This is a genomic window from Acetobacter oryzifermentans, assembly GCF_001628715.1.
GTDB lineage: Bacteria > Pseudomonadota > Alphaproteobacteria > Acetobacterales > Acetobacteraceae > Acetobacter > Acetobacter oryzifermentans.
On record NZ_CP011120.1, the window covers coordinates 1 to 916082 of the forward strand.

The 916082-nt window shown below is 53.3% G+C and carries 880 protein-coding genes, 12 tRNA genes, 2 other RNA genes, 3 pseudogenes and 1 riboswitch (1 of these 898 running past the window's edge); of the genes and pseudogenes, 493 read left to right on the forward strand and 404 right to left on the reverse strand.

Annotation, left to right across the window (positions count from 1 at the left end; all coding sequences use genetic code 11):
* Window positions 1–369: 369 nt before the first annotated feature.
* The 3 genes from WG31_RS00005 (at window position 370) to pgm (ending at window position 3177) form a co-directional block, all read left to right on the forward strand.
* Window positions 370–1002 (forward strand): Maf family protein, encoded by a 633-nt coding sequence (locus tag WG31_RS00005; protein ID WP_035353107.1) that lies wholly within the window; start codon window positions 370–372, stop codon window positions 1000–1002.
* A gap of 59 nt (window positions 1003–1061) precedes the next feature.
* Window positions 1062–1137, forward strand: a tRNA-Ala gene (locus tag WG31_RS00010).
* Between the two features lie 372 nt (window positions 1138–1509).
* The gene (pgm, locus tag WG31_RS00015; protein ID WP_063353237.1) at window positions 1510–3177 is read left to right on the forward strand and encodes a phosphoglucomutase (alpha-D-glucose-1,6-bisphosphate-dependent); all 1668 of its coding nucleotides are present in this window, start codon (window positions 1510–1512) and stop codon (window positions 3175–3177) included.
* 111 nt (window positions 3178–3288) lie between these two features.
* Here pgm and WG31_RS00020 read toward each other — a convergent pair whose 3' ends face one another.
* Window positions 3289–3768 carry a YaiI/YqxD family protein gene (locus WG31_RS00020; RefSeq protein WP_063353238.1) on the reverse strand — a complete coding sequence of 160 codons (480 nt, stop codon included), beginning with the start codon at window positions 3766–3768 and terminating at the stop codon, window positions 3289–3291.
* A 241-nt stretch (window positions 3769–4009) separates the two neighbouring features.
* On the opposite strand from WG31_RS00020, the gene WG31_RS00025 reads away from it, so the two are divergent.
* Both WG31_RS00025 and WG31_RS00030 read left to right on the forward strand, forming a co-directional pair.
* The gene (locus WG31_RS00025) at window positions 4010–4534 is read left to right on the forward strand and encodes a Spy/CpxP family protein refolding chaperone (protein ID WP_006116598.1); all 525 of its coding nucleotides are present in this window, start codon (window positions 4010–4012) and stop codon (window positions 4532–4534) included.
* Between the two features lie 135 nt (window positions 4535–4669).
* The gene (locus tag WG31_RS00030) at window positions 4670–5911 is read left to right on the forward strand and encodes a multidrug effflux MFS transporter (RefSeq protein WP_063353239.1); all 1242 of its coding nucleotides are present in this window, start codon (window positions 4670–4672) and stop codon (window positions 5909–5911) included.
* Between the two features lie 29 nt (window positions 5912–5940).
* On the opposite strand, the gene WG31_RS00035 is transcribed toward WG31_RS00030, so the two are convergent.
* From WG31_RS00035 to WG31_RS00050, 4 genes are read right to left on the reverse strand one after another with little or no spacing between them, the layout of a single operon-like run.
* Window positions 5941–6327: a hypothetical protein gene (locus WG31_RS00035; RefSeq protein WP_063353240.1), complete on the reverse strand. Its 387-nt coding sequence runs from the start codon at window positions 6325–6327 to the stop codon at window positions 5941–5943.
* Window positions 6328–6357: 30 nt separating this feature from the next.
* Window positions 6358–6543: a Trm112 family protein gene (locus WG31_RS00040; RefSeq protein ID WP_003623252.1), complete on the reverse strand. Its 186-nt coding sequence runs from the start codon at window positions 6541–6543 to the stop codon at window positions 6358–6360.
* 26 nt (window positions 6544–6569) lie between these two features.
* Window positions 6570–7274 (reverse strand): LON peptidase substrate-binding domain-containing protein, encoded by a 705-nt coding sequence (locus WG31_RS00045; protein ID WP_006116601.1) that lies wholly within the window; start codon window positions 7272–7274, stop codon window positions 6570–6572.
* Between the two features lie 14 nt (window positions 7275–7288).
* Window positions 7289–8248 carry a tetratricopeptide repeat protein gene (locus tag WG31_RS00050; protein ID WP_063353241.1) on the reverse strand — a complete coding sequence of 320 codons (960 nt, stop codon included), beginning with the start codon at window positions 8246–8248 and terminating at the stop codon, window positions 7289–7291.
* Window positions 8249–8486: 238 nt separating this feature from the next.
* On the opposite strand from WG31_RS00050, the gene uvrA reads away from it, so the two are divergent.
* From uvrA to rimI, 8 genes are all read left to right on the forward strand, one after another.
* Window positions 8487–11351 (forward strand): excinuclease ABC subunit UvrA, encoded by a 2865-nt coding sequence (gene uvrA, locus WG31_RS00055; protein ID WP_063353242.1) that lies wholly within the window; start codon window positions 8487–8489, stop codon window positions 11349–11351.
* Window positions 11351–12190, forward strand: a complete 840-nt coding sequence (locus WG31_RS00060; protein WP_063353243.1) for a creatininase family protein — start codon at window positions 11351–11353, stop codon at window positions 12188–12190. The genes uvrA and WG31_RS00060 overlap by 1 nt, the downstream gene beginning before the upstream one ends.
* Before the next feature lie 107 nt (window positions 12191–12297).
* Window positions 12298–13596: a YncE family protein gene (locus WG31_RS00065; protein WP_082823092.1), complete on the forward strand. Its 1299-nt coding sequence runs from the start codon at window positions 12298–12300 to the stop codon at window positions 13594–13596.
* 81 nt (window positions 13597–13677) lie between these two features.
* Window positions 13678–14910 carry a DUF2075 domain-containing protein gene (locus tag WG31_RS00070; RefSeq protein ID WP_063353245.1) on the forward strand — a complete coding sequence of 411 codons (1233 nt, stop codon included), beginning with the start codon at window positions 13678–13680 and terminating at the stop codon, window positions 14908–14910.
* Between the two features lie 234 nt (window positions 14911–15144).
* A complete protein-coding gene (locus WG31_RS00075; RefSeq protein WP_006116607.1) occupies window positions 15145–15705 on the forward strand; it encodes a NifU family protein in 561 nt (186 codons plus the stop codon).
* Window positions 15706–15773: 68 nt separating this feature from the next.
* Window positions 15774–16403, forward strand: a complete 630-nt coding sequence (locus WG31_RS00080) for a malonic semialdehyde reductase (protein WP_063353246.1) — start codon at window positions 15774–15776, stop codon at window positions 16401–16403.
* Window positions 16400–17092, forward strand: coding sequence for a tRNA (adenosine(37)-N6)-threonylcarbamoyltransferase complex dimerization subunit type 1 TsaB (tsaB, locus tag WG31_RS00085; protein ID WP_063353247.1), 693 nt, complete (start codon window positions 16400–16402; stop codon window positions 17090–17092). The genes WG31_RS00080 and tsaB overlap by 4 nt, the downstream gene beginning before the upstream one ends.
* A 2-nt stretch (window positions 17093–17094) precedes the next feature.
* Window positions 17095–17547 (forward strand): ribosomal protein S18-alanine N-acetyltransferase, encoded by a 453-nt coding sequence (gene rimI, locus WG31_RS00090; RefSeq protein ID WP_193562040.1) that lies wholly within the window; start codon window positions 17095–17097, stop codon window positions 17545–17547.
* A 50-nt stretch (window positions 17548–17597) separates the two neighbouring features.
* Here the strand turns inward: rimI and purD are convergent, their stop codons facing one another.
* Window positions 17598–18881, reverse strand: coding sequence for a phosphoribosylamine--glycine ligase (gene purD / locus WG31_RS00095; RefSeq protein ID WP_006116611.1), 1284 nt, complete (start codon window positions 18879–18881; stop codon window positions 17598–17600).
* Between the two features lie 51 nt (window positions 18882–18932).
* On the opposite strand from purD, the gene xseA reads away from it, so the two are divergent.
* The 4 genes from xseA to WG31_RS00115 all read left to right on the forward strand — a co-directional run bounded on the left by xseA (window position 18933) and on the right by WG31_RS00115 (window position 22175).
* Window positions 18933–20387 carry an exodeoxyribonuclease VII large subunit gene (gene xseA, locus WG31_RS00100; protein WP_063353249.1) on the forward strand — a complete coding sequence of 485 codons (1455 nt, stop codon included), beginning with the start codon at window positions 18933–18935 and terminating at the stop codon, window positions 20385–20387.
* 98 nt (window positions 20388–20485) lie between these two features.
* Window positions 20486–20827, forward strand: a complete 342-nt coding sequence (locus tag WG31_RS00105) for a hypothetical protein (protein WP_006116613.1) — start codon at window positions 20486–20488, stop codon at window positions 20825–20827.
* Between the two features lie 54 nt (window positions 20828–20881).
* Window positions 20882–20968: transfer RNA gene (locus WG31_RS00110), tRNA-Leu, on the forward strand.
* Window positions 20969–20999: 31 nt separating this feature from the next.
* A complete protein-coding gene (locus WG31_RS00115) occupies window positions 21000–22175 on the forward strand; it encodes a phosphoserine transaminase (RefSeq protein ID WP_063353250.1) in 1176 nt (391 codons plus the stop codon).
* 83 nt (window positions 22176–22258) lie between these two features.
* Here WG31_RS00115 and WG31_RS00120 read toward each other — a convergent pair whose 3' ends face one another.
* The 5 genes from WG31_RS00120 to WG31_RS00140 all read right to left on the reverse strand — a co-directional run bounded on the left by WG31_RS00120 (window position 22259) and on the right by WG31_RS00140 (window position 27685).
* A complete protein-coding gene (locus WG31_RS00120; protein WP_006116615.1) occupies window positions 22259–23650 on the reverse strand; it encodes an NAD-dependent succinate-semialdehyde dehydrogenase in 1392 nt (463 codons plus the stop codon).
* Window positions 23651–23689: 39 nt separating this feature from the next.
* Complete coding sequence (adhP, locus tag WG31_RS00125) at window positions 23690–24718, reverse strand: alcohol dehydrogenase AdhP (RefSeq protein WP_063353251.1); 1029 nt, start codon at window positions 24716–24718, stop codon at window positions 23690–23692.
* Between the two features lie 76 nt (window positions 24719–24794).
* Window positions 24795–26210, reverse strand: a complete 1416-nt coding sequence (locus tag WG31_RS00130) for an NAD(P)(+) transhydrogenase (Re/Si-specific) subunit beta (RefSeq protein ID WP_063353252.1) — start codon at window positions 26208–26210, stop codon at window positions 24795–24797.
* Window positions 26211–26537 carry an NAD(P) transhydrogenase subunit alpha gene (locus WG31_RS00135; RefSeq protein ID WP_063353253.1) on the reverse strand — a complete coding sequence of 109 codons (327 nt, stop codon included), beginning with the start codon at window positions 26535–26537 and terminating at the stop codon, window positions 26211–26213.
* Complete coding sequence (locus WG31_RS00140) at window positions 26534–27685, reverse strand: NAD(P) transhydrogenase subunit alpha (protein WP_063354806.1); 1152 nt, start codon at window positions 27683–27685, stop codon at window positions 26534–26536. Before WG31_RS00140 ends, WG31_RS00135 begins: the two co-directional genes overlap by 4 nt.
* A gap of 400 nt (window positions 27686–28085) precedes the next feature.
* Here WG31_RS00140 and WG31_RS00145 point away from each other — a divergent pair, with 400 nt between their 5' ends.
* From WG31_RS00145 to WG31_RS00175, 7 genes are all read left to right on the forward strand, one after another.
* Window positions 28086–29108 (forward strand): aspartate-semialdehyde dehydrogenase, encoded by a 1023-nt coding sequence (locus WG31_RS00145; RefSeq protein WP_006116620.1) that lies wholly within the window; start codon window positions 28086–28088, stop codon window positions 29106–29108.
* A gap of 136 nt (window positions 29109–29244) precedes the next feature.
* A complete protein-coding gene (sdhC, locus tag WG31_RS00150) occupies window positions 29245–29718 on the forward strand; it encodes a succinate dehydrogenase, cytochrome b556 subunit (RefSeq protein ID WP_006116621.1) in 474 nt (157 codons plus the stop codon).
* Window position 29719: 1 nt separating this feature from the next.
* A complete protein-coding gene (gene sdhD / locus WG31_RS00155; protein WP_006116622.1) occupies window positions 29720–30133 on the forward strand; it encodes a succinate dehydrogenase, hydrophobic membrane anchor protein in 414 nt (137 codons plus the stop codon).
* A gap of 117 nt (window positions 30134–30250) precedes the next feature.
* Window positions 30251–32062, forward strand: a complete 1812-nt coding sequence (sdhA, locus tag WG31_RS00160; RefSeq protein ID WP_063353254.1) for a succinate dehydrogenase flavoprotein subunit — start codon at window positions 30251–30253, stop codon at window positions 32060–32062.
* Between the two features lie 36 nt (window positions 32063–32098).
* A complete protein-coding gene (locus tag WG31_RS00165) occupies window positions 32099–32881 on the forward strand; it encodes a succinate dehydrogenase iron-sulfur subunit (protein ID WP_006116624.1) in 783 nt (260 codons plus the stop codon).
* A gap of 176 nt (window positions 32882–33057) precedes the next feature.
* A complete protein-coding gene (locus WG31_RS00170) occupies window positions 33058–33720 on the forward strand; it encodes a protein-tyrosine phosphatase family protein (RefSeq protein ID WP_063354807.1) in 663 nt (220 codons plus the stop codon).
* Window positions 33721–33781: 61 nt separating this feature from the next.
* Window positions 33782–34663 carry a DMT family transporter gene (locus WG31_RS00175; protein WP_063353255.1) on the forward strand — a complete coding sequence of 294 codons (882 nt, stop codon included), beginning with the start codon at window positions 33782–33784 and terminating at the stop codon, window positions 34661–34663.
* An 82-nt stretch (window positions 34664–34745) separates the two neighbouring features.
* On the opposite strand, the gene WG31_RS00180 is transcribed toward WG31_RS00175, so the two are convergent.
* From WG31_RS00180 to WG31_RS00190, 3 genes are read right to left on the reverse strand one after another with little or no spacing between them, the layout of a single operon-like run.
* The gene (locus WG31_RS00180; protein WP_006116627.1) at window positions 34746–35969 is read right to left on the reverse strand and encodes a phosphoglycerate kinase; all 1224 of its coding nucleotides are present in this window, start codon (window positions 35967–35969) and stop codon (window positions 34746–34748) included.
* On the reverse strand, window positions 35969–36991 hold the full coding sequence (gene gap / locus WG31_RS00185) for a type I glyceraldehyde-3-phosphate dehydrogenase (protein WP_006116628.1): 1023 nt from the start codon (window positions 36989–36991) through the stop codon (window positions 35969–35971). The genes WG31_RS00180 and gap overlap by 1 nt, the downstream gene beginning before the upstream one ends.
* Before the next feature lie 52 nt (window positions 36992–37043).
* The gene (locus tag WG31_RS00190) at window positions 37044–38975 is read right to left on the reverse strand and encodes a transketolase-like TK C-terminal-containing protein (protein WP_063353256.1); all 1932 of its coding nucleotides are present in this window, start codon (window positions 38973–38975) and stop codon (window positions 37044–37046) included.
* A 157-nt stretch (window positions 38976–39132) separates the two neighbouring features.
* On the opposite strand from WG31_RS00190, the gene WG31_RS00195 reads away from it, so the two are divergent.
* Complete coding sequence (locus WG31_RS00195) at window positions 39133–39609, forward strand: hypothetical protein (protein WP_035352952.1); 477 nt, start codon at window positions 39133–39135, stop codon at window positions 39607–39609.
* 60 nt (window positions 39610–39669) lie between these two features.
* Complete coding sequence (hemA, locus tag WG31_RS00200; protein ID WP_063353257.1) at window positions 39670–40977, forward strand: 5-aminolevulinate synthase; 1308 nt, start codon at window positions 39670–39672, stop codon at window positions 40975–40977.
* Between the two features lie 51 nt (window positions 40978–41028).
* On the opposite strand, the gene WG31_RS00205 is transcribed toward hemA, so the two are convergent.
* Window positions 41029–41907, reverse strand: a complete 879-nt coding sequence (locus tag WG31_RS00205; RefSeq protein ID WP_063353258.1) for a DsbA family protein — start codon at window positions 41905–41907, stop codon at window positions 41029–41031.
* 47 nt (window positions 41908–41954) lie between these two features.
* Here WG31_RS00205 and WG31_RS00210 point away from each other — a divergent pair, with 47 nt between their 5' ends.
* Together WG31_RS00210 and recA are read left to right on the forward strand one after the other, a co-directional pair.
* Window positions 41955–43409, forward strand: coding sequence for a gamma-glutamyltransferase (locus WG31_RS00210; RefSeq protein ID WP_063353259.1), 1455 nt, complete (start codon window positions 41955–41957; stop codon window positions 43407–43409).
* Window positions 43410–43670: 261 nt separating this feature from the next.
* On the forward strand, window positions 43671–44696 hold the full coding sequence (recA, locus tag WG31_RS00215) for a recombinase RecA (protein WP_269320058.1): 1026 nt from the start codon (window positions 43671–43673) through the stop codon (window positions 44694–44696).
* A 6-nt stretch (window positions 44697–44702) separates the two neighbouring features.
* Here recA and WG31_RS00220 read toward each other — a convergent pair whose 3' ends face one another.
* Window positions 44703–45215 (reverse strand): GNAT family N-acetyltransferase, encoded by a 513-nt coding sequence (locus WG31_RS00220; protein WP_063353260.1) that lies wholly within the window; start codon window positions 45213–45215, stop codon window positions 44703–44705.
* A gap of 69 nt (window positions 45216–45284) precedes the next feature.
* Here WG31_RS00220 and WG31_RS00225 point away from each other — a divergent pair, with 69 nt between their 5' ends.
* The 3 genes from WG31_RS00225 (at window position 45285) to mdoH (ending at window position 49396) form a co-directional block, all read left to right on the forward strand.
* Window positions 45285–45650 (forward strand): winged helix-turn-helix domain-containing protein, encoded by a 366-nt coding sequence (locus WG31_RS00225; RefSeq protein ID WP_006116636.1) that lies wholly within the window; start codon window positions 45285–45287, stop codon window positions 45648–45650.
* Between the two features lie 66 nt (window positions 45651–45716).
* Entirely contained in the window at window positions 45717–47261 is a 1545-nt protein-coding gene (locus WG31_RS00230; RefSeq protein WP_063353261.1) for a glucan biosynthesis protein, read from the forward strand.
* A gap of 2 nt (window positions 47262–47263) precedes the next feature.
* Complete coding sequence (gene mdoH, locus WG31_RS00235) at window positions 47264–49396, forward strand: glucans biosynthesis glucosyltransferase MdoH (RefSeq protein ID WP_209439353.1); 2133 nt, start codon at window positions 47264–47266, stop codon at window positions 49394–49396.
* A 48-nt stretch (window positions 49397–49444) separates the two neighbouring features.
* Here mdoH and nagA read toward each other — a convergent pair whose 3' ends face one another.
* From nagA to WG31_RS00250, 3 genes are read right to left on the reverse strand one after another with little or no spacing between them, the layout of a single operon-like run.
* Window positions 49445–50548, reverse strand: coding sequence for an N-acetylglucosamine-6-phosphate deacetylase (gene nagA, locus WG31_RS00240; protein ID WP_063353263.1), 1104 nt, complete (start codon window positions 50546–50548; stop codon window positions 49445–49447).
* A 12-nt stretch (window positions 50549–50560) separates the two neighbouring features.
* Window positions 50561–51835 carry a glucose/galactose MFS transporter gene (gluP, locus tag WG31_RS00245; RefSeq protein ID WP_063353264.1) on the reverse strand — a complete coding sequence of 425 codons (1275 nt, stop codon included), beginning with the start codon at window positions 51833–51835 and terminating at the stop codon, window positions 50561–50563.
* A 33-nt stretch (window positions 51836–51868) separates the two neighbouring features.
* Window positions 51869–52411 (reverse strand): hypothetical protein, encoded by a 543-nt coding sequence (locus tag WG31_RS00250; RefSeq protein WP_050793146.1) that lies wholly within the window; start codon window positions 52409–52411, stop codon window positions 51869–51871.
* A 29-nt stretch (window positions 52412–52440) separates the two neighbouring features.
* Between WG31_RS00250 and ffs the strand changes: the two genes are divergently transcribed.
* The 6 genes from ffs to folB all read left to right on the forward strand — a co-directional run bounded on the left by ffs (window position 52441) and on the right by folB (window position 56881).
* An RNA gene (gene ffs / locus WG31_RS00255) (signal recognition particle sRNA small type) lies at window positions 52441–52538 on the forward strand.
* Between the two features lie 71 nt (window positions 52539–52609).
* Window positions 52610–54604, forward strand: coding sequence for a DNA polymerase III subunit gamma/tau (locus WG31_RS00260; RefSeq protein WP_063353265.1), 1995 nt, complete (start codon window positions 52610–52612; stop codon window positions 54602–54604).
* A gap of 99 nt (window positions 54605–54703) precedes the next feature.
* Entirely contained in the window at window positions 54704–55027 is a 324-nt protein-coding gene (locus WG31_RS00265) for a YbaB/EbfC family nucleoid-associated protein (protein WP_035350700.1), read from the forward strand.
* A gap of 31 nt (window positions 55028–55058) precedes the next feature.
* Complete coding sequence (gene recR / locus WG31_RS00270; RefSeq protein WP_063353266.1) at window positions 55059–55655, forward strand: recombination mediator RecR; 597 nt, start codon at window positions 55059–55061, stop codon at window positions 55653–55655.
* Between the two features lie 20 nt (window positions 55656–55675).
* Window positions 55676–56476: an SDR family oxidoreductase gene (locus tag WG31_RS00275; RefSeq protein WP_082823093.1), complete on the forward strand. Its 801-nt coding sequence runs from the start codon at window positions 55676–55678 to the stop codon at window positions 56474–56476.
* A 3-nt stretch (window positions 56477–56479) separates the two neighbouring features.
* On the forward strand, window positions 56480–56881 hold the full coding sequence (gene folB / locus WG31_RS00280; protein ID WP_006116645.1) for a dihydroneopterin aldolase: 402 nt from the start codon (window positions 56480–56482) through the stop codon (window positions 56879–56881).
* A 73-nt stretch (window positions 56882–56954) separates the two neighbouring features.
* Here the strand turns inward: folB and WG31_RS00285 are convergent, their stop codons facing one another.
* Window positions 56955–57290, reverse strand: coding sequence for an FYDLN acid domain-containing protein (locus WG31_RS00285; protein WP_063353268.1), 336 nt, complete (start codon window positions 57288–57290; stop codon window positions 56955–56957).
* Between the two features lie 192 nt (window positions 57291–57482).
* Here WG31_RS00285 and aroA point away from each other — a divergent pair, with 192 nt between their 5' ends.
* The 4 genes from aroA (at window position 57483) to WG31_RS00305 (ending at window position 63002) form a co-directional block, all read left to right on the forward strand.
* The gene (gene aroA, locus WG31_RS00290; RefSeq protein WP_082823094.1) at window positions 57483–58883 is read left to right on the forward strand and encodes a 3-phosphoshikimate 1-carboxyvinyltransferase; all 1401 of its coding nucleotides are present in this window, start codon (window positions 57483–57485) and stop codon (window positions 58881–58883) included.
* The gene (cmk, locus tag WG31_RS00295; protein ID WP_063353269.1) at window positions 58880–59533 is read left to right on the forward strand and encodes a (d)CMP kinase; all 654 of its coding nucleotides are present in this window, start codon (window positions 58880–58882) and stop codon (window positions 59531–59533) included. Before aroA ends, cmk begins: the two co-directional genes overlap by 4 nt.
* Window positions 59534–59817: 284 nt before the next feature.
* Complete coding sequence (gene rpsA, locus WG31_RS00300) at window positions 59818–61536, forward strand: 30S ribosomal protein S1 (RefSeq protein WP_006116649.1); 1719 nt, start codon at window positions 59818–59820, stop codon at window positions 61534–61536.
* 113 nt (window positions 61537–61649) lie between these two features.
* Complete coding sequence (locus tag WG31_RS00305) at window positions 61650–63002, forward strand: L-dopachrome tautomerase-related protein (protein ID WP_209439354.1); 1353 nt, start codon at window positions 61650–61652, stop codon at window positions 63000–63002.
* A 16-nt stretch (window positions 63003–63018) separates the two neighbouring features.
* Here WG31_RS00305 and rdgB read toward each other — a convergent pair whose 3' ends face one another.
* Together rdgB and rph are read right to left on the reverse strand one after the other, a co-directional pair.
* Window positions 63019–63618: an RdgB/HAM1 family non-canonical purine NTP pyrophosphatase gene (gene rdgB, locus WG31_RS00310; RefSeq protein ID WP_006116651.1), complete on the reverse strand. Its 600-nt coding sequence runs from the start codon at window positions 63616–63618 to the stop codon at window positions 63019–63021.
* Window positions 63615–64349: a ribonuclease PH gene (rph, locus tag WG31_RS00315; RefSeq protein WP_035350695.1), complete on the reverse strand. Its 735-nt coding sequence runs from the start codon at window positions 64347–64349 to the stop codon at window positions 63615–63617. Before rph ends, rdgB begins: the two co-directional genes overlap by 4 nt.
* A gap of 100 nt (window positions 64350–64449) precedes the next feature.
* On the opposite strand from rph, the gene hrcA reads away from it, so the two are divergent.
* The 8 genes from hrcA (at window position 64450) to WG31_RS00355 (ending at window position 73950) form a co-directional block, all read left to right on the forward strand.
* The gene (hrcA, locus tag WG31_RS00320) at window positions 64450–65550 is read left to right on the forward strand and encodes a heat-inducible transcriptional repressor HrcA (protein ID WP_193562039.1); all 1101 of its coding nucleotides are present in this window, start codon (window positions 64450–64452) and stop codon (window positions 65548–65550) included.
* Between the two features lie 96 nt (window positions 65551–65646).
* A complete protein-coding gene (locus WG31_RS00325) occupies window positions 65647–68400 on the forward strand; it encodes a penicillin-binding protein 1A (protein ID WP_063353272.1) in 2754 nt (917 codons plus the stop codon).
* Window positions 68401–68458: 58 nt separating this feature from the next.
* A protein-coding gene (gene prfB / locus WG31_RS00330; RefSeq protein ID WP_096884278.1) for a peptide chain release factor 2 occupies window positions 68459–69590 on the forward strand; the annotation gives its coding sequence in 2 pieces (ribosomal slippage) (window positions 68459–68527 and window positions 68529–69590; 1131 coding nt in all).
* A 342-nt stretch (window positions 69591–69932) separates the two neighbouring features.
* The gene (locus WG31_RS00335) at window positions 69933–70682 is read left to right on the forward strand and encodes an energy transducer TonB (protein WP_006116656.1); all 750 of its coding nucleotides are present in this window, start codon (window positions 69933–69935) and stop codon (window positions 70680–70682) included.
* Between the two features lie 107 nt (window positions 70683–70789).
* Window positions 70790–71764, forward strand: a complete 975-nt coding sequence (locus tag WG31_RS00340) for a MotA/TolQ/ExbB proton channel family protein (protein ID WP_157884461.1) — start codon at window positions 70790–70792, stop codon at window positions 71762–71764.
* Between the two features lie 30 nt (window positions 71765–71794).
* A complete protein-coding gene (locus WG31_RS00345; protein ID WP_063353273.1) occupies window positions 71795–72214 on the forward strand; it encodes an ExbD/TolR family protein in 420 nt (139 codons plus the stop codon).
* A gap of 53 nt (window positions 72215–72267) precedes the next feature.
* On the forward strand, window positions 72268–72708 hold the full coding sequence (locus WG31_RS00350; RefSeq protein ID WP_006116659.1) for an ExbD/TolR family protein: 441 nt from the start codon (window positions 72268–72270) through the stop codon (window positions 72706–72708).
* Between the two features lie 12 nt (window positions 72709–72720).
* Window positions 72721–73950 (forward strand): tetratricopeptide repeat protein, encoded by a 1230-nt coding sequence (locus WG31_RS00355; protein WP_063353274.1) that lies wholly within the window; start codon window positions 72721–72723, stop codon window positions 73948–73950.
* 94 nt (window positions 73951–74044) lie between these two features.
* Here WG31_RS00355 and rodA read toward each other — a convergent pair whose 3' ends face one another.
* The 7 genes from rodA to WG31_RS00390 form a co-directional block, all read right to left on the reverse strand.
* Complete coding sequence (rodA, locus tag WG31_RS00360) at window positions 74045–75211, reverse strand: rod shape-determining protein RodA (protein ID WP_006116661.1); 1167 nt, start codon at window positions 75209–75211, stop codon at window positions 74045–74047.
* On the reverse strand, window positions 75208–77136 hold the full coding sequence (mrdA, locus tag WG31_RS00365) for a penicillin-binding protein 2 (RefSeq protein ID WP_063353275.1): 1929 nt from the start codon (window positions 77134–77136) through the stop codon (window positions 75208–75210). Before mrdA ends, rodA begins: the two co-directional genes overlap by 4 nt.
* A gap of 19 nt (window positions 77137–77155) precedes the next feature.
* Complete coding sequence (locus WG31_RS00370) at window positions 77156–77719, reverse strand: hypothetical protein (RefSeq protein ID WP_006116663.1); 564 nt, start codon at window positions 77717–77719, stop codon at window positions 77156–77158.
* Window positions 77720–77723: 4 nt separating this feature from the next.
* Window positions 77724–78638: a rod shape-determining protein MreC gene (mreC, locus tag WG31_RS00375; protein WP_006116664.1), complete on the reverse strand. Its 915-nt coding sequence runs from the start codon at window positions 78636–78638 to the stop codon at window positions 77724–77726.
* Window positions 78639–78733: 95 nt separating this feature from the next.
* On the reverse strand, window positions 78734–79780 hold the full coding sequence (locus WG31_RS00380; RefSeq protein ID WP_003629847.1) for a rod shape-determining protein: 1047 nt from the start codon (window positions 79778–79780) through the stop codon (window positions 78734–78736).
* 204 nt (window positions 79781–79984) lie between these two features.
* On the reverse strand, window positions 79985–81574 hold the full coding sequence (locus WG31_RS00385; protein WP_063353276.1) for a 2-isopropylmalate synthase: 1590 nt from the start codon (window positions 81572–81574) through the stop codon (window positions 79985–79987).
* Between the two features lie 293 nt (window positions 81575–81867).
* Window positions 81868–82917: a COX15/CtaA family protein gene (locus WG31_RS00390; RefSeq protein ID WP_209439377.1), complete on the reverse strand. Its 1050-nt coding sequence runs from the start codon at window positions 82915–82917 to the stop codon at window positions 81868–81870.
* 14 nt (window positions 82918–82931) lie between these two features.
* On the opposite strand from WG31_RS00390, the gene WG31_RS00395 reads away from it, so the two are divergent.
* The 6 genes from WG31_RS00395 (at window position 82932) to WG31_RS00420 (ending at window position 91905) form a co-directional block, all read left to right on the forward strand.
* Window positions 82932–83711: a TVP38/TMEM64 family protein gene (locus WG31_RS00395; protein ID WP_063353278.1), complete on the forward strand. Its 780-nt coding sequence runs from the start codon at window positions 82932–82934 to the stop codon at window positions 83709–83711.
* Window positions 83712–83863: 152 nt separating this feature from the next.
* Window positions 83864–85126, forward strand: a complete 1263-nt coding sequence (locus WG31_RS00400) for a multidrug effflux MFS transporter (protein ID WP_063354811.1) — start codon at window positions 83864–83866, stop codon at window positions 85124–85126.
* Window positions 85127–85229: 103 nt separating this feature from the next.
* Window positions 85230–87473, forward strand: a complete 2244-nt coding sequence (locus WG31_RS00405) for an ATP-binding protein (protein ID WP_035353919.1) — start codon at window positions 85230–85232, stop codon at window positions 87471–87473.
* A gap of 161 nt (window positions 87474–87634) precedes the next feature.
* Window positions 87635–88168: an adenine phosphoribosyltransferase gene (locus WG31_RS00410; protein WP_006116671.1), complete on the forward strand. Its 534-nt coding sequence runs from the start codon at window positions 87635–87637 to the stop codon at window positions 88166–88168.
* Between the two features lie 143 nt (window positions 88169–88311).
* Complete coding sequence (locus WG31_RS00415) at window positions 88312–90546, forward strand: FUSC family protein (protein WP_063353279.1); 2235 nt, start codon at window positions 88312–88314, stop codon at window positions 90544–90546.
* Between the two features lie 120 nt (window positions 90547–90666).
* Window positions 90667–91905 carry a glycerate kinase type-2 family protein gene (locus WG31_RS00420; RefSeq protein WP_063354812.1) on the forward strand — a complete coding sequence of 413 codons (1239 nt, stop codon included), beginning with the start codon at window positions 90667–90669 and terminating at the stop codon, window positions 91903–91905.
* A gap of 6 nt (window positions 91906–91911) precedes the next feature.
* Here the strand turns inward: WG31_RS00420 and WG31_RS00425 are convergent, their stop codons facing one another.
* The 4 genes from WG31_RS00425 to WG31_RS00440 form a co-directional block, all read right to left on the reverse strand.
* Entirely contained in the window at window positions 91912–92553 is a 642-nt protein-coding gene (locus WG31_RS00425) for a uracil-DNA glycosylase family protein (protein WP_209439355.1), read from the reverse strand.
* A 129-nt stretch (window positions 92554–92682) separates the two neighbouring features.
* A complete protein-coding gene (locus tag WG31_RS00430) occupies window positions 92683–94101 on the reverse strand; it encodes a cytochrome c (RefSeq protein ID WP_035353914.1) in 1419 nt (472 codons plus the stop codon).
* Window positions 94102–94153: 52 nt separating this feature from the next.
* Window positions 94154–96382, reverse strand: a complete 2229-nt coding sequence (locus tag WG31_RS00435) for a PQQ-dependent dehydrogenase, methanol/ethanol family (protein ID WP_006116676.1) — start codon at window positions 96380–96382, stop codon at window positions 94154–94156.
* 208 nt (window positions 96383–96590) lie between these two features.
* Complete coding sequence (locus WG31_RS00440; protein ID WP_063353280.1) at window positions 96591–97154, reverse strand: hypothetical protein; 564 nt, start codon at window positions 97152–97154, stop codon at window positions 96591–96593.
* Window positions 97155–97343: 189 nt separating this feature from the next.
* Between WG31_RS00440 and WG31_RS00445 the strand changes: the two genes are divergently transcribed.
* The 5 genes from WG31_RS00445 to cyoD all read left to right on the forward strand — a co-directional run bounded on the left by WG31_RS00445 (window position 97344) and on the right by cyoD (window position 102595).
* Entirely contained in the window at window positions 97344–98120 is a 777-nt protein-coding gene (locus WG31_RS00445; protein ID WP_006116678.1) for a Bax inhibitor-1/YccA family protein, read from the forward strand.
* A gap of 612 nt (window positions 98121–98732) precedes the next feature.
* Window positions 98733–99659: a ubiquinol oxidase subunit II gene (cyoA, locus tag WG31_RS00455; protein ID WP_006116679.1), complete on the forward strand. Its 927-nt coding sequence runs from the start codon at window positions 98733–98735 to the stop codon at window positions 99657–99659.
* A 5-nt stretch (window positions 99660–99664) separates the two neighbouring features.
* On the forward strand, window positions 99665–101656 hold the full coding sequence (gene cyoB, locus WG31_RS00460) for a cytochrome o ubiquinol oxidase subunit I (RefSeq protein ID WP_006116680.1): 1992 nt from the start codon (window positions 99665–99667) through the stop codon (window positions 101654–101656).
* A 1-nt stretch (window position 101657) separates the two neighbouring features.
* Window positions 101658–102263, forward strand: a complete 606-nt coding sequence (gene cyoC / locus WG31_RS00465) for a cytochrome o ubiquinol oxidase subunit III (protein WP_006116681.1) — start codon at window positions 101658–101660, stop codon at window positions 102261–102263.
* Window positions 102263–102595, forward strand: a complete 333-nt coding sequence (gene cyoD / locus WG31_RS00470; protein ID WP_003629825.1) for a cytochrome o ubiquinol oxidase subunit IV — start codon at window positions 102263–102265, stop codon at window positions 102593–102595. Before cyoC ends, cyoD begins: the two co-directional genes overlap by 1 nt.
* A 259-nt stretch (window positions 102596–102854) precedes the next feature.
* On the opposite strand, the gene fdxA is transcribed toward cyoD, so the two are convergent.
* Together fdxA and WG31_RS00480 are read right to left on the reverse strand one after the other, a co-directional pair.
* Complete coding sequence (gene fdxA, locus WG31_RS00475) at window positions 102855–103187, reverse strand: ferredoxin FdxA (protein WP_035353955.1); 333 nt, start codon at window positions 103185–103187, stop codon at window positions 102855–102857.
* Between the two features lie 170 nt (window positions 103188–103357).
* Window positions 103358–105946 (reverse strand): helicase-related protein, encoded by a 2589-nt coding sequence (locus WG31_RS00480; protein WP_063353282.1) that lies wholly within the window; start codon window positions 105944–105946, stop codon window positions 103358–103360.
* Between WG31_RS00480 and WG31_RS00485 the strand changes: the two genes are divergently transcribed.
* The 3 genes from WG31_RS00485 to WG31_RS00495 all read left to right on the forward strand — a co-directional run bounded on the left by WG31_RS00485 (window position 105908) and on the right by WG31_RS00495 (window position 108657).
* A complete protein-coding gene (locus tag WG31_RS00485; protein ID WP_082823224.1) occupies window positions 105908–107494 on the forward strand; it encodes a leucyl aminopeptidase family protein in 1587 nt (528 codons plus the stop codon). The two genes, WG31_RS00480 and WG31_RS00485, sit on opposite strands and share 39 nt — an antisense overlap.
* 157 nt (window positions 107495–107651) lie before the next feature.
* On the forward strand, window positions 107652–108068 hold the full coding sequence (locus WG31_RS00490; protein WP_035353907.1) for a MarR family transcriptional regulator: 417 nt from the start codon (window positions 107652–107654) through the stop codon (window positions 108066–108068).
* Window positions 108069–108210: 142 nt separating this feature from the next.
* Window positions 108211–108657: a hypothetical protein gene (locus tag WG31_RS00495; RefSeq protein WP_063353283.1), complete on the forward strand. Its 447-nt coding sequence runs from the start codon at window positions 108211–108213 to the stop codon at window positions 108655–108657.
* Window positions 108658–108667: 10 nt separating this feature from the next.
* Here WG31_RS00495 and WG31_RS00500 read toward each other — a convergent pair whose 3' ends face one another.
* Window positions 108668–109765: an MraY family glycosyltransferase gene (locus tag WG31_RS00500; protein WP_063353284.1), complete on the reverse strand. Its 1098-nt coding sequence runs from the start codon at window positions 109763–109765 to the stop codon at window positions 108668–108670.
* Between WG31_RS00500 and WG31_RS00505 the strand changes: the two genes are divergently transcribed.
* The 3 genes from WG31_RS00505 to WG31_RS00515 are packed head-to-tail and all read left to right on the forward strand — an operon-like array spanning window position 109759 to window position 113403.
* Window positions 109759–111789, forward strand: a complete 2031-nt coding sequence (locus WG31_RS00505) for a polysaccharide biosynthesis protein (RefSeq protein WP_063353285.1) — start codon at window positions 109759–109761, stop codon at window positions 111787–111789. The two genes, WG31_RS00500 and WG31_RS00505, sit on opposite strands and share 7 nt — an antisense overlap.
* Window positions 111786–112922 (forward strand): DegT/DnrJ/EryC1/StrS family aminotransferase, encoded by a 1137-nt coding sequence (locus tag WG31_RS00510; protein WP_063353286.1) that lies wholly within the window; start codon window positions 111786–111788, stop codon window positions 112920–112922. Before WG31_RS00505 ends, WG31_RS00510 begins: the two co-directional genes overlap by 4 nt.
* A 16-nt stretch (window positions 112923–112938) precedes the next feature.
* A complete protein-coding gene (locus tag WG31_RS00515) occupies window positions 112939–113403 on the forward strand; it encodes a hypothetical protein (protein ID WP_003629813.1) in 465 nt (154 codons plus the stop codon).
* A 95-nt stretch (window positions 113404–113498) separates the two neighbouring features.
* On the opposite strand, the gene WG31_RS00520 is transcribed toward WG31_RS00515, so the two are convergent.
* From WG31_RS00520 to WG31_RS00530, 3 genes are read right to left on the reverse strand one after another with little or no spacing between them, the layout of a single operon-like run.
* Window positions 113499–114863 carry a dihydroorotase gene (locus WG31_RS00520; protein WP_006116690.1) on the reverse strand — a complete coding sequence of 455 codons (1365 nt, stop codon included), beginning with the start codon at window positions 114861–114863 and terminating at the stop codon, window positions 113499–113501.
* Window positions 114864–114869: 6 nt separating this feature from the next.
* Complete coding sequence (gene gorA / locus WG31_RS00525; protein ID WP_063353287.1) at window positions 114870–116267, reverse strand: glutathione-disulfide reductase; 1398 nt, start codon at window positions 116265–116267, stop codon at window positions 114870–114872.
* A gap of 60 nt (window positions 116268–116327) precedes the next feature.
* The gene (locus WG31_RS00530) at window positions 116328–117224 is read right to left on the reverse strand and encodes a ferredoxin--NADP reductase (protein WP_063353288.1); all 897 of its coding nucleotides are present in this window, start codon (window positions 117222–117224) and stop codon (window positions 116328–116330) included.
* A gap of 318 nt (window positions 117225–117542) precedes the next feature.
* Here WG31_RS00530 and WG31_RS00535 point away from each other — a divergent pair, with 318 nt between their 5' ends.
* Window positions 117543–119891: a helicase-related protein gene (locus tag WG31_RS00535; protein WP_063353289.1), complete on the forward strand. Its 2349-nt coding sequence runs from the start codon at window positions 117543–117545 to the stop codon at window positions 119889–119891.
* 53 nt (window positions 119892–119944) lie between these two features.
* On the opposite strand, the gene WG31_RS00540 is transcribed toward WG31_RS00535, so the two are convergent.
* Together WG31_RS00540 and WG31_RS00545 are read right to left on the reverse strand one after the other, a co-directional pair.
* Window positions 119945–120895, reverse strand: coding sequence for an SDR family oxidoreductase (locus tag WG31_RS00540; protein WP_063353290.1), 951 nt, complete (start codon window positions 120893–120895; stop codon window positions 119945–119947).
* Complete coding sequence (locus WG31_RS00545) at window positions 120892–121554, reverse strand: DedA family protein (RefSeq protein ID WP_006116695.1); 663 nt, start codon at window positions 121552–121554, stop codon at window positions 120892–120894. The genes WG31_RS00540 and WG31_RS00545 overlap by 4 nt, the downstream gene beginning before the upstream one ends.
* Window positions 121555–121664: 110 nt before the next feature.
* On the opposite strand from WG31_RS00545, the pseudogene WG31_RS00550 reads away from it, so the two are divergent.
* Window positions 121665–123691: pseudogene (locus WG31_RS00550) on the forward strand (prolyl oligopeptidase family serine peptidase).
* A 56-nt stretch (window positions 123692–123747) separates the two neighbouring features.
* Here WG31_RS00550 and WG31_RS00555 read toward each other — a convergent pair.
* The 4 genes from WG31_RS00555 to WG31_RS00570 all read right to left on the reverse strand — a co-directional run bounded on the left by WG31_RS00555 (window position 123748) and on the right by WG31_RS00570 (window position 126480).
* The gene (locus WG31_RS00555; RefSeq protein WP_063353292.1) at window positions 123748–125382 is read right to left on the reverse strand and encodes an NAD-dependent malic enzyme; all 1635 of its coding nucleotides are present in this window, start codon (window positions 125380–125382) and stop codon (window positions 123748–123750) included.
* Between the two features lie 148 nt (window positions 125383–125530).
* Window positions 125531–126061 (reverse strand): transcription termination/antitermination protein NusG, encoded by a 531-nt coding sequence (nusG, locus tag WG31_RS00560; RefSeq protein WP_003629802.1) that lies wholly within the window; start codon window positions 126059–126061, stop codon window positions 125531–125533.
* A 4-nt stretch (window positions 126062–126065) separates the two neighbouring features.
* Window positions 126066–126260 (reverse strand): preprotein translocase subunit SecE, encoded by a 195-nt coding sequence (gene secE, locus WG31_RS00565; RefSeq protein ID WP_003629800.1) that lies wholly within the window; start codon window positions 126258–126260, stop codon window positions 126066–126068.
* Between the two features lie 143 nt (window positions 126261–126403).
* Window positions 126404–126480: transfer RNA gene (locus WG31_RS00570), tRNA-Trp, on the reverse strand.
* 224 nt (window positions 126481–126704) lie between these two features.
* Here WG31_RS00570 and WG31_RS00575 point away from each other — a divergent pair.
* The 6 genes from WG31_RS00575 to atpC all read left to right on the forward strand — a co-directional run bounded on the left by WG31_RS00575 (window position 126705) and on the right by atpC (window position 132074).
* A tRNA-Gly gene (locus WG31_RS00575) sits at window positions 126705–126778 on the forward strand.
* Between the two features lie 287 nt (window positions 126779–127065).
* Complete coding sequence (atpH, locus tag WG31_RS00580) at window positions 127066–127689, forward strand: ATP synthase F1 subunit delta (RefSeq protein ID WP_006116700.1); 624 nt, start codon at window positions 127066–127068, stop codon at window positions 127687–127689.
* Window positions 127689–129224, forward strand: coding sequence for a F0F1 ATP synthase subunit alpha (gene atpA / locus WG31_RS00585; protein WP_063353293.1), 1536 nt, complete (start codon window positions 127689–127691; stop codon window positions 129222–129224). The genes atpH and atpA overlap by 1 nt, the downstream gene beginning before the upstream one ends.
* Before the next feature lie 17 nt (window positions 129225–129241).
* Complete coding sequence (locus tag WG31_RS00590) at window positions 129242–130132, forward strand: F0F1 ATP synthase subunit gamma (protein WP_063353294.1); 891 nt, start codon at window positions 129242–129244, stop codon at window positions 130130–130132.
* Between the two features lie 31 nt (window positions 130133–130163).
* Window positions 130164–131636 (forward strand): F0F1 ATP synthase subunit beta, encoded by a 1473-nt coding sequence (gene atpD / locus WG31_RS00595; RefSeq protein ID WP_006116703.1) that lies wholly within the window; start codon window positions 130164–130166, stop codon window positions 131634–131636.
* A gap of 27 nt (window positions 131637–131663) precedes the next feature.
* Entirely contained in the window at window positions 131664–132074 is a 411-nt protein-coding gene (gene atpC, locus WG31_RS00600; RefSeq protein ID WP_006116704.1) for an ATP synthase F1 subunit epsilon, read from the forward strand.
* A gap of 56 nt (window positions 132075–132130) precedes the next feature.
* Here the strand turns inward: atpC and queF are convergent, their stop codons facing one another.
* Window positions 132131–132601 (reverse strand): preQ(1) synthase, encoded by a 471-nt coding sequence (gene queF / locus WG31_RS00605; protein ID WP_063353295.1) that lies wholly within the window; start codon window positions 132599–132601, stop codon window positions 132131–132133.
* A gap of 119 nt (window positions 132602–132720) precedes the next feature.
* On the opposite strand from queF, the gene rnd reads away from it, so the two are divergent.
* Window positions 132721–133929, forward strand: coding sequence for a ribonuclease D (gene rnd, locus WG31_RS00610; protein WP_063354815.1), 1209 nt, complete (start codon window positions 132721–132723; stop codon window positions 133927–133929).
* Between the two features lie 31 nt (window positions 133930–133960).
* On the opposite strand, the gene WG31_RS00615 is transcribed toward rnd, so the two are convergent.
* Window positions 133961–134959 (reverse strand): adenosine kinase, encoded by a 999-nt coding sequence (locus WG31_RS00615; RefSeq protein WP_006116707.1) that lies wholly within the window; start codon window positions 134957–134959, stop codon window positions 133961–133963.
* Window positions 134960–135116: 157 nt separating this feature from the next.
* Between WG31_RS00615 and WG31_RS00620 the strand changes: the two genes are divergently transcribed.
* A complete protein-coding gene (locus tag WG31_RS00620; protein WP_082823096.1) occupies window positions 135117–135860 on the forward strand; it encodes a bactofilin family protein in 744 nt (247 codons plus the stop codon).
* A gap of 85 nt (window positions 135861–135945) precedes the next feature.
* Here the strand turns inward: WG31_RS00620 and WG31_RS00625 are convergent, their stop codons facing one another.
* The 5 genes from WG31_RS00625 to cysT form a co-directional block, all read right to left on the reverse strand.
* Complete coding sequence (locus WG31_RS00625; RefSeq protein WP_006116709.1) at window positions 135946–136551, reverse strand: GcrA family cell cycle regulator; 606 nt, start codon at window positions 136549–136551, stop codon at window positions 135946–135948.
* A gap of 147 nt (window positions 136552–136698) precedes the next feature.
* The gene (locus WG31_RS00630) at window positions 136699–138180 is read right to left on the reverse strand and encodes an amino acid permease (protein ID WP_063353297.1); all 1482 of its coding nucleotides are present in this window, start codon (window positions 138178–138180) and stop codon (window positions 136699–136701) included.
* A 170-nt stretch (window positions 138181–138350) separates the two neighbouring features.
* Window positions 138351–139388: a sulfate/molybdate ABC transporter ATP-binding protein gene (locus WG31_RS00635; protein ID WP_063353298.1), complete on the reverse strand. Its 1038-nt coding sequence runs from the start codon at window positions 139386–139388 to the stop codon at window positions 138351–138353.
* Window positions 139385–140203, reverse strand: coding sequence for a sulfate ABC transporter permease subunit CysW (cysW, locus tag WG31_RS00640; protein WP_063353299.1), 819 nt, complete (start codon window positions 140201–140203; stop codon window positions 139385–139387). The genes WG31_RS00635 and cysW overlap by 4 nt, the downstream gene beginning before the upstream one ends.
* On the reverse strand, window positions 140200–141039 hold the full coding sequence (cysT, locus tag WG31_RS00645; protein ID WP_035353883.1) for a sulfate ABC transporter permease subunit CysT: 840 nt from the start codon (window positions 141037–141039) through the stop codon (window positions 140200–140202). Before cysT ends, cysW begins: the two co-directional genes overlap by 4 nt.
* Window positions 141040–141589: 550 nt before the next feature.
* Here cysT and WG31_RS00650 point away from each other — a divergent pair.
* The 3 genes from WG31_RS00650 (at window position 141590) to WG31_RS00660 (ending at window position 144745) form a co-directional block, all read left to right on the forward strand.
* On the forward strand, window positions 141590–141799 hold the full coding sequence (locus tag WG31_RS00650; RefSeq protein ID WP_006116714.1) for a hypothetical protein: 210 nt from the start codon (window positions 141590–141592) through the stop codon (window positions 141797–141799).
* A gap of 217 nt (window positions 141800–142016) precedes the next feature.
* On the forward strand, window positions 142017–143684 hold the full coding sequence (locus tag WG31_RS00655; RefSeq protein WP_150177521.1) for an OprO/OprP family phosphate-selective porin: 1668 nt from the start codon (window positions 142017–142019) through the stop codon (window positions 143682–143684).
* A 26-nt stretch (window positions 143685–143710) separates the two neighbouring features.
* Window positions 143711–144745, forward strand: a complete 1035-nt coding sequence (locus WG31_RS00660; RefSeq protein WP_063353300.1) for a sulfate ABC transporter substrate-binding protein — start codon at window positions 143711–143713, stop codon at window positions 144743–144745.
* A 29-nt stretch (window positions 144746–144774) separates the two neighbouring features.
* Here WG31_RS00660 and qhpR read toward each other — a convergent pair whose 3' ends face one another.
* Entirely contained in the window at window positions 144775–145920 is a 1146-nt protein-coding gene (qhpR, locus tag WG31_RS00665) for an AraC-like transcriptional regulator QhpR (RefSeq protein WP_209439378.1), read from the reverse strand.
* Between the two features lie 92 nt (window positions 145921–146012).
* Between qhpR and WG31_RS00670 the strand changes: the two genes are divergently transcribed.
* From WG31_RS00670 to WG31_RS00695, 6 genes are all read left to right on the forward strand, one after another.
* Entirely contained in the window at window positions 146013–147401 is a 1389-nt protein-coding gene (locus WG31_RS00670) for an ethanolamine ammonia-lyase subunit EutB (RefSeq protein WP_063353302.1), read from the forward strand.
* Window positions 147398–148183: an ethanolamine ammonia-lyase subunit EutC gene (gene eutC, locus WG31_RS00675; protein ID WP_063353303.1), complete on the forward strand. Its 786-nt coding sequence runs from the start codon at window positions 147398–147400 to the stop codon at window positions 148181–148183. Before WG31_RS00670 ends, eutC begins: the two co-directional genes overlap by 4 nt.
* A gap of 32 nt (window positions 148184–148215) precedes the next feature.
* Window positions 148216–149568 carry an ethanolamine permease gene (gene eat / locus WG31_RS00680; RefSeq protein WP_063353304.1) on the forward strand — a complete coding sequence of 451 codons (1353 nt, stop codon included), beginning with the start codon at window positions 148216–148218 and terminating at the stop codon, window positions 149566–149568.
* Window positions 149569–150067: 499 nt separating this feature from the next.
* Complete coding sequence (locus WG31_RS00685) at window positions 150068–151258, forward strand: efflux RND transporter periplasmic adaptor subunit (RefSeq protein ID WP_063353305.1); 1191 nt, start codon at window positions 150068–150070, stop codon at window positions 151256–151258.
* Window positions 151259–151263: 5 nt separating this feature from the next.
* Window positions 151264–154419 carry an efflux RND transporter permease subunit gene (locus tag WG31_RS00690; RefSeq protein ID WP_006116722.1) on the forward strand — a complete coding sequence of 1052 codons (3156 nt, stop codon included), beginning with the start codon at window positions 151264–151266 and terminating at the stop codon, window positions 154417–154419.
* Window positions 154420–154423: 4 nt separating this feature from the next.
* Complete coding sequence (locus tag WG31_RS00695) at window positions 154424–155908, forward strand: efflux transporter outer membrane subunit (RefSeq protein WP_063353306.1); 1485 nt, start codon at window positions 154424–154426, stop codon at window positions 155906–155908.
* A gap of 79 nt (window positions 155909–155987) precedes the next feature.
* Here WG31_RS00695 and WG31_RS00700 read toward each other — a convergent pair whose 3' ends face one another.
* The 7 genes from WG31_RS00700 to WG31_RS00725 form a co-directional block, all read right to left on the reverse strand.
* Complete coding sequence (locus tag WG31_RS00700) at window positions 155988–156194, reverse strand: cold-shock protein (protein ID WP_003623691.1); 207 nt, start codon at window positions 156192–156194, stop codon at window positions 155988–155990.
* Window positions 156195–156489: 295 nt separating this feature from the next.
* Entirely contained in the window at window positions 156490–158013 is a 1524-nt protein-coding gene (locus WG31_RS15735; protein WP_063354818.1) for a hypothetical protein, read from the reverse strand.
* 43 nt (window positions 158014–158056) lie between these two features.
* The gene (locus tag WG31_RS00710) at window positions 158057–160411 is read right to left on the reverse strand and encodes a TonB-dependent siderophore receptor (RefSeq protein WP_063354817.1); all 2355 of its coding nucleotides are present in this window, start codon (window positions 160409–160411) and stop codon (window positions 158057–158059) included.
* A gap of 373 nt (window positions 160412–160784) precedes the next feature.
* Window positions 160785–160961: a hypothetical protein gene (locus tag WG31_RS15965; RefSeq protein WP_245191526.1), complete on the reverse strand. Its 177-nt coding sequence runs from the start codon at window positions 160959–160961 to the stop codon at window positions 160785–160787.
* A gap of 403 nt (window positions 160962–161364) precedes the next feature.
* Entirely contained in the window at window positions 161365–162636 is a 1272-nt protein-coding gene (locus WG31_RS00715; protein ID WP_063353307.1) for an autotransporter strand-loop-strand O-heptosyltransferase, read from the reverse strand.
* 506 nt (window positions 162637–163142) lie between these two features.
* Window positions 163143–163586 (reverse strand): hypothetical protein, encoded by a 444-nt coding sequence (locus tag WG31_RS00720; RefSeq protein ID WP_035352509.1) that lies wholly within the window; start codon window positions 163584–163586, stop codon window positions 163143–163145.
* Between the two features lie 67 nt (window positions 163587–163653).
* Window positions 163654–164856, reverse strand: coding sequence for a porin (locus WG31_RS00725; protein ID WP_245191527.1), 1203 nt, complete (start codon window positions 164854–164856; stop codon window positions 163654–163656).
* A gap of 388 nt (window positions 164857–165244) precedes the next feature.
* On the opposite strand from WG31_RS00725, the gene WG31_RS00730 reads away from it, so the two are divergent.
* Window positions 165245–166252: a formamidase gene (locus WG31_RS00730; protein ID WP_006116730.1), complete on the forward strand. Its 1008-nt coding sequence runs from the start codon at window positions 165245–165247 to the stop codon at window positions 166250–166252.
* Between the two features lie 48 nt (window positions 166253–166300).
* Here WG31_RS00730 and WG31_RS00735 read toward each other — a convergent pair whose 3' ends face one another.
* Window positions 166301–167200 (reverse strand): DNA-binding response regulator, encoded by a 900-nt coding sequence (locus WG31_RS00735; protein ID WP_063353308.1) that lies wholly within the window; start codon window positions 167198–167200, stop codon window positions 166301–166303.
* Window positions 167197–170535: a hybrid sensor histidine kinase/response regulator gene (locus WG31_RS00740; RefSeq protein WP_063353309.1), complete on the reverse strand. Its 3339-nt coding sequence runs from the start codon at window positions 170533–170535 to the stop codon at window positions 167197–167199. Before WG31_RS00740 ends, WG31_RS00735 begins: the two co-directional genes overlap by 4 nt.
* Window positions 170536–170744: 209 nt before the next feature.
* Here WG31_RS00740 and urtA point away from each other — a divergent pair, with 209 nt between their 5' ends.
* The 5 genes from urtA (at window position 170745) to urtE (ending at window position 175620) form a co-directional block, all read left to right on the forward strand.
* The gene (gene urtA, locus WG31_RS00745) at window positions 170745–172010 is read left to right on the forward strand and encodes an urea ABC transporter substrate-binding protein (RefSeq protein ID WP_063353310.1); all 1266 of its coding nucleotides are present in this window, start codon (window positions 170745–170747) and stop codon (window positions 172008–172010) included.
* 63 nt (window positions 172011–172073) lie between these two features.
* A complete protein-coding gene (gene urtB, locus WG31_RS00750; protein WP_063353311.1) occupies window positions 172074–173000 on the forward strand; it encodes an urea ABC transporter permease subunit UrtB in 927 nt (308 codons plus the stop codon).
* An 11-nt stretch (window positions 173001–173011) separates the two neighbouring features.
* The gene (gene urtC / locus WG31_RS00755) at window positions 173012–174127 is read left to right on the forward strand and encodes an urea ABC transporter permease subunit UrtC (RefSeq protein ID WP_063353312.1); all 1116 of its coding nucleotides are present in this window, start codon (window positions 173012–173014) and stop codon (window positions 174125–174127) included.
* A 13-nt stretch (window positions 174128–174140) separates the two neighbouring features.
* Window positions 174141–174893 carry an urea ABC transporter ATP-binding protein UrtD gene (urtD, locus tag WG31_RS00760; protein ID WP_063354821.1) on the forward strand — a complete coding sequence of 251 codons (753 nt, stop codon included), beginning with the start codon at window positions 174141–174143 and terminating at the stop codon, window positions 174891–174893.
* 61 nt (window positions 174894–174954) lie between these two features.
* Window positions 174955–175620: an urea ABC transporter ATP-binding subunit UrtE gene (urtE, locus tag WG31_RS00765; protein ID WP_245191569.1), complete on the forward strand. Its 666-nt coding sequence runs from the start codon at window positions 174955–174957 to the stop codon at window positions 175618–175620.
* Between the two features lie 320 nt (window positions 175621–175940).
* Here urtE and WG31_RS00770 read toward each other — a convergent pair whose 3' ends face one another.
* Window positions 175941–176486, reverse strand: coding sequence for a DUF4142 domain-containing protein (locus WG31_RS00770; RefSeq protein ID WP_063353313.1), 546 nt, complete (start codon window positions 176484–176486; stop codon window positions 175941–175943).
* A 414-nt stretch (window positions 176487–176900) separates the two neighbouring features.
* On the opposite strand from WG31_RS00770, the gene WG31_RS00775 reads away from it, so the two are divergent.
* Window positions 176901–177395: a hypothetical protein gene (locus tag WG31_RS00775; protein ID WP_063353314.1), complete on the forward strand. Its 495-nt coding sequence runs from the start codon at window positions 176901–176903 to the stop codon at window positions 177393–177395.
* 99 nt (window positions 177396–177494) lie between these two features.
* Here the strand turns inward: WG31_RS00775 and WG31_RS00780 are convergent, their stop codons facing one another.
* Both WG31_RS00780 and WG31_RS00785 read right to left on the reverse strand, forming a co-directional pair.
* Window positions 177495–177776: a hypothetical protein gene (locus WG31_RS00780; protein ID WP_063353315.1), complete on the reverse strand. Its 282-nt coding sequence runs from the start codon at window positions 177774–177776 to the stop codon at window positions 177495–177497.
* A 404-nt stretch (window positions 177777–178180) separates the two neighbouring features.
* On the reverse strand, window positions 178181–178510 hold the full coding sequence (locus tag WG31_RS00785) for a Fic/DOC family N-terminal domain-containing protein (protein ID WP_063353316.1): 330 nt from the start codon (window positions 178508–178510) through the stop codon (window positions 178181–178183).
* A 268-nt stretch (window positions 178511–178778) separates the two neighbouring features.
* Here WG31_RS00785 and WG31_RS00790 point away from each other — a divergent pair, with 268 nt between their 5' ends.
* Complete coding sequence (locus tag WG31_RS00790; protein ID WP_063353317.1) at window positions 178779–179315, forward strand: DUF3828 domain-containing protein; 537 nt, start codon at window positions 178779–178781, stop codon at window positions 179313–179315.
* A 36-nt stretch (window positions 179316–179351) separates the two neighbouring features.
* Here WG31_RS00790 and WG31_RS00795 read toward each other — a convergent pair whose 3' ends face one another.
* From WG31_RS00795 to WG31_RS15390, 3 genes are all read right to left on the reverse strand, one after another.
* Complete coding sequence (locus tag WG31_RS00795; RefSeq protein WP_063353318.1) at window positions 179352–179783, reverse strand: hypothetical protein; 432 nt, start codon at window positions 179781–179783, stop codon at window positions 179352–179354.
* 76 nt (window positions 179784–179859) lie between these two features.
* The gene (locus WG31_RS15385) at window positions 179860–180018 is read right to left on the reverse strand and encodes a hypothetical protein (RefSeq protein ID WP_157884462.1); all 159 of its coding nucleotides are present in this window, start codon (window positions 180016–180018) and stop codon (window positions 179860–179862) included.
* Complete coding sequence (locus WG31_RS15390; RefSeq protein WP_157884463.1) at window positions 179999–180415, reverse strand: hypothetical protein; 417 nt, start codon at window positions 180413–180415, stop codon at window positions 179999–180001. The genes WG31_RS15385 and WG31_RS15390 overlap by 20 nt, the downstream gene beginning before the upstream one ends.
* 133 nt (window positions 180416–180548) lie before the next feature.
* Here WG31_RS15390 and WG31_RS00805 point away from each other — a divergent pair, with 133 nt between their 5' ends.
* Complete coding sequence (locus WG31_RS00805; protein ID WP_063353320.1) at window positions 180549–181109, forward strand: recombinase family protein; 561 nt, start codon at window positions 180549–180551, stop codon at window positions 181107–181109.
* A gap of 734 nt (window positions 181110–181843) precedes the next feature.
* On the opposite strand, the gene WG31_RS00810 is transcribed toward WG31_RS00805, so the two are convergent.
* Window positions 181844–182062, reverse strand: a complete 219-nt coding sequence (locus WG31_RS00810; protein WP_157884464.1) for a DUF1493 family protein — start codon at window positions 182060–182062, stop codon at window positions 181844–181846.
* A 1285-nt stretch (window positions 182063–183347) separates the two neighbouring features.
* Window positions 183348–184682, reverse strand: a complete 1335-nt coding sequence (locus WG31_RS00815) for a hypothetical protein (RefSeq protein WP_245191529.1) — start codon at window positions 184680–184682, stop codon at window positions 183348–183350.
* Between the two features lie 21 nt (window positions 184683–184703).
* Between WG31_RS00815 and WG31_RS15970 the strand changes: the two genes are divergently transcribed.
* Window positions 184704–184922, forward strand: a complete 219-nt coding sequence (locus WG31_RS15970) for a hypothetical protein (RefSeq protein ID WP_245191530.1) — start codon at window positions 184704–184706, stop codon at window positions 184920–184922.
* 238 nt (window positions 184923–185160) lie between these two features.
* On the opposite strand, the gene mobC (WG31_RS14820) is transcribed toward WG31_RS15970, so the two are convergent.
* Window positions 185161–185550, reverse strand: coding sequence for a plasmid mobilization relaxosome protein MobC (gene mobC / locus WG31_RS14820; RefSeq protein WP_082823098.1), 390 nt, complete (start codon window positions 185548–185550; stop codon window positions 185161–185163).
* A gap of 680 nt (window positions 185551–186230) precedes the next feature.
* Here mobC (WG31_RS14820) and WG31_RS15740 point away from each other — a divergent pair.
* From WG31_RS15740 to WG31_RS00840, 5 genes are all read left to right on the forward strand, one after another.
* Window positions 186231–186350, forward strand: coding sequence for a helix-turn-helix domain-containing protein (locus WG31_RS15740; RefSeq protein WP_167348726.1), 120 nt, complete (start codon window positions 186231–186233; stop codon window positions 186348–186350).
* Window positions 186351–186418: 68 nt separating this feature from the next.
* On the forward strand, window positions 186419–187966 hold the full coding sequence (locus WG31_RS00825) for a type I restriction-modification system subunit M (RefSeq protein WP_063353322.1): 1548 nt from the start codon (window positions 186419–186421) through the stop codon (window positions 187964–187966).
* Complete coding sequence (locus WG31_RS00830; RefSeq protein ID WP_063353323.1) at window positions 187963–189162, forward strand: restriction endonuclease subunit S; 1200 nt, start codon at window positions 187963–187965, stop codon at window positions 189160–189162. Before WG31_RS00825 ends, WG31_RS00830 begins: the two co-directional genes overlap by 4 nt.
* Complete coding sequence (locus WG31_RS00835; RefSeq protein ID WP_063353324.1) at window positions 189163–190323, forward strand: AAA family ATPase; 1161 nt, start codon at window positions 189163–189165, stop codon at window positions 190321–190323. It abuts the gene before it with no gap.
* Window positions 190316–193417 (forward strand): type I restriction endonuclease subunit R, encoded by a 3102-nt coding sequence (locus tag WG31_RS00840; RefSeq protein WP_063353325.1) that lies wholly within the window; start codon window positions 190316–190318, stop codon window positions 193415–193417. Before WG31_RS00835 ends, WG31_RS00840 begins: the two co-directional genes overlap by 8 nt.
* 161 nt (window positions 193418–193578) lie before the next feature.
* Here WG31_RS00840 and WG31_RS15975 read toward each other — a convergent pair whose 3' ends face one another.
* Window positions 193579–195201 (reverse strand): site-specific integrase, encoded by a 1623-nt coding sequence (locus tag WG31_RS15975; protein WP_063353326.1) that lies wholly within the window; start codon window positions 195199–195201, stop codon window positions 193579–193581.
* 401 nt (window positions 195202–195602) lie between these two features.
* Here WG31_RS15975 and WG31_RS00850 point away from each other — a divergent pair, with 401 nt between their 5' ends.
* Entirely contained in the window at window positions 195603–196529 is a 927-nt protein-coding gene (locus WG31_RS00850; protein WP_063353327.1) for a NotI family restriction endonuclease, read from the forward strand.
* Here the strand turns inward: WG31_RS00850 and WG31_RS00855 are convergent.
* The 8 genes and pseudogenes from WG31_RS00855 to WG31_RS00890 form a co-directional block, all read right to left on the reverse strand.
* Window positions 196518–197675 carry a DNA cytosine methyltransferase gene (locus tag WG31_RS00855; RefSeq protein ID WP_063353328.1) on the reverse strand — a complete coding sequence of 386 codons (1158 nt, stop codon included), beginning with the start codon at window positions 197673–197675 and terminating at the stop codon, window positions 196518–196520. The genes WG31_RS00850 and WG31_RS00855 overlap by 12 nt on opposite strands.
* A gap of 238 nt (window positions 197676–197913) precedes the next feature.
* On the reverse strand, window positions 197914–198168 hold the full coding sequence (locus tag WG31_RS00860) for a helix-turn-helix domain-containing protein (protein ID WP_082823099.1): 255 nt from the start codon (window positions 198166–198168) through the stop codon (window positions 197914–197916).
* A gap of 55 nt (window positions 198169–198223) precedes the next feature.
* A complete protein-coding gene (gene tnpC / locus WG31_RS00865; RefSeq protein ID WP_063353329.1) occupies window positions 198224–199834 on the reverse strand; it encodes an IS66 family transposase in 1611 nt (536 codons plus the stop codon).
* 63 nt (window positions 199835–199897) lie between these two features.
* Complete coding sequence (gene tnpB, locus WG31_RS00870) at window positions 199898–200245, reverse strand: IS66 family insertion sequence element accessory protein TnpB (protein WP_020944072.1); 348 nt, start codon at window positions 200243–200245, stop codon at window positions 199898–199900.
* A complete protein-coding gene (gene tnpA / locus WG31_RS00875; RefSeq protein ID WP_063353330.1) occupies window positions 200242–200601 on the reverse strand; it encodes an IS66-like element accessory protein TnpA in 360 nt (119 codons plus the stop codon). Before tnpA (WG31_RS00875) ends, tnpB (WG31_RS00870) begins: the two co-directional genes overlap by 4 nt.
* 95 nt (window positions 200602–200696) lie before the next feature.
* Window positions 200697–200987 (reverse strand): annotated as a pseudogene (locus tag WG31_RS00880) (recombinase family protein); the annotation flags it as partial.
* Between the two features lie 142 nt (window positions 200988–201129).
* Window positions 201130–202284, reverse strand: a complete 1155-nt coding sequence (locus tag WG31_RS00885; RefSeq protein ID WP_063353331.1) for a hypothetical protein — start codon at window positions 202282–202284, stop codon at window positions 201130–201132.
* A gap of 166 nt (window positions 202285–202450) precedes the next feature.
* On the reverse strand, window positions 202451–203026 hold the full coding sequence (locus tag WG31_RS00890) for a recombinase family protein (protein ID WP_063353332.1): 576 nt from the start codon (window positions 203024–203026) through the stop codon (window positions 202451–202453).
* Between the two features lie 196 nt (window positions 203027–203222).
* Between WG31_RS00890 and WG31_RS00895 the strand changes: the two genes are divergently transcribed.
* The 3 genes from WG31_RS00895 to WG31_RS00905 are packed head-to-tail and all read left to right on the forward strand — an operon-like array spanning window position 203223 to window position 204620.
* Window positions 203223–203870, forward strand: a complete 648-nt coding sequence (locus WG31_RS00895; RefSeq protein WP_063353333.1) for a hypothetical protein — start codon at window positions 203223–203225, stop codon at window positions 203868–203870.
* Window positions 203870–204280, forward strand: a complete 411-nt coding sequence (locus WG31_RS00900) for a hypothetical protein (RefSeq protein WP_063353334.1) — start codon at window positions 203870–203872, stop codon at window positions 204278–204280. Before WG31_RS00895 ends, WG31_RS00900 begins: the two co-directional genes overlap by 1 nt.
* A gap of 1 nt (window position 204281) precedes the next feature.
* Window positions 204282–204620, forward strand: a complete 339-nt coding sequence (locus tag WG31_RS00905; protein WP_063353335.1) for a hypothetical protein — start codon at window positions 204282–204284, stop codon at window positions 204618–204620.
* A gap of 53 nt (window positions 204621–204673) precedes the next feature.
* On the opposite strand, the gene WG31_RS00910 is transcribed toward WG31_RS00905, so the two are convergent.
* The gene (locus WG31_RS00910; protein ID WP_157884465.1) at window positions 204674–204937 is read right to left on the reverse strand and encodes a hypothetical protein; all 264 of its coding nucleotides are present in this window, start codon (window positions 204935–204937) and stop codon (window positions 204674–204676) included.
* A gap of 474 nt (window positions 204938–205411) precedes the next feature.
* On the opposite strand from WG31_RS00910, the gene WG31_RS00915 reads away from it, so the two are divergent.
* The 5 genes from WG31_RS00915 (at window position 205412) to WG31_RS00935 (ending at window position 210470) form a co-directional block, all read left to right on the forward strand.
* Window positions 205412–206029, forward strand: coding sequence for a hypothetical protein (locus WG31_RS00915; RefSeq protein WP_063353337.1), 618 nt, complete (start codon window positions 205412–205414; stop codon window positions 206027–206029).
* Between the two features lie 386 nt (window positions 206030–206415).
* A complete protein-coding gene (gene mobC, locus WG31_RS00925; RefSeq protein WP_245191531.1) occupies window positions 206416–206745 on the forward strand; it encodes a plasmid mobilization relaxosome protein MobC in 330 nt (109 codons plus the stop codon).
* A complete protein-coding gene (locus WG31_RS15980; RefSeq protein WP_245191532.1) occupies window positions 206742–207755 on the forward strand; it encodes a hypothetical protein in 1014 nt (337 codons plus the stop codon). Before mobC (WG31_RS00925) ends, WG31_RS15980 begins: the two co-directional genes overlap by 4 nt.
* Entirely contained in the window at window positions 207752–208468 is a 717-nt protein-coding gene (locus tag WG31_RS15985) for a hypothetical protein (RefSeq protein ID WP_245191533.1), read from the forward strand. Before WG31_RS15980 ends, WG31_RS15985 begins: the two co-directional genes overlap by 4 nt.
* Window positions 208469–208721: 253 nt before the next feature.
* Complete coding sequence (locus tag WG31_RS00935; RefSeq protein ID WP_063353340.1) at window positions 208722–210470, forward strand: hypothetical protein; 1749 nt, start codon at window positions 208722–208724, stop codon at window positions 210468–210470.
* 385 nt (window positions 210471–210855) lie between these two features.
* On the opposite strand, the gene WG31_RS00940 is transcribed toward WG31_RS00935, so the two are convergent.
* The 8 genes from WG31_RS00940 to WG31_RS00970 form a co-directional block, all read right to left on the reverse strand.
* Window positions 210856–212121 (reverse strand): tyrosine-type recombinase/integrase, encoded by a 1266-nt coding sequence (locus tag WG31_RS00940; protein WP_245191534.1) that lies wholly within the window; start codon window positions 212119–212121, stop codon window positions 210856–210858.
* A gap of 155 nt (window positions 212122–212276) precedes the next feature.
* Window positions 212277–212576, reverse strand: coding sequence for a DUF6538 domain-containing protein (locus WG31_RS16230; protein ID WP_367635139.1), 300 nt, complete (start codon window positions 212574–212576; stop codon window positions 212277–212279).
* 114 nt (window positions 212577–212690) lie between these two features.
* Window positions 212691–212777 (reverse strand) — tRNA-Leu (locus WG31_RS00945).
* Between the two features lie 72 nt (window positions 212778–212849).
* Window positions 212850–213527, reverse strand: a complete 678-nt coding sequence (locus tag WG31_RS00950) for a M48 family metallopeptidase (protein ID WP_063353341.1) — start codon at window positions 213525–213527, stop codon at window positions 212850–212852.
* A 66-nt stretch (window positions 213528–213593) separates the two neighbouring features.
* On the reverse strand, window positions 213594–214049 hold the full coding sequence (locus WG31_RS00955) for a YcgN family cysteine cluster protein (RefSeq protein WP_063353342.1): 456 nt from the start codon (window positions 214047–214049) through the stop codon (window positions 213594–213596).
* On the reverse strand, window positions 214046–214483 hold the full coding sequence (locus WG31_RS00960) for a hypothetical protein (RefSeq protein ID WP_006116762.1): 438 nt from the start codon (window positions 214481–214483) through the stop codon (window positions 214046–214048). Before WG31_RS00960 ends, WG31_RS00955 begins: the two co-directional genes overlap by 4 nt.
* Window positions 214465–215577, reverse strand: coding sequence for an extracellular solute-binding protein (locus WG31_RS00965; RefSeq protein WP_063353343.1), 1113 nt, complete (start codon window positions 215575–215577; stop codon window positions 214465–214467). Before WG31_RS00965 ends, WG31_RS00960 begins: the two co-directional genes overlap by 19 nt.
* 35 nt (window positions 215578–215612) lie before the next feature.
* Window positions 215613–216728, reverse strand: coding sequence for an ATP-binding cassette domain-containing protein (locus WG31_RS00970; RefSeq protein WP_063353344.1), 1116 nt, complete (start codon window positions 216726–216728; stop codon window positions 215613–215615).
* 73 nt (window positions 216729–216801) lie between these two features.
* Here WG31_RS00970 and WG31_RS00975 point away from each other — a divergent pair, with 73 nt between their 5' ends.
* The 7 genes from WG31_RS00975 to WG31_RS01005 all read left to right on the forward strand — a co-directional run bounded on the left by WG31_RS00975 (window position 216802) and on the right by WG31_RS01005 (window position 221189).
* Window positions 216802–217104, forward strand: a complete 303-nt coding sequence (locus WG31_RS00975; RefSeq protein ID WP_003625602.1) for a hypothetical protein — start codon at window positions 216802–216804, stop codon at window positions 217102–217104.
* Window positions 217105–217143: 39 nt separating this feature from the next.
* Complete coding sequence (locus WG31_RS00980) at window positions 217144–217569, forward strand: phage holin family protein (protein WP_006116764.1); 426 nt, start codon at window positions 217144–217146, stop codon at window positions 217567–217569.
* Between the two features lie 133 nt (window positions 217570–217702).
* Window positions 217703–218197: a MarR family winged helix-turn-helix transcriptional regulator gene (locus WG31_RS00985; protein ID WP_006116765.1), complete on the forward strand. Its 495-nt coding sequence runs from the start codon at window positions 217703–217705 to the stop codon at window positions 218195–218197.
* Between the two features lie 22 nt (window positions 218198–218219).
* On the forward strand, window positions 218220–218414 hold the full coding sequence (locus tag WG31_RS00990) for a DUF1656 domain-containing protein (protein ID WP_035352748.1): 195 nt from the start codon (window positions 218220–218222) through the stop codon (window positions 218412–218414).
* Window positions 218415–218440: 26 nt separating this feature from the next.
* Entirely contained in the window at window positions 218441–219352 is a 912-nt protein-coding gene (locus WG31_RS00995; RefSeq protein ID WP_003625609.1) for an HlyD family efflux transporter periplasmic adaptor subunit, read from the forward strand.
* A gap of 9 nt (window positions 219353–219361) precedes the next feature.
* The gene (locus WG31_RS01000) at window positions 219362–220888 is read left to right on the forward strand and encodes an efflux transporter outer membrane subunit (RefSeq protein ID WP_006116766.1); all 1527 of its coding nucleotides are present in this window, start codon (window positions 219362–219364) and stop codon (window positions 220886–220888) included.
* Entirely contained in the window at window positions 220866–221189 is a 324-nt protein-coding gene (locus WG31_RS01005; RefSeq protein ID WP_231621227.1) for a hypothetical protein, read from the forward strand. Before WG31_RS01000 ends, WG31_RS01005 begins: the two co-directional genes overlap by 23 nt.
* Before the next feature lie 6 nt (window positions 221190–221195).
* On the opposite strand, the gene WG31_RS01010 is transcribed toward WG31_RS01005, so the two are convergent.
* The 7 genes from WG31_RS01010 to hpnA form a co-directional block, all read right to left on the reverse strand.
* Window positions 221196–221906, reverse strand: a complete 711-nt coding sequence (locus WG31_RS01010) for a phosphorylase family protein (protein ID WP_063353345.1) — start codon at window positions 221904–221906, stop codon at window positions 221196–221198.
* Between the two features lie 4 nt (window positions 221907–221910).
* Window positions 221911–223881 (reverse strand): squalene--hopene cyclase, encoded by a 1971-nt coding sequence (gene shc, locus WG31_RS01015; protein ID WP_063353346.1) that lies wholly within the window; start codon window positions 223879–223881, stop codon window positions 221911–221913.
* Window positions 223882–223946: 65 nt separating this feature from the next.
* Window positions 223947–225245: a hydroxysqualene dehydroxylase HpnE gene (hpnE, locus tag WG31_RS01020; RefSeq protein ID WP_063353347.1), complete on the reverse strand. Its 1299-nt coding sequence runs from the start codon at window positions 225243–225245 to the stop codon at window positions 223947–223949.
* 21 nt (window positions 225246–225266) lie between these two features.
* Entirely contained in the window at window positions 225267–226145 is an 879-nt protein-coding gene (gene hpnD / locus WG31_RS01025) for a presqualene diphosphate synthase HpnD (RefSeq protein WP_035352759.1), read from the reverse strand.
* Window positions 226146–226243: 98 nt separating this feature from the next.
* Window positions 226244–227104, reverse strand: a complete 861-nt coding sequence (hpnC, locus tag WG31_RS01030) for a squalene synthase HpnC (RefSeq protein WP_063353348.1) — start codon at window positions 227102–227104, stop codon at window positions 226244–226246.
* A gap of 112 nt (window positions 227105–227216) precedes the next feature.
* Window positions 227217–228413 carry a glycosyltransferase gene (locus WG31_RS01035; RefSeq protein ID WP_063353349.1) on the reverse strand — a complete coding sequence of 399 codons (1197 nt, stop codon included), beginning with the start codon at window positions 228411–228413 and terminating at the stop codon, window positions 227217–227219.
* 10 nt (window positions 228414–228423) lie between these two features.
* Window positions 228424–229419, reverse strand: coding sequence for a hopanoid-associated sugar epimerase (gene hpnA / locus WG31_RS01040; protein ID WP_063353350.1), 996 nt, complete (start codon window positions 229417–229419; stop codon window positions 228424–228426).
* Between the two features lie 195 nt (window positions 229420–229614).
* Between hpnA and WG31_RS01045 the strand changes: the two genes are divergently transcribed.
* Together WG31_RS01045 and WG31_RS01050 are read left to right on the forward strand one after the other, a co-directional pair.
* Entirely contained in the window at window positions 229615–230706 is a 1092-nt protein-coding gene (locus WG31_RS01045; RefSeq protein ID WP_063353351.1) for a lysylphosphatidylglycerol synthase domain-containing protein, read from the forward strand.
* A 7-nt stretch (window positions 230707–230713) separates the two neighbouring features.
* A complete protein-coding gene (locus WG31_RS01050; RefSeq protein ID WP_209439381.1) occupies window positions 230714–231595 on the forward strand; it encodes a prephenate/arogenate dehydrogenase family protein in 882 nt (293 codons plus the stop codon).
* A gap of 24 nt (window positions 231596–231619) precedes the next feature.
* Here WG31_RS01050 and WG31_RS01055 read toward each other — a convergent pair whose 3' ends face one another.
* From WG31_RS01055 to WG31_RS01060, 3 genes are all read right to left on the reverse strand, one after another.
* On the reverse strand, window positions 231620–232288 hold the full coding sequence (locus tag WG31_RS01055; RefSeq protein WP_063353353.1) for a tetratricopeptide repeat protein: 669 nt from the start codon (window positions 232286–232288) through the stop codon (window positions 231620–231622).
* A 4-nt stretch (window positions 232289–232292) separates the two neighbouring features.
* The gene (gene ykgO, locus WG31_RS14830; protein WP_003625637.1) at window positions 232293–232418 is read right to left on the reverse strand and encodes a type B 50S ribosomal protein L36; all 126 of its coding nucleotides are present in this window, start codon (window positions 232416–232418) and stop codon (window positions 232293–232295) included.
* Between the two features lie 111 nt (window positions 232419–232529).
* Window positions 232530–233489 (reverse strand): hydrogen peroxide-inducible genes activator, encoded by a 960-nt coding sequence (locus WG31_RS01060; RefSeq protein ID WP_063353354.1) that lies wholly within the window; start codon window positions 233487–233489, stop codon window positions 232530–232532.
* A gap of 180 nt (window positions 233490–233669) precedes the next feature.
* On the opposite strand from WG31_RS01060, the gene WG31_RS01065 reads away from it, so the two are divergent.
* Both WG31_RS01065 and WG31_RS01070 read left to right on the forward strand, forming a co-directional pair.
* Window positions 233670–234212 (forward strand): peroxiredoxin, encoded by a 543-nt coding sequence (locus tag WG31_RS01065; protein WP_063353355.1) that lies wholly within the window; start codon window positions 233670–233672, stop codon window positions 234210–234212.
* Window positions 234213–234415: 203 nt separating this feature from the next.
* Complete coding sequence (locus tag WG31_RS01070) at window positions 234416–234943, forward strand: carboxymuconolactone decarboxylase family protein (RefSeq protein ID WP_035352772.1); 528 nt, start codon at window positions 234416–234418, stop codon at window positions 234941–234943.
* A 97-nt stretch (window positions 234944–235040) separates the two neighbouring features.
* On the opposite strand, the gene WG31_RS01075 is transcribed toward WG31_RS01070, so the two are convergent.
* From WG31_RS01075 to ppa, 4 genes are all read right to left on the reverse strand, one after another.
* Window positions 235041–235117, reverse strand: a tRNA-Asp gene (locus WG31_RS01075).
* Window positions 235118–235267: 150 nt separating this feature from the next.
* Window positions 235268–235876, reverse strand: a complete 609-nt coding sequence (locus WG31_RS01080) for a YceI family protein (RefSeq protein WP_063353356.1) — start codon at window positions 235874–235876, stop codon at window positions 235268–235270.
* Between the two features lie 82 nt (window positions 235877–235958).
* Window positions 235959–236777, reverse strand: a complete 819-nt coding sequence (locus tag WG31_RS01085; RefSeq protein ID WP_063353357.1) for a DODA-type extradiol aromatic ring-opening family dioxygenase — start codon at window positions 236775–236777, stop codon at window positions 235959–235961.
* Between the two features lie 159 nt (window positions 236778–236936).
* Complete coding sequence (gene ppa / locus WG31_RS01090; RefSeq protein ID WP_006116780.1) at window positions 236937–237464, reverse strand: inorganic diphosphatase; 528 nt, start codon at window positions 237462–237464, stop codon at window positions 236937–236939.
* 156 nt (window positions 237465–237620) lie between these two features.
* Here ppa and WG31_RS01095 point away from each other — a divergent pair.
* From WG31_RS01095 to WG31_RS01105, 3 genes are all read left to right on the forward strand, one after another.
* Window positions 237621–237694: transfer RNA gene (locus WG31_RS01095), tRNA-Ile, on the forward strand.
* Between the two features lie 79 nt (window positions 237695–237773).
* Window positions 237774–239453, forward strand: a complete 1680-nt coding sequence (gene ettA / locus WG31_RS01100; protein WP_063353358.1) for an energy-dependent translational throttle protein EttA — start codon at window positions 237774–237776, stop codon at window positions 239451–239453.
* 123 nt (window positions 239454–239576) lie between these two features.
* Window positions 239577–240080, forward strand: coding sequence for a GNAT family N-acetyltransferase (locus WG31_RS01105; RefSeq protein ID WP_063353359.1), 504 nt, complete (start codon window positions 239577–239579; stop codon window positions 240078–240080).
* Between the two features lie 57 nt (window positions 240081–240137).
* Here WG31_RS01105 and WG31_RS01110 read toward each other — a convergent pair whose 3' ends face one another.
* The 7 genes from WG31_RS01110 to queA form a co-directional block, all read right to left on the reverse strand.
* Complete coding sequence (locus tag WG31_RS01110; RefSeq protein ID WP_006116783.1) at window positions 240138–240761, reverse strand: MlaC/ttg2D family ABC transporter substrate-binding protein; 624 nt, start codon at window positions 240759–240761, stop codon at window positions 240138–240140.
* A gap of 27 nt (window positions 240762–240788) precedes the next feature.
* The gene (locus WG31_RS01115; protein ID WP_026019323.1) at window positions 240789–241637 is read right to left on the reverse strand and encodes an MlaA family lipoprotein; all 849 of its coding nucleotides are present in this window, start codon (window positions 241635–241637) and stop codon (window positions 240789–240791) included.
* Window positions 241638–241881: 244 nt separating this feature from the next.
* Window positions 241882–242709 carry a TerB family tellurite resistance protein gene (locus WG31_RS01120; RefSeq protein ID WP_063353360.1) on the reverse strand — a complete coding sequence of 276 codons (828 nt, stop codon included), beginning with the start codon at window positions 242707–242709 and terminating at the stop codon, window positions 241882–241884.
* Window positions 242710–242788: 79 nt separating this feature from the next.
* Window positions 242789–243034: a ribbon-helix-helix domain-containing protein gene (locus WG31_RS01125; protein ID WP_063353361.1), complete on the reverse strand. Its 246-nt coding sequence runs from the start codon at window positions 243032–243034 to the stop codon at window positions 242789–242791.
* Entirely contained in the window at window positions 243031–244131 is a 1101-nt protein-coding gene (queG, locus tag WG31_RS01130) for a tRNA epoxyqueuosine(34) reductase QueG (protein ID WP_063353362.1), read from the reverse strand. The genes WG31_RS01125 and queG overlap by 4 nt, the downstream gene beginning before the upstream one ends.
* Window positions 244132–244143: 12 nt before the next feature.
* Window positions 244144–245304, reverse strand: coding sequence for a tRNA guanosine(34) transglycosylase Tgt (gene tgt / locus WG31_RS01135; protein ID WP_063353363.1), 1161 nt, complete (start codon window positions 245302–245304; stop codon window positions 244144–244146).
* Between the two features lies 1 nt (window position 245305).
* Window positions 245306–246382, reverse strand: a complete 1077-nt coding sequence (queA, locus tag WG31_RS01140; RefSeq protein WP_063353364.1) for a tRNA preQ1(34) S-adenosylmethionine ribosyltransferase-isomerase QueA — start codon at window positions 246380–246382, stop codon at window positions 245306–245308.
* Between the two features lie 169 nt (window positions 246383–246551).
* Between queA and WG31_RS01145 the strand changes: the two genes are divergently transcribed.
* Window positions 246552–246764, forward strand: coding sequence for a hypothetical protein (locus WG31_RS01145; RefSeq protein ID WP_003624836.1), 213 nt, complete (start codon window positions 246552–246554; stop codon window positions 246762–246764).
* Window positions 246765–246783: 19 nt separating this feature from the next.
* The gene (locus WG31_RS01150) at window positions 246784–247284 is read left to right on the forward strand and encodes a kinase inhibitor (protein ID WP_063353365.1); all 501 of its coding nucleotides are present in this window, start codon (window positions 246784–246786) and stop codon (window positions 247282–247284) included.
* 64 nt (window positions 247285–247348) lie between these two features.
* Here WG31_RS01150 and WG31_RS01155 read toward each other — a convergent pair whose 3' ends face one another.
* From WG31_RS01155 to WG31_RS01180, 6 genes are all read right to left on the reverse strand, one after another.
* Window positions 247349–249451 (reverse strand): hypothetical protein, encoded by a 2103-nt coding sequence (locus tag WG31_RS01155; RefSeq protein WP_063353366.1) that lies wholly within the window; start codon window positions 249449–249451, stop codon window positions 247349–247351.
* Between the two features lie 59 nt (window positions 249452–249510).
* Window positions 249511–250260, reverse strand: coding sequence for a methylenetetrahydrofolate reductase (locus WG31_RS01160; protein WP_063353367.1), 750 nt, complete (start codon window positions 250258–250260; stop codon window positions 249511–249513).
* Window positions 250257–251171 (reverse strand): bifunctional methylenetetrahydrofolate dehydrogenase/methenyltetrahydrofolate cyclohydrolase, encoded by a 915-nt coding sequence (locus WG31_RS01165; protein ID WP_006116793.1) that lies wholly within the window; start codon window positions 251169–251171, stop codon window positions 250257–250259. The genes WG31_RS01160 and WG31_RS01165 overlap by 4 nt, the downstream gene beginning before the upstream one ends.
* 118 nt (window positions 251172–251289) lie before the next feature.
* Window positions 251290–252438 carry a GNAT family N-acetyltransferase gene (locus tag WG31_RS01170; protein WP_063353368.1) on the reverse strand — a complete coding sequence of 383 codons (1149 nt, stop codon included), beginning with the start codon at window positions 252436–252438 and terminating at the stop codon, window positions 251290–251292.
* A gap of 21 nt (window positions 252439–252459) precedes the next feature.
* Window positions 252460–252924 (reverse strand): RidA family protein, encoded by a 465-nt coding sequence (locus WG31_RS01175; RefSeq protein WP_003624824.1) that lies wholly within the window; start codon window positions 252922–252924, stop codon window positions 252460–252462.
* A gap of 76 nt (window positions 252925–253000) precedes the next feature.
* The gene (locus WG31_RS01180; RefSeq protein ID WP_063353369.1) at window positions 253001–254557 is read right to left on the reverse strand and encodes a TSCPD domain-containing protein; all 1557 of its coding nucleotides are present in this window, start codon (window positions 254555–254557) and stop codon (window positions 253001–253003) included.
* A gap of 210 nt (window positions 254558–254767) precedes the next feature.
* Here WG31_RS01180 and WG31_RS01185 point away from each other — a divergent pair, with 210 nt between their 5' ends.
* The 8 genes from WG31_RS01185 to WG31_RS01220 all read left to right on the forward strand — a co-directional run bounded on the left by WG31_RS01185 (window position 254768) and on the right by WG31_RS01220 (window position 262430).
* Entirely contained in the window at window positions 254768–255136 is a 369-nt protein-coding gene (locus WG31_RS01185; RefSeq protein ID WP_035352793.1) for an NADH:ubiquinone oxidoreductase subunit NDUFA12, read from the forward strand.
* Between the two features lie 48 nt (window positions 255137–255184).
* Window positions 255185–255730, forward strand: coding sequence for an outer membrane lipid asymmetry maintenance protein MlaD (mlaD, locus tag WG31_RS01190; RefSeq protein ID WP_006116797.1), 546 nt, complete (start codon window positions 255185–255187; stop codon window positions 255728–255730).
* Between the two features lie 50 nt (window positions 255731–255780).
* On the forward strand, window positions 255781–256002 hold the full coding sequence (locus WG31_RS01195; RefSeq protein ID WP_063353370.1) for a hypothetical protein: 222 nt from the start codon (window positions 255781–255783) through the stop codon (window positions 256000–256002).
* On the forward strand, window positions 255999–256586 hold the full coding sequence (locus tag WG31_RS01200) for a DUF2155 domain-containing protein (protein ID WP_063353371.1): 588 nt from the start codon (window positions 255999–256001) through the stop codon (window positions 256584–256586). The genes WG31_RS01195 and WG31_RS01200 overlap by 4 nt, the downstream gene beginning before the upstream one ends.
* A gap of 174 nt (window positions 256587–256760) precedes the next feature.
* The gene (gene otsB, locus WG31_RS01205; RefSeq protein WP_063353372.1) at window positions 256761–257504 is read left to right on the forward strand and encodes a trehalose-phosphatase; all 744 of its coding nucleotides are present in this window, start codon (window positions 256761–256763) and stop codon (window positions 257502–257504) included.
* A gap of 3 nt (window positions 257505–257507) precedes the next feature.
* Window positions 257508–258854, forward strand: a complete 1347-nt coding sequence (locus WG31_RS01210; protein WP_063353373.1) for an alpha,alpha-trehalose-phosphate synthase (UDP-forming) — start codon at window positions 257508–257510, stop codon at window positions 258852–258854.
* Window positions 258851–259366 carry a disulfide bond formation protein B gene (locus tag WG31_RS01215; RefSeq protein ID WP_006116802.1) on the forward strand — a complete coding sequence of 172 codons (516 nt, stop codon included), beginning with the start codon at window positions 258851–258853 and terminating at the stop codon, window positions 259364–259366. Before WG31_RS01210 ends, WG31_RS01215 begins: the two co-directional genes overlap by 4 nt.
* Before the next feature lie 106 nt (window positions 259367–259472).
* Window positions 259473–262430 (forward strand): glycosyltransferase, encoded by a 2958-nt coding sequence (locus WG31_RS01220; protein WP_063353374.1) that lies wholly within the window; start codon window positions 259473–259475, stop codon window positions 262428–262430.
* A gap of 15 nt (window positions 262431–262445) precedes the next feature.
* On the opposite strand, the gene WG31_RS01225 is transcribed toward WG31_RS01220, so the two are convergent.
* Window positions 262446–262943, reverse strand: coding sequence for an NUDIX hydrolase (locus tag WG31_RS01225; RefSeq protein WP_209439357.1), 498 nt, complete (start codon window positions 262941–262943; stop codon window positions 262446–262448).
* Between the two features lie 134 nt (window positions 262944–263077).
* On the opposite strand from WG31_RS01225, the gene WG31_RS01230 reads away from it, so the two are divergent.
* The 6 genes from WG31_RS01230 to WG31_RS01255 all read left to right on the forward strand — a co-directional run bounded on the left by WG31_RS01230 (window position 263078) and on the right by WG31_RS01255 (window position 271186).
* Window positions 263078–264061, forward strand: a complete 984-nt coding sequence (locus tag WG31_RS01230) for an aldo/keto reductase (RefSeq protein ID WP_063353376.1) — start codon at window positions 263078–263080, stop codon at window positions 264059–264061.
* A gap of 105 nt (window positions 264062–264166) precedes the next feature.
* Window positions 264167–264619 (forward strand): hypothetical protein, encoded by a 453-nt coding sequence (locus WG31_RS01235; protein ID WP_006116806.1) that lies wholly within the window; start codon window positions 264167–264169, stop codon window positions 264617–264619.
* A 68-nt stretch (window positions 264620–264687) separates the two neighbouring features.
* Entirely contained in the window at window positions 264688–266937 is a 2250-nt protein-coding gene (gene uvrB, locus WG31_RS01240) for an excinuclease ABC subunit UvrB (protein ID WP_063353377.1), read from the forward strand.
* A gap of 86 nt (window positions 266938–267023) precedes the next feature.
* Window positions 267024–267689, forward strand: a complete 666-nt coding sequence (locus WG31_RS01245) for a 2OG-Fe(II) oxygenase family protein (RefSeq protein WP_063353378.1) — start codon at window positions 267024–267026, stop codon at window positions 267687–267689.
* A 42-nt stretch (window positions 267690–267731) separates the two neighbouring features.
* A complete protein-coding gene (locus WG31_RS01250) occupies window positions 267732–270476 on the forward strand; it encodes a M16 family metallopeptidase (RefSeq protein WP_063353379.1) in 2745 nt (914 codons plus the stop codon).
* 230 nt (window positions 270477–270706) lie between these two features.
* A complete protein-coding gene (locus WG31_RS01255; protein ID WP_063353380.1) occupies window positions 270707–271186 on the forward strand; it encodes a hypothetical protein in 480 nt (159 codons plus the stop codon).
* A gap of 82 nt (window positions 271187–271268) precedes the next feature.
* On the opposite strand, the gene WG31_RS01260 is transcribed toward WG31_RS01255, so the two are convergent.
* A complete protein-coding gene (locus WG31_RS01260) occupies window positions 271269–273119 on the reverse strand; it encodes an HAD-IIIC family phosphatase (protein WP_063353381.1) in 1851 nt (616 codons plus the stop codon).
* 327 nt (window positions 273120–273446) lie between these two features.
* Here WG31_RS01260 and WG31_RS01265 point away from each other — a divergent pair, with 327 nt between their 5' ends.
* Entirely contained in the window at window positions 273447–274997 is a 1551-nt protein-coding gene (locus tag WG31_RS01265; RefSeq protein WP_063353382.1) for a CgeB family protein, read from the forward strand.
* Window positions 274994–275764, forward strand: a complete 771-nt coding sequence (locus WG31_RS01270; RefSeq protein ID WP_063353383.1) for a glycosyltransferase family 2 protein — start codon at window positions 274994–274996, stop codon at window positions 275762–275764. The genes WG31_RS01265 and WG31_RS01270 overlap by 4 nt, the downstream gene beginning before the upstream one ends.
* Window positions 275765–275839: 75 nt before the next feature.
* Here the strand turns inward: WG31_RS01270 and WG31_RS01275 are convergent, their stop codons facing one another.
* The 4 genes from WG31_RS01275 to WG31_RS01290 form a co-directional block, all read right to left on the reverse strand.
* On the reverse strand, window positions 275840–276910 hold the full coding sequence (locus tag WG31_RS01275; RefSeq protein WP_063353384.1) for a hypothetical protein: 1071 nt from the start codon (window positions 276908–276910) through the stop codon (window positions 275840–275842).
* A complete protein-coding gene (locus tag WG31_RS01280; protein ID WP_063353385.1) occupies window positions 276907–278400 on the reverse strand; it encodes an amino acid permease in 1494 nt (497 codons plus the stop codon). Before WG31_RS01280 ends, WG31_RS01275 begins: the two co-directional genes overlap by 4 nt.
* Window positions 278401–278659: 259 nt before the next feature.
* The gene (dinB, locus tag WG31_RS01285; RefSeq protein WP_063353386.1) at window positions 278660–279739 is read right to left on the reverse strand and encodes a DNA polymerase IV; all 1080 of its coding nucleotides are present in this window, start codon (window positions 279737–279739) and stop codon (window positions 278660–278662) included.
* 201 nt (window positions 279740–279940) lie between these two features.
* Entirely contained in the window at window positions 279941–280558 is a 618-nt protein-coding gene (locus tag WG31_RS01290) for a hypothetical protein (RefSeq protein WP_063353387.1), read from the reverse strand.
* Window positions 280559–280735: 177 nt separating this feature from the next.
* Between WG31_RS01290 and WG31_RS01295 the strand changes: the two genes are divergently transcribed.
* Genes WG31_RS01295 through WG31_RS01305 form a run of 3 tightly spaced genes read left to right on the forward strand, consistent with a single transcriptional unit; the run spans window position 280736 to window position 283100 of the window.
* Window positions 280736–281809 (forward strand): quinone-dependent dihydroorotate dehydrogenase, encoded by a 1074-nt coding sequence (locus WG31_RS01295; protein WP_063353388.1) that lies wholly within the window; start codon window positions 280736–280738, stop codon window positions 281807–281809.
* Window positions 281806–282684, forward strand: coding sequence for a TIGR01459 family HAD-type hydrolase (locus tag WG31_RS01300; RefSeq protein WP_082823100.1), 879 nt, complete (start codon window positions 281806–281808; stop codon window positions 282682–282684). The genes WG31_RS01295 and WG31_RS01300 overlap by 4 nt, the downstream gene beginning before the upstream one ends.
* On the forward strand, window positions 282678–283100 hold the full coding sequence (locus WG31_RS01305) for an NUDIX hydrolase (RefSeq protein ID WP_006116818.1): 423 nt from the start codon (window positions 282678–282680) through the stop codon (window positions 283098–283100). Before WG31_RS01300 ends, WG31_RS01305 begins: the two co-directional genes overlap by 7 nt.
* Before the next feature lie 27 nt (window positions 283101–283127).
* Here the strand turns inward: WG31_RS01305 and WG31_RS01310 are convergent, their stop codons facing one another.
* The 5 genes and pseudogenes from WG31_RS01310 to WG31_RS01330 all read right to left on the reverse strand — a co-directional run bounded on the left by WG31_RS01310 (window position 283128) and on the right by WG31_RS01330 (window position 285354).
* Window positions 283128–283943, reverse strand: a complete 816-nt coding sequence (locus tag WG31_RS01310) for a TIGR00282 family metallophosphoesterase (protein WP_063353389.1) — start codon at window positions 283941–283943, stop codon at window positions 283128–283130.
* Between the two features lie 24 nt (window positions 283944–283967).
* Entirely contained in the window at window positions 283968–284555 is a 588-nt protein-coding gene (locus WG31_RS01315; RefSeq protein ID WP_063353390.1) for a 5-formyltetrahydrofolate cyclo-ligase, read from the reverse strand.
* Window positions 284542–284697, reverse strand: a non-coding RNA gene (ssrS, locus tag WG31_RS01320) — 6S RNA. The genes WG31_RS01315 and ssrS overlap by 14 nt, the downstream gene beginning before the upstream one ends.
* Before the next feature lie 15 nt (window positions 284698–284712).
* Window positions 284713–285045: pseudogene (locus WG31_RS01325) on the reverse strand (cell division protein ZapA); the annotation flags it as partial.
* A 6-nt stretch (window positions 285046–285051) separates the two neighbouring features.
* Entirely contained in the window at window positions 285052–285354 is a 303-nt protein-coding gene (locus WG31_RS01330) for a hypothetical protein (RefSeq protein ID WP_035352829.1), read from the reverse strand.
* Window positions 285355–285409: 55 nt separating this feature from the next.
* Here WG31_RS01330 and WG31_RS01335 point away from each other — a divergent pair, with 55 nt between their 5' ends.
* From WG31_RS01335 to WG31_RS01350, 4 genes are all read left to right on the forward strand, one after another.
* A complete protein-coding gene (locus WG31_RS01335; protein ID WP_063353391.1) occupies window positions 285410–285940 on the forward strand; it encodes a hypothetical protein in 531 nt (176 codons plus the stop codon).
* The gene (locus WG31_RS01340) at window positions 285937–286851 is read left to right on the forward strand and encodes a class I fructose-bisphosphate aldolase (RefSeq protein ID WP_035352834.1); all 915 of its coding nucleotides are present in this window, start codon (window positions 285937–285939) and stop codon (window positions 286849–286851) included. Before WG31_RS01335 ends, WG31_RS01340 begins: the two co-directional genes overlap by 4 nt.
* A gap of 44 nt (window positions 286852–286895) precedes the next feature.
* The gene (locus tag WG31_RS01345; protein ID WP_063353392.1) at window positions 286896–287468 is read left to right on the forward strand and encodes a thiamine phosphate synthase; all 573 of its coding nucleotides are present in this window, start codon (window positions 286896–286898) and stop codon (window positions 287466–287468) included.
* 161 nt (window positions 287469–287629) lie between these two features.
* On the forward strand, window positions 287630–288055 hold the full coding sequence (locus WG31_RS01350; RefSeq protein ID WP_170315332.1) for a DUF2501 domain-containing protein: 426 nt from the start codon (window positions 287630–287632) through the stop codon (window positions 288053–288055).
* Window positions 288056–288158: 103 nt separating this feature from the next.
* Here the strand turns inward: WG31_RS01350 and WG31_RS01355 are convergent, their stop codons facing one another.
* The 3 genes from WG31_RS01355 to epmA all read right to left on the reverse strand — a co-directional run bounded on the left by WG31_RS01355 (window position 288159) and on the right by epmA (window position 290839).
* Window positions 288159–289259 carry a fasciclin domain-containing protein gene (locus tag WG31_RS01355; protein ID WP_063353393.1) on the reverse strand — a complete coding sequence of 367 codons (1101 nt, stop codon included), beginning with the start codon at window positions 289257–289259 and terminating at the stop codon, window positions 288159–288161.
* 52 nt (window positions 289260–289311) lie between these two features.
* Window positions 289312–289722, reverse strand: a complete 411-nt coding sequence (locus WG31_RS01360; protein WP_006116827.1) for a hypothetical protein — start codon at window positions 289720–289722, stop codon at window positions 289312–289314.
* A gap of 91 nt (window positions 289723–289813) precedes the next feature.
* Window positions 289814–290839: an EF-P lysine aminoacylase EpmA gene (epmA, locus tag WG31_RS01365; protein WP_063353394.1), complete on the reverse strand. Its 1026-nt coding sequence runs from the start codon at window positions 290837–290839 to the stop codon at window positions 289814–289816.
* Window positions 290840–290859: 20 nt separating this feature from the next.
* Between epmA and WG31_RS01370 the strand changes: the two genes are divergently transcribed.
* Window positions 290860–291909 (forward strand): lysine-2,3-aminomutase-like protein, encoded by a 1050-nt coding sequence (locus WG31_RS01370; protein WP_006116829.1) that lies wholly within the window; start codon window positions 290860–290862, stop codon window positions 291907–291909.
* A 2-nt stretch (window positions 291910–291911) separates the two neighbouring features.
* Here WG31_RS01370 and ggt read toward each other — a convergent pair whose 3' ends face one another.
* The 3 genes from ggt to WG31_RS01385 all read right to left on the reverse strand — a co-directional run bounded on the left by ggt (window position 291912) and on the right by WG31_RS01385 (window position 295814).
* Window positions 291912–293732: a gamma-glutamyltransferase gene (gene ggt, locus WG31_RS01375; RefSeq protein WP_063353395.1), complete on the reverse strand. Its 1821-nt coding sequence runs from the start codon at window positions 293730–293732 to the stop codon at window positions 291912–291914.
* A 6-nt stretch (window positions 293733–293738) separates the two neighbouring features.
* Complete coding sequence (gene map, locus WG31_RS01380) at window positions 293739–294539, reverse strand: type I methionyl aminopeptidase (protein ID WP_063353396.1); 801 nt, start codon at window positions 294537–294539, stop codon at window positions 293739–293741.
* Window positions 294540–294665: 126 nt separating this feature from the next.
* Window positions 294666–295814 carry a D-alanyl-D-alanine carboxypeptidase family protein gene (locus WG31_RS01385; RefSeq protein ID WP_063353397.1) on the reverse strand — a complete coding sequence of 383 codons (1149 nt, stop codon included), beginning with the start codon at window positions 295812–295814 and terminating at the stop codon, window positions 294666–294668.
* 314 nt (window positions 295815–296128) lie between these two features.
* On the opposite strand from WG31_RS01385, the gene clpS reads away from it, so the two are divergent.
* Together clpS and clpA are read left to right on the forward strand one after the other, a co-directional pair.
* Window positions 296129–296506: an ATP-dependent Clp protease adapter ClpS gene (clpS, locus tag WG31_RS01390; RefSeq protein WP_081461458.1), complete on the forward strand. Its 378-nt coding sequence runs from the start codon at window positions 296129–296131 to the stop codon at window positions 296504–296506.
* A 166-nt stretch (window positions 296507–296672) separates the two neighbouring features.
* Window positions 296673–299018: an ATP-dependent Clp protease ATP-binding subunit ClpA gene (clpA, locus tag WG31_RS01395; RefSeq protein ID WP_006116834.1), complete on the forward strand. Its 2346-nt coding sequence runs from the start codon at window positions 296673–296675 to the stop codon at window positions 299016–299018.
* A gap of 92 nt (window positions 299019–299110) precedes the next feature.
* Here the strand turns inward: clpA and WG31_RS01400 are convergent, their stop codons facing one another.
* Both WG31_RS01400 and WG31_RS01405 read right to left on the reverse strand, forming a co-directional pair.
* Window positions 299111–299614 carry a DUF3465 domain-containing protein gene (locus tag WG31_RS01400; protein ID WP_006116835.1) on the reverse strand — a complete coding sequence of 168 codons (504 nt, stop codon included), beginning with the start codon at window positions 299612–299614 and terminating at the stop codon, window positions 299111–299113.
* A gap of 6 nt (window positions 299615–299620) precedes the next feature.
* Window positions 299621–300538: a polyphosphate kinase 2 family protein gene (locus tag WG31_RS01405; RefSeq protein WP_006116836.1), complete on the reverse strand. Its 918-nt coding sequence runs from the start codon at window positions 300536–300538 to the stop codon at window positions 299621–299623.
* 113 nt (window positions 300539–300651) lie between these two features.
* Here WG31_RS01405 and WG31_RS01410 point away from each other — a divergent pair, with 113 nt between their 5' ends.
* Window positions 300652–301260, forward strand: a complete 609-nt coding sequence (locus tag WG31_RS01410) for a YqgE/AlgH family protein (RefSeq protein ID WP_035351181.1) — start codon at window positions 300652–300654, stop codon at window positions 301258–301260.
* A 26-nt stretch (window positions 301261–301286) separates the two neighbouring features.
* Here WG31_RS01410 and rapZ read toward each other — a convergent pair whose 3' ends face one another.
* A complete protein-coding gene (gene rapZ / locus WG31_RS01415) occupies window positions 301287–302267 on the reverse strand; it encodes an RNase adapter RapZ (RefSeq protein WP_063353398.1) in 981 nt (326 codons plus the stop codon).
* Between the two features lie 264 nt (window positions 302268–302531).
* Here rapZ and WG31_RS01420 point away from each other — a divergent pair, with 264 nt between their 5' ends.
* On the forward strand, window positions 302532–302930 hold the full coding sequence (locus WG31_RS01420; RefSeq protein ID WP_063353399.1) for a RidA family protein: 399 nt from the start codon (window positions 302532–302534) through the stop codon (window positions 302928–302930).
* A 20-nt stretch (window positions 302931–302950) separates the two neighbouring features.
* Here WG31_RS01420 and WG31_RS01425 read toward each other — a convergent pair whose 3' ends face one another.
* Together WG31_RS01425 and WG31_RS01430 are read right to left on the reverse strand one after the other, a co-directional pair.
* A complete protein-coding gene (locus tag WG31_RS01425; RefSeq protein WP_063353400.1) occupies window positions 302951–304753 on the reverse strand; it encodes an ATP-binding protein in 1803 nt (600 codons plus the stop codon).
* A 9-nt stretch (window positions 304754–304762) separates the two neighbouring features.
* On the reverse strand, window positions 304763–305476 hold the full coding sequence (locus WG31_RS01430; RefSeq protein ID WP_003623821.1) for a response regulator transcription factor: 714 nt from the start codon (window positions 305474–305476) through the stop codon (window positions 304763–304765).
* Between the two features lie 193 nt (window positions 305477–305669).
* Here WG31_RS01430 and WG31_RS01435 point away from each other — a divergent pair, with 193 nt between their 5' ends.
* From WG31_RS01435 to WG31_RS14835, 9 genes are all read left to right on the forward strand, one after another.
* Complete coding sequence (locus WG31_RS01435) at window positions 305670–306266, forward strand: nucleotide exchange factor GrpE (protein ID WP_063353401.1); 597 nt, start codon at window positions 305670–305672, stop codon at window positions 306264–306266.
* A 208-nt stretch (window positions 306267–306474) separates the two neighbouring features.
* The gene (gene dnaK, locus WG31_RS01440; RefSeq protein ID WP_006116843.1) at window positions 306475–308379 is read left to right on the forward strand and encodes a molecular chaperone DnaK; all 1905 of its coding nucleotides are present in this window, start codon (window positions 306475–306477) and stop codon (window positions 308377–308379) included.
* Window positions 308380–308534: 155 nt separating this feature from the next.
* The gene (gene dnaJ, locus WG31_RS01445; RefSeq protein WP_006116844.1) at window positions 308535–309677 is read left to right on the forward strand and encodes a molecular chaperone DnaJ; all 1143 of its coding nucleotides are present in this window, start codon (window positions 308535–308537) and stop codon (window positions 309675–309677) included.
* Between the two features lie 6 nt (window positions 309678–309683).
* Window positions 309684–310463 carry a 4-hydroxy-tetrahydrodipicolinate reductase gene (gene dapB, locus WG31_RS01450; protein WP_006116845.1) on the forward strand — a complete coding sequence of 260 codons (780 nt, stop codon included), beginning with the start codon at window positions 309684–309686 and terminating at the stop codon, window positions 310461–310463.
* A gap of 188 nt (window positions 310464–310651) precedes the next feature.
* Window positions 310652–311839 carry a methionine adenosyltransferase gene (gene metK / locus WG31_RS01455; protein WP_035351186.1) on the forward strand — a complete coding sequence of 396 codons (1188 nt, stop codon included), beginning with the start codon at window positions 310652–310654 and terminating at the stop codon, window positions 311837–311839.
* Between the two features lie 18 nt (window positions 311840–311857).
* Window positions 311858–312595: a tRNA (guanine(46)-N(7))-methyltransferase TrmB gene (trmB, locus tag WG31_RS01460; RefSeq protein WP_006116847.1), complete on the forward strand. Its 738-nt coding sequence runs from the start codon at window positions 311858–311860 to the stop codon at window positions 312593–312595.
* Window positions 312596–312692: 97 nt separating this feature from the next.
* Entirely contained in the window at window positions 312693–314270 is a 1578-nt protein-coding gene (gene purH / locus WG31_RS01465; RefSeq protein ID WP_063354824.1) for a bifunctional phosphoribosylaminoimidazolecarboxamide formyltransferase/IMP cyclohydrolase, read from the forward strand.
* 121 nt (window positions 314271–314391) lie between these two features.
* On the forward strand, window positions 314392–315150 hold the full coding sequence (locus WG31_RS01470) for an OB-fold nucleic acid binding domain-containing protein (protein WP_063353402.1): 759 nt from the start codon (window positions 314392–314394) through the stop codon (window positions 315148–315150).
* Window positions 315151–315282: 132 nt separating this feature from the next.
* The gene (locus WG31_RS14835; protein WP_003623804.1) at window positions 315283–315453 is read left to right on the forward strand and encodes a DUF1328 domain-containing protein; all 171 of its coding nucleotides are present in this window, start codon (window positions 315283–315285) and stop codon (window positions 315451–315453) included.
* Between the two features lie 2 nt (window positions 315454–315455).
* Here the strand turns inward: WG31_RS14835 and WG31_RS01475 are convergent, their stop codons facing one another.
* The 3 genes from WG31_RS01475 to WG31_RS01485 form a co-directional block, all read right to left on the reverse strand.
* Complete coding sequence (locus WG31_RS01475; RefSeq protein WP_006116850.1) at window positions 315456–316421, reverse strand: DMT family transporter; 966 nt, start codon at window positions 316419–316421, stop codon at window positions 315456–315458.
* Window positions 316422–316667: 246 nt separating this feature from the next.
* Window positions 316668–318728 carry a glycine--tRNA ligase subunit beta gene (gene glyS, locus WG31_RS01480; protein ID WP_063353403.1) on the reverse strand — a complete coding sequence of 687 codons (2061 nt, stop codon included), beginning with the start codon at window positions 318726–318728 and terminating at the stop codon, window positions 316668–316670.
* 4 nt (window positions 318729–318732) lie between these two features.
* Window positions 318733–319791: a glycine--tRNA ligase subunit alpha gene (locus WG31_RS01485; RefSeq protein ID WP_209439359.1), complete on the reverse strand. Its 1059-nt coding sequence runs from the start codon at window positions 319789–319791 to the stop codon at window positions 318733–318735.
* A gap of 76 nt (window positions 319792–319867) precedes the next feature.
* Between WG31_RS01485 and WG31_RS01490 the strand changes: the two genes are divergently transcribed.
* A complete protein-coding gene (locus WG31_RS01490) occupies window positions 319868–320677 on the forward strand; it encodes a DUF2076 domain-containing protein (protein WP_006116853.1) in 810 nt (269 codons plus the stop codon).
* A 39-nt stretch (window positions 320678–320716) separates the two neighbouring features.
* Here WG31_RS01490 and WG31_RS01495 read toward each other — a convergent pair whose 3' ends face one another.
* The 4 genes from WG31_RS01495 to WG31_RS01510 form a co-directional block, all read right to left on the reverse strand.
* Window positions 320717–321211, reverse strand: a complete 495-nt coding sequence (locus WG31_RS01495; RefSeq protein WP_082823101.1) for a helix-turn-helix domain-containing protein — start codon at window positions 321209–321211, stop codon at window positions 320717–320719.
* A 164-nt stretch (window positions 321212–321375) separates the two neighbouring features.
* The gene (gene lnt / locus WG31_RS01500; RefSeq protein WP_063353405.1) at window positions 321376–323022 is read right to left on the reverse strand and encodes an apolipoprotein N-acyltransferase; all 1647 of its coding nucleotides are present in this window, start codon (window positions 323020–323022) and stop codon (window positions 321376–321378) included.
* A gap of 64 nt (window positions 323023–323086) precedes the next feature.
* Complete coding sequence (locus tag WG31_RS01505; protein WP_035351195.1) at window positions 323087–323935, reverse strand: GNAT family N-acetyltransferase; 849 nt, start codon at window positions 323933–323935, stop codon at window positions 323087–323089.
* Window positions 323932–324420: a Fur family transcriptional regulator gene (locus WG31_RS01510; protein ID WP_006116856.1), complete on the reverse strand. Its 489-nt coding sequence runs from the start codon at window positions 324418–324420 to the stop codon at window positions 323932–323934. Before WG31_RS01510 ends, WG31_RS01505 begins: the two co-directional genes overlap by 4 nt.
* A gap of 159 nt (window positions 324421–324579) precedes the next feature.
* Here WG31_RS01510 and WG31_RS01515 point away from each other — a divergent pair, with 159 nt between their 5' ends.
* Window positions 324580–324873 carry a sulfurtransferase TusA family protein gene (locus WG31_RS01515; RefSeq protein ID WP_003623789.1) on the forward strand — a complete coding sequence of 98 codons (294 nt, stop codon included), beginning with the start codon at window positions 324580–324582 and terminating at the stop codon, window positions 324871–324873.
* A 62-nt stretch (window positions 324874–324935) separates the two neighbouring features.
* Here WG31_RS01515 and rho read toward each other — a convergent pair whose 3' ends face one another.
* The 3 genes from rho to WG31_RS01530 form a co-directional block, all read right to left on the reverse strand.
* Window positions 324936–326234: a transcription termination factor Rho gene (gene rho, locus WG31_RS01520; RefSeq protein ID WP_035351198.1), complete on the reverse strand. Its 1299-nt coding sequence runs from the start codon at window positions 326232–326234 to the stop codon at window positions 324936–324938.
* Between the two features lie 235 nt (window positions 326235–326469).
* Complete coding sequence (locus tag WG31_RS01525; RefSeq protein WP_063353406.1) at window positions 326470–327003, reverse strand: hypothetical protein; 534 nt, start codon at window positions 327001–327003, stop codon at window positions 326470–326472.
* 1 nt (window position 327004) lies between these two features.
* Window positions 327005–328195, reverse strand: coding sequence for a magnesium transporter CorA family protein (locus tag WG31_RS01530; protein ID WP_193561037.1), 1191 nt, complete (start codon window positions 328193–328195; stop codon window positions 327005–327007).
* 188 nt (window positions 328196–328383) lie between these two features.
* Between WG31_RS01530 and trpB the strand changes: the two genes are divergently transcribed.
* From trpB to WG31_RS01580, 10 genes are all read left to right on the forward strand, one after another.
* A complete protein-coding gene (gene trpB / locus WG31_RS01535) occupies window positions 328384–329703 on the forward strand; it encodes a tryptophan synthase subunit beta (RefSeq protein WP_006116859.1) in 1320 nt (439 codons plus the stop codon).
* On the forward strand, window positions 329700–330533 hold the full coding sequence (trpA, locus tag WG31_RS01540; protein WP_063353407.1) for a tryptophan synthase subunit alpha: 834 nt from the start codon (window positions 329700–329702) through the stop codon (window positions 330531–330533). Before trpB ends, trpA begins: the two co-directional genes overlap by 4 nt.
* Before the next feature lie 33 nt (window positions 330534–330566).
* A complete protein-coding gene (locus WG31_RS01545; protein ID WP_063354826.1) occupies window positions 330567–331820 on the forward strand; it encodes a TIGR03862 family flavoprotein in 1254 nt (417 codons plus the stop codon).
* Window positions 331817–333295 carry an ATP-binding protein gene (locus WG31_RS01550; RefSeq protein ID WP_035351286.1) on the forward strand — a complete coding sequence of 493 codons (1479 nt, stop codon included), beginning with the start codon at window positions 331817–331819 and terminating at the stop codon, window positions 333293–333295. The genes WG31_RS01545 and WG31_RS01550 overlap by 4 nt, the downstream gene beginning before the upstream one ends.
* 52 nt (window positions 333296–333347) lie before the next feature.
* Window positions 333348–334532: an ATP phosphoribosyltransferase regulatory subunit gene (locus tag WG31_RS01555; protein ID WP_006116862.1), complete on the forward strand. Its 1185-nt coding sequence runs from the start codon at window positions 333348–333350 to the stop codon at window positions 334530–334532.
* Window positions 334533–334599: 67 nt separating this feature from the next.
* The gene (locus tag WG31_RS01560; protein ID WP_006116863.1) at window positions 334600–335889 is read left to right on the forward strand and encodes an adenylosuccinate synthase; all 1290 of its coding nucleotides are present in this window, start codon (window positions 334600–334602) and stop codon (window positions 335887–335889) included.
* A gap of 223 nt (window positions 335890–336112) precedes the next feature.
* Window positions 336113–336802 (forward strand): phosphate regulon transcriptional regulator PhoB, encoded by a 690-nt coding sequence (gene phoB / locus WG31_RS01565; protein ID WP_063353408.1) that lies wholly within the window; start codon window positions 336113–336115, stop codon window positions 336800–336802.
* A gap of 18 nt (window positions 336803–336820) precedes the next feature.
* Window positions 336821–338128 carry a sensor histidine kinase gene (locus WG31_RS01570; protein ID WP_063353409.1) on the forward strand — a complete coding sequence of 436 codons (1308 nt, stop codon included), beginning with the start codon at window positions 336821–336823 and terminating at the stop codon, window positions 338126–338128.
* Between the two features lie 73 nt (window positions 338129–338201).
* Window positions 338202–339236 (forward strand): phosphate ABC transporter substrate-binding protein PstS, encoded by a 1035-nt coding sequence (gene pstS / locus WG31_RS01575; protein WP_082823102.1) that lies wholly within the window; start codon window positions 338202–338204, stop codon window positions 339234–339236.
* Window positions 339237–339389: 153 nt separating this feature from the next.
* Complete coding sequence (locus tag WG31_RS01580) at window positions 339390–341057, forward strand: OprO/OprP family phosphate-selective porin (RefSeq protein WP_063353411.1); 1668 nt, start codon at window positions 339390–339392, stop codon at window positions 341055–341057.
* 104 nt (window positions 341058–341161) lie between these two features.
* On the opposite strand, the gene WG31_RS01585 is transcribed toward WG31_RS01580, so the two are convergent.
* Window positions 341162–341605 carry a glycine zipper family protein gene (locus WG31_RS01585; protein WP_006116868.1) on the reverse strand — a complete coding sequence of 148 codons (444 nt, stop codon included), beginning with the start codon at window positions 341603–341605 and terminating at the stop codon, window positions 341162–341164.
* Window positions 341606–341824: 219 nt separating this feature from the next.
* Between WG31_RS01585 and WG31_RS01590 the strand changes: the two genes are divergently transcribed.
* Window positions 341825–342691 (forward strand): hypothetical protein, encoded by an 867-nt coding sequence (locus tag WG31_RS01590; protein ID WP_006116869.1) that lies wholly within the window; start codon window positions 341825–341827, stop codon window positions 342689–342691.
* 48 nt (window positions 342692–342739) lie between these two features.
* Here WG31_RS01590 and WG31_RS01595 read toward each other — a convergent pair whose 3' ends face one another.
* Both WG31_RS01595 and WG31_RS01600 read right to left on the reverse strand, forming a co-directional pair.
* Complete coding sequence (locus WG31_RS01595) at window positions 342740–344035, reverse strand: histidine-type phosphatase (protein ID WP_006116870.1); 1296 nt, start codon at window positions 344033–344035, stop codon at window positions 342740–342742.
* On the reverse strand, window positions 344032–345354 hold the full coding sequence (locus tag WG31_RS01600; RefSeq protein WP_006116871.1) for a hemolysin family protein: 1323 nt from the start codon (window positions 345352–345354) through the stop codon (window positions 344032–344034). The genes WG31_RS01595 and WG31_RS01600 overlap by 4 nt, the downstream gene beginning before the upstream one ends.
* Window positions 345355–345579: 225 nt before the next feature.
* Between WG31_RS01600 and acuI the strand changes: the two genes are divergently transcribed.
* A complete protein-coding gene (acuI, locus tag WG31_RS01605) occupies window positions 345580–346560 on the forward strand; it encodes an acrylyl-CoA reductase (NADPH) (protein WP_063354827.1) in 981 nt (326 codons plus the stop codon).
* A 9-nt stretch (window positions 346561–346569) separates the two neighbouring features.
* Here the strand turns inward: acuI and WG31_RS01610 are convergent, their stop codons facing one another.
* From WG31_RS01610 to WG31_RS01620, 3 genes are all read right to left on the reverse strand, one after another.
* Complete coding sequence (locus WG31_RS01610) at window positions 346570–348726, reverse strand: peptidase domain-containing ABC transporter (protein WP_063353412.1); 2157 nt, start codon at window positions 348724–348726, stop codon at window positions 346570–346572.
* The gene (locus tag WG31_RS01615) at window positions 348726–350030 is read right to left on the reverse strand and encodes an HlyD family secretion protein (RefSeq protein WP_063353413.1); all 1305 of its coding nucleotides are present in this window, start codon (window positions 350028–350030) and stop codon (window positions 348726–348728) included. Before WG31_RS01615 ends, WG31_RS01610 begins: the two co-directional genes overlap by 1 nt.
* 93 nt (window positions 350031–350123) lie before the next feature.
* Window positions 350124–350384, reverse strand: coding sequence for a hypothetical protein (locus WG31_RS01620; protein WP_006116875.1), 261 nt, complete (start codon window positions 350382–350384; stop codon window positions 350124–350126).
* Window positions 350385–350666: 282 nt separating this feature from the next.
* Between WG31_RS01620 and WG31_RS01625 the strand changes: the two genes are divergently transcribed.
* The gene (locus tag WG31_RS01625; protein ID WP_063353414.1) at window positions 350667–352061 is read left to right on the forward strand and encodes a Hint domain-containing protein; all 1395 of its coding nucleotides are present in this window, start codon (window positions 350667–350669) and stop codon (window positions 352059–352061) included.
* 104 nt (window positions 352062–352165) lie between these two features.
* Here the strand turns inward: WG31_RS01625 and WG31_RS01630 are convergent, their stop codons facing one another.
* Together WG31_RS01630 and argC are read right to left on the reverse strand one after the other, a co-directional pair.
* Window positions 352166–352897: an SDR family NAD(P)-dependent oxidoreductase gene (locus WG31_RS01630; protein WP_063353415.1), complete on the reverse strand. Its 732-nt coding sequence runs from the start codon at window positions 352895–352897 to the stop codon at window positions 352166–352168.
* 36 nt (window positions 352898–352933) lie between these two features.
* On the reverse strand, window positions 352934–353854 hold the full coding sequence (argC, locus tag WG31_RS01635) for an N-acetyl-gamma-glutamyl-phosphate reductase (RefSeq protein WP_063353416.1): 921 nt from the start codon (window positions 353852–353854) through the stop codon (window positions 352934–352936).
* A gap of 143 nt (window positions 353855–353997) precedes the next feature.
* On the opposite strand from argC, the gene mazG reads away from it, so the two are divergent.
* Window positions 353998–354912 (forward strand): nucleoside triphosphate pyrophosphohydrolase, encoded by a 915-nt coding sequence (gene mazG, locus WG31_RS01640; protein WP_063354828.1) that lies wholly within the window; start codon window positions 353998–354000, stop codon window positions 354910–354912.
* 76 nt (window positions 354913–354988) lie between these two features.
* On the opposite strand, the gene WG31_RS01645 is transcribed toward mazG, so the two are convergent.
* The 3 genes from WG31_RS01645 to WG31_RS01655 all read right to left on the reverse strand — a co-directional run bounded on the left by WG31_RS01645 (window position 354989) and on the right by WG31_RS01655 (window position 358684).
* Window positions 354989–355516: a DUF2501 domain-containing protein gene (locus WG31_RS01645; RefSeq protein ID WP_006116880.1), complete on the reverse strand. Its 528-nt coding sequence runs from the start codon at window positions 355514–355516 to the stop codon at window positions 354989–354991.
* Between the two features lie 258 nt (window positions 355517–355774).
* Entirely contained in the window at window positions 355775–357652 is a 1878-nt protein-coding gene (gene htpG / locus WG31_RS01650; protein ID WP_063353417.1) for a molecular chaperone HtpG, read from the reverse strand.
* 105 nt (window positions 357653–357757) lie between these two features.
* On the reverse strand, window positions 357758–358684 hold the full coding sequence (locus WG31_RS01655; protein ID WP_063353418.1) for an N-formylglutamate amidohydrolase: 927 nt from the start codon (window positions 358682–358684) through the stop codon (window positions 357758–357760).
* 68 nt (window positions 358685–358752) lie between these two features.
* Between WG31_RS01655 and WG31_RS01660 the strand changes: the two genes are divergently transcribed.
* Window positions 358753–358827: transfer RNA gene (locus WG31_RS01660), tRNA-Val, on the forward strand.
* A 130-nt stretch (window positions 358828–358957) separates the two neighbouring features.
* On the opposite strand, the gene WG31_RS01665 is transcribed toward WG31_RS01660, so the two are convergent.
* The 20 genes from WG31_RS01665 to WG31_RS01760 form a co-directional block, all read right to left on the reverse strand.
* Entirely contained in the window at window positions 358958–359860 is a 903-nt protein-coding gene (locus tag WG31_RS01665; protein WP_238703918.1) for a site-specific integrase, read from the reverse strand.
* A 393-nt stretch (window positions 359861–360253) separates the two neighbouring features.
* On the reverse strand, window positions 360254–360619 hold the full coding sequence (locus WG31_RS16235; RefSeq protein ID WP_063353420.1) for a DUF551 domain-containing protein: 366 nt from the start codon (window positions 360617–360619) through the stop codon (window positions 360254–360256).
* Window positions 360612–360851, reverse strand: coding sequence for a hypothetical protein (locus WG31_RS01675; protein ID WP_063353421.1), 240 nt, complete (start codon window positions 360849–360851; stop codon window positions 360612–360614). The genes WG31_RS16235 and WG31_RS01675 overlap by 8 nt, the downstream gene beginning before the upstream one ends.
* The gene (locus WG31_RS01680; RefSeq protein ID WP_154971686.1) at window positions 360851–361195 is read right to left on the reverse strand and encodes a hypothetical protein; all 345 of its coding nucleotides are present in this window, start codon (window positions 361193–361195) and stop codon (window positions 360851–360853) included. The genes WG31_RS01675 and WG31_RS01680 overlap by 1 nt, the downstream gene beginning before the upstream one ends.
* A gap of 94 nt (window positions 361196–361289) precedes the next feature.
* Entirely contained in the window at window positions 361290–361658 is a 369-nt protein-coding gene (locus tag WG31_RS01685; protein WP_063353423.1) for a hypothetical protein, read from the reverse strand.
* Window positions 361655–362020, reverse strand: a complete 366-nt coding sequence (locus WG31_RS01690) for a hypothetical protein (RefSeq protein ID WP_157884466.1) — start codon at window positions 362018–362020, stop codon at window positions 361655–361657. Before WG31_RS01690 ends, WG31_RS01685 begins: the two co-directional genes overlap by 4 nt.
* A complete protein-coding gene (locus tag WG31_RS01695; RefSeq protein WP_063353425.1) occupies window positions 362017–362301 on the reverse strand; it encodes a hypothetical protein in 285 nt (94 codons plus the stop codon). Before WG31_RS01695 ends, WG31_RS01690 begins: the two co-directional genes overlap by 4 nt.
* Window positions 362298–362774 carry a hypothetical protein gene (locus WG31_RS01700; RefSeq protein ID WP_063353426.1) on the reverse strand — a complete coding sequence of 159 codons (477 nt, stop codon included), beginning with the start codon at window positions 362772–362774 and terminating at the stop codon, window positions 362298–362300. Before WG31_RS01700 ends, WG31_RS01695 begins: the two co-directional genes overlap by 4 nt.
* A complete protein-coding gene (locus tag WG31_RS01705; RefSeq protein ID WP_063353427.1) occupies window positions 362771–362959 on the reverse strand; it encodes a hypothetical protein in 189 nt (62 codons plus the stop codon). The genes WG31_RS01700 and WG31_RS01705 overlap by 4 nt, the downstream gene beginning before the upstream one ends.
* Complete coding sequence (locus WG31_RS01710) at window positions 362956–363240, reverse strand: hypothetical protein (protein ID WP_063353428.1); 285 nt, start codon at window positions 363238–363240, stop codon at window positions 362956–362958. The genes WG31_RS01705 and WG31_RS01710 overlap by 4 nt, the downstream gene beginning before the upstream one ends.
* Window positions 363237–363542, reverse strand: coding sequence for a hypothetical protein (locus WG31_RS01715; protein WP_063353429.1), 306 nt, complete (start codon window positions 363540–363542; stop codon window positions 363237–363239). The genes WG31_RS01710 and WG31_RS01715 overlap by 4 nt, the downstream gene beginning before the upstream one ends.
* Window positions 363539–363841 carry a DUF6874 family protein gene (locus WG31_RS01720; RefSeq protein WP_063353430.1) on the reverse strand — a complete coding sequence of 101 codons (303 nt, stop codon included), beginning with the start codon at window positions 363839–363841 and terminating at the stop codon, window positions 363539–363541. Before WG31_RS01720 ends, WG31_RS01715 begins: the two co-directional genes overlap by 4 nt.
* Window positions 363838–364203 carry a hypothetical protein gene (locus WG31_RS01725; protein WP_063353431.1) on the reverse strand — a complete coding sequence of 122 codons (366 nt, stop codon included), beginning with the start codon at window positions 364201–364203 and terminating at the stop codon, window positions 363838–363840. Before WG31_RS01725 ends, WG31_RS01720 begins: the two co-directional genes overlap by 4 nt.
* Window positions 364200–364790, reverse strand: a complete 591-nt coding sequence (locus WG31_RS01730) for a 3'-5' exonuclease (RefSeq protein WP_063353432.1) — start codon at window positions 364788–364790, stop codon at window positions 364200–364202. The genes WG31_RS01725 and WG31_RS01730 overlap by 4 nt, the downstream gene beginning before the upstream one ends.
* Window positions 364787–365665 (reverse strand): phage recombination protein Bet, encoded by an 879-nt coding sequence (gene bet / locus WG31_RS01735; RefSeq protein WP_063353433.1) that lies wholly within the window; start codon window positions 365663–365665, stop codon window positions 364787–364789. Before bet ends, WG31_RS01730 begins: the two co-directional genes overlap by 4 nt.
* A gap of 1 nt (window position 365666) precedes the next feature.
* Window positions 365667–366128 (reverse strand): hypothetical protein, encoded by a 462-nt coding sequence (locus WG31_RS01740; RefSeq protein ID WP_063353434.1) that lies wholly within the window; start codon window positions 366126–366128, stop codon window positions 365667–365669.
* Window positions 366125–366436, reverse strand: a complete 312-nt coding sequence (locus WG31_RS01745; protein WP_157884467.1) for a hypothetical protein — start codon at window positions 366434–366436, stop codon at window positions 366125–366127. The genes WG31_RS01740 and WG31_RS01745 overlap by 4 nt, the downstream gene beginning before the upstream one ends.
* Window positions 366437–366513: 77 nt before the next feature.
* Window positions 366514–366750, reverse strand: a complete 237-nt coding sequence (locus tag WG31_RS01750) for a hypothetical protein (protein WP_063353436.1) — start codon at window positions 366748–366750, stop codon at window positions 366514–366516.
* Window positions 366750–367604, reverse strand: a complete 855-nt coding sequence (locus WG31_RS01755; protein ID WP_063353437.1) for a hypothetical protein — start codon at window positions 367602–367604, stop codon at window positions 366750–366752. Before WG31_RS01755 ends, WG31_RS01750 begins: the two co-directional genes overlap by 1 nt.
* Window positions 367605–367714: 110 nt before the next feature.
* Window positions 367715–368467, reverse strand: a complete 753-nt coding sequence (locus tag WG31_RS01760) for a LexA family protein (RefSeq protein WP_063353438.1) — start codon at window positions 368465–368467, stop codon at window positions 367715–367717.
* 92 nt (window positions 368468–368559) lie between these two features.
* Here WG31_RS01760 and WG31_RS01765 point away from each other — a divergent pair, with 92 nt between their 5' ends.
* From WG31_RS01765 to ssb, 3 genes are read left to right on the forward strand one after another with little or no spacing between them, the layout of a single operon-like run.
* A complete protein-coding gene (locus WG31_RS01765) occupies window positions 368560–368787 on the forward strand; it encodes a helix-turn-helix domain-containing protein (protein WP_063353439.1) in 228 nt (75 codons plus the stop codon).
* Window positions 368784–369233, forward strand: coding sequence for an SANT/Myb-like DNA-binding domain-containing protein (locus WG31_RS01770; protein WP_063353440.1), 450 nt, complete (start codon window positions 368784–368786; stop codon window positions 369231–369233). The genes WG31_RS01765 and WG31_RS01770 overlap by 4 nt, the downstream gene beginning before the upstream one ends.
* A gap of 1 nt (window position 369234) precedes the next feature.
* Window positions 369235–369699, forward strand: coding sequence for a single-stranded DNA-binding protein (ssb, locus tag WG31_RS01775; RefSeq protein WP_063353441.1), 465 nt, complete (start codon window positions 369235–369237; stop codon window positions 369697–369699).
* A gap of 2 nt (window positions 369700–369701) precedes the next feature.
* Here ssb and WG31_RS01780 read toward each other — a convergent pair whose 3' ends face one another.
* Window positions 369702–369932: a hypothetical protein gene (locus WG31_RS01780; protein ID WP_063353442.1), complete on the reverse strand. Its 231-nt coding sequence runs from the start codon at window positions 369930–369932 to the stop codon at window positions 369702–369704.
* 48 nt (window positions 369933–369980) lie between these two features.
* Here WG31_RS01780 and WG31_RS15410 point away from each other — a divergent pair, with 48 nt between their 5' ends.
* The 9 genes from WG31_RS15410 to WG31_RS16240 all read left to right on the forward strand — a co-directional run bounded on the left by WG31_RS15410 (window position 369981) and on the right by WG31_RS16240 (window position 374842).
* Entirely contained in the window at window positions 369981–370379 is a 399-nt protein-coding gene (locus tag WG31_RS15410; protein ID WP_157884468.1) for a hypothetical protein, read from the forward strand.
* 303 nt (window positions 370380–370682) lie between these two features.
* Window positions 370683–370970, forward strand: a complete 288-nt coding sequence (locus WG31_RS01795) for a DUF2312 domain-containing protein (RefSeq protein ID WP_063353444.1) — start codon at window positions 370683–370685, stop codon at window positions 370968–370970.
* 1 nt (window position 370971) lies between these two features.
* A complete protein-coding gene (locus WG31_RS01800; RefSeq protein ID WP_167348727.1) occupies window positions 370972–371469 on the forward strand; it encodes a RuvC family protein in 498 nt (165 codons plus the stop codon).
* Window positions 371466–372029 (forward strand): TRM11 family methyltransferase, encoded by a 564-nt coding sequence (locus WG31_RS01805; protein ID WP_063353445.1) that lies wholly within the window; start codon window positions 371466–371468, stop codon window positions 372027–372029. Before WG31_RS01800 ends, WG31_RS01805 begins: the two co-directional genes overlap by 4 nt.
* A 134-nt stretch (window positions 372030–372163) precedes the next feature.
* On the forward strand, window positions 372164–372520 hold the full coding sequence (locus tag WG31_RS01810; protein WP_063353446.1) for a hypothetical protein: 357 nt from the start codon (window positions 372164–372166) through the stop codon (window positions 372518–372520).
* Window positions 372520–373359, forward strand: a complete 840-nt coding sequence (locus WG31_RS01815) for a hypothetical protein (RefSeq protein ID WP_063353447.1) — start codon at window positions 372520–372522, stop codon at window positions 373357–373359. The genes WG31_RS01810 and WG31_RS01815 overlap by 1 nt, the downstream gene beginning before the upstream one ends.
* Window positions 373360–373362: 3 nt before the next feature.
* Window positions 373363–374106 carry a hypothetical protein gene (locus tag WG31_RS01820; protein ID WP_157884469.1) on the forward strand — a complete coding sequence of 248 codons (744 nt, stop codon included), beginning with the start codon at window positions 373363–373365 and terminating at the stop codon, window positions 374104–374106.
* 75 nt (window positions 374107–374181) lie between these two features.
* Window positions 374182–374364: a hypothetical protein gene (locus WG31_RS01825; RefSeq protein WP_157884470.1), complete on the forward strand. Its 183-nt coding sequence runs from the start codon at window positions 374182–374184 to the stop codon at window positions 374362–374364.
* Window positions 374365–374503: 139 nt separating this feature from the next.
* Window positions 374504–374842: a MucR family transcriptional regulator gene (locus tag WG31_RS16240; protein WP_408736579.1), complete on the forward strand. Its 339-nt coding sequence runs from the start codon at window positions 374504–374506 to the stop codon at window positions 374840–374842.
* Window positions 374843–374913: 71 nt separating this feature from the next.
* On the opposite strand, the gene WG31_RS15745 is transcribed toward WG31_RS16240, so the two are convergent.
* Both WG31_RS15745 and WG31_RS01840 read right to left on the reverse strand, forming a co-directional pair.
* Window positions 374914–375147: a helix-turn-helix domain-containing protein gene (locus WG31_RS15745; protein WP_063353451.1), complete on the reverse strand. Its 234-nt coding sequence runs from the start codon at window positions 375145–375147 to the stop codon at window positions 374914–374916.
* Window positions 375147–375362, reverse strand: a complete 216-nt coding sequence (locus WG31_RS01840) for a hypothetical protein (protein WP_063353452.1) — start codon at window positions 375360–375362, stop codon at window positions 375147–375149. Before WG31_RS01840 ends, WG31_RS15745 begins: the two co-directional genes overlap by 1 nt.
* A 435-nt stretch (window positions 375363–375797) precedes the next feature.
* Between WG31_RS01840 and WG31_RS15415 the strand changes: the two genes are divergently transcribed.
* The 19 genes from WG31_RS15415 to WG31_RS01925 all read left to right on the forward strand — a co-directional run bounded on the left by WG31_RS15415 (window position 375798) and on the right by WG31_RS01925 (window position 388889).
* Window positions 375798–375974, forward strand: a complete 177-nt coding sequence (locus WG31_RS15415) for a hypothetical protein (RefSeq protein ID WP_157884471.1) — start codon at window positions 375798–375800, stop codon at window positions 375972–375974.
* Window position 375975: 1 nt separating this feature from the next.
* A complete protein-coding gene (locus WG31_RS01845) occupies window positions 375976–376248 on the forward strand; it encodes a hypothetical protein (protein WP_063353453.1) in 273 nt (90 codons plus the stop codon).
* Window positions 376248–376796, forward strand: a complete 549-nt coding sequence (locus tag WG31_RS01850; RefSeq protein ID WP_063353454.1) for a hypothetical protein — start codon at window positions 376248–376250, stop codon at window positions 376794–376796. Before WG31_RS01845 ends, WG31_RS01850 begins: the two co-directional genes overlap by 1 nt.
* A gap of 162 nt (window positions 376797–376958) precedes the next feature.
* Entirely contained in the window at window positions 376959–377195 is a 237-nt protein-coding gene (locus WG31_RS01855) for a hypothetical protein (protein WP_157884472.1), read from the forward strand.
* Window positions 377196–377339: 144 nt separating this feature from the next.
* Window positions 377340–377804: a terminase small subunit-like protein gene (locus tag WG31_RS01860; RefSeq protein WP_063353456.1), complete on the forward strand. Its 465-nt coding sequence runs from the start codon at window positions 377340–377342 to the stop codon at window positions 377802–377804.
* On the forward strand, window positions 377785–379269 hold the full coding sequence (locus tag WG31_RS01865; protein ID WP_063353457.1) for a hypothetical protein: 1485 nt from the start codon (window positions 377785–377787) through the stop codon (window positions 379267–379269). Before WG31_RS01860 ends, WG31_RS01865 begins: the two co-directional genes overlap by 20 nt.
* A complete protein-coding gene (locus WG31_RS01870; RefSeq protein WP_063353458.1) occupies window positions 379269–380759 on the forward strand; it encodes a DUF1073 domain-containing protein in 1491 nt (496 codons plus the stop codon). The genes WG31_RS01865 and WG31_RS01870 overlap by 1 nt, the downstream gene beginning before the upstream one ends.
* Window positions 380756–381586 carry a phage head morphogenesis protein gene (locus WG31_RS01875; protein ID WP_082823104.1) on the forward strand — a complete coding sequence of 277 codons (831 nt, stop codon included), beginning with the start codon at window positions 380756–380758 and terminating at the stop codon, window positions 381584–381586. The genes WG31_RS01870 and WG31_RS01875 overlap by 4 nt, the downstream gene beginning before the upstream one ends.
* 40 nt (window positions 381587–381626) lie before the next feature.
* Window positions 381627–383024 carry a DUF2213 domain-containing protein gene (locus tag WG31_RS15990; RefSeq protein WP_245191536.1) on the forward strand — a complete coding sequence of 466 codons (1398 nt, stop codon included), beginning with the start codon at window positions 381627–381629 and terminating at the stop codon, window positions 383022–383024.
* A 4-nt stretch (window positions 383025–383028) separates the two neighbouring features.
* A complete protein-coding gene (locus WG31_RS01885) occupies window positions 383029–383529 on the forward strand; it encodes a structural cement protein Gp24 (RefSeq protein ID WP_063353459.1) in 501 nt (166 codons plus the stop codon).
* On the forward strand, window positions 383529–384569 hold the full coding sequence (locus WG31_RS01890) for a major capsid family protein (protein WP_063353460.1): 1041 nt from the start codon (window positions 383529–383531) through the stop codon (window positions 384567–384569). Before WG31_RS01885 ends, WG31_RS01890 begins: the two co-directional genes overlap by 1 nt.
* 3 nt (window positions 384570–384572) lie before the next feature.
* Window positions 384573–384911, forward strand: a complete 339-nt coding sequence (locus WG31_RS01895) for a hypothetical protein (protein ID WP_063353461.1) — start codon at window positions 384573–384575, stop codon at window positions 384909–384911.
* A gap of 9 nt (window positions 384912–384920) precedes the next feature.
* A complete protein-coding gene (locus WG31_RS01900; protein WP_063353462.1) occupies window positions 384921–385337 on the forward strand; it encodes a DUF4054 domain-containing protein in 417 nt (138 codons plus the stop codon).
* Complete coding sequence (locus tag WG31_RS01905) at window positions 385328–385906, forward strand: hypothetical protein (RefSeq protein WP_082823105.1); 579 nt, start codon at window positions 385328–385330, stop codon at window positions 385904–385906. The genes WG31_RS01900 and WG31_RS01905 overlap by 10 nt, the downstream gene beginning before the upstream one ends.
* Entirely contained in the window at window positions 385906–386304 is a 399-nt protein-coding gene (locus WG31_RS14840) for a hypothetical protein (protein WP_082823106.1), read from the forward strand. Before WG31_RS01905 ends, WG31_RS14840 begins: the two co-directional genes overlap by 1 nt.
* Window positions 386241–386804 (forward strand): phage neck terminator protein, encoded by a 564-nt coding sequence (locus tag WG31_RS01910; RefSeq protein ID WP_063353463.1) that lies wholly within the window; start codon window positions 386241–386243, stop codon window positions 386802–386804. Before WG31_RS14840 ends, WG31_RS01910 begins: the two co-directional genes overlap by 64 nt.
* Window positions 386801–387958 (forward strand): DUF3383 family protein, encoded by a 1158-nt coding sequence (locus WG31_RS01915; RefSeq protein ID WP_063353464.1) that lies wholly within the window; start codon window positions 386801–386803, stop codon window positions 387956–387958. The genes WG31_RS01910 and WG31_RS01915 overlap by 4 nt, the downstream gene beginning before the upstream one ends.
* A gap of 2 nt (window positions 387959–387960) precedes the next feature.
* On the forward strand, window positions 387961–388398 hold the full coding sequence (locus WG31_RS01920) for a phage tail fiber protein (protein WP_063353465.1): 438 nt from the start codon (window positions 387961–387963) through the stop codon (window positions 388396–388398).
* Window positions 388368–388889, forward strand: coding sequence for a hypothetical protein (locus tag WG31_RS01925; RefSeq protein ID WP_245191537.1), 522 nt, complete (start codon window positions 388368–388370; stop codon window positions 388887–388889). Before WG31_RS01920 ends, WG31_RS01925 begins: the two co-directional genes overlap by 31 nt.
* A 116-nt stretch (window positions 388890–389005) precedes the next feature.
* Here WG31_RS01925 and WG31_RS15420 read toward each other — a convergent pair whose 3' ends face one another.
* From WG31_RS15420 to WG31_RS15430, 4 genes are all read right to left on the reverse strand, one after another.
* The gene (locus WG31_RS15420) at window positions 389006–389173 is read right to left on the reverse strand and encodes a hypothetical protein (protein ID WP_157884473.1); all 168 of its coding nucleotides are present in this window, start codon (window positions 389171–389173) and stop codon (window positions 389006–389008) included.
* Between the two features lie 90 nt (window positions 389174–389263).
* Window positions 389264–389410 (reverse strand): hypothetical protein, encoded by a 147-nt coding sequence (locus tag WG31_RS15750; protein WP_167348728.1) that lies wholly within the window; start codon window positions 389408–389410, stop codon window positions 389264–389266.
* A gap of 19 nt (window positions 389411–389429) precedes the next feature.
* Window positions 389430–389642, reverse strand: coding sequence for an Arc family DNA-binding protein (locus WG31_RS16245; protein WP_157884474.1), 213 nt, complete (start codon window positions 389640–389642; stop codon window positions 389430–389432).
* Window positions 389643–389725: 83 nt separating this feature from the next.
* Complete coding sequence (locus WG31_RS15430; RefSeq protein WP_157884475.1) at window positions 389726–389929, reverse strand: hypothetical protein; 204 nt, start codon at window positions 389927–389929, stop codon at window positions 389726–389728.
* Between the two features lie 425 nt (window positions 389930–390354).
* On the opposite strand from WG31_RS15430, the gene WG31_RS15435 reads away from it, so the two are divergent.
* Complete coding sequence (locus WG31_RS15435) at window positions 390355–392349, forward strand: phage tail tip lysozyme (RefSeq protein ID WP_157884476.1); 1995 nt, start codon at window positions 390355–390357, stop codon at window positions 392347–392349.
* A 7-nt stretch (window positions 392350–392356) separates the two neighbouring features.
* On the opposite strand, the gene WG31_RS01935 is transcribed toward WG31_RS15435, so the two are convergent.
* The 3 genes from WG31_RS01935 to WG31_RS01945 are packed head-to-tail and all read right to left on the reverse strand — an operon-like array spanning window position 392357 to window position 394200.
* Window positions 392357–392851 (reverse strand): hypothetical protein, encoded by a 495-nt coding sequence (locus WG31_RS01935; protein ID WP_157884477.1) that lies wholly within the window; start codon window positions 392849–392851, stop codon window positions 392357–392359.
* Between the two features lie 37 nt (window positions 392852–392888).
* Window positions 392889–393878: a hypothetical protein gene (locus WG31_RS15440; RefSeq protein WP_157884478.1), complete on the reverse strand. Its 990-nt coding sequence runs from the start codon at window positions 393876–393878 to the stop codon at window positions 392889–392891.
* Window positions 393879–393927: 49 nt separating this feature from the next.
* The gene (locus WG31_RS01945; protein ID WP_063353468.1) at window positions 393928–394200 is read right to left on the reverse strand and encodes a superinfection immunity protein; all 273 of its coding nucleotides are present in this window, start codon (window positions 394198–394200) and stop codon (window positions 393928–393930) included.
* Window positions 394201–394316: 116 nt separating this feature from the next.
* Between WG31_RS01945 and WG31_RS01950 the strand changes: the two genes are divergently transcribed.
* Window positions 394317–394844: a hypothetical protein gene (locus tag WG31_RS01950; protein ID WP_063353469.1), complete on the forward strand. Its 528-nt coding sequence runs from the start codon at window positions 394317–394319 to the stop codon at window positions 394842–394844.
* 327 nt (window positions 394845–395171) lie between these two features.
* On the opposite strand, the gene WG31_RS15445 is transcribed toward WG31_RS01950, so the two are convergent.
* On the reverse strand, window positions 395172–395450 hold the full coding sequence (locus WG31_RS15445; protein ID WP_157884479.1) for a hypothetical protein: 279 nt from the start codon (window positions 395448–395450) through the stop codon (window positions 395172–395174).
* 72 nt (window positions 395451–395522) lie between these two features.
* Window positions 395523–395837 carry a hypothetical protein gene (locus tag WG31_RS01960; RefSeq protein ID WP_063353471.1) on the reverse strand — a complete coding sequence of 105 codons (315 nt, stop codon included), beginning with the start codon at window positions 395835–395837 and terminating at the stop codon, window positions 395523–395525.
* Between the two features lie 50 nt (window positions 395838–395887).
* Here WG31_RS01960 and WG31_RS01965 point away from each other — a divergent pair, with 50 nt between their 5' ends.
* The 3 genes from WG31_RS01965 to WG31_RS01975 all read left to right on the forward strand — a co-directional run bounded on the left by WG31_RS01965 (window position 395888) and on the right by WG31_RS01975 (window position 397209).
* The gene (locus WG31_RS01965; protein ID WP_063353472.1) at window positions 395888–396103 is read left to right on the forward strand and encodes a hypothetical protein; all 216 of its coding nucleotides are present in this window, start codon (window positions 395888–395890) and stop codon (window positions 396101–396103) included.
* Between the two features lie 12 nt (window positions 396104–396115).
* Window positions 396116–396898, forward strand: coding sequence for a hypothetical protein (locus WG31_RS01970; protein ID WP_063353473.1), 783 nt, complete (start codon window positions 396116–396118; stop codon window positions 396896–396898).
* A gap of 92 nt (window positions 396899–396990) precedes the next feature.
* On the forward strand, window positions 396991–397209 hold the full coding sequence (locus tag WG31_RS01975; RefSeq protein ID WP_157884480.1) for a hypothetical protein: 219 nt from the start codon (window positions 396991–396993) through the stop codon (window positions 397207–397209).
* A 65-nt stretch (window positions 397210–397274) separates the two neighbouring features.
* Here the strand turns inward: WG31_RS01975 and WG31_RS15450 are convergent, their stop codons facing one another.
* Together WG31_RS15450 and WG31_RS01980 are read right to left on the reverse strand one after the other, a co-directional pair.
* Window positions 397275–397421, reverse strand: a complete 147-nt coding sequence (locus WG31_RS15450; RefSeq protein ID WP_157884481.1) for a hypothetical protein — start codon at window positions 397419–397421, stop codon at window positions 397275–397277.
* A gap of 10 nt (window positions 397422–397431) precedes the next feature.
* Window positions 397432–397851, reverse strand: a complete 420-nt coding sequence (locus WG31_RS01980; protein ID WP_157884482.1) for a hypothetical protein — start codon at window positions 397849–397851, stop codon at window positions 397432–397434.
* A gap of 280 nt (window positions 397852–398131) precedes the next feature.
* Here WG31_RS01980 and WG31_RS01985 point away from each other — a divergent pair, with 280 nt between their 5' ends.
* From WG31_RS01985 to WG31_RS16165, 19 genes are all read left to right on the forward strand, one after another.
* The gene (locus WG31_RS01985) at window positions 398132–398863 is read left to right on the forward strand and encodes a hypothetical protein (RefSeq protein WP_157884483.1); all 732 of its coding nucleotides are present in this window, start codon (window positions 398132–398134) and stop codon (window positions 398861–398863) included.
* Window positions 398863–399171, forward strand: coding sequence for a phage baseplate plug family protein (locus tag WG31_RS01990; RefSeq protein ID WP_063353477.1), 309 nt, complete (start codon window positions 398863–398865; stop codon window positions 399169–399171). Before WG31_RS01985 ends, WG31_RS01990 begins: the two co-directional genes overlap by 1 nt.
* The gene (locus tag WG31_RS01995) at window positions 399164–400129 is read left to right on the forward strand and encodes a baseplate hub protein (protein WP_157884484.1); all 966 of its coding nucleotides are present in this window, start codon (window positions 399164–399166) and stop codon (window positions 400127–400129) included. The genes WG31_RS01990 and WG31_RS01995 overlap by 8 nt, the downstream gene beginning before the upstream one ends.
* On the forward strand, window positions 400113–400745 hold the full coding sequence (locus WG31_RS02000) for a baseplate assembly protein (protein WP_408736578.1): 633 nt from the start codon (window positions 400113–400115) through the stop codon (window positions 400743–400745). Before WG31_RS01995 ends, WG31_RS02000 begins: the two co-directional genes overlap by 17 nt.
* 95 nt (window positions 400746–400840) lie before the next feature.
* Window positions 400841–401197 carry a hypothetical protein gene (locus tag WG31_RS02005; RefSeq protein ID WP_063353479.1) on the forward strand — a complete coding sequence of 119 codons (357 nt, stop codon included), beginning with the start codon at window positions 400841–400843 and terminating at the stop codon, window positions 401195–401197.
* Complete coding sequence (locus WG31_RS02010) at window positions 401184–402407, forward strand: baseplate J/gp47 family protein (protein WP_063353480.1); 1224 nt, start codon at window positions 401184–401186, stop codon at window positions 402405–402407. The genes WG31_RS02005 and WG31_RS02010 overlap by 14 nt, the downstream gene beginning before the upstream one ends.
* 1 nt (window position 402408) lies before the next feature.
* Window positions 402409–402984 (forward strand): DUF2612 domain-containing protein, encoded by a 576-nt coding sequence (locus tag WG31_RS02015; protein ID WP_063353481.1) that lies wholly within the window; start codon window positions 402409–402411, stop codon window positions 402982–402984.
* Window positions 402984–404225 (forward strand): hypothetical protein, encoded by a 1242-nt coding sequence (locus WG31_RS02020; RefSeq protein WP_063353482.1) that lies wholly within the window; start codon window positions 402984–402986, stop codon window positions 404223–404225. Before WG31_RS02015 ends, WG31_RS02020 begins: the two co-directional genes overlap by 1 nt.
* Entirely contained in the window at window positions 404222–404746 is a 525-nt protein-coding gene (locus tag WG31_RS16285; protein ID WP_063353483.1) for a phage fiber-tail adaptor protein, read from the forward strand. Before WG31_RS02020 ends, WG31_RS16285 begins: the two co-directional genes overlap by 4 nt.
* Window positions 404747–404761: 15 nt before the next feature.
* A complete protein-coding gene (locus WG31_RS02030; RefSeq protein ID WP_157884485.1) occupies window positions 404762–407266 on the forward strand; it encodes a glycoside hydrolase family protein in 2505 nt (834 codons plus the stop codon).
* A gap of 2 nt (window positions 407267–407268) precedes the next feature.
* The gene (locus WG31_RS02035) at window positions 407269–408102 is read left to right on the forward strand and encodes a hypothetical protein (RefSeq protein WP_063353485.1); all 834 of its coding nucleotides are present in this window, start codon (window positions 407269–407271) and stop codon (window positions 408100–408102) included.
* Between the two features lie 28 nt (window positions 408103–408130).
* Entirely contained in the window at window positions 408131–408637 is a 507-nt protein-coding gene (locus WG31_RS02040) for a hypothetical protein (RefSeq protein WP_063353486.1), read from the forward strand.
* Window positions 408634–409107: a hypothetical protein gene (locus WG31_RS02045; protein WP_063353487.1), complete on the forward strand. Its 474-nt coding sequence runs from the start codon at window positions 408634–408636 to the stop codon at window positions 409105–409107. Before WG31_RS02040 ends, WG31_RS02045 begins: the two co-directional genes overlap by 4 nt.
* 63 nt (window positions 409108–409170) lie before the next feature.
* The gene (locus WG31_RS15755; RefSeq protein ID WP_167348729.1) at window positions 409171–409341 is read left to right on the forward strand and encodes a hypothetical protein; all 171 of its coding nucleotides are present in this window, start codon (window positions 409171–409173) and stop codon (window positions 409339–409341) included.
* Window positions 409334–409684, forward strand: a complete 351-nt coding sequence (locus WG31_RS02050; protein WP_063353488.1) for a hypothetical protein — start codon at window positions 409334–409336, stop codon at window positions 409682–409684. Before WG31_RS15755 ends, WG31_RS02050 begins: the two co-directional genes overlap by 8 nt.
* Complete coding sequence (locus WG31_RS02055) at window positions 409681–410061, forward strand: hypothetical protein (protein ID WP_063353489.1); 381 nt, start codon at window positions 409681–409683, stop codon at window positions 410059–410061. The genes WG31_RS02050 and WG31_RS02055 overlap by 4 nt, the downstream gene beginning before the upstream one ends.
* A gap of 1 nt (window position 410062) precedes the next feature.
* Window positions 410063–410374, forward strand: coding sequence for a Gp49 family protein (locus WG31_RS02060; RefSeq protein WP_063353490.1), 312 nt, complete (start codon window positions 410063–410065; stop codon window positions 410372–410374).
* A gap of 2 nt (window positions 410375–410376) precedes the next feature.
* Window positions 410377–410577 (forward strand): hypothetical protein, encoded by a 201-nt coding sequence (locus WG31_RS02065; protein WP_035350917.1) that lies wholly within the window; start codon window positions 410377–410379, stop codon window positions 410575–410577.
* Window positions 410574–410696: a KH domain-containing protein gene (locus tag WG31_RS16165; protein ID WP_280790761.1), complete on the forward strand. Its 123-nt coding sequence runs from the start codon at window positions 410574–410576 to the stop codon at window positions 410694–410696. Before WG31_RS02065 ends, WG31_RS16165 begins: the two co-directional genes overlap by 4 nt.
* Before the next feature lie 262 nt (window positions 410697–410958).
* Here WG31_RS16165 and WG31_RS02070 read toward each other — a convergent pair.
* From WG31_RS02070 to WG31_RS02110, 8 genes are all read right to left on the reverse strand, one after another.
* A tRNA-Gln gene (locus WG31_RS02070) sits at window positions 410959–411033 on the reverse strand.
* Window positions 411034–411919: 886 nt separating this feature from the next.
* On the reverse strand, window positions 411920–414991 hold the full coding sequence (locus tag WG31_RS02080; protein ID WP_063353492.1) for a type I restriction endonuclease subunit R: 3072 nt from the start codon (window positions 414989–414991) through the stop codon (window positions 411920–411922).
* Complete coding sequence (locus WG31_RS02085; protein ID WP_035351277.1) at window positions 414988–415935, reverse strand: GIY-YIG nuclease family protein; 948 nt, start codon at window positions 415933–415935, stop codon at window positions 414988–414990. Before WG31_RS02085 ends, WG31_RS02080 begins: the two co-directional genes overlap by 4 nt.
* Window positions 415932–417281: a restriction endonuclease subunit S gene (locus WG31_RS02090; RefSeq protein ID WP_063353493.1), complete on the reverse strand. Its 1350-nt coding sequence runs from the start codon at window positions 417279–417281 to the stop codon at window positions 415932–415934. The genes WG31_RS02085 and WG31_RS02090 overlap by 4 nt, the downstream gene beginning before the upstream one ends.
* Window positions 417278–419125 (reverse strand): type I restriction-modification system subunit M, encoded by a 1848-nt coding sequence (locus WG31_RS02095; protein ID WP_245191539.1) that lies wholly within the window; start codon window positions 419123–419125, stop codon window positions 417278–417280. The genes WG31_RS02090 and WG31_RS02095 overlap by 4 nt, the downstream gene beginning before the upstream one ends.
* A gap of 34 nt (window positions 419126–419159) precedes the next feature.
* Window positions 419160–419558, reverse strand: coding sequence for a type II toxin-antitoxin system death-on-curing family toxin (locus WG31_RS02100; protein WP_082823227.1), 399 nt, complete (start codon window positions 419556–419558; stop codon window positions 419160–419162).
* On the reverse strand, window positions 419558–419785 hold the full coding sequence (locus WG31_RS02105; RefSeq protein WP_035382081.1) for an AbrB/MazE/SpoVT family DNA-binding domain-containing protein: 228 nt from the start codon (window positions 419783–419785) through the stop codon (window positions 419558–419560). The genes WG31_RS02100 and WG31_RS02105 overlap by 1 nt, the downstream gene beginning before the upstream one ends.
* Before the next feature lie 708 nt (window positions 419786–420493).
* The gene (locus WG31_RS02110) at window positions 420494–422233 is read right to left on the reverse strand and encodes a Hint domain-containing protein (protein ID WP_063353495.1); all 1740 of its coding nucleotides are present in this window, start codon (window positions 422231–422233) and stop codon (window positions 420494–420496) included.
* Window positions 422234–422973: 740 nt separating this feature from the next.
* Between WG31_RS02110 and WG31_RS02115 the strand changes: the two genes are divergently transcribed.
* The 5 genes from WG31_RS02115 to WG31_RS02135 all read left to right on the forward strand — a co-directional run bounded on the left by WG31_RS02115 (window position 422974) and on the right by WG31_RS02135 (window position 436596).
* Entirely contained in the window at window positions 422974–425754 is a 2781-nt protein-coding gene (locus tag WG31_RS02115; protein ID WP_063353496.1) for a Hint domain-containing protein, read from the forward strand.
* Window positions 425755–425840: 86 nt separating this feature from the next.
* Complete coding sequence (locus WG31_RS02120; RefSeq protein WP_063353497.1) at window positions 425841–427307, forward strand: class I adenylate-forming enzyme family protein; 1467 nt, start codon at window positions 425841–425843, stop codon at window positions 427305–427307.
* A gap of 36 nt (window positions 427308–427343) precedes the next feature.
* Complete coding sequence (locus WG31_RS02125; RefSeq protein WP_063353498.1) at window positions 427344–433643, forward strand: type I polyketide synthase; 6300 nt, start codon at window positions 427344–427346, stop codon at window positions 433641–433643.
* Window positions 433644–433645: 2 nt separating this feature from the next.
* The gene (locus WG31_RS02130; protein WP_063353499.1) at window positions 433646–435436 is read left to right on the forward strand and encodes an AMP-binding protein; all 1791 of its coding nucleotides are present in this window, start codon (window positions 433646–433648) and stop codon (window positions 435434–435436) included.
* On the forward strand, window positions 435436–436596 hold the full coding sequence (locus WG31_RS02135; protein ID WP_063353500.1) for an autotransporter strand-loop-strand O-heptosyltransferase: 1161 nt from the start codon (window positions 435436–435438) through the stop codon (window positions 436594–436596). Before WG31_RS02130 ends, WG31_RS02135 begins: the two co-directional genes overlap by 1 nt.
* A 545-nt stretch (window positions 436597–437141) precedes the next feature.
* Here WG31_RS02135 and tnpC (WG31_RS02140) read toward each other — a convergent pair.
* From tnpC (WG31_RS02140) to WG31_RS02155, 4 genes are all read right to left on the reverse strand, one after another.
* Window positions 437142–438752: an IS66 family transposase gene (tnpC, locus tag WG31_RS02140; RefSeq protein ID WP_063353329.1), complete on the reverse strand. Its 1611-nt coding sequence runs from the start codon at window positions 438750–438752 to the stop codon at window positions 437142–437144.
* A gap of 63 nt (window positions 438753–438815) precedes the next feature.
* Window positions 438816–439163 carry an IS66 family insertion sequence element accessory protein TnpB gene (gene tnpB / locus WG31_RS02145; RefSeq protein WP_020944072.1) on the reverse strand — a complete coding sequence of 116 codons (348 nt, stop codon included), beginning with the start codon at window positions 439161–439163 and terminating at the stop codon, window positions 438816–438818.
* Window positions 439160–439519, reverse strand: coding sequence for an IS66-like element accessory protein TnpA (tnpA, locus tag WG31_RS02150; RefSeq protein WP_063353330.1), 360 nt, complete (start codon window positions 439517–439519; stop codon window positions 439160–439162). The genes tnpB (WG31_RS02145) and tnpA (WG31_RS02150) overlap by 4 nt, the downstream gene beginning before the upstream one ends.
* A 93-nt stretch (window positions 439520–439612) precedes the next feature.
* Window positions 439613–440599 (reverse strand): MFS transporter, encoded by a 987-nt coding sequence (locus tag WG31_RS02155; RefSeq protein ID WP_245191540.1) that lies wholly within the window; start codon window positions 440597–440599, stop codon window positions 439613–439615.
* Window positions 440600–441139: 540 nt separating this feature from the next.
* Here WG31_RS02155 and WG31_RS02160 point away from each other — a divergent pair.
* From WG31_RS02160 to WG31_RS02200, 9 genes are all read left to right on the forward strand, one after another.
* The gene (locus tag WG31_RS02160) at window positions 441140–441865 is read left to right on the forward strand and encodes a hypothetical protein (protein WP_063353501.1); all 726 of its coding nucleotides are present in this window, start codon (window positions 441140–441142) and stop codon (window positions 441863–441865) included.
* Between the two features lie 6 nt (window positions 441866–441871).
* A complete protein-coding gene (locus tag WG31_RS02165) occupies window positions 441872–442960 on the forward strand; it encodes a tail fiber domain-containing protein (RefSeq protein ID WP_063353502.1) in 1089 nt (362 codons plus the stop codon).
* The gene (locus tag WG31_RS02170; protein ID WP_006116898.1) at window positions 442960–443367 is read left to right on the forward strand and encodes a hypothetical protein; all 408 of its coding nucleotides are present in this window, start codon (window positions 442960–442962) and stop codon (window positions 443365–443367) included. Before WG31_RS02165 ends, WG31_RS02170 begins: the two co-directional genes overlap by 1 nt.
* A complete protein-coding gene (locus WG31_RS02175; RefSeq protein WP_157884486.1) occupies window positions 443322–444764 on the forward strand; it encodes a CotH kinase family protein in 1443 nt (480 codons plus the stop codon). Before WG31_RS02170 ends, WG31_RS02175 begins: the two co-directional genes overlap by 46 nt.
* Before the next feature lie 49 nt (window positions 444765–444813).
* Window positions 444814–445320: a hypothetical protein gene (locus WG31_RS02180; RefSeq protein ID WP_063353503.1), complete on the forward strand. Its 507-nt coding sequence runs from the start codon at window positions 444814–444816 to the stop codon at window positions 445318–445320.
* Window positions 445317–445748: a cell wall hydrolase gene (locus WG31_RS02185; protein WP_063353504.1), complete on the forward strand. Its 432-nt coding sequence runs from the start codon at window positions 445317–445319 to the stop codon at window positions 445746–445748. Before WG31_RS02180 ends, WG31_RS02185 begins: the two co-directional genes overlap by 4 nt.
* A gap of 156 nt (window positions 445749–445904) precedes the next feature.
* Window positions 445905–446273 carry a hypothetical protein gene (locus tag WG31_RS02190; RefSeq protein WP_063353505.1) on the forward strand — a complete coding sequence of 123 codons (369 nt, stop codon included), beginning with the start codon at window positions 445905–445907 and terminating at the stop codon, window positions 446271–446273.
* The gene (locus tag WG31_RS02195) at window positions 446270–446650 is read left to right on the forward strand and encodes a hypothetical protein (protein WP_063353506.1); all 381 of its coding nucleotides are present in this window, start codon (window positions 446270–446272) and stop codon (window positions 446648–446650) included. The genes WG31_RS02190 and WG31_RS02195 overlap by 4 nt, the downstream gene beginning before the upstream one ends.
* Window position 446651: 1 nt before the next feature.
* On the forward strand, window positions 446652–446852 hold the full coding sequence (locus WG31_RS02200) for a hypothetical protein (RefSeq protein WP_063353507.1): 201 nt from the start codon (window positions 446652–446654) through the stop codon (window positions 446850–446852).
* A gap of 54 nt (window positions 446853–446906) precedes the next feature.
* Here WG31_RS02200 and WG31_RS02205 read toward each other — a convergent pair whose 3' ends face one another.
* On the reverse strand, window positions 446907–447671 hold the full coding sequence (locus WG31_RS02205; protein WP_063353508.1) for a DUF1796 family putative cysteine peptidase: 765 nt from the start codon (window positions 447669–447671) through the stop codon (window positions 446907–446909).
* 395 nt (window positions 447672–448066) lie between these two features.
* Here WG31_RS02205 and WG31_RS02210 point away from each other — a divergent pair, with 395 nt between their 5' ends.
* Entirely contained in the window at window positions 448067–448279 is a 213-nt protein-coding gene (locus WG31_RS02210; RefSeq protein WP_063353509.1) for a hypothetical protein, read from the forward strand.
* 62 nt (window positions 448280–448341) lie between these two features.
* On the opposite strand, the gene WG31_RS02215 is transcribed toward WG31_RS02210, so the two are convergent.
* The gene (locus WG31_RS02215; RefSeq protein ID WP_245191541.1) at window positions 448342–448899 is read right to left on the reverse strand and encodes an acyltransferase family protein; all 558 of its coding nucleotides are present in this window, start codon (window positions 448897–448899) and stop codon (window positions 448342–448344) included.
* Between the two features lie 42 nt (window positions 448900–448941).
* Here WG31_RS02215 and WG31_RS02220 point away from each other — a divergent pair, with 42 nt between their 5' ends.
* Window positions 448942–450192 (forward strand): IS701-like element IS1452 family transposase, encoded by a 1251-nt coding sequence (locus WG31_RS02220; RefSeq protein ID WP_012812328.1) that lies wholly within the window; start codon window positions 448942–448944, stop codon window positions 450190–450192.
* Between the two features lie 191 nt (window positions 450193–450383).
* Window positions 450384–451147, forward strand: a protein-coding gene (locus tag WG31_RS14850) for an IS5 family transposase (protein ID WP_157884487.1) whose coding sequence is annotated in 2 segments (ribosomal slippage) — window positions 450384–450717 and window positions 450717–451147 — 765 coding nt in all. Because the reading frame shifts where the segments join, the coding sequence is not laid out codon by codon here.
* A 128-nt stretch (window positions 451148–451275) separates the two neighbouring features.
* On the opposite strand, the gene WG31_RS02235 is transcribed toward WG31_RS14850, so the two are convergent.
* From WG31_RS02235 to WG31_RS02245, 3 genes are all read right to left on the reverse strand, one after another.
* Window positions 451276–452526, reverse strand: coding sequence for an IS701-like element IS1452 family transposase (locus tag WG31_RS02235; RefSeq protein ID WP_012812328.1), 1251 nt, complete (start codon window positions 452524–452526; stop codon window positions 451276–451278).
* On the reverse strand, window positions 452489–453121 hold the full coding sequence (locus WG31_RS02240; RefSeq protein WP_157884488.1) for an acyltransferase family protein: 633 nt from the start codon (window positions 453119–453121) through the stop codon (window positions 452489–452491). Before WG31_RS02240 ends, WG31_RS02235 begins: the two co-directional genes overlap by 38 nt.
* 291 nt (window positions 453122–453412) lie before the next feature.
* The gene (locus WG31_RS02245) at window positions 453413–453805 is read right to left on the reverse strand and encodes a hypothetical protein (protein ID WP_063353511.1); all 393 of its coding nucleotides are present in this window, start codon (window positions 453803–453805) and stop codon (window positions 453413–453415) included.
* A 144-nt stretch (window positions 453806–453949) separates the two neighbouring features.
* Here WG31_RS02245 and WG31_RS02250 point away from each other — a divergent pair, with 144 nt between their 5' ends.
* On the forward strand, window positions 453950–454735 hold the full coding sequence (locus WG31_RS02250; RefSeq protein WP_063353512.1) for a DNA/RNA non-specific endonuclease: 786 nt from the start codon (window positions 453950–453952) through the stop codon (window positions 454733–454735).
* 115 nt (window positions 454736–454850) lie between these two features.
* Here WG31_RS02250 and WG31_RS02255 read toward each other — a convergent pair whose 3' ends face one another.
* Window positions 454851–455198: a DUF3147 family protein gene (locus WG31_RS02255; protein ID WP_003625037.1), complete on the reverse strand. Its 348-nt coding sequence runs from the start codon at window positions 455196–455198 to the stop codon at window positions 454851–454853.
* A gap of 148 nt (window positions 455199–455346) precedes the next feature.
* On the opposite strand from WG31_RS02255, the gene WG31_RS02260 reads away from it, so the two are divergent.
* The gene (locus WG31_RS02260) at window positions 455347–456027 is read left to right on the forward strand and encodes a YfdX family protein (RefSeq protein ID WP_063353513.1); all 681 of its coding nucleotides are present in this window, start codon (window positions 455347–455349) and stop codon (window positions 456025–456027) included.
* 288 nt (window positions 456028–456315) lie between these two features.
* On the opposite strand, the gene WG31_RS02265 is transcribed toward WG31_RS02260, so the two are convergent.
* Window positions 456316–457731: a helix-turn-helix domain-containing protein gene (locus WG31_RS02265; protein WP_063353514.1), complete on the reverse strand. Its 1416-nt coding sequence runs from the start codon at window positions 457729–457731 to the stop codon at window positions 456316–456318.
* Between the two features lie 131 nt (window positions 457732–457862).
* Between WG31_RS02265 and WG31_RS02270 the strand changes: the two genes are divergently transcribed.
* The 9 genes from WG31_RS02270 to WG31_RS02310 all read left to right on the forward strand — a co-directional run bounded on the left by WG31_RS02270 (window position 457863) and on the right by WG31_RS02310 (window position 468912).
* Window positions 457863–459422 (forward strand): MmgE/PrpD family protein, encoded by a 1560-nt coding sequence (locus WG31_RS02270; protein WP_063353515.1) that lies wholly within the window; start codon window positions 457863–457865, stop codon window positions 459420–459422.
* A gap of 32 nt (window positions 459423–459454) precedes the next feature.
* Window positions 459455–460621 carry a bifunctional 2-methylcitrate synthase/citrate synthase gene (gene prpC / locus WG31_RS02275; protein WP_063353516.1) on the forward strand — a complete coding sequence of 389 codons (1167 nt, stop codon included), beginning with the start codon at window positions 459455–459457 and terminating at the stop codon, window positions 460619–460621.
* Window positions 460618–461550, forward strand: coding sequence for a methylisocitrate lyase (prpB, locus tag WG31_RS02280; RefSeq protein WP_063353517.1), 933 nt, complete (start codon window positions 460618–460620; stop codon window positions 461548–461550). Before prpC ends, prpB begins: the two co-directional genes overlap by 4 nt.
* Before the next feature lie 55 nt (window positions 461551–461605).
* Window positions 461606–463594, forward strand: a complete 1989-nt coding sequence (gene acs / locus WG31_RS02285) for an acetate--CoA ligase (protein WP_063353518.1) — start codon at window positions 461606–461608, stop codon at window positions 463592–463594.
* Window positions 463595–463819: 225 nt separating this feature from the next.
* Window positions 463820–465082: an MFS transporter gene (locus tag WG31_RS02290; RefSeq protein WP_063353519.1), complete on the forward strand. Its 1263-nt coding sequence runs from the start codon at window positions 463820–463822 to the stop codon at window positions 465080–465082.
* A 71-nt stretch (window positions 465083–465153) separates the two neighbouring features.
* The gene (locus WG31_RS02295) at window positions 465154–466272 is read left to right on the forward strand and encodes a hypothetical protein (protein ID WP_063354838.1); all 1119 of its coding nucleotides are present in this window, start codon (window positions 465154–465156) and stop codon (window positions 466270–466272) included.
* A 98-nt stretch (window positions 466273–466370) separates the two neighbouring features.
* Window positions 466371–466925: a DUF1643 domain-containing protein gene (locus WG31_RS02300; RefSeq protein WP_035352573.1), complete on the forward strand. Its 555-nt coding sequence runs from the start codon at window positions 466371–466373 to the stop codon at window positions 466923–466925.
* Window positions 466926–467074: 149 nt separating this feature from the next.
* Window positions 467075–468367: an aminopeptidase gene (locus WG31_RS02305; RefSeq protein ID WP_063353520.1), complete on the forward strand. Its 1293-nt coding sequence runs from the start codon at window positions 467075–467077 to the stop codon at window positions 468365–468367.
* Window positions 468364–468912 carry a hypothetical protein gene (locus tag WG31_RS02310; protein ID WP_063353521.1) on the forward strand — a complete coding sequence of 183 codons (549 nt, stop codon included), beginning with the start codon at window positions 468364–468366 and terminating at the stop codon, window positions 468910–468912. Before WG31_RS02305 ends, WG31_RS02310 begins: the two co-directional genes overlap by 4 nt.
* A gap of 64 nt (window positions 468913–468976) precedes the next feature.
* Here WG31_RS02310 and WG31_RS02315 read toward each other — a convergent pair whose 3' ends face one another.
* The 3 genes from WG31_RS02315 to WG31_RS02325 form a co-directional block, all read right to left on the reverse strand.
* A complete protein-coding gene (locus WG31_RS02315; protein ID WP_245191542.1) occupies window positions 468977–469936 on the reverse strand; it encodes a cell envelope integrity EipB family protein in 960 nt (319 codons plus the stop codon).
* Between the two features lie 150 nt (window positions 469937–470086).
* On the reverse strand, window positions 470087–471874 hold the full coding sequence (gene aspS / locus WG31_RS02320) for an aspartate--tRNA ligase (RefSeq protein ID WP_063353522.1): 1788 nt from the start codon (window positions 471872–471874) through the stop codon (window positions 470087–470089).
* Window positions 471875–471995: 121 nt separating this feature from the next.
* Window positions 471996–473063, reverse strand: coding sequence for a threonine aldolase family protein (locus tag WG31_RS02325; RefSeq protein ID WP_035352538.1), 1068 nt, complete (start codon window positions 473061–473063; stop codon window positions 471996–471998).
* A gap of 159 nt (window positions 473064–473222) precedes the next feature.
* Between WG31_RS02325 and WG31_RS02330 the strand changes: the two genes are divergently transcribed.
* The 8 genes from WG31_RS02330 to WG31_RS02365 all read left to right on the forward strand — a co-directional run bounded on the left by WG31_RS02330 (window position 473223) and on the right by WG31_RS02365 (window position 479810).
* Window positions 473223–473837, forward strand: coding sequence for a 50S ribosomal protein L25/general stress protein Ctc (locus WG31_RS02330; RefSeq protein ID WP_006116925.1), 615 nt, complete (start codon window positions 473223–473225; stop codon window positions 473835–473837).
* Between the two features lie 97 nt (window positions 473838–473934).
* Complete coding sequence (pth, locus tag WG31_RS02335; RefSeq protein ID WP_035352541.1) at window positions 473935–474516, forward strand: aminoacyl-tRNA hydrolase; 582 nt, start codon at window positions 473935–473937, stop codon at window positions 474514–474516.
* Entirely contained in the window at window positions 474516–475610 is a 1095-nt protein-coding gene (gene ychF, locus WG31_RS02340; protein ID WP_063353523.1) for a redox-regulated ATPase YchF, read from the forward strand. Before pth ends, ychF begins: the two co-directional genes overlap by 1 nt.
* An 88-nt stretch (window positions 475611–475698) precedes the next feature.
* On the forward strand, window positions 475699–477024 hold the full coding sequence (locus WG31_RS02345; RefSeq protein WP_063353524.1) for a glutamate-5-semialdehyde dehydrogenase: 1326 nt from the start codon (window positions 475699–475701) through the stop codon (window positions 477022–477024).
* 11 nt (window positions 477025–477035) lie between these two features.
* Window positions 477036–477749, forward strand: a complete 714-nt coding sequence (locus tag WG31_RS02350) for a nicotinate-nucleotide adenylyltransferase (RefSeq protein ID WP_063353525.1) — start codon at window positions 477036–477038, stop codon at window positions 477747–477749.
* 17 nt (window positions 477750–477766) lie between these two features.
* A complete protein-coding gene (rsfS, locus tag WG31_RS02355; protein WP_369870677.1) occupies window positions 477767–478309 on the forward strand; it encodes a ribosome silencing factor in 543 nt (180 codons plus the stop codon).
* A 55-nt stretch (window positions 478310–478364) separates the two neighbouring features.
* Window positions 478365–478820: a 23S rRNA (pseudouridine(1915)-N(3))-methyltransferase RlmH gene (locus WG31_RS02360; RefSeq protein ID WP_063353526.1), complete on the forward strand. Its 456-nt coding sequence runs from the start codon at window positions 478365–478367 to the stop codon at window positions 478818–478820.
* Between the two features lie 111 nt (window positions 478821–478931).
* Window positions 478932–479810 (forward strand): sulfurtransferase, encoded by an 879-nt coding sequence (locus WG31_RS02365; protein WP_006116933.1) that lies wholly within the window; start codon window positions 478932–478934, stop codon window positions 479808–479810.
* Window positions 479811–479815: 5 nt separating this feature from the next.
* Here WG31_RS02365 and WG31_RS02370 read toward each other — a convergent pair whose 3' ends face one another.
* Window positions 479816–480757 carry a LysR family transcriptional regulator gene (locus WG31_RS02370; protein ID WP_063354841.1) on the reverse strand — a complete coding sequence of 314 codons (942 nt, stop codon included), beginning with the start codon at window positions 480755–480757 and terminating at the stop codon, window positions 479816–479818.
* A 119-nt stretch (window positions 480758–480876) separates the two neighbouring features.
* Between WG31_RS02370 and budA the strand changes: the two genes are divergently transcribed.
* The 7 genes from budA to WG31_RS02410 all read left to right on the forward strand — a co-directional run bounded on the left by budA (window position 480877) and on the right by WG31_RS02410 (window position 489411).
* The gene (gene budA, locus WG31_RS02375) at window positions 480877–481659 is read left to right on the forward strand and encodes an acetolactate decarboxylase (RefSeq protein WP_035352548.1); all 783 of its coding nucleotides are present in this window, start codon (window positions 480877–480879) and stop codon (window positions 481657–481659) included.
* A gap of 80 nt (window positions 481660–481739) precedes the next feature.
* The gene (gene alsS / locus WG31_RS02380; protein WP_035352550.1) at window positions 481740–483428 is read left to right on the forward strand and encodes an acetolactate synthase AlsS; all 1689 of its coding nucleotides are present in this window, start codon (window positions 481740–481742) and stop codon (window positions 483426–483428) included.
* A gap of 330 nt (window positions 483429–483758) precedes the next feature.
* Window positions 483759–485453, forward strand: a complete 1695-nt coding sequence (locus tag WG31_RS02390; RefSeq protein ID WP_006116937.1) for a thiamine pyrophosphate-dependent enzyme — start codon at window positions 483759–483761, stop codon at window positions 485451–485453.
* A 31-nt stretch (window positions 485454–485484) separates the two neighbouring features.
* Window positions 485485–486228 (forward strand): (Fe-S)-binding protein, encoded by a 744-nt coding sequence (locus tag WG31_RS02395; RefSeq protein ID WP_035352553.1) that lies wholly within the window; start codon window positions 485485–485487, stop codon window positions 486226–486228.
* Window positions 486225–487628, forward strand: a complete 1404-nt coding sequence (locus tag WG31_RS02400; RefSeq protein ID WP_063353527.1) for a lactate utilization protein B — start codon at window positions 486225–486227, stop codon at window positions 487626–487628. The genes WG31_RS02395 and WG31_RS02400 overlap by 4 nt, the downstream gene beginning before the upstream one ends.
* Complete coding sequence (locus WG31_RS02405) at window positions 487625–488215, forward strand: LutC/YkgG family protein (RefSeq protein ID WP_035352556.1); 591 nt, start codon at window positions 487625–487627, stop codon at window positions 488213–488215. The genes WG31_RS02400 and WG31_RS02405 overlap by 4 nt, the downstream gene beginning before the upstream one ends.
* Window positions 488216–488406: 191 nt before the next feature.
* The gene (locus tag WG31_RS02410; RefSeq protein WP_063354842.1) at window positions 488407–489411 is read left to right on the forward strand and encodes a multidrug resistance efflux transporter family protein; all 1005 of its coding nucleotides are present in this window, start codon (window positions 488407–488409) and stop codon (window positions 489409–489411) included.
* Between the two features lie 66 nt (window positions 489412–489477).
* On the opposite strand, the gene murA is transcribed toward WG31_RS02410, so the two are convergent.
* The 9 genes from murA to dxs form a co-directional block, all read right to left on the reverse strand.
* Window positions 489478–490740: a UDP-N-acetylglucosamine 1-carboxyvinyltransferase gene (gene murA, locus WG31_RS02415; RefSeq protein WP_006116941.1), complete on the reverse strand. Its 1263-nt coding sequence runs from the start codon at window positions 490738–490740 to the stop codon at window positions 489478–489480.
* 8 nt (window positions 490741–490748) lie between these two features.
* On the reverse strand, window positions 490749–491303 hold the full coding sequence (gene dcd, locus WG31_RS02420) for a dCTP deaminase (protein ID WP_012812446.1): 555 nt from the start codon (window positions 491301–491303) through the stop codon (window positions 490749–490751).
* A complete protein-coding gene (locus WG31_RS02425; RefSeq protein ID WP_006116944.1) occupies window positions 491294–491524 on the reverse strand; it encodes a hypothetical protein in 231 nt (76 codons plus the stop codon). The genes dcd and WG31_RS02425 overlap by 10 nt, the downstream gene beginning before the upstream one ends.
* A 106-nt stretch (window positions 491525–491630) precedes the next feature.
* The gene (locus WG31_RS02430) at window positions 491631–493436 is read right to left on the reverse strand and encodes a carbohydrate porin (RefSeq protein ID WP_063353528.1); all 1806 of its coding nucleotides are present in this window, start codon (window positions 493434–493436) and stop codon (window positions 491631–491633) included.
* 288 nt (window positions 493437–493724) lie between these two features.
* Window positions 493725–494612, reverse strand: coding sequence for a hopanoid biosynthesis-associated protein HpnK (gene hpnK, locus WG31_RS02435; RefSeq protein WP_035352559.1), 888 nt, complete (start codon window positions 494610–494612; stop codon window positions 493725–493727).
* Window positions 494613–494711: 99 nt separating this feature from the next.
* A complete protein-coding gene (hpnJ, locus tag WG31_RS02440) occupies window positions 494712–496142 on the reverse strand; it encodes a hopanoid biosynthesis associated radical SAM protein HpnJ (RefSeq protein ID WP_006116947.1) in 1431 nt (476 codons plus the stop codon).
* Between the two features lie 133 nt (window positions 496143–496275).
* Window positions 496276–497445, reverse strand: a complete 1170-nt coding sequence (gene hpnI / locus WG31_RS02445; protein ID WP_063353529.1) for a bacteriohopanetetrol glucosamine biosynthesis glycosyltransferase HpnI — start codon at window positions 497443–497445, stop codon at window positions 496276–496278.
* An 80-nt stretch (window positions 497446–497525) separates the two neighbouring features.
* On the reverse strand, window positions 497526–498179 hold the full coding sequence (locus tag WG31_RS02450) for an ABC transporter substrate-binding protein (RefSeq protein WP_063353530.1): 654 nt from the start codon (window positions 498177–498179) through the stop codon (window positions 497526–497528).
* A gap of 3 nt (window positions 498180–498182) precedes the next feature.
* Window positions 498183–500210: a 1-deoxy-D-xylulose-5-phosphate synthase gene (gene dxs / locus WG31_RS02455; RefSeq protein ID WP_063353531.1), complete on the reverse strand. Its 2028-nt coding sequence runs from the start codon at window positions 500208–500210 to the stop codon at window positions 498183–498185.
* Between the two features lie 423 nt (window positions 500211–500633).
* Here dxs and hpnH point away from each other — a divergent pair, with 423 nt between their 5' ends.
* Both hpnH and WG31_RS02470 read left to right on the forward strand, forming a co-directional pair.
* Window positions 500634–501845 (forward strand): adenosyl-hopene transferase HpnH, encoded by a 1212-nt coding sequence (gene hpnH / locus WG31_RS02465; RefSeq protein ID WP_006116953.1) that lies wholly within the window; start codon window positions 500634–500636, stop codon window positions 501843–501845.
* A gap of 160 nt (window positions 501846–502005) precedes the next feature.
* Complete coding sequence (locus WG31_RS02470) at window positions 502006–503388, forward strand: hemolysin family protein (RefSeq protein WP_006116954.1); 1383 nt, start codon at window positions 502006–502008, stop codon at window positions 503386–503388.
* A gap of 144 nt (window positions 503389–503532) precedes the next feature.
* On the opposite strand, the gene WG31_RS02475 is transcribed toward WG31_RS02470, so the two are convergent.
* Both WG31_RS02475 and WG31_RS02480 read right to left on the reverse strand, forming a co-directional pair.
* Window positions 503533–505494: a lytic transglycosylase domain-containing protein gene (locus WG31_RS02475; protein ID WP_063353532.1), complete on the reverse strand. Its 1962-nt coding sequence runs from the start codon at window positions 505492–505494 to the stop codon at window positions 503533–503535.
* A 224-nt stretch (window positions 505495–505718) separates the two neighbouring features.
* Window positions 505719–506573, reverse strand: a complete 855-nt coding sequence (locus WG31_RS02480; protein ID WP_063353533.1) for a uracil-DNA glycosylase — start codon at window positions 506571–506573, stop codon at window positions 505719–505721.
* A gap of 156 nt (window positions 506574–506729) precedes the next feature.
* Between WG31_RS02480 and WG31_RS02485 the strand changes: the two genes are divergently transcribed.
* From WG31_RS02485 to WG31_RS02495, 3 genes are all read left to right on the forward strand, one after another.
* A complete protein-coding gene (locus tag WG31_RS02485; RefSeq protein WP_063353534.1) occupies window positions 506730–508592 on the forward strand; it encodes a tetratricopeptide repeat protein in 1863 nt (620 codons plus the stop codon).
* On the forward strand, window positions 508589–509494 hold the full coding sequence (locus WG31_RS02490) for a 4-(cytidine 5'-diphospho)-2-C-methyl-D-erythritol kinase (protein ID WP_006116958.1): 906 nt from the start codon (window positions 508589–508591) through the stop codon (window positions 509492–509494). The genes WG31_RS02485 and WG31_RS02490 overlap by 4 nt, the downstream gene beginning before the upstream one ends.
* Window positions 509495–509584: 90 nt before the next feature.
* Window positions 509585–509980: a hypothetical protein gene (locus tag WG31_RS02495; protein WP_006116959.1), complete on the forward strand. Its 396-nt coding sequence runs from the start codon at window positions 509585–509587 to the stop codon at window positions 509978–509980.
* An 89-nt stretch (window positions 509981–510069) separates the two neighbouring features.
* Here the strand turns inward: WG31_RS02495 and WG31_RS02500 are convergent, their stop codons facing one another.
* From WG31_RS02500 to WG31_RS02525, 6 genes are all read right to left on the reverse strand, one after another.
* Window positions 510070–511077: an SDR family oxidoreductase gene (locus WG31_RS02500; RefSeq protein ID WP_063353535.1), complete on the reverse strand. Its 1008-nt coding sequence runs from the start codon at window positions 511075–511077 to the stop codon at window positions 510070–510072.
* A 134-nt stretch (window positions 511078–511211) separates the two neighbouring features.
* Window positions 511212–511790, reverse strand: a complete 579-nt coding sequence (locus tag WG31_RS02505; protein WP_006116961.1) for a YqaA family protein — start codon at window positions 511788–511790, stop codon at window positions 511212–511214.
* A 13-nt stretch (window positions 511791–511803) separates the two neighbouring features.
* Complete coding sequence (locus tag WG31_RS02510; RefSeq protein ID WP_003625103.1) at window positions 511804–512013, reverse strand: hypothetical protein; 210 nt, start codon at window positions 512011–512013, stop codon at window positions 511804–511806.
* Window positions 512006–513502 (reverse strand): MATE family efflux transporter, encoded by a 1497-nt coding sequence (locus WG31_RS02515; RefSeq protein WP_063353536.1) that lies wholly within the window; start codon window positions 513500–513502, stop codon window positions 512006–512008. The genes WG31_RS02510 and WG31_RS02515 overlap by 8 nt, the downstream gene beginning before the upstream one ends.
* Window positions 513503–513648: 146 nt before the next feature.
* Window positions 513649–514455: an ABC transporter ATP-binding protein gene (locus WG31_RS02520; protein WP_039891909.1), complete on the reverse strand. Its 807-nt coding sequence runs from the start codon at window positions 514453–514455 to the stop codon at window positions 513649–513651.
* 5 nt (window positions 514456–514460) lie between these two features.
* Window positions 514461–515492 (reverse strand): ABC transporter permease, encoded by a 1032-nt coding sequence (locus WG31_RS02525; RefSeq protein WP_063354843.1) that lies wholly within the window; start codon window positions 515490–515492, stop codon window positions 514461–514463.
* A 122-nt stretch (window positions 515493–515614) separates the two neighbouring features.
* On the opposite strand from WG31_RS02525, the gene WG31_RS02530 reads away from it, so the two are divergent.
* Window positions 515615–516547 (forward strand): ribose-phosphate pyrophosphokinase, encoded by a 933-nt coding sequence (locus WG31_RS02530; RefSeq protein ID WP_035362377.1) that lies wholly within the window; start codon window positions 515615–515617, stop codon window positions 516545–516547.
* 11 nt (window positions 516548–516558) lie between these two features.
* Complete coding sequence (locus tag WG31_RS02535; RefSeq protein ID WP_063353537.1) at window positions 516559–517161, forward strand: histidine phosphatase family protein; 603 nt, start codon at window positions 516559–516561, stop codon at window positions 517159–517161.
* A gap of 3 nt (window positions 517162–517164) precedes the next feature.
* Here the strand turns inward: WG31_RS02535 and WG31_RS02540 are convergent, their stop codons facing one another.
* The 3 genes from WG31_RS02540 to WG31_RS02550 form a co-directional block, all read right to left on the reverse strand.
* Window positions 517165–518613, reverse strand: coding sequence for a hypothetical protein (locus WG31_RS02540; protein WP_063353538.1), 1449 nt, complete (start codon window positions 518611–518613; stop codon window positions 517165–517167).
* 142 nt (window positions 518614–518755) lie between these two features.
* Entirely contained in the window at window positions 518756–519175 is a 420-nt protein-coding gene (locus tag WG31_RS02545) for a hypothetical protein (protein ID WP_006116970.1), read from the reverse strand.
* Between the two features lie 195 nt (window positions 519176–519370).
* Entirely contained in the window at window positions 519371–519838 is a 468-nt protein-coding gene (locus WG31_RS02550; RefSeq protein ID WP_006116971.1) for a hypothetical protein, read from the reverse strand.
* A 380-nt stretch (window positions 519839–520218) separates the two neighbouring features.
* Between WG31_RS02550 and WG31_RS02555 the strand changes: the two genes are divergently transcribed.
* The gene (locus tag WG31_RS02555) at window positions 520219–520755 is read left to right on the forward strand and encodes a DUF1269 domain-containing protein (protein WP_063353539.1); all 537 of its coding nucleotides are present in this window, start codon (window positions 520219–520221) and stop codon (window positions 520753–520755) included.
* Between the two features lie 103 nt (window positions 520756–520858).
* Here the strand turns inward: WG31_RS02555 and WG31_RS02560 are convergent, their stop codons facing one another.
* The 3 genes from WG31_RS02560 to WG31_RS02570 all read right to left on the reverse strand — a co-directional run bounded on the left by WG31_RS02560 (window position 520859) and on the right by WG31_RS02570 (window position 524738).
* The gene (locus WG31_RS02560) at window positions 520859–521371 is read right to left on the reverse strand and encodes a hypothetical protein (RefSeq protein ID WP_035351023.1); all 513 of its coding nucleotides are present in this window, start codon (window positions 521369–521371) and stop codon (window positions 520859–520861) included.
* Between the two features lie 129 nt (window positions 521372–521500).
* A complete protein-coding gene (locus WG31_RS02565; RefSeq protein ID WP_063353540.1) occupies window positions 521501–523747 on the reverse strand; it encodes a TonB-dependent receptor in 2247 nt (748 codons plus the stop codon).
* A 217-nt stretch (window positions 523748–523964) separates the two neighbouring features.
* The gene (locus tag WG31_RS02570) at window positions 523965–524738 is read right to left on the reverse strand and encodes an SDR family oxidoreductase (RefSeq protein WP_063354844.1); all 774 of its coding nucleotides are present in this window, start codon (window positions 524736–524738) and stop codon (window positions 523965–523967) included.
* Between the two features lie 157 nt (window positions 524739–524895).
* On the opposite strand from WG31_RS02570, the gene WG31_RS02575 reads away from it, so the two are divergent.
* The 6 genes from WG31_RS02575 (at window position 524896) to WG31_RS02600 (ending at window position 532871) form a co-directional block, all read left to right on the forward strand.
* Entirely contained in the window at window positions 524896–525819 is a 924-nt protein-coding gene (locus tag WG31_RS02575; RefSeq protein WP_063353541.1) for a LysR family transcriptional regulator, read from the forward strand.
* Window positions 525820–525884: 65 nt separating this feature from the next.
* Window positions 525885–527597, forward strand: a complete 1713-nt coding sequence (locus WG31_RS02580; RefSeq protein ID WP_063353542.1) for a Na+/H+ antiporter — start codon at window positions 525885–525887, stop codon at window positions 527595–527597.
* Between the two features lie 52 nt (window positions 527598–527649).
* Window positions 527650–527884, forward strand: a riboswitch (cobalamin riboswitch).
* 136 nt (window positions 527885–528020) lie between these two features.
* Window positions 528021–530195, forward strand: coding sequence for a TonB-dependent receptor plug domain-containing protein (locus WG31_RS02585; RefSeq protein ID WP_063353543.1), 2175 nt, complete (start codon window positions 528021–528023; stop codon window positions 530193–530195).
* Window positions 530195–531106 carry an ABC transporter substrate-binding protein gene (locus tag WG31_RS02590; RefSeq protein WP_063353544.1) on the forward strand — a complete coding sequence of 304 codons (912 nt, stop codon included), beginning with the start codon at window positions 530195–530197 and terminating at the stop codon, window positions 531104–531106. The genes WG31_RS02585 and WG31_RS02590 overlap by 1 nt, the downstream gene beginning before the upstream one ends.
* On the forward strand, window positions 531103–532116 hold the full coding sequence (locus WG31_RS02595; protein WP_063353545.1) for a FecCD family ABC transporter permease: 1014 nt from the start codon (window positions 531103–531105) through the stop codon (window positions 532114–532116). Before WG31_RS02590 ends, WG31_RS02595 begins: the two co-directional genes overlap by 4 nt.
* Complete coding sequence (locus WG31_RS02600; RefSeq protein WP_063353546.1) at window positions 532110–532871, forward strand: ABC transporter ATP-binding protein; 762 nt, start codon at window positions 532110–532112, stop codon at window positions 532869–532871. The genes WG31_RS02595 and WG31_RS02600 overlap by 7 nt, the downstream gene beginning before the upstream one ends.
* A 77-nt stretch (window positions 532872–532948) precedes the next feature.
* Here WG31_RS02600 and WG31_RS02605 read toward each other — a convergent pair whose 3' ends face one another.
* The 5 genes from WG31_RS02605 to WG31_RS02625 all read right to left on the reverse strand — a co-directional run bounded on the left by WG31_RS02605 (window position 532949) and on the right by WG31_RS02625 (window position 539964).
* Window positions 532949–535198: a beta-N-acetylhexosaminidase gene (locus WG31_RS02605; protein ID WP_063353547.1), complete on the reverse strand. Its 2250-nt coding sequence runs from the start codon at window positions 535196–535198 to the stop codon at window positions 532949–532951.
* On the reverse strand, window positions 535195–536181 hold the full coding sequence (locus WG31_RS02610; RefSeq protein WP_063353548.1) for an N-acetylglucosamine kinase: 987 nt from the start codon (window positions 536179–536181) through the stop codon (window positions 535195–535197). The genes WG31_RS02605 and WG31_RS02610 overlap by 4 nt, the downstream gene beginning before the upstream one ends.
* A complete protein-coding gene (locus WG31_RS02615; RefSeq protein WP_063353549.1) occupies window positions 536181–537113 on the reverse strand; it encodes an N-acetylmuramic acid 6-phosphate etherase in 933 nt (310 codons plus the stop codon). The genes WG31_RS02610 and WG31_RS02615 overlap by 1 nt, the downstream gene beginning before the upstream one ends.
* A 22-nt stretch (window positions 537114–537135) precedes the next feature.
* Window positions 537136–538602, reverse strand: coding sequence for a sodium:solute symporter (locus WG31_RS02620; RefSeq protein WP_063353550.1), 1467 nt, complete (start codon window positions 538600–538602; stop codon window positions 537136–537138).
* Between the two features lie 276 nt (window positions 538603–538878).
* Entirely contained in the window at window positions 538879–539964 is a 1086-nt protein-coding gene (locus WG31_RS02625; protein WP_063353551.1) for a helix-turn-helix transcriptional regulator, read from the reverse strand.
* A 208-nt stretch (window positions 539965–540172) separates the two neighbouring features.
* Here WG31_RS02625 and WG31_RS02630 point away from each other — a divergent pair, with 208 nt between their 5' ends.
* Window positions 540173–541867 carry a Hint domain-containing protein gene (locus WG31_RS02630; protein WP_063353552.1) on the forward strand — a complete coding sequence of 565 codons (1695 nt, stop codon included), beginning with the start codon at window positions 540173–540175 and terminating at the stop codon, window positions 541865–541867.
* A gap of 70 nt (window positions 541868–541937) precedes the next feature.
* Here the strand turns inward: WG31_RS02630 and WG31_RS15995 are convergent, their stop codons facing one another.
* A complete protein-coding gene (locus WG31_RS15995) occupies window positions 541938–543359 on the reverse strand; it encodes a cryptochrome/photolyase family protein (protein WP_063354845.1) in 1422 nt (473 codons plus the stop codon).
* Window positions 543360–543526: 167 nt separating this feature from the next.
* On the opposite strand from WG31_RS15995, the gene msrB reads away from it, so the two are divergent.
* From msrB to WG31_RS02655, 4 genes are all read left to right on the forward strand, one after another.
* Window positions 543527–543994 (forward strand): peptide-methionine (R)-S-oxide reductase MsrB, encoded by a 468-nt coding sequence (gene msrB, locus WG31_RS02640; protein ID WP_063353553.1) that lies wholly within the window; start codon window positions 543527–543529, stop codon window positions 543992–543994.
* Between the two features lie 32 nt (window positions 543995–544026).
* Entirely contained in the window at window positions 544027–544464 is a 438-nt protein-coding gene (locus WG31_RS02645) for a DUF4112 domain-containing protein (RefSeq protein WP_006116992.1), read from the forward strand.
* Window positions 544465–544661: 197 nt separating this feature from the next.
* A complete protein-coding gene (locus WG31_RS02650; RefSeq protein WP_082823228.1) occupies window positions 544662–545870 on the forward strand; it encodes an AI-2E family transporter in 1209 nt (402 codons plus the stop codon).
* Between the two features lie 115 nt (window positions 545871–545985).
* Window positions 545986–547602: a bifunctional aspartate transaminase/aspartate 4-decarboxylase gene (locus tag WG31_RS02655; protein WP_035351046.1), complete on the forward strand. Its 1617-nt coding sequence runs from the start codon at window positions 545986–545988 to the stop codon at window positions 547600–547602.
* Window positions 547603–547786: 184 nt separating this feature from the next.
* Here the strand turns inward: WG31_RS02655 and WG31_RS02660 are convergent, their stop codons facing one another.
* From WG31_RS02660 to WG31_RS02675, 4 genes are all read right to left on the reverse strand, one after another.
* A complete protein-coding gene (locus WG31_RS02660; protein WP_063353555.1) occupies window positions 547787–549691 on the reverse strand; it encodes a Hint domain-containing protein in 1905 nt (634 codons plus the stop codon).
* Between the two features lie 397 nt (window positions 549692–550088).
* Window positions 550089–550622 carry a Dps family protein gene (locus WG31_RS02665; RefSeq protein ID WP_019089540.1) on the reverse strand — a complete coding sequence of 178 codons (534 nt, stop codon included), beginning with the start codon at window positions 550620–550622 and terminating at the stop codon, window positions 550089–550091.
* Window positions 550623–550779: 157 nt separating this feature from the next.
* On the reverse strand, window positions 550780–551751 hold the full coding sequence (locus WG31_RS02670; RefSeq protein ID WP_063353556.1) for an NAD(P)H-dependent glycerol-3-phosphate dehydrogenase: 972 nt from the start codon (window positions 551749–551751) through the stop codon (window positions 550780–550782).
* A gap of 63 nt (window positions 551752–551814) precedes the next feature.
* Window positions 551815–552048 (reverse strand): (2Fe-2S)-binding protein, encoded by a 234-nt coding sequence (locus WG31_RS02675; protein ID WP_035351111.1) that lies wholly within the window; start codon window positions 552046–552048, stop codon window positions 551815–551817.
* A 391-nt stretch (window positions 552049–552439) separates the two neighbouring features.
* Here WG31_RS02675 and WG31_RS02680 point away from each other — a divergent pair, with 391 nt between their 5' ends.
* The 3 genes from WG31_RS02680 to WG31_RS02690 all read left to right on the forward strand — a co-directional run bounded on the left by WG31_RS02680 (window position 552440) and on the right by WG31_RS02690 (window position 557588).
* Window positions 552440–553780 carry a DUF2142 domain-containing protein gene (locus WG31_RS02680; protein ID WP_162269447.1) on the forward strand — a complete coding sequence of 447 codons (1341 nt, stop codon included), beginning with the start codon at window positions 552440–552442 and terminating at the stop codon, window positions 553778–553780.
* Between the two features lie 77 nt (window positions 553781–553857).
* A complete protein-coding gene (locus tag WG31_RS02685) occupies window positions 553858–556506 on the forward strand; it encodes a glycosyltransferase family protein (protein WP_063353558.1) in 2649 nt (882 codons plus the stop codon).
* A gap of 107 nt (window positions 556507–556613) precedes the next feature.
* Window positions 556614–557588, forward strand: a complete 975-nt coding sequence (locus WG31_RS02690; RefSeq protein WP_063353559.1) for a glycosyltransferase family 2 protein — start codon at window positions 556614–556616, stop codon at window positions 557586–557588.
* 72 nt (window positions 557589–557660) lie between these two features.
* Here WG31_RS02690 and WG31_RS02695 read toward each other — a convergent pair whose 3' ends face one another.
* Window positions 557661–558197 (reverse strand): PACE efflux transporter, encoded by a 537-nt coding sequence (locus tag WG31_RS02695; protein ID WP_082823113.1) that lies wholly within the window; start codon window positions 558195–558197, stop codon window positions 557661–557663.
* 62 nt (window positions 558198–558259) lie between these two features.
* Here WG31_RS02695 and WG31_RS02700 point away from each other — a divergent pair, with 62 nt between their 5' ends.
* The 12 genes from WG31_RS02700 (at window position 558260) to aldA (ending at window position 569151) form a co-directional block, all read left to right on the forward strand.
* Entirely contained in the window at window positions 558260–559171 is a 912-nt protein-coding gene (locus WG31_RS02700; RefSeq protein WP_063353560.1) for a LysR family transcriptional regulator, read from the forward strand.
* Window positions 559172–559323: 152 nt separating this feature from the next.
* Entirely contained in the window at window positions 559324–560529 is a 1206-nt protein-coding gene (locus WG31_RS02705) for an amine dehydrogenase large subunit (protein WP_063353561.1), read from the forward strand.
* The gene (locus WG31_RS02710; RefSeq protein ID WP_063353562.1) at window positions 560526–561068 is read left to right on the forward strand and encodes a MauE/DoxX family redox-associated membrane protein; all 543 of its coding nucleotides are present in this window, start codon (window positions 560526–560528) and stop codon (window positions 561066–561068) included. Before WG31_RS02705 ends, WG31_RS02710 begins: the two co-directional genes overlap by 4 nt.
* The gene (locus WG31_RS02715) at window positions 561068–561670 is read left to right on the forward strand and encodes a redoxin family protein (protein ID WP_193561108.1); all 603 of its coding nucleotides are present in this window, start codon (window positions 561068–561070) and stop codon (window positions 561668–561670) included. Before WG31_RS02710 ends, WG31_RS02715 begins: the two co-directional genes overlap by 1 nt.
* Window positions 561657–562244 (forward strand): methylamine dehydrogenase (amicyanin) small subunit, encoded by a 588-nt coding sequence (gene mauA / locus WG31_RS02720; protein ID WP_006117008.1) that lies wholly within the window; start codon window positions 561657–561659, stop codon window positions 562242–562244. The genes WG31_RS02715 and mauA overlap by 14 nt, the downstream gene beginning before the upstream one ends.
* 2 nt (window positions 562245–562246) lie before the next feature.
* Entirely contained in the window at window positions 562247–562756 is a 510-nt protein-coding gene (locus WG31_RS02725; RefSeq protein WP_006117009.1) for a c-type cytochrome, read from the forward strand.
* A 108-nt stretch (window positions 562757–562864) separates the two neighbouring features.
* Window positions 562865–564244 carry an outer membrane beta-barrel protein gene (locus WG31_RS02730; protein ID WP_209439363.1) on the forward strand — a complete coding sequence of 460 codons (1380 nt, stop codon included), beginning with the start codon at window positions 562865–562867 and terminating at the stop codon, window positions 564242–564244.
* Between the two features lie 48 nt (window positions 564245–564292).
* Window positions 564293–564883 carry a thioredoxin domain-containing protein gene (locus WG31_RS02735; RefSeq protein WP_063353565.1) on the forward strand — a complete coding sequence of 197 codons (591 nt, stop codon included), beginning with the start codon at window positions 564293–564295 and terminating at the stop codon, window positions 564881–564883.
* 128 nt (window positions 564884–565011) lie between these two features.
* Window positions 565012–565743, forward strand: a complete 732-nt coding sequence (locus WG31_RS02740; RefSeq protein ID WP_006117015.1) for a hypothetical protein — start codon at window positions 565012–565014, stop codon at window positions 565741–565743.
* A gap of 84 nt (window positions 565744–565827) precedes the next feature.
* Window positions 565828–566724: an aldo/keto reductase gene (locus tag WG31_RS02745; RefSeq protein ID WP_063353566.1), complete on the forward strand. Its 897-nt coding sequence runs from the start codon at window positions 565828–565830 to the stop codon at window positions 566722–566724.
* A gap of 6 nt (window positions 566725–566730) precedes the next feature.
* On the forward strand, window positions 566731–567597 hold the full coding sequence (locus tag WG31_RS02750; RefSeq protein WP_063353567.1) for a LysR family transcriptional regulator: 867 nt from the start codon (window positions 566731–566733) through the stop codon (window positions 567595–567597).
* 105 nt (window positions 567598–567702) lie between these two features.
* Window positions 567703–569151: an aldehyde dehydrogenase gene (gene aldA / locus WG31_RS02755; protein WP_063353568.1), complete on the forward strand. Its 1449-nt coding sequence runs from the start codon at window positions 567703–567705 to the stop codon at window positions 569149–569151.
* 107 nt (window positions 569152–569258) lie between these two features.
* On the opposite strand, the gene WG31_RS02760 is transcribed toward aldA, so the two are convergent.
* From WG31_RS02760 to WG31_RS02775, 4 genes are all read right to left on the reverse strand, one after another.
* Window positions 569259–570563 carry a cytochrome c gene (locus tag WG31_RS02760; protein WP_063353569.1) on the reverse strand — a complete coding sequence of 435 codons (1305 nt, stop codon included), beginning with the start codon at window positions 570561–570563 and terminating at the stop codon, window positions 569259–569261.
* Between the two features lie 4 nt (window positions 570564–570567).
* Window positions 570568–572760, reverse strand: coding sequence for a xanthine dehydrogenase family protein molybdopterin-binding subunit (locus WG31_RS02765; RefSeq protein ID WP_063353570.1), 2193 nt, complete (start codon window positions 572758–572760; stop codon window positions 570568–570570).
* On the reverse strand, window positions 572757–573218 hold the full coding sequence (locus WG31_RS02770; RefSeq protein WP_006117022.1) for a (2Fe-2S)-binding protein: 462 nt from the start codon (window positions 573216–573218) through the stop codon (window positions 572757–572759). The genes WG31_RS02765 and WG31_RS02770 overlap by 4 nt, the downstream gene beginning before the upstream one ends.
* A 106-nt stretch (window positions 573219–573324) precedes the next feature.
* Entirely contained in the window at window positions 573325–574401 is a 1077-nt protein-coding gene (locus WG31_RS02775) for a glycosyltransferase family 61 protein (RefSeq protein ID WP_063353571.1), read from the reverse strand.
* Window positions 574402–574508: 107 nt separating this feature from the next.
* On the opposite strand from WG31_RS02775, the gene WG31_RS02780 reads away from it, so the two are divergent.
* A complete protein-coding gene (locus tag WG31_RS02780) occupies window positions 574509–575606 on the forward strand; it encodes a class I SAM-dependent methyltransferase (RefSeq protein ID WP_063353572.1) in 1098 nt (365 codons plus the stop codon).
* 14 nt (window positions 575607–575620) lie between these two features.
* Here the strand turns inward: WG31_RS02780 and WG31_RS02785 are convergent, their stop codons facing one another.
* A complete protein-coding gene (locus tag WG31_RS02785) occupies window positions 575621–575848 on the reverse strand; it encodes a hypothetical protein (RefSeq protein WP_063353573.1) in 228 nt (75 codons plus the stop codon).
* A gap of 323 nt (window positions 575849–576171) precedes the next feature.
* Between WG31_RS02785 and WG31_RS02790 the strand changes: the two genes are divergently transcribed.
* Window positions 576172–577851 (forward strand): Hint domain-containing protein, encoded by a 1680-nt coding sequence (locus WG31_RS02790; protein WP_063353574.1) that lies wholly within the window; start codon window positions 576172–576174, stop codon window positions 577849–577851.
* Between the two features lie 80 nt (window positions 577852–577931).
* Here the strand turns inward: WG31_RS02790 and WG31_RS02795 are convergent, their stop codons facing one another.
* On the reverse strand, window positions 577932–579188 hold the full coding sequence (locus WG31_RS02795; RefSeq protein WP_245191545.1) for an MFS transporter: 1257 nt from the start codon (window positions 579186–579188) through the stop codon (window positions 577932–577934).
* 201 nt (window positions 579189–579389) lie between these two features.
* Between WG31_RS02795 and WG31_RS02800 the strand changes: the two genes are divergently transcribed.
* Window positions 579390–579632, forward strand: a complete 243-nt coding sequence (locus tag WG31_RS02800) for a hypothetical protein (RefSeq protein WP_035351113.1) — start codon at window positions 579390–579392, stop codon at window positions 579630–579632.
* 99 nt (window positions 579633–579731) lie between these two features.
* Here the strand turns inward: WG31_RS02800 and WG31_RS02805 are convergent, their stop codons facing one another.
* A complete protein-coding gene (locus WG31_RS02805; RefSeq protein WP_245191546.1) occupies window positions 579732–581732 on the reverse strand; it encodes a Hint domain-containing protein in 2001 nt (666 codons plus the stop codon).
* 181 nt (window positions 581733–581913) lie between these two features.
* Between WG31_RS02805 and WG31_RS02810 the strand changes: the two genes are divergently transcribed.
* Complete coding sequence (locus tag WG31_RS02810) at window positions 581914–582549, forward strand: recombinase family protein (RefSeq protein WP_006117030.1); 636 nt, start codon at window positions 581914–581916, stop codon at window positions 582547–582549.
* A 385-nt stretch (window positions 582550–582934) separates the two neighbouring features.
* Here the strand turns inward: WG31_RS02810 and WG31_RS02815 are convergent, their stop codons facing one another.
* Window positions 582935–585121: a Hint domain-containing protein gene (locus WG31_RS02815; RefSeq protein WP_063354847.1), complete on the reverse strand. Its 2187-nt coding sequence runs from the start codon at window positions 585119–585121 to the stop codon at window positions 582935–582937.
* Between the two features lie 184 nt (window positions 585122–585305).
* Between WG31_RS02815 and WG31_RS02820 the strand changes: the two genes are divergently transcribed.
* A complete protein-coding gene (locus WG31_RS02820; protein WP_063353576.1) occupies window positions 585306–585902 on the forward strand; it encodes a recombinase family protein in 597 nt (198 codons plus the stop codon).
* Between the two features lie 136 nt (window positions 585903–586038).
* Here the strand turns inward: WG31_RS02820 and WG31_RS02825 are convergent, their stop codons facing one another.
* The 31 genes from WG31_RS02825 to WG31_RS02970 form a co-directional block, all read right to left on the reverse strand.
* On the reverse strand, window positions 586039–586221 hold the full coding sequence (locus tag WG31_RS02825; RefSeq protein ID WP_245191547.1) for a hypothetical protein: 183 nt from the start codon (window positions 586219–586221) through the stop codon (window positions 586039–586041).
* Between the two features lie 103 nt (window positions 586222–586324).
* Window positions 586325–587017, reverse strand: coding sequence for a hypothetical protein (locus WG31_RS02830; RefSeq protein ID WP_063353577.1), 693 nt, complete (start codon window positions 587015–587017; stop codon window positions 586325–586327).
* A 65-nt stretch (window positions 587018–587082) separates the two neighbouring features.
* Window positions 587083–587259: a hypothetical protein gene (locus WG31_RS15765; protein WP_167348730.1), complete on the reverse strand. Its 177-nt coding sequence runs from the start codon at window positions 587257–587259 to the stop codon at window positions 587083–587085.
* Complete coding sequence (locus WG31_RS02835) at window positions 587256–587813, reverse strand: lysozyme (RefSeq protein WP_063354849.1); 558 nt, start codon at window positions 587811–587813, stop codon at window positions 587256–587258. Before WG31_RS02835 ends, WG31_RS15765 begins: the two co-directional genes overlap by 4 nt.
* 209 nt (window positions 587814–588022) lie before the next feature.
* Window positions 588023–588334 carry a hypothetical protein gene (locus WG31_RS02840; protein WP_019089530.1) on the reverse strand — a complete coding sequence of 104 codons (312 nt, stop codon included), beginning with the start codon at window positions 588332–588334 and terminating at the stop codon, window positions 588023–588025.
* Between the two features lie 49 nt (window positions 588335–588383).
* Window positions 588384–589571 carry a hypothetical protein gene (locus tag WG31_RS02845; RefSeq protein WP_063353578.1) on the reverse strand — a complete coding sequence of 396 codons (1188 nt, stop codon included), beginning with the start codon at window positions 589569–589571 and terminating at the stop codon, window positions 588384–588386.
* The gene (locus WG31_RS02850) at window positions 589571–590353 is read right to left on the reverse strand and encodes a hypothetical protein (protein ID WP_063353579.1); all 783 of its coding nucleotides are present in this window, start codon (window positions 590351–590353) and stop codon (window positions 589571–589573) included. Before WG31_RS02850 ends, WG31_RS02845 begins: the two co-directional genes overlap by 1 nt.
* A gap of 3 nt (window positions 590354–590356) precedes the next feature.
* A complete protein-coding gene (locus tag WG31_RS02855; RefSeq protein WP_063353580.1) occupies window positions 590357–591982 on the reverse strand; it encodes a hypothetical protein in 1626 nt (541 codons plus the stop codon).
* Window positions 591983–591989: 7 nt separating this feature from the next.
* On the reverse strand, window positions 591990–597695 hold the full coding sequence (locus WG31_RS02860; RefSeq protein WP_082823114.1) for a phage tail length tape measure family protein: 5706 nt from the start codon (window positions 597693–597695) through the stop codon (window positions 591990–591992).
* Window positions 597688–598419 (reverse strand): hypothetical protein, encoded by a 732-nt coding sequence (locus WG31_RS02865; protein ID WP_063353581.1) that lies wholly within the window; start codon window positions 598417–598419, stop codon window positions 597688–597690. The genes WG31_RS02860 and WG31_RS02865 overlap by 8 nt, the downstream gene beginning before the upstream one ends.
* A 4-nt stretch (window positions 598420–598423) precedes the next feature.
* Entirely contained in the window at window positions 598424–598798 is a 375-nt protein-coding gene (locus WG31_RS02870) for a hypothetical protein (RefSeq protein WP_063353582.1), read from the reverse strand.
* 23 nt (window positions 598799–598821) lie between these two features.
* The gene (locus tag WG31_RS02875) at window positions 598822–599256 is read right to left on the reverse strand and encodes a hypothetical protein (protein ID WP_063353583.1); all 435 of its coding nucleotides are present in this window, start codon (window positions 599254–599256) and stop codon (window positions 598822–598824) included.
* Between the two features lie 91 nt (window positions 599257–599347).
* Window positions 599348–600622 (reverse strand): phage tail tube protein, encoded by a 1275-nt coding sequence (locus WG31_RS02880; RefSeq protein ID WP_063353584.1) that lies wholly within the window; start codon window positions 600620–600622, stop codon window positions 599348–599350.
* 42 nt (window positions 600623–600664) lie between these two features.
* A complete protein-coding gene (locus WG31_RS02885) occupies window positions 600665–601111 on the reverse strand; it encodes a hypothetical protein (RefSeq protein WP_063353585.1) in 447 nt (148 codons plus the stop codon).
* On the reverse strand, window positions 601108–601548 hold the full coding sequence (locus tag WG31_RS02890; RefSeq protein WP_063353586.1) for a hypothetical protein: 441 nt from the start codon (window positions 601546–601548) through the stop codon (window positions 601108–601110). Before WG31_RS02890 ends, WG31_RS02885 begins: the two co-directional genes overlap by 4 nt.
* A complete protein-coding gene (locus WG31_RS02895) occupies window positions 601548–601871 on the reverse strand; it encodes a hypothetical protein (RefSeq protein WP_063353587.1) in 324 nt (107 codons plus the stop codon). Before WG31_RS02895 ends, WG31_RS02890 begins: the two co-directional genes overlap by 1 nt.
* Complete coding sequence (locus tag WG31_RS02900; protein WP_063353588.1) at window positions 601871–602545, reverse strand: phage head-tail connector protein; 675 nt, start codon at window positions 602543–602545, stop codon at window positions 601871–601873. The genes WG31_RS02895 and WG31_RS02900 overlap by 1 nt, the downstream gene beginning before the upstream one ends.
* Before the next feature lie 39 nt (window positions 602546–602584).
* Window positions 602585–602833 (reverse strand): hypothetical protein, encoded by a 249-nt coding sequence (locus WG31_RS02905; RefSeq protein WP_063353589.1) that lies wholly within the window; start codon window positions 602831–602833, stop codon window positions 602585–602587.
* Between the two features lies 1 nt (window position 602834).
* Window positions 602835–604184 (reverse strand): phage major capsid protein, encoded by a 1350-nt coding sequence (locus tag WG31_RS02910; RefSeq protein WP_063353590.1) that lies wholly within the window; start codon window positions 604182–604184, stop codon window positions 602835–602837.
* Entirely contained in the window at window positions 604185–605144 is a 960-nt protein-coding gene (locus WG31_RS02915) for a S49 family peptidase (protein WP_063353591.1), read from the reverse strand.
* Window position 605145: 1 nt separating this feature from the next.
* A complete protein-coding gene (locus WG31_RS02920) occupies window positions 605146–606423 on the reverse strand; it encodes a phage portal protein (RefSeq protein ID WP_063353592.1) in 1278 nt (425 codons plus the stop codon).
* A gap of 2 nt (window positions 606424–606425) precedes the next feature.
* The gene (locus WG31_RS02925) at window positions 606426–608150 is read right to left on the reverse strand and encodes a terminase large subunit (protein WP_063353593.1); all 1725 of its coding nucleotides are present in this window, start codon (window positions 608148–608150) and stop codon (window positions 606426–606428) included.
* A gap of 2 nt (window positions 608151–608152) precedes the next feature.
* Window positions 608153–608614: a phage terminase small subunit P27 family gene (locus WG31_RS02930; protein WP_063353594.1), complete on the reverse strand. Its 462-nt coding sequence runs from the start codon at window positions 608612–608614 to the stop codon at window positions 608153–608155.
* A gap of 200 nt (window positions 608615–608814) precedes the next feature.
* A complete protein-coding gene (locus tag WG31_RS14865; RefSeq protein ID WP_082823115.1) occupies window positions 608815–609135 on the reverse strand; it encodes an HNH endonuclease signature motif containing protein in 321 nt (106 codons plus the stop codon).
* A 70-nt stretch (window positions 609136–609205) separates the two neighbouring features.
* The gene (locus WG31_RS02940) at window positions 609206–609688 is read right to left on the reverse strand and encodes a DUF6362 family protein (protein WP_063353596.1); all 483 of its coding nucleotides are present in this window, start codon (window positions 609686–609688) and stop codon (window positions 609206–609208) included.
* On the reverse strand, window positions 609685–610587 hold the full coding sequence (locus WG31_RS02945; RefSeq protein WP_162269448.1) for a hypothetical protein: 903 nt from the start codon (window positions 610585–610587) through the stop codon (window positions 609685–609687). The genes WG31_RS02940 and WG31_RS02945 overlap by 4 nt, the downstream gene beginning before the upstream one ends.
* Window positions 610588–610625: 38 nt before the next feature.
* Window positions 610626–610913, reverse strand: a complete 288-nt coding sequence (locus WG31_RS02950; RefSeq protein WP_063353598.1) for a hypothetical protein — start codon at window positions 610911–610913, stop codon at window positions 610626–610628.
* Window positions 610910–612439: a replicative DNA helicase gene (locus WG31_RS02955; protein ID WP_063353599.1), complete on the reverse strand. Its 1530-nt coding sequence runs from the start codon at window positions 612437–612439 to the stop codon at window positions 610910–610912. The genes WG31_RS02950 and WG31_RS02955 overlap by 4 nt, the downstream gene beginning before the upstream one ends.
* Window positions 612432–612878, reverse strand: coding sequence for a helix-turn-helix domain-containing protein (locus WG31_RS02960; RefSeq protein ID WP_063353600.1), 447 nt, complete (start codon window positions 612876–612878; stop codon window positions 612432–612434). Before WG31_RS02960 ends, WG31_RS02955 begins: the two co-directional genes overlap by 8 nt.
* Entirely contained in the window at window positions 612871–613119 is a 249-nt protein-coding gene (locus WG31_RS02965; RefSeq protein WP_063353601.1) for a hypothetical protein, read from the reverse strand. The genes WG31_RS02960 and WG31_RS02965 overlap by 8 nt, the downstream gene beginning before the upstream one ends.
* Window positions 613120–613299: 180 nt before the next feature.
* Window positions 613300–613779, reverse strand: a complete 480-nt coding sequence (locus WG31_RS02970) for a hypothetical protein (RefSeq protein ID WP_063353602.1) — start codon at window positions 613777–613779, stop codon at window positions 613300–613302.
* 97 nt (window positions 613780–613876) lie between these two features.
* Here WG31_RS02970 and WG31_RS02975 point away from each other — a divergent pair, with 97 nt between their 5' ends.
* Window positions 613877–614119, forward strand: coding sequence for a hypothetical protein (locus WG31_RS02975; protein WP_035351168.1), 243 nt, complete (start codon window positions 613877–613879; stop codon window positions 614117–614119).
* Here WG31_RS02975 and WG31_RS02980 read toward each other — a convergent pair.
* From WG31_RS02980 to WG31_RS14870, 3 genes are read right to left on the reverse strand one after another with little or no spacing between them, the layout of a single operon-like run.
* Window positions 614093–614617 carry a hypothetical protein gene (locus tag WG31_RS02980; RefSeq protein ID WP_063353603.1) on the reverse strand — a complete coding sequence of 175 codons (525 nt, stop codon included), beginning with the start codon at window positions 614615–614617 and terminating at the stop codon, window positions 614093–614095. The two genes, WG31_RS02975 and WG31_RS02980, sit on opposite strands and share 27 nt — an antisense overlap.
* Window positions 614614–614940 carry an RNA-binding S4 domain-containing protein gene (locus WG31_RS15455; protein WP_116100194.1) on the reverse strand — a complete coding sequence of 109 codons (327 nt, stop codon included), beginning with the start codon at window positions 614938–614940 and terminating at the stop codon, window positions 614614–614616. The genes WG31_RS02980 and WG31_RS15455 overlap by 4 nt, the downstream gene beginning before the upstream one ends.
* Complete coding sequence (locus WG31_RS14870) at window positions 614937–615188, reverse strand: transcriptional regulator (protein WP_064776463.1); 252 nt, start codon at window positions 615186–615188, stop codon at window positions 614937–614939. The genes WG31_RS15455 and WG31_RS14870 overlap by 4 nt, the downstream gene beginning before the upstream one ends.
* 84 nt (window positions 615189–615272) lie before the next feature.
* Between WG31_RS14870 and WG31_RS02990 the strand changes: the two genes are divergently transcribed.
* The 12 genes from WG31_RS02990 (at window position 615273) to WG31_RS03040 (ending at window position 620460) form a co-directional block, all read left to right on the forward strand.
* Window positions 615273–615914, forward strand: coding sequence for a LexA family transcriptional regulator (locus WG31_RS02990; RefSeq protein WP_050819274.1), 642 nt, complete (start codon window positions 615273–615275; stop codon window positions 615912–615914).
* Between the two features lie 4 nt (window positions 615915–615918).
* Window positions 615919–616179, forward strand: coding sequence for a KH domain-containing protein (locus WG31_RS15460; protein ID WP_157884490.1), 261 nt, complete (start codon window positions 615919–615921; stop codon window positions 616177–616179).
* A gap of 214 nt (window positions 616180–616393) precedes the next feature.
* A complete protein-coding gene (locus WG31_RS02995) occupies window positions 616394–616909 on the forward strand; it encodes a hypothetical protein (RefSeq protein ID WP_063353604.1) in 516 nt (171 codons plus the stop codon).
* Window positions 616910–617261: 352 nt separating this feature from the next.
* Window positions 617262–617474 (forward strand): hypothetical protein, encoded by a 213-nt coding sequence (locus tag WG31_RS03000; protein WP_063353605.1) that lies wholly within the window; start codon window positions 617262–617264, stop codon window positions 617472–617474.
* Window positions 617471–617767: a hypothetical protein gene (locus WG31_RS03005; protein WP_035353160.1), complete on the forward strand. Its 297-nt coding sequence runs from the start codon at window positions 617471–617473 to the stop codon at window positions 617765–617767. The genes WG31_RS03000 and WG31_RS03005 overlap by 4 nt, the downstream gene beginning before the upstream one ends.
* The gene (locus tag WG31_RS03010) at window positions 617743–618090 is read left to right on the forward strand and encodes a hypothetical protein (protein WP_063353606.1); all 348 of its coding nucleotides are present in this window, start codon (window positions 617743–617745) and stop codon (window positions 618088–618090) included. The genes WG31_RS03005 and WG31_RS03010 overlap by 25 nt, the downstream gene beginning before the upstream one ends.
* Entirely contained in the window at window positions 618087–618326 is a 240-nt protein-coding gene (locus WG31_RS03015) for a hypothetical protein (protein ID WP_063353607.1), read from the forward strand. The genes WG31_RS03010 and WG31_RS03015 overlap by 4 nt, the downstream gene beginning before the upstream one ends.
* Window positions 618323–618607: a hypothetical protein gene (locus WG31_RS03020; RefSeq protein ID WP_063353608.1), complete on the forward strand. Its 285-nt coding sequence runs from the start codon at window positions 618323–618325 to the stop codon at window positions 618605–618607. Before WG31_RS03015 ends, WG31_RS03020 begins: the two co-directional genes overlap by 4 nt.
* Window positions 618604–618789, forward strand: coding sequence for a hypothetical protein (locus WG31_RS03025; protein WP_063353609.1), 186 nt, complete (start codon window positions 618604–618606; stop codon window positions 618787–618789). The genes WG31_RS03020 and WG31_RS03025 overlap by 4 nt, the downstream gene beginning before the upstream one ends.
* Window positions 618786–619151: a hypothetical protein gene (locus WG31_RS03030; RefSeq protein ID WP_063353610.1), complete on the forward strand. Its 366-nt coding sequence runs from the start codon at window positions 618786–618788 to the stop codon at window positions 619149–619151. The genes WG31_RS03025 and WG31_RS03030 overlap by 4 nt, the downstream gene beginning before the upstream one ends.
* Window positions 619148–619405: a helix-turn-helix transcriptional regulator gene (locus WG31_RS03035; RefSeq protein ID WP_063353611.1), complete on the forward strand. Its 258-nt coding sequence runs from the start codon at window positions 619148–619150 to the stop codon at window positions 619403–619405. Before WG31_RS03030 ends, WG31_RS03035 begins: the two co-directional genes overlap by 4 nt.
* The gene (locus WG31_RS03040; protein ID WP_082823116.1) at window positions 619405–620460 is read left to right on the forward strand and encodes a tyrosine-type recombinase/integrase; all 1056 of its coding nucleotides are present in this window, start codon (window positions 619405–619407) and stop codon (window positions 620458–620460) included. The genes WG31_RS03035 and WG31_RS03040 overlap by 1 nt, the downstream gene beginning before the upstream one ends.
* A gap of 42 nt (window positions 620461–620502) precedes the next feature.
* On the opposite strand, the gene WG31_RS03045 is transcribed toward WG31_RS03040, so the two are convergent.
* Window positions 620503–620898 carry a hypothetical protein gene (locus WG31_RS03045; RefSeq protein ID WP_245191549.1) on the reverse strand — a complete coding sequence of 132 codons (396 nt, stop codon included), beginning with the start codon at window positions 620896–620898 and terminating at the stop codon, window positions 620503–620505.
* A gap of 265 nt (window positions 620899–621163) precedes the next feature.
* Window positions 621164–621239: transfer RNA gene (locus WG31_RS03050), tRNA-Ala, on the reverse strand.
* Between the two features lie 20 nt (window positions 621240–621259).
* Between WG31_RS03050 and WG31_RS03055 the strand changes: the two genes are divergently transcribed.
* Together WG31_RS03055 and WG31_RS03060 are read left to right on the forward strand one after the other, a co-directional pair.
* Window positions 621260–621670 (forward strand): YggT family protein, encoded by a 411-nt coding sequence (locus WG31_RS03055; protein ID WP_006117031.1) that lies wholly within the window; start codon window positions 621260–621262, stop codon window positions 621668–621670.
* A gap of 53 nt (window positions 621671–621723) precedes the next feature.
* Window positions 621724–622122 carry a hypothetical protein gene (locus WG31_RS03060; protein WP_063353613.1) on the forward strand — a complete coding sequence of 133 codons (399 nt, stop codon included), beginning with the start codon at window positions 621724–621726 and terminating at the stop codon, window positions 622120–622122.
* 113 nt (window positions 622123–622235) lie between these two features.
* Here WG31_RS03060 and WG31_RS03065 read toward each other — a convergent pair whose 3' ends face one another.
* Entirely contained in the window at window positions 622236–622415 is a 180-nt protein-coding gene (locus tag WG31_RS03065) for a hypothetical protein (protein ID WP_003626196.1), read from the reverse strand.
* Window positions 622416–622678: 263 nt separating this feature from the next.
* Here WG31_RS03065 and WG31_RS03070 point away from each other — a divergent pair, with 263 nt between their 5' ends.
* Window positions 622679–622867, forward strand: a complete 189-nt coding sequence (locus tag WG31_RS03070; RefSeq protein WP_003626200.1) for a hypothetical protein — start codon at window positions 622679–622681, stop codon at window positions 622865–622867.
* Between the two features lie 65 nt (window positions 622868–622932).
* Here WG31_RS03070 and WG31_RS03075 read toward each other — a convergent pair whose 3' ends face one another.
* Window positions 622933–623736: a hypothetical protein gene (locus WG31_RS03075; protein ID WP_063353614.1), complete on the reverse strand. Its 804-nt coding sequence runs from the start codon at window positions 623734–623736 to the stop codon at window positions 622933–622935.
* A 29-nt stretch (window positions 623737–623765) separates the two neighbouring features.
* Entirely contained in the window at window positions 623766–624452 is a 687-nt protein-coding gene (locus WG31_RS03080) for a YoaK family protein (RefSeq protein WP_170315327.1), read from the reverse strand.
* Window positions 624453–624694: 242 nt separating this feature from the next.
* Between WG31_RS03080 and WG31_RS03085 the strand changes: the two genes are divergently transcribed.
* On the forward strand, window positions 624695–625648 hold the full coding sequence (locus tag WG31_RS03085) for a hypothetical protein (RefSeq protein WP_063353615.1): 954 nt from the start codon (window positions 624695–624697) through the stop codon (window positions 625646–625648).
* Window positions 625649–625910: 262 nt separating this feature from the next.
* Entirely contained in the window at window positions 625911–626342 is a 432-nt protein-coding gene (locus tag WG31_RS03090; protein WP_063353616.1) for a hypothetical protein, read from the forward strand.
* A gap of 119 nt (window positions 626343–626461) precedes the next feature.
* Here the strand turns inward: WG31_RS03090 and WG31_RS03095 are convergent, their stop codons facing one another.
* Complete coding sequence (locus tag WG31_RS03095; RefSeq protein ID WP_035351123.1) at window positions 626462–626962, reverse strand: CHRD domain-containing protein; 501 nt, start codon at window positions 626960–626962, stop codon at window positions 626462–626464.
* A gap of 228 nt (window positions 626963–627190) precedes the next feature.
* A complete protein-coding gene (locus WG31_RS03100; protein WP_063353617.1) occupies window positions 627191–628015 on the reverse strand; it encodes an META domain-containing protein in 825 nt (274 codons plus the stop codon).
* Between the two features lie 609 nt (window positions 628016–628624).
* Here WG31_RS03100 and WG31_RS03105 point away from each other — a divergent pair.
* From WG31_RS03105 to WG31_RS03125, 4 genes are all read left to right on the forward strand, one after another.
* A complete protein-coding gene (locus tag WG31_RS03105; protein WP_245191550.1) occupies window positions 628625–629635 on the forward strand; it encodes a Hint domain-containing protein in 1011 nt (336 codons plus the stop codon).
* A 393-nt stretch (window positions 629636–630028) separates the two neighbouring features.
* On the forward strand, window positions 630029–630406 hold the full coding sequence (locus tag WG31_RS03115; protein WP_006117042.1) for a hypothetical protein: 378 nt from the start codon (window positions 630029–630031) through the stop codon (window positions 630404–630406).
* A 41-nt stretch (window positions 630407–630447) separates the two neighbouring features.
* A complete protein-coding gene (locus WG31_RS03120; RefSeq protein WP_063353620.1) occupies window positions 630448–631137 on the forward strand; it encodes an invasion associated locus B family protein in 690 nt (229 codons plus the stop codon).
* A 424-nt stretch (window positions 631138–631561) separates the two neighbouring features.
* Entirely contained in the window at window positions 631562–633778 is a 2217-nt protein-coding gene (locus WG31_RS03125) for a TonB-dependent siderophore receptor (protein WP_063353621.1), read from the forward strand.
* Window positions 633779–633863: 85 nt separating this feature from the next.
* Here the strand turns inward: WG31_RS03125 and WG31_RS03130 are convergent, their stop codons facing one another.
* The 5 genes from WG31_RS03130 to WG31_RS03150 all read right to left on the reverse strand — a co-directional run bounded on the left by WG31_RS03130 (window position 633864) and on the right by WG31_RS03150 (window position 638182).
* Window positions 633864–634394 carry a c-type cytochrome gene (locus WG31_RS03130; RefSeq protein ID WP_063353622.1) on the reverse strand — a complete coding sequence of 177 codons (531 nt, stop codon included), beginning with the start codon at window positions 634392–634394 and terminating at the stop codon, window positions 633864–633866.
* A gap of 4 nt (window positions 634395–634398) precedes the next feature.
* The gene (locus WG31_RS03135; RefSeq protein ID WP_063353623.1) at window positions 634399–635649 is read right to left on the reverse strand and encodes an FAD-dependent oxidoreductase; all 1251 of its coding nucleotides are present in this window, start codon (window positions 635647–635649) and stop codon (window positions 634399–634401) included.
* A gap of 90 nt (window positions 635650–635739) precedes the next feature.
* Window positions 635740–636057 (reverse strand): hypothetical protein, encoded by a 318-nt coding sequence (locus WG31_RS03140; protein ID WP_063354852.1) that lies wholly within the window; start codon window positions 636055–636057, stop codon window positions 635740–635742.
* Between the two features lie 143 nt (window positions 636058–636200).
* The gene (locus tag WG31_RS03145) at window positions 636201–636557 is read right to left on the reverse strand and encodes a hypothetical protein (protein WP_238331330.1); all 357 of its coding nucleotides are present in this window, start codon (window positions 636555–636557) and stop codon (window positions 636201–636203) included.
* A 173-nt stretch (window positions 636558–636730) separates the two neighbouring features.
* Window positions 636731–638182: a Hint domain-containing protein gene (locus tag WG31_RS03150; RefSeq protein ID WP_063353625.1), complete on the reverse strand. Its 1452-nt coding sequence runs from the start codon at window positions 638180–638182 to the stop codon at window positions 636731–636733.
* 243 nt (window positions 638183–638425) lie between these two features.
* Here WG31_RS03150 and WG31_RS03155 point away from each other — a divergent pair, with 243 nt between their 5' ends.
* Complete coding sequence (locus tag WG31_RS03155) at window positions 638426–639082, forward strand: LysE family translocator (RefSeq protein ID WP_063353626.1); 657 nt, start codon at window positions 638426–638428, stop codon at window positions 639080–639082.
* A 120-nt stretch (window positions 639083–639202) separates the two neighbouring features.
* A complete protein-coding gene (locus tag WG31_RS03160) occupies window positions 639203–639421 on the forward strand; it encodes a hypothetical protein (protein ID WP_063353627.1) in 219 nt (72 codons plus the stop codon).
* Between the two features lie 40 nt (window positions 639422–639461).
* On the opposite strand, the gene WG31_RS03165 is transcribed toward WG31_RS03160, so the two are convergent.
* Window positions 639462–641456 carry a Hint domain-containing protein gene (locus tag WG31_RS03165; protein WP_063353628.1) on the reverse strand — a complete coding sequence of 665 codons (1995 nt, stop codon included), beginning with the start codon at window positions 641454–641456 and terminating at the stop codon, window positions 639462–639464.
* Window positions 641457–641673: 217 nt separating this feature from the next.
* Complete coding sequence (locus WG31_RS03170; RefSeq protein WP_006117056.1) at window positions 641674–642471, reverse strand: LexA family transcriptional regulator; 798 nt, start codon at window positions 642469–642471, stop codon at window positions 641674–641676.
* Between the two features lie 157 nt (window positions 642472–642628).
* Here WG31_RS03170 and WG31_RS03175 point away from each other — a divergent pair, with 157 nt between their 5' ends.
* Genes WG31_RS03175 through WG31_RS03190 form a run of 4 tightly spaced genes read left to right on the forward strand, consistent with a single transcriptional unit; the run spans window position 642629 to window position 645393 of the window.
* Complete coding sequence (locus WG31_RS03175) at window positions 642629–643297, forward strand: hypothetical protein (RefSeq protein ID WP_063353629.1); 669 nt, start codon at window positions 642629–642631, stop codon at window positions 643295–643297.
* Window positions 643297–644133 (forward strand): winged helix-turn-helix domain-containing protein, encoded by an 837-nt coding sequence (locus tag WG31_RS03180; protein WP_035354218.1) that lies wholly within the window; start codon window positions 643297–643299, stop codon window positions 644131–644133. Before WG31_RS03175 ends, WG31_RS03180 begins: the two co-directional genes overlap by 1 nt.
* A 3-nt stretch (window positions 644134–644136) precedes the next feature.
* On the forward strand, window positions 644137–644811 hold the full coding sequence (locus WG31_RS03185; protein WP_245191551.1) for a hypothetical protein: 675 nt from the start codon (window positions 644137–644139) through the stop codon (window positions 644809–644811).
* Window positions 644812–644853: 42 nt separating this feature from the next.
* Window positions 644854–645393, forward strand: a complete 540-nt coding sequence (locus WG31_RS03190) for a hypothetical protein (RefSeq protein WP_006117060.1) — start codon at window positions 644854–644856, stop codon at window positions 645391–645393.
* An 87-nt stretch (window positions 645394–645480) separates the two neighbouring features.
* On the opposite strand, the gene WG31_RS03195 is transcribed toward WG31_RS03190, so the two are convergent.
* Window positions 645481–647244: a Hint domain-containing protein gene (locus WG31_RS03195; protein ID WP_082823117.1), complete on the reverse strand. Its 1764-nt coding sequence runs from the start codon at window positions 647242–647244 to the stop codon at window positions 645481–645483.
* A 313-nt stretch (window positions 647245–647557) separates the two neighbouring features.
* On the opposite strand from WG31_RS03195, the gene WG31_RS03200 reads away from it, so the two are divergent.
* Complete coding sequence (locus tag WG31_RS03200) at window positions 647558–648112, forward strand: recombinase family protein (RefSeq protein WP_063353630.1); 555 nt, start codon at window positions 647558–647560, stop codon at window positions 648110–648112.
* A 79-nt stretch (window positions 648113–648191) separates the two neighbouring features.
* On the opposite strand, the gene WG31_RS03205 is transcribed toward WG31_RS03200, so the two are convergent.
* Both WG31_RS03205 and WG31_RS03210 read right to left on the reverse strand, forming a co-directional pair.
* A complete protein-coding gene (locus WG31_RS03205; RefSeq protein WP_245191552.1) occupies window positions 648192–649292 on the reverse strand; it encodes a Hint domain-containing protein in 1101 nt (366 codons plus the stop codon).
* A 613-nt stretch (window positions 649293–649905) separates the two neighbouring features.
* On the reverse strand, window positions 649906–651462 hold the full coding sequence (locus WG31_RS03210) for a B12-binding domain-containing radical SAM protein (RefSeq protein WP_245191553.1): 1557 nt from the start codon (window positions 651460–651462) through the stop codon (window positions 649906–649908).
* 220 nt (window positions 651463–651682) lie between these two features.
* On the opposite strand from WG31_RS03210, the gene WG31_RS03215 reads away from it, so the two are divergent.
* Window positions 651683–653878, forward strand: coding sequence for an acyltransferase family protein (locus WG31_RS03215; protein WP_063353631.1), 2196 nt, complete (start codon window positions 651683–651685; stop codon window positions 653876–653878).
* Here WG31_RS03215 and WG31_RS03220 read toward each other — a convergent pair.
* On the reverse strand, window positions 653875–654522 hold the full coding sequence (locus tag WG31_RS03220; protein ID WP_063353632.1) for a hypothetical protein: 648 nt from the start codon (window positions 654520–654522) through the stop codon (window positions 653875–653877). The genes WG31_RS03215 and WG31_RS03220 overlap by 4 nt on opposite strands.
* 162 nt (window positions 654523–654684) lie before the next feature.
* Between WG31_RS03220 and WG31_RS03225 the strand changes: the two genes are divergently transcribed.
* Genes WG31_RS03225 through terL form a run of 3 tightly spaced genes read left to right on the forward strand, consistent with a single transcriptional unit; the run spans window position 654685 to window position 656855 of the window.
* On the forward strand, window positions 654685–655227 hold the full coding sequence (locus tag WG31_RS03225; protein ID WP_006117067.1) for a hypothetical protein: 543 nt from the start codon (window positions 654685–654687) through the stop codon (window positions 655225–655227).
* Window positions 655214–655420 (forward strand): hypothetical protein, encoded by a 207-nt coding sequence (locus tag WG31_RS03230; protein ID WP_035354212.1) that lies wholly within the window; start codon window positions 655214–655216, stop codon window positions 655418–655420. The genes WG31_RS03225 and WG31_RS03230 overlap by 14 nt, the downstream gene beginning before the upstream one ends.
* Entirely contained in the window at window positions 655401–656855 is a 1455-nt protein-coding gene (gene terL, locus WG31_RS03235; protein WP_063353633.1) for a phage terminase large subunit, read from the forward strand. Before WG31_RS03230 ends, terL begins: the two co-directional genes overlap by 20 nt.
* On the opposite strand, the gene trhO is transcribed toward terL, so the two are convergent.
* Complete coding sequence (gene trhO, locus WG31_RS03240; protein ID WP_035354328.1) at window positions 656852–657904, reverse strand: oxygen-dependent tRNA uridine(34) hydroxylase TrhO; 1053 nt, start codon at window positions 657902–657904, stop codon at window positions 656852–656854. The genes terL and trhO overlap by 4 nt on opposite strands.
* Window positions 657905–658150: 246 nt before the next feature.
* Here trhO and WG31_RS03245 point away from each other — a divergent pair, with 246 nt between their 5' ends.
* The 27 genes from WG31_RS03245 (at window position 658151) to pnuC (ending at window position 680030) form a co-directional block, all read left to right on the forward strand.
* Complete coding sequence (locus tag WG31_RS03245; RefSeq protein ID WP_063354856.1) at window positions 658151–659527, forward strand: DUF1073 domain-containing protein; 1377 nt, start codon at window positions 658151–658153, stop codon at window positions 659525–659527.
* Between the two features lies 1 nt (window position 659528).
* Window positions 659529–660530, forward strand: coding sequence for a DUF2213 domain-containing protein (locus WG31_RS03250; RefSeq protein ID WP_063353634.1), 1002 nt, complete (start codon window positions 659529–659531; stop codon window positions 660528–660530).
* Window positions 660531–660568: 38 nt separating this feature from the next.
* Window positions 660569–661069 carry a structural cement protein Gp24 gene (locus tag WG31_RS03255; protein ID WP_063353635.1) on the forward strand — a complete coding sequence of 167 codons (501 nt, stop codon included), beginning with the start codon at window positions 660569–660571 and terminating at the stop codon, window positions 661067–661069.
* Window positions 661069–662106, forward strand: a complete 1038-nt coding sequence (locus WG31_RS03260; protein ID WP_035354206.1) for a major capsid family protein — start codon at window positions 661069–661071, stop codon at window positions 662104–662106. Before WG31_RS03255 ends, WG31_RS03260 begins: the two co-directional genes overlap by 1 nt.
* A gap of 46 nt (window positions 662107–662152) precedes the next feature.
* Window positions 662153–662470, forward strand: coding sequence for a hypothetical protein (locus tag WG31_RS03265; RefSeq protein ID WP_063353636.1), 318 nt, complete (start codon window positions 662153–662155; stop codon window positions 662468–662470).
* Between the two features lie 36 nt (window positions 662471–662506).
* Entirely contained in the window at window positions 662507–663013 is a 507-nt protein-coding gene (locus tag WG31_RS03270) for a DUF4054 domain-containing protein (protein WP_063353637.1), read from the forward strand.
* Complete coding sequence (locus WG31_RS03275; protein WP_063353638.1) at window positions 663004–663384, forward strand: hypothetical protein; 381 nt, start codon at window positions 663004–663006, stop codon at window positions 663382–663384. The genes WG31_RS03270 and WG31_RS03275 overlap by 10 nt, the downstream gene beginning before the upstream one ends.
* Entirely contained in the window at window positions 663381–663917 is a 537-nt protein-coding gene (locus tag WG31_RS03280; protein WP_209439364.1) for a phage neck terminator protein, read from the forward strand. Before WG31_RS03275 ends, WG31_RS03280 begins: the two co-directional genes overlap by 4 nt.
* Before the next feature lie 18 nt (window positions 663918–663935).
* Window positions 663936–665090, forward strand: a complete 1155-nt coding sequence (locus tag WG31_RS03285; RefSeq protein WP_063353640.1) for a DUF3383 family protein — start codon at window positions 663936–663938, stop codon at window positions 665088–665090.
* A gap of 2 nt (window positions 665091–665092) precedes the next feature.
* Window positions 665093–665530, forward strand: a complete 438-nt coding sequence (locus tag WG31_RS03290; RefSeq protein ID WP_006117079.1) for a phage tail fiber protein — start codon at window positions 665093–665095, stop codon at window positions 665528–665530.
* Between the two features lie 39 nt (window positions 665531–665569).
* Window positions 665570–666025, forward strand: coding sequence for a hypothetical protein (locus tag WG31_RS03295; protein WP_063353641.1), 456 nt, complete (start codon window positions 665570–665572; stop codon window positions 666023–666025).
* Window positions 666026–666060: 35 nt separating this feature from the next.
* Window positions 666061–666210: a hypothetical protein gene (locus tag WG31_RS15700; RefSeq protein ID WP_162269444.1), complete on the forward strand. Its 150-nt coding sequence runs from the start codon at window positions 666061–666063 to the stop codon at window positions 666208–666210.
* Window positions 666195–667232, forward strand: a complete 1038-nt coding sequence (locus WG31_RS03300) for a hypothetical protein (protein WP_063353642.1) — start codon at window positions 666195–666197, stop codon at window positions 667230–667232. Before WG31_RS15700 ends, WG31_RS03300 begins: the two co-directional genes overlap by 16 nt.
* Window positions 667233–667267: 35 nt before the next feature.
* The gene (locus tag WG31_RS03305; RefSeq protein ID WP_063353643.1) at window positions 667268–667981 is read left to right on the forward strand and encodes a phage baseplate protein; all 714 of its coding nucleotides are present in this window, start codon (window positions 667268–667270) and stop codon (window positions 667979–667981) included.
* On the forward strand, window positions 667978–668298 hold the full coding sequence (locus tag WG31_RS03310; protein ID WP_063353644.1) for a phage baseplate plug family protein: 321 nt from the start codon (window positions 667978–667980) through the stop codon (window positions 668296–668298). The genes WG31_RS03305 and WG31_RS03310 overlap by 4 nt, the downstream gene beginning before the upstream one ends.
* The gene (locus WG31_RS03315; RefSeq protein ID WP_063353645.1) at window positions 668295–669221 is read left to right on the forward strand and encodes a baseplate hub protein; all 927 of its coding nucleotides are present in this window, start codon (window positions 668295–668297) and stop codon (window positions 669219–669221) included. The genes WG31_RS03310 and WG31_RS03315 overlap by 4 nt, the downstream gene beginning before the upstream one ends.
* Window positions 669218–669907 carry a Gp138 family membrane-puncturing spike protein gene (locus WG31_RS03320; RefSeq protein WP_063353646.1) on the forward strand — a complete coding sequence of 230 codons (690 nt, stop codon included), beginning with the start codon at window positions 669218–669220 and terminating at the stop codon, window positions 669905–669907. The genes WG31_RS03315 and WG31_RS03320 overlap by 4 nt, the downstream gene beginning before the upstream one ends.
* Before the next feature lie 11 nt (window positions 669908–669918).
* Window positions 669919–670272: a hypothetical protein gene (locus tag WG31_RS03325; RefSeq protein ID WP_006117087.1), complete on the forward strand. Its 354-nt coding sequence runs from the start codon at window positions 669919–669921 to the stop codon at window positions 670270–670272.
* A 28-nt stretch (window positions 670273–670300) separates the two neighbouring features.
* The gene (locus WG31_RS03330) at window positions 670301–671494 is read left to right on the forward strand and encodes a baseplate J/gp47 family protein (protein ID WP_193562082.1); all 1194 of its coding nucleotides are present in this window, start codon (window positions 670301–670303) and stop codon (window positions 671492–671494) included.
* Entirely contained in the window at window positions 671494–672072 is a 579-nt protein-coding gene (locus WG31_RS03335; RefSeq protein ID WP_063353648.1) for a DUF2612 domain-containing protein, read from the forward strand. The genes WG31_RS03330 and WG31_RS03335 overlap by 1 nt, the downstream gene beginning before the upstream one ends.
* A gap of 7 nt (window positions 672073–672079) precedes the next feature.
* Complete coding sequence (locus tag WG31_RS03340; protein ID WP_035354193.1) at window positions 672080–673177, forward strand: hypothetical protein; 1098 nt, start codon at window positions 672080–672082, stop codon at window positions 673175–673177.
* Between the two features lie 6 nt (window positions 673178–673183).
* Window positions 673184–673753 (forward strand): phage fiber-tail adaptor protein, encoded by a 570-nt coding sequence (locus WG31_RS03345; protein WP_063353649.1) that lies wholly within the window; start codon window positions 673184–673186, stop codon window positions 673751–673753.
* Window positions 673754–673876: 123 nt separating this feature from the next.
* Complete coding sequence (locus WG31_RS03350; protein ID WP_035354323.1) at window positions 673877–674323, forward strand: hypothetical protein; 447 nt, start codon at window positions 673877–673879, stop codon at window positions 674321–674323.
* Between the two features lie 72 nt (window positions 674324–674395).
* Window positions 674396–675658: a cation:proton antiporter gene (locus WG31_RS03355; RefSeq protein ID WP_035354190.1), complete on the forward strand. Its 1263-nt coding sequence runs from the start codon at window positions 674396–674398 to the stop codon at window positions 675656–675658.
* A gap of 6 nt (window positions 675659–675664) precedes the next feature.
* The gene (locus WG31_RS03360) at window positions 675665–678166 is read left to right on the forward strand and encodes a TonB-dependent receptor (protein WP_209439365.1); all 2502 of its coding nucleotides are present in this window, start codon (window positions 675665–675667) and stop codon (window positions 678164–678166) included.
* 2 nt (window positions 678167–678168) lie between these two features.
* Window positions 678169–679470, forward strand: a complete 1302-nt coding sequence (locus WG31_RS03365; RefSeq protein ID WP_063353650.1) for a phosphotransferase enzyme family protein — start codon at window positions 678169–678171, stop codon at window positions 679468–679470.
* Window positions 679467–680030, forward strand: coding sequence for a nicotinamide riboside transporter PnuC (gene pnuC / locus WG31_RS03370; RefSeq protein ID WP_063353651.1), 564 nt, complete (start codon window positions 679467–679469; stop codon window positions 680028–680030). The genes WG31_RS03365 and pnuC overlap by 4 nt, the downstream gene beginning before the upstream one ends.
* A 124-nt stretch (window positions 680031–680154) precedes the next feature.
* Here pnuC and WG31_RS03375 read toward each other — a convergent pair whose 3' ends face one another.
* The 4 genes from WG31_RS03375 to WG31_RS03390 all read right to left on the reverse strand — a co-directional run bounded on the left by WG31_RS03375 (window position 680155) and on the right by WG31_RS03390 (window position 683001).
* Window positions 680155–680676: an RcnB family protein gene (locus WG31_RS03375; protein ID WP_063353652.1), complete on the reverse strand. Its 522-nt coding sequence runs from the start codon at window positions 680674–680676 to the stop codon at window positions 680155–680157.
* A gap of 128 nt (window positions 680677–680804) precedes the next feature.
* Complete coding sequence (locus tag WG31_RS15465; protein WP_157884491.1) at window positions 680805–681290, reverse strand: hypothetical protein; 486 nt, start codon at window positions 681288–681290, stop codon at window positions 680805–680807.
* A gap of 68 nt (window positions 681291–681358) precedes the next feature.
* Window positions 681359–682204, reverse strand: coding sequence for a formyltetrahydrofolate deformylase (gene purU / locus WG31_RS03385; protein ID WP_063353654.1), 846 nt, complete (start codon window positions 682202–682204; stop codon window positions 681359–681361).
* A 422-nt stretch (window positions 682205–682626) separates the two neighbouring features.
* Window positions 682627–683001 (reverse strand): DUF488 domain-containing protein, encoded by a 375-nt coding sequence (locus WG31_RS03390; RefSeq protein ID WP_063353655.1) that lies wholly within the window; start codon window positions 682999–683001, stop codon window positions 682627–682629.
* A gap of 80 nt (window positions 683002–683081) precedes the next feature.
* Here WG31_RS03390 and WG31_RS03395 point away from each other — a divergent pair, with 80 nt between their 5' ends.
* From WG31_RS03395 to WG31_RS03410, 4 genes are all read left to right on the forward strand, one after another.
* On the forward strand, window positions 683082–683591 hold the full coding sequence (locus tag WG31_RS03395; RefSeq protein WP_082823119.1) for an RrF2 family transcriptional regulator: 510 nt from the start codon (window positions 683082–683084) through the stop codon (window positions 683589–683591).
* A 149-nt stretch (window positions 683592–683740) separates the two neighbouring features.
* Window positions 683741–684511, forward strand: coding sequence for an SDR family NAD(P)-dependent oxidoreductase (locus WG31_RS03400; protein ID WP_063354859.1), 771 nt, complete (start codon window positions 683741–683743; stop codon window positions 684509–684511).
* 9 nt (window positions 684512–684520) lie between these two features.
* The gene (crcB, locus tag WG31_RS03405; protein ID WP_006117102.1) at window positions 684521–684955 is read left to right on the forward strand and encodes a fluoride efflux transporter CrcB; all 435 of its coding nucleotides are present in this window, start codon (window positions 684521–684523) and stop codon (window positions 684953–684955) included.
* A gap of 104 nt (window positions 684956–685059) precedes the next feature.
* Window positions 685060–689511: a Hint domain-containing protein gene (locus tag WG31_RS03410; RefSeq protein WP_082823120.1), complete on the forward strand. Its 4452-nt coding sequence runs from the start codon at window positions 685060–685062 to the stop codon at window positions 689509–689511.
* Between the two features lie 141 nt (window positions 689512–689652).
* On the opposite strand, the gene WG31_RS03415 is transcribed toward WG31_RS03410, so the two are convergent.
* From WG31_RS03415 to WG31_RS03425, 3 genes are all read right to left on the reverse strand, one after another.
* Window positions 689653–690036, reverse strand: coding sequence for a VOC family protein (locus tag WG31_RS03415; protein ID WP_006117104.1), 384 nt, complete (start codon window positions 690034–690036; stop codon window positions 689653–689655).
* A 69-nt stretch (window positions 690037–690105) separates the two neighbouring features.
* A complete protein-coding gene (locus WG31_RS03420; protein WP_063353656.1) occupies window positions 690106–690930 on the reverse strand; it encodes a ferritin-like domain-containing protein in 825 nt (274 codons plus the stop codon).
* A 234-nt stretch (window positions 690931–691164) separates the two neighbouring features.
* Window positions 691165–691605, reverse strand: coding sequence for an acyl-CoA thioesterase (locus WG31_RS03425; RefSeq protein ID WP_006117106.1), 441 nt, complete (start codon window positions 691603–691605; stop codon window positions 691165–691167).
* A 317-nt stretch (window positions 691606–691922) separates the two neighbouring features.
* Here WG31_RS03425 and WG31_RS03430 point away from each other — a divergent pair, with 317 nt between their 5' ends.
* Window positions 691923–693617: a Hint domain-containing protein gene (locus WG31_RS03430; protein ID WP_063353657.1), complete on the forward strand. Its 1695-nt coding sequence runs from the start codon at window positions 691923–691925 to the stop codon at window positions 693615–693617.
* A 223-nt stretch (window positions 693618–693840) separates the two neighbouring features.
* Here the strand turns inward: WG31_RS03430 and WG31_RS03435 are convergent, their stop codons facing one another.
* On the reverse strand, window positions 693841–695046 hold the full coding sequence (locus WG31_RS03435) for an energy transducer TonB (RefSeq protein ID WP_063353658.1): 1206 nt from the start codon (window positions 695044–695046) through the stop codon (window positions 693841–693843).
* A gap of 126 nt (window positions 695047–695172) precedes the next feature.
* Window positions 695173–697368: a M13 family metallopeptidase gene (locus WG31_RS03440; protein WP_063353659.1), complete on the reverse strand. Its 2196-nt coding sequence runs from the start codon at window positions 697366–697368 to the stop codon at window positions 695173–695175.
* A 136-nt stretch (window positions 697369–697504) separates the two neighbouring features.
* Here WG31_RS03440 and WG31_RS03445 point away from each other — a divergent pair, with 136 nt between their 5' ends.
* Together WG31_RS03445 and WG31_RS03450 are read left to right on the forward strand one after the other, a co-directional pair.
* The gene (locus tag WG31_RS03445; protein WP_063353660.1) at window positions 697505–699955 is read left to right on the forward strand and encodes a TonB-dependent receptor; all 2451 of its coding nucleotides are present in this window, start codon (window positions 697505–697507) and stop codon (window positions 699953–699955) included.
* Window positions 699956–700097: 142 nt separating this feature from the next.
* Window positions 700098–700685, forward strand: coding sequence for a hypothetical protein (locus tag WG31_RS03450; RefSeq protein ID WP_006117110.1), 588 nt, complete (start codon window positions 700098–700100; stop codon window positions 700683–700685).
* 96 nt (window positions 700686–700781) lie between these two features.
* Here the strand turns inward: WG31_RS03450 and WG31_RS03455 are convergent, their stop codons facing one another.
* The 4 genes from WG31_RS03455 to WG31_RS03470 all read right to left on the reverse strand — a co-directional run bounded on the left by WG31_RS03455 (window position 700782) and on the right by WG31_RS03470 (window position 705849).
* Window positions 700782–702509 carry a Hint domain-containing protein gene (locus WG31_RS03455; RefSeq protein ID WP_063354861.1) on the reverse strand — a complete coding sequence of 576 codons (1728 nt, stop codon included), beginning with the start codon at window positions 702507–702509 and terminating at the stop codon, window positions 700782–700784.
* Window positions 702510–702966: 457 nt separating this feature from the next.
* A complete protein-coding gene (gene ppk2, locus WG31_RS03460) occupies window positions 702967–703884 on the reverse strand; it encodes a polyphosphate kinase 2 (protein WP_063353661.1) in 918 nt (305 codons plus the stop codon).
* 56 nt (window positions 703885–703940) lie between these two features.
* Window positions 703941–705554 carry an inorganic phosphate transporter gene (locus tag WG31_RS03465; protein WP_063353662.1) on the reverse strand — a complete coding sequence of 538 codons (1614 nt, stop codon included), beginning with the start codon at window positions 705552–705554 and terminating at the stop codon, window positions 703941–703943.
* A 70-nt stretch (window positions 705555–705624) separates the two neighbouring features.
* On the reverse strand, window positions 705625–705849 hold the full coding sequence (locus tag WG31_RS03470) for a hypothetical protein (protein WP_170315329.1): 225 nt from the start codon (window positions 705847–705849) through the stop codon (window positions 705625–705627).
* Window positions 705850–706111: 262 nt separating this feature from the next.
* On the opposite strand from WG31_RS03470, the gene WG31_RS03475 reads away from it, so the two are divergent.
* The 5 genes from WG31_RS03475 (at window position 706112) to WG31_RS15775 (ending at window position 710305) form a co-directional block, all read left to right on the forward strand.
* The gene (locus WG31_RS03475; RefSeq protein WP_063353663.1) at window positions 706112–707083 is read left to right on the forward strand and encodes a thiamine pyrophosphate-dependent dehydrogenase E1 component subunit alpha; all 972 of its coding nucleotides are present in this window, start codon (window positions 706112–706114) and stop codon (window positions 707081–707083) included.
* Window positions 707084–707130: 47 nt separating this feature from the next.
* Window positions 707131–708159, forward strand: coding sequence for an alpha-ketoacid dehydrogenase subunit beta (locus WG31_RS03480; RefSeq protein WP_063353664.1), 1029 nt, complete (start codon window positions 707131–707133; stop codon window positions 708157–708159).
* A 3-nt stretch (window positions 708160–708162) separates the two neighbouring features.
* Complete coding sequence (locus WG31_RS03485; RefSeq protein ID WP_063353665.1) at window positions 708163–709329, forward strand: acetoin dehydrogenase dihydrolipoyllysine-residue acetyltransferase subunit; 1167 nt, start codon at window positions 708163–708165, stop codon at window positions 709327–709329.
* A gap of 203 nt (window positions 709330–709532) precedes the next feature.
* Entirely contained in the window at window positions 709533–710087 is a 555-nt protein-coding gene (locus WG31_RS03490; protein WP_170315330.1) for an Hsp20/alpha crystallin family protein, read from the forward strand.
* Window positions 710088–710128: 41 nt separating this feature from the next.
* Complete coding sequence (locus WG31_RS15775) at window positions 710129–710305, forward strand: hypothetical protein (RefSeq protein WP_162870722.1); 177 nt, start codon at window positions 710129–710131, stop codon at window positions 710303–710305.
* Between the two features lie 254 nt (window positions 710306–710559).
* On the opposite strand, the gene WG31_RS03495 is transcribed toward WG31_RS15775, so the two are convergent.
* From WG31_RS03495 to WG31_RS03520, 6 genes are all read right to left on the reverse strand, one after another.
* Window positions 710560–711843 (reverse strand): NAD(P)/FAD-dependent oxidoreductase, encoded by a 1284-nt coding sequence (locus tag WG31_RS03495; protein WP_063353666.1) that lies wholly within the window; start codon window positions 711841–711843, stop codon window positions 710560–710562.
* A gap of 134 nt (window positions 711844–711977) precedes the next feature.
* A complete protein-coding gene (locus WG31_RS03500; protein ID WP_063353667.1) occupies window positions 711978–713033 on the reverse strand; it encodes a WD40 repeat domain-containing protein in 1056 nt (351 codons plus the stop codon).
* Window positions 713030–714034, reverse strand: coding sequence for a CobW family GTP-binding protein (locus WG31_RS03505; RefSeq protein WP_063353668.1), 1005 nt, complete (start codon window positions 714032–714034; stop codon window positions 713030–713032). The genes WG31_RS03500 and WG31_RS03505 overlap by 4 nt, the downstream gene beginning before the upstream one ends.
* 87 nt (window positions 714035–714121) lie before the next feature.
* Window positions 714122–715531: a chloride channel protein gene (locus WG31_RS03510; RefSeq protein ID WP_050793164.1), complete on the reverse strand. Its 1410-nt coding sequence runs from the start codon at window positions 715529–715531 to the stop codon at window positions 714122–714124.
* A gap of 124 nt (window positions 715532–715655) precedes the next feature.
* The gene (locus tag WG31_RS03515; protein WP_063353669.1) at window positions 715656–716621 is read right to left on the reverse strand and encodes a cation diffusion facilitator family transporter; all 966 of its coding nucleotides are present in this window, start codon (window positions 716619–716621) and stop codon (window positions 715656–715658) included.
* A 59-nt stretch (window positions 716622–716680) separates the two neighbouring features.
* Window positions 716681–717868: a cation diffusion facilitator family transporter gene (locus WG31_RS03520; protein WP_063353670.1), complete on the reverse strand. Its 1188-nt coding sequence runs from the start codon at window positions 717866–717868 to the stop codon at window positions 716681–716683.
* 206 nt (window positions 717869–718074) lie between these two features.
* Between WG31_RS03520 and WG31_RS03530 the strand changes: the two genes are divergently transcribed.
* On the forward strand, window positions 718075–719733 hold the full coding sequence (locus WG31_RS03530; RefSeq protein WP_006117126.1) for an NAD(P)/FAD-dependent oxidoreductase: 1659 nt from the start codon (window positions 718075–718077) through the stop codon (window positions 719731–719733).
* A gap of 13 nt (window positions 719734–719746) precedes the next feature.
* Here the strand turns inward: WG31_RS03530 and WG31_RS03535 are convergent, their stop codons facing one another.
* Window positions 719747–720544 (reverse strand): alpha/beta fold hydrolase, encoded by a 798-nt coding sequence (locus tag WG31_RS03535; RefSeq protein ID WP_035354304.1) that lies wholly within the window; start codon window positions 720542–720544, stop codon window positions 719747–719749.
* A gap of 248 nt (window positions 720545–720792) precedes the next feature.
* On the opposite strand from WG31_RS03535, the gene WG31_RS03540 reads away from it, so the two are divergent.
* Window positions 720793–721608 carry a universal stress protein gene (locus tag WG31_RS03540; protein WP_006117128.1) on the forward strand — a complete coding sequence of 272 codons (816 nt, stop codon included), beginning with the start codon at window positions 720793–720795 and terminating at the stop codon, window positions 721606–721608.
* 59 nt (window positions 721609–721667) lie between these two features.
* Window positions 721668–723992, forward strand: a complete 2325-nt coding sequence (locus tag WG31_RS03545) for a hypothetical protein (RefSeq protein ID WP_063353672.1) — start codon at window positions 721668–721670, stop codon at window positions 723990–723992.
* A 169-nt stretch (window positions 723993–724161) separates the two neighbouring features.
* On the opposite strand, the gene WG31_RS03550 is transcribed toward WG31_RS03545, so the two are convergent.
* The 3 genes from WG31_RS03550 to WG31_RS03565 all read right to left on the reverse strand — a co-directional run bounded on the left by WG31_RS03550 (window position 724162) and on the right by WG31_RS03565 (window position 729072).
* Entirely contained in the window at window positions 724162–726132 is a 1971-nt protein-coding gene (locus WG31_RS03550; protein WP_063353673.1) for an OPT family oligopeptide transporter, read from the reverse strand.
* A 177-nt stretch (window positions 726133–726309) separates the two neighbouring features.
* Window positions 726310–728172, reverse strand: coding sequence for an alginate export family protein (locus WG31_RS03560; protein ID WP_063353674.1), 1863 nt, complete (start codon window positions 728170–728172; stop codon window positions 726310–726312).
* A gap of 246 nt (window positions 728173–728418) precedes the next feature.
* On the reverse strand, window positions 728419–729072 hold the full coding sequence (locus WG31_RS03565; RefSeq protein WP_209439366.1) for a hypothetical protein: 654 nt from the start codon (window positions 729070–729072) through the stop codon (window positions 728419–728421).
* 79 nt (window positions 729073–729151) lie between these two features.
* On the opposite strand from WG31_RS03565, the gene WG31_RS03575 reads away from it, so the two are divergent.
* Window positions 729152–729382, forward strand: a complete 231-nt coding sequence (locus WG31_RS03575; RefSeq protein WP_006117133.1) for a DUF3126 family protein — start codon at window positions 729152–729154, stop codon at window positions 729380–729382.
* Between the two features lie 124 nt (window positions 729383–729506).
* Here WG31_RS03575 and WG31_RS03580 read toward each other — a convergent pair whose 3' ends face one another.
* Window positions 729507–730118 (reverse strand): DUF2939 domain-containing protein, encoded by a 612-nt coding sequence (locus WG31_RS03580; RefSeq protein ID WP_006117134.1) that lies wholly within the window; start codon window positions 730116–730118, stop codon window positions 729507–729509.
* A 193-nt stretch (window positions 730119–730311) separates the two neighbouring features.
* On the opposite strand from WG31_RS03580, the gene WG31_RS03585 reads away from it, so the two are divergent.
* The 4 genes from WG31_RS03585 to WG31_RS03600 all read left to right on the forward strand — a co-directional run bounded on the left by WG31_RS03585 (window position 730312) and on the right by WG31_RS03600 (window position 735256).
* Entirely contained in the window at window positions 730312–731124 is an 813-nt protein-coding gene (locus WG31_RS03585; protein ID WP_063353676.1) for a HesA/MoeB/ThiF family protein, read from the forward strand.
* Window positions 731125–731403: 279 nt separating this feature from the next.
* The gene (locus WG31_RS03590; RefSeq protein ID WP_063354862.1) at window positions 731404–732405 is read left to right on the forward strand and encodes an SH3 domain-containing protein; all 1002 of its coding nucleotides are present in this window, start codon (window positions 731404–731406) and stop codon (window positions 732403–732405) included.
* Window positions 732406–732437: 32 nt separating this feature from the next.
* On the forward strand, window positions 732438–733898 hold the full coding sequence (gene pyk / locus WG31_RS03595; RefSeq protein WP_006117137.1) for a pyruvate kinase: 1461 nt from the start codon (window positions 732438–732440) through the stop codon (window positions 733896–733898).
* A 143-nt stretch (window positions 733899–734041) separates the two neighbouring features.
* Window positions 734042–735256, forward strand: a complete 1215-nt coding sequence (locus WG31_RS03600; protein WP_063353677.1) for an SMP-30/gluconolactonase/LRE family protein — start codon at window positions 734042–734044, stop codon at window positions 735254–735256.
* Window positions 735257–735269: 13 nt separating this feature from the next.
* Here WG31_RS03600 and WG31_RS03605 read toward each other — a convergent pair whose 3' ends face one another.
* On the reverse strand, window positions 735270–736424 hold the full coding sequence (locus WG31_RS03605; protein ID WP_063353678.1) for an MFS transporter: 1155 nt from the start codon (window positions 736422–736424) through the stop codon (window positions 735270–735272).
* A 64-nt stretch (window positions 736425–736488) separates the two neighbouring features.
* Window positions 736489–736989, reverse strand: a complete 501-nt coding sequence (locus tag WG31_RS03610) for a hypothetical protein (RefSeq protein WP_081461462.1) — start codon at window positions 736987–736989, stop codon at window positions 736489–736491.
* A gap of 141 nt (window positions 736990–737130) precedes the next feature.
* Between WG31_RS03610 and typA the strand changes: the two genes are divergently transcribed.
* The gene (typA, locus tag WG31_RS03615; protein ID WP_063353679.1) at window positions 737131–738948 is read left to right on the forward strand and encodes a translational GTPase TypA; all 1818 of its coding nucleotides are present in this window, start codon (window positions 737131–737133) and stop codon (window positions 738946–738948) included.
* Window positions 738949–739301: 353 nt separating this feature from the next.
* A complete protein-coding gene (locus WG31_RS03620) occupies window positions 739302–739610 on the forward strand; it encodes a hypothetical protein (RefSeq protein WP_063353680.1) in 309 nt (102 codons plus the stop codon).
* A 257-nt stretch (window positions 739611–739867) separates the two neighbouring features.
* Here WG31_RS03620 and WG31_RS03625 read toward each other — a convergent pair whose 3' ends face one another.
* From WG31_RS03625 to WG31_RS03635, 3 genes are all read right to left on the reverse strand, one after another.
* Window positions 739868–741124, reverse strand: coding sequence for a D-amino acid dehydrogenase (locus WG31_RS03625; protein WP_006117143.1), 1257 nt, complete (start codon window positions 741122–741124; stop codon window positions 739868–739870).
* 201 nt (window positions 741125–741325) lie between these two features.
* The gene (locus WG31_RS03630; protein ID WP_063353681.1) at window positions 741326–742342 is read right to left on the reverse strand and encodes an NAD(P)/FAD-dependent oxidoreductase; all 1017 of its coding nucleotides are present in this window, start codon (window positions 742340–742342) and stop codon (window positions 741326–741328) included.
* Between the two features lie 164 nt (window positions 742343–742506).
* Window positions 742507–743727, reverse strand: a complete 1221-nt coding sequence (locus tag WG31_RS03635) for an NADP-dependent isocitrate dehydrogenase (protein WP_063353682.1) — start codon at window positions 743725–743727, stop codon at window positions 742507–742509.
* A 384-nt stretch (window positions 743728–744111) separates the two neighbouring features.
* On the opposite strand from WG31_RS03635, the gene WG31_RS03640 reads away from it, so the two are divergent.
* Complete coding sequence (locus WG31_RS03640) at window positions 744112–746229, forward strand: hypothetical protein (protein WP_063353683.1); 2118 nt, start codon at window positions 744112–744114, stop codon at window positions 746227–746229.
* A 210-nt stretch (window positions 746230–746439) separates the two neighbouring features.
* Here WG31_RS03640 and WG31_RS03645 read toward each other — a convergent pair.
* Together WG31_RS03645 and WG31_RS03650 are read right to left on the reverse strand one after the other, a co-directional pair.
* Window positions 746440–746515: transfer RNA gene (locus tag WG31_RS03645), tRNA-His, on the reverse strand.
* A gap of 72 nt (window positions 746516–746587) precedes the next feature.
* Window positions 746588–747763, reverse strand: coding sequence for an aminotransferase (locus tag WG31_RS03650; RefSeq protein WP_063353684.1), 1176 nt, complete (start codon window positions 747761–747763; stop codon window positions 746588–746590).
* Between the two features lie 238 nt (window positions 747764–748001).
* Here WG31_RS03650 and WG31_RS03655 point away from each other — a divergent pair, with 238 nt between their 5' ends.
* From WG31_RS03655 to WG31_RS03700, 10 genes are all read left to right on the forward strand, one after another.
* Window positions 748002–748340 (forward strand): P-II family nitrogen regulator, encoded by a 339-nt coding sequence (locus tag WG31_RS03655; protein WP_003622497.1) that lies wholly within the window; start codon window positions 748002–748004, stop codon window positions 748338–748340.
* A gap of 105 nt (window positions 748341–748445) precedes the next feature.
* Complete coding sequence (gene glnA, locus WG31_RS03660; RefSeq protein WP_003622499.1) at window positions 748446–749891, forward strand: type I glutamate--ammonia ligase; 1446 nt, start codon at window positions 748446–748448, stop codon at window positions 749889–749891.
* An 80-nt stretch (window positions 749892–749971) separates the two neighbouring features.
* A complete protein-coding gene (locus tag WG31_RS03665; RefSeq protein ID WP_035354141.1) occupies window positions 749972–751078 on the forward strand; it encodes an energy transducer TonB in 1107 nt (368 codons plus the stop codon).
* A 204-nt stretch (window positions 751079–751282) separates the two neighbouring features.
* The gene (locus tag WG31_RS03670) at window positions 751283–753697 is read left to right on the forward strand and encodes a membrane-bound PQQ-dependent dehydrogenase, glucose/quinate/shikimate family (RefSeq protein WP_063353685.1); all 2415 of its coding nucleotides are present in this window, start codon (window positions 751283–751285) and stop codon (window positions 753695–753697) included.
* A 112-nt stretch (window positions 753698–753809) separates the two neighbouring features.
* The gene (locus tag WG31_RS03675) at window positions 753810–754064 is read left to right on the forward strand and encodes a hypothetical protein (RefSeq protein WP_082823122.1); all 255 of its coding nucleotides are present in this window, start codon (window positions 753810–753812) and stop codon (window positions 754062–754064) included.
* Window positions 754061–754705, forward strand: a complete 645-nt coding sequence (locus tag WG31_RS03680; protein ID WP_006117151.1) for a S24/S26 family peptidase — start codon at window positions 754061–754063, stop codon at window positions 754703–754705. Before WG31_RS03675 ends, WG31_RS03680 begins: the two co-directional genes overlap by 4 nt.
* A 125-nt stretch (window positions 754706–754830) precedes the next feature.
* Entirely contained in the window at window positions 754831–756636 is a 1806-nt protein-coding gene (lepA, locus tag WG31_RS03685; RefSeq protein WP_012812615.1) for a translation elongation factor 4, read from the forward strand.
* 126 nt (window positions 756637–756762) lie between these two features.
* A complete protein-coding gene (gene metX, locus WG31_RS03690; RefSeq protein WP_035354139.1) occupies window positions 756763–757938 on the forward strand; it encodes a homoserine O-acetyltransferase MetX in 1176 nt (391 codons plus the stop codon).
* Window positions 757938–758543, forward strand: coding sequence for a methionine biosynthesis protein MetW (metW, locus tag WG31_RS03695; protein WP_035354136.1), 606 nt, complete (start codon window positions 757938–757940; stop codon window positions 758541–758543). Before metX ends, metW begins: the two co-directional genes overlap by 1 nt.
* Window positions 758544–758999: 456 nt before the next feature.
* Window positions 759000–760322: a DEAD/DEAH box helicase gene (locus WG31_RS03700; RefSeq protein WP_035354133.1), complete on the forward strand. Its 1323-nt coding sequence runs from the start codon at window positions 759000–759002 to the stop codon at window positions 760320–760322.
* A 73-nt stretch (window positions 760323–760395) separates the two neighbouring features.
* Here the strand turns inward: WG31_RS03700 and WG31_RS03705 are convergent, their stop codons facing one another.
* The 3 genes from WG31_RS03705 to WG31_RS03715 all read right to left on the reverse strand — a co-directional run bounded on the left by WG31_RS03705 (window position 760396) and on the right by WG31_RS03715 (window position 762764).
* Complete coding sequence (locus tag WG31_RS03705) at window positions 760396–761361, reverse strand: endonuclease/exonuclease/phosphatase family protein (protein WP_082823123.1); 966 nt, start codon at window positions 761359–761361, stop codon at window positions 760396–760398.
* Window positions 761294–761980 carry a carbonic anhydrase gene (locus WG31_RS03710; RefSeq protein WP_006116364.1) on the reverse strand — a complete coding sequence of 229 codons (687 nt, stop codon included), beginning with the start codon at window positions 761978–761980 and terminating at the stop codon, window positions 761294–761296. The genes WG31_RS03705 and WG31_RS03710 overlap by 68 nt, the downstream gene beginning before the upstream one ends.
* A 160-nt stretch (window positions 761981–762140) precedes the next feature.
* A complete protein-coding gene (locus tag WG31_RS03715) occupies window positions 762141–762764 on the reverse strand; it encodes a LabA-like NYN domain-containing protein (RefSeq protein ID WP_006116363.1) in 624 nt (207 codons plus the stop codon).
* A gap of 157 nt (window positions 762765–762921) precedes the next feature.
* Here WG31_RS03715 and folK point away from each other — a divergent pair, with 157 nt between their 5' ends.
* The 20 genes from folK (at window position 762922) to gloA (ending at window position 782082) form a co-directional block, all read left to right on the forward strand.
* Window positions 762922–763434, forward strand: coding sequence for a 2-amino-4-hydroxy-6-hydroxymethyldihydropteridine diphosphokinase (gene folK, locus WG31_RS03720; protein WP_063353686.1), 513 nt, complete (start codon window positions 762922–762924; stop codon window positions 763432–763434).
* Between the two features lie 90 nt (window positions 763435–763524).
* Window positions 763525–763896 (forward strand): DNA-directed RNA polymerase subunit omega, encoded by a 372-nt coding sequence (gene rpoZ, locus WG31_RS03725; protein ID WP_003622533.1) that lies wholly within the window; start codon window positions 763525–763527, stop codon window positions 763894–763896.
* Between the two features lie 5 nt (window positions 763897–763901).
* A complete protein-coding gene (locus WG31_RS03730; RefSeq protein ID WP_150178349.1) occupies window positions 763902–766271 on the forward strand; it encodes a RelA/SpoT family protein in 2370 nt (789 codons plus the stop codon).
* Window positions 766268–766675 (forward strand): holo-ACP synthase, encoded by a 408-nt coding sequence (gene acpS / locus WG31_RS03735; protein ID WP_006116360.1) that lies wholly within the window; start codon window positions 766268–766270, stop codon window positions 766673–766675. Before WG31_RS03730 ends, acpS begins: the two co-directional genes overlap by 4 nt.
* An 87-nt stretch (window positions 766676–766762) precedes the next feature.
* Window positions 766763–767569, forward strand: a complete 807-nt coding sequence (lepB, locus tag WG31_RS03740; RefSeq protein ID WP_006116359.1) for a signal peptidase I — start codon at window positions 766763–766765, stop codon at window positions 767567–767569.
* Window positions 767570–767583: 14 nt separating this feature from the next.
* Window positions 767584–768300, forward strand: coding sequence for a ribonuclease III (gene rnc, locus WG31_RS03745; protein ID WP_035354288.1), 717 nt, complete (start codon window positions 767584–767586; stop codon window positions 768298–768300).
* Between the two features lie 6 nt (window positions 768301–768306).
* A complete protein-coding gene (era, locus tag WG31_RS03750; RefSeq protein ID WP_063353687.1) occupies window positions 768307–769209 on the forward strand; it encodes a GTPase Era in 903 nt (300 codons plus the stop codon).
* Between the two features lie 113 nt (window positions 769210–769322).
* Window positions 769323–770060 carry a UMP kinase gene (gene pyrH / locus WG31_RS03755; protein WP_035354124.1) on the forward strand — a complete coding sequence of 246 codons (738 nt, stop codon included), beginning with the start codon at window positions 769323–769325 and terminating at the stop codon, window positions 770058–770060.
* Between the two features lie 147 nt (window positions 770061–770207).
* Window positions 770208–770729, forward strand: coding sequence for a ribosome recycling factor (gene frr / locus WG31_RS03760; protein WP_044583078.1), 522 nt, complete (start codon window positions 770208–770210; stop codon window positions 770727–770729).
* 62 nt (window positions 770730–770791) lie between these two features.
* Window positions 770792–771532 carry a polyprenyl diphosphate synthase gene (gene uppS / locus WG31_RS03765; protein WP_006116355.1) on the forward strand — a complete coding sequence of 247 codons (741 nt, stop codon included), beginning with the start codon at window positions 770792–770794 and terminating at the stop codon, window positions 771530–771532.
* Complete coding sequence (locus WG31_RS03770; RefSeq protein WP_063353688.1) at window positions 771529–772365, forward strand: phosphatidate cytidylyltransferase; 837 nt, start codon at window positions 771529–771531, stop codon at window positions 772363–772365. Before uppS ends, WG31_RS03770 begins: the two co-directional genes overlap by 4 nt.
* A 75-nt stretch (window positions 772366–772440) precedes the next feature.
* Window positions 772441–773598 carry a 1-deoxy-D-xylulose-5-phosphate reductoisomerase gene (locus tag WG31_RS03775; protein ID WP_063354865.1) on the forward strand — a complete coding sequence of 386 codons (1158 nt, stop codon included), beginning with the start codon at window positions 772441–772443 and terminating at the stop codon, window positions 773596–773598.
* A gap of 31 nt (window positions 773599–773629) precedes the next feature.
* Complete coding sequence (gene rseP / locus WG31_RS03780; protein ID WP_006116351.1) at window positions 773630–774742, forward strand: RIP metalloprotease RseP; 1113 nt, start codon at window positions 773630–773632, stop codon at window positions 774740–774742.
* Window positions 774743–774827: 85 nt separating this feature from the next.
* Entirely contained in the window at window positions 774828–777332 is a 2505-nt protein-coding gene (gene bamA, locus WG31_RS03785) for an outer membrane protein assembly factor BamA (protein ID WP_063353689.1), read from the forward strand.
* Window positions 777333–777336: 4 nt separating this feature from the next.
* Window positions 777337–778209 (forward strand): OmpH family outer membrane protein, encoded by an 873-nt coding sequence (locus WG31_RS03790; RefSeq protein WP_063354866.1) that lies wholly within the window; start codon window positions 777337–777339, stop codon window positions 778207–778209.
* Between the two features lie 2 nt (window positions 778210–778211).
* On the forward strand, window positions 778212–779297 hold the full coding sequence (lpxD, locus tag WG31_RS03795; RefSeq protein ID WP_063353690.1) for a UDP-3-O-(3-hydroxymyristoyl)glucosamine N-acyltransferase: 1086 nt from the start codon (window positions 778212–778214) through the stop codon (window positions 779295–779297).
* Window positions 779298–779409: 112 nt separating this feature from the next.
* Window positions 779410–779820, forward strand: a complete 411-nt coding sequence (gene fabZ, locus WG31_RS03800; RefSeq protein WP_003622563.1) for a 3-hydroxyacyl-ACP dehydratase FabZ — start codon at window positions 779410–779412, stop codon at window positions 779818–779820.
* A gap of 133 nt (window positions 779821–779953) precedes the next feature.
* The gene (gene lpxA, locus WG31_RS03805; RefSeq protein ID WP_063354867.1) at window positions 779954–780811 is read left to right on the forward strand and encodes an acyl-ACP--UDP-N-acetylglucosamine O-acyltransferase; all 858 of its coding nucleotides are present in this window, start codon (window positions 779954–779956) and stop codon (window positions 780809–780811) included.
* A complete protein-coding gene (locus WG31_RS03810) occupies window positions 780808–781665 on the forward strand; it encodes an LpxI family protein (protein WP_035354114.1) in 858 nt (285 codons plus the stop codon). The genes lpxA and WG31_RS03810 overlap by 4 nt, the downstream gene beginning before the upstream one ends.
* A gap of 24 nt (window positions 781666–781689) precedes the next feature.
* Window positions 781690–782082 (forward strand): lactoylglutathione lyase, encoded by a 393-nt coding sequence (gene gloA, locus WG31_RS03815; protein ID WP_003622570.1) that lies wholly within the window; start codon window positions 781690–781692, stop codon window positions 782080–782082.
* A gap of 7 nt (window positions 782083–782089) precedes the next feature.
* Here the strand turns inward: gloA and WG31_RS03820 are convergent, their stop codons facing one another.
* Entirely contained in the window at window positions 782090–782485 is a 396-nt protein-coding gene (locus WG31_RS03820) for a hypothetical protein (protein ID WP_063353691.1), read from the reverse strand.
* A 151-nt stretch (window positions 782486–782636) separates the two neighbouring features.
* Between WG31_RS03820 and rpmH the strand changes: the two genes are divergently transcribed.
* The 8 genes from rpmH (at window position 782637) to WG31_RS03860 (ending at window position 789494) form a co-directional block, all read left to right on the forward strand.
* Window positions 782637–782771 carry a 50S ribosomal protein L34 gene (gene rpmH, locus WG31_RS03825; protein WP_035354109.1) on the forward strand — a complete coding sequence of 45 codons (135 nt, stop codon included), beginning with the start codon at window positions 782637–782639 and terminating at the stop codon, window positions 782769–782771.
* Window positions 782772–782794: 23 nt separating this feature from the next.
* Complete coding sequence (gene rnpA, locus WG31_RS03830; RefSeq protein ID WP_050793129.1) at window positions 782795–783175, forward strand: ribonuclease P protein component; 381 nt, start codon at window positions 782795–782797, stop codon at window positions 783173–783175.
* A 122-nt stretch (window positions 783176–783297) separates the two neighbouring features.
* Window positions 783298–785049 carry a membrane protein insertase YidC gene (gene yidC, locus WG31_RS03835; protein ID WP_063353692.1) on the forward strand — a complete coding sequence of 584 codons (1752 nt, stop codon included), beginning with the start codon at window positions 783298–783300 and terminating at the stop codon, window positions 785047–785049.
* Entirely contained in the window at window positions 785046–785729 is a 684-nt protein-coding gene (yihA, locus tag WG31_RS03840; RefSeq protein ID WP_006116339.1) for a ribosome biogenesis GTP-binding protein YihA/YsxC, read from the forward strand. The genes yidC and yihA overlap by 4 nt, the downstream gene beginning before the upstream one ends.
* A 30-nt stretch (window positions 785730–785759) precedes the next feature.
* A complete protein-coding gene (gene argB, locus WG31_RS03845) occupies window positions 785760–786677 on the forward strand; it encodes an acetylglutamate kinase (RefSeq protein WP_012812628.1) in 918 nt (305 codons plus the stop codon).
* Between the two features lie 136 nt (window positions 786678–786813).
* Window positions 786814–787662, forward strand: a complete 849-nt coding sequence (dapD, locus tag WG31_RS03850) for a 2,3,4,5-tetrahydropyridine-2,6-dicarboxylate N-succinyltransferase (protein ID WP_003622584.1) — start codon at window positions 786814–786816, stop codon at window positions 787660–787662.
* A gap of 36 nt (window positions 787663–787698) precedes the next feature.
* Window positions 787699–788874, forward strand: coding sequence for a succinyl-diaminopimelate desuccinylase (gene dapE, locus WG31_RS03855; RefSeq protein ID WP_006116334.1), 1176 nt, complete (start codon window positions 787699–787701; stop codon window positions 788872–788874).
* Window positions 788871–789494 (forward strand): hypothetical protein, encoded by a 624-nt coding sequence (locus WG31_RS03860; RefSeq protein WP_035354101.1) that lies wholly within the window; start codon window positions 788871–788873, stop codon window positions 789492–789494. Before dapE ends, WG31_RS03860 begins: the two co-directional genes overlap by 4 nt.
* Before the next feature lie 24 nt (window positions 789495–789518).
* Here WG31_RS03860 and truA read toward each other — a convergent pair whose 3' ends face one another.
* The 3 genes from truA to def are packed head-to-tail and all read right to left on the reverse strand — an operon-like array spanning window position 789519 to window position 791822.
* The gene (gene truA, locus WG31_RS03865; protein ID WP_063353693.1) at window positions 789519–790307 is read right to left on the reverse strand and encodes a tRNA pseudouridine(38-40) synthase TruA; all 789 of its coding nucleotides are present in this window, start codon (window positions 790305–790307) and stop codon (window positions 789519–789521) included.
* Window positions 790304–791242 (reverse strand): methionyl-tRNA formyltransferase, encoded by a 939-nt coding sequence (gene fmt, locus WG31_RS03870; protein ID WP_063353694.1) that lies wholly within the window; start codon window positions 791240–791242, stop codon window positions 790304–790306. Before fmt ends, truA begins: the two co-directional genes overlap by 4 nt.
* Window positions 791243–791261: 19 nt before the next feature.
* Window positions 791262–791822 carry a peptide deformylase gene (def, locus tag WG31_RS03875; protein ID WP_063354868.1) on the reverse strand — a complete coding sequence of 187 codons (561 nt, stop codon included), beginning with the start codon at window positions 791820–791822 and terminating at the stop codon, window positions 791262–791264.
* Between the two features lie 238 nt (window positions 791823–792060).
* Between def and WG31_RS03880 the strand changes: the two genes are divergently transcribed.
* Window positions 792061–792570 (forward strand): Hsp20 family protein, encoded by a 510-nt coding sequence (locus WG31_RS03880; RefSeq protein ID WP_006116329.1) that lies wholly within the window; start codon window positions 792061–792063, stop codon window positions 792568–792570.
* Window positions 792571–792588: 18 nt separating this feature from the next.
* A complete protein-coding gene (locus WG31_RS03885) occupies window positions 792589–792855 on the forward strand; it encodes a hypothetical protein (protein ID WP_006116328.1) in 267 nt (88 codons plus the stop codon).
* A gap of 90 nt (window positions 792856–792945) precedes the next feature.
* Here WG31_RS03885 and hpf read toward each other — a convergent pair whose 3' ends face one another.
* Window positions 792946–793566: a ribosome hibernation-promoting factor, HPF/YfiA family gene (gene hpf, locus WG31_RS03890; protein WP_006116326.1), complete on the reverse strand. Its 621-nt coding sequence runs from the start codon at window positions 793564–793566 to the stop codon at window positions 792946–792948.
* A gap of 336 nt (window positions 793567–793902) precedes the next feature.
* Here hpf and WG31_RS03900 point away from each other — a divergent pair, with 336 nt between their 5' ends.
* Both WG31_RS03900 and WG31_RS03905 read left to right on the forward strand, forming a co-directional pair.
* Entirely contained in the window at window positions 793903–794205 is a 303-nt protein-coding gene (locus WG31_RS03900) for a hypothetical protein (protein ID WP_006116325.1), read from the forward strand.
* A gap of 34 nt (window positions 794206–794239) precedes the next feature.
* Window positions 794240–795088 (forward strand): MOSC domain-containing protein, encoded by an 849-nt coding sequence (locus WG31_RS03905; protein ID WP_063353696.1) that lies wholly within the window; start codon window positions 794240–794242, stop codon window positions 795086–795088.
* On the opposite strand, the gene lptB is transcribed toward WG31_RS03905, so the two are convergent.
* From lptB to WG31_RS03930, 5 genes are read right to left on the reverse strand one after another with little or no spacing between them, the layout of a single operon-like run.
* On the reverse strand, window positions 795085–795912 hold the full coding sequence (lptB, locus tag WG31_RS03910) for an LPS export ABC transporter ATP-binding protein (protein WP_006116323.1): 828 nt from the start codon (window positions 795910–795912) through the stop codon (window positions 795085–795087). The two genes, WG31_RS03905 and lptB, sit on opposite strands and share 4 nt — an antisense overlap.
* 2 nt (window positions 795913–795914) lie before the next feature.
* Window positions 795915–797015 carry an LptA/OstA family protein gene (locus tag WG31_RS03915; RefSeq protein ID WP_063353697.1) on the reverse strand — a complete coding sequence of 367 codons (1101 nt, stop codon included), beginning with the start codon at window positions 797013–797015 and terminating at the stop codon, window positions 795915–795917.
* Window position 797016: 1 nt separating this feature from the next.
* On the reverse strand, window positions 797017–797754 hold the full coding sequence (lptC, locus tag WG31_RS03920) for an LPS export ABC transporter periplasmic protein LptC (RefSeq protein WP_019089779.1): 738 nt from the start codon (window positions 797752–797754) through the stop codon (window positions 797017–797019).
* A complete protein-coding gene (locus tag WG31_RS03925) occupies window positions 797751–798764 on the reverse strand; it encodes a KpsF/GutQ family sugar-phosphate isomerase (RefSeq protein WP_006116320.1) in 1014 nt (337 codons plus the stop codon). Before WG31_RS03925 ends, lptC begins: the two co-directional genes overlap by 4 nt.
* A 47-nt stretch (window positions 798765–798811) precedes the next feature.
* Window positions 798812–799465: a ribonuclease D gene (locus WG31_RS03930; protein ID WP_035354091.1), complete on the reverse strand. Its 654-nt coding sequence runs from the start codon at window positions 799463–799465 to the stop codon at window positions 798812–798814.
* Between the two features lie 205 nt (window positions 799466–799670).
* On the opposite strand from WG31_RS03930, the gene rlmB reads away from it, so the two are divergent.
* The gene (gene rlmB, locus WG31_RS03935) at window positions 799671–800513 is read left to right on the forward strand and encodes a 23S rRNA (guanosine(2251)-2'-O)-methyltransferase RlmB (protein WP_063354869.1); all 843 of its coding nucleotides are present in this window, start codon (window positions 799671–799673) and stop codon (window positions 800511–800513) included.
* On the opposite strand, the gene WG31_RS03940 is transcribed toward rlmB, so the two are convergent.
* Both WG31_RS03940 and WG31_RS03945 read right to left on the reverse strand, forming a co-directional pair.
* Entirely contained in the window at window positions 800447–801799 is a 1353-nt protein-coding gene (locus tag WG31_RS03940; protein WP_063353698.1) for a purine-cytosine permease family protein, read from the reverse strand. The genes rlmB and WG31_RS03940 overlap by 67 nt on opposite strands.
* Before the next feature lie 50 nt (window positions 801800–801849).
* Window positions 801850–802668: an SDR family NAD(P)-dependent oxidoreductase gene (locus WG31_RS03945; RefSeq protein ID WP_167348731.1), complete on the reverse strand. Its 819-nt coding sequence runs from the start codon at window positions 802666–802668 to the stop codon at window positions 801850–801852.
* Window positions 802669–802767: 99 nt separating this feature from the next.
* Between WG31_RS03945 and gmk the strand changes: the two genes are divergently transcribed.
* The 4 genes from gmk (at window position 802768) to WG31_RS03965 (ending at window position 807616) form a co-directional block, all read left to right on the forward strand.
* Complete coding sequence (gmk, locus tag WG31_RS03950; RefSeq protein ID WP_063353700.1) at window positions 802768–803421, forward strand: guanylate kinase; 654 nt, start codon at window positions 802768–802770, stop codon at window positions 803419–803421.
* A 5-nt stretch (window positions 803422–803426) separates the two neighbouring features.
* Window positions 803427–804860: a bifunctional D-glycero-beta-D-manno-heptose-7-phosphate kinase/D-glycero-beta-D-manno-heptose 1-phosphate adenylyltransferase HldE gene (gene hldE / locus WG31_RS03955; protein WP_063353701.1), complete on the forward strand. Its 1434-nt coding sequence runs from the start codon at window positions 803427–803429 to the stop codon at window positions 804858–804860.
* Window positions 804857–806041 carry an AGE family epimerase/isomerase gene (locus WG31_RS03960; protein ID WP_063353702.1) on the forward strand — a complete coding sequence of 395 codons (1185 nt, stop codon included), beginning with the start codon at window positions 804857–804859 and terminating at the stop codon, window positions 806039–806041. Before hldE ends, WG31_RS03960 begins: the two co-directional genes overlap by 4 nt.
* A 72-nt stretch (window positions 806042–806113) precedes the next feature.
* Window positions 806114–807616 carry a replicative DNA helicase gene (locus WG31_RS03965; protein WP_035354090.1) on the forward strand — a complete coding sequence of 501 codons (1503 nt, stop codon included), beginning with the start codon at window positions 806114–806116 and terminating at the stop codon, window positions 807614–807616.
* Between the two features lie 211 nt (window positions 807617–807827).
* Here the strand turns inward: WG31_RS03965 and WG31_RS03970 are convergent, their stop codons facing one another.
* The 4 genes from WG31_RS03970 to WG31_RS03980 form a co-directional block, all read right to left on the reverse strand.
* Window positions 807828–810245 carry a mechanosensitive ion channel domain-containing protein gene (locus WG31_RS03970; protein WP_063353703.1) on the reverse strand — a complete coding sequence of 806 codons (2418 nt, stop codon included), beginning with the start codon at window positions 810243–810245 and terminating at the stop codon, window positions 807828–807830.
* Between the two features lie 231 nt (window positions 810246–810476).
* Window positions 810477–810626: a hypothetical protein gene (locus WG31_RS15780; protein WP_003629136.1), complete on the reverse strand. Its 150-nt coding sequence runs from the start codon at window positions 810624–810626 to the stop codon at window positions 810477–810479.
* Between the two features lie 88 nt (window positions 810627–810714).
* The gene (locus WG31_RS03975) at window positions 810715–811503 is read right to left on the reverse strand and encodes an ABC transporter ATP-binding protein (protein WP_006116305.1); all 789 of its coding nucleotides are present in this window, start codon (window positions 811501–811503) and stop codon (window positions 810715–810717) included.
* Window positions 811500–812285 (reverse strand): MlaE family ABC transporter permease, encoded by a 786-nt coding sequence (locus WG31_RS03980; protein WP_003629138.1) that lies wholly within the window; start codon window positions 812283–812285, stop codon window positions 811500–811502. Before WG31_RS03980 ends, WG31_RS03975 begins: the two co-directional genes overlap by 4 nt.
* A 207-nt stretch (window positions 812286–812492) precedes the next feature.
* Between WG31_RS03980 and WG31_RS03985 the strand changes: the two genes are divergently transcribed.
* The 6 genes from WG31_RS03985 to WG31_RS04010 all read left to right on the forward strand — a co-directional run bounded on the left by WG31_RS03985 (window position 812493) and on the right by WG31_RS04010 (window position 819509).
* Window positions 812493–813524 (forward strand): hypothetical protein, encoded by a 1032-nt coding sequence (locus WG31_RS03985; RefSeq protein WP_063353704.1) that lies wholly within the window; start codon window positions 812493–812495, stop codon window positions 813522–813524.
* Between the two features lie 85 nt (window positions 813525–813609).
* The gene (radA, locus tag WG31_RS03990; RefSeq protein WP_063353705.1) at window positions 813610–815001 is read left to right on the forward strand and encodes a DNA repair protein RadA; all 1392 of its coding nucleotides are present in this window, start codon (window positions 813610–813612) and stop codon (window positions 814999–815001) included.
* 54 nt (window positions 815002–815055) lie between these two features.
* Window positions 815056–815129 (forward strand) — tRNA-Gly (locus WG31_RS03995).
* A gap of 320 nt (window positions 815130–815449) precedes the next feature.
* A complete protein-coding gene (locus WG31_RS04000) occupies window positions 815450–815722 on the forward strand; it encodes a hypothetical protein (protein WP_035354085.1) in 273 nt (90 codons plus the stop codon).
* A gap of 749 nt (window positions 815723–816471) precedes the next feature.
* Window positions 816472–818067 carry a hypothetical protein gene (locus WG31_RS04005; protein ID WP_035354083.1) on the forward strand — a complete coding sequence of 532 codons (1596 nt, stop codon included), beginning with the start codon at window positions 816472–816474 and terminating at the stop codon, window positions 818065–818067.
* A 71-nt stretch (window positions 818068–818138) separates the two neighbouring features.
* Window positions 818139–819509: an amino acid permease gene (locus WG31_RS04010; protein ID WP_063353706.1), complete on the forward strand. Its 1371-nt coding sequence runs from the start codon at window positions 818139–818141 to the stop codon at window positions 819507–819509.
* A gap of 30 nt (window positions 819510–819539) precedes the next feature.
* Here the strand turns inward: WG31_RS04010 and WG31_RS04015 are convergent, their stop codons facing one another.
* The 3 genes from WG31_RS04015 to WG31_RS04025 form a co-directional block, all read right to left on the reverse strand.
* The gene (locus WG31_RS04015; protein WP_063353707.1) at window positions 819540–820223 is read right to left on the reverse strand and encodes a YoaK family protein; all 684 of its coding nucleotides are present in this window, start codon (window positions 820221–820223) and stop codon (window positions 819540–819542) included.
* A gap of 205 nt (window positions 820224–820428) precedes the next feature.
* Window positions 820429–824154 carry a bifunctional proline dehydrogenase/L-glutamate gamma-semialdehyde dehydrogenase PutA gene (gene putA / locus WG31_RS04020; protein ID WP_082823124.1) on the reverse strand — a complete coding sequence of 1242 codons (3726 nt, stop codon included), beginning with the start codon at window positions 824152–824154 and terminating at the stop codon, window positions 820429–820431.
* Window positions 824155–824263: 109 nt separating this feature from the next.
* Entirely contained in the window at window positions 824264–824977 is a 714-nt protein-coding gene (locus tag WG31_RS04025) for a GntR family transcriptional regulator (RefSeq protein ID WP_063353709.1), read from the reverse strand.
* A 541-nt stretch (window positions 824978–825518) separates the two neighbouring features.
* Here WG31_RS04025 and WG31_RS04030 point away from each other — a divergent pair.
* Window positions 825519–825953 carry a DUF4148 domain-containing protein gene (locus WG31_RS04030; protein ID WP_006116294.1) on the forward strand — a complete coding sequence of 145 codons (435 nt, stop codon included), beginning with the start codon at window positions 825519–825521 and terminating at the stop codon, window positions 825951–825953.
* Window positions 825954–826170: 217 nt separating this feature from the next.
* Complete coding sequence (gene acs / locus WG31_RS04035) at window positions 826171–828093, forward strand: acetate--CoA ligase (RefSeq protein WP_063353710.1); 1923 nt, start codon at window positions 826171–826173, stop codon at window positions 828091–828093.
* 33 nt (window positions 828094–828126) lie between these two features.
* Here acs (WG31_RS04035) and WG31_RS04040 read toward each other — a convergent pair whose 3' ends face one another.
* A complete protein-coding gene (locus WG31_RS04040; protein WP_209439367.1) occupies window positions 828127–828390 on the reverse strand; it encodes a DUF1653 domain-containing protein in 264 nt (87 codons plus the stop codon).
* 98 nt (window positions 828391–828488) lie between these two features.
* On the opposite strand from WG31_RS04040, the gene WG31_RS04045 reads away from it, so the two are divergent.
* Entirely contained in the window at window positions 828489–829061 is a 573-nt protein-coding gene (locus tag WG31_RS04045) for a hypothetical protein (protein ID WP_193561062.1), read from the forward strand.
* Window positions 829062–829069: 8 nt separating this feature from the next.
* Window positions 829070–829357, forward strand: coding sequence for a hypothetical protein (locus tag WG31_RS04050; protein WP_063353712.1), 288 nt, complete (start codon window positions 829070–829072; stop codon window positions 829355–829357).
* Window positions 829358–829419: 62 nt separating this feature from the next.
* Here WG31_RS04050 and WG31_RS04055 read toward each other — a convergent pair whose 3' ends face one another.
* A complete protein-coding gene (locus tag WG31_RS04055; protein WP_063353713.1) occupies window positions 829420–830394 on the reverse strand; it encodes an SAM-dependent methyltransferase in 975 nt (324 codons plus the stop codon).
* Window positions 830391–830777, reverse strand: coding sequence for a DUF423 domain-containing protein (locus WG31_RS04060; protein ID WP_063353714.1), 387 nt, complete (start codon window positions 830775–830777; stop codon window positions 830391–830393). The genes WG31_RS04055 and WG31_RS04060 overlap by 4 nt, the downstream gene beginning before the upstream one ends.
* A 143-nt stretch (window positions 830778–830920) precedes the next feature.
* Between WG31_RS04060 and WG31_RS04065 the strand changes: the two genes are divergently transcribed.
* From WG31_RS04065 to WG31_RS04075, 3 genes are all read left to right on the forward strand, one after another.
* Complete coding sequence (locus WG31_RS04065; RefSeq protein WP_063353715.1) at window positions 830921–831487, forward strand: cob(I)yrinic acid a,c-diamide adenosyltransferase; 567 nt, start codon at window positions 830921–830923, stop codon at window positions 831485–831487.
* Between the two features lie 275 nt (window positions 831488–831762).
* Complete coding sequence (locus WG31_RS04070; RefSeq protein WP_063353716.1) at window positions 831763–832419, forward strand: hypothetical protein; 657 nt, start codon at window positions 831763–831765, stop codon at window positions 832417–832419.
* A 33-nt stretch (window positions 832420–832452) separates the two neighbouring features.
* A complete protein-coding gene (locus WG31_RS04075) occupies window positions 832453–832920 on the forward strand; it encodes a hypothetical protein (RefSeq protein WP_063353717.1) in 468 nt (155 codons plus the stop codon).
* Between the two features lie 90 nt (window positions 832921–833010).
* Here the strand turns inward: WG31_RS04075 and WG31_RS04080 are convergent, their stop codons facing one another.
* The 4 genes from WG31_RS04080 to cysQ form a co-directional block, all read right to left on the reverse strand.
* A complete protein-coding gene (locus WG31_RS04080; RefSeq protein WP_082823126.1) occupies window positions 833011–834480 on the reverse strand; it encodes an FAD-binding oxidoreductase in 1470 nt (489 codons plus the stop codon).
* A gap of 15 nt (window positions 834481–834495) precedes the next feature.
* The gene (locus tag WG31_RS04085; protein ID WP_035354065.1) at window positions 834496–835059 is read right to left on the reverse strand and encodes a hypothetical protein; all 564 of its coding nucleotides are present in this window, start codon (window positions 835057–835059) and stop codon (window positions 834496–834498) included.
* On the reverse strand, window positions 835056–836057 hold the full coding sequence (locus WG31_RS04090) for an L-threonylcarbamoyladenylate synthase (RefSeq protein WP_063354871.1): 1002 nt from the start codon (window positions 836055–836057) through the stop codon (window positions 835056–835058). Before WG31_RS04090 ends, WG31_RS04085 begins: the two co-directional genes overlap by 4 nt.
* Window positions 836058–836145: 88 nt before the next feature.
* On the reverse strand, window positions 836146–836916 hold the full coding sequence (gene cysQ / locus WG31_RS04095) for a 3'(2'),5'-bisphosphate nucleotidase CysQ (protein ID WP_170315309.1): 771 nt from the start codon (window positions 836914–836916) through the stop codon (window positions 836146–836148).
* A gap of 144 nt (window positions 836917–837060) precedes the next feature.
* Here cysQ and WG31_RS04100 point away from each other — a divergent pair, with 144 nt between their 5' ends.
* On the forward strand, window positions 837061–838545 hold the full coding sequence (locus WG31_RS04100) for a leucyl aminopeptidase (protein ID WP_035354254.1): 1485 nt from the start codon (window positions 837061–837063) through the stop codon (window positions 838543–838545).
* A gap of 61 nt (window positions 838546–838606) precedes the next feature.
* On the opposite strand, the gene WG31_RS04105 is transcribed toward WG31_RS04100, so the two are convergent.
* Window positions 838607–839053 carry a DNA polymerase III subunit chi gene (locus WG31_RS04105; RefSeq protein WP_063353719.1) on the reverse strand — a complete coding sequence of 149 codons (447 nt, stop codon included), beginning with the start codon at window positions 839051–839053 and terminating at the stop codon, window positions 838607–838609.
* 106 nt (window positions 839054–839159) lie between these two features.
* Between WG31_RS04105 and WG31_RS04110 the strand changes: the two genes are divergently transcribed.
* The gene (locus tag WG31_RS04110) at window positions 839160–840014 is read left to right on the forward strand and encodes an aldo/keto reductase (RefSeq protein WP_063353720.1); all 855 of its coding nucleotides are present in this window, start codon (window positions 839160–839162) and stop codon (window positions 840012–840014) included.
* Window positions 840015–840032: 18 nt separating this feature from the next.
* Here the strand turns inward: WG31_RS04110 and WG31_RS04115 are convergent, their stop codons facing one another.
* From WG31_RS04115 to WG31_RS04145, 7 genes are all read right to left on the reverse strand, one after another.
* Entirely contained in the window at window positions 840033–841151 is a 1119-nt protein-coding gene (locus tag WG31_RS04115) for a S1C family serine protease (RefSeq protein ID WP_063353721.1), read from the reverse strand.
* Between the two features lie 138 nt (window positions 841152–841289).
* Entirely contained in the window at window positions 841290–843857 is a 2568-nt protein-coding gene (gene hrpB / locus WG31_RS04120) for an ATP-dependent helicase HrpB (protein ID WP_063353722.1), read from the reverse strand.
* A gap of 98 nt (window positions 843858–843955) precedes the next feature.
* The gene (locus WG31_RS04125) at window positions 843956–844957 is read right to left on the reverse strand and encodes a hypothetical protein (protein ID WP_245191557.1); all 1002 of its coding nucleotides are present in this window, start codon (window positions 844955–844957) and stop codon (window positions 843956–843958) included.
* A 92-nt stretch (window positions 844958–845049) separates the two neighbouring features.
* Window positions 845050–846000, reverse strand: a complete 951-nt coding sequence (gene hslO, locus WG31_RS04130) for an Hsp33 family molecular chaperone HslO (RefSeq protein WP_063353724.1) — start codon at window positions 845998–846000, stop codon at window positions 845050–845052.
* Window positions 846001–846123: 123 nt separating this feature from the next.
* On the reverse strand, window positions 846124–846441 hold the full coding sequence (locus tag WG31_RS04135) for a hypothetical protein (protein WP_006116271.1): 318 nt from the start codon (window positions 846439–846441) through the stop codon (window positions 846124–846126).
* A 4-nt stretch (window positions 846442–846445) separates the two neighbouring features.
* Complete coding sequence (gene argF / locus WG31_RS04140; protein ID WP_035354251.1) at window positions 846446–847432, reverse strand: ornithine carbamoyltransferase; 987 nt, start codon at window positions 847430–847432, stop codon at window positions 846446–846448.
* 11 nt (window positions 847433–847443) lie between these two features.
* Entirely contained in the window at window positions 847444–848652 is a 1209-nt protein-coding gene (locus WG31_RS04145; protein WP_063353725.1) for an aspartate aminotransferase family protein, read from the reverse strand.
* Window positions 848653–848890: 238 nt separating this feature from the next.
* On the opposite strand from WG31_RS04145, the gene WG31_RS04155 reads away from it, so the two are divergent.
* The 12 genes from WG31_RS04155 to WG31_RS04210 all read left to right on the forward strand — a co-directional run bounded on the left by WG31_RS04155 (window position 848891) and on the right by WG31_RS04210 (window position 861028).
* The gene (locus WG31_RS04155; RefSeq protein WP_063353727.1) at window positions 848891–849550 is read left to right on the forward strand and encodes a RecX family transcriptional regulator; all 660 of its coding nucleotides are present in this window, start codon (window positions 848891–848893) and stop codon (window positions 849548–849550) included.
* Window positions 849547–850005 (forward strand): CHAP domain-containing protein, encoded by a 459-nt coding sequence (locus WG31_RS04160; RefSeq protein WP_063353728.1) that lies wholly within the window; start codon window positions 849547–849549, stop codon window positions 850003–850005. The genes WG31_RS04155 and WG31_RS04160 overlap by 4 nt, the downstream gene beginning before the upstream one ends.
* Before the next feature lie 129 nt (window positions 850006–850134).
* Entirely contained in the window at window positions 850135–850392 is a 258-nt protein-coding gene (locus WG31_RS04165) for a twin-arginine translocase TatA/TatE family subunit (protein ID WP_004448930.1), read from the forward strand.
* A gap of 33 nt (window positions 850393–850425) precedes the next feature.
* The gene (locus tag WG31_RS04170; RefSeq protein WP_063353729.1) at window positions 850426–851049 is read left to right on the forward strand and encodes a methylthioribulose 1-phosphate dehydratase; all 624 of its coding nucleotides are present in this window, start codon (window positions 850426–850428) and stop codon (window positions 851047–851049) included.
* Complete coding sequence (locus WG31_RS04175; protein ID WP_063353730.1) at window positions 851046–851591, forward strand: 1,2-dihydroxy-3-keto-5-methylthiopentene dioxygenase; 546 nt, start codon at window positions 851046–851048, stop codon at window positions 851589–851591. The genes WG31_RS04170 and WG31_RS04175 overlap by 4 nt, the downstream gene beginning before the upstream one ends.
* Before the next feature lie 11 nt (window positions 851592–851602).
* Window positions 851603–852307: an acireductone synthase gene (gene mtnC, locus WG31_RS04180; protein ID WP_063353731.1), complete on the forward strand. Its 705-nt coding sequence runs from the start codon at window positions 851603–851605 to the stop codon at window positions 852305–852307.
* Between the two features lie 2 nt (window positions 852308–852309).
* Window positions 852310–853257 (forward strand): bifunctional riboflavin kinase/FAD synthetase, encoded by a 948-nt coding sequence (locus WG31_RS04185; RefSeq protein WP_006116263.1) that lies wholly within the window; start codon window positions 852310–852312, stop codon window positions 853255–853257.
* A 172-nt stretch (window positions 853258–853429) separates the two neighbouring features.
* The gene (gene ileS, locus WG31_RS04190; protein WP_063353732.1) at window positions 853430–856345 is read left to right on the forward strand and encodes an isoleucine--tRNA ligase; all 2916 of its coding nucleotides are present in this window, start codon (window positions 853430–853432) and stop codon (window positions 856343–856345) included.
* The gene (lspA, locus tag WG31_RS04195; RefSeq protein ID WP_082823127.1) at window positions 856342–856857 is read left to right on the forward strand and encodes a signal peptidase II; all 516 of its coding nucleotides are present in this window, start codon (window positions 856342–856344) and stop codon (window positions 856855–856857) included. The genes ileS and lspA overlap by 4 nt, the downstream gene beginning before the upstream one ends.
* A gap of 46 nt (window positions 856858–856903) precedes the next feature.
* Window positions 856904–857434, forward strand: coding sequence for a DUF3035 domain-containing protein (locus WG31_RS04200; RefSeq protein WP_019089721.1), 531 nt, complete (start codon window positions 856904–856906; stop codon window positions 857432–857434).
* Between the two features lie 17 nt (window positions 857435–857451).
* Window positions 857452–859392, forward strand: coding sequence for a DNA mismatch repair endonuclease MutL (gene mutL, locus WG31_RS04205; RefSeq protein ID WP_082823128.1), 1941 nt, complete (start codon window positions 857452–857454; stop codon window positions 859390–859392).
* Between the two features lie 118 nt (window positions 859393–859510).
* The gene (locus tag WG31_RS04210) at window positions 859511–861028 is read left to right on the forward strand and encodes a complex I subunit 4 family protein (protein ID WP_063353734.1); all 1518 of its coding nucleotides are present in this window, start codon (window positions 859511–859513) and stop codon (window positions 861026–861028) included.
* 25 nt (window positions 861029–861053) lie between these two features.
* On the opposite strand, the gene WG31_RS04215 is transcribed toward WG31_RS04210, so the two are convergent.
* The 3 genes from WG31_RS04215 to WG31_RS04225 all read right to left on the reverse strand — a co-directional run bounded on the left by WG31_RS04215 (window position 861054) and on the right by WG31_RS04225 (window position 864710).
* Window positions 861054–861974, reverse strand: a complete 921-nt coding sequence (locus tag WG31_RS04215; RefSeq protein WP_063353735.1) for an EamA family transporter — start codon at window positions 861972–861974, stop codon at window positions 861054–861056.
* A gap of 66 nt (window positions 861975–862040) precedes the next feature.
* A complete protein-coding gene (gene parE, locus WG31_RS04220; RefSeq protein ID WP_006116253.1) occupies window positions 862041–864080 on the reverse strand; it encodes a DNA topoisomerase IV subunit B in 2040 nt (679 codons plus the stop codon).
* Between the two features lie 105 nt (window positions 864081–864185).
* Window positions 864186–864710, reverse strand: a complete 525-nt coding sequence (locus WG31_RS04225; RefSeq protein ID WP_035354045.1) for a hypothetical protein — start codon at window positions 864708–864710, stop codon at window positions 864186–864188.
* 387 nt (window positions 864711–865097) lie between these two features.
* Between WG31_RS04225 and WG31_RS04230 the strand changes: the two genes are divergently transcribed.
* The gene (locus tag WG31_RS04230) at window positions 865098–865625 is read left to right on the forward strand and encodes an Ig-like domain-containing protein (protein WP_035354042.1); all 528 of its coding nucleotides are present in this window, start codon (window positions 865098–865100) and stop codon (window positions 865623–865625) included.
* 126 nt (window positions 865626–865751) lie between these two features.
* On the opposite strand, the gene WG31_RS04235 is transcribed toward WG31_RS04230, so the two are convergent.
* A complete protein-coding gene (locus tag WG31_RS04235) occupies window positions 865752–866201 on the reverse strand; it encodes an RrF2 family transcriptional regulator (protein WP_006116249.1) in 450 nt (149 codons plus the stop codon).
* A 138-nt stretch (window positions 866202–866339) separates the two neighbouring features.
* Between WG31_RS04235 and cysK the strand changes: the two genes are divergently transcribed.
* The gene (cysK, locus tag WG31_RS04240; protein ID WP_167348732.1) at window positions 866340–867341 is read left to right on the forward strand and encodes a cysteine synthase A; all 1002 of its coding nucleotides are present in this window, start codon (window positions 866340–866342) and stop codon (window positions 867339–867341) included.
* Window positions 867342–867445: 104 nt separating this feature from the next.
* On the opposite strand, the gene WG31_RS04245 is transcribed toward cysK, so the two are convergent.
* The 10 genes from WG31_RS04245 to gltX all read right to left on the reverse strand — a co-directional run bounded on the left by WG31_RS04245 (window position 867446) and on the right by gltX (window position 881167).
* Window positions 867446–868681 carry an OmpA family protein gene (locus tag WG31_RS04245; protein ID WP_170315302.1) on the reverse strand — a complete coding sequence of 412 codons (1236 nt, stop codon included), beginning with the start codon at window positions 868679–868681 and terminating at the stop codon, window positions 867446–867448.
* 129 nt (window positions 868682–868810) lie between these two features.
* A complete protein-coding gene (locus WG31_RS04250; protein WP_006116245.1) occupies window positions 868811–869152 on the reverse strand; it encodes a DUF1491 family protein in 342 nt (113 codons plus the stop codon).
* A gap of 10 nt (window positions 869153–869162) precedes the next feature.
* The gene (locus WG31_RS04255; RefSeq protein WP_170315308.1) at window positions 869163–870824 is read right to left on the reverse strand and encodes a S41 family peptidase; all 1662 of its coding nucleotides are present in this window, start codon (window positions 870822–870824) and stop codon (window positions 869163–869165) included.
* 46 nt (window positions 870825–870870) lie between these two features.
* Window positions 870871–872901 (reverse strand): RNB domain-containing ribonuclease, encoded by a 2031-nt coding sequence (locus WG31_RS04260; RefSeq protein WP_063353737.1) that lies wholly within the window; start codon window positions 872899–872901, stop codon window positions 870871–870873.
* Between the two features lie 6 nt (window positions 872902–872907).
* The gene (topA, locus tag WG31_RS04265; RefSeq protein ID WP_063353738.1) at window positions 872908–875598 is read right to left on the reverse strand and encodes a type I DNA topoisomerase; all 2691 of its coding nucleotides are present in this window, start codon (window positions 875596–875598) and stop codon (window positions 872908–872910) included.
* A 29-nt stretch (window positions 875599–875627) separates the two neighbouring features.
* The gene (gene dprA, locus WG31_RS04270) at window positions 875628–876866 is read right to left on the reverse strand and encodes a DNA-processing protein DprA (RefSeq protein ID WP_063353739.1); all 1239 of its coding nucleotides are present in this window, start codon (window positions 876864–876866) and stop codon (window positions 875628–875630) included.
* A gap of 30 nt (window positions 876867–876896) precedes the next feature.
* Window positions 876897–877538, reverse strand: coding sequence for a glycerol-3-phosphate 1-O-acyltransferase PlsY (plsY, locus tag WG31_RS04275; protein WP_063353740.1), 642 nt, complete (start codon window positions 877536–877538; stop codon window positions 876897–876899).
* On the reverse strand, window positions 877538–878830 hold the full coding sequence (locus WG31_RS04280; protein WP_063353741.1) for a dihydroorotase: 1293 nt from the start codon (window positions 878828–878830) through the stop codon (window positions 877538–877540). Before WG31_RS04280 ends, plsY begins: the two co-directional genes overlap by 1 nt.
* Entirely contained in the window at window positions 878827–879768 is a 942-nt protein-coding gene (locus WG31_RS04285; RefSeq protein WP_035354029.1) for an aspartate carbamoyltransferase catalytic subunit, read from the reverse strand. The genes WG31_RS04280 and WG31_RS04285 overlap by 4 nt, the downstream gene beginning before the upstream one ends.
* Window positions 879761–881167: a glutamate--tRNA ligase gene (gltX, locus tag WG31_RS04290; RefSeq protein WP_063353742.1), complete on the reverse strand. Its 1407-nt coding sequence runs from the start codon at window positions 881165–881167 to the stop codon at window positions 879761–879763. Before gltX ends, WG31_RS04285 begins: the two co-directional genes overlap by 8 nt.
* A gap of 38 nt (window positions 881168–881205) precedes the next feature.
* Between gltX and WG31_RS04295 the strand changes: the two genes are divergently transcribed.
* A complete protein-coding gene (locus WG31_RS04295) occupies window positions 881206–883395 on the forward strand; it encodes a ComEC/Rec2 family competence protein (protein ID WP_063353743.1) in 2190 nt (729 codons plus the stop codon).
* Window positions 883396–883406: 11 nt separating this feature from the next.
* Here the strand turns inward: WG31_RS04295 and WG31_RS04300 are convergent, their stop codons facing one another.
* Window positions 883407–883745 (reverse strand): carboxymuconolactone decarboxylase family protein, encoded by a 339-nt coding sequence (locus tag WG31_RS04300; RefSeq protein ID WP_006116234.1) that lies wholly within the window; start codon window positions 883743–883745, stop codon window positions 883407–883409.
* Between the two features lie 17 nt (window positions 883746–883762).
* Here WG31_RS04300 and zapE point away from each other — a divergent pair, with 17 nt between their 5' ends.
* From zapE to WG31_RS04325, 5 genes are all read left to right on the forward strand, one after another.
* On the forward strand, window positions 883763–885112 hold the full coding sequence (gene zapE, locus WG31_RS04305; RefSeq protein ID WP_082823129.1) for a cell division protein ZapE: 1350 nt from the start codon (window positions 883763–883765) through the stop codon (window positions 885110–885112).
* A 209-nt stretch (window positions 885113–885321) separates the two neighbouring features.
* Window positions 885322–888195 (forward strand): 2-oxoglutarate dehydrogenase E1 component, encoded by a 2874-nt coding sequence (locus WG31_RS04310; RefSeq protein ID WP_063354873.1) that lies wholly within the window; start codon window positions 885322–885324, stop codon window positions 888193–888195.
* Window positions 888196–888306: 111 nt separating this feature from the next.
* Window positions 888307–889548, forward strand: coding sequence for a 2-oxoglutarate dehydrogenase complex dihydrolipoyllysine-residue succinyltransferase (gene odhB / locus WG31_RS04315; protein WP_063353745.1), 1242 nt, complete (start codon window positions 888307–888309; stop codon window positions 889546–889548).
* A gap of 80 nt (window positions 889549–889628) precedes the next feature.
* Entirely contained in the window at window positions 889629–891356 is a 1728-nt protein-coding gene (gene lpdA, locus WG31_RS04320; RefSeq protein ID WP_063353746.1) for a dihydrolipoyl dehydrogenase, read from the forward strand.
* A 65-nt stretch (window positions 891357–891421) separates the two neighbouring features.
* Window positions 891422–892456 carry a L,D-transpeptidase gene (locus WG31_RS04325; protein ID WP_035354017.1) on the forward strand — a complete coding sequence of 345 codons (1035 nt, stop codon included), beginning with the start codon at window positions 891422–891424 and terminating at the stop codon, window positions 892454–892456.
* 144 nt (window positions 892457–892600) lie between these two features.
* On the opposite strand, the gene WG31_RS04330 is transcribed toward WG31_RS04325, so the two are convergent.
* Together WG31_RS04330 and ahcY are read right to left on the reverse strand one after the other, a co-directional pair.
* Window positions 892601–892996: a DUF3597 domain-containing protein gene (locus WG31_RS04330; protein WP_063354874.1), complete on the reverse strand. Its 396-nt coding sequence runs from the start codon at window positions 892994–892996 to the stop codon at window positions 892601–892603.
* A gap of 269 nt (window positions 892997–893265) precedes the next feature.
* Complete coding sequence (gene ahcY, locus WG31_RS04335) at window positions 893266–894555, reverse strand: adenosylhomocysteinase (protein WP_006116224.1); 1290 nt, start codon at window positions 894553–894555, stop codon at window positions 893266–893268.
* A 181-nt stretch (window positions 894556–894736) separates the two neighbouring features.
* Here ahcY and WG31_RS04340 point away from each other — a divergent pair, with 181 nt between their 5' ends.
* Both WG31_RS04340 and WG31_RS04345 read left to right on the forward strand, forming a co-directional pair.
* Window positions 894737–895447, forward strand: coding sequence for a lysophospholipid acyltransferase family protein (locus WG31_RS04340; RefSeq protein WP_063353747.1), 711 nt, complete (start codon window positions 894737–894739; stop codon window positions 895445–895447).
* Between the two features lie 339 nt (window positions 895448–895786).
* A complete protein-coding gene (locus WG31_RS04345) occupies window positions 895787–896869 on the forward strand; it encodes a DUF2125 domain-containing protein (protein ID WP_063353748.1) in 1083 nt (360 codons plus the stop codon).
* 5 nt (window positions 896870–896874) lie between these two features.
* Here WG31_RS04345 and gloB read toward each other — a convergent pair whose 3' ends face one another.
* Complete coding sequence (gene gloB, locus WG31_RS04350) at window positions 896875–897600, reverse strand: hydroxyacylglutathione hydrolase (RefSeq protein ID WP_063353749.1); 726 nt, start codon at window positions 897598–897600, stop codon at window positions 896875–896877.
* 82 nt (window positions 897601–897682) lie between these two features.
* Here gloB and WG31_RS04355 point away from each other — a divergent pair, with 82 nt between their 5' ends.
* The 7 genes from WG31_RS04355 to WG31_RS04385 are packed head-to-tail and all read left to right on the forward strand — an operon-like array spanning window position 897683 to window position 904975.
* Window positions 897683–898456: a methyltransferase domain-containing protein gene (locus WG31_RS04355; protein ID WP_063353750.1), complete on the forward strand. Its 774-nt coding sequence runs from the start codon at window positions 897683–897685 to the stop codon at window positions 898454–898456.
* A gap of 24 nt (window positions 898457–898480) precedes the next feature.
* Entirely contained in the window at window positions 898481–900214 is a 1734-nt protein-coding gene (locus WG31_RS04360; RefSeq protein WP_063353751.1) for a hypothetical protein, read from the forward strand.
* Entirely contained in the window at window positions 900211–901227 is a 1017-nt protein-coding gene (locus WG31_RS04365; protein WP_063353752.1) for a hypothetical protein, read from the forward strand. Before WG31_RS04360 ends, WG31_RS04365 begins: the two co-directional genes overlap by 4 nt.
* The gene (locus WG31_RS04370; RefSeq protein ID WP_063353753.1) at window positions 901224–901814 is read left to right on the forward strand and encodes a hypothetical protein; all 591 of its coding nucleotides are present in this window, start codon (window positions 901224–901226) and stop codon (window positions 901812–901814) included. Before WG31_RS04365 ends, WG31_RS04370 begins: the two co-directional genes overlap by 4 nt.
* Window positions 901811–902944 carry a hypothetical protein gene (locus WG31_RS04375; protein WP_063353754.1) on the forward strand — a complete coding sequence of 378 codons (1134 nt, stop codon included), beginning with the start codon at window positions 901811–901813 and terminating at the stop codon, window positions 902942–902944. The genes WG31_RS04370 and WG31_RS04375 overlap by 4 nt, the downstream gene beginning before the upstream one ends.
* Window position 902945: 1 nt before the next feature.
* Complete coding sequence (locus WG31_RS04380) at window positions 902946–904442, forward strand: hydrogenase large subunit (protein WP_063353755.1); 1497 nt, start codon at window positions 902946–902948, stop codon at window positions 904440–904442.
* A gap of 35 nt (window positions 904443–904477) precedes the next feature.
* Window positions 904478–904975, forward strand: coding sequence for an NADH-quinone oxidoreductase subunit B family protein (locus WG31_RS04385; RefSeq protein ID WP_006116214.1), 498 nt, complete (start codon window positions 904478–904480; stop codon window positions 904973–904975).
* Here WG31_RS04385 and WG31_RS04390 read toward each other — a convergent pair.
* The 6 genes from WG31_RS04390 to aroB form a co-directional block, all read right to left on the reverse strand.
* Window positions 904964–905869: a CDP-alcohol phosphatidyltransferase family protein gene (locus WG31_RS04390; RefSeq protein WP_006116213.1), complete on the reverse strand. Its 906-nt coding sequence runs from the start codon at window positions 905867–905869 to the stop codon at window positions 904964–904966. The genes WG31_RS04385 and WG31_RS04390 overlap by 12 nt on opposite strands.
* A 12-nt stretch (window positions 905870–905881) precedes the next feature.
* Entirely contained in the window at window positions 905882–906571 is a 690-nt protein-coding gene (locus WG31_RS04395; RefSeq protein ID WP_006116211.1) for a phosphatidylserine decarboxylase, read from the reverse strand.
* An 82-nt stretch (window positions 906572–906653) separates the two neighbouring features.
* Entirely contained in the window at window positions 906654–909299 is a 2646-nt protein-coding gene (gene alaS, locus WG31_RS04400; protein ID WP_063353756.1) for an alanine--tRNA ligase, read from the reverse strand.
* A gap of 172 nt (window positions 909300–909471) precedes the next feature.
* Entirely contained in the window at window positions 909472–909975 is a 504-nt protein-coding gene (locus tag WG31_RS04405) for a GtrA family protein (protein ID WP_063353757.1), read from the reverse strand.
* Between the two features lie 97 nt (window positions 909976–910072).
* Complete coding sequence (locus WG31_RS04410) at window positions 910073–911203, reverse strand: OmpA family protein (RefSeq protein ID WP_006116208.1); 1131 nt, start codon at window positions 911201–911203, stop codon at window positions 910073–910075.
* 344 nt (window positions 911204–911547) lie between these two features.
* Window positions 911548–913281, reverse strand: a complete 1734-nt coding sequence (gene aroB / locus WG31_RS04415; RefSeq protein WP_081461443.1) for a 3-dehydroquinate synthase — start codon at window positions 913279–913281, stop codon at window positions 911548–911550.
* A gap of 62 nt (window positions 913282–913343) precedes the next feature.
* Here aroB and WG31_RS04420 point away from each other — a divergent pair, with 62 nt between their 5' ends.
* The 3 genes from WG31_RS04420 to WG31_RS04430 all read left to right on the forward strand — a co-directional run bounded on the left by WG31_RS04420 (window position 913344) and on the right by WG31_RS04430 (window position 915637).
* A complete protein-coding gene (locus WG31_RS04420; RefSeq protein WP_063353758.1) occupies window positions 913344–913682 on the forward strand; it encodes a hypothetical protein in 339 nt (112 codons plus the stop codon).
* Between the two features lie 3 nt (window positions 913683–913685).
* Window positions 913686–914606, forward strand: coding sequence for a site-specific tyrosine recombinase XerD (locus WG31_RS04425; protein WP_063353759.1), 921 nt, complete (start codon window positions 913686–913688; stop codon window positions 914604–914606).
* Window positions 914607–914680: 74 nt separating this feature from the next.
* Complete coding sequence (locus tag WG31_RS04430) at window positions 914681–915637, forward strand: acetyl-CoA carboxylase carboxyltransferase subunit alpha (RefSeq protein WP_006116204.1); 957 nt, start codon at window positions 914681–914683, stop codon at window positions 915635–915637.
* A 55-nt stretch (window positions 915638–915692) separates the two neighbouring features.
* Here the strand turns inward: WG31_RS04430 and WG31_RS04435 are convergent, their stop codons facing one another.
* Window positions 915693–916082, reverse strand: partial view of a competence/damage-inducible protein A gene (locus WG31_RS04435; RefSeq protein WP_063353760.1) — the 3' portion only. 366 nt of this gene lie beyond the right edge of the window; only the last 390 of its 756 coding nucleotides appear in the window; the start codon falls outside the window, past its right edge; the stop codon is at window positions 915693–915695.

Below are 916082 nucleotides of genomic sequence, written 5' to 3' on the forward strand. Positions count from 1 at the left end.
GCTTAGATGTCCTGCCACGTCTTTGTTCACACTGTCCACGCCCCTCTTCCTATAAAAAAAGAAAGAAATAGGTTTGTAGTTGTTTAAAAGTACTGTGAATGGTGGGGTACCCGGTATTCCAAAAATGTACCCCAGCTTTCCCACACTGTGTACAGATTTTAGGGTATTGGAAAACAAGGACTTTTTGAAGTTATCCAGAAAGTACCCGTACGGGGTTGTGTACAACTCACCGGTTTATCGTTTTAAAGGGTTGTGCCCGGTACTCGGTACGTCGCAGTTATGAGTTCCGTACAATCCACATGTACCCCGGTACTCAGGTGAGTACTCACAGGCCATTTTTTTACGAGTACCTGAACGGGACTCGAATTGATGCAGGATTTAGTACTAATGCCGACTCCATTACAGAACAGAGATTCGAAACTGCTTTTGGCGAGTGGTTCTTTTTCTAGGCGCAAGATGCTTGAGGATGTTGGACTGGATTTTGATGTCCAGGTTGGAGATGTAAATGAAGACATCCTTAAAGCTGCAGGCAAACGTGAGGGATGGAAGCCTGAGGCTGTAGCTCTTGGGTTGGCTGAGGCCAAGGCGCTTTCTGTCCAGCAGCCAGATGCTTTTATTATTGGCGCAGATCAGATGTTGTCCTGCGATTCCATATGGTATGATAAGCCTAAGGATCTGGCGCAGGCCCGTGAGCAACTTCTGGCGTTAAGAGGCCATACCCATATTTTACATACGGCGGTTGCACTCTGTCGGAATGGTCAGGTGGTATGGCAGCATGTTGACCAGCCCCGTTTGACCATGCGTTTGTTTTCTGAAGCTTTTCTGGACGCCTATTTGCAAACCGAAGGCCCTGCGTGTCTGGCTTCTGTGGGTGCATATCGGTTGGAAGGGCCAGGTTTGCAGCTTTTTGCGTATATAGAAGGAGATTCTTTTTCCATTCAGGGGTTGCCTCTTCTGCCGCTTCTTGAAGTGTTGAGAGAGATGAAGGTGATTTTTTACTGAAAATAGGGGCTTGCCTGTTATGGGCAGACCATGTAAGAGGCTGTGCACAAGAACGATGTGGGGCCATAGCTCAGTTGGGAGAGCGCCTGAATGGCATTCAGGAGGTCGTCGGTTCGATCCCGATTGGCTCCACCAGTTCCCGTCGAAATATCCAATAAAATTGCGAAGATAGTAATCACTTATAGGTTTTTACCTTCTGTTAAGATAAATAATATAGTTTCTTACCAAATATATATCTTATATTTTAGCATGAAACATACACAATTATTAAGTAAATGTGAATACTTATATTATAAAATTGAGAACACTATATTCTGTGTAATGCGCCTCAATATAAATATAAGGCACTTTCATGGTGGAAATTTCTACCTAGTGTTTCTGTTTTGAAGACGTGATGCAATTTCTATGTGTCGTCAGGTCGCCCTACTTGGGGATGCAGGTGGACGCTGTTGATATCGGCCTGTAAGAAAATATACGCTTTTTCGTATTGTATTTCGGGAGCAGCTAATGCCCAGCATAAGCCCATTTGCCGGCAAGCCGGTCGATCCAGACCGCCTTGTTAATATCGATGCCTTGCTTGATGCCTATTACACCCGTAAGCCTGATCCTGCTATTGCAACGCAGCGTGTTGCGTTTGGTACGTCGGGGCATCGTGGGTCTGCGTTGACCACCAGTTTCAATGAAAACCACATTCTGGCGATCAGTCAGGCGATAGCTGACTACCGCAAGGGCACCGGCATTACTGGGCCACTATTTATCGGCATTGATACTCATGCGCTCTCGCGGCCAGCGTTAAAATCCGCGCTGGAAGTATTTGCGGCAAATGGCGTGGAAGTTCGCATTGATGCGCAGGATGGCTATACTCCCACGCCAGTCATCTCGCACGCGATTCTGACTTATAATCGCGACCGCAGTAGTGATTTGGCTGATGGCGTGGTTATTACGCCATCGCATAACCCGCCGGAAGATGGTGGCTATAAGTACAATCCTCCCCATGGCGGGCCGGCGGATACCGATATTACCAAGGTGGTGGAAAACGCGGCCAACGACTACATGGCCAAGAACATGGAAGGCGTAAAGCGCGTCGGCCTTGAAGAGGCGCTGAAAGTTCCCACCACAAAGCGCCATGACTACATTACCCCGTATGTGGATGACTTAGCTGCCGTGGTGGACATGGATGTCATTCGGGAATCCGGCGTGTCCATAGGTATCGATCCGCTAGGTGGGGCTGCAGTGGATTACTGGCAGCCGATCATAGACAAATACGGCATCAATGCTACGATTGTTAGCAAGGAAGTAGATCCGACCTTTCGTTTCATGACTGCTGACTGGGACGGGAAGATCCGCATGGATTGCTCTTCTCCCTATGCTATGGCCCGCTTGGTCGGGATGAAGGATAAGTTCGACATCGCTTTTGCCAATGATACTGATGCTGACCGTCATGGCATTGTGTCGGGTAAATACGGGCTTATGAATCCCAATCACTATCTTGCCGTTGCGATTGAATACCTGTTCAAAAACCGTGAAAACTGGAACGCCCATGCAGGCGTGGGCAAAACGGTGGTTAGCAGCGGCATGATTGATCGCGTGGCTAATGAAATCGGCCGCAAGTTGGTGGAGGTGCCAGTCGGGTTCAAGTGGTTCGTTGATGGTTTGTACCACGGCACATTGGGCTTTGGTGGGGAAGAAAGCGCAGGCGCGTCCTTCCTGCGCCGTGCTGGTACGGTATGGAGTACAGATAAGGACGGCATTATTCTTGGCCTACTTGCAGCCGAGATGACCGCTCGTACCAAGCGTACCCCCGGGGCTGCATATGAGGACATGACAAAACGTCTCGGCACGCCGTACTATGCGCGGATTGATGCCCCGGCTACTCCGGAGGAGAAGGCTATCCTGAAAAATCTATCTCCTGAGCAGATCGGCATGACCGAACTGGCGGGAGAGCCGATCATCACGACCCTAACTAACGCGCCGGGTAACGGGGCAGCCATTGGTGGCCTGAAGGTTTCAGCTAAAGATGGCTGGTTTGCTGCGCGTCCATCGGGTACAGAAAACGTCTATAAAATCTATGCTGAAAGCTTCAAGAGCGAGGCACACCTCAAGGCTATCCAGACTGAAGCGCAAAACGCAATTTCTGCATTGTTTGCTCAGGTAGCTGAAAAGAAAGCGGGCTGATTTTAGCATCACTTCCCATGTCCCTTCATTGGGGCATGGTTGGTGTTGGCGGCTCCTCAGTAAGCATCAAGTGTACCGGCAGGCGTTTTATTCTTCTACTGCTTAAGCTACTTATTCATTTGGAAATGTCAGTGGGCGTAAACGGGGCTTTTGTGCTTTAGTTACCAGCGTATCCAAAGCGGAAAGAAAACGGGATCGATCTGTTTTTCCAAATACGCTTCCACCCGGTGTCATGACACCGGCTGAACGCAAATCTGTCATCAGGTTACGCACTGCCAACGCCATACCAATGGCATCTTCATCCAAAATTCGCCCTTTAGGCTCAAGAACATAGGCGCCTTTTTCAACACATCGCGCTGCCAGCGGAATATCTGCTGTAATCACGATGTCTCTGTCTGATACGCGCTCGGCAATCCAATCGTCTGCCATGTCTGGCCCTGCATCTACCACTATGCGCTCAATCAGAGGTGAATCTGGAACCATAATCATTCTGTTTGAGACAATGAAAACATGCAGATTGTAACGACTGGCCACACGATAGACCTCGTTTTTTACGGGGCACGCGTCAGAATCAACAAAAATACGAATCATATAGCTAATGTGCAGCAGGAAGGCTGCAATCGCAAATTACGGCTTTAGCATGGGGTAATCTCTTCCTTATTATGTAAAGTTGGGGATACTTTGCACGCAATCTTTCTATCCAGAAGCAAAAGCAGAACATTTTTCTTTTAAATTTATGCCTTTTTTCAGACACAAGCCTTTGTCATTAGTCAAAAAGCAGACAAGGTGTTTATGCACTTTGTTACGGTAAAGATTTTATAAGGCGAATCTGATGAAAAAAGTTTTGATGGCTACAGCGCTGACGCTGGGAATGATGACCTCAGCAGTTTCTTTTGCACACGCACAGGAAGCCTCTCCGGCTGTTGGCGCACCTCCGCCGGGTGGCCCGGGCTGTGGTCCGATGCATCATCATGGGATGGGTGGTCCTATTCTGAATCTGGATGGCGTTAAGCTGACCTCTGCTCAGAAGAAAAAGCTGAAAGCTATTTTTGATGCAAACAAGCCTTCAGACCCGAAAGCGGACATGGAGCAGATTCACAGCCTGCACCAGCAGGAACGTGAAGTGCTGACGACACCGGGTCCGGTTGATCAGGCTAAGTTGCAGCAGATTGAACAGCAGATCAGCACCATGCAGACCGAGCGTGCAACACAGCGCCTGCAGGTTGAAACGCAGGTTCATGATATTCTGACCAAGAAACAGCTGAAGCAGATTGCCGAACGCCCTGAACCCCAGATGCCGCCAATGTGCGGAAATGGTGCACCTCCGGCTCCGCCGGCCGCAACCGAAAGCAAATAAGCTTCTACAAAAAAGCTGCCAGATATTCTGGCAGCTTTTTTTATGCCTGAGCATTGATGCGTTGTGTCTGCATTCATAGACAAATGGTGCAGATCAAGAGAAAAAACAGAACGTTTTTTCTCGGTGCCTGATATCATGACAACATCTTCTACCCATCCTGCCCTTTTTAAAAATGGGCTGCCGCTGCAGCTTATCCTGCTTTTGGGGCTTGTTACGGCAATTGGCCCACTTGCTACAGACATGTATCTTCCGGCTTTTCCTGATGTTGAACGGGATTTGGGCGGTGGCGCTGGTTCTGCTCAGTTTACACTGGGGGCATGGTTTCTAGGGCTGGCGTTTGGTCAATTCTCTCAAGGCCCGCTGTCAGATAGGTTTGGGCGCAAGGTTCCTTTGGTTATAGGGCTTGCAGTCTTTGCTGTTGCATCTGCCATGTGTGCTGTGGTGCGGGATTATCATCTGTTCTGTATCATGCGTTTTATTGGTGCATTTGGTGGCTCTGCCAGCGCAGTTATTCCGCGTGCCATTGTAAGAGATGTGGCAACCGGCAAAAAAGGTGCGCATATTATGGCGCAGCTTACACTGGTGTTTGGTGTGATGCCTGTGTTGGCCCCCAGCATGGGGAGCTTGGTGCTGGAATTTGGGAACTGGCGGTGGATATTCTGGAGTGGCACCCTATACGCCATTCTGGGTATGGTTGGCATTATATACATGCTGCCAGATACGCTGTCCCCCGCGCATCGGATGCGCTTGGCGCCTTTCGAAATTTTTACCCGTTACCGCACGATCCTGCGTGAACCTGTTTTTCTTTCCAATGCGCTTATCACAACATTTTCTACTTTTGTGATGTTCGCCTATCTGGGAAGCGCGCCTGTTCTGTTTGAACAGGTTCTTCATTTTTCTCCCACAGCTTTTGGCGTGTTTTTTGGTGCAAATGCTGCTGCTTTTATTTTGGGAACCCAGATTAACGGCAGACTTGTGCATAGGTTTGCCATGCCTGCTTTGCTAGAGGCCGCCATTGTCTGGGCTTTGGTGATGGGCGGCATTTTTGTGGTAGTGGCTTGTTCCGGTTTGGCAGGTCTTGCGCATCCGTGGCTGACATGTGGGCTGATTACATGCATTACCGGCGCATTGGGGTTTATTGGGCCAAACGGTACCGTAATGGCATTTTCACGCCATGCACATCAGGCAGGTAGTGCTTCTGCCTTGCTTGGCACAATGCAGTTTAGCCTTGGCTCATTAAGCAGTGTTCTGGTGGGTATTTTGCCCGGAGGCGGCGCTATTCCAACAGCTATTGGCATGATGACAGGTGTTATCGGCATGGTCTGTGCCAATATCCTGCGCCGCAGGCATACAGACAAAGCAGAGCATGAATATTAAATTAAAGCGCGCAGGGAAGATCTCTGACGTTAATGGCTAGAAGACCTATCAGACGGTTTGCCGTAAATAGCTTGGGTTTGTGGGGTAACAGTATGCCCGTCTTCTGTTTCCATGGATCCAATAGCGCCAGAACCTGCATCGGGCAGTGTTTCGTAACGTTCTTCAGGTTTGGGGGGCTGAGCCTCTGCTGGCTTGCCCTCACGGGCGGCTTGGGCTTCTCGCAGGTTTTCTTCCTGTTCTGCCGCCTTGGCTTCTGCCGGAGCAGCTTCGGGCAAAAAGCGTCCTGGCCGCTCTGGGGGAACGTCAATATTTTCCCCCTCAATAGGCCCGTGACATGCCACCAGCAGTGGAGAGACCAATAGAAGGTTTCCGATCAGGGTGCCTGTTTTTTTCGCCAGAAGCATGGACGGGTTCATTGTAAAGGAGAAAAAGAGAAAACTGTGAGATCAGCTTTCTAGGCGGCGTGCTTCATCTGGCAGCATGATGGGGATGCCATCACGGATAGGAAAGGCAAGACCAGCTTTTTTGCTGATCAGTTCATTTGTTTCAGCATTGTAAGTCAGAGGCCCTTTGGTAACAGGGCACACAAGCACCGAAAGAAGCCGGGAATCAAGCGGAGGTGTGTCAGACATCAGTTCTCTGTTCCTCAGTAAAAGGTTCAGGAAGGCGGGCCTTCCTGTTCCGGACCAGACAGGTCTAGCAGTGTTTGCAGCACCCGCACACGGTCAGTTAGATCTTCGGCATCAAGCAATGCCTGTTTTTCTGCCGGAGGGAAAGGACAGATCATGGGCAATGTTACAAGCAAGATATCATCATCCATCTGTTCCAGCAGAGACCAACGTGCCTGTAGCCCTTTTTTCTGGAAATAACGCCGCATGGAGCCCAGAAGCTTTTCCCGGTCAAACGGAGCAGACGGAATTTCGTTCAGATCCCCAGCAAAAGTGGAAACATCTATCCTTGCTTGCCGATACCCACGTGTTTCTCCTGTTTCACGCAGGAGCCTAAAGCGCGTAAGGCCTGCAAGTGTAACGGCATAAGTTCCATCGGCGCGTTCAGTAAAGGAAACAATCCGGCCAAGGCACCCTATGGGGTACAGTGGCGGGGCGCTGTTCGCTTCATCTTCTTCTTCCCGCCAACGCGGCTGGATCATGCCTATCAGGCGCTGCGTTGCCAGTGCATCTTCCACCAATGCAATATAGCGTGGTTCAAATACGTTAAGCGGCAGTCTTCCTCGTGGCAGAAGAACAACGCCGCTTAACGGAAACAGACCAATTTCCGGAGGGATATCGGCTAAAGTGACATCCCCTAGTTTGGGAACTCGCCGGGGGATGTCATCTTCATCTTGAAAAAATACTGCAGCCAAAAAGTTTTACATCCTCATGAAAACAGCATGGAGGACAGACGACGGCGCGAAACCGCAGTTGCGGGTTCTTCATTACCCCATGCTTCAAAAAAACGCAGAAGCTGCTGTTTGGCAGCCCCTTCCTTCCAGTTACGGTCTGCCTTGATGATATGTAGCAGTTCATTCGCGGCTTCTTCGCGTTTTCCGGCAGCATTCAGGGCTGTTGCCAGTTCGCAGCGTGCTTCAAAATCTTCCGGGTTGGCGGCAAGGCGTGCGTGAATGCTTTCCATTTCCTCTGCCGCCTTGCGTCCTTCCTTTTTCAGGTCCAGCGCAGCGCGTGCGCCAGCCACTTCCGGGCTATCGGTTATTTTAGCAGGTACATCTGCCAGAGCGGCAACAGCGGCATCTTCATCATCCAGCGCCAACATCGCGCGGATAAGCCCACCCCATGCACGTGGGTTTTCTGGCTCTTCCCCAATAACAGAGGAATACAGTTCTGCCGCACGGGCTGGCATTTCAGTTTCCAGCGCCACATCTGCTTCACGCAGTTGTTCTGTTGCAGGCAGAATGCCGCCACCGCTGCTTTTTAGAATGTTTTCGACAAACTTCTTGATTTCGCTTTCCGGCAAAGCGCCTTGGAACAGATCCAGAATCTGCCCTTTCCAGAAGGCCGCAACCAATGGAATAGACTGTAGCGGCAAGCCAACCTGCGCAAGCTGCCCAGCTAGAGCACGGTTTGCTTCAATATCAATTTTAACCAAGCGCACTTTGCCACGTGCTGCTGTCACCACTTTTTCCAGCACAGGAGCAAGTTGCTTGCATGGGCCACACCAATCTGCCCAGAAATCAACTAACACAGGAACAGAACGGCTTGCTTCAATCACATCCTGCATGAATGTGGCCTGAGACCCATCCGTAATCACGGGTGCCGTGCTCTGAGGTGCTATGGTGCCGTTTTGTGTATCAGACTGCGGCTGACCGAGAAGGTGTTCCATATGTTCCTGTATCCTTAATCCAATGCTGCGGTCAGTATGGAAAATATCCTTCTGGCCGACTTTGATCTGTTTATATGTTCTAGATGGTCAATCAGAGCATGATGCGCAATGGCAATTAGGGCATGGCTTGCCCATATCAGATTAAAGACAATGGCTGTCGCCGCCTTATCACGCATTGCATGAAGGTGGCCTTAGGCGGCATACTAGGACAAAACAGGAACGGCGGCAGATTTCTTACATGAAAAAATCAGAATTTTCCGGTCAGCAGAGCATCCGGGTGCGTGGTGCGCGAGTTCATAATCTAAAAAACGTGGATATTGATATCCCGCGTGATAAGCTGACAGTCATGACTGGGCTTTCTGGGTCTGGCAAATCTTCTTTGGCGTTTGATACAATCTACGCTGAAGGGCAGCGCCGCTATGTGGAAAGCCTTTCGGCCTATGCGCGCCAGTTTCTGGAGTTGATGGGCAAGCCGGATGTAGATTCCATAGAGGGTCTTTCCCCGGCAATTTCTATTGAGCAGAAAACAACATCAAAAAACCCGCGTTCTACCGTTGGTACTGTTACGGAAATTTACGATTACATGCGCTTGCTTTGGGCGCGGGCAGGCGTGCCATATTCTCCAGCTACCGGGTTGCCAATTGAAGCGCAAACAGTCACCCAGATGGTTGACCGTATTATGGCGTTGCCGGAGGGAACACGCCTGATGCTTCTCTCCCCCGTTATTCGTGATAGAAAAGGGGAATACCGGAAGGAACTGGCAGAGCTTCAGCGTAAAGGTTTTACACGCGTAAAAGTAGATGGAACGCTGTACGAAGTTGATGATGTTCCTAGCCTGAACAGAAAGTTACGCCACACTGTAGAAGTTGTGGTTGACCGTGTTGTGGTAAAAGAAGGGCTTGAAACGCGCCTTGCAGACAGCCTTGAAACAGCCTTGGGGCTTTCTGATGGCATTGTGTATGCTGAAGAAGTTTCAAAAGATGAAAACAAGAAAACAGAAAAGCTTGTTTTCTCATCACATTTTTCCTGCCCAGTAAGTGGGTTTACACTGGAAGAAATTGAGCCTCGGCTATTTTCTTTCAATGCGCCACAAGGGGCGTGTCCGGCTTGTGATGGCATTGGTGTGGAAACCTACTTCAACCCGCATCTTATTGTGCCGGATGAAAGCCTTAGTCTTACAAAAGGTGCTATAGCGCCATGGAAAGATGCGAAATCTCCATTATTGGAACAGACGCTTGAAAGTTTGGCACAGCATTTTTCTGTAAATATGGATACACCATGGAAGGATCTTCCAGAAAATGTGCGAGACGGTATTCTTTATGGCACTTCTGAAAATGTAGATTTCACCTATAAAGATGGCAGGAAAAGCTATGTTGTTTCCAAACCATTTGAAGGTGTTATTAAAAGCTTAGAAAAACGCTTGCGCACTACAGAAAGCATGTGGGTAAGGGAAGAACTTTCCAGATATCAATCTGAAAAAGCATGTCATGTGTGTGAAGGTGCGCGATTGCGGCCAGAGGCGCTTTCTGTGCGTGTAGCTCATAAGAATATTGCACAAGCCTGTGAGTTACCTATAGGGCAAGCTCTGGATTGGTTTGATACAGTTCTGCCAACCCTTACGCCGCAAAGGGCCGAAATTGCACGCCGTATCCTGCGTGAGATTTTAGAACGTTTGAAGTTTCTTGATGATGTGGGATTGGAATACCTTACCCTTTCAAGAAGTTCAGCAACCCTTTCTGGGGGGGAAAGCCAGCGTATTCGCCTTGCTAGTCAGATTGGTTCCGGGCTGACAGGTGTTTTGTATGTTCTGGATGAACCTTCTATTGGCCTTCATCAACGTGATAATGAACGTCTGCTTGGCACATTGCAGCGTTTGAAAAACCTTGGAAATACTCTGATTGTTGTTGAACATGATGAAGATGCCATTAGAAGTGCAGACTGGCTTGTGGATATGGGGCCGGGTGCGGGTGTGAATGGTGGTACAATTGTTGCCCAAGGTACACCAGCAGAGGTTGCCAAATCTCCCGATAGTTTGACAGGAGCCTATCTTTCTGGGCGCAAGAAAATTGATGTTCCTGCTGAACGTCGGAAAATAAATAAAAAGAAAATTCTGACAGTTGAAGGTGCTACAGGCCATAATCTGAAAAATGTAACAGCCCGTTTTCCGCTTGGTACGTTCACCTGTGTAACTGGTGTATCGGGTAGCGGAAAATCTACACTGGTTATTGATACACTCTATAAAGCACTTTCTCGCCAGTTGATGGGGGCAGGCACATCTCCAGAACCTTATAAGCGCATTAAGGGGATGGAGCTGCTAGACAAGATTATTGATATTGACCAATCCCCTATTGGGCGCACACCGCGTTCCAACCCGGCAACCTATACAGATCTTTTTACACCCATAAGAGATTGGTTTGCGGAACTTCCTGAAAGTAAAGCAAGGGGTTACAAACCCGGCCGCTTTTCCTTCAATGTAAAAGGTGGGCGTTGTGAAGCATGCCAAGGTGATGGTGTTATTAAAATTGAAATGCACTTTCTGCCAGATGTGTTTGTAACGTGTGATGCCTGTAAAGGGCAGCGCTATAACCGTGAAACACTTGATATTAAGTTCCGCGGTAAATCCATTGCCGATGTGCTTGCCATGAGTGTGGATGAAGCTCTCCCTTATTTTTCAGCCCAGTCTCGTATTAGGGATAGGCTGGCCATTTTGCAAAAAGTTGGGTTGGGATATGTCGCATTAGGGCAGCAGGCCACGACCCTTTCAGGGGGAGAAGCGCAGCGTGTTAAGCTTTCCAAGGAACTGGCACGTAGGGCAACGGGGCGCACTCTGTATATTCTGGATGAACCAACAACAGGGTTACATACGGAAGATGTAAGAAAACTTCTGGAGGTTTTGCATGCTCTTGTTGATCAGGGAAACACAGTTGTTGTGATCGAACATAACCTGGAGGTTATAAAAACGGCAGACTGGATTATAGATGTTGGCCCAGAAGGTGGTGATGGTGGTGGACAAATTGTTGCCGAAGGTACACCAGAAGATATTGCAGCATGCCCGGAAAGTTACACAGGCCGGTTTCTTGCTCCACTGTTAGTGAAAAAATAATGAAAAAATCTTTTTTTTCTTTAGCTATTATCGGGTTTTCTGCTCTGTTTGCAAATGGAGCAGAAACGCGCAATGCAGTGGCAGAAACAGCATGCTCTGCCCTGCCCTCTTCTGTGCTGTTTGAAAAACAGACATGGACAGAAATTCAGTCTGATATTGCGTGCGGGGTTACAACTATTATTATTCCCGTTGGTGGAACAGAACAGAGTGGGCCCTATATAGCTGTTGGCAAGCATAACACACGTGTTATGGACATAGCGCAAAAGATAGCTGAAAAATCCGGAAAAATCCTTGTAGCACCAGTTGTTTCATATGTTCCAGAAGGTGGGATTTCTCCCCGCACTTCGCACATGAAGTTTCCGGGAACCATCACAATACCCGCAGATGTTTTTGAGAAATTGATGGCGTCTGCGGCAAAAAGTTTTCAGGTACAAGGGTTCCGTCTGATTGTTTTTATTGGCGATCATGGCGGTTATCAGAAATCTTTGGATAAAGTGGCTACGCAACTTAATAAGGAGTGGTTTGGCACCCAAGTTCAGGCTCTTTATGTAAAGCAATATTATAGCGTCATACCGCATCAGTATGCTCAGTGGCTTAGCCAGCATGGATATGCAAAAGATGTTGGTATGCATGCAGATATAAGTGATACATCACTCATGCTGGCGATTGATCCAACAATGGTAAGACTGGATGCATTACAAAAATCTGGCACGCCATCTAGCGTGCAGGGTATTTATGGGGGAGATCCGCGTAAAGCATCGGCCAGTTTGGGGCAAATAGGTATCAATATGCAGATAACTGCGGCAATTTCTGCTATTAACGATGCGCGAAATAAATAAGTGGAAGTTGTTTTATAGAGTAGAAGGTAGGTTTTCTACTTAAAAAAGATTAGAATAGACCTTATTAAGGCACCATGATAAATCCAACCTGATATAATAGATAAATCATGGTGCCAGAGATAATGAGGTATAGTGTAATGGCTTCCAAAGCCTATTTGATAGCAGCAACGACTTTAGCTGCGGTAATGAGCGCTGGAACGGCAGCATTTGCGCAGGATACAACGCCGGTGGCTCCGCCGATTCAGCCTCCGGTGGCTGAAGCTCCTGCACCTGTAACCGCACCCGTTTCTACCCCTGTTCCGGAAAACGCAACAACTTTAGCTACAAAGATTGAAACAATACCGGGTATGCCCCCCGTTATTGATCCAAATAACCTTTATAGTGAAACGCGGGCCGATAATATTGCACCGGAAGTAGCACAAGATCCAGCGCGTATTTATGTGCCAAATCTGCGCTCAAATGATGTTTCTGTTATTGATCCTGCAACTTCAAAAGTAGTGGATCGTTTTTCTGTTGGTAAAAGCCCACAACACGTTGTGCCATCGTGGGATCTACGCACATTATGGGTAACCAATAATGCAGAAGGCACAACAAATGGTAGCCTGACGCCAATAGATCCGCGCACAGCCAAGCCTGGGCCAGCTGTGCAGGTGGACGATCCTTACAACATGTATTTTACGCCAGATGGCAAATCAGCCATTGTTGTAGCAGAGGCGCGTAAGCGGCTGGATTTTAGAGACCCGCATACAATGGCTTTGCAGGAATCTGTTGAAGTTCCGCAATGTAAGGGCGTGAATCATGCTGATTTCTCGATTGATGGACGTTATGCCATTTTCACATGTGAATTTGGGGGGCACCTTGTAAAAGTTGACACCGTAAATAAGAAAGTTTTGGGTTATCTGGCGCTTTCAAGTGGTGGCATGCCACAGGATATTCTGATCTCTCCAAATGGAAAAACCTTTTACGTTGCGGATATGATGGCAGACGGCGTTTTCCTTGTTGATGGGGATACGTTTAAGGAAACAGGCTTTATCCATACGGGTGTGGGTACGCACGGTTTGTATCCTAGCCGCGATGGTACAAAAATGTATGTAGCTAACCGTGGTTCTCATAAAATTCATGGTAAGCCGCATAGCAAGGCTGGTGGTGTTTCTGTAATTGATTTTGCAACCAACAAGATTGTGGCTGATTGGCCTATTCCTGGTGGGGGTAGCCCCGATATGGGGAATGTAAGCGCAGATGGTAAAAGCCTATGGCTTTCCGGGCGGTTTGATGATGTTGTTTACAGAATCAACACCGATGATGGTTCCATGATCAAAATCCCGGTTGGTGCGGAACCCCACGGTCTTACCGTATGGCCGCAGCCTGGCCGGTATTGCATCGGTCATACAGGTATTTTACGTTAAAAGTAGAACCTAAAGAATGTTTTTGAAAAAAGCCTTTCTTGTTTCAAGAAAGGCTTTTTTTATGGGATATAGGAAAGCGGTATGTCTGATTTTCAGAATGAAAATATTGAAAATAATAATGCAAAAAACAAACTTTCTTCATTTCAAAAATTATCTCCTGCGCAGGAGTTGCTGAAGAAAGATATTCTTGAGTTTTGCAAAGATCATCAAAAAGATGAACACGCTATTTTTGTTATAGAAGGTAATGCAGGAACGGGAAAAAGTCTTGTGATAAATTCTATTTTTAATGATTTGCAGCATATGTCCAGGAATGATCATCTGGGAGGCTGTTTTTCGGGTAAAGAAAATTATCTTATTGTGAATCATCCTGAAATGATGAAGCTATATACGAATATTTCAGAAGATTTCCCATATATCAGGAAAAAGGATTTTGAACGCCCAACAACATTTATAAATAAAATGAATAAATTAGGAAAAAGGGCGGATGTTGTTCTGATTGATGAAGCACATCTTCTTTTAACACGTTCTGATAAATACAATAGATTTAACCAAAACAATCATTTGGAAGAGATTATAAAACTTGCTCGTATTGTTATCCTTGTGTTTGATGAAAAACAGGTTTTAAAGTTTAAAAGTTATTGGAATAAAAAAACGCTTTCAAAAATACTAGAAGATTTCCCGGCAAGGGCATTCTATCTGACAGATCAATTTCGAATGCATGCAAACGCGGATGTTCTGGAGTGGATAAAAAATTTCTGTTCAAAAAAAGTGACATCTTTCCCAAAAAAGCAGAATTTTGATTTCAGATGCTTTGAAGATGCTCAAGAAATGTACGAGTTGATCAAGCAGAAAAACAACCAGTATGGATTGTCACGCATTGTGGCAACTTATGATTACCCATACAGGTTGGATGGAAAAGAGCACTTTATTGATGAAGGGCGTTTTCATTTACGGTGGGATCTCTCAAAACCAGACGAAAAATTGCCTTGGGCAGAACGGCCAGATACCATCAATGAGGTTGGATCTGTTTATACAGTGCAGGGGTTTGATCTGAACTATGTGGGCCTTATTCTGGGCCCTTCCGTTACGTATGATGCACAAGCAGATTGCTTGCGCCTAGACCCGGCGCGGTATGAAGATGGTGCAGCATTTGCGGGCAAAGATGCCTTGGCTCAACCAGAACAGGTTAAAGAGCAAATCATGCTCAACGCTATCAATGTGCTTATGACAAGATCCGTAAAGGGGCTCTATATTTACGCGCATGATTCAGCTTTGAGGGAAAAATTGCTGCAAGAGCAATCATTGCGCAGCTAAGCCCTTCCTTAATGCTGGAAGGCCGAGAGCTTCTCACTTCATAACTGCATGGCAGATTTGCCGAACGGCAAGGGAAACATTCTGTCATGTAAAATTAAGGAAAGTTGATTATTCAAAGAAAATTAACCTCAAAAGAGCTGTTTTTCTTTGGATACAGGACTTGTTTCGTACGCATTCTAATGCCAACTGAAAGGTAACAAGTTCTCTTTCCTCATTACTCAGGCTCAACTGGTCATGTTCATAGAAACCGAAGGCACACCTAATCCTGCTACGCTCAAATTTCTGCCGGGGCAGGCTGTTATGGGCGATGCTGGCACTATTGATTTTATTGATGCTGATGCCGTAGCCGGTCGTTCTCCTTTGGCTGAGGCTTTGTTTGCCCTTCCGGGTGTTTCCCGTGTGTTTTTAGGGAATGACTTTGTGTCTGTAACAAAAGCAGATTCCGAAGATTGGGAAGAACTGCGCCCGCAAATTCTGTCCACTCTGATGGATCATTTTGTGGCAGGGCATCCTGTGGTGGCAGAAGGCGTGGCGGTTACAGAAGATGCAACCGCGCCGGAAGACGAAGAAATTGTAACCCAAATTAAGGAACTGCTAGACACACGCGTACGCCCAGCCGTGGCAGGTGATGGCGGAGATATTGTTTTCCGTGGTTATCGCAATGGCATTGTACGGCTGACCATGCAGGGGGCTTGTTCGGGGTGTCCATCTTCCCGCGCAACACTCAAGCATGGTGTAGAAAACATGCTACGCCATTACGTGCCAGAAGTGGTTTCTGTTGAACAGGTAGATTAAGCACACTGCACCTGTCTGCTTTTGTCGCGCTTCAAAGCGTGGCATAGTAAAGCAGGCAGGTGTTTTTTATGCCTGCCCTTTCAATGATAGATGCAAGACAGGGCAAGATACATATGCTGGATGAAAACGGGCTGGATCTCCTTTTCAGAAAGGCGCGTACGCCCCTCCGCTGGACAACCCGCACAGTTGAAGAAGATGTGCTGCGCCAGCTTTATGATCTCACAAAATTTGGCCCAACATCCGGCAATTGTAGCCCTGCCCGGTTTGTTTTTATTACCGGTTCAGATGGGCGTGAGAAACTGCGCCCAGCTTTGTCTGCGGGCAACGTTAATCGGGTTATGGGGGCGCCTGTTATTGCCATTGTCGCGCATGACCCATTGTTTTTTGAACAGTTGCCGCGTTTGTGTCCGCAGGAAAACCTGCGTTCATGGTTTGCATCAGACGTTGGGTTGGCAGAAGAAACTGCTTTTCGTAACGGCACGCTCCAGGGGGCTTATATGATTATGGCAGCGCGTGCCCTTGGGGTGGACGCTTTGCCTATTTCTGGGTTTGACCAAGCGTTGGTGGAAGATGCTTTTCTGGCCGAACAAGGGTGGCGCGCAAATTTTCTGCTGTGTCTGGGATATGGAGATTTTGAAAACCAGCCACCACGTGCGCCTCGTTTGGCGTTTGAAGAAGCCTGCTGCGTGGTTTCATGATGGTACAGCGTATTCTGGTTCTGGATGGTAGCCCGGCAGGAGAGTCGGCTTGTGGAATGGCTGCATGTGTTCAGGTTGAGAGGGATAAGCTTTTGGTGCTGCATGCCGAGGTTGTTGCTGGCAAGCAGGCAGCAGAAAGCATTAATCTTCTTGCCGATAAGGTTTTACAACAAGCAGGATGGGGCGCTGAAACCGGCGTACAGCCAGACCTTGTGGCCGTGGTTGTGGGGCCGGGATCTTTTACAGGGTTGCGGGCATCTTGTGCTGTAGCCGCTGGGTTTGCACTGGGCGCAGGCTGCCCAGTGGTGGGCGTAACACGAGCAGAAGCACTGACACCTGCACTGGATGCAGAATTGCAGAGGTATCCAGAGTTAAAAGGGTGGATGGTGATAACGCCAGCGCGTCGTGGCCGAGTGTTTGTAGAGGATGCTCAGCAAGTCCGTGCCGTCATGATAGCCAATTGGCATCCGCCAGAAGGAAGCTGGTTGGTGGCGGGGGATGCCTGTGAGGCTCTTTCTTTTTCACATGCTGTTTACTCTCCATTACACACACCAACACCAGAGCAAATTGCAAGTGCAGCGTTAAAGCGCCAAATGGGTAAGCTGCCTTTGCTAGATCCTGTTCCACTGTACGTAGATCCGCCAGAAGCCAAGCTCCCGGCGGATGGATTAAGAGCCAAACCAGTTTGACTGTGCATGTGCAGGAAGCCAGCGTTGTTTACGCACCTTTGCTGGCTAATATACATACCCAGTGCTTTGGTGCAGGCGCACAGTGGGATGAAGCAGCCATAACGGCTTTGCTGTCATCTCCGGGTGTGCAGGCAGGTCTGGTTATGGTGAAAGATCAACCAGCGGGCTTTATAATGTTGCGAAGCGTGGTGGATGAAGCAGAGGTTTTAACCATCTGCATTCTGCCAGAAAATAGAAAGCGCGGTTTGGCGCAACGTTTGCTGGCATGGTGCATACAGGTTGGGCAGCATAATGGGATGCAAAACCTGTTTTTGGAAGTGTCTGTAAACAATCAATCCGCCAGAGCCCTGTATGAAAAACAGGGCTTTGAAAAACTGGGTTTACGTAAAAAATATTATGAAGATGGATCGGATGCCTTGGTTTTGGGTCGATCCTGCCAAGCAGTAAGCCCTTAGCCAAACAGAAGTAACTCTGCATAACCAAGGGCTGTTATTTTAGAAGCGGCTTAAAGGGCGCGGTTACCGATATCTGTGCGCCATATTGCTCCATCCCACGAAATGGTTTTAACGCCTTCGTAAGCGCGTTCTTGCGCCTGTTTCACGGTATTGCCCAACGCGCAAACAACCAGCACGCGCCCTCCGGCTACAACAAGTTCTCCCGCAGCATTCAGCTTGGTGCCCGCTTGAAACACCTGCACATCAGGTAGTTTGTTGGCGTCTTCGATACCGGAAATCACGGCACCCTTTTCTGGCGTGCCGGGGTAGCCACGGGCTGCCATTACAACGCAAACAGATGCTTGATCGGAAAATGTGACAGGGGCTGTATCCAGCTTATCTTCAGCAAGAGCCTTTAGGGCAGGAAGAAGATCAGACGTTAGCCGAGGCAGCAGAGCTTCGGCTTCCGGATCACCAAATCTAACGTTGTATTCGATTAATTGAGGGCCACTTTCTGTTAGCATCAGTCCCGCAAAAATAACGCCCCGGAAAGGTGTGCCACGGCGCACCATTTCTTTCAGCATAGGGCGTACCATCACATCGAGCGCAGCTTCCTGTTCTGCCCGACCAAAGCTTTTTGGAGGAGAAACCGCTCCCATTCCACCGGTATTGGGGCCTGTATCTCCATCTCCAATGCGTTTGTGGTCTTGGGCAGCGCCAATCAGCGTGGCTGTTTCTCCCGCACAGAACGCAAAAAGCGAGACTTCCTCACCAATCAGGCAATCTTCAATCACCACGCAGCGGCCTGCATCCCCAAGTGAGCCACCGGCCATCATGTCCTGCACAGCGCTTTCGGCTTCGGCCAGTGTGGTGGCCACCACAACGCCTTTTCCGGCGGCCAGACCATCGGCCTTGATAACAATGGGTGCGCCTTTTTCACGCACGTATGTTAAAGCAGCGTTTACGTCCGTAAACCGTTCCGCCTGTGCTGTGGGAATATTGGCGGCATAGCAGATTTCCTTGGTAAAGCTTTTGCTGCCCTCAAGCCGGGCGGCGGCCTGTGTGGGGCCAGCGCAGGCCAGCTTGGCGCGGGCACAGGCATCTGCCAAACCAGCTACCAACGGAGCTTCCGGGCCGGGAATAACCAGATCGACTTTTTGTTCCAGAGCAAACTGCACAAGTGCAGGAACATCCTGCGCACCAATGGGCACGTTTATACCAAGTTCTGCTGTGCCGGGGTTGCCGGGTGCGATAAACAGGGCTGAAAGTTCCGGAGAACGGGCAAGTGTTGCGGCCAGCGCATGCTCCCTGCCGCCAGATCCAACCAGAAGTACCCGCATTGTTTTCTCCTGCATCTTGATGTTCTGCTCTTTTCAGGGCGAGCGTCTGTAGCATAGGTTAGCCGCATGACCGAACAGTTTGACATTCCATCGGCCAGTAACAATGTGCCGGAATTTACCGTTTCAGAAATTTCGGGGGCTATCCGGCGTACGCTGGAGGGCACGTTCAGCCGTGTACGTGTGCGTGGTGAGATTACGGAACTTAAACGCTACCCCTCCGGGCATGTGTATTTTTCGCTCAAGGATGAACGGGGCAAGATTTCCGGTGTGGTGTGGCGTGGTTCGGTTTCCCGTCTTGGTCTGGTGCCAGAAAACGGGGTGGAGATTATCGCCACCGGCAAGATTTCTGCTTATGGTGAGCGCTCCAGTTACCAGCTTGTTGTAGAGCGGATGGAATATGCGGGCGAAGGCGCTTTGCTGGCCCGTATTGAACGCTTGCGCTTAAAGCTGGCGGAAGAAGGGCTGTTTGATACAGCCCGCAAAAAAGACATTCCGCTTTTGCCGCGTGTGATCGGGGTGGTAACATCACCTCAAGGTGCTGTGCTGCATGATATCTGTACAACTCTGCAAAGGCGCTTCCCCCGACCTGTGATTGTCTGGCCCGTGCCCGTACAGGGAGAAGGGGCAGCAGCCCGCATTGCTGCGGCTATTGATGGATTTTCGCAGCTTGACGGGCTGGGCGCCGTGCCACGGCCAGATGTGTTGATTGTGGCGCGCGGTGGCGGATCATTAGAAGATCTGATGGCTTTTAATGATGAAGCTGTGGTGCGTGCGACGGCTGCATGCTCAATTCCGCTGATTTCTGCTGTAGGACATGAAACAGATACAACCCTGATTGATTTTGCATCAGACAGGCGTGCGCCAACACCCACAGCTGCCGCAGAAATGGCCGTGCCAGTGCGCACGGAACTTTTGGCGGATATTGAGCACCGAAATGCAAGGGCAGTGGGCGCGCTTTCCCGTTTGCTGCAAACGGCCCGCTTAAGGTTGGATCGTGCATCTTCCGCCATGCCGGACCTGCCAAGCCTGTTGCAGACAGCGCGTATGCAGTTGGATGACAGAGGGCGGCGGTTGGATGTTGCCTTGCCCGCTTTGGTGCAGCGGCGTAAGGCGGATCTGGTTGCGGTTGAACGTCATATGCCTGCGGTTGAAACCTTATTGGCAGGGCGGCGCACACGCTTGGCCGTACTGGCAAACATGTTGCAGGCCAGCATGGCGCATACATTCCAAAGGCAGGATGCCCGGTTGGGTCGCTTACGGATATCCCCTGCCCCATTGCAAGCATTGGTGCGGGAAAGACGCACAGCTCTTGCTGGTATTGCCGGGCAGTTAGAAGCTATTTCCCCCCGTGCGGTATTGGCCCGTGGGTACGCGCTTGTTACCGCAGAGGGGCGGCCAGTGACCAGTGCTGAACAACTCAGTGATGGTGAGCGTGTAGAACTAACATTTGGTGATGGCGCGCGTCCGGCTGTTATTGGTGATGGCACACACCGCCCCAAGCAAGGTGTACTGGAGCTGTAACACACCGAGTTGAGATGTACTGCCAATCGGGTTTATGATCTGCCAAATATAAACCACGCGGGCGGAGGGGCCCGCGCCGTCAGGAAAGAATAAAGCGCATGTCCATCCGTTTTTCTGTTGGTGTTGCCAGCCTGTGTCTGGCAGGAGGGCTGCTGGCAGGGTGTGCGCCTCAGCAGGGGCATCGTATTCCACCACAAAGCTTCGCTCCGGGTCTGACAACCGAGCCATCAGCTACCAATGATAGCCATTTGACGAATGACCCTTCCGCACCGCTGAACACACCATTGTGTGGAACAGCTGCGCGTGAAAATATGGCGATGGGTGTGCAAAATTATCCGCAGCCCCTTTCTTCTGGCAATTCTTGCGTGCAAAATGCATGCTTTGATACCCAGACAGGCACCTATATTGCCTCTGATGGTACAAAAAGAGTGTGCCGATAATGCATGCATGCTCTTTTCCCAGCGGCAATTTGCTGGTAGGAAAAGGGCCACGCTGCGAGAGTGACGGAATTGGTAGACGTAGTCGACTCAAAATCGACCGCCCGAAAGGGCTTAGGGGTTCGAGTCCCCTCTCTCGCACCAGATTTCTTCTCCCCCTATTCTGGCCAAGGTTATGACAGCCGCTTCCTTATCCGTTCTTCCTCGTCCGGCCAGCCGTCCCCTTAATCCATGCTTTTCTTCTGGCCCTTGCGCAAAGCGGCCGGGTTGGAATGTATCGGCGCTGGCAAATGCGTTGGTTGGGCGTTCGCATCGCTCTGCGGAAGGGCGTGCACGGCTGAAAGAAGTTATTGATCGCTCCAGCGCCATTTTGGGAGTGCCTGAAGGGTGGCGCGTAGGAATCGTGCCAGCTTCTGATACTGGCGCTGTGGAAATGGCCTTGTGGTCCATGTTGGGGGAACGCCCAGTAGATGTGTTGGCGTTTGAAAGTTTTTCTGCACTATGGGCGCAGGATATTGTCACCCAGCTTAAGCTCGAAAATACACGAGTTTTGAAAGCCGAATACGGCAGCCTGCCAGATATGGCGCAGGTTGATTGGAACCACGATGTGGTGCTGGCATGGAATGGCACCACCTCTGGTGTGCGCATTCCTTCAGCAGATGTCATTCCGGCGCAACATGGTGGGCTGGTGATCTGTGATGCGACATCTGCTGCGTTTGCAATGGATCTGCCGTGGGATCGCTTGGATGTGGTTACATGGTCTTGGCAGAAAGCTTTGGGGGGTGAAGCCGCACATGGCATGATTGCCCTTTCCCCCAAAGCTGTGCAGCGGTTGGAAAGTTTTCAGGCTCCGCGCCCACTGCCAAAAGTTTTCCGTATGACCAATAAGAATGGTCTGATTGAAGGCATCTTTCGGGGGGATACCATCAACACGCCTTCTATGCTGTGTGTAGAAGATGCGTTGGATAGCCTGAAATGGGCAGAAGGTGCTGGTGGCCTGGAAGGGCTGAAAGCACGCAGCCAAGCCAATCTGGCTGAAGTGACCATGTGGGTGGAAAAAACGGATTGGGTAGAGTTTCTGGCCCAGAAGCCTGAGGAACGTTCTTCCACAGCAATCTGTTTGCGTATTGTGGCCCCATGGTTCTTGGCCCTTGAGCGTGATGAACAGACTAAAACAGTCAAGAAAATGCTGGCCGTTCTGGCAGAAGAAGGCATTGGGTTTGATCTGGCCAGTTACCGTGATGCCCCTGTGGGCCTGCGTATCTGGGGTGGTGCTACGGTAGAAGCCGCAGATGTGCGTGCATTATTGCCTTGGTTGGATTGGGCTTTTACTCAGGTTGCGCCGCAGTAATTAAATTTTTTAGCGTTATACAGCATTAAAAAAGGCGGAGGGAATTTTCCCTCCGCCTTTTTTGTTGGATGAAGCCGCACCTATTAGAAAGGTGCGTCAATGTCCACGATGTCGATCAGCTTGGTATTGACGAATTCTTTCAGGCCAAGGTCAATCAGTTCACGACCAAAGCCAGAACGTTTCACGCCACCAAACGGCAGATCAGCTTTCACCATGGTTGGGTGATTGATGTACACCATACCGGTGTCCATTTTGCGTGCGAGTTCAGCAGCTTTTTCTTCGTTCTGAGAGAAGATGGAACCACCCAGACCGTATGGAGAATCGTTGGCGATTTCTACAGCATGATCTGCGTCTTTCGCGCGGAACAGCATGGTAACTGGGCCAAAGAATTCCCAACGGCGCGCCGGGTTGCTTTCATCCAGATCTGTTAGAATAACAGGGCGGAAGAAGCAGCCTTTGTTGGGCATTTCCAGCGGAACTTCTTCTGCCTTTGCACCGTGTGCTACGGCTTCAGAAACCTGCTTTTTCAGATCTTCTACAGCACCGCGGGAAGAAAGCGGCGGCATGGTGGTGTTGGGGTCCATCGGATCCCCCATACGCAGGGCGCTTACGCCTTTGCGGTACAGTTCTACAAACTTGTCGTAAACGCCGTCTTCCACAATCATGCGCTTGGCGTTAACGCACACCTGCCCGCCATTCCAGTGGCGGCCAAAAACAGCCCATTTGGCAGCTTTTTCAATGTCTGCATCGTTCAGCACGATCAGCGCATCGGAGCCACCAAGTTCCATGATACACTTTTTAAGTGCGCCACCGGCTGTAGCAGCAATTTTGGCGCCCGCGCCTTCAGAGCCTGTTAGGGCAACACCACGCACGCGCGGGTCCTGAATAACCGTGGCAAGCTGGGAATGGGATGGATACAGGTTGATAAAACCACCTTCTGGCAACCCGGCATCCAGCATCAGTTTTTCCATGGCGGCAGCACACTGCGGCACATTGGAAGCGTGCTTTAGGATAACCGTGTTACCAGCAGAAAGCTGAGGGGAGATAATGCGGGCAACCTGATAGAACGGGAAGTTCCACGGTTCAATCGCAACGATAATCCCCTGCGGTTCGTACACAAGTTTGGCACGGCCTTCCTGCGGGTCTGCTACGGGCAGATCCTGTGGCTCCAGCAGCTTTTCAGCATTCTTGGCATAGTATTCGAAAATAGCGGCGGACAATTCCGTTTCTGCCTGAGCTTCGGCAAAACGCTTGCCCATTTCAAGGGTCAGCAGCTTGGAATACTCATCCAGATTTTCGCGCAGCAGATCGGCTGCTTTTTGCAGAATGCGTGCACGATCAGCATGGGAGAAGTTTTTCCATTTCTGGAAAGCTGCATCACCCTTGGCAATTGCTGTTTCAATTTCCGCATCCGTGGTGGTGGGGAACGTCTTCACCTGCTCTTCGGTGAAGGGATTGATTGTTGCATAAGCCATCAGAATAACCCTTCTTTTGTTTCTGAGGTTAGGAGTTGCTCAGTTGCGGAAGTCCAGAACCACGCGGCCTTCCACCCGACCGTTCTTGAGCGCATCAAAAATTGCGTTGATGTTGTCAATCCGATCCGTTGTGGTGACAGATGTTACCTTCCCTTCTGCAAAGAAGGAAAGAGCTTCAATCATGTCCAGCCGTGTGCCTACTATGGAACCGCGAATGGTAATGGCATTCATGACCATGTCAAAGATAGAAATTGGGAAATCACCCGGTGGCAGGCCATTTAGCACCAATGTGCCCCCTGCTCGCACATACCCCATAGCCTGAGAAAACGCTTTGGTGGAAACAGCGGTAATCAATCCCCCGTGCACGCCACCAACCTTTTCCTGCATAAATGTTGCTGGGTCTGTGTTTCTGGCGTTAACAGTGTACATGGCACCAAGCTTTTTGGCGGTTGCCAGTTTTTCATCATCAATGTCTACCGCCACAACATTTAGTCCCATTGCTACGGCGTATTGCACGGCCATTTGGCCTAATCCCCCAACGCCAGAAATGGCTACCCAGTTCCCTGCTCGCGTATCTGTCATCTTCAGGCCTTTATAAACGGTCAGGCCAGCGCATAGTACGGGGGCAACTTTTACGGGGTCCACGCCTTTGGGCAGATGGGCAATATAATTCGGATCAGCCACCACGTATTCGGCAAAGCAACCGTTTACGGAATAGCCCGTTTCTTCCTGCTTCGGGCAAAGGGTTTCCCACCCTGCCAAACAGTGCTCGCAATGGCCGCAGGCAGAATAGAGCCAAGGCACGCCTACAACATCGCCTTCCTTCACCCAGTCTACTTCGCTGCCAACTTGTACCACAGTTCCCACGCCTTCATGACCGGGAATAAACGGCAGATGTGGTTTTTTTGGCCAGTCTCCGCTGGCAGCATGCAAATCTGTATGGCACACGCCGCAGGCTATCATCTTAACCAAAATCTGTGTGGGTTTAATGGTCGGGATGTCCAGCTCTTCAATGGTTAATGGTTTGCCAAATTCATGAACTACAGCGGCTTTCATTTTTCCGGACATGATATGCTTCCTTATATTTTACAAACAGACATGAGAAATAAAAAAGGGCGAGGGGGAAGCCTCGCCCGTGTCATGTTTAGGAGCCGCCAAGACTTTTGACAGCTTCAACCATTTTGGAAAGCACAGCCTGTGCATCTCCAAATACCATTGTGCAGTTCTTCTGGAAGAAAAGCGGGTTCTGTACGCCGGAATATCCAACGCCCGTGCCACGTTTAATGACAAATACCTGATGTGCTTTGTAAGCGTTCAAAATAGGCATGCCATAAATGGGGGAGGATTTATCTGTTAGGGCTTCCGGGTTCACCACATCGTTGGCACCAATAACCAGCGCAACATCCGTTGTGGCAAAACTATCATTTATGTCATTCATGTCATAAATCATGTCATATGGCACGCCGGCTTCAGCCAAAAGAACGTTCATATGCCCTGGCATACGGCCTGCTACAGGGTGGATGGCAAACTTAACATCCACACCATCAGCAACAAGAATTTTGACAAATTCGTAAAGTTTCTGTTGTGCCTGTGCAACAGCCAGTCCGTAACCGGGAATAATGATGACGCTGGAGGCATAACGCATGGTGGTGGCGGCATCTGAAGGATCAACAGATTGCATTTCACCCTGCGGCCCTTTGGCGCTGCTTGAGCTATCACCAAAGTTGCTGAACAATACGTTGGTGAGTGAACGGTTCATGGCTTTTGCCATCAACACGGTAAGCAGCGTGCCAGCAGACCCTACAACCATGCCAGCAATCATGAGGGCCGGGTTGTTCATCACATACCCTTCAAGCCCAACGGCCAGCCCTGTGAAGGCGTTGTAGAGTGAAATCACAACCGGCATATCGGCACCACCAATTGGCAGTGTCATGCACACGCCAAACAGCAGAGCCATCAGGAAGAATAGATCCCGCGGCAGCTCCCCCATTGGGGTGCTATACTGCATGACTGTGAGCGCACCTAATACCAAAGCAATAAGAAACACCCCAGCATTGAAAACACGCTGTCCAGTAAAGCGCACAGGCTTTTTCATCCGCCCGTCCAACTTGGCCCATGCTATAATGGAACCGGTAAGCGAAATGCACCCGATAAGCGCACCCAAAACGGTAATGCTGAGGTGCAAGGGAGATGTTGGATCATCGCTTAAAAGTTCTACAGCCGCCAAACAGGCAGCAGAACCACCGCCCATACCATTAAAAATGGCAACCATCTGCGGCATAGCTGTCATTTGTACGGTACGGCCACGCCAGCCAGCCCATGCGCAACCCAAAACCAGAGCCAGAACAGCCAATACCACATTTACCAGAAGATGCGGTTTTGCGGCTTCTGTTATGTTGAAGAGATTTAAAAAAGTTGCAGCAATAACAAAGATCATACCGTAACCGGCTGTAACAATACCAGATACAGCCGTAACGGGGGATGACATGGCTTTCAGCCCGTAAATAAACAGGCCGGCAGCAATAAGGCCACTTAGGCCCACAATGTATTCAATAAACATTTATTGCTGTTCCTTTTTGGGTGGAGCTGTTTTTTGGGTGGGCCGGAACATGGCAAGCATACGGTCTGTTACCACATAGCCGCCCATCACGTTGCCTGCGCCTAGAAAAACCCCAATAAAACCAATAATCTGTCCGGGAATGCTGGTGGCGTTAAACAGTGCATCCAACGCACCCACAACCACAATGCCGTGGATGAAGTTGGAGCCGGACATTAGGGGCGTATGCAGGATGGATGGCACACGGCTGATCACCACATAGCCGGTAAAGGCGGCCAGCATGAAAATGTATAAAGCGATAATAAAGGTCATGGATGTTGCGGTAATCATGATGCTTTCTCCACTGGCGGGCTTTCGATAAACTGTTTGATGGCATCATTAGTTATTGCACCATCATGCGTAAGAGTAGTGCCTTTAATGACATCATCCGTAAAATCAGGCTTCAGCACACCATCATGCACAACCTGTTCTAAAAGGTTGTAGATATTCTTAGCATAAAGCTCACTCGCCTGTGCTGCCAGGCAGGATGGCAGGTTTGTTGGCCCAACCAATGTAACGGGCCCAATTTTTGTAATTTCTCCTGCTTTTGTGCCTTCACAATTGCCGCCATTAGGGGCGCCCATATCCACTACAACAGATCCTTCCTTCATGGCGGCCAACTGGTCTGCGTCAATCAGGCGTGGGGCGTGTTTTCCGGGAACAGCCGCTGTGGTGATAATTAAATCTGCCTGTGCGATGTGTTGGCTGAGTGCGGCACGCACTTTTGTTTTTTCTTCGGGTGTCAGTTCACGTGCATACCCACCAGCTCCGCGGGCATCCACGCCGGTATCGACAAAGCGCGCACCAACAGATTCTGCTTCTTCTTTTGTTTCGGGGCGCACGTCGTAGCCTTCGCAAACTGCGCCAAGTCGATGTGCTGTTGCCAATGCCTGCAACCCGGCCACACCCAACCCCATAACCAACACGCGTGCCGCCCGGAGCGAGCCAACGGCTGTTGTCATCATGGGTAGGATTTTTTGCATATGCACGCAGCCCAGTAATGGAGCGTAATATCCGGCTAACGCGGCTTGGCTGGAAAGAGCATCCATAGCCTGTGCCCGGCTGATGCGTGGAATAAGCTCCATGGCAAATGTGGTGATCTTGCTATCGCGCAAAGCCTTTACCAGATCAGGCTGGGTTTTGGCGTAAATGAAAGACACCAGCAAACTGCCGGCTTTCATTTTTTTTATCGTCTCCACGCAGGGCGGCTGCACAGCCAGCACAATATCTGCGTCTTCCAGAAGTTTTTGCGGATCTGCTTCTGTGGCAACGCCAGCCTGTGTGTATGCTGCATCCGTATAGGTTGCTGCGGCTCCTCCACCTTGCTCCAGAACCAGTGAGGCTCCAAGTTTGGCAATGCGCTGGGCGACTGAGGGAATCATGGCAACCCGTCTTTCATCGGTTGCCGTTTCCTTCAGAATTGCAATTTTAAGTGTCACGGTCTGTTCCAAACTCTGTTGTAAAAGTTGGGCAAAGGTCAGAACAGGTTTTGCATCCTGCCTGAGGCACGAAAATTATGACACTACGGCGCGTAGGGGTGCTGCAATGATGTGTATCAAAAACGTGGTCATAGTGTTCAAATAATTTGTTGTATTTTTGTTTAATGCTGGCACATCCCGTGTTCCGTATGTCGTGCGCTTAAACGGTTAACCACGGCATCGGGTTTCTGTGTCGGGCGGGTATCAAGGTTTTTGGGGCAGAAAAAGCTGCGGGGCGTATAATCACTGGGGCAGATGCCCATGGCGGGCAATTCCATTTGGTTGCGTAATGGTCTAGGGTCTGCCGCCATCAGGCCATATATATGGCCGACATATATACAAGATCAAAAGCAGGTGGATTATGGGATATCGGGTTGCTGTTGTAGGCGCGACTGGAGCCGTGGGGCGTGAAATCCTCAAAACACTGGCTGAGCGGGAATTTCCGGTGGATGAAATTGTAGCGCTGGCCTCACCCCGTTCTACCGGGCGGGAAGTTTCGTTTGGAGATCGGGTTCTGAAAGTGCAGAACCTTGAAACATTTGATTTTACCGGTTGGGATGTTGGCCTGTTTTCTCCCGGTGGGTCTGTGTCTGCAAAATATGCACCCATTGCCGCCAAAGCCGGATGTGTGGTGATCGATAACACCTCTCACTTCCGTATGGATCCGGATGTGCCGTTGGTGGTGCCAGAAGTAAACCCCAACGCCCTTAAGCAGATCAAGCGCAACATTATTGCCAACCCCAACTGCTCTACCATTCAGATGGTGGTGGCACTGAAGCCCCTGCATGATCTGTTCACTCTCAAGCGGGTTGTGGTGTCCACCTATCAGGCTGTTTCTGGCGCAGGTAAGGATGGCATGGATGAGCTGTTCGCCCAGACGCGTGGCACCTTTGTGAATGATCCGCCCAAGATTGAACAGTTTCAGAAGCAGATCGCCTTCAACTGCATCCCGCAGATCGACCGTTTCATGGATGATGGTGCGACCAAGGAAGAATGGAAGATGCGAGTCGAGACCAAGAAAATTCTCGACCCGGATGTAGAAGTTATTGCCACCTGCGTGCGTGTGCCTGTGTTTATTGGCCATTCTGAAGCTGTTGTGGCTGAGTTTGAAGAGCCCGTTGATATCAAGCGCGCCTATGAAGCCCTGCGTGAAGCAGAAGGTGTTGTGGTGCTGGATAAGCGCGAAGATGGTGGCTACGTGACTCCGATTGACTCGGTGGGGGAAGACGCAACCTACGTTTCACGCCTTCGTGTCGATCCGACGGTTCCCAATGGCCTCGCGTTCTGGTGCGTGTCCGATAATCTGCGGAAAGGTGCGGCTTTGAACGCGGTGCAGATTGCCGAAACCATGATTGCTCTCGATCTCCTGCCCAGACACGGTTGAGTGAGAATCCCGCCCCTCTCGGCCTCGTGTTGGTCTGTTCAATTGACCGGCCAGAGGGGTGGGGCGTAGGACAAAAACGATGCAAACGCCGGATCCAGCCGGCGCTACGGGATAGAGACGGGGTACGAGGCAGACAATGCAGGATATCCGTAAGGCCCTCTATGTAGGGAGCCGAAGTGACGGCAGACTTATTCAGCGGCCCATGTCGCCGCATTTACAGGTCTACCGTTATCGCCTTTCCATGGTTCTTTCCATTATGAACCGTATTACGGGCGTTATCGCAACAGCAGGTGCAACACTGGGTGTGTTCTGGCTTGGGGCTGCGGCCAAAGGGCCAAAAGCCTTTGCCACAGCGCGTAAGGTTACGGGCAACCCGCTTGGGCAGCTTGTGTTAGTTGGCTGGCTGGCATCTGTTATTTACCACACTGTTGGCGGTATCCGCCATCTGATCTGGGATAGCGGTTACCGGTATGACAAAAAGGAAGTTAACAAGGATGGCCCGGTAGCCGTGGGTGTTACCGCTGGTGTCAGCACTGTTTTGGCAGCTGGCCTTTTGGCTGTTTCCATTTGTCGCAAACGCAGCCGCGCCAAAGCAGGAAAGGTATCCTGACATGAATGCTTCTGCTCCTCATATTGAAGTCATGCGCTCCCAGCTTGGGCGGGCACGCGGGCTTGGGGCCGGGCATTCCGGTGTGGGCCACTGGTGGGCCGAGCGTGTAACGGCGGCTTCCCTGCTTCCGCTTTCAACGTGGTTTGTGGTGCAAATGTTCCGCCTGGGCGGCGCAGATCATGCAGAAGTGGTGAAATGGGGCGGTAAGCCCGTAAATGCCACCATGCTGATCGCCCTGATCATCACCACCTTTTACCATGCCCAGCTTGGGCTTCAGGTGATTGTGGATGATTACGTGCATGGCAAGGCACATTTGCCAGCCCGCCTGCTTGTTAAAATTGGCACCTCCCTGTTGGGGTTGCTGGGCGTAATTGCCGTTATCAAGCTGTTTGTGCGCGGCAGTAACGCCAAATAAGCTGGGCCACCGCCTTATAGAATCAAGAGCCTGTGTCGCCAGCGCCCCAAAGCCTGAAGCGCTGTGACACGAACCTGAAAAGACTGACAGGCCGAACGCAATGGGAGCGCCGTCACGATGAACGCCAATACCTCTCCGTCACGGGGAGCTTACCGAATTGTTGATCACGCTTATGATGTTGTGGTTGTGGGAGCAGGTGGTTCGGGCCTGCGTGCAACGTTGGGAATGGGCGCAGCAGGGCTAAGCACTGCATGTGTTACCAAGGTTTTTCCAACACGTAGCCATACTGTGGCTGCTCAGGGGGGCATCGGGGCTTCTCTGGGGAATATGGCCGAAGATAACTGGCGCTGGCATATGTATGACACCGTAAAGGGGTCTGACTGGCTGGGCGATCAGGACGCAATTGAGTTTATGTGCCGTGAGGCCGTGCCTGCTGTGCGCGAGCTGGAGCACTTTGGTGTGCCGTTCTCCCGCACGGAAGATGGCAAGATTTATCAGCGCCCCTTCGGCGGGCATATGAGCGATTACGGCAAGGCCCCTGTGCCACGTGCTTGCGCTGCTGCCGACCGTACCGGCCACGCCATTTTGCATACGCTGTATCAGCAGTGCCTGAAGCACAATGTTGAATTTTTTGTCGAATATTTTGCCATCGACCTTATCATGGATGAGGAAGGTGAATGCCGTGGCGTAATGGCTTGGTGCCAGGATGATGGCACAATCCATCGCTTTAACGCCAAGATGGTTGTGCTGGCCACTGGCGGCTATGGTCGTGCGTACCAGTCCTGTACCTCTGCCCATACCTGTACGGGTGATGGTAACGGTATGGCCATGCGTGCGGGCATTCCAACGCAGGATATGGAATTTGTGCAGTTCCACCCCACTGGTATCTACCCGGCAGGCTGCCTGCTGACGGAAGGTTGCCGTGGTGAAGGTGGTTATCTAACCAATTCCGAAGGCGAACGCTTTATGGAGCGTTATGCGCCAACGGCCAAAGATCTGGCATCGCGTGATGTGGTTTCCCGCGCCATGACGATTGAGATCAAGGAAGGCCGTGGCTGTGGCCCGAAAAAAGATCACATTATGATGCACCTTGAGCATCTTGGCTCTGATCTTCTGCACCAGCGTCTGCCGGGTATTATTGAAACGGCACGTATTTTTGCGGGTGTGGATGTTACCAAGGAACCTGTGCCGGTTCTGCCAACCGTGCATTATAATATGGGTGGTATCCCCACCAATATTCATGGTGAAGTGGTGCGCCCGACCCCAGATAACCCGGATGCCGTTGTGCCGGGGCTGATGGCCGTGGGTGAAGCAGCCTGTGTTTCCGTGCATGGTGCAAACCGTCTGGGCACAAACTCTCTGCTCGATCTTATCGTATTTGGCCGTGCTGCCTCTCGTCGTGCTGCGGAAGTGGTAAAACCAACAGACTTTACCCGTCCGCTGCCTGCCGGTGCGGGTGAAGCTGCGCTGGATCGGCTGGATCGTCTGCGTTATGCCAAGGGTGGCACCAAGGTTTCTGCCCTGCGTGAGCGTTTACAGCGTGATATGCAAACACATGCTGCTGTGTTCCGTACGCAAGAAAGCCTACAGGAAGGCGTGGACAAGATTCGCGATATCTGGAACGGCGTGAGCGATATCTCTGTGGCAGATTCCTCTCTGATCTGGAACAGCGATCTGATGGAAGCGCTGGAGTTTGAAAACCTGCTGGCGAACGCTACTGTCACGCTGGAAAGTGGCCTTGCGCGGCATGAAAGCCGTGGGGCGCACGCGCGGGATGATTATCCTAACCGTGATGACAAGGAATGGCTCAAGCATTCCGTATCGTGGCTGGATGATAAAGGTGGCGTGAAGCTAACCTACCGTCCGGTGCATATGAAGACCCTGACCGATGATGTGCAGGTCTTCCCACCCAAAAAGCGCGTTTACTGAGTTATCGGAACGAACGGGCGATAAAGGGAGGCGAACATGGTTGAACTCAGACTGCCGCGCAACAGCACGATCGGGAAAGGTAAAACCTTTCCCGCACCAGCCGGTGCAAAAAACGTTAGAACATTCCGGATTTACCGTTGGACTCCGGATGATGATAAAAACCCGGTTATTGATAGCTATGAACTTGATCTGGATACCATCGGGCCAATGGTGCTGGATGCCATCATCCATATCAAGAACGAAGTAGATCCTACGCTGACATTCCGGCGTTCCTGCCGTGAAGGGATTTGTGGGTCCTGCGCCATGAATATTGATGGGGAAAACACGCTTGCGTGCCTTAAGCCCATCAAGGATATCAAGGGCGATGTGCGCATCTATCCGCTGCCGCATATGCCAATTGTAAAAGATCTGGTTTCCAATCTGGATGGTGCTTATGCGCAGTTGCGTTCCATCCAGCCTTGGATGCAGGCAGATAGCGCCCCTCCGCCGGATTCCGAACGGAAGCAGAGCATTGAGGAACGCGCCAAGCTGGATGGGATGTGGGAATGCATTCTGTGCTTCTGCTGCACAACCTCTTGCCCATCCTATTGGTGGAATGGTGACAAGTATTTAGGCCCAGCCGTTCTTCTGGCTGCTTATCGCTGGATTGCCGATAGCCGCGATGAACATACGGGCGACCGTTTGGACGGGTTGGAAGATACCTTCAAACTGTATGCGTGCCGCACCATCATGAACTGCACCCAGACATGCCCGAAGGGTCTGAACCCAGCCAAGGCCATTGGGCGCATTAAGGAACTGCAACTGGAACGGAAAGTCTGATTTTTCGTTTTTCCAGAAACATAGACGTAAAAAACCCGGTATGGCTTTGCCTTGCCGGGTTTTTTGTAACGTAAGCAGCGATATACCTTCTTCCGCGCCTTCTGCATTGACGGCAGCAAAGGAAGGTGGAACATGAAACCTGCTAGAAGACGATCTGTTTGGTAGTGAGGTTTTTTGTGTTTGACGGCCATCTTTCTTCATCATCTGGCCGCGCGCGGGCCTGGACTGACAGCCTGTTTGTAGATCACGCTATTTTCCGCTTGATGTGGACCAACTTCCACGCAGTTATTCCTGGCAAAGTATATCGGTGTAACCACCCCACTCCTGCGCGTTTGAAAAGGGCCATGGGGCGGTTGGGCTTGCGCACGCTGGTGAATTTACGTGGGCATAGAAAATGCGGGTCTGATGCTCTTTCCCGCAATGCTGCACGCGGTCTTGGTTTGCACCATGTAGATATGGCGTTTGAAAGCCGTGGCGCCCCCCATAAGGACAGAATTCTGCGGTTTGCAGATATGTACCAAAAGCTAGATTTTCCAATACTGATGCATTGTAAATCGGGCGCAGACCGCGCCGGCTTGGCATCTGGCTTGGTGGTGCTGTTTGAGGGCGGATCTGCCCAGCAGGCGCTTAAGGAACTTTCTTGGAAATACGGACACTTCCGTAGCTCTCGTACAGGTATTTTGGATGCTTTTTTTCTGCACTATCAGGCAGAAGGAGAAGGCCGCATGCCTTTTCTTGAGTGGGTGCGGAATGAATATGATGAGCACGCTTTAAAAGAAGAGTTTGTAGCAAATAAGCTATCTTCTTTTCTGACAGATCAGGTTTTGCGGCGCGAATAAGCGCTGCAAAAAAAAATTACGGCTTCCACAATCCTTTTTGATGATAAGGCCATGATATCACATGGTTCCTCATAAACCTGTGCCTGTTCTGGCCGTTGTTGCTGCACTGCTTTCATGGGCCTGTGCGTATCCTGTTGTGCGGCTAGCACTGCCTTTTTTTGCACCTGTTTCGTTAGCTGCCGCACGTTATATGGTGGCTGCGTGCCTTGTTGTATGCTGGTTGTGTGTAAAGCGCCCACAGTTGCCACGGCTAAAGGATCTTCCACGCTTTTTGGCATGTGGCGGCATTGGCATTGCGCTTTACAATATCCTTTTTAATACAGGGGAGCAGACAGTTTCTGCCGGTGCGGCCAGTCTATTATTGAATACAGCTCCTTTTTTAGCCGCTATTGCCGCCGTTCTGTTTTTAAATGAACGTCTGACACTATGGGGCTGGTTAGGTTCTCTTACCAGTTTTACTGGTGTGGTGATTATTGGCAGTGGGCAGCCCGGTGGCCTTGGTTTTGGTTCTGGCACTACGGTTATGCTGGCAGCAGCTTTATGCTCTGCAACCTACTATCTGCTCCAACGGCCTTTAGTAACGCGCTATGGAGCGTTAGTGACCACAGCCTATATTTTGCTGATTGGTGCTGGCCTGCTTTTGCCGTGGCTCCCTAGCGCCATAAGCACGCATAATGGTTGGCAGGCTTGGGCATTGGTTGGGGTGTTGGGCATATTTCCATCTATTTTGGGGTATGGCGCTTGGGCGCATGTGGTGGGGCAGGTGGGGGTCACCCGTTCTTCTGGGCTGTTGTATTTACTCTCTCCCACAACGCTTCTGCTGGCATTTGTATTGGTGAGAGAAGTGCCAAATGTGCGCACTCTTATTGGTGGGTGCATTGTGATGGCAGGCGTTGGGCTAATGCAGATGTATGGCCACCCGCGCCCGCAAGTGAAGGCATAAAAAAAACCACTTCAGACATTAAAATCTGAAGTGGTTTTGCAAGAATAAGTTTTAAAACAAAGTTATGTTCTAAAACTTTGCCTTAGATTGGCAGGGTTTTTTCCAGTGTGGTGCTGATAGCCGTTAGGCCGGGTAGGATCTTGCCTTCCAGCCATTCCAGAAAAGCCCCACCTGCGGTGGAAACATAAGACATCTTATGCAGCACACCCGCATGGCGGAGGGCGGAAACAGTATCCCCACCACCGGCTACGGTTTTCAGTTTGCCTTCCTGCGTGAGCTGGGCAGCAGCCTGAGCTACAGCATTGGTGCCTTCATCAAACGGTGGCAGCTCAAACACGCCCAAAGGCCCATTCCAGACCAGCGTTTTTAGGCCTGCAAGCTTGCTTTGCAGCAGCTTTACTGTTTCTGGGCCAACGTCCAGCGCCATCCAGCCATCAGGAATAGCCGTTGCGGGCACAACCTGTGTGGGGGCTCCTGCAATGAAATCTTCCGAAATTACGACATCTACGGGAAGAATGAGATCGCATTTTTTGGCTTGGGCCTGTTCCATAATCGTACGTGCTGTATCCAGCATGTCTTTCTCGATTAGGGATTTGCCAACCTGTAGGCCCTTGGCGGCCAGAAACGTGTTGGCCATAGCGCCGCCAATAGCCAGCATGTCCACCTTAGCCAGCATGTTTTCAAGTAGCTGAAGTTTGGTGGAAATTTTTGCGCCGCCCACAATAGCCCCTACGGGCCGCTCCGGATTTTCCAGCGCAGCATACAGGGCTTCCAGTTCCGCCTGCATCAACCGGCCACCATAAGATGGCAGATGGGCTGCAACACCAGCAGTAGAAGCATGTGCCCGATGGGCGGCGGAAAAGGCATCATTCACATACACATCGCCCAGACTGGCGAGGGCAGCGGACAAGCCTGCATCGTTCTTTTCTTCACCCGGCTGGAAGCGCGTGTTTTCCAGCAGCAGGATGTCTCCATCCTGCATGGAGCGCGCAGCAGCCTCTGCATCTGGGCCGATGCAATCATGCGCAAAGCTGACGGGCCGCCCCAAAGCTGTAGCCAGAGCCGTAGCTATGGGCTGGAGCGACATATCCGGCACCACCTTGCCTTTTGGCCGGTCAAAATGGCTGAGCAGGATAACTCGCCCGCCTTTTTCAGCCAGTTCACGAATGGTGGGCACAACACGTTCAATACGTGTTTCGTCCGTTACCTTCCCGTCTTTCATGGGGACGTTCAGGTCTACACGCAGCAGAATACGTTTGCCCTTGGGGTCAAGCGTATCCAGCGTGCTGAAGGGAAGTTCCGCCATTACAGGCTCCCGAACAGGGCGGCTGTATCAGACATGCGGTTGGAGAAGCCCCATTCATTATCGTACCAAGCGCAGACACGAACAAGCTTGCCGCCATCTACCAATGCTGTCTGAGTTGCATCGAATGTTGAAGATGCCAGCGCATGGTTGAAATCAGAGCTGACAAGCGGTGCATCAGAATAAGCCAGAGCGTTTTTCATCTTGCCGGAGTCTACAACGGCCTTGATGGCATTGTTGACATCTTCAACCGAAGTTGGCGCGTTTTTGGGCACAAAGTCCAGAGAAACGATGGAAACATTGGCGGTGGGAACACGAATGGCGGTGCCATCCAGCTTGCCTTTAAGCTGCGGCAGAACCAACCCAACAGCGCGGGCTGCACCAGTGGAAGTCGGGATCATATTCAGGCCAGCAGCGCGGGCGCGGCGCAGATCCTTGTGCAGGGTGTCCACTGTGCGCTGGTCACCTGTGTAGGAATGGATGGTAACCATATAGCCACGTTCAATCCCAAAGGCATCTTCCAGCACCTTGGCCACTGGGGCCAGACAGTTGGTGGTGCAGGATGCGTTGGAGATCACGGTCATGTCCGGTGTCAGCACATCCTGGTTCACGCCGTAAACAATGGTGGCATCTACATCCGTCGCGGGTGCGGAAACAATAACCTTGCGGGCGCCAGCCGTAAGCAGAGGCTGGGCTTTTTCCTTGGAGGTGAACAGGCCTGTGCATTCCATGGCCACATCAACGCCCTGGAAAGGCACTTTGGAGGGATCACGTTCCGCAGAAACGGTAATGGGGTCCCATGTGCGGCCGTTGGCGGTGACAATAATTTTGTTGCCATCCACCCGAATATCAGCAGGCAGGCGACCATGTACGCTGTCATAGCTTAGCAGATGGGCATTGGCTTCTACGCTGCCCAGATCATTGATAGCTACCGGCACAACATCGGTGCGTCCGCTCTCAATAATGCCGCGCAGCACAAGGCGGCCGATGCGTCCGAAGCCATTGATAGCGATTTTGACTGCCATGGTTTTCTTTCTCCGTTCTGTCGTTCTGTGATCTTGTGCGATCTTCTTATTGTTACAACGGCTCCCGCTCTTGCCGACGGGAGGTAGGTGATGACGCCTGAAGGAACCTTTCTTCTATGGCGCCGGATGCGCGCAAGTGTTTTAAAACCCGCGCACAAATCGCTCCGGCAGTAATGCCAAAACGTTCATACACCGCGTTGGCAGGTGCGGATACGCCAAAATCATCCATACCAACGAAAAATCCTTGGCTACCCAGCCAGCGTTCCCATCCGAACCCCGATGCAGCTTCAATCCCCACACGCAGCACATCCGTGCCCAGAATGGTTGTTTTGTAAGCTTCGGGTTGATTGGAAAAGACTTCCCAACAGGGAATGGAAACCACAGCAGCCTGTACGCCGTGTTGCCGCAAAAGCTGTTCTGTTTCCAGTGCAATACTTACCTCTGGGCCGGAGGCTATAAGGGTAACGTGCCGCGAGCTACTGCCATGCAAAATATATCCCCCACGGGCAGCAGACCCCTGCATGGGCACTGCATAGGAATGTTCGGGCGGGGTAGGGCAGAGCATGATAACAGCAGGGCCAGATTGCCAACGGATGGCCGCCTTCCAGCAAGCAAATGCTTCCTGTGCGTTTGCTGGCCGAAAAACGGCCAAATGAGGCATGGCGCGTAGGCTGGCAAGTTGTTCTACTGGTTGCCAGCTTGCCCCATCATGGCTGAGAGCCAGCCCATCATCTGTTAAAAGGTAGATAATTTTCTGGCGCATCAGTGCGGCCATGCGGAGTGCCGCCCGCATACGGTCCACCGTAATCATGCTGGCAATGCCACAGGGCAAAATACCACCATGCAAGGACATGCCATTTAACATTCCGGCCATGCCATGTTCCTGAATATTACATGGCCAGTCTGGTTGGATGTGCGCTGCGGCAGATGTGCGCGGCAACGCAGAGGTAGCTGTTAAGACTGTCAGTTCTGGTAAAAGAGCGGAAAGCGTATGCAGGCTGGTAATGGCCGCCTGCTGGGTGGAGGCCTGATGTGTGAGTTGCATGGCACGGCGGCAAAGCCGGTTCCAGTCCTCCATCAACAGGCAGGGGAATGTATTGGTCGTTTCACGCTCAAAGGCGGTGCGTTGGCGGTGTCTGGCCAGCCGTTTTAGCCAAGAACGGTATGTTGTGGCGCCGCGTCTGGCAGTTGGGCTCCAAGGGCCGGTCAGTTCTTCTTCTGGAGATAGGCTGGGTTGGGGGTGAAAGGTTTGTGGGCTTTCAGGCGGCATGCAAGCAATAAGCGTTGGTTTTTTAGCGCGCATGGTGGCAGCTAAAGCACCGTTGATGGCGCTTAATTGTGATGCGTCCACTTTGCGGATGCTCCACCCAGATGCGCTGAAACGTGCCAAAGAGTTTGAAAACTCGGTTCTATCTGCTCCCGGTGTGGGGCTAACCAGAACGGCAAGTTGGGTCAGCCCAAAACGTCCGGCAAGCTGCGCGGCTTCCATGGCAACACCTGTTGCCAAATCTCCATCACGCGCAAGCACCCATGTGCGGTGGTTTACCAATGAGCGTCCATAGCGCTTTGCCAGCAGGTGTTCTGCAAGTGCCATACCAGCTGCGGCTGCAATGCCTTGCCCAGCAGGGCCGGGGGCGGTTTCTACGCCCGGGTGGACGCCGTATTCCAAAGGGGACTCGGAAAACGTATAAGTGCCGCTAAGGTGCAACATGGCCTGCAATAAAGGATGCAAGGTAGCGGAAGGCACAACAAACCTGTCTCGGTCGGGCCAATCGGGGTGTGTTGGATCAAAACGCAGCATGCGGCACCACAGTGCCGTAACAGGCAGGCAAAGTGTTTGCAGCAACGCCAGATGCGCAGAATTTCTGGTTTTACCAAGCAGTACACGGGCTGCTGCACATAGGCGCAGCACAACGGTATCCTGCGCAGGTAGGGTTGCTACAGGGGAAGTAAATGGATGCTCTATGAGTGTGGCCTGTGCCATTGGAAAGAGAGTGTGGAACGAATTTTTGCTGCTGAAAAGGGTATGAAAAGGCCCAAAGGGCTTGCACCCGGTGCAGGACAGCGCGAAAGAAATAAAAATGGCCCCGTAAAGCCATGTTGAATTGCCATTATACGTTCTGGTGGAGAACTGTCCTGTTATGCTGCCCGTTTCCCGAGTTACAGAAAAAGGGTCTTTTCTCCGTGTCGTTGTTGCGGGGTGCGTGCTGGTTGGCATGACAGGCTGCAAGCTGGTTGATCAAAAAACCTTCAACCCAAACGCAGGCGTGGCACCCAAGCCATATATTCCGCCACCGCCACCGGGGCCGCCACCTGTGCCGCCATTGATTGAACTGGCTGCCGGCACCCCTGCATCGCAATGGGAAGCTCCAGTTGATCAGATTACGCGCCTTGCCCTTAGCCGCAAACCTGATGTTCTGTTTGTTGTCAGATGTCTTGTGCCGCCACAGGCCAATGCAGATGCGGAACAATCTTCCTTGATGAACTTGGTGCAGGGTGATGGCCGTGCTGTGTTGCAGGAAATGATTAATGCTGGAGCATCAGAGGCGCAGGTGGAAATGTCCGCTATGCCGGATTCTTCCGTGACGAAACCGGTTGTGCGGGTGTATGTGCGGTAAAGCAGCACTATATACACAAACGTGTGAACACACAGGCCAGACGGCCGATGGGTACGCGCCATGCCCCGACCGTTTCTGACGAGAAGCGAGGAGAAAGTTAGCGTGGGAGCGATAAAAAACGCCCGCCATCCTTTTTATGATCACTGCCATGAGGCGCTAGATCAGATCAAACATCAGGGGCGTTACAGAACCTTTACGCCATTAGCGCGTCAGGCAGAGCGGTTTCCTCTGTATGAAGAGGCTGTGCGCGATCTGCCGCAAGGGCGTGAAGTTATTGTATGGTCAACTAATGACTATCTGGGCATGGGCGTTGTGCCGGAGGTGCAGGACGCTGCTATCGCCGCTATTCGGGAGCATGGAGTTGGCGCAGGCGGTACGCGTAATATTGCCGGCACAAGCCCGCTGCATACACAGCTAGAAGCAGAACTTGCTTCCCTGCATGGTAAAGAAGCTGGGCTGCTGTTTATTTCTGGCTATGTTTCCAACCAGGCCAGCCTGCAAACCATTCTGACATCCATGCCAGGTTGGATCTGTTTTTCAGACCGACTGAACCATGCGTCCATGATTGCGGGCATTAAAGGTGCGCGCGGATCTCAGACAGTCATTTATGAACATAATGACCTGAAAGATCTGGAAGAAAAACTGGCTGCTGCGCCAAAAGATGCCCCCAAGCTGATTGCGTTTGAGAGCGTTTATTCCATGGACGGTGATATTTCCGATATTGCCGGAACCTGCGCGCTTGCCCGTAAATATAATGCACTGACTTATCTGGACGAAGTGCATGCTGTCGGCCTGTACGGTCAGGAAGGTGGCGGCGTTTCCCAGCGCGATGGTGTGGCCGATCAGGTTGACATTATCGAAGGCACACTGGCCAAGGGCTTTGGTGTGCATGGCGGTTACATTACGGCTTCTGCTGAAATTGTAGATTTCCTGCGCTCTACAGCTTCTGGCTTTATTTTCACTACAGCTTTGCCGCCACCGGTTGTGGCGGGGGCGCTTGCCAGCGTGCGCAAGGTGCGCGCGGAAAACTGGCGGCGCGAGTCTATTTTTGAACGTGTGAACACATTCCGCCATCGGCTGCGGGCTGCGGGTGTGCCATTCACCATGACACCCAGCCACATTGTGCCCATTCCTATTGGAGATGCAGAGCGTTGCAAACGCATCTGCCGCCGCTTGCTGACGGAATATGGGCATTACGCAACACCCATCAATTATCCAACTGTGCCGCAGGGTACGGAGCGCCTACGCCTAACCCCGGGGCCGTTCCATACGGATGAGATGATGGATGATCTGATTAACGCGCTGAGTGTGCTCCTGCGTGAAGAAGGCATTATGCCCGCACGCCAGGCAGCTTGTTCCGCCGCGTAAGAAAAATCATTATGGCGGGTGAGGTTGAAGCCCGCACCCGCCATAACAGGTTTAGTGGCTGCTTTTCAGCTTATCCACGGCAGTTTTAAGTTCAGACAGAGAAACTGCACCGGGAATAATTGCCTGATCCCCAATAATGAAGGTGGGCGTTCCTTCCAGATTGATGGAGCGGGCCAGAGCAACATTTTTTGCCAGCGCTGTGGTAACGGCTGAGCTTTTCATATCCTTCACCAGCTTGTCTGTATCCAGTCCTGCCTGATGTGCTGCATTCCGGATTCGATCCATGCCGGGGGCAGAAGAATCCGCCATCAGGATTTTTTGGAATGGAATGTACTTGCCCTGTAGGCCAGCAGCCATAATGGCCTGCGCATCCAGTGTGCTATTAGCCCCCAGAACAGGGATAACCTTTTCCACCAGCCTTAAGTCTGGTTCTGCGGCAACAAGCGCATCCAGATCATCCAGAACCTTGCGGCAGTAAGGGCAGCGTGGATCGTAAAACTCCACCACATTCAGGGAGCCCTGTGGGTTCCCTAGCACCACATCAGTAGAACTTCCGCCAAAAAGCGGCTTGTTATGGCGTACTAAGTCTAGCGCAGAGGCATTTTTCTGCGCTGCAGCTTGGTTTTGCAGGGAGGCAATCGCATCCGACAGAATAGTGGGGTCGGTTTTCAGGGCGTTGCGCATGATGTTTACAATTTCGGCACGCTGGGCTGGTGTAAAGCTGCTGTCTGCTGCACGTACAGGCGCGGAGTCCGCACAAAACAGAGCGGTGGCCAATGCGCCAGCGCTTACTGTAAGGCGGAAGAAAGATTTCAGATTCTGCATGGTGTCCTTGTCCATAAACTGGAATGGTATGGCACGTGCGGTCATTACGGCAAGGTTGGGCTGTTGCTGCCCGCCGTAAAGCAGGTTAATCCAGAGGAATACCATCCAGACGACTGCCCGCCGGACGGGCCCAGTAGTGGAGAAAGCAAGGCGTGGCCGCCCGTTCTATTATCCCCCGTTTTACGCGGTTTAAAACCGTGCTTTCTGGTTCTCGCAAGCGTGCGGGGGCTTTGGCTCTTGCTCTTACCTCTGTTCTGCCAGCCTGTAGTTCTGGCAGTCATATTGCGCAACCTGTGGAAACAGGATTTGTGGGAGAGGTTGTGGCGGATGAACCGCAGGCCGTTCTGGTTGGGCGTGATGTTCTGGCTAAAGGGGGCAACGCAGCAGATGCTGCGGCTGCTCTTGGGTTGGCCCTTTCTGTTACGCTGCCTTCCCGAGCCTCTTTGGGTGGTGGTGGTGCATGTCTGGCATGGAAGCCGGGTGAAAGCGCTGGGCAGGCCTTTGTATTTCTGCCCAGAGCCGGGCTGAATGACGCCGGGGCGGATCGTCCCGCCTCTGCTCCCATGCTGGCGCGTGGCCTGTATTTAATGCAGCTGCGTTACGGCAGTGTGGATTTTGCTGATCTGTTGTTGCCTGCGCGTAATCTGGCCTCTCGTGGTGTGCCGGTGGGCGGGTTGTTGGCGTCTGACCTTGCTGCTGTACAGGCACCTTTGCTGGCAGATGAAAAAACCCGTGCCATTTTTGGCAATGCCAACGGCAACGTATTGGTAGCAGATGACGTGATGGTGCAGACACGTCTGGCGGGTGCACTGGAGCGGATGCGTATTGCTGGTGTGGGCGATCTTTACGCCGGCGCACTGGGCCAGACATTTGCAGAGGCTGCGCGTGTTGCCGGTGCAGGGCTGACAACGTTGGATTTGCGCGCAGCTATTCCTGTGGCAGCACAGCCGCTTACAGCGCGTGTTGATGGCATTGATATCAGCTTCTTGCCGCCACCTGCAGATGGTGGGTTTGGTATGGCTGCGGCGTATCTTTCCAATGTGGGGCAAAATGGCGGCCGCGTAAGGGCGGAAACGGCTGTATCTGGTTGGCGTGCGCGGCAGGGTGCAAAAGGAGCTGCTACCAGTATTGCAGATGCACAGGCTCTTCTGAATTCTGGCCACATTCCTGCTGGTTCGGTTCTACCTGCCTTGCCTGCTTCCACATCTTTTGTGGTGACGGATAGGCAGGGTGAATCTGTAAGTTGTGCATTCACCATGAACAATCTGTTTGGTACCGGGCGTATTGCTGGGTCTACAGGCATTATGCTGGGGGCTTCCCCCGTGCGGAAACCTTTGCCGCTTCTGCCTGTTGCTATTGCGCACCGGGGTAACCAGTTTCAGGCTGCGGCCACGGCATCTGGGCAGAATGTGGCGGCAGATACGGCAGCCGTAGCCTTGCAGGCAGCAATAGCGGGAAGTCGCCCACAGGTGACCAATGGTGTGGGGCGTGCCAATTTTGTGTCCTGCCCAGCCGGTTTGCCGGGGGATGGCAGTAAATGCTTTGGTTGGACTGACCCCAGGGGGTTTGGGCTAGCTCTTTCTTCCGATCATGGGAAAAAGAGCTGATAATTTTCAGAATCTTAAAAGATGGCAGATGAATTTTATGCTGCCATCTTGAAAAGTTGCCAATTTGTTCTTAATGGAACAGGTAGAGATCGCAACATTAGCAAAAAGTTTCCATAAAGCGGTTACCCAGTACATTCGTTGCTGCCGTAGGGGCTTTATGGCAGGAATTGAACGCATAATCTTTCGTGCATGGTGCGTTATGCACATTCAAGGGCCTTACGTACATCTGACAGTCCGGCCCACAGGAAGGGAATGGTAAAAATGGATAAGGCAAAGGCTCTGGAAGGCGCGCTGGGACAGATTGAACGTGCTTTTGGCAAAGGTTCTGTCATGCGCTTGGGGCAGCGGCCCAAGGTAGAGGCAGATGTTATTCCTACTGGTTCCCTTGGGCTGGATATTGCGCTGGGCATTGGTGGGTTGCCCCGTGGCCGTGTGGTGGAAATTTACGGGCCAGAAAGCTCTGGTAAAACCACGCTTGCGCTGCATGCTATTGCAGAAGCACAAAAGCGTGGTGGCACTTGTGCTTTTATTGATGCCGAGCATGCGTTGGACCCCGGTTATGCCAAAAAGCTGGGCGTGGATGTAGATAACCTGCTGATCAGCCAGCCAGATGCGGGTGAACAGGCGTTGGAAATTGCAGATACACTCGTGCGATCCGGCGCTATTGACGTTTTGGTGGTAGATAGTGTTGCAGCACTGGTGCCGCGCGCAGAACTGGAAGGAGACATGGGCGATAGCCATGTTGGCCTTCATGCGCGTTTGATGAGCCAGGCTTTGCGTAAGCTTACGGGTACGGTGGCACGCTCCAATACTCTGATGATTTTCCTGAACCAGATCCGCCTGAAAATTGGTGTGATGTTTGGTAATCCGGAAACAACCACGGGTGGTAATGCTCTGAAGTTCTATTCTTCCGTGCGTATGGATATTCGCCGCATCGGGTCCATCAAGGACAAGGATGAGGTGACAGGTAATCAGACGCGCGTAAAGGTTGTTAAAAACAAGATGGCGCCACCTTTCCGTCAGGTAGAATTTGATATCATGTACGGCGAAGGCATCAGTAAGGTTGGTGAGCTGATTGATCTTGGCGTAAAAGCCGGAGTTGTTGAAAAATCTGGCTCATGGTTTTCATACGATAGCCAGCGCATTGGGCAGGGGCGTGAAAATGCCAAGCAGTTCTTGCGTGATCACCCAGAAATGGCTGCGGATATCGAACGCCGCGTGCGTGAACACGCAGGCGTTGTTGCTGAGGCTATGATGGTGGCACCAGAACACCATGAAGGTGACTAAAGTTTTCTAGCTTATAGCGCGATAGAGCAGGCGGGCTTGCGCATCATAAGATGCCAGCACCGCCTGTTCTGCTTTATTGGTAGGCGCATTCGTAAAGCCCGCTTTCTGCCAAAAGCCAATGGCGTGGCAGGTAGATGTAAGTAAAAGAGTATGCAGGTTTTGCCTGCGCGCAGCCTGTTCGGCCAATAGCAAAGCCTGTTGCGCAAACCCTTGTCCCCTTACTGTTGGGGATAAGGCAAGATCATGAATATACCAACTGTCTGCCTTACGAGGCAGGGTATGCAGCAAGGTGTTTAATGGCGGGGAAACAAGGCCTTGCCATGGGTGGCTTATCAGATAGCCAAGCACTTCTTTACCCCGCAAAAGAGAAAAGCAGCCATCAGGTGCAAGTTTTAGGCGTTCTTCAAAAACAACCAGATCTTCCATGTAATCGGGATGGACGCGGGCAGTTAATGTCATAACACCGGCAAGATCATCTGGTGTCATGGAACGCCAAGTGGTATCTGCGCTGGGAGTCATATAGAATTTCCGTTTTTTTCTTATACAGTTATTCAGCTCAAAGGCTGATAACTGGAAAAGTGGGTAGGCATGACGGCACGAGTAAGACTGACATTGCGGCTAGATGCAGATGGTAAGCCTGCGTTGGGGCATGGTAAGATACATCTTCTGGAAAAGTTGGAAGAAACAGGCTCCATTTCAGCGGCGGGGCGCGCCATGGGTATGTCTTACCGCCGTACATGGCTGTTGGTAGATAATCTGAACCAGCTTTTTAAGGAACCTCTGGTTATCACGCGGCCCGGCGGTGGCGGTGGGGCTTTTCTTACACTTACAGGTAAAACTGTTGTCACGCTGTATCGGCAGATTGCAGATAAGGCAGCACAGGCTGCTCGTTCTGATATAGCGGAACTGGAAAATTTATTGTCTGCGTGCCCACAAAAAACCTCACCAGAATGAGATGGGTCTATTCAGAACAATGAAACAACCATCCCATAAAATTTAGCAAAAGAGCGGGAGACAGACGTGTCAGCAAATGTGCAGCGACGTGATGTAATCAAGGCAGGGGCAGGTGCTACCCTGGCTTCGCTGGTAGGAGGTGCCATTGGGCGGGCACATGCCGAAGGGCTAGCAAATGCTACTGGTGCATTTGATGATAACACAGTTGCGCAGATTGCTCGCAGGCTGGCAAATGGACCTTACAAGGGGCCAGATCAAACGTTACCAAAGGCACTTTCAAACCTGAATTTTGATCAATTCCGGAGCATTGCCTACCGTCCAGATCGCGCTTTGTGGGCTGGCGATAATTTGGGTTTTGATGTGGAATTTTATCCGCGTGGTTTTTTATACAAGCCGCGGATCGAAATTTACGAAGTGCAGAATGGGCAGGCAGCAGCCGTTCCTTATTCTCCAGATTTGTTTACATATGCAGATCCTTCTTTGCGGGTAGAAGATAATCTGGGTTTTGCAGGTTTGCGGCTACGTGCCCCCATTAACACCCCGGGTGTAATGGAAGAGTTCTGTGTTTTTCTTGGGGCATCGTATTTTCGTGCAGTAGGTAAAGACCAGATTTATGGGCTTTCTGCACGTGGCTTTGCTGATGGCACGGGTGATCCTAAAGGCGAGGAATTTGCTCTTTTTCGCGCCTTCTGGTTGGAAAAACCTCAGCCGGGCGTACAGTCTGTTGTTATACATGCGTTGTTAGATAGCCCATCTCTTACAGGGGCGTTTCGTTTTACCATCCGCCCCGGTGACAGCACGGTGTTTGATGTGCAGTCCACATTATTCCCACGCACCAAGATAGAACAATCTGGCATCGCGCCCCTTACGGGCATGTTTTATTTTGATGGCAACGATCGCAACCACATTGATGACTGGCGCCCCGCTGCGCATGATAGCGAAGCTCTGCAAATGTGGACAGGAGCAGATCAACAGCTTTATCGCCCATTGCGTAACCCGCTTGATCTCCAGTTTTCAACATTTTCTGATACCTCTCCGCGCGGTTTCGGGCTGATGCAGCGCAGACGTTCTTTTCATGATTATGAAGATTTGGCCTTGCATTATGAAAAGCGTCCCTCCCTGTGGATTGAGCCTATTGGAGACTGGGGTTCCGGCTGGGTAGATTTGGTGGAAATTCCTACACCCAATGAAGTAAACGATAATATTGTTGCCTTCTGGCGGCCCAAGGAACCTTTGCTGGCTGGCAAGGAATACAGCTTCACCTATCGTATGTACTGGGGATGGGATGCACCTTTCCCCACTCCGTTGGCGCGTATTGGTGCCACACGTGTAGGCGCTGTGGTGGATGATAAGACCGCTCGTTTCTTCGCCATAGATTTTGTGGGCGCACCTTTTGAGCATCTGCCAAAAGACACGCACTTCCACGTTTCTCCGCAAGCATCTGCGGGCACAATTCGTAATGTTGTTGTAGAGCCAAATCCGGAAATTAACGGTTGGCGCACAACATTTGAGTTTGTGCCAGGTGATGCCAAGGTGGCGGATTTAAGTTGTGCCCTAGAAACTGATACGGGCCCAGTGTCTGAACAGTGGCTATACCGATGGACGCCGTAAGCATGCCGGATTCTACACAAATGTTTCGTGCTCTCCCTTCAGAATCTCCGTTGGATATGCCGGTGCAGGATTTTCATGCTGCACCCAATATGGCAGGGCGTGGCCGCACGCCTCTTACCTCTCCGCGGAATATCGTGCTGCGTCGGTTGGCTGTTATTGGATCAGCATTGTTGCTGACGGCCTACGGGGCATGGCGCACGCATAAAGTGATGGATGAAGCAGGTGTTTCCACCTTGGGTGTGATCATGCTGCTGTTGTTTATTGCTCTATTTATGTGGATTGCACTGGCATTTACATCTTCTGTTGCCGGGTTCTGTTCTCTGGTTGCGCATGGTGGCCTTGGGCTAGGTATCAGCAAATCTGGCCCGCTGCCGCAGCTTACACGGCGGAATGCTGTTCTGCTACCTACGTATAATGAGCCTCCTCGCCGTGTTATGGCGGGATTGAAAGCTATTTACGATAGTTTGCAGGAAACGGGGGAATTAGGTGCCTTCGATTTCTTTATTCTCTCAGACACCACAAACCCGGATGTATGGGTAGAGGAAGAGGCAGCCTTCCTGGCGCTGCGTGAAGAAACTGGCGGATATGATCATATCTTTTACCGTCGTCGCCATAATAATGTAGAGCGTAAGGCTGGTAATCTGGGGGAATGGGTGCGCCGCTTTGGCGGAGCATATGACCACATGGTTACGTTGGATGCAGACTCCGTTATGTCTGGCGCCACGTTGGTGCGTATGGCCGCAGCCATGGAGCGTAACCCTGGTGTGGGCCTTATACAGACACTTCCGGTTATTACTGGTGGCACAACGCTTTTTGCACGTTTACAACAGTTTGCGGGCCGTGTGTACGGGCCTGTTATTGCGTACGGTATTGCATGGTGGCATGGCTCGGAGGGGAATTACTGGGGCCATAATGCCATTATTCGCACTCGCGCTTTTGCCGAGCAGGCAGGCATGCCGCATGTGCCGGGCAAGCCACCTTTTGGTGGACATATTCTGAGCCATGACTTTGTAGAAGCTGCCTTAATGCGCCGCGGGGGCTGGGCCATTCATATGGTGCCAGCTCTTGATGGCTCTTACGAGGAAAGTCCTCCTTCCCTTACCGATGTTGCCATTCGCGATAGGCGTTGGTGCCAAGGTAATTTGCAGCACGTCAAGGTTCTGCCAACAAAGGGGCTGCATTGGGTCAGCCGGATGCACATGGTTGTTGGCATCGGGGCTTATGTAACATCGCCTTTGTGGCTTGTGTTTTTGTTGACTGGTATTTTAATTTCTCTTCAGGCTCATTTTGAGCGGCCAGAATATTTTGGAGAAACAAAGCTTCTTTATCCACACTGGCCGCATGTTGATCCTGTGCAGGCGAAGTATGTGTTTATCGGCACCATGATTGTGCTGCTAGCACCAAAACTTCTTGCGTATATCGCGTTGTTGCTGGATAGGGAAAACTGCAAAGGGTGTGGTGGTGCCATACGTGCGGCAGGTTCCATATTAGTGGAAACGCTGATTGGCGGTTTGATTGCACCAATAGCCATGCTGATTCAAACACTCGGTGTATTCTCCATTCTTACAGGCCACGATTCCGGCTGGAATGCACAGCGGCGAGATGATGGCGGTGTGCCATTTATGGATATTGTCCGTCAGTATGGGCGTTTTACCATTTTTGGTGTGCTATTAGGGGCCGGAGCATGGGTTGTGTCTCCCTCTCTTTTCTTCTGGATGACACCGGTTTTGCTGGGGCTGGTTTTTTCCATCCCTCTGGTGGCGTTTACCAGCAGTCGTAATGTTGGCTTGGATTTTCGCAAAGCTGGCCTTCTTTTAGTGCCAGAAGAAACCAATATGCCGGATGTTCTTAAAAAGGTAGAGCAAGACCGCGAAAGTGATGAAACCCCAGATCTTCCAGAAGATGCTTTGCGGGCTTTGCGGGCAGATGTGGGGCTGGCGCAGGCGCATATGGCTATGCTGCCGCCAGAGCGTAAAGCGGGAGATCCCATCAATGCGGATCAGCTCGTGGGTTTGGTAAAACTTTCAGAATCTCACACAGTTTCTGAGGTTGAACATAAACTTACGGTAAAAGAAAAAGCTGCAGTGCTGGGCACACGCAAAGGCGTGGAAAGCGTTCTGCAACTTTCAGAGTAAATCTTGCGTATAAGGCGGGAAGAAACATAAAAAGTCTTCCCGTCTTTTTTAATAAATACGCTGGCCGCTTACCCATACTTCCTGCACATGCAGGTTGGAATCCATTACAACAAAATCAGCACGTTTTCCGGCCTCTAATATGCCGCGGTCATGCAGCCCTAGATAGTTTGCTGGGTTGCGCGTTAAAAGTGCTACTGCTTCGTGCAATGATGTTCCGGTATTTACGGCATTGCGTAGGGCAACATCTAATGTCAGCACGCTTCCTGCAAGGCTACCATTTGGCAAGCGTGCTGTTCCATTTTCTACAATTACGTCTTGCCCACCAAGTTGGCTTGGCCCATCTGGCAAACCAGCAGCACGCATGGCATCGGTTACAAAAACAAGCCGATTTGGCATAATGCGTTGAGCTAGTTGAAATGTTGCTGGATGGATATGGTGTGTATCAAAAATCATTTCGGCATAGGCGTCACTGCACATTAAGGCGGTAACTGGGCCGGGGCGTCTGCTTTCAATGGGGGGCATAGCGTTAAAGAGATGGGTGCCGCCAACCACACCACCAGATTTGCAAATATGACAAATAGCCTGATGAGCTTGTTCATAACTGGCAACTGTATGACCCAGGCTGACACGCACGCCAGCTTTGGCAAAACTTTTCATGGCAGTTTGTGCATGAGGAAGCTCCGGTGCTAGTGTCACAACACGCACACAGTTTATAGCAAGAACCTCTAAAACCTTGTCTGATGTTGGGGCGATATTAAAAGGAGGCTGAGCTCCGAGTTTATGGGGGCTCACAAAAGGTCCTTCCAGATGCGCGCCATGTATCATCGGGCCATCTGGAATTTGTTGCCCAGTCACTTCAGCAATAGCATGTAATGTGTTGATAACATCCGGCCAAGGGCTGGTGATGGTTGTTGGCAATAATGTTGTCGTGCCATGCCGAGCATGAAACCGGCTAAGGGTGTGAATGGCTTTTACACCATCCATTGTATCTGCGCCGTCGCCCCCGTGGATGTGTCCGTCGATAAAGCCAGGAAGAATATAGCGGTCTGTTTCATGTTGAGTAGGTGTAATATCCTGAATTTTGGTTTCAAAATGTATACTTCCGCTTACAATTGTATTTGGAAGCACAAGATTTCCGGAAAGTTCGGTCATATCAGCCAACCATTAGGTGTTTGTGTTGTGGGGTGTTTTTGAAAAACGTAAAATAAATAATGAAATTACAAAATAGCATATGCAGGATAATGCTGAAAATGCTGCCTGAAACCCTATAATGGATTTTAGCCATACAAAGCATTGCGGTAAAATACCACCTCCACAATATGCCATAACCAACAACGCAGAGACAAAAGAGGTTTTGTTGTGGGTGGAGTTTAAAACGGTTGGGAAAAGAGATGGAAATATCATGGAATTTGAGAAGCCCAGCAGCGCTACGCATGCAACAGATATGTATCCATGAGTCATATATGCCAGAAGGCTTAAGGCAAAACCTGTAAGGCAGGAAAGCAGAAGTGCACGCTCTTCAGAGATGTGACGTGGTACACATATTAACCCAACCAGATACCCACAAAGCATACAAACAAGGGTGGCTGATGTAAAAAGACTGGATATTCTGAATGGAATATGAAATCCAGATGCATAGGTTCCAATAGCATCTCCAGCCAACACCTCCACACCAACGTAAAGAAACATGGCCAAAACACCAAAGCATAAGGTTGGGTTTGAATTTGTAGGAACGCTTGTTTCTATGTTTTTTAGGTGAGATATTTTTATATCAGGTAGAGTTGAACATTTTATATACAAAGTTGTCAGAGCTAAAAGCGTAGCCATTCCTATATAAGGCCAGTAAATTGTAGAAATGAATTGTTGTTGTAAGATCGAATTGTTTTGTGCATTGTAAGTAAGTGGAAAATCTCCAATATGCGGCATGGCAAACGCTGCCAAAGCAATAGGAGCTAAAATGCCGCCAACTTTGTTGCAAATACCCATAATTGCAATACGTTGTGCAGCGCGATCAGTTGGGCCTAAAAAGCTTATATAAGGGTTTATAGCAACCTGCAGAAGCGCCAACCCGCTACCCAGAATTAAAAATCCGCATAATGCACCAAGGTAAGATGATGCTTTCATAAATTGGCCTGTAACAATCATGCCTGCTGTCATAATGCTTAAGGCATATATCAGGCTTTGTCGTAGACCTTGTTTTGTTACAATTTTACTGGCCGGAATGGCGAATAAAAAATATGAAATATAAAAAACAAAAGGGATCAAAAATGCGCTTATATCATCAAGGGAAAATGCAATTTTTACAAAAGATATAAGAGGCCCATTCAGCCAGGTTACAAAGCCGATTATAAAAAACAATATTGCAATCAGAATAAGTGGTAGCCAGCCATAAGGCCCGGCCGGGCAGGAAACAGCGCGCCAGAAGGTGCGATTGTGCATGCAGGGCCAGGCCTTTCTGGGTTTAAAGAAAAATCAGTTTGCAGAATCAGGCAGACTGTCAATTTTCTCACAGGTATGCGCCAGCTCGGCAGAAGGATTGGGTGCTTCGCACAGGCGCTGCACATCTGGTGCACACATTTCTATAGAATTTTCAAAATCAGATTCCAGCACATCTTCCGCAATAGCCAGATCCTGATCATGAGATCGCGCTTCTTCAGCTTTAAGCATATCCTGCGTTTTGTGCAGTTCTTTCAGTGCATCAATACAGGCTGGGCTAGCTGCTTCTGGTTTAAAGTGCAGTACGGCTAGCTCTTTTTGTAACTGCACATTTGGCACGTTTGTACGGGCTGGCGGATCATCATCTGCGCGCGCAACTGCTGAGGCAGCAAGAGAGCCCATAAAAAAGAGGGATGCCAAAGTAAGAGGCCGAAAAAGCGGAGTGGAAGGGCGGAATAAAAACACGCGCAAAACTCTCTTAATACACAGGTCTGTGCTTCTGGGGTGTTCTGTTTTTAGCCTGTTCATGGCCAGAAGGTAAAGCAACGGGCTTTGGTAGCTATTACACAGGGTTGGCATCTGCCTGCATTTAGTGTTATGTAAAAAGCGGAAAGTCGGCAGTGGACGGACACCTTGCCAACCCGGTCAGATCCGGAAGGAAGCAGCCATGGTAAGTTTCGTCCGGGTCATTGTTCGGCTTTCCACCCGTTATTTTCCGCCAATGCGGCACGTGTTTCGCATATAAAACAAGGCGTGAACTTTTTCTTCGGGCAAGACATGAGCGACAAAACAGACGCGCAGCTTCCTCAGGATGAGGGACTCCCCAATCCTGAAATGGAAGGCCCTGGTCTGTTTGGTGATGAGCCTGCCCAACAAGTGGTTGAGCAGCTTCCCGCAGCGCAGGATCAGGCAGCATCGCCGTACCGGGTGCTGGCCCGTAAATATCGCCCCACCACATTTGATGATCTGATTGGCCAGGAAGCCATGGTGCGCACGCTGCGTAATGCGTTTGCACTGGGGCGGGTGGCCCACGCGTTTATGCTTACAGGTGTGCGCGGGGTGGGTAAAACCACTACAGCCCGTATTATTGCACGCGCTCTTAATTGCATCGGGCCAGATGGCAATGGTGGCCCAACGGCAGATCCATGCGGTGTTTGCGCAAACTGTGTGGCTATTTTGAACGATCGGCACCCAGATGTGCTGGAAATGGATGCTGCCTCCCGCACAGGTGTAGATGATGTGCGGGAGATTATAGAAGCCACGCGCTTCCGCCCCATGCAAGGGCGCATGAAGGTCTTTATTATTGACGAAGTGCATATGCTTTCTCGCAATGCCTTCAATGCGCTGCTCAAAACGCTGGAAGAGCCGCCTGCACAAGTTACGTTTATTTTTGCTACGACAGAACTGCGGAAGGTGCCGGTAACGGTGCTTTCGCGTTGCCAGCGGTTTGATTTACGGCGCGTTCCACAATCTGAACTGGTGGGGTTGTTCTCCCGCATCGCAGATAAAGAGCATGTGCGCCTGTCACCAGATGCGCTGGCATTGGTAGCACGGGCTGCTGATGGCTCGGTGCGTGATGGGCTTTCCTTGTTGGATCAGGCTATTGCGCAGGGTACCGGCCAAACGGATGCAGATGGTGTAATTGGCGCCACAGTTATCAGTGACATGCTGGGTTTGGCAGATCGGGAAGTTGTGTTCGATCTGCTGGAAGCGGTGTTAACAGGCAAGCCAGAGCAGGCTTTGGCGTTGCTGGATGCAGCATATGCACGCGGCGCAGACCCCGGCCTTGTATTGGGGGATATGCTGGAACTGGTGCACACGGTTTCTCGTTTGCGGGCCGTTCCCAGCTTGCGCGATTCGGCAGATATGCCAGAGGCCGAGCGTGTGCGGGGCACGCATATGGCTGATACCTTTACTGTGCCTGTGCTGATGCGTGCGTGGCAGATGCTGGTAAAAGGGATGCAGGAAGTGGAAGCCGCATCTGATAGGCGTGCTGCCGCAGATATGGTGCTGATTCGCCTGTGTTATGTGGCGGATCTGCCATCTCCTGAAGATGTAATAAAACGTCTTTCTGGCGCGGGACATTCAGCAGGGCAGGGAGTAGCTTCTCCAAATACAGGTGGAAGTTCTCAAGCCCCCACGGCTGGGGCAAGTTCTGCGTTGCCTACGCCATCAGCTTCAGCAGAGCATCAGCCGCCGCCATTGCGTATGGTGAGTGGTGGACAAAGTGTTTCTGCCGCCGTGCCAGTCGTTGCTCCGGTTTCTGCTCCCTCTGCTGAACCACAGGTTTTTTCCAACCCACGCACATGGCGAGAAGCCGTGGCTTTGGTGAAGGACCAGAAAGAAGCCATCCTACACGGTCAGCTTCGGCATGCGGCGCATCTGGTGTCCTTTGCGCCGGGGCATATTGTGTTGCGGTTTGAACAGCACGTGCCCTCCGGGGCCGCGCAAGAACTGCGTAAAGTTTTGGATCGTGCCACGGGTATGTCATGGCGGGTGGGGCTTTCGGAGGAAGAGGGCGAACCCACTTTGGATGCGCAGGGGGCTGAAATCATTCAGTTTCGGCGTAAGGAAGCTGAAGCTCACCCATTGGTGAAGGCCATTCTCAAGTTTTTCCCGGATGCAGAACTGGGCGAAGTGCGTGATCATGGTTTGGATGATTACGGCCTACCGCCAGAAGAACCGGCCCCAGAACTGCTTTTTGCACCGTTGGATGCAGAGTTTCTGGATGATGATGAACGCCCCTATGATCCGGGCATGTCTCCAGACTGACTCCGGTGAGCAGGTAATGCACGCCCATCAGGCTGTGTGGTGTGACATATAGCAACAGGCTGCCAGTAACAGGGCAGTTTGAGAATAAAGGGATAGTTGATGAAAAATCTTGCCTCATTGATGAAGCAGGCCACGCAGATGCAGTCCAAAATGGAAGCAATGCAGAGCACGCTGGAAGCCATGAACATTGATGGTTCAGCCGGCGCAGGCATGGTTCAGGTTGTGCTGAGCGGTAAAGGAGACATGCGCTCCATTAAAATTGATCCCAAGCTGGCAGATCCAGAAGAAATGGAAATGCTGCAGGATCTGATTGTGGCGGCCTGTGCAGATGCCCGCAAAAAGCTGGATGAAAAAGCAGCAGAAGAAATGCAGAAAGTGACCGGTGGCCTGAACCTGCCTCCAGGCATGAAGCTGCCGTTCTGATATAACGGAACGGGTAGCAGAATTGTCCGGTATGGGTGGGCAGGAAATAGAGCAGCTTATCCGGCTTTTGGGCCGGTTGCCGGGGTTTGGCCCGCGCTCTGCGCGCAGGGTTGCGCTATATTTGCTAAAGGAGCCTCAAACCCGGCTGGCACCTTTAGCGCGCGCAATGGAGCGGGCAGGCAATGCTATAAAAACCTGCTCATCCTGCGGTAATCTGGATACGATAAACCCGTGCCATATCTGCTCTGATCCTCTGCGAGATCAGGGCCTGATCTGTGTCGTGGAAACGGTGGGTGATTTGTGGGCGTTGGAGCGTGCGGGCGTGCATCGTGGAGTCTATCAGGTTCTAGGTGGCACATTGTCCCCACTGGCGGGAATCGGGCCAGAAGATTTGGACGTCGCTCCGCTGTTTGAAAAGCTGAACAAAGGCACGGTGCGCGAAATTATTCTGGCGCTAGGTGCCACGGTGGAAGGTGCTACCACCATGCATTGGCTCATGGATCAGCTTGCATCTTATGGTAGCGTAACTGTCAGCCGTGTTGCGCAAGGCGTGCCGATGGGTGGGGCGTTGGATGTGCTGGATGATGGCACTTTAGCAGCAGCACTGGGCGCACGGCGCCCTGCATGACGATAAAGGAGGCAGACACGATGCCACTGAATGGTTTTCCCATTTCGGCGGCTATTCCCCGTCGTGCATTGGTTACGGGCGGAGGCGCTCGGCTTGGCCGTGCCATAGCTCTAGGGTTGGCGCAGGCTGGATTTGATGTGGCGATTCACTATCGCTCCGGGCAGGAAGATGCGCAGGAAACAGCCGCTGTTATTAACGCATGCGGACAAAAAAGCTGCCTGTTGCAAGCTGATCTGGCGCGGGAAGAAGGGGTAGAACCTCTGGTGCAACAGGCGTCTGCGGCCTTGGGTGGGCCGCTGGGTGTTCTGGTCAACAACGCTTCTACGTTTGAGCGGGATGAGTGGCATAATGTCACCCGTGAAAGCTGGATGGCACACCTTAAACCCAACCTACGCGCCCCGTTTGTGCTGATGCAGCATTTTGCCAAGGCGCTGCCAGAAACGGCGCAGGGCATGGTGTTGAACATGCTGGATGAGCGCGTGTGGTCTCTTACGCCACATTTTGTCAGTTATACGGTTTCTAAAAGCGCTTTGTGGACGTTAACCCAAACAATGGCGTTAGCGCTGGCCCCCAAAGGCATACGTGTGAATGCTATAGGCCCCGGGCCAGCATTACCCAGTACGCGGCAGACAGAAGAGCAGTTTGCCCGGCAATGTGCATCTGTGCCTTTGGGGCATGGCACATCACCGCAAGAAGTTGCGCGCACTGCGCTGGCGCTGCTGGCTTTGCCCTCTGTAACAGGCCAGATGCTGGCGTTGGATGGCGGGCAGCATTTACAATGGTCCCCGGCTTTGCCTGCCGGTGCTGTATTGGAAGAATAGAAAATGGCTGTTTTTGCTCCATGGGCGGATCAGCCGCCTTTGCGCCGCCTGTTTATCCGCAACATGATTCTGGATGCCAATATTGGCGTCTTTCCGCACGAACAGGGGGTATCGCAACGTATTCGCGTATCCGTTTCGTTCGGTGTGGATGATCGGACAGATCTGGAAATTGGCGCGGATGATTTGAGCCGCACAGTTTCCTATGAGCAAGTGGTTGTGCTGGTACGCCAGATTGTGGCGGAGGGGCACGTAAGGCTGGTGGAAACGCTGGCTGAACGTATTGCCGCCGGTGTGTTGGCAGATAATCGCGTAAAGGTTGTGCGGGTACGGATTGAAAAGCTGGATGTTTTTGAAGAAATCGAAGCCGTAGGGGTGGAAATAGAAAGACGTTCAACAACTCCGTAAAAAATTGATGAGATCTTCATAAAAAAGCCCGCCAAAAAGCGGGCTTTTTCTTTGCTGTGTTTATGGCAGCAGATCAGGAATCGTGTTCGTCCGAATCCGTGCTGACATCAATATCGGAGCTGATGTCATCATCATCGTCATCATCCAGATCGGCGGTATCTTCTAGTACGTCATCGGCATCTGTATCCGCATCTGTATCCAGGTCAATATCGTCTTCACTGGTTTTTTTGGCGGGAGCTGCCGTTATCGGGGTGCTGGACAGAGTATCAGAATTCCGGCGCAAACGGGGCACCAGTGGGGGCTGTTCCGTGCCACATTTGGGGCATACGGCAGGAGTGCGGTTTAGATCATAAAAATGGGCACCGCAGGAGACGCAGACGCGTTTGGTGCCGAGATCGGGCTGAGACATCTTGCTACCTGTCGATCCTGAGCAGTCAGATTGGGGGGCACAGATGCCCCGGAAAGAAGGACGGTCCCCTCCCGCAACACGGGGTGGAATCGAACCAGACTATAAGGCGACGCCAAATGCCATTGTGTTTTGTGTCCTGTCAAACCCGACTTGCAGAACAAATGCATTTTCTGGCAGCAGAAAGCAGTTTTTATGGTTTCTGGCGGATTGACTTGCCGCCCCACACGCCGGAATGAACAAGGTATGACACAGCAGACCACATCTTCTACTCGCCCATTACGGGTTTCTCGTGCTCCGGCTTCTCTTTCTGGTTCCATCCGGGTGCCGGGCGATAAGTCTATTAGCCATCGTGCCCTCATGTTTGCCTCCCTTGCCAAAGGGACCACGCATATTTCCGGCCTGTTGGAAGGTGAGGATGTGTTGTGCACGGCCGCAGCCATGCGTGCATTGGGCGCAGATGCCGTGCAAGAAGGCCCTGGCCAGTGGCGTGTAAGCGGGCCGGGTGTCGGCCAGCTTCAAGAGCCGAATAACGTGTTGGATATGGGCAATTCGGGCACAGCAGCTCGTTTACTGTCCGGCATTTTGGCCAGCCACGGCATGACATCCGTGATGACGGGTGATGCCAGCCTGCGCCGCAGACCCATGAAGCGCGTTATGGACCCACTGGCAGGCACTGGGGCCACATTCCTTGCGCGTGAGGGTGGCCGTTTACCCATGGCTATTCGCGGCTTGGCAGATCCTAAGCCTCTGGATTACCGTCTTCCCGTTGCTTCTGCTCAGGTTAAGTCTGCTGTATTGTTGGCTGGGCTGAATGCAGTGGGGGAAACCCGCGTAGAAGAACCAGTTGCCACGCGTGATCATACGGAAAATATGCTGCGCCATTTTGGGGCAGAAGTTTCCGTAGAAAAAACGCCAGAAGGTGGCCGGATTATTCGTTTGCAGGGGCGGCCCAACCTTGTGGCGCGTGATGTTGCTGTGCCGGGAGATCCTTCCTCCGCTGCTTTCCCGCTTGTTGCCGCACTGTTGGTGGCTGGGTCTGATATCACCATTTTTGGCATAGGGCTCAATCCGTTGCGAACCGGGTTGTTTACCACATTGCAGGAAATGGGTGCGCAGCTTGAAATCCTGAATGCACGCATAGAAGGCGGAGAACCCGTGGGGGATTTGCATGTGCGGGCTTCTGCTCTCAAGGGCGTGGAGGTGCCGCCAGAACGTGCGCCTTCCATGATTGATGAATACCCGGTGTTGGCTGTTGCGGCGGCCTATGCCTCTGGTGTTTCACGCTTTTGCGGGGTGGAAGAACTGCGGGTGAAGGAAAGTGACCGTCTGGCCGCAACCGTAGCACTGTTGGAAAACAACGGAGTCCGCACCGCAGTGGAAGGGAATGACATGGTTGTGTACGGCACGGCTGGGCATATTCCCGGTGGCGGCAAGGTGGAAACCCACATGGATCATCGTTTGGCCATGAGCGCTTCTGTTATGGGGCTTGTTGCCGAAAAACCTGTGGAAATTGATGACACCTCTTTTATCGAAACCAGCTTTCCGCAGTATTTGGATCTGATGAACAGCATTGGCGCGGGGTTTGTAGCATGACGCGAGGCGGCCCAGTTATTGCAGTAGATGGCCCTGCCGCAGCAGGTAAGGGCACTTTGGCGCGCAGATTGGCAGAAGCTCTGCACCTGCCGTATCTGGATACAGGCTTGCTCTACCGTGCTGTCGGGCGTTTGGCGCTAGATGCGAGACAGGACCCAGCCTCTCCCGCGCAGGAATTTGCTGCACGTTTGTTGCCAGAAGATTTGGAAAGAACGGATCTACGCACCCCGTTGGTAGCGCAAGCCGCCAGCAAGGTGGCAGGGCAGCCAGAAGTGCGCGCCGCTTTGGTGGAAACGCAGCGCCGGTTTGCGCAGGCAAAAGGGGCTGTGCTGGATGGGCGGGATATTGGCACCGCTATTTTTCCGGATGCAGACGTAAAACTGTTTATTACGGCATCTCCCAGCACGCGGGCTTTGCGCCGTTTTTTGCAGCTTGGTGGTGACCGGAATGCTCCAGATGCCCCAACCCGTATAGCAGAACTGGAAGATGCCTTACGCACTCGGGACGATGCAGATGCCGGGCGTGCATCTGCTCCCATGCTTGTGGCGGATGACGCATATGTGATTGAGACAGATACGCTGGAAGCAGATGCCGTTTTGGCAAAAGCATTGCAGATCGTACGGGAACGACTCGCTGGAATCTCAGAATAAAAATTCTGCGAAAGTGTGTTCGAGCGGTTGCGCAATACCGTTTTTCTGGCAGTTTTCAGGCTGTGCACGGGTGGTTTGTATTGACAAGCGGCCTGTGGACAGTGTCTGTGCAGAATCAAACACTGCGTACCATGCAGGTTTGTTTTTATTTTGATTTGAGGCTTGGCAAAAAGGCTACAGGGGATGGCCCCTATAGGCGCGCCAAGTAAGCCGTGCCGCAGGATGCGGGGCGCAGGAATAGCTTGTTTGCCCATTGCAGGCAGGCCCAAGGTTAACAGTTACACATGGCTTCAGCCACAACCCAGACTGCGGATCATTTCCGCGGTGAAGATTTTGCAACCCTTCTGGACGAAACCCTTGGCCGGGATTCGGGCTTTGATGGCTCCGTTGTTCGCGGCCGCGTTGTTCGTCTGACCGATGATTACGCCATTGTTGATGTCGGCCTGAAAAGTGAAGGCCGCGTTGCTCTGCGTGAATTTGCACCTCAGGGTGTAAAGCCGGAAGTTAAGCCCGGCGATATCGTTGAACTATATGTTGAGCGGTATGAAGATCGCGATGGCAGCATCGTGCTTTCCCGTGAAAAAGCACGTCGTGAAGAAGCTTGGACCAGCCTGGAAAAGGCTTTCGAAGCCAATCACCGCGTCAACGGCACCATTTATGGCCGTGTGAAGGGTGGCTTCACAGTTGATCTGGGTGGCGCCATGGCGTTCCTGCCCGGCAGCCAGGTGGATATCCGCCCTGTGCGTGATGTTAGCCCGCTGATGGGTGTGCCCCAGCCGTTCCAGATTCTGAAAATGGATCGCGCTCGTGGCAACATCGTTGTGTCTCGCCGTGCCGTTCTGGAAGAAACGCGTGCTGAACAGCGCAGCGAACTGATCCAGGGCCTGACGGAAGGCATGATTCTGGATGGCGTGGTCAAGAACATCACCGATTACGGTGCGTTCGTTGATCTGGGCGGCGTTGACGGCCTGCTGCATGTGACCGACATTGCATGGAAGCGCATCAACCATCCGTCTGAAGCTCTGCAGATTGGCCAGCCAGTGCGCGTGCAGGTTATCCGCTTCAACCCGGAAACGCAGCGTATCTCCCTTGGCATGAAGCAGCTTGAAGCTGATCCGTGGGAAAATGTTGCCCTGAAGTACCCACCGGGTGCTCGCTTCACGGGCCGCGTGACCAACATCACCGATTACGGCGCATTTGTTGAGCTGGAACCGGGTGTTGAAGGTCTGGTGCACGTGTCCGAAATGTCTTGGACGAAAAAGAACGTCCATCCGGGCAAGATCGTCGCAACCTCTCAGGAAGTGGATGTGATGGTTCTGGATGTGGACAGCGCCAAGCGCCGCATTTCTCTGGGCCTCAAGCAGGTTCAGCGCAACCCGTGGGAGCAGTTCGCGGAAGAGCACAAAGTTGGCTCCACCGTAGAAGGCGAAATCCGCAACATCACCGAGTTCGGCCTGTTCATCGGTTTGTCTGCAGACATCGACGGCATGGTTCACATGTCCGACCTGTCTTGGGACGAAGCGGGCGAAGAAGCCATGAAGCATTACGAAAAGGGCCAGGTTGTCAAAGCCAAGGTTCTGGACGTGGATGTGGAAAAAGAACGTATCTCTCTGGGCATCAAGCAGCTTCAGGAAGATCCGGCAGCCGATGCGCTTGCCAGCGTTCAGAAGGGCTCCATCGTAACCTGCATCGTGACCGCTGTTCAGACGAACGGTATCGAAGTGAAGGTTGACGATGTTCTGACCGGCTTTATCCGCCGCGCTGAACTGGCCCGTGATAAGGCAGAACAGCGTCCGGAACGCTTTGCTGTTGGCGAACGCGTGGATGCAAAGATCATCTCTGTTGATCGTGCAGCCCGCAAGCTGGCCCTGACCATTAAGGGCCGTGAAGTGGAAGAAGACAAGCAGGCCATTAACGAATACGGTTCTGCTGATAGCGGCGCTTCCTTGGGTGATATCCTGGGTGCAGCTATCCGTCGTCGTAATACAGACGGCGAAGACTAATTGTTCAGCCATAAAGGGGCGGTCTGGCTGCTCCTTTATGTTTTTTGAACATTACGTTTTAAGAGAATGGCGTCGGTTTCCGGCGCCATTTTTTTGTGCTGTGCCGTGTTGTGATGAGAGTTACGGATAGAAATTACGCGGATATCCGCCAATCTGTGCCACACTGTGCTTCAGATTCATCAAAGAACTGGAGACACAACGGAATGGTGCGCAGGAACATAACGCTGAATCAAAAATCACTCAGCCCTATAATCAGCTCAAAACTTGCACGTCGGCATCTGCTTGTAGCCGGTGGCATAGGGTTAGGTCTGGCATTTTCCCGCGCAGCGCGTGCAGTGTCGAGAGCTATTGTGCAAACCGGGATGCATGGTGATCAGGGTTATGAATCCGCTGGGTCGTTCGAGATTGTGGCAGAGTTTTATGGGCCGGGGCCATCAGGCATTGTTGTTACGGATAATGGCCGTATTTTTGTGGGCTTTCCGCGGCATGCCATCAACCACAAAGGGGCTACGCTGGCAGAGTTGGTAAACGGCCATCTTGTTCCGTGGCCAAGCGCTGCGCTGAGCATGCCATCAGATGCACCTCCGGCAGAACGCCTTCTTTCCATCCACGGTATGACACAGGATACGCGCGGTTTTATCTGGGCGATTGATGACGGCAAATTGGCTGGCTTACCTTTGCAGCCGGGGGCTGCAAAAATTGTCTGTTTTGATCCTGCTACCAATAAATTGGTGCGTTCTATCGTTCTCAAATCACCGGCTTTGTTGCCTGATAGCCATATGAATGATTTGCGGGTGGATCTTACGCATGGGGCGGAAGGAAGTGTTTACGTGACCGATAGTTCCTTCGGCCATAGCCCGGCTTTGGTGGTGGTGGATATTGCCACAGGACAGCAAAAGCGCGTGTTGGGGAAGCATCCATCCATACAGGCAGAAGCAGGTTTTATGGCCGTGGTGGAAGGGCTGCCGCTCAAATATGATCCCGCGCAAAAACCCAAATTTGTTACCGGCGGGGTAGACGGCATTACTCTAAGCCCAGATTCCAGTCGTGTATTTTATTCACCTCTTACCAGCCGCCGCTTGTATAGTCTGCCAACGGCTTTGTTGTCTGATATGTCTGCCTCAGAAAGTACTTTGGCTGCTGCGGTAAAGGATGAAGGGGAGAAAGGCGTTGCGGATGGTCTGGCAACAGATGCACAAGGGCGCATTTACACCACCAATTTCGAGCATGACGCTATTTTCCGCCGCAATACCGATGGTTCTATGGAACTCATGGTGCATGACCCGCGCGTGCTTTCCCCAGATGGTATTTTTTGCACGCAAACCCATGTTTACTGCACGTTGGGGCAATGGAATCGGCTTGCCGGGTTTCATGATGGCAAAGATGAACGCCAACCACCGTATTTGCTGATTCGTTTCCCTATCCAGGGGCCACCTGTCAGTTCCGCAGAACCGGCAGGTGGTTAATCCGAAATGCGGTTGTTTAGCTCAAGCACGCTTTTTTAAAGGCATCAAACGCGCGGGCACGGTGGCTGATTGCATTTTTTTCTGTATCAGCCATTTCTGCAAAGGTACGGGTTTCGCCTTCGGGGGCAAAAATGGGATCATACCCATGGCCATGCGTGCCGCGTGGTGGCCAGACAATCTGGCCATCTATACGGCCTTCAAAGCTTTCCGTACGGCCGTCAGGCAGAGCCAGACACAGCACACAAATAAACCATGCGTTGCGTTTGCCTTGGCCAATACCTTCTTCAATACGCGCCATAGCCCCAGCAAAATCTTTGTTGGGGCCAGCCCAGCGGGCAGAATAAATGCCCGGCGCGCTATCTAGAGCTGCTACGCATAGCCCAGAATCATCGGCCAGTGCTGGCAGGTTGGCAGCTTTGGCTGCGGCTAAGGCCTTAATGGCAGCGTTGCCAGTAAAGGTGGTGGCCGTTTCCTCTGGTTCTGGCAGGTTTAGCGCACCAGCAGAAACAACCTTGATGCCAAAATCAGCCAGCAGCGTGGCAAATTCTGCCAGCTTGCCAGCATTGTGCGTGGCAAGCACAAGGGTGCTGCCACGTTCTAGTTTTATAGAATTCATGCGTGCTTTTTTTCCGCAGCTTCCACGGCAGCTATCTGGGCTTCAAACAGCTCGGTCACACCTTTGCGGGCCAGTGCGAACAGGTTGTCAAACGCGTCTTCTGTAAACGGTGCGCTTTCTGCCGTGCCCTGAATTTCCACAATGCGGCGGTCTGCTGTCAGCACAAAGTTGGTGTCGGCAGAAGCAGAGCTATCTTCCACATAATCCAGATCCAGCACAGCGCCTTCCGTTGTTAACCCACAGGAAACAGCCGCAACCTGTCCCCGCAGCGGCAGCCGAGGCAGCACGTTGGTCGCAACCAGTTTGCCAAGGGCCAGACGCAGTGCCACCCATGCACCTGTAATGGAAGCGCAGCGCGTGCCACCATCAGCGTTCAGCACGTCACAATCCAGCGTAATGCTCATTTCACCCAGAGCGTTCAGATCTGTTACCGCGCGCAGGGAACGGCCAATAAGACGCTGAATTTCCTGCGTGCGACCAGACTGTTTGCCCTTGGCGGCTTCACGGTTGCCGCGTGTGTGGGTGGCGCGGGGCAGCATGCCGTATTCGGCCGTAACCCAGCCGGTGCCTTTGCCACGCAAAAAAGGCGGTACGCGGTTTTCTATACTGGCAGTGCACAGTACTTCCGTGCCGCCAACGCGGATAAGGGCAGAACCTTCAGCGTGATGGGCAAAGCCGGTTTCAATGGTAATGGGGCGCATCTGGTCTGGCTGGCGGCCTGAAGGGCGCATAGAAAGCTCCTTGGTAAAATTAAGATGTGTGGCGCGTATGATGCGCTTTTGTCGGCAGTAAAACTGCACGAATAAGGTATATAAAGGCTATCCAGGATTTATGGATATACGAAGGAGCCCTTGTGTCATGAAGCGTGGTTTGCTGCCAGTAAAAGCTGCTCTGCCTCCGGGGCTGAATGCACGGTCTGCGGCTATTCTGCGTGAAGTGGTGGAAGAATATGTTGCGAGTGGGGAGCCCGTTGGTTCGCGCACGGTGTCTCACAGGCTTGGGCTGCCGCTTTCTCCGGCCACAATACGCAACATCATGGCTTCCCTTACAGAAGCTGGATTGCTGTTTTCCCCTCATACGTCTGCCGGGCGGCTGCCTACAGAAAAAGGATTACGGCTGTTTGTAGATGGCTTGTTGCAGTTTGGCGCGCTTTCGGAAGAAGACCAGCGGGTAATTGGCCAATCTCTGGAGGCCAAGGGGCGTTCATTGCAAGATACGCTTACGGAGGCTTCTTCGCTTCTGGCAGGTATGTCCGATGCCGCAGGGCTTGTGGTGGCACCCAAAGGGGACGGAGGTATCAAGCATATTGAGTTTGTGGCGTTAGGCAGCAACCGTGCACTGGTTATTCTGGTGGGGGCGGATGGGCATGTTGAAAACCGTGTGATTGAAACGCCTCCGGGTATGCCGCCTTCCGCTTTGGTGGAGGCCGCAAATTACCTGAATGCACGGGCCATGGGTGCATCCTTGCCGGATTTACGCACGCGCGTAAGTTCTGAAATGACGGAAGACCGGAGCATTCTCAACGGTCTAACAGCAGAGGTGGTAGAAAGTGGTCTTGCTATTTGGGATGGTGGCGGAGATGGGCTGGGCGGCACCCTGATTGTGCGCGGGCAATCCCGTTTATTGGCTGATGTCGATGGGCAGGACAGGCTATTGGCCATTCAAACACTGTTTGACCGGCTGGAAGCGCAGGAAACCATGCTGCGTCTGTTGGAGTTGGTGGAGAGATCAGAGGGCGTGCGTATTTTTATTGGTGCGGAAAGTGGGTTGTTTGGGGCCACGGGCATGTCCGTTGTTATGGCTCCAGCCCGAAATGACGCGAACCGGGTTGTAGGTGCTATTGGTGTTATTGGTCCTACCCGCATCAATTACGGGCGTATTGTGCCAGTGGTAGATTATACAGCCCGCCTGCTAGGTGAAATGTTAGGTTAGTAACTGTTTGTGCATGTGGTCGGAATTCGGCCATGATTTTTATTACAATGCGCAAACAGGGCAGACGATTATGTGAGAGAATGGTAAAGGGCCTGTATGACAAGCGCTCCGTCTTCTGGTGATCCGGGTTTATCTTCCAGCCATTCTCAAGGCAGGCCTCCGCAAAATCGCAGGCCCGATCTGCGCCGCCCACGTTTTCGACAGTGGCGGAAGGTAATTGGAGCAACGGCTGCACTGGCGTTGGTTGGCACAACGGGCGCTGTGGTTCTGCTTTGGTCTCAGTACGAAGGGATTGTAGCTGATCTGCCAACGGTAGAGGGCTTACGCTCCTATCAGCCGCCAGTCATGAGCCGCCTTTACGCTGGGGATGATGAGCTTATTGCTGAACTGGCTAATGAGCGGCGTATTTTTGTACCCATCAGCGCTGTGCCAGATAAGGTAAAAAACGCTTTTGTTGCGGCGGAAGACCAGAAATTCTGGACGCATAAAGGGGTGGACCCCGTTGCTATTGCCCGTGCCGGGCTTACAGATTTAACGCGCGGTAAGGGCAAGCGGCCCATTGGGGCGTCCACCATTACGCAGCAGGTGGCACGTATCATGCTGCTGGGCAGCAATGCGGTGTCTTTCCAGCGTAAAGCCAAGGAAGCTTTTTTGGCCATGCGGGTGGAGCAGGTGCTGCCCAAAGATAAGATTCTCGAAATCTATCTCAACGAAATTTATCTGGGCAGCGGGGCATATGGTATTGCCGCGGCATCCCAAACCTATTTCAACAAGCCGCTTGATCAATTGGATGATGCAGAAGCCGCGTTTTTGGCGGCGCTGCCAAAGTCTCCCACCAATTATAATCCAGTACGTTTCCCAGATGCAGCCAGAGGGCGCAGAAACTGGGTGCTGGAACGTATGGCTGATATTGGTGCCATTACGCATGATGCGGCCCGCGTAGCAGAAGCCCAACCACTTACTACCCGCAGCTTCACCCGGCCCGGCCCGGCGCCAGGGGCTGAATGGTTTGCGGAAGAAGTGCGCCGCGAACTGATGGAGCGTTACGGTCAGGACGTAACAATGCAGGGGGGGCTGGATGTTCATACCAGTCTGGATCTGCCGCTCCAGCGCAATGCGCAGGATATTTTGCGCCAAGGCTTGATGGCGTATGATCGTGCGCATCGTGGCTGGCGAGGGCCTGTGCACCATCTTTCCGATATCGGGTTATCTGCCTCTACGGCAGACTGGGTGCAGGCTTTAAGGGGAGTGCCCGTGCCTGCTGGTATGCTCGACCAATGGCGTTTGGCTGTTGTTCTGGATGCAAAGGGGCAGGTGGGCTGGCTAGAAGGCAGCGTGGTGCGGCGGAACAATGCTTCCCAAAGCGGAGGAGAGCCCCGTACAGGCGTTGTGCAGGCCAAGGATATGGCATGGGCGCGGCGCTTCAAACCATTACGTGTGGGTGATGTGGTGATGGTGCAACCGCAGGCCGAGGGGGGGCATGTTGCCCTCATGCAGGTACCTGTGGTGGAAGGTGCCATTGTTACCATGAATGCGCGCACGGGCCGGGTTCTGGCTCTGGTGGGGGGATGGTCATTTCAGGCCTCGCAGTTTGATCGCGCAACGCAGGCGCTGCGTCAGCCGGGGTCTTCCTTCAAGCCATTTGTTTATCTGGATGCCATGGAACAGGGGATTTCCCCTTCCCAGAAGTTTGATGATTCCCCGGTTTCCTACGGGGCATGGCATCCTAATAACTATGAAAAAGATTTCTGGGGGCCCACCACTCTGCATGATGCGCTGCGTGAATCGCGCAACCTGGTCACTATTCGTTTGGCAGCCCATCTGGGCATGAAAACCGTAGCGGATATGGCAACCAATCTGGGGCTGGTGGATTCCATGCCGCATGTTCTGCCCGCAGCGCTGGGGGCAGTGGAAACCACGGTGCTGAAAGAAGCCGGAGCCTATGCTTCGCTTGCAGCAGGTGGGCGCAAGGTAACGCCAACTTTGGTGGATGATGTGCAGGACCGAGAAGGGCACGTGATCTGGCGTCCGGAGGGGCTGGCATTGACCACAGCCGCCTTAGCGCAACCCAATAGCGGACAAACAGCAGATCAACCTGCCGCTGATGCTGTGTTTCCAGATGCGCCGTCGGATCAAAAATCTGGAGACGCAGGAAAAGTTGCGCCAGCACCAGCGCCTGCACAACAGCCTATTGTGATGCCGGGGCAGAATGATCTGCCTGCCTTGCATGATAGCCGACAGCAGGTGGCATCCGCCCAAAGTGCGTTCCAGATTACCACCATGTTGCAGGATGTTATCCGGCGCGGCACGGGTATGCGGGCTGGAACAGGCATTGATGTGCCAATTGCAGGTAAAACCGGCACCAGCCAGAACTTCAACGATGCATGGTTTGCTGGGTACACCCCAGATATTGTAACCGTAGTGTGGATTGGGTTTGATACGCCGCAGTCTCTCGGCAAGAATGAAACCGGTGGCGCTATTGCGGGCCCCTTGTGGAACAAAGTGATGAAAACCGCCTTGGATGGTTACCCACGGCAGGATTTTGTGCCACCTGCGGGCATTACGCTTGTGCAGTATGATACGGGCAGGGGCGTGGCGATAGATGCCTTTAAGGAAGGGCAGGTGCCGGGGCTTAGCGCAAACCTTTCAAGCAATGTAAACCCGCAGGAACTTACAGCAGCAGATACAGGTGCTGAAAACATGCCTGATTCTGAAAGCGATATGGCGGCTGAAGGTTCTGGCGGTGGGCAGGCTGGGGGGAGCGCGCCTTCTGGGGCTGGTGGATCGTCTGGTTCTGCGGCACCTTCTGCGCCAGCTGGGGGTGACATTGGTATGGGTGGCCTTTATTGAGAGACCAGCACCGCACTGTCTTTTTTGACATGATAGAAAAATATGGAGAATCGGCCTGATGTCTGCCGAGACTGAAGCCCTTAACGACCAGATCAAGCAGTCAGTGGCACTGCTGAGGAGGCATCTTTAACTGGGATGTCGCTCAGGAAAGACTTGCTGAACTGAACAACCGGGCAGAAGACCCCGATTTGTGGAACGATTCAGACGCCGCGCAAAAAATGATGCGTGAGCGTACTCTTCTGGCCAATCAGATTGAAGGTGTGGAAGCGCTTGAAACCAATGTGCGCGATACCAGTGAACTGATTGAACTGGCAGAAGCCGAAGGTGATGCGGATTTGGTGGCCGAAGGCATGGCCACGCTGCGTGATCTGGCGGAAGAAGCCAAACGGCGTGAAACAGAAAGCCTGCTTTCTGGCGAAGCAGATAGCAATGACTGCTATCTGGAAGTCAACGCAGGTGCTGGTGGTACGGAAGCGCAGGATTGGACAGAAATGTTGCTGCGCATGTACACTCGCTGGGCAGAGGCGCATGGCTACAAAGTCACGCTGATGGAAAGCTCCGAAGGTGAGCAAGCAGGTCTGAAATCCGCCACCATTCAGGTTTCTGGCCCCAACGCGTATGGCTGGCTGAAAACAGAAGCCGGTGTGCATCGTTTGGTGCGTATTTCACCGTTTGATGCTGCCGCCCGGCGCCAGACATCCTTTGCATCTGTTTGGGTATATCCTGTTATTGATGATTCCATTGAAATCGAGATCAATGACGCAGATCTGAAGGTAGATACCTTTAGGGCTTCTGGTGCCGGTGGGCAGCACGTTAACAAAACGGATTCCGCTATCCGTATCACGCATATGCCCACAGGTATTGTTGTGGCGTGTCAGACGGATCGTTCCCAGCACCGCAACCGTGCAACGGCCATGCAAATGCTGCGTGCGCGTTTGTATGAAGCAGAGTTGCAGAAGCGCGAAGCCGAGGCCGCAGCGGCAGAAGCCGCCAAAACGGATATCGGCTGGGGGCATCAGATCCGCTCTTACGTGCTTGCACCTTACCAGATGGTAAAAGATTTGCGCACAGGGGTAGAAACCGGCAACCCGGATGCCGTGCTGGATGGAGATCTGGATGCCTTTATGGCGGCAGCACTTGCCATGCGCGTAGGGGCAACGCGGTCAGAGGCCAGCGCCTCTGCTCAGTAAGTATTTATTTCTATATCGGAATAAAAATACAAAAAAGCAGGCTCCAGTTTGGGCCTGCTTTTTTGTTGTGCTGAAAGACAGAACTGAACAGAGAAAACGCCGGCAGAGCCGAGAAAACTCCGCTTTAGAGAGAGTTTGTTCCTAAGCCAGAACAGATTGTCTTTATGAAAGAAAATGTGAAATTAGCAGAACATTCTTGACAGAAAGCCTATCTAATTGCCCAATCGAAAGTTGGAAAAGGTTACCTGTATGGCAGAACAGCAATCTGTTATTGTCATACCAGCGTAAACAGGCTCCGGTAACGCCCTGTGCATCAAGGGTAAGACAATAGCATCTGTTGAGATGCAGGGTGACAAAGGAGGACGTGCAAATATGAATGACTACGAGCAACAGCCGGGCTCGGTGAAATATACGTTCCGGGTAGGGGCTGTTGTCAGTGTTGTTGCCTTGCTGGTGGTTGTCGCGCTGCATCTTATGGGCGTGCTGGGGCTGATGTACGGTATGGGCACCACGGCAAGCGTTCCCGTTACACATCCGCCTATCAAAACAGTCATGCTGCCGCCACCTCCACCGCCGCCGCCCCCACCTCCACCGCCTCCACCACCGCCGGTTATGGCAGTGCCTCCGCCGCCATATATTCCGCCGCCCAAGATCAAGGTGCCGCCACCGCCCAAGCCGCCCATCAAGCATGTGGCCAAGGCGCCGCCCAAGCACCCAACGCCACCGCAAACCAAAACGGCAGCGGCACCGCCAGCAGCAACTGCTCCAAGCAGTGCGGCAGCAGCAGGGAATGGCACAACAGATGCACCAGATACATCTGCTGGTTCGGCACCTTTAAACAATGTGCAACCGGTCTATCCGCCAGAAATGGAGGAAGACAATATTGAAGGCCGCGTTACGTTGATTTGCGATGTGGAACCTTCGGGCATGACCAGCAACTGCCATGTGCAGTCGGTTTCTGGGGGGCAGGCCTTTGCTCAGTCGGCGTTGGATTATGTGCACAAGGCCCGGTATCGCCCGGCCACGCGCAATGGCGCTCCGGTGAAGGAACTGCACAAGGTCTATGTCATCCGCTTTAGGCTGGATGACTAAAACGGGGTCAGTTTTTCATACTGGCCAGTAGTACAAATACGGATTGCCCGATCTGCTTGCGTAACAGGGTAGCAGATTGGGCCCTGATGATGAGGATTATGAGGAAGATGACCAGACTGCCCCGTTCTTTTGTGTCAGGTCTTGCCGCTCCGGCTCTGGCGCTGCTGATGAGCACGGCCGCCCCAGTTGCGGCCTTTGCGCAGGATGCAGCCCCCACAGCGCCTGCGGCCACGGCTCCAGCCCCCGATGCGGCGCCATCTTCCGCACCGGCGCCTGCCGCCACACCGGATGCCACCCCAGCACCCGCACCGGTCGAACAGGCCCCACCTGCGGCAGACACCAAGGAAGAAGCCAACCCCTACGGTCTGGGGGCTTTGTGGTCCAACGGTGATATCATCGCCCGCGGCGTGCTGCTGATCATGCTCATCATGTCTTTGGGCACATGGTATATCATGATCACCAAGTTCATTGAGCAGGCCCGCCTGTTTGCCGCCGCCAAGGAAGCCACCAAAAGCTTCTGGACCAAACACAGTATTCAGGAAGGCGCTTCGGCTCTCACCTCCACATCTCCGTTCCGCTATATTGCCGATACCGGCATTGTGGCGGCCGAGCACCATGAAGGCACGATGCAGGAAAGCATTGATCTGCATAGCTGGACGGGCATGTCCATTCAGCGCGCGGTGAACAACATCCAGAATAGCCTGCAAAAGGGTCTGGCCTTTTTGGGCACGGTGGGCTCCACCTCTCCGTTCATCGGTCTGTTCGGCACGGTGTGGGGGATCTACCACGCGCTGACAGCTATCGGCATTGCCGGTCAGGCATCCATCGACAAGGTGGCGGGGCCTGTGGGTGAATCCCTGATCATGACGGCCATTGGTCTGGCAACCGCCGTACCTGCCGTTCTGGGCTACAACCTGCTGGTGCGCCGCAACAAGACAGCTATGGATCTGGTGCGTGACTTTGCGTCTGACCTGCAGTCCATCCTGATCGGGGGTGTGCGCCACGGTGCGGCTGCAGAGCAGATTGAGGTGCGCCCGGACAACTCCCCCACCACAGCCACGGTATCCAACCGCGTCGGATAATCGGTCAGGTCAAGGCTAAGGAGAGCGCTTATGGGCATGCAGATTGGCGATAGTGGCGGGGAAGACGACGTCGTCTCCGCCATCAACACCACACCGCTTGTGGATGTGATGCTGGTGCTGCTGATCATCTTTCTGATCACCATTCCGGTGGCGACACATACCGTCAAGGTGCAGCTGCCCAAGGACACGAACCAGCCCACCCAGACCAAGCTGAGCAATGTGGTGTTGGCTGTCACGGCAGATGGGCAGACCTTCTGGAATGAAACGCCGATCAGGGATCGGGCCGATCTTCTGGCCCGGCTGGAGAAGGCAGCGGTGCAAAAGCCCCAGCCGCAGATCCAGATCCGCGGGGATGTGACCACACGCTATGAGAGTGTGGGCCGTCTGGTGGCGACGTGTCAGGAAGCGGGCATCAGCCATATCGATTTCATTACGGAAAAGCCGAAATAGGCAGGGGCGGGTGGCGCAGCACGCCACCCCATCCTTGTGGGGAGAGCACAGCCATGGGCATGAATGTTGGCTCTGAGAGCACAACGGAAGATGAAGGCATTGTTGACATCAACACCACGCCACTGATTGACGTGATGCTGGTGTTGCTGATCATGCTGATCATCACCATCCCGTTGCAGACGCAGGCGGTCTCGATTGATCTGCCGCAGGGCAACCCGCCGCCCAGCACGGAAGAAACCCCTGTGGTGACGCTGGTTGTGGACTTTGATAACTCGCTGACATGGAATGGCCAGCCGATTAATGGGGAAGCCGATCTGCAGGCGCATCTGCGCGAGATCGCCAGCGGGCCCGAGGCCAGCCGACCAGAATTCCATCTCCAGCCCAACCGTCTGGCAGACTACAAAACCGTCATCCACGTCATGGCCGATGCACAGCGCCTCGGCGTTACAAAACTCGGAATCGTCGGACAGGAACAGTTCGTAGACGGTAAGTGAGGATTTTTGAGAATGGCTTCTCGTTTTTTACGTACCCTTTTGTGTGCAACAACAGCATGGATTGTCATGCAGCCCGTTGCACATGCGGCAGATGAACTCGGCCAACAGGTTGGGACAGAACTGGAAGCCGCGCAGTCTGCTCTGGCAGCACATAATTATGCCAAGGCGATGGATGCAGTAAATGCTGCAGATGCCGTAAAAGGCAAAACAGATTACGAAGATTACACCATTGCGCAGATGCGTGCCGCTGTGGCCACACAGGCAGGCAATCTTTCGGCGGCAACAGCGGCTTACGATAAGCTGATTGCCTCCCCCCGCACGCCGCAGGCCATGAAAAATCAGATGTTAAAGTCTGAAGCGACCATGGCTTATACTGCCAAGGATTACCCTAAGGCAGTTGCCAATATTCAGCGTTACCTGAAAACCTCTGGTTCTGATCCCCAGATGGAAACATTGCTGGCGCAATCTTACTATCTTCAGAAGGATTACCCCAATACCATCAAGGTGGTGAAGCAACAGGCGGGTGCCGCCATAAAGGCTGGCAAAACACCAACGGAATCTGAACTGCAAATGCTTGCAGCCAGTGCGACGGCACTAAAGGATTCTGCCGCTACAACCCACGCATACGTTCTGCTGGCAACGTATTACCCTAAAAAGGAATACTGGGCGCTGTTGCTGCATGAACTGGTGGTAAATACCAAAATTCCGGCATCCTTACAGTTGGATGTTTATCGTATCCGTTTGGCCGTTGGGGATGTTTCCCAAGCGCGTGATTTTATGGATATGACGGAAATTGCTGTCCAGCAAAATACGCCGCAACTGGCGCTGGATCTGATGAATCAAGGTTACCAATCTGGTATTTTAGGGCAGGGGGCGGAGGCTCCCCGTCAAGCCCGTTTGAAAGCTATGGTTGAAAAAGCTGTAGCTTCCAAAAAGGCTTCCATTGCAGCAGATGAGCAGGCGGCTGCTTCTGCCAGCAATGGGGATGATTTGCTGACAGTCGGGTACAATTACGTTACTTTTGGGCAGGCTGATAAAGGCTTGCAACTTATGCAGCAGGCCATCAGCAAAGGTGTAAGTGACGTGAATATTGCGCGCCTGCACTTAGGGCTTGCAGAGCTTTATGCTGGCCATAAGGATCAGGCTCTGGCTGCTTTGCGTAGTGTTGAAGGAGATACTGGTGCGCATGATATCGCGCAGCTTTGGATCTTGCACGTGATGCAGCCCGTGAGTGCTAAATAGCTTAAACTGCGAAGTGATATAAAAAAGGGCCATCCTGATATTGAGGGTGGCCTTTTTTTTATTAAGGAACGCAGGAAGCATGAGACTGATTTTATCAGATAAGATCTTTGTTGGCGTCTTCTTCTTCCCCATCGTTAACAGAATCACGATGAACCCATGTTGAAAGGAGCAACCCAAACCCCAGCATAACATTCAGCATGGCGGAGCCACCGTAAGAGACCAATGGTAGAGGCACCCCCCCTACAGGGATAGCGCCCATCACCATGGAAAGATTAACCAAGCAGTAGAAAAAGAAGTTCATGCTGATACCAAGGGCAATAAGGCGCCCAAAGCGGTTACGGCAGCGGATAGCCATGATCATGCCGCCCAGAATGATTATGAGCAGCAACCCGATAACAGCAGCAGCGCCAACAAAGCCCCATTCTTCTGCAATCATTGTAAAAATGAAGTCTGTTTGCTTTTCAGGCAGAAAGTTTAATTGTCCTTGTGATCCATGCAGATAGCCCTGCCCCCACATACCGCCAGAACCCAAGGCAATTTTAGACTGGATGATATTGTAGCCTGCTCCTAGTGGATCATTTTCCGGATGCAAAAAGGTGGTTATGCGCGCGCGTTGGTAATCATGCAGATGGTTGTATGCAAATTTGATAAGCGAAGGTACGGGAAGCAAAAGCAGCACAATTTGCCAAAGCCGCATGCCTGCCGCAAAAAACAGAGATGCGCCAATGCCGCCAATAATGACGGCAGTGCCAAGGTTAGGTTCTTTTAATACAAGGCCAACAGGCACAAGTACGATAAGCGCAGGAGGAATCAACCACAAAGGGTTGCCCATACGGGCATAGCTTATGCGAGAAAACCATGCAGAAAGCGCTAGAACCAGCGCAATTTTGGCGAATTCTGAGGGTTGAACCTGCAACCCGCCTATAATCAACCAGCGTTCTGCGCCCTTGCCCACATGGCCCATGCGTAACACGGCGACAAGCAGGATAAGCGAAAGCACATACATGGGTGCTGCCGCGTGGATAAGCATGCGTGGGGGAAGCATGGCGATGGTAATCATCATTACCAAACCCACAGCAAAGCGTGCAGCTTGTGGGGCTGCAAAAGGGTAAGGCGTGCCACCACCGGCAGAATAGAGTGTAACGTACCCAACGCCAGCCAATGTGCAGATCAGTAGAATGTACAACCAACTGATACGCCATAACTTGGACATCAGGCGGAAGCTTGGTTCTGCCCGGAGCAGCCGTTTATGAAACTTCATGGATCACTTACCAGGCTGCTTGCATCAGCTACACTTTCTGGCGGCGGCGTGGTGTGTGTTACCGGATCACGCAACAAAGTATCGCGCATGATAATACGGGCCAGAGGGGCTGCGGCATCTGCACCTGCGTTTCCGTGTTCGATCACAACAGAAACAGCATAACGTGGGGAATCATACGGGGCGAAGCAGATAAACAACGCGTGCGGTCGATACTCCCATGGCAGATTGGCAGAGTTAAAATGCCCGCTTTCACGCAATGCGCGTGAAACACGCCGTACCTGTGCAGAACCCGTTTTGCCAGCCATAGTTATGCCGGGGAGATCCAGCCGCGCTTTGGGGGCCGTTCCATGCGGTTCGTTAATAACAGCAAACATGCCAGAGCGCAGGGCTGCTAGATATCTGTCTGGCATATCAAGAGTGGGCCAATGGTCTGGCTGTACTTGCTTGCCAATTTCTCCATTTATGGCGCGCACAAGATGGGGCTGCACGGCCCGGCCAGAGGCAATGCGGGCTGTATAGGTCGCCAGTTGTAAAGGCGTAACCTGTACAAACCCCTGCCCAATGCCGCTTACAATTGTATCACCACCATTCCAATGGTGGTGGTGAGCCTGCCGCCATGCGGGAGTGGGAATGAGGCCGGTGCGGGTATGGGGCAACTCGATATCCAACTGCGTGCCAAGGCCGAATTTATGGGCTGTGGCTGCAATACGTTCCATGCCTATACGACGTGCGACTTCGTAAAAATAAACGTCGCAGGAATATTTAAGCGCCAGATGCAGATCAACAGACCCATGCCCCCACCGAGACCAGCAGTGAAAGCGTGTACCACCGACATCTAGGTGACCGGGGCAGAAAAAACGATCTGTGGGGGAAACAAGGCCAGATTCTAAAGCCGCCATGGCAACGGCGGGTTTAAAGGTGGAACCGGGAGGGTATACCCCAGCCACAGCTTTATTGATAAGGGGCGTGCGCTGGTTGTTTGTCCATTCAATCCACTGCGCATGGCTTACGCCACTATCAAACAATGAGGGATCAAACGAGGGTGTACTGACCATGGCAAGCACCTCGCCATTCTGGCAGTCCATCACCACGGCAGAGGCTGTTTGATCTCCGATGGCGTTCAGCACTTTTTGCTGAAGCGCGCGATCTATGGTTAGGCTGATTTCTTCACCCGGCACGCCTTCTTCGCGGTTTAGCTCAGACATCACACGCCCAACGGCGTTGACCTCCATTTCCACAGATCCGGCCGTACCACGAAGATTGTCATCCTGACTTTGCTCAATACCCGCACGACCTACGCGCATCCCTGGCAGGGCCAACAAAGCAGAACGGGCCACATCTTTTTCATTGGGCGGAGCTACGTAGCCGATAATATGGGCGAGTAGTTCGCCTTCCGGGTAAACGCGGCGTGTGCCCACATCAATCAACACGCCGGGGAGAGAGGGGGCGTTGAGTTCAATACGTGCCATTTCATCCCACGAGAGGAAATCTCGCAGCATGACCGGCACAAAGCGCCGTTGATGCCGCATTTCACGCGCGATTCGTGTGCGGTCACGTTCATCTAGCGGAATAATGCTGGAAAAGCGTTCAATCGTGCCTGTTACATCCGTGGTTTCTTCAGGCATCAAAAGGGCGCGCCAGTTTTCCTTGTTATTGGCAAGGGCCACGCCGTAGCGGTCTACAATACGCCCGCGTGGTGGTGCCAAAAGGCGCTTGCTGATACGGTTTTTGGCGGCCATACGGGCATAATGGTCACCATCTTCTATCTGGATTTTATACAGGCGGCGGCCAAGCTCCCCCAACGCCACCGTTTGGACAGCCATAAACAGCAGCGCTCGGCGTGTAAAAACGCCACGGGCAGGGTCTTTCTGTTCACGAACAGGTAGAAAACGCCGGTTTTCTTTCTTGCGCCGCTTCAGCCACATAAGAAGCTTTCATGCCTGTTCATGCGGATTCCTTTTCATCCAGAATATGCAGGAACCATGAGAAAGTGGCGGAAAGCAACGGATAAACCCCTATGCACAGTAGTGCTTCAAAAAAAGCAGGAGCCGGATCAAGGCCATGCAGCCGGAACAAACATGCCAATGCCCACTGTAGGAAAGAGGCGGCTCCACCTATCAGACCGTAAAGGCACCATACTACTAAAAAATTCATACGCATGAGCCCAAATCGGGCATAGGTGCTGATTCCGTAAACCAGAAGCAGAATAAATGAGCTTACGCCCAAAGGTGTAAAGCCAACCAGATCCATAAACAGGCCCAGCAAGAAAGGCGCCAGCGCAGGCATACCGGTAGGCCGCCAAACAGACCAGAAAAATACAGAGCCGATAACAATGGCAGAAAGCAGTTCGGCAGAACCGGGAATGGCTAGGGGTGCCGAAAAAAAGATAATAACCAGAACAATAAAAGCAGATGGCAACAGATGGCGCGCTGTGCGGTCAAGTTTCTGGCCGAGCGTTAGGCGCGGTTCAAGATCTGGGTCCCATGATGGGGGTGAGGGATCGGACATCAGGTTACCCTTCCTGTCCTTGTCCCAGAAGTGTTTTGAAAGGCAGTGCTAATGGCCGATGCGGGCGGGTAAGTGGTACATGGCCCGGAGCATCAGGCGGCTCAATTTCAGATTGTCCAAAATCGAACACACGCAGCATGGTCAGTTTATCCAATTGCACAAAGGGCTGCACAACTGGTTGCCCCGGGTGCAGGTAATGTACCGTGCCAATAGGCAACCCCATGGGGAAGGCGCCAGCTTGATCACTGGTTACAACACGCTCTCCTTCAATGGGGCGTGAATCCTGCGGATAATACATCAGCCTTGGCATGGGGGAGTTGTCGCCTGCCATTATGGCCGTGGCATGGCTGGATTCCAGCTCAATGGGCAAGCGGCTGGCAATATCGGTTATTAACAAGATGCGGGCCGCATGTGGGCCAACTTCGGTAACGCGTCCTGCCAGACCATTTGTTGCTAAAGCAACATTGCCAACATGCACGCCACTGGTGGTGCCAGCCACAAGCAAAACAGCGCGGGCATACATGCCACCACTATCTGCCACTACTCGGCCCGTTACAAAGGCTGGGGTAGGTTCTGGCACCCAGTGCAGTTCTGTCTTTAAGCTATCATTTTCCCGCGCAAGAGAGACTGCAACATCATACCACCGGCGCAGTTTGGCATTTTCGGTTTGGAGTTTGGCGTTTTCTTCCGCCAGATGGCGGGCATCTTTTATGCCTTGCACAAGGTGGCTAACATCTGTTTGCGTATGGGCAATAAGCCCCCACAAAGGGGCTAAAGCATCTGCCACATACATACGCGCAGTATCAGCCAGCTTTCTATCGGCTTGGCCTGCAATAATAATCCCGACAGACAACAGCAGCAGCACTGGCAAAACCAGTTTGCCAAGAGCTTGTCTTACCTGGATGGAAACCGGGATCATAAAAGCCGGGAACCCCTATCAGAGGGAAGGAAAGCGAAAGGCATGCCCATTTGCATTCTGGCGCCGGGTTACAGCCAGATAGCTGGTGCCTTGGGTTAATACATGGTTGTCAGCACATTGCGCAGACGTTTCATTTCTTCCAACGCGCGGCCTGTACCCAAAGCCACGCAGGAAAGTGCATCTTCAGCTACTGTAACAGGCAGGCCTGTTGCAAGGCGCAGTACGTCACTCAGCCGGTAAAGCAATGCGCCACCACCGGTCAGAACAATGCCTTTATCAACAATATCGGCAGCAAGTTCCGGGGGCGTGTTTTCCAGCGCAGTTGTTACGGCATCCACAATCTGGCTTACAGGCTCCATAAGGCTTTCTGCAATTTGCGCTTGTGAAACCTGAACTTCACGCGGGACACCGTTAATCAGATCACGTCCTTTAACATCCTGCCACGGGCCATTTTCATAAGGCTCATCTGGCATCATGGCGGAGCCCAAGCTGATCTTGATACGCTCTGCTGAGCTTTCACCAATCAACAAGCTGTGGGTGCGGCGAATATAAGAGATAATGGCTTCATCCATTTTATCTCCGCCCACGCGTACGGAACGTGCATACACAATGCCGCCGAGGGAGATAACGGCCACTTCTGTTGTGCCGCCGCCAATATCTACAATCATGCTGCCAGAAGGTTCTGTAACCGGCAGGCCCGCACCTATGGCGGCTGCCATGGGTTCTTCAATCAGGAACACACGCCGGGCACCAGCGCTTTCCGCACTTTCCTGAATGGCACGGCGTTCTACCGCAGTGGAGCCAGAAGGCACACACACAATAATCTGGGGACTGGCGAAAGCGCGACGATTATGAACCTTGCGGATGAAATGTTTGATCATTTCTTCCGCCACTTCAAAATCAGCAATCACGCCATCACGCATGGGACGAATGGCCGTAATATTGCCCGGGGTACGACCAACCATCTGCTTGGCTTCTTCCCCTACAGCAAGAAGCTGCTTTTTTCCTCGTATATCTGCAATAGCCACAACAGAGGGTTCGTTCAGTACGATACCCCGTCCTTTTACGTAAACAAGGGTGTTGGCAGTACCCAGGTCAATAGCCATGTCGGCAGACATGAGACCGAGCAGACGAGAAAACATCCAGGACTCCTGGTTGAAGCGGGCACCATACAACAGAGGGCGAGAAAGCCGGACACGCTAACCCGCCCCTGCTGCTTTGGAAATATGTGAGCAGGAATTACCGGTGCGTAACGAGGCAGACAAGACCTTCCGTCAAGAAACTGACATATAATGTCAAGGTAAGGTCTGTCTGCCCGGTTTTGCAGGAGGGCCTGAAAAGTTTTTTCAGGCTGTCAGGGCTTCTGGTTCTGTGCGTGCCCGTTTCACCAGCAGCTTGTTTAGTGCATGCACGTAAGCACGCACGGCAGAAACAACCGTATCTGCATCTGCGCCTTGGCCATCTACCATCTTACCGGCTTCTTCCAGACGCACGGTTGTGCGGGCCTGCGCATCAGTACCTTCGGTTACGGCACCAACAGAGAACAGGGCCAGACGCGCTTCATGCGGGAAAGCCTTGCGTAGCGCGTTAAAGGCGGCATCCACTGGGCCGTTGCCTGTGGCTTTGGCTTCAATGGCTTTGCCATCCACGCTCAGTTCCAGATCAACTTCGGAAGGCTGGCCAGAAATGGATTTCAGGCTTAGCGCACCAAAGCGGATGCGGTCATGATCACGGGCTTCATCGTCCACCAGTGCGATGATGTCATCGTCGTACACAACCTTTTTGCGGTCTGCCAGATCCTTAAAGCGGGTGAAGGCTTCGTTCAGGCGTGTGTCATCCATGCCATCATAACCCAGCACCTTCAGCTTATCGCGGAATGCGGCCCGGCCGGAGTGCTTGCCCATTACGAGGGAGGAGCGTGTCCAACCCACGCTTTCGGGGGTCATGATTTCATAGGTGGCGGCATTTTTCAGCACGCCATCCTGGTGGATGCCGCTTTCATGCGCAAAGGCGTTACGGCCCACAATGGCTTTGTTCGGCTGCACGTCAAAGCTGGTGATGGTGGCCAGCATCCGAGAAACCTTCAGCAGCCCTTCGGTGTGGATACCGGTGGTAAAGGGGTATTGGTCATGCCGTGTGCGCAGCGCCATAACAATTTCTTCCAGCGCGGCATTTCCGGCGCGTTCGCCAATGCCGTTGATGGTGCATTCCACCTGCCGTGCACCACCACGGATAGAGGCCAGTGTATTGGCAACAGCCAGCCCCAGATCATTATGGTTATGGGCAGAGAAGATCACCTGATCTGCTCCCGGTACGCGCTGGCGCAGCATGGAAAAAATCTTTTCCATGTCTTCTGGCGTGGCGTACCCAACCGTATCGGGAATGTTGATGGTGGTAGCGCCAGCCTTAATAGCGGCTTCTACACAGCGGCACAGAAAATCTGGTTCTGTGCGGGAGCCATCTTCAGCAGACCATTCCACATCATCTGTCAGATTACGGGCGGCTGCGTTGCCGGAGGTAATCAGTTCCAGAACAGTTTCTGGTTCCATCCGCAGCTTGTATTTCATGTGCAGCGGAGAAGTGGAAATAAAGTTGTGGATACGCTTACGTTCTGCCGGGGCCAGAGCCTCACCCGCAGCGGCAATATCCTTGGCGCCGCCGCTGCGTGCCAGTGCGCAGATAACGGAACCCTTGGTGTGTTTGGCAATCTCGTTAACGGATTCGAAATCACCTTTGGACGCAACAGGAAAGCCCGCTTCAATCACGTCTACACCCAGATTGGCCAGTGCTTCCGCCATACGGAGCTTTTCTGCCAGGTTCATAGAAAAACCGGGAGATTGCTCGCCATCACGCAGGGTGGTGTCAAACACAATCACGCGGTCTGGCGTCATGCGGCCAAAGGACGGATGATTGAAGCTGGTGGTATCAGCAGACATGGAATTCTTCCTGAAAAAGTCTGGTCTGGAACAAGAATAGAGGGGCTGTGCCATATTCTGCCCGTTTATGCACGGGCGCTCTTTTCGTTCTCCCCTGGGCGTGGCAGCGCTTGGCCACCTGGCTCGCTCAGGGGCAGATTAGTCGAAGGAGAAGATCCAGACGGAGGGCCACGCCGCCCGCACCCGTCAATTTACGGGTGTGCAGGGAATCGGACGTGAACCACTCGGAATTCATGCGCAGCACCATACCGTCTTGTTTTTCAAACGCAACAGTAAACGTTGTTAAATGCCCTTTAGGCCATAGCTTTTGTGCCACGCAGGCAATGCAGCACATACAGCATAACACCCAGCAACACGGCAGCGAATGTTTGATGCACCGCACCTGCCCACACAGGCACGACCAGCAACAAAGTGGTAACGCCTAGCGCGTACTGGATAACAACGGCCCACCCTAAAAGGATGAAGGCGTTATGCGCTTTAGCCCCCAGATCTGTTGCTTTCAGGCCAACAAATAGCACAGCACCAATGCTGAGGGCTGTAAGGGTGGCCAGAAGGCGGTGGTCAAACTGCACAGCCGCTTTGTTGATGAACCAGTTCATCCAGAAAGGGGAAAGTTGGGCGTAATCTGTCGGGATCAAATGCCCATCCATCAGCGGGAAGGTGTTGAACAGGAACCCCGCATGTGTGCCAGCCGTAAACCCACCGGCAATAATCGTGGTGCACAGTAGCACAATAGTAAAGCAGGCCAACCGCTTGGCCAGGCGTGCGGTGGAGGATGAGGTATGATTTTCTGGTACAGGCCAACGGATAGAAAATGCCGTCCACAAAATGGCGCCATAAAGCAACAGGGCTGCACTCAGGTGCAGCACAAGCCGTATAGGTTCTACTGCCGTGCTGTTGGGGCGGAAGCCAGAAGCCACCATAAACCACCCAATGGCACCCTGTAGCGCACCCAGAATGAAGAAGATGAACAAACGCAGGGCCAACCGGCGCGTGATCATGCCTCTCACAACAAACCAGATCAGAGGCAGCAGAAGAACCAGCCCCATCAGGCGGCCCCAGAAGCGGTGAATCCATTCTGCCCAGAAAATTCTCTGGAACCCTTCCAGCCCAAATCCTTCGTGCTGAAGGTGATATTGCGGAATGGTTTTATAAAGTGCGAACAACCTTTCCCACTCAGCATGGGAAAGAGGCGGAATAAAACCGCTTACGGGCTGCCAATCCATAATGGAAAGGCCCGAACCTGTCAGGCGCGTTACGCCACCAATGGCGATCATGCCCAGCAGCATGAAGCAAAGCAGAAACAGCCAGCCTGAAATGAGTTTGCGGTGGGCGGGTGTCATGTCTGTCTGGGGGGATGATGAGGTGGGCATGGCAGCCTTTGGCGCTGTGGGTTAAATTTCTGTATCGGGTTTACAGCCAGCTTGCGGGCTGCTGCAAGAAGATGGTACCGCTAGGCTGGATGGAACAGCATATTCGTCCACCCTCCCGGTCTTCTGTATCGCTTCTGCGTCCGCTGCTCATGCTGCTTGTATTGGTGGTGGGGGCGGTTGGGTTGCGGCATGTGCCAGCTCTCCACAGTATGTTGCATGGCACAGATGTGCTGCGCCAAGGCGTGTGGGGCCGCATGGTGTTTTTATCTGGCGCTGTTTTGTGGTGCGGGTTTGGGCTGCCACGTCAGGTGGCCGGATTTGCCGCCGGATTGGCTTATGGTTTGTGGGAAGGTCTTGCACTTATCACCATAGCCTCCACATTGGGGTGCTTGGCAGGGTTTTTCTGGGCCAGATGGGGCGGGCGCGCATGGGCGCGGCAGAAATTGGGGCAACGTTTTGCCCAAATGGACGCATTTCTGACACGTCAGCCGTTTTCAAGTATTCTTACCTTGCGGCTGCTGCCCGTGGGGTCTGCGTTACTGCTGAATCTTTTGGGGGGCATTTCAGGTATGGATGTGCTGCCGTTTTTTACAGCAACCCTTTTGGGGAGCATACCGCAGAACCTTGTTGCCGTTTTATTGGGTGCGGGGGTTCAGGTAGGTACTTTTTGGCAGTATGCAGCAGGTGGCGCGTTGTTTGTGCTTTCTGGCGCTATTGGCGTGTGGTTATGGCGGCATGCACGTATAGCCCGGCAGGTTTCCTGATCCATATATGGTCTGGCTGCTGCTGAGATGTCAGGAATTAAAGGCTGATCTTACGCCCGTTGTAAAATAAAAGGCGCTGGCCTGTTGCCTGTCTTTTTGCCAGACATTTTTCTTTTTCCTTCTGTTTTTGTTTGTTTTTTGGAGTGCTGCTTATGGCTTCTCCCTCTGCTGTGCGGGATGCCGGAACGTCTTTTATTGGTGGGCGCATCCCCATGTGGATGCCGGTGCTTTTAGGGTTCCTGACAGCCGTTGGACCTATTTCGACAGATATCTATCTGCCAGCTTTTCCGGCCATGGAGCAGACCTTCCATACAAGTGCGGGCAATGTGCAGTTCACATTGTCTATCTGGTTTGTTGGGTTAGCTATTGGGCAAATTACTGTAGGCCCCTTGTCCGATAGGTTTGGACGGCGCAAGCCTATGCTTATAGGCAATGCCCTGTATGCCGTGGCTTCTGCCGTATGTGCGTTTGCGCCAGATATCACCACATTTTCCATTGCGCGGTTTGTGGCCTCCGTTGGGGCATCTGCCAGTCTGGTTATTCCAACAGCTTGTGTGCGCGATATGGTGCCAGACCGTAATGCCGGAGCACGCATGATGTCTCAGCTGGTTATGGTGATGGGTGTTGTGCCCATTCTGGCCCCTATGCTGGGCGGGTTGGTTGTTGAGTTTGTTTCCTGGCGGATTATTTTTTGGGCTTCTGCGGCCTATGGCGCGATATGTGTGGCGTTGATTCTGTTTATTCTACCAGAAACACTGCCATATGACCGGCGCGTGGCTCTTTCTCCTTTCACGCTGGTATCACGTTACGTCACCCTGATTCGGGATCGGGCCTTTGCCAGCCATGCGCTGATAACGGCTTTTTCTACCTTCATGTCCTTTAGCTACCTTACCGCAGCGCCTTTTGTGTTTGTGCAGTTGTTTCATTTCTCACCGCTGCATTTTTCCATGCTGTTTGGGTTCTTTGCGGTGTTCATGATCGGGGCTTCGCAGGTGAACGGGCTTTTGGTCGGGCGCATCGATTCTGGCAAACTGCTTCAGGGGGCTATCTGTCTTTCCGTTGTCGGGGGAATTTTGCTGGTAGCAGTAAGTTTGTGGAGCGCTTGGTACGCACCTCCGGCATGGCAGCCATATGAAGTGTGGTTGGTTATTGCGGCTATGCTGCTGGCACTTGCACCTACTGGCATTATTTTTCCTAATGCCATGATGGGGGCTTTGGCGGATCATCCGTCTCTTGCCGGGGCGGCATCTGCTTTGGCTGGCACCCTACAATATGTGTTTGGGGCTGTGGCTGGTGTTGTGGTTGGACAATTTCCGGCTGTTTCTGCAATTCCTATGGCAGGATGCATGTGTTGTGGTGCTATTCTGATGTTCTTGGCGGGTCTATCGCGCCCTCATCGACAGAATGTGAACTAAAAATTGCACAAAAAGCGGTTATGCCCGCTCTGCTCTTGACGGTGACAGGACTGCGGCCCAGTCCAGATGAAAAGATGGCGTTAAGGAAGGGAGCGTGCATAACATGCCACGGCATCCAGCAAGACGGGCCCACATTCTGGCGCTTATTGGCGCCGGGCTGCTGATTGTAACTTTTGGCACAATGGGGATTGAGCTGGGTAATGAAATGGCCCGGCATGGTAATCTGGATCGTCAGAGCACCGCAGCAGGCAATTACTTGCGCGGGTTGCACCATGCCACCAGTGATGCCCGCATATGCCATTACGCTTGGATGGCCGAGCATAGGCCGCAGGATGGCAGTTGTTACATTCAGGCTATTCAACAACTTTCTGATGCGCGGCGTGGGTTTGAATCCTTTCGCGTCGTTCAACTGCGAGAGGGTGGGGGCCGTGTAGAACCGCTGCAAAGCGTGTGGCAGCAGCTTGAAACCATAAGCGCCTGGCCCCATTCCCCAGAGGGGACTCCCGCCGGAGGGGCGCAGCTTCTGGCGGATCTGGATCAGAATCTTTCTATTCTAAGCCGTGCCAGTACGCTGGATCAGGCAGACCGTGTCGCCAACATGCTGCGCAACACAAGTTGGCAGCGGCGCTTGGCGTTGCTGGGTATTCTTACGGGTGTTTTCAGCCTTGTTTCTGCAGGCTGGGTGTTGGATCGTTCTTCCTTGGCGGCAGCGCGGGCAGAGGCTTCATCGCGTGATCTGGCATTGCGTTTGCGGGCAACGTTGGACAGCTTGAGCCTTGGCGTGGCTGTGTTTGGTGCTGATGGCCATTTGTGGCACTGGAACGAACAACTGGCTATGGCCTTGGGCTTGGAAAAGAGCTTTTTCAAACCCGGCCTATCTTACAATGATTTAAGTGCAGTGCTGGTGGTAGATGGTGTGCCGCTGCTTGAACCATTGGAACATGTTGAAACCAGCTTGGCCAAAGGGCAGCCTGCACCACCTGTCGTCGTGGAGTGCAAAGGCATTAACGGCGCAGATCTGGAATTGTGCCGCACCTTGTTTTTTGCCCCAGATGGTGCAGCAGAGCGGCGTGGGTTTGTGCTGACAGCCGCAGATATCACCATGCGTTTACGCAGTGAACGTGCATTGGGTGAGGCGCAAAAGCTGCGAGCACTGGGGCAGTTTACCGCAGGTATTGCTCACGATTTCAAAAATCTTCTCACCGTCATTTTGGGAAATCTGGAGCTTGCGGCAGAGCACGATCTGCCAGATCAGGTAGAGCAACGGCAGGAATATCTGTCTGCCGCCACACATGCCGGGCATAGGTCTGAAGCCCTTACAAGCCAGCTTCTTTCCTTTATGCGCAGGCAACAAACTGGCGTGCCAGACTGTTTTGATCTGGCCGATCTGTTTTCTTTGCTGGATGGATTGTTGGCGCGTGTTATCGGCCCCAGAATTGTGGTGGAATGTGCTGATGTCTCAGGTGTATGGCCTGTGCGTGCAGACCCAGCGCAGCTTGAAAGTGCTGTGCTCAATCTGGCTATCAATGCGCGAGATGCCATGCCATCCGGTGGCCGACTGCGTATTGCCGCCCGTAATGTCACATTCTCTGTCAACGCAGATCTGATGAGCTTGCCCGTTGAGGAAGGCCGCAACATGCGCGTGGTTTCAGACCCGACTCCGCTGCCTGCCGGGGATTGGGTGCGGTTGGATGTGATTGACAGCGGTAGCGGCATGACGCGTGAGGTGTTGGACCACCTGTTTGAACCGTTTTTTACCACCAAACGGGAGGGCGCAGGCACAGGGCTTGGTATGGCCATGGTTCTGGCTTTTTCCCAACAGGTGAAGGGGCGGGTTGTGGTGGCAACAGGGAGTGGCAGCGGAACAGAGGTTTCCTTGTGGTTGCCCAAGGCTGCGGCTCTTTCTGCCGCACAGGTTTTGCAGCCAGCGGTGTTGCCTAAAATCAGCAAATCAGCGCCATCACAGGCTTTGCAAGTGCTGGTGGTGGAAGATGATGCTGCTATCCGCGATATTGTTGTGACCATTCTGAGCATGGCTGGCCATCGCGTGTTAGAAGCTGGAGATGGTGAGCAGGCTTTTGATGTGGCTGCGGCTGCGGAAGGGCCTCTTGATCTGTTGGTAACGGATATTCAACTGCCCGGCCCACTGGATGGGCTAACCCTCTCACGCGTACTGGTGGAACGGTATCCTGAACTGGCTGTCGTTTATATGTCGGGGGATCTTACTGCGGATTCCAAACTCCCCGAAGGTGGCGTGGCCAATGCGCGTCTTTTGGCCAAACCTTTCCGCAGAGATGGCCTGATGGAAGTGGTAACAGCAGCACTGAGTGCGCGCACTGGAGCATAAGCAGACCATAAAGGAAAAGCCGCCATACCTTGCAGAACCGGCGCATGCAGGATAGAGCGGGCGCCGGATTGCCCGAACGTGTTCTTCTTTTTTGGCAGGATACAAGGCAGAAGTAACAGAGGGCCAGCCAAGGCTGGCACGCAGGAAGGATTATTAAGGCCATGACGGCACATGAGGAAATCGACCTCAAGCGCTTTATCCGGCACGTTCCCGATTTTCCTAAACCGGGCATTCTATTTTACGACATTTCCACCCTGATGCGGAATCCGGATGCCTGGCAGTTGGCCATGGGGCGTTTGGCACGGCAGGTGGCGCCGCTTAAGCCAGATCTGCTGGCTGCCGTTGAATCCCGCGGGTTTTTAACAGCCGCACCGTTGGCGGATCGCTTGGGTTGTGGGCTGCTGATGCTGCGTAAATGTGGCAAGCTGCCGGGTGACACCATTTCCCACACCTATGATCTGGAATACGGCAGCGATACGCTGGAAATTCAGGCAGATGCCGTCCAGCCCGGTCAGCGCGTGGTGGTTATGGATGATCTGCTGGCAACCGGCGGTACTTTGGCTGCTTCTGTAGCGCTGCTGCGTAAGGCGGGAGCGAACGTGGTAGGCGCTTCTGTTATGGTGGAATTAACAAGTTTGGGTGGCCGTAATAAAGTAGATGCCCCTGTTTCCACTTTATTGACGTACAAAGAATAAGCTCTTTCAACATTCATATGTTCTGTTTGCGCATCTGGGTGCTGAACAGAACATATGAGGTGTGAATACGCTTTTCTGCCATGTTGGGGTAAGAGAAGATGTATGGCACGTTGTTTCCCCATTAGCACCTCAGGTTTGGCCGCGTGAAAAGCATGACGCTTTCCTTGGGGCAGCTTTGGCGGTCGGTCTCTATTATTGTCCGGCAGGCGCTTGTTGGTGGTGGCCCACCACGCAAGCTTGACCATTTACGTTGGTTGTTTGCGCCCAATCTACTTTCTTTTGGGTATGCGCTTCGCACCACCATTTCATCCTTAATCGCTCTTGGCATTGCCTTGTGGTGGGAACTGGGGAGCCCGCAATGGGCGGCCCTTACTGTGTGGATGGTGGCGCAAGGCACGCGCGGCAAATCCATTGCCAAGGCGCGCTGGCATATGTTTGGCATGGTGGTAGGCACAATATGTGCCATCGTGCTGGTGGCCAGCATGCCGCAATCTCCGCTGCTGTATATCTTTTTTGTGGCGGTAGGAATTGGCACTTTCTGCTTTATAGGCACGTTGCTACCCGGCCCAGCCGCCATGACCAATTATCGTATTCACGGTATGCGGGCATCGGGTTTTACGTACGTTATTATTGCGTTGGATGGCATAGTTGCGCCCGATCATATTTTTCAGATCGCAATGGCGCGTGCCACATACATTACGCTTGGTATTGTGGTGGAAACCACAATTTCATCTCTTTTCCAGTATCAGTTAGGGTTGCGGGCCAGAACACGATTGGCAACCAACTTTGTGCAAGCCCTTAAAGGTGCCGTGCCCGCCATTTTGCGCTTGTTGCAGGGTGATAGACGGGCTGTGGCAAATTCCCCCGGTGTGTTTTCTACTCTTATCGCGCTAAGCGATCAGGTTGAGTTTGCCGAAATTGAAATGGGCAAACATCAGCATGAAGGTGATCATGCCAGAGCTGCCTTGGCAGCTATTACGGTACTATTGTCACGCGGGTTGGATCTGGGTGCGCTGCTAGAGGTACCGCACAGTCAGGGTGTGGAATATCAGGATACAGCCCAGCAAGTGAGCACTTTTTTGCAAGCTTTGCCAGACAGGCTGGATAACGATCAGCCTATTGAGCCAGTTTTGCGGGATCTCACATCTTTACGGGCAACATGTCGGCAACTTGCCGCTGGGTGTCTGGAAAAGGAAATGGAAGCGGCCACGCATCCCCCGCTTGATGAGCAGCAGGATGAAGTGCTGACTCGGCAAGGGCAATTGCTGCATAAGCTGGATACCATGCTGGAAGAACTGTATCTGGCCATTGAGCAGTTTGAAATGAGCCGCAACCCGCAGCCGCATGACCATTTCCGCTACCCCATGAAGTCTTACAGAGACTGGCGGATGGCGTTTACCAATAGCTTGCGGGCTTCTGTCACCATCTTTTTGGCTGGTGTTCTATGGATTACCACAGCTTGGCCTGATGGCCTGACATTTATTATGTTTGTAGGCATTGTATGTGCGCTGTTTTCCACTTTGGAGCAGCCAGCCCTTGCCACGCAGGCATTCTTGCACGGCACTGTGTGCGTGATTGGCATGAGCGCACTGCTTGATCTGTGGGTGATGGCACAGCCTACAATTTACGAAATGATGGCCATGTGTCTGGCTGTGCCCATGCTGATTGGTGGATTGGCTTTTGCATGGCCACCGCTGGTGCTTGCGGCAGTCGCTTATAATCTGTTTCTGCCTATTCTGGTGGGGCCGATCAATCAGGGGCGGATGGATGAAATCATGTATTTCAACACCGCCATGCCTCTGTTGTTGGCTATGATGTTCTGCATGTGGATGTACCGCGTGTTTCTGCCATATGATCCAGATGGTTTGCGGTGGGATATGCGTGTGAATATTCTGCGCGGTCTGCGTCGTTTGGCAGGTCAGCGCAGACCGCCCGCTGTAACGGAAATTATTGGGCGAAGTGTAGATGGGTTTGTACGCCTTTCCACCATGGCGACAGATGATGGCAATACCTATGTGCTGGAGCGGTATTTAAGTGGCGTGTTGTCTAGTATGACCATTGCGCTCAATGTGTTGCGGTTACGTACCGTTTTAGCGAAGAATATTCTGCCACTAGAGGCACAGAAAGCCGTAGAAGTGATGATGGAACGCATGCAGCGTTTTACTGGCCGATATGGTGGGCAATACGGCCGAACTGCGCGGGCAACACATATAGCTGTAGAGTATTTGTTGAACTGTGAAGAAACCGAAGCAAACCTTTCTGTGCGTGAAGAGATGCTGCGGGCATTAGCCAGTTTGCGGGTGATAGAAACAGAACTTGCAGAGAACCGAGCGTTCTTTGATGCGTCTTCTCCATATCTGGATAAAGCATTTACCTAAACCAGATGGGTCATAAACAGGCTCTGATATTAAGGTAGAGCATTGTAGGAGAGTGTTGCATTGGCGCAGTCAGACATCACAAAAGAACAAAACAAACAGGCGCGCAACTTGTTGCGCAGTATGTTTGATGCTGCGGTTAGCGCGGCTGATCCTTTCAAGGTATTGGCAGAATATCTGCCCCAAAAACCCAAAGGCCGCTGCATTGTTGTGGGGGCAGGCAAGGCGTCTGCCGCTATGGCTGCTGCGCTGGAGGCGGCATGGCCAGATGTGCCTTTGCAAGGCGTTGTGGTCACGCGGGATGAGCATGCTGTTCCAACGCGCCACATTACAATTCTGGAAGCATCCCACCCTGTGCCAGATGCGCGGAGTGAACAGGCAGCACATGATATCTTGCAGGCCGTAAAAGGGTTGGGGCCAGATGATCTTGTTCTTGCTTTGATATCCGGTGGAGGGTCTGCGCTTCTGGCTTTGCCGGTAGCAGGCATCACGCTGGTAGAAAAACAGAACATTGGCCGCCAGCTTTTGCATTCTGGCGCAACAATTTCTGAAATGAACACAGTGCGTAAGCACTTATCTGCCATTAAAGGCGGCAAGCTGGCTGTTGCAGCGGCTCCTGCGCAAGTGGTTACGCTTGTTATTAGTGATGTGCCAGGAGATGACCCGGCAATTATTGCCAGCGGCCCCACTGTGCCAGATGCAACAACACCTCAAGATGCTTTGCGTATTCTCAATAAATACAATTTAGACGTGCCCGATACTGTTCGTCATGTTTTGGAGAACACCACCACGGCAGTTTCGTCCCAGCACTCTGCCAATGCAGATAATCGGGTTGAAATGATAGCAACTCCTTTTATGGCGCTACAGGCCGCAGCCGAGGTGGCGCGTGCAGCAGGAGTGACCCCTTTAATTTTAGGGGATGCGTTGGAAGGCGAAAGCTGTGTCATGGGTGTGGTGATGAGTGGCGTTGCCCGTTCTGTTCAGGCACACGCTGTGCCTGTTCGTGCTCCGGCTGTTTTGCTAAGTGGCGGGGAAACAACGGTAAGTATTCGCGCAGGCACAAAGCCGGGAAAAGGCGGACGGAATACAGAATTTTTGCTCTCTTGCGCGCTGGCCTTAAATGGCCAGGCAGGCATATGGGGCTTGGCGGGGGATACAGATGGTATTGATGGCACAGAAGATGCTGCTGGCGCCATATTTTCCCCGGATACATTAGCCCGTGGTCTGCAAAATGATGTAGCTGCCGAGGATTTTTTGAAACAGCATGACAGCTACAGTTTTTTTGAAAAACTCGATGACCTTATTAAAACAGGCCCAACGTTAACAAATGTGAATGACGTGCGCCTGCTTTTGGTGCTTTAGTTCTGTTTAATCATCAAGTGCACGCTCCACTTCGCGCCGAAGGGCAGGAATAATCTTTTCCTGAAACATGGGGGTTTTGCGCTCCCATGCCCCGGTGCGCCATGATGGGTGGGGCAAAGGAAAATATTGCGGCAGAAAATCCTGAAAGTGCTCTGTCCGTTCATATACTTTGCCTTTTCCTAAAACGTAATTCTGGGCATAAGACCCAACCAGAAGTGTTAGCCGAAGGTTGGGCAGCAAAGCCAGAATACGTTCTCGCCATAGGTTGGCGCATTCCGGTGGTGGCGGACGATCACCACCCTTAGGGAGTACGCCGGGGTAACAAAGCGCCATAGGTAAAATGGCTACACGGTTGGAATCATAAAAAACATCTCGACTCATTCCGAGCCATCCCCGTAGCCGATCTCCCGAGGCATCGTTAAAGGAAATACCTGTTTCATGCACACGTGTGCCCGGGGCTTGCCCGGCAATAAGTAACCGTGCGTGAGGGGAAACATGCAAAACAGGCCGAGGGCCTAGCGGTAACTTACGCGCACAGGCTGTGCATTGCCGGATTTCTTGCACCAAACAGTTCAGTTGTGTTTCAACATCACTGCTTTCCGCAGAACTTGGCGCGTGCCATTTCAATTTTGTTTGAGTGTGGATCATTCTGTTGAAATATGTGGGGATGATCCGTTCGCTTACAATGCAAACAATATAAAAAAGCGCCGTAGTGTTGCCACTACGGCGCTTTGTAACCAGCCCATAAAAGTAGGGCCGGTTATTTAAGCAGAAGCTTTACTGTGCTTCATCCACACCAGCATGTGTCTGCGGTGCGAAGGTCCAGCCAGCGCCGTAAGGCTGCGGCATGAAGAGGCCCCATGTAGCGGATTCTTCAGTTGCATTAGCCCAACCCGGTGTTGGCAGCGGCGTATGATCCAGACGGAGTTTCTGGATATCTGCTGCTGTCGTGTTAGCCGGTGCGCGGTTACCCCATGCAGAACGGATGAAGTTTACAACATCTGCAATCTGCTGGTCAGACAGGATGTTTTTGTAATCCGGCATGGCTACAGCGGAAGGTGCCCAGTTGGTGGGGGGCAGAACGCCACCATCAACAACAATATGAGCAACAGATGTCGGGTTGTCGGAAACAACAACCGGGTTACCAGCCAGTGGCGGGAACATACGGGCTACACCACCACCATCATTACGATGGCAGATAGCGCACTGTTCCACATATGTTTTGGCGCCAGCATTGCCGGAGAAGTTGTTGGAATCCAGCATCTGAGCCGTAGAGGCATCGTAGCTGTAATCACCACGTGCAGGCGGAACCGGCGGCAGGGATTTAATGTATTTCACCATGGCGTGCAGATCTGCATCGGTGAAGTACTGGGTGCTCCAGCCAACCACGTCTGCCATGCCACCAAAGGCTGCGGAGTGATCAGTACGACCGGATTTCAGGAACAGGAACAGATCTTCATCAGACCAGCGACCAAGGCCCAGAACCGGATCGTTGCGCAGGCTTGGGGCAATCCAGTTGTCGATTACGCCACCGCCGCCAAGGAAGTCTGGCCCACCAGATGCATCCAGCGCTTTTTCCTGCATACCAAAGCCGCGCGGTGTATGACATGCACCACAGTGGCCAGGGCCGGTTACAAGGTATTCACCACGTGCTGTTTCAGCATCTGTGCCGGGTGCCGGAGTGAAATCCTTCGGAGCCGGTGCAAATACAGAGCGCCAGATGGATAGCGGCCAACGCATGGACATCGGCCAAGAAATATCAGTTGCGTGATTTTTCTGAGCAATCGGCTGCACACCATGCATGAAATATGCATACAGAGCCTTCATGTCATCCTGCGTCATGCGGGCGAAGGATGGGTAGGGCATTGCTGGATACAGCGTAGCGCCATCCTTACGCACGCCATGGCGCACGGCTTCATCAAACTCTTTAAATGTGTAGGTGCCAATCCCGTAAGTAGGGTCTGGCGTGATGTTGGTGGAGTAAATTGTGCCGATGGGGGTCTTGATGGAAAGACCACCAGCATATTTCTGACCATTTAGGGATGTGTGGCAAGCCACACAATCCCCCAGACGAGCAACGTACTCGCCCTTCTTGATCAGATCTTCATCAGCGTTCTGTGCATGCGCTAGGGACGTTCCCGCAAGAAGCCCGACAGCGACTGCCCCCAGGGCAGCTTTTAGCCTGTTAATCATCATTTTTACCACTTATCGCCTGTGTGCTGAATGACGTCGTAACTCTGCCGAGGCATTAGGGGTTAATGCCAAGTGTCGGGTTTTCGGGAATGTTCTTGTCATTCTTCCGAGCATCCACTTCACGCTGATACGTGTCGTTTGCTCGTTTGATCAGATACTGACGGATAGCTTCAATTTCATCCGGCGTCATGCTGGTGTCAAAGCGATCCATCCCGTAAGCCGTCAGCGCACCGCGACCAACTACGTTGTAGAAAGCATCCTGGTGGCGGATAGCACCGGCCCAACGCAGATCAGGCAGCATACCTGCGCCTTCACCGTTATCACCATGACAGGTCTGGCAGTAGGTCTGATACTGGAAGTAACCATTATCAACGACCTTCTGGTCATACTGTGCAGGTGGTTTTACGGGCAGGAAGCCACGGTTGTTCAGAGCCGGTAGTTTGGCTTTGCCATCCAGAGAGAACGCAGCAATGTAGGAGTGGTTAACTGTCCAGCCAGAAGTACGGCCTACGCCACCCATGGAAATCGGGTAGATGCCGCCCCAGCCCACTTCAACAGCAACATACTGCTTGCCGTTGACGCTATAGGTCATAGGCGGAGCGATAATGCCGCTCTGTGCGTCAAACTTGTAAAGATCACTACCGTTTGTGGCGTCATAGGCGTGGAATTCACCATTGGCCAAGCCCTGGAACAAAAGATCACCGCCGGTGGCCAGAACGCCGCCGTTCCACGGACCTTTGTGGTCAATCTTCCAGACCGTTTCCATCTTGACTGGATCCCATGCCAGCAGCCAGCCGTGCAGATCCTTAATATAAGCGGTACGTGCTTCTGGGGTGTCAGGCAGACCATTCTTGGTCATGTCCAGACCAACGTTCCAGGAATCCGCATGCGGCTTAAAGCCACCAACCTGGTTTTTATAACCAAACGGAATCTGATGAGCTGGGATATAGACCAGATGCGTTTTGGGGCTGTAAGCCATGCCCATAAAGTTATGTGCACCCAGTGGGCCAGGAATACCGTACCAGAACTTGCCGTTCAGGGTGTACAGACCATCTGGGTTGTAGATCGGGCGACCTGTCAGCGGATCCAGACCGTTGGCCCAATTCTGGTAAACGTAGTTTTTGCCAGACAAGAATTCACCAGTCTTGGCATCCAGAACGTAGAAGAAGCCATTTTTAGGAGCATGCACGATCACGTGGCGCATTTCGCCATTCACTGGCATGTCCAGTGTCATGATCTGCTGAACAGAGGTGTAATCCCACTGATCCATTGGTGTTGCCTGGAAGTGCCAGACATATTCGCCCGTTTCAGGCTTCAGGGCGACAATGCTGCCCAGGAACAGGTTGGAACCAATGCCTTCAGAACGGTATTTATAGTTCCAGGGGGAGCCGTTACCAACAGCCAGGTAGATCAGGTCACTGACCGGATCATAAACCAGAGAATCCCATACGGTGCCGCCGCCGCCCTGACGTACCCAAGCGCCTTTGGGGCCCCAGGTTTTGTAGGCTTTGCTCATCAGAATATTGTCTGATGCCGCGTGATCAGGTTCGTTCTTGTTGTTCGGAACGGTGTAGAAGCGCCATTTCAGCTTGCCGGTTTCGGCATCAAAAGCGGAAACAAAGCCACGGGCACCAAATTCAGCACCACCGTTACCAATCAGCACCAGGCCTTTTGCTACGCGTACCGCGCCATCCACTGTGTAGGAGCGCTGCTTGCCCAAGGAGGCATCGGCTGGGATGGTGTTAACTTCCCAAACCTTTTTACCGGTTTTTGCATCGGCAGCGACCAGACGGCCGTCAAACGTGCCCCAGAAAACCTTGCCGTTCCAATAGCCTGCACCACGGTTAACCGTATCACAGCAGCCTTTATCAGCAATGTTGCCGGGCACTTTGGGGTCATACTGCCAAAGCAGCTTACCTGTGGCAGCGTCCAGCGCTTCCATTTTAGACCAGTTGGTTGTGGCATACATAATGCCATCTACCACCAGCGGGGTTGCTTCCTGCCCGCGGTTGGTATCCAGCGTGTAGTACCAAGCCAGCTTAAGATCACCCACGTTGGAGCGGTTGATCTGATCTAGGGGGCTATAGCGCTGTTCGCTGTAAGTGCGACCATAAGAAAGCCAGTTTTCGGGGTGATCATCTGCATGGATGATAGCTTCCCCCGTATTACCCTGACCGTCAGCGCGGGCAGGGACTGCCGCGTAAGGCAAAGCAGCGGCACAGATTGTTCCGGCCGCGAGAATTCCTAGCAGTGAACGTCTCTTGGCGGAGGCGGGGCGGGTCATGCGTTCATGTCCTCGACTATTATATACGGTGAGGAAAAAGATAGCCGGCAGGCCGGTTTCTCACACAACAGCCAAGGGGAACGCTGTCTGTCAATCACGGGGAAGGAATAGCAGCTTCCATTCTGCGGGATAATTTCCCGTGCTTACAGGCCTGTAGAGCCGGAAATTATGCTCACATTCAGGTTATGAAAGGCGCTTACAAATCTTGTTATAACAAGTGTGTGGGTTCTATGCAACCTGATGTAAACGCATAATCGGCCAGAAGTTCCATATCTGTCGTTTCACGATTTTTCCAAGAACTGAACAGGGTGAATTCATAAACCTCGTCCTCTGGGGCACGTAGACTGTGGTGGATGCGCAACCAGTTATGGACGTCTTCTGGTGGAACAGTTGAGATTGTGCCTAGTGGCACGCTGAGTGGGTGGCAGATACGCTTTACCTTCAGGCCTGCTTGCTGAGTCTGACGCCTGATTTTCACGGAAAGGTGATCGCATACGGCAGATAGAATCTTGGCCGTAAGAATGATTCGCTCGCCTTGCTGCACAACGTCCAACCCGGAGTGGACAAGTGTTGCCGGAGTTGATGTCTGGATAGAGAGCAGCCTCGCATCCAGATTCTCCATGATGTCTGGATCAGAGGTTTCTCCCATGATCACCAGTGGAAGAAACAGGAAGGGTTCGGGCTCCCATTCCCTATTGGGGAAGAAGGTCTGAATTTGCTGAAAGAATTCCAGCATGGGGGCGGGAAGGCGAATTCCGGCAATCAAAAACATAGCTGGTACTTTATTCCTTGGCTTGTGATGGCCGATTTGTGGGGGAGCGCGTTATATGAAGAGATAAAAACCAGGCAGGAATAAAGCGCCCTGTTTTTGACCTGATTCTTTGCAACCCTTGACGACAGGGCAGGGCAGCCACAAGTATTAAGCAAAGCCGGCCTGTCCGGACAAGGAGAGTTAAACACCATGTCGTTTAGTCACGACTACCGATCCCCCGCTACGCCCACAGACTGGAATGCTCAGGCAGCCAATCTGGATGCTGGGCTGCGGGCCTATATGCTACGCGTTTATAACTGGATGGCATCTGGCCTGCTGCTTACTGGTATAGTGGCATATGTTATTGCCAACACAAGTTTGAGCCATCTGTTTTTTCAGGTGGTACAGGTACCGGGTGGCTTGGTGCCGCGCCCAACATTGTTGGGTGATGTGGCTATGCTTTCGCCATTGGCATTTGTGCTTGTTATGTCCTTTGGTTTGAACAGGCTTTCCCTACAGGGGGCGCAAGCGCTGTTTTGGGCGTTTTGTGCCACCATGGGCGCTAGCATGGCCAATATATTCGTTATTTATACAGATACATCTATTGTCCGGGTGTTTCTGGTAACGGCCTGCATGTTCGCTGCAACGTCTTTGTGGGGATACGTTACCAAAGCCAATCTATTGCGCTTTAGTTCTTTCCTGATGATGGGGCTGTTTGGGCTGCTGATTGCTGGCTTGGTGAACCTGTTCCTGAAGAGCCCGGCTTTGTACTATGTGTACAGCATTGTAGGTGTTTTCATCTTTACAGCGTTCAGTGCATTTGATGCGCAGCGTATTCGGGTTACTTATCCGCAGCTTGCTGCGTATGAAGGCCCGGAAATGACAGCTAAGCGCAGCGTATATGATGCGTTGAGCCTGTACCTGAACTTCATCAACCTTTTTCAGTTTCTTCTACAGTTTATGGGCGTAAGAAACTCCAACGATTAATTTATACAGGAGTCGGCATGGGGCGTGCGCTCCACCGGTATGCTCGAAAAGAAAACCCAGCCTCTCAGAGGGCTGGGTTTTTTTGTATGGGAAGGTATGCCCTGAATGAATGGCGGCATGTTTGCCCGGAATGCGTACCAAAATAGGCCGTTATCTTGATTCAAGATTTTGTAACGAAAATGTGAGATAAAATATTTTCGCATAACGGCATGAAATCGAAAGCGAAATTGTATTTTCCAGAAAAATACAGAAATATTTTGAAATATTTCGTGAAGTTGTTTGCCTCTGTTTTTATCGCACCAGAGTACCCATGCCGCACCGCCATATCAGCTAACCTGATTATGACGAAAGGCTGATGGAACTTTTCCGACATTTGAGAATCTGCGCTTTAGGAATAAAGTGCGCGCAAGGTGTTTTCGCGCTCCGTTCATTCTGTCACCAGCACGATATGCCGTGTTCCTTGTGTTTATGAAGGAAACAACGGTCTGATATGTGTTTGTGGTAGATGGGGAATGTTGAAACGCGGTTTTTCTTGCTGTTGTCAGGCTTCTATGGCAGCAGAACAAAGAGTCTTAGTGAGGCTAATTTGATGTCAGAACCAAGAGGCGTGCGATGAAAAACAAGTTACTGGCGAGAGTGGCGCGATTGGGCGGCCTATCGTCAGCATTGCTGCTTGCCGGGTGTGAACTTGATGTTCTCGACCCGAAAGGCCCGGTTGGTGAAGGGGTTAAAACCCTAATTGCCACCTCCACAGTCGCAATGCTGATTGTTGTGATTCCGACCATCCTGCTGACGCTTCTGTTTGCCTGGCAGTATCGCCAGTCTAACACGAGCGCCGAGTATCTGCCGAAGTGGTGCCACTCCAACAAAATTGAAGTGATTATTTGGGGCGTGCCTTCCCTGATTATCCTCTTCCTGGCAGTGATTACCTATCAGACCTGTCATTCTCTGGATCCGTATAAGCCACTTGAAGCAGAAGCAAATACCAAGCCTCTGCACGTTGAAGTGGTGGCTCTGGACTGGAAATGGCTGTTCATCTACCCAGAACAGGGTATTGCAACGGTCAATCAGCTGGCCATTCCGGTCAACACCCCGATTGACTTCAACATCACCTCTGATTCCGTGATGAACTCCTTCTTCATCCCGCGTCTTGGTTCCATGATCTACGCAATGGCAGGCATGCAGACCCAGCTTCATCTGCTGGCGAGCGAACCAGGCGACTATCTGGGTGAGTCTGCCAACTACAGTGGCCGTGGCTTTTCTGACATGAAATTCCACACGCTTGCTGTAAGCGGTGATGAATTCAATGCCTGGGTTGAAAAGGTGAAGTCTTCTTCCGAGCAGCTGGATAGCCAGACCTATCCGAAACTTGCTGCCCCAAGCGAAGCGAACCCCGTCGAGTATTTCGCGCATGTTGAACCCGGCATGTTCAACACGATCGTTGCCAAGTACAACAATGGCATGGTCATGGACAAAAGCACTGGCAAGATGATCCAGGTGCAGCAGTCTGCGATGTCCGACATGAATATGAAGGAATAGGATCTATGCTAGGGAGACTATCGCTCTCGGCCATCCCGTTGGATGTGCCGATCCTGGTAGGGACGTTCATCGGCGTTGTCATTGTCGGTGTCGCGGTACTGGGACTTATTACGTATTACGGTAAGTGGGGCTACCTCTGGAAAGAGTGGTTCACTTCTGTCGATCACAAGCGTCTAGCCGTGATGTACATCATCCTGGCACTGGTCGCTCTTTTCCGTGGTTTTGCTGACGCTATCATGATGCGTACTCAGCTCGCGCTGGCGTATGCAGGTAACCCAGGCTACCTACCACCACATCACTATGATCAGATCTTCTCCGCTCACGGAACGATCATGATCTTCTTCCTGGCCATGGCGTTCATGACCGGTCTGTTCAACTTCATCGTGCCTCTGCAAATTGGTGCGCGTGACGTTGCTTTCCCGTTCCTGAACAACCTGAGCTTCTGGATGACGGCTGTTGCGTTTATCCTGGTGAACGTTTCTCTGTTCATTGGTGAATTCTCGCAGTGCGGCTGGCTGGCATATCCGCCTTTGTCCGAAAATCAGTTCAGCCCTGGCGTTGGTGTTGATTACTACATCTGGGCCGTTCAGATTTCCGGTGTTGGCACGCTGCTGACTGGTGTGAACTTCTTTGTAACCATCGTGAAGATGCGCGCTCCGGGCATGACCTGGATGAAAATGCCTGTTTTCACATGGACAGCTTTCTGCGCTTCCATCCTGATCATGGTGGCCTTCCCTGTTCTGACGGTTGCTGTTGCTCTGCTGGGTCTGGATCGTTACTTCGGGATGCACTTCTTCACCAATGATGGTGGGGGCAACCAGATGCTGTACCTGAACCTGATCTGGGCTTGGGGCCATCCGGAAGTTTACATTCTTGTTATTCCTGCCTTCGGTGTGTTTTCGGAAGTTGTTCCTGCATTTTCCGGCAAGCCGCTGTTTGGTTACAGCACCATGGTTTATGCAACCTGCTCCATCATGGTTCTGTCCTTCCTGGTATGGGTTCATCACTTCTTCACAATGGGCGCTGGTCCGGACGTGAATGCCTTCTTTGGTATCGCGACCATGATCATCTCCATTCCTACTGGTGTTAAGCTGTTTAACTGGCTGTTCACCATGTATAAGGGCCGCATCCAGTTCCATGCCTGCATGTACTGGGCTGTTGGCTTCATGATCACCTTCACCATCGGTGGTATGACTGGCGTTATGCTGGCTATCCCGGGTGCTGACTTTGTTCTGCATAACTCCCTGTTCCTGATTGCTCACTTCCATAATACCATTATTGGTGGTGTGTATTTCGGTTACATCTGTGGCATGAACTTCTGGTTCCCGAAGGTGATGGGCTTCAAGCTGGATGAAACCTGGGGCAAGCGCGCTTTCTGGTTCTGGTTTGTTGGCTTCTATTGTGCATTCGTACCGCTCTACATTGTCGGTTTCGAAGGCATGACCCGTCGTCTGAACCACTACGACAATCCGGCATGGCATCCGTGGCTGCTGGTTGCTGAAGTTGGTGCAGTGCTGGTTATGCTTGGTATCGCTTGCCAGCTTACACAGCTGTATGTTTCCATCCGTGACCGTAACCTGCCGCAGAACCGCGACGTGACCGGTGACCCATGGAATGGCCGTACGCTGGAATGGTCCACGTCTTCCCCGCCGCCGGTATACAACTTTGCTATCGTTCCTCATGTGCACGAACTCGATGCGTTCATGCATGATAAGGAAAATGGTATTGATACCCGTCAGGCTGGTGCTCAGTACGAAGCAATCCACATGCCCAAGAACACCTCTTTGGGGCTGGCTTGTGGTATCTTCTCCCTGATCTTCGGTTTTGCTGCGGTTTGGTACATCTGGTGGCTGGCTGCTATTGGTCTTGTTGGTGTTATCGGTTCGGTAATTGCCCGCAGCGCTGATAAGGATATCGACTACTATATCCCTGCCGATGAGGTTGCCCGGATTGAAAACGAGCACACCCGTAAACTGATGGCACAGGCAGCTGAATAATATGGCACAGAACACAACTGTTCAGACCGCAGGCCACGACGAACATCACCACGAATCTCCGGTGGTGTTCGGGTTCTGGGTCTATCTGATGACGGACTGCATCATCTTCGGCACGCTTTTTGCCGTGTTTGCAGTTCTGCGTAACCAGTTTAACGGTGGCCCAACCGGCCACGAACTGTTCGAATTTGGTGGGCTTGGGCTGGAAACAGCCCTCCTGCTGGTTTCGTCCATCACTTATGGGTTCGGCATGATTGCCGCCCATAAGAGCCAGGTTTCCAAGGTTATCCTTTGGCTTGGCGTTACCTTCCTGCTGGGCCTTGGCTTTGTGGGGCTGGAACTGCGTGAATTTGCGCACATGATCGCAGAAGGCGCCGGTCCGGATCGCAGTGCATTCCTGTCTGCGTTCTTTACGCTGGTGTCTACTCACGGTCTGCATGTCACGTGTGGTCTGATCTGGATTGTTACCCTGATCGTTCAGCTGATGGGTACGACTGAAATTCCGGAACGTATGATGAATAAGCTCACCTGCTTGAGCCTGTTCTGGCACTTTCTGGATATCGTCTGGATCTGCGTTTTCACCTATGTCTATCTGGCGAGCATGATCTGATGAGCAATCCGCATACATCCTCCTCAGGCGAGAGCCACGGTAGCGTATCTTCTTACATTATCGGGTTTGTTCTTGCCGTCGTTCTAACGGTGCTGTCGTTTGGTGTGGTGATGAGCCATAGCCTCTCGCCAGCAGGCACTCTGGCTGCTGTTTCAGCTCTCGCTCTGGTTCAGGTTCTGGTGCATCTGCACTACTTCCTGCACATGGGCGGAGATTCCGAACAGCGCTGGAACAACATGTGCTTTGTTTTCACCGTTGCTTTTGTGGCCATCCTGATTGTTGGTTCGGTGTTCATCATGAACAACACCGCACTGCACATGATGTCCCGCTAATATGGTGATGTTTCTACCGCCGCGTTAAGTGGCGGTAGAGAGCAAGCTGAAAAAGCCCCTGTAGCTATTATGGCTACAGGGGCTTTTTTATTGGGTATTTTTTGGCAGGGCATGCGGAGCATCTCGCGCTAGCACATTATGCAGTCTCTGGGGAAAGCAGAGGCAACCCAAGGTGAGGTGTTAGGGGGGCTGGGTACAAAAAAATGGTGCCAGCCTCAGGCTAACACCATTTCTCCAAACCTTAGGTAAATAAAGGTTTTCAGTCTTTCTGCGGATCGGGGGAAAGCAGCTCTGTTTTGTTAGGCTTGTCTTTCCATTCTTCCGCATCAGCCGGGGGCGTGCCCTTGCGCGTAATGTTTGGCCACTGGGTAGCATATTTTGCGTTGATTTCTGCCCACGCTGCTGCACGGTCGTCGCTATCAGGGAAAATGGCTTCGGCGGGGCATTCAGGCTCACACACGCCGCAGTCAATGCATTCATCTGGGTTGATGACCAGAAAGTTTTCACCAGCGTAGAAGCAGTCAACGGGGCAGACTTCCACACAGTCCATGAATTTGCAGCGGATGCAGTTTTCAGTGACCACGTAGGTCATTGCCATCTCCGAAAATATCTGGCGGTGGAGGAGGGGCTCTCACCGCGTGGGGTCAGATGGCAGTACCTTTATATAGAAGCCTGCCACCAAGGATGGCGCAGATATGAGGTGCTTTTGCCCTAATGGCAACCCGCCTGTGTAAGGAGGGCAGCTTTCTTTTTACAACAAGGCTAAGGTTGATAGTGTTGCCGAAGCGTTGCCAGCACAGCAAAGGGGCTGTTGTGATTATATTTTTCTGGCTGAACTCTACCTGTACGCTTTTTTGAGTGTTTCCGATTTTTTACAGTTTTCTGGGGGATAATCAGAAAAGGAGCAGGTGGGCCAGCATGTGTATCCGGTAAAATCTGGGGTTTTTGTACATGCAGCCCAAGGCTACGCAAAATGCTTGGAAGAATAGCCTTTTTCACACCTAGCCGAGAGGCAAAGAAATTCGGAATCTGCCGTGATCCGTGTGAAATCAGAGCTATAGATTCAGCATATAGTGCAGCAGCAATATCGAGTCGGATCAAGGTGCCCCCAGAAATAATCCATCCAAGCTGCATCAGGAGAGATTTCTGCGGCGGTGTGAGCAAAGCGGGTAAAGGGGCCGAAACAGCACCTGTGCGGGGTAGTTCTGGTAAAACAATGCCAGAATGTAAGCTTAACAAAAGGGCCCGCAAAGCCATGGAGCTAGGGCGCATTATTTTACTACAAAAAACAGTGTTTTTTTGTTGGGCAATATGAAGGCGCTTTAGCATGTGTCTGGCACGCACTGGCAAGGCGGAAAGGTGCGACACCTCGGCCACACCTCCGTTTTCGACCAGCATATGCACCATACCGCGGAGCAATGGCTGATCAGCCACTACTTTTTCTGCATGAAATAAGGGTGCCAACTCTTTGCGGATATGTGCATCAACAAAGGCAGCCAGTCGTTGCCGGATTTTTTCTTTCTGTCCAGGTTCCAGAAATTCTGCCTCACGCACTTCAATAACTGGGTGCAGCACATCTGCTCCGGCTTGCAAGCGCGCAATGGCATCTTTCTGCCAGCTGAGTACGCCATTTTGCAGGTTCAGCGTTATTTCCGTGTCTGGTGCCTGCAAAAACTGGGAAACACGATAGGGTATCTGGTTACGTGCCGCCCTACGTGCCGCTTTGAGAATAAGTTTCTGGTCAGACTGTGCGGCTTCAGGGTCTGGGGTAAAGCTAAAGCCCCGCATATGGCCTACTGCATGCCCTTCTACACTTACTTCACCCGTGCGGGTAATGGCAGAAAGCAAAGGGGTGGTGCCTGCTTCTTCCAAGCGCCGTGCCAAACTAGCTGCGCGTTTATCTACAAAGCGTGTGGTCAGGCGTTCATGTAATACGTCGGAAAGAGCATCTTCCAGCCTTAGGGTATGGTTCCGCCAGTGCGCAGCGTTTTCGACCCAATCTGGTCTGGCTGAAACGTAGGACCACGTGCGAATACCCATAAGGCGCTGCATCAGGACATCAATATCCCCCTCCAACTGTTCCAGATTGGCAAGGCGAGATTTCATCCATGCGGAAGGCAGGTGTCCTTTTTGGGCAAGCAGGATGAAAATCTGCTCACACAGCCGGATATGGCTGTCTTCCCCCAGTTTGCGAAAATCCGGAATCTGGCACACCTCCCACAACAACTGGGTGCGGGCAGGCGTATGGGCTAATTTTTGCACTGTAGCATTCTGCATCAGTGCAGACAGCGCCAGTAAATCGGATGCCGGGGCGGCAGATTTCAGGCATCGGTCAGGAGGCTTTTGGCATAAGCTGGCGTAAAGCGTGCTGGGAGAGGTAAAATTGAGCTTGCTGTTACGCCACCACAAAAACGGCAGCGGCTCGAAATGGTGGGTTTCAATGGCCTCTACCATTCCTTCCGGAAAAGGTGGACATTCTCCGGTTGTGCCAAAAGTGCCATCCTGTGTGCCTCGGCCTGCGCGGCCCGCAATTTGTGCCGCTTCTGCTGGGGTTAGCAGTCGGTTTCTGTATCCATCAAACTTGCAGATATTGGCAAAGGCAATGTGCCGGATATCCATGTTCAGCCCCATGCCGATAGCATCGGTTGCAACCAGATAATCCACTTCCCGGTTCTGGTAGAGGGCAACCTGCGCATTGCGGGTGCGGGGTGAAAGCTGGCCCATTACCACAGCACACCCCCCTCGTTTACGGCGGATAAGTTCTGCAATGGCGTAAACTTCAGCTATGGAAAAAGCCACAATGGCCGTGCGCGCTGGCAGGCGGGACAGGCGCATGTGCCCCGTATATGTCAGGTTGGAAAGGCGGGGGCGTGTGTCTATTTCTATGTCACGAATCAAGGTTTTGAGCAGAGGTGCGATGGTTTCTGCACCCAAAAAAAGGGTCTCAGATCGCCCGCGCGCATTTAAAAGCCGATCTGTAAAAACATGGCCGCGTTCGGGGTCAGCACATAGCTGAATTTCATCTACGGCTACAAACTCTACCTTACGGTCAGATGGCATGGCCTCTACCGTGCAGGAAAACCAGCGTGCCTGAGGTGGGATAATTTTTTCTTCACCGGTAATCAGCCCAACGGAGCGCACGCCTTTAAGTTTAACCATGCGTTCGTAATTTTCACGCGCCAGCAAACGGAGCGGAAAACCGATCATGCCAGAGGAATGGGCTAGCATGCGTTCTAGCGCCAGATGTGTTTTTCCGGTGTTGGTGGGCCCCAAAATGGCCCGCACGGGCGCATCGTCCGGCGTAGATGCGTGATGAGCGGCAGCAGCCATACGGCGGGAAGAAACCATCATACAAACATCGTCTGCTGCTGCGTGTGGAAAAGCAAGCCATCAGATGCCATTATCCTTGCAGAAGGAAATATGCTGACGGGTAATTCGCCTGAAAGCGAAGGGAGAAATATCATGCCTGTTCGTGAAGCCGATTGTCTGGTTGTGTCCCGCCGAGGAAGTAAGGTGCGCACTGTTCATGCTGTTCGCCCATCGGAGCAGGCAGTTTTAGAGACATGGGTAGGGGAACAGGCGGCGGCTTTTGCAGAAAGTTGTGGCTTTAAAGCTCTTCCCGGCCAACTGGTTATGGTGCCGGATACAAACGGGGCACCAACAGCGCTATTTGGCGTGCCAGAAAAGGGTGTGGTTGACCCATTCATTTTTGGGGCTTTGGCGCAAGAATTGCCGGACGGAGACTGGCGGGTGGAAGCGCCGGATGACATTGCGCGGCATGATGTGATTTTAGGCTTCTGCCTTGGAGCATATCAGTATGGTTTGAAATCTGCATCCGCCAAAAAACCAACAACACGATTGGTGGTCACGGCGCAGGAACGTGCAAGCGTGGCATCGGAAATGGCACGTTCCATCTGGCTTGCGCGTGATCTGATTAATACACCAGCCAATCTGTTGGGCCCGTCTGATCTGGCACGAGCAGCCAAAACAGTGCTTAAGGAATTTGGTGCTGATGTGGATGTTATAAAAGGAGCTGCGCTGGATAAAGCCTACCCTTTGCTGGCGCATGTGGGCAATGGGTCAGATCGCGGCCCACGTGTGGTGGTAGCGCAATGGCATGGCAGCACGGCAGATAAAAAAGCACCGCTGATTTCTTTGGTCGGTAAAGGTGTGTGTTTTGATAGCGGCGGGTACGATCTTAAACCCTCCAGCGGTATGCTGCGCATGAAAAAGGATATGGGTGGGGCCGCAACAGTTCTGGCGCTTGCCCGCCTGATTATGACGCAGGATTTGCCTGTAAGGCTGGAATTGCGGCTTGGCTGTGTGGAAAACAGCGTTTCCGGGCATGCCATGCGCCCGTTGGATGTGGTGCGTAGCCGTTCTGGCCTTACAGTAGAGATTGGCAATACAGATGCAGAAGGCCGTCTGGTTTTGTGTGATTTGCTGCATGAAGCAGGAGAGCAGAACCCCGATCTGCTGTTGGATGTTGCAACCTTAACAGGGGCTGCCCGTGTGGCTCTGGGGCCAGATCTGCCCGCCTTGTTCTGTAATGATGAAGACATTTCTAAGGTATTTCTGGAAGCAGGGCAGCAGGAAGCAGACCCCATGTGGCGCTTGCCTTTGTGGCAAGGGTACCGGGAATGGTTGGGAAGTTCTGTTGCAGATATCAGTAATATTTCATCAAGACCTACGGCGGGCGCGATTACTGCCGGATTATTTCTTGAACGATTTGTAAATCCAGATCAGCGTTGGGTGCATATCGACAGTTATGCATGGAATGACAGTTCCCGCCCCGGACGGCCAAAAGGTGGCGATTCTCCTGGGGTTCGGGCCGTTTTTAAAGCTATTACGCAGCTTTTTTGTGAAGAGCAGGATACCGCTGCCATAAAGCTGTCATAAAAGAAGGGAGAATGTGTTCTTATTTAATACTTTAAAAGAGTCGTTTCGCCTCCTATATGAAATCTCAAGGGGATTCGTTCCGTAACAGGAAGCGGGAATATGTCGCTTTATCTTGAGAGACCAAGATAAAGCGTGCAGCAAAAGGAAAGTGAAGCTTATGCCTCAGGCAGCAGAAAAAACAGAGGATCTGGCCAAAACCCTGCGGGATACGATTGTATCCTTGGTGCGTGGAGATGCTCCAGATCTGTCCGCTCGCCAACTGGCAGTGTTTTTGACATGTTATCTGGATGAAACCGGCCATACCGTACGTGGTCTAGCTGCCAGCCTGAACGTTTCCAAACCGGCTATTACCCGTGCTTTGGATCGGTTGAGTGAACTGGATCTGGCCCGCCGTAAGGTAGATCCGTTGGATCGTCGTTCCGTACTGGTGCAGCGTACGCCTAAAGGGGCTGCTTACCTAAAGGAAATTCGCACCATTATGGGCGAAACTGTAGAAAATGCAGCACGCAAGGCTCAACGTTCCGCAGAGCGTGAGCCAGCAGCTCGGCGTGTGCGCCGTGTGATGGCTGCCTGAGTTTTTGCTGGTTCAACCAGTTTGAAACTTTTGTAGGAAGTAAGCGTTTTTTCTTCACGGTTTTCTGAAAAGCCTGCTGTTTTGTATTCTAAAGCAGCAGGCTGATTTTTCGGCCAGACCAACAAGAAGAAAGGAACGTTCCATGCGGTTTTCTTCATTTTTTGCCGCAGCTGCGCTTGCGGCATCGGCCAGTTTTATTCCTGTCGCCCATGCTGAAGATGCCATGGGGTCACCCACTGCTACGGTTACTATTACAGCGCGGTCAGCCGATCTGGGAGTAGGCTATACATGGGGTGGCGGCAGGCTGCGTTACGGCGGTAAAACGTACAAGTTTTCTATTACCGGCGGCACAATTGCGGCTGTTGGTTATTCTAAAATTGAAGGAAAAGGCACCGTTTATAATCTGCATCGTTTGTCAGATTTTAATGGTACTTATGGCGCTGCTCATGGTGAAGCAACGCTGGGGCAAGGCTTGGGTGGCGCTGTTCTGGAAAACAAGAATGGCGTGCGTATCAAGATTGAAACCATTTCTCAGGGCGCACGGCTTGCAGGTTCTGCACAGGGGCTGACCTTGACGCTGGAAAAATAAAAGATTGCAGTTACCACGTGCCAACAGGGTGTTGGCGCGTGCGTAAAATTGCAAAGCCTGTCCATATAAGTTGCGGCACGCATACAAGTATAAAAGCCGTTATGCTTCCTGCTGTTACAGGCATAGGGGCCACAAAACAGGCTACCATTATCCCCCAAAGTGTGAAGGTCCATTCCATGCAAGAAATGGCGGGAGCATATATGCCGCTTCGGTGGAGCACCTGATACAAATGCCCACGATGCGCCTGTACCAAGGAATGTCCGGCCAGTTTGCGGCGAATCAGCGTGAAAATAACATCATAAATCAACGGAAACAGCAGCGCAGGCCCCACAACCCACCCAGAGGGAAGCGCAGAATGTGCTGCGACATACAGGGCGGCAGCACCAGCCAGTAGCCCACATCCTTGGCTTCCTACGTCTCCCAGAAAAATGCGGGCATTGGGGAAATTAAAAGGCAGAAAACCTGCCAAACAAAAAGCCATAAGCAATGCTGGCCAACGTAAAGTTGGTACGCCCAGATAAGTAGCTGCGCCGGCTATACATAGTGCTGCAATACATAAACAGCCAGAAATCAGCCCGTTTAATCCATCCATGAAATTAACGGCGTTCGTTATAAATATCAGCCATAATACGGAAAGAATGGCCCCAAAAAGCGGTGTGGGCCAAGGCAGAGTAATGCCTCCGACCACAATGATGCAGGCAGCGGCGCATTGCGCTGCAAACTTAATGGTGGGGGGCCACTGATAAATGTCATCAAGCCATGAAACGGCACATAGCAAAAGGGTAGCCGTAGCCAGCGCGCAGGCGGGAAGGGAAAGAAACCGCTGGCCGGTAACATACATAAGCACCGGTAAAACAGCCGCAAAAGCAAGCATTACACCTATGCCGCCTCCTTTGGGGGTGGGGGTATCGTGGGCACTGCGATGCCCCGGCGTATCCATAACGGCAAGCCCGATCATGCCCCGCACAATGCAGGCGGAAAGAATGCAGGCACCTAAAAGGCAGAAAATTGCCACACAGGAAAAAGAAAAAGACATGAAAAGACAGTCGTCCGGTTGAGCCGCTTCTAGGATGGCAGGTGCTACGCTATAGGTGCAAGATAATGGCATCACAACACTCTCAGCCCCTACACCGTAATCCGCGTCTGCGCCCTGTAAACAGGATAGCCGTAAATATCGTGCTGGATGGCGTATTGGCGGCACTTGCTGCACCTCTGGCGCGGTGGCTGGCGGCCCCGCAAGATGGATTGCTGCATCCACTCTGGTTTCTGGCTGGGGGGGCTATCACGCTGCTTGTCAGCGGGTTGCCATTCCGTATGCCACAGCAATATTGGCGGTTTTCCGGTGTTTCAGACCTTCTAGGTATTGCTGGAGCCTCCATTGCCAGTTCCGTGCTGTTTTCATGCGGGCTTGTGGCAGTGGGCTTTCCGTTACCTAGCCTGACCTTTCCCATTATTTATGCGTTGGTTCTGCTGGTTATGCTGGGCGGGTTGCGTGTGGGATATCGTCTGGCGCACAGAATAGCCCTCCGTCGGGCCAACCTACGGCGAGTAGTGTTGATAGGGGCAGATACGGTTGCAGATCTGTATCTGCGTGCGCTGGAGCGTAACCCAGAGGCAGGGATTCGTGTTGTAGGGCTTGTGGCCTTGGGCACGCATCAAGCAGGCCGACGCATCCACAACGTTCCCATTCTGGGGCATGTGGAAGATATTGGTGCCGTTTTAGATCGGTTGGCCAAAAACAATATGCTGCCCGAATCCTTGGTGGTGACAGATCCTTCCTTCCGAGGTCGTGCTCTTACCAATGTGCTGGATGCGGCAGCGGTGCATGGTATCTCAGTATTGCGCACGCCCGCTTTAACAGATCTTACCCCCGCAGAGCGTGTGCAACTACGGCCTGTACCATTGGAAGACTTGCTCAACCGCCCCCAGGTGCCACTGGATCGGGAAGGTATGGAACGGCTGGTGGGCAACCGCACCGTTCTGGTTACGGGGGCAGGGGGCACTATTGGTTCTGAACTGGTGCGGCAGATTGCTCTGCTTGGCCCTAAACGCCTGATTCTGCTTGACCATGGCGAGTTCGAGCTGTGGCAGATAGATGTGGAACTTGCAGATTGTGCCCCTCATGTGCCGCGAGAAGTGGTGGTGGCCGATGTGCGGGATGAAGCGCGGCTTGATGATGTGATGGCGCGTTTCCGTCCGGAATTGGTGTTTCATGCCGCAGCGCTGAAGCATGTGCCTATTGTAGAGGCAAACCCGGCTGAAGGATTGTTAACCAATGTGCATGGTACGCGTGTTGTAGCCGATACGGCATCTCGCCACGGGGCGCAGGCCATGGTGGTGATTTCAACAGACAAGGCGGTGAATCCCTCCAGCCTGATGGGCGCATCCAAGCGAGCGGCAGAAATGTACTGTCAGGCGTTGGACGTGCGTGCCCGTGCATCGGGCAAGGCAAATGCCATGCGGTGTGTTACCGTGCGCTTTGGGAATGTTTTAGGGTCTACTGGTTCTGTTGTGCCATTGTTCCGCCGCCAGTTGGAACGTGGTGGCCCACTTACCGTCACGCACCCTGAAATGCGCCGATATTTCATGACAGTGCCAGAAGCGGTGGGGCTTGTGCTGCAAGCCAGTGTGCGCGGCATGCGTCATACAGATGGCTCTGGCACCGATGACTTACTGAGGCATGGCGGTATTTTTGTGCTGGATATGGGAGAACCTGTCCGCATTGTAGATCTGGCCCGGCAGATGATCCGTATGGCCGGTTTGCGCCCTGATGAAGATGTAACTATCCATTTTACGGGCTTAAGGCCCGGTGAAAAACTGTATGAGGAACTGTTTCATGGCCGGGAAGCCCCAGTGCCAACCGATGAACCCGGCCTGCTAATGGCAACGCCCCGGCTGGTTGATCTGGAGCAGATACGCCAAGAGGTGGATCAGATTACGGCCTATGCGCGAGAAGGTGATGTGCAGGCTGCTTTGCGTATTCTGGCATTGCTGGTGCCGGAATTCGATCATAACCCAGCAGGAGAGGTGCGTGCCCTGGCGCCAGAATCTGCGGCGTCTGGTGCTATGGCGGCGGGTGTTGTACACAGCGGACAGGCGCAGGCCGATGGCAATGAGCAGGTGGCATTATGAACGGTTCACAAAACAGGCCTATCGCTTTTCTTGATCTCGCAGTCCAGCAAAAACGGCTGGAACCCGCATTGCGGCAACGGTTGGAAGCCGTTCTGGCGCATTGTCGCTTTGTAATGGGGCCAGAGGTTCTGGAGCTGGAGCAGCGTTTGGCCCAGTGGTGTGGCGCGCAAGAGTGCGTGGGTGTTTCCTCTGGCACAGATGCTTTGCAGATTGTGATGATGGGGGAACAGATTGGCCGGGATGACGCTGTGTTCCTGCCCGCGTTTACCTATACCGCCACGGCAGAAGTGCCCTTGGTGTTGGGTGCCACGCCTGTTTTTGTGGATGTTGACCCACAGACCTTCCAGATTGACCCAGAGCACCTGCGCAAGAGCATTCGTGCCGTGCGGGAAGCTGGCAAACTGAAACCACGCGCCATTGTTGGGGTGGATCTGTTTGGCCAGCCTGCGCCGTGGGCAGAGTTACGGGCCATTGCGCAGGAAAAAGACCTTTTTCTGCTGGCTGATTGTGCACAATCCTTTGGAGCAAAGCTGAATGGTGCGCCTTTGGGGCGGGAAGCCACAGCAACAACGCTATCCTTTTTTCCATCCAAGCCTTTGGGTGGTTATGGGGATGGCGGTGCTATTCTGACGGATGACCCGGAGCGCGCAGCCCTTTATCGTTCCTTGCGTACACATGGCGAAGGCACAACCCGGTATGAGGTGTTGCGCACCGGTATGAACGGACGGCTGGATACTCTGCAAGCCGCTGTACTGCTCGCCAAGTTGGATGACTTTGCGCGAGAACTGACGCGGCGTGAGGAAATTGCCTGCCAGTATGATGCAGGCCTAAAAGATGTGGTGCAGGTGCCTGCGCGCGTGCCAGATAGCCAGAGCGCATGGGCCATTTATTCCGTGTTGCTGAAAAACAGCGCCGAGCGTGAGCAGATGCAGGCCCGCCTGAAAGAACAGGGTGTGCCATCAGCAATTTACTACCCGCTGCCGCTGCATAAACAACCAGCCTACCGGGATCATCATGATGGTACGGCGTTGCCTGTTTCAGAAGATTTGGCACAACGCATTCTGGCGTTGCCAATCCATCCGGAACTGACAGATGAAGAAGTAGCCCGCGTTATTGCTGCGGTGCGCGGGTAAGAGAAAGATACAGATAATGCGGAAAGAGACGGCTTTTATTATTGGCTTTTTTATTTTTACGCTCAGTACGGCAGCCCTGATCTGGAAAGTGGCTCTGCCTAACCTCAAGCCGGTTTCCTTTCCGCAAGTGGCAAGTGGTACTTTGGATGTTGGCCCCATGCACCGCACACGCGCTTTAAGCCCGGATGAAGTAAAGGCGGTGAATGACTGGTTTAAGGATAACAAAGGTGGCTGGGGGCCGTTAACGCGTACGCCGCCATCATCAGGCGATGCCCGCATGGTGCTGAACGATGCTCAGGGTAAAGAAGCCTTGGTGCTTACGCTCTGGACAGGTATTAGTGCGGCAGATTGGAACTCCACCGTGTTTGTTGAAAACCCGGATGGCTCACAGGTGCATTACAGATCGTTTTCCAACAAGGAATTTGCACCTCTGCGGATGATGGTTGACCGTTACCCCTATAAACGATCCAGCTTTCCCTGATTTTTAAAAGTGTAGAGTGCCACAAAAACAAAACCCCTTCCACTTATGCGGTGGAAGGGGTTTTTTGCTATGAGCTGAATAGCTGTGCCGGAGGGCTAGCCAGCAGGCCTGTCTGTTGCATCAAAACGGAAAGGCTCGCCAATGGCTTTGTCTGCCAGAGTGCCTTCCCACATAACCTGATGACCACGGATAATGGTGCCAACAGGGCGGCCTGTAATGGTGTTGCCGGTAAAAGGAGACCACCCGCAGCGTGAAGCCAGCCATTCTTCCTTGATCGTCCACTGGGCTTTCAGATCCACAATTGTAAAGTCTGCATCATACCCAACGGCAATGCGCCCTTTACGCACCAAACCGAACAAACGCTGTGGCCCTGCGGATGTGAGATCTACCAAGCGGCGCAGTGTCAGCCGGTGGTGCGCAACGTGGTTGAGCATTAAAGGCAGAAGTGTTTGCACGCCCGGCATGCCGGAGGGAGAAGCAGGATAGGTACGGGCCTTTGCTTCCTTGCTGTGGGGAGCGTGGTCAGACCCAATGACATCTGGCAAGCCCTGAGAAACCCAATACCACAGGCCGTCACGGTGTGCGCCGGAGCGGATAGGTGGGTTCATCTGCGCGAATGTGCCAAGGCGGGCGTAAGCGTCTTCCCCCGCAAGTGTGAGATGCTGAGGGGTGAGTTCACAGCTTGCTACATCGCGGTGCTGGGCAATCAGGGCCAGTTCTGCCGGGGTGGTAATATGCAGCACATGCACACGCCGCCCGGTTTTGCGCGCTAGATGCAGCACACGGGTGGTGGCCCGTAGGGCTGTTTCATCATCCCGCCAAACAGGGTGGGATGATGGGTCGCCTTCAACCCGTTCCCCCATACGTTCTTTTAGGCGGGTTTCATCTTCGGCATGAATTGCAACGCGGCGGCGTCCAGATTTCAGCACACGTTCCAACATACTGTCTTCTGAAACCAGCAGGCTGCCGGTGGAAGAGCCCATAAACACCTTAATGCCAGCAGTGCCCGGCAATTTTTCAAGCTCACCACATTGGTCGGCATTATCAACCGTGGCCCCTACGTAAAAGGCATGTTCGCACCACATGCGGCCTTTTGCGCGGGCCAGCTTGTCTGCCACAGCTTCTGGCGTAGAGGTGGTGGGTTTTGTGTTGGGCATTTCAAACACGCCCGTTACCCCACCCAGCACGGCTGCACGGCTGCCGGATTCGAGGTTTTCATTTTCCTCGGCGCCGGGTTCACGGAAATGAACCTGCGTATCTATTACGCCGGGCAGAATGGTCAGGCCCGTGCAGTCTATGGTGCGGGCGGCATCAGCTTGTCCGCCAATGGCGGCAATGGTGCCACCTTTAACGTAAACTGTGGTTTCCACTGTGCCATCAGGCAGTACAACGGAGCCACCCTTCAGTGCCAGATCAAAAGGGCCGCGCTGGTCGCCAATAAAAGGGGCAGAAGGTGCCATAGGGAATTATCCTTCAGCTTTCGGGGTTTCCCGCGTGCGGGTACGCATGGTCACCAGCTCTTCAGCCGATGTGGGGTGAATACCAATTGTGCGGTCAAAATCTGTTTTTGTCAGTTCGGCCGTTACAGCAATGGCTACACCTTGCAGCATTTCTGGTGCGTCATCCCCCAGAATATGCACCCCCACAACCTTTTGGCTTTTTTGGTCCACAACCAGTTTCATCACTGTTTTACGTGTGCGGCCGGTCAGGGTGTGCCGCATGGGGGTAAAGCGAGTGAAATAAATGTCCACCGCGCCATTACGGGCGGCTTCCTGCTCTGTCAGCCCAACGGTTGCCAATGGGGGAGAAAAGAAAACAGCTTTGGGGGTTGTGGCGTAGCACCATTGGCGGGCAGGGCCTTTGCCAAACAGGTGGTCAGCCAGATGATGGCCTTCTGCAATGGCAACGGGGGTCAGGTTGATGCGGTCTGTTACATCGCCAATGGCGTAAACATCCGGCTGGGCTGTTTCACTATTGGTATCAACTTTGATGCGCCCATTATCTGCTGTGGTGATGGCTGTATTTTCCAGTCCCAGCGCATCAATTTTGGGCCGACGGCCTGTTGCCATAAAAACGCAATCTGCGCGCAGGTGCTGGCCATTATCCAGCGTAACCACAAGGTCTGTGCCATCTTTGGTAATGGCGGTGGGGCAGGTGTGGCGGTGCTGGGTAATGCCGCGTGCATCAATGGCTTCTGCCATGGCGCTGCGCATTTCTTCATCAAAACAGCGCAAGGGCAAATCACGCCTGTACACCAGATCTACCTGAGAACCCAAGCCTGCAAAGATACCGGCAAATTCAATCCCGATATATCCACTGCCAATAATAACCACTCGTTCTGGCCGCTGAGGCAGGTGGAAAGCCTCATCAGAGGTAATTGCCAGTTCCTTGCCGGGGATATCAGGTTTTACGGGGGTGGAACCAGTGGCAATAACAATGCGTTCTGCCGTAACAGTGCGGGGGGCTTCGTTCGGCGCAAGGGAAGAAGGTTCAATGCAGATGGTGTGTCCATCTACAAACCGGGCATGGCCGGTTAAGAGCGTAATACCGGCTTTTTCCAGCATGGAGACGTAAATGCCGTTCAGGCGGGTAATTTCCCGATCCTTGGCGGCCATGAGCTTGCCCCAGTCATGCGTGCCGCGGGTGGATGTCCAGCCAAAACCGTGGCTGTCCTCTACCATATCGCCGTATTCACTGGCCTGCACCATCAGCTTTTTGGGCACGCAGCCCAAATTTACACAGGTGCCGCCCCAATGTCGGCTTTCTGCAATGGCAACGCGCGCACCGTGGCTGGCTGCAATGCGCGCGCACCGTACGCCGCCGGAGCCCGCCCCAATAACCAGAAGATCAAAATCATAGCTCATGGGGAGCGCTCCTTTAATAATGTGTTTTAAGCGGCGGTATTGGGCATAAAAACGTGTGCCTTATCTTTCAGCAAACGCTTTTTCCACCACGTATGCACCTGGGGTGGACATGTTGCCTTCATCAAACCCACGCGCACGCAGCAGGGCTTCTGTATCAGCCAGCATTTCTGGAGAACCGCAGATCATGACGCGGTCATGTTCCGGGTCAAGCTCAGGAATGTTCAGATCCTTGAAGATCTTGCCCGATTCAATCAGCTTGGTGATGCGTTCTGTTACGGCAAAGTCTTCACGCGTAACGGCTGGATAATATAGCAGCTTTTCCTTGATATCTTCTCCAAGGAACTCGTGCTGTGGCAGTTCGTGGCGGATATGGTTGGAATATGCCAGCTCACCAGACAGACGTACAGTGTGTGTCAGAATAACGTGGTCATACCGTTCGTAGCATTCCGGATCTTTGATCAGGCTCATGAACGGGGCCAGCCCTGTGCCTGTAGAAAGGAAATACAGGTTACGGCCGGGGCGCAGGTTATCTAGCAGCAATGTGCCGGTTGGTTTGCGGCCGATCAGCACCGTATCACCCACCTTTACGTGGCGCAGGCGGGATGTCAGCGGGCCGTTGGGCACAGCAATGGAAAGAAATTCCATTTCATCCGCATAGTTGGGGGATGCAATGGAATAGGCACGCAGCAGGGGCTTGCCGTCTACTTCAATCCCGATCATGGCAAACTGGCCGTTTTCAAAGCGCAGGCCGGGGTCACGGGTGGTGGTGAAGCTGAACAGGCGGTCCGTCCAGTGATGAACGGTCAGAACCTTGGCAGGGTAAAGGTGCCCGTATTCTTTGGTTGGCGGGGCGAGATGCCACACGCCTTCCTGTCCATCAACAGGCAGCAGGCCGCTGGGCACTTCAGAGGCGGACATCCGTGGCAGGATATCGTTTTCAAGCATGGTTTCAGACATGGACCGCTATGTACTCCGCTTGTAGCAGATCAGAACAATGTGCTTTTGCGTAGTAGATACAAAAGCACCGTGAATTTCTTGCTGGCGGCGTTTTTAGAAGGGTGAGGCGTCTAATGCCAGTGTAAATTCATCACACAACGTGTTCGCGCAACACGTAACTGGCTGAAAACCGCCTGCCGCTTCTGTCTGCTGGGTGGGTTGGGGGCGCCACAATGGCCAAATCAGGCCATGGGGGCAAGGCAGATTTTTGATTTATTTTGTATGAAGTATGCCGCCAAGGCATTGTTCCGGCCCGCAGGATGACGCAAGAGAGAAGGCATGACGTCAGACAGCTCTGCTTCTCCAGCCCGTCAGGCTCTTGCCTGCGCTGTAGCCCACACCACCATTGCCCCAGAGGCCAAGGAAGAACACGAAGTTCTTCGTCGCCTTGCCCGCAATCTTGAGCCGGGTGCTCATGAGGTGCCGAATGAAACCTACCTGCAGGTTTTGTGCCAGGTGCGGCGCAAGCGCTGGATTTCCCGCTTGCTGGATAAAACACGCCGCAGTGGGCGAATATGGATTAGTCGGGAAGAAATAGAAGAAGCGGTTTCTGGTATTACAGACCCGCAGGCCGATGATAAGGCACTAGAGCGTGCGCTTGCGCCCGTGGCCGAGTCTCGCCTACGTGGGTATGCACCAACACCCAGAGCAGTGTTTGAAACGGTGCAGGCTGATCTGGTGGATACAGGGCGCGTGCTCTCTCCAGATCAGACAGATTTGCTGCTTATGGCTATTGCCGTGGCATTTGGCCTGCCAGAGGGAGACCCGTTTCTTGAAACGGCCCGGCGGGATGAAGCCCGCAGGCAGCAGGCCGCCAGTAAAATAGAACAGACAGCCCGCCAAAAGCGCAACAAGGAAGAAGCGCAGTTGCGGGAATGGGAAGAAAGTCTTGTTCCGTTTGCTGAAGTGCCACGCCTGCTGCGCTGCTCCCAACGTGAGGCTTTGCGCTGGATTGCAGAAAACCGTTTGCCGTTTGCCAGAAAGGTGCGCGAATCCGGCGGGCGTGAACGGTGGGAGTTTGATCCGGCTGCTTTGGTCGCCTTGCGTGGTAAGGTGGGAGAGTGGCGGAAAGATAATGGCCGTGGGGCAGAAATTGGTGGCCCCAAAACGGCACCGGATATGGGCCGCAAGGTGGCCAATTCCGTTATTGCCCGCGTGGCGGCGTTAGATCGCTATGCTGCGCATTTTCGTACAGCACGTGCGCTCAACCGGCAGATTACGCTTGTTACAGGGCCAACCAATAGCGGTAAATCCTACACGGCTTTGAACGCATTGGCACAAGCCGAAAGTGGTCTGGCCTTAGCCCCGTTGCGATTATTGGCTCATGAATTTCGTGAAGCGCTGGCTTCTAGAGGTGTTGAGGCGTCTCTTTCCACGGGTGAAGAACGGATTGTGGTGCCGGGCAGCAAGCATCTGGCTGCAACCGTAGAAATGTGCCCGTTTTACAGCCCCGTAGATGTAGCTGTTATTGATGAAGCCCAGATGCTGTTTGATACAGACCGCGGTGCAGCATGGACAGCCGCCATTATGGGGGCACCCGCGCGCCATCTCTATGTATTGGGGGCACCAGATTGTATTCCCATGGTGCGGCGTATTGCCGAACTGTGCGGTGATCCGCTGGATGAAATTTCTCTGGAGCGCAAAAGCCCGCTGCGTGCGGCATCGCACCCTGTGCGATTGGCGGATCTGGGGGCAGGGGATGCGCTGATTGCATTCTCCCGCCGTGAAGTTCTGGATTTACGCGCAGCCCTGCTTCAGCACGGCAAACGTGTGGCCGTGGTGTATGGAGCGTTAAGCCCAGAGGTGCGGCGTGCCGAAGCACAGCGTTTTAATGATGGAGAGGCCGATATTCTGGTGGCCACAGATGCCATTGGCATGGGGCTTAATCTTTCTATCAAGCGTGTGGTATTTGCGGCCCTGAAAAAATACGATGGCCGCCAGACGCGAGATTTAACCGTGCAGGAAGTGAAGCAGATTGGCGGGCGCGCGGGCCGTTTTGGCAAGCATGAAACCGGTGTTGTTGCGGTTCTTGCTGGTGCGGGCAGCCCAACCTTTATTCGGCGGCAGTTGGAAGCAGACCCAGAACAGCCCGATGATTTGAGACCATATGTACAGCCCGATGCTGATATTGTGAAAGCTGTGGCAACGGAAATTGGCTCTCAAAGCTTGTATGGCGTTCTCTCACGGATTCACCGTGCCGTGTTGCGTAAAGATGATCCGAATTATCGCTTGTCAGATATGGAACAGGCTTTTGCCATTGCATCTGCTCTGGAAGGGGTAGAAGGCTTGGATCTGACAACGCGCTGGTCTTACGCCATGTGCCCGGTGGATGACCGAGATAATGGTATTCGCCGTTTGGTGGGTTGGGCGGCAGATCATGCGGCAGGGCGGCGCGTATTGCCACCGGGCACAGGCCGTTTACCCCCAAGTGAGCGGGCAGGGCGTGAAGAGCTGGAACGGGCCGAAAAACGGCACAAGCGTTTGGTGGCATGGCGTTGGTTGGCGCTACGCTTCCCCGAAATCTACCCAGATCGGGAAGAAGCGGAGGATACCACGCGCAGGTTGAATGATTGGATTGAAAGCGTATTACGGCAGCAGAGCCGCACACGTCGTTCGACCCGATTTTGAATACAAAAAGGGTGGTGTCTGGTTTCATGAGACACCACCCTTTTTGTAAGATATTACCAGCTTGTGCCGGTCAGCCTTTCAGAAACATCCCATAGGCGTGCGGCTGTGCTGCCTTTGCGCGCAGTGGGAGGAATATGGGCCGGGCCGGGTGGGCCGCGTCTTTCCTGATATCCTTGTGGGCCGTAATAATCCCCATCTCGTGCGGTGGGGGACAGTGCTGCGTACAAAATAGGCTCAGCCCCATGCGCAGCGGATTGCCCCATAGCACGCAGAACGATGCTGCCCAGAAATTGTTCAATACGACCGAGAGGGGCGGGCAGACTAGCCGCTTGCCCATTGGCAATAATGGATGTGCTGGCCCAGCCAGGATGAGCTGCGCGGGCATGCACATTCCACCCTTGCTCACCTGCTCGGCGTGCCAATTCCATGGCAAAAAGTAGGTTGGCCAGCTTGCTTTGCTGATATGCCCCAAAAGGGCTGTAGCGATAACGGGATTGCAGATCATCAAAGCGAATGTGGCCTTTGCAGGCTGCCAAACTGGCAACACTTACAACAACACCTCCGCCCGGAGCACTTTCCAACAAATGTCGCAAATGGGCTGTCAGGGCAAAATGTCCTAAATGATTCACCCCAAACTGAAGCTCAAACCCGTTTTTGGTTTCCCTACGGCGTGTTGGGGCCATAACGCCCGCATTGTTGACCAGCAGGTTCAGCCTATCCGTATATTTTGTAACAGCGGCTGCACATTCTGCGACAGACTGGAGCGAAGAAAGATCCAGAGACAATGGAATAATCTGTGCATTTGGACATTCTGCTTTGATGCGGGATACGGCCTCACGCCCACGCTCTGCATGCCTTACAGGCAACAATAAACGTGCGCCCCTATGCGCGAGTCCCAAAGCAACCTGAAACCCCAGCCCACTATTGCCACCGGTTACAAGAGCAACCTGCCCTTTTAGGTCAGGCTGGCTGTGGTTAACGCGCCATGCTCTGCGCCCTGTCATGAGGGAAGAACTTTCAGGCGTTCATCCTGCTCGGCTGCTTTCATGGCTTCCTCCGTCAGACGTTTTTCATTGCGCTTGATGAATATGAACAAAGACCCAATCACAATACAGGCCACCGCTCCAAAGGCGATAGCCAGAGGGCCGGAAAGCCGGAGGATCTCATTGCCCAGCAGATAGGCAACAAGCGTATAGCCTCCCGCCCAGAATATGCCACCAAGTGCGTTATGGAGCAGAAACGTATGCCACGGCATATGGTTCGCCCCAGCCAACAGGGCCACAAACATACGTAGCACGGCAATAAACCGCCCAAAAAATACAACCGGGCCGCCATGTTTAAGAAAAACGTAGCGCCCTAGCAAAAGGCGCTGAGATGTGAGGCCAATTTTAGGCCCGTATTTTTGTAACACTCTTAGCCCAACAAGATGGCCAATCAGATAGCCAAAATTGTCGCCCATAATGGCGCCCAGCACTCCGGCCAGTGCTACGCCCTCAATATGCAGTTTGTGCGTTGTGGCACAAAACAGCGCTCCGGTAATAAGCAGGCTTTCTGCTGGCAGCGGAAAGCCCATGCTTTCTAGCATTACCACAACCCCGACCACCCCATAACCGTAATGGGCGAAAAGGCTGCTTAGGTAATCTACTGAAAAGAAATTGTGCAAAGAGTGTAACAGAACAGAACATCCAATTTAGACAGAGCACGAGACTGCTCACGGCAGAAACCGTTCAGGTTCTGTTATGTCAAGCATTCTGCGTAAGAGTGTATGTCGGAATGCTTAACACGTGCAGTGTCTGGGCGCATGTTTTTCTGGATGCAACAGTCGGAATGGTAAAAATATCTGCATGAATAACACACCTCCTTTTTCTTCTTCTGTACAGCCAATGCCGTGTGGCACATGGCCTTCTCCTGTTACGCCGGATCTGGTGGCAGGAAAGACACTGTCCTTTTCCGAGGTTCGGGCCGTAGAAAATACAGTTTTCTGGCTGGAACGGCGGCCTGCAGAGGCAGGTCGCTCTGTGCTGATGCGGTGGACTCAGGCAGAAGGGGCCTCTGAAGCACTGGCGCCAGATACAGATGTAGCAACCCGCGTGCACGAGTATGGTGGCGGAGCTTATGCAGTTAAAAGCGGGAGCATTGCCTATTCTGATAAACGCACAGGAAATGTGTGGCTGCGTAGGGAATCAGAAACAGAAGCGGTTTTTATGGCCGGAGAGGCAGGGCTTCGGTTTGCAGATCTGCGGTTTGATGTGAATTCTGAAGCAGTGCTGGCCGTGCGGGAAGATCACCAAAAAGCGGGAGAAGCCAAAACGGCACTGGTGGCGTTACACGTGCAGGGCAACAAAGCCGGTGTCGTGCTTAAAGCTGGAGCAGATTTTTATGCGGCCCCGGCTTTTTCACCAGATGGGAAATGGGTGACGTGGGTTGAGTGGGATCACCCCAACATGCCGTGGGATGCTACGCGCCTGTGTCTCGCCCGTGTTCAGCGAAATGCTTCAGGCGAAATCTGCGGCATTGCAGATGCCCGTGTGTTGGCAGGTGAACAAACAAGCGAATCGCTTATAGAGCCGCGATGGGCATCTGATGGGCGATTATTGGTTCTGTCTGATCGTTCAGGAAGCTGGACTGTATGGAACGTCCATTGGCAGGAAAACAACCCAACTTTATCCCGTTATCCTGCTCCAGAAGGAGAGATAGGGCAGCCTGCATGGGTATTTGGGCAGAGTAGCTATCAACTGCTTAAAAATGAGGGCTGTCTGGTTTTGGCAGTTACGCAGGGGCAGGCAACATGCTGGATAAAACCGGATCGAGACTCTGATTACCGTATCTTCCATGCCAAACCCGATCAATGCCCCGTTCCCTTGGCAGATGGTCGTTTTGCATGGTTGCAAGCGCCGCCAGATGCGCTGCCTTCTGTTGTGGTGGGTATGCCAGAGAATGGGGCAGAGATTATTTTGCAGCGTTCATCAACAGAACGGCTGGATGCGGCAGATATCTCCATTCCCGAATCGATTCGTTTTTCGGTGGACGGAGAAAATGGCCTATGTGGCCATGCCTTCTTTTACCCTCCCACCAACCAGCATGCATCCGTGCCAAAGGGTGAGTTACCCCCCATGGTTGTGCAGGTGCACGGAGGCCCCACAGCTCGGGCGCAGGAAGGACTATCTTTTAAAATCCAGTGGTGGACGTCTCGCGGCTTTGCTGTGTTGGATGTGAATTATGGTGGCTCTACCGGATTCGGGCGCGCATGGCGGAATCGTCTGAAAGGCCAGTGGGGTGTGGTGGATGTGGCAGATTGTCTGTCTGCTTGCCGTGCCGTTGTGGAATCGGGGCGAGTAGATCCGAATCGCATAGCTATTCGTGGTTCCAGTGCAGGGGGCATGACCGTACTGGTAGCGTTGGCTGTTTCAGATATATTTGCAGCAGGTGTAAGCCTGTATGGCGTAACCGATCTGCGAGCCTTGGCGCAGGAAACACATAAATTTGAAGCACGCTACCTAGATGGTCTGATTGGCCCGTGGCCAGAAGCTGAGGCACTTTATCTACAGCGCTCTCCAATCTTCGTTGCCGATCAGATTCGCGCACCGGTGCTGTTGTTGCAGGGCATGGACGATAAAGTTGTGCCGCCAGAACAGGCCTATTCTATGGCGGATGCCTTAAAAGCAGCAGGCACTCCGGTAACTTTACGAGAATTTGAAGGAGAAGGGCATGGCTTCCGTAAGGAGGCGACTATTCGTGCCGCTTTTGCGGAAGAGTTGGCTTTTTATGCCCGTGTGTTTGGATTTGCTACGCAAAACTAACCTGTAGAAATGGAAAATGGCTGAAGGACGGTTGTTCCTTCAGCCATTGTTCGTGGTCAGTCTGTATAGCGTGGTTTGTAAGTCAGGTTTTCAATCCACGCCCGAATGTCTGTGGGGCGTTCAACGGTTGCTGCATCTTTATCAAAAATAAACTCCGCAATACGTGTGGCGGAGGTGATGGACACTTCCAGAATATCGCTTTGTGGCGGGAACAAACGGCCCCGTTCACGCGCTGCCGGATCTACCTGATCTGCCAGAGCCTGTGCGGCTTCAATCACCATTTCATCTGTAATCAGCTTGGGGCGCGTAGCATATACGGCCAGCCCTAAAGCCGGAAAGATGTAGAAATTATTAGCCTGGCCCGGATAGAACGTACGATCATTATACGTCACTTCCGGATACTGTAGGCCTGCTGCAAAAAGTGCGCGGCCTTTAGACCATTCATAAGCTTGCTCAGCCGTGCATTCCCCATTTTTCTGTGGCAGAGAAAGCGGGAAAATAATGGGGCGTTCATTCAGTTTGCTCATTTCTTCCACCACCTCTTGGGTGAAAGAACCGCCAGCAGTGGAAACACCAATCAGCACTGTGGGTTTAACAGTTTTGATCGTGCCCAGCAGATCACGTGATGGCGGAAGATTTTTGGCAAAACGTTCCTGCTCAGGCAGCAGATCAGAGCGGGATGTTTCTAAAAGACCGTTCACATCCATCAATGTAATGCGGTCAATGGCTTCCTGTTCAGATAGCCCTTCCTGTTTCAAGGCGGAAACCAGCATATCGGCAGTGCCGATGCCGGAGGAACCAGCCCCCAAGAACAAGAAGCGCTGTTGGGCCAGCGATTCGTTCTTGATTTTCAAGGCTGTAATCAGGCCAGCCAGCGTAACGGCAGCTGTGCCCTGAATATCATCATTATAGCACAGCACACGATCATGATATTTTTTGAGGTAGCGTAGGGCATCTGTGCCCTTCCAATCCTCAAAATGGATACAGCTTTGCGGGAAAACTTCCTGCACGGCCTGAATGAATTCTTCCACAAAAGAATCTAGCTCTTCTATCGGGGGTGGTTCACGCCGTAGGCCCAGATACAGAGGATCGGCTCTTAGGGCACTGTTTGTGGTACCAATATCAAGCTGCACAGGCAAAAGCGAATCGGGAGGTACTGCACCGCAAGCCGTATACAGATCCAACTTGCCAATGGGGATACCCATGCCGTTTACGCCAATATCTCCAAGCCCCAGAATACGGCCACCTGTGGTCACGCACATAAAGCGAACATTTTCCATAGGCCAGTTGCGCAGCACGTCTTTAATGCGGCCACGCATATCCAAGCTGATATACATGCCGCGCGGACGGCGATAGATATGGCTGAACTGTTGGCATACGGCGGCCAGCGTGGGTGCGTACACAATTGGTACGAATCGGGCCGGGTTAGACATTAAAACCTTGTAAAACAGGGTTTCGTTTTGGTCGCGCAGGCCACTCAGATAGATGTAGCGTTCCAGATTGCTGGGTTTGGCCTCAAGGTGGCGGTGGATACGCTCTACCTGCCTGTCTAGGTTTTCAACTTGTGTGGGTAACAGTCCTTCCAGCCCATAAAGGCGGCGCTCTTCCTCGGTAAACGCCGTGCCCTTGTTCAGGTGCGCATTATTAAGAAGGGCCATTCCTCGCAGTTGGGGCGTGGAAGCAGATGGCATGATAACTCCATGAATTGTGAGGCCAAGGGCAAGATTACAGCGGTTTTTTATGCAGAGGGGAAGGGTGCAAAACAGCAGGTCTGGGTTAAGACAATAAAAAAGGCGGCACCAAGGCCGCCTTGAGTTCTTGCAAATGGGAAAGCTGATTTTACAGCTTTTCCACCTGATTGTATTCCAGATCCACCGGTGTGGAGCGCCCAAAAATGGAGACACTTACTTTCAAGCGGCCTTTTTCTTCGTCCACTTCCTCAATTACACCATTGAAGGATGTGAACGGACCATCTGCCACACGAATCTGCTCACCCACTTCAAACGATACGGCAGAACGAGGATGCTGCACACCTTCTTCTGTCTGCTTGATAATGCGTTCAGCTTCGGCCGCAGAAATAGGGGTAGGGCGATTTCTGGTTCCCAGAAAGCCCGTAACCTTTGGTGTGTCTTTTACCAGGTGCCACGTTTCGTCAGTCATTTCCATTTTGACGAGCACATAGCCGGGGAAGAACTTGCGTTCCGTATTCACCTTCTGACCACGACGCACTTCAATGACTTCCTCGGAAGGCACCAGAATTTCATCAATATGGTCGCTCAGGCCCTTCTGTTCTGCTTCTTCGCGAATGTGCTGGGCAATTTTCTTTTCGAAGCCCGAATAGACGTGAACCACATACCAGCGCTTGGCCATGTCGTTAGCCTCCCAGCCCGAAAAGTTGACGCACACCGAGACCGATCAGCTGGTCAACAAAAAAGAAGAAAATGGATGCCATGCCTGCCATGGCCAGAACGGCGCCCGTGGTAACCAAGGTAGCACGGCGGGTGGGCCATGTGACCCGTTCCGCCTCGGCACGCACATCATGCAGGAACTTACCGGGACTGAACGACACGAACCACCCTTTCTACACTGCACGAAAACCGGATATTTTTCCGGTGGCAGTCCTGAATACACCACACATTCCACACAGGATTTCCGCGTTGAAACTTAGAAAAACGAGGCGGAACTACGGCGCAGAACCTGCAATCTTAAACCTGGCAGGGGTGGAGGGTCTCGAACCCACAACCTCCGGTTTTGGAGACCGGCGCTCTAGCCAATTGAGCTACACCCCTACAGCCTGTCTGCCGTAGCTGGATCAAAGCTATAACGGATAACCGCCAGCCTGACCAGCCACTTAACAGCAGCCTTTGCAGGTGGCGGAAGAAAATATGTTGTGGGCTTAAAGTCAAGAGGGAAACAACAAGTGCCCGTTCTTTTTTAGCGTGTGATCAAAAATTTTCTCTTCAAACTTGCAAAATGTTGTCTTTGGGGTTAGTGGCAAAAACACAAGAAATATGCGGGCATAGCATAGTGGTAATGCAGTAGCCTTCCAAGCTACTGAGGAGGGTTCGATTCCCTCTGTCCGCTCCATCTTACATTTCCCAAAAATTTGGCAGTTCAAAAATTCTCGCCGTGGCATCTCGTAGATGTTGAGGGTGAGTTTTTTATTACGTGTCTGGCGTCTTTTTGTGTTTCGTGGTTTGTGGTGGTTTATAGCCTGTTTTTGCACGCTTTTGGTGGTGTAAACAGGTGCGGAAATAAAAATGGCGCGTCAGGGATGTTGCGTGGGGCTGATGAGCATGCTAGAGGCCGCGCCGATGGTTGCGTGCTGTAAGGCCTTTAACGGATAAGCTGCGGCACCGTCAGAGTTTGTTAGTGTGGAATGCCGGCGCGCACAGAAGGAAAGAACCAAAAGAGTGGTGGCCTCGGGCGTAACGACAGCACAACCGGTTGCTTTTGCTTCCAATGGTCTTGAAGGCCGTTATGCAACGGCGCTTTATGATCTTGCAGCCGAACAGCGCCAGTTGGATGCAGTGCTTGATGAAGGTGCCGCACTTGCGCGCCTGATTGATGAAAGTGCGCCTTTGCGCACAGTCCTGGAAGACAGGCGTCTTGATGTCCTTGTATCTCGCAAAGCCGTTTTGGCTGTGCTTGAGGCACAGGGGTTCGGGCAGACTCTTCGTAATTTTGTAGGCGTTGTGGCTGATAACCGCCGCCTGCCTGTTTTGCGCCGGATTCTGGCTGCGCTTGATGCGTTAGCTGTTTCCCGCCGGGGTGAAGTGGTGGCAGAAGTTGCCAGCGCTTATCCGCTTACGCCTGAGCAGCGTGCCCAAGTGCAGGCACGGCTGGCAGAAGCCGGATACTCCCGTATTAATATTCGCGAGCGTGTCGATTCCTCCCTCCTCGGCGGTTTGGTCGTGCGGGTGGGGGCAAAGCTTTATGACGCCAGCCTTAAGACTCGCCTGTTTCGTTTGCATTACGCCATGAAGGGAGCCGCGTGATGGAAATCCGTCCCGCAGAGATTTCGGATATCCTCAAGCAGCAGATTGCCTCGTTCGACAAGGAATCTGATGTTGTCGAAACCGGCACGATTCTGTCTGTTGGAGACGGTATTGCCCGTGTGTTCGGCCTGCAGAATGTAATGTCAGGCGAACTGGTGGACTTTCCGACCGCCGGTCAGAAGGGCATGGCCCTGAACCTGGAAAGCGATAACGTCGGTATCGTTATTTTTGGTGATGACACCAACATCCGTGAAGGTGACACGGTCACACGTTCCGGTATGGTGGTGAGTGTCCCTGTCGGTAAGGGGCTTCTTGGCCGTGTTGTTGATGGTCTGGGTAACCCAATTGACGGCAAAGGCCCGCTGACGGACGTTGAGTTGCGCCGCGCTGAAGTAAAAGCGCCGGGTATTATGCCGCGTCAGTCCGTGCATGAACCTATGCAGACCGGTATTAAGGCTATTGATGCTCTCGTGCCAGTTGGCCGCGGTCAGCGTGAACTGGTGATTGGTGACCGTCAGACTGGTAAAACTACCATTCTGACAGACACTATTCTTGCCCAGAAAACAGTGAATGATGAAGGTGACGATAAAAAGTCACTATACTGCATTTACGTTGCCGTCGGCCAGAAGCGTTCCACAGTTGCGCAGCTTGTGCGTCTGTTGGAAGAAAAAGGCGCGATGAAATATTCCATCGTCGTTGCGGCTACCGCATCTGACCCGGCTCCGTTGCAGTATCTGGCGCCTTATGCTGCTTGCGCAATGGGTGAATACTTCCGTGACAACGGTATGCATGCCCTGATCTGCTACGATGACCTTTCCAAGCAGGCTGTGGCTTATCGTCAGATGTCCCTGCTGCTGCGTCGTCCGCCAGGCCGTGAAGCTTATCCGGGTGACGTGTTCTTCCTGCATTCCCGTTTGCTGGAACGCGCTGCGAAGATGTCTGACGAATATGGCGCTGGTTCTCTTACGGCTCTGCCTGTTATTGAAACGCAGGCTGGTGACGTTTCTGCCTATATTCCGACAAATGTTATTTCCATTACAGATGGTCAGATCTTCCTTGAAACCGACCTGTTCTATCGTGGCATTCGTCCTGCGGTAAACGTGGGTGGTTCAGTGTCTCGTGTGGGTTCTGCCGCACAGATTAAGGCCATGAAGCAGGTTGCGGGTAAGATTAAGCTAGAGCTGGCGCAGTATCGTGAAATGGCTGCGTTCTCCCAGTTTGCATCTGATCTTGATCCGGCAACTCAGAAGATGCTGGCACGTGGTGCCCGTTTGGTTGAGTTGCTGAAGCAGAGCCAGTCTTCTCCGCTTACTGTTGAAGAACAGGTTGTTGTGCTCTTTGCCGGAACCCGTGGTTTTGTTGATGGTATTGCTGTCGATAAGGTTGTGGGTTGGGAGCGTGCGCTGCTGAACGATGTGCGTAGCGCAGGTAAAGATATTCTGGATACCATTAAAAAGGAAAAGGCCATTTCCAAAGATCTGGAAGCGTGCCTGACAGAATACCTGACAACCTTCAACCGCAACTTTGCCGGCTAAGAGGGTAGAATCGTCCAATGGCTTCCCTGAAGGAACTCCGCGCGCGTATCGGAAGTATCAAATCGACACGGAAGATCACGAGCGCCATGAAAATGGTGGCGGCGGCTAAGCTGCGGCGGGCTCAGGCCAGTGCGGAAGCCGCAGCTCCCTATGCAGCGGCCATGCGCCGTATGCTAGGTGAGCTTGCAGCCGCTACAAAAGGTGAGGACGGTGGTCCACGTCTTTTGGTAGGCACAGGTCAGGATAAGGTGCATTTGTTAGTACCTCTGACCAGTGATCGTGGGCTTTGTGGCGGTTTTAATTCCAATGTACATCGCTTAACAGTACAGACAATCCGTCGCCTTCAGTCTGAAGGTAAAACGGTTAAACTGCTCCCTGTTGGCCGTCGTGCATTTAACTTCTTCTCGCGTGATTATGCTGATCTTATCATTGATAAGGTTATCGGTGTCAGCGGTAAGGAAGTACCTTTTTCTGCTGCTAGCAATCTGGGTGAAAAAATCAACACCCTGCTGGAAGCAGGAGAAATTGATGTTTGTACCCTAGTGTTCAACAAGTTTAAAAACGCGATGACACAGGTGCCGACATGTCAGCAGCTGGTGCCCATGGTTATGGATGAGGCAGAAGAAAAACCTGCTGCGGCATCTAATGATGTGGCTCTGTATGAATTTGAACCAGATGAAGCAACGCTGCTGGAAATGCTGCTGCCGCGTAATCTGCAGGTTCAAATTTATGCTTCGCTGCTTGAAACCGCAGCGGGCGAGAACGGTGCCCGTATGACGGCAATGGATAACGCTACGCGTAATGCTGGTCGTTCCATTGATAGTCTGAGCAAGGTTTATAACAGAACCCGCCAGACAAATATTACTAACGAATTGATCGAAATCATTTCGGGCGCACAGGCTGTCTGAGCCCGCTCGTTTGCCCCGCAGGAGCTGACCCATGTCGGATACCACAACCCAGACCCAGGCCCCTGCGGCCACGAAGACCAATGCAGTTGGCCGCATTACCGAGATTAAGGGCCCGGTTGTTGACGTGCAGTTCGAAGGTGAACTGCCTAAAATTCTGAATGCCTTGCACGTCAAGCTGGGTGATCAGACACTGGTGCTGGAAGTTGCTCAGGAAATTGGTGAGCACGAAGTGCGCTGCATTGCCATGGACAGCACAGACGGTTTGGTCCGTGGTGCAGAAGTGGCTGATACAGGCGCACAGATTACTGTGCCAGTTGGCCCAGAAACACTCGGCCGTATCCTGAACGTTATTGGTGAGCCGATTGACGAAAAAGGTCCTATCCCGACCTCTCGTCGTGCGCCTATTCACCGTCAGGCACCTTCTTTCGAAGATCAGGCTGCCGCATCAGAAATTCTGATGACCGGTATTAAGGTTGTTGATCTGCTGTGCCCTTACCTTAAAGGTGGTAAGATTGGCCTGTTCGGTGGTGCCGGTGTGGGCAAAACCGTTATTATTCAGGAATTGATCAATAACATCGCAAAGGCGCACGGTGGTGTGTCCGTGTTTGCTGGTGTTGGTGAACGTACCCGTGAAGGGAACGACCTGTATTACGAAATGCAGGATGCTGGCGTTATCAAGCTGGGTGAAAACGGTTCTACCGAAGGCTCCAAAGTGGCGCTTGTATTCGGGCAGATGAACGAACCGCCGGGTGCCCGTGCCCGTGTTGCTCTTACCGGTCTGACACTGGCTGAATACTTCCGTGACGAAGAAAATCAGGACGTTCTGTTCTTCGTTGATAACATCTTCCGCTTCACACAGGCTGGTTCGGAAGTGTCCGCTCTGCTGGGCCGTATTCCTTCTGCTGTGGGTTATCAGCCTACGCTGGCTACAGAAATGGGCGCCCTGCAGGAACGTATTACGTCCACCAAAAAGGGCTCTATTACATCTGTGCAGGCCGTGTACGTGCCAGCGGATGACTTGACTGACCCTGCTCCGGCCGCGACCTTTGCCCACTTGGACGCAACCACGGTTCTTAACCGTTCAATTGCAGAAATGGGTATTTACCCAGCAGTGGATCCGCTGGATTCTACATCACGTGCTCTAGATCCGCAGATTGTTGGTCAGGAACATTATGATGTGGCCTGTGAAGTGCAGCGTATTCTGCAGACCTACAAATCTCTGCAGGACATCATCGCCATTCTGGGTATGGATGAACTGTCTGAAGACGATAAACTGATTGTGGCACGTGCCCGTCGTATTCAGCGCTTCCTGTCTCAGCCGTTCCATGTGGCAGAAGTGTTTACGGGTGCGCCGGGTAAGCTGGTTTCCGTGGCTGATACCGTACGTTCCTTTAAAGCCATCTGTGCTGGTGAATATGACGATCTGCCAGAAGCCGCCTTCTACATGGTGGGTTCTATTGAAGATGTTATTGCCAAGGCCGAAAAATTGAGGGAGTCGGCCTAACAGCCGGCTTTGGGAAGGAGCGCATTCATGCCGATCCAGATTGAGATAATCAGTCCTGAAAAGGTTCTGGTGTCGCGTGAAGTAGATATGGCTGTCCTGCCTGGCATGGAAGGTGATATTGCCGCCATGCCAGAACGGGCACCCATGATGCTTCTTCTGCGTGGTGGTATTGTTGCCCTGTATGACGGGGATACAGTGAAGGATCGCTACTTTGTTGGCGGTGGCTTTGCAGACATTACCCCAACACGTTGTACCGTACTGGCTGATAAGGCTGTGCCGGTAAGCGAAATTTCTATCGATAATGCAACAGCTCAGCTAGAAGCATTGTCTGAAGCTTGGGATCAGGCAGATAAGACGGATACAACCCGCCTTAGCGTTCTGCAGGATCAGATTCAGGCTGTACGTGCTGAAATTGAAGCCGGCTCTCCAGCTAACTGAGGTTGGTGCAAGTATCATAAAAAAAGCCACCTATATGGTGGCTTTTTTTATGCCTTTTAGCCGCGGCCTCGATAAGTAGGTACATCTTGTGCAGGTACCCATACACCAGCGGGTGGTTCATCCGTTTGCCAGAATACATCAATGGGAATACCGCCGCGAGGGTACCAGTAGGCACCTATTCTCAGCCAGCGTGGTGCTAATCTTTCAACAAGGGTATTCGCAATCTGGATTGAGCAGGCTTCATGGAAAGCACCATGGTTACGAAAGCTAGTCAGGTACAGTTTGAGTGATTTGCTTTCTACAATCCATTGATTCGGCACATAATCAATCACAATGTGTGCAAAATCAGGCTGGCCGGTAATGGGGCAAAGCGAAGTGAATTCTGGTGCAGTGAATCGCACCAGATAGTGTTTGTCTGGATAAGGAGCTGGCACACGTTCCAGAATGGCTTCTTCTGGACTTTGTGGGGCAGCAACTTGCTTGCCAAGTTGGGTTAGCTGGTTGCGGCCATCGTCTGATGGGTTCATTTTGTGCTCCTGCACATGTGGTTTTTTGCAGATGTTCCGTGAGTCGGCTCTTTCGTCAAGTTTCACGTGTAACGTTTGGTCACTTCTTTTTCTAACGGTCTGGATGTATGAAGAAAAACATGGCCAGATCAGCAACACCTGCATTTCCTCCCGCACGTCTTATTTCCTCTACTCAGGAGTTAGAGGCGGCTCTTGCACCTTTCCATAATGAAAGCTTCGTAACGGTTGATACGGAGTTTATGCGGGAGCAGACATACTGGCCGGAACTCTGCCTGGTTCAGATTGGCGCAACTCATGATATCGTGCTGATAGATGCGCTGGCTGAAGGTATTGACCTTACCCCGCTGAAAAATCTTTTTGCAGATACAGCGGTGCTCAAGGTGTTTCATGCTGCCCGGCAGGATCTGGAAATTTTTCTGCATCTGTTTGGTGCCTTACCGACTCCGCTTTTTGATACGCAAGTGGCGGCAATGGTGGCCGGGTTTGGAGATCAGGTTGGGTATGACAGTCTGGTTGGCTCTCTTACTGGGCATATGATTGATAAAAGCCACCGTTTTACAGATTGGTCTGTACGCCCCCTGTCTCCTGCTCAGCTTACATATGCTGCAGGCGATGTAACGTGGCTGCGCTTGGTTTATGAACGGCTTGTTAAAAAACTGGAGCAGGAACAGCGTTTGGATTGGGTTGCGGCAGAAATGGCCGAGCTGGAAGATCCAGCCACATTTCGTCCCGATCCTGAAAAACAGTGGGAGCGTTTACGCGCCCGCACCAATAACCGGCGTATGCTTGCTGTTTTGCGTGCCATTGCAGCTTTGCGTGAGCGGGAAGCGCAACGGGTAAATGTTCCGCGCCAACGGCTTGTGAAAGATGAGAGTCTGCTGGAAATTGCTGCAACGACTCCTTCAACTCCCGAAGCTTTAACCCGTGTTCGGGGTGTTTCTCGCGGGTTGGCAGAAGGGCGTACAGGGCACGCCTTGTTGCAAGCTATCAAGCAGGCACAGGCTTTGCCAGACTCGGAGCTGCCGCGTTCTCCGCGTGGCAAAAGCAAAGATACGCCACGGCCTTCTGCATCGTTGGTGGCATTGTTGAAGGTGCTTTTAACATCTTGCTGTGAAAAGCACGATGTCGCCCCGCGTTTGGTGGCCTCTGCTGATGATCTGGACGCCTTGGCGTTAGATCCTTCTCAGCCTCATGCCGTGTTGGCCGGGTGGCGGCGCAAGGTGTTTGGTGAAACAGCGCAGGCTTTGTGCGAAGGGAAAATAGCCTTATGCGTAAAGTCTGGCCGCGTTGTGGCTATTCCGCAGAATATGGATGTGCCTTCCGCTTAAAATAAAAGCAGAAGGCACAAAGCTGTTAGGCTTAGAAGCCCATTTCTTCCCACAGGTTGGAAAGTGGGCGCGCGCCGTAGTGTGAGATAATTTCAGAAGCAGCAACGGAAGCCAGACGGCCACATTCAGGCAATGTGCGGCCAGATGTCAGACCCGCCATAAAGCCAGCGGCGTAGGCATCTCCAGCACCTGTTGTATCCACAACCTGGGTTGGCACGGGGGCAACTTTGGTCATCTGTCCATCGTGCAGCACAACACTTCCTAAGCCGGAACGTGTGAGTGCTGCAAAGGTTGTGTCTTGCGCGGTATGGCGTGCGGCAACGTCAAAGTTTTCTGTTTCGTACAGAGCGCAGATTTCATCCTCATTTGCAAAAAGAATGTCTACATGGCCCTTCACAAGATCCAGAAAAGCCTGACGGTGACGGCCAACGCAGAACGGGTCTGAAAGAGAAAGAGCCACTTTGCGCCCGGCTGCGTGCGCCAGAGCTGCGGCGCGGCGGAATGCTTCCTGCGCATGCGGTGGGTCAAACAGATACCCTTCCAGATACACAATGCTGGAATCTGCAATCATGTCTGGCAGCACATCTTCTGGCGTAAAGCAGGTGCATGCGCCCAGATAGGTTGCCATTGTGCGCTGCCCATCTGGCGTAACCATAACAATGCAACGTGCTGTTGGCAGGTTATCAAAAACCTGGGTGTTCAACGGCGCAGATGGAAAGGTAATGCCATTGCCACGCATATCTTCGGTAAACTGCTTACCGGCATCATCCCGCGCAACTTTACCCAGATAAGCAACGCGCGCGCCAAATTGGGCTGCCACAACGCAGCTATTTGCCACAGAACCGCCACCCATAATTTGCTCTGGAGTAAGGAGAGCCTGCAATGTATTGGCCCGGTCTGCATCAATCAGCGTCATGCTGCCAGGGGTTAGGCCTTGTTTTTGTAGAAAAGTGGGTTCTACGCGGGCAAGAATATCCGTAATGGCATTACCAATGCCGAGGATGTCATATTTTACATCTGAAACAGTCATGATAGCGGAAGATTTTCCTGAAAAATTTCACATACCAACTGTTTCGCTACAGTGCTGCCATAAAAAGGGCAACACTAGGGCGTATGGAATGCTTGCCGCAGAACCGCCTGGCTGTATAAGAAAATGAGCACATGGCGAGACGGTTTGATGCGGGCGGGTGCCTGAGCAGTGGGGCCCGTCCAATAGTGAACAGCCAGCAAGGCGGGGGATTTTCTTGTTTAAAAGACGTAAGCCCGAAGATAATCGGCCATCTGAGCAGTCCGGTTCCGCCAGTCAGGCGGGCGCGCAGCGTTCCGCTGGCGGGTTTGGTTCCATTTTTTCTTCTAATCCAGCGGGAACGCCAGCAAAACCTGCGCCCCGCCCTGATACAGTAAAGGAGACCTCATCCATGGGTCGTGCGCCTCTTCCTTCCGGTTCCCCTCTTCCTTCCGGTGCGGGCTTGCCGCCATTTCCTGGTGCGACCGCAGCGCGTGGTATGCCGCAGCAACCTCAGCAGCCTAAAAAGGATGAGCCGGAACAGCGCACCTTGGTGGTTGGGCGTGGCATTAGCGTGCAGGGAACCGTGCAGGATGCAGAACGCCTTGTGGTTGAAGGTACTGTTGAATCCAGCATGATTACAGCCAAGGAACTGGTGGTTAAGCCCGGTGGCCTATTCCGCGGTGGTGTGGAAGTGGAAAATGCAGAAATTGCAGGCACCGTTGATGGCACGCTGACGGCGCGTGGTAGCCTGACATTGCAGGGTAGTGGCCGTTTGTTGGGTAAGGCTGCCTGCCATCGTCTGAAGGTTGAAGATGGCGGCCAGATTACTGGTCAGCTGGAAATGCTGAGCGGTGATTCCGCTTCCAAGCCAGCTTCTGCAACGCCGGCTCCAGAAAAGCCCGCAGCAGCAGCCGAAGGCTGATATTACAACGCCCCTGACTTGCCCCTGAAGGCCGGTTGTATAAGGCCTTCAGGGGATAGGGTTTATTATTTTAGAAAAACAAGGTTTAGGCGACGTTATCGCGCCTGTCACGCAGCCTTACATAGGCAATTTGCGCATGTTCCTCACAATACGGTTTGCCCGGTATTGGGGTGGCGCCACAAAAATGGAAGCCCGGCGTGCCGGGGTCTCCGATCGGCCAGCAGCAAGATGGGCCGCGGCGCTTTTGGGGTTCTGGATCAGAAATGCTGCGCAAAGGGGCCTTGGGCTTGCTTTTGCTGGAAGCCGCAGACTTTTCCTTTTTTGCAGGTTTTTCTTCTGCCACAGGGGCGGCAGTTGCAGCAGGTGGAGTTGAACGGGCAGGCGTAGGCGGTGTGGCTGTCTGTTTTTCTGTTTCACCTACCGGGGCTGCTTCGGCCTGTTTTACAGGCTGGGCAGGCGTTGCCGTTTGTGCCGTAGCAGGAGTGGCTGCTGCCGGGGTTTCAGCTTTCTCTGCTGTTTTGGGTTTGGCATTGCGCCGAATGGGGGATGGCCGTGGTGGCAATCCCAAACGATGCGCCTTTCCGACAACCGCATTTTTGGTGATGGAAAGACGCCTACCAATTTCTGCCGTTGAAAGACCTTCCGCCCATAATGCCTTGAGCTGGGCGATAATTTCTTCGGTCCACTCCATTTACGGCCACCTTACTATAAATATTGCATCGTTCGCGGGTAAAATACCACGCTTTCAGTCGCGGATATATTACGGTGATGCCCGTTTCATCTCAAGAAGAAAGCCTGCAAGACAGGATACACCACAAGAATAAGTTGGGTATGGGGGTTAATCCGGCTTGCTTGGGATATCTGATGTTCCCAGTAAATCATCTGTCAGCGTGATGGAAGATTGTGTGGGTGGAACAGGATGAATGGGTTTATGGCTAAAAGTTTTCCAGCCCACAAACAGGATGATGGCCAAGATAGGAATACAGGCTACAGAGAATGATCCTGTTGGGTAATCAAACGCCATAAGCACAATGATGCTGCAAAAAAACAAAATAGTTGCCCAAGATGTAAAGGGTGCGCCTGGCATGGCAAATCCGGTGGGGGCAATACGGCCAGCATTAATGGCTTGCCGCAGCTTGATCTGGCTAAGCAGGATAAAGCACCAGGTGCTGATAATACCCAGAGAGGCCAGATTAAGAACAATTTCAAAGATTTGCGAAGGCAGCAGATAGTTCAGAAAAACGCCAACAAGGTAAATGCCCACGGTTGTCAAAATGGCGGCCGAAGGAACGGATTGCTTGCTCATATGCGTCAGATAACGCGGGGCGGAGCCATTAAGTGCCAGAGCGCGTAAAACGCGGCCCGTGGAATACAAGCCAGAGTTCAAGCTGGAAAGTGCTGCCGTAAGCACCACAATATTCATAATGGTATCCACGCCCGATATACCCAGATGTGAGAAAAATGTTACAAATGGGCTGGTGCCAGCCTGATAGGCAGACCAAGGCAGCAGAAGAACCAGCAGAGTAACAGTGCCAACATAAAAAATGGCAATGCGCCACATTACGTTATTGATGGCGGTGGGTAGAACGGTGCGTACATCTTGGCATTCACCAGCGGCAGTGCCGATCATTTCTATGCCTGAATAGGCAAAAATCACCCCTTGCGTGAGTGCTAACGCAGGCAGAATGCCATGGGGAAACCAGCCGCCATGCTGTGTAATCAGGTTCAAGCCTGTTGTGTGGTGATCTACTGGCACACGTAGGCCCAAAATGGCACTTCCGATCACAAGAAAGAGAACCAGAGCGACAATTTTGATAAGGGAAAACCAGAACTCCATTTCCCCAAACCATTTCACGCCAATCAGGTTCATGCCGGTTATGAGCAAGAGCGCCAGCATGGCAAATACCCATTGGGGCATGTGCGCAAAAGTTCCCCAGAAATGCATGTAAAGTGCTACGGCGGTGATATCGACAATGCCTGTCATGGCCCAGTTGAAAAAAGACATGGCGCCAGCAATGTAAGACGCCTTGGGGCCCAGGAATTCTAAAGTATAGGAAACAAAGCTGCCGCTGGTGGGGCGATACATAACCAACTCACCCAAAGCGCGCAGCATCAGAAAACAAAAAATCCCGCACACCAGATAAATAAGAGCTAATGAAGGCCCCACAGCCTGCAAGCGTCCACCTGCGCCTAAAAACAGGCCAGTACCAATAGCGCCACCAATGGAGATCATCTGGATCTGCCGTTTGTTAAGGGCGCGGTGATAACCTTCTGATGTATGTGATGGTGTTGCGTGCGGAGTAGATGTTTTGTCTGGCATACAAACATTCCATGCAGATAGAAATTCTGTATTTTCACAATAAATTGAAAATACAGAATCAATTTATACAGAAATGCAAAAGGTTATCTAAGTTCTTGCATATCAACCGTTATTTTAACGCAACATATAAAATAAGTGCTGTCAATCCAGCTTGTGGGTAGAGCTTGATCTTACAGAAGGTTTGAGAAGATTTTGCCGTGTGAAATGCCCAACCCGAACTGTTCACCTTCAGAAATTTCTGTTGGCATTGGTGTTGTAATATCAAGTGTTCTTTCGGTGGTCTGCACGGTATAATGATACAGCCCATTGGGGTTGCGGCTACGAGAAAGGATGCGAGCAGCACCTTGGCCGCTTATAAACTGCACATCGCAGGGGCGGATAAATACGGTTGTTTTTCCGTTTTTTGCAGTTACCGGAAATGGCAGAGTATCTGTATCTTCAGGGATAAACTCTCCCTCGCGTATTTTTCCTGCAAATTCGAGTGTTTCCCCTAGAAACTGCATGACAAACGGTGTTTGCGGAGAGGTATTCAGGGTGTCAGCGTCAGCATCTTGCACAATACGGCCATCCTGCATAACCACAAGTCTATCAGCGATATCCAAGGCCTCTTCATGATCATGCGTAACCAGAATAGTTGTAAGCCCCAGCTTATCATGGAGTTCTCGTAACCATCGGCGGATGGTACGGCGTACAATCGGGTCTAACGCTCCAAAGGGTTCATCTAACAAAAGCAGCTTGGGTTCTGTTGCAAGGGCGCGCGCCAGAGCAACACGTTGCCGCTGTCCACCAGAAAGTTGATCTGAGCGGGCATCCGCCAAATGCGGGAGCTGTATAAGTTCAAGCAAGTCTTGCACGCGGGCCGCAATAGCTGTGCGATCTGGGCGCTGCTTACGTGGCAGAACATCAAGCCCAAAAGAAATATTGCGCGCCACGCTCATATGCCTGAACAACGCATAGTTCTGGAAAACAAAGCCAGTTTTGCGTTTTGGAAGATCAGAATGACCAATGGGGAGGTTATCAATTAGCAACTGCCCTTCATATACCGGAGACAGGCCACCAATAGCGCGTAGTAAAGATGTTTTGCCTGCGCCAGAAGGGCCAACCAATGCAATAAAGGCGCCGTCTTCAACTGTCAGATTGATATTATCCAAAATCTTACGGGTGGAACCAGGAGCATATTGAGTAAAAGAGTGCAGGTTAACGCTCATGAAGGCTGTTTCCTAAAAGAATGCTCAAATATTGTGCGAAGCAAAACTGTGCTCATGGCACACAAGGCCAGAAGTGCCGCCATGCTGAAGGCGGCTACGGTTTGATATCCATTGTAAAGTGTTTCGATATGTAAGGGCATGGTTTCTGTAACACCTGGGATATGGCCTGAAACAACGGAAACAGCACCAAATTCACCAATGGCGCGGGCGGTAGTAAGCAGGATGCCAGAAAGCAGGGCCCAGCGTGCATCTGGCAGGGTGACTTGCCACAAGGTTTGCCAGAAATTTGCACCCAGCAAAAATGCGGCTTCTTCTGCATCGCGGCCTTGCTGTTCCATATAGGGCATAAGAGTACGCGTGACGTAAGGAAACGTTACAAACAGGGTGGCCAGCACGATGCCGGGCACGGCAAAGGCAATTTGCATATTATGGGCAGCTAACCAATTACCCCACCAACCTTCCTGCCCAAACAACAATAGCCATATGAGGCCGGCAATGACGGGGGATACACTGATAGGAAGTTCTATCAACATGATGAGAAAGCGTTTGCCTACAAAAGAATATTTTGTCAGGCACCAAGCTGCCGCAATGCCGCCAAGTGTGTTTGTTACGGTCACAATTACGGTAACAAACACGGTTAACCGAATAGCAGAGAGGGCATCCGGTTCCAGCAAGGCAGACAGGGCGGCATGAAACCCTTGCCTGAGTGCTTCTGTAAAAATGAGCACAAGTGGCAGCAGAAGCATCAGCAGCACAACAGCGTAACTGCACCCGCAAAGAATAAAGCGGTTTATGGAAAAGCGTGCGGTTGTCATTTTACCTCTTCCATAACAAGTCCGCGTGAAACACGTAGGCGTAAGAAACTCACACCTCCCAAGCAAACCAAAGCGGTGAGTAGAAGCAGAACAGCAATAGTTGTTGCGCCAGAATAATCGAATTCCTGTAGACGCATTACAATGAGCAGGGGGGCGATTTCACTGCGGAAAGGTTGATTGCCTGCAATAAAGATAACGGAGCCATATTCACCAATACAGCGCGCAAAGGCCAACCCAAAACCGCTTAATGTTGCAGGAAGAATGGCGGGCAGAATAACACGATAAAATTTCTGAAAAGGCGTTGCCCCAAGCAAGAAGGCTGCTTCTTCTATCTCTGATGGAAAATTTTGTAATACGGGTTCAATGGTGCGTACCAAAAATGGTAGGCCCACAAACATCAGGGCAATAACAATACCAGTTGGTGTAAAAGCCACTTGTAAACCAGCATGTGCTAGCAGCTTTCCCATCCAGCCATTAGGCCCGTACAAAGTTGCAAGAGTAATGCCAGTTACAGCTGTGGGGATAGCAAAAGGCAGATCAATGCAGGCGTTGATAATTTTATAACCCGGCGGACGAAGCCGCACCAATGTCCACGCCAACAGAATGCCTAACGGTAAATCAAGCAAAGCTGCAAAAAGCGCACAACCAAAGCTAACACGAAAGGCGGCAAATACCCGGGTATCATGCAGGGTTTGCAAGATAGCCGTTGTACCATCCTGCCAAGGGCGTACTATAAGGGCCAACAAAGGCAGAATAACAAGCAATCCTACCCATAAAAGCGTGATGCCAAAGGTAAGCGGAAAGCCGGGTAGAGTATGGCGGCGCAGAAAAAACATGGGCAAGCAGATAAATCCATCGTGGAGGCGCGTTATACATATGATTTGTTTTGAAAATGGAATATGCCATGCAGCATACTCTAGGGGTCAAACCATGCTGGGTCTTCAGAGCCTTTCCTTACGCTGAATGTTATTAAAACCTATCCTATCGCAGGAAATAACAAAATACGAAAAATATACGTGCTAAGGATTTTCCGCGATTCTTTAGGGGAATGCTCAGTGAGCTAAAAATTTTTCTAAGCAGAGAAATTTTATTAGTGCATTGATTAAAAAGAAAAAATTAACATGCAAAATTTTTTGTTGTTAAAAAAAATAACCATTTTTTATGGTTTATTATTGCGTAGTTGTGTGTTTGCACATAATGTCTTTTCAAGCTACAACGCGGCAGAATCACAAAGGGTGATATGCATGTATCCGGTTTGTTTACGAATGTGCTGTGCGGTTCGATGTCGTGCAGCCAAGGTGTCTGAAGATACACCTGTTTTCTTTTTCTGATCTGGCCGGATAATCAGTTTGCCGGCTGGGTGTTTCTTTATCCAGAGGCATTAAAATGCTGGAATCTCAGATTGTCGAAGTAAACGGTACTTTTTTGGGTACTGTTATTTTAGAAGCAGACCGTTCTACGCGTCGTTTTTATGCGGCGCATGAAAGCGTAAAATCTTTACATAACAGCAGATTTACGCAGGCAGATAATCCAATATTGTCTGTTACATGTGTGTTTCGCCGTGTAGGCCAAGGGCGGGGTGGAATGCGCGCCTAAAAACAGGTTTTCGTGTATTGCAACAGCCAAGCCTATCTATTGTGTGTATGCAGAAATAAAAACCTTTCCAAACAGTGTTTTATGTTTTGACAGGAAGGGATACTGCAAGCTAAATAGTTCTTGGTTCGAAATAATATACGTAAAATTTTATTCAAGTAAAGTAACAAGTATTTCCCGTGTGGGATAAAAACAACCAAAAGGTTGTTGGGGGCGCTTAATGACTGGTTCCGTTCGCTCTGGTTTTTTGCTGACAACAGCCATATCTGGTCTGTTTTTTCCATGCGTATTGCATGCAGAAACATCGGAGTCTGAAGTTGCAGCCTTGCGGCGTGAAATGGCCATGATGCGCCGTGATATGCAGGGTGAAATTCATCGCTTGCAAATGCGTGTTGCGCGCTATGAGCATGTTGCGCAGGGTAAGGGAAATACCGCCAAGGTGGCATCTGGTGCTTCGCATCCACATCTTGTGGCGGCTGGGCCAGAAGAGCCCCAGCCAGTATTTGCAGAAGAACCTTCTCATCCTGTGCATCATGGCCCCCGCACAGGTTCGGAAGCGCATCCTGCTTTGCCGGAAGGCCCAGTTGCTTCTTGGGCGGAGTTTAAGGCGGCTTCTGCAAAGGAAGAAACGGTCCATATTGGTGGCATTCAAGTTGGTTTTCCAAAAGGACGCCCAACTATTGCTTCGGATGATAAAGCCTACGCATTTTCCATTGGCTTGTTAGCTCAGGAAGATGTGGGTGGGTTTTTTGGAATGTCTCCACGAAATGGAGAAACCAAAGGGAATTTCAATTCATTAACACAAAATGCGCGTCGTCTGCGGCTCTATCTTTCATGGCGGTATAAAGACTGGGTTGTGAACGTAACGCCAGATTTTGGGTCCAGCAGTGTTGATGGAACAGTGGGCTTGTTTGAAGCAAACCTAAACTACACAGGATTGCGGAACACAACGCTTACAGTTGGGTATTTTCAGCCGCGTATGGAAGAAGAAAGTGCGGAGCGTTCAGGCGCTTTCGAATTTTTGGAACGTCCAACTATTGTGGATCTGGTACGTAACCTTGCTGGTGGTGTGGCACGCTTTAGTGTTGGTGGTGAGCATTACGAAAAACGCTGGCTTGTTTCGGGCTATTTCACGGGGCAGAAGTTTGGGGATCGCTCCAAGGATACCACAATTGTTGATAGTCAGACAGGCGCAGTTATCCGTGCAGCGGGTCGTCCTTATGTCTCAAAGGATATAGATGTGCATGTGGGAGCTGGAGCAACTTCTGTATTCAAGGTTAATGAAAATAGCAGTGGACGCCAGTTGAAATTGTCAGACAACATGGAAGTGCCTTTGGGGGAAACCAGTTTGCTAACATCAGGAGCCCTTACGGATGTTGCGCAAATCTGGGCCGCTGGGCCACAGTTGGCTTTGCGTTGGAAGCGCTTTTTGCTGAAAGGTGAATATTATCATATTGGCGTACAGCGTGACCATCAGGCGCAAACTGTTCATTTACCGTCTTTGGGTTTTGATGGTTGGTATGTGGCGGCAAACTATACAATTTTGGGAACACCAAGATCTTATAGTGAGAAAACGGCAGCATTTACTACACCCGGCGTAACGTATGACTTTGATCCGGCAACCGGCCACTGGGGCGCGCTGGAAGTTAGCGGGCGTTGGAGTGTAACAGACTTGTACGGTACGGAAAATCAAGGCGGAGCAGGTATTAACGGAAACCAGCAAACAGTCTGGCAGGGTGGATTTAACTGGTACCCTAATAGGCATATCAAGGTGATGTTGGATTACGCACACTTTATTGTATCACGCTCCAAGGGCGTATCTGGTGGCGTTAATCTGTTTGGGCGCGATGGAAATGCAGTTGTTGGCCGCGTGCAGGCGGCATTCTGAAAAACTGGTTTGAAGGTCTCATAATCATGAAAAATACAACCTTTTCTTTTTCTCGTCGTCACTTGCTTGTTGGGGCTGCTGCTTTAGGGGGTGGTGCCTTCTTGGGTGTACATGCAAAACAGGCGCAGGCTGCTTCTTTTAACCTTCTGAATGTATCCTACGATCCAACGCGTGAATTATATGCTGAAGTGGACAAGGCTTTTGCAAATACGTGGCATCAGACACATCCAGAAGATAATGTAACTGTAAAAACAGCACATGGGGGATCTGGCGCGCAGGCGCGTTCTGTTCTGGAAGGTGTGCCAGCAGATGTGGTCACATTAGGTTTAGCCTATGATATTGATTTGCTTGCACAAAAAGGCCTGATTGCTACAGATTGGCAAACACGTTTGCCGCATAATTCTACGCCTTATACCAGCACAATTGTTTTTCTTGTGCGCAAGGGAAATCCGAAAAACATTAAGGATTGGCCAGATCTTGTGCGTGATGGTGTGCAGGTTATTACCCCCAACCCTAAAACTTCTGGGGGAGCACGTTGGAATTATCTGGCTGCATGGGGATGGGCGTTGCATCAGAATAATGGTTCAGAAGATGCAGCAAAAACTTATCTCAAAAGCTTATTCAAGCATGTTCCCGTTTTGGATACTGGAGCACGTGGCGCAACAAACAGTTTCGTACAACGCCATTTAGGTGATGTTTTGCTTGCGTGGGAAGATGAAGCATTGATGGCAGCACGTGATATCGGGCCAGATCAGTTTGATATTGTCGTACCCTCACAAACTATTCTTGCAGAACCTCCTGTTTCTTTGGTGGATAAAAATGTGAAGGCACATGGTACAGAAGCTGTTGCCAAAGCATATTTAGAGTTTTTGTTTAGTCCGGAAGGACAAAAAATTGGTGCCAAACATTATTTTCGTCCGGTAGATCCGGCAGTGTTGGCGGACTATGGGCAGGTGTTTCCAAAGGTCGAAACATTTGATGTCGCTAGTCTGGGGGGATGGACAAAGCTACAAAAAGACCATTTCTCAAACGGTGGTATTTTTGACAGCCTTTATAGATAGATATCTATCTATAAAGTATTTTTTTGATATTAGATGAAAGATGGCGCTGGCATGTATTGCTGGCGCCATGTTCGTGGGGAAACACCGCTCCATTTGCGGAATGCTCTGCTGAACGCACTCGTTTCTGAATATCCCAGTAGTCTGGCAATTTGGCTGATATCATTTTCTGGTTGTTGTAGAAACACACATGCCTGTTTATAGCGCGTGGTTTCTACCAGATCAGAATAAGATATTCCAAGATATGCAAGTCTTCTCTGCAAAGTCCAAACCGGCATGTTCAAGCGCGCAGATAATTGGGTTAGATGGCCGCCTTCTGGTAAAATTTCTTCAAGTGCTAACAAAACATGCTCTTTAAAAGATATGTGCGGGTGAGGCGTGCTGTATCCGTTGCGAGAGAGTGAGATCAGAGACGCTTTTACAATTTCCAGCGTATGCGGTTGTGCGTCTGGCATCGCGCATTCCAAACCAACATCACGGAAAATAAGAGCATTGGTTGGGCGGTCAAAGCGGATAGTAGCCTGAAAGGCATCTTGGTGCTCGTGCGCCTGCTCAGGTTGCGCATGTGCAAAATGCACTTCTTCTGGTTGCCACGTAGGCCCTAAAGCATAGCGTAGCACATTGCAAAACATGCCTAGTGTAAGTTCTGCATCTTGCCGTCGTTCTGTAATGGTTGGGTCTGTAATAGCGTATTCAAGCCGCAATAGGTTGCCTTGGCGCACAAGGCGTGTGTGCGTGCAGCTTTGATGGTAGATGAAATGCGTTGCAAGGTTATGAATGGCGTCTTTTACCGTGGGTGAAAGAAGCGCCACAAACCCGATTAACCCCAATGTTTGTGGTTGAAACTGCTGCCCAAACCATAGCCCCAGATTACCGTTCTGGGTTTCCTTCGCGGCTTCAGTAAACAGGCGGCAATATGCGTTCAGGTTTAGCATATCCGTGGGCAAGGCTAATTTGCCCGGAGCCAACCCAGCGCGGCCAGCAATGCGGTCAATATCCCCCCCATGGTTTGTAATAAAGCCTTCTGCGCCAGAAGCAGCGGCGGCCATAACACCAGAGGCAGAAAAGGCGGGCAGGGGAGACATTGCTATCCTTTGTTTAAAGCGAGAGTGTGATCTGCAGCCTGCTTTGTTATGAAATGTTAAAAATATGTAGCGAGCAGTCAAGTCGCAAATCATTTCCATATGATATCATTCCGAAGTAGATATGATTTTAATGCATGCAGAAAGCGAGTCCTATCTCTTTCGTGTGTAGCTAAGGAGTTCCTTCAATGGTGTATCGTTGCATTCTGGGAGGTGAGACATACAGCTTCGATGATCTGAAAACGTTGCTGGCAGTTGCATCATCCGAACGCTCGGGAGACCAGTTGGCCGGTGTTGCGGCGCAGTCGGATGTACAGCGCATAGCTGCACGTTATGCCTTGGCGGATCTACCATTGCAGACATTTTTGGACGTTGCGCTCGTTCCGTATGAGGAAGATGAGGTGACGCGCCTTATTATGGATACGCATGATAAGGCCGCCTTTGCACCGCTTGCACATATGACAGTCGGTCAGTTTCGGGATTGGCTGCTCTCGCACGAAGCTGATACCGCAACACTTGCTGCTGTTGCAGCGGGTATCACGCCAGAAATGGCTGCGGCAGTTAGCAAGTTGATGCGTAATCAGGATTTAATGAGCGTAGCGCGCAAAATTCGTGTGATCACGGGTTTTAGAAATACCATTGGTTTAGAAGGATGTTTATCATCTCGCTTGCAACCTAATCACCCTACGGATGATCTTAAGGGAATTGCTGCGTCAACACTGGATGGTTTGTTGTACGGTATGGGTGATGCTGTTATTGGCATTAACCCAGCTACAGATAGTGTAGCAAATGGCATGGCTTTACTGGATATGTTGGATCATGCGCGTCAGCGTTATGATATTCCGACACAGACCTGTGTGCTCACGCATGTAACCAATACATTGGAAATCATGAATAAGGGCGGAGCAGTAGATCTGGTTTTTCAATCTATTGCAGGTACACAAAAGGCCAATGAAGGATTTGGAATTAACCTTTCTATTCTGGCAGAAGCGCAAGATGCTGCGATAGGGCTTAAACGTGGCACGGTTGGCCAGAATGTCATGTATTTTGAGACGGGCCAAGGGGCGGCTCTTTCAGCCAATGCGCATCATGGTATGGATCAGCAAACAGCAGAGGCGCGGGCTTATGCTGTTGCACGTGCGTATAATCCCTTACTGGTAAACACAGTTGTTGGATTTATTGGCCCTGAATATCTGTATGATGGTAAGCAGATTATCCGTGCCGGTTTGGAAGACCATTTCTGTGCCAAGCTGTTAGGTGTGCCAATGGGGTGTGATGCCTGTTACACTAACCATGCTGAGGCGGATCAGGATGATATGGATAACCTGATGGTGCTGCTTGGCGCAGCGGGTATTACCTTTCTGATAGGCGTGCCAGGCGCTGATGATGTGATGCTGAATTATCAGAGTCTTTCGTTTCATGACATTCTGACATTACGCAACTTACTAGGGCTAAAGCCCGCTCCAGAATTTGCGACATGGTTGGAGCAAATGGAACTGTATAACGGCAAGCACAACCGCATGCGGGAACTAGCGCCGGGGCAAACCCGCCTTGGGCAGTTGGTTGGTGCAGTATGATAGATAAAAAACTGCTTTCTACGGGACCATCCATGCCAGAAAAACGTGATGACTGGCAAGATTTACGCCAGTTTACGCGGGCTAGAATTGGCTTGAGTCGTTCAGGAAATGCACAATGCACAAAAGATGTTTTGGCGTTTCAGGAATCGCATTCCAAGGCTCGGGATGCTGTGCATATTCCTTTGGATATTGCCTATTTACAGGCAGAAATGGGAGATGCGCCAATTATCTGCGTTTCCAGTCAAGCACCAGATCGGCAAACTTATTTGCGCCGTCCAGATCTGGGGCGCAAGCTGAACGGCGCATCACTTGAGGTTTTGCCTCATGCAGACTGGGATGTTGTCTTTGTTGCGGCGGATGGACTGTCTTCTATTGCAATACAGAAAGAAGCCCTGCCGCTGTATCGGGCAATGTGCAAACGGTTGCTGGGGTGGCGTATTGCACCTTTGGTTGTGGCAACGCAAAGCAGAGTAGCTTTGGGTGATGAAATTGCCCAGACAATGGGCGCAAAAATTGTTGTCATGATGATTGGGGAGCGCCCCGGCTTAAGTGTTGCCGACAGTATGGGGGTGTATCTGACATATGCGCCTTATGTAGGCTGCCCAGATTCTTCCAGAAACTGTCTCTCAAATATTCATACATATGGCCTTTCTACGTCTGCTGCGGCTGACAAACTCACCTGGTTGATGCAGGAAGCCATGCGTTTGAAAGAAACAGGAATTGGTTTGAAAGATTCTTCCCCAGAGAATGGAATAATCGAAAATACACCGAAGATTTCTTGATAATTCTCTGACACAAAAGGATGTACTGAAGCATGGGTGAGGGTTCAACGCATCTCAACAAATCTCTAAGCACGTTCCATCTATGGGGTATTGCTGTTGGTCTGGTTATTTCCGGGGAGTATTTTGGCTGGAGCTATGGCTGGGGTACCGCTGGAACTTTAGGGTTTTTGGTAGCCACAGTTTTTGTGGCGATTATGTACACGGCTTTTATCTTCAGTTTTACAGAACTTACCTGTGCCATCCCGCATGCTGGTGGCCCATTTGCTTATAGTTTTCGTGCATTGGGGCGTTGGGGTGGTTTGTTAGCAGGGCTTGCCACGCTGGTTGAATTTATTTTTGCACCCCCAGCCATTGCGTTGGCTATTGGCGCGTACCTGAATGTGCAGTTTCCAAACCTCTCCCCTAAAGTTGCGGCGTTGGGGGCGTATTTGGTGTTCATGACACTAAATATTGTGGGGGTGCATATTGCTGCTACATTTGAACTGTTTGTAACAATAGCTGCTATTATAGAGCTTCTTGTGTTTATGGGGGTCGTGGCACCAGCCTTTTCATGGCATAACTTTCTGCAGAATGGCTGGGGCGTTGCACCGCATTTTGGCTGGACAGCTATGGGCGGTATTTTTGCAGCCATTCCATTTGCTATCTGGTTTTTTCTGGCCATTGAAGGCGTGGCTATGGCAGCAGAAGAAGCAAAAGATCCGCGCCGTTCCATTCCCATCGCTTATATTGCAGGTGTGCTTACGCTTGTTTCATTGGCATTTGGTGTCATGCTTTTTGCTGGTGGTGTGGGGGATTGGCATACGCTTGCCAATTTGAATGATCCTTTGCCACAAGCCATGAAGGCCGTTGTGGGCAGCAACAGCGGATGGTTGCACATGTTGGTGTGGCTGGGGCTGTTTGGTTTGGTTGCCTCCTTGCATGGTATTATCATGGGGTATGGTCGGCAGATATTTGCATTGGCGCGTGCAGGGTTCTTGCCTGCTGTGTTGGGCAAGTTGCATCCACGTTTCAAAACGCCTTATACGGCCACGCTGGCTGGTGGCAGTATCGGGATTGCAGCTATCTTTTCGGATGACATTATCTCTATCAATGGGCAGTCTTTAACGGCCACATTGGTTACGATGTCTGTGTTTGGCGCTTTGACTATGTATCTGCTGAGTATGATCAGCTTGTTTCGTTTGCGCCTGAAAGAACCTGCTTTGTCTCGCCCCTATCGGGCGCCGTTGTATCCGGTTTTGCCAGCTATCGCGTTGCTTGGTGCCATTATTTCGCTTGTAGCGGTTATTTATTATAATCTTACGATATTTTTCATATATGTTGGGTTTATCGCGGTTATTACATGTTTTTTCATGGCGTTTTCGCGCAAATCACAATCAGATATTTAATGCTGCTAGAGATTATATAATAAAGCATTGCTGGATTAGATTTTATTAGCCCTTTACTGTTGTGTTATAACGTTTGAGTATGCTCAGGCGTTATAACACATTTTATTTTTAATCACTTTATCCTTGCGTAAATTGAGAATGTAAATGCATCTCAAGCCTTGCATGTGGTGTCATGCAAAGGCATATAATCACGAAAAAGTGATCATGACACGACAAGATACAGACTGCTATGCCGGAAGTTCCTAGACCTCGGTAGGATTGTTGCGTTTCAGGCAAGCCAGATATGAATATAGTGTTTGACAAGCCGCAAATTTGTGCAAGAAACAGGACTAAAATGATCTTGTTTATGCGGTTTTGAATTGCATTCTGAATGGCTTGCATTGTTCAGGTAAAATATGTGGTTTTTTGCAGGTGCAGGGTGAGTAAGATGTTATTTTAAAACAGTATCTGCAGATGTTGGAGCAACGATTATTTCAAAATTTCTTAAAAGGATTCCCTGATGAAGCGGGAAGTCAGTAGTTTAACCCATGCTGCTGTTGTGGGTGTGCTTATAGGGCTGTCAGGATGCGATCAAAAGGCATCTGCCCCTGAAATGCCGCCGCAAAGTGTGCAGATTCAGGTTATGAAAAAGCAGTCTGTTGCGGTGCATACCTCTCTTCCCGGTCGTACGGATGCTTTTGAAATTGCACAGGTTCGCCCGCAGGTTACAGGTGTTATTGAAAAACGGTTGTTCCGCGAAGGTGCTGATGTTGTTGCAGGCCAACAACTGTACCAGATTGATCCTTCACGTTATAAAGCGGTGTATGACACAGCTCGTGGGCAGTTGGCAGAAGCTCAGGCTGCCGAGGTTACAGCGCGCGCCAAGCTGAACCGCTACCGTGGGCTTGTGCAGTCTCATGCTATTAGCCAGCAGGACTATGATGATGCCCTGGCAGCGGAAAAGGAAGCCCAAGGGCGTATCCTAAACGCGCAGGGGCAGGTAGAAAGCGCACAGGTAAATCTGGGCTATACAAAAATGTATGCGCCTATTTCTGGCCGGATCAGCCGTACGCTGATAACCGTTGGTGCGTTGGTTACCGCAAACCAGACAGATAATACGGCCATTATCACGCGGCTGGACCCCATATATGTTGACGTTAATCTGCCAGCCATCACGCTGTTGCGCCTTAAGCGTGAACTGGCGGAAGGGCGTATTCAACGGCAGGAAGATGGTAAGGTGCCGGTACAGGTTACGCTAGAAGATGGCTCTGCATATGAGCACATCGGTCAGATGGCGCTTTCTGAAGTAAACGTGGATACGGCTACGGCCACTGTTATCGTACGCGCTATTATGCCCAACCCAGATAAGCTGTTGCTCCCCGGTATGTACGTACACGCCCAGTTGGATGAGGGTGTGGACCCCGCAGCGCTTGTTGTGCCGCAAGATGCCGTAACCCGTAATACACATGGGGACCCGCAGGTGTGGGTGGTGAAACCCGATAACACGGTCGATTTACGCCAGATCACCACGGGGCAAACCGTTGGCGCCAATTGGATTGTGACATCCGGGCTAAAGGAAGGCGAACGTATTGTTGTGGAAGGGCTGCAGAAAGTAACGCCCGGAGCCAAGGTTGATCCGCACGAAGAGGCATCTCAGCCAGCAGCCAAAGCCACTAGCCCCGTAGATCAGAACTCTCAAAAGAGCCAGTAACCAGCATGAGCCTTTCACGCTTCTTTATTGATCGGCCAATTTTTGCGTGGGTGATCAGTCTTATTATTATGCTGGTTGGGGGGCTGTCTATTTTTCGGCTGCCTATTTCCCAGTACCCTAGCATTGCGCCGCCGCAAATTGCCATCAGTGTAACGTATCCGGGTGCTTCGGCTGATACGGTGAACGATACTGTTGTGCGCCCGATCTTGCAGCAGATGTTCGGGCTGGATCATCTGGAATATATTTCTGCGCAGTCTTACGCATCGGGCCAGATGGAAATTGATCTGACCTTTGCGCAGGGGACAGATCCAGACATTGCTCAGGTGCAGGTTCAGAACAAGCTCCAGCTTGCCCAGCCAAAACTGCCAACAGAAGTGACTGCTCAGGGTTTGAGCATTACCAAGGCGGTTAAGAACTTCATGCTTGTGGTGGCCTTTATTTCCACCGATGGCAGCATGAATGGTGGCGATATTGCAGATTATGTGGCGTCTAATATTTCCGACCCGCTCAGCCGTGTTTCCGGTGTGGGTGATCATACGCTGTTTGGGTCTGAATACTCCATGCGTATCTGGATGGATCCGGCCAAGCTGTTCAACTATGGCCTGACCGTAAGAGATGTTGAAACCGCCATTCAGAACCAAAATATCCAGCTTTCATCGGGTGAGCTTGGTGGTTTGCCTGCAACCAAAGGTATTCGGCTGGATGCCACTATTATTGGCCCGCAGCGCCTGACATCTCCAGAAGAGTTTGAAAGAATTCTGCTGAAAGTGCAGCCCGATGGTTCTCAGGTGCGTATCCGGGATATTGCCAAGGTTGAACTTGGGCCGCAGACCTACAACACCAACTCCTATTATAATAACATGCCGGCTTCTGGCATGGCGCTTAAGCTGGCACCGGGTGCAAACCAGATTGCAACAGAAGCCGCAGTGCGTGCCCAGTTGCATGAGCTGGAACAGTTTTTCCCGCCGGGTTTGAAAACCGTTTACCCGCTGGATACCGAGCCGTTTATTACCCTTTCTATTGGGGAAGTGGTTGAAACGCTGCTGGAAGCCATTGGCCTTGTCTTTTTGGTTATGCTGGTGTTTTTGCAGAACTTCCGCGCCACGCTTATTCCTACCATTGCGGTGCCTGTTGTGCTGCTGGGTACGTTCGGCCTGCTGAATCTTTTGGGCTATTCCATCAACACACTTACCATGCTGGCTATGGTGTTGGCTGTTGGCTTGCTGGTGGATGATGCCATTGTGGTGGTGGAAAACGTTGAACGTGTGATGACGGAAAAGCAGCTTTCCCCGCGTGAGGCTGCCCGTGTTTCCATGGATGAAATCTCTGGCGCGCTTGTAGGTATTGTGCTGGTTCTGTCGGCTGTTTTCCTGCCTATGGCTGCATTTTCTGGTTCTGTCGGGGTTATTTATCGGCAGTTTTCTATCACCATTGTTGCGGCCATGTGGCTTTCTGTGCTGGTGGCGATGGTGCTTACGCCAGCCCTGTGCGCCACTATGCTCAAACCCGGTCAGCATGAAAAAACTAAAGGTCTGGCTGGGTGGTTTAATCGCCATTTTACAAGGCTGACCAATGGTTATCTTGGGGGTGTAAACTACCTTCTGCGGCATTTTATGCTCACAATGGGGGCTTTTGTTCTTATTACAGCGGCTGTGGTTGTTCTGTTTCTCCGGGTTCCCGGTGGCTTTTTGCCGGATGAAGATCAGGGGCTCATTTTTGGGCAGATCACCATGCCGCCCAATGCCCCCATGGAAAAAACAGCCGAGATCAATCATGCTGTTGCAGACTATATTCTTAAGACGGAAGCAGATTCTGTTGAATCCGTTTATTCTGTAAACGGGTTTAACTTTGCCGGGCAGGGCCAGAACTCTGGCGCGTTCTTTATCCGTTTGAAGGATTGGTCTGTCCGCCCGAAAGCATCCCAATCTTCTGCGGCAATTGCCATGCGGATTATGATGCACTTTTGGGGCAGCCCTAAAGCACAGATTCTGGCCTTTAACCCGCCAGCGGTTCTGGAATTGGGGAACGCAACAGGGTTTGACCTTGAGTTGGAAGACCGTGCGCATCTAGGCCACCAAAAATTGCTGGAAGCCCGTAACATGGTGCTGGGCCTGGCTGCCCAGGACCCCAGTCTGTTGGCTGTGCGCCCGAATGGTATGGAAGATGCTGGCCAGTACCATCTGGATATTGACCGGGAAAAAGCAAACGCTCTTGGTGTGACTATTGATGATATCAATACCACTATTGAAGGGGCACTGGGCTCTATTTACGTCAACCAGTTTACGCGCAATGACCGTGTAAAGCAGGTATATATCCAAGGTGTTGCCAGTTCCCGCATGCAGCCGCAGGATCTGGACAAATGGTATATCCGAAACTTCACGAACACGTTGGTGCCGCTGAATGCTTTTGTAAGCGCCCACTGGATTTCTGGTCCGCAGAAGGTTGAAAACTATAATAGCTTCAACGCTTTTGAAATTCTGGGCCAACCGGCTGCGGGTTATAGCTCTGGCCAGGCGCTGGCGACAATTACCAATATCCTGAAAAAACTGCCCGCAGGCATCGGGTATGAATGGACGGGTCTATCTTTTGAGCAGAATGCGTCTGGGTCTTCTACAGGGCCACTTTATGCTCTGGCCATGATCGTTATTCTGCTGTGTCTGGCAGCATTGTACGAAAGTTGGGCCATTCCGCTGGCGGTTTTGCTGGTTATTCCGCTGGGGGTTGTTGGCGCAATTATTGCAACATTAATGCGCGGCTTAGCGAACGACGTCTATTTCCAGGTGGGGCTGCTTACAACAGTTGGGCTGGCAGTTAAGAACGCTATTCTGATTGTTGAGTTTGCCAAAATGGGCTTTGAGCAAGGCAAAACCTTGGAAGAGGCTGTTCTAACGGCTGCGCGGGAACGCTTGCGCCCCATTTTGATGACATCCATTGCCTTTGTGGTGGGGGTATTTCCATTGGCTATCGCATCAGGGGCAGGGTCTGCCGCGCGTGTTGCTATTGGCACGGCTGTAGTGGGTGGTATGGCTTCGGCAACGTTGCTGGCTGTTTATTTTGTGCCTGTGTTCTTTGTGGTTGTTCTTCGGCTTTTCAAGGTGAAGCGCATCAACGAACGCACAGATCCGCATGCCCAGATTATGAATTCTGACGGACACGAGTAAAATTATGACGCATTTTTCCGCATCCCGTCAGTCGCGCCTGTATCGTCAAGTTGCATGTCTTGCAGTGGCAGCCGGGCTTTTGGGTGGCTGCACTATGATACCCAAATACAAGCGGCCACAACCGCCGCTTGCACAAACGTGGGCAGATTATCAGCACACAGATAATGCCATGCTGCAAAAGGCCGCATCTGATATTGGCTGGCGAGACTTCTTTATAGACCCGCGTTTGCAGCAGTTGATTACCATTGCCCTGCGTGAAAACAGAGATATCCGGCAGGCGGCGGCCAGCATTGTAGAAGCGCAGGGGCGTTATGATATCCAGCATGCAGGCTTGTTTCCCAGCATTGGGGCAACTGGTGGGCCAATGTATCAGGCTCCATCTGATGCCGCGGGTTTGAGCTTTGCGCCTGGTTTGGATTCAGCCCAAACAGGTACGGGTATGGCGCGTAATCCGTTCCGTTTTTATCAGGGTGGTATTGGGTTTTCGGCTTATGAAATTGATATTTTTGGCCGCATCCGTTCCCTTAGCCGAGAAGCAGCAGAAGAAACACTGGCCCAGCAGGAAAACTTTAGGGGGGTGACCATCAGCATTATTGCGCAGGTTGCCAACGCATATATTGCGTGGTTGGGTGATAAGCAGGATGTTATACTTGCGCAAAATACGTTGGGAAGCCAGCAAGGCACATTGCAGCTTATCCAAGATAAATATAACCACGGAGAAGCCGATCTGCTGACTGTCAGGCAGGCAGAAACGCAGGTTGCACAAAGTGCTGGCCTGTTGGCTGATTCTCAAAGAAAGGTGGAGCAGGATGAAAACCTTATCAGCTTGCTGATAGGGGCGCCCATTCCTGCTGATTTGCCGCCGCCTTCCAATTTGGGGCAGCAAACTGTTCTGGCGGATGTGCCTGCGGGTTTACCATCAGATTTGCTGAACCGCCGACCTGATATTGTGCAGGCTGAACATGATCTGTTGTCTGCGCAGGCAGATATTGGTGCAGCGCGTGCCGCGTTTTTCCCGCGTATTACACTTACGGCCAGTGATGGTATTTCCAGCTTGCAGTTTCATAAACTGTTTACATCTGCGGCAACCACTTGGGGGGTGAACCCAAACATTCAAATTCCTTTGTGGACGTGGGGGCAAAATTCAGGGAACCTGAAAGCCTCTAAAGCGCGCCGGGATAGCAAAATTACAGCCTACGAAAAAACAGTGCAGACAGCATTCCGAGAAGTTGCTGATGCGCTGGCTGGAAGAAAGGCGTATCTGGATGAGCAGAAGGAAGTAGATGCTTTGGTAAATGCTTCTGGGGATGCATATCGTCTTGCAAAGATGCGTTATGAAGCAGGGATCGATTCCTACTTAACAACGCTGGAATCGCAGAGGGCCTATTTGCAAGCACAGCAAAATCAAATTTCGGTAGATGTATCCAGATATCAGAATCTGGTCACGCTTTATCGTTCACTTGGTGGTGGCTGGAAAGAAAAAGGGTAATTGGATATTTGCAAAAATGGCAAATAAAAAGCCGCCCCAAAGGGCGGCTTTTTACAGCATCAAATGCAGCTTAAAGCAATTAGATTGCTTTAATGCTGACTGCTGATGTCTTGCCGTTACGGCCGGCTTCGAGCTCGTAAGAGACCTGCTGGCCTTCGGTAAGGGTATGCATACCGGCGCGCTCAAGCTCAGAGATATGAACGAACGCGTCCTGTCCCCCATTGTCCGGCTGAATGAAACCAAAACCCTTTGTAGGGTTAAACCATTTTACGGTGCCTGTTGCCATAACAAGGCTCCTTTTTCACAACAGCGGTCGTGTACAAAATACACACGAAATCATAACTTTTAAGGAGAAAAACTGACGCAACATGCGCCGATGACTCAGATAAAAGCATCCGCTTGCGCTATCAATGTGCGTAAACCAAAAGGAATGCAAGGATAAACTGATGAGCATCAAAAATTAAATCATTATTTCCATGCCAACACACTGTAGAATAACACTTTTCAGTATTTTTATTTTTAAATTTATAAAGTTAAACAAAGCTGCTGCATAAAAATTAAGGTGATGATTATTTATTGTTTCAGGATGGTAGATGGGGCAGGCGATCATTCCTGATATAAACGGAAGATCCCGCAGGCACTTGTGTATAGTCTGTGTGCAGAATATCAACCACGCAGGGCATGAACTTTTTGGGATCATGCACGCCCCAGATAACCCAGCTATCAAAATAAATGGCTGGAGGCTTATCTTTAGGTAAATCAGCACATAAATCACGATCATACCCGTGCCACGGGTGGGCGGCGTAATCGGCTTCCCACGGGAGATACGCATGATATTTCTTTATGGGTAACCTGTGGGCCAGAAGATACGCATCAGGATTATAAGGGACAGCCAAAATTCGTTCATCGGGACGTGTATAAGCACGAATGGTTTTGGCAAAATCAACAGAGTCATCTTGCGTCAGATGCCACTCAGTGGCACGCCTTTGTGCCAATGTTTGCCCCCAAGGAGAGGAAAGGGCGTGTTGGGAGGAGAAGAATATTCCGCCAATGCTACCGAATGCCAAGAACGATAAAATATTAGGACGGTTTTTTAAACAGGCTGTGGCCATTAAGCTTGCCAAACCAAACGCAGCCATAAGAAAAGCCCCGTTTTGAAAACCATTCATTCCCCGGATCTGAAGCGTCATCAGACCACAAATAGCCAGAAGGGCACAAACCTTATAGGTGCTTTTCCAAACAAGAAGAAAGCTACCAAAACCGATGGTGATGACAGCCAGTGTTTCTATAACGCGGTCAGGCGCAAAGGAAAGTGCCATGCCGTGTAGAAAGGCATCCATGCCAAAGGGAATGTAATGTGCATACCATCTCTGATTGGCGATAATATGAAAAGCAATCATGCCACCTATATCGCCATAGACGGCGAGCCATAATGTCATGACCAAACAGGCACAAAGGCACCCCAGAGTGACCCATTTTAGAGTTTCTTTGTAAGCTGAGCGATTAAATGCCCAGATCAGGCACGGGGTAGCGTAAAATAAAACAGCGAGTGGGCCAAACGCATAGGCTGCGAAGGGTAAAAGTGCCGTGGCAAAGCCTCCGCAAAAAGCCTGAGGCTCAGATACAGGTTTATTCAGGCAAAGTGGCACTACAAAAGTAGCCATGCTGATAACAGTTAATGCACCGCCAATGGGCCAATAACTATCCAGATGCAGGCCTTGCACGGTCCAGACAGACGCAATGCCTCCCACCCACATGGCGGTTGCCAGATAACGCTGCCAATTAAAAGTAAAAAGAGGTGTACAAAAAATGGCCAGCCCGGCAAGGCTGGCCATTAGTGTAGAAACAAGCCGGAAAACCCAAAGGTGCGAAACACCAGCAACAGGCCCCAGTATCCATGAGAGCATGAAAACCAGAGGTCCATGCGCATCAATATAGTCTCGATAAAGCCGATCACCATGTTGCATGGCGAGAACACCCAGAAAGTGCCCAGATTCATCGCTGAAAGGCAGGCCGCCAAAGCCCTCTATATTTCTGAATGTGAAAAAACTGATACATACGGAAAATAGAACCAGCGGAGCTATCAGTCTTTTGGTAACACGCATGTTGGTTCTATTTTCCGTGCGTTTGATTGTACGGAAAAGAGTATCAGAACTCCGCAGAGAAAGTGAAGTGATAAACACGCGGCAGGCCAGCATACAAGCTGGATGCTGCGCCAGATGTGCCACTTGGTGCGCCGGTATAAACCGAGGCCCAGTAGCGTTCATTAGTAGCGTTGCTCACCCCAAAACGTACAACCCATGGAAATTGTGCCACATGAAATGCATAGCGCGTACCCAGATCCAACGTGGTGTAGGATCCGGTATGGAGTGTGTTGGTAACGTTAGCTGCGCGATTGCCCATGTAATGCACATTGGCATTGAAGGCCCAGCCAGATGCAAATGACCCCATGGAAGCCGGCAAGCGATAATCCAGCAACATGTTAGCCTGCAAAGGTGCTGCGCCAACAATTTCCTTATTATTAAGTGAGGAAGATGCTGCATGCACTAGTTCTGCATCTAGCCAAGTCATGCCAGCAAGGACAGAAAGGTTAGGCAGCACTTCGCCAGAAATCTGGGCTTCCACACCATAGTTGCGCTGTGTGCCGCCGTATTGATAGGTCTGGCAATTTGTCATGGCTGCGCAACCTGCATCCGGGTTTTTTGCGGCCACATACATTGCGTATGGTGATGTCATACGGAAACCGGCAACGTTAAACTGCATTGTTTTGTAACGCAGTTTGTAGCCCACTTCATATTCTTCAGAATGGGCAATGGGCAGCGCCATGTTTGTGTTGGTGTAGCTTGCACTATTAGGGGTAACAGGCCCTGCTTCAACAGAACGACCATAAGTAAAATAGATGGTCTGGTTATCTGTTGGTTTGTACATCACGCTGGCTGTGGGGCTAAAAGCTGCTGATGTATCAAAAGTTTTTCTGAGAGGGCTTTTGGAGTTAAGCGCACTTTCCTGATTGATCCAGCTCCAGGCAAGTGTGCCCATAACAGACCAATGTTTGTTGATGCGCATGGTGTCACCCACAATAAAAGACTGGCTAGTGACACTGCTGGATTTATAACGCCCATGATAATAAGGCTGTGTGCCGCTGGAAGGGGAGGGGCCGGAGAGATTATATACCCCTAAGTTCTGTGCGCTTGTAACTGCACCTGTGGGGTTATAATTCCCCATCATGTAACCGTTGGTGCCAATCACCAGATCATGCTGCAAGGGCCCGGTGTGAACACGGCCGTTAAAATAGGCCATGTTACTGCCAACACGGAAATCATTCGCCGTGGTTGTGGCAGTTGCTTTGGAACTGAACCAGCCATTGCTACCAGTTAGGCCACCGCAGGTTTTGCTGCCATCACACAATGTATCAGCCACACCAAAGGATTGTCTGGCGGCATCCTGATACAAACCACCCAGTGTGAAGCTCCAATCTTTGTTGATCTGGTGCTTAATTTTGGCAAGAAACGTATTGGTTTCCATATTGTAGCCGCTCCATTCAGGAGCCAGCCGTTTGCTCAGATCCGGTGCTTCGGGCAGTTTATCTCCGCCCACTCCGGTTGCTAGAATACCAAAACCGGGTGCAGTACCGCGCTGGTCAAAAGTGTAGTGGCTGGCATCAATTTCGATAACCGTCTTGTCATCAAGGTGGATATCAAAATCACCGCTGACCATTTCGCGGCGAACCATGCTGCCTTGCGTATAAGCGGTGCCGTTGGCATGCAGCATGTTCAGGCGGTAACCAAACCAGCCATTCCGCCCCAAACGACCAGAAATATCACCATTAACTGTTGGTGTGCCGATGGAATCTACACCAACAGAAAGGCGTTCTGTACGCCGATCTGTTGGGCGTTTGAGGGTATATTCAAAAACACCGGCTGGGTTTTCTGGCCCATACATTGCGCCTGCCAAGCCGTTCAGAACTTGCAGGTTGTCTACCCATTCTGCCGCATAAGGTGTGGTGGCAACAACGTTTAGCCCATCAAGACGAGAGTTGGAGATGACATCGGCCTCAAACCCACGAGATTGTGGGCGAGACGTGTTGGGATCACCACGAACTTCCAACTGCACGGAAGGGAGATATTGCGCCATGTCATTGAGGTTGCGGATCTGTTGGTTCACCACAACATCGTGCGGAACACCCATGACAGAATAAGGCGTATCCAAAGTATCTCGGTTACCTAATGGGCCAAGATAAACAATCTTGTTCATATATTTGGCTGCTGTGCCATCTGCGGCATGATGGCCATGAACATTCACAGTCTCACCATTGGAGCCATCCAGTATCCCTGCAATAGGGGCGGCGGTGGCTTGTTTTTTTGGTGCTGCTGTTTTTATAGCAGCTTGTTTGCTGCCTGCATGCGGCTTTGTAGGATCAGGCGTTGCAGCCAGTGCCGAGGTTGTCAACAAAAGGGCGCTAAACGTTCCAGCAGCGCAAAAAGTATGAAAACGATCGTGCATAGATTCTGGCAGGTCCGGGTTTAAAGTAAAAAACAAAGGGTGAGTTTCTTTTGCCGGGCCGGATGTCAGCTTGTCTATATATATTGGTACATAAATCTGTATATGAATGAATATGGATGGAGAGTGATGCTAAAATAATACAGTTATGCTGAATGGACTGCAGAGCGATAAGATGTGCTGTGAGTGCCAAAAGATAATTGAGTAACGCTAGAAAAAAGGCTCTACCTACAAAAGGTAGAGCCTGCTTAAAATAAGTATTGTATTGACGTATTAGGCACAATGTTTGGTATTTGCCTTATTCTGATGATTAACTAAAAAAGGTTCTGCTGCGCGAATATTTATGGACAGAATGCCAATAGTGCAGTGGGATAAGTTACCTTGCCAGAGGCAGTGCAGCACTACTAAAGACTTTTCCATCATCGTAAACTATCGCATAGCCGTTTATAATTTTAGTATCGGCAGCAACATAACCACCACTTGCTAGCGTTGCGGAGGTTAAGTTGCCGCTATCATCAACAATAATCCCACCACTGGCATGTGTTGCATTCACAACCGTGACATTGCCGCCAGACAGGGTAATGAGACCGCTCTAGGTTGTTGTATCAGTCAGTTCACCGTCTGTATGAACATTAACAGCACCGGTAGAAAGAGTTGTATCCGAAGCAGACCCAGAAAGATTCAAGGTAACATAAGGTTCTTTTAAAGTGGCAGATATACTTGTGCTGCCAGAGAAGACGAGAATATTCTCACCTGTTGTTGCTGATGTAAACGAGGTTGATCCAACAGTTTCAAGCGTGCCGCCAGATATGAGTGCGCTAATGGCGGCCCCATTACTATAAACATGTTATATCCCTCGGCCTCAGCAGTAACACCGCTGGCAGTGCTGCCGTTCTGCTCAGTGTTGCTGCTGTCACCACCAATGGTAGTACTTTGAGAAATATATGAAATGATCGTTATTTTTTATGAACAATGGGTTTTATTGTTTCAATAACTTGTTTCGACGTAATAAGGCGCGTGCATTCAAACTGGCGCGGCGTGTTGGCATGCCGTGGGCACCATAAAAAATCATGGTGATCAAAACGCTCTTTCGGGTCATTCCAGCAAGAATTACAGGTGTGCCAGTTGATGATACGGAAAGGCGTTTCAAATTCGGTTGTTGGGTGGCTAAAGCCAGCAATCATGACCACAGGGGTTCCGGTAGACCATGCCAGCCAAGATAAGCCAGAGCCAAGCCCGATAAAAAACTCTGCATGTTTCAGCCAGCGCGCACGTTCTGTAAGAGGGCGGCTACCGGTTTGGTCTTCTGCTTCATACGGAATATGGTTCCAGACAATACCAGTACCATGTACGGTTTTCTGATCAATACAGATCACCCGGTATCCTTGGGCTTTCAGCCATTTAATAACTTCATCCCATCCCGTCGGATTGTTCCAGTATTTGCATTGAGATGATGCTTGAGCGGCAATACAGACATAAGGTTCCTCAATAGGGCGTCCTTCATCTGGAAAGCTGATTTTTGCAGGTTCTTCTTTGGGGCTAACCCCAAGAATATAGGCTGCCGTTTTATGTAGTCCCACCAAACGGAAGTCGGAAGGTTGCCAGTCACAAGTGGCATCATCAAAAAAGAGGCCTAGATAATAAGTTGCGTAAGCCTGCTCTGTAAGTTTTTTTGTTCGTACATCATCATGCGTAACAAAATTGATGTGTGGGTAGGCATTTTGAAATAATGGAATCAGGAGTTCGGACATGGCGCATGTTACCTGCGCTTGCCGCGTTTCCGCAAAACGTGCGGCATAGGGTACCCATGCCAACGTATCTCCCAATGTTCCGACAGGGAATATGATAAGAACCTGCTTATTTTTTGAATCGTAAGCGTGGGAAAAAACCTGCGTGCTGGTAACTTTTCCGTCTTCTGCTGTAACATCCTGCCAGACAGTGATGCCAAACCGCACGTACCAGCGCTTGGATGAACGAACGAGCGCTTGGCTCAAGCCCGTCTGTGCAAACAAAATATTCCCGGTATCCAGATCTGCGAGTTCAATACGCCAAGTCCCTTCCGTTTCTCCCAACAAAGGGAGGTGAACGCGGCACCCTTCGTTAAAATCAAACCGAATATTCTTTGGCGCTTGCTGTGTGGGAAGCGCGGCAGCTGTGGGATATGGGGCCCCTTGTATTGTCTTGGACTGATTAGCTTGAGTGCTGGTTGCCGTTGTCTGATCAGTCATGTTTTATACCACCAATAAAGAATGTTTGACTATCTTTGTCTTGGAAATGCGTATGTGTTTTCATTTTCTCAACCATCGAATTACGCGAGGATAAAACCCTGCCTATTGAGTTGTTAACTAATTACGGGACAAACTTATAACATTTATTTATGTTAGCGCAATAGAAACATAAATATTCATAAAAATTTTGCGCAATTGATAGGGGTTAAACAAAGAACTCCCATGTATTTTTAAGATCAGGACTCATTCTTTGATAGGGAATGATAAAACTTGTTGCGAGTGGATGGCAGACAAGAATGTATAAACTCAGTGATCATATCGTGTTGCAACATGTTGCTAGTTTTTCAGCTTTGCGAATATGCCTTCGATATTAAGATTGCATGCTGACTCAGAAAGCACGCGCCAGAAAAATGGCGCGTGCAATTTTTTCAACGTGTATTAATGCATATAGAAAAATATATTTTATTATATATAAGTATTTGAAAATATTACATTTAACTTTGAATTTACTGGACGCTACGTACTTGATCATCAAGGATAGTTGTACGCTTTTGAGGGGAGATTCCTATTTCAGGACACATCTTACGCTGTTCTATACTGCGTACGGATGCCAGGCGTGTTTGTAAAGTGTTTAGTCCCATTTCGGTAGAATCTTCTCGAAGAGGCTTACCTGCTGGGGTTAAGGTCATACCTTTCATAACACCTATACCTGGTATTGGATCAAGTTTTACAAAAAATCCTTTGTCTTCTTCTGCATTTCCGTTTTCTATATCGGTTTCTTCCTTGTGCTGTAGCGCATCAACTTTGTCTGAAAGTTTCACATCTTCTACAAAGAGGTGCCGACAATCTAGACTTTCCAACGCAGGCTCTACGGCCCATGCAGTATTCCCAATGATACTGATAGTTAGAGCAGCAGCAGCGCTTACTACTCGTTGCTTTAGGTTTAGCATTTTCCTATCTCCCAGAAGTTCATTTTGAACCATCCATTATATAATTTACCTTTATTAGGCGCAGTGATTAGTACTGAAATTGCATTCCCAGTAAGAAAGCATTGGACGCGTGCGTGCCCATGGGTTTGTACCTGACATAGTCAAAGGTAAAACGAAGGTTGTGGCCATCCAGAACATAGTTTGCGCCAGCATCAAATTGGGTGGTTTTAGGATGGCCAGGGCCGTACATATCTTTTTTATAGCGAAATTGCTGGTATCTTACCAAAGGCTGTAACCGGCCCCAGCCTAGTGTGTAAGGAATAAGGTAAGCGGTGCTGGCCAGAAAAGCCGTACCATTGTTGATACCTCCAACATTCCCATAATCTGCAGAACGTTGGTGATAACCTGCGGCAATATCTTTTACGCCATCCGTATAATACTGATAGTAGGCGCCTTCTAAAGTATAAACACCATAGCGTGCATCGAGGCCAATTCGTTTTTCAAATAGGCCATCAATATTCCAGGCTTTATAATCGCCTTTTTGTTGTGCTGTACCTACACCATCCGTTTCGTACTGGCCTGCTAGGCCAATAGCAAGGATGTCAGCTTTTCCATAATAAGTACTGGCTGTGTAGTAGGCGGGTGATGGTTCGGGATCAAGGAAGTTGTATTCTAAGCGACTGGCAAACAAAGGATGCTCACCATAGTTGGAGGCATCGCGCTGCCAGTTATGACCGCGATAGACACCGGCCACATAGCGAAAATGATTTTTTAGAAGTCTGCCCCAAACGGCCAGCCCATCATCACGGCCAGACCAGGCTCCAGGGTATTGAGCAACAATGGGGAAGGCATATGTACTAAGGAAGTATGGTCCATCAAGGTTGGAGCGATCACTTGGGGTGAGCATACGACCACCCCAAACATTGAATGCTTTCCAGGGTTCAATTTGCAAAATACCATCAAGAACGTTCCAGTTTCCGTCACGCAATCGTTCAAGATTGACGGTTGTTTTAACATATTTATGGAACTGCGCCCCCATATAAATACGCAAGTTGCTTGCGCTGGCGGCACTTGAATTGCTTGGTGTTGCATTCGGATCTTTTGATAGGTACTGCGCTTTGACGCCAACTCCAAGCGTAAAAAACTGATCCTTGCCAAAATTTACCGTGACTGCAGCATGTGTATATTGTGAGGTTATGGCTCCCAAAATGAAGCAGGTAGAAAGGATGCGACTAGAGCGAGAAAGATGTATCGTCCAATTTTTCGAAAACCTTGAACTGACCGTAATCATGCGTTCCCTCCTTTATCCGAGGTTCACTGTTGGGTTACGTTTATAACGTTATGATAACGAACCTAAATTTTTGCATGCGTGAAATGACTTATTTCAATGAGGTAAATCAGTTTTGAAAATTTTCTGGAAAACGGACGGTAAAGTAATAAAATTTAAAAATTCCTTATAAAACAAAATACAATCAATATTTTTGTTAAATTTATTTTGCAAAAATTTTGTATGTTTTGTTTTTAAATATAAAATTTTCATTTTCTGTACGTCAAACAACGTATGGGCCAAAAGCCATATTATATCGGACGATCATGAAGCGGGTTTGAGGAATATATGCCTCCAAACCACATACCACCGAACCTAAATAGGTTTTCGACACAAAGTATGGGAGAGATTCATGGGAAGCACCGGCAGTGTGAGTGCGTGGGAAGAAGCCCTTCTTGTTGCATTGATTCAATATCCGGTCCCGGTCATTAAAGGTCCTGAAGATATTCAGACACAGGTTGACCAGATCTGTCGTGCGGTTGATTCAACCAAGGCAGGGTATCCGGATCTCGACCTTATAGTTTTTCCTGAGTATTCAACGCAGGGTCTCAATACGGCAATCTGGACTTATGATGAGATGTTGCTGACCCTCGAAAGTGAAGAAATTACTCGTTTTAAAGAGGCATGCCGTAGGAACGCTGTATGGGGTGTATTTTCTCTGATGGAGAAAAACGAGAATCCTTCATTACCTCCTTATAATACAGCCATTATTATTAATGCTGAGGGTGAAATTGCCTTACATTATCGTAAGCTACAACCATGGGTACCAATCGAGCCTTGGTCTCCAGGTAATTTGGGAATGCCTGTGTGTGAAGGCCCTAAAGGATCGCGGTTGGCTGTATGTATCTGTCACGATGGTATGTTTCCAGAACTAGCGCGTGAAGCTGCGTATAAAGGAGCTAATGTTTATATTCGCATTTCTGGATATTCGACACAGGTCAATGATCAGTGGGTTTGGACTAATAAAACAAATGCCTGGCAGAATCTTATGTACACCATGTCTGTCAATTTGGCTGGGTATGACAACGTATTTTATTATTTTGGTGAAGGCACAATCTGTAATTATGATGGCAATGTGATCCAACAAGGGCATCGCAACCCATGGGAAATTGTCACGGCGGAATTGTTCCCTCGTTTGGTAGATAAAGCACGTGAAAACTGGGCACTAGAAAACAATATATTTAATCTTGGATGTCGTGCTTATGTTGGAAAACCTGGAGGAGAGAAAGAAAATTACCTTACATGGGTAAGAGATCTTGCTGCAGGAGAATATAAGCTTCCATGGGATAATAAGGTTCGTATTCGAGATGGGTGGAAATACTATCCTGATGGCGTAAAACTTGGTCCAATGCCAAAATAGCTTTTGATAATAACCACCTGTTAAATAAGGCAGGTGGTTGTTTTTTATCTACACCAGAAGGGCTTGAAGAACACGTGCGGTTGCAGATGCACGGTTTTCAACCCCTATTTTTACGTAAGCTTGTTCAAGATGTTTATTAACTGTTCTGTGGCTGATAGAAAGTATTTCTGCAATATCTCGATTGGTTTTGCCTTTTGAAATCCAGAATAGAACTTCTGCTTCTCGCGCTGTTAGATTAAGGCGTTTTTGTAATGAAGCAATCTCATTCCCTTCTTTAGAAACAGTTAAACGTATAAGAAATTCTTCCGGTTCTGGTTGTCCCATAAAAATAAGATTTACATTTATATTCTTACTTTTATTTGGATATTTATAGCATACTTCTGCTATGGTGGGCTCTATTTGGCAATGCTGATACCAGTGTAAGATATCTTCAGGAAGATATGAGCTCTCTGCGATGAGGGTATCGTCCAGAATCAGGGGAACTTGAGGCGTGAACCATAAGATTTTCCCCTGTTTGTTTACAGCTAGAAAATGGTGCCCGGAAAAATCAATTGCTCGGTAGATAGATCTTGTGGTGCGAGCGTTTTTAAGGTGAGTTTGAACACGAGCTAGAAGTTCAGGCGGTTGTATAGGTTTGATGATATAATCAACGCTGCCAACATCAAAAGCCTGTACAATATGTTTTTGCTCAGAAAGACCAGTCATGAATATGACAGGAATATCACATAGCTCTGGCATCTGTTTCATTTGTGTGCACATTTCAAAACCATTTGTTTCTGGCATAAGAGCATCCAAAAGCACCAGATCTACATCTACATCTAAAAGTATGGAAAGGGCATTCTTGGCAGATTGCGAAACAAGAGTAGTGAAGCCAGAATTTTCCAATATATTCATTATAAGAGAAAGATTTTCTGGGCTGTCATCTACAACAAGAACAATGCCGTTCATGATATTTCCTTATAATCTTCTAGAAATTTTTGCAATTTTTTCATTTGCGATCGGTAAGCCATATCACGAATAAGCTGAGCATCAACGGAATCATCTATTTTATTAAGAAGACGTATGATTCCGGCAACATGTCCAATTCGAGATAAGCGACGTAATTCTGCAAGATGGTTATCCGGTAATCTATGAAGAGATGTAGCCGAGGGTTTTGTTGGCTTTGGAGACGGTTTTATAGCACTGAGTGCTTGGTTTATAAGAAGAAGCAGATCTGGAATTGAAACAGGTTTGGAAAGAATGCTATTGCAAAGTCCTTCTCGATTGTTGCCTAAGCGCGTTTGTTCATCAGCAGAAATAACAAAGATAGTAGAATCATGGTTTATACTATTCCGTAAATGACGTGCTAATTCCCATCCATTCATTTCGGGCATGTTGATATCAATAAGGAAAATATCGATCCGAACATGTTTTGCAATATCAAGGCATTCTTGCGCACTTGCTGCAGAGTAAACTAAAAACCCAAAAGGCTCTAGAACATCATTTATCATTCCGCGATGAATACTATCATCATCAACAACAAAAACAGATGGGCGCTTACTACCTTCATGTATTTGAACATTATATGTAGGCGCCGGGTTTTCCTTTGATTCTGTTTGTGCGAGCATTAGCCGCACGCGGCAAGTTGTGCCCAGTCCAACCTGGCTTTTGATTGTGAGTTCACCTCCTAAAATCTGTACAAGAAGGCGAGTTATAGTTAAACCAAGCCCGGTTCCCTGAATGCTTTGTGAAGCAGGATGAGAACTGCGCTGGAAGGGTTCGTGAATACGTTCTATGTCAGTTGCGGGTATTCCTATCCCTGTATCTTGTATCTCAAAAGTTGCAATTTCCATGTTCCATCTGACGGAAAATGACACAGATCCGCTTGGTGTAAATTTGATAGCATTGGAAAGAAGATTAATTAAAATTTGTCGGAGTCTTCTTTGATCTGTCATAACGTATTCAGGCAGATCATCTGGAATATGCTCAATAAACAGCAGTTTTTTTTGATTGACCTGAAAACGAAGCATTTCAGTAAGATGTTTTAGAAATTCTCGAAAATTAATTTTTTCGCGCAAAATATCCATACGACCCGCTTCTATTTTTGAAATATCAAATAAACCTTCAATCAGACCACTTAAATGTTCTGTGCTCCGTTGTATAACTTTTAATCCTTCATTTTGTTTTTCAGGCGTGAGCATTTTATTTTCTAGAAGGTAAGCATAACCCATGATGGAGTTGAGAGGTGTACGGATTTCGTGACTAACACCTACCATAAATCGACTTTTTGAAAGATTAGCTGATTCAGCACGTTCTTTAGCTTTTTTTAATTCCTGATCCGTGCGTTTGTGCGCATGTATTTCTCTCATAAGAAGACGTGTTTGAAATCTATTTTCATCTTCTGCGGCACGATAACTGCGTTGGCTGAGTACCAGAAACCATGCAATGACGGTTAAAGGTGCACTGAGCAAAAAGAATGTTTTCCAGAAAATAATATAAAGCTGGTTGGGTACAATGTGTAGAATTTTTAAAATATTTATATAAATGCTGTATAAAATAATTCCCATGCAAAAAATAAGTATCGAAAAAATGATAAAATAACGACCTAAAATACCAGATACTTGGGTAGCAATAAATTTAGGTAATATACTGTAGGTTACTTTTTTTATTTGCCCTGAAAGATGTGCTGTTTCTGCTTTGCATGCATCGCGACAACGGGAGTCCAACGTGCAACACAACGAGCAGATAAACCCCGTATAGACAGGACAGAAGGCTATATCTTCCTGTTCAAAAGAGTTTTTGCAAATCACGCACACACAATGAACTTTGTCGCCTTGAAGAGAGAGGGGAGGGCGTGCCAGATAATAACGTCCTTCGGTCAACCATCCGATAAAAGGCGCCAGACAAAAGGAGGTTGTTAACCCGATAAATGGGGAAAAAGTTGATAATGTGTCACCAAATAGCCCCGTGTAACTTGTTGCGGCTGTAACAAGGCCGCCTGTCATGCTTCCCATACCTACAGGGTTGATGTCGTAAAGATAGGCGCGGCGAAATTCGATTCCTGCTGGGCTAAAACCAAGTGGTTTATTGATGATGAGGTCTGATGTAAGTGCACCTATCCACGAGGCTGCAATTGTTGAATGGAGGAACAGCATATGCACAATGGTGCTATATACATCCATTTCCATCAAAAGTAGGCCCAGCCCGACATTGAATACCACCCACACAATGCGCCCGGGGTGGCTATGAGTCATGCGGGAAAAGAAATTGGACCATGCAATAGATCCTGCGTAGGCATTTGTAATATTAATTTTTAGCTGTGACAGCACAATGAACAGAATGGTCAATACGAGCGCAAGGCCATGAACCGATGTTACCTGCTGAAAGGCAAGGAGATACATGGTTGTAGGTTGTTGTGCTTCTACTGGGAGCACGCCATGGATAATAGCAATCCATGCTAGAAACATACCTGCAAGGATTTTCAACCCACCGGGGAATATCCAGCCCGCACCGCATGTAAGGAGTACGCCCCACCATGTCCATTTCTGGTACGTCTGTTTCGGCACGGGAAGAAAGCGCAGAAAATCTACTTGTTCACCTATTTGGGTAATCACAGAAAATATGATCGACAGAGCTCCTCCAATTCCGGCCAATTCCAAAACAGGAAGTTCACGCGTGCCTGCGTAATGTATCCAATTTGTTATAGGTACAGGTTGCTTCCAGGCCATAACCAAGAAAGGGAGTAGCTGAAGAATAAGCCATGGTGCAACAGTCCATCTCTGAAAGCGGCTTATAAGAGTAAAACCTTTTGCAACTATTGGAATGATAACGAGTGCTGAAAATATGTAACCTAGCCAAAGGGGGATATCGAGGCACATTTTGAGTATGTCGGAGAGTATCGCGCCTTCTATGGCAAAAAATATAAAAGTGAATGACGCATAGATAAGAGAGGTAAGAGTTGAACCAATGTAACCGAAGCCAGCACCACGTGTAAGTAGATCAAGATCTATGCCATAGCGTGAGGAATAGTAGCTGATAGGGAGGCTTAATAGGAAAATCAGCGCAATACCCAACAGCAGTGCTAGGCAGGCGTTTGGAAAGCCATATTTTAAAAAGACGATACCTCCAATCATTTCGAGGGCAAGAAAAGAAACACCTCCAAAGGCTGTATTCGCGACACTTAAAGGAGACCATCGCCGTGCTGCTTCGGGCGTGAAGCGCAAGGCATAATCTTCCATTGTTTCATCCGCGACCCAGCGGTTGTAGGTGCGGCGTGATCTGATGATTCGCTGATGTGGGAACATGCGTCTCCCCACGACACTATGAGAGCTTCTGCTAGAGTGTGGACCAAAAATCTGTTGAATGTATAGTAAATAACGATTCCGAAATGAAAAGAGTCTTTTAGACCCATTGTTGTACGTTAATCGACGTATGGCGAACGCGTGCCTACTTTCCGACAGTCAGGTTGTTGTCACGGAGTGTATCGACACTCGCAGCCAAGGTGGTAGGTCTTATGCCTGACAAGAAAATTGATCTTTTGAAGCAACAAGCCAGCCGTCGTCAGATGCTTGCTGGTCTTTCAGCTCTTTCACTCACTCCTCTTCTATCTCGTCTTGCATATGCAGATGTTCCATCGACTGCCGCAGTGAATACGACGGGGCTAGCCGTTACCGATGATACTGTCACAGTTGGAATTCTACATTCTATCACAGGTACCATGGCGCTGAGCGAGATCGGGTCTGTTGAAGCAGAGAAGTTGGCCATTGCGCAGATTAATGAAAGTGGCGGCGTTCTCGGCCGGAAAATCAACTTCATTCAGGAAGACGGTGCCAGTGACTGGCCAACGTTTGCCGAAAAAGCGCGTAAACTTCTTGAAAAAGACAAATGTGCATCTGTCTTTGGGTGTTGGACATCTGCATCACGCAAGGCTGTGTTGCCTGTATTCGAACAGTACAATGGGCTGCTTTATTACCCGACATTTTATGAAGGACTCGAGCAGTCACGTAACGTGATCTATACCGGACAGGAGGCTACACAGCAAATTCTTGCTGGCCTTGACTGGATCAGTAAGGAGAAGAACGCGAAAACATACTATCTCCTTGGGTCTGATTATATTTGGCCTCGAACAGCGAATAAAATAGCACGCAAGCATATTGAGAATCACCTTAAGGGATCCCGTGTGGTGGGCGAAGAATACTTTCCGCTGGGGGACTCTCAATTTAACTCCGTCATCAATAAAATTAAGCTCATGAAGCCAGATGTGATCTATGCGATCATTGTCGGTGGTTCAAATGTGGCCTTTTACAAGCAACTTAAGGCCGCTGGGCTAGATCTATCCAAGCACAATCTGATGACCATTTCTGTTACAGAAGATGAAATACTTGGCATTGGAGGCGAAAACATAGCAGGCGCTTACGCATGCATGAAGTACTTCCAGAGCATTGATACTCCTGACAACAAAAAATTTGTTGCGGCTTTCAAAAAAATGTGGGGTGAAAAAAGTGTAATTGGGGATGTTACACAAGCAGCTTATCTGGGGCCATGGCTATGGAAACTTACAGTAGAAAAGGCCGGAACTTTCGATATCAGTAAGGTGATTGATGCATCTCCGGGTATTGAATTCAAAAATGCTCCCGAAGGTTATGTGCGGATTCATAAGAATCATCATCTGTGGAGTAAAACACTGGTTGGTCGTGCCCGTACAGATGGTCAGTTCGATGTGATTTATGAAACACCAGAACTCATGGAGCCAAATCCGTTCCCCGTTGGATATCAATAAACTACGTGGGCACTGACCGTTCATTCGGTTTTTCTTTCTCCCCTCATCAGGAGATACTTGATTATGCTTTCGGGATATTCATTTAATGACCTGGCATCCATTTTTGTTATGCAAAGTTTTGCCGGGCTCATCTTGTTTTCAGTTTTTCTCCTGATGGCATTGGGTCTGGCCATCGTTTTTGGTCAGATGGGTGTGATCAATATGGCTCATGGGGAATTCATGATCCTCGGGGCTTATACAACTTACGTCTGTTCCTATATTTTTGCGCAATGGGCGCCAGCGCTGTTTGGGCTATATTTTTTTGTTGCCGTGGTTCTCGCATTTATTGTTGCTGGTATATCCGGGATGTTTCTGGAATGGTCATTAATACGTTTTCTTTATAAAAGACCGCTGGATACACTTCTTGCCACATGGGGCGTTAGTTTGATTTTGCAGCAAGTCTTTCGGTCAACATTTGGTGCCCGTGAAGTAGGGGTAACGCTTCCTGACTGGATGATGGGGTCATGGAATCTCAGTGATACTATTCAGATTCCTATCAATGGTATGATTGTCATTGCGATTACATTTCTAATTACCGGTGCAATCTATGCTCTGCTTTATAAATCAGGCTGGGGCAAGCAGGTACGTGCAGTCATGCAAAATCGGACAATGGCTAGTAATGTCGGCATTAATACCGAACGGGTTGATCGTTTTACTTTTGGTTTAGGTTGTGGAGTTGCTGGTGTTGCGGGTTCGGCTTTTACCATGATTGGGTCCACAAGCCCTACGGCAGGCCAGCAATATATTGTGGATACATTTTTGGTTGTTGCATTTGGAGGTACTGAAAGTCTGGGGGGGACAATTGCGTCTTCATTCAGTATTTCTCAAGCACGTTCTATCCTTGAGTTTTTCCTTAATGGCTCCATGGCGCAAGTGCTTGTTCTGCTTACTGTCATAGGTATTCTCATGCTGCGTCCACAGGGTCTATTTGCCCTTAAAGTCCGTCGTTAGGAGAAGGGAATATGTTTTCGCTTCAAAGCCGCAAAGATATCTTATTCCTCTCAATTCTGTCTGTCATTCTCCTGATTGTATTGCCTTTGGGATTGGATGCATTTCGCCTTAATCTTGTCGGCAAATATCTTACGTATACTTTTGTAACCATTGGGCTAGTTGCATGCTGGGGAGATTCAGGAATTCTTAGTCTTGGTCAGGGAATATTTTTTGGGCTTGGTGGATATTGTATGGCCATGTTTCTAAAGCTCCAGGCCTCTACTTTGGAGGCTACCAAAAGCCAGTCTACTCCAGGTATTCCCGATTTTATGGATTGGAACCAGATTACGGCCTTACCTTGGTTCTGGAAGCCGTTCCATAGCCTTTCTTTTTCACTCGTGGCAATTATAGCCGTGCCAGTGCTTCTTGCGATGGTGATCGGTGCAGCGATGTTTAAACGCCGTGTTGGAGGAACATATTTTGCAATTATTACACAGGCTATAGCATCTGTTTTGACCATTCTTATCATAGGTCAGCAGGGATATACCGGTGGAGTCAATGGTATTACAGATCTTCGTACGCTTGATGGTTGGGATATTCGTACTGATCATGCCAAACTTGTTCTTTACTACGCAGGCGTTTTTTTACTTTTGGCTTGTTTGCTTCTGGTGCGTTTTGTGCGGCAAAGCAAGCTCGGCCGTATTTTGCGTGCGATGCGGGATCAGGAAGATAGAGTAAGATTTTCTGGTTATAATGTTGCAAATTTTAAAATATTTATTTTTGCTTTGGCGGCAGCTATGGCTGGTGTTGGTGGTGCTCTCTTTACATTAGAAGTGGGGTTTATGTCTCCCACATTTGTTGGGATTGTACCTTCTATTGAAATGGTAATTTACTGTGCGGTAGGTGGACGTAATTCATTGGTTGGGGCCGTGTATGGCACGCTTTTGGTAAACTGGGCTCGCACGAGCTTTTCGGAATCGCTCCCGGAGCTTTGGACTTTTGCTATGGGTGGCTTGTTTATTGGTATTGTTGTTTTTTTACCTGGAGGCCTTGCCAGTCTTTATGAGAATTATATTGACCCATATGTCCTTCGTATTCTTGGCGGAAACCGCAGTCAGACCTCACATGCCGTAGATGAAACAGCATAAGAAAGAAAGCAAGATGAAAATGCAAAATGAAACATTGCTTTCTGTTGAAAACCTTAGTGTATCTTTCGATGGGTTTAAAGCGGTTGATAACTTATCGTTTCAGCTTGCAAAAGGGGAAATTCGGGTCATAATTGGGCCTAATGGTGCGGGTAAAACAACGGTTCTAGACCTCATTTGTGGGCGTACAAAAGCCACATCAGGCTCTATTCAGTTCGAAGGGCGGGAGCTCACTCGGCTTAAGGAGTATGATATTGTTCGGGCCGGGGTAGGGCGTAAGTTTCAGACGCCATCTGTCTATGAAGATCTAACGGTTTTTGAAAATTTGGAAATATCATACCCATCCGGAAGAAGTGTTTTTGAGGCACTTTTTTTTAAGATAGATAAGAAAATTATAAATCGTATCAAAGAAATTTCGGAAATGATTTTTCTTTATAACCATCTTGATCGTAAAGCTGCTGATCTTAGCCATGGCCAGAAACAGTGGCTGGAAATAGGAATGTTGCTTATCCAGGACCCTGCACTTTTGATGCTGGATGAACCTGTCGCAGGTATGACAGTTAATGAACGCGTACGTACAGCAGAGCTACTTCAGCGTATTATACAGTCACGTTCAGTTCTTGTAATTGAGCATGATATGGGGTTTGTAGAAAAAATTGCCCACCGGGTTACTGTTCTTCATCAGGGGCGTATTATTTCAGATGGTTCGATGGAACATGTGAAAAACGACCCAAAAGTTGTGGAGGTGTATCTTGGACACTCAATATAACAATAAAATTACGAATGTTGCTGCGTTGGATAAATCGCTGTTGGATGTTCGAAACTTACATGTGGCTTATGGTGCTAGTGAAGTTCTGCACGGCGTTGATTTACAAGTTGGACATGGTGAAATTGTCGTTCTCATGGGGCGTAATGGTATGGGGAAGACGACACTCATGAAATCGCTTATTGGCAATTTATCTCTTCGTTCAGGAAGTATCGGGCTTGATGGTAAAGATATTACAAAGTTGCCAGCTTATAAGCGTGTTGAATCTGGTCTGGCCTATGTTCCTCAAGGGCGTATGATATTCCCTGCCATGACAGTAACCGAAAATATTGAGACTGGTTTATTTGTGAGGAATGAAAAATATGTTCCAGAAAATCTCTATAAAATTTTTCCGGTTTTGCGAGAAATGGGATCACGAAGGGGAGGTAATTTATCTGGCGGACAGCAACAGCAGCTTGCAATAGCACGTGCTTTGGCAACACGCCCTAAAGTTCTTTTGTTGGACGAACCTACAGAAGGCATACAACCATCTATTATACTTGAGATGGCGCAGACGTTGAAACAAATCCGTGATGATAGTGGTTTAAGTATTATGGTGTCTGAACAGGTGCTCAGTTTTGCTTTGGATATTGCAGACCGTATTCTGGTGATTGAAGGGGGCAATATTGTGTATCAGACAACAAAAGAAGATGTTGATGTTGAGAAACTTACACGTTTTCTATCTGTTTAAATTATTTTAAAAATATTTTTGAAATAAAAATAAAATCAGAAATTTTTTCTAAGAATTTTATGAAATTAGGTCGTGTTGAGTATGCATGATAGAAAAGTAATCAACCAAAGATCATTTATCATAATGTTGGACGTCTAAAACAATAGGGTTGTAAGTATATATTGGATAGACGTCTAGATATGTGGGGTTGGTGTAATGGCTGGGGCACGAATAAATCGCTTTCACAGAAGGTTCCATTTTGACGGTACCTTCTGTGAAGGGCGATTAAAAAATATATATTCTATATAAATATATTTTCGTAATTATATAGAGTAAAATTTTTATTTGATTTGCGACTGATAAGTTTTGATTTTGGTCATGATATCGGTAGCGATTTTGATCAGATCTGTATTTTTGGATGTAGTAATTTCTGTCGTAAGAACTAATTTCATTTTGGCTGTGCTGCTCATGAAATAACGGGAGTAGCTTCGGTCAAACGCTGAGCCATATAAATGTTGCAACCGATCAATTAATTTTTGGTTTTGAGCAGAGGGTTTTGCAGGCAGCGTTAAAGTATGAGTTGTTGCTAATTTGGTGAGTGTGTTATGGTTTTCTGTTAGATCTTTCACGATAGTCGGGCTGAGAAGAGCGATATCGTTGCGAGCCGAATGGGTTTTGGCAAGGTTTGCTAACGCAATATGGGTGAGATCCATTTCATTCAGTTGTTGGACAAAATTTGCGTCAGCAGACGTAAATGGTGCAGCTTGTGCCAAGGCAGGCAAAGGAGGTGCAGGTGGCTGACCGGGGCTGATACAGGCGCTCAGCGCAAAAAGGCCAATAAGAAGTGGCGAATAGGTAAGCGCTTTACAACGAGACAGGGCCAGCATGATCAGAAAATTCTCCTTTGGCCGCACTGGCCGTTTTGTATGACAGTTTTAAATTGTCATACACTGCTTGGGAAAGTCTATGATGATAGGAAGAGATCAAGGAAGCAAGATAGTATTTTCTGACTAGTATTATAAAATAAAGTGACAATAAGAAATATATATTGATAATATTTGTGATTTAATTTATCAAAAAAGAAATGTTCACACTTTATTTAACATCGTGCATTGTGTGGAGGAGAGCACAGTAAATTAAAATGGCTACGCTTCTCTGTGGAAGTGTTTAGGTAAAGTGTGAGGATAATCAAAGAAATGAAGTGTCGTATTGCGGGTTTGTTCGCGGTTGCCTCACTCTCTGTGAGTCTGAGTGGGTGCGGGTATTTTGATTCACGGGCTGCGCATAAAGCACAAATCACAATGATTGGGATGACCTCCTATGATCTGCAAGCCTGTGCGGGTCTGCCAACAGCAACTAAACAGATTAATGATACAACTCAGATTTTTGTTTACACAGGAACGCAGCCACAGCCGAGTTATGGTGGTTCCACCCTTATTCCGATAGGTGATATTGCAACAACAATTGCACAGCTTGGTGGCGGGGGTGGAACGAGTTGTTCTGCGGTAATCCGTCTGGATCATGACCGTGTCTCGGATGTGCATTATACAGGCAATAATGACGAAATGGTTGGAACAGATGGTATCTGTTCCATTATTACACGTGGCTGCGCCCGCCAGCCTGAAGGCACAATGCAAAAATCTGCTGGTGGCATTTGGGGCCCGGTTTCAGCTTTCCATCCGCCGCGTACGCCCCAGCAATCCACAACAGCAACGTACTCTACGCAATCTGGCGGTGTTGTCTTGAATTCTAATAAAAAGTCATCAGATCCAATTATTGTTCCTAGAACACAATAAGGCGCAGGTTTAAAAAGTATTTCTGTTGTATTTTTAGAGGAAGAATATTTTTAGAAATGCTTCCTCTTTATTTTGTTATTTCCGTAATATTATAATATTTTATGGATTTATAGATAATATATTTTGAGAGGCTTGATAATAAGCTTTGGAGGTTACCCAGTGGAGAGCTGTTTCGCCGTCCTTTACGGTCAAAATGCCCTCATCAATTTCCTGCCCTACACTCAAGGATGCCAAGTCTACCTGCAAAAGAAGGTTATAATGCTCCCCCATAGCAACAGGCCCGTATTGAGAATGTGCCTGATAGATGCAGCTAAAGCGTTTGTAGGCTGTGTCTTTTGCAAGTGGATATTTTGAAAAACACCTTGAAACAGAAGCATGCATTGCTCCTTTACCGTGGTCATCTGCGCATCCTGATAAGAACATACAGATAGAAGCAAGGACATGGAAATACTTCGGTATTATGTTTGTGAAAATTTTCATGTTCCAGATAAAGATTTTGTAGACAATAGTGTGTGTAGACAATTTTTAAACCACATGGAATGTAACATAAAAATCTAGAGAAATAACTTGTCAAATATTTGTTCGGCTTGAAAATTAATCCTCTCATCTTTGGTCTTGCTGCAAGAAACGGTGCGCACGTCGTAGTTTTGAAGTGGTAATCTTGAGGAAAGAAGACACCCTTGGCTGAGCTTCCTCTTGTGCCGGAAGACGTTCCGAACTTTTGCGTCTGATTGGTGCAGTAATGAGGAGTGATGCCTGCACGTAAACCGTATTACTCTGGCGTATCAAACAAAGAATGGTCTCTGCTTGTCCCATATCTGCTCCTGATACGCGAGGATACCTTCCATCGCGGAACTACTGACAGCCTCTCTGCTGCGGAGAGTTCTGCTGATGAGATAGGGATCGGTTGATGTCCGTGCCCATTCTGCAATTTCTCCCAGAGCGGCTATTGCCTGAGGGTGCGAGGCTGTGATGTCGTCCAGATACACCCCACTTTCAGGTGGAGGTGGTGGGACGATGCCATAATGGCTCTCGTAAGGGGGAGGCAGGCGGGTCAGACACTCTCTGATGTCTCCCATTAAATCCTGACGGTTCACGGCGAAAACCTTAAACATGGGAGGATAGTATGATCCATATTTAAGATTTTTATCATAAACCTAATTTTTGAGCTATCATCTTGTGCTGTCCTTAAGGTTTGTCTGTTGCTCCCGTGACATGACGATTGCTTCATCCTTGGGCTTTCATGCCGGAAGACAGAAGGTTACTTGAAAGTTTGCTTTGGAGCAGATAGGGGGAAGGTAAGAACAATTCGCATTTGTGCGAGTATGTTAAAGATATCAGATTTCAAAAAGAAAACCTTATATTCTGGGCCAGCATATCGCAATGAGAAACCAATCTATAAAATTTACCGGCATCCGTAACGGATATAAAATATTAACCCTCTGTATTTTTACCTTTTTCCCACTCTGGGCATATGCCCAGAGTACAACACCAGCACAGGAAGTTCTGGAATTTTATCAGAAATACATGATAAATTGCGATCATATGTTTAGTAATGGTGTGGAAAAAAAACGTGATGGTTTATTTTGTAACATGAATATTGAGAAATATATTACAAAAGAATTGCACAAAAAAATAATTTCGGCTTATAAGTCTGGAACTTACAGTAATTTGACTGGAGATAGGAATTATTTCACCCATACTCAGGATTTCGATGCACGATGGGCCTCTTTTATGTCCGTCACAGAAATAAAGGTAGATAGAAATAATTCAGTTATTCGACTTCTCATGAATTTTCCAAAAGGGGCCGGTGAACCGCTTGCAGTGTGCGTCAGGCTACACCGTGAAAGTAGTGTTTGGAAGATTTGCCAGGTAGACCCATCTCTGTATACTGACCTGCCTGATTGTAGGGATAACTGAGTAATTTATTGATAGTATAGATTATTTTTTATGTAATTAAGATGTGAGTTTCTCTTCTAGAAATGCGGCGGTTTCCTGATTTTTCTGTTGGTGTGACTTCCTGTGAACAACTTTGCTGACAGCATCCTTGAACGCATAGGCATGTTTTTTGAGTTCTGCGAGGTCTTCAGGACTATCCTGGATAACGCCCAACAGGGTTTCAAGGTTTCTGAAGATAACAGGAAGCTTTATGACCTGACTTCTGATACATTCCCTGTTTACGGCTTCACTGGTGACACGCCACCATTCCAGAACCTCGATTTTTTCCTGCGTGGTGCATTTATCCAGAATGTCACGGGAAACCATGGAATAGTAGCAGGGGAAAGTACCAAGGGTTTCCTTGATGGCTCGTTTCTTTTCAGGGCTGTATGTCCAACGACTGATTTCCCATTTGGGTCTGGCTTTATTTTCTAATAATCGAAATTGCATGATAAAATTCTCCTTATAAAATAAATGAAAAACTCCTTATGAATTTTTTCTGTTTTAATGGTGAAGGGTAAAGAAATTAGCGTTTCTTTTTTGTGATTGCCACAACAACAGGGGCTTTCTTATGTGAAGCCTTGGGGAGCGTCAAAGTCCTGCGTTCCGGCTTCTGAGCACCAGTCTGCTGTGTTTTCTGCTCCTGAGCCTTGGCCTGTTCTTTTTTACGCTTTTTGTTTTCCATGGCATGAGCAGAAAATATGCCTCCATCCGGAAAAATATTGAACAGCCATTGCTTGTGAGTGCCATCCAGATTGGCCTTGTAAAAAGCAATTTTGTCGTTGGCTATTTTCATGAGGCTCATCATTAAGAGTGAAGCTGACGGTGCAATCGAAAGCTGAATCGAAGTTTTTTAGAGCTTCACAGCTTTGCTTAACAATTTTAATGGCTTCGACATCTACTCTGGCCTGTCGACGATTGCCGCCAAATAACATGTTGAAGCCACTGGGCTGGCTGAGTAGATCGGCTTCGAGTTGAGCCATTTCGCCCTGACTGGGCGTTCCACCGGAACAGGCGGAGAGCATAAGAGGTAAAGCCAGAAGAGCCATGTGTAAGAGACGAGAAGGAGAACTTTCGAGCATTTTTCTGAACCAAGAAGTTACGTGATATCGTGGTAAAAATCCGTCGTTTTTGGGACAAAAGGCTTCCGAAGCACGAATAGAGTAAAGTGGCGTCTCAAAAACATGTCCCGCTTACATCAAGGAGACACAAACGATGGCGCGTTATGGTTATGCTCGTATTTCAACGGATGAACAGAGCCATGATCCTCAGCTTCTTGAGTTGAGGCGGGAGGGACTTGAGGAGATCATCACCGATACTGTTTCGGGTTGGATTACTGCGGTGGAACGTCCTGGACTTTCTGGTCTACTGAACCGGCTGGGGCAGGGGGATAGTATGGTGGTGGCACGTCTGGATCGGCTTGGACGTGATACCGTCGATGTCATGGGGCTGGTCAGGAGCCTTACGGAGAACGGTATTCGTGTGCGAATACTGAATATTGGGATTGAGACGGGCACGCCCGATGGTCAGCTCTTTTTGACCATCCTTGCAGGCTTTGCCCAGTTTGAGCGGGAGATTATCCGGGAGCGGACGCGAGCGGGCTTGGAAGCCGCGCCTCAGGCCGGAAAGCGACTGGGGAGATGCCCTATCCTGACGTCCCGTCAAAAAAAGCATGTCTGTGAGTTGAAGGAAGCCGGGAGGTCACGGGCAGAAATTGCAAAAATTTTTCGGGTCAGTCGAAGCACGATCTGGCGCACGGTCCAGTGCGGGGTATAGCGTGCCAAAAAACAGGCTTTCGGGACAGTAGCGACGTAGTCAGGTCGATGTGGCTTGACAAGGTTCCAGAAACGACCGTTTTTCGGACACTAAACGTTGTTGAGAGTATGTCGGTTGCATTGGGATGTGATCGTTTAATGTCGGCTCATGCCTTCAAGACGTCTATCAGAGGCTTGTTCTGCGTCATATCAAACTACTTCATCATCTCCATAGTATTTATGCATGTCACGTCATGGGCAGCACCGCCACCATACCGTTGAGCAACAAACGGATCTCTGGTGGGACAGGCTCAGCAGCCACGCATCCACCGATTTCCGCAAAGACCGGGTTTGAAACGTAAGAAAAAACTGACACGATCTTTTGTCAACAGAACCCGATTCTGCGATGAAGCCAAAGTGCCTTGTGATCCCTCAGTCACAAGTGTCATTGATAGTGTTGGCTTGCAACCATACAACGTTCAGAAAAGCCCACGGGACCAATAAATTCGTGGAGTTTACTTTATTCGCATGTCAGATTGAATGCGATACTTCTAAAGTATGTCTGCTCATGTCCTGTTACGAATGCGCGAAAGCCATCCTGGTTTTTTGAAGGGGGTGGATAGACCTGTGTGCTAGCGAGCGATTCAATGCGTGCACAATTCCAGACACCATCGTCTATTGCTTGTTGGAGCATGGCCAATGTGACGGGCACTGTTGTCAGTTTGCGGACTGGTTTGCCCAGCAAAAGTTTCCAGATCAGAAATCGGAAAAAACAAAAAGGATAGCGGGGATAATTAATAAAACTTGTGTTTCATCATTAAAATATCGATGAAAATCAAAATCCCCAACCTCGATTAAGAACGTTTCTGCATAGGCCTCTATGAAGTAATGAGCATCAATTCCATCCAGACCAAGATCTTCTACAATTCTTGTTGACAGTTGAATTTCATTTTCAGAAATTTTTTCTTCGGACATTAAGAAATTCTTGAATTTTTCTGAGAGAATATGCATCTAAAAAATCCTGCCTTCAAGTTTAACTAGGCGGTTATACTGGTGAATAGTATTATAAACAATTTTTGATACGTCGTAAAAAATGATAGCAGCACCTACATAAGATACAGATCGCCCAACAGAAACGCCAATTTTTTTTTGTAAGTATGTACTTCCAGTTTATAAATCGAACACCAGTAAATGCGGGAAGAATTCTATATTTTATGCTATAAGGCAAAGCGCTTCGTGCCATAATAGATGCAATGGAAGTTCCTTTTGTAGTTTTGTTAAATTTACTTCGAACTGTTATGTTGTTTTGACCGAGAAAGATAGCAGTTATTGCGTCGACATCATGAATTCCAAGTCCTTTTCCTATTTCATCGATTGCGATATAAACAAATAGCTCTGCTGGTATAAGGTTTTTTATGTATCCCATCTGTATAGAGATTTCCCATTATTTTTATCCTTGATGGTAATTTTGTGATGAATTGATGTTTGTTGCTAAAGAATCATTGATCCCGCGTGATTGTGTTCTGTTGACAAAAATTTTTATCAGTTTGTTTTTCCTGTGTTTCGAAGTCGGTTTTTGCGGAAAACGGTAGATGCGTGGCTGCTGGACTTGTTCCGCCAGAGATCCGTTGGTTTCTTAACGGTATGGTGACGGTGTTGCCCATAACATTGCATGCATAACGCCATGGGAAATGGCACGCGGTCTATGTTCGGTTCCGCCTGTGAACTGAGCCAGATGTCTGGGATGCCTTAATGGTGCTGGTCGCAACGCCACGCGGTTTTCTGGTCGACAGGGGTATGATAGCAACGGCATCCGTGAAAACCTGCTTTTCCACGGGATACTGCCTGTTATTCCGTAAGTTCAAACCGCACGCAGCACATCCCTTGCAATTCTCGTCGAGACTGTGATCACAATAGGATCAAGAGAATGCTCGGCAGTTGCTTGGAGGGTGTTTCAAAAGCCGGCCTACATAAGGCTCTGAAAATTAATAAAAGTCTTTGGTGAAGCTTTTTCCGAAAAGCTTCAAAGACCGTCACCTTTTTGAAAAAAGGCAATACCCAAAAACTTTTATCATTTCTTACCAAGAACTTGTTTTAAAACAGCTTCTGAGGGACTCGAACCCGGAGAATGGGGTGAGTTGCGTTCGAAACCTTCATGATTTCATCAAGGAAAACGCTAAAAGACGTCCTTCTTGGTAACGATTTACGAGAAACACTTTGGAGAAGAAGTGAGTTCTCGTCAAGAGATTTTCTAAAGTCTTCAAAATGGTGAAGGTGTGCCAGGGGGTGGGTGTCGGGTGTGCGGGTTCGGGGCGGGAAACGACGCCGGACTGCGGGAACGAGACAGGCTGATAAGCACCTGATGTTTCACTTTATGGTTTTTCATGTTGAGCAAATCAGAAAGACGTTTGATCTCACGCTGAGCAGCATCTTTCTTGTCTCTGTGCGCTCTGTTCCAATCCATAATGCGCTTCTGGCGCGCTTGTACGATACGGTCAAAACGCTGGTTAAGCCATGGTTCCAGCATCTGTATGTCGGCCATGGCTGAAAATTCGGCATCATAGGTTTTCCTGAAGTGTTCCAGAGCCGGTTTGTTCTTTTCACTCAGGATGGAGCGGATCGGATTGGGCGGCTCTGCACGTAGCCCCACGATATGGAGTAAGGCTTGCACGACAAAACGCAGAACCTCCAGAAATTCGAAAAAGAGCTGATCCGCTCTTCTTTCAAGTTTTGTGGCTTTTCCAGTGAGACGCTGCCAGCGACTTTTCTCAGCGTCCTGCCACTCTCGTTTTGCGACGATATAATGGTCAAAGCTTTTTCTGAGCTGCTTCTGGTAGGGAATAAGCTGCTTGCGCCATGTCGCTATTATCTTGTCTCGATCAAGAGGTTTCCAGCTTACCTCTGGTGCCTGCTGGGCAAGAATAGCGTATTGCTGTGCGATGGCTTGCCTGATTTCTTTCCGAAAAAGGGCCTCCTCTGCGCTTATGATGTGCACGGAAGAGGAGGAGGGGAGTGGCTCTGTCGTGAGAGCATCAACGTCAGTCATTCGTTTGAGCCAAAGTTCTTTTCGCCATGCAGGGATTTTCGGGCGTTTTATAACCGGGGCTTTTCTGGGTACTGGCTGAGTGTCAGATAGTTTGGGAATAGCGTATTCGTTATAAAGGTCTGCGGTTGTTCGGCGGATCGTTAGGCGCGTGCTCTTGATTTTGAGTTCTCGTTCATTTTCGATTTGGCTCTGCTCTTCGGAAAGCAGTTTTCGAAAGTCTGCTGCTTTGACTTTTGCCAGACGGGTAAAGCTTCCCACAAGAAGGCCATCACTGGTTTCAATAATATGAGCGCCCGGTCGTGTCTCTTTACGGTCCCCTTCACGCAGCGTCAGAGAGTGGTCTTGCAAGGCGGCCCGGAAAGTTTTTAACCCGTCTGATTGCGACCAGAGAGACGTGACCAGCTTTTTCAGGGCTGGAAGATCAAGTCCCTGTCGTTCGGTGATACGTCGTGCCTCTGATGTATAGGCCGCGCGGGGTTTTGCATCATCAGCAACAGGAACGAGCACATCTACCTGTTCCGCTTCACTGTGATGACCTTCTTTACGCAAGGCTTTGGCAATAGCCCTGTCATGCCGACCGGCCACCAGTTTGTGCCCAAGTCGGATTTCTTCAAGGCGCGCGACTTTTTCCATGCGCATCCATGTGAACCGGCTTTCCAGAACATGATCCCGTTGCCACTCTGGCAGGATGAGATGGCCGTGTGTGCTTCCGTCTTTCTGGTGAATAACAAGGGTGAGGTATTCAGGGTCTGCATGGAGTTCGTCATACAGACGACGGGCAAAGGCTGAAAGCTGTTCATCGGTCATCGCTTCATCTGGATTGAAGGCGATATGACGGAGACCGTATTTTAGTCTTTCGCGATGGGCTTCGCGCATATGGTCATGCAGGAGCCATTCAGACCCTGACAGAACTCTGATAGCTTCATTCTTCGCACCATGCAGAACATGGCGGGCAATGGCACCCGCTCCACTCTTTGTTCTGATCCTGCTTTCCTTGACGATCATTGGTCATGCTCTCACAGGACTTTCAATGACGCGTCATGTCAGCGTCGTCGCACGTGCGAGGGGCTGACCTGAAGGAAGGGCTTTTGCGTGATCGTGACAGCATCTGGTCAAGCTGACCAATCAGCATGCCAATCTCGTCCAGCACACATTCGCACTGGATGGCGTCACCACAATTTGCCGAGTGAGCCAATTGATTGAGGTTGTTGCCAACGCGGGAAAGCTGGTGACGTATTCCACGCAGTTCCTCGGGAACGGGGTGGCCGTCATGATTAGACAGCTCTGCATGGGTGAGCAGAGAACGTATCCAGTGGGCTGTTGTGGCATGGCCCCGAGAACGAGCGATATGGTTCCAGCGCACCAGCTCATCTGGGAATGCTCTGACGGAAAGGCGGGAAGTGCGAGGTGTAGGCATACTTGGTCTCCTTGCTTAAGAGGGGGTCAACGGGGGAGATTTCTCTCCCTTGCCAGCTGTCGAATGCACCCGGAACGGGTAGCCATTTGACACTGCTGGCTCCTTTTAAAGATAACCTAGTCAGATACCCGATTTCCCGTTTTTGTTTTTATGCAAGGAACGATAAAAGAATAAAATATTAACGATTAAAATTGAGAAGCCTTCTGGTCCAATGTGAATGGAAGGCTATAGAATATTTGCTTCCACCTCATGTCGGACATACAGCTATCCAGATCGCTTTCTGCATAGCAGACATGATCATTGCAAATCTCTGTTACTGCTTGGGGCCTTAAACGGACTGGCCGGATATGAAGCGAAAACTGTTGATAACGGACACTCACCGGGCCGTGTGTAGGTCAAGTTTCATGCGCCAACTTTCTGGCTGATTGCTTCTGTCTTTAATCGTCAAAGCGCGCACAGGCAGTATCTGCTGGACCGTGAGTAGAGGGCTGGGGCGCTGTCTCGGCTCAGGTGCCCGGACATCGAAGGCAGTGACACAACAGCCCGAATACAAGGAGCGACACGCCCAAAGCTAGTGCGATCTCATCAGAACTCTGAAATTGCTCGGAATTCCCGCCTTGTAGGAATTCGCAATTTTCCATAAAAATCTCAAAAGGGATGATTTTGAGAAAATAATTCGCATGGCAGCTGACATCATGACCATTGATGAAGTCGCCGACTATCTTAGAATCAACAGGAAAACCGCTTACCGTTTTGCTGCCGACAGCGAGTTGCCCGGCTCCAGGGTTGGCGGCACCTAGCGGTTTCGGCGCATGGATATTGAGGGCTGGATCGAGCGTGAAGCCAGTCCGAAGAAGGATAAAGAGAGATGACCGGCCAGGAACAACGTGCAGCGCTACAACGGAAAATCTGGGACATCGCGAACGATGTGCGCGGTTCGGTTGATGGCTGGGACTTCAAACAGTATGTCCTTGGCACGCTCTTCTATCGGTTCATCAGCGAGAATTTCGCCGCATATATCGAGGCGGATGACGAGAGCATCGACTATGCTGCTTTATCCGATGATGTCATCACTGATGACATTAAGGACGACGCTATCAAGACCAAGGGCTATTTCATTTACCCCAGCCAGCTGTTCGCCAATGTGGCGGACGACGCCAACACGAATGACAGCCTGAACACTGATCTGGCGCAGATCTTTGCGGCTATTGAATCCTCGGCCAATGGCTATCCGTCTGAGCAGGACATCAGGGGCCTGTTCGCCGATTTCGACACGACCAGCACGCGCCTAGGCAATACCGTCACGGAAAAAAATAGCCGATTAGCCAAGGTGCTTAAGCGCGTTGCGGAACTGGATTTCGGAGATTTCCACAACAGCCAGATTGACCTGTTCGGCGATGCCTATGAGTTCCTGATCTCGAATTATGCCGCCAATGCGGGCAAGTCTGGTGGAGAGTTCTTCACACCGCAGCATGTCTCAAAGCTCATCGCGCAGCTTGCCATGCACGGGCAGAAAAAGGTCAACAAGATTTACGACCCGGCCTGTGGGTCCGGCTCATTGCTGCTGCAAGCCAAGAAGCAGTTCGATGAACACATCATTGAAGAGGGTTTTTTCGGGCAGGAGATCAACCACACGACCTATAACCTCGCCCGCATGAACATGTTCCTGCACAACATTAATTATGACAAGTTCAATATACAGCGCGGTGATACGCTTACCCAGCCGCATTTTCAGGACGACAAGCCCTTTGATGCCATCGTTTCCAACCCACCCTATTCGGTGAAGTGGATCGGTTCGGACGATCCGACCCTGATCAACGATGACCGCTTTGCTCCGGCGGGCGTGCTGGCACCCAAATCAAAGGCCGATTTCGCCTTTGTACTCCATGCGCTCAGCTATCTCTCGGCCAAGGGCCGCGCGGCGATTGTATGCTTCCCTGGGATCTTCTATCGCGACGGTGCGGAGAAGAAGATCCGGCAATATCTGGTTGATAACAACTATGTCGAAACGGTGATCGCGCTCGCCTCCAACCTTTTCTACGGCACGACCATCGCGGTGACGATCCTGGTCCTCGCTAAAAATAAAACCGACACGGCCATCCAATTTATCGACGCAAGTGGCGAAGAGTTTTTCAAGAAGGCTACCAACACCAATCTGATGACGGACCATCACATCGCGCGGGTGATGGAGATTTTTGATCGTAAGGAAGATGTTGATCATGTCGCCGCCTCGGTGCCGTATGAGACCATCGTGGAGCGCGGCTATAACCTCTCGGTCAGCTCCTATGTCGAGCCGCGCGACACGCGCGAGGTTGTGAACATTGATGAGCTAAATGAAGAAATAAGCGCCACTGTTGAGAAGATTGACCGACTGCGCGCCGATATCGACGCCATCATTGCGGAGATCAACGCATGAGCGCGGCGGGCTTTCTGGAGAAGCTGCTCGGTGGGGCTGAGGTGGCTTGGGAGCCTTTGGGGGAAATCGCTTCAGTACAAAGAGGAGCCTCACCCCGGCCAATTTCAAAATTTATAACGAGCGATGAAAATGGTGTCCCGTGGATTAAAATCGGCGACACTGCGCCAAAGTCAAAGTATGTTACTAAAACTGCCGAAAAAATTACGCCAGATGGAGCGAAGAAGTCACGACTTCTCAGTAAAGGCGATTTTATTATCTCCAATTCTATGAGTTTTGGACGGCCTTACATTCTGGGTATCGATGGAGCAATCCACGATGGCTGGGCCTCTGTCAGCGAATTTAAAAGCAAACTAAACTCAGATTTCTTGTACCATTATCTATCATCTCATTCTGTTCAGAATTATTGGCTCACGAAAATCAACAGCGGGTCCGTAAGCAATCTAAATTCTAAGCTTATTCAATCTTTGCTTATCCCCATCCCATGCCCGAATAATCCAGAAAAATCGCTGGCGATACAGGGGGAAATTGTCCGGATTCTCGACAGCTTCACCGAGCTTACCACCGAGCTTACCACCGAGCTTACCCAGCGTAAAAAGCAATACAACCACTACCGCGAACAACTTCTGACCTTCGATGAAGATGAGGTAAAGTGGAAGACAATAGGTGAAGTTTTTGATATGCGTGCAGGCAGGCACATCAATGCAAAAGATATTCAAAGTGAGCCCGACGATCAGCATCAAATTAGATGTTACGGGGGAAATGGTATTCGTGGTTACGTCCAAGAGAAAAGCCATGATGGCGATCACCTCTTAATAGGTCGCCAAGGTGCGTGGTGTGGAAATGTTCAGCGGGAAAAGGGGCAGTTCTATGCAACCGAGCACGCTATTGTTGTCACCGCTGATAAAGGTATGGATGTGGATTGGGCTTTTCACATGCTTTCATTTATGAACCTTAATCAATACGCCTCTACATCGGGCATTCCGGGGCTTGCCGTAGGAAACATTAAAAAGCTGGCTATTCCAGTTCCACCTTTGCGCGAACAAGTTCGAGTTTCCGCAATCCTTGATAAGTTCGACACTTTGACAACTTCGATCAGCGAAGGCTTGCCCCGCGAAATCGAGCTGCGCGAAAAGCAATATGCTTGGTACCGCGATCAGCTGCTGAGCTTTCCCAAGCCTGATGTAGAGTCGGCGTAATTGGGACAGACGCTAACCAAAATCGCTGAAACGCTGCGAGACGCCTCCAAAAAGGTGCAGTTGATTTATGCGTTCAATGCCACCGGCAAAACGCGCCTTTCGCGCGAGTTCAGAAAGCTGATCGACCCGAAGATCGAGGAGCAGGACGACGGTCGTCGCCCCAAGGTATTATATTATAACGCCTTCACCGAAGACCTGTTCTATTGGGATAATGATCTCGATGGCGACATTAACCGGAAACTCCGCATCCAGCCGAACGCCTTTACCAAGTCAGCCTTTGAAGATCTCGGGCTCGACTTCAATGTCATCACCGTTTTTCAGCAGTATACTCAACGAAACCTGATGCCTCACTTCAATCAGGAGTACATGATTAATGGCAAGGACGGTAAAGAGGTTACCATTCCGGCATTTTCCGAAGTGACCTTCTCGCTCGAACGTGGCACCGATACGAGCACTGGCAATCTGAAAATCTCCAAGGGCGAAGAGAGTAACTTCATCTGGAGCATTTTCTACTGCCTCTTGGATCAGGTGATCAGCACGCGCAACATACTCGAAGTTGAGGATCGCGAGACGGACCAGTTCAATGATCTGAAATATATCTTCATCGATGATCCGGTGAGCTCACTCGACGAAAACCACCTCATTCAGCTTGCCGTCGATATCGCGGTTCTGATCAGGAGAAGTGACAACACGAATGGCCTGAAATTCATCATCACAACGCACAGCCCACTTTTTTTCAACGTGCTGTACAACGAGTTAAAGAAACCAGCGAGTTACATGCTGAAACGGTTTGATGATGAAACGTTCGAGCTAGAAAAGACGGACGGCGATTCAAACAAGAGCTTTTCTTATCATCTTTACCTGAAGAAAACGCTGGAGGAGGCAATCGAAGCGGACAAGATTGAGCGCTACCACTTCACCCTGCTACGCAATCTCTATGAAAAGACATCGAATTTTCTGGGCTATGAAAAATGGTCCGACCTGCTGCCAGGCGACCAGAAGCTTTACCTGCAGCGCATCATTAATTTTACGAGTCATAGCTCGCTCTCCAACGAAGTCATCGCCGAGCTAACATCGCCAGAAAAGCAGACGGTGAAGCTCCTGCTGGAGCATTTGAGCAAAAATTACAAATACTATCAGAAAGAGGCCCAAAATGCCTGAGCAGACGACGCCCATTGCTGAGACCAATCGCTTTATCGTTCTCGATAAATATGTGCGCGCCTGGGAGGCGGCTGACAGCTATCAGTCTGAGACCGACCTAGAGTGCGAGCTTGTTCAGGACCTGCAAAATCAGGGTTATGAGTATCGGCCTGACCTGAAATTAACCAAAGCCCTGCTGGTGAATGCTCGCGTTCAGCTGCAAGCTCTCAACGATGTTCAATTTACAGATAAGGAATGGGCGCGCTTCGTTGAGACCTATCTGGATCGACCCAGCGACACTGCCACTGACAAGACTCGCAAGATCCACGACGACTACATCTTTGACTTCGTTTTTGATGATGGCCGTATACAGAACATCTATCTGGTCAATAAGGCCAATGTTTGCCGCAACAAGGTTCAGGTCATCAAGCAGTTCGAGCAAGCGGGCACTCATGCGAACCGCTACGATGTGACCATTCTGGTAAACGGGCTGCCGTTGGTGCAAGTCGAGCTGAAAAAGCGTGGCGTTGCCATTCGGGAAGCGTTCAACCAGATCCACCGCTACAGCAAAGAAAGCTTCAACTCGGACAATTCGCTCTTTAAATACCTTCAGATCTTCGTAATCTCGAACGGTACGGATACGCGCTATTTCGCCAACACGACCAAGCGCGACAAGAACAGCTTTGACTTCACGATGAATTGGGCGCAGGCCGATAACAGCCTGATCCGGGACCTGAAGGATTTTACGGCGACCTTCTTTGAAAAGCGCACGTTGTTGAACGTGTTGCTGAACTATTCCGTTTTCGACGTCAGTGACACGCTGCTGGTGATGCGCCCCTATCAGATCGCGGCGACTGAGCGAATCTTACGAAAGATTAAAAGCTCGTTCGAAGGCACGACGCTTAGTAAACCGGAAAGCGGCGGATACATCTGGCACACTACGGGCTCAGGCAAAACGCTGACCAGCTTCAAGGCGGCCCGCCTTGCCACGCAGCTCGACTTCATCGACAAGGTCTTTTTCGTGGTCGACCGCAAGGACCTCGATTACCAGACGATGAAGGAGTATCAGCGTTTCTCCCCGGATAGCGTCAATGGATCGGACAGCACCGCCGGATTGAAGCGGAACCTCTCCAAGGATGACAACAAGATCATCGTCACGACTATCCAGAAGCTTAACAATCTGATGAAGAGCGAGGGCGACCTGCCGGTCTATACCCAGCGCGTCGTCTTCATTTTCGACGAGTGCCATCGCAGCCAGTTTGGTGAGGCACAGAAGAACCTCAAGCGGAAGTTCAAACATTTCTGCCAGTTCGGCTTCACCGGCACGCCGATCTTTCCGGAAAATGCTTCGGGTGCGGAGACGACGGCCAGCGTATTCGGGAGCGAACTTCATTCCTATGTGATCACCGACGCGATCCGCGACGAGAAGGTGCTGAAATTCAAGGTCGACTACAACAATGTGCGCCCTCAGTTTAAAGCGATCGAAACCGAACAGGATGAAAAGAAGCTGACCGCCGCCGAAAACCGGCAAGCTCTTCAGCATCCCAAACGAATCGCTGAAATCTCCCAGTACATTCTTGATAACTTCCGCCGCAAGACGCATCGTCTCTATGGAGACAATAAAGGCTTCAACGCCATGTTCGCGGTGAGTAGCGTTGATGCTGCCAAGCTCTATTATGAAAAGCTGAATGCGCTGCAGGACGGTAGCGATAAGCCGTTGAAGATCGCGACCATCTTTTCATTCGCCGCCAACGAAGAACAGGATGCCATTGGCGATATTCCTGACGAGAGTTTTGAAGTTTCGGCGCTGAATAGCAGCGCCAAGGAATTTCTTAACACTGCAATTGCGGACTACAACGCCTGTTTCCGAACGAATTTCAGCGTCGATAGTAAGGGCTTCCAGAATTATTACCGGGATCTGGCAAAACGGGTGAAGTCCAAGGAAGTCGACCTACTCATTGTGGTTGGTATGTTCCTGACCGGCTTCGACGCGCCAACCCTGAATACACTATTCGTAGACAAAAATCTGCGTTTTCACGGCCTTATACAAGCCTACTCCCGTACCAACCGCATTTATGATGCGACCAAGTCCTTTGGCAATATTGTTACCTTCCGCGACCTGGAAGAGGCGACCGTCAAGGCAATCACACTCTTTGGCAACGCCAATACCAAGAATGTCGTTCTGGAGAAGAGCTACTCAGAATACATGGAAGGTTTTACGGACCAGACGACAGGCGAAGCGCGGCGAGGCTTTATCGATGTCGTCCGTGAGTTGAAAGAGCGTTTCCCGGATCCCACCGCCATCGAGAAGGAAGCGGACAAAAAGGCCTTTGCAAAGCTGTTCGGCGAGTATCTCCGTGTTGAGAATATCCTTCAGAATTATGATGAGTTCTCCAACCTGCGAGAGTTTCAGGAGATCGACGAGAGTGACCCCGAAGCGGTGAGAGCGTTCAAGGAGCAGCATCATTTGAGTGATGATGACGTTGACGAGCTCAAGAGCATCGAAATGCCTGCTGACCGAAAGGTCCAGGACTACCGTTCGACCTACAATGACATTCGGGATTGGCTTCGCCGCGAAAAGGCTAGTGCCGAGCAGGTTGAGTCAACGATCGACTGGGATGATGTCGTCTTTGAGGTCGACCTTTTGAAATCTCAGGAAATAAATCTGGATTACATTCTTGAGCTAATCTTCGAGTACAACAAAAAAACGAAGAGCAAGTCAGAACTCGTTGACGAAGTTCGTCGTGTCATTCGCGCCAGCATTGGTAACCGCGCGAAAGAAAGCCTTATCGTCGATTTCATCAATCAGACAAACCTAGATGAACTGGGGGACAAGGCGGGGGTGATTGAGGCTTTTTTTGCTTTCGCACAAGCCGAACAATGCCGGGAAGCGGAAGAACTGATAACCGATGAAAAATTGAACGCGGAGGCCGCCAAGCGCTACATTGCGACGTCGATCAAGCGCGAATATGCGAGCGAAAACGGCACAGAGTTGAACTCGATCCTTCCCAAAATGAGCCCGCTTAATCCACAATACCTGACCAAAAAAAGAGATGTGTTCCAGCGCATCTCTGCGTTCGTTGAAAAGTTCAAGGGTGTGGGTGGGAAAATTTAGGCATGTTTATGATCAATGGTCGCGAACCACTGCATACCACTTATGGTTTTCCACCCGGCTCCACCATAAACAATGTCGGCTTTCCGGAAATCGCAAGTGTCAGTTGAATAACTACTTTTTGCCTATCGCGACCGTTTACCAACAGTCCACCCCCCAAGCCGTCATAGACTACGTCTTAAATTGAGCGTCGGATACCTAACGGCTTCCACTGTCTGTCTGAGATTCTCGGTCGCAATGCCTGAAAGGTAAGTCGTAGCCCCCTGACTTTTGTGACTGGATTCATGGCCGAGCAGAGCATCAATCCAGAGTTCTCTGAGGTCTCCGGTCTGATTGCGCAGACGGGTGGATACCGTGTGTCGGAAACTGTGGAACGTAATGGCAGCGGGAAGGCCAATCGTTGTTTTGAACTTCGAGAAATTCCGGCCAAAGTCGGTACCACGCGGCCCGCTTTGGGGTGTTTTCAGTTCCGAGAACAGGAATTTCTCGCCGTCTTTCCTGAAGTCCAGAATGCCCCAGTCCAGCAAAGCGCTGTGAATGGGTACATTACGGGTGCCTGCTTCTGTCTTGGGTGTCCATTTATCTTCGGGGTGCGGGCGGATAAGGAAACACGGAATGCCATCGACCTCCTGAATATCCTCATTCCGTAGATTACAGATTTCTCCCAGCCTCATCCCGCTATAAGCGGCGACCAGTGTAATCCCTGCAAAAGTTGCCTGCGAAATGGTGCTGCATGTCCATGCCGACGACGAAAGAAGGGCGAGTTCATCGTCTGTCCATGCTCTGCGAGGATTCCGTTTGGTCAGGTCAAAGTCCCAGTTGCTCCACGGGTTCTTTTCAGCAATCTCGCGGCGGATAAGCTGGTTCCACAAGGCTGAAAGACGCATGAAGTGGTTCTTCACGCTCTTGCCGCTCAATGTCGGCAGGTCAAATTCCTGCGCCCGCTCGACTTCAGCGTTTAAATCCATCTCCTGCTTGCCTTTGGCGTAGGAGGCGGGGAGGGAGAAGAGCAGGTCCCGAAACTCCCCGGCAAGACGTCCGGTAATCTCCTGAACGGGTTTATCGCCAAAAGCCTGAATAAATAGCGACACGGTGCGGGTGGTTTCTTTCTTGGTGGCCTCACTCTTCTGGTTGTCTGCCAGCACGGCAAGCTGAAAGGCTTCCGTCAGGCGCGGAGAGGTTGGGACAACAGGAGACGGTGTAGGAGATGCCAATTGATGGGAAGGTGGTACTGCACCCGGGGCCTGAGACAAAGCTGGGCCAGTCTGAAACAGTTTGACCAGTGTGTCATGCAACCGTTCGATTTTTTCGATCTTGCTGGCAAGACTGGCCTTGTCCTGCATTTTTCCGGTGATCATGTCCTGACGCAGCGTGATGATATGCTGTTTCAGCCGTTCCAAAGCGTCTGTAGAGTAAGTGAGGAAGGCTCTGGTTTTGAGCAGGTCTTCATAACGGGTCATGCTGGCTGTGTAACGCTCAATCTTGAGCTGTTCTGTGGTATTCCGTTCGGTGGTCTCGATCACCTCTTCCTGTCTTTTGATGATGTCTTCATACAGCGCCAGAAGGTCGTCTTTGGTGATGGGCTTGTCCTGAGCTGAGTCAGTCATAGTGCGGGCCGTCCTGAAAAGCGCGCTGGTCTGGGCATGGAGGGCCATGGCCGAGAGGCGGGCTTCTGATTTGTTCCCTGTTTTGAGGGAAATCCAGAATTCAGTTTTGCCGAAGAGGGGGCGCAAGGCAACGGGAACGACGCGACGGAAATGATAGTGGGTGCCTACGAGAGCCAGCATTGAGAACTTCTCCAGTTTGGAGAAGGACTGTGGAGAAGCGGGTTTACACTTCACCGCTTTCAGTGTTTCTCAATAAAATCAACATGTTAAGGTATGCGAACTGCGGGACTCGAACCCACTGAAGTAAATCGTACAATCCATAACGTATTGTTTTAAAACAACATTCTGAACGCTTGTGTGAAAGTGTGTGTAAGACTTTGTGTGGAATCGGTCAAGGCTTTTGATTGTGACTAACGAGGAGCGATATCAAGCGTTGAATGTGGCAATATGCCACCCTTCGATGTGGCGTATCTGGCTAGAAAATAGCAATTTACTTTTAGACCTGCGTTGCACGCACATGTAGTAATACAAGGTCTTCTTTCTGGGTGGCCAATTGTTACAGTGTGTGCTCTATCGAATGCATGGCTATTCGAATCGTTGAGTTTTTTGGTTACACTCCAGGGAGTTCCGCAGGGAAAGCGTTCGCTGATCGCAAGCACTGTCCCTTCGTTGATGATTCTTGCCTAAAGCCTAGACATGGAGCGTGTACTCTTCAGGCTCTTAAAGATGTCGAAGCGGTTATTTGTTGTCCGAACAGACTTTACGCGAACAAATTTCGTCTTCTGAACGATATTGGCCAAATAGCTTTTGGCGAAGACATCCAGATCATAACTGCAAAAGAAGTTAAAATCCGACTAGCTTCAGGGGCGATGACCGGACACGAAGTGGTGGCATTTGGAAAATACTGGGGGGGCGAACTTCCTCTTCCCAAAGGAAGCAAAAGTGACACAAAAAAGGTCTCTGGTTCCTATTATATGGACTGGATTTTAGCGAAAGTCAGCACGGATGGAACAGTAAACGAACTTACAGCCATAGAAGTCCAGACAATTGATACAACTGGAAATTATTCAGCTCAGTCCGAGGCCTTTTTCCAAGGATTGCCCTTCGTCGACGCACAAGGGCGTAACCCAGGATACAGTAATTCAGGCTTTAACTGGGAAAACGTCAATAAGCGCATTCTTCCTCAGGTTATTTACAAGGGACATGCTTTAAGACGAGAGCCAAAATGCACTAAAGGTCTTTTCTTCTGTTGTCCAAGAGCTGTTTTTGAGCGTATCCGGGATCGCTTGGGTAATTCGCTCCATGAGTATCATCCATCATCTGGAACTATCACTTTTGTCAGTTATTCTCTTGACGAAGATGCCATTCCCAATCGCCCTTATCCCCTTTCCTTAGTAGAGACCTTCACGACGACGGTGGATCAGGTTTGTCTTGCGTTCAGTTCACCGCAAAATCTCCCACCAGCGTCTGTTTACGAACAGGCGATCAATGCCAGCTTACGCAAATAAACGTAACTCCGGAAACTTTTCTGGTTTTTTGGTTTTTGTGATGCGTTTCGTTGTAGCTTCGAAGGGGAGTGCTTCAGCGATCGCTTTCCCCATCAATGGAGGAACCGCGTTTCCTACCTGAACAAATTGCTCCGTCCGGTTTCCACTAAATACAAATGTATCCGGGAATGATTGCAGTCTGGAGGCCTCCCTTACGGTGAAACTACGGTTCTGCTCAGGATGAATGTAGGCACCCCAATGAAGATCGCATTTGGTCAAAATGGTGCAGGAAAGATCATCCTTCCTTGGGCGTCCATACCGTTTCGTATGATCGCTTCTCTTCGCTCTTTTCATTCCGGCTGGCAGTAGTTCAAACGGAATATCTCTCCATGATCCGCCTTCAGGAATGTGCATCATCCGTTGTACATTAACAGCCGACAGTCTTGGAGCGGAATGATTGGCCACCCGCACAACTTTTCCTCTCAGAATGCTCTGGTAGGTATTTTTCGGCTTGCTCCGATAGCGGAGGCCTTCGGCGGATTCACCATTTTCGAGGACAGGAAGATCAGAAATCGCATCCCATATGGTTACATACGGCAATAGGTCTGGACCATGTGTTGGCTTAGGAAATCGAATTAGCTGATCCGTCCGGGTGGCTATAAACACCATTCGACGGCGTGCTTGCGGAACCCCATAGTCTTCCGCTTTAAGCACTTGCATCTCTACCCGATAACCAAGTTTACCCATCCCACGTCGTATTTCTTCGACAATGGCACCGTTTGCGATACTGGTGATGCCGGATACATTCTCCATCACCAACCACTTAGGTTTTAGACCAGAAACAATTCGCAGATATTCCCGAAACAGACCGGCTCTGGGATCGTGGACTCCCCTTTGATGGTTATAGACGGAATATCCTTGGCAGGGAGGACCTCCCACCAGAACATCAAGTTCACCAGGGCGCAGGCCTGTGCGGAAGAGTAGAGTCTCTGCACTTACATCTTGGATCGGACCGCCCAGAAAAATAGCTTCAGGGTGTGTCCGGACAAATGTCTCCCCGGCCTTTATATCGATATCCTGGCCAGCAAGCACCCTAAAGCCCGCCTGTCGGAAGCCCTCACTTAGCCCCCCGGCTCCACAAAAGAGATCAATTACTGTCCCACGCATAGCGTCACTTCATCCCGGTCTTATATGGGGGTATTAGCCCTATGAATCTTACACATTTACCGGCAATCATGCATAGATGCAAAATAGGAACACAACAAGAACTTTTTAGTCAAAAATTCCGAGCCTGCGGGCTGTTTGAGTAATCTTGGACGAGCCTTCAGGAGAGGTCATTGTAAGCTTTTATTCATTAATACAAAATCTTAAGTTGGCTGGTCAGTGTCTTTGCGACTGCATACACTCAGGTATGTTCTGATTTGACAGAGTTCTCATTAAGAATACGGTAAATGTGAGTTTTTGAAATCCCCGTTTGTCGCATGATTTCAGCGACACCAAGACCCTGAGCCTTCAGGTCTCTCACTCGATCATGGTCATAAGATTGTTTACGGCCCTTATAGACACCTTCCGCCTTGGCTTTGGCGATACCTTCAAGCTGTCGCTCCCTTCTCAATTCAGTCTCAAATTGAGCAAAGACACCAAGCAGATTCAGGAACATTTTTCCTACAGCGTTGGATGTATCTATGGTAACGGGCCGTTCTGGGCCGCCTTGATTATGCGGCCTGTCTGTGCGGTGTATTCAGGGGTTGCCAATTCCATGGCAATAGTTCGTGGAGCCGATTGATCTTGTGCTCGTTGATACGGGCCAGGACGTCGGCGAGGTAATCGTGCGGGTTGATGCCTGAGAGTTTTGCGCTTTCGATAAGCGTCATGGCATCAGCGATGTTGTCGCCCCCGGCGTCTGAACCGGCAAACAGATAGTTTTTCCGCCCGATGCATACCGGTCGTATGGCCCGTTCGGCAGGATTGTTGTCGATGGCAACACGACCATCTTCGAGGAAGAGGGTAAAGGCTGCCCACCGGTTGAGCGCATAACGGATTGCTTTTGCCAGTTCCCCCTTGCCTGGGATACGGGCGAGCTGTGTTTCGCACCATGCGTGGAATGCTGTGACACGAGGGCGGCTTTTTTCCTGTCGGACAGCCAGACGATACGGAGCAGGAGACCCGGTGAGCTGCCGCTCGATATCGTAGAGTTCCCCGATCTGCTCGAGTGCTTCCCTTGCGATTGTCGAATCACTGCCCTTCCAGACATCATGGAAGGCCCTGCGGAGATGAGCCCAGCAGGCCGCTTCGCGCACATGCACGGTTCCCGTTGCATCGGGTTTATACAGATCCCTGAACCCCGCGTAGGCGTCAGCCTGCAGAATGCCCCGGAACTGTGCCAGATGGGTCTGGGGATTGATCCCCTTGCGATCGGGAGAGAACCAGTAGGCCACGGCGGGCGGATCACTCCCGCCCCAGGGGCGGGGATCGCGCAGATAGGTCCAGATCCGCCCTTCCTTCACACCACGTGGTTTACCAGCCTGGCGCAGACGGGAATCAAGAACCTGGATGGGTGTATCATCGGCATGCAGCAGGTCTGCCCCAACGACATCCTGACGGATCAGATCTGTGAGAGGACGCAGAACGGCAACGGCCTGACCACACCAGTCGATCAGGGTTGAACGGGGAATGTCCACACCCTGACGGGAAAAGATCTCATTCTGACGATAAAGCGGAATGTGATCATCGAATTTTGAGACCAGGATATGGGCCAGCAGCCCGGGGCCAGCCATGCCCCGTGGGACAGGGCGCGACGGTGCTTCAGGCTGTACCATTGTTTCGCAATGACGGCAGGATTTCTTCAGCCGTGCCGTTTCGACAACTTTCAGTTTTGCCGCAATAAAGTCCAGTATTTCGGTGACATCTTCGCCAACGAGGCGTAGGCGACCGCCACAGGTGGGACAGGCCTCGCCCGGGTCGAGAACAATACGCTCCCGTGGTGTCGTGTCGGAAACCTTTGGTTTGCCGCGCCGTCTGGGGGAAGAGACCACACCATCGCTGTCATCGTGCTCCCTGATGTCAGGAGAAGGATCGGCTGCCGCGATGGCGATTTTCACATCTTCAAGAAGCAGTTCGAGCTGTTCAATCTCACGGTCTATCTTTTCTGAACTGGCCCCGAATTTCTGTTTCTGAAGACGCGCGATCCGGATTTTGAGAGACTGGACAAGAGCTTCATACGCACGGGCTGAAGCGGAAAGCCGAGCCACTTCAGTCTGAAGGGAAACAATCATTTCCCTCAGGATATCTGGATCATCAGGCAGGACCGCGGGCGCATGCGTCATTATGAAAAAATAGCAGAAAACCCAATAAAAGACAAAAGGTTCTGCACGATCACGCCATAAAAATCAGGCCACGCGAGACGGTGGCGCAGACCAGGAAGGTCGTCTCCACTCCATGCCTTCCCACAGCATGGCCATCTGTGCGGCTGTCAGGCGTGCAACGCCATCTGCCGGCGAGGGCCATGGAAAACGTCCTTTCTCAAGCACCTTGTAATAAAGGCAGAACCCCTGACCGTCCCACATCAGAAGCTTGATCCTGTCCCCACGGCGACCACGAAAGGCAAAGAGCGCTCCCGATGTCGGGTTCTGACGCAGCACGTCCTGTGCCAGTGCAGCCAGACCCGATATCCCCTTGCGCATATCCGTAACCCCGCAGGCCAGATAGACGCGCACACCGTTGCCCACGCCAATCATGCTGTCTCGGCAATCCGGATGATCTTCGCCAGAAACTCTTCTGCAGGATGTCCACTCACCCTGATACTGCGGCCATTACGCAGCATAATGGCCAGCCCTTCATTATCATCGCCAGAGACCAGAGCAGGTGTCTTCACTGCAGCGACAGGAACAAACGCCACAGACTGATCCGGGGAAGACAGTCTGTGGCGGAAAGACGTCCGCCATTGGTAAAGATGTTGACGGGTCAGGTCATGCCGACGGGCCACATCCGATACACTTGCCCCGTCCACACCAACTTCAGCCAGTATCGCAAGCTTGCGTTCATCCGACCAGCGGCGACGGCGTTCAACGCCAATCAGGATTTCTTGAGCCATAGCTACCTCCCAAACAACGTCAATAACGACGTCGTTAACGACGGTAACTTACCAGTCACAATCCTCACTCATAAGGCGGTCTCAAGCGGCCGCTTACTATCTATGGGTTGCTGAGTGCAAATCAATGATATTTTTTTATCTTCCAGGTATCTGACAATGTCCTGCAAATCGCTGATTGATCTGGCGAGCCTGTCGATACGAGTAACAACCAAGGAATCACCGGCCCTTAAAAACTGAAGCAAAGTATCCAGTTCTTGCCTTCCTTCCCGGCTGGTTCCAGAGACCTTTTCGCCCCGGATAATTTCACATCCTGCTTTTTGGAGTGCTGTTTCCTGTATGGTCAGGTTTTGGTCAGATGTGCTTACTCGTGCGTATCCGTATTTCATACCTTTCGTTCCTTATGGGTTATAGGGATGGCGGGACTAACCGTTCCCTAATTCCATTATAGATCCTAAAGGCACATAATACCGGGGTAGGGGGCTATGTCCCTTTAGGGACTACCTAAAAGAAACATATAAAATAATTTCCTTAAATACTTTTAGTTAAAAACTGAAAAATTTTATAAAGGCTTTCATTCACATTATTTAATTCCTCTTTAACTGTCGATATATCAGAAACATCGCAGGCTGAACAAATTTTACTATTTAATGAATCTCTGTATCGATTAATATTCGTCAGCAATTTTTCATTTTCCTTGGTAAATTTATCATTTTTGTTTGTGAAAATAGCTATACAGATTACTGCTCCAAGAAAAACAAATGTAAAATTATCTATTATTTGGATAGATTTAGAGCACACCATAGACGCCTTCAAATTATCAACGTCAGCAAAAGCCATCTCACGGCAGGAATAAAATACGAAATCAAAAAAGCTTATATCTCCGGTCACTTGGAATTCTTGAGGAGAAGCCTTCCAAAGGTCGTAGTTCATTATTGACATAGAAAATATAATGCAGAACAGAAGATAAATAAATATAGATATGTTAAATATCAGTCTAATATTCTGATCCTTATATTTGTTAATGACATTTGAGAGAAATGAATAAACTCCACTGGTCATAATTGCTCCACCAAAGGTAGAGCTAACTATTTTTTTATGGTTAATTATTATTATTTCGCCTTCTGTTTCTTTATACTCGTCTTCGAACATTTTTGTACCTTCCAACCTATTGGTCCAGAAAGAAAGAAGTCGATCAAAGGTTTTATAAAAGAACGGGGTTTTTATCGAATCTATAATTGCTCTAATGTATGAAACGGCCAGGAACAAAAAAGCAAAAACCATGGATATAATAGATGTATATTTATTATTGTGAGTAAATGCGAAAGCTATAGATAAACAGAAAAACAAACAGTTAATAATTCTATATTTTAGGCCATCTAAAAATGATACAATGCCACCAAATGCTGAAAAAAGGAAAAAATACCAATCATTTTTATGTATTATTTTTAGTATATTAAAAATAAAAATAAATGGGAAAAATAAAAACTTCAACACAAGTAAAGATAGTTCTATCGTTCCATATTTTAGGCTATAAAAAACGGAAATAAAAACTAGAAATATAAATTTATACTCAAAGGCGCCAGATACTATTGGAATGTTTTTTGATATAATAAAATAATCGATGCTGAAAAAAAGTACGTTTATTATTTCATAAATCCAAGCAAGACCTATAACGTAATACATAAAAAATCCTAATAAGATATAAATTATTTTCTAGAAATACACAATATCATGATTTTAGCTACAATTTCATCAGGTAATGGAAAATATTTTGTCCCAAAATCACCTGTTTTTGGAATATGCATTATTTGCATGTCATGTGTTTAATAATGCATAGCTGATACAGAGGTTATGGGACGGCTTTCAGGCTGTTCATGGCTCTCCATGCTGTCATACGTGATACCTGAAGCAGTTCACTGACTTCACGCGAGGAGAGTCCTCTTTGCTTCATGGCGCGTGCCAGAGCCGTTTTTTCAGGCGATAGAGTGGAACGTCTTCCGGGGCGTTTTCCCTTGGCTCTGGCGACATCCAGGCCAGCCATGATCCGCTCACGAATAATGTTGCGTTCAAACTCCGCGAAACCAGCGAGAAGCAGAAGGAACAGGCGACCACCAGCGCCTGAGGTATCAATCCCGAGGTTAAGAATACGCACAGCAATCTGCCGTTTTTTCAGTATGTCTATTAAAGAAAGAACATCCACGGCATTACGGCCAAGCCTGTCGAGTTTCGCAACCGTCAGCGTGTCACCTGCCTTCTGTCGATGAACCAAACGGCTGAGTTCTGGTCTCTGCTTCCACGATGTTGCGCCTGAAAGCGTCTCCGTAATGATGAGGTTGGATGGTATCCCTTCCTTCTGGAGATCGATGGTCTGGCTGTCGGTGCTCTGTTTTGTCGTGCTGACTCTGGCATATCCATATCGTGTCATTGTTCCTCTCCCTTATTGATACATGATTTTGGTATCCGTTCTCGTGTTTGGATGCTTAGGGAGAAGTGTAACAAAAACAGGTGTTTAAGGGATAACATCCGGTGGATTTTTCCGGGATTTCCGGGGGTGTTCATAGGATGGAGACATGACAATGACGATGAAATCCCGCCAGTTTCCGCCTGTTTGGTAGCTTCTTATGGATATTGAAGTCATAGGCCAGAAATACTGGCTCTACGGAATCCGGGGAACTGTAAAAGATGTCCAAAAATGGACTTCAACGTCTGTACAGTCCAGCGGTGGCTCCCTTCAGAGAGTAGCTGACGGCGTTTATCATATGAACGCTCCACAGATTTCCAGCACGACGAATCAACATCAGGAGTTCTGGATTGTTTCGGCAAGTGGGCGAGAGTGGAAGGTTGCAGGTAATTATGATGTCAGGGCAGGACAGACTGCCTTTGTGATCTGGGGAAACATTAAGGGGAATAACAGCGGGTATAATCTCGTAATTAAGAATGATACTACAGGGAGCACGTGGACTAACGCGGATAGTCTTCATGGAAAAATCAATCGCTCTGGTACTGGAAATCTCACATTTCGCTATTTGATAGCCATGGTGATTGGGGTCTTATTCATCACGATTACAAGTCACCCCAGATATTATCATGATGGAGCAATGTATGTGGGGGACATTGTTGTACCTTGCATCATGTGGATTCTATTTATGATGGTTATCGGATTTTTCCATTTAGTTCGTAAAATTAGAGCAAATCAGAAAAAAGCATTGAGCGAAATTCTCAATGTAATCGACAAAAATCCTCAATTCGTTAAATCATTGGAAGCCTAATGAAGAAAATCATGCCCATGGCTCTTATTGCCATGCCTTTGCTGTTGTGTGCCTGTTCGACTGCATCAGGAGGCACACAGGCTCTCAAGACAGCCACGCCAGAAAGTCTCAATCAGACCATTCATGATGGGGTCACGACTTCTGACCAGATAAAGGCTCTGTATGGCGCACCTGAAGATGTCAGCTACACGGATAACGGAAGTGAGGTCTGGCATTACCTGTATGAGCAGACAGGCAACAAGATTGCTGATGCGTCTTTGTTAGACCCTACCGGGATATCCACATTCCTTGGTAGTAAAAGCAAGAGTCACAATAGATCACTGATCCTGCTTATCAAGAACGGAATAGTTGTTAAGCACACCTTTAACGACGCAAAGAAAACAGTTGGAACCGGAATTTTCAGGCAATAAGATGATAAAGTATATAAAATACTCAGGTTTTGTATGTGCATTAAGTTTGCTGACGGCTTGTAGCGGTGGGGAGCCATCCAAAGATGAGATCGCGGATTATTTTATTCAAAAAAATCTGAATCTGGCGTTTATGTTTCAACACCCATCGACTGAACAACGCGCTAAATTTATTGAACAAATAAAGAAAGAGTTAGATATACAAAGCTACGACTGTAAGGCTGTTGAAGGGTTTCAGAAAGTCTGGGATTGTAAAATAAACATCATGGCCGAAAACCAGCCCCAAACCGCCACTGTTCGTTTCAATCGTGATGAAAGCGGAAAAATACACGGGCAAGAGTAACGCTATAGAGATATTTTTATAAAGTCACAGGATAAAAATTTTATCCTGTGATTTTAATCAGAAGGTAGGGATTCATCATGAGAAGATGCTGTAATCGTGCCTTTCCTGATATCTTCGGCCATTTTGTTAAGCATCGCACTTGTTTGAACTGACAGTCTGTCAGGAATGTTTATCTCCGCATTCTTTATCTTGGTGATAAGATCAATAAAGTGATTCACGGAATGCATATCCATAGATTGTTTTCCAGTTTTCATGGCAACAATGGATTTCTCGCTGTTCCTGTCATTTTTAATCTTTTCACGGATAGCCAGTTCCAACCACTCACCAATGGTTATTCCAGATTTTTTGCATGGCTTGATGCACCAGCCCTGACATCTTGGGAAACACCTCTTATAATCCATGGAGTATGAGAAGTTTTGTCTAAGGCTTCTTTGTCCTGTTTTGAATCTTTTTGTATTTGAATGCCTTGTATGTTTTTATCCTATAAATTTTCTTAAAGAGAATTATAAAATACAAAACATGATTTCATATTTTTTGTATGATTTCGTGTAGTGCGTATCAACACTCAGGGACTACATATGGTCAATTTTGTAGTGAAAACATGGAAAATTTATATAACTCAGAAGCAAATGCCGGATATTGTATGATGGAATCCATCTGAGGCACTACATATTGTATTTACAGGTGATCAAAAAATAATCACAAAAAACTAAATAAAAACATTGTAATATTACAAAAAATATAGTATAAGAATTTTTACCGGCACAAGAGACCGGGAATATTTGGAATTTATGAAAAAGGAAAATGTTACACGCATTCAGTCAATGATTGACCGGATTAAAGCTCCTGATTTTGATCTGTCAAAGTCTGATAATTATATTAAAGAAATTAGCGAAATATGTCCTCTTCCAGAAGCAGTTGAGATTCTTCGATCACTTCGGGACAAGGCAATTTATGAAAAAAAAGATCAACCAACAAAAGCCACTCTGAACTGTCTGACACATATTGTTGGCTGGACAGTATTTCCGGCAGAAGTGCAGGCGCATTTACGTAATGTTTTATATGAATTGAACAAGCTTGATGATGATTGTTCTATTCTGGTTAAGGATTTGATGGAGCGTGGACGGTATCAGGTTCGATCAACATCCACAGGACAAAAATATATAGAATTCTGTCCAAGAACGGAGGCTGACTCAGAAAAAATATCAAAAGCCAAGAGCCTCCAGATACGTATGAAAAAGTTATCTGGCATTATCGTCGGTTATGATGATTCATTAAGAAAACTTCCAAATCCAGAATATGGATATATTTTTTCTGATCGTCCCAAAGCTTCTCCTAACCTGATTATTACGAATGAAGACCCTATGGAATTTCTTTCCCGCTGGATTAGCGAGAATGGAAGATTTTAATGGGACGTAAACCCATATTTGAGAAACCCATGACACAGGTAGAACGTAACAGGCATTATCTGGATAAGTTGAAATCACGGGCCAAAAAGAATATCTCCGGAATTGAGCTGGTAGAGAATAAGAAGGATGCCGATAATAATATATTAAATTCATATCGGTATAACCCTGGTGTGTTAAGTTATTGAATAATACGAATTCCTGAAATCTGTTATAATATGAAACCTGTATTATAATAGTATTGCCAGGCGTGGACTACGTTGACCCGTTCCACGGTTCACTCCGTCCAGACTGGCAAGGGGCTCTGCCCCGTTGACCCCATTTGAATGCAGGAATTTTACACAATGAAAAATAAAATATTAAATAAAGGAAAAGCAGGAAGACCCAATATGAGACGAATGGAAACACGCTTGTCCATTCGTGCGAACCGTGAAGAGCTGGAGGCATGGAAGCAAACTGGACGTGAAGCCGGGTTTCATAATCTCGCCAGTTATTTCCGGTCTTTGATGTCTTCCAGATATTTTGTGAATGACGAAAAAAAACATCTTTTGGCAGAGTTGAATGAAGCCACCAATCAGGTTGCACGATGTGGGAATAACCTGAACCAGATAGCCTATCATCTGAACGCTGGTGGACATGAGGACGCATCACGAGCAGTTTCTGAATGTCGTGACATTATCAAGACCATGAAGCGTATTATCATGGATATTCGAAGATGATTATCAGCTCAGAGCCTCTTATTGCCTCTCGTGGGGGTGGGGAGACCTGTGATCATGTTTTTCGTGGCTCTGGAAATGAGTCCATAGACGTGATTCAGGGATCAGAGTTTGATGTTATGCAGACTTTTGATGAAGCCAGAGACAACCACGACAAATATGCGGTGTGCCATTTCAAGATCAATCCCAAGCGAAATATTACGCATGAGCAGATGTTACAAAGTGTCAGTATGTTGGCTGTGGAATTTGGCTTTGAGCCGGATACCTGCACAATAGTCAGACATAGGAAGGTCAAGGCGGGTGAACCTGATGCGGATGAGCACTATCATCTCTATGCGTCATGGCGGAATAGTAATGGCAAATGCCTGGACAGTAGTTACATGAGAGTCAGGCAGGAAAAGATTTCACGTACGTCTGAATTCCTGTTTGGTCATGACATCGTAAAGGGACGCCATCAGGTTGCAGTCATTCGCCAGCTCCGAGACGAAGGTAAGGCTGATATTGCGGATCATATAGAGGCTCACACACCAGACCTGTATGAACCAGTGCAATCTGCTTTTACAGCCATCCAGCATCAATCAGCCTTGCGTCAGGGGGTTAATCTTGGAAAGCTGAGACGGTCCATCAGAGACCTACGTATAACCTCAGAATCATTTTCGAAAATGGTTGAGGGATTAAGTTCTCTGGGCGTGAGTATCCAGAAAGGAGAAAAAGCCAATACCTACATTATCGTGAATAACAAAAATAATAAGTTTCTTGGTTCTGCCAATCGTCTGTTTGAAATGAAGAAAGGGGAGTTTGCCAACCAGTATGAAGCCTTACAACAGGGAAAGGATACGAGCTTTGCGCTTTCTGAAGATGAGAGGCCTGTAAAAGCTTCAGAGATGAGTGGTGATGAGGATTTCTCTCCTGTAACTCCGGCTATTAGATTGCGCCAATGCCGTCTGTGGCTAATAAGGGCATTCCATCCAGAAGTGGAGCTTCTGACATCAGGGCCGATCATTTTGCGATGACTGATGGCATGTCGCGTGAACAGAAGGCTTCCATTGCTTTCCAGAATGAAGAAGCTAACCGGAAAGCATCTGTCGAAAAAGAGGCACTCGCGAACCAGAAAAAGTTTGCAGATGATCTGTTACAGATGATGTCTGACTTTGATAAGAAATGGAAACATGTTCCCAAAGAGCCCTTTTCTGATCCAAACAGTCGAAACTCTGTGCTGATAAGAGAAAAGCATGAGAGCATCCTGAAGCCATTGAGAGTCAGATATCATGCGGAACAGCAGAAATGGTTTAATGGCTCATCCACACGCAAGGCTTTGCAGGAATTCAACGACGCTTTGAAGAGGCTCAGATATGACAGAGATGATTTCAAGGAATTAGATATTCTGAATAATGACGACCATTTTCATTACTCTCTGAACTGGATGGCAGATTTCTACGTAGCTGGTCGTGAAAGAAAGCATAAGGAATGGCAAGATGATAACTCTGTTAAAAGCTACCTGAAGGCAAAGAAGGATTTTGATGAGCTATATGTCTACATTCAAAAAACAGGAAATGTAGAACTCCTTAGGGACGCTCTCAGAAATCCTGTTCATGCATTGCAAAAAATTCGGGATGCAAAAAAAATTAAGGAGACCACAATGGAGAGAGGTATAAGCAAAGAGAAAATCATATCAATGGGGAAAAAGAAAATTGTTAATAATGGTATTATATATGTATATACATAGAGTTTTTAATTTATTCTTGATTTTAATATATAATAATGGTAGATATAAAAAAGCCCTTGAGAGATTGGCGTCTCTAAAGGGCGGGATTGCAGGGAGGAGGAAAAGAACGCCCCCGCAAGAGGTTTTATTAGGTTAGATTGTAGATAGAGTAATTATAGCACAAAGTCAACAATAAAAATAGAATTTCTTTCTTTTCCTTCTCATGGTTTTCAAATGAAGACTTTCTGTGATCCTAATTTTTGGGAAACAGAAGATGGAACAGACATGTAAAAAAGTTATTAAAGAAAATGATATTCCTGACGAAAACGAAGGGCCAGATGAGGAAAAGTTTCTATCTGAAAGCTTTCTACCCCCTGACATTTCAACATTTTGGGATGTTTCAAGATTCCCGAAAAATCGGGATGGTTCTCAGTGCTATGTAAGCATTTTAGGATTCTGGAAAGATTTCTGGCGTCCAAAATATTATGATCCGGCCACTCAGGAACAAAAGCCAGGTAACAGAATCTTCAGAAGGTATTTTCCTGCGACAGAAGAAGGAATGCAGGGAATCAGGGGCTTGATAGAGAGCAATAAATTTGAGGCTTTGTATCGTTCTCAGGCATTCTTTCCGAAGATTAGAAAGACCCAGAGGAAAGAGGATATTTCAGCCATATCTCATGCATGGCTTGATCTGGATATCAATAAGCTTGGTGAAAGACGTAAGCTTATCAGGGGAGACAGGGCAAAAGGTATTTTTGACAGGTGGGTTGATAATGATCACTATCGTTCTGAACTCTTTCAGGAATGGCAATCTCTGGATGATGCAGGAAAAGCTGAATGGCTTATTTCTCATTGTGTGAATAACGAAATACCGGAGCCTACGGAAGTTGTGTTGTCTGGTGGTGGTGCCTACCTGTTATGGCAATTCACAGATACCGTGTTTATCAGAAGGCGACGCAGGAAGGCCGGGCAGAAAAATTCACCTTGCTCTTATATTGATGTCATTGAGGACATTCACAGGAATCTGCGTAATCGTCTGGATTATCTGATGGCAGATATCACACCGTGTTCTGCTCAGACTGTTTTGAGGATTCCGGGGTCAATCAATTATAAATATTCTCCTTTGGGACATTCATGCAGGTCAGTGTGGTTTAACGTAGATAATCGTTATAGCTCGGATGATTTCAAACAGCGTGTGCTGGGTATTGCACCTTATGCAGGAACTGAACGATATCAGCAGGCAAAAGAGATTGATGCTATTCGTGCAAAGGCAAGAAAGCAGGGAGAGAAGAGCTACAGGGACAATGCCCAGAAATGGAGCCAGAAGGCATCTCTGAAGGCTGACAATCCTGATAATGGGAATATCGTCCAGTTTCCTGTTAAAGCCTCTAAAAACTCACCCTATAAGCAATCAAGGCGTATCATTGGTGATCTGAAGGAACTGGCAAAGCTGAGATGGGGTGGAAGTGTCATGGAAGGCTACAGGGATATGTTCTGTCATATCGCTGTTTCCATGGCGTCAGCACATTTCCAGAATAATCCTAATGAGCTGTTGCCCTATGTGAAAGCCCAGATGGAAGATATTATTCCCTCTGATTATCTGGCTCAGCATTTTGAAAGCGATAATATCACGAGCCTGAATAAACTGATGACTGCATGTGATGTGTCTGATGTGAAGCCGGGTTTCTGTTCATGGCGTTATGCCTACAGCATTGATCGGATCATTGAAAAACTTGCGATCACCGAAGATGAAATGAAGCATCTGGATTGTCTGGTTTCCAAGAGCATCAAGAAAGAAAGGCGGAAACAGACTGACAAGGTTTATCAAGCCAAAAAGCGCAGGAATGCAGGGTCTGTCAGAAGAGAACACTATGAAGGGGAGGTATTGTCCAAAACAAAACCATGGGAAAAACTTGGAATATGTCGCAGGACATGGGAAAGACGACAAAAGAAATCCCAGAGAGCTTCTGTTGATAGTGACGTTAAAAGCTCTGAATCAAACCTTCTGGCAAATGTTGGATGACTGAAATTTTCTCACCATGATTTGCTATAGGTTCTTATTCTGTTTTCATGTGTCGCAAGTCCATCGCAAATAATATATAGGTTCGTAGGTGGGGGTGTAGGGGGATAAGTTTTCATAGACCAAAGATTTGTTATCATGTTTCCAATTTATTGATCTTCAGAATTCAGAAATTAAGGGAGAAGAGAAAGGGAGGGGGTAGGTCCAGGATGCCCCTTCCTGCTTCTCCCATGGATAAGATGCCGGCAACTCACATGAGAAAAAATTATAAAAAATAAAAAAGTTTATCCCTGAATCTTATCGTCATCTTACAGCTCAAATCCTGTGGATTATTGGCATTATGATTGTTGTGGGTGAGATGGCACTTAAAACCCTATGGAAATGAATTTTAAGCCTCTCCCATAAGTGTCCTGATATCCCAGAAATCCGGATACTGCATGGACTCAGCCACCTGAACGATATTTTCAAGATCGATACCATCCAGATATCGCTTTACGCCTTCTGAGTGATGTCCGTATTCATGGCCGAGAAAATCATCAATCCAGAGTTCTCTGATGCCGGTGTCGCCTCCTGGCGTATTTCTGAGCTTGGTGGAGACATTATGACGAAAGCTGTGAAAAACAATAGTAGAGGACTTAATGCCAAGCCGGTTTTTGAATGTTGAGAATTTTCCTCCAAAGCCCACGCTTCGTTTTTTATCCCTTCCGCTGAATGTCAGTTCGTTAAAGAGGTAATAATTGGCACTCTTGGCCCATTCCAGAATCCCAGCTTCAATCAGTTTGTGGTGGATAGGAATAACCCTTTCACCGGCCTCAGTCTTGGGGTTCCACGCCTCCGCTGGTCTGTTACGTCGTGGCAGATGCTCACAGATATTGAAACACCAGACGCCTTTGATGTTGATGACATCCAGCTTCCGCAACCGACATATTTCTTCCAGCCTCATCCCTGTATACGACCCAATGCCGACAATCATACCAAATGTTCTTTGGGAAATCTGGCCGGGAGGCCATGGGGTGTCGATGAGTTTCCGCAGGTCGTCCTCAGGCCACGCTTTATAGCCATCGCCCTTCAGTTTTCGGCCAAAAGACCAGTCTTTGAAGACATTGGAGCCTCGGTTCACCAGTTCCTTTTTTTCATGAAAGGTCCATAGGATCGACATCTTGGAGAAATGGTTTTTGATGGTTTTGGTTTTGAGAAGGGCTTTTATGCGGTTCCGCTTTGCATATTTAATAAGTTCATCAACCGTAAGTTCCTTGGTTTTACCCTTTCCATAGGTACCGGGAATCTGGGTCATCATTTCGATATATTTATTGGCGTGCTTACTGGAATAAGTGCGGATAGGTTCATCGCCATTGATTTCAATCCATCTGCGATAGACGTTAGTCATCATAGCCAGTTCGCTGTTTGGCTTGGTTTTAATCTCTGGTGACGTCATGAAGGTAGAGACTGCTTCCGAGAACAGGGGAGAGGGTTTCACTTCCAGTTGTTGGAAGACAGGAGCCAATGTTTCCCGTAACAGTGCAGACTGATTTTCAAAGACCTTGATGGTTTCCTGATGGCCTTGGACTCTGGACGCAAGGATTTCACCTGAACGGATCAGCTTTTCCATTGCGGGTTCGGCTGTATCCTTGAGATAGCCGGTGAGCGCGGTCATGCGGTCTGTCTCTCTGACATGGGACAGGAGATGTTCAGCGTTGATGGTCTTGTATTGGGAGATCAGCGACGCAATTTCGAGCTCATATGACCGGATTATGGCCTCTAGGAAATTCCTGGCATTATCATTGTCAAGATATGACCGTACGCATTCTGTCAGGCTGTCTCTTGTTTCCTGAGCTCCGCTGGTTTCCGGGGAAGGATGGAGCGTCTGAGAAGGTCAGCATAATCCTGCTTTTCCTCATCCGATATAATCCACGGTTCATGAGCCATCGCGTGTTCGATCTTTGCAAAAAGTGCCTGTGTTCGTTCGTATGCTGTTCCAGCACGGATTAGTGCGATTTTCCTTGATCTGGTGAACAGCGAAAAGCAGATTTCATTCTTTTTAAGAGTATCACGGAATCGTGATGGAACTCGTGTCCTGAAATAGAAACCTGTTGCCCGGCACTGGAGCATGTTTCTGCCTTGTTCATCGTCCCCCGCCAAAGCCTGTGTAAGACCTTGTGTAAGAGTTTGCGGGGTCTATGTTTCTGGAAATCCAGAATAATGAACAAAAACAATGAGTTATGGTGGTGCGAACTGCGGGACTCGAACCCGCACGCCTTTTACAGGCTGGAGATTTTAAGTCTCCTGCGTCTACCATTCCGCCAAGTTCGCGCAGATGCAATGATGCATCTCTGATGATTGAAAGCGTTTTAGCATGGTCGGAGAGAACTGCAACAGTATGTTTTATCGAGCAGCGTGTAAAATTGGTCCAAAGTGTTGTAGCCAATTTTCGGCTTGCTGTCTGTGAGGGGTGAATGTGTCAACCATTTTCCAGAACTGGGCACTATGGTTCATATGTTGTAGATGGCTTAATTCATGGGCAATCAAATAATGGCGTACAAAAAATGGTGCCATTATTAAACGCCATGACAACATTATACGTCCAGAAGATGAACAACTTCCCCAACGGCTCGATGTGTCACGAATATCTAACCGTGTAGGACGTAATCCAACAGCTTGGGCCACGCAGTGCATTTCTTGAGTAAGAATTTTGGTTGCATGTTGCTTAAGAAAGTCTTCCACGCGTCGCGCAAGAAAAGACGGATCTCCGCTTACAAAAAGGCAATCATTTTCTAGCCACGCACCACCTTTGCGATGAAGGGCATGGCAAATTGTGTAGTATTTATCTTGAATAGGAATATGGGAACCAATAGCAAAATGTGGTGTTTGCACTAATTTTTCAAGGCGTATTGTAATCCATTGCGCTTGTTTATGTACAAAATCCAAGGCCTGTGTGTAAGGGAACCCTTTAGGCAAAGTAACAAGAATAGCCTGTTCTTTTGCAGAAATTCGTAAGATACAGCGTTTGGCTTTTGTTGAAACGCGCCAAATTATTTTTGCAGAACCATATCCTTGCAGCATAACATGCTCTGGCCAAGATGAATGTTCTTTGCAATTCAAGAAAACATCTTTCCGGGTAAAGGTTTTTTAGAGAGATTCCTCAGCAGGAAGGCCGGGCCAACGGACAATGTAATCTTCCAGTGCCCCTGCGCGTCTTTCACTTATACAGCGTCCTGCAGCAGATTCACCCGCGATGATAACAGATTGGGCAGTATGCGTTAGCAATGGGTGCCACTGTGGTAGGCCACGCCCTTCCGAAAGGCGGCGATATGCACAATCAGGCGGTAACCAATCAAGTTCAGGAATCATCTCTGGTGTTAGAGTAATGCAGTCTTGCACTTTGCGATGGCGTTGCGCGTAATCTGTGCATTGGCATGTTTTAACATCCAAAAGACGGCACGCAACAGATGTGTAATGCAGTTCTTCCGTGTCATCATCACGCAGTTTGTGCAAGCAGCAGCGTCCGCATCCATCACACAGGCTTTCCCATTGCTCTGTGGTCATTTCTGTAAGTGGGGTTGTTTCCCAAAAAGGTGCCGTCATTGTGCAATGCCAAAAAAGAGGGAGAGGAAGAAGCTTACGATTAAAGGTTTCTTAAGAAGAGGCCAGATGATGAGCTGTAGGCATGCGCTTTGGTTTGCCCCCAGTTCACGTGCTGTAGGTCCCCATGCTTCTGGTAGGGTTTCAAGTTTGGCAAGCGGCCATAGTGCAAGCAAAGGTAAGCTTAAGGCACCCTGTAAAAAAGGAGTATAAGGTGTGTTGATGACAACAGGCAAAAAAATACTAAGAACCGATGCTGGAATAAACAACATAAAGAATGAGATATAAAAAATGCGCCCAGCATGTATGGCAAATGCCAGCATAAGCAGAACAAACACAAGAAATATGCTTGTTATACTTATGCAGACAAATCCCCATAAAAAAGAATAAGGCAATGGGATTTGCATCAGAGAAGGAATCACTTGCGGAGCGCCCATTGTTCAAAGTGTTCTGCAATGATGTTTAAATGATTTATCCAGAAGATATCATCAACAACAAGGGGCGCAGCCAAGTGGCGTAAGGTGGTATCCACGGCCATATCTCTCATGGATGGTAGAGATGGCCATGCGTTAGAAAATGCTTGCTGCTGCTGTGCCTGATCAAGCCATGATACAAAACTGAGCGCGGTAGCAGTGGTGGCAGAACTATGTGGCACTCCCCAGCCGTAACGCACCTGTAAGCGTTGTTGCCAACAGATGCCAAAACGCTTGGTATCTCCATCGGCTGTGTTCAGCATTTCCCCGGTAGGCGCAAGCCCCATAAGGGCGCCACCGCTTTTTAAAATCTGCCCGGCTTCTTCCGGGGTGGACCACCAGACAATATAAGGCCGTAGCTGATCCAGTTTCCGGAAGGCCCGTATTAACCCATCTTGGGTGTTGAGTGTGCGGTAAACCATTTCGGATGGTACGCCATCAGCCAGTAGGGCAATTTCTAGCGTGGTGCGTGGGTCACGCCGTAGGCTGCGCCGTCCCGGATGGCGGGCAACGTCCCAAAAGTCCGCCCAGTTGGGGGCGGTGTCAAAACGTGAGCTATCCCACGCAATAGCGTAATCAATGCTGGTGGAATAATTGGGTTGTGCTGCATCTTCAGGCAAAGGAGCAAGCAGGCCAGCGCTGCCTCCTATCGCCAGACTGCTATTTTCCATCATGACCGCAGCCCAATGTTTGGGGCTGTTTTTTTCCTGTTGCTGGAGAGCGGTTAGAGATCCGTCCCATCCAGAGGTGATGATGCGGTGATGTGTCTGACGTGTGTATCCGGCAAAAAGGATTTTTTTCTGTATGTCACAAATCCTGCCCGAGAATGTCAGAACCCGTAAGGCGGCGTCTGCATGTGCAATTGTGTGTTTATGCGCAGGACGCGCCTGAACCATTTGAGGGGCAAGAGAGATTACGCCGCCGCCCAACCCAGCCAGCAGGGCTTTCCGTCGGGAAATGGTCCCGGCAGAAGGCGCTTGTTTCTGAGGGTGGGGGGACGGTGTCCCGCTGGAGCGACCGTGCAGGAAAGAAAAAGAAAACAGGGTGACCTCGCGCATATAGTGCCGCCAAATGAAGGCAGATGAGTTTAGCCTTATTTTGCATCCATCGGAAAGGCGATAGCGTTCTGTGGTTGCCAAGCCAATATGGCCTTGTTGCCGGGGCGGAGTTCACGCGGCAAATGGACCAGGGGGCGGTGAGCTATAATTTCCGTGCCATCCAAGGTGCGAAACCGCATGGCAATGGCGTGGCCAATGTGATGGGCGGAAACAAGAGTGCAGGCAATATCTGTTTTATCTTCTATCTCCATGCCACCGGAGCGAGGAAACAGAACGGAAAGGCGGTCAGGCAGAATGCAAATGCTGGCCAGATCATTTTCTTCTAGATTGTAATCGGCCACAGCTTCCACTGTCTCGCCCGATGGCAGGCGCAATTCGGCAATGTCATCCTCTATAAGTAATACCTTGCCGCTGATAACATTGGCATCCCCAAACTGTGCTGCCACGCTTAGGCAAGTAGGGCGGTTTAGTAGGGTGGCAACATCTCCTATCTGTAACAGGGTGCCATTTTGCATAACGCCAATCTGATCTGCCGCTATCATACAGTCCTGCTTCTGGCGTGAAAGCAGCAGAATGCTCAGTCCTATGGCATGGCGTAACCGATCCAAAAATGTGATTGCACGCCGGATGGTGGGGTGATCCATGTTTTCGAAAGGCTGATTCAGAACCACAACATCGGGCTGCATGATCAGGGCGCGCGCTAGCTGCGTCCGAAATATCTGTTCTGCATTGAGTATGCGGGCCGGTTGGGCACGCAGGGCTTCCAAGCCAGTCAGGGCCAGTATTTCAGCCCCGCGATGTGCGATTTCAGACTTGTGAAACGTGCCACTGGCGCGCAGGGGCAGGAAAATATTGTCCAGAACGGAAATGTGCGGAAACAAGGGCGCGTGCGGGCCTATTGTTGCCAGTTTTTTATGGCCAGATGTGTTTAAGTTATATGGTGTGCCGTTAATTTCTATCTGCCCAACCGTAAAGGGGCGTCTGCCAGCCAATGTTTCTGCCAAACAGGTTAGATCCGCATTGTCTTGCCCGATTCCCAGTATGGCTGTGCAACTTCCCGCCGGTAGAGAAAGCGTGAGGGGTTCTGCGTTGTGAAAGAACGCTAGATTGTGAACCGCCAGTGCTGTGGATGAGCCATGCGTGGTATGCATGCAACTATGTCCCTTTCCGTGGGTTAGAAGTAAAGTGCACTATATTTCAGGCAGGTAAACGGAGGTTTCTTTCATGTCTTCAGATAAAATCAAAGAAGTAAAAGCAGCAGGTGAAGCCGCAGCCGACACGGCGCGGGACGAATTGGAAGCCGTAAAAGCGCATCTTGAACGCCTTGTGACCCAGCATCTGGTGCCAGCGCTGGGCCGTGCAGGGGATAAAGCCGGCACGCTGAAGGAGCAGGCGGTTGCCAATGCGCGCGAACTGGCCGATCATGCACAAAGCGATCTTGCTAAGCGTAATCGTGGTCAGTCTTCCTGGTTGTCCATTGCCATTTCCGGCGTGGTGGGCTTTATCCTTGGGCGTCTGTCACGCTGACGCTTGTGCGTCATCTGAACAAAGGTAGCCTCGGAGCCCATGCGTATCTTTGATCTTGGTAAATCCGCCCTGAATGCTCAGTCTAATCTGATGCAACAGATGGCCATACGATACGGCAAGCAAGCCGTATTGTTGGCAATGGCGGCAGTATTTGGACTATTTGCCCTGATTACAGGGCATGGGCTCCTTTGGGTGCTTCTGGTTTTTGTCGGGCATTTTGGCCCGGTAGGTGCGGCGTTTACAGTATTCGGGCTGGATGTGTTTGTGGCTCTGGTTTGTGTGCTGTTTGGCCGTCGTTCTTACCTGACAGTGCAGGAAGTGGAAGCCCGCATTGCCCGTGACCGCAATATCACCATGATGCGCGACTCCATGACCATGGCAGCCGTAACGGCAACCGTTGCAACAGCCATGGGCCGTGGTGGATCTCGCAAAGTGTGGGACGTTGTGCGGCGGAAAAAGGACTGAAATCGTCCAGTCTGGACGAAACCATAGGTTCCATTCCAAATTTGCATTGGCGCGCAGGATTTTTTCTGTAAATGATGGCGCTGTCTTTCGTGAGTGTGCAAATTGTTTGCACGCTCACTAGTGTGGGTAGGGAATGGAACCGAATCATCATCCCGTTATGGCCAATGAGCCCCGCCGTTTCTTTGGATATCGGCTGGCGCGTCTTGCTGCTGTGTGGCGGCGGGAGATTGATGCCGATCTGCGGGCCTTCGGCCTGACAGACGCCACATGGCGGCCCATTTATTACCTCAACTTCTCCAAAACACCCATGCGCCAGACAGATCTGGCCCGCTCCCTCTCCTTGGAAGCCCCTTCACTGGTGCGGCTTTTGGATGTGCTGGAAAAGCGTGGCTACGTGGTGCGTGAAACGGATGAAGAAGATCGCCGCTCCAAACTGGTAAGTATTACGGAAGAAGGGCGCAGTGTTGCTGCTCTTGTCAGCCGCGTGGCGGATGAAGTGACAGCCCGCCTAACGGAAGATGTTTCCACCACGGAGCTGGAAGAATGCTGCGGCGTTCTTGACCGGGTTGAGCAAGCCGCCCAAAACCACCGGGATACCATTGGTGGTGATAAAAGAGGCATGCGGTAATGCCAGTTTCCAGAACAGTGCCATGCTAGCTGAATTCAATATATTTGGTGTTTTTATTGCACCTATTGTCGTGTACGCCCTAGCGGCGCTGCCGATTACAATGTGTGTTCGCTTCGTGTTGTGGTGGAGCGGCCTTCTGGGCTGGTTCTGGCATATCGCGTTGTTCGAAGTATCGTTATACGTCAGTATTCTTTGCCTGCTGATCCTCTACGTCTGACCCGAAAAGGCTTTTGAGTCTCCGCAATGCCCCTTCTGCGCACCCTGATACGAGTTGTTCTGACCCTTGCGGTCGTCTCACTGGCCATCGTTCTGGGGATTACCCTGTGGAACGTGTATATGATTGCACCCTGGACCCGCGATGGCCGTGTGCGTGTTTACGTTGTGGACGTGGCCCCCGAAGTTTCTGGCACAGTGGTGCAGATTCCCATCGTGGATAACCAGTTTGTGCATAAGGGTGACCCACTGTTTGTGCTTGATCCGGTGCGTTTCCGTCTTGCTATTCGTGAGGCACAGGCCCGGCTTGATGGCGCATTGGAAGATTTGAAGCTGAAACGCAATGATGCCCGCCGTCGTATGGGCTTGGGTGGCATTGTGTCGGCCGAAGAACAGGAAGTCTTTAACTCTAATGTGGCCACACAGATTGCATCTGTGGATGCAGCGCGTGCCGCTTTGGATGTGGCCAAACTGAACTTGCAGCGTTCGGTTCTGTATTCTCCGGTAAATGGTTACATCACCAACCTGAACCTGCGGGTGGGCGATTACGCCTCTGCCGGGCAGGCACGTATGGCCGTTATCGATTCCGACTCCTACTGGGTTTACGGGTATTTCGAAGAAACAAAGATGTGGGGCGTACACGTGGGTGATGAAGCCCGCGTTAAGCTGATGGGCTATAAGCCTATCCTTACAGGCCATGTTGTCAGCATTGCGCGCGGTATTAACGATACCAACGGCACACCAGATAAGCTGGGGCTGCAGGATGTGAACCCAATCTTTACCTGGGTGCGTCTGGCACAGCGTATTCCTGTTCGTATTCACATTGACCACGTGCCCGATAGTGTCACGCTGGCAGCAGGTATGACGGCAACTGTGAGCGTAGGCCCTGAACCCAGAGGCCGCCGCGGAAAGTTGACGACCTGGCTGCAAGATCATCTGTAAGCGCAGGACATGAGACAGAACATGAAGGGTCGTCGTCGCCTTGGGCTGTTTCTGGCAACATCCATGTTGTTGTCAGCCTGTACCGTAGGGCCAAATTATCAGCCAGACCGCATGAAGGTTCCGGCAGCGTTCAAGGAGACGGAGGAAGAGCATCCGGCTACGCCTGAAGAGATCGAACGCACCAACAAGGAAATGACAGAGTGGTGGTCTTTGTTCAAAGATCCCATTCTCACACGCTTGGTGGATGATGCCATTAAGGGCAACTACGATCTGCAGATTGCCGGACAGCGTATTCTGGCCGAACGGGCCATTCGTGATCGGTCTGCCGCACAGTGGTATCCACAAATGGATGCCAATATGGGCGGTGGTGATGTGCGCTATTCCATCAACATCGATAACTGGCCAATTCGCCCGGGTAATCCGGCTAACCAGCCAGAAGCTTCTATGTTGACATATGGTGTGATGGCATCGTGGGAGCTGGATATGTTCGGGCGTATCCGCCGAGATGTGGAAGCGCATGAACATCAGGTTGAAGCCAATATTGAAGGCCGCCGCGCGTTGCTGATGGGTCTGCTATCCGAGCTTGCGTCCGACTATATGTTGCTGCGCGTAACACAGCTTCAGATCAAGATCGCCACGGATAACATTCGCGTTGCTAAGGATGCGTTGGATCTTACTAACAAGCTGTATCTGGAAGGTGTGGGTAACACCTTGCAGATTGCACAGGCACAGGCCGAAATGGATGCGCAGATTGCTGCGCGTGAACCGCTAAAAACACGTGTTTCGCAGGTAACACACGCCATTGCCGTGCTGCTGGGTAAAATGCCGGGTGAACTGGAAGAGGAATTGAAGATTCCGCGGCCTCTGCCAATTGTTCCAGAATTTCCTGCTACACTGCCGTCTATCGTTATTGCTAACCGTCCAGATATCCGTATGGCGGAGCGGCAATATGCCGTAGCCACGGCTCAGATTGGTGTGGCTGTTGCCAACCTGTATCCACATTTTGTCGTGCCGCTTACATTCAACCCGAATGCATCGGCCATGTATCAGGCGTTTCAGGCAAATGCCATGAGCTGGCAGTTCCTGCTGATGGCCAGCATGCCATTGATGCACGGCGGCAAGATGACGGCAGAAGTTCGTGCAGCACAGGCTGCGGCAGAAGCTGCGCGTCTCACGTATCGTCAGACTGTTTTGCAGGGCTTCAAGGAAGTAGAAGATGCCATGGCGGCATGGCATGATGATATTGAATATGCCGAACAGTTGCATAAAGCCGCAGAAGATAGCGCAACTGCCAGTGAGCGTGCGCGTAAACTCTACGGTGCTGGTTTGGTAGGGTTTCTGGAAGTGCTGACAACCGAACGCACCACCTTGAATGCCCAGAACATGGAGGCTCTTGCTAAGTTGGAGCGTCTGCGTGATGCGGTAAATCTATACACGGCGCTGGGTGCCGGGTGGAAAGGTGTTGCTCTTACCAACACCACTTTGCCCGTTTCTCTTGAAACGCAGAACTTCCTTGCCCGCGCCTTCAAACAATAAGCCGCAGCAGGGCGGGTTAGCATCGCCTTACGTCAAGCGTATTCTGCTGGTTGCCCTATTGATGACCGGTGGCTTTACGCTGATGTGTTTTACGGGGTGGTGGGCTGTGGCGTACAGCCATCCGCAAGATAGCTGGGGTATGCTGGTTTTCCGGTGGTTGTTTCCTGTTATAGGTGCAGCGATGGTTGGAGGTAGCTTTGTGCTTCTCAACCGTCCTGTAGGCAATGTATGGGAAGAATTTGAAGCATCCTCAGATGATGAGGATGCAGATGGAATCGTATCCAATATGGATGGGCGCTAGGCAGAATTAGTTGCCTGCAAGTCGTTTAAAGGCAGGGGTTTGCGCTTGTGTCGTTAGAAACGAGATCATGGCTTTACGTGCCAAAGCTGCATCTTGCCCAAGGTGAATAAGCCCACCAATCTGCGTTGGGTGGCGCACGATATCACACATTAACTTACCGATTTGCAGGCCCCCTTCAGGGGAAAGAACAGAGCCTGCAATGGGGGGCAGGGAACGGTCTGCCGGATCGCAGACAACCCGTAGAACAGCAAAAGGCAGCCCGGCTTCTTCTGCTGCTTTTGCAAGAAAACCGCTTTCCATATCTAATGCGGGGCAATGAGACTGTGCAAAAAGCTGCGCCTTATGGGCTGCATCCATTACCACGGTATCACTATGCAGCAGCGTTCCGCCCTGCACACCCGCCTGATCTCCACCTAAAATATGGCGTAAAGTGGCATCGCATACGGCGTTTGTGTCCCAGCAGGAAACCTTTTCTGGAATAACAATGCTGCCAGCAGATAATGCCGGGTTCAGCCCCGCAGCCAAGCCAAAGGAGAGCAGACAATCAGCCCCGCTGGCAACCAATCTGGCAGCTTCGCGCTTTGCTCCGGTATGTGTCGCGCCACTAGCGGCAATGGCAGCATGCGGGAAAATAGAGCGGATAAGGCGTGCTTCCGCTTTTAACCCCACCAGAATGCCGGGGCGAGATGGCGAAGGCTGGGCAGAGGCTGATGTCATTGATTTAGAACCCAAAGGAAACGCGGCGGGTATTGCTGCTTTCAAGATTGCGATAGCGGGCTAATGCCATAAGCGGGAAGAACTGCTTGTAGCCGTGGTAACGCAGGTAAAATACCTTGGGGAAGCCAACAGCATTATAGGGGTCTTCATGCCATTCCCCGTTCGCATCCTGCTGGTCGGCCAGCCATGCAATGCCGCGCGTTACGGCTGGATCATCCCGCCGGCCTGCGGCCATCAGGCCCAGAACAGCCCATGCTGTTTGTGATGGCAGGCTTTCACCATACGTGCCGTGTGGGCCGCCTTCATAAGATTCGCAACCCTCGCCCCAGCCGCCATCTGTTCGCTGGACAGAGCGGAGCCATTCCACAGCTTTCACCACGGCTGGGTCATCGTGGGAAATGCCAGCAGCATTTAAGGCGCACAGCGCAGACCATGTGCCGTAAATGTAGTTTGTGCCCCACCGCCCAAACCAGGAACCGTCTTTTTCCTGCTCCTTGCGCAGATATTCCAGTCCACGCTTGATAACGGGCTCATCTTCTGGGTTTTTCAATTGGGCCAGAAAGGAAATACAGCGTGCGGTGACATCTGCTGTGGGTGGGTCGAGCAATGCACCATGATCGGCAAAAGGAATGTGGTTGAGAACATTCTTGTTGTTGTCGATATCAAAAGCACCCCAGCCACCATCTGTGCTTTGCATGCCCACAATCCATGCGCGTGCACGCGCAATGGCTTCAGCATTTGCTGGGTCGCCCTCACGGTGCAACAGCATACCCACTACGGCTGTATCATCCACATCGGGGTAATAGTCGTTCCCGTATTGGAAAGCCCAGCCACCGGGGGCCAGATTGGGGTTACGAACGGCCCAATCTCCCTTTACATTCAGGATCTGCTTACTGCGGAGCCATGCAGAGGTTTTTTTCAACTCGCCAAGCGTTTTTTCTGGCGCAATTCCATTGGGGCCAGAGGCTGCCTCAATCATGGCATGGCCAGAAAGTCCGGTGTCCCAAATAGGGGAAACGCAGGGCTGACAGTAGGCTTCATCGTCTTTTTCAACGATAAGGGTCTGCACGGCTTCCCATGCCGTTTTTGCACGCGGGTCTTTATCCGGCACGCCCATGGCCCGATACATCATCACCACGTTGGCCATGGCAGGGTAAATAGCCCCCAAGCCATCTTTGCCATTTAAGCGAGGTTCGATAAAATCAAGGGCGGCTTGAATGGCTTTTTTGTGCGTTTTTTCGGGAATAAACGGTACGATGGGCCGCAAAACGCTATCCAGCCCTTTAAAAACATACCCCCATGCCGAGCGATAAGGGCCTCGAATCCAGTCCTGCACTTTTTCTGGCGGAGTAACAAACAACTCACGCACATGGATCTGGCGCGGATTTGCCGCCACAGGGCGGAGGGCTGCCAGCACCAGAAGCGGCGCAATAACTGTGCGGGACCAGTAAGACATGTTCCACACGGAAAAGAATGCCTTGGCAGGCAGCAGCATCAACTCTACGGGCATAATCGGAGTTGCACGCCACGGCACTTCACCAAACAAAGCAAGCTGGGAGCGTGTAAACACGTTTGAGCGTTCCGCCCCACCATGATCCAGAATGGCTTCTCGTGCACGCTGCATATGGGGGGCATTCACATCATCCCCCACGGCTTTGAGCGCAAAGTAAGCTTTTACAGTGGCGGAAAGGTCAAACTTGCCATTGTGGTAAAGGGGCCAGCCCCCGTGCTCTTCACTTTGGATACGGCGCAGGTAGATGGCAATTTTCTGCTCCAGCGCATCGTCAATCCTGTCCATGAAGTGTTCGAGCAGGATATATTCGGCAGGAATGGTGGCATCGGCTTCCAGCTCATAAACCCAATGCCCATCATTTTGCTGGGCCTGACTGAGAGCGGTATGCGCACTCAGAACCGCACGATCCAGAACATCTGAAGAAAGGCGTGATTCGGAAAGAGCACTCCCATCGGCGGCCATGTCAGAAAATCCTTTCTGCTTGCAAGCGTAAAGCTGTTTAGAGCGCAGTGCGTTTTAAGGGGATATTACCGAGGGTGCTTGAGGCCCAAAGTATGAACAGCTTGCACGCCAGACCGCATGGCCCCTTCAAGGGTTGCGGGCAAGCCGGTGTTTGTCCAGTCTCCGGCCAGAGCCAGATTTACCAAAGGTGTAGCAGGGCCACAGCGTAGGCGGTTTTGTTCAGGTGTGGCTGCAAAGGTTGCGCGTTTTTCCCACACAACACGTTGGGCCGCCGGTGTGGCCGGAAGAGGTTGCTCCAGCACGGCATCACAAGCCTGGCAGACTTCCTGCCAGATGGTGCGGGCCAGATCATCCTGATTCTGGTCTGCATAGCGGTTGGCGGCGCTTACGGTAACAGACAGAATGTTTTCGCGCAGGAAAACCCATTCCGTTACGCCGCCAATAACGCCCATAAACCCACATTGCGCAAAAGAGCCTTGTGGAATGGGGCGTTCATCCAGCTTGAAATGCAGGTTTAGAATGCTTTCAAATTCCGTTGGGGCGGTTATGCCAGCAATCTTGTTGGCTAAGAGACTCTGCGCCACAGGAGCAGGTACAGCCATGATGATGGAATCATCAGGCCCCAAGGTAATGTCTTCTTCGGGTGTATGCAGGGTTGTAATGCGGCCGCGCGCTTCTTCCACACCGGTAATACGGCTTTGGGTGCGCACTTCTACGTTCATGTCCTGCAAATGCTTTAGGGCCGGATCCACCAAGGTTTCGGAAAGGCCAACCTTGGCAAACCACGGCATACAGGCCGTCCCCCCCAAGGAAAGAGATTCGCGAATAACAGCACCCAGCAATGCGGCGCTTCCGGTATCGGTAAGCGTATTAAGGGCGGAAATAGCAAACGGCTCTAAAAGCCGCCGGGCGAAGGCACCGGGCAATAGGCAATCTGCAACTGTTTCGTTTTCACCTGCGTTCATCAAGCGGTACAGGCTGCGCAAATCAGGCAGGCGCATATCCGGCACACGCCGATGTGGCTGAAATACCCACCACGGCATACGCCCGCGGGAAAGGTTTAATGTCCAGCGCGCATCTTCGGCCAGATCTACAAAGGGGAAAAGTGGCGCGTGGGGGCCGGTTAAGGTGTCCAGCGCGCCGGTAAGCCCCAGATAACGGAAAACAGTTTTGTTGGCAGAAAGCAGCAGATGGTTACCGTTATCAATGCGGCAACCAAGCTGACGATCCATATAAGAGCGCGCCCGCCCGCCACAGGCGCGGCCTGCTTCGTGCACGATAATGCGTGGGCCAGAGCCCGCCGCTTCTACCGCAGCGGCCAAACCGGCCATGCCCGCGCCAATAATATGCAAAGTGCCTGTCATCACCGTTTCCTTATCGTGCGATCAGGGAAGATAAGAGCAGGCGAGCGCGTAAACCTTGCCTACGGTGGAGCTTTCGGGCCGCTGGCGCAGTACATCAGGCCCCCATCCACGTTTGCGCAGGTTTTTCAGCACCGTTTCATAGCTGGCACCCATAATGCGGGCTGGCAGCATGGTGCGGGGGCGGCAAAGCTTCATGGTGGCAAATGCCGTTGTGAAGTGATCCTGCGCACGAGCGGCTATAATTTTGGTAACTTCCTGCAAGCCGGGGGCGGTAAGTGCCTTTACCGGATCATGCGGCACGTTAAACCGATCTAGCAGATCGGATGGCAGATACAGGCGGCCACGTGCGGCATCTTCGGGCAGATCACGCAGGATGTTGGTTAACTGCAGGGCACGGCCCAGATGATAGGCAACCTTATTGCCTTCATCAGAGCACTCACCAAAGATACGCACAGACAAACGGCCAACGGCTGCGGCTACGCGATCACAGTAAAGATCCAGCGTTTTTTCATCCGGCGCCACAATCGGGGTGGCGGTATCCATCAGCATGCCATCGATGATGGCATCAAAATCTGCCTGTTGCAGCGCAAAGAACGGAATGGCGGCTAGCAGAACGCGTTCCAGCGGTTCGTGCGGGGTTTCAAGCCTGTCCTGATACAGGTGGGCAATCTTTTTGTGCCATTCCTCCAATGCCTGTGTGCGTTCTGCCAACGGGGCCAGGCCATCGGCAATATCGTCCACCACACGGCAGAAAGCGTAAATGGCATACATGCCGTAGCGGCGCATGGGGGGCAGGATACGCATGCCAGCAGCAAAGGAGGTTCCCGCCTGTTTGACCGTACTTTCCACCCAGGCAAGATCAGCAGGATCACACCCAAGGGGGGTCGGCTCGTCATGCATCTGGATGTCTGGGGTTGTCACGCGCTTCTCACTTGTTGTTCGATTGTCAAAGTTATTTGGTCAGGCTCTTTTTACAGAAGTTCTGCCATTCGGAAAGGTCATGCCCATGCCCGCAGGGCCGCAATAGCTGCATGCATGCCGTCTGCCCGACGCAAGGCCACACGCCCTGCCAGTGGGTCTTCACGCCGCAGGCGGCGGGTAAGGCAGTGTGCCAGTTCTACAATAGCAGCACATTCCATACGGAACCGGCGGTCACGGATATGGGCAGCTAAGGCGGAAGCCTGCTGGTTGAGGGCATCTACCCCGTCCAGCATGGTGTTGAAAACACGCCGCAGAGCAGGAGAGCTGCTACCAGCCAGCAGATCCTGTTGCGATGTGCCGCAACGTTGCATCATATCTGCGGGGATGTAGCAGCGCTTCAGGCGCTTGAGATCACCAGAGCAATCCTGAAGGTGGTTTAGAATCTGTAGTGATGTGCACAGTGCATCGGAGGGCGCAAAGGCGGCGGAAGATTCTTCGTGCAGGCCAATCAGATAACGGCCCACAGGGTTGGCGGAATACCGGCAGTATTGCAGCAGATCATCCCATGTCTGATAGACATGCCCGCGCGAATCGTTGCGGAAGGCAATCAGCAGATCCGTTGCCGTTTCAAACGGAACATGCGTTTGCAGAAGAGACCGGCGCAACGTTGCTGCACTTTGGGCATCGGGCCGGTTGATCGGGTCCCGCTTGCCGAGCAAAACATCTTCCATTGCATTCAGGCGTGTAATCTTGTCATCGGGGGCAAGGGTTTCACTATCTGCAATGTCATCAATAACACGCGCGTAATCATAGTAGGCATGCACGTGCGGGCGCAGCTTTTTGCTGATTAGCAGGGAACCGACGGGAAAGTTTTCATCCGAAGCTCCCTTGCCGGATGAAACGTCTGCTGTTCCCCATACGCTGGTTGTGTTGGTCATGCCTGGCTCAATATGATTGCGCGATAAGGGCAGCCCCGTGATTTACATGAGGCTGCCGGGAATGCCTATCCCTTAACTGCGGCCCTGCCCAGAGGGAGGCTTCAGATATATTTCAGGCGCGCCGGCTTTTTTGTTCCAGCGTGCGCCCATCATTGGGTATGGCTTCGGTATAGGCGCGGTCTTTCCAGACCACACCTTTACCCCGGTGGTGGTTAAGGGCGGACCCGATAGTGGCGGCTGTATAAAACAGCGCAATAAACGGCAACGCCAATGCCCAGAAAGGCGAAAGGCGAAAGCGCCGCAGCGTAGGTATAAAGGAGCAGAGAGAAATGGCAAACGTGGCTGCTCCAACCCATTGTGCAGGCCCATGTGCCAGAAAAGCAAGTGCAGCAGGGGCAAGCCACACCAAAATCATGGCTAATACGGTTAACACCAATAGCGCGGGTGAAAAGCGTAACTGCACGTAAGCCGTGCGCGCAATCATACGCCAGATATCGCCAGCCGTTGGATAGGGACGAACAGATTTGGCCAAGCAGGAATGGCCTAGATACAAGTGGCCGCCAGCTTGTTTGACGCAGCTTGCCAGTGTGCAATCATCTATCAGGGCGCCACGCAGGGCTTCAATGCCGCCAATCTGGCGGAGCATATCGCGGCGCAGTAAAATGGTGCCCCCTGCGGCTCCGGCCGTTTTATCTTTGGGGTTATTTACCTTGGCGAACGGATAAAGCAGGGTAAAAAAGAATACAAAAGCTGGCACCAAAGCGCGCTCAGCAAGGCTTTCGCACTGAAGTTCCACCATTTCGGAAACCATGTGCAAACGATCTGTTTGTGCCTTGGCCACCAAGGTAGAAACATGTGCCGGAGCATGCAGAATATCTGCATCTGTAAACAGTATGTAACCGCTGCCATCTGCACATTGGCGCTCCGCCTCTGCCACCCCTTGGGCAACGGCCCATAATTTACCGCTCCAGCCAGCAGAAGGCTCTGCCCCATCTACAACGGTCAGGCGGTTGAGAGGGTCGGGCAAAGCCCGTGCGAGATCCCCTGTGTTATCCGTACTGCGATCATTTACCAAAATAACGGAAAGGCGGCCCATGTAATCCTGCGCCAGCAAAGAAGAGAGGGCTGGCTGAATGGATTCAGCTTCATCCCGGGCAGGCACAACCACCGTAACATCCGGCGCAATATCCATGCGCGTCCGGCCTGCGTCTGCGGGTTGCAGAATGGGGCCAGCCTGCCAGAATTTTCCATGAAAAAATATCAGCCCAATCCAGATAATGGCGCATAAGATAGCCAGAGCCAGTATCACTGCTGCTCTCCTATTTCAGCATGCCATTATTGCGGAACCAGGTAATGGCATCTTCCACCGCCTTGCGTGCTGGACGCGGGTTATACCCTAGTGCACGTTTGGCTTTATCGGATGAGAAGAACATTTTTTTGCGGGACATGGCCAACATCTCACGCGTTACACGTGGGTTGATGCCAAAGGAGCGGGAAAGCCATTCGGACACAATTGCCACAGGCCAGATGACTTCCTGCGGCAGCCTGATTTTTGGTGGCGGCACGTGGGCAATTTCTGAAACCATAGCGAACAGATCGCCCAGCAGGTAGTTTTCTCCGCCCAGAATATATTTTTCGCCAACGGTGCCACGTTCCAGCGCTAGCGCATGGCCTTCAGCCACGTCATCTACATGTACAATATTCACGCCTGTATCTACATAGGCGGGCATGCGGCCTGCGGCGCAATCCAGAATCATCTGCCCGGTGGGGGTGGGTTTGATGTCTCGCGGGCCAACGGGTGTGGAAGGGTTTACGATAACCGCCGGTAGCCCCTGATCACGCACTAATTGCAGCACTTCCTGTTCGGCCCGGTATTTAGAGCGCTTGTAAATGCCAATAACGGCATGTTCCTGTACGGGGGTGTTTTCATCGGCAATGGAACCATCACCAATCAGGCCCAATGCCGCAACAGAGGAACAATACACAATTTTTTCAACACCAGCCGCTTTTGCGGCCAGCATAAGCTGGCGGGTGCCCTCTACGTTTGCTGTCATCATAGGGGCAGGGTCTGGCACCCATAGCCGGTAATCGGCAGCAACGTGGAATACGTAGCGGCACCCTTCTACCGCACGCGCAAAGGTTTCTGGGCGAGAAAGATCACCGTCCACCAAATCGGCAGGAATATCCGCAATATTGCGTCTATCGCTGCCTTCGCGCACCATTAGCCGCAGGGAATGCCCCCGTTCCAGCAAAGTGCGGGCTACGGCGGAACCAACAAAGCCTGTTGCGCCGGTTACGAGGGTATGGGCAGTCATGAGAATATACGCTCCCCCAGAGGTACGATACGTAAATAAAAGTGGTAAGGACGTTAATCCCGAACGGCAGGTCTGTTTCTTTATCCTGCTGTCCGAGGTGGCGCCAGACCCCGTGGTGGTGTAAGGGGACGAACCAATCACACACACACACACTGATGCGCCGCTTGCTTTTTACCACATGGCAAAGGGCCTTGGGTGTGCTGGACAAACAGAGCTGGGGCCTTGAAGAAGCTTACGGTTTTTCTTACTTTTCTCGGGCTTGTGGCCGTTACGGCAGCAATGGCATGGAGCGGTTTCGATTCCGTTTTGCATGCCGTTATGCGTATAGGTCTGGGCGGCTTTCTTGTAATGGTATGCTGCCAGTTGCTGGTAGATGGCGTTCTGGGGCTGGCTTGGCATGCCGCTTTTCCCGAACTGGGCTATTTTAGGCTGCTATCCGCCCGCATGGTGCGCGATGCCGCAGCAACGTGCCTGCCTTTTTCCCAGCTCGGTGGCATTGTTATCGGGATTCGGGCCACATGCTCATCGCATGGCTTTTATAAAGGCGATAAGCGGGAAGTGGCGTTGCCAGAGGCAGCTTGCGCCAATCTGGTAGATATCACCACGGAAGTGATGGGGCAGGTAGCGTTTGTGCTGCTGGCCGTTGCTTTTTTGGTGGCGCATCAGCGTTCCAGCCCGTTTGTTGTGCCCGTAGTGTGCGGTGCGGTGTTCCTTATTGCAGGTACAGCCGGGTTTATCTGGACCCAGCGGCATGGTGGTAATCTATTCCGCAAATTTGGTGGAACATTTACCCGCAGCCTTGCCTCCCAATGGCACGAAAACCTGACTCAAGGCGCTGATGATCTGCAAGAGCAGATGGAAGCGGCATGGAGCCGCCCGTGGCATATCTGCCGCTCTGCGCTGTACCATTTTATAGGGTGGCTGGGCAGCGCAGCTATGCTTTGGCTAACGGCGCGTTTTCTGGGTGCGCATCTTTCCTTCCCCAATGCCGTTGCTGTGGAAGGCGTAACCTGCGCCATTATGTCTTTAGGGTTTCTGGTGCCCGGTAGCTTGGGTGTGCAGGAAGGCGCCTATATGGCGCTAGGCCATGCTTTTGGTATCGATCCTTCTGTCTCACTTGGGCTTTCTTTGCTGCGGCGTGGGCGTGAGATCATCATCGGCATTCCTGTTCTGTTGGCATGGCAGTTCATGGAAATGCACGGTTTACGGAACAATAATAAAACTGATGAGGACAAGGCAGCGTATCCTCCCGCTTCTTCGGTGGTGAAGGATACTCACCTTGGCTGAGGATACTGTGCCTGTTTTTGATACGCTGGCTGTTATTGGGCCAGGGCTTATCGGATCTTCCGTGTTGCGGCGTGCACAGGCGGAGGGAAATCTGGTCCGCAAACTTATAGCAGTGGATCAGAGCCCGGATGTGTGTGCCCGTGTGGCAGATCTAGGTATTGCGGATGAAGTGACAACAGATGCCGCAGCCGCAGCCGCGCAGGCTGATTGCGTGATGCTGTGTGTGCCAGTAGGCGCTATGGGCGCAGTAGCTGCACAGGTTGTTTCGGCCATGAAGCCCGGCGCAATATTGACAGATGTGGGCTCTACCAAGGTGTCTGTGATTGAGGCTATCAGGCCTTCACTACGGGCAGATGTGCCATATGTGCCCACGCATCCTATGGCAGGCACAGAGTTTTCTGGCCCAGATGCCGGGCTGGCAGATTTATTTGAGAATCGCTGGTGCCTGATGACGCCATTAGACTGCACTACGGCAGAGGCGTTGGAAAAAATGCGCACCTTGTGGGAACGCTGCGGTGCCCGCTTGCGGGAAATGACACCCGCGCATCATGATCGTGTTTGCGCCATTGTTAGCCATTTGCCGCATTTGCTGGCCTTTACCATTTGCGGCACGGCAGATGATCTGGCGAGTGAAACCCGGTCTGAGGTGTTGGATTTTGCTGCATCCGGCTTTCGGGATTTTACACGTATTGCAGCTTCAGACCCCATTATGTGGCGGGATATTTTTCTTTCCAACCGTGAAGCTCTGCTGGAAATGCTGGGTCGGTTTATGGAAGATGCGCAGGCTATGGCGCGCGCTATCCGATGGGAAGATTCCGATTACATTGTGGATCGGATTGAACGGGGCCGCAAAATTCGCAAAAGTCTGATCGAGAACAAACAGGCCTAAAGGCCAGACCTGCTTGCTTAAAAATCAGGTCGGCTGCCCGTAGGCCTTGATGTGTAGCGCATCCAGCCGTTTGTGGTTGCGGTCTGTCATGGGGCTGAGTTCTAGCACTTTCTGCCAGGCTTTCAGTGCGGCTGTGCCATCATTACGGTGTTCTTCAACACTGGTCAGAAGGCTCCAGCTTTCCGCATCTAGCGGATCGCGCTGCAAGGCTTCACCTATATCAGCGATGGCTCCTTTAAGATCTCCCGCCACAAGGCGCATTTGAGCGCGTGTGCGCCACAGAATGGCTTGGTCGGGCTGTAGGGCCAGTGCATCGCTTATGTCTTCCACCGCATCATCTGGTTTATCGGTTGTCAGATCTTTTTCTGCCCGACGAACCAAAAGTTGTGTGGTGGGGGAAAGCTTGGCCGAACGGAGGGCCTCCAGTTGTTCTTGCAGAGTGTGCGCTTCCTCTGGTGTTTTGGCGTGAGCCAATGCCGTGGAAAGCTGCTTTATTTGTTCTGCAATGCTGCTGGAATGCTGTGATGTGGCATGTGCTGGTGGTGTGGTGGTTTGCGTCCATCCTGTAGCCGGAAGGCCCATATGTATTGCGCAGATGCCGGCAAACAAAAACCCGCTCCTCCGGCAAGCGGAAGAACGGGTTTTACGCATGACATGCGTGTTCAACCAGCCAAAAAGGGCCGGATGATGCATGAGATTAGCCCTGACGAGCTTTCATGCGAGGGTTCTTCTTGTTGATAACATAAACCCGGCCGCGACGACGCACTACACGGCAGTCTTTATCGCGCACTTTGGCCGACTTCAGGCTGTTTCTGATTTTCATGGCCCGTTTTCTCCGCCGATGCTGATGGACGTACAAAATAAGTTGGCTCGGCACATACCGGGTGCGTGCGTGAGAGTCAATATTTCTCGCATTTCTGGGCGCATTTTCTCATCATTCAGGTGGATTTTCTGCTTTGCGAGAGGATGTTGCAGGTGGGGCCAGTGCCGCAAAAGTTGTGGCTAGTGTTTGAAAATCTGCTGCGCGGGGAGATCTTGGCCGCCACGCTAGCCCAATGGTGCGCCGCGCCAGATCGCTGGTAAGGGGGCGTGCTATAAGATTACGGCCTCGCAGAATGCCTGCATGAATGGCCAGTTCGGGCATAATGGCAATGCCCAACCCCAGTTCCACCATTTCTGCCATGGAGTGGAGAGACATAGCGGTAAAGGTGGAGTCGCTTTCCCCTTCAGATCCGCTCCGGCTTGGGCTTTGGCGGCAAATGGCCAGAGTTTGATCGCGCAGGCAGTGCCCATCCTCCATCATGATCATGTTGTGTTCGGATAATTGAGAGGCTGGTACGGCAGGTAGGGCAGAAAATGGGTGGTCTGGTGGCATAATCACCCGGAAGGGGTCTTGCCATAATGGGTGTGTTTCTGTGCCATCGCACAGGCAGGGCATGGCCACCACCAGTGTATCTAACTGGCCGAGGGAGAGTTTTTCCAGCAGGTGTTCGGTCGTGTCTTCCGTAATGGACAACAGAAGGCGCGGAAAGTGCTCGCGCAAGTTAAGCACCAATTGTGGAATCAGAAATGGCCCAATGGTGGGAATAATGCCGACTCGTAGCGGCCCAGTTAGCGGTGTGCGGGCAGCGGCAGCCAATTGCGGCACGGCTTCCAGTGCCGCCAGTGCTTGCCGGGCCTTGAGTGCAATTTCGTGGCCCAAAGGGGTGAACACCACTTTTTTGCCCACGGTGCGGTCTAGCAAAGGGGCATCAAGCTGGCGTTCCAGCGCCATAATACCGGCGGAAAGGGTGGATTGTGTGACTGCACAAGCAGCGGCAGCCCGCCCAAAATGGCGCAGTTCTGAAAGGGTGATCAGATAGCGTAATTGCTGGGCAGAAGGCAGCGGCAGCACGGTATGATTTCCTGATGCAATGTATCTAAGGGGCAAATCTTCGGCATTTCATCGAATAGTTCAATGATTTTGATATAAAATATTCATTGGCTTAAATGAAAAAGCCGCGCCATACAGGACAACACAGCCGGTGGCACGTTGGTGCTGCATGGTGTGTGCCAAGCTATAAGGAGCAAGATTATGCTGACAGTTGGCGATAAATTTCCAAGTTTTGATCTGACCGCCGTTCCTGGTGGCCCGGAAGGCCTGAAGGGCGAATTCGTTCAGATTTCTGACAAGAGCGATGCCGGTAAGTGGAAGATCGTATTCTTCTGGCCGATGGACTTCACGTTCGTCTGCCCGACAGAAATTGTGGCTTTCGGTAAGCTGGCTAAAGACTTCGCTGATCGCGATGCCGTTGTGTACGGTGTGTCCATCGACAGCCAGTTCGTGCACCTTAACTGGCGCCTGCATCATGATGACCTGAAGGATCTGCCGATCCCGATGCTGGCTGACATCAAACGTGAGCTGACAGAAGGCACAGGCGTGCTGGCTAAAGAAGCCGGCGTTGCCCTGCGCGCCACTTTTGTTGTGGACCCACATGGCGTGATTCGCCACGTATCCGTCAACGATCTGTCCGTTGGTCGTAACCCACAGGAAATCCTGCGTATTCTGGATGGCCTGCAGAGCGACGAACTGTGCCCATGTAACTGGAAGAAGGGTGACGACTTTATTAAAGTCTGAGCCTGAAAATTTCATCCGGCCTGCGGGGCGGATGAGGCGGTGCGGGTGGCATATGCCACCCGTTGCCTTCTTCCATAAAGGGGGAGGCGGTAGCCTTGATGTGGTTACCAACTGCGCCAAATAGTGGGGCAGTTTACGCGGCAAAAACCGCGCGGGCGCTATGCGTCTGATTTTTCCGAACAACCTGAATATTGGAAAATGCTATGTCCATTGATGCAATCAAGGATCGTATTCCCGATTATGCCAAGGATCTGCGGCTGAATCTCAGCTCTTTGGTTAATGATGTGACACTCACACCGCAGCAGTTGGCTGGCACATTTGTGGCGTCTGCACTCGCCGCGCGGAATGATGAAGTTACATCAGCTATTGTGGCGCAGTTTGCTTCAACACTTTCACCAGAAGCTCTTACGGCAGCCAAATCTGCTAATGCTATTATGGCCATGAACAACATTTACTACCGCTTTGTGCATATGGCAGGTGGTGAATATTCCCAGATGCCTGCGCAGTTGCGCATGAGCGTGATTGCCAAGCCGGGCGTAGAAAAAGCTGATTTTGAGCTGTGGTGTCTGGCTGTTTCCGTAATCAATGGATGTGATCTGTGTGTGACCAGCCATGAAAAAATTGTGCGCGAGGCATTAGGGGCATCTGCCGTGCAAACAGCAGCACGTATTGCCGCAACTGTGCATGCCGTTGCAGTTACCCTACAAGGTTCCAGTGCTTTAGGTGATTGAAGCTGAAAAGCCTTGCTTCCGGCTGCTTGGCAGCCGGACAAAAGCAGGCCGCACCACTTTGTATTCCAAAAAGAAATAAGTTTTTAAGGAAATAAAGTGGCGCGAGTGACGGGGCTCGAACCCGCGACCTCCGGCGTGACAGGCCGGCGCTCTAACCAACTGAGCTACACCCGCAGTTTCAACGCGCTTTCGTGCGTTGGTATGTCGCGCTTTATAGCGATGTTTTCGCGTTTGGCAACAGGGTTTTCATAAAAAAATTCATTTCAGGAAGAATTTCTCGTGCTACGCGCAAAGAAAGTGGCAATTTCTTTTGAAAGGAATGGCTTATTTGGCCTTTTCAAATGCTCCGGCAATAGAAAGCAACACCTTGTCCGCCACCAAGGGCTCATAGGTTTTTATGCCATAGGCGCTGCGCTTCAGTTCTCCCGTAGCCTGAAAGCCCACAGTATAGGTTTTGTTCATGGGGTTTTGCCCTGCGCCTATAAAACGTGCGTGCAGGGTAAGTGGCTGTGTAATGCCATGTAGCGTAAATTGCCCTTCAATATCAGCCGTGTCTGTTCCGGTTGGTGTGATTTTGGAGGAAACAAATTCAGCCTTGGGGTAGTGGGCCACATCAAGCCATTCAGAGGTTTTGAGCTCGTTAGTCAGCTTGGTGCTGGGGGTTAGGACGCTGTCAGTGGGAATAGAGACATTGAGCCGCGATGCTTCCGGTTGAGCAGGATCAAGCGCAAGCGTGCCCGATGCGTTTGAGAAAAAGCCGGAATAATTGGTAAAGCCCAGATGGAGTACAGAAAACACCACCTGCGTATGGTTGGGATCTACAGCGTAGTTTCCTTGTTCAACAGCGGAAAAGGCTGGAGCAGCTTGAGCCGTGGAGAGAACAAAAGTTAATCCCGCAATCATAAGGACAGGGCGCGAGAAAAAAGTGCTCATAAGCTTGTTCCTTTAAAAACGAGGGCTTTGAGAGGGATAGCTCCTGAGCAAACAGAAAGTTGCCAGTAAGTTTTTACGGCCTTTAACCGAAGCGGAAACCAGATAGCGCTTTACCCAAAACGGTATCGCTATAAGTGCGAATCCCTTCATCCTGCCCGGCAGCGCCTGCTGCCACCATAAGTGGCAGCAAATGTTCCTCCCGCGGATGGCAAATACGTGCGCCGGGGGCAGCGGCCCAGTGCACAAGCTGGGTATCGCGCTTAACTGGCGGGGCTGTAACTGCTTTTTCCAGCCATGTATCAAATTCTTGTGCAGCCTGATTGGTGGCTGGGGAACCGTTCATGAAGTGGCGCAGGTTATGATAGCTCATGCCTGTGCCAATAATCAGCACATTCTGGGCACGTAAAGGCTCCAGCGCGGCCCCTAGAGCAATGTGGGCGGCAGGGTCCATGCTTTTTAGCAGGGAGAGTTCCACAATCGGGATATCAGCTTTTTCAAACGCCAGCATGAAGGGAATAAAGACACCGTGGTCAAACCCGCGTTTGTCATCTGTGGCGCATGGCATGCCGGCTGCGTGCAAAAGGTTGCAAACACTTTGAGCCAGTTCAGGGCTGCCCGGCGCTGGGTATTGTAGCTGATAGGTATGTGGCGGAAAGCCAAAGTAATCATAAATCAGGGATGGATTGGGCGCGGCCGTAATGGTGGGAATGTCTTCTTCCCAATGGCCGGAAACCACCACAATGGCATCGGGTTTACGGGGGAGGGTGCTTTGCGTGCTGCGGAGATACGCCGCCATTTTATCCCACGTATTGGGCCAATCCATAAAAAAGCATGGGCCACCACCATGAGGAAGAAAGAGAACGGGTTGGCGCGAGGGAAGGGAAGACCCCGTAATGGGCATGCTATTTTTCTCCAATATCCGTGCTTCATATTGGAGGCGAAGGGGGTGCTTGATAAGCTGTTATTCTAGGAAAACTGTTTTTGCATAGGGTATGAGGCAAGAAAAAAGCTGCGGGGCAGAAGCCGCCGCAGCTTTTTGTAAGCAGAGTGCAAAGGCGGTTTATTTGCCTTTTGCAGCTTCCAGAGCTTTCACAATGAACTCGCCTGCTTCTTCCTTTGTGCCCCAACCGGTCACTTTCACCCATTTGCCTTTTTCAAGGTCTTTGTAGCGGGTGAAAAAGTGCTCAATGGCCTGCACGGTAATTTCCGGCAGATCGTCCACGCTCTGCACCTTGGTAAACTGTGGGTGCACTTTATCGTGCGGCACGCAGATGATTTTTTCGTCCTGACCGGATTCGTCTTCCATCTTCAGAACGCCAATTGGGCGGGCGCGAATCACACAACCGGGCACAACATTGTGCGGCGTCAGCACCAGAGCGTCCGTCGGGTCGCCATCAGCGGCCAGCGTGTTGGGGATAAAGCCGTAAGCCGTAGGGTAAGCCATGGGCGTGAACAGGAAACGGTCCACCACAAGGGCGCCGCTTTCCTTGTCGATTTCGTATTTGACAGAAGAACCCTGCGGAATTTCGATCACGACGTTAATATCAAACGGCACATCTTTGCCGGGGGAAAGTTTTGAAACGTCCATTGAAGACTGCTCCAGAGCTGAAAAATTAAAGGCGGCAAACCCTATCTGGCAGATGCCCGCTTGCCAAGAGTAATGCGTTTTTCATGCCAACTGGCAGTTTTCAGCACAGAAACCCTTGCCAAATCGCTCAGGTTGCGTAATCAGGAACCCGCCTGCGCGCCCGTAGCTCAATTGGTTAGAGCGGGCCGCTCATAACGGCTTGGTTGCGGGTTCAAGTCCTGCCGGGCGCAGGCGATAACAGCTTGCTGCGCCGATGTGGTCGCACCCGCCCTTTAATCTTACCCATCCGCATTACGGGAGTTCATTATCATGGCATCCTATCAATACGTTTATGTCATGAAGGATCTGACAAAGTCCTATCCCGGCGGGCGTGAAGTGTTTAAAGGCATCACGCTATCCTTCATGCCGGGTGCCAAAATTGGTATCTTGGGTGTGAACGGTGCAGGTAAGTCCACACTGCTGAAAATCATGGCCGGCATCGATAAGGAATTCGGTGGTGAGGCATGGGCCGCAGAAGGGGTGCGTGTTGGCTATCTGGAGCAGGAACCGCAGCTAAACCCTAAGCTGACCGTGGGCGAAAACGTGGCTCTGGGCTTTGGTAATCTTAAAAAGGCCGTAGATCGGTTTAACGAGATTTCCGCCCGCTTTGCCGAACCCATGGAAGATGAGGAAATGAATGCCCTGCTGGCTGAACAGGCCGAATTGCAGGAAAAGATTGATGCCGGTGATGGTTGGGAGCTGGACCGCAAGCTAGATATTGCGCTGGATGCCCTGCGCTGCCCACCCGCAGATAGCCCGGTAGATAAGCTTTCTGGTGGTGAGCGCCGCCGCGTGGCGCTGTGCCGTCTGCTGCTGGAAAAGCCCGACCTGCTGCTGTTGGACGAACCAACCAACCATCTGGATGCCGAAAGTGTTGCATGGCTTGAGCGCACGCTGAAGGATTACGATGGCACCGTTATGGTTATTACCCATGACCGTTACTTCCTGGACAACGTGACCAACTGGATTCTGGAAATCGAGCGTGGCCGCGGTATTCCGTTCGAAGGCAACTATTCCTCTTGGCTGGAGCAGAAGCGCAAGCGTCTGGCACAGGAAGAAAAGGAAGAAAGTTCCCGCCAGCGTGCACTGGCTGCGGAACAGGAATGGATTAACGCTAGCCCCAAAGCACGCCAGACCAAAAGCAAGGCCCGTATTACCAAATATGAGGAAATGTTGGCGGCCAGTGCTGAAAAAGTTAGCGGCGTTGCGGACATTGTTATTCCACCTGGCCCACGCCTTGGTGGCACTGTTATTGAGGCCGAAAACCTCACCAAAGGCTTTGGTGAACGCCTGCTGATTGATAACCTTAACTTCAAGCTGCCGCCGGGTGGTATTGTGGGTGTTATTGGGCCGAACGGTGCTGGTAAATCTACCCTGTTCAAAATGATTATCGGGCAGGAAAAGCCGGATGCGGGTGCGCTGAAAATTGGTGAAACCGTAAAGCTTGGTTACGTAGATCAGTCTCGTGATGATCTTGATGCAGATAAAACCGTATGGGAAGAAATTTCCGGCGGCACGGATGTTATCTATCTGGGCAAGCGGGCTGTGCCTTCACGCGCTTATGTTGGGGCCTTTAACTTTAAAGGTTCTGATCAGCAGAAAAAGGTTGGCGTGCTTTCTGGTGGTGAACGCAACCGCGTGCATCTGGCCAAGATGCTACGGCAGGAAAGCAATGTGATCCTGTTGGATGAGCCTACCAACGATTTGGACGTGGACACCCTGCGTGCGCTGGAAGATGCGCTGGCAGAATTCCCCGGTTGCGCAGTGGTGATCTCGCATGATCGCTGGTTCCTGGACCGTCTGGCAACGCATATTCTGGCCTTTGAGGGCGATTCCCACGTGGAATGGTTTGAAGGGAACTTCCAGGCATATGAAGAAGACAAACGCCGCCGTCTGGGGCCAGATGCGACAGAACCTGGCCGTATCCAGTACAAACCTCTGGCCCGCTAAGTAGGGTTAATAGGAGCCCTTAATTTATTGGGCTCCTATCTTGATGAAGGCACCATGTATTACCGGCAGCATGCGGAATTAGAGGAAGGGCTTTTGCCTTTCCTTTGCTGCAAGGCGTGAATTGTGGATTCGCGTTCTGTTAGAACTCCGCGCCTGCTGCTTAAGCCCGTAACATGGCGGGATATGGAAGATATGGTGCGTCTAAAAGCAGATGGCGGTGCCTTTGGACGCATGTTGGGTGGCGTGCGTAGCCGCCAGCAGGCGGAACTGGAAATGGCGGATGATATCGCTTTCTGGGCCTGCCATCGGGTAGGTATTTTTACCATTCATGAAAAAGGCCGCTTTGTCGGCATGACCGGTATTCATGATCGGCCCGATGGGCGTGGCTTTGCCTTACGCTTTGCGCTTTTTCCGTGGGCCAGCGGTCGAGGTATTGCGCGAGAAGCCGCAAGTGCCGCGCTTAACTTTGCGCATGATGCCGGAATTAATAAAGTGATAGCCGTTGCAGCAGAAAGCAACGTGGCGTCCCGCACCATTTTGGGTGGTATTGGTATGCGGGTGGAAGAAACGTTTCAAAGAGATGGCCAAACAATGCTGGTTTATGAAAGTGTTTGGCCCAAGCCATAAAAAAGGCGCTCCCAGAGGGAACGCCTTTTTCTACAAACCAAAAACTCTATTTGTGCGTTAGTTGGCCGCTGTGTGGTGGCTTAACTGGCGCTGCAATGCATCCAGAAGGGCACCTACGTTACCGCCATTACGTGCGATGTAGGAGGAATAGTCATTCCGCTGCGTTAGGCGCAGGCTTGCACCTTCACCAATTACGTCCACCACTTTGGGGCTGCCAGAGGCTTCGCTAACAATCCACTGCATGGCGGCCGCAGGCTGTTGTGGGCGCATCAGCGTGCTGTCCACGGCGTATTCATCTGGGCCAGAGCTGGTTACATTCCCCAGCGTAAAGTTTACGCCACGGTATTCACCCAGCTTGTCCGTAATGGCGTTCACCAGAACCTGATGGAACAGGCCCAGATAACGCTGTTGCTGGTCTGGTGAGGCTGTTTTCCAGTAACGGCCCAGGCAGTAGCGGCCGATTCCATCAATATCGACGTTTTTCTGCACCAGCGGCAGAACTTTCTCTTTCTTTTCGCTCAGCGGAATAGGGCTGTTGACGATAGCGACAAGCTGGTTGCCAAATACCTGAATAAATTGTTTTGCGTTTTCCGCAGCACGAGCGGGAGCGGAAAAAAGGCCACCAGCGCAAAGCAGGGCAAAGGCACCCAGAATAACACGGCGGCTTGAAAGAAATTTCATGTCTGTGTACCCTTTTGGCTGTTTTTCTTAATGGTACCAGTCTGGCACGGTCGCGCGGTTATCATTCTTGATGGCTTCAGCCTGCGCCCGACGCTGCTGCTGATAGGCGCTACGAATCGTAGCATAAGGATCCAGCGCGTCACGCTCCAACGCGTCTAGTTCATCCAAATGCTCAGAACGGGCATGCACAACCCCAAACAGGTTATAAGCCCAGTTAAAGCTAACCAACCCGTACCCGCGTGGCACATAGTCCCATGGGGAAAGGCCTTGGTCAATGGCGTAGCCAATACCATCACGGATAGAAGATGGCCCCATTGGCAGGAACAGATATGGCCCCGCAGGAATGCCCCAGTTAGCCAGTGTCATACCGGCATCGTTATCATGGTGCGGGAATCCGGCCATTTTGGCCACGTCAATCAAACCGCCCAAGCCCACTGTCATGTTCACGCACCAGCGCACAAACATATCACCTGCGCGGCGTGGCTTGCCTGCCCCCACATCGTTAAAGAAAACGGAGGGTTCGTTCATGGTTCTGACAAGGTTGCCCAATGAATTACGTACCGGGCGTGGCACGGCCCACACGTAAGCTTTGGCCATGGGGCGCAGGCCCCATTTATCGAACTTCATGGTTAAGTTGAACATCTTGCGGTTCAACGGTTCGTAGGGGTCGTTCGCCGCCTTGTATTCAGCCAGAGCATCCGGGTCTTTGGGTACGGGTGCCTTAATAGCACTGCATCCTGCCGTACCCAGCAAAGTGGCGGCCAGGCAGAATGTGCCCAAACGAAAACGGCGCTGTGCCGAGGAACCTTCCCGCGTCTGACTTTTTTTTGCCTGCGCGCGAGGGCGGAGCCTTGAGCCGTTCCGTCCTGAAATCATTGCCACCTTTACCTTTGCTCTGTGACGACCGTCTGGCCCATGCTGAATGCAGGCCAATTGCTGTCGCTTTCTCTACCACGAGAAACCAGCGGCGCAATGGCAGGGCTTACTTGCATAACAAACAGGGGCGTAAAATAGACCTGTGTGTGCGATCTTTGACAGGAGAGTGAGAGATTTTTGTGCAATCTGTTGCCAGAAAGTCGCACTTCCTATCTTGCTTCAAAAAGAAAAGAGAATCCTGAAATCAGAGGCCACGATCCCGCTTGATGATATCCCACGCAGCGTTAATGCGTGAAATTTTGACGGATGCGGCTTCAATTTCAACGGCGCTTGCATTGCGGGCCAACAGAATATCCGGGTGGTACTGCCGCACCAGTTTCTTCCACAAGGCACGCAGTTCTTCATTTGAAAGATCTGGCGAGGCACCCATAACAGTATAGGCATCATCTTCGGCCATGGCTGGGGTGGAACGCCCGTGGGCTGCACGTTCCCACGCGCCACGGCTTAAACCAAACAGGGCATGTACCCGTTTGAGAAAACGCTCTTCTTCAGGAGCCAAGGGTTCATCCGCAGCCAGATCGGCGCGCGCAATGGTAAACAGAATTCCCATCAGGTCTTCCAACGGGCGTTTATCTGTTGCGTAAACTTGCCCCAGTTCACGCGCGAAGGCTTCGTAATCATCCGTGCGTTGGCGTGCCATATCAAACAGGCGTCCAACTTCACGCATGTTTTCATCTGGCACGCGAAAACGAGATTTAAAGGCGTTGATTTCTCGCCGGTTAACGGGCGCATCACACTTAGCCAGTTTGGCGCTAAGGATAACGCAGGAAAGCCCGTAAAGCTGTTCCTTCTTGCCAAGGGCCGCAGCCAGTTTGGCAGCCACAAAGGTAGCAGCCCCGTTAGGGTCTGGCCTTGCGCGCGCAGCCCATTTATCGCTCCAGCCACCTGTTGGAGGCTGGAGAATCGCACCTGTATCTGCTGCGTGGCCGAGTGCTGTGCCAACCGCTGCGCCAACCGGCCCGCCTACGGCAAAACCGGCTACGCCACCAAAAATTTTACCCCAGATCGCCATAGCAATAGTTTATCACGTTCTGGCAGCCTGCCCAAACATCCCTGATGCTTTAAGCGGACACAGCAGTTCTGCGTTGCTTTCAGGCAGAGGGAATTGCATGAGTGGTAAGCTGCTGTTTCAGCCATTCCAGTGCATAAACCCGTAAGGCAGAGGCTAGTGATTGCTCGGGTGAGCGTGCGGCATCCACTTTGGTAACCATCTGCGGCAGTGTTTGTGCCTGTTGGTTGGCTATATCTTCCAGCACATCCCAAAAGGTGGGTTCTAACGCCACGCTGGTATCATGGCCTGCCAGAATCAGGCTGCGTTTGCGTAAATGGCGGCTCAAGCTGCATCTCCCGTCAGGCGCTGCGTGGCCCAATCTGCTGCTTCCGCCACAACCGCATCTGGGTCTTGCCGCAATGCTTGTGCATAAGGCAGCAAATCCGGATGGCCAGAATTGCCAATGGCTATCAGCACGTTGCGGATGAACCGGTTGCGTCCGATACGTTTGATAGGAGAGCCAGAAAACATGGCACGGAAAGCCGCATCATCCAGTTGGCTGAGTGTGGCCAGTTCTGGTGCTATCAAATCTGGCCTTGGTTGCAGCTTGATGTGGCGAGATATCTGGGCAAAGCGGTTCCACGGGCATACGGCCAAGCAATCATCGCAACCATAAATATGTGTGCCAATGGCTTTGCGGAGTGGCAGTGGAATAGGCCCTGCATGTTCAATGGTCAGGTAGGAAATGCACTTGCGTGCATCCATTTGATAAGGGGCCGGAAAAGCCTGCGTAGGGCATGCGTTCAGGCAACGGGTGCAGCTTCCACAACTGCCCCCAGAATGGGCAGAGGCTGGAAGTTCCAGCGTTGTGTAGATTTCGCCCAGAAAGAGCCAGCTTCCGTGCTGGCGAGACACCAGATTGGTGTGCTTGCCTTGCCAGCCTAGCCCGGCCTGTGTGGCCAGAGGTTTTTCCGCCACCGGGGCTGTATCAACAAACACTTTCACATCTGGGGCTGTATCCAGCACCATGCGGGCTTCGCGCACGATAAACTGGGCCAGATGCTTTAGCATACCCTTAACAACATCGTGATAATCACGGTGGCGTGCATACACGGAAATATTTCCGCATGTGCGATTGTGGAGTGTGCTTAGCGGATTCTCTGCCGGTGTGTAGTTCAGGCCTAACGCAATAACGCTGCGGGCTTCTGGCCATAAGGCCGTGGGTTGGCTGCGCTGTTCCGTGCGGTCTGCCAACCAACCCATTTCACCATGATACCCTTCGGCTAAAAAATCTTTCAGCCGTGCGCGCACTTCTGGCCCCAGATGGGCGGGACAGAAGCCTATGGCATCAAACCCAAGTTCCAGCGCCTTTATGCGTATTTTTTCCGCCAGTCTTGCTGCTGGTGCAACAGGTTGTAGCGCAGGCGCGGAAGGGGTGATCATAGAAAGACTTATTCAGGGAACAGGTGGAATAGCGGGTTGCGGCATTTCATCTTCCGTCCAATCCTCTGCTGCCCATTCTGCACGTAAAGCGGTGGCCAGTGCATCCAGCCGTTTTTCAACAATAGCCTGCCGAATCTGGCGCATCAGGCGCTGATAATAGGCAATATTATGCCATGTTAGCAGCATGGGGCCGAGTATTTCATTGGCGCGGAACAAATGGTGCAGATAAGCGCGGCTATGGCGTGAACATGCCAGACAGTCACAGTGTGGAGAAATAGGGCGTGCATCTGTGGCATGGCGGGCATTACGCAGGTTTAGCGTGCCGCGCTCGGTATAGGCGCGGGCAGTGCGGCCTGCGCGGGTAGGCATCACGCAGTCAAACATATCCACGCCACGTTGCACGCTGCCAAGCAGATCATCGGGGGTTCCTACGCCCATAAGGTAACGTGGTTTGTCCTGCGGCATGATGGGGGTGGTGGTGTCCAGCGTGGCGAACATGAGTTCTTGCCCTTCGCCTACCGCTAGGCCACCAATGGCGTAGCCTTCGAACCCGATATCGGTGAGCGCTTTTACGCTTTCCGCTCGTAGATCCGCTTCTGTACCACCTTGTACAATACCGAACTGACCATACCCTTCACGCTGTACATAGGCTTGGCGGGAGCGTGCAGCCCAGCGCATGGAAAGCCGCATGGAAGCTGCAATGGCTTCTGGCGGTGCGGGCAGGGCGGGGCATTCATCAAAACACATGGTGATGGTGGCATCCAGTGCGTGCTGGATGTCTGTTGAACTTTCCGGCGTGAGCCGATGTTCAGAACCATCGATGTGAGAGCGGAAGGTGACGCCATCCTGATCCAGCCGCCGCAGCGCACCCAAGGACATCACCTGAAATCCCCCGGAATCTGTTAGAATCGGGCCGGACCAATCCATGAATTTATGGAGCCCACCCAAAGCGCGTATGCGTTCTGCCCCTGGCCGCAACATGAGGTGATAGGTGTTGCCCAGAACAATGCCTGCACCTGTAGAGCGCACGGCATCCATAGTCATGGCCTTTACCGTGCCCACTGTGCCAACCGGCATGAAGGTAGGGGTGGCTACAGGGCCGTGGGCTGTGTGCAGCATACCAGCACGGGCAGCGCCATCTGTGCTTTCACACGTCCAGTTAAAGCGGGTCATTTTACTGTTCCGAGGTGGGGGCGTGGATGGAATGGGCGCAGCGCAGCAGGCAGGCATCGCCGTAGGAATAAAAGCGGTAACCGCTGGCAACAGCATGGGCATAAATCTGCCGCGCGCGTTCGACGCCCGCAAAGGCGGAAACCAACATGAACAGCGTAGAGCGTGGCAGGTGGAAGTTGGTGAGCAGCATATCCACTGCGCGGAATTGATAGCCGGGCCGAATGAAAATGGAGGTTGTGCCATCAAATGGATGCACAATGCCGTTTTCATCGGTTGCGGTTTCCAGCAGGCGCAGGCTGGTGGTGCCAATGGCAATAATGCGCCCGCCAGCCTTACGGGTGGCGTTAATACGTTCTGCTGTTTCCGGGGTGATGATCCCGCGTTCTGAATGCATTTTGTGCTCAGAAATCTCGGCTTCCCGCACTGGCAAAAAGGTGCCAGCTCCTACATGCAAGGTGAGCGTACAGCGCTGAGCACCTGTGGCATCTACAGCTTTCAACAGGGCTGGCGTAAAATGCAGCCCAGCGGTGGGAGCAGCCACAGCACCTTTGTTACACTCAAAAATCGTGGCGTAATCGCTGGTGTCCTGCGCAGTCGGCCCTTCGGGGCGATGAATATAGGGGGGGAGTGCCAATGCACCGGCTTTTTGCAGGAATACATCAAAAGCATCCCCTTCCGCACTAAAGCGGAGCATTGCCCCCCCGCCGGGCTCTAACGCCAACACGCGTGCTATGTCCTGCACACCGGGGAATGCAATAGTGTCACCAACCTTGAGCCTGCGGGCATTGCGCACCAACACATGCCAACTGCCATCTGGCTGAATCTGATCCAGCGTAATACCAATTTTGGCTTCTCCGCGCAGGCCATGCAACTGGGCACGAATAACGGCCGTATTGTTTGCCACCAGCAAATCTCCCCGCTTCAAAAGCGAGGGCAGATCACGGATATGCCGGTCAGCAAATATGCCAGGCTGTGTGGCATCCAGAAGGCGCGCGGCTTCTCGCGGGCGGGCGGGTTCCTGCGCGATCAGGCTTTCTGGAAGGTGAAAATCAAAATCTTCGGTGCGGTCACTGCTCATGATGGCACCGTTTACGCAATAGGCTGGGCCAAGACCAGAGGTAAAGGTGCAGTTCTGCAGGTGGCATGCAGCCTGTGGGGGTTGAAGAGAGGAAGCTTAGGGGCCAGATTCCTTTTGCAGTCATGCCGGAGGGTATTCCGGTGAACAGATATTTAAAGGATGACAATTTATGTCTTACGCTCTTTTGGATGCCGCACGTGTTGCCAAGGCCGCTGAAGTTTCTTTGGGTGTGTTGAAAACCAGTGATGAAACCACAGAAGCGCACCAGCGTAAGGTTATTATGATTGAACGGATTGAAGCTCTGGCCAAAGCAGCAGCAGAATCCAAAGCAGGCGTTACGCTGACATCCGAAGAATTCTGGTTGATCAGCCGTAACTGGTAACAGCACGGGAGCTGCTTTTATGGCATTTGTTCTTACAAGCCCTGCCTTTGTAAATGGTGATACGCTGCCACAGGCGCAGGTTTATAACGGTATGGGGCAGCACGGGCAGAATCTTTCCCCCGCGCTGGAATGGAAAAATGCCCCAGCAGGCACCAAAAGCTTTGTGGTAACGGTGTATGACCCAGATGCCCCAACCGGTTCGGGCTGGTGGCACTGGGTGGTGGCGAATATTCCCGCCACTATTACAGAACTGCCAACAGGCGCAGGTTCTGCCGGAGATAAGCTGCCCAAAGGCGCTTTACAGGTGCGTACAGATTTTGGCGTGCCCGGTTATGGTGGCGCTGCTCCGCCACCAGGGCGCGTGCACCGTTATGTTTTTACAGTTTATGCGCTGGACCTTCCTACGCTGGATGTGCAGGCAGATTCCAGCCCGGCATTGGTTGGTTTTATGGTGAACCACCACAAGTTGGCTTCTGCCAGCCTGACGGCTTTATATGGTAGTAGTGGTTCCCGCGATTAAGCGTTTCTTCCCTGAACCTTTATATAAAGGTTCAGGGAAAGAGCATGGTAATGGCTGGAATTGCCTAGCGCGCATAGGCTTTAAGATCGTTTAAAACATCATCCGGCGTTACAAGCCCTGTGTGTTCATGCTGCGGCATAACCAGAAGGGGTGGCCCATCATTTAAGAATCGGATGGAAAGTTGCGCCCAGCGAGAAGCCACAAAGCGGCGAAATGTCTGAGCTAATACGCAGCGATCCATGTCTGTATGATACGGGTTGCTTGGTGAGCATACTGTATTCAAGTAATCGCTCATAAAGGCGGCAATAGCGGGCACAAGTTCGGCTTCGCCAAAATAGGCCAAAGCCGTATTCATGCTCCACGGTGCGCCATATTGTTGGTGGCCGTTGTCATCAAACTGGGTCAGATCAAAGCCATATGTTGCATGGGCTTTCATATCTCGCAGCAGGCTGACAAAATTGGCAGGAAAATAGCCTGCGCAATCTCCTATCAAAACGGGCACCCTAAACTGGGCGGCAATATCAGGTAGGATCAGATACCGTAATGCGGGTTCCAGCATAGCGGCATCCGATTTTGTTTCACCATGCCCAAAGCTGAGTCGCAATGTTGTGGAATGTTTTTCCAACCATTCTGAAAGAGTGGAGAGAAAGGTAAGCTGATCCACAGTTGGGTTTGCAACACCAAGGCAGATCTGGATTTGGCCCGCGGAACGGTCTTCTCGGCAGGCATGGATAAGGGAAAGCACAAGCCCCGGAACCAGATCAAAATGTTGCGCTGTACAGGCAAAGGCTAAGCAGGTAGAAGGCCGTTCTTCTGGTATACTAAAGTGCCATTGCCAGTTTGCTACACCCGTTACATCCGGTATAGCGCGGCTGGCCAAGCGCCCGCATTCCTGCGTGCTTAACCATGAAAACACCCCTTGATCATACAGAGCCGGGGCCATGTTATCCTGCAAGGCCAGTTTGCGGGCAATGGCATAATGCGTATCTGCTTCTGCCTGTAGGCCAGCCAACCAGCTTGTATGGCCCATGCCCAGTTCTTCCCACCAACTCAGACCATTTAACCGGGCTTCCGCCGTTAAAAGGCGCAAACGGCTTTCTGTATCCAGTTTCTGGAACGCTTGTTCAAACAGGGCGCTATAGATGCGCCGGATGTCCGGGCCATTGTTGGATGAAAGGCGCATAGGCACCAAAAGCGCCTCAAATGGTGTTTCAAAAGCTGGTAGCCCCATATTGCTTAAAGCACTAGGCACCAGCAAAAGAGCACATTCTCCGGCCTGTTGCCGTGCCACTAATGGGGCGAGTAGCGTGCCTATGTCGCGATCAGGATAACGCGTGGCAAGAGACTGCTCCATTAACGTGGCGGCGGTATCGTAGTTTTTGGTGCGTAAGGCCAGAATGGCGGCCATCCATTGCAGTTCGGGGCGTGCATCATGCTGGCGCGCAATGGTTAAAAACCCGTCTGCCAGTTCCCATTGTCCAAAAAGAGCGCACAAACGCGCCAATTGTACGCATGTGGCCGTATCACGCGGAGTAACGCTTAAGCGTAAAATCTGTTCGCGCAGATCATCCAATGTGGCCCACGGTGTTGTGGTGGGGCGTAGAGTGTTTGTTTGTAAAAGATGCAGGGCATCTTCCATTAACCCAGATAGAGCGTGGGAGGGGCAGATAGTAAATGTTACCTTCTCTGGGGTGGTATCGCTCCAGAGTGTTATGGCGTCTTTTGTGCGTTCGGCCTGAAGTTGCTCTGCAGGCCATTTGCGCCCATCCAGTTGCAAATGATGCTCTGCACAGGTGGCGCGCCCAACAAAGCGTGTACCATTATACCATTCCTGTTCCGTAAGATCGCGCAGGACGGAAAGCAGCTCTGGCGGCAAAAGCAGAAAGTGCTCCCATGTAGCGCAAAGCGGCACAACATCGAACACATTCTGGTCTCGGCTAGAAAGATAGCCCTTGCCTGCCCGGATAGACATAAGCGGGCGGCCTGCAAAATTTTCTATAGCTTCTGCTTTGGTAAACGTTCCACCAGGATTTAACGCCGCAGATTGCTCATCTAACGTGGCTGGAGTTGTGCCACGCATAAAGGATTGTGCAAAGGAAACAGGATGCAGCCGCAAGCCCGTATACCCCACCAGTGCGCCATGCCAGGAGAGAAGATAGAACGGCATGGGCTGATCCTATAAAACGATCGGGTAAGTGGGAATAATACAGGAAAATTGCACGGCTTTTATGCCAAGGCATCAAGCAGGGCAGGAAGATACTGTTCTAGCTTGATGCGTACGGGCATAAGGTAGGCTTTGCCTTTTTCCTGCGCTAGTTCTTTAAGTACCGTTTGTGCAAACAGGATGTTGGCTTCCAGCGTGGGGGAAAAATCACGCGGGAAAACAATGTGATTTGTTGTTTCCCAGTAAGAGCGTGATTTGGGGCCAATAACTGGGGAAAGGCCCCAAAATACGCATTCGCCCTGCATCCATTCCCGGCACAGATCAAACAGCTTCAGGTCAAATACGGGCTGCGTGAAAAAGCCAATAGCTCCGGCTTCTTTTTTACGGGCCACATCTTCCAGCTCTTTCCATGGGGCGCGGCGGTATGGGTCAAACGCTGCATAGACTTTGAGGTGCGGAGCTTCACGCCGGTAGCGGCGGATAATGCTTTCCGTGCTGTTGGGGTATGTGCGGTGGCTGAGATCTGCCGGTGGGTCACCATGCACAACCAGAATTTCTTCCAACCCTGATTGATCTGCTCCGGGCAGAGGCGCATCCGGCGCAATATCTATGGCCCGGATATGCGGAATAACGTTTCTAAACTGTGGGCGCACAAGTGCTGCGGCATCCCAACTGCGAAGGGGAAAGCGCATTAGGTCAGGAATATTTAGCGTATCTGCTGCGGGAAAAGTGGTTTTAACTGTGGCTACATCTGCCGCCAGAGCCTCAGCAGAACGCGGAATTAGCTCAACCGAAAGGCGAGAAAGACTCATTCTGCACTCCCCTCAAGCTGCAATTTGGCTGCGGTGAGCGTGTTTTTCAGCAGGCAGGCAATTGTCATGGGGCCAACGCCACCCGGCACCGGGGTAATGCGGCCAGCCACTTTAACTGCTTCATCAAACGCTACATCGCCTACAAGGCGGGTTTTGCCATCATCGGTTTTGATACGGGTGATACCAACATCAATCACGGTAGCGCCGGGTTTAATCCAATCCCCACGCACCAGTTCACGGCAGCCAGTGGCCACCACCAGAATATCAGCTTCCCGCGCCAGTGCCGCCGTATCGCGCGTGTGGATATGTGCAATAGAAACCGTGCAACCTTCTGCCAGCAGCAACAGGGCCATGGGTTTGCCAACCAAATTGGAAGCCCCGATAACTACGGCGTGCTGGCCTTTCATATCCCCGAGCTGATCACGCAGCAGGAACAGGCAGCCCAGTGGTGTACAGGGAATAAGGGAGGGCAGGCCCACCGCCAGACGGCCAGCGTTGATTTCCCCCAACCCATCCACATCCTTTTCAGGCAGAATGGCATTGGTGACGCGGCGTCCATCCAGCCCGTTTGGCAGGGGAAGCTGCACCAGAATGCCGTGAATTTCGGGGTCTTTGTTCAGGCGGTCTATCAGCGCCAGAAGTTCAGCTTCCGATGTATTTTCGGGCAGCATGTGCATAAAGGAGCGCATGCCGGCATGGTGGGTTTGCACAGCTTTGTTGCGCACATACACTTCGCTGGCAGGATCATTCCCGACAAGAATCACCGCCAGACCGGGTGTTACGCCATGTTTCTCGTGAAACGCCAGAACATCCTCTCGGATATTCTGGCGCATTTTGGCGGCAAAGCCTTTGCCATCAATCAGGGAAGCCTGATGATCGGAGGGAAGGGAGGATGAAGATGCGTTGGTCATGGAGCTGCCAGTTGGTCATGCAGAAGCGTGTGGAGTTTCAAGCCGGGGCATACGCAAAAAAACGCCAAACGACAACGTTTTCAGGTGTAAATGTCCGGTATGTACACGAAATTTCAGGTCATGTTTCACCCTGCCTATAGGGAGAAAGTGCGTTAAGGGCTTCGGCTTCCGCCAATATGGCCGGGCGTTCTGCCTGAAGGAAAGCCCCAACACCGTTGCGGAGTGAGGGATTTTCCAGCCAATGGACAGAATGTGTGAGGGCAGGCAGATAGCCACGCTGGATTTTATGTTCACCCTGCGCCCCGGCCTCTACTCGCTTGAGGCCGTGGGCAATGGCAAAATCTATGGCGCGATAATAGCACAGCTCAAAATGCAAAAACGGCCAGTTGCCAATGCATCCCCAGTTGCGGCCATACAATGTATCGCCCCCCAAAAGGTTTAGGGCTGCGGCAACTGGTGTACTCCCATGCCGTGCTATCATCAGCACAACACGGTCTTGTAAGCGTTCAGAAAGTAGCGGAAAAAAATCGGGCGTCAGGTAGGCGTTGCCCCACTTCTTATCAATTGTATTCTGGTAAAATGTGTAAAAAGCTTGCCAATCTTCAGGCGTAATGTCTGATCCGCGCAGGGTATGAAAGCTTAGGCCAGCGGCATTGGCATCACGCCGCTCCCGCCGGATAGCTTTGCGTTTGCGAGATGAAAGTGTTTCCAGAAAATCATCAAAGCTGGTGTAGTTTTTATTATGCCAGTGATACTGCAAGCCTAATCGGGGCAGCCAGCCGCGTCCAGCCAGATCATCGCTTTCCTGCTTGGTGCAGAATGTAACATGGGCAGAGGAAAGGCCGGTATCGTGGCAGATCTGGCGCAAAGCATCTGCCATAACTGCTTTGGTTTCTGCCGGTGCATCGGGCCGCGTTAAAAGGCGTGGGCCGGGTGCTGGGGTAAAGGGCACGGCAATTTGCAGTTTGGGGTAATAGCGCCCCCCAGCGGCTTCAAAGGCGCGTGCCCAACCTTGGTCGAACACATACTCGCCCCATGAATGGCCCTTGATATAGGCAGGGCATGTGGCGGCCAGTTGTCCATCTGGCGCATGCAGGCTGACATGCTGCGGCAGCCAGCCTGTTTCACGGCGTACAGAACCGCTGTCTTCCAATGCAGAAAGAAAGGCATGGCTGACAAATGGGTTGTCCACCCCTGCACAGGCATTCCACTCCATTTCTGGAATGGCATGGATACTGTTGTGCAGAGATACGGACCAGTCAGGCATGTCTGTGTCTTTCCTGCAAATTTAGCCGATTTCGAACAGCCCTTCTACTTCAACCGGCGCATCCAGCGGCAGAGAAGGCACGCCAACGGTGGAGCGTGCATGGCGTCCGGCATCACCAAATACGGCAACGGCCAAGTCAGATGCGCCATTCATGGCGGCCGCGTGCGAGGTGAATTCTGGTGTGCAGGCAATAAAGCCACCCAGCCGTACTACGCGCTTCACGCGGGAAAGGTCACCCACTGCGGCACGCACCTGTGCAATTACATTGATCATGCTGTAACGCGCGGCTTCAACCGCTGTTTCAACAGAAACGGCATCACCCAGCTTGCCGGTAGCAAACAGCTTGCCATCTTTAAGAGGGAGCTGGCCGGAAACTACCAGCAGAGAACCTGTTTGTACGCAGGCCACATAGTTGGCAACAGGTGCGGCAGGGGTGGGAAGTTCGATACCAAGTTCAGCCAGACGGGATTCAGGAGTGCTCATCACGCTGTATTCCTTGTGTTAAAAAGCTGGGCAAGAAGCAGAAAATTGCCTCTTGCCCCGCAGAATGAACCGTATGCCTTTAGCAGACAAGCCGCAGATTACGGCGTTTGCGCCCAGTAGGCGGCGTATCATCTGCTTCAGGCAGATCTAGCGGCAGAAGCGGGTCTGGGTCAGATTGTGCATCCTGATGCGGGCCATCTGGCAGCCGAACACCTAAATATGTGTCTGACAAAGCCCGGAAGGCGTAGTCCAGCATAGATGTGGCGTAGGAGGCAACGGGGTCTCCTTCTACGGTGCCAGCCGGGCCAAAACAGGTATAGGCAAAGTTTTCCACAAAGGCTTCCAGCGGGGCACCGTATTGAAGGCCAATGCTCACGGCTTCGCCCAAGCTTTCCATCAGCCCGCGCACCATGCCGCTTTCCCGCGTGGGGGTAAGGGCTAGCTCACCTAGTGTGCCATCTTCATATTCCCCAGTACGTAGGAACAGGCGATGGCCGCCAATAGTGGTTTTTTGTGTAAAGCCACCGTGCCGTGGGGGCAGCGTGCGGCGCACCCCACGCTCCAGCTTGTTGCGGGTAGGCTGGTTTTGCACTTCTGGCCGTGCGGGCATACGGTCCACAAACCCAGTGAGAGCCCGATACATGGCCAGATGTGCATTGGGGCCGGGTTGGGGGAGAACAGTTTCACCTGCCAGCGCGGCAGCCAAAGCTGTTTCAACCGTAAAATCCCGCGCTTCCAACCGCAGTAAAGCGCTTTTGGAAAGTTTGCCATCTGGCCGCAGCATGGAAAAAGCTGGCGCTAGCCCACAAGCTTCTACGCCCAAAAGCCCGTCTATCGGGTTGGAGGAAGAAAAGCCGGTTTCAATCGGGGCCAAAGGTGTTTCTGTTTCTACGGCCGCTTCGTTCCAAACCGCGCGCAGGGTTTCTCCCAATCCAGGCAGAACAGTGCGCACTGGCGGTAGTGGGAGGGATTCCGGCCCTCGGCCTGCATGGGCAGTTAAGGTGGCCAATGCAGCTATGGCGCATGCAGCGGCGCGGCCATCTTCACTATCATAATCCAGTCCAACGCCTGCAAGGCAGGCATCCAGATTGGTCAGCAAAATATCACCGGCTAGCGGGGTGGGGGCCAGTGTATCTGTTGGCGTGGTGGGGGTTGCTTCTGCTTGTTCCGGTGCAAATAAATCTGGCAGCGGCAGTTCACCATTGCGCTGATTTGCCAGTGTGCTGGCGGCATGGCGCAATACGGAGCAGATCAGTCGCAGGGCCGCAACAAATGTGCGCGCAGCAAATCCTTCACCGGGGGAAACAAAAGCTGCCAGATTAACAATAAAGCCGGGCGGGCGGTCAAAACGGCAATGCCATACGGCTTCTGTTGGCGCGGCCTGCCGCGTAAGCAGCATCCACACCAAAGATCGGGCCGTGGCATCATCTGGTGCCAGCGCATCAATCCAGCGGGAGGCAAGGCTGGGCAGATCCAGCGCTTCATCTCCTGGTACAAGCTGGGCCAATGCCGTTGCGGCATCTGTATCCCATTCTGCGGGCAGCGTAACGGAGCGAAGGGGAGCGTCCGGATCTGCTGCGGCCTCTAGCGTGCTCATCAGCACGCCATTCCAGTGGCGTCTGGCTGTTGCGTTCATGCGGGCAGTTTATCGTTTCAGCCCATCGCGTCGGAACCCGGAATCGTGCTGCCAAAAGGCGGTTAACACTCTGCATAATGAGGATATGGGGGATAACTTTTTGTGAAGTTGCCGTTTCCTGTCCAAATACCGGCAGCTCGAGCGCAGTTGATCGGAAGCGGGTGCATATTTCATGGACTGGCTGGAGTGTGGAGTCCTATCATCCATAGCATGGCAAACTTTGGAACATGGCTGCATACGCGCCGGAAGGGGCGGCTGGTTGGCAAGGATGCCGATGGCCGCAGTTATTACGAATCAACAGGCCCGGCCCGTCAGGGTGGCGGGGTGGAACGGCCCGAACGCTGGGTGATCTACTTGAAAGGGGAGGATGCCTCGGCCGTGCCGCCAGAGTGGTGGGGGTGGCTGCACCATACGCTGGACGCTCCTATTCCGGTGGAAGAGCGTAAGCCCTGGCAGCTTCCGTATCAGCCGAATATGACAGGCACGGCGCAAGCTTACAGGCCTGCGGGCAGCCTGTATTCCACCGGCCAGCACCCACCTGCGACAGGAGATTACGAGGCATGGACACCTGATGCGTGATCTGCTGCGCATTTCCTGCTAAACCGAACAGGCAATACAGGGAGTGCGATGCGGCTTATGGCTTCAGCAATGGCAGAAAAATCTCGGCGTAGTCTGACAGAACTGCTTACAGGCACAGTTGTGCTGGTGGCTATCGGCGGTATGCTGGTGGCCGCCGTGGTGGGCGAGGGCCGCAAGACAGATACAACCGGCTATCAGCTTAATGCCGATTTCACGCACATAGATGGGCTGGATATTGGCTCTGATGTGCGGTTGGCAGGTGTAACCGTTGGGCAAGTGGTAAGTGAAACAGTAGATCCGCACAGCTTCAAGGCGCATGTCACATTTACTGTGCGGCCTGATATTCACCTTTCAGATGATACAGCGGCTATTATTACCAGTGATAGCCTGCTGGGCGGCAAGTATATTGCCCTCTCCCCTGGCGGGGATGACAAAACCCTTAAACCCGGTGAAACAGTTGGGCAGACACAGGGCTCCATCAGTCTGGAGCAGTTGCTCAGCAAGTTTATTTTCTCGGTTACGGATACGCTCACACGTGCCAACAAAGCAGCACCTACCAATGGTGGTGGCGCGGGTGGGAATGATCTGCCCTGAAACAGACATAAAAATCCGTTAATTTTAGAGTGAAGCCGGGAAACAACAGCATGGAAAAGCCACGCTTCTGGCCGCAGGATGATGGAAACCCCATAACCTGCCATGAAAAGCTGTGTGTTTTGGAAGAAAACTGGCAGGAAGTGCAGGATATTATGCGCGATGTGTTTGAGGATGCCATGCTGATGGGGGTGAGTGAACAATTTATGCGGGCGCGTTTGAAGGATATGGTTGAGAGCCTTGCCTCCCCTAAAAACGGAGGGCAAGCTGCATGAAGCGCGCAACATATAAAGCCGTGGCTTGTGGGGCTATTTTGGCTGGGGCGCCTGTTTTGGCGCAGGCTGCGGGCTCTGCTTTAGCGCCTCCGGCAGTTTATGCGCCAGATACATGGCAAGGTAAAAATACGGCTGTTGTGCGTGTTCTGGACAGGTTGGATGCCCATGTAGAGGTAATTTCGGTTCCGGTAGGCACAACAGCACATTATAAAAGTCTGGACATTACACCTTCACGCTGTTTGCAGCGCCCTCCAACGCTTTCGCCCGATGCCGCAGCGTGGCTGGCCGTGCAGGATAAACACCCTAACGGAGCCGCCTTTCAGGGCTGGATGCTGGCAGCGGAGCCTGCATTAGGTGTGTTTGAAAGCCCGGTTTACGATGTGCGGATGGTGCGGTGCGAGGGCGCGGATACAGAGCCTATGTTGCCCCCACTGCCCAAACCTGTAGCCCCCGTTGCGCCCCCTGCATATGGCTCGGATACGGTGCCAGCGCCTGCGGGGGATGGGGCATCTTCCGGCCATGCGGGCAGCCCGGATATTCCCGATGCCATACCAGACAAGCAAGAAACCGGCGGCGTTTACTAACGTTAGGTAAGGAACCGTTTCGTTTTTGTGCCGGTTCCGCGCGGCAGGTCTGTAAGATCGGTGGTTGTCGAAGCAGGGGGTGTTCGGCAACGTGTCAAAACAATGGTCTAGCTGCAAGTGCCTGGCACTCTTGTTATTATAGCTGGACATCACAACAAGGATTGAGGTGCAAACGTGCTAGGTTCTCTCGGTGCGCAGGATTTCCGTTTTCATCTACCCCCGTTAAACGAAACTGCCTTTCTGCTCGATTTTGATGGTACTCTGGTGGATATTGCTCCCACGCCAGAATCTGTTGTGGTGCCAAATGGGCTTCTTGATAGCCTGCGCCGCCTGCGTGAAGCATGCGGAGATGCCTTGGCCGTTGTTTCTGGCCGCCCCATTGATCAGATAGATCATTTTCTGGGTGATGTGCCTTTTGCTGTTGCAGGTGAACACGGGGTAGCTATTCGGCATCGGCCCGGTGGCCCGATTGAACGTGCAGCATTGCCTACCCTGCCGCCTGAATGGCTGGCTCAAGCGCGGGATTTGCTGGCAACATTGCCCGGCACGCGGTTAGAGCACAAAGAAGGCGGCTTTGTTCTGCATTACCGTGCCGCACCGGAAGCAGCAGAAACGTTGCGCCAGGCAGCTAGTGAATGGGTTAAGCACTCTAAAGGCACATTCTTGCTTTTGCCGGCAAAAATGGCGTGGGAAATTCGCCCAGCCGGAATTGATAAAGGCTATGCTGTCTCTCTGTTAATGGAAAGTCCTCCCTTTACGGGCAAAAAGCCTGTGTTTGTAGGGGATGATGTAACGGATGAAGATGCTATAGCTGCTGTACGCAGAATGGGGGGCGTTGGGTTGCGTATTCCATCTGATTTTCCAACCCCTTCTATTTTTCGGGCTTGGCTGGCCTCTCTTACTGGCGGGAGCCGGTAAGGGATGGGGCGTCTTGTTATTGTTTCCAATCGCGTTCCGGCTGTGCGTGAGCGTGCCCAACCTGCTGGTGGCTTGGCTGTTGCTCTGCGTGATGCTGTACAAGGGCAGGAGTGCCTGTGGTTTGGATGGTCTGGGCAACAAATTTCAGATGATGAAGGGGAGGATCGGCGCGTAAGCATAGACACGGTAGATAACGTGACTTACGCCACTGTAGATCTGACCAAATCAGAATATAATGGGTTTTACGAAGGGTATTCCAACGGAATTCTGTGGCCGCTTTGCCATTACCGCGCAGGGCTGATGAGTTATAGTCGGCAGGATCGGCACACATATCATGCCGTGAACACCATGTTCGCGCAGAAGCTTGCCCCCCTCTTAAAATCTGATGATTTGATATGGGTGCATGATTACCATCTGTTCCCACTTGGGCTTGCGCTGCGGGAACAGGGGATAAAGTGCCGTATCGGGTTTTTCCTGCACATTCCATTTCCACCATGGAGCCTCATGCGGGCCTTGCCTGGTGCTGAAAAGCTGATGCGATCTTTACGCGCCTATGATGTGATGGGTGTGCAGACGGAAGATGACGCGCGCAATGTTAATGAAGGTTTTTCTGTTGTTGGGGTGCCAGCGCAGGCCCGTGTGTTCCCTATTGGAATAGATCCAGAAAGCTTTCAGCAGCAGGCTTCCTCCGGTTTAGATAACCCGGAAGTGCAGAAGCTTAAAAAAAGCCTGCGGGGCTTGCCGCTGATTATCGGTGTGGACCGTATGGATTATTCCAAGGGGCTACCGGAGCGTTTTCGGGCGTATGAAGTGTTCTTGCGCAAATATCCGGAATACCGCGGTAAGGTTATTTATCTTCAGATCACCCCGGTTTCTCGCGGTAGTGTGCCAGAATACAAGGTGCTGCGCGAAGAGCTGGATGGTGTGGTTGGCCATATTAACGGCACGTATGGAGATTTTGACTGGGTTCCTATCCGTTACCTTACGCACCCTGTCCCGCGTGAACTGCTGGCCCCATTTTTTCGCCTTTCTCACGCAGCGTTGGTAACACCTCTGCGGGATGGTATGAATCTGGTTGCCAAGGAATATGTGGCAGCTCAGGATGCGAAAGATCCCGGCGTGCTTATTCTCTCCCGTTTTGCTGGTGCTGCGCCAGAAATGGAAGATGCGCTTTTGGTGAACCCGCATGATGCAGATGAAGTGGCAGATGCCTTGCATAAATCACTCAGCATGTCTCTTTCTGAAAGACAACTGCGGTGGAAGCGGCTGAAGCCAGATGTCTGGCGCGTTACGGCTGGCAGTTGGGCGCGTTCCTTTATTACGGCTTTGGCAGAGGTGCGGTCTGAATGAGGGGGAGCCACGCATCTCGGCCGCTGGCGCTATTTTTGGCAGGTGCGGCGTTATTGGCGCTGGGGGTGGTGTGGTACACCCAACATGTTTTGCAAATTATGCCGTGCGAACTGTGCCTGTGGGAACGCTGGCCATGGCGTTTGCTATTAGGCACAGCCATTGTGGCCGCTGTGTTGCCCGATAAGGTAGCACGACACCTTTTGTGGTTGACGGTGCCTTTTATGGTGGCGGATATCGGCCTTTCTATTTGCCATGTAGGGGTGGAGTGGCAATGGTGGCCAAGCCCGCTGCCTGCGTGCCACGCGCCTCATATATATGGGCGCACTATGGCGGAGAGGCTGGCTTCTATGCCACTGCTGCCTTCCAAACCCTGTGATGCAGCCACGTATCTGGTGCCGGGTGTTCCTGTTTCCATGGCGGCAATGGGCGGCCTGTACGCAGCTATTGTGTTATGGGTGTTTGTGGTTTGGCGTAAAAAGCTGGAACGTGTGACGCGCCGTATTTTCCATTAAATATTATATTTTAAGTGTTAGGTTTTTATTGTTGAAGGCGTGATAACTTCGTTGCCGTATTGTAGCGGTTGAAGCACCGCGTATAAATCTTATACTGTGTGCCTGAATGCAATGTCAGGATATCTCTATGTCTTTAAGTGGCAATATTAAAACAATCGATTGGAGCGTATTTGACGCAACATGGTACGCAGCAAAATATGGAGATGTTCTGAAATTTCTAGGCCTTGAAGGTGCAGAAGTATTAGAGGAATTTTATAGGGAAAAAGGGCCAGCATTACGTCATTCACCCAACCCGTATTTTGATGAGGATTGGTATCTGCGGCGTTATCCTGCGGTTGCTGAAGCTGTGGGGAAAGGTGAATGGAGATCCGGGTTTGATCATTATTGCCAAACAGGATTTTCTTCTCACAATCCTCATTGGCTTTTTGATCGTGAATTTTATTTCAAGCAGCACCCAACTCTTCAGCCTGCAACGTTGGAAGAAGCAGGGTTTCGGAATCTCTATGATCATTACCTGAATGTGGGTGACGAACAGTTTTTAACGGGATCATGGTTTTTTAACGCAACAGCATATCTTAAAAGTGGCCATGCACGTATTGAAGGTTTGGGTGCATTTGCACAATGTGTGCGTAACCTGAGGCCTGAGCAGGGGTATGGTCAGCGTCTGTCTTGGTATTTTGATCCTGAATGGTATCTGGAAACCTATCCGCATGTCCGGAAGGAACTGGCTTCAGGGCGCTGGCTCTCTGCCTTGCACCATTATCTGTCTAATTCCACCCCAACAGATTACAACCCGAATGCCTATTTCTCTGAAGAGTTTTATGGCAGCGTGAATCATGATGTAAGCGGTGCGGTTGAAAGCGGAAACTTCCGTAATTTTTATGAACATTTTCTGCGCTATGGTGTGCATGAACTCCGCAAACCAAGCGCCAATATTGATCTTGAATCCTACTACCGTAATGCCGTTGTGCAAAAGGAAGTTACGCGTGGTGATTTTCCAGATGCGTTCGCACATTATATTGCCCACGGCGGCAGGCTAGAAGATGATATGGAAGGGCTGAAGGAAAGTGAGGCCCTTTCCAAAAAGCTCTATCATGAAATGTGCCGCATTCGGTTGCCTGTTCTTTTGAATCAGACTTTGGATTTTACATACGATGCACCAGATTTAAGCGTTATTATTGTAGCACATAATCTGTTCGCCATGACCATGAGCGCGTTGGCTTCGCTACGTGCTAATTATAATGGCCAAATGCAGGTTATTGTGGTGGATTCCGGCTCTACAGATGGTGTGCGGCATATTGAACGTTATGTGCGCGGTCTGGATGTTGTGCGTTTTCCCGGTAATGTTGGCTTTTTGCTGGGCTGCAATGCGGCATTGGAAAAAGTGCGTGGCCCATTCACACTTTATCTGAACAACGATACAGAGCTGATGCCAGAAGCCATTGGCAATGCCTTGGCTCGGTTACGGCATGAAATAAAAATAGGGGCGGTTGGTGGCAAACTTGTACGCACCAATGGCTTGTTGCAGGAAGCAGGTAGTATTGTCTGGCGCGATGGATCGGTGTGCGGCTATCTGCGTGATCAGCGCCCTGATGTTCCAGAAGCTAATTTTGTAAGATCTGTAGATTATTGCGCCGGTGCATTCTTGATGATACGCACGCCCCTGCTGCGCCAGTTGGGGGGCTTTGATATAGATTATGCTCCTGCGTATTTTGAAGAAACAGATCTGTGCTTGCGTATTCATGAAGCCGGGTTTGATGTGGTGTATGATCCCTCGGTGGTTGTAATACATTACGAGTATGGCACATCTAGTTTTATGAGTGGCGCATCCATGATAGCGCGTAATCAGGATGTGTTCCGCCGTAAGCATACGGCATATTTGCGCCAGAAAAGCCTGAACAACCCCAGAATGCTGACAACAGCACGTTTCAGCAAGCAGGGTCAGAAGCGCGTTTTATTTATTGAAGACAGATTGCCCTATCGGTTTTTGGGATCAGGCTTTACGCGTTCAAACGATATTGTGCGCAGCATGATTGCTGCTGGATGCCAAGTAACGGTGTACCCGGTATTTAGACCAACAGAATCTCAGGAAGATATCTGCATGGCTTTTCCGGATCGGGCAGAGGTGATTTGGGATCGAGAATTACCAGAACTAGAAGATTTTATTAAATCCCGCGCTGGGTATTATGATGCCATCTGGATTGCGCGCACGCATAATGCAGATCGCCTGGCTCCTGTGCTTATGGATTGTGCTGATGCCCTAACGGGTGCAATGGTGATTACGGATACCGAGGCTGTATCCGCGCCGCGTGAATATCGTAAAATGGAATTGCGCGGGCAAACACCAGAAAAAACAGTGGATGAGCTTTTGAAGCATGAATTCAGGCATTTGTTCATGTCTGAAAAAATTATTGCAGTGAACAGTAAGGATTCCAAAATACTTAATGCTCACGGTTTTTCTAATGTTTATGTTCTAGGCCATTTGCAAAACGCTTTAACGTGGTCTCCCGGATGGGAAGATCGCCGGGATATTCTTTTTCTGGGGGCCATGCATGATCAGGATTCACCAAATGTAGATTCCTTGGCGTGGTTTAGCAAAGAAGTGTTGCCATTACTGGATGGCCGTTTGCCAGAAGACGTTAAATTTACAGTCTGTGGCTATGTAAACCCGCGTGTTGATCTTACATCACTTATAAACAACCCGCGTATTGTGGTAACGGGGCGGGTAGAGGATGTAACACCTGTTTATAATAGCCACCGGGTATTTGTGGCGCCAACCCGGTATGCGGCGGGTATTCCCTACAAACTGCATGAAGCCGCAGCACATGGTATTCCTGTTGTTGCAACGGATATTTTGTGTGAACAGGTTGGATGGGTGCCTGGTGAAGATATGCTGTGCGCCAGTGTATCGGACGCGCAGGGGTTTGCGGATGCTATTGTCCGGCTGTATGAAGACAAGCGGTTGTGGGACAATGTGCATGCGCATGAACTCAAGCGTATTTCTACAGAAAACACGCAAGAGAATTATGTAAAAAAGATAAAGGATATTTTAGAAATTTCCTAAAATAATCCCAGCACGTCAGATGAGGTAAGTGGGATCTTCCATTTTCAAAATCTGACGTGCCAGACTGTGCAGCCGTGCGCTGGCTCGTACCCCTAGTGTGCTGATTTCCTGATAGGAAAACCAACGGGCCTCCAAGGCATCATCACCAGCTTGTACGGGGTTATGGGTGTGTTCTTGTTCCTCACACCTTACGGCAAGAATGATGTAGTGGAACTCTAGCTTTCCATGAGCATCATAATGCAAGCTATCAAATGCATCTATTACAGAAGTTGCTTTTGCTGGTAAGGATGTTTCTTCCAAAAGCTCGCGTTCTGCGGCATAAAAAATAGTTTCTCCCGGTTCAATCCGCCCGCCGGGAAAACCCCATAGTCCGGCATCTGGTGCTTTAGCGCGGCGGACAAGCAGAAAATTATTCTGCCTTCGCACAATAGCAAGAACACCGGAACGCGGAAGGCAGGAATGGCATGATGTTTTCATGATCAGGAAGTGTAGAAGGTCATGAATGCTGGTCAACCCTTATCTGCGTAAAAGGGGTTGGGCTGTTTTTTCTCTTTGCCCAAATGCAGAAAATGCGTGTTAAATACAGCCATAACCGTGCGGAATGTTGTGCACGGAAAATATAAATTAGCTATCAAGGAGCACATCTTATGTCGGCAGATACAATTGCCATTCCGGGTATAGCCAAACCAGCCTCCCGCATTGCGCTTGGCACGTGGGCTATTGGTGGTTCCATGTGGGGTGGCGCAGATGATGCAAACGCCAGCAAGACGATAGATGAAGCTCTGGAGCTTGGTATCAACATGATTGATACAGCACCAGTCTATGGATTTGGGCATTCTGAAGAAGTTATTGGCAAGGCTTTGGAAGGTCGGCGTGGCCGTGTTATTCTGGCTACCAAGGTGGGGCTGAACTGGCATGATGGAAAGGTTTTCCGGGATAGTCGGTCTGCACGGATTGAAGAGGAAGTTGAAAAATCTTTAAGCCGCCTGCGCACAGATTATATTGATCTGTATCAGATTCATTGGCCAGATACATGCACTCCGTTTGAAGAAACAGCCCGTGCTCTGGAAAATCTGGTGAAAAGTGGCAAGGTTCAAGCCTTGGGGCTGAGCAATTTCTCACCCGCGCAGATGGATGAATTCCGGAAGTTTGCACCTGTTTCTGCTGTGCAGCCGCCATACAACCTGTTTGAGCGCGAAATAGAGCGTGATGTGCTGCCATATGCAGAAAAAAACAATCTGGTGGTGCTGGCTTATGGCCCTCTGTGCCGTGGTTTGCTTTCGGGCCGCATGACGGCAGACCGGAAGTTTGAAGGGGATGATCTGCGTAAAACAGATCCCAAGTTCCAGCAGCCACGTTTTGGCCAGTATTTGCAGGCGGTGGAAGACCTTAAAGCCATTGCCAATAAGCATGGCAAAAGCATGCTGGCACTGGCTATTCGCTGGGTGTTGGATCGCGGCCCAACTATTGCGCTGTGGGGTGCACGTAAGCCAGAGCAGATTGCAGGTGTGGATGATGCTTTTGGCTGGAAGCTGGATGCAGAAGACATGCAGGCTATTGATGCAATTCTTGCCAAGGATATTAAAGACCCGGTAGGCCCGGAGTTTATGGCTCCGCCTTTGCGGGCTTAATCTGGCGGAACAGGGCTGGCTTATCCAGCCCTGTTCTACCCGCAAGGCTGGCGGTGGCCCATACGCATTGACTCAGATGTGGCTTTTTTCGCACTCTGTTAAGTTATGAAAGAGCCGCACCCTCCTTATCAGGCCGAGCCTGAGCAGGCGACAGTCTGTATGTTTCCGCTTCAGCAGGTATTGGGGCGGGCAGAGGCTGCGGAATATTTGGGTATTCCTGCCCGAAGGCTCAGATTTTTGGAAATGCTCGGGGGTGGGCCCAAATCTGTTTCTCAGCGCGCAGGGGCCATTCAGTTTCGTAAGGAAGATCTGGATAACTACAGCGCCCAGCAGTTTAGCCGTGCCGGGTTAGGGGCAGATGCGCTTTCTCGCTATCGGAGCATGCGTGCACTGGCTGATTATAAAGGGCTTGATCCGTTTATGGATATGGCCAGCCGGGATGAGCTTTCTCAGGCGTGTACCTATATCGGCGGGCGTGTTGGCATCGGGCTGGGGCTGGTGGTGATTGTGCTTTCTCATACTCCGCTTTCCCGCATTCTGTTTCATGTGGTGCGTTAGGGCTGTTTTGTAACGGCCTGTGTGTTTCATATCTTGCGCAAGGGGTTGCGGCAGCCCATGTTTGAGCAATGGCTTCCAAAACCTCCTCCTCTGCGGCACGTGGCAAAAAGCGCCCTTCATTAAGCGAGCGTGCGGCCAGTCTTCCCCCCGTTCTGTTCGAGCCGGAAAAACAGGCTCCTCGTCCACGCCTTAAGCGTATGGAAGTGGTGTCAGAATACGAACCGGCAGGGGATCAGCCGCAGGCTATTCGTGAACTTGTGGCCGGGGTAGAAGCTGGAGAGCGCGATCAGGTTCTGCTAGGGGTTACGGGTTCGGGTAAAACCTTTTCCATGGCCAAGATTATTGAGGCCACGCAAAAACCCACACTTATTCTTGCGCCCAACAAAACATTAGCTGCCCAGCTTTATGGAGAAATGAAGCAGTTTTTCCCCAATAATGCTGTGGAATATTTTGTAAGTTATTACGATTACTATCAGCCAGAAGCCTATGTGCCGCGTTCTGATACGTATATTGAAAAAGACAGCCAGATAAACGAACAGATTGACCGTATGCGCCATGCGGCTACGCAGGCGCTGCTGGAGCGGAACGATGTAATTATCGTGGCTTCTGTTTCCTGCATTTACGGTATTGGGTCTGTAGAAACCTATTCCCGCATGGTGGTGAAGCTGGAGCTGGGCGGAGAGATAGACCGGGATAAGCTTATAAAAAGCCTTGTTGAATTACAGTACCGTCGGAACGATGCCGCATTTGCACGCGGTACATTCCGGGTGCGTGGTGAAACAATAGACATTTTTCCCGTGCAGAATGAAGACAGGGCCTGGCGTGTTTCTCTGTTTGGCGATGAAGTTGACGGGTTGATAGAATTTGACCCGCTAACAGGTGAAAAAACGGCTGATCTGCAGGAAATTACAATTTACGCAAACAGCCACTACGTTACACCACGTCCGACGTTGAATCAGGCCATTAAGGGCATCAAGCAGGAACTGCGCGAACAGCTTGATGTGTTTACAAAGGCCGGTAAGTTGCTGGAAGCAGAACGGCTGGACCAACGCACCACTTTTGATCTGGAAATGCTGGAAACAACAGGGGTGTGTAAGGGGATCGAAAACTACTCCCGCTATCTTTCTGGTCGCAAACCGGGTGATCCACCACCAACCCTGTTTGAATATCTGCCTGAAGATGCGCTGCTGATTGTAGATGAAAGCCACGTAACAGTGCCGCAGATTGGCGGCATGGAACGCGGAGATCATGCGCGCAAATCCGTGCTGGCAGAGTTTGGTTTTCGGCTTCCTTCCTGCCTGGATAACCGGCCTTTGAATTTTGCGGAATGGGACAAGTTTCGCCCACAAAGCCTTTTTGTAAGTGCCACACCCGGCCCATGGGAAATGGAACGCACCGGTGGCGTGTTTGCTGAACAGGTTATTCGCCCAACCGGGTTGGTGGACCCCATTACAATTATTCGGCCTGTAGAACATCAGGTGGATGATCTGTTGGCAGAATGTCGTACCACTATTGCCACAGGTGGCCGTGTGTTGGTGACAACACTTACTAAACGCATGGCGGAAGACTTAACCGATTACATGAATGAAGCTGGTATTCGGGTAAGGTATCTGCATTCCGATGTAGATACACTGGAACGGATAGAAATTATCCGAGACCTGCGCATGGGAGCATTTGATGTTCTCATAGGCATTAACTTGCTGCGAGAAGGTTTGGATATTCCAGAGTGTGCGCTGGTAGCTATTCTGGATGCAGATAAGGAAGGGTTCTTGCGTTCCCGCACATCTCTTATCCAGACTATTGGCCGTGCGGCCCGAAATGTAGAGGGCCGGGTTTTGCTGTATGCAGATAAAATGACGGATTCTCTGACATACGCAGTAGAGGAAACAGCCCGCAGGCGCGAAAAACAGATGGCGTGGAATACAGAGCACGGCATTACGCCACAAAGTGTGCGCAAGCATATTAGTGATATTGTGTCTTCTGTGTTCGAACAGGATTACGTTACCATTGCGCCGGATGAAGATACGGGCGTGGCAGAGTTTGTGGGGCAGGATCTAGGGGCCGCTATTGCCGGGTTGGAAAAGCGTATGCGTTCTGCCGCAGCAGAGCTGGAGTTTGAAACTGCGGCACGGTTACGAGATGAAATTCAGCGGTTGGAAGCCTTGCAGCTTGGGCTGGAACCGCCTCCGGTAGCGGCCTCAACAGCAGGAAAAGCTCAGACAAGTGGCCGCAAACCTAAAAAAGATAAGGTGCCACGGCCACTGGGGCCGGGCGGGGGGGGATATGATCCGGCAGCTAGGCGGAAAAAGCGGAAATAACACCCATATTGCGACAGGCCTTGTTTCTGCCGCTTAACCCTTCTACCGTCCGCATAGCAAACCCTTATTTGTGCGGACATTACGGCATGACAACGTCAGATCCTTTTATCCAGCCGGATTATACAGCACTGGAACAGGCTTCTGTTGCACCTGATCCTTTCCCGCATGTGGTGGTGCCGCATTTTATCCGTTCAGAAGATCTGGGGCGTTTGTTTGCGCATCGGCCGCATATTGTGTCTGGGGGGTCTTTTCCACCAGATTCCTTGCAGCTTTCTCCCCTTATGGAACATTTGGTGGAAGAACTGGAAGGCCCACGGTTAAAGGCAATTGTGGCGGAAAAATTTCACCTCAATCTCGATCATGCACCTTCCATGCTGACCATTCGTGGGCGCACGCGAGAAAAAGATGGCCGTATCCATACGGATTCATTGGCCAAGCGTGTAACCATTTTGCTGTATCTTAATCCATCAGGGGCGGGGGAGGCATGGGAACGGCAGGAAGGGTGTTTGCGCCTTTTGCGTGGCCCGCATGATATAGAGGATTACGCCAAGGAAGTACCGCCCGTAGATGGCACTTTGCTGATTTTCCCTAACGGCCCAACAACATGGCATGGGCATAAGCAGTTTGTGGGGCAGCGCTATACTATCCAATTAAATTACATGACAGAAGATGCACGTGCCCGGTCTGAACTGCGGCGGCATAAACTTTCTGCATTGGTTAAAAAGTTGCCTTTGCCTCAGTTGGGGCAGTAACTTTTCTTTTTTGATCTGTTTCTGCATGAACAGGAAGCCTGAATGATTTTTCGCAAGCCGTCTGCTGCCCGCACACGTTTTTCACTGCTGGCTATAACGCTGGCCCTGTTAGGGGGAACTGCTCTTTCTCCCACATCGGCTCATGCTCAGGATGCCGCACCGGGTATGCCGTCCGCTCTTGTGCCTCCTAGCCTGAGCAGTGCACAGGTTGTGCGTGCAACGCTTCCTAATGGCCTTAAGGTTGTTATTGTGCCTAACCGGCTGGCCCCGGTTGTGACCACAGAAATTAATTATCTTGTTGGCTCGGCAGAAGTGCCAGATGGGTTTCCGGGTACGGCGCATGCGTTGGAACATATGATGTTCCGTGGCAGCAAAGGGCTGGATAAAGACCAGCTTGCAGCTATAGGTACGCATTTGGGCGGCAGTTACAACGCAGATACAACCGAAGATGTCACGCAGTATTTCTATACAGCACAGGCACAGGATTTACCTGTTCTGCTTAAAATTGAAGCCCTGCGCATGAATGGCTTAACCCTGTCTGAAGCGGATTGGGAAAAAGAACGTGGCGCGATTGAGCAGGAAGTTGCGCGTGATCTTTCAAGCCCCGCCTATCGGTATCTGGAACAGTTGCAGGGTATTTTGTTTGCGGGCACGCCTTACGAACACGATGCACTGGGCACGCGGCCATCCTTTGATAAAACCACGGCGGCGGATCTGAAAGATTTTTACCAAAAATGGTATGGCCCCAATAATGCCGTACTGGTGATTGTGGGGGATATTAACCCTGTTTCTACCTTGCAGCTGGTACAGGATACATTTGCCGATATCCCGCGCAAGGATCTGCCGCAGCGCCACAAGATAGCTCCGGCAGCGCCGCCAGCTAAAACACTCACACTTTCTACAGATTATCCTGTTGGGTTTGCCACGCTTGCATTCCCCATGGCGGGCAGTTCTTCAGCAGATTTTGCAACGGCTGATATTCTCTCAGATGTGCTCTCCAGCCAGCGTGGTGCTCTGTATGATCTGGTACCGCAGGGCAAGGCGTTGTACGCAGGGTTTGAATACGCTCCTAAAAAAGAAGCTGGTTTTGGTTTGGCGCTTGCGGCTTTTCCTAAAGGCACAGATGCTTCTGGCCCCATGAACGCTATGAAAGCTGTGTTGGAAAAAATCCGTAAGGAAGGCGTGCCAGCAGAACTGGTTGAAGCCGCAAAGCAGAAAGAAATTGCCCAGCTTCAGTTTTCTGCCAATTCTGTAAGTGGTCTGGCATCTATCTGGTCTAACGCATTGGCATTTCAGAACCTAGATAGCCCGGGTGATCTGGTGGCTGCTTATCAGGCTGTTACGCCAAAGGCGGTAAATGATCTGGCTGCAAAGCTGCTTGATCCAGCACATGCTGTGTCTGCCATTCTTACCCCGGAAGCATCAGGCAAGGCAGTTTCTGGTAAAGGGTTTGGAGGGGCAGAATCTTTTGCAAGCACCCCGGATAAGCCAGTAAAATTGCCGCAATGGGCCGAAAAAGCTCTGGCCCAACTGGAAGAACCTAAACCGACACCACTCCCTGCGGTTAGCACATTATCTAACGGTATCAAGCTGATTGTCTGGCCTTCTCATGTCAGCCACACCATTCAGCTTTCTGGTCAAATCCGCCAGACGCCCGAATTGCAGGAACCCAAAGGCAAGGAGGGCGTGCATAGTTTAACGGAAGCTCTGTTCTCCTATGGCACAACGCAGCATGATCGTCTGGCTTTCCAGAAAGCGCTTGATGATGTGCCAGCATGGGAAGATGCCGGGGGCAATTTCTCCTTACAAGTTCTTACGCCTGATTTTGAAAAGGGCGTGGATCTGCTTGCTGAAAATGAACTGCATCCAGCATTCCCTGAAAAAGATTTTACGGTTGTGCGCACGCAGTTGGCACAAGCTCAGGCTGGGGAACTGGTATCTCCCGGGCATTTGTTTGATAAAGCTATCAAGGCTGCCATTCTGCCGGAAACAGACCCGACACAGCGTGATGCTACGCCTGAATCTATTATGAGCATAACCCGTGATGATGTGCTGCATTATTACCAAAATGCGTGGCGCCCGGATCTGACAACTATTGTTGTAACAGGTGATATCACGCCCGAAAAAGCACAGGCGGTATTAGAAAAAGCTTTTGGTGGTTGGAAAGCCGAAGGCCCGGCACCTGATGTGAATTTGCCTACCGTGCCACTTAGCAAAACATCACGCGCAACGGTGCCTGATAAGAGCAGCGTGCAGAATGATGTTGTGTTGGCGGAAACACTGGGGCTAACGGCACAAAATCCTGATCATTTCCTGCTGCAGTTGGGCAATGAAGTGCTGGGGGGCGGTCTGTTCTCCTCGCGTCTGTATAGAGATATGCGGGTGAAAACAGGTTATGTTTATTCTGTAAGCAGTTCCTTTGATTGGGGACGTACGCGCGGGGCCTATACTGTTAATTATGGTGCAGACCCGGATAAGGTTGGTAAAGCGCGGAATGTTGTCATGAAAGACCTGAAAGCCATGCAGTCTGCACCACCTACAGCAGAAGAGCTTTCTTTAGCCAAGGCTTCACTTCTGCGGAGCTTGCCGCTTGCCAGAGCGAGTTTGGCCCGAATTGCTGCGCAGTATCTTTATTTGGAAGATCTGGGTTTGCCGCTTGATAATGCGGATCGGGGCGCAAAAGTTTATTACAAGGCAACGGGTGCAGAAGTACAGGCCGCATTCCGTAAGTGGATCAGGCCAGATGACCTTGCGGTTATTGTAAAGGGGCCTACGCTTACTTGGTAATGGATTACATGTATTCGTAAATGTTTTAAGAAAGGTTCTTTCTGTGCATTTTACGGATACATTGTAAATCGTGTTTGTTTTTCTCGTGTCTAGAAGTTAACAATATTACGAGGGAATTTGGTGTCAGTATTTTCTGGACAGAAAAATAGTTATGCTTGTATTAGGTCTGTCAGAAAATCATTTACGTGCTGAAGTTCTTGATATGCAAAAGATCACGAGGGGGTATTGCGGTGTCTGGTGAAAAAAAGCCTGTTGGTAAGGTTCGTTCTTCTCGTGTAAAAGTGGCACGTAAAAAGGTTGCGGCTCCCGCAGTGTTAGAGACACATGAACCAGTAGCGGAGCCTCAGGTTACAGAACAAGTTGAAATAGCTCCTGTAGTAGAGCCAACACCGGCTCCAGCGGCAGAACAAATTGCATTGGCACTTCAGTCTCAGGCGGGTATTGTGGAACAAGAAGCTGAAAAAGAACGTCGGGCGGCTATCTTCTTTGATAGTCAGTGGTACCTTAATGCTTACCCAGATATTCGTGAGGCGGGCGTAGATCCGCTTGAACATTTTCTGGATTATGGCGCTAAGGAAGGTAGAAACCCTAACGCGCTGTTTGATAGCCTTTCCTATCTACGTGTAAATCCTGATGTTGCAGGGTTTGGGCCGGGGCCTTTCATCCATTATATTTGTTATGGTTTTCAGGAAGGGCGGCCTTTGCGCTAGGAGGCTCTTAAAGTTTAGAAAGGGGCGTATGGGTGTTAAAACCATACGCCCCTTTTTTATTTATGCTGTTTTAATAAAAGCGTCAGACTTCTTCTACAACTTCTATGTGAGATGGGAACTCTACGTCTTTCGTCTCATCCAGAATGTAATAGTGAATGTTTTCTGAAACCCAATCTTCCCGGAAACCACAATCTTTATAAATATTACGGCATGGCGTATTATCCGGAAGGTTATGGATAGAAGCTGTTATACGGACATTTCCATGTTTTTCCCGAACATGGCTGACAACGTCAGCAACAATGCTTGTTTCAACTTCCATGCCTAAAACACGGCAGCTCATAACAAACTGCACAATTTCATTATTGCGCAGGTAAAGCACACTTACCAATCCGTAATTGGTGAATTTGTCCTGAACAGTTGCAACAATTATCTCTCCGCCTTCACTTAGAAAGCGAGAGAGTTCCTGAAATGTCCAGCGTGTGCCAGAAGTGTTGAACTGATTGGTTTTGTTTGTAAGCTCTAGCGCGCGGGCCAGTTCCGGTTGCTCTGTATCTGTGATGTAGGTGAGGGAAACCGTACATTCCAAGGATGCCAGAAATTCTTCACGGTTCAGGCTGGCGCGTGTTTCCTCACGGGCAATCTGTCCTCGGATCATGGTTTCTCGCTTGGCGGATTCCTGCGTGAGACGAGCAACCTGTGTTTCGGGTGCCCATAAAAGGATGCGGCGTGTGAGATACGGGTTACCGCCAATTGTGCGAATTTCAGGAAAAGCCGTGTTAACAGAAGCGCGTTCTACAGGATTATCATCTACAAACACAACGCTTTTAGGCTTGATATTGAACTCCTGACAGATAGCGGCAATGTTTTCTGGTTTGGGAACCCAGTTGATTTTGACAGAGGCAAAATCTTCCAGTTTGATAAACTGCGGGTTGATAATGTCATCCCATCGTTCGCGCACATAGGCTTCATCATTCTTGGAGCAGATAGCCACCAGAATGCCACGTGCGCGTAAGGTATGAACAGCTTCCCACAAACCCACAGGCCAGCCATCTGTGCGTGGCCAAGGCTGCACTTCTGGCCGATAATGTTCTGCTATCTGGCCGCGCCACAGGGTATTGTCCAGGTCAAAAATAACGGCCTTGACTTGATCTACCTGATGCACAGTGCGGTAGGCTGCAACAATCTGGCGAAAGATGGTTTTAACAAATTCTTCCCGATGAATGGGATAAATGGTTTCCAGTGCAGGAATAGGCTCATTGCGCTCAATCGCACCGAAATCATCCCAATCCTGAAAAGATAGGCCGCCATGGGTATGGAAGTAAATAATATCATCCAGCACATAACGTTTGCCTAAAGAGGACACAACAGAATCAACATCCAGCACATAAGCATTTTTATAACTGGAAATTTTCTGGGCCAGATACATGTTCAGGCGTCTTACCATGTAGGTGAGATCTGTTTCTGTACCTTGTGAGAGTATGCTGGAAGCTGTACTCATTTGCGGAACTATGAAATTAGAGACAAATGTCAGTAATCCATGTTCGCGGTTGTAAAGCAGTGCGGCATCCAGCATGACATCCAGCGTGTTGAATGCATCGTGCAGGATACTTTCTGCAAAAGCCGGATCATTCAGTTGAAAGCCTTCTACCACACGATCACTTAAAACGGTGCGTAGTGGGATTTGCACGTATTGTAGATCATACTGATCTGCTGGTGCGGGCGGAGATTTTGGTAAAATGCTTACAAAATTGTAAGGAATGTAATCAAAATTTATACCTGGATAATATCCCTTAAAGGCTTCTAGATATAAGGAAGTTAAACAGGAGCCAACAAGAAGAACGCGATTAATTTTGCGCTCTGTTTTCTGGAGATCTGTAGGGAATAGAAAATCCGGAGATGCAAGAGGAGAATTATTTTTTGTTGTTGTAGGCATAAAGAACTCCGCCAATATAGCTTTTATTTTGTTTGGGTTGGCAGTGGAGAGATGACTTGTTTAACAAGAGAGGTGCAAGAGAATGGAGCCTCATTGAGAGATTATAAAAATTCAATTCATATTACATGATTAACATTATTATAATCTTCCGACGAGTTGAAAGAAAGTATTTTCAAGCAATTAATCGAAGGAAGGAGATTAGGAAAAGCGTAGATAAGTATGATAAATTTATGTAGAGGAATAGTTAACTGTTGTGTTTTTCAGCATAAAAATTTATATTTGGTATAAGTACCTGTAAATAGTGATAGCATTCAAACGGAAAATGCAATGGTAAGTTTGACCGCCTGGAATAAAAAAGATATAAAATCAATAATTGATTCGGGAAAATTCGATAGTGAATTTTATCTTGAAGAAAATCCTGATGTAAAAAAATCTGGTCTTGATCCAATTATACATTATGTTCTTTACGGTGTACATGAAAACCGTAATCCTAATGATAATTTCAATACAGAAATATATTATAATCTTTATAAAAATGTTATTGGGAAAAATGAAAACCCATTCGCGCATTATATTAGAAATAATGATCATCTGTTTTTCTTTGAAAAAGGTCTTTTGCAGGAATATTCGTATGTTTCCATTACGAATGCTCTAAATAGATTAAAGAAATACCCGTTTTTTAACGAAGATGATTACGTGCGTATGAACAGCGATGTTTCATCCGCAAGTATGCCAACAGCACGCCACGCATTACTTTACGGTATTGGTGAAGGGCGAGAAATTTTTTCCAAACGCTCAATTGTTCGCTTTTTGGGCAATGAGTGTAAGCACGACGTTAATTATAAAATCACTGATAAGGTTTACGGCAAGAATTTCCCTAAAACGATTGGGGTATTCTACCATTCCGAAGGCAATTCCTTTATTCAGGAATTGGCAGAGTGCCTCAGTGAATATCTGTGTAATGCTGGCCTGAATGCCAAGGTTCTTACTGAAAAAACACCAGAAGAAGATACGCCTGAACTTTGCATTTTCTGTGCTCCGCACGAATTCTTCTTCTTGGATGGAAACGAAATCTGGAAACGTGATGAGATTATTAGAAAATCCATCATGTTTAATACAGAACAACCCCAGACACTCTGGTTCACGCGTGGGATTCTGTACATTCTCATGTCAGCCGGGGTGATGGATCTGTGTTATCAGAATCTTAAATCCTTTTCCGATGTTGGGCTGCCAGTATTCCACTTTGATCCGCCGGTAAAAATAGAAGCTTGCAAGCTTACTGATGCAGACAAAAAGCATCCGTTGGTGCGCATTTTGCCGGAAGGGGCTAAAACAGGTTCTACCCCATTCCGGCCAATTGCCGAACGCGCTATTGATGTCAGCTTTTTTGGGAATGCCTCTCGCAAGCGCGAAAAATTCTTTTCGCGGTCAGCGGCCTTCTTCTCTAACTATCAGTCCTTCTTTTATTATCGTAAGGCAGAAGGGCCTATTCCGTCCTCCGGGGTTTACGATATCCTTTCACGCCTCCCGCGCTATGTTGCAGAAAATTCCAAGGTGGCGTTGAATATTCATCGCGATGATAATTGCTTTTTTGAATGGCACCGGATTGTCAAACAAGGCATGGCTTCTGGCACCATTGTTGTAACAGAAGAATGCTTCCCTCATCCGCTGTATAAGGAAGGTGAGCATTTCTTGGCTGAAACGCCGCGGCATATGCCCAATCTGGTAGAATGGTTAACCCAGACTGAAGATGGGCAAAAAGAAGCTGCCAGAATTCAGCAGAATATTTTTGATCTTCTGCAAGATGAGAAAATATTCAACTCCAAGAATATCGATCTTAAAAACTATATTTCTGCTGTGTGGAGCACTGTGAAATGAGCGTTATCAAGCCATGGGACCCCAGCCCGGAAGTTGTTTTTTCCTATAAGAAAAAATCCCGGAAGCCTAAAAACCTGATTACGGTCTGCGTTACCAACTTCAATTATGCTTCTGTTATTGAAGAATGTCTGGATAGCATTGCAGATCAAACGCATGCTGATCTGGAAATTGTGGTTGTTGATGACTGCTCCCAGCGGGATGATTCCGTTGATGTGATCGCGGAATGGATGGAGGAAAACAAGCAGCGTTTTTACAGCCTGCAGTGTTTGACCAACCCGCGTAATCAGGGGCCATCATTTTCGCGTAATATGGCGTTTGAATATGCGCAGTCTGAGTATGTGTTTATTATCGATGCTGATAATACCATTTACCCAACGGCGCTGGAAAAAATCTACACGGCTCTTTTGCAAGGCAAATTCCCGGCAGTTTATACTCAGATTGAAGAGTTTGGAGACCGCAAAGGTATTGGCCATGCCGATATCTGGGATGCCGCACGCATGCGCAAGAATAACTATGTGGATGTGATGGCGCTTATTCGTAAAAGCGCATGGGAAAAGGTTGGCGGTTTCTCTCATATTGAAGAAGGCTGGGAAGATTATGATTTCTGGCTGAAATTTATTGATGCAGGACTAGAACCCGGATACCTGCCAGAAATTCTGTGTCGTTATCGTGTGCATAATTCTTCGCGCACAGCAACAGAAGCATTGGCTGCACATTATGATCTGGAATTGGTGATGGAGTTCCGTCATCCAGAACTGGTGAAATAATCAGATTTTCCAAATACTGTGGTATAAAAAAGAGCGGAGGAAACTCCGCTCTTTTTTATTTTCAATTCGCAACGGTTAAAACACACTATTAAATGCCACCTGTGGTGAAACCGAAAACCCGGTATTGTGGCCTGCAAAATAGGTTGAAACCCCCGCAATAACCCCAAAACGAGGGGACCAGTTGTATTCAACAGCAGGGGCTATCAGCCAGTCTCCTGAAGAGCTGTTAATGCGGTCTATCCGTTCTATTTTGCTGCTTGTTGGGGTACGGCCTTTAATGTGAGACCCATCTGCCCAATCTCGCGCCAGATCCATGGCCAAAACCCATTTCTGGTTTATGCCAAATTCCAGAGAAAACCCGCTTTCTCCGTACATGCCGGGTTGCGCTGTGCCGCGGAAGCCAACCTCTGTGCCGTAACTGCTGACGTTATGCAGATGCGCGGTTGTAAGCGCACGGCGGAAGGTTCCCCACATACGCAGGCGCAGTTCATGCTGGCCCGGCAGTGTGTAAGTGGATTGCTCCGTAAAGGCTAAGCGGAATGTATAAACGCCAGATCCAACACCATCTTCTGCTCGGCCCAGCCTCTGATAATTACCTGTGGGAAAACCAACCCCAGCAAATACACTCAGAGCCGGAATATAGCGTGCAGGATCTGCATCCAGATAACGCCACATTAAATCAACTGGCAGATCTCCGAATTTGAGCCCGCTACTTGTACCAGATTTCTTCTTCCACAAATAACTGATCGTGGGAGTAACCTGAATACTGATGGAATCCATAATGGAGTATTTGTAGAGCGTAAAATTGGAAACAGATTGCTGGCGTGGATGCAGCGGATGGCTGTTGCCGTTTGCATCCAGATATCCCACAGGCAGATTATAGCTGACGTAAGGTTCCCACGCGAACACACCTGCCTTGGAAAGCGCGCCAGAAGGCGAAACGAGAGATCCTGTATACCATTGCGGGCGGGCCTCCCCCGGAGCTTGAGATCCCGCCGCCGCACTATTGCCTGTATCTGCAGCATGTGCTGCGGAAAGGCCGACAGAAAGCAGCAATGTGCCTACCAAAGAGCGACAAACAACAGGGCAACACTTAACGCCTGCTCGTACCTGGAGGGAGGAAAATACACTGGCTGCCTGAATCATGATCTGTCTGACCCTTCATGGGGAACCAAAAAATCTTCCGTCAACACAACGGAAGGAACGGTTTGTGGCACGGCGTTATGTTGCGGAACGGAGCGAATGCGGCGCCAGCCCCATGCCAGTGCCAAAGCCAGCAGGGGAATGGCGCATATTGTTGCCGTTCCGGTTGGGTAATCAAACGCCATCAGCCCAACGATGCCAATAAAGAAGGCGAGCGCCAGCCACGAGGTAAATGGCGCGCCCGGCATCGGAAAAGAGGTAGGGGCAATTTCTCCACGGCGAATTTTTTTGCGTAGTTGAATCTGGCACAGCACAATAAAACACCACGTGCTGAGAATACCCAGAGAGGCCAGACTGAGCATGATTTCAAAAATCTGGCTGGGGATGAAGTAATTCAGCACCACGCCCACAAGATAAATGGCCACAGTGGAAAGAATGGCTGCAGAAGGTACAGCCTGTTTGTTCATGCGGGCCAAATAACGCGGGGCTGCGCCATCTAGCGCCAGTGCACGTAGCACGCGCCCGGTAGAATAAAGGCCAGAGTTTAAGCTGGAGAGCGCTGCGGTCAGCACCACAACGTTCATCACACTGTCTATGCCCGGTACGCCCAACTTGGAAAGGAAGGTGACAAAAGGGCTAACCCCTGCCTGATACGTGTTCCATGGCAGCAGCAGCACAAGCAGCGTAATGGTGCCCACGTAAAAAATGGCAATACGCCAGATAACGTTGTTAATGGCCTGCGGTAAAACGGATTTAACATCCTCGCATTCCCCCGCAGCCGTGCCAATCAGCTCAATACTGGCATAGGCAAATACAACACCTTGCACCAATACCAGTGCAGGTAAAAAGCCGTGCGGGAACAAGCCGCCGTTTTCGGTAATCAGATGCAGCCCGGTTGCGTGCCCATCTACGGGGTAGCGCAAGGCCAGAATAACCAGCGCGATGACCAGGAATCCGCCTAAGGCCATCACTTTAACCAAGGAAAGCCAGAATTCCAGTTCACCAAACCATTTTACGCCGGTTAAGTTCATGCCGGTTATCAGCACAAGGGCCAGCAGGGCAAAAAGCCATTGTGGTACACTGGAAAAAACAGGCCAAAAACGCATGTAAAGCGCCACGGCTGTAATATCCACAATGCCTGTTACAGCCCAGTTAAAAAAGGCCATGGTGCCTGCAATATAAGAGGCTTTGGGGCCTAAAAACTCCTGTGTGTAGGAAACAAAGCTGCCACTGGTGGGGCGGTACATTACAAGCTCACCTAATGCACGCAGCATCAGAAAAGCAAAAACACCACACATCAGATAAACCAAGGCAAGAGATGGGCCAACGGCTTGGAGGCGAGATCCAGCCCCTAAAAACAGCCCTGTGCCAATAGCCCCACCTAGAGAGATCATTTGGATCTGACGCTTACCCAAACCACGGTGGTATCCATCTTCAGTGCGTGCGCCTGCATTGGCAGGTGTATGCCCATCTGAGGTGGAGGAAGCCGTCATCTCGTTAACCTTGATTACAAAATTATGTCAAAACCGATTGGTATCGGGTGCATTGGATTTTGCAGGTTGTAAAGATGGAACCGTTAAATAATCGCAATTAAATATGAATAGTGTATAAGAATGAAGCTGAAACGTATAAGGAATATACAGAATTTATATAAATATCAGGAAAGAAGAAACGCAAATATTTTGTTTTGATATTGAAATAATATAAACATAAGTGCTGTTATTTGGGATAAAAATGTTATTTATTTATTATCTACGAAAGTAAAGAAAGTTGCGTTGTGGCTTCTTGATCTTGCGGGCTTAAAAGAGTGGAAAGTGTAATACCTAAAAGTCTTACTGGAGCACGTACAGGCAGCAATGGCGCAAGTAACCGGCACGCCATCTCGGCTAGAATTTCTTGGTCTTGCACCGGATCGGCCAAAGAGAGGCTGCGCGTGCATTGGTTGAAGTCTGTATAGCGCAGTTTCAGGGTGATCGTACGGCCTGTCAGGTTACGTTTTTGGCAGCCCGCCCACACTTTTGCGGCCAGTTCATGCAGAGCCGCGTGTAATTCGGCTGAGGTGCGCAAATCCTGCGCGAACGTTATTTCCTTGCCGAGTGATTTGCGCGGCCTGTTTGGTTCTACTGGCCGATCATCTTTGCCACGGGCGATGCCATAATAAAAAGCAGCCGCCTTACCAAAATGCTGGCGTAAAATATCTAATGAAAAACGACGTAAATCTGCACCTGTATGAATGCCGAGTGTATGCATTCGCTGGGCCGTAGCTGGCCCCACGCCATGAAAAGCGTTTACGGGCAGATTGGCTACAAAGGCTTCCCCACGGTTGGGCGGAATAACAAATTGACCATTAGGTTTGCGGTAATCTGAGGCCTGCTTGGCCAGAAACTTATTGTAAGACACACCTGCCGAGGCCGTAAGCCCTGTTTCATACAAAATGGCCGCGCGTATTTCTTCTGCAATTGCTGTGGCAGAGGGGCGGAGAAGCAGCGGATTTGTTACATCCAAATAGGCTTCATCTAACGAAAGAGGCTGAATAAGGGGGGTGTAACGCGCAAAAATGGCGTGAATTTGGGCAGAAACTGCACGATAAACATCAAAACGTGGCGGCACAAAAATCAGGTGCGGGCATTTGCGCTGTGCCTGCACCGAAGGCATGGCCGAACGCACGCCAAATTTTCGGGCTTCATAACTGGCGGCGGCAACCACACCGCGTTCCTGGCATCGGCCTACCGCTACAGGTTGGCCTTTAAGCGCTGGATTGTCTCGTTGCTCAACAGATGCATAAAAAGCATCCATATCAATATGGATAATGCGGCGTACAACTGCTGTCATCACCCGTGTATGGTAGCAGAAGGCAGCGCAAAAGGGAACAAAAAGAAAACAAATCTAGCTTAAAATTCTGCGTGTCGGGTTTGCAAACCAGAAAATCAGGATCTTTTTAACCAAAGCAGAAGGTCTCAATTTTAAAATGAAAGGGGAAAGCGCTTCCTGATATTGGAGCCACGCCTCCCCGTAGAAAAATTATGATGTTGTTTAAGATACCGGAAACCCTTGTGAATACTGGTATTTTGAGGTGGCACGATCCTGCCAATGCGCCACAATTTGCTTGGGCTGCATATCCAGATCATGCCAGCGTGCAAGGGAAAGTGCCGCTGTGGCTGGGTAGGCCCCATAAGCAGATGGACGTTCCGATGCCTTGGTAGGGACAACACGGCTAGAACTATGAGAGAGCCAGTATCCTGCCCCAGCAAGACAGGCTCCTAGCGTTGTAATGGCAGAAGCAAGGCGTGTACGCAGGCCAGCAAATGGCACAAGCGGCTTAAGCAGGTCTTCCATATCTGCATTGCGTTCATTCTGTGCTGCTTCTGTTGCCAACAAAAGGCGATACTCTGTGCTGGTAACAGAAAGAGCGCAGCCTACCCGAATATCCAGTGCAGGCATTTCCAGTGCGGCCATATCTGTCAGGGCATAATGAAAGGTTTGTGCAACCGCCAAAAATTCCCGCCTAAAGCAGGGCAGAAACAGGCCGCCCGATGGCCCGGTTGTGGGCGTGTGCGGGTTTGTTTGTATTCCTGCAAGGCGGCGAATGGTCCAAAGTGTCAGCCGTTCGCTGCAGGCAAGATCCGTCAGGTAAACAGGTGAACGTGTCATGGCGCATTCCTAAAGGCAGATGCCTTCATCCTTTGTGTGGCATGTGTGCGATAACTCTCTTTAGATGAGAATAATTCTCATTATCAAGATAAAAATGCATCAACTTTTCTCACGCTTCTGTGGTGGCTCTGTTTTTTCTGCTTTTCTTGAGGCTAGGCATGAGGCAGTACACAAGGCATGTCTGTGCTTGCCTCACTCTCTCTCCCATTCCTGCGCCGGTTAGATCCGGAACAGGCCCATGAACTGGCCTTGGATGCCCTAACACTGGGTGTATCCGTGCCCATAAAACGGCCCAAGGATGATCCTGCCCTAGCTACACGTGTGCTGGGTATGCGGTTTTCCAACCCCATTGGCATTGCTGCCGGGTTTGATAAGAACGCCCGTGTTCTGCGCCCTCTGGCACAGTTGGGATTCGGGTTTGTAGAAGCTGGAACTGTTACGCCACGCCCGCAGGCGGGTAACCCCAAGCCTCGGCTTTTCCGCCTTACGGAAGATCGGGCGGTTATTAACCGTATGGGCTTTAATAATCAGGGTATCGATAAGTTTGCCGTGCGTCTGGCGCGTCTGTCTCGCCCGTTGCCATCTGGCCGTGGCGGTGGGGCCCGGGTGCCTGTAGGCGCCAATATCGGTATTAACAAAACCGGTGCCGACCCGGAGCGCGATTACCCAGAACTGGTGGCGCGCGTTAAGCCCTACGTTAATTACATTGTGCTAAATGTCTCTTCTCCTAATACGCCGGGCTTGCGTGGCTTGCAGGATGCTGCCCGCCTGCGTGGGATTCTGGATGCCATTTCGGCCCGTCATGCAGAACGGCCACCGCTGTTGATTAAGCTGGCGCCAGATCTGGAAGATGATGCCATTGGCCCCATTGTAGAAGCAGCCGTAGCCGGTGGTGCGCAGGGGCTGATTGTCACCAACACCACACTGGCGCGCCCCGATTCTCTGCAAAGTTCGTATCGCACAGAAGCTGGGGGGCTTTCTGGCCGTCCGCTTAAACCGCGCGCTACGGAAATGCTGCGTCTGGTTGCGCAGGCTGCGGCAGGCCGTCTGGCGCTGATAGCTTGTGGCGGTATTGAAAGCGGAGAAGACGTTCTTACCCGAATCCGCCTTGGGGCTGATCTGGTGCAGGTTTACACAGCGTTTGCTTATGAAGGCCCCGCACTAGTAGAGCGGCTGAAGCGTGAGATGCAGCACATCATGCGTGCGCAGGGCATTGAAACGTTGGATGATATTCGGGGCAAAGATTTATGATAGCGCAGCAAACTGTAGAAGATATGCAGCAGATTACAGGCCTTGCCGCGCTGGCAGACCAGTACGATGGCTACATTATAGATCTATGGGGCACAGTGCATGATGGTGTGCAACCATATCCCGGTGCCGTAGAGTGTTTGCAGGCCCTGCGTGCATCAGGCAAAAAAATTGTCATGCTTTCCAATGCGCCGCGTCCGGCAGATGTCGTATGTGCGCAGCTTGAAGCCTTTGGTATTTCGCGTGAACTGCATGACGGGGTGATGACAAGTGGTGAAGAAACGCGCCGTTTGTTAAAAGCCCGGACAGACCCGTGGTTTGCCAATTTGGGGCAGAAAGTGCTGCATATTGGCGGCACACATGATCTGGGTCTGTACAACGGGCTGGACGTGCAACGCGTAGCACAGCCTGCGGATGCCGATTTTATTATGAACACCGGGCCAGATGCCGAGCGCGGCGTGGGATCACTGGATCCATATCTGCCAGAACTGCGTGCTTGTCTGGAACGTGGCCTGCCAATGGTGTGCGCCAACCCGGATATGGTGGTGGTAAAAGGTGGCAAGCGGCAGATTTGTGCTGGGGCTCTGGCAGCATTTTACGCGGAACAAGGTGGCAAGGTCAGCTGGATAGGTAAACCATACCCCCGTGTGTACGAGCCTGTTTTTGAGATGCTGAATGTGCCACGCCCGCGTATTCTGGCCATTGGTGATGCACTGGCTACCGATATGCGTGGTGCTTCTGCTGTGGGCGTTGCCGGGCTGTGGATTTTGGGGGGCATCCATCAGGAAATGATCGGGGATGACATCCAGTTGGCAAAAGAAGAAGCCAAGGCCGTAGGTTTGGCCCCGGTTGCGGCTATTAAAAGATTGGTGTGGTGAGTGCGCCACCAACCTCACCCGCAGTAGGGTGTGGCGCTGCCATTGTAAATAATGCAGGCCATATTTTGCTGCTGCGTCGCCTCAAGCAGCCAGAAGCAGGTTGCTGGGGGTTGCCGGGTGGCAAGGTAGATCCGTTTGAAACCGTACCGGCTGCCGTTATCCGCGAAGTGCTGGAAGAAACCGGCTTAAACGTGCAGTTAGGTGCGTTGCTTTGCGTGGTGGATCAAATTGACCCAGCCGCAGGCACGCACTGGGTTGCCCCCGTTTACAGGGTGCAGCAGTACACGGGGCAGCCCCATATCTGCGAGCCACATAAACATAATGGGCTGGAATGGTTTGCTCTGGATGCGTTGCCGCAGCCCCTTACGATTGCAACGCAGCAAGCAGTGGCCGTCTTGAAGCATCAGGACGCGTAAAGCCGTGCTGGAAACACGTAGCCTGATTTAGAAATCAGGCAGTGTCTGGGCCAGCAAGCCACCTTGGCGGAGGGGAGCCACACGGCGGGCAAGGCCCGTGGCATCTTCTGTTTCCACCATAATTCCGCATATTGTGGCTTCGCCTTCTGCAGGTTGTAGGCGTTCACCCGGCATTTTGCGTACAAAACGGGTAACCGCGGGTTCCTTGGTCATGCCAATAACGCTGTCGTAATCTCCGCACATCCCAGCATCTGTCTGAAACGCCGTGCCAGAGGCCAGAATCCTATGGTCTGCTGTGGGGGTATGTGTGTGCGTACCCACAACCAAAGATACACGGCCATCCAGCATATGACCCATTGCCCATTTTTCGCTCGTGGCTTCTGCATGCACATCCACAATGGCCGCTTGTATGGTGGCGCCAAGGCGATGCTTGTTGAGCAGTTCATTCATGCACCGGAAGGGATCATCCAGCGGGTCCATGAACAGGCGACCCATCACGTTGACCACAAGAGCTTTGCGGCCATCTGCCAGTTCTACCACCACACTGCCTTGGCCGGGTGTACCGGGGGGATAGTTGAGCGGGCGCACAATGCGAGGTTCGGAGGTAATATGCCCGATCAGATCACGCCGATCCCACGCATGGTTGCCAAGGGTAAGCACATCTACGCCGCCTTGCAGCAAGGATGTGGCAATGGCGGGGGAAAGGCCAAAGCCGTGGCTGGCGTTTTCGGCATTGACCACAACCAGATCCAGCGCCAATTTTTCACGCAAGGCAGGCAGGCGGCTTAAAACGGCTTCGCGGCCAGTGCGGCCAACAATATCACCCAGAAAAAGGAGTCTCACGCCAGAGGTTTCCTGTGTTTGTTGTTAGTCAAAATGGAGAATCTCCTTTTCAGTCACAATACAGGAAAGCGGCCTGTCATACGGGCCAGCCGGAAGACTGTCTAATTCTTGGCAAGATGGCGCATACCCAATGCTGCGTGCATCGGGCAGGGCGGCCAAAGTGCGATCATAATATCCGCCACCATATCCTAGCCGGTTGCCTGTGCGGTCAAACCCTAGCAAGGGCACCAATATAATGGTGGGTTGCAGAACCGGGCCATCAGGAAACTCAGTGCCAAAACGGCCTTGCATCATGGGGGCATGGGGCGTCCAGCGCCGAAAAATAAGGGGCTGCCCGCGTGGTGGTGTTTCAGGCAGCACAATGGTTGCGCCTGTACCCACCAATATGTGGCACAGCGGGCATAGATTTACTTCATGCGGTAGGGGCCACACGCCGGCAACAACAGCGGGCAACAGGGGGCGCAGAAGTGTATGCAGGTGGGTAAGGATACCGCTATCCAGCGCTTCATCACGCGCTTTTAGCGTGGCCATGCAGTGTTGGCGCAGTTCTTTTTTGCGCGCGGCCACAGCAGGCGGATCACCTTGTGGGGGGGGAGTGTGCGGAGCCACCATGAACCGTGGGTCTTTCAACCTCCAGGACCTGCGAGTGCAGGTGGGCGCCGGGTAATGTGACCAGGGCCACAACAGAGCCAGCTCCCTAGGAAGTGCTTATCGGCCCAGGGGATGACTTGCCTCACGCGTTGGGCAGCCCCGCCTCATCTATGTAGGCGTGCTCAAGCTCTGCTGCAAGAGATTCCGCACGTTCGGCCAAATCTGCTAAGCGACCGGCTGTAAGGGCCTGCTCCGCCCGCAGGCGTTCGGCATCTTTTGCAGCCTGTATGGTGGCATCTGGCACGCGACTGCCAGAAAGATCCTGTATTTCATCCGCCATTAAAAGGGCGGCCAGAACCAGTACCCGAGCATCTCCGCTAAAGCCCATGTCACGCACGCGCTGCACGCGGCGTTCTACCTGCTGGGCCATGGCCTGAACGTGGCGTTCCTGCCCGTTATCGCACCCTACCGTATAGCTGTGGCCGTTAATCCGAACCGAAACAAGTGCCATGCTGTATCAGTTTCCCTGTTCGTGTTCTGCCGGGTGGTAAAAGGTAAGGGAAGATGGCTTTTCTGCCCGTTCCAGCGCATCTCGCACGCGGGAGAGAAGGGCATCTACATTGGCCACCAGTTCCTGTTTTTCTGTGCCCGTGCGGGTTTGCTGTTGCAGCCCTTTTTCAACAGCAAAGGAAATGCGTTGCAAGGCACGATCCAGCCGGGCTATGGGGTCTTGCCCAGCCGGTGGCTGTGTGGCCGGGTGCTGTTTACCAGCGTGTTCGTCAGTCTGGGGCAAAGACGGCTCCACGGCTTGATCCTGCATTCTTGTTTTTGTCAACTGTGCTCAGGAATCACCCGCAAACGCGATGGCGTCAAGCATGCTAACCAAAAACGCTTCATTTTTCTTACCAAAACTGCCGCCAGACAAGTTATTTACGATTGATGGATACGAATCTGGCATGGCTGCCTATCGTGCTGCGCGTACGGTAGAGGGCATGATAGAGGGCGCAAGCGCACGCTTTGGTTTTCTTTCTGCCCCAGGTGTGGCTGGGTTTATGGGGGCAGGGTGGTGGTTGGCACTTATTGCAGCGCTGGAGGATTCGACAGGCCTTGCATTTTGGCATGCGCTGGATTGCGGTGGCAGCGCAGCTTATGCGCTGGGTGCTGTGCGCATGGGCCAAAAACATGCTGTGTTGCAAGCATCTGCTGCCCAGTTTAATGCGATAAAAGCAGTTTATACGCAGGAATTTGGCATGCTATTGAGCGCCCGCCCGCCATCATTTCACCTTATACCATCATTATGTCACACGTCTTCTCTTGTCGGGTATTTCACCGACGGTTATTGCCAATCCTCAGATCCGGAAAATAAACTGCCGGACACAAGGCAAAAAAAGGATTGTTACCCATGACACTTACCCCCAAGGTTAAGGCTATTCTCGACCAGTACGAGAGCGATAATCCCGGCACCAAGATGAATCTGGCGCGGCTGCTCAACGCAGGTAAGCTGGGTGGCACAGGCAAGCTGGTGATTTTGCCGGTTGATCAGGGGTTTGAGCATGGCCCGGCCCGTTCTTTTGCAGCTAATCCGGCAGCGTATGATCCGCATTATCACTTTGAACTGGCGATTGAAGCAGGCCTAAGCGGCTATGCAGCGCCGCTGGGCATGCTGGAATGTGGCGCCGCAACATATGCTGGCGAAATTCCGCTGATTCTGAAGTGCAACAGCTCCAACAGCCTTGCAACGGAAAAAGATCAGGCGGTAACGGGCACCGTGTCTGATGCCCTGCGTCTGGGTTGCTCTGCTATTGGTTTCACCATCTATCCGGGCTCCGAATACTGCTTCGAGCAGATGGAAGAACTGCGCGAACTGGCCGCAGAAGCTAAGGCTGCTGGCTTGGCCGTTATTGTATGGAGCTACCCACGTGGCCCCGTGCTGGACAAAAAAGCTGAAACCGCAGTGGATGTTTGCGCCTATGCCGCACATATGGCTGCGCTGACAGGTGCGCACATTATCAAGGTAAAGCCGCCGACTGAAGTTGTTGCACTGGATGCCAACAAACCAGTGTATGAGCAGAACAAGATTGACGTTGCCACCCTGGCTGCCCGCGTGCAGCACGTGGTGCAGTCCTGCTTTGCGGGCCGCCGTATCGTAATCTTCTCTGGTGGTGCACATACCAGCACGGATGAACTGTTGCAGACCATTCAGGGTATTCAGGATGGTGGCGGCTTCGGTTCCATTATCGGTCGTAACGTGTTCCAGCGTCCGAAGGCGGAAGCTCTGGCTCTGCTGGACAAAATCACCACCATTTTCAAAGGCTGAAACAGCCATAGTATCTGCGCAGCGGGCATGAGATAAGGAACACTATGTCTGATCTTTATCTTGTCACGCCTGCTGTGTCTGATGCACAGGCTTTTTTACCTGTTCTTGAAGCAGGTTTAGCTACCCACCAGCCCGCAGCCTTGTTGCTGCGGCTGGTGGATATGCCTGTGGCGGCAGCCCGGCAGGCTGTATTACTTCTTAAGCCGGTCATTCAGGCGCGTGATATTGCCCTGATGCTAGAAAATGCCCCGACCCTTGCGCAGGAAACCGGGTGCGATGGCGTGCACCTTTCTCCTTCCTATACGGCGGCTTCTGTAAAGGATGTGCGACGCATTATCGGGCCGGATCTCCAGCTTGGTGTTGCTGTTGGAGAAAGCCGAGATGCCGCCATGTGCGCTGGTGAAGATGGCGCAGATTATATCTGCTTTGGCGCAGAAGATGGCGCCTCGCTTGAAACTGTTTCAGCACTTACACGCTGGTGGTCTTTAATGATGGAACTGCCTGTGGTGGCGCAGGCACAAATACCGGCTGATCTGGCAGTGTTGAGCGCCAGCGGAGCGGATTTTGTTATGCCCTCCGAACAGTGGTGGCAGCAGCCGGACACGTGGCAAGGCTGATTTTTGTCGGGTTTGATACGGTTTTTTGCCATGTTTGAGGGCAATGCTAAGTATCAGAACGCGCTTTCTGATCGAACAGATCATGCTGATCTGCGGATGAAGGACGCGGCATGATTATCGAGAACTGGATATTTTCCATGCTGAATAAAAAAACATTCCTGATGCTGGCTATGGCTGCTGGTGTTGTTGCTGCTCCAGCTGTGCATGCACAGGGTTTTGGTGGTGGACTGGGCTCCATTGGTAAAAGTGCCCTGTCTGGCGCTGAAAGCGGCGTGGAAAGCCAAGGCGCAAGTATGGCATCCAGCATGCTGCCAAGCCTTTCTTCTGCCAGCACAGGCAATCTGGCCGGTATTCTTGGGTATTGTGTGCAGAACAATGTGCTTCAACAGGGTTCTTCCACGGCGCAGTCCGTTCTGGGTAGCCTGACACAGAAGCCGGGCGTAACATCTTCCAGCGCGTATGAAGCTGGCCAGCGGGGACTGCTGCAAACCGGCAATAACCAGATGTTCTCTTTGGCCAACCTGAAGGGTGAGCTGAAAACCAAGCTGTGCAGCATGGTGCTGGATAAGGCGCAGTCTGCCCTCTGATTTTGCTGCGGTATGAGCAGGCTTTTTCGCCTGCTTTACCCATTAAAAAAGCCCCTGTCAGTGCAAAACTGGCAGGGGCTTTTTGCATGTTCCCACACTGTTTTTAGGGCAGTTGTAAAACAGGTGGTGTTGTAAGGTTTTCCTTGCGGGATGTGTAGGAGGCTGTGGCCGGTTGCGTGCGGGCTGCAATCGTGCTGGCCTGTGCCTGTGCCTGTGCCTGTGCCTGTGCCTGTGCCTGTGCCTGTGCCTGTGCCTGTGCCTGTGCCTGTGCCTGTGCCTGTGCCTGTGCCTGTGCCTGTGCCTGTGCCTGTGCCTGTGCCTGTGCCTGTGCCTGTGCCTGTGCCTGTGCCTGTGCCTGTGCCTGTGCTGTGGTGGGCAGTGGGCGGCTGACAGGGGTTACAGAGGCCGCAGAAACAGGCGTGGTAGCGTTGGCGCTCTGCTGCGGCACAGGTGGAAGAATCAGATCTTGCATAAAATACAGCACACCGTTGGACTGCGGAATACCCGTAACCCATAGGTGAGACGTCATGCCCTGCCCATTACCAATAACAACTTGGCCAGACTGATTATCCACCCACGCGGAAAGCAACTGGCCATTCAGGGTAGGAAGCCCGACAGACTGGGTAGGAGAAGCCAGAGCAGCATGCTTGATTTTGGCCAGAGGCCAACGCCCTTTAACAATGGTGTAAGACAGCATTTCCTTGATAACAGCCGTATTATCCGGGCTTGTCAGTTTGTTGCCTGTTTGGGCGTTATAGGTTTCTAGTGCTGAATTCGGAATGCCAAAAACTGTAAATGGCCCACTCCGTTGTAAGGTGGTTAACAGGCCAGTTGTATTGAGCAGATGGGTGTAATCTGCCATTTCCAGAGAACTCGGGAGTGTATCCGACAGCGGGCGGTCACAAAAAGCCGGTGTTTCCGGGTTGGGGTAGGCAACCCGGCTATCTGGAGCGCTTTTTGGTTCTACTTCTCGGGTCTGGCTTGGTTTTGCAGGTGCGTAAGTGCGTGTGCCCGAAACTGTTGGCATCATGTACGAACAGGTTGAATTGGCAACTTTATACGTATCCTGCCGTGCGCGGCTTTGTGTGCAGCCGCCAAGCGCCAAGGCGGCAATGCCTATGGCTGCGGGTGCAAGCGCACGTGGGTTAAAGGCTGTTCTGTACAGAACATGCTTAAGGTGCATGGATGTCTCCCAAAAGATCATGCCGCTAAAAGAAAGACTGGCTTCATGAAGTAGAAGACTGCACCGGGCATACTCAGCACCCGTCTCCTCGCATTGTCCAGGCTGTTACAATACCGTTTACCAGTTCAAACGTAGTCTGGCAGGTATAGGTATAGGCTGTGCCCATGCCACCCCCCATACCGCCCCAGCCACCATCCCAACCGCCCATACCCCAGCCGGGGCCGTATCCGCCCCAGCCACCCCAGCCGCCATCCCATCCCCAACCGCTCATGGGCATGGTGTAATCGGTTTGCTGGTTGATATAAGCTAAAAAGGTGTGGTTACCGGAAACAAACTGCCGCGTGGGCACGCCAAATGTGCGCACTACATCAGTTGTTTGCTTGCCGATCATGGAATCAAGCTGGCGCCGTTCCTTTTTGCTAGGTACTTGGCAACCCGTTAGAGCCAGAGCGCCCAGCAGCAGGATAAATCTTTTATGCATCATGGCAGCTCTGGCTCCCGCCGGTAGTATTGTAACCGGGCATCATACGGATAAATGTTAAACAACATATTATGGTTGCGCCAAATGTTGCAGACTAACCGTTTATCCACAAGACGTTCTGTATACGTGTTGTGCCGCAAGCCAGCATAACCAACCTATCAAACCCCAGTGCAATGCCAGAGCAGGCAGGCATATGGGGCAGGGCGCTTAGCAGTTTTTCATCCACGGGCCATTCTGGACGGTTGGGGTACAGAGTTTGGCGCTGCTGGCGGTCGGCCTTAAAGCGGGCACGTTGTTCTGTGGTGTCTGTTAGTTCTTCAAAAGCGTTCGCTAACTCCATGCCTGCGGCATAAAGTTCAAACCGTAGGGCAACGCGCGGGTCTTGTGGGCTTTTGCGCGCCAATGCGGCTTGGCTGGCAGGCCAATGAGTTAGAAAAGTGGGGCGTGTACGGCCAATGGCCGGTTCTATCCGCTCCATCAACAGGCGGAAAAAGAGGTCTTCCCACGTTTCCCCCTCACGCAATGTGCAGCTTGCTGCTTTTGCCAAGGCCTGTGCATTTCCTTCTGTGGGCAGCAGATCTACACCCGCATGGCGATGGAAAGCTTCTTGCATTGTAAGCCGCTCAAACGGCCCAGATATGCTCAGGCTATGGTCTGAATGCGGGAGAATCGGCGGCAACACCGCTTGCAAAAGGGCTTCGGTTTCATCCATCAGCCCTTCCAGTGTCATGTTGGGTTGGTACCATTCCAGCATGGTAAATTCGGGGGCATGGAGGTAACTGCCTTCTCCATTCCGCCAGACACGCGCAAACTGAAAAACAGGTAGCCCAGTGGCCGCCACAATACGCTTCATGGCAAATTCCGGGCTGGTGTGCAGGAACAGGTTTTGTTGCATGCCATCAGGGGTTTCCCGCACGGTATGGAAAGGTTGCAGGTGCACCTCTTCCCCCGGTGTGGGCACGGCGTAAGGTGTTTCCACTTCCACGCAGCCGCGAGATTCCAGAAAGGCACGCGTCCCGCGCCAAACCAGATTGCGGCGCAGCAGAAAAGGAAGCCGGTCAAGAATATGATCGGGGTCTTTTAGACCCGGATTGGGCTGAACAGTTGCAGAGTCTGACATGAGGGGAGTAGAGGCGTGACATGTCTTTCCCGGTCAAGCCCTCTTTTTCACGGCGCAAAACACTGCGCACCCCGGATGATCTGATAGCAGCCGGTTTGGTGCCTCCTCAACAGCATGAGATGCTGGACGATGTTGCCCAACATTATGCTACGGCCATTCCGCCAGCTTTTCTGGATTTAATCACCTCGCCGGATGATCCGATAGGCGTACAGGTTGTGCCTTCTGCGCAGGAATTGGAGATTGCACCAGAGGAGCGTTCCGACCCTATTGGTGATAATGCACTTTCACCCGTTCCCGGCATTGTGCATCGTTACGCAGATCGGGCGTTGCTGAAGCCCTTGTTGATTTGCCCGCTTTATTGCCGATTCTGTTTTAGGCGCGAGCATGTGGGGCCAGATGGTGGTGTGTTGGATGATGCCGCGTTGGAACAAGCACTGGAATGGCTGCGTACACATAAGCAGATTCGCGAAGTGATTCTAACGGGCGGAGATCCGCTTATGCTCTCTCCGCGTCGGCTTGGTCATATTGTAGCAGAGCTTTCACGCATGCCGCATGTTACGACCATTCGTGTGCATAGCCGCGTGCCCGTAGCGGATCCAGAGCGGGTAACAGACGCCTTGCTGGATGCGCTGGAAACAAACAAAGCTATGTGGATGGCCGTGCACATCAACCATGCGCGCGAGATGTCGGAACCTGCACGAGCATGCCTTAAGCGCATTGTGCGCAGGGGTATTCCGCTATTGGGGCAATCTGTTTTGCTGCGTGGTGTGAATGATAGCGAACAGGCGCTGGAAGATCTGTTCCGTGCCATGGTGGAAACGCGCATGCGCCCGTATTACCTGCATCAGCTAGACCCAGCCCCCGGCACGGCACATTTTCATGTGCCGGTAGAGGAAGGGCAGCGCCTGCTTGCAGGATTGCGCGGACGTGTCACCGGTTTGGCATGGCCGCTTTATGTGCTGGATATTCCCGGAGGGTACGGCAAGGTGCCCTTGGGGCCTGAATACGTGCAAGGCCCGCAGCAGGTAAAAGACCCTAAGGGAGAAACCCACAAGCTGGACAGGCTATAGGCTTACTCGCCTATAGCTGCACCGCCGGGGTGGCGTCTGTCATACCCGCCAAAATAGGGCGGTGCCCCTGTGGTTTGGTCTGTTAAGCGCGGGCTACCGGCCAGAATACCCTCCGGTATGCCCCATGGTGCATGCGGGGCAAAATGATAGCCCTCATGCTCCAGCGTGCGCTCTACAGCCGAGGAGACTGCGCCGGATTCTATTTCCACCGCATCGGGCATCCACTGCTCGTGCAGGCGTGGCAGATCAATGGCCTGCTGGATATCTAAGCCATAATCCACAACGCCCAGAATAACAGACAGCACAATGGTAGGAATGCGAGAGCCACCGGGGCTGCCTATCACCATAATGGGTTTGCCATTGCGGGAGAGGATGGTGGGTGTCATGGAAGAAAGAGGCGTTTTGCCCGGAGCAATGGCATTGGCTGTGCTGCCGGGAATACCAAACATATTGGGCGCGCCGGGTTTGATGGAAAAATCATCCATCTCATCATTCATAAAGATGCCAGTGTTGCCACCAATCACTTTGGCCCCAAACCACCCGTTCAGTGTGTACGTGGTGGAAATGGCAAAGCCATTTTTGTCCATGACAGAAAACTGAGTGGTTTCGGGTTTTTCGGCAGAGGCATCCCCGGCTTTCAAGGATGTAGAAGGCACTGCGTGGTCTGTGGGGATATGTGTCCGTATTTCGGCTGCGTAGGCTGGGTCTAGCAAATGTTGGCTGGGGTTGGGCACAAAAGCTGGGTCACCCAAGTCACGCCTGTCAGAATAAGCGTGGCGCATGGCTTCAATCTCGCGCTGTAAAGCAGGAGCGGTATGCAAACCAAGGGTTTGCATGTTGTAGCCACCCAGAATGTTCAGCATTTCACACAACGCAACGCCACCCGCGCTTGGGGGTGGTGCGGTTTCTACCTCCAACCCACGATAATGACACGTTAGCGGAGGGAGTTCGCGCGGTGCATAATGTGCAAAATCCGCAAGGGTGAGGATGCCACCGTTTTTGCGAGAAGCCTTTACAATGGCGTGGGCAATGGGGCCTTTGTAAAAAGCATCTGCACCGTGGCGGGCAATCTGCTCAAGCGAGTGGGCGAGGTCTTTTTGCACCAGCTTGTCTCCCACCTGTAGGGGAGAGCCATTTGGGCGCAGAAAAATAGCCCGTGCGTAGGGGTCTTTACGAAATGCCTCAGTAGAGGTGTTCAGAAGCGCTACGTCTCCGGCTTCCAGCGCAAACCCTTCACGCGCAAGCCGAATGGCCGGGGCCAGCACGGCCTGACGCGGCAATTTGCCCCAGCGTTTATGCACTTCCTCCAGCCCCGCAACTGTGCCGGGAATGGCAACTGCTTTCCATCCTATTACGGATTGATCGGGCAGCACATTGCCGTGCGCATCTAAAAACATAGTGGGGGTGGCAGCGGCAGGGGCTTTTTCCCGAAAATCCAGAAAAACGCTTTGCTGTTTGCCCGGTGCACGCAGCAGCATAAAGCCACCGCCCCCTAAATTGCCCGCGGCAGGGTAAACAACTGCCAGTGCATACCCCATAGCTACGGCGGCATCTGCGGCGTTGCCACCTTGGGCCAGAATGCGCGCGCCTGCTTCGGATGCAAGCCGTTGGGCAGAAACGGCCATGCCATGCGCCCCATGTGTAGGGGCTAAAGGTGGCAACTGGTCAGGCTGCGTTGTGCTGAATGCCAGCGGGTCTGGTGCAGATGCTACGGGTGCAGCAGCCCAGAGTGGCTGTATGGTAGTCGCCCCCACTCCCATACAAAGCACTGCCATCGCCACCAAACGGGACGGAAGGGAAGAACGCTGTATGGGAGCAGGCATAGGGGCTTATCCTTTTACGGGGTAGGGCGGGCAGGTATAACCGGCAGGAGAAAGGGTGAAGATTTCATACCCTTTTTCGGTTACGGCCAGCATATGTTCAAACTGGGCAGAAAGGGAGCGGTCGCGCGTAACGGCTGTCCATCCATCTTCCAGAATTTTCACATCTGCTTTGCCAATGTTCAGCATGGGTTCAATGGTAAACACCATGCCTGCCTTCAGCTTCATGCCCTCGCCGGGGCGGCCATAATGCAGGATGTTGGGCTCAGTATGAAAGGTCTGGCCAATGCCGTGGCCACAGAAGTCTTCCACAATGGAATAGCGGTGTTTTTCTGCATAGCTCTGGATGGCGTAGCCAATATCACCCAGCGTGGCGCCGGGGCGTACGGCTTCAATCCCGCGCATCATGCTTTCATAGGTTGCGGTAATCAGCTTAGCAGCTTTGATAGCAACCTTGCCCACCGTGTACATGCGGCTGCTATCGCCAAACCAGCCGTTCAGTTTTGGGGTGACATCAATGTTAACGATATCCCCTTCCTGCAGAACACGATCACCGGGAATGCCGTGGCACACAACATGGTTGACGGAAATGCAGCAGGCCTTGGGGTAACCACGATAATTCAGCGGGCCGGGTACGGCATCATGCGCCAGCGTGTATTCATGAATAATACGATCAAGTTCCCCAGTGGTAACGCCGGGTTTGACGTAAGGGGTAATCATATCCAGCGTAGAAGCTGCCAGACGGCCGGCAGCACGCAACATTTTAAAATCTTCTTCAGTATGCAGAATAATTCCGCCTCTGCCGGCCATAATCGCGCTCCCTAAATTTTGCAGGCGTTAAACGAGTCAGCCGCAAGATGGAGCCAGCAAGCAGCAAAGGCAACCCGCTTATGCTGCTGCGGATTGCCTAAGCAGAAAGAATCGGCAGAAAAAAACTTAGGTGTGGTTATGCGCTGTGCGGTGTTTGGCGGCACTTTTGGAAGATGTAGCCGTTGCAGGCCGCACCTTGGCGCCAATCAGCCGCACATGGTGGCCCCCAGAAACCGGCATGGCCAGCACGTGTCGGCCCCGGCGTGTTGCAGGGGCTGAGGCCACTTCCACCACCCGGCGGTGGGCAGATGCTGCCATGATAAGGGCATGATGGTTGCGGGCTGTGCGTGTGCCAACCTGAGCGCGAGCTAGCATAAGAGGCCGTGCAACAGGGGCCACACCTTCTGCATCAAATCCACGGTCTAGCTGATTAGCCATAACTAATGAGCGTTGGGTATTGCTGGAAGCCCCCATCACCACGCCCACAAGCCGCACATTGTCGCGTATGGCGGAGGTCACTAGGTTGCGTCCGGCTTCCTGCGTGTAGCCGGTTTTCATGCCATCCGCCCCTGCATACACTTTCAGCATAGGGTTGTGGTTGGGAATGATCCGGCGGTGAAAGCTGAAATACGGCGTTGAAAAGTAGTGATAATATTCCGGAAAATCAGCAATCAGGCGGCGGCCCAAGGTGGATAAATCACGCGCGGTTGTCATCTGGTCTGGATCAGGTAGGCCAGAGGCATTGCGGAAGGTGGTGTTGCTCATGCCCAAGTAATGGGCCTGCTGTGTCATCATAGCGGCAAATTGAGGTTCGCTACCGCCACCAATCAGCTCGCCCAATGCGCAGGCAGCATCGTTGGCGGATTTGGTAACAAGGGCCAGAATCGCCTGTTCAACAGTCAGATGGGAACCGGGAACCAATCCGAGTTTGGAAGGTTCCATAGTAGAAGCATGTATAGAAACGGGTACAGCCTGATCCAGTGAAATGGCACCAGCGCGCAGGGCGTTGAATGTCATGTACAGGGTCATCAGCTTTGTCAGGCTGGCTGGATAGCGGCGGAGATCCGGATCATCTTGCGAAAGAACAGCGCCAGTGCGGGCATCTATCACAATAGAGCTTAACTGCCCCGCATACTGTGCATGTGCTTTACCGTAAGTGGCTGTGGTGCCAACGGCCAACCCTGCCAGCAGGCCAACCCATTTACGCAAAGAGGGCGCTTTTTTACGTTTCAGCTTGGGCAGCTTATTGTTTTCTGCCGTTGTTGCGTACCGCATGACTGTCCTGTTTGCCACTGCCACCCCCACCTGCTTCCTGCAGGGTTACTATTCCGTCTGCCGCTTAAGATCGCAAGCCCACGTCTGCATAAATCTGGAAAAATCCGAATCAGGGTTTCAGTTTTAGCGGCGTGGTAGTGTGTATATTTTCGTGTGTTCTGCCTATGTGGCACAAATATGGCAGTACACAGGGCAGAGCCACGTTATAAAGGTATAGCGTGGTATGCCCTCTTCCATATGGGGTTGCCGTAACCAATATGGTGGAAGATACAGCCCCATGATTTTGTCTGACCTGCTGCCGGAGTTTGCCCATAATGGTTCTGCATCGCGATCCTGTTTTGCATACGGGTAATGGGCCTTTGCGCCGTGGCGGAAGCACGGATTCTTCGGATGATGGTGCCGATATTGGCGTGGTGGTGCGGGCTAAGCCCAAAACCCGCAAGCCTGCCATGTACAAAGTGCTGATGCTGAATGATGATTACACCCCAATGGAATTTGTGGTGTACGTGCTCGAACGTTTTTTTCAGAAGAATCGGGAAGAGGCCACAGACATCATGCTGAACGTGCATCGGCGTGGCGTTGGCGTGTGTGGTGTGTTCACTTATGAAGTGGCAGAAACCAAGGTGGCGCAAGTTATGGATCTGGCGCGGCAAAACCAGCACCCACTACAGTGCACGATCGAAAAAGACTGATCACTTCTGCAACGTTATTGCTAAAAAACGGCATGGTACGCGTTTTTTACGCGGAATAAGACTCGCATTTCCTGAAGAAGCAGCCAAATATGATAACAAGGGCTGCGGGTATGGTGGGTAGCGTTGCTGCCGTGCCTGCAATGTCTGGGGAAAGGAGCGTCTCGTCATGTTGTCACGCAATCTCGAACAGACTCTACATCGGGCGCTCATTCTGGCCGGTGAACGGCATCATGAATACGCCACGCTTGAGCATCTGCTTCTTGCCCTGGTTGATGATGCGGACGCCGTTACGGTGTTCCGGGCGTGCGGGGTGGATCTGGATCGCCTGCGCACGGATCTGACAGGTTTTCTGGATAAGGATTTGGCTGGGCTGGCATCTGATCGGCCAACAGAACCAAAACCCACCGCCGCGTTCCAGCGCGTTATTCAGCGGGCTGCTATTCATGTGCAATCTACCGGGCGGGATGAGGTAACAGGTGCAAACGTGCTTGTGGCCCTGTTTGCAGAACGGGAAAGCCATGCGGTGTATTTCCTGCAATTGCAGGATATGACACGGCTGGATGCCGTTAACTTTCTGTCTCACGGTATTGCCAAAGCGCCGGATCGGTCTACGCGCCGCCCGGTAGCGGGTACGGAATCCAATGCAGAAAAGGGTGAAGAACCCGAACGGGCTGAAAGCAAAAGTCAGAAAGGCAATCAGGATGCGCTTTCTACTTATTGCGTCAATCTGAACGATAAGGCGATTGCCGGTAAGGTGGACCCGCTTATCGGGCGCGATACGGAAATTGAGCGCACCATCCAGATTTTGTGCCGCCGCACCAAGAACAACCCGCTTTATGTGGGGGATCCGGGTGTGGGTAAAACTGCCATTGCGGAAGGGCTTGCCCGCCGCATTGTGGAAGGTAACGTGCCGGAAGTGCTGCTGAAATCCACCATCTATTCGTTGGATATGGGCGCATTGCTGGCAGGCACACGCTACCGTGGTGATTTTGAAGAACGCCTGAAAGCTGTGGTGACAGAGCTGGATCAGGACCCGCACGCCATCTTGTTTATTGATGAAATCCACACCGTTATTGGTGCGGGTGCCACATCAGGCGGCGCGATGGATGCATCAAACCTGCTTAAACCAGCGTTGGCAGCGGGCACGCTGCGTTGCATCGGTTCTACAACTTACAAGGAATTCCGGCAGCACTTCGAAAAAGACCGTGCACTTGTGCGGCGCTTCCAGAAGATTGATGTGCCTGAACCCACCATTGATGATGCGGTGAAGATTCTGCGCGGCCTGAAAGGCAGCTACGAAAAACACCATAAAGTGCGTTACACGGAAGAAGCCATTCGCGCGGCAGTGGAACTGTCTGCCAAGTACATTCATGATCGCAAGTTGCCGGATAAGGCGATTGACGTGATTGATGAGGTAGGTGCTTCGCGCATGCTTCAGCCTGAAGGCCGCCGCCGCAAGACGGTGAACCTGAAGGATGTGGAAGATATTATCGCACGTATTGCCCGCATTCCGCCCAAAAGCATTTCTGCGGATGACAAGGAAGTGCTGCGCTCTTTGGAACGCGATCTGAAAGGAATGGTGTTTGGGCAGGATCAGGCTATTGATGCCCTGTCTGCCGCCATCAAGCTAGCACGTGCTGGCCTGCGTGATGCAGAAAAGCCAATTGGTAACTACCTGTTCTCTGGCCCCACTGGGGTTGGTAAAACAGAAGTGGCCCGCCAGTTGGCAACGGCGCTGGGGATTGAGCTGGTTCGCTTCGATATGTCCGAATACATGGAGCGGCATTCTATCTCTCGTCTGCTGGGTGCGCCTCCGGGGTATGTTGGTTTCGATCAGGGCGGTTTGCTGACGGATGCTATTGATCAGCATCCACATGCAGTGCTGCTTTTGGATGAAATCGAAAAAGCACATCCCGATCTGTACAACGTATTGTTGCAGGTTATGGATAACGGAAAGCTGACGGATCATAACGGCAAGACGGTGGATTTCCGCAACGTCATCCTGATTATGACCACCAATGCTGGTGCGTCGGATATGAGCAAGGAGGCCGTGGGCTTTGGCCGCCAGGTGCGTGAAGGTGAGGATGAAGAGGCCATTAAGCGTCTGTTCACACCAGAATTCCGCAACCGCTTGGATGCTATTATTCCGTTTGCACATCTTTCGCCTGAAATTGTGGGGCAGGTGGTTGAAAAATTTGTGCTTCAGTTGGAAGCACAGTTGGCAGACCGCAACGTAACCATCGAATTGTCTTCTGCTGCCAAGGAATGGTTGGCAGAGCGCGGGTATGACAGGTTGTATGGCGCACGGCCTTTGGGGCGCGTTATTCAGGAATCCATCAAGAAGCCGCTGGCCGAAGAACTGTTGTTCGGCAAGTTGGCAAAGGGTGGAGCTGTAAAAATTGGCCTGAAGAACGGTGAGTTGGCGTTTGATATTGTTGAAAGCAGCGGTGGCTCTTCCAGCAATGGGGAAGATACCCACGGCAGCGAACATGAGGAAGAAGCAACGGGCTAATTGAACTTAAGCCACGTGCGTAAATAACAGCAGGGCCGCCAGAAAATATCTGGCGGCCCTGTTTGTATATGCTGTGTGAGCCTGAAAAAAGATCAGTCGTATTTTGTACCGTTAACTGTAACGGAACCCGGAATTGGCCAAGATTTACCAGTGCCACGGTGTGTCCAGTCAATGCCCTGTTTACGGTAGGAATCGTAATAGTAACGGCCTACTACTTCCACTTGGTCTCCCTTATTGACCCACGGCCATGATGGCGTGTGCATTTCATCCAGATTGGTTACAATCCGGATAGAAATGTTGGGCGCGACTGTTACGTAAAAATATCCATGCCACCCACTACGGGTGTGGCGCGCTTTGGGGCTAACAGCGCGTACGGTGCCGCAGATATGGACGGGCGTATCCCCTTTGGCGCCACCGTTTTCATAGTCCTGCTGTTTGCTCAGAAAATCCTGATTGTTGCAGGTTGCGGGCATAGAGGATGCAGCAGGAGCTTCCTGCTTCCATCCCCATCGCGCTTGCGCAGGGGAGGAAAGGAAAGAGGCTGCCAAACCCGTAAGGCCTGCCAGCATAAGAGCGGGAAAACGTGAAGATGTCATGAAAATTCAGTTCTGTGGTGTGGGGATCTGGCCTTTTTCAGCCAGAAGATGGGCGCGGTAATCATCCAAAAAGTGCTCAACCTCTGGCACGGGTTTGGGTGTAACCTGATGCAGATTTCTAAGGGCGCGAATAATGGTGCCAATAACTACAAGGCGCGCATACCATTTGTGGTTGGAAGGCACGATAATCCACGGTGCATAAGGGCGTGCTGTTTCAGCAATAGCATCCTGATAAGCTGTGGCATATTCTTTCCAAAACTCGCGCTCCCTTAAATCGGAAGGGGAGAATTTCCAGCGCTTTTCCGGAATATCCAGCCGGGCCAGCAGGCGTTTACGCTGCTCTTCGGGTGAGATGTTCAGGAAAAACTTAAGAACCACAGTGCCCTGTCGGCTCAGATAATGTTCCAGATGGCGGATATCGCTAAAGCGGCCCTGCCAGAACTCGGGGGTATTTACATCTCCAGTGAGATGGGCATTCTGGAGCAATTCCGGGTGCACGCGGGTTACCAGCACATCTTCGTACTGGCTGCGGTTGAAAATAACAATCCGCCCCGCCTGCGGTGCCGCAGCATGGATACGCCATAAAAAACCGTGCTGAAGCTCAGTAGGGCCGGGTTGTTTGAAGGATGTTACGGAAACCCCCTGAGGGTTCACGCCAGACATCACATGTTTGATAGTACCATCTTTGCCCGCGGCATCCATGCCTTGCAAAATAATCAGCAGGGAATGGGTCTGGTTGGCGTAAAGAAGTTCCTGCAATATTTGCAAAAGACTTTTGACTTTGCGTAGCAGAAGTTTTCCATCTGCTTTTGTCAGGCCCAGATTGCCATCATCGTTCGGATTGTGCGCGCTCAGCTTGAACTTGCTGCCGTCCGTAACATGATAGCTGTCTAGCGCATCCAGAAAGCGCGAAAGGGTATTCATGCTATAATTGCCTTACAAAATATTTGCCCTTCACGAATTGCGGTGGGGCATATGTCAGTCATAAAGGCAGGTTCAATCTTGTCAAAAAAAGAGGCGCTTCTCATATTCTCACTATGAAATCCGTAAATTCTTCTATTCCTGTGCAATCCGAGCCAGAAGAGGCACAATCTCTTGCAGGTATGTTGCTGGTTGCTTCCCCCATGTTGGCGCAAACACCTTTTGCTCAGAGTGTGATTTATGTATGCGCACATGCGCCAGATACCGGTACCATGGGGCTTGTGGTGAACAAACGTTTGGCAGTGGCTAGCTTTGATGAGCTACTCACCCAGCTTGATATCCAGCCCATGCCTCCGGTTAGGCGAATTGGTTTGTGCGCAGGGGGGCCGGTAGATGCCGGACGTGGCCTTGTGTTGCATTCCGCTGAATGGGAAGGGGAGAATAGCCTAAGTGTCAGCCCAAATATTGCCCTGACAGGTAGTGTGGACGTTCTGAAGGAAATTGCCGCAGGCAAAGGCCCGCAAGAAGCCCTGTTGGCTATGGGCCATGCCAGTTGGACAGCCGGGCAGCTTGAAGAGGAAATTCTTCAGCAAGATGCGTGGCTGGTGGCACCTGCCACGCGGGATATTGTATTTGGAAGTGACCATGCAGCCAAGTGGCGGCGTGCCTTGGCTTCTATCAATATTGATCCATTGCGCTTGAGCGGGCAGGTGGGGCATGCCTGATGGCAGGCGCGACTGCTGCTTTAAGATCAAAGAGATCGTGATTGGTCAGATAAGGCAGGTTCCACAGGTTTTCTGGCCCAACGCCAAGATGTAATACCTTGCCGGGCCAGTTCACGGTGCATGACCATAATGGGCCATTTACCCGCACCTTCATAACTGCCCATTCCATCCGGGGCGGAAAGTCTTTTGGCCAAGGCTTCCACAAGGGTTACGGAGCGATGCCGCCCCCCCGAACATCCAATAGCAATGGTGGCGTATTTCTTGCCTTCCTGCACAAAGCGCGGCAGCACCAGTTGCAGCATGGCGTGAATTTGGTTCAGGAATGTCAGGTAATCGCGGTCTTCTGCCACATATTCCGCTACATCAGCATCCAGCCCGGTTTTTGGGGCCAGTTCGGGCACATAATGCGGGTTACGTAAAAAACGGGCATCAAACACAATATCAGCTTCCCGCGGCAGGCCCGCAGGATAAGCGAAGGACATTAAAGCTACGGTAAGGCCTTCCTGTGCGCCACCAGTCCAAGGGCTGAAGCGGCTTTCTACAAACTGGCGCAGCTCTGGCGGGGGCATATCTGTTGTATCAATCACCAGATCAGCCGCAGCCCGTAGGGGAGCCGTTAGGGCTATTTCTTCTTCAATGCCTTCTTTAATGCTGCCATGCGGTGCCAGCGGATGGCGGCGGCGTGTTGCCGTATAGCGGCGTAACAGCACGCTTTCATCTGCTGTGGCATAAATCAGTTCAACACGCAGGTGCGGGTTCATGCGCAGGCGGGCCATGGCTTCCAACACGGCGGAAGCATCAAACCCACGGGTGCGAGAATCTACCCCAATGGCAACGGGGCGTTCTGCACGGGCTACAATATCATCCAACATTCCAAGTGGTGGATTGTCGATAACTTCGTGTTCCAGATCTTCCAGAATCCGCAGGATGGAGGATTTGCCCGCCCCAGATAGGCCGGACACCAGCAGAATGCGGCGTGGTGCAGGCGTATCATCTGCCGTAACCATGAACGGCTTTTCCTCTCCATCTTGAGGCTGGCAGGTGCTGGTTGATAATGCACAAAAATGCCAGAACCCGGAATCAGCCAGTAAATCTGTTAAGCGCTTTGCTGCGCCACTTTACTGCAGTTTGACCCGTTGTGAGAAGGCATTATCCTCAAGGCAGGCATCACTTCGTAACACATCGTTGCGTTTTGTGACGTAAAACAAGGCGTTTGTTACGAAAGAGAAAATTGCGGTTCGCTCCTTCTTGCCCTACGTCCTGACATTATCATGACGCAAAAACAACAGGCAGATAGGGCTTTGGTGAAACAGCATATACCACATCTTAAACATATAACGGGTGGATTTGTTCTTTCAGGCATAACGGCTCCGCATATCAAGGGGCTGGATATGGCAGAGCAGTGCCGTGCGGCGCTGGAGCAGGGGGTAGAGCTTCTGGCCAAGCAGGGGCATGCCTTGCATGATGTCACCCATATTCTCTGCACAGTTGCTGATGCTGAAAACTTTCCTTCCTGTTTCCCTGTTTTCAGGCAGTTTTTTCCTTCTATTTCCCCCATCATGACACTGATGTGGCTGAAGGATGCACCATCTTCCCAACCCAAAATTATTTTTGAACTGGTTGTGCAGGAAGAAGTGACAGAGGTGCAGGAAGAAGATTACGCCTTCTGAATGCACCCAGTTTTGCCAAGCTAACGGGTTACAATAACCCGTGGAAGCTGAATGGTAAAACAGGCCCCAATAACCTGCCCACTCTGGTTGTGCAGATTATCAACAGAAATCGTGCCATGCAGGGCTTCTATAATCTGCCGACTGATAGAAAGCCCCAGACCTGAGTGTTGGCCAAAATTTTCATTCTTTGGGCGCTCAGAATAAAAGCGGTCAAAAATCGAATCCAGTTTGGCTTGCGGAATACCCGGGCCTTCATCCGCCACAGAAATGGTGACCATCTTGCCCGTTGGCAGAGCCGAAAGGGTAATGTGGCCATTGGGCGGAGAAAAGGAAATGGCATTGCCGATCAGGTTGCGCAAAACCTGCACAAGCCGGTCTTCCACAGCCAGAACTTCCAAGGGGCTTTCTGGGCTATCACCTTGTACATTGGTGTGCACAATGGGTTGTCCATCCTGCCGGGTGGCCTGCTGAATTTCCGCCAGAACAGAAAGCAGCGGCGCAATGGCAACAGGTTCAGCCTTTGCGCGAGACATTTCTGCATCCAGACGGCTGGCGTCTGAAATATCGGTAATCAGCCGATCCAGCCTGCGCACATCATCATTGATAATGGTGAGTAGGCGGCGTTGCTGGTTCAAGTCTTCAATACGCAGCAGTGTTTCAATAGCCGAGCGGATGGAGGACAGCGGATTTTTGATCTCGTGGCTAACATCGGCGGCAAAGCGCTCAATGGCGTCCATCCGCTTCCACAACGCTTGCGCACTGGCTTGCAGGGCACGTGCCACATCGCCAATTTCATCACGCCGGGCCAGCAGTCGTGCGGGCACGGTGCCAGTGCGACCTGTTGCATCACGCATAACTTGTGCCGAAGCCGCCAGCCGCAACAATGGCCGTGCAATGGTGAGAGAGAGGTACCACGAGAGCAGTACCGTCAGCACAAGCGCCATGAGAAAAACGGATAGAATGGAAGACCGAATGGCAAACAGGGAACGATCAACCTGTGAGGCCACGCGGGTAAGCTGAATAATGCCAATGGTGCTGCCATCGTGCATGACGGGTTCAGCCACCGTAATAATCAGGCGCCCGCGTGCGGTGCGCCGGATATAAGGCGGTGCTTCCAATGGAGGAGGAGGCGGAGCGCCTTTTGTTCCGATGGTCGTGCCAGAGGGCCGGGCGGGAATATCTTCCTCATCCGTATTCAGCGTGACAATGCCCGAATTATGGTTTCCCCATAACCACGTGAGGAACCGTTCATAAATGCCGGGCTGCGTGGCCGGAGGAAAAGGAATGGTTTTGACATGCTGCTCATTGCGCGGTGTGGCTGGGGCGGGCTCTGCCGTTTCGGGCCAGTCTGCCAGATTGTCAGCCACAAGGCGGCCATCCGGGCCAAACAGGCGGGCATGGGCGTTGGGGCTTGGTTCTGTAAGCCGCAGCAGCAGTGGGCGGGCCAGAGATTCTTCCAGCACATAGCCACGGTCCTGCGGGTTAGCCGCGTGGGGGTGCGTGGTGCGTACGGCACTTTGCCCCAGCGCGCCCGCATAAATTCGGGCCTGTTCACGCAGGGCCGTTACTTCTGTTGCCAGAAGGCCGTTCCGAAACTGGTTAAGAAACAGAATGGTAACGCCCAACAGGGCAATAGGCAGAATGTTAACCAGCAAGACCCGCCGCATCAGCGGAGAAACCAGCCGTGTGCGGGAGGCCTGATAAGCCGCTGTGGCTTCTATGCTGCCTTTGCGGGGTTTGTTACCCGGCATGGACAGATAATGCAGGCCACCAATGCGGCCTGCCAGCGCCTTGAAAAAAGAAGGGGCGGGCTGGCTGGTCATGAACCGTGATCAGTCTTCCCGATATCGGTAACCGATACCGTACAGAGTTTCGATCTGGTTGAACTCGTCATCCACCTGGCGGAATTTTTTACGCACACGTTTGATATGGCTGTCTATGGTGCGGTCATCCACATACACGGTGTCACCATATGCGGCATCAATTAGCTGATCGCGGGATTTTACCAGCCCCGGCCGTTGGGCCAGTGTTTTTACCAGCAGAAATTCCGTTACGGTTAGGGGAACATCCTCCCCTTTCCATGTGCATTTGTGGCGCAGTTCATCCAAGGAGAGGTTGCCACGCACCAGCGCGCCACCTGTTGGCTCACCATTGGCTTCTGCACGGCTCACTTCATTCCGGCGCAACAGAGCGCGAATGCGCTCTAGCAGCAAACGTTGGGAGAACGGCTTGGTGATGTAATCATCCGCCCCAAGGCGCAGGCCCATAAGCTGGTCAACTTCCTCGTTTTTAGAGGACAGGAAAATGACAGGCAGGTTGGAGCGGGTGCGCAAGCGTTGCAGAAGTTCCATGCCGTCCATGCGGGGCATTTTGATATCCAGCACTGCCAGATCAACCGGGTAGGCCGTTAAACCCTGCAGCGCCGATTCGCCATCTGTATATGTGCGAACATTGAAGCCTTCTGCCTCCAGTGTCATCTGCACCGATGTCAGGATATTGCGGTCATCATCCACCAGCGCAATTGTCTGCTTGGTGCGCTCTGTCATTGTCTGCGTTGTCCTTCCCTGCTGCCATGCGAGCAAGCCCTATAGACTAGGCCCTGCCATCCTATCCTGCCAAGGGCCCCTGTCCAGAATCGGCCAGCTTTTTTCAGCATTGTGTTGTTAGGGCATAAAATCATGCGCATGGCAGGGGTGGCGGGTCTTGTCGGCAGCGTTTGTGTTGCTTACTTCAAAAGGCATGACCCACGATACAGATCCCACACAGGTCGAAACGCCGGCAGCACAGCCGGCCCCGGCCGAGCAGACGGCTCCGGAACACGAAGCTGCTGCTGAAGCTGCGCAGAACGGTCAGGCAGAAGGCCCGGAAGCGCGTATTCACGAACTTGAGCAAAGCGTTGCCGAATTTAAGGAAAAGTGGCTGCGTTCAGAGGCTGAAAACCAGAACCTGCGCGCCCGTGCCAAGCGTGATCTGGATGATGCCCGCCAGTACGCCGTGCAAAAATTTGCGCGTGACGTTGTGGAAGCCGCAGAAAACCTGCGTCGTGCGCTGGCTAGCCTGCCGCCTGCGCAGGAAGGCGAAGATTCTGTGCTGACCAAAATGCGTGAAGGCATTGAAAGCACAGAACGCTCCTTCATTTCTATTCTGGAGCGCCACGGCATCAAGTGTGATGATCCGACAGGTAAGCCGTTTGATGCCAACCTGCATCAGGCGATGGCAGAACAGCCGAGTGCTGAGCACGAACCCGGCACGGTCATGCAGGCTTGGACGCCAACATGGACGCTGCACGGGCGTTTGCTTAAGCCAGCTATGGTGGTGGTTGCCAAAGCTTCCTGATCCGGAGGTTACGGCATGGCGGCAGGTAAAAAATCCTGCCCGCCAAGGTGTTTTCCCTTCTTGAAAAAGAGAAAACGCCACCATACATCAGGTTTATCATTCAGGCCTGCTTCCATACCCCAATTAAGGGCAGAGTAGGCGGGTAAATGAAAGCAAGGGCCTTTTCTGGTGCTTCGGGCCAGATGGGGTCGCTGAAAGGGAATATATAATGAGTAAAGTTATTGGTATCGACCTTGGTACGACCAACTCCTGCGTTGCAGTGCGTGAAGGTAACGAAACAAAGGTTATCGAAAACAGCGAGGGCGCCCGCACCACCCCGTCTATGGTGGCTTTTACCGAAGGTGGTGAAATGCTGGTGGGGCAGGCTGCAAAACGTCAGGCAGTTACCAACCCGTCTAACACTTTCTACGCTGTGAAGCGTCTGATCGGGCGTCGTTTTGATGATCCGACAGTCCAGAAAGACAAGGAAATGGTGCCCTACGCCATCGTTCAGGGCGATAATGGCGATGCATGGGTTGAGGCGCGCGGCAAAAAATATGCCCCCTCACAGATTTCCGCCTTCGTTCTGGGCAAGATGAAGGAAACGGCTGAATCCTATTTGGGTGAAAAAGTTTCTCAGGCTGTTATCACGGTTCCGGCTTACTTTAACGATGCCCAGCGTCAGGCCACCAAGGATGCAGGTAAGATTGCTGGCCTTGAAGTACTGCGTATCATCAACGAACCCACAGCGGCTGCTTTGGCTTACGGGCTGGAAAAGAAAAGCGGTGGCACCGTGGCTGTGTATGACCTTGGTGGTGGCACGTTTGACGTTTCCGTTCTGGAAATTTCTGATGGCGTGATCGAAGTGAAGTCCACCAACGGTGATACGTTCCTGGGTGGTGAAGACTTTGATAACCGCATCATCGGCTATCTGGCAGACGAGTTCAAACGCGAACAGGGTATTGATCTGCGGTCTGACAAGCTGGCTCTGCAGCGTCTGAAAGAAGCAGCAGAAAAAGCCAAGATCGAGCTGTCTTCCTCCAAGGAAACAGAAATCAACCTGCCGTTCATCACGGCTGATGCATCTGGCCCGAAACACCTTGTTCTGAAGCTGACCCGCGCCAAGCTGGAAAGCCTTGTGGACGATCTGGTGCAGCGTACGCTGGAACCCTGTAAGGCAGCGCTGAAGGATGCTGGCCTGTCTGCTTCTCAGATTGACGAAGTCATTCTGGTTGGCGGTATGACCCGTATGCCTAAGGTTATCGAAACGGTTAAAGGCTTCTTTGGTAAGGACCCTGCCCGTAACGTGAACCCCGATGAAGTTGTGGCCATTGGTGCTGCTATTCAGGGTGCCGTTCTGAAGGGTGATGTTAAAGACGTTCTTCTGCTGGACGTAACCCCGCTTTCTCTGGGTATTGAAACGCTGGGTGGTGTGTTCACCCGTCTGATCGACCGCAACACAACCATCCCGACCAAGAAAAGTCAGGTGTTCTCCACGGCGGAAGATAACCAGAACGCCGTGACCATTAAGGTCTATCAGGGCGAACGCGAAATGGCAGCTGACAACAAGCTGCTGGGGAACTTCGATCTTACGGGTATTCCCGCAGCACCGCGTGGCGTGCCGCAGATTGAAGTGACCTTCGATATCGATGCCAACGGCATTGTGTCTGTGTCTGCTAAGGATAAGGCAACCGGTAAGGAACAGCAGATCAAAATCCAGGCTTCTGGTGGTCTGTCCGATACCGATATCGACAAGATGGTGAAAGACGCTGAAGCGAATGCTGAAGCCGATAAAGCCAAGCGTGAGCAGGTAGAACTGCGTAACAATGCCGAAGCTCTGGTGCATCAGACTGAAAAGTCTCTGACCGAAGCTGGTGACAAGGTTCCGGCTGCTGAAAAGAGCGAAGCAGAAAGCGCCATTGCTGCCGTTAAGGCCGCTATGGAAGGCACAGATGCAGAAGCTCTGAAAAGCGCAACCGAACGCCTGACACAGGCAGCCATGAAAGTGGGTGAAGCCGCTTATAAGGCTGGTCAGGCTGGTGAAGCAGCTCCGGAAGCAGAAGCTGCAAAGCCGGACGAAAAAGAGATCGTTGACGCTGACTTTGAAGACGTGAACGACAGCAAGAAGTCCTGATCGGACGCTATGCACAAGGGTGACTATGTGACAAACATAGTCACCCTTTACTTTATTTCTGGCGTCCGCGCTTCATTGTAAGGCGGGCGCTTTTTGTTGTTTCGGACCAATGCTGTGCTCATGCTTTAGAGGCAGCCCCCGATAAGAGGACTTCCATGGCCACTCAGCTCGATTACTACGCAATTCTTGAAGTTTCCCGAACCGCCACGGCTGATGAACTCAAGAAATCCTATCGCAAGCTGGCCATGAAGTATCATCCCGATCGGAACCCGGGGGATGATGCGGCAGAAGCCAAGTTCAAAGAAATCAACCAAGCTTACGATATTCTGAAGGACGAACAAAAACGCGCTGCGTATGACCAGTACGGCCATGCCGCGTTTGAAGGCGGTGGCCCTGGCCCCGGCGGGTTTGACTTTAGCGGTGGTTTTGGTGCCGGTGGTCTGGGCGATATTTTCGAACAGATGTTTGGTGACGTGATGGGCGGCCGCCGTGGTGGCCGTGCCCGCACCGGCAACGATATCCAGACCCATGTTGAAATCACGCTGGAAGAAGCTTTTGCTGGCGTAAAGAAAGATGTGCGGGTGATTACCCGCGTGGCGTGCGAATCCTGCCACGGCACGGGCTCTAACGATGGCGCATCGGGCGTTGAAGTTTGCCCAAGCTGCCACGGTGCAGGCAAGGTGCGGGCGCAGCAGGGCTTTTTTGTTGTGGAACGCCCATGCCCAACCTGTCATGGCGCAGGCAAAGTGGTGAAAAACCCCTGTAAGGTTTGCCACGGTGAAGGCACCATAGAAAAAGAACGCACGGTTGAAGTGCAGATTCCTGCCGGTGTGGAAGATGGCACCCGCATTCGCCTTTCTGGCGAAGGGGAAGCTGGGGGCAATGGTGTGCCGCCGGGTGATCTCTATATTCATATTTCCATAGACGAACACAGTATCTTCCAGCGCGATGGCGCCAATATCTATTGCCGCGTGCCGTTGCGCATGGCGCAGGCTGCTTTGGGCACAGAAATTGAAGTGCCCGTTATTGATGGTTCTCGTACCAAGGTAAAAGTTCCGGCTGGCACGCAAACCGGCGCGCATTTCCGCCTGCGGGGCAAAGGGTTCTCTGTTCTGCGTTCCACAGCCCGTGGCGATATGTACATTCAGGTAACGGTGGAAACACCGCAGAACCTCAGCAAGCGCCAGCGTGAACTGTTGGAAGAATTTGAAAAAGAAGCCGGTGAGGATGTGAAGCAAAGCCCAGAACATACGGGCTTCTTCCGCCGCGTGCGGGACTTTTTTGAAGGGAAGGAATAAGCGCTCATGCGTATCGGTATTGCAGGCATAACGGGGCGCGTGGGCCGTCTTTTGGTAGAAGAAGTGCAGGCCGCAGGGGCAACCCTTTCTGGTGGCACAACACGCAAGCCGGAAGCAGCAAGCGGTTTGCCGCAAGGCGTGGCGCTGTTTAAGGATATGGCGGAGCTTGCAGCCAACAGCGATGTGGTGATTGATTTCACTCATGCGGATACGGTTATCCCTAACGCGCAGGCGCTGGCCGCAGCAGGCACGGCATGGGTGTTGGGCACAACTGGCCTTTCAGCAGAGCAACAGACCGCCGTGAACAAAGCCGCGGAAAAAATTGCTGTGGTGCATGCCGCCAATTATTCTCCCGGTGTTACATTAGTGCAGCGTTTGGCGCAGATGATGGCACGTGCCCTGCCAGCAGACTCCTACGATGCTGAAATTGTGGAAATGCATCATCGGCAAAAGGTGGATGCCCCCTCTGGCACAGCCTTGGCTATTGGTGAGGCCGTAGCGCAGGGCCGCGGTGTTAATCTGGCGGATGTGCGCGAGAGTGGGCGTGATGGCCATACCGGCCCCCGCAAGGAAGGAGCCATTGGCTTTGCGGCCCTGCGTGGCGGGCAAATTGTGGGCGAACATGAAGTATTGTTCACATCGGCAGATGAACAGATCGTTTTGGGGCATCGCGCCTTTGACCGGCGCATTTTTGCCACGGGTGCCGTGCGTGCCGCCAAGTGGGTAAAAGGGCACAAACCCGGCCTTTACAGCATGGAAGATGTGCTGGGGCTGCCTCCGCTCTAATGCCAGCCTAAAGGGGCGGGCAGTGTCCGCCCCGCGTTGGGCGCAAGGCTGAAAACGGCGTTTCTGGCTGGCCTGTTTGGCCAATACTCTTGACCGCTGCTTTCTATCCCTTCATACGACCTCGTCCCCCTTTTTTAGGGCGGGCATCTGTTTCCTTTTTCACAGTGCGTGGGGCAAACGGCACCATCATGCGTAAAGACGGCGATTTTCTGTTTACTTCGGAGTCTGTTTCCGAAGGCCATCCCGATAAAGTTGCTGACCGGATCAGCGATACCGTTCTGGACGCTTATCTTGCGGCAGATCCGGAAGCCCGCGTTGCCTGTGAAACGCTGGTAACCACCAATCGCATCATTCTTGCGGGTGAAGTGCGTGGCCCATCTTCCGTAACATCGGACAAGCTGATTGAACTGGCGCGTGAAGCTGTCAAAGATATCGGTTACGATCAGGAAGGTTTCTCCTGGCGTCATGCGGAAGCTGCGAATTACCTGCATGCTCAGTCTGCCGATATTGCGGTAGGCGTTGATAGCGCAGGTGAGAAAGATGAAGGCGCAGGCGATCAGGGGATCATGTTCGGGTATGCCTCGAACGAAACCGATACCCTTATGCCAGCCCCAATCTACTACGCGCACCGCATTCTGCATGAAATGCGTGATCTGCGCCGTGCGGGTGACCCGATTGTAGCTGGCCTACAGCCGGATGCCAAAAGCCAGGTAACCCTGCGCTACGTAAATGGCCGCCCGGTTGGTGCGACTTCTGTCGTCATCTCCACCCAGCATGATGAAGGCATCAATCAGGAAGAACTGCGTGGCCGTCTGGGCCAGGTGGTTAAGAATGTGCTGCCCGAAGGTTGGGTGCCGCCGGAAAAAGAATTCTACGTCAACCCCACGGGTGTGTTCGTTATTGGCGGCCCGGATGGTGACTGCGGGCTAACAGGCCGTAAGATTATTGTGGACACCTATGGTGGTGCAGCCCCGCATGGTGGTGGCGCATTCTCCGGTAAGGATCCCACGAAGGTTGACCGTTCCGCAGCGTATGCCTGCCGTTATCTGGCCAAAAACGTTGTGGCTGCTGGCTTGGCAGATCGTTGCACCATTCAGCTTTCCTACGCTATTGGCGTGTCTCATCCACTGTCCGTCTATGTGGATCTGGATGAAACCGGCAAGGATGTGGATGAAAACCGTCTGGGTGCAGTGCTGCGTGAAGTTATGGATCTTACCCCGCGCGGTATCCGTAAGCACCTGCGCCTGAACCGTCCGATTTATGCTGTTACATCTGCTTATGGCCACTTTGGCCGCCAGCCGGATGCCAAGCTGGACACCTTTACGTGGGAACAGACCGATCTGGTTGATGCCCTGCGTAGCGCGCTAAACCGCTAAGTTTAGGGCGTTCTGTTCATGGCGGAGGCTAAAGGTTCGGCTGAAAATGGTCAGCCTGTGGTAACAGATGTTAAACCCCCGCCAGAGCGGCTGTATGGCCGCCAGCGTGGGCATCCGTTACGCCCCCGTCAGGAACGGCTGCTGGATGAAACCCTGCCGCGTATGCGTTTTCCGCTAGAGCGCGCGGCAGATCCGGCTTCTGTTTTCGGCCATCAGCCGGAGCAGATCTGGTTTGAGGTTGGCTTTGGTGGTGGTGAGCACGTGCTTGCCCAAACCAATGCACATCCCGAAGTGGGGTATATTGCCTCCGAAGTTTTCCATAATGGTTTGTGCTCCCTGTTAAGCCGCCTTGTGCCGGTAGGGGAGGAAGCAACTGCACCCGTACCAGACATGCTGCGGCTGTGGGATGATGATGCCCGGCAAGTGCTGAATGTGTTGCCTGATGCGTGTCTGGACAGGTTGTTCCTGATGTTTCCAGATCCGTGGCCCAAGGCACGCCATGCCAAGCGGCGTTTTGTGCATCCGCAAAATGTAGCGCTGGCTGCCCGTGTGCTTAAGCCCGGAGCAGTATGGCGCGTTGCCAGTGATGATCCTACCTATCAGGCATGGGTGCAGGAAGTTATGGCTGCTCAAAATTACTTTGAAGCGCCCGCACCCGTTTTAACCCGACCAGAAGGTTGGTTTCCCACCCGGTACGAGGCCAAGGCCATTGCTGCTGGCCGACAGCCTATGTACTGGACATTTACCCGCCGCTAAGGCGGGTTTTGTCGTTTTTCACCCTCGGTTGATGGCTTGCATGTGGCATGTGGGTTCATCAGCCCGCATTACGTTTTTGCCATGCGAAAGGTCCGCCATGAGCCAGACGACGCTGCCTATCCGTCGTGCCCTTATTTCTGTTTCCGATAAAACGGGTCTGCTTGATCTTGCCCGTGCTCTTGCAGCGCAGGGGGCAGAAATTCTTTCTACAGGGGGGTCTGCCAAGGCGCTGCGCGATGCGGGCATCCCTGTTACGGAAGTTTCGGATTACACAGGCTTTCCCGAAATTCTGGATGGCCGGGTAAAAACACTGGTGCCCAAAATTCATGGCGGCATTCTGGGCCGACGCGATCTGCCTGCCCATGTGGCCCAGATGGAAGAACACGGCATTGGCCCGATTGATCTGGTGGCCGTGAATTTGTATCCGTTTGAAAAAACCGTGGCTTCCGGCGCAGATGCCGATACGTGCATTGAAAACATTGATATCGGCGGCCCGGCACTTATTCGTGCTGCAGCCAAAAACCATGCCCACGTGGTGGTGCTGACAGACCCAGCCCAGTATGAAGGGTTGATTGATGCGCTGGGCGATGGTGGCACCACGCTAGAAACCCGCCGTGCCTATGCTGGCGCTGCTTATGCGCGCACCGCTGCGTATGATGCCGCCATTGCCGCATGGTTTGCCAAGCAGGCGCAGCAGCCTTTCCCCGAACGCTTTATTATGGCTGGCCAGCGCGCAGAAATCCTGCGCTATGGTGAAAACCCGCACCAGAAAGCCGCTTTCTATCGTGATGGCACAGTGCGCCCCGGTGTAGCAACGGCGCAGCAGGTGCAGGGCAAGTCTCTCTCCTACAACAACATCAATGATACCGATGCTGCGTTTGAGGCTGTTGCCGAATTTGATAGCCCGGCTGTTGTAATTGTAAAGCACGCCAACCCTTGCGGCGTGGCTGTTGCACCTTCCCTAACGGCCGCGTGGGATCAGGCCCTGCGGTGTGATCCGGTTTCTGCCTTTGGGGGCATTGTGGCCCTTAACCGCACGCTGGATGCAGCCACGGCGGAAAAGATTTCCACCATCTTTACGGAAGTGATTGTTGCTCCGGATGCGGAAGAAGATGCCAAGGCGCTTCTCTCCCGCAAAAAGAACCTGCGTTTGCTGCTGACTGGTGGCCTGCCTAACCCGGCGGCAGAAGGTATTGTCGTGCGTTCCGTAGCCGGGGGTTTTCTGGCCCAAACGCGTGATAACGGCCAGATCAGCCGAGAAGGCCTGAAGGTGGTAACAAAGCGCGCCCCCACGGAACAGGAAATGCAGGATCTGATTTTTGCATTCCGTGTGGCTAAGCACGTTAAGTCTAACGCTATTGTGTATGCCAAGGGTGGTGCCACGGTGGGCATTGGCGCAGGCCAGATGAGCCGTGTGGATTCTGCCCGCATTGCCGCTTCTAAAAGTGGTGAGGCCGCAAAGGCCGCTGGGCTGGACAAGCCGCTGACACAGGGTTCTGTGGCCGCATCTGATGCGTTTTTCCCGTTTGCAGATGGTCTGGAAACCATTGTTGCGGCCGGGGCCACAGCGGTTATTCAGCCTGGTGGTTCTATCCGTGATAATGAGGTGATTGCCGCAGCAGATGCCGCCGGTATTGCTATGGTGTTTACTGGTATGCGCCATTTCCGCCACTGACACGCTTTTCCCGCTCTTGTGGGAATAACAGTTCGTGGCAGAGAATAGGGCCACGAATCTCACGCAATGCTGTCCCTCGCGCACATATGGGCGGGGGCGGCGTTTCATAATCGGTTGGGCTATGCGCTATCTGCTTTCTTTGTCTGCTGCATTATTCGTGTCTTCCGTGGCTGTAGCTGCGCCGACACATAAAACGCCTGCCTCTAAGGCAGAGTCCTTTTCTGCTAGGCAGACGCATACAGAAAAGCAGGCAGATGGTGTGTACGATCTTTCTGGCCTGCCTTCCTTTAGCGGTAAGGTGGCGCAATTTCTGCCATCTCCGCATGGTGGGGTCTTTGGGCTGGTGCTTGAAGATGGCACCCAGGTTTTTGTCTCTCCCGAACAAACGCATGCATTGGCTGGGCTGGTTAAACCGGGGGATGTTATTTCCATCCGTGGGTTAAAAGGGCGCACGCTGCCTATTATCCGGGCGTTTGGAATTACCAGCCCGCGTGGCCGTGGCATGCAGGATAACTTTATTGCTATGCCCGTGCATTCTACAGAAATGATTGCTGGCCCAGATTTGGTGCTGCACGGCGAAATCTGGCAGCAGCTTTATAATGCCAATGGAGAACTTTCAGGTGTGATTCTGAAAGATCACTCTGTTGTCTGCATTACCCCGCGTGAAGCTACGCGCGTTGCCAATCTGCTTGCTCCGGGGCAAATGCTCTATGCTGTTGGCACAGGTAGCAGTGGTGAACTGGGCACAGCCATTGATGCGCGAGAAATTGGCGCATCAGCCGAAAAAATGGTGGGTATTGCCGTGGGGGATGCCCCGCCACCCGGGCCACCACCCGGCAGCCCGGCTTATGATATTATTCCCGGTGCAGAAGAACACTAAAACCGTCTTTTAGGTGCCCAGTGTAAGCCCAAAGCGGTAACAGCAAACTGTTGCCGGTTTTGTGCGTTAGTCTTTCTACTACAGGCCAGTAACAGCCATGCGTGTTGACGTATGGCCGAAGGGAGAGAGTAGATGGCTATTTTACGCTGGGTTCTGATTTTTCTAATTTTTGCCCTTCTGGCATCCATATTCGGGTTTTCTGGCGCAGCAGGTAATTTTACAGAAATAGCAAAAATTTTGCTGTTTGTGTTTGTGGTGCTGCTGGTGATCAGCCTCTTTTTTGGCCGCACACCCCGAACCTGATTTCAGGCTTTTTCAGATGTGTCATGTGGTGTGCGGTGTGCTGCCGTACACCACAACACACCTGTTATCAGGCAGATAATGGCGCAAAATTCTACAAGGCTTGGCCAGCGATGCGCCCATACAAAGCTGTAAAGTAGAGCAAACAGCGTTTCAAAAATAATCATTTGTCCGGAAAGTGTAAGCGGTAACAGGCGGGAAGCGCGGTTCCACAATCCGTTGGCCACCACAGAAGCCAAAAGAGCCGTTGCGCTGCATACACCCCAAAAACGTGCCCAATCTAACCAAGCATGGGGGGCGGCATGAAAAACAAAAGCAGGAATAACCAGTACAAGAGCCAATGCGCCGGTAACAACACCTGTTAGCAAAGACCAGTCATGATCGCTTACTGTAGAGGTTTTTAACAGCCAGCGTGTGTTTTCAACGGCATATAATGTCCAGGATATCAAAGCTCCCACAGCACAAAATAACCCGATAATTTGCGAAGAAAAAGCAACCGGGTGTACGGGGGTGCTTGCAGCATGAGATGTAAAGCTGCGCGAAACAATAAGCAGAATGCCAATAACGCTTAAGCTCATGGGGATGGCAATCTGTTTGATACGGATGTTACTGCCAGCACGTATGCCCATCACCAATACAGCAATGGGTAAAAACCCAATAATAAGTGTGGTTACGGGGCCACCTACGGTTGTAATGGCCGTAGAAAGTAGAATGTAATACAGAATATTGCCCAGAATAGATAAGCGGATGAGCGCATTCCATTCGGCTTTTCCCAGAATATTTTTAAGAATATTCCAACGTGGGAGTAGTAAAATCAGGGAAATGAGGCCGTAAACAATGTAGCGTCCGGCTGTTATTTGCAAAGATGTAAAATCATGCAGCAGTAGGGGGACAATAAATACAGTGCCCCACAACGCACCGCTTCCCATACCATTAAGCACACCAAGGGTGAGAGAGCGGGAAGACGTCATTCTATTCTACCATGCAAAAAACCGGGAAAAGCCAGTTCCGACTTTAATTTTGCCGGAGAAAGGTTTGTGCCTGTCTAAAAGAGTGTTGTAGTAAAAGCTATGCTTTTTACGGGTATCAGTTACACGCCCGTGTACAACTCGTTGTGTAGAAGTTTAGCCTGCATGGGGCGTGCCAAAGCAATACTTGGCTTTGGCTGGCTTGCTGCTTTTGAGATGCAGCAAGCCAAACTCAAGCGATGCAGATAATTAACCTTCAATCTGGCTGAAATCTGCAATCAGCCGCATCATACGCACAACGCGGGAAAGCAGTTTCAGGCGGTTAAGCCGCAGTTCTGGTTCTGGGGCGTTTACCGTAACCACTTCAAAAAACTTATCCAGCGGTTCACGCAGGCTGGCAGCTTCACGCATAGCATCGGTAAAGCGTTCGGCAGCAAAGTCCTTTTCCACGGCGGGTTCCACACGTTCCAGCGCGTCAAACAGGGCGCGCTCCTCATCCTGTGTGAACAGGGCGGGGGCTGGGCTATCTTCGTGTGGGCCGTCTTTTTTGTCTTCAATCCGCAGAATATTGGCCGCACGGCGCGTGGCGGCCAACAGGTTCTTGCCGTCTTCCGTTTCCAGCATATCCTGCAAGGCGTGGGCACGGGCTAGCAGGCGCACGATATCCGTATCGGAATTATCAACGGAAATTGCGGCCAGACAGTCATGCCGTGCACCTTCGGAGCGTACCTGCACGCGCAGACGTTCCGCAATAAACTGTGGCAGCAGGTCCAGATCAGGCGCATCCTGCAAATCAGCAGGCAGGGCTTCGGCAGCCAGAACAAACAGGCGCACCAGATCAAGCCGCAGATTGTTTTCACGGATCAGGCGGATCACGCCCAATGCGGCACGGCGCAGACCGAACGGGTCTCCCGAACCGGAAGGTTTTTCACCAGCGGCAAAGAAAGCCACCAGCATATCTATCCGGTCGGCCAGCCCAAGCACCACAGAAACCGGCGCAGTTGGCACGGAATCACCGGGGCCGCGTGGGGTATATTGCTCACTAATGGCCTGAGCCACGGCAGCACTTTCGCCATCATGTTTAGCGTAGTAGCCGCCCATTACCCCTTGAAGTTCGGGGAATTCTCCAACCATACCGGTTGTCAGGTCGGTTTTGCTCAGCTCTGCTGCACGCTCGCAATCAGCTTTGGGTGCGTCCACCATATCGGCCAGAATACCGGCCAAACGCACCATACGGCGTGTGCGATCACCCTGTGATCCCAAGCTGGCATGGAAAGTAATGGAATCCAACGCCTTCAGGCGGGAAGCCAGCGTTTGCTTGCGATCCAGATCCCAGAAATGGCGGGCATCTGCAAAGCGCGCACGCAGCACGCGTTCATTGCCGGTAACAATCAGCGTGCCATCATCTGCGGGGATAATGTTGGCCACAAAAGCAAAACGAGGTGCAGCCGAACCATCGCTGTTGCGCAGGGCAAAATACCGTTGGTTCACGCGCATGGAAACCTGCATCACTTCGGCAGGAAGTTCCATAAACTGCGCATCAATCTGACCAAGGAACGGCACAGGCCATTCCACCAGCCCAGCTACTTCGTCCACCAATCCAGAATCTGGCACAATCTGCAACCCTTCGGAGGCAGCCAGTGTGTTCAGGCCTTCTGTAATGGTTTTACGGCGTTCTGCCGCATCCACCATCACGTGGCGGTCATGCAAGGTTTTCCGCCATTCCGTAGCGCTGGACACAGCCACGGCACCGGGGTTGAGGAAGCGATGGCCTTCCGTAAGGTTGGCAGCCACCAGATTGTGCCCGTTATCTTCACCCTGAGCGAGGGAGAAAGGTATGGCTTCACCATCCAGAATGCACAGAATACGACGTAGTGGGCGCACCCATGTAAAGCTGCTGCCAGCACCCCAACGCATGGATTTGGGCCAAGGGAAGCGCCGCAGCAGATCAGGCAGCACAGCCGCAATATGGGCCTGCGCGCTTACGGCAGGTTCTTCGCGCTCTAGCACCCAAAAGCCGTTTTGTAGTGTTAGGGCATCACGCGTAACACCATGCTTACGGGTAAAGCCATCAAGCGCTTTATCTGGTGCGCCTTCACGCGGGCCGCGTTCAGAAACCGTGCGGCCGGGCACTGTGGCATCAATGTTCAGGCTGGCGGCAATGCGGCGCGGGCCGGTGGCGGCCACGGCATTCTGTGGGTGCAGGGGGGCCAGAGCCTCGGTTAGCAGGCGCAGGAGGTTTTCCCCTGCCTGACTTTGCATCCGGGCTGGAATTTCTTCAGAGAACAGTTCTATCAGCAGTTCGGGCATTATCTTACTTGTCCTCGCCAGCCAGCCAGGTTTCACAGCATAGCTTGGCCAGATTACGCACTCGGGCAATATAGGCAGCGCGTTCGCTTACGCTGATAACGCCACGCGCATCTAGCAGATTGAACAGATGGCTGGCCTTCAGGCATTGATCATACGCAGGCTGGGCCACTCCGGCTTCGGCCAGCGCCACGCTTTCTTTTTCCGCATCTGTAAAATGCTGGAACAGCAGGTCTGTGTTCGCCAGTTCAAAATTATGGCGGGAGTAATCTTTCTCGGCGCGCAGGAACACATCGCCATAGGTCAGGCCCGCGCCGTTGTAATCCAGATCGTACACGTTCTCCACGCCCTGCACATACATGGCCAGACGTTCCAGCCCGTATGTTAGTTCGGTGGAAGGCAGGGTTACGGGAATACCGCCAACCTGCTGGAAATACGTAAACTGCGTTACTTCCATGCCATCGCACCATACTTCCCAACCAAGGCCCCATGCGCCGATGGTGGGGTTTTCCCAGTCATCTTCCACAAAGCGGATATCGTGCAGTTCGGGGTCAATCCCAATTGCGCGGTAGCTGTCTAGCAGCAGTTTCTGGCTTTCTTCCGGCGTGGGCTTGAGCAGAACCTGATACTGGTAATAGTGCTGCAAGCGGTTTGGGTTTTCCCCATAGCGGCCATCAGAGGGGCGGCGGCAGGGCTGTACATAGGCGGCTTTCCACGGCTTGCTGCCAAGCGCGCGTAAGGTGGTATGGGGGGAAAGGGTGCCTGCACCAATTTCCTGATCATAGGGCTGAAGAATGGCGCATCCCTGTTTGGACCAGAACTGGTGAAGGGTCAGGATAAGATCCTGAAAGGAAAGAGGCCGCTCAGTGGGGCGGGCAGACGCCGGGTCCATGATCAGGGTGCTACTCCGGTAGGTTACGTTATCATGCAGCATATATATGCTGATATATATGCTGCGTGCGGGCACACCATACAGCCCCATGCGCCGAACCGGAAGAGAAGGTAGGCCATGGTGCAATTCTTCCTGCGCAGGGCTTCTTGCATCGCGCTTGTATCCGCGCCACATCTTGGACAGAGTGTTGGCGTAAAAACAAAGGCTGTAGCCGCCAGCGTTAGGCCCAAAAGGGCAGGGAAGGTATGGGATGAATAACGACGAACGCGATCTGATCGAAAAATTCTTTGCGCGTGTAAGCGGCGCGCCGCAGGGTGGTTTTGCCAGCGTGCCTTCTACGCGGCCCAACCTGCCCCCAATAGACCCGGAAGCAGACCAGTTTATTGCGCAGGAATTCCAGAAATACCCGGAAGCCCGCTACCGTATCACCCAGATGGCAGTTGTGCAGGAAGCCGCGCTGGTAGAAGCGCAAAACCGCATTCAACAGCTTCAGTTCCAGTTACAGCAAGCCCAACAAGCTTTGCAGCAGGCCCAGCAGCAGCAGGGTTCTGGGCAACAGAAATCGGGTGGGTTTTTTAGTGGTTTGTTTGGTGGTGGGCAGAATCCGCAGGCTCAGCCCCAACCGCAGCCAACCGCAGCGCCTCCGGGTTGGGGTGGGCGCCCTGCAGCAGCACCCATGCCGCCGCAATATCAGCCGCAGCCCATGCCTTATGGTATGCGCCCTTCTATGTTTCAGGGTGGTTCGGGCTTTTTGGGCAGTGCACTTTCCACAGCAACAGGTGTTGCTGGCGGTATGATGGCAGCCAATGCGCTCACCAGCCTTTTCAGTGGGCATCATGATGCTGGCGCTGCGGGCGGTGATGCTGGATGGGGTGGCGGCGCGGCCCCTACGGAAACCATTAACAATTATTATGGTGATGCAGGAGCAGCAGGCGCAGATCCTTTTGGTGGGGCAGGTACCAGCGCAGATCCGAATTTTGACGCAAACAATTCTGACTGGGGCGGAGACGCCGGAGATGCAGGCGGAGATTGGGGTGGTGGAGACGATCAGAGCTTCTGATCCACTTACTAAAAAGGGCGGCTTCAAGGCCGCCCTTTTTTATCTGGATACGCTCATTGTTTGCATAAGCTCAAGAATTTTTCGGCGCATTTGCGCGTCTGGAATGCTGTAATACACGCGTACCAGCTCCAGTGTTTCCTGCTTTTTGAATATGTTTTTTGTATCCGATGTAGGTGCTACGCTAACATTCTTGTCCGCTGGTGCACCAAAGCTTTTGCGTGTTTCCGAAAAATGCGCCTGCTTATTGGAAACAACTTCCGCAGAATGCATATCATCAAAAAAGAAGCTGATCGGCACATCCAACGCACAGGCAATATGATACAATCGCGAAGCGCCCACCCGGTTTGCTCCACGTTCATATTTCTGGATCTGCTGGAAGGTAATTCCCAAAGCTTCTCCCAGTTTTTCCTGAGAGAGTCCCAACAATGTGCGGCGTAGTCTTATGCGTTTGCCAACATGGGCATCAATGGCACTGGCAGCAGCATGAGGCTGGATCATGGTGGTGTCGATCGGTTCCTGCTCCGTATGTTTCACGCCTCGAAACTTTTCCTGCTTTCACGAGGGAATATGCTCAAGAAGGTTAACATTTTATAAAGATGTTTGCCGTCTCCTCCAAAAGAAAAACAGCGCAGACACCTATTTAAAAGCGAACTGCGCCATAAAACTGAAAAAAACGGTGAACAGGAAACTAAGAAAAATCAGGCTTTGCTGCGCCGGATAGATGCGCCCAGAATCAGCAATGCACAGAATAGTAAAGGAACAGCTTGTCCGTAATGCCCGAAAAACGTGCGAGGAAGGGCCGCAGGCACAGCAGAAACAAGTACACCTGTTTTATCCCACCCCAATTTGGCAAGAAGATGGCCTCTGCCATCAAAGGCAGCAGAAATACCTGTATTGGCAGCTCTTACGATTGGCAGCCCTTCTTCTACAGCGCGTAAGCGCACGGATTCCAAATGTTGGCGTGGGCCTGCACTGTTGCCGAACCATCCATCATTCGTAACATTGGCTAACCAGCGGGGGCGATCATGGGGGTTGGTCACATCGCCCGAAAAAATCACTTCGTAACAGATTAACGGGCCAACGGGTGGAATGTTGGCCAAATGCCATGTTTGTGGGCCAGGGCCAGCAGCCAATCCGCCCTGCGGTACAATCTGTAAAGGGATGAAGGAGGGTTGATATTCTCCAAAAGGTACAAGGCGTGCTTTATCATACACGGCGCTTACGGCCCCATCAGGGGCCAAAGCCAAAACGGAATTACGGTAATGCCCGTTATCATCCTGCCGGAGTGCACCAATAATTCCTGCATCGGCCCCAAGAGCCCAATCCATAATAACTTCTCGGGCCTTGGGCGTATCCTGCAACAGATCGTAGCCGGGGAAAGAGGTTTCCGGCCACAAAAACACAATAGGGCGATAAGGTGTGCCAGAGGCTGCCTGCTGAATTTGTAACTGCCGAGCTTGCTGCACGCCTTGGGCTGTTAGGCGTAGGTAGCGCAAAAAGATATCTCTGGGGCGCAACCGGCCTACTTTTTCAGTTTCGGGCACATTGCCCTGAACCATAACAGCTATTGGCCCGGATTCGCCCTGAGGATAAATGCTGTAAAAGCGCGCGGCGCCCACACCAAACCACAGCACAGAGGCAGCTATACAGCCCATATAAATTCTACGCCGAACTATAGGTATGCAATAAGGGGCTGCCGATTGTGGCGTAAACGGAATGCGCAGATGCAGGCTATCCAATAAGGCGCTGCCACATAGCAGGCTTGCCAATACAAGCGCCAAAGTTAGCCCATCTTCTCCCACCCATGCAGCAGGTTGGATGAGTATGTCGCCAACAGGGCCGGGTATGGCAAGGCAACTGCCCAGTGCATTCCACGTAAAACCGCTGAATAAAAATGTGCGGCCCATATCAAAAATTGTCCATGCTCCGGCAAAAAATGCCAGACGGCGCAATCCTGCGGGCACCAACATGCTGAGTGCTGCCGGTGCCCCCACCATCGGCGCAAGAATAAGGGCACACCCCATGGAAGGGAAAGGCACAAACCACCAGAACTCATCAGCACGAATCAGCACAGCATTAACCAGCCAGTAAAGTCCGGCTGTGTAAAAGCCAAAACCAAACAGGCAGCCAGCCCATGCGGCGTGTTTCCAACTTGTTGTGGTGTTAAGTATCCGGCCGAGTATGCCAAAAGTAAGCAACAATATGGGTAGGAAGTGCAAAGGGGGCAGAGCCAGCGCAGAAAGAGCGCCAACCCCCAGCATAAACCCTATGAAACGCCAATTGTCCCGCCAGCATCGGCGCAGGCGGTTATGCGCCGTTTGAAAAAACGCGGGCAGTTTTACCACGGCGCAAACCTTAGTTTACTGACTGACAGAAAAAGAAAACGGACGTTGAAAAAGCTGTCCGTTATCAGTCCAGAGCATCGCGCAGGCGGCGCTCGTAGTGCCTGTAATATTTATCTGCCAGTAGCTCACTTTTGACCAGAATGGCCACATCCGTAGTGTTGAACTGCGGATCCACTACCGCGCCATCCCCCACATAACCACCTAGCCGCAGATAGCCTTTAATAAGTGGCGGTAGGCCAGCCAGGCATCGGCGCAGGTTTAGGCTGTGCGGGTCTGTGCGCAGCATTTCCACCTTCCGATCTGGCAAAGCCCGCACACGCAGGGCCGGAGGGGCCAGATGGTTGTGGTACAGGTAGGTAAGCTCATTGGCCATTTTGTCCGGGTCCGTGCCCGGCAAGCTGGCGCAACCAAACAGCAGATCAATCTGATGCAGGAAAATGTAGGAGGCAATGCCCCGCCACAGCAGTTGCATGGCTGTGCGGCCACGGTAGTTTTTATCTACGCAGGATCGGCCCACTTCCAGCAATTTTCCGGGGAATTCCTTTAAGGGTGTAATGTCATATTCGCTGGAGGAATAAAAACGCCCGATTTTTTTTGCAGCGTCACTTTGCACCAGTCGGTATGTGCCCACCACGCCTCGTGCGTCCGAGGCAATGGAGTGGTCAATCACCAACAGGTGGTCTGCCACATTATCAAATTCATCAATATCGCGTTTAAGGCGTAGGGTTTCGCCTTCTGGGCGGGCCCCCATTTCTTCATAAAAAACGCGATAGCGCAGGGCTTGGGCTGCTTCCAGCTCGGCCTCTGTTTCTGCAATGCGTACGCTTAGGGTGCCACCACGCAGTTCGGGAAAGCCTTTGCGTTCCAGATCCAGCGCAGAAAGTCCCCCTCCGTTATTGCGCGTTGCACTCATGCAGCATTTCCTTTCTGGCGGGCACGAGAGGATGTTTTGGTGCCCGGCTTTGCAGCGGATTTTTTGCGGCCGAATAGCTCAAGCCGCATGGAAACAAATTCAAAGCCCAACCGATCAGCCACTTTTTTCATCAAAGCTTCATGTTCGGGATCTTCAAACTCTATAACTTTCCCATTATCCACGTCTATCAGATGATAATGGTGCCGCCCATTTTCCGTTGCTTCATACCGTGCGCGCCCACCGCCGAAGTCTCGGCGTTCCAGAATACCTTTTTCTTCCAGAAGCCTTACGGTGCGATACACCGTGGCCACTGAAATGCGGGAATCCAGTGTCAAGGCACGGCGGTACAGCTCTTCCACATCAGGGTGGTCGTCTGCTTCAGACAGAACACGCGCAATCACGCGCCGCTGTCCGGTCATTTTCAGGCCGTGTTCAACACACAGCTGCTCGATCCGCGATTCTGCCGACTGTGCCTTCAAGATCACAAATCCTGCTTTGAGTTACAATTTGTGTTTCAGGTTTCAGGTAGCCGAAAGTGATAGGGTTTGTCCAATTTTACACTCGCTGGCAGTTTTTTTATGCGATGCAGGCCCCTATCTTTTGCAGATGAGCTTACGTTTTTCGCCCTTTTATGGAGTTTCTGAATGACCCGTTCTGCTGCATACGTGCCTGATTTTAACGTGCAGGAAGAGCCACGCATTGCCGTTTTGGATATTACAACGGAAAAATGCCCCATGACATTTGTGCGCACGCGTCTGGCGCTGGATGGCCTGCCACCGGGTGGTTTGTTGGCTGTGCGCCTGAAGGGGGAAGAGCCGCTAAAGAACATCAGCCGGTCTGCTCGGGCGCTTGGGCATACCATTTTGTCCGATGTGCCGCAGCCCGATGGCAGTGTGGTGCTCACGTTGCGCAAAAAACAGGAAACGCCTGCTTCGTAATCCGAAGCAGGCGCTCTGTAGAAATGAACTGACGGAAAGAAAGGCGAGAAAAGCCTGCCCGGTCAGTTATTCATGGCTTCAAAGAAGTCATTGTTGGTTTTGCTGTATTTCAGCTTGTCCAGCAGGAAGTCCATGGCGTCCATCGTGCCCATAGGGGCCAGAATGCGGCGCAGAACCCACATTTTGGACAGTGTAGCCCGATCCACCAGCAGTTCTTCCTTACGGGTGCCGCTTTTGGTGATGTCGATTGCCGGGAAGGTACGCTTGTCTGCCAGCTTACGATCCAGCACCAGTTCCGAGTTACCCGTGCCTTTGAATTCTTCAAAGATCACTTCGTCCATGCGGCTGCCGGTATCAATCAGCGCCGTGGCGATAATGGTGAGGGAACCACCTTCTTCAATATTACGGGCGGCACCAAAAAAGCGCTTAGGCCGTTGTAGGGCGTTGGCATCCACACCCCCGGTCAGCACCTTGCCGGATGAGGGCACAACGGTGTTGTAGGCGCGCGCCAGACGGGTAATGGAATCCAGCAGGATCACCACATCGCGCTTGTGTTCAACAAGGCGCTTGGCTTTTTCCAGCACCATTTCCGTTACCTGCACGTGGCGGTGTGCGGGCTCATCAAAGGTGGAGGCAATCACTTCACCGCGCACAGAGCGCGCCATGTCCGTAACTTCTTCTGGGCGTTCATCAATCAGCAGAACGATCAGGAAAACTTCCGGATGGTTGGCGCTGATGGAAGAGGCAATGCTTTGCAGCATAACCGTTTTGCCCGAGCGAGGTGGGGCCACAATAAGGGCGCGCTGGCCCATACCAATGGGGGAAACAAGATCAATAACGCGCGGGGTAAAGTCTTTTTGCGCGCTTTTCTTGCCTTTTTCGGATTTGGGTTCCGGGGCTGTTGCCTGGCTTTCCACTTCCATCTGAAGGCGGCGTTCAGGGTAAAGTGGGGTCAGGTTATCAAAGTTGATTCGGTGGCGCACAGCATCCGGTGGCTCAAAGTTGATCGTGTTGATCTTGAGCATGGAGAAGTAGCGTTCACCATCACGCGGGGCGCGAATCTGGCCCTCTACCGTATCACCCGTGCGCAGGGCAAAGCGGCGCACCTGTGTGGGGGAGATATAAATATCATCCGGGCCGGGAAGGTAGTTTGATTCGGGGGAACGCAGGTAACCAAACCCGTCGTGCATGATTTCAAGCGTGCCTTCGCCGTAGATCGCTTGGTCGTTATCGGCCAGCGCCTTCAGGATGGCAAACATCATGTCCTGCTTGCGCAGGGATGACGCGTTTTCAATATTCAGGTCTTCAGCGCAGGCCAGAAGATCCGCTGGGGATTTGGCCTTGAGTTCCGCAAGATGCATCTAGGAAATGCCCTGACTGGCAAAAGTTCATAAGGAATATGTCAGGATTTCTCATGCCATCGGCTGCCGGAAGCGCGCGGCTGCGGCAAATAGGCACCTTGCTGGAAGGTGATGCCGGGGCAGAATAATCCAGACTAAAGGGAGGATGCACTGGGCAGGTGAAGTCAGCCAGTACTATTGGGGCCGCATAATAACGGCGGCCAGATGTATCGTCAATAACCTTGTGGTGTGTGCTTCATGGCGTTGGCGCAGGGGTAATGGCTGCATTCCACCCGGCACGGGTCAGCCACACAGCGGAAACCGACATATCGGGGGAAATAAAACTGTTTACCTGAGACCATAGCTGGGAAGGGTGCATGGTGAGTGTAAGCCCACCGGAAATCTGATTTTGTGAGCACGGGCCATTCAGGTGCAGGCTGTCTTCCTTTAGGGTGGTGGTAAGTTGGCACATGCCGGTTTGCCCGCTTTGCAGATCAGGCGCTGTGCCTTCCACATCCGCACTTAACAGCGGGCGCATGGTACCATCCAGCAGCATCAGCTCCCCCGCTACATGGCCTGCCGTGGAAGGATGAAGCCCAACAAGCAACCGTTTGCCATTGCGTGAAGATACGGCGGCATAGCGTAAGGGTTCGGTGCTCAGATGGTCAAAAAACGCCTGATACCCATTAGGTGGCGGGGCCTGTGTGGGTGTGGAAGATGCAGCCTGTGCCGTAGACATGCTACCGATAAGAGAGGCGCAGAAAAAAGCCGTTTTCCAGAGCTGATGCATTTTACTTGATCCCTCCCAGCCAGCCTTTTTTCCAGAACCACAGCAGGGGCAATACAATGGTGGAGGCCATAAGCCCGAGTGAATACCAGTACCCGAAAGACCAGTTCAATTCAGGCATGTTCTTGAAGTTCATACCATAGATGCCAGCAATCAAAGTAGGGGCTACCCCAATAAAGCTGACAACTGTCAGCACCTTCATGACCCCGTTCTGTTCAATGTTAATAAAGCCCAACGTGGCATCCAGCAGAAATTCCACCTTGTCCTGCGCCTGGGAAACATAGGCATCTAGCGAGGAAAGGTCTCGGCTTACTGTGGTAATGCGCATCCGCAACGGGCTGGAAAGCGCATAGGCTGCGGCAGTATTACTTTCCCCTTCTTGCGGTACGGAATCCGTGGTGATGTGGCGCGTGCTTAGCATGTATCCGGGGGTGGGGATGGCGCTGGCTGTTTTGCGGCTTTCGCTCAAAAATAGGGCAATGCGTTCCATACCCAAAAGCGTATCGCGCATACGTGAACACAGATTGCCCGAGCTGCCCACGCGCTGGAGTAAGTCACGCTGCCATGATGCAATGTTGCGCATGGCTTGGCCGGATGGACGGGTGCGGAAAATATCGTGCGAAAGAGTATCCAGCAGGTCTCCCACGCTTTCCAGAATATCGGCCAGCCGGTCTACAATGGTTTCAATCAGCGCCACCAGAATTTCCCCCGCATGCAGCATGGTATCATGCTGGGTGTGGAGTGGGGCAGAGGGAGCTGTGGTGGATGCGGGTGTGGGGGCCGGTGTTTCTGGGGTGGGAATGGCATGGGGGGCAGGCATAACCTGCGCATGATCCGCCACAAGCAACGCCACGGTTTCAAAAGACTGGTAGGACTGAAAGCGGATAGTGAACAGCCGGTTTTGCGTCAGAATAAAGCCGACAGGTGTTGTCTGAAATTCCGGGCCGGTTTTCTGTAATAAAGGCGAGGAAAGAAAAGCCGCTCCATCGCGCACGCTAATGCGGGATGAACTTTCAATTTCGTTCAGATCATCCAGCGTGGGAATGGGCTGGCCACATAATTGGGTTGCCAGAGCCTGTTCCTGCGGGGTGGGGTCCAGAAGATCCAGCCATACGGCATCGGCGGCGTCGGCTGCGGTCTCAATAGCCCGTGCGGGCATACCAGGCCGGTGGGCCAGGAACATGCGATTCTCCATTTTGTGTGCGCGCGCTACCGAAGGCAGGCAGGGCCACTGTTTTCTGAACACAGAATGTCAGGTGGCGATATGGGCTGCAAATATTCAACTGTTACAAATTATGCGGCCTTCTACATGTTTCTGGCAAGGTTACGTGGTTGCAGGGCTGTGCAACGCCTTGCGGTATCTGGTAAGCCTGCGGCTTCGTTATGACAGGCGATGCCAGACTTTTGCATGTCTGGCAGGCGCGGTTTTTCACGCGGTATGGGAGCGGCAGACCAGAAATGGCAGATCCGAAGGAACACGGCACGGCAGCGGTGCAGAGCAATTCCCTCCGGCACCAGCCGGATGAGCGGGGGCATTTTGGTGGGCGTCATGGTGGGCGCTTTGTGGCGGAAACCCTTATGCCTCTCATTCTGGAACTGGATGAAGCCTATAAAGCTGCCAAGGCTGATCCGGCTTTCCGGAAGGAGCTGGATTATTATCTGAAAGATTATGTCGGCCGCCCCAGCCCGCTCTGGTTTGCCCAGCGCATGACAGAAGAACTGGGTGGCGCTAAAATTTTTCTTAAGCGTGAAGAACTCAACCATACGGGTTCCCACAAGCTCAATAACGTTATGGGGCAGATTCTGCTGGCCCGGCGTATGGGCCGCACCCGTATTGTGGCGGAAACCGGGGCGGGCCAGCATGGTGTGGCCACGGCAACCGTATGCGCCCTGTTCGGCCTGAAATGCGTGATCTACATGGGTGCTACCGATGTAGAGCGGCAAAAGCCCAACGTGTTCCGTATGCGTTTGCTAGGTGCGGAGGTCGTGCCCGTTACCTCTGGCGCAGGCACACTGAAAGACGCCATGAATGAGGCCATGCGGGATTGGGTGGCCAACATTGCTGATACCTACATGCTTATTGGCACGGTGGCAGGCCCACACCCATACCCAGCTATGGTGCGTGATTTCCAGAGCGTAATCGGCACGGAAACCAAAGCTCAGATGAAGGCCGCTGAAGGCCGTCTGCCAGATGTTGTGGTGGCCGCTATTGGCGGCGGCTCCAACGCTATGGGCATTTTCTACCCGTTTCTAGATGATAAATCGGTTCGTCTGATCGGTGTGGAAGCCGCAGGCCACGGTCTGGATAGTGGCAAAACCGCTGCTTCTATTGAACGCGGACGCCCCGGTGTGCTGCATGGCAACCGCACATACCTGCTTCAGAACGCAGATGGCCAGATTGAGGAAGCGCATTCCATCAGTGCTGGGCTTGATTACCCCGGTGTGGGGCCGGAACATTCATGGCTGCATGATATTGGCCGCGCAGAATACGTAGGCATTACGGATAATGAGGCCCTGGATGCCTTCCAGTTTTGCACACGTATGGAAGGCATTATTCCCGCGCTGGAATCTGCCCATGCCGTGGCTTATGCCGCCAAAATTGCGCCCACCCTTTCCAAGGATACACTGCTGGTGGTCAACCTTTCTGGGCGGGGTGATAAAGATATTTTCACTGTGGCCGAACATCTGGGGGTCAAGCTGTGAGCCGTATAGCAGCCCGTTTTAAAGCACTTGCCGCTGAAGGCCGCGGTGCGCTTATCCCGTATCTGGAAGCGTATGATCCGGATTGGGATACATCGCTCGAACTGCTGCGGAAAATGCCCGCTGCTGGTGCGGATTTGATTGAAATTGGCATGCCTTTTTCAGATCCTTCCGCCGATGGCCCTGTTATTCAGGCTGCTGCTCGTCGTGGCCTTAAGGCCGGGGCCACGCTGGCAGGCGTGCTGGATATGGTAACGGATTTTCGTCAGCAGGATAACAAAACCCCCATTATCCTTATGGGGTATTTGAACCCGGTAGAATCCTACGGATATGAACGCTTTTGCCGTGATGCTGCGGGCGCTGGCGTGGACGGCTTGATTCTGGTGGATCTGCCGCCAGAGGAAGCCGATGTGCTGGCACCATTTGCCAAGGCAAACGGGTTGGATATCATCCGGCTTGTGGCGCCCACCACATCGGATAAGCGCCTGCCTTATGTGCTCTCTCATGCTTCTGGGTTTGTGTATTACGTGAGCATTACGGGCATTACGGGCACACGTTCCGCTACCACGCATGATCTGGAAGAAGCCATTCCGCGCCTGCGTAAGGTAACAAAGCTGCCCATCGCCATTGGGTTTGGTGTGCGTACGCCGCAGCAGGCTGCCAACGCTTCCAGCATTGCAGATGGTGCTGTTGTGGCCTCGGCCTTGCTATCCACCTTGGCAGATACGTTGGATGACAAAGGGCGTGCTACGGCGGAAACTTTGCCACGCGTGTTGGCGCAGATTGAAGATCTGGCAAAAGCCGTGCGCAACGCTGGCGGAAAGGCGGTATGATTCCGTTTTTCCGATTCCAGTAATATCTTGCCCATGACACACGCTTCAGCCGCTCATATTGTTATTGTTGGGGCTGGCCCTGCGGGGTTGGCTGCTGCGGAGTATCTGGCACAGGCCGGTTACAGCGTGCAGGTGCTGGAGCGCATGCCCAGTGTTGGCCGCAAGTTTCTTATGGCAGGGCGGGGTGGGTTAAACATCACGCATTCCGAACCGCATGAGGCCTTGATGCGGCGTTATGGTGTGGCGCAATCATGGTTGCGCCCGGCATTGGATGCATGGACCACGCAGGACATCCAGCACTGGATGGAAGGGCTTGGGCAAGCCCACTTTACGGGGTCTTCTGGCCGTGTGTTTCCTTCGGCCATGAAGGCATCCCCGTTGCTGCGTGCATGGTTGGCGCGGTTGCAGGCGCTTGGCGTTGTTTTTCACACCCGCACCGCATGGAAAGGATGGGATGAGCACGGCCACCTGCTTGTGCAGCGTGCAGGGCAGGATGTACCGCACCCCATGCAGGCAGATGCCACATTACTGGCGCTAGGTGGGGCAAGCTGGCCGCGTTTGGGCAGTGCAGGAGGCTGGGTGCCAGTTCTGGCGCAGCAGGGTGTGAACATAGCGCCCTTACAGCCCGCAAATTGTGGGTTTGAGACAGCATGGTCTGATCTGTTCCGGGAGCGCTTTGCAGGCGTGCCGCTTAAACCTGTGGCACTCAGCTTTGCAGGGCACCGCGTGCAGGGTGAAGTGATGGTAACTGCTAATGGGCTGGAAGGCGGCGCGATTTACGCACTGTCTGCTCCTATTCGGGCCGCCATTGCCGAAGAGGGTGTGGTGACCGTGATGGTAGATTTGCGCCCGGATATGCCAGAGCAGGAAGTAGCCCGCCGTTTGGCCGCTACCCGCCCGCGAGAGAGCCTCTCTAATAAATTACGCAAGGCATTGCGCTTACCGCCTGTTGCTGTCGCATTGCTGCGTGAAGGTGGGCAGGATATTCCTTCCTCACCTCAAGCTTTGGCTGCGCGGTTAAAAGCTGTGCCCGTAGTGTTGAGCGCTCCACAACCGCTTGCCCGTGCCATTTCCACTGCTGGTGGGATTACGTCCGATTCCTGCACAGATGGCTTTATGCTGCGTGCAGTGCCCGGTGTGTTTGTGGCGGGGGAAATGCTGGATTGGGAGGCCCCAACAGGCGGCTATCTGCTGCATGCCTGCCTTGCCACGGGGCGCGCGGCAGCAAAGGGCCTACAGGCATGGTTGCAGGATACAGTGGCTAAGCGGTATCCCCTCCAGCCATGAGCAGCATGATCATAATGGGTGAAGTGCCGGGGGGTGGCCCGGCACAATTGGATTTGGCCGAACTTCTGGCCACGCGCCTACTGGTGCAGGGTAATTCTGGGTCTGGTAAATCACACCTGCTGCGGCGGTTGCTGGAGCAATCCGCCCGCATGGTGCAGCAGGCGATTATTGACCCGGAGGGGGATTTTGTCAGCCTTGCGGAAAAATTCGGCCATCTGGTGATTGATGGCGCAGACCATTCCGAAATGGCGCTACATGCAGCGGGTGAACGCATGCGTATGCACCGTGCCTCGGTTGTGCTGAATCTGGAAGGTCTGGATGCAGACCAGCAAATGCGTTGGGCTGCTGCATTTTTGGGTGGCATGTTCGAGGTGCCGCGCCAATACTGGTATCCGGTGCTGGTGGTGGTGGATGAAGCGCAGCTTTTTGCCCCAGCAGCCGCAGGTGAAGTTTCGGACGAAGCCCGGCGTGCATCCCTTGGCGCCATGACAAACCTGATGTGCCGTGGTCGTAAACGTGGTTTGGCCGGGGTTATTGCCACGCAGCGTTTGGCCAAGCTGGCCAAAAATGTGGCTGCAGAAGCCTCCAACTTTCTGATGGGCCGCACATTTCTGGATATTGATATGTCCCGCGCGGCAGATTTGCTGGGGATGGAGCGCAGGCAGGCCGAATCGTTCCGAGATTTAGCACGCGGCACTTTTGTAGCACTTGGTCCAGCCTTGTGCCGCAGGCCAGTGCCGGTGCGTATTGGCACAGTAGAAACAGAAAGCCGCTCTGCCGGGCCGGTGCTTACGCCGTTTGAGCCGCCACCAGCGCCTGTGCATGATCTTATCCTGGCCCCCGTGCCTGTGCAGGATATGCCTGTTCGCCCACGCAAAGCGCCTGCACCGCCACCGCCTGATCTGCTAACTCAACTTGCGGCACATGGTGAGGCACAGGCCGCTCAAGCCGAACAGGAAGCCCCCGAAGAAACATCTGAAACCCAAACCGAGCGTGAAGCCCGCATGCGCGCCATTCTGCGTGACATGATGGAAGATGAAGAAGCTGCTTTTCGACCAGCACCCGTTTTGTATCAGGATTTTCTGGTAAGGTGCCGGATTGCCGGATTGGGGCGGAATGCGCTGGATATGCGGCGCTTTAACCGGGCTTTGGCCACAGCTCGCAGCGGTGTGGATGAAGAAACATCCACGCAGCCCGAATGGCAGGAGGCCGAAGCTCTGGCCTCCACTTTGCCGGAAGACCTTCAGGCTGTGGGGCTTTTTCTGGCACGTGCCGCCTTGGATCGGCAGCCATGTCCATCTGATGCCGCTATTGCGCGAGTGTACGGCACGGTTTCAAAGGGGCGTGCACGCCGTCTGCTAGGGTGGTTGGAAGACCAGAATCTGATTGTATTGCGTGCAGATGGTATGGGCCGCCGTGTGCTTACTTTTATCGGTACAGGGTGGGAAACGCTGCCCGGCAACGCAGATGGCTGAAAAAACCACACCTGTTAGACGCATATAGCGTAAAAAGTGCCCCTTTGCGGGCATGACGGGCACGCCATGCAGTGCTATAGCCCGAAGCATGACGGAAGACCCGCCTTTTAGCCCGGCGCTGCTGCCCGCAGGCTTTGTAGATTTTTTAACGCCCGATGCCCGAACCGAGGCAGAAGGCGTTGCCACGCTTATGGACGTGTTTGCATCCCACGGATACGACCGCGTGCGGCCCCCTCTTATAGAGTTTGAGGACACGTATCTGGCGGGTGCCGGTGCGGCCCTTGCGGAACAGAGTTTCCGGGTGATGGACCCGGATACCCGCCGCATGATGGTGCTGCGCCCCGATATTACGCCGCAGGTGGCCCGTATGGCGGCAACCCGTGTGGCCAGCACGCCACGTCCGCTGCGTGTTTCTTACGCCGGTGTGTGTGTTGTGGTGTCTCCCGTGGCTGCGGAAGAAAGCAGCCGCCAGATTATGCAGACGGGTATCGAACTGATAGGCCCCGATTCGCCAGAAGCGGATGCGGAGGTCATGTCTGTTGGGGCGGAAGCGCTTGAGCGTCTGGGTGTGAAGGATGTTTCCTTCGATCTCACCATGCCGCCATTTATTCCAGCATTGCTGGAAGAAGGTAACGTGCCCGAAGCGCAGCGCGCCGCCCTTATGCGTGCGCTGGATCGTAAGGATTCCGCTGCCGTGGCCGAACAGGGTGGCCCACTGGCAAGCACGCTTATTGCATTGCTGGAAGCAACCGGGCTGGCAGAACATGCGGTGGCCCGGCTGATTGAAATTACCTTGCCGCCCAAGGCCCGTGCTGTTCTGGACCGTTTGGTAGATACCGTGGCCGCCCTGCGTGAGCAGTGCCCCAATCTGCGCATGACGGTAGATCCGGTAGAGTTTCGGGGCTGGAAATACCACACAGGTGTGTGTGTCACGCTGTTTGCCGTTGGCCGCTCGGAAGAGCTGGGGCGTGGCGGCCGTTACCTGTGTAATGATAATGAACCCGCCTGTGGGCTGACATTGCGGCCAGATGTGCTGTTCCGCATGATTCCGCCTACACCTGCCCGCCCACGTGTTTATGTGGCGCCGGGGGCAGATAAGCGGGAGGCCGCACGCCTGCGCACGCAGGGTTACGCCACGCTGGCGGCATCTTCTCTCACCGTAGAGCCAGAGATTGAAGCACGCCGTTTGGGTTGCACCCATGTGTTGCGTGGCACCGTTTGCACGGCCTTGTCATGATTTTTCCCCCGGAAGGGGCTTTTTCTCTTTCAGTTAGCGGCAAGATTCTTTCAGGAGCACACCATCCATGTCCAACGTAACCGTGATTGGCGCCCAGTGGGGTGATGAAGGCAAAGGCAAAATTGTAGATTGGCTTGCTAGCCGGGCCGATATTGTTGTGCGCTTTCAGGGTGGGCACAATGCCGGACATACGCTGGTTGTGGGCAATCAGGTTTACAAGCTTTCTCTGCTGCCTTCTGGCGTGGTGAACAACAAGCTGGGCATTATCGGCAACGGCGTGGTGGTGGACCCGCAGGCGCTGCTGGCGGAAATTGGCCGTATTCAGGAACAGGGGCTGGAAGTTACGCCCGATACGCTCAAGATTGCAGAAAATGCACCGCTGATTCTGCCTGTGCATGGTGCGCTGGATCGCGCGCGTGAGGCTGCGCGGGGTGATCGTAAAATTGGCACCACAGGCCGTGGCATCGGCCCCGCGTATGAAGATAAAGTGGCCCGTCGTGCTATTCGTCTGTGTGATCTGGCCGAGCCGGAAACGCTGGACTGGAAGCTGGATGAACTGCTGCTGCACCATAACACCCTGCTGGCAGGGCTGGGTGCACCTGTGTTCACCAAGGAAGAACTTCTTACGTTCCTGACAGATATTGCCCCTAAAGTGCTGCCTTATATGGCCCCCACTTGGGATATTCTGGATGATGCCCGCCGTGCAGGCCGCCGTATTCTGTTTGAAGGTGCGCAGGCCGTGATGCTGGATGTAGACCACGGCACCTATCCGTTTGTTACCAGCTCCAACACTGTGGCTGCCAATGCAGGTACGGGTTCTGGCATGGGCCCAACGGCTGCGGGTTTTGTGTTGGGTATTGCCAAGGCTTACTGCACCCGTGTGGGTGAAGGCCCGTTCCCCACAGAACTGCATGATGAAACAGGCCGTCGCCTTGGTGAGCGCGGGCATGAATTTGGCACCAACACGGGTCGTGCGCGCCGTTGTGGCTGGTTTGATTCCGTGCTGGTGCGTCATGCTGTGCGCGTTGGCGGTATAAATGGTTTGGCACTTACCAAGCTGGACGTGCTGGACGGTCTGGATGAAATCCGGGTTTGCGTTGGGTATGAGCTGGACGGGCAGAAGGTCGAACGCTTCCCGTCTGCGCCAGCAGCGCAGCAGCGTGTGCGGCCGGTGTATGAAACTCTGGAAGGTTGGAAGGAAACCACCCACGGTGCACGCCGCTGGGCAGACTTGCCAGCGCAGGCCATTAAATACGTGCGCCGGATTGAAGAGCTGGTGGGTGCGCCTGTTACCCTGCTTTCCACGAGCCCAGATCGGGATGATACTATTCTGATGCGTGATCCGTTTGAAGATTGATCTGGCTGCCAGAATATTTGTAACAAAAGGGCCTTCTCCATAAGGGAAGGCCTTTTTTTTGTTGCAACTTTATGAGGGTTTCACAAAACTTTCATACGGGTACTTTTTGCCCGATATATAAGCGGTTTTCACACATAATCCCTTTCTTGCGAGGTGGTGGGACGTTGTTTTTTGCTGTGAGAACCCCCTATCTTTCAATCATGTTACAAAAAGCAGGGAAAGCATGAATAAGGCAGATCTTCTGGTGGTTGAGGATGATCCGGCACTCTCCCGGCTTATCGGCTACAATCTTGAAAAACAGGGATACGCAGTCCGTGTTGTAGGAGATGGTGAGGCAGCGCTTGAAGAAGTGCGCCAAAAACGCCCTGATCTGTTGTTGCTGGACTGGATGCTGCCGGGTATTTCCGGCTTAGAAGTGTGCCGCCAGCTACGGGGGCAGCCCAAAACAGCGACGCTTCCGATTGTGATGCTCAGCGCACGTGGAGAAGAAACAGATACGATCCGCGGCTTAGATACTGGGGCGGATGATTATCTTGTAAAGCCTTTTAGCATGGAGGCATTGTTTGCGCGTGTAAAAGCCATGCTGCGCCGCCTGCCACCAGCAGATAAAACATTACGGTTTGATACACTGGTGATGGATCGGGTGAGCCACAAGGTGGAACGTGGCGGGCGCTTGCTGGCGTTAGGGCCAACGGAATATCGGTTGCTGGAATTTTTTATGCTCAACCCAGGTAAAGTTTTCTCGCGCGAGGAACTTTTGAAACATGCTTGGGAACGCAGCTCTTTTGTAGAATTGCGTACGGTAGATGTGCATATTCGTCGCTTGCGGCAAACCCTGAATGAAGGAGATGAGCAAGATCTTATCCGTACAGTGCGAGCCAGAGGGTATGCATTGGATCTGCCACAAGGCTAAGCAGGGTAAATTTTCGGCATGGTTGCACAGGCATGGCTGATAATGGGGGAGGGGGCCATAGCTGGTGCAGCCATGGCAACTTTGGGTGGCATGGTGCTTGGGCGTATGCGTGCTTCTGCAAGCCATGTGCCTGTTCTTGCACGACGTAGCCCTAGTAAGGAAGTTTCTCAACCCTGTCTAGAACAGGTTATGGCCTGTCTGCCTGCTGCCATGTTGGTAATAAATGAAACACGCGGGTTGTGTGTGGTTTCCAAAATGGCTGAACAGCAGTTTGATGGAGACCTTGGCAGTATAGTCCGCCATCCGGCGTTTCAGGCCAAGCTGGATGTGGTGCTTGCGCAAAAGGTAGGAAACACACCATCGGGCCGTGTGCGTGTTATTCTGGATATTCCACGGTTGCGAGTGGTTCAGGCTGTTTTGCAAAAACAAAGCCTGCCAGCAGAATTGTTGCCAATAAGTATGCGCAGGGAAAACACAGCACCCAATGCACAAACAACATTGGTGTTTGTTGATTTGCATGATGAAACAGATGCTGTTGTTGCGGAACGTCAGCATACGGATTTTGTGGCATTTGCCAGCCACGAGCTACGCACACCTTTGGCAGCTTTGCTGGGGTTTATAGAAACTTTGCAGGGGCCAGCTGCAGATGATCCATTGGCACAAAAAGAGTTTTTGGAAATTATGTCTCAGCAGGCCAAGCGGATGCAAAACCTGCTGAACAGCTTGCTTTATCTTTCCCGCGTGCAAATGCAGGAACACCAAAAACCGCGTGAAGCAGTGTGTCTGGCTGATCTGTTTGAGCAATGCCAGGCAGAAGGAGATCTTCTGTCTGCCGGTTTGCCGGTTAAGGTTGATGTACAGCCGCCAGAAAACAAGAGCTGGCAGGTTGCAGGGGATGAAACACAACTTTTACAGGTTGTGGTTAATCTTGTTGAAAATGCTATAAAATATAGCCTTGTTTCAGAAAAAACAAAGTCCGGTAAACTTGTATCTATTACCATAACCTGCCATCAGGCAGAGGAAGATCAACGTTGGCCGAGCGCTGCGGGTATTGTGCTGAGTGTAACGGATAACGGCCCCGGTATTCCGGCCCGACATCTGGCGCGCTTAACAGAACGGTTTTACCGCGTGGCTAAAACTGCGGCCGCTGTGCAGGGCAGTGGGTTGGGGCTTGCTATTGTGCAGCATATTGTCACCCGGCATGGGGGGCGGTTTGTGGTGGAAAGCGCAGTGGGCCAGGGCACATCCTGCCATATCTGGCTACCGCTTTTGCCATTGGTGGCTGATCCTTCATTAAACTGTCACCAAACTGTCTTGCAGCCGTAACCCATTTTTGCATTCACTCCCTTACGAAGCAAAAGCGGCATGTACTGGTGCCGTTATGTGTTGATGCTTAGGGATGCTCCCCAAAATGCGTTTTTCTTTTCGGTCTGAAACCTGTGCTGCTGCGGTTGCCTGCTTGCTGGCAGCTGTACCCTCTTTTTCTCACGCACAAAGTGTAACTGGTGCGGGGTCCAGTTTTGCTGCCCCGATTTATGAGGCCTGGGCCTCTGCCGCCAAAGCAGATACAGGTGTTAATGTAAATTATCAGACTGTAGGCTCCAGCGCCGGGCAGAACCAGATTTTGGCAGGCACGGTAGATTTTGGGGCATCTGATGCGCCTATGGATGCCAAAAAGCTGGAAAGCGCCCATCTTTTTCAGTTCCCCACTGTTATGGGCGGGATTGTGCCGGTTGTGAACATTCCGGGCATTAAGGCAGATGTGTTGGTGCTGAGTGGTGATGTGCTGGCCGCTATCTACTCTGGTGATATCACCAGTTGGAATGATCCAAAAATTGCCGCACTTAACCCCGGTGTTTCTCTGCCAGATACGGCAGTAGCGCCTATCCATCGTGCAGATGGGTCTGGCACAACATTTGTGTTCACATCCTACCTCGATCAGTCTTCCAAAAATTGGCATGATCAATACGGTGCAGGCACATCTATCAGTTGGCCGGGTGGCTTGGGCGCACGCGGGAATGATGGCGTAGCCGCTACCGTACAGAATACGGAAGGTGGCGTAGGGTATGTGGAATATGCCTATGCCAGCCGTAACCACCTTACTACCATCCGCCTCAAGAACAGTTCTGGTCAGGCTGTAGCAGCCTCTCAGGCCAGCTTCTCTCAGGCAGCAGAAGCAGCAGATTGGAAAAATGCTTCGCATTTCTCTGTTAATTTGCTGAACACTTCTGGCGCGCAGGCATGGCCAATTGTTTCTGCCACGTATGTTCTGGTGCCGCTGCCTGCACGTAATCCCGCGCGTGATGAAGCTGTAAAGCGCTTCTTTATCTGGGATTTTGCAAAGGGTGATTCCATTGCAGCAAAGCTTGATTACGTGCCGTTGCCCAAGGCTGTTAAAGATAGCATCCAATCTGCATGGCAGGCTGGTAAATAAGCTTTTTATTTCAATAAGATATTTTATTATGGAAAGCGGCCCCTTTGCGGGCCGCTTTTTTCATGAAACTGTCATGAAACCATCATCTAAGCGTCACGCACAAAAAGTTGGAATAAAGTTATTCACCACGCATCGCTCCTCTTCTGTTTTGGAATGGCCATGATGCGTCGTTGTTCACCGCTTCTTCCATCTTTTGCGTTTGCTTCAATTTTGATGTCTGGAATTGCCCCAGTGGCCGAGGCTTCCAGTTCAGATGATGCCCAGATCCGTGCATTGAAAGCCGAAATGGCTGAAATGCGGCGTGAAATGATGGGGCAGATTACACATCTTAAATCTCAGATCGCCCAAAATGAAACACGGCAAAGGGGCCCTGCTTCACGTCGTGCTACACGTACAACGGCACAAAATGGGTATAAGTTCCCGGAAAAATATGCTGATAACGATGTAGATCCTAACGTAAAGTTTGGTGAACAAACGCCACGCAAAAATATTCTGCTGAACAACGGTGTGGGCACACCCCCTTCTGATCGCGGCATGACGACATCTTGGAAGGACTTCAAGGCCGCAACGCAAAAGGATGAAAACGTGCACGTTGGGGGCATGATCATCGGCTTTCCCAAAGGGCGTTTTACGGTTGCATCAGAGGACGGAGCTTATGGCCTGTCTATTGGTTTGGCATTTCATGAAGACTTTGGTGGCTTTATGGGCATGTCTCCGCGCCGGGGCGAAACCAAAGGTGATTTCTCAAGTTTCACAGAAAATGCACGCCGCCTACGTATTCCATTCACCTTCCGGTATAAAGATTGGGTGGCAAACATTACGCCTGATTTCGGGTCTGGCAGTGCGGACGGATCGGATGGTCTGTATGAAGCCAACCTGAACTACACCGGCCTGCACAACACTATTCTAACAGTAGGTTATTTTCAGCCACGTGTGACGGAAGAAGATTCCGAAAGCTCCAACGATTTCGAAATGATGGAACGTCCTGCCATCACGGATATCGTGCGTAATATTGCCGCAGGCGATGCTCGCTTTAGTGTTGGTGGCTTGCATTATGAAAAACGCTGGTGGATTGCAGGGTATTTCACTGGTCAGACATTTGGTAACCGTGCCAAGGATACCAATATTGGTGATAGCCAGACCGGTGGCACCTTCCGTGTTGCCGGGCGCCCCTATGTTTCTAAAGACATAGATGTGCATTTGGGCCTTTCCGCCATTAGCGCATTCAAGGTGAATGATGGCACCAATGGCCGCACATATACCTTTAAAGAAGCCCCGGAAGTTAACCTAACAACAACGGCACTGCTGAACACAGGCGCGCTGCGCAACATCGGCTCCGTATGGTCTGCTGGGCCGGAACTGGGTTTCCGCTGGAAAAAGCTGGTGCTGAAGGGGGAATATTACCACATCGGCGTGACGCGCAATCAACAGCAGGGTGGGCAGTCTCTGCCATCTCTATCGTTTGAAGGTTACTATGGCGCAGCTAACTATACGCTGTTTGGCAAGCCCCGTATGTATAATGAAAAAGAAGGGGCGTTCTCTGCTCCGGGTGTGGAACACGAATTTGATCCCGCACACGGTTACTGGGGCGCGCTGGAACTTTCTGGCCGTTACAGTGTGGCTGATTTTGATGATACGGCAAACAGTGTGCGCGGTGGCCGCCAAACGGTATGGTCTGGTGGGGTAAACTGGTATCCCAACCGCCACTTCCGCGTGATGCTGGACTTCAACCACTTTATCGTAACGCGTAATAGCCAAGCCTATAACATTCTTGGCCGTGATGGGAATTCTGTGGCTGCCCGTGTGCAGGCCGCATTCTAAATCCGATATTCTGCCATTAAAAAAGGGATCATTCCGAAAGGAACGATCCCTTTTTGCTATTATCAGCCCACAAAACGCGTGTGAGCTAAGATAAAGCGTAGTTTTTACTGCTGCGGCATATAACCAGCATTGGGGGCAGGCAGCACGTTTTTGTAGGCAACCATGCAGGCTACATACGCATTGTTGTACTGGGTCTGAATGCCACCTTGCTGGCTGTTGGAATAAGCACTGCCACCAAGGCCTCCACCCAAAGCACCTGCGGCTGCACCAATACCAGCGCCTGTGCCACCACCAACAGCAGCCCCCAAGCCTGCGCCCAGCGCAGTGGTTGCCAGCCCACCATAGAGGGCCTTCCGATTCTGGCTACCTGCCTGACCATGCACAGCAGCAGCAGCCTGAGAGCGGCAGAAATTTTGTTCCTGCAAAAAGGTGCCGTAATCTTTGCCGGGGCCGGGCAATACCTGTGCGGTAGGGCCCATAGGTGTTTCAGCGCAAGCTGCAAGCAAAAGAGCCGGCAGGAAGGCAAACGCCGCTTTATGAAGCTTCATGTATATTTGTCCTTTGTATATAAGCCATGATACATGCGTATATATGGTAGATAATCATGCCATTTTTAAGGAAAAGAAAGAATGAAAATATGATCAGGCAGAGTTTTCTTACAAGATAAACAGCTCAACAGTCATTAAAAAATAAACTAGCCTTACTTCCGTTTGAAACGTTGGCTCTTTCTGTTATGCAAACGTTTATTCTAATAACAAAAAATCAATATGAAAGACTTACGAATGAATGCCGTAGTTAAACTGTTTATTGGATGTGATCCAAACGATTGCGACCTAGAACAGTTAATGGTGTTACACTATAGTATTACAAAATATAGTAGTCTGCCGGTTGATATTACTTTCATGCAGCTTACGCGTGATCCTTCGAGTTTCTGGTATTCTGGCTTTAAGCCGGAAGAAGGCTGGAACACGACGGAATGGCCAACGCCGTTTTCTGGCTTCCGTTGGGGTATTCCTGCCTATTGTGGCGGCAAGGGGCGTGCGCTGTATATGGATGCTGATATTTTTGCCCTTTCAGATATTGCAAAGCTATGGAACCTGCCTATTCCAGAAGGCAAGGTGATGCTGGCATCTGGCCAAGGGCGAGATTTGCGGCTGGGCACCCTGATGTGGGATTGCGAAGCCGCCATGAAGCTTCTGCCCCCGTTAGCGGAAATTAAAAAAGACGCATCGGCTCATAAAAAGCTGAAAACGTTTTTTGAAAAGCATCCCGAATATATTCAGCCACTAGATCCCGCCTTTAGCAATCTGGATGGCGATGGTATGCCGTTGGAAGCGCTAAAATTCCTGCATTATTCAGATATGGGTACGCAGTTTTCCCATAAATATTCTTTGCAGCGCTTAAATGGTGAAGACCGCAAACACTGGTTTGATGGCACAATTTACAATCATCCGCGCCCGGATCTGCAACAGAAGTTTGATGAACTTTATAAGGAAGCACTGGAAGCCGGGTTCAGCCTAGATACCTATCGGGTAAAAGAACATTTTGGCGTTTTACCCAAAAAAACGCAGGTGCGTTACAAGGGTAACAAAATTACGCGCTCGTTATTTCGGTTTCTTAAACCGATCAAGTAAAACGCTTTGGCCTATGCACTGGTGTTCCGATGCATAGGCTATCCTGCGTTAATGTTGTGGCACGTGTTGGCTTAAGTTTTCCAGCCAGCAGGTTTCGTTTTTGGGTTGGTTACAAAGTGTGCTGGTTAAGGGCAGGGGCGCACCTTGCCCCGGAACGTTGTCTAGCTTCAGGCCATCTCGCAGTTGGGCGAGAGATTGATGGAAAACAGCAAAGCGGATTTCTTTGCGTCCATCAGGGTGCTTCCATGTTTCAAAAGCCAGTGTTGTATCTGGGGCTGTGGGGTCTGGTTGGTCTGTAAAGGTCCAATCCAGCCCAAATAGCGTTGTCAGCATGTCCAATGTGGTATCGTGCCCGGCAAACATAACCACGCGGGCTTGCGTAGGCAGCACATTGCCATCTGGCAAGGTCAGGGGCTGTTCATTCAATAGTGTTAGAATAGCTTGGGCCAGTTTGCCGCCACGTGGGATGGCAATGGCAGGGGCGCGGCGCATACGCGCACTTTGATAATTATGCACAGGCAGAACACTGTTGAGCGTATGCACGGCATCTGTATTTGCTGCGGTTATGGAAGAAGGGAGCCCCTGCGCATATTCCAGCAACAGGGCTTCTGAAACAGTAGAACCTAATGCCAATCCGTTTTCTGCATGAGGCGCACCTTTTTTCCATGAGAGGGGCGCATGCTTGAAAAAACAAGGGGTTGCGCCCGTGGTGCATGCGCTAGGGGCGAACAGAGTTTGCAAGGTTTGGACGCCGGATTGCACAGGTGGCGGCAGTTGCGTATCCGGCATGCGTTCTGGATCTAGGGCTTTTTCAACGTCATCTGTGTCCAGTGTCGTTTTTTTAGCGGCTAAAGCGTTAAACAGCAGATCATGCGTTTTGGCAGGCATGGAGCGGGCCTGTGTCTGGCATCCATCGCTTAATGCGGCAGCCAGAATATCGCCACTGTGCTGCGTGCGGCTGCTGGCGGAATCTGCCCATATAAAAGCTGGTTGTTCTGGCAGGCAACGGGCCGCAGCATCTCTGCTGGCAATGTGGTAATAGCTTTTTAAAAATTGCCCCATAAGGCCAAGATCAAACTGGCCATGTGCTGTCATCTCACCAGGGGGCACAGGCCATGGTGTCCATGTGTGGCGGGTCTTTTTTTCTAGCTTGTCTAAAGGCTTTGTTGGGCTGCGGATTCCGTGGCGGGAAACCAGCACAACCCGTTCTAATGTCGCCTCAGAGGTATTTGCCTGTGCAGCGGATGCTTCTGAAATAGCGATTGTGGGTGAAAAGGCTGAAAGTGAAGTGCCCAGAAGGCAGGCAAGAAGCAAAGCGGAGGAACGGAAATAGGAAAAATTCATGAGGTCTCGGTCATACGTGTCACAAGCAACTGGTTGATACGGAACCCTTCCACATCCACCACTTCAAAGCGGAAACCAGCAGCATCTACCCGGTCTGCCTTGCGGGCCATACGGCGCAGACGGTGCATAATAAAGCCGCCGATTGTGTCAAACTGCTCGCTATCGGGCAAATCCAACACATGCAGTTCTCGGATAACATCCCCAATCGGGGCTGCGCCATCTACCAGCCACGAGTTTTCATCACGCTTTACAATGGCTTGTTCTTCAAACGGGCTGGCCAACCCATCCATCAGCACGCCCATAATGTCTTTAAAGGTAATTAGCCCCACAACCAGCCCATATTCATTAACTATCAGGGCAAAGCCGGTGCCGTGGGTATCAAACTGGGCCAGCGTATCCCAAAGGTTGAGTGTTTCGGGAACAGAGAGAACTTCACGCCGCATCCGGGCAATGGGGTTGCTGTGGGGGCGGCCAGAAGGCGCAATGGAAGGGTCCACCACAGATGCCAGAACGTCTTCCGCACGGATGGAGCCAATAACCTTGTCCAATCCGCCATTGCACAGTGGATAGCGGGAATAAGGATTGGTGCGTACCTTTTCGTGGTTATGTTCGGGCGTGTCCTGAATATCCAGAAAGATAATTTCATCACGCGGTGTCATGGCGGAGGTAACGGAACGCGCCTGTAGGGCCAGCACGTTCTCAATCATCTGGTGTTCCTGTTGCAGCAGCACGCCGGATGCCGTGCCAGCGGCCAGAATGGCGTGCAGGTCTTCCGGTGTTATGGGTTCCACCGCAGAAGCAGCCGGGATTTTCAGTGCATGCAAAATGGCATCAGAAATTTTGGAGAAAATCCACACAAACGGATACAGCACCCGTAGCGCCACGCGGGGGAACCACCCAACCGCCATGGCTACTTTGTCCGGGTTGTTCATGGCAACGCGCTTGGGCAGCAGATCTGCAAACAGAACAAAGGCGCCGGTTACAAAAATAAAGCTGAAGGTGGAGGCCAGATTTTGTGCCCACCAGTCTGACATACCCCAGCGGCTTAAAAATTCGGTTACAGGCGGGGTGAACATTTCGGAGCTGGCAATACCGCCCAGAATCCCCACACCGTTCAGGCAGATCTGGATGGCAGTCATAACCTGCCCGCTGTTACGGCGCAGGGCCAGAAAGGCCTGTGCACGTTTATCTCCTGCTTCTGCACGACTGCGAAGCCTGACCTCCCGCGCAGCTGCGAAGGATATCTCGGAAAGTGAAATGAGGATGCTGACAGCAATCAGCAGGACAAGGGTCAGCAGACCCATAATAAACAGGAACAAGAGAACGTCCGAAATAAAGTGAAACCTGTAATGGTGGTTTCATCTATACCCGCAGGCCGAACAGATACCTAGTTTAATTTTTGATCCCAACCGGAATGAGAAGAAACTTCAAAATACTGTCATGTAGGCACAGATGGGCTTTGCAGGCGTTGGTGTAATGCGTATCGTGCTCCAAATTTTGGCCGGTTGATGGGTGGCAAAAGCTTAACCAGCGGTGAAAAAAACATGTTTAAAGCCCTGTATGTAGAAAAAACAGAATCTGGCCAGCGGGTTACGCTGCGCGAACTGGCAGAAGCAGACCTGCCGGAAGGGGATGTAACAATTCGGGTGCAGTGGTCATCCCTTAATTATAAGGATGCGTTAGCACTTACAGGCAAGGGCCCGATCATACGCAACTGGCCTATGGTGCCGGGTATTGATCTGGCCGGTCGGGTAGAGGCTTCTGCCCACCCTGCGGTTCCTGTCGGGCAGGATGTTATTGTAACCGGCCATGGCTTGGGGGAAAGCCGCTGGGGAGGTTTTGCCCAATTGGCCCGTGTGCCGGGCTTATGGGCTGTGCCGCAACCATTGGGGTTGAACGGGCGGCAGGTTATGGCGCTTGGCACGGCTGGCTTTACAGCCATGTTATGTGTGCAGGCCCTTCAGAGAGAAGGGGTGGAACCCGCAAGTGGGCCGGTGCTGGTAACAGGTGCGAGTGGCGGGGTTGGTAACGTGGCTATCATGCTGCTCTCCCGGTTGGGGTATCAGGTTGTGGCGGTAACCGGGCGGTTGGAGGAACAACCTTATCTGCACAGTTTGGGGGCTGCGGAAGTATTGCCACGCGCGCATTTTACCACGCCATCCCGCCCGTTGGAAAAAGCCCGCTGGGCAGGTGCGGTTGATGTTGTGGGGGGGCAGGTTTTGGCCTCTGTTTGTGCAAGTATGCGCCCACAAGGGGTGGTAACGGCCTGCGGGTTGGCCGGAGGGATGGATTTTCCCGCAACAGTGGCCCCATTTATTTTGCGAGGCGTTACCTTGGTGGGCATTGATAGTGTGCAATGCCCCCGGCGGGAGCGCCAGGATGCATGGGCGCGTCTGGCTGAACTGATACCCCCCCGGCAGCTTGATGACATGGTGCGTGAGATTGATCTGGCGGAAGCGCCGCAGGCCGCAGATATGCTTCTGGCTGGCCATGTGCGGGGGCGGCTGGTTGTACGCATTCCCTAAGCCAAAAAGTTAAGATGCCGCCCTGTTCTGTGTATTGGGTGGCTGGTATTGCGTCAGCACGCCACCGGGCTGGAAGATATAGATGGTATCCGCATGTGCGATGGTTGCCGGGCGATGTGCAACCATAATGCGGGTTACATTCATGTCGCGCAGGGCTTCGGCTACCCTGCGCTCGGTAAGTTCATCCAGATGGCTGGTGGCTTCATCCAGAAACAGGATTTCAGGTTTACGATAGAGCGCACGCGCCAGAATGACACGCTGCTTCTGTCCTCCAGAAAGCCCGCTGCCCATATCACCTACCAGGGTTTCAAACCCCATGGGCATCCGCTTGATATCATCAATAATGGCTGCGCGGGTGGCACATTCCACCAACCATGCTTCATCCACCTGTTCGGAGAATCCGCTGATATTGTCGGCAATGGAGCCAGAGAACAGGCCATCATCCTGCAATACTCCAGCAATGCGGTTGCGATAGCCTTCAAGCGTCAGGCTTTCCAGATCCGCGCCATCCAGCCGGATGCTGCCTTCCTGTGTTTCCATCAGCCCCATCAGAGCTTTGAGAAAGGTAGTTTTGCCACAGCCTGAAGGGCCCACTATGGCCACACTGCTGCCGGCTGGCACTTCTAGCGAGATGTTGCGGAAGATCCACGGGTCCTGCGTGCCGTAGCGGGCAGATAGGCCGGAGCAACTGAGCGTGCCGCCGGCTGGTTGTTCATCCAGACGGGTCGGAGGAATGGCCGCCGTGGTACTTGTGGCTTCCGGGTCTGTCATCACAATGTCAGACAAGCGGTCTGTTTGCACATTGAGCATGCGTATCTGGAAGCCGCTGCTGATCAGGTTGCCAATGCGTGTGGCGAATTGATCTTTGTAGGAGAGAAACGCTACCAGCATACCAACTGTCATGTGGCCGCTCATTACTGCGCCTGCACCCAGCACCATCATAATCAGACGGTCGGCGCCAAAAATCAGATCGCCCATGCGGCCATAAATCAGATCATACCGTTGCAGGCGCAGGCGGATGTTAATGCTGTCCACTAAAAGGTTTAGCCATGTGGTGCGGCGGCGCTCACGCAGGCCCAAAAGCTTCACGCTGGCCATGCCGCGCAGGGTTTCTATAAAATGGCTTTGCTGGCGGGCATCAATAACAATCTGTTCTTCAGATGCCTCGCGGTAGATGCGGTAGGTGATCAGGCGCAAGAGCACATCCAGCCCCGTGGCCACCATAGCCACCATGCCCAGCCAGCCACCATAAATAAACAGCATGATGGCCATTCCCACAGCCATCAGCCCATCCATGACTGTTTGCACCATATCGGTGGTAATGGTTTTCTGGATGGTGCCCAATGCGTTAAAGCGCGAGAGCACATCGCCCACATGGCGTTTGGAGAAGTAATCCAGCGGCAAGCGGGAGAGGTGGTCGAACAGGCTGGTATTCCATTGCAAGCCAACCCGTGTGCTCAGGAGCAGCACGGCCCATTGTCGTACGCAGCCAATAAGCATCTGCAAGAGCAGAAGCAGGGCCATGCCACAAGCAATGGTGATAAGCAGTTCGTGATCAGCCGTTACCACCACTTCATCAATCACTACCTGCGAAACCATGGGCATGACTAACGCAATAACTTCCAGCCCAAGGGAAAGCGCCCCCAGCACCATCAGCGCCGGGCGCAGCCCTGCGACATGGCGGAACAGATCGCGCAGGCGTAGAGTTTCACGGTCATCCTCGCGGCGGAAGCTGTCATTAGGGGTGGCTTCTAGGGCAATGCCTGTAAACTCGCGTGAGACTTCGCCCATGCTGAGCGTGCGGCGGCCTACTGCTGGGTCATGAATGGTAACTTTGTTGCCCTTAACCTGTGTAAGCACCACAAAGTGGTTCATGCTCCAGTGCAAAATACAGGGCATGCGCAGGTTGGGCAGATCTTCCAGTTCCAGCCGCACGGCGCGGGTAGATAGGCCCACCGTATCGGCCGTAGCGATAAGATCGCGCAGCGTAACACCTTTAACAGATATGGAATAACGCCTGCGCAGCGTGGCCAGATCAATCTGGTTGCCATAATGGCCCATAATCATGGCCAGGCAGGCCAGCCCACATTCCGCGGCTTCTACCTGCAAGATGACAGGAGTGCGCGAACGCCATCCGAATTCAAGGGATTTGAGGGTGATGCCCATTACCTCAATCCTCCGCTCACGGCGTAAAAATCATCACGCATGCTGATAACGGGATCGAAAATCCACTGGTAGAGCCTGCGGGTATCAATGGCGATATCGGCTTCCACTTCCATGCCCGCTTCAAGGGGTTTGTGTTGGCCATAGGCTTCTACAAATTGCTGATCTGGACGCACACGAATGCGATAGATATCCTGCCCCGGATTTTGCGATTGTGTTTTGTCTTTGTCTGAAGGAGCAGCTTTCTGGCCTGTGCCATCTGTTGCCGTTACGGGTGCGCGCGTGATCTCACTGACATGGCCGCGGTACAGGCCAAAGCGCTGATAGGGAAAGGCCGCATAGCGCAGCAAAACAGGTTCGCCCTCATGCAAAAACCCTATAGAAGCAGAGCTAACATACAGTTCAGCCTCTAAAGCATGGCCTGTGGGCAATAGGGTGAGCAGGGGGGTGCCGGAGGAAACCTGTTGGCCGGGATTAACGCGGACAGCAGTAAGGGTGCCATCATCTGGGGCCAATATAATACTGCTTTGGTGGCCTTCGCTTTCGGCAATCTGTTGGTCAATCTGGGCAATTTGTTTATCCAGGTCGTTCAGATCGTGCGCCAGTTGGCCATCATAGCGGATCAGCTTTGTGGTAAGGTCTGCAATCTTTCCTTCTGTATCTGTATAACTTTGCAAAAACTGTGCGTGACTGCTGAGCAGTTGGGCATAGGTATAAAGTTGGCTCTGGAATTGTGTTTCTGTTACCAAATGCGCGGATTGTGCCGTTTGCATACGGCGGACGGCAGCTTCCACCACGGGCAGCACATGGGCATCATTATCAAGCTGGTGCCCGATATGTTGGTGTTGCTGGTTAAGATAACGGATTTGGGTTACCATAGATTGTTTTTCTACGGGAGCATCCTTGGCACGAATGTCCTTTTGCTGCTGCAACAGGTCACGCTGGTGGCGCAGTTGGGAAAGAATATGCTCCTGCGTAGGGCCTGATGCGGATGTGGCTTCCAGATCTATCGTGAACAGCACATCACCTTTTTTAACGTGGCGGCCTTCTATAGCGTTTTGCCGGGCTATGGTGCCAGTTGTATTGGCGTTAACGGTAATGAGGCCCGAAGGAGGAACCATCAATCCGGTGGCATGCACACGCCGGGTATAAACACCCCAGATGATGTAGAGAATGGCCAGCACCACAAGGGCGAGCGTAAACCACGCCGCAATTCGGATGGAAAGCGGTTGAGAGGCCTGAACCTGCCCAAGCCATGATTGGCGCCGCGCGTCTAGAACCTCACGCCTAAAAAGGTTCGAACTCATGCAGGCTTTTTTGAAGAGTGCAAAGTTTTACCACTTAGTGTTTTTGTAAAATAACCAGGCGGCTTTTTGAAAACCGCCTGGAAATTCCTGAAATTAAACTTTCAGAATGTCACCCAGCAGGGAGGTCACGCCATTGGTTGTGGCGTCCAGACCCGTCAGTAGGCCATCAGCAATCGTGGTCACGCCGCTTGTTGCAGCAGGAACCAGAGCATTAACCGTGCTGTTCACGCCGCCAAGAATGGTGGCCAGGCCAACATCCAGACCAGCCAGTGTGTCTGTCAGTGTGGTACCCAGAGCATCGCCCAGCGTACCGCCAGCAACCATAGCGATTTCGGAATCGTTCAGAGTTTTCATAGGTTTTCACCTTAGACCAAGAAAGTTGTGCCATTGCGGCAAACCTATATTCTGGCAAAATATATTTTCTGACAATAGTATAGTAAAGTAAATAACAGAAGAACACTTAAGAAATTAGACAAATAAAAAATTATATATTACACAATGCGTATTTATTTTGTTCACTAATACTTATCAAAAATAAATAATCAAATCAGGTATGTGATTTTTGCATTCATGGGCGCAGATAAAAAACCCTTACATTTTGTCGTGTTTTCATGAAATTTATATGGTGATTCTCAGATGTCAGATTCAAATACTATAGAAATTACCTTACCAGATCAGAATGTCTCTCTTTCTGGTGCATCTGCAATGACGGGTTCTAATTATTATAAAATTAGCAATCCATCTGATTATCATTTTACATTAGATCTTTCGATTACCACATCTGATTTATACGCAACGTATGATCCAACAAATAAAGAAACAATTATCAGCACGGATCTTAACGCAGGTAGTGGTTATACAAACCAGAATCTTTACGTTGTGATACCAGATACAGCTACAGTTAGTAATCCGTTAAACATTACGCATAGCTTATCTGGGGCGTATCAAGTTACAAATATTACAACAGATGGAATGTATAGCGATACATTTGCATGCTTTTTGAAAGATTCATTCATAAAAACAGAAAATGGATATGTGCCGGTGCAGGATATTGCCCCCGGTAGAATGATTTCTGTTTTTATGGATGGTAAAGAAGAACAAAAAGAAGTTGTATGGGCCGGAACAGCACGTGTTGTTGTTAATGGCAATTTGCCAGAAGATCAGGCCGGATATCCTGTGCGTGTTTTAAAAAATTCTATTTCAGAAAACGTACCTTTTAAAGATATGTTGATAACATCTGAACATTGTCTGTTTGTGGAAGGAAAGTTTGTTCCTGCCCGTATGTTGGTAAATGGTCGATCCATTTATTATGATACAAGCGTGACATCTTATAATTACTACCATATTGAAACGGACAAACATTCCGTTATCATGGCAGATGGTATGTTGACTGAAAGCTATCTGGATACAGGAAATCGTCGTAACTTCCAGTCGGCTGGCAAAGTTATCAGAATTGGTGGCAAGCAGAAAAACTGGCAGCAAGATGCCGCTGCGCCATTGGGTGTTCAGCGTGAGTTTGTTGAACCAATTTTTCAAAAAATTGAAGAAAGAGCAAAAAATCTGGGAATTGAAAATCGCGCAGAACCAAAAGTTCTTATTGAAGATCCAGATATTAAGCTCATTACAAATGCTGGGGCGACTATTTATCCCTTCAAAAAATCCGAGAACACTTACAGCTTCATGCTCCCAGCAGGGGTGGAAAGTGTGCGTGTGGTTTCTCGCTCCAGCCGTCCTTGTGATTCTATCGGTCCGTTTGTAGATGACCGCCGCCAAATGGGTGTTGCTGTTGGCAAAATCCATTTTGGTTCTATCCGGGCATCACAGCAGGTTACGGAGCATCTGGCGGCCTCTAAGCCAGAAGGGTGGCATGATATGGGGTGGCAAGATTGCGCATGGACAGATGGCAATGCCCTTTTGCCACTGCTTAACATTGCTACAAACAAAATGGGTATTCTCAGCTTAGAAATCCGAGCATCCGGCCCGTATGTTGTGTGTGTCGATCAGCAGGAAGATGTAGCGCTGTCAGCATAATTTCTGCGGCAAGGTTTTTTGCCCGGCTTAACAAAAAAGCCCCAGCATCCTCAAAATGGATGCTGGGGCTTTAAATAAAACTTCGTTAGAAAAAGTGGAAGGCTTTAAGCTTCTAATCCACCATCTACCGGAATGGCCGCGCCTGTAATGTATTCAGCCTGTGGGCTGGCAAGAAAGGCAACTGTAGAGGCAATATCCGCCACCGTGCCATAAGCACCGGTCGCCACAAAGCTGCTGATCAGTTTTGCAACTTCGCCTTCAGCCGGGTTCATGTCCGTATCAATTGGGCCGGGTTCTACCACGTTGGCTGTAATGCCTTTTGGCCCAAGATCACGCGCAACACCCTTGGCAAAACCGCGTAGCGCAGCTTTTGTTGTGGCGTAAAGAGAAATACCGGGGAAGGGCGCGCGTGCACCAAAAGCAGAACCTATAAAAATAAGGCGGCCACCTTTTTGCATGTGCTTTGCGGCTTCTGCTGTTTCAATCATAACAGCACGCACATTCAGGTTGAGAACTTTTTCAATATCTTCAACGCTGGTTTCATGAATTGGGCCGTAAGGGAACATGCCCGCATTGCACACAAGCGCATCAATACGGCCAAAATCTGCAATGGTTTTGGCAATAACAGCCTTGTTGCCTTCTACTGTGGCTCCGTTGGCTTTAATGGGGATTGCCTTGCGGCCCAGTGCACGCACCTTTTGGGCAATTTTTTCAGCAGCATCTGCACTGTTGGCGTAAGAGAGGGCAATATCGTAGCCATCTTTTGCCAGAGCCTCAACAATAGCGGCACCAATGCCTCGGCTTCCGCCGGTTACAAGCGCAACACGATTGCTCATAGTCTTTAACCTTTCTTTTGTTTTGTGTGGGCAGGATCAGGGTGCGTTCAGGCCCAGCATCAGCCGGATGTTCTGTAACGCGGCACCAGATGCCCCTTTGCCCAGATTATCCAAACGGGCCGTAAGCAACGCCTGCCGGTTTTGGGTATTGGCATGCACGCGCAGTTCCATTCTGTCGCTTCCAGCAAGGGCTTCGGCAGAAAGTTTTGGCTCTGCGGCCAGCACACGCACATGGTCTTGCCTTGTGTAATGTTTTTCCAGAATGTTGTGCAGGTCTTCCCCGCTCACGTTTCCGTTCAGATCGTCCAGATGCAGCGGAATGGAAACAATCATGCCGCGTGCAAAGTGCCCAACAGATGGCACAAAAACCGGCCTGCGCTTAAGTCCCGCGTGCTGGTGAATTTCGGGTACATGCTTATGCTCAAGCTTCAGGCCATACAGTTCAAATGCTGGGCCGCCATCGCGCTCATGTGCTTCAATCATGCTGCGGCCCCCGCCAGAGTATCCGCTAATGGCGTTAATGCACACGGGGTAACGTGCGTCCATAATGCCAGCATCAAGCAATGGGCGTAGCAGGGCAATGGCCCCTGTGGGGTAACAACCGGGGTTGGCAACGCGGGGGGCAATGGCAATGGCTTCCGCCTGTCCGGCTTCTAGTTCGGGAAAACCATAAACCCAGTCGGGTGCTGTGCGGAAAGCTGTGCTGGCATCCAGAATGCGCGGCGCCGCATCGCCTAACTCGGCAGCCATTTCAACAGCCTCGCGCGATGCATCATCGGGCAGGCACAGCACAACCAGATCTGCGGCCTGCATGGCTTCCTTACGGGCGGCCGGGTCTTTCCGCTGTGCGTGATCTATGGAATGGAGTGTGACAGGCAAAGGGGCAAGGCGTTCGCGAATTTCAAGCCCTGTTGTGCCGGCTTCACCATCAATAAAGATTACGGGTTTCTGTGTCATGCCTTACCTCATTCTGGTTCTGGCGGCAGATTAGGCTTTCTGGCTGCTGCCGCATAGACGGCGCGGCTGTTTATGGCAAAATGCCATCATATCTTTTGCACCGGGCTGCGGTGTATGTATGCAAACCAAAGGCAGAAACAAGCATGGTCACTTCACCTACGCCAAGGCAACCGGCAGAAACCGCAAAACAGGGCAGCAGCCAACAGGCCGCATACGAACTGCAACGTCTGCTCGCCCTTATGGCCCGCTTGCGAGACCCCAAGGAAGGCTGCCCGTGGGATAGAGAGCAAACGCATGAAACCATAGCTCCCTATGCCATTGAAGAGGCGTATGAAGTGCTGGATGCCATACAAAAACAGGATTGGAATGCGTTTCCCGATGAACTGGGAGATCTGCTGTTACAGGTGGTGTATCAGGCCCAGCTTGCACAGGAAGAAGGGCAGTTTGATTTTGCAACCGTAGCACGCATGATTACGGAAAAGATGATCCGCCGCCACCCGCATGTGGTGTTTGGTGCCGATGTGCTGGAAGATCAAACCGTAACTGATTCTCCTAAGCCAAAACAGGACATTCCCGGCCAGTGGGAAATGCTAAAAGAGCAGGAACGCCGCCGCAATGCCGGGCAGAAGAATGGCAGAGGGGCAGCAGTGCCAGGAGCCTTGGCCGGTGTGCCGCCAGCATTGCCTGCATTATTGCGCGCTTCCAAATTGGCTGCGCGGGCTGCCCGTGTGGGGTTTGATTGGCCAGATATTTCTGGCGTAGTGGCCAAGGTTCATGAGGAAATTGAAGAGTTTTCTGTTGAACTGAAAGCTGGCAACCGTGAACGCATGCAGGATGAGCTTGGCGATGTTTTGTTTTCTATTGCCAGTTTGGCACGGCGGCTAAAGCTGGACCCGGAAGCCTGCTTGCGTCAAGCGTGTGACAAATTCACCCGTAGGTTTGAAGGGGTAGAGGCTGTTCTGGCAGAGCAGGGGCTTTCTATGTCTGACCAAAGCGTAGAAGTGCTTGATGATATTTGGGAAAGTGTCAAAAAATTAGAAGCAGAAAACAAAAAATAATGCCTGCCGCGGGTGGGCTTGGTATATCCCTCATGTGGGGCAGCCTGTTACGGCATGCCCCGTGCATTATAGAGTATTAGTCTGTCAGGCTTTGGCCTTTTTTTGTGAGGTCACTGCACAGCTTTACGCGCTTGGAAAGGTCAAGCGTGGCAATATCAAAGGGTTTGGAAGTGCTGTTTTGCAGTAGCCCTTGCCCGCCCAAAGAGTAACCTTGATCGTTTCGTACATCAGGCCGTTTGGAAAGATTGCGTGCAACGCTGCGTGGTGTGGTGCCAGAGGCATAATTTTTATGCACGCAATAGGAAAGCAGTCCCGCCACATTTCCGGTGCTTGCGTTTTCTATTGATGGCAGGCCGCCTTCTCCCAAAACGCCGGGAGTGGAGGTGGTAGAGGTGCCCGAGACATTGCCCACAACCTGCGCACCATTAGTAGGGGCAGAAGCCGGATGAGCAGGATCTGTTACCGGAAGGGAACCGGCAGGAGTGGCTGGAAATGTGGTGCCTGCTGGAAGATGAGAAGGCATGTCCTGTGCTTGTGCCATGCTTGCGGCGCTTAGCCCCAGAATACAGCTTGCAGCCATTATTGTTTTTTTGGTGGAGAACATTTAGATAGCCCTTTCAAAATTTTCCATACAACAGGTCTTATTCAAAAAGTGCCGCTATCTTTTTGTAATAAAAGCTCAATAGCGGGTTCTGCCCACTAGAATGTACCAGAGCGGGAAAAGTTCTTTTTGAGTGTCATCCACCAGATATTTCCGTGGCGTTGCTGTCATGATGTTTTTGAAAAGTTTGTGCTGTAAAAAGGAAAGGCCCGGCAGAACCGGGCCTTTCTGAAGCATATAAATATTTTGTGAAGCCGGGCCTCAGGCTTTTGGGGCCTCAGGCTTTGCATCCTGTGCCAGATATTCCATCAGACGGCGAGAAAAGGCATTTACATCCTTGGGTGTCTCACCATTCTGGATACTGGCAACATCCAGCAGGATATGGGCCAGAGTATCTACTTTTTCCCCCGCTTTTACCTTTTGCGCCAGCGTGTGCACGATAGGATGAGCCGGGTTGAGTTCCAGAATGGGTGCAGCTTCTGGCATGCTCTGCCCACTGCGTTGCATGAGCTTGCGTAATTGTAGATCAGGCCCACCTTCTGGCGCACTCAACACCATTGCGCTGGAAACCAGACGGTCTGTGGCGCATACGTCTGAAACATCTTGCCCTAGTGCGTCCTTCAGAACTGGAATCAGAGTTTCCATATCTGCTTTTTCGGCTGATGTTTCTTCTGGCGCGCCAAATTTTTCCAGATCAGTCATACCCTGTGCCACGTTGCGCAGGGTTTTGCCCTCATACGTGCCCAGACGATCCGGCCAGAAGGAATCCACTGGGTCAGACAACAGCAGCACTTCCACACCGCGCGCCTTGAAGCCTTCAATCTGAGGAGATGCTGCCAGCACTTCTGCGCTGTCACCCGTTACGTAGTAGATGGCATCCTGTTCTGGCTTCATGCGGCTGACATACTCATCCAGAGATGTCAGACCATCCACGGCGCTGGAACGGAAGCGGCTGAGTGCGGCAACTTCTGTACGGTGTGCGGGATCATCCCACATGCCTTCTTTCAGAACTGGGCCAAAGTTTTCCCAAAATGCTGCATAGTTTTCGGCATCTTTGGCGCGGGTTTTGAGCTCACCCATCACCTTACTTGTAACAGCCTTGCGGATACGGGCCAGAACAGGTGTGGCCTGCAACATTTCGCGCGAGACGTTAAGCGGCAGATCTTCCGTATCTACAACACCCTGCACAAAGCGCAGCCATGGCGGCAGAATTTCGGCTTCATCGGTAATAAACATGCGGCGCACATGCAGGCGCAGCTTGCTTTCACGCGTTTGTTCCGCAAATTCAAAAGGCCGCATGGAAGGGATAAACAGCAGGGCTGCAAATTCAATGGTGCCTTCTGCGCGCCAATGCAACGTATCCCACGGTTTATCAAAATTATGGGTGAGATGGCGGTAGAATTCTTCTAGCTGTTCTTCTGTAATGTCACTTTTGGGTTTTAGCCAAAGGGCCTTGCCTTCGTTGGCTGTTTCTTCTTTGCCATCATGCAGAATGGTAACAGGCCATGCAATATTGTCCGACCATTTGCGGATAACAGTTTGCAGACGGGTAGGATCCAGAAACTCTTCAGCGTCAGACTTGATGTGCAGGGTAATATCTGTGCCCGGCTTGTCCCGCGTGGCGGGTTCCAGTGTGTAAGATCCACGCCCATCAGAAGTCCAGCGCCATGCTTCATCAGATCCGGCACGGCGAGAAACCACATCCACTTTATCCGCCACCATAAAGGCTGCATAAAAGCCTACGCCAAACTGACCAATCAGGCTGGGGCGATCTTCGGGTTTTGCGTTTTCAAGCTGCTGGCCAAAAGCACGGGTGCCAGAGCGTGCAATGGTGCCAAGGTTGTTAATCAATTCTTCCTTGGTCATGCCTGAACCATCATCGGTAATGGTTAACAGGCGCGCATCTTTGTCAGGGTTAATGTGAATTTTGGCATCTTCTGGCAGGGCGCGGGCACCATCTGTCAGGGCTTCAAAGCGTCTGCGGTCTGTGGCGTCTGCCGCGTTGGCCACCAGTTCGCGCAGGAAAATTTCTCTTTCAGAATAGAGAGAGTGGACAACCAGATCCAGCATCCGCCCAACTTCTGCACTAAACTCCCGCGTTTCGGCATTGGGTGTGGTGTTCTGGGTTGTTTCTGTCATGTTTACGTCCTGTAATGCATTGTTTGCTTTTATGTGATTATCAGATGTGGTGGTTAAGCCGCATTTTCAATATCCACTCCGTGAGATAATGCGCATGCTTCTTTTCTATAAACCGTGAGATGCGGGAAAGAGCTTCAACAGTTTTTCTGTAACACGCGCCAATGCGTTGGAGAGCGGAGCAAAGCCTGCGTGGCAGATGTGGGTTTCTTCATCCATGTACAGGCTTCTACGCATTTCAATTTGCAGGGCATGTAGGTTTTGCTGCGGTCTGCCGTAATGGCGAGTGATATATCCGCCTGCATAAGGCTGGTTGCGCGTGGTACGAAAGCCCAAATTCTGCAAGGTTTGTTCGGCTGCGCTGATAATATCCGGGTGGCATGTGGTGCCGTGGGCATCGCCCAATACAAAGTCTGGGCAGGCAGTTTCTGGCATATCGGGCATGGAATGTAAGTCTAGCAGCAGGCAGATGCCGTGTTTTACGCGTGTTTTTTCCAGCATATCGGCCAATGCTGCGTGGTAAGGCATCCAGTAATGGCGGATGCGCAAGGCAGCTTCCATAAAGGGCAGACGGTGCCAGTAAATGGGTTTTCTGTTACCTACGATGCGCGGAATGGAGCCAAGGCCAGCAAGACCACGCTCTGTAGGGCGCACAAAAGCGGGAATGGGGCCGTGAAACATGCGGGTATCGAGATCCCACGCGCCACGATTTACATCGCAAAACACACGAGGGAAGGTAGCATGCAGCAAAGCAGGCCCTAGCGCGTGTGCCTGTTCTGCCAAAAGGTGAATATGGCTATCCTCTCCACTACGTAAGACAGAAAGTGGCTGACGGGCATTTTGCACAAAGGTTTCTGGATAAAACTGCCCGGAATGCGGAGAAGCCAGCACAATAGGCGCGCCCACGGTACCTTGCACCTTAAACGGAGCAGGGGAGATGGCCCGGCCTGCCTGATCTGGCAAATCTGTCTGTGGTGCGTTTTCCAGCAAACGTGCTAAATGGCGAGGCAGCAGGGAGTGGGCAAGATTTTTCATGTTGCCGCTATTCTAAGGGGTTGCGTTTGCCACGCAAGAAGGATAAAAGGCGGCCCACGGTTACAGATGGGCGCATAGCTCAGCGGTAGAGCACTATCTTGACATGGTAGGGGTCACAGGTTCAATCCCTGTTGCGCCCACCATCTGTTGACCGGCAGTTTTCTGCGGATTTTTCAAAAAATCCATACAACTCCACCAATCCAAATTGGTACACAATAAACCGCTTTTGCGCATGTTATTTTACGGTGTGTGGTTACGCATTGGTTATTGGTTTTATGGGCTCGGAATGATGCGCGGGCCATCCCGCCACCACCTGATAATATCTTCCCGATACACTGGCGGCATGAGTTTGGCATATATCGTCACGGTATTGATGCTGCTCCAGTCACCATCTGATTTCAGTAGAAGCAGATCCTTATGCACGCAGTAATGCCATGACGCCCATGTGTGTCGCAGATCATGGGGTGTAAACTCCGGCACGAAGGCCCGCTTTGCCTTATTCTGCCCTTTTGGAGTCCATTCCCGAATTCGCCCAGGCAAACCGGCACGTTGGCAAGCTCCTGCCCATCCGTTTTTAATCTGGCCTCCATACTGGCGTCCAGAATCGTGGTAACGTTCCCCCGTTATGATCCCATGCACGGTTTTTTTCTCGGGCCTGAATACATAACCGTCCCGTAACTCTATAGATGATAGCCAGCAGATAACGGCTGGGCATAAATCAACGTGTCTCTGCCGACCTTGCTTTTGCCAGACAACGGCACGTGCCCCGTGTAGGTTGACATCTTTCCATTGTAGATCCAGCGCCTCTGATAGACGGCACCCAGTCCCCAGCAGAAAAACGAATAATGGCTGCAAATGTGGTGCGGCATGCTGGACTAGCGCCGTTGCCTGCTCGGGCAACAGAAAACGCTTAATGGTGGTCGGTACGGAGATTGGCGCAAAGGCCGGTCGATCGCACCAGCCTTGTATTGCCCCAAACTCTAGGATTGCCTGTAATGGCGTTCTGACCGCTCGCTTCTTTGTGGATGGGGCTGACTTTTCTGCATCCTTCAATATTTTGGCATATGCACCTCGAAGTGAGGCATTATTAATGCTGGAAAGTTTGGTATCTCCAAAGTATTCCACGAGCTTATCTACATAACGCCCTGTTGCTGCTGAACGTGGCGCATCTTTCATATATGCCGTGGCTGCATCGGCGAAAGTTATGACAGCACGGGTTCCATAGAGTTTTTCCTGCCAGAACTCTGCCTCTCTTTTTGTCCGGTATTCTTCTGCGAGGCGGCGGTTTGTTGTGCCCGTACTTTCCAGTATTCGCTTACCCCCGACCGTCCCCCTGATAAAAAAGTTTTTCGCGTGGGAGAACGTGACGAGCTTGAGGGACATTCCATACTCTCGATAAGTCTTTGATAATCATCAGGGGAGAAAACAAACTTTTTCCCCCATCGTCTGTGCGTGGGGCCACCATTATATTCAGGGTGCCTCCGAAGATGCTCCAGAAGCCGAGTGCGACCAATTCTGCCGTTAAGGCGCGTCAGCACATCTTTGGTGGTCATAAGATCAGGCAGTGCTTCACCCATTCCCGCCTCCTGTCGGTGGAGCGGGCAGGGGTTGCCAGTGGGTTACGTCCTCATTATCCGCACAGCCAAAGTAGCCCCCCTCATCATCTAAGTTAAATTTGTCATTGATTATAATTCTATCGCGCGTTGATATTAGGACTTCCTGCCCGTCACCCGGCAGGCGATCACTAATTTTAATCCAAGCCGCCGCGTCTGCTGCTGCGAGGGCTTCCTCTGCTTCGTGATAGCGAGCGGTCCACCGAGAGCCATACGGCTCTTGCACACCCGGCTCTGTAGTGATCCAGACTAAATCATCTGGATCGTTCCTACTTGCAATACACAGAGCTCGCGCAGCCGCCTCAATCCGTGGGTCAGTCATTTTTATTTTCCTGATTGCAGTTTTCACAAGGGATGCCACGCTTTACGGATGTGACGTTTTTCATCCACACCCAATCACTTTCCCATCCGCATTTATGGCATTTGAACTGTGCAATCTGCGCCATATTTCTGTCGTGGGGAATGCAATCACCAATCCCCACATCAATCATATGAGCCAAAAAACGGCGTGGTGCTCTGGGTTTTTTGAAACCAAATAGGTCAGGATTTCCCATCACCCCACCTCCCGCGCTGCGTCGATGGCTGCCCGGATTGTTTCAGCACTACCGATAACGCGTTCTTTTGGATCGGCCATGTAGTGCTCTATAATATCGCAATAGGTATCTGCATCTCCGGTGTCTGCGATTGGCTCTGCTCTAAACCGCACATCGCAACAGCCGCTACCCAGAAAATCCAACCGCTCACTATCGCGCCCGATCTCCGTTCGTATGCGTAGTTCTGCTTCTCTGATATGTGATTCTATCCACATTTTTAGGATTTCTACGGAATAATCTGGGCGACACACAGACTTTTTTAGTGCGTCAACGAGTTCGTTAATCTGCTCCTCTCTCGTTCTCATAGATTCCATACCTTTCTGCATGATGTGCATGCGCAAAACCCTTTGTAAAAGGTAAGACTTTTCCTAAGGCAGTATGGGCATTTATGGGTGAATGTCATGATGCGGCTCCTAGGTTGCGGATGGCCGTTTCTGAGTCTATGCCCGCGATAAGCATATCCCGTTGTGAGGCTGTGATGATGTTTCCCTCACACGCGCGAGCAACCATGCTTTTGATGCGCTCCCGCTCTGCCGCCAACATCTCGTTTATCTGCGTGGGGGTAAGGACGGGGCCAACGTATCGGTACCATTCTGGCGATGTATTGAGTGCGCGCACCTGTTCTCCGCCGCCCCACTCTCTGCCGTTCCAATGAGTGAGGGCGGTCTGGCCCGCTACTCTACCCTCCATGACATGCCACCCATCCCGCTCAGGAAACATCGGCACACCGGGGCTATTTGGGTCGGGCCAGTTGGTAATGTCGGTCATGCTGCGGAACTTTCTTCGGGCAGGGCAAAACGGAGACGCCGCAGGGCTGTCCGAATTTTTCCTGTGTTTGCAATGACTGGGCCAACATTCCCATCAATCAGCCCATAAGCGGGGTCAATGCAGAAAGGCTTTATCAAGTCAGTTCGAACGGCAATGCGCTCCCAAATACCCGTGTAGTCTCTAGTTTTTTCCTGAAATCGGCGGCATGTGTAGTAGTGACCGCCTTCAATGATTCGTGCTTCTGTATATTCACCAGCCCATGGGACAGGGTAGCAATAACCAGCATCATTCGGACGCCAGAAAGTAATGTACGGGTTTTTATTCATCTTCTCCCGCAGGTCGATCACATAATACATATTCACGACTTCTCTCCTGCGCGGGTGCTCCCGCTATCCTGCGCGGAAACAGCATCATTGTGCATTTTTGCAAATGCCTCATCAAAAGTCATACCTGACAAAACATTTTTCAAAACTTTGAAAATAATTGTTGCCTGCTCACTCTCCGCTTTTGGCCAGATATCTTCACCTCTCAGCCTGAAGGCATGGGCATATCGTCCGCACTGGAAGCACATAAGGCCAAGCGCCTGCTCAATGTCTTGCGTCATGACTTCAGGTAGAGTTAACGCTTTCAGATTCTCGCTCATGCTTCTGGATCTTTCAGTATTGGATCGTTGCTTCTTGCAGCTCTAATTTCCTCTAATGCAGACGCGTCATATTCTGATAAATCCATTGCCATAACTTCGGATATGGTGATATCTGCTTGCGACAGAATATCAGCAGCAATGCTTGGCTCGTTGTGCATATTGTGAATATTGCAACAGGCGATAAGATATCCATTACCGAAGGCAGCACGCCCAATGCGCTTCCGTTCCGCCGCTAGCATCTCGTTTATCTGCGCAGGGGTAAGGGCTGGAGCATAATATCCCCAGTCCATACTGACTATTTCTAGTGGCGTGAGATAGCCAATCTTTGTACAGTAATGCTCCTGTTGATGATCCCAAAAAACTAATTTTAGAGATTTTCTTCTTTTATTTTCCAGAACATGCCACCCATCCCGCTCAGGAAACATCGGCACACCGGGGCGATTTGGGTCAGGCCAGTTTGTGGGGGCGGTCATGAGTATTTTACCTTTTCACCAATTTGTTCTGGTTTCTCATCAACCAGTATTGTCCAGCCACCGATAAATACGATCTGCGTCGAGAGGGATAATTTTTGTATTGCGCACACATTATCCAGATTTATGTGGGCAATTTTAGCCGCCCCTTTCTCTGGGAGGGCTATGTGAACTTTTACAATATTCACGCCTTCTCTCCTGCGCGGGTGCTCCCGCTATCCTGCGCGGAAACAGCATCATTGTGCATTTTTGCAAATGCCTCATCAAAAGTCATACCTGACAAAACATTTTTCAAAACTTTGAAAATAATTGTTGCCTGCTCACTCTCCGGATTTGGCCAGATATCTTCACCTCTCAGCCTGAAGGCATGGGCATATTGTCCGCACTGGCAGCACGTAAGGCCAAGCGCCTGCTCAATGTCGTTCGTCATGACTTCAGGTAGAGTTAACGCTTTCAGATTCTCGCTCATGCTTCTGGATCTTTCAGGGCTTTGCGGGCGATGTTTTCACGGTCGAACATTTCAGGTGTTGCTCCCAAAATACCAACCTGGTTAATTTCCTCAGATGCCTCGTAATACTCCCGCAACCGCGCAATCTCTGCATCACGCTGGGCGAGGGCGGCGAGGGCGGAAGAAAGGCGCGTCAATTCCACAGTGTATCGTTTGCCGCCAGTGCCGCATGGATGTAAGCCAATGCGACCACCAATACCTTTTTCAGCTTTTTCCGCCTGCTTGGGCGCAATATGTCCAACAATTTTGAGGGGAGTGGTCATTCGCCAGCTCCTTTCGCAAAACGAGGGAGAAACATCCTTTCAAGACGCCCCGTTTTTCGGTTTAGGTGATTTTTGATACCCACAACGTCATGCAGAATGTTGAAATCGTCGGCTTTTCTCATGCGTGCAAAATCCATTGGACAGCCGTTTGCATGCGTAGCGATTAAATCCATCCTCGTAGATAATAAAACGTTTTCTAAATCTCGTCCGGTGGCAGTGCAAATTTTAGGAACTATGCGGCCCACAATCGCATTTACATCTGCGATTTCTTGCTCTGTGGCGTCAAATTTCACAATCATTCGCCTTCTCCCGGCAGGACTTCGCGGACGTGGATTGTTCTCACCCAATCCCAATTAGGTAATTCCTGACATTCACGCGCCGCCTCGCATTCTGTTTCGCGTGGGCGAGAAGCACTTATTGATCCATCTCCACAGCGATACTCATTAATCCAAAACTCACGCGCTTCGGGAACTTCCTCGGCATTCCGTATATTTGAACGAGCAGTTAAAAACGGAAAACTCCGTCCATCTGCTGTAATAAATGCAAGGTCTCGCACCACAGCATGCACCGTGCATACCGTAGGTGTATGTTCAACCCACACATACGGCCCTTCATGCTCTGGCGTGTAGGGGCCGAGGATTTTTAGTTTTTTGCTGGTCATGCTGCGGCTCCTTCTACATCACGCAGATGGAAGAACAGACGAGCGCATGCCCGAACGTCTACCATGGCATCGTGCGCGCCTTTGAGTTCTTCATTAAAGAAGTGCTTAATGCATTCTTCCAGTTTCGGTGCTTTGGGTTTGTCGATGCCAGCAGCGATCATGCGTTCTGTCGGCGGCAGGTTCACCAGCGGGGCGGCAGCATCCATCGTGCAGAACTTCTCGCCCAGCAGACGCCAGCCACGCGGCACACGCGCAAACATAATGTCGATGATCTGCACATCGAATTTGATATTGTGCGCGACAAGCAGATCGGCCTTTTTAGTCAGATCATAGAAGGCTGCTGCGGCTATTGCTTCACGCACACCGCAACGCTGCGCCATTTCTGTTGTGATACCATGAACCTTTGCTGCGGCTTCCGGTATCGTCCATCCATCAGGATGAACGATCAGGTTCAGGCTTGCGCGTTCTCTACCATCCTCTCCCGTCAGCAGGGCCGCAATCTGCACGCAATGCGGCTGCCGGTCGGAATTGAGGGGAGTGTACCGGTCGGGAAGGCCTGTAGTCTCCGTATCAAAAAAGAGGATCATGCCGGTACCTTATCAACCGGCGCAGCGACATGTTCCTGCGCAAACTCTGCGCGTTTGGCGGCGATCATGTCCTGCACGTCGGATTGTACGTCTTCGGGAATAGGGTATCCTTGGTCGGCGCACTTCTGAACTTCTCCGCGCCATAGGTTCCATTCATTTTCCACATTGTTCGCGTCAATGCAGTCCTGTAGGCGCTTAGATACAAAAGAGCGGTAATCTATAGTGGTGTTTTTGTTCTTAACTGGCGTTGGTGTCTTTTGCTCTGTAATGCGGCTATGCTGAGGTGTGACATCAACAACTGGGCCCAGAGCCTTTCCGTCCATTTCATCATCTGTATTCGTCCCGCCTGTCTGCTCTGGGAACGCCATGCGCAAGGCCTGCGCTTCAGCACATTTTGCCAACTGGCCGAAAGCCCGCTTTTTCCACATTGCGTTAGGCGCGTCTGTATCCTTTTTGGCAGTTGCATAGTTCTCGAGCCAGTATTCCTTGGCTGTAAACTCGCATTCCCGGCCATGAACAAGACGGCGCACTGTCATGCGGCACCATTCTGGGAACCTTACGCGCACCCCTCCAAGTTCTGTGGTGATGAGCGGGCCAAATTCAGGCTCACTCTTTCCGATGTATTCGCCGGTTCTGGATGCTTCTATGCGGTAAAGAGCGATACCCGGCATGACAACATCGCGCATTGCCTTCGCTTTGTTGTCCCACATCGGCACGATATGGACCGGCTTTTTCATGACATCTAAAGATGCGGCGCGGCAGTATCCAATGACCATTCTAACGCTGTCATCTGCGGCACCCGGATATAGGCTGTCCTTCAAAATATGGATCAGTTCGCGCTCTTTTTCCTGATGCAATTCGATAGCATTACTCATTTCAACCATCCTTCCGGGCGCTAACAACCAAAACGGGAGCGCCGCCATTGCTCATTGTGACACCGGGCAAATCCTGTTTCCGGGCCAGTTTCTTCATTTCTGTGGTTTGGAACTTATCCGGCTGGGACTTCCAAAGTTCGGGATGGGCGGTTTGAAGCGCCTTTTCATCCGTGACTATTGGTTCCGGCAAACGCTCGCGCAGGCTTGCCTTCCAGTTCTCCGATTGAAATCCGGTTACCCCATCCTGCTGCATTGTCTTGGCAAGTTCAGAACGCAAAAGTTCTGCTGCCATTTTTGCTTTGCGCACCAAATCCTCAGCCGCCCCAATAGCCTCAAGGGCGCAGGCATCTGCATTTGCGCCGGGCGCTCTAGAAGCGGTGATTTGATCATTCCATGCCTGCATGGCTGCACGCATATATTCAGCGTGTGCTCTGTTGAGGGCTGCAAATACGGGATCAGTCATGGCTGTTTCTCGATCAGGAAAGCCAAATCGTGCTTATCCAGCTCTCCTGAAAATCCCTCCATTTCATTCAAAATATCACCAAATGTGGGCAATTCTTTTGAGAAATGCAGGCCGCACCCCATAAGATTGCGGCCCTCTTTGACCAGGGCGTCCAACTTTTCTTGCCACGCCTCTAGTGCGGTCTGATCTTCGAGCGCTGAGCACTCTGTTTCTGTATATCCATCAGTATTATACGGGCTCCTAGCTGGCGCAGAACGGCCAAACTGCATCCCATCTGGGTAACCACCCATTGTCATTGATTGTGACATTACTCGCTCCTATATGGAGAAACATTCGGCCAATGCGGCCATGCAACCCGCTGCGGACAGCGGGAAACATTGCGGCATCAGCAGGGGTAGGGCGCGCCGAACAGATTGCATCCGATCATGACGACCAGCTCGATCAGGTATTCAGCAATTTTGCGGCCCGGCTCCGTGAGAACGATGAGCGCGAACAGGCCGTAAAAAAACACAGCCAGACAGAACAACTGCCCCAGCGCCGTAAACTGCAACCAGTCGCATACATCCCGCGCACCGCTTCCGATGCGTTCGGGGATGCCATCTTTATGGAGTGTCCCGGACATTATGCGGCCTCCGCGTCAACAACTTTGCCGCTAGCATCAATCTTGTACCAAATTCCTGATTTAATGCCGTCCTCGCCTACATATATTGCCGTAAAGCGCGTGCGCTTTCCATCATACCATGCAATGCAGGCTGATCCGTTTTCTCCGAGCTTCACACGGGAGTTAATTCCCGCTGATGCAACAACGGAGTTTTCTCCCGATGCGTCAATCCGGGCATCGTCGCCACTGGAGCCAATCCGGGCATTGTAGCCGCTGGAGCCAATCTGGGCATAGTTGCCGCTGGAGCCAATCTGGGCATCGTCGCCGCTGGAGCCAATCTGGGCATCGTCGCCACTGGAGCCAATCCGGGCATTGTAGCCGCTGGAGCCAATCTGGGCATAGTTGCCGCTGGAGCCAATCTGGGCATCGTCGCCGCTGGAGCCAATCTGGGCATAGTTGCCGCTGGAGCCAATCTGGGCATTGTCGCCGCTGGAGCCAATCCGGGCATTGTAGCCGCTGGAGCCAATCTGGGCATAGTTGCCGCTGGAGCCAATCTGGGCATTGTCGCCGCTGGAGTTGGCATCTATCTCAGCGTCTTCCGTCAATTTGATAATGGCATTGATATCAGACGCGATAATTTCCGAAGAAAATGCCTTGTCAAAAACCTTACTGGATAACCAGCGAGCATCTCCGTAGCGTTTATCGGCATAAAGCGCGGTCAGCGTTTCGCCGTATTCTGCGCCCTGCGGGAATTTATCGCTAAACCATGATTTTCCATCCTGACATGCTCCCCACTTGCGAAGCATCGTCAGCGTAATCATTGCCTTGTTTGTTTCTTCGGGAGCCTTCTGCTCGACCGTCTGTGTCTGTTCCATCGCCCATCACCTTTCGGGTTGTGATGGGGTTAGTATCCACAACGGATACCGGGTCGTCAATAAGAAAATATCCTTTTTGGATACTTTCTTATATTTTTAGATTGGAGATATTAAAAAGATGCGCGGGGAATGCTTTGGTAAGCGCCGACAACAACGGCTAAAATCTGAACGTCTGGAGCGCCGTTAGAGTGGCCATCCATCCCGTTTCCATAGTCTCCGCTTCTATCTGCTTGGAGCACCACGGGCCTAAAATCTGGATTATAGCTTTGCGGCCACAAGATCATATCCCCATTTTCGGAAACCTGAACGGCTTTAACAGTGGCCTCAAATTCACTGCCACAACGAGATCGGCGCAGGGCCACCACGTAATCGCCAGTCATTGGGCTCCTGCCTAAGTCTGCATAATTTATGACAATCACAACCGTACCATCTGGGAAAACCTTATTCATACTATCGCCACGCACAAGTAGGCCGTATCTAGGTATGGAGCCGTAAGAGGAATCAACTGGGACGGTAATTTTATACCGATCAAAAGGAGGCCACTCCATAGCTTCGCGCCAAACCCCAGCCTCGACATCTCCCCGCACTTCTATTGGAGAAGCATTTACCGGATAGATTGCCTCTATAGATTTTGGGGGCTCAACATATAAGCGCCGCCACTGGTCGTCTTTATACCCAAGCCAAGACCATATCTTCATGGCGTCTTCTGCCTTAAGGCCGCGCTCACAATTTACAATCTTACTAATCCCGGCCTTTTGCTTATTAATGACATCCGTTAATTCCACCTGCTTCTTGCCGTGGAAGTCGAGGTAGGCGCGCAAATATTTGGCGATGTTTCCGCTTGGAATGGAATCTTGTGTCATGCGCTGATTATAAGTTTCCTCTCTCTAGGTGTCGGTATCCGTTGTGGATATTTTTGCATTGACATGTAGTGTCCATAGTGGATACTTAGGCCATGCAGCTTTCAGAATATCTTTCTCAGAATAATGAGACTGCCCGTGCTTTTGGCAGCAAAATTGGCGTCAAAGGACCGGCCACAATCTACCGGTATATGCAGGGCATTCGGTTTCCGTCTGCTCGCATTCTCAAGAAAATTGAAGAGGCCACCAATGGTGAAGTAACCGCTAATGACTTCTTGTCCACCTCGTTCGTTAGCGCCTCCACGCAGGAGGCTGCACGATGAGCAAGAGCAAGCCGTGGACGCCAGATGAGGATAAAATCCTATTATCCATGCGGAAAAAGGGGAAAAAGTATAAGGAAATATCTGCAAAAATAGGCCGAACGCCTCGTGCAGTTTGCAATCGGAGCAGCGTCTTAACTAAAGCCACCGCAGAAAGGGATGCCGAGATTGCCATGCGTCGCAAATGGACGCGCAAGCAGAAAATGGCTTTTATCGGCAAAAAAGTGGGGGAGGGCATGGTGATTTCATCTGTAGCCCCGCTTGTGGGATGCAGCATAATGAGGGCGCGTGAATTGCTCTCTGAGTTCCGGGAGATGGAACGGGAACGGCGTTCAATACCCACGCGTACGCGCCCGTGCTGCAAATGCCGCAAAATTTTCACAACTCAGCATAAATGCCGCTTCCTCTGCGATAGCTGCAATTCGTCCGCTCAACGGATGGGTTGGTAAAATGGCTGGCTCTGTTAACCGCGTAATTCTAGTCGGCAATCTGGGCAAAGACCCAGATGTTCGTACCAGCCAGAGCGGTGCAAAGATTGTTTCCTTCTCTCTGGCCACTAGCGACACATGGAACGACCGCGCATCTGGTGAACGGCGTGAACGCACAGAATGGCATCGCGTAGTCATTTTTAATGAACGTCTGGCAGATGTGGCTGAACGTTTCCTGCGCAAAGGCCGCAAGGTTTATCTGGAAGGCTCCCTGCAAACCAGAAAATGGACAGGGCAGGACGGCAAGGAAAACTACACCACAGAAATCGTGCTTGCTGCTTATCGGGGTGAACTGGTGCTTCTGGATAGCCGCGACAGTGGCGATGCTCCACACCAGCAGCAGGGTCGAAGCCAGAGCAACCAGCAGTCCGGCAGTTGGGATAGCCAGAAAAGCAATCCCCAACTGGACGATGACATCCCGTTCTGAGTTCACCCAATGCAAGACGCATCAATCCCCAAGCTGGCGGCTACATCCTGTAGCAACAGCACGCGCTGCCCAACGGTAGCGTGGGGGTTGAGCTGCGCCCAGATTATCGCGCTGCGTACAATAGAGTTCCAGATGAATGATATTCCATATGGTGGCTCTGGATACGTGTCGCATTTGCGGGCCGGGGTATATTCCCAATACCCCGCCTGCCATTCCTTGAACTCCTTCTTCATCGTTTCTCCGATCTCCCGTTCTCACAAAACGGAGAATGGAGGAAAACGATGTGGAATGATCGGGCAATTCACGCCCTTAAACAGTCAAAAAATGACCGAAAGTTTCCGCAAATGATGGGCGCTGTGCATACGCCTGTCCGTGACAGGCTCTTGAATATGATCAAACGCGAGTTTGAGCCTTTCCGATTTGCGGCAGAAATGCTGGCTCGTTCTGCGATGAAAACGCCACGGGCCGCACGTAACTGGCTATCAGGAACCAATGCGCCCGATGCTGAGGCGCTTATTGAGTTGATGGCCTCCTGTGACTCTATCGCTGACGAAGTAAACGCCCTCGTTCAGCAGCGCCGAAAAGAGCGCGAAGGAGAGAAATGCCGTGGATTAAACTTAGGTTCTGCCGTTTCGCATGGTTCCGAACGCACAACGGGCCACCTCCATTCATCCATGTAACGTGGGTGCATGTGTCGTGGTTTGATTGGGATACATGGGCAGACAAAATGGAGCGTGCATTAAAGGCAGCTAGGGAGGAGTTGAAGAAATGACCCCGTTCCCTGTCGAGGAAATCCGCAACCGTTTGGCTGATGCTGTTGAATTGGCAGGCAGTCAAACTGCGTGGGCACGTAAGGCTGGTGTCTCACGCTCGATAGTTTCGGAAGTCCTGTCGCAAAAACGCGACATACCAGAAAGCATTATCAACGCGCTTGGCTATATAGTGCGCCCTATGTGCGTGCCAGCGCGAAAAGGAATGAACCGATGAGCGAATTTCCCAGCACACACAACGAGTTTTCTAGCAGCAATGACCCAGCAGTTGGCGGCATTGCAGCCGACCGCCTGCGCTCCATTATTGAGCGCGTTGAGCGCTTGGAAGAAGAGCGCAAGGGTTTGGCTGGAGATATCAAGGATATCTTTACAGAAGCAAAGTCTGCCGGATTCGATGTGAAAGTGATCCGCCAGATCATCCGCCTGCGCAAGCAGGAACCGGCTGAGGTCGAAGAGCAGGAAACACTGCTGGATATCTACCGCCGCGCATTAGGGATGTAGCATGATGAAAACCATAGCAGCAATAGACCCCGGTGCTGGTGGCGCTATCGCATTCCTCAACTGGCGGCATCAGATCATTGAGGTTCTGGACATGCCGATTGATTACGTGAAAGTGGGGCGCACTACTCGCCGTGTGATTAATCCGGCTATTCTTGCCAATCATCTGCGTGTCCACAAACCCGATCACCTCTTTGTTGAGAACGTAGGCGCACGGCCCGGTGAAGGGCCAGTTGGCGCTTTTGCCTTTGGTCGCGGACTAGGTGTGATTGAGGGTGTGTGTTCAGACCTATGCATTCCTACCACGAAAATTAGACCGCAGGACTGGAAAAAGGGAATGGGCTGCCCCGCTGACAAAGGTGCTGCACGCCAGCGGGCATGTGAGCTTTTCCCAGCAGATGCAGGCCTATTCTCGCGTGTGAAGGATGATGGTCGAGCAGAGGCCGTGATGCTCGCTCTGTTCGGCATACGGGCTCTTGAGAATACTGGTGTGCCGGCATGAGGAATTCAGGATACGAGCGCCATGCTGATGATTGGTATGTGGAGCCCGCGTGGTGCGTTCATGCTCTTCTTATGGTGGAGCGCCCGTTTGTGGGGACTGTGTTAGATCCGTGCTGCGGTGGCGGCAACATAGTGCAGGCCCTATGCAGTAATGAAATTGAGGCTACGGGTGCAGATATACGAGACCGCGCAGACGGCACGTATCCTGTTATGGGGTATGCGCAATCACTGCTAGATGTTCGGCCAGCTAGTGTTGTCAGTAATCCTCCATATGGCGTGGCAGAAGATTTTATTATGTCCTGCCTCGCATTAACGAAAGATCGCGTATGCGTGTTGCTGCGCCTTGCGTTTTTAGAGGGTGTGAAACGTAGGGAATGGTTCCCGCATGTGCCATTGGCACGTGTGTGGGTGTCCAGCAAACGCATTTCCATGCCACCGGGCGGAACAGACATCCCTGCAAAGGGTGGCGCTATTGCTTACGCATGGTTTGTTTTTGAGCATGGACACACAGGACAACCAAAACTGGGCTGGCTCCCTGATGTGAGAGGCGTGGAAGCATGAAAACCATTGCCCAAACAAGCAATTTTCCACCTGTGACCCCGTACCCAACGGGGCGCAAACCTGTTAACGTGACGAAGGCCGCTGGTTCGGGGGAACCGGGCGGCCTTCTGACCAATTCTTGAAAGCACCAAGTAATGGCTATATCCGCTTGTACCAAAGAAAAACAAAAAATGCCAGATGCTATAAATGGCGAGCGCCCAATATGGGTTGATGGTAAAAAATTTTATGCAGCCCTAAAAGAGTGTTCGATTGAAACCGCTGGATGCGTCCCCGGTCTCTTGGGTTATGGGAATAACGGGCCGTTTGAGTGGGATGCTTACAGCATCGCAATATTTTTAAACGGCGGTAAAGATGGCCCTGTAACGGCAGAGAAAATGGAAAGCCTGCGTCCAGAGCTGGAGCGATTTTTTGCGCCAGTTCGGGGCGGAAAATGGCTTGCGCCTAGCGCCGAATTTTTCTGCATAAATGATCCATATAGCGAGGTGAACTGATGGCCCGTATTCGTAGTGTTCACCCCGGCCTTTACACGGATGAAGCGTTTATGACGCTCTCTATGGCTGCACGGGTTTTAATTGTTGGGCTGTGGGCTCATGCTGATGATGGCGGCGGATTTGAGTGGAAGCCACTTGTCCTGAAAGCGCGTATTTTCCCGGCTGACAACATAGACCTAGATCCCATACTGACCGAGCTTGAGGAGAATGACGTCATAAAAAAGTATGACGTGTCTAGTAAGAGTTATGGAGCGATACGCAACTTCGGTAAGTGGCAACGCCCTCAAAAGCCAAAGCGGTTTGTGCCCATGCCTAAACCAGTACGAGAATACTGCCAGTCAGAAGCCGTCTGCCCGGATAAAGAAAATGATAGCGGTAATAACCAAGTACAAGACGAGTATAATACCGGTACGCAACCAGTCAGCGACCAGTCATCAAATTCTTCCGCAGAAGGTAGGAAGGTAGGAAGGTATGAAGGTAATAACTCTCTTACGCTTCGCTCCAGAGAGTCTGACGCGCCTTCGATGCCCAAAGCCGAACAATCGAGCCAGCGAGGTTCTCGCCTACCGCCGGACTGGCGACCCACGGACGAAATGCGATCGTTCGCCCTGAGCCTGCTGCTGAACCCCACGGACGTTGGCGAGCAGTTTCGGGATTACTGGATTGCCCAACCCGGCGCCAAGGGTCGGAAATCGGATTGGGAGGCAACGTGGCGGAATTGGTGCAGGCGTGAGGCTGAGAGGGTGCCGAAGCGGACGGCTGCCCACGCTCAACAGCCATCGCGGCACGACCGCGTTCGAGACGCATGGGCCAATGTGCCCGACATCCCGGGAGTTTGACCGATGACCGCAATTTCGACACTCACACCCACAGCCGTTTGCCAGCCTAGCCCCGACCTGAGCGTGTTGCTCGATGCCGTCCGCAACAGCGTGCCTCTGCTGGCCCGCGACCTGACGCCACAGCGCATTTCCGAGGCGCGGCGCATCGCGGCTGTTGCGCTCCAGCCTGCTGACCCGGTGCTGATTGCCGCATGGCTGAAAAAACTTGCTGTGCTGGTTGTCAACGGGCCAGATGAGGCGCGGGCTCGCCAGCAGGCTGAGGCGATGGTTGAGGTTTGCGGCGATCTGCCAGCAGCCGTGTGGTGTCCCGAAGCGCGTAGGGCATGGGCTCGCTCTGGTGAGCGTGGAAAATTCTGGCCTGCACCGGCGGAGCTTTACGCTCACCTGCTGCCGTTCGCTGAAAAAATCCGCTGGCAACACCACGCAGCCCGCAAATTGGTAACTCTGGCCGAGGCTGCCAAGGGAGCGCCTAAGCGCCGCACGCCAGAGGAACGCGCCGCCGTTGAGCGTGCCGTCAACGCGTGGAGGGGACGCCAGCCGGTGCAGCCCAAGGATGCCGTGCGGCGGATGCAGCCAGATCAGCCGAGCCTGCGCCAACGCATCGCTGAGTGTCGCCGCCAGCTCGAAACGGCGGATGAGACGGCCCGTGCTTGGTTGGAGCCGTTCATCGCAAACCTAGAGGCACAGCATGCAGCGATATGCAGGAAAGAACCACGAGGCTTCGCGTACAGCACGGTTTCATCTTAATTACGATAAATGACCGCATTGAGTGCTTGAATGCGCTCTGCGGGCAATGTGGAGGATTTTAGGGGTATGTGTGGAATGGCTGAAAATGACGATAACGACCTAATCGGCTGGGACGAATGGCCTACAAACCGGCGTGAAACTACGCAGGAAACGCGCAACGATCTGCCGCCCATTCATGAGCCAGAGCCGGGGTTGCTAGACGAGGAGATTTTGCCCCTGCGGGATGATTGGATGAGGGGGCCGGTTTGTGTAAACTGATGGGGGAGAGCAGGACAGGGTAATCATTATGCCGTACAAAGACCGCGCCAAAAATCTTGCTTACCTATCGGCGTATCGAGCAAAAAACAGGCCAAGCCCTGAGACGCAGGCGCAAGATGGCCTCCCACCTATCGGCGGGATGGAATACAGCGCCGATGGAGAGTTGGTGAGATGCCATGCGTGTGGTCGGTGGTTTAAATCTCTCAACAACCACCTCAAAACACACAACCTCGATCAAGCAACCTACAAAGCGGCCTATGGGCTCAAGAGGACGGCCTCGTTGCTACCGCCAGTTACCGCCGAGAGATATCGAGAGCAAGCGATCGCACGAGGCCAAGGCAAAAAATGGGGGAGGGCGTTGCCTAGCCCCTCTGGCCGACCGGTTGGCCTCACAGCCAGATTGCAGGCTAGAGTTGAGGCAAGCAAAGCCCGCAAAGGCAAAAACATGCGAGCAGGAGGGAAAGTAACTGATGCCTGATGCTACCCTATTACCCCATCAGTAATGACACTGGCGTACATCGTCCGTACCGTTTGAGGACGCGGCTGAGATCAATCGGGGTCATAATTGCGTCTTGTTGTTTTGATCAAAAATAATTCCCAAAATGCTGGGTGCATCCGTCTGAGACCAGCCTCCCATTGGTACCAGACACGTTTTGTGCTGTGCACCACCGCAGCCGCCTGCTCTTGCGTCATGCCGACGGCTGATCGGGCCTGTTCAATTTCTGTGGGTTCAGGATTGCGAGAGGGGCTTTCGCCGCTCCCGCGATTGGGGTGATTAACCATTACCAGCCAATCTGCTTGTTGCCGTTAGCGTCAATCATGTCCTCAATATTGCCAACGAGATAGCGAGCATTGTCATAAACGGCTGTTTTGTCCTGATCTTTCTTGGCGGTCACTTCTCCGCTCTTGCTGATCTGGACTGTACTGGCGTCATATTCTGCGCTGTCTGCGATGATGGAAACGATGGAATCGCGAATTTCTTTGGTTACTGTGATCATTGTCTTTTCCTAGCCCGCTGTGTTCGACCGAGGCGCGTCGCTCAGCTCCGTGCTGATGACCCTTTATGACACTCATTGAGTGACTTATCAACAGGAAAAATACACGCAGCCACATTTTTTTGAGTGCCCGTGTAAAAACCCCAAGAACACACATGAAATCTCAGAAAACCCTGTACTTTTTGAGCGGTTTGTGATTCCATCGGGGTATGCAGGAAATCCACCATACATGGGCTGATGTGGCTTATAATTCCTCGACCGGTATCGGATGTGTCTTGATGGTTTTAGCGTTTTTTGTAGGCATGCCTATAGGGGTCGCAATTGCGGTTAGGATCATGGGAAAATGAACCGGCCTGAACTTGACCGCACGCCACCTCGTATCGTGATAGGCCTGTGGCTGGCGCTGGCTGTTTTTGAAATTGTTGCAGGAATTGGTGGGTGATGGATGTCATGAAAGTTGCAACGCAAACGAAGCTTCTTGTTGTCCATGATGATTTATCACCGCAGGATCTTTGCGATAAGCTTCGTTCTGTTGGCGTTGAAATTATTCAGTATGAAATGTATCCGATCACGCGCAAGGATATTTTCATTTGTAAAAATGGCGGGGAGGCATGATATGCAAAGCGCCATAAAGCCCAGAAGCGAAGGTATTGATCCTAAAATACATAAATATCTTATTGTAGTTCGGCTCCCACCACTGGGGGAGGGCTGTCCTCATAGGGCTGAATTGCATCAATACTTCGCTCCGGGGCCGTGTGGTGAATGGTTGGCCCTTGGTGCGGCAAAGAGGCAGGGTCTTGATGTTTTATCTATCCATGATCTGGGAGAAGATCATGGGAAAACTGATGACTTCATCAAGGGCCTAAAAGAAAAAGGGGTAATTCAGTAATGCGGCAGGAGACTGCACGGCCACGCTACATCATACCCCGTGCACAGGATAACGGGCCCACGCCTGAGCGGGCAGTTAAATCCGTTTTCACGCGTGGAAATCCGCCACGCGTGCTGACAACAGTGCAATCATTGCTCAATGCCGGGGATATCAGCCAGGACGACGCAAACGCAGGTGAGCGCTGGTATCGGGATTATATTTTTGCGTATGAGGGGATTGTTGAGTTTCCGGAAAATCACGTGTCGGACACAACCGTGAAGCATGATGCAGTTTCGTGGCATGTTACACGGGCTGTAGCGCTAGATCGGATTTTAGACGTGCGCGATGCCCTCGGTGAGCGCGCTAACCAGATTCTGCGGCTGATGCTGGTAGATGAACGGAGTTTTCGGCAGATAGGGGAGGTGTTTTTCCCGCGCCTGAACGCCACCGTGGCTCGTGGGAAAATGTCCGCACAATGCAGCATGCTGCTCCAGCAGCTTTCAGGATTTTATCAGATGCAAAAGCGGCGCAAAGAAAAGACTTGTACCCCGCATGCGGTTTCTGTATAAACCTAATCACGATGCAATAATTGTATTAACAGCCGCCACAGTGCGGCTTTTTCTTTGCCCGGACAAATGCAGATACTCCAGCGTGGCGACATCGTGCGTTTCAAGTGCCGTGATGCTCTATGTGTGGGTATTGTGTCTGGGCTGTCGCTACTTTGCGACATCATGCCCGCAACAGAAAATACATGGCATCGCGCAGACTTGCCGCTGTCTATGATGGAATGCGCGAATACGGGGCTTCGTCCTGATGTGCGTATCCGGTGTTGGCCACGGTTTGGTTTGATGCGTGGGGATGTGTCTGGGCGAGCCCCCAACGCTCTGTTGATTACAGTCGATGGACGCGTTCAGCGTGAAGCAATGTTGCGGCAGTTCGAAAACAGTTTCGGGGGCGGCCACTCTTAACGATGTAGCGCGCATCGCAATCCTGTTCTCTCTAACCGTTGGCTCCCGTGTAGTAGGTATTGGTCAACGGCATGGGTAAAACGTACCGCCTTAAATTAGCAGCGTTAAGACAGGAAGCGCATTTTCCATTCTGGAGTGTTGGATATGGCCGGACAAAAGGGGCCGGTTAAAAAACTGCCGGGGCGTCCTACGAAATACAGTGATGAACTTGGTGACGTGATCTGCGCGGCCATCTCGGAAGGGAAGAGTTTACGCTCTATCTGTGAGCAGGAAGACATGCCTTGCCGTCTCACTGTTTTTAGATGGCTACGCGAATACCAAGGGTTTTGTAACCAATACGCGCATGCACGCGAGGCTGCTGCCGATTGGTTTGCAGAAGAAATTATCGACATTGCAGATGAGGCGCGAGACAAGGAAGACGCGCCCGCTATCAAGGTTCGGGTTGATGCCCGTATCTGGGTAGCGTCCAAGCTGCGACCAAAGGTTTATGGGAACAGCTCTCGCCAAGAACTGAGTGGCCCAGACGGCGGCCCGATTGAAGTGAAGGGCGGCGGTGTTTCCGGTTTGCTCAACGCGGCATTAAAGGAAGATGGCTCTAACTCAGACTGATATTGCTGATTACCGCAAACTGCGCGGTATTTGGCGTACTGATCCTGTTTTATATGCCCGGCAGCGATTGGGGCTGAACCCGACCACGCAACAGCGTCAGTTGCTGGAAGCCATTGCTCCGCCCGGGGCCAAGGTGTCGGTGCGGGCTGGGCACGGCGTTGGTAAATCTGGCTCAACGTCTGCGGCTATCTGGTGGCATCTAGAGTGCTACGAATATTGTCGCATTCCGTGCACGGCTCCGACAGCATCGCAGCTTTACAACGTCCTTTGGGCAGAGCTTTCCAAATGGGGGCGGCGCTCTGAAGAGCGGGCGCGGGCAGATGGCCTGCCAGAAGAACTTTGGCTGGCAAATCTGTTTGACCGCAATCAGGACAGGATATCCGACAAAGGACAGCCCGCTGAGTGGTATGCTGTTGCTCGCACCAGTCGCCGGGAATCTCCTGACGCGTTGCAGGGCTTTCATGCCTCTGATGTGCAGATCACGGATGATAATAGGGCGGTAGAGCGCTCATCGTCCGGTGGCTCAATCATGTTCGTGATTGAAGAAGCCAGCGGCGTTCCTGACGAGATATTCGAGGTTGCGGAAGGTGCACTTTCTTCTCATGGCGCACGCCTGCTCATGGTTGGAAACCCAACGCGCAACACAGGCTTTTTTGCACGTTCCCAGAAGCAGGACAGGGCGCTTTACACAGCACTTCACTTTCGCTGCTCTGACAGCCCGTTGGTTGACCCCAGCTATCGCGCCAATTTGGTGCGTAAGTATGGGGAGGGTTCAAACGTTGTTCGCGTGCGTGCTGATGGGGATTTCCCCAAGCAGGACGACGATGTTCTGATTCCGCTGGAAACGGCAGAAGCTGCGCTTGCGCGTGAACCAGCGAACGGAAAATACGAGCGCAGGCTGGGTGTGGACGTTGCCCGCTTTGGTGACGACAGAACAACATTTGTCCTGCGCGAAGGCCCGCGCGTTGAGAAAATAGAAATTAGGGCCAAGCAGGATACGATGGCCACAGCCGGGATGGCGGCAGATTTCTTTCGCCGCTGGAAGGCTGACAGCATTTACGTTGATGTTGTTGGCGTGGGTGCTGGCGTCGCTGATCGGTTGCGTGAACAGAAGCTGCCGGTCGTAGATGTGAACGTGGCCTGCCGCGCACCTGATGAGGTTGTTGCGGAAGACGCCAAGCCCGCAAAACTGCGCGATTATCTCTGGCTGCAGGTGGCCGCATGGTTGCGCACTGGTGATGCCTCCATTCAGGCGGAAAGCAAGGATAACGCAGAGGATCTGGCCGCCGAGCTTTCAACGGTTCGGTATGGTTTGGACAGTTCCGGCAATCTGCTGGTGGAAAGCAAGGACGCCATGAAAAAGCGTGGCCTGCGTTCTCCCGATATTGCCGATGCTTTGGGGCTTACTTTTGCGCCAGGGCCTAAGAAGGCTTTTAACTTCAACTCCATACTGAACCGTATTTAATGCTCTCTCGTCTCCGCTCACTGTTCCGGCCATCAATAGAGCCGGACCCGCCGCGTGTGCGTGATGAGCCGCGCCTTGCGGTCAGTGAAAAGAAGAAGATGGATTGGGGCCGGGTTGCTCCGAGCGTTGGCGAGCCGCCATTGCGTGATGTGTTTAAGCCGTACACGCCGCCGCCGGGCGTGCAGGGCAACGGCCAATCTGCACTAGCCATGGATAGTGGCGCTGCGACCGGCTCTACCCTCATGAATTGGATTGGGGAAGCCATTTCCGAAGGCGTTGTTTTCCTTGGATACCCGCGCCTTGCTGAAATGGCGCAGCGGGCTGAATATCGCAATATGGTGGAAATCCTTGCCACGGAATCAACTCGTGAATGGATTGACTTCCAAGCGGTAGGCAAGGACGACAAAGGCCAGCGCATCGACCAGTTGCGCAATGAGTTCATCCGCCTGAAAGTGCGTGAGCGTTTTCGGGAAATGTCTGAAATGGACGGGTATTATGGGCTTGGTCTGCTATATGTGGATGTAGGTCAGGCGCGCACAAGCGATGTAGTTTCTACGCCATTACTACTGCGCCCTGAAACATTTAGGAGGGGCTCACTCAGGGAGTTGGTTGCTGTCGATCCAATATGGGCCGCCCCAAACCAATACAGCACATCAACGCCACTCGCCTCGGATTTTTACAAGCCGTCCACTTGGTGGGTGCAGGGGGCAAACGTGCATCACACGCGGCTGCTGCGGTTTGTGTCGCGTGATGTGCCAGACATCCTTAAGCCGACATATAACTTTGGTGGTCTTTCACTGGCTCAGATGGCCAAACCATATGTCGATAACTGGCTGCGCACTCGCCAGAGTGTTTCCGATCTGATCAACGCCTTTTCGATTGTGGCCCTGTCCACAAACATGGCGTCCTATCAGCAGGATCCGGAAGGGTTGCTTGCCCGGGTGGAAGCCTTCAACCGCTTTCGCTCTAATCGCGGAACGTTTTTGCTGGACAAGGACAGTGAGGAAATCCAGATCCTGAATGCTGCGTTGGCGGGGCTGGATAAGTTGCAGGCGCAAGCTCAGGAGCAGATGTGCTCAGTGGCTCAGACACCGCTTGTGAAGTTTACAGGTATTACGCCGAGCGGCCTGAATGCTTCTTCTGATGGTGAAATCCGGGTGTTTTACGACCGGGTGCACGCTTATCAGGAAAACACATTCCGAGATCCTCTCACAACAATCATGCATATGTGCATGTTGAACCTGTGGGGAGAAATAGACCCCGGCATTACGTTCGAGTTCAATACGCTATGGCAGGCGACCGATGAGGAAGCTGCGGCTATCGAAAAGACTAAGGCCGATATTGACGCCGAGTATATTGATCGGGGCGTAATCTCGAACAGTGAGGCGCGGGACAGGATCGCGGCTGACCCTGAGAGCATTTATCAAGGCGTGGTGGAACGAGGCAGCGAAGCGCCAGAAGTGCCTGATGAGGGCGATAATCTTTCATGAAGACACGTTTTATCGCTCAATCCGTAGAGCTGGATGGGCGTAAAAAGCGTGCGCCAAATGTGCGACCTGTCTTTTCCAATCAGGGTATTCGGGCGAAGTATCATGCCGTTCTGGTGCATCATATTTCCCGTATGCGGCAGGATGTTCTCAAGCGCGTTTTAGCTGCGTATGAGCAGTTTGACGCTCGGCAGGCGCAGGATGAAACACCATTAGAACGACTTAAGCGCACGTTCTCGAATATTCTGGAGCAGTGGCAGGAGCACTTTGACAGGCACGCTGAAGATCTAGCTTCCCAGTTTGTGCAGCAGGCTTCCGGGCACGCGACCAGAAGCGTTCGGAACAGCCTGCGCGATCTAGGCTTTACGGTGCAGTTTCAGGCAACGCCTGCCGTAAAGGAAGCGGTAAGCCGGGCGCTCACTGAAAACATTGGCCTGATTAAATCTATCCCGACTGAATGTCTGGGTGAGGTTCAGGGGCTGGTGGAAAAGTCTGCTTTGGCCGGGCGTGACCTTGGCACGCTCACCGATGAGATCAAGCGCCGGTTTGATGTTGCCGATAGCCGGGCGGCTCTGATTGCCAGAGACCAGAACAATAAAGTTTCGGCCAGCATAACGCGCAGACGGCAGCAGGATCTGGGTATCTCGGAAGGTATCTGGCTGCACTCTGGTGCAAGCAAGCATCCGCGCCCAGAACACGTAGCCGCCAATGGCAAGCGGTTCAATCTGGAAAAAGGGCTTTATCTCGACGGACATTGGACGATGCCCGGTGAAGATATCAATTGTGGATGCACGTGGCGGCCTATTTTACCGGGGTTTAACGATGGTTAATACAGACTGCGTGCAAATCGCACTGGATGCGATGCAGAGCATGCGTGAAAAATCACCAGAAGGGCACTTGCGGATTACGCAATGCGTTCTCTCCAGCGCATGCGTATGCCCGTACTATGGGCGCGAAATACCGGGCTGGCGTGAGTTAGGGCTTGAGCCGGAAACGATCTACCAGCTTTATCGCGACCCGACCGCACTGGCACAGGCCGCTGATACCATGCGCGGCAAGCCAGTTCTTTTCATGCACCAACCTGTTTCTGCCGGGGATCATCCCGCGGAGATTACAGTCGGTAGCGTGACGGATGCGCGGTTTGAAGATCCTGACCTCGTTGGCTCGCTCACGGTCTGGACGCAGGACGCTATCGACGCAATCGAAAGCGGAGAATTGAAGGCTGTATCAGCGGGGTATGCTTACAAGGCGATCCCGCAGGGTGGCGTGCTGAATGGCCAGCCCTACAGCCTGACGATGGTTGATATCGTGTTCAACCATCTCGCACTTGTCGCAACGCCGCGTGTTCCTCACGCAATCATTGGAGATGCGGCGCTTTCTTCCACGGAGAACACATTGTCACAGACAAATGGAGCGGCGCTGGAAAAGCGTCGCGCTAAGCTACTGGAGGCTATCAAGCCACTTCTGGCCGCTGATACAGACATTGAGGCCTGCAAAAAGGCCATTGATGATGCAACATCAGCCACACCTTTGCCGCAGGGAGCCCCTGAGCCCGGCAAGGGCGCAAAGGATAGCGGTGTTGCAGACGCACTGCGCAATCTTCTTGCGACCCGCGTGCCTGACGACATCATGGATCAGGTTCTGGCCCTTGTGCAGAACGTAGAAACCGAGGGCGCCCTGAATGCAGGCGGCACGGACGATGATCCGCAGGCTATGGCCGAGCGCATGAAGGCCGCTGGCTTCACTGATGATCAGATTGCCAAGTGCATCGCCGCCATGACCGCGCAGGGTCAGGATGACACTCCGGGCGAACGCGAGGCCGCTGGAGCAGCGCGCGCAGATGCCGAGAAAGAAGTTGCGCGTCGTGCGGAAGCTGCTGGCGCTGCGCGTGAGGATAAAGAACGCGGAATGGACAAAGGCATTACCAAGCAGGCGATGGATGCGGCCCTCGCAAATGTTGCTGCAACCGTAGAGCGCAACACGATTGCCCGCATGAATGCGCTTCATGCCGCGCGTGATGCCGTGAAACCTTTTGCTGGTGAGGTGGCGCTAGATAGTGCTGCGGCTGTGTATCGCTTTGCCCTGAAAGAAATGGGCTTGGATTGCACGGGCATTCCCGATGCCGGGCTTGAGCCGCTGTTCAAGCAGGCCGCGCAATTGCGCACGCAGGTAACTGACGCTCCAGCAAAGAAGATCGCGCAAGACAGCAAAGGCACTGCTGATTTCCGCGAGAGCTTCGGCCTCAACCGCATTCAGGTGAAGGGATAATCACATGGCATTTCAGCAGCAGGTAAATGTTGAACCCGCGCTTGGCGTTGCGGGGGATTTTGCATCCATGAACCCAACGGCAAATACGTTGGCGGGGGAAGGTGCGTTGGTTGCAGGCGCAGGCGGGGTAACCGTTGGCAAGTTTGGGTGGATTCAGGCGGACGGCCAGACTGTTCTGAACGCGCCGCCGTCAGGCTCAACGGCTGCCCCCGATGGCTTTACACATCGTGATCTTACCGCCCAGATCGACAACTTTTACGACGAAGCCGGGATGGTCGTTCCCGAAGGTTTCATGGTGAGCCTGTATCAGGCCGGTGATTTCTTCGCCAACACATCTACAGCGGCCACGCGCGGCCAGAAGATCTTTGCCTCTACCACGGATGGCAGCGTTTCTACTGGTGCGGCTGGGGCTACCATAGCCAGTTCTGTTGAGACCAAATTCTACGCCGCCAACACATGCGCTGCTGGCGAGCTTGTTAAAATCTCCACGTGGGATCATTCATAATGGATAACTTTCAGGCACAACTGGCGGAGCTTAACCGCCTAGGCTTTGTGATGCCCGAAGCAAAGGGCATGATCAAAGATAACGCGCTTCTGGCCACCGATGCCATGGCGATGGATGCCCAGCCCGCACTTTCCACAACGGCTAACGCGGGTATCCCTGCGTTCATGTCTGCGTGGATTGACCCCAATCTGATCAAGGTTGCGTTTTCCCCCATGCGTGGCGGAGAAATTGCAGGTGAGGTCAAGAAAGGGGATTGGGTTACCAAAACAGCCGTGTTCCCTATGGTCGAAACCACGGGCGAAGTTTCCAGCTATGGTGACTGGAACAACAACGGTCAGGTGAACCTGAACCCGAACTTCCCTGACCGGCAGTCCTATCATTATCAGGTCTTTGCGACATGGGGCGAGCAGGAGCTTGATCTTGCAGGACAGATGCGTATTCAGTGGGCCGCTGGCCTGCGTGATGCTGCGGCCTTGAAGCTGAACAAGTTTCAGAACAAAACCTACTTCTTCGGCATCAATGGTCTGCGCCTCTACGGTTACCTGAATGACCCACGCCTGAATGCGGCTATCGTCCCAGAAACCAAGGCGGCTGGCGGCACGTCGTGGAAAAATGCTACGCCGGAAGAACGGCAGGATGATGTGATTGACATCATCAATCAACTGCGTAAGCAAACAGCTGGTATGGTAACAACGGATAGCACCATTACCATTGGCCTGTCTCCCACCAGCATGGGCCTGCTGACCCGTAAAAACCAGTTCGGCATGTCTGCGCTTTCGCTACTGACGGACACCTACAAAAAGCTACGCTTTGTTGAGGCTGTCGAATTTGGCGATGAAATTGGCCAGACCGTACAGACCATGATTGCCGTGGTTGATCAGGTCGATACGCAGAAAACTGCCGAAGCGGCCTTTACCGAAAAGCTGCGCACACACGCCATTGTTACGGAATCCTCTGCATGGAAGCAGAAGATGTCTCAGGGAACATGGGGCGCGATCATCTACATGCCTGCGGGCGTTGCAACCATGACGGGGATTTAAGACATGAGCGGCACAACATCCAGCGCCGTTGTTATTGGCTGCAAGCTGGCCAACGGCGTTATCCTGCGGCTGAAAAACAAGCCGGGCGTGGAATACAAGCTGAACGGTGCCAATGCAGCGCGCGTAATTGGCGGCTATGGCCTTACCACCATCCCGTCCGATTTCTGGGACGCTTGGGTGAAGGAGAAGGCTGGCTTTCCGCCTTTGGAAAATAAACTGATCTTCGCGCAGCCAACAGTAGCCAAGGCGGAAGGGCAGGCCAAGGAGCAGGAGACAGTTAAAGCGGGCACAGAGCCGCTTGATCCAAAAAATCCTGCTCCGGGTATTACCCCGGCCAAGTGAGGCGTAGGCATGGCGATAGCGCAGTTTGATTATGCAAAATGGTCGGCGCGTTATCCCGCGCTGGCCATTTATGTGGATACGGAACTTGGCAGCGCTCTGTGGGATGAGGCCGGTTTGTATCTCAACAATACAGACGCTTCACCTGTGCAGGACGTGGGCAGGCGTGGTGTTTTGCTGGGGATGATCACGGCCCATCTGGCGCAGCTTAATTTAAGTGCGCAGCAAGGTGGTTCTGACGTGGTGGGACGCATTGCGTCGGCGTCAGAAGGGAGTGTGTCGCTTTCGGCTGATATGGGGCCTGTCACCAATTCTCAGGCATGGTGGGTGCAAACCAAGTGGGGCGCGGCCTATTGGGCTGCCACCGCTTTCTTGCGCACAGCACGATATGTTCCGGGCCGCCCACAGCCCGCGTGGTCGTGGCCGTAAAGGCAAAGGTGCGTGGAGGCGCAAAGCTGCGTGCATATATGCGGCAGCTTGAGAGCAATTCAGAAACAGCACGCATGGCGCGTGTAGGGTTTTTGGAAGGCTCCACGTATCCAGACGGCACGCCCGTTGCTGAGATTGCTTCTATTCAGGAGTTTGGGGCCTCGATTGATCATCCTGGCGGCACGAAATACATCACAGATGCTGTAGTCGGAAAGCGTGGAGCAGAACGGATAGCCGCGCGTTTTGTGAGCAAAAGCTTCCAAGGCGAAACCAAGACAACGAGAGCGCATAAAATCGTTATCCCGCCACGACGATTCTTTCGGACTGCTATAGCCAAAAATAAACAGGCGTGGGCCGATGCGCTGGCAACAAGCATGAAGCGCACGGGTATGGATTCCGCCACATCCCTTGGCCGCGTGGCTATGCTGATGGTGTCGGACATTCAGAAGTCCATCATTGATTGGTCAGACCCACCGAACGCGCCCAGCACAATACGCAAGAAGGGTTACAACAATCCGCTGGAACATACTCGCACGATGCTTCGAGCGGTTGATGGAGAGGTGAAGTGATGAACCTTTTTGGGCCAGTAACAGGCATCATCTCGGCAGTTAATCCATGCATACAGGCCACCTTAAAGGCCAGTAATGGCAGCGAGACACTTCCTAGCGGGCGTGTGGATCCCGAATACATTGAGGCTTTGATCACCATTCAGGTGCAGGCCGCCAGTAGCGAGGATTTGCAGCAGGTCGCCAACCTCAACCAATCCACTGATGCGCGCTCAGTTTACGTTTACGGGCATATCAAGGGCTTAGATCGAGCGCACCAATTTGGCGGTGATATCCTTGTTTTTGATGATTCGGAATGGCTGGTTGTTGGCCAGCCTGAACAATGGGGTAGGGGTGAATGGTGCAAGCTGATAGTGGTGCGGCAGACCCCATCGCAACAACCCTGTCCGAAGACGATGTAACAGCGGCGCTGCGGGCTTTTCTGCTTTCCATTCTGCCCGCAGGGACAGAGGTTAGGCTTGGCCAACAGAACCGCGTTGCTGCACCTCTTGGCCTGTTTGTGCTGATGACCATTGTTGTGCGGCAGCAGATTGCCACCAACGGCTCTAAATACGGCACAGATACGCGAACAGTGAGCAGGCAAGAGCACCTAACTGTGCAGGTTAGTGTGTTCGGGCCCGGTGCCGGTGACATGATTGAGCGCATCGTGACGCTGTTTCGTGATCCTTACGCCTGCCAGTTCTTCGTGCAGGAACGCCCCCAAGGTGATGTGACGCCGCTTTATGCAGATGATCCGCGCCAGACGGGATTCATCAATGGTGAGCACCAGTATGAGGATAACTGGAATGCAGACCTGCACTTGCAGGCCAATTATCGCTTCACGCTTCCACAACAGTTTGCTGACTCCGCTCATATCGATCTGATTGAAGCAGAGGCGGCCAGCAACGAGACACAAGCATGACATTATCAATCAAAAGCATCGTCAGTGTGACGCCGAGCGTTATCTCGCCCAGCGGCACGGTTAACATCCTCAAGGGTATGGTGTTTTCTACGAACACCTCTTTGGATGCGGGGGTAAGTTCCTTCACTGCAGCGGCTGATGTGGCCACCAAGTGCGGGGCATCCAGTATTGAGGCCAGCATCGCCAGCATTTACTTTGGCTCGTATTCTGGTTCGCTGGATGCGCCGTCCACCCTGTATTTCTACCAGCTTCCGTCCTCTCCAGCAGATGCAGATTACGGCACGTATCTTTCTGCCGCAGCGGATGCAGAGGGCGATTGGTCTGGTTTCATGTTTGCTCAGGAGCCAGACGCTACGGCCAAAACAGCCATTGCTACGTGGATGGCTGCTAACCCTAACCGCTATTGGGGCGTTATTCAGGATGCAGATGCAGCTATCCTGACAGCCAATGCGACCGCCACATTCGGGGCAACAGTAAAAGCCAACAACACACCGGGCCTGACATGCGTATGTAACGCTGACGGCAATGGCACGTTGATTGCTGCGGCTGCGCTTTCATGGGCAGCGTCCATCAACCCCAATCGGGCAAATGGCCGAACAACGCTGATGTTCCGTCAGTTTTCCGGCCTGACACCGTCCAACATTTCCAACGCACAGGCAGCAAACCTGCTGGGGAATGGTTACTGCTTCTACGGCAACTACAAAGCCAATGATACATCCTTCAACTGGTTCGTGGATGGCTCTGTGTCTGGCCCGTTTGCTTGGGCTGACAGTTACCTAAACCAGATATGGATGAATGCAGATTTCCAGATCAATCTAGCGGATATGTTCTCCAACGTTGGCCTTATCCCGTACGATGCAGTCGGGGACGGCATTATTTCAACGTCGGTGCAGCCCACTATTGATCTGGCGCTTTCCTTTGGTGCTATTCAGGCAGGCGTAACGCTCTCTGATGATGAGGTGTTACAAGTCAATTCTAGGGCCGGAAAAACCATTAGCACAACACTGCAAACTCAGGGGTGGTATCTCATCCCCGGTGCATCCACAGCTACAGCAGCAACACGGGCCAAGCGCGGCACAGTGGATGGCATGTTCTTCTATACGGACGGCGAAAGCGTGCAGTCCATCAACCTTTCGTCTGTTGAGGTGCAGTAAGCATGTCTGATTATGATATCACAGCCGCCAATTCGGTTTTCACCATTACAGTGCCGGGGCTTTATAATGCCCCGATCACGCTGGAAAATTATGCGGCAGATCGCGCTTTTGAAACAGAGGCGGTTGAGCAGGCAGAAACAGCCATGAGCATTGATGGCTACCTAAATGCGGGCTGGGTGCCCAACCCCATTGCGCAAACTATTAGCCTCGCGCCGTCCAGTTCCAGTTCTCGCATTTTCGAAGCCATTGTGGCAGCGCAGGCCACAGCGCGCAGCCTCTATCGCTTGAGCGCGGAAATCCAGCTTCCCTCCATCGGCAAGAAATACACCATGGTGCGCGGCCTTGTGCGCTCTGCCGTTGTTATTCCATCTGCCGCGCGCGTGCTGGAAGCGCAGACATTTGAACTGCTATGGGAGCGGGTTATCCCGGCCGCGCTGTAATGGCCATCAAGGAAATTACCGTTACGTGCCAGCAGGAAGGTGCTGACAAGGGCAAGATGTTTGTCATTACCCGCATGTCTGCCTTTGAGGCGGATAAGTGGGGACGGCATTGCTTGCAGGCAGCTATCTCAAGTGGTGCGGACATTCCCGGCGCTGCATCTGGTTCCGGTGTTGCCGGGCTTGCCGCTGCGGGTATCAGCATCTTCGGGATGATGGCACCAGAGAAGATGGATGAACTACTTGCGCGTCTGATGCAGTGCGTAAGTGTGCAGCCAGATCCGGGCAACCCAAGTGTGCGCCGTCCGCTGCATGAAAGCGATATTGAAGAAATCCCCACAGTTGCATGGCTCCAGAAGGAGGCATTTGCGTTGCATGTGGATTTTTTCAAGGGCGTCGGCCAGTTGTTCTCCCTTCTGTCCGCTCTGCTGCAAATGGGAAACAGCGCCCCGTCGCCCGATATGCCAACGTCAATGAACGCCACGCCCTCGTAATTCAGCAAGGCCTTGCCTCGCTGCATGAACTGCAAACAGTTTATGACAGCGAGGACTTTGAGGACTTATTGGAAATGGCTGTGGTGAACCGGTTTAATGCGAGTTGAGGGTGATAGTTATTTCTGTTCCTGACGCTCAATAACTTTGTTCATTAACTCTCGTATATGGTCGGAGAGGTGTTCGCTTGCTATTCGATCTGTCTGCGACTGATTTTGGGGAGGGTCAAGAATTCCCAGAACAGCGCTAGATACAGCCAAAAGCAAATTTCTATCTTCTTCGGTCATAATGAAACTCCTGAAGAATTACTAATATACCGCAGGCGATTTTATCGCTTTATGCAGCCATGAATAAAAGAAATTAGAAATGAAGTATATCTAATTTCTTTTAGGCGCTTTCTTTATGTGCTGCGTTTCTGTTGTGCTGGGGTGAGCTTTTGCATATTCTTGAGTAACGAATTGTCCAGTTTCTGAGCTTCTATTTACTTTTTTTGTATTTTTAGTGTTCTTTGTCTTTTTAGCCATTTCTTTCACTCCATTGGCATCAAGAGATATAAGTATAGCACTCTTTTCGTTTCCGTGTACGCATATGGACCCTTGAAAATACCTCCAACAAATTTCTGGACTCATATTCATTTAATACGGATATAAGAGAGCAGATAGATAGTAGGCCTTTATTAGCAATTGAATCTTCCAACCTTTGAATGATCTCAGCCGTCAAAGTCCGATTGTTGCTGCGGGCATCTTCTTCCAGCACCGCCTTTTATAATGGTTGGTTTTGCTTGATGAATAAAAGATAATAATAAAGGGTGATACCGTTTCCGATATCACCCTTGTCGCTTATTTGCGACGGAATGGACGAGGTAAGTGCCCGAAACGCTTACCAGTTTTTATTTCCGAGATGCGCCCCGGGTTCACATCAAAGTCTGCAGCAATGCGGTTTAGAAACTCGCCCGAAGCAATCCGCTGAATAATTATGGTTGCTTCTGCTTCAGTCAGCGTTTTAGATGGCTGACGAGGGTTGTAGTTAGGGATTACACTCATTGTGTTTTCTCTTATAGGATTAAGAGAACCGCCCTTGACGCATGTTACTTGCGTTGGCATTAAGCCCGCGCTATCACTGTAGCAACATTTCCGCGACGGTTCCAATTGGTAGCGGAATAAAAGGGGGATGGCCTTGCAGGGCTGTCCCCTTTCTTTTGTCTAACAACATAAATAACAGTACTTTAATTAAGTACCTAGACTGAATCGTAAAAAATTTTCAGTTCATTTCCAAAAGTATCATACTATATGTCCCATTTTTTGAGACAAAATGTCTCACTTTTGGCCGCAATATGATGCGGCGCAAATTAGTGACGCCGTGAATTACTTACGAGAGTTTTGTTTGTCACGGTATCATCATGCACTTCCTCAACCCTTGTACCGCCTCTCCAAACATGAGAATCTACCGTCCCCGGTAGGAAAGAAAAATGGTAACTGTAGTTGATGCCCTTGTGGTTGATCTCGGGCTTGATCCGAAGGCGCTGAAAAAAGGCGTGCAGCAGGTTCAAACACTGTTCGGGAATGTGACATCTGGCGCGGCCAAGATGAGCGCTGGTGTATCCAAGGCTACGGATACGGCGGCAGACTCTTTCCGGCATCTTGAGCGCAATGCTCTGGCCTTCATTGCCGTGCTGACGGGCGGTAAGGCGCTTAAGGCGTTCGTGTCGGACACCACAGCCAGCAACGTAGCGGCAGGCCAGCTCGCCAAAAACCTCGGCACCTCAGTCAACACGCTGACAACTTGGCAGAAGGTGGCGGAAGCAGCGGGCGGCAGTGCGTCCGATATGTCCTCCAGCCTTGGTTCTCTGGTATCGCAGTTTCAGACCATTGATGGCCGCCGCAATCTTGGTATGGCCTTCGGGCAGATGGGCGTACGGCTGGAAGATGCCCATGGCAGGCTACGCGACTTCAACGCGCTGCTTCCTGACATGGCACGCGCGGCACAGCGCCTTGGCCCGCAGCTTTTCTCTACGCTGGCAGGGCAGGCGGGGTTCTCGCAGGGTGCCATCAATATGCTGGAGCTTGGCCCTAAACGTATTGAGGCGCTGTATAAATCCCTCAAGCAGTATGAACCTACTGAGCGAGACAGCCGTGCATCCGGGCAGCTTCTGGCTGACTGGACAAAGCTGACGGCGCAGTCTGAATCCTTTGGCCGCTCGATCATGACCGACCTAAGCCCTGAAGTGCATCACCTGATGACGCTGATTGGCGGCGTAATTGATAAGAACCAAGGCTGGCTGCGGCAGGATATCGACCAGTATGTCACTCGCTTTGGTGATGCCATCGAGCATGTGGACTGGAAGGGCGTGGGCGATGAGCTGAAACGCTGGTGGGATTATCTGAAAGGGATAGACTGGGCAGAGATTGAAAAGCGTGTTGAGGGATTTGCCATGGATGCTGACAGCGCGGCTAAGGCTGTTGGAGGGTGGGCAGAGGTTGCTAAGATCTTATTTGACCTTTGGGTTGGCAAGAAATTTTTTGAGGTTTTGGCTAATGTGAGAACATTGTCCGCTGCTTCAGGGGCAGGGCTGGGAACGCTTTCCAAGCTGTTAGCTGCGGCAGGCGCTCACGAAGCATTAAAATATCTTGATCCCAATGATGATTTAGGAACGTGGATAGACAAGCATATTCCGGGTGCATCGGCGCTAGATAATTTTGCCTCACACTTTGGCTTAGGTAGGTCATATGCCACACAGGGGGCTCAGAAAGTGTTGAAAGGCGCTGACCCTGCCGCCATGATTAAGTTTACGAATATGGCGATGACAAGTGGGTGGAGTAAGGAGCAAGCTACGGGCTTACTTGCAAACGCGATGACCGAAAGCAGCTTAAACCCAATGGCCGTTAATGGGGTAGCTTACGGCCTGATGCAATGGCACCCCGATAGGCAGGCCGCGTACACAAAATTGTATGGGCATACCATGCAGTCTGTACATGACAAAGAAACGGCTATGCGAGAGCAAATGGGCTTTGCCAATTGGGAACTTACCCACACGGAAAAAAAGGCAGGTGATCTACTAAGGCAGGCTAATAATGCAGGAGTGGCCGCAGCTATTGTTTCAAGTTATTTTGAGAGGCCAAAGGATGTTAGCGGGGAGATTGCGAAGCGAGGCGCGCTAGCAGATTATCTTGCATCCTCCAATAGCGTTGTGGGGTCGGCGCTTTCTAGCGGGCCACTAACTCCATCTGCACCCCCGCAACCAGCCGTTGGCGGAGATAGTTTATCTCGTTACATGGATAGCATGAGAGCTTCAATAAATGCTCCCACGCCATCTGGGAATTCTAGCGATACGAGCAATACAATCACCAATAACTTCAATATACATGCGCCTAATAGCGACCCAAAAGCCATTGCCAGAGAGGCACGGAGTGCCTTTGATAGCGTAACTTTTAGGGCGCGTCAGGCCAATATACGGCTGACCTAATTTGTGCTTACGGGCATATGCCGCCGGAAAGTATTAACGATGCCGCAGATTGATCACCGTTAATGGCTCTGGCGGCCATTTTGCCACATGCTGTATTAGGAGATTTAGCATAGGCGTAAGCGGCGTTGCTTGCGTCTGCGTTATCCATGCCCATCTGCAAAAGTTGCGCTTCTGCTTTCTGCATAATAATATCATCAGCGTTTTCCGATGTATTATTAAGCTTCAATTCATAATAGGGATCTGTCGATATTTTATGAATTGTGCAGTTTAATATTCTAATATGGTCTGCTGGATAAACTCCGCCACCATGCACGGCATAGGTGAGAGGTGTTCCATCAGGCTTACCTTCATATTCGTGTAGTTGCTCAATGACGGTGCCAGATTTTCCATCATATGAATTATCGGGGATATCTTGAGTTACCACACCTTTGCACTCGTCTGCATGGGCTTGCGCAGTGATGACACATGGGATCAACGCAAACATAAATAATGTCTTTTTCAAGTTGTTTCTCCTGATGATTTCAGAAAAGGATATTTTCTTAAATAGCGGAAATCCGCTTCTTAATTGTTGCTATTTTTTTTTCTGTTTGTTTTGTCGAGTATATTTCCGCGGCGGCTTCATAGTCACGCAGAGCAGATGAGTAGTCTCCAATTTTTTCGAAGATTCGAGCCTTAGTTAGGAGGGCTTCTTTCCTGCAATGTTCTTCATTGGCAAACTGAGGGGCAGGAGCCTTATCAATATAAGGGATAAGCTCTTTAAGGCATTCGATGCCATCGGCTTTTCTGTATGCTTTTAAAATTTTATCCACCCTTGAAATAACGGTGTAAATATTTCCTTTCCCAAGCTCAGCATCAATATATGCAGCTTCGCTACCAGCTTTCCCAGAAATGGAAAAATCAAAATTACCCAACTCATCGCTTGAAAGTATTATTCTATAATCTTGATTGGTTTGTGTTATTGTAATTTTTTTAAGGTTTTTATTATCAATGCTCCATGAATTAATTAATTTCCCAGAATGTGTATTATATATAAATACCCACTTACCTGCGGGGTGAATGGAATTCAATAAAGCGCATATTTCACCATTAGATGATATGCTGGAAGACAAATTCCATCCTTCGGATGCGACTTTTCTGATATCTCCCTGTCTGCATATATGTAAACTAGAATAATCTTCTACGTTTTCGGGGTTATCTACAAATATACAATCACCACTGTTTGATATTTTTGGATGTATTGTTGGGATATTGCACAACGATTTATAAATTATTTTTTCATTATATCCATAAATTGAGAATTTTATTGAAAATTTATGTGTTTTATATAAATTATCAATGCTAGATATCTTTAATTTATACTTTCCATCAGGAGATGTTGCGCTATCGTCTCTGGGTGAAGCTGGGTTAATAATTTCTTTATGTAATATGATATTTTTATTTGTGTTTTCTGAAGTGTTTATATCGTTGCTTGCTTTGCGTCTGAGCCATGAGAATAATTTCAAACCATCTCTCCTCAAAATCCCAGTCATATTGCTGGGATGGGATTCTAGGGAAGTCACAAGGGGGCGGGGCAAGTAATTACCGCCGCGCAATTCTTTCCATTGCGGCAATACGTAATTTGTAATCAGATTTCTTTTCGTAAGATACGGCCATAACGAAGGCAATAATCCAGCCTATGAGCGTCCAGCCAAAGCATAAATTCACTACGAAAACAGCCACTTTTTTTGTAGAATCGCGGAAACATGCCACAAAGAAGGGGAGGCAGTATATCCCCATGAAAACGAATAATACGATCAGCCAATGCCATACAGAAAAACTGCTCTGCGGTAATGTTTGAAGGTTATCCCGCATTCTATACCCCTCCCAAAAAGGCGCACCATACCCGTACCGCATAACATTTGGGAGTCACCCTCCTTGTACTCCGTGGTCATTGGTACTAAGCTGCAAAAGTAATGAAAGGACGTTAAATGCCGGAGGCGCCCATACCAGATTGGCTTGCAAAAGAAATGCGCAAATGTGCAGAGGCGTCAATCAAGTCTGGTTTTGATGCTTTTTACAAAACCAAAGATAGGGCACTTTCCATTCTTGGCTGGTCAGTAACTATAGAAATTGCCAGTATTGGCGTTCTGGTAGGCACAGATCACAAGTTTATCTGGCCCGCAGGCGTTGTAGTTCTTGGCAATGCTGTGGTCTCTACTTTGTGTATCTATATCCTGATGTCGGCGCAAATGTTTCCGCCATCCCTTACGGGATCAGACATTGAGGATTTATGCTCCAAACGCGGCGTATCAAATCAATCTGAACTGGATGTTTCTATATCTGATGCGCTGGATACGCATTACGCGCAGAACCGGCGAAAGCACAAAAAGCGCCAGAAAGCATTATGTGCAGCATGGGTAATCTTTGCGCTAACGCCGGTTACGGGGTTATTTTTTCTCCCCTCCATTGGCCTTACGCAGCGCATCCAAAACATGCTGGGGTATATGATCGGCTGAATCGTGTGCGGCTACCCTCATGTTGGTAGCGCGTATTCGGTTGGGGTCTCTGGAAAATCCGCCCTGTGGCTGCTGTTGGGGTTTAGACTCCGGTTTACTGTCTTTCTCACTCATGCACATTTCCTAAACAAAGGGGTTAATATGTCACTCGCACACGAATTGGCTATGGGAAAAGCCATTGAACTCCACAAAGGTACGGGAGTCTCAGCAGATGATTTGGCTGCTACTGCCGAGACTATCCGCCGTTATTGTGCGGGCGAGTTGTACGGGAAAACTAGCCCGTGTAGTTTCCCGCCCAAAGGATTTAAGATGGACGATGTAGGAAGATTAGTTCCTGAGGATTAAATCAGACAATTGTTTTTCATTGAGAGTATAATTTTCATATTTATCACTAAGATTTTTCAATCTTAGTGATAAAAGATGTTGAGCCAATGGTATTATGGATGCGTAACTTTTTATTTGATCCTTAAAAACTTCAATTTTTATAATAGAATTAAGTAATGGTATATTGAAGGAAACATAATAACACGGGGTGGTTTCGAGCGGAGTAAGTGGATGATCTCCTTCTTCGACGGATACCAGAGATACTTCAAGATTTTTAGACATGATGGGTCACTCCTAAATGCGGCGCAGAATCACCGCCCGCAGAGTTTGCCCGTACGGGGTGGGGTTGGGGAGTCAGTCCTTATTTTCTGGGAGAACGCCAGCGCGCCACCGCAAGTCGTCTACCCAACCGTGAATAGTTTTAAGATCATCATCTAGATATCGGCAAAACTCTAGCAGGGCAGCGTTGCCCCTCTCTCCATCAAAGACCTCGCGCTCTAATGCCGCGATTTTCTCGGCGCTATCAGAGAAGGTCTCGTCAATACGACGCAGAATCTCTGCCGTCAGCGTGAGACCACGCTTTGCGGCCTCGTTCTCAAGGCGCTTCCGCAATGGGCCAGTGAGACGTAGCTTGAAAAGAGAATCGGGTAGTTCGTCTGTCATGGCCATATAATGCTCATTTTATTCCTTGACGAATACGGCCACGATAAGGCTATATAATGGCCATAACCAATGAGGGAGATATGGCTCAACAAGTTCACTTCAAAATCCCCATGCCGGATGATGTCAGAGAATGGCTCGACAAAGCGGCACCAAAGGCTGAGCGAAGCCGGGGAGCGCATATTATCTTTTTGCTTCGGCAGGAGATGGAAAAAGAAAAGGCACCAGAGCCTCGGTTGGGGAACCGCTCTGATGCCTCTTATCACAACGAATAGGAAATATTCGCTATGACAAATGATAGCACAAACCTTATCACGCCTTCAATGCGCGAGGGCGAACTCCGCATCCTTGACACCGATCTTGCAAAGCGGCTTGGTTTCGCTGCTCCCCGCATGATCCGGAAATTGATTAAGCGCTACCTACCAGAATTGGACAAGATCGGCCCCCGTTCCACGGTGGAACGGGTTATAAACGGCGGTAACGCCACAGAATATTACCTAAACCGTAAGCAGGCGATCTTTATCACGGCCAAGTCTGAAACGGTGGAAGCAACTGACATCACCATTGAGATCATCCATCGCTTTGATAGCTATGAGCGCGGCCAGATACCCAACGCCACCCCAAAACCCAAACGCCCCCGCAAGCCGCCGATGCTTGCAACATTCAAGACTGGCTACGGCATCGCCAAGGAACTTGGATTGGATGATAATCAGGCGGCATCACACGCAGGCCGGTATTGCTTGAATAAGTGCGGCGAAAACCCACTGCCAGCCCTTGGCTTGGACAGCCGCCCTACGCCAACCGAGGCAAATTACTACACCGTGACAGAACTCGGTAAGGAGATTGGCTTAAGCGGGCAAGCCATGAACAAGCTGCTTATTGAGCAGGGGTATCAGGTAAAAGTGTCCGGGGGCAGTTCATCCGCAGCTTATGAGCCAACGGAAAAGGGGAAACCTCATGCGCGGCTCTTTGATGAGGTGCGTAAAGGAGGGCGTGGCTCGCAGCAGGCTTTGAAATGGAAGCATGTAATTGTGAGCCTCCTTCATCCTTTTACGAAAACACCAGCGTAAGCGCCGTAACGGACAGCCACCCTTTCGGGGGTGGCAACGCTGGTGTGTTCGCAAAGGTGCCGGAAGCGTTTGAGAGACGGAACCTTGAGAGAATGAGCGATGCGGAAATTGGGGAGGCATTATTTAATGCATCCCTTACTGCGCCAACCGTTAGATGCAACTTCCGTAGAACAAAGCCAGAGCTACAAGCCTTTCTAAAAGAAGGAGCAAGAGCCATCACTCAAATCTGGCACGATCTTGAAGAAGAAGAGCGGGTAGGCCGGACTTATAAGCCACAGGAGGTAAAGGTCCGGCAGAAGGCTTTAGCTTGACTCAAAAAACAAAACCCCTCTCACTGAAGTGAGAGGGGCTACCTTGCCGGAAGGCGTAAGAGGCGTCAGGCGGCTTTTGCCATGCCTTCGTTTTTAATCGCGGCAGGATCGTTAGAACCAAAAAGAGAGGTTCGCTTAAGCGCGTCAACTCCGGCTTCATTGATCGCCCGATCAATGGCCCTGTCGAAAATGCCCCGGAATGTGTTCAGCATGGAATGCCCCTTATGCTTCGGCAACAACGAGAGAGAAAGAAATCCAAGCTCCATAGGCCTTGACATCTTTAATTTCCTCTTCTTCCTCCAGACTAGGTCTCATTTCACGGAAAAAGTAAAGGTCTGACGGTGTTCGAAAGTGAAATTTTACGTGTTTCGATTCCAGTTCGCTTCCCGCTAACGCAGTTGCCTGTGCGAAAGTTTCTGCTAATATTTCTTTATATTCTTCTTTATTTACATCTCCGTAATCATAATTCGGAGACATAACCATATGGCGAATTCGCAATACCCGTCCATCGAACCCCGGAAGGTGGGTCGAATTCGCCTGGAATATCACAAGGGGCTCTTTTTTTTCATTCGATTCGCGATAGAGTACGAAGACCTTTGCATTCTTGGATGGGCTAAGGGCCAAATCGTCTAGAACCGACATAGAGGATTGTGCATAAAAATCGAAATCTTCGTCAAGATCTTCGCACTGATTCCGCCAGCATGATTTTACATGATTCCAGACGTTATTGTCTGCGGAGCATGACTCTAATTTGTAATCCACCAGGTTCCCATTGTCATTACAAGCCTTGGGAACGTTTCTGCACAACAGCTCGCATTGTGACAACCCATTAATATTCATGCCTTGTAGTCGTTAGGAGAGAGGGCGGCCTTTGGGTCGCCTTTCTCTTGTACCATTACCCAAAATATGAAAGTCTAAAGCAATGCCATTGCTTCCTGTCGTCATGCCTGAAATCTGGGATATTCCTGCTGCGGCAGGCGTACCCGCGCTTCTTGGGCAATCCATCTCTACGGGCGTTGAGGCATCTGCTTCCACGCTGCTTGGCACAATGCTGGATGAATACCTCATCCAGAACGCGGCCAGCCAGTGGGGTATTTTCACGCAGGCAGGAGATGCCGTTCTGACCTCTGCGCATGTGCGTGGGGTAGATATTAACCGTAGCTATATGCTGTCCACGGCACCGATAGAAAACGGCGCATTCACCACGTATGACAAGAACAGGATACCGGGCAGATATGTTGTCGAGATGGTCTGCGATGGATCGTCTTTTGATTACGGCAGCGCGAGTGCGATTGAAGATCTTCTGAGCGGAATAGGTGTGGGCGGAAATTCCCAAGCGGCAACTCTCAAAAGCATTTTTGTCGCAACACTGGAACAGCTTACGGCAGACCTTAATCTTTACAGCGTGGTAACGCCTGAGGGGGAATACACCAACGTCAATGTGGTGGGATACCACATCCGGCGTGCATCAGAGCGCGGTGCCTCCATGATTACGGCAGAGGTCTTCCTGCAAGAGGTAAGGGTGAGCGCCGAAGCTGCATACACCTTAACTGCACAGCCGCAGGGAGAGGCAGCACAGAACGGCGGGAATGTGCAGTCAGAAGGCGCAGATGATGATGCGCTCAATGCGGTTACGCCAACGGGGATATTTTAATGTCATTCGCATACACTATCCCTCTCAATGCGGTTGCTTTTCAGAAGTTACAAACGCCGCTTTCCGGGCAGACAATACGGTTTGATATCCAGCAGCGCAGCACGGGCCTGTATGCCAATATCTGGCTAAACGGCACCATGAAGGTGGCTGGCGTATTATGTCAGGATAGAACGTGGCTGGTGCGGGAAGCGTATTTTGGTTTCCCGGGTGATTTTACCTTCGTGGATACGCAGGGCACATCAGACCCGGAATATAGCGCCTTAGGCACGCGGTATCTGCTGGTTTATCAGGAAGGCCAGAATGTCTGACGCTATCAAAAAGCGCGAGATCGAGGTCACGTTTACCTTGGATCAGGGCGGGTTTGCAGACGGCGCCAATAATACGCTGACCATAACAGGCCATCGTGTGTCCTGTGAGGTCGTCAGTGCTTCCAATGAAACGGGCATGATGTGCGCCCTGCGTATCGAGGGCATGAAACTGTCTGATATGAACAGGCTCTCTGTTATTCAGGCGGGTATCGTTAGCCAGAGCCAGAATACGGTATCAGTAAAGGCAGGCAATCGCGGAGAGAAAAAGGCCCTTGTCTTCGCTGGCGGAGTGATCGAAGCCTTTGCAGATTTCAGTGGTGCGCCCAATGTTGCCTTTATCGTCAACGCGCAATCCACTGTAGATGCCGCTTCTGCATCAGTGTCTGCCACGGCTTTTGGTAATGATGTGCCTGTCGCCACCATTCTGGAAACCATAGCGGGCAAGATCGGTTTTGCGTTCCGCAATTACGGTATTACATCCGTTCTCAAGGGCGGTGTAACCTACAAGGGGTGTGCGCTGGAACAGATTGCAGCCGTACAGGCGGCCACTCGCATTCAATACCATTTGGGGTTTGGCGTTCTTTCGGCGTGGCCAGCAGGGGTGACATCATCGACTGAAAGTGAAATTCTGGAGATATCCTCATCTACCGGGCTGATAGGATACCCCAGCTACAGCCAGTATGGCGTAACACTGCGGACAGTCTTTAACCCTGAAATTGCATTTCACGATACGTTCAAGCTCAGCAGCCAGTATTCTCCAGCAGCGTGGGTAAATGCCTACGGTCAGATGCGTTCTGTTGATGGTTCCCAGAATATCTATCCGCCGTCCAATGGCCAGTGGGTTGTGCTGCGTCTGCAGCATGATTTGCAGACTGAGGAAGAGAACGGCTCCTGGTTCACCTTTATTGAGGCTGCGCGGCCTGAAATAGCCGGGCAGGTAAGTGGCTTTGCAAGATAAACCCACTGTTGGCTCTATGCAGCCATCGGATATTGCGAGTGACTTCAACGTCACAAATGCAGTTATTCGCCGTGCGCTCTCCATGATGGGGGCTGATACACTTGTGCAGGTTAAGGCTGTACGCAGCACAGGCCTTAACCCTGTTGGGTATGTTGATATCTGGCCGATTGTGCATCAGCAGGACGGTCAAGGGAACGTTGTCCCGCATGAGATTATCTACAATGTGCCATACCTGCGCATACAGGGTGGGAAGCGTGCGTTTATCTGTGATCCCCAAGAGGGTGATATTGGCGCAGCCATCATCTGCGGGCGTGATATTTCCAGTGCGAAAGTCAATCGCACGGCATCAGCGCCGGGGTCATACCGGCAGCATGATATGGCCGATGCGCTTTATGTTGGGGGTTATCTGAACGATGCGCCAGAGGAATACATCGGCTGGGTTGGGGGTGACGTGCATGTTAAAACGGCTGGGAAGTTCATCGTTGACGCAGCAGATTGCGAAATTAACTGCAATGTTAAGGTTTCAGGTGATGTGACTGCAGGGGGTATCAGCCTGCAAAGCCATACGCATGGCGGCGTGCAAACAGGCAGCGGAGCAACCGGCAAACCAGAATAGGCTTGTACCCGCATGCGGATTATGTCATTCTCTCTCTATCGTCGCCCGTTTTGTAATTAGGCCGCTCCGCATGGGGCGGCTTTTTTGTTGGTATCATGGCATCTACCCTCCTTCTTGACCGCACAGCGTGGGATCTGGCTGTTGATGCTTCGGGCAACATTGCCGTTGCGTCTGCGCCTTACGCCACGGCGCAGGATATTTCTTCTGCTGTGCGCGTATTCCAAGGCGAATGTTGGTATAATACTGCCTTAGGCTTGCCCTATCTCAATAAAATCTTGGGCAGGAACCAGTCGGTTTCAGTATTCCGTTCGAATGTTGAGCAGGTGGCCGCGGCAGTCCCAGAAGTGGCGTCTGTAAAATGCGTGCTTTCTCAAATGAATGCGTCGCGTCAGCTCTCCGGGCTTATTCTTTTCACGACTGACAGCGGGAGCACGTCTAGTGTCAGCTTCTGAAACAGGCACAACGTCAGTCCCAGCCCCATCTTTTACTGATGCTGGATTTGTCGCGCCATCCGAAAGCGATATGCTGTCAGGCGCATTGGCAGATATTAACGCGGCTTTTGGGAATCTGCTGAATACCGCGCTTTCCACGCCACAAGGGCAGTTGGCGATGTCGCTCACTGCCATTATCGGTGATGCGTATGACCAGATGCTTGCACTCTTTAACGGTGTAGATCCTGATCGGGCGTCAGGCCGGATGCAGGATGCCGTCGGTAAGCTGTATTTCATGACGCGGCGCGGAGCGACTGCAACGGTCGTGACTGTTGCCTGCACAGGTGCGGCCGGAACAGTTATCCCAGAAGGAACGCTCATTCAGGACGGCAATGGGAAGACGTATGCGGCAGATGGTGCCATTACGATTGATGCGACGGGCACGGGCACAGGAACATTCTCCTGCACGGAAACAGGCGCGATTGAATGCGCTTCGAGCAGTGTATCGGTTTATCAGTCCGTGGTGGGCTTATCATCCGTTACAAACCCATCTGCTGGGGTAACAGGCTCCGATGAAGAAAGCCGAGTGGAGTTCGAGCAGCGCAGGCAGGAAAGCGTTGCGGCAAATTCCGTTGGCTCTCTGGACGCGGTTCTTGGTGCGGTAGAGGCAGTTAGCGGCGTAACGGACGCATATGTGACCGACAACAGCACTGATGCTGCGGAAACAACCAACGGTGTTTCCATCGCGGCGCATAGCTTGTTTGTATGCGTAAATGGCGGTGCGGATGAAGATATTGCGCGCGCCATCCTAAGCAAAAAGCCGCCAGGTTGCGGCTATACTGGCACCAGCAGCGTGACAGTGACTGATCCCAATAGCGGATACACTACAGCGCCAAGCTATACAGTGCAGTTTACGCGCGCCACACCCACACCAGTTTACATCTCTGTAACGCTTAAAAGTAGCTCCTCTGTTCCGTCAACGGCAACGTCAGATGTGCAGGCGGCTATCATCTCAGCCTTTAACGGTGGAGATGGAGGGGCGCGGGCACGCATTGCCAGTTTGCTTTTTGCCAGTCGGTATTATGCACCCATAGTGGCCTTGGGGTCATGGGTGCAGATTGTCGAAATAACCATAGGCACAGCAGCCAACCCATCCGGGTTTACCCTGCAAATGCAGGCTGATCAGATTCCCACCATAGAGGCGGCAAACATCACTGTCGCAATTGCGTGACATGCAAAACGTCCAGCAAACAATACTGTCTCAATATTCATCATCTCCGACCATCTGCTCTTTGATTGAGGGCTGGAACCAAGCGCTAGACCCAGCCCCCCTGATAGATGCATGGTACGCGGATGTCTGGGATTTAGATACTGCGCAAGGTTACGGGCTTGATGTATGGGGGCGCATTGTTGGTGTCAGCCGCGTTCTCAAGGTCACTTCCAGTAAATACTTTGGATTTTCCGAAGCGAATGACCTGACGGAAGAAGGGTTTAACAGCGCTCCTTTCTTCGCGGGGAATGCGGCAACAGACAATTACATCCTGTCTGATGATGGATATCGCCAGCTCATAAAAGCCAAGGCACTAGCTAACATAACTGACGGCTCGGTCTTCTCAATCAACAAGATCCTAACAACGCTCTTTGCGGGACAGGGGGATGCCTATGTGCAGGACAACAGCAATATGAGCATGACTTACGTGTTCAATTTTGTGCCGACTGACGTGCAGGTTTCCATCATCGAAAACTCTGGCGTGCTGCCACGGCCAGCCGGTGTTGCAATCTCCTATTCAATAAAAAGTGCTTCTTGATGAAACAGTCTGATGATCTGGGGCTTTTTAACGCTCTCATTGCGGCGTCGGCAGCATCTGGGAACTTGGCAACCGTTCCAGATACGCAACCCACGGCAGGAGATGGGAGTGCCAGCATTGCGCTAGGCTTTCCTCCAGAGACCTTTATTGACCGTGCCGCTGGCGGATCGCCACCACGCGGCGCAGATATGAACGGGTTTCTCAACCGCCTATCGCGCGCCATTCAGGTTCTGCAGGCAGGTTACGTTGGCCCGTTTAACGCCACCTTTGCCCAGTCTATCGGCGGCTATCCTGCTGGCGCTATTGTGTCGGGATCAACGCCCGGCCTCTTTTGGGTGTCAACTGCGGACAGTAACGTCACAACGCCCGGCGCTAGCGGTGCAACTTGGAGGAGTTTGTTTGACGGTTACCTAACCGCTGCCATTGCTAAATCTACATACGTGCAAAAATCCGGAGATAAGTCTACGGGCTCGCAATACAGCGCAGGCTGGTTTTGGGGTGGATACGGTGCAGGCTGGGGCGGCAGCACCACATCTGGGCAACTACGCTGGACTGTTTGCGGTGTATCGTTCGGTAATCCGGGCGGGGACGCATCGCCTAAATACTCTGGTAATCTATGCGTTACTGATGTCCTTAATGACGGCAGCAACAATGAATCCGGCATCAATATGCGCGGATACGATAGTGCAGGGACGCTGTATAACTGGTTTTACGCATGGAACGGAAATATCACGACACCAAAAGGGCTTGTTGCATTCCAGTCTGACCTTTCAGGGTATGTTGCGAACACCAATACTGGTATCTCCGGTGCCATTTCCGGCACATCTCTCTGTATAAATCCGTCTGATGGGCGCGCGTATTTTGCGTATTCTGGCAATACACAGATCGCGGCGTTAGCGTGGTATGCGGACGTAACAGCAGAGACCACTGCGCGGGTAAACGCTGACAACAATCTGCAAGCGCAGGTGAGCGCAAAACAGCCAGCGGGAAATTATGTCACCGGGCTGTCCGCAGGTAAAATCATGCAGGATTTTGTCGTTGCAGTTGAGGGCAGCGGCGTGCACGATATAACATTTCCGCAGGCATTTTCAGGCACTCCAACAACTATTGTTATCAGTCATGGCCTCACAAATGGGAGTAATGATCCTGTTTCTGTTTTGAGTGGCTGGACGGCAACGGGGTTTCAGATACAGACTAACGGCTCGACCAGTGTTAATTTTCTGGCTGTTGGCCCAGCATGATAGCGCCAGTCCCGTCGCCAATATGGCAACCTGCCTGCGCGCGAACTATCGCAATACCTGAGCCCGCAAACTTGCGTGCGCGTGGACTTGTGGCGAGCATTATATCGATTTCGTGGGCTCCCAAATCGAGCTCTGACAATTTTGATTTCTCACTTGACGCATCTGGAATTCTTTGCGGCACAGGTGATTATATCGCGCAAGTTGAGGCTTCTGTCGCGACATCTCAGGGTCGGCCTACAGATCTCGCTGTGTCGTGGTGCAGCGTTGTAAACGGGCTGGCGTGCGTCTTTCTCGGCGGGGGAGAGCCGGGGACTACGCAGACAGTCAGTGTAGAAATAACGACGCAGCAAGGTCGCATAATATCCCAAGACGTTTTGCTTGCTATCGTAAGCGGGGTGGCGAGCACCCCCAACCCCGTTCCCACCCTCGCGGATGGGACGCCCGTTCCACCTAACGCTATGCGTGATTCTGACGCGTCAATACTGCTCGACGATAACGGAAATCCGCTTCTTTTTGCATAAATAATCGGAATTATCATGTCAGGAACTAATTCAACGGCGACCACGCAAAGTGGTACGCCGATTTCGTCGTTGCCTGAAGCGCAAGCCGTTGCCGCGGCAGACAGTATTTTAGGCGTATTTAGCGGCAAAGCGCAGCTTGCGACACCTGCCAATATTGTTAAGGCCGGACTACCATCAGACGTTGTAAAAACGGCTGATTTGGATGATGCGCTGTCTGGCTCTGCGCTAAACCAGTACGTCACGCAGGCCGCCACGCATGCGGCAGCCTCAGAAACATCAGCCAATCAGTCCCAGACAGCATCAGCAGCAGCTTCGACAAGCGCGGCACAGGCGGCACAAACAGGCGTGCAGGTTGCAACTATTGCATCCAGTGTTAACGATACAGCCACCAGCGCTCAAAACGCAGTTGCAGGCGTAACGGCAGATGCTAACGCGGCCAAAGTGCTGCTGACAGCCGCTCTGTCCGGATCTGCGCCGCTGGAATACCGCGGCTATTGGGATGCTGCGACAAACTCCCCCGCGTTAGCCAGCGGCACCGGTGCTGAGGGCGATCTCTATATCGTTTCAGTCGCCGGGACTACAAACCTAGATGGCAATGCCGCGTGGTCAGTGGGCGATGGCGCGTGGTTCACGGGCGGCAAATGGGTATATTTTGCCCGCGCCGGATGGGCTGCTGTAGCGCAAGAAATTGTGGCCATCAATGCGCTGGGGGTGGGCGATCACAGGCTATCTGCGGGCGGCACGGGGTTTTCCATCTCTGACGACACCGGCAATGTTGCATTTGAGATTGATTTTTCGGGCAATATGCTGGCTCTCAATCTCACGTTACCTGATGGCTCTATTCTGCAAGTCGCAGAAGACCAGAATGCACCGCTACGTCTGGTCGGCTCTGATGGCACCTATCTCGATATCGGCCTGCCAGACACAGACCCGGTTATTGTAGAGACCGCTCCTGATCTGTGGCTAGACGCAGCAAGTGGGCTAACGTGCGCTGCGTCTGGTACTGTGCAGTCGTGGAGCGGTAAAACGGCATCGCCGTGGGGCGCGGCATTTGCAGCAGGCAATCCCGTTAAAATTGCAAACGCAATCGGTGATCTGCCAGCGATCCATTTTGACGGTGCATCGGCTCTCTCTCACGCGCTGCCGTTTACTCCGGGCACCGTAATCGCAGTGTACCGCAACACAACTACCGCAGGCTCAGCGCAACCTGCAATTGTTGCGTGCGACAGCGCCACTGCTGGCACACCGGCATGGGCATTGCGTGGTTTTATCCCCATGGGCGTTAGCGGTGGATTTTCTCGCGCACAAGGCTATCAGATCGGCACCAGCGTATCTGGTACAGAGTTTGCAGCCCGCGTATCCGGTGCTCTCGGGCATTGGCAGGTGCTTGGTGCAACGTATTCTAACGATACAGTCACCACGGCATCCGGAAAAACACACAGCATCCCGTGTGTAAAATCCCCAGCCGCTACAGTGTTGGCCCCCGGTGGAAAATCTGGGACGATTGGCGCCACGTATAATGCGTCTGGCGCTCTAACAGATTATTTTACCGGCGACCTGTGCGAGTTGCTGATCTGGCAACGCGCGTTGAGCCAGCGCGAATACAATGCTGTTGTTGATGCATTGCAGAGCAAATACGAGTTACAGCCTGTATTTGGCCGTTTTCTCTATGGCGCGTTTCAAACAACGGAAGCGGGTCTAGAGTCTGGCGGTGTCGAAGGTCTTGTCATGCTCTCATCCGACAACGGCATTGAGTGGCAGCATGTCCCAACAGAGTTGATTTTTGACGGCGCACACACAATGCGTGATCCGACAATTACGTATCACAACGGGCGTTTTTTGCTGGCCTGTACGGCAGGCTCATTTGGCAACGGGTATCAGGATCGGTTTTCCGTTTATTCGTCAACAGACGGGCGGCACTGGTCGTTTGTGACTGACGTTATTTGCACGGTAGGCGGCGTTACGTCTCATCAGACGTGGGCTCCGGAGTGGTTTCATAATCCAGTAGATGGCGTTTTGCGGCTTGTTGTGCATCTCGATATTGGCTCTGCGGCAAGCCAGATTTACGAAACGCACCCAACCGACGACACGTTACTTAACTGGTCAACACCGGCGCTTATTTCGCTGACCGGGTATTCGAACGTCATTGATAGTTTCCCGCTTTATTACAAAGACCGCTGGGTTCTGTTTTTCAAGGACGAGAGCGCCCGCCAGATCCAGATTGCCACAGCATCTGCACCCACAGGCCCATACACAGTCCTGACAACAGGCGATTGGGCTGGATGGGGCAGTGGTGTCGAGGGGCCTAGCGTGATGCCTTTGGGCGAAGATGCTGCCGGGAACACAATGTTTAGGATTTACATCGACGCTCAGGGCGCGGGTATTTCTTACAGCGATGCTGTTGGCGCATGGCCCGATGTGCTGACCGGAAAATGGTCAACACCAAAACTATTAACGGTGCCGTCTAATCCGCAGCACGGCACATGTATCCGTAACCCAATTCCGCATTTCGGAGTATAAAAATGGCTGGACTATCTCTTACAATCGCGGGTGCATCATTTGCGGGATCAGTCGGATTTGATCCGGCAGGCGACAGCACAATTACTGACTGGTACGTGTTTGGCGATCGCTCAGGCGCGGGTAGCATTACAGGCAGCCTGACAAATCAGGCCGCAGGTGCAAAAGCGCCGACTGTTACAGGCGAGAGCAGCATTGCTGTCAACCAAAACAATATTGTTATTGATAACGTTAAATCTGAGATTGTCAGCAATCTAGCGGGCGGTTCGGATTTTACTGCGTTTGCTGTTGTAACAGCAGATTTTTTTAACGCCACAACGTCTCCAACCGCTCAGGGAAATCCGGTTACAGCAGGTATGTGCGGCGTTATCCCGTTTGGCAATATTATCGGTAGCCCAACATTGCAGGGGATTGGCGTTCAGGCAAATGCACAATCCGCAAATACATTTCGTTGGGAGGGATACTCTCAGGGAGCGTATTCAGGCTGGAGCACGCTGCATCAGATTTTCACCCCTACTGCGGCACTCCCGATCTCTGAAACACCCATTTTGTTGGCGCTGACACAAACAGTCTCGACAAAAACACTCACGTTTTACGACCTGACCAACGCGCCGGGTAACGCTCTGTCTGCGGGCGCGATGGGCACGGGGTATAATGTTGCCAATACAAATATCCTCATTGGTAGCTCGTATGATGCACAAAACGGCAACGCTCCGTGTCTGGGTGCAAAACTCTCATTCTGGGCCGGTTTCCAGCGCGCTATGACGCAGACTGAGGTGCAGGACATGGCAACAAAAATCCGCCGTGTGTTGAAACAAAACGGCCTGGTTGTCGGGTAAAACCGCAAAAAAAACTGAGAAAAATTGAATGACTGATGAACAGAGCGCGGGCACCCCCAGCGTTGCTGATGGCGTGCACGCACGTCTGGATGATCACGAAGAACGCCTTGCCGCCGTAGAAAGGCGGCAGGACGTGACAGATGGCAAGCTGGATAGCATCAGCCGAGATATTGCGGCTGTGCGGGCAGAAGGTAACGCCCGCCAGCAAGCTACAAATGCCGGAATGGATCGGATTGGTATCCAGCTTTCTGACCTTACCCGCCAACTGGCGGCCCATACGGGTGCGCAGGAAGAGCGGAACAGACTGGCAGAAGACGGTTTGCGGCGTTGGAAAAAGTTGGCGGTTATTGTGGGGATTTTCTGCACACTTGGTGCTGCGGTTGGATCCACATTGCTTTCAGATCAGGAGGTAGCCAGCACGATCTGGGTAAAATGGCTGCACTGGCGCGAACCGTGGGATGTTCCCACACAGCCCACACCGCAGCCGCAGGAAACGCAGTTCATTCTGCCCCCGCGTGAAATGGAGGCGACATGACCGGACTAAACCTGTCTCAGTTTAAATCCCTCATTGTGCAGCCTGCGCTTGCAGGGGCTGGGCTTGACGGTGAGGCAGCAGTTAATTTGCTAACCGGCACCTGCCTTGTTGAAAGTGACCTCTCTTGGCTGGAGCAAGTCAGGGGGCCTGCCCTTGGTATCGCGCAAATGGAACCCGCAACGCATGACGACTGCTGGGTAAATTACCTGCGCTACCAACAGGATACCGCAAACCACATCCTCGCAACGTGCGGCCTCTCTGGTTTGCCTGATGCGAGCGTGATGGTCTGGAACCTGCGGTATGCCGTTTTGATGGCACGTGTGAAATACCTGCGTGTTCCAGCGCCGCTACCTGATGCAAACAATGCCGACGCCCTCAGCGCCTATCACAAGCAGCATTACAACACGGTGTTAGGGCAGGCGAACGCCAGTGCAAACACATCCCTATTCCTGCAGGCCATCAATGCATGAGGCGGGTTCTCCTGCCTCTTATGCGCCAGTTGGCGTGGCAGTTACTTAGAAAGGACAAAGACGGTGTTTCTCACCGAAACCGAATGCGAGCGCATAGCCAAACGCACCGCCGATATCGTTCTGGCCGAACTGCGCCGCGACATCCATCGCAGCCCCAACGGAAACCTCGTGATTGAGATGGTCGAGGTGAACACGCTTCCTGTCAGTCTGCGTGGAGGGGCATCGCATGGCTGACACACCCGTAAAAGCCAACATTGCCCAGACAGCAAAGGCCGTTGCCGCGGGCTTGTCTATGCCCACGCTTATTGCTGCCCTGCCGCAGCCGGAAGCAACATGGGTGCTGTATGCCTGTGCTGTGTTTGCTTCTGCAGGATTTGCGGCAACCCTAATTCCGCTTCCGGCCAATCAGTCTGGCAAGTTGTGGCTAGTGTACCGGATCATCAACTTCCTTGCTCTCAACTGGAAGTACGCTGCCAACGCAGCCGTCATGCTGCGAGGCGTAGCGTCCTCCAAAGCTGAACCGCCCAAGGCTGGGCCGGGTTCTGTTGTCACCATTCCGAAAGACGATACGAAATGAAAAAAGCACTTCTTGCTCTGGGGCTTTTGCCTCTTCTGGCTGCCTGCGCCGATACTGCGCAGGGCAAATTGCGTCAGGCTGTTTATGATGTGGATAGCGCTTATCATGTGTTGGCCAACCCTATGCCGGATGTGATGGCAGGCAAGGTTCCCGGTGTGGCATTAACCGACACGCAAAAGACTATTGCCAAGGCAGCCAGTCAGACCGTGTTTAATGAAATCCAGTCTCTGGAAACCTCTATCGAAAGCGGCAACAGCATTACGCAGACGGGCGTAAGCGCACTCCAGACCGATTTTCTTTCATTCGAAACCTGCTGGGCAGGCCTGAAAACCGGCACCACGCCGGATGCCTGCGCAGCTCTTGGCGGGAGTAAATAACATGAACGCAACAGAAGAAAAAATTGAGCAGGAAATCCAAGCGAAGGGGCTAAACGCACCGCGCATTACTCCAAATCACATCAACAACACAATTAAAGATATTGAGTTCCTGCGCCCTAAATGTGGTGTTTTGACAATTTGTGTTCTGACATTGACGAACGGGTTTACCGTAACCGGAGAAAGCGCCTGCGCATCTCCTGAAAATTTCGATGAAGAAATTGGACGCAATATCGCGCTGGAAAATGCACGCCAGAAGATCTGGGCCTTTGAAGGCTACCTGCTGAAACAGCGACTATACGAAGGGAAACACTAACCATGAACGCAACAGAAATCAGCGCCATCTTGGGCGTAGTTGGTACCGTAGCTGGTCTGGCCGAAAAATACGGGCCAGAAGTTTACGAGACGGTGAAAGAGGCCATTGAGCAGTCCAAGAGCAAGACTGGCCCAACTGTAGCAGATATTGAAGCCATTTTTGCCAAGTGCAAGGCCGATAATGCGGCTATCCAGTCCGCATGACGCCAGATTTTGAATGCGGGATGATTGTTGGTGGCGGGGGAGTTTTCCTCGCCACTATCGCGCTGGCTGTGGGCTGGCGGTTGCTGGTGGTGCGGGCTGACTTTTGGGGGAGAAAGTGACGGGCTTCCACCGACTGCGGGGTATGCCATGCAGTTTATGCCGCACCGTCCAATCCCCTCTACATTGCCTGCGCCCCGAAGGTAGCCCGTAGTTTTTCCGGCGCTGCGTTTCCGCCCCGGCTACGCGATCCCAGCAATGATTTATGCGCCATGTGCACCTGACGACTACCAGATTACCGATGGGGCGTTTCTATCGCCCAGAGCGGTTCGGGTCTGGCACCCGCCAGCTATCAAGGATTACTTGACGGCTGGAACCTGAAACTGGCTGCCTTGCTAGGGTTCGAACCTAGATTGGCGGAATCAAAATCCGCTGTCCTACCGATTAGACGACAAGGCATTTGTGCTGCGGGCCGGGCTTGAAATTAATTAGATTTAGCTCGATGGTGCGCAAGATGGTGCCCGCGACATAGCCAGCGAACCTGAAGTGGCTGCGAATAGTCATCATGGTGAGCATCGACACGTTCCGCTCCACACAACTCACAGGGTTGACGCACCAATGATCCATTTCCTAGAGCTGTTTCTACAGCATCGTGCGCAGCATGGACCTCTGGTGAAACCGATTTTCGCCATCTCATCGATCTCTCTTGACGGCTTTCACCAGTCCTCATGGCCTCTGCATTGCAGCGCGCCTGAAAAGATCGTTGACACTGGCGTGAGCAAAACCGTCCATTTCCACGCTTTACCTCCGCTTCTACAGCAGAGAATTCCAGATTGCATCCCGTACAAATTGCGGGAATGCGCTTGCGCCATTCCGGTTTAAATACTCTTGTCATAGCATTGCCACCTTTAAGGCTAATTTTAAACCTCACGCATGTCCATCCACGCTGCCGCAGCCCCATGAGCATAGTACGGATTGGGGAGGGGTACAAGGGGACGGTTAATGGTTACTAACTGGCTAATTAAAATAATAAATACCCATTATACCGCAGTAAACTGCTATAATTAGATATAGAACTCAATCTTGACATGGTAGGGGTCACAGGTTCAATCCCTGTTGCGCCCACCATCTGTTGCCCGGCAGTTTTCTGCGGATTTTGAGCATAACTCTCCCTGAAAAATCATATTCTATAGTGGCATTAATTACCATTATTCGGTGTCTATACTCGTGCCAGATCCGTACCACTCAGAAGTAAAGTGAATTGCCCCGGGTTTTGTGGAGACAGCAAGACTCAGAGCCATTCACCCACATTCAAGATGAGCCACCTCAAATTTTCCGACCAGCTTTACCCTTGAAATCCCTCCCATAGCCCGCCCTGCTTTACGATGGCGGCAATAACAGCACGCAACAGCGAGTTATCGTTCAGCAACTGTTTGCCCATTTTTTCATGAGCTTCCATCAGCTCAATGGTCGCGTTCAGCCCTTCTTCCTGAAGATCAGGTGAGTTGGCGAACTGATCTTTTGTGTTCGCCTTTGCCTGCTCCCGCAATTTTTCTGATTCTGCCAACTTGGTTTCCAGCCCAGTGACAAACGCCACCTTGTCACCATCTGTCAGATCGCCCTGGAACAGATCATTGATCGCGTCAATGATGCGGGAAAGCTGCACCTTCACTTTGTCCTGCGGTTGTCCCGAACCGGCTTCCTTTATCGGTTCCAGCCCATCACCGGTTTCGTTCTTCAGTCCAAGCTTCTGCTTGCCAAGGTCTTTCATACGGTGATGCGTCAAACGCAAAGTCGTCGTATCAATGGTTTCACGCTCACGGTCGAACTTCAGCAGAGGCCACAGCATTTTTGCGAACAGGTAAAGCTTTTCATAATCCGGATTGCCATAGTTCAGCATCTGACTGAAAAACTCGTACATCCGCACGTAAGATGCCAGATCACTCCGGAACTGAACCAGTCCGTCAATCCGCTCCTTTGCTTCCTTCCGCTCCTGTGAGCTTTCGGGTTCGTCCTGAATGATTTTCCGCGCCTCACGATAGCGGCCCAGCACACGGGAACTGACCGGCACAATGGCCGCATCAAGCTGCTGCTGTGACGCTTTGGGGTTTGCGAGGATATGAGCCACCCGATCCACTTCAGGCTGATCATACAGCCCGGTATCATCCAGCTTGTGGCGCAGGTTCACCACGCAGTTCGGGTCACTGAGATCCGCCAGTTCGGCCTTCGTGTAATATTGCTGGAACGCCTTGAGGATGTCTTCGGGATCGTTCTCGAAGTCGACAACGAAGGTCATATTCTTGCCCGGATAGCAACGGTTTAAGCGTGAAAGCGTCTGGACGGCCTGAATCCCGCCGAGCTTACGATCCACATACATGCCGCATAGCAAAGGCTGATCAAAACCCGTCTGGAACTTGTTCGCCACGATCAGAATCCGCCACGGATCTTCGGCAAAGACTTCCCTCAGGTCGCGCCCTTTGAGTGCCGGGTTGATATTGCTTTCCGTAAAGGGCTCCGGACCACTTTCCGGGTCATCCACTTCACCCGAGAATGCTGCGAGAAGCCCGAAGGGATAATGCTTTTCCTTCACATAGCGATCCATAGCCAGTTTCCAGCGCACGGCCTCCTTGCGGCTGGCCGTCACGACCATAGCGCGTGCCTTGCCGCCAAGGAGAGGCTGCACATTTTGGCGGAAGTGCTCCACCACAATCTGCACGCGCGCGGCGATGTTGGTGGGATGCAGGCGTACCCACTTCATCAGCGCTTTCTTTGCCTCCGAAGCCTCGACTTCTGTGTCATCCAGAATCTGCCCGTTCTGGCTCAGGCGAAATGCCTGTTTCCAGGACACGTAATTCTGCAATACATCGAGGATGAAGCCTTCTTCGATAGCCTGCCGCATGGAATAGACATGGAACGCCTCAGGCTTATTGTTTTTGCTCTTGGGCTGATCCGGATGCGGCAAGCGCCCGAACAGTTCCAGCGTTTTGGCCTTTGGCGTAGCCGTGAACGCAATGAAGGAAATGCCAGCGTCTGCTGCCGTCCTCTGCGCCATTTCCGCCGCCAGCAGGTCTTCCGTGCTGATCTCCCCACCGTCTGCAAGCTCCGCCAGTTCACCGGCGGAAAGAGCAGCCTTGAGTTTACTGGCCGAAGTGCCGGTCTGGGAGGAATGAGCTTCATCAGCGATCACGACGAAATGCTTGCCCTCAGTCGCCGCAAGTTGACGGATTTCTTCCAGAGCGAATGGAAAGGTTTGAATCGTGCAGATGATGATTTTCTTGCCGGTATGCAGGGCCGCCGCAAGTTCTTGGCTCTTGCTGCCCCCGTTGCCAGAGATCGACGCCACCACCCCACGCGTGCGCTCGAAGCTCTCAATGGTTTCCGAAAGCTGCCGATCCAGCACGGTACGGTCTGACACCACGATGACCGTATCGAACAGCTTGTGATTATGAGCGTCATGCAGGTCGGACAGAAAATGTGCCGTCCATGCGATGGAGTTTGTCTTGCCTGACCCGGCAGAGTGCTGGATCAAGTAACGCTGCCCCGGTCCTTCCTCCAGAATAGTGGAAACCAGCAGCCGTGTGGCGGCAAGCTGATGATAGCGCGGAAAGATCCAGCCCGCGATCTTCCCTTTTTTCTTCACCGGAATGACGTAGCGGCCCAGAATATCCAGCCATGAGTCCGGCTGCCAGACCTCCTGCCACAGATACGCCGTAGTGCCGGGATTGCCCGCACCGCCAGCGTTCCCCTGATTGAATGGCAGAAAACGGCTGTGCGCGCCATCCAGATGCGTGCACATCATCACATCGCTGTTGCTGACAGCAAAATGCACGACCGCGCCACCAGGTACCGAAAGCAGAGGCTCCGCAGGCTTTCCCGGCGGTTTTGGTAGGCGGTCTGAGCAGTACTGTTCCACCGCATCCTGAACTGACTGCGTGTAGTTTGATTTCAGTTCGGCGGTCGCAACCGGAACGCCATTCAGAAACAGCACCAGATCCAGCTCATTGCCGTTACTGGACGAATAACGCACCTGTCGTACAACGCGCAGGCGATTGGCGTCATAACGATGCTGCAAATGCGGGTTCATCGTTAGAGCCGGACGGAACTGACAGATTTTTAGTGTTTTTGTCAGTCCGATAATGTCCAGCCCGTCCCGCAGAACAACCAGCGCGCCCCGTGTGTTCAGCGCATCCCGCACCCGCTGGCACAACACGGCGTCCGCCGAGCTGCCATGCGTTTTCTCCAGCGTCTCCCACGCCTCGGGCTCGCATTCGCGCACCCATGCCAGCAGGTCTTCAGGGAACAACGCCAGCCCCACGTCATATCGGGCCGCCGAACTGTCTTCGTAAATCCAGCCGGAGCGCCCAAGGTAATCGCAGATTTCGGATTCTAGATGGTGCTCCTTGTGAAGATCGGTCATTCAGCTGCATCCTCTGTGGGAAGAGCATCAAGCTGACGATTTTCCCATTCTTTATAAGTGATCCCAGAGTGGACCTGATGCCACTTGTCCGGGCCATTCGCGGGACGTCCATAGATGATTGCGGCAGCCGCACTTGGGCTGGAAAAAGCATAATCTTTCACAAATACAGCGGACTGACCCTCAGATCTTATAACACCGCCTCTCTCCAGTTCATCACGTAGTGGGTGATAGCTCGTTCCTTCCTTCCCTTGCCAACACGGGTAGAGACGAGAACCGGTTAGAACGATAAATTCGCCATCCTGTAAGACAGCATGCGCCTCGATTTCATATTTCGGATATTTGAGAATGAACTCTGGCTCTAAATCTGAGCTTTGTTCATTTACCGCGATTGCTTGTCTGGTGACAGCAGAAGTCGTTGAGCCCGCCGGACGGCTACGCTGAATGAACATATCTACCCGAATAGCAGGCAAAACCACCATCAGACTGGCAAGAAACGCTTCCATTTTGGCGATATCCGCTTCCGTCAGACCCGGCAGCTTTGGGGAGTTGCCGTTGTGTAGCGGTGTATGTCCGATCTCCCGCGCCATAGCGATAAGCCGCGCTTCCAGATACTTTACATGCGCCTTGTTGAGCCGGTTAGCGCTGGCCGATACCAGAACGGCTGTTTCCCACCAGTCCTTATCACTTGCCGCCGCGTGCTGCTTGAGCCTGACACCAAGATCTTCGGCCTCCCCAATATAGGCGAAGTCTTCTCCTTCTTTCTCACCCAGCAGCAGGTAAACCCCAGCGTAACCAGCTTCCTCCCGTTTGAGCGCCTCCGTCAGGCGCGTGCGAGGCGTGACGAAGACATGCCCCGTCCAGTTGAAAAGTTCAGCGGTGATCATCCCATCTGGATGACCATCAATATAAAAAAGCTCCAGAGAACGGCCTTTGGTGTCGATCATGCTGCGAGGGCCTTGTTCTGGGCGCGAACGTCAATCTTGCCGGTTACGGCAGCGGAGATAAGGGCGGCGCGGCGTTCTTTGAGCAGGGTAATAGCGTTAGTCGCTGTTAAAATAAGGCTTTCAAATTCGGTAATCGCTCTAGCTAGATATGTAACAATTTCATCTTGAATTTTGCGAGAAGGAAGGCAAATGGGAAAAGATGCGATTTGCGAAGGACTGATATGAGGAACGCTAACTCCTGTCATTTCCGGAGCAAGAAAATGCATAAAATTTGGCAATGAATATTGGTACATTAGAAAAGAACTATTTAAATATTTTTTTAATCGCAATAACCCTACCCGCTGTAAAAGCAAACACGGTAAGTCTTTCTTATATATTTTTGAAATTCTTAGACCTGAAGAAATCCATGGGCGATCCATGCCAATTACAATATCACCTTCTTTTAATTCATAAATATCAAGTCCATCGTCAATTTGACGTTTCCAATATACTACATCGTCCCAACGTAATTTTCCAACTCCGACATTAACACCACGAAGTAGAGGCACGCCCTCGCCATATTTTAAAAACTTGTCAGATGGAAACGCAAAACCGGATATGACTCTCACCACACGGCCTGCTGTCACAACTTCCCACCCTTCCGGCACCATCCCGATCCACGGGATGCCAGAGTCCTTCATAGGGGCGTTGGGGTTTAGGCCCTTTGTGACGGCATGGGAGATGACGGCTTGCCGCTTTTCTGCTAGGAGGGCAATCAGCCGTTGCTGTTCGGCAATCAGGGCATCAATCTTTCCGCACTCACGATCCAGAAAGCTGGCTATTGCCTGCTGTTCGGGGAGTGGTGGAAAGCATAATAGAAATGATGCTAGATTATCCGAAGATAATTCGAGAAAAGTTGTACCTTTCCCAAGAATTTGCAATTCAGACACTGCTGAATAAAAAAAATAGAGGAAAAACTTGGACGACACTCCTTTGTCAGGAACAAGGGAACGACAGCCCTGATTTGTACATAGATCGGTCCCAGCGAGTCCGATACTTCCTATCGGCGCTCGTGTTGAAATAATAATACTACCTTTAGGAACAATACTGACGGCGCAGCTTTCAGCGCCTTTTACAGAAATAGTTCTTTTTGAGTGGGTGATAATCTCGGGTCGTTCAGAATTTAAATCTGCAGGGGTTATCCACGTAATTTCACCGTCCCAGAAATCACTCTGACCGGACTTTGGAGTTGCTCCGTTTTTTAAAGAAAATATTCGCTTGAGTGGTAGGACGTCCCAACCAACCGGAATCTCCCCAATCCACTCAATCCCACTGTCCTTATAAGCCGGATACTTCGGGAAACTCATACCGAAAGCTCCCCAAGCATCGCCATGATTTTCGCGGTTACCTTTTTCAACTCCGCATCAATCTCCGCAAGTGGGCGTGGGGGCTCGAACACATAGAAATACCGATTGAACGGAATTTCGTAGCCGATCTTTGTCTTGTCCTCATCAATCCACGCATCTGGGGCATGGGGCAGCACTTCGCGTTTGAAATAGGCGTGAATGTCCTCATTCAGCGGCACGTTTTCCGTATCGCGCAAGCTGGTATCGGGCATTTTCTTGCCCTTCATCTTACCACGCTGGCCGAGGACGATGTTGCCATCTTCATCGCGTTGCGGGCGCTCCACGGTGATGGTCTGATAACCGAAATCCTTGTTATTGAAGATGCGGCTCAACGGTGCGAGCCGCACCTTGCCGCTTTCGGGCGCTTCCGGTGGCGCTTCACCCTGCATCACGACTGCGCGTGTCTGCGTGCCATCCGCACCGGTGATGGTGGCAAGCTGCGCCTCCTGCGCGTCGCGGAACAGGCGCGTGACGAGGGTGATGTCGTCCTCTCCCATTTCCTTGCGTTTGGAGCCGAGGCTTTTGCGCATTTTCTGCCAGAAGGAGGAGGCATCGATCAGCTGCACCTTGCCCTTACGGTTCTTGGGCTTGCGGTTGGTTAGCACCCAGACATAGGTGGCGATGCCAGTGTTGAAGAACATATCGGTCGGCAGTGCGATAATGGCTTCGACCAGATCTTCTTCCAGAACGAAGCGCCGGATTTCGGACTCACCGGAACCAGCTGCGCCCGTGAACAGGGGGGAGCCGTTCAGCACAATGCCGAAGCGTGAACCACCGTCCTTTGTCGGGCGCATTTTGTGGACAAGGTGGAGCAGGAACAGCATGGAGCCGTCCGAGATACGCGGCAGGCCGGGGCCGAAGCGCCCGTTATAACCCAGCTTTTCATGCTCGGCCCGAACGGCCTTCTCGACCTTTTTCCACTCCACGCCAAAGGGCGGATTGGAGAGCATGTAATCGAATTTGTAGTCTGCCAGCTCATCATCGGACAGTGTGTTGCCGAGGCGGATGTTGCTGACGTCCTGATTACGGATCAGCATGTCAGCTTTACAGATGGCATAAGATTCGGGGTTCAGCTCCTGCCCGAACATGGTCAGGCGCGCATCCGGATTGTGGTCGAGCAGGAACTCTTCCGCGACAGAGAGCATGCCGCCGGTGCCAGCGGTGGGGTCATAGATGGTGCGGACGGCGGCGTTGCCGGGGGTCAGCAGGCCATCATCCTCGGCAAAGATGAGGTTCACCATCAATTTGATGACTTCGCGCGGGGTGAAGTGCTCACCAGCGGTCTCGTTGGAGGCTTCCGAAAATTTACGGATCAGTTCCTCGAACACCTGCCCCATCTGGTGGTTATCAACGGCTTTATCACTGAGATCAAAGCTGATGAATTTTTCGAGCACCAGATAGAGGAGATTGGCTTTGGCCAGCCGATCTGTCTGTTCGGTAAAGCGGAAGTGGTCGAAGATGTCACGGGCGGCAGGAGAGAAAGCGTTGATATAGGCTGAGAGGTTCTCGGTCAGGTTATCCGGATCGCCCAGCACGCCTTTCAGCGTGAAGTCAGACGTGTTTACGAACCGCAGACCTGCGGCTTTCTCCATGAAAGGCATTGGGTCGATCCCTTTGCTCTCCCACTTTTCCTTTTCCTTCAGCACCTTGTCACGGGTCGGAGCCAGAACGGCATCAAGGCGGCGCAGAACGGTAAAGGGCAGGATGACCCGACCGTATTCGGCTGGTTTGAAATCGCCTCGCAGGAGATCGGCGACCTGCCAAATCATGGAGGACAGGGAAGCAGTGCGGGGTGTCGTGCTCATGAAAAAATCTAGTCCGATGTCGAAGATATATGAATCACTGATTTTGAAAATGCTGCCGAAGCCACGCCGCGAACGCGTCTTCCTCTATTGCGCCAGCCGCAAGAGCCACCACGGCCTCGACGGCATCCGGGGCGCTAACCTGCACACGGGTTCCATTCAACCGAAGGAAAAGAACGCAGCAGCTCCAGGCTGTCCGCTTGTTGGCGTCATTGAAGGGGTCATTACGCGCAATGCCATAAGCATAGGCAGCCGCCAGAGTTGCGGTGTCCGGTCTAGGCGCTTCAGTATAGTGCCATCGGTTTTCGGCGCGAGCTAACGCGCTGTGCAGCAGGTTCTCGTTTTTGAGACCATGTGTCCCACCATATTCCTTCAGAGCCTGATCGTGCATGAACAGCACCGCATCAGGTTCCAGAAACTCAGGCAGATCCGGTATCAACGCTTGGCCAGTTCCTGAAGAACGTCAGCCTGCTCACGTAGCGTCTCGCGCGCCATCTGCATCTGGCGTTCAAGCTTAAGATTGCGCTTCACGAGCTTGATTCCGTCGGCCATTTCTACCAGCGTGAGTTCCTGCCCGACTTCCAGGCCAAGACGGATACGTGTTTCTGCTGGAAGGGTAACACCGACAGAATTACCCTGTTTGCGAACGACGACAGTTTCCATGGGCTTAGCTCCGTATTACGTGTCGTAATACGTAACAGGGGTGTATCCGGGGTGGCAAGCCCAAATATCCCCTTACAGCCAGCCTGTACGGATTACATAAACGATCCTGCTCAGAACATGCCAGTCATCTACGCGTGGCTGTAGCGGGCCGCATAATTTGGAACCCAAAAAATACTGCCTTAGGCTCGACGTGCGCGCCTATTAATGCCTCTTAAAGAGGTCTTAATAGGCCTCTAACAATCAGTGACAGGCTGAGATACCTCTGCCGGAAATGGATACGGCGGCAGCGGCCTGAACTGCCGTAGCGGTCGTCCAGCCGCAGCATCCAAATCATGGACGATCAGCAGAGCAACATCATTGGGGAGCCTAGGGAATGCCTGCACGATAATGATACAGCACGGCTTCAATAAACTGATGACATGCCTGAGCAGCAAGAGAATGTTAAATGGTCTTGCGTGGTTTTTCTACGTGATTGGCTGCGTTATGTTTTCGCTAATCATTGTCCCGCTTAAACTTCTGGAGGGCGGCCTACCGTCCTTTTGGGTGTTTGAAAAATAGTGCCCTTAACGTAAAAAAATACTAAAAACTTTTTAGTATAACTTATATTTTTAGGTAATTTAGATTTTTTCGAAACAACCTGTAATGGAAAAAGAAGAGGACTTTTTCAATAAAGACAAAGTCCTCTCATATTTTATTTCACATAAGGCGTTAAGCGGAACGTTTCTGCATCTCAGAACCTGTTTCTGATGGAAGCAGATAAGGGCCTGCCGCACGCAGTGTTATGGAGAGAATACCCATTTCACCACGGGCTAGATGATTACCAAGAGGAAGTTTGGCATTGCCATTCGTCCAGGCACAATCTGTCCAATCGGTATCATGCCAACCTTCGGGCTTTTGGGCTTGAAGATGAGACGTGATATCGAAATGCTGGTTGGCGCACTGTAAACGCACATCTGTAACAGCAACACCCATATAACGGCGATCATCTACAAATGGGCCAATCACATCAGATGGACGGCTGGCGCGAGAAACAATACGCACTGATTGTGTATCAGATGGTAGCATAAAGCTATACTGATGCGCTGTTTTGCGCATTGGCCATACAATAGTGCCTGTGTTTGTTACTAAGTGTAAGTCTGGATCATGGGTGAGTTCCATACCTTCTGTTGAGGTATGAGCACCGATGATACTATTTTCACGGCGTTCAATGGCATGATAGAGAGGCTCCACAAAGGATCGCTCAACACCCAGAGGCGCACAGGCATCATCTTCCCAGTTTTTAACCGAACCAAACAAGGTAATGACCTTACCTTCCTGACGAAAAGAAGAACGATTTCCTGTATCTAGATAGCTTTCTGTGAGCGCCCCATCAGCGGTGATTACGGAATGCTGTTCTGTTTCCACGTGATAGTAATCGTAAGAGGTGATGGATTTATCATAAAAAATCGATACACCGTTTACCAGCATACGAGCTGGCACAAATCTATCTTTCAAAAACAGGCAATGTTCCGGAGTGATAAGCATATCCTTGTAAGGCACGCCGTCGGCAATGGCTCCCTTTAGAATACGAACGGGCCAACCCGCTTCGTCATCATGAAGTTCTGGCCGTACAACAGCACGGGCTTTGCCTACCCAGACAACTTTACGTACAATATTTTTGTTATTTTTCCAGTCAAAGGTAATAACTTCATCACCAATCTGGATATTTTCAACTGCCACATCACCATCACATGTGCGGATCATGCTTCCGGGAAGGAAGCAGTTTAATGTGCCAGCATCACTTTGCCAAGTGATTTTTGTTACATCCGCACCTGGTGCCATTGTAAGCGTAGGAATAAGAACTTTATCTGCCGTTTCATCATATACTTCAAATAGAGAGCCTGTGCTGTCAGGATTATCTTTTATGTAAACACTATGCTGGGTGCTCTCATCACTTACAAGAGATCCAAAGGTTATTGAATCATAACTAGAAAAATTGAGAACACTTGAAGGTGCATCCAGCCCTGTTAGATACAGTGAGTTCGCATATACACCATCGTTTGTTGGTGAAAATGAGATGGGTGTAGACACATTGCCTTGAAGAGTAGTGCCTTGGGCAATCAAAATTGTTCCACCAGAAATATTTCCAGAAGAAATCAAATATGTCCCATTAACAGTCGTTACAGCATCTGGAGGAACTGTAACATCACCATTTACGATTAAATTTGTTCTTCGATATTGGGCATTTCGTGATCCATTTAGCGATACATCCCCATCCCCATTAATCGTTAAACTCGCAATGGTAGATGACCCTCCACTAGGCAGAGTAATGGAGAGAGAATCACCTATTACGCCTGAATTAATGACAACATCTGATGATGCTGTAGGAACACCATTATCCCAATTATTAGCATCATTCCAATTGCTGTTTCCTGCGGCGCCAGTCCACGTATCTGTTGTGTTAGCCATAATATATCCTTTCCCAAAAGACCTGTTCTAGGATTAAACATGTACTCAAAGAATTAACAACAAAAAAATGTTATCTCAAACAAAACAATTCAAAATTAAATATGTCAGGGGTAAGCGCTCAATAAGAATCCTTTTGGAAATTCATGAAGAGGTGTGTTTTTCCGCGAAGCGCGTGTGCCTTTGCTAGGATCTATGCTCTGCTGAATATGGTGCGTTTGATCATCTTTAATCGACTGTTTGATCTGTGACGTTTTCTTCCTGTTTCTGGAGTGGGGTGAGTAAAAAAGATTCTCTCTAGTCGCGAAGGTCATGTCGGTGGAACGGCTATGGATAACCATCTGTTTACCGAAGTTATGCTGTCCCGAGGTCTTCATCGCTGATTAGGTTTATGATGCAGATTTACCTATGAAAAATTTGAAAACCGGCGGATCACATGGGTTATTCCCCACAGAAAACCGTATCTATTCATGAACAATTCGTTGTTTAATTTATAAAAAATGAAACATCATCGAACGACTCTTCGCCAGACTGAAGCACATCAGAGGCATTGCAACTCGTCTCCGCTGTCATCGAGCTAACTGACGATATGTTCTTGAGATACCAAAATATTTCACCATAAAATATCAAACAAGATTATAAAGTTTGTATTTACCAAATAATAATAGTTGATCAACGTCAAACATAATATGTAGAGTAAAAATTGAGATTCTTATTAATTTTAAGAGAAGGGTAAGAGGAAAATGTCTGATCAAGATGGCCTTTTATATAGCAGTTATAATTCAGGGTTTAAGGCATATACCCAGAATAGGGGTACGCTTTCCAATGGAGCAACAGCATCAGGTACTGTAAGTGGCGGTACAGCTTATCTGCAAGTTCTTGGAACACAGAATACTATTACTTCCGCAACAGCAGATTATATGGGGGTTTTGTTAGCCTCTAATGGTGGCGTTATTAATAATGCCAATCTTCTTTCTGGAGGTGCTGCCGTTGCTGCTGGAAATGGGACTTTAAGCGGTGCTGTTGTGTCATCTGGTGGCGGTATTGAAGTCACGCAGAACGGGACGGTCATAGATCCGACAGTTCTTGCTGGTGGCGTGGTCGCTGCGGGTGATTTTACGGCTAAAGGGCAAACATTTCCTGCAGGCGGTACAATTTCTGGCGGAACCTTCGCATTTGATTCGACGGAAATGATCAGAAACGGGAGTGCTGTTGGAGGTAAATTTGATGGCACCCAGCTTGTTTTGTCTGGTGGTACAGCAACAAATGGGTTGTTTGATGCTGGGTCTACTCAGATTGTAGGCGGGTATCTTTATTCTGCCGCAGATAGCAGTGGCGGCACAACTATTGCGGTAGGAAATGTCCAATCTAATGCCAATTGGGTGGCTCAAAGTGGCGCAATAGCAAATGGCGCAACCATTAATGCTGGAGCAAATGCTTATATCCTTCACGGCGGTGTTGCTTCTGGCGGTACTGTTGCTGGTGTTGAGCATGTTGAATCTGGTGGCACAACTATTGGTGTGCTTGTAAGTGGCGGCACAGAAATTGTTGATAGTGGTGGTTTAACATCACAAACAACTATTGAATCTGGTGGCACCGAACTTGTGAATGTTGGCGGCAGTGCTGTTAATACTACTATCGCAGATGGTGGTTTGCTGGATATTGATGGCGGCACGGCAACTTCTTCCATTCTGACGGGAAGCAATTCCCAAATGCTTGTGGAAAGTGGTGGTTCGGCCGTTTATACGAGTGCGCTATCAGGCGGCACAATTACAGATAATAATGGTAATCTTATAAGCGCTTGGGTAGAAAATGGTGCTGTCGTAAATATTGAAAATAGCGGATACGCTTCAGCTATAAATCTGATTTCTGGTGGTATTGGGCATGTAAGCAGCGGTGGTACAGTGCTGGGTGCCAATATTAATGCTGGCTCTATCATGGATGTGAGCAGCAGCCTGGTATCTGGTGCCGTTGTAAGCGGTAATCACTCAGAATTGCAGGCCAATGCTGGTGCGCTCATTGAAGATGCTGTTGTTAATTCGTATGGCGTCATCAATGTCAGCAACGGAGCTGTGCTGAGTGGCATAACTGTTTCTGCCGGTGGTTCTGCAAATCTGCTAGATGGTTCCATTCTTTCTGGAACTATGTTGCTAGCCAATGGTGGTTTTGCAACTATTACCACCGCCACAGGTGGCGCAGTTGACTTGCAGGGCAATACCAATGTCGGTTTGGTAATTTCGGGAACAGGCAATCCAACTACCGTTATCAGTGGGTTCTCTGGAACGGCTGCAGGTAATTCGGATGGGATTACATTGGCTGGTGTGAAGGCAGCCGATATTGTTCATGTAGATTACCCAGATGCTAATCATGTAACTTTCACACTGGCTGATAAGTCAGAAGTTACGTTGAACATTATTGGTGTTGGAAATTTTGGTTACAGTCTGGAAACAGACGGCAATGGTGATCTTATTTATGAAGTGTGCTTCCTTGCCGGATCAATGGTTGCCACGCCTGATGGGGAACGAGCTGTTGAAACAATGCAGGTTGGCGATCTGGTAACCGCATACGATTGGCAGAAGAACACTTACGTTAATCGTCCTGTTGTTTGGGTTGGAAGAAAGCATAAGCAGGTAAAACAGGGTGTGCCTGTTGACTTGGCTGGTTATCCAGTACGTGTCTGTGCAAATGCGATTGCAGATGGCGTTCCTTATAAAGATCTGTTGGTCACGCCAGAACATTGCTTGTTCTTTGATGGAAAGTTCATTCCAGCACGTATGTTGGTAAATGGGCAAAGCATCATTTATGACATAAACATTTCTTCGTATGACTACTATCATGTGGAAACAGAAGAACATTCTGTTCTTACTGTAGATGGTATCTATACAGAAAGTTATCTGGATACCGGAAATCGCCGTACATTCCGTCAGGATGGTAATCTTGCTGTCATTCGCAACACGCAGCGTAGTTGGGAAAATGATGCAGCTGCACCGCTTGTCGTGGCGCGGGACGTTGTGGAACCTCTCTATAATAAAGTTGTTTCACGATGTGACAGCCTTCCTTCAAAGCAGCAGACGTTTACGAATGATCCGTGCCTTCATTTAGAAACGGAAACTGGTGCACATATTTGGCCAATTTCTGCCAAAGACAATGTATATACCTTCATGTTGTCATCCAGAATTACCCGGGTGAATATTGTTTCCAGAACGCAGCGACCATCTGACACTATCGGTCCTTTTGTGGATGACCGTCGCCATCTGGGTGTGTTGATTGGGAATATGCATTTGGGTAGTGTGAAGCAGACACGCAACCTAAATGTGCATCTACAAGATACTCCGCTGATCGGTTGGAATGATTATGAACATACCGATAGTCGCTGGACAGATGGGTGTGCAGAGCTTGTTCTCCCAGAAGAAGGTAAAGGTGGCTTTAGAATACTGAGCATTGGAGTGCTGTCCGCAGGTCCGTATCTTCTTGCTGATGATATGGAAAATTCTGTTGATCAAGCATTTAAAAAGCTCGCCTGAAGCTTAGCTTCTGGGTAGTTTGAAAGTCTCTCGTTGTACAAAAATGTATAACGGGAGACTTTCTTGTTTAAGGATCGAAGAGCCTGATGTTTGAAGAGTTTTTGCTACAATCTCACAAATCCTTTGACGACAAGCATGTTTTGTTCGAAGGGTTTTCTCGCTCTTGGCGTATGAGAGAGTTTCTGGTAGATGTTAAAAAAGTAGCACATGCTCTTGCTGGGATAAGAGAACAGGCACCTAGTATTGTTGGCATTAAATGCCGTAATTTTTATCACCATTGGTTGGTTATATTCGCTCTTGATCAATTAGGAATAGCATCAGCGTCGCTCCCTAATGATACAGGGGTTACTTTTCATGAAAATTTTAATATTATTCAGCCTGATTTGATGCTGTGTGATGAAGTGTTGTCAGCGTATCGGGTGAAAAATATTCTTATTAATGAGAGGTGGTTTTCTGATATTCTTTCCAAGGGAGGAGTTTTTTTAGATAGAGATAAAAATACATCTTTTGCACGTGTATCTGTTGCTTCAGGAACAGGCGTTACCGCTGAAAAAATCGGTGCTACTGCAGAATATATAATCCAAAATATAAACAATATTCTACACTCAAATTTATTATCATTTTCCCACAAAAAAGGGGAAAAAAAGCCACAACTTATTTCTTGTATTGGGTTTGATATTTTAACCGGTTTTCAAATTATCATGGCAGCGATGGTTGCTGGTGTAACGGTTGAAATAACAGATCGCACACATATAGCAGCTGTTTTGGCTAGAAACACGCCGTTAGTATTGATCTTATCTCCTTTGCATCTTGAGTATGTCATTGGAATTTTATCTCCACTTTCTACTGCACGCGATAATCTGAATATTATTATCGTTGGTGGTAGCTTACCCGAGCAATTGCGGAAGATAACAACACAAAAATTAACAAAAAAAATTCATGTTGTTTATGGAACAGAGGAAACTGGCTTAGTCGCTGTTCAAAACGATAAATTAGATTGGAGCATGAATAGTGTTGGTTCTGTCTTGCCATGGGTGGAGGTGGAAGTTGTTGATGAAAATGGACATATTTTGGCTGAGGGACAAGAAGGAAGTGTTCGGATAAAAAGTAGTTCTGTTTTGCCGCCCCAGTTTTTTTTAGGACCTAAAGCGGGAGAAAAGTTTCAAAATGGTTGGTTTTATCCTGGAGATAGAGGGTATTTGAAATCTTCCAATAGAGAGTTGTTTATAACAGGACGTTATGATGATCTTGTTTCTTTTGGTGGAGACAAATTTGATCTGCGTCTTTTGGATGATATTGTAAAATCTTTCTCTCCTATAATTGATGGTAGTGTTTTTCCTGTTCCAGATCAGAATGGTATTCTGAAGCCCTATGTCGCTGTTGTTTGTGAAGATAACTTCGATGGAGATGAGCTTTCACGAAAAATGCATGCAAAATATGAGAATCTTCCGAGTATTACGTTAATATGGGTTAATGAAATTCCTCGTTTGTCGGATGGGCGCCCTAATAGGAAACTAATGACAGACAGTATATCAGAGACATTAAAAAAGTAATTCTGTATAAAAATATTACTTTTAGGGTATTGAAAAATGAAAGCGCAGCAGGAATTCGCAATTATTTCTACGGGACTCCGTTTCCCAAAAAATATCTGCTCTTTGCAGGAGTTCTGGAAATTTCTATGCGAGCAAGGAGATGCAACGCAGGAAGTTCCTGCTGACCGCTGGGATATTAAAAGATTTTTTGATGCTGATTATGATACGCCCGGAAAATCATATATGCGTCGAGGAGCTTTTCTTGAGCAGGCACTAGGGTATTTTGAACCACGCGTTTTTAGTATTTCCCCGCGTGAAGCAGCCTTAATGGATCCTCAGCAACGTCTGCTGCTTGAGGTTTGTTGGGAAGCCTTTGAACGTGCCCGTATTGTTCCGTCTAATCTGCGCGGCAAAAATGTAGGCGTTTTTATAGGGTCTTTTTCTCTGGACTGGCTGGTAAGTTGTGGCAGCCCTTTTAACAGAAGTGCGATCAAAGATCATTTTTCGACAACAGCGGCTTCAGCCACAATGTTATCCGCGCGCTTGGCGCATGTTTTCGGATTGCGTGGTCCTTGCCTGACACTAGATACAGCTTGTTCATCTTCCATGGTCGCCATTCATAATGCCTGTTTATCTCTAGCAGCACATGACTGTGATATGGCTGTGGCTGGCGGTGTTAATTATATGGTGAACCCACAAGCCGCTATGCCCATGTCAAAAGGACATTTCTTGGCTAAGGATGGGCGTTCAAAAAGTTTTGATGAAAAAGCAGATGGTTATGGCCGAGGGGAAGGAGCCGGTATCCTTCTTATTAAGCGGCTAGAGGATGCTCTTGAAGCGAAAGATCCAATATTAGCTGTAATTTCTGCAAGCGGTGTTAATCATGATGGAGGAGAAACATCCTTAACGCTTCCCAATGGTAAAGCGCAGAAAGAACTGATTGAAAGCGTAATTGCAAAGGCAAAAATTGCTCCAGATCAGATTGATTACGTGGAGGCTCATGGAACAGGAACACCTGTTGGAGACCCCATAGAAACGTTTGCAATCTCTCAGGCTATTGCTTCTAAAAGGAGCATAGACCAGCCTCTTGTTATAGGAGCTGTTAAGGCGAATATAGGCCATTTAGAAGCATCAGCTGGTGTGGCGGGTATAATGAAGGTTATTACCTGTTTGCAAAATAGGCTTGTACCATCTCAAGCTAACCTAAAAAATATAAATCCAAATATAAAAGAAAAAGAGTGGAATTTAAAAATACCTATGGAGAAAGAAATTTCTCTCTCCAATAAAGAAGTTTTATATGCAGGTGTCAATTCTTTTGGATATGGTGGCACAAATTCCATAGCCATTATTAGAAGTTTATCTGATGAAGAACGGAATGCTGTATGTGATGTAGAAAAATGTGAACTACCTATTCTTAAAAAACATTTATTGTTTTTATCCTCTCCAAGTGAGGGAGGATTGCATTTATCGGCAGAAGCTTATGCAAAATATTTATCTGAAAATGACTCTGTCGAACTTTCCGACATTTGTTATTCTGTTGCTCAGACAAGAACAGTTTTTCAATACAGACATATTTTTATGGGCGAGACGCATCAGGAATTATTAGAAAATATTTGTAAATTTGTTAAAAATAAAGAAAATATAAAATTAGAAAAATCATCAATTTTACAAAAAAATGGGCCTGTTTTAGTTTTTTCTGGAATGGGTTCTCAGTGGGATGGAATGGTCAGCAGTATTTGTTCAGAACTGCGGCCAAGTGTGAAAAAAATAATTAATCAGTTCGATGATTTTTTTAAGCAAAAATCAGGATGGTCTTTGCTTGCTAAATTAACTGATGAAAATATTAATATCCATAAGACTGAAATTGCACAACCTGCAATATGCTTAGTACAAATTGCAATATGGGAAAGTCTAAAACTCTGCGGTGTTCAGCCCTCAGCTGTTGTTGGGCATAGTGTAGGAGAAGTCGCAGCCGCTTATTGTGCCGGTGCGCTAAGCTTACAGGATACAGCTGAAATTATTTATATCCGCAGTCAATTACAAGGGCGTTTATCCGGACAGGGCATGATGCTTGCTGTTGGGTGTAATCGTAATGATGTTGAAAAGTTTATAAAGCAAGAAAAACTACATGTTTCTTTAGCTGCAATTAATAGTTCATCATCATGCACAGTATCTGGCAACAAGAATGACCTTGAGAAAATAGAAGTATTTTATAAAAATAAAGGTGTTTTTGTAAGATTTTTGAAAGTTGATGTTCCATATCATAGTTACGCGATGGAACAAATACGAGAAGATATGCTCTCAGACCTTTCTGATATTAAGCCTTGTTCACCTATATTGCCAATATATTCAACAGTGACAGGTGACGCTTGGGAGAATGAGATGAGTCATGACGCATCTTATTGGTACCTAAATGCGCGGCAGCCTGTTGAATTCAAAAATGCAATACAAGCTATTCTTAATAATAATATAAGTCAGATTTTTCTAGAAATTGGTCCACATTCTGTTCTTTCTCCATCATTAAAAGACATATCCTCTGAATCAGATAAAGAAATAAAAACTGTCTACTCAGGGAGAAGAAATAATACACCTTCCAACTGGCTGGAAATGTGTCTTGCACGTTTAGCTGTGGCTGGGTGTTGTCTGAATTGGAAATTACTGACTGGAGGAGTGCTTGTTGATCTTCCGACTTATCGTTGGAATAGAGAGTTTTTCTGGTCAGAATGTCTGGAAGGGCGTGAAGATCGCTTAGGGGCAAATATACACCCAATCCTAGGCGCAGCTTTGAGAGCACCTTACCCGGCATGGCAGGCTATGGTAAATGTTAATTACATGACATGGTTAGATGATCATGTAATCGAAGGTCATGTTGTTTTTCCCGGCGCAGCATATATTGAAGGAGCTTTGGCATTAGGTTTTGTTTTGAAAGAAAGAGAAGGGATATTGCTACAGAATTTTAATATTTCTTCTCCGTTAATTATTGAAAGAGGCAAAGAATTTGAAATTGAATGGATTTATAATAGATCTAGTAATTTATTAACGGTATCTAGTAAAGTTTCGAATATAGATGACGATTCTGCTCATCACTGGTCACAACATATGAATGTTGAGATAGTGGCATCTCCTATTTGGGCAGACGATTTAAAAATTGATTTTTCTCAAGTGGAATGGAAAGAATTTTCACCCGAGAATTTTTATTCTAAACTAGAAAACCTTGGTTTACTGTATGGTGTTCAGTTTCAGACTGTAAAATCTGTAGGGCAATTAAACAAAAAAATAGTAGGAAAGATAGCGCTTTCTCCTTGTAGCATCCAAGAGGTAAATGATTACCATATACATCCTGCTCTTTTAGATGGAGCATTCCAGCTACTTGCTGTAGCAGTAAATGAATATCCAGAATTTTCTGAGAATTCTTATATCCCTATTGTAGCAGATCGTATTTTTTATTATGGAAAAAAAGTAACACAGCTTATTTGTTGTCTCACTATTGAGGAAATTTCTTCAAGACGTATTGTATCAAATATACAATTATACGATGAAAATGGCTTCTGTGTAATGTCTATACAAGGGCTTGTATGTAAAGCCCTCCCTAAAGTGAGCATTGAAAGCAAATTTGAAAAACTTCTCTATAAAACTGAGTGGCAAGAAGTTAGTTTGCCGCCTATGGTGATGGAAACTGAGAAAATTGTATTAATTGGACAGGAACAAAATACATTACCATTCTCTACCATTTTAGAAAAAAAATTCATCGATAATATTTGTATAAATGATGATAAAATACAAGAAATAAATAATATTGATTACAATAATTGTAAAAGAGTGGTTGTTTTTTGTCCACAAGGGGACGAAAATTGTATTAGTCATTCTCTCTTACATATTGTACAGATCATTCGAAATTTAAAGATATTTCCAGCTTCTCAGGATCAAATGCGTCTATGTGCTGTTATTCCAGAAGAACAAGATACTTTAATGAGTGCAGGCTATAAAGGTCTGTTTCGTGGAATTGAACTTGAACGTCCTGACCTTAAATTGAAAATTATCAGACAGAAGAAAGAATATACTACTCAGTCTTGGCAAGACCTATGTGCAGAAATTCTTTCTGATGATTTAGAAGACGAAGTCCTTATTCGAAATAATAAACGTTATCTTCCCCGGATTGTTCCATTTAAATTGAATAACAAAAAGCAAGGAAAGATATTAATTACAAAAGATAATATGGGAATATTAAAAGTCTCTGCTAACGGGGCTTTAGATAGAATGTTTTATGAGGTGTATCCAAAACGTTTGCCAGAGCAAGGGGAGGTAATGTGTAAAATTCTTGCATCTGGAATAAATTTCAAAGATGTACTTAAAGCCATGAATTTGCTTCCTGAAATTGTTGTTGATGGAACATTTTATGGTGATTCATTGGGTATGGAAGCCGTAATAGAAGTGGTTGCTTTGGGAGGGGGATGTAACAATCTACAGGTTGGGAAAAAATACATTTCTGCTTTTCCGCAAACCTTTGCAACACACTGCTACCTTCGGGAAGAAGACGTTCCTTTTATTGTCGAATTGCCGGATAATTTTGATCCGCTACAAGCTGCTAGTTTACCTGTTGCATTTTTAACTGCATGGTATGCTTTACATGAGCTTGCTCATATACAGGCCGGAGAAACTGTTCTTATTCATTCCGCTAGTGGTGGAGTGGGTTTGGCAGCTATTCAAATTGCAAAATTGAGAGGATCTCGAATTTTTGCCACTGCAGGGAGTGAAGAAAAAAGAGAATACTTACGAAGTATTGGTTGTGAATATGTTTGGTCATCAAGGACTTTAGAGTTTTCGGAAGAAATTTTACATATCACCAAAGGGAAAGGTGTTGATGTAGTTCTGAATTCTCTGTCTGGAGAGTTTCTTGTTGCAACATTGCGTTGTTTAGCAAGTTTTGGCAGATTTGTAGAAATAGGAAAAAGAGATATTATTGAGCGTAATGCTCTTCCTATGGTTCCATTTAACAATAACTTATCATTTTTCTCTGTAGATTTGGATCGGATGTTATTGGAACGTCCGCAACTCATTAAGAATATGATGCAGGAAATGCAAAAACTTATGGGGGAAGGAATAATTCAACCATTACCTCTTTCTGTTTATCCAGCTCATCAAACTATTGATGCATTTCGTTTTCTTGCTAGCACCAAGCATATAGGTAAAGTAGTAATTGATTACCAAAATTTGAGAGATCTAGAAGGATATGCTGCTCTTGGTAAGATTCCGCAAATACTGCCTGATGTATCTTATTTAATTACAGGGGCTTTTGGTGGTTTAGGTTTAGAGACCGCTCAGTGGTTGATAGATTCTGGTGCACGTCATCTTATTTTAAATGGAAGAACTCCTTCCGATAACGAAGTGGTGCAATATAGGCTTCAATCATGGGAAGCGCTTGGCGTGAATATTTATGAAGCATATTTTGATATAGCGAGCGAAGATAAGGTTACTAAAAATCTCTCTTATTTTGAAAAAAATGCACCTGAAATAAAAGGGATTTTTCATTGTGCATGTGTTTTTCATGATTCTTTAATCGAAAATATCACCCTTGAAAGCCTGGATAGCGTTTTAAAAGCAAAGGCATTAGGGGGGCGTATTCTAGATTCTGTGACACGCCATCTTAACTTGGATTTTTTTGTTTTATTCTCATCAGTTACAACAACTCTCGGCAATATTGGACAAAGTGCATACATTGCCGCCAATACGATCCTGAATCAGATTGCGATGGAGAGAAGGAAAGCTGGATTGCCAGCAATTGCTTTCCAGCTAGGACCTATCGGTGACGTTGGAATTTTATCTAGAAACCAAAAGGCTGCTGATACTTTGATGGCGGCTGGAATGAAACTTCTAAATATCCAAAATGTTTTACAATTTTTGCCAACTCTTACTGTTAGTGGTGTTCATGATATGTTTGTTGCAGATATAGATTGGGAACAGTGGTTAAGAGTTGTTCCTTTGGCAGCACAGCTCTCTCGTTTTTCTGCAATGCATCATCTTTCTAAGAATAGTGATTTTTCTAGTGAAACGCTTTTGGCTTTCTGGAATCTTCCAGATGTTGAAAAATTACCATTTATGGTTCATCGCATGCAGATTATGATAGGGAACATTTTACATCAGAACGCAGATGAAATTGACGTTGATGCTAAGCTAGCCTCTTTGGGGTTAGATTCTCTAGCCGCTGTTGAGTTACAGACTGCTATTAAAATGGAGTTTGGTCTTGAAGTTTCTATGATGTTACTGGGGCAGGATGATACTATTAGAAGTCTCGTGAAAAAGTTCTATGATCAGTTACTTGTCAAAATGTCGGCAAAGAAGACTGAAGAAAACGCATAAAAATGGAAAAGTTTCCTTCTCTAGTGCTAGGACCCAATCAGGAACAAATTCCTGATTGGAGACAGATTTCTTTGGCGGAACTTTGTCGTTTTCGTAGCATGGTGCAACCAGATTTGGAAATTATGAGTTTTCTAGGAGATGGGATTCATGAAACAGAGACGCTCACTATAGAAAGACTAGATAGACAGGCCTCTCATATGGCGGCGTGGTTATCTAAAGTTTTGCCGCCATCTTCTAAAGTAATGCTTTTGTTTGAAAATGGACCAGATTATCTGATTGGTCTTTTCGGATGTGCATATGCAGGTATGGTCGCTGTATCAGGTGTTTATCCATCTGATTTTGGTAGCCGAGATCGTCTGAATTATATCGTCAAGGATAGTGAATGTTCAGCTATCTTGGGGAAAAAAAAGGTATTGGAAGCTTTCCAATCTGAATGTTTAGAGGTTTCTCAAGAAGTTTTCTGGATCCCGGTGGAAATATCTGAGACGTATTATAAAAAAGTATATAATCCATCTTTGAATGAAGATTTAGCACTTATTCAGTATACATCTGGTTCCACTCAAAACCCTAAGGGTGTTATACTGACAAATAGAAATATTCTTTTTAACTTATTGCAGCAGGGACAAAAGTTTGGATATCAGAAAGGGGATGTCGGTGTGAGTTGGTTGCCTCTTTCCCATGATATGGGGCTGATGGGAGCTGCTTTAATGGCGATTGGAGCGGGGGGAAAATGTGTTTTATTGCCTCCAGAAACATTCCTAAAAGATCCATCAAACTGGTTGAGAGCAATTAGTAAGTATGGTGCAACTTTATCAGGTGGGCCTGCTTTTGCATATCAAATGTGTTTGAATATTAACGAAGATACTATAGATAGTTTGGATTTATCTACTTGGGATCAAGCTTTTGTAGGATCGGAATCTATTAACCGAAAAGTTTTAGAACAGTTTGAGGTAAAATTTTCAAAGTATAGATTTAAAAATTTAGCATTTTGTCCCTGCTATGGATTGGCTGAGGCCACTCTTTTGGTATCAGCTAAAGAACGCAATTTACTTCCTTTATTTATTACAGTTTCAAGAGAAAAATTGAGTGAAGGCTATATTGTTGAAACAGAAAATCTGGAGGATCAAAGAAGCATAGTTTCAAGTGGAAATTTAATAGATGAAACACAAGCTGTTATAGTTGATTCAAATATGAATATTTGCTCTGATAGAGAATGTGGAACTATTTATCTAAATGGACCGAGTATTTCTTCTGGGTACTGTGGAAGATTTTCTAAAAATATAGAAAGTTTTAATTATGAGGGTAAATTATATATTTCAACCGGAGATAAGGGGTTTTTCATTAACCAAAATATTTACATTATTGGAAGAAAAGATAATGAAATAAATGTTAATGGGGTTCTTTTGGATCCAGAAGACATTGTTTTTTCTGTAAACGAAGTGGAAGACAAGTTATCACAGCGTAATTGTGCTGTGTTTCAAAAAACAGGACGGCATGAGAGCATTGTGTTTGTTTTTGGCGCTGCCAATTTAGAGGAAAGTGTCTTCACAAGTATATTTCGAAATATAAAAAATATCCTGTGCAGGAAATTTAAGGTTTCTAATGGAGAAATAATTGCTGTTTCTAAATCTGGTATTGTAAGAACGCCTAGTGGAAAAGTAAGTATGAAAAAAACACAACAACATTTAGAAGATGGGAGGATAGATATTGTATTTCGTAAAGAATTTTCCTCTCATGATAATTCGAGTTTTCATGTCAGGAAAATGAAGACGTATGAAAGAAGTTCTAAATAATGAATTCACCTGAAGATCAATTGTTTTCTCAAGAAGGCCCATTGGGGATACGTTTTGATTTTAATGAGGGTTGTCGTTTGTCCTTGCCATATTCTGGGGAATGGACGGTTAATATTTGGGATATTGATACTCAATGTTTGATTTTTTCTCAAAAATTAGATGGTGGAGTTATACAAACTCGTAAAAAGTATTATATGAATTTTTTCTTTGAAATATGGAAAAAAGAGGAAAAAGTATTTAGCCATAAATTGAATTTAAGAGAAAAATTTGTTCTTATTAATATGGATAAGGGTGGAATAGGTGATCATTTAGCTTGGGTTGCTCATGTTGAACATTTTAGAAAACAACATGGCTGCAATATTACTTGTCTTGTTCGAAATGACTTGGAAAAAGTTTTCAAGGAATATTTTCCAGATATTGATTTTTGTTCCTCTCTTTCTGAAGGAAAGGATTTTTATGCTACGTATAAGGTTCTTATATTTTATAATGATTGCGATTTAGAATATTCGCCGATTGATTATCGCGAAGTTGGTCTTGTGGTATACGCGGCGTCTATTTTAGGGCTTCCTCTTACAGAACGTAGACCAGATTTTTCTTGTATTACATATAATCGCCCGATTGCAGAGCGATATGTGTGTATTGCGACCCAAGCATCAAGTCATTGTAAATTTTGGAATAATCCTAATGGTTGGCTTCAGGTTGTTGAATTTCTAAAAAAGAAGGGATACCGTGTCATATGCTTAGATAAACAACTCTTTTCAGGACATGGACGATCTTGGCACTATATTCCTTATGGAGCCGAAGATGAGACCGGTGATCGACCTTTTCAGGAAAGAATACAGTGGCTACAGCATGCAGATTTTTTCATTGGTCTTTCCAGTGGGTTATCTTGGCTGGCATGGGCTGTAGGCTGTCCAATTATAATGATCAGTGGGTTTACAGCAGAAAAGAATGAATTTTCTACGCCATGGCGTGTTTTGAATAGAAATGTATGTAATAGTTGCGCCAATGATATACGTTGCCAGCTAGATCCAACTGATTATTTTTGGTGTCCAAGACATAAAAATACAGAAAGAGAGTTTGAATGTTCTAAGAATATTTCTGTAAACCATGTTCTTATGCACATTAATTCCATTATCAGTAAAACACTTTTAACCTAATTTTTGGATGCGCTCCTGACATGCTCCCCGAAAATGTAATTATTTTAAAGTAAATGGAGTCCGATGGAGAAGGATACGGACGAATGAAACTTAGTCGTTTTACGGAGGAGCAGATGGAGGGATCCAAGAGCCGTTAATCGAAGTTCTTGTGGCGACATTCACTCTCAGACAACATAACGCAATAATCCTAGATCAAAACGTCAGGCTGCTTGTGCTGCCTCTATGTCCATTATGAAATATCAGCAGTTAGGAAAATGCGGTTTGAATTAAATGTTAGAAAAAAGAGTTTCTTAGAATAACCATTAGTCTGAAATGAGAAAAGGTTACTTTGTACGATCAGCACTGATAAGAGCGCGCGGCAAGACTATCCCCATTATAGCCACAACTGCGAGGAGGATACTGATAACTCCTAGAGCAAAAGGCAAACTGATGACCTGGGCCACGAACCCGAGCGCAGCAGGCCCAACTAGAATGCCTGAATAGCCGAGCGTTGTTATGGCCGATACAGCGAGATGTTCGTAACGGGCCGTTCTGGGCCGCCTTGATTATGCGGCCTGTCTGTGCGGTGTATTCAGGGGTTGCCAATTCCATGGCAATAGTTCGTGGAGCCGATTGATCTTGTGCTCGTTGATACGGGCCAGGACGTCGGCGAGGTAATCGTGCGGGTTGATGCCTGAGAGTTTTGCGCTTTCGATAAGCGTCATGGCATCAGCGATGTTGTCGCCCCCGGCGTCTGAACCGGCAAACAGATAGTTTTTCCGCCCGATGCATACCGGTCGTATGGCCCGTTCGGCAGGATTGTTGTCGATGGCAACACGACCATCTTCGAGGAAGAGGGTAAAGGCTGCCCACCGGTTGAGCGCATAACGGATTGCTTTTGCCAGTTCCCCCTTGCCTGGGATACGGGCGAGCTGTGTTTCGCACCATGCGTGGAATGCTGTGACACGAGGGCGGCTTTTTTCCTGTCGGACAGCCAGACGATACGGAGCAGGAGACCCGGTGAGCTGCCGCTCGATATCGTAGAGTTCCCCGATCTGCTCGAGTGCTTCCCTTGCGATTGTCGAATCACTGCCCTTCCAGACATCATGGAAGGCCCTGCGGAGATGAGCCCAGCAGGCCGCTTCGCGCACATGCACGGTTCCCGTTGCATCGGGTTTATACAGATCCCTGAACCCCGCGTAGGCGTCAGCCTGCAGAATGCCCCGGAACTGTGCCAGATGGGTCTGGGGATTGATCCCCTTGCGATCGGGAGAGAACCAGTAGGCCACGGCGGGCGGATCACTCCCGCCCCAGGGGCGGGGATCGCGCAGATAGGTCCAGATCCGCCCTTCCTTCACACCACGTGGTTTACCAGCCTGGCGCAGACGGGAATCAAGAACCTGGATGGGTGTATCATCGGCATGCAGCAGGTCTGCCCCAACGACATCCTGACGGATCAGATCTGTGAGAGGACGCAGAACGGCAACGGCCTGACCACACCAGTCGATCAGGGTTGAACGGGGAATGTCCACACCCTGACGGGAAAAGATCTCATTCTGACGATAAAGCGGAATGTGATCATCGAATTTTGAGACCAGGATATGGGCCAGCAGCCCGGGGCCAGCCATGCCCCGTGGGACAGGGCGCGACGGTGCTTCAGGCTGTACCATTGTTTCGCAATGACGGCAGGATTTCTTCAGCCGTGCCGTTTCGACAACTTTCAGTTTTGCCGCAATAAAGTCCAGTATTTCGGTGACATCTTCGCCAACGAGGCGTAGGCGACCGCCACAGGTGGGACAGGCCTCGCCCGGGTCGAGAACAATACGCTCCCGTGGTGTCGTGTCGGAAACCTTTGGTTTGCCGCGCCGTCTGGGGGAAGAGACCACACCATCGCTGTCATCGTGCTCCCTGATGTCAGGAGAAGGATCGGCTGCCGCGATGGCGATTTTCACATCTTCAAGAAGCAGTTCGAGCTGTTCAATCTCACGGTCTATCTTTTCTGAACTGGCCCCGAATTTCTGTTTCTGAAGACGCGCGATCCGGATTTTGAGAGACTGGACAAGAGCTTCATACGCACGGGCTGAAGCGGAAAGCCGAGCCACTTCAGTCTGAAGGGAAACAATCATTTCCCTCAGGATATCTGGATCATCAGGCAGGACCGCGGGCGCATGCGTCATTATGAAAAAATAGCAGAAAACCCAATAAAAGACAAAAGGTTCTGCACGATCACGCCATAAAAATCAGGCCACGCGAGACGGTGGCGCAGACCAGGAAGGTCGTCTCCACTCCATGCCTTCCCACAGCATGGCCATCTGTGCGGCTGTCAGGCGTGCAACGCCATCTGCCGGCGAGGGCCATGGAAAACGTCCTTTCTCAAGCACCTTGTAATAAAGGCAGAACCCCTGACCGTCCCACATCAGAAGCTTGATCCTGTCCCCACGGCGACCACGAAAGGCAAAGAGCGCTCCCGATGTCGGGTTCTGACGCAGCACGTCCTGTGCCAGTGCAGCCAGACCCGATATCCCCTTGCGCATATCCGTAACCCCGCAGGCCAGATAGACGCGCACACCGTTGCCCACGCCAATCATGCTGTCTCGGCAATCCGGATGATCTTCGCCAGAAACTCTTCTGCAGGATGTCCACTCACCCTGATACTGCGGCCATTACGCAGCATAATGGCCAGCCCTTCATTATCATCGCCAGAGACCAGAGCAGGTGTCTTCACTGCAGCGACAGGAACAAACGCCACAGACTGATCCGGGGAAGACAGTCTGTGGCGGAAAGACGTCCGCCATTGGTAAAGATGTTGACGGGTCAGGTCATGCCGACGGGCCACATCCGATACACTTGCCCCGTCCACACCAACTTCAGCCAGTATCGCAAGCTTGCGTTCATCCGACCAGCGGCGACGGCGTTCAACGCCAATCAGGATTTCTTGAGCCATAGCTACCTCCCAAACAACGTCAATAACGACGTCGTTAACGACGGTAACTTACCAGTCACAATCCTCACTCATAAGGCGGTCTCAAGCGGCCGCTTACAGATGTTCAGGCATAAAGGCCTGACGCCCGATGGCGGAGTACAGCACTGGCACCACATTGGCACATCCTGCACCTACCAGGGCATAGCCCAACAATGTGATTTGCCACACCGGAACTCCTGCCACCAGAAGCATTCCCAAAGCAGCTAATAGACTTCCGCCTGTAACCAGCACACGACCGGGAATACGGCGTACCAGCCAATCTCCCAACAGTCTGCCGATCGTCATTGTGGAGGCAAACGCCACGTATCCCAGACCGGTATAACGCATATTGACATGGCGTGCCGTGGTCAGGAGTACCGCACTCCAGTCTATGGCGGCTCCTTCTGCCAGAAAGACGATGCAACACATGATCCCAATGGCTAGAACGATTCCGTGAGGCATAGCAAAGGAAGGCTCGTCGCCTGAACTGGTTCGCCCAGTCAGCAGTCCTGGCAGCGCCAACCCACCACTCAAAAACAGCAGAGCAATAACAAAGAGAGAGGCCTGCATTGGCGAGAAACCAAAACCGAGCAAGCCACTGACGCTTATGGCTCCCAGCAGGCCTCCCACACTGAATAATCCATGGAAGCCAGACATCATGGTTTTCTGGCAAGCCCGCTCGACAATAACAGCCTGGACATTGATGACGCAGTCAATCGATCCGACACCCGCTCCGAAGATGGCCAGGGCAGCGACAAGAAAAGGCATAAAGTCTGAAGACGCCAGAACCGGTAGAGTGCAACATACGCTCAGAGTGGCAATCGCAATGATCCAACGACAACCAAAGCGTCCGGCCAGACTTCCCGCGACAGGCATGGCGATGATTGATCCCATCCCTAAGCACAAAAGCAGCAGGCCGAGATGGGCATCCGTGAGCCCGCATCGCAGTTTGACATAGGGAATAAGCGGTGCCCATGCCGCGCCCGAAAACCCGACAATGAGAAATGCTAGCCGAGTTGAGCGCTGTGCCAGAGCCGAGGCTGGGCGGGAATTGTCAATCAATAGCAAATCAAAGTCCTGCTTCTGGGGAGACAAACTTCATTAATCAATCCAATAAAGTGATGCTCTATTCCTGACAAACGTCTTTGGGAAGGTCCTGATTTTATGATGTCGACGTCTTGTTTATCTCTGATGATCAGCACACCTTGTAATCGCTGGCCCATTACTGATCTGTGTCGGGTTCTGCAGGTCATGACGCGTTGGCACAAAGCCGCGTAAAAGACATCACATACCGGCACAAAACCGTTACAAGTCCAATATAATAGATCAACAGAGTGTGGGCATCTCACAACACCATTTAGAGCGTTTTTTCTGAATCAGGTTTTTCAGAGCGGGATGACTATCCTTCTCATGGCGTGAACGTTTGTTCTTATTTTGTTCTTGACGTTCCTGCGTGGTCACTGGTATCTCTGTTCCATCATCTCAGGAATAAAAAATATCATTTGAGATGTAAAAATCAGGAGATTTCTGAATAACGGCACAGAGTGTCGCTCGGAATCCTATTTCAAAAAATGGAGGCGTCCTTATGGACGAACGCAAATAATGTCGGGGACGACAACGTCCTCTGGCACCCCTGTCTCGTCTTTACCGTTGGCGAGTGCCGTATCTGGAACGGATACACTTGTGGGTGTCGTCACATCATCTGGCACAACGCTGGCAGAGCAGGTACCGGTTTCTGTTTTAGCGCAGGGTATTTCAGAAACTATCGGTTTATCAGATGCGGTAACAGCAGCACAGGCAGCCGCCGCAACAGCCGCAGCGCAGGCAGAACAGGCAGCCGAGAACGCAACCAATGGGGTAAATGCTGCGCGCGGTAAAGCAGATGGTGTGGCTGCACTGGATGCAAGCGGCAATCTGGCACTGACAGACGGTACGGTTTTGCAGTCTGTTCTGTCTGTTTCCCCTGCCACACAAACTCAGACAGCAACGCTTACCCCTTTGCTTACGCTAGATGAAAGCGCAAAGGTGCGGACTGCATCAGGTGATATTTCTATTTCAAGTGTTGCTGATGCAATGCAGGATACGGATTACCTGACCGTTCTAGGTGGTTCTGTTGTATCGCGTCCTACCGTTACTGGTAACATTCCATCGGATTTTACGATGAATGGAAATATCTATATCGCGCCAGCACCTTATACCAACGGCGCGAGTGTTCTTCCTGCTGCTCTGTCTGTTGATGCGGATACTGGAATTATCCTGACAGACGGCAGTGTTTTCTTCCCCAACACAATCAATAACATTGGCGTTCTGTGCGCCGTTTCGGAGTAATTTACTATGGCTACAACTTACGGCGCACCTACGGGTTTGGATCTTTCTGCTTGTTCTGTTACGGCAACAGGAAGCACCGCAAGTCAGACACTTGCTGCACTCGGCAAGCTTGTTTCGGATAATGCTACCGCTGTAGCAACTGCGCAAAGTGCAGCTTCCGCCGCCCAGAATATTGCAACAACCGCAAATAGTAATGCAGCTACCGCACAGTCCACAGCTAATACAGCATTAACGACAGCTCAAGCCGTTCAAGCTGCCATTGGTACACCTGTTCAGACTTCTGTCGCGGGTGAAATGGGCGGTTATGTAGCCTATGATGTATCTTCCGGTAACGCACGTATTGAAGCAATTACCCCTGCTACACCGTGGGTTCCTATTTCCGCCTGCTTAAACATGAATCCCGCAGCGGTATCAACGGCATCATCTTATAGTCAGTTCAATATCAATGCCAGTAGTGGCACATCCGCTGTTCAGGGCCTTATTAATTGTATGGCGGACAGTAATGGTAAAATTAATTTTGCGTTTAGTAATACATGGGGGCACATCGGCCCAGATGTAGATGGTAGCATGGATCTAGGCGCATCAGGCAATGCTTATAATAACTGCTACTTGAAAACAGCGCCAACAGTTACTTCCGATGCGAACGAAAAAACTATCATCGGCTCACTGGCAGATACGTCCTATACAGATGGTCAGAAACTACTCGTCGCAGCCGATGCTGTAGATGCCAAGGTTTACCAGCTTAACGCCTCTATTACTGAAAAAGGTGCGGCCAATGCCCGTCTGCATATTGGTTATATTGCGCAGGAATGGGATGCAGCACTGACCAACGCAGGTCTTGATGCCGGTAAAATGGGTCTGCTGATTTCCTATCCGCTGACAGAACAGCAGCAAAAAACTGCAACAGACGCGGATGGTAAGACTGTAACATATTACGAGACTGTCCCGGTTTATGAAGCAGATGGCAAAACCCAAAAAACAGGATACATGCTGCGCTATGATGAATTGCAGTGCTTGCTGCTAGAAGCACGTAAGCAGAAACAGATTACACTTGAAGCGCGTATTGCGGCTCTTGAAGCCAAGGCAGGTGCCTAATGCCAACCCTGCTTGATTTTACGGCAGGTGTGGCAATCGGAGCGGGTGGCAACACCCTCTCTGGCGGCCAGATTGTGGATGCCGTAAGCAGTGGCCCTCCTGTTGTCGTGCATGTAAATCCTGATACGTCCCTTGCTCTGTCATTTTCGGAGCGTGGTAGAATTGCGCATCGGGTTTTGCCTGTTCAGGATACAGAAATTTCCATTATCGGCGGTGTATCTGGGTTATTTCAAGAAATGCTCGTTATGGTGCAGCAGTCAGCTATGGGGAATAATATGGTTACACTTCCCGCCAATATCGTATGGCAGCGTAATCCTCCCTTCATTGATACACGTTCTGGCGCGGTCACTTTCTTTCGCCTTTGGACGCTGGATGGCGGCAATACGATTTACGGGAAATCCATCTAATGAGTGAAACGTATTCAACTGGGTTTAGTAATAACGGTGGGGTTGCCATGCTCGGTAATCCCGCTGCCGCCGATGCCGTTCAGGATATTGATACTCTTGTTCTTAACAAACCGAATGCACCTTGGCGTGTTGTGGTAGAGGGAGCATTTCCTACAGACAATAGTGATGCCAGAACCCCTGTTGATGTTGCAGTAAGTGTTTATGAAGGGGGTATTCCTCTTTTTTCAGCCAACGCGGAAATGTCTATTCAGGGACAATCCAGCGCGACCGATAATAAAAAGGGTTATAAGTTCAAGTTTACGAACCCAACAACAGGCAACAAATTATTGATAAAAATCGGTGATTGGTTGCCTACAAATAAATGGACTCTTAAAGGTTATGCTGTTGATAGAACGTTAGTTCGTGATACTATCAGTGCAGCACTATGGCGTAATATACGCAGAACAGCCCCATTTCCCGACAACCTTATTGCTCCAAAGCATGTATGGGATAGCCTGCAATCTAATGATTTGAGCATGAACGCATCTGCCTTGTTTTCGACAGATGGTTTTCCTGTTGAGGTATGGCAGCAGGATGGCACATTTTTTGGGCTGTTTGTCTGGCGCACATCGGCTGATATTCCAGATTTTCTATTAGATGAAGATAACCGTAATCATATCCAGATACAGCCACAACATGCGGGATTTATCTGGGATCATGCCTTTACGGGTACGGATTGGGTTGTCGCATCTCCAAAAATTAAAAAATATACTGATCAGATGGATATTTCTAAAGCGGCACCGGATGTTCAGGCAGCAGGAGCACGTTTCATACAGTGGTGTATGGATGTGCGGGCCGGAAATGTAGATATGCGTGCTACATATCCTTACTATATCAATCTGCAATCTTGGTTGGATTATATTCTATTTTGTGAAGTGGCAGGAAGTGAAGATAGCAGACAAAATAACTTCAACATGACCACATGGGACGGCATGATCTGGCATCAATGTGCTTATGACATGGATGAAACATGGGGGATCATGTTTGATACAACAGTTGAAACATCTGCTCCCGAAAATTGCGGGTTCATTATGAATCAGAATACGCAGTCTTATTGGGCTGGAACAAACTTTTTCCAGATGTTTTATACTTACTTTCTTCCTGAATTACGAGCACGGTGGGCAGGGCTGCGTAATGCGGGAACTATAAGTTATGAACGTATTGCCAAGCTAGTCAAACAGCAGGCTGATTTTATTGATCCGGTCATGATGGAACAGGATTTGGCTATCTGGCCTCCTAATGGTTCTGATGTCGTCGATTATGGTGCTCCGGGCCGCAATTATTATACCTTCATTCTAGATTGGGCTAACCGCCGCATTGCCTGGATTGATGCGCAGTGGGGTTATAGCGGGGCCTAACTGCATGGGCCATCTTTAAGCGGGTGGCTCACCTTTTTCGGATAAAAGAATGATAGATGAACAGAGCGCGGGCAGTCCCTGCGTGGCTGATGGTGTGCACGCACGTCTGGATGATCACGAAGAACGCCTTGCCGCTGTAGAAAGGCGGCAGGACGTGACAGATGGCAAGCTGGATAGCATCAGCCGAGATATTGCGGCTGTGCGGGCGGAAGGCAACGCCCGCCAGCAAGCTACAAATGCCGGAATGGATCGGATTGGTATCCAGCTTTCTGACCTTACCCGCCAACTGGCGGCCCATACGGGTGCGCAGGAAGAGCGGAACAGACTGGCAGAAGACGGTTTGCGGCGTTGGAAAAAGTTGACGGTTATTGTGGGGATTTTCTGCACACTTGGTGCTGCGGTTGGATCCACATTGCTTTCAGATCAGGAGGTAGCCAGCACGATCTGGGTAAAATGGCTGCACTGGCGCGAACCGTGGGATGTTCCCACACAGCCCACACCGCAGCCGCAGGAAACGCAGTTCATCCTGCTCCCGCGTGAAATGGAGGCAGCATGATACCCGCATCATGGATGTCTGATCCTGTGCAGGTTGGTGCGCGCACAGCGTGGGGAGAGGCGCGGGGAGAAGGCAATAACGGCATGGCCGCAGTGCTGTGCGTTGGCCGCAACCGCGCCAGCCGCCCGGCATGGTGGGGGCATGATTTGTGTAGTGTGTTCCTGCATCCGTGGCAGTTTTCATGCTGGAATGCGGCTGATGTCAACTTGCCCAAGCTTCTGACCATTACTGACATGGACGCGCAGTTTCGTGAGGCCATTGCTTTAGCACAGGCGCTTGTGGGCGGTCACCTTACTGACATGACGAAAGGGGCGGATCATTACTATGACACGCGCTCCCCACGCCCTGCTTGGGCTTCTTCGCAATTTTACTGCTGCACGATTGGTCATCATGCGTTTTACCGCGTGGGGCCTTTTGGAGAAGGCTGATGACAAAAGAAGAAATAAGAGAAATCGCACGCGCTGTCGTAGATGAACTAGACGTGCGGTGGGGTTCAAGGATGCAGCGCAGCTCAAACGGAAGCCTCGTAATTGAGGTTGTGGAAGTGAACACACTGCCTGTCAGCTTGCGTGGGGGAGTGTCGCATGACTGATGCACCTGCTCCTGTAGCGCCAAAACGCTCTACTGTTGTCGCGCAAACAGCCAAGGCCATTACGGCTGGCCTGTCCTTGCCCGCTATGGTGGCTGCACTTCCACAGCCCGAAGCAACATGGGTGCTTTATGCCTGTGTTGTGTTTGCGGCAGCAGGGGCGGCAGCAACGCAGATCCCACTTCCAGCTAATCAGTCCGGCAAGTTATGGATTCTGTACCGGATTATCAACTTCCTTGCCCTCAATTGGAAGCAGGCTGCCAATGCTGCGATTATTTTGCGCGGAGCAGTTTCTTCTAAATCTGAACCGCCCAAGGCTGGGCCGGGTTCTGTTGTGACCATTCCGAAAGACGATACGAAATGAAAAAAGCACTTCTTGCGCTGGGGCTTTTGCCTCTTCTGGCTACCTGTGCTGATACTTCACAGGGCAAATTACGACAGGCTGTTTATGATGTGGACAGCGCTTATCATGTGCTGGCCAACCCTATGCCGGATGTGATGGCAGGCAAGGTTCCCGGTGTGGCATTAACCGACACGCAAAAGACTATTGCCAAGGCAGCCAGTCAGACCGTGTTTAATGAAATCCAGTCTCTGGAAACCTCTACCGAAAGCGGCAACAGCATTACGCAGACTGCCGTAAGCGCATTGCAAGCAGACTTCGCATCTTTTGAAACCTGCTGGACAGGCCTGAAAACCGGCACCACGCTGGATGCCTGCGCAGCCCTTGGTGGGAGCAAATGACATGAACGCAACAGAAATCAGCGCCATCTTGGGCGTAGTTGGTACCGTAGCTGGTCTGGCCGAAAAATACGGGCCAGAAGTTTACGAAACGGTGAAAGAGGCCATTGAACAGTCCAAGAGCAAGACTGGGCCAAGCGTGGCAGATATTCAGGCCATCTTTGCCAAGTGTCTGGCCGATAACGCGGCTATCCAGTCCGCATGATGCCAGATTTTGAATGCGGGATGATTGTTGGTGGCGGGGGAGTTTTCCTCGCCACTATCGCGCTGGCTGTGGGCTGGCGGTTGCTGGTGGTGCGGTCTGATTTTTGGTGGAAATGAATGAGGAAAAAACTGTTATAAAGCTTATGAGATCCTGTGCTGTTTGAAAATCAGTGCCATCAATACTTTCTTTGCGGGAAATGGAATATAAAAGCGCATTTTCTGTTTTGGAGGTGATGTTACATGTGTAAAGATGATCCTCACGTTGGATAAAATTCAAGGCAAGGAGATATTTATTTTTATAAAGTGATAGAGTTTTTGAAAGCTCATGAAAATCATTTTCACAAATTCTTTGAGAAATACAGATAAATATAACTTTCCTATCTGAGTGTAGTAGATTTACAAATCTGTCAACGCAGCGTTGATAATATTTATAAACGTTATCAACAGATATATCATAGTGATTAAATGCAAAAAGAATACCAAAGTGTTCTTTATAATATCTGTGATCACAAAAATTTGCATCGGGTGAGAGTTTTTCACTGTCAGCAATTTTTATGTGCTCTGATCTATCCAGAAAAGTTGAAAACCTGTCCTGAATGCAATGGTTTACCATGCGGATATCACTAAATATCCAATCAAACGGGTAGGAGTGCTTTTTAAGTCCAAGGTTTTTGAGAACTGAAGCTGTCAGGCAATGATCTCCCATAGAAACCACTTCAAGCCCCTGAAGATTCTGCGCGATCTTTTTGAACTGATGGTAATATCTGAGTAAAGAGAGCAGTTCTTTTACAGATCTTTTAACTTTTTTCAGACTGTTCATGCGCGCTCTTGGGGTTGGATATGGCCGACGATAATATGGATCTAATTATATCCTTACATTGGAATATTTTGGCATTTCCTTCAACATTGTTCTCATCGGGTTACGCGGGCAGCATTATGCTTATCCCGATAGAGGTAATGTCTTTACTTTAAGCGCGGTATTTTGTATTTTTAAAATGTATCATTACAGATACGATATTCTATATGTCATAAAAAGTATTCATGATGCATGATGAACTTGCCTCATAAGGCACATGGCATGTTTCTTTTCATGCGGGTTGTGTAGGTTTTTTGCCTGTGTACAACCTTGTGGAAAGTGTGAATTGATACCTTGAAGCGCGCATCTGCTAAGGCCACATATAGGCAATTATCAATGTTAAAGAGAAAGTTCACCCTATGAGCACTGTCACCATTTCTGTTCTAAAAGAGTTTGTTTCCAAAGCATCTGCCCTGCATCAGACGTGGAAAGCAAGTAAGCCTTCTGCATCAGAACTTTCTTGGCAGGAATGTGTAGAAGATGAGAACTATAAGGATGCCGTAGTGGAGAGAGACTTCTTGGCAGAGCTGACAAAAGCCAATATTCCGTATGAGATGTCGGAAGCTGTTTAAAACAGCAGATGTATTTTACGAATTAGGTAAGAAAAAACCGCCTTTTGGCGGTTTTTTTGTGGTTACTTCAAACTTGGCTCCAAATCAGATTTCTTTCTATAAAATGGTAATTCAATAAAGAAATAAGAAAGCGTTGCAAAAAGAATGGCCATACAGATGCCTGAAACGGCAAACAGTTCAGATGATATTCTTAAACCGTAAGACTGGCGAATATTTTGCATAATATCCCAGACAACAATGTGGCACAGATAAAAGGAGTAAGTGATTTCTCCACCCCAATAACTTAGAAACACCAGTGGCTTTGGCACTGTTAGGGTGCCGCATTTTAAGGCGGCATACACCACGCACACACACGCCAGAATAGAAACAATGCTGATAGAAAAAGGCATCATTTGGTTCTGAAATGCAGCAGGTATGGCTGTAGATGCCACAAGGCCAAAAATCAGCAAGAAGAAAGAAAGCGTTGCAGGCATTTGTGGTGCTTTTGCCCGGATAATATCGCCTATGCCCTGCGTGTTTACAAGATGATAAGCAATAAGCCCCCATATAAACCCTGTGGGACGGTACCATCCCCAATCAACACCACCCGGCAGCCAGAAAAGCAGCACCACAGCTAGCACTACAGTTGCATTTTGTGTTGAGTTCTGAATCTATGGGTAACCATGATTCAGGATATGATGAGTGGCGGTACGTCTGTTGAAGAGACGCTGGAATTATGGGCGCGCTCGCTTCGGTCCGCCAAGGATCGGATGGCGCCGCTGTTCACGCAAAAACGTGTCGTAGATTCGGCCTGTGCTTTTCTTGATGTTTTGATTGGCAATGAACCACGCAAGACGGGATGGATGCGAGCGGAAGCCGCAGGAGATCCTGGTCCATGGCGGCAGCAGGCGCTTCTGGGACGCGGGCACTGGGATGCCGATGCCCTTCGTGACGTCGTCAGGGATTATGTGATTGAGCATCTGGGCACTGAAGAGGGCGTGCTGGTCATTGATGAGACCGGTTTTCTGAAGAAGGGTCAGGCGTCCTGCGGTGTGGGGCGGCAGTATACGGGATCTGCCGGCAAGATCACGAACTGCCAGATTGGTGTGTTTGGCGCTTATGTTTCGGAACGGGGGCATGCCTTTATTGACCGCGCCCTGTATCTCCCGAAAGACTGGACATCAAAGCCTGAGCGTCTGAAGCGGGCCCACGTTCCCGATGACGTGGTGTTTGCAACCAAACCGGCGTTAGCCTCGATGATGATTGAGCGAAGTATTGAGGCCGGTGTGCCGTTCCGCTGGGTTGCAGCAGACAGCGTGTATGGCGTGGGCGACGTAGAACGCACGCTTCGCCGGGCAGGAATTGGATATGTGCTTGGGGTCAAGGGCAATCACTGGTTCGGATCATGGGCAACGGAACCGCTGATTGCCGGAGAGGCGAAAGATATTGCAGCAGGACTGCCAGACCAGGCCTGGCGTCGTCTGTCAGCGGGGCACGGCACAAAAGGTGAGCGACTTTATGACTGGGCGTATCTTCCGCTTGCTGATCTGGATGCTGAAGAATTTGACTGCCCTATAGCCGGACCATGGACACGTGGCCTGTTGATCCGCCGAAACATCGCTGACGGGGACCTTGCCTATTTTACGACCTGGAGCCCGAAAGGGACAACCACGCAGGAACTGGTGAACGTTGAAGGGACGCGCTGGAGGATCGAAGAAGGGTTCGAGACGGCCAAAAACGAATTTGGTCTTGATCATAACGAGACCCGCTCCTGGCATGGTTGGCATCGGCATGTCTCTCTGGTCATGCTGGCCTATGCCGTCATGGCCAGTGTCCGTTACCAGGCAAACTCACTGAAACCGAAAAAAACACAACTCAGAACACGACAGTCCTTGTCCGCTGGTCCATTCAGGAGATCAGGCGCCTCGTCGTAAAACTTGCACAACGCAGACTACCCGTCTCTCACATCCTCAGATGGTCCGTCTTTCGACGAACGCATCAGGCCAGTGCTATCCGCGCTCACTCACGACACAAAATGCAACTGTAGTGCTAGGCTCAGGACCTGTTAATTTATTGAACTGAGCGAGACGTTGTGATTCACAGGCTTACCAATGGAGGTGAGGCTGTGAGTGAAGTGTTTTTGCTGTCTGAGAGGCAGATGGAGCGGATTGAGCCGTTTTTTCCTCTGGCGCACGGAGTGCCACGCGTGGATGACCGGCGTGTTCTGAGCGGGATCGTTTATGTGATCCGCAACGGCCTTCAGTGGAAGGATGCCCCGAAAGCGTATGGTCCGCACAAGACTTTGTATAATCGCTTCATCCGGTGGAGCCGCCTGGGTGTCTTCGACCGGATCTTCGTCGCGCTGACAGAGCAGGCTGGCCGTTCAAAGCGCCTGATGATCGATGCGACACATCTCAAGGCACACAGAACGGCAGCGTCCCTGCTCAAAAAGGGGCTTTTCCCCGCCATATCGGACGGACAAAAGGCGGCCTGAACTCAAAACTCCATGCCGTGTGCGATGGTCAGGGCCGTCCGGTCCGGCTGCATCTGACTGCGGGACAGGTCAGTGACTTCAGAGGCGCAGACGTGCTTCTGGCAGATCTCCCCGACGAGACAGAAGAAGTCATCGGGGACAGAGGCTATGACAGCAACCGGATCAGGTTATCGCTTGCAGAACGCAATATCACTACCTGTATTCCCCCGAAAAAAAACCGGAAATCAAAGCCGCCTTACGACTGGCATCTGTATAAAAAGCGTCATCTGATCGAAAACATGTTCGCAAAGCTGAAAGACTGGCGACGTGTCGCGACCAGATACGACCGCTGCGCTCATACATTCATGTCTGCAATCCACATAGCAGCAAGCGTCATCTTCTGGCTCAAAGAATGAGTCCTGAGCCTAACACTACAGTTGCATTTTGTGTCGTGAGTGAGCGCGGATAGCACTGGCCTGATGCGTTCGTCGAAAGACGGACCATCTGAGGATGTGAGAGACGGGTAGTCTGCGTTGTGCAAGTTTTACGACGAGGCGCCTGATCTCCTGAATGGACCAGCGGACAAGGACTGTCGTGTTCTGAGTTGTGTTTTTTTCGGTTTCAGTGAGTTTGCCTGGTAACGGACACTGGCCATGACGGCATAGGCCAGCATGACCAGAGAGACATGCCGATGCCAACCATGCCAGGAGCGGGTCTCGTTATGATCAAGACCAAATTCGTTTTTGGCCGTCTCGAACCCTTCTTCGATCCTCCAGCGCGTCCCTTCAACGTTCACCAGTTCCTGCGTGGTTGTCCCTTTCGGGCTCCAGGTCGTAAAATAGGCAAGGTCCCCGTCAGCGATGTTTCGGCGGATCAACAGGCCACGTGTCCATGGTCCGGCTATAGGGCAGTCAAATTCTTCAGCATCCAGATCAGCAAGCGGAAGATACGCCCAGTCATAAAGTCGCTCACCTTTTGTGCCGTGCCCCGCTGACAGACGACGCCAGGCCTGGTCTGGCAGTCCTGCTGCAATATCTTTCGCCTCTCCGGCAATCAGCGGTTCCGTTGCCCATGATCCGAACCAGTGATTGCCCTTGACCCCAAGCACATATCCAATTCCTGCCCGGCGAAGCGTGCGTTCTACGTCGCCCACGCCATACACGCTGTCTGCTGCAACCCAGCGGAACGGCACACCGGCCTCAATACTTCGCTCAATCATCATCGAGGCTAACGCCGGTTTGGTTGCAAACACCACGTCATCGGGAACGTGGGCCCGCTTCAGACGCTCAGGCTTTGATGTCCAGTCTTTCGGGAGATACAGGGCGCGGTCAATAAAGGCATGCCCCCGTTCCGAAACATAAGCGCCAAACACACCAATCTGGCAGTTCGTGATCTTGCCGGCAGATCCCGTATACTGCCGCCCCACACCGCAGGACGCCTGACCCTTCTTCAGAAAACCGGTCTCATCAATGACCAGCACGCCCTCTTCAGTGCCCAGATGCTCAATCACATAATCCCTGACGACGTCACGAAGGGCATCGGCATCCCAGTGCCCGCGTCCCAGAAGCGCCTGCTGCCGCCATGGACCAGGATCTCCTGCGGCTTCCGCTCGCATCCATCCCGTCTTGCGTGGTTCATTGCCAATCAAAACATCAAGAAAAGCACAGGCCGAATCTACGACACGTTTTTGCGTGAACAGCGGCGCCATCCGATCCTTGGCGGACCGAAGCGAGCGCGCCCATAATTCCAGCGTCTCTTCAACAGACGTACCGCCACTCATCATATCCTGAATCATGGTTACCCATAGATTCAGAACTCAACACAAAATGCAACTGTAGTGCTAAAGCATAAATACAGAAGATAAAAAACTTTTTGCCTATGGTGAAGAACAGAAGCGGCAGAACAATATAAAATTGATTTTCAAGCGATAAAGACCAATACCAGCCTAATGGACTGGGAGAGACAGCATTTTCAAAGTTTCTGATATAAAAAATAGAAGTCAGCCATTTATAAAACAGGCTGGTTTGATCGCCCCACAACCCGCGATCGGATGAAATAAGGCCCGCAGTAAGTGTAACGGTTATCCAGAAAAACGCAGCCGGAAAAAGTCTGAGAAATCTTTTCTTGAAGAAATCAAGAGAGAAGGAAACTTTCTCTGCCAGTTCCATATTGGGTTTGGATTTGCCCAAAACCATGTAACCCATGAAATAACCGGATATAACAAAGAAAATATCTACCCCTAACCAAGGACGCAAAACTGCTCCCAAACTTTCTCCAAAATGAGGGTGGATATTGGTGCGGAGTGATGCTTGATGCGCCATAACAACCAAGGCAATAGAGATAATGCGCATAAGTTGTATTTCTATGTTTTTGTTATATTTGCCTGCCATCTGACCCTGCTTTTTTGATATTTCCAAAGTTCATATCGGGCAGGGGAGCAGTTGACCAGATTCCTCGCTGCATAGCATGCAAAGCACAGCTATGCATGATGCAAAATGGTAAGTGAAACTACGAAAAAACCCTTCAACCGGATGTATAGGCTGGTATGGAGCATGGGGAAATCATCAGCATGACTCACATGGGTTGTGCCCGTTATCCACAGGCTTACCCACCGGAGCATCCGCAGAATCTGTGGACAAGGCCACTAAGCTTGGCAGTCAAGATACCTACGGATAAAAACTTCAGGGGTGGTGTAAATCCTGCTCCAGAAAGGTTTTAACGCGCAGGAAGGCTTCTTCTTCCGTTTCGTTTTCAGCAATCCCCAACCACGAGGGCTTGCGCCGGGCAATCCAGCCCAACATCTTACCGCTTAGGCTCCGAAAGAGCGGAATATCTTCTGCCAGAAGCAAGATGCCCAAAGGTAGCATCCACACACCCAACACAGGTAAAAAGGAAAGCAATCCACCCAAAATTAACAACAGCCCAGAAGGCAAGCGCACCCATTTTTGCTGGGGTTTGCGTAACCACTGTATGGCGCGGCGCATTTTGGCGGGCAGCTTTGCTGTTATCATTTGTGTGCGGTGTTCGCGCAGGGTTTCTGGCGTATAGGTGTTGGAAGATGGTGGCTGCTCCATTTCTGCTCCATAACTGTGGCTGATTTTGTTTTATGTGCCTTTATTTGGGCGTTATCTTTTTTATAAAGGCATTTCGTAGTTTATAGCATTTAACAAAGGCAGCATTGTGTATTTAAAACAGGGTTTCACGCTGGTATCCGTTCAATGAGCTTGCGTGTTGCTAAAATATGCTTAGGCATTGTTATAGCGTCTTTGCCGGTTTCTGTCGCTTGGGCGCAGGAAAATGCAGCATGTCAGGCGTTTGGGCCAGAAAACAGATTGCCCATACTCACGCGGCCTTTCATGTTGAAGCAGACAGAGCTGCTTTGTAACATGGGTTATGCTGTTTTGGTTTCATCTGTTACGCACACACCTTTGTGGGCCGCAGAGCATTTGCAGGCAGATAATGTGCGTCTTGCAGAACGCCTGATGCGTGCTGGCACTTTTTATGAAGATTCTCGCTGGCCAAATGGTAGCCGAGACCATGATTACAAAAAATCTGGCTACAGCAGAGGCCACATGGCCCCCAGTGCAGACCAGCCAACTCCCGCCGCACAATTTGAAACTTTTGCGTATTCCAACGTGGTACCGCAATCCATTACGCTCAATCAGGGCATTTGGGCGCGTATTGAATACACAGTGCGGGAATTGGCTGTGCAGGAAGGTGATTTATATGTGGTCACCGGCCCTGCCTTTCATGGCCATCCTATTTCCACCATTGGGCCAGACCATGTGTTTGTGCCGTCTTCTACATGGAAAGCTGTGTATTCTGCGCAGCGTCAGGCTGCGGGCGTATATGTCTGCAAAAACGTGCAACGTTCTCCACACTGCGATCAGGTAACAGTGGCAACCCTTATCCGCAATACAGGGGTGGATCCGTTTCCGGGTGTGGCAGATCGTATCAAGCAGAATTTTTGGCGCTTGCCGTCACCACGTAAAATACGGCGGTAAGCGTGGGAAGGTGAGAGTACAGGCCACGATTTTCACGTAGGTTGTACACGTTATCCACAGGCTTACCCACCGGAGCATCCGCAGAATCTGTGGGCGAATCTATTGGCAAGGGGTTTTATTGGCTAATGCCAAGCCAAGGTCCGGCCCAGATCATCAGCAGATACAAAACAATGGTTAAGCCGCAGCCGCTGGCCAGTGCGGGCCAGAAATGCACGCCACACCGCATAAGCCACGGCATAAACAAAAACATGGGCAAGGAGGGCAGCACATACCAGAATGTGGCGCTCACATGGGCTTCCATCCGTGCGGGATCATGCGTTTCCAGCCAAAGCCAGATCATCCCAAATACGGAAACAAGGGGCAGGGCGGCAACCAACGCACCAAAACCAGGGTAACGGCGTGCCAAAGTGGAAACCAGAGCAATAATCAAAGCTGAAAGCAGGGTTTTGAGAAGAAAAAACATTCAGGTATCAGACAATAAATAAAAAACGCCTGACTATAATATATTTTTTAATATAGATGAATTGTATCACCCCACGTGGCGCATTAAATTAAATTTCAGGATATCATTCGTTATCTTTGAATAATTAAATCAGTTTGGATTAGTTTTTATGCGTTTAAAAGCTCTTTTTGCAGCCTCCGCTGTATTGCTCACCAGTTTTTCTGTGGCTCAGGCAGGTACTGTGCACACCACGTGGGAAAAGTTCAAGGCTGGCCATGCCATGCACCGGCTCTCTGTTGATGGCCAGAAAGCCATGATGGACGTGTTTCAGGCGCGGGATCTGCTGGCTCAGGGCAAAACCGATGCAGCTATTCCCCCGCTCTATGATGCACAAAAGCGCTTTAAGGCTGCCAGCGCAGATAACAAGAAGTTCTTTGCGGCAGAAAGCCAGCTTCAGCCAGCGCCGCAGCATCCGGTTTCTGCAACCCATACGCCAGTTGCCAACCCCACAACATGGGTGCCTGTTGGTGGTGAATTTATTGTAAGCGAAACACTGGTCCCAGAAAAACAGGCTGCATTGGCAAACGCCAACAAGCAGTTCCAAGCCGGGCAGACCCAGCAGGCGCAGCAGAGCCTACAGGTTGTGGGTGAAGATGCAGACTTCATTCTGGCCCTTGCCCCGCTGGAACAGAGCGAAGGCGCCCTGTACCGTGCAAAAGTGTTTACAGAAGGTCGCCAGCCGCAACAGGCTGTAGAAGCACTTAACCAGCTTCTGGATGGCGTTGTGTTTGTTTCGGACGATGTGGTGGAAAAAGTTGCGCCCTCCACACCGGCTAAAAAATCCAACTAAAACAATACGCTGCGTTATACGGCAGGGATGGGGAGCAAAAAAGTTCTCCATCCCTGCTTTTTTCTGTTGCATTTATTGAGAATGGTTCTTATTATCAATCTTGTCGCGGTGATGAAGGCGTTTCTGCTGGTGGGGCAAGGGGCATTACCGCGACAACTCTTGGTTCGTCTTGATTTATCCCGTTCAATCCCCGGTTCCTATCTGGAATGTTTTTGCATCCCCGGTCATTCCAGATAGGTTTTTTAAGTTCCCCTTGCCCCACCAGACTATCTTCTTTCTTGCAAGATATCAGGGTTTTTCAGGTAGCGCCCGATAGGGCACAACGCCTCTGGCATCGCTTCCTGTATCCAACATACGGCCCGAAACAGGCAAAGATCTGTGGCTGCAATTATCCCGCATACATGCGCGGCAGCCGGGGCCAATGGGTACAACCAATCTGTGGTCATTCAGGTTTAAACCATCTGCATAAACCGTTTTTGCGGCATCATTGATGGTACAGCCCAACACAATGGCAATCTGGCGTGGGCGGTCTGTATAGGTAACCCCCTCATGCCCTACAGTGCGGGCAACATTGAGGTAAATGGAATCATCCGTGGTTTGAGAAAGCTGCACTTGCACCTGCCCGGGCGTGGCAAAAGCCCGAAAGATGTTCCATAACGGGCAGGGGCCACCAAAACGGGCCTGAGAAAAGCGGTTGGCAGAAAAACTTTTAAGAATATTTCCTGCAATATCTAATTTGAGAAAATAAAAGGGAATGCCCTCCATGCCGGGGCGTTGTAACGTGCTTAACCTGTGGCTTATCTGTTCAAAACTGGTACCAAAATGGCGGCGCAAGCGTTCAATATCGTAACGCATGGTCTGTGCCGCATGCAAAAAGCGCTTATAGGGCAACAGCAATGCCCCGGCAAAGTAGTTGCCCAAGTAAACACGCCCCAACTCCAGCGCATTTTTCTCCTTTGGGCCTTCACGGCGTAAAATACTACTTATCAGGCGGGTTTGGTCGCGTTGGCCAATAATTTGCGCCAGATAGAACAGCGTGCTTTCAGGTGGTTGATCTGGGGGCAGAAGAATAGTGCGACGGTGCCGATCTATCCGCCACACCAAGCCGCCTTCTTCTAGCGCCGGGTCTTGTTGCGTATGCAAACCATGATGATCAAGAAGGTAGGTTTTTAAGGCTTCGGACAAGCCATTTTTGAGATCAAGACTTTCGTAAAATTTTTCGGCTGCACAATCAAGTTCATGAAAATAGTTGCGGTGTTGCTGCACCCAATCCCCTACCGTTTCATAGGGTTCCAAATTTGGGGTTGGTAAAAGAGCGTTGTCTTCACGCTCCTGCTCAAATTTATAAGCGCGATAGAGGGTTAGAAACGCGGCGCATAAATCCGGATTGGTAAGCACGGCATCCGCCATTTTGGCCAAAGGCAAAGATGCGTTTTTAAACACGGGGTCGGCCATGGTTTCGCGCATGGCCTGCACGGTATGGGCTTCTTTGGTGTTGCTAAACCATGCCGGGCTCAGACCAAAACGCTCACATAGTTTTTGCAGCAGATGGTGTGGAAGGGGCCGATGGTTGCGCTCCAACTGGTTTAGATAGCTTGGTGATATGTCAAGTATTTCCGCCAGGTTGGCTTGGGTTAGGGTTTCGCGTTGGCGCAATTGCCGCAAGCGCGGGCCAGCAAAAAGCTTGGTTCTGGTTTGTGGCATGGTACGAACTTCGCAAACTTCGCAAACGGGAACATTCCCTTCGCCTCTTTTTACTCTTATCTCTCTGCCGTTCAAAACAACACTCTGCAACACTCGCTTCACGATCAAATTCCGATCATGAGGTAAAAACAATGCAGTACCATGATGTGCGCGTTCATCCAGAAAGCGATCGTCTGCCACGGCCCGAACAGCTTGCGTGGAAAATTGCGCAGGTAGCGGCAGATCCGGTGCCGGTGGAGGCCGCCGTTACGGATATGATCATCAACCGGCTGATAGATAACGCATCTGTGGCTATGGCATCTGTGAACCGTCATTCCGTAATGAGCGCACGGGCCGAGGCTCTGGCCCACCGGCGCGAAGGCGGGGCTACAGTGTTTGGTATGGGGCCAAATGTGCGTGTGCATGCAGAATGGGCCGCATGGGCCAACGGCACAGCCGTGCGTGAGCTGGATTTTCACGATACATTTTTAGCAGCAGAATATTCTCATCCGGGTGATAATATTCCGGGCATTTTGGCAGTTGCCCAACAGTGCCGCCGAAGCGGTGCGGATTTAATTCGTGGTGCTGCCACAGGGTATGAAATTCAGATAGATCTTGCGCGTGCCATTTGTTTGCACAAACACAAGATAGATCATGTGGCGCATCTTGGCCCATCTGTAGCCGCAGGTATTGGCACGCTTATGCGTTTGCCACCAGCGGTTATCTATCAGGCCATTGGGCAGGCTTTGCATGTAACCACAGCCACGCGCCAGAGCCGCAAGGGTGAAATCTCATCATGGAAAGCCTACGCGCCTGCACATGCCAGCAAGATGGCGGTAGAGGCCGTTGACCGTGCCATGATGGGCGAAACATCTCCAACCCCGATTTATGAAGGGGAAGATGGTGTTATTGCTTGGATGCTGGATGGTAAAAATGCGCATTATCGCGTGCCATTGCCAGAAATGGGTGAGCCAAAACGTGCCATTCTGTCTTCCTTTACCAAGGAACATTCGGCAGAATATCAAAGCCAGGCGCTTATTGATCTTGCCTTTCGTATGGGCCAGAAAATCAAAAATTGGGATGACGTGGAAGATGTGCTGATAGAAACCAGCCATCACACGCATTATGTGATCGGCACGGGTTCGAACGATCCGCAAAAGTTTGATCCGCAAGCCTCGCGGGAAACGCTGGATCATTCCATTATGTATATTGTAGCCGTGGCCTTGCAGGATGGCAGTTGGCACCATGTGCATTCCTATGCCCCGGAACGGGCACGCAGACCAGATACTGTGCGGCTCTGGCGCAAGATCCATACAATAGAAAAACCCGAGTGGACACAACGGTATCACGAAACAGATCCGGATAAAAAAGCGTTTGGTGGCCGCATTGTTATCCGCATGAAAGATGGTTCGGTTATTGCGGATGAGCTGGCTGTTGCCAACGCCCATACGTTAGGGGCAACACCTTGGCAGCGGGCTGATTACATTGGTAAGTTTCAGACTCTTTCAGACGGCATTGTTCCTCATAAGGAAGCAGACAGGTTTTTAGAAGTTGTGCAGAACCTGCCAAACCTGAAAGCAGGGGAACTGCATATGCTGGAAATTGCCATTCCAGAGCGTGATATCCGCCAGAACACAGCGGAAGGCATTTTTAATTTCGGGCAGGCCAAACCTGCTGCGGTTGCGGCCACCACCACGGCTCTGGCTTCCTAAACAGGCGATAACGCACAGGAAGGAATAGAACAATGACAACGCATCTGCACAGAAAACCAAAAAAATCTGTTGCGCTGTCAGGCACGGTTGCGGGCAACACGGCGCTCAGCACTGTGGGGCAGAGCGGGAATGATCTGCATTATCGTGGGTACGATATCAAAGACCTTGCGCGTGCCAGCACGTTTGAGGAGGTCGCACATCTGCTTATCCACGGATATCTGCCCAATAGCGCAGAACTGGAAGCCTATAGGCGGCATCTGGCTAGTATGCGGGATATTCCTGCCATTGTGCGTGCCGCTTTGGAGCGTTTGCCAGCCGCCACGCACCCTATGGATGTTATGCGCACGGCAGTTTCCGTTCTGGGTTGTGCACTGCCAGAACGGAGCGATTGCGCCACCGCAGGCGCACGAGATATTGCAGACAGGCTTGTGGCCTCGTTAGGGTCTATGCTGCTGTATTGGTATCATTTCTCAAACCACGGACGGCGGATAGAGACCAATACGGATGATGAAAGTGTAGGCGGACACTTTTTGCACCTCCTGCATGGTAAAGCGCCATCGGAGGATTGGGTGCAGGCTATGCACACATCCCTTATTTTGTATGCCGAGCACGAATTTAATGCCTCCACATTTACTGCCAGAGTGGTGGCGGGTACTGGTTCGGATATGTATTCCGCCGTTACGGCAGCCATAGGGGCGCTGCGCGGCCCCAAACACGGTGGCGCCAATGAAGTGGCGTTGGATATTCAGCAACGCTATCGCACTGCGGATGAGGCTGAAGAAGATATTCTGCGGCGTTTGGAAAACCGTGAAGTTATCATCGGTTTTGGGCATCCTGTTTATACGATAGCTGATCCGCGTAACGAAATTATTAAGGAAACAGCTCGCAACCTTTCGCGCCGTAATGGCAACATGCGTCTGTATCATGTAGCCGAGCGTATTGAGCGGATTATGGATGAGCAGAAAAAAATGTTCCCTAATCTGGATTGGTTTAGCGCGGTTTCTTACAACGCCATGGGTATTCCTACGGCCATGTTTACACCTATTTTTGTAATTGCCCGCGTAACAGGGTGGTGCGCCCACATTATGGAACAGCGGCAGGATGGTAAAATCATTCGCCCGTCTGCCAATTATGTGGGGCCGGATAATCGGCCTTTTGTGCCCCTGCGTGAACGCGATGGTCTGGAGCATGCAGCATGACATATCTGGTTGGCAAGGATCTGCCACAAACACCAGCCGGGCAGCGCTTTCGTGCTCTGCTGAACAAACAAGGTATTCTGCAAATTCCCGGGGCACATAATGGGCAGGCGGCTTTGCAGGCTAAGGATAATGGATTTCAGGCTCTTTATCTTTCAGGTGCGGCTATGTCTGCCAGCATGGGGCTGCCAGATCTGGGTATTATCACCATTGAGGATGCGTGTTTCTTCATCCGCCAGATTGCACGGTCTTCCGGCTTGCCGCTTTTGGTGGATGGAGATACCGGATACGGTGAAGTACTGAATGTCATGCACATGGTACGGGCTTTTGAAGATTCCGGCGCTGCTGCCGTGCATATTGAAGACCAGATACTGCCCAAAAAATGCGGGCATCTGAACAATAAAAAGCTCGCCTCTCCGCAGGAGATGGCGCAAAAGGTGGCGGCCGCAGCCAAGGCCCGGCGCGATATGCTGATTATTGCGCGCACAGATGCCGCCAGCTCAGAAGGGCTGGATGGTGCCGTGGCCCGTGCCCGTTTGTATTACGAGGCCGGGGCTGATGCTATTTTTCCTGAAGCATTGATTTCTGAAGATATGTTCAGGGAGTTTGTGCGCCGTATGCCAGATGTGCCCCTGCTTGCTAACATGACAGAGTTTGGCCGCTCCCCTTACTTCACGGCATCTCAGTTTGAAGATATGGGATACCGTATGGTCATCTGGCCTGTCAGTTCCCTGCGGGCGGCCAACAAGGCGCAGGAGGATTTGTACAAAACCATTGCGCGCACAGGCGGTACGCAGGACATGCTACCGCGCATGCAAACGCGAGAGGAACTGTACAAAACAATCCGGTATTACGATTATGAATCATTGGACGCAGGCATTGTGGCCACGGTTCTGCCGCACATCGGTCAGGCCGATCGCAACGCCGCCTGAACATTCTCTTTCTATCCCAAACAACAAAAAACAAAAAAGTAAGGGAGACGGAACAATGTCGGAAAACATCACTATCCCACACACGCAGTATGCAGATTATCCAGCCCTGATGCCACCTGCGGAACTGGCCGCCATGCAGCGCTATGCACGCCGAGACCCGGATGGCTTCTGGTTGCAGCAGGCAAAGCGCGTGCACTGGCATCGCAAACCCAGGCATGGTTTTACGGGCAGCTTTACGGATAATGTGTCCATAAGTTGGTTTGAAGATGGCCTGCTGAATGCATCTGTGTGCTGTATTGATAAGCATCTGACAGACAAGGCCGATCAGGTTGCCCTTATCAGCCACCGTGAAGGCCGGGCCGAGGCAGAAAAAATTACATATGCCATGCTGCATGAACGGGTTTGCCGCCTGTCCAACGCGCTGGTGCATTTGGGGGTGGAAGAAGGGCACCGCGTTGCCATTTGCCTGCCCATGATTTCAGAAGCCGTGGTGGCCATGTTGGCCTGTGCGCGTATTGGCGCGGTGCATGTGGTGCTGTTTGGTGGTTTTTCGGCAGAAGGTATTGCAGAACGTATTATAGATAGCGGCGCAGTTGCGGTGATTACTGCCAGCGAAAGCATGCGTGGCAACAAGATTGTACCCTTTAAAGCGATTATGGATGAAGCCCTGTGCAAGGCAGGTGCAGAGAGTGGCGTGAGGGCTGTTCTGGTTGTGCGCACGTCTGATGCACCTGTTCCCATGCTGCCGGGGAGAGATTACGATTTTCATGATTTTGTAGATTCGTTTGAAGCAGATTTTGTGCCCGTTGTAATGCGGGCAGAAGCACCGCTGTTTATGCTTTATACATCTGGTAGCACAGGCAAACCCAAAGCAGTTGTGCATGCTACTGGTGGTTATATGGTGTGGGCTGCTTACACCATGGGCATGGTGTACCATCATCAACCCGGTGATGTTCTGTGGTGCACGGCAGATGTGGCATGGATAACCGGGCATACATCCGTTGTGTATGGCCCGCTGGCCAATGGTGGTACCACCATGATTTCCGATAGCCTGCCTTCATACCCCGCTCCGGGCAGGTGGTTGGATCTGATAGATGAGCATAAGGTGACCATGCTGTTTACGGCCCCCACAGCCGTACGTGCCATGATGGCCGATGGCGATGATGTTGTGAACGCCCGCAAGCTGGATTCCCTGCGTTTATTAGGTGTTGCGGGGGAACCCATAAGCCCCGATGCGTGGCTGTGGTATCATGATGTTGTCGGCAAAAAGCGTTGCCCCGTGGTGGATACATGGTGGCAGACAGAAACCGCTGGCATTGTGCTGGGGCCATTGCCCGGTGTGCAGCCGCTTAAACCCGGTTCTGCCAGCACGCCGTTGCCGGGGCTGGAAATGGTGATAGCCGATACGCAGGGCAGGCCGGTGCAGGGGCCTGCGGAAGGCAGCTTGTGCATTGCCCGCTCATGGCCGGGGCAGGCGCGTACAATTTGGAAGGATCATGCGCGCTTCTGCCAGACATATTTTAGTATGGTGCCGGGGCATTATTTCACGGGTGATGGCGCACGGCGAGATGCCGATGGGTATTACTGGATTACGGGGCGCATGGACGATGTTATCAATATTGCAGGGCACCGTTTGGGCACGGCAGAGGTGGAAGATGCGCTGGCAGCAGATCATCGTATTGTGGAATCTGCTGCAGTGGGCATCCCGCACCCGGTAAAGGGGCAGGCGCTGGCAGTATTTGTTATTCAACGCCAGAACGTGGCCACGCAACTCACAGAAAAGGGTATAAGCCGCCTTATCTCCGGTATGCTGGGGCGTTATGCCACGCCAGAAGCCGTCTATCTGGTGCCGGATCTGCCACGCACGCGTTCTGGCAAGATTGTGCGCCGCCTGCTGCGTAAAATTGCCAGTGGAGAAGTAGAGAATCTGGGAGACCTTTCATCTCTGAATGATCCTTCCATCGTGCGTATGCTGAGTGACAGAGTATGGAGCCACATGGCCTTTGATGAGGATTCTACATCTCGCACGCAGGCCAGAGCCTAACCTTAAAGCGAGATCTTACAAGTTTGCTTCGCGCGGCAAGATGCTTCAGGGCCGAGGGAACCCCTCGGCCCTGTTGTATGTTTTGTTCCTAACAAACGGGTTCATGTGGGTTTATCACGCAAAAATGGGCGCGCTGGCGGGGTCGTGATCTGAGATTCACTGGCTGCTGGATAAGCATGCGTGGCACCATCACGGTAAAAACAGGCTGTAGAACCGGAGCTGTGAATGACCGAGCCTTCTTTTTCGTCTGTAACGCCGTCTGCTTTGCCTGATCAGCCGGTAGATAAAGCAACAGCCCGCCACGTTGTGTTGGCATCTTTTCTGGCGTGGATGCTAGATGCGTGTGATTTTTTTATTGTGTTGTTCACGCTTGATGATGTGGCGCGCAGTTTTAACGTGTCCCTGCAAAGTGTGTTGCTTGCCCCCACACTTACGTTAATGACGCGGCCATTGGGCGCCTTTCTATGTGGGCGCGCGGCAGATAAATATGGCCGTAAGCCGGTGCTTGTTTTAACAATTATTATTTATTCCCTTATAGAATTGGCTTCAGCCTTTGCGCCAACCCTTGTTATATTTTTGGCGCTTCGCACTCTGTTTGGCATTGCACTTGGGGGCGAATGGGGGGTGGGTACATCCCTGATTATGGAAAGCGTGCCCAAAAGCTGGCGTGGCACGGCTTCGGGCATTTTGCAGGCGGGGTATCCTGCGGGGTATTTGCTGGCATCTTTGGTGTTTCTGCTATTGCCGGTTTTAGGCTGGCGCGGTTTGTTTGTGCTGGGCAGTGGGGCTGTTTTTTCTGCTGTGTATATCTGGCTGCGTGTGCCAGAAAGCCCGGATTGGCTGGCCCGGCAGAAAGCCGATACACAGCACAAAAATGCAGAAGCGCATCTTGGTTTGTTGGCCATTATAAAAGGCAATGCGGCATTATGTGTTTTTGCCGTGGTGCTGATGGCCGCTTTCAACTTCATGAGCCACGGTTCTCAGGATCTCTACCCCAAAGTGTTTCTGGCGCTGGAACGGCATGTGCCGCCTACGTCCATTACAACAGTGGTTGTGCTGTATAATCTGGCAGCTATTGCGGGCGGGTTGTTTTTTGGGTTTTTGTCGCAAAAAATCGGGCGGCAATATGCCATTGTTCTTGCTGCGGCCTTAACGCTGCCTTTGCTACCGTTATGGACACTCCCTCACTCCCTGTTCTGGCTGGGGTTAGGGGCTGTGTGCATCCAGTTCTGTATTCAGGGCGCGTGGGGCGTGGTGCCTGCCTATTTAAGCGAGCTTTCGCCTCCATCCGTGCGCGCCACGTTTCCTGGCCTTGCTTACCAGTGCGGGAACCTTATTGCTGCCAGTAATGCTTTGCTGCAAACATGGTTTGCTACCCAGTTAGGTATGGGGCTGGCTCCGGCACTGATGTTGGCCGTTGGGGGTGGCGCCGTGGTTGTGCTGGTGCTTACACTCCTTAATGCTCGGCTGTATCCACAACGGACCTAAACAGCGGGTTAAGTGGCAACACGTGGGAAGGAAAAAACGGTTTGGCTTTTATAAGATATCTGGGCGCATGTATGGTGCTGGCTGGTGCAGGGGTGCCATATGCGCAGGCTTATGCAGCAACACCGGCAGAACAGCGGATTATCACGCGCAATGTGCAACCGCGCACGGTACCGCCGCTTGCAAGAGGGCAGGTGCAAGGGGATGATCCGCACGCAAAAGCCCGCCCGGTGGCCTTATCTGCCCTAAGCCTAAAAGCTGCGGTAAAAGTGGCGGACAAGCAGCCATGCCCGGCCAACAGTTTGCTTTTAGGTAAGGATGAAAACCCAACAGCAGGGCAAACCTGCCGTGTAGCCACCTTGGAGGTGAACGCCCCAGATCACCCCGCATTCATCCAGACCCTTGGCAGCCTGATGGCGGAGGATAGTGGTGGGCTGATGGATTTAAACCTTTCTCTGTATCAACTTGTGCCAAATGCGCCAAAGAATGCCCTGCCGCAGGTTGTGGTTTCGGGGTACACAGGTGGGGCGCATTGTTGCCAGGCGGCCGCTATTGTAGAGGCCGCCCCGCAAGGCCAATGGCGCGTGCTGGCGCTGCCTGCCCAAAATGGCGGTGGGGAGCCTATCGTGCAGGACGTGGCGCGCGATGGCACTCGCCAGCTTGTTTATACGGATGAACGGTTTGATTACGCCTTTGCCTCTCACGCAGGTTCGGCCATGCCGGTGGTGTTGTATCAGTATCAGGATGGCCAGTTGCAGAATTTTACGGCGCAGCCCCGTTTTGCGGCTTATTTGCGTAATCAGCTTGCGCAGGATTCCGCACAATGGCGCAAAACGGGTGTTACAGAAGTAAACGGCTATCTGGCCGCCTACGTGGCCACCAGCGCGAATATAGGGGAGCTGAACGCAGGCTGGCGTTACATGATGGCGCGCTATGATACGCACTCTGATTTTGCAGAAACATGGTGCGCGCTGGATAAAGCCGCATGGCCTCAAAACAAGGATGGTGCATCCTGCCCCAAGCAGTTTGTAAAAACCGTACCGTTTCCGCAAAGTCTGGCGCAATCTTTGGTGCAATGGGGGTACATCACATCCCAGCAAAGTGCTGCTCTTGGCTATGATGTGGAAAAATTAAAGCAGAACCAGCAGCAGGTTATTGCTGCCACCACCAAGGCGTGGCGCGCTGCACACTAGCTATATCACACTGCCCGCTGGCAGCCAGATTTGTGCCAGAACGGAACACGGCCTAAAACTTGGGTTTATTAAGCGTATGTTCTGCCAGCGGGAGTGTAATGGAAGATCTGTTTGAAGGGCATAATGTCGGCACCGCCCGCCCTCTGAAACTTTCAGAAGATGTTGTCAGCACCGCTACCTATGGCGGGCCAGATAAATGCTACCGTTACCGCCTGAAACGGGTGTGGAACCCAACACGCCCGTTGGTTATGTGGCTGATGATGAACCCGTCTGTTGCCACAGAATATGGAGATGACCGTACTGTCGCCAAATGCCAGCGCTATGCCCGTGCATGGGGGTATGGCGGTATTTTGGTGGGTAATACTTTTGCGTATCGGTGCACAGATCAGCTTCGGCTGCTGGAAACGCCAGATCCGGTTGGGCCAGAAAATGATAAGGCCTTGCTGGAAATGGCGCAGGAAGCCAATAAAGTGATTGCGGCTTATGGCACACCACACCACAAGGCTCTGCTGGCCCGTGGGCCGGAGGTGGTGCATATGCTCCAAAAACACGGCATTACGGTGGATGCGCTGCGGCTGAGCAAAACAGGCCGACCATGCCATCCGCTGTACCTGCCCGCCAGCCTGTTGCCGGAGCCCTTGCCGAAAAGCTAAGTACAGGAAACGGAAAGCAGCTTTCTGCCCATGTGTATTGACGCCCGGCCTCGTTCGGTATCCGATACACATAGAGGTGTTTGAGTTCTGCACCCAATGCCTGCCATATTATAAAATCAGGCGTGTGGTGCAGCAAAGTTAAGGGAAATATGGATATTATGGCCTTACAGAACACGCAGGGTGCCGCAGGTGGTTATCTGGCATCTGCCGAATTTGCCACCATGCTGGATAAGCTGGGTGAAGTGGCAGCGCGCACGGGTTTGAACGTGGCCCACGGCCAGCAGGTTATTATTACCGCCCCCCTTCATGCCGTGCCGCTGGTGCGCCGGATTACGGAACACGCGTACAAGGCTGGGGCCTCGCTCGTCAGCACCTTTTATTCGGATGAGGAAACCACGCTGGCCCGTTATAAATACGCGGCGGAAGATACGTTTGATACCGCAGCAGGCTGGCTTGCTGGCGGAATGACAGAAGCCTTCCGTAATGGTGCTGCGCGTATGGCCATTACGGGTTCTAACCCCGCATTGCTGGCAGGGCAGAACCCAGAGCGTATTTCCCGCGCCAGTAGGGCCAATTCCCGCGTGAACCGGCCTGCTATGGAAATTATCACCAATTTTGATGTGAACTGGTGCATTGTCGCGGCGGCTTCTCCGGCATGGGCGGCACAGATATTTCCGGATCTGCCGGTTGATCAGGCAGTAGAAAAACTGTGGCAGGCTATTTTTTCTGTTTCGCGCATTACGGGTGAAAACCCGGTGGCGGATTGGGAGGCCCATAATGCCGTTTTGCACCGCCGCGCCACGTTTTTAAATAATGCCCGTTACAGTGCGCTGCATTTTAAAGGCCCCGGCACAGACCTGATGGTGGGGCTGGCAGATGGGCACGAATGGGCAGCCGGTGCGGAAAAAGCCGGAAACGGCATTGTGTGCAACCCCAATATTCCAACCGAGGAAGTGTTTACCACACCACACCGCCTTAAGGTGGATGGCACGGTGGCGGCCACCAAGCCGCTTTCACACCAAGGCACGTTGATTGAGGATATTCGCGTAAGGTTTGAAGCCGGACGCATTGTGGAAATGCACGCCAGCAAGGGTGAAGATGTGCTGGCCCGCGTGCTGGATACGGATGAAGGCGCGCGCCGTTTGGGGGAAGTGGCGCTTGTGCCCAATTCTTCCCCTATTTCGCGCAGTGGTATTTTGTTCCAGAACACATTGTTTGATGAAAACGCCGCCAGCCATATCGCATTGGGGCAATCTTACACCAAATGTATGCGCGATACGGCTGGGTTGGATGAGGCCGCATTGGCTGCACGCGGGGCCAATAGCAGCATGATCCATATAGACTGGATGATTGGTTCTGGTGAAATTGATGTGGACGGCATGGATGCCAAAGGCGAACGCGTGGCATTGATGCGCAAAGGTGAATGGGTGATAGAAGCATGAGAAATACTCTAAAACTTTCCTTCCGCTCTGCTCTGTTGGGTGCCATGGGGGCTGCGGCGCTTGTGGTTGGTACGGCGGCACAGGCGCAAACTGTTTCCACCGGCGGCAATGGTGCGCCCAATTTAACACCAGAGCAGGTAGCCACCTTGCAGCATGATATGGATACCGCGCTGCATTACCATCTGGCTCCAAACGTGTTGCCGCGTTTAACCACAGCGTTAAAGGAAATTCAGGCCGCAGGTATTCAGCCACCTTCACGTTTTGGCATGTCTTTGGATCAGCAGATCGCGCTTGTGCAGCAGGTGCCGGGTTTGGAGCCAATTTTGCAAAAGAATGGCTTTTCAGCGCATGATTTTGTGATGAGCCTGACCTGTGTGGGCCTAACGGGCAGCTTGATGAACGTGCCTGCCAACCCCGGCAATACCAAAATGCCACAGCCCGAACCTGCCAATGTTGCTATTCTTAAATCCAACCCGCAGGATTTGCAGAATTTGGTAACAGTTTTGCGCTCGGCTCATCAGTCTGGTGGTGCGCTTTCACACTAATTTCATACATATTGGTGTACAAGAAAATGGCAGGTTTTTCCTGTCATTTTTTGTTTGTGACGTTTTAATTTTTCTTCTGCTGCGGTTTGGCATGGCATGTTTCGGGCTTGGGCAGATCAAGCGCATGTAATGTGCCCTTCATGCGGAAATCTCCAAAATCCAGCGTCAGATTATCGGAAACACCATTGGCAAAATAACGCATGCCAATTTCATATTCTGGCATCATATTGGGGGGCGTGCGTGCAAAAAAGGCCACATGCACGCGGCCAGATTGCAAGGCGTTCAGGGCGGCAAAATCCGTTGTGGGCGTTGTATTGCCCCAGCCCAAAAGGGTGATGTACGTATCGGCTGCGCCATCTGGTGATGTGCCATCAAAAATAGGTGCCGAAATCTCGGTTTTTCCGCTTCGGGCTGCATCTAAAATGGAAACTGTATGCTGGATGGGAAACAACGTGCCAGCCGGAAGTGTAAGCGTTTTGGCTAAAGGTTTTTCATAATGTGCTGTGCCAGAACCATCCGCATGCAGCGTTGCTTCCCCCCGGATGTTTTGGAGCAGCTTGCCGTTAGATGTTTCCATGGTGCGAAAGATCAGGCTGTGCCCATCGGCACTTTCAAAGGTAGAATAGTCAGACACCATATGCTCCACGCCGTTCTGGCGTGTTACACTTTGAATATCCAATCGCTGTTGGGTGGACCATCCGCTGCATCCATGCCGCACGCTGTAAAGCATGGTGCCCGTGGCGGAAAGCGTTTTGCCGCCAGAGGCTTCTGTGAGCGTAAGATCATACACCGCGCGTTGCGAGGCAATCTGGCGGGTATCTGTATCGGAAAAAGATGGCGCAGTGTTGGGCGTAATACTGGCGTGCGTATCGGCTGAGGTTGTGCTTTGCGTAACCGTGCCAGAAGGCACCACCGCTCCGGCTGTTTGGGCATGTGCCATTTGTGGGGGCAGGGTCACCACGCCACCAACCAGCACAAATGCAATGGCTCTGCTTACTGCACTGCAAGCGTATCCTTGCCTCAAGAAAAAACTGCGGGCAGGGGGCGTGTAAGAAGGCAGGCGGCGTAAACGTCTCATACCCGGTACAAAAAAACATCCGGCGCGGTCTTGCAACCACCCGGATGTTAAAAGGGCCGTGGTGTGGCCCTTTTGCATGCAGATGTGAAGGCCAGATCAGTCTTTCTTGACAGCAGGCTTCAGGTTCAGCGCGAGGGAGAGTTCCTTCAGGCGTTCCGGCGGAACAGGGGCCGGGGCACCCATCATCAGGTCTTCACCCTGCTGGTTCAGCGGGAACAGAATAACTTCACGAATGTTCGGCTCATCTGCCAGCAGCATCACAATACGATCCACACCGGGGGCGGAACCACCATGCGGCGGCGCACCGTAGCGGAAGGCGTTGAGCATACCGCCAAAGCGGTCTTCCACTTCGCTTTCTGGGTAACCGGCAATTTCAAAGGCGCGGATCATCACATCCGGCAGATGGTTGCGGATAGCACCGGAGGAAAGTTCAATGCCGTTACACACAATGTCATACTGGTAAGCGAGAATATCCAGCGGGTTCTTGGTGTTTAGCGCTTCCAGACCACCCTGCGGCATGGAGAACGGGTTGTGTGAGAAGTCAATCAGCCCTGTTTCTTCATTCAGCTCATACATCGGAAAGTCCGTGATCCAGCAGAAACGGAAGGCATCCTTTTCAATCAGATCCAGTTCTTCAGCAATGCGGGTGCGCACAAGGCCAGAGAACTTGGCCACATCATGCCCTTTGCCAGCAGCAAAGAACACGGCATCACCGGGCTTCAGCCCCAGTTTGGTGCGAATGGTTTCTACACGGTCGGCTTCAAGGTTTTTGGCAATCGGGCCTTGGCCGCCGTCTTCTGCAAAGGTGATGTAACCTAAGCCACCAGCACCGTTTTCACGCGCCCAAGCGTTTAGCTTGTCATAGAAGGAGCGGGGGCGGCCACCAGCGCCGGGGGCCGGAATAGCGCGCACTTCCCCACCATCGGCGGCAATGCGGGCAAACAGGCCAAAGCCGGAACCGGCAAAATCTTCTGTTACATCGGTAATCAGCAGCGGGTTGCGCAGGTCTGGCTTATCGGAGCCATATACCTTCATGGCGCGGGCATAGGGGATACGCTCAAACGGTGCGGTGCTAACAGCGCGGCCCTTGCCAAATTCCGTAAACAGGCCAGACATTACTTCTTCCAGAACGGCAAAAATTTCGTCCTGCGTGGCAAAGGCCATTTCAAAGTCGAGCTGGTAGAACTCACCGGGGGAACGATCCGCGCGGGAGGCTTCATCACGGAAGCACGGAGCAATCTGGAAGTAGCGGTCAAACCCGGCCACCATGGCAAGCTGCTTGAACTGCTGCGGGGCCTGCGGCAAAGCGTAAAACTTGCCCGCATGGGTGCGGGAAGGCACCAGAAAGTCACGCGCACCTTCGGGGGAGGATGCTGTTAGGATCGGGGTCTGGAACTCGGTAAAGCCCAGATCCGTCATGCGGCGGCGCATACTGGCAATAATGGCGGAGCGCAGGCGGATGTTGGCGTGCACTTGTTCGCGCCGCAGATCAATATAGCGGTAACGTAGGCGCAGCTCGTCAGAATAATGTTCCTGCCCAGCAACCTGAAGTGGCAGCACAGCGGCGGAGGACTGAACAATCAGCTCACGCGCGCGCACTTCAATATCACCGGTGGCCAAGTCCGGGTTGCGGGTGGTTTCATCACGCAGCACCACATCACCGGTTACGGTTATCACGCTTTCTACGCGCAGGTGTTCGGCGGTTTCCATAACGGGGGAACCGGCGGGAATCACAATCTGTGTCAGGCCTGTTTCATCGCGCAGGTCAATAAACAGCAGCCCGCCGTGGTCCCGCTTGCTATGCACCCAGCCGGACAGGCGCGCGGTGGTGCCGGCATCGCTGGCGCGAAGGGCCGAACAGCTGTGGGAACGGTAAGGATGCATGGTCTTGTCCTGAAATCTGGCCCGGCGTTGCAGCAGGGGCGGTTTTTGGCAATGATTCCGTTGTGCCCGGAGGAAGCAGGGGAGCAGCGCTTATGTCAAGGCCACACTGTAATCTTGCGTCTTATAAGGTGCCTTGCCCGCGCACGCAGCTACGTAAATCTGCGGCTAATGCGGCAATGGCTTCTGGCCGCGCATCCCACGCAAACATAAAGCGGCAGATACCCCCAAAAAATGTGTAAAACCGCCAGCCTCTGGCCCGCAATTCGTTCATGACAGGTTCGGGCATGAGCAAAAACACGGCGTTGGATTGCACGGGCCATGCTTGTTTAACAGAAGGCATATCTTCTACCGCCTGTGCAAATTGGCGTGCACTGGCATTGGCGTGGCGCGCGTTGTCCAGCCATGCGCCACTATGGATCATGGCCAGCCACGGTGCGGATAGAAAGCGCATTTTAGAGGCTGTTTGCCCGCTTTGTCTGGCGCGTTCGGCAAAGCCCTGCGCCATGCTGCGTTTAAAAAACACCACGGCTTCCCCCATGGCCATGCCGTTTTTGGTGCCACCAAAACTTAGGGCATCCACACCGGATTGCCATGTCATGGCGGCGGGTGTGCAGCCCAGTGTGGCAATGGCGTTGGCAAAACGTGCGCCATCCATATGCAGCCGCAACCCATGATCGTGGCAGGCATTGGCAATGGCCCGAATCTCATCCACCGAATACACAAGCCCGTTTTCTGTGGGTTGCGTAATGGTTACCACTGCGGGGGTGGAAGCCTGCGGGCTGCTGGCGCGGCGGGCAGCCAGTTTTATGGCCTCTGGGGTTAGCTTACCGTCTGGGGTAGGGGGCGTTATCAGCTTGGCGCCGCCGGTAAAAAACTCTGGGGCGCCGCGCTCGGAGGTTTCAGCATGTGCAACTTCCGAGGCAATAATGCTGCAATAAGGTGGGCACAGCGTTGCCAGCGCCAGCGCATTGGCTGCGGTGCCAGTAAGCACAAAAAACACTGCGGCTTCAGGCGCTTCCAACACATCCGCTACAGCTTTGGCGGCAAGGCGTGTCCAAGCGTCATCCCCATATGCGGGGGTGGACCCCTTGGCCGCGCGGCTTATGGCTTCCAGCGCCTGCGGGCACAGGCCTGCATAATTATCACTGCCAAACTGTTGTGGGGGCGTGGTGGTTTGCGGCAGGGGCATAAGTGGCTTCTCCGGCAAGGGCTGTGGGCAACAGGTGCCAAAGCCTGCCCTATAGCACAAGCTATACCTTGCTCATGCACAGCTTTTGCTGTAAGGCGCTGCCACTGCGTGGGCACCCCTGGAGGCCTGCGTGATTAAGTTTTTTATGGAGAAGTCAACGTGTCCAAGATTACATCTATCGAAGCTTCGGCGCGCGCGAAGGCTGGTAAGGGGGCAGCGCGGGCAACGAGGCGTGCAGGGCTTGTGCCCGGCGTTATCTACGGCGGCAAGCAGGAACCCACCCTTATTGCTATCGACCCGCGCATTATCATTAAGGGCATTCAGGCTTCTGGCTGGCGCTCTCGCGTGTATGAAATCAAGGTTGATGGCAAGGCAGAACGCGCTCTGGTGCGTGATGTGCAGCTGCACCCCGTGAAGGACAGCCCTGTTCACGTTGACTTCCTGCGCCTGGCCGCTGGCTCCCGCGTGCATGTTGAAGTGTCTGTTCACTTCGAAAACGAAGAAACATGCCCCGGTATCAAGCGTGGCGGCGTGCTGAACGTTGTGCGCCACACCATTGAAGTGGACGTGCCGGCAGACAACATTCCGGAATTCTTCACCGTTGATCTGTCCAAGCTGGACATTGCAGACAACGTGCGTTGGGAAGATGTGCAGGGCACCGCAGGCGTAACCCCGCTGACCCACGAAGAAAACTTTGTCGTGGCTTCTATTGCTGCACCAAGCGTGGACACCACGGAAGGTGAAGCCGCCGCTACGGAAGAAGCTGCTTCCTGATCGGAAGCCGGTTTATTCGGGTTGTTTATTAGGCATGGGGGGTGCGTGCAGATGCGCGTGCCCCCTGTGCTGTTCATAACGTTAGGTGGAATCAGCAATGCTGCTCTGGGTCGGGTTGGGCAATCCCGAATCCTCCATGCGTCGGCACCGGCACAATGTTGGCTTTATGGCAGTAGAAGCCATAGCCCGTAAGTACGGGTTTACGCCGTGGCGCAACCGCTTTAAGGGCGAAGTTGCGGAAGGCCGCATAGGCAGGCAGAAAGTTCTGCTGCTACTGCCCATGACCTACATGAACAAATCGGGTGAAAGTGTGCAGGAAGCCGCCGCTTTTTACAAAATCGCACCCGAAAATATTACCGTTTTTCATGATGAGCTGGATCTGGCACCGGGCCGTCTGCGCATAAAGCGTGGGGGAGGGGCTGCGGGGCACAATGGTTTGCGCTCTACAGATAAAATGTTGGGCACGCCGGAATATTGGCGTGTACGCATAGGCATTGGCCACCCCGGCGTAAAAGAGCGGGTGCATGGCTGGGTGCTAGGCAATTTTACGGAAACAGACCGGCAGGAATGGCTGGAACGGCTGCTTGATCGCATGGCCGATGCCGCCCCCCTGTTGGCAGATGGGCGGGCAGACCAGTTCATGACAAAGGTTGCACTGCCGGAAGGGAGCAAGGGCTGATGGGTTTTAACTGCGGTATTGTCGGGCTGCCCAATGTGGGTAAATCTACGCTGTTCAACGCGCTTACGGCCACGGCCACGGCGCAGGCGGCCAATTATCCGTTCTGCACGATTGAGCCCAATACAGGCCGCGTGGCTGTGCCAGACCCCCGGCTGGACAAGTTGGTGGAAATTGGCAAATCACAGCGTGAAGTGCCCACCAGCCTTGAATTTGTAGATATTGCGGGCCTTGTGCGCGGTGCCTCCAAGGGTGAAGGGCTGGGCAACCAGTTTTTGGCTAACATCCGTGAGGTGGACGCTATTATTCATGTGCTGCGCTGTTTTGAGGATGATGACATCACCCACGTTGAAGGTGGCGTGGATCCTGTGCGTGATGCCGACATTATTGAAACGGAGCTGATGCTGGCGGATCTGGATTCGCTGGAAAAACGTCTGCCCAATCTGGAAAAGCGCGCCCGCAACCGGGATGCCGAAGCCACAGCCCAGCTTGCCGTTATGGAACCGCTGATGGAAGCGCTGCGAGAAGGCCGCCCGGCCCGCACCGCCATTCCGGCGGGGGAAGAAGAAGCCGTGCGCCGCCTGCAACTGCTCACCACCAAACCGGTGCTGTATGTGTGCAATGTGGATGAAGACTCGGCCGCAACAGGCAACGCATTCTCTGCGCAGGTGCAGGCCAAGGCTGCGGCGGAAGGTGCTGCTGCCGTTATTGTATCTGCCGCGATTGAAGCCGAAGTCAGCCAGCTTGAAAATGAAGAACGGCGCGAGTTTCTGGAAGGTCTGGGCCTGAATGATAGCGGGCTGGATAGGGTTATTGCCGCTGGTTACAAGCTTTTGGGTTTGTGCACCTACTTTACCGTAGGCCCCAAGGAAGCCCGTGCTTGGACAATTACCGCAGGCACCAAGGCCCCGCAGGCCGCCGCCGTTATTCACAATGATTTTGAACGCGGCTTCATTGCATGTGAAACTGTCGCGTATGATGATTACGTTCAGTATGGTGGGGACGCTGGCGCCAAGGAAGCCGGACGCCTGCGCATTGAAGGGCGTGATTACGTAGTAAAAGATGGTGATGTGCTGCTGTTCCGCTTTAACGTCTAACATCCAGCGCACAACCACATAAATAAGAGCTTGATGGCCTGCCCGCACCGGCAGGCCAGATAGAAAAGATGGAGATAGGAACGCCGTTATGAACGCGGAGGGTGAGAGTAAGCTGCAAGGGGTTACAACGGCTTCGGCTAAACCCGTGCAGGATGTTCCAGCGCAGGCACAGGGGCAGGGGCCAATGGCCGCTTTAGCCCATCGTGCGCGGCTGGCGGCCCGCACACTGGCGCAAAGTTCTTCTGCCACGCGGGATAAAGCCCTATGGGCTGCCGCTGCGGCTTTGCGTGAGGCTACTCCTGCTATTTTGGAAGCCAACGCGCAGGATCTTGCTGCCTCCACCGCCAATGATGCGTTCCGTGATCGGCTGACCCTTACACCCGAACGGGTGGAAGCCATGGCGCGTGGTTTGGAAGAAATTGCAGATCTTCCAGACCCCGTAGGCCGTGTGCTGGAAGAGTGGACACGCCCCAACGGCTTGCGCATTCGCCGCGTTGCAACCCCTGTGGGCGTTATTGGCATGATTTATGAAAGCCGGCCCAATGTGGGGGCAGATGCCGCCGGACTGTGCATGAAATCTGGCAACGCCGTGTTGTTGCGTGGTGGCTCAGAAAGTCTGAACAGTGCGCGTGCTATTCATGCCGCTATGCAGGCCGGGCTGCGTTCTGCTGGCTTGCCAGAAGATGCCGTACTGATTGCCCCAGATGCAGATCGCGCCCATGTGGCGGAAATGCTCACAGCCTCTGGCCAGATTGATCTGATTATCCCGCGTGGTGGGCGCTCATTGGTAGAGCGTGTCCAGCGCGAGGCCCGCGTGCCTGTGCTGGCCCATGCTGAAGGGCTGTGCCACACTTACATCCATTCTGCCGCAGATTTTGCTATGGCGCGCCGCATTGTGCTGAACGCCAAAATGCGCCGCCCCGGCATTTGTGGCTCTACCGAAACACTGCTGATGGATGCCGCCATTGCTGCTGCGCTGCTGCCGCAAATTGTGGCGGATCTGGCAGAAAAAGGCTGCACCTTTAAGGCGGATGCCGCAGCACGCGCCATTGTGCCCGATCTCCCCGCAGCAACGGCAAAAGACTTCGCCACAGAATGGCTGGATGCGGTGTTGAACATTGCCGTGGTGGATGGTGTGGATGAAGCGCTGGACCACATTGCACAATATGGCTCATCCCACACAGAAGCTATTGTAACGGCGGATGAAAACATGGCCATACGGTTTATGAACGGTGTTTCCAGCGCTGTGGTGATGTGGAATGCCTCGACCCAGTTCTGTGATGGCGGAGAGTTTGGCTTTGGCGCGGAAATTGGCATTGCCACAGGTCGCTTCCATGCTCGCGGCCCGGTGGGCGTAGAGCAGTTAACAACCTTCCGTTACGAAGTGATTGGCACCGGGCAGGTACGTCCCTGATTTTTTCGGCCATGCAGCCAACCGCACAGGGCGTGCAGGTGCAGCAACAGGCAGCTCCGCTTACAGAGCCTTGCTTGCATGGCACTGTTATTCCCACTTGGGGGGATAACAGATGCCTGCGTATTGGGCTTTTGGGGGGGTCTTTCAACCCCGGTCATAAAGGGCACCAAGCCATTGCGCAGCGTGCGCTGGCGGTGCTGGGGTTGGATCAGGTGTGGCTTATGGTTTCACCCGGTAACCCGCTTAAAGATGGACGGTCGGATATGGCCGCTTTGCCCGTACGCTTGGCCACGGCCCGCCAACTGGCGGATGGGCGGCGTATTATTGCCACGGATATAGAAAGCCGAATCGGCACACGTTATACGGTGGATACGGTGCGGGTGTTGCAAACGCGTTTTCCGCGTGCGCAGTTTGTGTGGCTAATGGGCGCAGATGGTCTGGCCACCTTACCACGCTGGAAAAACTGGCGGCAGCTTGTGCATAGCGTGCCAGTGGCGGTTTTTCCCCGTCCGGGGCAAAATGTGCGGGCCTTGCATGGGCTTGCGGGGCAGTATCTGGCCCGCTGGCGGGTGCCTGCATGGCGTGCGCATGCCCTTGCGGAACTTTCTCCCCCGGTGTGGGCTTTTCTTCCGGGGGCACAAAACAGTATATCTGCAACAGCTATTCGTCAGCAGGGCGGATTCAATGCCGCTGCAGGCCAACCCCATACCCCCGATACGCTTTAAAGATCAGGAGAACGGTCATTCCTACCAAGCCCCCCGCTGAAACATCAGCACGTTCCCGCACGGCTGCCACGTCCACCAAGGGGCGGGCCGCTCCGGCGCGTGCTGCAACCACTGCCGGGGCTGCTGCGCCCGGTTCTGTACGTAAAAAAGCCGCGGCTGCTGGCCCCAAGGCCACCACCAAGCGCGAAGCCGTGGCCCCGGATATGCTGGAGCAATCTCTGGCCCTCATCACCGCCAGCCTTGAAGATGACAAGGCCGAAGATATTGTGGTGATCGATCTGGCAGGCCGTGCTTCTTTTGCAGATCGGATGGTCATTGCCACAGGTTTGGCAGACCGTCAGATTTCCGCCATGGCGCAGCATATTGAACGCAAGCTGCGTGATATCGGCATCAAACGCGTGATGGTGGAAGGCGCAAACGGCTCAGACTGGGTGCTGCTGGATACGGGTGATATTGTGGTGCACCTGTTCAAGCCAGAAGCACGTACGCTGTATGGGCTGGAAAAAATGTGGGGCAAGGAACTGGATGAAGGCGCGGAAGGCAACGTTACCCGCCTGTAATCGCCCAGTTTATAATGTTGTTCTCTGATTTTTCAGTATGCATGAGTGCGCTGGCATGAGGCTGGTGGCTATCGGGCGGATGAAGGATAAATCCGAGCGGGCGCTGGTGGAACGCTACCTCAAGCGCCTGCGCCCCAAGCTGGATATTATAGAACTGCCAGATGGGCGCGGCAGCCCGGATGAAATCAAACGGCGCGAGGCCCAAGCCATTCTGGCAGCCTGCCCCGCGCAAAGCCATGTTGTGGTGCTGGATGAAGCCGGACGCAATTTCGGCAGCCCGGATTTTTCTAACGCCGTGCAAGGCTGGTTGGCGGCGGGCCGCACGCCATGTTTTGTTATTGGCGGGGCGGAGGGGCTGGATGCCTCGGTTATCCAGCGGGCCGATGCTTCCATGTCCTTTGGCACACTCACATGGCCGCATATGCTGGTGCGCATTATGTTGGTGGAACAAATCTACCGCGCGCAGGCCATTGCGGCGGGGCATCCGTATCATCGTTCCGGGCGGCCATAAGGGGGTGTTGGCTGCTTTTATGGTATGGCGGCAGTGATACGCAGGCCCTGCCCGCATGGGCGCAGACCTGATAGCGTCCGGCCTTTCGTGAACAGACCGGACTGAAGATACATGACAGACGTTCTCTACACTCCGGATGCCCTGCGGCAATTGCAGCACAATGGCAACGCCGTTCTGATAGATGTGCGTTCGGAAGAAGATTTTGCCAAAGGGCATATTCCCGGTGCCGTCAATATGCCGGATATTTTTACCTATCTGGCAGAAACATCAGAAAGCGGGTTGGCCAGCCTGCAACAAAAGTTTTCATCGCTGTTTGCGCAATATGGTCTGGATGGCAGCAAAACAGCCGTTGTGTATGAAGATGCCCTGCATACACGTTATGGTGCCTCCTGCCGTGGATACTGGATTTTGCAGTATCTGGGTTACCCCAAGGTAGGTATTCTGGATGGTGGGCTGCGGGCATGGTTGGCCTCTGGCGGCGCACTTACGCAGGATATCACGCATCCAGCCCCCACGCAGTTTCCGCTGGCTATTCACCATGCACTTATGGCCACGCGGCAAGATGTGTTTGCAGCCCTTACCAACCCATCCATCAAACTGCTGGATAACCGCGATAAGGTGGAATGGCTGGGTGAAAGTTCATCTCCTTACGGGGTGGACTTTGCGCCGCGCAAAGGGCGCATTCCCGGTGCTGTGTGGATAGAGTGGTATAGCTTCATGCACACGCAGGATCAGGAAGCACGTTTTAAAACGCCGGAAGATATTCGGGCCTTGGCGGCAACACGTAACTTGTACCCGGATGATGATATTATCATCTACTGTTTTAAGGGCGCACGCGCAGCCAATACCTATGTGGCGCTGGCTTCTGCCGGATTTACCAAGCTGCGCATTTATATGGGATCATGGAACGAGTGGTCTCGCCATGCGGATATGCCCATAGAAGATGGTCTGCCACGGGCATCTGTGCCGTATCGCCCGCAGCAGGGCTAAGGCGGTTAGAGGTTTTCCGAATCTGCAAAGGGGGCGGTGTCATGCTGGCGTTGCTCCCACTTGCGGCAGGCCGTGCGCAACACCGTTACAAACCGCGTAACCAGCGGCATGTTCTGCCCGGTGCGTATGGCAACCGCCAGCGTGGCGCGGGGGGCTGGTTCGCTAATGGCATGAAACGTTACCCCGCCTGCATGAATCTGGCTGAGCGAGCGCGGCACAACAGAAACCCCAAGCCCCGCTGCCACCAAAGGCACGGTGCCTGCAATTTGTGGGGCCTGCTGCCCCATTGTAGGGGTAACGCCAGCAAGCTGATAAGCCGACAAAATAGCATCATGAAAGCCCGGCCCCAACTCACGCGGGAAGATAATTAGCGGATCATCCGCCACCATATCCAAACTGATCACCGGCTCCTTTGCCAGCCTGTGCCCGCGGGGCAGGGCAATAACCGTAGGTTCATCCAGCAGATGAAAAACCGAAAGGCGTGAGGGGTCGGTAAACGGCGGGCGGATAATGGCAATATCCACACTGGGTTCGTGCAATGCTGCGCAAAGGGCTGGGGTGTTGCTTTCTTCTAAAGAGAGGGTGACATCGGGCGCCATTTCCCGAAACCGGCGGATGGTGAGCGGAATAACCGGCAACAGTGGCACAGCCCCCGCCAACCCAACGCGAATATGCCCTTTTTCCCCCCGCGCCAAACCTTCTGCCGTGGAAAGAAATTGTGCCTGCAAATCCAAAATTGTGCGGGCACGGGGCAAAAGCACTTCGCCAATTTCTGTCAGCTTCATGCCACGAGTCTGCCGCTCAAACAGCGTTACGCCCAAATTGCGCTCAAGCTGGCGGATTTGCTGGCTAAGTGGGGGTTGCTCAATACCCAGTGCCTCTGCGGCACGGGTAATGCTGCCATGCTCAGCAACGGTTACGAAGTAGCGCAGGTGCCTGATATCCATATGGTATATGTAATGCATATGGATAACGTGTTCAATATATATTGGAAGACTGGCTGCCACTGTTATAACGTGCGTGCGAAACGAACTTAAACCACCATGCGTTTGTGGGAGTATGCAGCATGAAAAAACAGTCGGTGATGGACATGGATGTCCGCTCTTCTGCCCTTGGTAACGGCGTGCTGAAAAAGCCTGTTACAAACCGTTTGTACCAGACCTCTACCATGGCAGCCCTGCTGGATGCGGTGTACGATGGTGAAACCACGCTGGATGAGCTGCTCCAGCACGGTAACTTCGGCCTTGGCACCTTTAACGCACTAGATGGCGAAATGATTGTGACGGACGGCGTTGTGCGCCAGTTTCGTGCAGAAGGTTTGGCCGCAGAAGTGCCCGGTTCTCTTAAAACGCCGTTTGCATGCGTAACTTATTTTGAACCGGAAAAAAAAGTTACCATCGATTCCCCCAAAACCAAGGAAACGTTTGAAGAGCTGGTGGATAGCCTGCTGGGTAACCCTAACCTGTTTGGCGCTATTCGCTTTACGGGTGAATTCCAGCGCGTTGATACCCGCACGGTGTTCTGCCAGTGCAAGCCGTATCCGCATATGTTGGAAGTGGTGAAAAAGCAGCCCACCTGCACCATGGAAAACGTTATGGGCACCATGATCGGCTTCCGCACCCCGGTTTACATGCAGGGCGTGAATGTTGCGGGCTACCACCTGCACTTCCTTTCTGAAGATAGCAAACGTGGCGGGCACGTTACAGAATATCGCCTTGTGCGCGGTCAGCTTGAAGTGGCCTCCATTTCCGATCTGGAAATTCAGTTGCCCCGTACGGAACAGTTTGCCAAGGCGGATCTGAACCCCGAAAGCCTGAGCGAAGCGATCCGTATTGCTGAAGGCGGCTGAGCCTCCATTCGCTGAATATTTTTAACGGGGCTGCTGAAAACAGCTTTCTGACAGCCCAGTTTTTGCAGGACAGAACTCAAATGACCAATCCGGCAGACAACGCCGCTCAGTGCGGTGCGGAGCTTATTGTCAAAAATCTGGAAGCCCACGGCGTTAAGCACGTGTTCGGTATTCCGGGTGCTAAGGTGGACCGTCTGTTTGATGCGCTGGTGGATTCCTCCATCACCACCGTTGTCACGCGGCATGAACAAAACGCAGCTTTTATTGCAGGTGGCCTTGGCCGTCTGACAGGTAAGGCAGGCGTGTGTATTGCCACATCCGGCCCCGGTGCTTCCAACTTTGTAACCGGCCTTGCCACCGCCAATTCAGAAGGCGACCCGGTGCTGGCTATTGGTGGCGCCGTAAAACTGGCAGACCGTCTGAAGCTGACGCACCAGACCATGGATACGGTCAACCTGTTTAAGCCCATCACCAAATACAGTGTAGAGCTGACAACCCCGGTTGCGATTTCTGAAGTGATGGCCAATGCTTTCCGCTTTGCAGAAGGTGGCCGCCCCGGTGCAGCTTTTGTCAGCACGCCTATGGATGTGCTGTCCATGCCTGCACAGGCACCGGTTTTGGCTGGCCGTCCGCTGCCGCGCGTTGGTGGTGCCCCGGCTGATGTGATTGCAGAAGCCGCAACCATGCTGAAAAACGCCAAGCGTCCTGTGGTTCTGTTGGGCATGCTGGCCAGCCGCCCAGATGTGGCAGATGGCGTGCGCGCTTTTGTAAAAGCAACAGGTGTGCCGGTTGTGGGCACCTATCAGGCTGCGGGTGCGGTTTCTGAAGATCTGGTGGATCGTTTTGGTGGCCGCGTTGGCTTGTTCCGCAACCAGCATGGTGACCAGCTTCTGCACGAAGCCGATGTGGTTGTGGCTATTGGCTACAACCCGGTAGAATACGATCCGTGGCTGTGGAACGTGAATGATGACCGCAAGATCATTAACGTAGATATCGTTCCCGCAGAACTGGATAACGCCTACGTTCCAGCTATTGAGCTGATTGGTGAAATTGCGCCAACGCTAACAGTGCTGGCAAAAGATGCAGGCAAGTTAACCCGTGCGCCAGAACTGGAAACTGTTCTGGAAGGCTACAAAAAAGCCCGTACCACCGCGCTGCTGGAAGCCCGCAGCACCAGCAACAATGCCGTGCACCCGCTCCAGATCGTGCGTGAGCTGGAACAGTTTGTAACCCCGGATATGACACTGTGCCTGGATATGGGCACCTTCCATATCTGGCTGGCACGTTATCTGCTGTCCTTCCGGGCGCGCCAGGTGCTTATTAGCAATGGTCAGCAAACAATGGGTGTGGGCCTGCCGTGGGGTATTGCCGCAAGCCTGCTGAACCCGGCGCAGAAAGTGCTGTCCATTTCTGGTGATGGTGGCTTCATGATGTCCAGCATGGAGCTGGAAACGGCTGTGCGCCTGAAGTGCAACCTGATCCACATGGTTTGGATTGATGAAGCCTATAACATGGTGGAAATGCAGGAGCAGAAGAAATATGGCCGTGGTTCCGGCGTGAACTTTGGCCCCATTGATTTTGCAAAATATGCAGAATCCTGTGGCGCAACGGGCATTAACGCCACCACGGAAGACGAAGTGCGTCAGGCCCTGCGCACGGCTATGGATGTAGAAGGCCCGGTGGTTATTGCTGTGCCGGTAGATTATTCCCACAACCATTTGCTCATGCAGCCACTGGCTCAGTTGGGTGAAACGAGTGCCGCAGCGTAAAGCTGCGCAAAAAACGCAGGCCAGATTTTTCTGCTGATGTGCGCGCCGCCTGTTTTGCAAAATGCCATATTTTGTTATAACAAGCGGCGTAGCAGTTCAGGCTGCCAGAAAGGGCAGCGCAGCATGACAGAAATCCGGGCCAGCAATGCAGATGTTAATAGTCTGCCTGATTGTGAATTCCCCTGCATATTTCTGCCAGTCTATTCAGAGTAGGGGTATGAACAAATCCTTTCAGCCGTGCAAAGTGTATATACAGTTGGGCAATGGCGCGTGTGCCAATGCGCAGGCTGTGGCACAGTTGCCAAAACGGCAGAATAGGGGGCAGGCGTAATGGCAGTAACATCTGTAGAAATGGCAGGCGGCAAAACCCGGCGTGGTGCAGCGGTTTTGCTGGAAGTGCTGCGAAGTGAAGGGGTTGAATACATATTCGGCAACCCCGGCACCACGGAACTGCCGCTTATAGATGCTCTGTTAGAAGTGCCCAACGTGCATTACGTTCTGGGCCTTCAGGAAGCCAGCGTGGTGGCTATGGCCGATGGGTACGCGCAGGCTGCCCGTAAACCGGCTTTTTTAAATCTGCACACAGCAGGCGGGTTGGGCCATGGCATGGGCAATCTGCTTAATGCCAGTGTTTCTCAAACCCCATTAGTGGTTACTGCCGGGCAGCAGGATTCCCGCCACACTATTTCTGATCCACTTTTATTTGGTGATCTGGTGCAGATTGCCCGCCCCGCCGTAAAATGGGCGCAGGAAGTGGCCCATGCAGATCAACTTCCTGTTTTACTGCGCCGTGCTTTTCATGATTCCACAGCAGCCCCTACAGGGCCGGTTTTTTTGTCACTCCCCATGGATGTGATGGAAGAAATGAGCAGTGTTGATATTGGTGAACCTTCCAATATCAACCGTCAGGCCGTAGCGGGGGGGCTGCCAGAACTGGCGCGTGCCCTTACATCCCTGCGCCCCGGCAAGGTGGCCATTATTGCGGGGGATGAGGTCTATGCCTCGGATGCCGCAGCAGAAGTGGCCGCTGTGGCAGAGTGTTTGGGTGCGCCGGTTTATGGTTCATCGTGGCCATCACGCATTCCGTTTGCCACGGCGCATCCGTTATGGTGCGGTAATCTGCCCACGCAAGCCACGGGCATTGCAGAAAAGCTAAGCGGATACGATGCCATTTTCGCATTGGGTGGCAAATCCCTTATCACCATTCTGTACACAGAAGGCCCGGCCCTGCCGCCATCCTGTGCGGTGTATCAGATGTCTTCCGATGTGCGAGATCTGGGGCGCACGTTTTGGACACCGCTTTCCGTGGTGGGGGATATTCGCGCATCCTTGCAGGCGTTGTTGCCTATGTTGCAGCAGGCGGCAGCCCCGCAGCGTGCTGCCTATGCGGCATCGGGCCAGAAGGTGGCAGAAGCCCGCCGCGCGCAGCGTGCGCAGGCCGTGGCAGAGGTGCTGGCCCATCCGGTAGATGCCGTTATTTCCCCTCGCGTTGCCGCGTGGGAGACGGTGCGCGCCATTGGCCCGGATATTGCCATTGTGGATGAGGCCATTGCCACCTCATCCGATGTGCGGTTGTTTTTAGAAAGTGCATGGTCTGCCCAGTATTCCTTCCTGCGTGGTGGAGCACTGGGTTGGGGCATGCCTGCGGCTGTTGGGGCCTCACTTGGCCTTGGGCGGGACAGGGTTGTTTCATTGGTGGGGGATGGGGCAGCCCTGTATTCCCCACAGGCCTTGTGGACAGCCGCACACGAAAAGCTGCCCGTTACTTTTGTTGTGATGAACAATTGCGAGTACAATGTGCTCAAGAACTTCATGCGGCAGCAAAACAACTATATCTCTGCGCAGGAGGGTACATATCCCGCCATGGATATTGTTGATCCAAAAATAGACTATCAGGCTCTGGCCCGGTCCATGGGGGTGCCTTCCAGCAGAGTAACACGGGCGGCGGATATTGCGCCTACGCTGGAAGCAGCATTAGCGACCGATGGCCCCGCGCTTGTTGAAATTATGATTGCAGCGGGCTGAGAGTGTCAGGCTGCAAAAACCGGGGGTGCGTATGAAAATCGGGTTGTTTATTCCTTGTTACATAGATGCGTTTTATCCAAACGCAGGGATTGCCACGCTGCAACTGCTGGAAAAGCTGGACCAGGATGTAGAATACCCCATGGAACAAACCTGCTGTGGCCAGCCAATGGCCAATTCAGGCTGTAACCGGGATGCTGCCTCTGCTGAGGCACTGTTTGTCAAACTCTTTGCCAAATACGATGCCATTGTTATGCCGTCTGGCAGTTGTACCCACCATGTGCGGGACAACTTTGATGCCATTCCGCAAACGGATGAAGTGCGGCATGTGCGTGAAAACACCTTTGAACTGGTGGAATTTCTGCACGATGTGCTGAAGGTAGACAATTTCCCATGGGCGGAATTCCCGCATAAGGTGGGCCTGCATAATAGCTGCGGCACCCTGCGCGCCCTGCGCACGGCCAGCATGTCTGAACTGGGTGAGCCGTTCTTTTCCAAACCGATGGATCTGCTTTCCAAAGTGAAAGGCATTTCCTTTGCGCATCCCAAACGGCCAGATGAATGCTGCGGTTTTGGTGGCACCTTCTCGGTTACGGAAGAAGCCGTTTCCGCCAAAATGGGGGTGGATAAGGTAACAGATCATCACAAAGCCGGGGCGGAATACATTGTTTCTGCCGATACGTCCTGCATGATGCACCAGCAAGGGTGTGCGGAACGGGCTGGGGTTCCCATCCGCTTCATTCATATTGCTGAAATTCTGAATGGAGCACGGGAATGAAGGTTAAACCAGTCAATCACGCTCTAGCGGCTGAAAAGTTCATTGAAGACGTTGCGCATGAAAGTTTTCATGATGAACGCTTGTGGGACCTGCGCCAGAAGCGTGATGAGCAGATGCACATTCTGCCAGAATGGCAGGAACTGCGCACCCGTGCCTCCCAGATAAAAGAACACACGCTGGCCAATCTGCCCGAATATCTGGAGCAGTTTGAAGCCAACGCCAAGAAGAACGGTATTCACGTTCATTGGGCAGCCGATGGCGCGGAACACAACCGCATTGTTGGCGAAATTCTGGAAAAACACGGCGCCAAATCACTTATCAAAAGTAAGTCGATGGTGACCGAAGAATGCCAGATGCGCGAATATCTGGAACCACGCGGCGTTACAGTTACCGAGACAGACCTTGGTGAACGTATCCAGCAGTTGGATAACCAGATGCCCAGCCACATTGTGGTGCCAGCCGTGCATAAGCTGATACCAGACGTGGCCAAGATTTTTGCCGAGCACTATCACACAGATCCGAACGACAACAGCGCGCAGTCTTTGGCATGGCAGCAGCGTTTGGCCGCGCGTCCGGTTATTCTGTCTGCTGATGCGGGGATGACAGGCGGCAACTTTGTTGTGGCGGAAACGGGCTCCTTTGTTGTTTGCACCAATGAAGGCAATGCAGATCTAAGCGCTACCGTGCCGGGGCTGCATATTGCCACTATCGGGATCGAACGCCTTGTGCCGCGTATGGCGGATATGGGGGTGTTTATCCGCCTGCTTTCCCGCAGTGCGTTGGGCTCTCCTATCACGCAATACACCACGCATTTCCGTGGCCCGCAAAAGGGGAGCGAAATGCATGTGGTGTTGGTGGATAATGGACGTTCACACCGCCTTGGCATGCAGGATTTCTGGACATCGCTTAAGTGTATTCGCTGCGGTGCGTGTATGAACACCTGCCCGGTGTATCGTCGCTCCGGTGGGCTGTCTTACGGCGCTGTGTATTCTGGCCCGATTGGCGCAATTATTGATCCGACCTTTAACGAGCGTAAATACAGCACGCTGCCGTTTGCTTCCACCATGAACGGAAGCTGCACCAATGTTTGCCCGGTTAAGATCAATATTCACGAGCAGCTTTATAAATGGCGGCGCGTGCTGGCCGAACATCATGAACTGCCGTTTGTAAAACGTGAGATCATGCACATGGCGGGCAAGCTTATGGGCCAGCCCAAGCTATATCGTGCCGCCATTAACGGTACGGAGGTGGCCCTTAGCACCATGCCGCGCTTTGTGCTGTATAACTGGCTGAACCCGTGGGGCAAGCACCGTGAGCTGCCGCACCCCGTAAAAACCACCTTCAACAGTTGGTACAAGAAAAACCGCCTGAACATACAGAAGGAAAGGGAAAAAGCATGAGCTCGCGTGATGCCATTCTAGCCCGTTTGCGGGATAACCGCCCAGACCCCACCGCCCATCCACTCCCCCCCGTTGCCAAGCTGGGTGATATGGATGCAGGCAAGGCGCGTTTTGAAAACAGCCTGCAAATTATTGGCGGTCAGGTTCTGGAACGGCAGGAAAACGATACGCTGGCAACAGCTATTGCCCGCACCTTTCCGGATTCCAAGGTTATCTGCTCTGCTGTACCGGATTTTGAAGGCACAATCCGGATTGAAGATCTGGATTCCCCACAGCAGGCGGCCTCGGTGGATGTGCTGGTTGTGCGCTCACCTTTCGGTATTGCCGAAATGGGCTCCATCTATTTGAGCGAAGCGCAGTTGAACAGCCTAAACTCTGCCGCGCATCTGACACAGCATATTGTGGTTATTCTTTCCCCCAAAAATCTAACCGCAAACATGCACACCGCTTATATAGATCGCCCAGAATTCCACACCGCCAATTACGGCGTGCTGATGAGCGGGCCTTCCGCCACGGCTGATATTCAGGGTGTTCTGGTGCGTGGTGCGCAGGGCGTGCGCACGCTTTCCGTGTGGTGGGAAGACTAATTCCGCCTACTTGAAAAACAGCGTTTTTAAAAAAGCCGGAGCGGATATCAGCCTGCTCCGGCTTTTTTGTATGTGCAGCCCAAGCATTGCGCTCTTGTATTATTCGTTAACACATCGCACAGAATGTAAGGGCAGGTTCTGGCCTGCCTATGGTTGAAAAAGGCTGTGGTTATAAAACAGGTGGCGCAGATATGGCGGATAACAACACAGCGGTAGCGCCTATTTTGGATGGTGCAGATATGCGGCATGGTGGTGCGGGGGCTCCCCGGCTTATTGGGTTGGGGTTAATTGCCTCGGCCCTGTTTTCTGTCACCTTTGTGCTTAATCGGTCTATCAGCCTGCATGGTGGGCATTGGGTGTGGAGTGCCGCACTCCGTTATATTGAAACCGCTTTTCTGCTGTTGGCATGGGGCTTTGTGGCCAAAGGCCCACGCTGGGTGGCGGCAATCTGGCGCCTGTTCTGGCAAAAGCTGCGCTTCTGGCTGGTGGCGGGCGGTATTGGGTATGGTGTCTTTTACGCCTGCTGTTGCTTTGCGGCCAATCATGCCCCCGGCTGGATAGTTGCCGCCACGTGGCAAAGCACCATTTTGGCTACGCCTATCGTGTTATGGGCCTTTGGCGGCAAGGTGCCTTTACGCGGTGTGGCGTTTTTGGTGCTTATTTTTGCGGGTATCGTTATTCTCAATGCAGGGCGGTTGGAAGCTGGCGTGCCGTTGGCACAAATTGCCTCTGGCGTGGTGCCGTTGCTGGTGGCGGCGTTCTGTTACCCCATTGGTAACCAGTTGCTTAATCGGTTTCGCCATCAGGCTGGCCCACATGCTGCATTGTTGCAAGACCCCCTGGCTGCTGTTTTGTTAATGACACTCGGCGCTCTACCGTTTTTTGCGGCCCTGTTGCTGCTGGTGCGCCCCCCATTGCCAGATATGGGGCAGATAACATCCACGGGCCTTATTGCATTGTTTGCAGGCTGTTTGGCCACGCCCTTGTTCACCTATGCGCGCAATCTATCTTCAGATCCGTATTTGATTGCTGCCGTAGATGCCACACAGGCGGGAGAAGTGGGTTTTACCTTGGTGGGGGAGGCCCTGCTGTTGGGCAGCATTTCACTTGGAATAGCAGATTATGCGGGCCTTATTGCTGTTATAGGCGGCCTGATAGGCTTTGCCGTAAGTGAGGAAACAGCGCCCGAAGCCTGAATAGAAAAACGGGTGGGGTATTGCGGCCACCACCCGTTTTTCAAACTTGGCCCGTTGGGTTTTGGCTTAGTCCCGCACGCGCTCAATCTGTGCGCCACAGGCTGCCAGTTTGCGTTCCACAGCCTCATACCCTCGGTCTAGGTGATACACGCGGCTGAGGATGGTTTCCCCATGCGCGGCAAGCCCTGCCAGAATGAGAGAGAAAGAAGCCCGCAAATCTGTTGCCATAACAGGTGCGCCAGAAAGGCTGTGCACACCGCGGATAATGGCGGAAGACCCATGCACGTTAATGCGTGCGCCCATGCGGTTTAGCTCTGGCACATGCATGAAACGGTTTTCGAAAATGGTTTCCGTAATCATGGAGGCCCCTTCGGCCACAGAAAGCAGCGCCATGAACTGGGCCTGCATATCTGTAGGGAAACCGGGGTAGGGCTCTGTCATAATATCAATGCCACGTAGCGCGCCAGTGCGGCGCACGCGCATAACATTGCCTTCCTGCGTGACTTCCACGCCGGTTTCTTCCAGCGCACGCACCACAGCGCCCAGATGATCCACATGCCCATCAATCAGGCGTAGGTCACCCCCGGTAATAGCGGCGGCGCAGGCATAGGTGCCGCATTCAATACGGTCTGGCATAATACGGTGATTTGCACCGTGCAGGGCTTCTACGCCATCAATGGTAATGGTGCCGGTGCCTGCGCCAGAAATACGTGCACCCATGGCGTTTAGGCAGTTGGCCAGATCCACCATTTCCGGCTCACGCGCGGCATTCACAATTTCCGTGCGCCCTTTGGCAAGGGTGGCGGCCATCATGATATTTTCCGTAGCCCCAACAGAGGCAAACGGCAGAATAACGCGCTCACCCTTCAACCCCTTGGGGGCGCGGGCATGAATATAGCCGTTTTCCAGCGTAATTTCTGCACCCAGAGTTTCCAGCCCCTTTAGGTGCATATCTACAGGCCGTGTGCCAATGGCGCACCCACCGGGGAGTGAAACACGGGCTTCATGGCAGCGGGCCAGCAGTGGGCCAAGTACCAGAATGGATGCACGCATTTTGGAAACAATATCGTACGGTGCTTCGGTATTGGTAATGTCACCACCAACGGAAATGGTGGAGCCATCTCCATTTACGTCTTCTACTTCCAACCCATGCTGGCGCAACAGGGCGCGCATGGTGCCAATATCGGCAATGCGCGGCACGTTGGAAAGCACCAGCCGTTCAGATGTGAGCAGCCCAGCTACCAGCAGCTTCAGGCCTGCGTTTTTGGCACCGCCAATGGTAATTTCGCCGTGCAGGGGGCGTCCGCCCCGGATGATGAAACGATCCATGGTCTCTCTTACATCCGCGGGGTGGCAACGCCACGCTGGCCCATATACTTACCGGCCCGATCTGCGTAGCTTACTTCGCACGGGCTTTCACCCTTAAAGAACAGAAACTGGCAAATGCCTTCATTGGCATAAATGCGTGCAGGCAACGGCGTGGTGTTGCTGATCTCGATCGTCACCTGTCCTTCCCATTCTGGTTCTAAAGGGGTGACGTTGACGATGATGCCGCAGCGCGCATAGGTGGATTTGCCCAAGCATACCACCAGTACATCACGCGGGATACGGAAGTATTCAATAGTATGGGCCAGCACAAAGCTGTTGGGCGGAATAATGCACACATCGGCCCGGCGGGAAACAAAGCCATCCGGGCTGAAGTTTTTGGGGTCTACAATGGCGTTGTTTACATCCGTAAAAATACGGAAATCATCAGCCACGCGGGCATCATACCCGTAGGAGGAAAGACCGTAGGAAATAACGCCTTCGCGCTTCTGGTTTTCCACAAACGGTTCAATCATGCCGTGGTCCTGTGCCATCTGGCGGATCCATGTGTCTGGCATCACGGGCATGTCTTATCTTCTCCGGTAGGGTGGCGGTTTTGTGCGCCGGGTTCAGAACTGGTGGGGGTGGCAGAATCTGTTGTGTCCTGCCGGGTGCGTGCCTGTTCCTTGCGGCGGCGCAAGTTTGCACGCAGCGCCGCAGCCTGCCGGGCCATGCGCTCGGCGCGGGCAGCTTCCGCTTTAGAGGAAAGGCGGGGGCCGGAAGATGTTTTTTCGGGCGTATCAGTCATGCCGGTATGCAGCAGGCCAGTCGCGTAGGTTGAACGTTCGACAGGCTGACTAGCAGAGGCAGCCCGCCCTGACTAGGGCAGACTGCATATGGATGGACAAAACCTGCTAGAGGTTGGCAATAACCTTAAGGCCCATCATGCCCGCATTGCGGATTTTATGTGTTTCGCCGGGGTGTATCATATACTGGAACTCTGGCTGCACCAGCAGGCCGGGCAGGGCATCAATACCATAATAAGCCTCAATCACATCAGACGAATGCTGCACGCCGTACACACCGCTTGGCAGGCCGTATCCGCCATCCAGCGCCAGTTGTTCACTCTGCCGCCGCCGGTTGCTGACCTTGTACCATGAAAACATCATGCCCAGACGGTCTGTCATGCGGGAGGGAATAACCCCTACAAGGGAAATACCGCCATAAAGCTGGTCGGACACATTTACGGCGCGCGGGGTTACGTGGATGTAGCCGCCCATCAGGTAGCCACCGGCCATCATATTACGCCCACCAAGGCGATACACCATCTGGTCTGCTTCCAGCCAGAACATGTCAGACGGGGCGGAGCGTGCGCCGGGCACCTGTGCGGCAACAGCGCTTGGCAGGGCCGAACCAATTTTATCGGCATAACGCGTGGTGTCATGCGCGTAGCCCAGCACATAATGCCCCGGCAGACGGTTACGCGTTAAAAAGGGCTGCCACGTAAATTCGATGGGCAAGGAAATACCGGTGGCGTGTTCTGCCCCCCATGCCCAGCCAGAGGGGTTTTCGTTGAGCGCGCCAACAGAATATGCGCCAATCTGGATAGCCGTATCCCATGTGGGGCGGAAGCGGATACGCGCCCCCCATGTGGCTTTTGGATACACGCTCATGCCCGGATTTTGTTTGATGGCCACAGGCGCAGAACAGGTAACCATGAACGAGCAGAGCAGAGGTGATGTGGCAAACACATGGGTAAGTGACATACGCCCGAAAATGACATCCAGCGTGTTGTTGCGGAATTTCTTTTCAGCGTACAAATCCACCAAGTGGGCCACCACGTTGCCGGAAAGAGAATACACTTCCTGCAAACCAACATAGGATTCGCCCACGCGCGTGCTCTGAATAGCCTTACCGGCGCGTTCCATCACCAGTGCATGTACAGACCATCCGCCCAGACTGGGGTTCATTTTACCCAGATCGAAAATGGTCTGAAGGGTAAGCTCATGCACATAGCTTGTGCCTTTTTGACCCGGGCGGCCCCCGGCAAACAGGCCATTGGCTTCCCCTTTATAAGTAAAGGAAAAGGTAAAGCCTTTTTCACGCAGCCGATTCCGGAAAGGGGAAAGCTGCGGAATAAGCGCGCCAGATCCCGCCGTGGGCACGTAGTACGGATCGTTCAGATCCGTATCCCGCAGTGCATCCAGATTGGGGGGCAACATGCGGGATGGGCCTTCTGTGGGCAGGATGGAATCCAGTTCCACCTTATGAAAAGCCGAGGCATCTCCCGATGGCCCTACAGGCTGCACGCTCATGGTGGCCATACCGGGAAACGGCAGAACAGGCACACCGCTGGGCGGAATAGGCGTGTTGGGGGGGCGACGAATGGCGTTGAGATCCGGGCCGAGGGATTCTGCATCCAGCGGGCGTGCTGCCTTTGCCGGGGCGGCGTGCACCTTGTTGTTTCCCGGCGTAATAATGGCATCGGATACAGGTGCTACGGCTGTTTGGGCCGTAAGCGGAGATGTGGCGGTGCTTTGCGCTTGTGCTGCATTGTGTGCGCCAACAGGCAATACAACAGCCGCGCAGCCTGCAAGCAGCACAGAAAGGGCGGTAGGAGATGCACGCCCGGGCATATCATGCTCCGCTTTATGGCGGCATGTTTTTAAAAAAGTCATTCCGCTTCCCGCAAAATCATGAGTGTCGGAAATGTTGACCACAATGCTGGTAAGGAAAAAGCTCCGTAGAGCCAGCCTGTCTGTTTAAGGCAGCATGGTGAGCCAGCGCAGATAGCCGGACAATTCACCTTTTAGCGCAAAGGCAGCGGATGAACGCAAAGCGCGAGGGCTTAAGATGCAAGACATGGGACAAACCATTATTGTTGTTTTTGGTTGTTGGCCCCTCATCACAAACAGAAGCAATCTGTGTGGTCAAGCTAGGATTTGTAATAATATTTCCTAAAATACGATAATAATGAAATAAAAGCCAATATCGGAATGTATTTTTTGTTATAACGGTAATTTTGCAACAGGTGGCACATTGTCCTGCGGCATCTTTAAATCCTGCCAGCCACATAGCTGCGCATGGGCATGTTCCAGCCCGGCCCGAAAGCCCGGAGAACACAAAGCTTTGAATTCGGCTTCCTGCTCATAAGTTGGCATCAGCCTTTGCAGCAAAGCGTTTTTATGTGTGGCGGGGTGGAAGTAGATTTCAGAAACACCTTCGGGCAGATGTGCAGCCAGTGCGGCCACGCGGTCTGTTGTCATGTGGCCGCTCCATGCCAGCCCAAAGCACCAGTCATTTGTTTTCATGCCAGCGGCATGGGCTTGATGGCGCAAAAGGCTTGTCCACCGGCGGAGGGCAGCATCACCCAGCGTATCTGTATAGGTGCCAGCGGCGTAAAGGGGTTCGGGCGGTTCTAGCGGCACGCGCACGGCATTGAGCCCATAGCGTTTGCCAATGGTTATAAGCAGGTGCCCAACCGTGGGGTGCAGGTGCATGTGTTTGTGGGCGTTGGCATGGTCTAGCCGCAGGCCGGTGCGGCGGAAGGCTTCAAACTGGGCGGTAATTTCGGCTTCCAGTTCTCGGCGTCCTTCCGGGCGGAAAAAGTAATCCACCCCCAAGCCAAATTGAGAGGATGAAAACCATCCATCTGGCTGAGTAATCAGCGGCAGGCTGGTATGGGGCAGCACAGCCGGGCCTTCTATCACCACAAGGTGCAGGCCAACATTTAAGGTAGGCAGGCGTTTGGCCCGTTCTATGGCATCATCTACAGCCTCACCCGCAACCATGAGGCTGGCTGTTGAAAGCAGGCCATTGCGATGGGCAATTTCAATTGCCTCATTCACTTCAACCGACATGCCGAAATCATCGGCAGAGATAATGGCGCGTTTCATAACAGAACCCCTGATCTTGCTCCGGCTGTATCTAGCACCGGCAGGGGGCACATGTCATGGGCGGAGACATTTTGCCCCCGCCCATGTGGCATGCGTGGGTTACGCAGCGTCCTTACGGTTCTTAAGGAACTGGAAGAATTCCACACCTTCACGCAGGCGGCGCTTCATCATCTGCGGAGACCGCACCATTTCACCCAGAATGGAGGCAATCTTGGGCGCACGGAAATAGAACTTCTTGTAGAAGTCTTCCACGCTGCTGAAGATTTCCGTGTGGGACAGGTGCGGGTAATGCAGCGGTGCAATCTGCACGCCCTTATCATCCAGAAGTTCTGCGTTGTTTTCATCCAGCCAGCCGTTTTCCGTGGCCTGCTTGTGCAGGGCCGTGCCCGGATATGGCGCAGCAAGGGAAACCTGCAACGTGTGCGGGTTGATTTCCTGCGCGAAGCGGATGGTTTCCTGAATGGTTTCCTTGGTTTCGCCCGGCAGGCCCAGAATGAAGGTGCCGTGGATTTTAATACCAAGTTCGTGGCAGTTTTTGGTGAACTCACGCGCCACTTCAACGCGCATACCCTTCTTGATGTTATGAAGGATCTGCTGGTTGCCGCTTTCATACCCAACCAGAAGCAGGCGCAGGCCGTTATCACGCAGCACTTTCAGTGTTTCGCGCGGCACATTGGCTTTTGCGTTACAAGACCATGTAACACCCAGCTTGCCCAGCTCACGCGCAATGGCTTCTGCACGTGGCAGGTCATCGGTGAAGGTGTCATCATCAAAGAAGAACTCTTTCACCTGCGGGAAGTACTGCTTGGCCAGACGAATTTCAGCCGCAACGTGCTGCGGGCTGCGTGTGCGGTAGCGGTGGCCCCCCACTGTTTGCGGCCACAGGCAGAACGTGCAACGGGATTTACAGCCACGGCCCGTGTAGATGGAAATGTAGGGGTGCATGAGGTACCCAATAAAGTAGTCCTCAATACGCAGATCCCGCTTGTACACTTCGGTAACGAAGGGCAGGCTGTCCATGTCTTCAATCATGGCGCGGTCACGGTTGGCAATAATTTCGCCATCCTTGTTGCGCCATGTAATGCCATCTACATCCTTGAAGTCACGGCCTTCGGCAATTTCCTTAATTGTGTAATCAAATTCATTGCGGGCCACAAAATCAATTGGCGCGCCTTTCAGCAGGCTTTCTTCTGGCTGAACAGCAACCTTTGCACCCACCATCCCGATTTTCAGGTTGGGGTTTACGTCTTTAAGCATCTGCGCCACTTCCACATCCTTTGCGAAGGATGGGGTGGAGGTGTGCAGGATAACCAGATCGCGGTTTTTTACATCTTCCAGAATCGGTTCCATGCCGATACCTGCTGGCGGGGCATCAATCAGGCGGCTGCCTTCAACCATTGCTGCGGGCTGGGCCAGCCATGTCGGATACCAGAAGGACTTGATTTCGCGCCGCGCCTGATAGCGCGAGCCTGCGCCACCATCAAAACCGTCAAAAGTCGGGGGCTGCAGGAAAAGTGTTCTCATCGTCATCGGTTTTTATCCTGACAAGGGCGTGAAGCGGTTGGAGCCGGCAAAAAAGCGGTCTGCAAGGCTTCCATGGTCATTTAGCTGAGGGATTTACTCTGGGCTGTTAGCAGAAGGCAAGTGTTGCGTGCACCGGGGTTTACTGTCTGGCGGAAAGACCACCAGATGAAGGAGGCCCAACCGGGTGAGGGGCCACATGCATGGTCTGCCCCCGCCAATGCACTTCTGTACCGCTGGCGCTGCCCACCATAATGGCGGCGGAAAGCCAGTCCCGCACAGGCAAAAGCAGAAGTGGCCAAAGCGGGCGAGACCCTACAGTGCGGTCTATTACTAACGCGGTAAGGCAGCGAAAGCCCCATACACCCCAGAAAAAAGGAAGTGTCCACGTTGCGTGGGGCTGGAACAGAACCACCAACGTAGCCCAGAACAGTGGAAGCTGGATTGAAGAAGCCGCATAGCCCGCCGGTGCAAGCGTGCAGACTGTGCGGCCCCATCTTAACTCGTGCTTTAACAATTCTGTAAAATTGGATTCGGCAATGGTAGTCCATGTTAGGCAGTCGGCAATGGTAATATCCATGCCTAACTGGCGTACAAGGCGGCCCAGCAGGGCATCATCCGCCACATGCGGCAACAGGGCTTCCAACCCACCCACCTGTTCCAGCGTTTCACGCCGCAGGGCCATGGTGGCGCCCAGACAATCCTGCCGCCCCAAATAGCGAGAAAGAATCACGCCGGGCAGAAAGTTGTGGTTGATCTGGCAAGCGGCCAGCATCTGCACCACAGTGCGCCGTGCTGGTAGCCCCGCGTATAGGGTTGTAACCAACCCTGTGTTGGGTTTGCTCAGCCCGGCCACAATATGTTGAAGATAATCCGGGCTGACATGAATATCAGAATCGGAAATAACCAGAATATCGTGCTTGGCCTGTGGCAGGATATTCATCAGGTTGCTGATCTTGCGGTTTAGCCCGTGCAGCACGGGGTTAACCACCAGATCCATATCCAGTTCCGGGTGGCGTTCTTGCAGGCGGCGCACAATGGCTATGGCCGGATCATCTGCATCCCGCACACCAAACAGAATCTGAACTTGCGGGTAATCCTGCGTACAAAAGCTTTCTAACGCTTCTTCCAGCAGGGGTTCAGAGCCATAAAGAGGCTTTAAAACTGTAACCGGCGGGCTGTTTTTAAGAACAACCGGCTTGTGCTCCTTGCGGCGGAAACGGGCCAGAAGGCCCGCCCCCAAAGAAGATTGCACACAGCCGGTAACAGCCAGCACCGCGCTGGCCGCAGCTAGAAACGGAAAGGCGGACATTACACCTCAACCGTTTTATGGCCCCGTCGGGGCGCTGTTTTCTTTCTGCTGCGGCGCACGATGTTGCTTCTCGCTTCTGCTTAATCTTTGGAGTAGTTCTGAACCTTGCGGTTCAGCACATTAATCAGACCCTGCACACCGCCAGAGTTCAGCGTGGAGCTGAAGTCAGACCGCTGGGCAGCCGCCTGGCTGATGCGGGAATCGCTGAGCAGCACATCAGTAATTTTCCATGCACCACCTTCGTTGTGCATGATGTAGCTCACAGCCGTACCGGGCATGCTGTCATCAGACCCGATATGGGTTTCCACAATTTTGCCGCCGCCAGCAGGGGCATCCGTAACAGACGGAGAAACGGTGAAGCGGGCACCAGAACCGGGCTTAAAGCTGGAGACATAGCGCGCAATGGTAAAGTTGCGGAACGCTGCCAGCAGGTTCTGCTTGTCGCTCGGGCTCAGGCTCTCATAGCGCAGGCCAACAGAGGCCTTGAGCACGGCTTCAAGATCGTAAGCCTGATCCACAGCGCCAGCAACTATCTGGCTGCGGTCAGCAAAGCTGCTGTGCGCGTTCTGAACCTGATCCAGCGCTTTGTACAGCGACTGGATGGGCGCGCTTACGGCACTTGCCGGAGCAGACTGGGCAAAAGCTGCCGGAGCGGAAATGCCAGCGCCAGCAACCGGAAGGAGGGCCATGGTCATACCAAACACAAGGCCTGCACGAATGGAAAAGCGTTTCATGGCTTAAGATTTTGTCCCGGTTGCGCGGTTTGGCAAGATCGCTTCAAGCATGTCACCGATGCCCAATGCGCTTAGAGCTGTTCCGACGATATGCGGAGCGGAGAGTCCTGCCTCGGCATATTGGGCGGCCTGAGTGTTATGGTCAATAAAGCGGTCTGGCAGGGTGAGGGGGCGGAAGCGGACGTTGTCCAAAAGGCCTGTGCGGGCCAGATGGTGGCCAACAAGAGAGCCAAAGCCACCTTCCGAACCTTCCTCAATCGTGATCAGCACCGCATGGTTGCGGGCCAGGTTTTCCACCAGTTCCGTATCAAACGGCTTGGCAAAGCGGGCATCTGCCACGGTGGGCGGCAGGCCACGGGCGGCCAGCATGTCTGCGGCTTTCAGACACTCCGCCAGACGTGGGCCAAGGGAGAGAATGGCCACGCCGCCTTTTTCAGGGCCAGACTGCCCACCCATTTCACGGATAATGCGGCCCTTGCCAATTTCCAGCGGCGTGCCCTCGGCAGGCAGGTCCAGCCCAAGGCCACTGCCACGTGGGTAGCGCAGGGCAATCGGGCCTTCATCAAACAGGGTGGCGGTTGCTGTCATGTGCAGCAGTTCCAGCTCGTCTGATGGCGCCATAATGGTCATGCCCGGCAGGCAGCCCAGATAGGCAATGTCGAAGGATCCGGCATGGGTGGCGCCATCGGCCCCTACCAGACCGGCGCGGTCAATGGCAAAGCGCACGGGCAGCTTTTGCAGCACCACATCGTGCATCACCTGGTCATAGGCGCGCTGGAGGAAGGTGGAATAAATGGCGCAGAACGGGCGCAGCCCTTCCGTGGCCATGCCTGCGGCAAAGGTAACGGCGTGCTGCTCGGCAATACCCACATCAAAAAACCGATCCGGGTAAGCCTTGGCAAAGGCATCCAGCCCCGTGCCAGAGGGCATGGCGGCGGTAATGGCGGCAATCCTGTTATCGGTTGCGGCGCGACGTGTGAGTTCGCGCGAGAACACAGAGGTGTAGCTTGGCGGGCCTGCGGGGCCTTTTTTCTGCTCACCTGTAACAACGTTGAACTTGGCAACAGCGTGATACTTGTCTCCGGCTTTTTCGGCTGGCTGATAGCCGTGGCCTTTTTCCGTGATGACATGCAGCATGATGGGGCCGTTATCCGTATCGCGCAGGTTGCGCAGGATAGAGACCAACTGTGGCAGATCATGCCCATCTACAGGGCCAACGTAGTAAAAACCCAGTTCTTCAAACAGCGTGCCGCCGGTGATCATGCCGCGGGCATATTCATCCGCCTTGCGGGCCGTGCGCTCCACAGGGGCAGGCAGCTTTTTCACGAACTTGCCAGCCAGTTCACGCAAGCCCATGAACTTGCGAGAGGACATCAGGCGCGACAGGTAGTTCGACATTGCGCCCACGGGTGGGGCAATGGACATTTCGTTGTCGTTGAGGATGACAATCAGCCGTTCTGCGCCGGGGCCAGCCACGGCGGCGTTGTTCATGGCCTCATACGCCATACCGGCGGAAATGGAGCCATCACCGATCACGGCAATCACGTTGCGTTCGCGGTAGCTGGGGTCTTCCTCCGCCCGCAGGTGGTGGGCCACGGCCATGCCGAGTCCTGCGGAAATGGAGGTGGAGGAATGCGCGGCGCCAAACGGATCGTACTGGCTTTCTGCACGGCGGGTAAAGCCAGAAAGGCCGCCCGGCTGGCGCAGGGTGCGGATACGGTCCCGCCGCCCTGTTAGAATCTTGTGAGGGTAGGCCTGATGGCCCACATCCCAGATTACCTTGTCATCAGGGGTGTCAAACACCGCATGCAAGGCAACCGTCAGCTCCACAACACCCAGGGATGCCCCAAGGTGCCCCCCCGTGGTGGAAACCGCGTCCACCGTTTCGGCCCGCAGTTCATCCGCAACCTGCTTAAGCTGCTCAACCGAGAGATTGCGCAGGTCCGCCGGATACTCAACCCGATCCAGAGCAGGAAAACGCCCTAACGTCGGAATCGGTGAAGGCGCGCTCTTGTCCTGAGAACTGTCCATGCGATCGTTTCCATCTTTTTGTTGCGGGCTGCTGTCTGGTACCTGGGCGGATGACGCAACCCGAAGTGTGTCTTACGCCGCGTTTGCATGCCGACAGACATCGCGATCCGATGGCATGTGGTTTAATGTTTCACGCAAGAACGCAAGTATTGAAACAAAACAAGCTGGTGATTGTGGCCTTTTTGCAACAGGAGTGTGAAAACACTTGAGCTTGACAAACCACACAACATATATGCAGGCCAATATCTTCTTTCATGCGTGGCCGCGTAACGCGTGTATTCAGTATGCTGTCTGACCACCTGATGGCTCAGGGCGGAAATACTTGCCGCGGGTAGCACGGCCGCGTTTCTTGTTACACACTGAACTGAACAAGTTCTTTCCAGTCACGATACGGGCGTAAGTGATGCGCCGGAGCGGGGGTTTATGGCCGTACCGATAATGCAGGCCGTCAGGGTCGGCAAATATGTCGTCACACAGCATCTCAAGAAGCGGAAGCGCTATCCGCTTGTGCTGATGCTTGAGCCGCTTTTCCGTTGCAATCTGGCATGCGCAGGTTGCGGGAAGATCGACTACCCGGCTGCCATTCTCAACCAGCGCATGACCGTGCAGGAATGCATGGATGCAGATGCCGAGGCAGGCGCGCCAGTTGTGGCTGTGGCCGGTGGTGAACCGCTGCTGCACAAGGAAATGCCGCAGATTATTCGCGGTCTGATTGCGCGTAAGAAATACGTTTACCTGTGCACAAATGCCCTGCTGCTTGAAAAGAAGATGGATGAATATGAACCATCCCCCTTCTTTTCTTGGGATGTGCATCTGGATGGTGACAAAACCATGCACGATTCCTCCGTCTGCCAAGATGGGGTGTATGAACGTGCCGTGGCAGCCATTAAAAAAGCCAAGGAGCGCGGCTTCCGCGTTTCCATCAACTGCACCCTGTTTGATGGCGCAGATCCGCAGCGTGTTGCCAGTTTCTTTGATGAAGTGATGGCAATGGGCGTGGACGGAATCATGACCGCACCGGGTTATGCCTACGAACGCGCACCAGATCAGGAACACTTCCTGAACCGCCAGAAAACCAAGCAGCTTTTCCGCGATATCTTCCGTTTGGGCAAAGGCCACAAATGGCGGTTTACGCAGTCTCCGCTGTTCCTGAACTTCCTGGCGGGGAACGAGCAGTACCACTGCACGCCGTGGGGCAAGCCGCTGCGTAACGTGTTTGGCTGGCAGCGCCCGTGCTATCTGCTGGGTGAAGGCTATGCCAAGTCCTTCCGTGAGCTGATGGATGACACGAAGTGGGATGATTACGGCACCGGTAACTACGAAAAATGCGCTGATTGCATGGTGCATTCCGGTTACGAATCCACCGCTGTGATGGATGCCGTGCGCCGCCCTTGGCATATTGCCAAAGTGGCGCTGTTTGGCCCCGAAACAGAAAAACCAATGGCCCCGGAAATCTCGCTGGCAAACCAGCGCCCGGCCCAGTACGTCTTCTCCAAACAGGTGGAAGAACAGATGGACGCCATTGCCGCACGCAAGCCTGCCAAGGCCCCACGTGTGAAGGTGATTCGCACAGCCGAAGGCGCAAACGATGCTCCGGCAGCAAAGCCAGCAGTAGAAGCCACTGCGGCAGACTGATCGGGCCTTCCGAATCGGGTTTTAAAAAGGAGCGGTTTCCGCAAGGGGCCGCTCTTTTTTTGCGCTGAACGCCTAAAACATACCGAATTGGTCCGCTTTATCCGGAAGGCAGACATACTGCCGCCGCATAAGGCAATACGCTTTCCTGTATGGCCTAGCTGTGGCTTTGGGGGAAATCATCCCCTATTCTGCCCGCCAGAAACCCGCCACGCGGGTACCCTACACAGAGGGCATATCGTTTTTCATGGCACTTTCCATTCTTGTCATTTTCTTTCTGGTGTTGCTGAACGCCGTGTTTGCCATGGGGGAACTTGCACTTATTTCCGTGCGTATCCCCCGGCTGGTCATGTTGCAGGAACAAGGCGTACGCGGGGCCGAGCGGGCCATGCGGCTGGCGGAAGACCCGCAAATCTTCTTGCCCACAGTGCAAGTGGGCATGACACTTGTTTCCATTCTGGAAGGCACATTTGGTGGGGTGCAAATAGAAGCGCACCTTACCCCCATGCTGGAGCGTATTCCGGCCATTAAACCTATTGCCCCGCAGCTTTCCATGATTGTGGTGGTGGTGCTGATTACGGCCATTATGCTGGTGCTGGGTGAGCTTGTACCCAAGCAACTGGCCCTGCGCGAACCAGAAAAAGTGGCCGCCCGTCTGGCTGCACCGCTGGAGGTTCTGGCCAATGCCACCCGCCCGGTGGTGTGGCTGCTGCGCCAGTCTTCCAACGTGGTTCTGCGCCTGATGGGTGCGGCAGATGCCGTAAACCAGACGCTGACGGAAGAAGAACTGAAAGCCTACATTGCAGAAGGCGCGCGCTTGGGCGTGCTGGAGCATGAAGAACGCACCATGATCGAACGTCTGCTGCGCCTTGCAGACAGGCCCGTGCGTGCCATCATGACCCCCAGAAACGAGCTGGTATGGATAGACCGCCATGCCGGGCGCGAGGCACTGGTGCAGGCACTCAAGCAAACCACCTATGCCCGCCTTGTGGTGTGCGAGGGTGGGGTGGATAACCCCGTGGGTGTGGTTTTGGCCAAGGATATGCTGGATCGTGTTTTAGACGGCATGCCTGCCTCTATAGAGGCAGGTTTGCGCCCAATGGTGGTGGTGCCAGATAGTATTTCCGCGCTGGATATGCTGGAGCGCATGCGCAGTATTCCACTGGGCATGGCCTTTGTGTTTGATGAATACGGGGCGTTTGAAGGCATTGTTACGGCATCTGATTTGTTTGATGCCATTGTGGGGGAAACTTCGCACGAGCCTCAAAAACTCACGCGCCTGAACACAGAACCGGCCCCAGATGCCGTGCTGATGCTGGATGGCACGGAATCCGCCGATGAAGTGAAAGACCAACTGGCCATCAAAACCCTGCCGGAAGAAGGTAGCTATCACACGCTGGGCGGCCTTATTCTGGCCCTTCTGCGCCGTGTGCCAGCGGTGGGGGATAAGGTGGCTTACGAGGGATGGCTGTTTGAGGTGCTGGAAATGGAGGGCCGTCGTGTTTCCCGCGTGCGGGCCAGCAGGCAGCCTCTGGCGGAAAACTGAGAGGCCACCACGCGGGCAGGTATTTGGCCTGCCCAAGGGGCTCTCATGCAGCCTTGCCATAGGTTATAAAAAAGGGGGCGCAGCCGGTTAAAGCTGCGCCCCTTTTTGTATGCGATAAGCCCTCTAAACCTGCACCGCAGAGCCTTAATGAAGGGTGCGGGTGTTGAGCGTATGCGCCAGTGCTTTTTCATCCTCAAAGTCTGGCCATGTGCTTTGGGCCAAGGCTGTAAGAGAAGGTGTCGGCAGCTTCATCTTGGCGGCATACATCCACAGGTAAGCAAGGGTGTGGTGCACGTAATCCCGCGTTTCTGTGTTGGGCAGCAGCTCCATAAACAGCAGCGGATCATTAGCTGCTGGGCCGGTGGAACTTTCCCAATGCGCAAGGGCGGAAGGTCCTGCGTTATAGCTGGCAAGCAGGCGGATAATATCTCCACCACGTGCCTCTGTGTGGTTGCTCTGGCGCGTTAGCCCCGCCAGATACTGCACATAGCGCTGCCCGATTTCCAGATTGATGCTGGGGTCATGCAGGGCTTCGGCGGAATGCACAAAATGGTGGTTCAGATTGGTGGGGGACTCGCTGGTGACAAAATCAGCCGTAAGAGGGCGGATCTGCATCAGGCCATGTGCCCCTGCGCCGGAAACAGCACGTGGGTCGAAGTTCGATTCCACACGGGCCAGTGCGTAAACAAGGGCAGGGTCCATGGTAAAGCCGTGTCGGGGGCGCAGCAGGGGCAGGGGTGTATCCTCTGCATTCTGCGCCGTGGCGGCATGGGTGTTCAGGGCATCGGCCATTTCTGTAGCCAGATCATGCAGCCCGGCTGTTTGCGCCACAAGCTGGAAGGCCCGCGCCAGTGTCACGTCTCGCAGGTCTGGCCATGCGCGGCGGATGGCGTTTTCTGCCATTTCTGGCTCACCAACTTGCAGCAGGGCAAACACGCGGCGGCCTACTTCGGAACTGCCAACGGCTTCGATATCAATTTCCGTTAGCACCGGAGCGGAGGACGCACCGTTATCCGGAACGGGGCTGTTTTCCAGCGGTTTGAAGCCAATAGCGTGTGTATGGGCGTTAGAGGCCGCATGGTCTGCCGGGGCTGGCTGCAACATCCGATAGGCCAGAAGCCCATAGAAACTACGCGGGAAAGCTGCCGCGTGTTGGAGCCACACATGCTGAGCATGGGCATTGCCGGTTTTTCCGTGCCCACGTGCGGCCCAAAAGGCGCAGGCGGCCCGCATTTCCGGCATGGCGCGCGGGGCGTGGGAGGCTTTTTCAAAAAACGGAATGGCTTCTGCGTAGGCTTGCTTCTGCCACAGGGCCAGCCCTGTAATGTAGCTGGCCAGTGGATTGCGCTCGCGGGAAAGATGTACAGCCGTGCGGCCAATATCCAGCGCCATATCCGTTTCACCCGAAACCAGCATGGCCTGTGCGGTTTCCGCTTGAAGCTGGGCCGCGTAAGCGGGCGTCATGCCCGGTGTAATGCTGATAAGGTGCAATGCACTGTGCACGCCCTTTAGCCCCCATGTGGTGCGTTCGCGCAAGGTGCGGTCTAGCAGGGGGTTACGGGTGAATTCCTGCGCCAGTGGGCCAGCCGCAAGGGCAGCGTGGGCCGGGGCTAAGTGGTCTGCCGGTGGGGCAGGGGGTAATGGGCCGCCCCGTTCAGGCAGCGCGGCAAGGCGCGCCCATATGGCCGGAGCATCGGCATAGCTGGTGTATTGTTTCAGCCAGTTCCGCAGCTCGGTCGCGTTGGGGTGGTAATTCGGGTTTAGGTAACGGTCTGCCTGTAGCTCACCCAACAGGGTGGAATCTGTGAGATGCGTGGTGCTGCTAATGGCTTCCGTGAACGCCCCCTGCTGTTGCAGGCGCAAAATAGCGCGCACCTGAGTGGCAACTTCCGGGGGAAGAGGTTTGGGGAGTGTAACATCATCACCTTCGGGGAAAGCCTGGCGTGGCAGAACCATAGCCAGCTCTTCGCTGTACGGTTCTGGCCCGGCTTCCGGGGGCTTGGCATGGGCTCTCGTCACAACGACGGAAGCGCTGGCCAAAAGGGCGGCACCAGCCAGAATGGCTTTTGCCGCGATCTGATGAGGAATTTGACCTATCGCTCGCATGGCTGGCGGGGTCTAGGCCCTTCCAGCCTAAAAGGCAAGTTTCCTGTCTGTAAGAAAAGGGAAAGGTTCTTCAAAAATTGTTGCATTCCCTGTGGTGAATCGCTGGTCAAGCTGGAAGAATTTCTATGATTTGCGCAGGTATTCCCACGGTTTATGCAACGTATTTCTTGCTGACATATTCTGTAACATCTGGCGCAGCGCTTACGCTTACATGCGTGTGCTGATTACATGCTTTGGCTGTCTTGGCGCAGGGTATCCATCACCGTCATCAGTGTTGCCCATATTTCACGCCGTGCAGCGGGGCTGGCCCGAAGTTGAAGTGGATGGCGCATGACCATAACCGGCAACGCAGGCAACCCCGGCAAGGTAATCTCCTGCCAGTTGCGGCGGGGCAGATCCGTTGTTTTGCCGAGCAGCATCCGGGCAGGCAGCCGCCCGCACAGCAACAGGCGCTGGGGGGCAAATAACGTTATGGCGCGCTCCAGAAAGGGGCGGCAGATGCGCTGATCCATCTCTGTTGGCGCGGTGCCCCCGGCTGGCCGCCACGGCAGGGCCGTAGCAAGGGCCAGTTGGCTGCGTTCCAAAGGCAGCGGGGCCAGCATGGTATCCAGCAGGGTGCCACATATGCCCGCAAAAACCTGCCCGCTTCTATCTTCATCCTCATCCGGGGCTTCCCCAATCAGCATCAACGGGGCGTGGTGTGGCCCAGCGGGCATAAGGGTGTGCATGGCAGCGCCGCGCAAAGGGCATGCCATGAAGGAATCCATCGCCTGAAACAGCTCTTCTGGCGTAGTGGCGGCGGCGGCAAGGCGCTGCGCCTGTTCCACGGTATCTGCAAAGCTGGTGGGGGCAGGCTGCTGCTGTGGGGGGCGTTGCGCAGTGGTGGCAGGTGCCGGTGTTCTGCCCGTTCCGAGCTGCGGCGGTGTGTACGGTGGCGCCTGCTGGGGCGTTTTGCCCCGTAGCGGAGGCAACACAAGCCCGGCCCCGGCGTGCCGATGATCGACCGCAGCATCGGTTACAGCAACATCCACGCCCCATTCCGTATAAAGGCGCAGGAGAGACAGAGCAGCTTCCATCATATAAACCGTATCATAAAGCGGACGGTTTGGTGGTTTGGCGCGGGCGCGTTAGACAAAACCAGTCGTTCATGTCGTTCCTTTCCGCTCTGCCAGAAGGGGTGGGGCATCCGTGGGCGGCCTGCCCGGTTGCCACCGTATCCTGTAGATAGGGTTCTTATGCTGTTTTGTCGCCTTCTGCCTACGGTTTTCATGCTGCTTTCCGCCACTGTGCTGGCTTCTCCGCTGTATGCGGCCCAGCCCGATACATCTGGCGCAGCCCTTAAAGGGGCCGAACCCAAAGCAGATACTGCGGTTATGCATGCGCCTGTCGGGCATGTCGATTCGGGGGCGTTTCTAAGCGCCGTCATTGCCGTTCGCAGGGGGGATGACCTTCAGGCCGCACGCTCTTTCCGCCAGGCCGCAGCCGCAGACCCACAGAATATGGACCTGTTGAAGCAGGCTTTTGTGCGCAGTGTTATGGCGGGGGATGCCGATGCGGTGCCACTGGCCCACAAGTTGGATAAGCTGCCCGGCGCGCAAAGCGTCATCTCCGCTCTGGTGTTGGGGAACGATGCCGCTGCGCGCGGTGAGTGGGGCGAGGCGCTGACCTATTACCACCAAGCACGCACAGACCCGCTGACACATCTTATTATGCCGCTATTGCTGGCATGGTGTGAACAGGCCCAAGGCCATGCGGATGCGGCGGTGGAAAGCCTGACCCATATTCAAAAATCTGTTCTGGTGCCGTTTTACACGCTGCACGCCGCCCTGATTGCGCAGGTAGCAGGCCAGACAGACCGCGCAGGCCAGCTTTTTGATGCAACGCGCAAGATCATGCCGGGGGGTGATCTGCTGCTCACCCGTTCCTACGCCGCATGGTTGTGGGAGCGCGGGCAGAAAGAAAAAGCCCGCGCCGAGCTGCGCAAGCTGGAAGGGGATGATCCAGTTCTGTTGCTGGCTGGCCCGCAGCTTCAGGCCACCATTTCGCACTTCCCGGTCACATCGGCGCGCGGAGGTATTGCGCGGGCTTACATTCTTACGGCGTTTTTGCTGCGCCAACAGGGGCGGGAGCAAGCCCAACAGGCCGCAGCCACAGGCGGCATGGTGGGGAATGATGCCAACCTCTACCAGTTTAATGAGGCCGCACGCCTGATGCTGGGCTTTGCCTTGGCGATGGACCCCACATTGGCTGAAGCCCGTCTGATGCTGGCCGAAATCCAGATTGATGAAGACCACGGGGCTGCTGCGCGTGAAACATTGCTGCGCGTGCCGCAGTCTGACCCCATGTCCCCCGTGGCGCGGCTGCGGCTGGCGGTGCTGGATTCCACGCCCGATCAGGCCACCGAGGCGGTAAACCTGTTGCGCCCGCTTGTGGCCCAGTTGCCAGATCAGATTCTGCTTCAGCGTGCCTTGGGCAATGCGCTGGTGCAGCAGAAGGACTGGAAAGGCGCAATTGCCGCCTATACCAAAGCCATAGACCTTGCCACAGCCCAAAAAGATGTGGATTGGACGCTGCTTTTCCTGCGCGCCATGGTGTACCACGAAATGGGGGATTGGCCCCACGCGCGGGATGATGCCCGCGCCGCACTGGCCTATGCGCCAGACGAATCCATGCTGCTGAATTTTCTGGGGTATTCTATGGTGGAGCGGCATGAAAACCTGCCCGAAGCCGAAAAACTTTTGCGCAAGGCGCACCAGCTTTCCCCCGATGATGCCGCTATTACAGACAGCCTCGGCTGGGTGCGCGCAGAGCGTGGAGACCTGAACGAGGCGCTGGATCTTTTAGAAAAAGCCGCAGAAAAAACGCCAGAAGACCCGGAAGTGAATTATCATCTGGGCGAGGTTTACTGGCGGCAGGGCCGCAAGACCGAAGCCATAGATCAGTGGAACGTGGCTTTGGGGCTGCACCCTATTCCGTCGGATGAAGTATTGATACGTGCTGCGCTCAAGCGCGCAGGTGTAGAGCCGGATGCCAAAAAGGCAGATCAGGCCGCGCCTGCTAAAGTTGCGCCGCAGGATAAAGGAACACACACGCCATGACAGTTGATGTTCTGGATGTTGCAACCACAACCCTGACAGAAATTGCCCCTGCAAAAATCAATCTGTATTTGCACGTTACTGGCCGCCGCCCGGATGGATACCACTTGCTGGATAGCCTTGTGGTGTTTGCTGGCGCTGGTGATGTGCTGCGTTATGAGCCGGGTTCTGAACCTCTGCATCTCAAGCTGGAAGGCCGCTTTGGACGCGCCCTTGGGGCAGATGCCGCCGGGGCCGATAATCTGGTTATGAAAGCCGCCGCAGTGCTGCGTGATCTGGCCGGGCCGGATGCCAATGTGCAGGGCGGCTGCCTTGTGCTGGAAAAAAACCTGCCCGTGGCCTCTGGCATTGGTGGGGGTTCGGCAGATGCCGCTGCGGCCCTACGCCTGCTAAACCGGGCATGGAACGCGCAGGTGGGTGAACCAACCCTGTTCCGTGTAGCGGAAACATTGGGGGCGGATGTGCCCGTATGCCTGCTAAGCCAGACCGTGCGGATGGAAGGTATTGGGGAAACCCTTACCCCCGCGCCGCGTTTGCCAGAGTGTGGCCTTGTGTTGGTAAATTGCGGGCAGGCTGTTTCCACCCCGGATGTGTTCCGCAAAAGAACCGGCGATTTTGTGCCTAGGGCTGCTTTGCCGCAAAGCTGGCCCAATAGTGCTGCTATGGTGGAAACCTTAAAGGCGCAGGAAAACAGTCTGGAAGCTCCGGCATGCAATGTATGCCCGCCCGTTAAGCGGGTGTTGGCCGATATTGCCATGCAACCAGAATGCCAGTTGGCCCGCATGAGCGGTTCTGGCGCCACGTGTTTTGGTGTGTTCCCTACCGTAGAAGCCGCGCGAGAAGCGGCAGACAGGTTGGCAGATGCACACGCCGCATGGTGGGTGTGGGGTGGTGCTCTGGTTTAAGGGGCTTTGCCACACCATATCAGCGTAAAGTTTTTTGGTGAGCCGAAAGGGCGCAAGCCTGTTTTGGGGTAACCGAGGGTAGGAGGTTATATGTCTTCCAAGCTTGATCTGTCTCTTTCAGCAGACCACACAGAAGTACATCTTAAGGTGCTAGAGCAGGAAGATCAGCCTGCGGTAGATATTGCGCTTTCGGTAGAAGACATCACCCGGCTGATTCAGGTTTTGGGCCAGTGCCGGGAAACAATGCTGGAAGGTAAGGAGCTGCCGCCCATAGAAGGCGCTACTTTTACACCTGTTACGCGCACCAAATGGGCGCTTCAACCCGAAGCCAGCACGGATGGCTCTGTTCTGGCTTTTCAGCACCCGGCCTTTGGCCCGGTAGGGCTTGTGCTGCCACCAGCAGATGCAGACCGCCTGATGCATGGTTTGCACATGCACCAGCAAATGCGCCAGCAGCCTATTAAACCACGCGGGCGTTTGAACTGATTTCTGGCTGTTTATTCAGATGGCATCATTAAGGCCGCAAAAGTTTGCCCCGTGCAGCAGAAAAACCACACGGGGCAGAAAGCAGGCGTTCAGGATTTCCGGCAGTTACGAATATGCGCCATCAGGGCGGTAAGGCTCATGGCCGTAAGCGCACCAAAAATGCTTGCCCGCAAGCTGCTGGAAACAAAAAAGGTTAGCGGGCTGTCCACCCTGCGGGAGTGTTCATTAAACGGGCCTTGCGCCCCAAAGGAACCGGGCACGGATTTGTACAAATCATCCGGCTGCGGGCCTTCTGCCCAATCATGCTCCATCTGGGCCTTATAGCCTTTCTCGGCCAAGCGGGCTTCACGGCAGCCGGGGGCAATCATGTGCCACAGGGCGGCAAAGCTGTTGGTGGCGCCAATGGAGATAGAGCGGCTGGTGCTAAAGGCGGCACGGCAAATGGCTTCTGCCGCTACTTCGGGTTCATACACCGGGCCAACGGGTTTTAAGCGCTTGCCCGTAAGGTTGCGTGTCCAGCCATAATGGGGGGTGTTGATGGCGGGTAAATCCACCATCACCACGCGAATATTATCGGCATCGTGCCGCAGCTCTGGGCGCAGGCTTTCACAAAAACCGCGCAGGGCAGAACGTGCCCCGTTTTCTGCTGCCTGAAGCGGCATGCCGCGTAAATTGGGGGCCAGATCCAGATTGATAATAGCCCCTTGCCCGCGCCGACGCATAACGCCAAGTGCGGCCAGTGTGCCGTTTACACTGCCCAGATAGGTTACCTCTGTGGCCCGGCGGATATCATCGGCAGAAAGAGTGGAAACCTGCCCAACAACCGTGGCCCCGGCGCAGTTGGCCCAAACCGAAATGGGGCCAAGTTCTGTTTCAATACGCTCTGCCGCATCCTGCACGGCTTTGGCGTCTGAAACATCCAGCGGAATAACCAATGACCGCACAGAATGTTTGGCCAGATTTTCTGCTGTTTCTTTCAGCCGGTCTTCATTGCGGCCCAGCAGGGCAATATCAAACCCGGCGCGGCCCAGCGCACGTGCCGCCGCGCGGCCAATACCGGCGCCTGCGCCTGTAATTACAGCTATCTGGGTTGGCATCCGCGTTTTTTCTCCCGGTTATCACTCAAGCAAGATGTTTAAAATCTGGCTACCATTTTGCGCTGCAATCGGGCAGGGCACAAGCCACAGGGCAGGGGTTCTGCCCCGCGTGGGCTTTTATGCAAGGGCCAGACTTACAGATATTTCAGCGCAATAATGCCGCCTAAAAACACGATGGCAAATGCCCCGGCCACCAGCGGCAGGCGTTTTTCCAGAAAATCCTGAATAGGGGCCCCAAAGCGCCACAAAAGGCCCGCCACCAGCATAAACCGCACACCGCGCGTTACAAGGCTGGCCAGCATAAAAGGCAAAATGGCAAAATGCGCCATGCCGCTGGCAATGGTTACAAACTTGTAGGGGATAGGCGTTAGCCCCTTAAGCAGAATAATCCACACACCCCATTGGCGGAATTTTTCCTGCAAGGTCAGAAGCGTGGCCTCGGCATGGTAAAAATGCACAATCGGGCGGGCTATCGTATCCAGCAATGCCGCCCCAATCAGCCAGCCCAGCAGGCCACCGGCCACACTGGCTACCGTGCAGATGGCGGCATAAACCCATGCCTTTTGCCTATGTGCCAACACCATGGGCACCAGTAGCGTTTCTGGCGGAAGGGGGAAAAAGCTGGCTTCTGCAAAAGCCAGCGCCGCCAGCCATAAAGGCGCGTAGGGGCTGGCGGCGTGCCGCAAAACGCGGGCATACAGGCGGTTTAGCATATGGGTTTAAATACTACATTCGTTCGCGGCGCAGAACATCCTCCGCCTTGGCGTGGATGGTATCATATTCTTCCTGCGTAAGGTTCCCCCGGTGCAGCATTTCGCTGGCCCGTGCCAGCGCATCACGCGCATGGGTGGCATCGGGAATGGGGTAGCGGCGGCCGGGCAGGGCAAAGGCATCATCGGGCAGGGCGTTGCGTTCTTCAGTTGTCAGCTTAGACATGGTTGGTCTTCCTGTCTTCCTCACACAGTTCAGAGGCACTTTCCAGTTCGTCCAGTTCCGCCATGGCAGCTTCTGCGCTGGTGGTGGGAACATCGGAAACCGGTGTGCTGCTCCGCACTCCCGCTGCCAGAGGATGCTGTGCGGGAGAGACTTCTAATGTTTGTGTCACACGGAACGCCGTCAAGACTGCAAAAGAGCCAAACACTATCGCCCCCAGCGCTTGCCCGGCCTGCACGCCAAGCGGGCCAAAGCGTGCGCCCATCATTACAAACGGAATGGTGCCCAGCGTGGCCCGCCCCCAGTTAAAGGCGGTGGAATACAGCGGAAAACCAAGGTTGTTAAAGGCGGCATTCGCTACAAACAGCATGCCCACAAACAGATAACTGCCGATTGTCCATGTGCAGAACATATGGATAAGGGCCGCGGCATCGCCTTGCGCATCATACATGGCCACAACGCCGTTTTGCGCACAAAACAGGAGCAACCATGTGGCCCCAACGCTCAGAATCACCAGCTTGAGGGCTGCACGCAGGGTTTCTCGCACACGGTCGCACTGCCCGGCGCCAAGGTTCTGGCCCATAATAGGGCCAACAGATCCGGTAAGTGCAAAAACCAGCGCAAACAGCACAGGCACCGTACGCTCGATAGAGGCCTGCCCTGCAACAGCGGCCAACCCAAAGTGCGCCATGGCCTGCGTAACGTACACACCCCCAACAGGCGTGGCCAGATTGGTAAGAATGGCCGGAAAAGCCACTGTGGCCACGCGTTTGGTATCTGGCACAATTCGGTGGGCTTGTGGCATGGCCAGCATATCGTGCCGCAATGCGCCGCGCAGGCCCACTGTTGCCACCACCGCGCGTGAAAGCACTGTGCTGATAGCCGCCCCCATAAGCCCTTCATGCAGCCCAAAAATAAACAAAGGGTCCAGCACCGCAGCAACTACGGCCCCCAGCAACGTAATGTGCATGGAGCCCTTGGCATCCCCCACCACGCGCATAAGGGAGGAAGCCCCCATACCCGCACAAATAAGGGGCAAAGCGGGGCTAACGGTGCGCAGGAATGTGGTGGCGTTGGCCAAGGCATCACCCTGCGCGCCAAACAGCACCAGAATGGGGTGGGCAAAAATCATGGTGCCGATACCCAGCACCATTGCCAGCCCGATCATGACAGTAAGGGCGGAGGAGGCAATGCCCCGTGCCTCATCCGCACGGCCTGCGCCAATCTCACGCGCGGTGGCGGCACTTATGCCGATGGTTAGCCCGATGGAAACGGCAATCTGCAAGCCAATAACGGCCCCGGCAAAGCCAATGGCAGCCGTAAGGGCGGTGTTACCCAAGTGGCTGATATACACCATATTGAGCATATCCACCGCAAACACTGCCATAAGGCCAATGGCCCCGGTGCCAGCCATAACCAGCACGTGGCGCATGATGCTGCCGGTGGTAAAGCAGGCCTTGTGGCGTCCGCCAGGCGGGGAGGGCCGGTTCATTCATGCTCCGTGTGGGCTGTGCTGTGTGCGCGGGCCGAGATGGGTGTTGAGTATGTCATGACTTGCGCCCCCTGCGAACAGGGAGAACACGGAACATCTGCCCTGAAAGGCGTGCAAGCCCGAATAACGGGCTGCAAGAACCGCGTTTAGAGGGTGGGCGGCGTTTCTTCGGGCTTTTCTGCGTCTGCCTTACGTTCCAGCGGGCGGCCTAAATACGCTTCCAGCACCTGCTCTGTGGGGCCATCCATACGTACCTGCCCCTGATCCAGCCAGATCAGGCGGTTGCACCAATCGGCCATTACATCCGCCATATGGCTGGAGAGCACCAGAATATCGGCGCGGGAGACAAGGTTTTCAAGCCGGGCACGGGCACGGTTACGGAAGGAGGCATCCCCCGCCATAAACCATTCATCCATCAGCAACACATCGGGCATGATAGCCGTGGCCAAGCCAAAGGAAAGGCGCACCATCATGCCCGAACTGTAGGTGTTTACGGGCAGATCCATAAAAGCGCCAAGGCTGGCAAAGTTTTCTACATCGACCTCAACCTGCGCGGTCTGCTCCTTGCTGAGGCCAGAGAACATGCCGCGCAGGCGAATGTTCTCCCGCCCGGTTAGGTCCATGTTCATGCCCAGTTCGGGGTCTAGCAGTGTGCCAATGCTGCCGCGCACCGTAACACTGCCGCCTACGGGTTCATAAATACCGGCCAGCGCGCGCAACAGCGTGGTTTTGCCCGCCCCGTTGCCACCTACAAGGCCCAGCCTGTCCCCCGGTTGCAGGGTAAAGCTTACACCTTTAAGCGCCTGCACCACCACGCGGTCTCGGTTATCGTGCATGAAGCGGGTGTTGAGCGTACGGCCCAGTGTTTTGCTGAGCGATTTGCGCAAGCTGCGGGCATTGCCATGATACAGCGGAAAGGTGATTTGCAGGTTTTCAACCGCAATATCCGTCATGCGCCTTACACCCAGTATGCCAGCCGTGTGCGCATGCGGGCGAACAGGCAGAAGGTTGCAACAATCAGCACGGCAGACCACCCAAGGGCCGCAGGCCATACGGCGGTTTGCATGACATCCCCGGTAAAGGGCGCGCGCAAAATTTCAATTAACGGAAAGAAGGGGTCTAGCAGCAGCCAGGCTTGCCCGGTTGTCATCAACTGCGGAGACCACAAAATGGGTGTTACAAAGAACATCACCTGTGTCAGACTGGCGATAATGGGGGGCACATCCCTAAACCGCGCGCCCAGAATACCCAGCAGCAGCACGGCAAAAAAGCAGTCCACCAACCACAGGCCTGTGGCGGGCAGCAGAGTCCATGTCCATTTGGGTGCAACGTGAAACCACAAGAACACCCCGGCCACTACGGGTACGTTATGCGCAAATACCAGAATGTTGCGCACCGCCACGCGCAGCACATGCAGGGAATACGGCATGCGGGCAGCATGGATAAGCCGCGCGGCCCCTGTAAAAGTGCCGCACCCTTCCTGCATGGTGCCGCCTACAAAGCCCCATAACACCAAGGAAAGGGTAAGGAAGGGCAGGTAGGTGTGCACATCTGTGTTGAGCAGATACGCATACAGCACGCCCATGGCCGCTACCATAATGGCCGTGGTGGCCGTAAGCCAGAACGGCCCCAGAATGGAGCCACGATACCGCAGCCGAATATCCAGCCAAGCCAGTGTAAGCCCCAGCCGGGCATGGCGGAAGCCGCGCGCAAAATCTTGGGCGGCATGCACAAAGTAGGAAAAACCCCGTTCTGGCACCAAATGCAGCACGGGTTGGCCCTCTGGCTGGGGGGCGTGCTGCGGCGCAGCCGAAAGAGGGGGCTGTTTTTTTGCGGCGCGTTCTTCCTGCGTATCCGGCAAGGTGGGCGTGCTGTTCATGGTGTTTAACGCGATAGAGAACCCAGCCTGTTTGTGCAAGGTTGGCTTGCTTTTTATGCTGCCATTATGGCCTGCCATATAAGCCCGTGCAGCACTAGGGGAGCGCGCCATTTGCGCAACGATTGGCAGGAAAACACTCCGCAGAGATGACAACAGGCCCCGTGGTTGCTACACCCGGCCCGCCGGAGAGCCCTTTTTTCGTTCCACACCTAAGGCCGGGAACCGTCCTTGTCATGAAAATCGTCGCCTGTAACAGCAACCTCCCACTTGCCGAAGCCGTTGCCGCGGAGCTGAACCTCCCCCTCTGCAACGCCACCGTGCGCCGCTTTGCGGACATGGAGGTGTTTGTAGAAATCCACGAAAATGTACGTGGTGAGGACGTGTTCGTTATCCAGAGCACCTGCACCCCCACAAATGATAACCTGATGGAACTGCTGATTATGCTGGATGCGCTGCGCCGTGGTTCGGCCAAGCGTATTACCGCTGTCATGCCCTATTTTGGTTATGCCCGGCAGGATCGTAAATCCGGCCCGCGCACGCCTATCAGCGCCAAGCTGGTGGCGAATCTGCTGGTGGAAGCCGGTGCCAGCCGTGTGCTGACACTGGATCTGCACGCCATGCAAATTCAGGGTTTCTTTGATATTCCGGTGGATAATCTGTACGCAGCCCCGCTGTTTGTGCGCGACATTCGCTCCCACTATGGGGACCGCGATCTGATGATTGTCTCCCCCGATGTGGGGGGCGTGGTGCGTGCCCGCCAGTTGGCCCAGCGCCTGAACACGGATCTGGCCATTATTGACAAGCGGCGTGAACGCGCAGGCGTTTCCGAAGTGATGAACGTAATTGGGGACGTGCGTGGCCGCCATTGCCTGCTGGTGGACGATATTGTGGATAGCGGTGGCTCATTGTGCAACGCAGCCCGTGCCATTGCCAACCAAGGCGCCGCATCTGTGGGCGCATACGTCACCCACGGTGTGCTGACAGGGCAGGCCGTGGAACGCGTTGCCGATTCGCCTATCGAAATGCTGACGCTAACAGACAGCATTCGCGCTACGGAGCAGGTTATGGCTGCACGCAATATTCGCCAGATCACCATTTCTGGTCTGTTGGCGCGCGCCATTCATGCTGTGGCGGATGAAAGCTCCGTTTCCTCCCTGTTCGATTGATCCGAGGCCCCATGAGCACGCTTCTCCCCCGCCCATACTGGTATTTGCGCCACGGCCAGACAGACTGGAACCGGGCTGGCCTTTCTCAGGGGCGCACGGATGTGCCCTTGAATGAAACCGGCATTGACCAAGCTGTGGCGGCGGGAAAGCTGCTTGAGGTTGCCTTGCGTGCAGCAGGGCAAAATGGGGTTACGCGCATTGTGTGCTCTCCGCTGGAGCGTGCTTTGCGTACAGCTACGATTGTGCGAGATGCCCTTATTACCCACGGCCTGCCTGCTTTGCCGCTGGATGTGGATGCGGGGCTGGAGGAAGTCTGCTTTGGTGAGCAGGAAGGCCAGCCGATTGGGGATTGGTATGATAGCTGGATTGCCGGTGAATACACGCCACCGGGGGCAGAAACATTTGCTGCCCTAAAACAACGTGCCGCAGATGCTGTAAACCGCGCCACACAGGCCCCCGGTCGGCCCCTGATTGTGGCACATGGGGCGCTGTTTCGTGCTTTGCGTGCGGCCATGTTTCTGCCCGCCAATGTGCGCCTGCCCAACGCTATTCCGCTTAGCTTGGAGCCAGAAGCAGAGAACCGTTGGAAGTTGCAGGAGCTGGCAGACGCGTAAGCGTTAGTTCCGGATTTTGTAGAGTTCAAACGAAAGATCAGACGCGTCTATTTTGTGGCGTGTCTTTTTATGTACTGTGCGCACGGCATACACCTGCTGATAATGGCTTTGTAAAACAGCGCATACAGGCTGTTCTATGGCGCCAGTCTGGCACCCGGCATAAGGCAGCATAACAAAAGCAGGGCGCTGTGCCAGATCATCCAGATAATGCTGTGTGGTCTGTTTTTTAAAAATGATGTCTATGTGATCCCGAAACAGGTAACGGTCTGCGCTTATCAGGTTTGCCATGTAATAATGGGCGTGATGGGCACGAATATTCAGTACCTTTTGCCCGGCAGCCATATTGGCAACTTTGGCGTAATCTATTTTTTCTAAATTTTGGTGCAGCGTCAGGTTTACCTGTATTTCCTGCCCGCCGGAAAAAAGCGTAAGTGCACAGGCGGGTGCCAGTGCACCTATTGGCAAGGCCTCTTTCTGTTGTGCCAATAGCACCAGCATGATGCTAACAGGCGCAAACCACAGCCCGGAATAATGGCTGAACGGATGCCCGGAAAGAAGGGCCGCAGGCACAGAAGATACAAACCACAGCGTAAGCAGCGTGGTATCTGGTGTAGGGGCTGTTTTAAGGATAGATTTCTGCCCGAACCATTTGATGAGAATGGGCGAAAAAACAGCCAGATAAGCTGCAAGCAGCAGAACAGCCTTGATGCGTTTTGAAAGCTTGGCGCTGTAAGAATGTAAAAAAGTATGTTGCAGGGTAAAGTAATCTGCCAGCGCATGGTGCCCCTGCACCAGATAAGGCGAGAATAAAACCACCAATCCACCGCATGTGCCAAGGGCGAACAAAACCACGTTGAAAAGAGGGCGTGTGTTTGTCAGCAACAGGAAGCACACAGGCAAAAACAGGCAAATGCCTTCCAGATAGTTGATGTTAACCGTAAGGCCAAACGTAGCCCCAGCAGCCATAAGCAGCAGGGCGCGGTTTGTCTGCTGTGTGGTTGCAAATGTGCCTTTGCGGGTAAGCCAGATAACAGCCAGTTCTGTTGTTATCAGAAGTGTTTCTGTGTTTCCGGCCAGCAGTTCAAACGGCGCACCCAGCAACACCAGCGCAGCAAAAACCCATAACCAGCGTGTGTGCCAGATACTGCGTGCCATAGCAGCAAATGCGGCAAGGGAAAGGAGAGCCAGAACCGTAAATTTGCCAACAGGCAACGGGGCAGTAAGTGCATCCCACACGCCGTAAAGCACATAAACGCCTACAGGTTTGTGATCGAACACATATTGGTACGGTAGCATATGCTCTTGCAGCATGCCGCGGCCAATAAGTGCGTAAAATGTTGTATCAGCCGTGGAAAAAGGCAGTATCAGATAAGAAAAAATATAAAAAATACTGCATAAAGAAATAATAAAAACGAATATCTTATTTCTTAAAATATTTTGTAGCTCAGACATTATCCTTCTCCTGCTTGAAGGTCTGGATATTCATGCAGGGAAAAGGAAGTAAAGGGTAAATAAGTTAAATAATTTTCTAAAAAGCATGGCAGAACAGCCAGTTGGCGTTTCCGCCATGCTTATTTTATCGGTGTTGAATACATCATACGGCAGACGTGTGTTCCTGCGGGGAAATGCGGCTTCTTTGCGGGAACAGGGCCGGATCATGCAGGGCACGCAGGCGCACGCAACGGGGCAGAAGCCTGCGGATAATGTGCATGGTTGCGGTATCGGAAAGCCCTGTCTGTTCAGAAAACCAGTCCAGTTCTTCCTGTAGGAAAAAGCCGCGCACTTCTGCCTCAGATGCTGGTGGGCTGTGGGGGGCGGTCTGCCAACGGCGGATGGTGGAAAGCATGCCCATGGCTTCTGCCCGCTGTTCCAGCTTGCTGGGCTGATCCGGCGTGGGAACAGGGCCAAGAACTTCGTTTAAAGCGCTTAACAGGCCGGATTTGTTAAACCACGCGGCTGTTACAAAATCTCCCACGCTCGAAATGGCGTTGGAGACGGAGTTCAGGAATGTCATGAAAACCTCCCGTATTTACAAAAGGGGTGCATACTGCCAACGGCGCGCAGGTTGAGAGAGTTTCCATGTGCTGAAAAAATAAAAACCGCCCCTGAACCAAGGGCGGTTTTTTACAAACAGAGCATCTGCCACAGCCAGCGGCCTTAAGCTATGTGGTGCGGCAATGCCGGGCGGGAGTAACCGCCTTTTTCTGTATTAGTCCTGCAATGGCAACATAAAGGTGCCATCATCCAGCTGGATACCACGCTGGGCGGCGTGGGCGCAGGTTGCGGTGCGGATGTCTTTGTCATCCACCGTGTTCAGGTCAATCATCTGGCCGGGGCCAACCATCAGCTGCCCTGCACCACCAGCGGGGTATGCGGCATCGTTTTTCACATCGCTGCGTTTTGCAAGGGAGCGGCCAAGAGAGCGCACCGTTGTATCATCATCAATGTTGTGGGCGTAACAGTAGTACATCAGCCCGGCAATATTGCCGACAGATGCGTTATCTACCGTGGGGCCGGGGCCAACTGGTGCTTCTGGCACAGAAGCCACGCCAACATTGGCAGCATGGGCAGGTGCAACCCCGGCAGCCAAAGCCAGGCCACATACGGCAGCAAGGGCCGCTTTGCGCAGTGTGTTCATGGGTGAACCTCCTTTGTGAACAAGTTTGATGGGGCTCACTATCGAACCGGCCCGGATATGCGGCAAGAGCCTTGGTTGCCGGTCTGTTATGCAGAAAATATTGGTTTGTTATCAAAAATCCTGCATGATTTGTGAAGTTTCGTGATCTAATCGGACAATAATAGTCCACATTATCACATGGATGTGAGTGTATGGATGCTATGCCTGTATTGGCAGGGGTGCGCACGGTTATTCAGGCTTCTTATACGAATACTCTATAATGATCTTTCTGTATTTTTCTTACACCTGCGCAATCTTGCCTACTGGCATGTGTGTGCTGGGCTTCCTATATCCAAGATCGAATACATACTGAACGTACACGCTGTTTGCCGCTGTGCGGGCCAGATGGCGTAAAGATGTAAAGCAGGGAGCCGATTTGAATGTCTGATCTGATTGTTCTGGGTTTTGACCACGTTGATGATGCCACCAAGGTGCTGACAGAATGCCGCGCCTTGCAGAAGGAATACCTGCTGGATCTGGAAGATGCCGTAGTTGTTACGCGGGATGCACAGGGTAAGGTACACCTGCACCAGAGCGTAAACCTTGAAAAAGCTGGGGCTTCCTGGGGTCTGCTTTCTGGTGGTTTCTGGGGGGCGCTGGTGGGCCTTTTGTGCCTGAACCCGCTGGCTGGCTTCCTGATCGGGAGTGCCGTAGGGGCCGGTGCTGGCGCGTTGTCTGGCAAGTTCTCTGATTACGGGATTGATGATGGCTTCATCAAACAGTTAAGCGATACCATCCCACCCAACACCTCTGCTCTGTTTATTCTGGTGCGTAAGTCTCAGCCGGAAAAGGTTCTGGCCGATCTCAGCCAGTTCAAGGGCCATGCCCGTATCCTGCAAACCTCTCTTTCCCCAGAAGCAGAAGAAAAACTCAAGGCTGCCTTGGGTCAGGTTGCTGCGGCGCAAGCCAAGGCCTGAGCCATCTTTTAGGTATCAGCCTGCACTGTGTGCATAAAAAACCCCCGGTGGCAGAAGCACACCGGGGGTTTTTTAGTATTTTAACGCACAGAACGAAAAAAGTTCACAGCCGTTTGCCCATTTCTTGCCGTAGGGTGTTGCAGCGCTGGGTATATTTTGCGGCCCGTGTGGCGGTAATCCAGTTGATAATAAATGCCGCTGCCAATGAGAGGAACGAGGCCGCAGTGAGCAACTGGCCTGTCAGATAGATTTTCTCATCATAATGCAGGGCGGAATACCACAGCAAAATCAGGCTCAGCACAGCACCAATAAAGCCAGAAGCACCCGTAAGCCGCATAAGGGAATCTTCCACCAGTTCAAAGGCGGCGGTCTCACGCCATAGGTCAAACAGGCGGCGGTCAATGTCTCCCACGTTTTCGGCGTGGTCTGCCTTTTCGGCTTCTGTGCGCTTGTGGGGGTTTTTGCGGTGGATCTCCAGCTCCTGCCGGGCCTTGGCAAAAACCTTTCGCCGTTCCTGAATGGCGGGCAGGCTGATATCCACAAAACTTAAAATGGCAACATTCAACCCGGCGGAAAGCTGAACAATGGCCTGAAAGTTGCCCCATGTCATATCCATTGGTCTGGCTCCTCCACGGGCTGGATATCCTCGTATTGGAGCCGTTTTCTGGGGCAAAATGCTGGTAAAATCAATCCACGCCAGTGTGGGGGCTGTGGCGCGTGGGCAGCGCCACAGCCGGTAACGCGGTTAAAAACCTTGGGAAATCCCGCCCAGAATGGTGCGGCGCAGCCCATATTGCGGGGCCCCCACGCCAATGCCGGAGCCATCGCGCAGCTTGTAGGTGTGATCCCCCAGATTGATCACATCTATGCGGAACTGCGTATCCCCCGGCCATGCGCTGCCGAATGTATGGTGTATGGTTTCCACGGCAGAGAAGTTAACGGTGGCGTAGGGTGTAAGGGCCACCCCGTTGGGCACAAGGCCATCGGCCCGCAGCCCGCTGCCATATACCATGGTGGCAGATAGCCGCAGCGGAAAGCGCGTTTTATGGAAGAAGGAATAGGCCGCCCCGGCAGAGGCCGTCCAACGCTGATCGTGGTCCAGATGGACCCAGCGGTGCTGAATGTAGGCCAGATCATCCGGTTCCATATTAAACTGTGCGCTGGTGATATCCTTACCAATGGCGCGAGACCACGCAAAGTTGCCATAGAGTGAAAGCGGGCCATGATCGTAAGAGGTGCTGACCTCATACCCATTCACCTGCCCCCGGCGATAGTTAAAGCCACTTAGGATAATTGGGGCGCCAAACTGGCCTTCATCAATCAGGTTATGAGCCAGCTTGTAATAGGCATCGAACGAGACACGCCAGCCCGGCAGAATGGTTTGCTCAATACCGGCATCAAAGTAATGGTCGCGCTCGGCCCGCACTTTGTTGTTCTGGTAAACAGAGGGCGCGGCACTGGTGCCCGCAAATTTGTAAAGCGAGGAAGAACTTACAACTTCAAACGGCGGAGGCGTGAAGTAGCGTGAATATCCGGCATGGATCACCCCGCCTTTCCATGGCTTCCACACAATGTTGATACGTGGGCTAAGCTGTTTTTCTGCCGTGTATTCGCTCACACCATCAAAGCGCAGGCCGTAATTGATGGTCAGGTTGCTGAGTGGGCGCCACTCATCCTGCGCATATAGGCCGTAAACCGTACCAGTTTTACCGCTGCCATCGTAAATGCTGAGCGGGGTTGTGCCAAAGGTGGCGTTGCCATCTGCATCCTCACCATCCTGCGCAAACACGCGGGAGAGGGATTTAGAGGTATTGCGTTCCACAAAAAGCTGAAAGCCAAAGCGCACGGTGTGATCTTTGGCAGCACGCCATGTCACATCATGCTGTGTGCCCATGGAAAAAACAGAGCGCGCGGCTTGCTGGGCAATGCCGTTATACACCAGATCCCCCAGCCAGTCGGGAGAATAGCGCAGGCTGCTATAGCGGGAGAACACAGAGCTTTGCAGGCTGAAGTCTCCCATCTCTTTCTGCAATGCCAGAATGGCAAAATCTGTAATCTGTTTTTGGTGCTCATCCAAATGCGCACTGTCCACGCTGCCGTTCAACTGCTGCGCCAGATTGCTGCCAGAGTAGGCAGGCATGGCAAACTGGGTTTGCTGGCCGGGGTTGTTGGGCAGTTGGTATTCTGCGTTGGAAACACCGGCAATAAAGCTGATACGCGTGTTTTCATCCGCCGTGTAACGCAGGTGGCCCAAAAAGTGATATTGCTCGCTTAAATCATGAATGGCGTTGAAGGATGACGTTGTGTTTTCAATGCCCGTGCGGTCATGCACATAATCTGCCGTGGCAAAGAAATCCCACTTCCCTTTATGAAAACCATATTGCAGGGAAGGGAAAAAATAATCTCGCGCCCCGCCGTAAAGTGAGAGATTGCCGCCAGAATTGGTGGTGCCGTTCTTGGTGTTGATATCCACCACAGCCGCCTGCAAAAACCCAAACTGGCTGGGCAGCGCACCGGTGGTGAGGGACATGTTATCGGCAAAGCGCGTCATCAACGCCTGCCCGAACACACTCAGCCCCTCCGGTAATTGCACGCCATCCAAACGGAATTGCACCTCGTTATGGTCTCCACGCACATGGATCTGGCCATAACTGTCCTGCGCTACGCCGGGGGCTTGCAAAAGCACTTGGTTAAGCGGTGCGTTATCGGCCCCCGGAATGGTTTCCAGCGCCTGTCGGCTGAACTTGTGCACAGTGGCCCCGGTGGAGGGCGAAAGCTCTGAACGCATGCGGTCCAGATGCGCGGTAACAATTACCTGTTCGGCATCGTTCTTGTCATGCGCAATTACTTTTACGCTTTGCGGTTTTGTTTCAGAGGGCTTCTGCTGCTTTGTTTCTGTTGTAGACGTTGTGGTTTCAGCCAGGGCTATGCTGCTGCCCAGAGCAGTTAAAACAGTGGAGCAGAGAAGAAGAGCGGCTGATCGAACCATCATGCTGTGTGCTGCCTTGGTTGAGTGTGGCGGAGGGCGCAGCATGTATTATGTAATAGTATAACATTACAATAGGAATGAGCCGTGTGCGTGCAGCTTTCTGTGGGCTGTTGCACGCGCGCAACAGCTTTGCACACAGAGCAAGGCACAAAAAAAGAGGCCACATGCAACACGTGGCCTCCTTGCGCATACCGTTGTGCCTACGGGCACAAGGCAGATGTTATTTTGTGGTGTAACCGCCGTTTACCAGAATGGTCTGGCCCGTCATCCACCAGCCTTCAGAAACAATAAAGCGCACATACGGGGCAATATCTTCAATATCTGTCAGGCCCGTTTTGCTGAAGGGAGAAAGCGCTGCTGCCGTTTTGTGGTAAGCCACGGCATCTGCACTTTCCTGCCCGTAAAAGAACGGTGTATCCATGGGGCCGGGGCCAATGGCGTTAACAGAAATGCCACGCGCGCCATATTCCTTGGAGGCCGCACGGGTAAAGTGTTCTACCGCAGCCTTGGAACCCGCATAGGTGGAATAAAACGGCGTGTAAGCCCCCAGCAGAGATGTGACGAGTGTGAGCAGCTTACCGTTATCTGCCAGATGGTTCCCAGCTTCACGGATAAACTGATACGCCACCTTGGTGTTGATGGCGAACATGGAATCAAATTCTTCATCCGTGGTATCTGCAATCGGCTTTTTTAGCACCTTGCCCACGGTGTTAATGGCAATATCTGGCGCGCCAAAAGCGGCTTTGGTATCTGCAAACAGTTTGGCAACAGCACCTGGCTGCGTAAGGTCTGCCTGAAAAGCTGCGGCCTGTGCGCCTGCGGCTTTTACCGCAGCCACCGTGGCATCTGCTTCTGCCTTGCTGGCTGCACTGTGGTAATGGATGGCAATGGCTTTTGCGCCATGTTCCGCCAGATCCCGCGCAATCAGCCCGCCCAGATTTTTGGCCCCACCGGCTATTAGAACAGTTTTGCCTTTAATGCTGTGATCTACCATGTTGGCTGCTCCCTTGCATGATCGAGGGGCGATGGATGGTGGCCCCCGTTTTTCTATTGTCATCGTATCAGCTACAATAGCCGGATAAAGCTGTATGTTCTGACAACACTTGCCAGATTTACCGAACAATAAGGCAGCCACCACAAGGCTAACGTGTATGGATAGAATAGATCTTTTTCGTATTTTTGCCCGTGTGGTGGAGGCCGCCAGTTTTACCCATGCGGCAGAAACCTTGGGCATGCCGCGCTCTAGTGTGTCTGCCGCAGTGCAACAGCTTGAAAGCCGTGTGGGTGCACGTCTGTTAACGCGCACAACCCGCTCCGTTGCCCCCACGCCAGATGGCGCCGCGTTTTACGAACACTGCCTGCGCCTTGTGGCGGATGTGGAGGAAGCAGAAAATCTGTTCCGCCAGAGCGAAAGTGCCGTGCAAGGCGTATTGCGCGTTAACATGCCCGGCCGCATTGGGCGGCTGATAGTGGCTCCGGCATTGCCCGATTTTCTGGCAACATATCCCGGCCTTTCGGTGGAACTGGGGGTAACGGACAAGGCCGTTAATCTGGTGGAAGATGGGTTGGATTGTGTGCTGCGCGTGGGCCCTTTGCAGGATTCCGGCCTGATTGCCCGCCGTATGGGGGAGTTAAAGCTGATAAACGTGGCCAGCCCGGCATATCTGCATCAGCATGGCGTACCCCAATGCCCGGCAGACCTGCTGCATGGGCACGAGGCCGTAAATTATGCCTCCCCCCAGAATGGCCGCGTGGAACAATGGGAGTGGGAAGAAAACGGCCAAACCCACATGCTGGATATACCGGGCCGTGTAACAGTAAACAGTGCAGAAGCCCTTATAGCCTGTGCGCTGGCTGGGTTGGGGATGATTCAGATACCCGCGTACGATGTGCGCTCTTATCTGCATACCGGCCAGTTGGTAAAAGTGCTGCCCAAATGGTGTGCGGCCCCTTTGCCTATGGCGTTGCTTTACCCACACCGGCGGCATCTTTCCATGCGGGTGCAGGTGTTTGCCGCATGGCTGGAGGAACTGGTGCGCCAGCAGGTTTTACGCCCTGTTTCCGCTGCTCCGTAAAGGTGGCGTGTATGTGCAGAATGCCCGTTGCATAAACGCCTAAACACGCCCAAAGAGCGCAAGCCATGTTAACCATAGAAAACATTCTGTTGCTGCTTTTGCTGGCGGCAGTTAGCAGCCTGCTTGTTGCCCTGTTTAAACAGAAGGTTCCGCAGCCGGTTGTTCTTATCATTCTGGGTGTGTTTGCGGCGTTGGCGGGCATGCATGTCAGCTTGCAGCCAGATATGTTCATGTTTGTATTTCTGCCGCCTTTGCTGTTTGCAGATTCATTCCGCATGCCATTGCGTGAGTTTTCAGAACTGCGCGGCCCCATTCTGTTTTTGGCCTTTGGGCTTGTGGTTATCAGCACGCTGGTATGTGGCTATGCTATTCATTGGATTGTGCCCGAACTGGGCTTGCCCATCTGTTTTACGCTGGCGGCAGCGCTTTCCCCCACAGATACGGTAGCTGTTTCCAGCCTTATTGAAGGGCGCAAAGTTCCCAATCGGTTGTTGCAGATTTTATCTGGTGAGGCCCTGTTTAACGATGCCTCCGGCCTTGTGTGCTTTCGCTTTGCCATGGCCGATGCCCTTACGGGGGAGTTCTCTTACAGGCAGGCTTTTGGCACGTTTTTAATGGTGGCGCTGGGCGGCTTGCTGGTGGGCGCTGCGGTGGCATGGCTGACTGTTAAGCTTAACCGCGTGCTGGTGCGTCGTGGGTATGATGATTCGCAATCCCAAATCATCTTTTTGCTGCTCTTGCCATTTTTAATGTACGCAGCGGCGGAAGCGGTGGAATGTTCGGGCATTCTGGCCGCCGTGGCAGGCTGCATGGTGCTTAAACTTTCCGGTATGATAGAGGATACCGCCACTTTTACCCGCTTACAGGCCACAACCGTATGGAACATTGTCAGCTACGTTTTTAACGCGCTTATCTTTTTGTTTCTGGGCTTGCAGTTGCCAGAATTGCTGCAACATGGCGTGGCGTTGGGCCATAAATACGATGTGGCTTTGTGGCAGGTTAGCCTGTTTGTGGTGCAAATATACGCCATTATGCTGGCCATGCGGTTTGCAGGCGTATGGACATCCGTTTTTGGCCGTTGGGTGGTGGCGCGTATTGGCAGCCTGCCGTTTGAACCCACGGGCTTTGCAGGCAGCTTGTTGCTGACATTTGCCGGGGTGCGCGGGGCCGTTACGCTGGCGGCTGTGCTCTCTCTGCCAGAAGGAGCGGATGGCACAGATGCCTTTCCCATGCGCGATGCCGTGGTGGTGGCGGCTACAGGTGTAATTGTGCTTTCCCTGCTGGCTGCCAGTGTGTTCATTCCTCTGTGCCTGCGTTTTTTGCCGCACGAAACGGTGGATAAGAATGCGCAGGAAGAAAACATGGCCCGCCAAAAACTGATACGCGCAGCCCTTGCAGTGCTTACAAAAGCGCGCACGCAGCCGCCTGCGCCCACCCCAAAGGGTACAGCACTGGCTAAGCCGGAGGGGCAAAGTGCCGCAGATGAAGCCCTGCGGCAGGAGGTGATAGACCGCCTCTACCAACTGTATCACAGCCGGTTGGAAGAGGAGGATGAAACGCCGCGCATTACGCCGCTGGATCGTAACCGGGCATTGCGCCATGCGCGTATGGATCTGGCCCTGCGCCTGCAATTGCTGCGGGCAGAACGGCAGGCCATGCGAGATATGACATCGCGCAGAGAGATCAATGACCAAACAGAATGGAAGCTCCAGCAGGAACTGGATTATGAGGAGCAGGTGATCCGCTCGCAGTCTCAGCGCCTCCCGCGGGAGGCCTAAAGCCCGCCTGCCAAACGTGGCGTGCTTTTGTTGACAAGCCACCCCCAGCCTGTAAACCACACCGCATGATGGTTTCCCCTTAGGGGAATGAAAAGGGAACCGGGTGCCCGCGCCGTTGCCTGCAATGGTTTTGCGATATTCCCGGGCTGTCCCCGCAACTGTAAGCGGCATGGATGTGCACGCACAGCGCCTTACGCGCTGGCCCACTGGAACAAACCTTTCCGGGAAGGGGTGCCACAACCGAAAAAACCGCAAGCCAGGAGACCTGCCATCAGCACACAGTTGCAGACGGGGCATGTCAGCCGGGGTGTGCTGGCAGGTTGGGCGAGCGGTTAGCCTATGGGGTGGTTTGCGCCCCTGTGGTGGAAAAAGCCGGGCCAGGTCTCGTGGCAACGCTGTTAAACCGCGAGATTGCCTAAAGCCATGCGCCTTAAAACCCTTTTGCTTACCGGCTCATCTTTGCTGCTGGTAGAAACCACCGCCGTTTGGGCGGCAGATGCCCCAACCCCCGCCACATCAACGGGCAAAAATACTGTTGCCACCAAGGCGGCAGCAACACCAGCTACCACCGTTCCGGCGCCACAAAATGCGCCTGTTTTGGCCGGGGTGGAGGGCACGCAAGCTGTGCAAGCGCGCAGCGCACAGGCGTACCCGGATTACATTACGGTTAGTGCCGCACGGCGGCCCATGCGGGCGGATGAAATTGGCACGGCCATGACGATCGTGACAGAAAAGCAGATACTCACCCAGCAGCGCCGCACGTTAACAGATATTCTGGCCCGCCAACCGGGGCTGAATGTGGTGCGTTCGGGCGGTTTTGGGGGCACCACCTCTATTTTTATGCGTGGTAACAATGCCAACGAGGTAAAAGTGCGGCTGGATGGCATGGATATTAACGATGGCAGCTCCACTTCTGGTGCGTTTGATGCCGCGCAGTTTGTAACTGATGGCATGGGCCGCATAGAAATTTTGCGCGGGCCGCAAAGTGGCCTGTACGGGGCGGATGCCATGGCCGGGGTGATTGATATAACCACCGCGCAAGGGCAGGGCAGGTTCACCCCTTTTGTGCGGGTAGAAGGTGGATCTTACGGCACGTTTAATCAGGTTATGGGCGCGCGCGGCAGTAAGGGAAAGTTCCATTACAATGTGGAGCTTTCTCATTACCGACAGGATGGCTTTCATGAAATCCCGCGTTATATCGGGCGCTATTTTGGCGCAGATAAGGAGCAGCGCCACCGGGGGGATAGAAACGATAACCGCTCCGCCAATATTCGCCTTGGCTATGATGTGACGCATAATTTTGATCTGGGGTTAACGGCCCGGCTGATCCAGAGCAATCTGCACACCTACAGCAGCTATAATATGGAAGATGAATATTACAGCCGCTTGGGATATTACGGTGATGTCAGCAGCGAGCGTGAACATACCACGCAAAATCAGGCCATTGTGCGGGGCACTGCGCATTTGTCCTCATTTGGTGGCAGGTTCGATCAGGTCATTGGTCTGGGGTATATGACAGGCCGCAGAAGCTGGACAGAAACCGGCACCACGCTGGAAGGCGATGCCTTGCAGTATGATCCCACATATTACCGCACCAGCCGTATCAAGATAGACTGGCACGGCACCGTCAATCTGGATAAATACGGATCCCTGCTTGTGGGGGCAGAGCATTTTCATGATACGTTTAATTCCAACCAAGGAAATAGCGCGCCATCTTCCACGCCGTTCAGCACCAGTGCGGGTATGGATACTACGGCAGGGTATGGGCAGTATCAGGGTAACTGGAACAAGATTTTATATGGTGCGGCCAATATCCGGTATGACGCCAATTCCCGCTACGGCAATTATGTGACGTGGCGCGTGGCTCCGGCCATTCATATTCCGCACAGCGGCACGGTTATCAAGGCCAGTGCAGGCAGTGGCTTTCATGGCCCTTCATTGTATCAGCTTTTTGCCAACCAGATTTCCACCAGCTATGCAGAAAAGGGGAACCCCAACCTGCGGGCCGAGCGCCTGATAGGGTATGATGTGGGCGTAGAACAAACCTTGGCGCATGACAAATTGCATTTTGGGGCCACATGGTATGAAAACCACGTGCGCAACCTTATCCAGTCCGTAAGTTCTTACGAAAATTATTACTCCACCTATTCCTACAATAACGTCGCCCGTGCCCGCATGTATGGCGTGGAAGCGTATCTGGATTGGAAAGCGCTGGATACGCTGGATTTCAACCTGAACTATACATGGACCCACGCGCGAGATGCCTCTACCGGGCAAGAACTCCAACGCCGCCCGCAGCACAAGTTCAATTTCAACACCACATGGCAGCCGGTGGATGGGCTCTCGCTTTCGGGCAATATTCTGTATGTCAGCGGCGCGCGTGATATGCCGGTTATTTCCGATACGTACCAGTATTGCAGCACATGCGGTAAAGACCACGGATATTTCACCATAGATCTGGCGGCCAGTTATAAAATCAACCGCTATGTAACGGTGTTTGCGCGGGCAGATAACTTGCTGAACCGCCAGTATGAAAGCCCCATAGGCTACCTTCAGCCCGGTCGCGCAGGTTATGGCGGCTTTACGCTGAATTACTGATGCAGCTTTCCGTAATCCTCCGCCGGGTGGGTATGTGTGTACTGGGTGCAGCCCTTGTGGTGCCTGCGCCGGGGGCGGCACGGGCAGAGCGTGTGGCATCGCTTAATCTGTGCACAGATCAGCTTGCCCTTATGTTGGCAGACCACAAGGATATTATAGGTCTTTCCACTTTGGCGCGGGATTGCACGGAATCTGTGTTGTGCCAGCAGGCGCAGGACGTGCCGGTGTTGCAATCCACGGCGGAAACAGTGTTGGCCGCCAAACCAGATGTGGTGCTGGCAGGCCGCTTTACAGCCCGCTTGGCCGTGCGGGCAGCAAAGGAGGTAGGGGCCAAAGTGCTTACGCTTTCCCCCGCATCCTCCTTGGCGGATATTCCAGACCAGATCATGCAAGTTGCCAATGCGGTGGGGCACCCCGAACGCGGGCGGCAGCTTGTAGCGGCATTTCAAGCCCGGTTGGCGGAACTTGCTACCACCCGCCAACTATCAGACCCCATAGCCGTGGTGTATGAGGCCAATGGCTTTGTGGTGCACGCCCATAGTTTGCCCGATGATGTGCTGGCTCATGCCGGTTTGCGTAACTTTGCCACCACGGCAGGCACGCCCCCTTTGGGCGGGCGCGTACCGCTGGAAGTGCTGTTGGCTTATCACCCCGATTTACTGGTGCGCGATCCCTCCGGCCCCGGCCATTCTCTTGCACAGGCCATGCTGGCCAACCCGGTTATGCTGGCCATGTTTGCGCCACCGCATGTTGTGGATGTGCCAGCGCGCCTTTGGCTGTGTGGGCTGCCACAAACGCTGGATGCCGTTGCCTCATTACGTCACGCGCGGGATACCATTGTGGCTGATGGCACAAAGAATTTTCAAAACCCACCCATTACGCAGCCTACGGTAAAGGAAACCCAACCATGAAGCCCTTGCGCCCCGTTGTGCTGAACACGCTGTTGGTGGTGCTGGTGGCCGTTATGGCTGTGGCCTCTTTGTGGTGGGGGGAAAGCAGCATTAACGTGCCAGCAGCCTTGGCAGATTGGTGGGCCGGTGCGCATTCCATAGGTGCGGTTATTATGGGGCAGTTGCGCCTGCCGCGTATGTTGCTGGCCCTTATGGTTGGCGGCACGTTGGGGCTAAGTGGTGCGGTGCTGCAAGGCTATTTGCGCAACCCGCTGGCTGATCCGGGGCTTTTAGGTGTTTCTGGTGGGGCAGCCCTTGGGGCTGTTTGTGTGTTCTATACAGGGCTTTTTCAAATAGCCTCGGCTTTGCTGCCTTTGGGTGGTTTGGCTGGTGCATTGGTTACGGCCACGTTGCTTGTGGCGCTGGTGGGGCGTGGTGGCGCATTGGTGCTGTTGTTGGCTGGTGCGGCAGTGAGCAGTTTTACCGCAGCCCTTACCGCACTGGTGCTGAACCTGGTGCCCAGCCCCTATGCTACGTTTGAAATCATGCACTGGCTGATGGGGTCTTTAACAGATCGCACCCTTAATGATGTGCTGCTGGCCTTGCCCGGCGTGGTGGTGGGGTGTGCCCTGCTTATGGGCTGTGGCCGCGCCTTGGATGCCCTAACAATGGGGGAGGACGTGGCCCAAAGCCTTGGTTTTCGGCTTGGTGGTGTTGGGGGCGTGCAAATGCGCGTGGTTGTGGGCACTGCATTGGCTGTGGGCTCTTGCGTTGCGGTTTCTGGCGCTATCGGGTTTGTGGGGCTGGTGGTGCCGCATTTGTTGCGGCCTTTGGCGGGGCATCGGCCATCTCGGCTTATGGTGCCAGCATTTTTGGGCGGGGCTGCGCTTTTGCTGGCGGCAGATCTGGCAGTGCGGCTTATGGCCGGGCGCACAGAATTGCAGTTGGGTGTGGTAACGGCCTTGGTGGGGGCGCCTGTGTTTTTCCACCGTGTTATCTTGTTTAGAAAACGGAACATGCTGTCATGTTAAATGTGCAGAATGTTGGGTTCAGCATAGAGGGCGTGCAGCTTCTCCAAACTGCCACTGTGCAATTTGAGGCGGGAAGCGTAACAGCATTAATAGGCCCTAATGGTGCTGGCAAAAGCACGCTGTTGCGTATTATGGCGGGCTTGTTACCCGCCACGCAGGGGCATGTGGTGTGTGATGGCGCGCCTTTGCAACAGCTTACATTGGCCCAGCGTGCGCGGCTTATGGCGTATATGCCGCAGGATGTGCAGCCATTTCCGCCCATGCCAGTGCGGGAGGTGGCATCACTGGGGCGCTTGCCTTATGGGGAATCTCCCACACAGGCCTTGCATCATCCGGCAGTGGCGCAGGCTTTAGCGGAAGTGGGGTTGCTGGAGTTGGCGGATCGCCCAGCCAGCCAGCTTTCTGGTGGAGAGCGTGCACGGCTTATGCTGGCGCGTGCTTTAGCGGTGCAGGCCCCCATTTTGCTGGCGGATGAACCCGTAGCCGCGCTGGACCCTGCCCATGCCTTGGCGGTTATGCAGGTGTTTTGCAAACTGGCGGCACGGGGCACGTGCGTTGTGGTGGTGCTGCATGATTTGTTGCTGGCCACGCGTTTTTGCAAAACCTTGGTGCTCATGCAGCAGGGCCGTATTCAGCATACCATTCCTCCTACCAGCCTAACAGATGAGATGGTGCGCCAAACTTACGGTGTTACCACGCGGCGGGTAGAAAACGCCGTTGTGCCGTGGGATTTATGCACGGCACAGCCAGAGTAAGCAGAGTAGCGTTTTTACACGTGCCCGTGCAGCCATACAGACATATGCTGCGGTAGCGCGTTTGTAAAAATGCGTTCTTAGGGCAGGGTTAATCCGCCTTCACGCGTTACCAAGGCTTCCACACCCGGTACAATACGCTGGATTAAATCCCCCGCAGGTTGGGGCGTATTGGTGACAACATGGATGGAGGATGAAGCTGCAATGTCCTTGCGCGCTGCATCCAATGTTTCCCGCGCCTGTTCACGCCATCCGGGTGTGCGCTCTGTACCCAGTGCCGCCAGCCCGGCACGGGCAAGGGCGGCCAACCGGGTAGATGCCGCTAGTGCGGGTGTAAGCGCAGCATGGCGGGCTGCAACCTGATGAAACGCGGCATCATTATCCGCCCAGATGGTGAGTTGCCGTTCCAGCTCTGGCTTGAGTTCCACCTTGCCGTTTACAAAGGCAGCAGCCTCGGCATTAAACCTTTCAGCCTCAAAGCTATCTGGGCTGGCAATGTCTGATGGGGTGTTTAAATCCTGTTCCGTGGCCGTTTGCTTATGGCGGATTTGTAAAAATTCGTGGTTATGGGCGTAATTGCGTACGGGGGAAACAGCACTTAGCAGCACACGCGGGGCTTGTGTTTCACCCGCGGCAAGGCGGTCTAGCAGGGCATCGGCATCTTCGCGGCTTTTCAGGCCCATAAGATCCAGTTTATCCTGAGTCATCGCCAGCCTGCCATACAGGGTTTGAGGCACGCAGTTTTGTGGGGTAGACCAAAACCGCTCCGCCACGGCGGCCATGCGGGGCCATAGGCGGGCATCCAGCATGTCTTCATCCACCACTTCTGTCCACAATGCGCCTTCGGCCCCCAGTATCAGGGTTTTTTGCTGCTTTGTTAGCGGGGGTACGGGGGCATCGGGTTTGGTGTCTGTGGGGGTGGCAATGGTGCCGCCGGGGCCAGTTGTTTGGGCTGCGGCCTGTGCCTCTGCGGCATCCTTGCGGGTGTCTAGCGGGTCTGTCTCATAATAGGCGGAGGCAGGCAGCAGCCTATCCAGATAATATGGGCCAGACACCACCACGGGCAGGCCTGCCTCTGCGGCTTTTACTGTGTTGGCTGGGCCGCGCCAGCTTTCTATAATGGTGTGGGGCGGCACATTGGCTGCCAGAATCTCATCCCACCCCATAACGGTTTTGCCATCGGCTTTGAGCATTTGCGCCACGCGGTTTGTAAAACTGGCTTGCAAATCAGCCGGTGTGGCAAAATGATGCGCCTGCATGTAGCGCGCAATGCGGGGTGTCAGTGTCCATTGTTTGGCCACCACCTCATCCCCACCAATATGGAATACGGGATCTGGAAACAGGGCGGACATTTCAGCATACAGCTCACGCACAAAACTGTAGGTGGCGGGGTTTGTGGGGTCTAGCGCCGCGCGGTTGATCTCGGCACGGTCTGTTGTGTTCATGGGTAGGACAGAGGCGTATTGTGGGTAGGCCAGCAGCATGGCAAAGCTGTGCCCCGGCGTATCAAATTCCGGCACAATGCGAATGCCTCTTTCTGCTGCATATTGCACCAGATTACGGATTTCGGCCTGCGTGTAATATTGCCCGTGGCTGCTGATTTTTTGCAGGCGCGGGTAACGCCTGCTTTCTACCCGAAATGCCGCGCCATCTGAAAGATGCAGGTGCAGTACATTCAGTTTTACCATTTCCATGGCATCAAGCTGCCGCTCAATAGTGGGGATGGACATAAAGTGGCGGCTTACATCCAGCATCAGCCCGCGCCATGCAAAGCGTGGGCTATCCTGAATATGCGCCTGCGCCATAACCGGGCCTGTGGCCTCACGCCGTACAAGCTGCACAATGCTGGCCAAACCATGCAGCACACCGGCAGGGCCTTGCGCCGTTAGGGTTATGCCATCTGGCCCCACATCCAGCATATAATCCTCCCGCATGGTGGGGGCGGGAAAACTGGCCTCACGCGCATACTGAATGTGGATGGGAAAAGTGTTTTGGTCTTTTCCCTTTTTTGCATTTTCTACATAAACCTCTTGCCCGGCCACTACGCTCATGCGGTTTGCAAAGCGTTGCATGGCGCGGGTTAAAAGCGGGGTAGGGGGGCTTTGCCAGATAACCTGCCATTGGGCAGGCAAGGCAAAAGCAGATCCATCCGTTTGCAGCGTACTGGGTGCGGGCATGATAACTGGCGGCTGCGGTGCGTTAAACACCGCGGGCTGCGCAGTATCTGCTCTGGCAGGGGCAAGGTTTGCGCCAAAACCTGCCAGCACACCTACGGCGCACCCGGCGGCCAGCACACGTAAGCCAGTGCGGATGGAAAACCCCTTTATCATGCAATCGCCTTTCCGTGTGTGAGATTGCGGGCAAGTTGGCAGATCCATGTGGCATCACTATGCCATCCGGCCAGTTCTGCTGCTTTTAATACCGCACCACCAATAGGGGGCAGTGTAGCGGGGTGCGGTTTTGTGCCCAACAGGGATGTGACGGTTTGCAGCACAACGGGGTTGTGCATCACGCTGCCGCCGTAGCTCCACGCCAAAGGCAGAGGAGAAGGCGGCAGGTTGCTTACCTGTTTGGCCGTTGCGTGGGCCAGTTCTGCCAGATGTCCGCCAGCGGCACGCAGTAGGGCTATGGCGTATGTTTCTTTATTCTGGGCCAATGTGTGTACGGTTGCGGCTACATCGCCCACGGCGGAACGCGGGTGCGTGCGGGTGCGCAGCCATTCTCGCAGGGCGTCTGGTGCGGTGGGGCCTGTGGTGGGCAGGTTCAGGCTAAGGAGCAACGCTTGCGCAAAAGCGGCAAAAGGCACGGAAGGATCATCCAGATACCGCGTGGCATAGCCTAGCGCTTTGCGGCCTATCCAGTAACCGCCGCCTTCATCCCCCAAAAGCCAGCCCCAGCCACCAGCGCGTGCTGTTTGCCCGTTTGCCCCCACCGCCATGGCGACAGACCCGGTACCCGCCAACACAAACACCCCCGCTTGGCCCGCAAAGGCGGCGCGGTGTGCGGTTTCCACATCATTTTCTAACCACAGCCGCACATTGGGGCCAAGGGCTGCGCGGGCCACCTGTTCCTGCTGGGCGGAGGAAGGGCGTGCGGTATCATACCCTGCCATGCCCAGCACGGCAGATTGCAAAGTGGTGCGTGGCATTTGTGCCAGAAGGTGGCGCAGGTTTTCGGCCCATTCTGGCCTATCAAATGGGTTGCAACCGGGGCCAGTAGCCTGCGCCAGTACGGTGGCATCTGGTGCTATTACCACCGCACGCGTATGGGTGCCGCCGCCATCCAGCGCCAGAATGGTGGGGTGGGCGGCCATTAGGCTGAGGCCTCTGCGGGGATTTTTGCCGCAATACGCGCCAGAGCCTTGCGCAAATGTCCGCCACACAACGTTAAAAGCTGCCGGGCCTGCGGAACATCCAACCCGTGGCGCAGTAGTACAGCCAGCTTGATACTGCCGTTGGCGTGTTGCAGGGCATCTTCTGCCTGCGCTTGTGTGCAGCCCGTAAGATGGCGCAACATGCGGTGTGCGCGCCGCACCAGCTTGGCGTTAACAATACGCATATCTACCATCTGCCCGCGCCATGTATGGCCCAAGCGGATCATCAACGTGGTGGACAGCAGATTAAGGGTTACTTTTTGCGCCGTACCGGCCTTCATACGGGTGGAGCCTGCCACCACTTCTGGCCCGGTTTGGATCAGCACCGGGTATTCAGTATTCAAAAGGCGTGTGTTTGGGCTGCATGACATACCAATGCACAGACTGCCTGCACCCTTGGCAGTTTCCAGCGCAGCGCAGGTATAAGGCGTGCCACCGCTGGCCGCCACGCCAATAACAACATCCTGCGCGGTGGGGGCATGGGCATTTATGGCGCGGCGGGCTTCGGCTTCATCATCTTCTGCCCCTTCAACGGGGTTAAATAGCGCGGCATCACCGCCTGCCAGCATGAGCACCAGCCGCTCAGCAGGCCAACCATAGGTGGGAATAAGCTCTACCCCATCTTGCAACCCAATACGGCCCGATGTGCCTGCGCCCACGTAAAACAGGCGGCCTCCGGCCTCTAACCGCGGTACGGCGGCTGTAATGGCGGCTTCCAGTTGCGGCAGGGCGGATTTTACAGCGGCAACGGCCCCAAGCTGGCTTTCCAGCAGGGCTTCCAGCACCGTGCCTGTAGGCCATATGTCCAGATCTGTGTAGCGGGCATCCAGCGTTTCTGTATGGGCAAGCGGAACAGAGGCAGGCTGGAGCATAACTGGAACCCTTTGTATAAAACTAATGGCGTATTTTCTTTTGTATCACATAGCGCAGGCCGACCAGTCCAAACAGTGTGATCATGCCCAGCACAATCAGCCAGACAAAAGCCAGCGGTTTGCCGTGGGGGTGCAGATACATCATGGCCAGCACCATAAGCGGTATGCTCAGGCCAAAGGCGGGGGCCAATATGCGCGCCTTTAGGCCCGGCCATGCCATGCCCGCTATAAAGCTGGCCAGCATGGGGCCATACCCACATGCGGCAATAGAAAGCCCAACCAGCACGGCAGATTGGCTGCCCTGTGCAAACATGCCCGCACACACCACCAATGCCACAGCCCAGAACAAGGTAACAACCCGTGCAAACCCAAGGCCGGAAAGGCCAAGTTTGCGGGCCGCCCATGCGCAGGGGGCTGCAAAATCTCCCATTGTGGCGGCTGTCATGGCGGAAAGCGTGGCGGAGAGAGACCCCATAGTGGCTGCCAGTACGCCAGCCAGCATCAGCCCCCGTAAGCCGGAGGGCAGTTCCTGCGCGATATAGGCGGGAAAAATGGCATCTGGCGTGGCAAATCCAGCGTGATGCAAGGTGGCCCCACCATGATGCACCCATAGCAGCACGCCCACGCCAGAAAGCAGCGCAAACAAAAGGCCCACTCCCACAGCGCTGCCCATAAGGGCCAGCCGTGCATCACGCAGGCAGCGGGCCGCCAATACGCGCTGTACCATAAGCTGATCTGTTCCGTGCGAGGCTACAGAAAGCACCGTGCCGCCCAAAAGAGCCGCCAGTGGCGTAAAGGAACTGGTGAAAGGTGGCGTATGGTTCAAAAACAAATCAAACCGCCCCGCAGCATATAGTGTGTGCAGCACACCCGGAGGGGCTACCTGCCACAGCAGGGCAAGGCAGGCGGCAGAGCCAAACAGATACAGCCCGAACTGAATACTGTCTGACCACACAACAGCGCGCAGGCCACCGCACAGCGTATAAAACAGCGTAACCAGCATAATACCGCCCAGCAATGCAGCATGGGGCAGGCCCATATGTGCGGCATCCAACATAGCCGCCAGAGGCAACATGCCTGCAAACAGACGTACAGCTTCCGCCAGCAAGCGTGTGATTAAAAATGTAGAGGACGCCATACGTTGCATTGAAGCGCCAAAGCGCTGGCCCAGCCAATCATACGCGCTGAGCATTTTGCCTGATTGATAAAGGGGCAGAAACTTCCAGGCCACAATGGCGCGGCCTATCAGATACCCAAGGGCCAACCCCACAAAAACCATGCCGCTGCCATAGGCAATGCCGGGCACGCTGATAAGCGTAAGGGTAGAGGTTTCTGTTGCTACAAGGGAAAGGCAGAGTGCCCACCACGGCAGATCACCATGCCCTTCAAGGTATGCTGTGGCGGAGGTTTGGCGGCCAGCAAGCCCCAGCGCCAGAAGGGGCAGGGCTGTAAGGTACGCCAGCATGACCAGCAGATCGGCAAATGTCATATCTGGCGTAAGGGTTTTGGCATGATAGGGCGACGCTAAAAACTATTTTGGAAGAAGAAACAGTGCCAGCGTAGTTTTGCCACCATGAAAGATCAACAGCTTAGGCGCATGATTTCTTGCGTGGGAACTGGAGAAAAGGGCCGCCTTGGCGTGAGATGAAATTATCAGGCACCATATCTGCCTGTCCGGTTTGGCCATGTATGGGTTTGTGGCGCTGTTCCAGAACAGAATCACGCTGTTTTTTACAGGTAGGGGTTTGATGTTATGCGGCTATAATTATGGCAAACAATCTATGTCCTTTATGAAGGAAGCAAGCTTGACCTGACTGTTAATATCCAGACGAGTAAAAGCCTCCTTAATAGTTTGTCTGGCTGTGCCTTCAGTAATATTAAGCGTTTTAGCTATCTCCTTTACAGGAAGCCCATTGGCAATCATGCAAGAAATTTTGGATTGTGCAGGAGAAAGAAAGAAGTTTTTAAGTATTTTTTCTGTATTCTTATTGATATGGCAATCATGAATAATAAGGAACTTTGGGAAAAGAAGAGAAATATCCTGATTGTTTTTTTTAATGTTGTTGAAAAAGCCGATTTTCGCAATAAATTTTTTCTGTGATTTTGTTGAGAACGTAACATATGTATCTTTTTCAGTGGAGTTTAACAATTTTTCTATTTTTATTTTAGAATCTTCATACTTATTTTTGATTCTATTGTTTATAATAAAAATACCATATTGTTCCATATCTATCATCTTATGGTTTGCAAATAAAATATTGTTTTGTTTATCAAAAATGGCAATAGCATACGGCATATTGTCGATAAGGCATTGAAAGCAATCTTTTGTGTTTTTGTTATAATAGAAGTTATCCCCTATATTTATAGCCTGTATAATATGGGGAATAAGCGTGATCAGCTTTTTTTTGGATGTTGAAAGGGTATCGGCTGGGGCGTCGATTGGGTTTTGTATGGATAAAAGAAATTTTTTACCGCGAAAATTTTCAAAAAGGCAATTCTGTAGCCTGCGGACGCCAAAATCTTTGAGATATTCCTGATAAAATGGAGAGTGATCAAGCTCCTTATCTGTTAGAAAACTATCGTCTATATAACAAAAATCTCCGGGCATACTTTGGGGTTTGTATGATCTTAGCGGAGATTTTCCGCTCCATTGAGAGTAATAAAGTAAGTCAGATTCTTCGTTTTTGCTGCTTCCATAACGCCATTGAACACAATCCGGGTCTAAAGGAACCAGTGCTGCCCCACTTTCATTGCTGCCGTTACAGTATTCTGCAATAGTGGCGAGTGATTTTTTCCATAGACTTCTATTGTCAATAGTTGCGTATATATTTTTTATTATTTCTGAAAGCATGTCTGTGAATATCCATTTTTGAGTAATACTTACTCAAAGAGTACACGGTTGCCCTCAACGGCACGCGCACAATAAGTTAATGCGATACAAACGCAATATACCATTTGGTATGATTATTTTTTTTCAAACACACCCCATATGGTAGTGGATGATATTTTCCAAACAAAGCGTAATCGGCGCAGGAAAACCATGTAAAAGGGCACAACAAATGGCTGAGTCGATTATCTTTAAGCCGATCAACGGAAGTCAGTCGGTTATCGAGCCAGACAGCAACGGCGTTATCAGCATTAATGAATCTGGAAATATTACTGGAACGCAGTATGTTGCGCCGGGCATTCCGGTTTCTGATGCGAATGCATCAACTACAGGCACTATTTCTATAACTAATAATGCTGTTGTTACAGCAACTAGCTGGAATGTTGGGGAAGCGTCCGGTAGCACTGCAACAGTTACCGTTTCAGATGGTGCATCATTAACGCTTGATAACTCAGATAAAATTGCAACAGGTTCCACCGTTGTGGTTGGCAATGGTGGCACGCTTTTGTTGGATGGTGTTTCTTCCAACGTGCCGGGGCAGATCCAATTTTCCGGCGGCAATGGAACAATCGAAGTCGGGGCTGGTACAAACCTGACTATTATTCAGTATATCACCAACATTTCTGTAAACGATACCATTGTGCTGGATGGTACAGTTGCAGATGGTGTTACGTATAAAGATGGTGTGTATACCCTTACAGATAATGGCCAGCCCATTCAGGGCACAGCATCCTTTCAGTTGCCTGCTGCTAATGAAGGCTCCACTTTTACGGTTACAAACGTAGATGGCAAAACCTATCTGAATGCCACTACTGTTGTTTGCTTTCTTGCTGGCAGCATGATCCGCACTTCCGAAGGGGATGTTGCGGTGGAAGATATCCAGATTGGTGATCAGGTTGTTACGTTCGATTGGAAAAACAACAAAGACATCACGCGTCCGGTTGTATGGGTTGGCAAGGCGCATGCCGTGGTGCGCGCAGGTCTGCCGGATGATGAGGCAGGCTACCCGGTGCGTATTCTTAAAGATGCCATTGCAGATGGCGTGCCCTACAAGGATATGCTGATTACCGCAGAACATTGCTTGTTCTTTGATGGCAAGTTTGTGCCAGTGCGGATGTTGGTAAATGGTGTATCCATTTTTTACGATAAGTCTATTCTCTCTTATGATTACTACCATGTAGAAACAGCACAGCATTCGGTTATTACTGCCGATGGTATGCTCACAGAAAGCTATCTGGATACGGGCAACCGTGCGTCTTTCCGTCAGGAAGGCAAGGTGGCAACCCTGCGCGGCGCTGTGCGGAACTGGACAAAAGATGCAGGCGCTCCACTTTGTGTGGATCGCGCTTTTGTTGAACCCCTGTTCTACAAGCTAGAAGCGCGTGAAAACAGTGTAACTGGGTGCCATGTGCCAGTAGAACAGACTGTTATGGTCACAGATTCCAACCTGCATCTGGTTACGCAGGCAGGGGCAATTATTCGGCCAGTGCGGCAGGATGGCCAGCGTTACAGCTTTATGCTGCCTGCTCATACGCAGTCTGTGCGCATTGTCTCCCGCGCCAGCCGCCCGGCTGATGTTATCGGGCCGTTTGTGGATGATAGGCGCCAGATGGGCGTAGCTGTGGCGGATGTGCATTTTATCACAGCCAAAAACTTGCATACCATTACAGCGCATCTTCAGGCGGAAAAGCCCGAAGGCTGGCATGATACCGATTGGACAGATTGCGCATGGACAAACGGCAACGCCGTGCTGCCTATGGGTGATTTTACCAAAGGTAAAATGGGCCTTCTGTCCATGACCATTCGTGCCGCCGGGCCTTACCTGCTGCATGAGGCAGACCAAAAAGCACAGGTTTTTTCTGCCTGATTTTAAAAGTTAAGGGCAATAACAGGCTCTACCTCTACCGGGGTGGGGCCTGTTTTATAATGATCGCGTGCTATTTGGGCAGGTTTTTCCAACACTCCAATGCACGTAGGCGGCCCAGCTTAAGGTCTACAATTGGGGGCGGGTAATTTAAACGTTGCGCGCTTTTCCAAGGGGTGTGGATGGTTTTGTTATCCAGCGCTGCCAGTTCTGGCACCCATGTACGAATATATTGGCCTAATGGATCATATTTTTCAGATTGCCCCACCGGGTTAAAAATACGGAACCACGGTGCCGCATCAATGCCTGTGCCAGCGCCCCATTGCCAGTTCATGGCGTTTACGGCGGCATCTGCATCCAACAGGTGTGCATAAAACCAGCGTTCTCCTTTTTGCCAGTCTGTCAGCAGATGTTTGGTTAAAAAGGAGGCCACAACCATGCGCACGCGGTTGTGCATCCAGCCCGTGCGGGCCAGTTGGCGCATACCGGCATCTACCAGCGGAAGCCCCGTTTGCCCCTGCTGCCATGCTGCCAGATCTGCGGCATCCGTGCGCCACGGCATGTGGTTAAATTCGGCGCGCAGGTTGCGGGTGGCAAGGTCTGGTGTGGTGAACATCTGCATCCACGCAAAATCACGCCAGCCTAGTTCTGCCAAAAACTTTTCGGCATCTGTGGCCAGTTGTGGGTGCAGGTGTGCAGCATGGCGGATGGCATGCCAGATCTGACGCACAGAAATCTGCCCCACCCGAATATAAGGTGAAAGCAGTGATGTTCCATGTGTGGCATCGGTTCTGTCTCGCTGTGTTTCATAATCTTCTAGCGCGTTTTCTATAAACCGGTGCAGGTTGGTGTGGGCGCATTGTTCTCCGCTTGTCCAGCCGGGCAGAGTAGGGGGCATTTGCGTGCCAACGCGGCCAAGGCGCACGCCTTCTGGCAAATTGAGGGCGCGAGCAGGCACATAATTTTTACCGCGCATATCTGGTGCTGGCAGTGGAGGCGGCGGTTCTGGCAAATCCCGCGCGGCGCGCCACCATGCGGTAAACACACGGTATGGCTGGCCCGCCTGTGTGCGTATGGCCCAGGGTTCAAACAACAAACGGCCGGTGCAAGAGTGTACTGTCACCCCCTGTTTTTTCAGGCTGGCATGCACATCCGTATCCGCCGCAATGCCCGGCGCATCATACCGACGGTTCCAGAACACATCTGTAGCATTTATGGCCTGCGCCAATGCGGGAACAGAAAGCCGCGTTGGGCCGGATAACATTAACAAAGTCTGCCCCTGTTTATGCAAACTGGTGGCCAGCTGCGCACACGCGGCTTGCGCCCAACTTGCAATGCGGGTGGTGGGGGCATCCTGCAAGGCGGCATCCTGCACATAGGCGCACAGCACGGGCTGCCCCGTTGCGTAGGCCGCGTGCAGGGCTGGGTTATCAGCCACGCGGTAATCATCTCGTAGCAAAACCAGAACAGGGGCGGGAGAGGGTGCATTAACCATACGCCATGTGGTGCCGGTATAGATGTGTACATGCAATGGGGTAGGCTGTATTTTGTGGCGGCGTTGTCTTTGGCAGTCGCTAGAGTGTGAAGGTGCCAAACTATAGCCATGCACGTTGTTGGTGCCGTAACATGCAACTGTAAACACGGCAGGAAAGGCGATTAGCCATGTCAGATTCTTTGTCAGGCAGCTGCGGTGCCGGTGGGCGCGGCCCGCGTGGCCCGCTTACCCCAGAGCAGGAGCAGATTCTGTTTGGCCACGGAACGGAGTATCCCGGTTCCAGCCCACTGAATCATGAAAAGCGCGAGGGGGCGTATCATTGCGCGGCCTGTGGGGCGCTGCTGTTCCGCTCTCACACCAAGTATGAAAGTGGTAGTGGCTGGCCTTCCTTTTGGGCGGCAGAACCCAACGCCGTTGCCACGCACAAAGATACCAGCCACGGCATGGTGCGCACAGAGGCCCATTGCGCACAGTGCGAAGGGCATTTGGGCCATGTTTTTCCTGATGGCCCACCCCCCACCGGCCAACGTTATTGCATGAATGGTCTGGCGCTGGATTTTAGGCCAGATCCGCAACGGGCAACTTCTGCTGGAGGCGCCACCGCTATGGATCATACAAGCGGCTGGGCCTCTTGAAAGCAGCATGCCTGCTGCTTACGTGAGGGAGCATGACAACACATGCTCTGGCTCATACCGGGTTTTCCTCTTTCCAAAGTGGGCAGTCTGCACACGGGCAGCCCTCTGCGGATGCATTGCGCCGCCTTAAACGGGCGCGCCGTTTTGCGTGGTTGCTGGATGCCGCCATTAGGCTGCCCGGCACCCGCGTAAGGGTAGGGGCAGATGCCATTGTGGGGCTGGTGCCCGGCGGTGGCAGCACGGTTATGGGCCTGCTTTCCTTTTATGTGGTGTGGGAGGCATGGCGCATGGGCCTGCCCCCCAAACTGCTGCTGCGTATGATAAGCAATATTGCCATAGAAGCCGCCGTGGATGTGGTGCCTGTGGCGGGTGATCTGCTGGACATTGCCTTTAAGGCCAACATGCGCAACGTGGCCGTTATGGAAAGCTGGCTGGGTGTACCGCCCTCTGCTGCCACGCGCAAAAAATAAGGCATCGTTTTTAAAAAATATGCCTCATTGTCATAAGGGCTGCCCGGTGAGGTGGCCCTTTTGCATGTCTGGCACGTTAACAGGCAAAACAGGCAGGGTGGCCCGCCACGTTTAGCCTGCGTTGCAAGAAAAAAGGGTGTGGGCGGTGCCATTTTGCAGCACAACGGCACAAATGCCGGTGGTTGGCAGAGGGTGCAGTGCGCCCTGTGTTCTTCCGCCCCGCAGGCAGGAGAAAACACGCCGTGCAACCGCCAGATAGCAGCGCCCCACCCCCTCACGCTCCAACGCCAGCCGCTTCTACGGCCCATGCGCCTGAGGCGCCGCAGCTTGCGGGGCTGGAAGCATCTGTTCACAAGCTGGAAAACACGGTGCGCCGCTTTTACCGGCTGGCCGTTATGGTGGTAACGGTTACGGCGGCCGGGCTGTTTGTAAGCTCTGGCGGCGCGGTGGTGATGGTGGTGTTTGCCTCTGCCCTTGTGGCGGTGGTGCTGCATGCTGCGGCCCGCATTATCTCCCGCCTGTTGCATATTCCGCAGTGGCTTTCTGTCATGCTGTTTGTGCTGGTGCTTGTGGGCGCGCTTTCCCTTGTGGTGCATGTGTCCGGCCCGGAACTGACAGTGCAGCTTTCGCACCTGCATGAAGCCCTTACCAGCGAGCGTGATGCCCTGCACAACATGCTGGACAGCAACCCGCTGGGCCATGCGGTGCTAGATCACTTCCCGCGCTTTTTGGGTGGCAACATGGTGCCAGATGGGCGTGCAGGCTCAGAAGGTGGCATGGATTTTGCAGGCTCCATGACTAACGTGCTGACATCCACCTTTGGTTCGGTTGGCACCATGGTGGTGATTATTATTGCCGGGGTGTATTTTGCGCTTTCACCCCACCTGTATGCCAACGGCATTTTGCGCATAACGCCTGTAGCCTACCGCAGCACCATGCGCACTGTGTTGCTTACAACCGGCCACGCTCTAACCGCTTGGGTGGCGGGCCAGATGCTGGATATGACGGTTGTGGGCATGCTGACATGGAGCGGCCTTTCCCTGCTGGGCATGCCGTTGGCGCTGCCTTTGGGGCTGGTGGCGGGGCTGGCCAATTTTGTGCCGTATCTGGGTACGTTTATTGGGGCCGTGCCTGCGTTGCTGATTGCACTTTCCGTTGGCCCGCGTGAGGCCATGATGGTGGCGGGCCTGTATGCTGCTATTCAGACGTTTGAAGGGTATGTGATGTCTCCCTTCATTCAAAAACGTGCGGTGCGGATGCCGCCTGCGCTCACCATTCTTTCGCAAACAATTTTTGGTGCGTTTTTGGGTATGTGGGGTTTTATTTTTGCCTCCCCCATTACGGCGGTGCTTCTGGCTGTAGCCAGCCGTCTTTCCGCACCTCTCCCCCCGAACGAGGAAGTGTAATTGCACCTTACGCAAGGGGCCAAACCGCTGTTTTTTTACACTTTCCCACTGGTCATAATAGAACAGGACATGCAAGCTGATGATGGCAAGAAGTTCCGCAGGAAGGAAACCCCGCATGTCTACCACGCCAGATGCGTATCAAAAATTTCGTCATCTCAGCCCATTTGAACTGAAAGATGAGCTTATAAAGCTGGCCTCTGGTCGTGCCCAGCGCGCCATGTTGGATGCCGGGCGTGGCAACCCCAATTTTCTGGCAACATTGCCCCGGCAAGGGTTTTTCCAGCTTGGCATGTTTGCCGCGGCAGATTCTGCTTTAACCTTTTCCTACATGGCAGAAGGCGTAGGCGGTGTGCCCCGGCGTGAGGGTATAGAGGCACGGTTTGAGGCATTTTTGGCAGATAACCAGAACGTGCCGGGTATTTCCTTTTTGCGCCGTGCCGTATCTTATGTGCGCGACCAGCTTGGCCTGCCCGCAGATGAATTTTTGCTGGAAATTACATCCGGTATTTTAGGCTGTGATTACCCCACACCGCCGCGTATGCTGCGTTATACGGAAAAAGTGGTACGCCATTACCTGCTGCACGAAATGGCAGGCGGCACCATGCCAGAAAGCACAACAAACCTGTTTGCGCTGGAAGGTGGCACGGCGGCCATTAGCTATATTTTTGCATCGCTACGTGAAAACGGGCTGATCAATCCGGGTGATAAAGCGGCTATCGGCATGCCGGTGTTTACCCCGTATGTAGAAATTCCCGAACTGCGTGATTACCAGTTGCAGGAAGTGGCCATTAACGCCTGCCCGGAACAAGGCTGGCAATACCCGGATGAAGAGCTGGATAAGCTGCTTGATCCATCCGTTAAGATCTTTCTGGTGGTTAACCCCAGCAACCCCCCATCTGTGCGGATAAGTGATGAAGGGCTGGCCCGCATTGCCGAGATTGTTAAAAAACGGCCAGACCTCATTATTGTAACAGACGATGTGTACGGCACGTTTGCAGATGATTTCCGCTCTATTTACGCCATCTGCCCGCATAATACTATTTTGGTGTATTCCTTCTCCAAATATTTCGGTTCTACGGGTTGGCGTCTGGGTGTGATTGCCATGCACGAACAAAACGTGCTGGATGAGGCACTGGCGGCGCTGCCAGAAGCTGAAAAGGTTGAGCTGGATAAACGCTATGCCTCGCTTACGCCAGATGTGCGCGGCCTGAAGTTTTTGGATAGGCTGGTGGCAGATAGCCGCACCGTGGCCCTTAACCATACAGCAGGGCTTTCTACCCCGCAGCAGGTTCAAATGGTGCTGTTTGCCCTGTTTGCGTTAATAGATGGGCGGGATGCGTATAAAAACGCCCTTAAGCGTTTGCTGCATCGGCGCGAACTGGCCTTGTATCGAGATCTGGGCGTAAAAGCCCCGGATGATGCTGGCAGCACGCATTATTACACGCTGATAGATTTGGTAAATGTGGTGACACAGCTTTACGGCACCCGCTTTGCCCGCTGGTTGATGACACGTATGGATTATCAGACAATCCTGTTCCGTATTGCAGAGGAAACAGGCGTTGTGCTGCTGCCGGGGGATGGCTTTGCCGTAAAACGCCCCTCGGCCCGTGCCTCGCTGGCCAACCTGAACGAGTATCAATACGCTGCCATTGGGGCCGCCCTGCGCCGCATGGCTGGTGAGTATTATGACCGCTACCGGCAGGAAAAAGGGCTGAACAGTAAAGGGGAATAACGTGTTTAGCCAAAACCCTATTATACCATGCAGGCAGAGCATTTTTTAAATCCCGCCTGATATGTGGGTGGCACAGAAAACACCTCTTCCAACTGTGCAGTTCTAGAAAGATTACAAAATAAAAAGAGGCCCTGTTTGTAAAAGCAGGGCCTCTTTTATGATAGCTGAAAGGTTTGAGAACCTATCAGGCAGAACGTATCTGCGCGTTTGGCTGCACGTCTTCTACAAGCGGGTAAACACCCGTTGCCTGTAGGGTAATGGACAGCATGGCAATTTCGTTACGGTCTGTTTGTGTATCTAGCGGCAGGGTGGCGTTGCCGTTTGTCCATGCACATTCGGCCCACCCCATATTATGCCAGCCAGCCGGTTTGTGAGGCTGAAGGTGCGCTGTAATGGGGGTTGCACGCTTACGAGCTGTTACAAGTTGAATATCAGCCACAGCAACACCCAACAGGCGCCGATCATCCACAAAAGGCCCAACCACATCAGCCGGGCGGCTTGCGCGGGAAACAATCTGAACAGACTGCGTGCCCGGCGGCAGTATAAAGCTGTAATGCTGGTTGGCACAGCGTACTGGCCGGATAACAGCCCCTGTTTGCGTAACAAGGTGCAGGTTGGGGTCTGCTGTTAAGGTGGCGGCTGCGGCTGGTGTCTGGCTGCCTGCTACATGGCTTGCGCGATTTTTGAATTTATCAAAAAGCGGTTTTACAAAATCAACATCCACACATAATGGGGCGGCGGCATCTTCTGCCCATGTGCGCGTTTTGCTGTGTAACTGCACAACCGTGCCATTTTGGCGGAAGCTACGGCGGTTGCCTGTATCCAGATAGCTTTCTGTGAGCACACCATCTACCGAGATCACGGCATGGTCTGCTGTTTCTATATGGTAATATGGATAAGACGTGATGGATTTATCGTAAAAAATGGAAGCGCCATTTACCAGCATACGCGCAGGCACAAACTGCCCGTTAAAGAACAGGCAATGTTCTGCCGTTACCAGCATATCCTTGTTAGGTACGCCATCTGCCAAAGCATTTTTTAGAATGCGTACGGGGTATCCGGCTTCATCATCCGGCAGGCTGGGGGTTACAACAGTAAAGGCCTGCCCAGCCCAGATAACCTGCTGTGTGGTTTCTGTATTGTTTTTCCAGTCATATACAAAAATATCTGTACCTGCCTGAATGTCTTCCACTGCCACATCACCCTGCGGGGTGCGCACCATGCTGCCTGCCAGAAAACATGCGCCTGTATCACTCTGTTCACCAAACAGAATGTAGCCATCGCTGTAGGTTACGGTGGGGGCGGGCTCTACATTGGCGGCGGAAGATGTTGCATACCCTTTAATGGTTACAACCGTGGTGGTTTTACCATCAACGGTGGACTGGATAAGCAGATCATCCCCACTTACGGCAGTGGACAGCGCATCATCACTATAAGATGTGCTGGAGGCAATCTTGATCTGGTCTCCATACACAAAGTTTTCGACATTCAGGGAATCTCCTGAAAGATCGCTTAAAGATGTGCTGCCAATAACAAGTTGCCCACCGGGGATATTGTGGAAATCAATCTTGTTGCCGCCATCAATATTGGCAATGCCAGAGAATATAACCGTGCCGCCTTCAATATTAAAGCGTCCAGCATTGATGTTGGAATAATTGGTGCCTGCATCTAGCACGCCACCTTTGTAAATATTGTAAACAGCCTGGTTGCCGTTAAAATCATTACCAACGGATAATGTGCCGTTGGTAATATTGTAAACGGCCTGATTACCGTTGAATTCATTGCTTACGGTAAGTGTGCCGCCATCAATATTAACGGTGCCCCCAGCCGCGTTGGTGATATCTCCACCTGCCCCGAGGAAACCAGGCACAACAGAAACAGTGGCGCCATCTGTAATATTAATGGTTGCCGCATTGAGGTTGAGGTAGCCCGCAATTTTAAGCAACGCACCATTGGTTACGTTCAGCGTTGGGCCTGTGCCCAAACCGGCTGTCGCGTTATCTGGTGGGGTATCAGTGGATTGCGTACCGCCGCCGTTGTAGTTTGTCCAACTTGTATTGGTGGAAACGGTTGTTACATCATCTGCCATGTTCTTGAGCCTTGAATATGCAGTTGGCTTCAAATCCACAATTTGGATAAGAAATATTTAATATTCTTTCAAAAATACATTAATATTCTCTAAACAACAAAGTTATGAAAATATTATCAAAACAGGAAATAGAAAAATATTTACTTCGAATAAGCACGATTTTTAATAATTTATATTTCATATTCATCTGAATATTCGATATGTAAATGCTGTGATGCAGGAATGCTTTTCTAAAAAGCACAGATATAACAATGAATTATATGATATTAATTTACAAAATTAATAAATGTTATGCCATTTATTTGTTTCTAATATTGTACAGTATAAAAAGCGGCCCATATTTGGGCCGCTTTTCAGAAATATCTTTTTGAAAACTTTTAGATGCTTGCGTTCATATTTATTCGTTATGCCCAAAAACCGGGCGCGTGCTTTCAAACAGGAACCACGTGCGGCGTTCGGTTTCATCAATCCAGTTTTCAATCAGGCTGGTTGTGGCCACATCCCCGGCATCGGATGCAATAGCATGCACAGCGCGCAGGCGTTTGGTGAGTGTAAGGTTATCTTCCCGCAGTTCTGAGAGCATGTCTTCGGGTGTTACGTAGAGGGCATCGTTATCAGAAATTTTGGTTTTGCGGGCAATTTCTCCCACAGAATGCAGCGTGGTGCCGCCAATCTTGCGGGCGCGTTCGGCCATGGGGTCTGTCATGGCAAAAATCTGCTGGCTTTGTTCATCCAAAAGCAGGTGGTAATCCCGAAAGTGGCGGCCGCTCATATGCCAATGAAAGTTCTTGGTTTTAATATACAGGGCAAACACATCGGCCAGAACTTCGGACAAACCACCTGCTACGGCCTTTACCTTATCGGCCTTCAGGTCTGTTGGCGTGCCAAGATATTCCTTGATATGGGCTTCTTTTGCTGTGGCTGTGCTCATGGTTTGAACGAACCTCCTGTTTTCACTTTTTGGCAACACCACCAGTGGTGCCTGCCAAGTGCTGCTTTTACACGTGGTGCCATATAGGCATGATGCAAGGCCTGACATGGAAAGATCATAATCCTCACATTCATGTGAATGTCAGGAAGCAACGCGTTTAAGGGGTATCAAGTTCCGTGCGCAGGGGGCGGGTTAAAAGCTGTTCCTGCGCTTGTGGCAGCGTGATCTTGCCTTCCAGAAAAGCGGCAATGCAGGCGGTAATGGGCACATCTACCTTGTGGTGGCGGGCCAATGCCAGCAGGGCATCTGCTGTGGTTACCCCCTCCGCCACGCCGGGCAGGGTGGCCAACGCGCTTTGGGCCGCATTCCCTCGGCCCAAAGCCAAGCCCATCTGATAATTGCGCGATGCCTCGCCCGTGCAGGTTAGCAATAGGTCTCCCAACCCGGCAAGGCCTGCCAGTGTGGCGGGTTGTGCCCCCAAGGCTACGCCAAGGCGGGTTATTTCTGCCAATCCACGGGTTATCAGGGCCGCGCGGGCGTTTTCTCCCAACCCAGCGCCAATGGTAATGCCTGCGGCCACGGCAATAACGTTTTTAGCCGCGCCGCCAAGCTGCACGCCGGTAATATCTGCGCTGGCATACAGGCGCAGGCGCGGGGTAGAGAGCAGATCCACCAATTTGCGCGCCAGCTCCATATTGGCCGAGGCCACAACAGATGCCGCAGGTAAATTGGCTGCAACCTCACGCGCAAAATTGGGGCCAGAAAGCACAGCCCCCGGCACATCTGGCCGCAACCGATGCAGCACATCCAGCGGAAAAGCCAGTGTGCTGCGTTCTATGCCCTTGCAGCATAGCACAGCAGGCACGCCTACAGGCACCAACGGCAGAACAGAGGCCATATGCTGGGTGGGAATAACCATAAGCGCACACGCCACATCTGCCGGGGGCGGCGCAGAGGAAACGGTGATGGAATCTGGTAACGGAAAATCTGGCAAACGCGGCATAGCGCCAGAGGGCAAGCGGGCGGGGTTACGCGCCCATAAATAAACCTGTGCCCCAGTGCGGGCCATATGTAGGGCCAGCGCAGTACCCCATGCGCCAGCACCCATAACCAGAATACGGTGTTTCATTCTTTAAGCGGTGCCAGAACCCAAACCGGGGCGCAAGCACAACATAAAGCAGCAGCCCCGCGCTTAGGCAGATAGCGCCACGCCAGCAGCAGCAGGCACCATGTGGGCTGGAACTTCGGCTTTTTTCATGTGTTTTAGCCGGGCCTCACGCAGCAGGCAGACAACGCCTTTTACGCAGTTCCCGCACTGAGCCTTGCAGTTGCGCGCGGCATAAATGTCACGCGGGCGGGTTGCCCCGTCTGCCACAGCGGCTTCAACGTCTTTGTGAGTGAGACGATTGCAAGAGCAGACAACCATACGCAGCACCTTTGTGGTGGTTGATCGATTCTGGAGAGACTTCATCACAAGTAAGAATGAATCGCAATTCTTTTTTGCAAAAGAGTTGCAACTCTTCGAGAGGAAAATGCGTCCATAGGCTAAAATTTAGGAAGCTCAGCTCTGTTGTTTGCCTTAGTTTTAATGCAGGAGGCGGGCAGATGGTGCGCCCAACAGTATGTAAGAGAACATGATCGAAATAGAATCTACAAAATGATATAGGGTGGGCAGACTATATTTTTGAAGTTTTCATTGGGGATGTTTATTTGTGATTAAAAATTTTTTGGAGGCAAATGGCACCTATCTCGTTGAAATATTTACAAGTCGTAAAGTGCTGCGCTGTTTTTATGTTTTTTTTGCACTGATTACTGGAATGTTTTGCGTTATTTTAACGCCGCCTTTTCAGGTGGCGGATGAGCCTGCCCATTTTATGCGGGTTTTGGAAATTGCGGATAATGAGCTGGTTGGCGTCAAATATTCTCGTCTAGCAAGCGGCACCATGCTTTCGCAGTCCGTGCCCGTGCTTGAGGGTATTTTTGATAAGCTGGCTCTTTCACATCAAAGCAAGGTCACACCGGAAATGCTAGCTCAGGCCATGGCCGTGCCTTGGTCTGGCAACAAGGTTTCTGTTGGGTTGTCCAACACCGTTATTTATCCGCCTACCTCCTATATAGGGGCCGTAGGAGGGGTGTGGTGGGCACGCTTTTTACATTCAAGTTTGCTGGGTACGTTTTACCTTGCCCGTGTAGGTAATCTGCTTGCAGATATGGCAGTAAGTGTGCTGGCACTTTATTTGATGCCACAGACAGGCATTTTTCTGCTGGTTATTTTGGCGCTGCCCATGAGCATAAGCCTTATGAGTTCCTGTTCGCAGGATGGCATGGTGCTGGCACTTGCGGCGCTGGGTATTGCATGCTCGTTGAATGGATTACGGCAAAGCGCTGTTTGGCAAAAATACATTCTGGCCTGTTTGGGGGGGCTGGCTTTTGGATGCGTGGCCGCCGCCAAAGCACCTTATCTTGTTATGGCATGTGTGCCTGTCCTCTTTATGAACAGGGATAATGTTAAATATGTTATCACATCATGTGCCATGAGTGTGGGTGTTTTTTCTATCTGGGTTGAATGTGGAATCCGCCCGGTTCTGACAGAACTTGCACCGCAAGGCGCTTCTGCGGCTGGGCAGCTTTCTTTCATACGCGAGCACCCCATCCTGCTGGTAGAAAGTATTTTTAACAGTTTGGAAACATACGGGAACTATCTGGTTAATCAGGCTATTGGCGTGCTTGGCTGGCTGGATTTGCCGCTTTCTTCTGGAATGTACAGATTTGCCACTATTTTGCTGGGCTGCACTTTTGCTCTCCCTTTTTTGTGCATGAGGTCTCTGAAAACCCGAGAGAAAGCAGCCGTGCGAGTGTGCGGTTTGGTGCTGATCATGTTGGCTGCGGTCGCAGGTATCTTTATGGCATTGTATGTGACATGGACACCTGTAGGAAAAAATATTGTTGATGGCGTGCAGGGAAGATATTTTTTGCCCATTGTTATGCTGGGTACACTTTATCCCTTTTTGTGGAAGCAGTATGAAATGTCTGAAGATATTCAGCATTCAAAAAAACATGATGTCATAGCAAATATTTTTGCAAACTGTTTTGTTGTGGCGTTTATGGTCTGCTGTTATGCGGCTGTGTGTCAGGCTCTTTCCTACAGGTATTGGTGAATATCATGCAGATGCACCATTTGCATGAAAACGCATGATTTGTAATTTTCTATAATTTATAAAAACCAGGTATATTCATGAATATTCGTGCCAGCTATTCCATTGCAATCATTATCGCAATTCCGATCTTTATTCATTTTCTGGGTCTGTTGAACATCTTATCTTCAGATCCGTTACAGATTTACCTGAATTTCGGAGGAGAGCATTCCGCAATTCTGGATGGAAGCCCTGGCTGGGTTGATCCAAATGCAGGCGCAACAACGCAAGCGCTTGGGCATGAAGCCGCGCGGCAATGGTTGTCTGGCCATATTCCGTGGTGGGAGCGTTTTTCTGGCATGGGGTTGCCTCTTGCGGCAGAAATGCAAAATTCTGCATTGTTTTTCCCGTTTGTTCTCCTGCTGATCTTTGCAAACGGTGTTCTTTATTTAAAAATTGCAATGCAGATTATGTCCGGCCTGTTCATGCTGGGTTTTTTGTATGAAATGCGCCTTTCCCGGCTTACGGCTCTTACGGGCGCCATATTGATTGAACTGAGCGGAACACTTGCTTGGTTTGCGCATGGGCCCATTATGCCGCTCCCCTTTCTGCCGCTGCTGGCATGGGGGGTGTGGCGGAGTTGTCAGCCAGACCTTAAAACCCGGCTTGGCGGCTGTTTTATAACAGCACTGGCCATTGCGGGTTCTCTTTACGCCGGTTTTCCCGAAACAGCGTTTATGAGCGGCCTGCTAGTACTGTGCATTGCAATATGGCGGGTATGCACCTTGCGTGGCAAATGGTTGCAAGGTGCGTTGCCTATTGGGGTTGGCGGCATACTGGGGCTGTTTTTAAGTGCTCCTGCGGTTGTGCCTTTTCTTAGCCTGTTGCGCATTGGTTTTCTGGGCCAGAACACCAATTATCATGATGCGCATATGTTGGCGGCAAACCCTGCGCAAACCCTGTTTCCGTATCTTTTTGGCCCACCATTATATGCACTTTCTGCCGGAGGAGGTTCCGTAGCCGTTGATGTTTGGTGGCACACCGGAGGATATTGTGACATCGCGCTGATTTTTGCGGGCTGTGTAGGATTGTTCATGGCTTTCTCACGCGGGACTTCTTTCCGTGGGTTGCGCTTTGTGCTGGGGGGCTATTTGCTTCTTTCGGGGTTAAAAGCTGTAGGGTTTATACCTGTCAGCCGTCTTATAGACGTTATTCCCGGTATCAAGCAGACAATGTTTTACGTCTATATTGCACCGGGATGGTGGTTTGCTCTTACGTTACTGTCCTGCATGCTGCTTGATGATTTGAATACATCAAACCAACATTCGGGCCGTAAATCTATAAAGTTTGCTTTGGCTGGCACCCTTGTTGGCAGCGTTATATGCCTTTTTAAAGCGCGCCCACATATTATGGATTTTTATAATCACCCTGGGTACAAATGGTATCTGGGTTTATCTTTGATATGGGCAACCCTTGTGCTTACGGTATTAAGTGTTTCATTACTTGGTAAGCGTAAACATACTGTGGTTGCAGCACTTGTCGTAAATGCAGCGGTGTTGTTTTTTATACCCACCTTAACAGGCGTGCGTCCGGCACCGGTGGATACAGATGCTCTATCCTTGCTCAAACAGCTCACCACGCAAAAACGTCTTGTAAGTTTTGGCGTGTTTCCGCCCAATTATGGTGCGTTTTTTGGTATTCCCACCATAAACTACAATTTTCTGCCTTTGCCAGAGCGTTTTGCCGCGCAGATGGATCAGCACGTATGCCCTCATTATGATCATACAGCGTTCTTTTCCATTGGGTTGGGAAAGTTTTGTAGCGGAGATACCGAAGGTCTGACTTATGCAGGGTGGCAGGCGCCTTCTGTGTCTTTTCAGGATGGGCTTGCCTGGTTGCAGCAACATAATACCGGGGTCATCATGTATCCGGCAAATCTGCAATTCTGGCATGATCGGATCGGCACGCGCATTCCTGCACAGGCCAACAGTTATCAAAACCTTGGTGGCACTCCGGTTTCGGGTGTTTTTTCTCATCCTGAACTTGCGGGCGCAACGTTACGGCGTGTTGGTACAGGTTTGGGAACATACAATGGGGCTGCAAAAGGTGTGTGGCATATCAAATTATGCAGCAAAGAAAACTGCACTATAGCTGATGGAAAGCTTGAATATGCTGCCGATAACCTTGTTACATGGTTGAACTTGTCTACCCCACTTACGATTGAAGCAAACCAAACCCAACTGACATATTCCATTTGGAGCGATGCACCAGCCCAACCAGCAGCGATAGCCCTGTGGCCGGGAGAGGGCGGTAAGCCGATGCCGTTACTGACATTGGATATTGATCTGCCCAGAAGCTCCAATACCCGGCAACTCCTTAATAACGGCCATGTTGTTATTGAGGATCTTTCTGGCACAATGCCTTATTATCATGCAGATAATTGTGTTGTTACTTTTAAAGACTACACGCACGTCCATGCGGAGTGTGACAAACCGGGAAATCTTTTCCGTAACGAATTTTATGACGAAGGCTGGACTGCGGTTGTAAATGGCAGACCAGTGCAGTTGGTTCCGGCGGCAGATCAGGTACAGCAAAGCATCCGTTTGGGCACCGGGCATTTTGATATTGCGTATGACTATGCTCCGCAGCATGCACGGCTTATTTTTATACTTTTTACAGTAGGTCTGGTGGGCAGCGCAGTGGTGGGTATGATGGCCTGCAAACCGCGTAAAACGGTAGCAGAAGCCTGATATTTGTCTTGGTTATGAAATTATGCAAAAACATGACGCCTTTGCATACTCTTTACATGCTATATAGCACTGCATGTGTATGATTGGTCTTGAGGGTTTTGATATAAATGTCTGTGCAGTCAGATTTTTTTTTCCAATCAGAAGCTCAGGGTCAAAAACTGCGCATTGCTGTGCTTATCCCCTGTTATAATGAGGAAGTCACGATCGGGCAGGTTATCAGCGAATTTCAGGCTGCTCTCCCAGATGCCCGGATTTACGTTTACGATAACAATTCAAAGGATAACACTGTCGCCATAGCGCGGCAGCACGGTGCTGTTGTCCGTCAGGAAAGGCGGCAGGGCAAAGGCAATGTTATCCGCAGAATGTTTGCTGATATCAATGCCGATTTTTATGTGCTGGTAGATGGTGACGCCACGTATGAAGCTGCGGCTGCATCCCAGATGGTGCAACTTGCCTATGATCAATCTCTGGATATGGTAACGGGGTTACGTGTTTCAGACAGACAGGCGGCTTATCGCTTCGGGCACATTCTGGGTAATAGGGTGCTTACAAATCTGGTGCGGATTATGTTCGGGCAGGGCGTTAAGGATATGCTGTCCGGGTACCGTGTTTTTTCCAATCGGTTTGTAAAATCCTTTCCCGCCCTTTCAAGCGGGTTTGAAACCGAAACCGAGTTTACGGTACACGCTCTTAAATTGTGTATGCCTGTAGGGGAAGTGGAAACAGCTTATATTGAGCGTCCGGAAGGCTCCACTTCCAAACTCAATACATATCGCGATGGTGTGCGTATATTATTTACAATAATCAGCCTTGTGCGGTGCGAACGGCCTTTGCTGTTTTTTGGTGTTTTTTCTCTTCTCTTTTTTATGTTGGGCATGACGCTGGGTATCCCGGTCGTGCTGGAATTTATTAAAACCGGTTATGTGCCACGCTTGCCAACAGCGCTTTTGGCAACAGGGTTCGAGCTTCTGTCTGCTCTTTCCCTCGTTTGTGGGCTTATTCTGGATAGTATCGCGTTGGATCGTTTGGAAAAACGCCGGTTGAGTTATCTTTCCTACTCTCTCCCAATGCAAAGCCAGTAGGTTTTTCTTACGTAAATATGGCGTTTTGCAATGGGGAGGGTAGGGTATATTCAGCTCTGTAAAGGGATTTTTTTACCCGTTGGCCTTGCCGGTTGCGGGGTGATCTGCCGGAACAGGGAATATCCGATCATACACCATGTTAAACACAAAAGCGTAAACCAGATAAAACACGGCAATAGACATGCTGAGCGAAAACGCCGTGAGCACACTTTCATGTAGGTACCAGGCAATGGCGGGCAGCAGCACAACCTGCAACCCGGCTTCAAACAGCAGCGTATGCACAACACGCACGCCCACGGTTTTGTGGGTGGTGGCATAAAGCCGCGCCATCACCCGGTCAAAAACCACGTTGTAAAGATAGTTCCATATTGTAGCGGTTATGGCGCTGCCTATGCCGATCATCCCCATAGAGGATTCGTGCAGCCCAAACAGCGTGCTGCCGGTGGGGATAACAATGGCCAGTGCAATAAGCTCAAACAGCAATACGTGGCGCACACGGTCTGCCGTGCCGCGCGTGCCCACAGCAGGGGCATTTTGTGCAGCATGATGATCTGCCATGGTAGAGGAGGCCGGAGCGGCCTGAAGGGAACTGAATGTTTGCGTTGACATGCCGCGCAATCTATCGTCATCACGGCTAAAGGAAAGATAAGAACCATCAGGAAAACAGATGGATGAATGTCTCGCTCGAACAGCTTGAAGCCTTTGTTGCCACAGCGGATGCGGGCTCGTTTTCCGCAGCAGCCCGCCGTTTGGGGCGTGCGCAATCTGCTATTAGTACGCATGTGGCCAATCTGGAGGTGGATCTGGGGCTGGAATTATTCCTACGCACCGGGCGCACACCTGTATTGACACCAGAAGGTGAACGCCTGCTGCGTGAGGCCCGCGTGGTGTTAGACCGGCGCGAGCACCTGATAGGCGTGGCCCGATCTTTAGAAAATCAGGTTGAAAACCGGCTGGTTGTGGCAATAGATGAATTGTACCCCGAATACGCTCTGGGCCCGGTTTTTGCCGAATTTGCCGAACACTTCCCCTATGTGGAAATGGAAATCCTTTTCCCGCTCATGGAGGATGTTGGCCAGCTTGTGCAGGAAGGGGCCGCGCATCTGGGGGTTATGTGGCAGCAAACACGTATGCCGCCAGATCTGGCGTTTCGCACCATCGGGCGGGTGCCGCTTAAACTGGTATGTGGGCGCAACCACCCATTGGCAGCATGCGGCCCCATAGCGTGGGAAGATCTTAAACGGTATCGGCAGATCATGGTGGCTGCCCGTGGGCAGGAGCGCGAACGCCAACACCTGCGCGTAGCGGGCGAGGTGTGGTGGGTAGAAAGCCACTGGGTCATTCTGGAGCTGGTGAAGCACAATATCGGTTGGTCATTTATTTCAGATCATATTTTAGCGGCCTCTCCCGCAGCACCAGATATTGTTACGCCCCCCTTGGCGTTTGATGCCGGAGATAGGCCCGTGCCGTTGGCTGTGGTGTGGCATCACAAACGGCCGCAAGGCGCGGCTGCGCGCTGGTTACGGCAACGCCTCTGTGCCTCGGAGTCTGTTTTGTATAAAGGGCCAAAGGCCAGTTCATAAAAGCATGATCAATTGTAATGGATTGATATTTAATAAAATACAGCCGTTGTAACAAAACAACAATGCCACCTTAAAGCACATGTTTTGTCTTGCAGGCGAAATGAGAAACGCTATGATACCGAAACATTCCGGTATCGAGAGAAACAGTTCGCATGTCTCTTCAAAAAGTCCGTCCCTCTCTGCTGCGCGCTCTTTTGGGCAGTGCAGCCATTCTGACCATGGGAGGAACCGCCGCCAAGGCAGCGGAACCCGTATTACAGACCGAGCAGAGTGACGTTATTACCCTGCCAGCTTACTCCCCCCACACCATTTTGGTGGAAGATGCGGTTTACACCCACAACAAGGATGGCCGCGTTTATGTAGTGGATGCCGATTCCGGCAAACTGCTGGGCATGGTGCAGGCCGCCTATAACGCCAACATGGCGCTTACGCCCGATGCCAAGCGCATTTATGTGGCAGAAACCACATGGGAACGCGGCAACCGTGGCGCACGGAACGATCTGCTGGCTGAATATGATGCCAACACGCTTAAGATCACATCCGATGAAAAACTGCCCGCCCGCGCACTGGTTACGCCTAAAAAGAACGACTTCGCGCTGAATGCCGATGGCTCTCGTTCCTACGTGTATCAGATGAGCCCCAGCAACGCCGTGGAAGTGGTGGACAACACCGCCCATAAGGTGACGCAAACGGTAGAAATTCCCGGTTGCGCGCTGGTGTATCCGTGGGGCAACGCTGGCTTTTCCTCCCTATGTGCAGATGGCACGCTGGCCAATGTTAGCCTTGGGGCAGATGGCAAGGTGGGCATGATGCACACCGCACCGTTCTTTGAACCCGATAAGGACGGTATTTTTGAACAAAGCCCCACTGTTGCGGCAGATGGCACGGCTTACTTCATCAGCTACAGCGGCATGGTGTACCCCACTAAAATGGGGGAAAACAGCACGGTAGAAAAACCGTGGTCCTTGCAGGAAGGCGCGGGAATGAAAGCCGCCCCCGATTCCTCCAAGCCGTTTGAAGTAACATGGCGGCCCGGTGGCTGGCAGATTGCCGCACTGCACAAGGCATCTCACCAGATGTATGTGCTGATGCACAAAGGCACGTTCTGGACACATAAGGATAACGGCACGGAAGTGTGGGTGTTTGATACGCAAACCCACAAGCGCATCCGCCGCTATCCGCTTAAAGTGGCCAGCAACCTTGTAGGTGTTACGCAGGACGCACACCCGCTGATGTTCACTGCCAATGAAGATAATGGTGATTTCTTTGTTTCTGATGCGCTTACAGGCAAGCCCCTGCGCACCATAAAGGCCCTTGGCACATCCCTTATCTTTACGGTTGCGCCGGGTGAAGGATGAGCCTGCTGGCTGAAACAGCCCCGCTTGCGGCCCTGTGCGCAGGGGGCATTGGCACCATGTTTTTGGTGGCTGGTGTTTCCAAATTGCGTGGGCATGATGCGTTTTTAGGCACGCTGGCCTCTTACCGGCTTTTGCCCTCATGGTCATACGAAGGTGTGGCATGGGGCTTGGCTGGGGCAGAGGTTCTGACTGGTCTGGCGCTGTTTTCCGGCTTTGCCGCCGGGCTTGGCGGTTTGGCTGCTGCGGCCATGCTGGTGGTGTTTGCACTGGCTATGGGCATAAACGTTGCCCGTGGGCGCACCAGCCTGTCTTGCGGGTGTACGCCCGGTTTGGTGTCCGAAACTTTGTCATGGAAGCTGGTAGCCCGCACCGTGTTGTGCGTGCCGCTGGCGCTGGCCCCGCGCTTTGCCTCTGGCGTTTCTGCCTTTGTATGGGGGCAGGGCGTTATGGCGGGTGTGGCGCTGTATCTGGTGTGGTTGGCACTGGTGGCCTTGCCGCCAGAACGCGTACCCGGATCTGGCGGAGGGCAGGAAGCATGATGCTGTTTTTGTACATCTGGCAGGGGCTGCTTACGGTTCTGGCCCTTGGGCTTGCCGTTATGCTGGTGGCCTTGGCCCGCCAGATTGGCGTGCTGCACGAACGCCTTGCACCCTTAGGGAATCAGGAAGCCAAGCCGGGGCTGGATGTGGGGCAGATTGTGCCGCGTCTGGTTTTGCATACGCTACAGGGCCAGCCTTTTGTGGTGGGCGATACCCTGCCCGCAGGAGCCAAGCAGCTTTTGCTGTTTGTGGCGGCGGAATGCCCGGTGTGTAAGCGCGTTATCCCCATTGCACGGCAGGTGGCTGCCGAACGCGGGTTAGACCTTATTTTTGTGGGCGATGGCCCCGAACCTGAATTGAAAAGCATGGTGGCTGCCCGCCCGGAAATGCAGGGTGTTCCCCTGATAACCGGCGTGGAGCTGGCCCTTGTGCTGCAAATTAACCGTATGCCAGCCATGGTGCTGCTTGATGAACGCGGCACCATTCTGGCCAAAGACCTCGTGAATACCCGGCGTCAGATCGAAGGGTTGCTTGGCAACGTTACCGCCACACCCCCGCAGGGTCTGACCGATACAGGAGCAATGTCTCATGCTGCCGTCTGAAAACAAGAACTCCGCAGAACAGGGCACCCTGTTTGACCGGTTGACCGAATCTCTGCTCCGCCGTTTTGCGGGCAAAACATCCCGCCGTGGCGTGGTGGCAAAGCTGGGCGGCGTGGCCGCTGCCGTGCCGCTGTTTCCGCTGCTGCCGGTAAGCCGCGCCAATGCGGCTTCTTCCTCTGCCGCCAAGGCCGTGGCCAAGGCTACAACGCCGTTTGGCGCCAAAGCGCAGGCTAAAGATGCCAATGCGTGCGATTACTGGCGTTATTGCGCTATTGATGGCAATTTGTGCTCTACCTGTGGGGGTGGCGTTCATAGCTGCCCGCCGGGCACAGCGCCTTCTCCCACATCATGGATTGGTAGCTGCTACAACCCGCAGGATGGCAATTCCTACATGATTGCGTATCGTGATTGCTGTGGCCAGGATTCCTGTAACGAGGTGACCTGCCTGAACACGGATGGAGATCAGCCTTCCTACCGCCCCATGGCTAATAATGACATCATCTGGTGCTTTGGCACGGGCACGTCTGAAATGTACAACTGCTCCACGGCTGCGGTGATCGGGAAAGCTTCCTGATTATGTTGCGTGCTGTTTTCCGCCTTGCCGTGCCTGCTGTTGCAGCGTGTGCAACACTGGTTTTGGCAGGCGGGGTGGCACGCGCGGCAGATGCCGTGCCGGGGGCCACAAGTTTAAACCCCACGCAGGTTGCTTATCTTTCGCACTGCGGGGGGTGCCACGGTATTGCGGGCGTATCTGGCCCAACCTTTGTGCCTCTGCTGCGTGATAGCGTGGGCAGCTTTGCCTGCACGGATGAAGGGCGGAAATATCTGGTGCAGGTGCCCGGTGTTTCCATGTCCCTCATTCGGGATGATCAGCAGTTGGCAGATGTCATGAACTTTGTGCTGATTGATCTGGGCGGCAAAAGCACGCCGCCGGGCTTTAAGCCCTATACAGCCGCAGAAGTGCATGAATGGCGGCAACACCCGCTTTCTATGCCAGACTTCATGGCCAACCGTGCGCATGTGCTGGAGCGCTCTTTGGCTGCGTGTCATCGTGGCAACAATGGCGCGGCTGCAACAGTAAAGTAACACGGTAAGCCCTGTTCTGCGGGGCTGCTCTCGGCTAGATCACAGCTTTGGGCCACAACACTGTAAAACAGAAGCAAACCCGCCCCCTGCCGCGGTTGTTTGTGGATAATGGGAGTATCAGGGAGCATGCGTTTGCGCCACCGTTTGTCCGCCGGTATGTGTTTTGCCCTGCAACTGGCAGCACTGCCTGCATTTGCGCAGGAAAAAACCACCCCCGATGATGCCGAGCGCCCTTTGGCGGTGGAAGAAACAGCAGCAGAAAAAAAGCAGGCCCAGAAGGATGAGGTGAATTTAAAAAGCCCTTCCAGCCACTCATGGTTTGATGATGTTGAAGGCCATATTGTGGTGGAAGCCGGTGTAAACGGTAACCCATGGACCAAAACAGGCCGCAACTGGGCGCAGTCTTACGTAGATAGGGCCAATACTGCCACACTTAACCAGATTACAGGCACAATCTCCCACCCGGTAACAGAACTGGGCGATGGTTATGGGCTGGGTTTTGTGTTTGAGGTTCTGTATGGCTCCGATGCCCGGTTTAACCCCACCATTGGCATGGGGGATGGCAACCTGACAGGCATATACCAGTGGACGCCCACGCAGGCGCATATTGATGCCCACCTGCCGTGGCTGACCAAAGGCGGGATAGACCTGCAAATCGGCCAGCAATACGGTATTCAGGGTTTTGAAGGCACAGATGCGCTGGAACGGCCTTTTTATTCCTACAACTATTCATCCGATTACATTGTGCCGTTTGAAACCGTGGGTGTTCTGGCTACATGGCACATGACAGACCACGCAGCCCTTGTGCTGGGTGTAAACGCCGGTAACTCCACCACCTTTGGCCATGCCAAAAACAATAGCCGCCCCAAAGGGTATTTTGGCTTCCAGTTTACAGAACTTGCAGATGGCAAGCTGGATGTTGCCGCCATTGGCTATTTTGGCCCGCAGCAAAGCGTGTACGCCATTGGGCGCGAAGCCAACCACGATATGGAATATATCGGAGACCTTCTGGCCTCCTACAAAATTAACGATAAAACCACCGTCACCCTGAACGCCACCTACTTCCATGATGATTACCTGCGGGATGACGTTTATGGTGTAACGGCCTATTTCGCGCATGATTTCAGCGATGAACTGACGTTTAACGCCCGTGGTGAAATTTTCCGTGATAATAATGGCGGCGTGGTGGGCAACAACACATCCCCCATGTCTTACGTGAACGAATTGCGTGGCCAGAACTATCCGTACGATTATGCACCCGGCACCACCTATGGGGAACTGACGGTGGGTGTTACGTACCGCCCCGGTTTTCTTAAACTGCCCAAAGGGTCTTTTTCCATTCGGCCGGAAGTGCGGCTTGATAAATCCCTTAACGGCACGCGGCCCTTTAACCGCGTTTCCCCCACGGATGATCCAAACGTGAACTATGCCAATAATGGCATGAACAACATGTTCTGGTTCAGTTGTGATGCTATCTGGGCATTCTAAAAACCCGCTCCGCCGACCCACCACCGGCACAACACAGAGGATCAGCCCGTGCAGAACCTGATATACGCCAATGCTGCCCTTACTGTTGTGCTGCTTGCGGCCTGCATTGTTATGGGCTTAATGCTGCGCCGTATCCGCCGCTTGTTTCAGGAAATTGCACCTGTGGGCGCACTTACCAGCTCACGCGGGCCACAACCGGGAGATGCCTGCCCACCGCAGCCTTTCCACACATTGGCGGGGGGTGTTCTGGGGCTGGCTGGTGGCGCCAAGCCGCGGCTGGTGCTGTTTGTTTCTGCAACATGCCCGATTTCTCGCAAGGTTATCCCTATTGCACGCAACTTCTGCGGGCGTGAAAATCTGGAACTGGTGCTGGCGGGGGATGATGCCCCAACCATCCAGCAGCACTTTGCCCAGCAAACCAACACACCGGCTGCTGCGTTTATAAATGATCCGGCGCTGGGCCGTGCCTTGCAGGTAGATAAATTGCCTGCCGCGTTTTTGTTCGATCAGCAGGGCACGCTTATTGCCCGTGGGTTGGTGAACAACCGCGAGCATCTGGAAAGCCTGCTGAACGCGTGGGAAAGCGGGTTTAGCACGGTGCAAACCTATATGCAGCACACGCGCCGCAACCGCGCGTGATGCTGGACGTGTAATTATAAAATATTTGGTAATGATATTATAAATAATCGCAAATAGTTTTTATTGACTCTGCTGCTCATAACTTGCCAGATTTAAATTAAGTAATGGAAAAGAGCAGGAGTGCCACCATGACCGACTCCTTTCATCTCCCCAAAATCTCTCTTGAAGGGTTGGAGAAAATTATTATCGCGTACAGTCATGTGCCCGATAATCCTACGCTAGATATTCTTGCGCGGCTTACCAAAATGGGGTCTGCTGCTATCAGCAGAAACAATAAATTTCTAATGGATATCGGCGTTATTGCTGGTGCTGCAGAAAAAACAGTTACCCCTTTAGGCCAAAAGCTGGGGCATGCTCTGGAATATGCTTTAGGGGCCGATGCACAAGCATACTGGCGCGAGGCTATCTCTAGCAATTCTGCCATGATGGAGCTTATCACCACAGAAGATATCAAGCGTGGGATGAGCGAAAAGGATTTATCGGCACATATTCTAGATGTTTCGGTGCATAAAAAGCATGCGCATACGCAAACAGGCGCACGGTGTTTGATAGATATTTTGTTAGAAAGCGGATTGCTTGAGCAAGATCAAGACATGCTTGTTGCCGCACCAGCACAGCCAGCCAAAGATAAGGCGCAACTGTTCGGCCTACAGGCAGAAGATTCCGCGCCAGATACCAAGGGCAGCGCGCCACCAGCCGCACTTATGGGGCTACCGCTTGCGGGGCAGAATACCACGCGCCCAGATATGCCCTACATCATGCTTAATCTGACATTGCCGGAAACCGAAGATCTAGCGGTTTATGAAAAAATATTTCGTGCTCTTAGGGAAAACCTTTTGGGGTTGCCCCCCTTGCCCTAAAGAGTGTTCGCTACCTGCAAGGCAGGCATGAGTATGGATATGTGCAACCTCTCCTACAGCTAGGCGTTGGGGATAGCATGTGGCATGGTTTTACACGCAAAACCAACATGTTGCCGTTTACCGCCGGATTTAGGAGAACACGTTTTGGGTATTCCCGATATCACACTGCACGATGGTCTTACTTTTCCCGTTATTACCTTTGGTACATACAAACTGAACGGTATAGCTGGCATGGAAGCAATGGTCAGCGCATTGGATGTAGGGTACCATGCGCTGGATAGCGCCTTTAATTATGAAAACGAAGGCGCCGTAGGCCATGCCGTGCGCAAAAGTGGTAAAAAGCGGGAGAACCTGCGCATTGCCTCCAAACTGCCAGGCCGCCACCATGATTATAACGAGGCACTGACAACAATTGAAGAATCCCTCTACCGTGCGCAGTTGGATTATTACGATCTGTATTATATTCACTGGCCCAACCCCAAGGTTGGCAAGTATGTAGAGGCATGGCAGGCGCTTATTGAAGCCAAAAAACGTGGCTATGTGCGCTCTATTGCCGTGTGTAACTTCCTGCCCGAACATCTGGAAAAATTGCAGAAAGAAACAGGGGTTCTGCCATCTATCAACCAGATTGAGCTTTCTCCCTACTTCCCGCAGGATGATATGCGGGCGCTGCATAAAAAGCTGAATATTCTTACCCAGTCATGGAGCCCCCTTGGCCGGGCCAACAAGCTGCTGCAAGATCCGCTGATTACAAAAATTGCCCAGCGGCTCAACAAATCTACCGTGCAGGTTATCCTGCGCTGGCACCACCAGTTGGGTTGCGTGCCTATTCCCAAAGCTTCCAGCAAAGAACATCAGATTTCCAATATGGATATTTTTGATTTTTCACTGACAGAGCAGGATATGAAGGACATGGCAACCCTTGCCCGTCCTGATGGCCGCAGCCACGGGCAGGATCCCGCAACGTACGAAGAGTTTTAATTAACTATGGAGGCTCTCCGTCTGGCGCAGTTGCAGATTTTCTGCGCCGTGATGGAGGAAGGCTCGGTGGTTGCGGCCTCGCGCCGTATGCACTGTGTGGCCTCCAACATTACGGCGCGGCTCAAGGAGCTAGAGCAGCTTTTGGGGCAGGATCTGTTTGCGCGGGAAAAAGGGCGGCTTATTCCCACGCCAGAAGGCCGCCTGTTTTACCATGAAGCGCGAGAGGTTGTAGAAAAAACCCATAGACTTGCAAGCTTTTTTCAGCCCGATGTGCCGCGCGGTATTTTGCGTATAGGGGCGCTGGATGTGGCTTTGGCGCATTTTTTGCCCCAATATATGCCAGCCTTTATGGCCGCCCACCCGGATGTGGAAATACGCCTGTTACACCGCGCCAGCTATACGTTGGAACATATGCTGGATGATCAGGAACTGGATCTGGCTATAACGGATGGCCCTATTGTGCATCCGCTTCTTGAAAGCCGCTTTGTTTTTACAGAAGAACTGGTGCTGGTGGCCCCACAAAATATCCGCAGTTTACAGGATATTCACTGGCCCAGCACGACAGTGCTTTTGTTCCACACAGATTGCTTTTACCGTAGCGCGTTTGAACGCTGGATGGCAGAGCAGGGCTTTGTCCCTCGTGCCATTCAAACAGTGGAATCTTACGATGTCATTCGGGCCTGCGTGCGCGATGGTATTGGTATTTCCTGTTTTCCTAAAAGCATTTTTCAACATAAAGCACCAGATGATGTGCGCGTGTTAGCCGTGCAAGGGTTACGCCCGGCCCCTGTTTACTGTGTATGGCGGCGTAATGGTGCAAAACCTTTGCTACGCAGGTTTATAAATACCATTTGCCCGGCAGAAAGAGATTAAAACCATTCATTTTTCATAAATGGTTTACTGATATATCATTACTTTTAATGAACACATGTGTGCGTCATACTGCAAACAGCATTTCATAAAAAAGGAGAACACCTCATGGCTGATGTCAAACAGCAGGATCTGTTCATCAATAATGAATGGGTAAAACCCACATCTGGCAAATATACGCCCATTAAAAGCCCCGCTACGGGGGAGGAAGTTGGGCAGGCCGCAGAAGGCAACCCACAGGATGTTGAAAAAGCTGTGGCCGCCGCAAAGGCTGCGTTTAAAGGTTGGAGCAGTAAACCTGCCAGCCAGCGTGCCGATTATCTTTACGCCCTTAAAAACCTTGTAGAGCGCGATAAGGAACGCCTGGCCACCATTATTACCTCAGAAATGGGTAAACCCATTAAGGAAGCCCGCGCCGAGGTGGATTTTGCCGCAGGGCTGCTGCGTTTTGCGGCGGAAAATGCCCGTAGGCTTCAGGGGGAAATTATACCCGGTGAACGTGAAGGTGAAAAAATCCTGATCGACCGCGTACCGCATGGTGTGGTGGGGGCTATAGCAGCATGGAACTTCCCACTGGCTTTGTGTGCGCGTAAAATTGCACCGGCTCTGGCGGCAGGCAACACCATTGTTCTTAAACCCGCTGATGGCACACCGCTTTCTGGCTTGGCATTGGCTGAACTGGTGCAGGAAGCAGGTATTCCCGCAGGTGTAGTTAATGTGGTGACAGGCAGCGGCCAAGGCGTGGGTGTGCCACTGGTGGCACATAAGGATACACCGCTGATTACCATGACAGGCTCTACCCCCGCAGGTAAGAAGATTATGGCAGCCGCAGCCGAGCACCTTAAGGAAGTGCGGCTGGAGCTGGGTGGTAAAGCGCCTTTTATTGTCATGGAAGATGCAGATATTCCCGCAGCAGTGGAAGCTGCCGTTACGGCACGTTTCTTTAACGGTGGGCAGGTGTGTACAGCCAACGAACGTACTTACGTGCAGGAAGATGTGTATGATCGTTTTACCATAGCGCTAAAGGATCGTATCGCCAGCCTGAAAGTGGGGGACCCGATGGATGATGCCACAGATATGGGCCCCAAGGTGAATGAAACCGAGCTGGAAAAAGTGGATGGCATTGTGCAAAAAGCCATATCACAGGGGGCAAAATTGGCACTGGGCGGCAAGCGTCTTACTGGTGGCCTGTTTGATAAAGGCACTTTTTACGCCCCCACATTGCTCACAGACATTACCCCGGATATGGACATTGTGCAGGACGAGGTATTTGGCCCCGTGTTTTCCCTTATCAAGGTGAAGGATTTTGATGAGGCCCTAACCCGCGCTAATGATAGCCGCTATGGGCTTTCTGCCTACCTGTTCACCAATGATCTTTCCCGTATCCTGCGTATGGGCCGGGAACTGGACTTTGGGGAAATTTACGTCAACCGTGGATCGGGTGAAGAACCGCAGGGCTTCCACCACGGCTATCGTGAAAGCGGATTGGGGGGTGAGGACGGTCAGCACGGGCTGGAAGCCTATGTGCGCACCAAAACCATTTATCTCAACGCGTAATATCCAATACGCGCCACGCCATAGGCTTTAAGTGTGGCGTGGCGGATATAAAAAACCGTGCCGGGGCAGAGCACACCCGGCACGGTTTTTTTGTTTTCAGGAAAGATTTAGTCCCGATCTTTTATGGTCTGTTCAATCTGTTTTTCCAGATCATGTGGTTGGGCTGTGGTAAAGTGTGTCATTACAAACGCGGTCATATCTGCAAGATCACGGTTGCTTAAACCGCCTCCCGTAAAGTGCGGCATAATCTGCACGCCCGTTGCCGTTTGCAGGCCGGTGCCATTTACCAAAACCTGTATCAGGTTACGGCCATTATCCGCACCGAGTGATCTGCCGCCCGCAATGCTGGCAAAGCTGCTTTGCCGCCCTGTGCCATCTGGCAGATGGCAGCCCACACAGGCCGCGGCATAAAGCCGTGCGCCACGGCTGTTTTGCGGCAGGCTGGCATCACCACTGGCTGTTTTGCGGAAGGTTACAGAATCCTGCGGTGTGCTAACAGGTTTTGTGCTGCGCAGATACGTTACCATAGCCTGAATATCCGCAGGGGTAAGGTAACGCAGGCTGTGGCCAATAACATCTGCCATATCACCAGATGCCGTGCCGTGGCCATCTGCATGGCCGGTGGAAAGGTATTGCGCCAGTTCGGCATCTGTCCAGCCGCCAATACCGGTTTTGGTATCGGACGAGATGTTATAGATGCGCCAGCCATTTAGCATATTGCCGCCAAGTGCCTTGCTGGTGGAAAGCCCAAAGGTGAGCGTGCGTGGGCTGTGGCAATCTGCGCAATGGCCTGCGCCTTCCACCAGCCAGCGGCCACGGTTCCACTGGGCAGATTTTGTGGTGTCATCTGGGTAGGCAGAGGCCGGGCCGTTCACGATGTTCCAGAAAATCATCAAACTGCGTATGGAAAAAGGAAAACGCAGCTTGTTTTCTGGCGGGGTGCTGGCAGATGTGGGCAATGTGGCCATATAAGCCCGAATATCCCGCACATCCTGATCACTCAGGCGCGCATAGGCGGGGTAGGGCATGGCGGGGTAAAGGTGCTTGCCGCCGGGGGAAACACCCTGCTTTACGGCAGCAACAAATTCCGCATCGCTCCACGCGCCCACGCCGTGCTGCTTATCTGCTGTAATGTTGGTGGAATATACCACTCCCATGCCCGGTAACTTGAACGCCCGTCCGCCAGCATACGGCATACCGCCGGGGGCCGTGTGGCAGACCTCGCAATCCGATGCGCGGGTAAGGTACTGCCCGCGTTCTACGGGCGTGCTGCCGGGTGTGCCTTCCTCGGCAGCACTGGCATGGGCAGCATGTGTGGGCAGGCATAAGGTTGCCAGCAGCACAGTTGCCGCAGCACCTTTGGCAGAAAGGGAAACACGCTTAACGGATGGAAAAGAAAAATCATGTTTCATGGTCTTACTCTTTCCCTTCCGTGTTGCGGGCAGAAAGCAGGGGCAGGGTGCGGTAACGGTGCCCCCGTGCGGCGGCCATGGCGTTAGCCAGAAGCGGGGCGGCTGCGGCTGTGCCAACCTCACCAATACCGCCGGGGTTTTCCTTGCTGGGCATCACCACCACATCAATGCGGCGCGGGGCTTCGTTCATGCGCATTACGCGCCATGTGTTGAAGTTTTGCTGCTGCACACGCCCGTTTTCCAGCGTGATCTCATTATACAGGGCGGCGGAAAAGCCAAAAATCAGGCCACCCTCTATTTGTGCAATCACTTGGTCTGGGTTGATAACCTGCCCGCAATCTACCGCAGCAGTTACGCGGTGGATAATCACTTCATCCGGGCTGGGCATTTCAATTTCTGCAATGCTGGCCATGTAAGACCCAAAAGCAAACTGCAAGGCCACACCGCGTGCCCGGCCTTTGGGCATAGGCGTGCTCCAGCCTGCATCTGCGGCGGCGCGTTCCAGCACAGCCAGCGCACGTGGGTTGTTTTGCACCATGGCGCGCCGATAAGCTACCGGATCTGCCCCCGCGCGGGCGGCCAGCTCATCTATAAATCCTTCCACCACAAACAGGCCGCGTGTGCCACCTACACCGCGCCACCATGCGGTGGTAATGCCGGGGGCCTCGCGCCGGGCAAATTCCAGCCGATACGCGGGGTAGGTGTAGGGCGTAACCACCGTGGCAAGGGAGAGGTCATCATCATACCCATCCTTTGTGAGTTCTGGCGGGTCCCACCGCGCCACAACTGCCGGGCCAACAATGCGATGTTGCAGTGCGGTGATATGCCCTTTTTCATCCAGCGCGGCGGTGAGTTTATCTACATAAGCTGGGCGATACCTATCTTTGGTAATATCTTCTTCCCTGCTCCAGATAATTTTCAGCGGGTAGGGCACCTGTTTTGCAAACTGCACGCACTGGGTTACGTATTCGTGCTCCAGCCTGCGGCCAAAGCCGCCGCCAATATACTGGCTGTGCACTGTAATTTTGCTGGCGGGCAGGCCGGTTATTTCGGCTGCCGTATCTCGCGCACGTTCGGCTACCTGTGTGCCTGCCCATACATCGCACCCATCTGGCCGCACATGGGCGGTGCAGTTTATGGGTTCCATAGGGGAATGCGCCAATAGGGGCTGCTGATAAGTGGCCGTATAGGTGGTGCCGGATTGGCCAATAATACCCGGCGCATCTGCCTTGGCGTTGGCCACAATGGCCGGGCCGTTTAGCCCTGCGTGCAGATCATCATAAATGGTTTGGGTGGTAATGGTTGCGTTTTTTCCAAAATCCCATTTCAGGTTCAGGGCCTTTAACCCTTTGCGGGCCGCCCAGTAATGGTTGGCGACCACGCATACGGTATCTTTATTATCCGTTACCAGCACGGCTTGCACGCCGTTTACGGCCAAAGCGGCATTACGGTTCATGCTGCGCACGGTGCCGCCTTGCACGGGGCAGGCGGCCACGGTGCCAATTTTCATGCCCGGCACCTGCACATCCATGCCAAAGCGGGCTGCGCCATCTACCTTGATCTGGCTATCCAACCGATGATGTTTGCGGCCAATAAGTGTGTAATTGCCAGCATCTTTGAGTTTTGGTTCTTTGGGCACAGGCAATTTGGCGGCATTTTCGGCCACATCGCCAAATGGCACGGTGCGGCCAGAAGGCGGGTGCATAACGGCCCCATTGGCGGTTGTGCAGCTTTCTGGCGCAACGCCCCAGCGTGTGGCTGCGGCCTGCACCAGCATAGCGCGTGCTGCCGCACCGGCTTGGCGCAACGGCAACCATTCTGTCATGGTAGAGGTAGAACCGCCGGTAATTTCCGCCCCGCCACCGGGGGGCGCGGCCTCTATTTGCACGGCAAACGGATCTATCCCCAGTTCTTCCGCCATCAGCATAACGGAGGATGTGTAAATACCTTGCCCCATCTCGATATTTGGTAAAATAAGGGTAATGGTATTATCTGCGGCAATACGGATAAACGCGTTGGGAGCAAAAGGGGTGGCAACATCTTCTACCAGCATGCCGGTGCCTGCCTGCGTGGCCTGAGCTGCCCGCCCACGAGGCATGGGCCACAGTGTGGCCAGCAACAATGCGCCGCCCGCTTGCAGCACGCGCCTGCGGCCTGTTTGGAGCTGCGCGGTGGATGAGGGGGAATGTGTGCTCATGCCAGTTCTCCCGCTGCGTGGTGAATGGCTGCGCGAATACGCATATACGTGCCACAGCGGCACATATTGCCAGACATGGCGCTGTCTATCTGTTCATCCGTGGGGTTGGGGGTGGTGCGCAGCAGGGCTACGGCGGCCATAACCTGCCCCGGCTGGCAGTATCCGCACTGCACCACATCCAACGCTATCCACGCAGATTTGATGGCCCGCACAATCGGGTCTGCCATGTCCAGACCTTCCGGGGTGGTAATGGCGCGCTCTCCCACCAGCCCAACGGGTAGGTTGCATGCGCGTACGGCCTTGCCATCTACATACACGGTGCAGGCCCCACACTGGGCAATGCCGCAGCCAAACTTGGCGGCATTTAAGCCCAGAATATCGCGCAAAACCCAGAGCAACGGCGTATCGGCATCAACATCCACGCTGTGCGGCTGGCCGTTTATCACAAGGGTTGGCATAGGGGGGCTCCTGTAGTTGGCGGGGGAAAGACCAGCCTAACACTTTCGGAGCGGGAACGAAACGGAATCCTCTTTATTATATATGCAAGAATACAGACGTGGATATTCACCCAGTCTGTTTTTGCCGGAAGTGCAGCAGCGTTTGTGCGTGGCTGACAATCTTGCCTACAGGCAGAGGCAGGTTTGCGGGTGTGTAGTGGTCTTCATGCGCAACGCCGGTTTCCACCTTGTCTGCCCAATACTGCAAACCACCCTGAATACACATGGCCAGAAAACACGGGTTAAGGTGGTGGCTGGGCACCAGTTCGTACACCAGCGTGCCGGGCTGGCACCATGCCACATTGGCAAGGCCCGCGCCTAAAAAGCCCACCACCATATCGGCTTGTGCAAACAGGTCTATTTGCTGGGTTACGGGCAGGCGTTCGGGGCGTACACGGGCAAAGCCGAGCGTGGATAAAGCTTCGGCCAACGCGGCCTCGTTAGGCATGCGGCGGTTTGTGGCTTCGCCGCGTTCCAAAAACAGATAGCGCCCGCGTTTGGGGGTGGTGCTGGCGGCCCGGCGTAACGCCGCATAGGCGGCAAGTGCTGTTTGGGATGCTGTAAAATCAGTTTTGCCGCGCACAAAATCTGTATAAACCACGCGCGCAAAGGCATAGCGTGTGCCGTGCCGGGTTATCAGCCGCCGTTCGGGCGCCAGCCCCGCCAATGTTACAAATTGCTCCTGCCACGGGGTAAGGGGGGGCAGCAAAAACACATCGTTCTGCCCAGCGTGTTTAAGAAAATAGTAAAGAGCCGGAACCGTATGCGCTACCCAGTGGTAGTAATTGGTGTTCCAGTGGTCAAACCCTGCCCATGCGGTGCAATTGTGCTGTTCTACAGGTGTGTTGGCCGGAGCCGCATGCCAGCGATTGAGCGCGTCCGGGCCTTGGGTATAAACTGTATCATGCAAGGGGCGGCCTTCCCATGCAAACAGGGCCAAGGCGGGGTCAAACACCGCGGGGCCAAAACTGTAGCGGTATATGGGGGGGGTATCTGTGTGCCAGTCTGTTAGCAGGCTGTGGGTGCCATCGGGCAGCGTGCCGCCAAAGGCAAAGTTTCCGCCCATGCGAGATGAGGTTTCAATTAACCCCCGGCCTCCAGAGGCCTGAAACACACACGGAAAAGTAGAAAGAAGCACAGACATGGCAGGGGGCTTTAGCGTTTTGCAAGGGTGTGCCAAGTATAAGGGTGGGGCTTGGGTTCAGGCAATAGGGCGGAACTTTGGCGCGCACAGTATGCAAGGTAGAGCGGATGCAAGACGGTTCCTATAACGAAGTTCCGGTTATCAGAACACCAGTTTTTAAAACCCCGGCGGATGATCTGGCTTACTGGCAAGCCAACCCGGATGTGGCCACGTGCGGGCTTTCTGCCTCCCAGCATTATGCCCAGCATGGCCAGCACGAAGGGCGTATGCAGGCTGCCAATCAGGATTTGGTGGCCGCCATGCGCGAACGCAAGCTGGAGCGCATTGCCTTCCGCCAGAACCCCGTAACACCGCGCACCTACGGCCAGCCAGCCAATTATATGACAGACGCTATAAAGCAGGAATTTCATATTCCGCCTTTTCCGCCCATTTCCGCCCATAATTACGGCGGCTATATTGCGGGCCTGCAAAAGCAGCATCCGGATTGGATGTTTTTGGATGTAGGGGCCGGGCTGCGCGATACCGTAACCGAGCAGATGGTGAATGTGGATGTGTTTCCCGCCCTGAGCACGGATGTGGTGTGTGTGGGGGAAAACCTGCCTTTTGCCGATGCTCAGTTTGATTTTGTGCTCTGTGCCGCCACGCTGGAACACACCAAACGCCCGTGGGAAGTAGCAGCGGAAATCTGCCGCGTGCTCAAACCCGGCGGCATTGTGCGCATAGATTATCCGTTCTTGCAGCCTGTGCATGGCTATCCATCTCATTACTTTAACGCCACGCCTGAAGGAAATATCAGCCTTTTTGAAAAATGGTGTGATATCCAGTATTGCGTTGTAGAAGATCACTTCCACCCTGTGCATGCCCTGCGCTGGATGATGGAGGATTGGAAGAACGGTCTGCCAGAACATGCCAAGGCCCAGTTTGGCAACATGCGGGTGGATGACTTTTTGTCTGCCCCCATTCCAGACATGATGCAGCAACCTTTTTGCACGGAATTAAGCCCCGAAACCAAAAAGGTGATTTGCGCGGGTTCTACGCTGGAAGGGGTTAAAAAGCAGGGCCCGCAGTTTTATGGCAGCCTGCGCGAAGAACATCTGGCGCAGGAAGTGCAGCAGGCCCGGCGGGATGTTGAGATCATGCGGGCTTCCTCATCATGGAAGCTTACAGCCCCGCTGCGTAAGGTGGTTGGCCTGCGGCGCAAATAAAGGCCGCAGCCCGATTAACGGAAAAAAAGCGGGAAAAAATACAGCCAGCAGATGATAAACATCAAGGCGCCAGTTATCAGCACCGGCAGCACGATTGTTACAAACGCCCCAAAGCGTGAGGGGCGTTCTGGCGGCAACCCGGCTGCCTGATTAACCTGCGCAACGCGTGCATCAATATCTGCGTCTATTGGGTTTTCCTCTGTCCAGTCTTCTTCTGGCGTGGGGGCGGGCGCATTTATCATGTGTGATCCTTATACTGGTGCTGGGCAAAAGCGCTTGCACCAATGTATAGCGCACAGCCCATTTTATGCCCCACCATACCAAGTATGAGAGACAGAATCGGGCAAATAGCATTTTTAAGCGATGGCTGGTGCGAATAGCCGATATACAGCGCAAAATTTAACCCTAGATGATAATCATTCTCTCTCAAAAAGGAAAGATATGTTTCAACATAGTTAATTTGTTCTAAATGGATTAACGTTTTGATTGAGCTTACGTTAGAAAAATATTAAACGGATTCCCAGACTGCATATACAAAATCAGAATAACGTGAGGTATTAAGAGCATGACAACACTAACTGTAAATACAAGTGGGGATTGGGGCGTTCCCACTACTTATGATGGTGACGATGTTATTTTAGATGGAACATCATCTCCGATTACAGTTAACGTTGTAGCGCATAATTACGGTGGCTGGACTGAAGGTGATACGGCAAATTCCAACTTCCATTCCCCCACCATGACCATTAAAGGGAATGTTACGTTCACCGGTGATGGTTACCTTTCTATCAACAATACGGTTACGAACGACGCCTCATCCTTCACTGTTGAATCGACCAACTTTGCAGTAAATGGCACCCTGACAGGAAACACCGTTACCATTGCAAACGGTGGCACCCTGTCTGTTGGCACGTTGAAGGCGCCTGTTACTTTCGGGGCCTCTTCCTCAGATTCCAGCGGGTATAATACGTTAATTGTTAGCAATTATGCGTCCAGCGGAACGCTCACAATTAACAACCTGTCTCCGCGCGATCAGATTGTGTTTTCCAATGGTGAAACCACAAGCCTAAGCTGGAGCGGCAATGGCAACGAAATTGTGGATCAGGACGGAACAGTTCTGGCGAACGTGACCTTTGCTGATGGGTATAGCAAGGACGATTACTCCTTTAACGGAGACAGCGTAACCGTTACCTGCTTTTTGGCTGGCAGCATGATCCGCACGCCCGAAGGTGAAAAGGCGGTGGAAGACATCCAGCTTGGTGATGACGTTGTAACTTTTGACTGGCAGCAGAACAAAGATGTGGCATGCCCGGTTGTGTGGGCCGGTAAAGCCCATGCACATGTGCAGGCTGATCTTACGGATGATGAAGCAGGCTGGCCCGTGCGTGTTCTTGAAAACGCCATTGCCCCCGGCGTGCCTTACAAGGATATGCTGATTACGGCCGAACATTGCCTGTTTTTTGATGGCAAGTTTGTACCGGCCCGTATGCTGGTGAATGGCGTATCCATTTTTTACGATAAATCCATTACCTCTTACGATTACTATCATATCGAAACAGCGCAGCACGCCGTTATTACTGCCGATGGCGTGCAGACAGAAAGCTATCTGGATACCGGCAACCGTTCCACCTTCCGCCAGCTTGGCAAGGTTGCTGCGCTGCGTGGCAAGGCCAAAAGCTGGGCGCATGATGCAGGCGCCCCTTTGGCGGTAGAACGTGCTTTTGTTGAACCCCTGTTCCATGTTCTAAATACACGTGCGCATGATATTGCAGGCCATATTGCGCAGGCTAAAAAAGCAGAAACAACGGTAGATCCAGACCTGTATCTGGTTACAAACACCGGCGCTATTGTGCGGCCCCTGCGCAAGGAAACCCAGCAGTACAGCTTTATGCTGCCTTCTGGCACGCAGTTTGTGCGTGTGGTTTCCCGCGCAAGCCGCCCAGCAGATGTGATTGGCCCGTTTGTGGATGATCGGCGCTATATGGGTGTGGCCGTGGCAGATGTGCGCCTTTTCTGTGCCACAAAGGCACATAACATCACGGCACATCTTCAGGCCGAAAAACCCGCTGGCTGGCACGCTACAGATTGGACAGATTGCACATGGACCAATGGTGATGCCGTGCTGCCCTTGGGGAACTATCTGACCAACGGCAAAATGGGCATTCTTACCATGACCATTCGGGCGGCTGGGCCATATCTTGTTGAAGATCAGGCAGTTGCTGAATTAAACCTGCGTTCGGCTTGATTTTATCAGTTCTGAATGTGTGCAAAAGGCTCTACCTGAAAGGGGAGGGCCTTTTGCGTGTGGTAAGGAAAGCCCGCAGTTTACTGCTTTTTCTGCCCGGTTTCACGCAGGAGAAAAGTAAGTGCGCCTGCCAGCACAATACCGGCTAGGCCAAAGCTAAAGCCTTTTGTAAAATCCGCCCCGCTAAGTGGTCGCCCATGCCCCAGATGTTGCAGAAACATTGCAAACAGCGGAGAGACAATGGCGCTCATAACAAATACCAAAAAGTTAATAGCCCCTGTGGCGCTGCCTTTTACATCATCAGCATTGGCTTCCTTGATAATGGTATAGGGGATCATGGCCGCGCCGGAAGAAAAGCCCAGCAGCAAAGCCAGCACATAAGGCGGAAACGTATTGCCCGGCAGGTAAATAATGGCTGCAACCGTAAGCGCCATAACAATAATGCCGCCCAGCAATACGGGTTTTCTACGCCCGATCTTATCTGTTAAATACCCAAGGGCAGGGCAGCCAAACATCCAGCCCACAGGCACCATGGCGGCCCGCATAACGGCCTCGTGGTAACCAACGTGCCAGCTTTGGGTTAAAAACGTAATGCCCCATGTCATGCTGCCTACGGTGGTGGGTAAAAACAGCAGCCCCGCACACAGCCCGCACAGATAAGATTGTGGGTTGCTGAGCACGCTTTTATACGGTGCAAACATGGAAGCAGATGCTTTGCCGACGTGCGCGGTGTTTGCCTTTTTTTCCTGCGGGGTCATTACAAACAAAAAAACGGCTATCAGGGCAATCAGCAGCCCGGTATCAATCCAGTAAAAATGCCAGTTGATAACGCCATGAATCAACCATGCCACGGTAGATTGCCCCATGGCGCCGCCCAGCATGCCTGCGCATTGCGTTGCCCCTACAGCCGTGGCCAGATACTTTTTGGGAAACCCCCGTGCAGCCAGATAAACCGCGCCCACAAATGCAAAAGCCGAGCCCGCACCCTGCATAAGGCGGCCAAGGCTTGCCATCCACTCATCCCCCCAACCAAACAGGCAGGTGCCAATTGCCAGCACCAGCGCACCAAACGAAATGGTATATTTGGCCCCCCACCGATCCACCGCAGCGCCTGAAATAATGGAGCAGAAGGAATAGGTGTAATAATACAGCCCAAGCAAAGACCCCAACCCAACCGTTGTAAGCCCAAAGGAGGAGACAAGCTCGTTCACCATAACGCTGGGGGCAGAGCGCGTGGAGTATTGCAGCAGGTAAAACACCAAACACAAAAACCAAGCAATAATATAGGGTGTCTGGATTGAAGTTGTGGGCTTATGTGTTGGGGGCGTAAAATTCATATATACATTTTTCATTTTATACAGTGGCAACGCTTATCTGGTCTGGCATTATCTGCTGGCAAGAGGCAACACAATTTTCAGAAACACTTAACGCTTAACATACACACGCCTGTGCGGAAATTGATGTAAGCCTTTGCATTGATACCGCAGCTATCTGCGTTCATGATGCGGCAGGAAAAAAGACACAATAGGATGGTTGAGATGACTGATGATGAAGCCCGTATGCTAACAGGTACCGAATTAGACCCGCAAAAGCTTTATATGCAGGTTGAAGGGCTGAAAGATGTTTTGAAACTTGCCGTAAGCGGGTTGCCCCCGCAGAGTTTACAAAACCTGCGCGAAGCTCTGGAAAAAGTTTGTGCAGGCAGCGTGGAAATTCCGGGAATGGCAGAAGCGCTCCAGATTGTAAAAGAGCACTCCCCCGCGGCTTCTCACCTACAGTAAGAGCATAGAAATATTGGTGCAGCCGTTTTTAAAAGCAACGGATGGGCTTTAATTGTAAAAACAGGCTCTACCCGCAAAGAGAGAGCCTGTTTAAAACCGTTAAGCGGAGTGTGCTTTTTTCAACTGAGCTGTGTGCTGTGTTTGGGCAAGATAAGGCCCGGCAGCACGAATGCTCAGGGAAAGAATGCCCATTTTCCCGTGTGTGAGATGGTCTCCAAGTGGCAATTCCGCATTTCCCGTTGTCCAGGCGCAATCTGTCCACTCTGTAGCGTGCCAGCCTTCTGGTTTTTTATTCTGAAGGTGGGCTGTAATGTCGTATGTTTTTTGGGCGCAAAGCAAACGTATATCAGCAACAGCTACACCCATGTAACGGCGATCATCCACAAACGGGCCGATGGCATCTGCTGGGCGGCTGGCGCGGGAGATAATGCGCACGGATTTTGTATCAGGTGGCAGCATAAAGCTGTATTGCTGGCCGTTATGCCGCATTGGGCGAATGGTAGCACCTGTTTGCGTCATCAGGTGCAGATCTGGGTCATGGGTTGTTGCAATTTTTTCTACAGACGGCGGGCAGCCAACAACATGATTTTCACGCCATTCAAGTGCGCGAAACAGAGGTTCAACAAAAGCGCGATCCACACATAGTGGTGCGCCCGCATCGTCTTCCCAACTTTTGGCAATGCCATGCAGTGTGACAACTTTACCTTCCTGCCGGAAGGTGGAGCGGTTTCCGGTATCCAGATAGCTTTCTGTCAGCATACCGTCTGCGGTGATAACGGAGTGCTGTTCCGTTTCTACATGGTAGTAATTATAGGAGCTAATGGATTTGTCATAGAAAATAGATACACCATTTACCAGCATACGCGCAGGCACAAAGTGGCCTTTAAAGAATAAGCAATGTTCAGATGTAATCAGCATATCCTTGTAGGGCACACCATCTGCAACGGCATCTTTTAGAATACGCACAGGCCAGCCAGCCTCATCATCAGGAAGGCCGGAGCGAACATTAACGTGTGCTTTGCCGACCCACACAACCGAACGCGTGACATGCTTGTTGTTGCGCCAATCAAAGGTTACAACTTCATCACCAATCTGAATGTCTTCTACAGCTACATCACCTTTTGGCGTGCTGATCATGCTGCCAGCAAGAAAGCAGGCACCAATGTAGGTGTTGCCATCAGATACAGTGATTTTCAGGGGGTTTGTATCATTGGTTGAGGCATTAACAATGTAAGCACCGTTGTTAAGTGTAACACCTGATGCAGGAGAAACAGCAAACTGCCCAATTACATTGCTATTTGCATCTTTAAGTGTAACAATTTTTTCTGAACTACTCGTTCCAAATAAACCACCATTTTCGATGGTGTAAGATGCAATCGTGCTTGTTGTGTTCTGGAGTTCGATCGTATCCTTGGAAGGATCGTAATTTTGGAAAGTTGTTGCGTTTACTGAACCGGATGATAGAAGACTGATAAGCGTTCCACCACCGTTGATAATAACAGTGCCGCCACCTGTTCCAAAATTAACAGTTGAGCCTTCTAAAACGCTAGCTAATGCAGAACCGGTATTAAGTGTTCCGCCATATTCAACATTAATTGTTGAACCATTTAAAACACCGGCAAGGGCGCCCCCACTTGTTCCGGTTAATGTAGCATTACCCCCAATAATGTTGATTGTTGAACCCGTGACAAGATTAGCTAAACCAGAAATGGAGGTGGTTCCACCAATATAATATGTGGAAATTTCTGCTGCACCCGCACCAATAATGAAGTTTCCTGTTGCACCCGGAGTACTTACAAAAGTTTGGGCACTCAATGCGCTAATGAGAACAGCAAAATCACCAGATCCTGGCGTAAGAACGTAACCACTGCCAAGAAGCTGCGCTATACCAAGGATATCAATACCTGGGTTAATGTCCTGCTGGTCTAATATAACGTGCCCGCTGGAATCTGTAATTTTCACATCCCAGTCTGAGAATAAAGACCCATATGGCTGCGAGACTGTCCATGTTGTTTCGATAATCTTGTTACCGTTGGCATCAAGCACCGGATTGCCCTGATCGTCCAGCTCATAAGTGTGATAAGTACTTGCACTGCTCATAATATAAATCTCCGAAAATCTTGATTTGCGCACTTTTTCATGATTTATTTTTACTAACAAAATAAGTTTTTGTTGCATAAACAGTTCTGGTTATCATAAATACTTGTAAGAATCCTGAATGAGGTACGGAGCAAATTCGCTCTTTGCGCAAATCAAGATTTTAGCAAGAAACTTTTGAAAAATGTCTGTCGTTTATGATGTTATGAGTTCATCAAAATCGTGTGATAAAATTGGTTACGCTCGTGTAAGTACAGTGGGCCAAACTTTAGATATTCAGATAAAAACTTTAAAAGAATACGGATGTCACCGTATCTATCGTGAAAAAGCTAGCGGCGCAGATGCTGCACGAAAAGAATTACACAAATTACTCAATAATCTGAAGGAGGGCCAAATAGTTGTGGTAACGCGTTTGGATAGGCTGGCACGTAGCACATTTGACCTTTTTTCTATTGTAAAAGTAATAACTGAAAAAAATTCTCAGTTTTACTCTTTGGCAGAGCCATGGACGGATACAAATACGAGCACAGGCCGTCTGATGCTTGCGGTTTTAGGTGGTTTGGCAGACGTGGAGCGCGATCTTATTCGCAATCGTACATCCGAAGGGCGCGCAAGAGCCATTGCGCAGGGCAAAAAAATGGGGCGGCCTGCCAAAATTACTCCTGCACAGCGAAAGGAAATCATTCAATATCGAAAGAACGGTCAAACATTAAAGAAAATTGCAGATGTTTTTGGAATTAGCTCAACAACTGTCTCCAGAATTATTACAGGAGCAGATAGCCATAGAAGCCGAAAAACAAAAAAGCTTATGGTTCAATAGTCTATTTTTATTATATGCGTTGTAACTCAGAAACAGCCTGCTCTCTATGGAGGCTCTTGCGCACTTTTCTCGTCCAAAAATGCCCAAGCATAATTTGCGCAAAGCTGCTACATGGCACATGGCAGAAGCAGCAGCCTGTTGAGGGCTTGAACAGGAGGGTGGTGGAGCTGAGGGGTGTATAATAATCTTTTTATATCAATGTGTTATGTAGAAAAACTTGGTCAAATATGCTTGTTATTTTTCAAAGGGTTAAGGCGAATTTGTAAACTCTTTATTAGCAAGGATGTCCGTAAATCTCAGGCGTGTGTATTAGGCCGAAACATAAAAACAGGCTCCACCCAGAAAGGGGGAGCCTGCTCAAAAAGATTTTAGCTGTTTAAATCAATTAAGCGGAGCAAGCCTTCATTCCCACTGTGTGCTGCTCGTTCACCAGATAAGGACCTGCTGCACGAACAGTTATTGTGAGGATGCTTATTTTTCCTTGCGTCAGGCAGCCTTCCAAAGGAAGCACCGCATCGCCATTGGTCCAGGCGCAGTCTGTCCAATCGGTGTCATGCCAGCCTTGTGGTTTTTGAGCCTGAAGGTGTGCCGTAATGCTATAAGACTGTCTGGCGGACAGTAAATGCACGTCAGAAACAGCAACGCCCATATAACGGCGGTCATCTACAAATGGGCCGATAGCATCAACCGGGCGGCTGGCGCGGGAAACAATACGTATAGATCCCGTATTGGGCGGCAGCATGAAGCTATATTGCTGCCCACTGTGCCGCATTGGGCGAATGGTTGCACCGTTTGCTGTAATCAGGTGCAGATCCGGGTTGTGCGTTATTTCGGATTTTTCAGGGCGAATACGGCAGCCTATAAGATCGTTTTCGCGCCATTCCAACATCCGGAACAAAGGCTCAACAAAAGAGCGATCCACACAGAGCGGCGCGCCTGCATCTTCTGCCCAGCTTTTTGCAACAGAGTGGAGTGCCACCACGTTGCCTTCCTGACGGAAGGAAGAGCGATTGCCCGTATCCAGATAGCTTTCTGTCATCATGCCATCGGCAGTGATAACCGAGTGTTCTTCGGTTTCTACGTGATAATAATCATAAGAGCTGATGGACTTATCGTAGAATATGGAAATACCGTTTACCAACATACGTACAGGTACAAACTTCCCCATAAAGAACATGCAGTGTTCGGCTGTAACCAGCATGTCTTTATAAGGCACTCCATCGGCAACGGCATCTTTGAGAATACGTACTGGCCAACCTGCTTCATCATCAGGCAGATCAATGCGTGCAGTCGTATGCGCTTTGCCAACCCATACAATCGGGCGTGCTACATGCTGATTGTTTTTCCAATCAAATGTAATAACCTGATCACCGATTTTAAGGTCTTCAACAGCCACTTTACCTTCAGGCGTGCTGATCATGCTGCCTTTCAGGAAGCATGCTTCCAGCCAACCAGATGCGCTTTGATCGCTTCCATTGGTGTTAATCTTGAAATCGTCCTGAGTATAACCTGTGCCGACATCAAGTGTCAGGCTACCTGCCGCCGTTGTAAGGCTTAATATGCCAGTGGTTGGATCATAAGAGGAACTAGTAATGGTTGACCCAACGTTAATCTGATCACCTTTTGTAAAGCCACGGATTTCTCCCGTAAAGGCTGCGGCATTTGCAAAAGTAACAAAGTCCAGACTGTTGCCTGAACCGGCCATATTAATATCCTGAGAGGAAGCACTATTATTAAGCTTGAGGGATCCTCCGTTGCTCAGGTTGATAGTGCCTGTTTGACCATCGGAAGATGTCAGGTTGTTTGCAACCGTCAGATTAGCATCTGTAAGATTCAGCGTGCCATTGTTAATGTAATTTCCCGTGCCACCCTGGATCTGGATATTTCCTGATGTGTTCGTGGATGTATAGGACCACGTGCCATCATTTTCAAAACCACCGCTGCCTACGGTTGTAACGGATGTAGATGAGCCCGGCACATTAAAAGACACGGTTCCGGTGTTTTGGATACCGGAGAAATTCAGATTGCTTGTTGAACCACTGGTGGCGGCAGAATCATCAATGGAGAAGCTGCCAGTATTGGTGAAGGTGCCGGAGCCGGCGCCCCAGTTGGAAGTCATGCCTGTGCCGCTGGTATCAACCACCTTGATTGTACCAGCATTGGTAAGGCTGGTAACATATGGTGCGCTGATAGTAGATGCGCCGGCAGATTCAAGATCAATAGTGCTATTCACATCATTGGAAATAGTGCCGTACTGTAAATAAATACTTGAGCCAGAAGTGGCATCAAGTTGCTTGTATACAATTTTGCCATCAGTTTGCGTTAAGGTACTGAGTGAACCTGTGCCAAGATTGAAGGTGCTTCCTGTGCCTGTGGTAGAGGGAATGAAGGATACTAAGCCTTCATTGGTCAGATTTCCGTAAAAATTAACAATACTGGCAGCAGAAGGTGTAAAAAGAAACTGCCCATCAGATGTATTGGTAACAGTATATTGACCTCCCGATATGGTTGTCGAGGAAGAGTAGGTCTGAGTGGTAGAGTTTGTACCACCGGTAGAATAAGTGTTGCCCATGTTTAATAATTCCTGATTAAAAAATTTCATTCTTGAATTTCCTTATTAATACGTGTTGTAGATATTATAAATAAACAACAAGTTATTTAAGGAAATGCAAAGTTAATAAATTTTTAATCAGGAATTGCGCACACCCTTTTTTTTCTCGTAGCTTGTGGCTTTCCTAGAGGGGAGGCAACAGAACGTGGCGCAGCAGATCGGTTATGCACGGGTCAGCACAATTGGTCAGACGTTAGATACCCAAATTCAGGTATTGGGGCGGTTTGGTTGTGCAAAAATTTTTCGAGAAAAAGCGAGCGGTGCTAATGCTGATCGTATCCAATTGCGTAGGCTTATTCGGGCCGTGTCTAATGGTGATAGGGTTATTGTAACCCGGATTGATAGATTGGCACGTAGTACATTTGATTTATTTGCGATTGTAAAAGAAATTACTGAAAAAGGGGGGCAATTTTATTCGATTGCAGAGCCGTGGGCAGATACCTTAACAAGTACAGGCCGCTTAATGCTGGCCGTGCTTGGCGGCTTAGCTGATGTTGAGCGGGACTTGATACGCACGCGTACAGCAGAGGGGCGTGCGCGTGCCATTAAAGAAGGCGTAAAAATGGGACGTCCGGCTCAAATTAGTGCCTTAAAACGGCAAGATATTATACAAAAACGCCAAGATGGTAAGACCCTGAAAGAAATTGCGCGGTCTTTTGGAATTAGTCCTGGAACAGTATCGCGGATTACAACCGGGGCAGATAGTCATAAAAGCCGAAAGAAAAAACGAACATCTATTTGAGTTCGTGTTATGATGGCCTTAAGGTTACTTATTCCGCCAAAAATCAGACCGCACTACCAGCGCGTGCCAGCCTACAACAAAGATAATGGTGGCGAGTAAACTCTTCCGCCACCATTTACCTGCAACAAGATGAGAGTTATCCAGCCTGCACAGCAGAGTTGGCGGCATCGAGCTGCTTTTCAGCAAAATTCCATTCATCCGCAGTAGGTGCGCGGCCTTCCTTCAGCGGCTTCAGCAGTGCGGTAATATCTTCCACAATCACCGGGCCGTTTTCGACAAGAGCTTCAACCGCAGCAATGGCAATGCTTGCGTAGTTCATTATAGTTTTTCCTTGGTTTTCCGCCATTTCTGGCGGGCAATAAAAAAGGGCATCGGTCATGCCGACACCCTTGGGGATCATTTTCGTGAGGTCAGGAAAATGATTACTTGCTGGCTGGCAGCAGCTTGCGGGCTGCGTCCAGGGCATCCTGTGCGGCTTCAACCTCAGCCTCAGACAGCGGATCACCTTTCGCCGCGGCGTCATCGAGCGGCTTGATCTGGTCATGCGCGGTCTGGAAGGCTGGTTTCAGCTTTGCCACCACAGCCGGATCTGCGGCCGGGTTCTTTTCATAGTCAGCCGCAAGCTGGGCTGCTGCGGCGTCAGACAGGCTCAGGCCGTAAACAGACTGCTGGCGCTGCACGAGCTGATCAGATCCGCACGCCATCAGGCTGGTGCCAACCAGACCAAGCAGCATGACGCCCGCCACGGCAGAAGCCGCGCTGCTTTTCTTGGGTGCGGCTTCGGCAGTGGAAGAAGCAATGGTAGATGTTGCGGCCGCCAGAATGGTGCTGGCTGGCACGGCATCGGCAATCACCTTTGCAGCCGTAGGGCCAATATCCTTATGGGCCGCCACAGCATTCAGCGCCTTTTCCAGATCCGCCTTGTTGGCCATGAGCGCTGTAATGATGCCGCTGTTATCGCTTACCAGCAGAGGTAGGGAGGCAATCAAGACCGTATAAGATGCTCCTGCCGAAACGGTATTGAACCATGTGGCCACCAGATCCCCCAGAATAAGGGACAGGGCGAACAGCGTGGTGGGCTGGCGCAGATATGCACCAATGCGAGAAAAGTTCACGGATCTACCTTTCGAGCACGCTGCGCATGCCCTGTATGTGTGAAATATCGGGATGGATAGGCTGTTCAGCCCTGTGCACCACGCAGGCTCACGGGCAGCGTGTTGATATCTACGCGCTCGATAACGATGTTTTCTTCATTCAGCCGGAAGCCGCTTTGCCGCAGGCGCTGGGCAAAACGGTCAAACAGCAGATCTGCCAGGCAATCCAGTTCATGCCGGGACAGAGGATCTCTCTCACTCATGCGTTTTCCTTCACGCGGTCGATTTCCGCCGCGTTGAGTTGATCTGTGGAAGTAGGGGAGGGTGCAGGTGCTACTGGCTGCGAATCGCAGGGATTAACCCCGCTCCAGAGCAACCATTCCGCATGGCGCCGTGCCGTAAGGCCGGGCACCGTAATCAGCTGGCCGTTTCGGTGCATGTGGTTCCAAAGCAGAAGCTGATCACTGGCCGCGATATCGTGGCCCGCGTTCAGATCTTTCAGAAGTGTGGAACCTGCCAGTGCTGCTGTTCCCAGATTATACTGGAAATCCAGCAGTGCACCTTCGCGGTTTGGCGAAAGCTGCGTGTGCACTAATTGGCGCAGCTTTACCCGCAGGCCTGCCAACGTGAAAACCAACAGGGTTTCGGCCTGCTTCTGCGTAATAGGCGCAGTTTTGGCAGTTACGGCGGCCCCGTTGGCCAGGGCACGATTGCCGTAACCAATAGACCAGTAACCCGCTGGGCAAACGTAAGGATGCAGGCGCAGGCCTTCGAACTTGCGGCACAGGCATGCCGCCAGCTGGATGGAATCATTCATCTGTTTTTCCGGATACAAAAAAGGCCGCACAATGGCGGCCGGAGTGGACGAATTTGCAGACACTCTGGCTGAATTTAGTCCGCCAGAGCACAAAACCCGCAGAAAACAGCCATTTGAAATGGCTTCATATGTGGGCGTATTTCAGTTTTCAGAGTTTTTCAGAACTGTTCAGAACTGAATACTTCTGCATTGACAAACAGCGCAGTCAGCTAGGGATGGCTGAACAGGTGATAAAGAGCTGCGGCCAGCGTTGCGATGCCGGTAGGCCCCAGCATGCTGGCAACCCACATGGTCAGGCGCGTGGCGCCAGCGCGCTCAGCATCATCAATCGCCATTTTGTCGATCTTGGATAAAATCAGCGTATCCCGCTTTTCCAGCGCATCCGTGCGTGCCGCCAAGGCAACGCGGGCATCGCGCTCTTCTCGCTGATCCTTTTTCACCTCACTGAGATCTCCTTGCATGGTGTCGAGTTTCGCCAGGACGGTGCGCAGATCTGCACCATCGTTTTCTGCTGTGGGCATAATGTGTCCTGATACAAAAAAAGCGGCCTAAAGCCGCTGGAAACCGGGATTATTTCGGCCCGATGGCCGTCACCCATACAGTGATGGGCGTTGTGACCGCTTGCGTATGATCACCCGCTACAATCTGAATGCCTACAGACGGAATGCCCGATGCCGTTGGTGCCGCCGTAGGGTTTGCCACGGTCATACGGGAACTGCTTTGCATGCATAGTAGCTGGATGGACGTGGGCACGCCAGAAAATGCTTCCGGGAAATCAATGCTGCCACCATCTGCAATAGAAACAGAGAAAGACTGAATGCGCTGATCTGCCCCTATGGGAAGATCAGATTCCATCGCGACATTTTTCCCGCCTTTCTGAAATGCGCCCGCCCCCAGAATGTTGATGCCACCATCTGCGGTGATCCGCAGAACATTGGCCTTGGCGCTGCCAACATCGGAATAAAGATCCAGAACACCATCCGTGGCTGTGCCAGTCGGGCGATACCATGTGGCATAGCCAGGTGCTGCCGTGTTGGTCATCTGGAAAGATCCAGTGCCAATGGAAACCGTTAGCGCAGACATGGCCCCGGTATTTTTATCTACCTTGCCATTAATATTGTTCTGCAGCGTGCCATCCGCAGTGCTGCGGGCCTGCGATTCTGCAGTCATCAGCGCATTGACCTTGGCAACACCATACGCGCCGTATGTTTTCCCGTCAGATCCTGTCACACCAAAGCGCGGCAATCCGGGTTCTGTGGTCAGATCAACCCAAAACGCCTTTACTGCGGTATCTGTGTTAAGCAGCCCTGTCGCCAGCTGGAGATATCGCAGATCTGCCTGCGCTGCTGGCACAGCTTCCTGAGAGGCGAAATCATCCACATTCTGGACAAGGGTTTTGCCCTTTACCGTCAAGCCGCCTGCCAGTGTCAGAGATCCGTCCTGTTCCAGAACAGGCACCATTTCAGCAGGGATTTCGTTGTAAACCTCAACAGAGCCGGGGAAATTCAGCGCAACCTTGGTGCCTGCCGTGTTCCCCAGAACGGTGGAGCGTGCCAGCGTGCTAGGCGTGCCAACGGTGAGCGTGCCAATGCCCCATTCGGCCTGGGAGCCATCATCGGCAAAATAAAAGACGTTCCCACCGCTTGGAAACGCGGCGGAAAACGCACGCCGGTTTGCTTCCGCCCCATTGAGTGTAAAGCCGCCCGTGCCGGGTGACGTGGCTGTTTCCAGCACATAATTGCCAAGCTGTGCTGCCATTACAGGCGCTCCGTGAGGTCAAGTGTAAGGGAATGCCGATCCGCTGGCCCGTATGGGTTGGACAGATCTCCGCCACTCAGCGTTCCGAACAGGGATTTCTGCGCCAGCACATCAGTTGTGGCGTCAGGATCTGGCACGAACAGAATGTTCTGGCCGGTAGCAGATGCCTGCAAGATCTGATCCAGCACAGCCGCATCGGCATCACCCAAAGAATCGTGCACGATGGAGAGCTTGCGCTGATACCAGCGGCCAGAGACAAATTCCGAACCGCCCAGCGTGGTCACGGTATCCTGCCCCAGATTATTGCCTGCCGTGCTTTGCGTGCTGAAATTGCGCACTGGCTGGAATAACGGGCCTGCGTAGATCAGCGGCACAGACAGGAACCCATCCGGGTTGGCTGTGTCTGTTATCGTGATTTCACAGCGTTCATCAGTTGCAATGCTGGGCAGAACGTAAACACATTGGCCATTAGCTACATTGCACGGGCCCGACCAGTCTGTGTGCCAATCCACGCCCCACCAGCCTGTATCATAGCTGCCAGTGCGAATCCGCCATGCTGCAGTAGCACTCAGATTGGTGCGATGCAGACTGATAGCCTGCCATTGTGCACTAGGAACACCAGAGAGCGTAAGCACCGCAGATGTGCCCGGTGCCCGCCAGCCCAAGCTTGGCGCGCCCTGCTGGTTTTGCAGGTTTGTTACCGGCAGGCCGGATACCTGCGCACTGGCGGCCAACGTGGCGCGTAGCACGTTGTTCTGCCAGCCGAAGCCACAGTTTTGCATAAGTTACACCAGTATCTGAAAGGTCACGGTCTGATCCGTTGCGCGGATCTGTTCGCTCACCACACGGGCAAGCTGGCGGGTTTGCAGCCCAGGTGCAGGAGCTGTGATGCCGATCACGTCACCCAACTCCAGTTGCCACGCATAATCCTGCGGAATGGTCACAGCCCAGAGCCTGCGCTGTGTGCCCCATAATGCGCCGTGAGATTGCGCAATCAGAGTGGCATCCGCCTGCTTGGCCAAGGCCGTGGTAATAAGGGCCGGATCATTCGGCACGCGATATCGGCTCTTGATATCAGCCGACCACCACACCGCCGCACGATCTGCCACGGCAATGATGGCCTGCCGATCTGCCGAGGCCTGCGGGTGCAGATTGGAACCTGTGGTCTGCACCGTGAAATTATGCTGCCAGCCAATACGCCAGCGCCATGTTGGCGGATCTAGCGAACTATCCAGCGAGGCCGCTGCAATTTCCGTGATCAGATCTGCATTCAGCTCCACCACGGGCGTTTCTGATGCCGTAGGGGCAGACAATGCAATGGGTAACAGCGTGCCCGTACGTGTGGGCACCAGCGTGATGTTCAGGCCAGAAAGCAATGTGGTGGCAACTTCTTTGCCTGTGACACTTTCCGAGCCATCCCAATACCAGCCACCAGACCACGGCGCGATGGCAGAGGTTTCTGCCCATCCGGCATCAATATAGGCCGCAGGCATCACCAGATCCTCCAGCAACATCTGCCGCAGAATATCCAGCACACCAGACGGCGCTTTGCCGGAACGGAACTGCCCCACTGCATCTACTGTGATGCCGTAAACAGGTTTTGTGCCCAGACGCAGCCATGTTCCGGCCGATCCGGTCTGCACGGTATATGTGCCCGGAGCCGGGCTGGTTGCATAAATATCCGCAACTGTTGCAGCAAACTCGATACCGCCTGCATACCCACCTTCATACAGTGCAGTGATGGAGGCAGGCCCATCCGAGATCTGATAGACGTAATTCACGCTATCAATCAGCATGGGCGTGATGTTGCACACACTGCCCCGGATGCGCGGCATGTTCTTGCCTGCCACGTTGCTGTCTCCATCCAGCTTGCCCGTTCCACCGTAGGTAGAAACCGGCATGCTGCCATCCAGCCAGTATGTGGCATCCAGCAGATCAATTTCTGCCGTGGTGCGGTCTGGCTTCCAGCTTTTGCCCAGACCTGCAAACACAGGCAGCAGGCTGCCGCTTTGCGGATCTTTCCAGATCTGCCGTGCAGCATCCCACACCTTGCTGCCCGTAAAGATCCGCACGGGCAGATGGTCATTTAAGCGGGTTGTCAGCAGGCTATCCAGAACGCCGCCTGGATTGGCCAGCGTGATGGAACCTGCCGAGAAGGAACCGCCCATGGCATCCGCCGACAGGGACAGACCCCGATCAAGCGCAAAAGCATCTGTCACATACGGCGGATAGGGCATGCCGTTTTCATCCACAAACCCGGCATCTGAAAAGCGGATGGTATCCGTGCTTTCCAGTGCATGGGTTTGCCGGCGCAAGGTGCCGTGTGCCCGCGTGCCATGACTCAGCGTTTGGGCAAGCGTGCCCGTGGCCGGCTGGACAATATCCAGCTCAACCGTTCGGAATGTTGCCATTTTAAGATTACTTTACGCTGGCAGCCCGCATGAACTGCTTTAATTCCAGAACAACAGCAGTTTTCATGCTGTCCACCGCTTGTTTGACTTGGTTTGTGGCATCTACCGCATCAGCAGAAAGCTGCTTGGCCAAGGCTGCCGTAAACTGTCCCGTGTCCACGTTGGCTACGGATTGCAGCATGGTCAGGTTTTTCTGAAATTCCTTTGCGTAATCAGCACCGGAACCAAACCACTCCTTGGCCAGTGTCAGATCAGATTGGGCATCCGATTGCAGGCGCGAAAGCGCGTTGTAATCACCACCCATGGCCGCCTGATAATCAGTGTTCAGATTATCGTTGGCGGCCTTGTATTGATCTTCCACAGACAAAGGCGAGGCATCAGACGTGGCCAGACCTTGCACATATGTGCCCAGATTGGAGAACACAGACGCCACGGATTGATCTGCCTGATCCAGATATTCCTGCTGCGCCTCAAGAGATTTCTCCTGATACTCCTGCTGGATCTGCAACCGCTCGGCATTCTGGGTTTTCTCCAGATCTGCAAGCTGCTGCTGGTAGGTGACGTTATCGGCAAAGTTGTCACCCAGAAAGCCCCGCCAGTTATCCTGCAACTGCTGGATTTCCTGCGCTGCTGATACCTGCTGATTGAGCAGATCCGCACCTTCCTGATCACCCGTGGCAGACAGATAACGTGCCTGCACGGACTGATCAGATTGCGAAAGCGTGGTTTGCTCATTGGCAATCATGGCAGCAGCAATGGCATTGCCCTTATCAAGCAGCGCCTGGGCATCCAGACCGTAGGATGCTGCCGTGTTGGCGGCGTCCTGGTATTTCTGCTTCAGGTCATCCACCTGCTGCATCAGGCTTTCGGAACCGGATGCCGTAACATCCAGAAGCCCTGGCATTGTGGTGCCTACAAATTCCTCAATAGCCTCAAACTTGCTTTGCAGGTCATCTACGGAATAGGTGCCACCATCCAGAGTGGAAAGCGCCTTGGCCATATCCCCCGTGTAGCCGGTGAAATGATCCACCGTGACGTGGGAACTGTCATCAAACTTTGAGACAGACACTTTCATGCTGTCCAGTTCGTCTGCAAGGCTTTTCAGGCTTTCCAGATCCTGCGTGAACGTGTCCACGCTATCGAAACTGGATGGCATGAGCTGCTTCAGCTCCTGCTGCATGGTGGCGTCTGAACTTGTCAGATCCAGATCAGGCAGCAGATCTGTCAGGCTGTAGGTGGTGGATTTCTTGCCCTTTTTAGACCAGCCAACCTTGCCGATGGTATCCGTGTTTGTGGCAGATACGCCCGTGTAGTCGAACGCATTGTTGATGCTGTCCAGATCAGTCTGAAGGCCGGATGCTACGTTATCATTGTCATGAATATCCTTGTAAACATGGCCGCTTATTCCAAGCTGGCCGTTATCCACGGAAACGTATTGATAGTCTTTTTCCCGCTTGGCGAATAAGGGTGCCAGCAGGTTGTAAGCCATCTCACCAATGCCGAAGGCCGCGCCTGCCATTCCCATGTAGGAACCGATGGAGGAAACAGCACTGCCAAAGCTGCTGAAAATGCCGCTGCCATCAGCTGCCTTGCCAGAAAACAGGTTTTCCAGCGCGGAAGATGAACCAACTGATGAGAGCATTCCCACATTTGCAGTAGGCGCCCAGTCAGAAGCAGGCATAGCATTTTCTGCAACTGAATTGCGATATGCCTGTTGCTGTCCGATGGACAACCCAGAGAGATTACCCAAAGCGCCCAATGAACTGCTTTTATCATCAGCGGAGAACAGACTACCGATATCCCCCAGCGTAGTGCGGGATTGACCATCTATGCTGTTCAATAGCGGATTAACCAATGCCAACCGCGCAACTGTACTGGCAACAGATGCTTCCACACCTTGCAACATGCTTTTGAAAGACATTCCTGCTGATGTGCCTTGCACAAATCCCTGCACAACACCATCAGAAAGCTGGTCTGTCATATCGCTGATGGTGCCGGTAAAATCACTCATCACCTGCTGTGCATGCTGGTATTCTGCCGTGGCATTAGAAAGAGCATCTGTGCTGGCCAGCAGCTTCTGGGAATATTCATCTGTTAATGATCGGCCTTCCCTATAAAGCTGTTGCTCTACTTCCATATGGGCAATCAGTTTCTGGCGTGCATCATCATTGGAACCGATCAGGGATGTTTCAGTTTGCAAGATAGCAACCTGATCCATGTTTTGATTGGTCTGGCCGATTATCTGGGTATTCTGCTGGGCAACACTCCATGCTTTTGCCTTGGCAATTCTTTCCTGCATGGCTTGCAGAAATTCAGGCGTATCTTTTTGGAAGCTGTTTTCCGCATCCATGTAGGCAGAAACATATTCCGTTGCATCCTCTGCTGATATTTTACCATCAGCATAGGCCGCGTTGACTTTATCCAGAGCCTGCGTCTGATCTCCAAGAGCGGCGGTGCCAGCATTCCACTGGTCTGCCAGAATGGATTGCTCACGCGCCTGCGCCGCCATAATCTGAGCAGCAGATGCATGTGCCCCATTCTGCTTCTGCTGCGCCTGATCAATTTCCTGCGCCACGCTGACCATCTGCCGGTCATAACCCGTTAAGGCAGATGCACTTTGCGCGGCCAGCGTTTGTGAATGATCCACTTCCTGCAAGGGATCTCGCAGGTTGGCAAGAGAGGCGCTGGTAGCGTCTATCTGGCCATGAATAATTTTTGTCTGATCAGACCACTCTTTCTGGGAAATAATGCCAGCTTGGCGTTCCTTGTCCAAATTTCCCAGAGCAGTGTATTCACCCTGTAGGGAGCGGGTTAAATCATCATGCTGGCCAGCAACACTTGGGTCACCCTTTGAGACCTGAGACGAAACAGACTGATCCATCCGGGCACTTTCAACAGCGCTGTAAGCATTGCCGCCCGTAACCTTGGTGACATAATCAGACGTTTCCTTGGGGATAGTTGTGCGCTTGCCGCTGATATATTCATCCAGCGCCGTTTCACCCCAATTATAGGCCATCGCCACAAGTTTTTGATTGTGGTGATATTTATCATACAGGTGCACCAGATAGTCCGCACTGGCAGACACATTGCCGTGCAGATCTGTCAGATCATTTCCGGCCGCATTTATGGGCTTCACCTGCATGGCGCCAATGGCACCTGCGCTGGAGCGCACGACCTGCCCATGTAGATATTGGCCCGTGCTGCTTTCCGCTGGTGCAATAGCGTGCATCAGACTGGTGATATCACCATTCAGGTGCTGTTCTTGCGCCACCTGATTGATCATGCTTTGCACAGCAGAAATGCCACCATCATGCACAAGGCTATGGTTTGCGGCTGTGTTGGTGGGCATGGAGAACGTAGGATCTGCCGTGTTACCCTGCGCCATGAGCTTTTGCAGGTTTTCAGGCATCAGCTTTTCAATCTTGCCTTCCAGCCAGCTAAAGCCGCTAGATGATCCAGCTTTGATGCTACTCCAAATGCTGGAGAGTTCATCAGGCAGTTTTTTAAGCTGCTTGACCAGATCATCCGCAGCGTTGATGCCCTCAGTCGCCATGGAGACAAACAGATCTCCAATGCTACGGGTTTCTGCTGCAATGGCGCTGGATGCACCGCCCATTTCATCGCTCAGCTTGCGCCAAGCCGCCTGAAATGGTGTCAGGCCCTGATCGGCAGCCCCATGAATGGCGCTTTCCAGCTTCTGGATCACCAGGGAAACGGCATCAGCCTGCTGGCCCATCTGCACCATATGCTGCACGCTCAGCACCAACCCAGCGTTGAAGCCGGGCAAATGCTGATCTGCCAGCGCCTGTGCTTCCTTGTCCGGATCTTCCAATGCTGCTGCCAGTGTCTTGGCGGCATCTGGTACCGTGGTGTTCATGACCGCAGCCAGATCTCGGCTGTCTGCTGTCAGACGCTGGATCTGGCTGGCATCCACCGTAGGCACAGCCGCAATGGTCTGCACTGTGGTGCGGCTGTCTGAGAGCGAGATATCATCATACTGGTCATGCAACGCACGGGCGGCATTTTCAGCAGATGTGGCCATATCATTGTAATCGGCCCGCGTGGCACGCAGATGGGTGGAAAGCTGTGCGAGGCTTTCCTGTTCGCTTTCCGCATATTTGCCCACGCCAAGAATGGCCGCACCCGCTGCACCCGCTGCAATGGCCAGACCGGCGGGGCCTGCCAAGCCGCTTGCTACTCGCGCCAGCGCGCCATCCAGACCGCCCATCACCTGCACCATATTGGGCACCTGATAGAACGCGGCCTGCAATGGGCTGCCACCAGCCAGAACCTGATCAAAAAACTTATGGGTTTCGTCTGCCAGAATACCCATTTCGAACGAAGTCAGCTTAACGGATGCCGCATTTCCACCTTGCGCGGCTTTCTGGCGGTTCAGACTATCTGTAGCCTTGTCCACATAGGCATCATATTCTTTCTGATTGATAATGCCTGTTGCCAGAGCACTATCAGCTTCTGCAACAGCATTGGCGTAATCGCGTTCAGCCGCTGCCAGTGGCACAATCTTGGCCCGAATGGCATCGGCATCCGCAAAAGCGCCGGTGACATCCTCCAGACGGGATGCGCTCAGATCATTACTGGGCAGGCTGATGCCCAGATTGCTGTTGAGATTGCTCTGGTAGGAACTGGCAATGCTGGACAGAGCGCCATCAGAGGCACGCTGCATGGCGGCATAATCTGCCGTGATATCCTGCACGCCCTTGCGGTATCCGTTCAGGGACAGCAGATTGTTTTCAAAGGCAGACCGCAGCTCACGCAGGGACATGACTTCTGCCATTTCAGCGGCAGAGAGCTTTTCCAGAACAGCAGATGCGCTGGAACCATCTTCACCCATTTTGGTGAAGGTTTCTGCCGTAGCAGTCTGTTCCAGACGCAGCTTTGCTTCCTGCTGCACCAGGGCATCAATCTTTTCCCGCTGGGCATCCAGAACGCGCGTAACATCTTCCGGACTGGTGCTGCCGCTTCCAATGGCTTCAACACCACGGGCATCCAGCCGGTCATACTCATCCTGTGCCAGACGGATCTGGCGCTGGATCTTGGAAATACTGTCCCCCGTACGTGCAGCAGAATTTTGCCAGGTCTTATCCGCACTGGTGGCGCTACGGGTGATAACCGTCACCAGATCTTCAGCAGATTTTTTGGTATCGCTCAGAACATCGTCAAAAGAGGCCCCCATTTTGCCCGCAGAAGCAGAGACCTGGTCAGATGTTGCTCCAATTCCAGACAGAGCTTTATCCGCATCAGTGGCCGCCTCTGTGATCACAGCGCCCATGTCTTCAGCAGATTTTGTGATAATACCTAAGCCATCTTCAAAAGATGTGCCGATCTGGTCTGCTGCTCCGGCTGTATTTTCTGCCGCTGTATCAATCGATGTAAGGGCTTTTTCAGCATTACCTGCGCCAAGCAGCACATCATGACTGATTTGGGAAATACCATCTTCCAGGTGGCCTAAAGAATTTTCAACCTTTCCCGCCCCGGCCGTGGCAGCTTCCACAGCACTGGAAATGGCTGTTTCTGTATCCTCCATCCCCTCTTTAAGGGATGTGCCAAGACGTGCGCCATTTTCTACCAGCGCATCAGTTTTATCCAGAAGCGTGTCTATGCGTGCGCCAGCGGCTTCCGTGGGCTGTGCAGTCTGGTCATCCACCACAAAACGGGTGATGACTTCATTGATAACCTCAGAAACTTTAGCCATTGGAAGGCTCCGTCAGCACAAGGGCAGGATACGTCATGACTTGCCCGGCCTGCCGATCCTTACGGTTGCTCCGGCGTGGCTTACGCAGACGTTCAAACCCGCTTTTCTTGGAAAATGTCAGGCCGCTTTCGATTCCCTGCGCTTTCAGGATGTATGGCAGGCGTTCGCCACGGGCATCGCGCCCATCTGACAAGGACAGGAATTTGCGGGTAATTTTGAGTGTGGGATATTGTTTCATGGCCGCTTGCCGTGCGGCCTCCACTATTCCAGGCGGCACACTGGTAATCTGCCCACCCGTATCAATCTTGCGGGCATAGGGCATGGTATTCACGATTTCCACCGTGCTACCCGGCTGAATGGTGGCGGCCGGACGTGTCCACCACTCTCCATTCACACGCACAGCCCAACTGTCACGATACGCTCCGCTGCGTACTGGCGAATGCGTCTGGCAATACTGCAGGGCAAATGCCACGGCCTGCGCCAGATAGGAAAACACGTAACGGACAATGCCACCATCCAGATTGACGCTTTCTTCATCAGCTCCCACATGCCCATCCACAGCTGTGAGGAATGTGCTGGAGGCACGCCCGGATGCAATCAGTTCATCACGATTAGCACGGCAGGCATCAGCAGCTGCTTTATGGAGAGCAGCAGAAGATAGACTTGCACGCGCAGAGACAATGATCTGTTTGCGCAGAACGTCTGCCATACGTGCCCGTGCCATGATGCTATTTTTTCCTAAAAGTGTATTCCAGATCTAGTTTGATCTGTCGGTTACGGATCTGAAGGAATGTCTGATCCATTGATTTGACGAGCTGGAACGTGAAGTCTGTTTCCGCCTCATTTAGCAGGTGCATCTGGCACCAGAGCAGTATCTCGGCATCAGCCAGTGGCTGCGGATAGGCAACATTACGAATGGCCCCCATACCCGCGCCAAAACCCTCTGGACGATGCAGGCGCGTGCCAGCCACGCCATGCCAGCACCGCCAGGGCAGCATGTTGGCTGGCTCTGGATCAACTTTCCGTAGCCAAGCATCCCATGCTTCCCATTCATGTTTTGGCGGTGGCAGCACGCCGCAACGCCCTGCAACCGGCCCATCCACCAGATGCCAGCGCAGGGCGGCTATCAGTTTCCCTCAGCGGCCTGAAGCTGTTCCTTGGTCGCACGGCCTACAGAAGCCGCAGCCTGCAATGCCAGGGCAAGCAATGCGCGGTTTTCGCGGTGCGTGATCATTTCCTTGAAGGTGGCAATATCAATCGGGGCGCCATCATCATTTTCCAGATCCTGCACGTCAATCAGGCACTTTTCACTCAGAGCCTGCGCCTGGCACGCATCATCCATGGAGGGTGGCAGATTGTTGGGATCTACCGGCACGTCAGTTGCAGACAGGCCGGTATTATATTTGATGGCAGCAGCGCGGCGCAGCGCCCACAGACGGTCTGCATAATCTGCCGTCATGCCTTTGGTGACGATGGTGAACTGGTCTGTCACGCCAACAGTAACAGGTGTGCCCTCAGCGATTGCAGCAGCGTTGCGGGTAAAGGAAGAAAGTCTGGCCATTGTGTAAAACCCTGTGAGTTGTGGGTACGAATGAAAAAGGCATCCAGATTATGGATGCCATTCGTGAAACCTGTTTGGTGGAAAGGAACGATCAGGAACCGGTAGCCGCAACGCCGCTCAGACGGAAAATGGCAAACGTGGCGCCACCATCGGGTGCCGGGTTACCCTCAATATCAAACGAGGCTTTCACGGTCTGATTGGTTTGTGAGCTGTTCACTTTACCATTCCGCAACGCCGCATTGGTAAATACAAAGGCATAACCGTTGCCGCTATCGTCAACGGTTTTTACAACAATCGGCCCCTGTGTGCCTGCAATACAGGCAGTGTATTCATCCCAGCTGCGGAAATAGAACTCAATACTGCCAGATGCCGTAAACTGGCCAGTGCGCACACCACACGCATCAGCATGCCCCATGCCATAATCATTGGCAGATCCATCACGCGCCAGCGTGCAGGTAAACTGCGTCAGGCAGCCCTGCGGCGCATCGCCGAAGACCGTAGCACCCAGAAAATTGTTGACCGAGTTATGAACATCGCCGGATGGCGCGGCCAGCACTGCGGTTGCAATATCTGTGGCGGACTGTGTTTCGTTCGCACTGGTGACATCTACGCTGACAGTGCCAAACTGCGCCTGTTGTAACTGGAATTGCACCTGCGTCACCAGACTGCCTGGATAAAGCAGGAATTTTCCTAGAAGCTTTTTGCGAATGGTGAAGGTTTTATCCAAAGAGCCATTCTGGATATCAGCCAGAGTAATGGTGGCGCCATCACTCAATACTGTGGCATCCGCAATCGGCAACGTGCCAGGAGAAAATTCCAAACCGGGGTTTGAAATATTATTCAGAATATAGACGGCAAAAACGTCAATTCCAGCAATTTTATCCACCACATGCACAGTGCCCGATGTTGGGAAATTCACGAGCGCAGAGGCGGGTATTGTGATAATATCACGCCCACTGTGATAGGAATTTTTCAGGTGAACGGTGCCAGTTATGGCCGGCGTTGCTTTTGAATTGATTGTAACAGATGGGGGTGCTTCTGACCAATCCTCTCCCATCACGCCAGCAATCAGATCATCAAATGTGCCAGATGACAGAGCGCCAGAAATGGTGCCTGATGCGGAAACCTGCGTGACAACAGATTGAGAAACCTGCTTGAGCGCATTGATTTCTTCCGGCCGCGCCGTTGTCTGCCCGCGTGAGAAACTTTCACCCGTGATGCGCAATGCCTGATAATTGCCCGAAGGCGGCGTGGCATAGGTTACCTCCAGCACAAAATCCATGAGCGTATCATTGGTTTGTGCGCCAGCAGCCAGCCCTGCTGTGGCTCCAGTAAAAGCCATGTTTACCTCAATAAAAAAGGCCACCCGAAGGCGGCCTGTGTTGAAAGGATGGAAACGGGATCAGCGTTAGCTGGCAGGCGTTGCCGGGCTTTCTGTTTCGCTGGAGGCAGGCGCTGCCTCAGTGCCTGATGTTGCCGGAGCCGCTACAGGCTTTTCATCCACCGGCATCAGGCCGAGGCGGAAACCCATATACTGCGACATGGACAGACACAGATTGGAGGCATCGCACAGCGCAGAAACAAGCTGCTGCCCATCTTCCACCCACGGTTGATCTGTGCCGCCAACCTGCGCCAGCACTGTGTAGGACTTGCCTTTTTCGGCATCAGCAACAGGCGAGAAATCCGGCAGGCCACGTACTTCATGATACAGCCACGCGCCATAACGCAGGCCTGTACCAACGGTGGGTGCAATCAATGCCAGAGCGGCAGTGGTGCTTTCGGCTTCTACAGCCGCGCCGGAAAGCTGGAACTTGCCGGAACCGGCTGCAGTTTCGATAAGAGGATAGAATTTCATGGGGTTTGTTCCGTAATATTCTGCCAGCGGTAATCCACCATCAGCGTGGCGACGTACCAGTTACCTGTCTGGCCAAGAAAAGAAGGTGGCGTGTAATTCTGGCCATCGTAAAACAGGCCAGCGGGCCAGCGTTTATCCGGATCGGCTGGCTGGGTGCGAAACGCAGCCTCAAACGCATTCATGATGGACAGCACGGTGGGTGTGTTCATCTTGCCCTGGGGGATCCAGAGCATGATGCAGATCTGCCCGCTTTCCTGTGCCTGCTTATCACCCAGTTCCAGGCTTTCTATACTGGAGGATGCCAGATCCAGTGCAGCAAAGGCTTTGATATCACCTGTAAAATCCCAGATCAGTGGATCACCAATTAGCAGCCCCAACTTTGCTGCCACGGCACTTGCACGGGCATAGGCATCATTCCAGACTATTTCCGAGGGCATCAGTCGCCTCCTGCTGCAATCAGCGTCCAGCCGCAGATGTTCGCCCCGTCATAAACGGGCGTGGCATCTGTCAGCGTGTAGGTTTTGGGGCCATCCTGAAGGTAGCATTGTGCCCGTGGCGTCACGTTGGCCGCATTCAGCTCATCCGCCAGTGTCTGGGCAATGAATGCCGCCTTGGGCATGCCGTCTGCCAGCTGTGAAGATTGCGGCGGTGGCGCATACGCACGCAACGTGACCGGATTGCTGCCATCCCGCGCCGTGAGCACCATCTGGCGGCCACTTCTGGCAAGCAGCCGCTTGCGGGTTTCGGTAATCTGGCCCATCAGGCCATCCAATCCGCAGCAATGCCAAGCCGATCCAATGCGCCAACGGCATCTGGCGTCAGTCCACCAATGGTAGGATCTAGCGTGCCATAAGATGCCGAACCCACCCCTTGCGTGCTTTCTGATTTCAGAAGCGGGTCACGCCCAGCGGCGCAACTCAGCATCTGAATGGTGCTCAGGCAGCCAGAAGCCACGGAAGCAGGCAGGGTTTGTACCTGCAAGGCCAGGAGCGGGTTTTCTGGTGTAGGAATATCCATACCAGGCAACAGAAAGCCCGCTATGTAGGTGATATCCACTACAACAGGCCTATGAAAAACCATTTGCCGTGGCGGCAGGAATGCAGATGCCATGATACGTGCATTCTTGCGGTCAACATCGCATTCATCCAGCGGGCCAGACCATGCCGCCCCATCCACAGATGCAGATAAAATGGTGGCAACTGGCCCATTGGACAGATTGACGCCCGGAATGCGGCCACGCAGCGTCCAGCGCTCCCGATAGGTTTGGAGCGCCAACGGACGCCCCAAATAATCGGTAAAGCAGCCAGATGCAGCGGTGATAAGCTGCCCAAGCCGGGCATCTTGGCTATCATCCGAGATCTGGAGATATGTTTTCACACTCTCCAGCGTTACCAGATCTGTTTTTTCGGCAGGTGTAATGACTGCAACTGTCATACTGCACCCCAAATAAAAACGGCCTCCAGATGGAGACCGTTAGGATTTGCCATTTTCTGGCGTTTCTGGCTCATTTTCAGCCGGTTTTTCCTCATTTTGAGGTGTTTCCGTCTCTTTTTGGCCCGTTTCTTCCGGTGCAGCGGGCTCCGGTTCAGGCACCGGCTTTGCAGTGCCTTTTTTAGCAGCCACGATGGTATCAGCCACGTTATCTGGAAACATGCCTACGTCACCCTTGTTGTAAACGGCACCAATGCCGCCACAACGGTCTGTAAAGGTCACAATTTTCATTTTACTGCCCCGCGACCGCACCAGGGAACCATGCAGCCCCTGTCAGCACCGCAATGGCGCTATCGTAACGCGTGTTCAGATCCACAGCCTCAATCACACGCACCAGCGTTTCATCATTCTGGAATGCGGAGCGCGTAACCCCCGCAGCATCCACGTAAGATGCCTCCGTACTGATTGCCAACGTAGTCTGGAGAGCATCCCCAATCAGGATTTGGGAAAAATCTGCAAAATACAGCTCAGACTCATTGCCGGCAGTGCCAAGGTTATCAGGCACAGATGTGGTGCTGGCATAGGGAAAGGCACCAATCCGTCCATCTTCAATTTCAGGGAAAGCCAGCGCACCAGTAGAGGTTTGAAGTTGGCTCAGGAATTCCACCAGAGTCGGATTGATGATGTAACCCGGAGACCTCATGGGCACGTTATTCTTGGTGAGTGCCAGGCGGAGTTTCCCAAGATCATTGCGCACATTCTGCACATTGACCGTAGCATTTGCCGCAATGACATTGGCGGCATTAGCCAGGTAACGCAGACCAGCAGGCGCAAAATCAGAAGCGGCTCCGCGAATGAACTGCTGATCTTCTTCGGTAGCTACCGAAAGCGTGACGTCATCGCGCACCAGATTGTCTGTCTGAATTGAATTGTAACGCAGCAGATCATTGGTGATCGGCACCAATGCCCCCAATTTTTTAGCTTTCATCGCTACCATATTGATTTCAGGTGCTGATGTTGGCACAGGAGCACGCTCCCCCATCCACTGGGCATTGGATGTGCCGGTCTGCTTACGGAAGGTCAGATTGCCATTTGGCATCGGCACGGAAACCGCACCCATTTTCCGAACGGCCACAGCAGGACGCAGGGCCTCAATCAGATCTGTGGAATAATCGGTATTGACCAGGAAACCACCCTGCACATCTACAGACTGTTCCATGTTGTCAGCCGCAGCGGCAGCGAAAGTGGAACCCCACGTTTTTTCTGAAAAATCCAGAACAGCACGCATGCCGCCTTCACCACGGGTGGCAGCAACAGCCTGCACCAGACGGGAAAACTTGATGCCGGGAGCAAGCTTTTGCTCAGCCTGAGTCGGAACCGTAGAGCGGCTACCGGGATTTCCTGCAGGCAGAGGCGCCATCGGCCGCGCAGCTGCTGCGCGGCGGCGCTCCATGTCAGTTTCCCGCTCAATACTGGCTGTTAGGCGATCATCTTCTGCCCGCAACTGGTCATATGCTGCGGTTTGCTCTTCTGTCAGATCGCCAGCTTCATTGCTTTCTGATGCAGCCAGAATATTGTCCATTTCGGCATGCACTTCGGCCTGACGACTGCGGAGTGCTGTGATGCGGTCACGAACGGGCATTTACGCGTGTCCTTCTGCGAGTTTCCGGCGTGCTTCCAGATCCGCCATTGCAGCGGCGCGACGTGGAGCGGATTTTACCGGGGTTTTTGGAGGGGTTGCGGCACCAAGCTTGGCCAAGGTGGCCGAAAGCGTGCTGATACCATCGGCCATTCCGGCTGAAATGGCGCTGTTTGCCACCTTCATGCCGCCTTGGCCGAAATTCTGTTTTACGTTGTCCACCGATGTGTGGCGGCCCCGTGCGACAGCCTGGAGAAATACGGCCTCCAGATCATCCAGTACGGTGCGGATCTGCGCCTGATCATCATCGGATGTGACGTCCAGCCGCTTGTTTGGGGCATTGGAGCTGACAATATCCACCTCCATCATGCCGTTTGCGTCTGGCTCTACCTGCTTTGCGCCAGACATAACCACGCCGATGGAGCCAACCAGGGCTGTATTATCCATCAGGATGGTGGAGCACTGGCTTGCCAGCCAATAGGCGGCAGATGCAGCCATACCCGGCACAAAGGCCGTGATAGGCTTGCTGGATGCCGCAATCTGGCTGGCCATGTCACTCACACCCGTGGTGACACCGCCGGGGCTGTCAAACACCATGAGGATCTGCTTGACGTCCGCACTGGACAGCGCCGCCTGAAGATCTGCCGACAGGCTGTTAAGATCTGTCGCGCCTGAAAACTCTGTTAGCAGATTGGCACGCGGGAAAATCGGCCCCATGACAGGAATGGTGGCAACGCCCTGCTTGTTGAGCGTGACGTTGTTTGTGCCGTTCATGCGCTTGCCGGTATCAGCCACGGCTGAAAGCATGGTCTGATAGCGTTCTGCATGCCCATCAGCCCGCAGAACATCCAGCACGGGGGCTTCCAGCGCACGGGCAGCAATGGCCTCAATAGCACCTAGATGTGCGGGAAGGATCGCCCAGGGCTGTGCCCTGATCGCTTCCAGCGCATAATATCGTGTCATGTCAGTTTCCTGATTCTGTTCCGGCTGGGGTTTCGCCTGCCACACCGATATTGATTGGCCGCCACAACTCAGATCCGACATCACCACCAACGGGGTTCAGATCGAAATTGCTGCGGGCCTCATCCGTGTTCATCACGCCCGCATTACGGAGAGCGGAAACACCCTGAGCACGATCCAGAAAACCGCCTTTCAGCAGATCGGATGGATCATGCTTGAAAATGCAGCCTGCATCCGCAAAGGCATGCATGGCGCTATCCGCCACGCGGGCGAAATGCGGGCCAAGGTGATAGATCACGAATTCCAGAGACTGTTGCTCAATATTCCCGAACGTGGCCTTGGACAGTTCGAAAATCAGATGCGGCGGAACACCCCATGCACGCGCAATATCCAGCACCTGGGCAGTGCGTGTTTCCACCAGCTGCCCATCCTTGTTGTTCATGGGCATGTAATTGGCTGTCAGGCCACGGCCTAGAACGGCTGGTGTACCTGCATTCATGGGGCCAGAATACAGCGCTTGCCAATCTTCTTTAATGGCCTGCCGTTCTGCGGGCTTAATTGGATCAGATGTTGTGAGAATTACTGGCGGCTGGCCGTTATTGCGCCAGTAATTCTGCACATAGGTGGCTGTAGCGATGCTCTCGCCAAATGCCTCTTTCATGTAGGCGATAGGGCTAAGACCTTGCAGGCCGTTCCGGCTCATGCCGCTAACGTGCCAGATATCACGCGCCGCAAAGCGCCCGGATGAGCCATCCGGCAGAGTGGTATCATAAAACATACTCTGCCCGGTTGCCCGCTCGAATGACTGCAACGGCAATGTGCCAAACGGATCAAGCCGCGTAAGCGCCACAGGCCGCATAAAGGCATCCCGCGAGACATACGCGTAGAAATTCCCGGCCATCAGCAGATCGCTCATCAGGATTTCCCGAAAAGCAAACCGGCTTTGCGCGTCATTTGGCCGCCCGTTCATCAGCTGATAGAGCGGATCATCCGTCAGTCGGTGCGTGCCAGTGCCATCGTGCCGGCAATAGTGCATAGGCACCATGGCAAACACGCCAGACAGGATGCGCAGGGCCTGCATGACGGCAGGCAGCGAAAGCGTGGTGCGCTCAGTGACCAGCACGCCAGAGCGGGAAGGCCCACCCATTGGAAACGAAACCCACGGCCCACCTGCCTGAAAATTATCAGCAGGAGAGCTGACACCAGCTTCCGCATGAAGGCGAGGCTCCCGGCGTGCGGATACCGGCGGCCCAGATCCACGTAGGAAATCCAGAAGCCCCATTATTACATTCCTTCGTAAACGAAACCTTGTTCAGCTCCATGCAGAGCCACACCCAGCGCCATGATCAGAGACACGGCACCGTCAATCTTGTTTTCCACTCGCTCTTTGCGCGGGTAGATGTTGTCCTTTGCATCCGTGTGGCAGACCACGTTGGAGATGCACCATTCCAGAACCGGGTTGCCGTCATGGTGCAGCCTTCCGGACAACACCAGAGCTTCCAATTCCTTCATAGCTTCGGAAAAGTTCTGCACGGTCTGGCGGTATTCACGCATGGGCACATCTTTTTCAGACATGCGCTGCGCCAGTTGGGTGGCCTGCCACGGATCATAGGCAACATCCGTGACATTGAAGTCATTCACATCATCCAGAAGGCCGCTTTCGACTGTTTCAAAGTCTGTCACGTCACCCGGCGTGGCCTGAAGGTAGCCTTCAATCGCCCAGCCCGGATATTGTGCATTTGCGGATTCATCTATGGCCCGTTGGGGCAGATAGAAGGTGGCAAAGGCATAATAGTGCGCAACCCCGTCTATCTGGCGTGAAAACAACAGAATTTTGCATGCAAGGTCGATCTTGCTGGCCAGATCCAATGCTATGATGCAGTCCTCAGACGCAAAATCATCAATAGACAACTCACGGTCTGTACATCTGAGCCATGCCTGCATGTCCATCCAAGCCTGATCTGCATTCACCCAGACATCCAGATGCTTGGTTTTGAAGTTATTCTGCGCACTGGCAAGCTGCATGGCCTTGTTGGCAAGCCCCGCAACGTAGTCCGGCATGACAGAAACGCCCCAGTTCGGGTTGGCTTTTTGCCACGAGGCAGGATCTGTCCAATCATCACCCTCATCTATGGTGTAGATGATGCCGAAAAATTGCTCATCTTCCGCCTGATCGCCCTTGAGCGGGTAGGGGCTCTCTTCCCAATCCGCCAAAACCTTGCGCAGCACGGCTTCCAGATAAGTCCAAAGCTCATAACCAATGCCGGATCTGTTTGATCCTGCCGTGGTGATGGCCCAGATCAGAGACTGGTCACGCTTGCCGGCACCAGTTTCCACCACGTCATACACTTCACGGGTTTTATGGGCATGCACCTCATCCAGACACCCAAAATGGATGTTCAGGCCGTCCTGTGTATCGGCATCACGCGAGAGCGGGCGGAAAATGCCATCATTGCAAGCCGAGATAATCCCGCGCTGCTGAGCATCCAACCCATACTTGCGCGCCAGTGGTGGCATTTTACGTGTCATGGCCTGAGCATCGCCAAACACGATCTTGGCCTGATCACGCGTGGTGGCCGCAGAGTAGACTTCTGGCCCAGGTTCATCATCCGCTGTGAGCATAAACAGCGCCACCCCGGATGACAGTGTGCTTTTGGCATTACCACGCGGCACGCCGATAAAGGAGCGCCGGAAGCGCCGGAAGCCCGTTTTCTTATGCAGCCACCCAAAAACCGTGGTCAGAATGAAGCACTGCCAGCCTTCAAGCTCTATCAGCTCACCATCGCGGGCCTTGGGGCCTTTGATATGTGGCATAAGTTCCAGAAAGCGGCAGACGCGCTCGGCTTCATCCTTATCAAAGCGATAGGGCCATTTTTTCTGCTTGGCCCGCGCCAGATCCTGCTGTTGACGTTGGCATGCAGCTACAACCTGCCAAGAGGCTGGGATTTTACGATCCAGCACATCCTTGATGTAGCGCTGGGCTTTCTTGATGTAGGGATGCTTTGCCATGCTTACACATTATCAAAGGGGTTGAAGAGGTCGCCTTGCCCGACATCCTTCAGGCGCATGCGGGCAACGGGCGAAAATCCATAATTGGAGCCAATGCTGGTCATGAGCCTGATCTGTTCAGAAATGATGCCTAGCTCTGGCCGTGTCCGGATCATGCGCCCCTGCCTGCCATGCGTCTCGAAGGTTTCCTGACCGGCATCCTTCAAGGACTGTTCATGCTTGCGCCACCGGCTGAATGCTTCGCAGTAGGCCGCGATGCTGTCATGATCCAAAACTGTAAAAAGCCCGCGCTCCACTAAAGGAGGAACAAGGCGCTCCCACGCAGCCCGTGCCACCTCATCCAGAAAATCTGGTGGCGCCGCATATTCGGACGGGAGCCGGACACCATCTTCTGGAAGAGCCCGCTTTCCCGGATTGCCTTCAATCACACGAAGGTGGCGTGGCTTTGGTTTTCTACCTCTCATGATGACCTTCCCTCATGCGAATAGGCAGGAGGGTTTCCATCCAACCATCCTGGTAACTTTTTCCCTCAATTTCGCGGTTGCAAAAATTTGCCCATGGCGCGGTTCAGGTGCTCGCCGGCGACAGAGATTTGATACCCCCCCACCCGTTTTGACGTGTTTTTCGTCAAAAATGGCGGTTTTCTGCCGTTTTCTGCCGATTTTCAGCGGTTCCAGCTATGATCTCGGCTTGTTCTGGCCGAATGATGCGACTGGCAGAGCGTTCTCAGGTTGCTGGGGTCGAGCCGCCTGGCCGGATTTTCCCGCACGCTTTCGATGTGATCGACATTCAATCTGTCACGCGGCGTTCTGCATCCAGGCACACAGCAGATTGGATGCAGGGCCAAGTGTTGAGCGCGAACCTTTTCCCATGCGGCATCGTAACCGCGCTGGCGCGATGTGCCGCGCTGCTTATCGAACTCCTTCCGGCGTTGCGCTTCTGGCTTGTGCCAGTGCGGCCGGAAAACTGGAGATCTGACAGGCATGTTTCGCTTTCATCTGGGCATAAAAAAAGGCCGCGTAGCCTGTTGGCTGCACGACCCCTGATCATGGTGTCTAAAAAAGTATATTTTGGGGTTTTTGGGAAGAGAAAAATTCAGGTTGGCGTATTTTTTTTGCAATGGCATCAATTCCCGCCTGATACCAATCCTTTACGCGCTTATGATCAGTGCCAAGTTTTTTGGCGATTTTCCGCCATGTCCAGCGGTGCATGCCACTTATTGGATGCACAATAAGGCGCATATTGATGACAGCACGATAATTGCGTTCATCCGGCCCTAGGAGGTTGATCCATGAAAGAACCTTGTCCATGCGCGTGATTTCATCAGCGGATGGTGGCGATGGGAAATCATCGCTTTCACGGGTGCAATCCAAATCCTCCAAATCACGCACAATATCTGGCCAGCCACATTTGATGCCTGAAGGACGTAAACCTGAAGCAGGAAGGGTTGACAGTGTATGCGCGGCTTCTTCCAGCCATTCACCTACCTGCTTTGGCACGTTGCGGGTGAAGTCTATTTCTGTGGTTTTGATGCTCATGCAGCAGCCTGCTTAATGAAATCTGTAATCTGCGGCTGCGGGCTCTGGCATCCTGTCCGCATCCAGTCTTGCATAGCTTGCTCCCATTGCGTTTCGGCTTGCTGTTCAGCTTGCGTTCGCACTGGAGGAGGAACATTGCCAAGTGCAATTGATTGCTGCACAGCTTTGCCAAAATACCCCAGATGCGTAGCAGGTTTTCCTTTTTCACGTTGGCGCTGCGCAATACGCGAAACTTCGGAAATGACAAGACGCTCAATTTCATCGACTGTCAGTCCGGCTTTCAAGCCATCTGCTGCCCATTGGCGTGCAGCTGACCAGTTCTGCATGTCTCGTGCTGGATCAAACCCTGCTGCTTCAAATGCTTTAGGCCCAATGCAGTTGTAAACGGTATCAATCTCTTCATTGCTGGGCATTCCCTGCTTAGCTAAAGCTTTATTACTTTTAGTAAGAGCTAGCTTAGCTATAGATCCGTGGGTTTTAGGTTGGGTTTGAGATGCAGGCATAGACTTTCCTCCCTTGATGCTCATGGGCGGTAGATAGCGTTGCGCAGGATCTGTACGTTCAGTAATGTGTTTACCCGGCGGTCTGCCGCCTTTTTTACCGTTTTCACGGTTGGCAAGAGTACGTTTGCTTGGTTGTAATTCAGGCCCGTATGCAAGTGTCTGTGTATCTGCATTCCATGAGAGAACTTGGGTTTTGCTTTGGGTTTCTAAATGGGTTTTTAATTCGGTTTCTGTCATGTCAAACTGAATGCGTGCGATATCCGCTAGAGATGGCGCACGTGCCATACCGAATGTAAGGCTTCCATCCAGACCTATTTCTTCTATCAACGCGATGAGTTTGACCCAGATACCAAACGCAGTGTTGCCTAGCGCCAACATGCGGATATCCTGTGCCATTGCAAAAATTAGTTTTCCCATGCTCTTGCGGGCCATGATCAAAACACCTTTAGCCGAAAGCCGTTGGCTACCGGTTCCATAATCTGACGTTCAACGAGGTGATGTAGCGCGTGCGCCAGTTCATCTGGATGCGCGGCCAACAATCTGCACAGTTCTTCCTGCGTGACAGCAGACCCTACGCATGGTTGACGTAGTTCGGGCATGACATCGCCAATATCCGTGAGCTGTAGCCATGCAGCACGTGCAGAGAGTGGCAGAAGCGGCCAACGCCGATCTGCCATAACTGCACGTGCATGTTTTCCAAATCTCTGGCGCGGCGCCTTCATCCGCTCATATCTCCGCCTTGAACCACCCACGCTGGACTACGTTCATCTTCAAATGTGTCACGGAACCATGTTGTGCGGTTTGTGAAGTGTAGATGGCATGTGCCTTCTGGCCCTTGGCGATTTTTGGGTATCAGCACATCAGCTTTGCCTTCAGCCGCCTGCACGCGCAGTGCAAATTCACTGCATCTATTCGCATATTCCTCGTGATCTTCGCGGTCTTTACGCGTGAGCCCAGCATCAAGCTGTTTTTTAAGGTAATAGTGCTCACGATGCAGCAATAGAATAACATCTGCATCCTGTTCCAATGCGCCAGCATCACGCAGATCTGACATCATTGGACGCTTGTCTTCACGCCGTTCGCTTTCACGGTTCAACTGCGCCAGCACAACGATTGGAACCTGAAGTTCAGTTGCAAGTTGTTTGAGCTGACCGGAGACTTTAGTAATCCGCTCATATGTGCGTTGATCTTCATATGTCGATCCAGCGGACATAAGGCCAACATAATCCACCACAATCAGATCCAGTCCACGCTTGCTACGTTTCATGCGGCGAGCGCGGGAGCGCAGCTTTGCAACGGTGATGCGTGGTTGCGTATCTATTTCCAGCGCAAGTGTAGCAGCAGCCTGTTCACCTGCTTGTAAATCCTTCCACTGGAAGCCGGAGAGCACTTCCCGTTCGCCGGTTTCTGCATGTTCCGGGATATCATAGCGCCGACCGGTGAACACCGACTGTGTGGAAAGATCTGCCCAAGCTGCACCAGCTCGTGCCCCCAGCTGCGGTGCTGTCATCTCTCCCGACCAGAACAGTACGCTGCTACCAGCAGCGGCAGAACGCACAGCGATGCCAAAACCTAGAGATGTTTTCCCCATGGCAGGCCGCGCGCCCAGTAAATACATGGCTGATGGCATAAGGCCACCTGTCATGCGGTCTAGCGCACGATATCCCCATGTTATGCCGGCAAGGCCATTACCGCGTTGCGCCGCATCTTCTGCTGCTAAACGGGCCTGCTCCATAGAATATGCTAGGCTGAATGTGGGCATGGATTCATCTGTGCCACGTGCCAGTTCCAGCATGTGGTTTTCCAGCATATCGACAATATCGGAACCCGTTTCTTCGCCGGGGCGGCAGCAAAGATCCAATGTTTCTGAGCAGGCTTTAAAAAGGCATCGCCGTACCCATGCATCCTTAATGGCCAAAGCATAGGAGGTGGCATTTAGAATCCCCACCATGGAAGCCAAGAGCGCACCTAAAACCTGAGCCGCTGTTTGCTTGCCTAGAAGGATATCTCCTTCCAGCATAGGCCTGAGAGTAACAGGATCTGCGCTTGCACCAGAGTTTATGAGTTTTCGGCACAGATCAAATATGCGGCCAAACAATGGATTGGCGAAGTGCTCAGGTTCAACAATTTCTTCAACTTTATGAAATGCTTTGTTGTTTGTTAAAATTGCCCCTAGCAGAGACTGTTCTGCTGCGGTGTTAGCCGGAGGCTGGCGCAGAACGTCCCCAAATACACCGCCGTCAGCCATGATTTGCCTCCCAACGAATTTCTTTTGCGGGAATGTAGCGTGCAACGGATACGCCAAGACCGAGTGCAGACAGAACAGGCGTAAAACCGCGCGCACCGTTCATGATATTGCTGAGTGTGGATGGAGCGATACAGCAGTTACGCGCAAATTCTACTTGAGATCCGCATTCACGCACCGCTGTATTCAGTTTTTCGTAAACTTGCTTTTGGCGTAAATAATGCCCTGGCTCATTGATAACCGGCCAGACCAGTAACCGCACATATCCCATAGCTGATAAAATACGCGGGCCGGGATTGCTGCGGGCTGATTGTGTATCGCTCACAAGCCTTACCGGTAAGCCATGACGTGCGGCAAAAGCTGAAAGGCCACCTGCGTGCATGATAGAAGTATTCAGTTTTTCGTAAAACTGCTGAAGCGTTAAAGCAGTTAATTTAGACATCTGAGCGTCTCACAATAAGAGGATTGTGCGTAAAACCACTAGAAACACGTTTCTGAAACAGCAGATTAGGGCGGATGCGAGCCTGTTCTGCTAAGTGTGTAGGGTTAAGCGGACGTGGCGTTATAAAACGCCGAGATTTGCGCGGAGCTGGCTCTGGCTGAATTTCGGGTTTTTTCTGAACAGGTTGGCCTGTCCCCCATAGCGCCAGAAGGCCTTTGCTCCATGGGCGTAGTTTGCTCATGACTATAACCTTTGCCAATACCGTCTTTTTTACGAACTAAACCGAGGAAAGCACGGCGTTTTTTGATTGTTGGTATGCTAATTTGAAGTTTAGCCGCTTGCCGCTTGATGCTCAGACCGCAGCGGGCAAAGCGGCGTAATTCTGGATCTATTCTGCGCCAGTTGAGTGCTTCACGCGCCATCAGGATGCACTTGCTCCATCAGCAATGTTCACCTGCAACGGCTTGCCGTCAGCGATGATCCTGTGCGCTGTGGCTTCAATATGATGCAGTGATGTACGGGCACGTTGTGCATGAATGAGGATTTCGTGCGCTTCCTGCACATCCACATTGCCATCCGCCATACTTTCAAAGCCCTTTTGCAGAACTTCGCTAGTCGCTTTGGCAAACTTGCCCATATCGTGCGGTAGCAGACCGTTGCCGAACTTGACCGGCACCAGGGCAAAACCTTCTGCCTGAGCCATAACGGAAAGAATAAGCGGCTCTTGCGCTTCTTTATCCAGCTCGACAGCAACATCTACCGGCACCACAGCCGCTTTTTCACGGTTGCAGTAATCGGAAAGCTGCGTGATGCCGACACGCACAGCGCGGGATATTGAATCCAGCCCACCGCAGGCTTTGATGGCCGTGCGTGTGGCTGTTTTGATAGCTGCGGTTAGCATGGCGCATGACCCGCAGCAGAGGTGCTGGCAGCGGCATTGATGCCGCTGTCAGCTACGTCCATCATGCATGTGTCACCAACATGAAAGGACGATTCTGATGGAGAAAAATGATCCTCAGAAATCTTTGAGAGATATGCACGAACTTGAAGGGGCGCGCGCACGTGCAGAAGCCATGAAAATAGCGTTAAGGGTTGCAGTGAAGTTACTGCCTCACGAAAGTCAGTTAGAACTGCAAAGTATTTTGCAGAATTATTGCTCCGGCGCGATGCCATTGTTAGGAATGGATGAAGCGCTTCAGATTGTGAAAGATAGCTCACCGCCGACACCCCACATGCAGTAAAAATTCCGCAGTAATTTGGCGCATTCTTTGGCGCTGTTTTTCAGGAATAGGCGGGAATTTTTTTGGGCACTTTGCACTGGCCTGATCACAAGCAGCAAAATAATCTTCCAGACCGGTCATAAGTGGATCAGGGTTGCTGGTGGCGGCATCGCTGCCGCCACCAGCTTTTGGAGATGGCTGCGCTGAAGGAATATGTCCCTCCACGTGCGAAGCCCTTAAAGAAGAATGCTGTCGATCCTGATACTCCCACTCTTTTTGACGACATTCCTCCAGCCAATCCAGTGTCTCATCCACCCAAGTAACGTAGGGTTTGAGAAACCACTGCACGGCGCGAAACTGCGCAAGATAAGATCCAGTATCCTGAGTTAATGCGCGTGCGCAATCGCACATCCAGACCGGATAAAATCGAGCAACCCAAAGGGTTTGCGCCAATTTATTGCTCGTATGCGCCTTAGCTTGCATGAAGGTATTTGGTTTAGGTGGGTAATTCTGTTTCATGCTGCGCCATCATGCTTTGCAGGCAAAGAAAGACGTTCGCTCGCATCTTGCGAAGGATCTGAAACGGTAAACGCAAACCGCCGGGTTTTTGAGCGAGGGCATACAACTACGGTATCGCCCACGCTTACCGGCATATTTTCACAGATAGCCGGTTTTCCGTTCACCTCAAGCGCCCCGCCGCGCACAAGCCTACGAGCCTCACCATTCGTTCTGCAAAACTGCGGCGCATAGATCGGAATTAGGCTGAAGAGGGCAAAAGATGCCCGAAACGATTCCGGCTGACAGGGTGAGGGCTTGGGCGTACTGCTCTGGTTATGGTTCATGCGAGTTCACCCTCAATTTGTATTTGCGGATCGGCAAGTAGGGTGCCGGTCAAAGTTTTTGGAGTCGGGTATAGATCTGGGCGCAATTCCCAAGGCGCAATGCCTGTGATTTCTGCGACAGCAAGCACTCGTTTTGGCGGGATTTTGCGCCATGAATGGATAGACGGTGCCTTAATATTGAGACGCCGAGCCAATTCAGTAGGGCCACCTGCCAATTTGATCGCTCTATCTACAACCGCTTCTTTCATACCCAATCAATAGGCAATGCCTAGCAATAATGCAATAGGCAAATGCTAGGTGATGGTAGGTGTTTCCTACTGATATAAAAAATTATGGATACATGGCCTGAACGACTGAAGCGGTTCCGTAATGCAACACGCCTTTCTCAAGCAAAGGTCGCGCGGGCGTTAGGCATTGCACCAGCCTCAGTCGCGCAATGGGAAATAGGCCGCAGCAAACCTTCCCTAGAACGGCTGTCAGCTTTAGCTGCCCTTTATAATGTTTCGTTAGAAGAGCTATGCGGGAACGATTTAGGGTCGCCGAAAGAGGCATTACGTCACTCTAACTGCGATGGTAATCCATCGTTGCGGCTTCCTGTATCTGGGTTTGTCGCCGGGGCTGATCGTGTAGTTATCTTTGAAAATGGGGACATTCAAGAAGATGGCGAAGTGCAGCTACCATTCCCAATATACGATGGGATAGTGCTGCGAGTTACCGGAGAATCCATGGTGCCCCGCTATAGACCAGGTGAAGTAATAGGCATCCGCTTACCTGGACGGCCATGCTTGGGCTTAAAGCTCATTGGGCGTGATGTTGTGGCTAAACTATCAGATGGCCAAGTGGTTTTGAAAACTGTGGCAGCAGGGCCGGAGACCGGTTCATTTGTATTAACATCAGTAAATCCAATGGTTCCCCCTATTTATAATCCAGAAATAGAATGGGCAGCGCCTATTGATTTTCATATGTTAGGATAATTTCATGAATGGAAAGTTTCTATACGCTGCTGGTTTACTGCTTTTACTTTCTGGATGCAGCGGGAATAAATCAAATTCATACGATAATGTCTATTACCCTGATGTTAGCCCACAAGATGAGGCTGCTTGTGAACTACAGGTAGCGCAAATACTCGGCCCTCCCAGAGAGACATTAACAGGTACTCTTGACCAAATTGGACCTAGAAAAGCCCTCATGCAGAAGTGCTATTTCTCCAAAGGTTATAAACCGTGGATGAAAAACTAGGCATTGCCTATTGACTGACTAAGTAGGCAATGCCTAGTATCCCTCCATCGCCACGACGCGATGGAGGAATGAATGACACTTATTGCGGAACTCCGCACGGTATCGGATGCTGCGCTAGAGCGCTCCCGTGCTGCATCGCAGCTGATCACGGCCATTGGCCTACAGCATGCTATATACCTCCCTATTATCCTACATATTTTATCAGGGAAGTCGCATGATAGGGACAGTAAACAACAAGCAAGAAATTATGGTAGCTTCATCGGATATGGAGCTTTGGAAGGCCAATCAGGCCGTACGACTAGGCGAGTTAAGGTTGACTGCCCAAGCAACAGCTTTAGCCAGTGCGCAAACGCGATTGACGTCTATGATAGGATGGGTTGTAGCCAGTATTGCGATTGCTGGGGGAATTGCTTTCAAAAGCGAATTCAAGGTGGCTGGCTGCATTCTGCTTGGCGGAGTGCTGTTAACGGGCGTTATCGCAATTTATGCCATTCTTCCATTAAAATGGGCAGAAGTAGGCGCGCAGCCGCAGATCATTTTAGAAATGAGCAATCAAACAGAGTTGGAATGCCAACAATCCATAGCTCTGTATTATCAAAATGCCATTACCAGAAATGCCAATCGTTTGGGATTGATCAAACAATTGGCAACCGTGGCGTGGATAATACTTCTTGTTACTCCACCTTGCGCGTGGATAGCGCAAATGTTTTGGAAAGTGATTACGCCCTAGGCGTTTGGAGTGGCGTCTGCACTCTATCACCGTCATCTGCGGGCAGAGGTAAAGGCCACGGTTTTTCTTTATCGCTCATCAGTTTCCTCATCGAGTCTGTTGGAAGCCCGATGATGGAAGGCGCTGGAGGGTTCTGCAAGGGGCTCTCCAGCAAGGCTAGTGCGTGATGGCTCAAGCTCCAGAACCGCCACGCCCAGATCTGCCCTCAATATTCACACAGCATGAAACCTATAGAAGCGACTGTGATGCAGCATTACCTGCAATCGCTATAGTGTTTACTGCTGGAATATTGGTGGGTTTTGCCTTTGCTTTTGGGGTTTTGAATTAAATGCCCGAACACAGCAACATACGCGTGCCTAATCAAGATGCCCAATTGCAGTATCTGATTGCATATCTTCTGCAACAGGCAGACCGCACGGACATGGCCGCGGCCACTTTACGTGCAGAACTGTTCATGCCCGCTGCAAAAGCTCTTGAAAACATAGCTGCCTGCGTGCGTGAACAGGCCGACGAACTGCAACTGCACCTCAAACACACCATTCTTGCAGAGGATCATACCCCATGACCTGCACACAATCCGCCACGTTCCCTGGCATGCGCATTATTCCCGTAGCCCGTGATGTTGTGGTGAAAGATCCATCCGGCAAAGGCCGGCACGCGTACCCAACCATTGGCCGCGAAACACGCACGCTGATGTTTGGAAAAACACCCGTAAAACACACGGTAGTTTTTGCTGACGGCCAGATACTGAACTTTCCGCCCGCGTGGATTGTGCCGATTGCAGACACCATGCCGGACGCACCGCAGCATGGATCATTGGCGGAGTGCATGGAATGCCCCGATACCAGGCAACACTAACGCGCAATCAGGCAGGCAGATACCAGGGCACGGTAACAGACCAGCACACAGGCAATCAGATTGAATTCCCTGATTGCAGCAAGGAGCGCAAGGCAGGCCGCTGGATTGTATCGGGTAAAAGCACAACACCCTGTCTGCCAGAATGGTTTTTGGAAATGCGTTCGATGGGTGACGGCCTGTTTGAAATAACGGCCACAGAGGACAGGAATTTTCTTATCCGGTTTCCTGAATGCGAGCAGGGCGAAATAGACGGACAGAGCGGCATAATCGGCTGGACAGACAATGTGCAGCTGATTGCAGCACGAAAGGAGAGGGCGGCATGACAGAGAAATTTATATGGGGGTGCGAGGATAGCGAGCAGGTGGAAGCTGGAGATTCATGCCGAAACCCGTATGGCTGTCACTGCCGTGAAATTACGGAATTGGTCAGAGATCATGATGCCAGTGATGCCAGAATTGCAGATTTGGAAAACGCGTTGCAGGGCATGATAGACCTTAACCTCAGCGGCGTTACCTGCATTGCCTTAGCACGCAAAGTCCTGAAAGGCCCGGAAGCATGAGCGAGGAATTGAAAACCTTGATCCTGCCTGAAACCATGACGCCAGACATTGAGCGTACACTTGGGCTGATGTGCTTTGAATGCGCTAAATATGCTCATGCCTTCAAAAAAGGAGGTGAAGATATAGCGCCTCGCGCAGAAAATGAACAAGCGGCAGTGATCTTCAAAGTCCTAAAAAATGTTTTGTCTGGCATGACCTTTGAAGATGCGTTCTGCAAAATGCACTATGAAGCAGTTGAGGCTCAGTCGCACGGGAATACCCGCGTAGGAGAGAAGGCGTGAATATTGTTAAAGTTCACATGACCCTCCCAGATAAAGGGGCAAGTAAATCTGCCCACATAAATCTGGATAATGCGTGTGCAATACAAAAATTGTCTATTTCAACGCAGATCGTATTTGTCGGCGGATGGACAATACTGGTTGACGAGACGCCAGAGGAAATTGTCAAAAAGGCGAACTCATGACCACCCAAAACTGGCCTGACCCAAAGCGTGTTGGTTTCCCAATGTTTTCTGATCATTCAGCGCGTCATGTTCTGGAGAATAAGAAACGGCGCTCTCTTAAACTGGTTATTTGGGATCATGAGCGCGAGCATTACTGCACTGAAATTGACTGGGTTACGCCTGAGCAAATGAACGGTCTGGACTGGGAATATCACGGCCCTGTCCTCACCCCCACGCAGATAAACGAAATGCTGGCGGCGGAACGGGAGCGGTGTGCTGTCGAATGTGACAAACTGGCAGATGATTACTTGCCGTGCCATCCGTCCGAATTTGGAAGAGGAATCCGTAATCTAGGAGCCACGCAGAAAGGCCCGGAAGCATGAGTCAGACATTACAGGTGCCTGTACGCACAAAAGCCAAACCAATGCTGCCAGATTGGCCGCGCATCATGCGGCGTGAAAAGGCAGCACAGTATCTGGATATTTCACCCGCAATGCTGGATCAGGCCGTGGCAAGCGGTAAGATGCCCAAACCCATACCCATTACAGGCACCATAAAAGGCTGGGTGCGGGATGATCTGGACGCGTGGATAGAAGATAGGCGTACTGCGCCCTTAATTGAGAATGACTGGGATTGATGGCCCGAATTCATCTCAAATATGTGCAGACCACCCTGAAAGAGCGTGAAGTTTACTTCTATTTCCGCAGAAGGGGATATCCACGCATTCGCTTGCCCGGTTATCCGGGTTCAAAAGAATTCATGGCGGCCTATCAGAAAGCCTTGGCGACTGAGCGGGAACAGGTTGGTGCATCCAGAACACTACCGCGCAGCATGAAGGCGCTTGCCATTGCGTGGCGGGCTTCCAGCCAGTTTAAGGGGCTGACTGCGGCATCACAGAAAACCTACAACAGGCTGATAGAGAACTTTCTGGAACGGCACGGCCATAAAGCCGCAGCCACAGCAGAGCCACGCCATATTCTGGCAATACTGGAAAGCATGAGCGATACGCCTGCCCAAGCGAATGCTTTGCGCAATGTGCTGCGCCAGATGTTTCAGTACGCATTTGAACACGGTTGGCGGCAGGATAATCCGGTTAAGGATATCAAGAAGCTGAAATACCGGAAAAACCCATTCCCCACCTGGTCGGAAGAGGACATTCGGATATTTGAGAACTTCTGGCCTATCGGATCACGTGCACGCTTGGCGTTGGCGCTGTTTCTTTACACCGGCCAGCGGCGGAGCGATGTCATTCGCATGGGGCCTGCACGCGTGAAGAACGGCAGCATTGAAGTGGTGCAGATCAAGACGGGCAAATACCTGCTGATACCTATGCACCCGGATCTAGCAGAAGTGCTGAGTGCCCATGAGCACCCAGGCGAGGCATTTCTTATTACCCAGACAGGCCAGCCCTTTGCATCAGGCAATGCGTTTTATAATTGGTTCAAGGAATGCGCCATCAAGGCAGGTGTGCAGGCAAAGCTCGGCCCGCATGGACTGCGCAAGGCAGCAGCTCGGCGCTTGGCTGAAGCTGGATGCACGCCATCAGAAATTCAGGCCATTACCGGCCATAACACACTCTCAGAAGTGGAGCGTTACACTAGGGAAGCCAATCAGAAATTGCTGGCTGAATCTGCATGGAAAAAGCTGGGAAGTATGCGGCCCGAACGACCTGATAACGGTAAGAAAACATAAGGAAGTAAGAACATTAATATATTCTTACTTCCTATATGCTGCTTAGTTAAGCACGCCCGTGCCGGTCACTGTTTTGGAGCTAGCCATTGTGTGGTGCAGCACTTTGTCACCATCAAAGATAATAGCAAGCTGCTTTGACGTGCCATGGTTGCGAGAGCCAAAGTAAGCCATGCCAGGAACGAAATTGATGCCATCCACAGAACTATGCACCATTTCGTATTTCCAGATTTCTTTGCCGCTATCCGTATAGTTGACGTTCAGCGGATCACCGAACATTTGTTTTACCTGTTCTTTTGTGGTTACACCGTCAATAATTTTTGCATCTACAGAAGCCTGAGTTTCGTTTTTTAGTGTTTTATTGCCGCTGTTGGAGCAAGCTACTGTTGCCATTGGCAGCAAAAGGACGCTCAGCATTACGGCCATTTTAATTTTCGACACTTTTTACATCTTTCTGATATAGAATTACAACGTACGGCGACTTCTATGCCTTAGACGTATGACTTTTGCAATAAATACGCATAAAAAGAATGAACATATAATAATGTGACATATTACTTTATTGCGAGAGAGTATTACGTACAACGCGAAGTGCCGAAAAATGCTCTAAATAAGCTTAGATCAAGAGGCGGTGTGAAAACTTTGTGAAGAAAGTTTACACTTTTCACCAAAAAACCCAATAAAAACAAGGGGTTGAACAGGAGGGTGGTGGAGCTGAGGGGAATCGAACCCCTGACCTCCTCATTGCGAACGAGGCGCTCTCCCATCTGAGCTACAGCCCCGCCTGTTCCGTGATTTTTGGGTGTATAGGGCTTACCAATTCGCTGTCAAGCTGTATTGTAGGTGTCTGATGGCAGACATGCGGGCATGCCATAAGGGTGTGTTCGGTTTTTTAGCAAGGCAGGATTTGGCGTTCGTGTTTTTCGTTTTCATGCTGTTGATGCGGCTTTTGGAACTGTATAGCTGGGTGCTTCTGGCAGCCTGTATTTTTGTAAACCTGTATGCCTTTGGCATTCTGGATAGCCGCAACCAGATTGTCTGGAAAATAGGCGTGTTTCTGGAACGGATAACAGAACCCGTGCTGGCCCCCGTGCGGCGTATGCTGCCAATGCCGGGCGGCATGGACTTTAGCCCAATGGTGGTGCTGCTGATTATCCAGTATGTGCTACAGCCGGGGCTTGTCAGCCTGTTTCGTGCGCTGATGTCTCATTAAAACGCGCACGGTGGCTGGCGTTAGCCCGGTTTGTTAAAAACGGAGCAACCGCCATGCCGCATCTTTTTCGCACATTGGGCCTGTTTTGCGCCACCATAGCCGCCACACCCGCGCTGGCGCAGGATACACCGCCCGCTACATCCGCCCAAATGTACACCGGCAGCATGGCAGGCGGCCAAGGCACCCTTAAACTGGTGCAAACGGGGGATGAAACCTTTGCTGAAGTTTCGGTTGTGGGGGATACCTGCGCCGGATCAGCCGAGGGCGCAGCCGCCCGCCACGGCACAACATGGGTGGTTACAACAGATCCGGAATATAACGGCCAATCATGCCGCATCACCTTCCGCATGGGGGCGCATGGTGTGATAGGGAGCGAGGAGCAAAATTGCGCGCCCTATCATAACGGGGCCTGCGCCTTTACCCATGCGCAACTGGCCCGCACGGCGCAGTAAGGCCACCACTTTACACCGCATACCGCACACATGTGGGCACAAAAAAACCGCCGGGCCAATAAGGCTGCGGCGGCTTTTTTACAGCATGGCAGGTAAAAACCCGCCAGCCCACATTAGTGGTGAGAAGAAGACGCGTTCGGGTCTTTTTCAATGTGGGTCAGGCTGTAGCTGCACATCACAATAACCGGAACAATAAAGGCGATAACAGCAGAGCTCATAGCTGCAACGTTCATGCCCAGGAAGTACAACATCAGATCCAGGCCCAGCAGCGCAATGCACAGAAACATGCCCATCCCAAAAACCCCTTATATAGTGTTCCGGCGGTAAAAGGGTTGCCGGGCCGGTGCCATATCCATGCATCTCAAGCCCCGCAGATTCCACCGGAATCATGCCAAATCAAAACAGCGTCACACTTACTCTTTTGCCCCGTGTGGTCAACCGCTATCTGGGCATGGCGTTGTGGCGGGTAATGCTGGTCTGCTTTTGTGCGGGTTGCAGGCTGCGGGGGTGGCCCCAATGTTTAAGGTAGGCTTATGTAACCAAGGATAAGATTTTTATGTCTGAAAAAACAGAAAACCATACCCACCACCTGCCATCCGCCACAGATATTAGCCGTGAAATGGAACAGGTAAAGCGGGAATACGATATTGCGCTGAAGGATCGGCCAGAACACGCAAAAGCTCTGGGTGAACGCCTGCGTAAGCTGGAAGCCCAGTTGCAGGAAGGCGCGCGCGGCAAGGCCTGAACGCCCTTAACATGCCGGGCCGGGGCACATACCCCCAGCCCACATAATATATAAAGCGCCCGGCCTTAGTGCTGGGCGTTGCTGTTTTGGGCCGCCCCCGTAGCGGGTGTTGCAGCCTGCGCTTTGGCAGCCCAAGCGGCGGCCACAGCCTGCGGGCCCGTGAGCGTTTGAGAAACCGGAACCGCCTGTGTTGCCGCGCCTGCCTGCGCTGCGGGCGTGGCGGCGGAGGAGGGCGCGCCAGCAGAATCTGGCCGTGGGTTGAGGATACGTTGCGGTTCTGGCTGTTCATAAACCGAATGCAGCGCACGCCTTTGGGCTTCTATGCTGGGTTCATGAAAAGCCGAAACCGGGCCAAACCCAATCAACCTGTCATGGAACCGATTGGTGGAGGCCACGGGGGAGCGAATGCAGCCTTTTACAACCGTAGAGCACGCGCCATCCGTGCCAATCATGCGGTCATTATCGCCGCTGTAGTGCAGGTCATACACACGGCCATCCACCATCCGCAGGCTGGCCACGCAGGTTTTGCCCGCGCCGCCAAAGGTGGTTTGCGTCATGTTCACAAATGTCTGGAGCGGAAACAGCGAGGAATCGTTGGTGGAAGGCATGTTGACCGAGCGCACATACTGATAAACCGTGGTGTGCTCATCTATCTTCTGCGTTTTGTCGGGAATACCCGCGCAGGCCTGTAAATCCTCATTTGTCATGCCAATCACGGCTAACTGGCCCTTATGGGCGGTGCGGCTATCTATATATCCGCAGCCTGCCAGCGCGGGCAGCAGCACCAGCGCGGCAAGCCCGCGTGCACGATAAAACAGAGAAGCAGCAGAGGCAGAAATAGGCAGGGAAGGAAAGGGCAGACCGGTCATTACTCTTGTTCGTAAAAGGGTGGGGGTGTTTAGGGCGGTGTGTTGTGGGCTTCGGCGCGGGCAATGTCCAGATACAGCAAAATCAGCAGGGGCAGGGGCCAGATAAAGGGGAGCGGCACATGCCACGCCATGGCTAGGGTGCCACACAGAGCCCCCGCAGCAAACCCCAGCCACGAAAGCCCCGGCAGCAGGGCCGCCCCGGGTGCGGGCGGTTTAACCGTGCTGCCCGGCCAGCGCGCAGCCAGTGATGTAGCCAGCGCAGAGGCACATTTCAGCAGGTTGCTGGTGATCACAATGGTTTGGATAGCGGTGCCGGAAAACCGGGCAATTGTTTCACCCTGCACGGCCATAAGGGCGGGCAGCAGCACAAGGGCCAGCGGGCGGTGCCACGGCGTAAGCATGGCAATTTGCGTGGCCCCCAGCAGCACGCCCACACAGGCTATGCCAATGGCTGCCTGCCAGCGCAACCGTGCCAGAGTAGCCAGCATGGCCGCTACAAAAAACGTGCCTAAAATTTCCAGCAACAGCAGCGCATGCGGCCAGATGCCCCCAACAAGGGCGGCGGCCAGATGGGTTGTGTTGCCTGTCATGGCGGAGGCAAACAGCCCGCCCAGATACACAAAGCCCAGCGCATCCACATACCCGGCTAAAAGATCCAGCACCAAAATGCGCCGCGCAGAAACCCGCACGGAGGAGGAAGAAGAAAGCTCGGCCATATTCATCCATCAGCATACAAGAACATTACACAAAATCCACCCGCAGCCTTTGTGCCCGCTGCGTGGCATATAGGCCATTCACAGGGCCGTAAGGCTGTATTTGCGTGCCAATGGGGTGGCCGTAGGTGTGGATATCAGGCATCTATGCGCAAGTTTATGCGGCATGGCACGCGCGGCGGGCCTTGCTGGCAGGTGGGGTTTTTCCGTATTCTGCGGCCAGACCAAAGCAAGGAACAAAGTAGATGTTGGGATTCCGTCCTGTTTTTCTGGCGTTGGGGGCCTGCACTGCCCTGTTGGCCGCGCCCCCGGCGGCTTATGCGGCGGAGAAGAACCCTCATTACGGGCTACAGATTATGAAGATGCGTCCCGGCCCACCCCCCATGACAGTGGCCACAGCCGCCCCCGGCATTTTGGATTACGATGGCATACCCACCGTATTGGGCACAAATGCGGCCAATGTGGGCGGGCTGATGTATTTTTGCTACCACAACAAGCTGATAACAGACACCACGGTAAACATGCTGGGGCGGGAACTGGCAAAACTGCCGGATGTCCGCAATTCGTCCGATTACGCATGGGGTGGCATTGGCATGCTGCGTCTTGGCCCAGACCAGATGTTTGATACCCGCACCCTAAACCGAGACCAGCGTGAGGCCGTATGCTCCCGCACCGCCCTTATGGGGCCGGATCTGCTTAAGGCCGCCCGCAATGGTGATGCCGCGCCAAGCATAGATAACCAGCGGGCATCGGATGAAAAACCAAGATGGCCGTCCGCTCCCCCGCCGCCTATCCGTGCCACAGCCCCCGTTGCCGCTGCGGCGGCTGTTCCCGCAGGTGTGGCCGCCACACCTAAGATAACAGCGCCAGCGCGTGCGGTTTCGGCCCCTGTTGCGCGTGTGGCACCACCGCGCCCGGCTGTATCTGCCCCGGCTTATGTGGCCCCGCGTGCCGTGGCTGCCACGCCGCATGTGGCGGCCCCTGCTGTATCTGCCCCTGCGCCGAAGGTTGTTTCTGCTCCGCCACCGGCTGTTATGGCCCCCACACCCGCGCCAGCACCCAAGCCAGTGCCCTATACGCCGCTGCCCTCGCAGCAGGCTATTCAGGATGACGTGGCGCAAAAGGCCGAAGCGCGAGAAGCCGCAGCACAGGCCGAATTTGCCCGTCAGGCGGCATCTCAGGCCGGAGCTGTGCGGTAATACGCGCCCACCACAGCGCCAACACACACATCAGGCCCGCTGGCAGCCGCGCTGGCGGGCTTTTGCGTTGCAAGCCATGCTAAAAAGGGGATGCGTGCCTGTTTTAATAGAACAGCTTAAACAAAGTTTTAAGTACACAGGCCACCGCATAGCAAACGCCCCGGTATTCTGCCTTGGCCCATATTCCGCCACTGTTTGCTGGTTAGTGTGGCGGTGTTGAACAAAGCTGCTGCCATATCTATTTGCTATATAAGTTTGGCAGATGCCTGCCCCACACCGGCAGGCCATAGGAAAGACGGATAAAAGAATGCGTAAGATTGTAACCCTTGGCCTTGCAACCCTTATGGCTGCCACCATTGGCACCGCCGCAAACGCCAGCGAACCGGGCGGCTGCCTGAAGTATGGCGCCGCTGGTGCCGTGGGTGGCCATATGGCCAACCATCATGGTGTGCTGGGTGCGGCTGCGGGGTGTGCCGCGGGCATGTATCGTCGGCACGAATACCGTAAGGAAGCCCGCGCCAAGGCCGCGCTGTATGATAAGGAACACCCCGGCTCAAAGGGTACGTATCAGCAAAAAGCCACGGCGTATGATGTAGAACATTCCACCACCCCCGGCACCATGCAGCCCACCCAGCAGCCTAACGGTGCCCCGCAGGGGGGTGAAGCTCAGCCAGAAGGCGCACAGCACCTGTAATATGTTGCGGCTTATGCCCACCAGTATCTGGGCTTAAAATGCAAAGCGGCCCCGCTGCCTTGCCCCATATGCGGGGTGTAGGCAGCGGGGCCGTTTTTTATGCGCGGGGGCAAAGTTTATTAGGTGCGGTTGGGGTCTGTGTGTGCTGTGTCTCCATTATAAGGAGATGTTAGCTGTGCGCGGGCTTCCCCCTTGGGGTAGGCGGCGGTGTGCAGGTTGAGGTACATCTTGCCATCATGCAGGGCTTTTTCCTGATCTGCCGTTAAAATGGCGGTGCCAGAAAACGGGCTTTTAAACGGGCCTTTCAGGGTGATCATATGGCCTGCTTCCTGCCCCGGATCTGCTGGCCCATGAAAATGCGCCACCGTAACCTGCCCGCTTAGCCCATCCCACGTAATGGTGTAGCGCAGCTCATGCGTGGAAGGGAAAAACACCGCATCCACCTTGCCAGTTGGGTGGGATGTTGCGTTGTGTTCGGCTGTAAAATCGCCACCAAACCGTTCGCTGCGTTCAGCATGCGCGGTGGAAACCAGCGCACTTACAGCCGCCGGAACCACTGTAACCGCAAGCGTGACACCCAAAGCCACCTTGCGAAACACTTTTTTGCTGGCTGAAATCATACGAAAGCGCCCTTTCAAACATAAAAACATCTGTGCGATAGGCCTATAACGGCCCGCTCTGGCAGAGGTTCCTGCGCTAAAGGGCGGGCAAAGGCACGTATTTGCATTACTTGCTGCCAATATGGGGTTGGCCAGCCTTGTGTTGTAGGCCCGCAATCTCTCACGCTCGCGTGATACATAAAGGGGCCAGCCCGCCGCCCCAAAAAGGCGCGGCACAAGGCGCAAGGGTTAGAACACCTGCCGCAAACGGATGGTTTTGCCGCCGGAGGTTTGCAGCACAAGGTGTGTGCCATCTGTTGTCCAGCCGGTTACGCTGTTCAGCAATGGGCTAAAGGTGTTTGCAATGTCATTCTGTTTGCCAAGGCAGGCCATGCGCGTGCTCATGCTGCCCACAGGCGTGGCTTTTACGCTGCCCTTTGGCCCAAACACCAACCCGCCCACATAGCGGTTGCAGCCATCGGAACCAGAAATCTTGCCCGTATCGTTAATGTCTAGCGTGGGGGCAAACATATCTGCGGCTGGGTTGGGGTTTTCATCCGTGGCGCTATCATCTGTGTCGGGCACAAAATTGCCGCTACGCAGCTTGCGGCCATCCATAGCCGTAACCACCCAGCGCGTATTGTTTAAACTGGTGGGGGGCACAAGGGCGCCACCGCAGCCCCGCAAGGTTTTGGTGGCGGTTGTAAGGGTTACGGTATCTGTAAACACTTGGCCGGTCATGTTATCTGTGCAGGCAGATGTGGTCAGGGCGGCTTTTATATCCGATGCCTCGTAATACCGTGTGCCACCTTCAGAATAAGCGTGGCGGATCACGCGGGCCATGCGCGGGCCATCCGGTGTTTCAACAGAAAGCGCGCCATCAGCCAGTGTCATGTTCCAGAAGGGTGCGTTCCCGCGGGCTTCATACACATCTTTGGGGCCGGTGGCGGCTACCGGGGCTTCCTTGCCTTCTGGCGTGGTGGTGGTGCGGGGTTCTGCACAGCCAGCCAGCACCGCGCCCGCAGCGCACAGCGCAAAAAGGCCGGAGCGGAAAAAAGGGGCGGAAAAGCGCATGGCCAAGTGTCCTTCTACTTCTGTTGCCCCTTGGCAGCACAGGCACGCCGGGCGATGGAAAACGCGTGCGTGTATCTGTGCCGCATTATGCCAGAACTGTTAAGGGGCACCTATGCCAGCGGGGCCAGAGGCGCAGAATCATTTGACTCTGAGGTGCGATAATATATAACTAACTCTAACTTTTCCTTAACAATCATTTAAGAGTACCCCATGGCGACCACAACCAACATTCCATCTTCAGGAAGTTATATACTTAACTTTGCAACTATAAAAACAGTAAATTCAAAATCAACTGTCTCTAATATCCAAAATAGTGTTACAGTAACTTTTAATAGTTCAACAGGTTTCACTATTAATGGTGTAACATATTCATATAATTTTACTTGGGGTAAGGCTGGTTCATCGCAAATCATATTAGGTGATACGGCGGGCGGATATTTTCTATTAACAGACGCAGATGTGAATATCTCCAATTATACCTATGTGAATGATTCATACGGCCAAAGTAACAATCATTGGCAAGTAAAAGGAACCGATGGCACAAGCACATCGCTGGCATTTCAGAACCGCGGTTTTGATCCATGTTTCCTTGCGGGCACAGAAATTTCAGTGAATGGAACAACGTGTAAGGTTGAAAATCTGGTTATTGGTGACCGGATCGATGTGCTTGTAAACGGTAAAACAGAGCAGAAAACGGTTTCATGGGTTGGTAAATCAACCTGCGTTGTAAAGCCTTTTCTTTCTGTAGATATGGCAGGATACCCGGTGCGCATTGTTAAGGACGCCATAGCAGACGGCGTGCCTTTTAAGGATATGCTGATCACCCCTGAACATTGCCTGTTTCTTAACGGCCGCTTTGTGCCTGCACGCATGCTCGTAAACGGTCAGTCCATCTTTTACGATCAATCTTTCACATCTTACGATTATTACCACGTTGAAACCGAAGATCATGCCGTTATCATCGCAGATGGTGTTTTGACGGAAAGCTATCTGGATACCGGAAACCTGCAGAGTTTCCGGCAGGATGGCGATGTGCTTTCCATAACCCGCAGCCGTCAGCTTACGTGGGATGATGCCGCAGCACCGCTTGATGTCTCCCGCGCTTTTGTTGAGCCAATATTTCAAAAGCTCAGCGCACGTGCGGCAGAAATGGGCTTGCCGCTGCACACACAAACACCAGTTCTAACAGAGGAAAGCGGTCTCTCTCTGTCATTGGGCAATGGTCGTGTTATCCATCCCCTGCGCACAGAAAAAAATTACGCCCTCTTTATGGTTCCCGCAGGTATTGAAACGGTTTACATCCGCTCCAACGCTAGCCGCCGGAATGAGGCAATAGGGCCATTTGTAGATGATCGCCGCCACCTTGGGGTTCTGGTTGGGGATGTCAGGATTTTCGAAGGGGCAACTTCGCGCACGATCACATCTTATCTGCATGATGAAAATCTGGACGGATGGAATAACGTAGAATTTTACCCCATGCGCTGGACGGATGGAAATGCCTGCCTCCCCCTCGGCCAGAGAGAGCCGGGAACAGGCGCACTTCTTGCCCTCCAGATTCTAGAAGCTGGCCCTTATGTTGTCAGGGCTGAAATGCCAGAAGAAACCGCTCTGCGGGCCTGATAACCTCACCCTGCTCCATATTTTGGGGCAGGGTTTTTTTTATAGATGATAACTCTGCGCCAATATGTGGTGTGTTTGCGCCGCGCGCGCATTTTGTAAAAGCCGTGTTGTTGCGGCCAAGTTATCCTGCACACTGTATGGGCATGATAGGCGATAGCTTAAAGCCGTGGGCCATCCAGCAGTTGCCCTGCTTGCGTAATTTGCGCGTTTACAACAGCAAAAAATATACACCTCAAACAACCGCAGGGCCGTGTAACGCCTAAGGTCTGCCGTGCATGCGCTCTGGTTGCATGCCTGCGCGCAGTATGGGAGGAGAGAATTAAGGCGTTACCAAAAGGATACCCCATGCCCCAGCCCAGCGGATATGACCCCGAAGAAAGTGCATAGAGAAGCATGAAAATACAGGGTTACAACTTTTTTTGCGATATGCCGGAAGATACGCGCTACCTGCGCCGCGCCCAGCCGGATGAGCGGTTTATTGAAGAAAACATGATCTTCATTTTGCCAGATCGGTTGCGCAAGTTTCGGCGTAATTTGTGGCATGTGCGGCGCAACCCCGGCCCGGTGCATATTTATGTACCATTGTTTAGAGTGGAAACCCTGCTGGAGAGTGACCCTCTGCCCCCAGAATACGGCCCCCCGCAGGATGTGTTTCCGTTTTACACCCACACCACCCGCAGGCGTGGCCGCGCGTTGGATTACTATGTGCTGTTTATCTTTAGGGATAAGGAATCCTACGTGCGGTGCAATGCTGCCTTGCCTGTGCCATAACGGCAGAGGGGCAGCTTAAATGAAACAACAGGAGTTTTAGCATGTCCCAGCAGCGTTTTTTTAAAGTGTATTTTGCGCGGGCGGGGCTTTTTGCCACGTGCGGCGTTCTGGCGGCGCTGCTATGTAGCCCAGCACAGGCGGCCAGCAAATCTCCTTCAGAAGATACAACATTACTGGATACGCTGCATGATAAAGGCCCCGTTGGCCCAACGCAGGCGGGTATAAGCCAAATAGACCGTAAAAGCGGGGTTATCCAACATTGGGGCTGGCAGTGCAATTTTAACAGCGCCACCAGCAAGCCGTTTTTATGCGGCGTGCAGCAGAATTTTCAGATAAACGATACCCAGCACCACGTCACCAGCATTATTGGCAGCATGCAAATTGCGCGTGCCGTGCCACCCAACAGCACTGCGCGGCTGTCTGATGCGCCATACAAAATTATTGTGCGGGTGCCGCTTGGCCTTTCGCTTAGCAAACATTCCTTTTTGGCGGTGGATAACGCGCCGCCCGTGCCGCTGGAATGGCAATATTGCGATACTAAGGGCTGCCTGGCGCTGGCCACCTTTACGCTGGAACTGATGGACGCCTTGCGCCGTGGCAAAGTGGGCCATCTGATGTTGTCTAAGCGTGATGCAGGTGTGCTGACCATAAACTTCCCGCTAGAGGGGTTGGCTCCGGCGTTGGATACAGCAGATGGCTGGGCCGGTAAGGATGGTGGGGTGTCTCCTTAACGCCACAGTTGCAAGTGCAATACGTTTTCATATGCAAATTTTAGAGAGCGGCCGCTCCCTATTCTCTCTGCGCGGCAAGGGGCCAGAACAGGCCCTTTGCAAGCCGTGCGGCGGGCCATGCCAAGGCCAATTTTTAGTTCCTGTTCAGCACTGTGCTACGGATGGTATGTGTTGCCAAACGGCTTGATTATTAAAAGATAGTTTATAAAACATCGGGCCGTATTTTCCGGTCTGATACAGCCCGGCCTGTGCCTGTTTTATGGGGCATGGCCTGCGCATGTCCTGCACCAAAAACATCCCGCAAAACGCTATATAACGGCAGAAAACCGCAAAAATCTGAGCCTCATTTAATTATTGCAAATGATTCGCAATGTTGTTAACTGCCCGGCCAATACACCAGCAAGAACCACGGGGTAAAACGGGTATGCACCACAACAGGATTATTTTTTGTGCGCTTCCCCTTACATTTTTCATAAGCGGTAAGGTTCTTGCAGCAACCCAGACACCCACATCCGGGCAGTCTCAGCGGGTTGGGGCAACGGCAGCAAAACACGGCAAGGCCGCCAACAAGGGGCCTGCATCCGCCGTGCATGTTGAAGGGGTGGAAGTGCGCGCGCGCAGGGCGTCCACCATTGCGTCTTCCGCCACCAAATCCAACACACCGCTTATTGAAACAGCGCAGTCTGTTACAGTCATTACGCGGGATGAAATGGATGTGCGCGGTGTGCTCAGCCTTAATCAGGCCATCCGTTATGCGGCGGGCATTACGTCTGATTTGCGTGGCGGTGGCGTAGGCACGCGGTATGATCAGTTCATGCTGCGCGGCTTTACCGTGCCCACCTTTTTAGATGGGCTGAAGGTGCAGGCTAGCCCCACCGGGTACGCCACGCCGCAAACAGATACATCCCGCCTTGATAGGGTGGAAGTGTTAAAAGGCCCAGCCTCTGCCCTGTATGGGCAATCCAGCCCCGGTGGGCTTGTAGCGCTTTCCAGCAAACTGCCGATAGACAAACAGTTTTACGGAGATATCACCACCACCGGCGGCAGTTTTGATCTGTACCGGGTGGATGCAGATGTTGGCGGTTACGCCACCAAGGATGGTTCCGTGCAGTATCGGCTGTATGGCACGGTTAATGGCCAGCACAGCCAGCTTGCACGCACGGGCAGCCGCCGTTTTTCCATAAGCCCGGCCTTTACCTTTGGCGCACACGGCCCCACCACGCTTACCCTGCTGGGCAATTATCAGTATGATCCCGAAAACGGCACTTATGGCGGCGTGCCGCTTGTGGGCTCTCTCAAACGTGCATCATACGGTTACCTACCGCGCAACTTTTATGATGGTGACGTGCCGTTTGAAAAATTCAACCGCAGGCAGGGCGGCATTACCTATATTCTAAACCACAAGTTTAATGATGATTGGAGCTTTAGCACCCGCGGCCGGTATGATGATATTAAAACCATCTACCGCAGCGTGTATGATAGCGGCTATTACGATACAGACCCCACAATGCTTGCCCGTTCTGCCTTTGGCACCAACGAGCACACGCATAATCTGGCGTTTGATAGCCAGTTTAAGGGCCACGTGCGCACCGGGCCAGTGACGCATGATATGATGTTCGGGTTTGATTATATGCAGCAAAGCGCCACAGAGGTAGGCTATTATGCCGCTGCGCCCTCTTTGGATGTGCTGCACCCCAATTACCATATGACCATGCCAGACATGGGCAGCCCGTATATGAACTACCGCACGGATTCACACCAGATTGGCATGTATGCGCAGGATGAACTGCGCTGGAAAAACCTGATTGTAACAGGAAGTTTGCGGAATGACTGGTACCGTTCCCACCAGATGAACTATATCAGCCATACCGGCACAAGTGAAAGCCCGCGCCAGATTACGTGGCGTGCTTCTGGCCTGTATCACTTTGATTTCGGGCTTGCGCCATATATCAGCTATTCCACATCCTTTCAGCCGCAATCTGGCATTGTGTCTAACAATGGGGGGCAGAGCTTCCGGCAGGCAGATCCTTCCTTGGGCAAGCAGCTTGAAGGTGGGGTGAAGTATCAGTTCCCCGGTACATCCGTGCTGCTAACAGCCGCTGGCTTCCATATCGAGCAAACCAACGTGCTGGTATCTGTGGGGAATCTGGGCTACAATACGCAAAGTGGCAAGGTGCATTCAGATGGTTTTGAATTTGAAGCCCACGCCGAACCCTACAAAAACCTGATGATTACTGCCGCAGTGAGCGTGCAGAAAATTAAGGATGATTCCACCGGCAAGCCGCTTATGCAGTCTGGCAAAGGCAATGCCTCTTTGTTTGCCTATTACACCATGCCCAAAGGTGTGATGAAGGGTTTTGGCTTTGGCGGCGGCCTGCGTTATTCCGCCCCACGTTATGGGGGCGAGGCCTCTTACGGCAGCGTGCATGTGCCGCAATATACGGTGTTTGATGGCTCCATTGGGTATGATCTGTCTAACCTTTCTCCCTCTCTGCGTGGGTGGAATGTGGCGGCCAGCGTGCGCAACCTGTTTGATAAAAAGTATCTCGGCAACTGCATGGCCTATGCCTCTTACGGGCAGGAATGGTGCTATTATGGAGAGCGCCGGAACGCCCAAGGCAGCATTGGCTTTAAGTGGTAAGCCATCTGTTTTGTAAAACAGGCCAAACGGCCAGCAATATTTAAAAAACCCCGCCCACCATAAAACAGTGGGCGGGGTATTTTTTTTACCGTGCGCGCGGGGCCTTGCCCGGTTGCGCTGCTTTTACCGGAGGCAGCGCCGAGGCAGCGGGAAACACCATTTGCGCCAAGCGGTTTTCATCCGTCGGTAGGGGTGTGTGCCCTGGTTCCACACCGTTTTCGCGCAGTAGAAACGCCAGAACATCTATGTTGTCCTGCGGGGGCAGGGTGCCCGGCGCCATAAGCGGCATGGCGTGGGTGATGTAGGCGTACAGCTTGTTGAGCGATGTATTGGCCCAGCGCGCCACAAACAGCCCGCGCAAAGGCGGCATATCATGCGCGCCCTCCAGCGCTGCACCGTGGCACATGGCGCAGGTGCCTGCGTAAATTTGCGCCCCGTGGTCTGCCTGTTCTGCCGTAAAACTTGGCGCGGTAAGGGCAGGGGGTGCTGCCGGTGCATGGCGTGGGGCGGCCTGTGCAACATGCGCTGTGGCCACAAGCCCGGTTGCGGCCAACAGAGCGGCGCAAAATCCTTTAGCCGTTTGGCCCTGTTTTGCAAAAATGCGGTGCTGTGCCATGCCGTTATCCTCTGCGGGGCCGAAAGCGGGAGAACAGATCTTCAAACACAGCCACGGCCTGTTCGGCCTCTGCGCGGTTGGGCTGTTCCATACTGTTGCCCACGCCTTCCAGCTCTCCCAACCCGGAAAGGTTGACACCCTGCACCATCAGCCCATCGGATTTGGAAAGCATGGCCGCGCCCTTGTAGCGCACGCCATAATTGGCGGCGGGTTGTGGCGGTAGCCACGCCGTTTGCCCGCGTACGGGAATAAGAGATTTATCGCCCCACAAATCTCGCGCTGCATAGCCGGTGCAGTTAAACACCACACGTTCTGGCAGATCTGCCACCTCGGATGGACTGTGGAACTCGCGTATCTCAATACGCCCGCCTGCCTGATAAAAATCAGACAACAAAGCGTGGCCAAACGCACCAAAATTGTAAATCATAATGGGCTTGCGCCGCGCATACGCAACGGGGAAGGGGTTGTCCGCCCCGGCCAGAAGCTCTGCTGCGGGAATAATATCCTTTATTCTCTCAGCATATTTGGCAAATTCGGCCTCGCTCTGCGGCACGCCGGTAGAGGCATAGGAGCCTTTGCTGATATCGGGCGTGGGCTCGGTATGGTCGGCCTCATCCGGTGGGGTGTCGGATAGGAGGTAATTGTCTCTAAAATCCACCGGGTTGCCGGGCAGGCCCAGATATTCCCGATACGTTTGCCAAGAATACCGCGCCATGCGCTCCCACGTGGCGGCAAAATCTGGCGTGGCAGCGGTTATCAGCGCAATGCGTGAATCCGGCGTCCAACTGCCATTGGCCCGCACAGAGCGCGTATGGGGCAGCATATCCCGCGCATAAATGGTAACATCCATGCCCGCGCGCTGGGCGGTTATGGCGGTGGTAAGGCCAATAATGCCGCAGCCAATTACGGCCACGCGTTTTTCCATAAGGGGGGCGGCGCGTTCCACCGCCATAGCGGCAGACCCCCATGAAAGAGACCACCCGCTGCCGCCATGCCCGTAATTGTGCACCACAATTTTATCTGCCACCGGCTCTATTTCCAGCCGTGGGCCAGCGGGGCGGAAGGGGCGCAGGCACACCTTAATGTCCATTATCTGGTCTGCATGCACGCGGGCGGGCGTTAGGGCGGGTACGGTGCCGGGCGGCGCTGTGCGGCCCATAGCCTGTGCGGCCTCTGGCACGCTGGCCCAGCTTTTGCGCCCGGCGGCTAATGCACCGGCAGCCAGAGAAGCGGCAAAAAGGTTTCTGCGTTTCAAAAGGGGCGTCCTTTATACGGTTTCTGTTTTGTCGCGCAGCATGGCGAGGGGGCAACATAGCAGGGCGGGGGTGTTTCCAAAACCCACATATCAGCCAGCGCGGGTAAGCTCGGCCGCCAGCTCGGTCAGGGTTTGGGGGTCATCATGCGCAATGTCATCGGCCAGCGCGCGCAGGGTGGGGGCGCAGTCCAGCACTGTTAGCGGGCCTTGGGTAAAGTAAAGCTGGGCCACAAGCGGGGTAATCTGCTGGGCGCAGTTTTGTAAAACTGTCACAATCTGGCGCACGGTGGCGGTATCCTGCGCAAGCTGGCGGGCCATATAGGCGCTGGTGCCGGGTAGGGGCGGCCATTCCTGCGTGTTGGGCAAAGGCCGCTTGCGGGGGGCTGCATGTGTTGGTGATGTTGGCATGGTGGCGGGGCTTTCCTGCAAGGTGGGTTTCTTGCAGGGTTAGGCAGGACTATGAGAGCAGGAAAGCGCGCCGCACCCGGCTGTACCCATTGTGCTGCGTAGCCCCCCAAAGGCTGCCACATGGGCGCAACAGGTCTGGCAGATCAGTTCTTTTTAGGGGCGGTGCTTTGCTTTAATTCCTGTATAACGGCATACCGCATCATGCTTTTTTCATAATTTTTGCGCAAAAGAAAAGCGCCAGCCGCAATGCTGCCAATAGCGGCCACAGTAAGATACATGGAAACAATAAGCGAGAATTGGGCAACAGAAACCTGATGCTGCAAAAATGCCGCTGGCAGCAACATGGTTAAATGGAAAAGAGGGGAGGCCATGCTTTTGAGCAGATAAAGGCACAACACGCCTTCCACCACAAAAGTGGCATATAGAAAGCGGCGCAAATGCACGGGCATTTTTTGCCATTCTTCCGATGGAGTGTTCTGAAGTTTTAAAAGAGACGTCATGCGCTGAAACATAGCCGATGCCTTTTGCTAGAGCGTGTTGCACTCATTTTTGCATATCATATGCCAATTAAGGCAATAGCATGGCCATGTTGCTGCAAAAGGGCCAATGCATTTTTGCACTGGCCCAAATGGTGCTTTAAAAACACCAAAATATGTAAGCGGTTTTTGGTAGATCAGGCAGTTTTGGCAGCACTGTGCTGCACAGCATCTGCCAGCAGGTAAGGCCCGGCGGCCCGCACTTTAAGGGAAAGCATGCAAATGGCCCCTTGTGTTTGCTGCGTGGTCAGGGGCAGTTCGGCATTGCCGTTTGTCCATGCGCAATCTGTCCAATCTGTAGCGTGCCAGCCTTTGGGCTTTTCGGGCTGCAAATGGGCCGTTACAGCCTGCTGCTTGGTGGCGGATAAAAGGGTAATTTCCGCCACAGCCACGCCAAGGTTGCGCCTATCATCTACAAAAGGCCCAATTACATCTGCCGGGCGGCTAGCGCGGGAAACCACGCGCACGCCCTGCGTGTTGGCGGGCAGGATAAAGTTGTAAGTGTTGTTCTTGCAGTTTGCAGGCCAGATGGTGGCGCCTGTGTTGGTGATAAGGTGCAAATCCGGGTTATGCACGGTTGCTGGCGCGGCTGCGGCGGCCCCCTGCGGGTAACGTGCGGTAATCTGGCGGAACACGGTTTCCACCTGCTCTCTTTCCACACAAAGCGGGGCGGCGGCATCTGCCTGCCAGCTTTTGGCGGCCCCACCAATCTGGATAACATTGCCTTTTGCGGTAAAGCTGCGGCGGTTGCCTGTATCCAGATAGCTTTCTGTCAGCATACCATCGGCCATAATAACCGCGTGGTTTGGGGTTTCAATGTGGTAGTAATTATAAGAGGTGATGGATTTATCGTAAAAGATGGAAACACCGTTTACCAGCATACGTGCGGGAATAAACGCGCCGTTAAAGAACAGGCAGTGTTCAGCCGTTATCAGCATATCCTTAAAGGGCACGCCATCGGCAATGGCATTTTTAACAATGCGCACGGGGTAGCCTGCCAGATCATCCGGCAAGGTGGGGTTAACCGTGCAATGCGCCATACCCGCCCAGCTAAGCGTGCCAGCAGAGGCCACGCCATCTGCATATGTCTGCACTTCATCCCCAACAAGCAGATCCTGCACAGCCACCGCGCCATTGGGGGTGGCAATCAGGCTGTCTGCCAGAAAGCAAACGGTAATGGCGCCGTTGTTATAGGAGGTGGCAATCACATCTAGGCTATCACTTGGCACAGTATTGTTGGGGAAACCGCCGGTAAGTTCAAAAACATCACCCGCTATTGTAACGGTGCCCAGTTGCTGGCCGCTCTTGTTTACAAGAGTAATAATGGTTGTTTTTTTGTTATCTGTATTATAGCTGACACTACTCTTGCTGATAGAAACATTATCTGCAGTGCCAAACGTAAGAACGTTGCTAATACCGCCCCCAAAATTTCCGGTAATTGTAAGAGCCAGCGGGTTGGAGGCAGAAAGGTTCTGCAAATCCAGATTGCCGCTTGTGCCGGTAAAATCAACGGTGCTGTTGAGTGCGTTGGATGTGGCATCAAATGTAACGGTCTGGTTACTGCCAACGGTGATTGTGGACGTTGCCATAACGAGGACTTTCTTAAAAATGATCAAGTTTGGAATTACTTAATATACAAAAGTTAGATTATGAACCGCAAATGCACAAGGTTAAAAATGTTTAAACCACGTTAAAGTGGTGGAACTTTTAAGCGTATTCTCTAACGCGGCTGTGCTGTGCCGTTTCTGGCCCTGTGGCAGAGAGTGTGTAACAGTGGCTTAATCTTTCTTATTATTAGTGGCTTAATCTTTCTTATTATTAAGGACTGTAGCATGAGCTGGCATAATTGGGGTGTGTTTTGCGGCATAGTGTTCTTTTTGTGCGCAATTCCCGGCCCCAACATGCTGCATGTGCTGGCCAGCGTGGCGAGGGTGGGCATGGCGCGTGGGCTGGCCACCATGCTGGGGTGTTTAAGCGCGGTTGTGCTGGTGCTTGTGGCTTCTGCCGCCGGGTTGGGGGCAGCGCTTGCGGCCTCTCCTCATCTGTTTGGCGTGCTGCGTGTGTGCGGGGCGGTGTATCTGTTTTGGCTGGGCATACAGGCATGGCAAGAGGGCGGGCGCGTGCCACCTTCTGCGCCCGTTGCTGCGCCCAACACGCCCGCCGCGCAGGCAGAAAGCCCGCAACATGGCAGCGCATGGGGGCGCTGGCGCAAGGGGTTTTGGGTGGGGCTTAGCAACCCCAAGCTGTTGCTGTTTGCGGCGGCGTTTTTTCCGCAGTTTATTGCCCCCCATGCCCCGCAGCTTCCGCAATTTGTGGTGCTGATAACCACCTTTGCGCTGCTGGAAATGCTGTGGTACGGCGTGTATGCCGTGGGCGGTTACACACTGGCCCAACAGTTGCAGCGCCCCGCCATCCGCCGGGTGTTTAACCGTATAACAGGCTGCGTGTTTATGGGCTTTGGGGCCGTGCTTTTGCGTGGGCGCGCATAAGGCGGCAAAAGGGCAGCCATTCGCGGTGTATATTGTGCTTAACTGCCCAGTTGATTACGATACGCAATAACACACCATAAGCCCCGGCCTTTTGCGCGGCCCAGATAGGATACGCACCAGATGTCTCAGCCCAAAAAAGGATGGCCCAGAAACTGGCCTCTGGCCGTGCTGTGCTGTTGCGTTATTCTTACGCTTTCCATTGCTGCCTTTAGCATGGGCGTGGCTTTGGTGCTGGAAAACAGCGTGGCGGGGCCGCTGTGGTTGTTTATTTCCGCCATTACCTACTACATTGCCGATCAATCCATAGAATGGAAGAACAGGCCCGGCGGCGGAAACTAAAACCCCCGCACGTTAGGCAACATGCGGGGGCAAAGTGGTGTTAGCCGTTGGCGGCCACTGGCAGCGTAAATGCTGCGGGCGTGGCCAGATAAGGGCCAGCTTGCAGCACTTCCACCGTAAGCAGCGCGGGGCCGCGTGCCGTGGTGGCGCTTAATGGCAGAAGGGCGTTGCCATCTGTCCACCGCGTGGTGGGCTGGGGCATATCCTGCCAGCCATAGGCGCCATCTGCGTAGGCCAGATGGGTGGTTATTTCTGTGGCCGTGCCAGCAGAAAGCACCGTTACGCGGCCCAGCAGCACGCCCAGCATGCGGCGCTTATCTACAAACGGGCCTTCTACATCACACGGGCGAGATGCGCGTGAAACAAGGCGCACCTCCTCCACCCCCGCAGGCAGCATAAAGGAGATATTGCGCCCCGTTGCCCGCAAAGGCCGAATAACTGTGCCCGCTGCCGTAACAAGGTGCAGCCCGTGGCTGTGGGTTATTTCTGGCTTGGCGCAAACAGCCATATGGCCCGCAACATCTGGCGCACGCGCGGCCAGCACACGCCATATGGGTTCCACCACATGGCGCGCCGTGCCCAGCGGTACCGCCGCGTGTTCTGCCCAGCTTTTGGCCTTGGCCCCAATGGTGACAACATTGCCATCGGATACAAAATTGCGGCGGTTGCCGGTATCCAGATAGCTTTCTGTCAGCATTCCGTTGGCCATGATAATGCTGTGTTCGGCTGTTTCTACATGGTAATAGGTGTAATCGGTTATGGAGCGATCAAAAAAGATGCTGCTGCCATTTACCAACATACGTGCGGGTACCAGCATGCCATTGGCAAAAATGCCGTGTTCCGCCGTAACCAGCAGATCCTGATACGGCACCCCCGGCGCAATGGCATCGGCCAGAATACGCACAGGGTAGCCTGCCATATCATCGGGCAGGGCGGGGTTTATGGTGGCCTGCGCCATGCCAGCCCATACCACCGGGCGCACATGGGTTACGCCGTTTACAAAAGTAAGAACCTCATCACCTCGGCGGATGTTTTCCACCGCCACCACACCGTTGGGCGTGGCAATCATGCTGCCTGCCAAAAAGCAGATCACGCCTTGCCCGCTATCAATGGTGACAGTCTGGGTTTTATCCCCCGTGGGCGCATCCGTGTAGGAACTGTCATACGTAACACTTTTAACCTGAATGGGCGTGCCGCTTGCGGTGGCGAGTGCAACATTATTGGCGGAAAGTGTGGCGGTGGTTACCTTTGTGCCATCCACGCCAAGCCTGTCACCGTTTTTCAGGTTTTCTATGTTCACCTTGTTGGCGCCGTATTGCAGGTTGGGCAGCACAAGCGTGTTGTTGCCAGTGCCAAATACAACGGTGGAGCCATCTGCCGGATAGGCAGAAGTGCTTAGCGTGGCGGTGGCGCCATCATTCAGCGTGAGTACGGTTGTGCTGGCAAGAGAGCTGGAATCCGTAAAGCTGGAGCCGGTAACATGAATGGGGCCAGATAAATCGGTGGAATTGCTGGCTGTGCTGACAACAGAACCACCCGTAATATTGAGTGTGCCTTTACCGCTGCCCTGATTGACATTCCCCAATACAATATTGGATTTATCAATATTAAGCGTGCCCCCCTGTTGCAAGGCAAAGTTAAGGGCTGGGTTGGTCCAGTTCTGTGTCACACCTTCAAACGTGGCTGTGCCGCCGTTATCTATTTGCAGGCCGCCATTGATATTCAACGTGCGGGAAATGGTGGCCTGGCCGCCATTTTCTACGACCAGCTTGCTGAATGTCAGTTGGGAATCACTGCTTGGCATAACCAGCGTGCCTTGCACGTCCAGCGTAAGATACCCCAGAGAACTTACAGTAGATGGAATGGTAACCGTAGCGCCAGCCGGAATGGTAATGGCGCCGCTGGTTTGGTTATTTGGCGCATGCGTGGCGGGTTCGCCGTCGTATTGCCAGTTGCTGGCATCGGTCCACACCCCACCAGAAGCAGGGCCAGCCCACGTGTAGTTTGAACCAGAAGTCCAATCGGGTGTTGTCATAGATTTGTATAGTCCTGCATGAATACAGTAAAGAAACCCACTTAGTACACTTTAGTACTTGGTGTTTTTGTTTTCTTTAAGGCATTGTTAGCTCGCTTTTAACGCTCTTGATAAGGCGTATTTACCCAGCCGCAAACAGGACCGCAAGGGTCTTGTTAAAGAAAAAGTGAACTTTTAACGGGATTTTAAGGATTTTGTTGTAAAAAAGTCACATTATTTATACGCAGTGCGCATACCATACAACGCGGCCCAATATCTGCACCCGGCTGGCGGGCAGTGTGCAGGCAGAAAACCGCTTGTTCTCACAGCTTATCTGCACCAAGGGGCGGCCTTGGGGGTCAAACGTGCGTTCTGCCCAGCGGCACACCACGTTTTCCCCATCAAACAGCACAAAAAGCCCCGGTTCGGCCATGGTGGTGCGCCGTGTGTCCATCAGCACCGTATCACCATCGCGCAGCAGGGGTTCCATGGCTTGGCCCTCTACGCTTAAGGCGCGCAAGTTTTCTGCGCGGGCGTTCAGGCGTTGGGTTATCAGGCTTTCTTCAAAATATTTGGGGCTGCCCAGCATCTGCGCTTCATCATACCGGCCAGAGGCTGTGCCGCGCTGCGCCAAAAACGGCACCACAACATAGCCCGGCGGCGCGGGGGCTGGCGGCGGGGCAGAAAGGGGGGGGGGCGCCATACGCGTTGCAGATGCACAAGAATGGTGCAACCGCCCGCGCGTGGGGGCTGTGGCAGGTGTAAACGGTGGGGGCAAATACGGGGTGCGGCGTTCACGCAGCATCAGCCCCGGCTGGGTGTGATCCACCCCCGGAAAAAGCAGATCCCGCGCGGTGCAGCCCAACACTGCGGCAATGCATTCCAGCTTTTCCCCACCCGGATTACGAGATTTCCCCTTAAGAATATCGCGCACATAGGTATCGCCCACCCCCGCCTTGCGGGCCAGTGCCTTTTGGGAAAGCCCAAGCAGGGCCATCCGGCGTTCCAGTTCATCTGCCACAGGTGATCTTGTCATTGCCTGCGCACTATTCCATGCCGGGGGCGCGGGCGCAAAAGGGGATATATCACAATTTTTGGGTTGACGCTGCGGGAGTGGTCACCATAGCGTCCGGGGCAGGCCATGTTTTGGTGGTGTAAATGGCCAGCCACCCCGCAACCACGGATACCCCATTATGCCTGCTTCCGGTTCCAATGTGTTTGGGATTTTACCAAATAGTATTTCAAATCATAATGTTTTGCAGTTTCCTAACTTACTGTGCGCACCCAAAAAGGGTGGGGTTATGCCCCCCAATGCGCCCGTGCTGCACCCGGCTGCACAAAAGGGGGACACCCCGGCCCTTAAGGGAAAAAAAGACCACGGGAAAAACGTTTCCAAGGCGTTAAGATGGTGTGACACATCACAACACCGTGCCGAATCCACACCGGCGCTGGTGCTGCCCGCACAAGGCGGGGTAAACGCACAGGCCTGCCAGCAGGCGCAGCGGCCCGGCACATCTGCGCAGGTGGTGGCCAACATGGTGGGGCTACGGCGCAAGGGCTATTCCTTCCGGCGGATCGGGCGGGAGGTCGGCCGCTGCATGGAGGGCGTGCGGCAAGTGCTGATGCGGTATGAAGATGCCCTAACAGCCCAAGCCCCCGCCCATGCGCCCCAACCCAAAGGCTATGCTGAACTGGTAAGAGACCCTGAGCCCCTGCCCGCAGGCCACCCCATTGCCATGCGCGGGTTATGGAAAGGGCTGGAACGCTGGCAGCCCACGCAGGCGCACGCCACCCCCACCACATGGCAGCAGGATGAGGCCGCATTGGCCCAAGCCCTGTTGTGGAACGGAGGCGCCGCCTAATGCCACGTTCCGCTGCTTCATCCCCCGCCACACCTGCCGCCACACCCGCCAGCACGCGGCGCAGATGGTCCAAGTTTTGGTGGCAGGATCATGAGCGAGATCCGGCTTTGCGTTTGTGCTCCTTGGCGGCGCAAGGGCTGTGGATGCGCCTGTTGTGCCTGATGCACGAGGCCGAGCCTTACGGGCATTTATGCGTTAACGGCAAACCCCTGCACCCGCGCCAGATTGCCCAGATGGTGGGCGTAAGCCCCCAGCAGGTGCGGCGCTATATGGCAGAGCTGCAAGATGCGGGCGTGTATGCCACCACGGCGGAGGGCGTGCCGTATTCTCGCCGTTTGGTGAGAGACCGCGCCGCATCCGATGCCGGGGCCGCATGGGGCCGCACAGGTGGCAACCCGCAGCTTAAGGCCGAGCCTTCATTATCGGGGGCAGAGCAGGGGATAACGCCTGCGCCCCGTGCTGCGGTTATGCTCCAAGAAGCAGAGGCAGAAACAGAGGCAGAAGCAGAACATCCCCTCACAAAGTTCGGGCCGGATACGGATGCGCGCACGCATCTGTTCAAATCTGGTCTGGATTTTTTGAAAAAAGCCACCGGCAGGCCGGATCGATCCGCCCGTGCCATTCTGGGCCGCTGGCTCAAACTTGCGGGGGATGATGCCGCCGTGGTGCTGAACGTGCTGGCCGAATGCGCCACGTTCAACCCCGCCGAACCCGTGGCGTGGATAGATGCCACCCTACGCACCCAGTTGCAGATGCGCCCCGCCCCAGAACCCACCAGCCCGCACGCGCGCCGCATGGCCGCGTGGGATGGCGTGCCGGATATGGAGGGCGTGTAAAACATGCCGCAGCTTTACAAGGCGCAGGCAGCGGGCGCGGCATTTGCACGGGGCGCGCCCACACAAAACCCTGCAACGCAACAGGCGCAAGCCCCGCGTAATACGGCAACACGCCCCCTACAGGGCAACGCATCTTGCGGCCCGATCTTGCGTGCAGAAAATGCCAAGGGCGTGCCACAGCCAAAGGGCGCAGGTGCAATAACGCCCACTCCCCTTGCTGGTGGTTACACCCCCGCGCCGCCCGATGTGCAGGCGCTGTTTGCCGCAAGGCGAGAGGGTGTGGCGTTAACTGCGCAAGATATGCCGCCGGATGTTGTGGCGCATGTGCAGGCGTGCTGGCAGCGTGTGCAGGTGGCCATGCAGCCCGTAAGCCAACCTGTTGTGGCGGCGTGGCTGAAAAAGCTGGGGCAGCTTGTTTCCAACCCACCGGGGGCGGCGGATGCGGCGGCACAGTGCCGCGCCATTTATGAAGTGTGCGCAGATATTCCCGCCGGGGCGTGGTGCCCGCAGGCGCGTTTGGCATGGGCGCGGCAACCGGCCCGCAACGGTTACCCGGTGGGGGCGCGTTGGCCTGCTCCGGCAGAATTGCGCGCTGTGCTGCTGCCTTTTGCAAACACCATCTGGCGCGATGCCCACGGCTGCAAGGCCCTGCTGGGGCGGCCCACACGCACGCCATAACCCAATAACGCTTTGTAAATACCGCAAAAATACGGAACACACATGAAAAATCAGGCCACAGCCTTACCCAACACATCTGCCCCCGCTGGCCTTGTGGCGCAGGCTGCCCTTAACAGGCCGCGCCGCACGGTGCAGGGGCTGTTGCAGGCAGGGGATATTACGCAAGAAGCCGCCGATGCCGCAGAGCGGTGGTGCCGCAACTATGTGTTTGGCTATTTTGATTATCTGGAACACACAGGCCCCGCCCCACAAGGGCAAACCGTGCGGCATGATGCCGTATCCTGGCAGATGGTGCGCGCACAGGCTATGGGGCGCATTACGGCGGTGCGCGATGCGCTGGGCCTGTGTGCGCACCAGCGTTTACGCATGATGTTGGTGGATGATCTTTCCTTCCGCGCTATGGGGGAGGCGTTGTTTCCCGCAATTTCCAGCAGTTCTGCGCAGCGCAAGATAGCGGCGCAATGTGCTTTGGTGCTGGAGCAGCTTGCCGCGCTGGAGGTAACGCTGCGCCGTGCAGAGCAGGCCAAAAAGGCCAGCAGACGCAAAAAGGCTGATGTAGAAAAGAAAGTTGTGCAGCCGTAACGTGCAGAAATGCACCCACGCAAAAAGGAGCCGATGCCCACGCACCGGCCCATTTTTTGCAAAGCGTATGCAGTGCTGTGCGGTTTTTTACGCTAGCGCGGTTTTGGTCTGTGCGTTATGCGCGGCCACAGTGTAAGCGCCTGTTGCCAAAACCTGCACATGCAACTGGCAAAGCCCCTGCAATGTAGCAGGCAGAGGCAGCTTGGCGTGGCCGTTTGTCCAACGTGCCTGCCCAGATACTTCTACCGCGTGCCAGCCTTCCAGCATATCGGTTGTAAGATGCGCCGTTACAGGCTGGCGCGTGCCAGCAGATGTGATGCTGATATGCCCAACAGCCACACCCAACATGCGCCGATCATCTACAAACGGGCCTTCTGCATCGCACGGGCGGAATGTGCGTGATACCAGAGAGACGCTTTGTGCCCCCTGTGCGGAAAGCATAAAGGTGTACATGCCGTTTTCATGCCGCAGCGGGTGTACCGTATGGCCTTGTGCGGTGACCAGATGCAGGTTGGGCTGTGCAGATTTTTCTGTGCTTTGTGCCGCGGTGTTTGCATAAAGCGTGCTGCCACGTTCGGCCAGAGTGCGAAACAGCGGTTCTACAAATGTGCGGCTGGTTTCCAGCTTTGCGGCGGCATCCTGCGCCCAGCTTTTTACTGCGCCGCCAATGCGCGCCACGGGGCCTGCCTGCGTAAAGCTGCTGCGGTTGCCTGTATCCAGATAGCTTTCTGTTAGCATACCGTTGGCCATGATAATGGCGTGGCCTTCGGTTTCGATATGGTAGTAATCGTAACTGGCAAAGCTTGTGTCATACGCAATGGATGTGCCGTTTACCAGCATGCGCGCAGGCACAAACTGGCCTTGCAGATACAGGCAATGTTCTGGCGTAATCAGCAGATCTGCTTCGGGCACACCGGCGGCAATGGCGTTGGCGCGCACGCGCACGGGGTAGCCTGCCAGATCATCCGCCGCAGCGGGGTTGGTGCGGGCCTGCGCCTTGCCTGCCCATGTAATGCGGCGCGCAACGGGCTGGCCATCTGCTGTAAATGCAAGAACTTCCTGCCCCACAACAAGGTTTTCTACTGCAACATCACCGTTGGGGGTGCGGATCATGCTGCCGGGCAAAAAGCAAACCAGAACGCCCGTTGTATCGGTGCTGTTTTGTGCCGTGGCGCTAAGGTAAAGGTTGCCCCCGCTGGTGGCCTGGTAAAGCGTTTTGGTGGCGGGGGTGTAATCTCCATTCACAACAACGGTAATGCCGGTGTTGGTGGTAATGGTTGTGTTGGTGCCATTATATGTGGCGTTTGTAACGTAACCAGCACCGGGAACTTCGATAGTGGCCCCTGCGTTGCTGAAACCATCAATGTTGGTGAATGTTAGAATTTCTACGCCACTTGCGGGTGTAACCACCAGCGTGCCGCCACCACTGCCAAATGTAATACCTGCACCGCTGAGTGCGGAAATTTCGGATTGCTGCACAACGCCCAGATTAAGGGTGCCGCCGTTTTCGATATTGTATGTTGTGCCGGTAAGCGCGGTAATAACATTGGCGCCGGTAAGGGAAATGGTGCCGCCATCTGCTGTAAAGGTGGAACCCGTAAGCAGGCCGAGCACGGTAGAGCCAACATTAACGGTAACGTTTGCGCCATCTTCTGCCGTAACGCTGTAGGGGTTAATGGCGCCAATAATTGTAGGTGCAAAGCTAAGCGTAGCTGTAACATTGCTACCTTCAAATGTAGCGTCCGCTCCGCCGAGAGATGCAACACCCAAAACCCACAGCGCAGGAAAGAGTGTGTAACTGCCGCTTTTGGTGACAGTGTTGCCATAACCATAAAGACTGGACATCGGCATGTTCCTAAATGATGTACTGGAAATAAAGAATATTTCTGATTCTTGCATGTATAATATAGGCAAACGCAGATGAGGCGTTACGGATATTTATTTTCATAAATAAGAAACTTTTAGAAAAAGTGTTTAAATACTAACAACATTCATAAAATTAAAATTAATACATAATTCAAAATGAACTGTTTTTGGTACGGATTGTTTCTATATGGCGGAAGCGGTGATATAAGCCGCCGCGAGAAGTTTGGAAGTTTTTTGAAAAAATGGGAGATTTTATAAAATTTTATCCCAAAAACTTATCTGCACGCGGAGCAAGGTTATGATGATAGGATATGTAAGTGCAGATTGCCCTTTTGTAAGCCGGGATGAGCAAAAAAAGCTTCTGGAAGAATCGGGATGCCGTGTTATATTCAATGGCTCTTTTTCAAAAACCGGATCATGTTTTTTGCAGTTTGTGGCGCGGCAAAAGGCAGGCATGCGTATTGCCGTGGTGCAGATGGACTGTATTGTAAGCGGCTGGCGGCATTTGCGTGATATTGTCATGCAAGTTCAGAACAAGCATTGCACGCTGGTTTCCTTAAAAGAACCGTGGATTAATACATCTGCCGGGCGTGGTGCGCTTATGCTGGAAATGCTGGGCGGGCTGGAAGAACTTGAAAAACGCTTTATACACCAACGCATGTCTTCTGGCCGGCATAAGGCTATATCTGCCGGGTGCCGCATGGGCCGCCCCAGTAAATTAACACAACAACAGCTAGAGGCCGTGGCGCAGGCGCGCGCTAAAGGCCATACCCTGCGTGAGATTGCCCAGGAATATGATGTGAGTATCAGCATGATTTCGAGGTTATTAAAAAAGTTGCCTCGTAAATCATAAATGATGTGTTCAGGATGATACCCCTTGCCCGTTTTACCGGGCTATTATCCTGAACACATTGTTTGCAAAACCCTTTGCATTACTTGTGGGTTTTGCGAGGCCCATGAAAATCGTGCTTCATATACGGGATGCTGTCTAGAATCTGGATAGACAAAAGCCCCATTTTGTTCTGGCTGCGCTCTGCTGTCATGGGTAGGTGGGCGTGGCCATCTGTCCAGCGGCCGGGTTGGCCATCATGCGCGTGCCAGCCAGAAAGGTCTTTCTCTATATGTGAAGAAATCTTGCGGGGCTTTCTGTTTTCCTGAAGGGTAATTTCCCCCACACGTATGCCAAGCCGCCGTTTGTCCTGCACGTAAGGTGCAATAACATCTACCGGCCTGCTTGCGCGGGTGGAAAGATGCACTTCATGCACGTTGGGCGGCAGCATGAACATGGCCAGATTGTTCTGCTCTCGCATTTTACGAATAAGCTTGCCGGTATCCGTAATCAGGCTGAGGTCATGCTCATGCGTCATTTCGGGTGGGGCAAACAGATCGTGCTTTAGGCCGCGGCTTTGCGCCCGCGCCAAAAGGCGGTGGTAAAGTGCGCCTACAACATCGCGCTCTGTTACCACGGGGGCATCTGTGCGGGTGTGCCAGTGTGTATTGTTGGGGCAGGGCGGCAGCGCGCTGGCTACCAGCAGGCCTTCTGCCACAATAATGGCGGGGCCATCTGTTTCTAGCGGGTAGGCCGTGTAGTGCTCGAAGGTGTGATCGTAAAAGATGGAAAGCCGGTTTACCAACAGTGCTGCGGGCACAAACTTGTTTTCAAAAAACAGGCATTGGTCTGGCGTAAGCAGCACATCCTGCATGGGCAGGCCATCTGCAATGGCATCTTGCAGCACGCGTATGGGGTATCCGGCCTCATCTTCTGGCAGGCCGGGCAGCACGCAAATATATTGCGGCATAACCTTGGTAACCGGGGCAGGGGTTTCTGCCATTTCCGGATCATACGTTACCAGCATATGGCCGGGGGTTAGGCTTTGAACAGGCAGCGGCCCGGTTTGCGTATGAATGTTGGTATTATGAAGAACGCCCGGTACAGAGATATCTGGATGGCGTGCGAAAGCGCCATCGGGAAGGGCCTGACCGGATTTGTCGTGAATGTCATGCACAACCGCATGGCGGGGAAGCGCTGTCATTTCTTCCTTCTGACTTACACCACGGAAAAAGGCTTCCGTATCTGTGCTTCTACATAAAATGTTCCTTGATCCTTGCAGAACAAGAAGCATCCAGAATTTTTTTCAAAGCCTGAGGAATAAGGCACGACTGCCTAATGTGTGTAGCAACTGCGTCCATCAGGCCTTGTTTGCGCCATACTGTACCAGCCATAAAAAATTTGCCAAGATATAAAAGCAAATAAACCGGGCCGAGGCTTAGTTTATCATTTTACTATGTTGTGTATATGTAAATTTAACTTAAGTAAAAATACAAATAATCCAAATAAAATTAAAAGGTAATATTTTTATTTATTGAAATTTATACGGATTTTGTTTGGTGCATCCATGAAAAATGCATTTACGCAAAAGATACGCAGAAGCTAAAAATTGGAAAACCAGAAATTATAACAGCAATGTAAGAATTTTTTTCCAATGCGAGGGAATGTGTAAATGTTTATCTAACGTGATTATCAATCTGTTGTATGCTTTGCACACATTATATGCAAATTAAGTATATCTGAAATGCAATTTGGTTCTGGTCTACCAGAACCTTTCCCCCGCGCTGTGGCAGGGGAAAGGCCGGGGGTGCAAAATGTTAGTAGATATCGAAATCGTTATTGCCGGTGGAGGAAAAAGCCATGCGGCGTTCTGTAAGATCCAAAATCCACGATGACATGTCCGAGCGGGTGCGCGGCGGAAAGGGCAGCCGCTTGAAGATGGAGCGCATGGAGTAAAACTTTTTATACATCCACTGAATGCGGGCTTCCATTTCCCGGGGGGAGCAATCTTTGGGCCAGATCTGGCAGATTTGGCCGGGCCAGCGGTCAATTTCTGGCGCGTTGATAATACGGCCTGCCTTTTCCATACGGTTAAACAGCGCCGTGCCTTTGGTGGGCGTAAGGATGTTAAAATACGCCGCAGGCACCTTGTGTTCTTCTAGAAAGGAGATAGTGGCGCGGTAGATATCGTGGTCTTCATCATCAAAACCAAAGATGAAGTTGAGCGAGTAGCTGATATCGCGCTGGCGCAGGTTTTCGAACATTTCATGGTAGCGGCTGGCTTTGTTCCAGCCTTTGCGCATGCCGTCCAGAATATCCTTATCAATACTTTCAATACCGATATTTACGTGCATCACGCCGGATTTGCGCGCCAGATCCAGAAACTCTTTATCCAGGCACAAATTGGAAGACCACAGGGTGGACCAGCGGATACCCAGCGGCACCAGCCCTTCCATCAGTTCCATGGCGCGGCTTTTTTTGCCGCCAAAGTTGCTTTCACCAAAAAAGAAGTGGCTGCCACGGTTCTTGATAAGCTTCAGCTCGTTCACCATTTCGTCCACCGGGCGCCAGCGGTAGCGGCCACCAAGGTAGAACCGTTCGGAGCAGAAATCGCACACAAACGGGCACCCGCGGGAGGATTGCACGGCAAAGGTGCGGAAGGGGCCAAACTTTTTAAGGTCCAGCAGGTCATACCTTGGGGCGGGCAGGCCGTTCAGTTCCTTAAGGGGGGTGGCGCGGTAAATGCTTTTCAGCCGGTTGGCGGCGGCATCATCCAGCATTTCTTTCCAGATGGGTTCGGCCTCACCCACGCCCACGGCATCTACGTGCTCTGCGGCTTCTTCGGCGTTAAAATACACATGGGGGCCGCCCATAATAACCTTTACGCCGCGTTTACGAAATTCCTTGGCAATATCGTAAGCGCGGTAGGAATGGAGCGTCCAGGCCGTAAGGGCCACAACATCCACCGGCGCATCAAAATCTATATCTTCAAGCTGTTCATCCAGCAGCGTTACCTTCCATTCTGGCGGGGTTAGGGCGGCCAGATACGGCAGGGCAAGCGGCACCATCTGCCTGCGCTTGGTTTTGAACAGCGTTCGGTCTGTAGGGGCTTTATAATGCGTGGGCTGAATGATCAGAAGGCGTAGGTCATTTGCTGGCATGTGGGTATCAGGATCTGCTGTATTAAAAGAAAAAATGGGCAGATAGCGCCCCTTTGTTACGGAATATACATAAGCAGGGGTGGGGGGCTGTCCACCTCCGCTCAAGCATGGCGGATGTGTGCGCACCGTAACCAAACGCAGCCCCCAAGCTGGCCTGCGGGGTGGCGGTATGGTGCTGCGTGCGCTGTAATAACAGAAATGCACGCAGGGCATGGATTTGGCATATCCATGCGTTTGCTGCAATGCGGCGCGGGCGGGCTTTTGGCATGGCTCCTATGCCTGCATGTTGGGGGCTCGGCGCGCCAAGGCCGTGCCGGGGTATGGGGTAGCCATAGGGGCAAAGTCAAGGGTGCTGTAAAACCTGCGTGTAGGGGGTGTTGCAGTTTATATAAGGGGCAATGGGTGGCATGGGCTGGCGGCGTAAAGGGGCAGGATGATTGGGTTTGGCTTTTTTCGGCCTGTTATGCAGGCGGCAGCGCGGGGTAGGGCGCGGTGCGTGGCGCCTTGCGGCACGGTGCGCGGTGCAGCGGGCTATCTTGTGCGGCGCATAGGCATGGGCCAGCGGTTTGCCCGTGCGGCGGCATGGGTGTGGCCCGGCAGTTCTGCCCAGCTTGCAGCCCGCCCCCATGCCGGATGGCGTGCAGATATAGATGGCCTGCGCGCGCTGGCTGTGGTGGGGGTGGTGATGTACCACGTTTTTCCCGCCGTGTTGCCCGGTGGCTTTGGCGGGGTGGATGCGTTTTTGGTGATCTCCGGCTTTTTAATTAGCGGGCATCTGGTGGCGCATTTTGGGGCAGGGCGGTTTTCTGTGGCGTCATTTTTTGCGCGGCGCGTGCGCAGGCTGGCCCCGGCCTTGCTGGTGGTGCTGGCCGCCACGTTGCTGGCCGGGTGGTTGACCCTATTGCCAACCGAATTTGCCGCCGTGGGGCTGGATGCCGCAGCGGGTGCGGCATCTGTAGCCAATCTGCTGATGTGGCACGCCCAAGGCTATTTTGACCGCGCCGCCGTGCTGAAGCCGCTGCTGCATTTATGGTCTTTGGGGGTGGAGGAGCAGTTCTATCTGTTCTGGCCGCTGGTGCTGGCGGTGGGCTTTGCCGCGCGGGTGCGTGCAGGCGTGCTGGTGGGGGCCACGGGTGCGGCCTGCTTTTTATATAGTCTGGCGTGCAGCGTGTGGTGGCCGGGGGCCGGGTTTTATGCCCCTTTCAGCCGAGGCTGGGAGTTCATGCTCGGCGCAGCCCTTGCCTTGCGCGGTGTAGCGCATAAGCCGGGCGATGCCACGGGGGCGGCATGGGCGCGTGGCGCAAGGGCTGGCGTGGGGGGCATGTGGGCGCGGCGTGTTGCGTTTATGCAGGCAAGCGGTGTGCGGCATGGTGCGGCGGTGCTGGGTTTGGCCTGTGTGCTGGCCGGGTTTGTGGCGCTGCGGCCGGGGGTGGGTTTTCCGGCTCCGTTTGCTGTGTTGCCCGCCGGGGGCACGGCATTGCTGATTTGGGCAGGTGCTGGCGCGTGGGTGAACCGGCATGTGCTGGCCGCGCGGCCTATGCGGGCGGTGGGGCTTATCAGTTACCCGCTATATCTGTGGCACTGGCCGCTGGTATCTTGGTTTCATATTGTGCGTGGGGCTGGGGTTATCCATAACAGCGCGGGGTTTGCGCTTATAGGCGCGGCGCTGGTGCTGGCGTGGCTTACCACCAAAGCCGTAGAAAACCCGTTGCGCGGCGGGCATTTTCGGCGGGGCAAAACGGTGGCCCTTGTGGGCGGCTTGGCGGCCATATGCGCGGCGGGGCTGGTAACGTGGCACATGGCAGGTTGGCCGGGGCGGTTTGCGCACACCCCTGCGGGCACGGATCTGTCTGCAATCAATCTGGCGGTGCGAGATGGCATTTTTGCCCCCACGCCACATATGCGCATCACGCACGTAAACGGGCTGACAGTGGCCACCCTGGGCCATGCGGGCCGCCCCGTGCTGTTTACGGGGGATAGTTTGCTGTTTCAGTGGGGGCCGCGGGTAGAGGCGCTGTTGCAGCAGGGGCGGCTTAAACACACGGTTATTTTTGTGGCAGGCCCAAGCTGTAGCCCCTTTGCGGGTGAGGTTTACGAAAAATCCTTTGCATATTGCCAGAATATGCAAAACGTGCAGCAACGTATCATTCAACAACAGAATGTGCAGGCCGTGGTTGTGGGGGCGTTCTGGCCACGCGTGCTGCTGCATACGCCGGGCGCGCAGGCCCAAAAACAGGCGGCGTTTGTGCAGGATATCCGCAGCCTTTCGGGCAACGGGGCGCGGCCTGTATGGCTGGTGCTGCCTACCCCGGCAGATGCACGCTTCAGCCCCGATAAACTGGTGGCCCGTAGCCTTGCGCATATTGGTGTGAACACCCCTTTGCTGGAGCAGGGTATTCCCACCCGGCAGCTCCGTAATGATACAGCGGCCGATACAGCTTTTGTGCAGGGCGTTGCCACGCAAGCCGGGGCAAAGGTGCTGGATGCGTGGCCCGATATTTGCGGCACCGGCCCGGCCTGTGCGGTTGTTACCCCGCCAGCCACCCCCAAATATGCCGATGACAAGCATTTAAGGCCCGGATTTGTGCAACAGCACGCCGCGTTTTTAGATGATGTGTTGGCCCGTTAAGGCGCGTTCCAGCCCAGCCAGAAATCTGGGGCATCGTTCCATTTGGCCAATATGGGGGAAAGGTGCCTGCGGGCCTGAAAACAGCCCATGGCAAAGCCCGCCGTGCCATCGCACGAATCGCTTCGATGGTGCAGCGCGCCCTGCATCCAGAACAATGCGCCGCGTTTGCGCTCGCCACTTAAACCGGCAATCCAGCGGTTCCACACATGGCGGGCGGTCTGCCCTTCATGATACGCAATCATATCCTGCGCGGGGCTGTTGGGCATGGCCATGGCGGGTGGCAGAACGTGGTAAGGCTGTGCGCCCGGCGCAGGTGGGGCGGTGTTAAGCGCATAGGCCACCCCCGGCGGCATGCGCCTACCGGGCGGGGGTTCTGGCGGCACGGGGCCAGCCAGCAGCAGCATGGCAAAACCCGCCGCAGCAATGCCCACCAGGCTTACCAGCCCAAAACGTATGGCGCGGGTTGCATCCGATGTGTGGGAAATAGGCTCAACCGAGACAGCACGCAGCGCTTTTTCTGCTTTTTTCTGGCATCGGGCGCTGCAATACGGCGCGTGGGTGGGGGTGTGATAAATTCGGTCACACCATGCACAAGCTCTGTCCATGACCTCCCCATCACCCAATCTGTCAAGTATTTCTGTCACGCGCGGCGCACTATATCAGTGTTCGATATATTTGCCAGTCCTGATTGTGAACTGTTCTTAACTGTATGTTCACATACCGGTTTGCTTTGCTTTGACATGGCGCGTGGTCATTCCTAATTCCCAATCATCATCCCAAAAATTGTAAAAACCAAGGACATTCCCATGCCAACAGCATTGCGTAAGGCAGAGCTGGCCTGTGGTGCGGTTTTGCGTGGTGGTGGCCGCTGGTGGGTTGTGGCGCAGGTTGCGCCAACAGGGGTGCTGATGTGCCCGCTGGTATGCACGCCACGCCACCGGCATCGGGCAGATATGTGCATAGGGTGGGCGCAAGCTCTGCTATTGGGCTGCCCCGCGCAGGCCGTGCTGCGCTGCCGCCCGGTATGGCGCGGGCACGTGGCGGGGCTTTTTTGTGTGGGCAGGTTAAAGCCCCCTGCATGCCAGCGCATGGTGGCCACCCTTGTGCGGGAACTGCACCACCACCAGCACGAAACAGGCCGCCCGTTTATAGCCCGTGGCAGGGCTGGGCGTTCTGGATCTTCTTTTGTTCAGCACGGTTGGATAAGCCCCCATGCCCCGCAAGACAACAGCACCCGCGCCGGGCGCATTAGGGCCATCAGCTTTGGCCCCAATGGCGCGCCGCAAAAGGCGCAGCACAAAACCCGTAACGCCGCTGGATATCTTCACCCGCATCATGCAGGGGGATGAAAGCATAACAGACCGCCAGTTTGATGCCGCCAAAGTGGCCGCCCCCTACATGCACCCCAAACTTTCGGGCCTTGCCACAGATGCTCTGCCCCGGCGGAGCGCAGATGCCTTTACAGATGAGGAACTGGCCGCTCTGGCGCAAGAAAACGGCGGAATGGCGGAGGGGCGCAAGGATGCACCACGCGCACCCTAAAACGGCACGTACCGTACAGGCGGGCCGGGTGGCGCGGGCGGAGCTGGCGCGCAGGCATGCCGCACGCACGCATGTTTTGGATTTTGCCCGTTATACGTTGCCAGATTACAAAGCAGGCGCACATCATGCCTTGCTGGCCCGCACGTTGGAGCAGGTAGAGGCCGGGCATATTGCACGGCTTATGGTGTTTATGCCGCCCCGGCACGGTAAATCGGAGCTGACATCACGCCGCTTTCCCGCGTGGTATCTGGGGCGGCACCCCAAGCGGCAGATTATCGGGGCTTCCTACGGGGCCACGCTGGCGCAGGATTTTGGGCGCGATGTGCGCAATATTGTGGCCTCCTCCCGCTATGGGGTGTTGTTTCCCGGCACGCGGTTGGCGGCGGATAGCAGCGCGCGTGATGTATGGCACACCGCACAGGGTGGCGGTTACACCGGCATGGGTGTGGGTGGCGGCTTAACAGGGCGCGGCGCACATCTGGCTATTATAGATGACCCCGTAAAGGACAGGCAGGAAGCCGAAAGCCCCGCCCGCCGTGCCGCCGTGCTGGATTGGTACCGCGCCGTATTACGCACCCGCCTGATGCCCGGCGGCGCCATTGTGCTGGTGATGACACGCTGGAGCATGGACGATCTGGCAGGCCGCCTGCTGGACGATATGCAAAACAAAACCGGAGAGGCATGGCACGTGCTGGATTTGCCCGCTTTGGCCACGGCGCCAGATGCGCTGGGCCGCGCGCCGGGGCAGGCATTATGGCCGCAGGCGTTTGATACGGCAGAACTTGCGCGGATTCGCCAAGCCGTGGGGGAGCGGGAATGGGCGGCGCTGTATCAGCAAAACCCGGTGCCGCTTTGTGGCAATTTGTTCCATACGCATATGCTTAGTGTGCAGGAGGCCTTGCCCGCAGCATCTGGCGCAACAGTGCGCAGGTGGGATTTAGCCGCCACCCGCCAGACCGGCAGTAAAAACCCGGATTGGACGGTGGGCGTAAAAATGCACCACCTGCCAGATGGGCGCTTTGCCGTAGCGGACATAACCCGCCTGCGCGGAGACCCCGCCCAAGTGGAAGCCACCCTGTTGGCCACCGCCGCGCGTGATGGTGTGGGTGTGGAAATTGTATTGCCGCAAGACCCCGGACAAGCCGGTGTGGCACAGGCGCGCTACCTTACCCGTCGGTTGGCCGGTTACAAAGTGCGCTGCGTGCGCGAAACAGGAGATAAAGCCACCCGCGCCGCGCCGTTTGCCGCGCAGGTGAATGCAGGCAACGTGCTGCTGCTGCGCGCCCCGTGGGTGCATGCGTTTATAGAGGAACTGGCCGCTTTTCCCGCCGCCGCGCATGATGACCAAGTAGATGCCGCAGCCGGTGCCTTTGCCGCGTTGGCAGAGGCGCACCCCCTGCCACGCTTTGGGCCGGATTTTTTGGCCCGGATTTAAGGGGTGTGCTGCTGGCGAAGGGCCTGCTGGCGGCGTTTTTCTTCTTCTCGCTGTTGGCGTTTGCGGGCGCGTTCTGCGGCCATGTTGGCCCCCAAATGGGCCTCGCCACGCTGTTCGGCCAAACGGGCCTGGCGTTCACGCTCTGCATGGCGGGCGCGGCGGGCCTCATCCCACTGGCCGTAGCAGTGCGGGCAGGATACGCCGGTTTCAAACTTGGGGCTGGCTTTGTCTTCCGCGGTAATGGGGGTGCGGCAGGCGTGGCACAGTTCCAGCTCTCCGGGTTTAAGGCCGTGGCCTACGGTTACGCGCTGGTCGAACACAAAACATTCCCCACGCCACAGGCTTTCTGCCTCTGGCACGGTTTCCAGATACTTTAGGATACCCCCTTGCAGATGATACACCTCGTCCAGCCCTTCGGCTTTGGCAAAGGCGGTGGATTTTTCGCACCGAATGCCACCCGTGCAGAACATGGCCACACGCGGCTTGCGGCCTTTTGCCAAAAGCTCTTTCCGGTGCTGGCGGAACCATGCGGGAAATTCCCGAAAGGTTTTAATCTGCGGGTCTATCGCGCCTTCAAACGTGCCTACGGCCACTTCGTAATCATTGCGCGTGTCTATCAGAATGGTGTCGGGGTCTTTTAACAGGGTGTTCCATTCTGCAGGCGCAACGTAGGTGCCAACAATGTGGTTGGGGTCTGTGCCCTCTACACCCATTGTGACAATTTCCTTTTTCAGCCGCACCTTCATGCGCAGGAAGGGCATTTCTGGCGCGCGGGAGAACTTGACCTCAATATCCGCGCAGCCGGGCAGGGTGCGAATATGCGCCAGCACGGCCTGAATGCCATGATCTGGGCCTGCAATGGTGCCGTTAATGCCCTCGGACGCCAAAAGCAGAATGCCTTTTACCCCGTTGGCGGTGCACACATCCTGCAACGGCCCGCGCAGATCAGCCGGGTTTGCAAATGGGGTAAACCGGTAAAGCGCTGCCACGCAAATGGGCAGGGCGGCATTATCCGTATCGGGCGTTGGGGCAGAGGGCTGGGCAGTCATGCTCGGCGGGTTCCTTGGGCTTGTTGGGTGATTGCAGATCATCCGTTCCGCGCCACGGCTTACAGCACCGCAATCAGGTTGCATTTCAATGCCGCCCATTTACCCGCCCGCAGCGGGGGCAGACAAGTTTTTTCCGCGCCGACTATGGGTTTTGGGCGGCGGAGGGGTGGGTGCGCCGTATGGGTGCATATGGGGTTGTGGCTGTGTGGTGGCCACGTTTTTTTAATTTTTAACAAGGGGCAGGGTATGCCTGGTTTGTCTTTTTCTTCCCGCGCTTTGCCGGGGTGGTGGCAGCGTATGCGCGGGCGTTGCGCCCCCGTAGCCCCGCCACGGAAGGAGCCGCTGCTGCCCCAAGGGGCTTTTGCGGCAGATGTTGCCAAGGTGGCCCCGGCAGCTCCAGCGCGGGCAGATGTGTTTGCGCCGTATCGGCCCCCGCGTGGGGTGCGGGCCAATGGCAGCACCGCCCCGCTGGCTATGGATAGTGCCGCCGCACAGGGTAACCCCGGTTTGCTGGATTGGCTGCGCAATGCCGTGGCGGATGGGGTGGTGTTTCCCGGTTATGCGCGGCTGGCGGAAATGGCCCAGCGGGCGGAATATCGGCACATGGTGGACACCATTGCCACGGAGGCCACGCGCCAGTGGCTGGTGTTTACCTCCCGCACAGGGCAGGAGCAGAGCAAAGCCGCGCGCATCAGCCAGTTAGAGGCCGAATTTACCCGCCTGAATGTGCGTGATGTGCTGCGCCGCATGGCGGAAATGGATGGCCATTACGGCATGGGCCTGCTGTATGTAGATACCGGGCTTTCCCCCGTGGCGGGTGGTTTGGCATCACCTTTGCTGTTGCGGCCCGAAACTTTTCGTAAAGGCAGTTTGCGGGCCTTGGTGCCGGTAGAGCCGGTTTGGACAACCCCCGCCGCGTATGAAACCACAAACCCGCTGCACCCCGCGTTTTACAGGCCGCAAAGCTGGTGGGTGCAGGGCACGCTTTTGCATGCCTCGCGCTTGTTGCGGTTTTGCGCGCGGGAGGTGCCGGATATTCTCAAACCTGCTTATAACTTCGGCGGTGTTTCCCTTACGCAAATGGCGCGGCCCTATGTAGAAAACTGGTTGCGCACGCGCCAGAGTGTTTCGGATTTGCTGAATGCGTTTTCCATTGTTGCCCTATCTACCGATATGGCGGCTTATGCGCAGGACCCCGAAGGGCTTTTGGCACGGGTGGAGGCGTTTAACCGCTTTCGTTCCAACAGGGGCACGTTTGTGCTGGATAAGGAGCGCGAAAAGCTGGAGCTTCTGGCGGCTCCGCTGGCCGGGTTGGACAAGTTGCAGGCGCAGGCGCTGGAGCAAATCTGCACCGTGGCGCAACAGCCGCTGGTAAAGTTTGCCGGTATTTCGCCTTCCGGGCTCAATGCCTCGGCAGATGGAGAGATCCGGGTTTTTTATGATCGGATCAGCGCGTATCAGGAATCCTTCTTGCGCCCGAACCTGACACGCATTTTGCATATGGTGATGCTGAATGTGTGGGGCGTGGTGGATACGGACATAGATTTCACTTTCCGCCCGCTGTGGCAGATGGATGAGGCCGAACAGGCGGAAATTGACGCCAAAAAACAGGACACGCCTTAAAATGAACACACCCAATACCGGGCAGGCCCGTGCCAGCCCGCACGCTATGGCTGCGCCAGATACGCAGCTTTTGGCGTTGGACAGGGCCAGCGTGCGCCGGGTGGATGCAGATGGGCATTTGCACATTGCGCACTGCATTTTATCCGCCGCAACCGTTAGCCCCTATTACGGGCGGGAAATACCGGGCGCTGCGGCGCTGGGCCTGAAAGATAATGAGGTTTACAGCGTTTTTCGCCCACCCGATGCGCTTATGCGGGCCGCCCCCAGCCTGCGTGGCAAGCCGGTGCTGATGCAGCATACCCCCGTAAGTGCGCAGGATCATCCCGCCAGCATAACCGTGGGCGCAGTGGGCAGCGATGTGCGCTTTACCCCACCCAACCTAACAGGCAGCTTAACAATATGGGATGCCACGGCCATTAAGGCCATAGAAAACGGCACACAGCGGGCGGTTTCTGCGGGGTATCGGTACACGGCTCTTAAGCAGGCGGGCACTTATATGGGCACGCCTTATACGCTGGTTATGGCGGATATTGCCTTTAACCATCTGGCCCTTGTAGCCCAGCCGCGCGTGCCTTCCGCCATTATTGGCGATGCCGCACCCAACCAAAACATGCCTTTAAATAACAGGAGCTTTCAGGCCATGCCTGATCAAACCCCCATTACCGTTGCAACTATGGATGCCGCCATTGCCCAGGCTGTGCAGCAGGCGGAAGAACGCGCCGTGCGCCAGATGGCGGAACTGCACACAGCCCGCGCCGCCGTGCGCCCCTTTGTGGGCGATGTTGCCATGGACAGCGCCCCCGCCATTTACGGTTTTGCCTTAAAGGAAGCGGGTATTGATGTAACCGACGTGCCCGAACAGGGGCTAAAACCGCTGTTTGAAAGCTATGCCCGCATGCAGCCGCGTGCTGGTGGGGCATCCCCCATTATGGGGCAGGATGCCGCCGCAACGCAGGGTTTTCGGCAGCGCTTTGGGCTGGAACGCATTGGCGTGCGCGGCTGAACCCCCTTTTTTCTTTACGCATGATACAAGGCAGGTAAATGTCTTTTCAAAATCAGGTCAATATCCAGCCAGCGCCTGCTGTGCCGGGTGATTTTGCCTCTCTCAACCCCACAGCCACTTTTCCGGCGGGTGAGGGCGCATTGGTGGCGGCCGCTGGTGGGTGCACGGTGGCCGCTTTTGGCTGGGTGCAGGCCGATGGCGTAAGCGTGGCCAACATGCCGCCAAGTGGCAGCACCGCCGCGCCAGATGGCTTTGTGCATCGTGATCTTACAGCCCAGATTTCGGATTTTACGGCATCGGAAAGCATGGTTATTCCGCAGGGCTTTCCCGTAACGCTGTTTACGGCGGGAGATTTCTGGGTGCAGGCCACCACACAGGCCACGCCGGGGCAGGCCGTTTTTGCCAGCCTGACAGATGGCACCATTAAAACCGCCGCAACGGGCAGTACCGTAAATGGCGCGGTGGCAACAGGGTTTTTTGTAGCCTCTGCCGGTGCCGTGGGTGAGCTGGTTCGGATTTCTACATGGATGCACGCATAATGGTTACGTCTTACACAGAACTGGCAGAACTCAACCGCCTTGGCTTTGTGGTGCCCGATGCGCGCGGCCTGATTGGCGCAGAGCATTTGGTATCAGACAGCATGGCGCTGGATGCTCAGCCCGCGCTTTCTACCACCGCTAATGCGGGCATTCCGGCTTTTATGTCTGCCTGGGTGGATACGGGGCTGATCAAGGTGGCCTTTGCCCCCATGCGCGCAGCCGAGCTGCTGGGCGAGGTGCGTAAAGGGGATTGGGTTTCTAAAACGGCTGTATTTCCGATGCTGGAAACGGCAGGGCAGGTTTCCTCCTACGGGGATTGGAACCAGAATGGCACGGTTAGCCTTAACCCCAGCTTTCCTGAGCGCCAGTCCTACCATTATCAGGTGTTTGTGGCGTGGGGTGAGCAGGAACTGGCGCTGGCCGGGCAGGCCCGCCTGCAATGGGCCGCCAGCCTACGAGAGGCCGCAGCACTTAAGCTGAACAAGTTTCAGAACCAGACATACTTTTTTGGTATCAGTGGTCTAAAACTTTATGGGTATCTTAATGACCCACGCCTGCCTGCCGCCATTACCCCCACCACCAAAACCGCAGGTGGCACCGCGTGGGACAACGCCACCCCGGAAGAACGGCAGGATGACGTTATTGCCCTTATCAACCAGTTGCGCAAACAAACCGCCGGGCTGGTGGATACGGATACACCTATGGTGCTGGGCCTTGCCCCAACCCGCATGGGTTTGCTAACGCGCCGCAACAGTTTTGGCCTTTCCGCCTTAACCATGCTGCGTGAAACCTACCCCAATTTGCGCTTTGTGCAGGCCGTAGAATACGGAGATGCCGCCGCCAACGGCGTGCAGACCATGCAAATTATGGCCGACCACGTGGATGTGCAGAAAACCGCAGAAGCCGCATTTACAGAAAAACTGCGTGCCCATGCCGTGGTTACAGAAGCATCGGCATGGAAGCAGAAGCTTTCTCAAGGCACATGGGGGGCCATTATTTACATGCCCGCAGGCATTGCCACCATGACAGGCCTGTAAAACACAGCTCGCGTAACGCAAACCCTGCATAAAAACGGAAAAACACATGGCAACATCATCAACAGTTACCGTTGGGTGCAAGCTGCCCAACGGGCTTGTGCTGGAACTGGCAGGCCAGAAGCACGAACTGGCAGGCGCACGCACAGCCAAGGCGGGCGGGTATGGGCTTACCCCCGTGCCAGCAGAGTTCTGGCAGGCATGGGCGCAAAAATACGCAGGCTTTCCTCCGTTGGAAGCCGGGTTGATTTTTGCGCAAACCTCGCCAGAAAAAGCCACAGGCCAAGCCAAGGAGCAAGCCAGCCTGCGCACGGGTATGGAGCCACTTAACCCCGCAGCGCCAGCCCCTGGCATTACACCCGCATAAAGCCAAACTTTCCGTTATTTTGCAGCATGTAAAAGGATGTTTTTCATGCCGGAAAACCAGCCAATGCAAGCGGCTGCCTTATCTACTGCCTGCAACATGGCGGAAGATGGGGCCGTTGTGTTTGATACCGCAGCCTTTAAGGCATGCTACCCCAACCTTGTAGCCAGTGCGGGGGCAGATGCCGCAAGCGCGTGTTTTGCCCGTGCAGGGCTGTTCTTGAACAACTCGGCCACATCCCCCGTGCGCAACCCGGCCCGCCGGGCAGATTTGCTGATGCTGATTACAGCGCATCTGCTTCAGCTTGGCCTCAATAGCGGGGTGTATGCTACCGGGGCGGGGGATGGTGCGCCTGCCCTTGTGGGGCGCATTACCACCGCACGCATGGGCAGCGTGCAGGTACAGGCCGATATGGGCACGGTTTCCCCCACGCAGGCGTGGTGGGTGCAAACACCTTATGGTGCAACCTTTTGGGCGGCATCTGCCTTTTTGCGTATCGGGCGCTATGTGCCGGGGTGGCCACAGAGGGCGATTTCATGGCCATGAACGCAGTGTTCAACATGGCGTTGGGGGCCACGGCGGCTTTGTTGCCATCTGTGCCCGCCATATTGCGTATCAACACGGGTTATAAAACCGCAGCAGATGGCACCACCACCCCATGCACCATGGATATTGCCGTAACCATTCGGGTTCAGCCCGTGCCTACAGATGAGCTTACGCAAACAGATGGGCAAAACCAAAGCACCATTCAGCGAGAAATCTATATGCCCGGCACAATTTGCGGGGTGGATGGGGCGCATCAGTTTGGGGGCGATGTGTTTGTGTTTGATAACGCGCACTGGCTGGTAACGGCTCAGCCCGAAGCTTGGGGTGGGCAATGGTGCCGCGTGTTGGTAACCCAACAGGTGGCGGCATGAGCACTCAAGTTGTGCAACAGCCAGATGAAGAAACGGTATTTGCCGCTTTGCGCACTTTTTTAACGGAAGTTCTGCCAGCAGGCACAACCGTTTTGCAGGCCCGGCAAAACCGCACGCCACCTCCACGCGGTATGTTGGTGTTAATGGCGCCTCTGCACCGCCAGCCTATTGGCACGGGTAGCACGCATTATGGGGCGCAAAGCTGCACCCTGTTGCGGCAGGAGCAGCTTGCCACCCAGATCAGCCTTTTTGGCACGGATGCCGCAGATGCCGCGCAAACAGTGCTCACCCTTTGGCGTGATGTATGGAGCACTACGTTTTTTACAAACCTTGTGGCACAACAGAAAGATATGCCACGCATTGCCCCTTTATATGCAGATAATGCCGAGTGTCTGCCCTACATTAACGCGCAACAACAATACGAACCCCACTGGCAGCTTACCCTGCACAGCCAGCTTACTTTTTCCATCACCCTGCCAGCCGCCACAGCCACCACTGCCACAGTGCACAGCGTGGCCGCAGACAGGCTTTGAAATGCGAGTAAAACCTGCATGATCCTTCCTGTTTCTTCCCTTGTGTCTGTCACGCCGGGTGTGCTGGCGGCGGGGGGTACTACAAACCTGCTGAATGGGCTTGTGTTTTCTACAAATACGGCGCTTTCTTCGGGCCTTTCCATGTTTACAACGGCGGCGGAAGTAGCAGCCACATGCGGTGCGGAAAGTATTGAAGCCAGCATGGCCAGCATTTACTTTGCGGGCTACACCAATGCGCAGGATCTGCCGCAAACGCTGTATTTTTACCAACTGCCCGCCAGCCCGGCAGATACGGATTATACCACAGCCCTTACAAATGCCGCCACCGCCAGTGCAGATTGGTGCGCTTTTGCGTTTGCGCAGGAGCCAGATGCCACAGCCAAAACGGCTATTGCCGCATGGATGCCCACAAACCCCAACCGCTACTGGGGCATTATGCAGGATAATGATGCCAGCATTTTGCAGGCAGGATCAGCCTGTTTTGGCAGAACTGTTACAGCACAGGCTACGCCGGGGCTAACGTGCCTGTGCAATACGGATGGCAACGGCACACTGGCCGCCGCCCTGTGTTTGGGCTGGGCTGCCAGCATGAACCCGCAGCGCAATGCCGGGCGTACCACGCTGATGTTCCGCAACAATGGGGGCGTAACCCCGGCGGATATTACGGCCACACAAGCACAAGCATTGCTAGAAAATGGCTACAGCTTTTATGGTTCCTACAAAAGTGGAGATTCCACATTCAGTTTTCTCAATAATGGTGCAGTGTCTGGCCCGTTTGCATGGGCAGACAGTTATCTAAACCAGATCTGGATGACATCCTCCTTCCAGTCTGATCTGCTCACGCTGTTTTCTTCCGTGGGGCAAATTCCTTATGCCACGCAGGGTGATACGCTTCTGGCTACCGCTGTGCAAAATACGATTGATACTGCCGTAGCTTTTGGCGCTATCCAGCCCAACGTATCGCTTTCTGCCGTGCAGGCGCAGGTGGTAAATGCACAGGCAGGGCGCAGCATTGCAGATACGCTGGCCACACGCGGGTGGTATCTGCTGCCCGGTGCCTCTACCGCATCTGCCGCTACACGGGCCAAACGTGGGCCAGTGCAGGCGCGGTTCTTTTACATGGATGGGCAGTCTGTCCAGTCTATCTCTCTGGCTACAGTAGAGGTGCAGTAAGCATGTCTGATTACGATATTACCGCCGCCAATTCGGTTTTTACCATTACGGTGCCGGGGTTATACAATACACCCATTACGTTGGAAAATTACGCCGCCGATCGTGCTTTTGAAACCACCATGCGGGATCTGGCAGAAACCTCAATGAGCATAGATGGCTACCTGAGCGCTGGTTGGATACCCACCCCTGTTCGGCAAACAATCTCTTTGGCGGCCAGCAGTGAAAGTGGCTTGGTGTTTGAGGCCATTGCCGCAGCGCAGGATGCCCAGCGCGGGCTGTATCGGCTGGGGGCGGAAATTCAACTGCCTTCCATTGGGCGCAAATATACCATGGTGCGCGGCCTTTTGCAGGCCGTGGCCGTTATGCCCAGCGCAGGCCGCGTGCTGGAAGGGCGCAGTTTTGAAATTCTGTGGGAGCGCGTGTTGCCTGCTGCCTTGTAAAAAACAGATGTTTTTAAAAAGATACAGGAAAGAGCAGGCATGAAAACCGTGGAATACACGCACCCTCTGCCGGGGGAAGACCAAGGCAAGGTATTTGTGCTGACACGCATGGATGCGTTTGCCGCAGATAGCTGGGCGCGCCACGTGTTGCAGGCTGCCATACGGGGCGGCGCGCGCGTGGGGGCGGATATGGCGCAGGCAGGCCTTGCCGGGCTTGCCGCTTTTGGGCTGGAAATTTTTGGCTTTATGGAAGAAGCCGATTTAGATGCCGCTTTGGCCCGGCTGATGCAATGCGTTAAAATGCGGCCAGATCCGCACCGGCCAGAAGTAACACGTGCTGTTATTTCCGCCGATTTTGCAGAACCCGAAACTCTGGGCATGGTGCGGGCCGAGGCTTTTAGGTTGCATGTGGGTTTTTTGCGGGCCGCCGCGCACCAGCTTTTCCCCCTAGTGGCGGCTTTGCTGGGGGAAGATGCCGCACAGGCCCCGTTGTAAATTGTGTAAATATCTCGCCCGCTATGGCGGCGGTTGTGGCATCGGGCCTTGCATCGTTACATGATCTGAAAACAATTTACGACAGCGAAGATTTTTATACGCTTGTCGAAATACTTTCTGTCCGTAACTGGAATATGGCGCATGCTCCCGCGCAGGAAAGCCCCCAAACATGGCCAAAATTGTAAATACTTTGCCCCACAGCAGAGCACGTGCAACGTTGCCGTTGCTAGAACGGCTGCGCCGTGTGTTGGAACGCTTTATGCAGCCCCATGCACAGGTAAAAAAGAAGGAGCACAAGGGCCTTTTAGCGTTATTGCACCTTCTGCACCAGTATAGCCTAGGGGGCGTGCATATGCCTTTGGGGGCGGGGGCACAGAAACCTGTATTTTCTGTTCCTCTCCCTGCGCTGGGGGCAGGGTCATCTGTGTTTGCGCCGACAACAGGCCGTGCGGAACGTGCAGGATATGTGGGACAAAGTGCATATGTGCCATTTGTTTTGAGGGAAACGCAAACAGTATCACAAAGAGTTTTGCAGAATGCGCCTCCGCTCCCTTATCGTGCGGTATTGGTGGCCAGCACGGCGCAACCAAGGGCGGTAAGCGGCCTAGAGTTTACGCAGCCTCCAAAACCGTGCGGGCGTCAGTTTTATCAGGGAGTTGCGGATATTCTGGCACGCAGGCCGTTTTCTGTGTCGCCAGGCTATTTATCTGCATATTTGCCAGAGCGTTCTGGGCCTGTGGCAGGTGGTACCTCAAAGCTGGCAGCAGGCGCTGTGCGCGTGTCTGCAAGTTGGAGGGAGATGCCGGTTATTGCAGAATATTCACGGCACATACAGCACTTTCCACAATACCTACAACGCAAGAATGGTTTGCAGTCTTTTGTGTTCAGGCAAGGTGTTTCTGTTCCCCAACAGCCCGCGCGCACTGTTTTGCAAACCACGCCACGTGCTGCGGCGCCCGGTGCACAAGGGCGGGTGGGGGCATTTTTGCCGTCCTCTCCTCTTATGCAGGCGGCGGTTCAGCCTGTTCTGCCTTGGGGGCAATCCGCTCCAGCACCACAGGGGCAAAGTGTTGTGCGCTCAACGGCCAGCCCGTTTGCGGAACTACCTCAACAACCTGCGCCTCTGCCGCCACGTGCGGCCATGCAGGGCCTTGGCGGGGGCGATAGCACTGCTTTGGCAGCACTTTCTACGCTTGGTTCTATTTAAAAACCTTTTTCCTGTTCAGTAAAGAGTTCTGTTATATGCCCATGTTGCCTGTCAGCCTGCCATCTGTATGGAATATTCCTGTTGCAGCGGGTGTGCCTGCCCTTATGGGGCAATCTGTTTCTGCCGGGGTGCAGGCTTCGGCTTCTGTTACGGTGGGCAGTTTGCTGGATGATCTGCAAATTACGCAGGCCGCCAGCCAGTGGGGTATTTTTACGCAGGATGGGCAGCGGGTTTTAACATCTGCCCATGTGCTTTCTGCCGATATGCAAAGTACGTGGCGCATTGCAGAAGCCCCGCTGGAGGATGGTGCGTTTTTATCCTACAGCAAAGTGCGCATGTCTCGGCAGCATCGGATTGTGATGGTGTGCGATGGTTCAGAAACCGGAATGGAGGATGCCAGCGCCACCAGCCTTGCGCTGGATGTTCTGGCAGGGGCCGGGCAGGCGGGGGCTTTGTATGTGCGTGCAGGTTTTTTTGCCACGCTGGAGGCGTTGGAGGCCGATACAAACCTGTATGCCGTTATCACCCCGGAAAAGAAATACGATAGCGTTAACATTATCGGCCACCGCTGGATGAGGGAAGCCCGCCAGGGCATTACCATGCCAGTTGTAGAAATTGCCTTGCAGGAAGTGCGTATAACCGGAAGCACGCAGTTTGCCAGCACCCGCATGCCGCAGGGCCAGCAGATACAATGCGGCGGCATGGCCTATGCCACCACCAGCACCGCCAATGCCGGAGAAATTGCATGAGCACCCCCACAACAACACTGGTGCAGGTGCCCATAAGTGCCGTGCCTGCACAGATGTTTAAGATCACACTGGCAGCACAAACGCTCCAGATAGCCCTGCGCCAACGCGCCACGGGGCTGTATGCAGATATATGGTGCGCTGGTACGCGCGTGCTTTCTGGCGTGTTGTGCCAGGATCGCACATGGCTGGCCCGAAATGCCGCCACCGGCCTGCCGGGTGATCTGGCGTTTATGGATACCCAAGGCACGCAGGACCCGCAAAGCACCGGGCTTGGCACGCGCTATGTGCTGTTATGGCGCAGCGGATGGCCTGCATGAGCAGCATGCCAAGCACAAAAACACCAGACTGGGCCACGCGAGATGTGCAGGTAATGTTTCGGCTGCTTAATGGCGTGTTTGGTGCGGCAGATGGGGTGGATACGGTTACGCTTTCTGGTTTGCAGGTGCAGGCGGATATTTTGCAGGCCCCGTACCCAACGGGAGAAACCGCGCATATCCGTATAACGGGCATGCCCCCAGATTTAATGAACCGCCTGAGCCTGAGCGCGCCAGATCCTGCCAACCAGAGCGCCAGCGAAGTGTTGCTTATGATGCCCGATGGGGCCTCTGGCGCGCAGGCTTTGGTGTTTCAGGGTGGGGTTACTTTGGCTTATGCAGATTATAGCACAGCACCAGATGTTGCCTTTGTGGTGCAGGCGTTTTCTACAGTATTGCCAAATGCGCTGCCTGCTTTGCCCACCGGGTTTAGGGGTGCGGTGCCGCTGGCGCAGGTATTGGCGCGTATTGCCGCAAAAGCCGGGCTGACATTTGAAAATAACGGGCTGAACACCGTGCTGCATGATCCGTATTTTCATGGCACACCGGGGCAGCAGATCAGCCAGTGTTTGAACACCCAACCTTTTCAGGCCGCATTGGGGCGGGGGCGTTTGGCGGTATGGCCCGCCAGAACCGGCGCAACCAGCGCAACAGTGGATACATCGGCCGCTATTCAGGTTTCGGCCAGCACGGGGCTGGTGGGGTATCCCACGTGGTCTGCTGGTGGGGTGTCGTTGGATATGCTGTTTAACCCGCGTATTGGCTGTGGTGGCGTGCTGGCGTTGCAAAGCCAGTATCAGCCCGGTGGAGGGGCAACGGGGCTGTGGCAGGTTTTGCAGCTTCGGCACAGTTTAAGCGCGCAAATGCCAGATGGCCCGTGGTTTACCAATGTGGTGGCGCAGGCCGTGGGATTGGAAAATTCATGACAGATCAGAGCAGTTTTGCATCAGGCTTTCCGCCCAACATGCCCGCATCTGGTCAGGCAGTGTTTGATAGGGCCGGGGCGGCGGCATCGGATTACAACGCGCTGGTGGCCGTTATGCGCCGCATGTTGGTGGAGGTGCGCACCGCCATACCCGTTAAGGTGTGTGCGGTTTCTGGCGCAGGCTTGGCCCCTGTTGGGTTTGTGGATGTGCAACCTATGGTGCATCAGCAAGATGCCGCAGGCCAAACCATGCCGCATGGTGTGGTGTATAACGTGCCATATTTTCGGCTTCAGGGCGGCAGCAGCGCTGTGGTGCTAGACCCCGCGGTGGGGGATATCGGGCTGGCCGTCATGGCGGACCGGGATATTCTAAACGTAAAAACTGCCCGCACTGCCGCACCGCCCGGTAGTTTTCGGCACAACAGTATGGCGGATGCGCTGTATCTGGGCGGTTTTTTAAATGCGGCACCCAGCCAGTATATTCAGTTCACATCTGATGGGGTGGTTATACATACGCCCGGAACTGTGGAAATATCTGCAAAATTACTCAAGATTTCAGGAGATGCCAGCATAAGTGGCAGCCTGAATGTGGGGCAGGATGTGCAGGCCGGTGGTGTTTCGGTGGTATCGCATGTGCATGGTGGCGTTATGCCCGGCAGTGGCACCACCAGCGCCCCGCAGGGTTAGGAGAAGCACGTATGAAAACCTTGTTGCTAGATCGTGCAACGTGGGATCTGGTGGTGGATGCGCAGGGCAATATTGCCGTGGCGGATGTGCCCTACGCCACCGCGCAGGATGTTTCCAGCGCGGTGCGCGTGTTTAAGGGAGAATGCTGGTACAACACGGCCCTTGGCTTGCCCTATCTGGCAGGTGTTTTGGGGCGCAACCAGTCTGCCGCGCTGTTTCGGGCCGATGTTGCGCAGGCGGCCCTTGCTGTGCCCAACGTGGCGCGCGCAACCTGTGTGCTGGCCAGCCTTGGGGCAGACCGCAAGCTAAGCGGCCAGATTTATCTGACATTGGAAAACGGAAGCACAACCCTTGCCAGTTTCTGAAACCTCACTTGCCGCAGGCACAACATCCGTGCCTGCGCCCTTGCTGGATGATACCGGCTTTGTGCTGCCGCAGGAGGCAGACATGCTGGCCGGTGTTCTGGCTGATATAAACGCTGCTTTTGGCAATACGCTGAACACGGATTTATCTACCCCACAAGGACAGTTGGCCACATCGCTTACCGCCATTTTGGGCGATGCGTATGATCAAATGCTGGCTGTGTTTAACGGGGTGGACCCTGCGCGTGCTTCTGGCCGCATGCAGGATGCCATTGGCCGTATTTATTTTATGGAGCGCAAACCCGCCACGCCCACGGTGGTAACATGCCAATGCACGGGGGTGGAGGGCACGGTTATTCCGCAAGGGGCTTTGGTGGCAGATGCTGCGGGCAATACCTATGCGGCAGATGCTGCCATTACGCTGGATACCACGGGCACAGGCACGGGCACGTTTTCCTGCACCACGTTGGGGGAAGTATCCTGCCCGGCGGGCAGTGTGCGGCTGTGCCAATCTGTTGCCGGGTGGTCTGGCGTGGGCAACGCGGTGGCGGGGGTTACGGGGCGTGCGGTAGAAGGCCGTGCAGCGTTTGAAGCCCGCAGGCAGGCCGCCGTGGCTGTGAATTCCGTAGGGGCATTGGCTGCCATATTGGCGGCCGTGCAGGCGGTAGATGGCGTAACAGATGCGTATGTTGCAGATAACAGCAGCAATGTTGCAGTAACGCAAGGGGGCATAACACTTGCGCCCAATAGCCTGTATGTGTGCGTAAATGGTGGTACGGATGCCGCCGTGGCTTTGGCTATCTTGCGTAAAAAGCCACCCGGCTGTGCCTATACTGGCAGCACCAGCGTTTCTGTAACAGACACTTCTGGCACGTACACCACACCACCCAGCTATACAGTGGCGTTTGAGCGTGCCCAGCCCACGCCGCTTTATATTGTGCTTACACTGGCAGCCGGTTCTGGCGTGCCAAACACAGCAACATCTGCCGTGCAGCAAGCTGTTCTGGCGTGCTTTTTGGGGCAGGATGGTTCTGCCCGCGTGGGTATTGGCGGCACGCTATATGCCAGCCGGTTTTACGCTTGCGTGGCGGCGGTGGGCAGTTGGGCGCAGGTGGTGGATATTCGGGTAGGCACAGCGGCCAGCCCCACGGGTGTTACGGCGCAGGCAAATATCAACCAGATTTTCACGCTGGAACTGGCTGATATTGCCGTGGAGTTTGCCTGATGCAGAATGTCGGGCAAACGGTGCTTTCTCAATATGCGTGCTCGCCCAGCCTGAATGCGCTGCTAGAGGGCTGGAACCAGTGTTTAGACCCCGCGCAAAGTATAGAAAACTGGTTTGACAACCTATGGAACATAGAAACAGCCCAAGGCTACGGGTTGGATGTATGGGGCCGCATTGTTGGGGTTTCGCGCGTATTGCGCATGGCCTCTGGCCAGTATCTGGGCTTTGCCGAGGCCAATGATCTGACAGAGCAGGGCTTTAACACCGCCCCGTGGTATGCGGGCCGTGTTGTGGTGGGTGATTTTACAAATTGCAGCCTGTCAGATGCCGGGTTTCGGCAGCTTATTTATGCCAAGGCGCTGGCCAATATTACGGATTGTTCTGTGCTTTCGCTTAACGCCATTTTGCGCACGCTGTTTGCCGGGCAGGGCGATGCGTGGGTGGAAGATAACACCAACATGAGCATGACCTACGCCTTTGGCTTTGTGCCAACAGATGTGCAGGTTTCCATTATCGAAAACGCCGGTGTGCTGCCGCGCCCCGCCGGGGTTGCGGTATCTTACAGCATCAGGGGCTGAAGACCTTATGAAACAAGCAGATATTTCCGGGCGGTTTACAACACCTATTGCGGCTTCCGCCACAGCGGCCAACTGTGCGGATATTCCCACAGCGCAAACCACGGCGGGCGATGGTTCTGCCAGCATGGCGCTGGGTTTTCCGCCCGAAACCTTTACAGAACGCGCAGCCGGTGGCGTACCCCCGCGCGGGGCGGATATGAACGGGTTTTTGAAAACGCTTTCTGCCGCCATTCAGGTTTTGCAAACGGGTTATGTTGGCCCGTTTGATGCCAGTTTTGCCGCCGCTATTGGTGGTTACCCGGCTGGGGCTGTGGTGGCGGGCAGCGTTGTGGGCACGTTTTGGGTTTCTGGGCAGGATAACAACCTGTCCACCCCCGGCGCGCAGGGTGCGGCGTGGACAAACCTGTTTAGCGGGCTGCTTACATCTGCCCAAGCCGCGCAAAGCTTTTTTCCGCTTACGGGCGGTAAAATCAGCAACGGTTATTACGATAGCACCGGCACATGGGGCGGCAGCGGCAGCAATGGCGCACCACAGGCGGGTGATATGCCGTGGGGGCCACAGTTTATTTCTCGCTTGGGGTATAGCGCCAGCATGAAGGCGCTGTTCTGCCTGCGTGATGCGTTTGAGCAATATGCGTTTGCCAGCGTGCAGTTAACAGATGCCGCAGGCGGATGGCATGAATGGCAGTTCCGCCAGGATGGCTCCATCCGTATGCCAGATGGCGCGGTGGTGGCTACGCAAAGCTGGGCCAACGGGGTATTTCAGCCCGCTGGCAGTTATGTGGGGCTGGGCACGTATCAGGCCGATTTTGCCACGCAGGATGGGCGTGTAATCAACCTGCCATACGGGCAGCGCATTCAGTCCTTTTCCGTTACCATTCAGGATGGAGATGCCATTACTTTTCCGCAGGCTTTTGCGGGGGTGCCCACATCTGTGCAGTTGCAGTGCATGCAGTATGAACAACGCATGACACTTGCCATGCCCGATCAGGCCCCTACCGCCACGGGCATTGGCGCTGTGGGCGTGCGCTATGTGGTGGATGATCACGATGGCGCGGTTTCCACCCCCATAACGGTATGGGTTACAGCTATTGGGCCAAGGTAAAAAACCATGACATGTTCTTGCAATACCGCAGGCACGGCCTGTTCTGTGCTGCCAGAAGGGGCCGTGCTGGCGCCGGGGTGGCAACCCGCCCGCGCACGCGTGTTGCCGGTTATGATGGCGCCGGGGCTATGCCTGCGTGGCCAACTGGCAGAGCAGGTGGTGCAGGCATGGCCTGCCCGCAGCAGTGCAGATGCGCTGGATTATACCCTTACCCCAGCCGCATGGTTGGAAGGCACGGGGGATACGCTGGCCAGTGTGACGGCCAGCGTGCCCACTGCAACCGGGCAGGATACGGATTTGGCCGTGCTGTGGGTTACAATTATACAAGGCATGGCCTGCGTGTTTTTGGGCAGCGGCCCGCCAGATACGGTGCAGACAGTGCAGATGGTGCTGCACACCGTACAGGGGCGCAGCGTTATGGCCAGCGTGCAGCTTTACATCAGTGCAGAAAGTGCCGCCGCCGCGCCGCCACAGGTGCCCACGCTGGCAGATGGCACGCCCATACCGCCCAATGCCCTGTTGGCCCCCCAAGGCGTGCTAACCACCCCCACCGGCCAGCCCTATCTGCTGGCCTGAAGCATGCGCGTGGGAGCCAGCCTTGCTGCCCGCAAGCGGACAAGCCCACAACGCTGTGATACACCTTGGAGCAAATAGATAGCCCACCCGAACGCGGTGGGTATTTCAGGCAAAGGTATAGAAATGAAACCTAAATCACAGCAACAGGCCGATTCATTTGTGAACAGATTTAACGAGAACGTGGCTGTTAAAATGACAGTCATGTTCGGCAGTATCTGGTGCGTGTATGTGTTTTTCCTGTTTTCTCTGGTGCCAGCGGTTGTGCCCCAGTGGCAGAACACGTTGCTATATATCAGCAACTGTATCCAGCTTGTGGCGCTGCCCGCGCTTATGGTGGGTAATGCGGTGCTAAGCCGTGGGGCAGACCGGCGCGCAGCAGAAGACCATCAGGCCCTGCTGGAAATTCTGGGAGATGTGCGGGAGGAACTGGCAGATCTGAAAGACAAGACAGCCGGTTTGGCGCGCTCTACCAACGAGGCATTGCAACGCCCCGAACTTACAGACGTTTCCATTTCGGATCAGACGATCGTGAATATGGATGAGGCCGGGCAGCCGCAGAATAACGCCTGATCTGGCATCCGGTTTTGCGGTTTTCTGGTTTGCGCCCGTCATCAGCCTGTTTGATCAGACAGGAAACCGCTCATGCCGCCTTTTTTCAATCCGCTGGCGCTGTTTGCCATTGTGATCACACTGGCAACAGCTTTTGCCATTATCAACCACCGTTACCTGCACCTGCCCACCACTATTGGCATTACGGCACAGGCTTTGGGGGTGGCCACGGTTTTGCTTTTTCTGGAGCAGGCCGTGCCCATGCCCCGTATGGATGCCGCCCGCGCGGTGCTGGATAGCATAAATCTGCCAGCCACTTTGCTGGATGGGGCTTTGTCCTTCCTGCTGTTTGCGGGTGCGCAATCTGTAGATCAGCGCGAGCTATGGCAGAACCGTTTTTCCATTCTGGCACTGGCGCTTTTAGGCACACTGCTGGCTGTGGCGCTGCTTGCCGGGGGCATGTGGATGGCGTTTCCGCTGGTGGGGCTTGCGGTTTCTTTGCCGTGGTGTGTGGTGCTGGGGGCAATTCTGGCCCCAACAGATCCTGTTTCTGTTGTGGGCATGTTGCGCCGCTTGGGGCTGCCCCCCAGAGTGCAAGCCATTTTTGCGGGGGAAAGCCTGTTTAACGATGGCGTGGGTGTTGTGGTGTTTGCCGTAGCGGTGCAACTGGCAGAGGCGGGCACCATTGGCCCATTGGGGGATCTGGTGTGGCAAATGGTGCAGGAAGTGGGGGGCGGCCTGCTGCTGGGCTTTTTGTGCGGGTGCTTGGCGGTATGGTGCATGCGGCTGGTAACAGATGCGCATCTTGAACTGCTTATTTCCATCTCTCTTGCCAGCGGGGTGTACAGCCTTGCCAAAATGCTGGAAGTTTCTGGCCCGGTGGCGGCCGTTACAGCCGGGCTGGTGCTGGGCATGCCCCGCGCACTGGGGGCGCTTAGCCAGCACGGGCACCGCGAAATCCGCAATTTCTGGATGATGGTGGATGAGGTGCTTAACGCCTGTCTGTTTGTGCTGATAGGGTTTTATGTGCTCAGCGTGCCTATCCGTGTTCCGGTGTTGCTGGCGGCCGCTTTGGCCATTCCGCTTTCCATTACCGTGCGGGCGCTTAGCGTGCTGCTGGCCATGCTGCCCGTATATTTGCGGGATTCCCAGCGCTGGCGCGTATTGGCTATTATGACATGGGGCGGCCTGCGTGGCGGTATTTCCATAGCCCTTGCGTTAAGTCTGGAACACGGGCCTATGCGTGATGTGCTGCTTGCAGTGTGTTATGCGGTGGTTGTGTTTACCATTTTAGTGCAGGGGTTAACGATGGAGCGCGTGGTGCGGCAGGTGCGCCTTGGTGCGGCAGAAGGATAAAACCAGATGCCTGCCTTAATACAACGTGCAGTATGCTGGTGCGTGGCCCCCAAAGTGCGGCCCTGTTGCCGCCAACGGTGGTGGATGGCCTGTACGCTGGCTTCTGGCGCGCTGCTTTGCAGCATGGCGTGGCCGGTTTGGGTTGGGCAGGCGCAGGCTGCATCTGTGCCTCCAGTGGCCGGGCCAAAAGCCGCCCAGCATGTGGCAGCGCCCACGGATGCGCATGCGGCTACACTCCCCAAAGCGCAGGGTGCGCCGGTGCAGGCTTCTGGCCGCCCGCAGGTGGTTATTGTGCGGGCCAACCCGCTGCATGCCAGTGCTGGCGGCGGCCTGATTCATTCGCAAACTGAACCTCAGGCCCAAAGCGTGGTGGGGCAGGAGTATATTCGCCTGCAATCCCCCACCGCCACGGCGTTTGAGCTTGTTTCCCAACTACCGGGCGCCAATGTTAGCGGGTCAGACCCGTTTGGGTTTTCACCGCAAACCAATATCAGCGTGCGCGGCATGAATGGAGATGCCATAGGCTACGTGCTGGAAGGCATGCCGCTGAACGATATTGCCTATTACACTGGCTATCCCAGCCAGTTTGCAGATAGCGAAAATTACGAAAACATTGCCCTGCAACAGGGATCTCCCGATCTGGATAGCCCGGTGCTAAACGCCGCTGGCGGGTTAATGAAGCTGCGTTTCCGCGCGCCAGCACAAAAGGCGGGTGGGCAGCTTAGCGCCTCCTACGGCTCTTACGATACCAACCGCGAGTTCCTGCGGCTGGATACGGGCGAGATCGGGCATAATACCGGCCTACGGGGCTTTGTCTCCTATTCTCACGGCGCTACAGATAACTGGCGCGGTGCCGGACGGGATGAACGCCAGCATGTTGATTTCAAGCTGGAAAAAACATGGGGCCAAGGCAACAGCGCGGGGTTGTTAGGATCTTGGAACCAAGCGGTGGATAGCTATTACCCGCAGGTTAGCAAGGATGATTGGCGCACGTACGGCATAGGCGGCCCCAATAATCTGGACAGGCACTTCCATGCGGATGATGATTACGGGGGTTCGGATTACTGGCGGCTTTCTCGTCAGCCGGAACGCACGTTGTATCTGGCCGCGCCTTTGCAATTTACACTGGCGGAGGGGCTAAGCCTGCACGTTACGCCTTATGCGCAAGGCGCGTATGGCAATGCCGCAGGCGGTACGCAACTGCCCACATCTGGCCTGTATAATGGCACAGAGGCCGTGCCCGATGTGCTGGATTTGCCCGTAACGGCAGATGGTTACAGCACTGTGCGGGCAGATTACACACAGCGCAGCTTTCGTTCTGGCTTTACAACCGCATTGGAATGGAAGCGCGGCGTAAATGATCTGGTGCTGGGTTACTGGTATGATTACGGTGATGACACCGAGCGCGAAACCTTTGCCGCCGTAAATGGCAGCGGCAATGCGGGCAGCATATGGGGTGGGCGGCCCATTACGCTGGCCGATGGCAACATGCTGCTGGGGGCCAGCAACCACACTCTCTCGCAAACCAATGCGCTGTTTGTGGGGGATAGGGTTTCCCTGTTGCAGGGTAGGCTGTTGCTGACAGCAGGTTTTAAGGAAGTAATGTTCTCGCGCACAGGCACAAACGCCGTGCCGGGCGCGCCCTACCACGCCAATATGAACACCGCCGTGCCCCTGCCGCGCTTTGGTGTGCGTTTTCAGATTACGCCGGAACATCAGGTATTTTTCAATGCCACCACCAACTTCCGCACCCCGGCAGAACCCGCCTTGTATGATGTGTATGACCCCACATCCGGCGCGGTAACACAAAAAGGCACTTCCAGCCTGAAAAATGAATATTCCATAGCAGAAGAACTGGGCTACCGTTACGCAGGCAGCCGCGTTGTGGGCAGCCTGACGTTATTTAACTATAACTTCACAAACCGCCAGATTGCCACTTTGGCAATGATAAATGGCGCCCCGGTGGATTCCACCATCAACGCAGGTGGGCAGACATCTCGCGGGGTGGATGTAGAAATAGGTTTGCGCCCGTGGCACCATATCAGCCCGTATCTTTCGGGCGAATATCTGCACGCCACCATTGATAATGATCTGTATTCGGGCGGAGATCTGCTTCCCACACGCGGCAAGCGCGCCGTACGCAGCCCCACGCTGCAAGCCGCCGCGGGCCTGACATATGATGACGGGCACTTTTTTGGCGTGATGACCGTAAAATACACCGGCCATCAATACGCAACATTCATGAATGATGAGCGCATGCCCAGCCATGTTACGGGTAATCTGGCGTTGGGGTATCGGATGGATGATGTTTCTGTGCTGCATCGGCCAGAGTTCCGCATGAACTTTATTAACATCACCAACCAGCACTATCTTTCCGGCGTGGCAGACCCCACCATGAACGCGCATGACACGCAGGGCCGCTACGGCACCACCATAGCCGGGCAGGCCCCGGATTATTATATTGGCGGCGGGTTTGCGGCCCTGTTTACAGCCTCTACCGGGTTTTAGGCGTGGCAGATCCTTTCCCCCAGAATACGGCTCAGTTTGGCGTTCACGGTGTGCAGGAAAAGCGAGATTGGCCTTGCCTTACGCTGGATGAAGTTTCTGCTGTGCTGGCGCATTTTGCCAATATGCCGCCTGCGCAAAAGGTAACATGGCATAGCATGCGCCCGTTTTCTGCCGCCTGCGTGGTGCAGCTTGCGGGAGAGGCTTCTGCCAGCCATGTAGGTGCCAGTGCCAGTGCCAGTGCCAGTGCCAGTGCCAGTGCCAGTGCCAGTGCCAATATAGGCGGGCAGGTGGTGCAGGCCACAAGCTGCGTGCTCAAACGCCATGCGCGCGCATTGCGCAGTGCCGCCATGCTGGAGCAGGAACACGCGTTTATCCGCCATCTGGCCAGCAAGGGCCTGCCCGTATGCCCCGCATTGGCCTTACATAACGGGCGCACCGCGCTGGAACTTGGAAACTGGACATACGAGGCTTTTCTACCCGCCAAAGGGCAAGACACCTACCGGGATGTGATGTCCTGGAAACCGTATTTCTCCACCGCGCAGGCGCATGCGGCGGGGGTGGCGCTGGCGCAACTGCACAAGGCCGCGGCGGATGATACAGCCCCCGAACGCAGCGCCAATGTGGCGGGCAAAACCGCCCCGGTGGTGCCGCTGGTTTCCAGCATGTGCGTGGTGGGGCAAGCAGATTTTATGCCTGCACTCCAGCAATGGGTGGCGCGGCAACCGGGGTTGGTGGCGGCATTGGCCAACCGCCCGTGGCAGCAGGATGTGGCGCGGGTTGTTCTGCCGTTTCATGAACGTTTGCGCCCTTTGCTACCCGGCATAAAACCCGCTTGGGGGCATGGAGACTGGCACCCTTCCAACCTGTTCTGGCATGCAAACACACCTGTTGCCGTGCTGGATTTTGGCATGGCAGACCGCACCTGCGCCGCGTTTGATGTGGCCGTGGCCATAGAACGCAGCATGGTGGATTGGCTGGCTTTGCCAAGCTGTAGCGCAACGGCACAGCAGGCCCCGCATATGGTGGAGTGGGATCAGCTTGCTGCGTTTGTAACGGGGTATCAGCACATCCGGCCTTTAAGTGCGGCAGAACGTGCGCAGGTGGTGGCGTTTTTGCCTTTGGTGCATGTTGAATTTGCGCTGTCTGAAACAGCATATTTTGGAACTCTGCTGCAAGATGAGGCATCAGCGGAGGTTGCCTATACCGCGTATCTGCTTGGCCATGCCCAGTGGTTTGCGCAAGCGCCAGAGGGGCAGGAACTTCTGGCCCGTTTGCCTGCCTTGCTGGCGGAGCACCAGCGGTGACAGGGCTAGAATGGCTGGCGGCAGTTGCCAGCGCCTTGGGCGTGTGGCTTACGGGGCATAGAACGGTGTGGTGTTGGCCGGTTATGCTTCTGGCCTCGGTATTATATGGCGTGGTGTTTGCGCAGGATCACCTTTATGCAGATGCCGCTTTGCAGGGCGTGTTTGGGGTTTTGGCGTTATATGGCCTGTGGTGCTGGCAACGTGGTGTGCAGGCAAGCGGGCAGGTGCATATTGCACGCCTAACCCGGCACACCTTATGGCGAGATACCGGCATAACAGCCGTGGCAGGTTGGGCCTTGGGGCTGGCCTTGCGCGGCATAACGGATGACCCCATGCCCCTTTCTGATGCTGGGCTAAGTGCCTACAGCGTGCTGGGCCAGATATGGACAGCCAAACGCTACCGCGCCTGCTGGGTGTTGTGGATTGTGGTGGATGTTCTGTATGCGCTGCTGTTTGTGCAACGCAGGCTGTTTGTAACCGCTGTGCTGTACACGGCCTTTGTGGGCCTTGCCGCACAAGGCTGGTGGCGGTGGCGGCATGTGGTGGCACGCAGCCCATAAACCCATTGTAAAAAGAAAAAAGCCGCGCCCCGATATATCAAGGGCAGCGGCTTTTTTTATGTGTAGAAAAGAGCCAGATTGCACAATACGTTCTGGCTTTTTTCTATGGTGTATCAGGCTATTTTTAGTAACCGCTCGGAACGGCGTATCCGGGTGCGGCATAGCCCGGCGCGGCATAACCGGGGGCTGTATAGCCCGGTGTGGCATAGGTGGGGGTTGCTGGGGTGGCAACGGCCCCAATGGTGGCGCTTACAACACCAGCAATAATGCCCGTGGTAAGAGATGTTAGCAAAAACTGGTTGCCATAGCGCATCCAGTAATAGCCAGATGGCGGGGCGTACAGGCCGCGCTGGCTCTGCCAGTTTGTGATCATCCAGCGGCTGTTGCGGGGGCCATCGTAGCGGTCTCCCTTACGCCATGTGCGGTTCATGTCAAAGTTGTCGCCGCCATTACGCGCGGGGCCGCCACGGCCGGGGCGGTTGTTGTGCATGGCTGGGCCGGGGCCGCCATGTTGTGGGCCGCCGCGCATGGCGCCGGGGCCACCATTGGGGCCACCACGGCCATTAAACTGGGGTTCGGCATGAAGAGGGGCGGATGCACACATCACACCCATCATGGCAGCGGCTGCAAAATAACGGAATTTCATGTCAAACCTCTATTTTATAATAAATCTATTTTTCACATACGCTTGTGGCAGAATTACGTTTCAGCTTTCTCACACTATAATAAAGGGTAAGGCAGGCGGCTTGCGCAGGATGCAACGCAAGGCATAAATCAAATTAACATAATGTATGTCTGCGAGCCTTTATTTTGTCTTAATTCTTTCCTAGCGTCATTTTTGACACGCACTGCCAAGTGCGGTGCCAAACGCATTGAATGAAAGTATTGTTCACGATGAAAAAAGCTCTTCTTCTGCTTGCTGCTCTGGGTGTTGCTATGCCGGTTGCTTCTCACGCAGAAAGCCATCACCACAAACACAAGCACGAACACAACGAAAACAGCGATAACCAGAACGGCCGTGGTGATGAAAACCGTGGCGAACGCGGTGATCGTGGTGACCGTGGCCAGCAGGGTGGCGAACATGGTGACCGCGGCCAGCAGGGTGGCGAACATGGTGATCGCGGCCAGCAGGGCAACTTCGGTGGTGAACATGGTGGCCCAGGTGGCGAACATGGCGGCCCGAACGGCGGCGAAAACAACAGCAGCAACTAATCTTGTTACATGTGGCCCTTTATGGGTTGCATAAAAAAGGCGCTCCAAACGGGGCGCCTTTTTTTATGGCCGTAGCCGGGTAGGGCCGCCCACAATGGGGCGGCAGCCTTGGGTATTTAGCCAAACACCACAGTACGGTGGCCGTTGATCATAACCCGATGCTCAACATGCATTTTTACGGCCCGCGCCAGCACTTGCGATTCTACACCGCGCCCCGTGGCAATGTAATCTTCCACAGAGAGGTTGTGCGTTACGCGTGCGGTTTCCTGCTCGATAATCGGGCCTTCATCTAAATCCGCTGTCACGTAATGGGCGGTTGCGCCAATTAGCTTAACCCCGCGCGCATAGGCCTGATGATACGGCTTGGCCCCTTTGAAGGAGGGCAGGAAGGAGTGGTGGATGTTAATCACCCGGCCACTTAATTCTGCACTGAGCGAATCCGAAAGCACCTGCATATAGCGGGCCAGCACCACCAGATCCGCCTTTGTTTCCTTTATAAGGGTGCGCAGCTTATCTTCCTGCTCGGCCTTGTTCTGCTTGGTAACGGGCCAGCAGTAATAGGGAATTCCGGCCTGTTCCGCCGTGGCAGCGCTATCTGTGTGGTTGGAAACAATGGCCACAATATCTGCCTTCAGCCAACCCACCCGCACCTGATACAGCAGGTTAAGCAGCGCATGGTCAAAGCGAGACACCATAATAATAATGCGCGGCAGCACGGCGGCGTCATGCAGGCGCATCTTCATGTCAAAGCGTTGGGCCACGGGGGCCAGAATAGTATTTATTTCTGCCAAATTCCCCGGTGCGGGCGCATTAAAGGCCAGCCGCATGAACAATGTGCCAGATTCCCGGTTGCTGAACTGGTGGGTTTCGGTTATGTCCGCACCTCGCTCCGCCAGAACGGATGTCACAGCCGCAACAATGCCGGGCTGATCCGGGCAGGAAAAAGTAAGAATAAACTGCATGCGGTGGCGTATGCTCCTTTGTTCTTCTACTGGGCCTGATTAAAGGGCGCAGGGGCGCAATGGCCTCATCTTGTGCCAGTGCACAGGGGGCTGCGCAATAGCTTGTGTTGCCACCTGTTTATAACCGGTGGGGCGTTGGGCGAAATGTGTGGATGGCCTGTGGATGAATCGTGGCAAGCCCGACTCGTGATGTTTTTTTATGGTCAAGCCAATTCTGCGCTTGTCATATAACGAATCCCTAAAAATCCCAGAAAACAGCCGATTCTAAACATTTGTTCTCTGGCTTTGTAACAAATCTTATCCACAGAAAAGGGGGAGAGAACACGGGAAAAGCCTGTGGATAGATTTGTGGAAGGCAGCTTGCCCATAGTGTTTTCCCGCGTTTCCTGCTTTGTTCTCTCATGCCCAAGGGGGGCGTTTTTTTAGGCGCGGTGGGCCAGATGCGCGGCCATATAGGCGGCCAGCACCACGGCCTCGTTATGTGCTTCATCCCGCGCGCCAAACAGCAGGGTTATGCGGCCTTTGCGGGCCAGATCGGCCAGTTGCTGCACAGCTTGCGGGTTGGCGTTCAGCTCTGCCGTGTAGCGTTGGCAAAAGCCCTCCCACTTGGCTGGGTCATGCGCAAACCATTCACGCAGGGCGGTGGTGGGGGCAATGTCTTTCAACCACAAGGTAAGGTGCGCGCGCTCCTTGCTCACGCCGCGCGGCCACAGCCTATCCACCAGCACGCGGGCACCATCATCGGGCTGGGCGTCTTCATATATACGGCGGATGCAGATATCGGGCTGATGGGGCATTGTGGCCTCTGCTTATGCTGAACGTTTGTGGTTTTAGAGTTTCAATTAAGATGTGTTTTTAAGGCATCTTAAAGAGATGAATGGGCATACCTGCCTTTCATGGTGTAAAAGGCCCCATGCGTCTGACATTGCACACAGATTATGCCCTGCGCACGTTGCTTTATCTGGCCGTGCATACCGACCGCCGTGTTTCCATAAAGGAGATTGCGCGGGTTTATGGCATTTCCGAAAACCACTTGGTTAAAATTATTCATCATCTGGGCCGGGGCGGGTTTGTAGATACGCTGCGCGGCCGGGGTGGTGGGCTTATGCTGGGGCGTGCGCCAGAGGATATTCGCATTGGCGATGTGGTGCGCCATACGGAAGATGATATGGCGCTGGTAAGCTGCATGTCTCCTTCCCCCGGTGTGCCGGGCAGTGCGGAATGTCTGCTGGCCCGTGCCTGCCATTTACGTGGCGCGTTGGGTGAGGCGCTGGATGCGTTTATGGCGGTGCTGGATAGCCGCACGCTGGCCGATATGTTGCACACGCCAGAACGCCAGATTTTGCAGGAAGCCAAAGCCAACCAGCAGGCCCCCGTAACCCCCTAAAGCCAGCCATCTCCAAGATGGGATTTTGAAACTTGGCCCGCCTTGCCCTACAGTTGCAGGCACAGCGGAAAAGCATGGCGCACGCCCATTGCTGCGGCTTTTCTGCTTTGGGGCTCGCCCCGTTTCATGCACAAAAAAGGGCTACGGGTATGACACGCAAGCAACCACAAACTGTTTTGGTAACGGGCGCCACCGCCGGATTTGGGCATGCCATTGCCCTGCTTTTGGCCCAGCAGGGCTACCGCGTTATTGCCACAGGCCGCAGGCAGGAACGGCTGGAGGAACTGGCCGCCCAAGCCAAAGGCGAGATCCTGCCTTTTAAACTGGATATGACAGACGCCCAAGCCCTTGCCGCCTTACCGCAAAGCCTGCCCGCAGGCTGGCAGGAGGTGGACGTGCTGGTGAACAACGCCGGGCTGGCTCTGGGCTTGGAAAAAGCGTGGGAAACCAAGCTGGAAGACTGGCAGCGCATGATTGCCACCAACGTAACCGGCATGGTGGAAATAACGCGCGCATTGCTGCCCGGCATGGTGGCGCGTAACTGGGGGCATGTTGTGGCTCTTGGCAGCACGGCGGGCACGTATCCGTACCCCGGTTCCAACGTATATGGGGCTTCCAAGGCGTTTGTTGAGCAGTTCATGCGCAATTTGCGGAGTGATCTGCTGGGCAAGCAGGTGCGGGCCACCACCATTGCCCCCGGCCTGTGCGGCGGCAGTGAGTTCAGCCAGGTGCGGTTGGGAGATGCCACCAAGGCCGAGGATGTTTACAAAGGCACGCACCCGCTTTTGCCCGAAGATATTGCCCAAACGGTAGCATGGGTTTTAAGCTTGCCTGCACATGTGAACATCAACCATGTGGAAATGATGCCCACCTGCCAGGCCTCTGCCGGTTTGGCGGTAGATCGCACAATGGCGGAGTAAGGTTTACGAATGTCTTTTTATTCCTGCCTGATTGTTATGGTCGGGGGCGCGCTGGGCACACTGGCGCGCTATTTTGTTTCTGTTCTTACTGCACCCATCAGCCGGTATATTCCGTGGGGCACCATTATTGGCGTTAACATGGTGGGCTCCTTTGTTATCGGCTTTTTTGGCACGCTTACGCTGGCATCTGGCCGGTATCCGGTATCGGAAACCACGCGGCTGTTTGTTATGCTGGGCATATGCGGCGGGTACACCACGTTTTCTTCCTTCAGCCTGCAAACGCTGGATCTTATTCGGGTTGGGGGCTGGGGCCGTGCGTTGGTGAATGTGGTGCTTTCTGTAGCACTTTCTGTTGGGGCGGTGGCTATGGGGCACATGCTGGCGTCTCGCATGAACTCCCACGCCATTTTGGTGGCGCAAACCAACACGGAAGAAGAAGTGTGAGGCTATTTTTTCTTCTATTTTCAAGGGGCAAAATGCGATAGGGTTGAGTTTGTAATTTTTATGTTGCCGGTTGTCCGGGTATTTAAGAAAAGGCATGCACGCTGATGGCTGATTCAACCCGTAACGTTTCCAGCGGGCAGACCCTAACCGGGCACATCATCAACACGAATGAAGTTGTAAATGTTGCCAAAGGCGGCACTGTTGTGAATACAGTGCTGGATCCTACAAATGCCTATAATCAGGATGATAGCCTTGATCCTGCTGAACTGGACGTGCATGGCTCTGCGCTGAACACGCAGATGAACGATGGCTATGTAGAGGTTTACAATGGCGGCGTTCTTTCTGGCGTAACAGCAGGCAATAACGCGCAACTTACCGTGGATGTAGGCGGTAGCGCCACAAACGTGCAGATTGCAAGTGCCGGGGTTGTTACCGTTGGGGATGATCAGGGCGGCACGTTTAAAAACTCTGCCTACCTTAGTGCTGCCACCGTTTCTTCTGGCGGGAACATATTTGCCGAGGCAGGCGGCATTGTAACCAGCGCAAATGTTTTGGCGGGTGGGTATATAGAAGCAGCAGAAACGGGCGGGCTTCTTTCTGGTAACACCATACAGTCCGGCGCAATGGAATATGTGGATTCAGGGGGCACTGTCTCGCATGAAACAATCCAGAGCGGTGGTTTTTTCATGGCGGAAAATGGCGCCAATGTAAGCGATGTAACGGGTGCGCTGCCGGGTTATGCCGTTGCCACAGATGATGATGTGGTGCTGCAAACGCACGTTACAGCAGATGGCAAGCCTTTTTCTGGTGTAGATATTTCTACCCTGCCAGCAGAGCAGAACGCCACGCTGATGATGTATGTAACATCTGGCGCAGAAGTTGATGCCTTAACGCTTGCCGCCCCCAATCATGAGGGCAACAAAACAGATGTTAATTTACACGGCACTCTGAGTGGCGTAACCGTTGCCACAGCAGATGCCAGTGCTTACACAGACCCGGTTAGCACCATATTTGCTTATGGGAATGCAGTGGTGGAAGGCACTATCAGTGGTGGCAGGCCTGCTACTGTTTCTGGCGCTATCCCGGCTTTGAATATCTCTATGGAATCCGGCACCACGTTGCAAAACGCGACTGTGGGCGGAGGGGTTTGGATATATGGGGATGAACAGGTTGCTTCCAGCCTATGGGTTAAAAGTGGAGCCGCCCTTACAGGGGATGTTACAGTAACATCCGGCGCTTTGGTAACCGTAGAAGGTGGCAGTGCAAGCGGCCTGACGTTTGAAGCCGGTTCGGAAGAACAGCTTCTGGCTGCGGGCGGGAGTCTGAGCGGGGAAACCTTTCAAGACGGCAGCCTACTCAGCGCCCAGAACTCTGATATCTATCATTATTCAGGCACTACCTCATCCATACAGGCTGCGCCAGCCACAATTACCAGCAACACATTTGCCAGCAAAACCAGCGCGATCATCTATGGTGAGGATACGCAGTTTTCAAACAACACCGTAAATGGTGGCTCGGTTATTGTGTTTGGGTCTAACCAAACACTTACCAGCAATACATATACCTCTGGCGCTTCTATTGTTCTGGAAGGTGCTGTTGCCCAAACAGCAGATATTCTGGGTAGTGGTGTTTCGGAAAATGTGCAGAACGCCAAAGATACCCTGCAAAATATGACACTGCAAAACGGGGCTACGCTGCAACTTGATTTAGGCAGCGCCAACCATGTTACAATGGAAACCGCCGTTTCTGTTTACGTTGGGGGTGATGCCACGCTTAGCAACACCACCATTGTTTCTGGCGCTACGCTTCAGTTCAACCAAAACTCCAACCTGCAAAATGATATCTTGCAGGACGGAGCTATTCTGATTCCGCAATTTTATAGTGACATGGGCATAAGCGGCAATACGTTTACGTTCACCAATTCGGAAACGGGGCAGGCGGAAACACTGCAAATAGAGGGTGGTTCTGGCAATTATAAGCTGGGCGTTCTGGATGATCAGGGTATTTACGAGATTGAAGATGGCACCCCCTGTTATTGCCGCGGCACGCTGATAGAAACAGATCGGGGTGAAGTGCCGGTAGAACACCTGCAAATTGGTGATCAGGTGCGCACGCTGGAACATGGTTTTCGGCCTATCCGCTGGATCGGCCGCCGTGCGTATTCTGGCCAGTTTGCAGCAGGCAACCCGGATGTGCTGCCAGTTATTTTCCGCCGAGGTTCCTTGGCGGAGGGGCTGCCCCGGCAGGATCTCTCTGTTTCTCCACTTCACGCCATGTATCTGGATAACGTGCTGGTGCCTGCTGTGGCGCTGGTGAATGGCACATCCATCATGCAGGCAGAGGCGATGGATGAGGTGGCGTATTTCCATATCGAACTGGAAAGCCACGATGTTATCTTTGCCAATGGCACGTGGTCTGAAACCTTTGTGGATGATGAATCGCGCGGCATGTTCCACAATGCGGCGGAATACGCGGCACTTTATCCATCAGCCCCCAAACAACCTGCGCAGTATTGCGCTCCAAGGGTAGAAGAAGGCCCCCGGCTGGAGGCCATTCGGAAACGGTTGAACGCCCGTGCTGGCGTGCGGCCGCGCGCGCAGGGGCCGCTGGAAGGCTATATTGATACGATAACCCGCACCCGTCTGACAGGATGGGCCCGGAACCCGGAAAACGGCGCCCCTGTGCGCTTGCGTATTTTGGATTGCGGCGTAGTGCTGGGCGAGGTTGTGGCCAACCAGCCCCGTGCCGATATGCAAGATGCCGTTGGCTTTGTGTTTGAAGTGCCCGGCGGCCTGAGCGTGCATGAAAGGCATGTGCTGGAAGTGCAGCGCGTGGCTGACCATACAGCTCTTGGCAACAGCCCGTGGATGCTGGATTTGGCCCCAGCCAAACCCGTGCAGGCCGTTCTGGCCCGCACCCCCGCAACACCGCTGCTTGGATATGTGGACTGCGCAACCCGTGAACATGTGGCAGGCTGGGCGCACAGCCCCACCATGCCGGATGAACCCGTAGCTTTGCAGATTCTGGATAACGGGCAGCTTGTGGCTTCTATTGTGGCCAACGGTTTGCGGCCAGATGTGCGCCGCGCTGGCGGCTGTGCAACAGAGCGCTGCGGGTTTGATGTGCTGCTCCCCACAGGTCTTTCTCCCTTTACGCGGCATGTATTGGAAATCCGGCGTGAAAGTGATGGCGCATTGCTGGGTGCCCCGCATGTGCTGGAAGCGGTAGATGCGTTTGATCCCACAATGCAGCAGGCTATTGCGCAGGCGGTTACAGCCGCAACGGGCGAGGCTGAACAGGCGCAGGTGCTCTCCTTTTTACTGGGGCAGGTAGAAAAACTTACGCAGGCCCATGCACGAGCACAAAGCGGGCAGGATATGCGCAATCTGGCCGCGGCTCGTGCACGCAGGGGGCAGGGTGTGGCGCCGCTGGCTGTGCGCAAACGGGCATTGGTGGTGGATACACTGCGCCCCGATACCGGGCGTGATGCTGGGTCTCATGCCGTGCTGTCTCATATGCGCGCACTTGTGGCGTTGGGGTATGATGTCAGCCTTGTTGCGGCAGACCAGATGGAGGGGGCCGCCACGCTGGAAGTTCTGCCAGAAGTTACGGTGTGCACGTTGCCATTCTATTCATCGGTAGAAGATGTGCTGCGCCGTCAGGCTGGTAGTTTTGATGTGGTGTATCTGCACCGCATGGATACGGCCACGCGCTATGCGGCGCTCGCACGGCGGCACCAGCCGAAGGCACGGGTTGTGTATGCGCTGGCCGATCTGCACTGGCTGCGTTTGGGCAGGCAGGCGCAGGTGCAGGGTCGGCCAGAACTTATGGCCCGTGCCCGTACCGTAAAACAGGCAGAATACAGTGCTATGCTGTTGGCCGATGTGGTAATGACCCATTCTACCGTTGAGGCTGATCTGCTGCGGCGTGAACTGCCGCAAGTGCGGGTGCAGGTTACACCGTGGGATGTGCCAGTGCGCATGCGTGTTCCGGGGTTTGCCCGGCGTGATGGTGTGGTGTTTGTAGGCAATTACGCACACGCCCCCAATGCAGATGCCGCACGCTGGCTGGTGCAGGATATTATGCCACGCGTATGGGCCACCAATCCGGAAATTCGCTGCCTTTTGGCCGGGGCCAGTATGCCCGCCCAACTGCGCGCCCTTGCGCGTGATGGTGTAGAAATTTTGGGCCATGTGCAGGATTTGCAGGCCCTGTTTGATAGTGTGCGCCTAAGCGTTGCGCCACTGCGTTTTGGCGCAGGTGTAAAAGGCAAGGTGCTGGATAGTTTGGCCGCTGGGGTGCCCTGTGTGCTTTCCCCCGCAGCGGCAGAAGGGCTGGAACTGCCGCAGGATCTGGCTGCTTTTGTGGGACAGGATGCAGATGCATTGGCTGCTGCCATTGTACGGTTGCATCAGCAAGCCAGTGCCAACAGCAAGGCCAGCCGAGCTGGGCGGGCCTTTATGCGCGCAGGCTTTACGGCCCAGCAGGTGCAACAGGCTTTGGCAGCCGCCATTGGTGCACGCGCGCCCCAGCAGATGTCACGGCAGGCTGGATAAGCAGCATATGCGCATAGAGCCTTGAACTTAGTATAAAATTTGGCACAAAAAAGCTGCGGCCCGCAAAACGGAACGCAGCTTTTTTTGTGTTCACTCCCGGCGGAAGGGTGTTCCGCCAAGGTTAAACGCAACGGGCTAGGCTTAGGCCGGAACCTTGCAGCCAATGCACAGCTTGTTGCCATCCGGGTCCCGCAGGTAAGCCAGATACAGCGGGCCCATGGAGGTTTGGCGCACGCCGGGTGGGTTTTCAATGGCCTGTCCGCCATTGGCAACACCAGCTTTGTGCCATGCGTCGGCCATAGCGGTTGTAGCGGCTTCCAGCCCAATGGTGCCACCGTTGGCGGGGGTGGCGGGTTTGCCGTCCAGCGGCTTGGTGACTACAAAGCGCTGGCCGTGCTTGGCGTAAACCAGGCGGCCATTGGGGTGAATTTCTGAAGGGGGAATATCCATAGCTTCAAAAATAGCATCGTAGAATTTTTTGGAACGGGCAATATCGTTGCTGCCCACCACAATATGCGTAAACATCAGATGTAAATCTCCGTCTGTTATGACGGAACGAACCTTACGCGCCTGCTTGCAAGGGGGAAAGGCCGCTTAGCTTATGCCCGCAATGCGCGCAAATTTACGCTGACGGCTGAAAAACAGTTTTTCCGCAATCCAGAACACAGCGCTCTGCCATTTGCCGTGGGGGGAAACGCCAATGGTTTTGAACACCATGTTGGTGACGCGCCGCAGATGCTGGGGCTGATAGTTTTTCATGGCGCGGGACATATACGCCGCAATGCAGCGCGTGTGGTCATACGGCATATCTGCGGGGTCATTGGTGGTGTGGTAGGCGGATGCCAGTTCGTCATCCTCGCTTTCCGTTACGCGGCCAAGGGCAATGCGTGCGCGTTGCAGCGTGCCAATTTTTTCGCGTTTTAGGTAGCGGTTCATGTGGTCGTAAAACAGTTTGAAGTGGCGGAACTCATCCGCGGCTATCTGTTTACAAAGGGCTTTTAAAACGGGTTCTTCCGTAGCATCGGCCAGTGCGGAATAAAAAGAAGAGGTGCCTGTTTCCACCATACATCGGGCAATCAGTTCCCCCGTGCGGGAGCCACGGACAGATTGCTCCACTTCCAGCGGAATCTGGTAAAAATCCCGGTAGCGCTCAAAGGCGGCGTGGTAATCCCACGTAGGGTCTGCCAGCATGGCCCAACGGCCCAGTGCATCACCATGCTGCACTTCTTCTATGGCCCAGTGGTCTGCTGCTTCTCTAAAGTCCGGATCATCGCGGAACACATTATTAAGGTACAGCGCGTAATCCACACTGTTGCGTTCCACCACCGAGGCCGCCTTGATGGCAGGCACCAATTGCGGATCTACTTTAGAGGGATCAAACTGATCCCAAGGCAGTTGGTCGATCTGCCAGTGTTTCATAAGCCCGGGCCTCCCTTTCCTGCCTTTGTTTACGCGTGTGCGTGGTTTATATGCCGTGCAGGTTGGGTTTGCGCCAGAGCCAAGGCATGAAAAAACCTGATGGCCGGATTTCTAGACCATCCGGCCTTGGCGTGAAAAGCTGAAAAAAGGCCCTACAGCCAGATAACACTCAAGGTGTGTTCTGGCTGCCTTACTATAACGCGGCAGGGGCTTATAAAGGTGCTGCGTGCTGTTTTAGCCTGCGTTGGGGGGCACAATTTCTGGCAGCTCATCACCCGGCTGCGCGGGCGGAAGCGGGCGGGGGCGGCGGTTTTCATCCAGCGCCACAAAAATAAATTCGCCTTCCGTTACCTTGGATGTCAGATGTGTGTGGCGGGCGCGGCGCCATGTTTCTACATGAATGGTAAGCGATGTGCGGCCCGCGCGGATAATGCGGGTGTAGATGCTCACCTCATCCCCCACCACCACGGGTTCCATAAACACAAGGCTGTTGATGGCAATGGTGGCACACCGCCCATTGGCCCGAAAAGCTGCCGTGGTGCCCGCTGCAAGATCCATCTGAGAAACAATCCACCCCCCAAACACGTCTCCCGCCGGGTTGGTATCTGTGGGCATGGCTACCACGCGGATGGTGGGGATATCGGTTGGGATTTGCGAATTATCTGAACGGGGCATGCAGTACTGTTCCTTCTGGCAAGGGCCTTATGTTCTGACTTGCAGGGAAGAGAGCCGCCCTGCACGAAAGCATTGCCAGCAGGATAGCGCGTAAACATGGCGGGGTGCAGCTTCAGTTTTTCGTGATCAAACCTGCCTTGAGCGTAACGCGGGGGCGGTTTGGCTGGCGCGTGCGGGGCCTGCGTGGCGGCAATGTAAAATTTTTCAAAACGTTTACTGTTTATAAAGGAATTTAAAATAAAAATAAATAACGTCCCGCGTTAATGCTTAATAAATAATTAACCGGGGCTTTATTCATGCAAAAGGACCCGTTGGCCATGGCCATCAATCTACTGTTTGACAAGGTTATAGATTACTCTGTTGAGGATCTGCTTAACCTTAACGTAACTGGCAACATTCTGGTCACGCGGGATGCTGGCACCCCGGCGGGTGACCCCGTGGTGGTAAACCTGAGTAATATTGCCGATGTGCAGGCGCTCAGCCGCATTGTGGTGGAAAACGGCGCAACAGTGGTGGCGGGTGGCGGCCTGGCATCTGTTGGGGCCATTAAAAATATTACGGTAGATGGTGGCACGCTGGAACTGGGGGGAAATATTATTTCCGCCAATGTGCTAAGTTCTATCAATGTTGGGCCAGATGGCGGCAACATCAAGGTGGATAGTGCAGGCGTTGGTGTGGGTGTACTTTCCAACGTGGTCACGTTTATTGATTCAAACGGTAAAACAACAAGCACCGTTCCCCCAAACTTTACGGTAGATTTTCCGGATTCCTCCAATGTGTGGGGGTATTATGATCCACTCACAAACACCACCACGGTGGGGCTGGATCTGAATATTCTTAACGTTATTGACGTATCGCTTGGCCCAAGCATTAAGGTTTCTGGCAACCCATTTGGATTAACATGGTATATTCCCAAGGAATGGACAAACACCTCCAACCCGGATGGCACGGGCGGTATTCTTATCTGCTATCTGGCTGGAAGCATGATCCGCACCCCCAATGGTGATGTAGCGGTAGAAGACCTGCGCGTGGGTGATACCGTGCTGGCTTATGGAAGGGGTGAAGCAGAACCCCGCCAGATTGTATGGGCAGGCCATGCACAGGCTACGGTAAACCCCACCTTGGCGGATGATGAGGCCGGATACCCCGTGCGTATTGTGCAGGATGCCATAGCAGATGGCGTGCCTTACAAGGATATGCTGGTAACGCCCGAACACTGCCTGTATTTTGATGGGCGCTTTGTGCCGGTACGTATGCTTGTAAATGGTAGCAGCATTTTTTACGATCGTACGTTTACATCCTACACCTATTACCACATAGAAACGCCCGAACATGCTGTTATCATGGCGGATGGTGTGCTGAGCGAAAGTTACCTGGATACGGGCAATCGTACCAGCTTCCGCAGTTCTGGCGTTGTGCTGGCCAGCATTGGCAGCAAACCGCGCAATTGGTCTGTAGATGCCGCAGCCCCTTTGTGCACGCAAAAAGAATTTGTGCAGCCTTTGTTTGAAAAAATTGCAAACAGGGATAACGCTTTGGGGCATGCCTCTGCACAGCCTGCCCCGCGTGAGTTGCTGACAGACCCGGATATCTGCCTGCAAACCAACACCGGCAAGCGTATTCGGGCCATAAAGGTGCAGGATGGGTATTATACCTTTATGCTGCCAGAAAATGTGCAAAGCGTGCAGATTGTCTCCCGCGCAAGCCGCCCGTGTGATGTAGAAGGCCCGTTTGTAGATGACCGGCGCAAATTGGGTGTGGCCATTGGGCAGGTAACCCTGTGTGATACCCAAAATATGCAGGAAATTTCAACGCATTTACAAAATGAAGATATCCCCGGCTGGTACGTTCTGGAACACGGTGGCGCAGCCCGCTGGACAAATGGCAACGCCATGCTGGATCTGGAAAGCCAATCAACATCTGGCTTGCGTATGCTAAGCATGCAGGTATTGGCTGCTGGCCCGTATCTGGCATCAGACACGCCAGCACATCGGCTTGCCAAAACGGCCTGAAGGTTTGGTATAAAAAGTGGGGTGGTTTGAAAACACCCTGCTCTACACGTTAAAAAACGGGGTATCGGCTGCTTTTGTGCAAGTCGGAGCCCCGTTTTTTTATTGGCTTTGGGCTTTTTGTGCGGCGTGCAGACCCCACACCATGCGGCGTGCCCACTACAAAGCCTTGCAAGGGCAGCCATACTGGCCCACGTGGTACATAAAAATGTAAGATACTGCCGCGTTAGTTGCGGATGAGCATGTAATTAACCGTCACATCAAAGTTAATGAACTTATCTTTCATATCCGGCGGCACGGGTGGCAGTTGCGCCCCGTGGAACATGCCTATTGTTGCGGAATCCAGATCGGAGGAGCCAGAGCCGCTGGTCAGGAACACTTTGAACACATGCCCCGTGCGATCTAGAATAACATGCACCGAGGATGGGCCTTCATCCCCTCGTTCTGCCGCATCTGGCGGGTAATACAGGTGGCGCTGGATCCATTCATCAATTTCTGCCGCGTAATCACTGCTCACGCCATGCACTGTGGTGCGCGATGCGTAATGGGCGTTCAGCTCACCATTTTCCACCATCGGGCCAATGGAAAGATCAACCGGGGCGCTGGAACCACCGGGGCGGCCATGCTGCTTGCGGCGTGGGGCTGGGGCCTCGTTAAAGGACATATCCATTGGGTGGTCCAGCGGAGAGGGCTTGTGGTGGCTGGGTCGGGGCGTGGGCTTGGCGTGCGGTGTGGGGCGCGCAGGCTGTGGCGTTTTGGGTTTGTGGCCCGTAACCGGGTGAGAGGGTTTGGTTTGTGTTTTATTTTCCACCGGCTTGGGCAGCCCATCATCAGATGGCGGCAGAATGGGGGCGGAGGGTGCTTCCTCTGCCGGGGGTGTGGGCGTGGGTTCGGCATCTGCCGGGGTTGGGGGTTCGCTGCTGGTCTGGGCGGCGTGTTTGGCCTCGTTCCCGCCACCAGCATCGGGGGATTGTGCGCCCACCATACCGCTGGAAGCCTGCGGTTGAGAAAACACCATTTCCACCCCGGCGGATTGCTGGGCGGCATCGGGCGAGCCTTGGGGCTGATGGTGCGTGGCCTTATACAACAAGGCGGCCAGCAGCAGCACATGTGCGAGAAAAGAGGCCGTAAGCACAGGCCCCAATGTGGGATCTGCGTATATTTCCTTGCGGATAAGCGGGGTAGAGGTGCCGCGTACGTTAACGCCGCGTGTGCGCGGTACAGGTGCTGCGGGAAAAAGCCGTGCGCGCACATCTTCCGTATCCGGTTGGGATGTGCGCTGGCTGGCGGGGTTTTCCGCAGCGTTTGTGCCGCTGTCGGGCAGCAGCCGGGGTTCCTGTCTGGCAGGATGGCGGGAAGAACTGAACCTGTCGATCATGACCCGCCCGTTATTCTCCACCTGTTCCGCAGGGTTTACGCATACCGGCCCCATGCCAGTGTGGTGCGTATTGTGTCATGGCTGCTGCTGTGGTGCCAGAGAGAAGTTTGCACGAAGTTTGTGCCACACCGTATGGGCCTAGCACATGCATGGGCCATACGGTGTGGGGCAGAGATAGCGTTACCAGATTTTTACGCGCTGATCTGGCGCAAGGTAGAGCTTATCTGTGGGCTGCACCTTCCACGCCTCGTACCACGCATCAATATTGTGCATGGGCATGTTCACCCGCGCCTGCGGGGGAGAGTGCGGATCTGTCACCACCAAGCGGCGGATGGTTTCTTCGCGCAGTTTTTCACGCCAGACCTGCGCCCAGCCAAGGAACACGCGCTGATCCCCCGTTAGGCCATCCAGTTCGGGCGCGGGCTTGCCTTTAAGTGCGGCATGATACGCATCTAGCGCCAGCGTAAGCCCACCCAGATCGGCAATGTTTTCACCCATTGTCAGCTTGCCGTTTACGTGTACGCCGGGCAGTACCTCAAACGCATCAAACTGTGCGCCAAGCCGGTCTGCCAGTTTTTGAAACCGGGCGGCATCTTCCTTTGTCCACCAATCATGCAGGCGGCCGTGTTCATCAAACTGGCGGCCTTCATCATCAAAGGAATGGGTCATTTCATGGCCGATCACGCCGCCAATGGCCCCGTAATTTACGGCCATATCCGCCTTGGGGTTGAAGAATGGCGGTTGCAGAATGGCAGCGGGGAACACAACCTGATCAAACAGCGGGTTGTTGTAGGCGTTTACGGTTTGGGGTGTCATGTCCCATTCATCACGATCCACCGGCTGGTCTAGCCGTGCCAGCCAGTAGCGCCATTCATACGCCACGCCGTTGCGGGCATTGCCGTACACATCGCCCTTATGCACCTCAAGGCTGGCATAATCGCGCCATTTATTGGGGTAGCCTACCTGAACTTCAAAGTTTTCAAGCTTGCGCAGCGCGGCCTGCTTGGTGGAAGGGCTCATCCACGTATTGTTGCGCAGGCGGATGCGGAAGGCGTCTTTCAAATCCGTGGTCAGCTTTTGCATGGTGGCGCGGTTTTCTGGCGGGAAGTAACGCTGCACATACACCTTGCCCAGCGCCATACCCATGGCGGAGCTGGTGGCCTGCACGCCGCGCTTCCACCGTGCAGGCAGAGAGGGCTGGCCGGTAAGGGATTTGGTAAGCGCAAAACGCGCCTGCTCAAACCGATCTGGCAGGTAGGATGTGGCGTTTTCTACCAGATGCGCGGCCAGCCATGCCCGCAGCGTATCCATATCCGTATCGGCCACCACGCGGGCTTCTTCCGTAATGGCGGAGGGTTCGCCCACAATCAGCACGCGCTTGTCCAGCCCCTGTTCGGGCAGGCCCGCGGCAGAGAGCCAGATAGACCATTCAAACCCCGGCGCGTTTTTGGCCAGATCTGCCACCGTCATCGGGTTGTAGGTTTTTTGCGGGTCGCGCAGGGTTTCACGCGCCCAATGGGCTTTGGCTAGGCGTGTTTCAAACGTAACAATAGCTGTGGCGGCTTTTGCGGGTTCTGGCCAGTCTGCCAGTGTTAGCGCCTTTTCTACATAAGCCTGATAGGCCTTTTTCTTGCTGGCGAATTCCGGCTTCAGGTAATAATCGCGGTCTGGCAACCCCAGCCCGGCCTGATCCAGATTAAGCGCATAGCGTGTGGGGTCTTTTGCATCCGGGTTGATACCCAGAGAAAACGGTGAGAACTGGAAGTTGCCGGGGCAGGAGCCTGTAAGGGCTGCCAGATCAGAAGGTGTTTTAATGGCGCGAATGGCGTCCAGATCTTCCTTAAGCGGGCGGCTGCCAAGGCTTTCTACGGCTGCCTCATCCATATAGGAGGCGTAAAAGGTGCCCAGCTTTTCTTCAATACTCCGTGGATTTTCCACCGGATGGGCGGAAAGATCGTTCAGAATATCCTGTACCCGTGTGCGGGAAAGCTCGGCCAGCGCGTTGAAGGGGCCATAGCTTGTCATATCTGCGGGAATTTGCAGGTGGTCCAGATAGGTGCCGTTGGCGTAGCGGAAAAAGTCATTCCCCGGTTTTACGCTTAAGTCCCGGCCTTCCAGATCTACGCCCCAAGCGCCAAAGCTGGCGGGGGTTGGCTGCGCTGTGGGGGCAGATGGCGCAGCATGTGCGGGGGCACTGGCAGTGGCGCCAACAAGGGCGGCAGAAAGCAACAATGCGCCACGCAGGGAGGAACGGGAGAGGAAATTGGACAAATGGAGTCTCCGCTTTCTTTCTTCTGGGTCTGATGCGTGGGGCAAGCCCCACTTCTCAGAGTGTTCGGAAACAAAGAATATTCTGCCCCACCTTAGCCTTGGCATGGAAGGCTGCCTACCCCGTGCAGTAAGGGCAATGTTAGCAGGCCCTACGAGAATGAATTTTTCTGCCAGCCCTGTATGTGTGCTTGCATCTTGCAGGCATCCCCCGCATTAGGGGGCTGAAACACACATAAATGTTATGCGTTGCACGTTATGCGGCGGCCCGCGGGTGCACACAAGCAAGGGGTATGGCGTTATTTCTGGCCGAGCAAAATACAGGCAGCATACCGCCATATGGTGGGGGCCACAGCAACAGCGCGTGCGTGTTGCGGCGCATCGGGCGCGCTGTGTTTTGCGCTGTGCCAGCATTATGGCGCTGGGTTTGTGGCCCATTATGGCGCAGGCTACCCAGCCCAAAGCAGCACATACACCCCAGCATGCACATGGGCGGCCTGTTACGGGTGTGGGCCGGGGGCACCACGTAGCCCCACCTGCGGCGGTGGAAGCGCGCAGTAGTACATCTGTGCAGGTAAACGCCCACCGCTACGATTACATGTTTCAATCCGCCCAGCATGAGCCAGATGCCACCACGCATCTTACGGCGGAGCTGTTGCGCAACCGCGATATTACCACCCTGCGCGGGCTGGAGCACGTAGCCCCCAACTTAACGATGCAAAGCATCAACGGCACAGCCTCCACCAACTTTTACCTGCGTGGTTCCGGGTTTAATGATTTCACCCAGAACAACATGCCCACCGTGCTGACCTATGTGGACGATGTTGCCTACCCCTATGCCGCCATGACAGACGGCATGATGTTTGATTTGGCCAGCGCCAGCGTAACCCCCGGCCCAGTAGGCACAGAGCACGGACAGTCCACCACGGGTGGGGAAGTGCATTTGCGCACGGCAGACCCAACAGATACGTGGCATTTTGGGGCATCGCAGGATATTGCCTCTTACGCCCGCAGCCGGAGCGAGGCCTATGTTTCTGGCCCATTGGCCAAGGGGCTGGATTTTCGGCTGGCGGGGCAAACACGCCAAGGCGGCGGCTGGCAGCGAGACCTCGAAAATGGAGACCATTTAGGGGATGCCGATTTATGGGCGCTTCGCGGCAAGCTGCGCTGGCGGCCGGATGATAAAACCACCATCCAGCTTGGCGGCCATTTTGTGCAGGACAACAGCGAGGTTGTAACCCCGCAAGCCGTGCACCGCATTATTGGCTCTACCCCGCTGCCCGATTACGGCATGGGAACAGATGCGCAATGGTCTTCCAATTCCACCTTTGACAAGCTGATAGGCCGCCGCGATGGGCTAAAACCCAGCGAGCACAACCAGTACTGGGGCGCGGATGTGCATATCATGCACGATTTCGGGCCGGTAACATTTACATCTGTAAGCGCGTTTGAAACCGAACGGCGTGGAGAATACACAGATCAGGATGGCACATCACGGCAGGAGGCCGATACCTACCGCACCATAGATGGCAACGTGTTTACGCAGGAAGCGCGGCTTAACGGCTCTGCCCTTGGTGGGCGGCTGAACTGGGTTGTGGGCGGGTATTATCAGCGCAGCCAGATGAACCAGCGCTTCTTCTTTAACTACACAGATTACGCCGCGCGTGGGTATATGATGTCCACCTCCTTCGGGCAGAACCAGCAGAGCGTTTCGGAATTTGGGCATGTCAGTTACCGGCTGCCGCATAACGTTACCATCTGGGCGGGGCTGCTGCATGAGCTGGATGATCGCGGCATAACGGGCCTGACATCGCAGATATTTGGCGGGGCTACGCATAACTTCCACGCAGAAAACACGGCCGCCAACCAGTTTGCGGGGCAGGTGGGAGTTTCATGGCAGTTCGTGCCCAATGCCATGCTGTATTACAAAATGAGCAAGGGCTTTAAGCCCGGTGGCTTTACGGCCAACAATACGCAGGTGCAGGCGCAGCTAGATCCCTTTCACCCCGAAACGGTGCTAACATACGAGCTGGGCTTTAAATCAGACCCCATACCCAACCGTTTGCGCATTAACGGTGCAGCGTTTTATAATGATTACCACAACCAGCAAGTTGTGGGCACGGTGCTGATTCCCAATTACGGCCCGTTAAGCGAAATTACAAACGCCCCTAAATCTGAAAGCTGGGGTTTTGAGGCCACGTTGGAGGCCAACCCCATAAGCCGTTTGCACATTATGCAAAACATTGGCTGGCAGCGCGGGGATTTTCAGAACTTCCCCAATGTGGATCGCCCCGCCACCAACGCCTATTACGCCCAGCACGGCACATGGAAAGCAATAGAGCGTAACTTTGCCGGGGTGGATAATGGTTCCCCCAAACTCACACTGAATGGTGAGGCCATGTGGCGGCAGCCCTTGGGCAAAGGGTATCGGCTGGATTTTGGGCCGGATTGGCAATACCGGGGCAGTCAGGCCATTGTGGTGGGCGGCACGGGGTATCAGCGCTTGCCATCTTATTTTTTGCTGGGGGCGCACGTAACGTTCCGCCCGCCTTCGGGTAAGTGGGAAGCCACGCTTTACGCCCGCAACATTCTGGATAAACGCTACGCAGAAAGCGGCGGTATGGCCACCACCACGTATTTCTATATTCCCGGTGAGCCACGCTTTATTGGTGGGCGGGTTTCCTGCGGATTTTAAGTATTAAATCAAGTATAACAAGCGCGTGATTCACGTTTTAGAGAGAAATAGGGCGGAACTGGTCACTAAAAATCTATTTCTTATTTACGGATAACGCTGCTTGTATTGCCTCCGTTCTTGTTTTTGAAACGGAGGTCTGGTTATGGCCGGTAAAAACGGTGCGTGCCTGATTGCTTTGGCGGTGCTTTTAGGGGCATGCAGTTCTCGCATTGCCCTTAACGAGGCCTCCTTTCCTATTCAGGATCTGCCGGTGCAGCATTTGGTGCAAACGCCGGTGGCCTATAGTTTTGCGCCGGGCTTTGCCAAGCAGAATGCGCAAATAGCGTGTAGCCTTGGCATAAATTACACCACAAATTTAGGGGCTTCTGCAGAGGAGCGGTTGCAGCAGGCCATTCGCTCCAGCTTTGCCCATGCGCAGCAGGAAACCCCAGAAACACGCGGTTATACAATGGCCCTTTCCCTGCAAACAGCGGATGAGCAGGTAAGCGTTAAACCGGGCCTGTGGGATAACAAATACACGGTGGATACCACCCTAAAAGGCACTGTGCAGGTGCTTAACGCACAGGGCCAGCCTGTGCAGGTGGTGCCTATTACCGGGCAGGGCAGCAACACGGTGGCCGGAAGCTGCGGGGCGCTTAAACACGCCATGATGCAGGCGAGTGAAAAAGCCGTAGCCCAGATTGGCAATGACTTTGTAACAAAAGTGGCAAATGGCCATGTGCTGAATTAGCTTATGGCCAAAGCCGACCCTTTAAAAGCCGCCAGCCCTTATCTGCTACAGGGGAGATAAGGGCCCGCTTATATAGGCCATGCGTACAGATTAACATCAGGCAGAGCGTGTGTGTGTTTCTGCCTTTTGGTGGTTTTCCACAACATAGGGGCCACCTGCCTGTACGGTAATGGACAGCATGCCAATTTTGCCATCGGTAAGGTATCCATCCAGAGGCAGCAGGGCATCTCCATCTGTCCATGCGCAGCCTGCGGCTTCCGCAGCGTACCAACCTGCGGGTTTTTCTGCCTGAAGGTGCACGTTAATATTATGCACATCTTCGGCGCACAGAAGGTGTATGTTTGCAATGGCAACGCCCAGATAGCGGCGGTCATTCACAAACGGGCCAATAATATCTACCGGGCGGCTGGCGCGAGAAACAATGCGTACGGATTGTGTGTTAGGTGGCAGCATAAAGCTGTACTGGCACGTGGTGTGGCGCGCAGGGTGCACAATAGCTCCGGACTGCGTAACAAGGTGCAGGTTGGGGTTGGTGGTTGTTTCAACATTTCTTGCAGATACATGGCATCCGGCAATGCTGTTTGTACGATAGGAGAGCGCGTGAAACAGAGGCTCCACAAAAGTACGATCTATGCATAAAGGCGCTGCGGCATCGTGCTCCCAGCTTTTGGTGGGCGCGCGCCCCAGCATAACAACGCTACCATTCTGCTGGAAGGATGCGCGGTTGCCCGTATCCAGATAGCTTTCCGTCAGCACACCATTTGCCATGATGATGGTGTGTTCTGCGGTTTCAATGTGGTAATATTCGTAAGATACAATGGATGTATCATAGAAAATGGAACTGCCATTCACCAGCATACGTGCTGGCACAAACTTGCCATGAAAGAACAGGCAATGTTCTGGTGTGATCAGCAGATCTGTGCTGGGTACATGCTCAGCCAACGCATTGGCAACAATGCGGATGGGGTAGCCTGCCTCATCCTGCGTAAGGGCGGTGTTTGCCTTTGCCGGGGCATGACCAGCCCATGTGACGCGGCTAACTTTTCTTGCACCATCTGAATAGACAAAAACAGCATCGCCAATCTGGATATCTTCAATGGCGCGTGGGCCTTGTGGTGTTTCAATCAGGGCGCCTGCAAGAAAGCAGTCGATAGTTGCGGTATCACCATCATAGCCGATTTTATCGGGGGATTCTCCATCTACAAAGGTAAGGGAATCTACCAGAACATCATCTGCATTTGCGGCGTTAACAACTTTGTAGGTGTTACTGCCCAAAGGAACCCATTTAATATGGATGCCCGCGCTACCATCGGAAGATTGGCGGCTGCCAAAAGTGATGGCGTCGTAACTGGAAAAGTTAATAACGGAGGGAACAGTGTTTTGCGCCCCCGAAAGATTAAGATAATTGGTGTTGCCATTGTTGGGTGTTGGCCAGAAAGACGCAACAGACGTAAAACTGCCTGAAGGCTGCACGGTAGAGTTATCAATCAGAACGGTGCCGCCCGTCATATCTCCATAGCTTATCACATACAGAGAGTTGACCCGAAGCGTGCCACTGTAATCATCCATGCTGATATTGTTATCAACAGTAAAGCCAACGCGTTGCGAGGAATCTCCGGTGTAATTGTTCAACGCAATATTTGTATCACCTGTAATGGTCAGGCTGGAGATTTCAACCGCAGATGGAATGTTGATTGTCTGGTTTTGCGTGGCATTTGTGTCGATGACAACATCCGAATCTGAACCTGGGACGCCGTTAGACCAGTTAGCTGCGTTGTTCCAGTTGCTATCACCTGCGGTGCCTGTCCATGTATCGGTTGTCATAAGTTGCCCTAAAAAGTTATATAATTCGCAACATATAAACTCACGATAAGATTCTGCAAGCATTTTTAAATATATAAAGGGGCAGTAATACATAATGTTTTTAGAAAAATTTATTGTGGTAATTATTTTATTTTATAAATGTAAATATAAAATTATCTATTTTATAGATATAGTATAATTAAGTTAACATTTTGAGGTTTATTGATAATATTTTAACAAATAAATGAGATTAAATTATATTTTATAAGTATTTATTTCAAATAAGTTTACGTGTATTTAAAGTTGTTTTTATTTATTTGTGTGTTCGGGTTAACTTTTCTGGAATGCCAAAGAAAAGCCACATTTTTTAATGGGGAATGATTTTTTTATTTTATAAAAGGAAAAAACTTTTGGCAATTGTCAGTTCATGACTGTGATAAAAGGCATGAACTGACAATGCTTTACCGAAAACAGAGGGTTAGTAAATTTCGGGCACAATCATGGTGTCTGGCGTGGGCTGGCGTTCGTAATCTGCATGATACACGCGCGGTGGCAAAACCACTTCGGGGCGTGGCACAGGCTTGTACGGCACTAATGAGAGCAGGTGGTTAATGCAGTTTAGCCGCGCACGCTTTTTATCTACGGCCTGCACAACCCACCACGGAGCTTCCTCGATGCTGGATTTTTCCAGCATGGTTTCCTTGGCCTTGGTGTAGGCTTCCCACCGGCGGCGGCTTTCAAGATCCATCGGGCTGAGCTTCCACTGCTTCAACCGGTCTTCCATGCGGGCGCGGAAGCGGGCTTCCTGCTCATCATCGGTGATGGAGAACCAGTATTTCACCAGCTTAATGCCGCTGCGCACCAGCATGCGCTCAAATTCCGGCACAGAGCGGAAGAATTCTTCATATTCTTCATCGGTGCAAAAGCCCATTACGTGTTCCACACCGGCGCGGTTATACCAGCTACGGTCAAACAGCACGATTTCCCCCGCAGCAGGCAGGTGCGCCACATAACGCTGGAAATACCACTGGGTTTTTTCACGGTCTGTTGGGGCGGGCAGGGCGGCTACGCGGCAGATGCGGGGGTTAAGCCGCTGGGTAATGCGCTTGATAACGCCACCTTTGCCTGCGGCATCTCGCCCTTCAAACAGCACCACAATGCGCTGGCCCGTGGCCTGCACCCAATCCTGCAACTTTACCAGTTCTGTTTGCAGGCGCACCAGTTCCCGAAAATATTCACGGCGGAAGGCGTTTTCAGATTCGGAAATGGTTCCGTCCAGATCGTCTTCCTGCAATTCCAGTTCTATTTCTTCGTCCAGGTCATCAATAATTTCCTGGCGCATCCGCTCACGTTCATGTTCTGCAGCGCGAAGTGTTTCTGTTGCCTGATCTGTCATATCCAAGGCCCTCAAGCAAAAAGCGGGGCACTTTGGGGTGCCCCGCTTATGTTGTGTTAGAAGATGTGGCGGAAGATGAAGTAAAGCACGCCGCTAATCAGCATGGCGGCGGGCAGGGTTGTTACCCATGCCATGGCCATGGCGCGCAGTGTGGCCCATTGCAGGCCGCCGCCCCCGGCAACCATGGTGCCAGCCACGCCGCTGGAAAGAATATGCGTGGTGGAAACCGGCAGGCCATAGCGTTCTGCCAGGCCAATGGTGCCCATGGCCACCAGTTCTGCCGCAGCACCCTGCGCGTAGGTGAGGTGGGTTTTGCCAATTTTTTCACCAACGGTCACAACAATGCGCTTCCAGCCCACCATGGTGCCAAGGCCCAGAGCCAGCGCCACGGCAATTTTAACCCATGTGGGAATAAAGCGTGTGCCAGCGTTAAGCTGCCCCATAAACTTGCTTAGCTCTGCGGTTTCATCCCCCGTAAAGCCAGAAACCTTGCCCATGTTGCGCACGGCTTCCGCCACCAGATACATATCTGTGCGCACGTTTGGCACGGCTGCTGCCGGAATAGCCTGGAGGGAGTGATAGCTGCCAACAGATTGCGCAATGTCATCAGACAGCACGCCAAGGGCGGAATAGATTTCCGGGCGGGCGATTGTTTTGGTGCGCAGCGCATCGGTAACCTGTGCGCGGGCTTCTTCTGCACTTGGCAGGCTAGGGGCGGGGGAGCCGTGCACTTCAAACACATGCGCGGCCTGCTGTGCGGTTTGCACAAAGGCGGGCATCATGTCATCGGGCATGGCGCGGTTAAGCGCATACGCCGTAGGGGCCGCACCAATAAGAATAAGCATGATAAGGCCCATGCCCTTCTGCCCATCGTTACTGCCGTGAAAGAAGGAAACACCCGTGCAGGTGCCTACCAGCAAGCCACGGATCCACAGTGGCGGCGGGGCATCACCCTCTGGGGCGCGATACAGGGCTGCGTTGCGGATAACCAGACGCATCAGGATTAACATGCCCGCAGCCAGCACAAAGCCGCAAATGGGGGAAAACAGCAGGGCAGAAAAAACCTTGCGCACCTGAGACCAGTCCACCCCATACAGGGCGCTACCGGCAGGAGACATAAGCTGGTTTGCAAAGCCAACACCAAGGATAGACCCCACCAAAGCGTGGGAGGAACTGTTGGGAATACCAAAGGCCCATGTGGCCAGGTTCCAGATAATGGCGGAAAGCAGCAAGGCAAAAATCATGGCATGGCCAGCGCCGCTGCCAACTTGCAAGATAAGCTCTACCGGCAGAAGCGTAACAACGCTGTACGCCACCGCCCCGGATGAAACCAGAACGCCCGCAAGGTTCCACATGCCAGACCACACAACCGCCACCAACGGGGGCAGGCTGTTGGTGTAGATGACGGTGGCCACGGCGTTTGCCGTATCGTGAAAGCCGTTTACAAATTCAAACCCCAGCGCAATCAGCAGCGCCAAGGCCAATAAAGCAAAGGCCCCAATGGCCATGCCGTTTTCACCAGCAGACCGCAGGTCTGCCAGAACACTATACCCTACAAAAACAAGAGCAGCCGTCACCACACCCATAAAGAACATGCGGAAGGCCTGGTTGGTGCCTCCCTTCATGTTTGGGCGTGGTGCGGCAGCCGGACTCAGCAACGTGCCGGACATGGATTTTTCCTGACTGTCAATTTCACTCTATGGGGGAAAAGCAGATATTTTCCCGTCCTGCTGTCAGGTTTCAGACGGCGTGGGCCGGCTTACCGGCCGCATGGGCCGCTGAAGCAGGGCGTGCGCCAGCACACACCTTGCGGCGTGCGGTATGCGGCAGGGCTGCATACGGGTGCGGGGTGCCGTTACGTTCCCATACATAGAGCAAAGTGGTGCGCCAGCGCTCACGCACGGCTTCGCGCCACTTTGGCTTATGTGCATCGGGCTGCATTGCAGTAACTGGTTCAGCACACATTGTCTGCTTCTCCTCCAAACAGGATGAGCAGTCCTTTAGCCCCTTGCTGGCCTATTGTGCGTGACGCTTTCATGACAAACGTTGAGAACCGCTCGCAAAAGAGTAAGGCTAACGCTCTGAAAACATGTTATTATATTGAAATAATAATATCACATATGCGTTAAAAACATATATATACCTTCTATAGGCCGGAACGCCGCCTTTCCTCCCTACGTTGGCACTCGTGTAACGCTGTGCAGATGTAGGAAAGGTCAGGCAGAACATGTCGGTTCAGATTTCAAGAGAAGCCCTGCTGCGTGCGTATCGGAGCATGCGTACCATTCGCGTTTTTGAAGAACGCCTGCACGTGGAATTTGCCACAGGGGAAATTCCCGGATTTGTGCACCTTTATTGCGGCGAGGAAGCCTCTGCCGTGGGGGTGTGCGCTAACCTGACAGATAATGATACCATTGCCAGCACGCACCGTGGCCACGGGCACTGCATTGCCAAAGGCGTGGAAGTAGGCGGCATGATGGCCGAAATTTATGGCCGCCATACCGGTGTGTGCCGCGGTAAGGGAGGGTCCATGCATATTGCGGATCTTTCTAAAGGCATGCTGGGGGCCAATGGCATTGTGGGTGGCGGGCCACCGCTTATTTGTGGGGCTGCTCTTTCTCATAAAACGCTTAAGGATAACGGTGTGGCCGTGGCGTTTTTTGGTGATGGCGCTTCTAACGAGGGCACCACGCTGGAAAGCATGAACCTTGCCTCTGTTTGGCATCTGCCCGCTGTGTTTGTGGTGGAAGACAACGGATATGGAGAGGCCACAGGGGCATCTTACGCCTGCGCAGGCACGCAAAAGGATAGGGCCGCCGGGTTTGGCCTGCCGTATTTCTCCTGCGAAGGAGATGATTTTTTTGCAGTGTATGAAACAGCCCGCAACGCCATAGATCACGCACGCTCTGGCGAGGGGCCGGTGATGCTGCATGTGCATCTCAGCCGCTGGTATGGGCACTTTGAAGGCGATGCCATGACCTATCGCAAGGCCGGGGAAGTGGCCGAGCAAAAGAAAGATCATGATTGCCTCAAAAAGTTTCGCGCCCGCGCGGTGGCGGAAAATCTGCTGCCCGAAGGCGATATGGATGAAATAGACGCCGCCGTGGCGGATGAGGTGGAAAGCGCGGTTGTCACCGCCAAGCAGGCGCCGTGGCCGCAGGACAAAGACCTGATGGCCGATGTGTATGCGCGGTACTAACCCTTCCACCAGTTTTTCAGCCACACAGGCAAACGGGAACCAGAACAATGGGTAAAAAGAGTTTCAGACAGGCCATTAACGAAGCCCTGCGGCAGGAAATGCGGCGTGACCCACGGGTGATCCTGATGGGCGAGGATATTGCCGGGGGCCGTGGCGGCACCGCTGGCATTACAGATGCCTGGGGCGGCGTGCTGGGCGTAACCAAAGGGCTGTGGGAAGAATTTGGAGATGACCGCGTGCTGGACACGCCTATTTCCGAAGCTTCCTACATTGGTGCCGCCGCAGGTGCGGCCGCTACCGGCCTGCGCCCCGTGGCCGAGCTGATGTTTGTAGATTTTGTGGGCTGTTGTCTGGATCAGATCATGAATCAGGCGGCCAAGTTCCGCTACATGTTTGGCGGCAAGGCCACCACGCCGCTGGTTATCCGGGCCATGTATGGTGGCGGGTTTAGTGCGGCGGCCCAGCACAGCCAGGCGCTTTACCCGCTGTTTACGCATATTCCGGGGCTTAAGGTTGTTATCCCGTCATCACCCTACGAGGCCAAGGGCCTGCTGATAGAAGCTATCCGGGATGATGACCCCGTGATCTTCCTTGAAAACAAAGTGATGTATGATGATGAGGAAGACGTGCCGGATGAGGCCTATACCATCCCGTTTGGTGAAGCGAATGTGACGCGTGAAGGAGAAGATGTCACCATTGTTGCCATGGGCCGTATGGTTGGCATGGCCAACGCCGCAGCAGATGATCTGGAAAAGCAGGGCATTGGCTGCACAGTGATAGACCCGCGCACCACATCCCCGCTGGATGAAGAAACCATTTTAGAATCTGTATCCGAAACAGGCCGCCTTGTGGTGGTGGATGAAGCCAGCCCACGCTGCAACATGGCGTGCGATATTTCTGCCCTTGTGGCGGAAAAAGCGTTTTTCAGCCTTAAAGCGCCTATCCGCCGTGTGGTGCCACCCCATACGCCAGTGCCGTTTTCCACCCCGCTGGAAAAGCTGTACATGCCGGATGCAAACAAAATTGCCGCCGCTGTGCGCTCCATTACCTCCAGCCAGAAGCAGAAGGTTGCATAAGCCATGACAGACACCATTACAGCACTGACAATGCCCAAGTTTGGCTTGGCCATGACAGAAGGCAAGCTGGCATCATGGACAGTATCTGTTGGCCAAAGCGTGCAGCAGGGTGATGAGCTGGCGGATATTGAAACCACCAAAATTACCAGCAGTTATGAAAGCCCCGCCGCAGGCGTGCTACGCAAACAGGTGGCAGAAGCGGGGGAAACCCTGCCCGTGGGCGCACTGATTGGCGTTCTGGCAGATGCTGAAACACCAGATGTGGATATTGAAGCCTTTATCAAAAACTTTCATGCAGACAACCCGCAGGATGCCGCGGCAACGCAGGATGCCACCGCAGGTGAACCCAAGCAGATCACGGTGGGCGAGCACACGTTGAATGTGCGTGATGTTGGCACGCAGCAGGGTACGCCCATTGTGCTGGTGCATGGTTTTGGTGGAGATATCAGCAACTGGCTGCTCACGCAGGATGCTTTGGCGGCAGATAGGCGCGTAATAGCATTTGATCTGCCGGGGCACGGGGCTTCCTCTAAAAACGTGGGCACAGGCACGCTGGCGTTTCTGGCCGGTGTGGTGAGTGACCTGCTGCAAACGCTCAAGATAGAAAAAGCCCATGTGGTGGGCCATTCTTTGGGGGGCGGCATAGCGTTGACCTTGCTGCGAGACCACCCAGAGCAGGTTGCCAGCCTAAACCTGCTGGCCCCCGCCGGGCTGGGCAAGAATGTGAATGCAGATTTCATTAGCGCTTTTGTGGATAGTGAAAGCAGCCGGGATATGAAGGCTGTTTTGCAAATGCTGGTGTATAACAAAGCACTTGTTGGCCGCAAAATGGTGGATGCCGTGCTGCGTGCCCGCAGGCTGGATGGCGCGCGGGATGCCCTGCACGTTATTGCCAAGGCGTGCTTCCCTAACGGGCATCAGGCGGATGATCTGCGCTCCGTGCTGGCCGGAGCCGAAACACCTACCCAGATTTTCTGGGGCAAGGAAGATGAAATTCTTTCTGCCTCCAATGCCTCTGGCCTGCCGGATATCATACCGGTGACAGTGTTTGAAGAAACAGGCCATCTGCCGCAGCTTGAGCGTGCAACAGATATGAACAAAGCCATTGCCGTGTTTGTAAAAGACCCCGAAGCCGCGCTGAGCATGGCCCGGATGGACGCCACAGCCTAATACCCCAAGCTTTCCCCAACATGCCCTGTAATGCAGATGCCTTTTATACATAAAGTGTAGAGGGCATCTGCATATTGTTTGTTAAAAACGCTGCATTGTTCTTTAGATATGGGAAGACATGTTATGACATGCACGCATTTCCGGCACGCTGAATCCGGGTGCATGAAATTGATCTGGATCAAGGGAGAGGCGATCAGAAAGCGGTGATACTCCTAAGCGTGATCACAAGGGCGCCGCGTGCCGGGCCCTTGTGCCAGAACAAGGAGGATAAAATGACCAGTTACGTGAATACAGGCCGCTCCCCAGTTGTGCGTGTTCCTGTTGGCACGGTACGGGTGGCAGATCCGTTTTCTGTTCTGCAGCGGCAAATGAGCCGTTTGTTTGAAGATTTTAAAACACCAGAAGGGGCAGCCGCCGCTACAAGCCGCTTGGGCGCAACCGATATTACAGAAAACGCTAGCGCCTACGTGGTTGCCACGGAAGTGCCGGGTTGTTCTGAAAATGATATCAAGCTGGGCACAGCCAACGGGCTGCTGACCATTAGCGGCGAAAAGAAAAAGCCCGAACTGGCAGAAGGCACAAAGCACCACGTTGCGGGCCGCCAGTTTGCTGCTTTTGAAGATTCCTTTGCTATTCCCGAAGATGTGGATGTGGATAAAATTTCTGCCAGTATTAAAAACGGTGTGCTGACAGTAACCATGCCCAAAAAAGCAGAAGCCAAACCGGCAGAACGCCAGATTGCCATTAAGGCAGGCTGAAAACAGCGGAACCTTAAAACCCCGCTAGGAAAGATAGATTTATGAGCACGAAAAACAAAACAGTACAGATCGGCAGCACCAAATACGAAATGCTGGGCGTTATCAATGATGGTGACAGCAAGGTGCGGCTGAAGGACAGCGCAGGCAAGGTGGAGGAAATGACAAGTGATTCCTTCATTACCCAGTTGAACGAAGGCAAGGCCAAGTATCTGGACTAATTAAGAAGCCGGATAAAAAGGTGTTGCTGTTGGCAGGGTGTATAAAGGCCCGCATTGTGGGGTTTACCCAACACACAAAGCGGGCGCTTTAAAAATACAGGGGCAGGCAGGATGCGGTGAACCTGCCTGGTCTGGCCCTTATACGGGTGGGCCGCCCCTGTGTGGCAGGTTTGCGTTATCAGGTTCCCGCACTGGCTGATGTTTTCAACAGGCCGGTGCGGGAATGCTTTTTTATAAACGGTGTAAAGTGTGGCTTAGTCCATCCGCACGGGTGGGCGCACAAAGCCATCCAGCCAATCCGTAAAGCAGGCAATCATGCCGCGGAATGGCCCATACAGTTCAAACTGATGTTGCCGATACAGCGCCATATGGCCCAAACGCGCGCTAAGGCCGTGCATAAAGCCGCCGCCAAAGGTTTTGCCATCTGCAAATGCGCCCCAGCCGTTGTAATCCCCCAAGGCCACAATGGCTCCACGGTTTCTGAACTTAAAGGCAGGCACGGGCTTTTTGTTAAAGATAAAGCCCGGCAGATAGCGTGCCAGATGGTGTGCTTGCTGGCGGGCCACCTGTGCGGTGGGGGCCAACGGGCTATCGCTAATAAAGGCGCAATCCCCCACAGCAAAAATGCTGTCATCCAGCGTGGTCTGCAAATTGGGGCGCACCAAAAACTGGCCGCCACGCCCACATTCCAAACCATCCATTTGGCGGGTAACATCGGGGGCTTTTACGCCCGCCGCCCAAACGCGAAACTGTGCATCTACACGGGTGCCATCTTTAAGCATAAAGCCGTGTTCATCCGCACCGCTTACCATTGTGCTGGTAAGCACCTTGATCTTAAGCGCTTCAAGCTGCTTTTGCGCGGCGGCAGATACATTTTTGGGGAAGGCAGGCAAAATCCGCGGCCCGGCTTCTAACAATGTTACGCGCATTTCCGGCGTAACAGGCGTGAAGTTGTACAAAGAGCCAATATCCAGCGCCTTGTGCAGTTCAGCCGCAAGCTGTACGCCTGTAGCGCCTCCGCCAACAATGGCAATATCTAGCGGAGATCCTCGGCCATAGGCCTGAATAACCGCATGGCGGAAGCGCTCGTTAAAGTTATTGGCTTCTACAATGTTGTCTAGGAAGATGCAGTTTTCCACCACGCCCGGTGTGCCAAAATCATTCGCACGGCTGCCAATGGCAAAAATCAGCACATCGTAATCCAGATACCGCTCATCCAGCAGCACCTCGTGGTCTTCTTCTTCCAGCGGGGCCAGCTTCAGGCGCTTGGCGGCGCGGTCTATCCCGGCAATTTCACCATAGCAAAAGCGGAACCCATGCGCCGCAGCGTGAGAGATAAAGGTGATGCGGTCATTCTCGTTTCTGGCTGTGCCCGCAGCAAAGCAGTGTAACATGGGCTTCCACACATGGCTGAAGCCCTTGTCCACCAACGTAATATCTAACTTGCCGGAGCGCCCAAGGCTATTGCCCAGCCGCGTTGCAATAGCCATGCCTGCAACACCGCCGCCAACAATAACCACCCTAAACCGATCACTCATCCCACAATATCCCCCTTGCTCCGCACCATGCGGTGCGGAGGAGTGCCGTGCAATCCACTACTTGTTGATCTCACGCACCCGTTTATTGTGTTCTACCGTGGTACGCGCCGTTTTGATGCCCAAAGCGGGCGTAATTAGGAAGCGGCTAAATCCACCACACCAATTACACCTTCTTCGGTGCCAAAACCCAGCGTGCAGCCATCTGGGCTATAGGCCAGCGCCGTAATGGCCCCCGCCTTGCCCAGTGATACGGGCAAAACCCGCTGGGTAGATGGTTCCATCATTACAACGGTACCATCTGCAAAGCCAGCGGCCACAACCTCTTGCTCTGGGTGAAAGGCTACGCGGGTGCACAGCGCACCGCCTGCGCCCGGCAGTTCCATGGGTGGTTTGCCCATAGGGCCACCCCCAAAAAACGGCCACATCACAACGATGTCAGCACCGCTGGTGGCCAGCCATTTGCCGTTTTTGGAAAAGGAGAGCGAGCGCACCTTGGTAGGGTAGCCGCTCATGCGCATGTTGTGGCCATCTGCCAGCCGCCAACCGTGCAGGTCATTATCCTGCATGGCGGTTACAACGGCATCACCCGCCGGGTGCATGGCAATATCAAGGTGGCTGCCTTTCCATTCCAACTGGCGGGGCTTGCCATCTTTGGATTGGGTGAACCACACAGAAACACCATTGTAGTGAGAAACCGCAATGCGCTTGCCTTTGGGGTCAAACACAATGCCGCCCACGGTGGTGGGGTGTTCCAGCGTGCGGGTTACGGTGCGGCCCGTGGCATCGCGCAGTTCTACATTTTTGCCCGCAGCGGCGGCAATTACGGCAGATTTGGCATCTACATAGGTGGTAATATGTTCCACCCAGCGGCGGCCTTTGCCCAGTTCCTCAATCTCGCCAGATGGATCAAGGCGGCACAGGCGGCCATCATCACCCCCCGTTAAAAAGCAATCGGGCAGCGTATCGGCAGAAAGGCAAAGGGCAGGGCCATCATGCACGGCATAGGTGTTCCATGCCTCTGGCGTAAGCTGGTCTTCACGGTGTACCACCACCACATCACCTTCACCCGTGGTAAAGGCAAAGCGGCTGTTATCCCGCGTGGCGGCGCAGGCGGTAATTTCACCTTCCACCTGTAGGTGGGCGCCGCGTTTTTCAATAAGGCCGCGTAGGCTTTGTGTCTCGGTGCTCATGCGGCAATGCAGCTTTCAAGCCCGCGGCGCAGTTGGGGCCGGTTGAGGTTGCGGCCAATAAACACAAGGCGGCTTTCACGCGGTTCATCTTTCTTCCACGGGCCGATGTTGTCTCCATCCGCCATCATGTGCACGGCCTGAAAAGCAAAACGATCATGCTGGCCTGCAAAATCCAGAATGCCCTTGGTGCGCAGGATATCTCCGCCTTTTTCCTGCAACAATGCGCTTACCCATGCCTGAAAGCGCCCGGCATCTAAGGGCTGCTTGACGGTAAGGGAAACGCTGGTGATATCCCCTTCATGGTGGTGTTCTGGCGTGTGTTCCAGAAAATCCGGGGCGTTTTCCAAAATGCGTTCCAGATCAAACCCGCCGCGGTCCATTACGTCTGTAAGCTTTACGTTGCCTTTTTTGGCGGGGTAGATGGGCGCTGCGGCATTGATCTTGCGTATGGCGTCTTCCACCGTTTTTAGCTCGGCGGCATCTACAAGGTCTGTCTTGTTCAGGATAATTACATCTGCAAAGGCAACCTGCTCGTGCGCTTCGGGGCTTTCCTTTAGCGTGGTCAGGAAGTTACTGGCGTCCACCACGGTTACCACGGCGTCCAGCTTGGTTTTTGCACGCACATCTTCATCGGCAAAAAAGGTTTGGGCCACGGGGGCAGGGTCTGCCAAGCCGGTGGTTTCTACAATAATGCCATCAAATTTGCCGCGCCGTTTCATCAGCCCGTTTAAAATACGGATCAGGTCTCCGCGCACGGTGCAACAGATGCAGCCATTGTTCATTTCGAACACTTCTTCATCTGCATCCACAACCAGATCGTTATCCACGCCCAGTTCGCCAAATTCGTTAATCACCACGGCGTATTTGCGGCCGTGCTCGGCAGTTAGGATGTGGTTGAGCAGCGTGGTTTTGCCCGCGCCCAAAAAGCCGGTCAGCACGGTTACCGGTATGCGGCTATCGGGCGCGGCGGCGCTTGCAGGCGCTGAAGATGCATCGGACATCGGGAATGAACCTTTCCAGTACAAACAACTGTTGCAACATATAGGGTGCAATAGCGCTCTAGGCCAGAACCTAAGCCAACTGGCGGATCAGCCCTGCTTTGAGGGGGAAGACTGCCCGCGAGAGGCCTGGCGTGCTGTATCTGTGGCTGTAACAACAGATGCGCTGTTTTGTTTGGGGGCGGTGGTGCGCACAAAACGCACGGCCAGCGCACCATACAAGGCATGGCTGCACAGGGTGCGGGAAACGCCAAAGGCCAGAAAGGCGCTGGCCAGCAGGGCAAGGGTGATCTGCTGGTTATCGCACATTTCCATGACAATAACCGTGGCGGTAAGCGGAGATTGCGTAACCGCTGCAAAATAGGCCACGGTGCCCAGCAGCACCACGGCCCCCGGTGCGGTGTGGGGCAAAAACTGCGCCACCCAGCCACCCATGCCTGCACCCACAGAAAGCGAGGGCGCAAACAGCCCACCGGGAATGCCCGAACAGTAAGATACAATGGTGGCCAGCAGTTTCAGCACAAAAAATGAGGCCGAATACTGGTCTGACCCCATAATGATGTCACGCGCCTGCACATAGCCTGTGCCGTATGTCATGCCGCCAGAAATCAGGCCTATAAGGGCCAGCAACACCCCGCACAGGGCTGCAAACGCAACCGGATGGCGCGTAATAAACGCCCCAAAAGCCCCCGGAATACCACGAGATATGCGCACAAGCAGGGCAGAAAACCCACCCCCGCACAGCCCGCCAATAATGCCGCACGCCAGAACGGCCAGCCAGCTTGTACCCACCGGCACGGAGGAATAGGTGTGCCCAAAATACGTGTAGTTGCCCACAAGTGCGATAGCTGTCACGCCGGAAATCACCACGCATGTCAGCATGGTGCCACTGGTGCGTTGCTCGAAGGAGTGGGCCAGTTCCTCAATGCCAAACACAATGCCAGCCAGCGGAGTGTTAAAGGCGGCGGCCACACCTGCGGCCCCTCCGGCTTTAATAAGCGCACGCTGGCGGGTAATATCTGTAATGCCCATATAATGGCCCACCGTATGCATGATGGAAGCCCCCACCTGCACGGTTGGCCCTTCTCGGCCAATGGATGCGCCAGAAAGCAGCCCAAGGCATGTTAGCAGAATTTTGGCAAAGGCAATGCGCAGCGCTAGCACCTTATCTACAATGGCATTGTTATTAAGGTGCATGCACGCAATGGCCTGCGGAATACCGCTGCCCTGTGCGCCCCTAAACCATGTGCGCGTTAGCCATGTAGAAAGTGCCAGCCCGCCGGGGGTTACCAGCAACATCAGCAACGGGCTTATTTTTAAAATATGGTCTCGCACATGGGCGGCGGCATCGGCCAGTGCGGCAAAGCCTACGGCCACCACGCCCACCATAATGGCGCCAGACCAGTAAATAAATTTTCTGCGCCAGTTTACGGTGCCCGCTTTGGCGTGTTCTCGCAAATGACGAAGGGATTCAGTCGTGGGGAACACGCTGGCAGACATGGGCGGCATCCGTAAAGGCATAAAGGGTAGGAAAAAGGATGCAACCGAGTGTAGCATTTCATACACAACATGAAAGAGGCGATAGTTCTTTAGTGCCGAATATTTATGGCACGCGCCGCTTTTATTATGCGCTGGCCCCATTATCGGGCCGTGCAGCGGGTGTGGGGTAGGTTTCTGCCGGGCCTTTCCAGAACACAATGCCCTCGTGCTTGGCGTGCGTATCTGGCTCTACATGAATATGCACCAGCGTGCTGCCCATGCTGGCGCGCAGGGCAGCTTCTATGCGGTCACAGATATCATGCGCGGTGTTAACGCTCATGGTGCCGGGCACCACCAAATGGAACTCTAAAAACGTAACAGCCCCCACAATGCGGGTGCGGATATCGTGCGCCTCAATCGCCCCTTTGCCGTTGGCGGCAATAATGGTGCGAATTTCTTCCATTGTTTCGGGTTCGGGGGCTTCATCCATCAGCCCGGAAACAGATTCGCGCATGACTTCCCAGCCTACGCGCAGCACATTTATGGCCAAAAGCCCTGCCAGAATAGCATCCAGCCGCACCCAGCCGGTAAGCGGAATAAGGGTAACACCCACCACAAGGGCAACGCCTGTCCATACATCGGAAAGCACATGCTGCCCGCCTGCCACAAGGGCGGGAGAGCGGCGCTTTTGCCCCACTCGCAGCATAATAAGCCCCCATGCCAGATTAACCACGGTGGCAAGGGCGTTCAGCCCCAACCCCAGCCAGGGGGCCTTGGGTGGGTTGGGGTGCAACCAGCCATGCACCGCTTCATCCCCAATAACAAAAGCTGTTACAACCACCAGCGCGCCTTCTGCCACGGCAGAAAGATATTCCGCCTTGTGGTGGCCGTAGGGGTGGTTGGTATCTGCTGGCATTTCAGCCACGCTTAGCGCCCATAGCCCTCCGGCGGCGGCTACCACGTTAATAATGGTTTCAAGCGCATCGGCATACAAGGCAATGCTGCCACTGGTGGCATAGGCGGCGTATTTGAGCCCCAGTGCGACAAAGCTAACACCAAGGCTAACAACAGCAATGCCACGATTGCTGGAGGGCAGGGGAAGTTCTGGCACGTAAACAACAATTCTGGCTGGCGTGGCGGCATAAAATGCGCGGGAAAGGGAAAGGCGCGTCAGACGGTGTGCGGGTCTGTTAAGGCGCAGGATGGGGCATAATCTGCGCCTTCTATCTGCAAGGTGGGGTGCACAATGCCAAAGCGTTCACGCAGGGCGGCGGCGGCTTTTTCCAGCAGGGCGGTATCACTTTCCTGCACCGTGGCGGAGGTGCGCACCAAATGCACCGTTAGCGCTGTTTCCGTGGTGCTAATGGGCCAGATGTGCAGATCATGCAGATCCGCCACACCGGGCAGGGTGCGCAAAAAGCCTTCTACGGCCCCGGCATCCACCGCGCGGGGCACGGCATCCAGCGCCATATCCAAGGAATCCCGCAGCAAAGACCACGTGCTGGCCACCACAACAATGGAAATGGCCAAGCTTATGGCAGGGTCTATCCAGTTCAGGCCCGTTAGCAGCACCAAACCGCCCGCTATCACCACGGCAAGGGAGGTAACAGCATCCGCCATAAGGTGCATGAAGGCCGCGCGAATGTTGAGGTCTCCCTTCTGCCCAGAGGCAAAAAGCAGGGCGGTGGCGCCGTTCACCACAATGCCAAGGGCGGCCACAATCATCATGGTTTTGCCAGCTACGGGGGCGGGGTCAAACAAGCGGGTAATGGCTTCCCACGCTACGCCGCCTGTTACCAGCATCAACACCAGCGCGTTGGCCAGTGCCGCCAGAATGGATGAGCGCCGCAACCCATACGTAAACCGCAGCGAGGGCGAGCGTTGGGAAAGGTGCTGGGCCATCCATGCCGCCGCCAGCGCCAGCACATCGGAAAGGTTGTGCCCCGCATCGGCCAGCAGTGCCAGCGAGTGCGAGAAAAAGCCCCACAGCGCTTCGGCCACCAGATAAAGGCTGTTGGCCGCAATACCTATGGCAAACGCTTTGCCGAAGGAGGCTGGCGTATGCACATGGGCGTGCCCAAAACCGTGGCTGTGCCCGCAACTTCCACCCGCAGCATGGTTGTGCCCGGTATGGTCATCATGCCCAGCGTGATCATCATGGGCGTGATCATGTTCTCCTGCGCTGCATTCATGCGCGTGGGTGTGCGCATCTGCTGCGTGATCATGCTCTGCGGTGCAGGCTTCTGCATGGCTGTGCGCGTCTGGTTGGCCCGGCGTGTGGTGTGCATGACCACAGGCTGAATCCGCAGGCTGGGAAGATGGCATATGATCGTGCGGCGAAGGCATGGGAAGAAGCATTCCTGAATGAATGGAACAATAATGGCTGGGCAGGGGCAAACCAACAGGACCAACCCGGTCTGTCTTATCTATGTCTGCTAAGGATGGCAGGGAAGGGCAACATCTTTTTTGTGACCCACACCGCCAATATTGCGCCACACGGCAGAGCAGCTTAGGGAAAGAGCAGATTTTTTTTCACGCCTGTTTGAAAGGTAAGGGCACAGCGCATGCTCAGATTGACCGAATTACGGCTTCCGCTAGACCATTCGCCACAGGCGTTGGCACAGGCAATCTGCGAGCGGCTGAACATTACCCAAGATGCGTTGGAGCATTACAGCGTGTTCAAGCGCGGGCACGATGCCCGCAAGCGGGTGGCCATTAAGCTGGTTTATGCCGTGGATTGCACCGTAAGGGACGAGGCCGCCGTGCTGGCCCGTTACCGTGCCGCCCACCCCAAGGATAACCACGTACAGCCATCCCCCAACATGGAATGGGTGCCCCCTATTGCTAATGGGGCAGAACTGGCTGCTCAGCCCGGTTACAAGCGCCCTATTGTTATAGGTGCCGGGCCGTGCGGCTTTATGGCCGCCCTTGTGCTGGCGCGCATGGGCCTGCGCCCGCTGCTGCTGGAACGCGGCAAGGTGGTGCGTGAGCGCACAGTGGATACGTTTGCCCTATGGCGGCGCTCTGAACTTACGCCAGAAAGCAACGTGCAGTTTGGTGAGGGCGGGGCCGGAACCTTTTCTGATGGCAAGTTGTATAGCCAGGTTAAAGACCCACGCTTTTTAGGCCGCAAGGTGCTGGAGGAGTTTGTAAAAGCTGGCGCGCCGGAGGATATTCTGTATCTGGCCCACCCGCATATTGGCACATTCCGCCTTGTTTCCATGGTGGAGCATATTCGGCGCGAGGTAGAGGAAGCAGGTGGGGAATACCGTTTTCAAACCCGTGTGGATGGGTTGGTGCTTAACCCGCAAACCCGCGCGGTAGAAGGTGTGCGCACGGCTGAGGGTGAGACCATACACGCCGATCACGTTATTCTGGCCGTGGGCCACAGCGCGCGTGATACGTTTGCCATGTTGCAGGCCGAAGATGTGGCCATGCAGGCCAAGCCGTTTTCCATTGGGGTGCGGATTGAGCACCCGCAATCGGTCATAGATGTGGCGCAGTTTGGCCCCAGCGCGGGAAACGAGCTTCTGGGCGCTGCGGAATATCGGCTGGTGCATCATGCCAGCAATGGGCGGGGCGTGTATTCCTTTTGCATGTGCCCCGGCGGTACCGTGGTGGCGGCTACTTCGGAAGAAGGGCAGGTGGTTACCAACGGCATGAGCCAGTATTCCCGCGCCGAGCGTAACGCCAATTCCGGCATAGTGGTGGAACTGCGCCCCGGTGTGGATTACCCGGATGACCCGCTGGCGGGCATGGCCTTTCAACGCCAATGGGAGCGCAAGGCGTTTGAACTGGGAGGCGGAGATTACCGTGCCCCCGCCCAGCGTGTAGGAGATTTTCTGGCAGGCCGCCCCTCTACCACGTTGGGGGATGTTGTGCCCTCCTACAAACCGGGCGTAACCCCCACCGATCTTTCAAAATGCCTGCCCGATTTTGTGGTGGAAGCCTTGCGTGAGGCCCTGCCGAAGTTTGACCGCAAGATCCGCGGCTTTGCCATGGAAGACGCGGTGATGACCGGGGTGGAAACCCGCACATCCTCCCCCTTGCGCATTCCACGGAATGAGGGCGGGCAGTCTATCAACACGCCGGGCCTGTATCCGGCGGGTGAAGGGGCAGGTTATGCGGGTGGTATTCTCTCTGCCTCTATGGATGGTATCCGCATTGCGGAGGCCGTGGCCCTTAATCTGGCAGGCAAGCCAGCCACACTGCCACCCCGTTAGGTTTTTTGCGCCTTCAGGGTGTGGAGGCGTCTTCTGTCTGGGTGGCAAATTCTTCCACCAGTTCCATAAACCGGCGCGGGGCATCTGCATGCACCCAATGGCCTGCGCCGTTGATTGTTTCCAACCGATAGTGCGGGAACAGATGGCGCATCTGTGGGTAATTGGTGGGCTGAATATAGGGTGATGTTTCCCCCCGAATAAACAGCGTGGGGCCACTATATTGCGCACTAGGGGGCAATGTGGGCCAGCCCATCATGGCGGGCATTCCGGCCAGAATATCGTGCATGCCAATGGCCCAGCCGGGGTTATCCCCCATGCGGATGTTCTGGATCATCAATTGCCGCACGGCATCATTGCTTATCAGCGGGCGCAACAGCTCATCTGCGCTGCGTAAATCCAGATGCGGGGGAAAAACCAGCTTATCCAACCCCGGCGGCAGATCCATCCGCGCAAAGCCACCCTGGCCGGGGGCAATATCCACCACCAGCAGGCTTTGCACGGCCTGTGGGTGAATAAGGGAGAGCATCATGGCGGTTTTGCCACCCATGGAATGGCCAAGCACCAAGGCTTTTTTGATGCCATGATGGTGCATGGTTTCCAGCACATCTTCCGCCATGGCGGGGTAGCTCATGGGGCCGTGGGGGCTGTTGCCGTGGTTGCGTAAATCCATTGCCAGCGTTTGGCGGGTGGCGGCCAGCTTACGTTGCACAAAACCCAGATTGCGCGCACGGCCAAACAGCCCGTGCAACAGCACAACCGGCGGCAGGGGAGAGGGGGCATCGGGGCCGCGTTCAATCACGTTCAGCAACACGGTGGCCGTATCCTTTTTTGCGTAAGGGCTGGTGTTATCCTTGCGGTTGTGCCGCGCTTTGCCCCGAAATGCGAGAGGGGGCGGCATGTTTTTTCTTCACCTTCCAGAGAGAGGGCAGGCGTGGCACAGTTGGAGGGATGGGCAACCCTTTAGCCGGCGGGCACGTTTGGTGTGAATGCTTTCTGGCGCTGGCCCACCATAGGTGTGCGTGGTGACACGCCACAGATAAAAACGGGAGAGCGCAAGCAATGCAGAGATGTCTTGTTATTCTCAGCCAGCAGGATCAGGCGGAAGTACTGCTGAACATGGCCGCACAGTTTCTGGCCCGCGTAAACGGCAACCGCATGGATGTTCTGGCCGCGCGGGAGCCTCCTACGCAGGTGCTGGGCAATATGGGCCTGACAGATGAAAGCGCTGCCGTGCTGCGCGAAAACCAGCGTGAATGGGCTGATAGCCTGCACACAATTTTCCACCGCTGGCTGGCGGAGGAATATGGTTCTGGCGCAGAACGGTTAAGCAAGGTGGAAGTAAACTGGCTGGACCCCGAAATTACGGTGGACAGAATTATCAGCGGTTATGGCAAGGATGCCGATTTGCTGATTATGAACTTTCCCGATAGCCGGGATAGTGACCAGAAAAAACTGGCCACCCGTTCAGCCATTTTTCAAACAGGCCGTCCCGTTCTGTTTGTGCCACCTTTTTGGGATCGCCCAAGTGGGGACCATATTCTGATGGCATGGAAAGATACGGAGGGTTGCCGCAAGGCGTTTGCCTCTGCCCGCGTATTGCTGGCGCAGGCCAAACAGGTGGATGTGCTGCAAACACCGGCTTCCCCCATGCCGATGGATATCTTGCCCGGCATTACGCCCGAACGGGTGGAGATGAATCCAAGTGATGATGCCAGCAAGGCCGCACAATCCATTCTGGGTGAGGTAGATGCCCGGCGGGCGGATTTGTTGGTGATAGGCGGGTATCAGCACAGCATGCTGTATAATCGGCTTATGGGCAGTGCTACGGATTATATTCTGGCCCACCCGGATGTGCCGGTCTTTTTGCAGCATTAACGCACATACAAGGGGCGTATTGTGTAGGAATACGGCTTCCCCTTTGCTAAGGCGGGCATATGCCCGCTTTTTCTTTTTTTGCCCGCCATCGGTTTTGTGCTCATTGGCCTGTATGGCACGTGGTTGTGCTGGCATTGCTGCCCGTGCTGGTGCATCTGCCAGAACTTCTGGGCCCGATGCTGTGGGGTGGCGCAACGTCCGACCCTATTTCTGTGCTTTCGGCAGGCACGCAAACGCGGCGCAACTGGCTGGAAGGCGGCATGTTACCCGGTTTGCCGGGGTGGGTAGATGGCTGCGCGGGTGTTATTGTGCAGGCATTGGGCCACTTGGCCGCAGCAGATTGGCGGCATGGTATTTTGCCGTGGTGGAACCCGTATAGCGGCGTGGGCATGCCGCTGGCGGGGGAGTATCAGCCCGGCGCGTTCTTTTTGCCTTTTGTGCTGCTTTTAGGCCTGCCCGGTGGGCTGTTGCTGCTTAAAATTGCGCTGCAAATTCTGGCAGGTTTTTGCATGTACGCCCTGTTGCGCAAGCTGGGGTTGGATGCGCGCGTGGTGTTGGCCGGTGCCGTGCTGTGGGCGTTTAACGGCACGTTTGCGTGGGCATCGGATGGGCCAAGCCAGCCGCTGGCCTTTTTGCCTTTGGACTTGCTGGGGGTGGAGGTGTTGCGTGGCACGGCACATGGCTGGGCCGGTATGCGTAACTGGGGCCTGCTGGCCCTTGGCTTGGGGGGCATGGTGCTTTCCAGCTTTCCCGAAACCGCGTTTTTGCAGGGCACATTGGTATTGTGCTGGGCTTTTTTGCGTCTGGCGCAACAGCCTGCGGGGGCACGCGCACCGTTTGCCGCCGCCATTGCGGTTGGCGGCAGCACGGCCCTGCTTTTAGCTGCCCCGCAGCTTGTGGCGTTTGCCACTTATTTGCCCCATGCGTGGGTGGGAGACCACGCAGCGGGTATTTCCATCACCCAGCCCATCACATGCTGGGCTATGGCGCTGTTTCCTTACATCAATGGCCCCATTTTTTACGGCCCGGCCTCTCGGTACGAGGCATGGTGGAGTGTTGGCGGATATTGGGGGGCTGTGCTGCCATTTTTGGCACTTCTGAGCCTATGGGGGCGGCGAGACCGGGCGGCACGTATTATGCTGGCAGCCTATTTTGTGGCTTGTGTGGGCAAGCAGGCCAACCTGCCCGGCATAGCCCCGCTTATGGATATGATACCCGGTATAGCCCTCACGTTTTTTCATCGCTTTTGCTACCCGATGGAGGAAATGGCGCTTATTCTTCTGGCCGCCTTCGGGCTGGATGATGTGTGCCGCAATATTGGTGCTCAGGCGGGCGCGGGTGTTGCAAAACAACGTGTCAAAAGCTGGCTGATATCCGCATGGCCTGCGCTGTGCGCCGGTGGTGTTCTGCTGCTGTCCACCTATGCCGTGTGGCGCTGGAACGCCCCCGCACGGGCCGATTTATGGGGCTTTGCGCAAGGGCCTGTGCCTTCCCGCTTTTATGCTTTTGGCTCTGTGCTGGCAGGTGGTGCATTGGTGGCACTGTGCCTTGCCGCGTTGCTATTGCCGGTTTTGGCGCGGTGGCGCTGTGCTGTTCTGGCAAGTGCTGTGGTGGCAGAAGCGCTTTTTCTGTTTTGCGTGCCGCTACTCTCCACCCGCAGCGTGCTGCCGGTAGATGCCACGCTTATCAACACCATGAAGGCACAAATCGGGCTGAACAGGTTTGTATCTCTCGGCGGGTTGGCTCCCAATTATGGTGCGTATTTTGGGCTGGCCTCTCTCAACCACAACGGCGTGCCCATGCCTGCTGCGTGGATTGCCCGTTTGCAGCAGGATTTTGGCGCAAACCTTAACCCCGTTACGTTTGATGGCATTACGCCCAACACCCCGAATGGGCACTTCTTTTTGCAGGATGTTCTGGGCCAAAAGCCGGAGGTTCTGGAACGCTTGGGCGTGGCTCTGGCAGTTGTGCCGCATGGTATGGTGCTGCCGGGCCAGCAGGAGGCCCCCGCCGAAAAACGTCTGCAATTGCTTTACAGCAGTGCCGCGAATGATCTGTACCGCCTGCCTCATCCCGCCCCGTATTTTGAGACCGCAGAGGGCTGCGAGATTCACCCAATCTCCCGCACCGTACTCCGCACACATTGCCGCACGGCTGCCCTACTTATTCGGCGCGAACTTATGCTGCCCGGTTGGCATGTGCGCATCAACGGGCAGGAAGCCGCTATTGGGTATGAAGAAAACCTGTTCCAGCGCATCACTTTGCCAAAAGGGGCCGCGGATATTTGCTTTTCCTTTACCCCACCCGGTATGGCGTGGGGCTGGGCGGGGCTGGTGTTTGGCTTGGGGTTGTTGGGATTGGGCTTTAGGCGCAGACAAAAATGAAAAAATCCTGATTTCTACAAAGAAAAAAGCCAATAAGGCTGTAACGTTCCTTTGAATGTCTTACAGGTTTGCCAAACAGAACGTAGCGCGCTCCACCCGCCGCATATCTTAAAGGGTGTTTACGTGTTGTACGCCCTTGCCGGGGGTAAGCCTTTTGCGCAGGCCGCGTTTAACGCCCCTGTGTTTCAGCTTGCAGGGTTTTACGCGCAAACCACCAGCAGACAGCCACAAAAGCAGCAGCGCCCAACACAGGTGGCAGGTTTGCGGGCACATAGTGCGCGATGGAGAGCGCATCATCCTGCCCCAACGCGCCAGAAAGCACGGCCAGCGCAACACCTGTCAGGCTTTCCCCCACAATAAAGCCAGAAGCCAGCATGGTGCCAATGGCGGCGTTGGCAGCAGGTTCTGTTTGGTGGTTCTGTGCCCTGCGGGTTTTGATGTGGTGTTTTAACCCCCAACCCAGAATAGCCCCAACAGCCAACGTGATACTAACAGAGGCAGGAAGATACAGCCCCACCGCCACGCCCAAAGGTGGCAACGCCATATGGCGGCGGCGCAAAAGCTGATCCACCCCCACCAGAACAGCCCCCAGCGCCATGCCAATGGAAAGCATGCTCCAATCCAGCGAGTGCGTAAAAATGCCGTTGGCGATCATGGCAATAAGCGCAGGCTGTGGGGCGGAAAGCGCATGCGTGGGGTCCATGCCGGGGCGGGGCATGGTGCCAGCAAAACCATAGGCTTGGTAAAGCAGGTTTAGCACAGGTGGAATAACCGCAGCCCCCACCACACAGCCTACAATCAGCGCCACTTCCTGCTTCCATGGCGATGCCCCAACAAGCTGCCCGGTTTTAAGATCTTGCAGGTTATCGTTGGAAATGGCCACCGTGGCCGTAATGGCCGAAAGCACTAAAATGGTAAACGCCGTGGCCAGTTTTTGCCCCTCGGCCATCATGCTGGTGGGGGTAAGGCCCAAGGCTTCCAGCGCCAGTATCATCAGGGCGGAAAGCACAGCGCCAATAATGATAATGCCCGATATGGGGGAGGAGGAAGAGCCCACAATGCCTGCCATATAGCCGCAAGCTGCCGCCATAATAAAACCAAACACAATGCAAAACAGCACAGCAGCGGCCACAACAGGCCAAAACCCCACCGCAACAGGGGCCAGAAAATACGCAAACAGCCCAGCCAGCATGGCGGCGGAAAGCAGCAGCAACAGCCCCATGCTGCGGCCAGACATATCGCGCTCTGTATCGGGCACCAGGGTTTGGCCGCGGCCTGTCAACATGGCGCGCAGGCCACGCAGCACAGGCGGCATAAGTTCCACCAATGTCCAGAGCGAGGCCACGGCAATGGCCCCCGCACCAATAAAGCGCACCTTGTGCAGCCATACATCATGCGCAAAGGCGGCAGGGGCCAGATGTTCCGGGTTGGGCAAATGGGCCGTTAACCACGGTACACCCATGCCCCACGCCAGAATGCAGCCCAGCAGCATGGCCAGCCCGCCAGCTATCCCCACCAGATAGCCCGCCCCAACAAGAGCGAGGGAAAGCCCGCCGGAAAATTGAAACACCGCAGCCCCAGCGGTGGCTGTAAGGGTGAGTGTATCGGCCAAAAGCCGCAGCCCAGCACTGGCGAATGAAAAAAGCGTGGCAATAACACCGCCGCCAATAAGGGCGCGCAGCCCGTGGCTATGGCCTTTTTCTGCCCCGGCGCGCAAAATTTCTGCCGCAGCCACGCCCTCTGGGTAAGGCAGGCTGCTTTCTGTAACCAGTGCGCGCCGTAGTGGAATTGTAAACAGCACGCCCAATATGCCCCCGGCGAGTGAAAGCCCCGCCGTTTGCCAGAACGGAAAGTTCTGCCAATACCCCGCCATAACCAACCCCGGAAAGGTGGCAAACACGCAAGAAAGCGTGCCCGCTGCCGAGGCTTGGCTTTGCACCATATTGTTTTCCAAAATGGAGCCACCGCCCAGCATCCGCAGCACAGCCATGGAAATAACCGCAGCGGGAATGGAGGATGCAAACGTAAGCCCAATACGCAGGCCCAGATACACGTTGGAAGCAGTAAAAACGATGGTGATGAGTGCGCCCAGCACAAGCCCGCGCAGGGTGAGTTCTTGGCGGGTGGGGGGTGGCGTCATGCTGGGGCCTCGGGCTGCTTGCTTGGTCTGGCTGTGGCAAGGCGGCCCGATGGATGCATGTGCAGGACATGCGTGGCGCATGGGGCTGCCCCGTCTGGTTTGTATATGCTGCAAGCATTACGATGGACGGGGCAGTTTGTCTGTACCGCTGTGGCCCAATGGGCACAAAAGCGAGGGTTAAAAGGTAAGTTCCAAGTTGCTCTGCACGAACGCGCCGGAGGATGCGCCCGCGTTAATCATGGTTTTGGAAGCAAAAATATATTCGCCATCAACGCTTAGCGTAATGTGGCGCGTGGCACGCCACGTAAAGCTGGCCTGCGGCATAGTGGCCGTATAGGCCCCATGTGGGCGCAGGTTATAAAAGGCTGTGCCGCTGGCATAAATGGCATCTTGTTTGCTGTTGCGCCACACCACGGGCACCTTCATCAGCAAGGTGGTGTTGGGGGTGGGGGAAACCGTGGCAATAGGCCCTACATCAATAATGTTGGATTGCCCGATATAGGTGCTGATATCCAGGTAGTAGGCGCTGGGCACGTAGGGTGAAAGAAAGCTGCCCCAACTGCTGCTCTGGCTTTTGTTCATGTTGCCGCCAGAAACATCATCCACCTGAATCCCCACAGCCGGATGCCCCGCCCATTTGGCAAAGCGCCATGAGAGTGTGGCGTTGATGGAATAAGCAGAAACAGGCCGTGTGGGGCCGCTTTTGGCCGCGCGGAATTCTCCCCCCTGCCACATGCCGCCAACAGAAAATTCAACAGGCCCGGCGTTACCCCATACGCGCATGCCCGGCGTATCACGGTGGGTAGAACCCGCAATGCTGCCGCCTGCTGCTGTGGGCAGAGCGCTGCTGGCCAGAATAATGCCGTAGTAAAAGCTATCTACAAACACTTGGCTGTTTTTGCCCAGAAACGAGAACTTGGGCAGCGCGTAGGATGTGTAAGCCCCAAACAGGCGAGATCTCCACCCCACGGTATCATGGAAGGCAATGGGCGGGCTGTTATCTGTTAGAGTTAGATAAAAGCCATCTACGCGAAAGTTCTTCCAAAAGGCATAGCCGCGCAGGCCGTTCCATGAATACGGCAGGGTGGGGTACACGCTTCCTGCCGTAAAATATGGGGGGGCATCCAAAAAGGTCATGCGCCCGGCCATGCCGCCTACGGTGGCGCCCAGCACTTTGCCGCGCACTTCTATAAACGCCTGCTGGGCATCCAGCTTGCTGCGCCAGCGGCCTCCGGCATAGCCATAGTAGTTTACACCTGCGGCTTGCCCGCTCATCAGCTCCCCATACAGGCGGACGTGCTCGCCCAAGTGCAGGTCTGCGCCCAGATTCCAGCGAAAGTTGTTGCGATAGGCAGGATCTTTTTTGGTGGTGCCAAATCCTGCACGCTGATCATAAAAGTTGTGCTGGCGGAAGTTGCCGCTGAAGGACAGGTAGATATCTCCTTCCTGATTGAAGGGAATGTATTTAAGCGCATCCATGGCATCTATGCGGTTGCGCTTGTCCCGCAGGCTGGACCAATCCTCCGCCCACCGCGAAACAGCATAATACCCCACGGTGCCAAACCCTGCGGCAGCTCCGGTATTGGCGTTAAATACCCCCCACGGCCCTTGGTGCAGCAGGGCGGTAGATAAGGGGGAAAGCTCCAAAGATTGCGGCTGACCATATGCTTCTGGTCGGCTGGTGAGCGGGGGCAGCAGGCGTGCATTATCCCAAAACCCCGGCTTGGCGGCAGGAGTGGCAGAGGATGTGACTTCTGCTGGTGCTTCCTTGGCGGGCACAACAGTGGTTGGTGTTGTGCGCACAACGGCAGGTGTGTGCGGGTAATGCAGATGCGCGGCGTTAGGGGCTGTTTCTGCCGCCGTAGCGTAGGGGGCAAGACACACCGCAAATCCGGCGGCAGAGGCTGCAAGCAGGGCGTGTAGGCCAAAGGCAGGCCAATAAACAGGCGTGCGGGCAGGGAGGGCAGGAGAAGAAAAAGCCGGACAGTAAACGGCGGCAATGGCCTGTCCGGGACGAGAAAATCCGGGGTATGCGGTCATGGGCCGGGGTTCGCTTCTTGTTATTTTTTTTGGGAGATATTCTAATAATGAATATCTAATATTTGGATGTTATCACTTCACGCGCTCAGGTCATATCTAAATTGCGTGTGGTGCATTTCTGGCTTGTGTAGCATTTGCGGCTGAAAAGGCGCGCATAGACCGGCTGAAACTGGCAGTATTTCTTGGGTTTTTGTGCCAGCTTCAGGGTTTCATAAAAACTGATTTAAGAAATAAACAAAAAAGTGTTCAGCCATCCAGCCTGTTCAGGCACCGTTGCGCACGGTCAGACAGATGAACATCATGCACATGGGCCACTGCTTGGCGGGCTTGTTGGCGCCATGTGTGGCTCATGCCTATGGGGGAACATACAGCCTGCAAATCTGCCTGTATGGATGTACCTTGCTTGGCAGCAGCCAGCACAACAGCCGGGTGCTTGGGCAGGGCGGCCTGCATGGTTTTGTAAAGTGTACGCGTTGTGTGCGAATCTGCGGATGGCAAAAGCGCGGGCACAAGGCGCGCGGCATCGGGCTGGCCAGAGGTTACGGCGTGCTGCACATCCGCCCAGCCTTTTTGGCGGGAGAGGGCTTGAGCTGTTTGGGCCGCGCCATCATGTGCCACCATGTTGAGAATATGGGCTGTGCGTTCTGGTTGCATCGGGGGCGGTGGCGCATGTTGCAGGGCAAAAAGGCACATTCCAACAGGCACGCAGGCAGAAAGCATCGGCACAAGAGCACGCAAGAAACGCAAGGGCAGATCCTCCTCTAACCAGTAAGTGACATGCACAGCAGAAAGTGGCGGCGGCAGGGCAATGCTGCGGAAAGGTTGCGGCAGCGTGGGTGGTTGTCCTATAGCGGGGCCACAGATCGGAAAGGCGACCGCGCCAGTGCCCGGTTGCTCCACCGTTTTCGGGCGGAGTGGCCCGTGCCTGCGCGGTTTGCCTTATTTTGGCGCAAAGTTATGCCAGCAGGAAAAGAATGACATGAGCGGTTCCATATCTCCTTCAGAAATCACCCGGCTTCAGACAGCTCTGCGCAGGCTGCTGGGTTCCGAAAAGCTGACAATCAACCCCGCACCTCGTGCAGGTATGTCTGTTGAACTGGCAGCAGATGGTGAAGTGATTGGCACCATCCATCGTGATGATGAAGATGGTGATGTGTCCTACGCCGTAAATATTGTGGTGCTGGAAGAAGACCTGCCCGCCGCCAAATAAATCAGGCGCAACGGCTTGCAAGGCCACTTCATACGTAGGCAGGCAGTACGCTGCCGCCTACGGGTGGGTGGCCTTTTTTATAAGGGCCACCCACATATACGCTAGGGTGCAGGCGGGTTAGAGTTTAGGCGTTGGATGGCGCAGCAGAGGCCTGAAGCACTGGAGCCCGCGCCGTGGGGAATTCCACATTGGTAATTTTCCAGCGCCAACCCTGTATCCGCATTTCAATGCGCAGGGGTGTTTCACGCTCATGCCCTGGCAGGGGCACTTCCGCCACAAACTGATCAAGCCGTGCAAACCTTACGGACGCATGAGCCGCCAGAGAGGCGAAGGAAATATTGGGCTGGCTGACAGGCACAGCCGCCGGAATGGCCTGATCTACCAGCATGCCCAGATTGTTTTGCGTTACCGTGGTATCCACTGCGTTGGAAACAGCCGTGGCAGCAAAGGATTCACCAAATTCGGGCAGATCGTCCGATGCAGGGATAAGGTGCAGGCCATTAAGCGTTTGGTGCTTGATGGAGGCATCTAACGCCCCCCAGTTAATCACTTGCCCAAGGGCCGCCATATCGTGGGTGTGCAGGGCAGAACCCACACTCCACAGCGTTACAAAAGGGGAAGCCAGATACACACCCAGTGCCGCTACGGCTGAGGCAACACATATCCCCCGCGCGGTCTGGCGCGGGGTCAGACTGGCTGCTCGAGCAGGCTGCCCGAACTGAGGAAGGGATATCATGTTTGCATTCCTCTTATGTTGATTTTGCAGGTTACTATAACAGAAGCATACCTCTGATGCACACTAACATGTCATGTTTTTGGTGTTATTACAAAAACGTGATTTTTGCCGCAACACGAAGCATGTTGGCTGTTTAACGCCATTCTGACCGATCGGTTCACTGTCTTTTTTACTTTTTTCAGGACGCCCCACCATGATTTCGCAGTTTTCTGAAGACGAGATCCAGCGCTATTCTCGCCACATTCTTTTGCCTGAGGTTGGCGGAATCGGGCAGATGGCGCTGAAAGGGGCTTCCGTGCTGATTATTGGTGCGGGGGGCTTGGGGTCACCCACAGCGCTGTATCTGGCAGCGGCCGGTGTGGGGCGCATCGGGCTGGTGGATGATGATGTGGTGGAGCTTTCCAACCTTCAGCGCCAAATCCTGCATGCCACGGCCGATGTGGGGCGCAGGAAAATAGATTCTGCCCGCGCCACGCTAGAGGCGCTTAACCCCGGTATTGTAGTAGAAACATACCCCCAGCGGCTGGATGCCACCACGGCGGAAGGGCTGATAAGCCAGTACGATCTGGTGTGTGATGGGTGCGATAACTTTGCCACCCGCTACGTGGTAAACGCGGCCTGCGTAAAAACCCGCAAAGTGCTTGTTTCTGCCGCCGTGCAGCGGTTTGAGGGCCAGCTTTCCACTTTTCGCCCGTGGCGTGGCGGCCCGTGTTACCATTGCCTTTACCCACAAACCGATGGTGAAGCCTCTGGCCTGAGCTGTGGTGAGGCCGGGGTATTTGGGGCCGTAACGGGTGTTATGGGCACGCTGCAAGCCACAGAAGCCCTGAAGGAGCTTTTGAACATAGGGCAAAGCATGGCCGGGCGTTTGCTTATGTGGGATGCCCTGCGCACCCGCTTTACCACCATTATGCTGGAGGCAGACCCCAACTGCCCTGTTTGCGGCGGCATGGGGGTGGAACAGACCTGCACGCCCCAGCAACAGGCTACACCTTCAGCCGGGTAAACCGGCGCACCGGCACACATGCTTGCGACTCCTGATACCACGTGCATGCGCGGCACGTTACAGCGGCAAAAAACACAGGCCTGACACACTGGGGCTGCACCAGCATGGCATGTTGGGTATAGGGCGTGTATGCAGGGCATGTCTGGCGGGAATGTAAGGTTTGGCTTAGATTTGCCGCAGCTTTGGCAGGGCAGGGTATGCCACCTTATCTGCCTTCGCGCATGGGATAAGAAGCGATGCCTCTTGCCCCGGCGCGTCTCTCTTGGCAGGGATGCAGGCATGATGTTCACACGCTCTTCCATTTTCCGGCTTCACCTGCTGGCCTGTGCGGCAGGCTGTGCCGTGGCTTTTGCCAGTGTTCCCACGGTTTCTGCCCATGCGGCAGAGCAGAAAAAAACCACGGCGCACAGCCACCACGCTCATCATGCCGGAGCCACGCATGAGGGTGCTTCTGCCAAAGCCGGAAAAAAGGTTTCCGCTAAGTCAGACAGCGCCGATGCTAAGGCCGAGCACGCTAAAAAGAGCAAGCATCATAAAAAGCACCATGCCGCAGGGCACGAGGCCGCGCACACGGCGGCCGCCAAGCACCACCCCGCCGCCACGGTTGCTGCCGGTGCCGCAGTGGGGGCGGGTGCCGTAGCCGCTGGCACTGCCGCAGCAGATGCCGCAAACCCGGCCACACCTCCGGCAGATGCCGCGCCAGAACCCCCAAAAGGCACCGTAACGGGCCTGCCGCTGCCACGTTATGCGGCATTGCGGGCGGATGAAGTGAACATGCGTGCCGGGCCGGGGCAGCGCTTCCCCATTATCTGGGTGTATCATCGCCGTGGGATGCCAATACGTATTGAGCGTGAATTTGATGTGTGGCGTTTGGTAGAAGACCCCACAGGCCAGAAAGGCTGGATGCAGCAGGCTACCCTTGCGGGCGGGCGAGATTTTCTGGTGCCGGGTGAACCACTGGGGGATGATACCCCTATTGCTCCCAAGCTAGACAAGAATGGTGAAAAAATTCCCGCATCCGGCCACATGGATACGCGCGTTGTAGAAACAGTGCCCACGTTGGATGATGCCAAAAGCATTGCGGGTGCCGTTATGCTCCGCGCAAGTGCCAGCGATGATGCTCCCGTTGTAGCGGTGCTGAAACCCGGTGCGGTAGGCTCTGTTAAGGAATGTGCGGCGGGGTCTGCGTGGTGCAGGGTTTCCGTCAAACAGTATAATGGCTGGGTGCCGCGTAAGGCCATCTGGGGTGTAGATGCTGATGAGGCCGTGAACCCCTCCTGAAAGACCCCGGCGGACTAGAAGGAGAAACAGACATGGCTGAATCCACACAACAGGGTGCGGGTGCAGAACAGGCGCAAACGTGCCGTACTAAAATTGTGGCCACACTCGGCCCGGCTTCTTCAGATTATGCAACCATCCGTGATCTGGCTTTGGCCGGGGCGGATGTGTTCCGCTTTAACTTTTCTCACGGCACGCATGAAGATCATGCCGCCCGCCATGCCATTGTGCGGCAGGTAGAGGCAGAATTGGGCACTCCCATTGGTATTCTGGCTGATATGCAGGGGCCAAAGCTGCGTGTGGGCCGTTTTGCCGCAGGCCGTGTAACCCTACAGCCCGGTGCGGCCTTTCGGTTTGATCTGTCTGACACACCGGGGGATGAACACCGCGTTAATCTGCCACACCCAGAAATTATCAGTGCCGTGCGCCCCGGCAGCCGCCTGCTGATGGATGATGGCAAGCTGGCTGTTGTGGTGGAAAAGGTAGGGCCAGACTGGATAGAAACGCGGGTGGATGTAGGTGGCCCGCTTTCTGACCATAAAGGTGTGAACGTGCCGGATGTGGCGCTGCCTATTCCCGCTCTTACAGAAAAAGACCGCAAGGATCTGGCTTTTGCGTTGGATCTGGGGGTGGATTACGTGGCTCTCTCCTTTGTGCAGCGGGCCGAGGATGTGGCGCAGGCCCGCGCGCTGGTGGGTGAACGCGCCGCCGTGCTGGTTAAGCTGGAAAAACCGCAGGCCGTTGAAAATCTGGATGCCATTCTGGCGCTGTCTGATGCGGTGATGGTAGCGCGTGGAGATTTGGGCGTTGAACTCCCGCCCGAAACCGTGCCGCTGGTGCAAAAGCGCATTATTCGTGCGGCCCGCAGGCTGGGCAAACCCGTTGTGGTGGCCACCCAGATGTTGGAAAGCATGATTTCCGCCCCAACCCCCACACGGGCCGAGGCATCGGATGTGGCAACCGCCGTGTTTGATGGTGCAGATGCGGTGATGCTTTCTGCCGAATCTGCGGCGGGCAAATATCCGCGTGAGGCTGTGCGGATTATGAACCGTATTTTATGGCGGGTGGAAGAAGATGCTGGTTGGCAGGCCCACATGGCCGCTGCCCGTCTGGCCCCAGAAGATTATGTGGCCGATGCCATTGCCAGCGCCGTGCAGCAGGTGGCGGATACGCTCAAGGCTCCGGCCATTGTGGCCTATACGCACCGTGGCCCCACGGCGCTGCGTATTGCGCGTGAACGGCCCACATGCCCCATTCTGGGTATTACCCCCACGCATACATCTGCCCGGCGCTTGGCGTTGGTGTGGGGCGTGCGGGCCTTTGTAAGCGCGCCGCATAAACCCACAACCACGGTGGAAGATGTGGTGGAAGCAGCGCTGGATGTCGTGAACCGTGCTGGCATAGGACAGGAAGGTGATTCCGTCGTGATAGCCGCTGGCGTGCCCTTTGGCGTAAGCGGTTCTACCAACCTTTTGCGTGTAGCGCGTATTGGTTGAAACCCGTGTAGGGCAAAGGGTTTGCAATGGCCCTTTGCCTTTGCACAAAGGGGTTGCCACAGCAAAGGGGTGACAGTGCAGGGCCAAGGCAGTATGCACCCGCTCCATACGGCAAAGATTGTCCGGTAAACGCAGGAGGCATAATGGCACCCCCACGTAGCAGGCTGGCAAGACGTGCAATGCTTAAAGGCATAACCGCGCTTTCTGCAACCGTGGCGGCCCCGGTGCTGGCCCGTGGGGCGGATGAGATTTTGCCCGATACCGTGCGCCCGCCCGATGTTACCACCAATCCACCACGCCAATGGGGGGCAAATGCTTCTCCCGTTTACACGCCAGACCCCGATGTGCTGGTGATTGATCGCTCCTTTCGGGATCTGTTGTACGGCAATGCTGGCCTGCATCGGGTATGGAATAAAGGCACATGGCTGGAAGGGCCTGCGTGGTCCTCTCAAGGGCGGTATCTGCTGTTCAGCGATGTGGTGACAAGCCAGCAATACCGCTATTTGTGGGAAACGGGAGAGGTAACGGTTTTCCGCCCGGAATCCTACCACGCTAACGGCAACACGTTTGATTATCAGGGCCGCCAGATTACGTGCGAGCACTTTTTGCGCCGCGTGATTAGGTGGGAACATGATGGGTCTGCCCATGTGGTGGCAGATAAGTTTGAGGGCCACTCCCTCAACTCCCCCAATGATGTGATAGCCCACCCAGATGGCAGCATCTGGTTTACCGATCCGGGGTATGGAGACAACGTGGCCGAGGGCCATGCCGACATGCCGGGTGGTGAGGCCAACCCAGATGGGCATATCCGCTGGAAAATAGGGGAAGAACTTATTGGAACATTGGGTGGCACGCGGCGGCAGGCCGATCATACCTTCCGTGTAGATGCAATGGGCCACCTTGATGTGGTGCTTACGCAGGCACAGTTGCCCAACCCCAATGGCTTGTGCTTCTCGCCCGATTTTTCACGGCTTTATGTTGTTTCCTCTGGCAAGCAGCCGGGCGGGCATGGGCATGATGGAGATCAGGCCGTGCATGTGTTTGATCTGCACAAGGAAGAACTGCCGCTTTCCAACCCGCGCCTGTTTACCAACATGCGTTTTGAAGGCGTGCAGATGGGGCCAGATGGCATGAAGGCCGATGTGCATGGCAATATCTGGTGCGGCGTTAGCGGGCCGGTGGGGCTGTGCGGGGTGTTTGTGTTCAACCCCGAAGGGCACCTTATTGGCCGTATTCGCCTACCGCAAAGCGTTTCTAACCTTACGTTTGGCGGCCCCAAGCGGGATTGGTTGTTTATGTGCGCGGGGGATTCGCTCTATCGCTTGCAGGTGAACACCCAAGGCGCAGCCCCAGCCTGAGAAAACAGAGGGGCTAAGCGCTTTTTTTCAGCAGTAAGGGCAGCAGGCCAAACAGCGCGCAGGCAGCGGCGGCAAACCATGCCAAGCCATCTGGGGTTATCGCCATGGAACTGGCCGCCAGCGCAGGCCCAACAAACGCCCCCGCGCCCCATGCCAGGGAACTGAGGGTGTAAATGGCTATCAGATCGCCCCCTTTATAGCGGTCTCCCACCACAGACATGGCTACTGTGTAAATACTGGCAAACACGCCATCCCACGCAAACAGCAACACATAGGCAAACCCAATGTGGTGAATGGCGACCGGCCACAACAACGCGCCCCCCGCAGCCAACCCAGCTAATGAGACCAGAAGCCAGCGGCGGCTTGTGCGGTCTCCTATCCAACCAATGGGAATCTGAAACGCCGTGGCCCCCAGCAGCATGATGCTCAGCAACAGCGTGGCCGCATGTTCTGACCACCCGGAGTGCATGGCGTAGAGGGCCAGAAAAGAGGTGGCTGCCGAATCCAGCATGGCAATCAGCAACGTGGCGGCAATGACTATGGGGGCCAAAGGCAGGTAGCGCAGCAGGCTGGGGCGTTGCGGGGGTGTAAGCTGCGGATGTGGCAGCCACGGCGCGGCAACCAAACAGGTGGTAACCAAAAGGGCAATACTGGCGCAGGCAAAGGGCAGGGCGCTGGTGCGGCCTGTTACCGTTAGCAAGGCAGGGCCTGCGGCAATGCCAACGGAAAGCAGCGTGCTGTAAAGCCCCATCACGCGGCCTCTGGCGTGGTCTGGCGTAATCTGGTTCAGCCAGCTTTCAGAAAGCACCAGAATAATCTCGCACGCGGCCCCCAGCACGGCGCGCAGGCCAAACCATACCCAGATGGACGGCAACAGCGGAAAAAGGGCCAGCGTGGCCGCGCTTGTTAGCAAAGCCAGCGTAACAGCCCGTTTGGGGCCTAAAGCTATGCTGATGCGCGGAATAAATGGCGCAATGGCCAAGGAGCCGATAGCGTGCATCATGGTGTTGGCGGCAATCATGCCGGTGCCAAACCCCAGATCCACCATTTCCAGCGTAAACAGGGGTGCACAAAGCCCCATAACCAGCCCAAACATTAGCCCTACAACAGTAAGGGAAAGAGTAGGGACGGCGCTGACAATAGAGCGCACAGGAGGGTGAAGCAGCATAGGCTGGCTTGTAGCGGGTTGCGTGCGCCGGAGCCAGCCTTCACGCCCTTAGGCGTGCGCGTATTTAGAACAGTTTATTGATAAGCGTGTTGCCAATGCCAAAACCCGCGCCAGATGCCAAGGAATGCGCAAAGCCGGAGTTAATGACATCATCCAGCACATTTTCTACTTCCGGCTTAACGGAACTTAGGGCAGAGGGCTGCGGCGGGGCCACATTCTGCTGCACCTGCGTGGCAAGGGCCGTGTGCAAAGCCTGAAGCAAATTGATAATCTGAGATTGCTCATCCCGCAGGGAAAGGGCCAGTTCTTTCAGATCCAGCAACCATTCACGCGCCTGCATATCCCCGCCATCGGCAGCGGTTTGCATTTTGCCGCACAGTGTTTGCAGAGCCGTGGCAGATTGTTGGGCCTGTGCCTGAAACTGGTTGTAAGTTTGATCTATGGCCTGAATATCCATGCTAAAAACCCTTTCAATATAATGTGTTCCAAGGCCGGAAGCACACCACCATAAGGGGGTAAATGCAAGCTGTGCGGCCCTTGTGCGGCCACCCCCGGTGGCAGCCATGATACGCACTGGTGAGGATTTTGCGTGCATTCCTGCGCGCGGGCGGCTATTTGTCTGCCCAAGCAAACACTAGCAAAGCCATCCTCCACCCTTTCAGGCAGAAAGCGGTGGCGTGGCCCGCAGGGAATATCAGGCCTTTACATGGATATCCGCAATATCGCCATCATTGCCCACGTTGACCACGGCAAGACGACTCTGGTTGACGAACTGCTCAAGCAGTCGGGTTCGTTCCGCGAAAACCAGCACGTTGCCGAACGCGCAATGGACAGCAACGATCTGGAACGCGAACGTGGCATTACCATTCTTGCCAAGTGCACTTCCGTTGTCTGGAACAATACCCGTATCAACATTATTGATACACCCGGACACGCCGACTTCGGCGGGGAAGTGGAACGTATTCTGAGCATGGTGGATGGCGCCATTGTGCTGGTGGACTCCGCCGAAGGTGCGCTGCCGCAAACCAAGTTTGTGGTTGGCAAGGCACTGGCCCGTGGCCTGAAGCCCATTGTGGTTGTGAACAAGATTGACCGTGGCGATGCCCGCCCCGATGAAGTGCACAACGAAATTTTTGATCTGTTTGCAGCCCTTGGCGCAAATGATGAACAGCTTGACTTCCCGATGCTGTTTGCTTCTGGCCGTCAGGGCTGGGCAGATGAAACGCTGGATGGTGCACGTAAAGATCTGAGCCCGATGTTCGATCTGATCCTGCGCCATGTGCCCGCCCCGAATCTGGACAAAAACAAGCCTTTCGCCATGACAGCCACAATTCTGGAAAGTGACAACTTTCTGGGCCGCGTGCTGACAGGCCGTGTGGAACAGGGCCGCGCCAAGGTGAACATGCCTGTTAAGGTGCTGCGGGCCGATGGCTCCGTGGTGGAAACAGGCCGCCTGACCAAGCTGCTTTCCTTCCGTGGTCTGGACCGCGTGGGTGTGGAAGAAGTGGAAGCAGGGGACATTGTGGCCGTGGCTGGTTTGTCCGAAGCCACTATTCCAGACACCATTGCTGCTCCGGAAGTAGACGCCCCGCTGGAAGCTATTCCGGTTGATCCGCCAACACTGTCCATGACCTTCCGCCTGAACGATGGCCCACTGGGCGGCCGTGAAGGTAAGAAGGTAACGTCTCGCCAGATTCGTGACCGCCTGTTCAAGGAAATCGAAAGCAATATTGCTATTCGCGTCACAGACAGCCCGGAAAGTGAAGCGTTTGAAGTGGCTGGCCGTGGCGAACTTCAGCTTGGTGTGCTGATTGAAACCATGCGCCGTGAAGGCTTTGAGCTGACAATCGGCCGCCCGCGCGTGCTGTTCCGCACCAATGAAGAAACGGGTGAGCGCGAAGAGCCTTACGAAGAAGTCACCATTGATGTGGACGAACCCTATTCCGGCGTTGTGGTGGAAAAGATGTCCCTCCGCAAAGGCCAGATGCAGGACATGCGCCCCTCTGGTGGTGACAAGGTGCGCCTGACGTTTATCATCCCATCCCGCGGGCTGATCGGCTATCATGGTGAGTTCCTGACCGACACGCGCGGCACGGGTATTATGAACCGTCTGTATTCCCACTACGGGCCTTATGCAGGCACCGTGGAAGGCCGCCGCAACGGGTCTCTGATCTCTGCGGAAAACGGGGCAACCACCCAGTATTCCCTGTTCTCATTGCAAGATCGTGGCACGCTGTTCGTAGATGCGGGTGAAACGGTTTATCAGGGCATGATCATTGGCGAGCATTCGCGTGAGAATGATCTGGAAGTAAACCCGATCCGTGAAAAGAAGCTGACCAACATGCGTGCTGCCGGTAAGGACGAAGCCCTGCTGCTGACCCCGCCGCGCCGTATGTCTTTGGAACAGGCAATTGCTTACATTGAAGACGATGAACTGGTGGAAGTAACGCCATCTGCCATCCGTCTGCGTAAGCGGTATCTGGACCCGAACGAACGCAAGAAGCGTGGCAAAAAAGCAGACTGATTCTGTAACTTGTGGGCTGCCCAGCGTTTGGGCAGCCTGTAAGTGTGGCGCGTTTGTGGTGTGGGTGTATTTTTTTCGGTTACATCATTTTGTCACATACAGAGCGTTTAAAGTGCTTTTTTCTATAAAAACCGCCTGTTACCGGGCGGTTTTTTAGGTTTTACCAGCGCCAATATGGCTGGTTTACGGCTGTCAAGTGGCGGGGCGATGATATGTGCAAAGATTGCACAAATTTTAGCTCAAGACGCTATGCTTCTGCCGTGATAATAATCAACACATAAACCGGTCTATGTGCTGGATGCGGGGTTGTCCTGCATGAGGCGGATTGGACCACAGGTTTTTGGAGATATTTTATGATTTCTCGTCGTCTGCTTGCGGCTCTGTCCACCGTTGCCCTGCTGGGTGTTGCTGCTCCTTCCTTCGCTCAGGAAGCTGCTCCTCCGGCTCCGGCTGCTGCCGCCGCCCCAGAAGCTGGCGCTCCGGCCCCAGAAGGTGCTGCTCCGGCTGCTGAAGAAGCTGGTAAAACAACCGAAGAAGGCAAAGGTGCAGCTACTCATAAGGGCAAGCACAAAGGCCACAAAGGCAAGCACAAAGGTGGCAAGCACCACGGCAAAAAGAAGGCCGCAACTGCTGACTCTTCTTCTTCCGAATCTGCTCAGTAATCACCCGGTAGAAAGGGGCACTGCGTTACAGGCGTGGTGCACCCTGCCTGCTGTGGCGTAAAGCTGCGGAATACAAAAAGGCCGCTGGTGGTATCTGCCACCGCGGCCTTTTTTGTGTGCTATGCAAAGGGTGTTTTTTAGGAATGGGCTAGATTATCAGCATGGCGTGCAGGCAGCTTTATGGGGGCCAGCCCATGCGTATTCAGCTTGCTGCCAGCGGGGTTTGCGCCGCAGTGGCGCATAAGCGCGGTGTGCGCTTAGTTATACCGGCTGATGGAAAGATCCAGCGCCGGAATATCGGGCTTTTTGCCATGCACAAGGTCTGCAATCAGGCGGCCAGAACCACAGGCCATTGTCCAGCCCAGCGTACCGTGGCCGGTGTTGAGCCACAGGTTTTTAAAATTGGGCACAGGGCCAATAACGGGGGTGCCATCTGGCGTGCAGGGGCGCAGGCCTGTCCAATATGTTGCGGCGGAAAGATCTCCCCCACCAAACAGTTCTGAAAAAGAAAGTTCCAAAGTTTCACGCCGGTCTGGGCTGAGCTTCTGGCTGTAACCCGTTAGCTCCGCCGTGCCACCTACCCGGATACGGTTGCCAAGCCGCGTAATGGCCAGCTTGTAAGATGTATCATTTACGGTGGACATGGGGGCGTGGGTTTCATCCGTAAGGGGCAGGGTGAGGGAATAGCCTTTTACGGGGTAAACCGGCAGATGCACGCGCAACGGGTGCAGCAGCAGCGGGCTATAGCTGCCCATGGCCACAATATAGGCATCGGCCCGGAAGTGCCCAGCACTGGTGCGCACAGACATAATTTTGTCCGCTGCGGCATCCAGCCCCAGAATGGTGGTGTTATACACAAATTTTACCCCCTTGGCCTCCGCCATGCGGGCCAATCTTTGGGTAAAAACATGCGCATCGCCCGATTCATCACCGGGCAGGAACAGCCCACCCGTGAGCAGATGTTTGGCATGGGCAAGGCCGGGTTCGTGCTCCAGAACCTGATCCACCGCCAAAAGCTGGTGCGGAATGTTGGCTTCTGCCAGCAGGCGCATATCGTGCTGGGCGGTATCTATTTGTTTGTTGGTGCGGAAAAGCTGGATCAGCCCGCGCTGTCTGTCATCATACGTAATGCCGGTTTCTGCACGCAGGGCATCCAGACAATCGCGGCTGTATTCGGCAATGCGCAACATGCGGGATTTGTTGATGTCATACGCATGGGCGTTACAGTTTTTTAAAAGCTGTTCCATCCAGCGCAGCATGGCCAGATCAAACCGTTTGCGAATAACCAGCGGGCTGGTTTTGGGGTGCAGCATCCACTTGGCTGCCTGAAGTGGCAGGCTGGGAGAAGCCCAAGGTGTGGAATACCCCGGTGAAACCTGCCCCGCATTTGCAAACGATGTTTCAAGCGCTGAGGCGGGCTGGCGGTCTATAACCGTGACTTCATGCCCAAGGCTGGCCAGATACCAGGCCGATGTCACCCCGATAACGCCAGCGCCGAGAATGATGACTTGCACGGTTTTATCCTTACAAAAAAGGTAAATAGATCAGGCGGCCACCATAGCTTGCTGCGCCCCACCACGCCAGAACCTGTAAGGAAACGGTCATGGCGCACACTGTAAGGAGGTATGCGTAAGTGGGGCTGAGCAAAAAATGATTTAAAAAAACGGCGGCATGTTGCGCCCAGTTTGAGCCATGCCGCCATAAGGATGTTGGTTTTAGGCAGGCACGCCTTTGCTGGTGGAATATTCAAAGTGCAGTGCCTGATCCGGGTTTACAATGGGGTAAATGGCATGGGCGGCCATGGCGGCTTCGCTAAACCCTTGCAAAATCAGCTTGAGCTTGCCGGGGTAGGTGGCCACATCGCCTACGGCAAACACGCCCGGCAGGCTGGTTTCACAACTGGAAGGTGTGACGGGAATAGTCGAGCGCATGGTATCCATCCCCCACCGCGCTACAGGCCCCAGATCTGTTGCCAGCCCAAAGAAAGGCAGCAGCACATCGGCTTCCAGCATACGGGTGGCCCCATCCAGATCTGCTACTTCTACACCGTTTAGCGCGCCATTCTGGCCGTGCAGGGCATGAAGCTGATAGGGCACAACCTTTTCAATCTGCCCGGCAGCTACAGCCTCTTCCAACTGGCGCAGGCTTTCTGGCGCACCCCGGAACCTGTCCCGCCGATGCACGAGGTAGAGCTTTTCGGCGTTGTCTTTTAGGGAAAGCGCCCAATCCAGCGCGGAATCGCCACCGCCTGCAATAACAATACGACGGCCTGCAAAATCGGCTTTGCGGCGTACATAATATTGCACGGCCCCAGTATCTTCAAACGCTTCCAAACCATCCAGCGGCGGACGGTTGGGGCCAAATGCCCCCGCACCAGCGGCAATAATAATGGCCTTGGCTTTTAGCGTGGTGCCTTGGTTGGTGCCCAGTGTAAAGTTGCCCCGGTTGCCTGTAAGGCTTTCTACCCGGTGTTTTAGCAGGCGTGGGATGTTAAACGGGGCAATCTGTTCTTCCAGCCGGGCAATAAGCTGCGCACCTTCTACAGCGGGGCAGGCGGGAATATCGTAAATTGGCTTTTCCGGATACAGGGCCGCGCATTGGCCGCCTACTTCTGGCAGCACATCAATCAATACACAGTTCAGCCGCAGCATGGCGCACTGAAAAGCGGCAAAAAGCCCGGCTGGGCCAGCGCCAATTATGGCTACGTCTGTTTCTGCTGGCGTATCAGTCATGGCGTGGCGTGATGCTCCCTTATCTGGTTACATTAAAATACAGTTTCTGTTTTGCGCCAGCACGGGCTGGTGCGCAATGGCCTAGAATAAGCAACACCCCGAAGCAAAAAATTGCTTCGGGGTACGCAGATATGACAAAACAATAAAGATGTGCGGCAGAAAGCTTAGCCTTTGGTTAAAGCCTGCTTGAGTTTTTCATCCAGCACATCAAGGAAAGGCTGCGTGTCCAGCCATTTGGTGCCGTTGCCAACCAACAGTGCCAGATCCTTGGTCATCTGCCCGCCTTCAACTGTATCCACGCACACTTTTTCCAGCGTATCGGCAAAGTGCACAACGTCTGGCGTATCATCAAAGCGACCGCGATAAGCTAGCCCGCGTGTCCATGCAAAAATGGAGGCAATGGGGTTGGTGCTGGTGGGCTTGCCTTTCTGGTGCTCACGGTAATGGCGCGTTACGGTGCCATGCGCGGCTTCGGATTCCACCACATCGCCCGTGGGGTTCAGCAGCACGGATGTCATCAGCCCAAGGCTGCCAAAGCCTTGTGCCACAATGTCACTTTCCACATCGCCATCGTAGTTTTTGCAGGCCCATACATAACCGCCCGGCCATTTAAGGGCGCTGGCCACCATGTCATCAATCAGGCGGTGTTCGTAGGTGAGGCCCAGCTTTTCAAACTCGGCCTTGAATTCCTTTTCGTACACTTCCTGAAACACATCCTTGAACATGCCATCATAGGCTTTCAGGATGGTGTTTTTGGTGGACAGATACACTGGCAGCTTGCGGTCTCGCCCATAAGCGAGAGAGGCACGGGCAAACCCTTCAATAGAGGCGCGGGTATTGTGCATGCCCAGCGCCACACCGGGGCCTTTGAAGTCATGCACATCCAGCGTAATGGGCGCACCGCCATCTTCGGGAATGTAGTTGAGCGTCACCTTGCCTGGGCCGGGAATTTTGGTTTCCGCAGCGCGATAGATATCCCCATAGGCATGGCGGCCGATCACGATTGGCTTTGTCCAGTGCGGCACAAGGCGCGGCACGTTGGAGCAGATAATGGGTTCACGGAAGATGGTGCCATCCAGAATGTTGCGGATGGTGCCGTTGGGTGAACGCCACATTTTTTTCAGCCCAAATTCCTTCACCCGTGCTTCATCCGGGGTGATGGTGGCGCATTTTACGGCCACGCCGTAGCGCTTGGTGGCTTCTGCGGCTTCTACTGTTACCTTGTCATCCGTGGCATCGCGGTTTTCTATGCCCAGATCGTAATATTTCAGGTCAATATCCAGATAGGGCAGAATCAGGCGCTCACGAATGAAGTGCCAGATGATACGGGTCATTTCATCCCCGTCCATTTCCACCACCGGGTTCTTGACCTTGATTTTAGCCATAATACTGCATCCGATTCGAAGAGTGTCTTGCATTCGTTGCGCGCAGATGCGGAATACGCATAGGCATCATGCAGTGCGCGAATTGAGACCATAAGCGGGGATGCAACACAGCGCTGTTCACGATCAGGACAGAACTGCCGCTATCAGGCGCAATGGCGCTTATGCGCGGGCAAAAATCTTTGTTTTTTGCGGGGTAGGCCCTGTTATCACAAACATGTCAGGGTTGGGATGGCGGATTATCCCATACCGCTCAAGAGGTGCCCGCGCGGGAGATGTTATGCTAACTATGTGCATCATTAAGGAAAATGGCTGGCCGCCTGTATGCAAGTGTCAGCCAAAATCATGATTCCGCATATGGAACGGGCAGCCGGGGTAAGCTGAGGCATGTTTTCTTTTATATCATTTCACGGGCACATTCTGGCACATCGTGATTTTTATCTTATGGGTATTCCGGTTGCACAGGCCGTTTCTCCGCAGTGGAACGTGGTTCAGTTATCGGCTGATGGAAACAGCCTGCTTGGGTTTGCAGATATCCGGCCTCAGGTTGAACAAAGTGGCGAAGCAAAAGGTCTGGTAAGTTTAAAAAATGGTACGCAGTTTATGTGGAACCAACCAGATGGCCTGTTGGGTTGGGTGCCCCATAACCAGAATTGGGAGCGTTTTGCACCAGTGCTCAGCCAGCATGTGCCATTGCTGGCCCGTTTGGCGCAGGGGAAATGGCTTATTGCGGGCAAGCAGACCGCCGAGCGGGTTTCGTTTTCTTATTTCAAGCTGTGCCTTGGCGAGCATAATTGGGATTTGCGTACGCTTTTCCTGCGTGAAAAAGGTGATGCCATTATTATTTCCGATGGGCGGGAACCGGAAAGTGTTCTGCAACCAAGCCCATTGCCTGTGCAAAAAACCTTTATGGTGGCGTTGGCGGCGCAGATAAAGGCAATGGGTGAAAGCCCATTTGTGCAAGCCGCACAGGCCGCCCGCCAACGTTTGCTTGTAGCCCCAGAAGATGCAGGCTGTTTGTTGGATCTGGCAAAAAATTGCGCCAAAATTGGGCAATTCGGTTTGGCGCGCACGGCGGTATTGTGTGCGGCGTTGCAGGATTTTCGGCCAGATTTATATCTCTTTTCCGCTATTCTGGCATTGCGGGAAGGTGAGACCCAGCAGGCCGCAGATTTAGCCAATCTGGCGCTGAAAGGCCGGTTTGGTGATGCCCCCATACCCGAACAGCTCACACATCTGGTACAGCGGACAGCACAGGGAGAGGCTGCGTTGCTTTTGCTGCCTTTTGCCTTGAAGGAACTGCCGGATACAGAAGAGTTTGACCCCGCCTTTAACTTTTTAATGGTGCCTTTGCCTGCTTCTATGCTGCGGGCAGAAGATGTGCGGCAGGCGTATTCATATCAGTTTGAGCAAGTGGCTTCTGCCAGCACGCAGGAAGAGCGGCTGCAACTGGTACAGGCCGATCAAGCCCAGAACAGGGCGCAATACTGGAACCAAGTTGTGGCAGGCCATTACGCATGGCTCAATCAGAATCGGGCCAGTGCAGACCCACATTACGTTACGGCCCGCAAGCTTTCCAAAGATTCCGGTATCAAGGCTGTTGATTACAATTGCGGTGTTTACACATGGCTGCCGGAAGCCGCCGCATATAACCTGCATGAACAACAGGTAACAGACCAGTTGGGCATTGCGGGCTGGAACTGGCATTCCAGTGTGGTGCCCGGCCGGGCAGAGGCAGATGCCCCAGATGCCTGTTTGGTTTTTGGGTGCGATAGTGCGTATTTCCGCTTTGTGCCCAAGCTTGTCATGTCTTTAATGCGGGCGTGTCAGGCTCATCCAGAACAGGGGCGCTTCCGCCTTTGTTTGGGGGTGGACCGGGCAACGGATGAGCAGTTGACCCTGATGCGGGATCTGGTGGCCTTTTTCTCGGAAAAAGACAGGGGGATGGATGTCTCCTTCACGCACGGGCAGCTTAACCATGCGAACAAGGCCGCCTATACGTGCATCCGTTACCTTATGCTGCCGCATATTGTGGGCCAGTGGCATTGCCCAGTGCTGACAGCGGATTGCGATGGCTACTTCCCGCACGATTTCCCTGCCTTGTGGCAGGAACTCAAATCCGGTTCGGATTACGGGTTCCGGCTGTATGCGTATAATCATGAAGGCAAACAGATAGCCGGAGAACCGTGGGGCTTTGGTGCGGGCCTGTCCTATTTTGGGGAAACGGAACTTCTGCCCCAGATCGGGCGGTATCTGCACAATTATGTTCAGCGGACATATAGCCCGGAAAATCCAAGCAACTGGTGCATTGATCAGTGTGCACTGGCACAGGCTTATTCTCGCTTTGTTGCACCACGTTGGAATGACTTGCAGATACGCTTCATGGATGAGGGCACGCCGCTTATGATTATGCCCCACCATGTAGGCGGCAAGGATGCGCTGCTGGAACACGATGGCGCGGTTTCGGAGCAAGACCTGCGCCAGTTTATGCAGGACAACGCTTAATTAGGGTGTTTTGGCAAAAGCCGGTCAGCTTGGTCTGATCGGCTTTTTTGTTCGGGTTTTTATCGCAGGGAAAGATCTGCCGCAGAACCTTCAGCCGGTTGTAGCAGGAGCAAGCCAGCAGAGTAGTTGCACAGATGCAAGCATAAGGCGGCAGCGTGCACGCAGTATGGTACTGTGCGTAAGGTATTTTGAATTTCAAGGGAAAAATGCTGGGGCGAACGACGGGGCTTGAACCCGCGACCACCGGTACCACAAACCGGCGCTCTACCAGCTGAGCTACGTCCGCCGCACAGCAAGCGGACGTTTAGAGAAAACTGCGTCGTTCGTCAATCACTTCTGGCGTTTTTATATAGAAAAATCAGCTCTGGCGGCTTTTCCATTGTTCCAGGCGGGCCACAGCCTCAATCAGCACCTCCTCACGCTTGCAAAAGGCAAAGCGAATCAGGTTGCGCGGGGGCGTGCCACTTTGCGCATCATAAAAAGCAGAGGCGGGAATGGTGGTGACACCGGCCTGTTCTGTGAGCAGGCGGCTGAAGGCCATGTCATCCAGCCCGTTTGCCAGCGGGGTAATATCCGCCATCACAAAGTAGCTGCCTTGGCAGGGCAGCACGCCAAAGCCCACCCGCGCCAGCCCGGCAGAAAGGATCTGGCGTTTTGTATCCATCTCCTGCGCCAGTTGGGTAAAGTAGGCGGTATCCTTGTTCAGCCCAAAGGCCACGGCACGTTGCAGGTTGGGGGCTGTGGCAAACACAAGGTTCTGGTGCGCTTTGGCCACCACCGCAGCCAGCGGGGCAGGGGCGGTAACGTAACCCACCTTCCACCCGGTAAAGGAAAAGCTTTTGCCTGCGCTGCCAATACGAATGCACCGCTCGCGCATGCCCGGTAGGGCCATAAGCGAGAGATGCGGCACATCAAACACAAGGTGCTCATACACCTCATCGCAAATGGCGTAGGTATCGTGCTGGCGTATAAGGTCGGCAATAAAGGCCAACTCCTCAGCGTTAAACACCTTGCCGGTGGGGTTCATGGGGGTGTTCAGCACAATGGCTTTGGTGCGGGGGCTAAAGGCGTTTTTTAAGGCCTCTTGCGGGAGCGCCCAATCTGGCGCTTCCAGCCGTACAAGGCGCGGAATGCCGCCAAGCTGGCGCACAACAGGCAGGTAGGTATCGTAAAGCGGTTCTATCAGCACCACTTCATCGCCCGGTTCTATCAGCGCCATAAAGGATGCCGCCAGGGCCTCGGTAGCGCCAGATGTCACCACCACTTCCGATTCGGCATTTACAGAAATGTTCTGGAATCGGGCGGAGGCATCCGCAACGGCGGCGCGCAGTTCTGGCAGGCCTGTAAGGGGCGCATACTGGTTGCGCCCATCCAGTAAGGCATTTGCGGCCAGTTGCACCATGTCTTGCGGGCCTTCCGTATCAGGAAAACCCTGCCCAAGATTGATGGCGTTATGCTTGCGCGCCAGCTCGGACATAAGCGTAAAAATAGTGACAGGCTGGTTTGCAATCTGCCTGTTAAGCAATTTTGTCATTACAAAGTTCCTTGCCCCGCTGGCGGAAAGAGGCGAATAAGACGCGATACCGAAACATTTGGCGTAAACAGTTGATTTGGTGCTTTATCGATACAAATTTGCATCTGCCTGATTGCCCGCACGGGCAAGCCGTGCAAGTGTAACGGTATGGGGTGCCTTCTGCCTATAGGGGCAGGGTGGCATCATGAACGGACAGGCCCAAAATACGGGCACAACAATGGTGTGTTGACGACGCGCGATGAAGAAGATCGAGGCCATAATCAAGCCCTTCAAGCTGGATGAGGTGAAAGAAGCCCTTCATGAGCTTGGATTGCAGGGTATTACCGTAATCGAAGCCAAGGGTTTCGGTCGGCAAAAGGGGCATACGGAGCTTTATCGCGGCGCGGAATACATTGTTGATTTCCTGCCCAAGATGAAGATTGAAGTTGTCTGCCCTGCTTCCATGGTGGAGCGGGCGGTAGAAGCCATTTCCGCAGCGGCCCGCACAGGCCGCATTGGCGATGGCAAGATTTTCGTGAGTCCGGTGGATGACGTGGTGCGAATCCGTACCGGAGAACGAGGGGAAGACGCAATCTAACACGCTTCATGCGTAGGTATGGGGCGCTAAGATGCGCGTACATTATTCCCGCAGACCGCGTGCCCGCAAAGTGCGGCATGCTGATAAAGCTTAGGTGAAGAGAGCATGGTAAAGAAAACAGCTCCGGCGGGTGACAGCAAGGCTGCTGCAATTGCCAAGGTTTTTGATCTGATTCAGGAACACTCTGTGGAACTGGTGGATCTGCGTTTTACGGACCCAAAGGGCAAGTGGCATCATACATGCCAGTATGTCAGCACCATCGAGGAAGATAGCTTTACCGATGGCTTCATGTTTGATGGATCTTCCATCGGCGGGTGGAAAGCCATTAACGAAAGCGACATGGTTCTGCTGCCGGATCCGACATCCGCAGTGATGGACCCGTTCTCTGCTCGTCCGCAGCTGATCCTGTTCTGCGATATTATTGAACCTTCCACCGGGCAGCCTTACAACCGCGATCCGCGCTCCACCGCCAAGTTGGCTGAGCAGTACCTCAAGTCCTCCGGTTTGGGTGATACGGCATTTTTTGGCCCGGAAGCTGAATTCTTCATTTTCGACAACGTGCTGTTTGGCACCGGCCCGAACTATGGCAAATACCAGCTCGACAGCATTGAAGGCCCCGATGCATCCCTGAAGGAATATCCTGAAGGCAACATGGGCCACCGTCCGGGTGTGAAGGGTGGTTACTTCCCCGTGCCGCCAGTGGATAGCGAAAGCGATCTGCGCGCAGAAATGCTGGCCGCTATGGGCGAAATGGGTCTGGCGATTGAAAAGCACCACCATGAAGTGGCGCAGTCTCAGCACGAACTTGGCACCAAGTTTGAAACGCTGGTGCGCGCAGCAGACTTCATGCAGATCTACAAATACTGTGTGCACAATGTTGCCAATTCCTACGGCAAGACAGCAACATTCATGCCCAAGCCTATCTATGGTGATAACGGCTCTGGCATGCACGTTCACCAGTCCATCTGGAAAGACGGCAAGCCCACATTTGCTGGCAATGGTTATGCAGATCTGTCCGATACAGCCCTGTATTACATTGGCGGCATTATCAAGCACGCCAAGGCGCTGAACGCCTTCACCAACCCATCCACCAACTCCTACAAGCGCCTGATTCCGGGCTTTGAAGCACCTGTGCTGCTGGCATATTCCGCCCGCAACCGTTCTGCTTCGTGCCGTATTCCGTACGCAACAAGCCCCAAAGCCAAGCGCGTTGAAGTGCGCTTCCCAGATCCCACAGCCAACCCGTATCTGGCATTTGCTGCCATGCTGATGGCTGGTATGGACGGCATTAAAAACAAGATCCATCCGGGCGATGCCATGGACAAGGATCTGTATGACCTGCCGCCGGAAGAACTGAAGCAGATCCCGACAGTTGCTGGCTCCCTGCGTGAAGCTCTGGAAGCTCTGGCTGCGGATCATGAGTTCCTGCTGGCTGGTGGCGTGTTCACCAAAGATCAGATCGAAAGCTACATCACCCTGAAATGGGATGATGTGTACCGTTTCGAACACACACCGCATCCGGTTGAATTTGAAATGTATTACTCCGTCTGATTTTCTTTCCTTTAGGGAAGATATCGGAAATAAAAGGCGCGGCTCCTTAGGGGCCGCGCTTTTTTGTATTGGATTGCTGAATGGTATTGAAAACACGCATTTTTTCTGCGCTCGGGCTTTTGTGTCTGGCGGGGTGTGCAACTTCTGGTTCTGTGCCCGGTGGGCATGTTGCTACTGCGCCGCAAGCCATTGCGCCGGTGCAGCCCCCGGCATCTGCAACGGCTTCTGGTGCAGGTAATCCTGCGCTTTCGGCAGATAAGCCTTCCTTGCTCAATGTTACTTCGCTGTCTCCCTCATGGGGCGAGGTTTACTGTGCGCAGGATATTCGCAAGCTGGCTGTGCAACTGCCGCTTCAGCAGGATGATAAGGATTATATTGCCAAAAGCCTGAAAAACGCCAAGACGCTACAGGCGTGCTTTATTTACTCGCGCCCTGCACCCGCACCTACGCAACCGCTGTTGACGGCAGATGGGCAAAGTAATGGCCTGGTGGTGATGAGCATGTATGTGCTTACAGGGGCGGATCTGGCAGATACCGCGGCGCTTTCCTTCAATTCCCAAACATATAGCCGGTTCCTGCTGGGCTTGCAGTGGCCCAAAAACCAGCCAACAGCGGGTGTTTCTGTGCAGTTACAGGCAGATACGCCAAACAAGCAGCACTATAATTTTCCCTTGGTGTTTGCGAATGACACGCCGCAAAAAGTGTTCGGTATCTTTCTGCCAATTGCCACGGCACAGGAGATTGCCAAAGCACCTCGGTTGAGCGTGAAAGTTAAGGTGCCGGGCCAAGCAGCTTATACACTCAATTATGGCACAGAAGGTTTATCCAGAAGTTTGGAAACCTTGTACAACTGGCGTCATACCACGGAAGATAAGGACGAATACGCCGTTATCAACGCCATGTCTGCCGTAGATAAAACTGTGCGGCTTAACCGTATCAACACGGCAGCCCCCGTTTACCCGGCAGCGGAAGAAAACAAAAATCTGGAAGGCCGCGTGATGGCGCGGTGCGATATTACTGCGGCAGGTGCTCCCACCAACTGCGTGGTGCTTAAAACCATGGGTGGCGCAAATTTTACAAAAAGTGCGCTAACATATTTGCAGCAGGTGCGTTTTGCTCTTTCGGGTAACAATGTTGCAGATGGTGTTAAAGGCCATGTGTTTACTGTGCGCTTTAAGCTGGACTGATACGTCCAAGTATCAAGCCCAAAAGTATTGAAGTGAAAACTTCTGTAACCGCCTGTGTTTTATAAAAATGCAGGCGGTTTTTTGTGTGTTTTACAGTATTTTCTTGGGATGCAATGCCGCGCTGTTGTATTGATTATTCTGAAACGGTTTTTCTTGTGCAGAAAAATTTGGATGTGAACGTGTGCAGGGCAGAAAATAGGCAACATGATACAAACAAATAGTCACCGGCCCGATATTGTATTGCGGATTACCGCAGCAGTTTTTGCAATATTAGGCGTTTTTCTTGCAGGTGGGGGTATCTGGCTGGCCCTGCTGGGCGGCTCCTGCTTTTACGTGGTGTGCGGCGTTGTGCTGCTGGCTACGGCGGTGCTGCTATGGCGGCGGCGGCGCGAGGCTCTGTGGCTTTACGCGGTGCTGGTTGCGGCCACCCTTGTATGGTCTGTTGGGGAAGCCGGGTTTGATTTCTGGGCCTTGGCCCCGCGTGGTGATGTGCTGTTGCCACTGGGGTTGTGGCTTGTGTTGCCATTTGTTTCTTCTCGATTGTTGCCGTCTTCTGGCTGGAACAGCGCGCCCTTGCTGGCCGGTGTTGTGGCCGGGGCCGGTGTGTATGGCTATGCCCTTACGCAAGACCCGCAGGATGTTGCGGGTGTTCTGCCTCGGGCTGGTGTGCAGGCCTCATCCTCTCCATTGCCGGGAGATAATACGGTTGTGCCCGCAGCAGATTGGCCCGCTTATGGCCGCACGCAGGCGGGGGACAGATACTCCCCACTTTCTCAGATTACAGCCAGTAATGTGCGGGATCTGAAAGTGGCATGGGTGTTCCGCACGCATGATCTGAAGCGCCCGGATGATCCGGGAGAAATTACAGATGAAGCCACGCCCATAAAGGTGCGCGATACGCTGTATCTGTGCTCACCACACCAGATCCTGTTTGCTGTAGATGCCGCCACCGGGCATGAGCGCTGGCATTTTGACCCCAAAATTACCTACAACGCCTCTTATCAGCACATGACATGCCGTGGCGTGTCTTACGCAGAAACGCCGGTGGCGGAAGAACAGGCCCACGATGTTGCCGTGGCGGATGATTGCGCACACCGTATTTTCCTGCCCACCAATGATGGTCGCCTGTTTGCCCTAAATGCCGATACCGGCGCCCTGTGCCGTGGTTTTGGGCGTGATGGCGCGCTGGATCTTACAGATGGCATGCCCATGCGCACGCCGGGGTTTTACGAGCCCACATCCCCGCCGGTTATTACCTCCAAGGTAGCTATTATTTCTGGCGCGGTTACAGATAACTACTCCACGCACGAACCTTCAGGCGTTACGCGCGGGTATGATCTGTATAGCGGCAAGCTGATATGGGCGTTTGATCCGGGCAACCCGAACCCCAATGAACTGCCCTCCGCCACGCATCATTACGTGGCCAATTCTCCCAATTCATGGATTACGTCGGCCTATGATGCGCGGCTGAACCAGATTTACATTCCCACGGGTGTTGCCACGCCGGATATCTGGGGTGGCCACCGCACGCCGGATCAGGAGCGCTATGCCTCTGGCATTCTGGCGTTGGATGCAGATACCGGGCGCAAAGTATGGTTTTACCAGACAGTGCATCATGATCTGTGGGACATGGATGTGCCATCTCAACCCAGCCTTGTAGACATAAAACAGGCCGATGGCGCCGTTGTGCCCGCATTGTATGCACCCGCCAAAACAGGCAATATTTTTGTGCTGGATCGGCGCAATGGCCATTTGCTGGTGCCCGCGCCAGAAATGCCTGTGCCGCAGGGGGCTGCTCCGGGGGATCACCTTTCTCCTACCCAGCCGTTCTCCGCACTTACATTCCGCCCCAAAAACAACCTCACGGATGCGGATATGTGGGGCGCAACCATGTTTGATCAACTGGCTTGCCGTATCATGTTCAAACGCCTGCGGTATGAGGGGCCATTCACGCCGCCTTCCACGCAGGGTACGCTGGTGTTTCCCGGTAATCTGGGCATGTTTGAATGGGGCGGCTTAGCGGTAGATCCGGTGCGGGAGGTAGCGTTTACCAACCCCATTGCCGTGCCGTTTGTTTCTAGGCTTGTGCCGCGTGGGCCAAATAACCCGGCAGAGCCGCCGCAGAATGCAGGCCCTTCTGGTGGAGAGGCTGGTTTGCAGCCACAATATGGCACACCATTTGGGGTGGACTTGCACCCATTCCTGTCCCCCATTGGTATTCCGTGCAAACAGCCGGGTTGGGGCTATGTGGCAGGGTTGGATTTGCGCACCAACACGGTGTTATGGAAGCACCGCAATGGCACCACGCGTGATAGCTCCCCCGTGCCACTGGCCTTTCGTGTTGGAGTGCCCTCATTGGGTGGGCCAATCATTACCGCAGGTGGTGTGGCGTTTCTGACATCCACGCTGGATATGTATATCCGCGCCTATGATGTGACGACAGGCCAGCAGCTCTGGCAGGATCGTTTGCCAGCAGGGGGGCAATCCACCCCCATGACGTATGAAGAAAACGGCCATCAATATGTGCTCTCGGTAGATGGCGGCCATGGTTCCTTTGGCACCAAGCTGGGGGATTACGTGGTGGCCTATGCGCTGCCAGATGCGCAGGTAAAACACTAACTCTGCTTTGTTTGGGCAGGCTTTGGCGGGCACACGTATCATGCGTGTGCCCGCTTTGTGTTTGTGGGGGAGCGGCTTTGCATGAAAACATCCTCTTGCCGCCGCGTGCGGGATGCGTGATCCTGCATCCATGTGGAACGAACCCTACCTTGAAACATGTTGCCGCGCCGCGCTGCACAGGCTTTGCCTTGCGGGGGATGCAGGCCGCCCAACTGGCATGAAGGATGATCCCTGCCTGACACGTCTGGCTGGTAAGGGCCTTGCGCAGCAGAATGCACAGGGGCGTTTTTTTATTACCGATGAAGGCACAGCCCGCCACGCCAGCGATGTGCTGAAGCAGGAAAAGCTCCACACCAAAAAACCATGATACCGGCAGAGCGCATATGGCACGCACTGGATACGCTGGCGCAGGAGCGAGGGCTTACGCCCTCTGGCTTGGCGCGGGCAGCGGGGCTGGATGCCACGACCTTTAACCCCTCGCGCCGCCATACGGGGCATGGCGTGTGGCGCTGGCCTGCGCTGCCAAGCCTGCTGCGTGCGCTGGATGTGTTGCGTGTTTCCCTCGCTCAGTTTGAGGCCCATCTCTGGGGGTATGAACAACCAGATGGGGCAAAAACTCCGGCACCATGCTTTATGCGCAGCTTGCCGCTTTCATGGTTGGATCAGGGCGGCGTGCTGGATCGTGCAGGCCTGCCCGCCGGAGGATTGTGGGAGCAGGAGGAAACATTTTTCAGCCTGCCGTCATCTTCGGCCTATATGTTGCGGGTAGATACGGAAGGCATGGAACCCATATTGCGGCTGGGTTGTTCCTTGGTGGTGCAACCTGCCTTGCACCCACGTGGGGCAGACCGCGTGGTGCTGATACGCGCAGGGCAAGCCCCGGTGGTGGGCATTTTGCAAGAAAAACCTGTGCGGGCTATTCAGCCCTTTGGGCGCAGCGCCTTGCAACCTGTGCCCGCGGCCGCTGCTGGCGTATGGCTGCACCGTATTGTGCTGATATCTGGCTAAAAAACAGGCTGCGGGCTGGTGCCAAATGCGGCAGTGTGCGCAATAGGGAAAAAATTTATCTGATAATGGCCCAAGCCCGTGCGGAAGCGGCTGACTTTTCTTTCCGTTTCGCTTAAAGGAGCAGCATGACCGATACACCCCTTTCGCTCATCCGCAATTTTTCCATCATCGCACATATCGATCATGGGAAATCCACTCTGGCTGACCGCCTGATTCAGGCGTGCGGTGCCCTAACCGCGCGTGAAATGACCAATCAGGTTCTGGACAACATGGATCTGGAGCGTGAGCGTGGCATTACCATTAAGGCGCAAACCGTCCGGCTGACCTATCCGGCCAAGGATGGCAACACCTATGTGCTGAACCTGATGGATACCCCCGGACACGTGGACTTTGCTTACGAAGTCAGCCGGTCTTTGGCGGCGTGCGAAGGTTCTTTGCTGGTGGTGGATGCCTCTCAGGGGGTGGAAGCGCAAACACTGGCCAACGTGTATCAGGCCATTGATGCCAACCACGAAATTGTGCCCGTGCTCAACAAGGTGGATCTGCCCGCAGCAGAGCCTGAGCGCGTAAAGGCCCAGATTGAAGAAGTTATTGGTATTCCGGCTGATGATGCGGTGGAAATTTCCGCCAAAACCGGCCTGAATATTGAAGGCGTGCTGGAAGCCGTTGTAACCCGCCTGCCACCTCCAACAGGTGATGCGGAAAAGCCCTTGCAGGCCATGCTGATTGATAGCTGGTACGACCCGTATCTGGGTGTGATCGTGCTGGTGCGTATTAAGGAAGGGCGGCTCAAGCGCGGCATGAAAGTGCGCATGATGTCCTCCGGCGCTGTGCATCAGGTGGATCAGGTGGGCGTGTTTGCCCCGCGCATGACCAGTGTTGAAAGCCTTGGTCCGGGTGAAATGGGCTTTATCAACGCGGCTATTAAAACCGTGGCAGACTGTAATGTGGGTGATACCATTACAGATGATCGCCGCCCGGCAGAAAAGCCCTTGCCGGGGTTCAAACCCTCCATTCCCGTGGTGTGGTGTGGCCTCTACCCCGTTGTGGCCGATGACTTTGAAAAACTGCGCGATAGCCTTGCCAAGCTGCGTCTGAACGATGCCTCCTTCCACTATGAGGCTGAAACATCCGCAGCCCTTGGTTTTGGGTTCCGTTGTGGCTTCCTTGGCCTGCTGCATCTGGAAATTATTCAGGAACGTCTGTCGCGCGAATTCGATCTGGATCTCATCGCAACAGCGCCTTCCGTGGTGTACAAAATCACCCGCACCAATGGTGAGCGGGAAGAACTGCACAACCCGGCGGATATGCCCGATTCCTCCCTGATTGAAACCATTGAGGAACCGTGGATTAAAGCCACCATCATGGTGCCAGATGAATATCTAGGCGCGGTGCTTACGCTGTGCACAGAACGGCGCGGCGTGCAGGTAGATCTGACCTATGTGGGCAGCCGTGCGATGGCGGTATATCGCCTGCCACTGAACGAAGTGGTGTTTGATTTCTATGACCGCCTGAAATCTCTTACCCGTGGCTACGCCAGCTTTGATTACCAGATGGATGGGTATGAGGAGAGTGACCTCGTGCGTATTTCCATTCTGGTTAATCAGGAGCCAGTGGATGCACTGTCCTTTATTGCGCACCGCACGGCGGCGGAATCTCGCGGGCGTTCGATTTGCGCACGCTTGAAGGATTTGATTCCCCGCCAGTTGTTTAAAATCGCCATTCAGGCCGCTATTGGCAGTAAGGTGATTGCGCGTGAAACCATTGGCGCACTTTCCAAGGATGTAACGGCCAAGTGTTATGGTGGTGATATCTCCCGTAAGCGCAAACTTCTGGAAAAGCAGAAGGAAGGTAAAAAGCGCATGCGGCAGTTTGGTAAGGTGGAAATTCCGCAAAGCGCCTTCTTGGCTGCGCTTAAAATGGAACACTGAAACAGGACCGGGCGGAACTTTCCAGCACATCGGGCGTAACAGGGCAGGGCCGTTGGAAACCGGACTTGCCTTGTCCTGTAAACGTCCGTATGCCGGAGGGGATTGTTTGGAGCATTCGGCGTTTTTATGAACAGCACAACACCCTTGGCCATTGGTGAACAGCAGCATGTCCGGTTTGCCGAAGGGCTGGGGCTGGATTGCGGCGTTACCCTTGCCCCTGTTGATATTGCCTACCGCACCTATGGCACGCTTTCAGAAAAGCGGGATAACGCCATCCTGATCTGCCATGCCTTTACGGGGGACCAGTACGTAGCGGAAGAACACCCGCTTACGGGCAAACCCGGTTGGTGGAGCCGGATGGTTGGGCCGGGAAAGCCTATTGATACCAACAGGTTTTTTGTTATCTGCTCTAACGTGTTGGGGGGCTGCATGGGCAGCACCGGCCCGCGCTCTACCCGCACAGATGCCCAAGGCAATGGCACGGAGCTTTGGGGTACGGCGTTTCCGCCCATTACCATCCGCGATATGGTGCGTGCGCAGCACAAACTTGTGCGGGCTTTGGGCATAGAAAAACTGTTTGCCGTTATTGGCGGTTCCATGGGTGGCATGCAGGTGCTGGAATGGACAGTGACCTACCCACAGATGATGCTGGCAGCCATGCCCATTGCCACAGCGCCCTTCCATTCCGCCCAGAACATTGCGTTTAACGAGGTGGGGCGGCAGGCTATTATAGCAGATCCAGACTGGCGCGGTGGCCGCTATTGGGCGGATGATGTTGTGCCTGCCCGTGGTTTGGCTGTGGCCCGCATGATGGGCCATATCACCTATCTTTCGGAAGAAGCCTTAACGCGCAAATTTGGCCGCCGTATGCGGCGCGGGCCTGTTGGTGGGCAGGGGCCAGAAGGCCCTGTTTCCATGTTCAGCGATATTTTTGAGGTGGAATCCTATCTGCGTTATCAGGGTTCTACCTTTGTACGGCGGTTTGATGCCAACTCCTACCTCAGCATTACCCGTGCGATGGATTGGTTTGATATTGCCGCAGACCATGATGGCGAACTTACACACGCTTTTGCGGGTACGCCGGTGCGGTTTTGTGTGGTGTCGTTCTCGTCCGATTGGTTGTTTCCCACATCGGCTGCCCGTACGTTGGTGCGTGCGCTCAATCGGGCGGCGGCCAATGTCTCGTTTGTAGAAATAGAAACAGACAAGGGGCACGATGCCTTTTTGCTGGAAGAACCGGATTTTGACCGCACGGTACGTGGTTTTCTGTGTGGTGTGGCCGAACATGCGGGGCTTGCCTGATGCGCCTTGACCAGCGGCTTATTGCCGAAATGATAGCCCCCGGCACCCGTGTGCTGGATATTGGCAGCGGAGATGGTACGCTTATTGACCATCTGTTCCGCTACCGTGGGTGTGATGCGCGCGGTATTGAGCTGAACATGGAGCTTGTTACCAAGTCTGTCGCACATGGGCTGCCCGTGGTGCATGGGGATGCCGACCACGATCTGGCGCATTATCCGCACCACGCGTTTGATTATGTGGTGCTGCAACGTACCTTGCAGGCTGTTGCGCGCCCGCGGGAAGTGCTGCGGCAAATGTTGCGTATTGGGCGGCACGCTATTGTCTCATTTCCCAATTTTGGGCATTGGCAGTTGCGGCTTAAACTGCTGCTGAGCGGCCGCATGCCCATGACATCTGTGTGGCACACACCGTGGTATGAAACCCCAAACATCCACCCCTGTACCATTCGGGATTTTCTGGAACTGTGTAAGCAGGATGGCTACATTGTAGAGCAATGGATGGCTGTGGATGAGGAAGGGGAGCGTGCCCCGTGGCGGCGCTCTATCCGAATGGCAAACCTGTTTGGCGAGCAAGCTCTTTTCCTGCTCCGGCGCCGAAATGACTAGGGTTTGAAGGCTTGCTGCCAATAAGTTGCCTAAAAATAATGTTAGATTTATGCCTTTTTTGTGAAGATCTTCCGAAATTTCCTAAATAGGAATATTTCAAAAATACCTTTAAGATATCAGCAATAAACTTTCAAATGCGGCAATGTTATAACGATTTTTCACCCGATTTCTAAAAATTCCTCAACATTACACGAACATCATTTTAGGACTAATATGGTACGGAAGCCTTGCGAGGTTTGGGAAGTCCCCTTATATACAGCTTTACAAGGTTTATAAGGAACGAACGCAGTTCAAAAATTTCCTTTATGGATCTTGATGTGTTCAAAATTTTGTGGGCGCTCAGCTACAAGCCGGTGCAAAAATGTTCCGTGTGCGCCACAAAACATACAGTGCATAACTGAAAAGGGTGCGGTCTCTCGATCTCGTTTTCAGGCTGCACAAATAAGGTTGGCCCTGATGACTAAATTTTCCGATCTTGCTCTTGCTCCACCACTGCTGAAGGCATTGGCAGAGCAGGGTTATGATACACCCACTCCTATTCAGGAACGTTCCATCCCCTATCTGTTGCAGGGGCGTGATCTGCTGGGCCTGGCTCAGACAGGCACAGGCAAAACCGCATCTTTTGCGCTGCCTATTTTGGAACATCTGATTAAAAACCCACGTGCAAACACGCCCAAACAGCCGCGCGTTCTGGTGCTGGCGCCTACGCGTGAGCTTGTGGCCCAGATTAGCGATAGCTTTAAAGCTTACGCACGCCATATGAAGTTTACGCAGGCCGTGGTGTTTGGTGGCGTGGGGCAGGGCCGACAGGTTGAAGCCATGCGTCGTGGCGTAGATGTGCTGGTGGCTGCGCCGGGCCGTTTGCTTGATCTGATGGGCCAAGGCTTTATTGATCTGTCTGGTCTGGAAATTCTGGTGCTGGATGAAGCAGACCGCATGCTGGATATGGGGTTTGTGCGCGATATCCGCCGTATCATGACCTTTGTGCCAGAACAGCGCCAGACGCTTCTGTTCTCCGCCACCATGCCGCGCAGCATTGAAGATCTGGCGGCATCTTTGCTGAATGATCCGGCACGCGTTGAAGTGGCGCCGCCTTCCAGCACGGTGGATCGTATTCAGCAGGCCGTCATGTTTGTAAATGGCGCGGGTGATAAGCGCGATGCGCTGCTGAACATGGTGGAATCTCCCAAGGTTTCTCGCGCTGTGGTGTTCACGCTCATGAAGCATGAAGCCAACAAGGTTGCGGAATTTTTGAACAAGAACAACGTGGTGGCAGAAGCTATTCACGGCAACAAGTCTCAGGGTGCGCGTGAGCGGGCCATGAAGGGCTTCCGTTCCGGTTCTGTTAAAGTGCTGGTGGCAACGGATATTGCCGCCCGCGGTATTGATGTGGACGATGTCAGCCACGTGTTTAATTACGATCTGCCAAACGTGCCGGAAAGCTACGTGCACCGCATTGGTCGTACAGCACGTGCCGGGCGTGATGGCTGGGCTGTTTCCTTCTGTGATGCAGAACAGCGGGCTTGGCTGCGCGATATTGAACGCACCATTGGCAAAACCGTGCCGGTGGTTCGGGATCATCCTTGGCACTCTGATGAAGCAGAAGCTTCCACCATGCGTCCGCCTGTTCTGGGTGGCGGTGGCCGAGGCCGTGGCGGCCCGCGCGGCGGCGGTGCGCCTCGTGGGGGGGCTCCGGGTGGTGGCCGTGGTGGCCCACGCCGTTCCGGTGGTGGTGCTCGTAATGGTGGCCGTTCCGGTGCGCCTGCTGGCCGCATGTAATATTTCAGGCTGATAGCTTGTAAAATAAGGCTGCCGCACCTTTGGGTGCGGCAGCTTTTTTTGTTTCGGGGCGCTATGGCTGCGGCTGCTCTTTGGCGGATGGCAGTTGCAGCGTGATGGAAACGGGGCAGTGGTCAGAGAGTGTTTGACCGGCTTCTTCTGCCAAAGGAGTTACACGTAGGGAGTTTGGTATTTTCCATGCCCGTGCGGCTCCGCCCAGAATAATATGATCTATAAAGTAGCTGCCGTTTTGGCAGGGGCTTGCTGTGCCTGCCGTTACCAGATCTAGCGGTGCAATGCGTAAAAGCGTGAGAAATAGCGGATCATGCACCGTAAGGTGGCGGTTGAAATCCCCCATAATGGCAAAGGCTTCATGATGTTGGGTGCGTGTGGCTACCCAATCATCCAGCACGGCAAATTGCTGCCAAAGGGTTGCGCAGGTGGGGCGTGTGGCATGGGGCAGATTATCCGGGCATCCGGCTTTAAGATGCACAATCAGAATACGCAGGGTTTGCCCGTTCTGGTGCAGCGTAATATCTAGCCCACTGCGTAAATGATGGTGGGTGACCGGAGCTGTTGCATAAGTATCCAGCGCTGTAACATCCGGGTTTTGCTCAAACGGAATATCCGCACGTACAGCCAGCGCCGTGTGTTGCAATACATGGTCTTGACTAATGGAGAGATGATAACGCGCCAATGGAAAAAGCTGCCCGGCACTGGCGGGGCTTTCTATTTCCTGCAAGGCCACAACATCGGCATGCAAATGGGTGGCATAGCTGGCAAGGCTGGAAATATCAGCAGGGGTGCGGTGGGGGATATCTGGCGGGGCCTGTGCATAGCCGGGGTGAGCCGGATCAAGCAGCCAGTCCAGATTCCATGTGCTGAGTTTAAGTGTATCTGCTGCGGTTGCCGAAGTAAAACACAGGCAACACGCAGCAATTACAAAACCACAAAAGAAAAGAGCAGAGCTTTTAGGCGGCTTTTTCTTCCATCTGTGTAATAACGGCTTTAATCGGCAGGCTTTTGCGTGTTTGTTCATCCAGCACCGTAATTTCACCGGAGCCGATATCATAAAACCACCCTTGCAGGAACAGTGTGCCCTTTGCCAGCCCAGCAGCTACTGCAGGGTGCGTGCGCAAATGGGCCAACTGCAACAGCACGTTTTGTTCTGCAACAGAACGCACGGTGGCGGGGCCAACATCTTCGCCCGTAAAGGTGTGCAGGGTGGCCGCACGGGCGGCTTCTGCATTGCGCAGCCATTTGCGCACGGTGGGCATTTTATCCAGCCCGTTTTTTTCTGGTTCCAGCAGGGCCTTCATGGCGCCGCAATCAGAATGGCCGCACACAATAATGGTAGAAACCCCAAGGCCCAGAACAGCGTATTCCACTGCGGAGGACACACCACCCAGCATTTCACCATATGCAGGTACAAGGTTGCCAATATTGCGCAAAATAAACAGATCACCCGGCCCTGTCTGGGTGATAAGGTTGGGGTTAATGCGGCTATCTGCGCATGCAATAAACAAAGCTTCCGGGGCTTGTCCTTTTGCCAGATTGGTAAACAGTTCTTTTTTGGCAGGAAAAATTTCGGTGTTGAAGTGCTCAACCCCACGCAGCAGGGAAAGAAGGCTGCTTCTGGCTTCAGAACATGAGGGCATATAAAAACTCCGGCAAATTATTATGTCGGTTCACCCTTGAAACAAAGGGCTTCAACAATGGTGACGGTTAAATAACGGCAAGACAACCTTAAGAGTTTTGCACGCAGATGAAAAAAAATGCCACCCTCTGTTGGAAGGTGGCATTTTGCGTGTTGCGCGCTTAGCTTAGCGGATCATCTTCATCCGGTTCGCTCATTTGGTCTGCCGGGTGGCGCACGGGTGGGGCATTGGTGCGCACGGGGCGGGGGTTTTCTGTCTGCCTGCGGGTAAAGTTGCCTGCCAGAGCGGAAAGCTCCAGAAACTGGTCTGCCTGCCGGCGCAAATCATCCCCAATCAACGGTGGGGTGGAGCGCATGGAGGATACAACAGAAACCCGTGTGCCCTGCCGCTGCACGGCCTCCACCACACGGCGGAAATCGGAATCACCGCTAAACAGAATGGCGTGGTCGATATGTGGGGCCATTTCCAGCATATCCACGGCAATTTCTATGTCCATATTGCCTTTTACGCGGCGCTTGCCGGTAGAATCGGTAAATTCCCGCGCGGGCTTGGTAACAAGAAAATACCCGTTATAGGAGAGCCAGTCTGTAAGTGGCTTAAGGGGGGAGTAATCTTCTGTGTCCAAAATGGCGGCATAATAATAAGCGCGGATAATATGCGTTTTGGCGGCAAAGAAATCCAACAGCTTTTTATAGTCCACATCAAAACCAAGACTACGGGATGTAGAATACAGGCTGGAGCCATCAATGAAAAGGCAGGTCTTTTCGGTTTTCTGAAGGTTCATAGTTGGTTTCCTCTAAATACTTTGGTGTGCTGTTTTGGGCGTTACTATTAAATGGTCTGGGGTCTTTTCGGTTTTGATAGAAAGAATGGTAAGATCATTTGGTAACTATATCCATAAAATGTGGCAGAATTAGCCGCTGCGGAACGGGTTTATAACGATGCCGGAAATGAATACCAGATCAGTGCTGATAGCGATAGGTGCGAATCTTCCGCATTTGCGCTTAAGCGCCCGCCAGACGTGTGAGCAAGCCGTGCAGGCCTTGAAAAATCTGCCCCAACTAGAAGTTGAAGCTGTTTCCCGCTGGTATGAAAGTGCGCCTGTGCCTCCATCTGGGCAACCTCCTTACGTTAATGGGGTTGTGCGTTGCCGCACCACGCTGGAGCCTCTGGCTCTGCTTGATGCGCTTCAGGGGGTGGAAACGCGGTTGGGGCGCGTGCGTTCCGTGCCAAATGCTGCGCGCACGCTTGATCTGGATATTATTTCCATAGACGCTCTGCAAATTAACACACCGCGCCTTACGTTGCCCCACCCCCGAGCGACCCAACGCGCTTTTGTGCTGTACCCCTTGCATGATGTGGCGCCAGAGTGGAAAGACCCCGTAACCGGCAAGGGGCTGGATGCCCTGCTGCAAGGTGTTGCGGGGCAGGAAATACAGCCCGTAAAAGAATAAACTCTTCCGTAGGCGGGGCGGATGCGGTAATATACTCTTTCTGTTCCTGTAAGCATCTATAAGCTGAAACTTGTCTGGAGGCTCTCCGCAATGGCCCGCGTCACCGTTGAAGACTGTGTGGAAAAGGTCCCGAACCGTTTTGAACTGGTGGTCTATGCCGCACAGCGCGCCCGCAATATCTCTCGCGGGGAAGAGCTGACAGTTGATCGGGATAACGATAAAAACCCCGTTGTCGCTCTGCGTGAAATTGCAGACGAAACCGTCTCTCTGCCCGCTCTGCGCAATGATCTGATCCGTTCTCAGGCCCGTGAACCCGAGCCCGAACCCGTGGAAGAAGAAGTGCAGGATCTGGTTCCGACCGAGCAGAACATCTTTGGCTTGCAGGAAGTTTCTGCAGAAGAAGAAGCCGCTGATGATGTGCGGGCTATTGAGGCTGCACTTACCGGTCGCGCACGTCGGTAATTCGGGTGGCGCATACGGGCGGCGATCATTCTCCTCCGGTTCCGGTTTCCGTTAAGGACTCGGGGGAGGGCGTGTTGCAGCCTGTTAAAACAGACGCTTCTGCAGAAAAAACTGCCACACCGGTTTCCGCGCCAGAAAATGGCGGGCGGGGTGAGCTGAACTGCGAGCGTCTGGTTAACCGGGTGCTGACTTACGCACCCAAGGCGGATGTAGAAAGTATCCGCCGTGCTTTTGCGGTAGCCAGCAAAGCGCACGAAAACCAGAAGCGCGATAATGGTGACCCGTACATAATTCACCCGCTTGCCGTGGCCATGATTCTGGCCCGCTTTCGGCTGGATGTGCAGTCTATCTGCACCGCTCTGCTGCATGATACCATAGAAGATACCGGCGTTACCTACGATACGCTTAAGGCGCAGTTCGGCCCCACAGTGGCGGATCTGGTAGATGGCGTAACTAAGCTGACACGGCTGGAACTGCAATCAGACCGCACCAAGCAGGCAGAAAATTTCCGCAAGCTTGTGCTGGCTATGTCCAAGGATATCCGTGTTCTGCTGGTCAAGCTGGCAGACCGGCTGCACAACATGCGCACCCTGCATTTTGTGGAGCGGCAGGATAGGCGGCAGCGTATTGCGCGTGAAACGCTGGATATCTATGCGCCGCTGGCCGAGCGCATTGGTATGGACCGCGTTAAGACAGAGTTGCAAAACCTGTCCTTTGCGCAGCTTGAACCAGAAGCTGATGCCACCATCCGTACGCGCCTGAACTACCTGCGCGGGCAGGGTGCGGATGTTATTGAAGAAGTGCGGCGCGAACTGCTGCGCCTGTGCCATGAAGCCGGGCTGAAGAACGTTCAGGTTTCGGGGCGCGAGAAATCTCCGTATTCCATTTGGGAAAAGATGCAGCGCCGCAATGTGGCGTTTGAGCAGCTTTCAGACATCATGGCTTTCCGTGTGATCGTAGACACGCGGGAGGATTGCTACATGGCGCTGGGTGCCGTGCATGCGGCCTACCCCATGATAGCCGGGCGGTTTAAGGATTATATCTCTACCCCCAAGGCCAACGGATACCAAAGCCTGCATACGGGGGTAACGCTCCGTTCCCCTCGCAACCAGAAAATTGAAGTGCAGATCCGCACGCAGGATATGCACGATGTGGCAGAAAACGGCGTGGCCGCGCACTGGGCCTATAAGGAAGGCACAGGCACGGAAGAAGGCGGCTATGGCGGCTTGCGTCGCCCGCGCTGGGTGCAAGATCTGCTGGAAATTCTGGAAGCTTCATCCGCCCCGGATGAGTTTTTGGAAAACACCAAGCTGGAGCTGTATCAGGATCAGGTTTTCTGCTTCACACCTAAAGGTCAGCTTATTTCTCTGCCACGTGGGGCCACTCCGGTAGATTTTGCCTACGCCGTGCACAGCCATGTGGGTGATACCTGCGTGGGCGCCAAGATCAACGGCCGCCTGATGCCCCTGCGGCATGAGCTGGAAAACGGTGATCAGGTCGAAATCATGACGGCCCGTGGCGGCGCGCCTTCTCCTTCGTGGGAAAGGTTTGTTGTTACCGGCAAGGCGCGTGCGCGCATCCGCCGTTATGTGGCGCAGCAGCAGCGTCAGGTCTCGCTGGATGGCGGGCGTGCCGCGTTGGCTAAAGCCTTCCGTCAGGAAGGTGTGGATGGGTCTGAAAAGATTCTGGAAACCACGCTCAAGCCGCTCAAACAAAGCTCGCTTACAGATCTGTATGTGGCTGTGGGCGCAGGTAATCTGCCCGCGCGGGATGTGGTGCATACAGCGTACCCCGAACTCAAGCGCGTGCAGCGTGTGCCGCGTATGCTTTCTGGCCTGCCCGGTGTGTTGGGTACGGCGGGGCCACGGGCGCGCGGGGCAGGTGGTTCTGGCCGTCGCTCCTCCAACGCTGCGGTGCCGCTGGTGGGGCTGGGTGCTGGTGTGGCTGTGCATTACGCCGCCTGCTGCCACCCTTTGCCGGGGGATAGAATTGTGGGCGTGGTGGCCACGGGCCGCGGTGTGACCATTCACACCCGCACCTGCCAGACGCTGGAAAGTTTTTCCGCAACCCCAGAACGCTTTTTGGATGTGGATTGGGATTACGATGCCATGGCCCGTTCTGGCGGGGCTGGGCAGATGCGGGTTGGCCGTATCAGCATTGTGGCGGAAAACGAGGCCGCTGTGCTGGCCAATATCACCAACTCCATTTCCAAATCTGATGCCGCGATGGTGAACCTTAAAATTGTGCATCGTCAGCTTGATTTCACGGAAATTCTTGTGGACGTGGAAGTGCGGGATCTGCGCCATCTCTCCTCGGTTATTGCCAGCCTGCGTGCTGCCCCGGGCATTACGCAGGCAGATAGGGTAAAATCATGACACTGATTTCCGCCGGGGTGGATCTGTGCGATATGCGCCGGATTGCTCAGGCTCTAGAACGGTTTGGAGATCGGTTTGCGCAGCGTGTGTTCACGCAGCAGGAGCGCGCAAAGGCGGAAAGCATATCCGGCCAGGCCCGTATAGGGTCTTATGCCAAACGCTGGGCTGCGAAAGAGGCCTGCGCAAAGGCATTGGGCACCGGCTTTGCGCAAGGGGTGGCGCATAGCCAGATAGGCGTGCAAAACCTGCCATCTGGCCAGCCAACATTGGTGCTCACCGGCGTGGCTGCGCAAAAACTGGCGCAGCTTATGCCCCCCGGCACAGTGCCCCATATTGTGCTGAGCATGACGGATGAGCCCCCATACGCGTTGGCGCAGGTGCTGATATCAGCCCGCAAGGCATGAACGCCTGCTTGACATCCAGCGCCCTGCGCGGCTTGATCCGCCGGATTTTTCTTTTTTACTGAACAGCAGGAACGGGCGAGATAACGCATGAGCACACCGGAACATCCTCCCACCACCGGGGCAGGTCAGCCCGCAAAGGGCGGAAATACCGTGCTGGACTCCCTGCGCACCATTATAACGGTGGTGCTGGTGGTAACTGTGGTGCGCACCTTCCTGTTTGAATCTTTTGTGATCCCATCAGGCTCCATGATCCCAACCTTACAGGTGGGGGATTACATCTGGGTGTCCAAGTTTAGCTATGGATATTCCAAATATTCCTTCCCGTTCTCTCCCAACCTGTTTGAGGGGCGTGTGTGGGGGGCAGAACCGCACCGGGGTGATGTGGCTGTGTTCCGCTACACCAAGGATACATCGGTTGATTACATCAAGCGCATTGTCGGCCTGCCGGGGGATCATATCCGCGTTACAAATGGCCATCTTATTCTAAACGGGCAGGAAGTGCCGTGCCTGAACCCCCATACCTACACCACGCGGGATGAAACGCAGGTGGATATGGAAGGCGAAGCCTGCACAGAGCAACTGCCCGGCAGCGCCAATGGCACGGTGGTCAAGCACGATATCCTTAAGCTGACGGATGAAGGCCCGCAGAACAACACGCCCGAATATGTTGTGCCGCCCGGTTACTTTTTTGCTATGGGTGATAACAGGGATGATAGCGCAGATAGCCGCTTTATGGGTGATGGCCCCAAGGATCTGGGCTTTGTGCCCATGGAAAATCTGGTCGGCCGGGCGCAGCGTATTTTCTTCTCGGTTCAGTCTTCTCACCCGTTCTGGCAGGTCTGGTACTGGCCAGTTGAAATTCGCTGGGCGCGCATTCTGCGGGGCGTATCGTGAGAAAACCAAGCAATATTTCCGATGCCGCACGCTTTCGGTTAGAAGAGCTGGAAGTGCGTCTGGGTTATCGCTTTGTTAATCCTGATCTGTTGCAGGAGGCACTGACGCATCGTTCTGCCGCGCACCAGAAAGCAGGCGGGCGTAAGCGCCAGAAGGCCAAGGGTGCTGGCTCTAATGAGCGGCTGGAATTTATAGGGGACCGTGTTCTGGGCTTGCTGATGGCGGAATGGCTGCTAGAGCGCTTTCCAAATGAGCAAGAAGGTGCTTTGGGGTCTCGGCTGGCGCATCTGGTCTCCCGCGTTTCCTTGGCGGAAATTGCGGATAGGCTGGATCTGCCGCAGTCTCTTACCGTGGCCGCGCATGAAGCCCGCGCAGGTGTGCAAACTGCCGCCAATGTGGTGGCCGATGCGCTGGAAGCCGTGCTGGGCGCGGTTTTTCTGGATGGCGGGCTGGAGCCTGCACGCCAGATGGTGCGGGATTGGTGGCGATCTGCGCTGGATGCACAGGCCCACCCGCCCAAAGACCCCAAAACAGCGTTGCAGGAATGGGTGCTTGGCCGCGGGCAAAGCCTGCCTGTGTATGAAACAATAGGGGCGGATGGCCCTTCTCACGCACCGCTGTTTGTGGTGCGCGTTACGGCAGGCGGCCTGTTTGGTGAAGGCCGGGCAGGCAGCAAACGTGCTGCGGAAAGTGCTGCCGCCGCTGATTTACTAGAAAAACTGGAGGGGTAGCCCAGCATGGCTGATGATACCACGCGCTGCGGTTTTGCTGCCCTTGTGGGGGCGCCAAACGCAGGCAAATCAACACTTCTTAACCGCATGGCGGGTGCCAAGTTATCCATCGTGTCACCCAAGGCGCAAACCACGCGTTTTCGGGTTCTGGGCATTCTTATGCGCGGGCACAGCCAGATTCTGCTGGTAGACACACCGGGAATTTTCCGCCCGCGCCGTAAGCTGGACCGCGCTATGGTGGCCGCAGCGTGGACGGGTGCAGAAGATGCAGACATCACACTGCTGCTGGTAGATGCCCGCAGCGGGCTGACAGAAGCCGTGCAGACCATTATTGAGCGTCTGGCAGAAACCAAGCGCAAGGTTTGGCTGGTGCTGAACAAGACCGATCTTGTGCCTGCCACGGCCCTGTTGCCGCTTACGGCGTCCATTACGGAAAAACTGCCGGTTGAGCACGTGTTCATGGTGAGCGCACGCACCGGCAATGGTGTGGAAGACCTGCTGGACACGCTGGCAGCAAGCCTGCCCGAAGGCCCGTACCTGTACCCAGAAGATGATCTGACAGATCTGCCAGACAGGCTTTTGGCTGCCGAACTGGTGCGTGAGCAGATTTTTATGCAAACGCATGAAGAAGTACCCTACAGCGCCACGGTGGAAACCGAAAGTTATAAGGAGCGGCCAGATGGATCTGTGCGTATAGATGCTACCATCTATGTGTCCCGCGCGGGGCATAAGGCTATTCTGATTGGCAATGGCGGGCAGAAAATCCGCCAGATTGGAGAACGCGCGCGCAAGCAGCTTTCCAGCCTGCTCGAACGCCCCTGCCACCTGTTTCTGAACGTAAAGGAACGCGGCGGATGGGATGAAGAGCGCGCCCGCCTACGCGCCATTGGTCTGGACGACGTGCCATAAACTACCGCATGGGCGCTTGTGGCCGTGCGCCATGAAGGATAAGAGGGGGCGATCTCGCCGTATCTGCATACGGTGTGGGATCTGTGTGGGACTTTCTGCAAGATCGAGGGCCAATGACTGCTTCTGTAGGCGAAAAGCCAAGCCGTAAACGCGTGTTGCTCAAGGTATCGGGGGAAGCCCTGATGGGCAATGGCGCCTTCGGAGTGGATCAGCAGACGGTAGAACGCATTGCCCATGATATTGGTCAAGTCGTGCGTTCTGGCACAGAAGTGTGCCTTGTTGTGGGGGGTGGCAACATCTTCCGCGGGCTGGCCGCCGCCGCCAAGGGCATGGACCGTGCGCAGGGTGATTACGCCGGTATGCTGGCCACTGTTATTAACGCGCTGCTGCTGCAAAACGCGCTAGAGCGCGAGCAGATTGCAACGCGGGTAATGTCCGCCATCCATATGTCTTCCATTGCGGAGCCATATATCCGCCGCCGCGCCGTGCGGCACATGGAAAAAGGGCGTGTGGTTATTTTTGCTGCGGGCACAGGCAACCCGTTCTTTACCACGGATACAGCCGCTGCCCTGCGCGCCGCGGAAATGGAATGCGACATGCTGCTGAAAGGCACGCAGGTAGATGGCGTTTATTCCGCAGACCCCAAAAAAGACCCCACCGCCAAGCGTTATGAAGAGCTGACATACATGGACGTGCTGGCCAACCAGCTAAACGTGATGGATGCCGCCGCCATTAGCCTTGCGCGTGAAAACCGTCTGCCTATCATTGTTTTCAATATTGGCGAGGAAGGGGCCTTCCCGCGTGTGATGCGCAATGAAGGGCCTTTCACACGGATTATCGAAGCCGCCTGAAAAGCGCCGCATCATTTTGGCACCCTGTGTCGCCAGAATGACCGACAAACTGAACGGGGCATGTAAGGCCATGCCCTGCTGTAGGATGCAACGGGAGAAAACACCGTGTCTGACTTGAATGCTCTGCTGGATGACCTGAAGCGCCGTATGGATGGCGCGCTGGATAGCCTGCGCCGTGATTTTTCTGGCCTGCGCTCTGGCCGCGCCAGCCCGGCTTTGCTGGAACCTGTGCGGGTGGAAGCTTATGGTGGTGAAGTGCCGCTCACACAGGTTGGCTCCATTGCCGTGCCAGAAGCACGTATGATTACCGTGCAGGTGTGGGATCGCGCACTGGCTGGCGCTGTAGAACGCGCTATCCGTGATTCCGGCCTGGGCCTGAACCCGGCGGGGGAAGGGCAGACCATCCGCGTGCCCATTCCGCAGCTTACAGAAGAACGCCGTAACGAGCTGGCAAAAGCTGCCGCCCGTTATGCAGAAGGCGGCAAGGTGGCTGTGCGTGGCGTGCGCCGTGATGGCATGGACAAAGCCAAGGGTTTCGAAAAGAAAGGTGAAATCAGCCAGGACGATGTTAAAACCTGGTCTGACGCCATTCAGAAACTGACAGACCAGTACGTGAAAAAAATTGATGATATGCTGGCCGATAAAGACAAGGAAATCAAACAGGTCTGAGGCAGTATTGGGGCTTCTTCGGATGTGTTTGTGCACGTTAATGGGGTGGAACCCTGCCTGTTATGTCCACGCGGCTAGCTGATAAAAAACCGGCAATTCCAACCCATGTTGCTGTCATCATGGATGGAAACGGGCGCTGGGCGCGCGAACGCGGTCTGCCGCGCCTTGCCGGGCACAGGGCAGGGGCAGAAGCCGTGGCCCGTTGCGTGCGCGCAGCCATGCAGCGTGGTGTGGCGTATTTAACGCTGTACGCATTTTCATCAGAAAACTGGGCACGGGGGCAGGAGGAGGTTTCAGACCTCACCGGTCTTTTGCGGTATTACCTGCGCCACAAGGTGCGTGAACTGCATAAGGAAGGCGTGCGCCTGCGCTTTATTGGTGATCTGGCCCGCTTTGATGACAGCTTGCGAGAGGAGCTGGCACAGGCCGAATCCTTAACTCGCGGCAATAGCAAGCTTACGCTTATTCTGGCGCTTTCTTATGGTGGGCGGCTGGATATTGTGCAGGCGGCGCAGCGTTTGGCGCAGGAGGTCAAGGATGGCCGCATTGCGCCAGAGCAGATTACAGAAAGCGTATTCAGCAACTTTTTATGGACCAGCGGCGTGCCAGACCCCGATGTGGTGGTGCGCACCAGTGGCGAATGTCGGCTTTCCAACTTTCTGCTGTGGCAGAGCGCGTATGCTGAGCTGGTGTTTCTGAACGTGTTCTGGCCCGATTTTAACGAACGACATTTTGCTATGGTGCTAGACCAATACGCCCAGCGAGAACGGCGTTTTGGCGCACGCCCTCAAGGCCCGGCATGAGCACAAACGCGCAGGATACCTCAGCATGGCGTGATCTGCGCCCGCGGCTTATGTCTGCCGCTGTGCTGGTGGCTGTGGCCGGTACGTGCATTGGTTTGGGTGGCTTGGCGTATGATGCCCTTATTCTGGGCATGATGGGCGGCATGGCGGTAGAGGCCGCAGCCTTGTTTGGGCTTTCCATTAAAAGCTGGCGCGGCGTGCTGTATATGCTGTGGGCTATTTGTGCCGGGCTTTCTGCGGCTACCGGGCATTGGGCTTATTTTATTGTTTTTTGCCTCAGCTCTCTGGTGTTTGGTGCTCCGCTTTGCGCCATTATGTGCGTGATTATTCTGGCAGGCACGGCGCTGCTATGGTTACGGCAGGCCAGCTTCTGGCCCGTTCTGTTTGTGATTGCCGTTGTGGTGGCCAGCGATAGTTCGGCCTATGTGGCGGGGCGCATTTTTGGCGGCCCCAAGCTGGCACCGCGTATCTCTCCGGGTAAAACGCGCTCCGGTGCTGTTGGCGGCTTGGTGGGCGCTGTGGCAACCGGCGGTATTGTTGCCACACTTTCCGGCTTAGGTGGCATGGGTTCCGCACTGGTATGGGGGGGTATCTTGGGTATTTCCGCTCAAGCAGGAGATCTGGCCGAAAGCGCAATGAAGCGCGCCTTGGGCGTAAAGGATTCGGGTAAGCTGCTGCCGGGGCATGGTGGCCTGCTGGATCGGTTTGATGGGTTGGTGGTGGCTGCACCTGTGGCGGCACTGGTTTCTGTATGTGCGGGGGCTTCCATGCCATTTTGGGCAGCAGGCGCACGCACCATTTTAAGGGCTCTGGCAGGCCATCTGCCGGGGTAGGGCCAATGGGTGGTGTGGCTGCCTGTTGGGCGGCCTGCCGCCGTTTGTATTTTCAGGTTTGGAAAGACGTTAAGCATGAGAACCGTAACCGTTCTGGGCAGCACTGGCAGCATTGGCTGTTCAACCGTAGATCTGCTGGAGCAGGCGCGAGACCAGTTTCGGGTGCGGGCGCTTGTGGGGGGCAAAAATGCTGCCAAACTGGCAGAGCAGGCCCGTAGCCTACAGGCGGAACTGGCTGTTCTGGCTGATGAAAGCGCGTTTGAAGAACTGAAGACCCTGCTGGCAGGCAGCGGCATAAAAGTTGCCTGTGGCCGTCAGGCGGTGATTGATGCCGCAGCCCTTCCGGCAGATTGGACAATGGCCGCCATTACAGGCGCTGCGGGGCTGGAACCCACGCTGGCTGCCGTTAAAAACGGCAAAAGCATTGCACTGGCCAACAAGGAAGCTTTGGTGTGCGCCGGTGATGTGATGCTGCGTGCCGTAAAGGAAGCAGGCGCGACACTGCTGCCTGTGGATTCTGAGCACAATGCTGTTTTTCAGGCCATGGCTGATCGGCAGATCGATCAGGTTGAAAAAATTATTCTCACGGCTTCTGGTGGCCCGTTCCGCACCTCCACGTTGGAAGAAATGCGTGTAGCCACCCGTGCGCAGGCGCTTAAGCACCCAACATGGAGCATGGGGGCCAAAATCAGCATCGATTCTGCCAGCATGTTCAACAAGGGGCTGGAAGTTATTGAAGCCGCCCGTATCTTCAATCTGCCGGAAGACAAAATTGATGTGTTGGTGCATCCGCAATCTGTGGTGCACGGCATGGTGCAGTACACAGATGGCAGCCTGATTGCCCAGATGGGTTCTGCTGATATGCGTATCCCCATCGCACACACGCTGGCTTGGCCGCAGCGTATGGCCACGACGTCTCCCCAGTTGGATCTGGCGGCTTTTGGTAAGCTGGAATTTTATGCGCCGGATGAAGTGCGCTTTCCAGCACTCCGCCTTGCGCGTGAGGCACTGCGTAAGGGTGGGGCCGCACCTGCCATCCTTTCCGCGGCTAACGAAATTGCGGTTGATGCCTTTCTGCACGAACAGATCGGCTTTTTGGATATTTCCCGCATTGTGGAAGAAGTTATGGTGGCGCTTGGCGCACCGCCAGCAGATACGCTGGACGCCGTGCTGCATTGGGATGCTGAGGCACGCCGTGCCGCGCAGCGCCTGATTCCCGTTCACGCGGCTTGAGAAAACGCAGCCCCCAGCCGATATCGGAAGAATGATGATACACGATTACCTGCGTACACTGCTTTCCTTCGTTTTCGTGCTGGGTGTGTTGGTGAGCTTTCACGAACTTGGCCACTATCTGGCGGCCAAGTGGCGTGGCGTGCATGTTGAGGTGTTCTCGCTTGGGTTTGGCCCAGCCCTGTTCCGCTGGCGCGATAAATCCGGCACGGAATGGCGTATCTGCCCCATTCCTTTGGGTGGTTACGTGCGCCCCCACGGGTTTGAAGACCCCGAAGACGCGACCCCAGAGCAAAAAGCTGCGTGGATAAAGGGCCGTACCTTTCACGATAAATCGGTTTTTTCCCGCGCTATTGTTATTCTGGCAGGCCCGATTTTTAACTTCATTTTGGCCTTTGTGCTGTTTGCTGTGCTGTTTGCCACAACAGGCCAGCCGCATGTGCGCGATCAGATTGCAACCGTTATGCCAAATGGCGCAGCGGCTGTGGCTGGTGTGCAACAGGGCGATGTCATTCAGCGTATCGGCAGCCATGATGTTACCGGCGTGGAAGATATTCAGGCCTCCATTTCCACGCAGGCTGGGGCACAAACCACGCTCACCGTAAAACGTGGCGAACAGAGCGTGACGTTGCCCATTACCATCGGCAAGGCCCCGGATTCGACTCCTCAAAAGCCGCATGGTCAGCTTGGTATTATTTTTGCCACGGAAGTTGGTAAGCCACTGCCATTTCCGCAGGCTGTGGTGGCGGGCGTAAAAGCCACATGGAACGCCAGCGTGCAAACGCTGGATGGCGTGTGGCAGATTCTAACCGGCCAGCATACAGCCAAAGATTTGGGCGGTCCGCTCAAGATTGCGCAACTTTCCGGGCAGGTGGCGCAGTATGGGTTTGCCAGCCTGTTGTCCTTTATGGCGCTGCTCTCTGTTAACCTTGGGCTGATTAATCTCTTCCCCGTGCCGCTTCTTGATGGTGGACGTCTGGTTTTTTATGCCATAGAGGCAATAAGAGGCCGCCCGGTTTCCAAGCGGGTGCAAGAGATCAGTTTTCAGGTTGGTTTTGCATTGCTTGCGGGCCTGTTCCTGTTCTCCACGTTCAATGACCTTTCAGGTTTTGGCCTGTTCAGGTGGATTGCTTCGCTTGTAGGATGAATGACGGCGGGAACAGGAAGGGAAGTGCTTGCGTGACAGGGGTGATTTCGGATACCTCCCGTTGCGGGCGGAATGAGAACGGAAGATGGGCTTTCGTACGAAAAGCGACCCGGATGGAAGGAAGCAGATCTTGACGGGTAAGCGTTCAGCCCTGTTCGTTTCTGTCTGTGTGCTACCTTTTGTGATGGTGGATGGCAGACAGGCATCCGCCGCATCAACAGAAGGTACAAGTGCCGCCGCACCTGCTGCGGTGGTGGCGCCATCCCGCGCCATACATGCGCGCACGCCGCGCCTTTCCGAATCCACATCATCTGTTGCGCCTACGGGCGGATATATTGAAGATATCCGGGTATCGGGTAACACCCGTATCGAAACCAACACCGTGCTGTCCTATATGGTTGCGCGTGTGGGGGACCCGTTCAGTCAGGATGATCTGGATCGTTCGCTCAAAACTCTTTACGCCACCGGCCTGTTCAAGGATGTTACGCTGCGCCGTGATGGCAACATCCTGCTGGTGCGCCTGAAGGAAAACCCCATCGTCAACCGTATCGTGTTCGAGGGGAACCACGCCGCTAAGGATGAAGACCTGCGAAAGGTGCTGGCTTTGCGCCCGCGTGCGGTGTTCTCGGCCGAAACCACGGCGGATGATCGGCAGCGTATTCTGGAAGTGTACGCCCAGAAGGCCCGCTTTGCTGCGGTGGTAACGCCACAGATTATCAAGCTGGCGCATAACCGTGTGGATGTGGTTTTCCAGATTAACGAAGGGCCGCAGACACTTATCAGCAAGATTGCGTTTGTAGGCAACAAGGCGTACAGCGAATCCAGTCTGGCAGGCGTTGTTTCTTCTAAGGAAACAGCTTGGTACCACTTCCTGTCCTCATCCGATGAGTACAACCCCGAACGTATTAAATACGATGCGGAATTGCTGCGCCGGTTTTACCTGCGCAACGGGTTTGTGGATTTTCAGATCAAGGACGTAAAAGGCGAGCTCTCGCCGGATCGGAAGTCTTTCTACGTCACCTTCACGATGGATGAAGGTGTGCGTTACCGTTTGGGTAAGGTGGATATCCGCTCCAGCCTGCGCCATGTGCCAGCTAAATCTTTGCGTAAGTATGTCGAGCTGTTCCCGCATCAGTGGTACGATGGCAAGGCCGTGCAGGATAACGCTACGGATATGGAGGAAATCCTCCAGGCCGAAGGGCATCCGTTTGCACAAGTACGCCCCACCATTGCCCGTAATCCGGAAAAGCGGATAGTCAACCTGCTGTTTGATGTGAGCGAAGGCCCACGCCATTACGTTGAGCGTATTGATGTGAACGGCAACACCATCACGCAGGATAATGTGGTTCGCCGTCAGTTGCCGTTTGCTGAGGGTGACCCCTACACCACCAGCTACAAGAAATACGCCAAGGAAGCTGTGCAGGATCTGGGCTTCTTTAAGAGCGTAGATGTTTCCACCGCTCAGGGTTCTACGCCTGATCGCACCAACGTTGCGGTGAACGTGGTGGAAAAACCCACCGGGGAATTCTCGCTTGGTGGCGGTTACTCAACCGACGTGGGTGTGATCGGTAACGTTGGGCTAAAACAGCATAACCTGCTGGGCACCGGGGTTGATGCCGGGTTCTCTGGCACCGTTTCGCAGTGGCAAAAACAGGCGGATATCTCCATCACCAACCCTGCATTTATGGGGCGCAACCTTGTTGCTGGTGCGGATATCTTCTTTGTTGAAAACAACTACCAGACCTATCAGAACTATTCTGAAGGGCGCTACGGTATCACCCTGCGTATGGGGTATTCGTACAACCGCTATCTGTCCCAATCATGGAACTACAGCCTGATCCGCCGTTGGGTGGGTGATACATGGGATCAGTCCTCCTACTACGTGTTGGATCAGAAGGGTAAGTCTTTGCTCTCGCAGCTGAGCACCACCCTTATGTATGATACGCGTGATAACCGCATGGCGCCGCATAGTGGGTACTATGTGTCTGTTGGCGGTGACTTTGCCGGTATTGGTGGCGATGAAAAATACGTCCGCGGTAAGGTTAACGGGGCGTACTATGTGCCGTTGGATGATATTACCAACAGCCATAGCTGGACATTCATGGTGCGCGGTGGCGCCGGGTACATGGCTGACTGGGGTAATGGCCGCCACGATATTATTGATAACTTCTATCTGGGTGGTAACAACCTGCGCGGCTTCTTGGATGGTGGTGCAGGCCCGCGTAGTGTGGGTATCCTCAACCATTCGTCCGAAGATTTGTTGGGTGGGCGCTTTATGTATAACGCTTCTGCCCAGCTTAACTTCCCTATTCCGTTCCTGTCTGACATGGGTATTGGCGGGCGTGCGTTTGTGGATACAGGGAGTGTCGCTGGTTTGCGTGTGAAGCGCCTTTATACAAGCAAGGCGAATGATGGTATCTATTACACGCCTGTCAGCGGTGATACATTGCGCCCACGTGTAAGTGCTGGTGCTGGTTTTTCATGGAAAAGTCCGTTTGGTTTGCTGAACATCGATCTGGGTGTGCCAGTTATGCGGAGCCATAATGACCGCACGCAGCTCCTTCGCTTTGGCTTCGGCCAGCAATTCTGAGGTAATGATGCGTTTTTCCACCAGAACTGCCCTGCTGGGGGCTGTTGTCCTGTCTTTTTCTTCGGCTCTTGTGCCTTGTGCACAGGCGCAGAATGGGGGCGGGTGGTTTGTGCCCAAAACCCAGCAGCCTGCTGCACAGGCTCCGGCACAGCATCCGGCTGCGGCCCGTCGCGCTCCCGCTCCGGTGCAGTTGCCCGCACCGCCAGCAGATAGCCAGGAAGCAGATCAGGCTCCGCCCGTACTGCCGTTGCCGCCTATTCCATCTGCGCCAGAAGTTGCCAAGGAAGCTCCGCCGCCCACAACAGTTATTGGCGTAATTAGCGTTGGCGGCGTTATGCGTCAGTCTTCCGCAGCCATGCAGGTTGAACGTACTTTGGGTGGCCGCCGAGATGAACTGGCGCAGGATCTCCAGAAGGAACAGGCTGGCTGGCGTGATGAACAGCAGAAACTTCAGGCGCAGGCCAAGTCTCTGACATCCGAGCAGATTCAGACGCGTGAACGCAGCTTGCAAGCCCGCGTGATGAAAGCGCAGCGCGATTTCCGTAACCGCAACCGCATCATTCAGGAAGCAGCACAGGTTTCCTTGGGCCAGATTGAACGTGAGCTGGTGCAGGTTATCCAGAAAGTGGCTGCCGCACATGGCATGAACCTTGTGCTGCATAGCGAACAGGTGGCCCTGCATGTTGATGGGCAGGATATCACCAACGAAGTAGCCGTGCAGCTAAACAAGATTCTGCCGTCTGTATTCATTCCAGAAGCTAATGTAGACCCCGAAGAACTGGCTAAATCTGGCAAAATGCCGACAACGGCAGATGCAGATCAAGGCCCGCGCACAGGTCCGGCTCCAGTAGTGGCACCGGCAGCCGGGCAGCAGTAATCGTGGCTGAGGGTACAACATTTTCCGGGCCGGCAGACCCTCGTTTTTTCACCCGGGCGGGGCCGTTTGATGCGGCCACGCTGGCTGAAACCGCAGGGGCGGAACTGGTGCTGCCTAAAGCCGGTGCCCTGCCAGAAAAAGGCTTTGTGGGTATTGCGCCGCTACAGGCCGCAGGCCCGCATGATGTCAGCTTTCTGGATAACCGCCGGTATGCCCCTTTGCTGGAGCAAACCAAGGCCGGGCTGGTGATTGTTGCGCCTGCTTTTGCAGATAAGGTGCCTGCCGGGTGTGCCGCACTGGTAACGGGCACGCCGTATCTGGCGTGGTCTCGCATTGCGCGGTTGTTTCACCCACGGGTGCCAGCGCGTGCGGGGGTGCATCCTTCAGCATGTATAGACCCCACAGCCAGCATAGACCCCACGGCAGAAATTGGGCCGTTTGTGGTGGTTGGGGCCAAGGCGGAAATTGGGCCGGGTTGTATTATCGGTTCCCACGCCGTGGTGGGAGATGGCGTGCAGCTTGCGCAGGATTGCCGCATTGGCAGCCACGTTACACTCTCCCACGCTGTGTTGGGCGAACGGGTTATTATTCTGCCCGGCTCCCGCATTGGGCAGGATGGGTTTGGTTTTGCAGTTGGCCCGCAGGGGTTTGAAACCGTGCCGCAGCTTGGCCGCGTGGTGCTGGAAAACGATGTAGAAATTGGCGCCAACAGCACAATTGACCGTGGTTCGGTGAATGATACGGTTATTGGTGCAGGATCACGTCTCGACAATCTGGTGCAGATCGGCCACAACGCCCGTCTGGGGCGGTGTTGTATTGTGGTTTCGCAGGCCGGGATCTCTGGCTCCACCGTGCTGGAAGACTATGTAACAATTGCCGCGCAGGCTGGCCTTATCGGGCATATCCGCATTGGCGCAAAGGCGCGTATTGGCGCGCAATGTGGCGTAATGTCGGATATAGAAGGCGGCGCGGATGTTATTGGCAGCCCAGCTATGCCGTTCAGGGAATTTTTCCGGAACGTAGCGGTATTGCGCAAGCTGGCAAAAAAAGCGTCTGGATCGGCCAAGAACGGTTCGGACAAGGGATAAACTAAGGTCGGTGCTTGTTACCGGCGCAAAGGGTGGTTTCGGGGACGTGGAGACGAAACAAGAATCGCAGCAGGACGCTCAGACGATCGACAGAATTGACGTCAACCGTATCATGCAGGCGATTCCGCACAGATATCCTTTTCTTCTGATCGACCGGATGGAAGATATCGTCCTGGGAGAAGAGGCAACAGGTATCAAGAATGTTTCGGTCAATGAACCATTCTTTCAGGGGCATTTTCCTGCACGCCCTGTTATGCCGGGTGTATTGCTGGTTGAGGCTATGGCGCAAACCGCCGCAACCTTGGTTGTGCTTACACTGGGTAAGGACTTTGAGGGCAAGCTGGTGTACTTCATGACCATTGAAGGCGCAAAATTCCGCCGCCCGGTAGAGCCGGGGGATCAGGTGCGCATTCATGTGGCCAAGGAACGCCATCGCTCCAATGTGTGGAAATTCCGCGGTGAAGCCCGCGTAGAAGGCACTGTGGTGGCGGAAGCCACATTCAGCGCCATGATTATGGGTTGAGAACCCGGCCTGTTCACATCATTCTGTTAAGGCAAGTCAGGTTTGCCCCGAAACTGCCCAGATTTTTTTACAAAAGGGTAAGGTAGGGCAAATTTGCCCGGCCAACGGTGAACGGAAATAAGGAACTGAATTGGTGCACGCTGCAGAGGAAGCCAGATCAACCGTTGTCCACCCAACGGCTCTTGTTGCTCCCGGTGCGCGGCTTGGGCAGGGGGTGGTTATCGGCCCTTGGTGTTCTGTCGGGCCAGATGTCACGATTGAAGACGGGGTTGAGCTGATCTCTCATGTGGTGGTCGATGGCCACACACGTTTGGGGGCGGGTTCACGCTATTTTCCGTTTTGCACCGTGGGCATGGCCCCGCAGGACTTGAAGTATAAAGGTGAGCCAACCCGGTGCGAGATCGGGGCTGGTACAGTGGTGCGTGAACACGTTACCATCCATCGTGGCACCGCCACGGGGTCTGGCCTTACCAAGGTGGGGCAGAATGTGCTCATCATGGCCAACGCCCACGTAGCGCATGATTGCGTGCTGGGTGATCGCGTTATTATCGTGAATAACGTGGTGATGGGCGGGCATGTTAGCATTGAGGATGATGCCCGTATTATGGGCTCCGCTGCCATTCATCAGTTTGTCCGCATTGGGCATGCAGCCCTTGTGGGCGGTGTGGCTGGGGTGGAAGCCGATGTTATTCCTTACGGCAGTGTGCTGGGCAACCGCGCGCGGCTAATTGGCCTGCATTGGATCTGGCTGCGCCGGAATGGCGTGCAGTCTGATGAAATCCATCGGATGCGTAAGGCGTTTCTTACGCTGTACCCTAAAAATGGCTGTGGGGAAGATCCGTTTTCTGTGCGTCTGGAACGGGTGCGTGCAGAATTTGGTGATAACCCCCGTGTGCGTGAAATTCTGGACTTTATAGATGCTCCTAGTCGGCGTGGCCTTGTGCGCCCCGCACGGCAGGATCTGGAGCGTGCAGAAACCGAGGGCGCGTGAGCACACCTTCTGCTGTTGGTATTCTGGCTGGCGGTGGCCCTCTGCCGGGCAGAGTGGCAGAAGCAGCCACAGCAGCAGGGCGGCCTGTTTTTATTCTGGGGTTTGAAGGTTTTGCCGAACCCGAAGTGATCGGCCCTTGGCCGCACGAATGTGTCCGGCTGGGTGCAGCCGGGCGTATGCTTTCCCTTTTACGGCAACATCATTGTTCGGATCTGGTTCTTATCGGGCCAATCCGTCGGCCTTCCTTGCGCAATTTGCGCCCGGATGCCGAAGGCGCACGTATTCTGGCGCGTTTAGGTCGTGCTCTGTTTGCGGGGGATGATGGCCTGCTGGGTGCCCTTGTGCGCATTTTGGGCGAGGAAGGCTTTCACATTCGTGGAGCGCACGAATTTCTTACGCAGGCTGTGGCACAACCCGGTGTATTGGGCCGCATGCAGCCAGATGCACAGGCACAAGCAGATATTCAGCGCGGCATTACTGTGGTGCAGGCGCTGGGGCGGCTGGATATCGGGCAGGGCTGCGTGGTGCAGAATGGCGTTGTGCTAACGGTAGAGGCCATGGAAGGCACAGACCGTATGCTGGCCCGTGCAGGTGAATGCAGGCAGCCGGGTGAAGGTGGCGTTCTGGTAAAAATGCTTAAGCCGGGGCAGGAAAAACGGGCGGATATGCCCACAATAGGGCCTGTAACTGTGCAGAATGCCCATGCGGCAGGCCTGCGCGGCATTGCGTTTGAGGCCGCCCACACACTGCTGACAGACAGGCAGCGTTGTATAGAGGAAGCAGACCGGCTGGGCTTGTTTCTTCTGGCCTTCAATCCTGTTGAAGATGCAGGAACAAGCGCGCAGTCTGCCTGATACTTCAAAACAAGGAGCAAACAGATGGCAAGTTTTCTGCATACCATGGTGCGGGTGCGCAATCTGGAGAAAAGTCTGGCGTTCTACAAACTGCTGGGCATGCACGAACTCCGCCGACGCGAGGTGCCGGAAGGACGTTATACGTTGGTGTTCATCGGCTATGCAGATAATGCTGCCGGGCAAGCTGAAATCGAGCTGACCTATAATTGGGGTGAAGATGACGGCTATGAACTGGGCACCGGGTTTGGTCACTTTGCCGTAGGCGTGCCTAATGTGGCGGAAATGGTAGCACGTGTGCGGGCCGGTGGTGGCAAGGTGACGCGAGAAGCCGGGCCAGTAAAATTTGGCACCACCGTAATTGCTTTTGTTGAAGACCCCGATGGTTATAAGGTCGAGCTGATCGAGCGCGCTGAATAAAGGCAGCTTAGCTTTGCGGGTGTTGCTTTAGGCGTGCGGTCAGGCGGTCTAGCGAATCATTAATGGTCTTGGCAGCTTTCTGCACTGCTGGGTCGGAATATGTATCAAGCTGCTCTGCTGCCAGCATGGCGGGGGAGACAATGCCCCGAATATCGTGCCGCAGTTTGGAATCTGTTGTTGGGGCCGGTGCTGGAGGTGCAGCCGCCGGAGTGGGGGCGGCTGTATGTGGTTGCAGCTTTATGCCCAGCCATGCACCTAAAGCCGCCGCACAAATAATAGGCCCTAACGCAATGGGGAAGGCCAGCCCCAGCACTCCGGCCAGCACGGCACCTGCTACAGGCAGGCAGAAAATAACGGCTGCGGCACGGGCGGGAAAGGGCATGGTGTTCATGTTTTTCTCCATCTTGCGGGGGATTCTGCCGCAAGGCTGCGGTAACGACTCTACGGTATAGATTGACGGTTCCTTATCTGAACTCTATAAGCCGCAGCTTCAAGAGGCGTGGTCTTTAACAGGCCACCGGATAACCGTATTCAAATAGTAAGGGAGTGCCGCCATGAAGCGCACTTATCAACCGTCCCGGCTGGTTCGCAAGCGTCGTCACGGGTTCCGCGCGCGTATGGCAACCGTTGGTGGCCGCAAGATCATCGGCAACCGTCGTGCCAAAGGCCGTAAGCGCCTTTCCGCGTAAGAACTGCCCGGCAGTCCGGCTTGATGGACGGGCCTGCAGCGCAGGAGCAGCCAGCGGCGGAATCTGCACGATCTCTGCGGCTTAAAAAGAGGAAGCAATTCCTCTTTCTGGCTTCTCGCGGGCGTAAAGCGCCTGTGCCGGGGCTTGTTTTGCAGCTTTTCCGGCGTCCGGATACGGATGTCGCGCGTGTAGGCTTTACGGTTACCAAAAAGGTCGGCAACTCCGTGGTGCGTAACCGCGTGCGCCGCAGGTTGCGCGAAGTTGTGCGTATTGTAGAAGCCGATACGCCGCTAAACGGTCTGGACCTTGTTCTTATAGGCCGTAGCGCCACCATAAATCGCCCATTTGTGGCGCTGGTGGCTGATTTCCGTAAAGCATTAGCGTTGTGCCAGCGGGATTCCTGATATCCTGCCTTGCATTCATGCTCGTCCTGCGCTGGAACCTGTATGCCGTTTAAGACTCCGGGTTTTTTACGGGTGTTAAGTTTTCCAATTTGTATGTGCAGGGGGCCGCAAGGCCGGAGCTTATGGATTCAAAACGTCTGATACTGGCAACATTGCTGTCAGCTCTGGTACTTTTCGGGTATGACTATTTTTTCCCACAGCATCAGCTTGTGCCACCGGCGCAGCAGGGCGTACATGCTGTAGCGCCTTCGGCCCCTGCCTCTTCTGGTGCAGCCGCTCCGGCTGAAAACACGCAGGCAGAAGCCGCTGCCCCGGTAAAGGATGGCCCGGAAACCCGTGTGGCCATTAATGCCCCTGCCGTACAGGGCACGCTAAATCTGCGTGGCGCACGGCTGGATGATCTGGTGCTCAAGCATTATCGGGAAACCGTAAAGCCAGATAGCCCGGATGTGCGTGTTCTTAACCCCGCTTCCACCCATGCAGATTATGTAGATTTCGGTTGGCGTGCGCCTTCCGATGTTTCTGTGCGTCTGCCAGATGCCAACACATTGTGGAAAGCCTCTGGCACCCAGATGGATGCCGAACACCCGCTTACCCTTTCTTGGGATAACGGGCAGGGCCTAACCTTTGATATCCGCTTGTCGGTGGACCAGAACTACATGTTCACCATCAGCCAGCAGGTGCATAACAGCACCGGGCAGGCTGTGGCGCTGTATCCTTTCTACCGCGTGAACCGTGGTTACACGCCAGAAGAAACCGGCGGCATGCTGGTGCATGAAGGCCCGATCTCGGTTATTGATGGCCGTCTGAACGAAGGCTCCTACAAAACGGTGCGCACGGGTGGCGTACCGCCAGACAACATTGCATGGAGCCATCAGGGCACCGGCGGTTGGGCTGGTATTACAGATAAATACTGGCTGATGGCCGTGCTGCCAGACCAGAATGCTAACGTAATTGGCACTTATGGTTTTCAGGCAGCACAGGGCGCGTATCAGGTTGGCTTTACGGCTACAGCACCTGTGCAGGTGGCCGCGGGGCAGACAGCTTCTACCGAGGCCCACGTGTTTGCGGGCGCCAAGGAAGTGCGCCTGCTTGAACAGTATGAAAAAGACCTGCACGTGCCCATGTTCTGGAAAGCCGTAGATTTTGGCTGGCTTTCCTTCCTTACCCGCCCTGTGTTCTTTGTGCTGGATTGGCTGAACGAACATCTGGGCAGCTTTGGCCTAGCGCTGCTAACGTTTACCGTGATTGTGAAAGTGGCCTTTCTGCCGCTCACCATCAAGCAGATGCGCATGACATGGAAAACAGCGCGCCTGAAGCCGCAGGTGGATCTTATCCGTTCCCGCCTGAAGGATGACCCAATGGCCATGCAGCAGCAGATTATGGCGCTGTATCGGCAGGAAAACGTCAATCTGTTCGGGGGCTTTCTGCCTCTGCTTATTCAGGCGCCTGTATTCTGGTGCTTGTATAAGGATCTGTACGTCACCATCGAAATGCGGCACGCACCGTTTGTGGGCTGGGTGAAAGATCTTTCTGCGCCAGACCCCACCAACCTGTTCAACCTGTTTGGTCTTATCCCGTTTGATCCCACCCACATTACACCTTTCTTGGCGCTGGGTGCATGGCCGATCATGTATGGGGCCACGCTGTTCCTGATGCAGAAGGTGAGTTCCAGCTCTGCCAACATGGACCCATCACAGCAGAAGGTGATGATGTTCATTCCGCTGCTGTTCACGTTCTTTATGGCGCGGCAGCCGGTTGGGCTGGTGATCTACTACTGCTGGAGCAACATCCTTACGGCTGTGCAGCAGGTTGTCATCATCTCCCGCCTCAAAGCGGCAGATGCCAAACCCCAACTGGTTAAGCCCAAATGACAGATGATGCCGCATCCTCTTTCCGAGAACTAAAGGATGAAGCCCGTATTGCCGCCGCCCTGGAAGAGGGGCGGCGGCTTTTTGCGGGTTCATGCGAATTTGTGTTTGGCGCACAACGGCTGGGGCAACTGCCACCGCAAACCCTGCCAGAAATTGCGTTTGCCGGGCGTTCCAATGTGGGTAAGTCCAGCTTGGTAAACGCGCTTACGGGCCGCAAAACGCTGGCGCGGGCATCTTCCGAACCGGGGCGCACCAAGCAGCTCAACTTTTTTAATCTGGCAGACCGGCTGATGCTGGTGGATATGCCGGGTTATGGCTACGCAAAAGCTGCCAAATCCGTAAAGGAAGATTGGCAGGATATGATGTTTGATTACCTGCGTGGCCGCCCAAGTTTGCAGCGTGTGGTGCTGTTGCTGGATGCCCGGGTGGAAATGAAAGCCCATGATCTGGAAGTGATGGATCTGCTAGATAAAGCGGCCGTCAGCTTTCAGGTTGTGCTTACCAAATGCGATAGCGTTAAACCCGGCCCGCTGGCACGCAAGCAGGCAGAAGTTGAAGCGGAAATTCGCCGCCACCCTGCGGCTTTTCCCTACCTGTCTTTAACAAGCAGCCAGACAGGTGAAGGTATTGAGGGCTTGCGGGCGGAACTGGCAGAATTTGCCCTGCCCAAGGCGCCATGATCTGATGATGACAAGCAGGACGTGCAGAACATGACAGAACCACGGGTTCCTTCTTCCCATTCCCATCATGATGCGGCGCAGGAAGCCGCCATTCTGGCCGGAGCCCTGCCGTATCTGCGCCGCTATGCGGGAGATACCATTGTGGTCAAGTATGGTGGCCACGCCATGGGCAATGCAGATTTGGCCAAAACCTTTGGGCGCGATATTGCGCTGCTCAAGCTGGTGGGTATCAACCCGGTTGTGGTGCATGGCGGCGGCCCGCAGATTAACCAGATGCTCAAGCGGCTGGAAATTCCTTCCACCTTTGTGGATGGCCTGCGCGTAACAGATGCCAACATGGTGGATGTTATCGAGATGGTTCTGGCTGGCTCTGTGAACAAGGAAGTGGCGGAGCTTATCAGCCGTGAAGGCGCGCTGGCCGTTGGTATTTCCGGCAAGGACGGTAAAATGATTACCGCCCGCAAATTGCAGCGCAAGGTGCGGGATACGGAAAGCCAGATTGAACGCGTGCTGGATCTGGGCTTTGTGGGCGAACCCATAAAGGTAGACCCACGGGTGATTTATGCGCTGTCTGGCTCTGGCCTTATTCCGGTTATTGCACCAGTGGGCTTTGGGGAAGACGGGGCTACCTACAACATCAATGCCGATACGGCAGCGGGCGCTGTAGCCGGTGCGGTGCATGCCACGCGCTTGCTGATGCTAACAGATGTGCCCGGCGTGCTGGATGCCGATGGTAAGTTGATACCCGAACTCACAGCCGCGCAGGCCATGCAGGCTATTGAGGATGGTGTGATTACCGGTGGTATGATCCCCAAGGTGGAAACCTGCATTCAGGCCGTGCAGGCCGGTGCGCGTGCGGCCGTCATTATTGATGGCCGCATGCCTCATGCCTGCCTGCTGGAACTGTTTACGGCATCTGGCTCCGGCACCATGATCCGGGCGGAATAACGCCGCGGTTACCTGCCATTTTCCGGGGTGCCATGCGTTGACACGCTGCGTGTGTGTCCGCATGGTCGCTCTGTGTTTTTTCTGCCGGGGCTGTGGTGCAGCCCCGGTGTTTGTCCATCCTGTCTGACGGTGTGTTATGACCAACGAAACTTTGCGCGCGCATATTGAAGCCCTGTGGGAAAAGCGGGACCAGATTTCCTCCGCTACAACGGGGGAAGACCGCAAAGCCATTGAAACGGCTCTGGAAGCTCTGGATTCTGGTGCGCTGCGTGTGGCCGAACCCAAGGAAGATGGCTGGCAGGTGAATGAATGGCTGAAAAAAGCTGTTCTGCTTTCCTTCCGTCTGAATGATAGCGTAGCCATTCCCGGTGGCGCAGCAGGTGCTCCTGCGTATGACAAAGTGCCGCTGAAGTTTGCTGGCTGGGATCAGGCCCGTTTTGATAAGGCTGGCTTCCGCGTGGTGCCGGGTGCTGTTGTACGCCGCTCCGCCTTTATTGCGCCCGGTGCTGTGTTGATGCCCAGCTTTGTAAATGTGGGGGCACGCGTAGATAGCGGCACCATGGTGGACACATGGGCCACTGTTGGAAGCTGTGCCCAGATTGGTAAAAACTGCCATATCAGCGGTGGCGCAGGCATTGGCGGCGTTCTGGAACCGTTGCAGGCTGCCCCGGTGATTATTGAAGATAACTGCTTTATCGGCGCACGTTCCGAAGTGGCAGAAGGCGTGATTGTGGAACGCGGCTCCGTGCTTTCCATGGGCGTGTTCCTTGGGGCTTCCACCAAGATTGTGGATCGTGCAACGGGTGAAATCTACATGGGCCGCGTTCCGGCTTATTCTGTTGTCGTGCCCGGCACCATGCCATCTTCCAAGCCGGTTGGCCCGGATGGCCGCCCCAATCCTGCTCTGGCCTGCGCTGTTATTGTTAAGCGGGTGGACGAACGCACGCGTTCCAAAACCTCCATTAACGATCTGCTGCGTGACTGATCTGGCAGACTAAAAAGCGAAAAGAGGCAGAAGAGCATGGCGGACGCAGCGCAGGTGAGTATTCCGGCCAATCTGGCACTGACAGATCCGGTTGGAGTGGCGCAGGCGCTTATCCGTCTGCCTTCTGTCTCGCCAGATCCTGGCGCATCTCAGCATCTGCTTGCAGCCATGCTGGAGCGCTTGGGGTTTGAGGTAACGCACCTTCCGTTTGGTGAGGGTGCGGAGCGCACGCCCAATTTCTTTGCCCGTTTGGGCACGGGCAGCCCCCATATCTGCTATGCGGGCCATACCGATGTGGTGCCGCCGGGGGATGAGGCCGATTGGTCTTACCCCCCTTATGCGGCAGATATTGTGGATGGCGTGCTGTACGGCCGCGGCGCGTGTGACATGAAGGGCGGCATTGCATCTTTTGTTTCTGCCGTGGCGCGGCATGTGGCCGCAGGGCCGGGCAAAGGCTCCATCAGTTTTCTGATAACCGGGGATGAAGAAGGCCCCGCCACCTATGGCACGGTAAAGGTGCTGGAATGGATGGCGCAGCACAACCAGATTCCCGATTACTGTCTGGTAGGTGAACCCACCAACCCCAAGGTATTGGGCGAAATGGTGAAGGTAGGCCGCCGTGGCAGCCTGAACGCGCATATTGTGGTGGAAGGTACGCAGGGGCATGTGGCTTACCCACATCGGGCAGATAACCCGGTGCATCGCCTGCTGGCCGTGCTGGAAGCTTTGCGCGCCACGCCGTTGGATAACGGCACCGAGTATTTTGAACCCTCCAGCCTTCAGGTTACCAGTGTAGATGTGGGCAATGGAGCCACCAATGTTATTCCCGCACGGGCGGAAGCACGGCTGAACATTCGGTTTAATGATCTGCATACAGGTGCCGCGCTCAAGGGCTGGGTGGAAACTATCTGCCGCCAGCATGCCCCGCGTTCCCGCGTGGAAACCAAGATCAGCGGCGAATCTTTCCTTACGTCTCCCACGCAGGAAACCACAGCCCTTGTAGAGGCCATTCAGCAGGTTACAGGCCGCACACCCAAGCTGGATACCGGGGGCGGTACATCGGATGCACGCTTTATCAGCCGGTATTGTGCGGTTTCTGAATTCGGGCTGGTGGGGGCGAGTATTCACAAAGTTGATGAACACACGGATATTGCGGATCTGGAAATGCTGACACGGATCTATCAGACTTTTCTGGAAGGAGCGCAGGCATGATTCCCGATACCAGCAAGCCCGGTGTTATCCGGCGTACATTGCAGGGCATGTTGCTGCTGGCCAGTGGGCGCAGAGATGGCATAGCGTGTTTTGATGGCACGCTGGATGCTTTTGGCGCAGCACTTGCACCGCAGTTGGCGTTTTTGGTGGTGGGGCTGTTGCAGGTCTTCCTCCAGACCGACAAGATTATGGCGCTTATCAAGGTTCTGCTTTCCTTGTGCGTCACCTTGCTGCCTGCTGTTGTGTCTCATTTTTACGCCCAGCGTTGGGGGCGTGGGGCGCTATGGCTGCGTTACATTACGGCAGCTACATGGTGCAACTGGGTTGTGGTGCTGATTTCTCTGGCCGCTACGCTGCTGGCTGCTCTGCTGTTTCCTGCCATTGCGCAACAGCCGGGCTTTATGGCCGCATTGGTGATGACAGCCGCTGTGTATGAACTCTGGCTGCAATGGTTTGTGGCCCGCGTGGGCTTAAGCATTAGCGGTGGACGTGCCTTTGTGCTGTATGCCTCTGTGCTGTTGGCCACGCTGGCATTGTATGGTTTGGCCGCGCTGCTGCCACCCCATTACAAGGTGCTGACCGATCTGCTCCAGCCCATGATTGTGATGAACAATTCCTGAAGAAAGTTTTGTGTCAGACCTGTTTTAATCAAACGGGTCTGGATCATACCCCACGCCGTTTAGGTAAAGCCCCTCTGGCGGGGCGGTAGGGCCTGCGGCGCAGCGGTTGCGGGCCTCTAGAGCTTCTGCCACACGCTCTGGCTGCCAAGCGCCAATCCCCACAAGTTTAAGCGTGCCCACCATGTTCCGCACCTGATGGTGCAAAAAGGAACGGGCCTTGGCAAAAACAATCACCTCATCTCCGTGGCGGGAAACATCTAGCTGGTCTAGCGTACGCATAGGGCTATGAGCCTGGCAGGCCACGGCGCGGAAAGAAGTGAAATCATGCGGGCCAACCAGAATATTGGCTGCTTCCTGCATTTTTTCTACATCCAGCGTGCTTTTAACGTGCCACACATTTCCTGCCAGCAAGGTAGGGCGCGATCTGCGGTTGAGGATACGATACTGGTATGAACGCCACGTGGCAGAAAAACGAGCGCTCCAGTCAGTATCCACCTGCGCGGCATCCAGCACCACCACGTTATGCGGTTTGAGGTGGTAGCTCAGCCCCTCCCGCACAGAATGGCGAGAGAAACGCACATCTGCGGGAAAATCCAGATGTGCCACCTGTGCCAGCGCATGCACGCCGGAATCTGTGCGCCCGGCGGTAATGCTGCTTACAGGCCGATTACCGGCCAGCCGTGCAGCCGCCGCTTCTAACAAACTTTGCACGGAAAGGCCGGATTTCTGGCGTTGCCAGCCCACAAGGCCGGTGCCATCATATTCCAGTTTAACGGCCCAGCGCTGAACGGGAGCAAGTTCTTCTTCCATCATGCGGCGTCTGGCTGTTTGGCCCCTAAAAGCGTGCCAGCGGCCAAAGGCTGGCCACGTAGGAAGGCATCAGCATCCATCATGCCGCGGCCCGGTTTTTGCAGGCGGCTCAGCCGCACGGCGCCGTTGCCACAGGCAATGGTCAGGGCATCATCCAGTACTGTGCCGGGTTGGGCGCTGTGCTTGGTATCAGGCAGGGGGGTGGCTGCGCCAATTTTCAGCACAGTGCCATCAGGCAGGGTGCTGAAGGTGCCGGGCCACGGTGTAAGTGCGCGAATTTGGCGGTCTATTTCCGTGGCGGTTTTGGCCCAGTCTATGCGCCCATCCTCACGCGTTAGGCGGGGGGCGTAGGTTACGCCTTCTTCTGGTTGTGGGGTTGGGGCGGGCATATCGGCCAGCACACGCAGCGCCATATCTGCGCCCAGAGCACTCAGGGCATCATGCAGGCTGGTGGCGGTTGTGGTGGCGGTAATGGGCACGGCTTCACGCAGCAACATGGGGCCTGTGTCTAACCCGGCTTCCATCTGCATGATGGTGACACCGCTTTGGGTATCTCCGGCCAGAATGGCGCTTTGGATGGGGGAGGCACCGCGCCAGCGCGGCAGCAAGCTGGCATGAATGTTCAGGCAGCCAAGGCGCGGGGCGTCTAGCATGGCTTGGGGCAGAATAAGCCCATAGGCGGCCACAATGGTGGCATCGGCCTGTAGTGCTGCAAAATCTGCCCATTCTTGCTCATTTTTACGCAGAGAGAGCGGGTGGCGCACCAGCAGCCCCAGTTCTTCCGCCGCCTGCTGCACGGGGGAAGCCTGAAGTTTTTTGCCGCGCCCTGCGGGCCGCGGCGGCTGACAGTACACAGCAACAATTTCATGCCCCGCGGCATGGAGCGCACGCAGCGCCGGAACAGAAAAATCCGGCGTGCCCATAAAGACAAGACGCATGGTTGGCGGCCCCTTAGGCTTATTTACGCTTTAGTTCCTTGGCCAGACGGCGCAGGATCATGTTGCGGCGCAGGGCAGAAAGGTGGTCTACAAACAGCACGCCTTCCAGATGGTCTATTTCGTGCTGGATGCAGGTGGCCAGCAGGCCTTCGGCTTCGCGCTCCACCACATCGCCATTGATGTTGTTCCAGCGCACGCGAATCTTTTCCGGGCGCACAACTTCTGCATACTGGTTGGGCAGGGAAAGGCAGCCTTCTTCCCGCACGGCCATGTCTTCGGTTTCTGCAATCACTTCGGGGTTGATCATGACAATCGGGTCCCGCGCATCCTTTTCTCCCAGATCAACCAGAAGAAAGCGCTGGCTCAGGCCCACCTGCGGCGCGGCAAGCCCAATGCCGGGGGCCTGATACATGGCCGAGAACATGTTGGGCAGAATCTTGCGAATGTCTGCCACGTCTTCCGGCTTTACCAGCCGCGCCTTTTGGCGCAGCACAGGGTGCGGCGGCGTAAGGATATGAAGGGGTGCTGCGCCATCCGATGCAGCAGAAAAAGAGATGTCTGTATTGGCTGCGTGTGTCATACTGCGGGATGTAGCGCTCCACTGCGCCTGATGCCAGAGGAAAACACAGGGAAAATCTGCCTCTGGCCTTAAAACCTGTTGCACCACCGCCACAGTGTGTTGTCCAATACCCCCATTTGGCCAGATACAGGCATGGGGGCGGGGTTGCGTGTCAGCGGGCCTATCCCATATCGTGATAAGATCAGATGCTGTAACGGGTCTGATTTTTCTGTCTCGCTCAAGGAAGGAGGAGGCTTGGATGTCTGGAAGACTGTTTGGCTCACCCATGTTTTTAGGGTTTGACCATCTGGAGCAGATGCTTGAACGCGCCAGCAAGGGATCGGGCGATGGATATCCGCCCTATAACATTGAGCAGATTGCCCCTAACGGCCTACGGATCACTTTGGCCGTAGCAGGCTTTAAAATGGATGACTTGCAGATTACGCAGGAAGATAATCAGCTTGTTATTCGTGGTCGTCAGATGGAAGACGGAGAAGAACGCGTTTTTCTGCACCGAGGTATTGCCTCTCGCCAGTTCCAAAAAGCATTTGTGCTGGCGGAAGGGATAGAAATTGGCGGGGCGTGGCTGGATAACGGTCTGTTGCATATAGACCTGTTTCGCCCCCAGCCGGAGGTGCGTGTGAAACGCATTGAAATTGTGCAGGGTGGGCAAAAAAATGGCCGCGCGCCTGCTGCTGGTAGCGGCAGCGTGCTTAAAACCCGCTCATCGCGCATGCTGCGCCCAGTGATGGACGTGGATGAAAGCTGACCCAATAAGGAGGACGCCATGAAAAGTTCCATCTACAACGGTAGCGCCCCCGTTATGCCGCATGCGGCTGAACGCCCAGCAAATGTTCGCCAGCTTTCAGAAAGCCAGTTCCGCTCCCTTGGGCTGCGGGAGGTTGCCTATACGCGCCCAGCGCTGATGGAAGATGATGAAGTGGGTTGCGCCATTTACGCGGCGGACGGATCTTTGCTGGCTGTGGTGGAAGATCTGGAAACGGCATGGGGCGCAATTGTGCAGAATGATATGATCCCCGCCAGCTTGCAGTAGCGGCGGCGGCCCAAGGGCCATTCAGTCTTTCCAGATAGAAAAAGGATCGGTGATGAGCCGATCCTTTTTTATGCGCATCACGCTGTTGGCTTAGCGTGGGTTGGTATCAATCCACCCAATATTGCCATCATCCCGCCGGTAAACCAGGCTCACCTGCTCGTTGGCCGCGTTACGGAACAGCAGGAAAGAAATACCTGCCAGATCAAGCCGCATAACGGCCTCGCCAACGCTTAGTAAGGGAATATCCGTGGGCTGCTCGGCAATAATGGCGGCAAAAGTTTCTGTATCCGTGCCTTCTGGCTGGGTGGAAAGCACGGGTTTTTCTGTGCTGTCTTCAGATGGCAACGGATCTTCATTAAGCGGTTGCAGCACATAGGTGCGGCCGCTTTGTGCTGTTGCCTGCCTTTGGGCGCCGCGTGTGTGGGATGTAACCCGGCGGTTATACCGGCGCAGGCGTTTGGCAATATGTTCAGCGGCATCATCAAATGCCCCATTAGCATCTGCGGCTTCGCCTTCACCGCGCAATACAAGGCCACTGCCTGTGCGCACATTAATATCGCAGGTAAAGAACGAACGCGCCTTGCTGAATGTCACCTGTGCTTGCAGGGCTTTGTCAAAATATCGTTCCGCTAGGTTGCCGAGGTGGGAATTGACCCGGTGCTTAAGCGCATCGGACAGATCAATCTGTTTACCTGAAACCTGAATATGCATAGAACGTCGTTCCTTGCTGCTAAGTGGCAGAATCTCCAGATCTGAATAAACACCGGTGCCATACCAGAACCGGGTTTTATCAGGTTCAACTGGTTAGCCTTGTTACGTTACGCGAAGTGTTTGTAACGCTTCTTTCACATTTGGGCATGGGTGGCGGTTGCTGTCCATGCCTTTGTTTTAAATATAATGCAGGGCTAGGCCTCTCGGTTGCATGGCTGCGTAAAAAGCACTTAGCAGGCTTGCAGTGGGCAAACAGCCATGCCTAACAATACACAATAAGGCCAGAACAATACGGGGCAGCCTGCCTGCCGTTGTTGACAGGAGAGTATATTTTCCATGCTGCTGCGCTCTGCTCCGCCGGTTGAAATGCCTAAAATGCCCCGCGGGCAGATGGTGCGCGTTAAGCTGGGCTGCATGGCTGGGCTGGGTGTGCTGTACGGCGCGTTTGTATGGCATCTGGCGCATGAAAAAATAGCCCCGCGGCCCAATCCGGCAGCACGGGTTGCTATCCGCTTTATCAAGCTGCCTATGGTTATTCCGCCTGCGCCAGCACCTATTGAACCAGAGCTTGTGCAACCTGCACCGGTTCAGTTTCCACCCCCAAAGCTGGTGCTGCGCCATGCGGGGCACCGCCGCTAGTTAGGGGTTTGGCGATATACAGGGAGTTTGCTGCATGACAGATTTAAGCGTTGCTGGCGTGCATGTTTACCCTGTTAAGGGACTGCGCGGGCTTTCTCCCACCCAAGCCAGATTATGGCCTTGGGGGCTGGAAGCAGACCGGCGGTGGATGATTACAGATCCACAAGGCCGGTTTATAACCCAAAGAACCTGCCGGGATATGGCGCTGATATCTGCTTTGCCTACGCCACAAGGGCTGGAACTGGGCAAGGCCAATATGCCCCCGTGCGTTGTGCGCTTTCCAGATACCAACGCGCCCATGCGCTCTGTTACCGTATGGAAAGATACGGTGCAGGCACGGGATGCGGGGAAAGACGCAGCGGTTTGGCTGGCCGAGGCTTTAGCGCAACCGTGCAGGCTGGTGTGGATGGATACACCCCAGCAAGCGCGCCTGCGCCATTTGGATCAGGCAGATGTTCCGGTTTCCTTTGCAGATGGATACCCGCTGCTTGTGGCTAATACGGCATCTTTGGCGGATTTAAACGCGCGTTTGCCTTTGGGGCAGGCTGTGCCTATGGCGCGGTTTCGGCCTAATATTGTGGTGCAAGGGGCAGCACCGTGGGCCGAGGATGGCTGGCTGCGCATACGTGTTGGCGCAGCCATTTTACGTATTCTGGCTCCATGTTCGCGCTGTGTGGTGACAACGATTGATCAGACCACAGCAGAAGTGCCTTACCCCAAGGAGCCTCTGGCCACGTTGGCATCGTTCCACCGCACGCCCAAAGGGATAATGTTTGCGCAAAACGCAGTGGTAGAACAGCCCGGCATAATAGAGGTGGGTGCGCCTGTAACTATATTAGACTCCGGGCCATCCAACGTGTTGGCGCAAATGGCCAAAGCTTAAAGCGAGAAGCTTTCACCCAGATACACGCGGCGTACATCTTCATGAGCTACAATTTCTTCTGGCACACCCTGCATCAGCACCTGACCACTGTGCATGATATAGGCGCGGTCAATCACTTCCAGCGTTTCACGCACGTTATGGTCGGTAATCAGCACGCCAATGCCGCGATCTTTGAGGTGGGATACCAGATCACGAATTTCCCCCACGGCAATGGGGTCAATACCAGCGAGTGGTTCATCCAGCAGAATGTAATGGGGCTGGCTGGCCAGTGCGCGTGCAATTTCCAGACGGCGGCGTTCTCCCCCTGAAAGAGCAAGGGAAGGCGAGCGGCGCAGATGGCTGATACCAAATTCGCTTAACAGACCATCCAGCATCACCTGCCGCTGGTCTGGGTCTGGCTCTACCACTTCCAGGGCGGCCAGAATGTTCTGCTCCACATTCAGGCCACGGAAAATACTGGCTTCCTGCGGCAGGTAACCAATGCCCAGCCGGGCGCGCCGATACATGGGTAACTGCGTAATATCCGCCCCGTCCAGCGTGATGGAGCCGGTATCGGGCTGCACAAGGCCTACAATCATGTAAAAGCTGGTGGTTTTACCTGCACCGTTTGGCCCCAGCAGCCCGACAGCTTCCCCCCGGTGTACCTCAATGGAAACGTTTTTCACCACCTCGCGCTTTTTATAGCTTTTGCCAATGCCGCGTGCGTACAGGCCGTGGCCGGGGCGATGCGGGGCATGAATGTCAGTAGGTTCCGGCCCAACGCCTACGCCTACAACTTCTTCACGAACCGTTTCTTCCGACGTCCAGGTGACTTCCTGATTCATGCTTATTTCCTGTCCGACGTATCGCCGTTATTGGGCACAACCAACCCACTTACCCGGCTGCCGGGGCGTTCTGTCATGGTGGCTATGCCTGTGTGCATGTTGATAATGGCGGCAGCGCCCTGAATCTGGTTTGGTCCACGGGTGATATGGACATTGCCAACAATGCGGGCAATGCCGGTATCAGGCACATACACCCCGCGTTCCCCCGTTACGATTTCTGTTTGCGTGTGCACCCATACATGGCCAAAGGCGTTCACCTTTTCCAGCTTGCCCGAACCGCTGCTGAGCGGATCTGAACTGCTGTTGTTGCTGGCCTGCTGCTGTGGCTGGGCGTTCTGATCTGGCGGGGCGCTGTAGCCCACCAACACATCAGCCCGGATCTGGCGCTGATCGTTCGTGGTGACGGTAGCGTTGCCACGCCCGATGGAAATATGCTGCTGCGAATAATATTCCATCGAATCCCGCGCTGTCAGCACATCCTGCGGGGTGGTCAGCTTCATGGCCTTGCCGGTCATGACAAGCACGGCCTGATCCATGTCGTACACGGCTTTATCCCCCCATGCCTGATCGGTCTGGGTGAAGATATGTACGTGGCCTATGGCTTCAAGCCGGAAAATTTCGTTGGCGCCGGAATCCTGATCATCCCCTCCGGCGGCTTTCTGGCCACCTGCATCTGCGCTGCCATTGGTGGCAGGGGCTGGTGGAGGCTGATCTGTACTGGCCGGAGGTGTGGCCGGTGTGGCGCCGTTGGCTGCCGGGGCCTGCACGCTTGCCGGTTTTGCACCATTTGCCTCAGCCGGGGTGTTAGCGTCTGGCGCGCCGGGGGCAGGGGCTTTTTTGCGGTAATAGGCAATCAGCTTGTCTGCCGTAACCGTAACATCCCCACGGATGGCTTTTGCCTGATCATAGGCGGTAACTTTTTTCTGGTTCTGGTCCCAGTCAAACCCACCGGCGGCGGTTACGGTAATTTGCCCACCGTGAGACATATCAATGGCCTGCGCCAGCGCTGTGCCAGAAAGGGCCAGCATGGCGCATGGCAATGCCGCTATAACGGCAGAGGCAATACGCAGGGCAGGGCGAGGGCGAGAAAAAAGGCGGCGCATATCAGGAAGCCTTGCCTTTGGGGGCTGAATCACTGTGGCGATCATCATTCAGGATCAACTGGCCGGGGCCGCGGAACTGGGCAATGCCTTCATGCTGGGCCAGTAGATAGCCCTTGGCATCAAGCGAGCCAAAAGGCCCTTCTGCCCGCACCCATGAATCGGAGGCAATAATGCCGCGTTTGACATCAATATCGGCTACAGGGCTGTGCATCATCAGGCCATCATCGCGGTACAGGGTTACTTCTCCGGTTAGGTCGAGAATCTGTGCGTGCTGCATGTAAACGCCTTTTTCCGATTCAACCCAAAGCCAGCTTCCGCCCTGCGTGAGCAGATCAGCCTTGGGGCGGATCAGATCCATACGGTTGTCATTGACCTGATGCGCACTGTCCGCCGTAATCATAAAGGGGCGGTTGTGTTCATCTACCCCGCGATACGTAGCGCCTATCAGGTTGCCGCTTTCAATCTTAACCTTGGCCAGTTCCTTAATGGTGGTTTGGTTGGCGCTTAGCAGCCTGTCTACTTCGGGCCATACGGCAATGGTGGCCAGCAGCAGCAAAGCCGTGGCAGGCAGCACCCATTTGGCCCAGCGCAGCATAGTGCGGCGGCGCGCCAGCTTGGCGGCATCCGGGAGTTTGCGCAACTGGGCGGAAGGTGCAAGCCGTTCGCGCTGGCGGCGCGTGGTTTCTTCCGAGCGGGCAAAATCGGCCCGTTGCGGGCGTTTGTCTTCCGGGCTGGTCATCCAACCCCGGCTCGGATCAGGTCATGCACGTGCACAACGCCTATGGGTTTACGGTCATCATCCAGCACAAACAGGGATGTAATGGGCCTTTTGCGCTCGTTCATCAGCCGCAGGGCTTCAGATGCAAAAATTCCCGGCCCTATGGTTAGCGGTGAATCGTTCATGACATCTTTCGCCAGCGTGGTCGTCAGATCGTGATCAAGCGCGCGGCGCAGGTCACCATCCGTGATCAGCCCCGCCAAGGTGCCATTCTGGCCCAGAATGGCTACGCATCCTAGCGCCTTGTGCGTCATTTCCACAATAACGTCCCGCATGGGGGTATTGGGGGTGGCCAGTGGCATGGCGTTATCTGTGCGCATCAGTTCCCGCACGGTGCGCAGGCGTGCGCCAAGGCGGCCGCCGGGGTGGTAGGTGCCAAAATCCGTGGCGGTAAAACCACGTTGGCGTAGCAGGGCCACGGCCAAGGCATCACCAAATGCAAGTTGGGTAAGGGTGCTGGTGGTGGGGGCCAGCCCCATCGGGCAGGATTCTGGCAAAGATGGCAGCGTAAGCGCCACCGTGGCTGCAGAAGCCAAGGTGGAATGTGCACGGCTGGTTACGGCCAGCAGTGGCAGGCCCGAGCGGCGGGCGTGGGCGGCAATGTCTCCCAGTTCCGTTGTTTCACCGGAATTGGAAAAAGCCAGAACGGCATCACCTTTTTGCACCATTCCCAGATCACCGTGAGAGGCTTCTGCCGGGTGCACAAATATGGCGGGCGTGCCTGTGCTGGCCAATGTAGCCTGCACCTTGCGGGCAATATGGCCGGATTTGCCAATGCCGGTTACAACTACCCGGCCCGGCAGCGCCAGAATTATCTCTACCGCTTCAGCAAAGGCACCACCCAACCCAACGGGGTTTTCCAGTGCTTCTGCCAGTGCATCCAGCCCTGCACGTTCCGTACGTACAACGTCAGCCGCCTCTACGCCGGGGGAAGAGGAAGCCTGCGAGCTGATATGGGTGGACATGTTCATGCCGAGCCGATCCGGTTGATCAGAAAAAAGAATGCAGGAGCGCGTGCTTACGCGCGATGAGAGAAAATATCCGGGTCTTCATAGCCCAGCAGATCCAGACGTGCGCGGGCGGGCAGGAAGTCATAGCATGCCTGTGCCAGTTCCCGCCGACCTTCACGGTCCAGCAGGGCGGACATTTTATCCCACAATGCGTGCAGATACAGCACATCAGATGCAGCATAAGCCAACTGTTCGGGCTTCAGTTCCAGCGCGCCCCAGTCTGATGTCTGCTGCTGTTTGCTGAGTTCTACGCCCAGCATATCCCGGCACAGGGCGGCAAGGCCGTGGCGGTCTGTAAAAGTGCGTACAAGGCGGGCGGCAATTTTGGTGCACACTACCGGGCTTACGGTAATGCCCAGCGCGTGCTGCAGGATGGCAACGTCAAACCGTGCAAAATGCATGATCTTGGTAATGGAGGGATCAGCCATCACACGCTTGAGGTTGGGACAATCATACCCTTTGCCCCCAAGGGAGGTGGGGATGATCTGTACCAGATGCGCTGTGCCATCACCGGCAGAAAGCTGCACAAGGCACAGTCTATCCCGATGCGGGTTCAGGCCCATTGTTTCCGTATCCACGGCCACGGACCCGGTAAAGGTCACGTTGTCTGGAAGATCGTTCCGGTGCAGTGTAATGGCACCTTCGGATGGGGCAGAGGTCATAACCCGCTCCTGCGTGTTCTGTTGCTGTATGCTGTTGTGTTTCAGACCGATACAGCCGGCGTGATGGAATGTCCATTCCTGCACGCTGTGTATGGCGCTGTTATGGCGGGGCCGTACATTTATATGCGGGATAGGCGCAGGCAGGCGGAATGCGCTAGAAGGGCCTTATCTGTTACACTCTATAATAACCCGGAACTGTGTGTTTATGCGTCAACCTCGTCATGGCCGTTCTGCGCGGCGCCCTCGTGTTTCTTCTGCTGGTGGGCGGGAAGGCGCGCCTTCGGCTCCGGCGGGCACATGCTGGCTGTTTGGCACGCACGCAGTGGCCGCCGCCCTTAATAATCCGCGCCGTGTATATGAACGCCTGCTGGTAACGGAAGAAAACCACCCGGCATTGGAAGAAGCCACACGTTCTGGCCGAAATGTGCGCGTAACCCCGGAACTGGTGCAACGCCAACGGCTGGATGATCTGTTAGGGCCAGATGCGGTGCATCAGGGTGTGGCGCTGCTGGCACGTATATTGCCCCCCATGCCGCTGGATGAAGCGCTGGAACGCCCCGGCCCGGTGCTGGTGCTGGATCAGGTAACAGACCCACGCAATATTGGGGCTATTTTACGCTCGGCTGCGGCATTTGGTGCGGCCTGCCTTGTGGTGCAGGACAGAAACGCGCCCGAAGAAACGGCTGTGCTGGCCAAGGCCGCATCTGGCGCGTTGGAAACCGTGCCTATGGTGCGTGAGGTCAACCTCTCCCGCGCGATTGAGCAGTTGCAAAAAGCAGGCTGCTGGACGGTAGGGCTGGATGCAGGCGGCACCATGCTGGATGGCGCAAGTTTTGATGGCCGCCGCGTGGCCTTGGTGTTGGGGGCGGAAGGCAAGGGCCTGCGCCGCCTAACGCGGGAAAGCTGTGATGAAATTGCCGGGCTTTACATGCCCGGAGAAATGGAAAGCCTGAACGTATCTGTAGCGGCCGCTGTGGGGCTTTATGAGCTGATGCGCCGTGGCATGCCCAGCGCGTACCAAAAAGCCGCAGCAAAAAAGCCAACGTAATAGCCAATATCGGCCCCGCCCAGCCAGCGCGCTACGGGGCCGGTGTAAAGGCTGCTGGTTGAAAACAGCGCAATGGTCAGCACGGATACAACGGCAAAAATAGTAGCTCCACGTGTCCAACCCGGTGGAATGGGGTGCACTGTGCGGTCTCCAAAATACCAATCTGCCAGCACAATGCCGATCCATGGGGCAATCCAGTACATGGTTACCAGCAGGTAATCTGTATAAAGCGTGGTGTAACGGCCTGCACCGGCCACAGCCAGCACATAACCAAGGCTGGCTGTAAGAATGGCTGCGGCAATACGCGGTACATGCAGGCCAGCGGAAATAAGGCTGTAGCTGGCAGTATTATCGTTAAACGAATTGCCGGTAATGGATGAAAGCGCAATAGCCCCAAGAGCCACAGCCCCAAGTGGCCCCATAGCCTGCTGGAGCGAGGCAATAACCGCTGTGGGTGATGCCTCCGCCACAGACCCGGCAGAAATAAGCCCCAGAATCTGGAACGGAATGGCAGAACCCAAAAGCCCTGCCAGCGCCAGCAACACCACCTTTTTGGGGCTGGTATTGGCGGGCAGATACCGCGTGTAATCTGAGGAATACGAAGCCCAGGACAAATTGAAGCTGACCAACACGCCAGTTGCCAACAAAAAGGTGGAAAAACTGACGGCATGATGCACCGCCAGAGGAGCCTGCCCTTTTATGGCAAACACAACGCCAATAAGCGTAAACACCACGAGCAGCACTGTGCCCAGATATTTCTGCAAGGCCTGCACCACATGGTGCCCGTAAATGGAAGCCACCATCTGAATACTGGCCAGTATGCCCAAAGCCAGCCAGAACGGCATGGAAAGCCCAGCCAACAGCAGCAGCGCCATAAGGGCTGTAGCGGCGGGCACGTTATTAACCGCATCCCACCCCACGCAATAAATCCAGTTTAGAAACGCAGGAGGGCGCAGGCCTTTTTGCCCCAAGGCCCGGCGAGAAGCCTCCATTTGTGTTAGCCCGGTTTTGGGGCCAATGGCGGCGGCAAGGGCCACAGGTAATGCGCCAATAATGTTGCCAACAATAATGGCGGCCACACCTGTACGAAAGTCCAGCCCCATGCCTGTAAGCAACGCCCCGGTTACCCAGCCGCCGGGGCCAAGGTTGGGGGAAAAATGGCTCCAGAACACCCGGTCGGTCGGCATGGTTTTTAGCGGCTCCGGAACGGGTTCTCTTACAGATGCGGCGGAAAGATCCTCCATCAGGCCACCAGTTTGGGGGGCTGAAGGGGGTGTCTGTATCATGGGTAGCGTATCCTGTGGCGTGGGGCTGTGGTGGGGGTGGCGCTACAGTATCATGAAAGATCCGGTTCGGGCATGGACCCTGTGGCCCCTGTAGGCTGATTGTTGTAATAGAACTCTGCCACCCGGATGGGGAGCAAATCCATAAAGCGGGAGCCCGCCACCAGCCATAGCGGAAAAGTAATGCGCCGCTCATTCCGGCTCAGCCCACGCAAAATGCGGCGGCACGCACTGTTAACATCTGTAAGACCCGGCATGGGAAAGGCGTTTTTGGCCACCATAGGGGTATCTAAAAACCCGCACACAACAGAGCTTAATAAGATACCAGCCTTTTTGGCATCACCACCCGTGGCCACCATAAACCTGTCCACTGCCGCTTTGGCTGCGGAATAAGAGGGCGTGCCGGGATAAGATACCACGCCCGCAACGGAAGAAATGGCGCAAATACGCCCGCGCATGCCATCGGCTCCGCGCGGTTGATACTGCATGACATCCAGCGCAGGCAGCACGGTGTTGAGCACGCCCATCATGTCTGTTTCAAAAATACGATAAACCTGTGCCGCGGGTTCATACGGTGCGCCATCGGGCGTTTGCGGTTTGCGGGTGCCGCCCGTTATGCCTGCACAGGCCAAAACCAGATCCAGCCCATTTGTGCTGCGTATCCATGTCTCCATTTCTGCACGGTTTGCCACATCACCAATATGCAAATGCACGGAGGCCCCTCGGCTAATGCAGGCTTTGGCGGTTTCGTTTAGCCGTTGTACGTTGCGGCCGCCCAGATAAAGGGTGCGCCCAGGCCGGGCCAGCGTTTGGGCCAGTGTTTGCCCAAGGCCGGAGGATGCGCCAGTAATCAGAACGGTATCATGCTTCATCTTACAGATCGGCCTTTGCTTATGGTGGTTATGGCATAGCATGGCGGCTTCTGGCATGAAGGCGCAAGACGGATAGACAGAACACGCAGGGAAGGCAGCATGGCGCACAACGCACAGGGTCACCATAACGGAGCAGAACAGCGGCGCGGTGTGTGCCTGGTTATTTCTGCGCCATCTGGGGCGGGTAAGTCCACCATTGCCAATGCACTGCGTGCTTCGGAGCCTGCGCTCAAGCATTCGGTTTCCGTTACCACCCGCCAGCCAAGGCCGGGGGAAAAGGAAGGCGTGCATTACCATTTCCGCACCATGGAAAATTTTGAGCACATGGCCGCCAACGGGGAATTGCTGGAATGGGCCACCGTGTTTGGCCGTGGGTACGGCACCCCCCGTGCGCCGGTGGAAGCCGCATTGGCCGCCGGGCACGATATGGTGTTTGACATAGACTGGCAGGGCCACCAGCAAATCCGCCGCGCGCTGCCCGATGATGTGGTGAGCCTGTTTGTGCTGCCGCCATCATTAGAGGAACTGGAACGCCGCTTGCGTGGCCGGGCATCAGACCACCCGGATGAAATTGCCCGCCGCATGGCCGCCGCGCGGGATGAAATCTCGCATTGGCAGGAGTTTGATCACGTTATTATCAATACGGATCTGGATCGTGCCATTACAGAAGCGCGCGCTGTGTTGGTGGCGGCACGCTTGCAAACTCGCAGGCGCACAGGGCTTTTAGATTTTGTTGCCAGTTTTGGAGCCTGAACAGCATGGATTTTTCTGCCATTACCGTGCTGTGCTTGGGTGATGTCATGCTGGACCGTTTTTTATACGGCAGCATGGATCGGATTTCGCCCGAAGCCCCGGTGCCTGTGTTGTTGCTCGATTCCCGGCGGGAAATGCCCGGAGGGGCCGGTAATGTGGCCAGCAACATTATCTCGCTTGGGGGGCGGGCCATTCTGGTGGGGCTGAGCGGTCAGGATGAGGCCGGAGCCTGCCTGCGCACCACGTTGGCGGAAAAAAAACGGCTGGTGGATGCTACAGTGCAAAGTGCGGCCCGGCCCACAATTTGCAAAACGCGCTTTATTGCCGCGCATCAGCAGGTTGTGCGGGTGGATGAAGAAAGCCACGCGCCAATGGCGGAACCCGAGCAAGAAGCCCTGTGCCGCCAGATTGATGCACATATCGGGGGCTGTCAGGCAGTGGTGGTGTCTGATTACGGTAAAGGTGTGTGCAGCCCAATCGTGCTGTCTCATCTGTTCCGTGTGGCGCGGCAAGCTGGCGTGCCTGTTTTTGTAGATCCCAAATCCACCGATTACACACTTTACAAAGGCGCCACCTGCATTACCCCCAACGCCAAGGAGCTGGCCGCAGCCTCTGGCATGCCGGTGGATACCGCAGCGCACGTAGAGGCCGCCGCCAGCAAGGTGATGGCGCAGGCCGATGCGCAGGCTATTTTGGCCACTCGTTCTGAAAAAGGCATGATGCTGGTACGGCGCGAGGGCGAGGTGCTGGCGGTGCCTGCCCGTGCGCGGGAAGTGTTTGATGTTTCCGGCGCGGGAGATACCGTTATTGCCACTATGGCGTTGGCTGTTGGTGCGGGTATGTCGTTCGAGCAAGGCATGCGCGTTGCCAATGCGGCGGCTGGCGTGGTGGTGGGCAAGCTGGGCACGGCCACGGCTGATATTCAGGAAGTTCTGCACGAGCTGGAAGAACAATCCGGCCCGGATGAAGTGCCCCACCTGATGCCATTAGGGGTCGCTTGCGCACAGGTGGCGCGCTGGCAGGCACGCGGCCTGCGTGTGGGCTTTACCAACGGATGTTTTGATATCATCCACCCCGGCCATATCAGCTTGCTGGCAGAAGCCCGGAGCGCGTGTGACAGGCTGGTGGTGGCGTTGAACACAGATGCCAGCGTCCGCCGCCTGAAAGGTGAAACACGGCCTGTTAATTCACTGGAATCTCGCGCGGCTGTTATGGCGGCTATCCGTTATGTAGATGCCGTGGTGGCGTTTGATGAAGATACGCCGCTGGAGCTTATCCGCGCCCTTATGCCAGATGTGCTGGTAAAAGGGGCGGATTACCGGCCCGAACAGGTTGTGGGGGCGGATATTGTGCAGGCCGCAGGGGGCAAGCTGGTGCTGGCCAATTTGCAGCAAGGGCATTCCACCACATCTACAATCGGGCGGATTCGCAAGGCATGACAGTGCATGACCTGCCCGGCGCAGAAAATCTGCCGCTTATTGCCGTGCGCAATCGCTTTGCGCGTTGGTTGTTTGATGATGCCTTGCCTTTCTGGGCCAGCACAGGCTGTGATGGCACGCCCCAAAACCCGGCGGCTTTGGGGGCGCAGGAGTGTCTGACCTTACAGGGCACGCCAGCCTTGCCGCCATACAAGCGTGTAAGGGTGCAGGCGCGGCAGCTTTTTGTGTTTTCTTGGGCTGCGTTAAAAGGCTGGCAGCCAGCGGCGCAACGGGCGGAAAGCCTTTTCAGGTTTCTGCTCAATGCCCATAGGCCAGATGGTGGATGGGTTAAGCTTCTGGCGCGTGATGGCGCGGTGCTGGCTGACAGTGCAGATTTGTACGATATCGCTTTCGTGCTGTTTGCACTGGCATGGTATGGCCGGGTGGAACGCACAGGCCGGGCCGTAGAATTGGCGCGGCAAACGCTTGCGTGGCTGGGGCAGGCTATGGCGCTGCCAAACAGCGGGTTTATGAATGCCCTGCCTGCCGATGGTGCATGGCGGCAGCAAAACCCCCATATGCACTTGCTGGAAGCTGTTCTTGCCCTGCATGAAACCACAGGTGATGCCGCAGATCTGGCGCAGGCCCATGCGTTATATGCGCTATTCAGCCAATACTTTATGGATGAACGCACCGGCACATTGGGCGAATATTTTGGGCCAGACTGGCAACCCGCCACAGGGCCAGAAGGCCAGTGGTGCGAGCCGGGGCATCATTTTGAATGGGTTTGGCTGTTGCAGGCTTATGCCCGCCAAAGTGGTGTAGATACTACCGCGCAGGCCGCACGCTTATACCATTTTGCACATCAATATGGTGTAGATACCCAAACAGCATTGGTGCGCGATGCCGTTGCGCGGAACGGGCAGGTGCTTAAACCCACCTTCCGCCTTTGGGTGCAAGGCGAGGCCTTGCGTGGCGCGCTGTGCCATGATCCGCAGGATCAAGCAGGTTGGGCTACGCGCATGGCCACTAATCTGCTTGATCGGTATTTTACGGGCTGCCCCACGGGCACATGGCTGGATCAACTGGACGCACAGGGCGTGCCTGCCGTTACGCAAATACCAAGTAGCTCGCTTTATCATATTGTAACGGCGTATGATGCGTTAGATCAGGCCGCACGCGCCTACGTGCCACCGGCCTAAAAAACGCTGTGCGGAAATGTGCGTGTAAGCAGGACGTAGCAGCGCGAATCTGATACAAGCGGTGTTGTGAGCATGACAACAACAGATACCCCCAGCCAGAAGGACGAAAGCCTTCTGGCCCTTACCCTTCGGCAGCCCCCGGCCAATGTGGAGGCCGAACAGGCGCTGCTTGGCGCGTTGCTGACCAACAACCGCGCCTATGACCGTGTTTCGGACTTTTTGGCCGGTGAGCATTTTGCCAACCGCGTGAATGGCCAGATTTATGAAGCCATTGCTCGGCGCATAGAAAACGGCCAGTTGGCAGACCCTGTTACCATGCGGGCCGAGCTGGAGCATTCCGGTATTTTGGCCAGTGTGGGCGGTATGGCCTATATGGCCAAGCTGCTGTCCTCTATGGTCGGGATTATCAACGCCGGGGATTACGGCCGCACCATTCATGATGCATGGATCCGCCGCCAGCTCATTGATATTGGTGAAAACGTGGTGAACAGCGCGTTTGGCACCACCATGGGCCTTTCCGGGCAGGATCAGATTGAGGCAGGGGAAGAAGCCCTGTTCAAACTGGCAACGGAAAAAGGCAATGAAGGGGATTTTGTTTCCTTCAACAAGGCGCTGAGCGGGGCTATTTCTGTTGCAGCCCAAGCCTTCCAGAATGAAGGCCACGTTACAGGCCTGACATCTGGCTTGCGCGATCTGGATAAAAAAACAGGTGGGCTGCATCCATCGGACTTGCTGATTCTGGCCGGGCGTCCTGCTATGGGGAAAACGGCGCTGGCAACTAAAATGGCCTTTTCCGCCGCACGCGCCATTATGGATGATGCCGAGGAAACAGGAGAAAAGCCCAAAGGGGCGGTGGCTATTTTCTCGCTCGAAATGTCGGCAGAGCAGTTGGCTACCCGTATTTTGTCTGAACAGGCCGAGGTTTCGGGCGAGCGTATCCGCCGTGGTGATATTGGGCAGAAGGAGTTTGACCGCTTTGTGCGTGTCAGCCACGAACTGGCCCGTCTGCCGTTGGTGATTGATGATACGCCAGCTATTTCCCTTTCCGCCATGCGCACGCGCTGCCGTAGGTTAAAGCGTACGCAGGGCCTGTGCCTTGTGGTGGTGGATTACCTCCAGCTTATGCGGCCATCTGTTGGCACCCGCCCAGAAAGCCGTGTGTTGGAAATTTCCATGATCACGCAGGGGCTTAAAGCCATTGCCAAGGAACTGGAAGTGCCAGTTATTGCGCTTTCCCAGCTTTCCCGTCAGGTGGAAAGCCGAGAAGACAAGCGGCCCATGCTGTCGGATTTGCGTGAATCCGGATCTATTGAGCAGGACGCCGATGCGGTGATGTTTGTGTACCGTGATGAATATTACCTGCAACAGCGTATGCCCAAGGAAACAGCTTTTGAATCTATGGAGAAATACTCCGTGGCGATGGATGAATGGCAGCGCAAGATGAGCTTGGTGCATAACAAAGCCGAGCTTATTTTGGAAAAGCAGCGTCATGGCCCCACGGGTACCATCAATCTGTTTTTCGAAGGCGAATACACGCGCTTTGCAGATTTGGATACCATTCATCAGGATCATTAAACCTGTTAAAAAGGCCCCGCATGCTGGGGCCTTTTTAGTAAAAACTTTCTAATATCCAGGTAACTTTAAAAAGTTCTCACGCTTGTTGTGTGGTGGCGTATGTGCCACTGCACGAACGTAGAGATATATTGCGCCAGCGTTTTTCCTAAAACACAACGTGGCAGGGTTTCTGCGGGCCATACAGGTGGCCCGCAGGAATAGAGTGGCCTTGTTAAACGGTTATCAGGTTTTGCCGCACCGTAACCGGGATCTTGTTTTCCTGAAACGCCTTCCAGATTTCAAAAAGAGCAGCACTGCGCACAACTTTTATGTCTGTGCCATTTGCGGCCTTGGCAGATCCAATCAGCAGGGCAGAGCCATCAGATACAGAAGACATGCTGACACTTGGCTGCACGCTTTCATCCACATCCTTGCACGCGGCCAGAGTGCGAGCCATGACATCCATGGCTTTATCCAGATCAGATGCAAATGGCAGGTTGAGTTCTATGGTAAACACACCGGGCTTTTGTGCCTGTGTAGCGTTTTTAACCGCCGAGGTAATAAACTGCGAGTTAGGGACAATCATGGTGGATTTGTCCTCTAGCCGGATATCGGTAGAGCGTACGCTAATGCGTTCCACCGTGCCGGTAACGCCCGCAATAGTAACAACATCCCCAATGGAAACCGGGCGTTCGGCCATAAGGATAATGCCCGAAACAAAGTTTTGCACAATGGATTGCAAGCCAAAGCCAATGCCCACAGAAAGCGCGCTAACAACCCATGTCATGCTTTTAACGGTAACGCCCAGCACCGCCAGCATGCTAAGGCCAACTAAAATCCATGCTGCATAGCTTAGAATACTCAGGATAGAGGCCTGCGCCCCGATATCCAACCGTGTAGTGGGGAAAAACCTTTGCTTGAACCAAGATTTTAAAATGTTGATGGTGTAATAGCCCACCACCGGCAACACAGCGCACAGCAAAATGGCATCCAGAGAGATGTGGGAACCATCGGTGCTGGCCTGACCATGAAACAGCCAGTAAAGCTGGTGCCATATCTGCTGTGGGTCAAACCCATCGCCGCTGGTGGCAACGGCATAAGCTACGGCCAATAACAGCACATTTACAATACCGGGCACCACCACACACATCTGGTTTACAAACCGCGGGGGCAGGCCCAGTTCTACCAAATGCCGCCCCAAAGGTGCACTGGCCGGAAAAAGCGTGCTGGCCATAGCCGTAACCAAAAGAGAAAGCAGCAAAAGGCCTGTCATGCTGATAGCCATCATGCTTATCCATGAGATGATGGTATAAGCCAGCGGAATGTAGCCAGAAAAAACAGCCAACCAGCAGATAATGGAAACGCCCATAGCTAGACTGATTAAAAACTGAGTGCGGGAAGGTTGGCTGAGGGTATCTTCTGTTTGATCGGAAATGCGCAATTCCCGCGGAATGGCAAATAGCAGGGGGCTTACAGCCAACACATACAGGCCATCCATTAATTGTACGGACAGCATGGAAATGCCGCTTTGCGTATCAATATAACGCAGGAACCCGCGCATAATAAGCGCGCCTGCCAACCAGAGCGGAAACAGCCGTAAATTACGCGCAATGGCGTCCGATATCGGAAAGATACGCCATTCCGGATGGCGCGAAAGCAGGCAAAACCCCAGTTCAATCACAAGCCCGCAAAGCGGAAACTGCGCGCCCATCATACTGCCAAGCGTGCTTAAATCTTCATCCAGCGCAGAGTTATCAAAGGCTAGAACGCTCCACACAATCTGAAAGGAAAAGCCCCAAGCCAGCAGGCTGAGCACACCACAAATAAGAGTTGCAATAATGGGGCGGATACGCCCCGCAGGCAAAAAACGCACCACCACCCGGCGGATAATCCCGTGTGAGAAAAACCACCCCACCAGAAGCAAGGCGGAAAGTGCTATGCCACCCAGAGAAATAAAAATGCGCTTGCCAGCAAAAGCTACCCCCAGCACCCCCAGGGCTTCACCCCCTAGAGCGCTGAACCGCGTGGCGTCTGCATGGAAATGATTGGTAAACTGAGACCAGAAGTTGATCCCAAGCGGTGAAGGAAAGCGCTGCCACAAGGTGGCTTGCTGTATGGCCGTGCCATGTTGGCGCAGTTCACTTACAAGCTGTTGGGCTTCTACCTGATACAGCTTAAGCCGCGTCATGCGGGAATTGATATCCTGCTGCTTTTTGAGCAGAAGCGTGCGCTGCTCGGTAATGGAGGCCGGTTCTGCGGGGTCATCCTTGCCCGGTGGTTTGCCCAGAATATCCAGAAAGTTCTGATAAACCGCCTGATAGGGTTTTAGGCGGGCTTGCAGGGTATCTGTTTGCGTGGCCACAGCATTGGCGCGGCGCAGCAGGGTGGCAAGCTCTGTTGTGCTTTGGCCGTTGCTTCTTTCCTGCTGGCTGCTTTGGTAAATGGCGCTTATTTCTGTGCCAATACTTTCCAGCGTGCTGTTACTAACAATATTCGCAGTATTGGTAATAAGGGTTGTTGGGGCCGGTGCTGTAACTGGTGCATTTTTTGTATCTGCTGCCAGAAGGGGGGAGCTGGTGCCAAAAAGCACGGCACCCTGCGTGAGTACAAAGCACGATAGAAAAAAAGAACAGAACCGCTTCAAACGCATCAGAAAACCTTGTGTTTCAGGTGTCTGGAAAAAATAACCCTTATGTCCGTAACGTAGCGGCGCAAGAGGGGGTTGCGCCACTTTTAAGCAAGCAGCGTGGTGTTATAAGGAGAGTATGTGCAAGTTTCTGTTTTGTGCAGGCAGCATATATGCTGTGCACATTCCAACAGGCAAACCCCTGCCATCAGTAGCGGCAGGGGTGAAAATCAACTTATCGGAAAAGAGGTGGGGTTAGTCGTCATCACCAGTTTTCAGGTGATCATGATACCCGTATTTTTCCCACTGAGCGGCTGTGGTCAGATGCTTTGGTTCGCTGGAGCTGAACATGCCACAGGCGGATAGTCCCAAGGTGCAGGCTAGCAGCAGAACCGCGCGTTTCATCTTACCGAATATCCCTTACCCGTTTTGTCTGCTTTTTCTATCTCATTGCAGGGCAGTGCGGGCAAGTGGAGATTGCAGCCAAGTATGATTAACGCCGCAATTCCATGCTGATGGGCCCTTCACGCCGCCCGTGTGTGAACTGATCTACATACGGGTTGCCGCTGTTCATGAGGGAAGATGCCGCGCCCTGCCAGATCAACTTGCCTTTGTAGAGCATGGCGGCTTCATCCCCAATGCGTTGGGCAGAGGCCATATCATGCGTAATGGCAATGGCGGTGGAGCCCAGTTTTTTCACGCAATCTACAATCAGCCCATCAATGACCGCGCCCATAATGGGGTCTAGCCCAGTGGTGGGTTCATCAAAAAACAGAATATTCGGCTGGGCGGCAATGGCGCGGGCCAGGCCCACCCGCTTTTGCATGCCGCCAGAAAGTTCGGAGGGGTATAAATCCCCTACAGAAGGATCAAGCCCCACCTGCGCCAGAATGGTGCCTGCATGGTTGCGGGCATTCTTGCGGGTGATCTTATGCAGGGCCAGTAGCCCGAAGGTAACGTTTTCCCATACGGTCAAACTGTCAAACAGAGCGGCGTTCTGGAAGAGCATGCCAATTTCGCTGCGCAGTTTTTCACGCCGTTTTTCCGGAGCGGCCAGAACGTTTTCGCCATCAATTTCAATAATGCCGGAATCTGGCGTAATCAGCCCCAGAATACAGCGCAGCAGCACGGATTTGCCCGAGCCAGATCCGCCGATAACAACAAAGGATGTGCCTTGCGCAACATCCATGGAAACACCATCCAACACCTTTTTGGTGCCGAAGGATTTGTGCAGGTCTCGAATACGGATTTTAGGCGTGGTGCCTGTCATGGTCTGGCTCATTGTGAAAAGAACAGGTCTGTCAGCAGGTAATCAAAGGCCAGCAGCATGATGGAGGCCGCCACCACCGCGGCTGTTGTGGCAGAGCCCACACCTTCTGCCCCGCCTTTGCTGTTGTAGCCGTAATAGCAGCCCATCAGCGCAATAAGGAACCCAAACAGCGCCGCTTTTACCAACCCCACCGTGACATCAATGGCCTTAAGAGAGTTGAGCGTGGCTGTAATGTAAGCAGGGGCAGAAAAGCCCAGCTTCACCACCGCTACAGTAAAGCCACCCGCAACGCCCAGTATGTCTGCCACCAACACCAGCAGGGGCAGGGCAATCAGCCCGGCCAGCAGACGTGGGGCAACCAGATACTTCATGGGGTTGGTGGAAAGGGTTGTAAGCGCGTCTATCTGGTCTGTTACGCGCATGGTGCCAATTTGGGCAGCCATGGCGGCACCTACGCGGCCCGCTACCATAAGGCCCGCCAGCACAGGCCCCAGTTCACGCGTAACGGCCAGCACCACAATACCGGCAATGGCGCTTTGGGCGTGGTATTGTGCAAACCCGGTATAGGATTGCAGCGCAATTACCCCGCCAGAAAATAGCGCCGTAAGGGCTACAACAGGCAGAGAAAAAAAGCCCGTTTCTAAAAAAGTGGATAAAAATACCCGGCCGTAAAACGGGGGGCGCACAATGTGCGAAAGCCCAGAAGCCGCAAACAGGGCCAAAGCCCCCGCCGCGCGAATAAGGGAAAGTGTAGCGCGGCCAAGGCGGGCCACAAGATCAAGCACCATGTCCATGAGTGTGGACTGTCCGTTCCTGCTGAAGTGTGAAAAGGCAGTTCCAGAGCCGTAACCTGTGCGGGCGGGTTCGTCAAAGCATCGTTGTGTGGTGGGGCTGGGGGATGGTGGTCTTGCAATAATAAATATTTGTTTAAATTTATGAACAGAGGTGGCAAACACCCCCCTGCCATTTTGCACAATGGCACTCTATAGGGGTGTTCAATTATGGATGATGTTTCCCGTTCTGTTTTTGTATTTGGGTCTCCTTGCACCACCAATTACGGCAAGGTTGTCTTTCTGCCCGATGGGCAGCTTTACGGGTATCGGCACGAAAACGAACATACATGGCGTATGGATGGAGAGGAGCTGTGCCTGCTGAATATGCAGGAGCAGGTGAGCAGCCGGTATCATCGAACGGGAAACGGGTGGGCTGGCACAGTAGAAGGCCGCAGATACCCCCTGTATCTTAACACCCTGATAACAACAAACACGTGTGAAACACCGGGCCTGCCGCCCGTTATGGTCAACACCATTCCCAAGGCAGGCACGTATTATGTGGAAGCTGCGTTAAAGGCGGCAGGCTGTCCTTCCCACCGCCTGCATCTGGGTGGAGAGGATGTGGTGGATGATTACCGTGACCTGCCGGATGAACGTGTGCACATTATGCCCGAAAGCGTGCGGCTGTATTGCCCGCTGGATCTGGTAACAGCCACGCTGCAAGGTGGGCACGTTGTGGCGCATTGTGATTTTCAGCACGTAATAGACCATGTGCGCAGCCAAGGTGTTGTGGTGCTTTCTGTTGTGCGGAACCTGCGTGATATCATGAAAAGCATGTTTCGCTTTTTGCTATACATGATCCCGCCTGAGCCAGATGATTTTCTGGGCCAATTCTGGCGTGAGCAGGAAGGCGATGCCCGCGTGGCGGCCTTTTTAGCTGTAGAGCATGAACGTGGGCTGGAGCATGTGCGCCAGATGGCCCGCATGATGCTTGCTGATACATCGCCCCAAAGTATTGTGCTGCGTTATGAAAGTCTGAAGCAGGGTGATTTGCAGCCGCATAATATTGAAAAATTGCAGGCCATCAATCCAGAGTTCACGCAGCGCCTGTCTGCCGCATTTGTGCAGACATATGGTGCACGCACCCCAACATTTTCGGGCAAGGTTCGGCAGCAGCCAGACCCGTGGTGTGATGTGTTTGAGGCGTATTTCCATAAATCCGGCATGGCCGATCTGAACGCGCAATTGGGCTACGCATAAAAAACAGTTTCCGCGAGCCCTTGAGTTTGTTCCCGTTTTATTCCACATCAGGGGGGATGAACCGGACAGCACAAGAGCTTGCCTGATGGCTAAAAAACCTTCCCGCACCTATGTTTGCACCAACTGTGGCGCTGTACATGCCAAATGGGCAGGGCAGTGCGATGCCTGCGGTGAATGGAACACGCTGGAAGAAATGGCTGTAGAACCCTTGGCCGCATCCTCTGCCGCAGTGCGTGGTGGCAAGGGGCGGCGCGTGGCGCTACAGGCGCTGGAAGGGGAGATCAAACTTCCACCGCGCACCCAAACAGGTATTGCAGAGCTTGATCGGGTTTTAGGCGGTGGCCTTGTGCCTGCCTCTGTTGTGCTTGTGGGGGGAGACCCCGGCATAGGTAAATCCACCCTGCTGCTTCAGGCCGCCAGCAAACTGGCAGGCAAGGGCGAGCGAGTGCTGTATATTTCTGGTGAAGAAGCGGTAGATCAGATCCGCCTGCGGGCGCAACGCTTAGGTGTGGCCGGGGCCAAGCTGGATCTGGCAGCATCTATTAACGTGGCAGATATTGTGGCCACGCTGGAAGCCGAGCCCGATGTGCGGGCGGTGGTGATTGATTCTATCCAGACCATGTGGCTAGAAACCATAGATAGTGCACCCGGCACGGTCTCTCAGGTGCGGGCCTGTGCGTTTGAGCTGATACGCGCGGCCAAGCGCCGGGGTTTCAGCCTTATTCTGGTGGGGCATGTCACCAAGGAAGGTGCGCTGGCAGGCCCGCGTGTGTTGGAGCACATGGTAGATGCCGTGATGTATTTTGAAGGCGATAGAGGCCACCAGTTTCGTATTTTACGTGCGGCCAAAAACCGCTACGGCGCAACAGATGAAATTGGCGTGTTTGCCATGACAGACCGCGGGCTGGAGGAAGTTAGCAACCCATCTGCTCTGTTTCTGGCTGAACGACGAGGTAATATTGCCGGGTCTGCCGTGTTTGCCGGGCTAGAGGGCACGCGCCCCGTTTTGTTGGAAGTGCAGGCGCTACTGGCCCCTAAAAGCGGAGATGGCGCACCACGCCGCGCCGTGGTGGGGTGGGATACAGGCCGCCTTTCTATGTTGCTGGCTGTGCTGGAAACACGCTGCGGGCTCAAACTTTCTGGCATGGACGTGTATCTGAACGTAGCCGGGGGTTTGAAAGTGGCGGAACCTGCGGCCGATCTGGCCGTGGCAGCGGCTCTGGTTTCTGCCGCCAGCGGCGTGCCCACCAGCCCTGGAGAGGTTTATTTTGGCGAGGTAGGTCTTTCTGGCGAAGTGCGGCAGGTGGCGCAAGCCGATGCCCGTTTGAAGGAAGCCGCCAAGCTGGGGTTCGACCGTGCCGTGCTGCCCCGGCGCATTGCACGCGGTAATACGCGCTCTCGGCCGCCGGAGGGGCTGCATCTGCGTGAAATCGGCCATATTTCTGATCTGGTGAGCGCGGAAATGGAAGCCGAGTGAAACTGACACGTTGCTTTTTGTACGATGTATCGATATAGTGCGCCCCATAAAGATGCGGATGTAGTTCAATGGTAGAACGGCAGCTTCCCAAGCTGCATACGAGGGTTCGATTCCCTTCATCCGCTCCAACTTCCCGAAGACAAATAAATCAATAAATTGCGAGCCTACAGCTAGTAGCACGATATACCGTGCTGGTGGGTGGTCAGCCGTTGTTCTGCCAATGGATGTGAGAAGATACTTGTTTCGCAAAATATGTTCTCTACACAAGATAAATCCTGAGCAAGGAACTTTTTTGGGTTCCTTTTTTTGTGGCGATATGGCTGCGCGGAGCTGCTTACGATTACTGCTTTTTAAAGAGCAGATATACGGAGAATGCACAGTACTCGTGTTGAAAATAAACAAATAAGAAATACATTCTGTTACAGTTTTGTTAAACGAGGAGAGAGAAATGAAAAAGACACTTTATATGTGTGTCGCTGTTCTTGGCCTCGGGTTTGTACAGAGTGCTTCTGCAGCCACATGGGATGGTGGTGTCTCAAGACATGTTGAGGTCAAAAACCCGGATCAGCCCGATACAACCAAAGGCGGTGTATGGGATGGTGGGGCAGCCAAGAAGGTAAAGGTGGAAGACCCGGATACGCCGGATACCACCAAAGGTGGTGTGTGGGATGGCGGTATATCTGAACACGTGCCCGTAAAATACCCAAGCATGCCGCAGTAATGTGGGAATGCCCTGTTTTAATGTTGGTGTCATGCGGCCATAAAACATTGGAACAGGGCATGGCTTCTTTGCCCTTCCAGAATGACCAAGTGTTTGCGGCATGGGAATGTGTAAAGCGTTACTTGTTCCGATTTTTGGTGTGGGAGCAATATATATGAATATATATACAGATCATATTACTTAAAATTCATAGTAAACAAGAAAATTAACATCAGAATATATAAATATATTTATGATTATAACTGCAATTCTCAAATTTTTAATATAGTATATATGGTATTTTCCTTTTAAGACAAAGAATTATACATATCGCGCATAGAATCAAACCACACTAAGAAAGCAGATGTGTGCTCAAGCGCATGTACATTGTGCATGTGGCAAGATAATTTTTTATGAAATTATTGTTTCATATCCGATATGGTAAGCATTCTTTGTTTTGGAATACATGAAAGAAATACAAAATACTCTTTTTATTATTTAACAATACATCTTGATTATACAAAATATAGAAGTAAAAAAGATTCAGATTTTTTTATTATAATCTCTTGAATATCATATATTGTTGTGTGATGATTATAAAAAGAGGTGTGTATATGCAATACATATCTGTCCCGTAACAGATTGCAACAAGGAGATCCTCTACACGTGGCATATCTGATGCAGGATATCATTTTTGTACAGAAACGGCTTTATCGCTTTTTTTGTGCGTGTGCGTCTGGGTTTCAACTTCATGCAGGCGCGGGCTGATGATGAATAATTCCTTTGTCCGGCATGCGCGCTCTCATGCCACTTCAGTGTGCCGTGGGTCTCGCGGGTTTGTTAAGGCAAGCTGTTCTTTGGTAGCACTTGGTCTGGCTGCTTTTGCCGCTCCAGAGGAAGTGCGGGCAGAACAAACGCTTGTTTCCGTTAAGGGGATCACCCTTCAGGGTGCGCTGGATATTGGTGGGTCTGCTTTTTTCCTGCCCAATACCAACTTTGGCGCAGGGTCTTATGGCACCAAATCTTCCGGCGCTTTAGTGCGGCATAAAAACAGCACATATGGCGAATTTTACGGCAAGCCTATGCTCATGGGGTCTTGGCAAACAGGCTGGGGCTTTACCGTTATTGGCAAGGCATCTGCCATTGGCGCCACCACGTTGGGTGATGGTGATGCGGAAGAAGTTTCTCAAACATCTGGCACGCCGCGTTCCATTTATCTGGAAGAAGCCAATCTGGGCGTAGAAGTGCCGTTAAAGATGGCAGGTGGCAACCAGATTCTTACGGTGCTGGGCGGCAGGCAGGCCTTTGCGGTGGATGATGGCTTCCTGATTGGTAAAGGCACCTACAGCGCGGGTGATAGAGGTGCATGGTGGTATGCACCGCGATATGCGTTTTCTGGCCCCGGTGTGATCAAGCTGGAAGGTGATTCCGTGCGTGGGGATGTCTTTATGTTGGAAAGCAATTCCGACAACGACATTGACCGCGGGTATGACCGCCCCAAAACCAAGTTTGTTGGGTTTGATGTATCTTGGTTCAAGAACAAACCCGGTGGGCATGGGGGTTCTACATATGCAGATCGTGCTGCATATGTAACGTTAACCTACTTCCATGTGCGCGATGCAGATGGGTCATCTCATTACGATTATTCCACGCGTGCAGATCGTAACGGCATGAACGTGGCGGCTCTAAGCTGGGGCGGCACGTTGTTTCCCGTTAAGGCGTTGGGAATTTCCAAGAACTTTACGTTCTATGGCAACTTTGTATCCGAGCAGAACAGCCACCCAGGCAATGGCTACAAATCTGTAGAAGCCTACGGCATGTTTTTCGAACCCGGCTATACGTTTTCCATGCTGCCGTGGAAGCCGCATCTGTTTTATCGGTACACGCGCTTTGGCGGCGGCAAAAATGCCGAAGGTTCGGTTAAGCGCAATTACGATACGTTCTTTTTGTACGATGGTAAGCGCTACACCTATGGTGGTTACTGGCCGGGTGAAATTGTGGGCATGTATCTGGCCCCACTTTCTGATCTGGAAGTGCACCAGTTTGATCTAACAGGCACGCCACCGGTGCACCTGTTTCGTAAAAAGGATGAGCTTAAGCTGGGTGTGCATTTTTACGATCTCTCCTTGCTGTATCCCTCTGGCATGGGGCTGAAGAACGTGGGCCGCCATGTTTCAAACGAAGTGGATTTTACGGCCGAATATATGCTGGATGAAACCACATCAGCCGCTGTTGCCGCAGGCACGGCCTTTAGTGGCCCGGCAGGGCGTGCGCTTTCTCGTGCAGGGGTGCCAACGGGGTATCGCATGCACAATATCGGGCGGCATGCAGGCGTGCTGGAAGCCTATTTTTACAAGCATTTTTAACGAAGATTTCCCAAAACAAAACGTTTTGGGGTAGAAACACTTACAGGATAACAAGAACAAAGGATTTCCTGATGCCCGAACCGACAACCCTCCCTGCGGGAAAACCTGCAGACGGGCTGCGTAATCGCCACATTGCCATGATCGCTTTGGGTGGCACTATTGGGGCTGGTCTGTTTGTTGGCAGTGGCGCTGCCATTGCAGCAACAGGGCCTGCGGTTCTGCTGGCGTTTCTGCTGGTAGGATTTCTGGTTATCCTGGTGATGCGCATGCTGGGGGAAATGGTTGTGGCGGACCCCGGGCGTGGGTCCTTTGTGGAATATATTCGCGCCGCACATGGAGATAAGGTGGGCTTTACCGCTGGGTGGCTTTACTGGTTTTTCTGGGTGGTGGTGTTGGGCAGTGAGGCCATAGCCGGTGCCATTTTGTTACAGGATTGGGTACATCTGCCGGTTTGGCTGCTTTCTATTGTGCTGATTCTTATTCTTAAACTGATCAACTTTGCTGCCCCCCGTGTTTTTGGTGAATGTGAATTCTGGCTTTCTGCCATTAAGGTTTTCAGCATTATCGCCTTTATTGCTATTTCTCTTTTATATGCGGCGCATGTGTTTGGGCCCGGCGTTTCTGTAAAGGAAAACCTGCTGGGGCATGGCGGGTTTTTTCCGCATGGTATTGTGGCGCTCCTTTCTATTATTCCCACCATTTTGTTCACCATGATGGGTTCGGAAATTGCCACAGTAGCAGCGGCTGAATCTCCAGAGCCGGGTAAAAATGTGGCCCGCGTAACCCGCAGCCTTGGCCGCCGTATTACACTGTTTTACGTAGCCGCCGTGGGTATGATCCTGATTGTGGTGCCGTGGACAAACATTGTAGCTGGCAAGTCACCTTTTGTGGCGGCTATGGATGTTATGGGCGTGCCGGGCGCGGGGCTGCTGATGCGGATTGTGGTGCTAAGCGCCATTTTATCCTGCCTGAACTCCGCCATGTATATTACATCGCGTATTCTGACAGAGCTGGCTGCTCAGGGTGATGCCCCGGCGTTTCTGGCGCGGAGTTCGGCTGCTGTTGTGCCGCGTAAGGCCATTATCGTTAGCAGTGTGGCAGGTACGTTGGTGGCTTTCTCATCCATTCTTGCACCGGGCACCATCTTTGCTTTCCTGCTAAGCTGTAGTGGTGGCGTTATTCTGTTAATCTACAGTCTGATTGTAACATCTTACATTGTGACGCGCCGGGCAGCACGGCAGGCTGGCACAGAAGCAGAAAATTACACGTTGCCGCTTTTTCCGCTGTGCAATTACCTTACGCTGGCCGGTGTGGTGCTGGTGTTTGTGGCTATGCTACTGAACCCATCCGAACGGATGACGGCTCTGGCAACCATGGGCAGCACAGTGGTGTGCTACCTTATGGCCGTTTACTTTGCCACCAATAACAAAAAAGCTGGCTGAACTTTACGTTTAACTGAGTATTCCCGCAGTTTAGGGAATACTCAGTTTATCCAGATGCAGCGCAAGAGGGTGGCGGCGCAAATGCAGCAGGCCACCCGCCGCAAAAATGGTCATACCGGCAGCGGCAATACCAATTCCAACATTTTTATCAGAAACCAGCGTGCCAATAACAGCACCTACAAACAGGCTGGCAATAGCAGCTAATCTGCGCCATGTGCCAGAATTTGTGCCACCGGCCACTGTGCTGTTATGGGCCAGCCCATGCAGCACCATTGTAGCGGCTGGCAACACCATATCCGGCAGTTTGGCATGGCGTGTGGCAGAAGTTTGCAGCCCCATGGCAAGCGAGAGCATGCCCAGCGTAATGTAAATGCCGCCGTTAATGTGCGCACACCATACAAATGCGGCCAGCCCTACAAGGCAGCCAACGCCTAACAGAATGTCACCCACCACAAGGCGCGTATGGCGCTCACGCCGCACCAGGCGGCCACCAATAACGGCCCCCGTAAAGTAGCAGGCAATGGCTTCCAGACCAGAAAGAACAATGGCCTGAGAAGTGGCAATATTAACAGCCATAAGAATAATGGTGGCTGTCATATATCCTGCAAAAATCTTCAGATGCAGTAGGGATATGGCATCCAGCATGCCCATTGCCATTGTTACCAGCAGAATGGCAATAACCAGCTTGGCATCATGTCCCGTACGGGCTGTCATGATTTCTCCTCTAAAGAAAAAGAATGAAAAGAGGGGTTTTATACGCGTTTTGTAATAGAAGGATGCGCGTTATATCATCATCTCCGCTCACGAAAAGATGATCTCTTGTAAGAGGTGCCATGCCCCAAACAGGTGGCACAGCCGTACAAACAAAACCCCCGGCGCACAAAAACGCCGAGGGCTTGGTTTGTAAAGCGCAGGCTAATTAGTTTAGCGTCATCAGGCTGGCATTGCCGCCCGCTGCGGTGGTGTTGATGCTACGAGACTGCTCCTCCAGCACCACTTCAACAGAAGGCAATGTCTGGCCTGTTACAAAGGCAGAAACAATGGGGCCATTGGCTTCGGCCAGTGTTTTGCGCGCACTGCGGAAAATGGCGTTATCGTCCTCTCCCAGCAGGATGGAGCAGGGCAGGGCCGTTGCACTGGCAACCGGGCGAATAGCTTGGCGCAGAATATCTGGCAGTCTGTCCAACCATTCGGTCAGTTCTTCTTCGGCCAGCACCAGTGCCGTATTGCCACCAGCCAGCGCCAGAGAGACCTGATCATACAATCCGGCCAGCGTAATGGGCACACAGAGCACATTGCCACGTGCGCTCAGGCGGTAGATGTTCTGTTCCCCCACTGGGCCGGGCAGGGTGATTTCTCCACCCACCAGCGGCAGGCGTGCCAGATGGCCAGCAACCTGTGCGGCTTTGCTTTCACCCTTTTCACGCAGCCAGTCTGTCCACTGCGCCATTTCTGGCGTGGTGCGGCCACGCACAATCTGCGCCACGGTTGGCGCTGCGGATAACAGACGGCGCAGAATAAGCGGGCCGCCTGCCTTGGGGCCGGTGCCAGAAAGGCCACGCCCGCCAAAAGGCTGCACGCCCACAACTGCGCCAATGGTGTTGCGATTGACGTAAAGGTTGCCAGCCTCAACTTGTGAAAGCACGCTTTTGAGTGTGGAATCCAACCGGGTATGCAGGCCGAATGTCAGCCCGTAGCCGGTATCGTTAATTTCCAGCAGCAGTTCTTCCAACTTGTCGCGCTGGAAACGCAGAACATGCAGCACGGGGCCAAATACTTCTGGCCCAATTTCCCGAATGTTCAGCACCTCAATCAGCGTGGGTGGCACGTAGCTGCCGTTGGCGCAGGCTTCTGGCACGGGCAGCGCCATAACCGGAGCCTTGCGGGCCTTAAAGGCGTTAACGTGTGCGGTAATGTTGGCTGCGGCTTCTTCGGTAATCACCGGGCCGACATCGCAGGAAAGATGCGCGGGGTTGCCAATGCGCAGTTCGCGCATAGCGCCACGCAGCATGGCCAGAATGTGGTCTGCACAATCTTCCTGCACACACAGAACGCGCAGTGCGGAGCAGCGCTGGCCCGCGCTATCAAAAGCCGAGGCCAGAACATCGGCCACAACCTGTTCTGCCAGTGCGGAGGAATCCACAATCATGGCGTTCTGGCCGCCAGTTTCGGCCACAAATGGCACAGGCTGGCCGGTGGCTGTGCGGCGTTCCAGAAGCTGGCGGTTGATAATCTGCGCCACGGTGGTGGAACCCGTGAACATCACACCCATTACGCGCTCATCCGCCACGGCAGCAGCGCCTACGTCACCTTCCCCCGTGAGCAGTTGCAGGGCTGCGGGGGGTACGCCTGCTTCTTGCAAAATGCCTACGGCCACGGCAGCAACAAGCGGTGTTTCTTCTGCCGGTTTGGCCAGCACAACGTTGCCAGCCGCAAGGGCTGCGGCAATCTGGCCGATAAAGATGGCCAGCGGGAAGTTCCACGGGCTAATGCAGGTTACAATACCTAGCGGCTTGTGGGTGGTGTTATCAAAATCCCGCCGGATAGTGGCGCCGTAATAACGCAGAAAGTCTACAGCCTCGCGCACTTCCGCCACTGCGTTGGGGAGGGATTTTCCGGCTTCACGCCCCAGAAGCGCCAGAAGATCATCTGTGCGTTCTTCCAGAATGTCAGAGGCTTTTTGCAGAATGTCTGCACGTTCTGCCGGGCTGCGGTTAGCCCAATCCTGCTGGCCCTTTTGTGCGGCATCTACAGCTTTTGTTACAACATCTGGCGTGGCGTAAGACACTTTGCCCACGACATCGCGCCGGTCTGCCGGGTTGGTAACAGGGCGGAAAGTGCCTTTCTTTTTTACACCCACAACCATTGGCATGGCTTCCCACGTTTGCGGGGCATCTTTAATACCGGCGGCCAGTGCAGACAGCACTTTGTCATCCGCCAGATCTACCCCTGCGGAATTGGTGCGTTCGGGCGCAAACAGATCACGCGGGTTGCGGATTTCTGTGTGCGGTGCGCCGTAAGGTGTGTAACGGCGGGCCACATCAATGGGGTTTTCAATCAGGGATGACAGCGGAATGGCGCTATCTCCAATCTGGTTGACAAAGGAGGAGTTTGCACCGTTTTCCAGCAAGCGGCGCACAAGGTAAGCCAGCAGGGTTTCATGCGTGCCAACAGGTGCATAAATGCGGCACGGACGGTTGAACTTGTCTGCCCCCACAACCTGTTTGTATAGCGGTTCACCCATGCCATGCAGGCACTGGAATTCGTAAGAGCCAAGCGCGAATTGTTCGCCCGCCAAAGTGTAAATGGTGGAAAGCGTGCGAGCGTTATGTGTGGCGAACTGCGGAAAAATGACATCACGCGCGTTCAGCAGTTTGCGGGCACAGGCAATGTAGCTGATATCTGTGTGGCACTTGCGGGTATAAACGGGAAAATCCGCCATGCCCTCAACCTGCGCCTTCTTGATTTCGCTATCCCAGTAAGCGCCTTTTACCAAACGCACCATAATGCGGCGGTTGCTGCGTTTGGCCAGATCAATAATGTAATCCAGCACATACGGGCAGCGTTTGCCGTAAGCCTGCACGACAAACCCAATGCCGTTCCAGCCTTCCAACCCCGGTGTGGCGCACAGGGCTTCTAGAATATCTAAAGAAACATCCAAACGTTCTGTTTCTTCCGCATCAATGTTCAGGCCGATATCGTATTTGCGGGCCAGCAGCGTAAGTTCCTGCACAACTGGCAGCAGTTCACCCATAACGCGGTCATGCTGCGCGCGGGCATAGCGTGGGTGCAGGGCGGAGAGTTTGATGGAAATGCCGGGCCGGTCATACACATTGTTGCCGGTTGCGCTGCGGCCAATGGTATTAATGGCGTTGATGTAATCCTGCCGGTAGCGTTCGGCATCATGCGCGGTAAACGCCGCTTCGCCCAGCATATCGTAGGAATAGGAAAAACCGATAGCTTCCAGCTTGGCGCTGTTCTTACGGGCCTGATCAATAGTCTGGCCCAGCACAAACTGTTCGCCCATCAGGCGCATGGCGGCATCTACGGCCTTGCGGATAATGGGTTTGGATGTGCGTTCTGCAAAGTTGAGCAGAGAGCTGGCAAGCGTGCCTTCATCATGATCGGTTACAAGTTTGCCGGTAAGCGCCAGCCCCCATGCGGCAGCGTTGGCAAACAAAGGCTTGCCGCGCGCAACATGAGAAAGCCAGTTGCTTTCACCAATCTTGTCCTGAATCAGTGCATCGCGCGTGGCCATGTCGGGAATACGCAGCAGCGCTTCGGCCAGACACATCAGGGCCACGCCCTCGGTGGAGGAAAGAGAGAATTCCTGCACCAGCGTTTCCACCAGCCCCGGGCTGCGGCGTGCACGCAGGGCCTCGGCCAGTTGAGAGGCCATAGTGGCTACGCTGCCGTTTTCGGCCTCTGTTAATGTGGCATCTGGTGTCAGGGTTTCCACACACTGGGCTTCGGGGCGGCGCATGGCTTCAATAATAGCCTGCCGAAGTGGGGTGCGGGATGCAAAATCAGGAGCGAACGTGTCTGTGGATGACATGGGCTTTTCATTCCGGATTGGTGAGCCAGAACCGGGCCTGCCGAGTGTGCAGGTAGTTTTGGCTTCATAATGATTATTCCCTCCTTGCATGATAATATATGATTTGCAACATAATATATTATCCGAAAATGCAGAGGTGTTCCGCTCTGTAAATCCGACCTGTAGCGCTGAGGTTTTTGTGAGTTTCCGTGAGAGGAAATCAGGTGCCTGTTGCGGCGGTTTTGGCGGCTTTTCGGGTGCGGAACACATCTATGGAAATAGCAGCGGATTCCAGAATATGCGCGCGTGTAAGCTTTGCGCATAAATCGGCATCGCGGTTGCGGCAGGCATCCAGAATCGCCTTGTGTTCCAGATCTGTAATATCCTTGCGGCCCTCTATCACCAGATGCCCCCGAATATAGCGATCAAGCCGCACGTGCAGGTCTTCTATCATTTCCAGCAGGCGCGGGCTGCGGGCTGAGGCGTAAATGGAATTATGAAAAGCGCGGTTGAGCGCGCCAGAGCGAATACGGCCAGAAGGGCCATGCACACCTTCTACAAAGGCCTCATACGCATCTTCTACACGGGCAAAATCAACGCGTGTCATGTTGCGCACACCTTCTGCGGCGGCGCGTTCCTCTAAAATGGCACGAATCTGGGAGTATTCCAGAATATCCGCTTCATTCATGCCAATCACCATCGCCCCTTTATTAGGCATGAAGGTGACAAGCCCTTCGGCTTCCAGATGTTTCAGGGCTTCGCGCACAGGAATAATGCTAACACCAAAGCCACTTGCCAGTTCAGATTGTGGCAGAGGTTGGCCGGGCTGAATCTGGTCTTCCAGAATGGCGCGGCGCAGGGCATCGCATATGGTTTCAGAAGCGGTGCCGTGGCCTGTTATTTCCGTGCTTGCAAAAAGGCTGGCTGGCAGCATGCCTTGTGTTCCCGCTTGTCGTTTCTTTTTCGATACAAGTTAACGTTGTACCCTGCTGGCTGGCTGGCTGTCCAATTTTCGGTGAAAGTTAGGTGTATATTTGGGTGGAAGGCCCAGCTTTGCCCAGACACTCACTAGATCGTGATCTAGCGTGAGGGGTGCAAGAAAGCACGAATAACACTTTCTGCACAGTTTGTTATAACATAAAGAAGCGGCTCCAGATACTCCACACATCTTACAGAGGCGCAACGGGGAAGTTCACAAAAATCAGGCTTTTTGTGTTGTGGGTGAATTAAGAAAAGTGAGGCAGATTCATCAATATTCGTATCTTTGCCATGTGGGGGCAGGCTGGCGGGGCTTGGGCTGTTGGTGCTGCGCAAAGGCAGGCACGGGCCGCGCGCAAGACAAGCCTTGGGGCAGGGGGTATGGAAAAACCCTGATATATCTGTGGTCTGCCATGTGCGGGGTGCGCAATGGGGCTGCTTGATCTTTCAGGCAGATACAGGGCAGTTTGAGGCATATTCCGCTAGGGAGATTCTGAATGAAACTGATTGCCGTACGTGCCCTGTCGGCGCTTGCCCTCACCACATCTCTGCTGGCAGGGGCTGCTGTGTCTGCCCATGCGCAGCAAAATACAGATGCGCCCGTAACACGCGCCGGAGATACATCCCGCCTGACAGATGTAGATCCGTCTGGCTTTGTTGGTTCCATTGATCCGGCAGAAAATGCTGGCCTGCTGAACTACTGTGTGCAGAACGAATACGTTGATTACGACGATGGCTGGCGCACATTGCAGGAATACAACAAAAAGACCAACGCCGTGCCGGAAGGGCAGGAAGGCAATATGTCTTACGCCAACGGTTCTGCTGGTCTGCTGCATGCCAACAACCACACCTACACCATTGCCATGGCTGTTCTGCCAGTGCGCCAGAAAACCTGTAAGGCTGTTCTGGAACGGGCCAAGGCTTCTCTGTAAGCACAAGGCTGTTATTCCGGTTTTCTTGATAAGGCCGGATCACGCTGAACACGGCATGATGGAAGGGTCAGTCACACAGGTGGCTGGCCCTTTTTCTGTATGAACGCACTTTAATTTAGTGTTCATAGGGCGCAGGGTCTTTCATGCTGGCGTGCAATATGGTCAAACCAGTTCTGTTTCGTAACAAGAACAACAGAAGCCGAAAGGGCCAGACAGAGTGGTAGATGCGTTTTTCCCCGCAACGGATAACCCCGTTTCTGATCGGTATCAGGATCTTGTGCAGCGGGCGCAACGTGATCCGGAGGAATTCTGGCTTGCTCAAGCGCAACGGCTTGCGTGGCATACGCAACCGATGCAGGCCTCCCGCTCTGATTTTACAGGCGATGTGCGTATTTCTTGGTATGAAGACGGGCGTCTGAATGCGGCAGAAAACTGCCTTGATCGGCACGTTCTGTATCAGCCTGATAACGCGGCCCTGATCTGGCAGGGGCAGGAAGATGGGCACCGCGAGGTACTTTCATACCGGGAACTGCATGCCCGTGTATGCCGCTTGGGCAATGTGCTGCGCCGCTTGGGTGTAAAAAAGGGAGACCGCGTGGCCATCCATCTGCCTATGGTGGCGGAAGGGGTTATTTCCATGCTGGCTTGCGCCCGAATTGGGGCTGTGCATGTGGTGCTGTTTGGTGGTTTTTCTGCTGAAGGGTTGGCCGAACGCCTAAAGGACAGTGGCGCCGTGGTGGTTATTACCGCAGACGTGGCACGCCGAGGGCCCAAGCAAATCCCCAGCAAAGCCACAATGGATGACGCCATAAAGTTGTGTGGGGCAGAAAACACTGTACGCAACGTGCTGGTGGTGCCTGTAACGGGAGCCGCTGTGCCGATGCAAGAAGGGCGAGATCTGTCCTACACAGCAGAAGTAGCGCTTGAAATACCGGATTGCCCGCCAGAAGTTATGAACGCGTGTGATCCGCTGTTCCTGCTTTACACATCTGGCAGCACTGGCCGCCCCAAAGGGTTGGTACACAGCACTGGCGGGTATTTGGTGTGGGCCTCTTTCACGCATGAAATGGTTTTTGATGCCAAACCCAATGATGTGTTCTGGTGCACGGCGGATACAAGCTGGATTACCGGCCACACCTATGTCGTGTATGGACCCTTGGTAAATGGCGGCACCATTCTTGTATATGAAGGCCTGCCATCATGGCCGCAGCCCGGCCGCTGGTGGGATGTTATAGATCAGAATCAGGTTTCGGTTTTCTATACATCTCCCACAGTTATTCGCGCTGCGATGCGGGAAGATGATGCCGTGGTGCAAAGCCGCTCTTTGTCCAGCCTGCGTGTGCTGGGCACGGTGGGTGAGCCGATTAGCCCGGAAGCATGGAAGTGGTTTTATACAGAAGTGGGGCGCAATGCCTGCCCGGTGGCCGATACATGGTGGCAGACAGAAACTGGCGGCGTGATGATTACAGCCTGCGCCCAGAATGTTGCGGGCAAGCCGGGGGCCGCAGGGCTGCCTCTGCCGGGTGTTGCTGTTACGCTTACAGATACCAAAGGGCAGGATATTGCAGGCGAGGGCGAAGGCCTGCTGTGCCTTGCTCAATCTTGGCCCGGACAGGCCATGACGTTATGGCAAGACCACGAACGTTTCCGTAAAACCTATTTCAGCACATGCCCGGGACATTATTTTTCTGGCGATGGTGCGCGGCGAGATGCCACCGGCTATTACTGGATTACCGGCCGGGTGGATGATGTGGTGAACGTATCTGGCCACCGCATTGGCACGGCGGAAATTGAAGATGCCGTGGCCGAAGATCATGCCGTGGTGGAAAGTGCGGCTGTTGGCGTGCCGCATGATTTGAAAGGGCAGGCTCTTGTGGTGTTTGTGGTGCCCAAGGCGGAGGGCGCGTTTGATGCCACAGCCGTAAACAAGGCCGTAGCAGCTGGTGTGGGCCGCTATGCGGTGCCAGAAAAAATTTACGTTGTGCCGGATCTGCCCAAAACACGTTCGGGCAAAATTGTACGGCGTCTGTTGCGCAAAATTGCAGCCAATGATCTGGAAAATATGGGGGATCTGTCTACCTTGGCAGATCCGGATATTGTGGCCGAGCTGATAAAGCTGGTTGCCCAGCAGAATAGCTGATTAACCGGGCCTTATTACACGTAGCCGGGGCGCTTATGCCCCGGTTTCTGCCACTTTGGCAGCTTTAAGCAACGCAAAGCGTGGCGCGCCGTTTACATTTTCCTGCCACATGGCAAGGGGGCGCACCCAGTAATCTCCTCGTGCTTCACTGCGGTAGGTTACAAGCCATTCTTCGGTTTCACTGTGGCGGCCTGTGCAGATCACAGTATAAAGTCCGCCCTTGTAATGTTTATAAAGACCGGGGCAGGGCATTTCTGGCACTTGGGTATCTGCTTTATTCTGGTTATGTTCTATCATGATCGGGATATCCTGCTGGGTAGGTTATGATCCTGTGTTGCGGAAGGAGCGCACTTTTGAACCATCGTGTTGTGCTGTGTCAGGCGTTAACTGGCTTTATGTTTCTGTTTTGCGTTAATCCCGGCCACGCCACAACCACGGGCCATACCAAAACGCATGCGCATACATCCAAGCGCACGCATCATGCGGCTGCGGCCCGTAGCCCCGCTGGTGGTGCGCCGGTTGTGCTCACAAGCCAGCCGGGAACATCGCTGGACAAGGAAGCCCGCCGCCTGAATGCCGAGGATATGGCTGCCGCCGCCCGGCATAAGGAAAAACCATTGGTATTGATTGGCTCTGCCCCACTTGGCACCAGTGGCGGTAGCATGGCGCTGTTTGTGCAGGTGCAATCTGCCAGCCTGTGTGGCTCTGCGGGGTGTTCAACAGATGTGTATCTGAAGCGCGGGAATGATTGGGACAAGATTCTGGATTCCGTTAGCGGGCCAATTGAGCTGATGTCCACCGCCCACGGGGGGATGAAGGATATTGTGGTGGATGGCACAGACCGCTGGGTTTGGAAGAACAACACCTATGTAGATACCATTGTGGCGCAGGATGTACCGGGGTTGAAAGATTCTATCGAGCAGCATCAGGCGCAGATGCGCAAACACGGTAAGTCCTCAACCCGGTAATTTTTAAAGTGCCAGCACCTCAACCCGGTTTGGCCTATACGGCGCTAAAAACACTGGCCACGGTGGCAATTACCGTGGTGCTCATTGCTCTTTTGCGCGGCGGCTTGGCGTTGCTGCCCAAATTTGATTCCGTTACGGGTGGGCAGGCTGGCACGCACCTGTTGCAACTTCTGGCTGGTGATGGGCAAGCCCGCACCCAAAATGCTGTTTCTATCGGGTTGATGCTGGGCTGCTTTATTCTGGCTGTTCTGCTGGTGCAGGTGCTGGAAAAATTGTGGCGCAAGCGGGCCAGATAACGCCCGTTCCAAAGCGAGCCTTATCTGGGGTGAGGTATTAGGCAGCACGTTTGGCGTGTGGTTTACGCGGCTTCTTCCGTAAGGTTTGTGCCTGCTAATGTGGGCCTGTTTTCGGCTGCGGCTGCTTTGTTCCAGAAAAATGTCAGCTCATGTTTGTTATGGGCCAGATGCGCCAAGCTGCCACCCGGAATGGCCTCAAACGCAGCAACAATTTCATGGTCGGTTTCACCCTGAAACTTTACCGTCAGCACAATGTTGTTGGTGTTGCCAGAGGCAATCCAGTTTTGCGTAAGCCGTAAAAGGCGCTGCGGGTAGGCAATGATGTCTGAAAACATCCAGTCCACCGCAGCAAGTTTTTCGGGCTCTAAACCAAAGGCGCTGGCCTGCTGGAAGGATACGCCCGGCATGGCGGCCACTTTGGGGTCAAGCGGTGCGCGGTCAAACGCTGTTACCTGTGCTCCAAGGTTGGCAATGGCCCATGTCCATCCGCCCGGTGTCGCACCCAGATCATAACAACGCTCATTCGGTGTGGGCCAGCGGCCAAGGCGCGTGCAGGCTTCCCATAATTTCAGATAGGCGCGAGAAGGTGGGCCGGTGCGGTTTTCTACAAACTGCGGTGCACCATTTACAAACGGGCTGGTTTTGCGTGCAGAAAAAAGCAGCGTGTTGGTATCCAGCAGCGTCCACGCACCCAAGGGGCTGGTGGGCGGCAGTGTGGGAAACACCAGTGGCGCCGCTTTAACCGGAGGCAGTTTGTCTGTAATCAGCGCGGTGCGTCGAAAGTGATCAACCGCATGCAGGCTCCAGTTTCGCTGAAGAGCACGCAAAGTATCTGCGGCATTGCGGATAGAGGTTATCTCTACCACCTGTGGGTTCAGCCAGATATCCAGCGCCCAAGGGGAATATACGGGTTTGCTGCTGGAAAGTGCTAAACGGCCATGCCAGCGGTCAATTGTCACGCCGCGCCATGCCAGATCAGCTTCTAAAACGGATGTCAGGCCATCGGCGGCAAGCCATGCTGTGCGAATGGTGCTCATGCTCGGCACATCCAGCTAATGGAAAGTAATAGCCAGGAAAGAATCAGCAAACTACCACCCGTAGGGGCAACATGGGCTGCATGGTGGCCGGTAAAGGCTGTGTAATACACGCCTGCGCAAAACAGCAGAGTGCCCAGCACCAGCCCGCACCCCCCTACCAGCAATATGCGGCCAGCTTGGGGTTTGGTTGTAAGGCCCAGCGCAACAAGGGCAATGCCTTGCCACATCTGCATTTCCATGCCGCTATGGGCCATAACGCGGCCACCGGCAGCAAAGGCCGAATCTGGCAGGTGGGCGGTAAGCGCGCCCATAACGGTGCCGGTAGCGGCCAGAAGGCCCCCGCATATGCGCCACAGGCGCGGAAGAAGAAGTGAAAAGGACATAAGTTCTGCTGTATAGGCGCAGCCGCCGTAATGGAAAACAGGAAAGGCAACATGCCCGGCTATTTCCTGCGTTGGCCTTTATAAAGTTTGCGCCAAATTGTGGTGGCACATTATGCAAAAATGAGAGCAGGAAAATCTAAAACATGAGCATCAGGCTGGATCGTATCGTCACACGCGGTGGAGATAGTGGGCAGACATCTTTGGGCAATGGTACGCGCGTTCAAAAAAGCAGTGCACGCATAGAAGCTTTGGGCACGTTGGATGAAGTGAATGCCATAACCGGCCTTGTGCGCGCCCATGCACCACAAGATAGCGCTGTGGTAAGCCAGCTTGCTGCTGTACAGAACATGCTGTTTGATATGGGGGCAGATTTGTGCCAGCCAGAGGAAGGGCCAAAGGCTGCCCGCGCCAAGCGCATGCAGGAAAGTGCTGTTTTAAAACTGGAAGAATGGGTAGAGCAGTTGCGGTCTGCCCAAAAGCCTCTCACAAGTTTTGTATTACCCGGTGGGTCTGTTCCCGCGGCGTGGGCGCATCTGGCGCGCACGCAGGCACGTGCGGCAGAACGGCGCATGGTGGCGCTGGCTGAGAAAGAAACAATCAATCCTGTTCTGCTACAGATCATGAACAGGTTATCTGATTACTTTTTTGTTCTGGCGCGTCACTTTAATGCAGATGGGCAGGCCGATCTGGTATGGATTCCTGAAAAATAAGAGAAAACCTGATGAAAACCTCTGTCTTGTGCTTGAACATGGCAGGGGAGACATGATAATACTGTCTAGTAAGAACAAAAACACATTATAAAACGTGTGTAATAATTCTGTCTGTCCGTTTGTAATGTGTGGTTTCATGTCTGCTGCAAAGCATCATGAAGGATTGGCTGGAACCGTGTTGGATATCGCACGGGCAAATGCCAGAATATAACGGCTGATGGAATGCTTAAGAACTGTATCAACAGACCATTTTTCTTAAAGTGACTTCCAGATTTATGAATACAACATCTTTTATGCCACCCTTGGATGCCGATAGAGAACGGGATGAAGGGCTGGAAGAAGCTTCCATGCGCAATGCGCTGGAACGGCTTGGCGCATCTCACAAAGGGCGGTCTGCGCCGTCCGCCCCTCGGCCTGCCGCAGATGCCACAGGCAACAAGCGGCGAAGATTTGTGCGTGATGGCGAAGTGCCGGTAGAAAAGCATTCTCTGGCCCGTATTACGCCCCGCACGGTTGCAGCCCCCCGCACCCCTACAACATCCCGCGCTGTTCATTTTTCTGAAGAAGAAAACAGCGAAGTTTCTCGTCTGCGCCGTTTGGTGGCGGAAGAAAAGCTGCGTGTGGAAGAAATGGAACGCCAATTGGGTGAAGTGCAGGCTGCGCAGCATGCCCTGCAAACCCAAAAAGGCCACGCCGATATGATGGTGCGTGAGCTGAAAGCCAAAGTGGCGGAGCAGGAAGCAGAACTGGTTGAAACAGGCCGCCAGCTTCGGGCTGCAAACCGGCTGGTGGCAGAACGTGATGAAGAAATTACCAGTCTGAAGCGCCAAGTGGAAGCCAAACCGCGCGGCCGCCCGCGCCGCCAGTATGAACTGGCAAAGGAAGACGTGGTTGAAGATGAACCGCAGCCTGTTAAATGGTGGAAGGATTAACACTCTGCTTCTGTTTGTAAAAAGACACTCTGCGTGAGGAATCCTCCTGTCACGCCAGCGTTGGTGTTGCTGGTGGCGGATATTGCCGTAGGGGTGGCCTGTGTGTTGCTGCCGCCTCTTGTTATGGGCTTTCTGGCTCTGTTGAAGGATATTTTTGGCGTGCTTATCCTGCCGTTCAGCTTTTTGTTCGGGCTGGCGGGATGGTCGTCTGATATGTCCTCTCTGGAAACCATGCAGGGCGGGTTGGTGCCAGATATGATGGCCCATCCGTTCCGGGCTGCTTCTGCTGCCGCATTGCTGGTGGTAGGGGGCGCGTGCTCTCTTATGGCATGTGGCACCCCAGATGGCGCACGTATGGAACGTAATCTGGCGCCGGTTTTTACCTTTGCCGCCATGGTGCTGGTGGGGTTTGATCCGGGGCTTGTGGTGTTGCCTGCGTTTATTTTGCAGCTTTTGGCGTTACGCTACCCTGCCATGGATTTTTTAAAAATCCGTAGATAATTCTATAGTCTGCAATATCTGTTCAAGTAATAAAAAGGGAGACCATTGAATTGGCCTCCCTTTTTATTATACAGAGTGCCGGATTATTTTTCAGGCTGCGGGAAAAACCTTGCCCGGGTTCATCAGGTTTTTGGGGTCCAGCGCATTTTTGATACGGCGCATGGTTTCCAGTTCCGCGCCGCCGCGCCATGATGGCATCATGTAAGTTTTAAGCTGGCCTACACCGTGCTCGGCAGAGAAAGAACCGCCAAGTTTGCGCACAATTGCGGCCACAGTGTCCATCATGGCATGGTCCTGCGCCAGAAACGCCTTGGGGTCTGCGCCTTCGGGCTGCACCAGATTAAAGTGGATGTTGCCATCCCCAATATGCCCAAACGGTGCCACCCGAATACCGGGAATAAGCGCTTCGCACGCTTTGGTGGCTTCATCTATAAAGGTCGGAATAGCGGCCAGAGGCACGGATACATCGTTTTTAACAGATGCCCCGGCACGTTTCTGGGCTTCTGCATGTTCCTCACGAATCATCCATAGGCTTTGGCGCTGGGCTTCACTTTCTGCCAGCACGGCATCTGTTACCAAACCGTCTTCCAGCGCTGTGCCCAGCACTTCTTCCATAAGGGAACGCAGGCTGTCATCTGCGCGTGGGCTGCCTAATTCTACCAGCGCGTAAGCGGGTGCGGGTTCGCTTAATGGCAGTGGTGCGCCTTCAATCAACTTGTTAACCAACGCCATGCTGGTGCCGGACATGAACTCAAAAGCCTGAATGGCAGAAGGGTCCTGCTTGCGGAACGCCGCAAACAGATCCAGCGCACCCTTGGCATCCGCTACGGCACACAAAGCTGTCTCGCGCGAGCGGGGGGCTGGTTGAAGCTGAATAATAGCCTGCGTGATAATACCCAGCGTACCCTCAGATCCAACCAAAAGCTGGCGCAAGGCGTAGCCGGTGTTATCCTTGCGCAGCTTGCGCATCAGGTTCAGCACATTGCCATCGGGCATTACGGCTTCCAGCCCCAATGCCAGTTCACGCGCGTTGCCGTAGCGCACAGTGTTGTTGCCGCCGGCATTGGTGGCCAGAATACCCCCAATATCGGCAGAGCCTTCAGATGAAATGGAAAGCGGCAGCAGCAGCCCTTCCTTTGCGGCGGCATCCTGCGCGGCTTTAAGCGTTACGCCAGCTTCTACCGTCATGGTGAGATCAGCGTGATCAATGTCATGAATACGCGTCATGCGGGTGGTGGAAATAACAACAGCCTTGCCGGTGTTATCTGGCGTTGCGCCGCCAACCATACTGGTGTTGCCACCTTGTGGCACCATGGGCACGTTGTGTTGCTGGCACAGGGCAACAGCTTTTGCACATTCTTCTGTGTTAGCCGGGCGCAGAACGGCAGCGCATTTGCCATGGTAAAGCGCACGCCAATCTATGCAGAACGGATCTACATCCGAAGCCGTTGTCAGCAGGCCTGTAGGCCCCAGAAGCTGTAAAAGGGCATCATGCAGGGATTGGGGAAGGGCGGCGTTTTCAGGCATAGGCGCGAGTTCCTGCAAAAGGGGTGAGCACATAAAATAAAGAAAACATCAGTAAAGGTAACGGGCGTTTTCTGACGCAGTACTAATGTGCGGTGGAAAAAAGGAATGATAAAGTTCCGCCCCCGCAATGCCAGCCAAAAGCCCGGCAACAGTGGCAATCACTATGGTCATACGGCGTTGATACTGGCCCAAGCTTTGTATCTGCGCCATCTGGGCTTGCATTTCTGCGCGGGCCTGCAAGGTCAGATACAGCTCAGATTTAAGGGTTTCGTTTTGAGCATTGGCGCTGCGCAGTTTCCGATCCAAAGAAACAATGTTGTTTCTCAGTTCCTGCAACTGGGCGCGATAGGTATCAGACATATCTGTCTGTGCTTTGGTGGCTGAAGCGCGGCTGCTGGCCCGTGTTTTGCTGGCCCGCGCAGGTTTGGCCTTTTCGGGGTCTGCTGCAATGGTCTGGAATAGGTTTTTAAGCGCGCCGCCTGTGGTGGCGTTGCGTTTGGCCCGGTTACGCAAGGCCTCCAGCGCAGTAGCGGATTGGCCCGGCTGATCTTCCAGCACCAGTGCCAGAATATCCGAAAGAATTTTCAGTTCTTTGGGGTCAATATCGCTCATGCGGGCAAGTCTTCCGGGGGCAGGGTAGGGCGTGGGGCTGCCGCACGGTTTAACCGGTCCTGTATGGCAAGCCCAAGCCCGTGGGGCGGAATAGGCTGCACTGCAATGCCGCGTAGGTGAAGGTTCTGGCCTTGCTTGTCCAGCGTCCGCAGGCCGGTAAACAGGCGTGCGGCGGCTTCTTCCAGATTGCCACTTTCGCTCAGGTTCCAGCTTAGGGGTGCGCTGCTGGGCTGCGTGTTGCCAAAGGCCAGCAAGGCTTCATCTGGCGCAACATCAACTGCGTTGAGCCGAACGGGAAGGTGCGGCGCGTAATGTGAAAGCATTCTGCCGGGAGATGCTGGGGCGGCATCCACCTCTGTTTCCGGCATAAAAATGGTGCCGCATACAGCTTGCAAGGCTTCCAGTGTTATGCCGCCGGGGCGCAAGAGGGTAGGGCGTTCAGGGTTGGAAATATCCAGCACGGTGCTTTCCACGCCAACTTGGCAGGGGCCGCTATCCAGCACGGCATCAATACGGCCATCCAGTTCTTCCAGCACATGGGCTGCATCGGAGGGGCTGATGCGGCCGGAACGGTTGGCGGAAGGGGCCGCAATGGGGCGTTGCACCAGCTTGAGCAAAGCTTGCACGGTTTGCCCTTTGGGCACGCGCACGGCCAAGGTGGGCAGGCCATCGGCAGCCAGATCACTTACGGTGCTGTGGGGAGCGCGGGGCAGAATAAGCGTAAGCGGGCCGGGCCAGAACATGTGCGCTAATTTATGCGCAAGCGGGTTGGCGGTAACCTGCGTAAAAGCGGCCTGTGCATCTGCAAAATGGCTGATAAGCGGGTTAAAGCGTGGGCGGTTTTTGGCCTCAAAAATCCGGGCCACGGTTTGGGGCTGCGTGGCATCTCCGCCAAGGCCGTAAACTGTTTCTGTTCCAAACGCCACCAAGCCACCCTCGCGCAGGATGCGGGCGGCTGTTTGAAGGCCAGAGGAGGAGGCGTCCAGAAGGTCAGTCATACGTCTCTGTAATGGTAACAAAGGGGTGGCCTGTTTGCTGCATTGGCCAGCCTGCGCATAAGGTTGGCCAAAGTGCAGCGTAATGGGTTTACAGCGTTCCGGTACAGACAAATGGCGGATTTTTCCAGCCCGTTTTGCCATAAACCAGCGGAGATCCATCCAGTAGCGTAATATTTCCGCCAGCGGCTTCTACAATAGCCTGCGGGGCTGCGGTATCCCATTCCATGGTGGGGCCAAGGCGTGGGTACAAATCTACCAGCCCTTCGGCCACGCGGGCAAATTTTACGGCGGAACCAATATTGCCCAGCTTGGCCACCGGGCGGCCGTTTAGATATTCCGCCAGCCGTTTATCATCTGCATGATGGCGAGAGGCCAGAACAGTCAGCCCTTCTGCCGGGGCTTTGCGTACATGAATGGGCTGCGTGCCGTTTTTATCTGTGCGGTGTGCGCCTAAACCAACACCGCCTGTGTAAAGCTGATGGTAAGCAGGCAGCGCCATTGCACCCAACACCGGCTGGCCATCACGCACCAGACCGATATTTACGGTAAAATCATCACGCCCGGCGGCAAATTCACGCGTGCCATCCAGCGGGTCCACCAGCCAGTAGGCGGGGGCTACAGCGGTCTGTTTGCCAGCGGCCACCTCTTCTTCCGCAATAACGGGAATATCCGGCGTTGCCGCCCGCAGGCCGCGCAGAATATGCGCTTCTGCTGCGTGGTCTGCCTCCGTTACGGGGGAAGAATCGGTTTTGGTTATGGTTTCAAAGCCGCGCGCACGAATTGTACGAATAATTTCAGCAGCTTCATCGGCCAGTCTGGCGGCTAGGGCCAGAAGGTCGGCATCGGTATGGCTTGTCATGCCGCTTAGCATACGCCAGCACGCGGGCTGCGTCATGCCTACAATTGCAAGCGCATGTCATGCACCCGCGGGCTTCCTATTGCCAAGCCGCCGGGGGAGACGTACGCAAGGAAGGATGAGTTTACAGAAAGGGCAGTAAACACCATGCTTCAGATCAAGTTTTCTTCCGCTACGCTGCCAGCCGGTGGCGCTCTGGCCATTTTGGTGCCGGAAGGGGAAAAGCGCTCTGCCATTTTTCAGGAAGCCGATAAAGCCACCAATGGCGCGCTAACCCGTGCAGCCAAAGCGGATGATTTTACAGGCAAAGAAGGCACCGCCTGCGTTGTTCTGGCGCCATCTGCTGCGTTTGAGCGCGTGGTGCTGATTGGCATTGGCAAGCCGGAAGCGGTAGATGCCTGGGCCGCAGAAAAGGCTGGGGGTGCAGCGGCATCTCACCTTGGCCGGGATGAGCAGGCCACGCTGGCAGTGGGTGATCTGTCTGGCGTGCTGGCCGCACACGCTGCACAGGGTGCTGTGCTGGGGGCTTACCACTTTGGGCTGTATCATGGCGCACCAGATGCCAGCAAAAACCATCGGCTTGCCGTGCTTTCTGTTCTGACAGACCACGCAGATGCTGCAAATGAAGCATGGCCCTCTCTTTCTGCCGTAGCCCGTGGTGTGGTGCTGACGCGTGATCTGGTAACCGAACCTGCAAACGTGTTGAATCCGGTAGAATTTGCAGAGCGCGCCACCACATTGAAAAGCTTGGGGCTGGAAGTGGAAGTGCTGGACCGCGCAGCCATGGAAAAGCTGGGCTTTGGTGCGCTGCTGGGTGTGGCACAGGGCAGTGCGAACGAACCGCGCACCGTTATCCTGCGCTGGAATGGTGCCGCCAACAAGGATGAAGCCCCGCTGGCCTTTATTGGCAAGGGTGTAACGTTTGATTCCGGCGGTATTTCCATCAAACCTGCCGCTGGCATGGAAGACATGAAGTGGGATATGGCAGGTGCCGCTACGGTAACCGGCCTGCTGACGGCACTGGCCGGGCGTAAAGCCAAGGTGAACGCTGTTGGTGTTGTGGGGCTGGTAGAAAACATGGTGTCCGGCACCGCCCAGCGCCCGGGCGATGTGGTGCGCAGTGCTTCTGGCCAGACCATTGAAGTGCTGAACACCGATGCCGAAGGCCGCTTGGTGCTGGCAGATATTCTTTGGTATGCGCGTGAACGTTTTGCACCACAGATTATGGTGGATCTGGCAACGCTTACCGGGGCCATTATTGTCAGCCTTGGGCATGAATATGCGGGCCTGTTCTCCAATAATGATCAGCTTGCAGCGGGCCTTGCAGATGCTGGCGCATTTGCGGGTGAAAAGCTGTGGCGTATGCCCATGGGCAAGGAATATGATGTCCAGCTAAAATCCGATATCGCGGATATGAAGAACATCAGCGGTGGCCGTGCCGGTGGTTCCATTACCGCAGCGCAGTTCCTGAAACGCTTTGTGGGTGAAACAGCTTGGGCGCATCTGGATATTGCCGGTGTGGCTTGGGCATCTAAGGCGCAGAATGGTCAGCCCAAAGGGGCTACGGGCTTTGGTGTGCGTCTGCTCGATCGCTTTGTACGTGATGGCTACGAATACGAACCAAAAGACTGAACCCGCTGTAATATAAAGCAGTTGGCATGATACCAAAGGCTGGAAGGGCGTTACGGTGAACTTACCGGGCGCGTTTCCAGCCTTTTTCTTCCTGCCGCCAATAAGCCAGTTCATGCCCGGCGGCTTTGGTGGCACTCCAGCGGGTGCGCGCGGCGGCTACGGCTTCCTCATCATGCCCGTCAAACAGGTCAAACACCCGTTCAAAATTCGCCAGATCGGGAAAGCTGCGGTTTTCCAGCAAAAAGAGAAAGCGTGCGGCATTGGGGGCATCTTCCCCCATACTCAGCCAGATAGGTTGCAAATCCGGGCAGGCAATACCTTCGCGCCCATGTGGCAGCCATGTTGGGGTTGTAACCTTCCACAAGGTTTTATCCAGATCATCCAGCATGGGTTTGCTGGCGCACCACACAGCGGCTTTTTGCCCGCTGGCCAGTGTGCGGGCCAGCAGTTTGGGCAGTGCCTCGGTCACGCTTGTGCGCGTAAGGTGGTAAAAACCAATCTGTGTCATACGTGTTAGTATATCCAGCCTTACCTGCGGGCAGAAGGCTGATTGAGCGCGTTTAGAAAATTAACAGGCAGATAAGCCGCCTGTTTTGCAAAGGAGAACCGGCGCAATGGCAAACACAGTAACGCTGGCCGATGGTACTGTTCTACCCGCTTTAGGGGTAGGCACATGGAATATGGGTGAAGAGCCCGCCCGTTGGCCAGAGGAAGTGGAAAGCCTGCGCTATGCCGTGCTGAACGGTGTGCAGGTAGTGGATACAGCCGAAATGTACGGCAATGGCCGCTCCGAAAGTGTGGTGGGTGAGGCCATCTATCCCTACCGCAAAAAGGTTTTTCTGGTTACCAAAGTATTGCCCTCAAACGCATCTAGCCAAGGTGTGGCGGAAAGTTGCCGGAAATCTTTGCGCCGTTTGGGAACAGATTGGATAGACCTGTACCTTCTGCACTGGCGGGGCGGTGTGCCGTTGGGCGAAACGATAGACGCATTCAAGAAGCTGCAAAAAGAAGGCTTGATTCGCCATTGGGGTGTTTCAAACTTTGATACGGATGATGTGTATGAACTGGATGGCTGTTCCCGCATTGGGGAATGTGTTGCCAACCAGGTGCTTTACAATCTGGAACATCGCGGCGTGGAATATGATCTGCTGAAAACGGATTATCGGCGCAAGATTGTTACCATGGCGTATTCCCCCATCGGGCAGGGGCAGGAACTGCTTAAAAGCCCGGTTCTGGCAGATATTGCCAGCAGGCACAGCACGGTACTTGGCCCGGCTACACCGGCACAAATTGCGTTGGCATGGGTGTTACGCCAGAACAACGTACTGGCTATTCCCAAAGCTGCCTCGCACGAGCACATGAAGCAGAATCTAGCTGCGCGAGATCTTGAATTAACAGAGCAGGATCTGGCGCAGTTGGATGCTGCGTTTCCGCCGCCTACCAAAAAAACACCACTGGATATGATCTAAAAAGCCGGAGCGTGGGGGCTATTTGCCCCCGTTGCCGTCCTCCCATTTAGGGCGGCGGCCAATGTGGATGGTAAGGGTTATGGGCTGGTTATTACGTAATACGTTTAACTGTGCATCCAGCCCCGGCTTGGCAGAAGCCACGGCGCGTATCATGGCGCGTGCGGTTTCTACGTGCTCATTGTTCATGCCCACAATGATATCGCCTTTTTTCAGCCCACCCTTGGCTGCGGGGCCGTTGCGATCCACTTCTGTAACCTGCGTGCCATTATGGGTCATAATATCTTCCAGCGTGGCGCCCAGCCAGCCGCGTTCAATATGCCCGGCTTGCCGCAGTGTTTCCACAATGGGGATAACAATTTCGGAGGGGATGGAAAACCCAAGCCCTACAGATCCGCCTGTGGGGGAAACAATGGCGGTGTTGAGCGCCACCACTTGCCCGGCAAGGTTAAACGTGGGGCCGCCAGAATTGCCGGGGTTTATGGGGGCATCCAGTTGCAGAAAATCATCAAACGGGCTGGTGCCAATATCGCGCCCACGGGCTGAAACAATACCAGCGGTAACAGATGAGCCCAAGCCAAACGGGTTGCCCGCAGCCATAATCCAATCTCCCACCTGCACCTGTCTGCTATCACCCCATGTGACATAGGGTAGAGGCTGTGGGGAGCTGATTTTGATAACGGCAATATCCGTTAGGTTATCTATGCCTGCCAGCGTGGCGGTAAATTCCTTACCACTCGCAAGGGCAACGGTAATTTTATCTGCATCTTCCACCACGTGGCCATTCGTCACAATGGTGCCTTCGGGGTCTATAATAAAGCCTGAACCTGCTCCAAGTAGTTCATCCTGATGGCGGCGCATGCGTTCGCGGTAGCGCTTTTCCAGTGGGGTGCCTTTCACGGTGGATGGCAGCTTGTGTTTGGCGCTGGTATCTGAATCTCGCGTAACGGAAATATTAACAACAGCGGGCACAACCTTGCGCACCAAAGGCGCAAAGCTGATAGGGCCGCCAGAAACAAGCGGTACAGCGGGCTCAAATGTCGGGAGTGTTGCAGCCTGTGCTGAGTAATGCGCGCCTGTTTCCTGAAGGGAAAAGCAGGCTACGGCCAGTGCAGGCAGGTTCCGTAGAAGCATCTTCATGGAAATGGCAATAAAGCTCCAGACATTACAAACTTGTGGCCCGGATTATCTGCTTTATGCAACCGGCTATACGTGTTTGCCCTTGATCTGGTACGTTTTTATGGTGGTAGGGTGTTGTTTCCGCCACGCCCACATCTTCTAGCTGCGTTTGGCGCGTGGCCGCGCTGGGGCCAAAGCGGGATTTTCTGGCCATTCGTGCTTGGGGTAACGCCCGCGCATATCGCGCCGCATATCTGCCCATCCCCCTTGCCAAAAGCCCGCCAGATCCGCCGTAATGGCCTGAGGCCGCCCTGCAGGAGAAAGTAACGCCAGCCGCAACGGCACGCGCCCCCCAGCTAATTTGGGCGTTTGTGCCGTGCCATAAAAGGTTTGGGCACGGGCCGAGGCCACAGGCACGGGCTGCGTATAATCTACCTCTGCCACACCGCCGGGGAAGGGCAGGGTGGTTGGCAGTTCCTTATCCAACCAGTTTGTGCGGGCGTACCCCAAATAAGTGCGGAGCAGGTTGAGTATATTCAATTCCCGTAATGCGGTGATGGATGTGCAGCCTTCAACATATGGGGTCAGCCATTCATCCATACAGCAAGCAAGGGCTGTGGAGGAAAAATCTGGCCAGCCTTCTTCCATACCGGCGCCATCGGGCAAGGTGCGGGCCAGTTCTACCCGCGCCTGAAGCTGCCGTACGGCATCTGACCAGTTGAGTGTAGTTTCTGGTGCTTCCTTGGCCTGAGCCAGCAGGAGCGGGCCTGCATCTTCCGGTTTTACTTTTTCTGTGCGGTCTCGCAGCACAAGGCAGCCAATACGGGTGCGCCTGCGGGCCATGATATTGCCCGATACAGGGTCCAGCGTGGTTTCAACCTGTTCACGCGTGCGCTCCAGCAGGGCTGGGGGCAGGGCGTTGCTTTCCAATGGGGCCGCCATGCGTATTTCGGCAGCAGTGCACAGGTGCAGGCCTGCTACAGCCAGTAGCTTGTGTTTTGCCAGTCCGTCATCTCGGCGCAGGCGGGCATTGCTGCCATTGGCCATGCGGTAACTGCCCATATCCCCCCGGCACAAGGCAACCCGATCAGGAAAGCCAGCGGCCAGAAGGGCTGCGGCATCCCCCGCTGCCGGGTGGCGGGGCTTTAGCCCCATACGGGTGCGAAAACGTGCGGCAGCCTGCCGAATACGGGCCAAAGCGCCACGGTCTGCCTGCGGGTTGTTATCTTCCCCTGCAATCAGATCCAGCCGGAGGGTAATATCTGCGGGTGGAATAGGTGGCGGGCCACCACGCCCGGCAGCGCGTGGGCGCAGGGGGTCACGCTCTTCCAGCAGGGCTGCTAGGTCTGCTGCCAGTGCGGCTTCCTCTGCCGTGCGGGCTGCCAGCATCATGGCGGCAAGGCGTGGGTGCGTGCCCAAATCGGCCATGTTGCGGCCAAGTTTTGTAATCTTGCCGATATCATCCAGCGCACCCAGCAAAATCAGCAATTCCTTTGCGGCGGCTACCGCGCTGCCGGGTGGCTGATCTGGCAGCGGAAGCGGCGTATCGGCGGAGCCCACCGTATCTGCCCATAAGGCGGTTGCCAGCACAAAATCAGACAGATCAGCTTCCAGAATTTCTGGCCTGTCATGCTGGGGCAAAGCGCGTTCCGTGTGGGCAGACCATAGGCAGTAGGCCACACCCGGCGCTTCTCGCCCCGCACGGCCAGCGCGTTGCCGCGCGGCTGCCTTGGAAATACGCACCGTATCCAGCCGGGAAAGCCCGGCCCCGGCATCAAACCGTGGCACACGTCGGAAGCCGCAATCCACCACAACGCGTACGCCGGGCACGGTAAGGGATGTTTCGGCAATGGAAGTGGCCAGAATAACCCGCCGTTCGCCCTCATTTCCGGGGCGCAGCACGCGGGCCTGTTCTGCTGGGTGGAGTTCACCATGCAGGGGCAGCACCGTGGCGGGTACGGTTTCTAAAAGTTGCATGACCCGGCGGATTTCTCCCGTGCCAGGCAGAAAGGTAAGGATATCACCTTCTGTTTCAGCCAAGGCCTGCCGCACACCTGTTGCCGTGGCGGTGGCAATATCGCGCAGGCTGGGGATATCGTGCTTGGCATGGTGGACAGTAAGCGGAAACATCCGCCCTTCGCTTGTTAGCACAGGGGCATTCATCAGCGCGGCAAGGCGTTCTGTTTCCGCTGTGGCAGACATGGCCACAAGCCGCAGATCAGGCCGCAAAGTGCGTTGTAGATCCAGACAGAAAGCCAGCGCCAGATCCGCATCCAATGAGCGTTCGTGCACTTCGTCCAGAATAACGCAGGCTACGCCTTCCAGCATGGGGGCACCCAGCAGACGGCGCAGGAACAGGCCTTCTGTCAGCACCTCAATACGGGTGCGGTCTGAAACAGCAGAATCTAAGCGGGTGCGGAACCCAACAAAACCGCCAACATCTTCCCCCATCAGCGATGCAATGCGTTGGGCGGCGGCGCGGGCTGCCAGCCTGCGCGGCTCTAGCATGATGATTTTATCAGACGGTGCGCGCCATGCTGCTGCTGCCAACACGGGTGGAACAGATGTGGTTTTACCCGCCCCCGGAGGCGCTACTAAAATGGCTGATGCCGGATGGTCTGCTGTGGGGTTTTGAGCCAGTGCCGCGCAGAGTTCTGGCAGTACATCCTGCACAGGCAGGCCCTGCGCAATGGAAAACGGGTTCAGGCTAGGGGCAGAAGCAGTCATGCCATGCTTTATGGCGGCCCCACCGCCGCAGTGCAATATTACGTGGCGGTGGGGGCTATATGCGCCAGAATTTAAGGCGCTTTGCTGAGGAAACAGCCTTATTGAGGCTGAGATGGCAGCTTGAGATAGCCCGCTTTGGGAGACGTGGCCTTTGTAGAAGATGAACTGGAGGACGAATCATCATCCTCACCCGCCGGGAAAATGGCGTTGGGTTCACTGTCCTGCACTTTGGTGGCTGCGGCAGGCTTGGTTTCCGTTGTGCTGGTGGAAGAAGGCATTGTGGCATCTGTGGAAGGCGCAACAATAGGCGCGTTTTCCGGCACCGTTACGGGGGATGTCGCCTGCCCGGTTTTAGCCGCAGAAACGGGAGACAGCGCTTCTTGCGTAGCACCAGCACTTGTAGCACCAGCAGCAGCCCCTGTGGTGGCATCTGTTGTGCCAGTATCTGAACCAGACGTAAGGGGCTGGGCCTGAATGGCGCCATCTACCGGCATACCTCCGGCATCCACCAGCCATTTACCCAAGGAGCGATGTACCTGTGTATCCAATTCGGTATTGATGCTGTCCATCATCCCTTTGGTTACGTTGTACAGGTTGGCTTGGCTTTCCGTATCCTCTGTGGGGTCTGGGTGCAGGCTCTGGGTGGCGTGGGCTTCTGTATGCGCGGTTTTGCTGCCATCGGGGTTAAGGATATCCAGATGCACATCTATCTGCCCCTGTAGCGTGCCGCCGGGTTCGTGCAGGATAGAAGCCCGATCAATTACAAACTGAGCGGAATTGGCGCTGGTAATGCCCCCTTTGGCGGCCAGCCTGTCCTGCACCATTTGGCGCAGGGCCTGCACGGGCGGGGTGGGGGATTTATAGCCGATATCGCCCGCAACCGGGTGGGTTGCAGTGTTATCCACCAATGTCAGGGTATTTACGTTGAGGTTGATCTGGCTGAGGTTATCATAGCGCAGCGGTGCAAACTGCGTAGGCTGCTTCTGATCCGCGCAGCCTGCCAGCAGGGCAGGAAACAGCAGCGCGGCTGTTAGGCCAGAAAGGCGCATGCGGGAAAACAGCATCATGGCGCAAAACCTCTTGTAAACTTTATCCGACATTCTCAAAAATGCCTGCCTTTTGGCAAAGACCTTATACCAGCAGCGCCTTAAGATATTGCGCTTATGGCCCTGCTGGCAAACTTTGATGCTTTTTACTGCGTCTGCGTGGCAATATTTTTGCGCGCAAAGCGGAAATCTACATTACAGAATTCGCATGTCATCACGATGTTCCCGTCATCTTGGCACATGTGGTCCAGATCATCTTGAGGGAAGGTTTCCAGCACATTGGCCAACCGTGCGCGGGAGCAGCGGCACCCAAAGGCCAAAGCCCGTGGTTGGCTGACATGCAGGTCTTCTTCATGGAAAAGCCGGTGCAAAAGCTGCAATGTTGGCAGGCTATCGTCCAGCAGTTCCTTGGTGGAAAGCGTGTCTGCCAGAATGGTGGCTGTTTCCCAGCTTGCCCCTGCGGCTTCATCTTCCACCACGTGGCTGCCGCCTTCGCCCGCAATGCGTTCCAGTATCAGGCTGCCTGCGCGCCAGCCTGCATCGGTCATCTGGCAGGCCAGCATAATCCAACAGGCGTGCTGTTCACTGCTGGCAAAGTAATGCATGGCCATTGCAGACAGGTCATCCCCCGCAATTTCCACAATACCCTGATGGCGGTCCATCTCTGGCCCTTGGTCCACCGTAAGGGCCATATAACCATCGCCCAGCAGTTCGCGGTCTGTGGGTTTGGGTGTTTCGGCCAGCAGGGTTTCCAGCGCTTCATCATCCGTGCGGGCGTAAAAGCGCAGGGCACCAGTGTTGGTGCAGTCTGCCACCAGCATGGAAACAGGGCCATCGCCCTTTATCTGGAGCGAAAAAGACCCTTGAAACTTCAGTGCCGAAGCCAAAGCCGCCACCAGTGCCAACGCCTTGCCAGCAAGGCGGGTAACGGGGGCTGGGTGATCATGCCGTGTGAGCAGCGTATCCGCCAGCACGCCCAAACGCACCAGCCGACCACGCACGGGCCGACCAGCCAGATAAAAAGGTGTTACACCACCGGGCACCACCAAATCGGGCACATCTGGGCGATCACGGTCAAGAAAAGCAGGTTTTTCCATGGGAATTTAAGTTTGTCCTGAGTCCATCAAGAATACGGGAATATCAAGAACATGCGCCTGATGCGTGCGGACTCGGAGGGTGCTTTTCAGGCGGACAAAAAGGAAAAAGCGAAAAGCAGGGGGTTACGCCCCTGCGGAAATATCCAGTTCCAGCTTTTCCAGCTTCTGTTCAAGGGCGCGGCCGGTTTCTGAATCCATGTTCAAGCCTTCCTTGAGCGCAAGCAGCAAACCCTTGCGGCAGGCATCGTGCTCGCTATCCAGATCTTCCGTGCGGCCACAGCCAGCCAGACAATCCAGATAAGAGTTACGGAACGATGCCAGCTTTTCTGCCGGAAACGGCAACGTAGCCAGAATAGCGTCCAGACTGCTTTCCACCCAACCGGGGGTGGCGGGTGTATCTTCGGTAGATGTCATGGAAACTGTTCTGTCTGTGCCGCTCATGTGCTTATTCCTTGCCGAAAGAGGTCCAGTTTGTGCCGCCCATTGTCCATGCCAGCACGCCTTTCTGGGCATGAAGGCGGTTTTCTGCCTCATCAAACACCACAGAATGCGGGCCTTCAAACACGTCCTTGGTCACTTCCTCTCCTATATGGGCAGGCAGGCAGTGCATGAACAGGGCTTCTGGCGCAGCAAGGGCCATTAAATCTGCATTTACGCGGTAGGGTTCCAGCTTGCTCATGCGGCTGGCGGCTTCCTTGGGTGAATCAGACATGCTGATCCATGTATCCGTCACCACGCAATCTGCGCCTTTTACGGCAGCTTTGGGGTCTATCGTCCATTCCACATCACCGCCTTCGGCACGGGCCCAGTCCAGCACATCCTGCGGGGGCTTCATGTCTGCGGGGGTGGCGGCACGCAGGGCAAAGCCAAAACGCACGGCCCCTTCAATAAGGGAAACCAGCACGTTGTTGCCATCCCCCGTCCACGCAAAGGTGCGCCCACGCACAGGGCCGCGGTGTTCCTCAAATGTCATGATATCGGCGAGAATCTGCACCGGATGAGAATGAGGTGTAAGACCATTGATAACAGGCACTGTGCTCCATTGTGCCAGTTCGTGCAGGGTTTTTGTATTGCCCGTGCGCAGCATAATGGCATCTACAAAGCGGGAGAGCACACGGGCCGTATCGGCAATGCTTTCACCCCGGCCAATCTGCATTTCCTGCGGGCTGAGCACCACGGCATCGCCCCCAAGCTGGCGAATACCCACTTCGAAAGAAACACGCGTGCGGGTGGAAGGCTTGGAAAGGATAAGCCCCAACTGCCGCCCGGCCAGCGGCTGGCGTGGGTGCAGCGGAAACCGACGCTTCTGCTGCATGCGCTTCATGCTGGCGGCTACATCCAGAATCTGGCGCAATGTGGCGGCATCCAGATCTTTCAGATCCAGAAAATGGCGTGGCGTAGCCAAAGAGGCAGAAGGCAGGGCAGTGGTCATATTGGCGGCGCTCACGCTGTTGGCTCCAGAACTGTTTTGTTGTTATGATTTTTTCTGATGGTGCTGACAGCCTGCGCCAGCAGAGCCACAGCTTGGCGGCATTCTTCTTCGGAAACAGTAAGTGGTGGCACCACGCGCAGCACGTTATCGCCCGCCGTAACACACAAAAGGCCCGCATCCTGCGCGGCACCCTGCACATCGCCCACTGCGGGCACGCAGCGCAGGCCAATCAGCAGGCCAAGGCCACGGCGCTGGGCAAAAATATCTGGTGCATCTGCCACAAGGCTATCCAGCAGCTCATCCAGCAGGGCCGCGCGGGCGCAAACCTGATCCAAAAATCCGGGGGCCAGAATAACATCCAACACAGCGTTGCCAGCCGCACAGGCCAGCGGGTTGCCGCCAAATGTGGTGCCATGTGTGCCCGGTGTCATGGCCTTGGCAATGGTTTCCGTGGTAAGGATAGCCCCAATGGGGAAGCCCCCACCCAAACCTTTGGCTGTGCTGATAATATCCGGCTTAATGCCTGCCCATTCATGCGCAAACAGACGGCCTGTGCGGCCCACGCCACACTGCACTTCATCCAGCACCAGCAGCACGCCGGTTTCATTGCACAATGCGCGCAGGGCTTGCAGATATTCCGGGCTGGCCACTTTGATACCGCTTTCACCCTGAATAGGCTCCAGCATCACGGCTGCGGTATTGGGGGTAATGGCGGCTTTTACGGCTTCGATATCGTTAAACGGAACGTGCAGAAAGCCTTTTACAGGCTCACCAAAGCCTTCCAGATATTTGGGGTTGCCTGTGGCGGACAGCATAGCCAGCGTGCGGCCATGAAAAGCCCCATCCATGCAGATAATATCTGTGCGTTCGGGGTGGCCTGCCATCATTTGGGCGCGGCGAGCCATCTTCACCATGCCTTCGTTGGCTTCTGCGCCGGAATTGCAGAAGAACACGCTATCGGCAAAGGAATGTTCCACCAGCCTGCGGGCCAGTTTTTCCGCTTGCGGAATCTGGAACAGGTTGGAAACGTGCATCACCTTTGCGGCCTGTGTGCTAATGGCTTCCACCATCTTGGGGTGTGCGTGGCCGATAGAGCACGTGGCAATACCCGCAGCAAAGTCCAGGAATCGTCGCCCGTCCGACGTTTGCAGCCAGGAGCCTTCTCCCCGCTCAAAGGCGAGATCAGCGCGCTTGTATGTCGGCATCAGGGCAGAAATCATGGAATCTGGTCTTTGTGTTGGCGGTTGTTGAACCTGCAAGGTGAGAAGTGGAATGCAGAACGAAAAACGCCCGCTGCCTTGATATAAGGTGAGCGGGCGGCCCGTATTGCGGGCGTATCATGGCCTTTTGTGCAGATTAAAGTCAAATATTCTGTGTGAAAAAATTCTGCATACGCAACATGCGCGGCATGGCCCGTTGCGTATTTTCCTACACGCAAGGAGTGGGTAAGAAAGAGGGATGATGCATTCTGGTTCTTTTTCATCTGCCCACACATCATCGGGGTTTCCGCAGCTTGATCGTCGCGTGTTGCGAGAGGCCGCGTTGGCGCATCTGGCACGGTTTGGCACCACGCGCCACGGGTTGGAACAAGTGCTTTTGCGCCGCATTGCGCGGTGGGAGAAACAGGCCCTTAAAGCCGGGGCAGATACGGAAGAAGTGGCCGAAGCCGTGCAGGCGCTGCGCCCCGTGGTGGCTGAAATATCAGAAGAAATGGTGCGCCTTGGCGCTGTGGACGATGCCAGTTTTGCCACATCCCGCGCGCGCAGGTTGGTGCGGTCTGGCCGATCTGGCCGTGCGGTGCAGGCGCATCTGGCCGCGCGCGGCGTGGAGGCTGATCTGCGCGATGCCGCCTTGCAGGATGCGGTGGAAGGGTTTTCTCCTGCGCAAAGGGAGTTATGTGCGGCGCTGGTTCTGGCCCGCAAGCGCAGGATGGGGCCATTTGCCACGCCTTATGTTGCGGATGATGAGGTGGAGAGTGAGCAGGCTCTTGCCCGCAGGCACAAGGCGCTGGGTGTGCTGGCCCGCGCGGGCTATGCGCGGGATGTGGCGGAACAGGTTTTGGATATGTCTCCCGCAGAAGCGGAGGACTGGATGCAACGTTTGAGGGCCGAATCGTGAAGCGTAGCCTTGTTCTTATTCTGCCTTTAGTACTTGCTGCCTGTGCGGGTGGGCGTGGAAGTTGGAATGGATCTGTGCAGTGCGCGCCCTATGCGCGGGAACACTCCGCCATAAACCTGCGGGGTGCTGCGGCAAGTTGGTGGGGGGAAGCGCAGGGGCAATATAGCCGCACGTCCTCGCCCCGCGCCGGGGATGTTCTGGTGTTTCGGTCTACTGGCAGGCTGCCGTCAGGCCATGTTTCTGTTGTGAAACAAGTGCGGAATTCACGCCTGGTGTTGGTGGATCATGCCAATTGGGAGCCGGGGCAAGTCACGCGCCATGCTCCTGTTGTTGATGTTTCCCCTAATAATAACTGGACACGTGTGCGCGTGTGGTGGAGCCCCATTCATGCCATGGGCAAAACGGTTTATCCGGTTTATGGCTTTATTGAACCAACGGGCACGGGTGGCAGTTAGCACCCAATAGGCGGGTAGGCCGCGTAAGGAAAAACTTGCAAGAAAGTGTTTCCGCCATCATGTACAAACTAAGGATGTGCAGCACACGCTCATTTTGGGCGCGTAATGCAAGTGTAGGGGACTGGTTTGATGGGTAGCTTGAGTATCTGGCACTGGCTGATCGTGCTTGTAGTTGTGCTTGTTGTTTTTGGCGGTGGCGGCAAGATCAGCTCGCTGATGGGCGATATGGCCAAGGGCATCAAATCCTTCAAGAAGCACATGGCGGATGATGAACCGATGGATGATGGCACGGCACGCCCCGGCAACGGGCATATTGCCCCACCTCCTGCATCTTCCACAGTGGAGCAGCGCACGGCTGCACCAGCGGATAAATCTGTCCAGCCGTAAGGCGCTGGCAGTTTAAGACGGGCAGATAACGCCATGGATCAAACCGTTACGGATTTTGCCCGTGCCGTGCAGGATATTCTGCTTGCCGGACAGCGTATGGATCAGCGCGGGTGGGTGCCTGCAACGGCAGGTAATATCAGCCGCAGGCTGGCGGATGGCCGCATAGCCATTACGCGCTCAGGTTGCCACAAAGGCTTTTTGCAAGCGGCAGACGTAATTACTGTGGATATGCAGGGCAAACCGCATAGCCCGGAAAATCGGCCCAGTGCGGAAACGCTGCTGCATTGCCAGATTTACCGCCACTTCCCCCATGTGGGCGCAGTGCTGCACGGGCATTCCGTGGCCTCCACTGTTCTGTCTATGGAGGAAGAAACAGCCGCACTTACACTGGCGGACTACGAAGTTCTGAAAGTGTTTGAAGGGCAGACCACGCACGAAACATCCGTGCAGGTGCCCTTGTTTGAGAACGATCAGGACATTGCGCGGCTGGCGGAAGTTGTGGAACCGTTTTTTGGTAGGGGTATGCCTGCGGGCTACATTATCCGAGGCCACGGTGTGTATGTGTGGGGCAAGGATATGCCCACCGCCCTTGCGCGGTTGGAGGGGCTGGAGTTCCTGCTGGCCTGCGCGCTTGAGCGAAGGAAGCTGCACGTATGAGTTCCCTGACAATTTACAAAGATACCACCCCCGAGCACCCCGTGCTGCAAACGCAGGACCCGGCAGAAATGGCGCACGTTCTGGCCCCGCTAGGCGTGCGGTTTGAGCGTTGGGAAGGCCCACAGATTCCCCCAAGGGATGCGGACGAACAGGCCGTGCTGGATGTGTATGGCCCATTTCTGGACAAGCTGATGGGTGAAACCGGCGCAGGCTCTGCTGATGTGCTGCGGGTTAGCCCTTCTACGCCTAATAGAGAGGCCTTGCGGGACAAGTTCTTGTCCGAACATACGCATAGTGAAGATGAAATCCGCTTTTTTGTGCATGGTAGCGGGCACTTCATCCTGCACATTGCTGGCTATGTTTACGATGTGGAATGCACGCAGACCGATCTGATTTCTGTGCCTGAAGGCACAAAGCACTGGTTTGATGCCGGGCCAGAGCCAGATATGGTCACGCTGCGTATTTTCACACACAAGGAAGGCTGGGTAGCCCGCTATACAGGCACCGATATTGCCCGGCAGTTTCCATCTTACGAAAACTGATTGAGGGCATAATGGCCGATACCCGGATTCCTCCGCGCGTGGTGCTGCTGGATATTGAAGGCACCACCCTGCCTGTGGCTTTTGTGCATAAAGTGCTGTTTCCCTACGCGCGCAAACACCTGCCCGCATTGCTGGAACAGCACGAAAACCCAGTGGTGCAGGAAGCATTGGCACAGATTGCCCAAGAAGCCCCCGGCGTGCCCCCGCTGGAGCAGCTTGAACGCTGGATGGCGCAAGATGCCAAAGTTGCCCCACTTAAAAGCCTGCAAGGCCTGTGCTGGCAGCAGGGTTATGAAAAAGGGGAGCTGGAAGCCCAGCTTTACTCGGATGTTGAGCCTACCTTAAAGGCATGGAAAGCCGCAGGCCTTACGCTTGCAGTGTATTCCTCTGGCTCCGAAGCCGCGCAGAAGCTGATTTATGGCTATACCGAGCAGGGGAACCTGACCTCGCTTTTCAGCGCGTTTTTTGATCTGCGCGTTGGTGGTAAGAAAAGCGCACAAAGTTATCGCCATATTCTGGAACAAAGTGGCTGGCAGGGGCAGGATGTGCTGTTTCTGTCCGATGTGGTGGCAGAATTGGATGCAGCAGCCCAAGCTGGTTTGCATGTATGCCAGATTGCCCGCCCGGAAGATGGTACGGTGGCAGGTACCACCCACCCTGTAGCGCAATCTCTGCCGCAGGCGGGGCAGATGTTCGGCCTGCCGGAAGGAGCATAAAAGTGCTGAAAGCACAGTTGCACACAAACTGGCGGGATATTCCGCCAGAAGCGCACGGCTGTGCGGCAGCACTTGGCAATTTTGATGGTGTGCATCTGGGCCACGCCCATCTGGTTCATTCCACCCACGCGGCCCGGCCAGATCTGCCCTTGGCGGTGGTAACGTTTGAACCCCACCCGCGAGAACTCTTTCGCCCGCAGGATCCACCATTCCGCCTGAGCTTGCCGGATGAGCGCTTTGCCGCCCTACAGGCGTTAGGTGTGCAGCATGTATTCCAGATCGGGTTTGATGAAGCATTTTCCCGCATGACGGCGGAGCGGTTTGTAGAAGACGTGCTGCACGATGCCCTGTGCCTGCGCCACGTTGCTTGTGGGCCAGATTTTGCATTCGGGTATCGCCGTGGGGGCGATGTTACGTTCTTGGCCGAACGCACGGGCGAGCTAGGCATGGGCTTTACATCCGTGCCCGCATTGGCAGATGCCGCCGGGCCGTATTCCTCCACCCGTATCCGGCGGCTGTTGCAGGAAGGATACCCCGAACGTGCTACGGAAGAGCTTGGTCGTCCGTGGTTTATTCGTGGCCAAGTGCAGCATGGTGATAAGCGCGGGCGTTTGCTGGGCTTCCCGACAGCCAACATCCCGCTTGGGCGGCATTTAGAGCCTGCACGTGGGGTTTACGCCGTAACGGTGCGCCTGCCCGGCGGCTATACGCGGCCCGGCGTGGCCAATATTGGCCGCAGGCCCACCATTAACGATGGGCAGGAAAGCCGCGTAGAAGTGAACCTGTTTGACTTTGACGGTGATCTATACGGCCAAACGCTTTCTGTGGCGTTGCACAAAATGTTGCGGCCAGAACAGCGTTTTGCCGGGCTGGATGAACTCAAAGCCCAGATTGCGCAGGATGCGCAGCAGGCACGCATGGTTCTGAACGCCGAACTGGCAGGCATATAACCCTCTATAAAAGCGCAGGCAGATGGGGCAGAATATATTTTGCGGCTGCAATGTGGCCGTTCATGCTTGACCCTGCGCTTGTCCTTTTTGATAAGAGCCTGAATGCAAGATGGTTTGACCAGCATATGCGGGGCCAGACCATGAACCCGAACTGAAGTGACATCGCCCGCTCATGACCACATCCAGCAGCGACCAGGACACCCAATCCCCCGCCGATCTGTATCGTGATACGGTGTTCCTGCCCCGTACCTCTTTCCCCATGCGCGGAGGCCTGCCAAAGCAGGAACCTCAGTGGCTGAAAAAGTGGGCAGAAACCGGGCTGGATGCGCGGCTGAAACAGCAGGCGGAAGGGCGGCCTGCCTTTACGTTGCATGATGGCCCCCCATACGCCAATGGTCACCTGCACATTGGCCATGCCATGAACAAGATCAACAAGGATGTGATCAATCGTGCGCATCGCATGTCCGGTTATGGCGTGCGCTATGTGCCGGGGTGGGATTGCCACGGCCTTCCGATTGAATGGAAGGTGGAAGAAAAATACCGCAAGGCAAAGAAAGACAAGGATTCCGTGCCTGTGCTGGAATTCCGTGCTGAATGCCGGGCTTATGCGGGTGAGTGGCTGAATATCCAGATGCAGGAGTTCCAGCGGCTTGGTGTGCAGGCGGAATGGCAGAACCGCTATGCCACCATGGATTTCTCATCCGAAGCAGCCATTGTAAATGAAATTGGCAAGTTCCTGCTTAACGGGCGGCTGTATCGTGGCCTGCGCCCCGTTATGTGGAGCCCGGTTGAAAAAACCGCTCTGGCCGAAGCCGAAATTGAATATCACGATCACACATCCACTACCATTCTGGTGGCCTTTCCGGTTGTAAGAGACCCCACGCCAGCCCATGCGCTGGAGGATGTGTCTGTTGTGATCTGGACCACCACCCCGTGGACCATCCCCGGTAACCGCGCTTTGGCGTATGGGCCAGAAATTACCTACGTGGTGCTGCGGGTGGATGAAACGGGTGAGGGCGCATTGCTTGAACCCGGCGCAAAGGTGCTGGTGGCCGAAGCGTTGGTGGAGGCCTTCTGCCAGGAAGCCCACGTTACCGCGCACCATATTCTCTACACCCTGCCGGGTAGCGCGCTGAAGGGGGCTGTATGCGCCCATCCGCTGCGTGGCGCCGGGTATGATTTTGATGTGCCCATGTTGCCGGGTGAATTTGTCACCACCGAGGCTGGTACTGGCCTTGTGCACATGGCGCCTTCTCATGGTGAGGATGATTTCCAGCTTTGCCGCATGTACGGCGTGGAAGTGCCGGAAGTTGTGCAGGCCGATGGCACATATGCTCCGTGGGTGGCAGGCTTTGCAGGCACGCACGTGTTCAAGGCAGCCGATGTTGTGTGCTCCACGCTGGAAGCGGTGATGGAACATGCCAACGCCAACGGCACAGCTCCGGCTGGCTTGGTGGGGCGTGGTGAGATTGTGCATTCCTATCCGCATTCATGGCGTTCCCGCGCTCCGGTTATCTACCGTGCCACGCCGCAGTGGTTCATCCGCATGGATGGTGAAGATTCGCTGCGTGAAAAAGCCCTTAAGGCGCTGGAAGATGTTACATTCGTGCCTGCACAGGCACGCAACCGCTTAACATCCATGATCCGCACCCGGCCAGATTGGTGCATTAGCCGCCAGCGCGCATGGGGCGTGCCTATTGCCGTGTTTGTTGAAAAACGCACTGGCGAAGTGCTGCGCGATGCCGATGTAATGCAGCGCGTGGTAGCGGCCTTTCAGGAAGAAGGGGCAGATGCCTGGTATAGTTCTGAACCTGCACGCTTCCTCGGCCCGGATCGGAACCCGGATGACTACGATCAGGTGTTCGATATTGTGGATGTGTGGTTTGAAAGTGGCTCCACCCACGCCTTCGTGCTGGGCCATCCGGGATTGAACTTTCCTGCTGATCTGTATCTGGAAGGCTCAGACCAGCATCGTGGCTGGTTCCAGTCCTCCCTGCTGGAAAGTGTCGGCACGCGCGGGGTTTCACCTTACAAAGCAGTCGTTACCAACGGTTTTGTTCTGGATGAACAAGGCCGCAAAATGTCCAAATCCCTCGGCAACGTGATTGCCCCGCAGGATGTGAATGACAGCTTGGGTGCAGATGTGCTGCGCCTGTGGGTGGTAAACTCCGATACCAATGATGATTTGCGCATTGGCAAGGAAATTCTCAAACAGCAGGGTGAACTTTACCGCCGCCTGCGCAACACGTTGCGTTGGCTGCTGGGTGCGCTGGATGGCTACACAGAAGCAGAAGCCGTGCCTTATGCTGAACTACCAGAGCTGGAACGCTGGGTGCTGCATCGCCTAACAGAACTGGGCGGCCTGATTGCGCGCGCGGTGGAAACGCATGAATGGGTGGGTGTGTATCCGGCCCTGCATGGGTTCTGCACCACGGATCTGTCTGCTTTCTACTTTGATATCCGTAAGGATGCGCTGTATTGCGATGCGCCTTCCGACCCCACACGCCGCGCAGCCCGCACAGTGCTGGATATCCTGCACCGGTGCTTAACAACATGGTTGGCCCCCGTGCTGGTGTTTACGGCGGAAGAAGCATGGACATCCCGCTTTGGGCCAGACCAGAGCGTGCATGAACAGGCATTTCCTGAACTACCAGCAGAATGGAATGACCCGGCATTGGATGAACGCTGGGCGCGTATCCGTTCCGTGCGGCGTATCATCACCACGGAAATTGAAGGTGCCCGGCGCGAAGGCATTATTGGCTCTTCCCTTCAGGCGCAGGTTGAACTGACGTTTTCTGAGGAAGAAGCTGCACTGTTTGCTGGTGTAAACTGGAGCGAACTGGCTATTGTCTCCCACGTGGATGTGGTGGTGGATCCCACGTCTTCCTCCATTTACGTGGAAGGAGATGAAGGCGGTACGCTGCATGGTGCCCCGGTTGTGCAGGTTGCGGACGGTGAAAAATGCGTGCGCTGCTGGAAGGTCCTGCCAGAAACCGGCACGCGGGATGATTACGCAGGCTTGTGCCTGCGCTGCGCCGATGTGGTGGAAGAACAGGGCGGCCCACGCGCAGGGCAGGAGGGCGCGTGAGTTCTCGCCCCTTCATGCTGCGTCCGGCAGGCCTTGGCCTGCTGATGCTGATGCTTACTCTTTCAGCAGATCAGCTTAGTAAATACTGGATTCTGTACGGGCTGGATCTGCCCGCACGGGGTTCTGTTAAAGTGCTGCCGTTCCTTAACTTCACTATGGTATGGAACCACGCCGTTACTTTTGGCATGTTTGGCGGCCTTGGCGGGGCAGGGCGGATTGTATTTTCCGCCATTGCGCTGGCCGTGGCCTGCGGCCTGCTGGTATGGATTTTTCGCACCCACAGCAAACTAACCGCTGCATGCGTTGGGGCCATTACAGGCGGGGCCATTGGCAACGTTATGGACCGTGTGCGCTATGGGGCCGTGGTGGATTTTCTGCATGCCCACGCTTTTGGGTGGTCATGGTATGTATTCAACGTGGCAGATTCCGCTATAGTATGCGCCGTATGTATGCTGCTGGTGCAGAATTTTCTGGCAGGCGGGCAGCAACAAGACAACGTAAAAACCGGGTAACCCCCAAAGGGCTGGGTGTTTTTTCAGGATGAGTGGAAGGCAGACGATGGCGCGCCGTGTTTCGACACTGATTTCTCCGCTGCTGCTTCTTGGCGGCTGCTTTTTGCTAAGTGGCTGCTCAGGAAACGAAGCCGCCCGTGCTTTCGGGCTGGAACGCAGCCTGCCGGATGAATACACGGTTACAACCCGTGCTCCGCTTTCCATGCCGCCATCAGATGAGCTGGTAAAGCCTTCAAAGGGTGATGATCGCAGGCAGGATGAAAGTGAACGCCTGCAGGCGCTGGAAACACTTTCCCCCGATGTGGCGCTGCGCGGCACAAATGGTGATACCAGTGAAGGCCAGACCATTTTGGTGAATGAAGCCACAGAGGCATCGGATGCGCCAGACCGGGGAGAACTGGGTGAAGCCGGTTCGGGCTTTGTGCAGGAACTGATGTTCTGGAAAGGCGGCAAGGCCGGGGGCGTAGTGGATGCGGATGGAGAAAACCGCCGCCTGAAAACCAATGCGGCCTTGGGCAATTCACCCACCAAAGGCGTTACACCTACACAGCACCCCAAAGGCTCCGGTCTGTTCTGATCGGAAAGGTCTGACGCATGTCCGGCCTGTTTGCTGAACCCGGTATGGATACAAACCAGCCCGAAACATTGCCCCATGTGCGGCGGCTGCCAGAGGTTATTGTCAACCGCATTGCTGCGGGTGAGGTCATAGAACGCCCCGCCGCAGCAGTGAAGGAGCTGGTTGAAAACGCCATAGATGCAGGTGCCCGCAGGCTGGAGGTTTCTCTCGCGGGCGGGGGGGTGGACCGCATTATCGTTACAGATGATGGTGTGGGCATGTCCGCCGATGATCTGGCTTTGGCGGTAGATCGGCACTGCACATCCAAACTGCGTGATGAAACATTGGTGCATATCAGCACGCTCGGTTTTCGGGGGGAGGCTTTGCCCTCCATCGGGGCGGCGGCGCGGCTGTGCATAACTTCCCGCCCAAAGGGAGAAAGCGGCGCGTGGCGGATTAGGGTAGAAGGCGGCAAGGTTTCCCCCGTTGAACCCGCAGCCGGAGCACCGGGTACCAGCGTGGTGGTGGAAGACCTGTTTTTTGCCACGCCTGCCCGCCGCAAATTTCTGAAAAGCGCGCGCGTAGAAGGCCGACACGCTGAAAACGTGGTGCGGCGTCTGGCCTTGGCTGTGCCGCAAACGGCCTTTCGCTTTGTGCTGGATGAGCGCGTGCTATTTGATCTGCCCGCGCAGGATATGGCTGCCCGCTCTGCTGCCTTGTTGGATGCCAGCGAGGCCGATGGTTTTCTGGAAATTTCTGGGGAACGCGATGGTATGACCCTAAGCGGATTTATCTGCCCGCCATCAGTGCATCGTTCCACGGCTAATGGGCAGTTCATGCTGGTGAATGGCCGCCCTGTGGTGGACCCAGTGCTTAAAACCGCCGTGCGCGTGGCCTATAGGCGTGTGATCGAACCCGGCAGGCACCCCGTGGTGGCAATTATGCTTACGGTGCCGCCCGATCGGGTGGATGTAAACGTGCACCCTGCTAAAACAGAATTGCGCTTTGCGGATGAAGCAGGCGTGCGCTCCTTGGTTATTGGCACCATTCAGCGTGCGTTAGAGCACGGGGCTGGCAGTGTGGGCGTGCGGCCTGTGCTTTCTTCTGCACCACGGCAAGCCCGTATTTGGTATCCGCCAGAAAAAGGGGCTGCGCCGCCTGTTCCTGCTCCCGCGTTTCATACCCCAACGCCAGAAGGTGTGCGTTTTGCAGAAGGCCGGTTGCAGTTTGGTGATGCCCCGGCCGCCAGAACTTTACCGCCTGTTGCCATGTCTTCTCCCAGCGCTGGGTGGGATGCCTCAGCAGTCAACACGCCAACAACCGGGCAAGCTGCATCATCATATGTGATGGATGGGGCCTCTGGGCCATCAGTAGCAGCAGATCACCCCTTGGGTGCGGCAATTGCGCAGGTGTTGGACACATATATTCTGGCCGTAGCGGCAGATGGCAGTTTGGTGCTGGTGGATCAGCACGCAGCGCATGAGCGGCTAACGCATGAGCGTTTGCGGGCGCAGTTTTTAAGCGGGCATGTGCAGGCGCAGCGTTTGTTGGTGCCCGATGTGGTGGATCTGCCCCGTGTGCAAGTGGAACTGCTGTTGGCACGCCAGCCCACGCTGGAAAAACTGGGTGTGGAAATTGAAGCCTTTGGCGGCGACTCCGTTTTGGTAAGAGCCTTGCCCGCCATGCTGCGCAGTAGCGATGCCGTAAACCTACTGCGTGATCTGGCAGATGAGTTGGAAGCGGATGAAAACGGTGCGCCAGATGAAATGGCCGCGCTTGATGGACGGTTAGATGCCGTTATTGCCCGCATGGCCTGCCACGGTAGTATTCGGGCCGGGCGCAGGCTGAGCGTGGAGGAAATGAACGCGCTGCTCCGCCAGATGGAAGAAACACCCCGCGCAGGCACATGCTCACACGGGCGGCCCACGTGTTTGAAGCTGAGCAAGGCTGATCTCGAAAAGTTGTTTGGCCGCCGTTAAGAATATGGCTGTTCTGCGTGGTGTGATCGGCTGAACGTGAACGCCCACCTGCTGGTGTCAGCCCGCAAAAAAGAGCAGGTTTGCAGCATCTTCATGTAACCTGAATGGTGGTGATGCCGTGCAGCCCATCCTGCTTTCGCTCATAACCTATCTTCCTCTTGTTGCGGCGTTGGTGGCATTTTTTGCCCCCGGCAGGCCAGAGCAGCAAGATAGTACAGCCCGGTGGGTTGGGCTGTGGAGCAGCCTGATCACCCTTGGCCTTAGCGTGCTGATGTGGCTGGAGTTTGATCCCACTCAGCCCGGCCTGCAATTTGAAACACGCCTGCGCTGGATGGGGGATTACGGTATTTCCTACCATACGGGGGTGGATGGCATCAGCTTGGTGTTTATTCTGCTAACAGCGTTTTTAACCCCATTGGCGTTAGGGGCAGGCTGGCGTAGCGTGCAAACACAGGGGCGGCAGTTTGTAGCTGCCATGTTGGCGTTGGAAACAGCCTTGTTCGGCCTGTTTTCTGCCCAGGATATGCTACTGTTTTACGTGTTTTACGAAGCAACGCTTATCCCCGGTAGCCTGATGATTGGCGTTTGGGGTGGGCCAAAGCGCGTTTGGGCCTCGCTTCAGTTCTTTCTGTTTACGTTTGGTGGCTCGCTGTTCATGCTGGTGGGGCTTATCACCATGTGGCTGCAAACAGGCACCACGGATATTCCAGCCCTCATGCACGCAGGTTTTTCCCAGCCCTTGCAGGGGTGGTTGCTGCTGGCTTTCCTGCTGGCTTTTGGTGTCAAACTACCGCTGTTTCCGCTGCACGCGTGGCTGCCAGATGCTTATTCCGAGGCCCCAACGCCAGCTTCGGCCATGCTATCTGGCGTGCTTTCCAAAACCGGCGCTTATGGGCTGTTACGCTTTGGGGTGCTGATGTTCCCCGATGCAGTGCGTCTGTTTGCGCCGTATGTGCTGGCTCTTGGTGTTGTGGCTATTATTTACGCAGCCTTTGTGGCCTTTGCCCAAACAGACATGAAGCGCGTGATTGCGTATTCCTCCTTTTCCCATATGGGCATGATTGCCGTGGGGCTGTTTACGCTCACGGCAGAAGGTATTGATGGCGCAATCTTTCAGATGCTCTCTCATGGGGTGGTGATCGCAGCGCTCTTCTTCTGCGTGGCAGCGGTGGCATGGCGGGCAGAAACCCAGCAGATTGATGCACTGGGCGGTGTTGCGCGCCAGATGCCGGTGCTGGCGCTGTTGGCCATGTTGTTTACAATGGCCAATGTAGGGCTGCCGGGCACCGGGTCCTTTGTTGGGGAATTGTTGGTGCTTATGGGCGCTGTGCATGTTTCCTTCTGGGTGGCGCTGCTGGCAGGTAGCACCATGATTATGGGCGCGGTTTACATGCTCTCACTGTATCGGCGGGTGCTGTTTGGCGGCGTAAAAGGCACGGTAAGCCTTCTGCGAGATCTAACCGCCGCAGAAATTGCCGTGCTGGCCCCATTGGCTATCGTAACATTGTGGATGGGTGTGCATCCGGGCAGCTTTACCCGGTTGTTTGACCCCGTGATCATGCAGGCCATTCACGGTAGCGCTGCCAATGTGGCTTCAGCCACTGGCCATACTGTTTTGCATGTGGCCGCCCGCTAATAGGGCTTAAAACACGCTCAGGTTTTTAGTTGGGCAGTTCTGGCACATCTCGTGCTGGAACTGCCTTTTGTTTGGGTTTGCTGGGGCTGAGAATAATGCCAGCCGAGGCTGCAACCACGCACAAAATTCCGCAAAGCTGAAGTAGAGAGGGCGTTTCATGCAGGATGACCGCTCCCGCCACGGTTGCGCATACAGGTTCCAGACTGCTGAGAATGCCGATATCGCGGGCATTCAAGTTCTGCATGGCCAGCATTTCCAGAGAATAGGGTAGGGCCGAAGAACAGAATGCCACCAAAACGCCCAGCCCCAACATGGCAGGGGCTGAAAAGCCGATAATCAGCGCAGGCACAAAGCAGGGCAAAAAGACAACGCAGGCACCGCATGCCATGCCCAGTGCGCAGGCATGTGCCCCCGGCACCTTACCAGCCACACGCTGCCCAAACAGAATGTAAAGCGCCCAGCACAGCGCAGCCATGAGGGCAAAGCCCACACCTGCAAAATCGGTTTTGGTGGATGCAGATGGGTTGAGCACAAGTGCCAGCCCCAACACGGTAAGCAGAATCCAGCCAATATCAGACAGCTTGCGAGAGCCCACAAAAGCCACAACAAGTGGGCCAATAAATTCCAATGTAACAGTTGTGCCCAGTGGAATGTGTTGGAGCGCCAGATAAAAGCAGAGGTTCATGCCTGTCATGGCCAACCCGTAAGGGATGACCAACCGCAGAACATGGACGGACAGAAACCTCCAGCTTCTAAAAAACGGCACCAGCATAAATGCTGCCAGGCAGACGCGCAGGCCCACAACGCCAGATGTGCCAAATACCGGAAAAATGGATTTGGCGAGGGAAGAGCCAAACTGAATGCACACCATGCTGGTTAACAATTGGGATAAAGCCAGCAGGCGTGTGCGAAGGGGCAGAGAGGCAGAAGAAGGGGCTGCTGTCATGCACGCCCATGTGGCAGATGTGCAAGCCCCAAGCCATACGGGCCGCCTACCATGTAGGAGAGCGGGTTAAACATCTAGCAGATCATCCACTGTGCTTGCGTGTTCCTGAATAAAGGCAAAGCGCAGTTCTGGCTTACGGCCCATCAGGCTTTCCACCCGCTGGCGTGTTGCCAGCCTGTCTTCCTGCGGGGTGATCACGCGCAGCAGCGTGCGGCGTTTGGGGTCCATTGTTGTTTGTTTTAGATCCCCCGGCGGCATTTCCCCCAGCCCTTTAAAGCGGGACACATCTATTTTGCCACGCGCCTTGAACTCGGTTTTCATTTTGCGGTCACGGTCTGCATCATCCATGGCGTAAACCGATTTCGCGCCTTGTGTCAGGCGGTAGAGCGGGGGCTGGGCCAGATACAGGTGCCCGTTGCGGATAAGCTCTGGCAGCTCACGGTAAAAGAATGTCATGAGCAGCGAGGCAATGTGCGCGCCATCCACGTCTGCATCGGTCATGATAATCACGCGGCCATAGCGCAGTTTGGAAAGATCGAATCTATCGCCCGATCCACAGCCTAATGCTTCAATCAGATCGCGCAGTTCCTGATTCCCGCGCAATTTTTCTGCCGTGGCGCTGGCAACGTTTAGAATTTTACCGCGCAAGGGCAAAACAGCCTGTGTTTCACGGTTACGGGCCTGTTTGGCAGAACCACCAGCCGAGTCGCCCTCCACCAGAAAGATTTCTGTATCCGGGGCAAACTCCTTGGTGCAATCTGTCAGCTTGCCGGGCAGGCGCAGGCGGCGCGTTGCACTTTTGCGCGGTGTTTCTTTTTGCTCCTTACGGCGTAGGCGTTCCTCTGCCCGTTCTATGGCAAAGCCTAGCAGCGTATCGGCTTGTGGCGGGTTTTGCGCCAGCCAGTGGTCAAACCTGTCTCGCAAAGCCGTTTCCACCAGCTTGCTGGCGGTGGATGAGGTGAGTTTTTCCTTGGTCTGGCCCTGAAATTGCGGATCACGAATAAACACGGAAAGCCGACCTGCGCTCATGCCCAGCACATCTTCTGCGGTAATGGCAGAGGCTTTTTTGATGGAGCGTTGGTCTCCCCACGCGCGCAGGCCTTTTACCAGCGCGTTGCGGAAGCCGGTTTCATGTGTGCCGCCTTGCGGGGTGGGGATGGTGTTACAGTAAGACACCAGAGAGGCCGAGCCGTTTTCTAAAAACGCCACGGCCCATTCCACCTTGCCGTTATCTGTGCCGTCTGCTGCTGGCGGCAGAGGTGCCTCGCCAGCCCACAGAGGGGTAAGGAGTGGGGCCTTGGGGCCAAGCTCATCCGTAAGGCTGTCTGCCAACCCACCGGGGAAGTGTAGGGTGGCTTCTGCGGGTGTTTCATCTCCTGTCTTGATCAGCGCAGGATCGCACGACCAGCGGATAGTGACACCACGGAACAGAAACGCCTTGGAGCGGCAGAGCCGGTAAAGGCGGGCAGGCACAAATACATGTGTGCCAAAAATTTCAGGATCAGGTTGAAAGCTGATTTGCGTGCCGCGTCGGTTGGGCGCTGCGCCTACTTTTTCCAGCTTTGTTACGGGTTTACCGCGTTCGTACACCTGTTTCCATACGGTGCGATCACGCGCAATTTCCACTTCCATGCGGGTGGAAAGCGCATTCACCACGGAAGAACCAACCCCGTGCAAACCGCCAGATGTAGCGTAAGCCTTGCCAGAAAACTTACCCCCGGCATGCAGGGTTGTAAGAATAACTTCCAGCGCAGAACGATCGGGAAAGCGCGGGTGCGGGTCTACCGGAATACCGCGCCCGTTATCCCGAATGGTCAGGCGGTTTTCTGTATCCAGCCGCACATCAATGGTGTTGGCATGGCCCGCCACGGCTTCATCCATGGCGTTATCAAGAATTTCCGCTGCCAGATGGTGCAGCGCACTTTCATCCGTACCGCCAATATACATGCCGGGGCGGCGGCGTACGGGTTCCAGCCCCTCCAGAACCTCAATGGCGCTGGCATCATAGGCCTGTGCAGAGTCTGCCTGCGTTCCCGGCTTGGCATCGCGGGATTTGCCGGTGGAGGATTTGCGGGCTGGCGGGGTATTGGAAAACAGATCGCTCATGCGAGAAATCTGTCCCGCGTTGGCGCTGATTCGTCAAGCGTAGTGGTGAGGGGGCGGCAAGCTTTTAACTGCTTCCTAGCCAAAGCCCCCTTACCAGCGGGCTTTTTATGCGCGGCGTGTGGTACGGCGGCGCGTTGTGGTGTGCGTAGAACGGGAAGCAGAAGGCGCTGCGCATGTTTCAAAGGAAGCAGGCTGCGTGACGTCCTTGGCATCGGAGTAGCTGGAAAGATCTTCCCCGCTTTCCAGTGCATTCACTTCATCAAACATGGCAAGGCGCTGCTGGCAGAAAATGGTGCCAGACTGCAGGCCACGTTCAGACTGCACGTTGGCCAACTGCGTGATGTAATCATCATGCTCCTGCTGGGCACGGCGGCCATAGGTGGTGCGGAAGTAGCCGTTCAGGCGTTCTTCTTCCCGCAGGAGGGTGGTGCGAAACTTGGCCACGAATGCGTTGTAGCGATCCTGCGCACCGCAAGACAGTGCGGTAACCATTAGTTCGCTTTTTAGGCCCTGCACGTTAAAGGCTTCGTGCGCAGGGGAGTGGCCACATTCGCTGGCGGCAAAGGAAGCCGAGCTGTGCAGAACGCCCGCGGCAAGAACCCCCGCGGCAAGGAAACGGGAAAAGGACATAGTACCTCCGACAGATGCTGGAAAGGGAATACCGCATTCACGCAAGAAAGAAACTGGTATTTTTTCATACCCTCTGCCTGCTTTGGTGGTTGCGGATAAACCAGCATGTTATTTTGGCGTAAAAGTTGGAAAAATAGGCCGCTCTGTTTAGCAGAATATTTGCGGTTAAAAGATGTTTTCGCGCAGTTGTGTGGATGTTGATACGCCACAAGCTGCCAACGTGTGCTGTATGCCTCTTCCTTCCTGCTGCGGGATGTTTTAAAGGCAAATGCGAATCATGCTTTGTGGGTAGGGGCAGATGCCCGGTTTGGGCCTCTTTCCATTCAGCCCCGAAGCGTGCAGAAGAGATTGCAAGTTTAATTGATACAACAGAAGCGGAGCTGTCGAGTGCGCTTACGAGGAATTGCCGGTTTGGCGCTAACTGGTGGGATGCTTGCCGGCTGTGCAACAACGGGCGGCCCTATTCATATCGGGTCCCCCAATCCCTTTGGGTACCTTAAAAAGTCTGCCGTGTGCAGCACAACGCCTATCAAGAAAGAGGCTGATGGCTCACTTTCCACCACCATGACCGTGCGGTCTGATGATGGTCTGTGTGAAGTGCTGGTAGATCAGCCCGGTGGCAAGGCGTATGCATCCTTTGGGGTTTCTCCTGCGCCAGAGCACGGCAAGGCGTTCCTGTACACGCTGGATAGCGATACGCATGTTACCTACACCCCCACACTGGGCTATGCTGGGCAGGATAAGTTTACGGTTATCCTTATTCCCGGCCCCGGTCAGCAGCGCACACGCCTGACAGTGACGGCGCAGGTAGATGCAACGGGTGTGGTTATTCCGCACGCGGCTGTAACGGCACCTGCCGCAGAAGCTCCTAAAAAGAAAGCAGTGGTGCGTAAGGCTGTTACGCGTAAGCGTTAATTTGGCCTGCTACCCAGTTTTTGGGTGATAGAATTAAAAAAAGCGGTGTTCCAGAAATGGAGCACCGTTTTTTTTATGCTCTGATGTGCCGGGCAAAACCCGGCAGCAAGATGGGCAAGATAAAAACTAAATGGAAAATGTAATAGGCTCAGCCAATGGGCGCTTCAGCCCTGCGGATTCTGCCTGTTTAACCAGATCATCCAGTGTGGTTTTGCCCATCTGCGTGATGAGCTTCTGATCAAATTTATCCCAACACGGGGCCAGAACTTTCTGGAAAAGCGCACCCTGCGGGCCATCATTGGCATCGGTATCTGTGTTCAGCACGGCTTCAATAATATCCACCAAGGCAATATCGCGCCGGGGGCGGCCAAGCCGATAGCCCCCACGTGGGCCACGAATGCTTTCCAGCAAACCAGAACGAGAAAGAGCCTGAAGCAGTGGTTCTATGCCACGCCGCGCCAGTTCGGAGCGTTCTGCAATATCAGCAGCACTTACCGTGCCGGAACGCCCGGCGTGAAACGCAACATCCAGCATAATAAGAACGGCGGTCATGGCTCTATCACGACGGAGGATCATGCAAAACAGTCCCTGTCTTGGTTGGGGTATGGTTGATGATGTTTTATTTCCAGATCTTATGTTCAGTATAGCAGCACAGATATGGTTTATCTACGCTATAAATTCGTATTATATGGGTCTGAGAATTGTAAAACAGACATGGGAGAACTTCTAATGGCAGCATCAACGCAGGAAAAAGCGGATTACGGCTTTGCTGCACCCAGAGGGCAGGTTTACGAGTCTGTCCTTAATTTGGTGGGGGGCACGCCGCTTGTTGCGTTGCCACGGTTGACACAGGAAGATGAGCTGAAAGCCCGCGTACTGCTGAAGCTGGAGTTTTTTAACCCGCTTGGTTCTGTAAAAGACAGGATCGGCACCGCCATGGTGCTGGATGCTGAACGCAAGGGCCTGATTACACCGGGCCGTACTTTGCTGGTAGAACCCACTTCGGGCAATACGGGCATTTCTCTGGCGTTTGTAGCTGCTGCACGGGGCTATAGGCTGATTGTAACCATGCCAGAAGGGGCCTCTATTGAGCGGCGGCGTATGCTGCGCCTGATGGATGCGCAGGTAGAGCTTACGCCCGCACGTTTGGGGATGGCCGGGGCCATTGCCCGCGCAAACGAAATTCTGAACGAAACCCCAGATGCGTGGATGCCAGATCAGTTTGATAATCCGGCAAACCCCGCAGTACATGCCGCCACCACGGCCGAGGAAATCTGGGTAGATACCGCAGGCAAGGTGGATGTGGTTGTGGCCGGTGTTGGCACTGGCGGCACGGCCACCGGCATTGCAGAAGCCCTCAAACCCCGCTGCAATACGCTACAGGTTTTTGGTGTAGAACCGGCGGAAAGTGCGATTCTGAATGGTGATGAACCCGGCCCCCACGGTATTCAGGGTATTGGCCCCGGTTTTTGCCCCGCCACGCTGAATACAAAGCTGCTGGATGGTGTCATCACTGTTTCAGAGCGTGAGGCCATTGCGGCGGCGCGCCGTTGCGCCCGTTTGGATGGTATTCCGGTAGGTATTTCCTCTGGGGCATCTTTGCACGCAGCGTTACAACTGGCTGTGCAGGATGAATACAAAGGTAAAACCATTGTAGCCATTGCGCCTTCCTTTGCTGAACGCTACCTGTCCACCCCTCTGTTTACCGGCCTGTAAGGTCGGTTCTCAGAGGTCAGATTTGGCCCGGTAGCCACAAAAAAGCCCGTTCGGCCATATGGCCAACGGGCTTTTTTTGAAGCTGTAAAGCTGAAGCAGATCGTTTAGCGGAAAATAATTTCCACGCGCCGGTTTTGGGCTTCCTTGGTGTTGGGGCCTGTTGTGACCAGCGGATGTGTTTCACCATATCCATGAATATCAATGGTGGTGCCCGGTACGCCGTCACGCATCAGTTCGGCTTTCACCACTTCTGCACGGCGGAGCGAGAGCCGCATATTATATTCTTCACCAGCTTTCTGGCCAGGGTGGGCAGAGGAGTTATCCGTATAGCCAGAAACCGTAATGCGGGTAAGCGCCACATGGGCGGCTGCCTGCGCTGCTACGCCAACAATGGAACGTGCCCGGTCTGTAAGATCGGATTTATCCCAATCAAAGAACACCAGATAGCTGCGGGCAGCCGCTGGGGCTGGTGCGGCCATAGTAGGTGCTGGCGGTGGTGGGGGTGGGGCCGGATTAAATTCATACCGCAGCCCCAGCATGAGGGTGTGGTTAAAATCGGTTTTGGTATCGTGATGCCCGCTAGAGAACTGATACGGGTGCGTCTGGTTGATGCTGTTGATAGTGCCGCCAATAGTGCCCCATGACGTTGCGCCATGAGATTGCGGGCCAAGCATTGTCCAGAACCGATATTCCGCTGTGGCAGATAGCCCAACAACCCACGGAATGGGGAAGGCGAGGCCAAAAATGCCCTGATAGGCAAAATTGCCAAACGTGCCGCCCATTTTTTCTGCAAGCTGGTTGCCCGGTGCGGTTACGGATGTGCGCATGGCGGTCCAGCCATAGCCAATACCGGCCCCAAAATACGGAAACAGCCACGGCTTGCCGACATCCAGATCAAACAGGGCATTGGCCATAACGCCATAAGTCTGGCGGCGGCCATCTGCACGGCTGTTGAAGGTGTTGGTAACAAACCGCTGGTAGCCCATGCTGCGGTAATCACCTTCAACTTCCACACGAAAGCCGTTGCCCAAGCCCCAACCGATGGAGCCAATACCCGCAGCGCCAGTGCGCCAGCGGTCTCGCCCATCAGGAAACTGTGCGGACGTACGTACGCGCTGATCCTGGTTAAAGGTAGCACCACCTTCACCCGCGATATAAAGCCCCTGCACAGGCTGGGCTTTTGCGGTTACGGCAGCACACAACAGAAGCCCCGCGGCCAGCGGCGCAGAAAGCAGCGTTTGCGCAAGCAATTTCTGGCGCGGCTTCATGGTCTTCTCCCTGCTATGGCAGTAGTCGCGCGATACGTCCGGCATCGCATCTAATAGTACGAAGGCACACATGCTTGCCTTCTTTGCTGTAAAGTTGCCCAGTGTGCAACAGGTAGAACGGCCAGTTGACACAAACAGACGGGTTTTATGTGTAATAAATGCCGCAGGCGTGTGCGATAAGCCACAATTAAGCAAATTGTATCAGAGCAGTATTGCTTCAAACGAAGGGCTGAAGCTGTCCGATTCAATTTCCAGAACCCATAAGTCGGGGTCAAACTTAACCTGACGTTCTATAAACTTCTGAATCTGTTCCGCATCAACAGGCGTATTACCTGTTGCACGCAGCCATGCGGGTTCACCTTCTGGTGTACGGGTCTGGCTTAAAACCACGCCACAACCGTTGCGCGCCGCCAACACCACCAGAATGCCACCTGCATCTGGGTCTCCCTTGCGCAAAAGCATGGCGGAACGGCCATCTTGCCCGCTTTGGCGGAGTATGGCGCGGGCCATGATATCGGTTTTAAGGCGGGGTGGGGGTGCCATATATCCTGCTTTAAGGGGCTGCGGAAATCTGGGGGGCGGTTACGGCATCATCCGGAATGGCGTTGATGGCCGTTTTATACCACTGTGGATTCTCCAGCACGCTACGCGCCACGTTTACATCCCGGTCAGTTCCCAAAGCGGCGGGGCAGGTTTTGCGGATAGACATGATCTGGGAAACGGGAATCGGAAAGCGCGCATTGCGAGAAGCCGTAATGGCAGCCTGATTGGCCACTTGCCCTTCTGCCAGATCATGCAGATTTTTTTCTACATCAGCAGCGCCAAGGCTGGTGCAAACCTGTGGCATGACACCAAGGCCCTGCAACGGCCACCGCAACGGCGCTATAACGCGGCTCCATGTTACAAACAGCTCACCTTCATCAGGCAGTTGCGCCACGGTTTGCACAAGACCTTTGCCCAATGTGGCGCTGCCAATCACTACCGCGCGGCGATGGTCCGCCAAGGCTGCGGCCAGAATTTCTGCCGCACTTGCGGTGCGTCCATCTACTAAAATGGCAATGGGCAGGCCGTTTGTCATGTCTCCACCCTGCACGGCCCAGATGTGGTTTGCCTGAGAATCCCGCCCGCTGGTTACAGCGGCCACACCTCTATCAAGCAGCAGGGCTGCGGCGGTTACGGCCTGTTGCAGCACGCCGCCACGGTTGCCGCGCAAATCTATAATCAGGCCTTTTAAGTGCGTATCCTGCACGGCCTGATCCAGATACTGGCTCATTTCCTCTGCGGTATCGGAGGAAAAGGCCGTTACGCGCAGCACCACAATGGAACCACTGGCAAAAGCAAATACGGTTTCGGGCGGGGTTTTGGCGCGGCGCAGGGTTACGGTGCGGGCGCGGCGCTGGCCGGGGGTGAGCAGGCGCAGCACAACGGGGGTATCTTCCTCTCCGCGCAGCCATTCCATAACCGTTTCGGGCGTTTTGCCTGCTGTTAAGCGGTTGTTGACGGAAAGCAGCCTGTCACCCGTATCTATGGCGGCTGTCCAGGCCGGGCCGTTGGCGTTTATGGCGGATACAACAAGGTAGCGGCCACTTTGCCCCAGGCTAACGCCAATATCTGCTTCTCCACCCACACGCGCAGCCCGATCTGATGTGGCGGAAGTGGGGCCAATATAGCGGGAATAGGGGTCTAGATGGTTAAACAGTTCATCAAAAAACGCCTGCACCAGCTCTTCGCGGCTGGTTGTGCGCACGGCAAGGGAATGGGCGCGGGCTGTATCCAGAAAATCCACGGCAATTTGTGCCCAATCATCTGCTGAACCATCTGTAGGGGCAGGGCGGGAGAGCAGGCTGGTTTGGCCAGAAAGAAGCTGGATATTGGCCCCGCGGGAATCGAAAGACAGGGAAGGATCAAGCGCAGAAAGGCTGGCCAGCCCCCAAAGTGTGAAATCCCGATAGCTATGAGCTTCCAGCGTGCGCGGCTGTAAAAACTGAAGGGCGGTGCTGATAACGGATTTAACCATCAGCATATCCGGCACAGGTGCTTTGTCTGGCGCCGCAGTAGCGGAAGCAGCGGGTTGTTGTTCTGCCGCAGGTGCTACGGATGCAGTAGCCTGTGTTGCAGAGGCCGAGCCCGGAGCACTGTCTGGCAGCGGTGTATCGGATTTGCTTTGGGCGTGCAGGGGTGCAGGCTGGCAAAAAAGCAACACAGCCAGCACCATGCCCGGCAAGGCACGCGGCAGACCACGCACAAACCAGATGGCGGTTTCAGTGCTCATATACGGCATCAGTCAGCATCAGCGTACCTCGTGCCGGGCAGGTGCCCGCCAAGGTAACTGAAAGTACAGCCCCACTTTGCACGTGGGGGTGATGTGCCAAGGCATGGGTGTGCTGCGAGTCGTCATTCATCCCTGTGCGATCCGGAAAAGCTGACCATGCAAGGAAAGACGGAGTTCCGGTTTTCGTCAATCTCACCCGCAAGCCATGCCGTGTTGCTGTCATGACATGGGCGGACATTCTCTGGCCAATAAGTGGAGCAAGAAAGAGAGCAGCCAGCCGGTTCAGACTATCCTGCATGATGGTTGCTGCCCGGCGTTCTGTAAAGTTTAGCTGTGATACCAAAGCCACATCTGGTGCTGGCAGGGGGACGTGAGGCAGCGCAGAGGAGTCGTTTATATGGGTTAAGGCGCGGTGTGCTAGCAGATCTGCATAGCGGCGGATGGGGCTGGTAAAATGCGTGTAGTGCTTGAGCCGCAGGCCATAATGTGGTGCTGCGCAGGTGCTGTAGCGTGCCATAGGGCGCGGGCTATCGGGGCTGGGCTGCGCATGGGTACGGAAAAGTGCTGGCAGCGCCCGCGCTTGCAATTTTTCCGCTGCGATCTGATTAGCCAGAATCATGCACGCCGCCACCATATAATGTGCTTCCTGAGTGTTACGCGGCACAAAGGCACAGGGTTGCCCGCTGCTATCAAACTGCACGTTCCAACCTGTTTCTTCCCGTTCCATAACACCGCGTTGGAGGGCTGCGCGCCGAATGGCGGCCCCCGCATTGCGCAATGCGGGAAGTAGCGCAGGTGCTAACAGGGCCGCAGGGTGTTCGGGTGGCAAAGTGGGCTGATGTGCTTGTGTCTCAAAGACTTGCTGCACGGTTTCATATGTCAGCCGCGCTGCACTTTGCATGATCCCACGGCCAATATGAGCAGAAACTACATGCCCATCCGGGGTAATGTGGATATCAGCAAAGAGGCAAAGCCGATCCTGCCCCGGCAAAAGGGAACAAGCCTGTGCAGAAAGAGCCAGTGGCAGCATGGGCACCACTCTGTCTGGCAGATAAATGGAATTGCCACGTTCTTGCGCTTCCATATCCAGCGCGGAGCCGGGCTTTACCCAATGCGCTACATCGGCAATGGCCACAATAAGATGAAAACCCTCAGCCGTTTGTTCGGCCCAGAGTGCATCATCAAAATCATGCGCTGAGGCATCATCAATGGTGATAAGCGGCAGGTGGCGTAAATCTGTGCGGCCAGAAGGCGCAGGTGCGCTCTGTAAGGCAGTGTTCTGGTGTGCGATCTGCCGGGCTTCGGCCTCGGCCTGTTCTGAAAATGTAGTGGGTGGATGATGGATAAGCAGGCTGAGGCGTGAGGGCATGCCTGCATCATCAACCTTGCCCAAAACGCTGTGCACACGTCCCGCATAAGCGCCATGAGGCAGAGCATGCGGTGTTGCAAGCCCAATCTGTTGCGGTGCGAGAGGGAGGGTGTTTGTACTTTCTTCTGGGGTAAGCGGCAGGTTTAACCGCGCATCACATGGCAGCAACAAGGGTTCTGGCGTGTTGGCGGGAGTAACGGGCAGGTTGTTATCAAGCCGGGTAAGAAGCCGCAGGCCACGCGCCTCGCGCTTTTGAGTGTCCGTTGCCGGGCGCAGGCGTACCAGCACAATATCGCCGGGAAAAAGATACGGCGTATCCGGCGGCTTTATCAGCAATACAACAGGGCGGGAGAGTGCATCATCGGCCAAAAAGCCAGCCGCGTTGCCATCATCCCGAATATAGGAAACCCGCATACGGGCAACATCTGGCAGGCCGATGGAAGCCTTGAGCGTGCCGGCAGCAAGATCAAGCAGATCCCCCGCAACGGCCATATCGTGCAGCAAAGCGCGTATGCTGGCCTTTTGCCGCACGGGAAGCTGGAAGGTGCGCAGAATGTCCGTTAGCCCGGTGGCGGCTCCGGCGCGGCTTTCAAGAAAAGCCCGTAGCTCCTGCACAGATGGCAGGGCAGAAACATACGGGCTTGCCGACATGACAGATTACTCGGTCTCGGCTTTTTTCTTGCGCGTTGTGGTGGTGGCCTTCTTTTTAGCGGGTGCTTTTTTCTTGGGCGCCGCTTTTTCCGCACCGTCTTCATCAGCCTTGGCTGTGCTTTTGGTTGCGGTTTTCTTTTTGGCCGTTGTTTTGGTGGTGGCTTTCTTTTTGGCGCCAGCCTTGGCTTTTAGGGGTTTGCCCTTGTCTACCAACAGAGCCACGGCCTCATCCAGCGTTACGGCATCCATATCTGTGCCGCGCGGCAGGGTGGCTACTATCTGACCATGCTGCACATATGGGCCAAAGCGGCCCTTGCGCACCATAATCGGTTCACCATCCTTGGGGTGCACACCCAGATTGCGGATGGAGGCCAGCTTTTTGGCCAGTGCATCCACAGCGCGGTTCAGGCCGATGGTTAGAACGTCATCGTCCTTGTCCAGAGAGCCATATACTGCGCCCATTTTTACAAATGGACCAAAGCGCCCAAGCCCGGCCTGAATGGGCTCGCCCGTTTCGGGGTGAACGCCAACAAGGCGGGGCAGGGAAAGCAGGCCAAGGGCCTGATCCAGCGTAATGCTTTCCCCATTGATATTTTTGGGCAGAGAAGCACGCTTGGGCTTGGCTTTTTTGTCTTCGGGGTTGGGTTCACCCTGCTGCACATACAGGCCCCACGGGCCTTGGCGCACGGTAATATCCTCACCTGTTTCGGGGTTCTGGCCCAAAAGGCGCATACCGTCCTTAAGGGCAGCATCATCACCTTCTTCGGCGCTATCTGCCGTTAAGCGGCGGGTGTACTGGCATTCCGGATAGTTGGAGCAACCAATAAATGCGCCATAACGGCCGAGCTTCAGCCCAAGGCGGCCTGTGCCGCAGGAAGGGCAAACCCGCGGGTCTGATCCATCCGCCCGATCGGGGAAGAAGAATGGCCCCAAGTCCTTATCGAGTGCGTTGAGCACATCGGTAATGGTGAGTTCCTTGGTGCCGGATACGGCCTTGGAAAAATCGTTCCAGAACGCGGCCAGAACCTGCTTCCACTGTGCGCGGCCACCGGAGATATCATCCAGCAGTTCTTCAAGGCTGGCGGTAAAGCCCGTATCCACATATCGCTCAAAGAACGAGACAAGGAAGGCCGTAACCAGACGTCCGCGCGCTTCGGGAATAAAGCGGCGGTTTTCAAGCCGCACATAGCTGCGATCCTGCAATACGGTCAGGATGGAAGCATAGGTAGAGGGGCGACCAATACCCAGCTCTTCCATCTTTTTGACCAGCGATGCTTCGGAATAACGCGGTGGCGGCTGGGTGAAGTGCTGCTCGGCATCCACTTTTTCGCGCTTGAGCGGGTCTTTTTCCTGCATGCTGGGCAGCATACGGGCATCATCATCCGCTGCTTTTTCCGTATCATCGCGCCCTTCACGGTAGAGCTTGAGAAAGCCCTCAAACGTGATGATGGAGCCATTGGCGCGCAGCACGGTCTGGCCGGAGGGGCCAGCAATATCCACCGCCACCTGATCCAGAGATGCAGATTCCATCTGGCTGGCAACTGCACGTTTCCATACCAGTTCGTACAGCCGGCGCTGATCATTGTTCAGGAACCGAGCAACGGAGTCGGGCGTGCGGGAAACATCTGTGGGGCGCACGGCCTCATGCGCTTCCTGCGCGTTTTTCACCTTGGAAGTATAGATACGCGGCTTGGCGGGCACATATTCCGTGCCAATTTTCTGGCCGATATGCTGACGGATAGCATTAATGGCTTCCTGCGCCATCGTCACGCCGTCGGTTCGCATATAAGTGATCAAACCTACAGTTTCACCGCCCAGATCCATGCCTTCATAAAGCTGCTGGGCGGTGCGCATGGTGGTTTGTGCGCTCATGCCCAACTTGCGGGAGGCTTCCTGCTGCAACGTAGAGGTGGTGAACGGTGGCTGCGGGTTGCGGCGAACCTTGCGGCGCTCAATAGATTTTACGGCAAGGTTTTCAGCTTCCACCGCTTTTTTGGCAGCTTCGGCCAGTTCGGCGTTGTGCAGATCAAACTGATCCAGCTTTTTGCCGTTCAGATGCGTTAGCCGTGCGGTAAAGGCGGCACCCGCAGGGGTAAGCAGCGATGCAATAACGCTCCAGTATTCCCGCGGTTTAAAAACCTCAATCTCGGCTTCGCGCTCACAAATCAGGCGGAGCGCCACAGATTGCACACGCCCCGCACTGCGAGAGCCGGGCAGTTTGCGCCACAACACGGGGGAAAGCGTAAAGCCCACCAGATAATCCAGCGCCCGGCGGGCCAGATAGGCCTCAATCAGCGGGAAATCCAGATCCCGCGGGTGTTCCATGGCGTACCGAATGGCGGATTTGGTAATTTCGTTAAACGTAACGCGCTGAACATCCACCCCTTTCAGGGCTTTGCGTTCTTCCAGCATAGCACGCACATGCCACGAAATGGCTTCACCCTCGCGGTCAGGGTCAGTGGCCAGATACAGTCGGTGGGCGCCTTTAAGCGCCTTGGCAATGGCGGCAACCTGCTTCATGCCCCGTTCATCAGACTGCCACTTCATGGTGAAGTCTTCATCCGGCAGCACGGAGCCATCCTTGGGTGGCAGATCGCGCACATGCCCGAAGGAGGCCAGCACCGTGTAGCCATCACCCAGATATTTGTTGATCGTTTTTGCCTTTGCGGGCGATTCGACCACAACAACGTCAGTCATACTCTCTCCGACCTGCCTGCAAGCAGCACTTACCCTGCCGTTTCTGCCTGATTATCCGCCAGACCGACCATGCCCCCAGGATAAGTGGAGACGCAGCCAGAAAGCTCAAGTTCCGTGAGCGCGACAAGCACGGCAGAAGCCGAGAACTGGCAGCGCCTTATCAGATCGTCAACCGCTATGGGCGTAAAGGAGAGGAGCGAAAGCAGGTTTTCGCGCACATCTTGTGCGGTGGAAGGCGCTGAAAAATGCGGTTTTAAGGCAATTGGCTCTTTTTCATCCACATTTTGGGGAGAAGTAAAAAATGCAGGCTCCGGAGGGTCTGAAACAAAAGGCAGGCCAGTTTGCGCAGCAGATGCAGATTTTTTCTGGCGTGGTGCGGTAACGCTGGAAAAGGGGTGCGTAGAGCCAGCAGGTTGAGGAACAACAGGCGGCAAATGCGGCAAAATATCTGCCACGCTTTCTGTTAAAACAGCGCCATTACGCAAAAGATTGTTACTGCCCCTGCAACGCGGGTCTAGCGGTGATCCGGGAACGGCAAATAACTCCCGCCCATAATCTACTACCATGCGGGCGGTAATGAGTGTGCCAGAATGGGGTGCTGCTTCCACCACCACGCAGCCAAGGCCCAAGCCTGCAATAAGCCGGTTACGGCGTGGGAAGTGGCGCGCCAAAGGGGCCGTGCCTAGTGGGGCTTCGGTTACCACTGCGCCTTTTTGGGCAATTTCTGCCTGAAGGCTGGCATTTTCTGGTGGGTAGGGGCAATCCAGCCCACCGGCAATGGCGGCTACGGTGCAGCCCAGCCGATGGAGCGCCCCTTTATGGGCGGCTTTATCAATGCCGCGCGCCAAGCCGGAAATAACGCTTAGCTCGGCTTCTACCAGTTCTGTTGCAAGGCTTTCTGCCAGCCGCATGCCCTGTGCAGAGGCATTGCGTGCCCCCACAATGCTGACTCCTGCACGGCTAAGGCATGCAACATCGCCCAGAACACTTAGCACAGGCGGCGCATCCGGAATCTGGCGTAAAAAAGCAGGGTAATCTGTATCAAAAAGTGTCAGAAAACAGCCACCCATTTGCAAGGTGGCGTCTATCTCCCTCATCACCACATCCATCGGCGGCATAACCGGCTGGTTACGCCCCCGCACTGGCAGATAAGGCAGGGCTTCCAGCGCTGCTGCGGCAGAGCCGTATTTATCTACCAGTTTCCGCCATGTGCGTGGGCCAACCTGTTCAGTACGGGCCAGACGTAGGCAGGCGGGTAGAGATGTCATATGCGAAAAATCAGACAGCCAAGTTGCAGATCACGGCTTTTTCTCACCAATCCGCGGCTCTTTCCCGCTAAAAATGCGGACAATGTTTTCATGATGCCGCGCAATCACCAACACGCTGATCAGCACAGCAGCCAATGGCTTGGGAGAGGCATGAAAGGAAAAACCATAAAGTGCGAGCACCACCACCGGCATGATGATGAAGGCCGCTAAAGCACCGGCAGAGGAAATGCGTGTCAGCTTGGCAACACCGAGCCATGTGGCGCAGCCAGCCAGCCCGGTAAGCGGAGAAAGGGCCAGCATGGTGCCCAGCCCGGTTGCAACGCCCTTGCCGCCTTTGAACCCCAGAAAAATCGGGTAGCAATGGCCCACCACAGCGGCCAGTGCAGCCACGGTTACGGTGTTGTCTGAAAAATCAGGCGGCGTCATAATCCAGGCAATGGCAACTGCCAAAAAACCTTTGGCAGCATCCAGCAGCAGCGTTGCGGCTGCCAGATCCTTCCGGCCCGTGCGCAAGACATTGGTGGCCCCGATATTGCCGGAACCAATTTTGCGTAAATCTCCCGCACCAGCCAGATTGGTAAGGAGCAGCCCAAAGGGCACGCTGCCCAGCGTGTAGCCCATGAACGCCATGGCCGCGATAAGCTTTAAGGCATAAGGGGGCAGGGAGTCCATTATGCCTGCCCTGCCTCATAAACCCGGCGGCCGGCTTTCCATGTGCCAAGCACACGGCCTTCCAGCGGGCGACCATCAAAGGGTGTGTTTTGCGCCCGGCCCGGCAGTTTGCCAGCTTCCACCAGCCAGCTTTGTTCGGGATCGAACAAGCACAGATCAGCCGCAGCGCCAACGGCCAGCGTGCCGCATTCTGCACCCAGCAACTGTGCCGGGCGATGGGTTAGCAAAGAAAGAGCCTGAGGCAGTGTGAGCGTGCCATCATGCACCCGTGCCAGCGTAACACCCAGAAGCGTTACCAAACCTGTGCCGCCGGTTGCGGCCTGCGCAAAGGGCAGGCGCTTGTCATCTGCATCACGCGGGAGGTGGTCTGAACCAATGGCGTCTATCGTGCCATCTGCCAGCGCGGCGCAAATGGCCAGCCGGTCTTCCTCGCTCCGCAATGGGGGAGAGAACTTGGCGTAGGTGCGGAAATCACCAATCGTGTTTTCGTTCAGGTCAAAATACGGGGGCGCGGTATCACAGGTTACATTTAACCCGCGTTCCTTGGCTTGGCGGATAAGGGCCACACCTTCACCGGTGGAAACATGGGCAAAATGCAGCCGCCCGCCCGTAAGTTCAGCCAGCCGCATATCCCGCGCAATCATAATGGCTTCTGCCGCTGCGGGAATACCGGGTAACCCCAGCCGTGTGGCCAAAGCCCCAGCGGTGGCGCAGCCAGAGCCTGCCAGCGAAGGTTCTTCAGGGTGCTGTACAATCATGGCCCCAAAGCCACTGGCGTAGGAAAGGGCCAGCCGCATTAACCGCGCGGGGTCTAGCGCACGTGCGCCATCTGTAAAGGCCACGGCTCCCGCTTCGTGCAGCAGGCCAATTTCGGCCAGTTCCTTGCCTTCGCACCCTTTGGTGAGAGCACCGTAGGGCAGAATGGTGATGGCTCCGGTGTCTTCCCCACGGGTGCGCAGCATACGCACAAGGGCCGGGTTATCTATGGCTGGTTTGCAGGTGGGCAGCACGGCAAGGGTGGTAATACCCCCGGCGGAAGCGGCCCGCGCGGCGGAGGAAACGGTTTCACGGTATTCATACCCCGGTTCACCAATTTCTACGCGCATATCTACAAGGCCGGGGCACAGCACAGCGTTTTTGCCATCAATAACGGTGGCTTCTTCCGGTGCGCCTTCGGCTCCGGCTTTATCTGTGCCAACAATAACGCCATCACGCACCAGCAGGCGGCCGGGTTGATCCAACCCGGATGCGGGGTCTATCAGGCGGACGTTTTCAAATAAAAGGGTATTCATGCGGCGGGCCTGCTGCGGGTAAGGCGGTCCAGAACGGCCATGCGCACGGCAACGCCCATTTCAACCTGTTCCTGAATCACGCTCTGGTCAGAATCAGCGACAAGACTGTCTATTTCCACGCCGCGGTTCATGGGGCCGGGGTGCATTACCAGCGCATTCTTGCGGGCCAACTGCAACCGGCGCTGATCCAGCCCGAAAAAGCGGAAATATTCACGCGCGCTGGGGATAAGGCCAGAGGACATGCGCTCACGCTGCAAGCGCAGCATCATCACCACATCCACATCTTGCAGGCCTTCTTCCATGTTGTGGAAGATATCCACCCCGCGTTGCTTCATGGCGCCGGGTACCAGTGTGGGTGGCCCAACAAGCCGCACCGTGCTGCCCATGCCTGTAAGCAAGAAGATGTTGGAGCGCGCCACGCGGGAATGGGCTACATCCCCACAAATGGCTACCTTTAGCCCACCTAATGTGCCCAAGTGGCGGCGAATTGTGAGCGCATCCAGCAGGGCCTGTGTGGGGTGCTCGTGCATGCCGTCACCCGCGTTTACCACGCTGGCTTCCACCTTTTGCGCCAGCAGGGCCGGTGCGCCGGATTGAGCATGGCGCACCACCAGCAGGTCTGTCCGCATGGCGTTAAGTGTGGCGGCGGTGTCCAGCAGGGTTTCACCCTTGTTCACAGAGGATTGGGCAACGGACATATTGATAACGTCCGCCCCCAAACGCTTGCCCGCCAGCTCAAAAGATGTGCGGGTGCGCGTGCTGTCCTCAAAGAACAGGTTGATAAGGGTGCGCCCCCGCAGCACATCACGCGGCACCTTGCGGGAGCGGTTGAGCAGGGCATAGCTTTCGGCCAGATCCAGCAAAGGCTCAATCTGGTCGGGCGTCATGCCTTCCAGCCCGAGCAGATGCCGGGTGTGGCGGCCGGGAAAGCTAGCCATGCAGAACGGCTCCCAAACGGGCGAGGGTTTCATCCTTGCCCAGCGCTTGCAGGGTGGCATCAATGCCGGGGGATGTGTTGGAGCCTGTAACGGCGGCACGCACAGGCTGCGCTACTTTACCCAGCTTGAGTTCATGCTTTTCAGCAAAGTTGCGCAAGGTGGTATCAATGGCTTCTGGCGTAAAATCTGGCACGGCGGCCAAATCACGCGCCAGTTCACCCAGCATGGTGCGGGCTTCTGGCGTGAGCAGCTTTTGTGCTTTGTCATTGAATGCCAGCGGCACCTGACGGCCAAGGAAAGCCGCACTTTCTGCCAGTTCAACCAGCGTGCGTGCGCGTTCCTTCAACCCCGGCATCAGGGCAGCCACGCGGGCGCGGGTGGTTTCATCCACACTTACGCCGTCCATCTTTTTAAACCGTTCCATCACATCGTTGGTCAGGCGTTCATCATCCGCCTGCCGCAGCCATACGGCGTTGATGTGCAGCAGCTTGGCATAATCCATGCGGGAAGGAGAGCGGCCAACGCCATCAATATCAAACAGCTTGATCTGCTCTTCTCTAGAGAGGATTTCTGCATCCCCATGTCCCCAGCCCAGACGCAACAGGTAGTTGCACAGGGCTTCGGGCAGGTAGCCCATTTCACGGAATTCCACCACAGACTGCGCGCCGTGGCGTTTAGAAAGTTTGGCGCCATCCGGGCCATGAATAAGCGGCAAATGCCCAAAGCGTGGCAGATCCCACCCCATGGCGCGGTAGATCATGGCTTGGCGGAAGGTGTTGGTTAAGTGGTCATCACCACGGATAACGTGGGTAATGGCCATATCGTGGTCATCCACCACAACGGCGTGCTGATAGGTGGGGGTGCCATCGGACCGCAGGATGATCATGTCATCCAGTTCGGCATTGGCAACGCGCACTTCACCCTGCACAAGGTCATGAATGGTGGCTTCCCCTTCACGCGGGGCTTTAATACGCACGGCAAAAGGTGCGCCAGCCGGAGCCTCGGAGGGGTCCCGATCTCGCCACATGCCGTTATAGCGTGGGGGCAGGCCTTTGGCCTTGGCATCCTCACGCATCTGGTGCAGCTCTTCCGGCGTGCAATAGCATTTATAGGCGAGGCCCTTTTCCAGCAGCTCAAGGGCAACTTCCCGGTGCCGCGCCTCACGCGAGGATTGGAAGGCGGGTTCTTCATCCGGTTCAATCCCCATCCAGGCCAGACCGTCAAAAATAACGTCTACAGCCTGTTGGGTGGAACGCTCACGGTCGGTATCCTCAATACGCAGGAGGAACTCGCCGCCGTGATGACGGGCAAAGAGGAAATTGAACAGGGCTGCGCGGGCGTTGCCAATATGCAGCAGGCCTGTAGGACTCGGAGCGAAGCGTGTACGGATGGTGGTCATGGGGTGGTTCCATACCATGCGCAAGCGCAAGGAGCCATATGCCACGCTTGATGTTACACCTGCATTCTTTGCTTGTTCAGGAACAAAGGCGGCTGGTGTTGTGGGCACCGGTGGGCTTGGCGCTGGGTGCGGTGCTGTATTTTGGCCTGTTGCACACAGAACCCAACCTGCCGGTGGGGTTTGTGCTGCCGTGTGGTGTGGCTGTGCTGGCCAGTATTGCAGCATGGCGCAGGCGTTATTCGCTTTGGGGGCGTCTGCTCTGGGGCGGGTGCATAACTGTGGCTATTGGGTTTGCCGCGGCGTGGGGTGGCACGCACAGGCATACGCCTATGCCCGATTTACCCCGATTTGCTACAGAAATAGCGGGCACAGTGCAGGCTATTGCTCTGTTGCCGCCAGAAGATGGCATGGATGCCCCGTTCCAGCGCAGAGTAGATCTGGCGCAGGCCGTTTTTTACAATGCGTTGGATGATGGCATGCCGCCGCTGCGGCGCGTGCTTTCTGTGTATCTCCAACCCAATGATCCGGCTGCGCTGCGGGTGGGAGATCATCTTCGGGTTAAGGCTCTTTTGCAGCCCCCTCCATTTCCAGTGCTGCCCGGCGCGCGGGATAGACAGTTTGAGGCATGGTTTGCCAATCAGGCGGGAAGTGGCCGGGCTTTGGGGTTTGTGCAGCTTGTTGTGCTGGCACAAGGCCATAAGCTGCAATTGCGGTTTGAAAACCTGCGCGAACGCATAAATGCCCGCATCCATACCATTCTACCCGGCCCAGAAGGTGGCGTGGCTGCCACCGTGCTGGTGGGGGCTTCCGAAACTGTAGAAAAACAGTTGCGGGAAGATTTTGCAGCCTCCGGCTTGGCGCATCTTCTGGCTGTTGCAGGGCTGCATCTGGGTATTGTGATGGGCCTTGTTATGGCCGCTAGCCGTCTGCTTTTGGCGACTACGGAATACACAGCCTTGCGCTGGCCCTGTAAGGCATTGGCCGCCTTTTGCGCGTGGGGTGCGGGGCTGGTTTATGTGCTGCTGACAGGGGCGCATCTGCCTGCTCAGCGCAGCCTGTTAATGGCCGCAGTTGCCGTGCTGGGCATTGCGGCGGGGCGGCGTGTTGTTTCCATGCGCGGCTTGGCGGTGGCGGCCTGTGTGCTGGTGCTATGGATGCCGCAGGTGGTGATGGGTGTTGCGTTTCAGATGTCTATGGCGGCAGTGATGGCGCTGGTAGCAGGGTATGAGGTGTTGCAGCCAAAGCTTATGCGCTGGCGGGCCAGCACAACAGGGCTTGGGCACTGGCTGGCGTGGCATAGCGTTGTTTTGGCATTGACCAGCGTGCTGGCAGGATGTGCCACCTTACCGGTGGCTATGGCGCATTTTGGCGTTATTCAGCCATTTTTTGTGGTGGCCAATATGGTGGCTGTGCCGCTGATGGCTGTGTGGATTATGCCGCTTGGCTTAATTGCCCTTGCGTTTATGCCCCTCCACATGGATGCCCCGTTTTTATGGCTGCTGGGTGTGGGTATCCGCCCCATTATATGGCTGGCGCATATGGTGGCGCATTGGCCTGCTGCGCGTGTGGTTGTGCCGCACATGCCTAGGTGGGGGCTTCTGGCCGTTATGTTGGGCCTGTGCTGGATATGTCTGTGGCGGCAGCGCTGGCGTTGGGCGGGGTGCGCTGGTTTGGTGCTGGGTGTGGTAAGCCCGTGGCTTTTAGTGCAGCCAGATGTAATTATCAGCCCGGATGGTGGGTTGGTAGGGGTAAGAGAGTCTGACAAAATATATGTCATGGGCCAATCCCGTGCAGCGCGGCCTGTTATGCAGGCATGGGGCCAATATTTTGCTCAACCCGTAGGCATATTTCCGCCGGAGGGAGAAACGCCCGATGGCGCCCTTACATGCGGAGCAGAAAACACGCCAGATACCTGCGTGGCGTTGCTGCATGGGCAGGATGTTGTAGTGCGCAGGCAGGATGCCTCGGATGGGCGTTTACTTCTGCCTGTCGATATATGTACGGGTGCGGATGTGGTTATCAGCGTGGCACCCTTACGTGCTTCCTGCCTGAATGCGCCTATAAGGCTGGATCGGTTTTCAGCGTGGGAAAACGGGGCAGAAGCAATATTTTTGCATAAAAGCGGCAATGTGCTCAGAACAGACCGTGCATGGCGTGGGCAACGCCCTTGGGTGTTAAAGCCCGGCGGCCACGGTATGCCTGTTCTGCCACTAGCACCTTCAGAATAAGCAAAAGGGGCTTATTCTGGCGTATCTTCAAACGCTTCCATCACGCGGCTGGAATAAACAAGGGCGGCCCCTGCATTTAGCGCTACGGCCACGCCAAGGGCTTCGGCTATTTCTTCCTTGGTTGCACCAGCTTTTTTGGCGGCGGCGGAGTGTACGGCAATACAGCCATCGCACCGGGTGGTAACAGCTACGGCCAGTGCAATCAGTTCACGCGTTTTATCATCCAGATGCTTTTTTTCTGGTAGGGGTGTTTCCAGCGTTTGCAGCCCTTTAAGAGTATTGGGTGTTAGGGACGCCAGCGTTTTGACATTCTGTGCCATGTTTGCACGGTAAGCATTCCAGTCTGTCATGATCGCCTCTCTGAATTATGTGGTCTAAACCGATCACAACTGCATCAGATGTGGCGCTTTTTGTCACGACACGGTTAGGAGAGGCTTGTACGCTTGCGGAAAGTGCGGTGGAGCCGTTATCGGGCAGGATTATGACACAGACAGACATGAACGGGGCATCGGCCGCAATACGGCTGGGGCCATTGGCAGTTTACCAGCAGCGTATTGCGGCAGGGGAACTGAAGAGTGATCCAGACCAGCTGCGCGTTGTAACGCGGCTGAACACCTTGTGGCAGGAGCTTGCTTCCATGCCCGCCACGGCTGCGCCGCCTCCTGTGGAAGGGATAGAAGGCAGAGCCAAGGGGCTTTTGGCTGGGTTGGCCCGCAGGCTGCGCCCGCAGGCAGATACGTTTGCCACCCGCCCGGCGCGCCCGCGTGGGCTGTATATTGTGGGCCGTGTGGGGCGCGGCAAAACCATGGTGATGGATCTGTTTTACGCCTGCGCACCCGTGCAAAAAAAGGAACGCATCCACTTTTTGCGCTTCATGCAGGATGTGCATCGTGATCTGCATGATCTTAAAGCCGCCAACCCCAATATGGCAGATCCCATTCCGCCTTTGGCCAAAACCATCGCCAGCAAGGCGCAGCTTCTGTGCTTTGATGAGTTTCAGGTGAATGACATTGCCGACGCCATGATTTTGGGGCGGCTGTTTGAGGCCTTGTTTGCTAATGGGGTGGTTATTGTTGCCACCTCCAACACAGATCCTTCGCAGTTGTTCCAGAACCGCCCCGGCGCAGATGCGTTTAAGCCGTTTATTGCCATTATCCAGCGCGAACTGGATACGATTGAGCTGGATTCGCAGCGTGATTATCGCCGTGGGCGCGAGCAAGACCGTGAAACATGGCTTGTGCCTGCGGATTCTCAGGCCAAAAGCAGGCTGGACAGAATTTTTGCCCGCTATGCAGCAGATGAAAAGCCCGGCCCGGTAGACCTAAAATTTAGTGGGCGCGTGTTTGAGGTGGATATGGCGGCAGGCCCGGTGTGCCGGTTTGATTTCAACTCTTTGTGTGGCAAACCGCGTGGGCCGAATGATTATCTGGCGCTGGCCAAGCATTTTCCGGTGGTGATTGTCGATAACATTCCGTGCATGGGGCAGGATGATGCCAACCTTGCCCGGCGCTTCATCACGCTCATAGATGCCTTGTATGACAACGGAAATCTGCTGTTTGCCTCGGCTGATGCCCAGCCCGACCAGTTGTTTACAGATGGAGATGGTGCAGATGCGTTTGCCCGTACGGCATCACGTCTCGCTGAGATGGGAAGTGAAAGCTGGCTGGAGCATGGGGCGCAGGCTGCGCAACAGGCTCATAGCCTCTCTAGAGCGTGACATCCCACGCCCTTGTTCCCGCCACATACGCGGTCTAGCTCTTTGATGCAGAACAAGCCGGAAGCGGGATGGCTTTCCGGCAAAAAGGACACAGGGGACGCTCCGCGCTATGGGGCGGAGTGAAGAAAAAATGGTCCGGTTTACGGTGGAGAACAACGCAATATCTGGCCAACGGTGCGCATGTGCCCCGCGGCAAGGAGGAATGTGAGATGGCGGTTTCGGACGTACTGGCAACCGCTCTTAACGGTGCCAATATCGCTTACCTTGCGGATCTGTATGCCCAGTGGGCGAAGGATCCTAAAAGTGTAGATCCGTCCTTCGATATTCTGTTCAGCTCGCTGGGCGATGATGAAGCCGCAGTGCTGAAGGATGCCGTTGGAGCCTCTTGGGCGCCACGCCCTTCCATTATCACGGGGGATGAACCCGCACCCGCTCCGAAAGGAAAAGGTGGCCCGGCTGGTGGGTTGGCCGCGCAGGATAGCTTGGCCATTGCCCGGCTGATCCGTGCGTATCGTGAATACGGTCATAAGGAAGCCTCGCTTGATCCGCTGGGCCTGAAGGTGCCGCATAAAACCGAGGAACTGGACCCCGCATCATACGGTTTTGGTGAAAAAGACCTAAACCGCGAAGTGTTTATTGGATCACTGCTTGATCCGTTGCTCAAGGGCAAGAACACGGCCAAGGTTTCCGAGGTTATTGCGGCGCTGCGTTCTGTGTATTGCGAAAGCATTGGCGCGGAATACATGTATGCCCGTAACCACGAACAGCGCGAATGGCTGCGCAAACGGTTGGAAGGCGATAACTGGCGCGCCCGCGTAACGGTGGAAGAGCAGAAGGTTATCCTAGCCAATCTGACCGAAGCAGAAGGGTTTGAAGCCTTCTGCCAGAAGCGCTACGTGGGTGCGAAGCGTTTTGGTTTGGAAGGGGGGGAAATCTCCATTCCATCCTTGCACGCTATTATTGATTCCTGCGCCAGCCAGGGGGTAACCTCTGTTGCCATCGGCATGGCGCATCGTGGGCGTTTGAACACGCTGGTGAACGTAGTGCGCAAGCCTTACGTGGCCATCTTTAACGAATTTGCTGGTGGTTCCTTCAAACCAGACAATGTTGAAGGTTCGGGTGACGTTAAATACCACCTTGGCTCCTCCACAGATGTGGATGTAGCAGGCAAGGCGGTGCATATCTCCCTCCAGCCCAACCCTTCCCATCTGGAAGCGGTTGATCCGGTCGTGTGCGGTAAGGTGCGCGCCATTCAGGATGATGCGGGTGATACGGAAAAACGCCTGTCCAGCCTTGGCGTTATCATCCACGGTGATGCGGCGTTTGCCGGGCAGGGTATTGTTTACGAAACCTTTGCTATGTCCCAACTGCCGGGGTACCGCACCGGCGGCACCATCCATATGGTGGTGAACAACCAGATTGGCTTTACCACCAATCCGGAATGTGGGCATTCGGGCGTTTACGGCACCGATGTTGCAAAATCCATTGAAGCCCCCGTGCTTCATGTTAATGGTGATGATGCCGAGGCGGTCATTTACGTCTCCCGTCTTGCTGCGGATTATCGTCAGGCTTTTGCAAGCGACATTGTGCTGGATATCATCTGCTATCGCCGCCACGGGCATAACGAAACGGATGAGCCCGTCTTTACGCAGCCGGTGATGTACAAAGCCATTGCCGCGCACGATACGCCACACACGCTTTATGCAAAACACCTTGTAAAAGCAGGCGTTGTGACGGATGACGAAGTGAAGGCCCAGTGGGATGCCTTCCACGCCAAGCTGGATGAAGATTACAAGGCTGCTCAGTCTTATAAGGTCAACAAGGCAGACTGGCTGGAAGGTGGCTGGAAAGGTCTTGTGGCTGCCGGGCATGATCCGGAACGCGCCTTCCCTGAAACAGGTGTTGCACTGGATGCGCTGCGCAAGATTGGCGAAGCCATTACAAAAGTGCCAGAAGGCTTCAACCTGAATTCCAAAATTGCCCGCCAGCTTAAGGCCAAGGCAAATATGTTCAGCACGGGTGAAGGGTTTGACTGGGCAACTGGTGAAGCTCTGGGCTTTGGCTCTCTGCTGCTGGATGGCCACCGTGTGCGTCTTTCTGGTGAGGATTGCCAGCGTGGCACGTTCAGCCAGCGTCATGCCGTGTGGACGGATCAGGTCAACCAGACACCATTTACGCCGCTCAACCACATTCAGGACAAGCAGGCGCAAATCGAAATCTGGAACTCGCTTCTTTCAGAATACGGCGTGCTTGGGTTTGAATACGGATATTCTGTGCGCAACCCGCAAACGCTGGTGCTGTGGGAAGCCCAGTTTGGTGATTTTGCCAACTGTGCTCAGGTAATTATCGATCAGTTTATTGCTTCGGGGGAAACCAAGTGGCTGCGTATGTCCGGTTTGGTCATGCTGCTGCCGCATGGTTACGAAGGGCAAGGGCCGGAACATTCTTCTGCCCGTCTGGAACGGTATCTTCAGCTTTGCGCTGAAAATAACATGTTTGTTTGCAACATCACCACGCCAGCAAACTACTTCCATGCTCTACGCCGCCAGCTTAAATTGGATTACCGCAAGCCGATGATCCTGATGGAACCGAAATCTCTGCTGCGGCACAAACTTGCTGTTTCCGCACTGGCAGATTTTGGGCCCGGCACACGCTTTAAACCCGTTATTGGCGAAATTGATGATCTGGGTGCCGATAACAAAGTGCGCCGCGTGGTGATCTGCTCTGGCAAGGTCTATTACGATCTGCTGGCCGAACGCCGGGAAAAAGGCATTAAGGATGTTGCCATCCTGCGTCTGGAACAACTCTACCCCTTCCCGGAAGCAGCCCTAGCCGCCGAACTTAAGCGCTATCCTGAAGCAGACATTGTCTGGTGTCAGGAAGAAACGGAAAACGGTGGTGCATGGCATTTTGCAGACAGGCGGATTGAAGCAGCCCTTGTTGCCGCAGGCCATAAGGCAGGCCGCCCGCAATATGTGGGCCGTGCAGCAGCAGCCAGCCCGGCCACCGGCCTTGCCCGTATTCATGCGGCAGAGCAGGCAGACTTGGTTGAACGCGCATTGGGGCTGAAAAAGTCTGGCTGAACCGGATTAGGCTGAATTGAAGAAAACGGCCCGCAAATACGGGCGCACCCCCGGTGCCATTGCCAAAAATTAAAATGGCGCCGGGGATTTGAAGAAAAGATGGGGAACAGGATGTCTGTCGAGATCAAGGTGCCGACACTGGGTGAAAGCGTAACCACAGCAACCGTGGCCAAGTGGCTGAAGCAGCCGGGCGAAGCGGTGCAGGCAGATGAACCGATTGTTGAGCTGGAAACAGATAAGGTGAGCGTAGAAGTTTCTGCGCCGCAGGCTGGTATTCTGGGCCCGCAGGCTGCCAAGGAAGATCAGGAAGTAGAAGTGGGCGCACTGCTAACCACTCTGGAACCCGGTAAGGCCGGTGCGGCACCAGCAGCCAAAGCCGCTGCCCCGGAAAAGAAAGCAGAACCCGTAGCTGCGGCTGCTCCGGCAAAAGCCGCAGCGCCAGCTCCTAAGGCCGCCGCACCTGCGCCAGCAGTAGATGCCGGTGCCGCTCTGCCAGCAGCCCGCAAGATGATGGCTGAAAACGGCCTGAGCGCACAGCAGCTTGCAGGCACAGGCCTTGGTGGCCGTATTACCAAGGGTGATGTGTTGGGCTTTTTGGCTAACCCACAGGCTGCAACACCAGCCGCTGCCCCCAAGCCGCCGCGTAATGATGACCCGCGTGAAGAACGCGTGAAAATGACACGCCTGCGCCGCACCATTGCCCGCCGCCTGAAGGAAGCACAAAACACGGCGGCCATGCTGACAACGTTTAATGAAATCGACATGTCCGGCGCTATGGCGCTGCGTGCCGAATATCAGGACTCGTTTGTTAAAAAGCACGGTGTCAAGTTGGGCTATATGTCCATCTTCTCCCGCGCTGTTGTGGCAGCCCTGAAAGAATTCCCGGCCATTAACGCAGAAATCGACGGTGATGACGTTATCTACCGTGATTTCGTAAACCTCGGCATCGCCGTGGGTGGGCCAAATGGGCTGGTGGTGCCGGTTATCCGTGATGCCGACAAAATGGGCTATGCCGAAATTGAAAAAACCATTGCAGGTTTTGGCAAGGCAGCGCGTGAAGGCACGCTTAAGCTGGATCAGCTTTCTGGCGGCACCTTCTCCATCACCAATGGCGGTATTTACGGCTCTTTGCTGTCCACCCCCATCCTGAATGCACCGCAGTCTGGTATTCTGGGCATGCACTCCATTCAGGAACGCCCGGTGGCAGTGAACGGGCAGGTGGTGATCCGCCCGATGATGTATATTGCCCTTTCTTATGATCACCGCATTGTAGATGGCAAGGAAGCGGTTAGCTTCCTTGTGCGGGTGAAGCAGAACGTAGAAGACCCGCGCCGCCTTCTGATTGAAGTTTGATAGCGCGGTTGCCGAAGGGGTGGATGTGCACCTCTTCGGCCAATTTTTCTGCATATCCCTACGTGAGCGAGACGAGACCCATGCCGATTGAAATTAAAGTTCCCACACTTGGAGAAAGCGTTACGACCGCCACGGTGGGGAAGTGGCTGAAGCAGCCGGGTGAAGCTGTAAAAGTAGATGAGCCCGTTGTTGAGCTGGAAACAGATAAAGTAAGCGTAGAAGTGCCTGCTCCTGCATCCGGTCGGCTTGAAAATCATGCCGTTAAAGAAGGTGATGAAGTAGAAGTGGGCGCTGTGCTGGCTACGCTGGAAGCCGGTGCTGCTGGTTCTGCGCCCGCCGCAAAAGCTGCCGCTCCTGCTGCCAAGGCAGAAGAAGCTAAGCCCGCTGCCGCAACGGCCCCGGCAGCACAGGCTCCGGCAGAAACAGATTACGATGTAGTGGTTATTGGTGCTGGCCCCGGTGGGTATGTGTGCGCCATTCGCGCTGCACAGCTTGGCTTTAAGGTTGCATGTGTTGAACAGCGCGCAACGCTTGGCGGCACCTGCCTGAACGTGGGCTGTATTCCTTCCAAGGCGCTGCTTCAGTCTTCCGAAAACTACCATGCCGCCGGGCATGATTTTGCCGCTCATGGTGTGGTGATTGATAGCGTAAAGCTGGATCTGGCCCGCATGCAGGCCCGTAAGGCAGATATTGTTGGCGCCAACGTGAAGGGCGTTGAATATCTGTTCAAGAAGAATGGCATCACCTGGCTGAAAGGCCACGGCAAGGTGGAAGGCACAGGCCGCCTTAGCGTGGATGGCAAGCCCGTTACCGCCAAGCACATTGTTATTGCCAGCGGCAGCAACAGTGCAAATCTACCGGGCATTGAGATAGATGAAAAAGTTATTGTCACCTCCACGGGTGCGCTGGAGCTTTCCGAAGTGCCCAAGCGCCTTGTCGTGATTGGTGGCGGCGTGATCGGTCTGGAACTTGGCAGTGTATGGGGCCGTTTGGGTGCCGATGTAACTGTTGTTGAATTCCTTGATCGTCTGGTGCCAGGCACGGATAATGAGGTGGCCTCCCAGTTCCAGAAGCTGCTGGTGAAGCAGGGCTTCAAAATGAAGCTGGGCCATAAGGTGACCAAAGCTGAAAAAACCAAAAAAGGCGTGGTGCTGACGGTTGAACCTTCAGCCGGTGGTGCCGCCGAAACGCTTGAGGCCGATGTAGTTCTGGTTGCTGTGGGCCGCACCGCTGCCAGCAAAAACATGGGTCTGGAAGAAGCCGGTATTGCGCTGGATAAGCGTGGCCGTGTTGAGGTGGATGCACATTACGCTACCAGCGTGCCGGGCATTTACGCCATTGGTGACGTTATTGCAGGCCCCATGTTGGCCCATAAGGCAGAAGAAGAAGGCGTAGCTTTGGCAGAACTGCTGGCTGGTCAGGCTGGGCACGTCAATTACGATGCCATTCCGGGTGTGATTTACACATGGCCGGAAGTTGCCTCCGTTGGCTTTACGGAAGAGCAGCTTAAAGAAAAGGGCGTGGCTTACAAAACCGGCAAGTTCCCCTTCATGGCCAATGGCCGTGCCCGCGCTTTGGGCATGACGGATGGCTTTGTAAAGGTGCTGGCAGATAAGCAGACAGACCGCGTTCTGGGTGTGCATATTATTGGCCCATGTGCTGGTGAACTGATTGCCGAAGCCACAATGGCCATTGAATTTGGGGCCTCTGCCGAAGATATCGGCCGCGTGTGCCACGCACATCCAACCCTGAGTGAAGCCGTGAAGGAAGCCGCGTTGGGCGCTGACAACCGCGCGATCAACATCTGAAAGTTTCCTTCTGGTTGAAAGTGGTGTCATACTCTCTTCCATTCAGAAGATGGGAGAGAGGTGGCATGTTTGTGCCAAGGCATCCAACTGTATGGGCAATGGCTGGTAGCCTGCTTTTGGCACCGGGCGGGTTTGCTGCGGCCCAAACGCCTGCGCCAGATGCGGCCTCTCAAACCGAAGAATCCCGGCCAGAAAAACCACCCATACAGGGTGATGGCGCACAAACACCTGTAACCACGCAGGCAGCCCCGGATGGGCATGTGCCTTATACTCCACCACCGGAAGAAGCCGCGCAGCTTCCCCCAATGCCTGTGGTGGATGATGATGAAGCCCGTAAGGAAGCAGATAGCCTTACGCGGGATTTCCGGCACGAAGTGCCCGTAGCCCTTAAAGTTTCAACCGCACGTAAAACCGCATGGATTGCATTGGCACGCCAGCAGTTGGAACAGGCCGGGTACACTATTGATCGGCCACAGGTTTTGGTGGTGGTGGATCGTAACCCGTCTGTGCAGCGTCTGTGTCTGATTCTGGCTTTGCCGAATGATCCAGACTGGCAGGTTATTGGCAGCACCAAGGTTTCTACCGGCACAACGGGGCGTAAGTATTATTACATCACGCCAACAGGGGTGTTTACCAACACGGCAGATCGGCTGGGTTACCGTGCGCTGGGCACCAAAAATGAAAATGGTATTCGTGGCAACGGTATCAAAGGCATGCGGGTATGGGATTTTGGCTGGCAGTGGGCTGAAAAAGGCTGGCTGCCCAGCCGAGAAAAAGGCCAGATCCGGTTGGAAATGCACGCAACCGATCCCGTTTATCTGGAGCAACGGCTAGGCCATACGGCATCTGAGGGCTGTATTCGTATTCCGGCATCGTTAAACGTGTTTATTGATAAGCACGGCCTGATAGATGCGGAATATGAGCAATGGGCTGCCGTGGATATTCGCTTTAGAGCCCTATTGCGGCCAGACAGAAAGCCCACCGCCATTTCGGGTTTAGCCGTGGTGGTGGTGGATTCGGCAGATTATCACCCGGATTCTGATAAAACCGCAGCACTTAAAGAAAATACAGGCCCATCCAAATTAGCTGCGCGTGGATAAATGTAGGCCGGGGCCGGGTGTTACGGTTTGGGGCTAAAACCAAATGTGCCTGTGTCTGCTTGATGCCTTAATAAAAAAGGCGTGCCGCCCGTAAGCAGCACGCCTTTTATTTTAACCGGTAAAACTGGTTTTTCTTACCAGATATTACAGGCCAGCAGGTACTTTACCGCCGTTTTCGGCCAGTTTCTGGCGCACTTCTTTAATCAGCCAAACGTTCATGGTGGCGCTATCGTTTGTGTCACCCGTATAGCCCAGTTCGCCAGCCAGCTTTTTGCGGGCATCCAAGGAGCTGTCGAGGCCCAGAAGCTTCAGCAGATCCACAATGGATTCCTGCCAGTTCAGGTTCTGGTCATTTTTTGCAGCCATATCGGCCAGCACGGCATCAACATTTACCGGCGTGCCAGCAGGCGGAATGGTGCCCGGAGCGGCAGCGGCAGCAGCAGAAGGCTGTGCGCCAGCATTGGCGGGGGATGTGGTGTCTGGCGTGGCAGCCTTGGCATGATGGAAAATGGCGGAGAGAATGGAGCCAAAAATGCTCATGTTCAGAAATCCTTTCGCAAGAGCCAGCATGACTTTGTACAATACAATGAAGCAGAATGCTTAAAGGCAAGCCATGCAACTGCCCCTAAGCATACAGCAGCATTGCTTGTTGCATAGAGCGCTTAATGCTTTCTGAATATTAAGTTTTTTTACAAGAGATGGCCAGAAAAAGGCAGCCTGTCCCGTAAAGGCAAAGCAGGCAGAACATAAAAAAGGGGTATGGGCCAACTGGCGGCCCATACCCCTTTTGTGTCTCTGATTTGAAAAAATCAGTAGCGGTAGTCTTGGTGCTTGAACGGGCCGTTTACATGCACGCCAATATATTCGGCCTGCTCTTTGTTCAGCTTGCTCAGATGTGCGCCAACCTTGGCCAGATGCAGGGCCGCAACCTTTTCATCCAGCTTTTTAGGCAGGGTGTACACTTTGGCTTCGTATTTACCTTCCGGCGCTGTCCACAGTTCAATCTGGGCCAGTGTCTGGTTGGTGAAGGAAGCAGACATCACAAAGGAAGGGTGGCCTGTGGCATTGCCAAGGTTCACCAAACGGCCTTCGGACAGAACAATCAGGCGCTTGCCATCGGGGAACACAACTTCGTCCACCTGCGGCTTGATGTTGTCCCACGTAAAGTTACGCAGCGCGTTAATCTGAATTTCAGAATCAAAGTGGCCGATGTTGCACACAATGGCGCGGTTTTTCATGGCGCGCATGTGGTCAAGCGTAATAACGTCCACATTGCCGGTGGCGGTTACAAAGATATCACCACGGGGGGCACCTTCTTCCATCGTCACCACTTCGTAGCCTTCCATGGCGGCCTGAAGGGCGCAGATGGGGTCTACTTCCGTAACCAGAACGCGGCAGCCTGCATTGCGCAGGGAGGCAGCAGAACCTTTACCCACATCACCATAACCGGCAACAACGGCAACCTTGCCAGCCATCATGACATCTGTGCCACGGCGGATTGCGTCCACCAGGCTTTCACGGCAGCCATACAGGTTATCGAATTTGGATTTGGTAACGCTGTCGTTCACGTTAATGGCCGGAACCTTCAGCGTGCCTTTTTTCTGCATTTCCCACAGGCGGTGCACACCTGTTGTGGTTTCTTCAGAAAGGCCTTTCACGTTGGCCAGCAGTTCGGGGTATTTGTCGTGCATCAGCACGGTCAGATCACCGCCGTCATCCAGAATCATGTTCGGGGTCCAGCCATCGGGGCCCTTCACTGTCTGTTCAATGCACCACCAGAATTCTTCTTCCGACAGGCCTTTCCATGCAAATACGGGAACGCCCGCAGCAGCAATGGCAGCCGCAGCATGATCCTGCGTAGAGAAGATGTTGCAAGATGACCAACGCACCGTGGCGCCAAGGGCCACCAGTGTTTCAATCAGCACGGCGGTCTGGATGGTCATGTGCAGGCAGCCAGCAATGCGTGCGCCTTTCAGCGGCTTGCTTTGGCCGTATTCCTCGCGCAGGGCCATCAGGCCGGGCATTTCGCCTTCGGCAATGGAAATTTCCTTGCGGCCCCACTCAGCGAGAGAGAGATCCTTAACCTTGTAATCGCTCATATTATCCTGTCTTCCTGTGCAGATCGGGCTTTTCTATACAGCGTGGGGCAGGTGGATGCCAGCCGAAACAGGCATGGCAGATGCAGCACCTGTATGCTTGCCGCTTGCATATGGGCTTTTTTTCTGGTGTCCAGATGCAACATGTCATGAATGATCTTTGAGGCTGCGCTGGGTTTTTTGAATGTCTGTGTTTCGTTCCGTTCTGTTTAACGTTCTGGCTTTTCTGCTTACGCTGCTTATGGGGGTGGGGGCTTTTCCCATTCGTTGGTTTGCGCATAGGCTGGCGCTGCCTTATGCAAAATTGTGGTCTCGGCTGGTTTTGGCGCTGTTTCGCAGTATTTGCGGCGTAAAGGTGGAAATCACGGGGCTGGAGCATCTGCCCACCCATGGCCCGGCACTTATTGCATCCCAACATCAATCCGCTTTTGATACGTTGGTATGGATGCTGCTGCTGCCCCGCCCCTGTTATGTGATGAAGGGTGAGCTGCGGCGTATTCCGCTGCTTGGCCCCATGCTGGTTTTAACGGGCATGATGCCTATTGAGCGTGCGGCAGGGGCTAAGGCCATGCGCATGCTGTTGCAGGAAACAGATAAAGCCCTGAAGGCAGACCGGCAGATTATTATTTTTCCTGAGGGCACACGCACGGCGCCGGGTGAGCACGTAGCACTTAAACCGGGCATTGCCGCCATGGCTAACCACGCCAAGCTGCCTGTTATTCCGGTTGCCACCAACTCTGGCCTGTTCTGGGGGCGCAATGCGTTTTTCAAACGCTCTGGCGTTTTGCATATTGCTATTGGCCCAGCCGTAGGCCCCGCCAAGCGCGCAGCCTTGCTGGCGGATATTGAAGCAGGTTGGCGCGAACAGGAAAAAACATTTCAGCCCTTAGCCTGATGGCGGGGGATAAAATCCCCAAAGCATGTGGATAACTTTGTGGAATTTACCTTGCGCATGTGTGCGGTAGCATCAGTAATCGGGGTGGTTTTTCTGTAAATATCTGTAAAATGCGAAATGAATACTTTGTAAATTTTTTGTGAATGACAGGTCTGTCTTATTTTTGTCTTTCATATTCAGGGATTTTTTTGAAAAGATTTTCCCGCGTAAAAAGCAGCATCAGGTTTTCCCCTACAAACTGTTTTGAATATGACAGAATAACGGCGAAGCGCCTTTGCCTGTGGATAAAAGCCGAGACTCTGTAGAAAACCGCCATGAATGTTCAGAAAAAGGGTGTGAATGAAAAAAGCGCTTCTTAGTTTTGCTGTAGGGGCTGGTGGCTGCTTTCTGGTTTTAAGTGGCTATTGGTGGGCAAGCGCGCAGTATCTGCAAAAGCAGGCAGACACCATGCCCTTAGGGTGCCAGATGCATTACACATCCCGCGTGGTAAATGGGTGGCCGTGGTATGCGCAATTGGATACGCAAAATATGCGTATGGTCTGCACGCCATTATTGGCGGCGCGGTCCTCTGCTTTTCAGATCATTTACGCTGCTACCCGCGTTACAGCGAATACAGCTTTCTGGCGTCCTTTTTTCGTACACGTGCGGCTGGTTAGTCCGATGGTAATGGAAACGCTCCATAATGCGCAGGAAGGGGAGGAAACTCCCGTTGTGTTGCGGATGGAGGGAGACCCTATAGAACTGGATCTTCCGTTAAGCAGAAGGGCGGCGGGCCATACCGTTTTTCAAACACCTTTCTTGCATGTGCTGTTCCCTGCCGGTGCCAGCCATATGGGTGATATGGTGCTGCAAAATGTGCGGGGCAAAGCCTTTTGGAACATGCAGGCCACGCAGGAACAAAGCACCGCCTCCATTTTTGTTAAGGCCCAGCGTTGGGGCATAACGGGTTGGCAAACGGTGCTGGAGGATGTGCAGGCTGCTGTTGCCATACCGGGGCCAACAACAAATGTGCGCGAAAGTATTTTTCCATCCAATGGTGCCGCCGCATGGCCAGATGTATTGGTGCAACGCTTTACAGCCCGCTGGCGTGATCTGAACCTGAAAATGACAGGGCAGGTGCGCGGCGGAGAGCTTTTACACCCCACGGGAGATTTTTGGCTGAGCGTTGCAAACTGGCAGCCCTTTTTAGAGAACTTGCGGCGTGAAGGCACACTTTCTGCGCAGGAAGCCGCAGGCATGGCCACTATGCTTGCGCGTGTTACGCGGGAACAACCCGATAACCTGCAAATGCCGTTAATGTTGCGTAACGGCACCATGCAGTTGGGAACGCTGCCGGTTTCTGCCCTGCAACCTGTTTTTCAGGCAGCACGCCATGCAGCGCAAGAAACCGGAGCACAAGTAGGGCGTGCGCGCGCAAACTGAAGGGTTTAAAACGTATCTTTTTCGCGGCGTAGTTGAGCAAAGGTTTGCACGTTTTTTGCGCGTAAAAAAGGGTTGGTGGCGCGTTCCATCCCCAATGTGGAGGGTACGGTGGGTTTGTTTTCGGCCCGCAGGCGGCGCACCTCCGCTACACGTTCCTTTAACGCAGCATTCTGTGGTTCTGCATGTAAGGCAAAGGCGCTGTTGCTCTGCGTATATTCGTGCCCGCAATAAACACGCGTTGCATCGGGCAGGGCATCCAGCTTGTGCAGGCTCTCAAACATCTGTGCAGCGGTGCCTTCAAATAGTCGGCCACACCCAAGGCTGAACAGCGTATCCCCACAAAACAGGGAAGGTGGGTTGGGGAAGTAAAAGCAAATATGGCCCAGCGTATGGCCCGGCACAGCAATAACAGTGCCGGTACAGGCCCCTACGGCAAGGCTGTCTTGATCGTGCAAAGCAATATCCAGCGGCGGCATGCGCTGTTGCTCGGCCGCGGGGCCAGCTACGCGGGCATGATAGCGCTGGCGAAGTGCTTCCGTGCCGCCGGTGTGATCATGATGGTGATGCGTGAGCAAGATCAGATCCAGCCGCCCACCTTCTTTTTCAATAAAGTTCACAATGGGCGCGGCTTCTCCGGGGTCTATCACTGCGGTTGTGCCTGTTTCCGTATCACGTAAAAACCACGCGTAATTGTCGGACAGAACAGGAATGGCCTGAACATCAAGAGGCATGGGGAAAGCTCCTGCTGTGGAAATTTGAAAATAGGGAAGGCAAATCATGACGGGGTCACAAACCGTATGATAGACATGCAGAATGCTCGATGTCATGCCGCCGGAAAGCAGTTTTTACACAACAGCAAGAGGCCAGTGCTTTCTGGCTCTGGTTGGTGAACGTCTGCGCTGGTTCTGGCCAGATCTGGGGCAGCAGCACGCTGTGCTGGGGCTAGGGCATACGGCTGCGTATCTGGAAAAGTTGGAGAATGGCAGAGCCACACCAGCCTGTTTGGTTGCTGCCAATGCGCCGCTATGGGGCGCGACATCCACGCCCGGTCTAAGCTGTGTGGTGGATCTGCACAGCCTGCCGTTTCAGCCCAAGCAGTTTGACCGGGTATTAATGGTGCATGCGCTGGATGATCGCCAACACTCCGTATCTGTTCTGCGAGCCGCCGGGCAGGTGATGAAGCCCGATGGCAGGTTGCTGTTAATTGTGCCCAGCCGTTTTGGTGGCCGGGCGCGGTTGCGGGGCACGCCATTCCGGCACGATGCGGCTTTTTCCCGCCGATGTCTCAAGCAAACGCTTGCATCTGCCATGCTTAAACCAGAACAATGGGATGAAGCTCTTTTTCTACCCACGGGCGCTATGAGTTGGATGCGCCATAACGGACGAAAAATGGATATTGCAGGCAAGGTGCTCTGCCCCGGCGCGGGTAGCCTGATATTGGTGGAAGCGGTGCGGGATGAGTATTCTGCCCTCTCCCTGCCAGTAAAGGCGCGGCAGCGTTGGCTTGCCCGTTCCCTGTTGCCGGTAAGGGGCACAGCAAAGGCCATACAGGACAGAAAATACGTTTCACGCATTTCGCGGCGTTGAATAGATTGTCATTAACCGGCTGTCATGGTGTTATCCGCCGGATTTCATAGCAGGTTGGGGCCGGGTTCCATTTTCACCTCCTTTGTTCTTTGCAGTTTGCTGGCGATATTTGCTGCGCTGGGCGTTTTTGCAGTGCTGCCAGACAGGCTTCTGCGTGGTGCTGCGGTGTGGCGGGCAGAAATTATGGGTGGCCTGTGGGCGCTCTGTGGCGTGTTGGCCATTGTGGGAGCTGCGTGCAAGCTGGAGGGCGAACTTAGCTGGTTTCCGGTTTTTGGGCTGGATGGCCCAGCCTTGCCCATGCTTGTTTTGCTGGCGTTTGCCGGGGGCGTAGCCGGTAGTGGCGCTGCGGCGTTGGCCTGCGTGTTTGTGGGCATGGGCTTTCTGGCCCTTTCTCCGCTGGTATTTGGGTTGCTTACGGGCACGGCACTGGTGCTTTTAGCGGCAGGCGGGTGGCGCAGTGTGTGTCTGCCATTTGCTGTGTTGCCCGCTTGTATTCCTGCAGATAGCCCTTTTTGTGTGCCGCTTTTGTGCCTGACTGTGCTGCTGATGGGCTGGGCGGTTTCTGTGCAAAAAGGGCCAACGGCTGTGCTGCCCGGTATGGTGGGGCTGTTTTTGTTGGGCCGCCTTTTGGCCGAAGTGGGTGAGCTTTCTGTGCTGCCACAGGTTATGCTGGTGGCCAGCGGATGTTTGGTGGCGGCAACAGGCACTTTGCAAGCCATGCGCGATAAAGGTCTGGCGCGTATTGCATCTGGGCTATGTGCGGCATGGTATGGCATATTGGTGGTGGCTGTTGCGCTGGCTTTGGTTTCCAGTTTTGGCGGTATGGAAACATTCCGTATGGCCATTATTCTGGGTATGGGCGCCCCCATGCTGGCCCTTATTGGCCTGTTATGGCTGGCGCAATGGCAGCAGGTAGAACCAAAGCGCCGCATTGCCTCCCTTTCTGGCCATGTGCTGGTTGCTGGCTTGTTAATGCTGTTTTCCATTATGCCGCCTTTTGGCGGGTTTGCCGTTTTATGGAGCCTACTTGTTGGCGCGTATGATGCCATTGCCGTGGCGCAACCCGTTGGCGCGCTTACCATAATGCTGCTGCTTGCACTGCTGGGCAGCATTATGGTGCTTATGGGGGCCGGGTTGCTGCGCGCAGGTGCGGCCCTGCTGTTTCCTTCCACTGTTTTTCAGCCAAATCAGGCCCCCGTGGCGGCAGAGTTTGTGTGGCCTAGCTGGATATGTGCTGGGGCCGCCATGTTGCTTGTGCTGTTACCGGGGCTATGGCTTTCGCTGGCGGATCATTTGGTGGTGGGGCCTGTTGTGCCGCCGCTGAAGTGGAGCCGCATTGCTACAATCTGGCTGGAAGGCGGCGGGGCCAGTTTTACCCCTGTTTTTACATTTTTGGCGTTGGGTGCGGCCTTGGCGGTGGCTGCCGTGCTGGTAAGGCTGCTGGGTTTTCTGCCCTTTGAGCGTGTTATCAAGCCGGTGCCAGTATGGCGCCAAGGCGCACCTATCATACAGCCCGCAGAAGGGCGCACAGTTTCTTACGAGGGCGCGGCGCCTTTATGGCCTGCCTGCATGGCGCTTTTTGGGTTGGTGGCTGAAACCCGAAAGGACAAACGGCTGGCCCGCCGTAGCCGTGTTGCCCTGCGTTACGGCAGGCGTTGGTTGTTCCGGGGTGCCGAATGGTGTGAAACACAGGGCTTGGTGTTGATTCTGCTGCTTTTGGGTGGCGGCCTGCTGGTGGGGCTGTTTGTAGGAAAATGAAGCAGGATTTAACATGGGGCTGGGCATTTGGCTGTGTTGCTGCTCTGGCCATTCAGGCAGCCCTTATGGTGCTTGTAGCACCGTGGTTTGCGGGGTGGGTGCATCGTCTTGCTGGCCGATTGGTGGGTGAACCGCGCTTTCCTGCAGGGGGGAGGTGGCAGGAAATCTGGCATCAGTTCCGCCGTCCGTCCTTATATGGACGGCAAGATGGGCTGAACGGCGTTTTTTGTGCCTTGGCGTTGGTTCTGGCAGTGTTGGCTTGTGGGTTGGTGCCGGTATTTACACTTACAATGCCGGGCTTTCCCGCACCGGGCATGCTGCTTGTATGCACCATTCTGGTGGCCGTAGGTGTTTTGCTGGACTTGCCGCAGGCTGTGCAGGAGGCCTCTGCCGCACAACAAGGATGCGCGGCCATTGTGGCGGATGCGTTGCTCTTGCCGGTGTTAACGCCCGTGCTGTTGCTAACCGGGGCGCATGATCTGGTTGCGTTTTTGGGCAGGCTGCATGTGCTTTCTCCTATTACAGAAGGCGCACCTTACGTGCTGGCTGGTGTGGCGTTGTTTTTGGCAACAGCCTTGGCACGGCGGGATGAGCAAACAGCTTCTGCCACACTTTCCGGCCCGGATAGAGCCATGTGGCTTTTAGCAGCAGATTGCATGCAGATGTGCTGGGTTACGTTGGCGGCAGATGTGGCTTGGGCAGGCAGCTTGGCCATGCCGGGAGAAAGCGGGGCCGAAAACTGGCTGACCCAATGTGTAGAAGGCTTGGGCCTATGGATGTTTAAGCTGCTTGTGGCGTCTTTCATGCTGGCGGTGCTGCGTATGGCTCTGCTGCCTGCAGGGCGTAGGGCGCGTGTGCGGTTGGGTGCTATTTTTCTGCTGGGCGTTCTGGCATGGCAGGTCACTTCTTCTCACGTTGCAGCCCCCCCATCTGAGCCTGAAAACCACAACGTTGAGGATGAAAACACCCAAGGCTATTCAACAGAACCAGCGCCGGAAGGAGAACCTTCATGACACTGGCCGCCATTCTCATGCCCTTGCTGGCGCTATGCGTTGTGGCGCGGGGTATCGGTTTTTTGCCTTTGCTGGGGCTGGTTGCCGCTGCTGCTATGCTGGTGGACGGGCATACTCCTTTACAGCAGGCAGGGGCGGCGATGGCCGCAGTTTTTGCCATAGGGCCAGTGCTGTTTTTACTGCGCTATCAGCATGATGCCGCGCGGGAACGCACAGGCAGCGCCATACCGTTTTTTGCACTTGGCCTGATGGTGTTGTTGCTTCTGGCCTGCACGCGCGCAGGTGTTGCGGTGTTTCCTGCCAGTTTATGTGTGGTTGTGGCTGGCCTGGTTTCGGTTATCTGCCACCATAGCATGGTATGGCAATGGGCCGGGTTGCTTACGTGTGTTGAAGGTGTGCTGCTGTGTGGCGTGCAGGCGCATCAACCTTCTGTGGTGGGTGTGGCCGGTTTGGCTGGTGCTGTTGTGGCCATGCTTGGGGGGATGTGCATCCACCGTATTATGCCGCGCGTGGTGCCATTGCGCCCACCTTCCGCCCGTAAAAAAACCTCCCCCGACTCTCCAGAAAAGAACGGAGATGCAGCATGACAGGCACAGCAGGGGCAGGCATGTTTCTGGCGGCACTGGCATTTGTGTGGCCCTTTTTGGGGGCGGCCGCAGTATGTGCGGTGCCTGTGGCGCGTAGCCGTGAACTGGCAATATGGATGTCTGCCATAGGCTGTGTGCTGGCGTTGGCAGTTTTTGTTTTTCCGGCGTCGGGCGCTGTGGCCGCTGGGTGGGATGATGACCCCGTGCAGCGTGCCGGGCGTGTCATGCTGGCTTTTGGCCTGCTGCTGATGGTGCTTGAAAACGGCATCTTGCATGATAGGCTGGTACGTAGCCTGCCGCATGTTTCCACCGCTTTGGCGGGGTTGGCCTGTGTTGCGCCAGACCCCGCTGTGGGGTTGGGTATTTTAGAAGCCGCTTTGGCATGGGGGGTATTTGTTTTTACCCGTCCAGCCGGGCAGGCCAGAATGGGGTGGGGGCTTATCCGTAATGGCTCGGTTGGCACGTTTTTGGTGCTTTCCGGCTTGCTGCTTCCAGCCAATACCGTTGTTTCTGGCCTGATGATGGCTTGCGGATTGGTGGTGTTAACCGGCCTTTCTCCCTTTGGGCAATTTTGGCAGGATGAAAATGATACTTTCCTGTTTTTGCCATTTGCCGGGGCGGCCCTGTTGCTGGCCATGCGCCTGCGCACACATGGGGGAGAGGTGTTTGAAACCGCCCTTGTGCTGTGTGGTCTGCTTTCTGTGTGGCTTACGGCCTGTGCCGGGCGCTTTCCCGATAGGCAAAGGTTGTTCCGCACCTTTCCATCTGCATTGGCGTTGATAGCGGTTGGTATTCAGGCCGATGTGGCAGCGTTGCTGTTTTTATGCGGTTGGTGCCTTGCCGGTGGCGGGCGTGCAGGCCGTGGTTGGGCTGTTAATACCTTGGCCTGTTTTCCGCCCAGCGCGCCATTTGTGGGCTGCTTGCTCCTGCTTTCCATGATGAGTGATTGGTCATGGCCGCTGGCGTTACTGACAGTTGCGGGTATTTTGGCGGCAGTTACGCGTGCTGTGCCTGCGCGGGACATTACGCATCATTTCTGGCCGCAGGATGCTGCCGGGCGTGTAGCCTGTTCCGTGCTGACAGCTACGGGGCTGCTGGTGCCACTGGCTATGATGCTGGGAGCTTTCTGAAATGAATGCGGCTTCTCATATCTGGGCGGGGGAGGAAACAGAAACCCCGTGGCGCTTTCGGCTGCAAGAAATGGCATGGCGCGATTTGGTAGATGCGCTCAAGCATGATGATCTGCCGTTTGTAGGCCTGTGGTGTGATGGCACAGATGTACATGCGCTGTTTTTACCAGATGGCCAACCGCTGGCAGCCACATTGACGCTGGAAGATGGGCGATACCCTGCACTTTCTCCCGCAAGAGATATTTCCTGCCTGTATGAACGCCGCATTTACGATCTGTATGGCGCAGAGGGTATGTGGGCTACGGATGTCAGGCCTTTGTTGGACCATGATGTGTGGTCTTCTTCCATGCCTTTGGCGGAGCATCCGGGGGCTGGCGGAGGGCAGAAGGGGCTTATCCACTTTCAGCCTGCGGAACATATGCACCAAGAGGGTGATATGGCGGATGGCTGGGGGCCTGCCACAGGCGGCATGGAACCACCTTTGCATGTGGCGTTGGCCCTGCGAGAAGGGCGTATTCGCGCAACGGAAACAGTTACCGGTTACGCACATCGGGGCATGGAACTGCGCTGGCGTAACAGCCGGGTGGAAGATGCGTGTAAACTCAGCGCACGTGTGGCGGCTGGGCAATCTGTTGCGCAGCAGGTGGCGTTCTGTTTGGCTGTGGAAGATGCCTGCAAGGAGCAGGTCGGCCCGGAAATTCGGCTGCTGCGTGTTGCATTGCTGGAACTGGAACGTATTTACCACCATCTTTTTCTACTGGCGGATATGGCGCGTCTGGCAGGGGCACGATTGGTAGCCTCTGGCTGCATGGCGCTACGAGAGCGGATGATACAGGAGGCCGCCCCTATTACCGGCTCACGCCTGTTGATGGATGTATGTGTGCCGGGTGGCCTTTCCCTGCGCCACGCCACGCAAATGGGTGATATGTGCGCCCGCCTGTGCGAGGTGGCCGCGCGTGATTACCCAGCCTTGCTGGCTTTGTGGCAAGAATATCCGGGTCTTTCCATGCAACTGGCGGGCATGGGTAAGGTTACGGCAGATTTGCTGGAGCGTGTGGGGCTGGATGGCCCCACAGCACGTGCCGCCGGGTGGGATTGTGATGGCCGCCGCATGATGCCGGGTTACGAAGGTATATGGCGCTTCACCTCTGGCAGGCAGGATGGCACGGTAGAAGACCGCGCCATGCTTTTATTGGAAGAGGTAGGGGAAAGCCTGCGTATGCTGGATGAAGTGGCCTCCCGCATTGGGCTAACGGCTGGTGGCAGCGTGCAGCTTTCCATGCAGGATGGTGAAGGCACAGGCATGGTGGAAGGCCCGTGGGGCGGTATTCTGTACTGGGTGCGCCTGCGTGATGGCCGGGTAGAACAGGTTTTTACCCGCACCCCATCTTCCGCCACTTTGTTGACGTTTGAGGCGATATTGCCGGGGCATCAGCCAGATGATGTTGCCTTGCTTGCACGGTCATTGGATATCAACGCAGCAGCGCTGGATAGGTAAACAGTGCACGTGGGCGGAATGAAAGGCAAAAACACATGGGGCTGATACGGGCAGTATTTGATGCAGCCTTTAAGCAGGATATCCGGCGCATGAAGCCCGTAGGCCCGCGCTGGCCGCTGCTTTTGTTCCATGTGGATACAGGTGGCTGTGGCGGCTGTGGGATGGAGCTACAGGCCCTGCGTTATGCGCCATATGATATGGAAGGCGCGGGCTTTGGTTTTGTAACATCGCCTCGCAATGCTGATGTGCTGCTCATAACCGGCGCGCTTACGCGTGCCATGGCTCCGGTGCTGGAAGCTGCATGGCAGGCCATGCCTACCCCTAAAGGGCTGATTGCCGTAGGAAGCTGCGCTTTGGATGGCGGCATGTTTCCCGAAAATTATACGGTATTGGGTGGGTTGGAGCGCCGGGTTTCCATAGATCTGAAAATACCCGGCTGCCCGCCTGCGCCTCAGGATGTTCTAAACGGTCTGTGTTCCCTGTTTGGCAAACAGGCCGTTCCTCCAAAGGAACCTGAAACCTCAGCTGTGTGAAGGTGCTGGGGTTTCTTCCATATCGTCTTCATCGGTTTGCAGGTCTTCTGCTGCTTTTTTAAGCCGCAGAAAACTTAGGCGGCTGAGGGGCAATAGGAACATATAAATCACGCCCGCAGCGGCCAGAGCAGCCCACGGATCCGCCACCAGCACCACAGCATAAAGCCCGGTACCCAGCATAAGCGGCAGAACATACTGAGCTGGCACCTTGAAGTTCTTGAATGACCAGACCGGCAAAGTGGAAACCAGCAGCAACCCTGTGCTTGCCAAGGTAAGTGTAGGAATCCACGGCAGACGCGTGAGCCGGTAAAGCCAGTCTATGCCAAGCTTTTGTGCTTCCAGCCCCAAAAAAAGCGGGAAAAGAGCCAACCCGGCACCTGCGGGTGCAGGCACGCCAGTAAAGAAGTTGCTGGCATATTTGGGCTGATGATGTTCGCCATCCAGATTGGCGTTAAACCGCGCCAACCGGAGCGCCATGCACACGGTAAACATAATGCACGGCAGAAAAGCGTAACGCCCTCCATCCTTTAGCGCCCAGAAATACAGTAAGAAGGAAGGAGCCACCCCAAAGCACAAAAAGTCGGAAAGGCTGTCAAACTCTGCGCCAAAACGGGTTGAACCGCGTAACAGGCGGGCAATACGGCCATCCAGCCCATCAATAAAAGCGGAAATCAGCAAGGCCACGGCAGCGGCCTGAAAACGCCCATCCACAGCAAAGCGCATACCCATAAGGCCACCGCAAAGCCCCAACATGGTGAGTATATTGGGGATAAGCCGGTTAAAGGATGGCCCGCGTATTTTACTGCGTACCCGCCGCCGTAAACGACGACGACGGCGCGGTGTTTCGGAAGTCTGCTGCGCAGGAGCAGAAGGAGATGAGGAAGGTTGTGTCACGATTGCTCTGTTTTACAACCGCGCCATGACGGTTTCACCGCCTACCATCGTCTGCCCAACAGAAACCAGAGGTTCCACACCCGGTGGCAGATACAGATCTGTGCGCGAACCAAAGCGGATAATACCAAAGCGTTCGCCAGCTTCCACTTTGTCTCCTTCCTTTACGGAGCACACAATGCGGCGCGCCACCAACCCGGCAATCTGCACCACAGCCATCATGCGGCCATCAGGCAGGGTAAGGCTTAGGGCGTTGCGTTCATTCTGTTCAGAAGCCTTGTCCAGGCTGGCGTTCAGGAACAAGCCTGGGTGGTAGGCAACACGTGTAACCGTGCCAGCGGCAGGCATGCGGTTAACATGCACATCCAACACGGAAAGAAAGGTGGCAATGCGCCATACTGGTGCTGTGCCCATATCCAGTTCTGCCGGTGGGGCCACTTTTTCGATGGAAACAATGTGCCCATCAGCCGGGGCTACAGCTACATCGTTACGGGCAGGGGTAACCCGCTCTGGATCACGAAAGAAATACAGGCAGAAGCCAAAAAAGCCTGTGCTGGCATGGCCCACGCGGCGCAATACGGGGCAGCGCAGTTTACAGCCAGCCCAATAGGCCAAAGCAGCCGTGGCACCAGATGCCAAAAGGAAGGGGCGCGCTTCCCGGTGCGGGCGCGCAATAACAAGTTTAAGCGAAGCAAGTAGCGACATGGAGTAATCCTTACGCGAAAGCCAACATGAAGGAAAGAAAACGGGAAGGCGCCTAGGAGTTCCTTCCCGTTTGGCCGATGTTTCAGGCCATGGTCTTCAGGGCTTCACGCACAGCGGCAAATGCAGCATCAGCAGCCTGTGCATCCGGGCCACCAGCCTGCGCCATATCGCGCCGCCCGCCGCCACCTTTGCCACCCATGGCGGCACTGGCAGCACGCACAAGGGCTACGGCATCCACTTTTTCCACCATTTCCGGGCCAACGGCGGCAACAACGCTGCCTTTGCCATCTGCGGTGGAAATCAGCACCACCACATCGGCATTGCCCTGCTTGAGAATGGTTTCTGCCAGCCCTTTGAGTTCACGCGGGGGCGTTTCACCCACATTGCGGGTAGCCAGACGTGCCGCGCCAATTTTATCTACACCCGCTGCGGCCACGTTGCCTGTTGCCAACTGGCGCTGCAAATGGGCAATCTGTTTTTCCATCTGGCGGCGTTCTTCAAGCACTGCGGCCAAACGCTCTGGCGCATCGGCCACAGAAACCTTCATCATGGTGGCCATCTGTGTCAGGCGCTGTTCGTTGGAAACAGTAAGATCCTGCGCAGCTTTGCCTGCAACGGCTTCAATACGCCGCACACCGGCGGAAACGCCGTTTTCCGAAACAATACGGAACTGCCCGATATCCCCCGTGCGGTTGACGTGCGTGCCGCCGCACAGCTCCATAGACCACGGGGCCTTGTTGTCTGCACCAGCACCCATGGAAACCACGCGCACTTCATCACCGTATTTTTCACCAAACAGGGCGGTGGCCCCTTCGGCAATGGCTTCATCCGGTGTCATGGAGCGTGTGACAACCTGCGAGTTCTCGCGGATACGGTTGTTCACTTCTGCCTCAATGGCGGCCAGTTCCTCATCCGTAATCGGGCGGGGTTGGCTTACATCAAAGCGGAGGCGTTCGGCCGTGTTCAGGCTACCTTTCTGCGCCACATGCGCACCTAAATGGCGGCGGAGGGCTTCGTGCAGCAGGTGGGTGGCGGAGTGATGCGCGCGAATGGCGCTGCGGCGGTCATGATCCACCGTAGCGGTTACAGCCATGCCGGGGCGCAGCGTGCCTTCTGTTACCGTGCCGTAATGCACGATCAGATCCCCTGCTTTTTTCTGCGTATCCGTAATGGCAACTTTAACACCAGAGGCTGTTAGAAAGCCTGTATCCCCCGCCTGACCACCGCTTTCACCATAGAAAGGGGTTTGGTTCAGCAGCACGGCCACTTCAGATCCAACCGGGGCTTCTTTCAGGAATGCATTGCCAGCAATAACGGCCTGAACTTCACCATCCGCCTGTTCTGTGCTGTAGCCCAGAAATTCGGAAGCCCCGAACTTGTCTCGTGCTTCAAACCAGATGGTTTCTACAGCTGTATCGCCAGAGCCTGTCCAAGCTGCGCGGGCGCGCTGGCGCTGCACAGACATGGCATCTTCAAACCCTTTAACGTCCACATCATGGCCAGAACCGCGCAGGGCATCCTGCGTAAGATCTAGCGGGAAGCCGAACGTATCATACAAACGGAAGGCCACATCACCCGGCAGGGGCGCACCACTGGCCAGATGAGATTTTTCTTCTTCCAGCAAGTGCAGGCCACGATCCAGCATGGCTTTAAAGCGTTCTTCCTCACCACGCATGGTTTCACGGATAAGGGCTTCACCATGCACCAGTTCAGGATACGCGCCACCCATCTGCTGAATAAGGGCAGGAAGGAGCTTGTAGAAGGTGGGTTCTGTGGTGCCCATCATGTGCAGGTGGCGCATGGCGCGGCGCATGATGCGGCGCAGCACATAGCCTCGGCCATCCTTGGAAGGCAGCACGCCATCGGCAATCAGGAAGGCAGTGGAGCGCAGATGGTCGGCCACCACGCGGTGGCTGGCTTTGAATGGGCCATCAGCAGCCTGATGTGTGAGATCCGCCGAAGCCTGAATAAGGGCTACGAACGTATCTGTATCGTAGTTATCGCGCTTGCCCTGCATGATAGCGGCAAAGCGTTCCAGCCCCAGCCCTGTATCAATAGAGGGACGCGGCAGAGGAGAACGTGTGCCCGGTGGGTCTTCGAAATACTGCATGAACACGAGGTTCCAGATTTCGACAAACCGATCCCCATCTTCATCAGGGGAGCCGGGCGGGCCACCGGGAACATCTGGGCCGTGATCGAAAAAGATTTCGGAGCAAGGGCCGCAGGGGCCGGTATCCCCCATACGCCAGAAGTTATCTGATGTGGGAATGCGGATAATGCGGCTGTCATCCAGCCCGGCAATGGAGCGCCACAGGCCTGCGGCATCTTCATCTTCTGCAAAAACGGTGACCAAAAGCTTGTCTTTGGGCAGGTTGAAGCCCTTGGTTACCAAATTCCATGCAAATTCAATCGCTTCGGGTTTGAAGTAATCACCGAAGGAGAAATTGCCCATCATTTCAAAAAACGTGTGGTGCCGTGCTGTATAGCCCACATTGTCCAGATCGTTATGCTTACCGCCGGCGCGCACAACCTTTTGCGCAGTGGTTGCGCGAGAGTAGGGGCGGGTTTCCTGGCCGGTAAACACATTCTTGAACTGCACCATGCCCGCGTTGGTAAACAGCAGGGTGGGGTCGTTCTTGGGAACCAGAGACGATGAAGGTACAATCTGGTGACCGTTGCTGGCAAAATACTCCAGAAAAGCGGTGCGAATTTCGTTTGTTGTCAGCATGGCGTGAGGCAGACGATCCTGAAACTGGTTGGGCACGTGATGCTTCCACACTTGCGGAAAGGGGCCTCACGGCCAGATGAAAACGGCAAGGTTCTCTTAACCTGTGTTCCAGATGTAGCGCACACTGCGCTGATCTGAAAGAGGGCAGAGAATGGCCCGTGATATGGCTAAATTACGTATCAGAGGTTTGATGCGAAGTTGGCGGTGAAATTTCCACCGACATTTCCGCCAGTTCCAGCGCAGAAGCTGGCGGTTTTTCCCGAAAGACTACTTTCTGGCTCATGCTGAAATTGGCCAGCATGCCTGCCCCGGCTCCTGCGGCCAGCGCAATAATGGGGTGCTGCATGCAAAACGGGAAAATATAGAAAAGCAGGTAAACCGTGCCGCGGTTTAGAAAAAAACCAAGGCTGTTGGCACTCAGGAATCTGAGCCACTGAAGCACAGGGTGTTCATGGTGGCCTGCGCCTTTGAATGTCCAGATTCGGTTAAAAATCCAGTTAAGCGTGGCGGCTACAAAATACGCCACCAATGTTGCAGGCGTAAGCCCGATAAGAGGGCGCAATGCGTAAACGGTGCCAGAATCCCACAAAAAACCAAGGCTGCCCACCATGCCAAACTTTATCAGGCGGATAAGCTTGGTTGTAGCGGCGGAAGCAGAAGGGGGCGCAGTGTTCATGGCATAAAGCTTTAAACTGGAATGCAGAAAAAGCAGACATAAAAAAAGAGGTGCCCGAAGGCACCCCTTTCTTTTTCCGAAACCGGAAGCAGGCCGATTAGTGGAGGATGATTTCCACGCGACGGTTCTGCGGTTCGCGAGTGTTCGGGCCGGTCGGAACCAGCGGGTGAGCTTCACCGTAACCGTGCACGTCAATGGCGGAAGCCGGAACGCCGTCACGGATCAGTTCTGCCTTCACGCTGTCAGCACGACGCAGGGACAGACCCAAGTTGTACTTTTCACCGCGCGGGCCGGGGTGAGCCGCGGAGTTATCGGTGTAACCGTTAACTTCGATGCGGGTTGTCTGAACGTGGGTGGAAGCCTGAGCAGCTTCTGCCACGATCTGGCGAGCGCGAGCGGTCAGGACAGACTTATCCCAATCGAAGAACACCAGGTAGGAACGAGCTGGCAGCGGAGCCGGAGCAGCAACAACCGGAGCCGGCGGCGGCGGCGGCGGAGCCGTATCGAACGCATAACGCAGGCCCAGAATGAACTGGTGGTTGAAGCGGTGATCGAAGTTCACGTTACCGCCGGTGCCCTTGGAACCGGAGTAGTGGAATGCACCGTCAGAGAAGGAGCCCGGCTGACCGATCATGCGGTATTCCGTGGTCACCTGGAAGCCCGGGATGCCTGTGTCGTAAGCGGCACCGACGATACCCTGGTAAGCGAAGCCACCGTTTGTGCCACCGATGCGGGTATGACCAGCGCCGTGAGCATAGTTGGTGTCAATCGGGTTGTAGTGCTGCCACAGGTAACCGGCACCAACACCAACAAACGGCGTGACAGGTGCATCAATACCGAACTGCTTCAGGTCGATATCATACAGCACGTTCACGAAACCGCCGTAGGACTGGTCGGAACCACGGGTATGGCCAGGAAGGGATGTGCCCGGACGGTGGTCAATGTTGGAGTAGTTGTAAACGCCTTCAACTTCAGCGCGCAGGCCGTTGCCGAAGCCCCAACCAAACGCACCAAAACCGGTGAAGCCGGTGTTGTGGCGCAGCTGAGAGGAGGTTCCACCCGGAGGGGCGCCAGCAGCGTTTGCACCGTTCAGGTGAGCGTGCTGATTCTGAACCAGGTTATAACCACCGGCCACGTTTACATACGGGCCTGTAATCGTGGTGGCAGATGCGGCCGCCGGAGCCGCTGCCATCAGTGTCGTTGCAAGTAACGCCGTGCGGAGACGCATTTTTTGGTCCTCAATATTTCATCTGTTCGACTAACCCACCAACCATTTCAGCGGGCAGGTCCAGCTAGATGCCTAAAGCCGTATAAAACGATCAGTTCCAAAATAGAAACCCGAAGCTTCATACTCTTAGTGATTACAAGCCATAACCGTGTTGTATTTGCAACAGTTCATTTCGTGGGACGAATATGTTTCTGACGCAAAAGTATTTCCACGGTTTCTGGCTCTTTCCATAACATGTTGCAAAAGCATGTATCTCGCCCTCATTCTCGTCTGATTAAGGCGGAATTGCGGCAAGGTGACACATTTACAACCCGATACTTAAAAGCGGCTGTGTGTAGCCGCTTTTAAGCCACGCTACCGTCTGCTTCCAACACCTCTTTTACGGCTGTTGCGGGTACATCCCGCGTGGTGAATGCCTGACCGATTCCGTGTGCCAGCACGAAGGAAAGGCGCCCATCCTGCATCTTCTTATCGCGCTGCATATGGGCCATGAGATCCTGCGTGCGGAAGGTGTGGGGCAGATCCCGGATGTGTGCGGGCATACCCAAGGCTTCCAGATGGCGATTCACGCGTTCCATATCCGCGCGGGGACACAGGCCTAAACGGACGGAAAGCGCAAAAGCCAGATTCAGGCCGATGGAAACAGCCTCTCCATGTAAAAGGCGGCCATCATAACCCAGTTCGGCTTCTAGTGCATGGCCAAATGTGTGGCCCAGATTGAGCAGGGCGCGGCCATTGCTTTTTTGTTGCTCGCGCTCATCGGCCGCCACAACGCGGGCTTTAAAGGCGCAAGCCTGCTGTACGGCCATTGCCAGTGCTTCGGGGTCTTGGTCCAGCACGGCGGCGCCGTTTTCTTCGCACCATGCAAACAGTGCTTCATCCCCAATCAGTCCGGACTTCACAATTTCGGCATAACCAGCCACCAGCTCACGGCGCGGCAAGGTTGCAAGGGTAGAAACATCTGCCAGCACGCAAAGTGGTTGATGAAACGCCCCCAACAGATTCTTGCCCCAACGGGTGTTGATGCCCGTTTTGCCCCCAACCGAAGAATCGACTTGAGAGAGCAGCGTGGTTGGAATTTGCACAAAAGGCAGACCCCGCAGCGTGGTAGCCGCCACGAATCCGGCCAGATCCCCCACCACGCCGCCACCCAGCGCAATAATGCTGGTGCGGCGTTCTATGCCGTGCTCCAGAATGTTGTTTGTCAGTTTTTGATACATTTCCAGACACTTGGTCTGTTCCCCCGGCGGCACGCGCAGGCTGCGGGAGGTAATGCCGGTTTCCGCCAAGGCGGTTTCCAACTGATGCAGGTAGCGCGGCGCCACGTTTTCATCTGTAATAATGACAACGTTTTTCTGCGGCAGCACCGGGGCCAGCAAGGCACCCGCGCGGCTGATCAGATTCGTGCCGATCACCACATCATAGGATGTATGCGCCAAGGTAACAGGTAACCTTAACGGACGGCGCGAAAGGGCAAGGGCTTCCATAACGCGCGTGGTTGTGTGCTCCACGTTGTTGTCTCCACAATCAACAATAATATCCGCCTCGGCGTAAACCGGATGACGGATGGCCATAAGGTTTTCCAGCACGTCACGCGGGGATGTCGTGTTTAAAAGCGGGCGATGCGTGCGCCCGCTAACACGGCGCACCAGCACGGGCAGGGGGCAACGCAGCCAGATGGAAACTGCACGCTCACGCACCAAGGCGCGGGTGGTGGAATCCATAAACGCGCCGCCGCCAGTGGCCAGTACCATGGGGGGGCCTTCCAGCAACCTGCGAATCACCCGCCGTTCTCCATCACGAAAAGCGGCTTCACCGTACAGGCGAAAAACATCTGCAATAGAGCAGCCCGCCGCGCGTTCTATTTCTACATCGGCATCAACAAATGGCAGCCCCAGCCGCGTGGCGAGGGGGCGGCCAATGGTGGTTTTTCCTGCCCCCATAAGGCCGACAAGCACAATGCTGCGGCCAAAGGGGATGATGCCAGAACCGTGGCTACGGCTGACCCGTTCCAGATCAAGCGGAATGGGCGGCGGGTCCGTTGTTTCGGAGTGGGGAGAAGAGATACGTGATGACATGGAACACAGCTTAACATACAGCAGACAGAACACACCTATATCAGTTAAGGGAGCCAAGCTGCATGAACCGCACGGTTCTGATTGTTGCCGCCGCAGTGTTTGCGGTTGTTCTGGGCGGTTTTGCCGCGCTGGGCCTAAGCGCACACCCACCAGTCCCCCAGCCAGTGCATCGTGATCTGCCGCTGGCTACCCCGGCCATATCTGCCGCTGCTACCAGCGTGGCGGTGCCTGCCGCACCTCCGGCCCCGGTGGTTTCTGCTGTTGTGCCAGCAGCGCCTGCCCAGCCCACCATCACGCCTGCTGCGCCTGCTGCCCCGCCTGCGGCTGTTGCGCCGCCACCGCCTGTGGCCCCTCCGCCACCGGTTGCCGCTCCGGCCCCGGCAGCACCTGCACATCCGTAAGCCATGATAAGTGGGGGCGTTGATCTTTTTTTGGAGATGCTGGCTGCCGAGCGCGCAGCCGCCCCCAACACGCTGGCTGCGTATGAAGCAGACCTAACCTCCTGCGCTGAAAGTCTGGCGCGGGAGGGGCAAACCCTGCAAACGGCTACAACCGAGGGGTTGCAGAACTGGATGGCTGCATTGGTAGGCAGCGGGCAGGCGCGGCGCACGGTTGCGCGGCGTTTGTCCTGCATCCGGCAATTTTATCTGTTTTTGCTGCGTGAAGGCATGCGGGCCGATAACCCGGCGGCGCATCTGGATAGCCCCAAACCCCGCACGCCTTTGCCGCGTTTTTTATCCGAATCGGAAGTGCTTGCACTGCTGAATGCCTGCGCTGAACCAGATGGGGCATCTTTGCCTAAAAAACGACGCGGTATTTTGGCCAAGGCAGCGCTGGAGCTGCTGTATGCCTCTGGCTTGCGTATTTCTGAATTATTGGCCTTGCCACGCAAAGCCGTAGCTGGTGACCAGCGGATGATTATGGTGCGCGGCAAAGGTGGGCGGGAACGCCTTGTGCCGCTTTCAGATAGCGCGCGGGAAGCCGCACAAGCGCTGCTGGAAGTGGATGCGCATTTGGAAAGCGCCTTTCTTTTCCCCGGTCGTGACCCTGCAAAACCCATGACACGGCAGGCGTTCGACCGGATTCTGCACACAGTGGCCATACGGGCAGAAATTGATCCGGCACGTCTTTCTCCCCACGTGCTGCGTCATTCCTTTGCAACGCATTTGCTGGCGCATGGGGCGGATTTGCGGGCTTTGCAGATGTTGCTGGGGCATGCAGACATCGCCACCACCCAGATTTATACGCACGTGCAGACAGAACGCCTGCAAAAAGCTGTGCAGGCGCATCACCCATTGGCGGCGGATTCTGCCCACACCAAGTGAAAAATCGACATTCAGATATGTTTGGTTGCATGAAGTGACTTGGTTTTACACGTCATTGTGCTATCGGCTTCTGCATGCGTCAGTTCCTGGATTTCGAAAAGCCCGTCGCCGAACTTGAAAACAAGATCGACGAATTGCGGCAAATGACTGACCCTGAAGGGGTCAACATAGAAGAAGAAACGGCCCGTCTTTCTGAAAAGGCGGAAAAGCACCTGCGTGCCATCTATGCCAAGCTTACGCCGTGGCAGAAGGTGCAGGTGGCCCGCCATGCGCAACGTCCGCACACGCAGGACTATGTGAATGCGCTGATAACAGACTTTACGCCGCTGGCGGGGGATCGTCTGTTTGCAGATGATAAAGCTGTTATTGGTGGCATGGGCCGTTTTGACGGCACACCGGTTATGGTGATCGGGACTGAACGCGGTTCAGACCTTGAAACCCGGCTTCAGCATAATTTTGGCATGGCGCGGCCAGAAGGCTACCGCAAGGCGCAACGGCTGATGAGAATGGCCGGGCACTTTAACATGCCAATTCTAACATTTATTGATACCGCAGGCGCATGGCCCGGTATTGATGCCGAGCAGCGCGGGCAGGCCGAAGCCATTGCCCGTTCTATTGCCACCTGTTTTGAAGTGCCCGTACCACTTGTTGCCACCGTAATTGGTGAAGGTGGTTCTGGTGGCGCCGTGGCGCTGGGTGCGGGTGACCGGGTGATGATGCTGGAAAACGCCATCTACTCCGTTATCTCGCCCGAAGCTTGTGCGTCCATTTTGTGGCGTGATCCCAAGCAGGCCAGCACGGCAGCAGAAACGCTGCGGCTGACGGCGCAGGATTTGCAGAAGCTGGGGCTGATTGACCGGATTATTCCTGAGCCTGTAGGCGGGGCACAGCGGGAGCCTGCTGTTGCAATCGAATCTGTGCGCACAGCGCTGACAGAAGAACTTAAAACGCTTCTGCCAATTGCACCGGCACGCCTGAAAGAATTGCGGCGTGAAAAGTTTCTGGCAATGGGGCGTGAAGCCCTAAGTTAACACACGCATTTTTCCTCCCCACGAGTGCAAACGCGGCGGGGAGGAAGCCTAGGCGTTAGACAGGCGGCTCTCCTTCTATAGGGGTGCCGCCTTTTGTTTTGATAAGATCATGGATAGCACTGGCGGCTTCTTCCACTTCGGCCCGGTTCTGTCCTTTGGCCACAAGGGCCACACCCCGGCGGCCATCTTCCCGGTGGAAAGGGTAGGAGCCGATATCCAGATCCAAAAAGCGATTCTGAATGGCTTCCAGCCCATCGGCCAACGTGCCTTCAAAAAGTGATGTGGTGTGCCATGTGCGGGAAAAAACAGGCGCGCCTTTTTGCAGGCTAGGGGCAAGGGCATCAAACATGCCGCGCATAATACGCGGTACGCCTGCCATAACGTGCACATTGCCAATGCTAAAGCCGGGCGCGAGTGAAACAGGGTTTACAATGGGTATGGCCCC

Excerpts from the sequence above, each read along its gene's own strand:
- WG31_RS00005 (WP_035353107.1), top strand. The coding sequence starts at position 370 with ATGCAGGATTTAGTACTAATGCCGACTCCATTACAGAACAGAGATTCG.
- pgm (WP_063353237.1), top strand. The coding sequence starts at position 1,510 with ATGCCCAGCATAAGCCCATTTGCCGGCAAGCCGGTCGATCCAGACCGC.
- WG31_RS00020 (WP_063353238.1), bottom strand. The coding sequence starts at position 3,768 with ATGATTCGTATTTTTGTTGATTCTGACGCGTGCCCCGTAAAAAACGAG.
- WG31_RS00025 (WP_006116598.1), top strand. The coding sequence starts at position 4,010 with ATGAAAAAAGTTTTGATGGCTACAGCGCTGACGCTGGGAATGATGACC.
- WG31_RS00030 (WP_063353239.1), top strand. The coding sequence starts at position 4,670 with ATGACAACATCTTCTACCCATCCTGCCCTTTTTAAAAATGGGCTGCCG.
- WG31_RS00035 (WP_063353240.1), bottom strand. The coding sequence starts at position 6,327 with ATGAACCCGTCCATGCTTCTGGCGAAAAAAACAGGCACCCTGATCGGA.
- WG31_RS00040 (WP_003623252.1), bottom strand. The coding sequence starts at position 6,543 with ATGTCTGACACACCTCCGCTTGATTCCCGGCTTCTTTCGGTGCTTGTG.
- WG31_RS00050 (WP_063353241.1), bottom strand. The coding sequence starts at position 8,248 with ATGGAACACCTTCTCGGTCAGCCGCAGTCTGATACACAAAACGGCACC.
- uvrA (WP_063353242.1), top strand. The coding sequence starts at position 8,487 with ATGAAAAAATCAGAATTTTCCGGTCAGCAGAGCATCCGGGTGCGTGGT.
- WG31_RS00060 (WP_063353243.1), top strand. The coding sequence starts at position 11,351 with ATGAAAAAATCTTTTTTTTCTTTAGCTATTATCGGGTTTTCTGCTCTG.
- WG31_RS00065 (WP_082823092.1), top strand. The coding sequence starts at position 12,298 with ATGGTGCCAGAGATAATGAGGTATAGTGTAATGGCTTCCAAAGCCTAT.
- WG31_RS00070 (WP_063353245.1), top strand. The coding sequence starts at position 13,678 with ATGTCTGATTTTCAGAATGAAAATATTGAAAATAATAATGCAAAAAAC.
- WG31_RS00075 (WP_006116607.1), top strand. The coding sequence starts at position 15,145 with ATGTTCATAGAAACCGAAGGCACACCTAATCCTGCTACGCTCAAATTT.
- WG31_RS00080 (WP_063353246.1), top strand. The coding sequence starts at position 15,774 with ATGCCTGCCCTTTCAATGATAGATGCAAGACAGGGCAAGATACATATG.
- tsaB (WP_063353247.1), top strand. The coding sequence starts at position 16,400 with ATGATGGTACAGCGTATTCTGGTTCTGGATGGTAGCCCGGCAGGAGAG.
- purD (WP_006116611.1), bottom strand. The coding sequence starts at position 18,881 with ATGCAGGAGAAAACAATGCGGGTACTTCTGGTTGGATCTGGCGGCAGG.
- xseA (WP_063353249.1), top strand. The coding sequence starts at position 18,933 with ATGACCGAACAGTTTGACATTCCATCGGCCAGTAACAATGTGCCGGAA.
- WG31_RS00105 (WP_006116613.1), top strand. The coding sequence starts at position 20,486 with ATGTCCATCCGTTTTTCTGTTGGTGTTGCCAGCCTGTGTCTGGCAGGA.
- WG31_RS00115 (WP_063353250.1), top strand. The coding sequence starts at position 21,000 with ATGACAGCCGCTTCCTTATCCGTTCTTCCTCGTCCGGCCAGCCGTCCC.
- WG31_RS00120 (WP_006116615.1), bottom strand. The coding sequence starts at position 23,650 with ATGGCTTATGCAACAATCAATCCCTTCACCGAAGAGCAGGTGAAGACG.
- adhP (WP_063353251.1), bottom strand. The coding sequence starts at position 24,718 with ATGTCCGGAAAAATGAAAGCCGCTGTAGTTCATGAATTTGGCAAACCA.
- WG31_RS00130 (WP_063353252.1), bottom strand. The coding sequence starts at position 26,210 with ATGTTTATTGAATACATTGTGGGCCTAAGTGGCCTTATTGCTGCCGGC.
- WG31_RS00135 (WP_063353253.1), bottom strand. The coding sequence starts at position 26,537 with ATGATTACCGCAACATCCATGACCTTTATTATCGCTTTATACATTTTC.
- WG31_RS00145 (WP_006116620.1), top strand. The coding sequence starts at position 28,086 with ATGGGATATCGGGTTGCTGTTGTAGGCGCGACTGGAGCCGTGGGGCGT.
- sdhC (WP_006116621.1), top strand. The coding sequence starts at position 29,245 with ATGCAGGATATCCGTAAGGCCCTCTATGTAGGGAGCCGAAGTGACGGC.
- sdhD (WP_006116622.1), top strand. The coding sequence starts at position 29,720 with ATGAATGCTTCTGCTCCTCATATTGAAGTCATGCGCTCCCAGCTTGGG.
- sdhA (WP_063353254.1), top strand. The coding sequence starts at position 30,251 with ATGAACGCCAATACCTCTCCGTCACGGGGAGCTTACCGAATTGTTGAT.
- WG31_RS00165 (WP_006116624.1), top strand. The coding sequence starts at position 32,099 with ATGGTTGAACTCAGACTGCCGCGCAACAGCACGATCGGGAAAGGTAAA.
- WG31_RS00175 (WP_063353255.1), top strand. The coding sequence starts at position 33,782 with ATGGTTCCTCATAAACCTGTGCCTGTTCTGGCCGTTGTTGCTGCACTG.
- WG31_RS00180 (WP_006116627.1), bottom strand. The coding sequence starts at position 35,969 with ATGGCGGAACTTCCCTTCAGCACGCTGGATACGCTTGACCCCAAGGGC.
- gap (WP_006116628.1), bottom strand. The coding sequence starts at position 36,991 with ATGGCAGTCAAAATCGCTATCAATGGCTTCGGACGCATCGGCCGCCTT.
- WG31_RS00190 (WP_063353256.1), bottom strand. The coding sequence starts at position 38,975 with ATGGCACAGGCCACACTCATAGAGCATCCATTTACTTCCCCTGTAGCA.
- WG31_RS00195 (WP_035352952.1), top strand. The coding sequence starts at position 39,133 with ATGCTGCCCGTTTCCCGAGTTACAGAAAAAGGGTCTTTTCTCCGTGTC.
- hemA (WP_063353257.1), top strand. The coding sequence starts at position 39,670 with ATGCCCCGACCGTTTCTGACGAGAAGCGAGGAGAAAGTTAGCGTGGGA.
- WG31_RS00205 (WP_063353258.1), bottom strand. The coding sequence starts at position 41,907 with ATGGTATTCCTCTGGATTAACCTGCTTTACGGCGGGCAGCAACAGCCC.
- recA (WP_269320058.1), top strand. The coding sequence starts at position 43,671 with ATGGATAAGGCAAAGGCTCTGGAAGGCGCGCTGGGACAGATTGAACGT.
- WG31_RS00220 (WP_063353260.1), bottom strand. The coding sequence starts at position 45,215 with ATGACTCCCAGCGCAGATACCACTTGGCGTTCCATGACACCAGATGAT.
- WG31_RS00225 (WP_006116636.1), top strand. The coding sequence starts at position 45,285 with ATGACGGCACGAGTAAGACTGACATTGCGGCTAGATGCAGATGGTAAG.
- mdoH (WP_209439353.1), top strand. The coding sequence starts at position 47,264 with ATGCCGGATTCTACACAAATGTTTCGTGCTCTCCCTTCAGAATCTCCG.
- nagA (WP_063353263.1), bottom strand. The coding sequence starts at position 50,548 with ATGACCGAACTTTCCGGAAATCTTGTGCTTCCAAATACAATTGTAAGC.
- gluP (WP_063353264.1), bottom strand. The coding sequence starts at position 51,835 with ATGCACAATCGCACCTTCTGGCGCGCTGTTTCCTGCCCGGCCGGGCCT.
- WG31_RS00250 (WP_050793146.1), bottom strand. The coding sequence starts at position 52,411 with ATGCCAACCCTGTGTAATAGCTACCAAAGCCCGTTGCTTTACCTTCTG.
- WG31_RS00260 (WP_063353265.1), top strand. The coding sequence starts at position 52,610 with ATGAGCGACAAAACAGACGCGCAGCTTCCTCAGGATGAGGGACTCCCC.
- WG31_RS00265 (WP_035350700.1), top strand. The coding sequence starts at position 54,704 with ATGAAAAATCTTGCCTCATTGATGAAGCAGGCCACGCAGATGCAGTCC.
- recR (WP_063353266.1), top strand. The coding sequence starts at position 55,059 with ATGGGTGGGCAGGAAATAGAGCAGCTTATCCGGCTTTTGGGCCGGTTG.
- WG31_RS00275 (WP_082823093.1), top strand. The coding sequence starts at position 55,676 with ATGCCACTGAATGGTTTTCCCATTTCGGCGGCTATTCCCCGTCGTGCA.
- folB (WP_006116645.1), top strand. The coding sequence starts at position 56,480 with ATGGCTGTTTTTGCTCCATGGGCGGATCAGCCGCCTTTGCGCCGCCTG.
- WG31_RS00285 (WP_063353268.1), bottom strand. The coding sequence starts at position 57,290 with ATGTCTCAGCCCGATCTCGGCACCAAACGCGTCTGCGTCTCCTGCGGT.
- aroA (WP_082823094.1), top strand. The coding sequence starts at position 57,483 with ATGGTTTCTGGCGGATTGACTTGCCGCCCCACACGCCGGAATGAACAA.
- cmk (WP_063353269.1), top strand. The coding sequence starts at position 58,880 with ATGACGCGAGGCGGCCCAGTTATTGCAGTAGATGGCCCTGCCGCAGCA.
- rpsA (WP_006116649.1), top strand. The coding sequence starts at position 59,818 with ATGGCTTCAGCCACAACCCAGACTGCGGATCATTTCCGCGGTGAAGAT.
- WG31_RS00305 (WP_209439354.1), top strand. The coding sequence starts at position 61,650 with ATGAGAGTTACGGATAGAAATTACGCGGATATCCGCCAATCTGTGCCA.
- rdgB (WP_006116651.1), bottom strand. The coding sequence starts at position 63,618 with ATGAATTCTATAAAACTAGAACGTGGCAGCACCCTTGTGCTTGCCACG.
- rph (WP_035350695.1), bottom strand. The coding sequence starts at position 64,349 with ATGCGCCCTTCAGGCCGCCAGCCAGACCAGATGCGCCCCATTACCATT.
- hrcA (WP_193562039.1), top strand. The coding sequence starts at position 64,450 with ATGGATATACGAAGGAGCCCTTGTGTCATGAAGCGTGGTTTGCTGCCA.
- WG31_RS00325 (WP_063353272.1), top strand. The coding sequence starts at position 65,647 with ATGACAAGCGCTCCGTCTTCTGGTGATCCGGGTTTATCTTCCAGCCAT.
- WG31_RS00335 (WP_006116656.1), top strand. The coding sequence starts at position 69,933 with ATGCAGGGTGACAAAGGAGGACGTGCAAATATGAATGACTACGAGCAA.
- WG31_RS00340 (WP_157884461.1), top strand. The coding sequence starts at position 70,790 with ATGACCAGACTGCCCCGTTCTTTTGTGTCAGGTCTTGCCGCTCCGGCT.
- WG31_RS00345 (WP_063353273.1), top strand. The coding sequence starts at position 71,795 with ATGGGCATGCAGATTGGCGATAGTGGCGGGGAAGACGACGTCGTCTCC.
- WG31_RS00350 (WP_006116659.1), top strand. The coding sequence starts at position 72,268 with ATGGGCATGAATGTTGGCTCTGAGAGCACAACGGAAGATGAAGGCATT.
- WG31_RS00355 (WP_063353274.1), top strand. The coding sequence starts at position 72,721 with ATGGCTTCTCGTTTTTTACGTACCCTTTTGTGTGCAACAACAGCATGG.
- rodA (WP_006116661.1), bottom strand. The coding sequence starts at position 75,211 with ATGAAGTTTCATAAACGGCTGCTCCGGGCAGAACCAAGCTTCCGCCTG.
- mrdA (WP_063353275.1), bottom strand. The coding sequence starts at position 77,136 with ATGTGGCTGAAGCGGCGCAAGAAAGAAAACCGGCGTTTTCTACCTGTT.
- WG31_RS00370 (WP_006116663.1), bottom strand. The coding sequence starts at position 77,719 with ATGTCCGATCCCTCACCCCCATCATGGGACCCAGATCTTGAACCGCGC.
- mreC (WP_006116664.1), bottom strand. The coding sequence starts at position 78,638 with ATGATCCCGGTTTCCATCCAGGTAAGACAAGCTCTTGGCAAACTGGTT.
- WG31_RS00380 (WP_003629847.1), bottom strand. The coding sequence starts at position 79,780 with ATGTTTTCTCGTCTGCTCGGTCTCATGTCTGCCGACATGGCTATTGAC.
- WG31_RS00385 (WP_063353276.1), bottom strand. The coding sequence starts at position 81,574 with ATGTCTGCTGATACCACCAGCTTCAATCATCCGTCCTTTGGCCGCATG.
- WG31_RS00390 (WP_209439377.1), bottom strand. The coding sequence starts at position 82,917 with ATGACACCCGCCCACCGCAAACTCATTTCAGGCTGGCTGTTTCTGCTT.
- WG31_RS00395 (WP_063353278.1), top strand. The coding sequence starts at position 82,932 with ATGATGAGGTGGGCATGGCAGCCTTTGGCGCTGTGGGTTAAATTTCTG.
- WG31_RS00400 (WP_063354811.1), top strand. The coding sequence starts at position 83,864 with ATGGCTTCTCCCTCTGCTGTGCGGGATGCCGGAACGTCTTTTATTGGT.
- WG31_RS00405 (WP_035353919.1), top strand. The coding sequence starts at position 85,230 with ATGCCACGGCATCCAGCAAGACGGGCCCACATTCTGGCGCTTATTGGC.
- WG31_RS00410 (WP_006116671.1), top strand. The coding sequence starts at position 87,635 with ATGACGGCACATGAGGAAATCGACCTCAAGCGCTTTATCCGGCACGTT.
- WG31_RS00420 (WP_063354812.1), top strand. The coding sequence starts at position 90,667 with ATGTTTGATGCTGCGGTTAGCGCGGCTGATCCTTTCAAGGTATTGGCA.
- WG31_RS00425 (WP_209439355.1), bottom strand. The coding sequence starts at position 92,553 with ATGATCCACACTCAAACAAAATTGAAATGGCACGCGCCAAGTTCTGCG.
- WG31_RS00430 (WP_035353914.1), bottom strand. The coding sequence starts at position 94,101 with ATGATGATTAACAGGCTAAAAGCTGCCCTGGGGGCAGTCGCTGTCGGG.
- WG31_RS00435 (WP_006116676.1), bottom strand. The coding sequence starts at position 96,382 with ATGACCCGCCCCGCCTCCGCCAAGAGACGTTCACTGCTAGGAATTCTC.
- WG31_RS00440 (WP_063353280.1), bottom strand. The coding sequence starts at position 97,154 with ATGTTTTTGATTGCCGGAATTCGCCTTCCCGCCCCCATGCTGGAATTC.
- WG31_RS00445 (WP_006116678.1), top strand. The coding sequence starts at position 97,344 with ATGTCGTTTAGTCACGACTACCGATCCCCCGCTACGCCCACAGACTGG.
- cyoA (WP_006116679.1), top strand. The coding sequence starts at position 98,733 with ATGAAAAACAAGTTACTGGCGAGAGTGGCGCGATTGGGCGGCCTATCG.
- cyoB (WP_006116680.1), top strand. The coding sequence starts at position 99,665 with ATGCTAGGGAGACTATCGCTCTCGGCCATCCCGTTGGATGTGCCGATC.
- cyoC (WP_006116681.1), top strand. The coding sequence starts at position 101,658 with ATGGCACAGAACACAACTGTTCAGACCGCAGGCCACGACGAACATCAC.
- cyoD (WP_003629825.1), top strand. The coding sequence starts at position 102,263 with ATGAGCAATCCGCATACATCCTCCTCAGGCGAGAGCCACGGTAGCGTA.
- fdxA (WP_035353955.1), bottom strand. The coding sequence starts at position 103,187 with ATGACCTACGTGGTCACTGAAAACTGCATCCGCTGCAAATTCATGGAC.
- WG31_RS00485 (WP_082823224.1), top strand. The coding sequence starts at position 105,908 with ATGAGCGGCAGCAGCCATACGGCGGGAAGAAACCATCATACAAACATC.
- WG31_RS00480 (WP_063353282.1), bottom strand. The coding sequence starts at position 105,946 with ATGATGGTTTCTTCCCGCCGTATGGCTGCTGCCGCTCATCACGCATCT.
- WG31_RS00490 (WP_035353907.1), top strand. The coding sequence starts at position 107,652 with ATGCCTCAGGCAGCAGAAAAAACAGAGGATCTGGCCAAAACCCTGCGG.
- WG31_RS00495 (WP_063353283.1), top strand. The coding sequence starts at position 108,211 with ATGCGGTTTTCTTCATTTTTTGCCGCAGCTGCGCTTGCGGCATCGGCC.
- WG31_RS00505 (WP_063353285.1), top strand. The coding sequence starts at position 109,759 with ATGGCATCACAACACTCTCAGCCCCTACACCGTAATCCGCGTCTGCGC.
- WG31_RS00500 (WP_063353284.1), bottom strand. The coding sequence starts at position 109,765 with ATGCCATTATCTTGCACCTATAGCGTAGCACCTGCCATCCTAGAAGCG.
- WG31_RS00510 (WP_063353286.1), top strand. The coding sequence starts at position 111,786 with ATGAACGGTTCACAAAACAGGCCTATCGCTTTTCTTGATCTCGCAGTC.
- WG31_RS00515 (WP_003629813.1), top strand. The coding sequence starts at position 112,939 with ATGCGGAAAGAGACGGCTTTTATTATTGGCTTTTTTATTTTTACGCTC.
- WG31_RS00520 (WP_006116690.1), bottom strand. The coding sequence starts at position 114,863 with ATGGCACCTTCTGCCCCTTTTATTGGCGACCAGCGCGGCCCTTTTGAT.
- gorA (WP_063353287.1), bottom strand. The coding sequence starts at position 116,267 with ATGAGCTATGATTTTGATCTTCTGGTTATTGGGGCGGGCTCCGGCGGC.
- WG31_RS00530 (WP_063353288.1), bottom strand. The coding sequence starts at position 117,224 with ATGTCTGAAACCATGCTTGAAAACGATATCCTGCCACGGATGTCCGCC.
- WG31_RS00535 (WP_063353289.1), top strand. The coding sequence starts at position 117,543 with ATGACGTCAGACAGCTCTGCTTCTCCAGCCCGTCAGGCTCTTGCCTGC.
- WG31_RS00540 (WP_063353290.1), bottom strand. The coding sequence starts at position 120,895 with ATGACAGGGCGCAGAGCATGGCGCGTTAACCACAGCCAGCCTGACCTA.
- WG31_RS00555 (WP_063353292.1), bottom strand. The coding sequence starts at position 125,382 with ATGCCATCTGCTTCCACGCCCCAACTGCGAGGAATGGCCCTTCTTAAT.
- nusG (WP_003629802.1), bottom strand. The coding sequence starts at position 126,061 with ATGGCCAAGCGCTGGTATGTGGTTCACGTCTATTCGGGCTTCGAAAAG.
- atpA (WP_063353293.1), top strand. The coding sequence starts at position 127,689 with ATGGAAATCCGTCCCGCAGAGATTTCGGATATCCTCAAGCAGCAGATT.
- WG31_RS00590 (WP_063353294.1), top strand. The coding sequence starts at position 129,242 with ATGGCTTCCCTGAAGGAACTCCGCGCGCGTATCGGAAGTATCAAATCG.
- atpD (WP_006116703.1), top strand. The coding sequence starts at position 130,164 with ATGTCGGATACCACAACCCAGACCCAGGCCCCTGCGGCCACGAAGACC.
- atpC (WP_006116704.1), top strand. The coding sequence starts at position 131,664 with ATGCCGATCCAGATTGAGATAATCAGTCCTGAAAAGGTTCTGGTGTCG.
- queF (WP_063353295.1), bottom strand. The coding sequence starts at position 132,601 with ATGAACCCATCAGACGATGGCCGCAACCAGCTAACCCAACTTGGCAAG.
- rnd (WP_063354815.1), top strand. The coding sequence starts at position 132,721 with ATGGCCAGATCAGCAACACCTGCATTTCCTCCCGCACGTCTTATTTCC.
- WG31_RS00615 (WP_006116707.1), bottom strand. The coding sequence starts at position 134,959 with ATGACTGTTTCAGATGTAAAATATGACATCCTCGGCATTGGTAATGCC.
- WG31_RS00625 (WP_006116709.1), bottom strand. The coding sequence starts at position 136,551 with ATGGAGTGGACCGAAGAAATTATCGCCCAGCTCAAGGCATTATGGGCG.
- WG31_RS00630 (WP_063353297.1), bottom strand. The coding sequence starts at position 138,180 with ATGCCAGACAAAACATCTACTCCGCACGCAACACCATCACATACATCA.
- WG31_RS00635 (WP_063353298.1), bottom strand. The coding sequence starts at position 139,388 with ATGAGCGTTAACCTGCACTCTTTTACTCAATATGCTCCTGGTTCCACC.
- cysW (WP_063353299.1), bottom strand. The coding sequence starts at position 140,203 with ATGACAACCGCACGCTTTTCCATAAACCGCTTTATTCTTTGCGGGTGC.
- cysT (WP_035353883.1), bottom strand. The coding sequence starts at position 141,039 with ATGTTTTTTCTGCGCCGCCATACTCTACCCGGCTTTCCGCTTACCTTT.
- WG31_RS00650 (WP_006116714.1), top strand. The coding sequence starts at position 141,590 with ATGCTGGAATCTCAGATTGTCGAAGTAAACGGTACTTTTTTGGGTACT.
- WG31_RS00655 (WP_150177521.1), top strand. The coding sequence starts at position 142,017 with ATGACTGGTTCCGTTCGCTCTGGTTTTTTGCTGACAACAGCCATATCT.
- WG31_RS00660 (WP_063353300.1), top strand. The coding sequence starts at position 143,711 with ATGAAAAATACAACCTTTTCTTTTTCTCGTCGTCACTTGCTTGTTGGG.
- qhpR (WP_209439378.1), bottom strand. The coding sequence starts at position 145,920 with ATGATTTGCGACTTGACTGCTCGCTACATATTTTTAACATTTCATAAC.
- WG31_RS00670 (WP_063353302.1), top strand. The coding sequence starts at position 146,013 with ATGGTGTATCGTTGCATTCTGGGAGGTGAGACATACAGCTTCGATGAT.
- eutC (WP_063353303.1), top strand. The coding sequence starts at position 147,398 with ATGATAGATAAAAAACTGCTTTCTACGGGACCATCCATGCCAGAAAAA.
- eat (WP_063353304.1), top strand. The coding sequence starts at position 148,216 with ATGGGTGAGGGTTCAACGCATCTCAACAAATCTCTAAGCACGTTCCAT.
- WG31_RS00685 (WP_063353305.1), top strand. The coding sequence starts at position 150,068 with ATGAAGCGGGAAGTCAGTAGTTTAACCCATGCTGCTGTTGTGGGTGTG.
- WG31_RS00690 (WP_006116722.1), top strand. The coding sequence starts at position 151,264 with ATGAGCCTTTCACGCTTCTTTATTGATCGGCCAATTTTTGCGTGGGTG.
- WG31_RS00695 (WP_063353306.1), top strand. The coding sequence starts at position 154,424 with ATGACGCATTTTTCCGCATCCCGTCAGTCGCGCCTGTATCGTCAAGTT.
- WG31_RS00700 (WP_003623691.1), bottom strand. The coding sequence starts at position 156,194 with ATGGCAACAGGCACCGTAAAATGGTTTAACCCTACAAAGGGTTTTGGT.
- WG31_RS15735 (WP_063354818.1), bottom strand. The coding sequence starts at position 158,013 with ATGCGTGTTACCAAAAGACTGATAGCTCCGCTGGTTCTATTTTCCGTA.
- WG31_RS00710 (WP_063354817.1), bottom strand. The coding sequence starts at position 160,411 with ATGCACGATCGTTTTCATACTTTTTGCGCTGCTGGAACGTTTAGCGCC.
- WG31_RS00715 (WP_063353307.1), bottom strand. The coding sequence starts at position 162,636 with ATGACTGATCAGACAACGGCAACCAGCACTCAAGCTAATCAGTCCAAG.
- WG31_RS00720 (WP_035352509.1), bottom strand. The coding sequence starts at position 163,586 with ATGCTAAACCTAAAGCAACGAGTAGTAAGCGCTGCTGCTGCTCTAACT.
- WG31_RS00725 (WP_245191527.1), bottom strand. The coding sequence starts at position 164,856 with ATGATTACGGTCAGTTCAAGGTTTTCGAAAAATTGGACGATACATCTT.
- WG31_RS00730 (WP_006116730.1), top strand. The coding sequence starts at position 165,245 with ATGGGAAGCACCGGCAGTGTGAGTGCGTGGGAAGAAGCCCTTCTTGTT.
- WG31_RS00735 (WP_063353308.1), bottom strand. The coding sequence starts at position 167,200 with ATGAACGGCATTGTTCTTGTTGTAGATGACAGCCCAGAAAATCTTTCT.
- WG31_RS00740 (WP_063353309.1), bottom strand. The coding sequence starts at position 170,535 with ATGTTCCCACATCAGCGAATCATCAGATCACGCCGCACCTACAACCGC.
- urtA (WP_063353310.1), top strand. The coding sequence starts at position 170,745 with ATGCCTGACAAGAAAATTGATCTTTTGAAGCAACAAGCCAGCCGTCGT.
- urtB (WP_063353311.1), top strand. The coding sequence starts at position 172,074 with ATGCTTTCGGGATATTCATTTAATGACCTGGCATCCATTTTTGTTATG.
- urtC (WP_063353312.1), top strand. The coding sequence starts at position 173,012 with ATGTTTTCGCTTCAAAGCCGCAAAGATATCTTATTCCTCTCAATTCTG.
- urtD (WP_063354821.1), top strand. The coding sequence starts at position 174,141 with ATGAAAATGCAAAATGAAACATTGCTTTCTGTTGAAAACCTTAGTGTA.
- WG31_RS00770 (WP_063353313.1), bottom strand. The coding sequence starts at position 176,486 with ATGCTGGCCCTGTCTCGTTGTAAAGCGCTTACCTATTCGCCACTTCTT.
- WG31_RS00775 (WP_063353314.1), top strand. The coding sequence starts at position 176,901 with ATGATTGGGATGACCTCCTATGATCTGCAAGCCTGTGCGGGTCTGCCA.
- WG31_RS00780 (WP_063353315.1), bottom strand. The coding sequence starts at position 177,776 with ATGCATGCTTCTGTTTCAAGGTGTTTTTCAAAATATCCACTTGCAAAA.
- WG31_RS00785 (WP_063353316.1), bottom strand. The coding sequence starts at position 178,510 with ATGTTTAAGGTTTTCGCCGTGAACCGTCAGGATTTAATGGGAGACATC.
- WG31_RS00790 (WP_063353317.1), top strand. The coding sequence starts at position 178,779 with ATGAGAAACCAATCTATAAAATTTACCGGCATCCGTAACGGATATAAA.
- WG31_RS00795 (WP_063353318.1), bottom strand. The coding sequence starts at position 179,783 with ATGCAATTTCGATTATTAGAAAATAAAGCCAGACCCAAATGGGAAATC.
- WG31_RS15385 (WP_157884462.1), bottom strand. The coding sequence starts at position 180,018 with ATGGAAAACAAAAAGCGTAAAAAAGAACAGGCCAAGGCTCAGGAGCAG.
- WG31_RS15390 (WP_157884463.1), bottom strand. The coding sequence starts at position 180,415 with ATGCTCGAAAGTTCTCCTTCTCGTCTCTTACACATGGCTCTTCTGGCT.
- WG31_RS00805 (WP_063353320.1), top strand. The coding sequence starts at position 180,549 with ATGGCGCGTTATGGTTATGCTCGTATTTCAACGGATGAACAGAGCCAT.
- WG31_RS00810 (WP_157884464.1), bottom strand. The coding sequence starts at position 182,062 with ATGTCCGAAGAAAAAATTTCTGAAAATGAAATTCAACTGTCAACAAGA.
- WG31_RS15970 (WP_245191530.1), top strand. The coding sequence starts at position 184,704 with ATGCCGACCGGCCACCAGTTTGTGCCCAAGTCGGATTTCTTCAAGGCG.
- mobC (WP_082823098.1), bottom strand. The coding sequence starts at position 185,550 with ATGCCTACACCTCGCACTTCCCGCCTTTCCGTCAGAGCATTCCCAGAT.
- WG31_RS15740 (WP_167348726.1), top strand. The coding sequence starts at position 186,231 with ATGGCAGCTGACATCATGACCATTGATGAAGTCGCCGACTATCTTAGA.
- WG31_RS00825 (WP_063353322.1), top strand. The coding sequence starts at position 186,419 with ATGACCGGCCAGGAACAACGTGCAGCGCTACAACGGAAAATCTGGGAC.
- WG31_RS00830 (WP_063353323.1), top strand. The coding sequence starts at position 187,963 with ATGAGCGCGGCGGGCTTTCTGGAGAAGCTGCTCGGTGGGGCTGAGGTG.
- WG31_RS00840 (WP_063353325.1), top strand. The coding sequence starts at position 190,316 with ATGCCTGAGCAGACGACGCCCATTGCTGAGACCAATCGCTTTATCGTT.
- WG31_RS15975 (WP_063353326.1), bottom strand. The coding sequence starts at position 195,201 with ATGCTGGCTCTCGTAGGCACCCACTATCATTTCCGTCGCGTCGTTCCC.
- WG31_RS00850 (WP_063353327.1), top strand. The coding sequence starts at position 195,603 with ATGGCTATTCGAATCGTTGAGTTTTTTGGTTACACTCCAGGGAGTTCC.
- WG31_RS00855 (WP_063353328.1), bottom strand. The coding sequence starts at position 197,675 with ATGCGTGGGACAGTAATTGATCTCTTTTGTGGAGCCGGGGGGCTAAGT.
- WG31_RS00860 (WP_082823099.1), bottom strand. The coding sequence starts at position 198,168 with ATGTTCCTGAATCTGCTTGGTGTCTTTGCTCAATTTGAGACTGAATTG.
- tnpC (WP_063353329.1), bottom strand. The coding sequence starts at position 199,834 with ATGACGCATGCGCCCGCGGTCCTGCCTGATGATCCAGATATCCTGAGG.
- tnpB (WP_020944072.1), bottom strand. The coding sequence starts at position 200,245 with ATGATTGGCGTGGGCAACGGTGTGCGCGTCTATCTGGCCTGCGGGGTT.
- tnpA (WP_063353330.1), bottom strand. The coding sequence starts at position 200,601 with ATGGCTCAAGAAATCCTGATTGGCGTTGAACGCCGTCGCCGCTGGTCG.
- WG31_RS00885 (WP_063353331.1), bottom strand. The coding sequence starts at position 202,284 with ATGTATTACGTTATAGGTCTTGCTTGGATTTATGAAATAATAAACGTA.
- WG31_RS00890 (WP_063353332.1), bottom strand. The coding sequence starts at position 203,026 with ATGACACGATATGGATATGCCAGAGTCAGCACGACAAAACAGAGCACC.
- WG31_RS00895 (WP_063353333.1), top strand. The coding sequence starts at position 203,223 with ATGGATATTGAAGTCATAGGCCAGAAATACTGGCTCTACGGAATCCGG.
- WG31_RS00900 (WP_063353334.1), top strand. The coding sequence starts at position 203,870 with ATGAAGAAAATCATGCCCATGGCTCTTATTGCCATGCCTTTGCTGTTG.
- WG31_RS00905 (WP_063353335.1), top strand. The coding sequence starts at position 204,282 with ATGATAAAGTATATAAAATACTCAGGTTTTGTATGTGCATTAAGTTTG.
- WG31_RS00915 (WP_063353337.1), top strand. The coding sequence starts at position 205,412 with ATGAAAAAGGAAAATGTTACACGCATTCAGTCAATGATTGACCGGATT.
- mobC (WP_245191531.1), top strand. The coding sequence starts at position 206,416 with ATGAGACGAATGGAAACACGCTTGTCCATTCGTGCGAACCGTGAAGAG.
- WG31_RS15980 (WP_245191532.1), top strand. The coding sequence starts at position 206,742 with ATGATTATCAGCTCAGAGCCTCTTATTGCCTCTCGTGGGGGTGGGGAG.
- WG31_RS15985 (WP_245191533.1), top strand. The coding sequence starts at position 207,752 with ATGACTGATGGCATGTCGCGTGAACAGAAGGCTTCCATTGCTTTCCAG.
- WG31_RS00935 (WP_063353340.1), top strand. The coding sequence starts at position 208,722 with ATGGAACAGACATGTAAAAAAGTTATTAAAGAAAATGATATTCCTGAC.
- WG31_RS00940 (WP_245191534.1), bottom strand. The coding sequence starts at position 212,121 with ATGACCGCGCTCACCGGCTATCTCAAGGATACAGCCGAACCCGCAATG.
- WG31_RS16230 (WP_367635139.1), bottom strand. The coding sequence starts at position 212,576 with ATGCTCCAGTGCCGGGCAACAGGTTTCTATTTCAGGACACGAGTTCCA.
- WG31_RS00950 (WP_063353341.1), bottom strand. The coding sequence starts at position 213,527 with ATGCTGCAAGGATATGGTTCTGCAAAAATAATTTGGCGCGTTTCAACA.
- WG31_RS00955 (WP_063353342.1), bottom strand. The coding sequence starts at position 214,049 with ATGACGGCACCTTTTTGGGAAACAACCCCACTTACAGAAATGACCACA.
- WG31_RS00960 (WP_006116762.1), bottom strand. The coding sequence starts at position 214,483 with ATGGGCGCTCCGCAAGTGATTCCTTCTCTGATGCAAATCCCATTGCCT.
- WG31_RS00965 (WP_063353343.1), bottom strand. The coding sequence starts at position 215,577 with ATGCGCGAGGTCACCCTGTTTTCTTTTTCTTTCCTGCACGGTCGCTCC.
- WG31_RS00970 (WP_063353344.1), bottom strand. The coding sequence starts at position 216,728 with ATGCATACCACGCATGGCTCATCCACAGCACTGGCGGTTCACAATCTA.
- WG31_RS00975 (WP_003625602.1), top strand. The coding sequence starts at position 216,802 with ATGTCTTCAGATAAAATCAAAGAAGTAAAAGCAGCAGGTGAAGCCGCA.
- WG31_RS00980 (WP_006116764.1), top strand. The coding sequence starts at position 217,144 with ATGCGTATCTTTGATCTTGGTAAATCCGCCCTGAATGCTCAGTCTAAT.
- WG31_RS00985 (WP_006116765.1), top strand. The coding sequence starts at position 217,703 with ATGGAACCGAATCATCATCCCGTTATGGCCAATGAGCCCCGCCGTTTC.
- WG31_RS00990 (WP_035352748.1), top strand. The coding sequence starts at position 218,220 with ATGCTAGCTGAATTCAATATATTTGGTGTTTTTATTGCACCTATTGTC.
- WG31_RS00995 (WP_003625609.1), top strand. The coding sequence starts at position 218,441 with ATGCCCCTTCTGCGCACCCTGATACGAGTTGTTCTGACCCTTGCGGTC.
- WG31_RS01000 (WP_006116766.1), top strand. The coding sequence starts at position 219,362 with ATGAGACAGAACATGAAGGGTCGTCGTCGCCTTGGGCTGTTTCTGGCA.
- WG31_RS01010 (WP_063353345.1), bottom strand. The coding sequence starts at position 221,906 with ATGACATCAGCCTCTGCCCAGCCTTCGCCATCTCGCCCCGGCATTCTG.
- shc (WP_063353346.1), bottom strand. The coding sequence starts at position 223,881 with ATGGCCGCCGATGGGAGTGCTCTTTCCGAATCACGCCTTTCTTCAGAT.
- hpnE (WP_063353347.1), bottom strand. The coding sequence starts at position 225,245 with ATGACAGGCACTTTGCATATTATTGGCGCGGGCATGGCCGGTTTGGCC.
- hpnD (WP_035352759.1), bottom strand. The coding sequence starts at position 226,145 with ATGCATGACGAGCCGACCCCCCTTGGGTGTGATCCTGCTGATCTTGCC.
- hpnC (WP_063353348.1), bottom strand. The coding sequence starts at position 227,104 with ATGACCAACACAACCAGCGTATGGGGAACAGCAGACGTTTCATCCGGC.
- hpnA (WP_063353350.1), bottom strand. The coding sequence starts at position 229,419 with ATGACTGCCCATACCCTCGTAACCGGCGCAACAGGCTTTGTTGGTTCC.
- WG31_RS01055 (WP_063353353.1), bottom strand. The coding sequence starts at position 232,288 with ATGCATCATCCGGCCCTTTTTGGCTGGTTGAACACGCATGTCATGCGT.
- ykgO (WP_003625637.1), bottom strand. The coding sequence starts at position 232,418 with ATGAAAATCAGAAACAGCCTGAAGTCGGCCAAAGTGCGCGATAAAGAC.
- WG31_RS01065 (WP_063353355.1), top strand. The coding sequence starts at position 233,670 with ATGCTGACAGTTGGCGATAAATTTCCAAGTTTTGATCTGACCGCCGTT.
- WG31_RS01070 (WP_035352772.1), top strand. The coding sequence starts at position 234,416 with ATGTCCATTGATGCAATCAAGGATCGTATTCCCGATTATGCCAAGGAT.
- WG31_RS01080 (WP_063353356.1), bottom strand. The coding sequence starts at position 235,876 with ATGAGCACTTTTTTCTCGCGCCCTGTCCTTATGATTGCGGGATTAACT.
- WG31_RS01085 (WP_063353357.1), bottom strand. The coding sequence starts at position 236,777 with ATGCCCATTACGGGGTCTTCCCTTCCCTCGCGCCAACCCGTTCTCTTT.
- ppa (WP_006116780.1), bottom strand. The coding sequence starts at position 237,464 with ATGGACGTTTCAAAACTTTCCCCCGGCAAAGATGTGCCGTTTGATATT.
- ettA (WP_063353358.1), top strand. The coding sequence starts at position 237,774 with ATGGCATCCTATCAATACGTTTATGTCATGAAGGATCTGACAAAGTCC.
- WG31_RS01110 (WP_006116783.1), bottom strand. The coding sequence starts at position 240,761 with ATGAAATTTCTTTCAAGCCGCCGTGTTATTCTGGGTGCCTTTGCCCTG.
- WG31_RS01115 (WP_026019323.1), bottom strand. The coding sequence starts at position 241,637 with ATGATTTCAGGACGGAACGGCTCAAGGCTCCGCCCTCGCGCGCAGGCA.
- WG31_RS01120 (WP_063353360.1), bottom strand. The coding sequence starts at position 242,709 with ATGGCGATCTGGGGTAAAATTTTTGGTGGCGTAGCCGGTTTTGCCGTA.
- queG (WP_063353362.1), bottom strand. The coding sequence starts at position 244,131 with ATGATCACCCCTTCCGCGCCTGCGCTACAACCTGTTGCACCAGCAGCA.
- tgt (WP_063353363.1), bottom strand. The coding sequence starts at position 245,304 with ATGACCCGCTTTAACTGGACGTGTGAAAGCACAGATGGCGCTGCCCGT.
- queA (WP_063353364.1), bottom strand. The coding sequence starts at position 246,382 with ATGAGCAGTGACCGCACCGAAGATTTTGATTTTCACCTTCCAGAAAGC.
- WG31_RS01145 (WP_003624836.1), top strand. The coding sequence starts at position 246,552 with ATGTCTTACGCTCTTTTGGATGCCGCACGTGTTGCCAAGGCCGCTGAA.
- WG31_RS01150 (WP_063353365.1), top strand. The coding sequence starts at position 246,784 with ATGGCATTTGTTCTTACAAGCCCTGCCTTTGTAAATGGTGATACGCTG.
- WG31_RS01155 (WP_063353366.1), bottom strand. The coding sequence starts at position 249,451 with ATGCCGTTCTATCTTCTCTCCTGGCATGGCGCACTGGTGGGGTATACG.
- WG31_RS01160 (WP_063353367.1), bottom strand. The coding sequence starts at position 250,260 with ATGAGTCTTTCTCGCCTTTCGGTTGAGCTAATTCCGCGTTCTGCTGAG.
- WG31_RS01165 (WP_006116793.1), bottom strand. The coding sequence starts at position 251,171 with ATGACCAACGCATCTTCATCCTCCCTTCCCTCCGATCATCAGGCTTCC.
- WG31_RS01170 (WP_063353368.1), bottom strand. The coding sequence starts at position 252,438 with ATGCCTGACTGGTCCGTATCTCTGCACAACAGTATCCATGCCATTCCA.
- WG31_RS01180 (WP_063353369.1), bottom strand. The coding sequence starts at position 254,557 with ATGAACGCAACAGCCAGACGCCACTGGAATGGCGTGCTGATGAGCACG.
- WG31_RS01185 (WP_035352793.1), top strand. The coding sequence starts at position 254,768 with ATGGCAAACTTTGGAACATGGCTGCATACGCGCCGGAAGGGGCGGCTG.
- mlaD (WP_006116797.1), top strand. The coding sequence starts at position 255,185 with ATGCGGCTTATGGCTTCAGCAATGGCAGAAAAATCTCGGCGTAGTCTG.
- WG31_RS01195 (WP_063353370.1), top strand. The coding sequence starts at position 255,781 with ATGGAAAAGCCACGCTTCTGGCCGCAGGATGATGGAAACCCCATAACC.
- WG31_RS01200 (WP_063353371.1), top strand. The coding sequence starts at position 255,999 with ATGAAGCGCGCAACATATAAAGCCGTGGCTTGTGGGGCTATTTTGGCT.
- WG31_RS01210 (WP_063353373.1), top strand. The coding sequence starts at position 257,508 with ATGGGGCGTCTTGTTATTGTTTCCAATCGCGTTCCGGCTGTGCGTGAG.
- WG31_RS01215 (WP_006116802.1), top strand. The coding sequence starts at position 258,851 with ATGAGGGGGAGCCACGCATCTCGGCCGCTGGCGCTATTTTTGGCAGGT.
- WG31_RS01220 (WP_063353374.1), top strand. The coding sequence starts at position 259,473 with ATGCAATGTCAGGATATCTCTATGTCTTTAAGTGGCAATATTAAAACA.
- WG31_RS01230 (WP_063353376.1), top strand. The coding sequence starts at position 263,078 with ATGTCGGCAGATACAATTGCCATTCCGGGTATAGCCAAACCAGCCTCC.
- WG31_RS01235 (WP_006116806.1), top strand. The coding sequence starts at position 264,167 with ATGAAAGAGCCGCACCCTCCTTATCAGGCCGAGCCTGAGCAGGCGACA.
- uvrB (WP_063353377.1), top strand. The coding sequence starts at position 264,688 with ATGGCTTCCAAAACCTCCTCCTCTGCGGCACGTGGCAAAAAGCGCCCT.
- WG31_RS01245 (WP_063353378.1), top strand. The coding sequence starts at position 267,024 with ATGACAACGTCAGATCCTTTTATCCAGCCGGATTATACAGCACTGGAA.
- WG31_RS01250 (WP_063353379.1), top strand. The coding sequence starts at position 267,732 with ATGATTTTTCGCAAGCCGTCTGCTGCCCGCACACGTTTTTCACTGCTG.
- WG31_RS01260 (WP_063353381.1), bottom strand. The coding sequence starts at position 273,119 with ATGCCTACAACAACAAAAAATAATTCTCCTCTTGCATCTCCGGATTTT.
- WG31_RS01265 (WP_063353382.1), top strand. The coding sequence starts at position 273,447 with ATGGTAAGTTTGACCGCCTGGAATAAAAAAGATATAAAATCAATAATT.
- WG31_RS01270 (WP_063353383.1), top strand. The coding sequence starts at position 274,994 with ATGAGCGTTATCAAGCCATGGGACCCCAGCCCGGAAGTTGTTTTTTCC.
- WG31_RS01275 (WP_063353384.1), bottom strand. The coding sequence starts at position 276,910 with ATGATTCAGGCAGCCAGTGTATTTTCCTCCCTCCAGGTACGAGCAGGC.
- WG31_RS01280 (WP_063353385.1), bottom strand. The coding sequence starts at position 278,400 with ATGACGGCTTCCTCCACCTCAGATGGGCATACACCTGCCAATGCAGGC.
- dinB (WP_063353386.1), bottom strand. The coding sequence starts at position 279,739 with ATGACAGCAGTTGTACGCCGCATTATCCATATTGATATGGATGCTTTT.
- WG31_RS01290 (WP_063353387.1), bottom strand. The coding sequence starts at position 280,558 with ATGACACGTTCACCTGTTTACCTGACGGATCTTGCCTGCAGCGAACGG.
- WG31_RS01295 (WP_063353388.1), top strand. The coding sequence starts at position 280,736 with ATGTCTGTGCTTGCCTCACTCTCTCTCCCATTCCTGCGCCGGTTAGAT.
- WG31_RS01300 (WP_082823100.1), top strand. The coding sequence starts at position 281,806 with ATGATAGCGCAGCAAACTGTAGAAGATATGCAGCAGATTACAGGCCTT.
- WG31_RS01315 (WP_063353390.1), bottom strand. The coding sequence starts at position 284,555 with ATGGTGGCTCCGCACACTCCCCCCCCACAAGGTGATCCGCCTGCTGTG.
- WG31_RS01330 (WP_035352829.1), bottom strand. The coding sequence starts at position 285,354 with ATGCAGGATCAAGCCGTGGAGCCGTCTTTGCCCCAGACTGACGAACAC.
- WG31_RS01335 (WP_063353391.1), top strand. The coding sequence starts at position 285,410 with ATGCTAACCAAAAACGCTTCATTTTTCTTACCAAAACTGCCGCCAGAC.
- WG31_RS01340 (WP_035352834.1), top strand. The coding sequence starts at position 285,937 with ATGACACTTACCCCCAAGGTTAAGGCTATTCTCGACCAGTACGAGAGC.
- WG31_RS01345 (WP_063353392.1), top strand. The coding sequence starts at position 286,896 with ATGTCTGATCTTTATCTTGTCACGCCTGCTGTGTCTGATGCACAGGCT.
- WG31_RS01350 (WP_170315332.1), top strand. The coding sequence starts at position 287,630 with ATGCTGGCTATGGCTGCTGGTGTTGTTGCTGCTCCAGCTGTGCATGCA.
- WG31_RS01355 (WP_063353393.1), bottom strand. The coding sequence starts at position 289,259 with ATGATCTTTTGGGAGACATCCATGCACCTTAAGCATGTTCTGTACAGA.
- WG31_RS01360 (WP_006116827.1), bottom strand. The coding sequence starts at position 289,722 with ATGATGCATAAAAGATTTATCCTGCTGCTGGGCGCTCTGGCTCTAACG.
- epmA (WP_063353394.1), bottom strand. The coding sequence starts at position 290,839 with ATGTCAGACTCTGCAACTGTTCAGCCCAATCCGGGTCTAAAAGACCCC.
- WG31_RS01370 (WP_006116829.1), top strand. The coding sequence starts at position 290,860 with ATGTCTTTCCCGGTCAAGCCCTCTTTTTCACGGCGCAAAACACTGCGC.
- ggt (WP_063353395.1), bottom strand. The coding sequence starts at position 293,732 with ATGCCTGCTCCCATACAGCGTTCTTCCCTTCCGTCCCGTTTGGTGGCG.
- map (WP_063353396.1), bottom strand. The coding sequence starts at position 294,539 with ATGGCCGGCAGAGGCGGAATTATTCTGCATACTGAAGAAGATTTTAAA.
- WG31_RS01385 (WP_063353397.1), bottom strand. The coding sequence starts at position 295,814 with ATGCGGTACGCAACAACGGCAGAAAACAATAAGCTGCCCAAGCTGAAA.
- clpS (WP_081461458.1), top strand. The coding sequence starts at position 296,129 with ATGGTTCTGCATCGCGATCCTGTTTTGCATACGGGTAATGGGCCTTTG.
- clpA (WP_006116834.1), top strand. The coding sequence starts at position 296,673 with ATGTTGTCACGCAATCTCGAACAGACTCTACATCGGGCGCTCATTCTG.
- WG31_RS01400 (WP_006116835.1), bottom strand. The coding sequence starts at position 299,614 with ATGACATCTTCACGTTTTCCCGCTCTTATGCTGGCAGGCCTTACGGGT.
- WG31_RS01405 (WP_006116836.1), bottom strand. The coding sequence starts at position 300,538 with ATGAATACCCTTTCGCGCTTTCTGGATGCGCTAGACAGCTATCATGTT.
- WG31_RS01410 (WP_035351181.1), top strand. The coding sequence starts at position 300,652 with ATGAAATCCGTAAATTCTTCTATTCCTGTGCAATCCGAGCCAGAAGAG.
- rapZ (WP_063353398.1), bottom strand. The coding sequence starts at position 302,267 with ATGGTTACGGCAGATGATACGCCTGCACCACGCCGCATTCTGCTGGTG.
- WG31_RS01420 (WP_063353399.1), top strand. The coding sequence starts at position 302,532 with ATGACGCAAAAACAACAGGCAGATAGGGCTTTGGTGAAACAGCATATA.
- WG31_RS01425 (WP_063353400.1), bottom strand. The coding sequence starts at position 304,753 with ATGACCAGCCAGCCCGCCCCTTCTTTTTTCAAGGCGCTGGCAGGCCGC.
- WG31_RS01430 (WP_003623821.1), bottom strand. The coding sequence starts at position 305,476 with ATGACAGAGCGCACCAAGCAGACAATTGCGCTGGTGGATGATGACCGC.
- WG31_RS01435 (WP_063353401.1), top strand. The coding sequence starts at position 305,670 with ATGACCCACGATACAGATCCCACACAGGTCGAAACGCCGGCAGCACAG.
- dnaK (WP_006116843.1), top strand. The coding sequence starts at position 306,475 with ATGAGTAAAGTTATTGGTATCGACCTTGGTACGACCAACTCCTGCGTT.
- dnaJ (WP_006116844.1), top strand. The coding sequence starts at position 308,535 with ATGGCCACTCAGCTCGATTACTACGCAATTCTTGAAGTTTCCCGAACC.
- dapB (WP_006116845.1), top strand. The coding sequence starts at position 309,684 with ATGCGTATCGGTATTGCAGGCATAACGGGGCGCGTGGGCCGTCTTTTG.
- metK (WP_035351186.1), top strand. The coding sequence starts at position 310,652 with ATGCGTAAAGACGGCGATTTTCTGTTTACTTCGGAGTCTGTTTCCGAA.
- trmB (WP_006116847.1), top strand. The coding sequence starts at position 311,858 with ATGGCGGAGGCTAAAGGTTCGGCTGAAAATGGTCAGCCTGTGGTAACA.
- purH (WP_063354824.1), top strand. The coding sequence starts at position 312,693 with ATGAGCCAGACGACGCTGCCTATCCGTCGTGCCCTTATTTCTGTTTCC.
- WG31_RS01470 (WP_063353402.1), top strand. The coding sequence starts at position 314,392 with ATGCGCTATCTGCTTTCTTTGTCTGCTGCATTATTCGTGTCTTCCGTG.
- WG31_RS14835 (WP_003623804.1), top strand. The coding sequence starts at position 315,283 with ATGGCTATTTTACGCTGGGTTCTGATTTTTCTAATTTTTGCCCTTCTG.
- WG31_RS01475 (WP_006116850.1), bottom strand. The coding sequence starts at position 316,421 with ATGACGTCTTCCCGCTCTCTCACCCTTGGTGTGCTTAATGGTATGGGA.
- glyS (WP_063353403.1), bottom strand. The coding sequence starts at position 318,728 with ATGCCCGAACTGCTGATAGAACTGTTCTCTGAAGAAATTCCAGCCCGG.
- WG31_RS01485 (WP_209439359.1), bottom strand. The coding sequence starts at position 319,791 with ATGTGGCGCGGATACAAGCGCGATGCAAGAAGCCCTGCGCAGGAAGAA.
- WG31_RS01490 (WP_006116853.1), top strand. The coding sequence starts at position 319,868 with ATGAATAACGACGAACGCGATCTGATCGAAAAATTCTTTGCGCGTGTA.
- WG31_RS01505 (WP_035351195.1), bottom strand. The coding sequence starts at position 323,935 with ATGAGTGCAACGCGCAATAACGGAGGGGGACTTTCTGCGCTGGATCTG.
- WG31_RS01515 (WP_003623789.1), top strand. The coding sequence starts at position 324,580 with ATGACCCGTTCTGCTGCATACGTGCCTGATTTTAACGTGCAGGAAGAG.
- rho (WP_035351198.1), bottom strand. The coding sequence starts at position 326,234 with ATGCATCTTGCGGAACTCAAGGCCAAATCCCCAGCGGATCTTCTGGCC.
- WG31_RS01525 (WP_063353406.1), bottom strand. The coding sequence starts at position 327,003 with ATGCATCAGCTCTGGAAAACGGCTTTTTTCTGCGCCTCTCTTATCGGT.
- WG31_RS01530 (WP_193561037.1), bottom strand. The coding sequence starts at position 328,195 with ATGGAGAATCGCATGTTCCTGGCCCACCGGCCTGGTATGCCCGCACGG.
- trpB (WP_006116859.1), top strand. The coding sequence starts at position 328,384 with ATGACAGGCGATGCCAGACTTTTGCATGTCTGGCAGGCGCGGTTTTTC.
- WG31_RS01545 (WP_063354826.1), top strand. The coding sequence starts at position 330,567 with ATGACACACGCTTCAGCCGCTCATATTGTTATTGTTGGGGCTGGCCCT.
- WG31_RS01550 (WP_035351286.1), top strand. The coding sequence starts at position 331,817 with ATGAGCAGCATGATCATAATGGGTGAAGTGCCGGGGGGTGGCCCGGCA.
- WG31_RS01555 (WP_006116862.1), top strand. The coding sequence starts at position 333,348 with ATGACGGGCACGCCATGCAGTGCTATAGCCCGAAGCATGACGGAAGAC.
- WG31_RS01560 (WP_006116863.1), top strand. The coding sequence starts at position 334,600 with ATGTCCAACGTAACCGTGATTGGCGCCCAGTGGGGTGATGAAGGCAAA.
- phoB (WP_063353408.1), top strand. The coding sequence starts at position 336,113 with ATGAATAAGGCAGATCTTCTGGTGGTTGAGGATGATCCGGCACTCTCC.
- WG31_RS01570 (WP_063353409.1), top strand. The coding sequence starts at position 336,821 with ATGGTTGCACAGGCATGGCTGATAATGGGGGAGGGGGCCATAGCTGGT.
- pstS (WP_082823102.1), top strand. The coding sequence starts at position 338,202 with ATGCTCCCCAAAATGCGTTTTTCTTTTCGGTCTGAAACCTGTGCTGCT.
- WG31_RS01580 (WP_063353411.1), top strand. The coding sequence starts at position 339,390 with ATGGCCATGATGCGTCGTTGTTCACCGCTTCTTCCATCTTTTGCGTTT.
- WG31_RS01585 (WP_006116868.1), bottom strand. The coding sequence starts at position 341,605 with ATGAAGCTTCATAAAGCGGCGTTTGCCTTCCTGCCGGCTCTTTTGCTT.
- WG31_RS01590 (WP_006116869.1), top strand. The coding sequence starts at position 341,825 with ATGAAAGACTTACGAATGAATGCCGTAGTTAAACTGTTTATTGGATGT.
- WG31_RS01595 (WP_006116870.1), bottom strand. The coding sequence starts at position 344,035 with ATGAATTTTTCCTATTTCCGTTCCTCCGCTTTGCTTCTTGCCTGCCTT.
- acuI (WP_063354827.1), top strand. The coding sequence starts at position 345,580 with ATGTTTAAAGCCCTGTATGTAGAAAAAACAGAATCTGGCCAGCGGGTT.
- WG31_RS01610 (WP_063353412.1), bottom strand. The coding sequence starts at position 348,726 with ATGGGCATCACCCTCAAATCCCTTGAATTCGGATGGCGTTCGCGCACT.
- WG31_RS01615 (WP_063353413.1), bottom strand. The coding sequence starts at position 350,030 with ATGAGTTCGAACCTTTTTAGGCGTGAGGTTCTAGACGCGCGGCGCCAA.
- WG31_RS01620 (WP_006116875.1), bottom strand. The coding sequence starts at position 350,384 with ATGAAAACTCTGAACGATTCCGAAATCGCTATGGTTGCTGGCGGTACG.
- WG31_RS01625 (WP_063353414.1), top strand. The coding sequence starts at position 350,667 with ATGTCAGATTCAAATACTATAGAAATTACCTTACCAGATCAGAATGTC.
- WG31_RS01630 (WP_063353415.1), bottom strand. The coding sequence starts at position 352,897 with ATGAGCAATCGTGTTGCGCTTGTAACCGGCGGAAGCCGAGGCATTGGT.
- argC (WP_063353416.1), bottom strand. The coding sequence starts at position 353,854 with ATGACACAGAAACCCGTAATCTTTATTGATGGTGAAGCCGGCACAACA.
- mazG (WP_063354828.1), top strand. The coding sequence starts at position 353,998 with ATGGTCACTTCACCTACGCCAAGGCAACCGGCAGAAACCGCAAAACAG.
- WG31_RS01645 (WP_006116880.1), bottom strand. The coding sequence starts at position 355,516 with ATGTTCTCCACCAAAAAAACAATAATGGCTGCAAGCTGTATTCTGGGG.
- htpG (WP_063353417.1), bottom strand. The coding sequence starts at position 357,652 with ATGACAGAAACAACCCAGAACACCACACCCAATGCCGAAACGCGGGAG.
- WG31_RS01655 (WP_063353418.1), bottom strand. The coding sequence starts at position 358,684 with ATGAAAAATCTTGCCCACTCCCTGCTGCCTCGCCATTTAGCACGTTTG.
- WG31_RS01665 (WP_238703918.1), bottom strand. The coding sequence starts at position 359,860 with ATGAAAGATGCGCCACGTTCAGCAGCAACAGGGCGTTATGTAGATAAG.
- WG31_RS16235 (WP_063353420.1), bottom strand. The coding sequence starts at position 360,619 with ATGACTGACCCACGGATTGAGGCGGCTGCGCGAGCTCTGTGTATTGCA.
- WG31_RS01675 (WP_063353421.1), bottom strand. The coding sequence starts at position 360,851 with ATGGGAAATCCTGACCTATTTGGTTTCAAAAAACCCAGAGCACCACGC.
- WG31_RS01680 (WP_154971686.1), bottom strand. The coding sequence starts at position 361,195 with ATGAGAACGAGAGAGGAGCAGATTAACGAACTCGTTGACGCACTAAAA.
- WG31_RS01685 (WP_063353423.1), bottom strand. The coding sequence starts at position 361,658 with ATGACCGACATTACCAACTGGCCCGACCCAAATAGCCCCGGTGTGCCG.
- WG31_RS01695 (WP_063353425.1), bottom strand. The coding sequence starts at position 362,301 with ATGAGCGAGAATCTGAAAGCGTTAACTCTACCTGAAGTCATGACGCAA.
- WG31_RS01700 (WP_063353426.1), bottom strand. The coding sequence starts at position 362,774 with ATGACCGCCCCCACAAACTGGCCTGACCCAAATCGCCCCGGTGTGCCG.
- WG31_RS01710 (WP_063353428.1), bottom strand. The coding sequence starts at position 363,240 with ATGAGCGAGAATCTGAAAGCGTTAACTCTACCTGAAGTCATGACGAAC.
- WG31_RS01715 (WP_063353429.1), bottom strand. The coding sequence starts at position 363,542 with ATGACCACTCCCCTCAAAATTGTTGGACATATTGCGCCCAAGCAGGCG.
- WG31_RS01720 (WP_063353430.1), bottom strand. The coding sequence starts at position 363,841 with ATGATTGTGAAATTTGACGCCACAGAGCAAGAAATCGCAGATGTAAAT.
- WG31_RS01725 (WP_063353431.1), bottom strand. The coding sequence starts at position 364,203 with ATGACCAGCAAAAAACTAAAAATCCTCGGCCCCTACACGCCAGAGCAT.
- WG31_RS01730 (WP_063353432.1), bottom strand. The coding sequence starts at position 364,790 with ATGATCCTCTTTTTTGATACGGAGACTACAGGCCTTCCCGACCGGTAC.
- bet (WP_063353433.1), bottom strand. The coding sequence starts at position 365,665 with ATGAGTAATGCTATCGAATTGCATCAGGAAAAAGAGCGCGAACTGATC.
- WG31_RS01740 (WP_063353434.1), bottom strand. The coding sequence starts at position 366,128 with ATGACTGATCCCGTATTTGCAGCCCTCAACAGAGCACACGCTGAATAT.
- WG31_RS01745 (WP_157884467.1), bottom strand. The coding sequence starts at position 366,436 with ATGTCACAATCAATGACAATGGGTGGTTACCCAGATGGGATGCAGTTT.
- WG31_RS01750 (WP_063353436.1), bottom strand. The coding sequence starts at position 366,750 with ATGTCCGGGACACTCCATAAAGATGGCATCCCCGAACGCATCGGAAGC.
- WG31_RS01755 (WP_063353437.1), bottom strand. The coding sequence starts at position 367,604 with ATGGAACAGACACAGACGGTCGAGCAGAAGGCTCCCGAAGAAACAAAC.
- WG31_RS01760 (WP_063353438.1), bottom strand. The coding sequence starts at position 368,467 with ATGACACAAGATTCCATTCCAAGCGGAAACATCGCCAAATATTTGCGC.
- WG31_RS01765 (WP_063353439.1), top strand. The coding sequence starts at position 368,560 with ATGCAGCTTTCAGAATATCTTTCTCAGAATAATGAGACTGCCCGTGCT.
- WG31_RS01770 (WP_063353440.1), top strand. The coding sequence starts at position 368,784 with ATGAGCAAGAGCAAGCCGTGGACGCCAGATGAGGATAAAATCCTATTA.
- ssb (WP_063353441.1), top strand. The coding sequence starts at position 369,235 with ATGGCTGGCTCTGTTAACCGCGTAATTCTAGTCGGCAATCTGGGCAAA.
- WG31_RS01780 (WP_063353442.1), bottom strand. The coding sequence starts at position 369,932 with ATGAAGAAGGAGTTCAAGGAATGGCAGGCGGGGTATTGGGAATATACC.
- WG31_RS15410 (WP_157884468.1), top strand. The coding sequence starts at position 369,981 with ATGTGGAATGATCGGGCAATTCACGCCCTTAAACAGTCAAAAAATGAC.
- WG31_RS01795 (WP_063353444.1), top strand. The coding sequence starts at position 370,683 with ATGAGCGAATTTCCCAGCACACACAACGAGTTTTCTAGCAGCAATGAC.
- WG31_RS01800 (WP_167348727.1), top strand. The coding sequence starts at position 370,972 with ATGATGAAAACCATAGCAGCAATAGACCCCGGTGCTGGTGGCGCTATC.
- WG31_RS01805 (WP_063353445.1), top strand. The coding sequence starts at position 371,466 with ATGAGGAATTCAGGATACGAGCGCCATGCTGATGATTGGTATGTGGAG.
- WG31_RS01810 (WP_063353446.1), top strand. The coding sequence starts at position 372,164 with ATGGCTATATCCGCTTGTACCAAAGAAAAACAAAAAATGCCAGATGCT.
- WG31_RS01815 (WP_063353447.1), top strand. The coding sequence starts at position 372,520 with ATGGCCCGTATTCGTAGTGTTCACCCCGGCCTTTACACGGATGAAGCG.
- WG31_RS01820 (WP_157884469.1), top strand. The coding sequence starts at position 373,363 with ATGACCGCAATTTCGACACTCACACCCACAGCCGTTTGCCAGCCTAGC.
- WG31_RS01825 (WP_157884470.1), top strand. The coding sequence starts at position 374,182 with ATGGCTGAAAATGACGATAACGACCTAATCGGCTGGGACGAATGGCCT.
- WG31_RS16240 (WP_408736579.1), top strand. The coding sequence starts at position 374,504 with ATGGAATACAGCGCCGATGGAGAGTTGGTGAGATGCCATGCGTGTGGT.
- WG31_RS15745 (WP_063353451.1), bottom strand. The coding sequence starts at position 375,147 with ATGGTTAATCACCCCAATCGCGGGAGCGGCGAAAGCCCCTCTCGCAAT.
- WG31_RS01840 (WP_063353452.1), bottom strand. The coding sequence starts at position 375,362 with ATGATCACAGTAACCAAAGAAATTCGCGATTCCATCGTTTCCATCATC.
- WG31_RS01845 (WP_063353453.1), top strand. The coding sequence starts at position 375,976 with ATGCAAAGCGCCATAAAGCCCAGAAGCGAAGGTATTGATCCTAAAATA.
- WG31_RS01850 (WP_063353454.1), top strand. The coding sequence starts at position 376,248 with ATGCGGCAGGAGACTGCACGGCCACGCTACATCATACCCCGTGCACAG.
- WG31_RS01855 (WP_157884472.1), top strand. The coding sequence starts at position 376,959 with ATGCCCGCAACAGAAAATACATGGCATCGCGCAGACTTGCCGCTGTCT.
- WG31_RS01860 (WP_063353456.1), top strand. The coding sequence starts at position 377,340 with ATGGCCGGACAAAAGGGGCCGGTTAAAAAACTGCCGGGGCGTCCTACG.
- WG31_RS01865 (WP_063353457.1), top strand. The coding sequence starts at position 377,785 with ATGGCTCTAACTCAGACTGATATTGCTGATTACCGCAAACTGCGCGGT.
- WG31_RS01870 (WP_063353458.1), top strand. The coding sequence starts at position 379,269 with ATGCTCTCTCGTCTCCGCTCACTGTTCCGGCCATCAATAGAGCCGGAC.
- WG31_RS01875 (WP_082823104.1), top strand. The coding sequence starts at position 380,756 with ATGAAGACACGTTTTATCGCTCAATCCGTAGAGCTGGATGGGCGTAAA.
- WG31_RS15990 (WP_245191536.1), top strand. The coding sequence starts at position 381,627 with ATGCGTGAAAAATCACCAGAAGGGCACTTGCGGATTACGCAATGCGTT.
- WG31_RS01885 (WP_063353459.1), top strand. The coding sequence starts at position 383,029 with ATGGCATTTCAGCAGCAGGTAAATGTTGAACCCGCGCTTGGCGTTGCG.
- WG31_RS01890 (WP_063353460.1), top strand. The coding sequence starts at position 383,529 with ATGGATAACTTTCAGGCACAACTGGCGGAGCTTAACCGCCTAGGCTTT.
- WG31_RS01895 (WP_063353461.1), top strand. The coding sequence starts at position 384,573 with ATGAGCGGCACAACATCCAGCGCCGTTGTTATTGGCTGCAAGCTGGCC.
- WG31_RS01900 (WP_063353462.1), top strand. The coding sequence starts at position 384,921 with ATGGCGATAGCGCAGTTTGATTATGCAAAATGGTCGGCGCGTTATCCC.
- WG31_RS14840 (WP_082823106.1), top strand. The coding sequence starts at position 385,906 with ATGAACCTTTTTGGGCCAGTAACAGGCATCATCTCGGCAGTTAATCCA.
- WG31_RS01910 (WP_063353463.1), top strand. The coding sequence starts at position 386,241 with ATGGTGCAAGCTGATAGTGGTGCGGCAGACCCCATCGCAACAACCCTG.
- WG31_RS01915 (WP_063353464.1), top strand. The coding sequence starts at position 386,801 with ATGACATTATCAATCAAAAGCATCGTCAGTGTGACGCCGAGCGTTATC.
- WG31_RS01920 (WP_063353465.1), top strand. The coding sequence starts at position 387,961 with ATGTCTGATTATGATATCACAGCCGCCAATTCGGTTTTCACCATTACA.
- WG31_RS01925 (WP_245191537.1), top strand. The coding sequence starts at position 388,368 with ATGGGAGCGGGTTATCCCGGCCGCGCTGTAATGGCCATCAAGGAAATT.
- WG31_RS15420 (WP_157884473.1), bottom strand. The coding sequence starts at position 389,173 with ATGACCGAAGAAGATAGAAATTTGCTTTTGGCTGTATCTAGCGCTGTT.
- WG31_RS15750 (WP_167348728.1), bottom strand. The coding sequence starts at position 389,410 with ATGGCTAAAAAGACAAAGAACACTAAAAATACAAAAAAAGTAAATAGA.
- WG31_RS15430 (WP_157884475.1), bottom strand. The coding sequence starts at position 389,929 with ATGAGTGTAATCCCTAACTACAACCCTCGTCAGCCATCTAAAACGCTG.
- WG31_RS15435 (WP_157884476.1), top strand. The coding sequence starts at position 390,355 with ATGGTAACTGTAGTTGATGCCCTTGTGGTTGATCTCGGGCTTGATCCG.
- WG31_RS15440 (WP_157884478.1), bottom strand. The coding sequence starts at position 393,878 with ATGACTGGGATTTTGAGGAGAGATGGTTTGAAATTATTCTCATGGCTC.
- WG31_RS01945 (WP_063353468.1), bottom strand. The coding sequence starts at position 394,200 with ATGCGGGATAACCTTCAAACATTACCGCAGAGCAGTTTTTCTGTATGG.
- WG31_RS01950 (WP_063353469.1), top strand. The coding sequence starts at position 394,317 with ATGCCGGAGGCGCCCATACCAGATTGGCTTGCAAAAGAAATGCGCAAA.
- WG31_RS15445 (WP_157884479.1), bottom strand. The coding sequence starts at position 395,450 with ATGTCTAAAAATCTTGAAGTATCTCTGGTATCCGTCGAAGAAGGAGAT.
- WG31_RS01960 (WP_063353471.1), bottom strand. The coding sequence starts at position 395,837 with ATGGCCATGACAGACGAACTACCCGATTCTCTTTTCAAGCTACGTCTC.
- WG31_RS01965 (WP_063353472.1), top strand. The coding sequence starts at position 395,888 with ATGGCCATAACCAATGAGGGAGATATGGCTCAACAAGTTCACTTCAAA.
- WG31_RS01970 (WP_063353473.1), top strand. The coding sequence starts at position 396,116 with ATGACAAATGATAGCACAAACCTTATCACGCCTTCAATGCGCGAGGGC.
- WG31_RS01975 (WP_157884480.1), top strand. The coding sequence starts at position 396,991 with ATGAGCGATGCGGAAATTGGGGAGGCATTATTTAATGCATCCCTTACT.
- WG31_RS15450 (WP_157884481.1), bottom strand. The coding sequence starts at position 397,421 with ATGCTGAACACATTCCGGGGCATTTTCGACAGGGCCATTGATCGGGCG.
- WG31_RS01980 (WP_157884482.1), bottom strand. The coding sequence starts at position 397,851 with ATGTCGGTTCTAGACGATTTGGCCCTTAGCCCATCCAAGAATGCAAAG.
- WG31_RS01985 (WP_157884483.1), top strand. The coding sequence starts at position 398,132 with ATGCCATTGCTTCCTGTCGTCATGCCTGAAATCTGGGATATTCCTGCT.
- WG31_RS01990 (WP_063353477.1), top strand. The coding sequence starts at position 398,863 with ATGTCATTCGCATACACTATCCCTCTCAATGCGGTTGCTTTTCAGAAG.
- WG31_RS01995 (WP_157884484.1), top strand. The coding sequence starts at position 399,164 with ATGTCTGACGCTATCAAAAAGCGCGAGATCGAGGTCACGTTTACCTTG.
- WG31_RS02005 (WP_063353479.1), top strand. The coding sequence starts at position 400,841 with ATGGCATCTACCCTCCTTCTTGACCGCACAGCGTGGGATCTGGCTGTT.
- WG31_RS02015 (WP_063353481.1), top strand. The coding sequence starts at position 402,409 with ATGCAAAACGTCCAGCAAACAATACTGTCTCAATATTCATCATCTCCG.
- WG31_RS02020 (WP_063353482.1), top strand. The coding sequence starts at position 402,984 with ATGAAACAGTCTGATGATCTGGGGCTTTTTAACGCTCTCATTGCGGCG.
- WG31_RS16285 (WP_063353483.1), top strand. The coding sequence starts at position 404,222 with ATGATAGCGCCAGTCCCGTCGCCAATATGGCAACCTGCCTGCGCGCGA.
- WG31_RS02030 (WP_157884485.1), top strand. The coding sequence starts at position 404,762 with ATGTCAGGAACTAATTCAACGGCGACCACGCAAAGTGGTACGCCGATT.
- WG31_RS02035 (WP_063353485.1), top strand. The coding sequence starts at position 407,269 with ATGGCTGGACTATCTCTTACAATCGCGGGTGCATCATTTGCGGGATCA.
- WG31_RS02040 (WP_063353486.1), top strand. The coding sequence starts at position 408,131 with ATGACTGATGAACAGAGCGCGGGCACCCCCAGCGTTGCTGATGGCGTG.
- WG31_RS02045 (WP_063353487.1), top strand. The coding sequence starts at position 408,634 with ATGACCGGACTAAACCTGTCTCAGTTTAAATCCCTCATTGTGCAGCCT.
- WG31_RS02050 (WP_063353488.1), top strand. The coding sequence starts at position 409,334 with ATGGCTGACACACCCGTAAAAGCCAACATTGCCCAGACAGCAAAGGCC.
- WG31_RS02055 (WP_063353489.1), top strand. The coding sequence starts at position 409,681 with ATGAAAAAAGCACTTCTTGCTCTGGGGCTTTTGCCTCTTCTGGCTGCC.
- WG31_RS02060 (WP_063353490.1), top strand. The coding sequence starts at position 410,063 with ATGAACGCAACAGAAGAAAAAATTGAGCAGGAAATCCAAGCGAAGGGG.
- WG31_RS02065 (WP_035350917.1), top strand. The coding sequence starts at position 410,377 with ATGAACGCAACAGAAATCAGCGCCATCTTGGGCGTAGTTGGTACCGTA.
- WG31_RS16165 (WP_280790761.1), top strand. The coding sequence starts at position 410,574 with ATGACGCCAGATTTTGAATGCGGGATGATTGTTGGTGGCGGGGGAGTT.
- WG31_RS02080 (WP_063353492.1), bottom strand. The coding sequence starts at position 414,991 with ATGACCGATCTTCACAAGGAGCACCATCTAGAATCCGAAATCTGCGAT.
- WG31_RS02085 (WP_035351277.1), bottom strand. The coding sequence starts at position 415,935 with ATGATCGACACCAAAGGCCGTTCTCTGGAGCTTTTTTATATTGATGGT.
- WG31_RS02090 (WP_063353493.1), bottom strand. The coding sequence starts at position 417,281 with ATGAGTTTCCCGAAGTATCCGGCTTATAAGGACAGTGGGATTGAGTGG.
- WG31_RS02095 (WP_245191539.1), bottom strand. The coding sequence starts at position 419,125 with ATGAGCACGACACCCCGCACTGCTTCCCTGTCCTCCATGATTTGGCAG.
- WG31_RS02105 (WP_035382081.1), bottom strand. The coding sequence starts at position 419,785 with ATGGAAACTGTCGTCGTTCGCAAACAGGGTAATTCTGTCGGTGTTACC.
- WG31_RS02110 (WP_063353495.1), bottom strand. The coding sequence starts at position 422,233 with ATGGCTAACACAACAGATACGTGGACTGGCGCCGCAGGAAACAGCAAT.
- WG31_RS02115 (WP_063353496.1), top strand. The coding sequence starts at position 422,974 with ATGTCTGATCAAGATGGCCTTTTATATAGCAGTTATAATTCAGGGTTT.
- WG31_RS02120 (WP_063353497.1), top strand. The coding sequence starts at position 425,841 with ATGTTTGAAGAGTTTTTGCTACAATCTCACAAATCCTTTGACGACAAG.
- WG31_RS02125 (WP_063353498.1), top strand. The coding sequence starts at position 427,344 with ATGAAAGCGCAGCAGGAATTCGCAATTATTTCTACGGGACTCCGTTTC.
- WG31_RS02130 (WP_063353499.1), top strand. The coding sequence starts at position 433,646 with ATGGAAAAGTTTCCTTCTCTAGTGCTAGGACCCAATCAGGAACAAATT.
- WG31_RS02135 (WP_063353500.1), top strand. The coding sequence starts at position 435,436 with ATGAATTCACCTGAAGATCAATTGTTTTCTCAAGAAGGCCCATTGGGG.
- tnpC (WP_063353329.1), bottom strand. The coding sequence starts at position 438,752 with ATGACGCATGCGCCCGCGGTCCTGCCTGATGATCCAGATATCCTGAGG.
- tnpB (WP_020944072.1), bottom strand. The coding sequence starts at position 439,163 with ATGATTGGCGTGGGCAACGGTGTGCGCGTCTATCTGGCCTGCGGGGTT.
- tnpA (WP_063353330.1), bottom strand. The coding sequence starts at position 439,519 with ATGGCTCAAGAAATCCTGATTGGCGTTGAACGCCGTCGCCGCTGGTCG.
- WG31_RS02160 (WP_063353501.1), top strand. The coding sequence starts at position 441,140 with ATGTCGGGGACGACAACGTCCTCTGGCACCCCTGTCTCGTCTTTACCG.
- WG31_RS02165 (WP_063353502.1), top strand. The coding sequence starts at position 441,872 with ATGGCTACAACTTACGGCGCACCTACGGGTTTGGATCTTTCTGCTTGT.
- WG31_RS02170 (WP_006116898.1), top strand. The coding sequence starts at position 442,960 with ATGCCAACCCTGCTTGATTTTACGGCAGGTGTGGCAATCGGAGCGGGT.
- WG31_RS02180 (WP_063353503.1), top strand. The coding sequence starts at position 444,814 with ATGATAGATGAACAGAGCGCGGGCAGTCCCTGCGTGGCTGATGGTGTG.
- WG31_RS02185 (WP_063353504.1), top strand. The coding sequence starts at position 445,317 with ATGATACCCGCATCATGGATGTCTGATCCTGTGCAGGTTGGTGCGCGC.
- WG31_RS02190 (WP_063353505.1), top strand. The coding sequence starts at position 445,905 with ATGACTGATGCACCTGCTCCTGTAGCGCCAAAACGCTCTACTGTTGTC.
- WG31_RS02195 (WP_063353506.1), top strand. The coding sequence starts at position 446,270 with ATGAAAAAAGCACTTCTTGCGCTGGGGCTTTTGCCTCTTCTGGCTACC.
- WG31_RS02200 (WP_063353507.1), top strand. The coding sequence starts at position 446,652 with ATGAACGCAACAGAAATCAGCGCCATCTTGGGCGTAGTTGGTACCGTA.
- WG31_RS02205 (WP_063353508.1), bottom strand. The coding sequence starts at position 447,671 with ATGAACAGTCTGAAAAAAGTTAAAAGATCTGTAAAAGAACTGCTCTCT.
- WG31_RS02210 (WP_063353509.1), top strand. The coding sequence starts at position 448,067 with ATGAGCACTGTCACCATTTCTGTTCTAAAAGAGTTTGTTTCCAAAGCA.
- WG31_RS02220 (WP_012812328.1), top strand. The coding sequence starts at position 448,942 with ATGATTCAGGATATGATGAGTGGCGGTACGTCTGTTGAAGAGACGCTG.
- WG31_RS02235 (WP_012812328.1), bottom strand. The coding sequence starts at position 452,526 with ATGATTCAGGATATGATGAGTGGCGGTACGTCTGTTGAAGAGACGCTG.
- WG31_RS02240 (WP_157884488.1), bottom strand. The coding sequence starts at position 453,121 with ATGGCAGGCAAATATAACAAAAACATAGAAATACAACTTATGCGCATT.
- WG31_RS02245 (WP_063353511.1), bottom strand. The coding sequence starts at position 453,805 with ATGGAGCAGCCACCATCTTCCAACACCTATACGCCAGAAACCCTGCGC.
- WG31_RS02250 (WP_063353512.1), top strand. The coding sequence starts at position 453,950 with ATGAGCTTGCGTGTTGCTAAAATATGCTTAGGCATTGTTATAGCGTCT.
- WG31_RS02255 (WP_003625037.1), bottom strand. The coding sequence starts at position 455,198 with ATGTTTTTTCTTCTCAAAACCCTGCTTTCAGCTTTGATTATTGCTCTG.
- WG31_RS02260 (WP_063353513.1), top strand. The coding sequence starts at position 455,347 with ATGCGTTTAAAAGCTCTTTTTGCAGCCTCCGCTGTATTGCTCACCAGT.
- WG31_RS02265 (WP_063353514.1), bottom strand. The coding sequence starts at position 457,731 with ATGCCACAAACCAGAACCAAGCTTTTTGCTGGCCCGCGCTTGCGGCAA.
- WG31_RS02270 (WP_063353515.1), top strand. The coding sequence starts at position 457,863 with ATGCAGTACCATGATGTGCGCGTTCATCCAGAAAGCGATCGTCTGCCA.
- prpC (WP_063353516.1), top strand. The coding sequence starts at position 459,455 with ATGACAACGCATCTGCACAGAAAACCAAAAAAATCTGTTGCGCTGTCA.
- prpB (WP_063353517.1), top strand. The coding sequence starts at position 460,618 with ATGACATATCTGGTTGGCAAGGATCTGCCACAAACACCAGCCGGGCAG.
- acs (WP_063353518.1), top strand. The coding sequence starts at position 461,606 with ATGTCGGAAAACATCACTATCCCACACACGCAGTATGCAGATTATCCA.
- WG31_RS02290 (WP_063353519.1), top strand. The coding sequence starts at position 463,820 with ATGACCGAGCCTTCTTTTTCGTCTGTAACGCCGTCTGCTTTGCCTGAT.
- WG31_RS02295 (WP_063354838.1), top strand. The coding sequence starts at position 465,154 with ATGGTGCTGGCTGGTGCAGGGGTGCCATATGCGCAGGCTTATGCAGCA.
- WG31_RS02300 (WP_035352573.1), top strand. The coding sequence starts at position 466,371 with ATGGAAGATCTGTTTGAAGGGCATAATGTCGGCACCGCCCGCCCTCTG.
- WG31_RS02305 (WP_063353520.1), top strand. The coding sequence starts at position 467,075 with ATGGATATTATGGCCTTACAGAACACGCAGGGTGCCGCAGGTGGTTAT.
- WG31_RS02310 (WP_063353521.1), top strand. The coding sequence starts at position 468,364 with ATGAGAAATACTCTAAAACTTTCCTTCCGCTCTGCTCTGTTGGGTGCC.
- aspS (WP_063353522.1), bottom strand. The coding sequence starts at position 471,874 with ATGCATCCTTACCGTTCCCACAGCTGTTCGGCCCTTCGCGCCAGCGAT.
- WG31_RS02325 (WP_035352538.1), bottom strand. The coding sequence starts at position 473,063 with ATGCCCCTGCCGCAAACCACCACGCCCCCACAACAGTTTGGCAGTGAT.
- pth (WP_035352541.1), top strand. The coding sequence starts at position 473,935 with ATGCTGCTCTGGGTCGGGTTGGGCAATCCCGAATCCTCCATGCGTCGG.
- ychF (WP_063353523.1), top strand. The coding sequence starts at position 474,516 with ATGGGTTTTAACTGCGGTATTGTCGGGCTGCCCAATGTGGGTAAATCT.
- WG31_RS02345 (WP_063353524.1), top strand. The coding sequence starts at position 475,699 with ATGAACGCGGAGGGTGAGAGTAAGCTGCAAGGGGTTACAACGGCTTCG.
- WG31_RS02350 (WP_063353525.1), top strand. The coding sequence starts at position 477,036 with ATGCAGCCAACCGCACAGGGCGTGCAGGTGCAGCAACAGGCAGCTCCG.
- WG31_RS02360 (WP_063353526.1), top strand. The coding sequence starts at position 478,365 with ATGAGGCTGGTGGCTATCGGGCGGATGAAGGATAAATCCGAGCGGGCG.
- WG31_RS02365 (WP_006116933.1), top strand. The coding sequence starts at position 478,932 with ATGACAGACGTTCTCTACACTCCGGATGCCCTGCGGCAATTGCAGCAC.
- WG31_RS02370 (WP_063354841.1), bottom strand. The coding sequence starts at position 480,757 with ATGGATATCAGGCACCTGCGCTACTTCGTAACCGTTGCTGAGCATGGC.
- budA (WP_035352548.1), top strand. The coding sequence starts at position 480,877 with ATGAAAAAACAGTCGGTGATGGACATGGATGTCCGCTCTTCTGCCCTT.
- alsS (WP_035352550.1), top strand. The coding sequence starts at position 481,740 with ATGACCAATCCGGCAGACAACGCCGCTCAGTGCGGTGCGGAGCTTATT.
- WG31_RS02390 (WP_006116937.1), top strand. The coding sequence starts at position 483,759 with ATGGCAGTAACATCTGTAGAAATGGCAGGCGGCAAAACCCGGCGTGGT.
- WG31_RS02395 (WP_035352553.1), top strand. The coding sequence starts at position 485,485 with ATGAAAATCGGGTTGTTTATTCCTTGTTACATAGATGCGTTTTATCCA.
- WG31_RS02400 (WP_063353527.1), top strand. The coding sequence starts at position 486,225 with ATGAAGGTTAAACCAGTCAATCACGCTCTAGCGGCTGAAAAGTTCATT.
- WG31_RS02405 (WP_035352556.1), top strand. The coding sequence starts at position 487,625 with ATGAGCTCGCGTGATGCCATTCTAGCCCGTTTGCGGGATAACCGCCCA.
- WG31_RS02410 (WP_063354842.1), top strand. The coding sequence starts at position 488,407 with ATGGCGGATAACAACACAGCGGTAGCGCCTATTTTGGATGGTGCAGAT.
- murA (WP_006116941.1), bottom strand. The coding sequence starts at position 490,740 with ATGGATCGTTTCATCATCCGGGGCGGACGCCCCCTGCACGGCGAAATT.
- dcd (WP_012812446.1), bottom strand. The coding sequence starts at position 491,303 with ATGCCCGTGATGCCAGACACATGGATCCGCCAGATGGCACAGGACCAC.
- WG31_RS02425 (WP_006116944.1), bottom strand. The coding sequence starts at position 491,524 with ATGACTGATACGCCCGAAAAAACATCTTCCGGCCCCCGCCTTTCCTCT.
- hpnK (WP_035352559.1), bottom strand. The coding sequence starts at position 494,612 with ATGAAACGCGCCATTATCTCTGCCGATGATTTCGGCATGTCGGTTGAA.
- hpnJ (WP_006116947.1), bottom strand. The coding sequence starts at position 496,142 with ATGACGATGAGAACACTTTTCCTGCAGCCCCCGACTTTTGACGGTTTT.
- hpnI (WP_063353529.1), bottom strand. The coding sequence starts at position 497,445 with ATGTCCGCCTTTCCGTTTCTAGCTGCGGCCAGCGCGGTGCTGGCTGTT.
- WG31_RS02450 (WP_063353530.1), bottom strand. The coding sequence starts at position 498,179 with ATGAAACGCTTTTCCATTCGTGCAGGCCTTGTGTTTGGTATGACCATG.
- dxs (WP_063353531.1), bottom strand. The coding sequence starts at position 500,210 with ATGGACAGTTCTCAGGACAAGAGCGCGCCTTCACCGATTCCGACGTTA.
- hpnH (WP_006116953.1), top strand. The coding sequence starts at position 500,634 with ATGGCCGTACCGATAATGCAGGCCGTCAGGGTCGGCAAATATGTCGTC.
- WG31_RS02475 (WP_063353532.1), bottom strand. The coding sequence starts at position 505,494 with ATGCGAGCGATAGGTCAAATTCCTCATCAGATCGCGGCAAAAGCCATT.
- WG31_RS02480 (WP_063353533.1), bottom strand. The coding sequence starts at position 506,573 with ATGATGGAAGCTGCTCTGTCTCTCCTGCGCCTTTATACGGAATGGGGC.
- WG31_RS02485 (WP_063353534.1), top strand. The coding sequence starts at position 506,730 with ATGCTGTTTTGTCGCCTTCTGCCTACGGTTTTCATGCTGCTTTCCGCC.
- WG31_RS02490 (WP_006116958.1), top strand. The coding sequence starts at position 508,589 with ATGACAGTTGATGTTCTGGATGTTGCAACCACAACCCTGACAGAAATT.
- WG31_RS02495 (WP_006116959.1), top strand. The coding sequence starts at position 509,585 with ATGTCTTCCAAGCTTGATCTGTCTCTTTCAGCAGACCACACAGAAGTA.
- WG31_RS02500 (WP_063353535.1), bottom strand. The coding sequence starts at position 511,077 with ATGCCAACCCAGATAGCTGTAATTACAGGCGCAGGCGCCGGTATTGGC.
- WG31_RS02505 (WP_006116961.1), bottom strand. The coding sequence starts at position 511,790 with ATGCTAAACCGCCTGTATGCCCGCGTTTTGCGGCACGCCGCCAGCCCC.
- WG31_RS02510 (WP_003625103.1), bottom strand. The coding sequence starts at position 512,013 with ATGTCTAAGCTGACAACTGAAGAACGCAACGCCCTGCCCGATGATGCC.
- WG31_RS02515 (WP_063353536.1), bottom strand. The coding sequence starts at position 513,502 with ATGAACCGGCCCTCCCCGCCTGGCGGACGCCACAAGGCCTGCTTTACC.
- WG31_RS02520 (WP_039891909.1), bottom strand. The coding sequence starts at position 514,455 with ATGACGGATATTGCGGTTGAAAACCTGCAAATCACCTTTCCGCTGTAT.
- WG31_RS02525 (WP_063354843.1), bottom strand. The coding sequence starts at position 515,492 with ATGGCGCGCTCCCCTAGTGCTGCACGGGCTTATATGGCAGGCCATAAT.
- WG31_RS02530 (WP_035362377.1), top strand. The coding sequence starts at position 515,615 with ATGAAAATCGTCGCCTGTAACAGCAACCTCCCACTTGCCGAAGCCGTT.
- WG31_RS02535 (WP_063353537.1), top strand. The coding sequence starts at position 516,559 with ATGAGCACGCTTCTCCCCCGCCCATACTGGTATTTGCGCCACGGCCAG.
- WG31_RS02540 (WP_063353538.1), bottom strand. The coding sequence starts at position 518,613 with ATGTCTGAGCTACAAAATATTTTAAGAAATAAGATATTCGTTTTTATT.
- WG31_RS02545 (WP_006116970.1), bottom strand. The coding sequence starts at position 519,175 with ATGACATTCCTGAACTCCGTCTCCAACGCCATTTCGAGCGTGGGAGAT.
- WG31_RS02555 (WP_063353539.1), top strand. The coding sequence starts at position 520,219 with ATGTCTGATCTGATTGTTCTGGGTTTTGACCACGTTGATGATGCCACC.
- WG31_RS02560 (WP_035351023.1), bottom strand. The coding sequence starts at position 521,371 with ATGGATATGACATGGGGCAACTTTCAGGCCATTGTTCAGCTTTCCGCC.
- WG31_RS02565 (WP_063353540.1), bottom strand. The coding sequence starts at position 523,747 with ATGATGGTTCGATCAGCCGCTCTTCTTCTCTGCTCCACTGTTTTAACT.
- WG31_RS02570 (WP_063354844.1), bottom strand. The coding sequence starts at position 524,738 with ATGGTAGATCACAGCATTAAAGGCAAAACTGTTCTAATAGCCGGTGGG.
- WG31_RS02575 (WP_063353541.1), top strand. The coding sequence starts at position 524,896 with ATGGATAGAATAGATCTTTTTCGTATTTTTGCCCGTGTGGTGGAGGCC.
- WG31_RS02580 (WP_063353542.1), top strand. The coding sequence starts at position 525,885 with ATGTTAACCATAGAAAACATTCTGTTGCTGCTTTTGCTGGCGGCAGTT.
- WG31_RS02585 (WP_063353543.1), top strand. The coding sequence starts at position 528,021 with ATGCGCCTTAAAACCCTTTTGCTTACCGGCTCATCTTTGCTGCTGGTA.
- WG31_RS02590 (WP_063353544.1), top strand. The coding sequence starts at position 530,195 with ATGCAGCTTTCCGTAATCCTCCGCCGGGTGGGTATGTGTGTACTGGGT.
- WG31_RS02595 (WP_063353545.1), top strand. The coding sequence starts at position 531,103 with ATGAAGCCCTTGCGCCCCGTTGTGCTGAACACGCTGTTGGTGGTGCTG.
- WG31_RS02600 (WP_063353546.1), top strand. The coding sequence starts at position 532,110 with ATGTTAAATGTGCAGAATGTTGGGTTCAGCATAGAGGGCGTGCAGCTT.
- WG31_RS02605 (WP_063353547.1), bottom strand. The coding sequence starts at position 535,198 with ATGATAAAGGGGTTTTCCATCCGCACTGGCTTACGTGTGCTGGCCGCC.
- WG31_RS02610 (WP_063353548.1), bottom strand. The coding sequence starts at position 536,181 with ATGGCCGCCCACCCCACCATTCTGGCGCTGGATGGCGGCGGCACCCAT.
- WG31_RS02615 (WP_063353549.1), bottom strand. The coding sequence starts at position 537,113 with ATGCTCCAGCCTGCCTCTGTTCCGCTTGCCCATACAGAAACGCTGGAT.
- WG31_RS02620 (WP_063353550.1), bottom strand. The coding sequence starts at position 538,602 with ATGACATTTGCCGATCTGCTGGTCATGCTGGCGTACCTTACAGCCCTG.
- WG31_RS02625 (WP_063353551.1), bottom strand. The coding sequence starts at position 539,964 with ATGCTTTCAGAAATAATAAAAAATATATACGCAACTATTGACAATAGA.
- WG31_RS02630 (WP_063353552.1), top strand. The coding sequence starts at position 540,173 with ATGGCTGAGTCGATTATCTTTAAGCCGATCAACGGAAGTCAGTCGGTT.
- WG31_RS15995 (WP_063354845.1), bottom strand. The coding sequence starts at position 543,359 with ATGGTTAATGCACCCTCTCCCGCCCCTGTTCTGGTTTTGCTACGAGAT.
- msrB (WP_063353553.1), top strand. The coding sequence starts at position 543,527 with ATGTCAGATTCTTTGTCAGGCAGCTGCGGTGCCGGTGGGCGCGGCCCG.
- WG31_RS02645 (WP_006116992.1), top strand. The coding sequence starts at position 544,027 with ATGACAACACATGCTCTGGCTCATACCGGGTTTTCCTCTTTCCAAAGT.
- WG31_RS02655 (WP_035351046.1), top strand. The coding sequence starts at position 545,986 with ATGTCTACCACGCCAGATGCGTATCAAAAATTTCGTCATCTCAGCCCA.
- WG31_RS02660 (WP_063353555.1), bottom strand. The coding sequence starts at position 549,691 with ATGGCAGATGATGTAACAACCGTTTCCACCAATACAAGTTGGACAAAC.
- WG31_RS02665 (WP_019089540.1), bottom strand. The coding sequence starts at position 550,622 with ATGAGCACAGCCACAGCAAAAGAAGCCCATATCAAGGAATATCTTGGC.
- WG31_RS02670 (WP_063353556.1), bottom strand. The coding sequence starts at position 551,751 with ATGAAACACCGTATTCTGGTTATGGGTGCTGGCGCATGGGGTACTGCG.
- WG31_RS02675 (WP_035351111.1), bottom strand. The coding sequence starts at position 552,048 with ATGGTTGTCTGCTCTTGCAATCGTCTCACTCACAAAGACGTTGAAGCC.
- WG31_RS02680 (WP_162269447.1), top strand. The coding sequence starts at position 552,440 with ATGTTTTGCGTTATTTTAACGCCGCCTTTTCAGGTGGCGGATGAGCCT.
- WG31_RS02685 (WP_063353558.1), top strand. The coding sequence starts at position 553,858 with ATGAATATTCGTGCCAGCTATTCCATTGCAATCATTATCGCAATTCCG.
- WG31_RS02690 (WP_063353559.1), top strand. The coding sequence starts at position 556,614 with ATGTCTGTGCAGTCAGATTTTTTTTTCCAATCAGAAGCTCAGGGTCAA.
- WG31_RS02695 (WP_082823113.1), bottom strand. The coding sequence starts at position 558,197 with ATGTCAACGCAAACATTCAGTTCCCTTCAGGCCGCTCCGGCCTCCTCT.
- WG31_RS02700 (WP_063353560.1), top strand. The coding sequence starts at position 558,260 with ATGAATGTCTCGCTCGAACAGCTTGAAGCCTTTGTTGCCACAGCGGAT.
- WG31_RS02705 (WP_063353561.1), top strand. The coding sequence starts at position 559,324 with ATGTCTCTTCAAAAAGTCCGTCCCTCTCTGCTGCGCGCTCTTTTGGGC.
- WG31_RS02710 (WP_063353562.1), top strand. The coding sequence starts at position 560,526 with ATGAGCCTGCTGGCTGAAACAGCCCCGCTTGCGGCCCTGTGCGCAGGG.
- WG31_RS02715 (WP_193561108.1), top strand. The coding sequence starts at position 561,068 with ATGCTGTTTTTGTACATCTGGCAGGGGCTGCTTACGGTTCTGGCCCTT.
- mauA (WP_006117008.1), top strand. The coding sequence starts at position 561,657 with ATGCTGCCGTCTGAAAACAAGAACTCCGCAGAACAGGGCACCCTGTTT.
- WG31_RS02725 (WP_006117009.1), top strand. The coding sequence starts at position 562,247 with ATGTTGCGTGCTGTTTTCCGCCTTGCCGTGCCTGCTGTTGCAGCGTGT.
- WG31_RS02730 (WP_209439363.1), top strand. The coding sequence starts at position 562,865 with ATGGGAGTATCAGGGAGCATGCGTTTGCGCCACCGTTTGTCCGCCGGT.
- WG31_RS02740 (WP_006117015.1), top strand. The coding sequence starts at position 565,012 with ATGACCGACTCCTTTCATCTCCCCAAAATCTCTCTTGAAGGGTTGGAG.
- WG31_RS02745 (WP_063353566.1), top strand. The coding sequence starts at position 565,828 with ATGGTTTTACACGCAAAACCAACATGTTGCCGTTTACCGCCGGATTTA.
- WG31_RS02750 (WP_063353567.1), top strand. The coding sequence starts at position 566,731 with ATGGAGGCTCTCCGTCTGGCGCAGTTGCAGATTTTCTGCGCCGTGATG.
- aldA (WP_063353568.1), top strand. The coding sequence starts at position 567,703 with ATGGCTGATGTCAAACAGCAGGATCTGTTCATCAATAATGAATGGGTA.
- WG31_RS02760 (WP_063353569.1), bottom strand. The coding sequence starts at position 570,563 with ATGAAACATGATTTTTCTTTTCCATCCGTTAAGCGTGTTTCCCTTTCT.
- WG31_RS02765 (WP_063353570.1), bottom strand. The coding sequence starts at position 572,760 with ATGAGCACACATTCCCCCTCATCCACCGCGCAGCTCCAAACAGGCCGC.
- WG31_RS02770 (WP_006117022.1), bottom strand. The coding sequence starts at position 573,218 with ATGCCAACCCTTGTGATAAACGGCCAGCCGCACAGCGTGGATGTTGAT.
- WG31_RS02775 (WP_063353571.1), bottom strand. The coding sequence starts at position 574,401 with ATGTCTGTGCTTCTTTCTACTTTTCCGTGTGTGTTTCAGGCCTCTGGA.
- WG31_RS02780 (WP_063353572.1), top strand. The coding sequence starts at position 574,509 with ATGCAAGACGGTTCCTATAACGAAGTTCCGGTTATCAGAACACCAGTT.
- WG31_RS02785 (WP_063353573.1), bottom strand. The coding sequence starts at position 575,848 with ATGATAAATGCGCCCGCCCCCACGCCAGAAGAAGACTGGACAGAGGAA.
- WG31_RS02790 (WP_063353574.1), top strand. The coding sequence starts at position 576,172 with ATGACAACACTAACTGTAAATACAAGTGGGGATTGGGGCGTTCCCACT.
- WG31_RS02795 (WP_245191545.1), bottom strand. The coding sequence starts at position 579,188 with ATGAATTTTACGCCCCCAACACATAAGCCCACAACTTCAATCCAGACA.
- WG31_RS02800 (WP_035351113.1), top strand. The coding sequence starts at position 579,390 with ATGACTGATGATGAAGCCCGTATGCTAACAGGTACCGAATTAGACCCG.
- WG31_RS02805 (WP_245191546.1), bottom strand. The coding sequence starts at position 581,732 with ATGAGCAGTGCAAGTACTTATCACACTTATGAGCTGGACGATCAGGGC.
- WG31_RS02810 (WP_006117030.1), top strand. The coding sequence starts at position 581,914 with ATGTCTGTCGTTTATGATGTTATGAGTTCATCAAAATCGTGTGATAAA.
- WG31_RS02815 (WP_063354847.1), bottom strand. The coding sequence starts at position 585,121 with ATGGGCAACACTTATTCTACCGGTGGTACAAACTCTACCACTCAGACC.
- WG31_RS02825 (WP_245191547.1), bottom strand. The coding sequence starts at position 586,221 with ATGAACTACGCAAGCATTGCCATTGCTGCGGTTGAAGCTCTTGTCGAA.
- WG31_RS15765 (WP_167348730.1), bottom strand. The coding sequence starts at position 587,259 with ATGAGTGAGAGAGATCCTCTGTCCCGGCATGAACTGGATTGCCTGGCA.
- WG31_RS02835 (WP_063354849.1), bottom strand. The coding sequence starts at position 587,813 with ATGAATGATTCCATCCAGCTGGCGGCATGCCTGTGCCGCAAGTTCGAA.
- WG31_RS02840 (WP_019089530.1), bottom strand. The coding sequence starts at position 588,334 with ATGCCCACAGCAGAAAACGATGGTGCAGATCTGCGCACCGTCCTGGCG.
- WG31_RS02845 (WP_063353578.1), bottom strand. The coding sequence starts at position 589,571 with ATGGCAGCACAGCTTGGCAATTATGTGCTGGAAACAGCCACGTCACCC.
- WG31_RS02850 (WP_063353579.1), bottom strand. The coding sequence starts at position 590,353 with ATGCAAAACTGTGGCTTCGGCTGGCAGAACAACGTGCTACGCGCCACG.
- WG31_RS02855 (WP_063353580.1), bottom strand. The coding sequence starts at position 591,982 with ATGGCAACATTCCGAACGGTTGAGCTGGATATTGTCCAGCCGGCCACG.
- WG31_RS02860 (WP_082823114.1), bottom strand. The coding sequence starts at position 597,695 with ATGGCTAAAGTTTCTGAGGTTATCAATGAAGTCATCACCCGTTTTGTG.
- WG31_RS02865 (WP_063353581.1), bottom strand. The coding sequence starts at position 598,419 with ATGGCACGGGCACGTATGGCAGACGTTCTGCGCAAACAGATCATTGTC.
- WG31_RS02875 (WP_063353583.1), bottom strand. The coding sequence starts at position 599,256 with ATGGCCAGACTTTCTTCCTTTACCCGCAACGCTGCTGCAATCGCTGAG.
- WG31_RS02885 (WP_063353585.1), bottom strand. The coding sequence starts at position 601,111 with ATGAAATTCTATCCTCTTATCGAAACTGCAGCCGGTTCCGGCAAGTTC.
- WG31_RS02890 (WP_063353586.1), bottom strand. The coding sequence starts at position 601,548 with ATGCCCTCGGAAATAGTCTGGAATGATGCCTATGCCCGTGCAAGTGCC.
- WG31_RS02895 (WP_063353587.1), bottom strand. The coding sequence starts at position 601,871 with ATGGGCCAGATTACCGAAACCCGCAAGCGGCTGCTTGCCAGAAGTGGC.
- WG31_RS02900 (WP_063353588.1), bottom strand. The coding sequence starts at position 602,545 with ATGACAGTTGCAGTCATTACACCTGCCGAAAAAACAGATCTGGTAACG.
- WG31_RS02905 (WP_063353589.1), bottom strand. The coding sequence starts at position 602,833 with ATGAAAATTGTGACCTTTACAGACCGTTGTGGCGGCATTGGTGCCGTT.
- WG31_RS02910 (WP_063353590.1), bottom strand. The coding sequence starts at position 604,184 with ATGCCCGTTCGTGACCGCATCACAGCACTCCGCAGTCGTCAGGCCGAA.
- WG31_RS02915 (WP_063353591.1), bottom strand. The coding sequence starts at position 605,144 with ATGACACGATATTATGCGCTGGAAGCGATCAGGGCACAGCCCTGGGCG.
- WG31_RS02920 (WP_063353592.1), bottom strand. The coding sequence starts at position 606,423 with ATGGGGCTTCTGGATTTCCTACGTGGATCTGGGCCGCCGGTATCCGCA.
- WG31_RS02925 (WP_063353593.1), bottom strand. The coding sequence starts at position 608,150 with ATGGCAAAGCATCCCTACATCAAGAAAGCCCAGCGCTACATCAAGGAT.
- WG31_RS02930 (WP_063353594.1), bottom strand. The coding sequence starts at position 608,614 with ATGAGAGGTAGAAAACCAAAGCCACGCCACCTTCGTGTGATTGAAGGC.
- WG31_RS14865 (WP_082823115.1), bottom strand. The coding sequence starts at position 609,135 with ATGCCTGTCAGATCTCCAGTTTTCCGGCCGCACTGGCACAAGCCAGAA.
- WG31_RS02940 (WP_063353596.1), bottom strand. The coding sequence starts at position 609,688 with ATGAGCATCAAAACCACAGAAATAGACTTCACCCGCAACGTGCCAAAG.
- WG31_RS02945 (WP_162269448.1), bottom strand. The coding sequence starts at position 610,587 with ATGGCACAGGATATCCGCATGTTGGCGCTAGGCAACACTGCGTTTGGT.
- WG31_RS02950 (WP_063353598.1), bottom strand. The coding sequence starts at position 610,913 with ATGAAGGCGCCGCGCCAGAGATTTGGAAAACATGCACGTGCAGTTATG.
- WG31_RS02955 (WP_063353599.1), bottom strand. The coding sequence starts at position 612,439 with ATGGCTGACGGCGGTGTATTTGGGGACGTTCTGCGCCAGCCTCCGGCT.
- WG31_RS02960 (WP_063353600.1), bottom strand. The coding sequence starts at position 612,878 with ATGTCTAAATTAACTGCTTTAACGCTTCAGCAGTTTTACGAAAAACTG.
- WG31_RS02965 (WP_063353601.1), bottom strand. The coding sequence starts at position 613,119 with ATGAGCAAACTACGCCCATGGAGCAAAGGCCTTCTGGCGCTATGGGGG.
- WG31_RS02970 (WP_063353602.1), bottom strand. The coding sequence starts at position 613,779 with ATGCTAACCGCAGCTATCAAAACAGCCACACGCACGGCCATCAAAGCC.
- WG31_RS02975 (WP_035351168.1), top strand. The coding sequence starts at position 613,877 with ATGGAGAAAAATGATCCTCAGAAATCTTTGAGAGATATGCACGAACTT.
- WG31_RS02980 (WP_063353603.1), bottom strand. The coding sequence starts at position 614,617 with ATGAAACAGAATTACCCACCTAAACCAAATACCTTCATGCAAGCTAAG.
- WG31_RS15455 (WP_116100194.1), bottom strand. The coding sequence starts at position 614,940 with ATGAACCATAACCAGAGCAGTACGCCCAAGCCCTCACCCTGTCAGCCG.
- WG31_RS14870 (WP_064776463.1), bottom strand. The coding sequence starts at position 615,188 with ATGAAAGAAGCGGTTGTAGATAGAGCGATCAAATTGGCAGGTGGCCCT.
- WG31_RS02990 (WP_050819274.1), top strand. The coding sequence starts at position 615,273 with ATGGATACATGGCCTGAACGACTGAAGCGGTTCCGTAATGCAACACGC.
- WG31_RS15460 (WP_157884490.1), top strand. The coding sequence starts at position 615,919 with ATGAATGGAAAGTTTCTATACGCTGCTGGTTTACTGCTTTTACTTTCT.
- WG31_RS02995 (WP_063353604.1), top strand. The coding sequence starts at position 616,394 with ATGATAGGGACAGTAAACAACAAGCAAGAAATTATGGTAGCTTCATCG.
- WG31_RS03005 (WP_035353160.1), top strand. The coding sequence starts at position 617,471 with ATGACCTGCACACAATCCGCCACGTTCCCTGGCATGCGCATTATTCCC.
- WG31_RS03010 (WP_063353606.1), top strand. The coding sequence starts at position 617,743 with ATGCCCCGATACCAGGCAACACTAACGCGCAATCAGGCAGGCAGATAC.
- WG31_RS03015 (WP_063353607.1), top strand. The coding sequence starts at position 618,087 with ATGACAGAGAAATTTATATGGGGGTGCGAGGATAGCGAGCAGGTGGAA.
- WG31_RS03020 (WP_063353608.1), top strand. The coding sequence starts at position 618,323 with ATGAGCGAGGAATTGAAAACCTTGATCCTGCCTGAAACCATGACGCCA.
- WG31_RS03030 (WP_063353610.1), top strand. The coding sequence starts at position 618,786 with ATGACCACCCAAAACTGGCCTGACCCAAAGCGTGTTGGTTTCCCAATG.
- WG31_RS03035 (WP_063353611.1), top strand. The coding sequence starts at position 619,148 with ATGAGTCAGACATTACAGGTGCCTGTACGCACAAAAGCCAAACCAATG.
- WG31_RS03040 (WP_082823116.1), top strand. The coding sequence starts at position 619,405 with ATGGCCCGAATTCATCTCAAATATGTGCAGACCACCCTGAAAGAGCGT.
- WG31_RS03060 (WP_063353613.1), top strand. The coding sequence starts at position 621,724 with ATGCCGCATCTTTTTCGCACATTGGGCCTGTTTTGCGCCACCATAGCC.
- WG31_RS03065 (WP_003626196.1), bottom strand. The coding sequence starts at position 622,415 with ATGGGCATGTTTCTGTGCATTGCGCTGCTGGGCCTGGATCTGATGTTG.
- WG31_RS03070 (WP_003626200.1), top strand. The coding sequence starts at position 622,679 with ATGTCTGAAAAAACAGAAAACCATACCCACCACCTGCCATCCGCCACA.
- WG31_RS03075 (WP_063353614.1), bottom strand. The coding sequence starts at position 623,736 with ATGACCGGTCTGCCCTTTCCTTCCCTGCCTATTTCTGCCTCTGCTGCT.
- WG31_RS03080 (WP_170315327.1), bottom strand. The coding sequence starts at position 624,452 with ATGGCCGAGCTTTCTTCTTCCTCCTCCGTGCGGGTTTCTGCGCGGCGC.
- WG31_RS03085 (WP_063353615.1), top strand. The coding sequence starts at position 624,695 with ATGTTGGGATTCCGTCCTGTTTTTCTGGCGTTGGGGGCCTGCACTGCC.
- WG31_RS03090 (WP_063353616.1), top strand. The coding sequence starts at position 625,911 with ATGCCTGCCCCACACCGGCAGGCCATAGGAAAGACGGATAAAAGAATG.
- WG31_RS03095 (WP_035351123.1), bottom strand. The coding sequence starts at position 626,962 with ATGATTTCAGCCAGCAAAAAAGTGTTTCGCAAGGTGGCTTTGGGTGTC.
- WG31_RS03100 (WP_063353617.1), bottom strand. The coding sequence starts at position 628,015 with ATGCGCTTTTCCGCCCCTTTTTTCCGCTCCGGCCTTTTTGCGCTGTGC.
- WG31_RS03115 (WP_006117042.1), top strand. The coding sequence starts at position 630,029 with ATGAAAATACAGGGTTACAACTTTTTTTGCGATATGCCGGAAGATACG.
- WG31_RS03120 (WP_063353620.1), top strand. The coding sequence starts at position 630,448 with ATGTCCCAGCAGCGTTTTTTTAAAGTGTATTTTGCGCGGGCGGGGCTT.
- WG31_RS03125 (WP_063353621.1), top strand. The coding sequence starts at position 631,562 with ATGCACCACAACAGGATTATTTTTTGTGCGCTTCCCCTTACATTTTTC.
- WG31_RS03130 (WP_063353622.1), bottom strand. The coding sequence starts at position 634,394 with ATGGCACAGCACCGCATTTTTGCAAAACAGGGCCAAACGGCTAAAGGA.
- WG31_RS03140 (WP_063354852.1), bottom strand. The coding sequence starts at position 636,057 with ATGCCAACATCACCAACACATGCAGCCCCCCGCAAGCGGCCTTTGCCC.
- WG31_RS03145 (WP_238331330.1), bottom strand. The coding sequence starts at position 636,557 with ATGACGTCTCTTTTAAAACTTCAGAACACTCCATCGGAAGAATGGCAA.
- WG31_RS03150 (WP_063353625.1), bottom strand. The coding sequence starts at position 638,182 with ATGGCAACGTCCACAATCACCGTTGGCAGTAACCAGACCGTTACATTT.
- WG31_RS03155 (WP_063353626.1), top strand. The coding sequence starts at position 638,426 with ATGAGCTGGCATAATTGGGGTGTGTTTTGCGGCATAGTGTTCTTTTTG.
- WG31_RS03160 (WP_063353627.1), top strand. The coding sequence starts at position 639,203 with ATGTCTCAGCCCAAAAAAGGATGGCCCAGAAACTGGCCTCTGGCCGTG.
- WG31_RS03165 (WP_063353628.1), bottom strand. The coding sequence starts at position 641,456 with ATGACAACACCCGATTGGACTTCTGGTTCAAACTACACGTGGGCTGGC.
- WG31_RS03170 (WP_006117056.1), bottom strand. The coding sequence starts at position 642,471 with ATGACAAGATCACCTGTGGCAGATGAACTGGAACGCCGGATGGCCCTG.
- WG31_RS03175 (WP_063353629.1), top strand. The coding sequence starts at position 642,629 with ATGCCTGCTTCCGGTTCCAATGTGTTTGGGATTTTACCAAATAGTATT.
- WG31_RS03180 (WP_035354218.1), top strand. The coding sequence starts at position 643,297 with ATGCCACGTTCCGCTGCTTCATCCCCCGCCACACCTGCCGCCACACCC.
- WG31_RS03185 (WP_245191551.1), top strand. The coding sequence starts at position 644,137 with ATGCCGCAGCTTTACAAGGCGCAGGCAGCGGGCGCGGCATTTGCACGG.
- WG31_RS03190 (WP_006117060.1), top strand. The coding sequence starts at position 644,854 with ATGAAAAATCAGGCCACAGCCTTACCCAACACATCTGCCCCCGCTGGC.
- WG31_RS03195 (WP_082823117.1), bottom strand. The coding sequence starts at position 647,244 with ATGCCGATGTCCAGTCTTTATGGTTATGGCAACACTGTCACCAAAAGC.
- WG31_RS03200 (WP_063353630.1), top strand. The coding sequence starts at position 647,558 with ATGATGATAGGATATGTAAGTGCAGATTGCCCTTTTGTAAGCCGGGAT.
- WG31_RS03205 (WP_245191552.1), bottom strand. The coding sequence starts at position 649,292 with ATGACAGCGCTTCCCCGCCATGCGGTTGTGCATGACATTCACGACAAA.
- WG31_RS03210 (WP_245191553.1), bottom strand. The coding sequence starts at position 651,462 with ATGCCCTGCGTGCATTTCTGTTATTACAGCGCACGCAGCACCATACCG.
- WG31_RS03215 (WP_063353631.1), top strand. The coding sequence starts at position 651,683 with ATGATTGGGTTTGGCTTTTTTCGGCCTGTTATGCAGGCGGCAGCGCGG.
- WG31_RS03225 (WP_006117067.1), top strand. The coding sequence starts at position 654,685 with ATGCCAACAGCATTGCGTAAGGCAGAGCTGGCCTGTGGTGCGGTTTTG.
- WG31_RS03230 (WP_035354212.1), top strand. The coding sequence starts at position 655,214 with ATGCAGGGGGATGAAAGCATAACAGACCGCCAGTTTGATGCCGCCAAA.
- terL (WP_063353633.1), top strand. The coding sequence starts at position 655,401 with ATGCACCACGCGCACCCTAAAACGGCACGTACCGTACAGGCGGGCCGG.
- trhO (WP_035354328.1), bottom strand. The coding sequence starts at position 657,904 with ATGACTGCCCAGCCCTCTGCCCCAACGCCCGATACGGATAATGCCGCC.
- WG31_RS03245 (WP_063354856.1), top strand. The coding sequence starts at position 658,151 with ATGCCTGGTTTGTCTTTTTCTTCCCGCGCTTTGCCGGGGTGGTGGCAG.
- WG31_RS03250 (WP_063353634.1), top strand. The coding sequence starts at position 659,529 with ATGAACACACCCAATACCGGGCAGGCCCGTGCCAGCCCGCACGCTATG.
- WG31_RS03255 (WP_063353635.1), top strand. The coding sequence starts at position 660,569 with ATGTCTTTTCAAAATCAGGTCAATATCCAGCCAGCGCCTGCTGTGCCG.
- WG31_RS03260 (WP_035354206.1), top strand. The coding sequence starts at position 661,069 with ATGGTTACGTCTTACACAGAACTGGCAGAACTCAACCGCCTTGGCTTT.
- WG31_RS03265 (WP_063353636.1), top strand. The coding sequence starts at position 662,153 with ATGGCAACATCATCAACAGTTACCGTTGGGTGCAAGCTGCCCAACGGG.
- WG31_RS03270 (WP_063353637.1), top strand. The coding sequence starts at position 662,507 with ATGTTTTTCATGCCGGAAAACCAGCCAATGCAAGCGGCTGCCTTATCT.
- WG31_RS03275 (WP_063353638.1), top strand. The coding sequence starts at position 663,004 with ATGGCCATGAACGCAGTGTTCAACATGGCGTTGGGGGCCACGGCGGCT.
- WG31_RS03280 (WP_209439364.1), top strand. The coding sequence starts at position 663,381 with ATGAGCACTCAAGTTGTGCAACAGCCAGATGAAGAAACGGTATTTGCC.
- WG31_RS03285 (WP_063353640.1), top strand. The coding sequence starts at position 663,936 with ATGATCCTTCCTGTTTCTTCCCTTGTGTCTGTCACGCCGGGTGTGCTG.
- WG31_RS03290 (WP_006117079.1), top strand. The coding sequence starts at position 665,093 with ATGTCTGATTACGATATTACCGCCGCCAATTCGGTTTTTACCATTACG.
- WG31_RS03295 (WP_063353641.1), top strand. The coding sequence starts at position 665,570 with ATGAAAACCGTGGAATACACGCACCCTCTGCCGGGGGAAGACCAAGGC.
- WG31_RS03300 (WP_063353642.1), top strand. The coding sequence starts at position 666,195 with ATGGCCAAAATTGTAAATACTTTGCCCCACAGCAGAGCACGTGCAACG.
- WG31_RS03305 (WP_063353643.1), top strand. The coding sequence starts at position 667,268 with ATGCCCATGTTGCCTGTCAGCCTGCCATCTGTATGGAATATTCCTGTT.
- WG31_RS03310 (WP_063353644.1), top strand. The coding sequence starts at position 667,978 with ATGAGCACCCCCACAACAACACTGGTGCAGGTGCCCATAAGTGCCGTG.
- WG31_RS03315 (WP_063353645.1), top strand. The coding sequence starts at position 668,295 with ATGAGCAGCATGCCAAGCACAAAAACACCAGACTGGGCCACGCGAGAT.
- WG31_RS03320 (WP_063353646.1), top strand. The coding sequence starts at position 669,218 with ATGACAGATCAGAGCAGTTTTGCATCAGGCTTTCCGCCCAACATGCCC.
- WG31_RS03325 (WP_006117087.1), top strand. The coding sequence starts at position 669,919 with ATGAAAACCTTGTTGCTAGATCGTGCAACGTGGGATCTGGTGGTGGAT.
- WG31_RS03335 (WP_063353648.1), top strand. The coding sequence starts at position 671,494 with ATGCAGAATGTCGGGCAAACGGTGCTTTCTCAATATGCGTGCTCGCCC.
- WG31_RS03340 (WP_035354193.1), top strand. The coding sequence starts at position 672,080 with ATGAAACAAGCAGATATTTCCGGGCGGTTTACAACACCTATTGCGGCT.
- WG31_RS03345 (WP_063353649.1), top strand. The coding sequence starts at position 673,184 with ATGACATGTTCTTGCAATACCGCAGGCACGGCCTGTTCTGTGCTGCCA.
- WG31_RS03350 (WP_035354323.1), top strand. The coding sequence starts at position 673,877 with ATGAAACCTAAATCACAGCAACAGGCCGATTCATTTGTGAACAGATTT.
- WG31_RS03355 (WP_035354190.1), top strand. The coding sequence starts at position 674,396 with ATGCCGCCTTTTTTCAATCCGCTGGCGCTGTTTGCCATTGTGATCACA.
- WG31_RS03360 (WP_209439365.1), top strand. The coding sequence starts at position 675,665 with ATGCCTGCCTTAATACAACGTGCAGTATGCTGGTGCGTGGCCCCCAAA.
- WG31_RS03375 (WP_063353652.1), bottom strand. The coding sequence starts at position 680,676 with ATGAAATTCCGTTATTTTGCAGCCGCTGCCATGATGGGTGTGATGTGT.
- purU (WP_063353654.1), bottom strand. The coding sequence starts at position 682,204 with ATGCAGTTTATTCTTACTTTTTCCTGCCCGGATCAGCCCGGCATTGTT.
- WG31_RS03390 (WP_063353655.1), bottom strand. The coding sequence starts at position 683,001 with ATGCCCCATCAGCCCGATATCTGCATCCGCCGTATATATGAAGACGCC.
- WG31_RS03395 (WP_082823119.1), top strand. The coding sequence starts at position 683,082 with ATGGGCATACCTGCCTTTCATGGTGTAAAAGGCCCCATGCGTCTGACA.
- WG31_RS03400 (WP_063354859.1), top strand. The coding sequence starts at position 683,741 with ATGACACGCAAGCAACCACAAACTGTTTTGGTAACGGGCGCCACCGCC.
- crcB (WP_006117102.1), top strand. The coding sequence starts at position 684,521 with ATGTCTTTTTATTCCTGCCTGATTGTTATGGTCGGGGGCGCGCTGGGC.
- WG31_RS03410 (WP_082823120.1), top strand. The coding sequence starts at position 685,060 with ATGGCTGATTCAACCCGTAACGTTTCCAGCGGGCAGACCCTAACCGGG.
- WG31_RS03415 (WP_006117104.1), bottom strand. The coding sequence starts at position 690,036 with ATGTTTACGCATATTGTGGTGGGCAGCAACGATATTGCCCGTTCCAAA.
- WG31_RS03420 (WP_063353656.1), bottom strand. The coding sequence starts at position 690,930 with ATGAAACACTGGCAGATCGACCAACTGCCTTGGGATCAGTTTGATCCC.
- WG31_RS03425 (WP_006117106.1), bottom strand. The coding sequence starts at position 691,605 with ATGCCCCGTTCAGATAATTCGCAAATCCCAACCGATATCCCCACCATC.
- WG31_RS03430 (WP_063353657.1), top strand. The coding sequence starts at position 691,923 with ATGGCCATCAATCTACTGTTTGACAAGGTTATAGATTACTCTGTTGAG.
- WG31_RS03435 (WP_063353658.1), bottom strand. The coding sequence starts at position 695,046 with ATGGGGCCGGTATGCGTAAACCCTGCGGAACAGGTGGAGAATAACGGG.
- WG31_RS03440 (WP_063353659.1), bottom strand. The coding sequence starts at position 697,368 with ATGCCAAGGCTAAGGTGGGGCAGAATATTCTTTGTTTCCGAACACTCT.
- WG31_RS03445 (WP_063353660.1), top strand. The coding sequence starts at position 697,505 with ATGCGTTGCACGTTATGCGGCGGCCCGCGGGTGCACACAAGCAAGGGG.
- WG31_RS03450 (WP_006117110.1), top strand. The coding sequence starts at position 700,098 with ATGGCCGGTAAAAACGGTGCGTGCCTGATTGCTTTGGCGGTGCTTTTA.
- WG31_RS03455 (WP_063354861.1), bottom strand. The coding sequence starts at position 702,509 with ATGACAACCGATACATGGACAGGCACCGCAGGTGATAGCAACTGGAAC.
- ppk2 (WP_063353661.1), bottom strand. The coding sequence starts at position 703,884 with ATGACAGATCAGGCAACAGAAACACTTCGCGCTGCAGAACATGAACGT.
- WG31_RS03465 (WP_063353662.1), bottom strand. The coding sequence starts at position 705,554 with ATGTCCGGCACGTTGCTGAGTCCGGCTGCCGCACCACGCCCAAACATG.
- WG31_RS03470 (WP_170315329.1), bottom strand. The coding sequence starts at position 705,849 with ATGTGTGCTGAACCAGTTACTGCAATGCAGCCCGATGCACATAAGCCA.
- WG31_RS03475 (WP_063353663.1), top strand. The coding sequence starts at position 706,112 with ATGTCGGTTCAGATTTCAAGAGAAGCCCTGCTGCGTGCGTATCGGAGC.
- WG31_RS03480 (WP_063353664.1), top strand. The coding sequence starts at position 707,131 with ATGGGTAAAAAGAGTTTCAGACAGGCCATTAACGAAGCCCTGCGGCAG.
- WG31_RS03485 (WP_063353665.1), top strand. The coding sequence starts at position 708,163 with ATGACAGACACCATTACAGCACTGACAATGCCCAAGTTTGGCTTGGCC.
- WG31_RS15775 (WP_162870722.1), top strand. The coding sequence starts at position 710,129 with ATGAGCACGAAAAACAAAACAGTACAGATCGGCAGCACCAAATACGAA.
- WG31_RS03495 (WP_063353666.1), bottom strand. The coding sequence starts at position 711,843 with ATGAGTGATCGGTTTAGGGTGGTTATTGTTGGCGGCGGTGTTGCAGGC.
- WG31_RS03500 (WP_063353667.1), bottom strand. The coding sequence starts at position 713,033 with ATGAGCACCGAGACACAAAGCCTACGCGGCCTTATTGAAAAACGCGGC.
- WG31_RS03505 (WP_063353668.1), bottom strand. The coding sequence starts at position 714,034 with ATGTCCGATGCATCTTCAGCGCCTGCAAGCGCCGCCGCGCCCGATAGC.
- WG31_RS03510 (WP_050793164.1), bottom strand. The coding sequence starts at position 715,531 with ATGTCTGCCAGCGTGTTCCCCACGACTGAATCCCTTCGTCATTTGCGA.
- WG31_RS03520 (WP_063353670.1), bottom strand. The coding sequence starts at position 717,868 with ATGCTTCTTCCCATGCCTTCGCCGCACGATCATATGCCATCTTCCCAG.
- WG31_RS03530 (WP_006117126.1), top strand. The coding sequence starts at position 718,075 with ATGCTCAGATTGACCGAATTACGGCTTCCGCTAGACCATTCGCCACAG.
- WG31_RS03540 (WP_006117128.1), top strand. The coding sequence starts at position 720,793 with ATGCAGAGATGTCTTGTTATTCTCAGCCAGCAGGATCAGGCGGAAGTA.
- WG31_RS03545 (WP_063353672.1), top strand. The coding sequence starts at position 721,668 with ATGCCCGCTTTTTCTTTTTTTGCCCGCCATCGGTTTTGTGCTCATTGG.
- WG31_RS03550 (WP_063353673.1), bottom strand. The coding sequence starts at position 726,132 with ATGACGCCACCCCCCACCCGCCAAGAACTCACCCTGCGCGGGCTTGTG.
- WG31_RS03560 (WP_063353674.1), bottom strand. The coding sequence starts at position 728,172 with ATGACCGCATACCCCGGATTTTCTCGTCCCGGACAGGCCATTGCCGCC.
- WG31_RS03575 (WP_006117133.1), top strand. The coding sequence starts at position 729,152 with ATGAGCGGTTCCATATCTCCTTCAGAAATCACCCGGCTTCAGACAGCT.
- WG31_RS03580 (WP_006117134.1), bottom strand. The coding sequence starts at position 730,118 with ATGATATCCCTTCCTCAGTTCGGGCAGCCTGCTCGAGCAGCCAGTCTG.
- WG31_RS03585 (WP_063353676.1), top strand. The coding sequence starts at position 730,312 with ATGATTTCGCAGTTTTCTGAAGACGAGATCCAGCGCTATTCTCGCCAC.
- WG31_RS03590 (WP_063354862.1), top strand. The coding sequence starts at position 731,404 with ATGATGTTCACACGCTCTTCCATTTTCCGGCTTCACCTGCTGGCCTGT.
- pyk (WP_006117137.1), top strand. The coding sequence starts at position 732,438 with ATGGCTGAATCCACACAACAGGGTGCGGGTGCAGAACAGGCGCAAACG.
- WG31_RS03600 (WP_063353677.1), top strand. The coding sequence starts at position 734,042 with ATGGCACCCCCACGTAGCAGGCTGGCAAGACGTGCAATGCTTAAAGGC.
- WG31_RS03605 (WP_063353678.1), bottom strand. The coding sequence starts at position 736,424 with ATGCTGCTTCACCCTCCTGTGCGCTCTATTGTCAGCGCCGTCCCTACT.
- WG31_RS03610 (WP_081461462.1), bottom strand. The coding sequence starts at position 736,989 with ATGGCTGCCACCGGGGGTGGCCGCACAAGGGCCGCACAGCTTGCATTT.
- typA (WP_063353679.1), top strand. The coding sequence starts at position 737,131 with ATGGATATCCGCAATATCGCCATCATTGCCCACGTTGACCACGGCAAG.
- WG31_RS03620 (WP_063353680.1), top strand. The coding sequence starts at position 739,302 with ATGATTTCTCGTCGTCTGCTTGCGGCTCTGTCCACCGTTGCCCTGCTG.
- WG31_RS03630 (WP_063353681.1), bottom strand. The coding sequence starts at position 742,342 with ATGACTGATACGCCAGCAGAAACAGACGTAGCCATAATTGGCGCTGGC.
- WG31_RS03635 (WP_063353682.1), bottom strand. The coding sequence starts at position 743,727 with ATGGCTAAAATCAAGGTCAAGAACCCGGTGGTGGAAATGGACGGGGAT.
- WG31_RS03640 (WP_063353683.1), top strand. The coding sequence starts at position 744,112 with ATGTTTTCTTTTATATCATTTCACGGGCACATTCTGGCACATCGTGAT.
- WG31_RS03650 (WP_063353684.1), bottom strand. The coding sequence starts at position 747,763 with ATGACAAAATTGCTTAACAGGCAGATTGCAAACCAGCCTGTCACTATT.
- WG31_RS03655 (WP_003622497.1), top strand. The coding sequence starts at position 748,002 with ATGAAGAAGATCGAGGCCATAATCAAGCCCTTCAAGCTGGATGAGGTG.
- glnA (WP_003622499.1), top strand. The coding sequence starts at position 748,446 with ATGGTAAAGAAAACAGCTCCGGCGGGTGACAGCAAGGCTGCTGCAATT.
- WG31_RS03665 (WP_035354141.1), top strand. The coding sequence starts at position 749,972 with ATGGTATTGAAAACACGCATTTTTTCTGCGCTCGGGCTTTTGTGTCTG.
- WG31_RS03670 (WP_063353685.1), top strand. The coding sequence starts at position 751,283 with ATGATACAAACAAATAGTCACCGGCCCGATATTGTATTGCGGATTACC.
- WG31_RS03675 (WP_082823122.1), top strand. The coding sequence starts at position 753,810 with ATGCGTGATCCTGCATCCATGTGGAACGAACCCTACCTTGAAACATGT.
- WG31_RS03680 (WP_006117151.1), top strand. The coding sequence starts at position 754,061 with ATGATACCGGCAGAGCGCATATGGCACGCACTGGATACGCTGGCGCAG.
- lepA (WP_012812615.1), top strand. The coding sequence starts at position 754,831 with ATGACCGATACACCCCTTTCGCTCATCCGCAATTTTTCCATCATCGCA.
- metX (WP_035354139.1), top strand. The coding sequence starts at position 756,763 with ATGAACAGCACAACACCCTTGGCCATTGGTGAACAGCAGCATGTCCGG.
- metW (WP_035354136.1), top strand. The coding sequence starts at position 757,938 with ATGCGCCTTGACCAGCGGCTTATTGCCGAAATGATAGCCCCCGGCACC.
- WG31_RS03700 (WP_035354133.1), top strand. The coding sequence starts at position 759,000 with ATGACTAAATTTTCCGATCTTGCTCTTGCTCCACCACTGCTGAAGGCA.
- WG31_RS03705 (WP_082823123.1), bottom strand. The coding sequence starts at position 761,361 with ATGAACAAACACGCAAAAGCCTGCCGATTAAAGCCGTTATTACACAGA.
- WG31_RS03710 (WP_006116364.1), bottom strand. The coding sequence starts at position 761,980 with ATGCCCTCATGTTCTGAAGCCAGAAGCAGCCTTCTTTCCCTGCTGCGT.
- WG31_RS03715 (WP_006116363.1), bottom strand. The coding sequence starts at position 762,764 with ATGAACCTTCAGAAAACCGAAAAGACCTGCCTTTTCATTGATGGCTCC.
- folK (WP_063353686.1), top strand. The coding sequence starts at position 762,922 with ATGCCGGAAATGAATACCAGATCAGTGCTGATAGCGATAGGTGCGAAT.
- rpoZ (WP_003622533.1), top strand. The coding sequence starts at position 763,525 with ATGGCCCGCGTCACCGTTGAAGACTGTGTGGAAAAGGTCCCGAACCGT.
- acpS (WP_006116360.1), top strand. The coding sequence starts at position 766,268 with ATGACACTGATTTCCGCCGGGGTGGATCTGTGCGATATGCGCCGGATT.
- lepB (WP_006116359.1), top strand. The coding sequence starts at position 766,763 with ATGAGCACACCGGAACATCCTCCCACCACCGGGGCAGGTCAGCCCGCA.
- era (WP_063353687.1), top strand. The coding sequence starts at position 768,307 with ATGGCTGATGATACCACGCGCTGCGGTTTTGCTGCCCTTGTGGGGGCG.
- pyrH (WP_035354124.1), top strand. The coding sequence starts at position 769,323 with ATGACTGCTTCTGTAGGCGAAAAGCCAAGCCGTAAACGCGTGTTGCTC.
- frr (WP_044583078.1), top strand. The coding sequence starts at position 770,208 with ATGGATGGCGCGCTGGATAGCCTGCGCCGTGATTTTTCTGGCCTGCGC.
- uppS (WP_006116355.1), top strand. The coding sequence starts at position 770,792 with ATGTCCACGCGGCTAGCTGATAAAAAACCGGCAATTCCAACCCATGTT.
- WG31_RS03770 (WP_063353688.1), top strand. The coding sequence starts at position 771,529 with ATGAGCACAAACGCGCAGGATACCTCAGCATGGCGTGATCTGCGCCCG.
- WG31_RS03775 (WP_063354865.1), top strand. The coding sequence starts at position 772,441 with ATGAGAACCGTAACCGTTCTGGGCAGCACTGGCAGCATTGGCTGTTCA.
- rseP (WP_006116351.1), top strand. The coding sequence starts at position 773,630 with ATGATGATACACGATTACCTGCGTACACTGCTTTCCTTCGTTTTCGTG.
- bamA (WP_063353689.1), top strand. The coding sequence starts at position 774,828 with ATGGGCTTTCGTACGAAAAGCGACCCGGATGGAAGGAAGCAGATCTTG.
- WG31_RS03790 (WP_063354866.1), top strand. The coding sequence starts at position 777,337 with ATGATGCGTTTTTCCACCAGAACTGCCCTGCTGGGGGCTGTTGTCCTG.
- fabZ (WP_003622563.1), top strand. The coding sequence starts at position 779,410 with ATGCAGGCGATTCCGCACAGATATCCTTTTCTTCTGATCGACCGGATG.
- gloA (WP_003622570.1), top strand. The coding sequence starts at position 781,690 with ATGGCAAGTTTTCTGCATACCATGGTGCGGGTGCGCAATCTGGAGAAA.
- WG31_RS03820 (WP_063353691.1), bottom strand. The coding sequence starts at position 782,485 with ATGGAGAAAAACATGAACACCATGCCCTTTCCCGCCCGTGCCGCAGCC.
- rpmH (WP_035354109.1), top strand. The coding sequence starts at position 782,637 with ATGAAGCGCACTTATCAACCGTCCCGGCTGGTTCGCAAGCGTCGTCAC.
- rnpA (WP_050793129.1), top strand. The coding sequence starts at position 782,795 with ATGGACGGGCCTGCAGCGCAGGAGCAGCCAGCGGCGGAATCTGCACGA.
- yidC (WP_063353692.1), top strand. The coding sequence starts at position 783,298 with ATGGATTCAAAACGTCTGATACTGGCAACATTGCTGTCAGCTCTGGTA.
- yihA (WP_006116339.1), top strand. The coding sequence starts at position 785,046 with ATGACAGATGATGCCGCATCCTCTTTCCGAGAACTAAAGGATGAAGCC.
- argB (WP_012812628.1), top strand. The coding sequence starts at position 785,760 with ATGACAGAACCACGGGTTCCTTCTTCCCATTCCCATCATGATGCGGCG.
- dapD (WP_003622584.1), top strand. The coding sequence starts at position 786,814 with ATGACCAACGAAACTTTGCGCGCGCATATTGAAGCCCTGTGGGAAAAG.
- dapE (WP_006116334.1), top strand. The coding sequence starts at position 787,699 with ATGGCGGACGCAGCGCAGGTGAGTATTCCGGCCAATCTGGCACTGACA.
- WG31_RS03860 (WP_035354101.1), top strand. The coding sequence starts at position 788,871 with ATGATTCCCGATACCAGCAAGCCCGGTGTTATCCGGCGTACATTGCAG.
- truA (WP_063353693.1), bottom strand. The coding sequence starts at position 790,307 with ATGATGGAAGAAGAACTTGCTCCCGTTCAGCGCTGGGCCGTTAAACTG.
- fmt (WP_063353694.1), bottom strand. The coding sequence starts at position 791,242 with ATGCGTCTTGTCTTTATGGGCACGCCGGATTTTTCTGTTCCGGCGCTG.
- def (WP_063354868.1), bottom strand. The coding sequence starts at position 791,822 with ATGACACACGCAGCCAATACAGACATCTCTTTTTCTGCTGCATCGGAT.
- WG31_RS03880 (WP_006116329.1), top strand. The coding sequence starts at position 792,061 with ATGTCTGGAAGACTGTTTGGCTCACCCATGTTTTTAGGGTTTGACCAT.
- WG31_RS03885 (WP_006116328.1), top strand. The coding sequence starts at position 792,589 with ATGAAAAGTTCCATCTACAACGGTAGCGCCCCCGTTATGCCGCATGCG.
- hpf (WP_006116326.1), bottom strand. The coding sequence starts at position 793,566 with ATGCATATTCAGGTTTCAGGTAAACAGATTGATCTGTCCGATGCGCTT.
- WG31_RS03900 (WP_006116325.1), top strand. The coding sequence starts at position 793,903 with ATGCTGCTGCGCTCTGCTCCGCCGGTTGAAATGCCTAAAATGCCCCGC.
- WG31_RS03905 (WP_063353696.1), top strand. The coding sequence starts at position 794,240 with ATGACAGATTTAAGCGTTGCTGGCGTGCATGTTTACCCTGTTAAGGGA.
- lptB (WP_006116323.1), bottom strand. The coding sequence starts at position 795,912 with ATGAATCAGGAAGTCACCTGGACGTCGGAAGAAACGGTTCGTGAAGAA.
- WG31_RS03915 (WP_063353697.1), bottom strand. The coding sequence starts at position 797,015 with ATGCGCCGCCTTTTTTCTCGCCCTCGCCCTGCCCTGCGTATTGCCTCT.
- lptC (WP_019089779.1), bottom strand. The coding sequence starts at position 797,754 with ATGACCAGCCCGGAAGACAAACGCCCGCAACGGGCCGATTTTGCCCGC.
- WG31_RS03925 (WP_006116320.1), bottom strand. The coding sequence starts at position 798,764 with ATGAACATGTCCACCCATATCAGCTCGCAGGCTTCCTCTTCCCCCGGC.
- WG31_RS03930 (WP_035354091.1), bottom strand. The coding sequence starts at position 799,465 with ATGACCTCTGCCCCATCCGAAGGTGCCATTACACTGCACCGGAACGAT.
- rlmB (WP_063354869.1), top strand. The coding sequence starts at position 799,671 with ATGCGTCAACCTCGTCATGGCCGTTCTGCGCGGCGCCCTCGTGTTTCT.
- WG31_RS03940 (WP_063353698.1), bottom strand. The coding sequence starts at position 801,799 with ATGATACAGACACCCCCTTCAGCCCCCCAAACTGGTGGCCTGATGGAG.
- WG31_RS03945 (WP_167348731.1), bottom strand. The coding sequence starts at position 802,668 with ATGAAGCATGATACCGTTCTGATTACTGGCGCATCCTCCGGCCTTGGG.
- gmk (WP_063353700.1), top strand. The coding sequence starts at position 802,768 with ATGGCGCACAACGCACAGGGTCACCATAACGGAGCAGAACAGCGGCGC.
- hldE (WP_063353701.1), top strand. The coding sequence starts at position 803,427 with ATGGATTTTTCTGCCATTACCGTGCTGTGCTTGGGTGATGTCATGCTG.
- WG31_RS03960 (WP_063353702.1), top strand. The coding sequence starts at position 804,857 with ATGACAGTGCATGACCTGCCCGGCGCAGAAAATCTGCCGCTTATTGCC.
- WG31_RS03965 (WP_035354090.1), top strand. The coding sequence starts at position 806,114 with ATGACAACAACAGATACCCCCAGCCAGAAGGACGAAAGCCTTCTGGCC.
- WG31_RS03970 (WP_063353703.1), bottom strand. The coding sequence starts at position 810,245 with ATGCGTTTGAAGCGGTTCTGTTCTTTTTTTCTATCGTGCTTTGTACTC.
- WG31_RS15780 (WP_003629136.1), bottom strand. The coding sequence starts at position 810,626 with ATGAAACGCGCGGTTCTGCTGCTAGCCTGCACCTTGGGACTATCCGCC.
- WG31_RS03975 (WP_006116305.1), bottom strand. The coding sequence starts at position 811,503 with ATGAGCCAGACCATGACAGGCACCACGCCTAAAATCCGTATTCGAGAC.
- WG31_RS03980 (WP_003629138.1), bottom strand. The coding sequence starts at position 812,285 with ATGGACATGGTGCTTGATCTTGTGGCCCGCCTTGGCCGCGCTACACTT.
- WG31_RS03985 (WP_063353704.1), top strand. The coding sequence starts at position 812,493 with ATGGATGATGTTTCCCGTTCTGTTTTTGTATTTGGGTCTCCTTGCACC.
- radA (WP_063353705.1), top strand. The coding sequence starts at position 813,610 with ATGGCTAAAAAACCTTCCCGCACCTATGTTTGCACCAACTGTGGCGCT.
- WG31_RS04000 (WP_035354085.1), top strand. The coding sequence starts at position 815,450 with ATGAAAAAGACACTTTATATGTGTGTCGCTGTTCTTGGCCTCGGGTTT.
- WG31_RS04005 (WP_035354083.1), top strand. The coding sequence starts at position 816,472 with ATGAATAATTCCTTTGTCCGGCATGCGCGCTCTCATGCCACTTCAGTG.
- WG31_RS04010 (WP_063353706.1), top strand. The coding sequence starts at position 818,139 with ATGCCCGAACCGACAACCCTCCCTGCGGGAAAACCTGCAGACGGGCTG.
- WG31_RS04015 (WP_063353707.1), bottom strand. The coding sequence starts at position 820,223 with ATGACAGCCCGTACGGGACATGATGCCAAGCTGGTTATTGCCATTCTG.
- putA (WP_082823124.1), bottom strand. The coding sequence starts at position 824,154 with ATGCAAGGAGGGAATAATCATTATGAAGCCAAAACTACCTGCACACTC.
- WG31_RS04025 (WP_063353709.1), bottom strand. The coding sequence starts at position 824,977 with ATGCTGCCAGCCAGCCTTTTTGCAAGCACGGAAATAACAGGCCACGGC.
- WG31_RS04030 (WP_006116294.1), top strand. The coding sequence starts at position 825,519 with ATGAAACTGATTGCCGTACGTGCCCTGTCGGCGCTTGCCCTCACCACA.
- WG31_RS04040 (WP_209439367.1), bottom strand. The coding sequence starts at position 828,390 with ATGATAGAACATAACCAGAATAAAGCAGATACCCAAGTGCCAGAAATG.
- WG31_RS04045 (WP_193561062.1), top strand. The coding sequence starts at position 828,489 with ATGTTTCTGTTTTGCGTTAATCCCGGCCACGCCACAACCACGGGCCAT.
- WG31_RS04055 (WP_063353713.1), bottom strand. The coding sequence starts at position 830,394 with ATGAGCACCATTCGCACAGCATGGCTTGCCGCCGATGGCCTGACATCC.
- WG31_RS04060 (WP_063353714.1), bottom strand. The coding sequence starts at position 830,777 with ATGTCCTTTTCACTTCTTCTTCCGCGCCTGTGGCGCATATGCGGGGGC.
- WG31_RS04065 (WP_063353715.1), top strand. The coding sequence starts at position 830,921 with ATGAGCATCAGGCTGGATCGTATCGTCACACGCGGTGGAGATAGTGGG.
- WG31_RS04070 (WP_063353716.1), top strand. The coding sequence starts at position 831,763 with ATGAATACAACATCTTTTATGCCACCCTTGGATGCCGATAGAGAACGG.
- WG31_RS04080 (WP_082823126.1), bottom strand. The coding sequence starts at position 834,480 with ATGTGCTCACCCCTTTTGCAGGAACTCGCGCCTATGCCTGAAAACGCC.
- WG31_RS04085 (WP_035354065.1), bottom strand. The coding sequence starts at position 835,059 with ATGAGCGATATTGACCCCAAAGAACTGAAAATTCTTTCGGATATTCTG.
- WG31_RS04090 (WP_063354871.1), bottom strand. The coding sequence starts at position 836,057 with ATGACTGACCTTCTGGACGCCTCCTCCTCTGGCCTTCAAACAGCCGCC.
- cysQ (WP_170315309.1), bottom strand. The coding sequence starts at position 836,916 with ATGACAAGCCATACCGATGCCGACCTTCTGGCCCTAGCCGCCAGACTG.
- WG31_RS04100 (WP_035354254.1), top strand. The coding sequence starts at position 837,061 with ATGCTTCAGATCAAGTTTTCTTCCGCTACGCTGCCAGCCGGTGGCGCT.
- WG31_RS04105 (WP_063353719.1), bottom strand. The coding sequence starts at position 839,053 with ATGACACAGATTGGTTTTTACCACCTTACGCGCACAAGCGTGACCGAG.
- WG31_RS04110 (WP_063353720.1), top strand. The coding sequence starts at position 839,160 with ATGGCAAACACAGTAACGCTGGCCGATGGTACTGTTCTACCCGCTTTA.
- WG31_RS04115 (WP_063353721.1), bottom strand. The coding sequence starts at position 841,151 with ATGAAGATGCTTCTACGGAACCTGCCTGCACTGGCCGTAGCCTGCTTT.
- hrpB (WP_063353722.1), bottom strand. The coding sequence starts at position 843,857 with ATGACTGCTTCTGCCCCTAGCCTGAACCCGTTTTCCATTGCGCAGGGC.
- WG31_RS04125 (WP_245191557.1), bottom strand. The coding sequence starts at position 844,957 with ATGTCGGATAAAGTTTACAAGAGGTTTTGCGCCATGATGCTGTTTTCC.
- hslO (WP_063353724.1), bottom strand. The coding sequence starts at position 846,000 with ATGGAAAAACCTGCTTTTCTTGACCGTGATCGCCCAGATGTGCCCGAT.
- WG31_RS04135 (WP_006116271.1), bottom strand. The coding sequence starts at position 846,441 with ATGAGCGGCACAGACAGAACAGTTTCCATGACATCTACCGAAGATACA.
- argF (WP_035354251.1), bottom strand. The coding sequence starts at position 847,432 with ATGACCACTGCCCTGCCTTCTGCCTCTTTGGCTACGCCACGCCATTTT.
- WG31_RS04145 (WP_063353725.1), bottom strand. The coding sequence starts at position 848,652 with ATGATTTCTGCCCTGATGCCGACATACAAGCGCGCTGATCTCGCCTTT.
- WG31_RS04155 (WP_063353727.1), top strand. The coding sequence starts at position 848,891 with ATGATGCATTCTGGTTCTTTTTCATCTGCCCACACATCATCGGGGTTT.
- WG31_RS04165 (WP_004448930.1), top strand. The coding sequence starts at position 850,135 with ATGGGTAGCTTGAGTATCTGGCACTGGCTGATCGTGCTTGTAGTTGTG.
- WG31_RS04170 (WP_063353729.1), top strand. The coding sequence starts at position 850,426 with ATGGATCAAACCGTTACGGATTTTGCCCGTGCCGTGCAGGATATTCTG.
- WG31_RS04175 (WP_063353730.1), top strand. The coding sequence starts at position 851,046 with ATGAGTTCCCTGACAATTTACAAAGATACCACCCCCGAGCACCCCGTG.
- mtnC (WP_063353731.1), top strand. The coding sequence starts at position 851,603 with ATGGCCGATACCCGGATTCCTCCGCGCGTGGTGCTGCTGGATATTGAA.
- ileS (WP_063353732.1), top strand. The coding sequence starts at position 853,430 with ATGACCACATCCAGCAGCGACCAGGACACCCAATCCCCCGCCGATCTG.
- WG31_RS04200 (WP_019089721.1), top strand. The coding sequence starts at position 856,904 with ATGGCGCGCCGTGTTTCGACACTGATTTCTCCGCTGCTGCTTCTTGGC.
- mutL (WP_082823128.1), top strand. The coding sequence starts at position 857,452 with ATGTCCGGCCTGTTTGCTGAACCCGGTATGGATACAAACCAGCCCGAA.
- WG31_RS04215 (WP_063353735.1), bottom strand. The coding sequence starts at position 861,974 with ATGACAGCAGCCCCTTCTTCTGCCTCTCTGCCCCTTCGCACACGCCTG.
- parE (WP_006116253.1), bottom strand. The coding sequence starts at position 864,080 with ATGAGCGATCTGTTTTCCAATACCCCGCCAGCCCGCAAATCCTCCACC.
- WG31_RS04225 (WP_035354045.1), bottom strand. The coding sequence starts at position 864,710 with ATGTCCTTTTCCCGTTTCCTTGCCGCGGGGGTTCTTGCCGCGGGCGTT.
- WG31_RS04235 (WP_006116249.1), bottom strand. The coding sequence starts at position 866,201 with ATGATCCTCCGTCGTGATAGAGCCATGACCGCCGTTCTTATTATGCTG.
- cysK (WP_167348732.1), top strand. The coding sequence starts at position 866,340 with ATGGGAGAACTTCTAATGGCAGCATCAACGCAGGAAAAAGCGGATTAC.
- WG31_RS04245 (WP_170315302.1), bottom strand. The coding sequence starts at position 868,681 with ATGTGTGCCTTCGTACTATTAGATGCGATGCCGGACGTATCGCGCGAC.
- WG31_RS04250 (WP_006116245.1), bottom strand. The coding sequence starts at position 869,152 with ATGGCACCCCCACCCCGCCTTAAAACCGATATCATGGCCCGCGCCATA.
- WG31_RS04255 (WP_170315308.1), bottom strand. The coding sequence starts at position 870,824 with ATGGTGCTGGCTGTGTTGCTTTTTTGCCAGCCTGCACCCCTGCACGCC.
- WG31_RS04260 (WP_063353737.1), bottom strand. The coding sequence starts at position 872,901 with ATGTCGGCAAGCCCGTATGTTTCTGCCCTGCCATCTGTGCAGGAGCTA.
- topA (WP_063353738.1), bottom strand. The coding sequence starts at position 875,598 with ATGACTGACGTTGTTGTGGTCGAATCGCCCGCAAAGGCAAAAACGATC.
- dprA (WP_063353739.1), bottom strand. The coding sequence starts at position 876,866 with ATGACATCTCTACCCGCCTGCCTACGTCTGGCCCGTACTGAACAGGTT.
- plsY (WP_063353740.1), bottom strand. The coding sequence starts at position 877,538 with ATGGACTCCCTGCCCCCTTATGCCTTAAAGCTTATCGCGGCCATGGCG.
- WG31_RS04280 (WP_063353741.1), bottom strand. The coding sequence starts at position 878,830 with ATGAATACCCTTTTATTTGAAAACGTCCGCCTGATAGACCCCGCATCC.
- WG31_RS04285 (WP_035354029.1), bottom strand. The coding sequence starts at position 879,768 with ATGGCTAGCTTTCCCGGCCGCCACACCCGGCATCTGCTCGGGCTGGAA.
- gltX (WP_063353742.1), bottom strand. The coding sequence starts at position 881,167 with ATGACCACCATCCGTACACGCTTCGCTCCGAGTCCTACAGGCCTGCTG.
- WG31_RS04295 (WP_063353743.1), top strand. The coding sequence starts at position 881,206 with ATGCCACGCTTGATGTTACACCTGCATTCTTTGCTTGTTCAGGAACAA.
- WG31_RS04300 (WP_006116234.1), bottom strand. The coding sequence starts at position 883,745 with ATGACAGACTGGAATGCTTACCGTGCAAACATGGCACAGAATGTCAAA.
- zapE (WP_082823129.1), top strand. The coding sequence starts at position 883,763 with ATGTGGTCTAAACCGATCACAACTGCATCAGATGTGGCGCTTTTTGTC.
- WG31_RS04310 (WP_063354873.1), top strand. The coding sequence starts at position 885,322 with ATGGCGGTTTCGGACGTACTGGCAACCGCTCTTAACGGTGCCAATATC.
- odhB (WP_063353745.1), top strand. The coding sequence starts at position 888,307 with ATGTCTGTCGAGATCAAGGTGCCGACACTGGGTGAAAGCGTAACCACA.
- lpdA (WP_063353746.1), top strand. The coding sequence starts at position 889,629 with ATGCCGATTGAAATTAAAGTTCCCACACTTGGAGAAAGCGTTACGACC.
- WG31_RS04325 (WP_035354017.1), top strand. The coding sequence starts at position 891,422 with ATGTTTGTGCCAAGGCATCCAACTGTATGGGCAATGGCTGGTAGCCTG.
- WG31_RS04330 (WP_063354874.1), bottom strand. The coding sequence starts at position 892,996 with ATGAGCATTTTTGGCTCCATTCTCTCCGCCATTTTCCATCATGCCAAG.
- ahcY (WP_006116224.1), bottom strand. The coding sequence starts at position 894,555 with ATGAGCGATTACAAGGTTAAGGATCTCTCTCTCGCTGAGTGGGGCCGC.
- WG31_RS04340 (WP_063353747.1), top strand. The coding sequence starts at position 894,737 with ATGTCTGTGTTTCGTTCCGTTCTGTTTAACGTTCTGGCTTTTCTGCTT.
- WG31_RS04345 (WP_063353748.1), top strand. The coding sequence starts at position 895,787 with ATGAAAAAAGCGCTTCTTAGTTTTGCTGTAGGGGCTGGTGGCTGCTTT.
- gloB (WP_063353749.1), bottom strand. The coding sequence starts at position 897,600 with ATGCCTCTTGATGTTCAGGCCATTCCTGTTCTGTCCGACAATTACGCG.
- WG31_RS04355 (WP_063353750.1), top strand. The coding sequence starts at position 897,683 with ATGCTCGATGTCATGCCGCCGGAAAGCAGTTTTTACACAACAGCAAGA.
- WG31_RS04360 (WP_063353751.1), top strand. The coding sequence starts at position 898,481 with ATGGTGTTATCCGCCGGATTTCATAGCAGGTTGGGGCCGGGTTCCATT.
- WG31_RS04365 (WP_063353752.1), top strand. The coding sequence starts at position 900,211 with ATGAAGCAGGATTTAACATGGGGCTGGGCATTTGGCTGTGTTGCTGCT.
- WG31_RS04370 (WP_063353753.1), top strand. The coding sequence starts at position 901,224 with ATGACACTGGCCGCCATTCTCATGCCCTTGCTGGCGCTATGCGTTGTG.
- WG31_RS04375 (WP_063353754.1), top strand. The coding sequence starts at position 901,811 with ATGACAGGCACAGCAGGGGCAGGCATGTTTCTGGCGGCACTGGCATTT.
- WG31_RS04380 (WP_063353755.1), top strand. The coding sequence starts at position 902,946 with ATGAATGCGGCTTCTCATATCTGGGCGGGGGAGGAAACAGAAACCCCG.
- WG31_RS04385 (WP_006116214.1), top strand. The coding sequence starts at position 904,478 with ATGGGGCTGATACGGGCAGTATTTGATGCAGCCTTTAAGCAGGATATC.
- WG31_RS04395 (WP_006116211.1), bottom strand. The coding sequence starts at position 906,571 with ATGTCGCTACTTGCTTCGCTTAAACTTGTTATTGCGCGCCCGCACCGG.
- alaS (WP_063353756.1), bottom strand. The coding sequence starts at position 909,299 with ATGCTGACAACAAACGAAATTCGCACCGCTTTTCTGGAGTATTTTGCC.
- WG31_RS04405 (WP_063353757.1), bottom strand. The coding sequence starts at position 909,975 with ATGAACACTGCGCCCCCTTCTGCTTCCGCCGCTACAACCAAGCTTATC.
- WG31_RS04410 (WP_006116208.1), bottom strand. The coding sequence starts at position 911,203 with ATGCGTCTCCGCACGGCGTTACTTGCAACGACACTGATGGCAGCGGCT.
- aroB (WP_081461443.1), bottom strand. The coding sequence starts at position 913,281 with ATGTCATCACGTATCTCTTCTCCCCACTCCGAAACAACGGACCCGCCG.
- WG31_RS04420 (WP_063353758.1), top strand. The coding sequence starts at position 913,344 with ATGAACCGCACGGTTCTGATTGTTGCCGCCGCAGTGTTTGCGGTTGTT.
- WG31_RS04425 (WP_063353759.1), top strand. The coding sequence starts at position 913,686 with ATGATAAGTGGGGGCGTTGATCTTTTTTTGGAGATGCTGGCTGCCGAG.
- WG31_RS04430 (WP_006116204.1), top strand. The coding sequence starts at position 914,681 with ATGCGTCAGTTCCTGGATTTCGAAAAGCCCGTCGCCGAACTTGAAAAC.